This window comes from Marinobacter panjinensis (assembly GCF_005298175.1).
In the GTDB taxonomy this organism is placed as follows: Bacteria; Pseudomonadota; Gammaproteobacteria; order Pseudomonadales; family Oleiphilaceae; genus Marinobacter; species Marinobacter panjinensis.
On sequence record NZ_SZYH01000001.1, the window covers coordinates 746528 to 1669273 of the forward strand.

A 922746-nucleotide genomic window follows, 5' to 3' on the forward strand; every position below is an offset into this window, starting at 1 on the left:
TCAATGGCCTCCGGCAGAAAATCAGCCCGGTTATACGTGGGTGTTATTACTGTCACCAGGGGGTTCGATTCCATGGTCCCTGCCCTCGATTTGTTAGTGATCCGTCAGTGTGTCAGTAGTGAAAGCGAACCGGCTTCCCCAATATGCGGAAATAGATGAAAACACGATCCAGCATGAAGCCTGCCTTCCGTATACCCTTTATTGAACCGGTATTGTTCCACCTGGTCGCGACATAGATTTCATCTGTCCAGGCCTCTTCCGCCAATCCTTTCAAAATCGCCTGATAAACCCCTTTGCCTCGCCAATGTGAAAGTGTGTAACAATCGTATACGTAAAAAACAGCCCGTTCCAATGGCAAGCGGCTGTCTACATAGGTAAAGCCGAGTTCGTTCTGTTCACGCCCCCAACCAAAGCCAGCTATCTCTCCATCCGATACCACGCAAATCAGGCAATTACCCTGGGAAAGCCGATCCCGCCAATCAGGGCAATACTCATCCAGTGCGTCAGGCTGCTCAACGTTGTCAGCTGAAGCAATCAACCGGCTTTCCATGGGTGTTGACATTCTCTTGACCCAAACCGTATCCCGGTACACCAACTGCACCTTGATGTATCTGGACAAACCCTCGCGCAGAAGGTGGGACAACCCTCCCCAGACACCAAATCGCTGAATCGGGCCCCTAAGCTTTCCTGACAACTCCATGTCTCCGTATCCGGCGTTTTATGTAGCTTACAGACTTATCAAAAAAAGACTTTATGTTGGTTAAAACCAACCCGAGCGTGAGGCCCAGATCCTTTGCATTGAAATGATCAACCACAACCTGGTCCCGCGATCTGAACGCCCGAACATAGCTTGCAATAAGACTGCCAAAGTCCAGATTCCCGCGCAGAGAATTAATCACGCCATCGGTGATATCTCCCGGGTATCGCAATGTTTCAAAGTAGGTGACGCCTCGGCTTTTTCCGTTAACATGAAACGTCTCGCCCGACAGATCCGCCGCATAAAACCAGCCATGCTCATGCCCGCTCGCGCTCAACAGGTAGGCATAACCGGGCAGCCTTGGGTTTACCTCCGTGAGATAGAACTCATCGTCCTGCCTCGAGTAAATGTACTCAACGTGTGCAAATCCACGCCACTTGTAGGCACTCAGCAATTCTTCGGTGCGCTTCACAAGTCTGGCTTCAGGTTCGAGAACACCACAATACATCCTGCTTGTGGGTGTACCCTGCTTGCTCAGAGACGTTCGCACCCGCTTAATGGTGACGGAGTCAACAAGCTGCCCGGCCCTGTTGTAATAAACCTCGCAGCTCCAGTTATCTTCCATGCCTGAATCAACCCATTCCTGCACCACGACTCCGGATTCATTCAGCCGCACACTCTCCTTTTCAACAGCCTGCCTGATTTCGCCAATAGCCGATGCCAACCCACTTCGCGCGCCTACCTTGCGATAATTCCCGCCAGCCAGAGCCGTTGGTTTAACAACGACCGGCCATCGAAGTGAGTCAATAATCGCAGGGTCCTGCTCTATTTCAGTGATGGAGAACGTTCTCGCTACAGGTATTCCCATGGCGGCACAGGCCCGGTTGCAACTGTACTTGTCAAACAGGGTATCGAGAGAGTCCTGTGCCGGGACATTAAGAAGAAATCCTTCTGCCTCCAGCCTGGTAGCGTAGCGCGACAAGAACTTTACGCTGAGATCCCCGGATGGAACGATCACCCCCTTTTCGGGCAAGCCTTTCAGAAAGTCAAAATACTTTTCAAAGCTTTCGTTCAAAGCAGGAGAGCGGAGCCAGGTATCCAGGTGCCATGAGAAACGCATGGGGAAAAACGTTGACGTTGTGAGCCCGATCACGCGATAGCCGTGACTGGTCAGCGAATAGAGCACGCCTTCAGCGCAGCGCTGCTCGCAATCCATCAAATATACAAGTCTGTCCGTCAAAGCCGCTACCCTAGTCACGTTGTTCGTCCAGCCAAGCCTGAAACATCAGGATTCCCCACAACTGAAAACTGTAATCTTCCCTGCCGGACAAGTGCTCATTCCAGAACCAGCGCACCGTCTCAACCTGCCAGTAGCTCTGTTCCCGAAGCCGGGCGGAGTCCAGCAATGCCTCTGCCCACTCCCGTAACGCACCACGCAGCCAACTTGCGATGGGTACGGCAAACCCCTGTTTGGGCCGGTCTATGAGCTTCCGTGGTACGTGGCGATAGAGAACCGAGCGTAGCACCTGTTTGCCCGTTCCGTCCTTCACGTTGAGACTCGTTGGCAACCCCAGCGCAAACGACACCACCCGATGGTCCAGCATGGGAATCCGGGTTTCCAGGCTGCAGGCCATGGCAGCACGGTCCACCTTTACCAGTATGTCGTCCGGCAGGTACCAGTTAAGATCCCGCCACATCAGCGTTTTCATGTCATCGCCCGGAATTACTTCCGGCAAAGGTGCATTCAGGCCATAGACTGGCTCGTCAGCCACAGCCACCGCCCGGCCCGGGTAGGGCCAGAGCGACACCCTTCGGCGGTAAAACTCCGACAGATCACCCGCTCCCGCAACAGCCCGGGTTTCATCCAGGCGAAAACTGAAGCCACCACTGCTACGCTGCCGCTGCGAAGGCATTAAAGCCCGCGCAGCCGGCACGGAAAGCCACTCAGGCATCCGGGCGAACAGGTTTTCCGCCCTGGACTTCAAAGTCCCCTTGCGATTCCACGCGCCAACCGTGCCCGGATACCGGGTATAACCACAAAACAGCTCATCCCCACCATCGCCAGACAGCGCCACCGTCACTTTCTTGCGGGTCATCTCACTGACCAGAAACGTGGGAATCTGGGAGGAATCCGCAAAGGGCTCGTCGTACATTTTTCCCAGCAGAGGAATCACCTTGAGGGCATCCTGCTCTGTCACATACAGCTCAGTATGGTCCGTGCCCAGATGCTGTGCCACTGCAGCCGCATGTTCTGCCTCGTTAAAGCCTTCCTCGTTAAAACCAATACTGAATGTCTTTACCGGGGTCGACGCCTGCTTCTGCATCAGGGCAACGACGGTTGAGGAATCCACGCCACCAGAGAGAAACGCCCCCAAAGGCACGTCAGATATCATCTGTTCACCAATCACCTCCGTGAGCAAGTTTTCCAGATGGTCCGCAGCCGTATCCAGTGTCCAATCGTGAGTCTCGGCAAACTGATCCTCAAGGCGCCAATAGCGAGAGGGTTCCGGCAGAGATCCGGATTCAAGGCGAGCAAGGTCGATAGCAATAAACGACGAGGGCGGCAGTTTGAAAATACAGGAATAAATGGTATGCGGCGCAGGAATAAGATTGTGCCGTACCAGTAACGGTAAGGCGCTGCGGTTGATCTCACCTTGCCATTCTGGGTGTTGTTGCAAGGCCTTGAGCTCAGAGCCAAACACCAGGGTATTGCCTTGCCAACCATAATACAGGGGCTTTTCCCCCATACGATCCCGGGCCAGGTATAACCGCTTTTCCTGTTGGTCGACCAGCGCAAAGGCAAACATACCGGCGAATCGCGTAAGTGCGGCTTCCACTCCCCAGGCTTCGAAGGCGGCAAGCATCACTTCTGTATCCGAGTGACCGTTAAAATACGCGCCTTCCGCGACCAATTCCTCTCGCAGCAACTGGAAATTGTAGATTTCACCGTTGTACGCAACCACGAACCGGCCAGAAGCCGATGACATGGGTTGGGCGCCAAGGGGGGATAGATCCAGAATGGATAATCGGCGATGGGACAGGCCGACTGACAAGGCATCATCCAGCCACACTCCGCCAGCATCCGGCCCGCGATGGATAATAGCGTCGCCCATCTTCCTGAGCGTTATCTCGCAGGAATCCCTGTCATTACTGTTATCGCCAGTCCCGGCAAATCCTGCAAAACCGCACATCCGTTTACGTCTCCATTTCAATCCATTTCAAAGTGAGCGCCAGCTGAAGCGTTATCGCCTCCCGGGCAGCAGCCGGAGCAATACCTCACGGTCTTCCCTGCCCATAGCGAAAACCCAGTAGACCAGACTATACACAAGCGCAGACACCAGTACTGACAATACAATATCCAGATAACCCTCAAAACCATGGGTGGTGCGGAACCAGAAAAGGCCGCCCCCCATCAGCGCTACCGGAATAACCGCTGGAAGAATCGTGGCTCGGAAGTAGTGAAGCATCGAGACTTCCAGATTGTGGCACACTACATAGAGGTATAGGGGCATCACCACAAACACTGGAAGCACTGACCCTAATGCGGCACCAACCACGCCGTACTCCAATACCAACCAGATACTGAGGCCGAGGTTCACCAGCGCCGCAGGTGGAGCGACTTTTGCAAAAATGACATGCTGGTTAATGGCCGTAAGATAACGGCTTGCAAACGGGTTCAGCATGGGTACCACGGTGTAAGTAACCAACAGTACCAGAATGGCATCCACGATCACCGGATCAAACTGCCCCTCCATCCAGATACCGATAAACGGTCCGCCAATCAGGCAGATACCTACGCCCATGGGAATGATCAGGCCCACCAGCAGTTTACTGGCCAGCAGGTAAATAGCTTTGATTCGGTGTTGCTGGCCACGGGCGCTCAAGTCACTAAAGAGTGGCATGAACGTGTGGCTCAGTGTCATGGTGATGCTTGAAATATACCCGACGAGTGTTGCTGGAATAGTGTAGACAGGAATCATCGCGGGTCCAAGTATAGTGCCGATAACGAGACGATCAGACATTTTCTCAACTTTGCCGGCCGCTCCCTGAATGAAGGATTTCAGACCAAAAGACAACATTTCGCGGAGCTTTTCGACAGAAAAGTATCGCAGATTCGGATAAATAGTACCGAGTGCCGGTTTCAGAAGAACGATACCGAAAATAACCAACTTGATCGCCTGAGATATCGCGACAAGTCCAACCAAAAGAACCAGGCCGTTCTCCGGTGTCATGTGAAAGTAAGCTATTACAGCAATGGATATCGTGGAAATAATATTCACCATATTCTTGAAATAGTATCGCTGCAGACCTTCAAGATAGCTCTCGGTGACTAATTTGGGGAACACGAATATTAGCTGGGCGCCGATTAGCAACAAAAACAACATATACTTTGTTGCCTGTTCGCCGTCCTGTGGATCCAGTACTTCAGGAAACGCAAAGGCCCATATCACGAAGAAAACAGATAGAACCAATCCCACGAAAAACATGAAAACAAGACTGCAAGAATAAACAGTCAATAAAGAAACGCGCTCCCCCCTGGCATTATGCATTGACGCGAACCGGCTAATGGTCGGCCTCATACCAAGATCCAGCATCCCCATGTAACCGACGAGGGCAAGTACCATCTCTCGGAGCCCGTAGTCGTGATGCCCCATGAGCTTCAGATATATGGGAGCCATGATAAAGGTCACAACCATGCTGACGATCAGTTGTGCCATATTAGAGCTGGTATTTACCAGAAGGCGTCTCAACATCTTATAGTGCCTTGTAAAGTTTCGATATCAATCAAAATCCAGTTAGATGGTTCATTTGAACCTGGAGAATACAGATTTAAAGACACGCCTCGCCAAAGCAAACGATTTCAATGCGTACCAGGTGATGGCCGGTGCCGGATCAGTAGAAACCCACAGAGCATCAGTCAGAACAGCGTGATCACGAAATATACGGCGGTCTTCAGCTGTATGTTTACCCTGGGTCAATCCCCGAAGCCGGCTTAAGAAAACCAATGAAACATCCATCCATGTGGCTTTGCGATGACCCAATGGGGAATACAGATTGGGGTAACCAATGGCATACAGGAATGTGCTAGCAGAAAGGTTTACCCCGGCAGCCTTCGCCAATGAACCACAATTTTCCGCACGTAAATTCGATTCAATATAATAAAGATCACCGGTTACATCGTGAGCCTTGAATTCAACCGCAAGGATTCCTCCGGTACCCAGAGCTCGAAAGGCCTTCCCGGACGCACTTTCAAGTTTGGGGTTATACGTCGTCTCACCAAGCCCGATACAACCTCTGCCATCATCTGTGAGCTTTCTTCCTGTCACAGCGCTGCGAATATTTCCGCTTTCGTCACACGATGCCATCGTAAAAAGTATGCATTCATCCCCACCCGGAACAAACTCCTGAAGCAACACTGACGCCCTGCCATTACCGAAGAACAATTGATCCATTCTTTTCCTGAGTTCTAGATCACTTCCGGCAACAAAGGTCTTTCCAATAAAACTGCCTTTCTTGACCAGTTCCGTAGGCTTGCAGATGACCGGGAACCTGAAATCAGCAATGACAGCGTCCAGGTCGCTCATGCTCTCGATCACATGACTTTGGGGCACAGTTACGCCGGCTGCTGCTACTTTGTCCAGCTGTGTCTTTTTGTCGGTGAGACGGTCAGATAGTACCGGGTCATTTGGTGCCACTACCCAATCCTTGACAGTTTCCCAGACTCTGGCCAGCAAACCGATGTCAAGATCACCTCCTGTGTATACAACAGGCTTGGCAGTGGTCAGTTTCGAAATTTCCGAAATACAGGCAACCACATACTCATCTGAACGCCCCCGGCAATCGAATACGTCCCTAACGTAACGACAGGAACGCGCAACAACAGGGGGTTCGTCTCTGGTCAAAATGCAGTAAACGGCAATGCCACACTCACCAAGCGCTCTCGCCTGGGCGAGAAGATTCGCATTCGCTCTGCCGACAATAATCGCAGGAGAGACCGGCTCCGGCACAAAAATATCAACAGGGAAAGACGCAAGGATGGCTCGCTCGGTCAAAGACGCTTTGGGCTTTATGGAACCCGCGACTTTAAAGCCTGCTTCAATCAGGGCATCGACGACCCTGCTGTTTGGCGAGACCCGGACGAGAACCAGAACAGACGCTGAGTTTTCCAGTATCGGGAGCAATCCATCAGACAAAAATTGACCACTTCCCTCCAGGCCCGTGTCATGCTCCTTGGCGGACAATATGAGTTCAGCCACGAAAGTCCCTTCCACGCTCTCTGGAAAGGAGAACTCAAAGTCATCTATTTGCTTCAACCGGTATTCGCCGCCCAGCTTCAGGCTTGAACAAACCTTCTCTATGGAGCTGAGGGCATTGCTGAACCTGCACGCAAACACTATCTCGTTATGAGGCATCCCTGGCGCTCCAAAAATCGATCTGGGAGATTGTTAAGCCGTCTTCGTTGAAGGGGGTAATAATTGATTATAAAGCTCGGCCAATTCCGTCGCGGGGCGATTCACATGGAACCTGACGACCGCCGTATTTTGATAGTCAAGAAACTCCCTTTTTCTCGATGGCAGGTTCTTCATTTCAGAAACAATGGCGGAAGCCAGATGGGCGGAATCTCCCACAGTGACCTTTTGGGCCGGTGAACCATCAATCACTTCTCTGAGCCCAATGCACTCCGTACCGATAATGGGTGTTCCGGCGGCGAGTGCTTCCATAGCAAGTAGCCCACAAGCCTCCCAACGGGAAGGCATAGCCACCACATCGACAGCCTTCAGGGCCGAGGGCATGCTGTCTGTCTGCTCGGCCTGATGAAAGTAATTTCCCAGGCCTTTTTCATTCAGGTACTGGTAATCCTCCCGGATGAATCCGCCCCAGCCGAAAGTCACTACATGCGGCACCACTTCCAGCCGCCGGTTTTCAATGATTTCCTCCACGGCATCGACCAGCACGCGAAACCCCTTCTGCCCCATAAAACGGCCGAAGAATCCGATCAGGGGTGTGCTTTCATCAATGCCCAATTCCGCGCGCAGGTTTCGGGTCTCTCCATCCCGGAAATACTCCGTATCCACCCCATGGAGGATGCCCTTTACCCGAGAACGTTCAATACCGGGGAAGAACTCCAGCAGATTAGCCCTGGCATCATCGGTAACCGTATGAATCGCCGTCATGCGGTTAAACAACATCGCCATCATCCAACGCCTGGATCTCCCCTTCAAGCCGGCGAACTGGGACGGCAGAAAAACATCGTGGGCGGTCATCAGGTGTGGACAATCAATACCGGTACGCGCGAGCTCCGTAAGCAGGCCAGCAGCGAAACCGTGGGAATGCACCAACTGGAAATCACCGGTTCTCAGCAGCCGACGCATCTGGCGAACAAACGCAAAGTGCCCGGAACCAGCCCAGACAACGGTGATGCGACCTTCGGGAAGATGCGAGCTGATGTAATCGCTGAGCCCATTATCTGGCGCAACCAGAACAAAAGAACAGTTGTCGAAACAGGGTTGGCTGTAGATGTACCTGAAGAAGGTGCGAATGCCCCCGCCGGGCTGGAGAGCAGACATCAAAATTCGCATTGCCGATTCCATCCTGGATTAAGCTAAATCATGGGCTGTCAAGAAAATGCCGTTTAGTGACAGTGATATAAACTGACGTCGCATTATGCGGCAACCAGCTAGAAATGTCATACCGGAAGTGTTAAAGCAAAAAACCGTGGCAGTGTGCGGCCCAGCCAAAGAGGGAATAGATGGTACGTCAAAGGCACCATCATGACTGCGTCCCTCAGATTGAAGGAAGACGTTGTTTGCGAAATCCTGAATGGACGCGGGATCGACGAACACCAAGAATCGACATGGTAACCTTTTCACCGACCGGCTTGAAACCGACCTTCAAATGAGCCTTGACCGACGCGGGCCTGGTATACCAAACCAGTGAAACACATGCATTGAAGCCCCTGTCTCTCATCGTGCTACAGGCATATTCAACGAGAACAGACCCAAGACTTTTACCTCGAAAACCCGGATCAACAAACAAGGTGGATATCTCAAACACCGGCCCCCACTCTGGCATTAGCCCCCAAAGTATGTTCCTCGGCGCCACTTCGCTGCACCAACAGCCCCCGACGACCTGACCGGAAAGAGAGTTTATTGCGAGGATGCAGGGGATCTTTGCTTTGAATCGTTCACTCACCATAGCTCTTCGCTGCTCGAGGGAAAGCCTTCCCGTCAATTCATCTGGTAATGCCCCGGCGACAGCCTCAATATCGCTGCTGCTTGCCTCCCTCAACTCAATCCCATCCGGAACCCCTGCTTCGGTATCAGGTTCAGTTGGGCGACCGAGCACAACCCATGCCCGCCTTGAGAAAAGGCGGTTCCTGGCGCGGTATACAAACAGTTTAAAACCCACCATTACATCTACTACCTTGAATCAAAGCCTCAACAACACACAACAGGAAAACCTGTTGCAATCAGACCTACAACTGCAGACGATGCATTATGAGACAATCAAAGCAGAATGTCATAACCTGAAAGGTATAGACTAAAAGGGACTGAAAGTATCGAATTGCCCGCAGGTAGTTAGCGAGCCCATTTCCAAAGGAGCTGGAAACCATGGCACCGGATAGCGTCACACTACTATGGACAGGCGGATGGGATTCAACATTCCGCCTTCTCCAACTACTACTGATAGAAAAGCGAAATGTACAACCTGTGTACGTAATGGATGTCAGCCGATACAGCATGAACCGTGAGTTGGATACGATAAGCCAAATTTCTGCCATGGTGCGACAAAGGCTCGACTCGGGTGTCACCCTTTATCCAACAAAATTTTTTCTCTCATCTGATTTCCCGGAAATTCAAGAAATCAGAGACCGGTATCTTGCGTTGAAAAACAAATACCATGTCGCCAGACAATATTATTGGCTAGCCTTGATCGCTGAAAACCAGCAGTGGGAATCCGTTGAACTGAGTATGGTGAGAACCCAGACTCCCAGCGACCTAGAAACCGCAATATTCAACAATATTGAGGGTGAAAACCCTACCTTGAAGGATTCTTGGGAAGCCGAGTTATTCAAATACTGGTCTTTTCCTCTTCTAACAACAAAAAAATCCGAAATGAAAGTATTTGCAGAAGAAAATGGTTTTCTGGATATTTTATTAAAGCGCTGGTTTTGCCTGCGCCCCATCAGAGGCAAGTGCTGCGGTGCCTGTCTCCCCTGTGAGGTTGCTCAACGTGAACAGGCCACAGAAGGCGTGGAGTTCATCCATCCGGCAGAAACAGCGGCAAGAAAGCTTTACAGAGAGACGAAGCGACTATTTACTTAATCGCAGTAAATTGAGCTTTAGATTAACGAAAGAAATGGAAAGCGAAATTCATCTTTCGGAGCGATGGCCTGAAACTTTTGCTGCATTCGTAAACGCTGGAGTGTTTGGTGGGCCAACCCCAGCAAACTCCCCCTCAACGGGTCGCGATACACCCTGATTCGAGAGGATATCCATTCCTGCCCCTGATTTTCAGCATTGATACGCCTTACCAAACGAAAGGGCGCAGGACTGTTGCACCCACGCAATGTCGAAAATTGAACCTCGAAACCAACCTCCTTTGCAACTTCAATCATTTCCAGGCCAAACTGTCCCTTAGGCCAACAAAAGAGATTGGATGGCTCACCTTGTTGATGGCTCAGTATTATCTGGCTCTTGTACAAATCCTCTCTAAGCGCATCAAGGATCATTGGCCACGAACGCTGGTTATCCCACCAAGATCCATGGGTATGGGAATGACTCGCAAGTTCCACCAAACCCGATGCCTTTGAAGCTAATAATTCGGACCAGCGCATAACCACGCCATCCTTAGCAGAACCCTTTACCGAAGCCATGGCCTCCTCGTGTGTTGGCGCTTCCCAGCCAGAACCTCCCAAATCGCGCCTTACAGTGCCCTCACCCGGCCAGGACGTCACCACAAAAAATACGGCCTTCGCGTTGAATTCCTTTAGCAATGGCAGCGCGTATACCCAATTGTCCAGCCAGCCATCGTCAAACGTCAGCAATACAGAGGGCCCCTCAAGCGTCAAACTGCCCTGCCTCCATTGATCAAATTCTGAAGCAGAAATTGTCCGGATACCGGAATCTGCAAGCCATTGCAGTTGGATACGGAAATTCTCGGGCGAAACCGTATGAGCCCCCGGTGTAGGGGAAATATGGTGGTACATCAACGCGGGAATAGCCATATCATCCCTTTCATTAGCCCCGATTAATGATTTTGCCACCTTCACCGATGGCATCCATAAAGATCCTGTCTGCAACGGGTTTCTTGGCCCGCTCGGCCTCAATAACCTGTGTTCCCATATCGGGGATGGCTGACGAACTGTTCACTGGATTTGCCAGACCATCCAAAGCCTTCTCAAGCTCCAGGGCATGCGCCGATTCTAATTTATCAGCATACAAGACTATTGCCTTGCCAACTCCCCTAATATTTTGCTGCTGCACAAAACCTAGCGCAGCCTTGATGGAATAGCGTGGCTTGACCAACGGACAGCGATGCGCTGATGCCCGGAGAACAACAGGTTTTACAGAAATACCAAACTTTGAGAACGCCCTCGCTATTCCTTTCAACCGCCCAAAATCATAACCTAGCAGAACTAACGTAGGCATTCCGCATGCCAGTGGCAACTTATCCAGGCGAATGTAGGGAGTGAACATTTTCATCTGGCGCCCCAAAACTGTTGTTTGTCGCTTTTCTGCGACCAGCAACGAGCCCGACTGCAAATTCATCTTCAACGAGTCTCTACGGGAATACCAGACATAAGAAATAGCATTCCGAAATCCCTTTTCTGCCATGCAGGAAATTGCAAATAGCCTTAACGCCTGCCCTAGCCCACGCTTTCTGGCCTTTGGAGTTACAAAGGTATTGACCATCTCAAAGCATTCACCCTGAATTTCTCCGAACAAGTAATTCGGGATTTCTTTTACCGGGATGCACCAGGTTGCACCAAGAACCTCTTCTCCCTCGCCAATCAGGAAACAGGGGGTATTTCTTTTTCTACGGGCGAAAAGTTTCTGGCGCTTAACCTTTTCTGGCCAAGTACCAGAAAACTCTCTTGGATAGATTTTTACCAGCGCTTCATAATCGGAACTGCTAGCCATTCGAAACCATATATTAGCTTTCTGGCTTACTGCCTTTCCGGGATCACAAAAGGCCTGATCTCCAATCGGCTTTATAAAAACAACCCACTTATAAATCGAAAATATGTTTCGGACAATTTTCCCAATGTAGTATCTTGAATAAAAAATATAATCTTTCATTTTTCTCAACATACCATTGCTAAAGTCAAAACTTTTTTTACTATTTTCTGAATGCCTGCCAATCTCTTAAACGAGAAGCCAAAGCATATCTATTAGATAGCACTTTATTAGCGCTATTATCAGCGACCATAGGTTCGTTAGACGATTTATCAATATCCAGAAGTCTACCAAATGCTATAACCAGGCCACCAAACAGATACCAATAATATTGCGACAAGCCCCAATAGTTAATACTATACACTGCATACATCCAGAATACTGCAATAAGAACTTTATTCAATCGATAGTAGAAATCCTGGTTTGAATAATTCCTATTCTTAAAGTCTTCTCTAACTCTCGAAAGCTTTTTAGCAATTTTTATCAAAAATCTCAAAAACAAAACAAAGCCGATTAACCCAAGCTCGATTATTAGCTCGGCATACAGATTGTGGCTTGCCTGAGTAGAACCACGCTTGTGAAATTTAGCCTCCTGCGTTGTCCCAAGTCCGTGACCCACAACGGGCCGAGTCAACCCAAGCTTAAATTCTCCTATCATGCCTTGGATCCGACCTTCAGCTGACGCACCTCCCTCTGCGTCCCTATCTATGAGGGAAAGATACCTATCCTTCTGAACTGGCGTCATCACGGAGATACCTGCGACCACAACAAAAACCGCTAAAATGCACAGCGAGAATTTCTTACTGGACTCTTTAAATACTATGAATGCAACAACCAGCAATGCAATAAAACCACCCCTGGACATCGTAAGAATAAGGGCATAAAGAAGCGCAGGCATAAGCGCCAAATACAAGGCTTTAAACTTCCACCCCAATGGCCATAGAAGATAATGCAGGAAAGGAACAATTGTTGCGATTACAAACCCTAATTCATTGGGATTTATTACATCTGCTGGTGCTCCGGATAGCCGATTTGCAAACTCACGTGTACTAAGAAAAGTAGCGCTTCCCCAATAGTCCTGAGTGATATTCATGTACAAAGGTTCAAGAACACGAAAAACCTGGCAGGAAACGAAGACAATAAGAAACCATTTCAATCGTCTTTCAGTATCAATAATCAAAGCTGTGAAGAAAAGAAAAACAATTGCTTTTACAAAGGGGTCGAGATTATTTCGGAAAACACTTCCCGGCCACTCAACAAGAGGAAGACTTACGACGATATAACCTAGAAGAACCAGAACAGATTTAAAAACAGGGTCTTTAAATCGGCCCTTAAACTTCTCTCTCTGAAGGAAGAGCAGCACTGAAATAATCCCCACCGCTAAAAGCGTAGGGCGGATTTTTCCATACCACGGGAATCGAGAAGAAAACCTTATAAAAAAATCAACAATAAAGTATAAATAAATTACGAAAGTAGCCGAGTTAACAGTTTCTCCTACACGGGAACCGATAACGCCGATGTGCTGGTTACTTATTACTCTGTTCATAGTGACTTGGTCGGTTGCTCAGTTCCAGCGAACTCTTCAAAGTTACCACTCAACCTCACCGCTCCTCTAAGTTTATGCCCTAAAAGCTCCACTCCAGATACAGCCTTATAGAACTGGAATGAATTATCACCACTCACATGGCGTCTCATTAAATAAGGATCACGCGCACCCTTTGAATCAGGAAATGCTGTAACGGCGCCAAGGAATCCGGCTTCCCTGACTATCCTCGGGAGAAACTGTTGAAAATCTGAGGGCTGCCCATTCGGGTAACAGAACGTTCTCTCATGGTATCCAAGATGCTCATTGAGGTAATCCCGACATCCAAGTATCTCATCATAAGCCTGAGACTCAGTGACTCGACCAAGGGATGGATGAGTTACGGTATGGCCACCAATCTCAATACCAGAGTTCTGCATTTCCTTTAATTCATCGAGAGTCAAAGGCGCATATTCTGCAGGAATCCGGGATGGAAGATCATGGCCGAGCAACGATGCCAGGTCAGCAAGAAACTGATGCTTTTCCTGATCCGGTAAAGAAAGCGAGTAGTCGACAATCCTCTGCCAATACTTATCGTACGAAGATCCTTCCAGGGAGCCCCCGGAGAGGAAAAAGTTGCCCAGACTCAGTTCCGGAATGCTAGTCGACTGCTTTAATAGCCAGGTAATCTTGTCCGGCCATAGCCATAAATCTTGAGCAATAAATCCGGTCGTGACAAATAGTGTGGCGGGCACATCGTATTTTTTCAGTATAGGGAATGCATACTCATAGAAGTCACGGTAGCCGTCATCAACGGTAATAATTACTGCATGGTTGGGCATCTTCCCATTGTCACGCTGATACTGCATCAACCCGACCAATGAGAACGGATTGTAATTCTTTTTGATGTAACGCACCTGCTGTTCAAAATATTCGGGGCTTGCCCAGCCTTTTACCGATGGGCTTGCGAAACGATGATACATCAGGATACGAGGTTCTTTTTTGCACAAAGCCCTGGCAAAACCGTATCCGCCCAGGGGCCCCAATTTGCGGACAGCTTTCGAAAATACTCCCATTATTTTTGCCCTCCTTGAGCCACCAGGTCAGCGTATATCTCTTGGTGCCTGTTTACCATCGCATTCATGCCAAAGGATTTCTCCGCGTACGTCCGTGCTTTTGCACCCATAGATTTTCTCAGGGCGGCGTCATTTACGAGGACATTCAGATGCATTGCCATTGTTTCAATATCACCGCATGGGTACAGATACCCGTGTTCTCCGTGTTTAACTGCCTCTGGATTGCCTCCGACGTTGCTGCAGACCACTGGCAGACCGGCTTGCATGTACTCAACAATCGCATTGGAAAAACCCTCCGATTCCGAGCAAAGTAAGCCAATATCCAGCGCAGACAGACAATTTTTGGCGTCATCCCGAGCACCGAGAAAGTGGACGCGAGCATCATCTACTTCAAGTTCCGCCGCGAGCCTTTTCAAGGCACTGGAGTTACCGTCGCCAATTACGATCAAGTGCAGATCCACACCTTCCTGGCAAAGCACCCTTAGCGCTCTTATGGCATCTGCAATTCGCTTAATGGGTCGGATATTTGCCACGATCCCCGCAAAAACAGCTCCGGAATACTCTTTCCTCAGCGAAGCAAGGTCCTCCGGTACCGAAGAGCCACTTATTGTATTTTCATACCCATTATGGACAACCTGTATTCTTGAGGGTGGAATTGGCTCCTTTCTCAATGTGACTTCTTTTACTGCCTGACTGTTTGTAACTACGAGGGAAACAAAACGACCAGTCACCGCCAACATAACCAGGTAGGGCTTGGTATACCAATAACCCATATCTCTACGAGATATAATGCATTTTATGCCACACAATCTGAAAATCGGCGGGCAAAGTACGGATGGGTCATTGAAAAAGATATGTGCCAGCCGCCCACCTTCTTTGCGGAAGTCGCGGGCAGCCTTCCATAATGCGAACCATGTTGAAGGGGAAGCCATACGGCTTTTGCCTAAGATCTGATAGTCACACGGAAACCCCTGTTTTTCCAAGTATTCTGAATCCCTGAAAACTAAAAGTCTGGGTTTAAAGCGGGCCCTGTCCAGGCCTTTAATTAGCTGAAATAGCTGCCCTTCTGTGCCCGCATTGGGGTTTCGAAAATGGTCAATAACAAACAAGATTGGACTTGGTTCATCCTGATGAGCCATCTACTACGCTTCCTGCATCGATGATTCAGATCCTCTCGCGCCCCGTCAAAACGTTTAACGCACGCAGCGGATCAAGAGCCCCTGATAGTAACAAATGTGGAAGCGCTTTGAATCTGTTTCCCTCTCTCCAATACGTTTGACCAAGCCGGAAGTTCAGTACTGCCTTGCGCTTTCTGACAGTACTACTGTGGTAAGGGTAGCGTTTGCTAGCTCGCTCTAGGATAGCTAGTCCTGTTTTCCAGCGCCGCTCAAGCCCCTTGGCACTGATGGAGTCACCATGTTTCCGGTAATAGAATGCTAACTTTGGCAAGTACGCCACTCCTGTCGCCTCGAAGATCCGGATAACCATATCGTGATCTTGGCCGGCCCGGAAGGACTCTTCGAACTCGCCGACCTGGTTCATGACAGAGCTTCGAATGAGCGCTCCGCCAGGCAGGGCCATATAGCAATCGAGGAGTATCGCATTGGGATCGCCCGATTCCGTATGATCATCACCTGGCACCTTGAAAAGGAAACCGCCATTGGCATCCACTGCATGCCCCTGGCCGTATACCATTCCGATATCCTTGTGCTGTTCGAGAAAATCTACCTGGTCGGCCAATTTAGTTGGAGCAAACATATCGTCGCTGTCCAGGATCGCAATATAGCGCCCGCCGGCATGCCGCACTCCAACGTTTATGGAGGCTGACTGCCCCAGGTTTGCGTGCCCCGGGTGCGTCAACAGCGTCAACCTTCCTTCACTCTCCCACTCCTGAAGCTTTTGGTAGCTGGAGTCTGTAGATCCATCATCCACAACAATCAGCTCAACGGGGTCATAGCCCTGAGCCAGCACGGACTCAATTGCCTCATTGATATACGCTTCTCTATTAAAAGAAGGGATAATCACCGAAACAAGATTGTCAGTTACAGGTGTCAACGTATGCCCTTATTGTGTATACATTTCATTAAAATGAGGTAGCTCGCACCCTATCTTTGACAAATACTCGTAATCCGCCCTCAGGCGCTCATGGGCAGATTCGTCGAAGTAGTGAAAGTCCAGTCGCTGACTGTAGAAAGGCTCCAGATTCTGACTCCATTTCCTACCACTTGAAGCCGACCACTCCTCCAGCATTCCATTGAGTTTTCTGGAGTTAGCCTGGGCACTGATTGTATCCACTGAAGTTCGCCGCACGGTTTCATGTTCAGTGAAGCTCATAAATTCAGTTATTTTCTCACGCAAATCTGAGACTGAACTTACCAGAGCCCCGGTTTGTTGATTGATCAAGCTCTTGGTACCAATGTGAGCATTCCTGAACATAAGCACGGGAGTGCCGGCCATGAGAGATTCAGCAACCGAGATAAACGACCCCTCACGAAACGACATCGCGCAGAACATCTTTGCCCTGCGGAAGTAACGCCTCAACTCTTCCTGACTGGGATCCTCGACGATTGCAACCCGGTCCTCAACTCCGTATTCCCGAGCCTCCTCTAGAATACTATCTGCCGTACGGGACCCCAAGGGCACCCCCACACATGTAGCCGTAATATTCTTCGGCAATCCGCTTAGTGCCTTGAAGAGAAGCCAGTGTCGTTTGAACCCTGCAAAATTGGCCACCATTAGGCAGTCGATATCCCGTTCCAGTGGAGCCCCCTCAAAGAATGAGGCGTTGACCCAACTGGCTGCGTTGAAAGGCAATGGATGACAATTATCTCCCAGGTTTTTTACCAGTGCTCGTTCATGGCTGTGTACCGGCATGACAAACACCGGCTCTGTGCGTGCAAAGGACGCGAGCCGGAACAGCTCAGGAGAGTACAAACCTGTCCAGGAGGGAATAAAAACAATGTGGTAACGTTCCAAAATCGCGAGACCTAAACCAGCGTCCAGAATACTCCGTAACTGATTTTCGAAAGATACCAGCAACACACCTTTCTCAGACGGCGACACATAAGGTTTGATGACCGCAGTGTATCTCAGGCATATCCCTGAGGTTTCAATCTCAGCTGAAGCACTGTTTACGATCGTGGCATACCTCAACCCTTTAGAAATTTGCTTCCGAAGAAAAGGGGAAGATGGGAAGTGTGAAAGCAGATTGGAAACTCTCTCCAGATTCCGAACTTCAGGAATGCCGCCTTGCTGGTGGTGACCGGACCTTAGCAGGGCACCAAGTATAAAACGCCAGCCGGACAGATTCAGTTCCCTGGCAACATTGAAAGCTTCGCGCTTAAACTTCCCTGTCATCAAAACTCCGTATATATCGCTTATTGCTAATTAAAATATCCCGGATACCCTATGATCAGTTAATTTGAAGCTCAATTTTTCGTGGAGGCACCGGGCAATCTGCTGCTGTGCACAACTCAAAACCTTGCTGATTGGGAACCCCATCCTCGTCAAAAACATAGATATACAAATCTGAAGAACTAGCTAGTGCGCCAAGGTTCACAACAAACTCAATCTCACTATTGGTCCATTTGATGGGTCTCTGCAACTCATAGTACGTCAGATCCTCGTAGCGCGGAGCGTCACCAATAATCACCCTTTGCACACTTTTATCCATATATATCTCAGAGATATACATATTCTGAAGATGGTCTTGCTTTGCATTATTACCAATAAGAGCTATTGTCGGGCTATAGGCTTCCTCGTAGGCTGCTCTAGAATCGAATTTTGCCACGCCACCAAGCTCGCCATTAAACCAAGATTTGAAGGTACCTTTCGCTATATCTAGCTCTACCTCGAAATGGTGCCACACATCAGGAACCATATCTCTCCTTTGATACACCCTGTTCGACATGTATTCCCGGTTCGAAGGGGACGCCACGAAATAATCAGTGTGGGACAAACTCGTGCGTATGCCGCGTGAATCCGGGTCGTCCCAGACTCTTAAAGTTTTTTGTCCAGGACTTTCGAACCCGTATCCGGAGCCCGCCCTAAATTCCTCTGGGAATTTAGTACGGGCTCCGGAGCGTTGGCCAAGCAAATTGATGCCTTTCAAATTGTTAGAGTTAAAATTGCCTGGAAAAGTAAAATTCAGCAGACCCTCATCATCAATTCCTATGAACTCACCAATCACCTGTCCACCTGAAACGATTGCTTCTCCAACCTCAAACTTTCCGGATATATCGTACGGATAAATGCGCCAGTAATACAGTGAGTTATGGTCAACCTTTACCCACCAGCTCAAGTAAAGTTGATCATTGTTAGTTGGTGTATCCCAGCCCCCCGGACCACCATATGCGACGGGCCGCCCCAGCCAGACGTTTTCACCGAACAGATGATATCTGGCACTGTCAAATGGGTGTCTTGCCTCGGAATCTGTGTCATAGCGAACAGGTAATACACTCGTAGCTGCACCCCATCGCGATTCCGGATCGTCTGAGCTCGCCTGGATTACACGGCCATCCTCATAGGCCGAGTACTGTGTATTTCTTTTTCCATTTTCAAAAGCTTCATTAACATAGTCGACAAGTACCGGAGCGCTGTCGTCCTTGGTGCCAAACCCGCTTCCCGCAATCGTGACAGTGGAGTCGTGCGCTAAACTTGCTGCCCCGGCGACAAGCCCTTCAATGGCTGGGGTCGTGTGGCCGATCCCAGGCACACCAATCAGCAGAGCATATACACAACTCCTTACACGCCAACTATTTGCAACATTTCTACAGACTAATTTGGACTTACTCATTTTAAAAATCCCATCCCGATTGCGACTAATGCCCAAGCAAAGATTTTGATTTGCATAGTCGAGTTTCACCGATACTAACCAAATTTTAGGTGTTTTCGGTCACGTACACACAGGAATATACATACTGTTACACTATACGTGTCATACTAACAGCACTACTACATATAAAAATTCAGCGAGTTGTACTTGAGAACGCTTCAGCGTTCTCAAGAAACGTATCCAGCTCAGACCACTGTTTCCGCCACAATTTTGTCTTTTCTAAGCATTCCTGAGCAATAAGATGTTTATAAATATCAGGGTTATTGGCGACTTTCATCGCCGCCTGAGCGATCGATTTACTGTTCGCACTAGTATACTCAGCCGATTGACCGTAAAAAGCCTTCAACGTCATCGTGTCTGAGGTAATAAGTGGCTTTCCAGCGGCCATTGCCTCGTAGCCCCCACACACCAGAACCCACTCAGAGGTTGTCAAAACCATCATCATGTCACAATATTGTACATAAGCGTCATATGCATTGCTTGAGACAAACCCTAGAAGTCGAACGTTATTGGCGATAAAATCAGAGGAAGGATCGAGACCGGCTTTCTCATAATTTCCCGTAATTAATACACAATAATCATTAGGCAATTGTTCTGCAGCTTTTATCACTTCGAGATAAGGTTCATCAGGAGAAAATGTACAAACGAATAATATATTTACCTTTCCAGGGAGTTCCAGACTCTGAGCGTCTTGTTTCAATTCAGGGATTTTGTCGTGTAAAACAATAGCTCGCCCCCCCTTCTTCTCAACGACATTTTTCAGGAACTCGTTGGTTACGATGGTGAGATCGGCGACTTTCAAGCTGAATTCACTGCAAAGAATAACAAACCATATTGCAGGATTAAGACTTATTCCCTTTCCCAACCGAAAGTTAGTATGTCTATCAACGATTAATGGGAAACGAAAAATCAGCTTCATTAACGCAGCTAGCGCAGCCAAAATACGACTGGGATTCTGCACCACAACCAACCCATTTCTGTATCGATAAATTAAAGATATTGTTTTGACCGCTTTAAGAATATGCCGAACGATAAAGGCCTCGTTCGATTTTACGAAGTAGTAATCAGCACCTAGCTCTTTAGCAAGTTCTATTGATCGACGATGATCTTCCCAAGTAATCCAACAAATATCTTTAGTCACATTAACAGCCTTGTTCTTAAGGGTTCAGATTCTTCTGATACTTATTAATCAACAAATTATACTCCTTAAATGCACTGCACACTTCTGAATTTTTCAAAATCGGCCCCCTCGCTTGCTCCAAATCCACATTGTCGTATCCAGAATTGATTTCAATTACAACAGGTCCTTTTTCGGTAATCGCAAGATCCATACCGAGAAGCGGATAGAATTCAAAAGCGGCCTGAACTTCTTTCGCCAAGGCAATAACTCTTTCCCACTGTGGTAGCTGGTACCCTGCGAACTGGACCCTGGATGTTGGATGCTCTTGGAATACCTGGCTCATCCGGTCAAACCCACTCTGCGCAAGCTTACCAGTGTCGATATCCACAGATACGCATATGCCACCCTGGCTCAGGTTATCTACCTTGCTCGTCCCCACTCCGAAGCGGGCATAAGTACCAACTATCAATATTTCACCGTTAATTTTTTTTATCGTAACGGCTCTAATTGTATTGGTGGATTCAGAGATTCTGCTCATATCTTTATGCTGAGTGATAAACTCCTGAACAATCAACTCACTCTCAGCTTTTATTCCCCCAAGAGGAACTACCAACCCCTTCTGGATGGCATTGACTTCTCCATCTTCAAACTGTGTACAGGTGATACCGCCTCCACCCTTCCCGGATCTTGGTTTGAAGATGAGATTTCTCAGTTCTCTTTTGGCGAGTTCTTGGGCAACGCGCTCTATATTTTCACCTTCTTTAACAATCCTGATAATTTCAGGTGTGGCAATATTTTTTGCAGTACATAGCATTTCAGATAGTACTTTATCCTGGAAAACTATTTCATAGGCCCTTGGCTGCACACTTTTTCTCAGCTGTCTGCGTTGATAAGGGTCGTAGTTGGATCCATAGTAATACACCCACTCAGACTTGGACTTCTCCCATAAACGACAAGGGGAATAGTTATCAGGATAGTACTTCAGTCGAAAAAAAATGAATAAAAAATCAAATGCGACCTGAGTTTTGCTTTTTGTGCACTCCTTCCAATTAACTTTCGAAAAACAGTAGGGCAACGCCAAAAAACGAAGGAAACGACGAATATAAGGAATTCCGTTATCTCTTCCTTGGGATATTTTGTTTTTTACCTTTTCTGAAAGGACTTCCAGGTCAACACTCATTATTAAGCCACATTCTCTATAGATGCACTGATATTTTGGGTAAAATAAGATTTTGATGAATAACCCGATGGTTTTTTATTCGACGAAACATTAACAAAAATTCTGTTACCAGTTTTCCTCAATATATAATTTTCCATAAAATTCTTTAATGCCTCATTTCCACCCTGTAGCTCATCGCTAATGTATACGTTGAGGATACCGTACTCATTTTGAATTATCTGGAAACTGAAGATTTCTCGCTTTTTACTCTGAAACTCATTAATTGCGTAGGATAAATCGACAGAATGAAACTTTGTTTCAGAATCGATGTATACGAATCGATTTATTGATCTACCGGTCAAAACGTTCAGGTAAGACGAGCCTCCTAATAGATCGCAGTCGGCGATTTCAATAGACCCGGAATCCCCTAACTCGTAATTCACAAGGCTGGTTGGTTTCCGCGAAACATCGGTGATCAGAAGCGATTCGTCACTCTCCTTTATAATAAGCCATGGGTTCACGAAATGGCGGTGGCCATCCCGACACTCGAAAGCAACGATGTCGAACTCTGTGGCCCCGTATTCTTCAGCTACCGGTGCATTGAAAACCTTAGCCAGGTACTCCTTCTGTGCAGGAAGTACCGTTTCCGCCGTACAGATCACGCATTTTGGAGATCTGAAACGCATGGAATGTTTTTCTATCAGCGCAGCAGCTTCAAGAAGAAGCGATGCGTAACCGTAAAGGTAATCCGGTGCCCAATTGAGTATCCTGGCTAAAGATTCCTTTGCGTGATCTCCTGATGGAAAGCAGACTTTCCGATTCAAAGCAAAGTTCTTGATGTTATTTTTTAGACCAAATTCGGGCCTTCCCCAGAACCTCGCCTCCCGGTCACCGACTCGGACACCATACTTCCTGAAGCAGTAATCACGAACTCCAAGCATTCGCGATAGATCCTCTCGAGACAATGTCACCGTAGTAGGTTCACCGGTTGTTCCAGAGGTTTTTCTTTTGAAAGTGCCAGATCTATTCGTCCCGCTATTCAGTTTTCTATAGCGGCCTTTGCTCAACAAAGGGGAACTGTTTATCTCAGCAAGGGAAGTAACCGGGTCACCATCCGCGTTGATGGGCCTATTCACCTGAAGCATGCGCTCAAGAATTCTATTTCTTTCTTCATGATCCAGACTCCAAAGAATGCTCACTTGGCTATGCCATTTTTCAACCCTGAGCCCCATCGAGTGCAAAAAGACACGGGTCAGTATATATCTCAACTGCCGTATCACGCCTGAACTCCCAGCATAGACTGATAAAGTTCCCTGTAGCTAAGCTCCATAGCCTGCACTGAGTAGGACTCTGATACCTTCTTCGAGGACCAGCTTACTTTTGATTGCCGCGCAGTGTCGTGCAAACAATTCACTATGCATGAGCCAAGCTGGTCATGGTCACAGTCTGGCGGCAACAGATAGCCACCTTCACCTTTACCTAGAACTGAAGGCATCTCTCCAACTGGCGATGCCAGTACGGGCAAGCCCATCGCCATCGACTCCAATAGAGTGATAGGCAGGCCTTCAGTATGCGAAGGCACAACCAGCAAATCGGCGATCTTCTGAATGCCGGGGACATTACTGCAATACCCCGGCATCAGCACTCGACTCTGGAGACCCAACTCACCCTTTCGCTGCACTAAAGCTCCTTTTTGCTTCCCTTCGCCGACGAGAATCAATCCGGGATTATCAAACTCTTTACAAACGATCGGGAATGCATCGATAAGGCGATCAAAGCCTTTTTCTTGTGACAATCGACCCACCCCAAGAACTATAGGTGAATGGCGCGCAACAAAGTCCAAAATGTCCTGACCAAGCGGCCGATTTGCCTCGGCATTGATCGTCTCGACATCGAGTCCATTGGGTATTACTCTCACCTTTTTGTTCTGCGCAAACTTGGGAGGCAACTCTTTCTTCATCGCCTCGCCAACCAGAACAACACGTTGCACAAAGGTGATGGCAACCCGATCCAACATCTCATAGAGCCACATCTTGCTGAATTTTTTCGCATGCACGTACCCATGCAGTGTGGCAATCATAGGAATACGGCGGATTACTAACGGACGACCGCCTAGTAGCACGTTGAATTTGAAACCATGGGAATGGAGAATGTCATAGCCGCTAGATAAAGCCCAATGCAGGATTTTGCTACTTTCCGCAATGTTCAAGCCTGGCTTCATTCTCCAAGCCATTACCGGCAAGCCCAGGCGTTCCGCCTCCACCTCAATAGGCTTATCGACAACACCCGGCTCTCCCGCACTGAGTATCATCGGCTCAAGCCCCTGCTTTAGCTGTTCCTGAACCAGGCTAAGCAACATCTTCTCGGCACCATACAGGCCGCCGCTATCAATCAGGTGTAGTACCTTGATTCCCATCGTTGGCCTATCCCTTCCTTGGATTCCAGATAACCTTCTTCTCACCCTTGAGAAACGCCGCCGTTGCCTTGTAGGAGGCGATGTTCAGCAGCATAAAGTAGTAAGGTATTGAATAGATCACAGACAGCGGCTGTCCCTCTCCTTCCCGCTTGTGGCCCGTCCAGGCCAGAGCCCCGAAGACAACAAGGCCCAAGAAGGCTAACGTATAAATTCCACGGGCCGGCGCCAGCAGTAAGGTGCTTATAGCCAGGGTGATCAAAGGCACGAAAGCGGTATAGCGCAGCAACTTGTGGGAGATGAGCTGCCAGGCAAACACCGGGTCTCGAAAGGGGCTCATCAGGTGGCGCATGTCTTTCAACGCCCACAGCGCGCGAAGGCTGACTCGCACACGCATGCTGAATTCGCTGTCGCTGTCGTTCAGGGCTTCTTCTTTCAGCAGGGCTCGGGGCTCATAGACTACGCGGTATCCCTGCTCTACCACTTTTAATGGTTGTACAAAGTCTGGCAACTGGTCCGCGTTGAGGGGCTGGTAGAGTGTTTTGCGCATGGCGTCTATACCACCATCCACACCAACAACGGAACCTAACCGGGTTTCCTGTTCCCTTAGCCAATTCTCGTATTTCATGTAGGCACTGCAGCCGTCGCCCACCAGGGAACCGTCGTCGTTCACGTAGACCATCTTGCCAGTCACATAGCCCACATCAGGGTCGGCGAAGTTGCTGCACAGTTGGCTGACTGCCTGACTGTCCCACTGGGAATTGGCATCGGAGAACAGGATTATATCGCCGGTAGTTTGCGGTACCAGGGTATTCAGGCCAGCGGTTTTACCCTGTCTTGGCACCTGGCGGAACAGGCGGATCGGAAACCGGGCGGATGCCGCCATACACTCTATGATGTCATCGGTGCCGTCATCGGATTCGTCGGAGATCACCAGGACTTCCAGCTTGTCTGCCGGGTAGTCCAGCGCCAGTTTGTTCTTAAGAGTCGCTTCGATGTCCTTTGCTTCGTTGTAGGCAGCTATCAGAATCGAAACTCTCGGCTGATACATCTCATCCTTGCGGACAGGACGGTTGACCAGTCCTGCAACTACCCTGGTCATCAATGGATAGCCGAAATATATGTAAACCAGCAGACCAAACGACAACCAGAAAATCAGCGGTATCATAGTGCCACTCCGCTGACTTGGGTTTGCTCAGTGGTGTTTACTGGCAAGCCGTCCAGCACACCTTCTGCCTTGAGCACATTGCTCATGGTGGTAAACCGGAATTGACGCAGCAGTCTGGTCAGTCGCTGCTCGCACACTTCCAGATTGTTATAGTGACGGAATCGGGAAAACCATTTAACGTCCAACCGTGGTTGGCCCGGGTCGATTTCCCATGGGTGCAGGTAGAAAACGAAAGGCTGCCCCTGCCGATTGATACTGCCAAGGCCCCACTTGCTGAACCAGTACGGGAACAAACGGAAATACCCTCCCCCTGCGATTGGCAACGTGTAACCCGGGAATTTGAGGGTACTCAACGGAAATTCAGCCAATTCGTAGCCTTTGTCCGTTGTCAGCCGATGGGGCCAGCGCGGCGTACCGGGCATGCCGTAGCGATCATGATGGACCGGGAATATGGATGAATCCCAGGTGAAGCCTTCCTCGGCCAGGATATCCAGAGCCCAACGGGATTGGTTGGTAATCGAATAGCTGGCAGCACGATAGCCTGTGATCGCCTCTCCGGTGATATCTTCAAGAATTTTCTTGGAGCGACGTGTTTCTTCCCGGAAAACCTCCGGCGTTTGGTTATAGATCAGTTGGTGGCTATAGCCGTGGCTGGCTACTTCATGGCCCGCTTTCTGAATAGCCCTGACAAGCTCAGGTGACTTATCCGCTACCCATCCCAGCGTGAAGAAAGTTGCCTTGCTGCCTTCGCTGTCCAGGAGTTCGAGCAAGCGGTTCACGTTGGATTCCACCCGGTACTCCATGGAGTGCCAGTCGTTTCGGTCAACCGCTTCTGCAAGCGCTGCTACCTGAAAGTAATCTTCGACATCAATGGTAAGGGCATTCTGTATGGGAGTTGTGTTATTTCTCATTGCGGTTCTCCCGGGGTGCTTTGCGCACATTCAAGAATTTCCACTGCACTGTTCTGGTATGCAGAGGTACACGTCCCTATCACCTGTTCCACTTCTGACTGATAGGTGGTTAGCAGCTGAGCTTCCTTTTCCGTCACGTGGGTCAGTACAAACCAGACCCTGTTGAACTTTTCCAGTTCTTGGAGCTTTTCAGGGTACTCATCAGCTGGCACAAAATAGGTGTCAGCATTCAATTCATGTGGTATCGGAGTTACACCGCAGCCGTTCTCCGATTGCCTGTCATAAAACTGAACCGCTGACCGCCCTTTGGGCGTCAGAAATACAGCTGCGTCGCCACTCTGACAATGCCCTGAGAGAAACTCATAGGGCTCTGCCCAGCGGTTAGGCTCCCTTTGATTGTAGTTGTGGGCTGACACCGTGGAAGCAGCAGCCAGAATCATTACTGGAACAATCGAGAAGCGTCGCAAATACACAGTACATCCAATGGCGACAAGCATCAGATAGAAAGGAATAAAAGGCACGAAAAAGCGCCCGGCAAACACAGGCTCCAACTGGGAAACCGCAAATACCAGCAGAACAGGGCCTGCGCATGCGACGGCAGCGGCCAACCAGAACAACACCTGGCCAGAAACTGCCTTGTCACTTCCTTTGCCCCGCTTTTTTGCCAATCCCACAAACCCCGCAACCAGCGATGCCATCGAGAGCAGGACCAGGGTATAACGCACGATGTGTCCTGCTTCCGGTGATCCGCCGGAAAATTCGAAAAACAGATAAATCAGGGACTTGATGTTCGGCGTTTCAATCCATGAGAGTTGCCCGCTTTCCTTGAAAACTACAAATGCAAGAATTGGCAGAAAGCTCAAAGCTATGAGGCAATGCGCCAGGAACCATCGGCCGAACTGACCGCGACATCGGGAGAGCCCCAAAATGCCAAGGCAGAAAACTCCAAGGGCCACGAAGAAATGTGAGTGAATGCCCAGGGCTCCGGCAAGGATATACACCCTCCAGAAGCGAGCGTTCCCTTCGATACATATTCGCACCCAGCTGAACCAGAGCAGCGCCATGAAGAACATGGCAAGCGCATAGCCACGGATCTCGACGCTGAACCGAACAAGGAAAAAATGCACCAACATCAGAACCACAAACGCGGCCACTGCCCTGGCCCCGAAATGATCCCGCAAGGTGCGGGAAAAAAGCCATATGGCAGCTGCGTATGCAGCTAGTGAAAAAAGTCGCAGCCAGAGTTCAGAGAAAGAGATGGCACCCCAGAGCTTGAGCACTCCATAATACAAGGCCATGTTGGCTTCGTAACGGGAGATAAATTGGCCAAGATCGGTCCAGCTCAGGCTGATGAAGTAGGTAGTAAGCGCCTCATCAAACCACAGCCCTTCCGTTATGCTGTATCCAATGCCGAACGTAATATTGACCGCCAGGGAAGCAACTAACAACGCTGCCCACCCAATCCATTCAGCTCTCGACACATCCGGTTGTGTCACTTTTCAGCTCCATTGTTAATATGCTCCTGGATCAGATAAAGAGGCCTGCGCTTGGTTTCATCAAACATTCTCCCCAAGTACTCGCCGAGTACTCCCAGAAACATCAGCTGGATACCACCTATGAACAGCACCACGGTCATTAGCGACGGATAGCCGGGCACCGGATCGCCCCACACAATCGTTTTAATGATGACGTAGGCACCGTATATAAAAGAGCCGAAGGCAAGTAGCATCCCCAGGTATGATGCCATTTTGAGAGGCAGAGTGGTGAAGGAGGTAATCCCGTCCAGGGCAAAGTTCCAGAGTTTCCAGTAGTTGAATTTGCTATCGCCAGCGTGGCGAGGATCTCTGGAATAGCGCAACGCCACTTGTGGGTAGCCTATCCACGAAAACAGCCCCTTCATGAACCGATTGGATTCAGACAGGCTACGCAATGCATTAACCGCTCGTCGGCTGATGAGACGAAAATCACCAGTATCCCGCGGTATCGCAACTCGCCCTACTCCGGCCATGAACCGATAAAACAGGCTGGCAGTGGTTTTTTTGACGAACGATTCCCCGTAGCGTTCAGTTCGCTGACCATAGACGGTGTCATAACCTTCTCGCCACAACTGGATCATGCGGGGAATCAGCTCTGGTGGATCCTGCAAATCGGCATCGATAATGATCACGGCATCGGCATCCACATGATCAAGGCCTGCTGTAAGAGCCGCTTCTTTGCCGAAGTTCCGGGACAGCCTGATCAATGAGAGGCGATCATCTTTTCGAATCAGGTCCCGGATAATGTCCACCGAGTTGTCCGAACTGCCATCATCAATGAACAGAATCGTGCTACTCATTCCGTCCAGGTCATTCAGTACAGCCGACGTACGCTGATAGAATTCCTGGAGTACCGATTCTTCGTTGTAAACCGGAACAATGATTGCGAGCGATTCCATTCAGCACATCCTTTAAGCCTGAAAGGTCCACAACTTGTTGACCAGAAAAGTGGCCAGAAACACCAACCCGGTGGCTGCCACCTGGGCAACCAGGTAGTAGGTAGAAAATACGATTGTCAGAACATACATAACTGACAGATTCACAATGAAACCCGCTGCTGCCACAAGAAAGAACCTTACAGCTGAGCCGCCGTAGCTGCGCTGAGTTCGATGGAACAGGAAGCGCCGGTTCAACTCATGATTGATAATTGCGCCGGTCACAAAGCCCGCACTCGACGAGATCAGGATCGCAAGCCCCGCAATCTCCACCAACAGATACAACACCAGGTAATGGCTTGCAGTTCCAACAAGGCCCAAGGCACCATAGGTGAAAAGCTGGTTGAGATGGCGGGTACCGGACATGATTTCAGAAGAATTTGTAATTAAGGGAAACCGCAATCCAGTTCTCATAATAATCCCTGGAGACAATGTCGCTCGCCTTACGCTGGTGCCCTATGGCAGAGCGAACATCCATTCTTTGGCTCAGTTGGTAATCAAGCCCGGCAGACAACTGAGCTAAGTGGTCTTCGGCGCCTTCGTCTTCAAAGCGCTGGTGCCGGTATGCGACATCGGTGAACCAGGAGAGAATCTGGGTTATCGGGCGGGAATAGCCCAAGTCAATACCGCTTTGTTCCTCTCGCTCGCCTGTCTGAATATAATCACTTCGGCTGGCAGAGAGCTCCGCCCTGAATGTAGAGCCGTCGCTGAACCGGGTGTTGTATCCCGTTCTTACCACTGTAACTTCGACAGCGGCGGATTGGGTCAGGTTAAAATTGAAATCGTCGAACTGAAGGCCAAGAGTGGAGGTCCGGTCTGTCAGCCTGTGGTCGGCGTACAGGGTAAAATCGCTGTTAGGGGTTATTTCCCGTACCAGACTGAAGGTTCCCGTAATGCCGTCGGTCGAAATCGACTGGCTGCCAAACCTGCTTTCCAGGCGGTTTTTACCGAGGGAACCGCTAACCTGGGTTGCTACCCAGGTTTTGTTGAAGGTCACAACAGCGGATTCGCGGTCCAGTTCCTGACCGGTGTCCAGCTCTGTTCGTTCGGCGCTGGCAGACAGCCCCCCCTGGAGTGTGTCGCTGAAGCTGTGGTTGTAAGCAACGGTACCGGTAACACGTTCGCTGTCTTGCTCTTCCGGTTCTTCGAAATCAGTATTTTCATAGTTGGCAGAAAACTGCAGCTGGTCGACCTGGGTTAATTGCATGGTATACACCGGGCCGGTGCGGAACACGTTCTTGCGGGTGAGGTTGTCCTGTGTGTCGGATCCGCGGGTGTCCCGTGTAACATGACTAACGGTGTCGGAAGCCTGCCACACCAATCCTCTGGCCAACTCGCACTGCCCTTGCAGGGTGCCGTTGGTGAACACCTCGGAATCAAAGGTGTCTTCATGCCAGTAACCATAGCCGACACCCATATCCACGGCGGATGTGCATTGCCCCGGGTCGCTCAGATACCCAACATTCACATTTACACGGGTTTCCAGATCGCTTTGCTCATTGGACGAAGCGCGTCGGGCGTTGTCGGTAAAACGGTTATCAATCCCGCCCGACAGGCTGCTGGTGGCTGCAATAGCAGGGCCTGCTGCCGCTACCAGAATGCCGGTGCCGATGGAGGTAATCCACCGGATCTTCCCTGATCCTTGCACATCAGCCATTGATTACAGCTCCTACAAACTTTTCAGGGTTAAAGGCCTGGGCGGCATTCTCTACAATGGTGGCGGTTACCCGGCCGTGGGGAACCACCAGCATGGAGTAATCACACAGGTCGCCGAGAATGCGGGCATCCGGCGAATCGCTGATGGGCGCAGTGTCCAGCACAATGAAACGGTCCGGGTAGCGGCGGCGTATGGCCTGCAGGAACTGCTTCATGCGAAATGAGGTAAAGAACTCCGCCGGTGTGTCGCGCTGGCTGCCGGCCGGTATCAGCCGCAGGCGTGGAATGCCTGTAGGATAAATAATCCGCGCGATGTCGTAGTCTGAATCTTCCAGAAAGTCTGTCAGGCCGTTATCGGCTGCCAGGTCCAGCTGCGAATGCAGCGTGGGATTGCGCAGGTTGCAGTCGATGATCAGTGCGGTTTTGGACTGGTCAAAGGCAAACGCGGCTGCCAGGTTGAGTGCCATAAACGACGTGCCCGCGCCTTCGCTGGCTCCGCTGACTACCATGGTAAAGTTGTTGCCGCCCGACACTTCCAGCAGTTTGGTGCGCAGGTGGCGGAACCGGTTAACCAGCGCCCGGTTCTGGGACTCCGGATAGATGATGCGCCGCTCATCCATGTCGTCGCGGGTGAGCCGGCGGGGCTCCTGCATCTTGACGATCTGTTTGCTGATGACGTACTTGTCGACAGCACCAGGGCCCAGTTCCAGAGAGCTCGGCACCAGCATGCGGGAGTCTTCCCACTGGGAAAAGCCACTGTTACGCTCACTATCGGAAGCCTCGCTCTGTTTCTGCAAATCGCCCGTTCGTTCCCTTCCGTTCAAATCAACGGCACGTGACGTTTGATCGCGGGGGCGTGAATCCGTTTCCATTTCTTCCCTTTCCCTGTCCTGATTTTGCTCTGTCATCAAATGACTCCCATCAGCGCGGCGCCGGCAACCCCGCCATAGGCAGCGACCACCAGCACGGCGCATACAGAGACTGAAACGGTTAACCAACGGTCTTTGCGTTTCTCGTAGGGTGTTCGTACCTGTGGAATCTCGGCCAGCACGGGCAGGCCGATACCATCTTCAAGCTGCTTGCGGGCCCTTATGCGAGGGTCGACCTGCAACACGCCTGCTGCCAGGCCAAACGGAGCCAGGGCTCCCAGAATCAGGCCTGCAGACGCGAACAGCCCGAACTGAGGGCCAATTGGATCCCGGGGATATTGGGCGGTTTCGTTGATGCGAAAATTCAGCCCCTGGCCTTCGATGTCCAGGTGCATGGATACCCGGGCTTTTTCACGGCGTCTGAGCAGATCGTTGTAGATCTGTTCATTCACTTCCATATCCCGGGTAAGCTCGGAATACTGCGCCTTGTTTTCCTGGATGCGCTCCATGCGCTTTTCCTGCTCTGCAATCAGGCGCTGAAGCGAATCGATACGCGACTCCTGCGTACGAATGTCGGCACGGGTTTTGGCCACCTCTGCGCTGATGTCCTGGTACAGAGGGTTCACCAACTGGTCGCCTCCTGTGACAGCCTCGCCCAGTGTGCCGCTCTGGGCAGCCCTATTCCGTTGCCTTTCCAGTTGAGCAATCTGTTCTTTCAGGGCGACAATGTCCGGGTAGGTATCGTGATACCGCAACCGCAAGTCATCGAGTTGCGCTTCTTTCTCGCGAATTCGGCGGGTGTACGCGTCGACAGTGCGGCCCTGGCTGAGCATCGGTTGAACGTCCTGCAGCCCGGACTGCAGCGATTCAGCTCGCGCTTCCAGTTCAGTTCGTTCCATCTGGGCCAGTTCCAGTTGCCGGCGCAGATTGGCCATGCGTGAGTTCGCTTCGGCTTCTGTTCCATCCACATTCTCTGAGAGGAACTTCTTCAGCTTCTGCTCGACTTCGGCCAGGATGGACTCGTAACTTTTGACCTGTTTATCGATAAAGTCATAGGCGTTTCGGCTTTCCTTGCGTTTGCTTGCTGTGTTTTCTGAGATGAAAAGCTGTCCCAGCCGTTGCGCAACCCGGAAAGCCTGCATGGGCGACTCAGAGGTGTAGCCGATACTGAAGTAGCTGTCGCCACGGGGGCGTACATTCATGTTGGAGCGAAGCATCTCGACTCGGCGTTCCAGCGCCTCATCACTGAGCTGATCCGCATTCTGGCCAAAGATGTCCTTGTCTTTCGCAACCAGTGACATCACGTCCCTGGACCAGAGCATTTCCCTGACCACCGAAGTTCGCTCACTGATTTCGGTGGTTACCGCACTGCCTTCCATTAGCGGGCGGATGATATTCTGGTCATCCACAAATATCACAACCTGCGACTGGTACTTGTAGGGCCATACAAACCCGGCCCCCAGTACAGCGAAACTGATTATGGCAAAAAGCAGGAAGGCCAGCCACTTTCGTGACCGGACCTCTCTGATCGTTTCTGACGGGAGCTGACTTAGTGGGAGTGCCATCTGTCTTACCTATTGACCGGTTTCGCGATTCGCTTCAAGCAACGGTTGTCGCTGATCCTAGAAACTCCGTTCCGGTACGGTCAGTATATCTCCGGGCCGCAGACGGTAGTTGGTGGCTACATTGCCCTCACTAAGGATATCGTCCAAACGAACGGGGATGGCTACCATCCTGTCGCCAACAGCACGGTAAAGCATCGCGCTGTTCAGGTTTGCAAAGGGGTTGGCCCCACCAGCACTGAGAATCATATCGAGGACTGTCATACCCGGACTGTGGGGCACGGAGATAGGCTGATTAACCGCACCCGTTACCCGCACACGGTCGCTGAATTCGTGGCTACCCATTGATGTAACCACGACGGTTACCTGGGGTTCGCGGATATAACTTGCCAGACCTATCTCGATCTCAGTGGCAAGCTGTTCCGGCGTTTTACCGGTGGCCATTACATCACCGATGAGAGGCATGGACACCCGACCGTCCGGGCGGACGGGAACGCCTATGCTCAAGTCCTGATTACGCCAGACCGAGATCTGGATTGCGTCAGTTGGGCCGAGAATGTACTCATCAACGCTTGTTGCGGTCTGTAGGCTCAGGGCTTCGTCAATGGCTTGCTTCGACGATGACTGGGGGCCTGCACAACCCGCAACAAACGCTACCGCCGTGAAGGTCAGCAGGAGACCCTGCAGTGAATACTTCGATGACATCGTAATTCCTCTCTGGTTCCATGTCTGTTTCCATGTCTCGGGGAGAGCTGGTCCCGAAACTACCTTGATCCTTTCTTGAACAATACCACTTCTACTGTCTGAATTATAATCAATAGATCCAGCAACAGGCTTTGGTTCTTGATGTAGTAGAGGTCGTACCGGAGCTTTTCCCGCGTATCCTCTTCGTTATCTGCATAAGCAAAGCAAAGCTGGGCCCAGCCCGTCAATCCCGGTTTGACCCGGTGGCGCTCGCTGTAGAAGGGAATCTTATCCGACAACTGCTCTACAAATACCGGCCTTTCAGGGCGCGGGCCAACAAAGGCCATGGTGCCATTCAGAACATTAAAAATTTGTGGCAATTCGTCAATCCGCACCTTGCGGATAAATGCTCCTACCCGGGTTACCCGGGCATCGTTCTGGCTGGCCCAGACGGCACCGTTTTTTTCGGCGTCGGTTTTCATTGAACGGAATTTATAGACCTTGAATACTCTGCCGTTCAGCCCTACCCGCTCCTGGCTATAGAAAATGGGCGCCTTGCGGCCATCCTCGATCTTGATGGCAATGGCAGTCAGCAGCATCAGTGGCAGCCCGGCCAACATAAGAACGGTAGCCGACAGTATGTCCAGGGAGCGTTTGCCAAACCCGAACACGGAGGAAACGGTAAATCCGTCAGAAAACACAAGCCAGCCACGGGTAACCATTTCCAGGGCTACCTTTCTGGATTCCCTCTCATAGAATGACGCGCCATCTACAATTCGTACGCCCTCCATTTTGCATTCCAGCAGGTCTTCCATGGGCAGCCCTTTGCGACGGTCATCTACGGCAACCACAATTTCATGGACCGGGTGCTTGAGAATGTATTGCTGCAGTGTGGTGGGAATGTTCAGCAGGTAGTCTTCACCGATCTCGACCGGTTCGTCCGGCAGGGGCACGAAACCTGTCAGTATGAAGCCCTTGCGATTGAAAGGCGTCCTCAGGTCTTCATGAATCTGCCTGGCGCGGAACCCTGCACCCAACACCAGCACCTTTCGTTTGAAGGTTTCTTTGCCGACGGTGGCAAAAAAGAGTGAGCGAAAAGTGCCCAACAGGAAAAAGCCGAACACCGAACCCGTCGTTAGCACACTGCTCGAACCGGTGTACCAGAGCCACTCGTTGGATAGCAGGTAGGCGAAACCGCACAACGGGATACTGACTATCAGCGCCATGATCGTGCGCAGCATCATGCCTGACATACCTTCTTCCAGGCGGGACTGATGAACCCCAAGTGCGACCATGACCAGCAGGTTTATTGCAGAGAACATGACTGCTGATGGCAGCAGGAAATTCAGGTTCTCAAGGAAGAAGGAAACATCACCGAAATAGCGAAAGAACACCGCCAACGCGAAGGCAAACGCGAGCACCAGAAAATCAATCAGGCCGAGAATGACATACGGAAGGTGGATGTAGTGTCTGAACAATCTGACGTGGGCCACGCCAACTCCTTTTTGCTGCTCACAACAATGACAAAACGCATCCAGTGCGTTTACATACAGCGTTACGTGAACAGCAGTGTACTGTAAATTTCTGTAACTGCAATCGTCAGCGAACAAAACCACCAGTTCCAGTGTAAAAGAAACTGACGGCTCCAGGCTGCCAAGTCGTCAGTTTCCCTTTTTGTGGGTCTGGCTTACACTTTCTTTTTTTTACGAACCACCAACAGCCCTACGAGCCCAAGAACGAAATGGGGTTGTACCTGCATCCAGTACCGCAAGGCCGTTATCGCAATCATAGCTGCCACTGTCACAGAGACCGCCGGAACCGGCTACCACTCTGGTGAAGGAACCGACACCGGCCTGGGAATTAAGGGTGACCGACTGGGAACCCGGAGTGTAATAGGCGTTGTCGTCGAAGGTTTCAGTAAGATATCCACCGCTCAGGGTTGCCAGGAAGTCACTCTCGGCCAGCCCTGCCGCTGTTGCACCCTGGGTGCTGATGGACAAAAGAGGGGTTGCACTGGCCCAGGAGCAGGCGCCAAAGAGCAGTCCGGTTGCGAGGATGATTGTTATCCGGTTCATATCAGTACTCCATTGATCTGATGTAATTTGCTTTCAATGGAGTACCGACCGCATGGTTCGTGCCACATTTTCGTTTTGTTATATTTCAGTTACTTATGGGCCCTCTGCCTTTAGGTGTGTAAACAGATCTGACATACCTGTAACCTGTTCGTATCACCTTCATATCACGAAAAGCCCGGTGAACTCGTGCACCGGTATGCTTTCCAGCGCCTTCTGGTCCTTACAAAGCTGGAATATCCGCTCACAGCGCTGTCCAGGGAATCGGGTGGCAAGATTGTTGCGGAATTTGTCTTCCAACAGCGGGATCCCCTCCTTTCTGCGTCGACGGTGGCCGATGGGGTATTCGACCGCGACTTTGTCGGTGCTGCTGCCATCCTTGAAGAACACCTGGATCGCATTGGCGATTGAGCGCTTGTCCTCTTCCAGGTACTCGCGTGTGTACCTTTCGTCTTCCACAACTTCCATCTTTTCACGAACCTGGTCGATGACCGGATTGGCCTCATGAAAGCTGTCTTCGTAATGCTCGGCCGTCAGGCTGCCGAAGATCAGTGGCACTGCCGCCATATATTGCAGGCAGTGGTCCCTGTCCGCGGCGTTCGCCAGCTTACCTTGTTTGGAGATAATGCGAATGGCGGACTCTTGGGTGGTGATGACAATACGGTCAATCTCGTCTAGGCGGTCCTTGACCTGAGGGTGCAGGGTTACTGCTGCCTCTGCTGCAGTCTGGGCATGAAATTCCGCCGGGAAGGAGATCTTGAACAGGATGTTTTCCATCACGTAGGACCCGAAGTCCTGAGGTAAGGTAAACTGCCGCTTGTCCTCAGGTTTGAGCTCCTGGTCTTTGTTGGTTTTGCTGAACAACACATCGTAAAAGCCCCATTGGGGCGCAGTCAGCGCGCTCGGAATGCCCATTTCTCCCCTCATGGCGATGTCGGCCAGGCGCACCGCTCGGGAGGTGGCGTCGCCTGCTGCCCAGGATTTGCGGGAACCTGCGTTGGGAGCGTGACGGTAGGTGCGCAATGACTGGCCATCTACCCAGGCGTGGGACAGCGCTGATAACAGTTGCTCCCGGTTTGCGCCCATCAGTTTCGCGGTGACGGCCGTGGATGCCACCTTGACCAGCACCACGTGGTCCAGTCCTACCCGGTTAAAAGAATTTTCCACTGCCAGCACACCCTGAATTTCATGGGCCATGATCATGGCTTCGAGCACATCCTTCATGGTCAGGGGCGATTTGCCATCTGCCACCCTTTTTTGGGAGAGATGGTCAGCCACCGCAAGAATACCCCCCAGGTTGTCTGAGGGGTGGCCCCATTCGGCCGCAAGCCAGGTGTCGTTATAGTCCAGCCAGCGGATGATGCAGCCGATGTCCCAAGCGGCTTTTACCGGGTCGAGCCGGAAGGATGTTCCCGGAACGCGGGCACCATGGGGGACCACCGTGCCCTCAACGAGCGGGCCGAGGTGTTTGGTGCATTCTGGAAATCGCAGGGCGAGTAAGCCGCAGCCTATTGTGTCCATTAGGCAGTTACGGGCGGTGTTCCAGGCTTCTTTGCTTTTTATCCGGTAGCTGAGGGTGTAATCGGCAATGGTCTGGATGAGCTCATCGTAGTCGGGGCGTTCGTTGAGATCGAATGTTGCTGACATTTAACTGTTCTCCTGATCCTGATGATTATTTGTTTGAGCCTAGTTGAAGAACCCGTGAAATTCAGTATGTATGTATCTATACTAACAATATATTTACTGAATATATGTCGTATTTACATACACAACAATAACAACCAAAAGTTTTAACCGATGGTGATTTCAACGAATTAAATAATAAAAGATCCCCTGAAATCAGTGGATTTACGTTTGCTGACAAGCTATCACATAAATCAGTTTAAATTATTTTAATAAATAACCCCCACAGTATTTCTCTGATTTCAATTTAACTGCTTGTTTGCAATTCAGTTCTTTAAATCAGTCCCTTTTCGAAGCCGTAATGCTGCAACGTGGTTCTGATTGCCTTATCTCGCCTATAATCACCCCGCCAACGATGAACAACCCGTCAGTAAGCTTTAACAACGCATTAATAAACGGCGTCGCTAAATCATGGAAATGCCAGTAAATAGCACCTCTACCGAGTCTGCAATTGCCGAATGGACCACTATTCTGGGCGAATCCGGTGTCGTTGTGGCCCGCGCAGCTCGAGCAGATGACGTCGGCGCCTCCACAATAGGAACAAAGCGCTCCATTCCGGCTGTGCTCCGCCCAGAGACCCGGGAGCAGGTCGCAGCGGTTCTGCAGGTCGCTCAACGGTGGCAGGTCGCTGTCTACCCTGTGAGCACCGGCAATAACTGGGGCTACGGCAGTGCCAATCCGGTCGAAGATGGCTGCGTCATCCTTGATCTTGGCGGGCTTGACCGTATTTCCGATTTTGATCCCGAGTTGGGCGTCGTCACCGTTGAGCCCGGCGTAACGCAAGGCGCTCTCAGAGACTTCCTGGACCGCCATGACGGTAATTACCTAGTTCCGGTGACCGGCGCAGGCCCTACCTGCAGTATTCTTGGTAACGCGCTCGAACGGGGTTATGGCATCACCCCCATCACTGACCATTTCGCTGCGGTGACGAAGCTGGAAGCGATTCTCCCCGACGGTACCCTTTACCGGACACCCCTCAGCGAACTTGGCGGTGCGGAAGTTGACGGTCTGTTCAAATGGGGCCTGGGTCCCTATCTCGACGGGCTATTCAGCCAGGGGAATTTTGGCGTGGTTGTGAATATAACCATCGCTCTTGCGCCAGTGCCCGACACCGTGACTGCATTTTTCTTTTCCACAAAAGACGACGCCAAACTGGAAGCACTGGTACCCACCGTTCGGGCTGTGCTACGGGCACTCGGCGGTTCGGTGGTGGCGATTAACCTGCTTAACAGCCAGCGCATGCTCTCGATGATGACGCCCTTCCCCGAAGATAAGGCCGTCGACGGCGTTCTGCCTGCTCACGAAATTGACGCTCTCGCCAACCGTCACGGTGTTCCGGCGTGGAGCGGGGTCGGCGCGATTTATGCTTCGAAAGAGGTAGCCAGGGCCGCCAGACGCACGCTACGGCGGCTTCTGGGCCCGGTGACTGACCGTCTTATCTTTATCAACCGGCGGAAAGTTGGCGCAGTGCGGAATATTGCCCGCGTACTGCCCGGCAGGCTGGCTACACGGGTGAAGGGCATGGCAGATACGCTCTCCGGCGCGCTGGAAATCATGCATGGCACCCCGAATGATGTCGCGCTGGCGCTGGCATATTGGCGCTCAGGCACCTTGCCGGAACCCGGACAACCAAAAAACCCCGCACGCGACGGTTGTGGGCTGATCTGGTTCGCGCCGCTGGTTCCGATTCGGGGAAACGACGTTCGACGCTATATCGATATGATTGAGAGAATTTGCCCGCAGTACGGTGTCAACCCGCTGATTACGTTGACCACCGTGAATGATCGCTGCTTCGACTCTACCGTTCCCCTGCTTTTTGACCGCAGGGACGCGAAAGCGACAGCGCGGGCCAATGATTGCTATCGCGCACTGTTCGACGCGGGGCAAAAAGAAGGTTTCCTGCCTTATCGCCTGAACATCGACGCGATGGGCATCCTGAATACCGGTGGCTCAGCTTTCACCCGACTTGCCAGTCAACTGAAAGCTGCAGTCGACCCCAATTGCATCCTGGCGCCCGGACGTTACGTGCCCAGGATAAAGCATTCCGAGGTCTGATGAGCTGTAGCCTCGATACACCCGTAGTACGCCGTCAAATGGAGTTTAACCGGCGCCTTTTTATCACTGCGACTATCGCCCTAACAGCTCCCTGAAAGGGACAGAATGAGGATCCAGAAATGAACACAGGGTTTGCACTCCACCAAGAAACAGAAAACACAAAAGACCAGGAACTACCGGAAGACGTCAGTACTATTTTCAACTCGGTATTCAATGTCCAGTTGGCGACGTCTCCCGAGGTGATCAACAAGGTCTTCGAGGTCCGGTATCAGGTCTATTGCATTGACCGGCATTTCGAAGACCCTGACTGCTTCGCCGATAAACGCGAGCACGATGCCTACGACCCGCGATCCGCGCACGCTCTGATCCGACACCGAATAACGGGAGACAGCGTCGCCGCGGTTCGTCTCGTCATGGCGGGCGATAGCCCGGAGCAGTCCGATTTTCCGATGGAAGGGCCCTGTATCCATCGGATGGACCAGCCTGCACGGGACGCCTTTGCAGGCGCACGCCGTGAGCAGATCGCAGAAATATCCCGCATGGCGGTCAGCCGGGAGTTCCGTCGGCGTCTGAATGAGGACGCTTCGGCCGCTGGCATCAGCGATTTTGCCTCCTATAGCGATTCGGAAAATGGCAGACGCGCCATGCCCTATATCAGCCTGGGGCTTTTTGCCGGCATTCTCCAGATGTCTGTCAGACACGGCATAACCCACTGGATGGCAATCATGGAGCCTGCACAGCTACGCCTGTTGAAGCGATTTGGTGTGGAATTTGACCATGTGGGGCCTGTGATGGAGTACCACGGCCGTCGCCGTCCTGCCTTTACCGAAGCAGCGTCACTGATTGACGGTATAAAGAAGCGTCGTCCAGACGTCTGGTCGCTGATTACTGACGATGGACGATACCTGCCGGCGAAACCGGATACCGCCGATCAGGTAAAGGAAAGGGAGGTTGCCTGACCCCACGACGGAGCCGGTCTGAAAACAAAAAAGCCCCCGCCAGAAGCGGGGGCTTTTACTTTCAGCACTTTCGTCTAAACGTTATAGCCGTTCAGACATTATGCTTTTGCTGCTTTTTTCCTGCGTGACAGGCCAAGTCCGGCGAGGCCCAGGCCCAGCAGTGCCAGGGTGCCTGGCTCGGGAACCTGAACCTCTCTAGCGGTAATACTGAACGAGGACTGGAAGGAGTTAGGTTGGCCCTCCGGGGTCAGAAGACCAACACATCCAGCATTGGCATTCGCCGCTGCACAGGCAGTGTCAGGCAACGTTGTCAGACCAGCTAGCTCAAGAAACACAGTGTAGAGATAACCGCCTTGAATGAACGACTGTCCCTCGAGCATTCCACCAGAAAAGTCGCCCAAGCCTTCAATGCTCACAACGGTGAAAATGTCACCGCACGGCGTGGAGCCTTCATCGGCACAGGGTTCAGTTGCATTCGGCGTTTCTGTGAAGCGGGTATTGAAGGTAATAGGATCCAGTTCCTCGGTATTGCCGTCGGCGGCCGGATTCGGATACAGCGTCAGCGTGGAGGTCAGGTCAAACGATAGCAGCGTATCAAAATCTAGATCGATAATGTTATTGGTATGGGTAAATACACCCCCGTTAACGGCGCCGCCGTTAGTTTCGAGTAATGGGAGGGGATCAGCTAATGAATCTACATCAGTAATTGCAACAGATGATCGATTCGCATCTCCAACTCCACCCCATGAAATCTCATTGGGGTCAGTAGTTTGGCTGCCGGTGTTACCATTTTGTTTGTCAGTGAATGTCGCGTTTGAGAAATTACTGTCAACCGTATAGTCCCAGAAGCCAATCGGATCCGCGATGGCAGATGCCGCACCGAGTGTTAAAGGCAGGACAATGGTCGATAGAAGGGTTCTTTTAAGTGCTGTGTTCATAATGATCTCTCCTTGATTGTGAACGCTGGCAGCCGGAATTCAAGCCAGCGAGTCAGCGGTACTGATTCATAAGCATTAGCCATACCATGTATTAAAAGTTGTTTCATTTAAATAACTTACACTTAGCGCCTGATTACCTTAGAGATGCAGGTGTAAGTATCTTCGACATTCGATGCGCTTAAACACATCGCCTTAGGCGCCATGTGTACTTTCGAGCGATATTTAAAGGTGTCCGATTAGAATAAAAGCATTTAACCAAGTTGTCTTATAAGCATTATTTGATTAAAAACGAATTTCAAAACCAGACTAACGTGAAGACGCGTAAATTATTCTGACGCCAGTGGATCAAAGCCGGGGTGTAAGCCTTTAGTGTAGATGTGTTGTGTATTTATACACATATTGTCTCAAATTCGTTACAACCAGAATCAGGCGACTTTTTCCCACCTGTTTTATATCGAATATTTTCTGACTGGTGCTTTTTTGCTCCAAGACACCCCGCATGTGCACCACGCCGTAGCAGCAGGGCTTAAGCTTATTGCGATTGTCGGATTACGCCCTCCACTCTATGCCCTTCACGGGCAAATCCGACCTTCTGAAGGGCATAAAAAACCCCCGCCGACCCCTGGCAGGGGTTTTCTTTTCAAACGTTATGCCGTGGCAGTTATGCCGTGGCAGTTTTTTTCCTCCGAGAAAGCGCAAATCCAGTAAGGCCCAGTCCCATCAGCGCAAGTGTACCTGGCTCAGGAACGCTTACCGGAGTAGAGGCAATACGGAAGCGGGTCTGAAAGGTGTTTTCCTGGTTTTCAACGGTCTGAAGACCAACGCAGTCAGCCGGAGCACCGGCCACATCGCAGGTTTCCCCGAGGGCGAATAGACTTTCCAGCTCAAGGAACACCGTGTAGCTGTAGTCGTCAATGGTGAACGACGGTGACGCGATCTCGAACCAGCCGTCGACATTCTTGGTACCATCCAACTCGTCGAGATTGTCGATGGTAAAAATATCATCACAGGCTTTCGGTGACGAACCTGCAAAGCAGCTGCTGGCATTATTCTGCGTTTCGATGAACGACGTCTTGAAGGTAAGATCATCCAGCATCTGAACGTCACCGGTATTCGGTGTTGCGGCGTTCAGCGTCAGGGATGAAATCAGGTCAAAACTGGTCAGCGTTGCGTAGCTGGAGCTGATGATATTGTTGGTGTGAGTGAAGGTTCCACCATTAACATAGCCGCCATTGGTGAACAGGCCACCTGTGCCGGATACATTCTCGATCGCAACCGATGACCGGTCCCCGGTATCAGTAAGATCAGCACTGCCCCATGACAGGTTTTGGTCTTCTGCGACGGCGGTGCCGCCTGAGCCTCCACCATTGAATTGCGCGTTAGCGAAGGTGTTGCCGACGTTATAACCCCACTCGGTAATCTCCGCTGCGTTGGCAGATTGCACACCGAGTGCAAAAGGTACGACAAGCGACGACAAGAGTGTTCTTTTAAGTGCAGTGTTCATATTAATCTCTCCTTGATTACTGACGATGACCACTATACGGAAAGCAAGCGTGTCAACGGCCGCAACAGTAAGCAACATCCACGCCATATTATTTATGTTCTTATATTTCATGCAGATACAATATTTTTTATATCAACTATAAATAAAAGCGTAATTATATTGGACAATATCTTATTATAAGAGCGGAACCTTAAACGCCATGTATATTAATGCGGGGTATATAAATTACTATTTTGTAAATAAGGCGCTTTAAAAAGCAGTTTTATTATTTAATTTTAATTATTAAGCAGATTTTCAGAAACATGGCCTATAAATGCGTAAATTATGTCGACGCCGAGCAAAAAAGCCGGAAAAATCTCCTAAGACATTTCCGGCTTTTCTGTTTATTAAGGTTTACATTCCCAAACACACATCAAAAGCTTCCGCCCGGTACTCGCACCCAACCTTCCATAAGCACACGCGCACTGCGGCTCATGATGGCTTTGGTGGCGGTCCACTGGCCGTTTACCTGGCTGGCTTCTGCGCCTACCTGCAATGTTCCGGACGGATGACCGAAGGTCACAGACGTCCGGTCACCACCACCGGCCGCCTGATTTACCAGTGTTCCCGGAACGGCGGCAGCGGTGGCGATGGCGACGGCGGCGGTTCCCATCATGGCATGGTGGAGCTTGCCCATGGAGAGGGCACGCACCAGTACATCGACATCCCCTGCCCCGATGGTTTTACCGCTTGATGATACGTAGTCCGACGGCTTGGCCACGAAAGCGACCTTGGGGGTGTGCTGACGGCTGGCAGCCTCTTCCACGCTCTTGATTAGGCCCATCTTCACGGCGCCGTGAGCGCGGATGGTTTCGAACATAGCCAGGGCTTCGGGGTTGCTGTTGATGTCATCCTGCAACTCCGTGCCTTTGTAACCGATGTCTTCTGCATTGAGAAAGATCGTAGGTATGCCGGCGTTGATCATGGTGGCCTTGAGTGTGCCTACTCCGGGCACTTCCAGGTCGTCCACCAGGTTGCCGGTGGGGAACATGGCGCCTTCGCCGTCGGCCGGGTCCATAAATTCGACCTGCACTTCGGCCGCCGGGAAGGTGACACCATCCAGTTCGAAATCACCGGTTTCCTGCACTTCCCCGTTGGTGATGGGCACGTGGGCGACGATGGTTTTTTTGATGTTGGCCTGCCAGATGCGAACGGTGGCGGTGCCGTTTTCGGGAATTCGGTCTTTGCCAACGAAGCCACCGTTAATGGCAAAGGCACCCACGGCAGCGGTGAGGTTGCCGCAGTTGCCGCTCCAGTCGACAAAGGGCTTGTCGATGGAGACCTGGCCGAACAGGTAGTCCACATCGTGGTCTGGCTGTGTGGGCGCTGCGAGGATGACCGTTTTACTGGTGCTTGAAGTGGCGCCGCCCATACCGTCGATTTGTTTCTGGTAGGGGTCGGGGCTGCCTATGACCCGGAGCAGGAGTTTGTCCCGGGCTTCGCCCGGGGTTTGACACGGTTCCGGGAGGTCTTGCAGGCGAAAGAAGACGCCTTTTGATGTGCCGCCACGCATGTAGGTGGCGGGGATTTTGATTTGGGGGGCGTTGGGCATGGGGTACCTTTTTGGATTGGGGGTCGGAATCGGGGTTGGGTGTCGGATTACGCTTCGCTAATCCGACCTACGGGGTTCGTCGCCAACTCTGGCGTAGGTCGGATTAGGCCCAAAGGGCCGTAATCCGACACTTTCGCAGGCTACGCAGCACCCTCGGATTGCAAAAAATCCTCCGCAAACCGCTGCAACACCCCACCGGCACTGTAAATCGACACTTCCTCGGCCGTATCCAACCGGCAAATAACGGGCACACGCTCTGTACTTCCGTTCTTGCGGTGAATAACCAGCGTCAACTCAGCACGCGGAGCCGCAGTGCCTTCCACGTCGTAGGTTTCAGTGCCGTCCAGGGCCAGAGTCTTGCGGGTGGTGCCTTCCTCGAACTGCAGGGGCATCACGCCCATACCCACCAGGTTAGTGCGGTGGATGCGCTCAAAACCTTCCGCAGCAATCGCTTCTACACCGGCGAGAGCAACGCCCTTCGCGGCCCAGTCACGGGAGGAACCCTGGCCGTAATCCGCGCCAGCGATGATGATCAGTGGCTGCTTGCGCTCCATGTAGGTTTCGATGGCTTCCCACATGCGGGTAACTTTACCTTCCGGCTCGATCCTGGCCAGTGAGCCCTGCTTCACGTTGCCGTTCTCGTCCCTGACCATTTCGTTGAACAGTTTCGGGTTGGCAAAAGTGGCGCGCTGGGCCGTGAGGTGGTCACCACGGTGGGTGGCGTAGGAGTTGAAGTCTTCCTCCGGCACGCCCATTTTGTGCAGGTATTCACCGGCGGCACTGTCCATCAGGATGGCATTGGACGGTGACAAGTGGTCCGTAGTGATATTGTCTGGCAGCACGGCCAGCGGGCGCATGCCCTTGAGGGTTTTCTCCCCCACCATGCCACCTTCCCAATACGGCGGGCGACGGATGTAGGTGCTCTGCGGCCGCCAGTCGTAGTTCGGGTTGGTGTTGGCCTGGGCATCCCGGGTGATGTCGAACATCGGAATGTAGGTGCTGCGGAACTGCTCCGGCTTTACGCTGGCTTTGACGATGGCGTCGATTTCCGCATCATCCGGCCAGATGTCCTTCAGGGTGACCGGATTGCCGTCTTTGTCGTAACCCAGGGCATCCTTTTCGATGTCGAAGCGGATGGTGCCTGCAATGGCGTAGGCGACCACCAATGGCGGTGACGCCAGGAACGCCTGCTTGGCGTAGGGATGAATCCGGCCATCGAAGTTGCGGTTACCGGAAAGCACGGCGGTGGAATACAGATCCCGATCGATGATTTCCTTCTGGATTTTCGGATCCAGGGCGCCGCTCATGCCGTTACAGGTGGTGCAGGCAAAGGCCACCACACCGAAGCCGAGTTCTTCCAGCTCCGACATCAGGTTGGCTTCTTCCAGATACATTTTCACGGTCTTGGAGCCCGGTGCCAGGGAGGTTTTCACCCAGGGCTTGCGGGTCAGGCCCAGCTTGTTGGCGTTACGGGCGATCAGGCCGGCAGCCACCATGTTGCGGGGGTTACTGGTGTTGGTGCAGCTGGTGATGGCCGCAATGATGCACGCGCCGTCCGGCATCTTGCCTTCTTCCTTCACCCATTCACCGGCAATGCCGCGCTCGGCGAGTTCGGAGGTGGGCAGATGTGCGTGCGGGTTGGAAGGGCCTGCCAGGGTGCGCTTGACCTTCGACAGGTCAAACTGCAGCACACGCTCGTATTCGGCGTTTTTCATGCTGTCGGCCCACAGGCCGGTTTCCCTGGCGTAGGTCTCAACCAGGGCCACCTGATCGTCTTCGCGGCCAGTCAGCTTCAGGTAATCAATGGTCTGGCCGTCGATGAAGAACATGGCAGCGGTAGCACCATACTCAGGAGTCATATTCGAGATGGTGGCGCGGTCGCCGACGGTGAGGCTGTCGGCGCCTTCGCCGTAGAATTCCAGGTAGGCACCGACCACCCGTTCCTTGCGCAGGAACTCAGTGATGGCCAGAACCATGTCCGTGCTGGTGATACCCGGCTGCAGCTTACCGGTCAGCTCAACGCCGACGATGTCCGGCAGGCGCATCATGGAGGCACGGCCGAGCATGACGCTTTCGGCTTCCAGACCGCCGACTCCAACGGAGATAACACCCAGGGCGTCAACCATTGGCGTATGGCTGTCCGTGCCTACGCAGGTGTCCGGGTAGGCAACGTGCTTGCCTTCCCCGTCCGGCCGGTTCTGGATCACCGGGGACATCTTTTCCAGGTTGATCTGGTGCATGATGCCGTTGCCCGGAGGAATCACATCCACGTTCTTGAATGCTGTCTTGGTCCAGTTGATGAAGTGAAAGCGGTCATCATTGCGGCGGTCTTCAACGGCGCGGTTTTTCTCGAAGGCGTCCTTCTCGAAACCGGCGTGTTCAACGGCCAGGGAGTGGTCAACGATCAGCTGCGTTGGTACCACGGGATTCACCTTGGCCGGGTCGCCGCCCTTTTCCTTGATAGCGTCACGCAGGCCGGCCAGGTCTACCAGGGCTGTCTGGCCCAGGATGTCGTGGCAAACCACACGCGCCGGGTACCAGGGGAAGTCCAGGTCGCGTTTGCGTTCGATCAGCTGTTTCAGGGAATCCGTCAGTGCCTCCGGGTCGCAACGGCGAACGAGCTGTTCTGCCAGGATTTTAGAGGTATACGGGAGTTTGTCATACGCGCCGGGCTGGATGTCTTCTACGGCCTGGCGGGTGTCGAAATAGTCCAGGTCGGTGCCTGGGAGGGGTTTGCGGTAATTTGTGTTCATTGGCGTTGCTCGTGGTCCTGGGTTGTCGGATTACGGCTGCGCCTAATCCGACCTACGATTTGGGTGTCGGATTACGGCTGCGCCTAATCCGACCTACTTGGTTGATGGCGCTAACATGTAGGTCGGATTAGCCAAAGGCGTAATCCGACATGAGGCCATCTCCCCCGTTCTCAATCGCGCTGCTCGATCGGCACCCACTCCGAATGCTCGGGGCCGTTGTAATCGGCGCTGGGGCGGATGATGCGGTTGTTTTCGCGCTGTTCCTTCACGTGGGCGGTCCAGCCGGATACCCGGGACATCACGAAGATGGGGGTGAACAACTCGGTGGGAATGCCCATGAAGTGATACGCGGAAGCGTGGAAGAAATCGGCGTTGCAGAAGAGTTTTTTCTCGCGCCACATCACTTCCTCGCAGCGTACTGATACCGGGTACAGCACGGTGTCGCCCACTTCGTTGGCGAGTTTTTCGGACCACTTCTTGATGATGGCGTTGCGGGGATCAGACTCACTGTAAACAGCGTGGCCGAAGCCCATGATCTTCTCCTTGCGCTCGAGCATGCCCAGCAGGCCCTTCTCGGCTTCGTCGGGGGTCTTGAACTTCTGAATCAGAGCCATGGCCGCTTCGTTGGCGCCGCCATGCAGCGGGCCGCGCAGGGTTCCGATGGCACCGGTTACGCAGCTGTGGATATCAGACAGCGTGGAGGCGCAGACACGGGCGCTGAACGTCGAGGCGTTGAACTCGTGCTCGGCATAAAGAATCAACGATACGTTCATGACGCGCTCGTGCAGCTCATTGGGCTTCTTGCCGTGGAGCAGCTCGAGGAAATGGCCACCAATGGAGTCCACGTCGCTGGCCGTGTCGATACGCACGCCTTCGTGGGCAAAGCGGTACCAGTAGGTAATGATGGCCGGAAACAGCGCCAGCATGCGGTCGATCTTGTCGTCCTGCTGGCTGAAGTCGGTTTCGGTTTCCAGGTTGCCCAGCATGGAGCAGCCGGTACGCATAACGTCCATGGGATGAGCGTTTTTGGGAATGTGTTCGAGCACGGATTTCACGGCGTAGGGCAGTTCGCGCAGGCTCACCAGTTTCTGCTTGTAGGCATTCAATTCCTGCTGATTGGGCAGTTTTCCCCGCAACAGCAGGTACGCCACTTCCTCGAACTGGGCGTTTTCCGCCAGGTCGCTGATGTCATAGCCGCGATAGGTCAGTCCGGTGCCGGACTGTCCCACGGTACACAGTGCTGTTACGCCGGCAACCTGCCCGCGAAGGCCAGCACCTCCGAGTTTTTTCGATTCTGCCATGGTGTTCTCCCCCGATATTTTGTTTGGGTTGTCGGATTACGGCTTCGCCTAATCCGACCTATGGTTCTGGTTGGTCCGGGCCGGGGCATTTGTAAGTCGGATTAGGCCCGCAGGGCCGTAATCCGACAAGCAGGCCCAAATTTTGACTATCCCTTCTTCTGCTGGAACAACTCATCCAGCTTCTGCTCGAAGTCGTGGTAGTTCAGGAAGTCGTACAGCTCCATCCGCGTCTGCATCAGGTCAACCACGTCTTTCTGGTCGCCCTTCTCAAGGATGTTTTCATACACCAGCAATGCGGCCTTGTTCATGGCGCGGAAGGCGCTTAGTGGATACAGCACCATACCGGCGCCGGCTTCTGCAAGCTCCTTGCGGTTGTACAGTGGCGTGGCGCCGAATTCGGTGATATTGGCCAGTACCGGTACGTTCAGGGCTTCAGAGAAGGCTTTGTAGTGTTCCAGTTCGGTGACGGCTTCAGCAAAGATGCCGTCGGCGCCCGCCTCGATACAGGCTTTGGCACGTTCGATGGCGGCTTCGAGGCCTTCTTTCTGGAAGGCGTCGGTGCGGGCCATGATGAAGAAGTCGTCGTCTTCACGGGCATCCACCGCAGCTTTGATGCGGTCAACCATTTCTTCCTGGGACACGATTTCCTTGTTGGGCCGATGACCACAACGCTTCTGAGCTACCTGGTCTTCAATATGGACTGCAGCAGCGCCGGCGCGTTCCATTTCACGGATGGTGCGGCCGATGTTGAAGGCACCGCCCCAGCCGGTGTCGATGTCGACCAGCAGCGGTACGTCGGTGGCTGCGGTGATGCGGCGAACATCTTCAACCACGTCGTTCATGGTGGTGATGCCCAGGTCCGGCAGGCCGTAGGAGGCGTTGGCTACGCCGCCGCCCGACAGATAGATGGCCTGATGGCCGACCTTTTCCGCCATCATGGCGGTGTAGGCGTTGATGGTGCCTACGATTTGCAACGGGTGGTTTTCTTTCAGGGCTTTGCGGAAGCGGGCGCCCGGGGATGGTTTTTTAGACATGGTGTTGGCCTCTCTATACTGGTGGATTCTTTTTGTCGGATTACGGCTGCGCCTTTCATGCCCTTCACGGGTAAATCCGACCTATGGGTTTTGGTTTGTCGGATTACGCTGCGCTAATCCGACCTACGTTGTTGGTGTTCTGTCTTGGCACTTGTAGGTCGGATTAGGCGCAGCCGTAATCCGACATGGTTCGTTGCACCCCGGGCAACCATCAGATTGTCAGGCTGCCGTTGTGGATCTTAGTTTCTATGTTTTTGCGGGCGGCGTTGATGTGGCGTTTCATCAGGAACTCCGCCAGTTCGCCGTCGCGCTGAGCGATGGCTTCTGCGATTCTTCGGTGCTCTCCCAGGGCCATGTGGGGCCGGCCGGAGGAGGTGCTCAGGCGATAACGGTACATCCGGACCATATAGTAAAGATCACCCAGCAGCATTTGCGCGAGTTTTGTGTTGCGGCTGCCGGTGGCGATGCGGTGATGGAAGTCGTAATCGCCTTCCGCCTGATAGTAGGCCTGGCCCTGGGCCTGCTCGATCATCTGTTCGTGGGCATCGAGGGTAGCGTGGAGGTCTGCAATTTCTTCGTCGGTCATTCGTTCGGCGGCCTGGCGGGCGGCAAGGCCTTCCATGGTTTCACGAATGCGGTACAGCTCCATGAGTTCGTCTGCACTCACGGACACCACCTTTACCCCGGCATGGGGCCGGCGGACCAGCAGTCCTCGGGATTCGAGCCGGCCAAGGGCCTCCCGCAACGGGCCACGGGTAAGGTTGAAACGGGAGCAGAGTTCCACTTCGCCGATTTTTTCGCCGGGGACAAGATCGCCTTTGACGATAGCCGTTTGCAGACAATCGAAGGCTTCGTCGGCGCGGGTGTAGGTTTGGATGGCGGCTTCGGACATAGTTTGTCAACAATCGTGACTATAATGACCCGAAATTTACGCCGGACGGATGGTATTGTCAACAATCCATCGACCAAAGATTGCTCAATTGTTGACATGACACCCTCATTTGCCCAGCAACTCCCCCACCGCTCTCAGATTGCTGACATGGTCACACAGGGTTTTGATAATCATCAGCACGGGCGTCGCCACGATGAGTCCTACCGGGCCCCAGAGCCAACCCCAGAACAGCAGGCCCAGGAAGATGGCCACTTCATTCAGGCTGGAGAGACGGCTGGTAAGCATGGGCAGCAGCAGGTTGCCCTGGATGCTGGTGATCACGAGCGAGATAGCGGCGATAAGTAAGGCCATATCGACGGTACTAAACTGAATGAATGCTGCCACGCCAGATCCGACCATTACCAGAAAAGGCCCCAGATAAGGTGCGACGCTTGCCACTCCCGCGACCACGCCCCAGAAAACAGCCTGCTCCATGCCCAGTAAAAAAAACGCCAGCCAGGTAAAAAAGCCCACAAACAGGCCGCCCAGCAACATCACGAACAGAAAGCGCCGCACCTGGCTATGGAATTCGTTCATGATCCGCGCCGTTTTGCGCATTCTGTGGAACGACGGCCCCGACAATCTGACGGCTTTGCGTTTATAGAGTCTCCCTGCAGAAAGCATGAAAAACACCAGTAACAATGCCGAAAAAACCTGGGAAACCAGCACCAGTATCGTCGATGACCCTTCCATCAGGTATTTCCAGACATTGAACTTCTCGCCCACAATCCTGACGCGCATCACGTCCGGCTGTTCGGTCTCCTTTTCATCCTCCTCGGCAGTGTCCTCGATTTTTTTTGCCACATCCTGGGCTTTTTCCATAACGCCTTCTTCCTCTGGCGCCGAGCGCGCTTCAGCACGCTGGAACTGCTCGATTGCCCAGGGCGCCTTGTCCAGTATGGCCATGGTTTCCCGCTTAAGCGGGATACTCGCGCCAGCAATCGTCACCACCAGAATAGTCAACACCAGTGCGGCACCGAGGGGGCGGGGAATCCGAAATTTTTCCAGCCCGGACACCAGTGGGTCCAGGGCGTAACTGATGAGGATGGCCCCCACCAGGGGGACCAATACGGCCTGGGCCCAGGAGATGAAATACAGGGCCGCGACGGAAGAGAGCACAACCATTGCGGTATTTCGTATATCCACCCTCTGTATCAGGGTACGTTCTGGCACGCCCTCGGGTTCTGTTTGCCGCTCTTCCATGGCTATGCCCTCTCTTGCTCTGGTGGCGGTGTGTACTGGTACAGCCAGGTTTCTGTCAGTACCTGGTCGCCCAACTTCAGTTGCAGCCGCAGGTCAATGGGTTCCAGGGAGTCATCGGGCACCAGATCGAACATGGCCCGGAAACCATCAATGGAGGCCAGGGGGCGGGCCGAGGTGATTTCCACCCGGCCACGGCTGGCGGTGATCACGGGCTCTACTTCCGCGTCGTCGGCCAGCAAAGGCAGCGGGCCACCTGCGAAATCCACCGCAAACCGCCAGGAGAAGTACTCTCTTTTCTGGCCAATCACGCCCCCGAGCCCTGTGCGGGTTGCCTGTACCGTCGCCAGTGCTTCCGGCTGTCGCGGGGGTTCTTCGCCCCAGGTCAGGGTGTAGGAGTAAAGGTACTCGTTCCCCGGCTCCAGTGGCTCCTCTGGGTTCCAGAAGGCGACAATGTTGTCGAACGTTTCGTCCTTGGTGGGAATTTCCACCAGCATCACGCTGCCGGCTCCCCATTCACCATGGGGTTCTATCCAGGCACTGGGGCGCTTGTCATAGAACACGCCGTCGTCCTGGTAGCGGGCAAAATCCCGGTCGCGCTGAAGCAGGCCGAAGCCTCTCGGGTTTTTGTCGACAAAACTGTTTACCCGCACTGATCGCGGGTTTACCAGTGGCCGCCAGAGCCAATCACCCTGCCCGTTATGGACCGCTAGCCCATCAGAATCGTGAATTTCCGGGCGCCAGTCGTTGGCCATGCGGCGATCATTTTCGCCGGTCTGGTACATGCTGGTCAGGGGCGCAACGCCTACACGCTCCATGGGTTTGCGGGGATACAGCGCCACATCGACCTTCATCACCGTGTTCCGCCCCGGGGTCATGGTGAAAGCGTAGGCGCCCGTCGTGCTGGGAGAATCCAGCAAGGCGTACACCACCATTTGATGGCTGCCCGGAGCCGGCTTTTCCAGCCAGAATGCAGTGAACTGGGGAAACTCCTCTTCACGGTTCAGGCCGGTGTCGATAGCCAGCCCCCTTGCGGACAGGCCATATTGCATATCGGACCCCACCGCGCGGAAGTAGCTGGCCCCCAAAAAAGCCACCAGATCCCTTTCGAAGTCTGTATGGAAGTGCACCCGGAAGCCGGCGTAGCCAAGATCCCTGGGCAGTGTGCCGAGGGGCTCTTCTCCCTCATAACTGAAGTAGTCCGGTTGATAGGCCAGTTCCCTGGCCTGTCCGTTTTCTACCTCATAGATATGCACCGGCGACTGGAAGTACAGGCCCAGATGAAACAACTGGACCTGGAAGGCATTATCGTCATTACGCCAGAGTGCCTCTTGGGGCAGAAAACGAATAGCCTGATAGTCGTCCCAGGACAGGTGTTTGAGAGAGCCCGGCAAACTCCCTTCCTCCGATTTCCACGGCTCCCCTGCCAAGGCTCTGGCATGTCCCTTAAGCCAGGTATAGCTGAACGGGCGCGCCTCACCCAGCGTTTCGGCCTGCGCCAGCCGGCTGAACATCAATGCAGACAAAGGCAACGCCTGGGCGCCTGCAAGGGCGGCAAAGGTCTTGATCAGTGTGCGTCTATCCATCATGCGCTCCGTGTTCTGCGTTTTCTGCCTTTTCTGCTCAGGATAGCGATACGCCGGCCCCAGAAACTGTCGATCGGTGCCTGCCAGGCACGCTCGTGCAGCTCCGCCAGGGACTGCCTGTCACGGAACAGCTGGCTGAGTTCGCTACGGGACAATGAGTCGGGACCCGCTGTACCGCAATGCTCCACCAGCGGCACCAGCAACTCTTCCCGCTTGGCAAGGCGGACATCTCGTGCCAGTGCCTGATGAAGCCTGTTAAGCCTTGGCCGGACCACTGCTTCCTCGACTGCTGTCAGCATGGAAGCATTTCTGCTGTCACTCCTGGCTGCACGGGCATCGTCCAGCACCTGCACGGACTCACGTTCTTCCGGAATCACCAGCATGCCCAGCTTACGCAGCGCCTGTCCCGCGCTGACCTTGCTCAGCAAGACGGAGGTGGGGGCCGCCAGCAACAGCGGAATCGCGACCGGCAGTGACCAGAGGAAAAACATGGGGTCCAGGCTCCAGGCAAAGGCGGACCATCCAGCCGCAACCAGCATTCCGGGAAACTGGGTCACAAGTGCCTCTCGCCAGGAGGTCTCCTGTGTGCGGTTTTGCCCGGCCCAGGTCAGCGACACGTTCAGCAAGGCACCAAGAACGTATTGGCTATGGGCGATCATCCTTACTGGCGCGAGCAGCACTGAAACCACAATTTCGACCAGCACGGAGACAAATAACCGAACAACGCCGCCAAACTGCCTGGAAGTGCCGTGAATAACCGCGTCCAGAATGGCCAGGAATTTCGGAATGAACAACAGCGACAGGGTGCTTAACGCAAGGCCCAGTGCCCATTCCGGTCGCCATTCAGGCCAGAGTGGGAACAGCCCCTGATGTCCCTCCGGGAAGTAATCGATGCTGGCCACGGTCATCTGCACCGCTTCCACGGTGGTGAGAATCAGGAACCCCAGCCACAGGGGCGAGGCCATATAGGCCATGACGCCGTTTAACAGGGCCATCCTGTGGGCCAGGCGAAGCCGGCGCCCGAACAGCAGAATCCACAGGTGCTGCAGATTGCCACGGGACCAGCGGTTGTCTCGGGACAGTTCGTCCGACAGCGTTGGCGGAGACTCTTCGAAACTGTTGCTCAGACCAGGCTCCAGCCAGACTTCGTAACCGGCTCTACCCATGTAGGCTGCCTCCACAAAGTCGTGGCTCATGATAGGACCGCGGAACAGACCAAACCCGCGCAGCTTGCGCAGGCCGCAATGAGCCATAAAGGGTTTGATGCGGATAATGGCGTTGTGCCCCCAGAAAGCGGCATCACCCATCTGGATGGCGGCAAGGCCAGTGGCAAACAGGGCGGAATAGAGCCGGTTGGAAAACTGCTGTACCCGGGCAAACAGGGATTCACCGTTGATGAGGGAGGGCGCCGTCTGCAGTATGCCGACGTTCGGCTCCCGCTCCATCAGTTGCACCATGCGCACGATGGTGTCTGCACTGAGCAGACTGTCGGCATCAAGGACCACCATGTAGCGATAACGGCGACCCCAGCGGCGCAGGAAGTCCGCCACATTGCCGCTCTTGAAGTTGAGGTTCACCCGCCGGCGCCGATAGAACAAACGGCCTTCGGCCCCGAGTTCCTGGCACAGGCGATACCAGGTAGCCTGCTCTTCGAGCCAGACATTCGGGTCCCGGCTGTCGGAAAGAATATGGAATTCGAACTGGTCCAGATGGCCGGAGCGTTCAAGATCCCGGTACACTGCTTTGAGCCCACTGAGTGTCCAGTACACGGGCTCGTGATAGACCGGCATGATAATGGCCGTTCTGGCCAACGGCGTGGCTTCCAGCGCCTCTCCTTCATACCGCTTCAACAGGCTGTAGCGGTCGCCTCCGACCAGCCTTAACACAAAACCGAGGACTGCCGTCCAGAAGCCCACTGCAATCCACATGTACAGCAGGGCAAACAGCACCAGGAGCCCCAGCTCCACCAGAGTGCCACCGTGATATGGCAGAACCCAGAGCAGAAAGTAGCAGGCGACCAGCGTCTGCCCCACCACAAAGACGGTCATCAGAAAACGCCTGATTGTGGCGACTCTACGCCAGCCTCCGGAACGTCTCCGAGCCAATGTATCTGCTGCGTCGTCCATGTCAGTCATAACCGATGCATCCGCGCTTCAACGGTGGGCTGGCTTTCGGAATGCTTTCACAGGGGAGTTCGAAATAATCGGGAATGCTGGCAACACAGCGGGCAGGCAGGTCGGGGCTGGCATTTTCGGCAAGTGCTGACTCCACAAGTCGGAGCGCCTGCCTGCAGGTGTCCGCTGTCAGCACAACACCGTCATCACCCAGGTAGGCCAGCACCCTTTCCAGCGCCTGCTGGCAAAGGATTTCCGGCATGTTCAGGGCGCTGGTCATGACCCACCCTGTCGGATCCTGGCAGCCTCCGATAACGAATAGGTCCAGACTTCCGTCAGCGGCTTGTCGTCCAGCAGCAACTGGCCGCGTAGAATCGTATCCGTTCCTTTGCCGGGCCGCACCAGCATCGACAGCCGCCAGTTGTTGTCAGCCTCGATGAATTCCACATAATGCTCGAGGACTTCAGCCCCGTCGCCACCGCTTCCTATACTGGCGTTGCCAACCACCGCAGCATCCGCCTTGAGTGCATCCAGCGGCCCGCCAGCAAAATCGACAATGATGCGGAAGGCATTCGCGGCATCACCACCTCCGGTGCGGTCGCCATCCCCCATAAAGGTGTTTACCGCACGCCCGGTCTCCTGGCCTGCCACATCTTTGCCACCGAAACTGAGCGTATAGTCCAGTTTACGGTGCTCTCCCTTGCTCGCACCTCCCTTCGGTTTCCAGAATGCGACTACGTTGTCGTTTGTTTCCGAATCCGTGGGAATCTCTACCAGCACCACTTCGCCGTCGGACCAGCCTGGCCGGGGAGAGACCCAGGCGCTGGGGCGCAAATCGTATCGGGCTTCTGCATCTTCAAACTGGTGGAAGGCGGTGTCTCTCTGGATCAGGCCAAAACCGCCAAGGCGGTTGATCTGCAGGTAACTGAGTTTGAGGCGGGAAGGATTCACCAGTGGTCGCCACAACCACTCGTCAGTGCCTGCGTCGTGAATCAGCAGACCATCCGAATCATGAACCTGCGGCCGCCACTCTCCCACCGGCCGCACGGTGTTCTCGCCGTAGTAGAACATGGAGGTAAGTGGCGCCAGGCCCGGCTGCTCCACATCTGAACGGAAAAACAGTTCGGCACTGACATCCACCCGCGTGGTCGGCCCCGGCTGTATATCGAAGCGGTAGGCGCCGGCGACACTGGGGCCGTTCAGCAACCCGTAAACCCTTACACGATCACTGCTACCGCCGGGACGCTCAAGCCAGAACTCAATAAAGGAAGGAAACTCTTCACCAGAGGGAAGGCCGGTGTTCAAGGCAATGCCTCTGGCCGACAGCCCGAAACTGTTATCCGCGCCTACGCCCCGGAAGTAACTTGCTCCGGCAAAAACCAGAAACTGATTCTGCTCGGTTCCCTCACCAAGGGGGTAAGTCAGCTTGAAGCCGGCATGGCCAAGATCGGGGGGAATTCGTTTGGCAAGGTCATCGGGGAAGCTGAAGGCAGTCTTGTCAAAAGTGATGGGGCGAACACCGGTGGCGTCAATCTCGTTGAGCTTTACCGTGTGGGTATAGAAATTTCCCGGTGGCACCATCATGACCCGGAAAAGGGAAAGACCTTCCCGCCAGAGGCTGGCCTCCGGATTGAATCGAATCGACTGATAGTCCTGGTAATCCAGGTCCCGGAGGAATCCCGGCACTTCCGGTGGCTTCTCATACTTTTTTTCGGCCAGGGCCCTGGCCTTGTCGACCACTTCTCCGAACTCTAAAGCCTGAGCCGGAATGGTGTAGAGAAAAAACGCCAATATAAGCAGCGTTAGCAATCCTGTCCCTGAGCGCATGGTTCTCCGACCTCAATTCCGTCCCTTAGAACCACTAATGTAGCACCTGCGGCCGAAACTTACTCAAGTGACAAGTTTGTAAGGCTCGGGATCAGATCCCCATGGACAGCGAGAACCGCACGTCCGGATGGTCGGGCATTGTCATGGCCGTGCTTGACGTTCGAATCATCCGGCCCACGCTGACGTTGGCGGTGAAAGCGCGGCCCTGCATCTTCAATGAGACCTGGCCCGCACTGGCCGTACCGTGCCGGTTTGCCTGGGCCACTGAATAGGGAACCCAGCCCTGCAGCACAGCAAAGTTTACACTGGACAGTACGCCATCGACGAAGGGCATCGGCCAGGCGGGGCTGGCGGTATCCAGCCGAAGCCAACCACCCCGGACCACGGAAAGTGACTGACCGTTGAAACCGGTGAGCATGGACGGGCCAGCAACTGTGATGTACTCGGAGGCCGGAAGGTCTTCATTTGCAAACTGGTACCGGCCTTTGACCCGCCAGTTCCACTGGAACAGTTCATGCTCCACGGAGGCAGACATGGCTACCTTGTAGAAGTCTCCTTCTTCGGTTTGATCGTCATGCATCGGGTAGTCGGTTGCCTGGAATTCACGACCGCTCAACGCCAGCATATTGGTGTTGGCGACTATTCCGCCCCAAAGTTCATGACCACCACGCGCTTCCAGGCCCAGGGTCGAAAGCTGGTAACGGGATTCGGAGACCAGGCTGTTTTCCCGGAACGATACACTGTCGCGCCCCCGGTGCTGTGCGATGCCGCCAAACGCCATTCCAAACCTGGAAAACAGTGGGCGGCTCACGCCGAGCCCCATCACACGGGACTCACCACTGGCGTTAAAGCGGCGGTCACCATTGCTTACCGCATGTTCGTAGCGGGATCTACCCGCTTCAATCCGCAAACGGTTGGCCCCCGCCGGGAAACGGTAGCGGAAGGATGCACCACTGGAGTCGGTATCATTCTTGTAGGATCGGGCATCGCGGTAGTCGAATCCGATGGCGTCGCTCTTGCCGACCAGTCTGTCCGCTGCAACGCCTACTGCGCCATTGATGCCATCACTGTTCAGCGCTGTCTTGCCGGAAAACTTCAGCCGCGACCGCAACCAGTGTTCGCGCTCTTCCTTGAAAGCGTCCGCACTGCCGGCGAAGTTACCGGAATAAGGCTGCCACCCATTACGGAGCCAGGCGCCGTTTTCTTGGCCGTAGAGAGGTTGGCTGACAACACACCACAGCAGTGCAATCAACAGGGATAATTTCAAGGGTTAGGGTCCTGACAGATAGCCCCGGCCAAAACATGAAAGGAAAGCCGGTTATTCTAAAGAATTTTTCATGTGGGGGAATGTATTGCATCAGGAAGGATAAATCCAGCGGCTGTTGCCAAACTTTACAAACAAAATGTGTCAATAATACAGTCAGTTACAGCGCTAACTGAAAGTTTTTTCTATGCAAATCAACAAGCAATACCAAAGGGGAACCAGGTCCCCTTTTTACCAATCTCTACATTTCAGTACCGGGACCTCCATTTAGAGCAACAACTTGGTTACACTTGGCATACTTCGTGAGTCAGCCTTCAAGGATGACTGACTTACAACAGGCCGTGACCCACGCGAATATAAGGACGAACGTTATGATCAAGAAGTGTCTCTTCCCTGTTGCCGGATACGGAACCCGTTTTCTTCCGGCCACCAAGGCCATGCCGAAGGAGATTCTGCCGATTGTGAACAAGCCTCTTGTGCAGTACGGGGTGGAAGAAGCCGCCGAAGCCGGCGTTCACGAATTCGGTTTCGTTACCGGCCGGGGCAAACGAGCCATAGAAGACCACTTCGACATCAGCTACGAGCTGGAGCACCAGATTGCCGGGTCGGGCAAGGAAGACCTGCTCACCTCCATCCGCGATCTGATTGATCACAATTCTTTCGCTTTTACCCGCCAGAACGAAATGAAGGGTCTTGGTCACGCCATCCTGACCGGCCGCAACCTTGTGGGTGACAGTCCGTTCGCCGTAGTGCTGGCTGACGACTTCTGCGTGGCGGCCAGTGACGGAGAAGGCGTACTTTCCCAGATGGTCAAGCTCTACAACCAGTTCCGCTGCTCGATTGTGGCCATTGAGGAAGTGCCGGAGGACGAAACCCACAAGTACGGTGTGATTGCCGGCGAGTCCATGAAAGATGGCCTGTATCGCATAACCGATATGGTTGAAAAACCTGCACCTGAGGATGCCCCCAGTAACCTGGCGATTATCGGCCGCTACATCCTCACGCCGGATATTTTCGATATCATCGAGCGCACGCCTGCGGGCAAGAACGGTGAGGTTCAGATTACCGACGCGCTGCTGGAACAGGCCAAGAATGGTTGCGTGCTGGCCTACAAATTCAAGGGTCGTCGTTTTGACTGCGGTAGCATCGACGGCTTTGTGGAAGCGACGAACTACGTCTACGAAAATATCTACAAGAAAGGCAAGTAAGGGGCAGCGGGTTATCTGCCCAGTATCTGCAGAATCATGCGCCGGTTTTCGTCAGAGGTTTTCCGGAACCGGCGCAGCAGTTCCACCTCTTCTTCCGAAAGCTGTAGCCGGCTGATTTCCTGTTCCAGTTCCTTCAGCGCTGCCGACAGGCCATCCCCCTGGCTGAAAGCCAGGCCTGGCAGTTCGAGTTGCTCGGTGTCGCCGGAGTCATCCAGATCCAGCAGGTCTTCCATTGGGGTTTCCGTCTTGATACAGAGGTCGAGCAGTTCGGTCACGCCCGGGTATCCGCGTTGCCTGGCATCCGTTGCTTCCCAGCCAACAACTCTGGCCTCGTCGACACCACACATCTGAGCCACATCCCAACGGGACAGCTGCCCGGCTTCCCGAATCTGCCGCAAGCGGCGGTTGAAGGTTTGCAGGTACCGCATAAGAACTGCTCTCTGCCGGGTTTCTGGAGGCTTAATTACGCTTTTTGTGAATCAAACCGGAAATGTAACGTACATATAGCTTTACACACAATCTGCCTATAATGAATCCACCAGCAATGGAATTACTCGGTATGGCGGCACAGATACTCGACAAGAACACGGCCTGGGCGTTGATACTGGAGGCAGTGAACCGCAGTAACGTGACACTGTCGTTACCGGGCAGTGATACCCCGGCACTGGAGCTTTGGGGTGATGGTGACTGGCAACTGCGGCTTCACGCCGATGCAGATGCGCGGGCCCTGCTGTCGGTTTTCCTGCCCCTGTGCTGTCCGCTGTCGAGAGAAGCCCCGTCCCGGGTCATTGGGCAGATGGGCCAAAGCCTGGATGGCCGCATCGCTACCGTCACTGGTGCTTCCAGGTTTATTAATGGAAACGACGGCATTACCCACCTGCACCGCCTTAGAGCCGTATCGGAAGCCGTGATTGTGGGCGCCGGCACCGCCGCCACCGATAATCCCCGGCTTACCGTTCGCAAAGCACCGGGCATCAATCCCGTACGGGTGGTGATTGATCGCAACCGGCGGGTACCGGAAGACCACCACCTGTTCAGTGACGAAGCATCCCCTACCCTGCGGTTGGTTGCCGGTGAGTATCAGCCCGGGAACAAACTGACACCGCGGCAAGGCGTCACTGAAGTACCCTGCCTCGGGACGGCAGAAACCACAGACCCAGCTCACATATTGGCGGTGTTGGCGGACTTCGGGTTGCGCAAGCTTTTTGTGGAGGGCGGCGGGCTGACGGTCTCTGAGTTCCTCAACGCGGGCCTGCTGGACCGGCTGCATGTGATGGTTGCCCCGATGATCATAGGCAGCGGCCGTCCCGCTTTTTCATTGCCGGAGATCAGCCACCTTGACAGCGCCCTGCGCCCAAGGGCCCAGATGATGGACCTGGGCACTGACATGCTGTTTGACCTGGATTTCAGCCAGCGGGCCGACGGCCACGGACGATAAACAGTACGCCGGGCAAGCTCGAAACCAGTACCGCCAGCCCGTAGCCCACGCTCAGCGCTACTCCCTGCTCCGGTGGCAGTCCCGCCAACGGCCATAACAACGCAGCGGCGCCTTCACGCACACCCCAGCCCGCCACGCTGACAGGAACAGCCATGGCCAGTAATAACAGGCTGCACAGCGCCATCAGAACCAGCACCTCCAACGGTCCGTTCAAGTACCCCGCCGCCAGAGCCAGCAGCGCGAACACACCCAGATAGGTCGCTACAACCAGGGCAGAAGAGGACAATTGCACCACGATCGCCGGCCAGCTCAGTAGCGCCAGGCGAATATCCCGACGCAAGGCATGGACGTACCCTCTGCCCGGTGCCCAGAACCGGCCCACCACGCCCAGTGCGATCATCACGACAGCCACTACGGCCACCGCAACCCCACCCAGATCGGCAACGACACCAGCAGCCTGTCCCTGGTGCATTGCAAGCCAGGTGCCCAGGCCAAGAGCAACAGAGATCATCACCACCTGGCCGGAAAGTCGCTCGATCATCACCGCGTGGACCGCCCCCAGTCGCGCCCCGGAGTCCAGGCTATGGCGCCAGGCACGATTAACATCTCCGAGTACACCGCCCGGAAGAACCTGATTGAGAAAAGTCGCCAGATAATACTCTCGCACCGCCACCACAAATGGCAGGAGGATGGCCAGTCGCGCTGCGGTGTAGCGCCAGCGCCAGGCAGACACCAGTACCTGGAGCACTGAAATCACCATGGCCGCCAGCAACATGGGAAGGGAAAAACGGGCAAGCTCCTGCCAGACTTCCGAGACATCGAGAAACATCGCCGTTGTTAGCAATAACAGCAGGGTTAACGCCCATCGCAGCCAGGTGGGTACACCGCGCCGTAACACGTCAGCGGGCACCTTCACATGCGGGCCAGGCAAACAGGTCCTGGTGGTCGACGTGAATGGTCAGGCGTTGGGCCCGTGCCTGGGCCAGCCGCTGGTCAAACCAGCGTACCGCCCGTGCCTGCTCTCCCGGATTTTGCTCCAGAACAGCCTGTTGCCAGCCTTCCAACAAGGCAACCTGCAACGCCGATTGCTCCGGTGTCAGTCGCCAGGGGCTCGGAGCTACCGCCACCCGATATCCGTAGGTTTGTAGTCGCGTCTGCAAATAAGCGGTTGCATCCGGGCCCATGGCAGCCCCCGCTCCCTTTTCGCGGTGCTGGTGAGCATTGACCGTTTCCAGTATCCAGTGGTCATCAGCCTCGGTCGGCGACAATTCGAATTTGCCGTCGTAGGTAAGCACAATCAGCAGGCCCGCCCGGTGACTCGCTACTGCGCTGGCCAGAGCCTTCAGCCATTCCGCTGACACCAGGTCAATCAGTGCCGAAGCGGTCACCAGCCGGGTATCTTCAGGAATCTGGCTGGCCAGTGTCCTGGCTATCAAATGGCAGGCCCGGGTTTCCAGTGGCACATCCAGATGTTCCAGGCGCTCTGCGGCAATCGCCAGCAGGTGCTCATCCTGGTCCAGCAGAACCCAGCGCTGGGGTACGGTCAATGTCGGGACGAGAAATCGGGCGTTGGAGCCCGTGCCTGTGCCCAGGTCCGCTACCAACAGCGGAGGCGCGTGCTGACCACTCGCCGTATCCCGGGTGTTGTATTCGTGCTCCGCCCAGCTGCGTACTTCCGCCATTAATGAGCGGTTACGGGCCAAATGGTCAGCCGGCTCCCGCAGGGCTAGCCAGTCGCTGTCAAAGGTGGTCAGATCGCCGCCTGGCAGAAAACTTGCGAGAGCGTCCCGGAATTCCCTCGCAGCGAGGCTCCAGCGGCGCAGATTTTGTGCTTCCGTATTTGCCGCCTGTGCCGCCCGGGACAGTTCCTGTGGATCACTCAACCATTCTTCGAGGCAGGTTCTGAGCCGGGCTGTATTGCCGGCCGGGTACTGTCGTATTCCGGGACGATTGCCGGTACTCGCCAGTGCCCCGCCGTCGGTGGTGATAATGGGCAGGCCGGCTGCCTGGGCTTCATCGATGACCATACCGTAGCCTTCGTAAACCGACGGCAACACGAACAGGTCCGCGGCCTTGTAGGCCCGGGCCAGGCCCTCATTATCCAGCTCTCCGGCCAGAATGATGCGCTTCTGAAGACCGTGGGTATTTATGAGATCCCGGATTGTCTGGCCGTAGGTTTTGTCCCGGTCCGTCGAGCCGGCCAGTGTGCACTGCCATGGCAAATGCTGCAGGCCGCTGAGGGCTTCGACAAGACGATGCTGTGCCTTGCGGGGTGAGAGGTGTGCGACACACAGCAGGTTGATGACGGAACCAGCCTCCTTTGGCGGCTTGCTGGCAAGGGCTGAACTGGTGACGGTATCGGATCCCGGCTCTACTACGCGGATACGCTGTGCAGGCACGTTATAGTCAAGCAGCCGTTCAGCCGTATGCCGGCTGGTGGTGACTACCCCGGCCACAGCGGCCAACGCCCTGCGCTCGACCCTGAACAGCCAGTCACGGGTCCGGGCCGGCAAACCGGTTTCATCCGCCAACGGATGGTGCACCAGCGCTACCATGCGCAAGCGCCCGGCGTGGTCGGCAATCACATCCGGCAGTGCGCCCATCGCCAGTCCGTCCAGAACAACCAGAGAGCCGTCGCTCAAGCTGGCCAACAGGCGGTCCATCGATAACTCCGCCTGGCGGTCCGGGACCGGAAAGGTCCCGCTCAGCCCCTTGCGGGACACCTCTACACCGACGTCCCTGAGCTCCTCGGCAAGCCGGCGTACGTACCGATACCCACCCGTGTTCTGGTCCGGGTTGCCCGGGACAACAAAGAGGACCGATTGCGCCTGGTCAGAGCTTGCCATGATAGCTGGCCCAGGCAATGTGAGACTCGCCGAGAGTGACTTTCATACCGCACAGGCCCTTGCCCGTCTCTCCCAGCCTGCCCTGATGCACGGCCGCAGCCATGCGTTCAAACAGTGTCACTGCCATGAACTCGGTGGTGGTATTGCGACCGGCGAACGCCTCGATATCGTCAAGGTTCTTCATGTTGAACTCGCCGACCACTTCCGACAGCACCCGGGACGCCAGCCCGATATCCACGATCAGGTCGTCGCTATCCAGCGACTCCCGCTCAAAGGTCACATCAACCACATACGTCGCTCCGTGCAGGCCCTGTGCCGGCCCAAAAATTTCTCCGTTGAAGCTGTGGGCGATCATCATGTGATCCCTGACAGTGAGACTGAACATAGGGTGCGTTTCCTTTCTGCAGATGAATGAATTCAGTGGCAGTTGAAGACAATACGATGGCACAGGGTTTCAGACGCACAGGCGCTGGCACTGCCCCCGTCACCAGCGAGTGATGCCATGACCTCTGGCAGTGATTCAAAGGGGCTTTCCCCGGTGATGAGGTTGTCGAGGACTTCGTCCCTTAACAGATCCAGTGCCAGAGACATGCGGTCGCGATAATGCCAGCGTGGCACCTGTAACGGATGAAGATGACCAACCTGGCTTGAACGAATGGTCAGGCGCCGGGAATGAAAGGCGTGGCCAAGGGGCAAGGGCACGGTCTGCGCGCCGTACCAGCTCATTTCAATAATGCGCCCTTCCATACCGGCCAGGCTCAGGGCGGTTTCAAGACCTGCGGGCTGGCCACTGGCGTGGATAACCAGGTCATGGTCGTTATGCTCGCAATGGGTCTGAAAATCGAGCCCCAGGGATTCCGCCACAGCCTGGCGGCCGGGGTTGGTGTCCACAGCTTTGACGCGGGCGCCCGGTATCCGGCTGGCAAGCCATGCCACCAGCAGGCCGACAACCCCAAGGCCCACCACAGCAATTCGGTCCCCGATCCGGGGCGCGGCATCCCAAAGACCATTCACCGCCGTTTCCATATTTGCCGCCAGTACAGCCCGACCGGGCGGCAACCCTTCTGGCAGAGGCACAACGGCAGAGGCCGGCACACGATAGACCGTCTGGTGGGGAAACAGGCAAAACACGAACCGACCGTGCAGATCACCGGGGCCAGACGTTACCTGCCCGACATTGGCATACCCGTACTTGACCGGAAATGGAAACTCACCTTCCTGGAACGGTGCCCGCATGGTGTGGAACTCGGACTCCGGCACCTGATTGGTAAACACCAGCGCCTCGGTTCCGCGGCTGATGCCCGAATACAGCGCCTGTACTTCGACCGCGGGATTATCTGCGGTTACTGTAGACGGGGGATGATGGTCAAAGGTGGCCTCACGGATGGCCCCTTCCAGGGGACCGGTGACCCAGAATGCGTTTGTCATATCGTCTGTTTCCTTACAGCGCACGTAAGCAACTATAGTTCATAGAGAATGATGCATAGAAGAGCACATACGCAGAGGTTTGATGATGGATTCCCGAACCCGGACATTTCACCTGCCTGTCGCCGCAGATCTTGCCTGGGGCGCTGGCCTGACTGCCCTGCTGGTTGCGAGCGCCGGCATCGCGTTCCGAATGCCCCCGGGGTTCTATGGTATAGCGGCGTTGCTGTATCTGGCCATCGCTCTACCCATAATCCGTTACTGGCCTGCAGGGCGGGATTTCGGCTGGGCCAACCGTGCAACCCTCGTGCGTACCGCCATGATTGTGCTGTTGGTGAGCCTGGCGCCCTTTATCGCGGGCCTCGGGAACTGGTTGTGGCTTTACGGGTCCCTGTGTTTGCTGGCCTTGATCCTGGACGGGGTTGATGGCGCCATTGCCAGGGCCACCCAATCCACAACCACTTTTGGTGCCCGTTTCGACATGGAGCTGGATGCACTGTTTATCCTGGGGCTCTGTGTTGCCGTGCTAGTACTGGAAAAAGCCGGCATCTGGGTACTGGCACTGGGCTTGATGCGCTATGCCTTTGTGGCCGCCGGCCATTGGCTGGATTTCATGAACCAGCCACTGCCTGAAAGCTTTCGACGCAAAACCGTGTGTGTCTGGCAAGTGGTGACCCTGATGGTTGCCATACTGCCTGTCGCCTCCACGGCTTTTGCAACCTGGACACTCGCGACCGCTCTGGCGTTGCTGTGTTATTCGTTTCTTATTGATCTGCGCTGGCTTTATAAAACAGGGAGACAGCCATGAAAACCTTTCTTTCAACCGCGGTCATTTCCACCACTACGGCCGTCACTCTGGCGCTGGCCACTCCTGCGGCGCTGGCTGAACCGGAAACCTATGTGATTGATGACGAGCATTTCTCCATGGCTTTTGAAGTCATGCATATCGGTTACGCACCGGTGATGGGCATGTTCCGGGATGTGGAAGGCCAGTTTGAGTACGACGAGGAAAAGAAACAACTCACCTCCGGCAAGCTGACGTTCAAAAGCAAAAGCGTGTTTACCAACCACGACAAAAGGGACGACCACCTGCGCAAGGACGACTTTCTCAACAGCGGAAAGTTCCCCGATATCACCTTTGAAGTGACCGGGTTCGAAGCCACCGGAGACAACACCGGCATTGTCACCGGCGACCTCACACTGCTGGGCCAGACCCGATCTGTGGCCGTGGACGTCACCCTCAACGAATCCGCTGAATACCCCATCGGCCATGAAGACTACACCCTTGGCATGACGGCAGAAACCACCATCAAACGCAGCGAATGGGGTATGACCTACGGCATCGAGGACGACCTGGTGGGCGATCAAGTTCGCATGCGGTTTGGTCTGGAAGCGGTGCGGGATTCCGGCTGGCCCTGAAAGATGTGACAGGCATCACAGGCTGGACACATATTGTTACACAATCGGGGCAAATTTTTGCCAGAACCAAATTTGGCCCGTTATGTTAAGAGGACAACAATATAAAAAAATGCCACCAACAAGGATCGGATGATGCCACTGCGGGCTCTGTTGACCCTTACAGTCGTTGTATCCGGCGCTATCGGGCTGGGGTACCTGCTGGCGGCTGAAAACCCGGGCCGCTTCGCCTGGATAACCGGCGCCAACCATGCAGAACCGCTCCCCGACGCTTCCGACTCTCAAGTACCTGCCCTGGCCAACAGCTCATCTCCTCCCCCGAAACCGAAGCCACCTGATAATGCGGTTGGCTTCATGCTGGCCAGCGCTGCGAATCAGTACACTCAGAATATCCGCTATCCCGAGTATTCCATCCCGCTTTCGGAAGACCAGGCCCAGGCCTACAGGGGCAATCGGTTCGAACCGGTGGAGCTGCCCCTTGAAGGCGACGGACGATTTACCGTCACGCTTGAAAAGTATCGTTTTGTGCAGGACGAAGACATTCTTGTGGTGGCCACCATTACTGGTTCATCGGTGGTGTCCGACCGCCTGGAGGTCACACTGGAGTCCACGGAGTCCCGCCAACAGCACGCCAGCTCTTCACTAAAGAATGATTCGGGGGACAGCTATTACGAGGGTGTGATCAGTGCTGATGCAGAGCCGGGCGAATATCGCCTGATTGTCGAAGCCAGTGTCGACGGCAAGCCGGTGCGCCATGCTTCCACCCTGACTATAGAACCGGATCTTGGCGAATTCGATGGTTTGGGAAGCCCCCGCGTCAGCAACAATGACCTGGTGATACCGGTTCACTTTGACGCCAACGAGCCAGGCTTTTACGCCCTCGCCGCCCAGCTCTATCACAACGGCCGTGCAGTAGCGCAATTACAGGCGGAGAAGCGGCTGGATGGAACCACCGACACCCTGGAGCTGAAGGCCCATGGCTCGGTTCTGGCCAACCGGGAGATCACCGGCGAACTGGAACTGCGTAATCTGCAAATCCGCCGCCTGCCGGCCAGGCCCGGCGACCGCACGGATTACGGCTTTGGACCGGAGGAAGGCTACTCATTCTCGCCGCCGGACCTGGATGGGCTGACCGACAGCCCGGCGAGCGACCCCGAATCAGAGCAGCGTGCCGCCCTGCTTCAAAAATTGGCGGACAAGTTCTGATACAACAATAAAACAAAGACGGAGCTTCTATGAAAACAAGAAAGCAAAGTGCCTGTAAGACCGCTCTCGCGGTCGTCGTAGCCGGTGGCCTGTTTGCCGGTACCGCCCAGGCCCAGCTGGCCGGCCACAACGTGGTTCTGGTTCACGGGTTCCAGCAGGAAGACCTGGCCAACCCACCTGCCAACTTCGACGCAGTAAAGAGCGCCGGCGAGGACTACTGGCGAACCTTCTGGTTATCCCGTTCCGACGCCCGGATTGACTGGGGCAGCAATGGCCGGGTGGAAGGCAATATCGCTCAGCAGGCTTATGAGCAACTGCGGCAGATCAGCCAACAGGGCCTGTGCAACGACTACTGCATTGTGGTTTCCCATTCCACTGGTGACCTGGTCACCCGCTACCTACTGGAGAACCAGGCGCGCTGGCTTCAGGCCGAAGGGCTTCAGCCCCTGAGGATCCTGGCTGCCATTGACTACTCCGGTGCCGGCGGCGGAACCGAGCTGGCAGACCTGGCCATGAGTATTGCCTACAACGACAGCTGGTACAACTGGCCACTGAAACAGGCGGTCCGTGCCTTCACCGGCATCGAACCGGAGCCGGGCAAGCTGGGCGTGGTTAACGATCTGCAAACCAACGCCGCACGCAATTTGGCAGTGAGCCCCAACAATATTCCAAGGTTGCGGTTTGTGGCCGGTGGCTCCTCTTATGGGGGCATCACCAAACCATTCATTGCCGGCACGGACGATGGCGTGGTTCCCACCCACTCTGCCTGTGGCGCCACCACCGGTAACGGCATCGACTCGTGCACCTCCAACCTCAGCCTGGCGGGCAAGGTGTCCAGCCAGAACGGCCCGTCAGGCCTGTATTACAACCACTTCCCGATCCTGATGAACGAAGGCGTTTCCCACAGCGGTGTTCTGGGATCGGAAACCGGTAATATCTCGGTGCCAGTAGTGAACAATACAACCCTGAACGGGCTTCAGGTGGACTTCGCCAGCCGCACGTACAACAAGCGCGCCTGGTGGCAATGGTGGGGTTCCGGTGACCGCTACGTAGAGGTGCCCGGCTCTGACCAGACCGACATGTCGACGCTGGTCTACAACACGCTCAATAACTGATAGAAACAACCAAAGGGCTCACCCGCCCACAGGAGTATCAACCGGCTCACGGAAGAGCCATTTTCACCCTTCCATGATAAACTCCGCCGCTGTCCCGCTCATTGGCCGGGCCCAGTCGATCCTCTGCAAGGCGGTTGTGAATGCCTCTCTCGAACACCCATAAATCCGACCTGTTACTGGTTGTTGTTACCCTGATGGCCGCTATCAGCTGGATGTTTTCCAAGGAAGCGGTATTGCTGATGCCGCCACTGATGTTTATGGCCCTGCGATTCCTGTTGGCAGGCTCCGTGCTGGCGGCAATTGCCTGGCCATCGCTGAGAAGGCTGAGCCTGGACCAGGTCAAGCGGAGTGCCGGCGTGGGTCTGGTGTTCGGCGTAGCCATGAGCTGCTGGGTGATGGGGCTGTTTCACGCTACTCACGTTGGAGAAAGCGCCTTTCTGACCAGCCTGGGTGTGGTGATAGTACCGGTGCTTGCCCGGGTGATATTCCGGGAGGAGCAGCCCCTGAGTACCTGGTTTGCGATTCCGGTGGCTGTCAGTGGGCTGGCGCTGCTTTCGTTAAGGAACGGATTCAGGCCGGAAATCGGACAGTTATTCTTTGTGGGTGCGGCGTTTATTTTTGCGCTGTACTTCACGCTGAACACCCGGGCCGCCAATCAGCGCACGGTGGTCAATCGCAAAGGTAAGACCGTTGAAAAACACCGAGTGCCCGCCCTACCCCTGACCTCCATCGCTCTGCTCACTGTAGGCGCCGTCACATTGGTGGAATCCACCTTCCTTGAGCCCTGGACACCCACCCTGCAAAACTTCTCCGGCATGCTAGCCATGTGGGTCATCGCCAGTGCCGTGGTCGGCACTGCGGGGCGTTTTCTGCTGCAGACTTACGCCCAGAGCCTGTCCGTCCACAGCCATGGCGTGGTGATTCTGGTGCTGGAGCCGGTATGGGTTGCGCTCTTTGCTGCCGGCTGGTTCAGCGAAACCATGTCCGCTACTCAACTGGCGGGCTGCGGGCTGATCTTCCTGGCACTGTTGATCAATCGTTGGGGTGTAATCAGCAAGGCGGTAAGAGGCTGGACCAGAAAGCAGAAAACCGCCTGAAAGAGGTTGACCACGCCCATCGGAATCAGTATATTTCGTTCCCGTTGCAAAACACAGGACCATAGCTCAGTTGGTTAGAGCGCTGCCTTGACATGGCAGAGGTCGGCAGTTCAAATCTGCCTGGTCCTACCATTTTTCAGCAACTTACAAGCACCGAAAAAACCTTCCGCAATACTTCCGCAAAACGATTTACTTATACAGTGGTCCGTTTTGTTTTCAATATTCGGTAGTGTGTCGACTATCCGGATGATATGCAGAGTGTTGCAGGTTTAAGCCCTTCCCTCCCGGCCATACACGTAAAACCAGTCGCTTAACACCCCCCCCCAAAAGACGACCTCCTCGGCTTCGCAAAAGCACTTGCAGACGCCCCTTCAGCGGCTCCATTGAGCCAGCTTTCGATTGAATTGAAAGTCATCAAGCGCGTTCTCAACGGTAGACAACACCTGACCCCGGACGTAGAAAAATTTGCTGCTCAGGTCTCCTGGAGCATTCTCCATGGCGACATGACCGAAGAGGCTTATGGCTCACCTGAAAAAGCTCTACTGGAAGTGCTGACAGAAGTACCCTCAGCTGTAAGTTTTGAACACGCCGATGCACTAATGCAGGGGCTATCAAACCTATCACCGAAGAAGGTCGATGCTCTTCTGGGAGCCTGCCGCAACACGGCCGACTTCACCCCAGGTGGGCCATAACCATACCCAGAGAGATGCATGACGAGAGTGAGCATGGATAGACGAGCTTAGTACTTTCAACAGGTTCAACTATTGTTACAGCTGTTGCTCTACGTAGCCGAGCATGAGTCTTTCGCTCTCAAAGGGGGCACTGCCATAAACCTGTTTTTCCGAAATTTCCCTCGCTTATCCGTTGATATTGATCTGGTCTTCAGTGATACGGAAAAGGCTGCAGGTGTGCTATCTGAATCAATTTGGTTGTCATGGTCCGTTGGGCTTCCTCTAATTGTCGGCGGCATAATCGTAGCTCCTGACTTGCTTGTATTTCTATTTGGTAAGCCCTTTGCGGCCGCAGACACAGCCTTGAGGATATTGCTCGTCAGCACAGGAATCCTGTTTCTACAGGGGTCGATGAACGGAATATTCCTTGCACTAAATAAACTTAAAATGCAAACTTTATTTCTTGCCATTGCTGCATGTGCTAATCTGATACTAAATGCATTCCTCATAATCCCGCATGGGATAATGGGGGCAGCGCTGGCCACTGCTATATCGGAACTAATGTTTGTAATCTTTACAGCTGGTTTAGTCTGGAAACATAAATGGCTGCCAGGCTTGCCGATCCTAATTAAACCTGCTCTAGCAGGCTTTCTTATGTGTATATCGCTGTTGTATTTTATGACCGATTGGCATGTCTTATTAAGGATAATTGGCGGTGGAGTTGTGTACTTAACCTTTCTTGTTCTTTCTTGGGATATCCCGATTGAATATATCAGCAGCATAAAATCTGTAATAGGTAGACGTAAATGAATTCGCCAAACTTAAATAATCTGAGAGATAAAACAATAATAATCACAGGTGCCGACGGAATGCTTGGAAGGGCTTTCGAAGAATGCCTTGTGAACAAAGCACCGAGTGCTAATGTGTCTTGCTTTTCAAGATCTCGGTTAGATGTCACAGATAGGAACAGCGTACTGAATTTAACTTCACTTGACCCTGATATTATAATTCATTGTGCTGGCCTTACCAATGCCGACGAGTGCACCAGAAATCCTGATCTTGCATACAACGTCCACTATAAAGGGACTAAAAATATAATTGAGCTTGCGCAGAATAACTCTGCACTGGTTATATATCCCCAGTCTGTTTTTATTTTTGATGGACAGGAATTACCGGTTACAGAAAAAACAAAACCGTGCCCACCTTTCGTTTATGGAAAGGCCAAACTTATGGCAGAGCAAAGCCTGCTCGATGAACTGGAAAATGTATTAATCGTTCGAATGGCAGGTTTTTTTGGCGGGGATGATAAAGACAAAAACTTTGTAGGACAGTTTGTCAGATCACTAAGGGATATGAAAAAAGATGGAAGATGTGCGATTGAAGTAGGAGATCGTATATGGCAACCTACTTATACTCTAGATCTCGCGTTAAATACCCTGCTTTTAGCCGCATTGGACAAAAGAGGAATATACCATATGGGGGCATTGGGCGAAGCCACCTTTTATGAAGTAGCTTTAGCATGTATCGAATTCCTGGGATTAGAGAACGCAATAAAGTTGCTTCCCATCTCTTCAGCTGTTTTCGATGATAATGAAAATGCAAGACGACCAAAACGCATGGTAACAAGAAACGATAGATTGGATAGCGAGGGTATTAATTACCAGCGCCACTGGCGGGACGCTTTAAGAGAATATTTGGAAAGGCCATATTTTAAAAACCTCAAGACAAGCTCGAGAATCAATGATGACCAAAAATAAGATAAATAATCTGAATATTACTGATCCATGGGAAAACAGCATTCTGGGTCCCATGAATAGCAGGATAGTAATGTCAGCGATGACGCGAAGTGCAGCTCGAAATAATGTACCGACTTCCGAAATGGCAGAGTACTATTCAAGAAGAGCGAAACATGGTGTGGGTCTGATTATTACTGAGTCGACAGCAACAAGCTCCACTGCCGACGGGTTCCCAAATGCACCTAGAATAATAACAGAGAGTCAGATTACTGGTTGGAAAAAAGTTACGGATGCTGTGCATAAAGCTGGAGGGATAATCTTTTGTCAGCTTAATCATTGCGGACGAATATCTCATACAGACTATACAGATGGTCAGCAGCCTGTAAGCTCAACCGATCAACGTGCAAAAGGTATCAACAAGAGAAATAATCAACCCTATTCAAAACCAAAAAGGTTGTCCCAGATCGAACTCAAAGACGTCATCAACGAATTTAGAACGGCGGCAAGTAAATGTATGCTTGCTGGGTTTGATGGTGTTGAATTGCATATGGCCCACGGCTATCTTCCGGATCAGTTCCTGGATTCAAGAGTGAATGACAGAAATGACGAATATGGAGGGACAATTGAAGGGCGGTGTCGCTTCCCTCTAGAGCTCGCATCTGTAATACTTGAAGAGCTTGGAGAAAACAAGGTAATGGTCAGGATTTCGCCTTCTAGATGGATGGGAGGTGCGTATGATTGGCCAGACCTTGATGAAATGCTTGAATATTTATTGCCAAGTCTGGATAAAGCCGGCTTGCGTATGCTGGATATCAGTTGCGCAAATGCAAATTATTTTGATACCTCAGGGAGAGTTATAAGAAAAGCCAGACCTCTTTGGCCGCACTTACTTCTTGGTGGAGCATCTTTGTCTAAAGATGACGCACAAAATGAAGTCAATCAAGGTTTAGTTGATCTTGTTACCTATGGACGATTGTTGATATCGAATCCAGATCTGGTAGAAAAATTTAGGGCTCATGCAAATCTAGATGAGTATCACCCAAATATGTTAGATAGATTAGAATGAAAGAGTTTGAAAAAAAATTAGCCGGTTGTACTTTCATAGTAACCGGGGCAACTGGGTTTTTAGGAAGTGCATTCGTCAGAACGCTCCTAGAACACCAAGCTCACGTGATTGTGATATCAAGAAGGTCATCAGATCATTGGCGACTTAATAAATATAGAGATAAGTACCTAGTATTCACGACAGAACTCCGTGACATTTGTGATTTACACATAGATAAGCCTGGGCAAACTATTCTGGTGCATTTTTCTGCGTCTGGCGTCAATCAGCGAGATGATGATGTAGAACGAATGGTGCAAACAAATATAGTAGGAACTTATCATGTTCTAAATTTTGCAAATGAAAAAAAACTTAAACGAGTTGTTTTGATTGGTACTAGCGGGGAATACGGGTCTGGTTATGGATTGACCGAAACTGCACCATTACAACCAACTTCTGATTACGGCGCAACTAGAGCAAGCGCAACCCTTATCACCAAGAGCTATTGTGAGCGAAGAGGAATAGATTATACCATTCTCAGACCGTTTGCTGTGTATGGTCCATACGAAGCGCCCTACCGACTAATCCCGTATGCCATTACTCAGGCAATGAAGGGACATACTATAAACATATCTTCTGGCCAGCAAACAAGAGATTATATTTATATAGATGACGTTACAAGAGGAATAATTACGGCATGTCTTTCAGATAAGGCCTCTGGAAAAATATTCAATATCTGCACTGGTGTAGAAACAACTGTAAAACAAGCTGTCAGTCATGTCGTTTCTATTATGGGGGATAGGGTAGATATAAAAACAGGCGCTATTGACAACATTCCAGGGGAAATGTGGCGGACCACTGGAAATCCAGAATATGCATATGATGTATTAAACTGGAAAGCCAAATATAGTCTTGAAGAAGGATTGATTGAGACAATAAACTGGTTCGAAACTGTCGGATTAAAACTAAAGAATTATACATGATTATGGTCTAATATTATTTTCAGATCACAGTATTATCGTATGGCTGCATCAACAAGTGACCGAAATGAGAAGATCATTTACAGGCTTCATAGTTTAGTCAAAACTAAACTAATTCCTCTGATATTGCTTGTATAAGGTTAAGCGTTCCATGAAGGTTCACTTCGAGGCTGGCTGATAGGTGGCTGAAATCGGTAGTCCACGGCTGCCCCATTGAGCCGCCTCCTAAATGAACCACCACTTCCGGCTGTACCTGACGGACGGCCCGAGAGATTGAGTGTATCTCGGTCAAATCTCCCGTCCAGCAATGGATTCGCGATTTTATATCATCAAGACGCCACAGCGAATGTTGCGCACGCACCAGAATATGGACCTCACAACCCATGGATACCAGCCTGCTTCATCATAGTGAGGTAACAGGTTTTACAGCTACGGCGCTGGGAGGAATAGCTCCTTTCACAAACGCGGAGGTTCATCTAATATGAATAGGGTCGAGAAGGAATCATGAGATGCTGGTGTCGGCTGTGAGCACAGTCTGCAACGCGTGGAGACCAGCTGCGGTAAGCGACGACAGGATAAAAAGGATCATGAAGTTGGGAGTTAGCGCTTGGCGACTTAATGCCACTCGGTTTGGTGTGGCCCGCTACACCGATTACCTTGTCTCTGCAATGTCACGCCAACTTACCCCAAACGACAGCATCACCCTATTTGCCCCCACTCCAATCCTGCCGCAGATCAAAAGCCAAGGTGCGCCCATTTACGAACGCACGGTAGGGCCAAGGCTCACTAATGCACTCTGGGAAAACCTGATATTGCCTTTCAATTGCAGAGATATGGATGTCCTTTTCGGGCCGAGCTATACGCTCCCTATTTTTGGGTCCGGCAAGAAAGTCGTGTGTATCCACAGTGTCAATGAAGCTGAGAAAGGCCAGCATTCATTCTGGTACAACCTTACATACGGACTTAAATACCGGCTCAGCGCAAAAGTTGCCGATCGGGTCATTGTCAATTCACAGTCCAACAAAGATCGTGTCGTCAATCACTATGGAATTTCGCCAGACAAGGTCGACGTCATTTGGCTAGGCGTAGACGATAAATTCAAGCCCCTGGAAGATGATCAAGCGGATACTATTTTGAGGCATACCCGCGTCAGGTATATCGGCGAAGATCGACCTTATGTGCTTTTTGTCGGGACCATGTCAGCACGTCGCAACATTCCAACGCTGATAAAAGCTTTCGCGAAAGCAAAAAAGCAGCAGGACCTACCTCATGCGCTTTTCCTCGTCGGCCAGAATAAGGAAGGTATTCCCATAGGCCAACTGGCGCGAGATGCCGGAGTTGAAGACAGCGTTGTGCATTTTGGCGGCACCTTCGAGAATCACGGTGGCATTATTCCTATTTATAACGCTGCAGATCTCTTTGTGATGCCCGCCAATACGGAAGGATTCTCGCTGACGCTCCCGGAAGCCATGGCCTGTGGCGTTCCCGCCATAACCTCGGCCAGTTCTTCGCTCGGGGAAGTGGCCAACGGTTATGCCCACACGCTTGACCACATCGATGAGGAAAACCTGAGTGCAGCCATTGCTGAAGTGTTGACCGATCGACAGCTTCATAAGAAGCTTAAAGAACGCGGACTAGAGCGTGCTAAAGAGCTTCGTTGGGACAAATGCGCAAAAAAAACCCTGGCGGTGCTGCGTCAGGTGGCAGAAAGTTGAACTGTTGAACTATCGGAGTCATTTTGGACCATTTACGGCCTTCAACACATCGTGGGCCAAGTGTTAAGGCCCTTTGCAACAAGCAGGGAAAGCGATATGAAAACGATTATCCTCGCCGGCGGTTTAGGCACGCGCTTATCGGAAGAGACACAACTGAAACCAAAACCCATGGTTGAAATAGGTGGCAAACCGATTCTCTGGCACATTATGAAAATATACAGTAGCCAGGGCTTTCATGAGTTTTACACCGCGCTGGGCTACAAGAGTGAATCCATCAAGGATTTTTTTATCAATTACTACCACCGGCAAAACCATCTGCGTATCGAGACCGGTAGTGGCCAGATTACAGTAGAGGAACGAGCCGATTCCTCCAGTGAGAATTGGATCGTTAACTTGATTGAAACGGGCAGGTTAACCAACACTGGGGGCCGGATCCGCCGCATGAAACCGTGGGTCGGCGATGGCACGTTTATGATGACCTATGGTGACGGTGTCGCAGACGTGGATATCAATGCGCTGCTCAAGTTCCATAAGAGTCACGGTCGCCTCGCTACCGTTACTGCGGTTCGCCCCCCTGCCCGTTTCGGCGGAATCTCCTTCGACGACGGGATTGTCAAAGAGTTCATTGAAAAACCTCAAATTGGCGAAGGCTGGATAAACGGTGGTTTTTTCGTACTGGAACCCGGTGTCATTGACTACATCAGTGGCGACGAAACCAGTTTTGAGAAGGAATCATTGGAGAAGCTTGCCTCGGATAATCAGTTAGCCGCGTACAAGCACAAGGGTTTCTGGCAATGCATGGATACGATACGCGATGTGGCGCTGGTCAACGAGCTATGGGAAAACGGCACTCCCCCTTGGAAAAAATGGTAGTGCCGATTGCGGTTCAACCCACTCATTTTTCAGGCAGGAAACGTCATGTCCGAAAGAGCCAGCCACTTTTGCCGATGCTGTGAAAGCACAGATATGTTCATGTTTCTGCCTTTGGGCCCGCACGGTCCGGCTCAAGGATTCCTCGAACGGGAGAAACTGCATAAAGAGAAGCTTTTCGACCTCAACACTCATGCCTGTTTGCAGTGCGGCCTGATACAGGTTCCGAATCGATTACCACCTGATTTTTTCCGCCACTACCTCTGGGTGCCATCGACCGGAGCCCTGGCCCATGTTCACTTCGCCGATCTTGCAAAAAAAATCAAGAGTACGTTGCTAACAAACTCCGAAGACCTATTCGTGGATATCGGCTGCAACGATGGTTTGCTGCTTAAATCAGCGAATGATGTTGGCATTAAGACTCTGGGCATTGACCCGGCAGAAAATATCGGCCAGATGGCCAAGGAGAAGAATCTCACGGTCATCAGTGAGTACTTTAACGCTGAGACGGCCAAACTGGCGCTCAAGCAACACGGTAAAGCGAAAGTCATTACATCGAACAACACCTTTAACCATATCGACAACTTGCATGACTTCATGGATGGCATCCGTATTTTGCTGAAGCAGGATGGCACGTTTATTGTCGAGGTACCTCAGGCCCTCCAGTACTTCAACAACCTGATGTTCGATAACATTTATCACGAGCATGTGTCTGTTTTCAGCGTTAAATCTCTGTCTGATCTCTACCGCGGATTTGGCATGGAAATTTACGACATTGAGTCCATCGATGTTCAGGGTGGTTCTATGCGTGTTTACGCCAGATTTGCTGACGACGAAGTAACTATTTCTCCCTATGTACAGGAATGGCTTGACGAGGAAAAGAAGGCCGGACTACTTGATGCAAATGCTTACAAGCGCTTTGAAACCTCGGTGGAAGGCATTCGCGATAAATTGCTGTCAATCCTCGATGATCTAAAGGCCGAGGGAAAATCGATTATCGGTTACGGCGCCTCAGCAAAAGGCAACACACTGCTCAACTACTACGGTATTGGAACAGAAACGTTGCCGGTTATCGTTGATAAAAACACGCTCAAGCACGGCCTCTACTCACCCGGCATGCACATTCCGGTTCGCCCGGTCGAGGCGATTGCAGAAGAAAACCCGGATTACATCCTCATATTGGCCTGGAACTTTGCGAATGAGGTAATGACTCAACAGGAAGAATACCGAAGGGGCGGTGGAAAATTTATTATTCCGTTACCGAAACCACGCGTGGTATGAACCAAGCGAAACCGGCGCTTACCTTAAAATGGGATATGGCCGCAGAGATGGGATTATCGATTTGTTTCAGATTGACGGCAACAAACGGCTTCCTGCGGTCACCCTATTTAGGGTATTGAAATGGGGAAGCTGGCATGGATTGGTGACGATTGCACTTAGCTTGCTGGTATCGGTGATGCTCGGGCTTGATCGTGCTCCGTCCGATTCATGGCTCCCGGCGGCCTATGTCATCGGCTTTTATCTTGCATTATCTTTGGTGATCATAGCCGCAACGCCACGACCGAAGCTGTTGTTCGGTCTTTGGGTGACCATGGCTTTGCTGGCGATGGTCACAGGGTATCTGGGTCTTCACAAACTTGGGCTTGCTTCCGCAGTGCCGGCGCTGTTCACGGGTCTTGTTCTGGCGGCCCTTGCTGCCCTGGCCCCTCATTTGGGTTGGCGCGGGCGGCTGACGGTGCTCGTGGCTTCGGCGCTGGCAGCCACTGCGGGGCTGTTGATTGACAAAACGCCTAATAGCCCACGCAGTGAACCAATGACCACCATGTCGAGCGCGCTTTATCCGCTAGAGTTGCGGCGTTTTGAAGGGCTGGTGACGATACCTGCTGCGGATGGTGGCGCATTAGCAGTGTTACCAGATGGGCTGTTGCTGGCTGGTGGAGACGGAAGCTTTCAGTGGCTTGCAGGGACCGAAGGTCTGAGCGCACGAACGGCACTTCAGCTCGACTTACCTGCACCTGCCGACCGCGCCGCCTACTTAGCGGACTTTGACAATCCCGCACTTGCGCCGAGGCTGCGACTGACCGATGTGATATTCGCGCCCGGCGCCAAACCCACCCGACTGTTTGCGGCGCATCAGGCATGGGCCTCGACAGAGCGTTGCTACACAATGCGGGTGTCGGTTCTTGCACTGGATTGGGATGCCGACTCCTCTCCACGAGCAGCGGACGCCTGGACGACGCTTTATGACTCCGCGCCCTGCCTGACTGCGGAGGGTCAATTTGACGACAGCGAAACCGGCGGACGGCTTGCATGGGCGCCAGACGGCGCGTTATTGCTGACGCTGGGCGATACCGGATTCAGCGGACTCGACGGCTCAATGCCATTTGCTCAGGCAGAGGAAGACAACGCATATGGCAAAATCTGGCGGATCGATCCGGACACCGGCGCTGCACGGATTGTCAGCATCGGCCACCGCAATCCGCAAGGACTCGTGGTCGCGCAGAACGGACGGGTCTGGTCTTCCGAGCACGGGCCGCAAGGCGGTGACGAGATAAACTTGATCCGCGAGGGCGCAAATTACGGCTGGCCGCTGGTTACCTACGGCACCAACTACGGGTCCACCAGTTGGCCTCTCGATCTCGACGGCTTTAACCATCGCGGCTTCGCCGAGCCTGCGCTTAGCTTTGTGCCGTCGGTCGCTACCTCGGCCATAATCGAAGTTACGGGGCCGATGTTTGCGCGTTGGAAGGGCGATCTGCTTCTGGCCACTCTGCGCTCCAACAGGCTCTACCGGCTGCGGCCGGTGGGGAACCGGATCGTCTATTCCGAGGCGATGTTCCTCGGTGAACGTCTGCGCGATCTGGCGGAGTTGCCAGATGGGAGCATCGTCGCGTGGGTCGACCGCGGCGTGTTGCTGGAACTGCGCACTAGCGCCAAAACGTCGGCGTTTGGACGGTTCTGTAAAGGTTGTCACGCTCCGACCTTCGGCGCACCCGCAGGACCGCCGCTGGCCGGTCTGATCGGTCGCGAAGTTGCCACTGTGCCCGGCTTCAATTATTCGCCAGCGCTGACGGCACTCGGAGGTGTTTGGGATGAGGCCAGGCTCGATGCTTTCCTTCGAGCCCCCCAAGCATTCGCGCCCGGAACATCAATGGTATTGCCCCCATTGGACGATGCAGTGCGCGCAGAATTGATCGACTATTTCACCGTGGCTAACCCGGATTAATAAGCGTTGCGGACAGGGAAGTCACGCTTGTTGGACCGACGGTTAATCTGAAGCTCGCGTTATCTGAAAGCGTGAGGGGTGGAAGCTCTTTCCAGCGGATTGACCTATCCGAATACTCCCCTTTTACAGTTCCTTGCAAGGCCATATTTTCGATAGAAAAATCCATCTCGGCCTCGAAAGTTGAGTTATTGATAACTACCAGAGTCAGCTCGTTCTTTCTGTCAGAGCGAAATGCTGTCACCTTGACGAGTTTATTGTCTGATACGGCATCGATCCGCAACGAACCTGGCGTAACCCAGCGGGCAAAATGACCAATGGCGCCTCCGATTCCGCTTATATGAATCTCAGATCTCGCCTGGTCGACGAGTGCAATATGACTGGATTGACTGAAAAATTCGATGCCTCTGTCTTTGAAGTGGGCATCGTGGCTTTGCCTGTCCCACAGGTTATACATGGCAAAATAGGCCGACGCGTTGGCATACACCAGCTCATCATGGATGTGATTCGCCCGCGCCCGCAGGTTTTCCGGAGAGCCAAATGGATAGTCAGCGCGCCCCGGCCCCTCTGAAGCCTCAGTCATCCAGACAGGGATATCGTAACGGGCGGCAAGCTCAGAAAGCTGCTTACGCTCCCGTATCTCATCATCATCAGGCATACCGATACCTGATGTCTGCAAAATACGACGGACACTGGAATAGGCAGAATCATAGGGATACGCGTGATAGGCCAAGGCGCCAACGTAGGAGCGCGCAACCGGATCTGCAAGTATGGCCTGGCTGGTCTCAATGGATTTTGCGACCGTTTCTTCCGCAGGAACGATGAATTTGATCCCGGAAAAGCCTGCGTCCTGCAAACGTTTACCCACGATTTTTATGATATCCACAACCTCTGTTAGAGAGCCACCCTCCAACTCCCGATTTCCGCTCAATGGCTCATTAAAAAGGGTAATGTGTTTTGGTGTGACCCCAGCAATTTCCTGCCAGTGTGAAACCCCGGCAACTACGTGTTCAGAGACTTCCTGGAGATACCGGCGGTAAGAATGTTTGCGTAGCTCCTTCATCCAGGACAGTTCAGTGCGCAGGTCTATGGTTAGGCCAAGAGAATAATCGCTGAAACCGTAGGGCTCAGCGTGACGCACCAAACGTTTTAGAATGGCATCGGACACGTCCCAGCGAAAACCTTCCCTCTCAACAATCAGCGGATCTTCGTTGTCGTTTTTCGGTTCAAGCCACAGCTGCAGGCTGCCAAGATTCAAACCAACATCGTCATAAACGGCCTTGACCGCCTGGTCCCGTAAGCCACTATTCAATAGGTCGCGGACCCCATTTCCAGTGGCCATGATGCCAGCAAGCGTTGTCGCGCCGAACCCTGCCATTTCCTGATATTCGATGGCGTTATCGATTCGCACATTGATTGTCTCTACCTGCTTCCCTGAATCTGCCGGCAACGAGTACGGAGAAGCAGCGCAAGCTCCCAGTGAGGCAGAGAGCAGGATTGCCAGGAATCGAAACGATCTGGAGCATCTGGTCACAGCCAGACTGCTGCGGTGAGAGAGGCGTTCAATGATCAATTTCATAGGCTTGCTCAACCCTCAACTTCTAACTTGGCGTTGCGGATAGTATATTATTAATTCAAACCAGAATGACCAGACCAGGGCAGAGCAATGGATATGACACGAGGGTTCAGGTTTATTACGCTCCTGATGATAGCCTGCGCTCTGATTTTCCTGTTTTATTTATTCGAGCCCGGGAAACCATTCGCACAGGCCACTTCGATCGGTACAGCCTACGTCAGCATGCTGTATTTCGCCGTCGCCCTGTCCATTGGCCCACTGAACCTGATTCGATCCAAGCGCAATCCGGTGTCGAGTTTCCTGAGGAGGGATATAGGAATCTGCGCCGCACTGTTGGCACTGGTTCATACGGTAGCTGGCTTGCAGGTCCATTTGGGCGGACGGTTTGTCGAATACTTCATTTTCCCCTCAGGCCAGTCCCATATTATCCCCTTCAGGTACGACGCTTTTGGTTTGACCAATTATGTTGGTTTGATTTGCACTCTGATCATGATTGCGCTTCTCTGCCTCTCGAACAATCGTTCTCTCCGCGCGATGGGGGCATCCTCATGGAAAAAATGGCAGCGCCTGGCTTATGTAATGATACTGGCGCTTCCGGCCCACGGCCTCGTCTATCAGGTGCTCGAGAAACGGATAGGCTCCTACACCATACTGTTACTGGCGATAACAATTGCTCTCCTGGCAGTTCAGTTTTCAGGCGTCATTCGATACCGACGGGCCAGGGGCGCGCGGCCCTTGACTGATTCTGAAACTGCCTAGTGGAAAGCTGTCAGCTTTTTGATGCTTGCCTTCAACGTACACGGAGACCGACGATCAGATTATAAATAAACGCCAACACAAAGCCGGCAACAGCACCGCTCAGTGCACCGTAAAATAACCCGACCACTGCTCCCGACCAGGTAACGCTGTAGCCAGGAAAGAAATTGCTCAATAGGCCCAGTGTTGGTCCAACATGCTCAGACTCGCCAGTGGGGCCAATAATAAGCAGCCACGCGGTTGCCATAAACAGAATCAGCCCTCCCGCAATTCCGAACGTTACCGCCATTACGGATGCCCTTAGACGGGCAATCGCCTGACCAATGGTTTTCCATTCGTCCTCTGAAAAATGCTCTTTATTCATCAATCAGCACCTCTGTCCCAGTCTGATAATTAGCCCAGCGATCCTTCCAGCACTCCAAGACGCCGAAGAAGTTTCCCAAGATGAATCGAAACCGTCACATTGATCGCCACAGCCGTAACAAAACCAATAACAAAGCCGAAAACGCCCCCCCACAAAGAACCTATGATCGAGCCGGCCCAGGTGACGTCATATCCAGGAAGGTAATTGCCCAGCAATGCCAGGGTCTCCCCGACATTTTCGCCTCCCTGAACGAGCAGAATGGCTGTCGCCAGAAACACAGCAAAACCAATCATCACACCAAGTGCCCCGCCCAGAGCCACGGGGTCATATTTTGCGAAGGCGTCATTCAAAAGCTCAATCGGCGATGCCTCTCGAACCCGTTGCGGAACCAGGCGCTCACCGCTGGCTCCATGACTCTTCTCGGTTCCCGCTTCCTCGTGATACTCCTCTTCCACATTGACATCCCAAACATCGTGATTTGCACCAAGGATGTTCTCAGCCGCATACATGGCAGTCACCATTGAATGATCCTGGTTGTTATAGCGATGCTGGCCATTACGGCCAATCAGATGAAGATTAGGAACTTGATCTACGTATTCACGAATGCTGTCTATATTTTCTTTGTAACCATGGTCATACACCGGATAAGCCTTTGGCATGCGTATAACCACACCGTCGATGACCTTGTCAGCATCAATCAGACCTAGCTTGGCAGTTTCGTTCTTGCCCAGTTCAATAAGTTCTTCGTCGCTGGCAGTCCATAAATCATCACCTTCCTGCACGAAGTACTCAAGGCCAATACAACTGGTTGATTTGTCGGGAATCATGTAGGGACTCCAGTTGCCAAAATTCTGAATACGGCCAACTTTGACCTCCGGAGAGTGGATATAGATCCAGTTGTCAGGGAACAGCTCCGGTGATTCGACCACCAGCCCCACCGTGAGGAAGTCTCGGTACCTGAGTCGATTTGCTGATTCCAGCGCATCTGCCGGGGGCAGCGGATCCAGCACGTTCAGGAGTTCCCTCACGGGCATAGTCGAGATGACATGATCAGCCTCATAACGCTCTTCCTTGCCACTGGCATCAACAACTGTAACACCGATGACCTGCTCTCCATCACGGTGTATTGTTTTCACCCGATGCTCAAGGTGCACCGGGTGCCCCCTTTCTTCCAGCATTTCAGTGACGCGTTCCCACATCTGACCGGGTCCAAGCCTGGGATAGTAGAACTCCTCAATCAGCGTCGTAATCTGGTTTTTGCCGGTCAGAAGCTTGGGAGCGAGCATCGATAGAGCCGCCTTGCCCAGATTCAGATTCTTGATGCGTTGAGCGGCCCAATCTGCACCAATTTCGGTACACTTCATCCCCCATACTTTTTCCGTATAGGTCTTGAAGAACATTTCGAACAGTCGCTTGCCAAAGCGGTTAGTTACCCACTGCTCCAGGTTTTTCTCTTCCCGGGATGGAAAGGCCTGCGCCTTAACGTAACTAAGGCCCACCAGGATGGATTCGAAAAAACCAACGTTGAGCAAGGCGTTCATTGGCTTCAACGGATAATCAAAGAACTTGCCCTGGTAATAAATCCGCGACAGCCTTGGCCGAACCAGAAATTCTTCAGAGAGAATATCCATCCACCAGTTATGAACCCTGTCCACCTTGGTGAAAAACCGGTGTCCACCAATGTCGAAGCGATAGCCCTTGTAATCAACCGTGCGTGATATTCCACCGACCTGCCGGTCCATCTCGAAGACGATCGGTTCAACCCCTGCCCTCGATAACTCCAGAGCGGCGGTCAGGCCCGCCGGGCCACCACCGATGATTACACAGCGAACTTTGCTATCTGTTGAGCCCATACTCCAATCTTCCCGGATTAAATGACTGCTCTTCACCACTCTGCTGGATTCGTCAGGGCTTAACCGCTGAGATGATAGCCGCCCCTGACTGGTAAACCAGCCTCCCCTTCCTTGCCAGAACGTCTTCGCAAGTCGATATAAACTCTTGCTTCAATGTGTTTACTGCGGACTCTTCTGCCTGCCCTATACGTTTTCGGGCAAGGCTGGAAAAAGTCATTTGTAACTCCCAAAACGCCTCGGGCGACTCAAAAACGGAATATTGTCCGCGCCAGCTACTGTTGATATCGGTGAAACCCGCTGCGGCTAGCAGATCTCTGACAGACCCGGTAAATCCGTGACGATGCCCCGTCCATTCCGCCGTCTCGCTGTTGGCGTTTTCAGGAATGTGTTTGTTGACCAGTTCATCCAGAAAATCGCAGGCAGCCAATTCCCGACCGGTAAGGCGCCTGCCAATGCTGCCCAATCTGCGGAATACTGCAGCCAAACCATCTCTGGAAAACAGCTCGGGTCTACTTCCAACCGCGATCACCGCTTTGCCGCCAGGTTTGAGAACGCGGCGCATCTCGGCAACCGCCTTTTCAGGGTTTGGAAAGTGGCGCAGGGCGTATAGAGAAAGAACGTTGTCGAATGAGTCGTCCTCGAACTCGAGTACCTCGGCATCCATTTTCAGGAATTCAGCCTTAGCGGCGAGCTTCTCTTTATCTGCCTTTCTTTTTGCTGTGGCCAGCATGCCGTCGGAAAGATCAATGCCGACAACTTTGCCCTGTTCACCCAATTTGCGAGCGACTTCCAGCGCAACAATTCCGGTACCCGTGCCGATGTCCAGTATGTGTTGACTGGGTGTCACGTCTGCCATGGCCATCATCGGCGCTGGTAGATGCTGGGTGACCTGTTCCGTATATTTGTCAAACAGATCAACCACTTCGTTGTAACTGTCGGCATCACCCAGCTTGAACAGCCTGTCGTGCGCCGAAAGTGAAGCCTGGTTGGAGTCGGTCATCTCAGGTTATCCATGAAATATTTGAAAACTTCCAGAATGTAATCGATCATCTCGTCCGTAATTCCTGGATAAACACCGATCCAAAACGTCTGATTCATGATGATGTCTGTATTTGTAAGGTCACCGATGACCTTGTGTTCCCGCCCTGCATAGGCAGGTTGCCGTAACAGGTTCCCTGCAAACAGATTACGAGTACCTATTTTTCTGCCTTCCAGGAATTCCGACAGATCGTTCCTGCTGAAGGGAGCATCCGGACGAACCGTAATCAGGAAACCGAACCAGCTCGGATCACTCAGCGGTTCTGCTTCCGGTAAAATCAGGTGTTCCGTGTAAGGTTGCAATCCATCATGAAGCCGCTGCCAGTTTTTCTTACGGGTAGTGATGAAGCCGGGTAACTTTTTAAGCTGCGCCACGCCAACCGCTGCCTGCATATCGGTTATTTTCATGTTGTACCCGACATGAGAGTAGATATATTTGTGATCGTAGCCGTCAGGCAGGTCGCCAAGCTGCCAGTCATAACGTTTCCCACAGGTATTCTCATCACCCGGAGCACAGTAGCAATCTCTTCCCCAGTCCCTGAAAGACTCCACCAGCTTCTTGAGCACGGGTTTATTCGTCAGAACGCAACCGCCTTCGCCCATGGTGATATGATGCGCGGGGTAAAAGCTTACGGTTGCCAGATCGCCGAAGGTTCCTGTGAGGCGGCCATCGTACAGGGAACCAAGCGCATCGCAGTTATCCTCAATAACCCGGAGGTTATGCTTTTTCGCGCATTCCATGACCTTGTTGAGATTGAATGGGTTTCCAAGAGTATGAGCTATCATGATCGCCCTGGTTTTCGGCGTGATCGCCTCTTCCAGAAGCCGGGTGTCCATGTTGTAGGTGCCAAGTTCCACATCCAGATAAACCGGAATCATGCCATGCTGGATAATGGGGCTAACTGTTGCTGGAAACCCTGCGGCAACGGTTATAACCTCGTCACCTGGTTTTAACCGCTTTTCACCAAGCTTTGGCGATGTTAAAGCCGAAAACGCCAACAGGTTAGCCGAAGACCCGGAATTACAGAGAATGGCACTTCGAATACCCAGATAACGGGCAAATTCCTTCTCAAACTGACGGGCGAATCGTCCCTCCGTGAGCCAGAAATCCAGCGTTGCGTCCATCAGGTGAATCAGATCGTCTTCAGAAAATACCCGCCCCGATACCGGTATATAGGTTTCACCTGGTAGAAAAATGCGTTGTCCAAAGGCGGCCTTGTAATAGCTTTCAACCTTGTCTTTTATCTGATCCCTGAGTTCGTCTGCGTGCATTACTTAATACTCCCGCCAGAAGCCCATTCAATTCCCTGGTTTCTCGCACACTCCACATACTCTTCAATGTGGTCGGCACAGACCTGATACATGTCTACAGAACTAGCGTCTTTCTCAAGCATGGTTTTATAAAGCTTCCACCAGGTTACCGTTTCGTTGACCGCGTTCTCCCATGTATAGGCTGGAGACCAGGACAGCAGGTGAGCCGCCTGGTCCCAATTCACCCTCAGGACGGGCGTTTCGTGACCATCATCTGGCTGGGCGCCTGTTTCGAATCGCCCACTGCCCCAGTATTCAATCGCTTTTTCGATGACTGCACGGGAAGTCACTGGTTGCCGTTCAGCCGGGCCAAAATTCCAGGCCTGACCAAAGGTTTCAGGATCTTCCAGCAACCTGAGGGCGAGACAAAGATATCCGCTTAACGGCTCCAGCAAATGTTGCCAGGGGCGTATGCTTTCCGGGCGGCGCACTTGTACCGGCTGACCTTCCATACAGGCTCGCATGCAGTCGGGAAGAAGCCTGAAGCGGGCAAAATCCCCGCCACCAATAACATTACCGGCGCGCGCCGAGGCAATCGCTACTGGATGATTGGAAAACGTGATTCGATCATTACCTTCATGCCAGGCTTCACGCCAGGCGCTACGGTAAGATGAAACTGCCAGTTCCGCCATTGCTTTGCTGGAACTGTATGGGTCGAAACCCCCAAGCCTGTCATTTTCACGGTAACCCCAGTACCAACCCTGGTCGACATAGACCTTATCCGTGGTCACCACCACAACGGCCTTGACCGTGTCCGTCTGACGCACGGCTTCAAACAGGTTTACGGTTCCCATCACGTTGGTGTCGAAGGTGTCTTTTGGTGCCCTGTAGGAATCAAGAACTATCGGCTGTGCAGCCATGTGAAACACAATTTCAGGTCTGGAACTGCGAATCACCTTCGTGAGGTTTTCCACATCACGGACATCACCGGAATGGTGGATTAGCTTTTCCTGGAGCTTGCACAGCTGAAAATTGTTCGGTTCGGTGGGAGGGTCAAGACTGTAACCTATGACTTTGGCGCCAAGCTCTGTAAGCCAGACACTCAGCCATGAACCTTTGAAGCCGGTATGTCCTGTGATCAGAACACGTCTGTTTCGAAACTGATCGCCGAATTGCCTATTCATAAAGGTAGCCGGACCTTATAAAGATTATCCCTTTACTGAGTAGGGCTTTACGAGAGTTGTTAAGGTCTTCCCTTAACGCGCATTGCCACCCTAATTCCATTTCGCTGAGTCCGTTTTGCAGGGCAAGTTCGGATACTGCTAATACTTCAACCGCCTATCGCCTCAGTGTACGTATTCTTACTATAGGATAGCACTGATTTTCCTGATGTCAGATTGCAACTGGCGCAAACGGGCTCAGCCTGCTTTCATTCACGCCAATCAGCGGGCCTGCTTCAAATCTGGTCGTCTTACCCAAGCCGCACTTCATCGCTATACTCTGGTCGTCACAGCATTAAATTGACTTGATTCGAAACAAGACGATAGCGTCTACTTTTAACGAACTTGTGATGGTGACAGGTCCTTTATAGGTTATTTCTACCCTTGATACAGGCCAAGGCCACATGTCCAGAGTCCTCTTCTCTGTCGGTGTCATCCAGGTTTTTATCATTCTGACAGGAATGATCCGGGCAAAAATCCTGTCCATGGTGCTGGGCCCATCAGGATTTGGAATCATCGCAACGATTGATCAGGTCGTCATCACGGTGGTTCAGGTTGCCGGCTTCGGCATTCCGTTTTTCTCTTTAAAGTTCATGTCCCGAGCCCACAGCGAGGGGAGCAGCCGTCTTCAGACCGTTTATTCAAGTTTTCTTTCCGGCCTGTTACTCCTTTCCCTTTTGACAACCGGCATCGTCATTGGAATCACTTACTGGAACCCCGCCATCTTTGGGGTTGAGCTAGCCCCGTACAAACTGTTCATAATTATCGCGCTCCTTAACGTCCCTGCGATGATGCTCGGCATATTTTTTGTTCATACGCTGGCTGCGGCTCAGATGACTTCGGCAAGTGCAACCCTGAATCTGGTGGTCACTTTCTGTCTCGCATTCGCGGCAAGCAGCGCCGCCTGGCTTTTCGGGATGAATGCCATCTATATATGTGTGGCCATCACGGGCGTTGTTACCACTGTTGGATCAGTCTGGCATATCAAAAGAAAGCTATCTTTGAACATCAGCGACCCATCAGCAGGTATTCTGAAAGAACTGCGGCGAAGCCCCGAAATCATTTCCTTTTCACTGTTCGGCCACGCGGCTTTGTCAGCCTACTCAATCGCTATGCTGATAGCGCGCTACGAGGTTTTCTCTACGATGGGCGAGGCTCAGGCCGGTTTTCTACAGGCCATGTTCGGAATTGCTCTGGCACTGGGCGCAATATCCGGCCCGCTCAATATTCTTTACCTCACGCCGATTCTGAACCGAAATATTCCAAACCAGGAAAAGTTCGATAACGCGCATGAATTCCAGGGGTTAATGATTTTAATTATTTTCATGCTATCCCTCCCCTTTCTCCTTTTCCCCAAACTGGCCCTGACGATCCTGTATTCCTCTGAATTCAGGCCAGCTTCCGGGTACCTCTATCTGTTTATTTTCTGGCAAAGCATGTATGTCATTGTCAATGTATACCAACAGCTTCTTGTGGGACTCGATGACGTGAAATTTTTTTCCATCAGCACACTTCTTTCCTACATTGTCGCCATTGTGGCAACCCCCTTCCTGGTTGAAAGATTCGGGTTGCCCGGCGCAGCCCTCTCACTGTCGTTGAGCGTTTTCCTCAATGGCCTGGCCATTCCATGGAGACTGTCAACGCGCTTCAAGACAAACATTCCATCCGGAGTTTGGCTAAGGATAATTCTGTGTCTTGCAGGAATCCTCTTTACCGGGCTTCTATTTCCTTATCTCGAAGAGTTCTCGGTGATAGGCTTTTCGGCAAGGGTGATTTATGTCGCCTTACTAATCCCGATTTTTTGGAAACTGCTGCCACTGGAACAGAAACGGATGGTTTTGGATCAAATCAGCCGAATAAGGACGCGAGGAACGGACGGCAATGGGTAAGCGATCGGAGAAGGCAAAATCTCAACTGCCATGGTGGTTAAGGGCATTTGACGACAAATACGGCGTTACCTGGCGAGGGTATAATGGTATTCGACGCATCAATCTCCGCCGCGGCATGCGATTTGCCAAAGCCTGGTTAGAAGGGCCCAGATACCGGTCGCCCATCTTCATTGCGGATTGAATACATTCTGAAGGTTTTCCCCGACGCCCAGTTCGTTGTCATTCATCGAGCCCCCTGTGCGGTCATCAATTCGTTCATAAACGGCTGGCGAGATACCGGGTTGGCGCGAACTGGTCAACTCAACCGTTCCGGTAATCGCCTTCAGGCAGTGGGCCGAATACGTTCGAGCTGTCGCAAGCGCACGTGACACAGTCCCAGATTCGAAATATAGTGAAATTTTCCTGGAGGATATCCAGCACCATCCAGAACAGGTACTTGATAAAGGATAGGGAATAGCCGCCATGCACAATTTACTCGCCACGCTCTGGTGTTGCCCCTCCTGTCGAGGCTCTTTAGGGCAAATCAATGAGGACCTGCATTGTGAAGCCTGCCAAACAAAGTATCCGGTCGTACATGGCATTCCCGATCTGCGCGTAGCGATGGACTCATGGATTGATTTAAACGAAGATCGCACAAGAGCCCTCGAGGCTGCTGACCGAGTCTGTCGGGAGGGGCTTGAAGCCACAATCCGCCATATTTTCCGCTCCAGCCGTGGCATGAGTGAAAGCCAGGCCGATTACCGCACTCGCCAGATTCTTGCCGGCGTTGAAAAATGTCAATCCCAATGCTCAGACTGGCTGAAATCCGCCGTTGAGTCGGATGGAGTTATCCTGGAAATAGGTTGTGGTCCGGGCCAAATGCTCGCCGCTGCCGCAACTCGAGGCTGCGAGGTGGCGGGAGTTGATGTGTCAATGGAGTGGCTGGTCATTGCTCGTCATTTGGTAGAACGCTACGGTGGCCGACCGAACCTGGCCGCCGGATTTGCCGAACAACTACCGTTAACAGACGACTCCGTTGAAGCCATTATTTCGCTGGATGTCATTGAGCACGTAGGTGATCAAGAGGCGTATGCAAAAGAGTTGGGACGCGTACTCAATTCCGGAGGTTTTTTCGCACTGTCAACACCCAATCGCTACAGTCTCTCACCAGAACCCCATGTGAATGTCTGGGGCGTGGGCTATTTGCCCCGTTCGCTTCAGGCCCGCTACGTAAAGTTAGTCAAAAACCAGTCCTACGCATTTACCCGTTTGCTGAGTGTTCGGGAAACCAGGAAACTGTTCTCCAAGGCAAGAGGCTTTGATTCCCGAATTGTGTTTCCCGGGATTCCAGAGCACGAGCTGTCGAGCTTCACAAAAAACAGGAAAAGATTGGCGCGTATTTATAATCGGTTGGTTGAAATTCGGCTGGTGAAAGTGTTCCTACCTTTTTTTGGTGCCTATTACCGTGTGTGCGGAAATCTCAGGCATTGAATTGCGCCAGGTATCGCGATTGAATCAAGGATGACATCAGGATGACAAAACCACTCCATTGGCTATTTACCAAATCGTCTATCGCAGAGAATCCATGTAGTTGGCCTGACAATGACCACTGATACAGATAATCAACTGACTATCGCCTGCATCTGCATTGTCGGAGGAGCGGCGCTTGAAAACAGTGTTTGCTCAATCCTGGCAACTGGTCTACACAGCATCATTGTCGCAGATCCCGACGCCATTACTCCAAAAGTTAAAGACATCATCCGTGATCACTGCATCGAATGGATAGACAGTCGTGGTTGCAGCGTGCCTGCAAAACGCGCATTGGCAACCAACCATTGCACATCGGAGTGGATAGCTTTTATCGAGGATACCTGCACCGTTGACGATTCCTGGCGCTCAGGTTGCGAGGCTGTCATGGAGATGAAGGATGCTGCCGGTGCATCCGGTCCCGTACGACTGGGCAGCCCCCTCGACAGGCGCGCACGCGCCCTGTACTGCTCAGATTATGGCTCGTTCTTTCCCGCAGCACTTAGTGACCAGAGCGAAAGCGAAGGAAAAAGCGCACTTTCGGCAAACACTCTGCCGGGAGTCAACTTGCTGTACCGGCGTGCACTCTTAATGAGCTATATGAATGGGGATGGGTTAATAGAGTCGGAAATCAATCCCCGAATCAGAGGTGACGGACACATGCTGTACATCCATGAAAGTCTCTCGGTGACGCTGCGCTATACCGATTCAGCCGGCGCGGCCTTCCATACAAGATTCAACCACGGTCGACTCTACGGCGGCCTTCAGGCGCGTAACCTTAATGCTCCCGCCCGATTGGTCCGCGCACTGGCCTGTGTGCTTTTGCCATTTGTTCTGTCACTTCGCTCTCTTAAGGCATTGGCGGGCACCCGTGAACAAGTAGCAACCACAGCTCTGTGGATTGTTATGTTCGAAACCGTATGGAGTGTCGGGGAATGCACAGGCTATCTTCTGGGTAGCGGCAATTCTCTGGCGGATTGGCAGTAATGAGAAACTGGGCTGATCATCCCTCATCGGTTGTGTTCGCCATTCTGGCACTGGCGGCTTTTTATCTTTTGACCTTGGTAGACGGGCAGAATTGGAGCGGAGATTTCAGCCTTTATATTCTCCATGCCCAAAACCTTGTAGAGGGCAGGCACTATCTGGATACCGGTTACCTGCTAAATCCGGTGTCCAAGTTCGTAGGTCCCTACGGTTACCCCCCCGTCTTTCCACTGCTGTTGGCGCCTGTGTATGCCGTGTTCGGTCTTGATCAGGAGATGCTGAAGTGGGTTGCCGTTGCCTCCTTTTGTATTTCTCTGTGGCTGGCAGCAAAGATTTTCGAGAGATATCTGGAGCAACGCTGGGTCTTTTTCCTGATACTTGTGATCGGCCTCAACCCCTACCTGTGGGATTTCACCAATCTAATCCGCGCCGATTTCACCTTCACAGTGTTCTGCTATCTTTCGCTTTTCTTCATGCTGTTTTTTCTGGACGCTGACCGGGACAAGCCCGAGGGTCCCGGCAGAAAAATAACAGCAAGCATCCTGATTGGCTGCTCGATGTATCTGGCCTACGGGACTCGTGAAATCGGTGTTGTTCTGCCACTGACGCTTCTGACATTCGATATCGTGTGCCGGCGCCGTATTTCACTGGTTAGCATCGGCGCTTTGGGAATCTTTGCGCTGTTTGCCTGGCTGCAGAACCTCTGGTTTTCAACCTCATTTATCCCGGCGTATGTTGAGGAAAATCTGAAAAACCTGATTGGCGATCAGGCTGCGTCCGCTGATCTGAACCACCTGAATTTTGTAGACCTCAATCCGGGCCGTATCCTGGATCGAATTATCGGTTACCGCTGGGCTCTTGAGAGGTTCTGGCCCCCCTCTTCCAGTTCCGTCATCAATACGCTGAATGCGCTACTGTTTAACGTGTTCAGCCTGCTTGCGGTCTGTGGTTTTATTCAGGCGCTTTTCCGGCGGATCACAGTTCTGGAAATATTTCTGGGCGGGTATATTGCGGTACTGCTGCTCTTCGGTGCGCCTTCCACTATCCGCTATCTGATCCCGATCTTTCCATTTTTCCTGTTTTACGGCTTTCTTTTTTGCCAGCAGACGATTTTTCCTTGGCTACCGAGGCTGAAATACGCTGTGGCCGGCGTGTATTTCCTGCTACTTGCGATGATCAGTCTGCCGGTCATGTCCTCCATGGAGTATCTTCAGCTTGAAAGGGGCATTACCCATCCGGACGCAAAAGCCATGTTCCGTTTTATCAGGGACGAAACCGAGACTGACGATACCATCGTTTTCATCAAGCCCCGGATAATGGCCCTGATGACCCAACGGCAAAGCGCAACCTGGCCATCACCAGTTTACAGCGACCCTGAAACGGTGAACCGTTTTTTTGATGCTCTAAGGGCCGATTACTACGTTGACATGAACCTCGAAGCATGGATGCTCCCCCTGACTCGTTCTGAGCCCCCGAGCCAATGTTTCAGATCAGTTTTCAGGAACGAACACTTCGCTGTTTACCGCTACGAAGGACAGTCCTGCGAAAAGCAGAAGTCTGCAGCTAATTCAACAAATAGCATACTGAGGTCACGATGAGATTCTGCATGGTGACCACCTTCTATCCACCTTATAATTTTGGTGGGGATGGCATCTTTGTCCGGGAACTGGCCGTTTCACTGGTCAGGTTGGGCCACTCTGTCCGCGTTATCCACTGTGAGGATGCGTACCGGCTCGGCTCCAATACAAGCGATCCCGGTTTGCCCCGGCGTTACGACGACGAAGGTGTGCAGGTGTGCCGGCTCAAAAGCTCCCTGGGTGCGCTCTCGCCGTTACTGACGCAGCAGCTGGGGCACCCTGCCCTGAAAGCAGGTGCTATCTCCGACCTGCTCAATGACGATTTTGACGTCATCAACTATCACAACATTTCACTGGTGGGGGGCCCTGCCATACTCTCTCTCGGCGAGGCGCCGGTGAAGCTCTACACTTTGCATGAACACTGGCTGGTCTGTGCCACCCATATATTCTGGAAGAACGGCGTGAAGCGTTGTGACTCCCGTCAGTGCCTGCAATGCTGCTTACGCTCCGGTGTCCCACCTCAGTTCTGGCGATACACTGGCCTGGCCAGACGCCATCTTGAACAGATTGATTGCCTCATCGCACCCAGCCAGTTCACAGCAAACCAGCACAAGCAACTGTATCCCGGCGTGCCAACGCGCATTGTTCCGCTCTACTCACGCCTGGCCCCGTCAAGGGAAATGACTGGCAACTGGAGCCGCAACGATCCTCCGAGATTTGTGTATAGCGGTCGGATCACCGCATCCAAAGGTGTGGAATCCGTGCTTGAGCAATTCACGGCACTCGAGGAATATGAGCTGGTACTTGCTGGAGACGGCGATGCTCTGCCCCAATTAAGGGAGCGTTTTGCCCATTACCCCAACATCCACTTTACCGGCCGACTTTATGAAGCCTCACTGATAGAGCTTTATAGCAGTGCAACAGCGCTGATTTTTCCGTCCATTGCACCGGAAACCTTTGGGCTGACAGCGGTCGAAGCCATGGCCTGTGGCACCCCGGCCATTGTCAGGGATTCCGGCGGCTGCGCAGAAATCATAGAAACCACGAAAGCAGGTTTTGTCTACAAAGAAGACAGCGAGTTACCGGCCTTGCTGCATCGGATGGTTCGGCAGACCGGATTGCGCGAACAGCTGTCAGAGCTGGCGGTAAACGCAGTCCAGAGATTCTATACCCGTCAGCGGTACCTGAACGATTATCTGGCAGTGATTGAAGAATTACGGGGGTTTTGATCAATGAATGACGAAGCGGCAAAGCCCCAACCTGTGCTTACAATTGCGATTGCAGCCAGCGCGAAGGCGGACCACGCCTCCCTCAGAGAGCGCTTGGCAACCGCCGGTATGCTAAATCAGCCGGATATCGAGGTTTGCGTAGCGCTGCTGGGCGATCAGGATATGGATGCACCTGAAGACAACCTGGCAGTCTTCAGGTTTTCCAGCCGTACGCCTTTCTTTGAACAGTATGCAGGGATCATCCAACAGACCCATAGCCGATACATCGCATTACTGGATGCCTCTTGCCCTCCAGCGCAGGGATGGCTTCCCGCAGTGCGGAAAAGGATGGATGACGGAACGCCGGTATTCTTTGGGCCGGTCAACAGTGGCTGGCCTGATAAGGATTCACGCAACATCGGCTACCTGATCGAATACGCTCAATTCCGGGCACCCATCGACCCTGAATTACCCGAGTATCCGGGCAATAATATTGCCTTCCAGCGTGAATTACTTCGTAACGTATCTCTGGTCGGCAAAGGGTTTCAAAAAACCTTTTTCCTCCGCCAGGCAAAGGAAGAACTGGGCATTACGCCCACGGCATGCGACGACATGCCCGTCACCTATCTGAAGCAATACGCCAGGAGTTATTACCTTCGCAGGCGCTATTGCCACGGCCGTCTTTATGGTGCGAGTCATTCGGAGGTATTGGGCCCCCGGCGATTCCTCTATGCAGCTGGAATACTCATCCTCCCTATACTCAGATATAGTCGTATCCTGCGAGCATCAAAGCGAACGCCGACGCTATCCCGGAAGGTGCTGCGCTTTTCCGTGTCCATTCTTGTATCCGAGTGCGCCTGGTCTTTAGGAGAATGCGCTGGTTACATCGCGGGAACCCCGGAAGATGGAATATTTCTTGATTAGTGATTACAAGGAGGGATTTCACATTGACTGACACTCACAACGAACAGAATCAAGTCGTCACCTATTCCATCGTTATCGGTCGGGTAAGCACAGAAGATGATGATCGAATCCTGGAAACGCTTGAGTCGCTGCATCATCAGGAAGAAAACCCATCCCTGGAGATATTGCTTGCTGATCGCATCAACGATCATGTTTCCCAGCTTGTCAAAAGTGACTATCCCAGCACAAAGATCATCGAATGTTCCCCCGATACAGATCTGCCAACAATGCGCACGCTAGCAGCAAAACAGGCGTCAGGAGACTTCGTGCTCGTCACAGAGGACCATTGCGTGCCGCCCCGGGACTGGCTGAAGCAATTCGCCCGGGCATTTGCCGAACACCCCGAAGCGTCTGCCATTGGTGGGAGCGTGGTCAATGGTGTGACAGATACGGGGCTCGATTGGGCTACGTTCCTGTGTGAATACGCCCCCATGTCGCCCCCGATCGAGAGCGGCCCCACTCCAAACCTGGCCGGAATGAATGTGGCGTACCGACGTGAGATTTTCAAGGAAGTGGACGAGCAGGTGCTGACATCAGGGTTCTGGGAAACCACGTTACACCCTCTGCTGCACAAGCGGGGGCATATTCTTATCGCAGACGACAACGTGCGCATTTATCATTGTAAAAAATTCAGTCTTGGGCTGTTTCTGAGGCAGCGATTTGTCTATTCACGCTATTACGCAGGCATCCGCTTTGCGCCTGAGCAGAAAGTGATGCGGGTGATTTACGCCATGGCATCCGTCGTACTACCTCCACTGCTGACCTTCCGTTTCTTCAAGAATGCCCGTCATAAAGCCAGTGTTCGTTCTCACCTGGCTGAGGCTGCTCCCTATCTGGTGTTGTTCTATCTGGTCTGGGGGGTTGGAGAAGCATGGGGCTACCTGTTCGGCCCGCGGGATGCACTACAGGAAATTGAGTAGATACACGAAGACCCGTCCGTGGGGTGCCTGAACACACCCCGTTTCCTTTGGATTAAAGGTTCGGGTTCTCGGTCAAAAGCCCATCAAAATAAGCGATGGTTTTGATCAACCCCTCTTTTAATTCAACGGTTGGCTGCCACCCCAATTCAGTTCTTGCTTTCGTGATATCCGGGCAACGTTGCTTGGGATCGTCCTGGGGGAGTGGCAGGTAGTCGATGCGGGATTTAGAGCCGATGAGCTCAATCACCTGTTCAGCCAACTGCTTGATTGTAAATTCATTCGGGTTGCCAAGATTCGTCGGGCCAATGATGTCATCCGGCGTGCGCATCATTCTGACCAAACCATCAATCAGATCATCGCAGTAGCAGAATGATCGTGTTTGACTGCCATTACCGTAGATGCTGATCGATTTATTCCTTAACGCCTGCATAATAAAATTGGAGACCACACGCCCGTCGTGCGGATGCATGTGGGGGCCATAGGTATTGAAAATACGAACGATCTTGATACCCAACTGATGTTGTTTACGGTAATCCATGAACAACGTTTCGGCGCAGCGCTTGCCTTCGTCATAGCATGAACGTGGGCCTATTGGATTCACATTACCCCAGTAGTCTTCCTTTTGCGGGTGAACCGTAGGGTCGCCGTAGACTTCGCTGGTAGATGCCTGCAATATTTTTGCGCCAATACGTTTCGCCAGGCCAAGCATATTGGTGCTTCCATTGACATTCACTTTGGTGGTCTGTGTCGGATGCCTTTGGTAATGGATGGGGCTGGCGGGGCAAGCAAGGTTATAGATCTCATCTGCCTCAAGGTACAGGGGAAAGCAGATGTCATGGCGAAGAACCTCAAAATAGGGATTGTCCATCAAATGGACAATGTTGCGCTTCTGGCCAGTGAAGAAGTTGTCAACGCAAATAACTTCGTGGCCTTCGCCAAGAAGACGCTCACAAAGGTGACTGCCCAGAAACCCGGCTCCACCTGTTACGATGATCCTGTTTTTCATAGTCCCTGCACACTCCTTTAACCCCTGTTGAGCAGCAAGTTCATGCCACCACGTCTGATCCGCGCCTAACCCGGGCGATTCAAGGTCACAACCTGATGATCCCGGTCACTGTCGTAGACAGCATTGGGTATGGCGATGCTGCGAAGACCGTCCTGTGCAGTCGCAATGGCACCTGCCGGCCCGCCGTTCGTCAAACTTACAAAGTCATGAAACTCTTCAACAAAGGTCTGCACGACCGTTGATTGCCAACCCTTGAATTTTTCACGGAAAATGGCGGGTATATAGAAGTTCCGTTTCTTGCTGGCCTGGCCTCCTGGCTTCTCCATCGTAATGATAGTCGAGCTCATGGGGGCGTAATAAGCGCGAGCCATGCCCAGGTCGCCGTAAGCCTCTACATAGAAATGATAACCTTTCCATTCAGTCCAGCTACTGTGCAGACTGCCCATAACTCCGGACTGACTGCGCAGCTGAACAAAGGCGTTGTCCTCGGTGCGGTCGAGTTGCCAGGTTTTAGTGCTGATCATACCCGACACTTCGTTAATTTCGTCATTGATGAGGTAGCAGATCAGATCCAACGTGTGAATGCCGTTGTCCATAAGGGTGCCACCACCCATCTTATCCTTGTCGTACATCCAGGCCGATTTGAATTCAGATAGCCCCGTGTGCCCGGCGTATCCTTTGACATAGCGTAGCGTGCCAAGAGCTTCGTTTTGGATGGCGGCTTTCACTTCCTTAATGGCTGCAAAATAGCGATGATTGAAACCGACCGTCAGGATTTTGCCGCAGCGCTCGGCCGTTTCAACCATCTGCTCACATTCGGCAAGCGAGCTGGCCATCGGTTTCTCCACGATGACATGCTTGCCGTTTTCCAGCGCGGTTATTGCAAGGTCTTTATGAAAGTGGGTAGGTGTCGAAATGATGACTGCATCACAGGCATCGGATTTGAGGAGTTGTTCTGCGTCTTTAAACACAGTGATATCATCGGGCAATTGGGCCAATAGGTTTGCATCAAGATCAAATGCGGCTGTCAGTTCACATACATCGGAGACTTCAAGTGCCTGTTTGCGAACCTCTCCAATTCCCCCTAGCCCAATTAGTCCGAAGCGCATCATGCCAGGTCAACTCCCTTTGATTCCTTTGAATGTGGTGCTTTTTGCAATGCCATCTCAAAAGCTGGACCGATCCAGATCAGCAACTGGCGCAACAAAGGTAACCGCGCAACCGCGACGTAGATCTTGATCATTACCCTGTCAATTGCGGGGTAGGTACCTTCGCCATCCAACGCCACCATCCGGGGAGATAGTATATTTACGTGCAATCCAATGCGTTCAGCATAGCGAATGATGCGCGCCGGTGAAATCAAATTGATAAAGCGGAGCGAATCGACACCTCTCAATCGCGTGACCAGTCTACGGCGCCACTTTCCGGGAAAATAACCGATGGCCCAAAGCCGGGTACTGGGGTGTGGACCAAGACAGAACTTATTGCTGCCGGCAAGCCATAACTTGCCATCTGCCTTGAGAAGGCGCCCCATAGCTGACAAGGATTTCTCCACCGAGTACACGTTTTCCAGCAAATCGGTTGCGACTATTTTTGAAAAAGACGCGTCCGGAAATGGTGACGCCTCAATGTCTGCGCACACCAGAGTCGCAGAGATCCCCTGCTCCCTTAACCGCTGCTGGCAGATCATAAGCCAGCGTAGCGCGATATCCATTCCATAAACCTGAGAGCCCTTCTCTGCGGCCGCAATAAGAGCACCTCCAGTACCACAGCCCACGTCCAGAATCACATCGTCAGATGCGATGCCCAACCGCTCCAAACTATAACGGGCCTGCCGTGGGCTGTTGTAGTGATAAGCCTTGTATCGAGCCGCAAGTACAGGTGGAACATCGTCGGTAATATCGTAATAGTAGTCCAGCATTGCAGAAAAGCTCTGTTCCACTTCCGTCGCCAGGCGTCTGGCTTTTGCGCGCTCCTCTTCCAGGCTGAGGTATCGATCAGACCGGATGCGAAAATCGGCGATCCCAAAAATAACCGGGTATTCTTTTCCGCAATCACCGCATCGAAAACTCTCCGGCTGCTTCAATAACCTGTTGCGGCATTGAGGACAGACGAAGAGTCCGCCCTCCCTGGTATTCGGTCCATCGAGTTCTGACATCACAACCCTTCTCCGGGCATCTTTTCGAATTGTTCCTAGGTCCAGTGCTGTGCAAACGGAACAGGCTCGCCCCGATCATTGGAAGCATAGGCTGCCAGCATCAGCGCCAGGGTCTTGATATTATCCTGTGCGCTGCACGCCGGAACAGTGCCATTATCAATCGCGTTGATCAGGTTTTTCAAAAGCTTGCTCGTGGCATGGGCAAAAATGTCGAGCGGGTCGCTGGCAATCTTTCTGGACTTCTCAGCGTTGTACTGAAGTGCCCTGCCTCCCAACGAAATATCAAAACCCACAAAGGGTTTTCGGTCACCACCCCGAATACCGGCGGTGAACTGCACATTGCCACCAAATTCGGTTTCGATTGACGCTTCGGTGCCATCGAGTCTCAAGTCAAGATACCGGTGCCTACCTCTGGTAAGCCGGTCCAGCGTAATCTGAGCAGTCCGCCCCTCCGGGAAATCGAGCTGGATCAGATTCAGATAATCCGGCCCGGTCGGGTTGGAGGGTTTTGGCATTCGGGCGCTGATCTGCACTGGCTCCTCACCAAAAAAGTAACGGCACAGATCCAATACATGGATACCAAATTCTTTGCAGGTGCGTTGAGGATCGTTTCCGCGCCACCCAGCCTCTGTTTTTTCATTGACGTAAAAGTTCTGCTGGGCGTTTATAAACAGCAGGTCGCCAAATTCGGGACTGCCGATTTTTCCTTTTGCCGCCTCGTATATATTCATGAAGCGGAACTCGTTGTTCACAACGATCCAGCGCTGCTGTTTTTCCGCCAGATCAATTAACTGGCGTGCTTCATCCAACGTTGTGGTAAACGGTTTTTCGCAAAAAATATGGCAGCCGTGCAGTAACCCTTGCTGAGCCAGAGCAAAATGGAATTGGGTGGGGCTGGCGATGGCCAGAATGTCTGGGTTGGTCTTTTCCAGCAGGGTTTTGACATCTGGAAAAATCGGGAATGAAAACTCCCCTACCGCTGAAGTAGGCTCTATCGCCGGGTCATGACCGCCAACAAGTTCAAGGTCGGCCAATTTTTTATAGGCAGGTAAATGGATATTCTTCGCCGCTGCACCCAATCCCACCAGCGCGATTTTTTTACGATTTGAGTTCATGTATCTGATTCACTGCAGTCAGCGGCATTGGAACGCATAGAAAGATAATACCTGAAACATCGGGCTTTGGGCACGTTGCCGCCGGACCGACCATGCCGCCAACGCTTGCCTCGATGCGCGGACCCGCATCTGCGTAGACAATAGTTCCCGTGCCAGCCAAAATCTAGGTGCTTGAAACACATTGACTCTTTGGGTATCTATGCTCTATTTAAAGCGTATAGACTCAATAGGCATAAACAATACCGACACAAGATGGACCCGACAAAGCCGGGTTTTTCGTCCATGATCTGGACATAGCGCTCGGCGCGCTGCCTATCGGAAAAATGTGAGCAACGGAGTATGCAAACAGAAGAACAACTAACGGTTGCCATTGTAGGCGCTGGCCTAATGGGCAACTGGCATGCACATGCGGCCCAGAAAAACGGCGCAGTTATAGCGGCCGTTATTGATTCCAGTGCTCAAGCTGCGAACAAGCTCGTCGGCCGATACGGCGGCCGTGCCTTTTCTGATTTTGAACAGGCGCTGGAGCAAACCCATTTCGATGTAGTGCATATCTGCACACCACTAAAAACCCACGTGTTATTCGCGAAACAGGCGCTGACGGCTGAGAAACATGTGATTGTGGAAAAGCCCGTGGCGCCCACTCGTAGCGAGTTAAATGACTTGCAGGAGCTGGCGGCAAGCAAGAACCTCTTGTTGTGCCCGGTCCATCAATTTGCTTTTCAGCGAGGCGTGGCCTCAGCGAGGAAGGAGCTGGCTCGCCGAACCAGTGGTCCATTGGCTGTAAGTTTTGATTTCGCTTCAGCTGGTGGCTTGGGGCGCGAAGCACATGAGCTGAATCAGATACTGGTCGAGATTCTGCCTCATCCTTTGTCTATTTTATCCGAGCTCTGGCCTGAAGCGCCGCTGGAGCAGGAACCCTTGTTTGTGGACAACCCAAGAGATGGGGAGCTTTTCACGCACAGCCACCATCAGGGGTTCCCGGTAACCGTCAAACTAAGCCTGAATGCCCGGCCAACCCACTGCTCAATGACCATTGATCACGAACAGGGCGCCATCCATCTCAATCTGTTCCATGGTTTTGCAGTTTTTGAGTCCCCTGCGGTGTCCCGGATTCGAAAAATAATGGCGCCCTTTGCGCTGTCCCTAAACACACTAATTGCGGCTACACGCAACCTGTCAGAACGCGCTCTCAACCGCGAACCCGCCTACCCGGGCCTGCGAACGCTAATTCACCAATGTTATCGATCCGTCCAACACTCAACTCCCGGGCCGATCTCTCGCGAAAATACGCTTGCCGTCGCTACCATTGCCGAATTGGTCGAGAGTAAGCTATCCCACGCAACAACGACACAAATGGAGCAGGGGGGCTGATGTACATAGGGATAGATGCAACCTGCTGGTGGAACCAGCGCGGCTTCGGCCGAATGGCCCGCGAGTTGTTGTCAGCGATGTTTGCGCTGGAATCCGATCACACATTTTATTTGTTCATTGATCAGGCACCGACCGAGTCAATGAACCTTCCAAACGTAGAAATTGTTCAGGTATTTCCAGACAGGCCGGCCACCTCTGCTGCCATCGCCAGCTCCAGGCGCTCAATTAAAGATATGGTGCAATTATACAGAGCCGTATCACGCTCACCTATCGACCTGATGTTTTTCCCGGCCGTTTATTCCTGGTTTCCTGTTTCGTCGAAATTACCTGCAGTTGTAACGCTACACGATGCGATTGCCGAACATTTTCCGGACATGATCTTTCCGGACTGGAAAGGCAGACTGTTCTGGACGCTGAAGGTTAAGCTGGCACTCTGGCAGTGCAAACGAGTGATGACCGTCTCACAGGCCGCCAAAGCAGAGATCGAGCAGTATTTGGGCGTAAACGGTAATTTGATTGATGTCATCAGCGAAGCGCCCCACGGACTTTTTTGCCAGTCTGAGGACCCAACGGCAAGCAAGGAACTTCGGCAACGAATTGGACTTCCACAAGATGGTCAACTAATCGTTTATGTGGGCGGTCTGGCGCCCCATAAAAACCTGCTCGGGTTTCTGGAAGGATTCGCACGCGCCAGAGAGAAACAGGAAATCGACGACGTTCACGTTGTTCTGGTAGGTGATTACGGGGGAGCCGGATTCCACTCCAACTATGATGAGCTGCAACAACTGGCGAACGACAAGCGGATTCAGGGCATGGTTCATTTCACCGGCTTCATCTCGGATGAGGATCTGCTCGTACTTTATAATAACGCTATGGCAGCTGCCATGCCGTCTTTTTCTGAGGGTTTCGGCTTGCCAGCAGTGGAAGCCATGGCTTGCGGAACGCCTATCCTATCCAGCGACAAGGGCTCGCTGCCCGAGGTGGTTGGAGATGCTGGCGTATTTTTTGACCCCTATGATGTGGAATCGATCAGCAGGGCGATTGTGAAAATATCGACCGACGTGGAGCTCAGGCAACAGCTTTCAGACGTCGCCGTTTCAAGGGCTCGGAGCTTCACCTGGGAGCGGGCTGCCAAGCTTGCGCTGAGCTATCTGGAAGCCGCAGCAAAGGGATCGGGAGCGCGCCATGGTTAATCAGCCTGAAACCAGGTCACCTGGAAATAACTACGAGCTGACCGTCATCATCGCGGAGGAAATGGCAGCGGTCAATCTCCAGCGTATTTTCAGGGTGTTACAGCCAGAAAGCTACCCAAGGGTCGAATTTCTGGTCTGCAGCGGCAGCGACCGCTCACTTCTTTGCGACATTCCCGTCAGAGCCAACGTCCGTATTATTCCCGCGCAGTCGGACAACAGAATTCCCGCATTATGGGCGGATGGGATTCGGGCAGCCAAAGCCGAAAAAGTTGCACTGACGAGCGCCCATTGCATTCCCGAAACTGACTGGCTGGACAGACTGCTGGCCTGCCCTTTGGACGGAATTCAGGTTGCCATCGGGGGCGCGATCGAGAACGCTAAAAACGATACCAGAATCGGCCGGGCTATCTATCTGCTGCGATACGTTCGCTACACTGGGGCCCGGCCCAGCGGGCTCGCAGAGGATTTGGCAGCAGACAATGCGCTATATCGCAAAGCGGACATACTCGCCCACGAAGATTTACTCAAGATTGGCTTCTGGGAACCTTCGTTCCATGAGCGATTCCTGGCAGAAGGCAAATCCCTGGAATTTGATAACCAACTGATTGTCGTTCACCACAACTGTTACACCGCAAAACAGTTCATTCGCCAACGGTATAGCCATGGAATTGAGTTTGGCGCGGCGCGGGCAAAAGCAATGACAGGAACCAAACGGTTAATGATGATAACCCTGTCGCCACTTATTCCGGTGGTTTTTACAAGAAAAATCATGGCCTATGCCCGCAAGGATAAACGGTTTAATCCGGGCCTGAAGAGGGATATGGGCTGGCTGCTGGTTTTCATATTGGCATGGTCAGCGGGCGAGACCGTTGGCTATATTAGAAAATGATGAAAGTACATTTAGGCGGAAGGAACTCTCACAAAAGGAACCGTCAACAATGAATAGCCAGGAACACGCAACACACAGCAAAACGCCTCTTTCAATCAGTGTCATTATGCCTGTCTACAATGGCATTGAGTTTATCAGGCAGAGTCTACCGCCCCTTGTCACCATGCGAGACCGTGGTGAGGTGCTTGAGGTGATTGTAGTGGATGACACCTCCAGCGATGACACGCCAGAGGTTGCCCGTGAGCTCGGCGCGACGGTGATGCCCTCGGGCGGACGTCTTGGGCCTGGCGCTGCCCGCAACGTCGCTGCCAGAGAGGCCAAAGGCACAATTCTCTGGTTCATAGACGCTGACGTCGTTGTTCATGAAAATGCTGCCAGAGTGATGCGGGAAGGATTCGACGATCCCAGTGTGGTGGGCGTTTTTGGTTCTTATGACGATAAGCCGCCCGCACAGAATTTTCTCTCTCAGTACAAAAATCTGGTGCACCATTACTACCATCAGCGCGCCAAGAAACAAGCCTCTACGTTCTGGTCCGGATGCGGCGCGATTCGAAAAGAATCGTTTCTAGAACAGGGTGGCTTCGACATTGAAATGTTTAACCGGCCATCGATTGAGGACATTGAGCTGGGATATCGGTTGATTGAGGCCGGAGGCAAGCTTCTGCTGCTGACGGATCTTCAATGCACCCACCTTAAGGAATGGCGGTTTGTTAATCTGATTCATACCGAGGTTTTCTGCCGCGCAATTCCGTGGGCCAGATTGATGCTGCGCAGGGGAGGCCTGGACAACGATTTGAATGTCGGTGTAAATGAACGAGTAAAAGCCCTCCTTGCCGGCGTGCTGGTTCTGACTGCGCTGCTTTCGCTTGGGGGCGTGATATCACCGGTTTATCCCTTACTAGTTGCGCTGGCGGTGGTTTACGCGAATTGGGAACTCTTTAAATTGTTCCATCAGCGCAAAGGGTTCTGGTTCGCTTTAAGAGGCCTGGTATTTCACCAGACCTATTATCTATACAGCGCCAGTGCGTTTGCCTGGGCGTTGCTTGAAAACAAACTGGAAAAAAATGTTGCCTAATATCAGTCAATTAGGCTGTCCTTTCCCAAAATGGTATTTCTATGAAAGCCATCCTTACTTTTCACAGCATTGATGACCGGGGCACCGTACTCAGTTTCCCACCTGAAACCTTTGCGAGGATGATCAATGAGGTTCTGGAAGAAGGGGTTAACATATACAGCCTGGATCAACTGCTTAGTCCGGAAACCGACAACGCGGTCGCCATCACCTTTGACGATGGAATGCGCTCCGTTTACCAGAATGCGCTACCGGTTTTGAAAGATGCCAAGGTGCCATCGCACCTCTACCTTACGACTGGCTATGTTGCTGGCAAGAACAATTGGCCAACTCAACCAGCCGGCGCCCCTGCCTTCGACATGATGAGCTGGCGGGAGCTAGAGGCGTGCGCCGACGCAGGCATGAAGATCGAAAGCCATACAGTATCTCACCCCAACTTGTGCCTCCTTGGCCAGGAACAGATTGAAGAGGAATGTGAAACTGCAAACCAGAGTATTGAAAATCAGTTTGGGCGTCGTCCACAGCATTTTGCCTATCCCTACGGGATATACGACGCCCGGGTTGCTGAGATTGTCGGCGAGAAATATCAAACCTGCGTAACAACCTCTCTGTTGCCACTTGGGCAGAAACTCAACACTGCGGAGCTGCCCAGGATAGACAGCTATTACCTGCAAAAACGCAAAGATTATCGAAACTTCTTCTCTCCCACCGCGAACGGTTATTTGCGCCTACGGCATGGGATGCGGGTTTTTCGGAGTATGCTTTCGTAAAATCATCAGCGGATATGCAGCAAGTGCATAGCTTCAGATTGCTGACCACCTGCCTAAATCTTGTAGAAATCCCGATACCAGTCCACAAAGTTGGCAATGCCCTCTTCCACCGTGGTAGAAGGCTTGTAGCCAACATCGCTGATCAGGTCGTCCACATTGGCGTAGGTGGCCGGTACGTCACCCGGCTGCAGGGGTAGCAGATTTTTCTCCGCCTTCTTACCAACGCGCTCTTCGATGATTTCGATGAAGCGGGATAATTCTACCGGGTTGTTACTACCGATGTTGTACAGGCGGTATGGAGCCTTGCTGGTGCCCGGATCCGGTTTTTCGCCGCTCCACTGAGGGTTGGCCGTGGCAACGTTGTCCAGGGTTCTGATAACCCCTTCCACGATGTCATCAATGTAGGTGAAGTCCCTTCTGTGATTGCCATGGTTGAACACGTCAATGGGCTCACCTGCCAGGATTTTTTTGGTGAAGATGAACAGAGCCATGTCCGGACGGCCCCAGGGTCCATATACGGTGAAGAACCGCAGGCCGGTGGTCGGCATGTTGTACAGGTGGCTGTAGGTGTGGGCCATCAACTCGTTGGCCTTTTTGGAGGCCGCATACAGGCTCAGGGGGTGGTCCACGTTGTCATGCACGGAGAACGGCATGGTTTCGTTGGCGCCGTATACAGAGCTGCTGGAGGCGTACACCAGGTGCTTCACATCATTGTGGCGACAGCCCTCAAGGATATTGGTGAAACCCACCAGGTTGGCGTCAATATAGGCATGGGGATTTTCCAGCGAATACCGCACGCCCGCCTGGGCTGCCAGGTGAACCACCCGTTCCGGCTTCTGCTCCCGGAACAGCGCTTCCATGGCAGATCTGTCAGCCACATCCTTGCGGACTTCGGTGAACCCCGGCTTACAGGTCAGGCGTTCCAGGCGCGCTTCTTTGAGAGTGGGATCGTAGTAATCATTGACGTTATCCACGCCGATCACTTCATCACCGCGGTCAAGCAGCCGATGCGCCAGATGGGAGCCGATAAAGCCCGCCGTACCCGTAACCAGAATTTTCAAAGTTCTTTCTCCCTGTTCCTTCAGAAGGTCAGCCCGGCACTCACGAAAGGGCCGCCCAGTTCAATATCCAGACGGTCGTCACTGTCTTCGAAATCAATGCTGATCTGGCGATAGCCGGCGCGAAGCTGCAACAGCGACAATTCGTATTGGCCATAGGCGTTGTAGTCGTAGATCGAATCACCGTCAAAGCTGATCAGGTTGGCTTCGCCACCAACCGATACACCCGAGAATGGCAGGTCGAAACGGGCAGCCAGGTAGCCCATGGGGATAACACCATCTACTTCTGTTTGAGAGACACTTCCTATCCCTCCAATCTCCTGAACGGTCAACTCGCCATCCAGGCTGCGGGCTGTCAGGCCCAGATCCAGATTGACCCAGTTATCCAGTACTTCGTAGTAAAGCGTGACGTCAAACTGGGTCAGGTCGAGATCGGAATCCACTTCCACGCCGCCTGGAACCACATCAAACTGTGTAGACAATTCCCCACGTCCACTCTGCTCAATACCAGTGTAGTTCAGGCGAACGTTCGGCAGCACCGGAACCGGGTGCTCGAAATAGGCACTCAGGTTGGCGTTGGTGTCGCTTTCCAGGTCCAGGTCGTTTTCAACGTCGACCGCATCGTTGTTTTTGCCGGCCTTGCCGGACAAATCAGAATCCCAGTAGCTGATGTTGGCACCCACACCGATCACATCGGCAGAGACCACGGGGGCGGCAATAATCAGTGAGCCGCCGAGGGCGAGAATCAGTTTACGCATAAGACACCTGTTTCTGTTTGTTGGTTTTGACGGATCAGTCAAAACTGATACCGAGCCGACGACCCACCTCTTCGTAAGTCTCGATTACATCGCCCAGTCCCTGACGAAAACGGTCCTTGTCCATTTTCTTGCGGGTTTCCCTGTCCCAGATACGGCAGCCATCGGGGCTGAATTCGTCCCCGAGGACGATCTCGCCGCCTGCGCGGCCGAATTCAAGTTTATAATCCACCAGCAGCATGCCGGCCTGGTCGAACAACGCCTTGAGGACATCGTTCACCTGATACGTCAGTTCTTTCATTCGGGCAAGTTCGTCGGCTTTCGCCCAGCCAAAACTGACCGCCAGTGACTCATTCACCATGGGATCGTGCATGGCGTCATTTTTCAGGAACAGTTCGAAGGTGGGCGGATTCAGTTCCAGCCCTTCTTCCACCCCCAGGCGGCGACAAAGGCTACCAGCAGATATATTCCGGACCACGCACTCCACCGGGATCATGTCCAGCTTCTTCACCAGCGACTCGGTATCGGACAGCAGGCCTTCAAAGTGAGTGGGAACACCGGCCGCTTCCAGTTTTTCCATGATAAAGGCATTGAAGCGGTTGTTGACCATGCCCTTGCGGTTCAGCTGCTCTTTTTTCTCGCCATCGAACGCGGACGTATCATCGCGAAACACCATAACGAAACGATCGGGATCGTCCGTGCGGTAAACAGATTTGGCCTTGCCTGCGTAAAGTTCTTCACGCTTTTCCATCTCGGGTCTCCGGGGGTACCCGCACTGCGCGGGCACTGCTTGCTATTAGTAAAGGTATTCGAACAGTTCGGACAACAGCTCCGGGGATCGGTCATCGCCGGTATAGTCCTCAGCGCGGTTGACTGTCACCACAATATCGCCTTCGCTTTCGTCCAGTCGCACGTCAAAGCTGTGTTCAGGCTCGGGATCGTCGGAGAACCAGCTGAACCAGCCGGGCTCGCGCTCTGATTCCGGTCGGAAGTCTACGAAGAAATAGCCCTCGTCGCGGTTCAGATCCACTACCGGCACACCGGCTTCATCCAGTGAGCGCCTCACCTCTGCCCAGGCACGACCATAATCCAGGCTCATGACAATCTGCTGCGGGGTCTCATTGTCTGACACCAGGCGGACAAGTGGCTCACTGACCATGCCCAGAGCAGCGCGGGAGTAGGATTTGCTGTCTTCGCGGTTCTTCAGGTGCTCTGCCAGATCATCCAGCAGAACCTTGCTGGTGCTTAGCTGCTCCTCGCTGCGCCGGTCGCGGTCCCCCCATGGGAGCAGCTCGTCCGGATCATCCTCAACCTCGAAGGTGCGGAACTGGATCTCGGTGGTTTTGCGCCGAACACCCGGTGCAATGCGCGCCTGCACCACAATCCGGGCCTCCTGACCGTCAGGGTTGTCCGGAAGCTCAAGCAGTTCCCTTGCCTGTTTGCTGAAGTTGACCAGCTCACTCTGGATCAGCCCCAGTTGAGGGCTGTCGTGGGCCACGCCAAGCCCATTCTCGTTCATATAGGTGGTCAACGCTGGCCACAGCCGTCCCGGTACATCGTTTACCAGCAGCCACACCTGACCGTCCAGTTCCTCGACAACGTAATTCTCATCGAGGATGTCGGAGGTCATGTCGGGAGGATTGGGAATGCTGTCACGGTACATGCGACCAGAATCCGCGGCATTGATCTCACGGATGGGCATCACCTGGGTGAACTTCCCCTCATCCGCCGATGGCGGGAGTTTCAGAGGTGTACCTTCGGGTTCGTCAACGTAGCGCTCGGACCGGTCTTCAATAAAGCTACAGCCAGCGAGGGCCAAAACAAGCATCAGGCCCGAAAGGGGCCTGATGAAATGTGCAGATCTTGTGTTTTCTGTCCTGAACCTAAACGCCATCAGGCGACTCCAGTTACGATAGATGATACAGCCCGACTCAGAGTACGCCAGAGGCTCTCAATGCTTCTTCCACCTCGTCGTGGAACTTTTCGCTCAGCGGGGTAAGCGGCAGGCGAATGCCCTCACCGATCATTCCCATTCGATGCAGGGCCCACTTCACGGGAATGGGATTCGCTTCGAGGAAGAGCTTCCGGTTCAACGGCATCAGCAGTTCATTGAGCCTGTCGGTTTCCTCCTGATCACCCGCAATTGCTGCTTCACACAGTGCCGCCATGGCTCCGGGAGCGACGTTTGCGGTTACCGACACATTGCCTTTGCCGCCGGCCAGCATAAGCCCGGCTGCGGTTGCGTCATCACCGGAGTAGACCACGAGCCGTCCTTTGACGGCTTCGATCAGCTCGGCACCGCGGGGAATGTTGCCGGTGGCATCCTTGATGCCGATGATGTTCGGGATGTCTGCAAGGCGTTCAACGGTTTCATTGAGCATGTCGCAAGCTGTGCGCCCGGGCACGTTGTACAGGATCTGGTTAACCGGAACCGCTTCGGCGATGGTCTTGAAGTGGCGGTAAAGACCTTCCTGGGTAGGCTTGTTGTAATAGGGTACAACCAGCAGGCAGGCGTCCGCACCCAGCTTGTGGGCTGCTTCGGTCAGCTCTATGGCTTCACGGGTGCTGTTGCCACCGGTACCGGCGATAACCGGGATGCGACCATTAACGCGTTTTATGATGTGCCCGATGACCCGCATGTGTTCGTCCGGGTCCAGCGTTGCGGATTCACCCGTCGTACCAACAGCCACGATGCCATGTGTCCCGTTGTCCAGATGAAAGTCCACCAGCGTATCAAGCTGCTCCCAATGGATGCTGCCATCGGGATGCATGGGCGTGACCAATGCGACAAGGCTACCCGTAATCATAAAAGCTCCGTACGAATAAAAACGATATGGTAATGTTGGGCACCCACTGACACAAGGGAATTAAAGGAGTTGTCATGTCGGTGCCTGCTGATCCTTCACCGGCCAGGCCGAGAATATGGCCTTGAGCATGGTCGCCAGGGGGATCGCAAAGAAAACGCCCCAAAGCCCCCAGATACCACCGAAGAACAGGACTGCAATGATAATAGCCACAGGATGCAGGTTGTTCACTTCCGAGAACAATACCGGCACCAAAACATTACCGTCCAGCGCCTGGATGATGCCATAGGCCACCATAACCCAGATAAAGTCACTGCCCCAGCCAAAGGCAAACAGTGCAATCATGGCAACCGGAATGGTGACAACCGCAGCGCCGATATAGGGAATAACGACACTCAGGCCGACCATCAGGGACAGCAAAGCCGCATAGGGCATACCCAGTAACTTGAAAGACACATAGGTTACCCCGCCCACAATAAGAATCTCCACCGCCTTGCCCCGTACATAGTTGGCACACTGCAGATTCACTTCATTCCATATTCTGACCATCATCGGACGCTGGGACGGCAGCATGCGGGAGATGGATTCCAGAAGATAGCGGCGATCCTTGAGGAAGAAAAACACCAGGATCGGCAACAGCACCATGTAGATCAGCAGGGCAACCAGATCAGGAATGCTGGCCAGCGAGAAGGACACCAACCACTGGGTCATCCGTCCGGCTTCTGTGGTCACCTGATTATAGATGGTGTTGATACCCTCCATGGAGATCAGCGTGGGATACTGTTGGGGAAGCACCTCAAGGTAGGACTGCATTTCCCGGAATATGCGGGGAGCTTCGCCGGCAAGAGAGGTCACCTGGGTCCAGATCAGTGGCAGCAGGCCGAACAGGAAACCGATCAGGACGCCAAGAAATATCAGGAACACCCCGATGATAGAGACGATTTCCGGGACACCCATCTTGTTAAGCTTGGCAACCAGACCCTGCAGAATGAATGCAACGATGACTGCGGCAATGGCGGGAGCCAGCATGGCGCCGAACAGAATGACAAAAACAATCCCTGCCAGTATCAGCAGGAAAAGAATGACGGCTTCTTCATCTGAAAAGTATTTGTGGGCCAGACCACGTAAGATTCTGATCATGAACAACTCCGAATGGTCACCACTGCAGGTTTAGCCGCCGCACTTTATCACAAAGGTGAAGTTACCACCCTGTTCGGATGAACTGACCAGCTCATGGGCAGACAACCTGAGAAACGCGGGAATATCCCGAGCCGACCCGGCGTCGGTGGCAATCACTTCCAGCTCCTGGCCGGGGGACATGCTGTTCAGTTCGAGCTTGGTTTTAAGTAACGGCATGGGGCAGCGAAGCCCCGATGCATCAAGTGTTCGATCAGCCATGACAACCAGATACCCGTATGGTCAAAAGAAGAGCCGGCATTATGCCGACAGTGTTACTTTAATGCATCACAATCGTAACGGGCCATACAGAAGCGAACTTTCAGTGGCACAATGCTGTCTGACAACATCACATGACAAGGGACACTGCCCATCCATGACCCCGACAGATCGAAGCCCTGCGCCCTGGCAGGGAGTAGTGGCATTCACGCTGACGCTATTGGTGACCGTGTTTTCAGGTAAAGCGCTGGCCCAATCCCCGGACAGCACCCTGCCCTCCATCGGTGGAGCCGGTGGCGGGCTGATTTCCGGCCAGCAGGAAGCCGATATCGGCCGCCAGGTCATGACGTCTATCCGCCGGTCGGCGCCGCAGATCACCGACCCGCTGGTCTACGACTATCTCAGCTCGATTATTTACCAGCTGGTTCCGTCAGCACCGCTTTCCAGCAGTGACCTCACGCTGGCCATTATCGACAGCCCGGACATCAACGCGTTTGCGGTGCCGGGCAACATCGTCGGCGTTAACGGTGGCTTATTCCTGAACGCCAGCAGTGAGCAACAGTTTGCTTCGGTACTCGCCCACGAATTGGCTCACCTGAGCCAGCGTCATTTTGCCCGGCGTCTTGAGCAGCAGGAAGCCAGCACGCCGTTGACGATTGCCGGCATGATCGCGGGCATCGTGTTGTCAGCGGTGACCCAGTCGGACATCGGAATAGCCGCCATTGCCGGCACCCAGGCACTGGCAATACAGAACATGCTTGCCTACAGCCGCGCCCACGAGCAGGAAGCCGACCGTATCGGCATGGAAATTCTGGCCGATTCAGGCCTCGATCCGAGGGGCATGCCGGAAATGTTCGAGATCATGATGCGCCAGAACCGGCTCCAGGGAAACCGGGTGCCAGAGTACCTGTCTACTCACCCGCTTACCCAGAACCGGGTTTCTGACACCCGCAATCGTGCCGAGCAATACCCTCGCCGGGATGTGGTCGACGCCCAGGAATACCACCTGGTTCGCGCACGCCTCCAGGTACGCTATTCCAAGTCGCCGCAGGTGGCGGTGGAGACCTTCCGGGATTACCTGGAGCGCCCAGATACCGAAAAACCCGATGCCGTACGCTACGGGCTTGCCGTCGCCTTGCTGAACGCCGGCAACTACAACGACGCAATCACCGAACTTGAGCGGCTGCTTGAGAGCACACCGGGGCGAATTACCTACCAGGTCACCCTGGCGGAAACCCTGATTGAACAGGGGCAGCTGGAACAGGCCCGCAGCCTGCTGGCAGAGGCACTGGACCGGAATCCAGGCAACTATCCCATTACCGACATGCTGGCCCGGGTGGAAATCGAGGACGGTAACGGAAAACGTGCCGCGGATTATCTGCACCAGCTGACACGAGAGTTACCACAAAAAGAGCACCTGTGGCTTCGGCTTGCGGAGGCCGAGGGAATGGCCCGGAATATTGTGGGTGTTCACCGGGCCCGTGCCGAGCACGACATTCTGATGGGAGACCTGGAGTCAGCCCAGCGTCAGTTGCGCCAGGCCCAGGAACGGCTGCCAGCTGGCGCGCCTCTCAGGCAGGTTGTTACCGAACGTCTGTCCCAGGTATCGGCCAGGCTCAACCAGCAGCGCAGCTGAGTTCAGGCGTTGCCGGCGGCCTTCAGGTTCATGTTGGCGGTGAAATCCAGCATCCTGTGAAGAGGCTTCAGCGCCTTTTCCCGTACCTCAGGGTCCACGTGGACTTCCTGGTCACCGTTTTCGATGACCGCCAGCAGGTTCTCCAGCCCGTTCATGGCCATCCACGGACAATGAGCGCAACTGCGACAGGTGGCGCCGTTTCCGGCGGTGGGAGCTTCGATCAGGGTCTTATTTGGCGCCAGCTGCTGCATCTTGTAGAAGATACCGTTGTCCGTTGCCACAATGAACTGCTCATTGGGCAGCGTCTGTACCGCGTGAATCAGTTGCGACGTGGACCCTACCACGTCGGCCATTTCCACCACGGCGTCCGGGGATTCCGGGTGAACCAGTACGGCGGCATCCGGATACAGTGCCTTGAGATCCTCCAGCCCACGATATTTGAATTCTTCATGAACGATACAGGAGCCATCCCACAACAGGACGTCAGCTCCGGTGGTCTTCTGGACATAATGGCCAAGGTGTTTGTCCGGCGCCCAGAGAATCTTCTCACCACGGGCGTCCAGTGATTCCACAATTGCCTGGGCGCAGCTGGAAGTCACCACCCAGTCGGCTCTGGCCTTCACGGCCGCGGAAGTGTTGGCGTACACCACCACGGTTCTGTCCGGGTGCTGATCGCAAAACTCGGCAAATTCGTCGGCCGGGCAACCAATATCAAGGGAACAGGTGGCTTCCAGGGTTGGCATCAGAACCCGCTTTTCGGGGTTGAGAATCTTCGCGGTCTCGCCCATGAAGCGAACACCAGCAACGACAACGGTTGATGCTTCGTGCTGATTACCGAAACGGGCCATCTCAAGAGAATCCGCCACACAGCCACCGGTTTCCTCCGCAAGGCGTTGGATATCCGGGTCTGTGTAATAATGCGCCACGAGCACTGCATCCTGAGCCTTCAGGGCGGCACGGATACGGGATTCCAGATCGGTTTTTTCTGCCTCACTGAGGCTCTTGGGCTCAGCCTGGTGTGCCAGGTGCTCCTGAACCAGAATACGGTCTTCACCTCGTGTCATCACTGCATCTCTATATTGCGTCAACGTGCGGAGTATATCACTTCGGGTCGGTTACGTTCCCTACCCACAGATGTATGACCGTACAACCAAAAAAAAAGAGCCCTGAGGCTCTTTTTTTCAACAGAAAGCAATTTGCTGCCTGTTTTTTTGGTGGGTCGTGAAGGATTCGAACCTTCGACCAATTGGTTAAAAGCCAACTGCTCTACCAACTGAGCTAACGACCCGCAACTACCTGCCCGTTTCCGGACCCGGAACCAAACGATGAAACGTCCCACCGATTCGTTCGCAATTTGGTGGGTCGTGAAGGATTCGAACCTTCGACCAATTGGTTAAAAGCCAACTGCTCTACCAACTGAGCTAACGACCCAAACGAGGCGCATATAGTAATGATTTTTCAGCGCCAATCAACCCCTAATTCCCAGGTTTCTCAACATTCTTCCCACCAACGGACATCAGGTACTACCGGAATCCAGATACTTTTGTGCCAGCTTCGCGGCACTGGTATCCGGGTAATCCTCAATCACGGTTTCCATGCGTGACCGGGCCTGGTCCTTGTCACCCAGCCGATCCAGTGTGACACCAAGCTTGTAGACAGCGTCCGGAGCCTTGCGATGGTCCCCGTAGCGGGTGGCGACAATGGTGAACGCCTGCCGGGCCTGCTCAAGCTGATTCTCGACCAGATACACCTCACCCAGCCAGTAATAGGCGTTTACAGTAAGATCGCCCTCTTCGTACTCATCAATAAAGTCATACAGCCCGTTAATGGCCTGGTCGTAGTTCTTGTCCTGATGAATAAGCGTCTGGACCTTGTCATAGGCGCTTCGTTCGTCGTCGGAAGGTTGACGGTAGATTCTGGTTTTTACTCCGGAACTGCCCCCTCCGGCATCAGAATCACTGGCGGTGGAGCTAGGCGCCGGTGCTTCAGCCACCTTTTCAGAGAGCTTCAGGATCCGCTGGTCAAGATCAATATAGCGGTCACGCGATTGCTTGGTCAGACGGTCAATCAGGTTTTGCTGCTCTTCTACCCGACCCTGCAGCCGGCGGATCTCGCCCTGCAATTGCTGGATCATGTAGAACAGCTCGGCATTAGCCTGGTTGTTACCGGCCTTGCGCTCGGCTTCCGAGGAATTGTCCTGGAACATCGGAGAAACGGATTGCGCCAGGGCGCTACCCGCCGGCCCGAAGGCCAGCGGGAGCAGCACTGTCGCCATGAGCAGATGTCTCATGGGGTTCGCCTGTTACTGGAAAACAAGTTCAACGCGACGGTTTTGGGCCCACGCACTTTCGCTGGAACCCATCACGGCCGGCTTCTCTTCACCATAGCTGATGGTTTCCATCTGGCCTCGGGACGCGCCGTTCACGATCAGGAAGCGCTCAATGGCGTTGGCGCGACGCTCGCCCAGTGCCAGGTTGTACTCCTTGGTGCCACGCTCGTCGGCGTGACCTTCAATGCGTACATTCTGGCCAGGATTGGCCTGCAGATAGCGGGCGTGGGCAACCAGCACTTCACGGGCTTCAGACTTGATCTCAGCGGTATCAAAATCGAAGTAGAACGTGGTGATTTCACGCATCGCATCCGCTTCAGCGCGTTCGGCACGGGCTTCAGCGGCACGGCGCTGCTCTTCAGTCATTTCCGAGGAGGACACGCCACCCTCATCATCACCGCCATAAACCGTGCTGCCGCCGTCCTGGTCTACGGCAGAGACATCAGAACCATAGGCGCCGTCTTCAGTGGTATCACCGGTGCTGCTACAACCGGCGATCAGGCCAAGGGACAGAGCCATGGCAAACAATTTGTGGTGAGCTGCTAGTTTCATAATCATTTCCTTCCTTTTTGACAGTCTGTTGTACTTGAATAAGAACGAATCTGTTGGGTTCGGAGTTCCGGTTTTACCGAACGATCGGTGACCATGCCGGATCGCGCACATCACCCTCCGAGGCCGGCAGACTATAGGCGGCGCCACCGTCTGCAGCAATTACAGTTAGTACACTGTTGCCGCCCTGCTTTGTTGCATAGATCAGCATCCGGCCGTTCGGCGAAATACTGGGTGACTCATCGGAGCCGGTGCGAGTCAGGATTGTCTCTTCCTCCGTCCGCAGGTCGGTCCGGGCTATGTGGAACGAGCTGTCCCGCTGGTGCACATAATAGATGTATTTACCGTCATTGTCGGCACGCGGCCGGGCATTGTACCGGCTGCCAAAGGTAATCCTGCGGGGCGCCGCTTGCTCGCCGGATTTATGATAAATCTGGGGCCCGCCGGAACGGTCAGAGGTAAAGAAGAACCCCTCCCCGGTATGATCCCAGGTAGGCTCGGTATCAATGGACCAGTGATCGGTCAACCTTTTCAGCGAGCGGCTCTGAATGTCCATCTTGTAGATTTCCGCGTTGCCATCCTTCGACAGTGTAAGCAGGAGCGAGCGGCCATCCGGTGAAAAAGCCGGTGCCGAATTCAGGCCGGGGAAGTCGGCAATCCGGGTGCGATTGCCCGATGAAAGCTCATGAATGTAAATAGCCGGCTTACCGGTTTCGAACGACACGTAGGCAAGTTTCTCCCCATCCGGTGACCAGGCTGGAGACAGGATGGGCTCATCACTTTCCAGTCGTACCCGCGCCCGTTTGCCATCCACGTCGCTGACCTGGAGACGGTACAATGCATCGCCACCGGAGCGTTGCAGAGTGACGTAGGCCAGTTTGGTGGAAAATGCCCCGGGTACACCGGTAATGGCCTCGTACACCCGGTCACTGATGTGATGGGCCAGGCTTCGGGTGCTGTTGACGGAGGAGGAGGCTGTGGCCCCCATGATCCGCTCTTCACGGTTTACATCGAACAGTTCGTAGCGCGCCTCAACCTTGTCGCCTTTGCGTGTCAACTGACCAACCAGCACATAGCGTTGGCCAAGCAACCGCCAGTCGCGGAAGTAAACGTCCTCGCCTTTCGAAGGCAGACTGAGCATTTTTTCCGCGGGCAGAGGGCGGAATTCACCAGTCATGGAGAGGTCGTCCTGCACAATACGGCTTATTTTATCGCCCGCCGGCAGGACTCCGACCTCTGAAAAGGGAACGACGGCTACCGGAATGGCAGAGTCTGCCCCCTCGGTAATCCGTATCAGCAATTCGGCACTGGCCGGGCTGCTTCCGATCATTACGGCAATCGCCAACAACCATGTCACTGCGGCTCCTGCGAGCTGTCTGCCTGTACTTGTCCGGTTTATCATCTGTGGTCCCATCATCCTTATCTTAACCGCCGGGGATTGAACTCAATCGTAAACTGGCGGAAATAGCGTTCAAATGTGTCACGATCATCCGGAATCGGATACCGGCTCAGCGATTTCACCGCCCCCAATGCCGAGTTATCAAACGCGGTGTTACCACTGCTGGAGACAAGCTTTACCGACGCAAGTTCACCGGTGGGTAGCAGGGTAATCTGCAACCTTGCGGTCATCTCCTCGGTTGCCGACGACGGTGGATACCAGGCCTGGCTTAACCGCTCACGAATCAACGCCTGGTATTTCTGGCTTTCCGACAACATCTGGATTTCGCGTGCTTTCGCTGCAGCCGCTTCGCGGCGCTCCCGCTCCTCGGCTGCGCGCTGCTGTTGCGCCTGGTCCGCCAGGGCTTCCAGTTGCTGCTCTTGCAGACGACGCTCACGCTCTTTGCGTTTGCGCTCGGCTTCCAGCCGCTCCCGTTCTTCCCGTGCCTTGCGCTCCGCCTCCTCTTGCTTACGCTGCTCCTCGGCCCGCCGTTTTTCTTCGGCAGCCTTGCGGGCAGCTTCTTCCTGGCGGCGCTTCTCTTCCTCGGCTTTCTGGCGCTCACGTTCCTTCGCTTCAGCCTCGGCTTTCTGTCGGGTGGCTTCCTCCTCCGCCTTACGCTGCTGCTCCCGCTCGCGCTGTGCCTCTTCTTCCTGACGCTGACGTTCCTGCTCGCGTTCCTTTTCCTGCTGGATGCGACGCGCCTCCTGGCGGGCACGCTCCTCTTCCTCGGCTTTCTGTCGTTCAGCCTCTTCCTGCCGCTGTTTCTCCTGCTCCTCCTGCCGGCGCTCTTCGTCCCGGTCAGGCTGGTCTACCGGTTCTGTGACAGGGCTGGGCTCGGGTTCGTTCTGGGTGACCAGTCGCGCAGAAATACTGGGTGGCTGCGGGTCATCCTTGGGAACAGACCAGGACCAGCCCGCCAATGCCACCCCCAGAACCAGCCCATGCATCAGGATGGACAGTGCGACAGGCGACTTCCAGGGCGGCGTCCCCGTACTGATTAAATCACGCTCATGACCTCTCACAAAAACCTGCCTGCCCTGTGCTCACTCATCGTTGGTTGGTGCTTCGGTAATCAGACCCACATTGGTGGCACCCGCCGCCTGCAACTGGGACATCAGACGAACCACCGTGCCATATTCCACATGCTCGTCTCCGCGCACCAGAACTTCACGATCTGTACGCTGGGACAGGATCTTGGAGATCCGCTCACGAATATCCCCCAGCGACATCGGATCGCTGCTTTCGTCACCTACATCCATGAAATACGCGCCATTGCTGTCCACCGACACCACAATGGACTCCACGTTCTTGTCGGACTGGATTGGCTCGGAGGTTGTTTCCGGCAAGTCCACCTTGACGCCCTGCGTCAGCATTGGCGCTGTCACCATGAAGATGATCAGCAGCACCAGCATCACGTCGATGTAGGGCACAACGTTGATTTCCGACATCGGCTTGCGGCGGTTTGCCGGCATCATTCCCATGCCTTTCATGTTCCTGCACTCCCGATTGTCTGCCTGTTACCGACATCGCTCATCACGTGGCCGATTGCTCGCTGCTGTGTACCCGGCGGTGGAGGATGCTGGAAAACTCTTCGGCAAAGGTTTCGTAGTTCTTCAGCAGCGCGTCCGAGATTGAGGCGAAGCGGTTGTAAGCAATAACCGCCGGAATCGCCGCGAACAGACCCATGGCAGTGGCGATCAATGCTTCGGAAATACCCGGTGCGACCGTTGCCAGTGTGGCCTGTTGCACCTGTGCCAGTCCGCGGAAAGAATTCATGATGCCCCAGACGGTACCAAACAGACCCACATAGGGGCTGGTGGAACCAACCGTTGCCAGGAATGGCAGGTGCAATTCCAGCCTTTCCTGTTCTCGGGAGAACGCGACGCGCATGGCCCGCTGAGTGCCTTCCATGACGGCATCGGCATCACGGCTTTGCTGGCGCAGGCGCGAGAACTCCTTGAAGCCTGCACGAAACAGGGATTCCATGCCGGAAAACGGGGTGGGGTCGCTGTTCACTTCACGGTACAGTTGCCCCAGGTCCATGCCGGACCAGAAACGCTCCTCAAAGGCATTCTGCGCCTGCTTTGCCTTGCGGAACACCTGAAGGCGCTGAAAAATAAGCGCCCAGGAGACAATGGACGCCAGGGCAAGCAACAGCATGACCAGCTGAACCAGCACCCCGGCATTGGCGATGAGATACCAAACAGAAACTTCTGACTCCACCTTTTACTCCTGGATTATTCCACTTGTGAATTGGTTTTCCGGTCGTTTTCCAGCAACTTCAGCATGTTTGCGGGTAGCCGCCGTGGCCGGCCGGAATCCAGAGCGATACAGGCCACGCGAACATCCGCAGACGCCAGCACAGCCTCATCCGGAACCCGCACTACCAGCTGACGAAAATCCATCCAGACCCGGCCGAATGCCACCGGCTCTGCAGTCACCCGCAACTCATCGTCCAGCTTCGCCGGCGCCCCGTAATGAATGGACAGGCGCTGGACCACATAACTGACATTATCCGCCAGACCCGCCCGCAGGCCGACACCCCGGCTTCGCACCCACTCGGTTCGGGCACGCTCCATGTAGTGCAGGTATTTGGCATGGTACACAATGCCACCGGCATCTGTGTCTTCAATATAGACCCTGACCGGCAGGCCGGACGATGGCTCGTAACGATCAGTCAAAGAGGTCCTCCCCCTCCGGCCCGGACGGCACCACGCCAAAATGTTGATACGCACTGGAGGTCACCATTCGACCCCGGGGCGTGCGCAGCATATACCCCTGCTGAATCAGGAAAGGCTCCAGCACATCTTCAATGGTACCCCGCTCCTCGCTGATAGCTGCCGCCAGGCTTTCAACGCCCACTGGACCACCGTCAAACTTTTCAATCATCGCCAGCAGTAAGCGTCGGTCCATGTGATCAAAACCCAGGGCATCCACTTTCAGCATGTTCAGGGCCTGATCCGCAATGGATTCACTGATGCAACCATCCGCCTTTACCTCGGCAAAGTCACGCACTCGTCTCAGCAGACGGTTGGCAATACGGGGTGTGCCCCGGGAACGACGAGCGATTTCGTAGGCGCCGTTGTTGTCGATGGTGACGGATGACAGGCGTGCGGATCGAAGGATAATGTCGGTCAGATCCTTCGTGTTGTAGAACTCCAGACGCTGGACGATACCAAAGCGGTCCCGCAGCGGTGATGTCAGCAGCCCGGCCCGGGTGGTCGCGCCCACCAGGGTGAATGGCGGCAGGTCCAGCTTGATGGAGCGTGCCGCCGGGCCCTCCCCGATCATGATGTCCAACTGGTAGTCTTCCATGGCCGGATACAGAACTTCTTCCACGGCGGCGCTGAGGCGATGAATCTCGTCTATAAAGAGTACATCGCCTTCTTCAAGGTTGGTGAGCATTGCCGCCAGGTCGCCGGCCTTCTCCAGCACCGGCCCGGATGTAGTCTTGATGGATACGCCCATTTCATTGGCGATGATATTGGCGAGAGTGGTCTTGCCCAGGCCGGGAGGCCCGAAGATAAGCACATGGTCCAGCGCTTCCTGCCGCCCACGTGCTGCGGAGATGAAAATTTCCATCTGTTCCCGCACAGCGGGCTGCCCGACATAATCCGCCAGCACGCCGGGGCGGATAGCACGGTCCTGAACTTCCTCGTATTGTCCGGCCTGGGATGAAATCAGGCGATCCGATTCGATCATTAAACTACCCGCTCAGAGGGAATCAACAACATGCCTGTACACTCGTCTCGGGTTAATGGTGACCCAATTGTACAAACCGTTCTTTTGCTGTCACGTTACGCTCTCTACACAATACGCGCCACAACGCCCTGAATGACGGGCCGTTAACTGGCTGGAATCATATTACGCAGCGCCAGCCGGATCAGCTCCTGGCTCGACATGCCATCTTCAGCCACCTTGCTGATGGCCTTTGTTGCTTCCTGGGGCTTGTAGCCAAGGGCAATCAGGGCAGCCTCCGCCTCTTCCGCCGGATGATGACCCATTGCGCCCCCGGCACCCGATGCACCGGTGCTGACTGTCGCATTCGGCGACCCGGGCGTAAACTGACCTTCAAGTTGCCCTATACGATCCGTCATTTCAATAAGCAGCCGTTCGGCGGTTTTCTTGCCAACCCCCGGAAGCTTGACCAGCGCATTGGCGTCGCGGGCTTCAACACAGCGGATAAACTGGTTGGCATCCAGCCCCGAGAGAATCCCTGCCGCGAGCTTGGGGCCCACCCCATTCACCTTGATCAAAAGGCGAAACAGGTCCCGGTCAAGTCGGGAAGAAAACCCATAAAGGCTCTGGGCGTCTTCGCGGACCACAAAATGGGTATGGAGAACCAGCTCATCACCGGTTTCAGGCAGGTTAAAAAACGTGGTGTAGGGAATATCGACTTCGTAGCCCAACCCGGCACATTCTACCAATGCCTGGGCAGGGGATTTCTCGATCAGGATGCCTCGGATACGACCAATCAACGGGTTTCTCCCTCGAATTCAATCTCGAATTCAATCTCGACTTCAATGAGCCTGTTATTGCCTTCTGACCCTGTTATTACGCACCTTACCACCGCCCCCGGCAGCCAGCCGCGCCATGCTCTGGCTCATGTGGGCGTGGCAAAGCGCAATACCCAGTGCATCGGCGGCATCCTCCTGGGGTTTGCGGGACAGGGCCAGCAATACCTGAACCATGTGCTGTACCTGGGCCTTGTCGGCTCCGCCCTTGCCTACCACGGCCTGTTTGACCTGGCGGGCAGAGTATTCGTGCACCTCCAGGCCACTGTTGGCGGCGGCCACAATCGCCGCCCCCCTGGCCTGCCCCAGCTTCAGCGCCGAATCCGGGTTACGGGCCATGAACACCTGCTCAATGGCAAACTCCCCCGGCCGGTACTCACCTATCAGCGTTGCCAGGCTGTGGAAAATGGTTTGCAGACGTTCCGCCATGGGTTTTTCGCCAACCCGGATGCAACCGCTGTCAATGTACTCAATCACCCGGCCTTCGGCCCGGATGATGCCATATCCGGTGGTGCGTGAGCCGGGGTCGACCCCCATGATTATAGGCACGTTGCATCCTGAGCCGTGTTAGACGTTTCCTGACGTTTCTTCGTTGCCCTGTCCATCCTTGGCCAACGGCTTGCGGCGGCGAATGTGCAACTCGCGCAGCTGCTTGTCGTCCACTTCCCCGGGCGCCTGGGTCATCAGACAGGTGGCACTCTGGGTTTTCGGGAAGGCAATCACGTCACGGATGGAGCTGGCACCGGTCATCAGCATGATCAGGCGGTCCAGGCCGAAGGCCAGGCCACCGTGGGGAGGACAGCCGTACTTGAGGGCATCCAGCAGAAACCCGAACTTGGCGCGGGCTTCCTCATCGCCGATACCCAGGGTGCGGAACACGCTCTCCTGCATTTTCTCGTCGTGAATACGGATGGAACCACCACCGAGTTCAGTACCATTCAAGACCATGTCGTAGGCCCGCGACAACGCAGTTGCCGGGGAGGCTTCGAGTTCTTCAGCAGAACAGGAGGGTGCCGTAAACGGATGGTGGATAGCGGTCAGTCCGCCGTCCGGTGTTTCCTCGAACATCGGGAAGTCCACCACCCACAATGGCGCCCACTCGGACGTCAGCATCTTCAGGTCGTGGCCAACCTTGATCCGCAGCGCGCCCAGGGCCTCGTTAACCACGTTGGTCTTGTCCGCACCAAAGAACACGATGTCGCCATCCTCGGCACCAGCGCGTTCGATCACGGCCAGGGCAATATCATCGCCCAGGAACTTGATAATCGGCGACTGCAGGCCTTCGACACCCCTGGACAGGTCGTTGACCTTGATGTAAGCAAGGCCCTTGGCGCCATAGATGCCCACAAACTTCGTGTAGTCATCGATCTGCTTGCGCGTCAGCTCCCCGCCTTTGGGAACACGCAAGGCAGCCACGCGCCCTTTGGGATCGTTAGCCGGACCAGCAAATACCTTGAAGTCCACACCGGCAACCAGATCACCCACATCCACCAGTTCCAACGGGATACGCAGGTCCGGCTTGTCACTGCCGTACCGCTGCATGGCCTCGGAGTATGGCATGCGGGGAAATTCAGGCAGTTCCACTTCCAGCACATCCTTGAACAAGGAACGAATCATGCTCTCGTTCAGGGTCATCAGTGTTTCCTCGTCGATAAACGAGGCTTCCACATCGATCTGGGTGAATTCCGGCTGACGGTCGGCGCGAAGATCCTCGTCGCGGAAACATTTGGCGATCTGGTAGTAACGATCAACACCGGACACCATCAGCAACTGCTTGAACAGTTGCGGCGACTGGGGCAGCGCGAAGAAGGCCCCTTCATGAGTACGGCTGGGTACCAGGTAGTCACGGGCGCCTTCCGGGGTAGCGCGGGTGAGGATCGGGGTTTCCACATCCATGAAGCCATTGCCGTCCAGAAAGTTTCGGATATAGCTGGTCACGCGTGAGCGGAAACGCAGGCGGTTGAGCATTTCCGGGCGACGCAGGTCCACATAGCGGTACTTGAGGCGAACGTCTTCGCCCACGTCCACGTGCTCATCCAGCGGAAATGGCGGCGTTGCTGCAGCGTTAAGGATGGACAGCTGCTTGCCCAGCAATTCCACTTGCCCGGTGGGCATGTTAGCGTTCTCGGTACCAGCGGGACGACGGCGCACACGGCCGGTCACCTGGATGACGAATTCACTGCGAACCTTCTCCGCAAGGGAGAAGCTATCAGGGGTATCCGGATCAAACACCACCTGGGAAATGCCATCCCGGTCACGAAGGTCCAGAAAGATGACCCCACCGTGGTCGCGGCGACGGTGAACCCAACCGCAAAGTGTGACTTCCTGATCAATGTGAGATTCGTTGATTCCACCGCAATAATGACTGCGCATACCGGTTCCCGTTGTATCTGATGTGTGCGTAAAAGTTTGCAAAAATGGTTTTGGCGGACCCTACTGCAAAAGCGGCCCATTATAAACACAATGGCGGTGAAAATCAGGCTTCCGACACATTGGGTGACGGTAAAACGTTTGGTCGCTACACTGACCCGATTTAACAGCCTTTGGAGCAGCCCTTGTCAGCCCGAGCCGAACAGAAACTCCGCACCCGCCGCGCCCTTATGGACGCCGCCCTCGCCCAACTGAGCGCGGACCGGGGCTTCGGCAGTCTGAGCCTGCGGGAAGTGGCGCGAGAGGCCGGCATAGCGCCCACCTCCTTCTACCGGCACTTTGCCGAACTGGACGAGCTGGGGCTGGCTCTGGTGGACGAAGGCGGCGTGGCCCTGCGGCAGCTGATGCGCCAGGCCCGCAAGCGGATTGCGCGGGATGGTAGTGCCATCAGCACCTCGGTGGATACCTTTATTGAGTACCTGGAAAATAACACCAACCTGCTCAGATTGATGTTGCGGGAAAAAACCGGTGTATCCAAGTCTTTCCGAACCGCAATCAAGGCGGAAATCGATCATGTGGTCACGGAACTGGCTGACGACCTGAACCGCTTTGCGGAGCAACAGGGAAAGCCACTGCACGAAGCGCGACTTGTCGCAGAGGGCATGGTGACACTGGTTTTCAACCAGGGCGCAGAGGCCCTGGATGCTACCCCGAAAGAAAAAGAAGAGCTGAAGGCAAAGCTGAAAAAAGAACTCCGGATGATCCTTCTGGGCTCTCAGACGCTGGCCCGGCGAAATACCTGAACTGCTGATCAGGTCCGGAGACTTCGTTATTCAGGAAACGTCCATAGTGGGTGAACGAGGCGCACTGGATGGGGGATCCCGACGCTGGGCGTTAAACTGATTCAATTCGAATGCATCAGCAACACCTGGCTCGCTGGCATCATCGCCGAGCATGTCCCCTGGCCAGTCTGATATAGCGCAGATTACCACGTGCTGCCCATTTTCGTATATTCCCAACAGGTAGAAAGACGCAGGCGCCCACCGGAACTCCCCCAATCCGGGCGAATTGTCCACGCGCAGAATGATGTCGTTTGAAAGAATGTCCTGCACGGTACTCAAATTGGCGGGATTGGCCTCGCCTGTCCACATCCCGGTCCCTCCCGCAGAAAGCGGAACCTGAAATTCCGGGATCAATACCACTCCGGGTATCTCCAGATCAATGTGGACTGAATCGTCCCCCTCAAAGCTGGCAGTGGTGGCTACAAAAACAAATGATATGACTTTTTGATCAGACATGATGATTTCCTGCTCCCTGGAACGGTTGACGTGCAATCTACTTCCTGTCATTCCTTGTTAGAGCAAAAAAACAGAAAACGCAAGCATTTAACCGACACGACTATGAAGCGGGCCGGGGCAGTGTCTTCAGCACTGCCTCAAGCTTACTGACAGTCTCCCTCAGAGCCGGTTCAGTGTAGCGCCTGGGCGGCAACTTGCCCCACACCGGCCCGGGCCAAGCAGGATCTCCCTCAAACCGCACAATGTGATGCAGATGAAGTTGCGGCACCATGTTGCCCAGCGCCGCGACATTCAGCTTGTCGCCGCTGAACAAGTCCATCATGCCCTCTCCGAGCTGTGAGGATTCCGCCAGCAGTTGCTGTTGCTGTGCCTGAGTCAGTTGATAGATCTCCCGCACGCCCGCTACCCGGGGCACCAGAAGGATCCAGGGCCAGCTGCTGTCGTTCATAAGCCGGACTTCACACAACCGGCTTTGTCCGAGGCTGACAGTGTCCGCCTCGAGACGCTCATGTAGCACAAACGACTGCTCTGGCCCTTTCCTGTCAACCATATCAGTCTCCGTGGAACTGGTTCCGGCCGCGGCCAATGGCGTAATAGATCATGCCATGGCGCTCCAGCATTTCCGGCTCGTACAGGTTGCGGCCATCGAACACGACAGGCTCTTTAAGAGCCGCCGAAATGGCCGCGAAGTCCGGCGAACGGAATTCCTTCCACTCGGTACAGATTGCCAGCACGTCGGCACCTTTCAGCGCCTGTTCCTTGGTACCGCAGAGGGTCAGGCCGGGCTGATCACCAAAGATGCGCTGGGTCTCTTCCATCGCCTCAGGATCAAAGGCCTGGACACTGGCACCGGCATTCCATAGATCCTGCATCAGGGCGCGGGAGGCCGCCTCACGCATGTCATCGGTATTGGGCTTGAAGGCCAGCCCCCACAGGGCAACCACCTTGCCCTTGAGATTGCCATTGAAATAGTGGCTGATCTTGTCAAACAGGACATGCTTCTGGGCATTGTTCACGGCTTCAACCGCATTCAGCAGCCGGGAATCGTAGTCACAGTCCCTGGCAGTGCGGGCCAGGGCCTGGACGTCTTTGGGGAAACAGGACCCCCCGTAACCGCAACCGGGATAGATAAAGTGATAACCAATGCGAGGGTCAGAGCCAATGCCACGGCGAACGTTCTCGATGTCCGCACCGAGCCGTTCAGCAAGGTTGGCAATCTCGTTCATGAAACTGATTTTGGTGGCCAGCATGGAATTGGCGGCGTACTTGGTCAGCTCCGCGGAACGGATATCCATGAAGATCATGCGGTCGTGACTGCGATTGAAAGGGTAGTAAACCTCGCGCAGCAATTCCATAGCACGTTCACTGTCAGTGCCGATAATGATGCGGTCCGGTTTCATGAAGTCGTTGATCGCCGCCCCTTCTTTCAGGAATTCCGGGTTGGACACCACATCGAATTCCAGTTCAAGACCACGCTTGTCCAGTCCCGCCCGCACGGCGGCCTTGACCTTGTCACCGGTACCAACCGGCACAGTGGACTTGTCCACAACGACCTTGTAGTCGTCCATGTACTGGCCAATGGACCTGGCGACGGCGGTCACGTATTGCAGGTCGGCGGAGCCGTCCTCATCCGGTGGTGTGCCCACCGCAATGAATTGCAGGACACCATGGGCTACCGCTTCTTCGGTATCCGTGGTGAACGAAAGCCGGCCCGCCTCGACGGTATGTTTAACAATGGACTCAAGGCCCGGCTCGTAAATGGGGATCTGGCCATTCTTGAGTTTTTCAATCTTGCCCTGATCCACGTCCATGCACAGAACATGATGGCCCACATCGGCAAGGCAGGCTCCGGTAACAAGCCCGACGTAACCGGTACCAAAAATCGTAATTTTCATCCGTTAAAACCCTGATGTCTTTAATGTGTTTCAATCGTTGGATGGGCTATGTCAGCCCTGTTTTTGCTGCCAGATTTTTTCCCAGGCCAGCGCCGTGCCGACAATGGTATCCAGGTCGTCGTAATCCGGCTGCCAGCCAAGTACTTTTTTGATTCGCGAATTGTCAGCCATCAGCGCGGCAGGATCCCCTGCCCGACGGCCGGTTTCCTTCACGGGGAAGTCGTTACCTGACTTGCGCTTGACCACGTCGATAACTTCACGCACGGTAAATCCACGCCCGTAACCGCAGTTGAGCACCCGCGACTCGCCGCCACTTGCCATATAATCAAGTGCCATCACGTGAGCCTTGGCCAGGTCTTCCACATGGATGTAATCGCGGATGCAGGTGCCGTCGCGGGTGTCGTAATCGGTGCCGAACACACTCATGCCATCACGTTTGCCGGTCACACACTCGCAGGCCACCTTGATAAGATGGGTGGCCTCAGGCGTTGCCTGGCCCAGCAATCCCTCAGGATTGGCCCCTGCCACGTTAAAATAGCGCAGAATAACGTAATTCAGGGACGATGCAGCCGCCAGATCCATGATCATCCGCTCGCTCATCATTTTGGATGCGCCATAGGGATTGATCGGCGCCAGGGGGAGATCTTCCGTCAGTACGGTTTCTTCCGGCATGCCATAGACCGCCGCGGTGGATGAAAACACCATGTAAGGAATCTGGTGCTGCTCAACCGCCTTCAGCAGGTTCAGTGTGTTACGGGTATTGTTGCTGTAGTACTTGAGGGGGTTTTCAACCGACTCCGGCACGACGATATTGGCCGCAAAATGCAGAACGGCTTCGAAGCGATGCTGGCTGAACAGCTCGGCGACGGCAGCTTCGTCTGCAAGGTCACCCACCACCAGCTCACCACAGGTAACGGCCCAACGATACCCGGTAGACAGGTTATCGAAAACTATGATGTCGTGGCCGGCTTCGCCCAACTGCCTGACTACGTGACTGCCTATATAGCCGGCTCCGCCGGTTACCAGAACTTTCATGATCGGTAATTACTCCTTCCCTGAAAACAATTGCCTCCGACGGCGACTTTCGGTCCGCCGCCGTGCGAAAAAATCACTGATGATACCACTGCACTGCCGGGCCAGAACGCCGCCGACGGATTCCACGCGCCAGTTCAGATGTTCCTCTTCCAGCGTTCGTCGGGCCGATTCCACTGCACCGGCTTTCGGCTCGGCCGCACCATAAACAAGACGGCTGACGCGACTGTGTACGACAGCGCCGACGCACATAGTACAAGGCTCAAGAGTGACGTAAAGCGTCGCACCGGGCAATCGGTAATTTCCCAAGCGGCTGGCGGCATCCCGCAGCGCCCGGATTTCGGCGTGGGCAGTAGGGTCGCACCCGCTGATCGGGGCGTTGAAACCAGCTCCGATTTCCTTACCGTCAAGCACCACCACAGCCCCAACCGGAACCTCCCCGGCGGTCGCGGCCTGCCCCGCCAACTGCAGGGCCCTGCTCATCCACGCTTCGTCTTCTCCACTGCCAATCATGATTTCCTGCCTGTTTTGTATCGGTGACGATTTTCTCCTGACTGCTATTCAGGTACAAGCGCGCAAAGCCGCTGCCGATCAAAATTGTGTTCGATCTTTGTGATTGCATTTGGTGCGCCAGCGAACCGACGGACCAATTCCTCGGGCGTACTGTGCAACCTCATCCTGAATTCCATAGGTTATGGCGATTCAGTCTCCTTCAGGGCAATGACGCCAGGGAGAGAAGCTGTGATGAAGCGGTTGGACAGGATGTTTCGTCCGCCTAACACAATTGATTCGAAGGAGAATCCTATGAAAAAGTTACATTCACTTGCGTTTTATGCATTGGTCGCTCCGGCCATAACCCTGGGTTCCGGTGCTGTGCTCGCCGCACAAGCCAGTAGCGAGAATGAAGATTTGGGTGAGCAGAGCATGGGCCAGGATGCTGACCGCGAAAAGCAGAGCTCTCAGCAAAATCAGGACGCCATGGAGTCCAGCAACAAGACTGCTCAAAGCGACCAGTCTGGCATGAAAAACCAGAGTTACCTGGGCTCTGCCCCGCCTAACGGCATGCAGGCGAGCGACTTGATCGGCACGGATCTCAAAACCAGCGGTGACGAGAGCGTGGGCGAGATCGGTGATCTGATTATTGACCAGGATGGCAAGGTCATGGCGGTTGTAGTCAGTGTTGGCGGCTTCCTGGGCATGGGCGAGAAACATGTCGCCATTTCCTGGGATAAAGTACAGACGTCAAGCAATGCCGATGATCGGGACCTGCGGGTTGACGTCACTCGTGACGAGCTTGAGTCAGCGCCGGGTTTTGAAAAGCAGGATAATTGAAAGCCAGCACCACCCTCTAACATCAGGGTGGAATGACTGAGCGGCAGGGGCGAAAGCCTCTGCCGTTTCCATGGGCCGCCGGGTCGATCTGCGTGCCAGGCAAATACATGCAGACAAATATGCGACTAGCTGATTTTATTCGTGCCGAAATTGGGGCAATACTGGCGAATTGGGAAGAATTTGCCAAAGGCATCTTTCATGCCGGTCACATGGACAAAAGCAGTCTGCGCGACCACGCCCGCGACATGCTACTGGTAATTGCCGACGATCTCGATTCACAGCAGAGCGAGACCGAACAGGCCGCCAAATCGAAAGGCCGTGGGCCGGCAAGCGGTGGAGAGTCCTGGGCTGAAATTCATGGTGGCGACCGACACACCAGCGGCTTCAGTGTCATGGAGACCGCTTCCGAGTTTCGGGCGCTACGTGCGAGCGTGGTGCACCTTTGGACAAAAGCTCACCCAACGGTGACCGGACCACAGCTTGACGACCTTACCCGATTCCATGAGGCTATAGACCAGGCCGTTGCGGAATCGCTGGAGCATTATGCCACTGTAAAAGAAATGGAAACCCGACTGTTCGGCGCTATTCTGGTGGCATCGCCGGATCCGATTTACGTGCTGGATCTCCAGGGCCGAATTATCTATGCAAACAAGGCCACCGCCGATCTCTTCGCCCTGGAGCCCGAGGCGGTTATCGGAAAGTCCAACTTTGACCTCGGGTTTCCATTCGCCTCCGACTTCAAGCGCAACCAGGAAAAGGTTATTTCCGAGCAGGCAACGTTCCGGGGCAAGTTAATCCACACCTTTGCTTCTTGCCAGGGTGAAAGATTCGATTATCTGCTTGCACCAGTGCTGGACGAGCATCAGCACACCGAAGCGACAGTCTGCATTTTCCGGGATGTTACCGAGCAGGCGCTTGCCGAGGAAAAAATATGGCATAACGCCCACCATGATGCTCTGACCGGACTGCCGAACCGGCGCCTGTTCCTGGATCGTCTGGAGCAGGAGGTCAAGCATGCGAACCGAAACAGCCTGCCGCTGGCCCTGCTTTTTATGGATCTTGATGGCTTCAAGGAAGTCAACGATTCCCTTGGCCATGAAGCGGGAGACCTTGTTCTGTGTGCGGTGGCTGAGCGCCTTGCTAATTGCGTCCGGGAGGACGATACGGTTGCCCGCCTGGGTGGCGATGAATTCACCGTAATTCTCGCTGCTACAAAACGCCGTGAGGATGTTGAGCTTGTGGCCCAGAGCATTATTGATGCACTCGCTAAACCCTTTCAGACCACACAACAGCCAGTCCAGATTTCTGCCAGCGTCGGAATCGCGTTCTACCCCAGGGATGCATCATCGCCTCTCGATCTGGTACAAGCGGCGGATCAGGCCATGTACAACGCCAAAAAATCCGGCGCGAACCGGATGTATTTCTACGATACACTCGAGAAAACGGACAGGCATCCGTCCTGAATTTACAGTGCTGAAAATTCAGCAGTCCTGCGCACCGCATCGATATCGTCCTGAACCACCATGGCGCGCTCCGAGCGCGCCAGTGCCATTCGTGAATGTTTTTTGGCGGTGGCAACCATCGCAGGGTTATCTGTTTCAGCCAACGCATAGAATGCTTTTTGCAGTCGGATGGAAACCTCAACCATGCCCGCACCGTCACGGGCAATTGCCGTAAAGGCATCGTCGAACAGGTCGTCGACAACCAGCTCCGGAACCGATACACGGTCATAGGTGATCGCCCGCAATCTGTCCTTTTCAAGCGGGGATTGCCAAAGCGTAAACAGCCGTACCAGCGTACCAATAACATTGATCGCGGTTCCCGGGTCATTGATACCAGGTGACAGCGCCTTGTCAGCGATCTCGGACAAGGCAAGAAGCCCGAAGCGGGGATCATCTTCGAAGGTTCGATTCGAACTGATCGTGAAGGCACTGGAAAAATCTTCTGGCTCAAACGCCTCGCGCCCTTCGATATCCTCCACAATACGAAGCAACGGCCTGCGTATCGTCACGAAGGTACCTGGCAGCGCGGTCACCACCACTCGGCAATTGAGCGCTTCAGCGCTGGATTGCAACCTCTCCAGATCAATGTGCTGGACATAGCCAACTGTCGATGGGCATACGGAAACTCCCTCGCCGTCGGTCTGGTGCGGGGAGACGGCCAAAGCCCCCAGCGTGGGCGCATGGCGGCGCCGACCCAGAGCATCACCGGCTGCCTTTTCTGCTTTCTCAATGATATTCACCACCCGGCCCAGTCGGGCGATTCTGTCCACCCAGCGAACGAAGGTGATCACCACAATGGCGAACACCAGAAGGGTGAGCACGAACATTCCAAACAGGCCCGCAGAGGCAAACAGGTCATTCTGGACCGCGACCAGGGAAACAATGCTGAAGATGAACGCGCCGATAAACGCAGACAATGCGTTCTGGGTAACGTCATCAGCGATTACCAGGGGAATGGAGCGAGGCGTCGCGCCGGCACTGGCGGACGCATAAGCGGCAACCATTGAGCCCACTGCAAACGTCGCAATGACCAGCATGCTGGAAGCCATAACGGACAGCAGGGCCTCGACGGAATCCAGCGTGACCTCGGGCAATACGCTGGAAAGCCCCATATCGTCAGCCAGCCTGCCGATAAACGTGCCACCGATAGAAAGCACGCACAGTATCAGTGGTTTGACCCACAAGCGCTCTTTAAGCCGACTGATGAAAAAACGAACGCTGTCCGTGCTCAACATCCTGAGGCCTGCTTGCGGATATCCCCGGTGCTTTGTCGCTTCATCAAGTTGAAGGAACCCTGTCAGAGTCAAAATGGCGATGGGCCGCAACCGCAGTGATAAAGGCGGACGCGATCTCACCTGCATCGGCGCTTTCTGCCAGAAGGAGGCCCGGGGCGTCCTCCATCGTTTTGTCCGCTTTTATATTGTTCGCCTGAGTCGCCGGTGAACAGGCCGACCCGTGGACCCACAAAATCAACCGCAGCGCCCGCATCGGTGAACGTGCTGTAAAGGATGGCGAGCCGCGGGCGTGCTTCGCAACTACGTCGTTGGTTCTGAGCACGCCGTCATTTGACGATATAGCCGATTCCTTTTTCGTGGCCATGATTCTTTCCTTGAAGGTGGGGAATGTGGGCAATCGAGATACCGCTCGAACCGCTAGCCTTGATGGATTTTCAGGGCGCTGAGGTGAGCTGTCTGTTCGGTACCGAACCCTTGCGGCGAACCGGACCTGCCCCGGTCCTCCGACTCGGTTTTCCATTCGGTGTGATAGCGCACCGACACGTCAACCGCCCACGAGGTGATGGTTCACCTTGAAGCCGTAATGGAGAAAATCGTCGCTTGGGGACGGCCACATACGCCATACCTGATTCGTGAGGAGTGACAGATGGACCTGAAAAGCGGATACCCGTTCTGGACCGTCATAAATGGCCTGGTGTATGCCTTCCCGCAACTGAATACTGACCTCAGTTGTAATGTGCGACTCTGCAGCACAAGGTTTCCCGGTTATTCCCTCACCTGCAGGCGGAACCGGCCTTTGCCTGGGCAGGCACGTTTGCTGAAACCAGTGACGGGCTGCCGCTGTTTGGTCACCACTCGCAGTACGGGCCGCGCGTGCTGTTTGCCTTTGCGCGTCTGGCATGATCGTATCCCGATAAACATTCTCTTACCAAACTACAACCGACATCTTCTGAGGTTGCCAGTACTCTCTCGCAATGATTCGAGTATTGATACCTTGGGAACGCCCCTTGTGGTGCGGACAGATTATAAAAGCGCTGATACTGGCTGCCTTCCTGCCACTGTCGCTGCCATTGCTTGCCGGAGACACAAAAGCCGGGTATCGACTGCTTGAGCTGGACGGTTACAAGGTCAAATGGGGCGAGCAGATACTGGGGGCCGGGGCGAGCATAAGCTATGCCTTCGCTAACGAAACAATGCGGTTCGAGGATGCGCGCAACTGTGGCATCCTGGCGCCGATGAAACTGCTCTCCGGGCAGGAGCTTTCCTTCGAGGCACTGGAGCGCGAGACAGCGGCGGCATTTCGGGTCTGGGAACGAGCTGCTGACCTTTCATTCCACCGGATTGCTGACGCCCGGGATGCGGATATTGTTCTCGGTGCGCAAGGTCAGCCCCGCCGGCGGGCATTTGCCAACGTAGCCTACGCACCCGATGAGAACGAAGGTGTGCGCGCCATCGAAAAGTCGCTGGTATGCCTCAACCCCGAGCAGAAGTGGAAAGTCGGGTTCGGTGGCGACAAAGAAGTCTATGACATCCGCTACACGCTGATTCATGAGATCGGCCACGCCATCGGCCTGGACCATCCAGGTCCATCCGGGCAGGTGATGGGGTTTCGCTACACCGAGGCCTTCCCCGGGCTACAGCCCGGAGATTTGAGTGGCATCCGTCGACTCTATGGGCGTGGAGCCAAAGGCAGTCAACTTGCCGATGGCCCCGATACCCATCTCTTCAACTCAGCGCTTTGACGCGCTTCAGAAGTGGTAACCCAGGCCCACGGTATAAGCCCAGATTCCGTCGTCCTGGAACGCATCGGTAGCATCATCGGAGTCGCTGAACAGGAACTGATACTCAACGCGCCCGAGGATAAAGGTCTTTGACCGAACGTAGTACTTTATGCCTGTTTCCAGGCCGGCGAAGGCGCTGTCCTTGACTCCGTCCCCGTAGATTCCGCCGAGGCTGGCACCGACGAAGGGCCGCGCACGATTTTCAAGGAAATGATGGTTGAGGTAGCCACGGGTTGAACCGTTCCAGAAATCGTCCGTAACCCCTTCGCCTTCGATATCAGCGTAATTGATGCTTTGCCGGATACCGGCAACCGTTTTGTCCCGCAGATACCAACCAAGATCGCCGGTTAGCCCGATGCTGCTGCTGTTGAAATCCCGGTCGCTACTGCCGGTGCCGGATAGGGAGAATTCCCGTTCGCCCTCTTGGGGGCCGAATTCCGGGGACTGTGCGGCTACTGCCAGGGGCAGTGCACCGAGAACACAAAAGGTGATTGCCGCAGTGTTGGCTCTGATCATGGGAAGCTCCTTGCTTTCATTGTTCAGATTGCATATCTGTAGTGCGCCAATACATGCCTGGCGCGGATTGTGGCGCGACGGATACTACGGCAATCAACCGACGCGAACCCACATCTTCAGAATCATTGACTCACCGGTCAGCAGTCTGTGCGGAAGCGCACACAGGACGCTTAAATCAGCTAAGTTAGACAACGCACGGACCTGACCTCGAGCTTCAAGTACTTTGGGAGCCTCACCCTGCATCTCTATGAGTTCAGGGCAAGAGGCAGAACTCAAACGGAACAGCTATCAGGAGAGCAACTCATGAACAGGAATCAGACCGAAGACCATGCAAACGAGACCAGGGACAAAAGCGAGAATCCTGACGACGAGTCCGAGACCGTGTTAAGAGAGATCAATGACGATACCGAGAAGCAAGGCAGGAAGGGTCGTCCCGAGTCAGAAAAATCCAGTGACAACGCCAGAAAGCATGGCGACAAGAAAGGCACCGTGCTGGGCGAAGTCAATGACGACAATGAGAAGGGGAACGAATAAACCGAACAACCTCTTGACCGAACAATATCTCTAACGCCGCAGATCACACGCTGCCCAGCTCCACCTCGACAAAGTGCTCCCTGCGGTCGTCAATCAGCGGAATTCGCGCGTCCGGATTCACATTACCATCCACCGTCATGCGGGTTACCTGCCCTGCCCCATCTCCAACACGCCTGACGGTGATGTGGTAGACGGTGTCTCTGTAGCGGTAATGGATTTTGTAACCCTCCCAATCAGCCGGGATACAAGGCGCAATTCGCAGATGGTCCACTTCCAGCTGCAGCCCCAGCAGGGTTTCGGTGGTAAGCCGGTACATCCAGCCCGCCGCCCCGGTGTACCAGGTCCAGCCTCCCCGGCCAGTGTGTGGCGACACACCATAGATGTCCGCGCACATGACGTAAGGCTCGACCTTGTAGTGTTTGATGGCTTCAGGCGTGCTGCCGTGGTTCACAGGGTTGAGCATGGCAAACAGTTCCCAGGCTCGCTCGGTGTCGCCCAGCATGGCAAATGCCATTGTGGCCCAGATGGCGGCGTGGGTGTACTGGCCGCCATTCTCGCGCACGCCGGGAATGTAGCCCTTGATGTAGCCGGGCTCCAGGTCGGATTTGTCAAAGGGCGGGTCGAGCAGCTGGATGATCTGCTTGTCACGCCTTACCAGCCGCTGGTCCACCGCCATCATCGCCTGATGGGCCCGTTGCACGTCGCCGCTGTTCGAGATCACCGCCCAGCTCTGGCTGATCGAATCAATCTGGCATTCATCGTTACTGGTTGACCCCAGGGGAGTGCCATCGTCGAAATAAGCACGCCGATACCAGGCGCCATCCCAGGCCTGGGTTTCTATGTTGCTGCGCAGTTCTGCCGCCTGGGCACTGCACAGCTCGGCAAAATCCTGATCATTACAATCGCGGGCCAGGCTGGCAAACAACTCGAGGTTCTCGACCAGGAACCAGGCCAGCCAAACACTCTCGCCGCGGCCATCCTTGCCCACGAGGTTCATGCCGTCGTTCCAGTCGCCACAGCCCATCAGCGGCAAATCATGGGCGCCGAATCGCAGTCCGTACTTGAGCGCACGCACGCAATGCTCGTACAGGCTGGCCACTTCAGGAGAGCGTTGCGGCTGGTCGTAGTAAGCCTCCTCCTCCGCATACAGTTCACGCCCTTCCAGGAAGTGGATCGGCTCGTCGAGCACGCTGGTATCGCCGGTCGCCCGCACATAGCGGCAGGTAGCATAGGGCAGCCAAAGGTAGTCGTCGGAAAAATGGGTACGCACGCCCTGCCCGCACGGCGGGTGCCACCAATGTTGCACATCACCCTTGAGGAACTGGCGGCCGGCGTGCCGGACCAGCTGCTCGCGGGCAAGCCATGGCGCTGCGTGGATCAGCGCCATGGTGTCCTGCAGCTGGTCACGGAAACCAAAGGCACCACCGGACTGATAGTAGCCGCTGCGACCCCACAACCGGCACGACAGGGTCTGGTAAACCAGCCATCCATTGGCCAACACGTTCAGCGCCGCGTCCGGCGTGTCGACATTAACCGCGCCCAGGGTGTGGTTCCAGTATTCCCATACCGCCTCCAGCGCTTGCCGCGCGCCCGCATGCCCACCGAATTGCTGGACGAGATGGCGGGCCTCATCGGCGTTGCCCGCCGCGCCGAAGACGAACACGATTTCGTGTTCCTGGCCGGCGTCGAGTTCGATCCGGGTCTGGATCGCGGCGCACGGATCGAGGCCGGCGCCGGTCCTGCCTGACAGCCGCTTCCGGCGCATCGCGGCCGGACTGGCGAGCGCTCCGTTACGGCCGATAAACTCGGTGCGGTTTCCGCTCACCGTCCGCTCGCGCTCGCTGGTCTGTGCGAACACCACCCGGTTGGCACATTCACGACCGTAGGCATTGCGGGCGAACAGCGCGCCGGTGTGCAAATCGATTTCGGTGACAATGTGCATCTGGTTGGCATGCCGCCACTCGCCGAGCACCAACTCCCAGAACCCGGTGAGGGACAGGCTGCGCGCACGCTTCGACTCGTTGCGCAGCTTGACCACTACGAATTTGACCGGCGCATCCATGGCGACGTAGGTGTAGAGCGCGGAGGCGATGTCGGCCTCAAAGTGCTCGAACACGCTGTAGCCAAAGCCGTGCCGGCACACGTACCCGGAGCGGCCACGGGCAGGCAGCGGCGTCGGCGACCAGAACGCGCCGGTTTCCTCGTCGCGGATGTAGACCGCCTCTCCGCTGCTGTCCGAAATGGGGTCGTTGTACCAGGGGGTAAGGCGGAATTCATGCGCATTTTCCACCCATGTATAGGCGCTGCCGCTCTCACTGACGACAGTGCCAATGTGGGGGCTGGCAATGACGTTAGCCCAGGGCGCCGGCGTGGCCTGTCCGGGTTCGAGGGTGACGACGTATTCGTGTCCATCGGGCGTAAAGCCGCCAACGCCATTGCTGAAAATCAGCTCGCGTGGCTCCAGTGGATAGACCGTTTCGGCGCCCTCCTGCAGCGAAGGCTTCAACAGATCTGATGGGCGTCCTGTTGACACACGTCGATCCACCTGCTCGATCAGGGTCTCGGCGGTGTCGCTGAAGACGATGCGTGACACTGTCTGCAGCAGCACACGCTCATCCTCGGTAAGCTCTTCGGCACGCCGCACGAAGATCCCACCCGGTTTATCGATTACCTGCGCTTCGGGTCCCGCATTGATCAGCCCCATGATCAGGTCCTGCAGCTCCGCCCGATAGCCGGAGAAACCTTCGTTGACGATCACCAGGTCAGCAGCCAGGCCCTTCATTCGCCAATAGGCGTGTGCCTGCACCACCTGCTTGACCAGATCGATGCGGTTGAGGTCGCCGATGAACAGCAGGACGATGGGCAGATCCCCCGAGATGGCAAAGCGCCACAATCCTGACTGCCCCAACTGATTGCGGGCGATGATATCGGGCGCCGCACGGCGCAGGGCATTGCCGTAAATGACTGAGTTGGCCAGACGGCCAAATTTCTGGGCATCGGCTTCGGTCGCGTTAAGGTGCCGCAGCACCTCCTGGCTCTGGAACCAGGCCATCTCGAACGCGCGCTCGACGAAGTGGCGGTCGCAGTATTTCTCGAGAAGCGTCAATGCTGCCTCGCGCGTGTCAGCAACACCGGAAATGATCTGAACACTTGCCGATTCATCCGGGGTCAGGGTCAGCGTGCTACGGATTGCCACACAGGGGTCAAGTACCGCCCCTTGCGTGTTCGACAAGATTGATGGGCGATCTTCGCTGTCCATCACCCTCGGATTGGTTACCGTGCGGCCCCGCCCGATGAAGCGGGCCCTGTCGGTCTCACAGGATGGCTGGCCGGCCACCGAGCCGGGCGATGCCAGCAGGTGAAACATCCACGGCACCGGCTCACCTGGCGTGCGAGGGCGTCGGGTACAGAGGATTGCCCGCTGCCCGGGCAGGATTTCAGTCTGCACGAAGAGATTGCTGAACGAGCGATGCGCCAGGTCTGCGTTCAGCGGCGCCAGAACCACTTCTGCAAAGCTTGTCACTTCAATGTGGCGGGTGCGGGACGACTGATTAGTGAGCTTGACGCGACGAATCTCGACATCGTCTTCCGGTGACACGCTGAGCTCAGTGTGTGCTTCGATCGCATGGTCGCGCCGCCGGTATTCGGCGCGGCCCTGTACAAAGATCGCCTCGTAGTGATCGGCCGGGCGCAGGGTCGGCTGGTGCGCCGTCGACCAGTAGGTGCCGCTGTCGCGGTCACGCAGGTAAATAAAGGTGCCCCAGTTGTCGGAAGTGGCGTCCTCGCGCCAGCGGGTAACCGCGAGGTCACCCCAACGGCTGGCGCTGCCGCCCGCATGAGTCGCCATCACATGATAGCGGCCGTTCGACAACAGGTGAACCTCGGGGAGACGGGTTTCGGTTTCGGTAAACACGCGCATGGTTGCGCCGGCTTCTGCGCTGGGCGGGCGGGCGGCTGCGCTGGCTTCGGCCGCGTGCGGATGCAAGGTGTCACCTCGCTTCGGTACCCGCTCCTGCAGCAGCAATTCAGTTGCCCGCGCGAGCGGGTCGGACATAAAGCGGCGCTGCATTGGCTTGTTGAGCAATACGTGGGCAAAGGCCAGCAGGCTCATGCCCTGGTGGTGTGCCATGAAAGTCTGCACGATGGCGTGTGGCTTGCCCCGGGGAACACGGGTGGGCGTGTAGTCGATCGCCTCGTAGAAGCCATAGGCGGCCAGGAAATCGTGATCAGCCAGCGCCTGCAGATTGCGACAGGCTTCCCGCGGCATTACCGTTAATGCCAATGCGCTGGCGTAGGGTGCGATCACAATGTCGTCGCCCAGCCCACGCTTGAGGCCGAGGCCAGGTACACCGAACGCCCGGTACTGGTAAACCTGATCGAAGTCGGTAGCGTTATAGCAGGATTCGGAAATACCCCAGGGCACCGCGCGTTGACGGCCGTATTCGATCTGGCGCGACACAGCAGCCTTGCAGGTCTGATCCAGCAGGGTACTCGGGTAGCTGGGCATTATCAGTTGAGGCATCAGGTATTCGAACATCGAGCCGCTCCACGAAATCAGGCTGACGTCGCCACCATGACTGGTCAGCAGGCGGCCGAGCGTGAACCAGTGCTTCTGAGGCACCTGTCCCTGCGCGATAAGCAGAAAGCTGGCCAGGCGAGCTTCTGACGCCAGCAGGTCATAGCAGGCTGGATCGCGGCGGCGCTCACTGACGTCGTAGCCGATGGTCAGGAGACCGCGCCTGGCGTCGTAGAGAAACTCGAAATCCATCACTGCCAGATCCTGGCAACGATTCATCAGGTCATCGATGAGGTCGAGCTGTGCCTGCGCGCCTGCTCCATCGGTGCGGCCATTTGATGCGGCCAGCTCCATCCGGGTCGGAAGCGCATTGCCCTGCCACGACTCGGGCACGAGACGTTCGAGTTCATCGCGAAGCGCACAGAATTGCGCGTCGAACGCACGCGCCCAGTAAACCAGTTCGCCATCAATGTCGACATCCACCGGCAACCAGGAAAACAGCGCTTTGTCGGTGTGCAGAATCTGGTCCAGCGCGCCGGCGGCGGCAGTCAGCGTCAGCGGCTGACCCTTAAGTGTGAGTTCGCGCAGGGTGTCTTGCAGCGCGTGGATGTGTTCTGCCAGTTCAGGGGCCGGCGAGGCAGGCAGCTGTTCGGCCAACACCTGCAGGGTGTCCTGCAGGCCCTGCAACCCGCTGAGCGACAGCACCGGTTGGCTTTTCAGTTCGGCCAGCCCCGCCTGCAGGGTGAGAAGGCTGCCGGCCAGGTTACCGCTGTCTACCGAAGAGACGTATCGCGGGTGAAGCGGTTGTAGCGTTAGGGTGTCGTACCAATTAAAAAAATGGCCGCGGTAGCGTTCCAGCTTTTCCATTGTGCTGAGCGTATTGCCGATGCGCTGCAGACACTCCCCCACGGTGAGATAACCGAAATCGACCGCAGCCAGGTCGGCCAGTAGCGACATGCCGATGTTGGTGGGTGAGGTGCGCGATGCAATGGTCGGTGCAGGATAGACCTGAAAATTGTCAGGCGGCAGCCAGTTGTCGTCCGGGCCGACGAAGTCCGCAAAGTAGCGCCAGGTGCGACGGGCCGCCGCGCGCAGGAAGACCTGTTGTTCAGTGCTCAGGCCCGGACTGGCGGTGACCAGCGGCCGGCTGATCCACCAGCCAACGATGGGCGACACCAGCCACAGCAGCAGGATGGGACCTGCGACGAGCCCCGCCGCCAATGTGCTCCCCGCCGCAACCAGGGCCCCGCCCACCGCCACCGCGAGAACCGGCGCAACCCACATTTCCCGGATAAAATCAGTCAGCGACCGACAGGCGTTGCGGCGTGCGTATCCCGGCAACTGCCATATCAACAGGCCACGGCGCGTGAACGGCATGCGCGCGCCAGAGTGCCAGATCGCTCCCAGGACAATTCGTGTGTCATAGGGCAAGAAGACCAGGGTCAGGAAGGCAAGCGCGATCGGACGGCCTGCAGATCTTCCGGTCAGGCTCAGGTGGAGTAGCCAGTCACTTTCTGCCGGCTTGCGAATCAGCTCGATCAGGGTGGACAGCACGGGGGGCAGGAACACCACCGCCACGACCAGCAATGTCCACACCCACACGGGGCCCGGACCAACAAGCCATCCCCCCACCAGAAGAGCAAGGAGCGACGGCGTTACCAGGCTGCGTCGCAGGTTGTCGAAAATTTTCCACAGCGACAGCGCTGACAGCGGATTCGCCTGCCGCTTCAACCTCGCGCCATTTACGTCAGGTGGTCCCGGCACGCGCGGCAGCAGCCAGCCGGCAAGCTGCCAATCGCCGCGAATCCATCGGTGGCGGCGGCTGGACTCGGTGGCAATACTGGCCGGTTGCTCCTCAATGAGGTCGACATCGGTCACCAGGCCCGAACGCGCGTAGCCGCTTTCCAACAGGTCGTGACTGAGGATGAGATTCTCCGGAAAGCGTCCATCAACAGCCTGTCGAAACGCATCGACATCGTAGATGCCCTTACCGATGAACGAGCCTTCCCCGAACAGATCCTGGTAGACATCCGACACTTCGCGGGTGTAGGGGTCAATGCCCGAGTCACCCCCGAAAAGTTTGGAAAAGCGTGACTGGCCAGCGCTGGTGAGGCTGATCGAAGCGCGCGGCTGCAGGATCGCATAGCCTTCTACGATGCGCCCCCTGGCATCGTCATAAACCGGCCGGTTGAGTGGATGCGCCAGGTTGCCGACCAGGGTGTGCGCGGCGTCACGGGGCAATTGCGTATCGGTGTCCAGGGTGATGACGTACTCGATCGAGGCAAGAATGGACTGATCGCCGACGATGTCCGAGAACGCAGTGGAGGCCCCGCCCCGGAGTCGGGCGTTGAACTGCTCGAGCTTGCCGCGCTTGCGCTCGTAGCCCATCCACACCCGCTCGAACGGATTCCACAGTCGCGGCCGGTGAAAAAGATAGAAAATGCAGGGGTGGTCATCGCGGTAGGTTTCGTTAAGTGCTTCGACCGCTGCGCGCGCGTAGGCAAGCAAAGCAGCGTCTTGCGGTAGCGTTTGCTCGTGCGCATCGGGAAAATCTGTCAGCAGGGCGAAGTACAGATTGGGATCGCGATTGCCCAGATAGCGTATCTCCAGGGCTTCGATCAGACCATCGACCTCCCGCCGACTGCCCAGCAGCGTGGGTACCACCACCATAGTGCGGTGAACGTCAGGAATACCCTGTGAGAAATCCAGTCGTGGCAATGAACGCGGTGGCAACAACAGCGTGACCGCCAGGTTTACCAGCGCGACCGCCAGAGCCGAGGCACTGAACACGGCAGTGATTGCAATGAACCAGTAGCGCCAGTCAGTGGGTGCGAGTCCATCAAGCGTATAAAGCACGCCTGCCGTCGTCAGCAACGTCAGTAACAGGATTAGGCCGAGGTATATGGGCAGGCGCGCAGGCCGGCTCGCCCGTTTCACACGGGTTGTGAACGACGGGCAGCAGCCGACCGCACGCTCCAGGTGTGGGCGTCCCCGATCGATCAGATAGTAGCCTACATGCGCGCTGCGGTCTTGCCCGCCCCGTTGCCCGGCAGCCGCCTGCGCGAGAACAATGGCTTCCCGGGCCACCGCCGCTTCGTCACCGCCGCTGCCCCGCGCCACATCTTCGATAACATGCCGGTAGCTGTCGCGGGTGGCGAAATCCTGGCGGGCGTGCATGCCAGACGGGTCTTTGCACAGGGTCTTTTCGACGACACTGAGCGACTCGACGTAATGTTTCCAGTCCATGGCGCCGATAAAGCGTAGGCTGCCAATGCTGTTGGCGATGGATATCTGGTTGGCCGCGGCCGTCCGCCCGGCCGCCTCCGACAGCTTCGTTGCGGTCGTACCCTGCTCGGCCAATTTCTGTTCGACCCAGGTTTGCACGAAGGCCATGGCGGGCCCCTGCGCCTGGAGCCGGTCGTAAAACTCCTCCACAAACGATGCAGTCAGCGGTACATCGGCATGGGCAAACTCGGCCAGCAACTGGATCAATTGCTTCGGTTCACTTTCCGCCGCGTCAAGCATGCGGTCCGCCCACCTGATGGCGGCATCGCGCTCCTCGCGCCGTTGGGCGATGCGTACGCCGACGCGGCGCAGATTTTCCAGCAGCGCCAGCTTGAGCATGATGGGGAAGGCCCACAACTCGCCCAGTTTCAGGGGTTCTACGGTTTGGTAGGCGGCGACGAATTGGGTGACATTGTCGCTGTCGACCCGACCATCCATGTGCGAGATCAACTCCAGCGCCAGGTCGTAAATGCGGGGGAACCCGGCCGATTGGCCATCGGCCAGGCGCGGCAGCTGCCGGCTGTACCCGCGCGGTAGATGGCGCCGCGCCAGGCCCATCTGCTGTTCGATCAGATAGAAGTTGTCCAGCAGCCAGGCTTCGGTTTGCACGATCCGTTGCCCCGCCGTTACCGCTGCTGTGACGACGTCGTAGGCCTCCAGCAAAACGCGGGCATTGTCCGCCAGACGCGGCAGCAACCTGTCTGCCCCCGGACTTGGATCAATTTGATGCTGTACCGCCAGGGTGACCGCATGGCGCTTCAGTTGCTCAATGCTGAACAGCTCCGCACGCAACAACTCTGTATCCCGGTCATGGCGCAGCCCACTCCCTGTGCGGGCCGAAAATCTGAAGATGTTGATGGCTATCGCTCCCTGCTGCCCCTTTGAATGGTCAGGGGCAGCCCTGGCCATATTGCCGGTATTTACCGAAAATACAGCTCCCAGTGCTCGCGATACTTCAGCCTTCGTGGTTTATTCGGTCACGCTCAATTGTAGTTGCCCATCACGGTCAGTACCAGACGCCCACCTATTCCCATTCGATGGTGGCAGGTGGCTTGGAGGAGACATCGTAGGTTACCCGGGATACGCCCTCGATTTCGTTGATAATGCGGTTCGACACCGTTTCCAGCAAATCGTAAGGCAGGTGTGCCCAACGTGCGGTCATGAAATCAATGGTTTCTACCGCCCGCAGCGCCACCACGTATTCATATCGGCGGGCATCGCCAACGACACCCACCGACTTGACCGGCAGGAAGACCGCGAAGGCCTGACTGGTCTTGTGATAGAAGTCGGCGCGATGTAACTCCTCCAGGAAGATGGCATCGGCCCGGCGCAGTATTTCCGCGTACTCCTTTTTGACCTCACCCAGAATCCGTACGCCCAGGCCTGGCCCCGGGAAGGGGTGGCGATACACCATGTCGTAAGGCAGGCCCAGTTCAAGCCCGATACGACGCACCTCGTCCTTGAACAGTTCACGCAGCGGCTCCACCAGCTTCATTTTCATGGTTTCGGGCAGACCGCCGACATTATGGTGGGACTTGATGACATGGGCCTTGCCGGTCTTGGAAGCCGCAGATTCGATCACATCCGGGTAGATGGTACCCTGGGCAAGCCAGTTAACATCGCGGATGTTGGCGGCCTCTTCATCAAAGACATCGATAAAGGTGTTACCAATGATCTTGCGCTTGTTCTCGGGGTCATCGACTCCCTTGAGCTTGGACAGGAACAGGTCTTCCGCATCCACACGGATGACCTTGACGCCCATGTTGCTGGCGAACATGTCCATGACCTGATCGCCCTCGTGCAGGCGCAGCAGCCCGTTGTCCACAAAAACGCAGGTTAACTGGTCGCCAATGGCCTTGTGCAGCAGCGCTGCCGTAACGGAGGAGTCAACACCGCCGGAGAGCCCGAGCAGCACCTTGTCCTCGCCGACCTGATTGCGGATCTGCTGAACCGCATCATCAACAATCTTGGCCGGTGTCCACAGCGCCTCACACTGGCAGACGTTGAGCACAAAGTGTTCGAGAATGCGTTTTCCCTGCAGCGTGTGGGTCACTTCCGGATGAAACTGAACACCATACAGATTGCGGCTGAGATCCTGCATGGCGGCAATTGGCGCGCTTTCTGTGGATGCCAGCAGTTCGAACCCCTCAGGCATGACTACCACCTTGTCGCCATGGCTCATCCAGACATCCAGCAGAGAGTCTCCCGTAGCCGTCAGGTGATCGGTAATATCCTGGAGCAACGGCCCCTTGGCGCGCACCTTCACCTGGGCATAGCCGAACTCCCGCTTTTCGGAACTGGCCACCCGGCCACCGAGCTGCTCGGCCATGGTTTGCATGCCGTAGCAGATACCGAGTACCGGAATGCCCTTGTCGAACAGCCCTTCCGGCGCCCTGGGGCCACCCAGCTTGGTGACAGACTCGGGACCACCGGCGAGGATGATGCCTTTAGGATTGAAATCATTGAGTTCCTGATCAGTGATATCGAAGGCCTTGATCTCGCAATAGACACCGATTTCCCGAACGCGGCGTGCGATGAGCTGGGTGTACTGGGAACCAAAATCGAGAATCAGAATGCGGTGGTCGTGGATGTTGTGGGCCATGAAATCCTCGGATCAGAAAGAAAAAGCGCGGCTCATACCCTGAGCCGCGCCTGGAACGACAATAATCAGCCGATACGGTAGTTGGGGGCTTCCTTGGTGATGGTTACGTCATGGACGTGGCTCTCACGCATGCCCGCATTGGTGATGCGGACGAATTCCGGCTTGGTGCGCATCTCTTCCATGGTCGCGCTACCGGTGTAACCCATGGAGGCTCGCAGGCCACCCATCAGTTGGTGCACGATATTGCGCATTGGCCCTTTACAGGCAACACGACCTTCAATGCCCTCCGGTACCAGTTTCTCAATGCCCTTGCTGGCATCCTGGAAGTAACGGTCACTGGAGCCCTGCCCCATGGCCCCGATCGAACCCATCCCCCGATAAGCCTTGTAACTGCGCCCCTGGAACAGCTCCACTTCACCCGGTGCCTCGTCGGTACCAGCAAGCAGACTGCCAATCATGACACTGTAGGCTCCGGCGGCGATGGCCTTGGAAATGTCTCCGGAGAAACGCACACCGCCATCGGCAATCACCGGAACGCCACGGTCTTTCAGTGCGGCGGCAACGTTGGAAACAGCGGAGATCTGGGGGACGCCAATTCCGGAAACAATACGTGTGGTACAGATCGAACCGGGGCCAATACCGACCTTGACCGCATCCGCTCCGGCATCAGCCAGGTCGATCGCTGCTTCAGAGGTGGCAATGTTGCCGCCAATGACCTGAACCTGGGGGAAATGTTCCTTGATCCAGCGAACCCGATCAAGCACGCCTTTGGAATGACCGTGGGCAGTATCCACAACAATCACATCCACGCCGGCTTCTACCAGGGCAGCGACCCGGGCCTCGGTGTCAGCACCGGTTCCCACCGCCGCGCCGGCCCGGAGACGACCCTGATCGTCCTTGCACGCCAACGGATAATCCTTGGCTTTCTGAATATCCTTGACGGTGATCAGGCCTCGTAATTCAAACTCCTCGTTGACCACCAGCACTTTTTCGATACGGTGACGATGGAGCAGTTCCTTGACGTCTTCAAGATCCGCGCCTTCCTTGACCGTCACCAGCTTGTCCTTGCCGGTCATGATATCGGAAACCGGGGTGTCCAGGCGGCTTTCGAAACGGATATCCCGGCCGGTCACAATACCGACCAGATCACGGCCATCCACTACCGGCAGGCCTGAAATGTTGTTGGCCATGGTGATATCGACCAGTTCGCGGACCGTGGTTTCCGGTGTTACGGTGATTGGATCTTTCACCACGCCGCTTTCGAACTTTTTCACCTTACGGACCGCCGCGGCCTGCTGCTCAACGGACATGCTCTTGTGCATGATACCGATGCCGCCTTCCTGCGCCATGGAGATAGCCAGCTCTGCTTCGGTAACGGTATCCATGGCCGCTGAAATCAGCGGAATATTCAGGGTGATACCTTTGGTCAGCTTGGTTTGCAGGCTGACCTGTTGAGGAAGAACCTCTGAATATCCTGGTACAAGCAATACATCGTCAAATGTGAGGGCTTCTTCGGCAATTCGCAGCATTGGGATCCGCCTTTTGAACATGCTAGATTGGAGGATTCCGGTGCCACATCCAGCAGGGTGCAGCAAAGCAAAATCCTTAATCGACCTATTATAAATGGGCCTTGGTTGACAGTAAACCGGCGTTGTTTGACCACCGGGTTGCATCTTTTTGAATTTTCGTTATTTTTACCCTCCAATTTCGGCTTGTGCGTATGCATCAACACGGAGCGCCTCCCTTGGACAGTGGTTTTCAGGATTCCCGGCCGCGGGCACTGAGTGTCAGCGAACTGAATCACCAGGCCCGCCACCTGCTTGAGGCCAGTTTTATGCAGGTGTGGGTCGAGGGCGAACTGTCTGGCCTCTCCCGCCCGTCTTCCGGTCACTGGTACTTTTCCCTCAAGGACCGCAAATGCCAGATCCGCTGCGCCATGTTCCGGGGCTTCAACCAACGGGTGAAGGACGTCCCGAAGGAAGGCGAACAGGTCCGCATACGTGGCAAGGTCACTCTTTATGAGAACCGGGGCGACTTCCAGATTATTGTGGAGCATATCGAGCCTGCCGGTCTGGGAGCACTGCAACAGGCTTTTGAAGAACTGAAGCGGAAACTTCAACAGGAAGGGCTGTTTGATGCGGCCCGCAAAAAGCCGCTGCCTACAACGCCCCGACACATAGGGGTTGTCACCTCGCCGACCGGTGCTGCCATCCACGATATCCTGACTGTGCTGGCGAGACGCTGCCCTGCTATTCCGGTAACGCTCTACCCCACCGTGGTCCAGGGAAAAGCCGCTACAGCCGATATCGTTCGCGCGATTGACCGGGCTACGCGCCATGGTGTTGCCGACGTTCTGATTATTGGCCGTGGGGGTGGATCCCTTGAAGATCTCTGGTGCTTCAACGAAGAAGCTGTGGCCCGTGCCATCGCGCAATGCCCACTGCCGACGGTCAGCGCAGTGGGTCACGAAGTGGATGTCACCATTGCCGATTTCGTGGCGGACCTGCGCGCCCCGACTCCCTCTGCAGCGGCCGAAAAAATTTCACCGGATCAGAACGACTGGCTGCGCCAGCTCACGGAGCGGGAACTGAGGCTGGCCGGGGCGGCCAGCCGTGCCCTCAAGCGCATGGAAACCCGGCTGGAGCACTTGTCAGCGCGGTTACGTGACCCCCGCCGGGAGCTGATGGAAAAAGCCCAGCGCATGGACGAACTGGACCTGCGACTGGGCACAGCCATGAGCCAGCGAATTGAGCGCAGCAGGGTAAAGGTGGCCCACCTTGACCAGCGTCTGGCCATGCAATCCCCGGTCAGACAACTCAGTGACAGCCAGGCCAGCGTCAACCAGCTTGCTGAGCGACTGGTCCGGGTAGCTCGGGAATCCCTCACACGAAGGCGCGACCGCCTGGAACACATGGGCCAGACGCTACATGTGGTCAGTCCGCTGGCCACGCTTGGCCGTGGCTATGCCATCGTCCAGCAAGAGAACGGCGACATTGTGCGCCATGCCGACCGTGTTCAACCCGGAGATAAAATTACCGCGCGGGTTGCCCACGGACAGCTCGAAGCAAACGTGATTTCAGTCAATTCCGAAGACCAATAACCGTCAAAAAGACAGAAACTTAGCCTATGGTCTAGTAGTCCTGTACCTCAAAGCGCTTACAGTTGTGAGAAATGCCCAACACAACAACAACACTACGAGGTGGATGTTATGGACTACCACTCCGAATTCAGGCAATCCATCGACCGGCCTGAAGATTTCTGGCGAGAAAAGGCGTCTGCCATTGACTGGATCGAGCCACCCAAAACCATCTGGAAGCCCACCGACAATGGCCATGGCCAGTGGTTTCCGGACGGTGTCCTGAACACCTCGGATGTCGCTCTTGACGCCAATATCCGTGCCGGACGCGGTGAACAGAAAGCACTGATTTACGATTCCCCCGTTACCGGCACCACCGACTCCTACACCTACAACGAACTTACCCGTGCCGTGGCGACCTTTGCCGGTGTGCTGCAGGACCGCGGTGTCACCAAGGGTGACCGGGTAATCATCTACATGCCCATGGTGCCGGAAGCCGTGATTGCCATGCTGGGCTGCGCCCGCATTGGCGCCATCCATTCCGTAGTGTTCGGCGGTTTTGCCGCCCATGAGCTGGCGGTGCGCATCAACGATGCGACACCCAAGGCTGTGATTACCGCCTCCTGCGGTATCGAAGTGAAAAAGGTCATCGAGTACAAGCCACTGGTGGACCGGGCGATCGACCAGGCTGACCACAAGCCGGAATGCTGCATTGTGTTCCAGCGGCCGCAGGTGCGAGCCGAACTGAAAAGCGGCCGGGATTTTGACTGGAGCGAGCTCATGGCCCAGGCCAGCCCCGTCGATCCGGTACCGGTAAAAGCCACCGACCCTCTGTACATTCTTTACACCTCCGGCACCACCGGTAAACCCAAGGGCGTTGTCCGCGATAACGGCGGCCATGCTGTGGCTCTGCGCTACAGCATGCAGCTGGTTTACGATGCCAGCCCGGGTGATGTCTACTGGGCTGCCTCGGACGTAGGATGGGTGGTTGGCCATAGCTACATTGTTTACGCACCCCTGTTTGCCGGGTGCACTACCATCCTTTATGAAGGCAAGCCGGTAAAAACACCGGATGCCGGCGCCTTCTGGCGCGTTGTTCAGGATCACGGCGTCAACCTGCTGTTTACGGCGCCCACGGCTTTCCGCGCGGTCCGTAAAGAAGATCCGGAAGCCGATCAGCTGTCGCGGTATGACATCAGCTCGCTGAAACGGATTTTCCTGGCCGGGGAAAGGCTGGACCCTCCCACCTACGAGTGGCTCAAGGAACACACCCGTCTGCCTGTTCTCGACCACTGGTGGCAGACCGAAACCGGCTGGGCAATCTGCTGCAACCCGGTGGGCATCGAAATGATGGAGACGAAACCCGGATCTGCCACGGTACCCTCACCCGGCTACAACGTTCAGGTGGTGGATATGGAAGGGAGCCAGGTTCCGGCCGGCGAGCAGGGCCAGATTGCCGTCAAGCTGCCGTTGCCTCCGGGGTGCATGACCACGGTATGGGGCGATGATGCCCGCTTCCGCAAGACCTATCTGGAGCCGATCGACGGATTCTACAGTTCCGGAGACGGCGGCTATATCGACGACGACGGTTATGTGTTCGTCATGGGGCGAACCGACGACGTCATCAATGTGGCCGGGCACCGGCTCTCAACCGGCGAAATGGAAGAAGTTGTTGCCTCGCATCCTGCGATTGCCGAATGCTGTGTTGTGGGCGCTCACGATGAAATGAAAGGCCAGATTCCCATCGGACTGGTATTGATCAAGGATGGAGCGACCATCGATCACGATGAGCTCGAGGACGAATTGATCGAAATGGTTCGCGAGAAAATCGGTGCTATTGCCTGCTTCCGCAGGGCACTGGTTGTGGACCGGCTACCGAAAACACGGTCAGGCAAGATCCTGCGCCGGGTTATCCGCCAGATTGCCGACGGTGAGGAATACGCCGTGCCCAGCACCATTGATGACCCGGCGATACTGGAAGAGATCAGCCAGCAGTTCAGACACTGAAATAATCAGCTGCCCCAACGCATCGTCACCAACCGGAGCCGGCCAGTCGGCAACGCTTCGGCTTGGTGACAAGCTTATTACAAGCTGTTGTTTTTGCGGCTTAAAAAACTTGAATAAAGTACTAAAAAAAGCGTTGACGCACTCCCAGCTCGGTCTATACTGAAAATGCTGTGAAAATACAGCGGTATTTTGTGAATGCGTTTCAACGTCCTGCCACAGAGCTCTTCGTTGCCACTTTCCTCAGTACTTTCTGGATTTTTACAGCATCGGTAATCCCACGGGTTGTCCCGCAGGAACACCGAAGGTCCCGTGAGGGCAAAAATCTCGGAAATACAGGAAAGATCAATGTCAGATGATACAAAAACAGGCCACGTAAAGTGGTTTAACGAGTCAAAGGGCTTTGGTTTCATCGCCCAGGACGGTGGCAGTGACGTATTCGTTCACTACAGTGCAATCAACTCCAGCGGATTCCGTACCCTGACCGAAGGTCAACAGGTGCAGTTTACCGTCACACAGGGACCGAAAGGCCCCCAGGCGGAAAACGTAACCCCGGTCTGAGGTTTGCGCGACCCCGCCCTATGCCCCTCACGGGCACAGGGAACACAAAAAAGCCGGCAGCTGCCGGCTTTTTTCGTGGTCACGCACTCGCGTCAGCTGTCGCTGTACTGGAAACCCGATGTTGATGAACCTCTCCCACCACTTGGGAAACCGCCGAGAACAGCGCCTGAAGCGTGGCCGAGGTGGTATCCTCCGCCAGTGCCGCTGCGCTGCAATGCTGGCCGTTGACGGTCACTCGGATACAGGCCAGCGCATTGGCGTTGGTGCCCTCACCCAGCGCGAATTCATCGTAGGCTTCTACCGCCAGCGACACGCCATATTCTGCCTCCAGCGCCGCTGACACCGCCTCCACGGCACCAAGACCGTGTCCCTTCAAGATGACGGGTTCATCCCCGGCGCCGATGCTTACAGTAGCAGCAACACCTTCGTCATCGCGGTGCAGATCGTAGGATCTCAGCTCCCAGGCTCCGGGCACTTTCAGGTAACGGTCTTCAAACAGCCGGTGGATGGTCAGTGAGTCAATCTCGCCACCATTGGTTTCTGCCTCCCGCTGCACCAGCTTGCTGAACTCAATCTGCAACCAGCGTGGCAGGCTGATGTTGTAGTCCCGCTCAAGCACGTAGGCAACGCCGCCCTTGCCGGACTGGCTGTTGATGCGGACGACCTCTTCGTAACGACGGCCCAGATCCCGTGGATCGATCGGCAGATAGGCCACATGCCAGGTATCACCGTCCTTACGTTTTGCGAGGCACTTGCGGATGGCATCCTGGTGGCTGCCCGAAAACGCCGTGAACACAAGTTCACCGGCATAGGGGTGGCGTGGATGGGTGGATATCTCGGTGCAGGCTTCCACGACATCGGTAATCTCAGCCATGCCAGACAGGTCTACAGTGGGATCCACGCCCTGGGAGTACAGGTTCATCGCCATGGTCACCAGGTCCATATTGCCGGTGCGCTCCCCGTTGCCCATCAGCGTGCCTTCTACACGGTCAGCCCCGGCCATGACCGCCAGTTCCGCCGCTGCCACGCCGCAGCCACGGTCATTGTGGGTGTGAACGCTGATGCTGATGTGCTCACGGTAGCGGACATGGTCACAGATCCACTCGATCTGGTCGGCAAATACATTGGGTGTGGCCATTTCCACAGTGGCCGGCAGGTTGATCACCACCGGTTGCCCCTGATCCGGACGCCAGACATCGTTTACCGCATCGATCACTTCTGCGGCATAGTCCAGCTCTGTGCCGGTAAAGCTTTCCGGTGAGTACTGGAAGGTCCACTCGGTATCGGGGTATTTTTCGGCGTTGGCCTTGACGATGCGCGCCCCGTTGACCGCAATGTCCCTGATACCGTCCCGGTCCATGCCAAACACCTGTTCCCGCTGGACCGTGGAGGTTGAGTTATACACGTGGACAATGGCCTTGCGAGCACCTTTCAGCGCCTCATAGGTGCGCTCGATCAGTTCCGGCCTGGCCTGGGTAAGCACCTGAATGTGGACATCGTCCGGAATCCGGTCTTCTTCGATCAGCTTGCGACAGAAATCGAAATCCGGCTGGCTTGCGGCCGGAAAGCCGATCTCGATTTCCTTGAATCCCAGTTTGACCAGTAACTCGAACATCCGCTGCTTCTGGGCCACCGACATGGGCTTCACCAGCGCCTGGTTGCCATCCCGAAGGTCAACGGCACAAAAACGCGGTGCCGTGGTGATGACCTTGTCGGGCCAGCGGCGATCCGTTTTTGCCACCGGCGTGAACGCAACGTACTTACGATGATCAAATGCCATTGGGGTGATTCCTTGCTGTTCGGACTGGGAATTCATTGACTGTGTATCAGGATAGCGCGTCATTTGGGGAAAATGATTGCTTTTTTGCCTTTCGAAGGCAGAGAATAGCCATATTATTCCATTTAATGACAAATCGGCGGCAGTTTATGTCAACATCCGCGAAATCACTTGTTAAAATCGACAGGATTGACCGCAATATCCTCGAACAATTGCAGCAGGATGGCTCCCTGACAAACCAGGAGCTGGCTGACAAGGTGGGGCTTTCCCCCTCCCCTTGTCTGCGAAGGGTTCGCGCTCTGGAAGAAGCCGGGGTGATTGTCCGGCAGGTGACCATACTCGATCACAAGAAACTGGGGCTGTCGTTAACCGCGATCATCCTGATCGGAATGGATCGCCACACGCCCGAGCGTTTTGCCGCCTTCGAGAAAGAGGTGGGAGAGTACCCGGAAGTACAGGAATGCTACCTGATCACCGGCCAGGATGCCGACTACATGCTGAAGGTTGTCGTGCCGGACATGGATCACTATCACCACTTCCTGCTCAACCGCATCACCCGCATTCAGGGGGTCAGCGGCGTGCATTCAAGTTTCGTGCTCAGACGGGTGATTGACAGCACAGCCCTGCCACTGGGGTATCTTTCCTGACGCGCTACCGGACCAACTCTACAAGATAGGCCCGTGCCATGCATTTGAGCTCGCTGATCATCAGACGGGCCTGCTTATCCGGCAGGGTGGCTGCCAGCCTGAGGACTGTACCGGCGGACCGGGGCAACATCAGGCTTGCCGTCCAGCGCCGGTCGCCTGGCAGCCGGGGGCACTCCCTTTTCAGGCGGGCATCCATGTCACGGGCATGGCTGTACAGCTCGCGGACATCCAGTTCCCGCAACTCAGGCATGGATTCCACACCACTCCAAATGGCGGAGTACGCCGGTTCGTTCCGGTAGAACTCGTAAAACTGATCGATCAGCACGTCCACCGCGTCCATCAGCTCCAGGGTTTCGAGCCGCTCCCGCAAGGCCGATTCCATCCTGCTGACGTGGTCTTCGGCAATGGCCTTTACAATGGCGGTCTTGTTGGGAAAGTAACGATAGAGTGAAGCCAGCGACATATCCGACTGGCGGGCAATGGCAGACATGCTGGTGGCGTCCACACCGACCTCGTGAAAGATAGCAGCAGCGTGGCTGAGGATGCTGTCAACCCGCTCCCGGCTCCGGGCCTGCACTGGCTGACGGCGAGGTGTAACGTCTATGGATTCTTCAGTCATATCCCTTCTTCAGTCGCGGCTATACGGTAAAGCATAGCTGCCAGTCACGTGGGCGACCAGTTGCTGGTCATTCCCTTCCCCTGATAGCAGCCGGACTTCACAGAAAGCGATCCGCCTTCCCATGCGTAAAACCGTGGCTTCGCCAATCAGATCGGCCGGCGCCGGCCGCTGCAGAAAATTGATGGAAAGGTTGCTGGTCACCGCCATTTCCACCTTGCCGATCGCGGCCATGACAGCCGCATACATGGACGCATCCGCCAGCGCCATCTGCACCGGGCCGGACAAGGTTCCCCCCGGCCGAATGAGCCGTTCTGAGAACACTAGGCGGGTGCGGGCGTAGCCCTGATCTCCGGCCTCGTCGACGGTAAAGCCGATATCCTCCGCCATGGGCACTCCGGCACGTATGACTGCCTCAACTTCGGCCGCTGTCAGGGTCATTCACTTCTCTCCCTCTGTCCATCTGTACCTTGTGGTAATCGCTCCGTACAATAGCGGCCACCATGTAATAAATAAAGAATCCCTTCTCAACTGTTTACGGATAACACAATGCGAGCAAGCCGTTACCTGATTGCCACCCAGAAAGAAACGCCTGCAGATGCCGAGATCATCAGCCACCAGATGATGCTCAGGGCCGGGATGATCCGCAAACTGGCCGCTGGCCTTTACTCCTGGTTGCCAATGGGGCTCAGAGTGCTGCGCAAGGTTGAGCGCATCGTGAGAGAAGAAATGGACAAGAGCGGTGCCCAGGAAGTGTTGATGCCTGCCGTGCAACCTGCCGAGTTGTGGCAGGAATCCGGTCGCTGGGAGCAGTACGGTGGTGAGTTGCTGCGAATGAACGACCGCCATGGCCGTGACTTCTGCTTCGGACCCACTCACGAAGAGGTCATCACCGACCTGATCCGCAACGAGCTCAAAAGCTACAAGGAACTGCCGGCGAACTTCTATCAGATCCAGACCAAGTTCCGCGATGAACGACGCCCACGGTTTGGCGTGATGCGGGCCCGGGAATTCATCATGAAGGACGCCTACTCCTTCCATGTTACTGCCGAGTCCCTGAATGACACTTATCAATTGATGCACCGTACTTACTGTGCCATTTTCGATCGCCTTGGCCTGGATTATCGCCCGGTAGAAGCAGACTCCGGCGCCATCGGTGGCAGCGCCTCCCATGAGTTCCATGTACTGGCCTCTTCCGGTGAGGACGCCATCGTGTTCAGCACCGGCAGCGACTACGCCGCTAACATCGAAAAGGCCGAAGCCATCGCCCCGGCCGGCGAACGGCCGGCACCGTCGCAGGACCTGAAAGAAGTGGCAACGCCTGAGCAACGCACCATTGAGGCGGTGTCGGGTTTCCTCAACGTCGACGCCAGCGCAACGATCAAAACGTTGATGGTCAGAGCCGAGGAAGACGAAAACGGCAACATCGGTCTGATTGCATTAATCCTGCGAGGCGACCATACCCTCAACGACATCAAGGCCGAGCAGCTTGAAGGCGTGGCTGAGCCGCTGACCATGGCCACCGACGAGGAAATCGAGTTGGCCATCGGCTGCAAGGCCGGTTCCATCGGGCCGGTGAATCTGCCGGTGCCCGTGATTGTTGATCGCAGTGCCGCACACCTGGCGGACTTCGTCTGTGGCGCCAACAAGGAGGGCTACCACCTGACCGGCGTCAACTGGGAGCGGGATGTACCCCTGACGCGGGTGGAAGATCTGCGCAACGTCGTAGAAGGCGATGCCAGCCCGGACGGGAAAGGCACCCTCGAGATCCGTCGCGGCATCGAGGTGGGCCATATCTTCAAGCTGGGCAACAAGTACAGCAAAGCCATGAACGCCACTGTACTGGATGAGAACGGCAAGAGCGCTATTCTGGAAATGGGGTGTTACGGCATTGGTGTTTCCCGGATTGTCGCCTCCTCCATTGAGCAGAACCATGACGACAAGGGCATCATCTGGCCGGAGGCCATTGCGCCATTTGAAGTGGCCATCGTGACGCTGAATGCCCACAAGTCACCCGCCGTGATGGAAGCGGGTGAAAAGCTCTATGAACAGCTTCGCCAGGCAGGGTTTGATGTTCTGCTGGACGACCGCAACGAGCGGCCGGGTGTGAAGTTTGCAGACATGGAGCTGATCGGCATTCCCCATCGCTTCGTGGTGTCTGAACGGGGTCTGGCCGCAGAAACTCTGGAATACAAAGGCCGCCGCGACGAGGACAAACAGGATGTTCCGCTGGCGGAAGCGCTTCCGTTCCTGATCAGCGCCTCACCCCGCCACGGACTCTGAGGTCTCTTAAAGTGGGAGTGGTTGGCAGCTTGCCTGGCTGCCGACCACTCCCGGCTCCATCTCCAAGGCGATACCAAAGCGCGCCTCGACATCTTTACGAATCCTTTCCGCCAGTGAAAGCACATCCTGGCCGTTGCCATTGGAGTGATTCACGAGCACCAGCGCCTGCCGGTTGTGAACGCCCACCTTGCCATTGCGATACCCCTTCCAGCCACACTGATCAATCAGCCATGCGGCGGCTACCTTGGCATTGTCATCACCAGGATGCCCGGCAATGTCCGGGTAGGATTGCTGCAGCGAGCGCCAGGTGTCGAGGGGTATGACCGGATTCTTGAAAAAACTGCCGGCATTGGGAAGCTGGGCCGGGTCCGGCAGCTTGCGCCGCCGCACGGCCATGACGCCGTTTGCAACATCGAGTGGCGTCAGACTGCGCGCATCCTGGCCGTCAAAATATTCCGCAAGGTCGCGGTAATCCAGCTGGAAGGGGCGGGAGCGGGATAATCTCAGACGGACGGTGGTAATAACGTAGCGACCGGGCTCGTGCTTGAACACGCTGTCACGGTAGCTGAAATGGCACAGGCTGTTGGTGAGTGCTATTACTTTGCCGGTGTGTCGGTCCAGGGCACTGACTTCCAGCAAGGTATCCCGCAGCTCGGCGCCATAGGCACCGATATTCTGGACCGGGGCAGCGCCAACGGTTCCCGGGATCAGCGCCAGGTTCTCAATACCACGGTAACCGGCGGAGGCAGCGTACATAACGACCTCATGCCAGTTTTCACCGGCACCCAGAACCAACGTAGCCTCGCCTCCTTCAACATGCTCCCAGCACCGGCGGGCAATCGCCATGCGGATAACCAGGCCCCGGTAATCACCGGCGAAGACCAGGTTACTGCCACCGCCGAGAATCAGCGCCTCCACTGACTTTTCAGACGCCCACTCCAGAGCCTCCTGAAGCGCCTCGACAGACGTTACCGACACAAAGTACTGCGCCCGTGCGGCAATGCCCAGGCTGTTCATCTTACCCAGAAAGACGTTCTCCTGAACCTGCACCGGACTGATCAAGCCGCCTGCTCCCGGATATGCCGGAGGAGCCCTTCGCTGGCTTCGTTGATCAGATCCAGCACGTGTTCAAAACCCTGGTCGCCACCGTAATAGGGATCAGGTACCTCGTCATGCTCCGAACCGCCGAACTGCAGAAACAGAAGCGGCTCGGTACCGCCATTCTGGCGCCAGACATCCCGCACATCCGCCAGGTTCTGCCGGTCCATCACCAACACATAGTCATACTGGTCCAGGTCATCACTGCAGAACTGACGCGCCCGAAGATGGCCGATATCAATGCCACGAGTGCGCGCAGCGGCAATAGCGCGGCTGTCGGGAGCCTTGCCCACATGCCAGCCGCCGGTGCCGCAGGAGTCGATTGTGATCCGGTCTTCAAGCCCGGCCTGTTGAACCACCTTGCGGAAAACACCCTCTGCGCTCGGGGAGCGGCAGATGTTGCCGAGACAGACAAAAAGTACCTTTACCGGCGCGGTCATGAGCTTGGGGCCTCCTTCTGCTTTGCTGTCATGTAGTCCCGCAGACGCTCGAGGTCCTGCTGCGTATCAACGCCTGACGGCGGCACACGGCAGGCTTCTTCCACATGAATGCGAGCTCCGTTATAGAGCGCCCGCAGCTGCTCAAGGGATTCGGTCACTTCCGTCGGCGCCGGTGGCCAGGTGACAAAGTCACGCAGAAGGCTGACGCGGTATCCGTAGATGCCAATGTGGCGGTAGTAACCAACCCCCTCCGGCAGCTGCTTCCGGGCATCCGAAGCCTGCCATGCGTCCCTTGCCCAGGGTATCGGTGCGCGACTGAAATAATGCGCTATGCCGCGGTGGTCAAACACCACCTTCACCACATTGGGATTAAACACGCTGGCCGCGTCCGAAATCTGTTCGCAGAGCGTGGCTATGGCGGCATCGGGATGGGCTTCCAGGTTGGCAGCCACCTGATCTATCAGTTCCGGAGGTATCAGCGGCTCGTCGCCCTGGACATTGACCACTCGTTCGTCCGGGCCGAAATCCATCAGCCGGGCGACCTCTTCAAGGCGGTCGGTGCCACTGGCATGGTCGGCAGAGGTCATCACCACCTCTGCCCCGAATGCCCGGCAGGCTGTTTCAATTCTAGGGTCATCGGTGGCTATGATTACGCGGCTGGCGTGACTCTCGCAGGCGCGGTCATAGACATGCGCGATCATCGGCTTGCCGGCAATATCTGCCAGCGGCTTTCCCGGCAGGCGGGTGGATGCGTAGCGAGCCGGAATCACAACGGAATAGGACATACTGGCTTCCTGTCAGTGTTTATCCAGACGCTCATCGGTGGTCAGAGTGCGAGCCTCGGTTGCGAGCATGACCGGTATACCTTCACGAATCGGAAAGGCCATTGCATCCTGGTAGCAGAGCAGTTCGGTCTTGTCCTCGTTGAGCTTGAGGTCCCCTTTGCAAACCGGGCAAGCCAGCAGGGCCATCAGTTTCTTATCCATGGTGTGTTCTCACAGTTTCGTTGGAATCCAGTGATTGACGACAGTGATTGACGCTGGCCATAAACGCCTCCCTGAACGACTCCGGAAGCCCGGCTTTTACGGCCAGCACCCAGCTGTTCTCCGGCGCAAAATCCCGGCATTTGACCGCATCCTTCGCCGTCATCACCAGCCACTCCCCCTCTTCGGAAAGCAGATCTTCAGGCGTAAAGCGGTGATGATCCGGCAAGGCACGGGGCCGGACCTGCGCTCCCAATTGCCTTAGTGTATCGAAAAACCGCTGCGGGTTGCCGATCCCTGCTATCGCCCTCACCGGCTGCCCCCGGAGACATTGCGGAGAAAGGACGTCCCCGGTCACCAGATTGCGTAGCTCCGTTGGGGCCAGGGTCATGGTGAACTGGTGGTCGTGGTTAATCTCATCGAGGCGGCCACCATTGGTGACCACAAAATCGACCGAGGCCAGCCTTTCGAGGGGCTCGCGCAGCGGGCCTACGGGAATCAGGGCGCCATTACCAAGGCCCCGGGCAGCGTCGAACACCGCCAGCTCAATGTCTCTGGGCAGCCTGTAGTGCTGGAGCCCGTCATCACACACAAGGATGTTACCCAGTTTCCGGTCCAGGGCCCATAGGGCGCCGCGCTTACGATCCGGATCGACCACCACCGGGCAACCGGATTCCGCGGCCAGCATCACCGGTTCGTCGCCTGCCTTATCGGGGCCCGTTTCCGGGGTAACCAGCAAAGGATAGTGGCCGGCCTTGCCACCATAGCCCCTGCTCAGGATCACCGGTTGCCAACCATGTTCCCGCAGCAGCCCGATAAGGGCCGCGGTCAACGGTGATTTACCGGTGCCGCCGGCGGTTATGTTGCCTACCACCACAACCGGGACCGGAATGCGCTCGTCCCTGGCCTGCCAAGCCCGGCGCCTCCGGCTTTCGGCAATGGCCCGATAAAGCCATGCAAACGGATACAGTGGCCACAGGGGGCGCTTGCCGCCATACCACAGCCGATCCACCAGCGTGGTCATGCCTGCTCGCTGAACTGCATCTGATGAAGTTGGGCGTAGGCACCGCCCTGGGCTAGCAGTTCGTCATGCCGCCCGGATTCGATGATCCTGCCACCGTCCATCACCAGGATGCGATCTGCTTTCTCAATGGTGGAAAGGCGGTGGGCAATAACCAGTGTTGTCCTGCCTTTCATAACGGTTTCCAGGGCGTCCTGGATGTGGCGTTCAGATTCGGTATCGAGCGCCGAGGTGGCCTCGTCGAGAATCAGCACCGGTGCATCCTTGAGCAGCGCCCGGGCAATGGCCAGGCGCTGGCGCTGGCCGCCGGACAGCATCACGCCATTATCGCCAATCATGGTGTCCAGACCTTCCGGCATGTCCTCAATAAATTCCATCGCATGGGCTTTGCTGGCCGCGTCGATAATCTGCTCCCGGCTATGGTGGCGTAGCGCACCGTAAGCAATATTGGCGGCGACGGTGTCGTTAAACAGCACCACATTCTGGGTAACCAGTGCGATCTGGGCGCGCAATGCTTCCAGGGTGAATTCCTTCAGCGAGTGCCCGTCCAACCGGATATCGCCGCCGGTGTATTCGTAGAATCGCGGAAGCAGGCTGACCATGGTCGATTTACCGCTCCCGGAGCGTCCAACCAGCGCCACACTCTGACCAGCCGGGATACTCAGCGAAATGCCTTTAAGAACGTCTTCAAGCTGATTGCGGTAGCGGAAACAAACGTTGTCGAACTCGATGTTGCCATCAACCCGCTCAGGGGCATAGGTGCCTGGATCCTCCTCCGGCTCTTCGTCCATGGTGCCAAACACGTCATGGGCAGCAGCCACACCCTTCTGGATCTTGGCGTGGACAGAGGTAACCTGCCGTATGGGTTTGGCCATGGTGGTTGCTGCGGTAATAAACGCAACCAGCTCACCTGTGCTCATATTTCCGCGGATTTCGGGGGCGAGCATAAACCACACCAGTGAGGCGATGGCAATCGCCACCAGCACCTGGATGACGGGCACACTGATAGCCTGGGTCGAGGCCATTTTCAGGCTCTGCTCCAGGTTCTTTTCGCTCACCTTGCGGAAGCGGTCCCGCTCATAGTGCTCACCACCGAAGGTGCGAACCACCCGGTAGCCGCTGATGGATTCCGACGCCACGTGGGTAATGTCGCCCATGGAGCCCTGAATCCGCTTGCTGATCTTGCGGAACCGCTTGCTGGCATAACTGACCACCAGGGCAATCAATGGCCCTACTGCGAGGAACACCAGCGTCAGCTTCCAGTTGGTATAGATCATGAAACCCAGCAAACCAACGATTGTCAGCCCTTCCCGGAGGGTAATGGTGACGGCATTCGTGGTGGCTTCCGCAACCTGCTCCACGTTGAAGGTAAGCTTGGATACGAGCCGGCCAGAGGCATTCTCGTCGAAATAGCGGGAGGGCAGGTTCAGCAGCCGATCGAACACCTGCTTGCGCAGGGCATTGATAACCTGCCTGCCGACATAGCTGATGAAATACTGGCTCATGAAGGTGCCCACACCACGAAAGGCAAATACCGCCACGATCAGAATGGTCAACTGAATGCGGTTTTCGTCAGTGGGGTTCTCCAGCGCGGTGATCACGTATTCCATGGCGGCTGCCATACCGGTGGAGGCAGCCGCATAAATAACGTTGCCCACCACGGCAAGGGAAAAAGCCAGCCAAAAAGGCTTCACATAAGCCAGCAGGCGCTTGTAGGTTGCCCAGTTTGATGCCGACTGCTGAACCCGATCCGCTGTCGAAGTGGATTCGCTCACTGCCCTTCCGCCTCACGCTCGGTGGTGATGCTGAGTTTGGCAAAGCCAAGACGACCGGCAACGTCCATGGCACGAACCACGAATTCGTGGGGCGTACGGGCGTCAGCGGTAATGATAAATGGCAACGACGCATCGCCACCGGCCAGTTCACTGACCGCACGCTCCAGGGTTTCCCGCCGGTTGTTGACCAGGGTCCGGTCGTTGAGGATGTACTGCCCCTCGGCGTTGATCACCACATCAATCAGCTGTGCTTCCGATTCTGACCGTTCACCATTGGCTTCAGGCAGTTCGATATTGAGATGGCTTTCACGGGTGAAGGTGGTGGAAACCATAAAGAATATCAGCAGCAGGAAGACCACATCGATCAGTGGCGTCAGGTCAACCCCGACTTCCTGACTTCTCTGGCGCTTGAACTTCACGGTGTTCAGGCTCCTTCCACGTCGATTTCACGGTCGCCGTGCACTACCTCGACCAGCTTGATGGCCTCCTGCTCCATACCCACGACCAGTTCATCAACACGGCGGATAAAATAGCGGTGACAGATGAGCGCGGGGATAGCCACGCTAAGGCCCGAGGCCGTGGTAATAAGCGCTTCGGAAATACCACCGGCGAGGTTGCCGGCATCACCGACACCGGCGAGCTGGATCTCAGCGAACACTTTGATCATGCCGATAACCGTACCGAGCAGGCCCAGTAACGGAGTGATGGTCGCGACCGTGCCCAGCGGGTTGAGGAAGCGTTCCAGATCGTGGATGACCTGGCTGGCCTCATGCTCAATGCTTTCTTTCATGATCTCACGACCATGCTTGGCATTCATCAGGCCGCCTGCAAGGATGCGGCCCAGGGGAGAAGAGGCCTGCAGGGCCTTGAGCTTGCGTCCATTAAGCTCTTTTTTCTTGATCCACCGCCACAACTCGTTAATGGTGTGCTGCGGCGTCACCCTGGACGGTCTGAGAGTCCAGAAACGCTCAAGAATGATGGCAAGGGCAAGTATTGAACAGGCAAGAATCGGCACCATGAGGATGCCACCGGCTTTCAAAAGCTCGAACACGCTTGGGACTCCCTGATTGTTAGCAAGCCGCGCTACTTTAGCATAGCTACCGGCGTAGGCCACACCCGGAATGTCACGGTTTTTATACGGGACATCAGCGGCTTTCCGGTTTGCGGATCCAGAACGGCGTCTCTGCCCTCGCCTCGGTTACCGACATCCCGCCCGGCTGCCATACAAGACGCAAGGCACCAGAGGTGGCTGTGTTCAGTATGTGGCTGCCAGCAGAGAGATACCGGCCCACCACATCCGGGTGAGGATGTCCGAAGCGGTGCCGGTAACCCGCGCTGAACACCACAAGATCCGGCGCCATCTGTTCTACCCATTGCCGGGACGACGAGGTTTTACTGCCATGGTGGGGCGCCAGCACAACACGGAATCCGGGTGCTTCCTGCGCTCGACCTGCGATGAACCTGCTCTCTGTCCGCCGGGTAATGTCCCCGGGCAGCACCACCTCTGCGGCCGATGACGCAGACCGGATGGTCAGCACGCAGGAGGCATCGTTGCTATCTACCTTCTGGCCGCTGCCAGCCTCACCGGGGCTGCGCCAGAAGGAAATGTCCAGGCTACCCATGGCCTGGCTACCGCGTTGAGCACAGGGTTGCACCGTCGCCCCGGAACCACGAGGCAGCATGCCTGCAACCCGCTCGGGCTCTCCGGTGACCACCTGCCCTACACCAAAGCTTTCAAACAACAGAGGCAATCCGCCGGCATGGTCGCCATCGCCATGACTGATTACCAGGGTATCGATGTGCCGGACGCCCAGTTCTCTGAGATTGGGGATCAACACTGAATCAACCGCGGAATAAACGCCTTTCAGCGCAGGGCCGGTATCGTAAACCAGCACCTGGCGCTGGTCCCGCACCATCACGGAAAGCCCCTGCCCCACATCCCACACCCAGAGTTCCGGATTGTCTACCGGCGTATTCTGGGCACCGCCGGACGACCCCGGGACCAACGCCCCTGTTATCCATACAACAACCACGCAAACCGTTGCCAGGCGAAAACCACGAAATGGCACCAGCAATGCCACCATTACCACAACCGCCAGCAGCAGAAGCGTCGGTACGCCCGGGGTGGGCATGGTAACGTCCACATTGGAGAGCCACACCAACCCCTCCCAAAGCACACCGAGCACCAGGTCAAACGCATTGATTACGATGCCGTCAGCCACAGGGGAAACCACCATGACCAGCGCCCCGAGCACCAGAACCGGCATAACCACAAGCGATACCCAGGGTATCGCAAACAGGTTGGCCACAAAGCCAATCACCACTTGTGACTGGCCAAGAACCGCCAGAATTGGCCATAGCGCAGCAAACACAGCGAATTGAGCCAGCAACAGCCCCTGAAGCCACCCTGCCTGTCGCAATCGCAGGCTGAACAACACCACAAGAACGGAAACCGCACCAAAGGAAAGCCAGAAACCCTGGTCCAGGGGTGAAAACGGATCGCTCAGCAACACCACAACCAGTGCGCCCAGCAACCCTGTGAATGCTCCGGTCTTGCGTGCCCCCAACAGCACCCAACCGGCGATAACGACCATGATCAGCGCCCGCCGTGTGGGCACGGAAAAACCGGCCGCAAGCGCATAAGCAAGGCTGCCAAGGGCCACGCAGAGAAAGACCAGTCCTCGAAGTCTGCCCGGCGATATCCGGCCCTGTGGCAGGCAGAGCAATAATCGCCGGCAGAAGAAACCGGCGCCAGCGGCAATCAGACCGAGGTGCAGGCCCGAAATAGCCACCAGATGAATGGTACCGGTCGCTTTGAGGACATCCCAGTGCGTGGGCTCCATATGTCCGCGGTAGCCGATCATCAGGGAGGCTACAAGCGGGAAATGCCGGGCACCGGACAGCCGTTCCGAGACCGCGTGCACAAGGCTGTTGCGCCAGCCGTGGTATTGGCAGCGGAGCGGACAGTCAGAGAGGCTGTCCGGAACCAGGTCACGAACGGTGCCGGTGGCGCCGAATCCCTTTCGATACAACCAGGATTCGTAGCGAAAGCCCTCGGGATTCACCGAGCCATGGGGGCGTTTGAGAACCACTTTGAGCCTGAGCCGTTGGGAAAGGCTGGTTGTTGCGGCCTCGCCATACCAGGCAAGACGCAGTTTCTGTGGCAGCCCTGGCGAATCCGAAGCATTGGAATACTCCGGCAGGTGCCATCGATCGACACAGAATGCAAAACGGACACTGTTGAAACTGCCTGTGGAGGGAACGTCACAGAGATAACCAGACACCTCCAGAATCTCGCCCTCCAGACTGGCGGGAAGCGTGCCTTGTTGGCGGACATCGGCCTGCCAACCGGCCCACAGCATGCCGGAAAGAGCGCCTGCGACCAACATTGCCCCGACCCTGTGTAGTGGCGAAGTGGCCACCAGCAACGTCAGAAACGGGATTACCATCGCAGAAATCAGCCAGTGCAGAGGTGGCAAGAGCGCAAGGCTATACAGTAAGATAACGCCGCAGGCGAAGCCCGCGAGGCCAATCCTGGCCATAAAACTTCCGGACAATCCTTGTCCCCCTGATAGTTGGTCCTCTCCGGGCGCTGCGTATTCCCGGAACCATGATCCTGAGCAGGCAGAACTTCCCGATGCCAAAGAAGTTCATGAAACGATACCTACCGTCGCCGGAAAAGGTGCGCGCGATCGAATCGCTGCACTTTCTGGGCGATATACTTCATGAACCCAACCTGTGGCACATCAACCGGCATAGTGTTGCCCGCGCTTTCCTGGTGGGCATCTTCCTGGCCATTATTCCCATGCCCTTCCAGATGCTCGCAGCCGCTTTGTTTGCCATCTGGTTCAATGCCAACCTGCCGCTTTCCGTTGTACTGGTGTGGATAAGCAACCCGGTAACCATGCCCCCCATGTTCTATTTCAACTACAAGGTCGGGGCCTGGATTCTCGACCGGCCGGTGCTGAATTTCGAATTCCAGCTGTCCTGGTCCTGGCTCAGTGGGCGGCTGCTGGACATCGGCATCCCCCTGTATCTGGGGTCACTTCTGGTAGCCACCCTGTCGGCGTGCCTGGCTTACCTCATCATCCAGTTCCTTTGGCGTCGCAAGGTTCGCTCTGACTGGCAGGACCGCAGATCGGTACGCATCCGCCATCGACGGCTGGCAAGGCAGGCCCGGCGACAGCGGCACAGCGACAGTCAAAGCTCCTGAAACAGCTCTCCCTGCTCCAGCCGCAACACCCGCCCAAGACTTCTGGCCATCTTCATGTCATGGGTAACCAGCACAAAGGCAATTCCGATCTGATCCCGCAGTGACTCAATGAGGTCACGAATACCCTCACCCGTCTGCTCGTCCAGATTGCCCGTGGGCTCGTCCATCAGCACACACTCAGGCTCATTGACCAGTGCGCGGGCAATGGCAACCCGTTGACGCTCGCCTCCGGACAATTCACCGGGCTTGTGAGCCAGCCGATGACTCAGGCCGACGCGCTCGAGTATGGCGCTTGCCTTAACGGACGACGGCTTTACCCCCAATCCGCCCAGAGCGCAGGGCATCATCACGTTTTCCAGTGCGGAAAACTCGGGAAGCAGATGGTGAAACTGATAGACAAAACCCAGATGACGGTTACGAAAGCGTGCCCGCCCGGCCTCGTTCATGCGGTGGATATCCTGACCGCATATATCGATGTGACCGGAGGAGGGCTTGTCGAGCCCTCCGAGGAGGTTCAGCAAGGTTGTTTTCCCGGCGCCACTGCTGCCAACAATGCCGATGGATTCGCCGGCAGACACCCGCAATGAAATGTCCGAGAAGATAGTGAGCTTGCCGGGGCCTTCGTTATAGGTGCGGGTGACCTTGTCGCAGTCTATTACCAGCGGTTTTTCGCTGTTGATGGTTACTGAATCACTCATAACGCAATGCCTCCGCCGGATCGACGCGAGATGCACGCCACGCCGGATAAATCGTTGCCAGCAGGCTCAGCGCAAGGCCGGCCCCGCTGATAATCCACACATCCTGCCACTGCAGCTGGGAAGGCAGGTAGCTGATGAAGTACACGTCCGCACTGAGGAACTGGTGGCCCATGAAGGCTTCCAGCCAGGCGATGAAACCACTGATGTTGTAGGCGCCAAGCACGCCGAGAGCCGTGCCCACAATCGTACCTGTGATGCCGATAACGGCGCCCTGGACAATAAAGATACGCATGATACGGCCGGGAGTGGCGCCCATGGTGCGCAAAATGGCGATGTCAGCCGTTTTGTCGGTCACCACCATGACCAGGGTGGAGACAATGTTGAAGGCCGCCACCGCAACGATGAACATCAGCAGCAGGCCAATCATGGTTTTTTCCATGCGGATGGCCTGGAACAGGTTGCCGTGGGTGCGGGTCCAGTCGGAGATATAATGGCGGCCACTGAGTTCTGTCGCCACTTCCCTGGCCACGTTCGGGGCCTGGAACAGATCGTCCACCAGCAGGCGCACTCCCTCGGCCTTGCCACCGGTGCGCATGAGCTTGGAGGCGTCATCCATGTGGATCAGGGTGTAGTTGCCATCCAGTTCTGCCCCGACACTGAACACACCCTTGACCGTAAACCGCTTCAGCCGCGGCAACACACCGGCGGGCGTCACGGTGGCTTCCGGCAGAACCACGGTAACCTTGTCACCGATTTGCAGCCGGAGCGCAGACGCCATCAGCTTGCCGATGATAATCCCGAATTCGCCCGACTTCAGATCATCCAGGCCACCTTCGATCATGTGATTTTCAATGATCGATACACTGCGCTCCTGTTCCGGAAGAATGCCATTGAGCATTACTCCGCGGACATCGCCTCCACCGGTCACCATGCCCTGCCCCTGGATATAGGGCGCCGCGGCAATGACCGATGGATGCTGCTCTACCTGGCGATCGACATCTTCCCAGTCCTGAAGCACACCGTTCGCCTGAATGGTGGCATGGGGCACCATGCCCAGAATCCGTTGCTTGAGTTCGCGGTCAAAGCCGTTCATCACCGACAGAACGATGATCAGCACGGCAACGCCGAGCATCAGGCCGATCATGGAAGTGAGTGATATGAATGAAATAAAGTGGTTACGTCGTTTGGCCGCGGTGTACCGCAGACCAACATACAGTGATAAGGGTCTGAACATTGGGAGGAGCCTGTCGCTACCTTCTGGTCTGTCGAAAATCCTGCCCCGATACGGAGCGGCAGGAAGCTGCTAAACTTTTATCAGGAAACAATAATACCGCGTTATGGAGCCCCGATGCCTGCAACGACACCCGACAATAACCCGGCAGAGATCCCCTCTGATCGCAGGGACTATTTTCGTATCAGCGATCATATCGGCCTGGAAATCCGCAAGCTCGGCTCCGATGGCGCGAGCAAGGAAAACCCATTTAACGGCAGTCACCTGGAGAGCCTCCGATCCGAATTCAGACGCCTCGATCAGGATGTCCGGGCACAGTTGGCCACCCTGGCGGAGCGAGACCGCCTGCTGACCTCACTCATCAAGTCGCTCAATGGGAAGCTGGATACGCTGGCGCGCATTATGGCCTTTGAGCAAAATCCGTTGCAACCTGAAGACTGGCAAGACGTCACACTCAGCGAAGGCGGCCTGTCATTCCATACCGCAACCAACAGCTTCGTGACAGACGAGATGCTCGCGCTGCGTATGACCCTTCCGCCGGAGCTGTTTCAGCCGGTTGGTATGGCGCGGGTAATCAGTGTTGAGCCGGACGGAAGCGGAGGCGCCAGGGTTCATACGGAGTTTACCGACATTAAGGATGGTGACCGGCAGCAAATTGCCCGCCATGTGATGCGCTGGCAGATTCGGCAACGGCAAAAAGAATAAACTGTCCACAAATCACCGAAACCGCGCTGACTTTTGTTAGTCTTTGTCAGATATTACGTTTTATCAATGTAACGCCAGGGAGTAAGCCACTGATGAAAAAACGCACAATAAAAGCTGTCTGTGCCGCCACCGCCTTCACCGCACTGGCAATCGGACCTCTGACCACGGTTGTTGCCGAAGAAGTCCGTGTTCCGGTGAAGTCACAGGCCGAACGCAGCTCCCAGGCAGACCTGCCCCGCACCGGCATGAGCCAGTCAGGCGTTCGTGATAGCTGGGGAAATCCCCTGCAAATCACGGGGCCTGTGGGCGACCCACCCATTTCCCAGTGGCACTACAACGATTTTGTCGTGTATTTTGAAGGGGACAGGGTCATTCATGCGGTGCTTAAGCCCCGACGTTGAAAAATCGTTCAATTATATCCTGACGCAACCCCTCCTGTTCGTTAGAATGTCGGTTTTTGGATAAAAGGTGTTCGCAACTTGACTTCCAGACCTGTGATGCCCGCAGAGTGGGCACCCCAAAGTGCCGTAATGCTGACCTGGCCCCATCCGGGAACCGACTGGAGCGCCAGCCTCGCCGAGGTGGAACCTGTATTCCTGGACATTGCCCGGGCAGTGCTCCGTTTCGAGCATGTCGTTCTCAGCTGTGAACATGTGGTTCGCCTGCAGGAGCTGGAACGGGAACTCAACGACTATGCGCAGCAGCAGGGGCTGCCTGGGCGAGTTGTTGCGGTACCCGCTCCTGCCAATGACACCTGGGCCCGTGACCATGGCCCCATCGCCATTTTCGGCGTGGATGGCCCTGAATTGCTGGATTTTCGCTTCAACGCCTGGGGCAACAAGTTTCCCTGGGAAAAGGACGACGCCCTCAACCGCCACCTGGCGAATTTCGGCAGTTTTGGCACCACTCAGTTGGTGCCTGTGGAGTTTGTCCTTGAGGGTGGTTCCATCGAATCCGATGGTCAGGGAACGATACTGACCACCAGCGAATGCCTGCTGACTCCGTCCCGTAATCCGTCGATGGACCGCGCATCCATTGAGCACCTGCTAGGGGAAACCCTGGGAGCGGAGCGCATTCTGTGGCTCAACCACGGTTACCTGGCCGGCGACGACACCGACAGCCACATCGACACCCTCGCCCGTTTCTGCGCGGCGGATCATATCTGTTATGTGGCTTGTCCCGATGTCAGCGATGAACACTACAGCGCCCTCGCCGCCATGGAGGAAGACCTGCAACAGTTCCACCAGGCCAACGGCCAGCCTTACAGGCTCACTCCGCTGCCCTGGCCTGACGAGATCCATGGTGACGACGGTGAACGGCTACCGGCTACCTATGCCAATTTCCTGATCATCAATGGGGCTGTTCTGGTGCCGGTCTACGGCGTACCCCAGGATGAAGAGGCACTGGCTATCCTGGCCGGTCTCTTCCCCGAGCGGGAGATGATTCCGGTTAACTGTCGCCCGTTGATCAGGCAACATGGCAGCCTTCATTGCGTCACCATGCAGATCCCCGCAGGAGTTGTGCAGGCATGATCCGTCCCACCCCGGCCGGCGCATTGGCCATTGCCGCTGTTCAGCAAGCGTGCGACGCCAACAAGGACACCAGTCTGGCCAACAGTGAGCGCCTGGTCCGACAGGCCGCGAAAGAGGGCGCGCAACTGGTCGTCTTGCAGGAGCTGCACGCCACCCTGTACTTCTGCCAGACCGAAGACACCTCAGTGTTTGAACTGGCAGAACCCATACCTGGCCCCACCAGTGACCGGCTGTCTGCCCTGGCAGCAGAGCTCGGGATTGTCCTGGTAGGCTCCATATTCGAGCGGCGGATGAACGGCGTCTACCACAACACTGCCGTGGTGTTCGAGCGCGACGGAAGCATTGCCGGTCTGTACCGCAAGATGCATATTCCGGACGACCCGGGCTTTTACGAAAAGTTCTACTTCACGCCCGGCGACGCCAGCTTTAACGATGGCACCAGCGGTTTCACCCCGATCGACACCTCGGTTGGCCGCCTGGGCGTGCTGGTATGCTGGGACCAGTGGTACCCGGAAGCCGCCCGCCTGATGGCCCTGGCCGGCGCTGAAGTACTGATCTACCCCACCGCCATCGGCTGGGATATCACTGATGACCCCGATGAACAGGCCCGCCAGCTCGAGGCCTGGGTGACCGTTCAGCGTGGCCATGCGGTGGCCAACAACCTGCCCGTTATCGCCCCCAACCGCATTGGTACCGAGCCAGACCCCTCCGGACAGTCGGACGGCATCCGCTTCTGGGGCAACAGCTTTATCTGCGGTCCCCAGGGGGAGTTCCTGGCGCGCGCTGACGACCACTCGGAAACCATACTGTCCACGACGATCAACCGCTCACGCAGTGAATCGATTCGACGCATCTGGCCGTATTTCAGAGACCGACGCATCGATGCCTATGGCGACATTCTCAAGCGGGTAAGGGACTGAGCACTGCATGAAGAAACTGACGGATACGGTTATCCGCGAGCTCAACAGTATACTGCTGGGCAAAGATCACCAGGTTCGCCTGTCACTTTGCGGCCTGCTGGCCCGGGGCCACCTGCTGATTGAAGACATCCCCGGAATGGGCAAAACCACCCTGTCTCACGCCCTGGCCAAAGTCATGGGCCTGAGCTACCAGCGCATCCAGTTCACCAACGACCTGCTACCAGCAGACGTGCTCGGCTTCTCCATGTACGACAAGGAAGCCGGTAGCCTGGTGTTCCACCCGGGCCCGATCTTCGCCCAGGTGGTGCTGGCCGACGAAATCAACCGTGCCTCCCCCAGAACCCAGAGCGCACTGCTGGAAGCCATGGAAGAACGGCAGGTATCCATTGAAGGTGAAACGCGGCCATTGCCGCACCCATTTTTTGTGATTGCCACCCAGAACCCCATTGAGCAGGGCGGTACCTACCCGCTACCGGAATCCCAGCTTGACCGCTTTCTGATGCGCATCCGGCTGGGCTACCCCGACCCCCGCGCCGAGCGTGAGTTGCTAGAGGGAGAGGACCGTCGGGCAATGACCGATCGCCTGCAGTCCATCCTCTCCGCAGAGAACCTGCAAACCCTTCAGGACGCCGTCAACCGGGTGACCACCAGCCCCGCGCTGCTGGACTATGTACAACGACTGCTGGATCAGAGCCGCCGCATGCCGGGGCTGCTCTACGGCCTGTCACCCCGCGCCGGCCTTGGGCTGGTGCGCGCCGCCCGGGCCTGGGCTCTGATGGACGGCCGCCATCACGTATTGCCGGATGACATCCAGGCCGTATTTCCCGCAGTTGCAGAACACCGCCTGGAACAGGGAGAATCCGGAAAGAGCGCTGAACGAATCAGGCAACTTCTGACCTCCGTATCTGTCATTGAATAAATCGTTAACGAGAGACCCCCAATGAGCGAAACCAAGCACTCCCGACTGATCATCCTCGGCTCCGGCCCGGCCGGATACACCGCAGCCGTTTATGCGGCCCGCGCCAACCTCAAGCCGACATTGATCACTGGCATCGAGGTGGGTGGACAGCTGACCACCACCACCGACGTAGACAACTGGCCAGGTGATAACGACGGCGTGCAGGGACCGGAACTGATGCAGCGCATGCTCAAACACGCCGAGCGGTTCGAAACCCACGTGGTCTACGACACCATCAACGAAGCCGACCTGCGCAACCGCCCCTTCCGCCTCAAGGGCGATAACGGCGAATACACCTGCGACGCCCTGATCATCGCTACCGGCGCCTCCGCCATGTACCTGGGCCTCGAGTCCGAAGAAAAGTTCAAGGGTCAGGGCGTCTCCGCCTGCGCCACCTGCGACGGCTTCTTCTACAAGAAACAGAAAGTCGCCGTCATCGGTGGCGGCAACACCGCCGTTGAAGAGGCCCTGTACCTCTCAAACATCGCCGACGAGGTCACCCTGGTACACCGCCGCGACAGCCTGCGCGCCGAGAAAATCCTGCAGGACAAACTGTTCGAAAAAGCCGAAAACGGCAACGTCAACATCGTCTGGGACCACACCCTCGACGAAGTCCTCGGCGACGGCACCGGCGTTACCGGCATGCGCATCAAAAGCATGAAAGACGGCTCCACCCAGGACCGCGACCTGGCAGGCGTCTTTATCGCCATCGGCCACAAACCCAACACCGACCTGTTCACCGGCCAGCTGGACATGGAAAACGGCTACATCAAAATCCGCTCCGGCCTCGAAGGCATGGCCACCCAGAGCAGCATCCCCGGCGTCTTCGCCGCCGGCGACGTAGCCGACCACGTTTACCGGCAAGCTGTCACTTCCGCAGGCTTCGGTTGCATGGCAGCTCTGGACGCAGAAAAATTCCTGGATCAGGATTAAGCTGCTGTGAATTCAACAGGAATTTGTGAAGGCAGGTAACTCCCAGTTCGAGGGAGGCCGGGGGCGCCAACCTTCTGGAACTTTGCGGAGCCAGGGATGGCGGAGCTCAAGCGCCACAGGGACGTGCTTGAGCGTGTTCCGGAAGGTTGGTGACCCCGGCCGACACCACCAACACGCAAATCCGAACTCTGGACCCAGATGACCTCACTACCCTGGCTAGACCAAGACCACCTCTGGTTCCCCCCCGCCGAACAGGCCCTCGACGACCCCGACGGATTGCTGGCCATCGGCGGCGACCTGTCCACCGAACGCCTCAAGCTGGCCTACCGCAGCGGCATCTTCCCCTGGTTCAGCGACGACCAGCCCATACTCTGGTGGTCCCCAGACCCCCGCTGCGTCCTCTTCCCGGAGGAAATCCACATCTCCAGAAGCCTGCGACGAACGCTCAACAGCGGCCACTTCACCATCACCGCAGACCAGGCCTTCCCCCGGATTATCCGCCTTTGCGCCAACACCCGCGCCGAAGGCACCTGGATCACCCGGGACATGATCGACAGCTACAGCCAGTTGCATAAACAGGGCGTGGCACACTCCATCGAAGCCTGGAACCCGCGGGGAGAACTGGTGGGCGGCATGTACGGGCTGGCCATTGGCCGCTGCTTTTTTGGCGAGTCCATGTTCTCGCTGGAAACCAACGCCTCAAAAGTGCTGATGGTCCACCTGGCCAACCAGCTCAGGGTGTGGGGCTACCGCATCATGGACTGCCAGGTGGAAAGCGGCCACCTGATCAGAATGGGCGCCCGCTGTATTCCACGTAGCGAATTTTTATCTATACTCAGGACATGCGTCGACACTAGTCCGGAACACGACCACTGGGACTTCCAGTGGCGGTGGCCCGGCCCGGAGGTGTGAATGAGCAATCTCAGGACTCTGGTATTTTTTGCCACGCCGGCCCATGACTGCAGCTACCTGCCGGATCGTGAAGCAACCACCATGTTCGTCGACCCGAGGGCGCAAGTTGATAAGCGGTTATACAGCCAGTTGACCGCCTTGGGGTTTCGCCGCAGCGGCTCCCATTATTACCGCCCTCATTGTGAACACTGTAATGCCTGTGTTCCGGTCAGGTTGAAAGTGGATCAGTTCCAGCCGGACCGCGGCCAGCGCAGAGTAATGAAGAAAAATGCCGACCTTGACTGTAGAATGGTCCGGGCAACCTTCTCCGAGCGATACTACAGCCTGTATGCCCACTATATTGAACAACGCCACGCGGACGGAGACATGTACCCGCCGTCCCGGGAGCAGTTCCTGTCCTTCCTGGTGGAAGGGGCTACCGACTCCTGGTTTATTGAAATCATGGATGATGGAAAGCTGGTCGGTCTGGCAGCCGTAGATATGCTCGATGAGGGCCTATCGGCCATTTACACCGTGTTTGACCCCGCCTACGAACACCGCAGCCTGGGTACCTTTGCAGTACTCTGGCAGGTAGAAGAGGCGAAACGGTTGGGGCTTCCCCACCTGTATCTGGGTTACTGGATTGAAGAGTGTCGGAAAATGAACTACAAGACCCGTTTCCAGCCCATCGAAGCCCTGCGAGACGGTCAGTGGCACACGATGGACGTTAACTGATTTTGCCAAATGGCGATAAATCAGGCAGAATTGCGCAATTTACAATCACAGCAAGCCAATTTACGAGGTTTTTACTGAATGGCAAAGTCAGATGCTATTGAAATGGAAGGCGTTATTGTTGACACCCTTCCGAACACCATGTTCCGCGTTGAACTAGAAAACGGCCATGTTGTTACCGCTCACATCTCCGGCAAGATGCGCAAGAACTATATCCGCATCCTGACAGGCGACAAGGTGAAGGTGGAACTGACACCTTACGATCTGAGCAAGGGACGCATCGTTTACCGCGCCCGCTAATAGCCTTATGACAAATAAACAGCCCCGGTGCTACCACCGGGGCTTTTTTGTCGCATAGCCTGTTCCGCTTCGGCCTTCTCAGACCGCCTCGGCCGGCTCGTCCTCATACTCGAAATGCAGTTCATCGTCCTTGAGATGAATATGCACGTCACCGCCACGTTCTGACAGGCGACCAAACAGAATCTGTTCAGCCAAAGGCCGCTTGATCTTATCCTGGATCAGGCGTGCCATTGGGCGTGCACCCATGGTCACATCGTAGCCCTTCTCTGCCAGCCACACCTTCGCAGCATCATCCACATGAAGCACAACGTGCTTCTCGTCCAGCTGGGCCTGCAGTTCGGTGAGGAACTTGTCCACCACGTGGGTGATGGTGGCCGGCTGGAGATCGCCGAACTGGATTATGCCATCCAGACGGTTGCGGAACTCCGGTGTGAAGGTTTTGGTAATGATTTCCATACCGTCACTGCTGTGGTCCTGCTCACTGAAGCCAATGGAACGGCGGGCCATACTCTCGGCACCGGCGTTAGTGGTCATCACCAGGATCACATGGCGGAAATCCGCCTTGCGGCCGTTGTTATCCGTCAGCGTGCCGTGGTCCATTACCTGCAACAGCAGGTTGAAGACTTCCGGATGGGCCTTTTCAATCTCATCCAGCAGTAGCACACAGTGGGGATGCTTGCTCACGGATTCCGTCAGCAGGCCGCCCTGGTCGTACCCTACATAGCCCGGAGGTGCACCAATCAGCCTCGAGACAGTATGGCGCTCCATGTACTCCGACATGTCGAACCGCACCAGCTCGATGCCCAGCACCTTGGCGAGCTGCTTGGTCACTTCCGTTTTGCCCACACCCGTAGGGCCGGCAAAGAGGAAGGCACCTTCCGGCTTTTCCGGTGCCTTCAGGCCGGCGCGAGCCAGCTTGATGGCTGTGGACAGTGACTCAATGGCCGGGTCCTGACCGAAGACCACCATCTTGAGGTCCCGCTCCAGGTTGCGGAGCAGATCCTTGTCGCTGGTGGACACGTTCTTCGGCGGAATGCGGGCGATGTTAGCCACCACATCCTCGATTTCCGACACGTCGAGGGTTTTCTTGCGCTTGGCGATCGGGAGCAGGCGCTGATGCGCGCCGGCTTCATCGATCACATCAATAGCCTTGTCCGGCAGATGACGATCGGTGATGTAACGTTCCGACAGTTCTGCCGCCACGCGAAGCGCCTGGTCTGTGTATTTCAGGTCATGGTGCTTCTCGAAGTGGGGCTTCAACCCCTTGAGGATCTGGTAAGTATCCTCAACACTGGGCTCGTTCACATCGATTTTCTGGAAGCGACGGGCCAGTGCGCTGTCTTTTTCGAAGATGCCACGGAATTCCTGGAATGTGGTGGAGCCGATGCAGCGGATTTCCCCCGAGCTCAACATGGGCTTTAGCAGATTGGAGGCATCCATGACACCGCCAGAAGCTGACCCGGCACCGATGATGGTGTGGATTTCGTCAATAAACAGGATCGCGTGCTTCTCTTTCTTGAGCTCCGCAAGCAAGCCCTTGAGACGCTTCTCGAAATCGCCCCGGTACTTGGTTCCTGCCAGTAATGCACCCAGATCCAGCGAGTAGACCACGCCATCCGAGATGATATCCGGCACCTGGCCATCCACAATCCGCTTGGCCAGACCTTCGGCAATCGCAGTCTTGCCCACGCCGGCTTCGCCCACCAGCAGCGGGTTATTCTTGCGACGGCGAACCAGGATCTGCACTACCCGCTCAACTTCATGTTCACGGCCGATCAGCGGATCAATGCGACCCTGGCGTGCCTGCTCGTTGAGATTGGTTGCATAGCTTTCAAGCGGGCGCGAAGCACCGCCTTCCTCTCCGGCTTCCTCGTGAGAAGCCTGGTCATGACCTTCCTGATCCTCGGCACCCTGAACGCGGGAGATGCCATGAGAAACAAAATTCACCACGTCAATGCGGGCAATGCTCTGTTTCTTGAGCACATAGACCGCCTGGCTTTCCTGTTCACTGAAGATAGCTACCAGCACGTTGGCGCCGGTCACCTCTTTCTTGCCAGAGGATTGCACGTGAAAGACAGCGCGTTGAAGCACGCGCTGGAATCCGAGCGTGGGTTGTGTTTCCCGCTCGCTGTCGTTGCTGGGGATCAGTGGTGTGGTTGAATCCACAAACTCTACGAGTTCTTCCTGAAGCCGGGCCAGATCTGCACCACACGCTTTCAGGACGCCCACTGCCGAATCGTTATCGAGCAAGGCCAGCAAAAGATGCTCCACCGTCATGAATTCATGACGCTTGTCACGGGCACTTTTAAAAGCCGTATTCAGTGTAATTTCAAGATCTTTGCTCAGCATGGGCCACCCCAAGGTCTATCAGTCCGCACGTTCAATCTCGCAAAGGAGCGGATGCTCGCATTCCGAAGAATACTGGTTCACCTGTGCCGCCTTTGTTTCCGCGATGTCCCGGGTATATACCCCGCATACGGCTTTTCCCTGCGTATGGACGAGCAGCATCACCTGCGTCGCCTTTTCTTCATTCATTCCGAAGAATGTCATCAACACATCCACAACGAAATCCATGGGTGTGTAATCGTCGTTCAGAAGCAGCACCCTGAAGCGTGCCGGACGCTTGAGAGCAGGCTTCTCGGGAGCAACGCTGACGTCGTCCTGACGCCCGGGCTGTTCGTCCTCTCCCTGATTTAATACTAGTAGAGAATTCTGGATAGTCCGCATGATTCTTTACCGGAAATCGGTGCCTCTTCCTAAAGATGGTTGTCTGCCGCCCGGTTTTCAAGGTGCTTGCGAGAACCTGGCGTGCGCTGGTTATCAATAATCTCATGATACAGGCTCAGACCCCGGTTCAACCATACATTCCCGCTATAACTGCTATTGACTCCAGGCGGATATTGGTCAACAGTACGTTAACAATGTAAAATATTGTAAATTGGCGTAAGGGCTCTGTTACACAAGCCTGTGACAACCCGGTATCCGTACAAGGCAAAATGCTCGGTAAAAATATCAATAACAAAGACACTGACAGTGAAAGAACAGGGGAGTTCATCATGCCAAGAGGCAAAGTAAAGTGGTTCAACAATGCCAAGGGTTATGGCTTCATAATCGAAGAGGGCTGCAGTGACGATCTGTTTGCTCACTTCTCTTCAGTGCAAATGGAAGGTTACAAAACCTTAAAGGCCGGCCAGCCCGTTACCTTTGAGAAAAAACCCAGTGACAAAGGGATCCACGCGGTCAATATTGTCCCTGAAGAGCAGCCGGAAAAGCAGGGTTCGTCGGAAAGCACTTCCGAAAAGAAGCCCGGCAGTGACAGTAACGATGCCCGGCAGGACCAGGGCAGCGACTATCAGGATCAGCCTCGCGCCGCAAACGGCTGACTGTAATCCCCGTACTGTCGGCTGACAGCACGTACTGCCCTGCCGCCGAACTACACCGCAACTGCGCAAGCAGTTTGCGGCCTTGTCTTCGTATGTATCTGAATCAGAGTCGACTTGCGCTCACCCCCTCTGATTCAGGGCCATTTCTGGCATACTACCCACTTCCATTCTGATGCGAAGGTCCCACGCGGCAATGGCGATGCTGATCCTGTTTAACAAGCCTTTCCGGGTTATGTGCCAGTTTACCGACGAAAAAGGCGGTACCGACGGCAACCGCCGCGCCACCCTTGCAGACTGGATCAACATCCCTGGTGTCTACCCTGCCGGCCGTCTGGACTTCGAATCCGAGGGCCTTTTACTGTTGACGGACAACGGTCAGCTGCAGCATCGCATCGCGTCTCCACGGCAAAAAATGCCAAAAACCTACTGGGTTCAGGTGGAGGGCGACATATCCGACGATGCACTGCAGCAACTGCGTAAAGGGGTTGAGCTGAAGGATTGCAAAACCCGCCCGGCAGAGGTGACACCCATGGAACCACCGAACCTCTGGCCGCGGAACCCGCCGGTCAGGTACCGGGAATCGGTTCCGACCAGCTGGATACAAATGACCATTACCGAGGGCAGGAACCGTCAGGTTCGACGCATGACCGCCGCCGTAGGCTTCCCTACCCTGCGACTGGTTCGCTATGGTATTGGTGACTGGTCCCTGGAAGGGCTCGCGCCTGGAGAATCCAGGGCCGTAACAGTTCACGCGCCGGCAACCCGTTCGCAGAAAACCGAACGAAAGCCAAAAAAATCCCGTAAACCGTCCGCACGGAGAAGCCCTCGCCCATGACCTGGACGCCCCACGCCACCGTTGCTGTTATTGTTGAAGATGCTCAGGGCCGGTTCCTGCTGGTGGAAGAGGTCAGTCATGGCCAGGTTGTTTTCAACCAGCCAGCAGGGCATGTGGAGGAAGGCGAAAGAATCATTGATGCCCTGCTCCGGGAAACCCTCGAAGAGACCGGCTGGCAGGTGGAACCTGAATATTTCCTCGGCGTTTACACCTACAAAGCGCCGGCAAACGGCGTTACCTACTACCGTTTCTGTTTCTCGGCCAGGGCCCTGGCGAGGGTCAGCCGGGAACTGGATGATGGCATTATTGCCGCTCACTGGCTGACTCCGGAGGAAATCCGTCAGCAGTCCGACAAGCTCCGCAGCCCGCTGGTGATGCAGTGCATAGACGATTACCGAAACGGACGCCGCTTTCCCCTGGAAGTCATTGTCGAACCGCAGACGTAACCTGGCTTAAATGCTAGAATCCGCCCCTTTGAACCCGACAGACCCAGACATGACTAAAGCACCTGAAAATACCCGAGTGATCGTCGGCATGTCCGGCGGCGTGGACTCTTCCGTGGCAGCCTGGCTCCTGAAAGATCAGGGCTACCAGGTGGAAGGCCTGTTCATGAAAAACTGGGATGAGGACGACGGCACCGAATACTGTACTGCCATGACCGACCTGGCTGACGCCCGGGCGGTGGCGGACACCATTGGCATCACCCTGCATACCGCCAGCTTTGCGGCGGAATACTGGGACCGGGTGTTTGAGCACTTCCTCTCTGAATACAGGGCCGGCCGGACCCCGAACCCGGATATCCTGTGCAACAAGGAAGTGAAGTTTCGCGCCTTCCTAGACTATGCCGTCACCCTGGGAGCCGACTATATTGCCACCGGCCACTATACCCGCCAGCGCCCGCTGAACGATGGCAGTGGCAAGGCCGAACTGCTCAAGGGGCTGGATCCCAACAAGGACCAGAGTTACTTCCTGCACGCAGTCTCCGGCGATCGTATCGCCCGCACCCTGTTCCCGGTGGGCGAACTGGAGAAGCCGGAGGTTCGTCGCATTGCCGCCGAACAGGGTTTCATTACCCATGACAAGAAGGATTCCACCGGTATCTGTTTTATCGGCGAGCGCAAGTTCCGGGATTTCCTGAAGCAGTACATCCCTGCCCAGCCGGGCAACATTGAAACGCCCGATGGTCAGGTCATTGGCCGCCATCAGGGCCTGATGTATCACACCATCGGCCAGCGGCAGGGGCTGGGCATTGGCGGCCTCAGTGAGTTCGGCGACGAGCCCTGGTACGTGGCGGAGAAAGACCTGTCCCGCAACGTGCTGATTGCCGTTCAGGGTAAACACCATCCCCTGCTGTTCTCCCGCGGCCTGATCAGTGGCCCGGTGGACTGGATTGCCGGTGAACCGCCGGCGGCGGAATTCCGTTGCAAAGCCAAGACCCGTTACCGACAGCCGGATCAGGACTGCGTGGTCACCGCCCTCGACAACGGATTCAGGGTGGTGTTTGACGACGCCCAACGGGCCGTCACGCCCGGCCAGTCGGTGGTCTTTTACCATGGCGAGGTCTGCCTTGGTGGTGGGGTTATCGAGCAAACCTGGCGGGACAGCGAACAGGAGCCGGCAGCGGCAAACAACAAGTCAGAGGGAGCCGGCGCATGAGCCGATCGATACACGACCAGACCCTTGCCCTGGCAGGGGTTTTTCAGGCCTCGGCGCTGGTGCAGCAAGTGGCCCATTCCGGCCAGTGCGCGGAATCCAGCTTTGAAACCTGCATGCGTTCCCTGTTCGCCACACAACCCGAGACCACCCTGGATGTGTATGGTGGCGAACTGAAAGACCTGCGGGAAGGCCTGTCCACGCTGTCCAGTGTTCTCAGCCAGCAAAGCAAGCAGCAGGATATCGAAGTGTTGCGCTACGCCCTGAACCTGATCAACCTGTCATCCAAACTGCGTCGTAACAACGATATGCTGGATGTGATCGGTAGCCGCATCGACCAGGCCCGACACACTGCCAGCCATTTCGGATACAGCCACGGCAACCTGGTTGCCAACCTGGCGTCCATCTATGCGGATACCATCAGCACCTTCCGCCAGCGCATACAGGTAACCGGAGAACCCACCATTCTCCAGCGTGAGGAAAATGCCGCCAAAGTGCGCGCCCTGCTGCTTGCCGGCATACGTTCCGCAATACTCTGGCACCAGACCGGTGGACGCCGCTGGCAGCTGATTTTCAACCGCCGCAAGGTCATCATGACCGCCCGGGAACTGGCCGAGAAGGCGAACCGCTCGGTTTACGACTGAATCCCGACCGTCGCTGGTGTATCATATGCGCCCCCTGTTTTTCTTTTTTCCGATTCTTTGATGACTTGAGAGGTTTTCGATGGAACTCAACGCCCTGACCGCCATTTCCCCGGTGGATGGACGCTATGGCAGTAAAGTCAGCGTTTTCCGTGACATTTTCAGCGAATATGGCCTGATCAGGAACCGCGTGACCGTCGAACTCCGTTGGCTGCAAAAGCTCGCCGCCCATCCCGGGATTACCGAAGTCCCTGCCTTTTCTGCCGAAGCCAACCAGTACCTTGATGACATGGTTTCCGGCTTCAGCCTCGCCGATGCGGAGCGGATCAAGGGCATCGAACGCACCACCAATCACGACGTCAAGGCGGTGGAATACTTCATCAAGGAAAAGATCGCGGAAGTTCCCGAACTGCACGCTGTCACCGAATTTGTGCATTTCGCCTGCACCTCCGAAGATATCAATAACCTTTCCCACGCCCTGATGTTGCGAGAGGGGCTGGACCATGGCCTGCTTCCGGCCATGGACCGGGTGGTAGATCGGCTGGCCGAACTGGCCCACGAACACGCCGAACAGCCCATGCTGTCCCGCACCCATGGCCAGACCGCGTCGCCGTCGACCGTAGGCAAGGAACTGGCCAATGTGGTGTATCGCCTGCGCCGCCAGATAAAACAGATCCGTGGTGTGGAGCTGATGGGCAAGATCAACGGTGCCGTGGGTAACTACAACGCCCACCTGTCGGCCTACCCGGCCATCGACTGGGCCGCCAACGCAAAGGATTTCATTGAAGGCCTGGGTCTGGACTGGAACCCCTACACCACCCAGATCGAGCCCCACGACTACATCGCCGAGCTCTATGATGCCATTGCCCGCTTCAACACCATCCTGATTGATCTGGACCGTGATATCTGGGGCTACATTTCCCTGGGCTATTTCAAGCAGAAGACAGTAGAAGGCGAAGTAGGCTCGTCCACCATGCCCCACAAGGTCAACCCCATCGATTTCGAGAACTCCGAGGGTAACCTGGGCATCGCCAATGCCCTGTTCAGCCACCTGTCCGCCAAGCTGCCGATTTCCCGCTGGCAGCGTGACCTGACCGACTCCACGGTTCTGCGCAACCTCGGCGTCGGTTTCGCTCACAGCCTGATCGCCTATGAGGCGACACTGAAAGGCCTGAGCAAGCTGGAAATCAACCCGGCGCGGCTGAACGAAGACCTTGACCACGCCTGGGAAGTACTGGCGGAGCCCATTCAGACCGTCATGCGCCGCTATAACATCGAGAAGCCTTACGAAAAACTCAAGGCGCTGACCCGCGGCAAGGCCATGACTCCGGATGTTATCAAGGCCTTCGTGGAGTCGCTGGACATTCCCGACTCCGCCAAGGCAGAACTGATGGAACTGACACCGGGCAGCTACATCGGCAATGCCACTCAACAGGCGCGGGATATCTGAATGATGACATTGCCCGGCGGAATGCCCGCGGACGAATTCCTGAGAAACTACTGGCAAAAGAAGCCACTGGTGATCCGCCAGGCGTTTCCGGGCTTTGAGTGCCCGGTATCGGCGGATGAACTGGCCGGGCTGGCCTGCGAGGAAGCCGTCGAATCCCGCATTGTCATCGAGAGCGACCACGGCAAGCCCTGGCAGTTGCACAATGGCCCCTTTGAGCCAGAGCGCTTCAGCAAGCTGCCTGAAAGCCACTGGACATTGCTGGTACAGGGCCTTGACCACTGGGTTCCGGACATATCGGACCTGCTGGACGAATTCCGCTTCGTACCCAACTGGCGGCTGGACGACATCATGGCCAGCTACGCACCCAAAGGCGGCAGCGTGGGCCCCCACTATGATCAGTACGATGTGTTCCTGCTGCAGGCCCAGGGCCATCGGCGCTGGACCTTCGGCGGCCACTGCGATCACACCTCACCCCGGGTGGACGGTACACCGTTGCGGATTCTCAGTAGCTGGGATGGCGAGGAAACCGTGACCCTGGCGCCAGGCGACATGCTCTACCTGCCACCGGGCATTGGCCATCACGGCGTGGCCGAGGATGACTGTATTACCCTGTCCGTTGGCTTTCGTGCGCCCACCATTGACGATGTGCTCACGGGCTTCACGGACTTCCTGTGCAGTCAGTCGGATGCCTCAGAACATCTGAATGACCCCGACCTGCAGGTGCAGAATAATCCCGGCGCCATCGCTCCGGCAGTGATCGACCGCCTTGATCACGTGATTCGCGAAAAGCTTACCAACAAGCGCCAGTTAGCGCTGTGGTTTGGTCAGTACTCCACACTTCCCAAGAGCCTGGATATTGTAGTTCCGGCGGAAGAACCCGTGACACCTGAACTGCTCGGTGAACTTATAGCAGCCGGCAACCCGTTGCGCTGGAACGAAGGCTCCCGCTTCGCCTACCATGAAGGTGGGGGCGAAACGGCCCTGTTCGTGGATGGCGAACAGTTCCTGCTCCGTGGCGATGCCCGGCCTCTGGCACCCCTGCTATGCGCCAGCGCCAGACCGGATATGTCGGAACTGGCCGCATTTGTTGCCGGCGACGACACCGTCGCGGGGCTTCTGAGCAACCTCGTTAACCAGGGTTCGCTGTATTTCGAGCAAGAGTAAGGGCGAGAGAGAACAGCATGAACGTAAGGATTCGCAAATACAGCTGGCAATTGGCGCCGGCCGACATACGGACCATACGTCAGGCCGTCTTTGTGGAAGAACAACGGGTTCCACCGGAACTGGAATGGGACGATACCGACGAGATTGCTGACCATTACCTGGTGGTATTGCCCGATAACACTCCCGTGGGGGTCGGCCGGCTGTTCTCTACCCTCGAGGAAACCGCCCATATCGGGCGCATGGCTATTCTACCCGGCCATCGCGGCAAGGGCATTGGCGAAACCCTGTTACGCCATCTGGTGTCTGAAGCAGCGAGCCAGTTCAGCGAATTGCAGCTTTCTGCACAGGAACACGCCATTCCTTTCTACCAGCGCTCCGGCTTTCACGTCTGCTCGGACTTCTACGACGACGCCGGCATTCCCCATGTGGATATGCGCTGCCTGGCGCCACAGCTGGTGAGCGGTGCTTTCGACACCCGTCAGACCCCCATGCTATTGGGAGAGGATCACGACGCCTGGCTGTTCGACAGCGAGAGCACCATGACCGGGCTGATGGATTCCGTTATCGGCCAGGCCCGCCAGCGAATCTGGCTGTATGACCGCCTGCTCGACCATGATCTCTATGATCGCCTGCGTTTCCGGGAGCTGATCTCCACCCTCGCCCGCCGCCACCGGCTCAGTGAGGTGCGCCTGCTGATTCACGATGATAAGCCGCTGGTGAAACACCGACACCAGATTGTGGAACTGATGCGCCGGCTGCCCAGCCGCATCGAACTGAGACTGGTCAATGAGGACTATCCGGTGGAAGACCGCCCTTTTCTGCTGGCTGACCGTGAGGGCGTGGTTTTCCGCCACGATTTCTACAGGCCCGAAGGCTTCGCCAACTTTGCCGACAGTGGCCGTGTGAGGCTGCTGGCAGAATCTTTCCAGCGCATGTGGGATGCTGGCAAACGTTCGCTGGAGTTGCGAGAACTACCGCTCTGAGTGGTGAATGCCGGGAACCTCGGCAGATTCAAACTGCGCCCCGAACGGGGCAAACTCGGCATCCACTTCTTCAGCCACTTCGGCAATCAGCTTGCGCAGCCATTGGTGGTCCTTGTTGTGCTGCAACAGCGGGCTCCAGGCCATTTTCAACTCGAAAGGCGGAATGTCGAACGGCGGCACCTTGACCACCAGATTGGGATTGTCTTTCTGCAGCCAGGCGGCGCGGGACGGCAAGGTGGCAATCAGATCGTGCTGTTCTGCCAGTAGCATCGCCACCTGGTAATGCCGGGTGAAGACTGAAATCTGGCGTTTCCGGCCCATCAACGACAGTGCCTCATCCACCCAACCCAGACGCTGGACATCCTTCGGGTTCACCCCTACACCGACTCCGAAACCAGTCTTGCTGACCCATATATGGCTGGCGTCCAGATAGGTGTCCAGGGTGAACGGTTGTTTCAGAATAGGGTTGCGCGCATTCATCAGGCAGGCGAAATATTCGGTCCACAGGGTTTTCTGGTGAAATGACTGGGGGATCTTGTCAAAGCGGTTGATGGCCATATCCAACCGCCCCTGTTCCACATCCAGAAAGCTGACGTCACTGGGAGTGAGAACATCCAGGGTGACATGGGGTGCTTCCTGGCGAATACGCCGCAGCACCCGCGGCATCAGGCAGGATTCGGCGTAATCACTGGCCATGATGCGGAATACCCGCTGGCTTTCCATGGCGGCAAATGCGGTTTTCTCATGAACGGCCTGTTCGATATCCGAGAGAATGCCCCGCACCAGTGGCTGCAGCTCAGTCGCACGCTCCGTTGCGGTCATGCCCTCACTGGTCCGGACCAGCAACGGATCACCAAACAGGTCCCGCAGCCGTCGCAGACCATTGCTCATGGCCGGCTGGGTGATGCCCAGATGGTTTGCTGCCTTGGTTACATTCCGCTCTCTCAGAAGCACATCCAGATAGACCAGCAAATTCAGATCAACCCGTGAAATATCCATACCCTGGCACCTGTTTATTGACCAGCACTGCCTGTCACGGGGACACTGTCACCTGGATACAGTGGCGGTTTTATTCATAGAAATAATACATTGCAGCGTATCAATTCACCGGAATGATATAAAGCCAAAATCTTTCACATTTCAAAACGGAATCGTTTCCGGTTTTCTGCTAGTCTTCCGGATACTTGCTGGATTTCTCCGGTTTATTTGAGTCACCGGAGCCCCCAGTGGCCGTCCATAAGCCGGAGCTTTTGCCATAGAATGGATACCACAATGATTGTGCTGCTACTGGCAGCTGTCGTTATCATTTCGATTGTTATTATTGTGGCCAGCCAGATGCGGGAACGGGCCCGTATTGAGCGTGCACGAAAGATCACCGCCCTCGAAGACAGTTACAATCGCGCCAACCGCCTGCTTTCCGAGATTCCGGGCCAATACCTCACCACCGATCTCAAACTGCTGTTGATCAGGCGCATGGAGGAAACCTGCAAGGACCTCAAGGCGCTGAAGTCCGACCAGCCCGTCAGTGAATGGCTCAGTGCTGCCCAGCAACTGAAAAAGGCGGTAATGGACAACGAAGACCGGCGCCCTCCCGTCAAGATCGATTCGCCCGAAAAGTCCAGCTATGTCAAAGAGCTGCTGCAGAACCTGTTCAAAATGATTGAAGGCATGCACAAGGCCGGAAAGATCGACAGCGCCACCGCCAAGAAGAACCTGAAGTTCGTGTTGTTCCTGGTACACAAGACCCACGCCGACCTGCACGTATTTCAGGCCCGCGATTATGTGAAGCAGAACCAGATTCGCAAGGCAATTCACGCCTATCATCTGGCCAGCACTGAAATGGGCAAGTCCAGGGACAACCCCATGGCCATGAAAGCGGTCAAGAGTTTCCGCACCCGCATCAAGGAACTGGAAGCCATGAAAGATGATGGGGCACCGGGCAGCGCTGAGGGGCAATCGCGCCTGGACCGCGAATGGGATACCTTCCTGCACGATGAGGAATGGCGCAAAAAGGCCGATTACGACGATTAGCCACGGGGCAGTGGCTCATCCACATTATCTGAAACGCTGACAAACAGGGACTGTAGATTCGCTGTGACAACTCCATTCAAAAAACGGCTTTCCTACCGCCTCACCCGGGACACCGTTTTGATAGCAATGGTGTTGGGTCTCATACTCAACGTTGTTCAGGTCACCCTTGATTATTTCAGTGCCCGGGATTCCATGGAGCAGGAAATCCGCGCGCTGATCGAAATAAGCCACAGCCCGGCCTCCCAGATTGCCTATAACATCGACATCCGGCTGGCAGAGGAGTTGCTGGATGGCCTGCTCCGTCACCCTGCCACCATTGACGCCCGGATCATCGATAACAACGATCAGACCATGGCCGCTGCCAGCCAGAGCAGTCCGGATTCCCGCTACCGCTGGATCAGTGATCTGCTGTTCGGCGACAGCCGTGTTTTCAGTCAGGAACTGATGGTGCCTCAACTGAGCGATCTCTCCCTTGGGTACCTGACCGTCACCATTGACACCTATCATTATGGCCTGATGTTCCTGCAGAGGGCTGGCTACACCCTGGCCAGCGGATTGCTCAAAAGTCTGGTGCTGACAGCTGCTCTGCTCGCCATTTTCTATTTCGTTCTGACCCGCCCCATGCTCAATGTGATAGGCGCCCTGAGCCGCGTGCGCGCTGAATCTCCGGAAAAAGTCCGGCTGCCGGTGCCCCACAATCACCGCGAAGACGAAATCGGTCAGATGGTGGGCATCATCAATCTGCACCTAGAGACCATGGACGCCAGTCTTGAGCAGTTGCGAACTGCAGAAAGCGCCATAAAGAATTACTCCACGCAGCTGGAACAGGAGGTGGAGGACCGCACCCGGGAGATCTCTGAAAAGAACGAAGCCCTCCAGCGAGGCAATCGCGCGCTGGTACGAGCCAAGGAAGATGCAGTCCGCCGGGCCCGCTCCCGGGCCAATTTCCTGGCCAGTATGAGCCACGAAATCCGGACGCCACTCAATGGGGTTCTGGGGATGCTTGGCCTGGCGCTGGAAGGTGACCTGGAACCGGCTCAGCGCAACCGCCTGGAGATCGCACTCAACGCCGGGCAAAGCCTGCTTGGACTGCTGAACGATATCCTCGACATTTCCAAGGTCGAGGCCGGCAAGCTCAGCCTTGAGAACATTCCTTTCAGTATCCGCAATCTGATCGAGGAATGCGCAACACTTCATTCTCAACAGGCCCGTCGCAAGAACATCGATGTGGTGACCGATATTGAGTGCGATCTGCCTGAAACTTTTCTCGGTGACCCGACCCGCACCCGGCAGGTTCTCAATAACCTGTTAAGTAACGCCATAAAGTTTACCGATCAGGGCAGCGTTCGAATTCGTGCAACCCGCTTCAACGGTAATCTCCGGATTGATGTGATTGATACCGGTATCGGCATGTCCAAGGAAGGGTTGCACCGGATCTTTTCACCCTTTTCCCAGGCTGACGCCGACACCACCAGACTGTATGGCGGGACCGGGCTGGGTCTGACCCTGTGCCGGCAGTTGGTGGAACGCATGCATGGCCAGATTCTGGTGGATTCCGAAGAGCGCCGGGGTACACACTTTACCGTGAACCTGCCCCTGCCGGTTCACGACGAGGGTGGATCCGGGATAACGCCGGTAGACATACCGACCATTGTCAGAACCTCAGGTGTGGATATGGCCATACCCCATGAACATCCGCACCGACTGCCCATCGAAAGCCAGCTGAGAGCCTGGAGCATTCCCGTGCGTGATGCAGCCCGCAACGGCGGCGGTATCCTGATGGTAGCGGCAGACAGAGAAAACAGTTCAGGCCAGCAGATGGCGGCCCAATGGTCAGGTGCCGGCGTTATTCTGGTGGACAGAAACGGCACCGCGGCGGCTGACGGCAATCAACAGATCCTGTCCATGCCCCTGAGGCGGGATCAGCTGTTCCGTACACTTTGCGCCGCAGCCGGACTGAAGCCCGTAAAGAAAGACCATGAAAAGGATGAAGGGAAAGGAGCAGGCGCCAGAAGATCGCTGAACCTGTTGCTGGTTGAGGACAACCAGGTCAACCAGGTGGTTGCCAGCAGCATGCTGCGAAAACTGGGCCACAAGGTCACTCTGGCGGAAAATGGCAAGCGTGCGCTGGAGGCACTGAAATCAGGGAAGTTCGATGTTGTGCTGATGGACTGCCAGATGCCGGTGATGGATGGCTACGAGGCCACCCGCGAGATACGGGAGAATCCGGCCTGGCGGGACTTGCCGGTCATTGCCGTGACCGCCAATGTCATGCAAGGAGACCGGGACGATTGCCTGGAATGCGGGATGAACGATTACATCACCAAACCCTACAACAGAGCCGACCTTAAATCGGTTATCGATCGCTGGGCTCCCCCTGAGCCTCAAGAAGGCTGAGCACCGAACGCAGCTCCTCTCGGAGTGCCACGATGCGCGCCTGGTCTATCCCGGTACCACACAGCAGCCGGCCTGGAATATCCCTGGCCCGCTGGCGCATGGCAATGCCTTTCTCGGTAGGCGCTACGGTAACCACCCGCTCATCGGCGGTGTCTCGCAGACGGGTCACCAGATCCCGCTCAGCCAGGCGCTTGAGCAACGGCGTCAGGGTGCCGGAATCAAGGCGTAACCGCTTTCCCAGATCTGACACTCTGACGGTTGTTCCTTCCTGGCCGGCCTCCCACAATACCAACATGACAAGGTATTGGGGATAGGTCAGATTGAGCTCGGCCAGCAATGGGCGATAGCGGGCAGTAACAGCCCGGTTGGCGGCATAAAGCGCAAAACAGAGCTGGTTGTCCAGGGCCAGCATATCGTCTTCAGATGCCATGACTTACAGCAACTTCTCAATGTCGTTACGAATGGCGGATGGCTTCGTCGTTGGCGGGTACCGACCCACAACCTCGCCCTCACGGTTAACGAGAAACTTGGTAAAGTTCCATTTCACCGCTTCTGATCCCAACAGACCCTTGGCGTTGTGCTTGAGGTACTCGAACAGGGGGTGAGCGTTCGGCCCATTGACCTCAATCTTGGCAAACATGGGAAAATCCACGCCATAATTCACAGAGCAGAACTCGCTGATGGCCTTGTCGTCTGCCGGGTCCTGATTCCGGAACTGGTTGCAGGGAAAACCCAGCACCTCAAGCCCCTTTTCTTTCAGGTCCGCATACAGGGATTGCAGCCCTTCGAACTGAGGGGTGAAACCGCACTTGCTGGCCGTATTCACGATCAGCAGTACCTTGCCGCGGAACTCGTCAAGGGAATGCTCTTCTCCACGAATGTCTGTCGCGGTGAAGTCGTAGACGCTTTGGCTGCTCATGATTCTGCTCCTTTAAATTTGCCCCTATTATATTGTGCACAACTGGATTTACAACCGAATCCCGATCGATAACTCGTTCAGTTCATGGAAACTGTGAGCTTTGGGCGTTAAATCTCCGCTTCTGTGCCACAATTCATCACAATTGGCCTGTTGTCGCCGGCCTTTGCTCCGCTAGAATACAGGCTTGTGTCTTTTACTGAGGAATTACCGGGCTTATGCAGAACTATCTCAAATCCGCCAAGCTGGATAACGTGTGTTACGAGATACGTGGCGTGGTTCTGCGCGAGGCCCGTCGTCTCGAAGAGGAGGGCCATCGGGTTCTGAAACTGAATATCGGCAACCCTGCGGCTTTTGAGCTGGATGTTCCCGAGGAAATTCAGCAGGACGTGATCTACAACATGCACCTGGCCCAGGGTTATGTGGAATCCAAGGGCCTGTTCTCTGCCCGCAAGGCGGTGATGCACTACTGCCAGCAACGGGGCATCGACAAGGTGGATATCGACGATATCTTCCTCGGCAATGGCGTCAGCGAGATGATCGTGATGTCCATGCAGGCCATGCTCAACACCGGCGACGAGGTACTGATCCCGGCCCCCGACTACCCCCTGTGGACCGCCGCCGTGACCCTGTCCAGTGGCAAGCCGGTGCACTACCGTTGCGACGAGCAACAGGACTGGTTCCCGGACATCGACGATATCCGCAAGAAAATCACCCGTCGAACCCGTGCCATCGTGCTGATCAACCCCAACAACCCGACCGGTGCCGTTTATTCCCGCGAATTGCTGGAACAGGTGGTGGAACTGGCCCGACAGCACAACCTGATCGTGCTGTCGGACGAAATCTACGACAAGATCCTCTACGATGGTACCGAGCATATTCCTACCGCGTCACTGGCGGACGACGTGCTGTTTTTTACCTATAACGGGCTGTCCAAGAATTACCGCGCTGCCGGCTATCGCTCCGGCTGGATGATTATCAGTGGCGCCAAGCACCGCGCACGGGACCTGATCGAGGGCATCGAAATGCTCTCCAACATGCGCCTGTGTGCCAATGTACCGGCCCAGCTTGCCATCCAGACTGCCCTGGGGGGCTACCAGTCTATTGACGATCTGGTAGCACCGGGCGGCCGCCTGTTCGAGCAGCGGGAGACGGCCTGGAACCTGCTCAATGATATCCCCGGGGTCAGTTGCGTGAAGCCCAAGGGCGCACTCTATCTGTTCCCCAGGCTGGATCCGAAGCGCTTCCCCATCGTCAATGACGAAAAGCTGGTGCTGGACCTGCTGCTGCAGGAGCGCATCCTGCTGGTCCAGGGCTCGGCCTTCAATATCGACGACAAACAGCATTTGCGCGTGGTGTTCCTGCCCCGGGAGGACACGCTGGAGGACGCCATGAAGCGTCTGGCACACTTCCTGTCTTCTTATCAGCTGTAACAGAGGGCTTTATGGCGGACATTCATATTGAAGAGTTCTACAAGGACGCCGCAATCGCCCTGGTTCAACTCTACAACGCCTTCCCCCGCCGGGTGAACCTGTTCGTGGAAGACATTGCCGGCCCCGACGAGCCGGATGAATTCGGGCTGCACAGCAAGCGGCATATGGCGTGTTTCGGCACCCTGCTGTGGCTGGCTGAAGAAAATCTGCTGCGTTTCGTGGACACCATCCGCCAGGAAGCCCTGGATCAGGCCGTGCTCACCCAGGAGGCGTTCGTTCGCCTGAGCTCACCAGCCAGCCCGGATCTGCAGGAGGAAGCCGCTGCCGAAAGCAGTCGGGACCTGCCACCGGCGATCCGTGAGGACTTCTCCACCCACATTCACATGCTCCGCACCGCCCTTCGAAGTGGCAGCTCCGCCAAAATCAGCCGCGTGATGCAGGCTACGTTCTTTCGTGACAAGGCCGATCATTAAATCGGTGTAAGCCTGTTGAACATGGCGACACAAGCCACATATAAGCTTGCAGGTACAAGCCGCTGTCTGCGGCTGACGATTCAACAGGGAATTCAAGATGCGTATTCTGCTTTTTCTTGCTACCAACCTGGCAGTCATCCTGGTTGCCAGCTTCACCCTGAGACTGCTGGGCGTCGACAGCTACCTCGCCCAGAACGGGATCCAGTACGGCTCGCTGTTGGCCTTCGCGGCCGTTTTTGGCTTTGCCGGCGCCATAGTCTCGCTGCTGATTTCCAAGCCCATGGCCAAATGGAGCACCAAGGCCAAAGTGATCGAATCACCCAGAACCCCGGCTGAACGCTGGCTGGTGGATACCGTGCGGGATCTGGCCAAGAATGCCGGCATCGGCATGCCCGAGGTGGCCATCTTCCCCGCATCCCAGTCCAACGCCTTTGCGACGGGGTGGAACAAGAACAACTCTCTGGTGGCGGTCAGTGAGGGCCTGCTGCACCGCTTCAACAAGGACGAGATCCGTGCGGTGCTGGGCCATGAAATCGGCCACGTTGCCAACGGGGACATGGTCACGCTCGCCCTGATTCAGGGCGTGGTCAACACCTTCGTGATTTTCGCATCCCGGGTGATCGGGTCTTTTGTGGACCGTGTGGTGTTCAAGAACGAGAGCGGCCACGGTATTGGCTTTTTCGTGGTGAGTATTGCAGCAGAGATCGTGCTGGGCATCCTTGCCAGTACCATCGTGTTCTGGTTCTCCCGCCGCCGGGAATACCGGGCCGACATTGCGGGCGCCCAACTGGCAGGCCGTGGCGCCATGATCAATGCCCTGGCCCGGCTAAAACAGGAGAGCGAAGTGCCCGACCAGATGCCCGAAAGCCTGCAGGCGTTTGGCATCAACCGGGGTGCACGGGCGGGACTCAGCGCCCTGTTCATGACCCACCCGCCCCTTGAGAGACGAATTGAGGCACTGCAAACAGCGCAGCTGTAACTAGAGCTTCAGCTTGAAGCCAAGGGCCCGGAAAGTATCCTGCATGGACTTGCTGGTGCCCTTGAGCTGAATCTTGACACTGGAAAACTCCCGCCGCACCGGATAATCCCGGCGCAGCCGGTCAAACGCAGGCCCCCGCTCCTCGGCAGGAAGTGACATGGCCAGACGCATCCGGGCATCATCCTGACGGGGATCGTAGCAGGATCGTATGGCGATATTCGCCGAACTCATTTCCTGCGCCGCACTGGTGAACGATAGCTTGGCCAATGCCGGTTCCGGTAAAAACTGTCCCGCCTTCTTGCGGGCAGGCAGGCCCATGTAACGGCTCAGGGCCTGGTAAACCATTTCACTGCCCTGCACCTTGCCCTCCAGGCTATAACCCGCAATATGGGGCGTGGCAAGCCAGACCTTCTCCAACAGCTCGGCGTGTATGCGCGGCTCCTGTTCCCATACATCTAGCACGACCGTGGGGGCATTGGGCTCATCCAGGCGCGCCAGCAAGGCAGAGGTATCGATGACCTCTCCACGGCTGGTATTGATCAGCAGCTGGTGTTCTTTCAAGGCAGACAATCGATCCTGTCCGAACAGGTGCAGCGTGGCGTGGTCTCCCTCCCGGATCAATGGTGTATGCAGCGTAACTACGTCGCAGGCCATCGCCTCTTCCAGGCTGACAAAAGCCTGACCGTCGTCGCCTTCCCGTTCGGCGCGTGGCGGGTCACAACACACAACATCGAAATCCAGCCGCTCCAGCTTGTGTGCCAGCTCTCCACCCACGTTACCGGCACCAATGATACCGACACTGAGCTTTGACCAGTCAGCCACACCGCGCCTTTCGGCATGCAGCGAGATGACCGACAGCACATACTCAACCACACTGTTGGCGTTGCAACCGGGTGCTGCTGAAAACGCAATGCCACTGGAGGCCAGCCATTGCTGATCAACGTGGTCTGTACCAATGGTACAGGTACCGACGAAGCGCACACGACTGCCTTCCAGTAACGCCTGATTGACCCGGGTAACCGAACGAACCAGCAGGATATCCGCGTTCTGCACGTCAGTTGCCGACATGGTGCGGCCGGACACGCGGTGTATCTCGCCGATGTCGCCGAAGAAGGAATCCAGCAAGGGTATGTTTTCGTCCGCTACTATCCGCATGATGTTACTTCCCGGCCCTTTAGTTCCTGCGTTGGCGCTGATTGCCGCCGCGACCGCCCTGGGGGCGACGGCCACCGCGTTTGCGGGTGATCGGCGGTTTGGCGAGCACGGTCATCAGCTCTTCGTCAGGAACAGCTGTGGTCAGCTTCTGGCTAATATAGGACTCGATAGCCGGTAATGAAAAGGCGTCATCCTCACTGGCGAAGCTGACAGAAACGCCGTGCTTTCCAGCACGACCGGTACGCCCGATACGGTGGACGTAATCCTCGGCATTCTCGGGAAGATTATAGTTGAAAACGTGGGTCACACCGTCAACGTGAATGCCACGCCCTGCCACATCAGTGGCCACCAGCACCTGAATACTGCCTTCCTTGAACTGCTCCAGGGTCTTGAGACGTTTGTTCTGGGCAATTTCACCGGACATGAGCGCCACCTTGACGCCCTGGTTCCGCAAGTCCTCATCCAGATCACGGCATTGGTCACGGCGATTGGCAAACACCAGGGCCTTCTCAACCTCCGGGCGCTGGAGGTAGTTCACCAGTACCGGCAGTTTCTCGTCTTCACCTACCAGATAGACGGTCTGTTTCACCCGTTCGGCGGTTTTCTGTTCCGGCTCGATTTCCACGAACTCAGCGTTGCGGGTCCACATGGAGGCCAGGTTAAGCACATCCTGATTAAAGGTGGCACTGAACAGCAACGTCTGGCGCTCTTCTTTCGGGGTACATTTGCGGATAATGCGCTTCACATCCGGAATGAACCCCATATCCAGCATCCGGTCTGCTTCGTCCAGGATGAGGATGTCCAGCTGGTCCAGAAACACGTCCTGGGAGCCCAGGAAATCGATCAGACGCCCCGGCGTGGCCACCAGGATATCGACAATCTCGTTCTGCAACTGGTCACGCTGCTTGTCGTAGTTCATTCCGCCTACCACGGTGACCACGTTGTGCCCGGTGTAACCGCAGAGCTGCTCGGCATCCTTGGCAATCTGCATCGCCAGTTCCCGCGTGGGCGCCAGGGCCAGCACTCTGGGTTCCGACGCCAATCGGTCCGTTTCCGGAATCGGTGTTTCCAGCATGCTCTGAATAGCAGTAATCAGAAAGGCTGCGGTTTTGCCAGTGCCAGTCTGCGCCTGACCGATCAGGTCCTGGCAGGCCAATGTGAACGGGAGGGTTTCTGCCTGGATCGGCGTACAATGCTCAAAGCCGATATCGGTAATGGCATCGAGTACTCTCTGGTCCAGGTTCAGATCTTTGAAAAGTGTTTTGCCGGCTTCGGGTGCGTCAGATGTCATATTGCTTCAATTTACCTCGGTGTCTGTAACGGAACATTCGGGCATCAGGCGCCTGGTCTCTTTGTTCCAGACTTCGTTAAATCCAGCCTCGGTTCCATAAAATAGTCTGAGCGTCTGAAAAAACTGACCGGCGCGAACCGGGAAGCCATGCTCCAGGTAGTCATTGGCCTGCGCCGTCACATTCCTGCGAAAGGCGTCTTCGTCCCATGCTCCGGTACCGGATAGATTGTCGACGCTGATGTGAAAACGAGCGCCTGCTGCAACCGAAAACAGCCATTCCAGGGCCTGGGGGTTTATTTCCGCCTTTTCAAAAGCTCGCTGCTGTTCCGCGCTGCGGCCATCAGGGCAATACCAATAACCGAAATCCCGGAGTCTGCGCCGGTACTCGCCAGCAATACACCAGTGACTGATTTCATGCAGTGCACTGGCATAATAGCCGTGAGCAAAGATAATCTGTGCGAAGCCGTCAGGCTCCGTCGCCGGCAGATACTCGGGTTCATCGCCGCCCCTGACCAGAACAGTCCGGTACTCATCCCGGAACAGGTCATTAAACAGCATGATAAGATCGTCTGGATCATGTCTCATGGGACGGGTATTGTGCGACTTTAGACCGTTCAATACCAGAGGGAACTTTTGCCTGGTAACTGTGTCCATTGCAACTTGAAGCCGTGCCGTCTCAACCCCCCCCGGATTCGGCGCGGGAGAAACCCGGATCCACCAACGGTACTCTATTGACTATGACCGGCAGCAGCACCACAACCTCATGCAGTAATGCCCCTTTCAGGGTTTTGAGCAGCGCATGCCTGTTTCTGGCATTGTCTTTTCTCTCAACACTGGCTGCCGGTGCCGGCAGCTCCCTGTTCGGCAACAGCAACGGCTTCCTCCCCGTAGATGAGGCACTGCCATTCAGCTTTACCGCGGACAACGGCGCTGTCCTACTGTCCTGGGACATTGCACCTGATCATTACCTGTACCAGGAACGTATCAGCATCAGCAGTGATACCGAGGGTGTCACACTGGGTGAACCGGAATTTTCCTATACCGGTACCAACACCGAGGATGAGTTCTTCGGCAAGGTTACCGTCTTCTATGAGCCAGTCGAGGCCCGGGTTCCGGTAACCCTTCCCGACGGCGTGCGAGAGGCGGAACTGCAGGTGACCTATCAGGGCTGCGCCAACGCCGGGCTCTGTTATCCCCCCCAGACCCGGGACGTGCTCTACTACGCCAGCGCCGGTGACAACCCGGATGCCACACCAGCCAGCAGCTCAGGGGGTTCCGCTTCCTCCGGCAATGCTCAGCAGCCGCCTGAAGACACGTCCACTGCAACAGGTCTGGCGGGCTTTCTCGCCAATCAGTCCACTCTTGTAATAGCCGGCCTGTTTTTGCTCCTGGGATTAGGGCTGACGTTCACGCCCTGTGTGCTACCCATGGTGCCGATCATTTCGTCCCTGGTGTCATCCCGCAACACCAGCACAACAGGCCACGCGCTGCTGCTTTCCTCCAGCTATGTACTTGGCATGGCCCTCACCTATGCTGCGGCAGGGGTCGTGACCGGGTTACTTGGCGCCAGCTTCAACCTGCAGACCCACCTGCAATCCCCCTGGGTGTTAAGCGTTTTTGCAGCGCTGTTCGTGGTATTTGCGCTGTCGATGTTCAACCTGTTTGAAATCCAGCTGCCCCGGTTTATCCGCGAACCACTGGACAACGCCAGCCACCGCCTTACAGGAACCCGCGTAGCCAGTATTTTCGGAATCGGCGCCCTGTCCGCCCTGATTGTGTCTCCCTGTGTTTCCGCACCACTTGCCGGAAGCCTGCTGTACATCAGCACCACCCAGGACGCGATGATCGGTGGTGTTGCCCTGTTCGCCCTGGGCCTGGGGATGGGCATCCCGCTGATCCTCGTGGCCGTTGGGGGTCGTAAATTTCTCCCCACCACCGGTCCGTGGATGAACGTTGTCAAAGCATTCTACGGCGTCATGTTGCTGGCGGTCGCCATTTGGCTGGTCGAACGAATGGTACCCGGATGGGTGGCACTGACCTTGTGGGGATTGCTGGCGGCCATTACGGGCGTGCAGCTGGGCGCTTTTGACGCCGCCGAAGCTGGCTGGGAACGTACCCGCAAGGGGATGGGACTGGTTATGTTTGCCTATGGCATAGCACTGCTTGCCGGTGCTGTGTCCGGAGCCAATGATCCACTCAAACCCCTGGCAGCATTCACTGCATCAAACCAGCCCATGGCCGGAATCTCCCCGGCAGGCGCTGCGGCCAGCCATGCGGAGTTTATCCGGCTGGAATCACCGGCGGACATTCGTAACGAGCTCCAGCTGGCCAGCCGGAACGGCACCCCTGTGATGCTCGATTTTTACGCCGACTGGTGCATCTCCTGCAAGGTTATGGAACGCAATGTTTTCAGTGACGCTGGCGTTATCCAGGCGCTGGCCCCCTACAAACTCCTGCAACTGGACATGACTGATAACACGCCGGAGCAACAGGCCCTGTTGGACGAGCTGGGCCTGTTCGGACCGCCGGCTATCCTGTTCTATCACGACACCGGTGCAGAAATGGAATCAGCGCGGGTACTGGGCGAGATGGACCGTGACCAGTTTCTTGGCCATCTCGATGCACTCGGGATTTCCGGCGAATCCTGACAGATTTAATCAGCTGCCGCGGCGGATAAAGAACACAAAGTCTTTTTCATCTTCGCCGCTGTATACCAGTTCATGGTCAAGAAACTGACAGAATCGCGGAATGTCCCGGGTTGTGGAAGGATCCGTTGCCACTACCTTCAACACGGCACCGGGGCTGATCTCGACAATCCGGTTGTGTAACATCATGACCGGTTCAGGGCAAAACAGCCCCCGGGCATCCAGTTCTGCGTCATAATCCGGGTGTCCCAACGTCTGTCCTCCTGAAATTCCACCTGAAATTTGAAAAATACGTGCTAAATTATTGTTTATAGTTGTCAAAACAATACGAGGTAATCAATGATCCGGGTACTGATTGAACGCCATATTGCCGAATCGCTTGAAGCCGCTTACGAGGAGAGATCCCGCAAGGTTCTTCAGAACGCCGTAAGTGCACCAGGCTTTGTGTCCGGTGAAACCCTTGTGGACACCCACGATTCGAACCATCGATTTACCCTTGCCAACTGGCGCTCGGAAGCCGACTGGCAACGCTGGTTCCAGTCCGAAGAACGCCGGGAGCTGATGGCTGAGCTGATCCCAATGATGGACCGGGAGGAAATCATCACGGTACTGCAACACAGTAACTGATACCGTGGTAATGGCCTTCAGCCGAGTCGCTCGACAAAGCAGGTAATCTCCTCACGGTCATGATAGAGGTGGCGGGCCCTGATACGGAAGTTCATTTCGGTCCGGGCCAGCCCCTGCTCCAGAATATCCCGGCAAATCAACCACTCGTCGTACCGTTTTTTCATTGGCAGCTTCAAGTTGAACACCGTGTAGCGACACAGTTTCTGATTCAGCCAGTCCACTGCCAGTGCCGCGGTACGCCGAGGATGATCGACGATATCGCAGACCATCCAGTCCACCCCTCTCCTGGGCCGCCACTGATAGCCATCAGCTTCAATATGTTCGACGTGGCCGGAAGCCATCAGGTCGCCATTCATTGGCCCGTTATCAACCGCGGTTACCATCATACCCTGCCTGACCAGTTGCCATGTCCAGCCACCGGGAGCCGCACCCAGATCCACCGCCTGTTTTCCGCCGCCCAGGTAGTCCAGTTCCACCTCCGGGGGCAGAAACACCTTCCAGGCTTCTTCCAGCTTCAGTGCCGAGCGGCTGGGCGCCGAGGCCGGCAAGCGCAAACGTGGAATCCCGCTGACAAAGCGGGCCCGGTTACCCGCCACACTGACACCTGCAATAACCCGGTCAAAGCCAAGCAGCAGCAACTCCAGACGGGCCGGCGAGTCCGCCCTGGGGTCAGGCTGCAATAAGCCCGCTCCTCGCAGGCCCTTCGAAAGCGGCGACACCCATTTGCGGGCAAAATTGCCAAGATCCGGGTCGCTGTTGTTTTCAGGCAAACGGATTTCCACCCGCGCACAGGGTGGAATTTCAGCATCCGCCGACTTCAGGCCATCAATAACGGCACCCACACGGTCCGCAGGCGGCAACGCCACCTCCGCCAGAACGACAAACCAGTCCCTGACGAATACCAGCGAGTGGATGGACAACCGGGCCAGCAGAGTATCCGCCAGGGCCGGGCCGGGAAGGTTGAAAATAACGAAGCCCCGGGAATTTCCGGGCTCGAAGTAGCCGTAGACACCCTGTGCTGCAGCTGCATCGGTAATCTCCCGGCCTGCTTCTGTTTCGAAGCCTGGCCGGCAGAAGGCAATCAGTTGTTCCATCCGTCACCTGAACCGGGTTCCCATCGGGAACCCTTAAATTTGAAACTGTTTAACATCCACACGGCTCGCAATTGACTACACTATCCAGCTTTCCGTTGGCAGGAATACCTTGAATGCTGCTGTACCTGCGTTATTTCATCCCGATTGTTGCGATGTTACTTACCACAGGTTTGGCCATCGCAGCCCCTCCGGCACAGACTGAACAGTGCCCGACACTGGATGCCAACAACCCTGAGCAGCGAGCGTCGCTGATGGACCATGTGTGCTTCCTCAGCGCCCCGCCCGGGGAACCTGCCCATCAGGCCAATACACCGGAAGCACTGTCGGCTGACACCCACTGGAAAGCGGCCAACGGCCACGACCTGGTGTTCAGTCACACTGACGCGGTTTACTGGGTCCGCCTCAACGTGCGCAATTCCGGCGATACCGGACAACTCTGGTACCTCAAACTCAACTATCCGCTGCTCGATGAAGTCACCTTCTGGCAGACAGGCAACGACGGCACAGCAGCCATAGCCACCGGAGACCAGTATCCGTTCATGTCGCGGGGCATAGATTACCGGTATTTCCTGCTCCCCGTCACGCTTGGTGCCAATGAAACCAGGACCATCACCATCCGCATTCGCAGCAGTGGCGCCCTGAATGTTCCCCTGTCCCTGGAAACCCCGGAGGCAACCATTGCCCAAAGCAATCACCTGACCCTGGTTCACGGTCTGTTCTATGGCGCTCTGCTTGTATTTGCAGCGTTCAACCTGCTGTTGTTCTTCAGTTCAGGCACTGTCTACTACTTTTACAACGCCTTTTATATGGCGTCACTGGGGCTTTTCCTGTTTGCCATGGGGGGCTTTGCCAATCAATACTTCTGGCCAGACAGCGCAGGCTTTGCCAACACCTCTATTCCGATGCTGATGTCTGTCAGCTCCCTGGCCATGACGCTGTTCGGCCGTTCGTTCCTTGAAATCCAGCCTGGCTCAAGGTCGGACCGGGTGCTCCGGGGCCTCGCGCTGACCAGCCTCGGCCTGTTTGTGATGGCATTTATCCTGCCCTATAACAAGTCCATCGTGCTGAGCACCACTGTCGCCCTGATCATTATTGCAAGCCTGTTCCTGATCGGGCTTGTTCGCTGGCGCCAGGGATACCTGCCTGCCAAGTGGTACGTGATGGCCTGGTCCGGAATGCTGGCGGGCGCTCTCATATACGCGCTTGCCGCCTTCGGCTACCTTGCTGACTTCCTGGCACGGGAGATTTTCATGCAGGTGGCCGTGGGCGCCCAGGTGATCCTGTTGAACTATGCCATGGTTCAACGCTGGCGGCTGTTAAACCAGAAACTGCTCGACGTGGAGCAGAACGCCCGCACCAATCTGGAGCTCAAGGTACATGAGCGCACCGCCCAACTACGCAACACCATGAGGGAGCTGGAGCGGGCCAACCGACAGCTGGCCACACTCAGCCTCAATGACGCACTGACCGGACTCCACAACCGTCGCCATCTCGATAACCTCTTGCCCGAGTTATGCGCTGAGTCCCGTCGGAGCGGCCAGCCACTGACCATTGCGCTGCTCGACGCTGATCATTTCAAGGCGGTCAACGATGACTGGGGACACGATTTCGGCGACCAGTGCCTGCAGCACATTGCCGACATACTCAGGCGACACGTCAAACGGCCAAGGGATGTGGCGATCCGCTTCGGCGGCGAGGAGTTCGCAATATTGTTGCCGGGTACCGGCGCCGACGGTGCACGCAGACTCTGTGAGCAGATCCTGGAAGACCTGGCCAGTTCACGAATGGTTACCACTGATGGTGCGTACCTCTCCCTGACCATGAGTGCGGGTACCGCAACCCTGATCCCGGGAGAGGACGAAAGAGAGCTCTTCCGGCGAGCTGACGAAGCGCTCTACAGAGCAAAGGCTGCAGGCAGGAACCGGGCCGAACAGTCAGAGCCGGCGCCCTCCTGGTCTACTCCCCACGGTGAATAAAACCTGCTGCGACCCTTGCGGCCTGCCGGATCATCTCTTCATGTGTCTCCGGTTGCCGCGCCAGCGGCCGGTAATCATGGTCACCGCCCTCCAGCCACGAAAGGCAAAGATTCTCTAATGAGTCCAGGCCTTGTGCCTCTACCTCGTGCTTTCGGCCAAACGGGTCACGGGTGCCCTGAATAATCTGAAGTGGGCGACGCAGGTCCTGAAGATGAGTGGTCCGCCAGCGATCCGGCTTGCCCGGTGGATGAAACGGGTACCCGAAACAGACCGCACCACAAACCTCAGGCTCCAGTTCCGCCTGCGCGATCAGTTGACTGGCCATTCTGCCGCCCATCGACTTACCACCAATAAAGAGGCGGCTGCCTTCCACAGGTTCCGCAACAACGGCGGCGATTACCTCGCGAAAATGGTCCAACAGCACCGGCTGCCGGTCCGGTGGTCGTTTCCGCCCATCCTGCCGGCGCTTCTCCATGTAAGGGAACTCAAACCGCAGCGTCGCTACTCCCTCTGCGGAAAGCGCTGAAGCCAGGCGCTCCATAAAGGCTGAATCGGCCGGGGCTCCGGCTCCATGGGCCAATACCAGCCGGGGCGCGGGGAGTCCGCCCCGCGCTTCGGACTTGTAAAAAGTTAAGGGATTCACTAAACCTCCAGAAAGGAGCCGGGATCAATGGCGCAGACGACCGCAGATCGGGTCGGTTTCCTCTCCGCTCCTGTGCAATCATAAATACTCTAATATATTCGCCATGTTACTGATTTAGACGCATTTGACAGAGCTGGCGAGTTGATCTGTGTCATTGCAAACAGCTAATGCTTTCTCCATACTTGCGCCCGCATCTTTCCCACTCTGAACCCATTGGTAAGGCTATGAGCACAGTAAATCCAAACCTGACATACAACTACAAGGTGGTAAGGCAGTTTGCCATCATGACAGTGGTATGGGGGATTGTCGGTATGGCCCTGGGCGTGCTGATTGCAGCACAACTGGTCTGGCCCGCCCTCAACCTCGACCTGCCCTGGACCCATTTCGGCCGTTTACGGCCGTTGCATACCAATGCCGTTATCTTCGGCTTTGGCGGAAGCGCACTGTTCGCGACAGCCTACTACGTGGTGCAGCGCACCTGCCAGGCCCGTCTGTTTTCAGACGCACTGGCCGCGTTTACCTTCTGGGGCTGGCAGGCCATTATCGTGGCGGCTGCTATTACCCTGCCAATGGGGTTGACCACCTCCAAGGAATACGCCGAACTCGAGTGGCCCATCGACATCGCCATCACCCTGGTATGGGTAGCCTACGCACTGGTGTTCTTCGGTACCATCATGAAGCGCAGCACGCCGCACATCTACGTGGCAAACTGGTTCTATGGCGCCTTCATCATCACCGTTGCCGTACTACACATCGGCAACAGCATGGCGCTGCCAGCGACTGCCTTCAAGTCATACTCCGCGTATGCCGGGGTCACTGACGCCATGATGCAGTGGTGGTATGGACACAACGCCGTTGGTTTCTTCCTGACCGCTGGCTTCCTGGGCATGATGTACTATTTTGTGCCCAAACAGGCGAACCGTCCTGTCTACTCCTACCGCCTGTCAATCGTGCACTTCTGGGCACTGATCGCCACTTATGTATGGGCCGGTGGCCACCACCTGCATTATTCCGCACTGCCGGACTGGGCACAGACTGCGGGTATGGTAATGTCCCTGATTCTGCTGGCTCCCTCATGGGGCGGCATGATCAACGGTATGATGACCCTGTCAGGCGCCTGGCACAAACTGCGCACTGACCCGATCCTGCGGTTCCTCGTGGTATCCCTGTCGTTCTACGGCATGTCTACGTTTGAAGGCCCGATGATGTCCATCAAGACGGTGAACGCCCTGTCCCACAACACCGACTGGACCATTGGCCATGTTCACTCCGGCGCCCTTGGCTGGGTTGCCATGATCAGCATTGGTGCCGTCTATCACCTGATCCCCAAGCTGTGGGGCGTCCAGGCCATGTACAGCACCGCCATGATCAACGTGCACTTCTGGCTGGCGACGGTCGGCACCGTGCTTTATATCGTCGCCATGTGGGTCAACGGCATCATGCAAGGCCTGATGTGGCGCGCTGTCAACGAGGACGGCACGCTGACCTACAGTTTTGTTGAAGCACTCGAAGCGTCCTACCCAGGCTACTTTGTACGGTTCCTTGGTGGCGTGATTTTCCTGGCCGGTATGCTGGTAATGGCATACAACGTCTACATGACCGTGCGTCAGAAAGATGCGGTTGCTCAGGACAACACAGCAGCGCAAGCGGCGTAACGGGAGACAGTACTGATGAAGCACGAAATTATTGAAAAGAACATCGGGATAATGATCGTATTGATTATCCTGACCATCAGTGGCGGTTTCCTTGCCGAAGTGGTTCCGCTGTTTTTCATAGATGAAACCAACGAACCGGTAGAGGGCCTGGAACCGCTGTCTGCGCTGGAACTGGAAGGCCGGGATATCTATATCCGCGAAGGCTGCCACGTTTGCCATACCCAGCAGATCCGCCCATTCCGCGCCGAAACCGAGCGCTACGGCCACTACTCCGTTGCGGGCGAATTCGTCTACGACCGTCCGTTCCTGTGGGGCTCCAAACGTACCGGTCCTGACCTTGCTCGCGTAGGTGGACGTTACTCTGACGCCTGGCAGCGCCAGCACCTGTACGATCCGCGTAGCGTGGTCCCGGAATCCAACATGCCGGCCTTCCCCTGGCTGTTCCAGGATCGCGTCGACCACACCGACACTGAGGCCAAGCTGAGAACACTTCAGACCCTCGGTGTGCCATATACGGATGAGCAGGTTGCTGAGGCCGCTGACGAGGTGAAGGGCAAATTTGAAATCGAAGCTCTCGTCGCGTACCTGCAACAGCTTGGTACCGTGATCTCAGAGAAACGGTGATTCCCATGGATTTAAACGAGTTACGCGGCGTTCATACACTGGTCATCATGGCCATGTTCTTCGGCATCATCTGGTGGGCCTACAGTTCTCACCGCAAGAAAGCCAACGAAGAAGCGGCCCACCTTCCCTTCGATGATGATGAAGTGGAAAAGCGTACTCTTGAACAGGAAAAAACGGAGAAAAAACAATGAGTACCTTCTGGAGCATCTGGATCAGCGTGATCGTGCTCGGTACCGTGTTCGGTTGCTGGTGGCTTCTGCTTGCCACCCGCAAAAGCCAGACCACTGATACTGAAACTGACAAGACTGTGGGTCACTCCTTCGATGGCATCGAGGAATATGACAACCCGCTACCGAAGTGGTGGTTCTACCTGTTCGTTGCCACCTGTATTTTTTCCCTGGGCTATCTGGCCCTGTATCCGGGCCTTGGCAACTTCCAGGGTCTGCTGGGCTGGTCCTCCACCGGCCAGTGGGAAACCGAGATGCAGGAGGCTGACGAACGCTACGGGGAGCTCTACGCAAAGTTCGGTGACACGCCAGTGCCGGAGCTGGCAGAAAACGACGATGCCATGAAAATGGGCCAGCGACTGTTTGCCAATAACTGCGCCACCTGTCATGGCTCGGCTGGCCGGGGATCTCTCGGCTTCCCTAACCTGACCGACGACGACTGGCTGTACGGGGGAGACCCTGACTCGATCCTGACCACGCTTCACGAGGGTCGTAACGGCAACATGCCGGCCATGGGTACCATGCCGAACATGACCAATGCCCAGGTCGACCAGGTTGTTAACTTTGTGCTGAGCTTCAGCGGCCGGGAAAAGGACGCGGAAGCGGCAAAGAAGGGTGAAGAGGTCTATGCCCAGGCCTGCGTGGCCTGCCATGGTCCGGACGGTAAGGGCAACCAGGCGCTTGGTGCTCCGAACCTGACGGACAACAGCTGGCTCTACGGTTCCACCTATGACTGGATCAGGGAAACCGTTGTTAACGGCCGGCAGAACCAGATGCCTGCCCAGGGCGACCGGCTTTCTGACGACCAGATCCAGATTCTGGCTGCGTACGTCTACAGCCTGTCCAACTGAGTATCCGGCCGGGGCCAGGGCCCCGGCACGGTCTGCTCAACCCTGTGTCTGCCCGCGCGGGCACAGGCTTGAGAAGATCCCCTGCCCCACAGTCCGCTGTGATATGGGCGCCACATCATCGGGAGGTTAACGATGAGCAGTGAGATTCCGGTCAAGCAGGTTGACCCATCCTCTGACGCCTCCGAGAACAAAAACAAAAATTCCGGAACTGTAGAGCTTTACGCCAGCCGCAAGAAGATCTACGTAAAAGAGGTCAAGGGCTTCTTTCAGCGTATCCGCAATGTCAGCCTGACGGCTTTGATGGGCATGTATTTTCTGTTCGTCTGGATAACCGTGGATGGCCAGCCGCTGATTCACTTTGACCTTCCGGCACGTGAATTTCACCTTTATGGTGCCACCTTCTATCCCCAGGATTTCATCCTTCTGTCCGGAATGCTCATTATCTGTGCCTTTGGCCTTTTCTTCATCACCACTCTGTTCGGCAGGGTCTGGTGCGGATATACCTGCCCGCAGACCGTCTGGACCTTTATCTTCATGTGGGTCGAAGAACGCATTGAGGGCGGCCGCAACAAGCGCATCAAACTGGACAAGGCGCCCAGTTCCGCCGAGAAGATCGCCAAGAAATCGGCGAAGCACTCCGCATGGCTGTTGATCGCACTCGCTACCGGCCTCACGTTTGTCGGTTACTTCTACCCCATCCGTGAACTGATCACGGACCTGTTTACCCTGCAGGCCAATGGCTGGGCCTACTTCTGGGTAGGCTTCTTTACCGTGGCCACCTACCTGAACGCCGGCTGGATGCGTGAGCAGGTGTGCCTGTACATGTGCCCTTACGCCCGTTTCCAGTCCGTGATGTTCGACCCCAACACCCGAGTGGTGTCCTATGACCCCAATCGGGGAGAGCCCCGGGGTAGCCGAAAGAAAGGGGTGGATCCCGCAGAGCTGGGCCTGGGTGACTGCATCGACTGCGGCCAGTGTGTCCAGGTCTGTCCCACCGGCATCGACATCCGCGACGGTCTGCAGTACGAGTGTATTGGCTGCGCCCTGTGCATCGACGCCTGTGACGAGGTCATGGACAAGATGAATTATCCACGCGGCCTTATCCGCTATACCACGGAAAACGAGTTGGAGGGCAAGACCTCCAAACTCCTGCGGCCGCGAACCTTTGGTTACGGGCTGGTACTGCTGGCAATGATGGCCGCGATCGCATTTACGATTGCCACCAGGGTTCCGGCACAGTTGGACGTTCTCAGGGATCGCGGCGCCCTCTTCAACTACAACGGCGAGGGCCGAATCGAGAACACCTACACGCTGAAAATTGCCAACATGTCGGAAGTACCGCAAACATTTACTATCTCGGTTTCGGGCATGGAGGGCATCCGCATACTGACCGAGGACACAGTCACCGTGGAGAGCAGCGAGAACCGTTCTTTGCCAACGGTAGTGGATGTAGCGCCAGAGGTCATTACGGAAAGCAACAATGACATTGTGTTTACGCTTGAATCACAATCCGATAAAAACCTCGTTCTTGAAACCGAAAGCCGTTTTGTCGGTCCCAATCGCTGATCCCGGAGTCGTCATTCGGGAGTAGCACTGAGAGATACAGCTATGAATGAAGATCTGGATATCAAGCCCTGGTTCCGTCAGCCCTGGCTCTGGTTCCTGCTTATGTTTCCGGGAGCTGCGATAGCCTGGTGTACTGTCATGCTCACGGTGGCAATCACCACGCAGAACTCCATGGTGACTGATGATTATTCCAAGCAAGGCCGCGGTTACAATATGGAGATTGCCCGGGATCAAGCAGCAAAAGACCTGGGCCTGAGGGCCAAAATGGCCTTTGCCGAACAACGAATCACTCTGTCCGTTGATAGCAAGAATGGCCGGGCTGATTATCCTTACCTGATTCTTAACCTTTTTCACCCCACGCTCTCCGACCGCGACCGTACCGTCCAGTTCCGAGCCGTAGGCGAAGGACAGTACACAGCGAAGCTGAACCAGCCCATTGAGGGTCGCTGGTACTTCGATTTACGGGGTCCGGATAACGACTGGCGCCTGAAAGGCGAGTCCAACCTGCCATCAGATCGTCCACTGACCCTCGGTGCGGGCGCTGAAGACCGCGGGTGAACCCCTTGAATTGCTATCATTGCGGCGAGCCTGCGCCCGGTAAACCCGCCATTACGCTCGAGCTTGACGGAGAGCTGCGTCACTTTTGCTGCCAGGGCTGCAAAGCCGTTTGCGAGACGATCCGGGCAGAAGGTCTCGATGGTTTCTATCAATTCCGCACCGAACCGGCTGTCACCCCGAAAGAGCTGACAGATACTGAGCTCAACCGAATACGCGAACTGGACCATCCACTGGTACAGAAATCGTTCGTCTCACCGGTCAAGTCGGGCCAGGAAGCCACGCTGCTGATCAGCGACATCACTTGCGCTGCTTGCATATGGCTGCTTGAGAACCATATGGCAAAGCAGTCGGGGGTGATGTCTTTCTCCGTCAATCACAGCACCCAGCGGGCTCGCCTGGTATGGAACCCGGAACAGGCCAGGCTCAGCGACCTGCTGATTGCCATCCACGAACTGGGTTACCGTGCCCGCCCCTACCAGGCCGATGAGGCCGAACGAGCGCTGAAAGCCGAACACCGGTCCGCCTTGATTCGCCTGGCGGTTGCCGGCATCGGGTCCTTCCAGACCATGATGCTGGCCTTCCCACTGTACTTCGAGCTGGTCAGTGAACTGTCTCCGGAATTTGTCAGTTTCTTCCGCTGGTTCAGTCTTCTGGTGGCCACCCCCGTGGTGCTTTACAGTGCCCGCCCCTTCTTTACCAACGCGGTAAGGGATCTTCGCAGCCGCCACCTGACCATGGATGTGCCGGTGGCCACCGCCATCGGCCTGGCCTATGTTGCCAGCATCTGGGTTACCGTGTTCGGTGGCGAGGAGGTCTATTTCGAATCCGTGTGCATGTTCACCTTTTTTCTCCAGCTTGGCCGGTATATCGAGATGCAGGCACGTTACCGGGCAGGATTGACCGGCAACGCACTCGCCGGGTTCCAGCCCATGGTGGCCAGCCGTGTCAGGGGGAATGACAGCGAGATTGTCTCAAGCCATGACCTGGCTACGGGTGACCTTATCAGGGTCCGTCCCGGGGAAACCCTGCCGGCCGATGGCGTGATTGTCAGTGGCCATTCCACCCTGAACGAAGCCGCCCTGACCGGGGAATACCTGCCGGAAACCCGGAACCCCGGCGATGAGGTACATGCGGGCAGTGTGAATGGCGAAAATCCGCTGGAGGTGGAAGTCCGCCGTGCCGGTGCCCAGACCCGGCTGTCGGGCATCCTTCGCATTCTTGACCGGGTTCAGGCGGAGAAACCGCCCGTGGCCTTGATGGCTGACCGCATTGCCGGTGTGTTCGTCAGTCGCGTACTGGTTCTGGCACCGGTGATCTGGATTGGCTGGTGGCTTGCCGGTGCGGACAATGCCTTTGATATCACCCTGTCAGTGCTGGTGGTTACCTGCCCCTGCGCCCTTTCCCTGGCGACACCGACGGCCATTACCTCGGCAACCATGCGCCTGCGCAAACTTGGCCTGCTACCCACCCGCGGCCATACCCTCGAATCGCTGAACACCATCGATACCGTGATTTTCGACAAAACCGGCACGCTCACCCGCGGCGAACTCAGTCTTGTAGACACCCGCGTGTTCGGCTCCCTCAGCCAGGAACAATGTCTTGAAACGGCTGCGAGCCTTGAGAAGCATTCGGAACACCCTATTGCCAGGGTTTTCCACCATCTCCATGGCAACTCCGCCAGGAACGTGCAAAACCATCTCGGGGGAGGCCTCTGTGGCGAACTGGCCGGACAATGCTTTTACATCGGCCACCGGGATTTCGTTGAGGCCAGTATCGGTCAGCCGCCACCCGCAAGCGACGATCAACAGGGCATGGAAATCTGGCTGGCAAGCGACAGCCAATGGTTGGCCCGATTCACCCTGGATGACGAACCCCGGCCAGAGGCAAGAGAAGCGGTGCAGATGTTGCAACTGGCCGGCCTGCGAACGATTCTGCTCAGCGGGGACCGTTCTGGCCACGTAGCTCAGATTGCAAAAATGTTAGGCATCGATGAAGCCATTGGCCAGGCGTCCCCCGAGGACAAACTTCAGGTGCTGGAAGCGCTACGGGATCAAGGCCGGCACATCATGATGGTGGGCGACGGCCTCAACGATCTGCCTTCAATGGCCGGCGCAGGCGTTTCAGTGGCCATGGGCAGCGCCGCTGACCTGACGCAGCTCAAAGCGGACGCCGTTCTGCTCAACGGCCAGTTGACCCAGCTGCCCGAAGCGCTCAAAACAGCCCGGCGTACCCGTCGTATCATTCGCCAGAACATGGCCTGGGCACTTGGCTACAACCTGTGTGCCCTCCCCCTGGCGGCGGCCGGACTGGTCCCCCCCTGGCTGGCCGCAATCGGCATGTCCCTCAGTTCGCTGATCGTGGTACTCAATGCCATGAGGCTGGGAAGAGCACCCGAAAGGGCTGAATCGCCCACGCCGGCGGTTGGCGCCGAGGCGACGTCCTGATACCGTGAACGAGAAATCCCCCACAATGCTTGAGGTAGCGCCGTGAAAATCGTAATGATCCTGGTTCCGGTCATGCTGGTACTCGTAGCCCTTGGCATTGTTCTGTTTTCCTGGGCCGTAAAGAACGGCCAGTATGATGATCTGGACGGGCCGGCGCATCGCATCCTCTATGATGACGACAAGGACAAGATTCCGGACGACGCAAAGCAGCCCGGGAAGGAATCCGGAGAAGACCAGACCTCCTGATGGGTGAAGAACTTTACCTGAGTTATTCCAGTGCCTTCCTGATCGGACTGCTGGGCAGCACCCATTGCCTGAGTATGTGTGGCGGAATCAGCGCTTCTCTCTCCATGGCCCTGCCCGTCGGCAAGGGGTTCCGCCTTCGCCAGACCTTCCTGCTGTTGGCCTTCAACGGTGGCCGTATTGGCAGCTATACACTGATTGCGGCGCTGATTGCCCTGCTCAGCACCAGTGCGGCTGGCAACTGGACGCAATTGGGGCCGGTTCTGCGAACTCTGGCGGGCATACTGCTTATTCTGATGGGGCTTTCCATGGGGCAGTGGTGGCAGGGCATCCGCTATGTGGAACGCGTCGGCGCGCCGATCTGGAAACGCCTCTCTCCACTTACCAAACATGTGCTGCCGGTACACCACGTTCGGCAGGCGTTGGCGCTGGGAGCGCTCTGGGGCTGGTTACCGTGCGGCCTAGTCTACAGTACGCTGGGGTGGGCAGCCTTGCAGCCAACCGTGGGCAGTGCCGCTGCCACCATGATGTTTTTTGGCCTGGGCACCCTGCCCTCCATGCTGGCAACCGGGTACGCCGCCACCTGGATTCGCAAACTTCGGGAACAGAGGCATTTCCGGCAGTTTGCCGGGTTGCTGCTGATTGGCTTCGGGGTCTGGACGCTGCCGATCACCGCGATGATGCATTAGTCAGATATTGAGTACGTCCAGACGCCCGAAATCCGGGGCTTCCGGCTCAACGGTCCCGACCGCCTGACCGCCGTGCGGGCGCCGGGAACCCTCACGAAAATCGTAAAGAGCGGTATCAGCAAGGTGGGATGGCTCCACATTGCAGATGGCGCGGAACATGGCCTCCAGCCGTCCCGGGTGCTGCTTGTCCCAGGTCTGGAACATATCCTTGATCACCTGTCGTTGCAGGTTTTCCTGAGAGCCACAGAGGTTGCACGGAATGATCGGGAACTCTCGCAATCTGGCATAGCGGGCTATGTCTTTCTCACGGCTGTACGCCAGTGGCCGGATAACCGTATTGCGGCCGTCATCACTGTGTAGCACCGGCGGCATGGACTTGAGCTTGCCACCGTAGAACATATTCAGGAACAGGGTTTCCAGCAGATCATCCCGGTGATGCCCCAGCGCAATCTTTGTAACACCGTGTTCTTCCGCAAAATTATAAAGAATTCCGCGACGTAGACGGGAACAAAGTCCGCAGGTGGTCTTCCCTTCCGGCACTTTTTCCTTAACAATACTGTAAGTGTCCTTCTCGATAATGTGATACTCGATACCGAGTGCCGACAGATACTCCGGGAGCACTTCCTCCGGGAACCCCGGTTGTTTCTGGTCCAGGTTCACGGCGATCAGTTCAAAGCGCACCGGCGCGCTTTTCTGCAGGTTCAGCAGAATATCGAGCATGGCGTAAGAGTCCTTGCCGCCCGACAGGCAGCACATGACTTTATCGCCGGCTTCAATCATCGAGAAATCAGCAATTGCCTGCCCCATTTCGCGGCGCAGGCGCTTCTGCAGCTTATTGAATTCCAGTTTCTGCCTGCGCTCTGCTTCAGAGGTCAGGGCAGCTTCAGAGTTGGCAGTGATTGCTTCGGACATAGATAAACGTCGTTCATAGGGTCAGTGAGCGTCGGATTATACGCGTGCAAATGTTCCAGGGACAGGATACAGACATGGATATGTCAGAGACAAAAAAGGAAACCCCCGGCAAGCGGGAATTCAACCGTATTCGTAACCGCAAGGCCATACTGGGTGCGGCCCGAGAGTGTTTCCGGGAGCGTGGCTACGACAATTCCACCATCCGCGATATCGTACGCCGTACCGGTCTGGCTGCCGGAACCTTCTACAATTATTTTTCCAGCAAGCAGGACATCTTCGCGGCCCTGTTGACGGATTTTCTTGCCCGGCTCAATCATAATCTTACCGAAAACAGGCAGGCTGCCGGGTCGGCAGATGAATTCATTTACTCTGCCTATTTTGCACTGTTCAAAGCCACCGCCAGCGACCCCCTGGTGTATGAGCTCGCCCACCACAACGACCGTGCGATTCGGGAACTGTTCGGCTCAGACATTCTCGGGCTCACGATGGTTTCACTTGAAGAAGACGTAAAAGGCGCAGTCGAGCAGGGCCTGCTGCCGGACCTTGACCAGGAATACCTGTGCGCAGCCTTTTTCGGCGTCGGCTACGAGCTCAGCCTGCGCCTTGCCCATCGTGCCCACAGCAATCCCGACGAGGCTGAGGCCGAAGCCAGAAAGGCCACCCTGTTTGCCACCAACCTGTTTCTCAACGGGTTGCGGCTTGACCCCCTCTTCCGTAACGGCGCTCCGTCACCTACCATAACGGAATGAATCAACCTGATACGGCAGCACATACCACCCAAACGCCCCGTTCCGACCCACAGAACGACAAACTGAATTTCCAGATTCAGCATCTGTTGGTTGCGACCGAACGCATACTCCGGCAGAACCCTGCCGGAATGAATGAGCTAGGGCTCATCAAGACACTGCAGAGAGCGCCCTGGGAGTTAATTGGCAGCGTAAATTTCGCGGAGCCGGATAAACTCTATCCGGTGCATTTTTTGCTGTTCCACGTGCTTTACCGTCTCCGTGACCAGCTTGCCCCTGGCGGGGAGACGCTGAGCATTTCGCCCCTGGCCATCCAGCTCCGGCCCAGCACCATTGTGGCCGGTACGGGGATGCCCGACCAGGCGGACGAGCTGAGACACTTCTACCTGGACCTGTCCAAATACGAGATGCCCGAAGAATCCATAAACCGGATGATGGACGACTTCTGGGCCGGACGCAGCGGGTATCGGCCGGAACTTACAGAAACCCGGGAAGCCGCTGCCACCCTTGGCTTTGATAGCATTCCGACAGGCTTTGAAGAGGTGAAACAAAGGTTTCGCAGGGCGGTGATGCATGCCCATCCGGACCGTGGCGGTGAAACCGAAGCCATTCAACACCTCAACCAGGCTTTTTCTGTGTTGAAGGCCCATTTCAGGACCTGACGTTTGCGACTACCTGGATCACAGAGGACGACACAATGATAAAACAAATGATGACCCGATCACTTCTGATGGCATCGCTTGCCGGCTTTGCCCTGAGCGCGAAAGCCGATCTCGTGGTGCTCCAGTATCATCATGTCAGTGATTCCACACCGCCATCCACCAGCACCTCAGTCTCTCTGTTCGAGGGCCAGATGGACATGATCGATGAGCTGGGAATCGAGGTTGTGCCCCTGGAGTCCGGAACCCGCGCGGCTCTAAACGGCAAGCTGCATGATCGCAAACAGCTTGCCATCACCTTTGATGATGCCTACGAATCCGTCTATTCCAGCGCTATACCGGAGCTCGATAAGCGGGGTTACCCTTACACGATATTTGTGAATACCAATGCCATAGGCAGTCATGGTTACATGACCTGGGATCAACTTGCGGAGGTGCGTGACAAAGACAGCGTGACCATCGCCAACCACAGCGAAGACCACGGCCACCTGGCGAGGCGCCCGGATGAAAGCAAGGCCGCCTGGGCGCAGCGCGTGGAAAGCAGCCTGGACACCGCGCAGGAAACCCTCGCAGACAGGCTTGGCATTGACGTTCCGATGTTCGCCTACCCCTACGGAGAATTTGACGAAGCCCTTGAGGGCAAGATCACGGAGCGTGGATGGCTTGGCTACGGCCAGCAGTCCGGTGCCATCGGCGCCACATCCGGCGCCACCCGCCTGCCCCGGTTTCCTATGGCCAATGCCTACGGGCAGCTCAACAGCCTTGAGAACAAACTTCGTAGCAAGGCGCTACCGGTCGATGCCAACGAACTTCCTGATGGCGTTATCGAAGAGAACCCACCAACACTGTCGTTCACCGTCCCGGAATCCATAAGCACAGGCCGGCTGACCTGCTTTGCGTCTGGACAAGGGCGTGTGGATTTTGAGGTTTCCGGGGACCAGGTCATGCTTAAGGCCCCTGACAGTTTCAACAGTCGCCGTTTCCGCTACAACTGCACCCATCCGGCGCCGGATGGCAGCTTTTACTGGCTGTCGCAGCAATGGCTGGATCTGAGTAAGCCCGAAGACTAGTCTCCCGCCTACTCGCCTTCCCTTGAAAGGCCCAGCTCGCCGGTACGGGTGTGAGGAATCGCCTCAGGCCCGTATTTTCCCTCGAAAACGGTTTGCCCCGCCAGATCGTCGTCGCGCGTGAAGATAACCATCCAGCGCTCGCCCCGGGCGGGAAATACCGGTATATAGGCTTGGAGATAGCCGAGACTGTGCCAGGATTCCGGCACATACTCCACAACCAGATCGGTTACGATACGGGATGGTTCAAAGGACGCATCCAGAAAGGCAACGGAGGGAACAAAAACCCCGTCGTTGGCAAACGACCTGAGGTGAAGAATAAAATCGTTGTGCGTTTCCTCTGATGGTAATCTTACCAGACGATACGGGCTGTCACCGGTACTGAACGAGTGCACGGGCGCTGTTTCGTCCATATCAATGCCAAACTCCCTTCCCTGCTGCCACTCCTCCGTCTCTGTCTTGTCCAGGTTGCGGCAACACTCACGGGACCATTGCGCAAAGAAGGATTCAGTGTCCGGCTCCATGGCCAGCACCGCCATGGCTTCGGGATCAGCGCCCTCTGGCAGGCCGGTGCCCCCGGATTCCTCTCCTGGCTGGTGTATGCTCGCCTGGGTCAGCTGAACCGGCGGTTTGATACGCCCCTTTTCGACGGCGGATCGGGTATCCGGCTGGTAGTAGCTGACACGGAAGTTACCTTCGGCATCCCGCCAGGTGAAATAGGGCTGGGGTTCGCCCGGGCGGATATAACCGTCTTTTTCCAGCTGATTGCCGTCAGGGTAGTTCTCCAGGTTGAATTCATCGTCGACCTCTTCTGACGCTGAATCCTCGCGGGTATTGCCTTGCCCTTCACCTTCCTCGTCGCCATCGACGGCAGCTTTCGGTATCGGCGTATGCCGTACCCGGCCCTGCTCATCGACCCAGGTAAAATAACCCTCGCGGCCTGCTGACGAGTCAGGACCAGAGGACTGGCATCCTGCCATGGCGACGACCAGACAGGTAACAACCAACAAATGGCATTTACGCATGGGGCTGATCACCCTGTTTGCTGAGGTTTTCGCCTCAGAATTTGGTGCGGAAGCTGAGGCCCGCCATCACTACCCTAAGCGAGGTTTTTACATCCAGACCCGCGTACGGGTTATAGATGATATTGGTTATATTGTCACAGTTAAGGTTACAACTGCCATTGGCCGGAATGGTTTCAATGGACTGCAGGTAGCTCAGGTTCATGTCGATCTCAGTGTCCTTGTCCCAACGATAGCCCATCCCGACACTGTATAAATTAGCCCCCCCGAAGGGCGCCAGAATCTGCCGCTGATCGTCTGGAATAACTGAGTCGCGAATTTCCACACCCGCACGGAGATCCAGACGGGATGAGGCGTGAAATTCCAGACCAAAACCCCAGTTCCACTGGTCGGTAAAACCGAGCGGTAACCGCAAAGTGTTTGGCGTGGCATTATCCGGCGACAGAATTCTCGCCGCATTGAGGAATTCCAGGTTGCGGTCAAACCGAAACACGAATGCATCCCACTGTTTGTAATCGGTCCAGCCCACATCCACGTTGACGGTCAGCTTGGGATGCACATCCACACTGATACCGGTCTGGAAGTGCTGGGGATAGGTCAAGTCCAGCGAAACGTTGCCCGCTTCTCTTGGTGCACCCGAAGGCAAGCTCAGGATCGCCGATGTGATAGCACCGAGTACCGAGCCATTGACGCTCTGCCAGAAGCCGGACCAGTCGTCGGTATACTCGATCTCGAAGGTACCTTTGAGATTCATGTCCGCTTCGGAGGTATAGCTTGCGCCCCAGGTAAACCAGTCATTAGGTTCCCACATCACGCCCAAGGCATACGTTGGCGACAGGGTTTCCTGGACATTGATACTGAGCGCGCCGATATCATCCCAGGGGCCGACATTGCCACCACATAAGGCAAGCCAGGGCTGGAGAGGCTCATCGCCACTTTCACAGTTAAAGGCATCCTGCAGTACCTCGGCCACCCCCAGAAGCATGTTGGGTGCCCGCATGTACTGGTCTACGGCCATGCCCATGTGTGACAGATGAATACCCGCACCCACTGACCACTCTTCATTTATCTTGTAGCCAACGGACGGCGACAGGTACGTCGTTCGTTGAAGCGTCTGTGCCTGAGGCATATATCGACCGGGATCTTCTTTATCACGGTAATAGCCGGCCGCAAAAGGCATATAAAATGCGTTAGCAAAGGTCAGTTTTGAACCCGGAGGATTGATACTGATCCCCCCGGAGGGCACAAGCGCCGGGCCCGGGGGAGCGCGTAGAAGTCCGAAGCCGGGAATGTAGAGCGCCAGGGTATTGGAATGGCTGTGACTGTTGGCAACAGGGTCCCGTTGCTCACCTGTCAGCGGATCTGTCTCGAGGCCATCGATGCCAAATATTTCATAGCCCTCAGGAGCGTGAAAGTCAGCATCGACATCCAGGTAAACACTCATCAGATTTACTTCTAGCTGGCGACCTTCCAGCCTGGTCAATCCCGCAGGGTTGTAATGGATCGCCATCATTCCGGGTGGATCCGCAGTCACCGCATTCCCCAATGCCAGGGCCTTGGGGTGGATGGTCAGGTTCTGTGCCAGCTGAGCCTCGACACCACAGGTCACCGAGGCTGCTATGATGGCACCGGCAATCCGTTTCTTGTGGCTGGTTATACCCATGAAATCTTCCCTTCCCGTAAAACGTCAGAGGCTGGATTCACTCTTTGAGACCTGAAAATCTGATGGGCAGGGACACGCCCAGCGAGAAATCCGGTGCGTCTTCGGTCAGGCCGATACCAAGACTGGTATTCACAATGGTGGTGTCACTCACACGGGTGCCGAGCGACATGCTGAGAAAGCCGCTCATCTGGTCCTGGGCAACGGCCTGGGAACCATCACTGAAGGAAAGTATGGTTTCGTCGCTGTAACTCAGTTGCGCCGAGATGCTGAGCGAAATGTCGTAAGACAGTGAGTAGGCGAAGCCGCCAGATGCAGAGAGACCAAAGCCCGGCTCGATCTCTTCCAGTACCCGAGCGCCCCTTACCTGCTGCAGGTCGGTTTCCGGAATGTTGTAGGTTGAACTGACGGAGCCGAACACCACCACCGGGTCCAGTACCTTCGAAGCACTGACACCCGCCGCCAGAGAGTAATAACCACTACCGGTGGATAGCTGTTCGTCGATATCGATTTCATAGGGACTGACGCCAGTCTTGGACGTGAACGTCCCGAAAACCGTGGTGGACATCTTCCCTGGCACATAGGAGAAGGGTTGCCAGCGAGCCGTGGCGGATATGTCACCCACATCGTAAACGCTGAGTTCATCCTGGGTGTCATGCTTGACCACCAGCGGAATGCGGGTACCCACTGTCAGGTTGTCCAGCAAACCAAAATCGTAGGAGAAGGCATTGGTGAAGCTGTGTGTGGCAGAGGGCACAACATCCAGATTACGAACGGAGCCGTCGGTAATCGCCAGGTCCAGGCGTTGGTCGCCGGTGTAGGAGTAATCGAAGGAGTAATTGAGCGCGTGAGTGCCCTTTTTCTGCAACGAATAGCTGGTCTCCGCTGACTGGAAAACCTCCTCCAGCTGTTTCGAGGAATCTTCGTCACCCTCTTGTTTTGCAAGCGCTTCCCTGGCCTGGTCTACGTTTCCTTCCTGCGACAGAGCCGTGGTTGAGTAAAGGCCAGTCACGGAAAAAAGGATAAAACCTCGCACTAACCAACGATTCATCCTGACTCCCTTATTTTACTTGTAATGGTTCCTGTACGGGGCGTTGCGCCCTGCACGTTAATTGCGACGGTAGAACAGCTGCTTTCTGGTATTCTCGACACTGCCGTCCGGATTGTTTTTCTGGCGTTCCAGCATGTTCCGGATCCGGCGTTCCGTTGACTCGTGAAACTCGGGAATCTTCTGAAGCGCCAGCAATGTCATTGTCTGGTCGTCCACAAACCGCAGATCCTCTTCCTTCAACTCAAGGTAATCCAGCGGTTTGTCGCTGCCGGGGAAGACAATGAAAAGCACATTGTCGTCCCACTTTTCCTCGAACTGGGCAAGCGTAAAAGAAATGTTGCCGACCGCCGGGTCAGCCAGGTATACGCGACCGTCCCGGATGGTTCTCAGCACCACAAAATGCTTGAAGCCCGCATGCTGGATGGGGACGATCGCCGGGTGGTCCAGGTCAATCAGATCATCAATGGTGGCGCGGAAGCCCCCGGACGGATAACCCAGGGCGGTCACCAGGCGCTTCATATCAAGCATGGAGAAGGCTCGCCGCTGAACGATACGCTCGCTTTCTCCATAATGAAGCAAACCCTCCATAACCTGCCGCTCCCCGAGGTTTCTGCCCAGGTAAAAATTGAGTACGGTGGTCAATGCCGCGCTGCCACAGCTGTAGTCATAGGCTTGCCGCACAATGTTGCGGAATTGCTGCTCTACCAGCGGCTCCACTCGTGTGTCGGTTCTCAGCTCAATGGGGCTGGTGTCGAAATCCTGTTCAATCACGATAGTGCCCTGCTGATAAGGCTCAACAATGACTGCCTCCTGGGCCATGGCGAACGTGAGGATGGATCCGGCGAGTACCAGCAGCATGGTCAGACGAAGTCCCTGTTATTATTAGACATGACGTTTTCCGAGTTACATCTTGTTACGGTAAGATACCGAAATCGCTACTCCCTTAAAGATAACTGTGCCTCAAATCTGCCGCTGCAGATGGGGCCCTCTCTGCCGGTTTTGAGAACTGGTTCATGCCCGCCCAAACACACCAGAGATAAGTTGACGCCGAAGTTGAAAGCCGGTATCACATCCAATGCCATTGTCTGACACCCATTACTGAAGATCCTGATGACAACAACACTGAAGCCGGGACAACTGACGTTCATTGTCGCCAAGAATCAGAGCCCTCAACCCCCTCCGGCCTTACTGCACCGGGAAAAATTCAATGACCTTCTCCAAGGTCTTGAGCCGGTAAGTCTGTTACTCGTCCACGCCCCTGCGGGCTACGGCAAGACCACCACCGTTGCCGACCGCCTCGGAGCACTTGAAGCAAACACCGCCTGGTATCGGCTGGAAGTCGGAGACAATGACCCCGCGAGATTCGCAGGCTACCTGGCCAATGCGCTGGAGGTGGCAGTGCCCGGAAGCTGTCCTGCCACACTTCGAAAACTGCAGGACAGGGGATTCGAAGATCTGGAGAGCTTTCTCACAGATCTTCTGGCGGAGTTACCGCTGGATGAAGACCCGCTTTACCTGGTGCTCGACGACTACCACCTGATCGACAACCCGGACATCCATGATGCGTTGCGATTCCTGCTCCGGCATCAGCCGGCCTGCCTGACGATGGTACTGATTACCCGGACTATTCCCCCCATCGGCGTTGCCCAGCTCCGCATGCAGGGCCGAATGGCTGAAATCACCTCCCGCGACCTGGCCTTTGGTGCCGATGAGGCACAGCACTATTTCGACAGCCGGCTGCCGTTCGAGATTTCCCGTGAGAGTATTGAGAGAGCGGTAAGGCGGGTTGAGGGCTGGGTGTCAGCGCTTCAGCTGTTGTCCGCCTCGGCGATGACCAGTCTTGAATTCAACGATTTTGTCGATCAACTGGAGTTCGGCAATCAGCATATCTTTGATTATTTTGATGAGCTGGTTGGCCACGGCCTGACCGAGCAGCAACGCACGTTCCTGTTGCGTACCAGCATACTGGACCGTTTTAACGCGCGAATGGTCATGCGGGTAATGGATGACAGCGACGGCCAGGCATTGCTAAGCAGCCTGCTGGCCATGGGGCTGTTTATCACCCCTGTGGACAACTCCGCCCTGTGGTTCCGCTACCACCCGCTGTTCTCCGTCTACCTGCGACATCTGCTGAGCTGCACAACCGAGGAAAACAGGCAGCAACTGCACCAGCGTGCCTGCGATGCCTGGCTGGAGCTGGATCACGCCGAGGAAGCAGCCCGGCATGCCATTGAGGCAGACGACCCGGAACGGATAACACGGGTACTGACCCTCCACGGGCGCAAGTTTTTTACCGAAGGCCAGTTCATTCTGCTGCAACGCTGCCTCGACGCCCTGCCGCAGGACATCATTGCCCAGGATCCCACGCTGACCCTGCTCCGCGCCTGGGTGGCCCAGGGCCAGTATCAGTTTGATGATGTTGAAAACTGGCTGTCTGCTGCCGAATGCAGGCTGGCCGCCTCCATGACCGAGGATACCCAGCGGGCGGTTTACGGTGAATTCAGCGCTATCCGGGCCCAGGTAGCCATGAACTACGGGGATGGCGAACGGGCACTCGCACTGGCAAAGGAAGCCATCGACCAGGAGGCTCGCTACCTGCCCACCTCCCGGGTGGCCGCCGCTTCCGTCATCGGGGAAGCCCTGTTCGTTCAGGGCGAACTCGACGAGGCCCTGGCCCGCATGCAGGAAACCGAGCACCTTGCGCGGGCCCACCAGGCCCACCAGAACGTGATCTGGGCACTGTGCCAGCAATCCGAAATCAGCGTGGCCATGGGGTTACTGCAGAAGGCCTATAATATCCAGGAACGTGGTTTCCAGTATGCTGAGGAAAACAACCTCAACCACCTTCCGATTCTGGAATTCCTGTTCCGGATCCGCAGCCAGATCATGTGGGAATGGCACCATCTGGAGAACGCCGAGCGCTGCGCCCTGCAAGGCATCGAGATTCTGGAAGCCCAGGGCGAACGCTGGTACGTGCAGAGCTATACCTCGCTGGCCAAGGTAGCCCACGCCCGGGGCCGCCAGAGCCTTTGTGCCGACTACATTGCCAAGATCCAGAAAATGCTGGCCTCCGGTGACTATCACCTGGACTGGGTGGCCAACGCCCACGCTACCATGCTGGCTTACTGGGATGCTGTGCGGGATCATGACGCCATCCAGCGCTGGCTGACCATTGCACCGCCAGTGGATCCTGACACTGCCACCAACCACTTCAACCAGTGTAACGGCCGCAACCGGGCCCGGGCCTACATGAGCCTTGGTCTCTACAGCAAGGCACAACCACTGCTGTCCGGCTTGCAGACCGTAGCCGAGCAGGTCGGGCTGAAAACCGATCTGAACCGCAATCACATTGCCCTGTCATTGCTGTACTGGAATACCGACGATCGGGAGAACGCCCTCAGGCATATGGTGACGGCTCTCCAGTTGGCCAGCACGACCGGTGCGGTGGGCAGCTTCCTGCGCATGGGTAAGGTGCTGATTGTGATTCTGAAAGCACTGATCAACGATGAAGCTATCGACGGCATGGAATTGCAGCGGGCGGAACGCCTGATCCAGCTGGCGCAGCAGCAACGTGACTTCAGCCGTGCCATCCGCATTTCGCTCGATGAGGCCATTATCCAGGACATCATTGATCGACCGGACGTGCCCGAACTGATCCGGACGTCACCGCTGACCCGCAGGGAGTGGCAGATACTGAGCCTGATACACGCTGGCCTCTCCAATGACCAGATTGCCGAGCACCTGAAGGTGGCCTCGACCACGGTCAAGACCCATATCCGCAGCCTCTACCAGAAGCAGAATATCAGCCACAGATCCGAGGCCATCGAACTGGCCAAGGACCTGCTGAGCAAGATTCAGGGAGAATGAAACCGGGACAGTACAACGGCCCTGGTCAGATCGTAAAGACCAGACCAAGAAGCAGGTAGCTCAGCGCAGTCACCACTACAATGCCGAGAAGATTCAGGGCGAAACCCGCCCTGATCATATCCTGGATCTTCATGTGGCCGCTGGAGAAAACGATGGCGTTGGGCGGAGTCGCCACGGGCATCATGAAAGCGCAACTGGCGGCAATAGCGGCCGGCACTGTCAGCAACAGAACCGACATCTCCTGGGACATCGCCAGTGCCCCGAGCAATGGCAGGAATGCCGCCGCCGTAGCGGTATTGCTGGTGACCTCGGTGAGGAAAATAATAACCCCCACGACCAGGACAATCATCACCAGAATGGGCAGATGGCCAGCCACCGACAGGCTTTCGGCGATCCACTCCGCCAGGCCGGAGCTACTGATCACTCCTGCCATGGCAAGGCCACCGCCAAACAGCAACAATACGCCCCAGGGAATCCCCTGGGCGGTCTCCCAGTCAAGCACGAATTCCCGCTCTTTCAGGTTTACCGGAATCAGGAACATGGCGATGGCCGCCGCGATGGCAATGCCGGTGTCGCTCAGCCAGGGCATCAGCCCATCAGACAACAGTGGCCGGAAGATCCAGGCCGCTGCTGTCACCGCGAATACCAGAGCCACCAGCTTTTCCCCTTTCTGCAAGGCGCCAAGGGCTTTTAGCTCGTCCCGGATCATGTCGCCACTGCCGGCCTGACTACCCAGCGCGAAATCCTGGCGGGTCAGCCACCACCAGGTCAGTGACAGCATTATCAGCGACACAGGCACCCCCAGCAGCATCCACTGGGCAAAACCGACGGAGATACCCTGATTCTCACCCAGATAGGCTGCCAGCAATGCATTGGGCGGAGTGCCTATCAGGGTGGCAATACCACCAATACTGGCGGAATAAGCAATAGCCAGAAGTAACGCTGTGGCATAGCGACGAACGCCCTCGGGGTTGGGAGAGTCCATCATTGCAATCACCGAAAGACCAATGGGTAGCATCATGATCGATGTCGCCGTATTGCTGACCCACATGCTCAAAAAGGCGGTGGCGATCATGAATCCGGCAATCTGGCGCCGTGGCTTGTCACCCACACCACGCAGTGTCAGTAAGGCAATCCGTCGGTGCAGGTTCCACCGCTGCATTGCCAGGCCAAGCGTAAATCCACCGAGAAACAGGAAGATGATGGGGTTGGCGTAGGGTGTTGTTGCATCCTTGATACCACCCAGGCCCAGCGCCGGGATCAGCACAATCGGTATCAGCGCCGTGGCGGGAATGGGAATCGCCTCGGTGGACCACCAGGTTGCCATCAGCAGCATCAGCCCGAGCGCTGCCCAGGCCTCGGACGCCATCCCTTCCGGAGCCGGGAGGACCAGTACCATAAGCAGGAAAAGGGGCCCCAGAATCAACCCGATCACCCTGCTTTTCGGCAGCCCGTCGGGTTTATTGTCGGAACTGGCAGCTGCTGACATCAGGCCTCCTTTTTACCGGATCATTCGTCTGCGCATTTCACACATACCGTGGTATAGGGTAGTACCTGCAACCTTCGCGGGTCTATTTCCTCCCCGCAGCTCTCACATTCGTCCCCCAGCCCATTGGCCAGCCGTTCCAGGGCACGTTCTATCTGGGCCAGTTCAATGCGGGTTTCAGTTTCCAGAGAATCCACCACCTCGTCGTTCTGGGTCTGGACGGCCTGTTCTTCCGAGTCTTTCTCCAGAGCCCCATCCTGCCGGTGCTGATGGGCCTCGTATTTTGCCAGCCGCGCCTTCAGATCAGCGCGCAGGGTCTCAAGTTCCGACTTGCGATTACTCATAAGTACCTCCTGTGCCGAGAATTCTTCCCGGATAAATACCATCTACAGTAAAGCATAAGCCTGACACTCATTTGATGCTTGTCAAAATTGACTCAATGCAGATCTGTGTCACTATTCCGGGCTTCACCACCGGCGGAGAACACCACTATGTTTTACACGACCGTCGCCGCCCTCGCGGCTGCCCTGGTTCTTTTTACCTGGCTGGGAATGCGGGCACGCCTGGCCGATGGCGGCCTGGACGACTATGTGACGGCCCGTAACAGCCAGGGCGCCAGGGCTCTGGGGTTGTCGTTCCTGGCCTCTGGCATGGGTGGCTGGATACTCTTTGCGCCACCGGAAGTGGGTGCCCTGGTAGGGCCAGTGGCACTGGCCGGCTATGCGCTGGGTGCGGCGCTGCCGTTTATTGTCTTTGCTTTCTGTGGTCCGGCTATTCGCCGCTACCTTCCCCGGGGCCGCAGTATCGGGGAGTTCGCCCAGGCCTGCTATGGCAATGCCGTTCGCCGCTACGTATCGCTGATCTCCGTGCTTTACATGCTGTGTTTCCTGACCGCGGAACTGACAGCCATCGGTGCCATTACCTCGCTGCTTTCCGGTATCAACGGCAATGTGGCGGTGCTGGGTGTGGCTGTCGCCACGCTGATTTACACGGCTTGGGGTGGTCTGCGGGCCAGCATCGTCACCGACCAGTGGCAGGCGTTCCTGTTAATCGGGTTGCTCGCAATCGTCGGGTTTGTGGCCATGGAACGGCTGCCGCAACTGGATACCGCCAGCGCACCATCGGCGCCAGTCGGTAGCGCCCTGAGCGTTGCCCTGACACTGGTGATTGCAGTAACCGCCGCCAACCTGTTTCACCAGGGTTACTGGCAGCGCCTGTGGTCGGCACGGGACACCTCAGCCTTGCGCCAGGGTGCCCTGTTTGGTGGCGTGATCACCATCGCCGTGGTTGCTGCTGTGGGTGCCCTGGGTATTGCCGCCGCCATGAGTGGCGTGGATCTAGGGTCCCCACCCATTCCCTTCTTTGCTCTGCTCTCCGGGGCGCCCGCCTGGCTGACCATTCCTGCCCTGGTACTGGCCTTGACCCTGGTGGCCTCATCAGTGGATACCCTGCAAAACGCCCTGGCGTCCCTGGCGGTAACGGAAAGACAGGGGCTCTCCATTACCTCGGCACGGTGGATTACCGTCATCCTGATGATCCCAGTGGTTATTGTGTCACTGCAGGGTGTTTCAGTATTGAGGCTGTTCCTGATTGCCGACCTGCTATGCGCCACGGCCGTTATACCGGTGCTGATGGGCCTCTGGAAACGAATGACAACCACCGCAGCAGTAATGGGTGGCCTTGCTGGCCTGGCCGGGGCGATTATTCCCGGATGGGTCACCGGTGGCAGCCTGATGGCCGGTCTGGAAGTCGCAAGCTTTCCGGGCGGCATTCCGACGCTGCAGCCATTTGTGGGCGCCCTGGTCGGGTCTACGCTCGTTAGCCTGGTGCTGGCCTTTGCTGCCAGGAGGCAGTAACTACCCCGCTCCCAGGCTGTCCTCCCTGCCGATAACTGGATCGGCAGGGAGGACAGTCACTCTCCTTCTGTACTCCTATTCATCTCATCCCCTCTACGCCCCCCTCATCCCCCCGGCTACGCCAACAAAAACTCCCGCAGGAGGATGAACGGGCCGTTGCTTGATCGCACTATGCATGAAAGCAATTACCACGGAACTCTTCCGTTCCAGACAATAACAGTCTTTCACCGTCAGGGTGTTAAGCGAGGCATGATGATCAAAAACCCGGACTGGTGGCGTGGCGCCGTCATTTACCAAGTTTATCCACGCAGCTTCAACGATTCCAACGGCGATGGTATCGGTGATTTGCCCGGGGTTACCGCCAAGCTGGATTACATCGCAAGCCTGAACGTAGATGCGATCTGGTTGTCGCCGTTCTTTACCTCCCCCATGAAGGATTTTGGCTACGACGTTTCAGATTATCGCGACGTAGACCCGATATTCGGTACGATTGAAGACTTCGACGAGCTGATTGCCGAGGCCCACAAGCGCGACCTGAAGATCATGATCGACCAGGTTCTGAGCCACTCCTCGGACCAGCACCGATGGTTTGTCGAAAGCCGTTCCAGCCGCGACAACCCCAGATCGGACTGGTATGTGTGGGCGGATGCCAGGAAAGATGGCACACCTCCAAACAACTGGCTATCGGTTTTTGGGGGCTCAGCCTGGGCCTGGGACAGCCGGCGCAAGCAGTACTACCTGCACAATTTCCTGGCCAGCCAGCCGGACCTGAACTTCCACAACCCCGAAGTGGTGGATCAGGTACTGTCGGACGTGAAGTTCTGGCTGGACCGGGGCGTGGACGGCTTCCGTCTCGACGCCATCAACTTCTGTTTCCATGACCCGAAGCTGCGGGACAATCCTCCCAGCAATGCGGTTGCCGAAGGGTCCATTGGTGTGCGCAAGGAAAATCCCTACGCCTACCAGTTCCACAAATACGACAAGACCCGCCCGGAAAACCTGGCTTTCCTGCAACGGCTGCGTGCGTTGCTTGACCAGTATCCCGGAACCACTACCGTGGGAGAAATCGGAGACGACAACTCCCTGGAAACCATGGCGGAATATACCGGTGGCGGCGACAAGCTCCACATGGCCTATTCCTTTGACCTGCTGACCGAGCAACGTGGCGCTGATTTTTTCAAGAAGACGGTCGACTCCATTGAAAAGAAACTGACCGACGGCTGGCCCTGCTGGGCCATAGGCAACCATGACGTAGCCCGTGTGGCCAGCCGCTGGGAAGCCCGGTCAGCGCAGCAACTCAAAGCCTACATGGCAATGCTGCTGACCCTGCGCGGCAGCATCTGTATCTACCAGGGCGAGGAGCTCGGCCTGACCGAAGCAGAGCTGGAATACCACGAGCTGGTTGATCCCTATGGCATCAACTTCTGGCCCGAATACAAGGGCCGGGACGGCTGCCGCACACCGATGGTCTGGCACCACCGGGAAACCCATGGTGGTTTCTCCGATGCGCGCCCCTGGCTGCCGGTTTATGATGAACACTACAATGCAGCGGTTGCGGTCCAGCATGACGAGGAGAATTCCATCCTGCAGGCGTACCGTACCTTTCTTGGATGGCGCGCACAGCAGCCGGTTCTGCTCAAGGGCGATATCGAGTTCCTCAAAAGCCCGGAAGAAACTCTGGTTTACACCCGACATTACGAGGGTGAAACCCTGCTGGTGGCCCTGAACCTGACCGACAAGCCAGTTCGGATCACCACGCCAGCTCCTGGCCAGCCAATCAAAGGCACCCCGGGCTTTATCGGGGGTTCCTGGAAAGGCCGGCAACTCGAGCTGCAGCCATGGGGTGTCGAGATTGCATCACTCTGACCCCCTGCTTCCATAGATCAAACAAGAAGACACACATTATGGCCAGCGTCACACTACGAAACATCTGCAAGAGTTTTGACGAAACCCAGGTAACCCGCAACGTGAACCTGGATATCGATGACGGCGAGTTTGTGGTCTTTGTCGGCCCGTCCGGGTGCGGCAAATCCACCCTGCTACGCATGATCGCGGGGCTGGAGGACATCACCTCCGGTGACCTGTACATTGGTAACGACAAGGTCAACAACCTGCCACCCAAAGAGCGTGAAGTGGGCATGGTGTTCCAGTCCTACGCCCTGTACCCCCACATGAACGTGGCCGAAAACATGGCCTTCGGCCTCAAACTGGCCAAGACCAACAAGACCGAAATTGACCGGCGTGTTAACGATGCCGCAAGGCTGCTCCAGCTCGACAACCTGCTGGAGCGTAAGCCGAAAGACCTGTCTGGCGGGCAGCGCCAGCGTGTGGCTATTGGCCGCACCATTGTGCGGGAACCCACGGTATTCCTGTTCGACGAGCCATTATCCAACCTGGATGCTTCCCTGCGGGTACAGATGCGCATCGAAATCTCACGCCTGCACAAGCGCCTGGACGCCACCATGGTGTACGTCACTCACGACCAGGTAGAAGCCATGACCATGGCCGACAAAATCGTCGCCCTGGACAACGGCACCATCGCCCAGGTTGGCAGGCCCATGGAGCTGTACCACTATCCCGCCACACGGTTTGTGGCCGGGTTTATCGGCTCTCCGAAGATGAACTTCATCGACTGCACTGTTGAGAAAACCGGCAGCCAGTCCGTTACCGTGACCCTGCCAGGCGAACACTCCCTGGAAGTCGCCATCAACGGCCACGAACTGTCTGCCGGTGAATCCGTCAGCCTTGGCGTGCGCCCGGAACATTTGACCACCGGCGACGAAGCCGACATGTACATGGACGGCGAAGTCACTGTGGTTGAACGGCTGGGCTACCAGACCCTGGTCCACATGGACGTCAACGGCGTGGACGGTGTCATCACCATGCGCACCGACGGCAGCGACCCGGTCCAGGAAGGCACCAAAGTCACCCTGGGCTTCAACGCCATCAAATGCCATCTGTTCCGCCAGGACGGCAACGCCTGCCCCCGGCTGTACCGTGAGCCCTGCATTGATTTCTGATTTGCACTGAACGTTTTCAGGGGCCGGTTCGTCACGTACCGGCCCCTTTTTTTTGTTTAACTAGCCAGGGTCTGGCCGCTAATGTCCAGCGATCACGAAAATAAAAAAAAACCCGGTCAGCAGGGGGGGGGATTAGCCTGACCGGGTCGCGAAGTGCGAAAAGGAAGACGCAATGCTCGCGGAAGGGATGGTGGCGTCAGCCCTTGACGCCACCAGCTGTAAGCCCGCCAACAATCCATTTCTGGCAGTACAGGAAGATCAATGTAATGGGCAGTCCCGAGAGCACTGCGGCCGCGGCAAAGTCGCCCCAGAGGTAGTTCTGCTCGTACAGGTACTGTTGCGCCCCCACCGCCAGGGTCAGTTTGTCGGTATCCACCAGCAGCACAGACGCCATCGGGTATTCCATGATGGTCATGATGAACGCGAGGATGAACACCACCACCAGAATCGGCACAGACAGCGGCAGCAGGATGTAACGGAACGCCTGCCAGGTGGTGGCTCCGTCGACGATGGCCGCCTCTTCCAGGGAGCGGTCAATGGAATCGAAGTAGCCCTTGATGGTCCAGATATGCAGTGCCATGCCCCCGAGGGATGCAACGATTACCGCACCGTGGGTATTCAACCCCAGCCAGCTGACGTGGTTGCCTATCTTGTCGAACAGGGCATACAGCGCCACCAGGGATAGCACCGGTGGGAACATCTGGAAGATCAGCATCGACTTGAGCACGAAGCCCTTACCCGCAAACCGCATGCGGGCGAAGGCATAGGCGCTGGTGGTGGATAACGCCAGGATCAGCACCGCGGAGACCACCGCAATCTTGATGGAGTTCCACAGCCACAGCAGCACCGGGAATGGCGGCTGGGTTACCGTGCCGTCTTCACCGGTGTAGGGAATGCCAAACGCCAGATACCAGTGCTCCAGCGAGGGATTCTCCGGCAGCAGGCTGCCGGAGGCAAAGTTACCACTACGGAAGGAGATGGAAATCACCATCAGCAGCGGAAACAGAATGATCACGATGAATCCAAGCATCCCGAGATGGGATGCCAATACGCGATACTTCGTGGAGCGGGGTTCAACCATCGCCATGGGTAGCTCCTTAGACTTTGACTTTGGACAGTTTGAGGTTGATCAGCGACAGGGCGCCAACCACCAGGAAGATGGCAGTGGCGATGGCAGCCGCCAGGCCAAAGTTCTGTCCGGAATCCTGGAACGCGATACGGTAGGTGTAGCTCACCAGCAGGTCTGTAGTGCCTGCAGGTGTGCTGGCACCGATAATATCGGGCGCACCACCGGTCAACAGGGCGATCAGGACAAAGTTGTTGAAATTAAACGCAAAGCTTGCAATCAGCAGCGGCATCAGCGGTTTGATGATTAGCGGCAGAGTGATGTTGAACAGGTTATTCACCGGCCCTGCCCCGTCCATCACAGATGCTTCGTAGAGATCCCTCGGGATTGCTTGTAACAGCCCCATGGTGAGCAGCATCATGTAGGGATAGCCAAGCCAGGTGTTCACGATCAGGATCATGGTCCGGGCCAGGGCCGGGTCGCTGAACCAGTCGGGGCGGATCCCGAACAGGCCTTCCAGCACCAGGTTAATCTCACCGAAGTTCTGATTGAACAGGCCCTTGAACACCAGAATCGAGATGAACGCAGGCACTGCATAAGGCAGAATCAGCATGGTGCGATAGAAGCCTTTGCCACGAATCTGGTCCCACTGCAGCAGGTTTGCCAGCAGCAGACCGAGTGCCAGGGTGAACACCACCGTGGCCACCGCGAAGGACAGCGTCCACACGAAAATCTCGAAAAACGGCCCACGAATGCTGGGGTCAGACACCACTTTCAGGTAGTTGTCCCAGCCGATGTTGACGGTCCATCCCGGTGACAGGGTCTGGCCGTCCGCGCTGCGGTAAAAGCCGGTGTCGTGGTCCGGGAAGTAGGTGACGTCAGTCTGGTTGTCGGTAATGCTGCCATTGTCGTGCAGCGTGAACTGGTCGTTGATCGCGGCGAATGCACGCAGGCTGGCCATGCTCAACTCCCGGCCATCCTCGGTCAGCAGTTCCAGTTGCGACAGTTCCGACCTGAGTTGGATGATATCGCGGATTGCCAGTGGCTCTCCCGCTGGTTTCCCTGAGGCAGGCAATACCGGTGCGCTGGAATCCGAGCCATCCAGGGCCAGCGGTGCCGATACCAGGTCCTGATGCTCCCCTTCCAGATAGATCACGTAACCGGCGTCGGTATCGTAGAGCTCATAGTTGTAGCGAACGGAATCGGACTGATAGGTCCGGTCCAGCAGGTTTTCCTGTACCCGCTCAAAGCTCAGCAAATTGCTGGCACTGTAGTTGGTAAAACCAATACCCACCGTGTACATCAGCGGGAAAATAACAAACAGCCCCATACCCGCGACGGCCGGAAAAATGTAGCGGTGGGCGTAGAGTTTCTTGTTGACGAAGACAAATACCGCTGACGCCGTCAGCACCAGGAACAGCATCGCGAACACGAACTCCTGCTGGGCATACAGTGCCAGTATCAGGTAGAGCGCCATTCCCACCAACGCAGCCAGGGCGCCCCACTTCAGAATCATTCGGGTCATTGAAAGTCTGCTTTCGGTTCCGGGGGAGGACAGGGTTTCCGTTATCATTGTAGTCAGCCCGTTAAAAGCCGCCGGCAAGACTGCCGACGGCACTTTCATTTTTGGTGTTACCGGGTAATGCGTTTTGCTGCAGAGTTCAGGGCATCCTCAACGGATTGTCTGCCCGAGGTGATGTTCTGCAGAGCCGGGCCCATGGATGACCAGAACGCGCCCATGGCGGGAACACTTGGCATGGGCTCACCCAACTCGGCGTTCTCGAACGTTGCGGCAATGTTCGGGTTCGACGACAGCTCGTCCATGAATTCCTTATTGGCGACAGCGCCCAGGGGAACGTCGTCGTTCACCATCTTCAGACCCTTGATGGACAATGCGTAGTTCTCCAGGAACTCCACCGCCAGATCCTTGTTGGGGCTTGCGGTGTTAAGGGTTGCCGCCATTACGCCCACCATCGGCTTGCTTGGCTGGCCGTCAACGGTAGGCAGCTTGGCAACACCGAAATCAATACCGCTCTTCTTCAGGTTGCCCCAGGCCCAGGGGCCGTTGATCATCATCGCCACTTCGCCCTTGTTGAACCCGGACTCCATGGCGCTGTAGTCCGCACCACGGGGCATTACCTCTTCTTCAATCAGGGTGGCCAGCATATTGGCCCCTTTCATGGCACCCTCGTTATTGACGCCGGTGTCCTTGACGTCATAGCTGCCGTCTTCGTTCTGGGCAAAGATATAGCCACCGGCCGCGGCGATCATCGGCCAGGTGAAGTAGGTGTTGTTGTAGTCCCACAGAATGGCGCGCTTGCCATCTTCCGCCAGTTTTTCGTGGATGGCAGGGATGTCTTCAAAGGCCTTTGGCGGCTCAGCCACCAGATCCTTGTTGTAGATCAGGCCGATGGACTCGACGGCCATGGGGTAGCCGTACATCTTGCCGTCGACCGTCACCGCATCCCAGGTGAAATCGAAATTGGCATCAACCACCTTTTGTGATGGCTTGATCTCGGAAATGATGCCGCTCTGCGCCCATTCGCCGAAGCGATCGTGTGCCCAGATAAAGATGTCAGGGCCGTTACCGGTAGCGGCGGACTGCTGGAACTTGTCGGTGGCGCTGTCGGGGTGGGCTACTTCAACGGGAATACCGGTTTCTTCGGTAAACCAGTCGCCCACTTCCTGCAGGCCATCATAACCCTTGTCACCGTTGATCCAGACCAGGAGTTTGCCTTCCTCAATCTCGGCATGGGCAGGTGCAGACATCCCGAAAGATGCTGCAACAATGGAGGCTGCGAGTGTGCTGCGGATAAAAGTTCGACGATTCATCAGGTGATTCCTCTGCTTGTTCTTGCCTTATTCTTGTTGTCCGACTGGCACGAGGTTGGCCGGACGGGCTGAACGCAAATCTTTCTATTGCGAGTAACCGAACTGTGTTGCAATTTGCCGTTGCTGGCATCAGCCCTGATTTCATTCCCTGAGGCGTAGAACGGGGGAGTAGGGAGGCGTAGCAAATTCCGTCTACCACCCTCCCCCCGGGTCTGGTCTGATTGCGGTACGACAACAATAAATGGAACCGGAGCCCATTGCATGAATTCATATCCGAAAAAACTCAGATTGACCGCCAGCCTTGTGACGTGCCTCTCTCTTGTCGGCTGCGCCGGCGGCCAGTTCGAGACTGCAGCCCCACCGTCAGACCACCCCGGCGCTTCAACCAGCAGCGGCCTCTGTGTTGCCACCCGGTCCGAAATGACGGTTTCCGTGGGTGACACGTTTACTGACGGTGAATGGGTGCGGGATTTTTACAGCGGGGAAAAAGCCCGGGTGGCAGACGGCAAAGTCACACTGACACCCGCACCGGAATCCGAAGGGCTGTTATTGCTTGAGGCTGTCGAGGCCCCTCAACAAAGCTTCAACTGGGCCGGCGCCACGGTTTATTTTACCGTGACTGACCGTTTCGCCAACGGCCGCACCGATAACGACCGGAACTACGGCCGCCACCCAGACGGCAAGGACGAAATCGGTACCTTCCATGGCGGGGATTTTGCCGGCCTGACCGAAAAGCTGGATTACCTTAAGGAGCTGGGCGTGAACGCCGTCTGGATCACCCCACCCTTCGAGCAGATTCATGGCTGGGTTGGTGGCGGTGACCGGGGCGATTTCCAGCACTATGGCTACCATGGCTACTATGCCCTGGACTTTACCCGCCCCGACGCCAATTTCGGTACCCGTGACGAATTCCGAACCCTGGTTGAAGAAGCCCACGCCCGCGGCATACGTGTGGTGATGGACGTGGTCATGAACCACCCCGGCTACTCCACACTCCAGGACATGCAGACCTTCAACTTCGGCGGGCTCCGTGACGGCTTCGAGAAGCACCTGCCGGATCAGTGGGGTGACTGGAAGCCGGAATCCTGGGAGGATTTCCACGCCTACCACGCGCTGATTGATTACGATCACCCGGACTGGGCCAACTGGTGGGGCAAGGACTGGGTTCGCGCCGGCATCGGAGATTATGCCACACCCCCCAATGCCTCCATCGATCCGTTACGGGGTTCGCTGGCGTTCCTGCCGGACTTCAAGACCGAATCTGACAAAGTAGTCGACCTCCCAGTGTTCCTCAGGAACAAGGACAACACCCGTGCGGAGCAGCTTGATGATGCAACGGTGCGAGATTACCTGATCACCTGGCTGACAGACTGGGTGCGTGAATTTGGCGTTGACGGTTTCCGGGTCGACACCGCCAAACACGTGGAGCCGGAAGCCTGGCAGGAACTCAAAGCGCAAGCCCAGGAGGCGCTGGAAACCTACCGTAGCAACAATCCAGGGCAACCGCTGCCAGCGGAGGACTTCTGGATGGTGGCGGAGGTTTTCCCCCACACCGTTACCCGTAGCAGCTACTTTGATGCAGGCTTCGATGCAGTGATCAACTTTGACCTGCAGGAAGAAGCCCGGGCCGGTGCCGCCTGCCTGTCGGAAATGGAGCCCATCTACAGCGACTACTCAGAGAAGATGAACGGCGACACACCCTTCAACGTCATGAGCTACATTTCATCCCACGACACCCAGCTGTTCAGCCGCATCGCAGACAACGATCCAGCCATGCAGAAGCGTGCAGCCAGTGCCTTGCTGTTTACACCGGGCACCAGCCAGATATTCTATGGAGATGAATCCGGGCGTCCGTTCGGACCCACCGGTTCCGACGGTCACCAGGGCACCCGTTCCGATATGAACTGGGAAGACATTGAAAGTGGCACGGCGGCGCCGGTACTGTCCCACTGGCAAACGCTCGGTCAGTTCCGGGATCGCCACCCGGCCATCGGCGCTGGCGAACACCAGCGCCTCAGCACCGAGCCCTACGTTTTTTCAAGAACCCATGGTGACGACCGCGTGGTCATCGCCTTTGGCAAGGAGTAACCGTGCAAAGCACCCCAACAGCTGGATTCACACCGGAAACGCCCCTGATTCTGGGGATGATGCGCCTTCATGACCATCCGGAACTCACCAGACCGGCCAGGCTGGCCGACTGGATCGCCGCCCGGCTGGATGACGGGCTGAACGTGTTCGATCATGCCGACATCTATGGCGGTGGCGAGTGTGAACGGCTGTTCGGAGATGCGCTGAGAACCCATCCGCTGCTGGCAAAAAACGTACGGGTGATAACCAAGGCAGGCATTGTACCAGCCAACCAAGACCGATCACCGTGGCAGGTGAAGCATTACCGGGCCGAAGCCGGTTACCTGGCGAGAGCCATTGACCGTGCTCTTGCCTCACTGGCGGTGGATCAGATTGATACCTTTCTGATCCATCGGCCAGATCCACTGATGCAGGCGGACGATGTTGCCCGGGCGCTGGAGAATGCCGTGTCGGCGGGTAAGGTACGCCAGATAGGTGTATCCAATTTCCTGCCGGAACAGTGGCGGTGGCTGGCCAGGAATACCAGGTTGCCACTAGTCTGCAACCAAAGCCAGTTGTCACTCGGCCATACTGACCCGTTGTTCGACGGCACGGTGGAGGCTCACCTTGCTGACGGATTGCGCTGGCTGGCATGGTCTCCGTTGGGGGGCGGCAACCTGGCCGAGCGGATGCCTGCTGATGTTCTCGACCGGGCACGGGAGGAAACCGGGCTGGATGAAACGGCGCTGGCTATTGCCTGGCTGCACCAGATTCCGGGAACGCCTCTACCCGTCCTCGGCTCCATGAATCCTGACCGGATCCACTCCGCGCTTCACGGCGCCCAGAGCGTGCTGCCCCGCCCGATCTGGTACCGGATGCTGGAATCTGTGCGCAACAAGGCAGTTGCCTGACAAAAACAGAATTAGTGACTGCCATCAAAACCTGACAAATCGTTACACAATTTCCACTTTAGTATCATTGTTGCTTTGGCGGACTCCCGCGACACTGCTCCTTCTTTCTTTATAACAACAATATCAGGGGCCTGAGTTTCGGGCCCGGCGCGACCACGGGGGCCTTCGCAAATGCACTTGAAGAAGCTTTTTGTTTTCCTCTTACTCACCCTGCTTGTAACCACTACAGTGGCAGCCGAAACCCTGAAAATAGGGCTGAACTACCCACAGACGGGACGCTACAAGGACCAGGGCCTGCAACAACGCCTGGGTGCTTTTCTGGCGGTTGATGAAATCAACAAGGCCGGCGGCATCATGGGCCGCGACGTGGAGCTGGTCATACGAAATACCTCCGGTGAGCCGGACAAAGGCGCCAAAAACACCGCCGAGTTAATCGACCGGCAGGGGGTGCAAATGCTGTTTGGCGGCGTCTCCAGCGCCGTCGCCATATCCTCCGGAAGAGCGGCGAGAGACCGAGACAGAATCTACTTCGGCACGCTGACTTACTCCAATGCCACCACCGGTGCCGCCGGCCACAGCCACATGTTCCGGGAACCCTACAATGCCTGGATGACGGCTAAGGCCCTGAGCAAGTACCTCACGACCCAGCATGCCGATGACGAATACTTCTACATCACCGCGGACTACACCTGGGGCTGGTCGGTGGAAGAGTCCGTCAGGAAATTCACCAATACCGATGACACCAGTGCGCATCAGGGTGTCAAAACGCCCTTTCCCCGCGCTCTGATCACGGACTTCCGCGAGGCTCTGGAGCAGGCGGAACAAAGCGGCGCCAAGGTGCTGATGATGGTGCTGTTCGGTGACGATATGGTGCGTGCGCTGAACGTGGCGTATGAAATGGGGCTAACAAAGAAAATGCAGGTCGTGGTTCCCAATCTGACACTGGGCATGGCTCGCCAGGTGGGCCCGACCATTATGGAAGGCGTCATTGGTGGCGCACCCTGGGTATGGAGCGTGCCTTACCAGTATGACTACCCACGAGGCAAAGAATTTGTAGAGGCATTCTCCAGCCGCTACGAAATGCGCCCGTCCACGGCGGCGGCTTCCGCCTACAGCATTGTCTATCAGTACAAGGACGCCGTGGAGCGTGCTGGCACCACTGACACCAGCCAGGTTATCCGCGCATTGGAGGGCCACAGGTACACATTCCTGAAAGACGAACAGTACTGGCGAGCGTTTGACCACCAGAACGTACAAACCGTCTACGTAGTTCGGGTGAAGCCCCGCAATGAAATCATGGACGATGACTATTCCAGCGACTATTTCGAGATCATCGATTCGATGCCGGGGGACGAGGCTGCCCAGACCCGGGAGGAATGGGAAGCCCGCCGCAAGGAGGCAGGGCAGCCGCTCAGTCTCCGGTAATCTGCTATTCCAGGCATGGTATCTGCCAGCCCGCAATAGTGCGAGCTGGCAGGGTCAATCACAGCCTTATTTGGCCATCCATTCTTCCATCATCTGATCGTACGGCTTGGTCTCTCCCTGGGGCTTTTCGTTCTCCAGGGCCGGCTTTGGTGCGCCGGGCTGATCCAGCCAGTACTGCTCGTCACGAGGTTCGTTAAGGACAGGCGCGTAGTTTTCAAACACATCCGCTCGTGCCAGACGCGACATGGTGCGATCCATGGCCTCAGCCAGATCGTCCAACGCTTCCTTGGGTGTTACTTCGCCGTTGACCGCCGGAGCCAGGTTCTGCCACCACAGCGGCGCGAGACGCGGGTAATCCGGTACGTTGGTGCCCGTCGGAGTCCACATACTCTCGTTCTCACTACGATAGAACTCAACCAATCCGCCCAGTTTCGGCGCCAGCTCGGTCATTTCATCCGAGAAGATGTCGGAACGGCGAATCGGCGTCAGGCCGGCAATGGTCTTTTCCAGCGACACAGTCTTGGAAACCGTGAACTGGGCAAACAGCCATGCAGCTGTTCGACGATCCTCAGGCGTAGAGTTGAAGAAAGTCCAGGAACCCACGTCCTGATAACCTACCTTCATGCCCTCTTCCCAATAGGGTCCGGCCGGAGACGGAGCCATGCGCCATTTCGGGTTACCCTCATCGTCAGTGACCGGCAGGCTGGGGTCGGTCATGTCAGCCGTGAACGCGGTATACCAGAAGATCTGCTGTGCAATCTGGCCCTGGGCAGGGACCGGACCAGCCTCGCCAAAGGTCATGCCTCGTGCACTTTCCGGTGCGTAATCACGCAGCCACTCCACCATCTTGGTGACGGCATACACGGAAGCCGGAGAGTTGGTCGCACCGCCGCGGCTTACGCTGGCACCGACCGGGTTGCCGTCTTCATTGACGCGGATACCCCAGTCGTCCACCGGATTGCCGAAAGGCACACCCTTGCTGCCCATGCCTGCCATGGAAAGCCAGGAGTCGTGGAAGCGCCAGCCCAGGGAAGGATCCCGGCGGCCGTAGTCCATGTGACCATAGACGCGCTCGCCATCGATTTCCTTGACATGAACACTGAAAAATTCGGCGATGTCCTCGTAGGCGGACCAGTTCAGAGGCACTCCCAGGTCGTAACCGTAGCGCTCCTTGAACTGCTTCTGAAGATCCTCGCGGTCAAACCAGTCAGCACGGAACCAATACAGGTTGGCGAACTGCTGGGTCGGCAGCTGATAAATCTTGCCATCGGGCCCTGTGGTGTACTGCAGACCGATGAAATCATCCAGATCAAGATCCGGGTTGGTATAATCCTTCCACTCGTTCTTTATAGCGTCCGAGATGGCAATGGTCTTGCCGTAGCGCAGATGGGTACCGATGGCATCGGAATCGTTTACATAGGCATCGTAGATGTTCCGGTTAGACTGCATCTGCGTCTGCATGGTATCTACCACATCACCTTCACCGATGATGTTGTGTTCCACTTCAATTCCGGTGATGTCGGTAAAGACCTCTGCCAACACTTCGGCTTCGTAGGTGTGGGTGGTCAGGCCCTCTGCCACCGTCTTGATTTCCATACCACGGAAAGGCTCGGCCGCCTTGATAAACCACTCCAGCTCGGCAAGCTGCTCTTCCCTTGACAGGGTTGAGCGCTGGAAATGCTCATCCAGAGCCTGTTCAGCCGCCGCCCGATAGTCCTGCGCGTATACCTGTGACGACGTCAGGAGAGCCCCTGAAATCATCAGCGAAAGGTAATTTAGCTTTTTGTTTTTCATACAGACCTCATCTAGCTATGTTTGCATCCCTGCAAGAAGGTAAGTCCTTTTATTGGTTTAACCCCAGCGCATCAGAATCACCACCCAGACGACAGACACTGCGGTTGCCACCAATACATGAAGTTCAGTCACTCCGATAAACGCGAGATGAATGAACGCACTGGTCAGAAGACCAATAAACAGCCGATCACCACGGGTGGTACTTATTGGCAGGAAGCCCTTCCGCTCAATGCTGGGCGAGAAGTACTGCCATACGGTCATGCCCGTCAGAATCAGGGCAATCGAGATAAAGAATCCTGCCGTCGGGCCAGTCCAATGCATCCAGCTCATAGCAAGCCTCCTCAGGTACGACCCAGGGCGAAGCCCTTGGCAATGTGATTGCGAACGAAGTAGACCACAGCAATTCCCGGCACAATGGTAAGCACACCGGCGGCCGCCAGGGTGCCCCAGTCGATACCGGAGGCGCCCTGGGTTCGGGTCATGATGGCCTGGATGGGCTGGGCCGAGGTCGCGGTCAGAGTCCTGGCCAGCAATAACTCGATCCAGGAGAACATGAACAGGAAAAAGGCGGTCACACCAATACCGGAGCGAATTAACGGGATGTAAATTTTCACGAAGAACTTCGGAAAGCTGTAACCATCGATGTAGGCGGTTTCATCTATCTCCTTGGGCACACCACTCATGAAGCCTTCCAGGATCCAGACCGCCAGGGCGACGTTGAACAGGGTATGAGCCAGCGCCACGGCTATGTGGGTGTCGAACAGCCCAACTGAGGAGTAAAGCTGAAAGAAAGGCAACGCGAACACCGCCGGCGGAGCCATTTTGTTGGTCAACAGCCAGAAAAAGAGGTGCTTGTCACCCACAAACTTGTACCGGCTGAAAGCATAGGCCGCCGGCAGAGCAACCGTCAGGCTAATGGCCATGTTCATGAACACATAAGTCATGGAGTTCACATACCCCATGTACCAGCTTTCATCCGTCAGAATATTGGTGTAGTTGTCGAAGGTCAGGTTCCTCGGCCAGAAGCTTAGCTCGCCGAGAATTTCCGAGTTGGTCTGAAGTGACATATTTACCAGCCAATAAATTGGCAGGATCATCACGGCCAGGTAAACGATGAATGCGATGCGTGATTTCACGTCTGTCCCCTTGCTCTTATTGTTGGGCTGACTTGTCTTTCTGCAGCGTCATGATGGCGGTGTAAAACACCCAACTGACGGCAAGAATGATCAGGAAATAGATGATAGAGAACGCGGCTGCAGGCCCCAGATCAAACTGCCCCACTGCCATGGTGGTCAGCGCCTGACTCAGGAAGGTAGTAGAACTTCCGGGACCACCACCGGTAAGCACGAAGGGCTCGGCGTAGATCATGAAAGAATCCATGAACCGCAGCAGCACACCGATCACCAGCACGTTGGTCAGCTTGGGCAGCTGGATGTAGCGGAACACCGCCCAGCGCGAAGCCCTGTCGATGCGGGCCGCCTGGTAGTAGGCCTCTGGGATGGCCCGCAAACCACTGTAGCTGAGCAGCGCAATCAGCGGCGTCCAGTGCCATACATCCATCAGAATGATGGTGAACCAGGCATCAACGGCGTTGGCGTTGATGTTGTAATCCATTCCGAGACTGCTCAGACTCCAGCCCAGCAGTCCAATGTCGGTGCGGGCAAGGATCTGCCAAATGGTTCCGACCACGTTAAGCGGTATCAACAGCGGCATGGCAACCAGAACCAGCGCCGCAGAGGCTGCCCAGCCTTTCTTCGGCATCAGCAGCGCAATACCAATACCCAGCGGAACTTCAATAGCGAGGATCGCAAACGAAAACCCAAACTGACGCAGCAACGCTGCCTGCAAATCCGGATTCCGGAGCATTTCCCGGTACCACTCGGTGCCGGTCCAGAAAGCCGAATTGGCGCCGAAAATATCCTGGACCGAATAGTTGACCACTGTCATCAACGGGATCACCGCCGAGAAGGCCACAACCACGAAGACCGGAATCACAAAAAACCATGCTTTGTTGTTCTCAATCTTATTCATGCTCGGCCTCCACTAGCCGCTCGTCGACATACACTTTCAGCCATGGGTCCGGAAAGCCGATGCTTGCTGCCTTTCGCGGAACCGGCCGATCTTCCGGAATACGGACTTTTACAGTGACGGGACCAAACTCGACGTCGACTATCTGGTAGGTGCCCAGATCCTCGACGTCGGTGACTGTCACCTCATAGTGCTGCTCACCAATGTCCGTTCCGAGTGTCACGAACTCTGGACGAATGCCGAGTTTGATATTGTCGGAACCGCTGCGACGCACCTTTTCCAGTACCTGCTCATTAACAGGGATGTGTTTTCCGTTGAAAAGCAGCCCCTCGTCGGTCAGCCTCGGCTCGAGAAAATTCATCCCGGGACTGCCGATAAAATACCCGACAAAGGTGTGAGCCGGGCGCTCGAACAGCTCTTGAGGCGTCCCAAACTGTACAATCTGCCCCTCGTACATAAGAGCAATCTTGTCGGCGAAGGTTGAGGCTTCCAACTGGTCATGGGTAACATAGACCATGGTGATGTCGAAGCGCTCATGGATCTGCTTGAGCTTGCGGCGAAGCCGCCATTTGAGCTGTGGGTCGATAACAGTCAGAGGCTCATCAAAAAGAATCGCAGTGACATCTTCGCGAACCAGGCCGCGCCCCATTGATACTTTCTGCTTCTGGTCGGCGCTAAGATTTTTGGCCTTGCGCGTCAGCTCGCCGGAGAGTTCGAGAACGTCCGCTACCTCATTTACTTTTTCCCGGATCTGATCTTTCGACAAGCCGCCCTGGTTGCGCAGCGGAAAAGCCAGATTGTCGTACACCGTCATGGTGTCGTAGATCACCGGGAACTGGAAAACCTGGGCGATGTTGCGCTTCTCAGGTGGCAGCTCGTTCATTCGCTTACCGTCAAACAGTACGTCTCCTTCAGAAGGCGTTACCAGACCGGAGATAATGTTCAGGAGCGTAGACTTGCCACAGCCTGACGGCCCAAGCAGCGCATAGGCTCCACCCTGGGCCCAAACGTGCTCCATCTTGCGGATGGCGTAATCTTCCGGCCCCGAGGGCTTTTTGCTGTAGGAATGAGCCAGCGTTTTCAACGTTATTTCTGCCATGTCAGCGATCCTCCGCCCGGTCGGGCACAAGAATTGTCTTACCGTCAGACGCGAATGCGTAGAGTTTGTGAGTAGGGAAATACACCTTGATCTGCTCGTCCGTGCGGTACTGATAAATGCCCTGCAGGTGCAGAACCAGCTCGAAGGATTCACTGTGCACATGCAGAAAGGTTTCCGAGCCACTGATTTCTGCCAGATCCACCCTCACTGTCATTTCCAGATCATCATCGGCATGAGGCACCAGGCCAATGTGCGAGGGACGGACGCCGAATTTGTAATGGCCCGGTTCAAGGGAGGCCAGATCCGCATTAAGCTGAAAATGCACTTGCTCATCAAAGGTCACTTCATTCTCGCTGACTCGTCCCGGTACAATGTTGATAGGCGGTTCAGAGAATATTTCTGCCGTCTCCATATCCTGTGGCCGGTGGTAAACTCGGGGAGTGGGGCCTTTCTGGAGTAAACGGCCCTCGTGTAATACGGCAGTTTCGCCGCCAAGGGCCAGCGCTTCCTGGGCCTCGGTGGTAGCGTAAACCGCAATACAGTTGCGAGCCTGGAAAAGGTCTTTCAGTTCGCTGCGCAAGGCCTCCCGCAGTTTGTAATCCAGGTTGACCAACGGCTCATCGAAAAGCACCACATCAGCGTCCTTTACCAGAGCCCGGGCCATGGAAACCCGCTGCTGTTGGCCACCGGAAAGCTCGAGAGGCAAACGCTCCAGCAGATTTTCGATTTTCAGCAGCTCTGCGGTTTCCCGAACACGCTTGTCGATCTCGTTCTGGCTTTTCCTGGCGAGCCTGAGTGGCGAGGCAATATTTTCGAATACCGTCATGGTGGGGTAATTAATGAATTGCTGGTACACCATGGAGATGTTGCGTCTCTGAACGGCGACGCCAGTCACGTCCACCTCATTCATCAGGATTTTGCCGCTTGTCGGTCTGTCCAGACCCGCCATAATGCGCATCAGGGTTGTCTTGCCGGCAAGTGTCCGACCAAGGAGGACGTTAAAGGAACCCGGCTCCAACGTCATGGTGACGTCCGATATCCAGGTCTCTCCGTCCACAACGCGCGAGACATTCTGCAGCGTTAGAGACATGCTTTTTCCCTTTCGGTTGTTGTTTTGACCTAAAGATAGTCTACAAGAGCTGCATCAAAACGAAAAGATACGAAAATTTTTTTCTCCATAACGAACACAACAGGGCGGTAGCCATGACCGCTTTCATGTCAGAGGAGAGATTACGTGGGGCTTTCGGGATTGCTCTGCAGCCTCGCTACGGCCGAACACCAGCCGGCATATAGCTTGTCCCGGTTGTCCTTGCTCATCTCGGGCTCGAACCGCCGATCACACTGCCACGCCTCCTGAAGCGCCTCTAGCGACTCGTAAACTCCGGCCTGAAGGCCAGCGAGATAAGCCGCACCCAACGCGGTGGTCTCTACCATTCTGGGACGGTCCACCGTGGCTCCGAGAGTGTCGGCCAGAAACTGCAGCACCCAGTTGTTAGCCACCATCCCCCCATCGACCCGCAACGCAATTGGTCGCAAACCATCTTTCTGCATGGCCCTCTGCAAATCCTTGGTCTGGTAACAAACCGATTGCAAGCCGGCAGTGACAATTTCCTTGATGCCGGTATCCCTGGTCAATCCGAAAATAGCTCCACGGGCGTTGGGATCCCAGTAAGGCGCACCCAATCCGGTAAACGCCGGCACCAGATAGACGCCGTGATCGACAGGTGTACCCTCCGCCAGCGGTTCGGTCTCGCAGGCACTCCTGATCAGCTGCAGGCCATCCCGCAACCATTGAACTGCCGCGCCGGCAATAAAGATACTGCCCTCCAGTGCATAGACCGGTTTGCCATTGAGACGGTAGGCGATCGTGGTCAGCAACCGGTGCTCCGAGGTCAGGGCCTTTTCGCCGGTGTTAAGCATCAGAAAGCAGCCGGTTCCATAGGTGCTTTTTGCCATACCGGTTTCAAAACAGGTCTGTCCAAACAGCGCCGCTTGCTGGTCACCCGCCATCCCCATGACAGAGGCACCGTCCAGACGTCCGTTACCCACGATCTGACCGAAGTCCGCCGCGGAATCCATCACTTCAGGCAACAGGGGCTCCGGGATGCCAAACAGGTCCAGCAGTTCCTGGTCCCATTCCTGTTTGTGAATGTTGAACAACATGGTGCGGCTGGCGTTAGTGGCATCGGTACGGTGAACCTTACCGCCGGTCAGGCGCCACAGCAGGAAGCTGTCGATGGTGCCAAACGCAAGCTCTCCCTTTTCGGCCCGCTGCCTGGCACCAGGCACATTATCGAGAACCCAGCGAATTTTCGTGGCCGAAAAATAGGGGTCGATCAATAGCCCGGTCTTGTTGTTCACCGATGGTTCCAGGCTCTGCTTTTTAAGGGATTCGCACCAGTCAGCGGTTCTGCGGTCCTGCCAGACGATGGCCGGATACACCGCTTCGCCCGTCGCCCGGTCCCAGAGTACGGTGGTCTCTCTCTGGTTGGTTATTCCTACCGCGACCACCTCGTCGCTGTCGCCACACCCCTTGTCCATAACCTCATCACAGACTTCCCTGACTGTCCGCCATATATCTTCGGGGTCGTGTTCTACCCAGCCACTGGCGGGAAAGTGTTGGGGAAATTCCTGCTGGCTGGAGGCGTGTATGTTGGCGTCCAGAGTGAAAAGAATCGCGCGGGAACTGGTGGTACCCTGGTCGATGGACAGAATAAACTGAGTCATGGCCTTTGCCTCATGTGTTCTTATTTTTTCGCATTTTTACTTTTTTGAAAACAAAAGCCAACCCCCTCTTGACGGGCGAAAACTGGCTCTCTCTCCACCCTTTCCCCACAATAACGCTCTGGAAAGGCTGCACAAAGACCCCAAACACTCTAAAATGAACATGGATACAGAATCGCTATTTCGTTCGTTAGAGAAAACATTGGTTGTCGTAGGAGGTTGAATGGCGCAGCGACGCAGGCAGGATCTGATCATGGAGCTGATCCAGCAAAATGGCTTTGTGACGACAGAACAGCTGGTAGACCAGTTCAGGGTGACACCGCAGACCATTCGCCGTGATCTGAACGAACTGGCCGGACAGAAAAAGCTGCGCCGGCATCATGGCGGTGCCGGCATCGATTCCAGCACGGTTAATACAGCCTACCACGCTCGCAAGATCATGGACCTGGAAGCCAAGGAGCGCATTGCCGAGGCGTTGGTAAAGATGATCCCGGACAATTCCTCCATGTTCATCAACATCGGCACCACCACTGAAACCATTGCCAAAGCACTGCTCGAAAAAAACAACCTCCAGGTGGTGACCAACAACCTGCACGTGGCCTCCATCCTCTCCGCAAAGGAAGACTTCCATATCATCATTGCCGGCGGTGAAGTCAGGAATCGTGATGGTGGCATTGTGGGTGAAGCCACCCGGGACTTTATCAATCAGTTCAAAATGGATTTCGGCATCATCGGCATCAGTGGCATTCACACCGATGGCTCATTGCTCGACTTCGATTACCGGGAAGTCCGGGTTGCTCAGTCCATTATCGAGAATTCGGGCCAGGTTCTGCTGGCCGCCGACCATTCCAAGTTCGGCCGCAACGCCATGGTGCGCCTTGGCAGTATCGCCCAGGCCGACCACGTGTTTACTGATGAGCCACCACCCGTTGAAATCCGCCAGCTGCTGCGTGAGAACAACGTAGAACTGCATCTGGTCTGACCTTTCCCGCCATAACACTTCTCGCTTGCTGAAACTGCCCTGCGGGCTCCCCGTTTATTGGCACACCGTTTTTCGTTTTTTTTCTGTATTTTCCTTTACGAATATATTTTGCTTTCGCATAATATAGAAATACGTTTGTGCGAAAACCGGAAAGAGCGCCCGGAAGCGTCCTTTCATTGGCGTCAGGAGATGACAGAAGATGACCGAGGAGAACAATGAATTTGACGTTGTCGTTGTTGGCGGCGGTGTTAACGGAACGGGGATCGCAATGGATGCTGCGGGCCGGGGTCTCAAGGTGTTGCTTTGCGAAATGAACGACCTCGCTTCGGCGACATCCTCCAACAGCAGCAAGCTCATCCATGGCGGACTGCGTTACCTGGAACACTACGAGTTCCGGCTGGTACGGGAGGCTCTGGCAGAACGGGAGTCGTTGTTGCGGAACTCGCCCCATATTATGTGGCCCATGCGTTTCCGGTTGCCTCACCGCCCTCACCTGCGCCCGGCCTGGATGATCAGAATGGGGCTGTTCCTTTACGACCACCTTGCCAAGAGGGAAGTCCTGCCCGGGTCCCGGTCCATCAAATTCGATGAAAAGGACCCGCTCAAGTCGGACATTACCAGAGGGTTTGAATATTCCGACGGCTGGGTAGACGATGCCCGCCTGGTAGTACTGACCGCCAGGAAAGCCCAGGAATGCGGTGCGACCATCCTGACCAGAACCAAGTGCATCAACGCCCGACGTGGTGAGAACTCGTGGGATGTCTCACTGCAGGACATGAACGACGACAGCATCCACCATGTATCGGCAAAGGTCATTGTCAACGCCTCCGGCCCCTGGGTAAGCCGCCTTTTCAGCGAAAGCCTCGCCATGAAAGCGCCTAAAAACATTCGCATGGTCAAAGGCAGCCACATTGTTGTTCCCCGCCTCAACCGGGAAACAGAGGCCTACATCCTTCAGAATGAGGATGAGCGCATTGTGTTCGTTATCCCTTACGAGGACGAGTTCTCCCTTATCGGCACAACCGATGTGGATTACGAGGGCGACCCGAAGAAAGCAAAAATTTCGCCGGAAGAAACCGAGTACCTGCTGGACATCGTCAACTCCCACTTTAAGCGCCAGCTGACGGAAAGTGACGTGGTCTGGTCCTACTCCGGCGTTCGTCCGCTGATGGATGACGAAGAAGGTGATGCCAAGAAGGCCTCCCGGGACTACTCCTTTGAAGTCAACAAGGAAAAAGGCAAAGCCCCGGTTATTTCCGTGTTCGGCGGCAAAATCACCACCTACCGCAAGCTTGCGGAAGCAGCTACAGACAAGCTGTGCCAATTCTTCCCGCACGCCCGGGGCCCCTGGACCAAGAAGGGTATTCTGCCCGGTGGTGACTTTGAGAATCACGATACCCTCGAAGCTCGCCTGTCAGCGGATTATCCCTGGCTACCCGAGGCTGTGTGCAGTCGCTATGTGCGTACCTATGGAACCAATGCCTACGACATTCTGGCCAACGCCAAATCCGTTCAGGATCTGGGCTACCGGTTTGCCGGCACCCTCTATGAACGGGAAGTGGAATACCTGATCAAACATGAATGGGCAATGACGTCGGAAGATATTCTCTGGCGTCGCACCAAACAGGGGCTATACGCCACTGAAGACGATGTGCGCGAGCTGGACAGGTACCTGTCGGCTAAGGCAACTCCGCAACCACAGACTGTTGCTCTCCACCACAGCGCCTGAATCACTCCGGGCGTATCATTGCTTAGCGCCCGAGGATATCCCCGACTCGCTTGCGTAACTGGGGAATCACTTCCTCTTCAAACCAGGGATTGCGACGTAACCACAGGTTGTTCCGTGGGCTGGGGTGTGGCAGCGGCAGCACCTCCGGCCACACGTCCCGCCAACGCTTAACCCGTTCGGTGACCGGCGCTTTCCCGCCGGGCAGGTGCCAGGCATGGGCGTACTGGCCGATTACCAGGGTCAGCTCTATGTACTCCAGGCGCTCAAGCAACAGGTCACGCCAGGCAGGCGCACATTCCGGTCGTGGCGGCAGGTCACCGGACTTGCCGGTACCCGGGTAACAAAACCCCATGGGCAGGATGGCCAACTGCTGCTCATCATAGAAAACCTCCCGGCTTATACCCATCCAGTCCCGCAGCCGGTCACCACTGGGATCATTGAATGGCAGGCCGGTCTCATGTACGCGGCGGCCGGGCGCCTGCCCCACCACCAGAATGCGGGCAGAGCGGGAAATCTGGATTACCGGCCGGGGGCCCAGCGGGAGCTGCGACTCGCAGATCCTGCACTGACGAACCTGTGCAACAAGCTCCTCGAAAGGCAGCTGTGTATCAATACTGGTCATTTGTGCCAACCACTCCTGAACAAAAGGCCATTGCATAAACAGCCGGCTACCGTAACCTTAAAGCCTGTTTCCATTACCCACAAATGAGCCATTCCCACACTGGCGAAAGGAACTGCCCGACATGAATGCCAAATCAGACATCGAGCCGAATCCTGCCCTCGACGAATTCCGCAAAGTGGTGCGCAGCCGCCGTTCGGTGCGCCGGTTTTCCGACGAGCCGGTGCCGGAACACGTACTGGACGACTGCCTGGACCTGGCCATGCTGGCACCCAACTCCAGCAACCTGCAGCCCTGGGAATTTTTCGTGGTGAGAACGCCGGACCTGAAAGCGAAACTTGCCGAAGCCTGCCTGGGACAGAACGCGGCAAAAACCGCGCCGGTACTGATCGTTGTGGTTGCCAGGACGGATACCTGGCGCCAGCATTCGCGCATGGCACTGGAACAGTGGCCGGAAGAAAACCTGCCGACTATTGTGAAGAAATATTATTCGAAAATCGCCCCGATCCATTACAACCAGGGACCTTTCGGACTGTTCGGAGTCGCCAAGAAGACCGCAGGATTGTTTGTGGGCCTGACACGCCCGGTTCCGAGGGGGCCCTATTCCCCTAATGAAATGAAAGTCTGGGCCACCAAATCCACCGCTCTGGCCGCAGAGAACCTGATGCTGGCACTCAGGGCACACGGCTATGACTCCTGTCCCATGGAAGGCTTCGATGAGTGCCGGGTACGGCGGCTGCTGAAACTGCCAAAAAAAGGCCTCGTAACCATGGTACTGGCAGCCGGAAAACGTTCTGAAAAAGGGGTTTATAACCGCCAGTATCGCTTTGACAAGGATGAACTTGTCCATTACCTGTAAGCTGCCCTGTTGCTGCTCTGAGAACGAGCAGCGACAGGATGCGCGCCTTACACTTCCGGGTTGGTCAGCGCTTCCGCTGCACCCAGAAGGCCGGTGTAGCCTTCCATCACAACGAAAACCGGCGTTGATTCCAGCAGCGGCCGCATCCGGCCCTTGTCTTCAAACCCTTTCTGGAACGGGCTTTCCAGGAAGAAATCGATAAACCGCGGGAGAATGCCACCGCAGAGATAAACGCCGCCAGTGCCCCCCAGGGTCAATACCCCGTTGCCGGCAACACGCCCCAGAATCTCACAGAAGTGCCTCAGGGTCTGCCTTGCAAGCGGGTCGGAATGATCCAGCGCTGCAGCGGTTATTTTTTCTGGCGCATCCAGGGGTGCTGCCAAATCCTGTATCTCGGCATGGGCCTGGTACAGGTTCAGCAACCCCTGGCCACAGAGAATCCGCTCCACAGACACGCGGCCGAACCGGGCCTTGAGAATCCGCAGTACCGCCATCTCGGTATCATCGGTAGGCGCAAAATCCACATGGCCGCCCTCGGTCATCAGGGGAACCCAACCATTCTGCAGTGGTACCAGGCCGGAAACTCCGAGCCCTGTTCCCGGCCCGATGACCAGCCGCGGCCGGCGGGCATTGCCGGGGCCACCGCAAACATGAACCAGCTTATCGGCGGCTACGTGGGGAACTCCCAGAGCCATGGCCGTGAAGTCATTGATGACCTTGAATGCGCTCCAGCCAAACTGGCTGCGCACTTCCTCACTGTCAAAGCGCCAGTGATTATTGGTCATCCGCACCTGGGTACCCGAGACCGGGGAGGCTACGGCCAGGCAAACATCCTGTACTTCACCGACCCCGGACCGCTGGAGATAATCGGTAATGGCGGAATCGAGGTTGTCATAATTGCTGCAGGCCAAAACCTCAACGGCTTCTGGCGTTACATCACCGGAACGCACGAGTGCGAAACGGGCATTGGTACCACCGATATCCCCTACCAGCGAGTAGTTGGTTGTCGTCATGCGTCATGATTCCAGAAAAAGCTGGCACCTTCTTCCGGGGTGCTGGCGGCCTTACGCATCCAGCCAAACAGTTCCCGGCCCAGGCCATGATGATAACTGCTCAGGTCGGCCTTTTCCGACTCCCGGGCGGTAAATTTCTCCACCGGCACATCTACCTCCAGTGTTCCGGTTACCGCATCCAGGGTAATGACATCGCCAGTGTGTACCCGTGAGAGAGGGCCGCCATTGGCAGCCTCGGGATAAACATGAATGGCTGCGGGCACTTTACCGGACGCGCCGGACATGCGGCCATCGGTGACCAGACCGACCTTGAAGCCACGGTCCTGAAGCACGCCCAGATAGGGAGTCAGCTTGTGCAATTCCGGCATGCCATTGGCTTTCGGCCCCTGGAAGCGGACCACAACAATACAGTCCTTATCGAGATCACCAGCGTCGAAGGCCGCCTTGAGTTCGTTCTGATCATTGAAGACCACCGCTGGCGCCTTGACGGTTCGGTGCTCCTCGGCAACCGCCGACACCTTGACAACACCCCGGCCAAGGTTGCCGTCCAGAACTCTGAGGCCGCCATCAGGTGCAAAGGGCTCTTTCGCAGTGCTCAGCACGTCCGGCTTGGCACTTTTCTCCAGCGCGGGCTTCCAGACCAGCTTGTTACCCTCCATTTCGGGCATGCGGGCATACTGCTCCAGGCCGTGACCCATTACCGTTTCAACATCGTTGTGCAGGAAACCGGCACCCAGCAGCTCCCGGATCAGGAACGGTGTACCACCGGCTTCGTGGAAGGCATTTATATCTTCCTGACCGTTGGGATAGATGCGGGTCATGGAGGGCACCACCGACGACAGTTCGGAATAGTCGTTCCAGTCGATGATAATGCCAGCAGCCCGGGCAATGGCGATCCAGTGAATGGTGTGGTTGGTGGAGCCACCGGTGACAAGCAGCGCCACCAGCGCGTTGACGATGCTTTTCTCATCTATCATGTCGCCCAGGCCGAGCTTGCCGCCGTGAGGCTTGGAAAGCCGGATCACCTGCTCGGTGGCGGTACGGGTCAATTCGTCCCGCAACGGTGTACCCGGATTAACGAACGCCGCACCCGGCAGGTGCAGCCCCATGACTTCCACCAGAAGCTGGTTGCTGTTGGCAGTACCATAGAAGGTACAGGTACCCGGGCTGTGGTAAGACTTTGACTCTGCCTCAAGCAACTCGTCCCTGCCGATCTTGCCTTCAGCATACAACTGGCGGATGCGCTGTTTTTCCTTGTTGGGCAGCCCGGAAGGCATCGGTCCCGCGGGAATCAGTATCGTTGGCAGGTAGCCGAAACTCAGGGAGCCGATCAACAGCCCGGGCACGATCTTGTCGCAGATACCCAGTAACACATTGGCATCAAACATGTTGTGGCTGAGCGCAACCGACGTGCTCATGGCAATGGTGTCGCGGGAAAACAGGCTCAACTCCATTCCTGGCTGCCCCTGGGTCACGCCGTCGCACATGGCGGGCGTACCACCGGCAAACTGGGCAACTGATCCCATGCCATGGGCCGCCTCACGGATCACATCCGGAAAACTCTGGTAAGGCTGATGGGCAGACAACATGTCGTTGTACGCAGAAACAATGGCCACATTGGCCTTGTTCATCAGCTTCAGGGTGTCTTTGTCTGACTGGTTACAGGCCGCAAACCCGTGGGCCAGGTTGCCACAGGAAAGTGTACTGCGCTGGGGCGACTGCGCCTTGAGCTCTTCCATCCGGTTCAGGTAGTCCTGACGGGTAGCGCGACTGCGCTCGATAATGCGTTGGGTTACCGCGTCTACGGTCGGATGCATAGTGGGTCTCCTGAAATCTCGTTATTTCGTTGCTTTTTTAATTCCCGTAAGTTTACTGTCTTTTTTTACCGTTTTCACCCGCGCATCATTCATTTTTCCAATATTTGTTGTTATATTTACTACATCACCAACAAAGATGAACAATAAACAACCAGATTTGGAGCCAGAACATGACTATTCGCATCGCAATTAACGGCTTCGGGCGCATTGGCCGCAATGTTCTCCGCGCACTTTACGAAAATGACTACCGCGACCAGATGCAGGTTGTCGCCATCAACGATCTGGGCGACGCTGAGACCAACGCCCACCTGCTCAAATACGACAGTGTTCACGGTCGCTTCACGGGCATTGTAAACCACGATTCCGAGTCCCTCTCTGTCAATGGCGACCGCATCGCCATCACCGCCATCCGCAACCCGGAAGAGCTGCCCTGGAAAGACTATCACGTGGATGTGGTGTTCGAGTGTACCGGCCTGTTCACTTCCCGTGATAAAGCCGAAGGCCACCTCAAGGCGGGCGCCCGCAAGGTCATCATCTCTGCGCCTTCCCCGGATGCAGACGCCATGGTGGTTTACGGTGTCAACGACAACATCCTGACTGCCGAACACGACATCATCTCCAACGCCTCCTGCACCACCAACTGCCTGGCGCCGGTGGTCAAAGCACTGCACGACAAGATCGGCATCGAAAGCGGGCTGATGACGACCATCCACTCCTACACCAACGATCAGAAGCTGAGCGACGTCTATCACTCGGACCTGTATCGTGCACGTTCGGCCACGCAATCGATGATCCCCACCAAGACCGGCGCTGCAGCAGCGATCGGCAAGGTGATCCCGGAACTGGCCGGAAAATTTGACGGACTGGCGGTCAGGGTTCCTACTATCAACGTGTCGCTGGTAGATTTCGGCTTTATTGCCAGCCGTGACACGACAGTAGAGGAAATCAACGAAGTCGTCAGGGCCGCCGCGGAAAACAGCCCGGTACTGGGTTACAATTCTGAAAAACTGGTCAGCGTTGACTTCAACCACAATGCCCTGTCCAGCATTTTCGACGCTAACCACACTCGGGCCATGGGCCGTCATGCAAAAGTCATGGCCTGGTACGATAATGAATGGGGCTTCTCGAACCGGATGCTCGATAATGCCGCCGCACTGATGGAAAAGGCGAGCCAGTAACACGGGCCTCCCACCAGGCAATCATCGGCAATCACCGGAAAGCTCCACTGGAAAACAAAAGGAAACAGCAACCATGCTTAGGCGTACCAAGATCGTCGCCACCCTCGGCCCCGCCACCGACTCGCCGGAATCACTGTCGGCCATTATTGCCGCAGGCGTAGATGTAACTCGACTGAACTTCTCTCACGGCAGCGCCGAAGATCACATGGAACGCGCCCGCCGGGTGCGTGAATGCGCCGCCGCCAATGGCCGCTTCGTGGCCCTGCTGGCCGACCTGCAAGGTCCCAAGCTGCGTATTGCACGTTTCTCTGAGAACAAGGTCACCCTCAAGGCCGGCCAGCAGTTCATCCTGGACGCCGCCATGGACAAGGAAGCCGGCAATGAGGAGCGGGTTGGCATTGATTACGAGCAGCTGATCCAAGACGTGAAACCGGGCGACATCCTGGTGCTGGACGATGGCCGCATCGAGATGGAAGTCGAAACCGTCGACGGCACCAGCATCTCTTCCCGCGTTCTTATCGGTGGCCCCCTGTCCAACAACAAGGGCCTGAACAAGCGTGGCGGCGGCCTTTCTGCCGAAGCGCTGACCGAGAAAGACAAACAGGACATCAAAACCGCCGCCCGCCTTGGCGCCGATTATGTGGCCGTGTCTTTCGTACGCACCGCCGAAGACATGCACGTTGCCCGCCGCCTGCTGAAAGAAGCCGGCTCGGAAGCCCGCCTGGTTGCCAAGATCGAGCGCGCGGAACTGGCCCATAACAACGCAGCCCTGGACGCGGTGATTGATGCCTCCGATGCGGTGATGGTTGCTCGCGGCGACCTGGCCGTGGAAATCGGCGACGCCGAGCTGGTGGGTGTACAGAAACACATCATCAACCGCGCCCGCGCACTCAACACCGTAGTCATTACGGCCACCCAGATGATGGAATCCATGATCGAAAACCCGATGCCTACCCGGGCAGAGGTTTCTGACGTGGCCAACGCGGTCATGGACTACACCGACGCGGTAATGCTGTCTGCGGAAACCGCCGTTGGCGACTATCCGAAAGAAGCCGTGGAGGCGATGGTGCGCATCTGTATCGGTGCGGAAAAGCAGCCTTCGATGCACCAGTCAAAACACCGCATTCACGAAAGCATGGAGCATGTGGACGAGGCCATTGCCCTGTCTGCCATGTATGCGGCCAATCATCTGGAGGGTGTCACGTCGATCATCTGCATGTCAGAAACCGGCGCCACTCCCCTGCTGATGTCCCGCATCAAATCGAGCCTGCCGATTTTTACCTTCTCCCGCCATCATTCTACCCAGCATCGGGTGACGCTGTTCCGTGGTGTACAGACAGTGCCGTTTGATTCGGCAGCGATTCCGCCCGAACAGACAAACTCCCGTGCGGTGGCTGAGCTGGTTCGGATGGGTGTCGTCAAGGAGGGAGACCTGGTTGTCATCACCAAGGGCGATTATGTTAATGCTCAGGGTGGCACCAATACCATGAAGATTGTTCGTGTTGGGGCGGATATTCGCTGATTTTCTGTTAATTGGGAGGTGTCTTCCCTTGTAGCCTTCTAGTTTGGTGCTGGGAGGCTGCGGGGCGGGGTGTCCCAAAACCGCTACGAGCACGTCCATGTGCGCTTGGAATTGGCCATCCATGGCCAATTACATTTTGGGACACCCCGCCCCGCAGCCTCTGTTTTAACCTATCTGATATCGCCCGGCTGCTGCATTTACCGTAGGTCGGATTAGCGAAGCGTAATCCGACAAATGGCAACGATACGAAACACAACGTCGGATTACGCTTCGCTAATCCGACCTACATTTATTAGTGAAGCACCAAAGGCGTTATCATCAGGGTCAGATCAAGCGGTTGGTGGTAGGGTCGTTCGGGAATGTAATTGGCCATGGATGGCCAATTCCAAGCGCACAGGGAGGTGCTCGTAGCGTTTCCCGAACGACCCTACCACCAACCGCGAACGCCCCGATATTTCAGGCTACAACCCGCAGATAACTCACAGGTCAGCGAGACTCCCGCGGACAATCTCGGAAATCTGATCCCAGTCGCCCGCGGAAACGGCATCACCCGGCGTCAACCAGGTACCACCAACGGCAGCCACGTTGTCCAGCGCCAGATAGTCCTTGGCAGTGTTCCGACGTATGCCGCCTGTCGGGCAAAAGGTGACGTCCGGGAAAGGACCGGAGAAGGCTTTCAGGGCCGGGATGCCGCCAGAGACTTCCGCCGGGAAGAACTTGAACTCCCGGTAGCCCAGATTGTAGCCCACCATCAGTTCGGAAATGGTCGCGATGCCAGGCAGTAACGGGGCCTCAGACGTGACACCAAACTCCAGGATGGACTCGGTGACGCCCGGCGTAATCACGAACTGGGCGCCGGCGGCTTCTACCTGGCGATACTGGGCAATGCTGGTGACCGTGCCCGCACCCACCCAGGCATCCGGGATGGCTTTTCTTACCTGCTCGATGGCTTTGACGCCATAGGGCGTGCGCAGGGTAATTTCCAGAACGCGGATGCCGCCATCAACCAGGGCCTTGCATAACGGCAATGCCTGATCCGGATCGTTAATGGTGATCACCGGTATCAAAGGCGAGGCACTCAGCACCGACCGGACACGCTCGCGGTGAAAGTCAGACAATTGGTTCATAATTTTCTCCGGTAAAACAATTCAGTCGCCAGCGACGCTCAGGCGCTCCAGAAAATCTGCAGGCCGGGCTTGAGGAAGGCGCGGATGGGCATTTCCTTGACCTGCGAGATGTCACTGCAGGCAGCCTGCAGGGTTTTCAGCTTGTCATCGCCTTTCAGGTGCAACGCCGTGAAACCTGCCTGATTCAGCGCCCTCAGGGTCAGCGTAATGCGTTTCCGGGGCTGGGAAGGCGGTGTCATCGGCGCCACGATAGCGGCCGAATCGGTATCAAGCGCCTCATCCAGCTCGGGCGCGTCCGGAAACAGGGAGGCGGTATGGCCATCATTGCCCATGCCCAGAATCAGCACATCCAGTGGCAGATGAAGGTCGGCAAGCGCCCTTTCCACAGCTGCGAGGCCATCAGCCGGGGTATCACCGGGCCGTTTGAGCGACAGGTAATTCGCTTCCGATGCCGGCCCCTGAAGCAGGTTTTCCTTGACCAGTCGAGTATTACTGTCGTCATCGTCTTCCGGTACCCAGCGTTCATCCGCCAGCAATACATCGACTCTTGCCCAGTCCAGCGGTTTTTCTCGCAATGCCTCAAAGAACGGCAGCGGCGTGGAGCCCCCAGACACCACAAGGCTGGCCCGGGGCGCGATCAACAGCCGTTCAGCAAGGTGTTTGGCAACGGCATCTGCCAGTGCCAGCGCGGCATCGCCAGGGGTATCAAAAAAGTGCGCATCCACCGCATCCGGCAGATTCAGGTCATGCATCTTCATACCAGCTCCTCCCATCCCGGGTAATCATGGCAATAGAGGCAACCGGGCCCCAGGTACCGGCAGCGTATCGCTTCGGTGGCTGCCCGCTGTCGTCCCAGTTGCGCATGATCTGATCGACCCATTGCCAGGCGTGTTCCACTTCGTCACGACGGACAAACAGGTACTGGTTGCCTTTCATGACCTCCCACAGCAGTCGTTCATAGGCATCAGGAATACGATCCGTTTCAAAGGTTTCCGAGAAGGTCAGTTCCAGTGGCCCCTGGCGTAAACGCATGCCTTTGTCCAGCCCCTGATCCTTGGTAAGGATCTGCAAGGACATGCCCTCGTCCGGCTGCAGGCGGATAATGAGTTTGTTGTTGGCCAGGTGTTTCTGGTCCGGATCAAAGATGTAGTGGGGAGCCGGCTTGAAGTGAATGATAATCTGCGACAGCTTCTCCGGCAGACGCTTGCCCGTACGGATATAGAAAGGCACGCCGGACCAGCGCCAGTTATCAATTTCAGCTTTCAGGGCCACAAAGGTTTCGGTTTTGCTACGCTTGATAGCCCCCTCTTCCTCCAGATAGCCGGGCACCGGCTTGCCGCCACTGGTGCCTGCCGTGTACTGGCCGCGTACCACGTGGGTATCCATCAGGTCTGGCGTTATCCGGCGCAGCGCCTTCAATACCTTTACTTTTTCGTTACGGATACTGTCGGCAGACAGGTCTGAAGGCGGATCCATAGCAATCAGGCACAACAGTTGAAGGAGGTGGTTCTGCACCATGTCGCGGACCTGGCCGGCCTTGTCGAAATAGCCCCAACGGCCCTCTATGCCGACACTTTCCGCCACCGAAATCTCCACGTGGGAGATGTGGTTCTGATCCCACTGGGAGGCAAACAGGTTATTGGCGAAACGCAGCGCGATCAGGTTCTGAACCGTTTCCTTGCCCAGGTAATGATCAATACGGAACAGCTGGTTCTCGTTATAGACTTCACCCAGCTCATCATTGATGACCTTGGAAGATTCCAGGTCGTGGCCGATCGGCTTCTCAACCACTACTCTTGTGTCCCGATCGCAACAGCCATTGCTCCGCAGATTGCGAGCAATAATCCCGTACATTGACGGCGGGGTCGCCATATAGACGATCAGGTTGCTGGACTCGGTGCTGCGCCAATCGTTAAGAACGCTGTACCCCTCGGGGTTGGTAAAGTCGAGAAACTGGTAATCGACCCGCTGCAGGAACTGTTCTGCCAGGCTCGCGTCGAACTCGTCTTTTTTCACATGCTCTTTCAGCTTGTCAAAAAGGATCTTGCGAACTTCACCGGCGTCGGCCTTGTTTCTCGCGATGGCAAGAATACGGCTACCTTCGTGGAGCAACCCGGCGCGCTCCAACTGGTAAAGGGCGGGAAAGAGTTTGCGTTGCGCCAGGTCGCCCAGTGCTCCAAACATCATCAGGTCACAGCGGGTATTTATCGGGTCAGCCATCGGTTCCCTTCTCTCTTTATTTTTTGTGCAGAACGGCATCGCTTGCACAACTCAAGGCATCAATGTAGTAATTTTATGCAAATAATGACACCTGAAACGAAATTTTCCAAGGATATTTTCCAATTAATGATACGTTTACTACCACAAATTGCCATAAAACGCGCTATAATCAGCGCGGATTTTGACAAGAAAGCCGATAATTCAGGGAGTACTTCCAATGGCTGCCAATCAGGCGCAACGCGACGACAATCTGCTCGAAGATATCCAGCTGAGACTGGACACTCTTAACAAATCCGAGCGCAAGGTTGCCGAGGCAATTCTTCGCGACCCCAGCGCCGCAACCCGATACAGCATTGCTGCACTGGCCCGGGCCGCTGACGTCAGCGAACCTACCGTCAACCGGTTTTGCCGCGGGTTTTCCGCCACCGGCTTTCCTGATTTCAAAATACGCCTTGCCCAGAGTATAGCCACTGGAACTCCCTACATCGGCCAGAATGTAGAGCCCGATGATACGGTGGCAGAGTTTGCCGACAAAATCATGCTGAGCACCATCGCCAGCCTGGACAAGGCACGCCAGGCGCTTGACCCCAAGGCGCTGTCTGCTGCCATTGATTACCTGATTCAGGCCAAACAGATCAATTTCTTTGGCATGGGAGGGTCTGCCCCCGTCGCCATGGATGCCCAGCACAAGTTCTTCCGATTTAATATCCCGGTGATGTCCTACGACGATGCACTGATGCAGCGCATGGTTGCCGCCGGCTGCACCACGGGCGATGTTATCGTACTGATTTCCTACACCGGGCGTACCCGCGAAACCGTGGAGATCGCCCAGCAGGCCAGAAACAACGGTGCCACTGTGATCGGCATTACCATGCCCGGATCGCCGCTTGCCGAGGCCTGCACGGTGGTTATAGAGGTCACTGCCCCGGAAGACACCGAAGTCTATATGCCCATGTCGTCCCGCATTATTCACCTTACCGTGATCGATATTCTGGCCACAGGCGTCACCCTGAAACGCGGCGCAGACTTCCTGGGCCACCTGAAAAAGATCAAGGAAAGCCTGAAGCCGACGCGGTTTCCGGTGTAGCAAAACCTCGGATCATCCCCGAAAAGTCAATGATTTGCTGACTCATCCTTCTACGCCCCTCCTCCCCCTGAAAACTCACCCCCCTTTTTCTTCAGGGCGGAGGATGTACTCATCTTCCGGTTACAGGACTATGAAATCCGGTTTCCCAATGTCTGATTGGCAGAAGCTGCTATCACGGAAGCCGGAGGTCCGAGCCGGAACAAGCTGTCCCCTGGCAGAGTGTCCGGAACTCCGCTTCCCTGACATTCAAAAAAGACAAAAAGCACAGGACACAGATGATGCAAAACAAAAAGCGCTTTTTCCCGAACAAACTCCCGCTGGCTGCTGCCGTGACAGCAGCCATCATGGCCACTCCGGCCATTGCAGTTGATTTTCACGGTTACTCCCGTGCCGGTGTTTCAACCAACATCGGCAGTGGCGGCGAGCAGACCTGCTTCGGCAGCGGTGCTACCGGTCATTACGTTGGCCGTCTCGCCGATGAGTGCGACACCTACGCAGAGCTGGGCCTGGGTGATGAACTCTTCAGCGAGGACGGAAAGACCTTCCGTTTTGACTCCATGCTGGCCTATAGCGCCAATCGTCAGGGCAACGACTATCAGGCCCTGAACGGCGGAAACAACATCAACAACGTTGATTTCGACAGCAACGAAGTCGGACGCAACAGTTCTGACCCTTATGGCGGCGGCGATATCGCTCTTCGCCAGCTCTACGTGTCTGCCAATAACGTCATCGAATCCCTGCCTGGTGCGACACTCTGGGCCGGCAAGCGCTTCTACAAGCGTAAGGATATCCACCATCTCGACCTGTTCTATCTCAGCAACTCCGGCTACGGTGCCGGTATCGAGAACATCCAGGCGGGCGCCGGTCAGCTGTCTGTCGCCTACACCAACTCAGACACCAGTGATGGCGACAATCTTGTCCAGAACAACAAGATGGATGTTCGCTATGCGTTCCCGCTTGCAGGCGGTCACAATCTCGAGCTGATTGGCATCTACGCCATGGCGGATCTCACCGATGCCCAGCAGGACGCAGGCATTGAAGATGAAGACGGCTATTTCGTCATGGCAGAGATCTCTTCCGGCATCATGGGCGGCTTCAACAAGTTTGCGCTCCAGTACGGTGCCGACTCCATGGGCTTTACCAACGCCGAAAATGCCAGTGGTGGCCGGGTTGATAACGCCAACGTGGCAGGCTACTTCGAGTCCAGCTGGCGCATTCTGAACCACGGCGTTATCAAACTGGGCGGTGACTGGGAACTTGGTCACTCAGTGGTCTATGAAGAGGCCGAGTCACACGATCCGGCTGCCAAAGATGGTGAGCGCCTGAGCATTGTGGCCCGCCCGACCTATAACTGGTCACCGGTCATGAGTACCGCCATTGAGGTGGGCTACAGCGACACCGACCGCCCCTGGTTCGCAGAGTCCCAGGACCTGGGCAAATTCGCAGTGGCGCAGCAGTGGCAGGCCGGCCCGGGCTACTGGGCGCGCCCGGTTATTCGCGCCTACGCGGCAACCTTCTTCGGTGACGAAGCCGAGAATGCCCGTGGCGGCGAAGGCATCGATGGCGACATCCAGGTCGGTGCCCAGATCGAAGCCTGGTGGTAAGGCTCTAAACTCCACACTCTCTCGTTGGACCTCTTTGGGCCGGCTTTAAAGCCGGCCCTTTTTTGTGGGCACTCCCCTTTTTTCTACTCCCCATACTCCCCACGAACTACGCCTGCAAAAGTCTGCTGCTGAAGGATGTGCCCTGCCCGGGTTCGCGCAACCATGAAACCGTGACGTTGTGCGCCGGTGTTGCCAGTGCGCACGTTACCTTTCGAACAACAACAATGGAAAAAGGATATCCGTTATGCCTGACCATAAACTGGTTGCAGGCGGCTGGGCCCTGGCGCTTTCGCTGGCCCTTGTCGGTTGCAACTCCGGTAGCAGCAACTCGCCTTCGGATCCCGACGATTCCGGAGGTGGCGACTCAACCGCCCTGCTGGAACCCGGTGAGAACGAAGCAATCCTCTATTACAAACGCCCTGAAGGTGATTACGACGGCTGGGGCCTACACCTCTGGAACGACGCAGCATCCGGGTGCGATGGGCTGGCCGAGGGAGTACCGACAGAGTGGAGCAATCCGCACCCCTATACTGGAGTCAACGACACCTACGGCGCCTACTATGTCATCCCCATGCGCGATGACGGAGACTGCATGAACTTCATCATGCACAAGGGTGACGAAAAGGACCTGGGTGGTACTGACAAGCGCTGGCACTTCGGAGCCCTGGGCAACCGCATTTTTACCCTCAGTGGTAGCGAGTTGTTGTCCCCTGATCCGATTGAAGCCGAGAGACTGACCATCAGCGGCGCCAAAGCTCACTGGCTGGATGGCAATACTCTGGTGTTTGCGGGAAGCGGCAACGCTGCCCGGGTTGAGCTTCGCTATGATGCCAACGCAGGCATCCGTGTTGATGACGGCGACAAGACCCTTGATGGTGGAACGACCATTGCCCTGAGCGCCACAGCACTGCCGCCGGAGCTGGAACAGGCATTCCCCCACCTGGCTGACTGGCCCGCCTACTCCGTTGATACCGACTCGCAGACCAGGGCTGAGGCGCTGCGTAGCCAACTGGTTGCAGGTACCTACAACGCAGACGGCGAACTGACATCAGCCACTCGCCTGCAAATTCCCGGTGTATTGGACGACCTGTATGCCTACGATGGCGACCTTGGTGCCAGGGTTAACGGTGCAGATACCGATTTTGCGGTTTGGGCACCCACGGCCAGGAATATGCGCCTGCACGTGTTCAACGCCGACGGCACCATGGTCAGTGGCTTCCCGTTAGATATGACGCGAAACAACGGCGTCTGGACGCACACCGGCAACACGGCGGATGTTGACCGTAAGTTCTACCAGTACGAGGTAACGGTCTTCCATCCTCGCACCGATGCCATCGAAACCACGATGACCTCGGACCCTTACGCCCTCAACCTGTCAGAAAACGGGGTGTATGCCCAGGTGGTCAACCTGGCTGACAGCGACCTCAAGCCCGCCAACTGGGACACTCTGAGCACGCCACCCATGCTCGCGCCGGAAGACGTGGTGGTGTACGAAACCCATATTCGGGATTTCAGTGCCACGGATGAAACGGTGCCTGCGGGCAATCAAGGCAAGTATGCCGCATTCACCGAAACCTTGAGCGATGGCATGGCCCACCTTGGTGCCATGGCCAATGCCGGCATCACCCACCTCCACCTGCTGCCGACCTTTGATATTGCCACCATTAACGAAGACCCGGCGGAGGTCGTGAACATAGACGACGATTTCAGCAGGCTTTGTGACCTGTCAGACGAGGCGGCAGAAGCCTATGCAAACTATTGCACCAGCGGCAACACCATCCGCACGGTACTGGAATCATTCGACCCCACGACCGGCGATGCCCAGGCCCTGTACGGTACTTTTCGTGGCCTGGACAGCTTCAACTGGGGCTATGACCCGGTTCATTACACGGTTCCCGAGGGCAGCTATGCCTCCGATGCCGATGGTGTAACCCGGATACTGGAATTCCGCCGGATGGTGCAGTCGGCCACCACCCTGGGTCTGAATGTGGTGTTGGACGTGGTTTACAACCACACCAACGCCTCTGGCCTTGCCGACAAGTCGGTACTGGACAAGCTGGTGCCCGGCTACTATCACCGCCAGAACCCGGAGACAGGCATGGTTGAGCAGTCCACATGCTGTGAAAACACGGCCTCCGAACACCGGATGATGGAAAAGCTGATGATTGACTCCCTGGTCACCTGGACCTCCGAGTACAGCATCTCCGGTTTCCGCTTCGACCTGATGGGGCACCATATGCTGTCCAATATGGAAAAGGCACTGGCTGCGGTAAAAGCGGTCGACCCGGACACCTACTTCTACGGTGAGGCGTGGAACTTTGGTGAGGTAGCCAACAACGCCCGTGGCACCAATGCCATCCAGGCCAACATGGCAGGCAGCGGTATTGGCTCGTTCAATGATCGATTGCGCGATGCCGTGCGCGGCGGCGGCCCGTTCGACGTCGGTGACGCCCTGCGAGCCAACCAGGGTTTTGCCAATGGCCTGTTCAGCATACCCAATGACCGCAACAGCGGCAGTGATGCGGAAAAAGAGCGGTTGTTGCAAGTCAGCGACTGGATCCGCATTGGCATCGCCGGCAGCCTTCGTGACTACGACCTGGTGACCGCAGATGGTTCCACCCGGAGCGGTGCCGAGATCGACTACAACGGCCAGAACGCCGGTTATACCAGCGATCCCCAGGAAATCGTCAATTACGTCTCCAAGCACGACAACCAGACACTCTGGGATAACAACCAGTACAAGGCGGATTTTGCCACCACACCTCAGGAGCGCGCACAGATGCAGGTCGTCGGTCTGTCAGTGCCCATTCTCAGCCAGGGCATTCCGTTCATTCATATGGGCTCGGAGCTGCTGCGCTCCAAATCCATGGAACGCGACAGCTACGACTCCGGTGACTGGTTCAACGAAGTGGACTTCAGCTACCAGGAAACTGCCTGGAACCGCGGTCTGCCCAGGCAGGACAAGGACGGCGCCAACTGGGACCTGATTACGGAGATCATCGGCCAGTTCGAGACCAGCCCCACGGCCAGCGAGATCGTTTACACCCGGGAGCAAGTGCAGAATCTGCTGTCGGTTCGCAGCAAAAGCGAGCTGTTCCGACTGCAAACGGCTGTCGACATCAGCGAACGTCTGGACTTCCACAACACCGGGCCAGACCAGCTACCGGGCGTGATCCTGTTCAGCCTGCATGACGGCCCGGACAACGGGCTGGCTGACCTGGACAGTGATGTCGAGCAAATAGTGGTCGTCATCAACAGCACCGGCTCAGAACAGTCCCTGGACACCAGCCTGAATGACATCTTCACCATCATGGCTGATACCTCGCCGGGCAATAACGCAGTAGCAGTGAACGGTACCTTTACGGTACCGGCACTGTCCGTCGCTGTGTTCAGCAGATAGTCGCACTATTGCGGCCATAAAGGAGAAAACCATGAACAAGAAACTCACAACACTGACAATGGCTTCTGTGCTGGCGATCACCGCCGGTTGCGCCACGTCCGGCGGAAGAGATTACAGTGACTCGCTGTACCTGCGGGGCCAATTTGCCTGGTGGGATGCACTGCCGGAGTACAAGGTCAAGCAGGTGGAGAATGGCCTGTATCGAACGGAAGTTGAGCTCAAGGCTGACGGTCAGCCCTACGAGTTCAAGTTCGGCGATGCTAACTGGTCATCCGGCACCAACTGCGGGTACCTCTCCGAGGAAGACAAGGACGTGACACTGAACGAACCGGTGAAAGCCAACTGTTCGGCCGTGTTCGAGAACTTCCGCTTCACCCCGCCGGAAACCGCTACTTATGGGTTTTACTTTGACGTTCGGGGAGAGACACCGGAAATCTATATTGAAGAGGCAAACTGAAAGGCCCGGGGTATACCCCGGGCCCAACTCAGCGCAATACCGAGGCACCCTTTGACGGGTGCCTTTTTGTTTACTGGCGCTCTACTTCAGCGCGCTCCCGAAGGTACTGCTGGTATGCCTGATACTCTCGCTGGCCTTCCAGGGAAGCCAGGAAAGTGCGTAGCTGGCTGAACTCGGCCCCCTCGCGGTTTACGTTCCCTTCATTGACGGCTTCAAGGGCAATAATTGCCACGCCGTTATCGGACATGACCGAGCCATAGACCTCTTCGTCACCTTCAGGCCGCTGGAGAGAAAATACTCTGGACATGACAGCACCACCCACAGTGGGGTTGTTTCGCGGCTGGTCGTCATAGGACTGCCATTCCCCGATGCCCATCTCCTGAAGATCCTTGCCGGATTCCAGCTCCGAGATAATGGCTTCTGCGCGTTGGTCCAGCGCTTCGCGGGTCTTCTGGCGGGTCAGTGCCGCACGGATCTCGTCAGACACTTCGTCCAGAGGTTGTTGTTGGGCTTCCTGGTAGTGGGCCACCCTGGCAACCACTGACATATTATCGCCGACATCAATCAGTTCGGTATTGAAGCCATCCTGCAGAACATCTTCCGAGAACAACTGGCGCACCAACCCCTGGTGATCAAATGGCGCCTCGCCACCGTCACGGGTAATATTGCTCTTCTCTCGCACTTCCAGGCCAAGATCCTGCGCCGGACCATCCAGATCGTCAGCGGCATAAGCCAGATCAGCAAGTTCCGTGCGAACTTCGGCAAAGCGTTCTTCAGCCTTGCTGCGAGCGAGCTCCCTGCGAAGCTCGTCTTCCAGCTCCTCCAGAGGTGGTACTTCGGACTTCTGCACATCCAGCAACTTGATCAGGTGGATACCGAAGCTCGTGGAAACCGGCTCAGAGACTTCTCCCTTCTCGAGCTGGAACAGCGCTTCTTCGAAGGCTTCGTCATATACTCCTCGCCCGGCAAAGCCAAGATCACCACCCTCTTCAGCCGAAACGGTATCCACGGAATATTCTTCCGCCAGTTCTGAGAAATCCTCTCCTGCTGAGAGCCGCTCCTGAATGGTCGAAATGGTTTCCTCGGCGTCTTCACCATCTTCAATCAGGATGTGGGCTGCACGGCGCTCCTCCCTGGCAAGTTCTGATGAACGCTCCTGGTAATAGTCGCGAAGTTCGTCATCGCTGACATCGACCATTTCTGCAAGCGTTTCCCGTGACAAGGCAATGTACTGAGCATCGACTCTTTCAGACTGCTGGAACGCGTCCTGGTTATTCTGGTAGTAAGCTTCGATCTCGGCCTCTGTAACCTCAACCTGGTCACTCACCGTGTCCTCAGCGAGTGTCACCATCCGAAAATCACGTGTCTGGTTCTGAATGCGCAGCAACTGGGCTACGTGTTCCTTTGCCACGATGCCGCTCTGGGCTATTCCCGCGCGAATCTGGTTTACCACGTACTGCTTACGCATGGTTTCCCGGAACTCGCCAACGCCCATGCCCATATTCCGGACCGTTGCCACGAACCGGTCACGATTGAAGGAACCGTCCACCTGGAACTGGGGCATCTGGGTGATCAAAGAGTCGATGTCCTGACCCGAAAGTTCCAAGCCCTGATTCCCGGCATCCTGGGTCAGGACCTTTTCCTGGATCAGCGACTCCAGCACGTCCTGTCGGATCTGGTCCTCATCCAGCAGCGACGGGTCCGGATTATCCATTTGCGACAGGCGGCGCTGGCTTTCAATCTGGACAACGCGCAGAAACTCCCGCTCTGTAATATCATCTCCGTTGACTGTGGCAACCTCGGGCTCGCCGGAGAAACCGCCAACAATCGCGTCCATTCCCCAGATCGAAAGTGAAACAATCAGAAGGCCAATAATAACTTTGGCAATGGTGCCCTGGGCATTATCCCGAATATCTTGAAGCATGTTTCTCCCGGATCCCTGATCAATGTCTGTAAGGGTCTCTAAACGTAAAAAGGCGCATTCATTCAGGAATGCGCCTTGAATTCATCGGAGCTGGCTGACTGCGGTATTGCCACCGGGCCAACCGCTCCGGCAACCCCCGTCATTCCGGGCGCTGCCAAATGAAAGCTACCGTTACTTGACGGCGTCTTTCAGGGCCTTACCTGCCTTGAACCCAGGCACTTTGGAGGCCGGGATCTTGATCTCGGCACCTGTCTGCGGGTTACGGCCAGTACGAGCGGCACGCTCTTTAACAGAGAAAGTACCAAAACCAATCAGCGTTACCTGATCGCCTTTTTTGAGGGCGCCGGTAATGGAGGTGGTCATGGCATCCAGAGCACGGCCAGCGGCGGCTTTGGAGATATCTGCGGATTCTGCAATTGCATCGATCAGTTCGGACTTGTTCACACTAAACCCCTTCGATTTCAGGTTGAAGATGTTATAGGTTGGTTTGTTGTTTCCTGGACGTTCCCGACTATCGCATAAGCGGTCAGAGAATTCCATTCTTCACTTTTTTTATTCCTTGCGGCTACTAACCGGTGTACGGAATAGGCATTAACTGCGCGGGAGCCCTTGATATTGGCTGCTTCACGGCGAAACAGTTATACCAATGGGCTCTCTCGCATGTCAACAACAGGTCGTGTGTTTAATGTGTATTTATGCGCTCTGCAGCTTCGCCGTCGTCATCCCTCGGCGTGCCGGAAGCCTTTTTCGACGACGAATCTTCGGTCAGTGGTTCCGGTGGATAGGCAAGCGCGATGTCCAGAACTTCATCAATCCACTTGACCGGCCGGATCTCCAGGGATTCCTTGATGTTATCCGGTATCTCCTTGAGATCACGAGCATTTTCATCAGGGATGATCACGGTCTTGATGCCGCCACGATGAGCCGCCAACAGCTTTTCCTTGAGCCCACCGATAGGCAGTACACGCCCCCTGAGAGTGATCTCACCGGTCATGGCCACGTCCGCCCGAACCGGAATCTGGGTCAATGCAGAAACCAGCGCCGTACACATGCCAACACCGGCGCTGGGACCATCTTTTGGCGTTGCCCCTTCCGGCACGTGTACGTGAAGGTCATGCTTTTCATGGAAATCGTCACTGATACCCAGGCCAAGCGCTCGGCTTCTGACCACCGTCAATGCGGCCTGAATTGACTCCTGCATGACATCACCCAGGGAGCCGGTCTTGATGACCCTGCCCTTGCCCTTGGTTAATGCACATTCCAGGGTCAGCAGTTCGCCACCGACCTGGGTCCAGGCCAGACCGGTTACCTGCCCGACCTGGTTCTTCTCCTCGGCCAGACCATATTTGAATTTCTTCACACCCGAGTAATCCTCGAGCATCTCCGGCGTGAGGGTCACAGAGGCCTTATCGCCACTTTCTACGTGATCACGCACCACCTTGCGGCAGAGCTTGGCGATCTCCCGCTCCAGGCCACGTACGCCCGCCTCACGGGTGTAGTAGCGAATCAGGTCGCGGAGTGTTTCCTGCGGTATTTCCAGTTCGTTCTTGCGCAGGCCATTGGCCTTGATCTGTTTCGGCAACAGGTACTTGAGCGCAATATTGACCTTCTCGTCTTCGGTGTACCCCGGAATACGGATGATTTCCATGCGGTCCAGCAGGGCCGGCGGAATGTCCATGGAGTTCGACGTGCACACGAACATCACGTCCGAGAGGTCGTAGTCCACTTCCAGGTAATGGTCGTTGAAGGTGTGGTTCTGCTCCGGATCCAGCACTTCCAGCAGTGCCGACGCCGGGTCGCCACGGTGGTCCATACCCATCTTGTCGATTTCATCAAACAGGAACAGCGGGTTCTTCACGCCCACCTTGGACAGCTTCTGCAACAGCTTGCCCGGCAGCGCCCCGATGTAGGTCTTGCGGTGACCGCGGATTTCCGCTTCATCGCGCACGCCACCGAGTGCCATGCGGGTGTACTTGCGGTTGGTGGCACGGGCAATGGACTGCCCCAGGGAGGTTTTTCCCACACCAGGGGGACCTACCAGACACAGCACAGGGCCTTTTACCTTTTTCACCCGGCTCTGGACTGCCAGATACTCCAGGATACGTTTCTTGACCTCATCCAGGCCGTAGTGATCTTCATCCAGAATGTCACGGGCTTTCTCGATGTCGTGGCGAACGCGGCTGCGCTTCTTCCAGGGAATGGCCAGCATCCAGTCAATGTAGCCACGTACCACCGTGGCCTCTGCCGACATCGGAGACATCATCTTGAGCTTGTTAAGCTCCGCTTCAGTCTTCTTGCGGGCTTCTTCCGGCAGGCCGGCTTCTTCCAGCTTCTGCTCGAGCTCTTCGAAGTCGTTGTTGCCTTCACCCAGGCTACCCATTTCCTTCTGGATGGCCTTCATCTGTTCGTTGAGGTAATACTCCCGCTGGCTGCGCTCCATTTGCTTCTTGACGCGGCCACGGATGCGCTTCTCAACCTCGATCAGGTCGATCTCGCCATCGAGCTTGCCCAGCAACAGGTCCACACGCTGACGGATTTCCAGCGCTTCCAGCAGCTCCTGCTTCTCGGGAATTTTCAGTTCAAGGTGAGCCGCCATGGTATCGGCCAGACGCTCAAGTTCGGTGATACCGGTGAGTGCATTGGAAACTTCCGATGGCACCTTCCTGGAGAGTTTGACGTACTTCTCGAACTCATCCATCAGGGTTTTGACCAGCACTTCCTCTTCCCGTGCCGGCAGGGAATCCTCGTCCATCAGCATGGCCTTGCCGGCCAGGTATTCACCGTCGTCAATGTTGGTGATGGTTGCACGGGCATTGCCTTCCACCAGAACCTTGACGGTTCCGTCCGGCAGCCGGAGCATTTGCAGTACCGTGGCCACGGTGCCCATGGCAAATACGTCATCGGGACCGGGTTCGTCTGTGGAAGCATCTCTCTGGGCAACCAGCAGGATTTCCTTGTTGCCCTCCATGGCCGCTTCCAACGCCTGTATGGACTTTTCACGGCCCACAAACAGCGGCACCACCATGTGCGGGAACACCACCACGTCTCTCAGCGGCAACAACGGGTATTCTTGCACAGATTCTTCAGGTATCAGGGTCATAGAAAATCCTCTGATGATATTTATTTCAGCATATCACCCTTCATTGGGGCGACCGCAAAAATTGCAATCTTTTTACAGTTCGAATACGGGTCCTGCCGGTGTACTCCGGGCATAAAAAAAGGGCGTCGCCGCCCTTTTTCCATGTGAACAGCCCGGACACTCAGTCCTCAGGAACCGCCTTGGCGTGATCACTACTGTCATAGATTTTGAACGGTTCGGACTGACCGTTGATGACACTCTCGTCAATGACCACCTTGGAAACGTCATGCTCAGACGGAATCTGATACATGGTGTCCAGCAGTGTTGCTTCCATGATGGAGCGCAAGCCCCGGGCGCCGGTTTTCCGCGCCATGGCCTTACGGGCTACCGCGCGCAGCGCGTCCTCACGGAAGTCGAGCTCCACGCCTTCCATATCAAACAGTTTCTGGTACTGCTTGGTGAGAGCGTTCTTGGGCTCGGTCAGAATCTGGACAAGCGCTTCCTCGTCCAGTTCCGTCAGGGTCGCCACAACCGGCAGGCGGCCGACAAACTCGGGAATCAGGCCATATTTGACCAGATCTTCCGTTTCCACGTCCTTGATGATGTCACCGGTGTTCTTGACGTCTTCGGGGCCTTTTACGGTTGCCGAAAACCCGATACTGCTTCGATCAGAACGCTCCTGGATCACCTTGTCCAGACCCGCGAAAGCACCACCGCATATGAACAGCATATTGCCGGTGTCCACCTGCAGGAATTCCTGTTGCGGGTGCTTGCGCCCGCCCTGGGGCGGAACCGAGGCCACTGTCCCCTCAATCAGCTTGAGCAGGGCCTGCTGCACGCCTTCACCGGATACATCCCGGGTAATAGACGGGTTGTCAGACTTACGGGAAATCTTGTCAATTTCGTCAATGTACACAATGCCACGCTGGGCCTTGTCGACGTCGTAATCGCACTTCTGAAGAAGCTTCTGGATGATGTTCTCAACGTCCTCACCGACATAGCCCGCTTCAGTAAGCGTGGTGGCATCGGCGATGGTGAAGGGAACATTCAGCATGCGTGCCAGCGTCTCGGCAAGCAGGGTCTTACCGCTGCCGGTGGGGCCGATCAGCAGAATGTTGCTCTTGCCAAGCTCTACCTCAGCCTTGCCTTCGCCATAACGCAAGCGCTTGTAGTGGTTATACACCGCTACAGCAAGCACCACTTTGGCTCGATCCTGACCAATCACGTACTCGTTGAGTGTATCGCGGATTTCGGCGGGTGTCGGAAGACGATCGCTTGCTTCTTCCTGGGCATTTTCCTGGATTTCTTCCCGGATAATATCGTTGCACAGGTCGACGCACTCGTCGCAGATGAACACCGAAGGCCCTGCAATGAGCTTACGGACTTCATGCTGGCTCTTTCCACAAAACGAGCAGTACAGCAACTTGCCGTTATCGTCGCCTCTGCCGTTTCTTTCATCTGCCATTGAAATACCTCTGAGCTTGGTTTACCGACGCAGTCACTTCAATACGCCGGCAGGGAATGTTGCGATTACCTTCAGTATTATTTATTCGGTACACGCTTATCAAGTATAGAATCAATCAGGCCATAGTCCTTCGCCTGCTGCGGATCCATAAAATTATCACGGTCCGTGTCTTTGGCGATGGTCTCCATGTCCTGCCCGGTATGGTGGGCGAGGATGGAATTCAGAGTGTGGCGAATCTTCAGAATCTCGCGGGTGTGGATCTCGATATCCGTCGCCTGGCCCTGGTAGCCGCCCAGCGGCTGGTGGATCATCACCCGGGAATTGGGCAGACAGGCGCGCTTGCCTTCAGCGCCACCCGCCAACAGGAAAGCACCCATACTGGCGGCCTGGCCGACACACAGGGTAGCCACGTCCGGCTTGATAAACTGCATGGTGTCGTAGATGGACATACCGGCGGTAACGGAACCACCCGGGCTGTTGATGTACAGGTGGATGTCCTTGTCGGGATTCTCCGATTCAAGGAACAGCAACTGGGCCACAATCAGGTTCGCCATGTGATCCTCGACCGGACCCACCAGAAAGATTACCCGTTCTTTCAGCAGACGAGAGAAGATATCGAAAGAGCGCTCGCCTCTTGCTGTCTGCTCGATAACGATTGGCACCAGGCCGGAATTGGTAACCATTGCGGGACCATCAATTGGTTTCTGCGTCATGATGCGCGTGAACTCCTTCTGAACAATATAGAGTGGCGTGTGTCCGCCACAGCTTTATAACTCGGCTTCGCATTGCGTTACTTTGCCAGCACCGGGCCAAGATGAAAACAGCCGGACGTGCCGGCTGTTCTCCCTGTCAGGCCTGCAAGGGACATTATGAATGCCCCCACAGTTTTTAACCTTGCTGCTGCTGGCCGGCCTGAATAGCCTCTTCATACTTGAGCTTCTTCTCCTTGACCTGGGCCTTATCCAGCACCAGATCAACAACCGCATCCTCAAGAACAGACGATTCGATCTGCTGCTTCTGCTCCGGATTGCTGTTGAAGTGCGCCACAACCTCTTCAGGCTGTTCATACGTTGACGCGATTTCCTGGATCTTTTCATCCACTTTAGCAGGATCTGCCTTCAGGTCATTCTGCTTGACCACTTCCTGGAACAGCAGACCGGTTTTCACGCGGCGACGAGCCTGCTCTTCGAAGATCTCTTTCGGCAGTTGCTGCGGATCAATCTGGCCGCCAAAACGCTGTACTGCGTCCTGACGCAGACGATCAATTTCCTGGTCTACCAGGGCTGTGGGCACTTCCAGCTCAGTGCTTTCCAGAAGTCCGTCAACAACGTCGTTCTTGACCTTATTGGAGACAGCCTGCTTGAGCTCCCGCTCCATATTCTTCTGAACTTCTTCACGGAACGCGGCTTCGTCTTCAGCGTCGATACCGAACTTCTTGAAGAACTCGGTATCGAGCTCCGGCAACTGCGGTTCCTGAACCTCGTGAATCTTGATCTCGAATTTCGCCGGCTTGCCCGCCAGCTCTTCGTTCTGGTAGTCCTCCGGGAAGGTCACCTCGATTTCCAGCTCTTCGCCGGCCTTGCCGCCAACGATGCCCTTCTCGAAGCCGGGAATCATCTGGCCTGAGCCCAGAGTCAGCTTGTGGTTCTCGGCAGCGCCACCTTCAAACTCTTCACCGTCAACGAAACCTTTGAAATCAATGAGCACGACGTCCTTGTTCTTGGACTTGCGCTTGACCGATTTCATGGTGGCCTGCTGACGACGCAGGTTGTCGATCATGGTGTCGACGTCTTTCTCGGTAATCTCGGCCTTCGGCTTCTCAACGGAAATATTGCTGAAATCACCCAGCTCTACTTCCGGCAACACTTCAAAAATAGCCACGAACTCGAGGTCTTTGCCCTCTTCCATGGTCTTTGGTTCGAACTTCGGCCAGCCCGCCGGATTGATGTCCTGCTCCTGCAGCGCCTTGATGTAGTTGTCACGCATGACCTCGCCAACAATTTCCTGGCGGACGCTGTCACCGAAACGACGCTTCACCACACTCATGGGCACCTTGCCCGGACGGAAACCGTTCATTTTCACTGTGCGTGCGGTTTCCTGCAGGCGTTTCTGGACCGCCTGGTCGATTTCCTGGGCGGGCACACCAATCGTCATCCGACGTTCGATGTTGGAGGTCGTTTCAACAGACACTTGCATGGAAGATCCTCAAATTACAGGTTCGGTATGTGAATGAAAATAAAACCAAAAATCCGATTCAGGGCGAATTCCCGGAAAAGGACGCAAATTTAAAAGCGGGTAGTTTATCACGGTTTGCCATGCTGAGAGAATCACCCGGTGCAGGCTCTTTTCAGGAACAGGTCACAGACAGATCAGGGAAAGAACAAAGGGAAACAACTGACAAGAAAAAAATGGTGCGAGCGGAGAGACTCGAACTCTCACGGGTTGCCCCACTGGAACCTAAATCCAGCGCGTCTACCAGTTCCGCCACGCTCGCACACGATGCGCGAATCCACAGGCTTGAACACAAGCGTAGAGCTCCGCAGGAGCGGAAATCAACCGTGAATCATTGGGGAAAAATTGGGGTGGACGAAGGGGATCGAACCCTCGACCGCAGGAGTCACAATCCTGAGCTCTACCAACTGAGCTACGCCCACCACATCAAGACTACTGTCAGGCAGGGCCCGACCAATACTCCACACTAACTTTGCTGATTCGGTGTCTCCGGGACGGATCAGACCGTCTGCGGTTTGGCGCGCCCGGCAGGACTCGAACCTGCGACCACCGGCTTAGAAGGCCGGTGCTCTATCCAGCTGAGCTACGGGCGCATAAACCGTCTGCCCACCTGAATATTCAGAAAGTGGTCGGGGTAGAGAGATTCGAACTCCCGACATCCTGCTCCCAAAGCAGGCGCGCTACCAGACTGCGCTATACCCCGTCTGAACTGAACAACAGTAACCTCAGCAAAGTTGGCGCGCATATTACCGGCGCCGGACCCGTCCGTCAACACGCATTTGGGCTTTTTCCTCACCGATTGGCGGCAGGCCCCAAGCATGAGACAATGCGACGCCTTTATTTTCGCACAACCGACAAGACAAAGACATGAGCGCCAAACTGATTAACGGAAAAGAAATCGCCGCCACGGTTCGACAGCAGGTAGCGGCAGGCACTGAAGCCCGGAAACACCAGGGGCTTCGCGCTCCGGGTCTGGCCGTGGTGCTGGTAGGCAACGACCCGGCCTCGCACGTTTATGTAGGCAACAAGCGCAAGGCCTGTGATGAGGCGGGCATCATGTCGCTCTCCTACGACCTGCCGGAAGATACCTCGCAGGAGGCGCTGGAAGCGCTGGTTGACGAACTCAATGAAAACCCTGATGTGGACGGCATACTGGTGCAGCTTCCGCTCCCGGCTCATATGGACGCCGACCCGATCCTGATAAAAATCCGCCCGGATAAGGACGTGGATGGCTTCCACCCCTACAACATTGGCCGCCTGGTGCAACGCAAGCCCGCTCTGAGGCCCTGCACACCAGCTGGCGTCATCACCCTGCTGGACAGCATTGACACCCCGTACAAGGGCCAGCACGCGGTTATAGTGGGTGCGTCAAATATCGTTGGACGCCCCATGACCATGGAACTGCTACTGAAGGGTGCCACCGTTACGGTATGCCACCGCTTTACCGAGGACCTGGAAAAGTTCGTCAGGGAAGCGGACATCCTGATTGCTGCTGTTGGCAAGCCGGGGCTGATCAAAGGCGAATGGGTCAAGCCCGGGGCGACCGTGATTGACGTTGGCATCAACCGGATGGAAGACGGCAAACTGCGCGGCGACGTTGATTTTGCGGCTGCTTCAGAACGGGCGGCGTACATTACGCCGGTTCCGGGGGGCGTGGGGCCGATGACTATTGCGACGTTGTTGCAGAATACCCTGTATGCGGCGAATGAGCTGCATAAGGATTGAGCTGGGTTGTCGGATTACGGCTTCGCCTAATCCGACCTACGGGCGGGTACCCGGGAGTTTTCACATGTAGGTCGGATTAGGCGAAGCCGTAATCCGACAAAAGCGAGCCACTCCAGAACTTCCACCCACAAAAAACCCCGCAATTGCGGGGTTTTTTGATGGCCGGACGCTTACTGCCCGTACTTCTCTTTCGCCTTCAGGCGATAGGCGTGCAGAAGCGGCTCAGTATAGCCATTCGGCTGCTCGCGGCCCTTGAGCACCAGGTCCATGGCGGCCTGGAAGGCGATGCTGTCATCGAACTCAGGCGCCATGGCACGGTAGGACGGGTCGTTGGCATTCTGGCGATCTACCACCGCAGCCATGCGCTTCATGGTCTCGTGGATCTGATCTTCGGTGCAGATACCATGATAGAGCCAGTTGGTGAGGAGCTGCGACGCAATACGCAGCGTGGCACGGTCTTCCATCAGGCCCACATCATTGATGTCGGGCACCTTGGAGCAACCGACGCCACTGTCGATCCAGCGTACCACGTAACCGAGGATTCCCTGGGCGTTGTTGTCCAGCTCCTGCTGGATCTCTTCCGCCGACAGCGACTTCGGGTCTTCCATAACCGGAACAGTCAGGATGTCGTCCAGGTTGGCGCGGGTGCGGCTTTCCAGTTCTTTCTGGATATCGGCAACATTGACCTGATGATAATGAGTAGCGTGCAGTGTGGCTGCGGTTGGCGATGGAACCCAGGCAGTATTGGCACCAGCCTTCGGGTGGCCAATCTTGGCTTCGAGCATGCCAGCCATCAGGTCAGGCATGGCCCACATGCCCTTGCCGATCTGGGCAACGCCACGAAAACCGGTTTCCAGGCCAATGTCTACGTTCCACTGCTCGTAGGCCTGAATCCACGCAGCCTGCTTCATCGGCCCCTTGCGAATAAACGGTCCCAGCTCCATGGAGGTGTGAATTTCGTCACCGGTGCGATCAAGGAAGCCGGTATTGATAAACACGGCACGCTCTTTGGCGGCATGGATACAGGACTTGAGGTTCACCGTTGTACGGCGCTCCTCGTCCATAATGCCGACTTTCAGAGTGAAGGCCGGCAGGCCCAGGGCATCTTCCACGCGACCAAAGAACTCGTTGGTGAACGCCACTTCTTCCGGGCCATGCATCTTCGGCTTGACGATGTAAACGGAACCGGTGGTGCTGTTCTGCAGCTTGCCGGTGCCCTTCAGGTCATGGATCGCGATCAGCGAAGTCAGCAAGCCATCCATCAGACCTTCAGGCACTTCGCTGCCATCTTTCAGCAGGATGGCCGGGTTGGTCATCAGGTGGCCGACATTGCGCACAAACATCAGGCTGCGGCCTTTCAGTACCAGTTCACCACCGGCAGGTTTGGTGTAGGTACGATCCTCGTGCATCTTGCGGGTCATCTGCTGCCCGCCTTTCTCGAAGGTCTCCTCAAGGTCGCCCTTCATCAGGCCAAGCCAATTACGATAGGCCAGCGCCTTGTCGTCTGCATCAACGGCGGCAACGGAGTCTTCACAGTCCATGATGGTGGTCAGCGCGGACTCCATCAGAACGTCTTTGACGTGGGCACCGTCATCCTTGCCAATCGGGTGGCTGGCATCGATCTGGATTTCGAAGTGCATGCCGTTCTTGACCAACAGCACGCCGGTGGGTGCGTCCGCTGCCCCGGTATAACCAACGAAACCAGCCTCGTCTTTCAGGCCAGTGGATTCGCCGTTCTGCAGCTTGACCACCAGCTTGCCGCCCTCAACCAGGTACTGCGCGGCATCCTTATGGCTACCGGAAGCCAATGGTGCAGAACTGTCCAGCAGATTGCGGGCGAACTCGATAACCTTGGCGCCACGTACCGGATTGTAGCCACGGCCCTTCTCGGCGCCGTCTTCCTCGGAAATGGCATCAGTGCCGTAAAGCGCATCGTACAGGCTACCCCAACGGGCATTGGCAGCGTTCAGGGCAAAACGGGCGTTCATTACCGGAACCACAAGCTGGGGACCGGCCATGGTGGCCACTTCGGGGTCCACGTTCGAGGTGGAAATCTTGAAGTCACCCGGCTCGTCGACCAGGTAGCCGATGTCTTTCAGGAACGACTTGTACTCGGCCATGTCGAGCTTCTGACCTTTATGGTCGCGGTTCCATGTGTCCATCTTTTCCTGGATGGCATCGCGCTTGACAAGCAGTTCTTTGTTGCGGGGCGCCAGTTCGTGAACGATCTTGTCGAACTCGCCCCAGAACTTGTCAGCGTCGACACCGGTGCCCGGAATCGCTTCATTATTAACGAAATCGAACAGGTTCTTTGCGACCTGAAGGCCGCCGACTTGTACGCGTTCTGTCATCGTTGTTTGCCTCAGTGGGTTACTGTATTCCCTGCCCTTACGGCGGGTTTCCCCGGAAGGGCCGTTATAATTCGAGGGCCGTATTGTACGGGAAATTCCCTACAAGGTCATTCCTGCGCCTACAACCCGACCTATGGATTATCTCATCCACGGCGCCAGCTGGTTCCCTCACGGCTGTCATCAAGAATAATGCCTTTGTCCACCAGTTCATCGCGGATACGGTCCGCTTCTGCGAAATCCTTCTGCTTCCGCGCATCGGCCCTGGCCTGGATCATGGCCTCAATGTCGTCGGCACTGAGCTCTCCCCCGGTATCGGCCTGGAAGAAGGCTTCAGGGTCCTGCTGCAACAGCCCGAGAACGCTGCCAAGCCTAACAAGCACCGCTGCCTGTTCATTGGCCTCCTTGTCATGCCCTTCACGGCGATTCTGATTGATCTCATTAGCCACAGCATGGAGCACCGCGATGGCGCCGGCGGTATTGAAGTCATCGTCCATGGCTTCGGCGAAGCGCCGGTCATGTTCGGTTTCTGCCACATCCTTGGCCGGCACCAGGCCGCGCAGGGCATGATAAAGCTTGGTGAGCGTTCGCCCCGCTTCCGCCAGATTCTCTTCCGAGTAATCCACCTGGCTGCGGTAATGGCTGGAAACCAGGAAGTAACGCACCACTTCCGGCGCATACTTCTCAAAGATCTCGCGGATGGTGAAGAAATTGCCCAGGGACTTGGACATTTTCTCCTTGTTCACCCGAATGGCACCCGCGTGCATCCAGGTGTTCACAAAGGTATGCCCGTTGGCACACTCGGACTGGGCAATTTCGTTCTCATGGTGCGGAAACAGAAGGTCTGGCCCGCCACCATGGATATCGAAGGTCTCGCCCAGGCAGCGGTTCGACATGGCTGAACACTCAATATGCCAGCCCGGCCGGCCGTCACCCCATGGCGAGGGCCAACTCACCTCACCGGGCTTGGCGGCTTTCCACAGCACAAAGTCCGCCGGGCTGCGCTTGGCTTCCTGAACATCCACCCGGGCGCCGGCCACCAGATCCTCGAGCTTTTTCTTGCTGAGCTTGCCGTAGTCCGGGTAGGACTCCACCGAAAAGTACACGTCACCGTTATCTGCGGCATAGGCATGGCCGCTGGTGACCAGCTTGTGGATCATCGCCACAATTTCGTTAATGTACTCGGTAGCGCACGGCTCTTCTGTCGGTGACAGAACACCGAGTTTGGCCTCATCCTCGTGCATGGCCTTGATCATGCGCTTGGTGAGATCACTATAGATTTCACCATTCTCGTCAGCGCGACGGAGGATCTTGTCGTCTATATCGGTGATGTTGCGCACGTAGTGAACGTCGTACCCGCTGTGACGTAAATACCGCGTGATCACATCAAAGGCTACCAACACCCTCGCATGCCCAAGATGACAGTAGTCGTACACCGTCATACCACAGACATACATGCGAACCTTCCCGGGTTCTATAGGTTTGAACTCTTCCTTCTGCTGACTCAGGGTGTTGTAGATTCTAATCACGCTTCGCTCTTTGTTTACCTGATGTATCGGGTTTTGGTGAAGGTCACCGCCAGGCCGGGGGCATCTATCCGGGACACGCCGTGAATACGTCCCTGTAGGCTCGTAAAAAACATCCCTGTTTTTTACGGTCCCGGATAGATGCCCCCGGCCTGGCGGCTCCCCCGACTCTGTTCCTGCCTTACGCTATTACTTGCCCTTTCCCCAGGAATCCCGGAGGGTCACTGTGCGATTGAATACCGGGCGGCCTGCAGTGCTGGTCAGCTCCTGATCGCAGAAGAAATAACCCTCACGCTCGAACTGATACGGCAGGTCTGTCCCGGGTGTAGCCAGGTTTTTCTCTACCCTCGCGCCTTTTAGAACGACCAATGACTCGGGATTTATGGACTCAACAAAGTCAGTTTCCTTGTCACTGTCTGGAGACTCATGGTTAAACAACCGGTCGTACTGATTGATGTCCGTCTCAACGCTGTCTGTTGCCGATACCCAGTGAACGACTCCATTCGGCTTATAACCCTCCGGATTCACACCCAACGTATTAGGATCGTATTCACACTTCAGCTCGACTATCTTGCCAGCCTCGTCACGAATAACCTCACGACAGGTCATCACATACCCACCACGCAGGCGTACCGCCTGGTCCGGAGCAAGTCGCTTCCACTTGCGTGGCGGCTCTTCGGCGAAGTCTTCCTGGTCGATGTACAGGGTCTGGCTCCAGGTCACTTCCCGCTCGCCCATATCCGGGTTCTGGGGATGAACCGGCAACACCAGGGTTTCAGTCTTGTCTTCCGGGTAATTGGTCAGCGTAACCTTCAGCGGGCGCATAACACACATGGCGCGCGGCGCACGGGTGTTGAGGTCTTCGCGGATGGCGTGCTCCAGCATACCCATATCCACGGTGCCGCCAGCCTTGTTAACGCCTATCATGTCGCAGAAGGCGCGAATGGATTCCGGGGTATAACCACGGCGGCGCATGCCGGAAATGGTGGGCATGCGCGGGTCGTTCCAGCCGTCCACGAAGCCTTCATCCACCAGGCGCCTGAGCTTGCGTTTGCTGGTGATGGTGTAGTTCAGGTTCAGCCGGGCGAATTCGATCTGCCTTGGCTGACAGGGGGCCGAGATGTTTTCCAGTACCCAGTCGTACAGCGGGCGATGGTCCTCGAATTCCAGGGTGCACAGGGAGTGGGTAATCCCCTCCATGGCGTCGGAAATCGGATGGGTAAAGTCGTACATCGGGTAGATGCACCACTTATCGCCGGTCTGGTGGTGGTCAGCGTAGCGAATCCGATACAGGATCGGGTCCCGAAGGTTGATGTTCGGGGAAGCCATGTCGATCCTGGCGCGCAGCACCAGCTCACCGTTCTGGTACTTGCCATCGCGCATGTCGCGGAACAGTTGCAGGTTTTCTTCCACCGGGCGGTCGCGGTAGGGGCTGTTCTGCCCAGGCTCTTTCAGGGTACCACGGTACTCGGCCATCTGGTCGGCGGTCAGCGCACACACATAGGCTTTGCCCTTTTCGATCAGCTCAACGGCAAACTCGTAGATGGCGTCGAAATAATCCGAGGCGTAACGTACCTCGCCGGCCCACTCGTAGCCCAGCCACTGGACATCCTGCTTGATAGCGTCGATGTACTCCTGGGATTCCTTTTCCGGATTGGTATCGTCAAATCGCAGGGTACACACGCCATCGAACGTTTCGGCAATACCGAAGTTAAGACAGATCGACTTGGCGTGGCCAATATGCAGGTAACCGTTGGGCTCCGGCGGAAATCGCGTCACCACCTTGCCTGTGTGCTCGCCTTTGGCGATCGCGTCTTCAATCAGGCTCTGGATGAAGTTATGGGCTTTCTTGGACTCGGCGCTCATACAATCTCAATCATAGGGTGTGGGTCTGAAACCGCGTATTATACTCACAAATCATTGCCTAACTCATGCACGCGAACAAACTCTTCAGTACAATAGCCCCAACGTTGCTTTCTATACCCATTCAAACAGGAAACCCTGATGATTCTGCTGAAAACCTCCCACGGTGATATCAAACTGGAACTGGATTACGACAACGCCCCGGAGACGGCCAAAAACTTTGAGCAGTATGTTCGCGACGGCTTCTACGACGGCCTGATTTTCCACCGTGTTATCAGCAACTTCATGGTCCAGGGCGGTGGCTTTGAACCGGGCATGACGCCGCGGAAAACACGCGCGCCCATCAAAAATGAGGCCAACAATGGCCTGAGCAACATGCAGGGTACAGTTGCCATGGCTCGCACCATGGACCCCCACTCCGCTACCGCGCAGTTCTTCATCAACGTCGAGAACAACGGGTTCCTCGATCATACCGCACAGAATGCTGAAGGCTGGGGTTACTGTGTATTCGGTAAGGTTGTCGAAGGCATGGACACGGTCAACGCCATTCGCGGCGTACGCACCACCATGCGCTCAGGTCATCAGGACGTCCCCGCCGACGACGTGGTGATTGAAAAAGCCGAAGTTGTAGAGGACGGAGGCGCGGCGTGACCACGCTGTTCATCTCTGACCTCCATCTGGAGGAATCCCGGCCGGACATTACCAGCGCGTTTCTGGCTTTCCTGGATGAAAAAGCCCGGGGTGTGGAGCAGCTTTACATTCTGGGTGACTTTTTCGAGGCCTGGATTGGTGATGATGAGCGCACGCCTTTGCAGGAACAGGTGGCGGAAGCGCTGCGAACAGTCAGTGATGCCGGTACGGAATTGTTCCTGATGCACGGCAACCGGGACTTCCTGATTGGCGAGGACTACTGCAACCGCATTGGCGCCACCCTGCTCGACGATCCGACCGTGGTGGATGTGTATGGCACGCCCACTCTGCTGATGCACGGTGACAGCCTGTGCACCGCCGATGTGGAATACCAGAAGTTCCGCGCCAACATGCGTAACCCCCAATGGCAGCAGATGATCCTCCAGCGGCCCCTGGCCGAACGTCAGCAGATGGCCCGCCAGCTGCGGGAAATCAGCATGGCCAAGAACAAGGACAAGGAAGAGTTCATCATGGATGTCACCCCGGACGAGGTGGTGAAGGCGATGGAAGCCTACGGCGTACAGCGCCTGATCCACGGCCATACTCACCGCCCGGCGGTTCATGAGCTGGAAGCTGATGGCAAGCCGGCAAAGCGAATTGTGCTTGGGGACTGGGGCGAGAACGTCTGGTGGCTTGAAGCAGAGCCCGGACGGGAACCGACCCTGAAAAAGCAACCACTGTAAAACACCGGCCAGGCCTTTTGGCCTGACCGTCAATCTGTCCTCAGTGCTGGAGGATCTGTTCCAGAAACTGCCGGGTTCTCGGCTCCTGTGGATTGGTGAAAAATTCGTGGGGAGGTGCCTCTTCCACAATCTCTCCGCCGTCCATGAAAATCACCCGGTCTGCCACGGTCTTTGCAAAGCCCATTTCGTGGGTCACGCAGATCATGGTCATGCCGCTTCCTGCAAGCTCGATCATTACATCAAGCACTTCCTTGATCATTTCCGGGTCGAGCGCTGATGTGGGCTCATCAAACAGCATGATCTTCGGCTTCATGCACAGTGCGCGGGCAATGGCCACGCGCTGCTGCTGGCCGCCGGACAACTGCCCCGGAAACTTGTTGGCCTGATCCGGAATCTTGACCCGCTCCAGATACTCCATGGCCGCTTCTTCCGCCTCTTTTCTCGGGGTTTTTCGAACCCAGATAGGTGACAGGCAGCAGTTCTCGAGCACCGTCAGGTGAGGGAACAGATTAAAGTGCTGGAACACCATGCCAACCTCACGGCGCACGGTGTCGATGTGGCGGATATCGTTGGTCAGCTCGATGTTATCCACGACAATCCTGCCCTTCTGATGCTCCTCCAACCTGTTGATACAGCGGATGAACGTCGACTTTCCGGACCCGGACGGGCCACAGATAACAATACGCTCGCCCTGGCGGACATTGAGGTTCAGGTCCTTCAGTACGTGGAAATCCCCGTACCATTTGTTCATCCCCTCAACCCGGATGATAGCGGAGCTATCGTCTTTCTGACTTGGAACGGGATTCAGCGAACCCGTTTCCTGGGATTGTTCTGTCATAGTGTTACCCATCAGGTCTTGTGACCGGTATCTAGTTTGCGTTCAAGGTTCTGACTGTAGCGGGATATACCGAAGCAGAATATCCAGAAACAGAAAGCCACAAACACGTAGCCTTCTATCGCGACGTTCTGCCAGGCCGGATCCGTAATCGTGGACTGCACAGTACCGAGAATGTCGAACAGGCCGATAATCAGCACCAGCGTCGTGTCCTTGAAAAGTGAAATGAAGGTATTGACGATGCCGGGAATGACCATCTTCAGGGCCTGTGGCAGAATGATAAGCCCTGTCTTTTTCCAGTAGCCCAACCCAAGCGCGTCCGCCGCTTCATACTGCCCTCTCGGGATAGCCTGAAGACCACCACGGATCACTTCCGCCATGTAAGCCGACTGCCAGAGCGTGATACCGATCAATGCCCGCATCAGTTTTTCGAAGTTCATGCCCTCAGGCAAAAACAGCGGCAACATAACCGATGCCATGAACAGCACCGTAATTAAAGGCACGGCCCGCCAGACCTCGATAAACACCACGCAAATGCCGCGGATAATCGGCATCTCCGAACGCCGCCCCAATGCCAGCACTATGCCAATGGGCAAAGAGGCAATGATCCCGATATAAGCCAGGATCAGTGTCAGCATCAGGCCACCCCACTTGCTGCTTTCCACTACTTCCAGCCCAAAGTTACCTCCCGGAATCAGAAAGTAGCCGACAACCGGCAGGCCGGTGAGGCCAAACAGTCCGAACCACTTGCGCCCGGGAAAGCGCTCAATGAACTGGGGAATAAAGCACACGGCCAGCAGCACAAACATCGTGTCTACCCGCCACTGGAGGTCATTGGGGTAGAATCCGTAGATAAAGAAGTTCAGTCGTTCGTTGATAAACAACCAGCAGGCACCGGTACCCGTGCAGTCGCTCGAATCGGTTCCCTGAAAGGTCGCCTCAAAAAACAGCCAGCTGAAAAGCGGGCCCACACTGGTCACCACAAGATAGCCTACCACCAGGGTCAGCAGGCTGTTGTACCAGCTTGAGAACAGGTTCTGGCGCATCCAGGCTACGGGGCTGATCGCAATTTTAGGCGGCTTGATCATTGACTCAGTCATCATCGCTCCTTAATCGCTACAGCCCGGTTATAGATGTTCATAACCAGAGAAATGGTCAGACTGATGGTGAGATACACCGCCATGGTGATGGCCACCACCTCTACCGCCTGGCCGGTCTGGTTCAGGGTTGTACCCATGAACACAGCCACCAGATCGGGATATCCGATCGCAGTCGCCAACGAGGAGTTCTTGGCCAGGTTCAGGTACTGACTGGTTAGCGGAGGAATAATCACCCGCATTGCCTGGGGGATCACCACCAGCCGCAAAGTCAGGTTGTTTGGTATACCGAGTGCCTTGGCTGCTTCGGTTTGCCCTTTGCTGACTGACAGAATGCCGGAACGAACAATCTCGGCAATGAAGCTTGCGGTGTAGAGGGACAACGCAATCCACAGGGCCGCCAGTTCCGGAATGATGGTGATGCCGCCACCGAAGTTGAACCCTTTCAACGCAGGTAACTCCCACTCCAGGGGCGTGCCTGCGGCCAGGTAAGCCACCACCGGCAGGGCCAACAGGATGGCGACTCCGACTTTGAAAGTGGGGAATATCTGGCCGGTGGCAAGTTGACGTTTCTTCGCCCAGGTACGTAAGCCGATTACCGCTACAATCGCCACGATAATCGCACTCCAAACAAGGCCGAAACCTTCCTGGGGCATTGGCTCCGGCAGATACAGCCCTCGGTTATTCAGGAAGAAGGTGCCGCCCACTTCTACGCTCTGACGGGGCGAAGGCAGGCTGCCGAGAACAGCGAAATACCAGAAAAAAATCTGCAAAAGCAGGGGAATATTGCGAATAACTTCAATGTAAACCAGCGCGAGCTTGGCCACGAGCCAGTTGCTGGAGAGCCGTGCCACACCAATAATAAAACCGAGGATAGTGGCCGTTATAATGCCCATTGCTGAGACCAGCAACGTGTTCATAAGACCCACAAGGAAAGTCCGCCCGTAGGTCATGGTGGCATCATAAGGCACCAGCGACATGATGATGCCGAAGCCTGCGGTCTCGTTCAGGAATCCGAAGCCGGTACTGATGCCGCGGCTTTCCATGTTCGAAAGGGTATTATCTACCAGTGTCCAGCCGCCCCAGAAAACAAGGGCAATGGCGATAAACTGGAAAAAGATGGAACGTATTCTGGGATCGTACCAGGGCTTCGGCCCTGCCGGTCTTGAGTCAACAGTCTGTTTTTTCATGAAGTTTCCCGGAAAGCTGAACCGCGATGAAACTAATCACGAAAACACCGGGCGGGCGGAAAACCCGCACCACCCGCTGTCCGCTTTCAGGTCTTATCGAAGTGGAGGCGCGTAAAGAATACCGCCTTCCGTCCACAACGCGTTCAGACCACGATCCAGCCCGAGCGGGGTGTCCGGGCCGACATTACGGTCGTACATCTCGCCATAGTTGCCGACATGCTTGACTATTTTGTGACCGAAATCATCCGGCAGTCCCAGCTTGGCGCCCATGTCGCCATCGGTGCCCAGCAGACGCCGGATGTTGGGGTTATCTGATTTCAGCATCTCTTCAACGTTGTCGCTGGTAATGCCCAGCTCTTCTGCGTTGATCTGCGCAAACAGCACCCATTTGACAATATTGAACCACTGGTCGTCACCCTGACGAACCACTGGGCCCAGAGGCTCCTTGGAAATCGTATTCGGAAGGATCTTGGCGGAGCTCGGATCGTTCAGCTTGGAGCGCAGCGCTGCCAATTGCGAACGGTCAGAGGTCAGCACGTCACAACGGCCGGCGGCAAAACCCTGAACAGTTTGCTCAGAGGTATCAAAAACAATCGGCTGGTATTCCATGCCCTTGGCGCGAAAATAGTCTGACAGGTTCAGCTCGGTGGTGGTGCCTGCCTGAATACAGACGGTTGCACCGTTCAGTTCGGTCGCATCATCGACACCAATGCCCTTGTTGATTAGGAAGCCCTGGCCATCGTAATAATTGGTGCCGGCGAAGTTCAGGCCAAGAGACGCGTCACGGGTGAGCGTCCAGGTAGTATTGCGGGAAAGCATATCGATCTCGCCGGACTGCAGTGCGGTAAAGCGCTCTTTAGCAGTCAGCGGAGTAAACTCAACAGCTTGCGCATCACCAAAGATTGCTGCAGCAACGGCGCGGCAGGTATCAACGTCGATACCCGTCCAGTTGCCTTTGTCGTCTGGCTGAGAAAAGCCGGGAAGACCACTTGTCACACCGCACTGCAAATGACCTTTTTCTTTGACGCTTTCAAGCGTTGTTGCTGCGGAGGCGGCTGAAGCAGAAAACAGGCCGCACAGCATGGCAGCACCGACGGCAATCGACTTGGTATTATTCATTCTGGTTTCTCCGAAATTCCGTTGGTTAGATGAGCAACTGACCTTTAGCAATTTGCGAGCCAGGCACACTAACTTTCTGATTTATAGTATTTATTTTTCATAGAGCATTTCTTAACAACACCAACAGGCCACAATACTGTGCAGTCAGCGCCTTGGTTCGGGGCACTGGGGCTGCCAGAGGCTCCGGAGCCGGTATTTCTGAACGCTCATGTATAAAGTAGAAGCAGATCCGAAAATGAACCAGTTTTCCCGGGAAATTTCTGAACCCTGGCTTTGCCCTCTGCCCCTAACGGGGCTCGCGGTAGGTATCGATCCGGGCCAGCCAGCCTGGCAGCCAGCGTTCGCGTTCAATGGCCCGGGGAGCAAGCTCGGCGCGACCTGTGAGCGTGTTTTTTGCCGCCGTTCTGAAACGCTCAAGGGCAGATTCGTCGTTTTCGGGCATGGCAAGGAGGACCTGAAGCAGACCCCAGCCCTGCCCCTGGTAGGTTTCCTGAGCTGACAGTCCCTCACCCTTGAAATTGACGTAATCAACCACCGCATAGGCGCCTCCCGGGGTCTCAATCAATTGCTGCAAATGGTCCCGGAGTGGCGCCCGGCGAGGCTCCGGGGCCGCGGACACCACCCTTTCTAGGGCACTTCGCGCACGACGAACAATGAATTCCGCCTGCACCCCGCGGGTTGCCCACAGAAACTCTCTCAGTGAAGTGACCCTTTCATCACTCTCTTCATGGTCTTCCGCCTGCATGAAGGCCTTACGATCCGGCCAGGGTGCATCAAACGGCTCCAACTGACCCAACCATTCGGGCAGGGGAACAGACTGCTCCCGCATAAAGTGGATCAGCGCAGGAAAACTCTCTACAAACTGCCCATCCACATGGGACGGGTACCAGATAAAATGCCCGATTCCCAACGAGGGAAACGCTTCTCCCTCGTTCCAGTGAACCAGACAGGTTTTCCTGCCGGTACACTCATTCCGGAAGACCTGGTCACCAATCCAGGTCAGCTCGGCAGGGGTGAGTTCAATAGCCAGTGCAGGGGGCTCAGTGGTGTGCCGGCAGCCTGTCAAAAAAAGCAGGAGCGCCAGCCCGATTAACAGAGGTTCATATTTAACGCGTGACATTGCCAGTCTCCAGCCGGTGGGGATACCCTGTTTTACAGGAATGTTGCCACGCACCAAAATCCTGGCAGCCGGAATTCGTGGCAAACATCGGAACACGCTATGACATTTTTCTCAGCGCTCACATCCGGGCGCTTTGCACATACTGTGCTTTTGGCACTTTGCTGGCTGCTGGTCGTAAGGGCAAGCCACATACTGCAGAGCGGTATCTGGGCCAATCCCGCGGGCATGCTCGCAAGTGATCTTGCCGGCGCTTTGGTTCTGGCCGTTTTATTATGTGTAACGTCGGGTGCCCTCAGGGGGCTGATGATAATCCTGCTCGGCTGTGCGGCCTTCGTGGCCGGTATGCACCTGACCATCCATGGCACGCTTTTCCAGTTGTCACTTATCGGCAAGGGTGTCGATCCGACGTTTATCACCGGGAGCCTCATCAACAAACACTCTCTCCTGCTGCCGGTCTACCTTTTGTTCGCCTGGCTGCTTCACTGGCTGCATCGCCGATTCTTGCCCACCGCTATCGCTGGCGGCAAGGGACTGGTTGTCTTCGCTGCTCTCGTGGTAGCCGTCTATGGCACCTCCGTCCAGAGCCTTACAACTCCTGCCAATAATCTTGTTGCCAGTTTCTTTTCACAGCTACCCGGCGCCCTTATCAGCCCTTTTGCGTCTGCAGAAAACACTGACAGCGAGCAGGCGGAGAATGCTCAGGACCTGCCAGAAAACACCAACTTTTTCCACCGGCAGGTGGCCGCTCCCTACGTGGAGAACCCGCCCAATGTCCTGCTGATCATGATTGAAGGTTTGTCAGCAGGCTATTTCCCGAGCGTGAGTAATTATCACAACCTCGATCCATCTGTGAAACTGGGCAGCCTGGAGGAGAACCTCAACCAGCACGGGTTCCGCATCTACAGGAACGCCCTGAGCATGGAACGGCAGACAGACCGGGGAACCTTTTCCATTCTCTGCGGTGAGTATCCGGACTTCCGCAGGCAATCGAGAAAAATGCTCGATGTCGCCGAAGACCGCGCCAGTGCCGACTGCATGCCATCACGACTTCTCGACAGCGGCTATACCACTGCTTACTGGCAGGCCGCCCCGCTGGACTACATGCGCAAAGGGGATTTTATGCCGAGGGTCGGGTTCGAGGATGTAACCGGAGCGGAAGTCTTCACCAGCGAAGGAGAGAAAGTGGAAGGCTGGGGCCCTCCTGACCCGACGTACTTTGACAACATCGGTAAGCGGATTCGCAGGCTTGATGCCACCTCTGAGCCATGGATGGTGACCCTGTTGAACGTAGGTACACACCACCCTTTCAATACCGGAAAGGAAAAACCGGATGATGACTTTGGCGCCGAGGATCTTGAAGAGCTTGCCGACGCCGAGCCGCAGGAAGCCCGCCGAGAAGCCATGAAAACGATGGCAGAGTCACTGAACCGTTTTCTCGATGGCCTCGCCTCCGACGGTATTCTCGATGACACTCTGGTCATTCTCACCTCGGATGAATCTGGTGGTTTTATCAGACAGGACCCGGAATCCCTGCCCCTGAATAACAATGTCGGAGTCCTGGCAGTAAGGCCTCCCGATGGTGATTCGCTGGCCCGCTACGCCCCCGGGAACCAGATCGTCGCCCAGATCGACGTGCCTCCGACGATACTGGACATCACCGGCCTGGGCAGAAAGACCGGCGACATGATTGGCCGAAGCCTGCTTGTATGGCAGCTGGACACTGAACGGGACCTGCTGCTTGCGGACACCTACACAGGGTTAAAATACTTTCTCAGGGAGTCTGGCCAGCTGCTCAGTTGCAGTGAACTGATGACCAGTTGCAGTACATGGACATTCGACCCGGAACGTTTGTTCGGTACATTGGAGGAAGTGGATATTGACCCGTTTCTGACCTTTGAGGAACGTACAGCGCTGTTCAATAGCGCGGCTTATATGAAACCCGTTGAAAATCCATGAAGCAGAAACTTCAAACCGGGAGACCCTTACCTGAATGAAGATTCTTGCACTGCACACCCTTGCGTTTCTGCATGTTCACCGCCGGGGCTTACTGACATTTTATCTTTTCTTCACCGGGCTGACTCTCGCGGCTCTGACGCCCCTGTTCTCCGGCGCACTGGCTGCTCTTCGACCGATCACTGGCCAGGCCGCCATCAGTACCGGCGGCCTGGTGCAGTTCATTATCTCGCCGGGAGGGATCCTTTGGCTGGCTGCCACTGCCACCATTGGCACGCTTCTGGTCATTCTGCAACAGGCAGGCATGACCTGGATTGCCGCCTCCGGACGCCACCGGGAATACCGAATTGCAGTATCGGCACTCTGGGCCCTCGCCCGCCATTTCCGAAAGCTTTCAGCGCTGGCGCTGCTACAGGTCGCCGGCCACCTCCTGGTCGCACTGCCGTTCCTGATTACGGTGATCCTCGCTTATCAGATTCTGCTCTCACCCCACGACATCTACTACCTCCGGCTGGAACGGCCGCCGGTTGTCTGGTGGTTCATGGGGATATCCGCCGCAGCGGCGCTCGGCATTGCCGTCTGTAACGGCTGGCTGTATCTGCGCTGGATACTCTCTGTTCCCCTGGTTTTGCTGGATGGCCATGGCGCCAGGGCAGCGCTCAGGCTAAGCAATCATTATGTGCACGGGCAGCGCTTGCCCGCCACAGGCGCCTTGCTGGCAGGCCTTGCCGGACTGGTCCTGTTCCCGATTCTGGTGACTCTTGTGTTTGAGGGTGTTGGCAGCCACCTGCTGTCCCGCTTGCCGGAACGAATGGACCTGCTCATGCCCGTCACCCTGACCTTTGTCGCACTTTATATTCTTTTCACCATAACACTGGCCTTTGCAGCCATCGCAGCCTACAGCATGCTTATTTACAGCGTTTACCGCCAGGCAACCGGCCATCACCAGCGCGTCTCCGCAAAAGGATTGCCCAAACGGGCCGGCCCCGTGGCCTGGGCGGCCGAAGTGCTGGTTATCCTGTTGGCATTCGGCCAGGCCTGGTTCGTACTGCAATCCTTTGAACAACAGGACGACGTCTCCATAACCGCCCACAGGGGTAGTGCCTTGAAGGCACCGGAAAACACCCTTAGCGCCATAGAGCAGGCCATTGAAGATGGAGCGGATTACATTGAGATTGATGTTCGACTGACCGCTGACGGGGTGCCGGTGCTCTGGCACGACACCGACATGCGGCGGGTCTTCGGCCTCGCCGGGAAAATCTCCGATATCACCCTGGAAGACGCCCGTAACCGGGATGCCGGTTCCTGGTTCGACCCGGCCTTCAGTCAGGAGCGAATCGCCACACTGGAAGAAGCCATCAACGCCACCCGGGGCAGGGCAAACCTTTACGTCGATATAAAACCCGATCGGGATACCCCCGAACTGACCAGAGAGGCGGTCACGCTGCTCCAGCGAATGAATGCCGTTGACGGCACCGTGATTGCTGCCGCCGAATGGTACGTGCTGGCTGAAGTTCGCCAGCTGGAGCCTGAACTGAAAACCACACTGCTGGCTCAGTTCATAGTCGGCCCGCTTTGGGACCGGAACTTTGACAATCTTGGCCTGCGGCGGAACCGGACCACGCCAGCCGCTGTTGCGCAAACCCACCGATCCGGCAACGAACTTCATGTGTGGACGGTCAATAGCCCGAACGCCATGTCACGCTTTATCGACATGGGCGTGGATAATATTATCACCGACAGGCCGGAGGTTCTGGCTGGCTTGCTTGAGCATCGGCGCGGACTCACCGATGCAGAAGTGCTGGTGACCAAGCTGCGAAACTGGCTGCGGTAACAGCTGTTTCCCCAGCGAAACTGGGCTAATCTTGAACGTGAGTTCACCATCCTACGCAAGGAGCGCGACGTCATGAACCGCCACAGGCTGCACTCGCACTGCTGGTTTCGGTCATTCTGTCTGATATGGACGGTTATTTTTTGCTGCGCAGCCCTGCCGGTCCAGGCCGAGGAAAATAACGAAAAAAGTGGTGAAGAGACGAACGAGGAAGGCGCCGAGACGCCTACCGAAGAAAAAGAAGAAGAGCCCGAAGAAGCAAGGCCTGCGGTCCAGCCCGAGCTGGAAGCGGACGCCGAGGGACCACCCCAGATTCAGCTTCCCGATACCGAGACGGCGAATATCCGCCAGCAGATTCAGGCCCTGAGAACCTCACTGGACCAGCGCCTGATTGCGGTTGAAGGCACACGCAACCGGCTCACCTACGCGGAATCACTTCTCAACCGACTCAAAGACGAATACGACAGTTTTGAGCTTCGCCTGGAAAAAGCCGGCCTCAACCTCACCGGGAAGTACGCCAATCTCCTTCAGCAGCGGCTTGAGCGACTCCAGCGTAAGGGGATTGCCGAGGATCTGATTAGTGATATCGAAAACCAGTTGTCTACAGCGCGTGAGGAACAACTCCGACTGGAAGAGTTCGAGGCCGTCATTGATCCCGGCGATGATGCCCGCGACCAGCTAAGGAGCCAGCGGGCAAGCCTGGTCCGCCAACTGCACAAGGCAGTCACCGAACACATCCAGGCCCTGAACGAGTATTACAGCACTGTATCTGCCCTGCAGGAGCGCGTACAGGCGTACCAGACGCTATTGCAGCAGCGCCTTTTCTGGCTGCCCAGTGCTCCCGTTATAGGGCTGGACACGCTCACTGAGCTTTTCACGGCTGCGGCCTGGTTTGCCAAACAGATGCGCCTTGATCCGCTCAGGGAGGCAATCGGCAAATCGGTTCAGGAGCATGGCGGGCCAATCGCTGTTCTCATAGCCCTTCTGGCGCTGCTGCTCTTCAAGCGACGGGCCGTCAGGCATAACCTCAAGGCCAACAGCCAGTACGTTGGAAACGTGGGTCATGATCGCATTGAATTTACGCTGTTTGCGTTCGCCAACAGCGTATTACTGGCGCTGCCCGGCGTGCTGGTGTTTGCCATCGCCGCGCTTTTGCTGATGGAGGGCAACGACTTCTTTTCCGCTCTATCCGCAGGCCTGGCCACTGCCGCACTCGTCACCCTCCTGCTTGCATTGGTTCACAACGTGGCCCGCCAGGATGGGTTGGGAGACACGCACTTCAACTGGCATATTGACTCACTCCGCGCTCTTCGCCGGGAGCTTCCGTTTCTTCTGGCGGTAATCATCCCGATCACCGTGATCATGCCGACCACCGCAACACCCGGGGGGTCCGAGTTCGAGGACAGTCTCGGACGCCTGCTCTTCACCGCCGTATCTTTCGCGCTTTCGGCGTTCGCACACCGCATCATGAGCGCGGTCCGGTCGGACCGGCCACAGAGCAAGCGCCTGCTGTTCCTGCATATACTGGCCGTCGTCACACCCCTGGTACTGATGGTGGCATCGCTGCTCGGATATCACTACACCGCCCTGGAACTGGAGCGAAACCTGTTCATCAGCATCTGCTGGATAGCCTTCAACGCCATGCTGTTCTACATCGGACTACGGGCGCTTTCTGTCAGGGAACGTCGCCTGACCCTGGAGCGGCTGCGTGAACACCGCGAGGGGGAGCGCAAGCTCGCAGAGGCCAGGGATGCTGCGGAGTCTTCGGGCGAAGGAGTACCGCAAACGCTGGAATTGCCTGAAATGGATCTTGAGGATATCAACCAGCAGAGCACAGCGCTCCTGCGCATCGTGATTTCCGTGATTGTCATTACCGGTCTCTGGTTGCTCTGGGCCAGTCTGATTCCGGCCTTGCAGCTGTTTGACAACATCACGCTCTGGACCATCGCCACCGACCTTGAAGGCGGCGATCCACTACCCATCACACTGGGTGACCTGCTGCTGGCGCTGTTCGTCGGCGTTGGTACTGTGCTCGCCGTCAGAAACCTGCCAGGCACCCTGGAAGTCATGGTGCTCAGCCGGATGAAGCTGGAACCCGGAACCGGCTATGCCATTACCACCCTCACCACCTATATCCTGGTGTTAATTGGCGTGGTGGCTTTTCTCGGAGTGATCGGAGTGCAATGGTCGAAACTCCAGTGGCTGGTGGCGGCACTCGGGGTGGGATTGGGCTTTGGCCTTCAGGAAATTGTCGCCAATTTTGTGTCCGGTATCATCCTGCTGTTCGAGCGCCCCATCCGGGTTGGAGATACGGTCACGATCGGTGGCATAACCGGCACGGTCTCGCGTATCCGCATTCGCGCAACCACTCTGGTTGACTGGGACCGAAAGGAGCAGATCATTCCCAACAAGACCTTCGTGACCCAGGACCTGACCAACTGGACACTGTCCGACTCGATCACCCGCGTCATACTGCAAGTCGGCGTTGCCTACGGCTCCGATATGGACCAGGTGCAGGAACTGCTCACGGAGGTGGCTCAGAGCAACGAACGGGTTGTCGATGATCCGGCACCAGCCGTGTTCTGCGTCGGTCTCGGTGACAGCCGCATTGATTTCGAGTTGCGGGTTTTTGTGAATGATCCACTCGACATCATGCCCCTGTCCCACGAGATCAACGCCGCCATAACTCGCGCCCTGAAGGAGGCAGGCATCGAGATCCCCTTCCCTCAGCGGGATATTCACGTGCGGACAATGACGGGCGTCGCCACTCAGCCGGAAGACGAGCCGATACCGCGCCCTCGTGACTCGAACAACAACTTGAAGTAACTGCGAAGCAGCATCAGCTGGTTTGGCAGGATGGCCCGTTCTCCGGTGGCTTTCCCCAGGACCAGTCCCCCTTCAATGACGGTAGACACCATATCCGCCAACGCATCTGGATCAACGTCATCCCTGGGCGCGTAGTGTTCATAGATCGCGTCCAGCAAGGTGCGAAAACGCACGCGCCAGGCAAGGACAATCCGCCGGTTCAGTTCCCGCACATCACGGTCAAACAGGCTTTCCTGGTAGCAGTAGGTTGCCACCAGGCACCCCGGATGGGCCTGTGGCAAATCCTCCATGATCTCTGCCAGTAATTTGAGTCCAACGAGGAATCCCTGGAGAGGGTCTTCTGTCAGTTCCCTTCCCCGTGCAAACACGTCATCCAACAATGAATCTTCCCGAGCCATATAACGCAGCAACAATGCACGGGCCAACGCGTTCTTGGTGGAAAAATGATAGAGGAAGCCACTTTTGGTGATACCTGCTTCGGCAATCACCTCCTCGATCGAGGTTGCACCAAACCCCTTCCTGAGAACCGATGTTTCGGTAATGTCCAACAACCGCTCACGGGTAGCCTGTCCCTTGTCCATTCGCCACCTCCGGCAAACCATACTCCAAGTATGGTTTACCTGCCGGGAACCTCAACCACCGGTGCGTTCCCAGCCCCAAAAAAACATCCACCTCTTTGTTTTTAAATCATTAAACATCTTTCAGGAGAACCATACCATGTGCTCTCTGGTTGCCATCCGCTACCTGTTACATGCTGGTTGCAGCTGGAACCAACCAGCCACCATTAATGAGGAGGACACAGTTATGACAGGCAACGCTGAGACCATCATTTACGAAGACCACGAAACAGATCAGGAAGCCGCAGACGCCTTCGGCGAACGAATGGTGGATCTGCTCAACTCCGGCGCATTGTCACTGATGCTCTCGGTAGGGCACCGCACCGGCCTGTTTGACACCATGTCGGACATGCCACCTGCAACTAGCGCCCGAATTGCCGAAAAGGCCGGACTTGATGAGCGTTACGTCAGGGAATGGCTCGGTGCGATGACCGTTGGCGGGATTGTTGAGAACAATGCCGAGAGCGGAACCTACTACCTGCCGCCGGAACACGCTGCCAGCCTCTGCCGGCAGTCACCGACCGACAACATGGCGGTATTTGCCCAGTATATCCCCCTGCTTGGCTCCGTGGAGGATGACATTGTCCACTGCTTCAAGCACGGTGGGGGGGTCCCGTACGAACGCTTCGGGCGGTTTCATGATGTCATGGCCGAGGACAGCGGTCAGTCCGTTGTTCCGGCCCTGGAAACTCATATACTGCCGCTTGTACCGGGACTGACCAATCGGCTGGGCCAGGGCATTGAAGTCCTCGACGTGGGTTGCGGCAGGGGACGGGCATTGAACAGGCTGGCCACGTTATTCCCGCGCAGCCGGTTCACCGGGTACGACCTGTCCGAAGATGCCATCAGGTATGCCAGTCAGGAAGCCAGGGCGCTCGGAAACAACAATATAACGTTCAAAGTCTTTGACGTAAGCCGCCTGGAACTTGCCGACAAACCCGGCCCATACCATCTGATCACAACCTTCGATGCCGTCCACGACCAACGGGACCCTCTCAGCGTACTGCGGGGTATCCGGAAGGCGCTGGCTGACGATGGTGTTTATCTGGCCCAGGACATCAAGGGATCAAGCCATCACCACGGTGACCGTGACCACCCGATCGGGCCGTTGCTTTACACCATTTCCTGCATGCACTGCATGACCGTTTCGCTGGCGCAGGATGGCGAAGGTCTGGGAGCCATGTGGGGCCGGGAAAAGGCACTTGAGTACTTTCAGGCAGCGGGCTTCCGCACTATTGACGTCCATGAGCTGGATCATGATTTCCAGAACTACTGGTATGTTTGCCGTCCCTGAACAAAGCGGCCAGTGCGTGCTGCTCTGCCAGGTCTCACTGAAGGCCCGAATAGCCGGGCCTTCTTCCTGCAAGCCGGTAGAGGACCGCGAGGAGTCCCCGGAGCAGCGCAATAGCGGGCCATAACAACCAGCTGAGGATGTACAGGGCCGGCACAAGGATGATTAACCAGCCCGCAATCTGCATGGCCACAGGAGATACGCCCAGCACATCCGCCACCCCGGCAAAAAAATCATTGATCAGACTGGGATGTGTGACCACAAGGTACCCTGCCCCCAGGATTACGGGCCATTTTGCATACCGGGCACTGCTGAGAATCAGTCGCCCGCTACCGGTAATACGGGCAGCCAGTGCAGCTGACCGGGTTGAAAGCCTGGCTCCCTGGGTTGCTTTCGCCGCCGTGCGGCCGGCACGAAGCACCTTTACGGCACTGGCAAACACCAGCACATCCACCGAGGCCCAGCCAATATCGCTGGCAGAAATCTCCTCACCGGTGCGGTAATTGGCTTCCAGCTGTCGCACACCGCTGGTGAAGAACTGAGTGATGCCCTCGGTAACCCGCTCGGTCTGGACCCACTGGGTCTGGCCATTGGCGGCCACCACAAACTGCCCCAGAAAATCGTGCCCTTCGTTGCGGATGAAATTCACGGCGTACCAGCCACGTTCCTCAGGCGACAGTGGCTCAACTTTCTCTGGCTGGGCCGTCTCTTCGCCTCTCAACTCCGCAATGTATCCCTTGGCACGTTCATACTGGCGGGCCGCCGTGTTCATCCATTCAATGGAGCTGATTGGCTGGCGAATAAAGTAGTGTATGGGTGGCAGAGCGCTTTCACCGTAGGTGCGCAATACTTCACGAAACTCGGGTTCAGACGCGTAAAGAGGAAGAATCGTGCGCGCCATGTCGGGGTAGGCAAGCAGAGCGGCCTGGGCCTTCAGCAGTGTCAGGCGGTCATCGCCCAGGTCCAGAATGGCCGCCTGCACCTCAACGGGTTCGTGTTTTATGCGGTCAAAGCCGGGCAAAGCCTCCCGGGCCTGTATTGAAATGAGCTTCTGCTCAACAGGTACAGGGCGGGAGGCATAACTGGCAAGTGCGGCAACCATCAGCGCCACACCGAGGATCACCATGGCTTTTTTCAAACATCCACTCCTGCCTCATCGGTTTCAACCTATTCTGCCTGAGAATAGGCTGATTGCCATTGCACAAGTGGTCAGATTACTGCTCCACAAACGCCCTCTCGATCACATAGTGCCCGAGATTACCGTGGCGCGCTTCCTTGAAGCCCATGTTGTTAAGAATGGAGCAGGTATCTTTCAGCATGCTCGGGCTGCCACAGACCATGAAGCGATCGTTCTCGAGATCAAACTCGGGCAGACCCAAGTCTTGGGTGAGCTTGCCATTTTCCATGGCGTCGGTCAGGCGCCCGGTATTACGGAACTCCTCACGGGTGACTGTGGGATAGTAGAGCAACTTGCCCTCCACCATTTCACCAAAGAACTCGTTTTTCGGCAGTTCTTCAATCTCATCCTGGTAAGCCAGTTCAGACTTGTAACGAACCCCGTGGGTAACAATAACCTTATCAAAGGCCTCGTATACCTCGGGGTCTTTGATGATGCTGATGAACGGCGCCAGGCCGGTGCCGGTGCTGATCAGCCAGAGGTTCTTGCCCGGCAGCAGGTTGTCCATGATCAGGGTGCCCGTTGGCTTGCGGCTTACCATGATCTCATCGCCCACCTCGATCTTCTGCAACCGTGAGGTCAGCGGGCCGTCCTGCACCTTGATGGAGAAGAATTCCAGCTCCTCTTCATAGTTGGCGCTGGCAATGCTGTAGGCGCGCATCAGCGGCTTGCCGTCGGTTTCCAGGCCAATCATGGTGAAATGGCCATTCTTGAACCGGAACCCAGGGTCACGAGTGGTCGTAAAGCTGAAGAGTGTGTCGTTCCAGTGACGAACACTTGTTACACGCTCTTTGTTCAGGTTGCTCATGGTATCGCCCGTTTGTTAGCCGTTGGCAAATGGATGAAAATCATTGTGTAAATAGTAACCCATAGGTAACCTATCGACAAAATGGGATATTTTCATAACCTTATTCGGGTTTATCGATTATGAAGTTCAGTTTTCGTCAGCTTGAGGTTTTCCTGGCCGCAGCGCACTTCCAGAACATCACCCGGGCTGCAGATTCCCTGGCCATGTCCCAGTCCGCTGCCAGCAGTGCCCTGAAGGAACTGGAAAACCAGTTTGATATCCAGCTCTTTGACCGGGTGGGCAAACGCCTTCAACTGAATGAGCTGGGCCGACTTTACCGGCCGAAAGTAGAAGCCCTGCTGGCTCAGGCCGGCGAACTGGAGCAGGCCTTCAGCAAGCATACCGAGGTTGGCGCCCTCAAGGTTGGCGCGACCCTCACTATCGGTAACTATCTGGCCGTGGGCGTTATGGCCCAATACATGAATACCCCTACCCACCCCAAAGTGTCCCTCGAAGTCGCCAATACACGCACCATTGCCAAACGGGTCAGTGACTTCGAGCTGGACATCGGGCTGATCGAGGGGGAATTGCAGTCCTCGGAACTGGAGGTCATCCCGTGGCGGGGAGACGAACTGGTGGTCTTCTGCTCTCCAAACCATCCTCTTGCCGACAAGGAAAAGCTTTCAGACCCGGACCTGCGGTCCGCCACCTGGGTCATGCGGGAGCAAGGTTCGGGCACCCGTCAGACCTTTGAGCGGGGCATGCACGGACTGCTACCGGACCTTGACATTCTGCTGGAACTCGAACACACGGAAGCCATCAAGCGCGCCGTAGAAGCCAACCTAGGCATTGGTTGCCTGTCCAGGGTCTGCCTGGCGGATGCGTTTCGGCGGGGAAGCCTGGTACCACTGAAAGTTCCTGAAGAACGACAGTTCGACCGGACCTTCTACTTCATCCTGCACAAGCAGAAATACCGGAGCGCCGGCATTGACCGCTGGATCGATCTCTGTGAGCAGCTTCAGGACCCACCGTTGCCGGAAGAGCGCGGGCTGTTGTATGGCAGGAAAACCACCTGATTGCGACCACTCTCCTTGGCCCGGTAAAGCGCCTTGTCAGCTCTCTTGAGCAGGCAAGCGGCCTCATCTGAACGGAAATGATCAATGCTGGTCACCCCGACGCTGATCGTGATATAGGCGCCCGTACCCACATCAGCATTGGGGACAGCCAGTTCCCGCACCGCCTCACGCAACTTCTCTCCCAGGTAGCGGGCACCTTCCTCACCGGTGCCAGGCAAAACCAGTGCAAACTCCTCCCCACCGTAGCGTGCCACCAGATCTGAGGGCCGGGAGACCCTATCTTTCAGGGTCGTTGCAATCTGCTGCAGACACCTGTCGCCATAATCGTGGCCGTAGCGATCATTGAACAGCTTGAAATGGTCCACATCACACATGATCACCGACAGGGGCGCCGGGTGGCGTGACAGGCGCGCCCATTCCCGCTCAAGTGTTTCATCCAGACCGCGCCGGTTGGCCAGCCCCGTCAATGGATCGGTGCTGCACAGCGTCTCAAGGTAGCGATTGTTAATCGTCAGTTCGCTCTCTGCCTGATCGATATTTTTTCGGAACAGATAGAGAAAGACACCGGACAAAGTCAGCACGCCCGCAACGCTGCCTGCATACATAATATCAATCCACGGTGATGGTACCGGTGCGGCAACGGAGCCCTGTGGAAACAGGAAATGCGCAGCTACATAAAGCGAGCCAAATGCGGTCATGATGGCGCTATACAGCAGAACATGGAGGTGCTGAAAAAGGAAAACCAGAATAGCTGCGAGGGTGAAATAAAAGAGGTGCACTCCGGCACCCGCGCTGATGAAAAACGTCACAACAAACAACTGGCAGGACGCATTAACCAGCAACAGGTTTCTGGCAGTGTTGTACCAGCCCCTGCGGTTGATCAGCAACACCAGCAGGTACGCAGCAATGAATATCAGGTTGGCCAGGAAAACGCCGCGATAAAGGGCAAAATCGTAGAAAAAATAAAAGAACTGGTAGGGAACGGTGGCAGCGGCCCCAAACAGCCCTACCTGGTTACAAAGTTCTATCTGGCGCCGTAAACTGACCGGGTTGCCAGCCACACCCGTCGACCAGAGTCTTCTTAATGCAGCAGGCATCGGCCATATCTCGATGCGGCACTGATAACGAGCATAATGTGCAAATGCGCCTGTGGGTTGTTTGTTTCGGCCAGGCTTTAAAGATAGATCAGACTGGTCCGCTATGAAACCGGAATTTGGTATCCGGTGACTCAATCAGTTGCTTCTCCAGTTCCAGAAAGATACCAATACGATCACCCACCGGACCACCTGCAGCCTGTTCTGCCAGGGCCAGATAATCCCGATAGTGGCGCGCTTCGGACTTCAGCAGTCCGTTGTAGAAATCCGACAGTTTGTCATCAAGATGCGGAGCCAGAGCGGCAAATCGTTCACAGGAGCGGGCCTCAATTATGGCCCCGACAATCAGAACATCCACCAGCCGGCCCGGATCTTCTGCCCTCACCTCTTTGCGCAAGCCGGCGGCATAGCGCGCGGGTGTCAGGTGGTCATAGCGCACGCCACGTTTCTTCATAATAGCCAGCACCTGCTCGAAATGGCGCAGTTCTTCCCGGGCCAGACGGGACATCTTGTTAAGCAGGTCGGTGTTGTCCACGTAGCGATACATCAGGCTCAGGGCCGTCGAAGCTGCCTTTTTCTCGCAGTGGGCGTGATCGATCAGCATCAGGTCCTGGTTTGCCAGAGCGTTGTCGATCCATTGTCGAGGGGTCCGGCATGGTAGAAAGTCGTGGATCTCTTGCAGGGCGTCGTTCATGGCGTCATTACAGTGATGATTTGCGGCCGGCGAGTATAGCGCAAATAACAGATTCCTCCGACCTCTGTCCAACTTAACTTTGTAAGGGCTTTCCTATAGAATGCAGCGCCAACTTAACGCCTTTTCCACCATAAAACTTCCCGCCAGGCATCGACGCCAGGGCGCGGAACATTCCAACTGATGAGGGTCCATATCGTGTTAGAAGCCTACCGTGAACACGTTGCAGAACGCGAAGCTCTGGGCATTCCCCCCAAGCCTCTGAATGCCGAGCAGACTGCTGCGCTGGTCGATCTCCTGAAAAATCCACCTGCCGGTGAAGAAGAAACTCTGGTTTACCTTCTGGAAAACCGCATCCCGCCAGGTGTCGACGAAGCCGCTTATGTCAAAGCCGCTTTCCTGTCTGCCATTGTCAAAGGTGAGGCCACCTCCCCACTGATCGACAAGAAGAAGGCCGTCCAACTGCTGGGCATGATGCAGGGTGGCTACAACATTGCCACTCTGGTTGACCTTCTGGACGACAGCGAACTGGCCGAGCTGGCAGGTAAAGAGCTCAAGCACACCCTGCTGATGTTTGATGCCTTCAACGATGTGAAAGAAAAAATGGATGCCGGCAACGCCATTGCCAAATCTGTGGTTGAATCCTGGGCCAACGCCGAGTGGTTCACCAACAAGAATAAAGTCCCCGAGAGCACCAAAATGGTGGTCTTCAAGGTGACCGGCGAAACCAACACCGACGACCTGTCTCCGGCCCCGGACGCCTGGTCCCGCCCGGATATCCCGCTGCACGCACGCGCTGCCTATAAAATGGAGCGCGACGGCCTGAATCCGGATGAGCCAGGCGTAACCGGCCCCATGAGCCAGATCGACGAAATCAAGTCCAAGGGCCTGCCCGTTGCCTTCGTGGGTGATGTTGTCGGCACCGGTTCTTCACGGAAGTCTGCCACCAACTCGGTTCTGTGGTTCTTCGGTGACGACATCCCGGGTGTGCCCAACAAGCGTGCCGGCGGTATCTGTATCGGTAACAAGGTTGCCCCGATCTTCTTCAACACCATGGAAGACGCCGGCGCCCTGGTCTTCGAAGCACCGGTCGACAACATGAACATGGGCGACGTTATAGAAGTCCGCCCTTATGACGGCAAGATCCTGAACGAAGCCGGAGAAACCATCTCCGAATTCGGTTTCAAGTCCGACGTGATTCTGGACGAAGTGCAGGCCGGCGGCCGTATCCCGCTGATCATCGGTCGTGGCCTGACCGCCAAGGCTCGAACGGCACTTGGTATGGGTGCCACCGACATCTTCCGTCTGCCCAATGATCCAGAGGAAGGCACCAAAGGCTTCACCCTGGGTCAGAAGATGGTCGGCAAGGCCTGTGGCCTGGAAGAAGGCAAAGGCGTTCGCCCTGGCACCTATTGCGAGCCGCACATGACCACCGTCGGCTCTCAGGACACCACTGGCCCGATGACCCGCGACGAACTGAAAGACCTGGCGTGCCTGGGTTTCCAGGCGGATCTGGTAATGCAGTCGTTCTGTCACACCGCCGCTTATCCAAAGCCGGTTGACGTGGAAATGCAGCACACCATGCCGGACTTCATCCGCAACCGTGGCGGTGTTTCCCTGCGCCCGGGCGACGGTATCATCCACTCCTGGCTGAACCGCATGCTGCTGCCGGATACCGTGGGCACCGGTGGTGATTCCCACACCCGTTTCCCGATGGGCATCTCCTTCCCGGCCGGTTCTGGTCTGGTAGCATTTGCCGCTGCGACCGGCGTTATGCCGCTGGATATGCCGGAATCGGTTCTGGTTCGCTTCAAAGGCGAAATGCAGCCCGGTATCACCCTGCGTGACCTGGTACACGCCATCCCGCTGTATGGCATCAAGCAGGGCATGCTGACAGTTGAGAAGAAAGGCAAGATCAACGAATTCTCCGGTCGTATCCTGGAAATCGAAGGCCTTGAACACCTGACCGTAGAGCAGGCATTCGAGCTGTCTGACGCGTCCGCCGAGCGCTCCGCCGCCGGTTGTACCATCAACCTGTCTGAAGAGTCCGTGGCCGAGTACCTGCGCTCCAACATCACCATGCTGCGCTGGATGATTGCCGAAGGTTACGGCGACCCACGTACCCTGGAGCGTCGTGCCCAGCAGATGGAAGAGTGGATTGCCGATCCGAAGCTGATGCGTGCTGACAAGGACGCCGAGTACTCCCACGTGGTGGAAATCGATCTGGCTGAAATCAAAGAGCCTATCGTGTGCTGCCCGAATGATCCGGACGATGCCCGCACCCTGTCCGAAGTTGCCGGCGACAAGGTTGACGAAGTCTTCATCGGTTCCTGCATGACCAACATCGGTCACTTCCGTGCCGCTGGCAAACTGCTGGCACAGAACAAGGAACCCCTGAAGACCCGTCTGTGGATGTCACCGCCCACCAAGATGGACCAGGCCCAGCTGATGGAAGAAGGTTACTTCAACATCTACGGCACCGCCGGTGTTCGCACCGAGATGCCGGGCTGTTCCCTGTGCATGGGTAACCAGGCCCGTGTTGCTGCGAAGAGCACCGTGCTGTCCACCTCTACCCGTAACTTCCCCAACCGCCTGGGCGACGGTGCCAACGTGTATCTGACCTCTGCGGAACTGGCGGCCGTTGGCGCGGTACTGGGCAAACTCCCCTCCGCTGCGGAGTACATGGAGTACGCCAAGGACCTGAACAGCATGTCGAAAGAGATCTACAAGTATCTCAACTTCGACCAGATGGAGAAATACACCAGCAAGGCGTCTGAAGCGAACGTTGCTTAAGACCTGACCTTCTGACCTCAAAGGTAGAAAGGTAGCTCCATGAAAACGCCAGCCCTCGGGCTGGCGTTTTTTATTGTCGGCTAATAAAGCGCAAGCTTTATCAATATTGCAGCCACCATGGGCAGGGTATCAGGCAACACCCAGCGGCACTATCAGCACCGGACGCTTGGAGTGAGTAAGCGTCTTGATCGCGGTAGAGCCCATCAGTGCCTGCCCTAGCGCGCTGTGCTTGCGGGTTCCCATAACGATCACATCGGCATTCATCTCGTCGCCGACTTCAAGGATTTTACGCCAGGGCGTGCCTTCCTCGATGCGCGCCTCAATGTTCTTAATGCTTAACACTTCGTGCTCTTCCAGCTCTTCCTCGCAGAAGCGCTCTATCCGCCCGCGGATCTTGACGCTCAGCGCCTCAACGCCTTTGTGCAGCATGTCGTCGAGCTCTTTTTCCTCCATCATGTTACTCAGCAAACTGCGGGCGGTACCCGACAGGGACTCAATCACGTACAGATAAGTGATCTGAGCGCCGGAGTAGTGACCACACAGGCTGACCGCTGCACGGAATGCCGGACGTGAACCTTGATCAAGATCGGAGACATATAAAATCTTTTTAACATCATGAAACATTGTTCTTCTCCTCAATTCATCCGGGACAGGTAAGGCTGTACTGCTTAGCCGTACAGCAGGTCCGGCAAGAACAGTGCAATCTGAGCAATAAACACAATCAGCGCCAAACGCACAATATCGGCACACCAGAATGGTGTAACACCCTTGAAGATAGTGCCCGTTTTGACATCTCTCAATACTGCACTGAGCACAAAGACGTTCATACCCACTGGCGGCGTGATCAGACTGATCTCAGTCACGACAACGACAACGATGCCGAACCACACCAGATCGAAGCCCATACTCTCCACAAGTGGATAGAACACCGGCACTGTCAACAGGATCATCGACAGGCTTTCAAACACCATCCCAAGCACAATGTAGATACCCAAAATTGCCAGAATCACGACAATCGGGTCCACATCCAGCGCAGTCACCAACTCCAGCAACATGCCCGGAAGCCCGGCCCGGTTAATAAAGTCCGAGAAAATCAGCGCCCCGATCACCACGGCAAACAGCATCGCAGAAGTACGCGCTGTATCCGCCAGTGTTTCGAAGAGTGTCGACAAAGTGAGGCTGCGCCGAGCGAGGGCAATCAGAAAAGCGCCACCGGCACCGATGCCCGCCGCTTCCGTAGGCGTGAAGACACCCAGATAGATACCGCCCATGACGACGGTGAACAACAGCAATACACCCCAAACTCCCTTCAGCGCGAGCAAACGTTCCGGCCATTCGGCTTTCTCACCCGCGGGGCCGGCGCTGGGATCACGCCAAACCACATAACGCACCGCGCCCATATACATTAGCATGCCGAGGATGCCTGGAATAAAACCGGCGGCGAACAGTTCACGGATAGAGGACTCGGTCAGCAGACCGTAAATTATCAGAATCACGCTCGGCGGAATCAGGATGCCCAGAGTGCCGCCAGCAGCGATAGAGGCGGTAGCCAAAGAGTCGGCATAACCGTATTTGCGCATCGGTGGCATGGCCACCTTGCCCATGGTCGCGGAGGTTGCCAGACTGGAGCCACAGATCGCCGAGAAACCACCACAGGCTACCACCGTTGCCATTGACAGTCCGCCCTTGCGATGACCGAGAAAGGCATTGGAAACGTGGTAAAGCTCCTGGGCCAGGCCCGAACGGGTCACCAGGTTACCCATCAGCACGAACAACGGAATTACCGACAGGCCATAATTCTGGACCGTATCAATCACCCGGTTCGACGCCATCGACAGGGCGCCCCGCCAACGGAAATCCATGAAGTTGTTCAGGTCCAGCCCCATCAGAAAAGCGAAGCCAAAGAAACCGACCAGACCCATGGCAAAGGCAATCGGCACCCTCAGAACCAAGATCATGAAAAGGAGAACGGCAAAGCCGGTCAGCACGACGGTCATAGAATTTTCCGTAACTGATTGGTTTATTTTTTAGGAGTGAACAGGGTGCGATAAACGCCGAGCGTTATCATGGCGGCGGCGGTCAGCCAACTCATTATGGCGATGTACTCGGAAATATAACCACTGGGCATGCCGAGAAATTCCGTCACAACACCACGCCGGATCGATCTCTCGCCAAGCTCAAAGATCCGTACCCCAAGGAAATACATCGAAGAGGAAATAATCAGGGCCGAAACCAGTCCGAGAACCTTCAAAACCGTTTGCCCCAGCACATTATCAAGCAGATCAACCACGATATGGCCACCTCGATAAGTGATCACCGGCATCGCCGCGAATACCATCAGGGCAAGGCCGAGTCGGGTGAGCTCAGTGGCCCCGGGAACGGGACTGTTGAAGAGATAACGACCGGCCACGTCCAGGCAGGTAGTCAACATGAGCAGGAAGAGAACTGACGCTGCTACAGCCTCCAGAAGGAAGACCAGCCACTTGGCTGGCCCCTTCTCGCTATAATGCCTGTTAACCCATTTAGCGAGAGACATGCGGTTACTCCTGGTGCTCACGCTCATACTCTCGAGCAACGGTCCGCAGCTCTTTGAGCGCTTTTCGGGCATTCGGAGCACGATCAGACACGCTCTGAATCCACTGTTCGTCCATGCCCTGAATCAGCTTCTGGAACTCCTGAGCCATCTGATCCCCTTCCTTCACCCGGATGATGTTGACGCCGGCTTCCTGCGCGGCCTTCAGGCCCTCGTCATCAATACCATCCCAGGCGCGTCCGGCCAGGGCGGAGAGTTTTTCACCCGATACGCTCATGATCGCCTCGCGATCCTTGGGGTCCAGCTTTTCCAGGAAATATGGATCGATGAACATGGAAAAACTGCCGAGGTACATGCCTCCAGGGAGCATCGTGACGTTGGGCGCCACTTCCTTAAGACGCAGGGTCTTCTGCTCACCCATGGGGAGGAAGGCACCATCAATCACGCCCTGCTGCATCATTTGATAGACTTCGGGGGCTGGCGCTGAAACCGCAGTCACGCCCATTCGCTCGCCAAGCTCGGTCTGGACGCCACCACCAATGCGAATCTTCTTGCCCTTTATCTGGTCGAAGGAGGTGATTGGATCAATGGACTGGATATAGCCCGGACCATGGGTAAACATGCCCAGGAGGGTCAGGCCTACAAACTCGCCGGAGTCCATAAAGTACTTGTTATACACCCGCCACAGTGCTACCGAACCCGCCTCGGCTCCTACACCCAGGCCCGGCAATTCCACTATCTGGGGCAACTTGAAACGGCCCGGAACGTAACCGTGGTAACTGAATCCGGCGTTGACGACACCGTCCTCTACCAGCTGGAACATGGTTTTCGGGTGGCCCAGATCGTGTTCGATTTCAACCTTAACCCGCCCTTCCGTGGCCTCTTCGACCCATTTGGCCCATGTCGGCCAGACCACGGCGTTCTGTGGGTTGGTCGGTGGCAGCCAGGTCCCGACGTGCAATGTCGTGGCGGCGAAAGCGCTGGCGGATATTGCCATCCCCAATGAAAGGATGGCGGCTTTAGAAAAGAGTTTTGTTTTTGTCATAACGGCCTATCTCCTGATAGTTTTGTAGTTATTACTTGCGTTGCCGCGGCCCTGAAAGACCTACGAACCTTCCTGACGCTGCCACTACAGGTCTTGCAGCGCCCCCCATGTCAGACTCCCCTCAGGTAGTTGAGAACAGTGGATGAATGTTGTTTTTGTTGAATTTGAGAACAGGATCCAGCTCCGTCATCTCGAATGAGATCTGACAATAGCTGGTATCAGTGACCGGCTTCATCCAGTCGCAGAGAATGTCGAACACCCGCTCCGCAACTTCCTGCTTCAACACCATCTCTCGGCCATGACCGATCTTCAGAGTCAGGTTGAGAAAGGAGAAGCCTTCCCTGCCATCCGCGACCCGGAAGTCGTCACAACGAATAGCCCGGCTACGCACACCACCAATCGGAAAAGCCCCGGTAGAGACAATGTACTCGTGTAAGCTTGCAAACAGCGGCTGGAACTCCAGGCGGTCGTGGAGATTACCTGAATACTCAACGATGAAATGAGGCATAGAATGAGTCCCGGATAATAGGTTCATCGTTATTGGTTGACGCCCCTGACGTTACTTCAGCACAGAGACCACTCACCAGAATCTAATTAACATATTAAGTTTTGTCAACACGCTCTATGAAATGACACACGCCTGCCAGGCAGGTGTTCAGAAGCCTGGAATCTGCCCCTTGACTTAGTTAATATGTTAACTAAAATAAAATGATTGTTTATGAGACTCAGAGTTCATCCCGGCCTCGGAACCTGGGCAATTGCGGCTCGTGACAGGCCATCGCCGGTCATCCCCTCGACAAATAAAGGTGCATAGCAAGCATGTTGACGAAAGAACAGATCGAAACGGCTGCCGACCGCCTATACCAGGCCGAGACCAGCCGCAAACAGATCCCGGCCCTGACACTCGACTACCCGGATATGACCATGGAGGATGCCTACGCCATCCAGAAAGCCTGGGTGGATCGTAAAGTGGCCGAAGGCCGTAAGGTAATGGGCTACAAGATTGGCCTGACTTCCCGTGCCATGCAGATGTCATCCAATATTGATGAGCCGGACTATGGCGTTTTGCTTGATGACATGCTGTTCGAGGATGGCGCCACCATCAAGGCATCCGACTTCCTTGATCCGCGCATAGAAGTCGAACTGGCCTTCGTACTGAAAAAACCTCTGTTCGGCAGTACCGTCACCATCTTCGATGTTATCAACGCCACTGATTACGTAATCCCGTCCCTCGAACTGATCGCGGCCCGGTGCCTGCGCACCGATCCCGAAACCGGCTACACGCGCAAGGTCTACGATACTATTTCGGACAATGCCGCCAATGCAGGCATCGTTCTGGGTGGCCGCCCCATTCGCCCGACGGACATCGACTTGCGGTGGGCCGGCTGTATGCTGTACCTGAACGGCCAGATCGAAGAAACCGGCCTTGCCGGTGGTGTTCTGGGGAACCCCCTCAAAGGCATAACCTGGGTTTGCAAGCGCTTCGCGCCGCACAATGTTGGTCTCGAACCGGGCCAGGTCATCCTGTCCGGCTCGTTCACCCGCCCCGTCCCGGTCAAGGCCGGCGATACCGTGCATGCAGATTTCGGCTCTCTGGGTGGTGTGACCCTGAACTTCGAATAACCAGACTGCACGGAGGGACCACGCATGGAACTGCCCAAAAATCGTTTCAAACAGGGTTTGGCCACCGGGGAAACCCAATATGGGCTCTGGCTGGGCCTGCCGGACAACAGCGCGGCCGAAATCGCCGCGGCAGCCGGTTTTGATTGGCTGCTGATAGATGGCGAACACGCCCCATTCGACTTGCGCACCATAATGTCTCACCTGCAGGCTATGGCACCCTACGACGTCGCCCCGGTTGTACGTTGTGTCGAAGGCAATACTGCGCTGATCAAGCAACTGCTCGATATTGGTGTGCAGACGCTACTGGTACCAATGGTAGAGGACGCGGAGCAAGCGAAACAGTTGGTAAAGGCGGTTCGCTATCCACCGGACGGCATTCGCGGCCTGGGCACCTCGCTGGCCCGCGCGGCCCGCTGGAATCAGATACCAGGCTATCTGAAAAAGGCCAATGACGAGATCTGCCTGATCGTCCAGGTGGAAACCGCCAGTGCCATGGAAAACCTTGACGAAATTCTCGCCATTGAGGGTGTCGACGGAGTGTTCATAGGCCCATCCGACCTGTCCGCTTCCATGGGCTACATCGGCGACGCGGGTAACCGGGAGGTGGTCGACACCATCAACAAGGGCCTCCACAGGATACGTACTGCCGGCAAGTATGCCGGCCTGCTCTGCCCCGACCCATCTCTGGCGGAAAGCTACATCCGCCAGGGTGCCAATTTTGTCGGTGTCGGTGTCGACACTTTGATCCTGGCCAACGAAACCCGAAAGCTGGCGCAGCGCTTCAAACAGGGCGCACCGGTTCAAGACGACAAACCTCAGGCCGGCTACTAGTCAATGGCGGCCACCACAAGAAAAGGTTAATCATGACAGCAAACACCCTGGTTCACAGCAAGCTGGTCTGCGTCGCACTGAACGACAAGTCCCAGTTGACTGCTCTGGAGGGGACATTCAACGAAGCCCCCTACAAGAAACCACCGACCCAGCCAGTGCTGTATTACAAGCCGCGTAACACCTGGAATGTTGATGGTGCCGAGGTGGAATGGGCGAAGGACTTCGACGGCAGCGACGTTACAGCCATGGCCGTTGGCGCCAGCCTGGGCGTGGTCATTGGCCGCGAAACCTGCCGCGTCAGTCAGGCTGAAGCACTGGATTATGTCCGTGGCTACACCATCGTCAGCGATTTTTCGCTGCCGGAAGAAAACTACTTCCGCCCCGATATCAAGGGCAAATGCCTGGACACTTCCGCGCCGGTCGGCCCGGAGATCGTCCCGGCCGACACCATCGCCAACCCGGACGCCCTCACTGTCACCATCCGTGTTAATGAGGAGCAGAAGAGTGCGTTTGCGCTGGCTGACATGCAGCGCAGCGTTGCCGAGCTGATCAGCACGATCTCCTGGATCATGACGCTGCAGCCGGGGGAGATCATCGCCGTCGGCTTTGCCGGTGACCGTGTTCCGGTTGCCCAGGGTGACAGAGTGGAAGCAACCATCGAGGGTGTCGGCACCCTGACCAACACACTGGGAGGTGCCTGAGCCATGAGACACGCACGCATCATTTTTGACGGCCGTGAGCTGGACATCGACATCGATACCAACGATCGCATCACCACCACTGACGGCGAGGTGCTGGACGTTGCACTGGATTCGAACGATATCACCTGGCTGGCGCCGGTAAAGGACCCCGGCACCATCTTCGCGCTGGGCCTGAACTACGCCGACCACGCCACCGAGCTGTCGTTCGAACCGCCCAAGGAACCACTGGTTTTCATCAAGCATGCCAATACCCTGACCGGGCACAAGCAGGTCAGCTACCGCCCCGACAACATCGAGTTCCAGCATTACGAATGCGAACTGGTGGCGGTGATCGGTAAAACCGGCAAGAACATCAGGCGCGAAGATGCAATGGACTATGTTGCCGGCTACACGGTCTGCAACGACTTCGCAATCCGCGACTATCTGGAGAACTACTATCGCCCCAACCTGCGGGTAAAGAGCCGGGACTCCCTGTTGCCGATGGGACCGTGGATTGTTGATCGCGAGGACGTGGCGGACGCCAACAACCTGCGCCTGACTACCGAAGTCAACGGCAAGATCACCCAGGACGGCTCCACCAGCGATATGATCTTCGACGTTCCCTTTCTGGTGGAATACCTGAGCAAGATCATGACCCTGAACCCGGGTGACATGATCGCCACCGGTACCCCCCACGGTGTGGTCGACATGCAGCCCGGCGACACCGTGATCTGCACCATCGAAAACATCTGCTCACTGGAGACACGCATCGTCTCCGAAAAAGAGTACTTCGGCGACAAATACTGAGCCTTCAGGAGAACGATCATGAGTGAAACACAAGCGACCAACCTGGAACGTGCCCAACGCTACCTGGAGCGCTTCAGAAACAACACCACCGGCCATTACATCAACGGTGAGTTCACCCTGGGTAACGGCGGCAAGGAATACGACAACATCACGCCGACCGACAATACCCCCATCGGTAAGGTCATGGCCGGGTCAACCGACGATATGGATGCCGCCTGCAAGGCTGCCGAAGATGCCTTTGAAGCCTGGGCCGCCACACCGGGCGCCGAGCGCAAGCGACTCCTCAACAAATTCGCCGACCGCCTGGTCGAGCGTGCTGACGAAATCGCCCTGGTCGAGGCCATGGACTGCGGCCAGGCCATCCGTTTCATGAAAAAGGCTGCCGAGCGCGGCGCCGCCAATTTCCGCTTCTTTGCTGACAAGGCGCCGGAAGCCCAGGATGGCCTCGCCCTCCAGCAACCGGAACATACCAACTTTACGATCCGAAAGGCGATTGGTCCGGTGGGCATCATCACGCCCTGGAATACGCCGTTCATGCTGTCTACCTGGAAAATCGCTCCGGCTCTGGCGGCAGGCTGTACCGTTGTCCACAAGCCGGCCGAACTGACCCCGCTGAGTGCGCATATCCTCGCCGAGATCGCCAATGAAACCCTGCCCAAAGGCGTCTGGAACATGGTCAATGGCTTCGGCGAGAGCGTCGGCAAATGTATGACCGAACATCCCGCAATCAAGGCTGTGGCGCTGGTGGGAGAATCCGCCACTGGTTCCCACGTCATGCGCCAGGGTGCCGATACCCTTAAACGCATGCATTTCGAACTGGGTGGAAAGAACCCGGTCATTGTGTTTGATGACGCCGACTTCGATCGAGCGCTGGACGCAGTTGTGTTCATGATCTACAGCCTCAACGGCCAGCGCTGTACGTCTTCTAGCCGATTGCTGATCCAGAGTGGCATTCGTGACAAGTTCATGGCCGCATTGGAGCAGCGGGTTCGCAACCTTAAGGTTGGCCACCCGCTGGACCCGAACACGGAAGTCGGTCCGCTGGTACACAAAGAGCACTACGACAAGGTGCTGAGCTATTTCGACATCGCCAGAGAAGATGGCGCCAACATCGCCGTGGGTGGCCAGCGCATCACCGAGGCGAACGGTGATCTGGATCCGGCCGGCAACTACCTGGAGCCGACCCTGTTCACCGAAGCCAGCAGCAGGATGCGCATCGCGCAGGAAGAGATTTTCGGGCCGGTGCTGACCACCATCACCTTCGACACCGAAGAGGAAGCGATCGCAATCGCCAACGATACGGAATACGGCCTGTCAGGGTACATCTGGACCGAAAATACCGGTCGGGCCATGCGCATGGCCCGGCATGTCGAGGCTGGCATGTTGTGGGTGAACTCCGAGAACAGCCGCAACCTGCCCTCCCCGTTCGGCGGTACCAAGATGTCCGGCATCGGCCGTGACGGCGGCGACTGGAGCTTCGACTTCTACATGGAAACCAAGAACGTCTGCATCGCGCACGGTACTCACCGGGTACCACAGCTTGGCAAGGGCTGATGCGCATCCCAGACCAAACCAGCCGGTCCCCGTGTCGCTGCACGGGGACCGGGCGCCCTCAAAAAGCTGCTATATTCGCCTCATGAGCGAAGAAAATCATACCGAATGGATTCCCAACATCATCCTGGGTCAGGATTACGACAGACGTTATCTGGATGCCCCCATACATTATGATGTGTTGGAAAATCTGGCTGCGTTCTATGGCCGCGACATGCCGGTGCACCGCCATGCCCAGTATGTCCAGATTCACTATATCGATCATGGCGCGATCGATTTTCATATCGATGACAAGGTCTACGAAGTAACCGGGCCCAGTTGTTTCTTTACGCCGGCATCCATTCCCCATTCCTTCCGCACCGATCCCAGTGCCCGTGGACACGTCCTGACAATTCATCAGTCCCTGGTATGGCAACTCATGCAGGACAACGTCGGTCGCGAAATCGATGCCAGCCTCACCGAAGGCATCTGTCTGGAACGGGACCGGCTCCCCAGAGGACAGAAAGCCCAATGGACACTGCTGGTCCGAGTACTGCAAGATATCCAGATGGAATGGTCTTCGGATCAGGTGGCGAAGGAACTGGCAATGAAGAGTCTGGTCCGGCTGTTACTGATCCGCATGGCCCGGCTTTCTTTTAAACGGTCCGCCAGCAGAACCGTAAACAGTGAGGATCTGCGGCTGTTCCGTTATTTTGCCAATATGATAGAGGAGCACTATCAGGAGCAGTGGCATCTGCCTCGCTACACTACGGAAATGGCGATTTCGGAAAGCCGGTTGAATCAGACCTGTCAGCGAATTGCCAACAGGTCCCCCAAACGGCTGATCCACGACCGGGTGATTCAGGAAAGCAAGCGCCTGCTGATTTTCAGCAATCTTTCCAGTAACGAGATTTGCTACCAGCTTGGCTTCTCCGATCCTGCTTACTTCTCACGTTTCTTCAAGAAGCATACCGGTATGACCGCCCAGCAATTCCGCAAAGACATGGCGGTCCACAGAACACACTAGACATTCCTTAATATATTAATAAAATGATCCATTGCTCATTTTCGCAACGACTAGCAGAACCCCCAGAGACTGGACGACTAAGGTAACTCAATACATGCGCAAGTTTGATGACTCGCTTCCCCTGCGGCTACTCAAGGCCCGCGAGGCTGCCATGGGCTTTTTCCGCCCGCTTCTCCAGGAGATCCCTCTTACCGAACAGCAATGGCGTGTCATCCGGGCTCTCAACGAATTCGAGGAACTGGAGTCGAAACAACTTGCAGAACTCTGCTGCATCCTCAGCCCCAGCCTTACCGGAATCATCAACCGGCTGGAACAGCAGGGTTACATAAAACGCCGAAAGTCCAGCGAGGATCAGCGCCGAATCCTGCTCAGCCTGACTGAAAAATCCAAGGAGATGTTCGCCAGAATGAGCCCTCTCCTCGAAACACGCTACCAGGAAATGACTGAGCGTTTCTCGCCTGAGGACATGAAAAAACTAGAAGAGTTGCTGAACAAACTCTGCGATCTGAAACCCTGAAGCACCTTTCTGAACCAGCGATCCCCTGATCTGAAGACATTGACATTAGATAATATGTTAACTAAATTTGTACTTAATATATTAACTATCTTGGAGTGGCAGAACCCGCTCCTCGTCAGATGGAGATCACCTCGTAATGCTTCAAGAAAGTTACCCGTACTTCCTCGCCAACACCCCGGTGTCGCCAAATCAGGACCTGGTGGTGTACGACAAGTATTCCGGTGAAATAGCCGCCCGGGTGGCACTGGCTGATGCCGAAGCCATTGATCAGGCAGTTGCAGCGGCCACTTCGGCGGCCGAGCCGATGCGCAAGCTGCCCGCCTACAAGCGCCAGGCGATTCTTTACCACTGCGTCAAGCGCTTCGAAGAACGCTCCGAGGAACTGGCCGAGGCACTGTGCATCGAGGCCGGCAAGCCGATCAGGGATGCCCGTGGCGAGGTCACCCGGCTGATCGATACTTTCCGCATTGCCGGCGAGGAAGCTGTACGTATCGGCGGCGAAGTAGTACCGATGGACATCAACCCACGCGCCGAAGGCTACACCGGCATGTGGAAGCGGGTACCCATTGGCCCATGTTCGTTTATTTCACCGTTCAACTTCCCGCTGAACCTGGCCGCGCACAAGGTGGCACCGGCGCTGGCAGCGGGCTGCCCTTTTATCCTGAAACCCGCCAGCCTGACTCCGATCGGCGCACTGATCATCGGTGAAGTCCTGGCGGAAACCGATCTGCCCAAAGGGGCATTTTCCATCCTGCCCTGCCGCCGTGATGGCGCCGACCTGTTCACCACAGATGACCGGCTCAAGCTGCTAAGCTTCACCGGTTCGCCAGAAGTGGGCTGGGCCCTCAAGGCCCGCGCCGGCAAAAAGCCAGTCGTGCTGGAACTCGGCGGAAATGCCGCCTGTATCGTCGACGAGGGCAGTGACATTAACGACGCCGTGGCCCGCATTGTTTTTGGCGCCTATTACCAGTCCGGCCAGAGCTGCATCAGCGTGCAGCGCATCATTGTGCATGAATCCCACTACGACGAAGTACGGGAGAAACTGAGCACTGCCGTCAATGGACTGGTCCATGGCGACCCCAAGGACGAAAGCACCTTTATCGGCCCGATGATCTCCGAGAAGGAGGCCACCCGCCTGCATGACTGGGTGCTGGAGGCGAAGGAAGCGGGCGCCACGGTGCTGGCCGGTGGTGAGCGCGGCGGTGCCATGCTGCAGGCCACCCTGCTGGAAAACGTGCCCGTGAACACCAATGTGAACTGCCAGGAGGCGTTCGGTCCGGTGGCGATCCTGTCCCGATTCAGCGATTTCGATGCGGCCCTGGACGAAATCAACAACTCCGATTTCGGTCTGCAGGCCGGCATCTTTACTCGGGATATCTACAAGATTCAGAGTGCCTGGGACAAACTTGAGGTCGGTGGTGTTGTTATCGGTGACGTACCGTCCTGGCGCGTGGACCACATGCCTTATGGCGGCGTCAAGGACAGCGGTCTTGGTCGTGAGGGTGTGCGCTACGCCATTGAGGACATGACCGAACTGCGCCTGCTGGTCATCCGCGACCCATACTGAGACATCGTCGAATATGATTGCTGATACCCCGGTGCGCGCACCGTCCATCGCACTGATGACGCTGATCGCCATGGCGAGCCCGTTGGCGCTCAACCTCTTCGTGCCGGCGATGCCGGACGCGGCCCGGGAGCTGCAGACCGATGTCAGTGTGATCCAGTTGAGCTTTACCGCTTACCTGTTCACGCTGGCGTTCGGCCAGTTGTTGTCCGGCCCGCTGGCCGACCACTTCGGACGTCGTCCAATCCTGCTGGGGGGGCTGGTTTTCCACACCCTCGGGAGCCTGCTGGCGGCCCTCGCACCCGATGTGACTCAGCTGATCTCTGGCCGCGTATTGCAGGCACTCGGTGGCAGTGCCGCTATGGTCATGGCACGCACAATCATCATCGACATCTATGGTCGCGAGGGAGCCTCCGCCCGCATGGGTTATGTCGTTATGGCAATTGCCACTGCCCAGACAATCGCCCCGACGGTCGGGGGCTTTCTGAATCTCTGGGCGGGATGGAATTCCATCTTCTATGTTTCCCTGGGCATGGGCGGCGTCGCACTTCTTGTCGCCACGCTGCAGTTGCCGGAAACCTGCTGTGTGAGGAGCGACAGCCTGAGGTTGGGGCCGGTCATCCGGCGTTATGCCAGTGTCTTCAACTCGGAGGGGTATATTGGCTATGCTCTCTCCACCACCTGCATCGCCGCGGCATTCTATATGTTCGTTGGCACCGCACCCTATATCGTCGACGACCTCGGTGGTAACTCTGCGCTGTTTGGCACCTGGTTCCTGACGGTGTCGCTGGCATTTATGGCAGGCAGTTTCTTGTCGACGCGGGTGGCCTCGCACGCCGGTACCGATCAGGTGCTGTTGTCAGGTAATGTGCTCTCGCTGACCGGCGGACTGACACTGCTCGGCTTCACGCTTGGTAGTACGCTGACCTATGCCACGCTGTTTCTTCCGATGGCGCTGGTAACTTTCGGCCGCGGATTGAGCCAACCCAATGCCCAGTCCGCTGCAATCTGCTGTTCGCCAACATCCGCGGCCACCGCCTCCGGGCTGATGGGGTTTATCCAACTGTTGGCCGGAGCCGTGATTGCCCAGTTGATGCCATTGCTGCTCGGCAAAGGCGTACTACCGATTGCGGTTTGCATATTTCTGGCACCTGTAGCTGCTCTCGGTGCCCACTATTACGCGATAACTCGCCAGCGCAGCCCGGAAGCAGAAGCTTGAGGGGGGTATTGTGGTTTCGTTAAAACATCCCCGACGACTGATCGTCCTACTGGCCGCACTACAGGCGTTCGGCCCGCTTTCCATCGACATGTATCTCCCAGGGCTGCCACTCATCGCTGCTGACCTCCAGAGCCCGGAAAGCAGTATCCAACTGACTATCACGACGTTCCTCTTAGGCCTGTTCATTGGCATGCTGCTCTATGGCCCTCTGTCCGACAAATATGGCCGACGCCCACTGCTCCTTGGCGGCATTTCCCTGTACCTGCTCGCCAGTCTCGGCTGTATTCTCGCCCGCGACGCCAATCAACTCATTTCACTACGTTTCGTCCAGGCTTTGGGCGGCGCAGCCGCTTCCGTTCTCGGCCGGGCGGTAGTTCGCGACCTGTTTCCAGTCAACGAGGCGGCCCGTATTCTGTCACTGATGCACCTGATCACCATGATCGCAACCCTGATAGCGCCGTTGCTCGGCGGTTACCTTTTGCTGATCTATGGCTGGCGCGCCCTTTTTGTCGCCCTGATGATATTTGCCGGTACAGTTCTCGCCATTACAGCCTTCAAGGTGCCGGAAACCAATACGGGGAACGCCCGAAATGCCACTATTCCCGCTGTCTTCGCGGCCTATTTCCGCATCATTCGTCACCCGCTGGCGCTCGGCTACATCCTGTGCATGTCCTTTTCCTTCGCCGGCATGTTTGCCTACATCACCGCATCGCCGTTCGTTTACATTAACTACTTCGGCGTGCAACCCCAGCAATATGCCTGGCTTTTCAGCCTCAATATTGGCGGCGTCATTCTCTTTGTCACCGTCAACGCCCGCACGGTCCGCCGAACCGGTCCCCGCATGATGCTCCTGATTGGGGCCGGCACTGCCGCCGCCTCCGGAACCGCACTTTTGGTAACCGGACTGCTGGGCATCGGAGGACTGCCAGCCATTGTTGCCGGGCTGTTTGGATATGTCGGAGTAACCGGTGTCCTGGGGGCAAACTGCATGGCGAGCCTGCTGCAGCATTATCCCCAACAGGCAGGGGCCGCGGCCGGGCTCGCCGTAGCGACACAATTCGGACTCGGGGCTCTGGCAAGCTCCCTGGTCAGCGCTCTCCACGACGGCACACCGCTACCGATGACACTGGTCGTCGGTCTGGCAGGCCTGCTTTCGGCCTCAGCCCTGGCGGTGGCACTGCTCTCCGAGAGACTGTCGGCACATGCCTCGCCCAAAAGCGCAGGATAAGAGAAAGGAAATCAGGCAATTCCGGGAAGGCAAAACCGAAAAATGCAAGTTTTAACGTGAATACTACATTTCCTGTTGCAGAGGAGCCGAGAATAATTGAGTTACTGAAACTGGAATCAGGCGCTGCCATTCAAAATCAATAACAAGGCACGTTGTCACCCAATGTACCCACAAAGTTCAACAACAAAAGGAAACTGTCATGGGAAAACTCGCGCTTGCAGCTAAGATCACGCATGTGCCGTCCATGTATCTATCCGAGCTGGACGGTCCGCAGAAGGGCTTTCGCCAACCGGCCATCGACGGCCATATCGAGATCGGCCGCCGCTGCCGTGAACTGGGCGTGGATACCATTGTCGTATTCGATACCCACTGGCTGGTAAACGCCAACTACCACATCAATTGTGGCGCCCACTTCAAAGGTAATTACACCAGTGGTGAGCTGCCTCACTTCATCTCCAATATGAAGTTTGAATACGACGGCAACCCTGAGCTCGGCAAACTGCTGGCCGCCGAATGCAATGCTCAGGGCGTGGAAACACTGGCGCATGACAAAACCACCCTCGATCCTGAGTACGGTACTCTGGTACCGATGCGCTATATGAACGAAGACCGCCATTTCAAGGTGATCTCGGTCTCTGCCCTGTGCACCGTGCACTACCTGAATGACAGTGCCCGTCTGGGCTGGGCAATGCGCAAGGCAATTGAAGAACACTACGATGGCACCGTAGCCATTTTTGCCAGCGGCTCATTGTCTCACCGCTTTGCCCAGAACGGTCAGGCACCGAAGTTCGCCACCAAAACCTGGTCTCCATTCCTGGAACGCCTGGATCACGATGTGGTTCGGATGTGGGAAAACGGCGAGTGGGAAGACTTCTGCGAAATGTTGCCCGAATACGCTGTAAAAGGTCACGGTGAAGGCTTTATGCACGATACCGCCATGCTGCTGGGCGCACTGGGCTGGTCCGAGTACGACCAGAAAGCGGAAGTACTTACCCCTTACTTCGGCAGCTCAGGGACTGGCCAGATCAACGCCGTGTTCCCGGTGTCCAAGGTCAGCGGCGACAAGGTGCCTGCTCCACAGGCCTCAGTCACCGAGTCATTTATTCCCGGTTCAAGCCGCATCTGAGGGCAAATCGGTCTCAGTATTATCCGGCCGGACCCAAAAAACAAAAAGGAGAAGTAACAATGCAGTTTCACCACCACGGATACGTATCCAGCGACCCGAGGATCGAGGAGGCATCCGGCACGGGCATTAATCGCCCCGAGACGCTACCGAATGTTGTGGATGTTCTTATCGTCGGCAGCGGTCCTGCCGGCGTGATTGCCGCCGCTCAGTTGGCGAAGTTCCCGAACATCAATACCCGAATTATCGAACGGCGCCCCGCGCGACTGGAAATCGGCCAGGCCGACGGCATCCAGGCACGCAGTGTCGAGACATTCCAGGCATTCGGTTTTGCCGGAAGAATCACCGACGAGGCCTACCGTATTACCGAGATGGCCTTTTGGAGCCCGGACGCCGATAACCCATCGCATATTGCTCGATCCTCGGTGGCGCCGGACGATCCCACCGGTGAAATCAGCGAGTTTCCCCATCTAATCGTCAACCAGGCCAGGGTCCTCGATTACTTCACCGAGTTCGCCAAAAACGCGCCCGCCCGGCTGACCCCCGACTACGGCCTGGAATTCGTCGGGCTGGAGATTCACGACGGCGAGGACTATCCCGTCGAAGTAACATTGCGCCATACCGCGGGCGATAAAGAAGGGCAGGAATGCACGGTGAAAGCCAAATACGTCATCGGTTGCGATGGCGCGCACAGTCGCGTTCGTGAATCGATTGGCCGCAAGCATATCGGCGCGGTGTCGAATCATGCCTGGGGTGTCATGGATGTACTGGCCACCACCGACTTCCCGGACATTCGCACCAAGTGTGCCATTCAGTCATCAACCGGTGGCAGTATTTTGCACATTCCCCGTGAAGGCGGTCACCTGTTCCGGATGTACGTCGACCTCGGCGAAGTCCCCGAGGATGACAACCACCAGATACGCCAGACTACCCTGGAGACCACTGTCAAGAAGGCCAACCAGATCCTGCACCCCTATACCCTCGAGGTGAAGAACTGCGCCTGGTACACCGTCTACGAGGTTGGCCACCGAGTGACCGACAAATTCGATGACGTCCCACCCGGCGAAGAAGACTCTCGGGATCCGCGAGTCTTTATCACCGGTGACGCCTGCCACACCCACAGCGCCAAAGCTGGTCAGGGCATGAATGTGTCCATGCAGGACGGTTGGAACATCGCCTGGAAGCTGGGCCATGTGCTCTCCGGCATTGCGCCCGAATCTCTGCTCAGTACTTATTCGAGTGAACGTCAGGTTGTCGCGCAGAACCTGATCGACTTCGACCGGGAATGGTCGAGCTTGATGGCCAAGCCCGCCAAGGAGTTCGAGGATCCGAGAGAACTTGCGGATTTCTATGTCAAAACCGCGGAATTTCCGGCGGGCTTCATGACCGAGTACACGGAGTCGATGATTACTGGCACCACAGAACATCAGAACCTGGCCACCGGCTTCCCCGTTGGCAAACGGTTCAAATCGGAGCGGGTGACGCGCGTTTGCGATGGTAATGACGTCCACCTGGGTCACCATGCTACCGCCGACGGCCGTTGGCGGATCTATGCCTTTGCGGACAAGGCGCGTCCCGGAGAGGATTCCCGTTTGTCCGCCTGGGCGGAATGGCTGGTCAGCTCACCCGACTCGCCGGTTGTGAAGTACACCCCCGAGGGCTGGGACCTGGACAGCATCTTTGACGTCAAGGTGATCTACCAACGACCCCATGGCGAGATCGAATTCGGCCCGAACATACCGGCCATTTTTGCGCCAAAGGTGGGGCCCTTCCAAGTAACTGACTATGAAAAGGTCTACGCCATCGATCCGGACGTCGACATTTTCGAAACGCGCGGTATCGACGGAAACGGAGCCGTTGTCGTAGTGCGACCGGACCATTACGTTTCGCAGGTGCTTTCACTTGGTGACGTTGATGAGCTTGCCACGTTCTTCGACGGGGCCCTGCACCGCCGCTCCCGGTGATGATGCGCATTGAATGCGCATAGCAAGATGGGAAGGCTCCGGCAAAACTCAGGGATGAGTTGGTGCCATTGAACTAACGGATTCCATTGCTAAGTGCGGGATTCTGCCCAGCTTTAAGCAGCCCCATATGGGGCTGTTTTTCGTTGGCGCGCCCGTCAGGCGCTGCGCGCGATGCCCCGCGCACCACAAAAAAGGTTCCCTCCCGCTGCCGAGTATATGGAGCTGGCCGCTCACCGCTCGAGAAGAATTTTTCCCACAGCCAGGCCGGACTCAATACGGCGATGGGCCTCACCAACCTGACCAAACGCATACCGCTGCTCATCCAGCAGCGGACGCACCCCGCCCCGCTCCAGCATGTCGCTCAGCGCCGCCATCAACCGGGGCTGATCATCCATACCGATACCGTGAAGGAGTGGAATGGAACGAAAAATTACATGCAGGCTAAGGCTTTTGGCATGCATGAGTGTCAGGTCGTGGGTGGAACGGGTATTGATGGAGCACAAGCGCCCGCAAATTGCCGTGGCCTCGATGGACCGGTCAACATTCTCACCGCCCACGGTGTCAAACACCAGGCTGAACCCCCGGCCCTCAGTCAGCCGCTGACTGTAATCCCCCACCGCCTCTTCCCGGTAGAAAATAATATCGTCGGCCCCCAGATCCCGGGCCATGTCCGCCTTGTCTTCCGTCGACACGGTTGTCGCGACACGGGCGCCCATCGCCTTCGCTATCTGGATCGCCACATGCCCCACGCCCCCGGTCCCGGCATGGATCAGCACATGCTCGCCCGACTGTATACCGGCCCGATCCACCAGCGCGCTCCACGCGGTCAGGAACACCAGCGGTAACGCAGCGCATTCCGCCAGAGATAACGAAATTGCTGGTGTTCGCTTTGCCAGCAACCGGACATCGGCGACCATGTAATCAGCCAGGGCGCCCTGCCAGCCACGGACACCACCGGCACAGCCGAACACTTCATCGCCGACTGCCAATGACGTGACACCGGGGCCGACCTTATCTATCACACCGGCGACATCACCATTGAGTATCGCCGGCAAAGCGGGCCCGGTTTTCACCAGGCCTGAACGGATTTTGGTTTCGATCGGGTTCACACTGGAGGCAAGAACCCTAATCCGGACCTGACCCTCGGCCGGCTCCGGTGTCGGCACCTCCCGTTCAACAAAAACTTCCGGCCCGCCAAACGCTTCAATAACCATGGCTCTCATGGCTGTTACCTCCCAGTCGTAAATTAATAAACGATGAGTCTGACCAGAATGGCTGCGACCATCCCCAGGGTGATCCACTTGACCCACCTGGCGCCTTCGTCACTCAGATTGACGCGAACTGCAATGAATGCACCGGTGATATTGCCAAGAGCCAGCGTCAGCCCCATACCCCACCGCACCTGGTCACTGATGGCGAAAATCAGCAGCGCCGGCAAGGTATACAGCAAGACTATGGAAACCTTGAATACGTTCACCTGGCGCAGGTCAATTTTCAGCATTCGGTACAGAACCACCAGGAAAAGCGCGCCAACGCCCACCTGTATGAAGCCGCCGTAGACACCAATCAGGAACATGGCCAGGTAGATAACAGGGCCAAGCCGGTCCGGCGTCAGCGGGCGGGTGTCCAGCATTGGCTGGGGCAGCAGCATAAACACAGAGGCGCCGATCATGGCGGTCACCAGCACAAATTCGAAGACTGCATCGGCCACCCAGGTGGCCACCCAGGCTCCCAGCAGCGAACCAACGACCGCCGGCACCGCCAGATGCAGGCTGACCACCAGGTTGCCATGCCCCATCCGATGGAAGCTGCCCACCGCAGTGATGCTCTGGAAGGTAATGGCGACCCGGTTGGTGCCGTTTGCCACTTGGGGTGGCAGCCCGAGAAACATAAGCAGCGGCAGTGTCAGCATGGACCCACCGGCAGACAACACATTAATGAAGCCGGCGAGACCACCGAGAGCAAGCAGGGCCAGGACATCAGTTACCGTCATGACTCAGCCCGGGCAACCTGCTCCAATGCCGGCGAAGCCCTGCCTCGGCGAGCGCTCCAGATCAGAATTGCCAAAAATATCACCACCCCGGCTCCATCCAGCAGAACCTGACCGTGGGGCCATAGCATGAGGGCCCCGATGGGGAACATCAGCAGCCGCACAACCGGGTGGAGCCTGTGCTCCAGATAGCCCTCAAGTCCGGCGACAATGGCATAGATGCCAAACAGGGCGAAACAGAATACCCGGATCATTTCGGTAAAGTCACCGGTAATCAATGGTGAATAGGCAAACAGCAGCGGCACAATATACAGGCCCTTGGCCAGCTTCCACGCAGTAAATCCGGTGCGCATCTGCGGTGTGCCCGCAATCGCCGCCGCTGCGAACGCGGTCAGGCAGACCGGCGGTGTCACATTGGAGTCCTGCGACAACCAGAAAATGATCATGTGAGCAGCCACCAGCACCATCGACAGGGTCGCCGGGGAAAGGGCCTGCTCCAACAGCTGGGTACTGAAAGTGTCCGGCACCACTGCCAGCAGCTGCTGAGCCGTGGCCAGCTCCATCGGCGCATTGAGCAGCTCCATTTTGTCGGGGGCTGCCAGCATGAAGATGGCTTTTGCCTGTTCCGGCAGGTTGCCATTCACCAGCAATTCCAGCACCTGGCCCTGGGCGATCAGGTTATAGATCGCGGGTGCCGATAGAGTCGCCAGTACAATGTAAGCCGCTGTAACCGGCAAGCCCATACCCAGAATCAGTGATGCCAGGGCGACAAGCAGGATTGTGATAACCAGGCTGCCACCGGCCCAGTCGGTAATCATCAGGGAAAAGGTATTTCCAATACCCGTAGTGGAGACCACCATCACGATCAGACCAACGGTAATCAGCAAAATCGCCGTGGTGGTTATGTTTCTTGCGCCCATGGCCAGCGCATCCAGAATATCCCGAAACCCCATAGGGTGCCTGGACAAACGGGACGCAACGATCACGGAAAGGATGGCGATGCCTGCGGCGTAGGTGGGCGTGAACCCATAAATCAGTGCTGCAATCAGCACGACCAGTGGCAACAGAAAATGCCAGCCGTCTTTCATCACCTCCTTCAGAGTGGGCGCTTCGTCGTCTTCCAGTTTGACCGCGTGGCTGCGTTTCGCCTCAATCCGCACGAACATGGCCACCGAGAGGAAGTACAACAGCGCAGGTAGCGCTGCCACGCCAATGATGGTCAGGTAGGAGACCTGGGTGTAAGAGGCCATGATAAACGCCCCGGCTCCCATCACCGGAGGCATCAGCTGGCCACCGGTGGATGCCGCCGCTTCAACGCCGGCAGCAAAGCGGGCCGGAAAGCCCGCTTTGCGCATCAGGGGTATAGTGATAACACCGGTCGACACGGTATTGGCGACACTGGAGCCGGATACCGATCCCATCAGCCCCGAGGAAAAGACCGCCACAAAGCCAGGGCCACCGACAAAGCGGCCGGCAGCACAGCGCGCCAACTCAATGATAAAATCGCCAGCGCCGGATTTGACGAGGAAGGCACCGAACAGGATAAACATGAACACGTAGGTCCAGGATATCCGTGCAATCGAGCCCAGCATGCCCTGGCCACCGAGGTAGGATCGGAACAGCACCGTTTCCCATGAAAGACCCGGAAAGTTGAAGATACCGTCAACATACTGCCCCCACCAGGCCACATAGGTCAGGGCCACCACACACAACAGCGGAATGAACCAGCCCACGGTCCTTCGGGCCAACTCCAGAATCAATACCACTGCAGCGATGGAGGCCATCCAGTCCGCCATATTGAAGTTGACGCCACGCTGGTAAAGGTCATCCTCAAAGAGGATCAGGTAAAAGGCGCAGGCCATTGCGACCAGACCAAGCACCACATCCACGCCCAGCACCACCCGCTGACCGGCAGCCGAGCGGGCCTTCAGCATCGGGTTGGTCAGGGTGCAGATCAGACCGAACAGGCCAAAGTGCAACGCCGATGTCCACAGGGTCGACAGCGTGGACAGGGTGTTGAAGTACAGGTGAATCAATGCAGCGCCAACGGCCAGCCAGAAGATCACCGGCCCGATCAGCCGGTGATCCAGTCGTTCCGCTGCATCGCTGATGCTTTCGTCGCGAACCTCCACCGGAGGTTCGCCCGTTTCCCGCTCAGCCACGATTACTCGGCAATCAGCCGATCAGGAATGGTGAGCCCCTGCTCCTGGTAAAACCGGACTGCGCCCGGATGAAGCGGCATGGGCAAACCGGCTATGGCCTTGTCCAGTGCCATCGCCTTTGTAGCCGGATGGATGTTGTTCAGGAACGGCAGATTGGCGTAGATCGTTTTCGTGATCTGGTAAACATCCTCTTCGGAAACGTCCGCACGCACGGCGAGGATATTGGGCTGGGCAATGGTCTCGATCGCCTCGTCCTGATTGGGGTAGGTGCCCGCCGGGATGGTGTACGGAGTCCACAGCTCGAAATCACTGTTCACCTCGGCCAACTGTTCCGTGGTGAAATTCAGGGTGGTAATGTCGCTGCCCATGTTGGCATAAGCCCGGGTGACCGCTGATGCCGGTACGCCGGCCGGGATGTTCATGCCATCGATATTGCCATTCTGCAGTGCGTCAGCACTGGGACCATAGCCGAGATACGCCAGATCGATCTTGTCCAGGTCAATGCCCACGTTGCCCAGGATAAAGCGTCCGGAGCCCTCAGTGCCGGAGTTCCGGGCACCAATGGAAAAGCTTTCGTCGTATAGATTGGTCATGTCGGCAATGGTGCCGGTGTCCGCCAATTCTTTGGACACCACGAAGTGTTCGACGTTTTGCCAGAGCATGGAGACGGAGCGGAGGTTCTTGTAGGCCTTTGGTACCGGTCCGGTACCATTCCAGGCATAGGCACCATAAAGGCCCTGGAGAATACCGAACTGAATCTGGTCCTCGTCCATCAGCTTGAGGTTCTCGCCGGAACCGGCAGAACTGATGGCAGACACGGAAATGTTGGTCGTGGGTTCAAGCTTTACCTTGATCAGCGTGGAAAGGGCAACGCCCACCGGGTAATAGGTACCTCCGGTCGTCGCGGTGCCCATTACGTAGTTGCCTTCGGCGTGCACCCCGGGAGAAAAGGAAAAAATGGCGGCTGCCAGTAAGCCCACGGTGGATTGCAGAAATCGGTTCTTGTTCATAATCCATTATCCTTTTGTGATTATTATCGTCCGCAACTGAGATCTCACCTTATTAAGGTAGTGGCTAAGTCTGGGATCTACCAGTTGATGCAACGAGTTCTAGACCTTGGTATGAGTCTTGATTTGCTCCGCAATAGTTCGCTGCTCCTAATGCAACAAACCCCCGCTGGTAGGCGGGGGTTTGTCGACAAACTCACAGGGCTCCTTGCTAAACCCTGCCATTTCTTCGGGCGCTATGCGCCCGTTGCATCAGCGAGTGATGTGCTGATATTCACCAGCATCTGCAGTCACACTGCTCACCGCCAGGATCGCAATGAAGGAAAGGAGGAAGCCAGGAATGATCTCATACACACCCGGGCCACCCATGAACTCACCGTTCCAGCCCAGTGAAATCCAGATCATAACGGTAGCAGCACCTACAACCATACCAGCGATGGCGCCCGCGCCGTTGGTGCGCGACCACATCAGCGACAGGATGATCAGCGGGCCAAAGGCGGCACCGAAACCTGCCCAGGCGTTACTGACCAGAGCCAGAACCTGAGAATCCGGGTCGGAGGCGATTACGGCAGCAACCAGACCAACCAGTACAACACAGATCCGGCCAACAAATACGCATTCCTTGTCGTCGGCTTCCTTGCGCAGGAACAGACGATAGAAGTCTTCAGTCAATGACGATGAAGACACCAGAAGCTGGCTTGAAATGGTACTCATGACTGCGGCAAGCAATGCAGCATAGAGGAAACCGGTGATCAGCGGATGGAACAGCAGGTTCGACAGAATGATAAAGATGGTTTCCGGATCTTCAACATCCAATCCATTGCGAATGGCGTAGGCCCGGCCGAACACGCCCAGAGAGACGGCACCAATCAGGGAAATAGTCATCCAGCCCATCCCGATGTTACGAGCAATAGGTACTTCTTTCAAAGTGCGAATTGCCATAAAGCGCACGATGATGTGGGGCTGACCGAAATACCCAAGCCCCCAGGTAACCGCAGACAGCCAGCCTATAAAGGTCAGTCCCTCCGTCCACGACAGTAGCGTGGGGTCGACTTCATTCAGAGTCTGTGAAGCCTGGGCGAAACCACCGCCACCTTCACCAAAGAGCACCACCGCCGGCATAATCACCAGCGCCAGCATCATGATACAACCCTGGACAAAATCCGTCATGCTCACCGCCAGGAAACCACCAACAACGGTGTAGGCCAATACGACACCCAGCGTGATGACAATACCCACTGCGTAATCACTCAAACCACCGAAGTTGAAGATTCCGGCAAACGCACTTTCAAACAGCTTGCCGCCGGCAACCAGGCCGGACGCGGTGTAAACCGCAAAGAAAATAACGATAACGATCGCGGATACCGTTCTCAGCGACAGTGCCTGAGTCGGGAACCTGTTCGCCAGGAACGACGGAATGGTGATCGCATTACCATAGTGAACCGTCTGTTCACGAAGCCGTGGCGCCACCAGGGTCCAGTTAAAGAACGCACCCACAAGCAGGCCGATACCGATCCAGGCCGAACCCAGGCCCGATGCAAACAGCGCCCCTGGAAGACCCAGAAGCAACCAACCACTCATGTCTGATGCCCCGGCCGATAGCGCCGCCACCTTTGGACTGAGTGCTCGCCCACCCAACATGTAATCTTCGGATGAAGACGTAGCTCTGCGCATTGCATAAACGCCGATGGCGATCATGAGCGCAAAATAAAGAAATAGACTTATCCAAACACCAATAGCCATGAAACTCCTCCAGTTCAATAGGACGGATCTGACTCCGACCGGTTGGTGCGCTTACCATGTTCAAACCGGTAGCCGCACGCTTTGTTTTTTTAATGCTTCTTCTTGCCCAAGTGATGAGGCGCTACTGCCTATAGCGCCAGCCTCCGCATCGCAATGCCTACCTCCTTATCCGTCAGTTTTCGTTCCGCCCTGCTTTAAGAGCATAGCGCCGTTTACACCTTTTCGATTCCAAGAGACAGCAACGAGGCATTCCCCCCCACGGCTGTCGTGTTGATCGTACGGGTTCTCTCGGTGGCGAACCGCAGCAGATAATGCGGACCGCCGGCTTTCGGGCCGGTGCCCGACAAGCCCCGACCACCAAAGGGCTGAACACCGACAACCGCACCGATCTGATTCCGGTTGACGTAGGTATTGCCCACTTTCACGCGCTGTTCAATATACGCAGCTGTGGATTCGCTGCGGCTGTGAATTCCCAGCGTAAGGCCATACCCGGCTGAGTTAATGTCGTCAATAACCTCATCCAGTTTCTCTGCAGTGTAGTGGACAACGTGAACAATAGGCCCGAAATGTTCCCTTTTCAGCTCATTGATGCCCGAAATTCCGTAGGCCGATGGTGCTACGAAATACCCTGACTGGCAGGTTTCAGGCAGTGGCGTACTGGCAATGAAGCGGGCGCCCTTGTCCAGCTCCGTCAGATGCGACTGCAGACTGGACCGTGCTTCGTCATCAATCACCGGCCCGACATCGGTACTGTGCAGCTCCGGATTACCAACCGACAGCTCCTGCATGGCGCCTGCCAGCAAGGTTTCCATTCGCTCGGCCACATCCTTCTGAATATAGAGCACACGCAGTGCCGAGCAGCGCTGCCCTGCACTGGCAAAGGCGGACTGGATCACATCTCTGACCACCTGCTCCGGTAACGCACTGCTGTCCACAATCATGGCATTCTGCCCGCCCGTCTCTGCGATCAGGGGCACAATGGCTCCCTCGCGCTGAGCAAGGGCACGATTGAGGACATGCGCTACCTCTGTAGAACCGGTGAAGGCGACGCCGGCAATCCTGGGGTCCGGGGTCAGTTTGCCGCCGATTGATGCACCATCACCGGGTAAAAGTTGAATCACGTCAGGCGGGAATCCGGCCTCGAGCATCAGCTCAAAAGCGCGGCCTGCCACCAGGCTTGTCTGTTCCGCCGGTTTGGCAATGACTGTATTACCCGCAACCAGGGCTGCCATGATCTGGCCGGTAAATATGGCCAGCGGAAAATTCCAGGGACTGATACAGAGAAATACGCCACGCCCTTCCATGTAGAGTTCGTTGCTCTCTCCCGTTGGCCCAGGCAAGGCCATGGCGTCGCCGAACCGGGCCCGCCCCTGAATGGCGTAATAACGACAGAAATCAACAGCTTCACGAACCTCATCGATGCCATCCTGCATGGTTTTACCGGCTTCACGGCAACAGATTGCCATGAGTTCTTCCATGTGGGATTCCATCAGGTCCGCGAATGTTTCCAGGCACCGGGCACGATCACCCACAGGGCGATCCCGCCAACCGGGGAAGCCCGCAGCAGCCACATCAAGCGCTTCAGCCGACAGGGCCTCGGTGCTCCAGTAGACATGCCCCACGGGTCGGGTTGTGTCGAAGGGCGCGGTAATTTCCCTGGGGCTTCCTTCGCGTCTTTTCTCACCCCTGATCACCGGGGCTGCTTCCCAGCCGGATTCCGACCACTGGGCAAGATGGTTCAGCAGCGGATCAAGATCGGCGGCAACGTGAATATTCATACCCCTGGAATTACGACGCTCATCGCCATAGATATGAGTTGGCGCCGGAATCCGGTCATTGGGCAGTGAATCGTATTTCTGGAGTTCGTGAACCGGATTCTGAATCAGGTCTTCAATGGGGGTCGCCGCATCCACCAGACGGTGTACAAAGGAGGAATTGGCGCCGTTTTCCAGGAGGCGACGCACCAGATACGGCAACAGATCCTTGTGGGCGCCAACCGGAGCGTAAATGCGCACGGGGATATCGTTCTCCGCGAGGATACTGTTGTAAAGCGCATCACCCATACCATGGAGGCGCTGGAACTCGATCCGGCGGCGCTTGCTCTTTGCCATGGCCAGCACCGAGGCAACGGTGTGGGCGTTATGACTGGCCAGCTGGGGATACAACGCTCCTTGGGTATAGTCACTCAGCAGGAATCGAAGGCACGCCAGATAGGACGTATCGGTGGCTTCCTTGCGGGTGAATACCGGGTAACTTTCCAGCCCCAACTGCTGGCAGATCTTGATTTCGGTGTCCCAGTAGGCACCTTTGACCAGCCGGATGGGAATCTCATCACCCTGCTCCCTGGCCAGCTTTGTCAGCCAGCACAGAACCGGCAGCGCCCGCTTTGAATAGGCCTGGATAACCAGCCCGAAGCCGCCCCACCCTCTGACCACGGGGGAGCTGAACACCCTTTCGAACAACTTTAGTGAGATTTCCAGACGATCCATCTCTTCGGCGTCGATGGTAATCGACACCTTGTTCTCCCGGGCGAATTCCAGAAGACCCGTCAGTGTGGCACCGAGTTCCTGCAGAACACGCTCTTCCTGGGACACTTCGTAGCGGGGATGCAGCGCGGAGAGCTTGATGGAAATCGAGGGTGCCGGGGCCTTGCTGCCGGGATAGGTGTCGTTTCCGACCGATGCGATGGCATCCCTATAATCCTTCAGGTAGCGGGCGGCATCGTCGCTGGTCATTGCCGCTTCGCCCAGCATATCGAAGGAATAGCTGTAGCCCATGTCGCGGTATTCCCGGGCGTTCTTCAGTGCCTCATCAATATCGCGGCCGAGAACAAACTGTTTGCCCATAATGGCCATAGCCTGGTACATGGCACTGCGAATGACCGGCTCACCGCTGCGCTTGACCAGGCGTCGCCAGATGCTGGAGGGCGAACCGTCAAGGCGCTTGTCCATTTTGACCACCCGCCCTGTCAGCAGAAGTCCCCAGGTAGAGGCATTGACGAGCGTGGACTCACTGCGACCAACGTGTTTTTTCCAGTCGGCGTCGGAAAGTTTGTCCTGAATCAGGGCATCGGCAGTGTATTTATCAGGAATACGCATCAATGCTTCCGCCAGACACATGAGCAGGATGCCTTCCTGGGTATCCAGGCTGTACTCCTGAAGGAGTGCATCGATCATATGGACGGAATCGTCCTGGTCCCGGACCTTTTTAATCAGGCTGGTAGCCGTCTCGGTGACGGCGCGATGCTCTGCAGCATCACTCTGGGCCAGGGGAATCAGTTCATTAAGGTAGCGCGCTTCATCAACGGCGTAGTTGGCGATGATTCCCTGCCAGAAAAAGGATTTTGGCTGTTCCTGAAATGCAGGCTCTAACACCTTGCTTGCATTGAACATGTCCGCGCCTCGTCGATGGCACCGGCTACCAGCCGAATACCCGGATTTATTATTCTGTTTGGGTCAGACAACACGCACGAATCAATCCAGCGCCCTGACGATGACCAGCTACCTCCATAAGTTAGTATTACTACGGATCACAGGCTTACAAAATCCTACGATTTTTTTGTAAATTCATCCGAAAATGGTCGTTTTTTAGCAAATCAGGCAACTTTGCCATCAATTCGTAGTCTGGAAGGTGTTGTGCCCTTGTGTTTTCGGAGGGCATTGGTGAGCGCACTCTGTGAGGAGAATCCAGTTCGGTAACTGACTTCCGACACTGACAGCGGGGTCATTGTCAGCAGCTGTACAGCCTGGTCAAGGCGGGTCTGCAGCAGGAACTGATGTGGCGTCACGCCAACCACCTCCCGGAACATTTCATGAAAACGGCTGACACTGAGGCAGGCAACCCCGGCAAGATCGTTGACAGTTATCTTACGCTGGATGTTTTCCATGATATAGCGCCGGATCGTATCCGGGCTTATGGCATGGCGATTCTGGCGAACTTCGCGGCCGTCATTCAAGCGCTCGGCCATACAGTGCAGGATACTCGCGCCCATGTGGTGCTTCATGCCCTCGTTTTCAGGCGAGCGATCAAACTCTCCGGCGACAAACTGCACCAGTCCCTGCAATTTGCTATCCAGCACCAGCGTGCGTGGCCGTTCGAATAGCGGGGCCAATGTTTCGTATTCACTGTGAGCAGGACTGTTGAAGGCTGGCACGTAAGGATCGAGATTGATCACCAGAACGTGATTCTGGAGGTCGCCACAGTAATCATGCCTGGCTTCGGTGGGCACCAGGCATGCACGCCAGGTATCCAGGTGGGAACCGGTTCCGTCTACGCTGAGATCGGCTTCGCCGCGAACCCCGACAACAATCTGGTGGTGTTCATGGCGATGGTGATGAGAAGCCGTTGGAAGCTTGAGCAAGCGTGCGTTCAACATACCCGCGACCCGGAGGATGATTGAGAATGTTACTCAATTAAAGCAGAACATCGCGCAACATGCACGATCAGGACCGACTGACCAGCCGGTTAATCAGACTGGTAACGTCGCGGCTGACCGCTTCCAGCGGCTGTGCCGCATCCACTATATGATATCGGCCATGGTCTGCTGCAGCCCGCTCGAGATAGGTCCGGCGAATGCGTTCGAAGAACGCGACGGCTTCCTGCTCAAACCGGTCCAGCTCGCCCCTGTGACGGGCGCGCGTCATCCCGGTTTCTACTGGCGCGTCCAGCAGAATCACCTGGTCCGGCCGAAAGCTCCCCTGCACCAGGTTTTCCAGAAGGGCGATACGCTCTGCAGGCACACCGCGCCCTCCTCCCTGATAGGCAAAGGTGGCGTCGGTAAAGCGGTCACACAATACCCAGCGCCCGGCCTCCAGCTCCGGAAGTATGCGTGTGTGAAGGTGCTGCGCACGAGCCGCGAACATCAGCAGCAACTCGGTCATGTCATTGACTGGCTCGTCCCTGGGAGCCAGCAGAAGCTCGCGAATGGACTCCGCCATGGGCGTGCCGCCGGGTTCCCGGGTCACGGTATAGTCAACACCGAGCGCCTTCAGGGTAGCCGCCGCATTTGCCAGTTGAGTGGACTTACCAACGCCTTCGGTGCCCTCAAAGGTAATGAACTGCCCGCGCCCGGTCATTGCTCAGCTTCCCCGGTTTCAGGTGCCGGGACAGGTGCCGGCGACGAGCGGTAGTCAGAGCGGCGGTTGAGCTGGAATTCCCGCACGGCCTTCTGATGCTCCTGCAAGGTCCGGGAAAACTTGTGGGTGCCGTCACCGCGTGCGACAAAATACAGAGCATCACCATCGGCCGGGTTCAGTGCAGCGTGAATCGCTTCCTGTCCGGGCAAGGCTATGGGTGTGGGTGGCAGGCCATCGATGCGGTAAGTGTTGTAGTCAGTGCGGGTTTGCAAATCGCTGCGGGTGATTCGGCCCTGATAATTCTCCCCCATGCCATAAATCACCGTTGGGTCCGTCTGCAGCCGCATGCCTTTCTCCAGGCGGCGGACGAAAACACCCGCTACCTCTTCACGTTCGTGGGCGGCACCGGTTTCACGCTCGACAATCGAGGCCATGATCAGTGCTTCGTAAGGCGAATCATAAGGCAGGTTTTCAGCTTTGGACTCCCATTCAGCGGCCAGCACTTCTTCCATCCGTTCGAATGCGCGGCGCAACAGATCGAGATCGGATTCATTACTGGTAAACAGATAGGTATCCGGGAAGAACCGCCCCTCAGGATGCTCGCCTTCAGCCCCCATGGCTTCCATGATCTGATCGTCGGTCCAGTCCGTGGTTACTTTCTCAAGTCGTTCGCTGGCTTCCAGCGCACGGCGCATATCCCGGAAGGTCCAACCTTCGATGAACTGGATCTGCCAATGCTTGGTGGCGCCGGCTACCATCATCGAAATCATGTCCAGCGCACTCATTCCGGCGGTGAATTCGTACTCCCCGGCTTTCAGGCGAGTCTGGTCCGGGAAGAGCCTGCCATGGATCTTCAGCCACAGGCTGTCACCTGCAAGACCTTCCTCCTCGAGCTTGCGGGCAACCTGCCCGTAACCACTACCTGAGGGAACACTGAACAGCACCGGCTCGGTCAGTGCTACCGGTTGCTCAAGGGTCTGGAGACCCTGCCATACCCAGAGGCTACTGCCGGCAACTGCCAGAACGAGGAGGCAAAAAAGACTGATTAATAACTTCTTGAACAAGCTCTTTATTCCAATGTTTGCAGAGGGTCGCAGATTGTCTCAAGCCCGCAATCCACTGGCAAATCAACACCACTCATTATGCGAACAGGAACAATACCCACAACGCTGTTGGTCAGATAAAGCCCCCGGAAACCGGGCAACGAGAGGATGGAAGGCGGAACGGTTTCCTCGCGGATCTCGTGTCCGGTTTCCCTCAGACAATCAATCAGATACTTTCGCATTACACCTGCTACCGCAAGACTCCCGGCAGGTGGGGTAAGCCATTTATCACCGTGCCGGACAAACAGATTTGTCCGTGTGCCCTCAACCAGGTTCCCTGCTGAATCCCGCATAATCAGCTCGAACTCCTTACCGGTAAACTCGCGGCTTGCCATAACCTGTTCCAGCCGGTTGAGCGTTTTGATACCGGCCAGTTGTGGATTCACGGTCAGCGGAAATCGCGAACAGTCTGCCACAACCCCGCCATTGTCGGGGAGCGCCGGCATGGCTGATACGGACACAATCAGGTGAGGCTGGCAGATCTCGGGCAAGCGATACCCCCGCCCCCCGTTGCCGCGGGTAAGAATGAGCTTGAGCACCCAGTCGAAGCCTTCAAAACCGGATTCGTAATCGAACCCGGCCTGCGTTATTGCGGCATCCAGGTCACGACGGTCAACCGGTATGCCCAGCCGAGCGGCATCCGCCACCATCCGGTCCAGATGGAGCCGGCGCAATACTGCCTGGCGACCGCGCATCCGGATGGTTTCAAACAGGCCGTCACCATAGGCTAGTCCGCGATCGGCTGCGGGAATGTCACTGCTGTCAGCCCGGATAACATTCAGCACAAGCTTGCTCAGTCCTCGTAGCGCCGGAAAATCAGGGTACCGTTGGTTCCGCCAAACCCGAAGGAGTTTGACAGGGCAACCCGAACGTCCGCCTTGCGGCTTTTTCCGGCGACAAAGTCGAGGTCACAGCCATCATCCGGCTCATCCAGGTTGATGGTGGGAGGCAGGACACCGTCGCGAATCGACAACAACGAGAAAATGGCCTCAACGGCCCCTGCCGCGCCGAGGAGATGTCCGGTCATGGACTTCGTGCTGCTCACAGACAATTTGTAGGCGTGGTCGGCAAACACCGACTTTACGGCGGCTACTTCGGCTACGTCACCCACCTGGGTGGAGGTGCCGTGAGCGTTGATGTAGTCGACCTTGTCGGGGTCAAGTCCGGCATCGCGGATGGCATTTCTCATCGAACGGGCCGCACCCTCGCCATTTGCTGGCGGGGAGGTGATGTGAAAAGCGTCGTCACTCATGCCAAATCCGATGACTTCCCCGTGGATAGTTGCGCCTCTGCGCTTGGCATGCTCAAGTTCCTCAAGCACCACCACGCCGGCGCCATCACTGAGTACAAAACCATCCCTGCCAGAGTCCCAGGGCCGGCTTGCCTTTTCCGGCTCGTCATTGCGAGTGGATAATGCCCTTGCCGCCGAAAACGCGGCGATGGAGCTGCGAGTGGTCGCCATTTCCGACCCACCAGCCAGCATCACATCCGCATCACCATAGGCGATGGTACGGGCGGCATAACCGATATTATGGGTGCCCGTGGTGCAGGCGGTCACGATGGCAATGTTGGGGCCCTGGTAACCAAAGCGAATGGCGACATTACCGGAGATCATGTTGATCACAGACGCTGGCACAAAAAAAGGCGACACCTTTCTGGGCCCCGACTTCTCCATGGTAATTACCGTCTTTTCGATATATTCAAGACCGCCGATACCCGAGCCGATGGCAACCCCCACCCTTTCCCGATCAAGGTCAGCATAGTCTTCCAGACCGCTGGCATTGACTGCCTGCTGGGCTGCAATGAGACCATAATGAATAAATGGGTCGAGCTTCCTGGCGTCTTTGGTGGACAGGTAGGATTCCATATCCAGATTTTTGATACCGCCGCCGATCCGTGTGTTGTATCCGGTCGTGTCGAACCGGTCGATTTCGGTGATACCACTGCGCCCGGCCAGGATACCCTCCCAGGACGAATCCACATCATTGCCCAGTGGTGACAGCATTCCCATGCCTGTTATCACAACACGTCGTTTAGCCATATCCCCTTCACCTGAAGTCTTTTCCGGTACTGGTATAAAAAATGCCAGCCAATAAAAAAGCCGCCCATTGCAGTATCACATGGACGGCTTCTTGCCTGGCGTAAAAAACGTGCTGAGTATCAGGTGTGCGCGACGATGTAGTCGATCGCGTCCTGAACACTCGCCAGCTTTTCCGCTTCCTCGTCCGGAATCTCGGTCTCGAACTCTTCCTCGAGTGCCATGACCAGCTCAACGGTGTCCAGTGAGTCAGCGCCAAGGTCCTCTACAAAAGAAGATGTGTTCTGAACTTCGGACTCTTTCACGCCCAACTGCTCACAAACGATCTTCTTAACGCGCTCTTCAACTGTACTCATAATGTCCTCACTTTTGTGTCAACCAAGCAACTTAAGTGCTGCCAGTTTAGTTTAAACCATACCTGCAAACAAGCAGGGGTTCCATTCAAACATGTTGTGCAACAAGGGTTTGCGCACATGCCCCCGCAGGGGCTATCCCATGTACATACCGCCATTGACGTGTATCGTTTCGCCCGTCACGTAACCGGCGGCCTCCGAGGCCAGGAAGGCAACAACCGCTGCCACTTCTTCCGGCTCACCCAGACGACCGGCAGGTATGACTTCCATCATAGCCTCGCGTTGCTTGTCGTCCAGTTTTCGGGTCATATCCGTGTCAATAAATCCCGGGGCAACACAGTTTGCGGTGATGCCCCGGTTCGACATTTCTTTCGCCAGGCTACGGGTAAAGCCCTCTACACCGGCCTTGGCAGCACAGTAGTTGGCCTGCCCGGGATTACCCATGCCGGCCACTACGGAGCTGATATTGATAACCCGGCCCCATCGGGCCTTTGCCATGCCACGCAATACAGCCTTGCTGGTGCGATAGACACTCGACAGGTTGGTTTCAATCACAGACGACCAGTCGTCGTCCTTCAGGCGCATCAACAGGTTATCACGGGTGATCCCTGCGTTGTTGACCAGGATCACCGGGGTGCCGGCTTTTTCATTCACTTCCTTCAGCCCGGCGTCGATGCTGTCCGGGTCGGCGACGTTCATTACAATACCGAAACCCTTCGCACCCGCGGCTTTCAGGTCGGCCGAGATAGACTCCGCACCCGCTTCACTTGTTGCGGTGCCAACGACTGTTGCGCCCTGATCAGCCAGCGCTCTGGCGATGGCTTTACCGATTCCACGGGTTGCACCGGTTACCAGTGCAGTTTTGCCTTCAAGAGACATGTAATGCTCCTATCCTTTCTGTCCGAATGCCTCTGACGCCTTTGCCAGGGCATCCGGCTCCTCAATTCCATAGACCGACAGGTCACGATCGATCCGCTTTGCCAGGCCAGCAAGCACCTTGCCGGCGCCGCACTCTACCGCGATCCCGACTTCATTAGCCACCAGCTCGCGGATTGTGTCTGTCCACAACACTGGAGAGTATAGCTGCTTGACCAGATTGCTCTTGAGTGTGTCGCTATCCCGGGCAACAGTCGCTGTGACATTCTGAACCACGGGAATGACAGCATCGTTAAAACTGACTTCATCAAGTGCTGCTGCCAGCTCCTCTGCAGCACCCTTCATCAGCGCACAGTGGGACGGCACACTCACCGGCAGAGGCATTGCCTTGCGCGCACCTCGAGCCTTGCAGGCCTCGATAGCACGCTCCACTGCAGCAGCAGAACCGGCAATCACCACCTGGCCAGGCGCATTGAAGTTCACGGCACTAACCACATCACCATTGGCGGCCTCTGAACAAGCCGCGATAACCTCGTCATCCTCCAGACCGATAATCGCCGCCATCTTGCCTTCACCGGCCGGCACAGCTGTTTGCATGAGCTCACCGCGTAAACGCACCAGCTTGATGGCATCAAAGAAGTTCAGGCTTTCGGCCGCCACCAGGGCGCTGTATTCCCCAAGGCTGTGTCCGGCCAGAAAATCAGGCGCCTTACCACCGGCGACAAACCATTGCCGCCACAGCGCAACACTGGCGGTAAGCAGGGCGGGCTGTGTCACCGTGGTCTGGTTCAGCTCCTCTGCCGGGCCATGCTGGCACAAGTGCCAGAGGTCATACCCCAGTAGGTCGGAGGCTTCCGAGAAGGTTTTTTCTATGATCGGCCAGCTCTCGGCTGCTGTCGCCAGCATGCCTACAGACTGCGATCCTTGTCCGGGAAAAATAAAAGCTGATTTCATAGCGCGAATCTTACCGTTAATGAGGGGTTACGGGAGATTAGCCAATAGTACAACTCCGGGGCCGGTACAGCCAATCTGGCAAATATGGGAAGAGACTTTAGTCTCAGAGGGCTTTCGCAGAGGGACATTCAGAACATCAGGTCATCGAGACGTTCATTGATGCGGATGGGCACTTCCAGCTCTACCTCGAGTACAGCCTGACGAATCGCTGCCAGCATGGCGCGCTCATTCGCATTGCCGTGACTCTTGATCACTACGCCCTGGAGCCCGAGAAGGCTGGCGCCGTTATGGCGCGAAGGGTCCATCAGCCTGAGCAGACGCCCGATCATCGGACGGGCCAGCAAGCCGACAAATTTCCCGTAAAGGGTTTTGGTGAATGCCTGCTCCAGCAGTTCAATCAACAGTCCGGCAACACCCTCGCCGGTCTTCAGGGCGATATTGCCAACGAAGCCATCACAGACCACCACATCAGCGACATCCCTGAACAGGTCACTACCCTCGATATACCCGATGTAATTGATGGTATCGCACTGGGCCAGCATATGAGAGGCAAGCCGCACCTGCTCATTACCCTTGATCTCTTCCTCGCCGACGTTCAGCAGTGCCACGCGCGGCTCGGGCTGATTGCAGATGGCCGACGCCATCAGCGACCCCATCAAGGCATACTGATAGAGATTTTCCGCCGTGGAATCCACGTTGGCACCCAGGTCCAGCACGTGGCAGCGGCCCCGCAGAGACGGGATCAGTTTGGCAATTGCGGGCCGCTCGATACCCGGATACATGCGGATAACAGACCGCCCGAAAGCCATCAGCGCGCCGGTATTACCAGCACTGACGCAGCCCTGGGCAACGCCATCACGAACCAGCCCAAGGGCAACGGCCATGGAGGAATTGCGTTTATGCCGAAGCGCATGGGAGGGCCGCTCATTCATGCGCACCACATCAGCCGCCTCGACAATGCGAATTCGAGAGTGGCCCTCATGCAACAAAGCCTCGAGTTCGCTCCGGATTCCCACCAGAACAAGACTCAAGGCTTCGTTTTCTTTCACCGCATCCAGTGAAGCGGAGACCACCACGGCGGCTCCGCGATCACCACTCATGGCGTCAATCGCGATGGTGACCGGCTTCACCGTTCCTCCATCTCGCACTGGCGGGTGGGGTGCTAGCGACGATTTACTCGTCGCTGGCCTCAATTACCTGCTTGCCACGGTAAAAACCGTCTGGCGAGACATGGTGACGACGATGCACTTCACCAGTGGTGGTGTCAGTGGACAAAGCTGCAGTGCTCAGGGCGTCGTGTGAGCGACGCATACCGCGCTTTGAGCGGGTCTTTCGGTTCTTCTGTACAGCCATGGTTATGCTCCTGACCTGATAAACGTGTGTTCGTGAAATTCGCGCCGGCTTTCTGTGAAAAACGACGCCTGATTAGTGTTTCTTCGTCTTGAGATCCGCCAGCACGCTGAACGGATTGTCTTCAGACTTTTTCACCGGCTCTTCACCGGAATTATCCGGCTCGAAGGCTTCCAGTTCCTCCCTGGCGGGACATTCGTCGCGCTCATGAAGTGGGAACGGAGGCAGAACCAGCAGCAGCTCGTCTTCGGTCATGGACCACAAATTCGCGCTGAAATCGTCTGTCAGAAACGGTTCAAGTTCCTTGGGCAGCTGTTGCGCCTGCTCATCGCTGGTTACCAGCCCCAGCGTAAAGCTGGAAACCAGCGTTCTCTGCATGGGCCCCATGCAACGCTGACATTCCAGGATTACCGGCGCTTCCAGCTCGCCTGTTACCATGCGCCGGCGCTCACTGTCCATGGAAAATGACAGCTCTACACGGCACACCGCACCGTCCTCAAATCCGTAAACGGAATCACCAAAGCGAGACAATGCCTTCAGAGGAATTTCTCCCTCCAACACAATGTTTTGCTCTGCCAAACGATAAGGATCGACAGTTTTGGGAAGCTCGGCGTTTGAGGCATTTGACATAGGCGCGCAATTTTAGGGGCCCGACGCGCTGCTGTCAAAGACTTCATGCGTATTTGACCAGGGGTTACACCGGGGATAGGTGTATTCTACGATAATAGCGTCGAAACGGGGCCCGCCCCGACCACTTATCACACATATCACCGCCCTTTCTTCAAGGAAGCTCATGACCCCGCGCCCACTCCTGCTTGCCTCCTCATCGCCCTACCGGCGACAACTGCTGACAAGGCTCGGCTTGCCGTTTGAAGCGGCGTCACCGGATATCGATGAATCGCCTGCCAGGAACGAAACGGCTGAACAGCTGGCTACACGGCTGGCCGAAAGCAAGGCCAGAGCGCTTGCAAAGGCCTGGCCCGGGCACTGGATTATCGGCTCGGACCAGGTTGCCTGCCTGGAGGATGGCACCCTGCTGAACAAGCCGGGAAACCATGAGTGTGCCGTGCAGCAACTTGCTCGCAGCAGTGGCCAGCGGGTTTCCTTCTTGACCGGCCTGGCGCTGCTGGATGCCAGTTCAGGACAAATACAGATCCACTGTGAGCCTTTCCATGCCCATTTTCGGGGCCTCAGGCGAGAGGAGATCGAGAATTATCTGCATACGGAGCAACCCTATGACTGCGCCGGCAGCTTCAAAATGGAAGGCCTGGGTATCGCGTTATTCAGTCAACTGGAGGGCAGAGACCCCAACAGCCTGGTGGGCCTGCCCTTGATCGCACTGACTGACATGCTGCGCAACTGGGGGCTGAATCCGTTGCTCCAGCCCCCTGTCACATCAGCGAAGCTCGAGCCTTGACTCGGTAACGTAGCGGGCAATGCCGCTACCCACCGACACGCCGAACTGATCCACAATATCCTGCAATGGCGATTTGCGGCGGCTGTAATCCACAAGGTCTTCCTGGCCGATCACCTGCCTGGCTACGTGGGACGAGCTGCCCAGGCCATCAATAAGGCCCAGTTCCAGCGCCTGCTCACCGCTCCAGACCAACCCTGAGAACAGGCGCTCATCATCGGCGAGGCGATCGCCGCGGCCCTCACGTACACTTTCGATAAACTGTCCGTGAGTGGTTTCCAGCACGCTCTCCCAGAACTGAACCTCTTCCTCTTCTTCCGGCGAGAATGGATCGAGAAACGCCTTGTTCTCGCCAGCGGTATAGAGACGGCGGTCAACCCCGATCTTTTCCATTATGCCGGTAAACCCAAAGCCACCGGCAACCACACCGATGGAACCAACCAGGCTGGCTTTGTCTGCGTAGATTTCATCGGCGGCGGCCGCGATGTAGTAAGCGCCGGACGCGCCTATGTCGGAAATAACAGCGTACAGTTTTTTATCCGGATACTCGTCCCGCAGGCGGACGATTTCATCGTAGATGTACCCCGACTGCACAGGACTTCCGCCCGGGCTGTTAATCCGCAGAATAATAGCCACCGAATTTTCAGCCTCAAAGGCATTGCGCAGAGCACCAACAATATTGTCCGCACTGGCCAGCTCATCTGCGGCAATAGTGCCCTCCACTTCCACAAGAGCCGTGTGCTTGCCCTTGGTGGCAGACTCCAGGGCTCCGCCAAAGGGGAACTGAATCATGAGCAACAGCGCGAAAAGATATCCGAACGTCAGCAGCTTGAAGAAAATTCCCCAGCGCCGACTCTTTCTTTGTTCCGACTGGAGAGACATCACCAGCTTTTCAATCAGTTTCCAGTCGCGGGCGGATTCCGGTGGTATTGCCGGCGACTTGCGGCTCCCGGACCGCTTGCCCGCATCCTTCTCCGCCCCGCTCTCTGGCTCACTTCCCCAGCCCGGATTCCTGTCTGACTCCCAATCACTCATTGATGCATCCTGTTACTGTTTCAGTTCAGAGGCCAAGTACGTCCCGCAGATCCTTTACAGAATCAACGATCGCATGTGGCGAATAGTGCCCCAGCACATCCCGCTTGTGCACACCCCACTCCACGCCGATGGAGGGCATGCCGATGCGCTGCGCCATCTCGAGATCGTACCGGGTATCACCAATCATTACCGCCTGGGACGGCTCGATGCCATAAAAGCGGATAATCTCGACCAGCATGGCCGGGTCCGGTTTGGAGCGGGTTTCATCGGCGCAGCGGGTAATGTCGAAATGAGTGCCGAGACCACTTGAAACAAGTGCGCCCTCAAGGCCGCGGCGACTCTTGCCAGTGGCAACGGAGCAGCCACGCCCGCCACCGCGCAGATCGGCCAACACATCCGCCATCCCCTCGAAGACATTCTGCGGGGTGGTGGTCTTGGAAAAGAAGTAGCGGGCGTAACCCTCGCGGATGGTGTTCATTTCCTCGCGACTGATACCCGGATAGAGCTTTTCCAGCGCTTCGATCATACCCAGGCCAATAATATCCCGGTAGGCTTCACGCTCAAGCTCCGGGTAACCCAGTTCGGTGGCTGCCTGGTGAAGGCTGTCGGCGATGTGGTCGACGGAATCCACCAATGTTCCGTCCCAGTCAAAAATTACGACCTTTACGTCCATTCTTACTACCCTGCTGTGATCATGCTACACGTACTTGGCAGCACAACCGGTTATTCGGATGCCTTCCGACGCGCCGTCAGCCTGGCTATGGTATCGCCAAACGCCTTGTCATAAGGCGCCTCCAGATGAACAGCTTCGCCGGTTGAAGGCAATGTAAAGTCCAGCGACCGGGCATGCAGCATCAATCGCTGGCCACCAGCGGAGCGGAAAGCCCGAAGACTCACATCATCCATATACTTGTCATCCCCGGCAATCGGATGACCCGCCCAGGCACTGTGCACACGAATCTGATGGGTCCGCCCCGTTACCGGAGAGGCTTCCACCAGACTGTACCCACTGTAGAATTCCAGACACCGGAACAGCGTGAGAGACTCCTTGCCGGCACTGTCTACCCGTACCCGGCGTTCACCTGAGCCCAACTCAAAGCGCAATAGCGGTTCGTCAACCCGCTTGACCGACGGCGACCAGTCCCCGGCTACCAGCGCATGATACCTCTTACGGATGCGCTTATGGCGCAATTCATCCTGAAGATAGCGCAACGCCGAGCGCTTTTTCGCCACCATCACAAGGCCGGAGGTGTCGCGGTCCAGGCGATGAACCAGTTCCAGGAACTTTGACTCGGGCCTTGCTGCCCTGAGCACCTCGATCAGGCCAAAATCCAGGCCGCTGCCACCATGAACGGCGATGCCGGAAGGTTTGTTCACCACCAGCATCTCATCGTTCTCGAAAATGACCGCATCCTGCATCACCCCCTGAACACGGGAACCGGGCACAATCTGCTCAGGTTTTTGCTTACGGGTGACGGGGGGAATGCGCACTTCATCCCCGGTGTTCAGGCGGGTGTCAGGCTTGACCCGCCCCTTGTTCACCCGCACCTCGCCCTTGCGGATAATGCGGTAGATGATACTGCGCGGCACATCCCGGATCTGCGCCATCAGGTAATTGTCTACCCGCTGCCCGGCGTTGTCCTCATCCACCACCACTTTTCGCACCCCCTGCTTCACCTCTGCATTCCGGGTGCCGGGCGCCTGACTGCTCCGCGCATCCCTGCCTGGGCGGGGGGAGGAAGAAGCGCGTTTCTGCCTGGGAGATCTGGACATGATTACCTTACCGCCGAAAAGCCTGCGGGATTGAAGGGTATGACAAATACTGTTATATTCCGGCGTGCTTTACCGTTTGTCTACGGCCTGGCCAGTATGTCAGAAGCCGGAGCGGCAGAAGTATACCGACACTATTTGAGAGTTTGAACGCCGAAAGCCCAATCATTACCGGGCACGGCGACCGAATCCTCCCGGGTTGAAACGGAAGAAGCCGAGAACGGCAACTGACCGGGCGCCGGGAGAACATGAAACCGTACGGAAAACCGTCGGGCGACATCGCGAAGAATCTTTACCAGCACGCAGGGCCGGGCCGTCCAGCTTACGAATACGACGTGAGACCCAGGCACCCGCGTGAACCTGAAAACGGATAACATGCGTCAACAGACATTAACCCTACACGACACCTCCCTGCCTTCGGGCAGGCGAACTGTCGGCGGTGGCCTCGGAACCCCGGGAAGACTTCCCGCAGGGATCTGATTCGTCTGGCCGCCGGCTTGCCCCGAACGACGGGGCCCGCGGCACGCAAGTTCTGCTTCGCTGATGCCATTCCCCAAGGTTTTCTGTCCAAACCAAACGACAGGAACCACTTCTTTCCATGAAAAGAATGCTGATCAATGCAACTCACCCTGAAGAGTTGCGCGTAGCCCTGGTAGACGGCCAGCGTCTGTTCGACCTGGACATTGAATCCAGCTCCCGCGAGCAGAAAAAAGCCAACATCTACAAAGGCCGCATTACCCGCGTAGAGCCCAGCCTGGAAGCCGCCTTCGTGGACTTCGGCGCTGACCGTCACGGATTCCTCCCCCTTAAAGAAATCTCCAAGGAGTATTTCAAAAAATCACCAGGCCAGATTGAAGGCAAGATCAACATCAAGGATGTTGTTGCCGAAGGCCAGGAAGTAATCATCCAGGTCGACAAGGAAGAGCGTGGCAACAAGGGCGCGGCCCTGACCACCTTTATTTCCCTCGCCGGCCGTTATCTGGTGCTGATGCCCAACAACCCTCGTGCCGGTGGCATTTCCCGCCGCATTGAAGGTGATGAGCGGGCTCAGCTGAAAGATGCCATGAGCGATGTCCAGGTGCCCAAATCCATGGGCATCATCGTGCGCACCGCCGGCATCGGCCGCACCACGGAAGAACTCCAATGGGACCTCGACTACCTGGTCCAGTTCTGGGAAGCCATCACCCAGGCAGCCGGCGAGCGCAAGGCACCGTTCCTGATCCATCAGGAAAGCAACGTGATCATCCGTGCCGTGCGTGACTATCTGCGCCAGGACATTGGCGAGGTATTGATTGACGCCAGTACGGTTTACGAGGACGTACTGAACTTTGTTCGTGCCGTGATGCCGTCGTTCGAGAACAAGATCAAGCTGTACAAGGACGAAATCCCCCTGTTCAGCCGCTACCAGATCGAAGGCCAGATCGAGACTGCCTTCCAGCGGGAAGTGAAGCTACCCTCTGGTGGTTCGATCGTCATCGATCCCACCGAAGCACTGGTGTCCATCGACATCAACTCCTCGCGGGCCACCAAGGGCCACGACATCGAGGAAACCGCGTTTCAGACCAACCTGGAAGCAGCAGAAGAGATCGCCCGCCAGTTGCGCCTGCGGGACATGGGTGGTCTGATCGTCATCGATTTCATCGACATGACCCCGGCCAAGCACCAGCGGGAAGTCGAACAGAAAATGCGTGAAGCGCTGGAGATCGACCGCGCCCGGGTTCAGGTGGGCAAGATTTCCCGCTTTGGCCTGCTGGAAATGTCGCGGCAACGCCTGCGCCCGTCACTGGGCGAAACCCGCAGTGAAGTCTGCCCACGCTGTGAAGGCCAGGGCACGATCCGGGGCATAGAGTCCCTCGCCCTGAGTATCATGCGCCTGATTTTCGAAGAGTCTTCCAAAGAGAAGACCGGCCAGGTACGGGCCGTGGTGCCCGTGGCGGTCGCCACCTTCCTGCTCAATGAAAAACGCAAGCAGCTGGCCGACATTGAAGCCCGCCAGGAAGTGGAAGTTGTGGTGGTCCCTGCACCTCACATGGAAACTCCGCACTTCGAAATTCTGCGCATGCGTGACGATGAGTCCGGCGCGGAGCATGTATCGAGCTACCAGGTGGCTCAGGAATACAGCGAGCGGGAAGAAGAAATATTCGAGGCTCCGGCGGCCCAGCCTCCGGTTCGCGAGCAGGCTGCCGTGAAAGCCATTCGCCCGGTTGCTCCGGCTCCGGCTGCAGCGCCGGCCCCGGAGAAAGCAGCGGAAACAACTCAGTCCGAACAGACCGAAAGTCTGTTCAGAAAACTGGGCCGCAAAATTGCCGACTTTTTCAGTGGCGAGGAAGTTATTGGCGAGCCACCGGCGAAGCGTCAGCAAACCGGCCGCCCCAATAATGAAGAGCGTCGCACCCAGGACCGCCAGGAACGTCGCAAGTCCAGGGTAGCCAGGGACGATAACCGCTCCGGCAACCGCAGCGGCGCCGATCGTCGTCAGGGCAATGGTAACGGGAATCGCAGTGACAGTGGTCGCAGCGACGAAAATCGTAGCCGCAATCGTGGTGCCAACCGCACTCGCGGTGAAGACCAGGCTCGAGGTGGGCAGGCCCAGCAGGGCGGCGCCGAAAAGGCAGCTGATAGCCGCCGGGACAGCAGCCGCAAGGACGGCCAGTCTCAGGGCCGCAACCAGGGTCGTAACCGGCCCCAGAGCCGCGACCAGAAGGATACCCGAGAGCAGAAAGACGCCCGGGAGCTGAAAGACAAGCCCGAGCCGCAGGACAGCATTGCCCAACCAGCTGCTGACAAATCCGGCTCCGATGAGAAGCGCCGCAAGCCCAGGCGCAACCGCAATCGCGACGGCTCACCGGCAGAAACCCCGGCCTCCACACCGGCGGATCGCAAGACTGCCCGGAGTGAAAAGCACCAGAAAGATACCCAGCCGGAAGACCAGCTGGAAAAACAACCTGCAGAGCAATCCCCTGCAGAGCAACCCGCTGTAAAGCCGGACGTAGCGGCGGCCAATACGGCAGACGACAAGTCGGCGGAGAAGCCGGTAGATAAACCAGTAGAAAAGCCGGCAGAACCCCAGAGCGGCAACGAGGCTGAAGCAGCAGCGACTCCGGAGGCATCTCCGAAGCAGCCAGAATCGGAGTCCTCAGACACAGTGAACGCTGATCAGGGGGAAGCACCTGCTGAATCACCGGTAACGGAACAGCCGGTCAACGAAGAAAAGCCAAAACGCCCTGCCCGTCCGCGCAGGTCCTCCACAAGGAAGCCTGCAGCGAAGAAGGCCGAAACCGCTGCTGACACGGCCACGCCGGAGAAATCGGTCGAGCCGTCAGGGGACAAAGCAGCTGCGAAGCCGGAGGCAGAAACCGGGACTTCAGAACCCGAAGCCACTGCAGAACCCGAGCAGCAGGCCGAAGCCAAGGCAACCACCAGCGCTGATGGCACTGCTGAAACGGCAGCCGCTGCTCCGGAAGCTGATAAAACCGAACAGCCTGCAGAGCAGACTCCTGCAGCGGAACCCGCTGCAAAGGATGATGACAACAAACCGGAAGACAAGCCGGCGGCAGCTCCGGAACCTTCCGCAGAGCCGGAAGCCGAACAGGCCAAGCAGGACGACAAGCCCGCCGAAAAGGCCGAGAAGCCAGCAGCAGAGCCGGAAAAACCAACCGACCAGGTGGATGTACCGGTAACACCGGGCCGCGCCTACAATGATCCGAGGGAAGTCCGTAAACGTCAGCGGGCAGCCGAAGAGGCCAAAAAGGCCGGGAGTAACTGACGAATGCTATCAGATTCGGACATCGAAGCGCTGGAAGACATCTTGTTCGCAGAACCCTGGGGCGACGACGCCCTGGACTTCTTCGGTTTGCACGGGGTTGTCTGCGCCAGCGTGGTAGGCCCGGCATCACTCAGCACTGAGGACATCTTCAGGCTGGCTACGGGCGCCGATGAGGCGCCCGGCGGCCAGATTCCGGATACCTTCCGTAATGCCGTGGAACAACTCGGCAGGGATATGGCCCACGCACTGGACCTGGGACAGCCCCTGGAATTGCCGGAACCTGAAGATGGCGATCCGATGAATGCACTGGAAAACTGGTGCGCAGGCTTTGTGGATACGTTCCTTGAAAATGAGGATGCGTGGCTGGAAGCCGGTGAGGAAGAAACCGCAGACCTGCTGGTGCCCATGCTGACACTGTCAGGCCTGTTCGAGGATGAAGATTTCCAGAACGTCCGCAACAGCCCGAAACTGTCACGTGACATGGCGGACGCGATTCCGGACTCGCTGACGGATCTGTACCTGTTGTTCCACGCTCCGGATTAAACCGCTGCGGGAACTCCTACCGGTTGTCTGAAATGATGCCAGACGGGTTCGAGCCCGTCTGGCATTTTCATTATGGAGCCCAGTTCGCACCAGGGTGCCCCGGGAAAGTGAAAATCACTGCCCTGGGAAGCCAACAGATTCTCACGGCGGCACAGCTCCGCCAGGAAGCCAAGGTCGCCACTGGACTGGCCCGATGTGGACACCTCGATAGCCCGGCCGCCGGCCTGGCGAAAATCGCTGGTCAACGCCCGCAACCGGGTAGCAGTCAGTTTGTATTTTCTGGGATGCGCCAGGACTGCAATCCCCCCTGCACCGGTAATCCATTGCACCACCTCCTCCAGCGAAGGCCAGAAGCCCTTCACATCACCCGCCTTGCCGGTTCCCAGGTAACGTTTGAAGGCCTGTGCCGAGTCCTTGACCGCTCCTTCCTCCACCAGCACCCGGGCAAAATGCGGCCGGCCCGGCACATCGCCGCCAGCCTTGAGCGTGGCCTTCTCCACCATGTCGTCAATTTTCAACTTGGCAAGCTTTTCGGCAATCGTGCGGGCGCGGCGCCAGCGGTTATCATTCTGACGTGCCAGAGCAGCATTGAGGTTGTGGTCTGAGGTATCAAAATCCAGCCCGACGATATGTATCGTGTGGCTTCTCCAGAGACAGGAGAGTTCAGTGCCCGCAACCAGGGAAATACCAGCGGCCTGCGCTGCCTCAGCGGCATCGTCCAGACCTGAGATAGTGTCGTGATCCGTCAGTGCGAGGTGGGTCACACCTTTATCGCTGGCCCGCCGCACAAGATCTTCCGGCGCCAGGGCACCGTCTGATGCCGTACTGTGGCAATGCAGATCAATGCAGAACTCAGCTTCTTGCGTTATAGTCACATCGATTCCGATTTCAGAGTTATTACAAAGGTGCCAGTGTATCAGCCAGGCACTGGCCCGTGTCAGCAAATATCCGGAGAACGCCATGTATTACGCCATTATCAGCGAGGACGTTGAAGACAGCCTGTCACTGAGATCTTCGGCCCGTCCAGACCATATTGCACGGCTCAACGCCCTGAAGGACGAGGGCAGGCTGCTGGTTGCAGGCCCCCACCCTGCACTCGACACCCCGGAACCGGGTGATGCGGGATTTACCGGCAGCCTGGTCATTGCCGAGTTTGACTCCCTGGAGTCAGCCCAGGCCTGGGCAGATGCCGATCCCTACGTGGAAGCCGGGGTTTACCAGCGGGTTACCGTCAAACCCTTCAAGGCTGTGCTCCCGTGAGCCGCATCCTTGTGCCTGCATCGAACTCCATGAGTTTTTTGTAATGAACGCTACCTTGTATGACCCGGTATCTGTGACAAAATTGCGCCTCAAATTGCTGTTTCAGGGAACCAAGCCAGTGTCGCCTATACGTCTTTTTATCTGCTTGATTGTGTTGATGGTCGCCGCCACCTCAGCCCATGCAAAAACCGTCTACGTCGACGATACACTTTTTGCTCCCATCCGCAGCGGTGAAGGGACACAATATCGCATTCTCCATTCCGGCGTTCGTAGTGGCACCGCCCTCGAGCTCCTGGAAACCTCTGAGTCGGGCTATAGCCGGGTACGCACCCCTGATGGCATCGAAGGCTGGATAGTCAGCCGCTACATCACCGAGACTCCGATAGCCCGCCAGCGTCTTGAACAGGCAAACCGGCAGCTTGAACAGGCCCGTAACGAACTGAGCGAGGTCAAGACACAACTGCAGGAAGTCACCAGCGAAAGGAATGAGCTCAGAAACTCCGAGGAAGCTCTTCAATCCAGGGCCGGCCGTCTCAGCGAAGAGCTCAGCAATATTAAGGAAGTGGCTGCGGATTCAATCAACCTTGACCGCCGAAACGGCGAGCTTCGCGAGGAGAATCAGAAGCTTCGCAATGAGCTGGAAGTACTCACCGCGGAAAAGGAAAGACTGGAGGCGAAGGAAGAATCCGACTTCATGCTGCTTGGCGCCGCCCTGGTTTTGCTGGGCGTGATTCTCGCGTTGGTGATCCCGCTCCTGAAGCCAACCCGGAAAACCGATAACTGGGCATAGCCTCTGCCCCGGCACTCTCACGTATATGCTTTGACGCTCAGCGCCATAGCCATTATAAAGAATAAAACAACAACCATGAGGTGCCGCAATGACGGAGTTCATGAAAAACTATTCGGAGAAACGCGATTTTCATCGCATGACGATGAATCTTGAAATCGAACTCACGGACAGTAACGGTGTGACATTTCCGGGTATTTGCAAAGACCTGAGCGGCACTGGCATGCAACTCTTCGTTGAAAGGGCGTTTTCCGAAGGGGACGAACTAAATACCCTGCTGCCGACAACCAGTGAGCAGTTCCCCCCGTTCGAGACAGTTTGTCGCGTACTGCGCTGCGAGCCTGACGGCGACGGTTTCCTGCTGGGTATGGAGATTGTCGAGGTAAAACGCTGATCAGGATGACCAGACAGCGATACCCGGTAACCGCAGAGGACTACCGGGCATTCGCAGAATGAAAAGAATCAACCGGTCTTGAGCGCCTTCTCGGATACAACAATACCGTTGTTGTCAGCATAGACATAGTGGCCGGGGTGGAAGGTCACGCCTCCAAATGTCACCGGTACGTTCAGATCACCCACACCGCGCTTTTCAGTTTTGCGCGGATGGGAGCCCAGCGCCTGCACACCCAGAGCCGTCTTTCCGATCACGTCCACGTCCCGGATGCAGCCATAAATAATCAGCCCGGCCCATCCATTGTCAGCCGCCTTTTCCGCCAGCATATCGCCGAGCAGCGCGGCGCGCTTTGAGCCGCCGCCATCAACAACCATCACCCGGCCGTTGCCCGGAAGGGCAACCTGCTCTTTGACGATGGAGTTATCCTCAAAACACTTGACCGTCACAATCTCGCCGCCGAACGCATCCAGGGCGCCATAATTGCGAAATCCCGGTTCCACCACGAGTATTTCCGGATAATCATCACACAGATCAGGGGTTACGATAGGCACGCTTGTGCTCTCCTTTTCTCGAAATGGTCAGTCGATTTTCTCGTCAGCAAGGAAGAACCAGGTATCCAGAACCGAGTCCGGGTTCAGGGAAACCGAATCGATACCCTGGTCCATCAGCCACTTTGCAAGATCCGGGTGATCGGATGGCCCCTGCCCGCAGATACCGATGTACTTATTGGCCTTTTTACAGGCCTGGATAGCACTGGCCAGCAAGGCCTTGACGGCATCGTTGCGCTCATCAAACAGGTGCGCAATGATGCCGGAGTCCCTGTCCAGGCCCAGGGTCAGCTGGGTCAGATCGTTGGAGCCGATGGAAAAACCGTCAAAATGCTCCAGGAACTGATCCGCCAGCAAGGCGTTGGCAGGCAGCTCACACATCATAATGACTCTCAGGCCGTTTTCACCACGCTTGAGGCCATTCTCGGCCAGCAGGCTCACCACCTGTTCCGCTTCACCCACGGTGCGCACAAACGGCACCATCACTTCCACGTTGGTGAAGCCCATCTCGTTGCGCACCTTCTTCAGGGCACGACACTCAAGCTCGAAACAGTCACGGAAGGTCTCGGAGATATAGCGGGAAGCACCGCGGAAACCCAGCATCGGGTTTTCCTCGTCCGGCTCGTAAAGGGTGCCGCCGATGAGGTTGGCGTACTCGTTGGACTTGAAGTCCGACAGCCGGACAATCACTTTCTTGGGGGCAAACGCCGCTGCCAGGGTGGAAATGCCTTCAACCAGTTTGTCGACGTAGAAATCCACCGGTGAGCTGTACCCGGAAATGCGCTTTTCCACGGTCTGGCGAATGTCACGGGGCAGGCCGTCGTAGTTCAGCAGCGCCTTGGGGTGCACACCGATCATACGGTTGATAATGAATTCCAGGCGTGCCAGGCCTACGCCTTCATTGGGCAGGGCCTGGAAGTCGAAGGCCCGGTCCGGGTTGCCCACGTTCATCATGATCTTGAACGGAATATTGGGCATGGAATCCACCGTATTCTCTTTCAGCTCGAAATCCAGGCTGCCTTCGTAAATCAGGCCGGTGTCACCTTCGGCGCAGGATACGGTCACTTCCTGACCGTCTTTCAGCACGTCCGTTGCGTCGCCGCAACCAACCACCGCCGGTATGCCCAGTTCACGGGCAATAATGGCCGCGTGGCAGGTACGCCCGCCACGGTCCGTGACAATGGCGGAGGCCCGCTTCATCACCGGTTCCCAGTCCGGATCGGTCATATCGGTGACCAGCACATCGCCGGCCTGTACCCGGTCCATTTCCTTGATACTGGTGATGATCTTGACGGGGCCACTGCCAATCTTGTGACCAATACTGCGACCTTCCACCAGAACCGTGCCGGTTTCGTTCAGCAGATAGCGCTCCATCACATTGGCGGATGCGCGGCTCTTGACGGTTTCCGGACGGGCCTGAACGATGTAGATAAGGCCGTCATCACCGTCTTTCGCCCACTCGATGTCCATCGGGCGCTGGTAGTGGTTTTCGATAATCATGGCCTGTTTGGCCAGCTCTTCCACTTCCGCATCGGTAATACAGAAGCGATTACGCTCCTCCTGCTCAACCTTTACGGTTTCCACAAACTGCTCTGCGGACGGATCCGTATGATAGACCATCTTGATGGCCTTGCTGCCGAGGTTACGACGCAGAACAGCGGGTCGGCCGGCATCAAGGGTGGGCTTGTGAACGTAAAACTCATCGGGGTTTACCGCCCCCTGAACCACGGTTTCGCCGAGTCCATAGGAGCCGGTAATAAACACGACATCCCGGAAGCCGGATTCCGTGTCCAGGGTAAACATGACACCGCTGGCGGCAGTTTCGCTGCGGACCATCTTCTGGATGCCCGCAGACAGGGCTACCTGCTTGTGATCAAAACCGTGGTGAACACGGTAGGATATGGCACGGTCATTAAACAGCGAGGCAAACACTTCCTTCACCGACGTGCGAACCTGCTCCAGCCCCACTACATTGAGGAACGTTTCCTGCTGGCCGGCAAAAGAAGCATCCGGCAAGTCTTCGGCTGTGGCGGAGGAACGCACCGCAACCGCCATATTGTCGTTACCACCGCGCAGTTTCGCGTAAGCGTCTTCCAGCGGTTTTTCCAGTGCATCGGGGAAGGGTGTATCGAGGATCCACTGGCGGATCTGGGAGCCAACTCGTGCAAGTTCATTAACATCGTTAATGTCCAGGGCATCGAGCGTGTTATCGATCTTTTCGCGCAGGCCATCTTTTGCGAGGAATTCACGATAAGCATGGGCCGTGGTGGCAAAGCCGCCGGGCACCGTAACACCTGCATTGGCGAGATTACTGATCATTTCACCGAGGGAGGCATTCTTTCCTCCAACCCGATCAACATCTGACATTCCCAGGTGATCAAACCAGATAATGTAATCTTCCAAAGCGCGTCTCCCTTGATTCGTTGAAGCAAAGAGCGAAACCGAAGCGGTGGAGGTGACTCTCACGTGACCCTGCCCCTGCAATTCCTGCATTCTCCACTGCGGGCTCTCGAACTTGGCGTGTATGATACTGTAACCTGTGGCAATTACCTAGGGAACCCGCCAAATACGGAGCCGGACTACACGCCATGAAAAGAACCGCTTTCTTTATTTCCGATGGTACTGGCCTGACCGCCGAAGCTCTCGGCCACAGCCTGCTGGCGCAATTCGAGAAAATCGATTTCGAGCGCATTACGGTGCCATACATCGATGACACTGACAAAGCCCGGGAAATGGTCAAACGCATCAACAAGGCAGCGGACGTTGACGGTACACGGCCTCTGGTCTTTGACACCATCGTAAACAGCGATATCCGCGATCTTATTTCCGGCGCCGACGGCTTCATGGTGGACATCTTCGGAACCTTCCTGAGCCCGCTTGAGCAGGAACTGAGGTCGTCTTCGTCCTACACTGTCGGCAAGTCCCACGCCATCAACAACGAAGGCAGCTACGAGCGAAGAATCAAAGCCGTCAACTTCGCGCTGGATAACGACGATGGCGCACGCACCCGTCACTATAACGAGGCCGACCTTATTCTGGTGGGCGCTTCCCGCAGCGGAAAAACGCCCACGTGCCTGTATCTGGCTCTGCAATATGGCGTAAAGGCTGCCAACTACCCCATTACCGAAGAAGATCTGGAAGACCAGAAAATGCCGGCCGCCCTTCGCAACCACAAGGAAAAGATCTTCGGGCTGACCATCGAGCCTGAACGGCTGGCCACGATCCGCAATGAGCGCAAGCCGAATTCCCGGTACTCGTCCCTGAAACAGTGCATGCACGAAATCGAGGAAATAGAACTGATGTACCGCAGGGAGCGGATCCCTTACCTCAATACGACAGCCTACTCAGTGGAAGAAATATCCACCCGTATCATGGTAAGCACCGGGCTCAAACGCAACCGTTAGGAGACTTACAGCTCCTGAATCTCCAGCCCGAGTTTTCTGGCAGAGTCGCGATTTTCAAAGCTGGTGACAACCGCCACACTGGCGCTCTCCGGCTTCAGCCATTCCCTAGCCACCCGCTTTATGTCTTCCAGGGTCACCGCCAGTACACGCTCCCGGAAGCGGGCGCGCTGCTCAGGGGTGCGGCCGAACAGGCGGTTATGGAAGGCGTGACGGGCCGCACCGGCCGGGGAGCGTGGCCGGTCGAGCTGGCCGATGACCCCGAGGATGGACTCCTCCAGCTCCTGAGGATCATGCTGCTCTTCCTGCAGCCAATCCAGGGCCCTGTCGAAATCTCCGAGGGTTTCACCCAGCCGGGGATCGCGATAGGAGAAGAATCGGAAGGTACCGTTAACGCTGTCCTGGCCGGCACCACCACCGTAGGCACCCCCCTTTTCACGGATCGCCCTGTGCAGGTATCCGTTGCGCAAGAAGCCACCCAACACCGTCAGTGCAGCAGCATCCGGATGATCGATGGCAACGGTGCTGTACGCCTTGGCGCAGAAGTTCACCTGAGTTGAGGTAAGCCATGCTTCGCGAGCCTGGTAACTGACCGGCGCCAATTTCCAGGAATCACCGGCTGCGGCGTTGGTGTCGCCCCAGATGGATTTCAGTTCAGTGAGCATGGGGTCCAGGTGCTCTTCCTCGCCAATCAGCAGGAACTCACGGGTTTGCTGCCGGATACGCTCATGCAGTGCGGCGAGTCGTTCACAAAGCTTTTCCAGTTCAGCCGGGTCATCGAGTGACTTGTCCAGGGCCTTGACCCCGCGAATCGCCGCCAGGCCACCGAGCCGGAATGACAGCCAGGCTCCCGGACTGATGCCCTGGGAGGCCGCGCCCATGGCCAGAGCGTGACCACTGCCGGTCACCCCCTGCTCTCTGCGAGCGCGAATCTGGGCCACCAGTTCGCGAACCCGTTCTTTCTCATCGAAACGGGCACCGTCGAACACGTCCTTCAACAGGCGGGTCAATGCCTCGCGGTTCCTGGCCAGTGCCTTGCCGTTAAAGACAATGTAGCCGGACAGATCCTGCACATCATCGATTCGCCCCTTGGCGGAGAATGACGCACTGATGCCGCCGGATTCAGCGGAAATACGGTCCTGCATCTGAAGGTAATCCAGGTTACCGCAGCCTACTTCCGGGATCAGCGTGGTGTAGTACGGCAATAACAGCAGCTCATCTTCGGACAGGTTCGGAACCGGCACGACCACCTGTTCGTAGACCAGGCCGTTGGTCCCCCGCGCATAAATGGTAGCCGACATGTCGCCGGCGAACCGGGCTTCGGGTTCCGGAAGCTGCAGTGGCACGTCTGACAAATCCACCTTGGGCAGTATGGAATCGTCATCCTTGCGGGTCTGGCGTTCTTCGAGTGCCCGGGCCCGGTCGATAATCTGCTGGACCTCGTCATCGGTCAGTGACGCCTTGCGACGGGCCAGAGCCTCACGGATCGCGGCCTGACGGCGGCTTTCGAGCTTGTCGTCCGGACGCAGAGTGAGAGTGACCCGGTGCGGGTTTTCCAGCAGTTTGCTGCGAATCAGGCCGGGCACGTAGTCCGGATCCCGGATCTTCTCCCGCATATCCACCAGCACAGGCTCCAGGTCCAGAAGCTCCACCGGGTCACCGCCGTGAACCATCGGCGAAATGGCGGTCATGATCAACTGCAGGCCATAAGGGAAACTGTCGCCGGCAATTTCGCGCTGATGAAGCTCCAACTGGTGCAGAATGGCTTCCAGACGGTCCTGACTGACCCCCTCTTCCACCACTTTTGCCAGGGTCTGTTCGATCAACTGTTCGAGGTCGCCCTGCTTGTCCGGCTCGCTGCCCTCAATACCACACACGAAGGTCATCTCGCGATTGGAGTCCTCCAGGCCACACATGGGCGAGGGGGAGTGCCCGATATCCGTGGTTTCCAGGGCCCGCATCAATGGCGAAGCGCTGTTTTCCAGTAACACACTGGCCAGCAACTGGCCTTCGAGATTTTCCTGCAGGTCAAAGCTGTGCCCCAGCAACCAGCCCATCACAATATGGGTCTTGTGGCCGGTTTCCTCGCCTTCACTGACGGCATAGCTCTGATCAACCCGGATCGGCGAAAACATCCGCTTCTCGTCCCGCACCGGCAGCTCTACATCCAGGTAATCAAACCGCTTGAGCGCAAGCTCTTCGAACCGCTCATGGTGCTCATGGGCCGGAATATCGCCGTAAGTGGCAAAAATCGCGTTGCTGGGATGGTAATGGTGCCGGTAGAAGCGCAACAGATCATCGTAGCTCAAATCGACTATGTGGTCTGGCTCACCGCCACTGTTGTAGTGATAGGTAGTGGTGGGGAACAACTGGCTGGACAGGTTCTGCCACAACTGGGACGTCGGTGCACTCATGGCGCCTTTCATCTCGTTGTACACCACGCCACGGTAGACCAGATCCGAGGAGGGATCCTCCGGCGTGTCGAATTCCAGGCGATGGCCTTCCTGGGCAAAATCCAACGGATCAAGCGTGGAGAAAAACACCGAATCCAGGTAGACCGTCAGCAGGTTATCAAAATCCTTGCGGTTCATGCTGGCAAACGGGTATGCCGTCCAGTCGCTGCTGGTGAACGCATTCATGAAGGTGTTCAGGGAACGGTGAATCATCATGAAAAACGGATCCCGCACCGGGAAGCGTTCACTACCGCAAAGTGCAGTATGCTCCAGGACATGGGCGACCCCGGAGGAATCCATCGGAAAGGTCCGCAGCGCCACAAAAAACACATTCTCGTCGTTATCTGCCGCCAGGTGCAGGTGGCGGGCGCCGGTTTTACGGTGACGGTATTCTTCGACGGTCACGTTCAGCGTGCTGACGCGGTGACTTCGTAGCATTTCAAACGCCGGATGGACTGTGTTCTCGATCACTGCCGCCATTAAAACTATCCTGTCTTTAACCAAATGGGGATTGTAGGGTAACACGTACTTTCTATTATCATGCACTAACCCGAAGCCACAAGGCAGTACCCGACGCCATGACCACTGAAACCCAGGGCAATCACACTCCGGACACCGCCAGAAGCGCCTCCGGAACCGGCCACAAGCCCGCCAGCAAAGGCCATAATGTCCACGCCCCGGAAGTGGCTGCCTACTGGGACGAACGGCGCCGTTACCTGGAGCGCATACGCCGGGTTCCCGAGATCAGGCAACGATACTGGCGCGCCATCGGCATATACCTGTTGCGCAGGGTGTTGTGGTCCTTCGGGTTCTTTCCGGTGTTCCTGGCCTTCTGGATACCGTTCGTACTATCGAGTTTCAACCCGGTGGTGATGGCATCGGACCTGATACCACTACTGGAAAGTTTTGTCGACGCAAACCCGGAAGTCCAGGCCACCACTATAAGTACGCTGTTCATCGCCTGGGGATCTGTCGGATTCTTCTTTCTGGTGTTCGACTTCGTGCTGACCCCTTTCAAATCCCCCTATCAGTACGAGGCAGATGTGTACATGCGTTCCTGGGAACAGCTCAACCATGATCAGCTTCCGGAGAAAGTGTGATTTGTCCTGCATTCTCGTTAACTTCCGTGACTTTGTGTTACATAAGATTGCCCCGACTGGGTAAGATAAGGCTGTGTAATCCCTGATTCCCGTTGAACAACGACAATGACACGGGCGGGGCACCGGCTGTAACACAAGAATGCAGAATCGAGAGGTTTCCCATGGTCGATTTCAGACCGCTACTGTTCGTCAACGCCCTGGCACTGATGCTTCTGGTGACGGCCGGCTTTGCATCGGTGCGCAATGATCTTTCCATGGGCACGGATATCATTGCCAGTGAGCCGGAAGCCAAAGAAACCATCGCCACCGTTTCCACAGATACCCTGGAACCCGCATCCGACCAACTTTACCGGGAAGACAGCACCACCGAAGCCAGCGCTGCTGAAACTCCGGAACTGCCATTGGGGGACAGCGCTCTGGCCGCTTCCGGAGAACCCACTGGTGACGAGGCCGACACTGATCGTCGCGCCCGCGGCCGCATCACCGGCGAGCCCTTCTTTATTCCCGAACTACCCGAAGACCCGGAAATGCTGGCGGTTGCTGAACCCCATTCGGCAATGCCTGAAACGCGCACAGACGCATCCCCACAACAACCGGAAGAGCCCCGCCCGACAACCGGCAAGCTGGTGCTGCGCTCAAACGTGGTCGGCGATGAGGTCACTATCAACGGCAAGCACTACGGTGCCACCCGGCTGGATCTGGAACTGGAACCCGGCAGATACGAAGTGGTTATCAGCAAGGAGGGCCACAAGCCATGGCAGCAAACAGTAGCGCTCGCCGCTGGCAATGAAAAGACGCTGGTGGGCAAACTGGACGCCTACACCCGGGTCGAATACCGCGACGGCACCTGGGTTGGCGGCATCAAAACCGGCGATGGCATCTATGAAGATGCCAAGGGCCTGCGCTACGAAGGACACTTCGTGGATGGCGAGTTTGATGGCAAAGGTACCGCCTGGTACCCCGACGGCAGTCGCTATAAAGGCGATTGGCGTGAGGGGCAGCGCCACGGTGAAGGGACCTGGCGGAATGCTGACGACACCCGCTATACCGGCCAGTTCCGCAACGACCAGTTTGACGGCCAGGGCACGCTGACCCTGGCGAACGATGATATTCTGACCGGGCAATGGTCCGAAGGACAGCTGAACGGACATGGCTCACTCACTACGTCGGACGGCATGCTTTATGTCGGCGGCTTCCGGAACGACGAATTTCATGGCGAAGGCACCCTCACCTACCCCGACGGACGACATTACGAAGGCGAATTTTCCAACGGCGAGTTCCATGGCAAAGGCAAGGAAGTGTTTGCCGATGGCAAGAAATACGAAGGTGAATACATCGAAGGCTCGTTCCACGGCAAGGGGCTGCTACGCAATCCCAACGGCAGCTCGATCGAGGCCACTTTCAGGTATGGCGAACCCTACGGACAGGTGCGCCTGACAACGGCGGCCGGGGAGATTTTCACCGCCCGGACCAAGGAACCCGGTGTTTGTTATCGGGAGAAGAGCTATCGGGCAACCCAATGCCCGAAACTGGAAGGCTGGTAAGCATCAGCCCGCTATTGAACACACATGCAGTAAAGGTTGAGGTTGTGACATGGCGATCAAGAATGCACTCCTGGTAGACGACTCGAAAGTGGCTCGATTTGCCCTGAGCAAACTGCTGGAAGGCCGGGACATGGAAGTGAATATGGCCGGCTCGGCAGAGGAGGCGCTGGACTTCCTCAACGCCAATAAGCGCCCCGATGTGATCTTCATGGATCACCTGATGCCGGGCATGAATGGCGTGGAAGCCACGAAGGCCATCAAGGGCAATCCGGAAACAGCCGCCATCCCCATCATCATGTGCACCTCGAAGAAGTCCCAGTCGTTTATGGAGGAGGCACGCAATTTCGGTGTCTACAACATTCTCACCAAGCCGCCTCACACAGAGGGCCTCAGCCTGGTCCTGGAGCAGCTTGACAGCGATGTGACCGATGGCAACCTTCCCGAACCACCGGAACCGGGCAACGCCGTCGCCGGGGCTACGGAGGACGAACCTCTGGACATCCCCACGGATGCATCCCTGGAAATGTCTCCGAAAGCCGATGGTGAACCGCAGGGCAATGGCAGCGGTAGCGGCCCGCAGGTGGTTCCACTGACCAGCGATCTGATCGAACAGATTGCCCGCTCGGCTGTGAAGACTCACATCAACAATCGCCTGCATGAACTGCTCAGCTCACTGTTCGACGAACAGTTTGACCACCTCAAGCGGGCGCTGGACGAATCCGGCAAAAGACAGGAAGCAGCAGTTGAAGAGCGTCTCAACGCTGTGACCGAAATGATCGAACAGCGTACTCGCAATCTCCGGGATGACGTGGCAGCAGAGGTCAATCTCAACCTGGCTCGTGAGCTGGCCGAGTTGCGCAAGGATCTGTCCCGCAACACGGGCTTCACCAGCAATCACATGGCAGAACTCAAAGACCACATCACCAGCGTACAGACCATTGATACCGAGTTCTGGCAGACCCTGCAATCAGAAGCCATACAGCAGGCCCACGAGATCTCCCGGGAAACCGCCGAGGACATCGCCCAGCGCACTATCGATCTGTTTGTATCCCAGCAGCGTTCGGCCACATCCCGCCTCTACACCATGGGCCTGGCCGCCAGCCTGGGCATTTTTGCAGTGGGCATCGCCTGGTTGTCAGGGCTGTTCGGGTAACTGACGGTTGACACGGCACCAGTCTGCGGGCGTATCCACATCCGAAGCGGCGCCAGCCATGGCAATTCGGATGGCACCGTTGCTCGCAAGGATGGCGGCGGCCCCTCTGTCTCCTTCCAGCATCATTACCTGAGGCCACAAACGCCTGGGGATATAGGCCGGCGCACCAGGTTTGCCATGCAGATCTGCCGCCACGGGTTGCGAGGGGTTATTTCTGGCCGCCTGCGCCAGTGCGGTCAGCGCGCCGGATTCAATCAGCGGTTGATCCAGCAACACCACAAACACCCCTTTGGCATGAGCCCCCAGACTTCCCACACCGACTTTCAAAGACGCCGACATACCTTTGTGCCAATCCCTGTTAAATACCCAGGCTGACGGTTGCACACGGCAACGATAGCGAACCAGCGGGTACCAACCACCCGCAACGACAGTGACCGGGGCACCCAGCAGCTTTGCCTGGCCAATGGCGTGATCCAGTAGCGTGCCCGAATGCACCGGCAACAGGGCCTTTGATCTGCCCATCCTCCGGGACGCGCCGGCGGCCAACACCAGTGCGGGGAAGTCATCATGGCGATCTTCATCGGTGTTTTCCATTCTCACCTGCTCCGTTGTTTTCACCACGCACCCTATGCAAAGCTGCTAGCGTTGGCGGATTTTTGCTAGAATCCGCCCACCAATCAACCTCATCTTCCCGGGCCCCTCCGATGAACCACCTTTTCGTAGACAATCTGACGGTTATCGACTTTGCCTATCTGGACGCCTCCCGCGGGCTCGTGGGCGAAAGCTGGATTGTGGATGTGGTTCTGGGTGGCGAGCTGGACGACCAGGGTATGGTGTTTGATTTCAGTAACGTCAAACGCACCATCAAGCGGGTAATTGATGAGCGAGTGGATCACCGCCTGGTGATCCCCCGGGGCAATAGCGGGCTCGAATGGAACGAAGACGAGCCGGACCGCTTTGTGTGGCATCTGACAGACGGCACCCGCATTCTTCATCAATCCCCGGACGAGGCCGTGGTTTGGCTGTCCTCTGAACGGGTGGTTCCATCTGCGGTCGCAACTCTTCTGGAGCACGAGTTGCGGGCAGTGCTGCCGGCCAATGTGACGGACGTGGAGATTTCACTACGGGAAGATGTGATTGAAGGTGCCTACTACCACTACGTTCATGGGCTGAAAAAACATCTGGGTAACTGCCAGCGGATTGCTCACGGACACCGCTCCCCGATCCGGATTGACCGCAACGGTCATCGCGACCGGGATCTTGAAAATCGCTGGGCGAAGTTGTGGCAGGATATCTACGTGGGGTCCGAGGAAGATGTAACCCGGCGCTGGGTAGCCGCGGACGGCACGGAATATGTGACCTTCGAATATGAGGCAAACCAGGGAGAATTTGCGCTGACGCTGCCGGAGAGCCGGGTTTACATGCTGGATTCCGATACGACGGTGGAGCTGATTGCAGCTCATATTGCCGAGCAGCTTAAAGCAGAATTTCCGGAGGATATTATTCGAGTGAAGGCTTATGAGGGGGTTGGAAAAGGCGCTATTGCTTCAAGGGGTCTGTCCTAGGGGTCTGTCCCTGCGGGACTGACCCCACAAACATTGACCAACTCAATGCTTACAGCGGGGTTTATCGGCGACTGGCGACTGAGCCCTTAATTCTCATCAGGATTATGGTGGTAAGGGATAGCTGGTCAGTATGGTTGGGGTCAGTCCCGCAGGGACAGACCCCGGCAGACACCCACAAAAAAACCGCCCGAAGGCGGTTTTTTTGATGGCTTACCGGTGGACTAGACCGTCAAGCCGTATTGGCGTCCCCTAGGGGGTTCGAACCCCTGTTGCCGCCGTGAAAGGGCGGAGTCCTAGGCCACTAGACGAAGGGGACTAGAAATTGGTGGAGCCAAGCGGGATCGAACCGCTGACCTCAACACTGCCAGTGTTGCGCTCTCCCAGCTGAGCTATGGCCCCTCAACGGCTGCGTATATTAAGGATCGGCCCCTGGGGCGTCAACCTTTTTTCCAACGTTTTTTCAGTTTCGTGAACATCCCTGCCCAGGCCGTTTACTTATTCACCAATCTGGTTACTCGGCAAGCAGGGCTGCATACTCCTTCTCCACCCGCTTGGTTTCCTTCTTGGAGAAACCGCCCAGGACTTCAAGAGCATGGCGCAGGCGGGAGCGGGTCATGTCCGGGCCGAGCATGGCCATGGAGTCCATCACGGACCAGGAATTGGGGGTTCCGGCGATGGCCACGAAGATGGCGAACATAAAATCACCCATTTTCAGTTCCATGGACTTGGCCAGGGTTTTGATGTCGGCAAAAATGTTGTCTTTGCTCCAGTGTCGCTGGGCCTCCAGTTTCCACAGGGTGAACTGGAGTACCCGCTTGACCTGGGCTTCGTCCAGCTTGTTGTGGCTGAAATCTTCCGGTTTGAGGTTGAGCATGCCGGAGAACATGAACGAGGCCATCGGCGCCACGTCGCTGAACACTTCCGCCCTGCCCTTGATATGGGGCACCAGGTCCCGCAGGGCCTGCTCGTTGAACCACCAGTGGCGCATGCGCTCGATAAACTGTTCATCACTGAGTTCGTCGCGGATCCACTGGCCGTTGAGCCAGCGCAGTTTCTCCACATCGAAAACCGGGCCACCCAGGGAGACACGCTGGATGTCGAAGTTCTCGATCATTTCATCCAGGGTAAATTTCTCTCTTTCGTCCGGCATGGACCAGCCCATGCGGCCCAGGTAATTCGTCACTGCCTCCGGCAGGAACCCCATGCGCTCGTAGAAATTGATGCTGGTGGGATTCTTGCGTTTGGACAGCTTGCTCTTGTCCGGGTTACGCAGCAGCGGTAGATGGCACAGCATCGGCATATCCCAGCCAAAATACTCATACAGCAGTTTGTGCTTGGGGGCGGAGTTGATCCATTCTTCGCCACGCAGCACGTGGGTGATTTCCATCAGGTGATCGTCCACCACGTTGGCCAGATGGTAGGTGGGCATGCCGTCGGACTTCAGCAGGATCTGGCTGTCTACCTGGGACCAGTCGATCTCGATGGTGCCACGGAGCATGTCCTCGATCTCGCAGACGCCGTGTTCCGGTACTTTCATGCGAATCACATACGGGTCGCCCGCATCCAGGCGGCGATTGACCTCTTCTTCCGGCAGTTCCAGATCACCCTTGATGCCCGGGTTCAGGCCCTGGGCCTTGCGTTCTTCACGGATGGCATCCAGCTCTTCCGGGGTGCGGAAACAGTAGAACGCATGCCCCTTGGTGACCAGATCCAATGCGTACTGCCGATACGAGTCCTTGCGCTCTGACTGCCTGTAGGGGCCATGAGGACCACCCACATCAGGGCCTTCGTCCCATTCAAGTCCCAACCAGCGCAGGGCTTGCAGGATGTCCTGTTCGGACTCATCGGTACTGCGGACCTGGTCCGTATCTTCAATCCGCAGAATAAACTGGCCGCCGTGTTGTCGGGCAAAGCACAGATTAAACAGCGCCACGAAAGCGGTACCAACGTGGGGATCACCGGTGGGGGACGGTGCGATTCGGGTACGTACGGTCATGAAAGCATCCTGAAGGTTACTGCCTGGTAAAGGCTGTGCGTTAAAGGCCACGCATTATACCGGCCACGGGCGGATTTCGCATGGGCCGGCGGCAATCCATTTTATCTGCGCGCCTTATTGTTATATTATAACGTACCATCAATTCTGGAGACCTTACCTACTATGATCGCCAATCGCTTTGTCGGCGCCACCGCACTGGGATGTGCCGCACTCCTCGGATCCGCCACTGCCCTGGCGGCCACCCAGGTTGTCACGTCACTCAAACCCATCGAACTGCTGGTAAAAGCCGTGGCAGCGGACGATGTAGAAGTAACAACACTGGTCCAGCCCGGCGCGAGCCCCCATAACTACACCATGAAACCCTCTCAGCGCCGGGCCCTGGAGAATGCTGACGCCATTTTCTGGGTGGGGCCGGAGCTGGAAACCTTTCTCACACGCCTGCTCAGCGGCAATGAGTTTCGGGACCGCACCTACTCACTGATGCACGGAGAAGATATACCCGAGATTGAAACCGAAGATGATCACGGTGGTCACGATGATCACGCCGGGCACGGCCACGATCACGGCGACGGCGAGGACCCGCATATCTGGTTGGACCCCGCACTGGCACTGGATATGGCAAGGGATATTCACAAGGTACTCGTGCAGCAGGATGGCGCCGACGTGGCTGCCCTTGACGCCAACCTCAAACGGTTTGAGCGAGACCTGTCCACCGCCGAAAGTGACATTACCACCCGACTGAAGCCTGTGGCAGAGATCGACCTGTTCACCTACCACAACGCCTTCACGCGATTCGCAGAGCACTATGGCCTGACACTGCAAGGTATCCTGACCCTGAATCCCGAGTTGTCTCCGGGCGCACGGCATATTGCAGAGGTGCAACAGAAGCTGCAGGAGGCCAACCATCCCTGCCTGATGACGGAACCCCAGTTCAATCGCCAGTGGTGGCGCTCGATCACTGAAGGCCTGGATATTACCTTCAGCACCTGGGACCCGCTTGCCACGGACATCGAGCCCGGCCGCGACGGGTATATCACTTTCCAGCAGAGCCTGGCAGACGCGGCGCTCAGGTGTTTACCAGAGAATGCCCAGTAACAGCGGAATGGTCACCATGGCCAGCAATGTCTGGCCACTGACAATGCCTGCCATCAATGGCGCGTCACCACCCAACTGACGCGCCAGGATGTAGGACGACGTGGCTGTCGGCAGGGCTGCCAGCAACACGATCACCTGAACCATCAACCCTTCCATACCCAACAGTATCGCCAGAGCAGCCGTCAGCAAGGGGAAAATGACAAGTTTGGCGGTCGAGGAGACCAGGAAAGGCATCGAAGCACCACGCAGCGCCTTCAGTTGCAGGCCGGCGCCTACGGTCATCAGTCCCAGTGGCAGGGCCAGGTCACTCAAGGGTTCAAGAATGCCGGCCACCAGCGGATGAAAGCCGATCTGGAAATAGCTCCAGACCATCCCGATCACCGAGCCGATAATCAACGGGTTGGAGACAATGGCCTGGACAACCGGTTTCAGCTTGACTGCACCGTTCCCGGCCACCAGGGAAAACATCAGAATGCACAGCAGGTTGAGTAACGGAACTTTCACCGCGACTGCAATGGCAATCAGCGACAGGCCCTCATCACCGAGCAACATCCCTGCCGCCGCCAGGGCAACGTAGGAGTTAAAACGAATGCCGCCCTGGAAAACCGAGGAGAAAACCGCCCCGGGCCAGCGCCAGATCCACTGAAGAGCGGCCAGCAACAGCGTCATGGACACCAGCATGGCAACGATAAGAATCAGGATGTCGCCATAGGCCGACGGCGGCACCCTTGCCTGGCCCAGCTTGAAGATCAGCATGGCCGGAAAGAGCACGTAGTAGGTAAAGCGCTCCGCCTGGATCCAGAAGTCGTCCCCCGGGAAGTGCCAGCGCCGGAACAGGTAGCCCAACAGGATCAACGCAAACACAGGCGTGAGAGCCTGAACCATTACCGGCATTGAAACTTACTCTCTGGTGAGGTTTTCCCGCATCAACTGCGCGGTACTCGAAGAGAGCTTACTGTAGACTTCCAGCAACGCCGAAATCAACTCACCCCCACTGCCCCCCAACTGGTCATCAACCTGCTTTCTGGCTTCATCCAGGGAGGCCCCCTGCTCAACAGCCTTGACTGTCATGGCCATCCGGCGATCCGACTCCAGAATATGAAACGCCAACCAGCGGGCGAGAAAATCAAACAGATCAGCCATTATCTGGCCTTTGGACTGACCGCTGCTGCGAAGCGTCTGAATCTGGGCGAAGAACATCTGGTGAGCGTCGTGGTGGTTGCGGGCAATGGTCGCGCCACCAAAGGCCGAATTCCAGATGCGTTCTTCAGACGTAAAGTGATAATTGGCGTAGGACAGTAATTCATCGAGGATCTGATCAACCCGGGACTGGGGGCCGGCAGACACAGAATGCCAGACCAGCCTGTTGACAATCTTCACGAGCATTTTGTGCTGCTCATCAATCTCCTTGATGCCAACCTCGAAATGCCGGCTCCACGGAAAGAATTCCAAAGACGCCAATGCATCGCCAGAACTGGACATGACTGACCTCCTGAAGATAAAGCTGCCGTGCATCCGAGCAACCTAGCAGATTCAGGAAATCAGTTCGTTGTCATAAGTCATTTCCAGGCACCAGAACTTGCTAACCGTTGCGCCACAGCCGCTTCATAACCGTCCGGGTAACAGCGATCGGCGCGGTGCGGGTAATGGGCCAGAGCGCCCGGAACTGCATCGAAATCGGGCGGTGCAGCCGGGGCTTGCGGACCTGGTCCCGAACCGCAGCGGCCACAGTTTCCGCGGTCAGATTGATGCCCATGTTGTCGAACAGTGCCGACTGCCCCTCGTTGGACTGGACCATCCCGGTATTCACAAACGGCGGCATCAGATCCCCTACTTTTATATCATATTGCTCCCATTCAATATCCAGCGCTTCGGTCAGTGCACGCACTGCGTGCTTGCTGGCGGAATAGGAGGCGAAATCAGGGGTACCATAGGATGCCGATGCGGAGCTCATATTGATCACCTGCGCGCCAGGCGTTGCCTTGAGGTAGGGAAAAGCGGCATGAAGGACATTCATCAGGCCAATCACATTCACCTCCACCACACTGCGGTGGACGGCGGGGCTGATTCCGTCAAAGGCGCCAACTTTCAATATACCGGCATTATTGTGCAGCACCTTCAACCTGCCGCCAGTGTGCCCGGCAAACTGCGCCAGCGCCTGCGTTACTGACGGGGAATCGGTAACGTCCGCGATATGGATACTGCACCTGTCAGCTCCGAGCTCATTGCGCAAAGCTTCCAGAGCTTCCGCATCCCTGTCTGCCGCGCCGACAAACCAGCCTTTCTCGGCAAAAAGCCGGGCCGTAGCGCGACCGATTCCGGCACCGGCGCCGGTAATAAATATAGATTCGTTCATAACGTTCTCTTTGTTTCGCCAAAGCCCTACGGCCAGGCGCGCCGATTTCCTGATAGAATAGCAGCCCTTTTCATTTGATCCGTTGACCTCAGCGACGAATGACAGACAGATTCAGATTGGGCAGTTAATGATCACGAGCAGCACCACAGATATGCCAGCACAGACAGTGGAAAATCAGGTAAACACCCGTTTCGGGCCGTCACGAAGGTTCTGCGTGGCCCCGATGATGGATTGGACAACTACCCACTATCGCTACCTGGCCCGTCAGCTCAGCCGGCACGCCCTGCTGTACACCGAGATGGTCACCACTGGCGCGTTGATTCATGGCGATACGTCGCGTTTCCTGCGGCATGATGCGGCGGAATACCCGCTGGCACTGCAATTGGGTGGCAGCAATCCACAGGAGTTGGCTCACTGCGCAGCGCTGGCGGAGCAATACGGTTTTGATGAAGTAAACCTGAATGTGGGCTGCCCCAGCGACCGGGTGCAGAACAACATGATCGGCGCCTGCCTGATGGCTTGCCCGGACAAGGTTGCCGAGGGCGTGCGGGCGATGATCAACGCCACCGGTCTTCCGGTAACGGTAAAACACAGGATCGGAATTGACGGCCGGGAATCCTGGGAGGAACTGTGCGAGTTTATTGAAAAGGTCTCCGAGGCAGGCTGTCGCACCTTTATCGTCCATGCCCGCATTGCCGTTCTGGAAGGACTGAGCCCCAAGGAAAACCGGGACATACCGCCGCTCAAGTACGACTGGGTCTATCGGCTCAAGGCCTGCTATCCCCATCTCGAAATCATCATCAATGGCGGCATCAAGACCTTCGACGAATGCCGCCAACATCTTGAACATACCGACGGCGTCATGCTCGGTCGCGAGGCCTATCACAACCCCTGGCTGCTGGCAGGTGTGGACACCGAATTTTTCGGGCAACCCGGACCGGCCCGTTCCCGGCACGATGCCTTGCGTGCGGTATTACCATTCATTCAGGATGAACTGGACCGGGGGGTTTACCTGAGCCATATGTCCCGGCACCTGATGGGCCTGTTCCATGGCCAGCCCGGCGGCCGCCAGTTCCGGCGCTACATCAGTGAGAACGCCCACAAACCGGGTTCCGGCATTGAGGTTATCGAGCAGGCCATGGCCCGGGTTCCGGAGCCGGACGTCTCACTGGTCGTGCCGGCCTGATCGCCCTGATACCTTTTACTGTCTTGTTCCTGTCAGGGCAGCCCGTTATTGTAGGCGTATAACCTTCAGCGCCCGCGATACGGGCGATCAATAACAAACCTATCAGGACGACAGGACGAATGACCAGCAAGCTTGAACAACTCAAAGCCATGACCACCGTGGTAGCCGATACCGGGGACCTGGACGCCATTGCCCAGTGGAAACCGCAGGATGCTACCACCAACCCGTCGCTTCTGCTCAAGGCCGCGGCCTCCGATGCCTACCGCCCCATGCTGGACGAAGCCGTGACCGCCGCCCGCAAACAGGGTGGTTCGGATGCCGAGCAGCTGACTTACGCCACCGATATGCTGGCCGTACTGGCGGGAAAGCAGATTCTGGGCCGTATACCGGGCGTGGTTTCAACGGAAGTGGATGCCCGGCTGTCTTTCGACACCGGCGCCACCCTCACCCGGGCCCGCCGCCTGGTGGAGCTTTATGACCATCTCGGCATGGACACCAGCCGGGTTCTGATCAAAATCGCCTCTACCTGGGAAGGGATTCGCGCCGCCGAGCAACTGGAAAAGGAAGGCATTCACTGTAACCTGACTCTACTGTTCTCCTTTATCCAGGCCGCCGCCTGTGCCGATGCCGGCGCCTTCCTGATTTCGCCGTTTGTGGGCCGTATTCTGGACTGGCACCTGGCAGCAACCGGCCGCGACGCCTTCCCGGCCGAAGAAGATCCGGGCGTGCAGTCCGTAAGCCGCATCTACAACTACTACAAGGCCAACGGCTACAAGACGGTAGTCATGGGCGCCAGCTTCCGCAACACCGGTGAGATCGAGATGCTGGCCGGTTGTGACCGCCTCACCATCAGCCCGGCACTGTTGCAGGAACTGGATAACGATTCCGGTACCCTGCCGCGGCGGTTGTCGGCGGAAGGCGCGACGAGTGCTGACAAGCCCGGCAACATCGATGAACGCCTGTTCCGCTGGGAATCCAACGAAGACGCCATGGCCACCGAGAAACTGGCGGACGGCATCCGCCGTTTCACCAATGACCAGATTGAACTGGAAAACCGCGTCCGCAGACTGTCCCAGGCCGCCTGACGCCAGCAGCAGTAACCGGGAGGAGTGCCGCAAACCATGATTGAGCGCCTGAAAAAACTGTTTGGCTCGCCTGAAGACGAACCCACGCAGCCAGACAATCACCAGCTTGCCGTTGCCGCCACCGCGCTGATGGTTCAGTTATCCAGGGTGGACAATGAGCAGGATGACGAAGAACTGAAAACCATCGTTGACTGCGCGGTACGGGCCCACCAGGTCACCCGTGAGGAAGCGGAAGACATTCTGCAGGACGCGCTCAGCCATGCCGATGATGCTACTTCCCTGTACGAATTTACCGGCATGATCAATGAGCAGCTGAGCCAGGACGAGAAACAGGTCCTGCTCGAGAGTATCTGGCGGGTGGCTTTTGCCGATGGCCGTATCGACAAGTACGAGGAACATCTGATTCGCCGCATGGCAGACCTGCTGCACCTGAACCACAGGGAATTCATGCAGGCCCGCCACCGCGCCGAGGGCGCTGACTGAATCTTAAGGAGCAAGTATGTTAGCCATTCTCCACCCGGATACCGCACTGGACAGCGAAGCCTATCGCCAGACCATGGACTTTCTCGAAAACCTGCCGGGCGTATCAGTCAGGGTCCACCAGGTCCAGGGCGCGAAACAGCGCCTCACCGAGGTCTATCTTCTGGGAGAAACCAAGTCTCTCAACAAGGAGGACATCGAGGCCCTTCCCGCGGTGGAACGGGCTATTCGTATCTCTGATGACTACCGGATACTCGGCCGCCACAAGGACGATCGCCGCCAGAGTGGCTTCACCTACAATGGCGTCACTTTTGACCAGTCAAACCTGAATATCTTTGCCGGGCTATGTGCCGTCGACGTGCCGGAGCACGTGGAGCAGATGATGCAGGCACTGGAGGAGAACGGCCAGGTCTGTACCCGCATGGGCGCCTACAAGCCACGGACCAACCCCTATTCCTTCCAGGGGCACGGCAAGGGGTGTCTGCCCTGGGTATTCGAGAAAGCCGGCAAGCATGGCATCAAGGTGATTGCCATGGAAATCACCCATGAGAGCCATATTGAAGAAATCGACCACTGCCTGGAACAGCTTGGCCGTCCGACAGGCGTCATGCTTCAGGTGGGCACACGCAACACCCAGAATTTCGAGCTGCTGAAGGCTATTGGCCGCCAGTCCACTTATCCGGTGCTGCTGAAGCGCGGCTTTGGCATCACTCTGAACGAATCGCTGAATGCCGCCGAGTACCTGGCCAGCGAAGGCAACGCCAACGTGATCTTCTGCCTGCGCGGCATGAAAACGGAAGCCGGCCAGCCCCACCGCAACATGGTGGACTTCGCCCACGTGCCCGCAGTCAAACGCCTTACCCGGATGCCGGTGTGTGTGGACCCATCTCACTCGGTAGGCAGCCGTGAGCGCGCGCCAGACGGAGTACTGGACGTCATGCACGCCACCGCCCAGGGCGTGATTGCCGGCGCCAACATGGTGCTGGTGGACTTTCACCCCAAGCCGGAAAAAGCGCTGGTGGATGGCCCACAGGCCCTGTTGATGGAAGAATTGCCAGCCTATCTGGAAGACATCCAGCTGTGTCATGACACCTGGAAGAAACGCCAGCAAATTTACAACCGCCTGAAGGAATCCGCTACAGAATGATCGTTTATGGGCACAGGGGGGCAAAGGGAGAAGCCCCGGAAAACACCCTCGCCGGGTTCACCCATGCCTACCGCCATGGTGTCCGGCACTTTGAGCTTGATCTGGTACTGTCCAAAGATGGTAAACCGGTCATCGTTCATGACCTTACGGTCGATCGCACGACCGGCCAGGAAGGCAGTGTCAGCAGCTTCACTGCCGAGGAACTCGCGGGAATGGATGCCAGGCGAAGCGGAACGCCCTGGCCACGGACCGTCGGCATTCCCTCGTTGGAAACGCTGCTCAACGAATACCCTGATTTTGAGCATCTGCAACTGGAAGTAAAAAAAGACAGCCGCCAGCGCCTGAACATTCTCTGCAACCGCCTGATCGAAGTCATTCAGCGTCGCGACCTGTACAATCGTGTTGCCATCACCTCTTCTGATCACTGGTTCCTTCAGCAGGCGCGCCGCAGGGACACGAAGGTGCGCATCGGCCTGGTTACTGACCGCAAATTCCCGAAACCCGTGAATGCGGCAGCCCGGTTGCACTGCGACTTTCTGTGCATCGGCTGGCGTATGTGCACGGAAGCGATTGTGAACGATGCCCACCGAAGAGGTATGCACGTGTCCACCTGGACCGTCAACCGCATCCACGACATGCTTCAGCTCGAGGCAAAAGGGGTCGACAGCATTATCACCGATTACCCGACCAGTACACGCATGTACTTCGATAACCGGTCAAAAGCAGCCCTGCACCTGCCCGCGGGACAAAACAGGGCCGACAGCACCCAGTCAGAAAATCCGGTTCAGACCGTTTAGTGCGGCTACGCGGTATGCCTCAGCCATGGTCGGGTAGTTGAAGGTGGTATTGATGAAGTAGTTCAGGGAATTGGCTTCCCCTTCCTGGTTCATGATGGCCTGGCCGATGTGAACAATCTCTGCGGCCTGGTCACCAAAGCAGTGAATACCCAGAAGCTGTCGCGATTCCCGGTGAAACAGAAGCTTGAGCATTCCAACCGGGTCGCCGGTAATCTGGGCCCGCGCCAGATCCTTGAAGAACGCCTGCCCCACTTCATAAGGCACCTTGGCTTCCGTCAACTCACGCTCGGTTTTGCCGACGGAACTGATTTCAGGGAGGGTGTAGATGCCGGTGGGAACATCGGTTACCAGGCGGAAGTAATCGTCCTTGACGATGTCGGAGGACGCCGAGCGGCCCTGGTCGTAGGCGGCGCTGGCAAGGCTGGGCCAGCCAATCACGTCACCGGCCGCGTAAATATTCTCAACGTCGGTCCGGTAATGGTCGTCCACGGCCAGCTGACCGCGGCCATTGGGAGTCAGGCCAATATTCTCCAGCCCCAGTTTTTCGGTATTACCGCTGCGACCGTTACACCAGAGGAAAGCATCGGCACGGATTTTCTTGCCGGATTTCAGTGACAGCACAACCCCGTGGTCGTCGCCATCAACCGACTCGTACTCCTCATTGTGTCTGACCAGTACACCATTGTTGCGCAGGTGATAACTCAGGGCATCGGATATTTCATCGTCCAGGAAAGTGAGCAGGCGGCTACCCGGGTTGATCAGATCCACCTTCACACCAAGCCCGGCAAAAATCGAAGCGTACTCCGAGCCGATTACACCGGCACCATAAATGATCAATGTGCGGGGGGTATGGGACAGGTTGAGAATCGTGTCCGAGTTGTAAATCCGGTGATGACGGAAATCCACATTGGGCGGAAGATACGGACGCGACCCCGTGGCAATAATAGCCTGCTTGAAGTGAAGAATTTCGTGGGACTTGTTACCACGAATTTCCAGCCGGTTGGCATCGAGAAAGCTCGCCCTGCCGTTGATCAGGTCCACCCGGTTGCGGGCATAGAACTGGGTTCTCAACTTGACCTGTTTGCCGATCACCTTCTGGGCATTCTGCAGAACGCGCGGGAACGAGAACCAGCGTGGTTCACCGATGTCACGGAACATCTGATTGGTGTTGAACGTGATGATCTGCTTGACCGAGTGGCGCAGCGCTTTGGAAGGGATTGTGCCCCAGTGGGTGCAGTTACCGCCAACCGTGGGTTTGTCCTCAATGATCGCGACACGTTTACCATGCTTCGTCGCATTCATCGCCGCGCCTTCCCCCGAGGGGCCCGCGCCGATAACGACGACGTCGTAATGATGCTCTGCCATTCTGCAGTGACTCCTTAGCTACGTCGTGAGGGAGCCTCTGAAAAGACCCTGCACGCGCACAAAGGCCAGGCAGGCGCTTATCAGAGGCTCCCGGGATTTTTATAGTGTTCTGATAGCGTCGAATCAGTGGGTCTTGTTATTGGAGGCGTCGTAGGTTAATGCCTCTGCTGAATTGCCCTCACTGGCAAGACGCTCATTCTCTTCTTCGCATTTCTGGGTATTACCACCGCAGATATCGCAGGATTTGCTGATACCCATGGCACCAATACCCCCACATGTACCGCTGATAGGCTTGCGACCGAAGATAACGCCGACCGACATACCGGCAACCAGCAGTAAAACAATTGTCAGAACCAGCAGAAAAGTACCCATAGGAGGTCTCTCCGTTAATGTGCCAGGAACGAGGAAAAAGCCGGGGTGTAATCCGTTTCAAACCCGTCTTCGCCACGAACAATAAAGTAAGCGGCAATGTTTTCACGTGTGGCGAGGTCTTTTGCCTGTTCAAACCCCATCACATTGAAAGCCGTCGCCAGCGCGTCTGCAGTCATGCAATCGTCTGCTATAACCGTGACCGACGCCAGGTTGTGACGGATCGGTTTGCCACTCTTGGGGTCTATTGTATGTGAAAACCGCTCCCCTTCCGATTCGTAATAGTTACGATAGTCTCCCGAGGTTGCCATTGCCTGACTGTCCAGGGCAACTACACGGTTGATTTCCCGCCGTTGTGAAACCGGCTCTTCAATGGCCAGGCGCCAGGCTTCACCGTCCGGTTTACGCCCGGAAACGCGCACTTCACCACCGATTTCCACCAGAAAGGCGGAAATTCCCTCTGATTCGAGGAAGCGTGAAACCGCATCCACCCCATAACCCTTTGCTATCGCAGAAAGATCCACGTACTGATTGGGGCTGGCCCTGAGTGCGGGCGGCTCTTCCTGTAGCTCAAGCTTGTCATAGCCGATGCGTTCAAGTCCGGAGGAAAGCTCGTCATCGCCGGGCACCTGCTCTGGCCGGGCATCAGGCCCGAACCCCCACAGATTGACCACCGGGCCCACGGTCACATCGAAGGCACCACCAGTCAGTTCCGACACTTCCCGGGCTGTTGCCAGAACCTCATGAAGCGGCCTGGATATCCCGGTCCACTGACTCTGATCGTCCAGGCTGTTAAATCGGGACAGTTCCGAATCGTCCCGCCAGGTGGACATGGAGGCATCAACACCTTCAAGCACCTCCTCGATACCACCTGCCAGATTCTCAAGCCGATCTGCGTCTTCCTTCAATACCACATTAATATGATACTGGGTGCCAAAAACAGGCCCGGATATCTCCCAGACTTTTTCCTCTTCCTCAAACGAACAACCCGCCAGCGCGGCAAAGGCCAGCACCAGAATGGCGCTGGCCAGAACCACCCTGACGGGTCGTAGCATGCTGAGCGTCATGTGAGCTGATTAACCCCCGAAGTCATCCAGCATGATGTTCTCATCTTCCACCCCAAGATCCTTCAGCATCTTGATACAGGAGGCGTTCATGATTGGGGGCCCACACATATAGTACTCACAGTCCTCAGGGGCCGGATGGTCCTTCAGATAGGTTTCGTAGAGCACATTGTGAATGAACCCGGTCGGACCTTCCCAGTTGTCTTCAGGCAGAGCATCAGACAATGCCACATGCCATTCGAAGTTTTCGTTCTCCTCCGCCAGCATGTCGAAATCTTCGACATAGAACATCTCCCGGACACTTCGTGCGCCGTACCAGAAGCTGATCTTGCGCTTGGAATTCAGGCGCTTCAGCTGGTCGAAAATATGGGAGCGCATCGGTGCCATGCCGGCACCACCGCCGATAAATACCATCTCGGCATCGGTCTTCTTGGCGAAGAACTCACCGAATGGTCCCATCACGGTGATCTTGTCACCCGGCTTCAGGGCGAACACATAAGTGGACATGATGCCAGGTGGATGATCTGTGCCCGGAGGTGGCGTGGCAATACGGATGTTGAACTTGAGAACACCCTTCTCGTCCGGGTAGTTCGCCATGGAATAGGCGCGAATGGTCTCTTCCTTGTTGACTGCCTTGTAGCGCCAGATGTTGTGCTTGTCCCAGTCTTCGTGGAACTCTTCCTCGATGTCGAAATCCTTGAAATCGATCTCGTAAGGAGGACACTCCAACTGGACGTAACCGCCAGCCCGGAAATCCACTTCTTCGCCTTCCGGAAGCTTCAGTACCAGTTCCTTGATGAAGGTTGCAACGTTGTGGTTGGAAATAACTTCGCATTCCCACTTCTTGACGCCAAAGAACTCCTCCGGCACCTCAACCTTCATATCCTGTTTTACAGGCACCTGGCACGACAGACGCCAGCCTTCCTTCTCTTCACGATTGGTGAAGTGGGTTTTCTCCGTAGGCAGCATGGCACCGCCGCCTTCCAGAACCTTGCACTTGCACTGGGCACAGGTACCACCGCCGCCACAGGCTGACGACAGGAAGATGCCATTGTTGGCCAGGGTACCGAGAAGCTTGCTGCCGGCTTCCGTTTTCAGTGTGTGCTCGGGATCATCGTTGATTTCGATGGTCACATCACCGGTGCTTACCAGCCTGGACCGTGCCGCGAGGATGACCGCGACAAGGGCCAGTACGATAACAGTGAACATGACCACGCCGAGAATGATTTCTGTATTCATGGTCTCGCCTTTTCGTTAAACCGAATCACCGGATTGGTTACAGTGAAATGCCTGAGAATGACATAAAGCCCAGGGACATCAGACCAACCGTAATGAAGGTGATACCCAGGCCACGCAGGCCCTCGGGAACGTCGCTGTACTTGAGCTTTTCACGGATACCGGCCAGGGCCAGTATCGCCAGCGCCCAGCCAACACCTGCACCAAACCCGTACACCACGCTTTCGCTAAAGGTATAGTCGCGCTCAACCATGAACAGTGAGGCACCAAGGATGGCGCAGTTCACTGTGATCAACGGCAGGAACACACCGAGCGCTGCATACAGCGCCGGAATGTACTTGTCCAGAATCATCTCCATGATCTGGATAAGCGCGGCGATAACACCGATATACGTCAGCAGGCCCAAAAAGCTCAGGTCAACGTTCGGCAAGCCTGCCCAGTCCAGCGCACCTTCCCTCAGGATGGTGTTGTAGAGCAGGTTGTTCACCGGAACCGTGATCGTCAGCACCACGACAACTGCGATACCAAGCCCGGCAGCGGCTTCGATCTTCTTGGAGATCGCAATGAACGTACACATCCCCAGGAAAAACGCCAGCGCCATGTTTTCAACAAAAATGGCCTTCAGTATCAGACTGATATAGTGTTCCATCAGAAGGCCTCCTTAACGGTGTGGCGGGACATCTTGAAGTCGGGCTCTTCCACCTGCTCCGGCTTCCAGGTCCGCAGACCCCAGATGGTAAGACCAATAATAAAGAACGCACTTGGCGGCAGCAGTAGCAGACCATTGGGAATGTACCAGCCACCTTCGTTCACAACTGGCATCAGGGATACGCCGAATAGCGAGCCCGCGCCCAGCAGTTCACGGAAGAACGCGACAAAGATAAGCAATACCGAGTAGCCGAGGCCATTACCAATGCCGTCCAGGAAGCTCAACCAGGGACCGTTCTTCATGGCGAAGCCTTCAGCCCGGCCCATAACGATACAGTTGGTGATGATCAGACCAACGAATACTGACAACTGCTTGCTGATTTCGTAGGCATAGGCCTTGAGCACCTGATCCACCACGATAACCAGAGAGGCTATGATGGTCATTTGCACGATAATCCGGATGCTGCCGGGAATCTGCATGCGAACCAGCGACACAGCCAGGTTTGAAAAAGCCGTTACCGCGATAACCGCCGCACACATGACCAGAGTCACGTTCATGCTGGTGGTCACCGCCAGCGCTGAACAGATACCCAGTATCTGCAGCGCAATAGGGTTGTTACTGAAAATCGGTTCGAAGAGAACCTGTTTGGCTGAAGCGTCTGCCATGATCAGACCTCCCCTTCACGAAGTTTTTTCAGGTACGGTGCGAAGCCCCGGTCACCCATCCAGTAGTTGACCAGCTGTTCAACACCACGGCTCGTCAGGGTCGCACCGGACAGCGCATCCACCTTGTGCTCCTTGTCGGATGCTCCGGAGCTCACGCCACCCTTGACCAGGCGAATCTGCGGCTCTTCCAGCTCATCGCCATACACTTCTTTGCCAACCCACTGACTCTTCCAGCGAGGGTTATCCACTTCGCCGCCAAGCCCGGGAGTTTCTGCGTGGTCATAGAAGCCCAGCCCCTCAATGGTGTTGGCATCGCCTTCCAGCGACACAAACCCATACAGAGTGGACCACAGTCCGTAGCCATGAATCGGAAGCACAACTCTGACAAGTTCGCCGTCCTCACTCAGGGTATAGATCTTGGCCACATCCGGACGACGCTTGATACCGGCTTTGTCTTCTGACGCCGGGATATCTGTGGACAAGGACGGATCAGAGGCCGCTTTGTACATGTCGTACTTCATCGGATCCTCAACACCGACCGCGTCAGGTTCCACGTAGTTTCCGGAATCGAGGTCCACCAGCCGCACGTCGAAGCGTGAGAAGATTTCTTCAATCTCGTCAGCCGACATTCCTTCTTCAAGCATACCAGCCGCAGCCAGAATGTTGGATCGAATGTCGAGATTCTGGTTTTTGACCTGCGCCGGACGAAGCATTACCGCGGCGGTCGAAACCACAACAGAGAAGGCAATACTCAACACCAGTGCAACCATCAGCGTTCTGGAGACAGTTTCTTTAGCTTTAGCCACGTGCAAGCCTCCGTTTGATATTTGCCTGAACCACATAGTGGTCCATCAGCGGTGCAAAGAGGTTGGCAAACAGGATTGCCAGCATGATGCCTTCCGGGAAAGCCGGGTTGATCACGCGGATCAGCACGGTCATAACGCCTACCAGTATACCGAAGCACCAGCGCCCGGTATTGGTCATGGCAGCAGACACGGGGTCCGTGGCCATGAACATCATGCCAAAGGCGAAACCGCCCATGACCAGGTGCCAGTGCGCAGGCACGTCGAACATGGCATTGGTCTCGGAGCCGATAACGTTCAGCAGCAGCGACATGCCAATCATGCCGATCATTACACCCCCGACAATGCGATAGGAGGCGATCTTCATCACCAGCAGAATGATACCGCCGATCAGTACTGCGAGCGTCGAGGTCTCACCCATTGAGCCCTGGATAGAGCCCATGAACGCCGACATCCAGCCAATCTGGGTTTCCAGTGCTTCCAGGCCACCGCTGGCTGCCCAGCTGAGTGCCGTTGCACCGCTGAATCCATCAACCGCTGTCCATACTGTGTCACCGGAAATCTGCGCCGGGTAGGCAAAGTACAGAAACGCACGGCCGGTCAGGGCCGGATTCAGGAAGTTCTTGCCGGTTCCGCCAAACACTTCCTTGCCGATAACCACACCAAAGGTGATACCCAGGGCCACCTGCCACAACGGAATGGTGGGCGGGCAGATCAGCGCGAACAAAACGGAGGTTACGAAGAACCCTTCGTTGACTTCATGACGGCGAACCGTGGCAAACAGCACTTCCCAGAAACCACCAACGACGAAGGTAACGAAGTAGATGGGCACGAAGTAGGCCATGCCGTAAACGAAGTTGTCCCAGATACTGGCGGCGTTGTTACCCGCCAGGGCACTGATAAAAGCAGTACGCAGGCCGCCGTCACCCATCAGGGCATCGGGGTTTTCAGCCAGGAAGCTGTTGGCCTGAAAGCCGATGTTCCACATACCGAAGAACATCGCCGGGAAGGTACACAGCCACACCGTGATCATGATGCGCTTCAGGTCGACCCCATCGCGCACATGAGAGGTAGTGGATGTCACCGAGCCGGGAGTATAGAAAATGGTATCGACGGCCTCGTACAGCGCATACCAGCGCTCGTACTTGCCACCTTTTTCAAAGTGGTGTTCTATGCCATCGAGAAACTGTCGGATTGCCATCTGTTAGCCCTCGATCTCGATTCGGGTCAGGTTCTCACGGAGAATCGGACCGTATTCGTATTTACCCGGGCACACGAACGTGCACAGTGCCAGATCTTCTTCATCCAGTTCCAGCGCACCCAGTTTCTGTGCCATCTCAGTGTCACCAATGATCAGCGAACGCAGCAGCTGCGTAGGTAGAATATCCAGTGGCATCACCTGCTCGTAAGCACCTACGGGCACCATGGCGCGTTCGCTGCCGTTGGTTGAGGTGGTGAAATTGAACAGCTTGCTGCCCGCCAGTTTTGACAGGTAGATGTTCAGAACCGAGAACTTGTTCGGCCCCGGAGACAGCCAGCCCATAAACTCTCGCTTATAGCCTTCCTCCAGAACAGAAATCTGATTGGCAAAACGACCGAGATAGGCGCAGGGCCCATCACCGCGACGGCCACCAAACACGGAACCGGAAATCGTGCGAACCTCGCAGTCTGTGGCAATTTCACCCTCCAGGAGTTCCGTCAGGCTGGCGCCGATGCGGGTACGGATCATCCGCGGCTTCAGTGCCTTAGGCCCGCCAACCGCAACGATCCGGTCTACCGGGAGTTCCCCTGTTTCGAACAGCCTGGCTATGTCGATAACGTCCTGATAGCCAATACTCCACACCACCTTGTCGCCGGCAATCGGGTCAAGATAGTGAATATGGGTACCGACGTTGCCCGCCGGGTGAACACCATCAAACTGTTGCACTTCCACATTGTCGTCAGACGGAACCGGTACATCGGATCCGGGCTTACCGGTGACAAATACCTTGCCGTTCGTCAGCTTGGTGAGAATCTTCAGGCCCTGCTCAAAAGCGGCGCTGTTCTCACCGATGATGACCGTGGGGTCTGCCGCCAGGGGATTGGTGTCCATCACCGACACGAAGATGGAATGCGGTGCCGAGTCGATTGCAGGCACTTTGCTGTACGGACGAGTCTTGAAGGTCGCCCACAAACCGGATTCAACCAGGTTGTCGACAACCTGCTGACGCTCAAGGCCAGCAATATCGGAGGCATCGTAGCGCGCAAATGTTTCCGCGTCGTCGCCGTCGATTTCAATGACAATCGACTGGAACACGCGGCGCTCACCGCGGTTAATTTCTTTGACCACACCGGCTGCCGGTGAGGTATAACGAACGCCTTCGGTCTTCTTGTCCGTAAACAGCAGCGTACCGCGCTTTACACGGTCCCCTTCTTTCACAACCATCGTCGGCTTCATGCCGATGTAGTCAAAACCGATCAATGCCACGTGGCGAACGGGTTTGCCGTCAGTAATGGTCTGCTCAGGAGCGCCGCTGATGGGAAGATCCAGGCCTTTTTTGATCTTGATCATTAGCCTCATCCAATCATCAGAAACTGTTCGATGGATTTGTAACGCCCGACGCTTGCGGCCCAGGTATGCAATCCGGCCTGTACCGAATGGCGATGCCAGAGCAACGAATACCCCGGCGTCAGTTACATGCCAGGCATCCTGTTACAGAACGCGATGGGAAGCGGGTGTCAGACGTACCCAAAATCGCGCCAATTATAGAGATTAAGGAATACTATTTCCACCAGAAACCCAGCGGACTTTGTGCCTGAACGTAAACACAGAGTGGTTTAAAGGCACCCAAAAAGAAACCCCGACCGCAAAAACGGCCGGGGTTTTCCCTGTTGTGCTGATCCTGTCAGGTGCTTATCAGTCCCTGGCCCGTTTCGGGAAGATCGGATAGGTGACACCTGCCATCTGGTTAACCACACGGATAACCTGGGCGCTGTAACCCGCCTCATTGTCGTACCACACGTAGAGAATCAGGCGCTTGCCGTTAGCAATGGTGGCCTGGGCATCCACAATACCGGCGTGGCGCGAACCGACAAAATCGGTAGAGACCACTTCCGGCGAGTTGACGAAATCGATCTGCTTCTGCAACTCGGAGTGCAGTGCCATGTCGCGGAGGTACTCATTGACCCCTTCAACCGTGACCTCTTTGGCCAGGTTCAGGTTGAGAATGGCCATGGATACGTTCGGGGTCGGTACACGAATCGCGTTGCCGGACAATTTGCCTTTGAGCTCCGGCAGCGCCTTGGCAACGGCCTTGGCGGCACCTGTTTCGGTAATTACCATGTTCAGGGGCGCACTGCGACCGCGACGGCTGCCCTTGTGGTAATTGTCGATCAGGTTCTGGTCGTTGGTGTAGGAATGCACCGTTTCAACATGACCATCTTCGATGCCGTACTCATCAACGATCGCCTTGAGCACCGGCGTGATGGCGTTGGTGGTACAGGACGCCGCCGAGAGGATACGATCCTCATTGGTAATCCAGTCGTTATTGATACCGTGAACAATGTTCTTGATATCGCCCTTACCGGGCGCGGTCAACATCACCCGACTGACTCCCTTGGACTTCAGGTGCAGGCCAAGGCCGGCCTCATCACGCCAGATACCGGTGTTATCAATCACAATGGCGTTATTGATACCGTACTGGGTGTAATCCACCTGATCCGGGCCCGCGGAATAAATCACCTTGATGAAGTTACCATTGGCGATCAGCGCCGAGTTCTCTTCATCTACGCTAATGGTGCCATTGAACGGACCATGAACCGAATCGCGGCGCAGCAGGCTGGCTCGTTTTTCGAGGTCATTGTCGGCACCACCGTTGCGTACAACAATGGCACGCAGTCGAAGGTTGTTGCCGCCGCCGGCTTTTTCGATCAGGATGCGGGCCAGCAGGCGACCGATACGACCAAAACCATAAAGCACAATGTCCTTGGTGTCGTTTTCGGCGTCCTCTTCCGACTGGGTCTGGTACTGACCTATGATCGGGCCAATCTCGCGCTTCAGGAAATCCTCGAGAGAACCACCCTCCTCCTTGAATTTCACTGCAAGCTTGCCAATATCCACATGGCCGCGCCCCAGATCCATACTGTCCATCGCCTGCAGGATAGGCAGGGTGTTATGGACAGACAGCTCACTATCCTCAACCTGGCGCACAAATCGGTGCGCTCGAATAATGTCGATGACCGACTGGTTAATAATGGAACGACCGTAAACGGACGTCACCACATTGTTTTTGCGGTAGAGACGGCCAATCAACGGAATCATGGCTTCCGCGGTGGATTCTCTTTCCGTCCAGTTAGACAGGTGCTGATTGATCTGTTCGTGACTCACGCTTGAACCTCGGCAGTTGGAACCTGGAAAATTGGGCGCACATTATCCAACGTAATGGGACAGACAGCAAATACAGACCCCCACTCCGCTCGTATCAGTATGCCGCTGTTGTCATGACAGCGCTATCTCTGCCCGGTAGAATACGCGCCTCGCCGTTTTCCGGCCCGTCACTTTCCAGGAGAACCACAACGATCATGAGCCAAGGTGCCTCCCATTCCGAAAGACACGCCGTACTGGTGGCTCCCCCCGTTCCACACAAGGCAGCGGATCATCGAACCTGGGGCCAGTTACACGGCAGCGCCGACGCTCTGGCAATCTGTGAGAGCGCGCAGGCCCACACAGGGCTTACACTGGTCATTACCCGCAGCACGGATGAAGCCATCCGGCTGGAACAGGCCATGCGCTTCTATCTCGGCCTGCCACCGGACGAGGATCAGGCCGCCATTACCCCTGACGGGCTCGAGGTACTTTCCCTGCCGGACTGGGAAACCCTGCCATACGATCTGTTTTCGCCGCACCAGGACATCACCTCACGGCGCATCCGGGCCCTGCACCGGCTGCCCACCACCAGCCATGGCGTATTGGTGGTGCCGGCACGCACGCTGATGCACCGTTTGCCGCCGGTCAGTTACCTGCAAGGCAACACCCTGCTGCTGGAGGTGGGACAGTCGCTGGACATCGACACCTGGCGCCTGCAGTTGGAAGCCGCAGGTTACCGCCATGCCGAAAATGTCTATGAGCACGGCGAATATGCGGTACGGGGCGCCATTCTGGACATATTCCCCATGGGTGCGACCCGGCCCTTCCGGATCGACCTGTTCGACGATGAAATTGAAACCCTGCGCACCTTTGATCCGGAAACCCAGCGCTCCATCGACCGGATCGACAAAATAGAACTGTTGCCGGCCAACGAGTTTCCCTGGCACAAGGAAGCCCGCTCCGATTTTCGCAGCCGCTGGTTCGAGCAGTTCCCCCATGCCGACAAGAACTCACCGATTTACCAGGACGTAACCCACGGCATTACCCCGCCGGGGATCGAATACTACCTGCCACTGTTTTTCGAGCAGACCGCAACCCTGTTTGACTATCTGCCCGGGGAAACCCTGGTGTTTACGGCAGCGGGTCTCCACCAAGCCGCAGAACATTTCGACGTCGATACCCGTGACCGCTATGAGGAACGCCGTCATGACCGGATGCGGCCTATCCTGCCTCCGGCACAGCTGTTCCTGCAGCAAGACGAACTGTTTGGCCAGCTCAAGCATTTTCCGCGGGTAACGCTCACCACGGAAAACACGGAATCCGCCGGCGGCGTCAATTGTCCCACGGACGTATTGCCCGACGTCTCAATGGATGGTCGTGCCGCCGACCCTGCCGCCCGCCTCAAGCGATTCATCAATGATTTCCATGGCCGGATACTGATCTGTGCGGAGTCTTCAGGTCGCCGCGAGGCCCTGATCGAGAACCTCGCTGATCACGGGCTGCAGCTAACCGCACTGGACAGCTGGCGGACGTTCACAGATGATCCGGAAAACACGCTCGGCATTACCGTAGCCCCCATGGAATACGGGCTGGTTCTGCCGCAGCAGCACGTCGCCCTGGTGACAGAAACGGCCCTGTTCGGTGAACGGGTATTGCAGCGTCGGCGGCGGGAGAAGCCCACCGAAACCGATGATTCCGGCTATCGCGACCTTTCCGAACTCAGGATTGGTGCTCCGGTGGTGCATATCGACCACGGCGTTGGCCGCTACCAGGGCCTGGAAACCATAACCGTGGAAGGGGAAGCCAGTGAATTCCTGATGCTGGAATACGCCGGCGGCTCGAAACTCTACGTGCCCGTGTCCAGCCTTCACCTGATTTCGCGATACACTGGCGCCGACACCGATCACGCCCCCTTGCACAAACTGGGCACGGATCGCTGGAGCAATGCGAAACAGAAAGCGCTGGAGAAAATCCGCGACACCGCGGCCGAGCTGCTGGACGTCTACGCCCGCCGGGAAGCCCGCAAGGGCTTCTCCTTCGAGGACCCGAAGGAAGCCTACCGCGCTTTTGCTGCCGGCTTCCCCTTCGAGGAGACACCGGATCAGCAGGCGGCCATCGAAGCGGTGTTCGAAGACATGATCAGCGAAAAACCCATGGACCGGCTGGTCTGCGGGGACGTGGGTTTCGGCAAAACCGAGGTCGCCATGCGTGCGGCCTTTATGGCCACCTGGTCCGGCAAGCAGGTGGCGGTGCTGGTGCCCACCACCCTGCTGGCGCAGCAGCATTACGAATCATTCCGGGACCGCTTTTCAGAGACTGCTGTCAGCGTGGAACTGCTCAGCCGCTTCCGCAGTGGCAGTCAGACCAGCAAGGCGCTGGCCGCTATCGAAGCCGGCAAGGCCGACATCGTCATCGGCACCCACAAACTGCTTCAGGGTGATATCAGGTTCAAAAACCTGGGACTGGTGATCATCGACGAGGAGCACCGTTTCGGCGTACAGCAGAAAGAACGCCTGAAAGCGCTACGGGCCGAAGTCGACATGCTCAACCTGACGGCCACACCGATTCCCAGAACGCTGAACATGGCCATGGGGCATCTGCGGGACCTGTCCATCATTGCCACCCCGCCGGCCCGGCGTCTGTCGGTGAAGACCTTCGTGCGCCAGCGAGACGAAGCCATGGTCAAGGAAGCCATCCTGCGGGAGATCCTGCGGGGCGGCCAGGTGTATTTCCTCCACAACGATGTTGCCACCATCGAGAAAACCGCCGAGGAGTTACGACGACTGATTCCCGAGGCCCGGGTAGGCGTTGCCCATGGCCAGATGCGCGAGCGTGACCTGGAACAGATCATGTCGGATTTCTACCACAAGCGTTTCAACGTCCTGGTGTGCACCACCATCATTGAAACCGGTATCGACATTCCCAGCGCCAACACCATTATTATCGAGCGGGCGGACAAATTCGGGCTTGCCCAGCTGCACCAGCTGCGAGGCCGTGTCGGACGCTCCCACCACCAGGCCTATGCCTATCTGCTGACGCCTCCGCCCAGAGCCATTACCGCGGATGCCAAGAAACGCCTGGAAGCCATCTCGGAAGCGCAGGACCTGGGCGCCGGGTTCATGCTGGCCACCCACGATCTGGAAATTCGCGGGGCCGGAGAACTGCTGGGCGAGGAGCAGAGCGGCCAGATTGAGAGCATCGGCTTTACGCTGTATATGCAGCTATTGGATGAGGCTGTGCAGGCCATTCGCGAAGGCAGAACCCCGAATGCGGAACTGCCCCTGAGCCATGGCACCGAAATGAACCTGCGGATACCTGCGCTGATTCCCGATGACTACCTGCCCGACGTTCACAATCGGCTGATGCTGTACAAACGGATTGCCAGCGTCAGTGACAAGAACGGATTAAAAGAACTTCAGGTTGAGATGATCGATCGCTTCGGTTTATTACCGGAGCCGGCCAAGAACCTGATCCGCCAGTCGGAGTTGAGGATCCGCGCTGAAGCCCTCGGAATCGTGAAAGTGGACGCCGGAAAAGAGTGGGCCAGGCTGGAGTTTGGCAGTTCAACCCCCGTGGATCCGCTGGTTCTGGTTAAAAAAGTGCAATCCTCGCCAGACCGGTATCGCCTTGAAGGGGCCAACAGTTTTCGTTTCCGGCTGAACGACACCTCAACCAGTGGTAAACTCGACGGCATTTCCGACATGCTGGGCCAGCTGGTTTCATGAAGCGCCCGGCCCAGAGGCCCAAGATGAACAACAGGAACATTGGAGCAAAGCCCTTGCGAACGCCCGGTAACTTATTGCTTGGAAAGTCCACCTTCATTTTTGCGGTCGCGCTGGCCCTGTCACCACTGGTGTCCGCCCAGCAGACTTCCGGACAGGCCGCTTCGGCAGAGGCCCGTGAAGACTACTATCGTGCTGAATTCGTTATCCTGGAACGCAAGGTTGAACCGGGCGCCATCAACGAACGAATGGCCAGCCGCATACCGGAGCCACCCAACCCGGACGTCACCGAAATTCTGCGGGCAGTGGACGGCAATGGCACAGTGGAGACGACACGGGATCTGGTTCCGCGCAGCGAACTCCACCTCAACTCAGCCGCCAACCGACTGGAAAACAGTGGCCGGTACCGGATACTTCTGGCAGCCGGCTGGTATCAGTCTTTCCCCCCCGATTTTGAGGGGGAACCACTGCGGGTCGCCATCGGAGACTGGCTGGCGGAGGCGGGGCAACGCGACGTAGAAGGACATATCACCATTGACCGGCAACGCTACCTGCATGTTGATGTGCATCTCAATCACTGGCAACCCATGCCGCGCACGGAAGAAACGGTCGATGTGATGGCGAGCGCCCCGGAAGAGGAGCCGTTGTCTGATACCGGCGAGACCAGTGACGAAGGCATAGAGAGCATCAGCGAAACGGCAGTACAGCCGGAGCAGGCAGCTATTTCGGGCATCAATCGGCCAAGGGCGGAATTGCTGACCTGGATTCGTGAAACCCGCCGCATGCGCAGCGAGGAAGTCCATTTCCTGGACTCCCCCACCATCGGGGTATTGGTTTTCTTCAAGAAAATTGAGGAGTAAGGGCGCCCAGGCCACTCATTGACACTTCGAGGATCCGCTTGATACCAGACATGCCCTGGTCGATGGCGGCCTCGATTTCCGCCATGGTAATGATGTGGTCCGATTTGCCGGCAGCATGGTTCACCACCAGCGCCAGGCAGACGTAGTTCATCTTCAGTTCGGCCGCCAGCGCAGCCTCGGGCATGCCGGTCATGCCTACCAGGTCACAACCATCACGCTCCAGGCGCAACACCTCAGCGGCTGTTTCCAGCCTTGGCCCCTGGGTAGCCCCATAAACGCCGAAATCTGAGAACGGCAGGCCCTGGTCCCGGGCGGCAGCAATCAGCAGCTCACGTGCCTTCCGGGTGTAAGGCCAGGTGAAATCAATATGGGTGGTTTCATCCAGTTCACCCTCGAAAAAGGTGCTCGCCCTGCCCCAGGTGTAATCGATAATCTGGTCAGGGATCACGATGTGCGCCGGCCCCATGTCCGGATGAATGCCGCCCACAGCATTCACCCCCACCACAGTGCGAACACCCACATCATAAAGTGCCTGCAGGTTGGCCCGATAGTTGACCTGGTGCGGCGGTATGCGATGAGGGTTGCCATGGCGGGCCAGAAAGACCACCGCCTGATCTCCGAGACGCCCCTCAACCAGCGCCGACGACGGCTGCCCCCAGGGCGTATCCACGGGACGCTCGGCGGTTATCTCGAGCCCTGACAGGGTTGAAAGGCCGGTGCCACCAATAATGCCAACCGGGGGGTTGTTATCCGCTGTACCCATGATCAATTCCCTGTTGCCTCGGCGCTGTCACCCTGAGTTTCCGTCGAACCTTCACTGCCGTCCACCGGAGCGCGGCTGCTACCTGGCTCGGCATTGGAGGCGTCACCACTGTCCCCCTTTCCGGCCTGGTTACTGGCCACGCGCACGCCGTCCGGCATGTGAAGAGTACGGGTGGGAAAGGCAACCTCGGCGCCATAGCCCTCGATAATATCACTGATTTTCAGCAGCACGTCCTGCTTGACCTCGTGAAACCGCACCCACTGAATGGTTTTGGTGAAGGTGTAAACCATGATGTCCAGGGAAGACGCGTTGAAAGCCAGGAAATTGACAATCAGCGTCTGGTCATGGTCGATATCTTCATGATTTTCCAGCATGTTACGGATGTCAGCGACGATCGTGGCCATCTGGCCGACATCCGCGTAGCGGATTCCAATCGTCTCTGAAATCCGGCGATTGAACATGCGGGACGGGTTCTCGACAGCAACCTGCGTAAAGACGGCGTTCGGAACATAGAGCGGGCGCTTGTCAAACGTGCGGACCGTGGTCAGGCGCCAGCCGATGTGCTCGACTGTACCTTCAATATTTCGATCCGGGGAACGAATCCAGTCGCCAACTTTAAAAGGCCGGTCCAGGTGGATAATAAATCCGCCAAAAAAATTGGCCAGCAAATCCTTCGCCGCAAAACCGACCGCGATACCGCCGACACCACCGAATGCCAATACACCAGAAATGCTGTAGCCCAGAGACTGGAGAGCAATCAGCACTGCGGTAATGATCACCACCGCCCGGGAAAGCTTGCTCACCGCATTAACCGTGGTGTAGTCCATCGGAGTTTTCATCTTGAGGGGCGAGGTCAGTATTTCCTCTCCCTGCTTGATGAACCTCAACAGGGTCCACACCAGCAACCAGACGAAACCAATCTGCAACAGTGTGTCATTGACGGAAAATATCTCGGCATCCGAGTAGCGGTGAGCCACCTCCGCAGCCCAGTACACCCCCTGCAACCAGACAAAGGCAACAACCGGCCTTCTGGCAGCGTGCAGCAATGCATCGTCCCAGGCGTTGTCGGTTTTCTTGAAACGCCGCTCGATGGCTCCCACGACAAAACTGGCAATGTAGGCAACCACAGCGGTTCCGAACACCAGGGCAAACACCACGAGTCCGACCCGCCAGCTCTCTGACAGCAGGCTCCAGTCCTGAATCCAGTTGTTCACTATGGAAGGCGTTTCTTCGATCATCGGTTCTCTCGGTTCCGTCAGTTCAGGGATGGGCTTATCGTATCAAAACCGTTGTGCCCGGCCTCACCCGGCTGTACAAATCGACGACGTCCGCGTTTCGCATGCGGATACAGCCATGGGAACGCGGAGCGCCCATGGGTTCGGAGTCCGGTGTGCCGTGAATGTATATGAAGCGACGAAAACTATCGACCCCGGGGCCGCGATTTTTGCCGGATTCCAGGCCACATAGCCAGAGAATTCGGGACAGTATCCAGTCCCGCTCCGGAAACTGTCGGGCAAGGTCCGCCGAATACACTTCTCCGGTCGGCCTGCGGGCGACAAAAACACTATTCAGGGGAACACCGCCACCGACCATTGCCCGCACATAATGACTCCCCCTGGGTGTACAGCCGCTGCTATGGCGCTCACCAGGGCCATTGAGTGCTGTGGAGACCGGGTAGGAGATTGAAGAGGTGGCGTCTTCCGGAAACAGGGTCAGTGTCTGTCTGGCCAGGTCGATTTCAATTCCCGGCGCTGTTCCGGACACATTCACGGGCACTGGGGGGGAAACAGAATCACTTGGCATGCGGCGTTGCGCTCCCGGCAGACGAGTCAGACCGGAAGCCTAACCGAGAGTGGGCAATTCAGGCAACTGAGCTTTTATGGGCAGGGGGCAACAGCATGGCGTCCTCGGCCTGCATTCCGGCAGCAAGGAATGGCACCAGTCTGGCCGCGATTTCCTGAACCGTGGTTTCCACGCCCAGCTTGTTCTGCAGGATATCCCTCAGGGCGTCGCTGCTGGACATGGTAAAGGCCGTGGCACCTAGCATGAACTGAATCCGCCAGTAGCGATCCACAGACGACAGCTGCGGCGTGGCCTCTTTAAGCAGGCGCATGAAACGGCTGAATGGCTGGCTGTATTCCTGCTCGAGAAATTTGCGGAGATGCCCCTGGGACTGGGTGTAGGCCAGGCCAAGCAGGCGCATGAAGATGGAGATGCCCTTCTCATTGCGCTGGGGCATACGCACAGCACTTTCTGTCAGTGCCCACAGGGTCTGGTTCAGCGTGGGTGGTTCGCCATCACAGCGCGCCTCGAGATCATCAAAGGCGTTCTCGAGTGTCGCCGAAAATGGCGTGAGAAAGCGGGCGAACACCGCATGAATCAGGGCATTCTTGGAGCCAAAATGATAATTGACAGCGGCCAGATTTACCTTAGCCTTACTGGTAATCATCCGCAGGGAGGTTTCAGAAAACCCCCGCTCTGCGAAAAGCTCTTCCGCTGCATCCAGAATCCGGTCAACCGTATCAGACTGCGCCATTTTATTATCAATGCCTCTAGCAAACGTCTGTTTGAAACATACGTTTGACCGGCAATCTTGTCAAGCTCTGGCTTCCGGCTCGGACGCCACTGATTCCCAGCCCTTGTCGATTGCCTGCTGATGCCCTTCGAAGAAAGCCTGCTGGGCCCGGGTGTAGGCTTTCTCCGCCTCAAGAATATACACCAGATAGAGACGGACATGTTCCCGGCGTGTCATATTCCTGGCCAGTACCCGGCGCTCAGACAGTGCCAGGAGTTCACTGAAACGCGTGGCCTTGAGAGTCGGATTGAATTCAGCCATGCGGGCACATTGCCACACCAGGCCTTCTTTTCCTTCCAGGTGCTCAATGTGTTTGCGTGCGTCCCGCATTAGCCGCTGACGGCGGATGATCAGGTCCATGTACGACGGGCGGGAGGTGTACAAACGACGAACTGACGGCACCCCCATCAACAGGATAACAGCAAAGGCACCAAATCCACCGCCAGCAATCCAGGCAGGCACGAAACCGGTCATACCACTTAAAAAGACAATCGCTGCCAGCAACGCACTGAACAGCCACAAATCCCGGTTCCGCCGTGCCGAAGAGAGCGAGTAGTTGTCGGGCCAGTCCGGCAATGCCAGCAGTTCAAAGTCCAGCAGTAACACCCGGTCGCACTGCCGCAGCATCAGCCTCAGCTTTCGCTGGCGGGATTCTGCCAGGGTTTTTTCGATATTCCTGGAATCATCGCTGTCCGTCTCCAGCTCACCGGAGCCTGTGGCAGCCGCTGTGTCGTTCCGGCCGGGTACGGAGACCTCCTGGCCAGTTTCAGAGGGCACGGCGTCGGTGGATGAGGCATCGGCAGTCACATCCCGCCCTTCAGGCGCAGGGGGCTGAGGATCCGCAGGACGCCCTTTCCGCAGCAGGGGCTCCTCCGGATTGGTGCTCTGCCGGACTGTACTCTGATTCTCTGCCATTACTGGTTACCCGTTAACGATGCCCGGGCCAACAGCTTCTTATCTGTGCCCGCTTTCATTGTCTATCGACCACACCGGAGGATCCTTGAGCCCGAGGGGATGGCGGCGTAGTGCCAAACACGGCTTGGCATGTCGCCATGCTATCGCTATCCTTGCTTCTTCCAGTGTAGCCGGGACCGGCCACTAACGTCGTTAGAGGGGACTGAATGTTTACAGGTATTGTTCAGGGTGTTGCCACCATTGACAACCTGGCCGCCGAGCCGGGGCTCAGCAGCTTCGCGATCCGTTTTCCCGAAGAGCAGGTTCACGGCATTACGATCGGGGCGTCTGTCGCTATCAATGGCACCTGCCTGACCGTCACCCGGCAGGAAGGCAGCCGGCTATACTTCGATGCCATGCAGGAGACTCTGCGGGCAACCACCCTGGGGGACTTGAAACCCGGGGACCGGATAAATTTCGAAAGGGCTGCCAGGATCGGCGACGAAATTGGCGGGCATCTGCTGTCCGGACACATTCATACCACCGCAGACATCGTGGCAATCGACCGCCCCGAGAACAACTGCACCCTGGAATTCGAAGTGCCGGAATCCTGGGCCAGATACATCTTTCCCAAGGGCTACATTGCCATTAACGGATGCAGCCTCACCATCGGGGAGGTTCGGGGTAACCGTTTCAACGTGTACCTGATTCCGGAAACCCTGCGGGCCACGACCTTTGGTGACGTCTCCGTTGGCGACCGGGTAAACATCGAAATTGACAGCCAGACCCAGACCATCGTCGATACTCTGGCACGAATGGGCTACGACCGACCGGCCTCCTGATTGCCAGCTTCGAATACCACAAATTTCGGGTCCGCATCCAGCTGGCGAACCGTTGAAAAAAAACGCCTGAGGCTGCGGTGATACCCCAGATGACGATTACCCACCATCAGCATTCGTCCGCTGGGTTCCAGGTGGCGGGCGACCTGCCGGAACAGCCGCAGCGCAATATGATCCCCGACCACACCGCCTTCGTGGAATGGAGGATTCAGTAATACCAGCTCAAAACGGCCGGCATCTTCAGGAATACAATCATTATGGTGGAATGCAACCTCGGCCCCGGGGAAGGCCTCTGAAACATTGTCACGGGCACTGACCACAGCCTGGCTGGAGACATCTGAAAAGGTCACAGCCAACTCCGGGTTTGCCGCCAGCGCCGTCAGGCCCAGCACACCATTGCCGCAGGCAAGATCCAGAACCCTGGCACCGGCAGGCAGACCGGCAGCCTCACGTTTAACCAACGGCAGAAGCAGCCGGGTGCCAATATCCAGTTTGTCCCTGGCGAACACGTTGGGCATCGCACTTATTGTTTGTTCTGAGTCCGGTAGCAGGTACCCCTTCCATAAATCATCCCAGTTTCTCAGGGTCTGATCCCCTGGCGCAGCGACAATCACCCTTGCCTTTTTGCGGGCCGGGCATACTTCCCGGGTGTGCACCAGGTCCGCGAATACGCCGGCACTGCTGTCCGGCAGATGCTTGATCATCCCCCCGGCGATGAGCACCCCGTCAGAGTCAAGAACGCCGTTCACCCATCGCAGCACGCAGATCAGATAGTCCACCTGCCTGGGAATACGCATCACCACCAGATCAAATGGGCCTTCCGGTGGCGCCAGCCAGCTTGATGGCGCTGCCACATCCTGTCCGGAGGGTGTGTTGGTGATCAGTGCAGACGCCAGCGAACTGCTGTCCGCAAAGGAAACCGGCGTAAATGACGCCAGCCCGAGCGTCAGTGCGCCGAACTGGTCGTCAACGATGAGTACGCGGGGACAGGATTCCGGGGTAAAACGCGCATAGACCTGCTCCAGCAGCAGCTCATCAGCCGCATCCCAGGCCCGCAGGGAGCGACCACCGCCAGGGCGCTTCAGAGGCAGGGAGAGACCACTCACTTCCAGCACGTCACTTGTCATTTCGGGCTTCCGTTGTTCTATTTTGAAACTGCGGACATTCTAGGCTGATTATTCTAGAAATTAACCCTACTCTGTGCAGACGATTTCAGGTTGCTCCGTTTTATTTGGAAGCCAACCTTTTTTGCCCCTCACCCCAGGGGCTTTTTTTTGCTCCGGAAATCTGTCGCGTTCTCAGCCAGACATGGACCCGCGGCTCAGCGACGGCAGGCGGACCAGACGGTAAAACGCTTGTCGGCGGTAATGGCCTTAACCGGCCCCACATGGCGGCGAATCAGCTCCTGGTACGGCAGGAAGCTGTTGGCCACCAGCCGTAACTCACCCCCCGGTTCCAGGTGCTCTGCCACCTGCTTCAGAAACTGTTCTGTCATCGATGTATCTGTCCGGATACCCGTGTGAAAGGGCGGGTTACTCACTACCGCAGCGTATTTACCCTGCACACGGTCCAAACCATCCGAGGCGGTAATAACACCGCTAACATTGGCGCGCCGATAGGTAGAACGGGCGCAAATCACAGCCTGGGACTGCACATCCACTCCATCCACGGGCGTTTCTGGCTGTCCCTGTTTGCGCTGGCAGAGCTGAAGCCAGGTACCGATAACCCCGGCGCCACAGGCAAAATCCAGCACCGGCCCCGCTTTCAGGGGGAACTCGGAGAGTGAGTCGAGGAGCCTGGTAGTACCGGCGTCCAGCTCACCGGCGCTGAAAATTCCAGGCAATCCGGCCACCTCGAAGTGGATACCGGCTGATTCAACCAGGTGCCATTCCAGCCACTGGCGCACATCGAACGCTTCCGATGGTTCCAGGTTAGCAGCCTGCCAGACCTGGCAATGCCGGGCGCTGTCTATCTTGACGGCCTGGGGCGCCACGGTTTTGAGCTGTTTCACGGCGCCGGAGATGCCTTCCTTTTTTTCACCCACAAGAATCAGCCGGGCATCCTTTGCCGCAAGCCAGCGCGCAAGCTCCAGCCGCAGTGCCAGTTCGGCCCGAGCCTTGGGAAGGAAAACCACCACCGTATCAGCGCCGGCCGGGGCCAATGCAGCGTCGTCATAGCCGAATACGGCGGTCCAGCCATCAATGGTATTGAGTTGCTGCCAGAGACCAAAGTGCTCAGTCAGTACCAGACCAGACTGTGCAAGGATGGGAACCAGGGAAATATCGACAGGGCCAAGCACTGCCAGACGGCCGCGCAGGTGTTCGTGGTTTTTCAGGAGTGCTTCGTGGGAGTTGGGTAACACAGACATTGTTGGGCTATTCCGGTCTCGGTATCAGGCGGAATACTCTAACCGGAATAAAGCCCGGAGTCTCGATCCTTACTTGTAACGCGCGACCGTATTGGCACGCAATGCATCTTCGGGAGACATCCCCCAATCCTCGGAGGAAGCGGGCTGGGATGCGGCGTGGTTGGTTCTGCGACGGGCCTCTGCCATCTGCGACGCTTTACGCTGGCTCAGTGCGCTAAGGGCTTTCTGCATGATTTCTCGCATCATTAACCTCCTCGATTGCTACAAACCCAGTGTAACAAGCAAGGTAGCGAGTAACTGTGATGACTGCGAGGGTCAGATAGTGACGCCCGTCACGAATAATTGACACAATTTGACACCATTGGTGTCACTTTTTTTGACGCCCAGAGCGAACCGGCCTTAACACCAGTTCGTCAACGCTGTTCTGCTTGACGCTCTCGCGGTCCGCTTCGGAGGCAATGGAAAGACCCATATCCCGCAGGATACCGTCGGCCACGTCATAGACGAAACCATGAACGGTCAGCGGCTGCCCTCTGCGCCAGGCTTCCTGGACAATGCTGTTCTGGCACACATGCCCGACCTGCTCAACCACGTTAAGCTCGCACAACCGATCAACGCGGTCCTGGTCCGTCGCCAACCCGTCGAGCACATGCTGATGCTTGTCACGAACGTCCTGAACGTGCCGCAACCAGTTCGATATCAGCCCAAAGCCTTCGTCATGCAACGCCGCCTTGACGCCACCACAACCGTAGTGACCCACAACCAGGATGTGCTTCACCTTGAGTACGTCAATGGCGAACTGGAGTACCGACAGACAATTGAAATCGGTGTGCACCACCACGTTCGCGACATTGCGGTGCACAAACAGCTCACCGGGCATCAGATCAACGATCTGGTTCGCCGGCACCCGGCTGTCTGCACACCCGATCCAGAGATACTCAGGGGCTTGCTGATTGGAAAGCCGTGTGAAAAACTGCGGGTCCTGACTCTTGATGCTGTCCGCCCACGCCCTGTTTTTATCCAGCAATTTATCGAGCTGCCCCATCGAACCTCCTGTCTGCATATTTACGATGCCGGAATTGAACGGCAATCAACGCCACAAAGCAATACTCAAGTAGTCGCACTGAGTGCGTCGTCGTGGTGTTCGTGCATGGTAGTCTGTGCCAGGTCCAGCAACTCTCTCAGAGCCACCGAGAACATCGCGTATTCCGGTTCCCTGACGCCCTTGAGCTCGGTCAGCATGGATTTCCAGCGGTTGATCATGGCGGCGTGCCTCTGCATCCAGTTCTCGACACAACCATTGACGTCAGCTGGCTTCTCGGCAAGCTTGAGCACGCCTGTGGTCAGTGCCCGCTGTTGCCAGTCCAGGTCTTCCCGGAAGCTCTCCCGCGCCAGTGCCTGCCAGTGGGAGCCGGGCACCAGTTCCGCGATGGCTTTGGCGAACCAGTTCAGGTCCAGCTTGTCGCCAAGGTCATAATAAAGGTTGGCAACGGTTTTCAACGGCATGCCAGTGGCCTCCCTGGCTTCTATAATACCCAGCGATGAATACAGGTAGCTGGTGCCGGACACCACAGAGGCAAGCTCCGTCGGCAATCCCGACTCAACCAGTGCATCGTGTCGCTTCTTCCAGTCTGCCCTGGCCTGGTCTCCCAGATAATCCGGCAGGTCCGCCGTGATTTTCCACACACTGTCGGCAAACCGCTCCATATGGCTCTGGATACTGAGTTCAGCCCGGCGGTTACGAAGCAACCAGCGAACCGCCCGGCGGATCAGTCGCATGAGGTCGCCCATCAACTCCATCTGCAAGTTTGCCGGAATGAAGTAGTCCAGGTATTCAATCTTGTCCCACCAGGTATCGAGGCGGAACACGTCCCGGGCAATGATCCACGCCAGCGCAATGGAACCGGCATCGGCACCGGTAGACTGCTTCAGTCTCTCAACAAAGGTAATGCCCATGTGATTGACCATATCATTCGCAATCTGGGTGGCGATGATCTCGCGACGCAACTGGTGCTCGCCCAGCTCCTTTGAAAACTTGCGGGTGAGCTCTTGCGGAAATACCTTGTACATCTCCCCCGCCAGCGAGGGTTCGTCGGGGAGGCTGCTGTTGATAAGGGTCTGTTTCAGGTCACCCTTGACGTAGGAAATCAGCACCGAAAGCTCGGGACGCGTCAGCCCTTTCTTGTCCAGCTTCCTCTCGGAGAGCGTCTCGTCATCCGGCAGGAACTCGAGGCTGCGATTGAGCTTGCCTTCGCTTTCCATGGTATTCATCAGGCGGCGGTATTCTTCCAGCCGGCTCACTGCACCCATGCTGGCAATACTGATGGCCTGGGTTTGCCGGTAGTTGTTTTTCAGCACCAGAGCGGCAACGTCATCGGTCATTTCCTCCAGCATGATGTTGCGCTGTTTGTCGGTGAGATCCCCCATGGCGACCGCATGGTTGAGCAGGATTTTCATGTTTACTTCGTGGTCAGAGCAGTCCACCCCACCGGAGTTATCGATAAAGTCCGTATTCAACCGGCCACCCTTCAGGGCAAATTCAATGCGCCCCAACTGGGTCATGCCCAGGTTGCCGCCCTCACCTACAATCTTGCAGCGGAGCTCCGAGCCGTTAATACGTAAGGCGTCGTTCGCCTTGTCCCCCACATCCGCGTGGGACTCTTCGTGCCCCTTCACGTAGGTGCCGATACCACCGATCCAGAGCAAATCCGCCTGAGACTTGAGTATATGGGTGATCAGCATGTTGGGGGGCACGCGGTCAGACTTGATGCCCAGCAGTTTCTTCATCTCCGGGCTGACCGGAATCGACTTGGCACTGCGGCTGAACACACCACCGCCCTTGGAAATCAGGCTGGTGTCGTAATCGGTCCACGAGGAACGGGGCAGCTCGAACAGGCGCTTACGCTCCTTGTAGCTTTTGTCGGTATCCGGCGCCGGGTCAATGAAGATGTGAATGTGGTTGAACGCAGCAACGAGCTTCGTCTTCTCGGACGACAGCAGGCCATTACCAAACACATCACCACCCATGTCGCCGATGCCGATGGCAGTGAATTCGTCCAGAGCGGGATTGATGCCCAGTTCGCGGAAGTGCCGCTCCACGGATACCCAGGCGCCCCGGGCCGTAATGCCCATTTTCTTGTGGTCATAGCCGTTGCTGCCGCCGGAGGCAAACGCATCCCCCATCCAGAAGCCGTACTCCGCAGCCAGACTATTGGCGATATCCGAGAAGGTCGCCGTACCCTTGTCGGCGGCTACCACCAGGTAGTGATCGTCCTCATCGTGACGGATCACCGACTCCGGCGGTTGGATGCCGGCATCCACAAGGTTATCGGTAATATCCAGCAGGCCACGAATAAAGGTTTTGTAGGCCTCGATACCTTCGGCCTGGAAAGCTTCCCGGTCCGACATGTCGGGCAGGCGTTTGGCCACAAAACCGCCCTTGGCGCCTACCGGCACAATAACGGCGTTCTTGACCTGTTGCGCCTTGACCAGCCCCAGGATCTCAGTGCGATAGTCCTCAAACCGGTCGGACCAACGCAGGCCACCGCGTGCAACTTTACCGCCACGCAGGTGCACACCTTCAACCCGTGGCGAGTAGACAAAAATCTCGAACATGGGCAAAGGCAACGGAACGTCCGGAATCTCTGACGGATCGAACTTCACGCTGATATAGGGTTTGGTGCGGCCGTCCTTGTCCGGCTGGTAGTAGTTGGTGCGCAGGGTGGCCTGCATCAGTTCCAGGAACAGCCGCAGCACCCGGTCCTCGCTGAGGTTATCTACACTGTCCAGGCCAGCATTGAACTCGATCTCCAGTTTCTGCTGGGCAGCCGCACTCTTGCCGTCACTCTGGTAACGCGCGGGATTGAAACGAACCTCGAAGAACTCGAGTAACAGGCGCGTCAGTTCCACATGGTTGACGAGGGTATTGGATATGAAGGTCTGACTGTTGGAGAAACGGATCTGCCGCATATAGCGCGCATAGGTGCGCAGCAGGGCAATTTCCCGCCAGCTCATGTAGGAGGACAACAACAACCGGTTAAAGGCATCGTTTTCCGCATCGCCGTACCAGACTCGACGGAACAGGTCTTCGAAGATAGGACGGATGCGGTGGATATCCACCGCTGCTCCGCTATGAGCCTGCAGGGTGAAGTCGTGTATCCAGACAGTCTCGCCGCGACGGTCACTGACCTCAAACGGATGCTCACCAATAACCCGGAACCCGAGATTGTCGAAAATCGGCATTACATCGGATAGCGGCAATGGCTCATCCGGATAGAAAAGCTTGAAATGCAGCGTGCTTTCGTCCTCTTCCAGCGCCCTGTAGAAGCTCATGGTGAGATGCTTTTCTCTGGCAGCTCCGGCAATGTGCTCAAGGTCTATGGCCGCCCGCCGTGGAGAGAACATGTCCTTATAGCTGGCCGGAAAGCCTGCGGAATAGAGCCGGAACATTTCGTTGCCCTGCTCTTCACCGTACGCCTCATTCAATGCTTCCAGCAGGCCATCACGCCAGGACTGGGCAAGATCAATAACCTTCTCTCGAATCTCCGAGATCGGTATCTGGCGGTTTTCCACCTGGGGCACGCGAACCGTGAACTGCACCCGTGCCAGCACCGATTCGGAGAAGTGGGTGACAAACTCGATGTCCTCCGCCTCAAGCCTGTCCCGCAACACCTGCTCAACCTTCAGGCGCAGTTCCGTGTTGTAGATATCCCGCGGGAAAAATGCCAGACAGGTGACGAACTGGCCATACACATCCTCCCGCATGAACAGCTCGATGCGACGACGTTCCTGAATGTAGAGAATGCTTTTGGCAACCGACAGCAACTCACCGGGCTCGATCTGGAATAATTCGTCCCGTGGATACACCGTGAGTATCTGATCAAGCTCTTTACCGGCGTAATCGGCCCGCAGAAAACCGGAACGCCTCATGACGGTCTGGAACTTGCGGCGCAGCAGAGGAATCTCGTCCGGCCGTTCGTTGTAGACGCGGGATGTATACAGACCCAGGAAGCGGCGTTCACCAACCACTTCACCCTTGCTATTGAACTTCTTGACCGCAATGTAGTCGGGATAAGCCGGCCTGTGCACTCGCGAGCGCTGGGCAGACTTGGCAAAGATGAAAATATCATCCGTGCGGGTCATTTCATGCCGCGTGCGTTGCGGCAATTCGTTCAGCCGCACCTTGTCCGGGCGTTCATTGTTGACCCGAAGGATACCCAGCTCGGAATTCTCAACGCGGCGGACCACCAACCCGCTCTTGTCCTTGGCAAAATCGTATTCATCGTAGCCCAGGAAGGTGAAATGGTCCCTGACCAGCCAGTCCAGGAATGCCTTCGCTTCTTCTTTCTGCTCTTCGTCGATACCGGCGGTGGTGCTGTCGAGTTCCCGACTGATTTCATTAACCTTTTCGGTTACAAGAGGGAAGTCACTGACCGCAATCCGGACTTCATGAAGAATGGTCTGAAACACGTCTTCCAGCGACCGGAGATCCTCCGGATTGCTGTGGCGGTCGATTTCCAGAACAATGAACGCCTCGTGATTGCCATCGGCGACCTTTTTCTTGGGTGGGTGCAGTTTTTTCAACTTGCCCTCAGCGTCGCGCTCCACCTGGAGAATCGAATGCTGGATCGAGTGGGTACCAATCTCACGCTGATTGATCGCTATCCGAAGAGAATCAATCAGGAACGGCATGTTCGGGTGAAGAATGAAGATGACGGAGTGGGTCGACTGCCAGCCGTCACTTTCCAGCTCGGGATTGAACACCGCCACCGGGGTTTCCTCGGCGGTACGTTTCTGCAGAAACTTCCAGGCCGCAAGAATGGCACCGTAGGTATCGGAAAAACGGCGACTCACAAGCTCTTCGAGAGGAATATGGGCATAATGCTGCTTTGCGAATTCACTGATTTTCTTCGCTTCGGTTTTCGCTATTTTTTCCGCGAAAGCTTCGTCCAGCTGCTGAAAAAACTGTTCCTTGCTGGCGATTGTCAGCGCATTCATAGTCGACCTCTATGAGTGTGAAATAAACGTAATCGGCGTACTGTCACATAAGCATAGTCAAAGCCTTGATTTTTGCGCCGCAGATGCGAAAACTGCGGCAACTACTTACGCAAACCGTCTCTGCAGTAGGAGTAGACATTCCCCATGGCATTACAGCATACGTTTGGTGAGCTCAGATCTCAGTTAGCAAAAAGAATCATAGGCCAGGAAAAGCTGGTGGACCGTTTGCTGATTGCCCTGCTCGCCGACGGCCACCTGCTGGTGGAAGGCGCACCCGGCCTTGCCAAGACAACCGCCATCAAGGCCCTGGCCGATCACCTTGAAGGTGACTTCCACCGTATACAGTTTACTCCGGACCTGCTGCCGTCAGACGTTACCGGCAGTGAGATCTACCGGGCTGAAACCGGCCAGTTCGAATTCCAGCACGGGCCGATTTTCCATAACCTGGTGCTGGCTGACGAGATCAACCGCGCGCCGGCCAAGGTCCAGTCAGCATTGCTGGAGGCCATGGGGGAACGCCAGGTCAGCGTCGGCATGCGCACCTTTCCGCTGGACCGTCTGTTCATGGTAATGGCCACCCAGAACCCGATCGAACAGGAAGGCACCTATCCGCTTCCCGAAGCCCAGCTTGACCGGTTCCTGATGCACGTGGTCATCGACTACCCTTCCGCTGATGCGGAAAAGGCGATCCTGCACCTGGCCAGAAATGACTATCGGCGCGGGCAGGTGGCCGCGGAAGTCCGTCTCACGGCTGACCAGGTTTTCGAGGCCCGGAACGAGGTCTCGGATATCTACATGTCGGAGCCGGTCGAGCAGTATCTGCTGGCCCTGGTGCTGGCAACCCGGGACCCCGCCACTCTGGACCCCGAGCTTGCCCGCTGGACTGCCTTTGGTGCCAGCCCGAGGGGCACGATTGCCCTGGATCGTTGCGCCCGGGCCATGGCCTGGCTTGATGGAAGGGATTACGTCAGCCCGGACGATGTCCGCAATATCGCCTTTGATGTGCTCAGACACCGTATCCTGCTGACCTTCGAAGCCGAAGCGGAAGGCCAGACCGCAGACGCCATCATCCAGCGACTGATCGACCGCGTTCCGGTAACCGCCTGAAACCGTGACCATGACTGCAACCGAACCAGCCACCCATATTTCCCTGCCGGAGCTGATCCGGTTACAGGCAGATGCCCGTGCCCTGAAGTTGCCAGCGGCGCGACCGGTCAGGTCCCGCCAGGCCGGACTGCAGCGTTCTCCACGTCGGGGGCGGGGAATGGCTTTTGCGGAGGTGCGTCAATATCAGCCCGGCGACGATATACGCAGCATTGACTGGCGGGTTACCGCCAGGCGGCAATCCCCCCATACCAAGCTTTATGAAGAGGAGCGCGAGCGTCCGGTACTGTTGCTGTGCGACCTTGGCCCTTCCCTGTTCTTTGCCAGTACCGGTGCCTACAAACAGGTCCGTTGTGCACAGCTGACCGGTATTCTGGCCTGGCTGGCGCTCTGGTCCGGGGATCAGGTGGGGGGTATCGTGTTCAACGGCAGCGAGCTGAGCGTTCAACGCCCTGCCCGCCGCAAGAAATCAGTGCTGCGTTTGCTTGATACCGTGGCACAGCAGCAAAGAGTATCCCGGAACGATCCGGACCTGCAGGGGGGCAGTGAGACCACTTGTGATCTCGACACCGCACTGCAGGAGGCCCGCCGGGTCGCTCACACCGGCAGTCGTATTTTTGTGATCAGTGATTTTCTCAACATTACCGCAGACACGTCACGGCTGCTCGGGTCGCTGGCACGCCACAATACCGTCAGCGCCCTCAGGGTCATTGATCCGCTGGAGCTAAAGCTGCCAGACAGCGGACGCTTCGCCATCGCTGGTGAAGACGGGCCGGTATGGTTTGACAGCAGTAATCCACGGTTTCAGCAGGCGTATGCCGAAAAGGTACGGCAGCATACCGAAGCAGTGGGCGAATGCTTCCGCACCGCAGGCGTACAACCGGCCAGCGTCATGACCGGCGACCAGCCGGCACTGATACTGCAGACACTGCTCGGCCCCCGTGGCCACATTGGATAACAGGACCGCTTCTAGCCCATGATGGAACAGGATCCACTGAGCCAGCTCAGAGACATACACCTGCCGCAACCGGGCGGCTTCTGGCCTCCAGCGCCGGGCTGGTGGGTCCTGTTCGCCATTGCCCTGGCGCTGGCCGTACTGGCCTTCGTTCTTGTCAGGCGAAAACAGCGCAGAAACCGCTGGCTTGGCGTCGCAAAGAGAGAGTTGCTACGGCTGGAACAGAGTGCGGCGGCAGACAATGACTGGTTTGCTGCCCTGAACCGGCTGTTGAAACAGTCGGCTCGCATGCGCTACCCGGAACGGGCACCGGAATCGCTGTCGGGCGAGCCCTGGATCCGCTTCCTGCTTGAAACCAGCCCAAAAGACCGGGTGGCATCGCGACCGGTGGTCGAGGCCATGGTCAACAGTGCCTGGCAACCGGTACCGGGGTGCCGGCCAGAGGAAGCCGTCGCCTTCGCCAGGGTATGGCTGGGAGGACAGAGATGCTGAGCCTTGCCTTTCCCTGGGTACTGTTACTGGCCCTGTTGCCCTTGCTTATACGCTTGCGTCGCCGTAGTGCCCCGGCCGTAGAAGCGCCAGTTTTTCCCGTCGGCCACTGGCTGTCCGACTTGCCCGGCGTCAGCCGCAGCGGCAGCAGAACCCCCCTCTGGCAGCAGCTGGTACTGTTGCTGATGTGGCTTCTGCTGGTGGTAGCGCTGGCCCGGCCGCAACATGTCGGGGAGCAGGTACAACTGCCCGTCAGCGGCCGCGACCTGCTGCTGGCCGTGGACATTTCCCCCTCCATGGACGAACAGGACATGGTGGTTCAGGGCCGCAGCATTAACAGACTGCAGGCGGTCAAGCGGGTACTGGATGACTTCATCCAGCGCCGGGAAGGAGACCGGCTCGGGCTCCTGCTGTTTGGCACCGAACCCTACATCCAGGCCCCTTTGACCTTTGATCGGGCAACGGTGCAAACCTTACTCAACGAGGCTGGCATTGGCATGGCCGGAAGAGCGACCGCCATAGGCGATGCCCTGGGTCTGGCCGTCAAGCGCCTGCGGGACCGGCCTCAGGAACAGCGGGTCGTGATACTGCTGACTGACGGCGCCAATACCGCGGGAGAAATTGCCCCGGACAAGGCCGCCGAGATCGCCAGGGCTGCCGGTGTGCGCATCTACACCATCGGCATTGGCGCTGAATCCATGGTGCAGCGAGGGCTGCTTGGCTCACGCCGGGTCAATCCGTCCCGGGATCTGGACGAGGACCTGCTGAAGCGGGTAGCCCAGCAGACTGGCGGAGAGTATTTCCGTGCCCGCAGCCTGCCCGAGCTCGAGCTGATCTACGAAAGCATCAACCAGCTGGAACCCATTGAACTGGAAGGCAAACACTACCGTCCCGTGACCGAACTTTATGCCTGGCCTGCGGGCCTTGCCGCCCTGATATGGTTATTGATGCAAGGTGTCAGGCTGGCAGGCGTCAGACGCCATTCGGTCAAAACCGCACAGGAGGCATGCAATGGCTGACTTTCATTTCCTCCGCCCACTGTGGCTACTGTTATTACTGGCAGCCTTCCTGTTGCCACTGGTTTTACGGCGTTTTCACCAGAGCGACAGCGGCTGGAGCAGGATCATTCCCGCAAAACTACTGCGCCCGATGATCAGCCACTCGGGTGCCGCCGGCTCTCCCCGCAAGTCACCCGTGTTACCGGCGGTTGCAGCCGTAGTCGTGCTGTCGATTGCGCTGGCCGGGCCATCCTGGCGACAGGCCCCCACGCCGTTACAACAGCAGAACGACAGCCTGGTGATCGTGCTGGACCTGTCCCTGTCCATGCTGGCTACCGATGTGGAGCCAGACCGGCTGACGGTCGCCAAACGCAAGATCCGCGATATCCTCAAGGCCCGCGAAGGTGCCCTCACCGCACTGGTGGTTTATGCGGCAGATGCCCATGTGGTCACGCCCCTGACGGATGACCGCAACACCATCGAAGGCATGCTGGACGTACTTGAGCCCGTCATCATGCCCGCGGCCGGAAACCGCACCGACCTCGGTATCAAGCGTGGTCTTGATTTGCTGGAACAGGGAGCTCCCGGCAACGGACGCCTGTTGTTGATCGCAGACGACGTTGCAGAACGCTATCGCCAGCGCATTACCGATCACCTGGCCAACAGCCGCTTTGCCCTGAGCACACTTACCGTCGGCACCGCAGAGGGTGGGCCGATTCCGTTGGCACGACAGGGATTTATCAGGGACAACGGCGATATCGTCATCGCCCGTGCCGACCCGGACAGCATGGCGGACCTGGCGCGCAGTAACGACGGCGACAGCCACACACTGACCATTACCGATGACGACATCCTTGCTCTGGAGCTCCGCCCCATCGACGCCGCTGACTGGGAAGACAGCGATCGGGGCCTGACCGTCAATCGCTGGCAGGACGATGGCTACTGGCTACTCTGGCTGGCGGCGCCTCTGGCGCTTATTGGCTGGCGTCGCGGTGCCGTGGTCATCATGCTGTTCGCGCTCTTGCCACTCACGCCCCGCCCAGCCATGGCACTGGACTGGGACAGCCTCTGGTCGCGGCAGGACCAGCGGGCGCCGGAACTGATTGAAAAAGACCCCGGCCGGGCAGCACAGGTCCTGGAGGATCCCGCCTGGCGCGGCAGCGCGCTCTACCGCGAAGGAAACTTCGAGAGCGCTGCAGAGGCCTTTGCCCGGGCCGAGACTCCTTCGGCAGAATACAATCGTGGCAATGCCCTTGCGCGGGCCGGCAAGCTGGAAGAAGCACTGAAGGCTTACGACAGAGCGCTGGAGAAACAGCCCCAGAACGAGGATGCCCGATTCAACCGTGACCTGGTAAAGCAGCTTATGGAGCAACAACAGGACCAGTCCGATGGTGAAGGTGATGAATCCTCAGACCAGGACGGGGGCCAGCAACAACAGGACGATCAGCAGAATTCCCAGGGCGACTCGGACAGCCAGAATCAGCAGGGCAACTCGTCCGGTCAGCCGGGTGACCAGCAGCAGGACAACCAGCAGAATAATCCCGACAATAAGCCGGATGGCGACGGTGACAACCGGGAACAGGAACAATCCCCGGGGCAGCAGGACCAGAGCAACACTGAAGGCACTGATAGCGAGGCCACCCGATCGCCAGCCGAGCTGGAGACCTCGCCACTGAGCCAGGGTCAGGAGCAATGGCTCAGGCGGGTTCCGGACAACCCCGGCGGCCTGCTGCGAAGAAAATTCCTGCAACAGTACCAGGAACGGGAAACACCATCTGACGAGGGCGATACACCATGGTAAGCCGGCTGACCTATCCGTTTATTCTGATATCGCTTCTTCTGACCATGGCTGGGCAGGCCATGGCTGCGAAGGATCTGACTGTGGAGCCTGACCGGACTCGCCTGTACGAAGGCGAAGTACTGACGTTGACGGTGAAAGGCAGCACGAAGATTGATATCAACCTCGGCAATCTGTTTGATTTCGACATGTCCAGCCTGCCCAAGCCGGATATCGAGAAAGTAGAGGACGATTTCGAAATCCTGGCCCGCAATCAGCAGTATTCCATCCGCACAATCAACAACGAAATGATTGGCGAAATCACCTGGACCTACCAGCTGGCCCCCAAAACGACCGGCAAGCTGACGATTCCGGCGCTCAAATTCCGGGATTCGGAATCCGACCCGGTCACGGTCAATGTCATCGACGGCACACCACCGGAGGTGGAAGCCGATGCGTCGCGTAACAGTTTTATCGAACTGGCAGCCGACAAGGACGAAGTCTACGTGCAGGAACAACTGGTGCTTACCATCAAGCTGTTCTTCACCGGCAACCTCATCCGCGGTGAGCTGTCAGAGCCGGAGCATCCCCACGCCATCATTGAGTCCCTGGGCAAGCAGAGCGAATACACCCGCTACAGGGACGGCGTGCGCTACAGAGTGGTGGAACGCCGATACGCCATTTATCCCCAGAAAGAAGGACAACTCAGCCTGCAGCCCATCCGATTTGAGGGTCAGGCCCGCAACAGCGACGGCCAACTGAAATTCCTCCGTGACAATGCCACGCTGTTCGACGTACCCGTCAACGGAATTCCTGCAGATTTCAGCGGTGATACCTGGTTGCCAGCACGCAACCTGGAGCTGAATGAGTCCGGGTTGCCACAAAGCCGGACCCTGACGGCGGGACAGAACCTCACCCGAACCCTGACTCTGCAGGCAGATGGCTTACCTTCGGAAACCCTGCCGCCCTTCCCCGAAGAAATGCCCGACGGTATTCGTGCCTATCCCGAGAAGGCAGAGCGATCCACAACCCCGGGCAGCGAAGGGTTGGCATCCCGACTCACCCAGACCACAGCGTTGGTGCCAGTCCAGCCTGGACAACTGGTGCTGCCTGAAATCCGGATCCCCTGGTGGGATACCAAGAGTGACACCGAGCGGGTTGCAGTGGTCCCTGCCAGAACGCTGACCATTGATGCCATTCCCGGTCAGATTGAGACCTTACCCGCTGACTCACCCAACCAGGCCACCCGTGCTGTTGAAGAGGAAGGGGGTGAAACGAAAAATACAGCTACAGGGACCGCTGGCCCTGGTTTCTGGCCTCTGGCGACGCTGACACTTCTGGGTATCTGGGTGGTTACCCTTGCAGCCTGGTGGCTGTCCCGACGCAAGTCGCGGCCCGAAACAGCGGCCGAAAACCCCCGGGAGATTCGTGAGAAGGCCCTGTTCCGGGAACTCTGTGAAGCAGCCCGAGCGGGATCACCGACAACCACCGAGTTGCTGGTACGCTGGATTGCGGTGCAGCATCCGGAAACCACCTTCCGCAGCGTGGTGGATGTTAACCGGTTTCTGCAGGACAAAGACCTGGCGGCCGAGATTGAACAGTTGCAACACCGACTGTTCGGAACGGCGGAACAGCAAGCGTCGGCCCCCTGGGATGGGGACCGCCTGGTGGCAACACTGATCCGGATTCGCGGTGCCTCTGGCTCGCACAGCACAGAAGAGCCGTTACCGCCACTCTACCCTGACGGGTTGAGAACCAGCGGAAACTGACGTGGCTACTGCACCAGCCGGGTGTCTATCACCAGAGTGACCGGGTCGGCTTCGTTGCCGGTTACCGCAACCGGCTGGTCAAGTTGCCCCTCCCAGTCACCGGCCTGGGGCCGCGCAGTGCCTGACCGTGAAAGTCGCGCCTGCACACGTACCTCACCGGCATCGGACAGTTTTGAATCCGGTGACATATTGAAGCGGTCATCCAGGCGTACATCCGTCGGCAACTGACCGGCGGTCAGGCGGGCAACTGCCAGTGGCGGTCCACCCTGCCCTTCGGCTCTGCGGGCAAAAACAAACAGTGTGGTGTCGTCCGGAACCTCGTCCCGGAACGACTCGGCAATCTCCACCCGGACGGTCACACCCGGCCCGGATGCAACCGCTGTGTCGTCGGCAGGCGCCTCGCGACCGAGGCGCTGATAGGCCTGCTCGATACCCTGGCGTATAGAGCCGATCTGAGGATGGTCAGGCGCCACGTCCACAATCCGCTCCCAATAACGAATCGCCCCTTCGTAGTCTTCCTGACTGAACGCATAGATACCCAGCAATCCCAGGGAATTCACCTCATCTGGATTAAGAGCCCTGGCTTTTTCGATGGTCTCTGTCACCTGGGGCGTCATGCCCCCCTGGCTCAGGAAAAACTGCGCCTGCGCTGACAGCCCCCATGCCACTGCCTTACCATTGTCGTCATCATCAATGCTGCCGGCGAGCCGCTCAAAGGCCCAGGCGGCATCGCTGTATTGTTCCAGGCGCATGTAAGTCCGGCCCAGCATCGCCCAGCCTTCCGTATTGTCCGGATTCTCTTCCAGCCGTTCCCGCAACTGTGCCGTGAGCTCCTGCATCTGCCCGAGACGGTCGCCATCCGCTGCCATCATTTCCTGCATGGAACGGAACTGCTCGACATCATCCAGCGCCCCCCATTGCTGGTACAGAAACACCGCGGCAGCGGGGATTATCACCAGACTGGCAAGCACCACGGCAACGGAGCTTTTGCCACCTTTGTTCACCTGCGCCGGAGAATCCAGCATACCCCTGTCAGCATCCGGCACATCATCCAGCATGCTGCCCGCGAGCTCTTCCTTAAGCTGACGATAGCTGTCTTCGTCCATAGCCCCCGCCTCATACTCGCGATCCAGCTCCGACATCCGGCTTCGATAGGCCATCAGATTCTGGTTACGCAAGTCCAGTTCAGCGCGACGGCCCGAGCGGTGGAAGAACAGCGGTGCAATAATAAAAGCCAGCGCAAGTACGATCATTACGGCTGCAGTGAGCCAGAAAGTCTGTGTCATGGAGCAGTCATGGTCCGGTTAAATGGAATAATCAGGATGTGCGATCGGAATCATCCCCGGCGAGAATTCTTGATGCCCGGGCACGTTCCTCGTCAGTGAGTGCAGGCTCGCTTTCGCCATTGCGACGGGCGCGTATTACGATAATGGCAACCACCAGGAAGCCAACCACCACGGCGATCACCGGGGTAGCCCACAACAGGATAGTCCGGCTGTCCACCTCGGGTTTGTAACGCACAAACTCGCCGAATCGGCTGACCAGGGCATCGACGATTTCTTCGTTGCGGGCGCCTTCCGACATCATCTGGTAGACCTCGTCCCTCATATCTTTGGATATCGGGGCATTGGAATCGGCAATGTTCTGGTTCTGGCACTTGGGGCAACGAAGCTCCGAGATCAGCGTCTGGAACCGTTGCTCTTCTGTGCGGGAATCGAAGCTGTACACATCGTCGGACTGGGCCATTGACGAAGGTCCGAATGCCATCAGCAGCAACGCGGCCAGCACAGCACGTATCATCAGATCTTCTCCCTGTAACGATTGACCAGGGGCTCGATATCCTGTTCCCAGACCTTTTCATTGACCACGCCAACATGCCGGTGGCGCACGATGCCTTCGGCATCGATCACGTAGGTTTCCGGTGCGCCGTAGACACCCAGATCAAAGCCAAGCCGGCCACGGGGATCGTAGATGGACACCTGATAGGGATCGCCCAGCCGGTCCAGCCAGACCAGGGCATCGTCACGGTTGTCCTTGTAGTTGAGGCCGACGATCCGGATCCCCTTCTCTTCGGCAAGCCACACCAGATCGTCATGCTCATCACGGCAGGCCGGACACCAGGTCCCCCAGACATTCAGCAGCGATACCTGACCCTTGAACACCTCACGGGTCAGTTCACGCTCTTCGTCGTGAAGGTCCTTCAACCGGAATTCCGGCACCGGCTTGCCAATCAGTGCCGATTCCAGCTTGTTGGGGTCTTTGCCGATGCCGGCGAACAGAAACACACCAAGTACTACAGCGAAAATGACCGGTATAAACAGGAACACCCGCTTCATGACACAGCTCCTGCCGGATCCGGGCGACTGTTGTCACCGACCTGCGGCTGGGGTGCCGTTGACGGCTGGCTTTCCGATACCTTGTCGCGAATGCGATAACGGCGGTCAGAAATGGCCAGGAAGCCGCCTGCCGCCATGAACAGAGAACCCAGCCACAACCAGCGCACCAACGGTTTGTATTGCAGACGGATCGCCCAGGCGTCGTCGGAAACCCGCTCGCCGATCGCCACAAACACATCCCGGAACAGACCACCATCAATGCCGGCCTCAGTCATGGTGTTGCGCTGCACCATATACTGGCGTTTTTCCGGGTAAAGTGTCGAAACCACCCGACCGTTGCCATCGGAAACCTCGAATCGTCCGTATTCCGCGGTAAAGTTCTTGCCCCGGCGGTTGCCGATCTCGGTAAATGCCACCTGGTAGCCCCCCGCTGAGGCGGTATCGCCCGGCGACATCCTTACGTCCCGCTCTATTCCGTAATTGGATACCACGGTAGCACCGGCCATGGTAATGGCCAGCCCCAGGTGCCCGAGTACCATGCCATAATAGCTTCGCGACTGGCGCCTCAGCCCATGGAGCCGGCCTTTTTTCGAGCCGGACTTGTCCCAGAGATCCCAGAAGGTTGCAACGCTCACCCACACGGCCGCGAAGACGCCACCGAAGGCCCAGGGTTTGAACCCTCCGTAACCCACCAGAACCGCAGCCGTAACCACAATACTGACGGCCAGAGGCCATAGCAGCTTACGCCCCAGCCAGCCGCCGTCGGTTTTCTTCCAGCGCGAGAATATGCCAGCACCCAGCAACAGGCCGGCGGCTATGGCCAGTGGGCTGAAGGTCAGGCTGAAGAACGGCTCACCAATGGAGAGCCGGCCCATATCAAGATAATCCAGTACCAGCGGGTACAGGGTTCCCACGAGTACCAGCAGGGTTGCGGCCACCAGCAGAACGTTGTTGAGCAGCAGGAAAATCTCACGCGACAGGGTTCCGTAACGGGAACGTACATGCACCACCGGCGCCCGGAACGCATACAGGGTCAGGCTGGATACGATGGTGATTGCCAGCAGCACCAGAAGAAAGGTGCCGCGATCCGGGTCGGATGCGAATGCGTGCACGGACGTCAACACACCCGAGCGCACCAGGAAGGTTCCCAGCAGGCTCAGGGAGAAGGTGACAATGGCCAGCAGCACTGTCCAGCTCTTGAACACCCCTCGTTTCTCGGTGACAGCGAGGCTGTGCATCAACGCCGTTCCGGAAAGCCAGGGCAACAGGGAGGCGTTTTCCACCGGGTCCCAGAACCACCAGCCACCCCAGCCAAGCTCGTAATAGGCCCACCAGCTACCCAGGGCAATGCCCAGGGACAGGAACGACCAGGCCACGGTTGTCCAGGGGCGTGACCAGCGCGCCCAGGCCGCATCCAGCTTGCCATTAATCAAAGCGGCTATGGCAAAGGCAAAAGCCACGGAGAAGCCTACATAACCCATGTAGAGCATGGGCGGGTGCACAATCAGACCGAAATCCTGCAGCAGAGGATTCAGATCGGCGCCGTCAGCCGGTACGTTGGGCAGTGTGCGATCGAAGGGATTGGAGGTGATGATGGTGAACAGCAGGAAACCCACCGCAACCATACCGAGCACCGCCAATACCTGGGATACCATCACCGCCGGCAGGCGGCGGCTGAACACGGCAACCGCCAGGGTCCAGCCTACAAGCATCAGTATCCAGAGCAGCAGCGAGCCTTCATGGCCACCCCATACGGCACTGAACTTGTAGTACCAGGGCAGCATGCTGTTGCTGTTATTGGCCACGTAAGCCACGGAAAAATCGTCCGTTACAAAAGCATGGATCAGTATTCCGAAGGCCAGGGCCACAAACACAAACATCCCTGCGGACAGTGGCCTGGCAAAGGCCTGCAACTGGTCACGCCCAGTCACCGAGCCCGCAAGAGGGACCACGGAAAGCAACACTGCCAGCAACAGCGCGAGTATCAGTGCAATCTGTCCGAGTTCCGGATACATCAGGCTTCTCCAACTAATTCAACAGGGTGGCCGGCGGGCTCAGTAGCTGGCGGCCGCTTCGCCTTGTGCATCAGAGATCGCGGCGCGTTTACCAGCGGCTTTTTCCAATGCTTCATTGACCTCGGGCGACATATAATTTTCATCATGTTTGGCCAGAACCTGATCTGCCACAAAGCGGCCATTGCCATCCAGACGTCCCATGGCAACAACCCCCTGGCCCTCGGCAAACAGATCCGGCAGGATACCGGTGTACTCCATCAATACCGATGAAGTGAAATCCGTTACCTTGAACTCCACCTTCAGGCTTTCCGGATCCCTTATGACCGAACCCTCTTCTACCATGCCACCGGCTCTTATACGCACATCCACCGGCGCCTCGCCTCCAGCGATCTGGCTGGGGTCATAGAACAGGTTGATGTTCTGTCGCAGCGCATAGGTGGTCAGGCCTACGGCCACCGACACGCCCACAAGCAGGAAAAGGACAATGGTGAGCCGTTTTTTACGGATCGGATGCATGGTTCGTCTACCAGTCAGTCTTGTGAAGGTTCAATTCGGGTAAAGCTCGCGCCGGCCGGGCTCATGTCCCGTGCTGGCGTAATATCCATCCGGCGACGCTGTTGGGCAATAACGGAACGACGCTGGCGCAGTGACCACAGTGCAACGGCACCCATTAACAGGAAGAACACGAAGTAACAGGTCCATACATAGGGACCGTGCCCTTCCATAGTGATGAAGGCGCCGAACGAGTCAAATGCCATTGGATCAGTTCCCCCCTGCCTGAACCAGTTCTTTCACCCAGCGGGTGCGACTTTCCCGCATCAGTATCTCGGTCTGCATCCGCAAACAGGCCAGCCAGCCGAAAATCATATACAGCCCCACTACGGAGAGTAACAGTGGCACCCACATTTCCGCAGGCATGCTGGGCTTTTCCGTCAACTTGAAGGTGGCGGGCTGATGAAGGGTATTCCACCACTCTACGGAGTATTTGATGATAGGTATATTCACGACACCCACCAGCACCAGAACAGCAACCGCCCGCGCCGACGACTTTTCGTCCGATATGGCCGTACCTAAAGCTATCACACCGAAATACAGAAACAACAGGATCAGCATGGAGGTGAGCCGGGCATCCCATATCCACCAGGTTCCCCAGGTCGGTTTACCCCAGACCGCCCCGGTAAACAGGGCCAGAAAGGTCAGAACGGCTCCCACCGGTGCGACGGCTTTGACAAAAACATCGGCCAGTTTCATACGCCAGACCAGGGTCACCAGGCCTGCTACCGCCATCATGATGTAGACAGACTGGGCCAGAAAGGCCGAGGGCACATGAATAAAAATAATGCGGTAACTATTGCCCTGCAGGTAATCCTGGGGCGCAAAGGCAAGCCCCCAGCCGATACCTGCTGCCAACAGGGCGACGCCAACCCAAAGCAGCCAGGGCATCAATGTTGACGCTATACCGAAAAACCACTTCGGCGAGCCCAGCTTGTGAAAAATTTGCCACATCAGGTTGCTACCCTTCTACTTTTTAACTGTTGGACAGACTGATCCGTAAAGCGGCTGCCGATGCGAAAGGCGCCAATGTCAGGGCCAACACCAGAAACGCCCCCATCAGTGCCAGCTGTCCCGCCACCAGCGCGCCCTCGGAGGCGGCCATCACTGTTCCGGTACCGAAAATCAGCACCGGAATGTACAGCGGAATGATCAGCAGTGACAAGAGCACCCCTGCCGATCGCAAACCAAGCGTTAACGCCGCCCCGATGGAGCCTATCAGGCTGAGCACGGGCGTTCCGATCAGCAGCGTTAGACACAATACCGCAACAGAGTTCCCTTCCAGGTGCACCATTACCCCAAGAACCGGCGTCAGCAGTACCAGTGGCAACCCCGTCAGTACCCAGTGCGCCAGGGATTTGGCCAGCACCAGCAGAAACAGTGGCTGCGGCTGAAGCACCAATTGCTCCAGCGTGCCATCGTCGAAATCATGCCGGTACAGGTGGTCCAGTGACAGCAGCACTGACAGCAATGCCGCCACCCACAGGATACCGCTGCCGGCCTGCTGGAGGAATGACACTTCCGGGCTAACCCCAAGGGGGAAGAGGCTTACTACCATCACGAAGAACAGTAATGGATTGAGCAGATCCTGGGGCTGACGGAACGCTGTTTTCAGGTCCCGGACAAAGACTGCTTTCATGGCGGTGGCTGTGCCCACCGATACTTCGGGGGAGCGCAGGCTGACGGTGAACTCAGTGGCCATAACCGTCGCCTCCGCCGAGGGTAACCCTTTGCATTGAGGGCAGCCGCAAATCATGGTGCGTCGTGACTACGATGGCACCACCATTCTCCACCCGTTCAACCAGCAACTTCTCGAGGGCGGCCACGCCCTGAACATCAATCGCGGTGAATACTTCGTCCAGTATCCACAGCGGCTCATCCGCTATCAGCAACCTGGCGAGGGCTACCCGTCGCTGCTGGCCGGCGGAGAGATTACGGCAGGGCACCGCCTGGAAACCACCAAGCCCGGTGCCCTCCAGCGCCTGCCACAGAATCTTGTCCGGCACTGACCGGCGGCCATCCATAAGGGCTCGCAGGTTTTCCATGGGGGTGAGCAAGGGCTTGATTCCGGGGCGGTGGCCGAGATAGAGCATATTGCGGAGAAATTCTTCCCGGTATCCATGGCGGCGTTTACCACGCCAGAGCAGGTCGCCACTGTAACTGTCGTTCAGTCCGGCCAGTATTCGCAACAGGGTGGTCTTGCCAGAACCGTTCGGGCCCTCGACACGGATCAGACTACCGGGCAGTATGGAAAACGAGAGGTCCCGGAACAGTACCCGGTCATCACGCTCACACTCAAGATTGACAGCCTGTAGTAACGGCTCAGACATCGGGGCCCCAGGGCTTATAGACATTGCTGACCCGGCGGGTTCAGACGTTCGGGAAGGCAAACCTTGCCGGCGGGGCGTATTATAACGAAAGCGTCCCAGGATTACTCTTGTCCGACATCAAATCAGTGGCAATGAAATTACCAAACGGTAACCCTATACCACCGCCAAAAACAGAAGCACCCGTGCCGGCCCCCAGCCGGCCGGCGGGAGAGCAACCGGTGGCCACACCGGATGCGGCCTCCGCGCGGGTCCTTCTGGACCAGCTCAAGCTTACCAACCGCGAAGCCACACTGGCACGGGTGGCGGAAGTGATCAACCGCCAGTCGTCCGCCGGCACGCAGTTGTTGCTGGATATCCGCGGTCAGTCACTGACCGTTCAGGCCGCCATTGGTGATACCTCCCTGGAAACCGGTGATTGGGTCAAGGTCATGCGGGCAGGTAATGAATTGCAGCTGATGGGCAAGCTGGCGCAGGCACCGGAAGCGGGCATTGCCCGTGCCCTGGCCCAGCGCCTGCCCTGGCAACAGTCTATTGACGCTGGCCTGACCAGACTGGTGAACACGCTGACACAGGGCCTCAGGCAGGACCCGCTTCCTGGCCAGCTGCCCTCGTCAAGGCCGGCACAACCGCTTCCGGAAGCGGCCCGGCAGGCGATTGAGCAAGTGATAGCGAGGCTTCCCTCCGGCAACAACCTCGCACCCGGCTCTGGCAGCCAGCCCACGGCAACGCAACAGGTCCGCCAGTGGATTGCTGAAAGCGGCCTGTTCGCCGAATCACGCCTGGCCCAGGCTCCTGCCAGCCAGCTCCCCGATCTCAAGCTGGCCCTTGGCAGGGTCATTACGGCCTTGCTGGCACAACAGGGCAGCACGCCGGAACAGTTCAACCGGCTGACCCCCATAGCAACCCCTGAGCTTATGCAGGCACCACTGCAATTCCCGCAACCTCTGGCAGCGCCTCAGGCCCGCAGTGACGGCGAGCCGCCGAGTGTCGGGCAAATGCTCCGCCTGCTGGCGGGAATGCTTAACCGTATAACGGTCAACCAGTTACACAGCCAGGTATTAACCGCCAGAGGCGGTGGCGACACGGCAGCGCCAGCCGCTACCCTGCTGCTGGACCTGCCATGGCTGACACCCCAGAACGAACCCAGACTGGCCCAAATGCGGATTGAACAGTATCTGGAGGACACGGAGTCGGAACGAAAATCCCCGACGAGGGCAACGGCCGAGTGGCGGTTATCGTTGGCGATGGATCTGGATGAGGCCGGCCCGCTGCACTTCGATGTTACCCTGCGGCAGCAGGCGGTCAGTGCCCGGGTCTGGGCGGAGAAACAGACGACCCTGCGCCGGGTGAATCAGGAACTGCCCGCACTGCGGCAAAGCCTGGCCGACCTGGGCCTGGAGGTGACAGACCTGGAATGCCGCCGCGGCACACCCCAGAGCAGCGTCACCCGACTCGAACACAGACTGGTGGATACCCGGGCATGACATCAGAGACCGATCACCACAGCAGAGCCGCCGTCGCACTCAATTACGATGGCGACAAAGCCCCGACAATCACGGCAACCGGCACCCACGAACTGGCAGAGGAAATCATCCGCATTGCCCGGGAGCATAACGTTCCACTGTACGAAAACGCAGAGCTGGCAAGTATCCTGGCGCGGCTTTCGCTGAATGAAGAGATCCCGGACTCACTGTACCGGGTGATTGCTGAAATTCTGGCGTTTGCCTTCCATATCCGGGGACTGACCCCCGATGACCGGAAACCGGGAGCACCGGATGCCTCAGCGGATCAGTGACCGCAACAGCCTGGTATCAGGCCGCCTGACGTTTTCTGAGTGCTGACACCAGTTCGGCCTCGGGACGGGAAATTCCGCACGTGTTCATAAGATCGTCGATATCGGCCCCGAGATCAACCAGCCTTGAGGCTTCATCGTAGGATATTCTGAGGGGGTCATTCTGGCGCATTTCGTCGAGCATGCCCCGCAGCTCATGAATCTGGCGCTCACAGGTGACTACCCGCTGCCCCACGCCCATACTGCCACTGGCGGTTGCGTGAAGCTCCCGGCCCAGGGTTTCGCAGCGTTCTTTGAGTTGTTCCCGGAGTTTGTGGTTTTCGCGGCGGGACAACAGGCCCTGAACAAACAACAGGCCGATTGCGACGGCGGTCAAAAGCCACGGAGCCAGGGAAGAAAATTCTGCAAACATGATGGACGTCCTCGGTTGATTGTTCCAGGGGCTTCCATCGTGCCTGCGCGCCTGCGACCGCCGGCGTTACAGAGCCGAGACTTCAGCCCATTCGTTCTCTGATAACATCTTGTCGAACTCGACCAGTATGATCAGCTCGCCGTTCTTGTTACACACACCCTGGATGAACTTGGCGCTTTCCTCGTTCCCCACATTGGGTGCCGTTTCGATTTCACTGGCTTTCAGGTACACCACCTCGGCCACGGAATCCACCAGGATGCCCATCACCTGGTTGGACGACTCCATTACCACAATGCGTGTTGCATCTGTTACTTCCGCATCCGCCAGACCAAAGCGACGGCGGGTATCGATAACGGTGACCACGTTGCCCCTCAGGTTGATGATGCCCAGAACATAATCCGGAGCACCGGGAACCGGCGCAATTTCGGTGTACCGCAGCACCTCCTGGATCTGCATGACATCAATGCCATAGGTTTCGTCATCCAGCCTGAAGGTAACGTACTGCAGTACCTGATCGTCCTGGGCCTGATTTTTCTGTCCGCTCGGGGATGCCATAGCCTTGTGTCTCCTGTGGGCCGCCCCTGTGGGCAACCTGATCGTCAAAAATTCATCATCAGTGCCCAATACTATAATTAAGGGCACAAACCGTGCCAGCACCGCACGGTTTCATTCAGTAACCAACGTTCATTAAAACTGTTTAGCTCAGATCGAGGTGTTGTTCACGCTCGGCCCGGACCAGCAAGTCCGCCATGGTTTTCACATCAATCAATGCGCACATGTGGTCAATGACCGTTCCGGCCAGCCAGGGCCGCTTGCTGCGGGCCGTTCGCCAGCGCACTTCGTCCGGTTTCAGGGTAAAGGACTGGGCCACGTCATCGCAGGCCAGCCCCCACTCGCTGCTATCCAGCCGGATCACAAACCGGTAGTTGTCCCTGGCATTGGCCGGCGCCCGGCCTGCCATAATCCACTCTGCCGTATCCACCACCCGGAGGTTGTGGTCCCGGTCCGGTCGCATGCCCATATACCAGCGCGGGCTTCCGGGAATCGGCTTCACCGGCTCCTCGATGCGGTGAATGGCCCCCAGCAGGATCAGGGGCACCGCCAGCTGCAGGCCTGCGACCGAAAAAATAAGGCACTCGAAAGGCTTGTCGGACCACTCTGGCCGGCCAGGTGGGGCCGCTGCCGGTGGTGACGGAATGTCGGCGGCCTTTTCAGTTTTCAGCTCAGGGCTTTCAACCTCAGGAGTCTTATCCACCGCCGGTGCCACAGGCTCCGGTTTTTCAATCTCCACTTCCGGGGCCGTCCTGGCCACAACGGGTGCTGGCCGCGGCGCCACACGAGCACGCTCACGAACAACCGGTTTCGGCGGCTCCGGTCTCGGTTCATCCTGCCAGGCGGTATCCGTTGCCGTATGCAGCAATTCATCCAGGTAGCTGGCAATGGCCGACGTCGGGTCCGCCACCTGCGTCAATTTCTTGTCAGGCATGCCGGCGCTCCGCCACTGAACCGGTCATTTCCTGCAGATCGTTTAACAGCCGAACATAGGCCCTGACACCGTGGGTCTCCTTGTCCAGTGATGATGGCGTCATGCCCGCCTGGCTGGCATCCCGGAATTTGGTATCCACAGGAATGGCAAACCGCCAGAGCGAATCGGCATAGGTTTTCCGCAGCTGGTTAAGGCTTTTTACCGACGCCTGGGTACGCCGGTCAAACAGGGTTGGCACAATGGTGTAGGAAAGCTGGTTCTTCTGGGAGCGCATGATCATGGTGAGTGTGTGCAGCATGCGCTCCAGGCCCTTGATGGCGAGAAACTCGGTCTGTACCGGGATGATCAGGTGCTGCGCAGAGGCAAGGGCATTGACCATCAGTACGCCCAGCGAGGGTGTGTTATCCAGCAGGACATAATCAAAATCGTCCCACAGCTGGGCCAGGGCCCGGGATATGATCAATCCCATTCCCTCAACACCGACCATCCGCCGTTCAAGGGTTGCAAGTGCTGTACTGGCCGGCAGCAGGGAGAGCCCCGGACAACTGGTGTCTGTAATCAACTGGGCCGGCAAGCCATCAGGCACCTTGCCCTGGTGCTGGAACAGGTCGAAAACGCTGTGAGCCATGGTGTCCGGATCATACCCGAACCAACTGGTCAGCGACCCGTGGGGATCCAGGTCCACGACCAGCACGCGTTTACCGCTTTCCGCCAGCAGACCACCCAGCGCCACAACAGATGTGGTTTTACCCACACCGCCCTTTTGATTGGCTACTGCCCAGATTCGCACGCTGCACTCTCCAGAAATATCAGGCCCGGAAACGCCGGAAACCGTAAGGAGTTATCGGCCGTCATCCGCTCAACTTGAAAACAATTCGGCAAGGGTTTGCCGGCATTAAAGGTGTAGCGGAGTTAATACAGATATTATGCCAACTTGCCTATAGGGACCTTCCGTCAACAACCGGCAAGTGGCTGGGTGCAAAGTGCTTATCGCATGGCACCGCGGATACTGGCGTCCCGGGAAACCAGCAATACCACGCGGCGATTGCGCCGCCTTCCCTCTTCGGTGTCGTTGCGGGCCACGGGCTGATATTCACCGTAGCCCACGGCCGCCAGCCGTTCGGATTCCACCCCCTCCATCGACAGCATGCGCACGATGGCAGCTGCCCTGGCAGCCGAAAGCTCCCAGTTTGAAGGGAAGGCATTGGTTCGTATCGGGAGATTGTCGGTAAAGCCTTCCACCCGGATGGCGTTGTCGCGGTTTCGCAGCACGCCGGCGATTTTTTCCACCACCTCAAAAGCGTCGTAATGGGGTTCTGCATCACCGCTGCCAAACAGCAGGCTGTTACGTAAGCTCAGTTCCAGCCAATCATCACTGGTTTCGAGCGTCACCACGCCCTGGTTTATCAGCTCATCAAATTCCAGGGCAAGCTGGTCGGCCATGGCACGAAGTGCTTCGGTACGCCCCTGCTCGCTCATCGAGGGATTCTGCGGGGCTTCAGTGACCGGGGGATCAATCACATCTTCGGCCGCCTGAGGTGTTGAACGGCGTGGCTGGTCACCCACTTCAATGGGCTGAAAGGAACGCTGGGGCGCGTTGAAGACACCGGTCAGGGTTTCCGACAATACCTTGTACTTGCCCTCGTTCACCGAGGACACGGAATACATCACCACGAAGAATGCGAACAGCAGGGTAATGAAGTCGGCGTAGGAAATCAGCCAACGTTCCTTATTGTGAAGGTCATCGTCCTGTCGCCTGCGACGTCTCACAGGAAGCCCCGTAGCCGCAGTTCGATAGACTTGGGGTTCTCACCTTCGGCAATGGCTATGATGCCGTCGATCATCATGTCTTCATAACGGGTGCGTTCCCGCAGGATGCCCCGCAGTTTATTGGCAACCGGGAAGAAAAACAGGTTAGCCAGTGCCACACCGTAGATGGTGGCGACGAAAGCCGTCGCAATACCGCTACCGAGTGACTGGGGGTCCTCCAGGTTGGTCATCACCTGGATCAGCCCCATCACCGCGCCAATGATGCCGATGGTCGGGGAATAGCCCCCCATGGCCTCAAATACCCGCGCAGACTCCAGGTCCCGTTGTTCCCGGGATTCCAGATCCACTTCCATGATGCTGCGGATGGTTTCGGTCTCGGCACCATCCACCAGCAGTTGCAGCCCCTTGCGGGCAAAACGCTCGGATTCTTTCTCCGCCAGTCCTTCCAGCCCCAAAAGCCCTTGTTTGCGGGCTTTCACGCTCCAGTCAATGACCTTGCCAATGCCATCTTCCAGGCTGACATAGGGCGGAAAGAACACCCACCGCGCCTGGGAACAGGCCCGCTTCAGCAGCGGCCAGGAGGTCTGGAGGATGGTCGCTGCGAGTGTTCCGCCGATAACAATCAACGCCGCCGGGCCGTTGAACAGGGAACTGATTGCGCCGCCTTCCAGCAGGTTCCCGCCAAGGATGGCCACGAACGCAAGAATAACCCCCAGCAGGCTGAGAATATCCATCAGCTCACCCCTTCAACCAGGCGGGGGCCGACGTCCTCGAGGGCGAGGACCTCGTCCGTCAGGCCGGCCTTGGCTACCGCCATGGGCATGCCATAGATCACCGACGTTTTCTCATCCTGCGACCAGATATCGGAACCGCTCTGCTTCATCAGCCGGCAGCCTTCCTTGCCATCCGCTCCCATGCCGGTAAGAATCACCCCCAGCGTCTTGCCCGGGAAGCTACGCGCCAGCGAACCAAAGGTGACATCCACACAGGGCTTGTAATTAAGACGGTCATCACCGGGAAGGATACGTATCCGGCCCTGACCACCACGGTTTTCGATCATCATCTGCTTGCCACCAGGCGCCAGCAGAGCCAGCCCCGGTTTCAGCATGTCGCCATCGACAGCCTGGCGAACCTCAATCTGGCAGAGCTTGTTCAACCGTTCAGCGAAGGCGGGGGTGAAACTTGCGGGCATGTGCTGAATCAGTACCAGCGGTGCCGGAAAGCCTGCCGGCAGTGCTGTCAGCACACGCTGAAGCGCAACCGGGCCACCGGTCGAGGTGCCAATGGCCACCACACTGTAATGCTTGGCGGATCCGCGGCGGCTGGAGGAGTGCCGGGCGGGCGTTTGCGGCTCCGGTGCCGACCGTGGGGCTTCACGACCACGCTCAGGACGGGAACTGACAGGTGCTGCGCGTTCTTTTGCAGCGGGACGCGTCACCGGGGCGGCAGCAGGCGACGGAGCGGATTTTGCCCCCGGCCGACTGCCTGCCACATCCATTATGCGATCGATCAGTATCTTCTGCAGCTGGCTGGAGTCTCTGGCAATTTCCTCGAAATTCTTGGGCAGAAAATCCACAGCGCCGGCTTCCAGCGCATCCAGGGTAACCCGCGCGCCCTCGTAGGTCAGCGACGAAAACATCAACACCGGCGTGGGGTGTTGCTTCATGATTTCCCGCACCGCAGAGATTCCGTCCATCACCGGCATTTCGTAGTCCATGGTGATAACGTCGGGGCGCAGCTTTGCTGCAAGCTCTACGCCCTCGCGGCCGTTTGTAGCGGCGCCTACCACCTTGATCTGACCGGACGCGGTCAGGATTTCCGTCAGTCGTTTGCGGAAGAACCCTGAATCATCAACGACCAGGACAGAAACCGTCATCCATTTCTCCTAAATCCGGGCCTGCTGCAACACCGCGGCTTAAAAACGGTCAGCCGTAGTTCTGCAGCAGGCTTGGAACGTCAATTATGAGTGCAATACGACCGTCACCGGTGATGGTTGCACCCGCCATACCCGGTGTTCCCTGCAGGGCCCGGCCAAGAGGCTTGATTACCACCTCTTCCTGGCCAACAAGCTGGTCCACCACAAAGCCAACGCGGCGTGTGCCCATGGCGACAATCACCACGTGGGCGTTCTCCGGCTCCGGCTCTCCCGCCGCGCCTTTCACCAGCCACCGTTTGATGTGGAACAGCGGGAAGACCTTGTCGCGGACCACAATACATTCACGCCCGTCAACGATGTTCTTTTTGCTCAGATCCAGGTGGAAAATCTCCACCACGTTCACCAGGGGCAAGGCGAAGGACTGGTCCCCGAGCATGATCATCAGGGTGGGCATGATGGCCAGCGTCAGCGGTACCTTGATGACGATGCGCGAGCCTTTGCCCAGCTCGGATTCGACACTCAGCTGACCGTTGAGCTGCCCGATCTTGGTCTTGACCACGTCCATGCCAACGCCGCGCCCGGAGACATCGGAGATCTGGTCCTTGGTGGAAAAACCGGCGGCAAAAATCAGGTTGTAGCACTCTGCGTTTGTCAGCCGGTCTGCGGCATCCTTTTCATAGATGCCCTTTTCAACGGCTTTGCGCCGCAACACGTCCGGGTCCATACCGGCGCCATCGTCTTCGATGAACAACAGGATATGGTCACCCTCCTGCTCAGCGGAGAGAGTTACTTTACCCTGACGAGGTTTCCCGGCTTTTTCACGGACATCGGGTGCTTCAATGCCATGGTCAACCGAGTTGCGCACCAGGTGGACCAGAGGATCGGACAGTGCCTCTACGAGATTCTTGTCCAGGTCGGTATCTTCGCCGTGCATCTCAAGATTGATTTCCTTCTTGAGACTCCGCGCAAGATCACGAACCACCCGCGGGAAGCGACCAAACACTTTCTTGATGGGCTGCATCCGCGTTGCCATCACGGCAGACTGGAGGTCCGTGGTGACCACATCCAGATTGGAGACAGCCTTGTGCATGTGCTCGTCTTCGCTCTGCGCACCCAGGCGCTGCAGGCGGTTACGCACCAGCACCAGCTCACCCACCATGTTCATGATGTCATCAAGGCGCTTGGTATCAACCCGTACCGAGGTCTCGGCGACCGGAGCATTTGCTTCCCGGGATGGCATCGCGGGCGCAGCTGACGTGGCACCAGCCTTGCCTTCCGCCTGCGGCCTGTCGGAATTATCGGACGATTTGTCAGGCTTTGTGCTGGCTGGTCTGGCTGCCGGTTTTCTGTCGGCAGGGGCTTCAGAGGCGCCCGACGTTTCTGCCGTGGGGCTACCCCCCTTACCGTGCAGATCGTCCAGCAGCTTCTCGAACTCGTCGTCGGAAATCAGATCCTCACCGTCATTATTGCCGGCATCTTCAGGCTTCTCCGGCTCTTGATCATCAGCTTTACCCGTTTCTGGCGGGCCGGCGAACTGACCCTTGCCATGGAGCTGATCCAGCAGTGCTTCAAATTCATCATCGGAGATTTCGTCATCGCCGCCGGCAGACTGGCTGCCTCCCCCGGACTTGGCCGGAGCGCTGTTTTTCTCGTCTTCAAGGGCATCCAGCAGCTGTTCGAATTCGTCGTCGGTGATGTCACCGTTATCGTCGCTTGAGCCTGCTTCCGTCGCTGGTTCTGCCGGCTCTGCCGCTGCGTTTGCTGCCGGGGCTGCTCCCGCAGGTTTCGCCAGCGCATCCAGGGCGGCAATCAGTTCGTCGGGAGCGGGCGTCAGTTCTTCATGGTGACGAACCTGTTCGAACATGGCGTTGACATGGTCCAGCACTTCCAGCACCACGTCCATCAGCTCAGAGTCCACCTTGCGCTTGTGATTTCGCAGGATATCAAACACGTTCTCCGCGGAATGGCAGCAGCGGACCAGGGCATCCAACTGAAGGAAGCCGGCACCGCCTTTTACCGTATGAAAACCACGGAAAATGGCGTTGAGCAGATCGCTGTCATCCGGATGTTGCTCAAGGTCGACAAGCTGCTCTGACAGCTTTTCGAGTATCTCGCCTGCTTCAACAAGGAAGTCCTGCAGGATCTCTTCATCGGCATCAAACGCCATGGGTTACCCTCTTTTACTCAGAAACCAAGACTGGACAGAAGATCATCAACATCGTCCTGGCCCGATACAACATCTTCGCGTTCTTCGGCTTTTATCTGCGGCCCCACACCCTGCTCCGCCGATACTTTTTCCTTCTCTTCCAGTTCGTGCACGGTGCCGGTCATCTGGTCCACATGGCTGGCCATCACCACCAGGCTCAGCAGATGTTCCTCCACCTCTTTGACCAGTGTGGTGACCTTCTGGATGACCTGGCCGGTCAGGTCCTGAAAATCCTGGGCCAGCAGTATTTCCGACAGGTTCTGGTACATCGCGCCGGCATCGGTATTGAGGCTGACAAAAAAGGTATCTATCCGGGCATAGAGTTCGCGGAATTCCGCCGGCGCCATCTCACGGCGGCGCAGCCTCTGCCACTCGTCCCTCAGCTCTGCCGCTTCATCACGAATGGCGCTGGCCCGGGGCATGGCTTCTTCCACCAGGTCCATGGTGCGGTTAGCCGCCTTTCCCGTCATCTGGACCACGTATTCCAAGCGGTCCGACGCGTCGGTCATTTTTGACAGCGCTTCGGACTGTTCATCATTACGCGGATCAACATGAAAGTTGCGAATTGCCTCATGGAGGCTGCGGGTCAGCCGGCCAACCTCGCGGTACAGACTCTGATCCCTTACCTCGCTGAGCTCATTGATCAGTGTCATGGCCCGGGCATACTCTCCGGCATTGACCTGTTCAGCCAGTTCAGCGGCCTGGCTACGGAGCTTTTCCGTAATCTCCGGGTCGAGGCCCTGATGGTTCTTGTCATTTTCGCTCATGGGAGCCCGTCCGACCTCTGATTACTGGATTCGCTCGAAGATCTTCTCAATCTTCTCCTTGAGGACCGCTGCAGTGAACGGCTTGACCACGTAGCCATTCACCCCGGCCTGCGCCGCCGCCACAATCTGATCCCGCTTGGCTTCGGCCGTTACCATGAGCACCGGCAGGGTCTTGAGGTTCTCATCGGCACGGACTTCCTTGAGCAGGTCCAGCCCGGACATGCCCGGCATGTTCCAGTCGGTAACCAGAAAATCGTATTTTCCGCTGCGGAGCATTGGCAGCGCGGTATTGCCATCATCCGCTTCATCGGTGTTGGTAAAGCCAAGATCGCGAAGCAGGTTCTTGATGATCCGTCGCATGGTGGAGAAATCATCCACGATCAGGATTTTCATGTTTTTGTCCAATGGGACCTCCAGTATAAAACGCCCGGAATTCGTTTTTGGCTTCCGGCTCTCAGTCCAGCAAGCCGGCAGATTTACCGCTTATTGTGTTGCCTTTGGGCCGGTTGTAAAGCACCGGTTACCAAAAGGCTACAGTAAAGAATGCTTTGCAACGCTGCACAACGACTGCTACGCGACAGAGGTCACTTCTTCCAGTCAGAGAGCCGACCCCGCAATCTGAGCGCCGCCTGGCTGTGGATCTGGCTCACCCGGCTTTCGCTGACACCCAGAACTGCGCCAATTTCCTTGAGGTTCAGTTCTTCCTGGTAGTACAGACCAAGCACCAGTTTCTCGCGCTCTGGCAGATCGCCAATGGCCGTGGCCAGGTTCTTCCGGAAGTTGTCCGATGTCAGGCCTTCCAGTGGGTTGTCACTGGTCTCTGCTTCGTTTATCGGCAGGTCGCCGGATTCATTGAGCTCATCGAGGCTAAAAAGTCGGCCACTGTTGGCATCGCTCAGTGAGGAGTGGTATTCATCAAGGCTCTGGCCGAGTTCCTCGGCGACTTCCCAGTCCAGGGCTTCACGGCCCAGGCGGTCCTCGACGGCCTTGATGGCTTTGGCAATACGGCGGGAGTTTCTGTGTACGGAGCGGGGAACCCAGTCCCCCTTGCGGATCTCATCCACCATGGCACCGCGGATCCGGATGCCTGCATAGGTTTCAAAGGTAGCCCCCCTGGTGGAGCTGTAACGTTGGGCCGCTTCCAGCAAACCGATCATACCAGCCTGCATAAGGTCCTCAAGCTGGACCGAGGCCGGCAGCCGGGCCATCAGATGAAGTGCGATTTTCTTGACCAGCGGCGCCTGCTCCTCAACAAGCTGTGAGGGCCCCTGCGTGCCGGTCCGGTGGTAGATTCCAAGTTCTTTCGCCAATGTCATGTATCCGGCTTTTCAGTGAAGGATCAAAATCAGACTTCGACGAGCCGCTCCACAAAAAATTCCAGATGCCCCCGGGGCGATTGTGGTAACGGCCAGTTGTCGACTTTATCCGCCAGGCTCTTGATGGCAAGCGATGCCTTGGCACGGGGATAGGCATCCAGCACGGCGCGCTGGCGTTGAACCGCCTTTTTCACGGCCTCGTCGTAGGGCACTATACCCACATATTGCAGTGCTACATCCAGAAACCGCTCGGTCACTCTGGTCAGTTTTTCAAACAGATGGCGGCCTTCCTGCTCGTTACGCACCTGATTTGCCAGAATGCGGAAGCGGTTAGTGCCGTAATCACGGTTCATCAGTTTGATCAGGGCGTAAGCGTCGGTGATGGAGGTGGGTTCATCGCATACGACCAGCAACAACTCCTGGGAGGCTCGCAGGAAGCTGACCACAGAGTCGGAAATACCGGCCGCGGTATCCACGATCAGAACGTCAATCTGGTCGCCCAGTTCGCTGAAGGCATTGATCAGCCCGGCGTGCTCGAGCGAGGACAGCTGGGTCATGCGCTGGGTACCGGAGGAGGCTGGCACAATCCTGATTCCGCCAGGACCGCTGACCAGCACATCGCGCAGGTCGCAGTCACCGGCAATAACATCCTGGATGTTCCGGTTGGCGGTAATCCCCAGCAAAACGTCAATATTGCCAAGACCAAGATCGGCATCAAGCAGCACGACACGCCGCCCTTTCTGCGAAAGGGCGATGCCGAGGTTCACCGCAACGTTACTCTTGCCAACGCCCCCCTTCCCGCCGGAAATCGCAATCACCTGTACCGGATGTGGTTTGCTCATACTGATTCTGATCTCTTGCCACGTTGAACCACAGGCTGTGTTGTTATTAAACAGCGACCGCCTCTTGCTGCTGGAGTTTTTTCAGCCTTTCCACGGCCAGCCGCACCAACGGAATGGGTTCGGCGTGGTGCAGGTCTTCAGGGATCTTCTGGCCGTTAGTGTAATAGGCAACCGGCAATCCCGTTTCCATAACAAATCCCAGCGATTCTCCCAGGGTCAGTGCTTCATCAATTTTTGTCACCACACACCCTGTGAGATTTGCCATCTTATAGCAATGCCAGACGGATTTCATGATGCGTGGCTGACTGGTCGCAGAAACCACCAGATGGGTGCGAATATTGTGATGACTGCGGGCCAGTTCCGTGAGTTGCTCATCGTACCCTTTATCGGTACTGGTCAGGCCTGCAGTGTCAATCAGCACAAGGTGGCGGTCCGACAATTCGTCGAGAATATCATCCAGTGAATGGGTCTCATCCACTACCCGCACCGGGACATTCAGAATACGCCCGAACACGAACAGTTGCTCGTGGGCAGCCACCCTGTAGCGATCCGTAGTCACCAATGCGAGGGAATCGGCGCCGTGGCGCAGTACATAATGGGCCGCAAGCTTGCCGATGGTGGTGGTCTTGCCAGAGCCTGTGGGGCCCACCAGGGCATAGACGCCACCCTCCTCGGGCCACTCGGCTCGGGAGGTTTTTACGCCGGCTGCCAGCATTTTCAGCGACTGTTTCCAGCCATCTTCAAGACGCCCGGCACGATGACGACGAGACAATGAGCCGGCAAGCTCCTGGCCCAGACCGAATTCCTGCAGCCGTTCGGCCAACCGTTGCTGCACCGCATTCACTGCCGTTTTTTCAGGCTCGGCCGTCGCCCGGCGGGCACCAACCAGGTCCCTGAGAGAGCTGATTTCAGCGCGCATCTGGGCCAGTTCACCGGAATAGCCCGGGTTCGCGTTAACAGGCTCTTCCACCGTTAATTCGCTGCCGCCAAAAGCATCGGCCGCCAGACTGGCATAACCCTGATCCGAACCATTATTGCGGCCGCCCGACCCGGAGCGCTTTTCCCGGACTTCCCGGATTCGCTCACGGGAACGGCCAAGTTCATCCTCCAGGCGGCGGTGCTGTTCCGCCTGGAGCTCTGCCAGCCGGGATCCATTGGTGGCTTCCCGTGCTGCATCTCCCAACCGTTGGCGCGCCATATTTTCGTCATAATCCAGCGCTGTCACAATTTCGACGCCACCATCCACACGACGATTGGACAGAATCACTGCATCGGGGCCCATCTGGTCCCGCACCTGGCGCAGCGCCTCTGCCATGCTCTGGGCAAAAAACCGTTTTACTTTCATGATGACTCTTCCTCCCCGGTCAGCGCTACGTGGCGCCTTCCGCCTTGCCGTCCGCGGCCTTTACTGGCCAACGGATGCCACAATGGTGATCTGTTTGTTATCCGGTATTTCCTGGTACGACAACACGTGCAATCGCTCAACCCCGAAACTTGCAAACTTTGCCAGTACCGGCCGTAGCGGCCCGGACACCAGCAGTATCGCCGGCTTGCCCAGCATCTCCTGGCGCTGGACGCTGTCCTGGAGTGAACGCTGGAGCTTCTCGACCATATTCGGTTCCAGCACCAGCCCGATGTCTTCCTGACCGCCGGATTGTTGACTCTGTTGCATGGACTTCAGCAATAACTGTTCCAGGTCTGGATCCAGAGTGATTACCGGAATCTCGGAGTCGTTGCCACAGATGCTCTGAACAATCATCCGGCGCAGTGACTGGCGGGCAACCGTGGTCAACAGTTTCGGGTCCTGGCTCTTTGGATGCACGTTCACGATGGCCTCGGCAATCGAGCGCATATCGCGGATTGGCACCTCTTCTTTCAACAGACTCTGCAGCACTTTCAACAGCAGACTGATGGAAACGGTAGTGGGAACCAGCTCTTCCGCCAGCTTCGGAGACACCTTTTCAAGCTGATCCAGCCATTTCTGGACCTCCTCGTGGCCCAGCAGTTCATGGGCGTGCTTCTGGAGGATCTGGTTGAGGTGTGTGGCCACCACGGTACTGGCATCCACCACGGTGTAGCCCAGGGTCTGCGCCTGGTCTTTCTTGTCCGGCTCTATCCAGCTGGCATCCAGACCAAAGGCGGGGTCCTTGCCCTCAATACCTTCAATCTTGCCAAACACCTGGCCGGGATCGATGGCCAGCTCCCGGTCCGGATGGATTTCGGCCTCGGCGATGGTCACGCCCATCAGAGTAATGCGATACACATTGGGCATCAGGTCTAAGTTGTCGCGGATATGAACCGAAGGCATCAGGAACCCCATGTCCTGGGAGAGCTTCTTGCGCACACCCTTGATTCGGCTCAGCAGCTGACCACCCTGGGATTTGTCCACCAGGGGAATCAGCCGGTAGCCGACCTCAAGGCCGACGATGTCCACCGTGGCCACATCATCCCAGCCCAGCTCACGGGTCTCACCCGGCGCCGGAAGCTGGGCACCCTGGTCACCACCATCACCACCGGACGGAATATCCCGGCCAGCCGGTCTTGCCCCGCCGCCTCTGACCGGAAACACCCCCTCTTCCTCAATGGTCTGGCGTTCCTGCTGCCAGATGTACCATGCAATGCCACCGGAAATGGCGCCGAGGCCAAGAAAGGCGACGTGAGGCATGCCCGGGATCAGGCCGAGGATGACCAGAATCACCGCCGCAATACCCAGGGCCTTGGGCGCATTGAACATCTGCTGAAGTATCTGACCGCCCATGTCCTGGCTGGAGGTTACGCGGGTAACCATGATGGCGGCAGACGTTGACAGCAACAGCGACGGAATCTGCGCTACCAGGCCGTCACCAATGGTCAGCAGAGCGTAGTTCTGGGTGGCGGTACCAAAATCCAGGCCGTGTTGAACCATACCGATGGCGATGCCGCCGATCAGGTTGATGGCAAGAATCAGCAGGCCGGCGACGGCGTCGCCCTTGACGAACTTGCTGGCACCGTCCATGGAGCCGTAGAAATCCGCTTCCTGGGCGATCTCGGATCGACGGTGCTTGGCCTCGTCCTGATTGATCAGGCCGGCATTGAGATCCGCATCGATAGCCATCTGCTTGCCGGGCATGGCATCCAGGGTAAACCGCGCACTGACCTCGGAGACCCGGCCAGCACCTTTGGTCACCACCAGGAAGTTGATGATCATGAGAATGGCAAACACCACCAGGCCAACCGCGTAGTTACCACCGATCAGCACCGCACCGAAGGATTCGATGACTTTACCGGCTGCGTCCCCGCCTTCATGGCCATTGAGCAGTACGATCCGGGTGGACGCAACGTTGAGCGCCAACCTGAGCAGCGTTGCCACCAGCAATACCGTCGGAAAGGACGCAAATTCCATAGGGCGCAGGGCGTACACGCACACCAGCAGGATCACGATGGAGAGGGTGATGTTGAAGGTAAAGAACACATCCAGCATGAATGCCGGCATGGGCAGTATCATCATGCCCAGCAATCCCATCAACATGATGGGTACGCCCAGATTACCCCGCGTCAGGGATTTGACATTATTGAGGACTAACGCTCGGTCCATGCCGGGAAACTCTCCGATAAGCGGTTAACCGCGGTCATTCGCGGGTGGTTTTTTGACGCCGACGCATCGATGGAAGGGGTATTCGCAAGATCCGTACCAGCCCTCAGGGTTTTTATCTCCACCATGCCTGACGGACCTGTCGATATACGGTATCCTTGCGCCATTTGCCGGCCTTTGCGCCGCGCCGACATTCAGCATTCAGCCACAGACCAGAACGCAAAAAAGGTGAGCCCATGCCCATTCACGAGGTGAAACACCCGCTGATCCGCCACAAATTAGGCCTGATGCGCCGCGCCGACATCAGCACCAAGAATTTCCGCGAGCTGGCCCAGGAAGTGGGCGCCCTGCTGACCTACGAGGCCACCAAGGATTTCTCGCTGCAGAAGAAAACCATTGAGGGCTGGGCTGGCCCGGTGGAAATCGAACAGATCCAGGGCAAGAAGATCACCGTTGTTCCAATTCTACGCGCCGGCATGGGTATGCTGGACGGCGTACTGACCCTGATCCCTGGCGCCCGCGTGAGCGTTGTCGGCCAGGTAAGAAATGAAGAAACCCTGGAAGCCAGCACCTATCTTGAGAAGCTGGTGGGCGAACTTGACCAGCGTATGGCGATGATTGTGGATCCGATGCTGGCCACGGGTGGCTCCATGATTTCCACCATTGATCTGCTGAAAAAAGCGGGCAGCACGGAAATACGTGCGCTGGTGCTGGTCGCCGCGCCGGAAGGCATAGAAAAGGTGCTGGAAAAGCACCCGGATGTATCCATCTACACCGCATCCATTGACGAGCGGCTGAACGAGAAAGGCTATATCCTCCCCGGCCTTGGCGATGCCGGCGACAAGATTTTCGGCACCAAGCAGAAGGACGTCTGATCATGCAGGACCACCTGAACGACCCGGTCTGGAAACAGGCCATTGCCGGCTCGCAGATGTTACTGGTGGCCTTCGGGGCACTGGTATTGATGCCACTGATCACCGGCCTGGACCCCAACGTTGCGCTGTTCACTGCCGGCATTGGCACCCTGATATTCCACATCGTCACCGGCGGCCAGATCCCCATCTTCCTGGCCTCTTCCTTCGCCTTTATCGCACCAATCATTGCCGCCAAGAGCCGGTTTGGCCTAGAGGAAACCCTGGGTGGCCTGATGGCGGCCGGTATTCTCTACATTATCCTCAGTGGCGCTATTCGCCTGCGGGGTAACGGCTTCATCACTCGCCTTCTGCCACCTGTTGTCATCGGCCCGGTGATCATGGTGATTGGCCTTGGCCTTGCCCCGGTTGCCGTTCACATGGCCTCCGGCCGAACTGGCGACGGTGCTGAGCAGCTGGTTCCCTACGACACCGCGATCTGGATCGCGATGATTTCCCTGACCGTTACCGTCATTATGGCTGTCTGGTCCAGCGGCATTTTCCGGCTGATCCCGATCATGTTCGGCATAATCGTCGGTTACGTCCTGTCGGCGATTGCCGGCATTGTGGACCTGTCACCGATTACCAATGCACCCTGGTTCGCCACTCCCAATTTCGTGGCGCCGGAATTCAGCTGGGCCGCCATTCTGTTCATGATCCCCGTGGCCATTGCGCCGGCGATTGAACACATCGGCGACATCCTGGCCATCGGCACGGTTACCCGCAAAAACTACCTTGAAAAACCCGGCCTGCACCGCACCCTGCTGGGGGACGGCCTGGCCACCAGCGCCGCTGCAGCCCTCGGTGGCCCGCCCAACACCACCTATTCCGAAGTCACCGGCGCCGTGGTGCTGACCAAAAACTTCAACCCGAAGGTAATGATCTGGGCCGCCTGCATCGCCATCGTCCTGGCCTTCGTGGGTAAGTTCGGCGCCGCCTTGCAGACCATACCGGCGCCGGTCATGGGTGGCATCCTGTGCCTGTTGTTCGGCTCGATTGCGGTGGTAGGCCTGAACACCCTGATCCGCCACCAGGTGGATCTGTCACAGGCGCGCAACCTGGTCATCGTGGCCATCACGCTGGTGTTCGGCATTGGTGGCATGGCCATAGGCAATATCGAGGGCATCGCCCTGTGCGCAGTGGTAGCCATCGCCCTCAACCTGATCCTACCCGGCAGCGGCGAGGCGTGGGGTAAAAAGATCCATGAACACGACACCCTCTGACAAGAGCCTGAACAAAAAAGCTGACAGCTCCGGCATCAGCTTTACCGCCCTCTACACCGGTGCCGTCTGGCACCGGCATGGGCTTTCGGACGACGTACTCGCTACCGATCAGGGCCGCTGGCTCTATCACCTGATGACCCCCTTCGAAGTCGGCAGCAAGGCCCTCATTGGTGGCAATATCCGCACCTTCCTTCTGCAACGCCACCTGATCATCGACCACCTGATCGAACAGGCCCTCGAACGGGGCGTCACTCAGGTGCTGGAAATTGCCTGTGGCATGTCGCCCCGGGGTATCCGATTGCGGGACAAACGCCCCCTGCTCCACATGGTGGAAGCCGACCTCCCCGACATGGCCACCCGCAAGGCTGCACGGTTGCTGGTAGGCGGTCGCCTGGGTGACAACCACCAAGTCATGCCCGTCGATATTCTGGCAGAATCCGGAGAGCAGTCGCTGGAAGTGGTTGTCGCGAGGGCCTTCAACAACAATGAACCCATGGTTGTCGTCACCGAGGGACTGACCAGTTACTTCTCACTGCCGGTCATTTCAGATTTCTGGAAACGCCTTGCCCGGCTGATGCAGCAGCGCCCGGGCTCGGTCTACCTGTCCGAAAGCTACCTGATACCCAATCAGTCGCTGCTGCGGGGCACGCTGACGTCCCTTGGCGGTTTACTGGGCGCGGTTACGCGGAGTGATGTCAGCTTTCATTTCCTGAACGACGAGCAGGCCGCTGAGCATTTTACTGCGTGCGGGTTCCCTTCCGTAGCCGTCCACAATCCTGCAGACTTTTACGGTCGCCTTCCGATTCCCGAAAGCCGCCATGATCCCATGGTTCGGGTAATAGAGGCCTGGTCCTGAATTGTAGGTCGGATTAGCGAAGCGTAATCCGACATTGAGCCTCGGTCATACAACATTTGTCGGATTACGCTTCGCTAATCCGACCTACGTTTGGAGTTAACCGAGAGGCCAGAAGTGATTCGTCGGGTGGGCTTTCCAAAAATGTGCGGAGCCAAGGATGGCGGAGCTCAAGCGCCACATGGATGTGCTTGAGCGTGTTTTGGAAAGCCCACCCGACGAATCACCTCCCCCGCACCCAGCAGGCTACGCGCAGGCAATTACCCAACTAAACATCCCGCCGCAAATCCGAAGGAATCGGGAAATCCGGAACATGGGGTTTCTGGCCGCGCCCCTTGCGGAACTGGCGGAGCTGGAACACGTAGGCAAGAACCTGCGCAATCGCCATGTACAGGCCATCCGGGATTTCACCCCCCACTTCAGTGTTGTGGTAAACCGCCCGGGTCAGAGGCGGCGTGCGGAGGATATCTACCTTGTGTTCCCGAGCAATCTCCATGATCTTGAAGGCCGTCTCGTCAGACCCCTTCGCCACCACAATCGGCGCCGCCATCTTCTTCTGGTCGTACTTCAACGCCACCGCGTAATGGGTCGGGTTGGTGATCACCACATCAGCACCCGGCACATCCTGCATCATCCGGCGCTGGGCCATTTCCCGCTGCAGCTGACGGATCTTGCCTTTCACTTCCGGCTTGCCTTCGGTGTCCTTGTACTCGTCCTTCACCTCCTGCTTGGTCATGCGCAGCTTTTTCTGGTGATCGAAGATCTGGAAAGGTACGTCGATCGCAGCAATGACGATGGTGGCGCAGGCGAGGATGAGAAAGCTCCAGCCCAGGGTCCACAGCACGTGCTCCATGGCGGGCCTGACAGACTCTTCCGAGATGCTGAGGAGGTCGTCCGTGCGCAGGTTGAGGATCAGGATGGCCACAGCCATCACAAGGCCCACTTTCAGGATGGCTTTGACCAGTTCGATCAGAGAGCGCATGGAGAACATGCGTTTCAGGCCCTTTAGGGGGTCCATGCGGTTGAGTTTTGGTGCGATGGCCTTGCCACTGACCAGCAGGCCGCCGATGCCGATGGAGCCGGCGATGGCGGCAATCAGCAGCACGATCAGCAGCGGAGCCAGGGCGAGCGCCGCTTCCTTCGCTGACGCCAGCAGCTGAACGCTCATGTGGCGGGTGTCGAAGATGGCGGAGCGCTCTATGGTGAAGCTGTCCCGCATGATGTTTTCCATGGCTGCGCCCATGGAGGCTCCGAACACCAGCAGGCCTCCGGCGCCGGCCAGCAGGACGGCCATGGTGGCCAGTTCTTTGGAACGCGCGGTCTGGCCATCCTCCTTGGCTTTTTCGAGCCTTCGGGGGGTGGCTTCTTCGGTTTTCTCCTGGCTGTTGTCGTTTTCTTCGGCCATGTTTTGTCTTCTTTGATTCGGAGTATCGGCCAGTGGGGATGGCTATCCAAAACACGCTCCTTCGGCACATCCATGTGGCGCTTGAGCTCCGCCATCCATGGCTCCGCACAGTTTTGGATAGCCATCCCCACCGGCCTCTGCGAGCTCCAGCATCAGGATCTACGGCTGGCCCTGCAGGTTTCGCATGAATTCGAACGTTTCCCTGGTGTACTGCTCGAAGTGCGGCAGAAAGTTGGCGTGCAGCACCCATATGGCAAATAATCCAAAAATCAGGCCAATCGGGAAGCCCAGGGCGAAAATATTCATTTGAGGGGCGGCGCGGGTCATCACACCGAAGGAGATGTTGACGATGAATACAGCGGTTACCGCCGGCAGCGCCAGCAGCACTGCGGAGACGAATATCCAGGTTATGCGGTGGGCCAGCTGCCAGACACCTGACTGTCCCAGACCTTCCAGACCGATGGGGAGGGTGTGGAAGCTTTCGATGAAGACTTCGAAGGCCACCAGGTGGCCGTTCATGGCCAGATAAAGCAGTGTGATGGTGATGGTATAGATCTGTGCCAGTACGGGCACATTTACACCGTTGGCAGGGTCTACCATGGAGGCGAAGCCGAGGCCCATCTGCATGGCGATCATCTGGCCGGCGACGACGAATAACTGGAATAATGCGGTCAGGGCGAAGCCCATTCCTACGCCGATCAGGATCTGCTGCAGGGTGATGATGACCCCATCCGCGCTGAAGGCGTCGACTTGCGGTACCGGGGGTATCATCGGCGCCACCAGGATGGTAATGAGCAAGGCCAGGCCCAGCCGGACTCTGGCGGGTACCAGTTGGGTGCCGATAAATGGGATGACCATCATGAAACTGGCCAGCCGGAACAATGGCCAGAGGTGTTGGCCTATCCACTGGTTAATCAGGTCGGCGGGTATTTCTGTGGGCATGCCCGGTCAGCCGATCAGGTAGGGAATGCTGGTTATCAGCCGTTCCGCATGATCAAGAAGCTTGGTCAGCATCCACGGACCCATCACGATGATGGTGATCAGGGTGATCAGCAGGCGCGGCAGGAAGCTCAGGGTCTGTTCGTTGATCTGGGTGGCGGCCTGGAAAGTACTGACGACCAGGCCGATGACCAGGCCGGGGCCGATGATCAGGCTTGCCAGCAGTACAATCATCCACAGGGCTTCACGGAGGATGTCGATAACGGTTTCAGGCGTCATGTCTGCACTCCCCTATATCCCGTAACTGGCGGCCAGGGTGCCCATGATCAGGGCCCAGCCGTCTACCAGGACAAACAGCATGATCTTGAATGGCAACGAAATGATGATCGGCGACAGCATCATCATACCCATGGCCATCAGCACACTGGCGACCACCATGTCGATGATGAGAAACGGAATAAACAGAATGAACCCGATCTGGAAGGCGGTTTTCAGCTCGCTGGTAACAAAGGCCGGCAGCAGCACCCAGAAGGAAACGTCCTGGGCGGTGGCGTATTGTTCATCGGCAATGCGCATGAAAAGGCCCAGATCGCTTTCACGGGTCTGGGCCAGCATGAACTTGCGGAACGGCTGGCTGGCCTGTTCCACCGCCTCCAGCGATGTCAGTTCTTCTTCCATGTAGGGCTGGAGCGCCACTTCGTTCACCTCTTCCAGCACCGGCTTCATGATGAAGATGGTGAGGAACAGGGTCAGTCCGAGAAGGATCTGGTTGGACGGGGTGGACTGCAGGCCGAGGGCCTGGCGGAGTATGGCAAACACCACGATGATGCGAGTAAAAGACGTCATCATCATCAGCATCGCTGGCAGAAAGGTCAGAGCTGTCATCAGCGCCAGGATCTGCAGCGATACCGAGTATTCCTGCACGCCCTCTTCTTCGCCCGGCGTTACCGTAAAAGCAGGTATCCCCGGAATATCTGCCAGTGAAGCAGGCGCCCAGGTAGTGAGCAGTAGCAGAGCCAGTAACGCAAACACACGGCCGGGAACAGGCGCCAACATGTCAGGTACCTTCCTTCGATGAAGAACCGGAACCCCAGGATTTACCGATCATGCCCTGGAGTTTGCGGGCGAAGTCACCGGATACCGGCTCACCGGCGCTGACCACTGGCTCGTCAAATACATGGAGTGTGCGAATCGTGGACGGGGTGACGCCCACCAGAATCTGTGTGCCACCCACTTCGATCAGTGCTATCCGTTCCCGCGTGCCCATGGGCATCACCGAGACCACCTTGATGGCGCGGGTATTACCCCCGCTCATTCCGCCCATGCGCCGCACAATCCAGGCGCAACCGAAAATCAGGGCCAGCACCGCCAGCAGGCCGACACCCAGGGTCAGCATGGTGACCAGGGTGTCGGGCGCTGATGTCGCTTCCCGCGCAGGGGCTTCCTGCTCCTGGGCCGTGGCAAGGGCTGGCGTCAGGAGTGTCAGGATCACGCCGGCAAGCCCTTTGCGAGCCAGAAGACCAGATGGCAGCGTCATATTACTTCTGCAACCGTTTGATACGTTCGCCAGGGCTGATCACGTCTGTCAGGCGGATGCCGAACTTTTCGTTGACCATGACCACCTCGCCATGGGCTATCAGAGTGCCGTTCACCAGTACATCCAGCGGCTCGCCGGCCAGTCGATCCAGCTCAATGACCGAGCCCTGGTTCAGCTGTAACAGGTTGCGAATCGGGATCTGGGTATTGCCCACTTCCATGGAGATAGTAACGGGAATATCGAGAATAACGTCCAGATCGGGGGCCGGCCCATCACCCTGGGAGAAGTTGGCACCTTCCGGAAACTCCTCCATGGGCGCGGCACGGACATTGTCCCTGCGGTTTCCACTGTTATCCCCGGCGTCATCATCCCCGGATTCACCCGCTTCCGCCATGGCAGCCGCCCATTCATCCTCACGGCCGTCGTCATCGCCATCGCCAGACTCTTCCATGGCAGATTCCCACTCGGCAGCGAGCTTCTCGTCTTCGCTGAGCTCCTGCTCGTCTTTCTTGTCGTCATCAGCCATTGTTGCGTCCCACCTTCAGTTGCTTTTTCACCTTGGGCACGGTTGCCCGTTCATGAATTCTCAGTGCCAACTTGCCATCGCGGGTACCCATCGTGGCTTTATAGATGGGGATACCGTTGGCAGTCAGGGTCAGAAATTCGGGAATTTCCACCGGAATGATGTCGCCTTCTTTCAACTTGGCAATATCGCGAAGGGAAATGCGGCGCCGGCACACCGTGGTATTGACAGGTACGTTGACTTCCTTGATGTCTTCCTGAAGGGCGCTGACCCAACGTTCGTCTACATCATCAATGTCACTCTGGACACCAGCGTCCAGCACGTCCCGGATAGGTTCAATCATTGAATAGGGCAGTGCCATGTGCAGCTCCCCACCGCCGCCATCCAGCTCAATATGGAAGGTGCTGACCACTACCACTTCGCTGGGGCTGACGATGTTGGCCATGGCCGGGTTTACCTCTGAGCTGAGGTACTCAAAATCCACCTTCAGCACCGCATGCCAGGCTTCCTTCATGTCGTGGAAAACCTGGTCCAGCACCATCTGCACGATGCGGGTTTCCGTCGGCGTGAATTCGCGGCCTTCAATTTTGGCGTGACGGCCCTCACCGCCAAAGAAATTGTCCACCAGTTTGAATACCAGCTTGGCGTCCAGCACGAACAGGGATGTGCCGCGGAGGGGGCGGACCTTGCACAGGTTCAGACTGGTAGGCACGTACAGGGTGTGGATGTATTCGCCAAACTTCATGATCTGAACGCCACCGGTGGACACGTCGGCATTACGGCGCAGGAGGTTGAACAGGCTGATACGTGTGTAGCGGGCAAAACGCTCGTTGATCATTTCAAGCGTAGGCATGCGGCCACGGACAATACGATCCTGACTGGCAAGATCGTAGGACTTGATACCGGTCTCGTCGGCCTCGTCATACGTATCAATATCGCCGTCATCCACACCGTGGAGGAGCGCGTCGATTTCGTCCTGTGACAGTAAGTCCTGCATACGTTTCTCTGCCCCTGTATCCGCCCTCGCCGGGCCCTGATGAGCTATTTAACAAACTCTTTTGAACGCTCTATTGAACGACGAAGTTCCTGAACAACACCCGCAACAAGGGAGGCTCTCCCTCCTGCTCGAGGGCATTGTTGACGGCCTCCAGCATATCATCGGCCAACGCCTGCCGGCCTTCCGGCGTCTGCAGGTTCTCAAAACTTCTGTCCCCGAGCACACTGATCAGCCGGCTCCGCAATAGCGGCATATGCTGGCTGGCCGCGGCCAACGCCTCGGGATCATTGGCTTCAAAAGCAAGATAAGCCTGGGCATAACGCTGGCGGCCCTCGGCCTGTACCGTGGTGACCAACGCCTTGTCGAGCAAGGTATAAGTGCTGGGAACAAAAACGTCGACCTGCTCCGCAACCTCTTCGTCATCACCACCGGTGATACCGGGAATACCTCCCCCCAGGAACCACATGGTTCCGACCACAGAGAGCCCTACAGCCAGAGTAACCACCAATACAAGCAGTATAATCAGCTTGAGTTTGCCTTTCTTTGCCGGCGCCGCTTTGGGCGCATTATCTTCAGCCATAACGTGCTTCTGCCAGAAATCCGTCAACCGGAGAGGTTATATGAAGGTATAAGCAAAGGACGGGCCAGAAAGCCACATCCTCCTTATCAGAGCAGCAGTTTAGCCTTGCTGTGGAGGATGGGCAAAAGAAGAATTACCGGGGAAGGGCAATCCGATCAGGCGAAGATATCAACTTCGCCCTTCCAGGTCAGATCCAGGGATTCCGGTTGCAGGTCCTGATCCTCCGGGCTGCTGTCTGCCAGGGCACCACTGGCGTTTCCGCCCTGTTCACCAGGGCCCTCTTCCCCGGCCTGTTGCTGCGGAGAGTCCGAAACATCGAATTGTTCGAGGGAAAGGCCCTGCTCGCTCAGCATATCCCTGAGGCGATGGCTGTGGAGTTCCAGCTGATCCCGTACGGCGGGATTGGCCGAATGAATGGTTATATTTGCCTGTTCCTGCTGAACCTGGACCCGCACTTCCATCGGGCCCATATCCGGTGGTGTCAGGTGTATTTCGGCAACTGACATATTGCGTGCAGTCAGCCACGTCAGCTTGCCAACCAGCTTGTCACCCCACTCCGCGTGATTGACCGGTACATCGATAGACGTAGTGTATCCCCGCAACGCGGCTGCCTCGGCGGGCAGCTTTGCACTGTTGGGATTGGCCACCTGCTGGCTGGCCAGCTCGGCAGCTGCCTGAAAGCGTATCGCTCCCTGAACTGACGGCGTCTCCTGGGTACGGGCGGTGTCGGCTGCCACGCCCGACATGAATGCCTCGGTCAGGGCCAGTCCGGCCCCTGCCCCGACACCCTGCCCATTGCCCTGGCCAGGTTTGCTGCCGGCGGCGCCAGGCAGGCCTGTCATGAATCCGGCAATCGCCGGCACCCCCGGCATTACGCCATTACCGCCAGCCTGGCCGCCACTTTTGCCGGTGGCGGCGAACGGCAGACTACTGCCATCAGTCCCCTCGGCCGGCATCAGCAAAGCCTGAAGACCGGCAAACGTCAGAGGCACGGCCTCTTCTGGCAGGTTCTGGTCAGTCATCTGTTGCGGAATAACGTTATCGGCACCAAAGGCGGTATCGGCCATTGCCGAAGGGTCAGCTGATTCACCAGTCTCGGCGGCGGCCTGGTTGTCTGTATTTCCGGTTTCCGCTGCCGCGGCGGCGTCCTTGCGGGCGTCCGGGCGTGTGTCGCGGCTTTTCTCCTGGCGCGCCTGTTCATTTCGGGCTTCATTATGGGCGTCATTCCGGGCGGTTTCGTCAGTGCGCGCCTGGTCCCGTTTTTCGGCCTGCTTTTTGTCGAGCCGCTGCTGTTCGGTACGGGAAACAGCATCAAAATCGCTGTCACCGTTTTTTTCGCGGCCGCCCGACGCCGGCTTTACGCTATTATCGGACTGCGGCCCCTGCGGGGATGTCTGGGGAAGAACCATTTGGGACATGGCAACCTCTTGCCGCTTTTTGCTGATCGGAGTGCATCTATATGCGTTATCCGGTTATTCAGCAAAAGTGGTGCCATTCTGGAAAAAAGCAGTGACCTTTCGTCGAGTTACTCCAGAAACCGTCGGAGATTTGCTTTTACCTGCCCGAATTCGCTCTCGATGGCATCGACCATGGCAACAGCCTCCACCAGGCGATTATTGCGCCCGGCCTTTTCAGCTTCGGAACACAGCTCACCCAACCTCGGTGCACCAATATTGACGCAACTGCCCTTGAAGCTGTGCGCGGATTTGGAAAAGCTGTCCGCGTCCTCCTGCTCCAGGGCCGAACGCAAATGAGCAATGCGATCAGAGGAATCCTTGATGTAGGTGTTGATCAGGATATCGAACTCATCCTCCATTACATCCTGCAACTCGGCCAGTGCCTCTTGATCAAGGTGCGGCTTTTCCGTCATGACCAACCCCCCTGTTTATGTATTGGTGCCGCCCTCCCGGGCAGCAACCTCGGAAAAATGCCAATCATATATAATCTCCGTCCGGGTGCCATTTTCCCGGAAGCTGAGGGAGTGCCCCAGCTTCCGCAACAGCATCAGCCCCCGCCCGGAATAGCCACTGTTATTGCCGGCCGCGGCGTCGCTGCGGTAATCGAATCCGCTACCACTGTCTTCACAAACTATGGTCAGTTGCCCGCCCCGGCCCGTCATGGTATGGGTCAGAGAAAACCGGATAAAGTGGCCTGATACCGACCGCAAGCGCCGTTCCCGCTCGGCATAGTAGCGGCCGAAACCGTCCGGCGTTGCCTTCCAGTCTGAAGACAGACCCAAAACACCGTGCTCCAGGGCATTGGTGTAAAGCTCTGATAACAACGTGTAGATTTCTCCACTCTTGCGCCGCAATCCCGGCACTTCCATACAGATATGGAGCAACAACGGTAACGGACTGAACTGCCCCAGCGACCGGTCCTGGATTTCATAGACACAATGCCATTCCGCAGGGCCCTCAAGTGCCGATTGGGATAAACCGTCCGATACTCCCTCAAGCTCGGCTTCCTCCACCATTTCAAGCGACAATAGCGTTACATCATCCTGTTCTGGCCGCTTGCCGGTGAATGCGTGTATTCCTGCCATCACTGCGTCGAACGGTGAACCGGCATTGCCGGCGTCATCCAGCGAACGCTTCAGGCGGTCCTCGCCGTACATGTCGCCGTGACGATTCTCGGCTTCCATCACGCCATCGGTCATCATCAGCAGGGTATCTCCCGGCTCCGTGCGAAATATCTCCATGCCTGCATCAAAGCGCGCGGCACCAAGCACGCCCAACGGCAGATGCCGGGAGGCAATGCTCTCCAGAATCCCGTCCCTCTTTACAAGAACGCCATCCGGCAACCCCCCGTTCCATATCTGCAACTGATTCAGGTGAAAGTCTGCCTGAATCATTGCTGCGCAACAGAACATGCCAGTGGGCAATATCCGGCCAAGCTTCTGGTTAATTTCCCGCAGCACATCACTACCGCTGAAGCCCTTGCTGGTCATGCCGTAGAAAATCTCGGCCACCGGCATGGCACCGATGGCTGCCGGCAGGCCATGGCCGGTGAAGTCGCCAACCAGTATCTGCATCCCCCCTGCTGGACGCGGACAGGCGAAAAGAATATCGCCGTTGAAAATCGACATGGGAGAGGCGTGATAACGGATATTTGTCGCGTTCAGGCAGCCAGTGTGGGCTATGTTGTCGAACACCCGCTTGGCAACGTCCTGTTCCTCGAGAAGCTGACGATTGCGGTCGCGGATCAGGTCGCGGTGTTCGCTAAGAGTGCGGTGCATCAGCCGCATGCGGTTGAAGGCATTGATCTTGGCTTCAATGATTGTGCGGTTATAGGGCTTCGGGAGGAAATCGTCGCCGCCGGCTTCCAGGCAGCGGGCCAGCGCGTCGGCATCAGACAGCGAGGTCAAAAAGATAAGTGGCACCAGGCGCTCGCCCGCCAGCGCCTTGATATGACGAGCAGCTTCCATTCCGTCCATAACCGGCATCAGCGCATCCAGCAACACAATGTCCGCGCCGGAGTGACGAAATATTTCGACGGCGTCTTCGCCGTTTCTTGCGTCTTCAACCTCATGGCCAAGACGACGTAGAAGGGTTTTGAGAATCAGGCGGTCACTGTCGCTGTCGTCAGCGATCAAAATCCTCAGCGGCCGGTTCTCTGAGAGTGAATCATCCACAACGAACCTCCGCGACCCCGCGATGTCATGACTCAGCGAATCGCAAACAACTGTTCAAAATTGGATATGGACAGTATACGGCGAACGTCATTGTTGCAGTTTTCGATGCGAATTTTCGCGCTGTCGCCGCCGGCGTAGTCTCTCAGTAACAGCAGCATTCCCAGAGCCGAGCTGTCGAGATAGGTGGTGTCGGAGAGATCCACCACAAAGGCCGTCACATTTTCGTCACCATGCTCATAGGCATCACGAAAGGCCTGATGGGTACTGAAATCGAAGCGCCCTTCAATTTTTATGGTCAGGGTTCGACCGTCCTCACTGCGATGCGTCTGAATCGGCATTCCGGTGCCTCCATGAAGTACGAGCCGGGTAACAGGGAAAAGTGTGAGCCTCGGGGGGCATCCTCAGGTAAAGGATAGCTCACCATGCTGATTTTGCACCCGCACTGCAATGTCAGCAAATGTTTCAGCGCCGCCTGGCAACTATTCGGCCGGCGGCCTCGTCCATCTGTTTCTGCTCTCTCAGATCCTGTTCCCGCTGTTCCTGCCGGCGGCAGGTTTCAATATACTTTTCCATGCCCCGGCGTCGTTCCCAGGCCCGCTGCCACTCCTCACGGCAATGCCTGAGCCGATCCTCGGCCTGGACAAGCAGTTTCTGCTGCTGACCAATCACCTGATCCAGCTGGGCAATGAACGCCTGCCAGCCCTGCAACCGAGCAACCGACACCACGCCCTGCTGGCTGCTGCGAATCTGCTCCCGGTACTCTTGCTGGTAACGCTCCAGGTTTTCAATCTGCTGGCGCTGAGCCTCGTGGTGTTGCTGGGCTTCAGCCATTTTCTCCAGGGCTGCTTTTTCCTTGCGTTCCTCAAGGGTCAGCACCACTGCCAGCCGTTGGGATCGCAACATCAGCTACCTCCTCCGACGGCCGGCGGGTTTTTGGCGCGGTCAGGAGACCGTCTTTCGGGCACCACCGCCAGCAGTTGCTGAATGCTTTCTTCCAGGGGGGCGCTCTCGTTCAATCCCTGTTGCAGGAACTGCCCCATGTTGGCGATATGGGCCATGGCGAAATCGGTTTCCGGATCCGACCCTTTCACGTAGGCGCCAACGCTGATCAGGTCCCGGGCCTGCTGGTATCGGGAATAGACCTGCTTGAAACGCTGGGCGCGGGCGAAGTGCTCCGGCTGAGTTACCTGGGGCATAACACGACTGATGGACGCCTCGACATCAATGGCGGGATAGTGTCCCTCTTCCGCCAGCCGACGGGACAGCACAATGTGACCGTCCAGGATGGCCCTGGCGGCATCGGCAATGGGGTCCTGTTGATCATCGCCCTCCGTCAGCACGGTGTAGAACGCCGTTATCGAGCCAGCACCCGGGCGACCATTGCCGGTTCTCTCCACCAGTTGCGGCAGCTTGGCGAAGACCGATGGAGGATAGCCCTTGGTGGCCGGCGGCTCACCCACAGCAAGGGCGATTTCGCGCTGGGCCTGAGCATAACGGGTGAGGGAATCCATCAACAACAGCACCCGCTTGCCCTGGTCGCGGTAATACTCCGCAATTCGGGTGGTCAGCATGGCAGCACGTAGCCGCATCAGTGGCGAATCGTCGGCGGGAGAGGCAACCACCACGGATCGGTCAAGGCCCTCATCCCCCAGGATATCTTCAATAAATTCTTTGACTTCGCGACCCCGCTCACCGATCAACCCGACCACGGTGATATCTGCGTCGGTAAAGCGCGTCATCATGCCCAGCAGCACACTTTTACCCACACCACTGCCAGCAAACAGTCCCAGGCGCTGACCCTGGCCTACGGTCATCAACGCATTGATCGCCCGGATTCCCACGTCCATGGACTGGCGAACCGGGGCCCTGTCCAGCGGGTTGATGATATCGCCACTCAGAGAAACCCGGGATTCAGCCTGTAGCGGGCCCTTGCCATCAAGCGGCTCACCATTGCCATTCACCACCCGTCCCAGGAGCTCCGGGCCTACCGGCACCCGACTGGCGACCGACAACGGCACCACCCTGGCACCGGGGCGCAGCCCTTCAATAGCGGTCAGGGGCATAAGGTAGACGCGCTCATCCTCAAAACCCACCACTTCCGCTTCCACAGTGCCGGCGCCCTGGCCGGTAATCACACAACGGTCGCCCACCACCATGGGGCAACCCACGCATTCCAGGGTAAGGCCAACCATTCGTGTCAGGCGGCCGGAAAGCTCCGGTTGCAGTTCTTCGGTAAACGAATCCTGTAATCTTGCGAGGCGTTCAGCCAGGTGCGCCGTCATCGCTCTCACCCTTAGCCTTGCCCTCGTCGGTCTCCCGCTCGCGGCTCTCGTCCTGATCGGAATCAAGTACACCGTGCTGGAAGTCAGTGAGATCGCTCATCATGGCGTCAAGTTCTTCCACGTCACCGGCTTTCTCAGTGTCCAGCTGTTTGTCCAGCATGCCCTGAATGGCTTTCTGGAACCGCTTTTCAACCGTGAAGTCCACCAGGCTGTGACGGGTTTCCAGCTTGCAGCCACCCCGCAGAATCGAGGCATCCTCAACAATGGAGGTGGCTGCCTCAAACTTCCCGGCGACCTCGCTGACCCATTGGTAGTCGTCGGGGTGAATATGAACGCGCACGTTTTCAGAAGTAGAGGGCAATGACGCCATTGCGTGGCGGACCACCTCGGTGATGTGGGACGAGTCCAGTGACAGTTCCCTGAACACGACGGCGCGGGCAAGCACGGTGGTCAGATTAACCAGGGCGGTTTCCACCTCATCCTCGTGGCGCTGGATGGGAACCAACAACTCACCCAGCAAGTGCTCCAGCCGGTCCAGCTTGACGTCGACTTCCTTGCGGGTTTCCGCCAGCCCCTGCTCGGTTCCCTGCTCGCGGCCTTCGGCAACACCGGCCTCATACCCTTCCTGATAACCTTTTCCCCGGCCTTCGCTGAAACCGGCCTGGTATCCGGCCTCCCGGCCTTCACTATGGCCGTCTTCATGGGCCGCCTGGCGAATGTCGTCAATATCGGCCGCGGTCAGGGGCTTTACTTCACGCTCCTCTTCCCGGGCCACCTCGTTACCCCGGGCATCCAACAGAGGCAGCTCCCAGCGCTCATAAGCGGTGAGATTCTCCTTGGGGATGCGATCGAGGTTGCGGCGGGGATCTTTCATCACATCATTTCTTCGCCAGCACCGCCGAGGGTGATTTCACCCGCTTCAGCCATGCGGCGGGCAATGGTGATAATGTCTTTCTGTGCCGACTCCACTTCACTGACACGCACCGGCCCCTTGGCCTCCAGATCATCCTGCAGCAGTTCGGCAGCGCGCTTGGACATGTTCTTGAAGATTTTTTCCTGGACACCGTCGTCGGCACCCTTGAGGGCCACGACCAGCACCTCGGAGGACACTTCTCTCAGCAGTGCCTGAATACCCCGGTCGTCAATGTCCTTCAGGTTGTCGAAGACAAACATCAGGTCTTCAATAGTGGACGCGAGATCCGGGTCCATATCCTTGATGGAATCCATCAGGCCGCCCTCAATACTGCGGTCCATGAAGTTCATGATATCGGCAGCGCGCTTGACGCCGCCAATGCGGCTGGTCTGGGCCGCGGAACCACCAGAGAACTGCTTCTCGAGGATGTCGTTCAACTCCTGAAGTGCCTGTGGCTGGATACTTTCCAGGGAAGCCACCCGCATCATCACATCCAGGCGCACCTTGTCGTCGAGAGTGCCGAGGATTTCGGCGGCCTGGTCAGGATCAAGATAGGAGATAACAATGGCCTGGATCTGAGGGTGCTCATAGCGAATGATGTCCCCGACGGCACGTGGCTCCATCCACTTCAGGGTATCCAGGCCGGTGGTGTTGCCGCCGATAAGAATCCGGTCAATCAGGCTCGAGGCCTTATCGTCACCCAGGGCCTGGGTAAGCATGGTGCGGATGTAATCATCGTTGCCGACGCCCAGACCAGTCTGACCGCCGACGGCCTCGACAAACTGGTTCAGCACAAAGGTAACGTCATCCTTGCTGACATCCTTCATCTGGGCCATGGCCACACCAACCCGCTGCACCTCTTTCGGGCCCATGTGCTTGAGCACTTCGGCAGCGTCGTTTTCGCCAAGTGACATCAGCAGGATCGCCGCCTGTTCTACCCGCGGAATTTTCCGCTGGAGCTTTTGCGGCGCCTCAGGCTGGCGGTTGTTCTCATCAGTCATCGACATTCACCCACTGGCGCATCACCTGGGAGACCCGGGCGGGGTCTTCCGCAATCAGGCCTTTCAGTGCATTTAGCTGCCTATCATAGCTGTCTGTTGCCCCGGGCAAAAGCAGATCGTCCTGCGAGTGCATGGCCTCACGCAGGGCGTCGCCACCCTCAATGCCATCCAGGCCTTCGTAACCGTCCTCACCAGAATCGCCCCGACGTTCGTTGCGACCGCCACCAGAGAGACTCTTCAGGGTCGGGCGCAACAATCCCAGTACCAGCACCAGGATCACGAGTCCCGCCAGTACCTGCTTCATCAGGTCCCAGAACCAGGGCTGCTCCCAGAATCCCGGCGCTTCGAATTCCATCTGCTCCTGGGCTGCGAAGGCTGTATTCATGACCGTAACACTGTCTCCCCGGGCCGCAGAATAACCAACAGCGTCACGCACCAGCATGGTCAGGCGCTGCAGCTCCTGCTCAGGCCAGGGTTCGTAGCTGACCTCTCCGGTCTGGGGATCCACTACTTTCATGTCATCAACTGCGAGGGCTACAGACAACCGTTTTACCCGGCCCAGTTCCTGGCGCACGTAGCTGACCGTGCGGTCCATCTCGTAGTTACGGGTGGACTCCTCACGTACATTCACCGGCGGCGCCTGTGCCCCGCCCTCGTCGCTATCATTGGCCTGCTCCGGCACGGTTGCCTGGGCCGGCGGCTGGTTGGACAGAGCACCGGGAATGCCACCGGTACCACCAGCAGCACGACGCTCGGACATCTGGCGTTCACTTCGCACTGCCTGTTGTTCAGGATTGAAAAGCTCCTCGGCCTGTTCCACCGAAGAAAAATCAAGGTCTGCCGTCACTTCGGCGCGGAACCGCCCGTCTCCGACCACGGGGCGTACCAGAGAGGCAACCCGACGGGTCAGGCGGTCCTCAACGCGTGCAGTGTAATCGTACTGGTCTTCCATCTGTCGACTGTCACCGCCGTCATCGCGACCGGTGAGCAGGTTTCCACTCTGGTCAACCACGGTGACATTGTCCTTGGACATTTCCGGAATGCTGCCGGCGACCAGGTTCACAATCGAGGCAATCTGTTCGTGCTCCAGACGGCGGCCTGCTACCACTTCCAGAAAAACAGAGGCAGTCGGTGTGCGGGCGTCACGGACAAACACGGAGCGCTCGGGGATTGCAAGGTGAACCCGTGCCGCACGAACCGTGCGCATGCTGCCAATGGTTCGCGCCAGTTCCCCTTCCAGGCCCCGGCGGAAGCTGATGGTTTCCATGAACTGGGAGGTGCCCAGACCGCGATCCTGGTCCAGCAGCTCGTAACCCATCGTCTGCTCGTCTGTCACACCCTCGGCCGCCAGCTTCAGACGGGCGTTATAAACCTCATCCGAAGGCACCAGCAAAGCGCCGGTGCGCGGCTCCATGCGGTATTCAATACCGTTGGCGTCAAGAATGGTGGTGACGTCCTGAGGGTTGTACCCGGACATATCCCCCACCACCGGCTGGTAGTTGGGTTCCTGCGCCCAGAGAACCACGGCAACACCGAGTGCAACACTGGCGGCAAGCCCCACCATCAGTCCCACCTGCCGCAGCAGGTTGAGCCTGTTGAACCCGAATATCAGATCACTACGGCTTTCGCCGGTGTCGTCACCACGCGCCGCGGGCATATTCGAGGATGAGGTTTCGGCAGGTAAACTGGCCATGGGTCTGCTCCGCTATCAAACCGGCATATTCATGATGTCTTCGTAGGCCTTGACCACCCGGTTTCGTACCTGGGTGAGTGCCTCGAAGGAAATGGACGCCTTTTCGGACGCAATCATGACACGGGTAATATCCACATTCGGATCGCCCATATCGTAAGCGGTCTTGAGATCATTGGACGACTGCTGCAACTCGTTCACTGACCCTACGGCCTGGCTGAGCATGTCACTGAATTTCGGGGTTTCAGGGGTTTCCTGCAACCGGGAGGGCCCATCTATCCGACCGCGGATATTGTTATCCTGCTCAACCCGCTGATTCTCCATCATCTGCGAGCGCATATTGCGGATTTCGGACAGAACACTGTTGATGTCAGCACGTTGAACCATGATTCACTCTCCCGGACCGCCCCTGTAGCGGGCAAGCCATTGAACTGGATATCGCTTTCCGGGGTTAAAGCAAACCACAGGCCAATATTAATTATTGTATTATTTTCATAAACTTAATGAACTTTCTGGCAGGAAGGCGCAAGACAACGACAGTCTTTTGACGAGCCCATAAAAAACGGCACCCGAAGGTGCCGCACGAAAGAGTGGCTAAAGGAATTCAGGCGGCGGCCAGCTCGGCATCCAGATCAATGCCCGCATCGCGCATCTGGGCCAGCTTGTATCTGAGCGTGCGGGGGCTTATGCCCAGCTGTTCCGCAGCCCGGTTACGACGGCCACGTTCCTTTTTCAGGGCCTGGATTATGATCCGGAATTCACGCTGGCGAACCTCGTCCCCAAGAGACGTTGAGGCCAGATCCTCAAAGCCCTTCCCGGTGGATTGATCAGTCGTCTTCTCGCCTGTCTGAGCGACTGCTACGGAAGGCGGTTCGGGCGCAACCTGCCCGGGCGTCACGGAAGCTGAACCGCTGTCCATCCGTCCGGTAATACCCAGTTCCAGACACAGGTCGCCGGCATGAATCACGTTACCCTGGTGCAGCACCAGTGCGCGCTGGATGGCGTTATCCAGTTCGCGAACATTGCCGGGCCACCGGTGTGTCATCAGCGCGTTCCTGGCGTCAGGCGCAAAGGTCACGCCTGTAAGCTTCATCTTGCGACAATGAGCCTTGAGCAAGGCAGTGGCCAGGGGCATGATGTCCAGTGCGCGCTCGCGCAGTGGCTGCCAGTGCATGGGAAATACCGTCAACCGATAATAAAGGTCTTCGCGGAACTTGCCTTCCCGGACATGGTCGGACAGGTCCCGGTTGGTAGTGGCGATCACCCTCACGTCCAGCACAATGGTCTTGCGTCCGCCCACCCGCTCAACTTCACGCTCCTGCAACACTCGCAGTAATTTGGACTGCAGGCTCAGATCCATTTCCGAGATTTCGTCCAGCAGAATGGTACCGCCGTTGGCCTGCTCAAACTTGCCGGGAGAGGATGCAACTGCACCGGTGAAGGCGCCCTTCTCATGGCCGAACAGGATGGCTTCCAGCATGTTCTCGGGAATCGCCGCGCAGTTAATGGCAACGAAAGGCTGTTCGGACCGGGGCGATTGCTGGTGAATATAGCGCGCCAGCACTTCTTTACCGGTACCACTCTCGCCGGAAATCATCACCGTTGAGTCGCTGCCCGCCACCTTTGTTGCCAACTGGAACATGCGTTTGCTGATGGGGTCTTCCGCTACCGGCTGATCGCCACCTTTCTGACGGCCGCCACCCACGACCTTGCTGACGGCGTCCACCAGCACGGCCGGCTCGAACGGCTTCACCAGGTAGTCAATGGCGCCCGCCTGCATGGCGGAAACCGCGTGGCTGATCTGGCCGTACGCGGTAATCAGCATGGTCGGCAACCCGGGGTACAACCTCTGTATCTCATGCAGCAGGTCATGGCCGGACATACCGGGCATATTCACGTCACTCACGACCATGTCCACCGGTGACTCGGCCAGTTGTGCCAGTGCCTGCCTGGCATCGGCAGCTTCCCGCACCCGGAACTTCGCCAGCTCCAGTGTGGTCACCAGCGCTTCACGCAGATCGTGGTCATCCTCAACGATCAGAATTTGGGCTTTGGCCATGATTGCCTCCGGTCAGTTATGCTTTTTTAGCTTGCGAATGCCGGCCACCGGCCGACAGCGAACGCAACAACGGCAGCGAAATGGTTGCCACAGCGCCCCCCTCGGAGGGCGCCTCAATAGCAAACCGGCCCTGGTGCGCTTTCACAACAGCCTGGACCACCGCCAGCCCGAGCCCCGTGCCGTGAGACTTGGTGGTATAGAAAGCTTCCAGAAGCTGACTGGCCTGCTCCGGAGAAAACCCGGGGCCGTTATCGGCGATCCTAACCACCAGTTCGCCATTGGCAGAAGCTATGGCAACCGTGACGGTCGTTGCGCCAGCTTCCACGCTGTTATTCACCAGGTTGGTACAGGCGCCGACCAGAGCATCGCGATTACACATCAGCGACTCGCTGTCTGCCTGGCTGTCCAGCTCCACGGCCACACCGGAAGGCAGTTTCAGCCCGTCCAGCGCAGACGCCAGCGCCTGGACCAGCGCAGGAGCAGACAGCTCCTCCGCCAGCCGGGTCTCGCCGCGGGCAAAAATCAGCATGTCGCGAACTTGCTGCTCAAGATGCGTCAGACGGGACATCAAACGGGAAGCGCAACGCTGGCGCATCTCCTCATCCAGGTCGTCCTGGCCAAGGTGCCCGCCATACAGGATGGCGGCGGAAAGCGGCGTGCGAATCTGGTGGGCCAGCGACGCGACCATCTTGCCCATGGCCGACAGGCGCTGGGCATGGGCCAACTGGGCCTGGAGATGACGGGTCTCTGTCAGATCCGTCAGCAGGATCAACTGCCCTGGCTGGTTCTCCATGGTACGGATTTCAATACTCACCCGGCGGCCATCCTTCAGCGACACCTCATGGCCGTCATCCCGCCGAGGCGCAAAACAGCGACGAATCACATCCACCCAGCGCTCACCGTCAAGGGGCTCACCGAGCAGGGTGATTGCTGCCGGATTGGTCTGCGTCACCACACCCTGGCTGTCGAGTACCACCACGCCGGCAGGAAGCGCATGAAGCAACGTGGAAAGCCGGTCCGCCAACTCCTCTTTTTGCTCCAGCTCCGCCTGACGCTGCTGCGACTCTGCAGACAACTCCCCGGACAACTGGTTAACACGGGATTCCAGCGTGCGATAGGAATCAGTAATCTGCCGGGACATCTGATTGAACAGATCCAGCGCCGTACCCACAGCCTCATCATCCTGCTCCGGGAACAACGCCGTCACCTTGTCATTGACATCCGCCGCCGCATTGGCTGAAGGCCCTTCAGTGGCTAAAGGCTTCTTCGCCGACGACAAACCAACAAACTGCAACTGACTCATAAACTCGCCCTCTGACCGGACCAAACTCCGGCCCGTACCAATCGGATGGATCGTTTGGGCAGACCTAAGCCAGCACCGTGCCAACTTTACTTTTTGCTTATATTTCAACAGGAAGGAAAATCAAAGAACGGACATATGACGGGTTTACGTCACCCGAAAACAACAACGGCGTCAAAGATTACAAACCTTTGACGCCGTTTGAAACATATTGCCGGGAAGGCTCCTCCACAGTTAGAGGCGTGCAGCCGTCAGCCTTCCCCGGCCTCTTCATCCTCATCCCGGAGCCCATACTTTCGCACCTTCTCCACCAGCGTCGTCCGCCGAATGCGCAGCTTCTCCGCCGCCCGGGCCACTACCCCACCGGCCTCATCCAGAGCCTGCTGGATCAGCTGCTTCTCAAGGTTGGAGAGGTAGTCCTTCAGATCGATACCGTTCACCGGTAACAGGGCCGGAGCGTCCAGCCCCACCAGCCCCGGAATATTGGAGGGCATCCCCGAGTCCTCGACCGGCCGATTCTCATCGTAGTCGTCCACGTAGCGGAACTTCTTGGGCAGCTCCTGCACCCCGATGACCCCGTATGGATTCATGATCGCCAACCGCTCCACCAGGTTCGCCAACTCCCGCACGTTACCCGGCCAGTCGTGGCGACACAGGCTCATGATCGCCGCGGAATTCAACCGCAGTGAGCCACGCTTCTCTTTCTCCATACGGGAGATCAATTCATTGATCAGCAGCGGGATGTCTTCTACACGTTCCCGCAGGGCCGGCATCTCAATGGGGAAGACGTTCAGGCGATAGTAAAGATCTTCCCGGAAATCGCCGTTTTCGATCATGTCTTCGAGAATCTTGTGGGTTGCCGCAATTACCCGCACATCGGCGGACTGGGTGCGGTTGCTGCCCACCCGCTCGTAGGTGCGCTCCTGCAATACCCGCAGTATCTTCACCTGCATGTTCAGGGGCATATCGCCAATTTCATCGAGGAACAGAGTGCCACCTTCGGCGAGCTCAAACCTTCCAACGCGGGCGGTAATGGCCCCGGTAAAGGCACCTTTCTCATGGCCGAACAGCTCACTTTCCAGCAGCTCTGCAGGTATAGCGCCACAGTTGACCGGGACGAAGGGCTTGTCCCGTCGGGCGGAATGGTAATGCAGATTGCGAGCCACCACTTCCTTACCGGTACCGGATTCGCCGGTAATCAGCACGCTCACATCCTTGTCTGCCACCTGCTCCATCAACTGGCGCACAGATTGCACCTTGCGGCTGGTACCCACCAGGCTGCGGAACAGCTGCAATCCACGCTGCTGGCCACGCTCACGCGACCGTGAAAACTGGTCACGGTAGACCTGGGCGCGATACATGGAATCCACAAACTTGGTGTAGTTAAGGGGCCACTCCATGCGGGCAATAACGCGGCTGGCCTGATCTTCTGACAACTGCTTGAGGTCCGGGTACCCGATCATCAGCACAGGCACGCCCACAGTGGCCTCACAGACCACCGAGACAGTCTTGCGCACACCGGCGTCTTCACCGTTGACGACGACAGCAGAGATCTCATCCAGCTTTTCCGGATCGCCACTGGCAAGCAGCGCATACGCCTCCTCACCGAACACGACGTCTTCCTCGCCAATGAACTCAAGTATGGTGGCAATATCACGCTTTCTGGAGTCGTCCTCGCTGAGCACCAGCACCTTATTATTCTTCGACATTCAAACGAATCTCTTGCGGGGATTTGTGAGCGGTATTTAAGACTGTAAGTGCGCCCGAGTCAATTTTATGACGCTATTTGGGACGATTTGAAGAGACGTTCTGATAGGCTTTTGCCGCGCTTCGGTTCTGATTCACTTCCTTGAGCGCTTGCTGGGCTTCCGCCTTGGCCGCATTTGCCGAAATATTGGCACGGTCACAATAGGTCTGAAGGGTTGCCAACCGTTCCCGTACCGGCTCCGGGGCCAGCTCTCCGGCTTCCAGGGCTGTCATCACCGGTTCAATGGTCGGTTTGACCAATTTGCTCAGGCGCGACAGTTCTTCCCAGTTTTTCTCCGCTAGAGCGGTTTTCAGATGCTCCACCAGGGTATCCACTGCTTCCAGTTGTTCCGGCGCCGACATACCTGCATCTCCAGTATCGCTGTATGGCCCGGACAATGGCCGGGGATTCAAAAGGGCCCCGGCCATCACAGTTATCAGCGACGAGCCGCCCTGCGGGCTGCTGACGCCGAGAACTGGTTGCCGCGGAAGCCGGGATTGAAATCGAGGGCCGGGAAACCGTTGTCCAGACCATCAATATAGTAACGCTGCGCCTTGAGGTCGTACGTCATCTCCATGGTAGTCCAGAATACCGGCTCACTGTAGTAGCTGATATTGTGAGACTCGGATACGCGCCAGAGCTCTCCCTCACTGTCATATTCCTCACTGGCCAGAATCTGCCAGCTGTCCTCGTCTACATAGAATACACGACGGGAATAGATATGGCTGATACCGGTGCGCAGCTTTGCTTCCACCACCCATACCCGATGCAGTTCATAACGCGCCAGCTGCTGATTGATGTGCTGCGGGCGAATGACATCGTCCGGCCTGACGTCTTCATCATGAAGCTTGTAAGCGTTGTAGGGGACAAACATTTCCCGCTTCCCTTTCAATTCCCAGTCGTATTGGTTCGGAGCGCCGTTGTACATGTCTTTCTGATCAACGGACCTCAATGAAGAGGAGTTGGGCAGGTCGGTTTCATAGGCCAGGTTTGGTGACCTGCGCAGGCGCCGGGAACCGGAGTCATACCGCCAGGCAAGACGCGGCGAGCGAATCTGGTCCAGGGTTTCGTGCACAAGGGTGATGGTGCCTGCCAGGCTGGAGGGCGCTATGGTGTCGGTCTTCAGGTAAAAGATCTTGTTGTCGATGTCCTCTAGATCCGCCCCTTTGCGGCTGTAGGCTAAAAAATAGTCGTACTGGTTTACAACCTGGTTGTAAGAACCGTTCACCTGCGGGGTCGCGGAGGAACTGCGAAATGAAAGTTCCTCGCCCCGATAACGAAGAATGTGATTCCAGATTACTTCAAGACCATCGTTCGGAATCGGGAAGGGGCTGGTCATGATCGTGTCCCGCACACCGTTACCATTACTGAGCAGTTCGGCACTCAGTGCATTTTCCCGGGATTTTTCATAAACATGCTCCGGAAAGGCCGCCGTACGGCGGGTCCGGTAAACCGGCATTACAAACTCCGGGCCATATTGCTTCAGCATCTGGATGTGGCCATCTGTGAGCTTATCGCGATACAGGTCCACATTGTCTGCGGAAATCACGAACAAGGGCTCATCCCGGGGAAATGGATTGATTTCCACCTGCCCCTGCTTCCAGCCCGACGGTGGTGTTGTCAGACCGCCGGTCCACTCCGGAATACTGCCAGAACCATTGCCTTTTCTCTGTGCACCAACGGGGGTGAGTTCATTGCCCAACCGCTCGGCCTCGGACTCACTGACCTTCGCGTAGACGCTACTACCGGAAAATCCGAGCATTGCCACTGTAAAACCTGCGACCAAATGGTTACGCATTCCCTTCCACCTCCACTGAAACTGATCTGGACGCCGGACAGCCAGGACTTTCCGTTCACTGGAATCCCAAGCCAGACGATCAAAAGTTACTCAAACCGGGCGCCTTTTTGCCAAATTCAAACGCCCGTTTCAAGTGATTCTTTGTAGTTTCTTGTCAAAGGCTCGTGGATTCTCAGGAAGGAAGAAATTCCTGACCAGAAATGTTATCATTGTCAGTTAATTCGTCGCGCGACCTTAACCCCGTATGCAGGTATCTCCATGGCGTCATCGTGGCATTCACTGGTTTCCCAGAAGATTTTCCTTGCCAGGACCCTGCTGGGTCAGCTGGATGGCAACGACAGTGTGCCCGCGCGTGAAGCCCTGATTCAGGGAGCCGTTGAACTTGCTTTGCGGGCCAGAAAGCTGGTTCTGGTCATGGTCGCAAGAATGTATCAGGACAAGCTGGGGCGGCCCGAAAGCCTGGAAGCTTTGACGGAACTGCTGGGCGATGAGATTCCGGAGACAGCAGAACTGAACCAGCTCGTTAACGAAGCTCACAGTTGGTGGAACCATCTTGAGCAACTGGAGCGGCACCAGGGCAACCCGCCAGCGGCCAAAAAAACCGTGAGTGACGAAAATGTGATTGCTGTTGCTGCGGACACCGGTCCAGACAGATCGAAACAGGCGCTTGAGCAAACCCTGAGTGCGATCAAAAACTTTACCGACACCCTTGAGGAACGGCACAGCGAGTGGTAATACCGCGGTCCGCCGCTGCAAACTGCCGCCACCCGGGGAATGAACTGAAAGGCTAACTGAATGTCACCCTCTTTTTTCGAGATTGTACAACTGAGCAATGGCGATTATGCACTTCGCCGGATTGACGACGACAGCGCACCACTGGTGAAAATATCGTTTTCGGCTGAAGCCAGGGAAATGATGGAAGACCGGGAGATGGACGTGGCCAAGGCCATGATTGCCACCGGCATAGAAGCAGCAGGCAATGTCGCCCACGATATCGACTGGGAAGAAGAGCCGGACTCTCATGAAATCCGGCCTTCCTATACGCTTCACTGATCCCGGATTTACTGAACCTTCAGCGTTGGCGCAGCACAACGCCGTGGCTGTTACCCCGGGCAGAGGCCTGCTCCAGTGAAGTCAGGGCTTCACGCCCGAGTTTCCGTGTCCACATCACGACGGCATGACAGGTGCCTGCGCTCAACGCCCGCTCGGCCAGCTGCCGGGCCGGGTAGTCCGAAGTAGACCGCAACACCAGTAATTCGCCTGCCACAATCCCACGCATGGTCTGCCACTTGCTGACCAGGCTTTGGGGTGGGTCGATCCAGGCCAGCCAGCGTTTTTCCTGGTTCAGCTGTGTCAGCATCGGCAGCAACAGCTGGAAATTTTCAACCTGCCCTTCAGGCAGAATGATTTCCGTCACGTTACCCTTTGGCTGTACCGTGCGGGTGCGGGTGACCGGCGCCCGGCTCACATCATGGCTGCTCAAACCGACAGCCTCCGGGCCGACGAATCTCCCGCCTCCGTGAGCGTAAGCCAGGTTCTGATTAAAGCTGAGTTGTTCCATGATAAGCCTCATTTGCCTTTAAGCCGGGCCCTGCGCAATTGATACCTTGCAGAGCACTGCCGGAAATGTCCGGATACCGCGGTATCAGTGAAGATCCGAGCGCCGGATAACACCGACACCCAAACCTTCAATAAATAATTCCTGTTCTGTCAGATCCACTTCAATGGGCGCAAACTCTTCGTTCTCTGCGATGAGATACACTTTCGAGCCGTCCTTGCGGAACCGCTTCACAGTCACCTCTTCACCGACCCTGGCCACAACGATCTGGCCATTGTGTACGTCGCTGGTCCTGTGCACGGCAAGCAGATCCCCATCCAGGATGCCGATGTCCTTCATACTCATACCGCGCACACGCAGCAGGTAATCCGCCGAGGGCGAGAAGAATTCGGGCTGCAGGGTGCAGTGATCTTCGATGTGCTCCTGGGCCAGAATCGGGCTACCGGCTGCCACCTGGCCTATCACGGGCAATCCCGGGTCCGCTTCGACCTCCGGAAGACGGATACCACGGCTTGCCCCCGGCACCATCTCGATGGCCCCTTTCCTGGCCAATGCCCTGAGGTGCTCTTCAGCGGCATTGGCTGAACGGAATCCGAGCTCGGCGGCAATCTCCGCGCGTGTCGGCGGATATCCCGTCTCGTCGACGGAGCGACGAATGATTTCCAGTACCTGTGTCTGCCTTGCTGTCAGCTTCATGTGTCGGTGACCCCGGTTAGCCCTGTTTTTATATACAGTGATTTGACTATATACAGTGTTTTATCCAGTGTAAAGTCCATGCCTGGAATTTTTCCGCTGCCCCGCCTTATTTGGCCGGTAACCGTCACTTTCAGCCCGAGGGACTGTGTTAAGGTATTGCTAACCCTTTGTGGAGACGCATTAATGAGCAAAAGATGCCGTATGCCGGACATCATGAGAACCGATGACGGAAAGGAACGGAAAGTAGGTGTCGAGATAGAATTATCCGGCCTCGGGTACGAGGATCTCGTATCGCTTGCCACCCGATTGCTTGACGGAGAAGCGAAACCGGTTTCCCGCTACGTGTCGGAAATCACCACCGATGCAGGCGCCTTCGCCATCGAACTGGATTCGGACCCCATCAAGGACCTGGATCTGCAGGATCAACGGTTACCGGAATCGGTCCGGGAACTCGGGGGCCAGGCAATGAGTGTGATAGATGCCGCGGCCGAGAAAATCGTGCCTCTGGAAATTGTCAGCCCTCCGTTACCCTTCAGTGAACTTGAGCGCATCGAAACGCTTTGTGACGAACTGCGCAAGGCGGGCGCCCTTGGCAGCCGGGAAGCCCTCTACTACGCCTTCGGCCTGCAACTGAATCCAGAGCTGCCGGATCTGAAAGCTTCAACCCTGGTGCGTTATCTGCAGGCGTTTGCAGCGCTTTACGAATGGCTCAAGGCACGGCATCAGATCGATCTGAGCCGCAAACTGACCAGCTACATTGAACCCTGGAGCAGCAACTACATCGATTTGCTGATGTCTGAAGGCTACGATCCGGACATGGATCAGTTGATGAAGGACTACCTCCACTATAATCCGACACGGAACAAGGCGCTTGACCTGCTGCCGCTGTTTGCACACCTGAACAGCGAGCTGCTGGCCAGGTATGTGAAAGACGAACGCATCAAGAGCAGGCCCACCCTGCATTACCGGCTGCCGGATTGCGATATCGACAACCCGCTCTGGCATTTCTCAACGGTATGGAATGACTGGGTGATACTGGAGCAACTGGCGGCCAACGCCGGGGATCTGGCCGCATTGGTGACCGAGTTTCGCAACAGTCGCAAACTGAGCTTCCACAATCTGACCCATAGCTGGCTCGATACGTCTGACCAGTGGCTGCGGTCCCGGAACTATGTCTGACACCGTCCAGGAAAAGCCGGAACATCCCGGCCTCACCATCGGCATCAGCGGCCCTGTCCGACGAAGTCTGTCCCACCGGCTGATCAGTTTTGCCCTGCGCATGCATGGAGCTCGTACCCACTTCATTCGCCCAGGCTCGAAAGTAGACGTATCCCTGCTGGACGGCCTGGTCCTGTCAGGTGGCACCCACGTTCACCCTTCAAGGTATGGGCAGACACCGCAGGTAACGGCAAATTATGACCCGCGCCGGGACGAAACCGATGTTCGCCTGCTATCCCGAGCCGAAGAGTTGAATATTCCGGTGCTGGGCATCTGCAGGGGCGCCCAGTTCATCAATATCTTCCGTGGTGGCACACTGTGCCAGAACGTGACCCCTCTACGAGTCAACACCCGTCACCGCCCGCTGCTGTTTCCAATGCAGACCGTTCGGGTGGTCAGCGACAGCCGTCTCGGAGAAGTCATGCGCCAGCCGGTGATTGGCGCCAACCGGATTCACAGCCAGGCCATCAAAAGGCTCGGACACCACCTTCGTGTGGTCGCCCTGGACAATGATCATTTCGTGCAGGCGATAGAGAATACTCGCGGGCAGTGGCTGATGGGAATTCAGTGGCATCCGGAATATCTGCTGTATCACGGTGGCCACCGGCGTATCTTCAAGCATTTTGTTGATGCTGCGGAGGAGAGAAAGCTGATAAGGCTGGATGAACCGACAGACACTGACGACGCCGGTGACGACCTGCCCGGTCAAAGCGGCAGATAATGCTGCAGAACAGCCTTGATTTCCCGTATTTCCCTGGCATCACCGGGCAGGGCTTCCAGATGACGGGCAGCCCACTCTTTCAGTTGCGCGCGGGTCGTCACATAATGGGGATCGCTCCCGGTCAGCCTGAGCAGGATGTCACGCTCCCGGGGAGTCAACCTGACCTGATTATTGTGTAAAAGCATGGAGATCCCACAATGTTGCCCAACGTCCATCGATACCTGCTGTTTCCTGCCACCCTGGCGGTCTTTCCGCTGTGCGCAATCGCCGGGGAAGTAAGCCTGAGCGGCCAGGCTTCCGTAAAGTATACTCCAGACAGTGCACGACTGCAGTTTACCGCCAATGCCGAGCACAGCCTGCCGGAGACAGCGACCCGACGCGTGAATGAGCAGATGGAACAATGGCGGGCTGGCATCAGTGACTATCGTGACCAGCTGGGCTCTTACAGCGATGCATCGGTTAACCTCTACAGCCGCTCGATTCCGTCCCAGGAGCGTAGTCAGAAACCGGAAAAGGTGGCCGTTGCCTCACAAACTGTGAGCTTTACCATTGACGACCTGTCCCTTCTCAATCCCATCCTGGAGCAGGCCCAGGCACTGGGTATGGACTACAACGTGGGACCGCACCAGTTCTTTCATTCCGATGAAAGCAGCCTCCGCAAGCAGGCACTGGCCGGCGCCATCGCTGACGCCAGGGCAAGGTGTGAGTTTGTTGCCAACGAACTTGAAAAGCAGTGCGGCGAGGTGATCAACATCAACATCGATGGTGGCTATCAGCCCCCGGTTCCGATGATGGCGGAAATGCGCGCCTCGTCTGACACCGTGTCCGACGTCGGCCCGCGGGAACTGACATCCCGGGTCAGTGCCACCTTCGAGCTGGAATAGCGGGCCGGGTCAGAAATCCCGGGTGTAGAAAATATCCAGGGAAGCTGCCAGGCCACTGGCGGCTTCCAGATAGAAATACCGGCCAAGGTCATAGCGCAAGGCAACGGTGGTGATCGGCTCGAAAATGCCCACACCGTAACGAATACTGAGCTCATCGGTCAGGTAGCCACTGGCCACCACCGCCGACTCATCTCCGGAGCCCTCCGCCTCCAGCATCAGATTCTGTATACCAATCTCTTCCCCAAGACCCTGGGTTAACTTGTTGGTCTGGGTCAGGCCCAGGGAAATGGCTGCCCGGCTCATCTGCCCCTCATCGCCCCTGCTTTGGGGTGCCCGGCCCAGAATCACATAGGACAACGCATCGGTCTGGGGCATCTCCGGTTCGGAAAACACTTCGGTCTGGGGCGCGCTTACCGGCCCGGTAAGCCGGATACCCGCCACGACGGTATCGACCCGCCGAATGGCTTCGATATCCAGATAGGGCTCTGTCAGAGGCCCGACAAATATTAATCTGGCCCTGCGCAGCTCCAGTTCCTGACCATAGGCTTCATACTGGCCATCAACCAGCCGCAGCTCACCTCGGGTGTCCATATTGTTGCCGACGCGCAGGGTGCCTTTCAGGTTACCGGTTACCCCGAAGCCATTGAAACTGACCTGGTCATCGCCGACCACCACCGTCACATCCATATTCAGGGAGCGCAAACCGCCCTCTTCCTGCTCCGCCCCCACGATCACTTCGTCTTCCGATACCGAAACCGCCTGAGCCGGCAGCTCCCTGATCTCTATCTCGCCACGGGGAACCTCCAGGCGGCCGGTAACCGCCAGATCACCGCCACCGTAGGTGATGGTGATATCCGGCACCAGCTCTACACGGGCGTAGGGGTCGTAACTGAACGGCAATCGGTCACCGGTGAGATTGACCTCTACAGACGGCTCCGCCGACCAATCCAGGCCTCCCTTGATGTTGCCGGTACTGCGCTCGTTACTGCGCCAGCGGCCGGACAAATCTGCGGAATAGCCATTCAGCTCCAGGCTGACAACCATGTCTTCCAGCGGTATCGGGAGCTGCGGGTCGGAGATCCGCCCGCCGGTCAACGCTATGTCGCCATTCACCGCCGGCTTCAGTAACGGGCCTGACAGCGTGCCTTCGCCATTGAGTTCACCTTCGACCACCTCCAGCCCCGCAAACACCCCGGCCATCGCAATATCCAGGCCCTGGACGCGGAACTGGCCATCAACCTCCCGCTCACTGGCATTCGGATCAACGGCCATTGCGACAGAAAGATCGCCCAGTTCGGGCCCCTTCAGCCTGACATCCAGCTCGGCGATGTCCGGTTTCAGTTGAAGCCTGGTGGTGAAGGTGTCGTATCCCAGGCTCTGCCATTCGTCCCTGACCATGACTTCAAACTCGCCCGCACCGGCATCCACAGACACCTCGCCATCCGGACCATTGTCGGTCATCGTCAGCCTGATGTCCGCATTCAGAAGCGTGTCCCACCGCAGGGTTTCCGGCATCAGCGGGGACAGCGCGGTGGTCGGGAAATTCTCGATCCGATAGGCAATGTCCTGGGTCGGGAGCAGGGTCTGGTCTTCGGCGCAAACCGAAGCCTGTTGCCATTGCCAGCAGTGACGGCCGAAGGTCAGTCTGCCGGTTTCTGTGTACTCCAGTGCCGCTGGGCCCGCCAACGTCCATTGCTGCCCCTGCTCGGGAACATCAATCTGCCCCTGCTGCAACGCTCCCTGCCAGGCATTCCAGTCCTCGGAAGCATTGCCGGCAAATACCAGCCCGACCTCGGCCTCCTCATGAACGGCGCTAACCTCCAGCCGGTGATCATCCCGGGTGCCTGACAGCCCCAGTGCCAATGACTGCAGCAACTGCTCGCCGTACCGGAGCTCACTCGCCTGAACATCGGCGCTCACACTCAACCCTTCACCAAGGGTGGCATTGAGGTCCAGACTGGCCAGGCTCAACTCATCCTGCCATGCCAGATCGGACCCAGACACTTTCGCGCTGCCTTGCGGCTGATCGGGTGTCCCCGAAACTGAAGCGGTTCCGCTCAGCGAGCCCGCCAGGCCCGGCAGGAAGGTTTCCGGGGAAGGCAGTTCCAGCGCCAGATTGCCCGCAATCTCTCTATCCCACTCGCCGCTGCCGGTAACCCGGTTATCGCCCACCTGGAGTTCCAGGCCAGACAGCGCCCATGCCCCTGAATCGCTGTTCAGCGCACCACGGATCAGGGCGTCATTGGCTTGCCAGCTACCCGAAAGATCCCACTCGGCCTGTAACGAAGGCTTACCGCTCTCCACCAGCCTCCCACTGGTTCTGACATCACCATTCAGGCTTGCCTCCAGTATCGGCACCCAGTAGCCGGGGTTGAAACTGTCCAGCTCCAGGCTTGCATCCCATGCCAGCTGGTCAGCAAACTCGACGTTTCCCTGACCACCGAGGAAGCCAGCGCCCGTGTTTACCCGCAGACGGGTGATATTCACGGACTCCATATCGCCATCCAGCTCCCCTGACAGATCCGCCTCCCCATGTGGGCCGTCGACGCTGGCTTCAACACTCGCCCGATAGGCGCCTGACTGGTATCGAACCTCACCATTCAGTTGGTTCAAGGTAACCGGCGGCTGCTCAAAGTCCGGGATCAGGCTGTACCAGGGGAAGGCTTCCATAGCGACCCGGGCATCCACCAGGAAGGCTTGCTGCCAGTCCAGGTTTCCGGTCACCGAGGCCGTGCCGGTCTCGGCCTCACCCGTTCCGGGGCCCGAGAGCGAGAGGTCCAGGTCTTCCACGCCAACGGTTGTCACCAGCCCTTTCAGCGCAACCGCAATGTCACCGGAAGTACCCGGTAACGAGGTACGGGAGTCGGAACGGAAACCGTCGTCCAGGCTACCTTCCAGAGCAACGACCGTGTTCTGCAGCACCAGGGTTTCAGGCAGGCCTTCAGCAGGAACAAAGCGTTGGGACTCAACGGTCAATCGGGCCGGCAGTGCACTATCCAGGGGAGCCACCCGGCCGGCCAGGGTGGCTTCCAGGTAACCAGTGCTTTCACCCCTCACCCTCAGGTCCACTGCGCTTCCGGTGAGATTGAGAGCCAGATTCCAGTCGGGGCCATAGGGCGGCGGCAGGCTTATGCCGACATTCAGGTCCAGTGGCCAGTCGCCGCGGGTCTGGATGCGGCCGGACCCATCAATTTCGATACCGTCACGAACAAAGCTGAGACTCTGAAGGTGCCAGTCAGATCCGGAGCCTTCGGCCCGTAACTGCAACCGGTCCCAGATTTTGCCATCGTTCAGGGTGAAAGTGCCAAGATCGACCTCCCTGACAGCCAGACCAATCGGCAGGTTAACGCCAGGCAGACTGATGTTGCCACGCTCATCCTGCTGATCTGTTGACGGTTGCAGGGTCAGGTCAATGGTTTCCACCTGCAGGGATTCAAGGCACAGCTGCTTGCTGAACAGGCAGGTCGGTGACCAGTCAACCACCGGCGCCTCCAGCCGAAGACCCACGCCGTAACCCTGCCATGTCAGGGACTGCGCCTGCCACAGTCCCAGCAATGATCCCTGACCCTGTTCCACGTCAAGGCCGGGAACCTGGTCGATGACCCACGCCGTTCCGGTTTCCGAACGCAAGGCCAGTAACAGTGCCCCCACCAATAACAGTGGCAGCAGAATGATAATGGCCAGCGCAATCAGCAGGCCGTTCCTCAGGCGTTTTGGTTTGTGGACCTCTTTCTTTGACGCTTCGGTCATAACTCGGGCCCCATGGAAAAGTGAATGCGCCACTCACCGCCAAATTCCGGGTTCAACCCTTTGGCAATATCCAGACGCAAAGGCCCCACCGGGCTTATCCAGCGGATACCCATTCCAACGCCGGTGGCCAGAGGGTCGGCCAGGTCATCAATGGCATTGCCTTCATCTACAAAGGCAGCTACCCGCCAGTTGTCGGCAAACTGGTACTGATACTCGGCGCTGCCGACCATCAGGAAACGACCACCCACGGCAACATCCTCATCGTCTCGCGGCGACAGGGTTTCGTAACCATAACCCCGGACACTCTGGTCACCACCGGCAAAAAACCGCAATGACGGTGGCACATCCGAAAAGCGGTTGGTTGCCACCCCGCCAAACTGGAAACGGGTCAGGAAGCGGTGGTTATCCGCCAACGTATACAACCCCTTGACGAGAAAATTCGCATGAAGAATGTCCACGCTCGAAAGGACGGCCCGATGGGAACCTGTAACATCAAACTGAATCCGGTAGCCGCGGGACGGGTCCAGAGGCGAATCTGCATGCAGTTTGGAATACCCCAGCCCCGGCAACAACAGGCTGCTCTGCTCAGTCTCATCGTCGCCAATCCGGAAGCGCTCCCCCTCCCACCGCAGAGAGGCGACCTGCTGCCAGCCGTCATCAAGCTGATGCTTCCATTGCTGGCCGAAGGTCAGCAGTTCCGACTCAACATCCTCAATCTCCTCCCGCTGATAACCGGCAGACAAACGAATGGAATCGGTCATGGGTGGATCCAGGGGCAATTCATACCAGGTGGTCAGGTTCTGGCGTGGCGCTGAAAGTTCAGTTTCGACACCACGACTGTGGCCCATGGGGTTGATCCAGTGCTCACGCCAGTTGCCCCGCAAACGTGGCCCCACGTCGGTTGAAAAACCGATGCCTGCGGCCACCGATCGGGGTGGGCGTGTGGTCAGCCCGACATTCACCGGAATCACTCCGTCCTCGGCGGCGCCGGGAGAGGCCTCAATATCCACTCCGGAAAAATAGCCACTGTTGGACAAATCCGTATTGAGCCTGGCGATCTTGTCCGCATGAAAGAGTTCACCCGGCTCAAAACGCACAAACTGCTCCAATAGCTGCTCCTCGAATCCATGGCCCTCACTGAAACTGACCTCACCCAACCGATAACGTTCACCGCTGCGATAAACCAGGGTGATATCCGCCACTCTTTTTTGAGGGTCCACTTCCAGCCGGCGGGTAGTGAACTCGCCATCAAAATACCCCAGCCGACTGGCGCGATTCTGGATGGTCTGGCGCAACGAGCTGTACTCGCCATGATTCAGCACATCACCCTCAGACGGTTTCTGCGGCAGGGAACCCGTGAAATCGGAATCTTCACTGGCAGGGCCCTCGATCTCAACCTTACGGGAACGGACAATCACCGGCTCACCCGGCTGCACAGTGAGAACCAGGCGCGCCGGTTCTTCTTCCTCGCCGGGCGGCTCGACAATTTCCCACTGGATTATCGGGCTGTAGTAACCGAGCGCGCGAAGCGCATCTTCCACCTGGGCTTCGGCGGTGCTGGCATAACGCCTCAGACTGTTGGCGCTACGGCCTTCAACGTCTCCGACAAACGCCTCGGCATTGTCCTGCAATTGCGGAAAGTCCCCCTCCACCTTTATTTCCACTTGCTGGGCCCAGGACAACGCCGGCATGGTCCAGACAAAAAACCAGAGAATCAGGAACCGGCGGTGAAAACGAGAACTAATGTGGGGCAGCATCCAGCAGCGTTACTTCAGTCAAAGTGAGTTGAGGGGCAAGGTAACAACCGGAGTGTAACGGGTAGAGGTACGGTTAATCCATGGCTATTGACCATCTTGCCTGTGGGTAATGTACGGCATGCCAATGGCGCCGGATCGGTCCGGGGCCATGATCGTCAGATAACGACCTCCCCTGATCGCCTGCAGACGAAATCAGGACAGTGCCACCAAGGAGACAACAGATGACACGGGACCCCATGGGCTTTGCCCTTTCCATGATGAACAGGCTTGCCGCCAACCCGTTGCTGGACCGGCTGGGGCTGCGCACCCCGCTCGAAAGGACCGCCTATCACGGAACCCGAACCGGTTTTCGCGCCCTTGCTGTTGCCGGCCGGGAGTTCAATCGAGTCAATAACTGGCTGCCCAGGAAACGCCTGCCCCAAGGCAGCGCGCCCGACTTGTTCGATCTCTCTCTCAGCGACGACCAGCGCATGATCACCGATTTGCTCGGGCGGTTTGCCCGTGACGAACTCAGAACTGCCGCTGGCATTGCCGATGAAACCAGGGAGATACCAGACAACATCACCAGCGCTGCTGCCGACCTGGGTTTGCCCTTATACGCAATACCGGAAGAATTCGGCGGGGTTGCAGAGCATCAGTCCCCGGTAACCAACGTATTGATCGCCGAGCAACTCGCCTGGGGAGACATGGGGTTGGCCACGGCACTGTTGGCACCTTTCAGTGTCGCCCAGGCCATCACCCGCTGGGGCACCGGCGAACAGCAAAGCCGCTACCTGCCGGCGTTCTGTGGCGAAAAGCCTCCGGTAGCCACCATTGCCATCGACGAACCGACGCCGTTGTTTGATCCACTCGTTCTGCAAACCTCTGCCCGAAGAACCGATACCGGCTATGCCCTCACCGGCCTGAAGAATGCGGTTGTGCGGGGAGGAAGCGCTGAACTGCTGTTGATTGCGGCACAGATGGGTGGGCAACCAAGGCTGTTTATCGTGGAGGCGGGAACTCCGGGCGTCCGTGTGAAAGCCGACCCTGCGATGGGCCTCAGGGCTTCGGGGACCTGTCAGTTGCTGTTGGAGAACGTCGAGTTACCCTCGGATGCGCTGTTGGGGGATGACGATTTCGACTACCAGAACTTCCTCGATTGTGGGGCCTTGCTTCGATGCGGTCTTGCCATTGGTACCGCTCAGGCGGTTCAGGATTACGTGATCCCCTACTGCAATGATCGCAACGCCTTCGGCGAACCCGTCAGCCACCGCCAGTCCGTTGCCTTCATGATCAGCAATCTGGCCATCGAAACCGACAGCATGCGCATGCTCACCTGGCGTGCTGCCAGTCGTCTGGAACAGGGCCTGCCGGCGCACCGGGAAACCACCCTGGCACGGTTGCTATGCAACGAAAAAGCCATGGAAGCCGGCTCCAATGGGGTTCAACTGCTGGGTGGCCATGGCTTCGTCAAGGAACACCCCGTTGAACGCTGGTACCGGGATCTGCGATCCGTTGCCACCCTGGTCGGCGGCCTGCACGCCTGATTGCTTTTCATCAATGCAGTCATCAGCCCAGTCACAGTGAGCAGAACGACATGAACCTTGAGATACCGAGAAAATTTGCCCCTCTCATTAACCAGGCCCAGCAAGTCGCCCGTGAAGTATTCCGGCCCATCTCGCGCAAATACGACCTTGCGGAGCACGAGTACCCAAGTGAACTGGACATGTTCGCATCCATCATGGACGGCATGAACGACGGCGCGGCGGATGGTGGCACTGGCGCCGGAAAGCTCGCCCGCTCCGACAACAACGGCGGAACCGGCAACCGTAACGGCACCAACATGAAAACCGTACTCGGCCTGACCGAACTCTGCTGGGGCGATGTTGGCCTGGCCCTGTCCATCCCCCGCCAGGGCCTGGGCAACTCCGCCATCGCCGCCGTGGCCAACGACGAGCAACTCGCCCGCCTGGGCAACACCTGGGCGGCCATGGCCATCACCGAACCCGGCGCTGGCTCCGACACCGCCGCCATCCGCACCACCGCCACCGAAGACGGCGACGACTACGTCATCAATGGCGAGAAAATCTACGTCACCGCCGGCGAACGCGCCGACGCCGTGGTGGTCTGGGCAACACTGGATCGCAACAAAGGCCGCGCCGCCATCAAATCCTTCGTGGTGGAAAAAGGCACCCCGGGAATGACCGTCGAACGCCTGGAGAAAAAGCTCGGAATCCGCGCCTCCGACACGGCCGCCATCCGCTTCGACAACTGCCGCGTGCCCCGGGAAAATCTCTTGGGCGACCCGGACATCAGCGTCGAAAAAGGCTTCGCCGGCGCCATGCAAACCTTCGACAACACCCGCCCTGTCGTCGCCGGCATGGCCATCGGTGTTGCCAGCGCGGCCCTGCAGAAAACCCGCGAACTCATTGCCCTCACCGGCACCGACCTGGAATACCGCCACCAGACCTGGACCCAACCCGCCGTCACCCGCGAACTCCAGCTCATGGAAGCCGAACTCGAAGCCGCTCGCCTGCTCACCCTCCGCGCGGCCTGGATGGCCGACAACGGCCTGCCCAACTCCAAAGAAGCCTCCATCGCCAAAGCCAAAGCCGGCCGTGTCGGCAACACCATCACCCTGCGCTGCGTCGAACTCTGCGGTAGCCTCGGCTACGGTGAAACGGAACTGCTGGAAAAATGGGCCAGGGACTCCAAAATTCTCGACATCTTCGAAGGCACCCAGCAGATCCAGCTGTTGATCATCGCGAGAAGATTACTGGGCAAGTCGTCGGCGGAGCTGAAATAAGCTAACCTGTGAAAAACTATTAGCAGAATCAGGCCTATAGCGTTGGCGATCAGCACTGGGCCTGAAGTGATTTCCGGGTGGTGCCTTCACAGACCGTGCATTGCCAGGGATGGCAATGCCGAGCCCCCATGGATGGGTTAACGGCGTGTCTGTGAAGGCACCATCCGGAAATCACCAGCACCCAAACCCGCAGTCTACAGAGCGCCAATAACTGAATGCTGAAGATAAACAGAGCAAACCTGAAAACCAGCCACCAACTCATCTGGTTCGTCATAGACTTCCTGATGCTCGGCCTGCTCATCATCAACCTGGCCTTCATCATTTTCGACTCCATCTACAACTTCGGCGCCATCCAGAACCTGCTGGCAGAAAACGCACCCGCGATCAAAGACCTCTACCACCCCATCCACGAAAACTTCATCTTCTACGACCTCATCTTCGTCAGCATCTTCCTGACCGAATTCGTCGTGCGTTGGGGCTATTCTGTAAAGGCCAAGATTTACGACCGCTGGTACTTCTACCCATTCATCCACTGGTACGACATTGTCGGCTGTATTCCTGTTGGCAGCTTCCGCTTCCTGCGGATATTGCGGGTTATCTCCATCGTCTACAGACTGCACCAGTACAAGGTCATCGACGTCACCCAGACCCGAGTTTTCCAGTTCTTCAACTTCTACTACGAAGCCTTTCTGGAAGAACTCTCCGACCGTATCGTCGTAAAGGTGCTTTCCGGCGCCCAGGACGAAATCCGCCGTGGTTCGCCTCTCTTTGAACGCATCCAGAACGACATCCTCTACCCCAGGCGGGAAATGCTCTCGGACTGGATTTCAAAGCGTGTGGCAGAGGCGGCACAGGAAGGCTACGTACCCAATCGCGGTGCCTTGCGCAGTTACCTGGAAACCCGCGTGGATAATGCCCTCAAGCAGAATCTGGAACTGTCGCGGCTGAAATACCTGCCGGTGGTCGGACCCACCATTCAGGAAACCCTGGAAGACGCTGTAGGGGATATTGTTGCAAACGTGATTCACCAGATCCTCGAGGATCTGGCGTCCGCCACCAACCACGCTTTTATCGAAGACATTGTGAACGTGTTCCTGCCCTCCCCGGATGACAACGCCCAGGAAGAGGCTCCCAATGAAGCCCTGATCAACCTGATTATCGAAATACTGGATGCCATCAAGTCACAGGTGAAGGTCAAGCACTGGCGCTCCGAATTGCCCTGATTCGCGCCACAAAACAAGAACGAGGACACCATGAATCCGCTGCATTACCGCTCTGCCACCGAACTGGTTAGCGACCTTAAAGAAGGCAAGCTAACCAGCACGGAAGTGACCCGGACTTTCCTGGACAGAATCCGCCAGTACAATGACACCATTAACGCTGTTGTGACCCTGGACGAAGAGAAATCTCTGGAAGCGGCCCGCAGCGCGGATGAAGCCCTGGCGCGGGGCGAATCCCCCGGCCCGCTCCACGGCCTGCCCCTGACCCTGAAGGATACCTGGGAAGTCGCGGGTATGAGGTGCACAGCCGGTGCACCCGCATTGCAAAACTATATCCCGAAAAGCCACGCGGATGTGGTTAAGCGCCTGGAAAACGCCGGCGCCATCATACTGGGAAAAACCAACGTTCCGATCTACGCCACCGACCTTCAGAGTTACAACAAGCTCTTCGGCATCACCAACAACCCCCACAACCTGGCGCATACGCCCGGAGGCTCCTCCGGTGGCGCTGCGGCAGCCCTGGCTGCAGGCATGACACCCCTGGAAGTGGGCAGCGACCTGGCCGGCTCTATCCGCACGCCGGCTCACTTCTGCGGTATTTTCGGCCACAAGCCGTCACGGGCTCTGGTCCCGTTCCGTGGCCATATTCCCGGGCCACCAGGCACCCAGTCCCGGCCAGACCTAGCGGAGGGCGGCCCACTGGCCCGTTCGGCGAAAGACCTGGAGCTGCTCCTGAACGTGATCGCCGGCCCGACCGAGCGGGAAGGCAACAGCTGGCAACTGGCTATGGCGCCGGCGTCCATCCACTCACTGGAACAGGCCCGTGTGGGGCTCTGGCTGAAAGACCCCCTGTGCCCTGTCGATGACGAACTGGTGACCGGGTACGAACAACTGGGCCGCGACCTGGAAAACCGGGGCGCATTAGTGGCCGAAGCGCAGCACAACCTCTTGAACCTGGAACACATCCTGCCAGCCTATTTCAACCTGCTGGGCAGCCTGCTGAGCACTTCCCTGAAACCGGCCCAGCGCCGGCAAATGAAGTGGATCGCCCGGCTGGAAAAGTGGCTGCATCTGTTTGGGCCGGTGACGGCCTTTGCCGGCGAATATGGCCGCGGAGTAAACCAACCGGTCTACCAGTGGATGGCATGGAACGAAACCAGGGAGAAAATGCGGGCCGAGATCGCGTCGCTGTTCGAGGAATTCGATATCCTTCTGACCCCGGTTACGCCCACTACGGCAATTCGCCACGATCACAGCCACCCGGTTTTCAAGCGGCAGATTACCGTTGCCGGCCAACCCCGAGCCTATATGGACCAGTTCTGCTGGATTGCCCTGGCAACGCTACTCGGGCTGCCCGCAACCTCGGTACCTATTGGTAAGACAAAGGACGGATTGCCATTCAATGTGCAGGTGATCGGGGCGCCGGGAAGGGATCTGACGACCTTACGGTTTGCGGAATTGCTGGAAGCAGAGGGGCTTGCCGGCTTCCAGCGCCCACCGGATCTCAGCCGTTTATCATGAAGTGCACCCAGATACTTGCCCCATAGCCCACGGCAATTGCCGGTGTCCATTTCAGATGGCTGAAGAAGGTATATTGCCCCCTGGCCTGCCCCATCAGGGCGACACCAGCGGCTGAACCTATCGACAACAGGCTGCCGCCAACGCCGGCCGTCAAGGTAACCAGCAACCATTGGAAGTCCGGCATTGCGGGGTTCATGGTCAGTACCGCAAACATCACCGGGATATTGTCCACCAATGCCGAAATCACCCCAATCATGACGTTGGCGAAGGTAGGCCCCAGGTCGCCATAAAGTGTGGCTGACATCATGCCCAGATAACCAATGAAACCCAGGCCGCCGACCGCCATGATGACTCCGTAGAAGAAGAACAGCGTATCCCATTCCGAACGGGCAATGTGGGAAAACACGTCAAAGGCACGACGGCCCTGTGTCCGATCGCCCGAACTGTCTCCGGGGGGCGTTTCAAAGCTCTCGTTCCAGTGGTACTCCTCGTGGCGTTTGAGGTAAAAACCAAAAACCTTCAGGTAACCCAGCCCCGTCATCATGCCGAATACCGGAGGAATATGCAGGAACTGGTGAAAACTGATGGCGGTGGCAATGGTCAGCAGGAACAGCGCGCAGATCACCAACCCGCCTGGACGAATGACATACTCATAGGACTCAGGCGAGGACGGTTGCCCCTTCGGCAGAGCAAAATGCATCAGCGCAGCCGGTACAAGGAAATTCACCATCGACGGCAGCAGCAGGTGGAAAAAATCCTGGAATGGAAGAATGCCTTTTTGCCAGACCATTAACGTGGTGATATCGCCAAATGGGCTGAACGCGCCCCCCGCATTGGCACCCACCACAATATTGATACAGGAAAGTGAAACAAAAGCAGCGCTGTCGCGGCCCACCGCCATCACCACTGCGCACATGATCAGTGCCGTGGTCAGGTTGTCCGCTACCGGCGAGATACAGAACGCCAGGATACCGGTAATCCAGAACAAGCGCCGATAACCGTACCCCTTGCCCAGAAGCCAGATCCGTAACTGATCGAAAACGCCGCGCTCAAGCATGGCGTTTATGTAGGTCATCGCCACCAGCAGGAAGAAAAATAGTTCGGCGTATTCGAGGAAATTGTGACGGATCGCCTCCTCGACTTCGCCATTGGCTCCTGCAGCCCGATAGGCAATGGCGACCAGCACCCAGATCAGCCCGGCGGCGATCAACATAGGCTTTGACTTGCGCAGGTGGATCCGCTCCTCCAGCATCACCAGAACGTAAGCCAGTCCAAATATCGCTAGCGCGAGGTACCCCACCGGATGGGCAGCAAGACTCGGGGCTTGCTCCGGAGCTGCCCACACCTGCCCGGGTGCCAGCGACATTGTTGCCATTAACGTTAAAACGCTCGCCTTCATTCGGGGAGGTGCTCCAAACTGCGACCAGTGTGGTGAGGGTGGCATCGAGGACAGTCTCTATGGTGGCGGGCTCGCCGCGCAACCAAAGTTTGCGGGCCGGGCGATTACCCGTCAACGAAAAAAGGCAGACCAGTTAGTTACTGATCTGCCTTTCTCTTATATGGTAGCGGGGGCAGGATTCGAACCTACGACCTCCGGGTTATGAGCCCGACGAGCTACCAGACTGCTCTACCCCGCATCAACTCTTTGTTCAAAACCTGTTGTTGTCCGGGGAAGCCCCGATCAACGAGGTGCGCATGTTACGGGGAGAAACCGCACCTGTCAAAGGGGGAAATGAATTTTCCCCGCTGATTTAACGCTCCAGTATCGCGGTCACGCCCTGCCCGCCAGCGGCGCAGATCGAGATCAGCCCGCGGCCGCTGCCTTTTTCCTCCAGCAGCTTCGCCAGAGTGGCCACAATGCGCCCGCCCGTCGCGGCGAACGGATGGCCGGTGGCCAGACTGCTGCCCTTGATATTCAGCTTGCTGCGGTCAATGCTGCCCAGCGGTTTATCCAGCCCCAGGCGGCCCTTACAGAAGTCGGGATCTTCCCACGCCTTGAGAGTGGAAAGCACCTGGGCCGCGAAGGCTTCGTGGATTTCGTAGAAGTCGAAGTCCTGCAGGGTCAGCCCGGCTTTCTCCAGCATACGCGGTACGGCGTAGGCCGGCGCCATCAGCAGGCCTTCTTTCTTGTCGACAAAGTCTACGGCGGCCACTTCGGAGAAGGTCAGGTAAGCCTTGATCTCCATGTCATTGGCTTTCGCCCACTCTTCGCTGGCCAGCAGAACGCAGGAAGCGCCGTCAGTCAGCGCGGTGCTGTTAGCGGCGGTCAAGGTGCCGTTTTCCCGATCAAATACGGGCTTCAGGGTCGCCAGCTTTTCCAGGGTGGTATCCGGGCGCAGGATGTTGTCTTTCTCCAGGCCGGCCAGTGGGGTCATCAGGTCCCTGAAAAAGCCCTGTTCGTAGGCAGCCGCCAGTTTCTGATGGCTTTCATAGGCCAGCTTGTCCTGTTCGTCACGGGGAATGGACCATTCATGGGCCGTAATCTGGCAATGACCACCCATGGACAGGCCGGTTCTGGGCTCACCGTTCTGAGGGATCTCCGGTTTCAGGTGCCCCGGACGGAAGCGGCTGAGAATCTTCAGGCGCTCGCCCGTGGTCTTGGCCCGGTTCAGGTCCAGCAGGATTTGACGCAACCCCTCCCCGACACCAATGGGCGCATCGGACGTGGTGTCCGTGCCACCGGCAATACCGCACTCAATTTGCCCCAGGGCAATCTTGTTGGCGACCAATATGGCCGCTTCCAGGCCGGTACCACAGGCCTGCTGAATGTCGTAAGCGGGTGTTTCCGGTGCCAGGCCGCTGCTGAGGGCAGACTCCCGGGTGAGGTTAAAGTCTTTGGAATGCTTGATGACTGCACCGGCCACAACTTCCCCCATACGCTGGCCCTGCAGGCCAAAGCGGTCAACCAGCCCCCGCAACGCAGCGGTTAACAACTCCTGGTTGCTTACCTTGCTATAGGCCGTATTGGAGCGGGCAAAGGGTACCCGGTTGCCGCCGAGAACCGCGACCCGGCGAACGCCACTCCTGGCCGCTGCCGCCTTTTTTGGTGCCGTTGTTTTCTTTTGGGTGCTTTTCGGTGCCTGTGCCATGATGATGTCCTGTTTGAACGAGTGTATTCATTGCGTTGCAGTTTAGCGCCGAGGGGGCCTGGCTCATTGGCATCCCTGACAACAGTGCAGGAGCATTGAGTCAATCCAAAAACGGCCCATTTCTTTAACCTGTACGCTGATATTCGTTTCGCAAAAGGAAAATGCCATGTCTGATCGTTATCTCAAATTCGTCAACACCCCGGTAGGCAGGACCGCTGCCCAGTCCCTCGGACTGCCCTCACCTGTAAACCTGAAACGCTGGAAGCGCGCAGACCAGCCGTTTATCGAAGGCGATGTGCTTATCGGCGCGGCCAACGGCAGCAAAGCTGTTACCGCAATTGGCAGCCTGCTGAGCGCCAGCCCTGCGGAACTCTTCCATGCCAGTGCTGTAGATACTCTGAACGATTCTTCCAAAAGCGGCAACAAGGCCGAGGCGCTGCCGCTCAATACCGACATTGACCGCAAATTCTCAGCCCTGGTGTTTGATGCCACAGGTATGAAAGACACCACCGACCTGCGGGCCGCTTACGACTTCTTCCACCCTACCATCCGAAAGCTGGCAGGCAATGGCCGTGTGCTGGTGATTGGCCAGGACCCTGCCACCTGTCGCCAGCCGGCCAAAGCAGCCGCTCATCAGGCACTGGAAGGCTTTGTGCGCAGCGTTGGCAAGGAAGTGGGCAAGAAAGGTTCCACCGCCAATCTGCTGTGGATGGCACCCGGGGCAGAAAAACAGCTGGAGTCCAGCGTGCGCTTTTTCCTCTCGCCCCGGTCGGCCTATGTGTCCGGACAGGTGGCTCGTATCGGCAAGAGCACAGATGCGCCCGCCACCAACCCCGTCGCTCCGCTGACAGGGAAAGTGGCACTGGTGACCGGTGCGTCGAGGGGCATTGGCGCCTCCATTGCCCAAACCCTGACCCGTGACGGCGCAACCGTGATCGGCCTGGACATTCCGCCGGCGATGGAAGAGCTGCAGAAAGTCATGAATGCCCTCAAAGGCAAGGCTCTGGCCTGTGACATTACCGATGATAACGCGCCGAAGCAGATCGCGGATTTTGTGAAAGAGCACTTCGGCGGCCTTGACCTGGTTATTCACAACGCCGGCATCACCCGGGACAAGACCCTGGGCAATATGCCGGAGCACTTCTGGGACATGACCATCGCGGTGAACCTGACGGCAGAGGAACTGATCGATGAAGAACTGATGCACCAGGAACTGCTGCGGGAAAACGGCCGCATCGTGTGTATATCGTCCATCAGCGGCATCGCCGGCAATTTTGGCCAGACCAACTACTCCACCGCCAAGTCTGGCGTCATCGGCTATGTGGAAGCCATGGCGAAACAGGTGAAGAACGGCGTGACCATCAATGCCATAGCCCCGGGTTTCATTGAAACCCAGATGACCGCCGCCATGCCCATAACCATCCGCGAAGCCGGCCGCCGTATGAACAGCCTGTCCCAGGGTGGTTTGCCGGTCGATGTGGCCGAGGCCATTGCGTGGTATTGCAACCCGGCGTCCAACGGCGTGAACGGCAACGTTGTCCGGGTGTGTGGGCAGTCGTTGATTGGTAAATAGGAGATTGTCGGGGGTGTGGTGTCGGATTAAGTGCGGGGGTGTCGGATTACGCCTGCGGCTAATCCGACCTACACGTATTATCGGCCTGGCACCCGTAGGTCGGATTAGGCGAAGCCGTAATCCGACAACCCAAACCATAGGGCTTGAACCGGAACATCGAGGGGAAAAATGGTGGGTGGTACTGGGATCGAACCAGTGACCCTCGCCTTGTAAGGGCGATGCTCTCCCAGCTGAGCTAACCACCCGGGAATAAAAATGGCGGAGCGGACGGGACTCGAACCCGCGACCCCCGGCGTGACAGGCCGGTATTCTAACCAGCTGAACTACCGCTCCGCATCAATCCCTGCCTGGACGGCTTTCGGGACCTGAAACCGGACGGGGTAGTCCGGTGATGCTGAAAAGTGGTGGGCGGTACTGGGATCGAACCAGTGACCCTCGCCTTGTAAGGGCGATGCTCTCCCAGCTGAGCTAACCGCCCACTTTCACAGCACACTGGTGAGTCAGCATTGCTGTCTCGACCAAGTGAGACGCGCATTTTAAGCATTTGTCTGACGGTGTCAAATTTTTTCTCGGAGTTTTACGACTTTCTGTCCTGCCCGTTCAGCTTTGCGACTCAGCGAAAGCTCCCGGACCCGTGGTTTGCGGTCTTCGGGCAAGGCACGTTCCGCCAGCGAACAGTTCAGATGGTCCAGCCGCTTCCTGAAATGCTCAATCTTTTCGCCAACGTCGCCAAGAGCTCCCGGAAGAGCCTCTTCAGAAAACCGGCGGAATCTTTCCTGCAACGAATTTTTCAGCGACATGTCTCAGCGCCCTTGTTTTGCCTGACTGTTAACAGTCTAGTAACCGGGTACAGAAACAACAATTCACTGCGGGCCTAAATTTCATGGTCAGAATATCCACCAGCCATCACCGGCTTCCGCCTCTTCCCTGCGCTCGCGCTCCTGCTCGAGTGCCGCGTAGTCCTGTTCCAGCTCACGCAACTTGCGATCACTTTCCAACGGCACAGTAGGTCCGCCGCCGAACGGCCAGTACCAGGGTGATTCTTCATATTTACCATCGGCTTTCAGGCGCTCTATCTCCGCTTCACGCTCCTCCTCCAAAACCGCCAGGTTACGTTCGTAGTCGCCGTCCTCATTCACTTCAACGATCGAAACCGCTGCATGGTTTGGCGCCAGCAGATCACTGTTCAGAAAACGGGTGGAAACAATTTCGTCCGCCTGCATGGCGTATTCCCGCGTGACCAGCTGCAAGTCACCAGCGGCCAGAGGGTGGTCTTCAGCCAGTTCCGGGTGAGTGCTTTCCGGGCCTTCCAGCTCGTTATAGCGCAGGTAGTAGATGTTTCCCGGTTCTACCTTCAGGGTGGCGTCCGCAATCAGGCTGAGACTGAAGGAGTTCAAGCCTTCCAATCCCAACAGCGGCCGGCGGATGGCAATGTGGCGCTCCCCGGGGGCAACTTCGAGCCAGGTAAAGCTGTCGTTGCGTATATTGAAGTAGTGGTTGTCGTCGATATAGACGCTCGGGGCTTCTATTTCATCGGCGGCCCACTGGGAATGGGTGCGATAGAAGTACAGAACCGCATTACTGCGATCCCACTGATCATTGGCGATATGGACAAAATCATGCCCGGATACCGGGTGCAGAAACGAGCCCACGCTCTTGCCAATGGACTGATACACCGTACAACCGGAGCCAGCAACCAGCAGCGAAGCCGCAAACACTGCGGCCAGGAAACGGGAAAGACCGGGAAAAAGAAATCGGGTTCTCATTGTTGTTCACTCTTCATCCTTTCGCGAGTTGCCCCGATCATAACAACTGCGCTCTTGCGGAACTGAGAGCTACCGCAAGGGATGACTACAAACTGTTACAAAGCACAATCAGGAGGATTACCGCCCCGAGATCTGCGAACGCAGGTCATTTACCTCGTCGGACAACCGCACCAGCCTGGACGTTAACTGGGACCGCGAAGAATCAATAGACGCGACCGTGCGCTTCAGCTCTGCCAGCTCGTTGCGGACCGCATTCAACTGGCCGCTGCTGGACAGGTTGTCCGTTGCTTTCTCCAGTGCGGCAATCCGGCTTTCCAGGCCATCAATGGTCAGTTTCTGCTCCCGCTCAAACCTTACTAACTGGCGTTCAACCAGTTTGTCCACACCTGCAAGGGATTCGTCCAGCTCAGTCAGCTTGGCGGCGTTCTCCTGACCGGTTTCGCGCACGGCAATGATCTGCTTTTCAAGATCAGACTCGACCTCGTCCAATCGGGACACAAGACGGGTTTCCAGCTCTTCCACCGATGCAGCCATTGTGTCGCGGGCGCTCTTGCCATCGTCGACCTCAGCTCGAAGCGACTCAAGCTGCGACTCATGATCATCCAGTCGTTTCCGGTTGCGGTCATTGGCCACACCCCAGAGCTTGCGGATTTCGCTGTCGGCGGTATCCAGGCGCTCTCCCTGAGTCTCCAGCCGATCTTCAATGGACTGACCTTTTTCCTCCAGGTTTTCACCAGTTTCAGACAGGTCGCCTTCAAACCGCGCCAGTGCGAGTTTGCTTTGACGCGCCCAGTAGTCGGCCTCTTCAAGCTGGCCTTCCAGCATCTGGATTCGCTGCTCCTGCTGATACCATCCGGCGCCGGCAGCACCGGCCACAATCAGCAGACCAATGGCCAGCATCATACCCCGGCCCGAGCCACCGCCGCCGGAGGTCTTGCCGGGCCTGCCTGCCGGCTTTTGGGTACCACCGCCTCCGGCAGGGTCTCGCCTGGGCGCTTCAGGCGTTTTCTCCCTGGCTACCTTTTTGGTATCTGCGGTGCCAGCACGTACTTCATCATCATCCGGACGGATCGGTTCCATAACAGCTCCAGGATATGGACGGTAAGGGTAACAAGGCATGATAATACCCGTACCTTGCAACGACGCAAAATGAGAGCCCCGAACGGTACCCATTTAAGAGGGGGCAATATCCTCCGTTTGCATGGTCACAGGGCCTTACATACAATGGCCGGCTTTCTAACACATCAGGACTGTTGCATATGCAGCCGCTTGTAGGACTCATCATGGGCTCGAAGTCAGACTGGCCCACCATGGAACATGCCGCCGGGATGCTGGACAAGCTGGGCGTGCCTTACGAGACAAAGGTTGTCTCTGCCCACCGTACACCGGACCTGCTGTTTGATTACGCCAAATCCGCTTCCGACCGCGGCCTCAAGGTCATCATCGCCGGCGCAGGAGGTGCTGCACACCTACCTGGCATGGTCGCTTCACAAACGTCACTGCCGGTCCTCGGTGTTCCTGTCCAGTCTAAAGCACTCAACGGCCTTGATTCGCTGCTTTCCATCGTACAGATGCCCGGCGGCATTGCAGTCGGCACTCTTGCGATCGGTAAAGCTGGTGCCACCAACGCAGGCCTTCTGGCTGCGCAGATTATCGGTACTTTCAGGGACGATGTCCGCAAGGCGGTCGATGAATTCCGTGCAAACCAGACGCAGTCGATTCTGGATAATCCTGATCCCAGCGACCAATAATCGGCTTGGGTGCAGGAGCGGGCGGGGAGCGCTTTCCAAAACACGCTGTAAATACGTCCATGTACGCTTGGGCTCCGCCATCCATGGCTCCGCACAGTTTTGGAAAGCGCTCCCCACCCACTCCCCGAATTTTTGCAGATGCCTGAAAATGGCAGGAGATAACGAATGAGAATTGGTGTTCTAGGGGCTGGACAGCTTGGGCGCATGTTGGCGCTGGCTGGGTACCCACTGGCCAAGACGTTTGTTTTCTATGATATGTCGGGTAGTCCCAGTGCCGGGCTTGGTGAGGTTATTATTGACCGGGATGGCCAGTATCTGGAGGACTTTATTTCCAGGGTAGACCGGGTCACGTATGAGTTCGAACACCTTCCCGTCGATGTGGCCGAGCGAATCGCGAAGGAAAAGCCGGTTCACCCCTGCCCCAGGGCACTGCAGGTTTGCCAGAATCGAGAACTTGAGAAAACCCTGTTCGGCGAGCTCGGTATCCCGACACCACAATGGAAAATTGCTGACAGCGCAGAGTCTCTGCAGGCTGCCGCTGAAGAACTGGGCTGCCCGGTTGTCGCAAAATCCAATACCGAAGGTTATGACGGCAAAGGCCAGGCTGTTCTTCGATCACCGGAAGAAGCCGCGACCGCCTGGAAGTCCATTGGCCACCCGCGCCTGATCGTTGAAAAGTTCGTCGACTTCCGCCGCGAGGTTTCCATCGTCGCGGTGCGCGCTGAAGACGGCGAACTGGCCTTTTACCCCATCGCAGAAAACGCCCACCACGAAGGTATCCTGCGCTACTCTATTGCTCCGGCGCCGAAACTGGAGAAGCATGTTCAGGAAGACGCCGAGCGCTATATCAAGGCGTTGCTGAACGAACTGAACTATGTGGGCGTGCTGACCCTGGAACTGTTCGAAACCGCCGAGGGGCTGGTGGCCAATGAAATGGCGCCACGGGTCCATAACTCCGGCCACTGGTCCATTGAAGGTGCTATGACCAGCCAGTTCGAGAATCACATCCGTGCCGTCAGCGGTCACCCGCTGGGCAGCACCGCCCCGCGCGGTGTCAGTTGCATGATCAATATCATTGCAGAGCACGGTGATATTGAACGAATCCTGGAACTGCCTTACGCTCATGTACACCTCTATAATAAAGGCGAGCGCCCGGGGCGGAAACTTGGACACGTGACCGTTCTGGCCGACAGCTACGAAGAATTGGTATGGCGGGTAAAAAATTGCGCGCAGTTTTTACCCGGATGTCCTGAGTTCAACAGCACGCTCACGGCAAGGGGTTGATATAACTCAAAGCGCCCCTATATTTACAGTCTACATACACATAAACCGAGAGAATCAGGGAGAACGACCTCATGGCATTTGAACTTCCCGCACTGCCTTATGAAAAGAACGCACTGGAACCGCACATCTCTCAGGAGACCCTTGAGTACCATTACGGTAAGCACCACAACACCTACGTTACCAAGCTCAACGGCCTGATCGAAGGTACAGACAACGCCAACAAGTCGCTCGAAGACATTATCAAGAGCGCCAGTGGCCCGCTGTTCAACAACGCAGCACAGGTCTGGAACCACACCTTCTACTGGCACTGCCTGAGCCCGAACGGCGGTGGTGAGCCTACCGGCGCAGCCAAAGACGCTATCGAGAAAGCCTTTGGCTCCTTCGACGACTTCAAGAAAGAGTTCAACGACAAGGCCGCCAACAACTTCGGTTCAGGCTGGACCTGGCTGGTCAAGAAAGCAGACGGCAGCGTCGCCATTGTGAACACCAGCAATGCTGAAACGCCGCTGACCACTGCAGACAAGCCGGTACTGACGGTTGACGTCTGGGAACACGCGTATTACATCGATTATCGTAATTCGCGCCCGAACTATCTGGAAGCGTTCTGGAAGCTTGTTAACTGGGATTTTGTCAACAAAAACCTGGCGTAATAACGTTTCAGATCCTCTACAGAGAACTCTGTAGATAACAGAAGTCTGTAGAAGAAATGCCCGCAAGCTTGCGGGCATTTTTGTATCTGAACGGAAACCGGCATTACAAAATGATACAGCTGATCCCTGAAATATCTGGAAAAATTGCCGATACTGAGGGCAGTAAATTAAAAACGATTCATATTTGAACAAAACAATAAACCGGGAGCCCTCTCGCCTACCGGAAGACGGTGTCGGGTCTCAATCAGTTGGAACGAATCATACAGGCGTCCATGCAAAATTCCTTTGAGGTAGAACATCGCCTGGGGTACCGGGTACTGCGATGGGTGCTGGCGGTTGCGCTGATAAGCGGGATTGTTGTCAGCACTATCCAGGTTATTCTGGATGCAAAACGTGTTTCTGCCTCACTTGATGCACAAGCACAACAGACCATGGCATTGGTCAGGGACGCCGCAACCCAGGCCGTTTTCAGTATCGATGCCGACCTGGCGCAACAGGTGGTCGATGGCCTTTTTGCCCAGGAATCCATTCACCTGGCACGTATTACCCATCCGGACGGCGAGGCTCTCGGCCGTCGTGACCGTCCGCTTCAGGAAAGCCCCTTTCGCCCAATAACCGATCCGATTTTTGCTGCAGAGCGAGCCTATCGCCAGGAGCTTTCCCGCAGCAGTAATTCCGGAAACAGCAATGTCTATGGCTACCTCGAACTTCACTACGACACCGGGCCGGCTGCGGACACCTGGCTTGAGCGGGCCTCAGTAACCTTCGGCTCCGGTATCGCCATTGCCATTATTCTTGGAATGGTGCTGTTCGTGGTCTTCCATTTGCTGCTGACACGCCCACTGTTACGCATTGTCCAGTCCGTAAAGCAGGTGGATCCGGACCATCCCGACGACAACCTCATCCACCTTCCCAAGGGCCACCAGAACGACGAACTCGGGCTCTGGGTGAATGCCACCAACAACTTGCTGGTGGCCATTGGTGACAGCCAGACCCGCCACCGGGAAGCAGAGGACCGGGTTAACCGGCTTTCCAAGTATGATCAACTCACCGGCCTGCCAAGCCGGGACACTTTTATGGAGCTACTGCAAACGGATATAGAAGAGGCCCGGGAGGATAAATCCGTCCTCTCTCTCATCTGCTGTGGCATTGACGATTTCAAGTCCGTCAATGAACAGTGTGGCTTCCGCACTGGTGACCTGATCCTTCAGGCCGTCGCTGATCGCCTTACCCAGATACTGGGGGGCAACCGGTTCACCATTGCCCGGCTGGGCAGCGACCAGTTTGTTATTGTGGAAAAAGGCCTGCGTGACGGGTTCCAGGCAGCAAACACCGCAGACCGGATTCTGGCGTCTCTGAGCAGCCCGATGATCTTCGACGACCAGACGGTCACCATGACGGCAACCCTGGGCATTGCCCTCTTCCCGGGCGACGCCGAAAAGGGCGACAGACTGCTGCAAAGCGCGGAGCAGACCATGGCACTGGCGAAGGAAAGCGGGCACAACTACTTCCAGTTCTATGTTGCCAGCGTTGACCGGGAGATTCGTGAGCGCAAGCAACTTGAAAAAGACCTTTCCGTTGCCCTGACAAATCATCAGTTCCACCTCGTCTACCAGCCGCAGATCAACCTGCAAACGCGCCGCATTATCGGCGCTGAAGCGCTGATCCGCTGGGAGCACCCGGGAAAAGGCCTCGTGCCACCAGACCACTTTATTCCCGTTGCCGAAATGAACGGCAGCATTGTGGAAATCGGCCAATGGGTGCTTGACCAGGCCTGCTGGCAGGCAGCCCGCTGGGCCAGCGATGGCATGCCCCTGAGGATTGCCGTCAACCTCTCGGCGGTACAGCTCCGCCAGGACTCCATTGTGGACGACATACTGGACACCCTTAAGCGGCACAATATTCCCGCCGGCCGGTTGGAGCTGGAAGTGACCGAAACCAGCTTCATGACCAACCTGGAAGAGGCAGTGGATAAGCTGAAGCGCCTGCACCTCGCCGGCATCAGCATTGCCGTGGACGATTTCGGAACCGGCTACTCGTCGCTGACCTATCTCAAGCGCATGCCGGTCCAGCACCTGAAGATCGACAAACAGTTCATCCGCGACCTGCTGGTGAACGAAGAAGACACCCGAATTGCCAATACCATCATCGACCTTGGCAAAAGCCTCAACCTCACCGTTGTGGCAGAAGGCGTCGAAACGGCGGAACAGGAATACTATCTCGCTCAGAGAGGCTGCCAGTTGGCGCAGGGGTATTTCTTCAGTAAACCACTCAAGCCCCACGATTTTGAGCGGTTTGTCGCCAGCTTTCACAGTAAAATCGTGGAGAGCAATGCCTGAGCACTGAACACCCAACCTGATCCCCAAGCACGCAAGGAGTTGCCATGGGAACCACGCTGATCGGCCTGATCGTTATTGCCGTTATCGTTGTCTTTATCGTCTTTATCTACAACCGTCTGGTTTCCCTGCGCAACCAGGTCAAAAACGGGTTTGCCCAGATTGATGTCCAGCTACAGCGCCGTCATGACCTGATTCCCAATCTGGTGGAATCCGCCAAGGCCTACCTCTCCCACGAGCGCAACACCCTCACTGAGGTGATGGAAGCCCGCAACAATGCTGTCAGCGCCCAGCAAGACGCCGCCGGTGACCCCGCGGATGGTGGCAAGATCCAGCGCCTCGGCAGTGCCGAGAACATGCTGTCCAAGGCCCTTGCCAATTTTTACGCAGTGGCGGAAAACTACCCGGAACTGAAAGCCAACGAAACCATCCAGCAACTGATGGAAGAGCTCTCCAGTACCGAAAACCGGGTTTCATTCGCACGCCAGGCCTACAACGATGGCGTGATGGGCTACAACATCTTCCGCGAGCAGTTCCCCAACAACATCGTGGCCGGATTCCTAGGCTTCAAGCCGTCGTCCCAGCTGGAACTGGAATCCCCTGAAGCCCGCCAGGCACCGAAAGTCGCCTTCTGAGGCTGGCTGCCATGGCACATCAGGGATTTTTCCAGCGCCAGGCCAACGCCCGCCGGAATACAGGTGTACTCGTTATCCTGTTTCTGGCGGCGGTGGTCATTATCACGCTCAGTGTTTGCCTTGTGGGCTATATGGTTACCCGCAGCGAGACCACAGGGCTTGCGTTTGCTGACTGGTTGTTCAGCCGTCACGGCCTGTTAACGGCGCTTGCGGTGGTCGGGCTTATCGGGATTGGCTCACTGATCCGCTGGGCCGACCTGGCCAGCGGCGGTGAACGGGTGGCCAAGATGGTTGGCGCCAGGGCCATCGACCCGGACACCAGGGATTCAGACGAGCGCAAATTGCGCAATATCGTTGAAGAGATGGCCATCGCCAGCGGCGTGAGTGTTCCGGAACTCTATGTGATGGACCAGGAAACCGGCATTAACGCGTTTGTGGCAGGTTACACGCCCGGTGAAGCGGTTATGGTGGTGACCCATGGCGCCCTCACCCAACTAAGCCGTGACGAGCTCCAGGGCGTGGTTGGCCATGAGTTCAGCCATGTTCTGAATGGCGATATGCGGCTGAATGTTCGCCTTATCGCCCTGCTCGCCGGCATACTGATGGTCGGGCAGATTGGCAGCTTCCTGCTGCGCGTCTCTTTCTACGGCTCTCACCGGTCAGCCCGAACTTCCAGCAACAGCCGGGGCACAGCAGTCTTTGGGCTTGTGGGGCTGGCACTGGTGGTGATCGGCTATATCGGCGTGTTTTTCGGCCGGCTGATACAGTCCGCGGTGTCGCGGCAGCGGGAAATGCTGGCAGACGCCTCCTCCGTGCAGTTTACCCGCAACCCCGAAGGCATTGGCAGTGCCCTGTTCAAGATCGGCCTCAAGGGTGGATACCTTGATACCACCAGCCACGCCAGTGACATGAACCATATGTGTTTTGGCGAGAGCACCCGGATGAAATTTACCGCCTTGCTGGCGTCGCATCCTCCGGTGCAGGAACGCATCGAAGCCATCCAGCCCGGCCTGTTTGCACGGCTTCGCAGCCGCCTGCGAGACACTGAGCCGGGGGAGAGATTGCGATCAGCAGGTTCAGCCTCTTCGAACGCTCCCCTTCCGGAAGCTGCAGCCGGATTTGGCGCTGGCAACACGTCACCGCTGAAGACCCGGCCGCCGCGAAACATTTCGGACAATGTGGGTACGGTTAATCAGCGCAGTGAAGACTACGCAGTAACGCTTCTGAACAGCCTGCCTTCCACCTTCCGAAACCTGCTTTACACTCGCGCTGGTGCTATCCAGTTGTGTTACGCACTACTGATATACCAGCTACCTCCAAAGACAAGGGATCAGCAGCTGGCGCTGATTGTAGCCGATTCGATCTTCGCCCCCAACCAGGCGTTACTGGACAAACTGTTACCCGCCCTGGAATCGTTGGGTAAGGGGGTGCGATTCCCCGCTCTGGAACTGGCCATGCCGGCCCTGCGCAAACTGGACCCGGACGAGCGCGCCCTGCTGATGGCCGGCACCGAAAAACTGATCAAGGCGGACAACCGCCTGAGCCTCTTCGAACTGGCCATGCACACCTTTCTTCGCCGCCACCTGGCTGACGACTCCGCACGGGTGGTACCGGTGCGTTACCGCAGCTACCGACCAGTGACGGCTCAGCTACAGGTGGTGTTCAGCCTGATGGCACGAGCCGGCGCGGAGGATGGTCGCAACAGACGATCTCTTTTTGAAGAGGCTATGGCTGGCTTCATATCGAATGGGGAGAAATCGGAGCTGCTTGCGGAGGTGTCGGTAACCCGTTTACGGCAGGCACTGCTGACACTCAATAGCCTGTCTCCCTTGCTCAAACCCGGCATTATTGACGCCTGTGGCCATTGCATAATGGCAGATGGAGAGATCAGCACCAGCGAGTATGAGCTGATCCGCCTGGTAGCAGACCAGCTCGACTGCCCGTTGCCGCCGCTCAGAGCCTAGACCAGGCCCCGTTCAGGGCCAGTAACGGGCGGGTCGCAAGGACGTTCAGTCATTATTTGGGTTAAACAGCGAATCTTTCGTAGGCGGGCTTTCAGGGTCAGGGAGTCCCAGCTTGCGACGAACATCGAGATTGATCTCCCACAGACTCTGGAACTTCTCATCCGTGGCAGCGATCGACTCGGCTTTGCCGAGCATGATGGTGGGTCGCAGGAACACCAGCAGGTTACGCTTCACCCGGCGCTCCGATTCAGACGAGAACAGACGGCCAAGTACGGGGATATCACCCAGCAGGGGTACCTTGCTTTTGTTGATCTGGAGGTCGTCCGTGGTCAGGCCGCCAAGAACAATGGTTTCCCCATCATCCGCCAGCACAGTGGTCTTGATTTCACGCTTATTGGTAATGATGTCCGAAGCTGACTCAATACTGTCCGCGATATTTTCAGTGGTCTGCTCCACCACCAGGCGCACCAAACCGTCAGCACTGATGGTTGGCGTCACTTTCAGGGTCAGACCAATATCCCGGCGTTCGATGGTGGTGAATGGATTGGTGGTACCGTCACCGGTTACCGTGGATTGCCCGGTCCGGAAAGGCACGTTCTGGCCAACGATTATTTCAGATTCCTGGTTATCCAGCGTTATAATGCTCGGTGTGGACAAAAGGTTCGCCGCCGCAGACGTAGACAACGCCTGAAGCAAAACGCCCCAGGACAGCCCGTCTTCATCACGCTGGCCCGCACCAACAGTAATACCACCCACGGCGGGCGACAGAAACGAATCAGACAAAATAGCGCCCAGTACGTCGCCCAGACTGCGGCCGACATTATCGAAATTGCTGCCCGCCACGGGCGTGGAACCACCGGACTCATCGCCAACGGCTAACTGAACGCCCAGGTCCTGCCCCAGCGAATCGCTGATCTCAACAATGGCAGCCTCTATCATCACCTGCGCACGGCGCACGTCCAGCGCCTGCACGATCTGCTCGGCTTCCTGCATCATGGACGGCTCACCACGCACTACCAGCGCGTTAAGACCTTCATCGGCAAACACAGCGAAGCCAGAGGTGCGGGTGCTACCGGAGCCGCCACCTGTCGAGCCATTGGAGCCTGAAGATTCCTTGGCCAACTCACCCATAACACCCTTAAGAATTTCCGTCAGGTTTTCCGCATCGGCATGGCTCAGACGAATGACCTTGGTGGTGCCGCCGGTGGCGGAGGGCTGGTCAAGCTTGGTGATCAGGCCACGCATCTTGTCGCGGAAGGTTTCATCACCACGGAGAATCAGTCGGTTACTGCGCTCATCCGCTGTCACACTGTATTTGCGGGCTGCATTTTCTCCGCCTCCCCGCCCAAGCTCATCCGGCGCCAGTTCTTGTAAAAGCTCAACCATATCGCCAACCCAGGCTTCCTCAAGCTGGATTACTTCCACTTCGTACTTGGAGGGGCTGTCCAGCTCCCGGACAATCTGTTCAATACGGCGGATATTGGACGAATGATCGCTGACAATCAGGGCGTTTGCTGCGGCTACGCCTGCCAGATGACCGTATTTCGCCACCAGCGGCCGCAGGATGGGCACCAGTTCCAGGGCATTGGCGTTATCAATCTGGATGACCCGGGTAATCAGTTGTTCCGAGGGTATCTCCGTGAACCGGTCCAGCGACTCGGCGGACTGCTTGGCATCCACCTGCTGGACCACCTTGATCACTTCCTCACCGGGGATGGCGGTAAAACCATGCACCTGCAGCACTGCGAGGAACAGATCGTAAATCTCATCCTTGTTCATGGGGGCACTGGACAGCACCGTGACTTTGCCCTTTACCCGCGGATCCACCACGAAGCTGTAACCGGTAATGTCAGCCACCTGAGTTACAAAAGCACGGATGTCGGCATCTTTGAGGTTCAGCCGCCAGGTTTCATCCTGGCCGTAAGCTACAGACATCAGGGGTAGCAACAGGGCCACAACGAAAGCCCGGAATAGATTGGATCTGTGGTTCAGCATCTGGCGTTCTTGTCCTATTGTTAAATCCGTTCAGCGCCACTGTTCAGGTATGGCATAGCTTACGGTCAGAATGGATCCGTCCCGTTCGATTTCGATTTCCAGTTGCGGCTCAGACCGCCAATTTTCCAATAGCGCCATGTCCTGCTCAAGATCACCCAGGCGCTGGCCATTGACGGCGGTAATCACGTCACCGGCCCTGAGGCTGACGGCATTGAGCATGGCATTGGAGCCATCGTATACATAACCGGAGCTGCCGTCATTGCCCGCCAGGCTCAGGCCATAGGGCGCAAGGGCGGCAACACCCTGGGAGTCGAGCTGCTCCCTGGCATCACTGAGGAACTGTTCCGGGGAAGAAGCTAACGGTTCTTCCTCCACATCCTCAACCAGGCCTGCTGGCACTTCATCATCAAAGGTCAGGCTTTCATACTGGCCATTCCGACGAATCAGAACGCGGCCAGGCTCCACCTCCGAAAGCTCTGCGTTGCCGGGCAATACATCACCCACGCGATAATGCTCTGTTACGCCATTGCTTCCCGCCACTATAGCACCGGAGTCTTCCGGGCGCTCTGCTACCAATACACCCTCAAGCCTGAGGTTAAGGCGGGTCTCCGGTGCCGAGCGTCGAACCACTTCAGCCACCCGGGCCCGCTCCGCAGGCCTGCCGAACAACTGGTGGGCAGCCAGGGGTTGCAATCGCCTTGTTGCAGCGGCGATGCCGGCGGCACCTCCAGAGGACGACGCCACCGCAACCGGGCGCTCGTCCCAGGCGATCAACCATGTAGTCTGTGCCAACACCAAGGCAAGATAAACCACCAGACCGACCAGTAACAGATTGGCCAGCACGCGCGGCATTCGCTGGCCGCCAAGGGCAGACGCCACGGCGATCAAAGGGCGCCTCCCGGAATCAGTGGTTGCCTTACCCGGAAAACCACGTCGTCGGGGCTGGCCGAGTCGGGCCATGGCTGACCGGCCAGATCCACCATGCGCTTGTATACCCTTAAATCCATCATGCCATTCCAGCGTATTTCGGCATCCGCCGCGGGGCCACCACCACCCTGCTGCGCCACCACCAGCGCAACACCGTCAGCGGTACTGTCCAGGGTCGCCCGCATGGGCGGAAAATCCGCCTGCCCAACGCTGTTCCCCATGGGCCAGGTCACCTTACCACCTGCCCACCGGCCGAGCCCGTCAGCACCGGTGATACGGCCGTCCTGCCAGGACAGCACAAGCTGGTCAATGGTGACGTCCCCCTCGATCACCGCGCCGCCACTGCGACGGATCATATCCTCAAACTCGGCTACTGCCAGCCGGCCCCTTGCATCGAGAGTACCGGCCCCTTGCCAGCCAAGACTGACACGACCATCAACAGAGGATTGTGAAGTCACCAGTGAAAAACCCACCGGTAATGACAATCCTGATAGTGATGGCATGCCAAGCTGCCACTCCAGCCGGATAGGATAGCCAGCCACCACGGCACCAGCGGCACCGGACCAGGCCTTACCGGATACCTGCCTGACCTGAACTTCCGGCGGAAGTTGAATGTGGGCCGACGCCTGGTGCCATAACCAGCCGGCAGGGACAAGAACCACCAACGCAACCAGATAAATCAGCACACCGGCAAGGGTCAACAGGAAGACTTTGCCGGGTCTGAAAAAGGCTTTTGCGGGGGTTTCGCTCATACAGTGTCACAAAGATAAATGGCCGGTTGCCGAGTCTAACAAAGCCCTTTCGCAAGTTCATGACAAAAAAACAAAAAACCCCGCGTCAGTGTGAACCGACGCGGGGTTTTTTATGGGTTTATGGGGCCATTCCTCAAAAAATGAGAAACAGTCCGGGTCAGGCCGGCATTACATCATGCCGCCCATGCCTCCCATTCCGCCCATACCACCCATGTCCGGCATACCGCCGCCGGCGCCTTCTTCTTCCGGCTCATCCGCAATCATCGCCTCGGTGGTGATGATCAGGGAAGCTACGGAAGCAGCGGCCTGCAGTGCGGAGCGGGTGACTTTGGCCGGGTCAAGGATACCCATTTCCAGCATGTCACCGAACTCTTCGGTAGAGGCGTTGTAACCGTAAGCGCCCTCGCCTTCCAGAATCTTGTTCACCACAACGGAGGCTTCGCCACCGGCGTTGGTTACGATCTGGCGCAGCGGAGCTTCCATGGCACGGCGCAGGATGTTCACGCCAGCCTTCTGCTCTTCGTTGATCGCGTCCACCTTGTCCAGGGCCGCAATGGCGCGGATCAGGGTAACACCGCCGCCCGGTACAACGCCCTCTTCAACCGCAGCGCGGGTGGAGTGCAGGGCGTCTTCAACGCGGGCCTTCTTCTCTTTCATTTCCACTTCGGAACCGGCGCCAACCTTGATGACAGCAACACCGCCAGCCAGCTTGGCCACACGCTCCTGGAGCTTTTCCTTGTCGTAATCGGAAGAGCTGTCTTCGATCTGCTTGCGGATCTGCTCAACGCGGGCTTCAATGTCGCCCTGGGCACCGGCACCATCAATAATGGTGGTGTTTTCCTTGGTGATGTTGATGCGCTTGGCTGTACCCAGATCGTCCAGAGTGGTGTTCTCCAGAGTCAGGCCGACCTCTTCGGAAATCACAGTACCACCGCTCAGGATGGCGATGTCCTGCAGCATTTCCTTGCGACGGTCACCGAAGCCAGGTGCCTTGACGGCAGCCACTTTCACGATACCGCGCATGTTGTTCACAACCAGAGTCGCCAGGGCCTCGCCTTCGATGTCTTCAGCGATGATCATCAGCGGCTTGCCAGCCTTGGCTACGGATTCCAGCACCGGCAGCAGTTCGCGGATGTTGGAGATCTTCTTGTCGACCAGCAGGATGTACGGATCATCCAGCTCGGTGGACATGTTTTCCTGGTTGTTGATGAAGTACGGAGACAGGAAGCCACGGTCGAACTGCATGCCTTCAACGACGTCCAGCTCGTCTTCCAGGCCACGGCCTTCTTCAACAGTGATGACGCCTTCTTTACCGACTTTCTCCATCGCGTCTGCGATGAGCTTGCCGATAGTCTCATCGCCGTTGGCGGAAATGGTGCCTACCTGCGCGATGTTGCGGTTGTCGTCACAGGGCTTGGACAGGTCACGGATGGCCTGTACAGCGGCGATGGTCGCCTTGTCGATGCCCCGCTTGAGGTCCATCGGGTTCATGCCGGCTGTGACGGCCTTGATGCCTTCGCGAACAATCGCCTGAGCCAGAACGGTCGCTGTGGTGGTGCCGTCACCCGCGGTGTCGTTGGTCTGGGAAGCAACTTCCTTGACCATCTGGGCACCCATGTTTTCGAACTTGTCTTTCAGTTCGATTTCCTTGGCGACGGATACGCCGTCCTTGGTGACGGTCGGTGCGCCAAAGGACTTGTCCAGAACCACGTTGCGGCCTTTCGGACCCAAAGTCACTTTCACTGCGTCTGCCAGAACGTTAACGCCCTGAACCATACGTTTACGGGCGCTGTCACCGAATCTAACGTCTTTTGCTGCCATGTCTTCTATTCCTGTTCGTTAAACCCAATTTGTTCATTCAATCGGATTGCTGCGTAACCGAGTGCTTACTCGAGAACGCCGAAAATGTCGTTTTCGCTCATGATGAGCAGGTCTTCGCCGTCAACCTTCACGGTATTACCGGCATACTGACCAAAGACTACGGTGTCACCAACCTTGACCGCCAATGCACGGGTTTCGCCATTGTCGAGAATACGGCCGTTGCCTACGGCGATAACTTCACCCTGAGACGGCTTCTCTTTGGCATTACCCGGCAGCACGATGCCACCAGCTGTTTTCTCTTCTTCTTCCTTACGGCGCACGACAACACGATCGTGTAGCGGACGTATTTTCATTGCTCGATATCTCCAATGTCAGTTTAGGTTTGGCAATGATGGTTGCGTTAAAAGCCGGGGCTTTTAACCAACTGTTTTACAGCGGTTATTGGCCCGCAGCGAACTTGTGAGACCTATGTGGGGGTGGCGCATTGGTTTTCAATACTTGGCGCAAAAAATTTTCACTTTTTTTCCGACGAATCGTCATCGCTGCGGTCCAGGCGCTGATGGTCATGCTCTGTTTCCTCCCGGTACTCCCCCTCAATGATGTCACCATTCCGGTCGAAGGGGTTCTGACGGCCAAACGGCCTCTCACGACCACCAAAAGGCCCCTGCCCCTCGAACGGTCCGCGCTGACCGGCGGTAAAGGTGAAACTGCTGCCCTGGCCGGCCACCACCATGCGCTTTAGCGCCTGAGCCGCAAGCCAGTGGCGGGAGCCCGGAATCAGGCAAAGGAAGCCAATGGCGTCGGTCACGAAGCCGGGAGTCAGCAGCAAGGCGCCGCCCACCGCCAGAATCAGACCTTCGGCCACTTCCCTCGCAGGCAACTCACCGCTGTTGAGCCGCTGGTTGGCCTTCAACAGCGTGGCCAGCCCCTGCTGCCGCAGCAGTGCCGCACCGATGACCGCTGTCAGCAATACCAGGCCTACGGTGTTCAGGGCGCCAATAAGGGTTCCCACCTTGATCAGAATCGTCATCTCCACAATAGGCATGACGATGAATAAAAACAGAAAAACGCCCAAAAGAGCCTCCCGGGGTGCGCTGTGTCTGATTGCGGTGGCAGTAACCAGCTCTGGTATACTCGCCTCGCTTGTTTATTCATTACCTTAGGGCAAAACATGAAACTTCAAGATTCCGTGATTGCAATTACCGGTGGCGGCCAGGGTCTGGGCCGTGCGATGGCCGAATACCTGGCCGCCAAAGGCGCCCGCCTGGCGCTGATCGACCTGATGCCGGAAAAGCTGGAAGAAGCCGCAGCTGCGTGCGACAAAGCCGGCGGCGACGTCAGAATCTACGTCTGTAACGTGGCGAAGGAAGAGGACGTAGAAAGGACTTTTGAAACCATCGTGAAGGATTTCGGCCAGCTGAACGGGCTGATCAACAACGCAGGCATCCTGCGTGACGGGTTGATGGTCAAGGGCAAGGACGGCGAGGTAGAGAAGCGCATGGAGCTGTCCCAGTGGCAGGCGGTGATTGATGTGAACCTGACAGGTGTTTTCCTGTGCGGCCGCGAGGCGTCCACGCAGATGATCAAGAGTGGTGACCAGGGTGTGATCATCAACATTGCCTCTATTTCCCGCGCCGGCAACATGGGCCAGAGCAACTATTCAGCCGCCAAGGCCGGTGTTTCAGCCCTGGTTCCGGTCTGGGCCAAGGAACTCGCCCGCTACGGTATCCGCTGCATGGGGATTGCACCAGGCTTCATCGAAACCGAGATGACCGCCTCCATGAAGCCAGAAGCCCTGGAGAAAATGACCGCTGGCATTCCCCTGAAGCGCATGGGCAAGCCCGAGGAAATCGCCTCCGCTGCTGCGTTCATCTTCGAGAACGACTACATGTCCGGGCGGATAATCGAGGTCGACGGGGCGCTTCGTCTGTAGGCCTTTTACCTTTACCCCCTAGCCTGAGGGGTTTGGGGGCTGGCTAGGGGGTGGTGGTATTTTTTCTTTGGAAAAAGAACTCGCTGCGCTCAGACACCTTTTTCCGGCAGAAAAAATACCACCACCCCCTGCCCGACTGCACTCCGTGATTAACGTAGGTCGGATTAGCGAAGCGTAATCCGACAAATCCCGAAGACAACTGCCAAAACCCGAAAACACCACCAACCCATACAAGGACGTATGATGAACTACCGCCGCAACCGCCTCCCCGGCGGCACCTACTTTTTCACCGTCGTAACCGCCAACCGCACCCCACTCTTCAACAACCCCGCCGCCGTCCAACGCCTGCGAACCACCCTCCGCAACGTCATCAACCGCCACCCTTTCACCATCGACGCCATGGTCGTCCTCCCTGACCACATCCACTGCCTCTGGACCCTGCCAGCCGATGACACCAACTACTCCACCCGGTGGCGTCTGGTTAAAGGCGGATTCACCAAACATTTCCCGCAGCACTCGACGGGCAAACCCGGCAAGCCCAAATCACTCTGGCAGAAGCGCTACTGGGAACACACCATCAGGGACGAAAACGACTTCAACCGGCATGTCGATTACATCCACTACAACCCTGTCAAACACGGCTATGTGGCACGCGCGGTTGATTGGCCTTATTCGAGTTTTCATCGGTTTGTGAGGGAGGGGGTTTTGCCGGTGGATTGGGGGATTGATGAAGCAGAACTTGAAGGGGTTGGGCGAGAGTGAGAGTTTTTGTCGGATTACGGCCCGGAGGGCCTAATCCGACCTACGGTTTGCTCGGAGTTGCCTGGAACATGTAGGTCGGATTAGGCGAAGCCGTAATCCGACAATCAGCCCAAAACCACCCCAAAAACCTAAGGCCGCCACCCAAACTCCCGCATCGAAACCCTCCCATCAACCACCAAAACCCCCTCCTCCCGCAAATTCTGAGCCTGAACCTCAAACGCCTCACTGCCGATGGGAAACGCAATCTGCCCATTGCTTCGGATCACCCGGTACCAGGGAATGGAATGCCCCTCGGGAAGCTTGCCCAGAGCCTTGCCTATGTATCGAGCCTGCCGCCCAAGGCCGGCCATGTCAGCGATCTGGCCATAGCTGGCGACCTTGCCCGCGGGGATGGCAGCTACGACCTGCCAGATTTTTTGGTCCTTTGTGGGTTCAGTCATAGTGCTTGGCTTGAGTTTGGGTTGTCGGATTACGCCTTCGGCTAATCCGACCTACGTGGGAAACATCAACCTGGGATTGTAGGTCGGATTAGCAAAGCGTAATCCGACAAATGCCAACGTTACCCGCAAAGTCAGAATCGGTCCGGCGGCGGGGGTACCGTTTTTGCCAGAAAAAGGTGTCTGAGCAAAGCGAGTTCTTTTTCCAAAGAAAAGGTACCCCCGCCGCCGGGCCAGCCACCAATGAGCCAGGCAACGGCCATCAGGCGGAGCGGTGTCGGATGACGGCCTTGCAGGCCTAATCCGACCTACGGGGTTCGTCTTCGACTTCTTCGTTGCGGGGTGCAAGGGCATCCAGGCGTTCGCCTTTTTTGATCATGAACCACGCCAGCAGTATAGCGGGTATGCCCATCAGCCCCGCCACCAGGAAGAACTCCCCGTACCCGAAGCCGGCCACTACCATGCCCGAGAAACCACCAATAAATTTACCCGGCAACGTCATCAACGAACTGAACAGCGCGTACTGGGTAGCGGTGAAGGCCGCGCTGGTCATGCTGGAGAGCCAGGCGATGAGTGCCACGTTGGCGATACCGCCACTGAGGTTGTCGGCGCTGACCACCAGCGCCAGGGTGGCGATATTCGGGGGGTATTGCGCCAGAACCACAAACAGCAGGTTGGTGGCCGCCGTCATGATGGCGCCGGTGAGCAGTATCTTGCGCACGCCATAGCGCACTACCAGCACACCGCCCACCAGAGAGCCGGCGATGGTCATAAAGAAACCGAAGATCTTGGTCACGTCCGCCACCTGGGTTTTGGAGAAGCCCATAAAGTCCAGGTAGAAGGGGTTGGCCATCACGCCCATGGCGATGTCCGATATGCGGTACACCGCCACCATCACCAGAATCAGGATCGCCAGTTCCTTGTAACGGCGGAAGAAATCCAGGAACGGCCCGGCCACCGCAGCATAGAACCAGCCGATAAACCGCGCCAGACGAGGGTTCAGGTGGGTGCGTTTGCTGGCTTCGTGTTCGATCTTGTCGGCGATGTCCTGGGCGGCGGCGAAGTGATTGACCGCCGGCTCCCGCACGATGAGCACAGTCGCAGTACCCACGCCGACCAGCAGCGCCATCACCTCGTAGGACACCTGCCAGGACCAGAATTCCGCCAGGTACAGGGCCCCGGCCCCGGCTACCAGCAGTGCCAGTCGGTAACCGAAGATATAGGTAGCCGCCAACGCCGCCTGCAGCCGCTCTTCGGCAATCTCGATGCGGTAGGCATCAATGGCCACATCCTGGGTGGCAGAGGAGAAAGCCACCAGCAGGCCACAGAACGCCATCATTTCCGGCGCGACGGTGGCGTCAACGTGTGCCATCAGGTAAAGACCGGTAGCAATGCCTGCCTGCGCCAGTAATATCCAGCTACGGCGCTTGCCCAGCAGTTTGTCTAGGATGGGCAGCTTCACCCGGTCCACCACCGGCGCCCAGAACACCTTGATCGAGTAGGTAATGCCCAGCCAACTGAAGAACCCGATAGTGGCTGTTTCCACTCCAACATCCGCCAGCCGTGCATTCAGCGTCGAGAATACCAGCAGGAATGGCAGGCCAGCCGAAAAGCCCAGAAACAGGAGCGCGATGACCTGCCAGCGGGTGTAGGTGTAAACAGTTTCCCTGAGCAGCGCCAGGTTGGTGCCGGATAAGATGGTTCAGCCCCCGAATCAGTCGCGGAAATTGTTGAATTGCAACGGCACGTCCAGCTCGGCTTCTTTCAGCAGAGCAATGGCCGTTTGCAGGTCGTCACGCTTCTTGCCTTTGACCCGCACCTTGTCGCCCTCGATGCTGGCCTGGACCTTCAGTTTGCCGTCCTTGATCATCTTGACGATCTTTTTGGCCATGTCGGTCTCAATGCCCTGTTTCAGCAACAGATGCTGTTTTACGAGCTTGCCGGACTTACTCTCGCCATCTTCCGCCAGCGCCCGGGCATCGATGTTGCGTTTGGCAAAGGCCATTCTCAGCATGTCCATCAGTTGTTCCAGCTGGAATTCCTGCTCGGCACTGATGGTAATGCCCTTGTCGTCCAGCTCGATATCCGCTTCCACGTTCTTGAAGTCCCAGCGATTGCCCAGCTCGCGTTTGGCCTGGTCCACGGCATTGGTGACTTCGTGCATGTCGATTTCAGAAACTATGTCAAAAGAAGGCATGGTGGGTTCTCACTTTTTACAATTATCCGCGTCAGGGCACGCACAAAACGCTATACTGGAGCCCTTCTGGTTGCACTCTGGTTTTATAAGGTGCCAAAGCATACCAAGACCGGGGCGGCACCGCATCTGACAATGGACTGGTGAGTAGTAGATAACAATGCCAAATCTTGACCTTCCCATTCTCGTGGTAGACGACGCAAAATTCAGCAGCATGGTGGTAGGCCGCACCCTCCGCAATGCAGGATACCGCGACGTGCGAATCGCTAACAATGCACCCGCCGCGCTCGAGTTTATCGACCAGCGCCCGGTGAGCGTGCTGATTGCTGACTGGCTGATGCCGGAGATGGACGGGCTGGAGCTTACCGACCAGGTGCGCCAGCAGGACGAGCAGAACAACCACTACACCTATGTGATCCTGCTCACCGCCCGCGAGAGTGTGGAAGCCCTGTCAGAAGCCTTCGACCGCGGCGTGGACGACTTCATCTACAAGTCGGACATGACCAAACAGCTGATCCCCCGGATCTTCGCCGCCGATCGCATGGCAGACCGCCAGAATACACTCCTGAAAGCCAATTCCCTGCTGATCGAGAACAACCGGGAACTGGAAAACAGCAGCATCATTGATCTGGAAACCGGCCTGTGCAACAACCGCTACTCCCGCGACAAGATCGGCAAGTGCCTGCGCCAGGCTGAATCCCGCGGCGGGGCCTCTGCCTACGTGCTTTGCGGCATTCGCAACTGGCAGGAGCTCAAACGCAAGCATGCGCCTTCAGTGATGAGCGAACTGGCCGTGGGCATCGCCCGCCGCCTCAGCCACCTGATCAGGCCCATGGATTCCCTGTGCCGGGTGGGCGACAACCAGTACGCCATCATCGCCCACTTCCCCAACAGCGACCACTGCTCCACAACGGCATTTCGTCGGGTGTTTGATGGTATTAATCACAAGGCCCTGAAGACTACAGCGGGTTATATTTCCGTTGAGGCGGGCATGGTGCTTTGCCGGGCGGATGCCCAGAATGGTACGCCGTCGGTTCCGGAGATGGAGCGGGCGGCGGTTCAGGGGTTGGTGGATGCGTATGAGACAAGGCGATTTACGGAGACCAGGCCCGAGATGGAGAAGGCCTGAGGGCCTGTCGGATTACGCTTCGCTAATCCGACCTACATCCCATGTCCAACCTTGTGGCACCCGTAGGTCGGATTAGCGAAGCGTAATCCGACAAAACACCCCACCACTTCCTCCCGTTTCGCCTACACACTCCGTAACACCACGAAACACATCACAAACAGACTTCCCCACCCGAAAGTCCTATTCTGAAATTGTGGATTCAAGCAGTATCCCCCATGGCGGAGGAGCCGAGTTGTACCTCCGCCGCCAAATGGGAGAGTCCACAGAATTAACGAATTTTTCAGGCACTTTCGTTCTTTCCTTGTTTTTAAGCCAGCTTTTTAGCTGGCTTTTTTCGTTTCAAACTCCGGTATACTTCTGCCAACAATAACCCCAAGAAGTTGCCGTAACCATGAACACCCTCGGAACCGCCTCCGTCGCCGCCCTCAGACAATACGTTCGCGCCGCCCATGCCCGGGGCATTGATACCGGATCCCTATTTACCAAAGCCGGGCTTGATTCGTCGATTCTTCAAACCGACGACGGCCGTTTAAACGGGGAACAGTTCCAGGCGTTCATCCGCCTTTTGGTCGAGGAAACCAACAACTCCATTCTCGGCCTGGAAACCGGGGACTATGTGCAGCCGGGTTCCTACAGCGTTCTGGGGTATATCACCATGAGCTGCGCCACCCTTGGCGAAGCCGTAACGAGAATTGCGCCGTTTGAAAAACTGGTGGGCGACATGGGCACGACACATCTCACCGCCAGCGGCGACCACATCAACCTGACCTGGGCCTGCAACTACACCGACCCGGTGGTTCGGCCGCACATGGTGGACAACGTCTTCGCCTCCTGGATCCACTACGCCCGCTGGCTGGCGGACAACGACACCGCCTCGCCGGTAGAAGTGCACCTGGAACACCCCTCCCCCGGCCCGGAACTGGAAAGCGCCTACACCAAACGCTGGGGCTGCCCGGTCAGGTTCGGCGCGGGTGAAGATACCATCATCCTGCACAAGAGCTTGCTGAACACGCCACTGCGCCAGCCAGACCCCCTGCTCCGCAAAACCCTCGAAGTCCACGCCCTCAGCCAACTGGCCTCCCTGGAAACCGATACCGCCCTGACCACCCGGGTAAAACACAGCATCCGCAACCAACTGATGCACGGCATCACCCGACAAGACATGGTCGCAGACCACCTGGGCATGACCAGCCGAACGCTGCAGCGCAAACTCAGTCAGGAAGGTGTTACCTACCAGCAACTACTGGACGAAGTCAGGCAGGCCATGGCCGAGGACTTTCTGGCGAACAGCACCTTGGGAATACCGGAGATCGCATTGAGGCTGGGATACAGCGAAACAACATCGTTTCACAGGAAGTTCAAAGCAGAAACGGGAAAGACCCCGGGAGAGTTCCGCCAACTAAACGGGTCATAAGGCAGGCAACATCGAGTCTCAGAGAGCCAGGCAGGTACCGCTTTTCAGGACTGTCGTTGGCCAGGGATGGCCAACGTCAAGCGCACATGGATGTGCTCGTAGCGTGTCCTGAAAAGCGGTACCTGCCTGGCGACTACTCCAAGCCCAGCAGGCACGGATCCAGACTTTAAAGCTTGCGTCCCTTACCAGCTGCAATACGCAGGCGCAAAGCGTTCAGCTTGATAAAGCCTTCCGCATCCTTCTGGTCATACGCGCCCTGGTCTTCCTCAAAGGTCGCAATCTTCTCATCAAACAGCGAATCGTCAGACTTCCGCCCGACCACATCCACATTGCCCTTATAGAGCTTCAACCGCACCGTGCCATTCACATAGGTCTGGGTCTGATCGATCAGCGCCTGCAGCGCCTCACGCTCCGGCGACCACCAGTAACCGTTGTAGATCACCTCCGCATACCGCGGCATGATGCTGTCCTTCAGATGCGCCACTTCCCGGTCCAGAGTGATGGACTCAATCGCACGGTGAGCACGCAGCATCACGGTACCGCCCGGGGTTTCGTAGCAACCGCGGGACTTCATGCCCACGTAACGGTTCTCAACGATATCCAGACGGCCAATGCCATTGTCACCAGCCAGCTTGTTCAGGGTCTCCAGCACCACATGTGGCTTCATCTCCTGACCATCAATGGCCACGATATCGCCCTTTTCATAAGTCACTTCAACGTAAGTCGGCGTGTCCGGTGCGGCTTCCGGAGACACACTCCAGCGCCACATATCTTCCTCGGCTTCCGCCCAGGGGTCTTCCAGATTCATGCCTTCGTAGGAAATGTGCAGCAGGTTGGCATCCATGGAGTAAGGGGACTTGCCCTTCTTCTTTTCCACCGGAATGTTGCGCTCCTCGCAGTACGTCAGCAGCTTCTCGCGGGAATTAAGATCCCACTCACGCCAGGGCGCAATCACCTTCACACCCGGCTTCAGCGCGTAAGCACCCAGCTCAAAGCGCACCTGGTCGTTACCCTTGCCAGTCGCGCCATGAGAAATCGCATCCGCGCCGGTTTCATTGGCAATCTCGATCAGACGACGGGAGATCAGCGGGCGTGCGATGGAGGTACCCAGCAGGTACTCACCTTCATAGATGGTATTGGCGCGAAACATCGGGAACACGTAGTCGCGCACGAACTCCTCGCGCAAGTCCTCGATGTAGATTTCCTTGACGCCCAGCGCCTTGGCCTTTGTGCGCGCCGGTTCCACTTCCTCACCCTGGCCGATGTCGGCGGTAAAAGTTACCACCTCACACTCATAGGTATCCTGCAACCAGCGAACGATTACCGAGGTATCCAGGCCACCGGAATAGGCCAGCACCACCTTTTTAATATCAGACATGCCCTTGCTCCAGACTGAACAGAATGGATGTATCGAAAATAAGCCGCATATTGTACGGGACAGCGGGGGGAATGGCTATTGGGCGGAAAGGAGGGTGTCGTGTTTGTAGGTGCTGGCCGCGTTGCTATAGAAAATACGGTAGAGCTCGCCGTCGGCTTCCATCTGATCAATGGCTGCACTGAACTTGCGGGCGACCTCTGGCCGGCTTGAAGCCCGGGACATGTAGAGCACGCCCTTCTGACCAGGCACGTGCTCATGATATCGCAACAGGTCCCGGCCAAGATTTTGCGACGACAGTGTGCGGTAGATGTTGTGATCACTGGCCAGAATCGCCGAAATCCGCCCCAGCGAGAGTAACTCCACTGCCTGGCTGATGGCGCTCACTGGCACCTTCACAACGTCTGTATCCTGCTCAAAAATCTCGCCGAGATAGGTGCCACGAATATACGCCACACGCTTGCCTTTCAACGCCCCAAGCGTGAGCGGATAGTCTGACTCCGCCATGGCTGCCAGCAGCAAATTCACCTGGGTTACCGAGGAAACGTTGATTGCCTCAATATCCAGTTCGGGGTTCTGGAATAGAATGCTGAAATTGACGGTGCCCTTGCGCAGCTCAACAATCGCCCGCCGCAGCGGCCTTAATCGGGGGATAACAGGAATACCGGTCTTGGCAGAGAGCCGATTAGCAACATCAATAAGACTACCCCGCAACTCTCCGGCATCGTCTTCATAGGCCCAGGGCCAGACGTCGGGAATGGAGAAAGTAACCGCTTCCTCCGTTGCCGGCTCCGCTGCAGACACCAACGAAGAGCCTGCCAAGAAAATCGCAACCAGAGCCCATCCGGCAATCAAAACCGGAAACCGGCTGACCAACTGCAATCACACCGCCTGCTGTTGCAGCGAAGTCGCCTCTTCGCGGATGCCGTCCCAGCCGTCCTTGATAGGCCGCAACAAGTCGGCCACTTCATCAAGCTTGGCGACGTCGTTTTTGGCGTTGGCCTCGAACAGGGTCCGCTCCATGTAGTCGTAGAGTGACTCCAGACGCTCTGCAAGATCGCCGCCTTTCTCGAAATCCAGGAAGCCACGCAGGCCGCTGATGATTTCAATAGCCTTGGAGATCAGCTTGCCTTTGCCCTCGAAGTCCTTCGCCTGCATCCTGGCCTTGGCCATGTTGATGCGCTCAAGGGCTCCGTTGTAGAGAAGCTGGATCAATTTGTGTGGGTCCGCATCGGTGATGCTGGTTTGGGTATTAACGCGCTGATATGCCTGTAAACCATTCATAGGTGGCCTCTTTGTTAACTCTTCATGCAACAATTATCGATTATTGCGATTGTTCTGTGGCGCCAATGCTGCAAGCTGCTGAGTGACATAGTCCCGAGTGCTGTTCAGTTGAGAGATCAGTGAATCCGCAGCTGAAAACTGGCTGACCAGGCGCTCGCGATAAGACTCAATCCGCTCTTCAAGCCGGACCCGACTCTCCTGGATCTGCTCCAGTTCCCGGTTCAGGCTATCAGTCCTGGACTCGAGGGCTCCATCGGCCCCGACGAAACTGGACACCAGGTTGACGGTGCGCTCTGCCACGCCTTCAATAAAGGTTATGGATCCCCGACTACCTGTTGCATTACCAAGAATACGGGCCTGCAGTCCCGAAGCGTCACCATTCCCACTACCCAGGAATAAAACCTGGCCGTCACCTTCTGCTGCCCGGCCGTCAATCGTGCCGGCAACATCCACACCCGCGGTATTGGTAACCGAATCCAGACCAAAGGTGGCAGCGTTTTCCGCAGACGTGAGAGAAACCGCAGACTCACTACCGTACTTTGACGAGGTGAAGCTCAGATTGCCGCTCCCATCAAGCTCAGCCATCACAGACGTGCCGGCAGCATTGAGAGCATTATTGGCGTTAAGCTGGGACTGAATCTCATCCACCAGATCCTGGGCAGTTGTGTAGGTCTGCTGGGTCAACTGCAGGCTTACGGACGTTTCCCCATTGACCAGCAATGTCAGTTCGTCATTGCTGCCATCAATCACAATTCCGTCGGCCAGGGCACTATTGGCGAGAAGATTTCCCTGAGAGGCCGCCTGTGTGACGTTGATGTCATAGCTGCCCGGCTGAGTTGCGGTGCCGCTACGAACAAACTCTACCTGACTGTCAGTCGCACGACCCTGTTCCGCAAACAGTGCGGTAACATCATCCGGATTATTCTTGAGCTGCTCCTCAAACTTCGTCCGGTCAAACTCAAGCCCGCCAGTTTCAAAGTTGGTTGTGATACCAACATCCGCGAGGCTGCGAACACTGGAATTTTCAAGGCCGGGCACAACACGGGTCAATACCTGACGCAACTGGTTCTGGATGCCTCGAATTGTGCCATCTCCGGTGAGCAAACTCCCTCTACCGGATTCTGCGTTAAAACCGGCAAGGCCATCAATCGTTGATTGCAGAGCGTTAAACTTACTGACGAATCCCTGAACCCGATCAGAAACCGCCCCTAAATTCTGCTCCACTTTAATGGTAGATGTGCCGGTCCCCGTAATGTCGAAGGTCAGGCCATCAATGACATTCTCAAAGCTGTTAGTAGAGCGTGTGATCTCTACCCCGTTGATTTTCATTACCGCGTCGGTAGCAGCAATGGTCTGCTGCAGTCCCGCACCAGCATCCATTCCGCTGCTGAAGGCAAAACGGGAGAGACCCTCAGCATCCGTATCAGTGCCGCCCGAATCGCCGGACACCGAAATACTAACGGCATTGGCGGTTCCGGTTTCATCGGCGGAAAGCACCAGCTGGAAACCACTACCCGTATCGATTACTCCTGCGGAAACACCCGCATCAGAGTCATTGATAGCGTTGGCCAGCCCCTGAAGAGTATCGTTGCTGCTATCGATGGTGATATTGGTTATCTTGTCTCCGACATTAAGCGTCAGCGTACCCTGACCCACACTGGTTGAATCACGATCGTCAAACACATCGTTGGAAGCGAGTGCCTGCGCGCTGGCCAGGCTGGTCACGTCCACACTATAGGTGCCCCGGTTAGCCTTCGTACTGTCGACGGACACTCCAATCGCTTCGTTGGACGAGGTCGCAGAAAAGGCCTTCAGGTTATCCGGCGCGCTGAGTTGACGCATGGGCAGGCGCAGTTCGGTTACCGCACTGCGGAGCTTGCCATAGGCAGACAACAGAGCTTCGCTCCGTTGTGTCTGCTGCGTCAGGCGATTTTCTGTCGGTTTGCGCTCGGCAGCAACCAACTGATCCACCAGATCAGAGGTAAGAACCCCGGAACCAACGCCTAATGATGAAATTGACATAACCCTGTCCCCTCAAGGGAGCGAAAATCGCTTCTGTTCAGTTTATCGGCAAAAGGCGGCAAAACTTTGCCTATTTATTCCGCTAGTTTGTAACACTATGTAGCCGAAACCCCCTCCCCAAAACGCAGAACACCGCCGGCCCCTCTCGGGTGCGGCGGTGCTGAAAGTCCGTCATTTACATCAGGCCAGGAGCGGCAAGCTTCTACACCTTGATGTTAAATAACGTCAGCGGTTCATCCTGTTGCAAGTTTTTTGCCAACCTCAATGCAACTTCATCCGGAATCTGCCGAATAACTTCCTGGGTAGACTGATCAACCACTTTTACAATCGTCTGCCCCAGATCGTTATCCACTTCAAACTGCAGATCCCGCTGGACGTTCTGAACAAAATCGTTCAGCTGCGACACCGCGTCATCCAGTTTCTCCCGCTGGGCTTGGTTGCGATTCTCAAGCCGCTCGGCTTTCGAAGGCTGCTCACCCTGATTGGGGGCCTGACTGGAAGACTGCGCACGGTCTGCACGGCCGGCTGATAAAGGTGCAACCTGGGCTGAGGCATTCCTGCCTTCGGCCTGAGATGACGACATTGCCCTTACCGGTGCCTGATCACTGGAACGAACCAGCTTCAGATCCGGGCTGTTCAGGTTAACGTCATTCATAGCTTTACCTCGCTATCCTCAAACGGCGTTATACCGGGGCCCGAAAGCCCCGGCTTTTACCGCTATGCCCCGATTACTGCAGGAGGGACAGAACCTGCTGAGGCCGCGCGTTGGCCTGTGCCAGTACGGAGATACCGGCCTGTTGCAGCACTTGGGCCTTGGAGAGCTTCGCAGTTTCCGCGGCGAAGTCGGCGTCCAGGATACGGCTGTTGGCGGCGCTCAGATTCTCTGAAGTGGTCGCCAGGTTGGCAATGGTTGAGTCGAAGCGGTTCTGGACCGCACCCAGCTCACTTCTCAGCCCGTTGACGGAACCGAGGGCAGAATCAATGCGCTTAATTGCGTCGTTGGCCAAGTCTACCGTTGCTACGCTCACCGTTTCGAGCGAACCTGTTGCCGCAATGACCTGTCCATCAGTGAAGCCGGCCTTAGCAGCTCCAGCGCCTTCAAGGGTGATATCCTCTAAGCCCTCAATTGTCACCTTACCAGTTAGAGCTACGCCATCCTGAAATTCCCCGGCAGACGTACCCGCGGCAAAGCCAGTTGAACCCGCGGCAGATACACCTCCACCCGTCACAGACTCACTTGACAGAGTAATATTCCGTCCCTCTGAGTCTTCGAACTTGATGGTGTCAGCGGCTGACCCATCAGATACAGTCAAGCCTTCAATTCCCTTGTCTTGCAACGCAGACGCAATGTCAGCGCTAGTAATGGTAGCGCCGCTGCCGACTGAAATACTTAGATCGATCGACGTGGTGCCCACAGCCACATCAATGTTGTAGCTGCCACCCGTGGAGCCACCAGTGACGTCAGTGAAAGCCAGAGTCTGAACGTTGGTCGCAGATACGGAAGTAAGCCCGGAAACGTTTGCGTTATTTATTGCTTCAGCAATTTTGTCTGCCGAGCCTGACGCAGCACCAACTTCAACAGCTTCGCCATCGCCTACAGAGATTTTCAACTCGCCTGCCGTCAGAGCGTCACCGGTAACGGCAGTACCTTCTGCCGAAGCCAACGAACCGACCTGCTCCAGGCGAGTACCTTGAGACAGATCCACCCCAATGGTTTCCCCGGCGTTGGCACCTACCTGGAAATTCTGCTCACCAAAGCTGCCATCCAGGACCTTGAGTCCGTTGAAAGCTGTCTGCGTCGAAATACGCTCCACTTCTGCCAGACGCTGCTCTACTTCCTGGTTCAGCGCTTGCCTGTCGGAAGCACTGTTGGTGGCGTTGGCAGACTGAACCGCCAAGTCGCGGATGCGCTGAAGGTTGTTGGTAATTTCGTCCAGGGCACCTTCAGCAGTCTGTGCCAGAGAGATGCCATCGTTGGCGTTGCGGGTAGCAACATCCAGACCACGAATCTGAGACTGGAACCGGGTGGAAATGGCCAGACCGGCGGCATCATCTTTGGCGGAGTTGATGCGCAAGCCGGAAGACAGACGCTCCAGAGCCTGATTACTCAAATCCTGGGACTTCTGCAGCTGGTTCTGAGCACTTAGGGATGCAACGTTAGTGTTGATACCGAGAGCCATATTGCTTCTCCTTCGACTTATGTCGTTATTTCATGGAAAAGGTCTGGCGCCCGTTCTTTATATTAGGGAGCGCCGCCCTGTTGCTTTTCTTAACGGCGCAGGCCCAGGTTCCTTTAGAAAAAATCCCGTCGTTATTGTAAAGGAATGTAAATCAAGGCATCGGCGCCCTCTTCCCGCCCTCCACCAAGGCGACCTGAGCGTCTGAAAAAGCGGCAATTCATTTCCCTTTCCTTCGTAAACCTTCGTCGAGATCCTTCGAGCGTTTCGTGAAAAAATATAAATTTCTTAATAATAAACAGTATATTGAAAACGAAAAGACAAATCTGGCACACCCTTCGCTTAAATCAATTAAACAGCAATCAAATGAAATTGCGCCGGCGGGATTCTCCACACTTCGGGAATCGGGCTTCCGGCACCTTTTGAGCAGGGAGAATTGTTATGCCCCAGGTCATTAATACCAACATTGCATCGCTGAACGCACAGCGCAATCTCAATCAATCCCAGACCGATGCCAACGTGGCGTTTGAGCGCCTGTCTTCCGGCTTGCGCATTAACTCCGCCAAGGATGATGCCGCCGGTCTGGCCATTTCGACTCGCTTCCAATCGCAAATCTCCGGCCTTAATGTCGCCCAGCGCAATGCCAGCGATGGTATATCACTCGCTCAGACAACCGAGGGCGCTCTTGGTGAGGTAATCAATAACCTTCAGCGCATCCGTGACTTGGCGGTTCAGTCGGCCAACGCCACCAACAGTGCCTCTGATCGCCTGGCACTGGACCAGGAAGTCCAACAGCGGGTAGAGGAGATCGGCCGCATTGCAGATCAGACAACATTCAATGGCCTCAAGGTTCTCGACGGCTCATTTGGCGAGAAAACCTTCCAGGTGGGCGCCAATTCTGGCGACACCATCGAAGTGGACCTGTCCAAGGGGTCTCAAACCGACCAGATTGGTGGGCTTGCTCAGTCCGGAACCAGGGATGTCGGTGATGCCGCGCTCGCGGAGGGCGACCTTACAATTTCGGTTGGCGAGAGCGATCCCTTCGAAATTCCGGGAACGGACGGCGACACTTCGGCCAAAGCCAAGGCTGAGGCTATTGATTCAGCGAACATACCTGGACTCCCCACCGTATCGGCAACCAACGTCCAGACATTGAATTTTGGGGAGGTAACGGATGGTAGTTCTTCAGGCGGAACCTATTCTCTGAACCTCAATGTCGGTACCACCGCCGTCGAAGTAACCATTCCCGTTGGAAGTGGCGGTGACAGCGTTACTCTTGACGAGGTCGTGACTGCAGTCAACGATCTGGGACTGGACGGCTTCTCCGCCAGCGAGGGTACTACCGCTGGCACTATAGTCTTCAATGACGATGAAGGCCGGAATATCGAGCTGGTTTCGGAATCCGCAACAGGAACACTGACCGCAGCCTCAACAGCCAGCATTGGTTTTGACACTGCAGTAGCCAGTACCGGAGTGGAGGGCATTGGCAGCACGCTGACAGGCCAAGTCAGTATTGAGGCGCTCGACACCATCCGCATCGGTGGCAACAACCCGCAAAACGCCGGCTTCCTTGATGGCGAGGTAATTGCCGTTACAGGCAGCCTCGAAAACATTGACGTCAAGACTGTCGAAGGTTCCAACGATACGATAAAACGGGTGGACTCAGCACTCACAACGATCAATAGTATCCGCAGCGAGCTGGGCGCCGTGCAGAATCGCTTCGAGTCCACCATTGCAAACCTGAGCACGACATCAGAAAACCTGTCCGCCGCCAATAGCCGAATCCGGGACGCGGACTTTGCGGCCGAAACGGCAGAGCTTGCCCGCACTCAGGTACTCCAGCAGGCCGGCCTGTCCGTTCTCTCCCAGGCCAATGCCCGGCCCCAACAGGTGCTGCAACTGCTACAGGGATAAGCAGCAATCAAGACATGACGCCTCGCCACCCGGGGTAGTTATGAAACTCTCCATGCGCCTCGTGGCCTGTCAGCCTCGAGGCCATGTGTTAGAGTTTGAAAAAATGACTGTCGTGGAGATTTTTGTGGTCCAAAACAAAGCCATCGAGTTTGTGCAGCGAAGAGAAGCCAATCTCCGCTTTTTCCAGAAAGCCTACCCGAGCATCTATTCCTATTTCGCAAACTACAAGCCCACCAAGGCCGAAGTCGTTATCAGCAATGTCGAGGACGAGGTTGACTTGCAGCTGGATGGAAGATCCCTCTACGAAGGTCAAGGGAAATCAAGAGCACATCAAGGCGTGGAATTGTTCAAGTCCACATTCCGAGAAGGATCATTCTTGCCTTCCCTTCCACCACCATGGCCTGGTGACTATTATCATCCCAGATTTGCTCATCAGGCTGTGGATGCAATTATCAGTCAATCGCCATTAGACCGGTCATCTTTCACCGGATATAAGATGCCGAACTTCTTCCCACTTGTGGTTTTTCAGGGGGTAGGGCTTGGGTATCAGATCGAAGAACTTGTGACCACCTCAGAGGTAGAAAACGCCTTAATCATCGAACCCGAGCTGGAAATTTTTGCAGCCAGCCTGCTTACCGTCGACTGGGCCAGGGTGGCCTCAAAATTCCAGAAAAATGGGCGCTCCCTCAGGTTTTTGATTGGAGTCGAAAAAACAGAAGAGGCCCTCTGGCCAGCCCTGGTAAAGCATTTAGTGCATTTCACCCCGATTTTTCCAGTAATGAACCTATTCCTGAATGAAAGGGGCGACCGCACCATGACCACGGTTGCGGAGCGCATCAACCGCGAAGCTCTGGCAACATTGACGACCTGGGGCCACTACGACGATGAAGTTCGCCAACTGAACAATGCACTACATGCCTTCCACGAAAAAGTTAGAACCATTCCCTCTAAGGGAAGCGTCATTTCCGAAACCCCTACCTTGATTGTTGGGAGTGGCCCGTCGCTGGATGACCGAATTGACGATATCAAATCTGTTCGGGACAGGGTTATTCTTGTGAGTGCAGGCACTGGGTTAAGGGCTCTGATAGAAAACGATATTTATCCGGATTTTCATGTTGAACTAGAATCAGATTTTCTTAACTACAGGGTGATCAGCTCCTACGATCACGAAAAGCTCAAGTCTATTAAAATCATTGCGGCGTCGCAGATCTGCCCCCTGATCTGGGGGCTTTTTGGAGACCAGCGGCTCTACTTTAAAAGCGAAAGCCCCATCGCGTCTCTTTTTGGATCACCTGAAAAAAGTATCTCTGGTGGTGCCCCCACTTGTACAAACGCCGCCACAGCGATTTGTAGTCAGCTTGGCCTCCGTAATATCTTTCTTTTTGGCACCGATTTCGGGTTCAAGGAACACGACAAGCATCACTCACAGCGCTCGGTTTATATGGAAAGTAAGGACGATGCGATTGGAAACGAGCTTAAAGAAGGTGCAAGCAAGGCTTTTTCAAAGGCGCGAACTTTTACAGTCAGGGGTGTAAACGACAGCATCGTCCACACGACTCCAATCTATTTTACTGCGAAAAGAGCTGTTGAAGTCCTGATCCAATCAACCCGAGTATCGTCTCCGGAAACACGGTTTTTTAATTGTGCTGACGGCGCCGACATTGAAGGAGCCACTTGGCTTACAACAAGTCAATTCAAAGAATCAGCACTTGAGTATGGCGATCCTTCTGAAAAATCCCGTGTTCTGAATCTGATTTTTAGCCCAGATGCCGAAACGGTCTCCCTGAACGAGATGCAGGAAGGCTTGGACCACACTGAAGAAAAACTCCAACTTCTAGCGCTCAAACTACGGAATCTCCTCAAGAGCCGGCGCATAAGGGGCAAAAAAGATATTACCAGACTGTGCTCTGAAATCAGCAGGTATTTAGAAGGGCAATTATTGCCGGAGGATCCAGGTTTCTATTACATGATTCGCGGGACCGTACGCCATTTTCTGTACGCTGGATTCTCACATGCCATTGCATTGACAAACGAGCAAGACATTGCAACCTACCTGAAGCGATGGGAAGAAGCATTTATTAGCTGTCTGTCAGCGTTGCCCCAACATTTCAGGTCTGTTACCCGGAAGCAGTATTCGCTTGATTCTGACCCTTGGATTCGGCAATCAATCAATGACCCAGAATAAGCGATGGTGCCGATAGGATTCCGATAAATTGAAATATGGCGTTCCAATGGCATGGCAAATACCTGGCGTGCCGTTATCGAAAGCCAACTCAATGCAAAATACAGGAGACCGCGGTCCAGGCTAATCTGAATTCCAAAAACGACGACATCATCTTTTCGTCGGTCTTTGGACAAGCTTTTGATATTTCCATTGGAGGTGACGTAAATGCTGATGGGGTTTTCGACGGGCCCGGCCATCTGAATAACACTGTGAACGCCACGGTCGAAAATGATACCGAGAACATGAACACTGTGGATATTTCAGCACCTGAGGTGCGCAGATTTTCCATAATATCAGTGGACTACGCAATCGATACCATCAATGGCTTCCGCGGCGAGCTCGGAGCAGTTCAAAACCGATTCGAATCCACAATCGTAAACCTTGCAACAACCTCCGAAAATCTCTCGGCCTCCAACAGCTGAATCCGCGATGCCGACTTCGCAGCAGAATCCGCCGAACTCGCCCGTACCCAGCTCCTCCCGCAGGCTGGCCTCTCGGTATTGGCCCAGGCCAATCCGAGGCCACAGCAGGTGTTGCAGTTGTTGCAGGGCTAAGTATCGATCTGAAGTAAACGAACGAAACAGCCGGGCTTTGAGTCCGGCTGTTTCGTTTTGGAGTTTTCTGTTGGTTTGTTTTGTCGGATTACGCTTTGCTAATCCGACCTACAACTCCCTGGCCCGTTGATTCCCGCGTAGGTCGGATTTACCCGTAAAGGGCATAAAAGGCCCAAAGGGCCGTAATCCGACAAATGCCAACGTTACCACCAAAGCCCGACTCCGGGGCAGCCACCGCAGCTATCAGACTTGGGTTGTCGGATTACGGCTTCGCCTAATCCGACCTACGGTTTGCCCCAAACTGGCATGGGTTTCGCTACCTTTCTCTTAAAGCACTGCAAAACGTCAAAAAACTGCAGACCATTGCCGCTCGGTTGCCGCGGCGGGGTTTTACGAGGTGTCCCATGCAAGCACAGCACAACATCCACGCCACAGATGCACAAAAGGTTCATATCTCGCGGCTTCTGCTGCAGGCTAACCTCGCCTATGGGGAGTCCAACAGCCCGGTGTCGCTGGTTCAGCGCGTCAAAGCACGGTATGAGTGCCGGGGCTATCTGGGAGAGATCCTGGCGCAGGAGCCGGGCAATACCACAGCGCTGGGCTTGCTTGGGCGAGTAGAGCTGGATGAGGGCCACCTCGAGAAAGCGCATACCCTGTTCACAGACAGCCTGAGCCAGGATCCCGCGCAACCGCAGCAGTTTACCAACCTGGGCTACTGGGCCATCCGTTCCGAACGCCCCGCCTTGGCGGAGCAGTATTTCATCCAGGCCCTGGAGATGGACCGGCAATCCGCCGCCGCTTTCTGCGGGGTTGCCCATGCCAAGCGCTTGCAGGGCCAGTTTGATGTGGCCTACCTGCATTACCGAAAACTGCTGGAGATGGGCCTGGAATGGCCGTCCGTCTATAGCGGCATGCTCACCTGCGCCGAACAGCTGGACGTACAGAAAGCGGACTCAAAACTGGCCCGGGACGCGATCCTCCTGCTCCGCCACAAAGGCCTGCCCCACCAGGAAATCGGCCGTTTCGTGGGTGCCATCATCCGCCAACAGTATGACCTGGAAAATCCGAACGCCCAGGTCGCCCTGGACGCCGCCAGCGAAGACGAACTGCTGATCCTGGCCCTGGAAAAAACCCTGATGCCGGATCCCGCCGTGGAGGAACTGGTCACCCTGCTTCGCCGCGCCATCATCGCCGAAGTAGCTCAAACCGTTGAATTGCGGGATGAACTCCAGCCACTGGCACTCGCCCTGGCGATCTATGCAGACCGCACCGGCTACGCCCTGACGGCAGAAGATGACGAGGAACGCCTGGTCTCGGCCATTAATGAGAGCATCTGTGCGCAACTGGCCATGGGCGAGGAACAGGACGGCATGATCGGCTCGCTGATCATCAGCGCCATGTATGGCGCCATGTTCCACCAGAGGTTTGCGGTGCAGCTTGGCCGCTGGAACCTGGTGGACTGGCCCGTCGCCCTACAGTCAGTGATGGCGGCCAGCTACTATAACCGCGCCTCGGAAGAAGCCATCAAACAGAATTTTGATGAAAAAGCCGAAGAACTTTGCCTGGAGAAAACCGACGTACCCCAGGCCTGGCCTAGTTGGTCAAAGCTCGCATACCGTACTGAATCCAGTCTGAAAACCATGATGGCGACGGAACTGGGCATGAACACCGACCAACTGCCAGACACTCTGCGTATCATGGTCTGCGGCGCCCAGTCCGGCCAGCGCGCCATGGAACTGGCGCACTACCTGAAGGACGTGGAAGTCATCGCCGTGGACGAGTCCCTGGCCAATATCGCCAAGGCTACCAGGCTGGCCGGCGAAATGGGCATCGACAACATCGTCTTCTGGCCCTGGTCCATCGCCCAGCGATTCGTGGCCGATGACCACAAGGTGCACTGGATCGAAATCGGCCGCCTGCCCTCGGCAAAAATGACAGACGTATCCCTGGCAGCACTGGTCAGCTCCGCCACCGGCAATGGTGCCGTGGTGCACATGCACACCGCCGTCGATGAACAGACCGACGGCGACAAACAGATCCGTCACCTGGTTGCCCAGCACAACCTCAAACCCACCCGCACTGCCCTGCGCCAGCTCCGTAAAATGGTTCTCACCAACCGTCAGGACCCGATGTGGCAGTCGCTGGTATCTGAAATCGACTTCTACGGCCTGGGCGGCTGCCGGGACCGTTGGTTCTGCGAGCAGGATTCCCGTCAGTTGAAGGAGCTGATGGCGCTGGTGAGTAACGAAGTGGAGTGGAAACTGGTCAAGGCGCGGGACACCGACGGCCACAGTTTGGCCACAAAGCCCGTGCAGCAGCAGATTCAGGCAGAGGCACTGGGGAGTGAGGTGCAGAGTTTGATGGGGCAAGGGTTGAGTGTTTATTTTCAGCGGCGGCGGTGATTGTCGTTCAGGATGATTTGTCGGATTACGGCCCTTTGGGCCTAATCCGACCTACGTGAGCCACATGACCCATAGCGGTAGGTCGGATTAGCGAAGCGTAATCCGACACCCAGTAATGTAGGTCGGATTAGGTCCAAAGGGCCGTAATCCGACAACCCCACTTCCACGCTAAACATAAGGAATCAAAGACTCCCCATACAACTGCAACTCCTCCAGAACATGCCGCTTCTCCGGTGTAAGCTCGGGATCCGCAGCCAGCGTCTGCAGAATTTTGAAAAACTCCTCCAACGACCGCCAGCCCTTCTTGGGCTGCATTAACCGCTGCTGTCGGAATTCTTCCCACTTCTCCTGCTCTTCCGAAATCAGCGTATCGGGATAATTCCTCGCCCGGTACCGAAACAGCATCTCCTCCAGGCGACCATCCTCAAACCGCACTTCCTGCTCCCCCAGCGTTTCCACTGGTTGCTGCAGCAGCCAGTTGAGCTTTTCCCGGTCAGTCTTGCTGATAAATCCACCCGCATAGAGCTGTTCATCCGGGTCGGTCAGGTCGCCTTCGTGGGGCTGGTCAAAGGCCTGGGCAATCCGGCCAGGCAGGTCAGGAGCCTTGCGGAGAATGGCCAGGTGTTGTCGCAGCTTGTCACCGTCCAGCTCCAGTTCCGCCAGCCGTTCTTCAGAGAGCGACTTCAGCATGGTCGCCGGGGCCAGCACCGGGCATTTGTTCAGTTGCACGCCTTTGAGGGGAAACCGGCGTGTGCCCTCCCCCAGATCTGCCTGGGAAGTGAATACCCGCTCACGAATCTGTTCAGGGCTGGCGTGGATCAGTTCGCTGGGGTCTTCCCGCAGGTCGTAGACAATCACCAGGTTCTTGTTGGTGGGGTGGTCAGCCACCGGCGCCACCATCGCACAACAGCCCCGGGTGGCCGGGTACTTGGCGGAGATGTGGAATACCGGCTTCATGCTGGCGGTATCCAGCATGGCGCGGGCGGAGTGTTTGTCTTTGTTCTGCAGCACGAAGTCGAACAGCTTGGGCTGCTTTTCCTTGATCAGCTTTGCCACGGCAATGGTGGCTTCCACATCCGACATGGCGTCGTGGGCCGCTTCATGGGCGATGCCGTTGGCTGCAGTGAGCTCTTCCAGCTTGAAACTGGGACTGCCGTCTTCCTTCTTCGGCCAGTTGATGCCTTCCGGCCGCAGTGCGAAGGTCAGCCGCACCATGTCGATAATGTCCCAGCGGGAATTGCCGTTCTGCCATTCCCGGGCGTAGGGATCCCGCAGATTGCGGTAAAGCGTGTGACGGGTCACTTCGTCATCGAAGCGCAGGCTGTTGTACCCAACGGCGCAGGTGCCGGGCTGACTGAAGGCCTCGTTGATCTGTGCGATGAACTCCGCCTCGGGGAAGCCGCTCCCCAGGGCCGCTTGTGGCGTGATGCCGGTAATCAGGCAGGCTTCCGGCGCGGGCACATAGTCGTCCGCCGGGGCACAGTAGATAATCAGCGGGTCTTCAATGATGTTCAGGTCAGCATCGGTGCGCACACCGGCAAACTGGGAGGGGCGATCGTGTACGGGGTCGACACCGAAGGTTTCGTAATCGTGCCAGTAGAAAGAGCGGATCACCGAAAGGACTCCTGCATTGCGTTAATGGGTCGGATGGAGGGTATTGTAATCAAAACATCCCCATACCACGATCCACATAATGCGTCCGCTCCCGCTGAACCCCATTCTGCAACGTCTGCATATCCAACGTCATACTGGTCGGCAAATTGAGGAACACCCCTTCCGGCCCCTGAATCATGTTGGTGCCATCAAGATCCTGCCAATCCACAGACTCACTCTGGAATGCCAGGAACAGGTCCTTGGTAAAGCCAACGGTGCCGTCACCATTATCCACGCCCACGTCCATGGACAGCAGGTTGGTCAATGGCACGCACTCACTGCAGGTTCCATCTTCCGCCGCCAGGCCTATCTGGGTAGCACGGTGGTTGGTGGCTACACCTGCACTGTCAAACAGGGTGGCATCCACCGGATTACCACTGGCATCGTTGATCTTCAGGCCCAGGTTGCCGCTGAAGCTGGCGATCTCCCCGGAAAGCGTGCCACGCGCCTGGTTCAGGCCAAAGCGAAAACCGGAAAGCTTGCCGTCCCGTTCAGCCAGTTCCAGGTAGGGCTCGATGCCCTCAAACGGAACCACCTCGTCCACATTGTAGGTATTGCCATCAATCTGAACACGGGTATCGTCCCGGACATAGTGCCCGAGCGCGAAATTGGCGATATCGAGATCGGCGCCGGTATCATCCCCGCCCATAATCACGTGGTCGGCATTCAGCCGCTTCTCGGAATCAATGCCCAGTGTTACGCGGGTAAACTGGTGGTTAGCTCCAACCACATTGTCTACCGACATCATTGCCTGCCCTTGCACCTGGCTCATTTCCTTGTCGGAAATGGGCTCCAGTTCTGCCAGGGCAACAGGCGAAATACCCAGGCAGATGGTGAGAGGGACAGCATACCAATAAGCATCCTGTCTCATAGTGTTGTGTCTCTGATTTGTTAGTAGGCCTTGCCATCCGACGCCCGGCCTTGCGCCTGCAGTTATTATTTTTGTTACTGCATGTTACCGCAGAGACACTATATCCCAGGCGCCAGGGCCAATAGAGTGAGTCAGTTCACAGGGCATAGAATTCAGGGGCGCCACTGCTATACTGGCGAAAATAATAAACGGAGCAGCCATGACCACCCGCGTTCTTATCTGCGACGACTCCTCGTTCGCTCGCAAACAAATGGCCCGCGCCCTGCCCGCCAACTGGAACGCCGACGTCACCTTCGCCATCGATGGCCGCGATGCCCTGGAAAAGCTCCGGGCAGGCGCCGGTGAGCTGATGTTCCTGGATCTCAACATGCCGGAAATGGACGGGTACCAGGTGCTGGAAACAGTCCTGAAAGAAGATCTTCCGGTTCTGACGATTGTGGTCTCCGGCGACATCCAGCCCGAGGCACGGAAACGGGTACGCAAACTGGGCGCCATCGACTTCATCAAGAAGCCCACAGACACCGACCTGGTGATCAAACTGCTGCAGGACTACGGCTTTCTACGGCCGGAGGATCTCGTTCCTGTTACTGAACGAACCGACGAGCAGAAAGCTGAACCCGCGGCGGATGAAGCCACCATCAGCCTCAACGATTACCTGCAGGAAATCTCTAACGTCGCCATGGGCCGCTCATCGGATCTGCTGGCGCGACTGCTACGGGTCTTCGTCAAACAGCCGATTCCCCGGGTGGAGATGATTGCCCGCTCAGAATTGAGCATGGCCATCTCCGCCGCCGAGGAAGACAGTTGTTATTCCGCTGTCTGCCAGGGATTCACGGGGTCCGGAATCGCCGGTGAGGCACTGCTACTGTTTTCCGATGCCAGCTTCAACGACATGGCCGAACTGCTCCACTACGAAGAAATGGACCCCGAAACCGTCCAGGTAGAGGTGCTCATGGACATGTCCAGCATCCTCTTCGGCGCTTTTCTCAAAGGCATCGGCGACCAGCTGGACCTCAAACTCGGCCTGGGCCACCCTACGGTGCTGGGCCAGCATCGGCAGATCGGAGACCTGCTGGAGCACCACAGCACGCGACAGGAAAAGTTACTATGCATTGAAATCAGCTACGAGCTGGAAGACAGGGGCATCAGTTGCGACATGCTGGTACTGCTTACAGAAGACTCAGTACCCTTCCTTGAACAACGGCTGCAGTACCTGGTGGACTAATCATGGCAATGAAAGAGATAGAAGCGAGCACCTTTCACTGGCTGGTCGACATGCTGGAATCGGTGGAAGTGGGCCTGGTAGTGCTGGACCTGGACTTCCGCGTGCAGGCCTGGAACGGCTTTATGGAACACCACAGCGGCATCACCGCCAGCAGGATCCGTGAGCAGGTATTGTTTGACGTGTTTCCCGACATCCCCAAAGCCTGGCTGACCCGCAAGGTAGACTCCGTAGTCATGCTCAACACCCGGGCGTTCACATCCTGGGAACAGCGCCCCTACCTGTTCCGTTTTCGCAACACACGCCCGATCACCGGCACCGAAGATTTCATGTTCCAGAACCTGACCATCAGCCCCCTCTCCGCACCCGACGGAAAAGTGGATAAGATCTGCCTGATGGTTTATGACGTCACCGACATCGCCACCAGCAAACGGGCACTGGAGAAAGCCAACGAACAGCTGGCCAAGCTGAGCATGACCGACCGCCTCACCGGCCTGCTCAACCGCGGCACCTGGGAAAACCTCATCGATGCGGAATTCGAACGGTACCGCCGCTACGGCCACCCCACCTGCCTCGTGATGTTCGACATTGACCACTTCAAACCGGTAAACGACACCTACGGCCACCTCGCCGGCGACGAAGTCATCAAATACACCGCCAAAGTCATGAAGGACAGCCTCCGCCAGTCCGACAGCCCCGGCCGCTACGGTGGCGAAGAATTCGGCATCATTCTGCCGGAAACCGACCCCGAAGGCGCACAGATAATTTGCGAACGCATCCGCGAAACCATCCAGAACAGCACCGTACAAACCACTGTCGCGCCGATCCAGTACACCGTCAGCATCGGCATCGCTCCGCTAACCGAAGGGCCGGAGAATCATATGCAGTGGTTACAGCAGGCGGATGAGGCGTTGTATGCGGCGAAGGAAGGGGGAAGGAACCGGGTGGTGGTTTTTGGGGGTGGGAACGATTGAATCGATGGTCAACGCATGCTCTGGGTTGTCGGATTACGGCTTCGCCTAATCCCACCTACGTAGGTCGGATTAGCGCCGCCCCGCGGCGCGTAATCCGACACCGCGGCTGCGACAAAAATATAATCAATCCTGCTGCCAACCCTGCACAGTCTCCTTCCCATGCTTCTTCCGCCACTCATTCAAAACCTTGTGATTACCACCACGGGTCTGAACCACTTCACCGGTATGCGGGTTCTTATAGGTCTTCATCGGCCGCTTGGCACGGCTACCATTACCGGTATCAGCCTTGGCACCAGCAATAAAGGGATCGATAGCTCCCAGAATCTGAAGAACGTCTTTCGGCGATTTATCATACTTCGTCATTAACTCGCGAACCTTGTTTTCAAACTCAAGTTCGCCCTTTAGCGCCTGGTCCTGCTCCAGCTTCGCCAGTTCTTCAGAGAGCTTTTCCATAAGCTGCTTTTTCTGGTAGTAATCGTTTATCTTTGCCATGGATACAAACCCTTATTAATTGCACTACAATTGAAATGACCTAAAATTCAAAACTCATAATAATCGATAATTTTAAATATGGCAAAATATTACTTCACAAAACAGGCACCCATAAAAAAACCAGCCCGAAGGCTGGCTTAATTTAAATAACCAAAAGACTACAACCGCAAATCGGCTTCACCCAATGGCAACACACCCTTGAGATCAAACAATACACCATTGTCTTTCAGGTATTCCCGCAATTCACCGGAAGAAAGCACTGCATATTCCCGGTGCGGCACTGCCAACAATACCGCATCATATTGTCCTTTCTCCGGGTTCTGGTGTAATGAAATGCCGTACTCATGCTCAGCTTCTTCATTGTTCGCCCAGCAATCCGTGACATCCACTTTACAACCAAATTCAGACAGCTCTTTAACCACATCAATAACCCGCGTATTACGCAAATCGGGACAATTTTCTTTAAAGGTAAAACCCATGATCAACACGCGGGCACGTGCAATTGTGTGCCCCGCCTTGATCATCGCCTTCACCAGCTCCGATGCCGCATAGGGCCCCATATTGTCATTGACCCGGCGGCCAGCCAGAATAATATCCGGATGATAGCCAATAGCCTGGGCCTTGTGGGTCAGATAATATGGATCCACACCAATGCAGTGCCCGCCAACCAGGCCCGGCTTGAAAGGCAGGAAGTTCCATTTGGTTGCTGCGGCTGCAAGGACTTCATGGGTATCGATTTTAAGTTTCGAAAAGATCATCGATAATTCATTCATCAGCGCAATATTCAAATCGCGCTGGGTATTCTCAATTACCTTCGCCGCTTCAGCCACTTTGATGGAACTGGCTTTATGGGTACCGGCGGTAATAATACCGGCATAGAGTTCATCCACTTCAGTAGCGATTTCCGGCGTTGATCCAGAAGTCACCTTTTTAATAGTGGTTACACGGTGTTCTTTATCGCCGGGATTAATCCGCTCCGGGCTGTAGCCAGCGTGGAAGTCCTGATTGAAAACCAGGCCCGACACTTTCTCAAGAATAGGCACACAAACCTCTTCCGTGGCGCCCGGATAAACCGTGGACTCATAAATAACAATATCGCCACGCTTGAGCACTTTCCCCACACTCTCACTGGCTTTAACCAGTGGTGTTAAATCCGGTGATTTGAACTCATCAATTGGCGTAGGAACCGTCACAATATAAATCTGGCAATCGCGAATACCTTCCAGGGAATCGGCAAACGACAGCCCCTTTGACTCCGCCAGTTCTTCCCGGGAAACCTCACGGGTAAAATCCACACCATCCTTTAATTCAGCAATGCGCTTTGCGTTGATATCAAAGCCAACAATCTCGCGCTTTTCCCCGAAGGCTGCTGCCAAAGGCAGACCGACATATCCGAGGCCAATTACTGCGATTTTTTTCATGATTCCAATAATCCTTTAATGAAACATAACTGGCTCAGGCCAAACCGGGAATCATTATCCCCTTTAGCCCGACGGAATGAAATTGACTTTTCAGTGACTCCTTGGCGTCCGCGTCCCCATGCACAATCCGGATTTCTGAAGGTGGCGGCTCAATACCACTCACAAACCGCACCAAATCCGATTGCCCTGCGTGGGCTGAGTAACCACCCACCTGATGCATCCGGGCGCGGATATCATAACGCTCGCCATCCAGTTCAACCCAGCCACCCTGCGCCCCGTAAGTGAGGATATCCCGACCCGGGGTGCCTTTGGCCTGGTAACCTACGAATAGAACGTCATTGCGTTTATCTGCCAGCATGACCTTCAGGTAGTTCACCACCCGGCCACCAGCACACATGCCGGAGCCGGCCAACACCACGCAGGGGCGGTGTGATTTAGCCAGGTAGTCAACGGCGTTGAGGTGGTCTTCGTGGCTGTTGATGACCGTGAGTTGCTCGAAGGACAACGGATGCCGGCCCTGATTGACCAGTTCAGTGGCTTCGGCGTCCCAGAAGGGTTTGAGGTCGCGGTAGATTCGGGTGAAGGTGGCGGCCAGAGGTGAGTCGACGACGATTTCCAGATTTTTCCAGGTAAGCCGGGATGTCGGATTACGGCTACGCCTAATCCGACCTACGTAGGTCGGATTAGCATCGCCCCGCGATGCGTAATCCGACACCGCAGAATCCCCAAACTCCGCTATCAAACTCTCAATCTCATACAACAACTCCTGCGTCCGCCCAATACTGAACGCCGGCACCAACACCGTCCCACCATCCTCCAGCGCATGCTCCAACACCGCCTTAAGCCGGTACCGCCTGCTCTCCCTGCTCTCATGGTCCTTGTCACCGTAGGTGCTCTCAATCACCACCCGGTCCGCCCGCTCCGGCGGCTGGGGCTCCGGCAACAACGGCGCATCGGGCGCGCCAAGGTCGCCACTGAACACAATCCGCTCAAATTCGCCATCACACTCCGCTTCACATTCCACATAGGCCGAACCCAGAATGTGCCCTGCCCTCTGCAACCGAGTGGACAGCGATTCACCCTCTCCATCAAAAACCGAATGCCACTGCCCATAAGGCACCGGCACAAGCCGGGACCGAATCAGCCCCAGCACTCTCTCTATCAGCGCCCTGTCCCGGGTGAAGCCAATCTTCAGGGCATCCTCAAGAATCTCCGGCAGCATGATCGCCGAAGGCTCCGAACAGATAATCGGCCCCTCGAACCCGGCAGCAAGCAGATAGGGAATGCGACCGACATGGTCGATGTGTACATGGGTAATCACCAGCGCACGGATATGGCTGATGGGAAACTCAATGGAAAGGTCCGAGGCATTGGCGCCGTTGCCCGCCTCTTCGCCCTGAAAAAGGCCGCAATCAATCAGAATTCCGGAGTTGCCTACAACCAACTCGTGGCAGGAACCTGTTACGCCTGTCACCGCTCCGTGGTGTTTTATGTCGATCATCATAACCTTCCCTGTTATTTAAAGACTGTTCTCCTGGTGTTTGTCGGATTACGCCTTCGGCTAATCCGACCTACACGGACAAGCGGTGCACTTTCTCGCCCTGGTGATCTGCCACCACTGCCTCTGACGGCCCGTTACACCAAACCAGGTCCTCCAGCTCACCATTGGGCGCATACCCCGTTTGGGCGGCTTTCAGAACTTCGATGATGGCGGCGCAGTCGAAGGATTGGCTGGCGCGCTGTAGCTGGCTGAGCAAATCCTCAATACGTTCCCATGGCAAAGACACTTCCCGCGCCATCATAATGCGGGGGTGTGAGGTACCCTGTGGGTCATCACCTATCAGCAACTCTTCGTACAGCTTCTCCCCCGGGCGCAGGCCAGTAAAGACCACTTCGATGTCTCCGCCAGGATCGTCCTCGGTTTTCTCTTCCAGGCCCATCAGGTGGATCATCTTCCGGGCCAGGTCCGCAATCTTCACCGGTTCGCCCATGTCCAGCACAAACACTTCACCACCCACGCCAATGCTACCGGCCTGCAACACCAATTGGCTGGCTTCGGGTATGGTCATAAAATAACGAATAATATCGGGGTGGGTAACAGTAACCGGGCCACCATCGCGAATCTGGTCCCGGAACAGGGGTACTACAGAGCCGGAAGAACCCAGCACGTTACCAAAGCGAACCATGGAAAAAATGGTCTTCTGCTGCCGCTGCGCCAACGCCTGCAGTACCAGTTCCGCCAATCGCTTGCTCGCCCCCATCACGTTGGTGGGGCGAACGGCCTTGTCCGTGGAAATCAGCACAAAACGCTCGACACCGGCAGCAATGGCTGCCTCCGCCGTGTGCCAGGTGCCAAACACGTTATTCTGCACACCTTCAATCACATTGTGCTCCACCAGCGGAACATGCTTGTAAGCCGCTGCGTGGTAAACCGTCTCAACACCAAAGGCCCGCATAGCCGTCTCGCAGCGGCGACGATGGTTCACGTTTCCAAGCAGAGGGTGCAGCGCTACTTCGAGCCCTTCAACCTGGTTGATGGCGTTCAGTTCCCGCTCAATCGCGTAGAGTGAGAACTCGGACTGCTCGAACAACACCAGTGTACGTGGGCGATGGCGAATGATCTGGCGACACAATTCAGAGCCAATCGAACCGCCGGCGCCGGTCACCATCACAGACTTCTGGTAAAGGCTTCTGGCGACAACCGCAGAATCCGGCCGAACCGGCTCCCGCCCCAACAAGTCTTCTATTTCCAGATCCCGGATATCGTTAATTCGCGCCTGGCCAGCCACCAGCTCCGACATGGAGGGGACAGTCTGAACCGGAACAGACAGGGGCTCCAGTTGCTTCAGCAATTTCTTGCGATCAACCTGGGAATTTTCATCCAGCGCCAGCAGTATCCGCTGCACCCGGTGCCTGGGCAAATGCTTGGCGATGTGATTGATGCTGACTACCGGCAGGCCATTGATCATGGATTTGTGGTTGGCACGGTCAAACGTCACAAAAACTACCGGTCGATACTCCGTGCCCTGTTCCAGAGCTGAGGCCAGTTGCATGCCGGTTTCGCCAGCACCCACGATGGCTACTGCCTCTTTGGCACGCTGCCTGGGATGGTTCACGATCATCCGTACACCCAGGCGGGTGCCGCTCACGAACAAGAAGGCCAAGGCACCATAAATGATGGGCACGGAACGCGGCACAAACACCTGAAGCAGATACCCCAACACGATCAGTGTCGTAGCAGACGCCACAACACCATAGATAATCGTCAGAAAGGCCTTGTCGCCAAGATAGCGAATCACCGCCCGATACAACCCGAGGCGGATAAATATCGCAATGGTGAACACGACCGTTATCGCCGCAACCGTCAGCTGACCTTGCGTTGGCAACCAGAGATGTTGCTCAAGCCGCAGCGCGAACGCTGCCCAGATAGCAAAGAACAGGACGAACGCGTCAGAAAGTACAGAAACAACCCGCTTCTGAAACCTGGGTAGATTTAGAAAGGCCTTAACAAAAAAATTACTGCCCGGGTGTTTATTCGGTTTATCTCTGCTCACACGACTCCTCCGCTCTCACAATCATTTCCTTACTTCGCCGAGTATAGAACCGGCCCACCGGGAACATGGAATTAAACATCTGAAACCCTTCAGCCCCGGGATTGAGGCAACGCAATATTATGTCTCTAACGCTATTACCTACCCACCAGTCGCCCAACGATCTCTTTAATCGCACGACTACTCCCATCAAGCGCATCGGTGTTTGGAAGCCAGTACCGCCAGGCCGGCAGATCACGTATCTCGTGGTCCGTAGCAGCCGGAATCACCTCCAGCCCCTGGGCTTCAAACAGCGCTTTGGAACGAGACATATGTAGCGCAGAAGTTACCAGCAGTATGCGGTTTATGCCTCGGCTTGCAAGAATATCCGCCGTGAACCCCGCATTCTGGGTGGTATTCCGGCTGCGCTCTTCCAGCAGCATGGCGGAATCCGGCACGCCCAGCTCGCTGATAAACCAGCGCATAGCTTCGGCGGAAGAAGTCGCCCGGTATTGCGGATCATGCCCACCATTCAGAATCAGCAATGGCGCCTTACCCGCCTGATACAACCGCGCACCATGCCATTCCCGGTCCGAGGCTGCGCCAAGGTTCGGGTAGGGCTCTCCGTAACTCAACGGCGACGTACCCCCGCCCAGCACCACAATTGCACCGGCCTCCGGCATGGCACTGGCATTCACCGCCGGGTGCTGATTTTCCAGATAACCTCGTATGGAATGGCTGGCCACTGGTAAGGACCAGGCCCACAGCCACGCCAGAGATAACACGCCCAGACCCAAGGCCAACCGATTCCTCCCCGCAAAGCCCAGAATCAGAGCCAGTAGCCCGCCGAATAATGCGGAGCCCAATGGGGAGATGAGTGCGATAGCGAGCTTAGAAATGATGAACATTTAGGTTACGTGACTATGTTTGGTAGGCGTCCAGGAAACCGCGGGCTCGCCAGTGGCAAGTCTACACTTTTATCTGTTCCACGCAGATCTGCGGTTTCCATGACTGAAAAATGCTATCAGTCTTTACCTGGCACTCTGTCGCCAGCGCCCTTACCAGTCATCGGCATTAAGATATACTTGAAGTAAGCCCCAACTGTCAGACTCTCCAACATCTTCTGGTCCGTCTCTGCCAACAACTTTGGCGTCGACATATCAATATCGTTCACCTGCGCCAGCCCAGTGACTCCCGGCCGAGCAGCCAACACACCCCGTTGCTCATGTCGTAGGTTTTTGATGCTACTGACTCCAAGGTATCCCTTAGTGTCGATTCACTGTTATATCAGACTATGGCTATCGAAATTTTTTGATATTCGAATCTAGGCGCGCCCATACTGATCCTTTAGCCTCACAATATCGTCCTCTCCAAGATAAGATCCGGACTGAACTTCAATCAGTTCCAATGGAATGACACCTGGGTTCTCCAGACAATGCACTTGCCCGACCGGAATATAGGTAGACTGATTCTCCGTCACCAGAAACTCCTTCTCCCCAACGGTCACTTTTGCGGTACCACTTACAACAATCCAATGTTCCGCACGATGGTGGTGCATCTGTACCGAAAGTTTGGCTCCGGGCTTAACCGTTATCCGCTTGACCTGATACCGCTTACCGTTGTCAATCGAGTCATACACACCCCAAGGTCGATATACCTCACGATGGTTCATATGCTCATGACGGCCATCGTTTTTGATGGCTTCAACGATCTTTTTGACATCCTGAACACTGTCTTTGTGGGCAACCAACACTGCATCTTTGGTTTCCACAACAATTAGGTCTTCCACACCCACAGTAGCAACCAGTTTATGTTCGGCATGAATCAGGCTGTTACGGGTATTAATGGCCAGTGAATCCCCTTTGCAAACATTGCCCTCAGAGTCCTTTTTGCCAATCTCCCACAAGGCTGACCAGGAACCAATGTCATTCCAACCCGCGTCGAGTGGAATCACTGCCGCATCAGACGTTTTTTCCATTACGGCATAATCAATCGACTCTTCGGGGCATTCAGCAAAAGTTGCGTCGTCTACCCGCACAAAATTCATGTCCTGGCTGCCACCCTCGAATGCCCGGGTACAGGCGTTCAAAATATCCGGACGAAATTCACGCAGCGCCTCAAGATAAACACTCGCCTTGAACATAAACATGCCGCTGTTCCAGTAGTAGTCTCCTGAATCCAGATAACTTTGTGCTGTACCCGAATCAGGTTTTTCCACGAACCGCGCTACGTCAAAACCCTGCCGCAGCAGTGATGCCCCCCGCTGTATGTAGCCGTAGCCGGTTTCTGCATGAGTAGGCACAATGCCAAACGTCACCAGCTTGTTTTTGCTCGCCAAAACCTCGGCAGCCTGAACGGCTTCCTGAAAAGCTTTGTCATCAGCAATAAAGTGATCTGCAGCGAGCACTAACAGCACCGGGTCTTCACCGTTAAGAGTCGCATTCAAAGCAGCGAGTGCGATGGCGGGAGCGGTGTTGCGACCGACTGGTTCCAGTAGAATGCTGGCATCAATAACGGACAACTGACGCAACTGCTCTGCCACCATAAAACGGTGAGCTTCGTTACATATGATGGCCGGTGCCGCTATCTCAAGTCCGTCCAGGCGAGACAGAGTTTGCTGCAACAGCGTGCTATCACCGCAGAGTTTCAGAAACTGCTTGGGATTCAGTTGACGAGACAAGGGCCACAGGCGCGAACCAGTGCCGCCGGCCATAATTATCGGAAGAAACATTTTAAGCCTTTAGTTTTGTATCGAAGAAGCCCTTTATTGGGCGGATTAGAATTTCTTGCAGAAAATCTGCCTTGACGATTGCGCTGCCAAAGAAAACCCGAAGAAATCAGGTACCAACTAACTTGGCACAGGCGCCCAGTATCCGCGGCAACAATCTCTACCCCAAAACCTTACGCAGCACACCCTGAACTAGCTCTACCGCTCGCGGCTCGCTTTCTGCCTCCGCATAACAGCGCAACTCAGGCGCGTTGCCGGAGGGGCGAAGATGCACTATCTCCCCGTTATCCAGGGTTACCCGCAAACCATCAGTGGTATCTGCGGTTTTGATCGCGGAATCCAGCCCAAGATCCCGCTGCATGGCCGTCAAATCCTGCTGCCACGACTCCAGAAGGCTTTGGCTATGCTCGCGTGGAAAGGCTTTCAGGCGGTCGCAGGCCGTGTATCGGGCCGGCAAATCGGCAACCAGTTGCGACAATGGTTTGTTTGCCCGGGCTGCAGACACCATGAGCGTAAGCGCAGGAAGCAGGGCATCGCGGGTAGGTAACGCTTCGAGCAAACGCTCGTCTTTCTCAATGGTGCTGCCCAATAGAAAACCACCATTCGCTTCAAAGCCCGCAACACGCTCATACCGATCAGCCAATTGCTCCATACCAGCCAACACGTAAGGCGAGCCAATTCGTGTGCGAAGCACTTCAGCGAAAGCGTCGGAATTCTCAATCGCCGTATTACAGCTAGCCGGTACCGCCAGCGCCTGAATATCCAGCTCACGAGCACATAAGAGTCCTACGATGTCGCCTCTCAACCAGTTGCCTTGCTCATCCGCCAACAGCGGCCGATTGCCATCACCGTCTGTCGTGAGAATGGCATCAAGGCCGTGGGCGGCTGAACAGGCGCGGCCTCTGGCACGATCTTCATCACTGACGGCCTCGGTATCTACCGGCACGAATGAGTCACTGCGGCCCAGAACAACAACGTCGACGCCTAACGCCTCCAGAACATCATGATTCAAATCGCGCCCAGCGGCAGAATGCTGATACAAGCCTATCCGGAGCCCTTTCAACGGCTGCCCCGTGAACCAACCCAGATAACGAGCCTTCTAAGTCTCGGCAGCACGCACATCTTCCGCTTGCTGCACAACCTCGCCAAGAACCGGCATGGCTTTATCAATGGCCATAATGGCCTGTTCGTCGGCTTTGGCAATCTCACCATCTGGCCGATAAAACTTAATGCCATTACGATCAAACGGAATGTGATTGCCCGTTATCATAATGGCAGGCACTCCGCCTGCCATAGCCTGAAGTTCCAATGCTGGCGTGGGCAGAGCGCCGTAATTGTCCACCGCAATTCCCATAGCCCGGGCAGCGGCCGAACAGGCGGCCACCATGGGGGGACTGGCAGGCCGAAAATCCCGGCCAATCGCCAGGCGCTGCACCCGTGCTTCCTCGGCCATCACGACCAAAAATGCGGCCGTAAAAGCCGCACAAACTTCGTCAGTAAGGTCTTCAACCAGTCCCGGGCACCGCTGGTGCCGAAGTCGATACCTGAGCGTTCAAGCACTTGTTTGATTTGCCTTAGACACTCCTTTATAAACCAACAGCCACAGTCTAAACACACCCAAAGTGGGCTATCAGTCTTTACCGGGCACCCGGTCGCCTGCCCCTTTACCAGCAACGGTCATAAAAATGTACTTGAAGTAAGCGCCCACTGTCAGGTTTGCCAGCATCTTCTGGTCCGTCTCCGCCAACAACACAGGCGTCGACATATCAATGTCATTCACCTGCGCCAACCCGGTAATACCAGGCCGAGCAGCCAGCACACCCCGCTGTTCACGTTCAGCAATCAACTCTTCCTGGTTAAACAAGCAAGGCCGTGGCCCCACCAGGCTCATTTCACCTTTCAGCACATTCCACAGCTGCGGCAACTCATCCAGCTTGGTGCGGCGCAGGAAGTGCCCGAAAGGCGTAATCGCACTGGCGCTGGCGAGGTGACTGGCCACATGGGCGGTGTCTTTTTTCATAGTGCGGAACTTCACCAGAGTGAACGGCTTTTTGTTGCGCCCTACCCGCTCCTGGCGAAAAACGGAAGAGCCGGTATCGAAAAAACCAATAACCATCAGAACCAACAGCACCGGAAAGCCGAATAGCAAACCAAACAACGAAAAGAATAAATCAAATAACCGAATCAACGTCCATTCTCCGAAACAAAACAACGCCGAAGCCCTTCCTCCACCGACAGTGGCGGCTCCCAGCCCAATAGGTTGCGTGCTTTGGAAATATCCACCTGCAAGGAACCCAGCAAGCCTTGTGAAAAATTTTGCTTTCCCAAAAGCCATGCCCCGAACTTCAGCATACCGACTGGCACAGGAATCAACCGCACGTGTTTTCCCATAGCTTCGCCCGCACCTCGCAGTAATTGCGTCGTGGATAGGTCCTCTCCGTCGCCGGCGAGAAACACCTGTCCAGTAGCGGCCGGGTGATCAATACAAACAGTAATCAAATCCAGGAGATTATCCAATGATACTAGAGTGCGCCGGTTATCCACGGCCCCCAGCGGCAAAGGTATGCCACGGTCAATCCACTTCACGAGGCTGCCAAACTTACCAGGAGCATTAGGTCCGTATACGAGTGGAGGGCGGATTATTACAACCTCCATGCCGGTCTTTTGGGAGAATTCCAACAATTCCCTCTCGGCCTCCCATTTCGACTGGGCGTATGCGTTCACTGGGCGAGGAAGATCCTCTTCTGTAAAAGGCGTTTCGTTAGTATCTCCGTTAACGCCGACCGAGCTCACAAAAACCATTCGCTTCACGCCGGCTGCTAAAGCAGCTTTGGCGACATTTAGGCTTCCGGAAACATTAACACGCCTAAATTCGGCCAATGGATCGTCGCTATATCGCGAATTTACATGGGCTAGACCGGCCAAATGGATGACAACATCCATACCTTGAAAACATTGTGGCGCATCTCCTCCTTCATATAGACATCCCGCAGCCCTGATAGGGATGTCAAGCTCTTTTTTTGCTTTGCGAGTTAATCCGATTATCTCATCAAAGTTACAATCTTTCTGCAATGCTTTACCCAAAGCAGAACCAATGAAGCCGGAAACACCTGTAATCACTATATTCACGTTTTAGACTCTACGGCAAGTGCTTGTAGATACACAGACTCTGTCCTATGCAGCATTGCTTCAAAGGTGAACTCGCGTTCGAACTCTAAATGCCCTGCTTCACCCATTCTAACTCGCGCTTCGGGTTCTGAAATAATTTTTCTTAGCGACTCAATAAGTTCGGCCCGCCCATTCCGAGGCACCAAATATCCGGTTACTCCATCGGTAACTGCCTCGCTTACCCCTCCCACATCTGACGCAACTACTGGCAAACCTGCTCGCATTGCTTCAAGGATAGTTAGAGGCAAGCCTTCCCAACGAGACACTAATATCAAGGCATCCGAACGGCTCAGGCACTCTGGAACATCATCCCTTTCACCGAGGAATAAAACGCGCTTAGACAGCCCGAGACTCTCAACCAGAGACTTTGCACTCTCCAGAGTAGGCCCATCACCAATGAAATCCATAGACCAGTCTAGACACTTAATAGTTGCAAGCGACTCAATCACAGCTCGCTGATCCTTAGGTTCCTCGAACCTGGCGACCATAACCAGCTTTGCACGTTGGTCTTGATGGGTTGCTCGCAAAGCCTGTGGTACATCTGGCATCCCGTTATGAACAACCACCATCTGATCATATGATGCAACCTTTTCCTGAATTGCGATATTCCGGTCGTACTCGGACACCGTGATGATTCGATCAGAAATATTGGCCATTGCCCTTTCTACTACCGCGTACAACTTCCGTTTTGCCTCAGAAACGCCCTCAGTAAACGGCCATCCATGAGCAGTATAAACCGCGGGGACCGAAAGACGCTTTGCAACTAATCGGCCTAATATACCCGCCTTGGCCGAGTGGAGGTGAACTAGATCCGGCTTCAAGTCGGCTAACGCTCTCAATAGTTCAAAGTAACCCCGAATATCAGCACAAGGAGAGATTTCTCGCACAAGAAATTTCAACGACCGACAATCGATACCAAGCTGTCTAGCGCGATCAACAACAATCCCCTGGCCACCAATAAGAACGACGACCGTGTGCCCAAGATCCTTCATGCCTTTGGCCAGATCCAGCAAGTGGACACTTGCACCTCCCATTACATCAGACCGAGTAATCACATAAACCAATTTCAAATGTGGGCCCTCCCAAAGCTGAAAATCAGCCATTCCCAAAGGCAACGCAACTTCAGGCCATACCGCATATCTTCATCCTTGATATAATCCTCACTAACTTTCGGCAGTTGGCGATCTGACATCCTAATCTTCGACGCAATTAGGGCGTCAAATAAAAATTTCAGAGACAAGTCCGCACGGCCATCACCCTTTTAACCGGGGTTCCAAAATAGATCTCAGGCTAAAATGGCCAATTTGTGTTTAAGGGTATCCGGTCATTTGGACAACTAGGCATACAGCGGGGGGGGGGATACCTCCCTAACACAGCACATTTGGCGCACTGCATTGCGTTGACAGAATTCCTCAATCAGCGCGTACTTCACCCTTAGGACTTCGCGAAGTACCCAGACACCTTTCTTAGAAATCTATTTCCCTTCCTCAGAGTCTTCTTCTCACGCTGCAGCTTGCCCATGGCTTCGCTCTCACCTTGCAGGAGTAATCAACGCCACTAACGCTGTTGAACTGCTCGTCCGCCAGGCGGATAAACTGACTACGCTAATTCTAGATCTGGCTCGGGTGACTGCCTAGATCACGGGTAACGGATGCTGCCGCGTTACCAGATTGACCAGCTCTTAGCACTGCTTTTCACCGAAAGTGTGCGGTGTACGGCTGGATCTTCTCGCAGCTCATTGGGCACCTGCGTGGTAACGGAAACCTTAACTCTACACGGTGTCTATAGTTCGGGGTAATTCGGGAACGTATTTAAGTAAGATTTGGATAAAATCAAGCACCGATCTAATACTCGCTATTTTCTAGCTCTCAATACAAATTTCAATAGCGAATAGAGCCCCCCTCCTAAGAAAAACAACTTTTGCATTCCCTTACTGATTAGAAATTCTCGGAGAAAGTATCCACACACCTCCGCATAAGCTAACGCGCTACCTTGAGTAGAATTATTATGAACTCTGTATAACAGTAACTTTTCGTCAAGATTCTCCCATCGAACCCTACCTCGGTGAAGCCGTAACCACAAATCGTAGTCTTCAGAATTATATCCTGAGTTGTAGCCACGATTAGCGATAAGTACTCTCTTCTTAAATATTACTGACGGATGACAGAAAGGCGCGCCGATGAATAAACGAAACCCAATGCTATTGCCTTTAGGATACCTTCGCTCCCCTATAGTATTACCGTCAGAATCAATTAAAATAATATCTGCACCCAACACATCCAAATTCTTCTCTTTTAAATATGACAGCTGTTTCGAAAACCGCTCCGGCATACATACATCATCCGCATCCATCCTGCCAATATAATCCGATCTTGAGAAAGTAATCCCGAAGTTGAGAGCAAAAGATAGTTGCCCAATAGGCGACTTCAATATTTGTACGTTGGCTAAATTACCGTACTCCGAGTTAAAATATGCCCAGACCTCTTCACAACGATCGCCATTAGCGACCAGAATCAACTCCAAATTGACGTCAATGGAGGCTAGTACGCTACTAACAGCAACAGAAGTATACTGATCAATCCTGTTGCAAGCCAGAATTACAGAAATATCGTACATAAACCACCTTTAACGCTTTTTGACTCTCATCCAAGAACTGAGAGACGGATCGCTAGATCCTCTTTGCGGACGTTCGTACCAAGGGTAAGGTGAGATAACTATTTGTTTATTGTGGTTGGCCAAATAGGCACCCCACCAACTAAAGCTACTATTAGCAATCACGTTATGTTTGCATTGGCTCATTAGCCAAAGATCCACCTCTTGGGAATGATCTTTCACATAAGTAACGCACGCACCAGAAAAGGTACCATCCAAATTATCAGCTACCCACTGATGATCATTCGTAAAAACAAAAAAATGCGGGTCAGTCAACTTATCTTTTATTATGTCGATAGCCTCTTTATAGTAGCTCGTTGAACAAATCCCATGATTTTTTATGACATCAGCCCGCGTGTAATCACCTCGCCGAACATGAACTGAAACCGAATCACAGCTTCTGATAAACTTCGACAACCTTTCTTCTTGCAATGAAATCACAGAAGGAACAAAGTATTTTTTTAAAACATCAAATTTTTTATCGAAATATTTATGATCTTGCCAGTAACCAATCAAGTATCCGCTTTTTATCTGTTTTACCTTATCAGAGTATTTTTTCTCATGAAAAAAAAACGGAGTAACCACAGTCAAAACTGGGAATTTATCTAAAATTTTAACTATATATCTAACGACAGGGTTTGGATTATATTTTTTAAATTCAGGCAGCCTAAGATGATTCAATCGGTATCCACCATGTTTTTTATCCTTAAAAAAAGACGACCGATCTACCAAGATAGAATTTGATCTATTTTCTGAAATAGAAAGTGCTGTTGAAATCTGAAACAGCTGATTTCCTAAACCCCCAGTCAATCTAACAATATACATAAACTATTCTCTCTAATAACCCTAAGCTCGTAGATTTAGACTATCAATTATAGAAATAAAACCCACCAACGGGCTTAGGTCATTCCGTTCCGTACGATTAAACTAGCGCCAAGCCAGCAAGCTGATACCCTAATAGATGAAAATTAATGAATTTTCACTCCCTTAACAGTTTCTGCTGTTTCAGGAACCAGAGATACGTTTGATGAAGCCCGACTTTCAACGTGATTTTGGGATTCCATCCTAAGTCCCTCAATCGTGAGACATCCATTAACTTCCGAGGCGTTCCATCCGGTTTGCTCGTATCAAACACCAACTCCCCCTCAAAACCTACAACATGCTGCATGGTCGCAGCCAGCTCGCGAATCGTGCAATCCACCCCAGTGCCCACGTTAATATGCGAGAGCATTGGTTGGGTGTTTGCCTTGTATGTATCTTCGTTTAGGTTCATCACGTACACACTGGCGGAAGCCATATCATCAACGTGCAGGAATTCACGCATAGGCTTACCACTGCCCCATACCACAACTTCTTTGGCACCTGCCTCTTTGGCCTCGTGGAAACGACGCATCATTGCCGGGATTACGTGGCTATTCTCGGGATGAAAGTTATCATTTTCGCCGTAAAGATTCGTCGGCATCACACTGCGGTAATCGCGGCGGTACTGACGGTTGTAGCTTTCACACAGTTTAATGCCGGCGATCTTGGCGATCGCATAGGGCTCGTTGGTGGGTTCGAGGGTACCAGTCAATAGCGCATCTTCTTTCATGGGCTGCTCGGCCATTTTCGGATAAATGCAGGACGAGCCCAAGAACAGAAGTCTTTGGACGCCAGCCATGTGGGCAGCATGGACAATATTAGCTTCGACCATCAGATTTTCGTAGATGAACTCAGCAGGGTAGTTGTTGTTTGCTTGAATACCACCGACTTTCGCCGCGGCAAGGTAGACCTGGTCAATGCTCTCCTCCCGAAAAAACTGATGCACCGAGGCTTGGTTCAGCAGATCCAATTCCGACCTGCTGCGGGTAACCAGCTCAATCTCAGGGTTATTCTGCAACTGGCGCACCAGCGCAGAACCGACCATTCCTCCGTGCCCAGCCACAAATACACGTATATTGCCCATAACTCATCACTTCTCTAGGGAAACTGGAATTTCATACCCGTGCAGTTTGAGCAGGGCATGTCGCTTGGCTGTCTTAAGGTCGTCGGCCACCATTTCCGAACACATTTCCTGCGTGGTAATTTCCGGCGTCCAGCCCAGCTTTTCCCTGGCTTTTGTAGGATCGCCTAGCAATGTTTCCACCTCCGCCGGTCGGAAATAGCGCGGGTCGACTCGCACTACAACATCCCCAACCTTTAGTGCAGGCGCGTTATCGCCCTCGATGGACTCAATCACCGCAACCTCTTCCACGCCGTTTCCTTCAAACTGCAGAGAAATACCCAGCTCCTTCGCGGACCATTCAATGAACTGACGAACAGAATACTGCACACCGGTCGCTATTACGTAATCCTCGGGCTGATCCTGCTGGAGCATCATCCATTGCATACGCACGTAGTCTTTGGCGTGACCCCAGTCACGCAACGCGTTCATGTTACCTATATACAGACAGTCTTCCAGCCCTTGGGCGATGTTCGCCAGGCCACGAGTGATCTTGCGGGTAACGAAGGTCTCACCACGGCGCGGAGATTCATGGTTAAATAGCACGCCATTGCACGCATACATGCCATAAGCCTCCCGGTAGTTTACCGTAATCCAGTAGGCGTACAGCTTAGCTACGGCGTAGGGGGAGCGCGGATAAAACGGTGTAGTTTCCTTCTGCGGTGTTTCCTGAACCAACCCATATAATTCGGAGGTCGATGCTTGATAGAAGCGTGCTTTCTTTTCGAGGCCAAGTAAACGGATCGCTTCCAGCAACCGAAGCGTACCCATGGCGTCTACATCTGCAGTGTATTCGGGAGATTCGAACGAAACTGCCACATGGGACTGCGCACCCAGGTTATAAACCTCGTCTGGTTGGACTTCCTGAAGAATACGGGTGAGGTTCGAGGAGTCTGTTAAATCGCCATAGTGAAGAATGAAGTTCTGGTGTTCTACATGGGGATCTTGGTAGATATGGTCCACACGCTGGGTGTTGAAAAGCGAAGCACGACGCTTTATCCCGTGGACTTGGTAGCCTTTTTCCAAAAGAAATTCGGCGAGGTAAGACCCGTCTTGACCGGTAATGCCTGTTATAAGCGCTGTTTTCATAAATTTCCTTAAATAATAGCTAATCGGCAGATGCTTCTTTTAAAATCCTAAATAAAATGAAAAACAAAAAAGATACCAACAACGAGAAACTAAACTTTAAAATAAAATCGATAGCATCACTACGAGCAAAATATACCAGATTGGGGATAACCGAGAACAGCAAAAATCCCGAAATAACTGAACCCAAATTAAACCCATACTCTGAATAATAATAGGAGATAAAATCAATCACCTTAACAAAATAGACAAAAACAAACGTCAAGAACAACGCAATAAAATAATTAAAATAGTGAAGTTCGGCGAAAAAACTTGTCGCGAACCCGCCATATTCCCAAAGAACGCCTCGCGAACGGTCTACGCAACGGCCAAAATCTGTATCTTGTGATAAGTAACCATACTGTTCAACACACGCCGAAACCTTATCTGGAAACTGCACCACTCCATATAAAACTTCAAAGGTTGCTCCTTGCTGGTGAAATGTTCTGATCACTACATCACTCAAGCTATCGTACAGGTCATATCCGAGTCTATACTCGATAACCTTTGAGGATAGGAAAACAAGAGAGATCGCTAAAACTAGTAAAGACTTCAAACTCAAGCTGTACCAAACATTATAGAAGTACAAAAAAAGAAAAAAATACGCAACAAAGTAACCCCTAAGTCCAACGAAAAGAAAACCAAAAGACGCTACAAACAATATTAAAGAAGCCCAAAAAAAACGTTTTTTGTGGCGTGAAGAAAAAATATATAGAATAGAAAACCATTTACCATAAAAGAAATACTTAATATGACCCAAAATTGAGGAGGAACCCGCGATTTCAAGATAATTACCATTCGAAATGATATCGTAAGAACGTATAGACACGAACAAGAAGTACCCGAAAAATAACAAAGAGAGCCCAAGACAAAGAGAAGAAATCCAGATGTTATGAAACGAACAGGACCTATCCACTAAAAGAATATGATGCAGCGAATAAAAAGAAGGGCTCGACAAGAGAACGAAAAACATAGACATAAGCGAAAAATATGCTAAGAACACATATAAAGCGTATACATGGTCTGACAAGCTACCGGAATGACCGGCCTCAACCATTTCGAATTCAAAAAAAGGATAAATAAAAGGCCTAGCGACTATGAATATAAAAACCGAAAGTAGAAAAAAGATAACCGGAGACAACGGTCTTTTATCAAAAGATGAAGCACGAATTATGAGTGACAAAACTCCAAAAAAAAACAAAAATAAAGCTAAATCTAAAGAATCTTCGCCGGTGAATGCGTATGAAATGTTTGCATAAAATACAGACACCATGAAAACAAACAAAGAGACTAGGAAAAAAACGATTCTCTTAAAAACTTTCAGATTTACCATAATTGATGATTTACCTAGATCCACAAAACACCATCAATCTTTTCAGAAAAGCCTTCGAAATAAAAAAGATTAACAAGAAATAGTCCAAGAATGTCTTTTCATAATCCTTGGCTCCCTTTAATTTCCTTACAAGCTTCGAAAACACCTCATCCTCAAAAAATTTTTCCGAGTATTTTCTACATTTAATGGACACATTATATACCCCCTGTTCTTTAAGGTAGTCCATTATATCTTGCAAATCAGAATCGGGTTGAGAGGGGATAACATTTAAGTCAGGAAACTCTCCTAAAGAGAAACCTTTAGAGTTGAATACAAATCTATATTTTTCGCGATGATTCACTTTACCGTGGCTCTTATCCAATATCGAATAAGGCTTGACAACAATAGTTGGTATACACATTTTTGATGAATCAAGAGCCGCTGTTCCCATGACAAAAGAAAGGTCAACATGCTGATTCATAAAATTATCTAATTTTCCCGGCGGTATAAAGTCAATGAAACGAATAGCGAACCGTAGGTTCATTAATTTAACCTCCGTTCTTAAGTAAGATATCGCATCTCCGCTTCCAATAACATAAAAGGTCTTGACAGACAAATCTTCGCCCATTAATTGATTCAACTCTTTGAGCAAATCTAATAACGGCTCCACTTTAAAATCATGACTAACCCGCCCAATCCAACAACAGTTTACCACTAACCTGTTTTGCGACTTGCCGCACTCTATTATCGGACGCCCTCTTCCCTTGATCGCAATAGGCACAATCAAGCTTTCTGGCGAAAGAAGCTTCCTATTATATCCAGTAGTATATAGCTCGTAATTCAACCCAACTAAATCAGTGAATACAATGGCATGCAACCGAAAAAGCTTACGAAGATATAGGGCTGGAAACACCCGAAGAAAAAATTTCATAAAGGACGTTTCGAATTTCCTGTTATAAAATGCAGCACCGAAAGCTCCATGGCCCATGGACCACACGAGTAGCTTTTTAAACCGCAGCCCTCTCAGGTAATAACGACCTAGACGTGAGATTTCAGAGGTTGGTAATAGTATACAGTCATAAAAATGTTGGCCATGAAAGCTTTCAGTAATGGGGTCGCAGTCGTAGCCATTTTCAGAAAACCATGTCATAGCGCGATCGAGAAGCTCATCGGTACCTCCGAACACACCTTGCTTTAATATTCCAATTCTCACGCTTCAAACCTTTTACAAACTTATCTTAAAATTAACAAAGCCTAACCAGAAACACTCGGTTAATAACTAAAGAGTGTTCAATTTTGTTCGGCCTAATAATAGAAAGGAGCAGAGACCTACCTTTTTCAAGTTAGCATTTAAATTCTCAATCTATCCTCTCTCTTCCCACTCGGGAAACTAACCTTCATCCCTAAGCGACCTCAGAATAAGTAATGCCATTACGGCCCAATAAATCAGATAATTAATTGCGTGTGCCAATGCAACGCCCTCTAGGCCTAATGTTGTAGTGAAAATCACCGTCAGCCCATAAAACAGACCAGAAAATACAATTTCGGAAACAATGAACAGTTTCGTCATCGCTTTACCCAACATAAGGTAAGCCAATATCCAACTACCTATCTTCAGGGTATCGCCCACCATTTGCCAAGCAAATAGTTGTTTCATTGGCTCAAAATCTTCGGTAAAAAGGATCCGGATAATTAAGTCGCGAAGCAAATAGATCGTTAGACCGGAAACTGCAGCAACAGGGAGGATGATTCTGTATCCCTGAATGATTTCATTACTTATTTCAGAGGCGTCTTTCAACTCTGAAAGTTTAGGTAGGTAATAAACACTGAGCGTTGTCGTAACCAACATAAGGTAAGCGGCACTCAGTCGCCACATTGCTTCCCAATAGCCCGCAGCGTCCCAGCCCAAAGTTTCGCCAAGATGGTTACGAATCAGTATGTGACTCACCGGTACGCACGCAGCACTTGTGAGCGCCATCGCGGTATACTTGCCGAGATTTTTGGCGGCTTGTTTATCTACGTTTCCGAGAAGGTAACGAAACTTGAACCACGGTGCCTTATATACGAGTAGTAAAGTTACAAAAAAAGTGAGGGATTGGTAAATCGCCAGCGCTACCAAAGCGCCGTAAAGACCTAACCGAATCGCCATCACACTCGTGACTGCCAGCGAAAACAGACTGCCTGCGATGTTAGCAACAACGTATCGTTGTATTTCTTTTTTACCGTTGAGAATAGCCAACAGCAGAGTATTAAAGACAAACAATACTAGCGTAGCGGCAAACCAGATGAACACACTACCTAATGATTCGTCTTTTAAGAACCAGCCTGCCAGCGGCTGATTAAAAATAATCACCAATACGGCGGTGGTCAGTGATCCAATCAACGCTATGGTGCCCGCCGTACGCCAGACCGTGTGTTGGCGCGCTTCATCGTCGTAGTACTCTGCCGTGTATTTGGTGACACCTGTGTTCAAGGCGCCGCTGGCAAAGGTAGTGATCATCTGAACAGCGTTTTGAAACTGTCCCAAAGCTGCGTAACCGGCGGGGCCTACGTAGACTGCAAGGATCTTGTTCAGGCCCAGCAACGTCAGCATTTTAATGACTACTGCGATGCCGTTAAGAAGGCTGGTCTTGATCAGCGTCATCGGTTAGGAACCGGAAAGTCATTACAGGATTCGATGACTTTCTGGACCTGCTCGTCAGTCATCACCGGGCTGATCGGTAGGCTTAAAACTTGCTGGTGTATATCTTCTGTGACCGGATAACTATGTGTGTTCCAGTCGCTATAGGCTTGTTGCAGGTGTGGCGGTATCGGGTAATGGATCATCGTTTGCACACCAGCATTGAGCAAGTGTTGTTGCAGCGCATCACGTGTGCCAGTTCTCACCACATAGAGGTGAAACGCGTGGTTTTGCACGCTTGCGAGGTTTGCATCACGGCCTATCGGCTGGATGATCACGGGGTTCTCGATGCCCTGTGCATATGCCAAGGCAATTTCCCGGCGGCGCTGGGTTTCTGCGTCAAGATAGTAGAGTTTGACGCGCAGCAGCGCCGCCTGGATTTCATCAAGGCGGCTATTCACACCCTGGTAGAGATTTTCGTATTTTTTATGGCTGCCGTAGTTGCCCAAGGCACGAATGGTTTTCGCCAACTCTGGATCATTAGTGGTCACAGCACCAGCATCACCCAGTGCGCCTAGGTTTTTGCCTGGGTAGAAGCTGAAACCGGAGGCATCACCCCAGTTGCCTGCTTTTTTCCCTTTGGTCGCGGCCCCGTGTGCCTGCGCCGAGTCTTCCAGCACAAGCAGGTTATGGGTTTTGGCCAGCGCCATAATGTCTGGCATAGGCGCTATCTGGCCGTACAAATGCACAGCCAGTATAGCTTTCGTGTTCGAGTTAATCGCGGTAGCGGTTTTTTCCGGGCAAAGGTTGTAAGTTGTTTCATCCGGCTCCACCAGCACAGGCTTTAGCCGGTTCTCGGTAATCGCCAGTATGCTGGCAATATAGGTGTTGGCGGGCACAATTACTTCGTCGCCTTCCTTTAACCGGCCTAGTTCTTTCCAAGCCTTCAAGGTCAGCGTCAACGCATCCAATCCATTGGCGACTCCAATGCAATGTTCAGTGCCGCACCAGGCGGCGAACTCCTCTTCGAATGCGTGCACTTCCGTGCCCTGCATATACCAACCGGAATCAATTACTCGGGTGGCGGCCTCAATAAGTGTGTCGCGATACTGGTTGTTGATCAGCTTCAGATCAAGAAAAGAAATCATTTATCTAGGTACCTGATTATTTCCGCAGGATTGCCCACCACTACAGCCCTGGGTGGTACATCTTTGGTGACCACCGCTCCGGCACCCACCATCGCGTATTCTCCAATGGTGATTCCCGGCAGCAGGGTAGCATTGGCACCAACACTTGCATGGTTCTTGATAGTAATACCCGAAAACTCTGCTGGGTACTCCTTTGAGCGCGGGTGGCTATCATTGGTGAATGTTGCATTCGGGCCAATAAAAACATCATTTCCAATTCGAGTCCCATCCCAGACCTGCACGCCGGATTTAATCGTCACGTTATCGCCAATGACGACATCACTTTCGATCAAAGTATGCGCACAGATGTTGCAGTTTCTGCCAATATTGGCACCGTCCAGGACAACAACAAATTGCCAGACACGTGTCCCCTCTCCAATCTGGCTCGAAGCAACGTCAGCCAAGGAGTGAATAAAGCTCATGTATTCACCCGTGTGATAAAATCGCTGTACTCCCGAATATAATCGGATTCGTCATAATGTTCACTGGCCAGCACCAGCAAAACGCAGTCAGTGCTGAACTCGTGCATTTCATGCCATACCAAATGATTAATCAGAATGCCTTTCGCTGGCGAGTCCAGCCAGACTTCGGCTTTTTCGATGCCGTTGTCCAATAGCATCTTGCATTTGCCCGTAATACAGATCGCGACTTGTTTCAGTGCTTTGTGGGCATGAAATCCACGAGCAACCCCAGGCTTGGTGCCGAAGATGTAATACACACGCTCTATGTCGAAGGGGACGATCTTGTTGCCCTCCAGCGCCACTAAGGAGCCCCGGTCGTCACCGAGTTTTGGGATCTCAATCCATTGCACCAGATCCGATTGTTTACTGCTCATCGACCAACTCCTGCAAGTAGATTCCGTAACTGTTTTTCTTGAGCTGATTTGCCTGAGCGAGGAGCTGAGTTTTGCTCAGCCAGCCATTGTTGAATGCAATCTCCTCCAGACACGCAATCTTGTAACCCTGGCGCTTTTCAATTGTTTCCACAAATTGGGCGGCTTCCAGCAGGCTCTCGTGGGTGCCAGTGTCCAGCCACGCAAAACCACGGCCCAACAGCTCCACGTTCAGTTCGCCCGCTTCCAGGTAGGCTCTGTTCACGTCAGTGATTTCCAGCTCGCCACGGTGGGAAGGCTCTACGGCCTTTGCAATGTCGATCACGCGGTTATCGTAAAAGTACAGACCTGTCACCGCAAAATGGGATTGAGGTTTTGTGGGCTTTTCCTCTATAGAGATAGCTTTGTGGTTGTTATCAAACGCCACTACGCCAAAACGCTCGGGGTCCTTCACCTGGTAGCCGAATACCGTGGCGCCCCCATTCTCCTCGGTGCGCTTTACGGCATCGCGTAGTTTTGGAGTAAAGCCCTGTCCGTAGAAGATGTTGTCACCTAGCACCAGGCAAACGCTGCTGTCGCCTATGAAATCTTCACCGATTGTAAACGCTTGGGCCAGGCCATCGGGGCTGGATTGCTGGGCATAGCTGAGGCTGATTCCAAACTGCTCTCCGCTGCCTAGGCTTCGCTTGAAACTCGCCTCGTCTTCCGGGGTGGTGATGATCAAGATCTCCCGTATGCCGGCCAGCATAAGCACAGAAAGCGGGTAATAGATCATTGGTTTGTCGTACACCGGTAAGAGTTGTTTGGAGGTACCCAAGGTAATGGGATATAGCCGGGTGCCGGAGCCGCCTGCCAAAATGATGCCTTTCATGCCGATGCTCCTAAACGCTCTCTTTGGTAGCTGCCGTCCTGCACTCGTTGGCACCAATCAAGGTTATTGAGGTACCACACTACAGTTTTGCGGATGCCGGTTTCGAAGGTTTCTTCCGGGGACCAGCCCAGTTCACGCTGGATTTTGCTTGCGTCTATGGCGTATCGCAAGTCGTGGCCGGGGCGGTCTTTTACGTGAGTGATCAGGTCCCGGTAGCTATTTTGCTGAGGGCGTAGCTCCTGGAGGATGTCGCAGATGGTCTGGACTACTTCGATGTTCTGCTTTTCGTTGTGGCCGCCGATGTTATAGGTTTCACCGGGTTTGCCCTCTGTGACAACTCTATAAAGGGCGCGGGCGTGGTCTTCTACGTAGAGCCAATCGCGGATCTGGTCGCCTTTGCCGTAGACGGGGAGAGGCTTGTTTTCCAAGGCGTTGAGGATAACCAACGGTATTAGCTTTTCCGGGAAGTGGTAGGGGCCGTAGTTGTTTGAGCAGTTTGTAATTAGTACCGGGAGCCCGTAGGTGCGTTGCCAGGCTCTTGCCAGGTGGTCGGAGCTGGCTTTGCTGGCGCTGTAGGGGCTGCTTGGGGCGTAGGGGGTTTGTTCGGTGAATAGGGGCAAGGCGTCGGGTTGTCGGATTTCGCTTTGCTCTATCCGACCTAGGGGGGCGGTGCTGTCTGCGTGTTCGGCCAGGTCGCCGTAGACTTCGTCTGTGCTTATGTGGTGGAAGCGGAAGTTGGTGCGGCGTTGGTCGTCCAGGCCTTGGCAGTAATGGCGGGCGGCTTCCAGCAGGGTGTAGGTACCAACTATGTTGGTTTCGATGAAGGCTGCAGGGCCGTCTATGGAGCGATCTACGTGGCTTTCGGCGGCCAGGTGCATGATGGCGTCGGGCTGGTGCTCCGCAAGCACACGGTCTACTTCGGTGCGGTTGCAGATGTCTACCTGTTCGAAGGCGTAGCGTTCGCTGTCGCTTACCTCTGCCAGGCTTTCGAGATTGCCGGCGTAGGTTAGTTTGTCGAGGTTGACCACTTCATCTTTGGTGTTGGTGATGATGTGGCGGATGACGGCGGAGCCTATGAAGCCGGCGCCGCCGGTTATCAGGAGTTTCATAATCAGGTCGTTATTGGGTGTTTGTGGTTGTTGCTTGGGTAGTCCGGTCGTGCTTGGGGTGTCGGATTTCGCTTTGCTCTATCCGACCAACGGGGGGGCGGATGAAGGCTCGGACGAAGACGGTGAATACGCCCAGCATTCCGCCTAGCATTGTAGCAATGATGGCGATCAGGGCCCGTTTGGGTTCGCTTTTTTCCTGAGGAACCACAGCCGGGTCTACGGTTTTGAAGACGTATTCTCGCTGTGCGTTGGCCAGCATTACTGTTCTTGTTTCGCTTTCTATCAGTTGATAGAACACTTGCTGCATACCGGCAATGTTGGTTTCGTTGAGCTTAGTCTCCAGATAGCTGATGCTGGCTTCTGCTTCTTCAATGTCCTGGGCTCGCATGTGTTCGTTGATGTCTTTCACCAACCATTCGGTCCACTGTTTTGCGGCCACGGGAGAGAGGCTTTTTATGCTGACCGTAACCATGCCGTTGTCTTGATTTTCACTAACGCTTAGGTGGCTCTGCTTAAACTTTTTTACGAGGTCCCAGTTTGTTGGCTGCAAGCTCTCACCAACTTGATTGGTGCCCCACTCACCCGTTTCAGGGTTGTAGATCTCTTGGTCGTAAACCCATTGGTTTTGCCTGGAATTCCACGCTTTTGTCGCCATGAGTGGAACTTCGAGCTCATGGAGATGTATGAAATCCGTCAGAAACACTCTCGATTGAAGCACTTCTTTGGCGATCGAGGTTTTGCTGGAGCTGTCGCTTCCGATATTGACTCCAGCCAGGCTGGCCAGGCTGCCGAGCTGCCCACCCAGGCGGCCACCGCTATCTCCATCTGCCGGTGCGAGGAGAGCATTGGCCTGGTAGATATCCGGTTTGTAGAGGGCATAGGCAACACCACCGGCCGCAAAGAGCACAGTGATCAGGATGATTATCCATTTGCCGGACCATAGGGTGGCAAAGAGTTCCCGAAGATCAATCTCGTCATCCGGGTAATGCCCAGTCTCATACGGTTCCGGCAAACGTTCGTATCGGGTCATTGCAAATTCCCCACTGCGGCTGCGCCCAGCGCCATCTGATACACAATCTGGCTTACGTTACTCCAGAGTTCCAGCTGGTTCAGCCTGTCCACGTCAATGGGCACGATAACTGTATCACCCGGCGCCAGTTGCTGGCTGCGGCCACCGAACCAACGGCTTTTCTCTGGCAGCATCACGGAGCCATCCGCTTTCACCACATATACCCTGTCTTCATCCGCCTGTCGGGTGGGGCCGCCACTGCGTTCCAGGTAGTCGTCCACCGTCAGCCCTTCGGTATGTAGGTGGCTGGTGGGGAACTGGACTTCCCCAAACACGCTGACAGACTGCGGTATGAGTGGCACGGTCAGCCGATCTCCGTCCTGCAGGCGAATAGCCTGGTAGGCGTCGTCACTCACCACGTCTTCCAGGTTGATCACCATGCGGCCGACCGGGCGGGCGCTCTGCACGTCGTCCAGCAGGTCCCGCACTTGTTGGGTTCGCTGTGCATTCTGGCCACCGATGTCATCGCCTTTGAGCTGAACGCCCAGCAGGTCGCCCTGCAGGCGCGCTTCGGCTTCCCTCAGGCGCTGGGCTTCCAGTTGGCGGAGCTTTTCACGGGTGAATACGGCGCCCTCGGGGAAAGCGTTGTTGGTCAGGCCGCCGGCGCGTTGGATAACGTCGCGGAGGGTTTCGCCATTTCGAACGGTGTACTCGCCAGGGTAGCGGACCTCTCCGGCCAGTTCGATGGTTTTCGCCTGGGCGAATTCCGGGATGGATTTGATCAACAGGCGGTCCCGGCTTTGGAGCGCGATTGTCGCCTGGCCTTTCATAACGGCTTGAAGATCCAGATTCTTTATGTCGGTTTCACCGGTGCCATCGCTATCTACACCGAAGCGGGCCAATTCGGCGGTGTGGAGTGAGGCTGAGTCTATCAGGCCACCGGCGACGTAGATTGCGTCTGCCACCTGCTTTGACGCCGGTAGTGGGTACTCACCGGGGTAACGTACCGGGCCGGTTACCTGAATGGTTTGCTGGGGGGCGCCTGGTTTGGCCTGGGCTTTCAGCCTTTGCAGTACGGGTGCGAACAGGGCTTCGCGGCTGAAGCGGCTGTAATCGGTCTCTTCAGCGACCTCGTCCTCCTCTACCTCCATAATGCGAGGGGCATCCTGCCGCTTGCTGTCGTTCAGGTCGCTGTTTTTGGCGCTAACCTTTCCTTCGTCTGCAAAGATCAGGAACTGGTCTTTCTCCTGCAGGCGAATGTCATTCTCACCACCCGGGTTGTTCAGGGCTTGCCGCAGGCGTAGGTTGATGACGGATACGGTGTCGGTCTCCGGATCGGTTCGCACGATGGCGGCGTAACGCTTATCCGCTTCCTGCAGCAGGTCATTATCCAGGGAGCGAATAACCGAGCTCACTCGCATGCCCGGCACCCAGGCATAGCGGCCCGGGCGGGTAGCCGCGCCTTTCACTTCCACATACTGGCCGGTGATGTCGGAGATGGAGGCGACTTCTATGTGGTCCCCCGGCCTGACCTTCGCATGCCTGCCTTTCCGGGTAGTGAGATTGGCTTCGGCGATGATGCGCAGGAAGTCGTCGTTGTTGCGTTCGATGCGTACCAGTTGCGGATAGGCCTGTGGCGTCAGGCCGCCGGCGAGGTTCACCAGTTCCTGCAGGTTGGTGGTGTTTTTCAGCTCGTAGAGCGCGGGGCGGTAAACTTCGCCGTCTATGCCTACGCGGTCACCGACTGGCGGGATGAAGATAACGTCGCCGGGTTGCAGGCGGTTGTCGTCAGAGGTGTCGCCTGCCAGCAACAGGTCGTACAGGTCCAGTTCGCCGATCAGCTTGCCGTCCCGCTTGTGCTGGATCTTACGCAGGGAGCCGGTACGTTGGATGCCGCCGGATACATAGAGGGCATTGGTAATAGTAGAGAGCGAGCTGACGGTGTAGGAACCTGCGTTTCTCGCCTCCCCCAGCACAAACACCCGCATGCTACGCAGTTCACCCAGGCTGACACTGGCTTGTACGCCTATGTATTGTTCGGAGACCCGCTTTTTGATTTGATCCCTGGCCTGGTCGAAGCTGAGACCGGCGACGGTCAGGGGACCTGACTGGGGAAAGCTGATGGTGCCGTCCCGGGAGACGGGCAGTGCCAGTTGCTGGTTTTCCTTGCCCCAGAGTTGTACCCGCAGCACGTCACCGGGACCCAGGGTGTAGTCGTTGGGGATGGGTATTTCGGTGACCGGTGCAAAGGTTGTGGGGCTGCCGGCAAACAGGTCGTACCCGAAGGGTTTCAGGCCGCCGTATGTTTGATCCTGCTCTTCGTCGCTTTCCCACTCTTCCCTGGCCCGCTCCCGCTCTTCATCCGAGATGGCATCAACGGGTTCAACCACGTTCACATTCCGTGGGCGCTGGTTCTGCTGGCCAACTGAGCTTGTGATGGCATCCAGGTCCACCCCGTACTGATTGGCCAGGGCTTCCTGCTGGGCCCGGGGCATGCTTCTGAACTGTTCAATCTGGGACTGGCTTATGGATTGCGCAGCAGTGGTTACTGGCAATACCAGGGCCAACACCGTCAGAAGTCGTTTAGTCAGGGTCACTTGGTTAAATCCGGTTTTAGAAACGATAATGCCAGGCAGCGCCGAGAGACCACTGGTCTTTCTCGCCGCCGAAGAATTCTATCTTTCTGTCGGCAGCCTGGGCCGTGAGGTCCAGCCAGCCGTTGAGAAACTGTGTGCCATAACCCACGGATAGCAGCGCTGCTTTCTGGGCGCCTTCCGGTACGTTGTAGAAAATATCGCGGTCTGTGATGACAGTGCGATTACCACCGTCTTTATTGAGATCCAGGTAACCCAGGGAGGCAGACAGGTTTCGGCCATCCGGGAAGAAGTTGAACAAACCCAAAGTCACGGTTTCCGCGTCGCCATCAAAGGTGGAGGCCATGTTACGGCCCTTGTAACGATAGCCACTGCGATAACGGGAGTGGTCGTAAGTGATATTGGGCATGGCGTTGCCGAGGAAGTCATCGGCCAGGGTATTGCTGTATTCGACGAACCACTGCTGGTCGCTGCTGAGCAACTGGGTGGTCCAGTCAGCACCCAGAAGCCAGGATTTTCGGGCCGGGAAGGCGCCGGCTTCGTCTTCACCCATCATCTGTGCGTACACCCCCATGGTCTGGTCGCCGATGCCGAAGCCGTAGCGGGCATCGATACTGGCCAACTGGTTGCCGGGGTCGTTTTCTTCCAGTTGGCCGTTGTCCCGGCCGATGAAGGCGTTCCAGAATGTGGAGGCGTCTTCCGGCCGGCCCTCGCCACCGAGCATGATGGCCCGGGAGAAGCCGATGTCCAGGCCTTCAACAGGCCTTACAGTCAGGCGCATGCCAATCATTTTCGCCTCTGGCACGGCACGCTCGTCTTCCAGTTGGCCGGCGAATACGGTGAATTGCCAGGGGCCGATCCACTGCAGCCAGTCCGATTCCGGTGCACTGGCGTCTTTACGATTCAGCCAGACAGCTGGCATAGGGCGGGCATTGTTGGACAGGATCAGGCTGCTTTGCCAGCCCGGGCCCCACCAGCGGTCGATGGCGCCAGCGCCGAATACCCAGTTACCAGCGGTAGCGGCCAGATAAGAGCCGCCAAGGCGTATGGATTCGTCGTCTTCCGGGTTGGCAGCGAAGGCCGGTTTCAGGCCAAAAGCCCAGGATTCGCCTTGCCATTGCAGGTTAAGGCTTGTTTCACCGTTTTCACGGGGGCCGGCCTGGAAGCCTCGTACGAAGGCCGGTTCGCTGGTTGCACCCAGTTCGTATTCCGCTCGCCAACCCTGTGCGCCCTGCTCGTCCATCTCGAACTTCAGGTAAGCCAGCGGGCCGCCAATGGCCGCTGCGTCGCTTCCGGCATCCCGGTTCAGGCCGTTGTGGACGGTGCCCATCATCACCGGCCAGGTGGACGTGGTGCGGTTCAGGTGGCCCCTGTCTGCCAGCTTCTGCAGGGCAAAGCGGGCTCGGATATCACCGGGTTCCAGCCAGGGAGCGGCGGTGGCTATTGAAGAATGCGCGGAGGTGATCAGGCACGCTACCGCCCCACCGACCAGGGTCCAGTGTTTTGAGGTCATACAACTGTACTGTTTACTGCATGGACAGGGAACAACGAATAAAAGGAGGGAACAACGTAATCCCAACGGTATCCCTGTCGGTTAATGGGGCGTCTGGTTCAAGAGGACGCAGATTCTACGGCATCCAATATGACGCACAAGTCGCAAAACTACAGACCTGAGTGTTTGAGCCGGCTATTGTGTTAAGTCTTGTCAAAGCATGGTAACTGCACCGATATTGGGAGCTTTGGGGCGGCTTTTTGTCGGATTACGCTTTGCTAATCCGACCTACTGTGTGACCGGTCAGGTTGGTCATTGTTCGGACGCTTTTTCCCGCACCAAACCAATAAACTCGGCGAAAAACGCAAGGAAGACACCGCCCATCAATCCGAGCATGGCGGCGAGAACCACGATCAGGCTTCTGGACGGGCCGGTGTTTTCGCCGTTGCTCCTGCTGACGACAAGCGCTTCTGCTGGCGCCAGTGATTCCAGATCTGTTTCCAGTGACAGTTGTTTTTCTACTGCTGAGGCGATGGCATCACCTGTCTCCTGTCCGCCTTCGAGCATGTCGATGGTGGTATCCAGGGATTCTATCTGTCGCTCCAGGCTCTTACGTAGCCTGGTCAGTGCCTGCTCCTGGTCAGTAATTAACCGTTCGATCAGTTGGCGATGAGTTTTCTCGATAAGCTCTTCGCCGGCGGGGTTTGCCTCTGAGACGATTCGAACCAGGCCGGTATTTTCAGGATTGCTTGCCGTTATCCTGAAAGGCAGGTTGCGGTCGTGTTGTGCGCGGTATGTGGCTTGTAGGTCTGGTACCCAGAGGCTGTCCAGCTCGGCGATGACGGTGGCAGGCTCTTCGATGTATTTGCCGCCCGACTTTTCAGCCAGTTTCACGAGGGTGACGTATTCGTATTTTGCTGGCGTCAAAAGTGCATAGGCCACACCGGCAAGGGTGACAAGCAGAAAAACGGCGTAGAACACCCGCCGGCGCTTGAGGAAGGTGGTGGCCAGGTCTACCAGGCTGATTTCGTCGTCGTATTGGGATCGCAACCCTTGTGAGCTTTCTACCATTCTGAATCTGCCGTCTTGTTAAAGGAAATGCGTATTATGACGGGTTAGGAGACGAAAAGAAGGGATGGAGGGTTCCTTTTTTGGGGTTTGGGATGAGTGGGCATGGACGGGGCCTTCTCAGTAATTGAAGATACCTACGTTAGCGCTCCCGTTGGAGAACCATCAAATGATTTCCCTAATCCACTCATGCCAACTGGCAGCTCCTGTCCATTTGCCAGTCGCTGCAAGCACTCAGCCACCAGCTCGCCCTCTCTACCATCCCAATCCGTAAGGTAAGTGGAACTGTAATAACGTACAGCTTCGACATCCGGCTTATGGTGGCCCTCACTGGCCTCGATAAGCCTGCTGACCTCGTCCAAAGTCTTTGCAAATCTGGACAGACCGTGTTTCACATAACCGTAATAATCCGGAATGTCCGCTGGTGTCAGCTCATAGTAGATCGGAAGTATTCCGGCGAGAGCGGCCTCCAGGTGAATACTGCTATTGCCCGCGACCACATAACCAATACGCAAAAAGAAATCTGAAACAGGTTCTTTCTTCGGATCACTCAGCTCCACCATCTTATTGTACGCAAAAGCGGCTCGATATCGCCTGATCTGCCTTTCAGGCTGGCCGGGATGCCACCGAACACAGACTTTTCTGCCATTAGCAGCCAAGCCTTCCACAAATTCTATCGCAGCATCCGCATCGTCAAGCGCATTAAGAGCCACACCTACAACGTCTGTCATAGATTCGTTTACTCTCAGGTGCTTTTTTTGCCCGCTGAGAATAACCTGTGTATCTGGAACATTCCTGCCACTTACTGGCTGGTTCGGCTCACACTGCTTGTAAGTGTCCCAGGCACTCTGCCCGTCCAGAAACGCATAATCTACCCTCAATGCGGGGAAAAGAGTGCTTACAGATGCGTGCTGCAAGTAAACGGTTTTTATCCGCAGGTAATGGGCAACAGCCAACAATGAACGATTGGATGAGTTGTGGTCATTGGCGGTAATCACGAAATCCGGATTTATTTGATGTAATACCCGATGAAAATAAATAAGGTAAGTGTATACTCCAAAAAAATTATCGAGATAGAAGTCTATTGCAGCCGGGTGCTTTTCTCTGATCTCTTTATACAGAGAGGATCCATTACGGAAGATCAGGATCAGCGATTTGAAAACGTCCAGAATTGAGAATGTAAATGGAATATATCGTTGCTTACGCTCAGTGGTATTCAATACCTTTCGGTGGGCTATTTCGGTAACATGCCCCCCTTTTGCCCTGAGAGCATCAACAGTTTCTGCCACAGAAGTCATCTGATTTATTGAGCCCACGAATACGACATAGTTAGAGTCATCCTTAATTCCTGCTGGTTGCCTTATTGCCAAGTGCTTAAGCAAAAAGAGGAAATACGCTACCAATCTCGGTAGTGGCCCTCGGAATCTAGATCCATTCTCGGCATGGAGGGGCATGTTCTCCAATTGCTGTCCGTATAAGTAGGCTAGCCAGGTTTCGGACTCAGTAGCTAGTATTGCCTGTATATCTTTATACCACTTTATCAACTCGATGCGCCCCCGATACCGATTAATTATTGATGTACCTTTTATAATGAAAGAGGTCGAATATTGGGTTTCATAAGTTGAACTATTAAACCTGCTACGTAAGAATTCGTACTACATTAAAAGCCTCAGCTGCTTCTACACCAACACAGTTACCTCGGAACATTGCTAATCGCTTTGCATTTTCAATGGATCTTGAGTGTGGTGTTTTTCTCATTTCAAAAGCATAAGCCTCTAACGCCCTGCTTTTAGTGCCCAGATGTTCAGAAATGTCTACAAACAAATTAGCTATAAATCCTCCCCCCGTCGGAGTGTTCCATTCGGTTGCAGACAAAACCTCAAACGCATAGATTTCTTTCACAGATGCACCAGGGACCGGTCTGCAGGCAGTCATAACCGCCTGATGAGTGATACGATGATCTATGTTCAGGTCGGTATGATTATGCGTATAAACAATACTTGGGTTGATCTTTGCCAAAACTGCTTCCAGCTTCTGCACAACATCCAACAATGGCAGACTGTCCATGCGGTTGTCGGGAAACCCCACCATATAACTCTTTTTTATCCCAAGTATCTGGTGCGCCTTGGTAGCGGCTTCATTTCTTTCTGCCAGTTCTTCTGGGCTTGCATCCGGGCGGGAGGTTACACCGTCGGCCAGGAATACGGCGTAAACCGTATCTCCCTGGGCCACGTGTCTGGCGATGGTTCCGCCGCAACCCAGCGCTTCGTCATCTGTGTGGGCAGCTACGACCAGGACGATTTTACCCATCAAACTGCTCCCAGCTTGTTGGCGTGCCTCGAGGTACGTCTGTCTTTAACGTTCTTCCGATTAGAGCCTTGAAGTGTTTTGGTTCTATGCCAACACCGGGACGAATTCGCCGAACGTCTTGTTCCTTGACGGTTTCGCCAGCCTTCATATCTCGCATAAAGTAGATTGAACGGCGGAAGATCCGGTTAGATTCCTCCGCCAGCTGAAGCGCATAACCTGGTTTACCAACAGCTGACCAGGCATCACGAGTTTCCGTGCACAAACGCTTCAGTTCATCGGGCTCAATCGAGAAACCGCTATCGGGACCACCCTCTTCCCTACTCAAAATGAAGTGTTTTTCGATCAAACAGGCGCCCAGCGAAACGGCAGCTACCGATGCCACGGTGCCCAGCGTGTGGTCAGACAATCCAGCCACTGCGTCAAATCGTTTCCCCAGTTCTCTTACCTGAGCAACGTTAGCCTGATCCATTGGTGCCGGGTAACTACTTACGCAATGGAGCAGAACCAGTTCCCTGCAGCCGGCAGTTCTCGCGGTAGCGACAGCTTCTTCGATCTCCTCTTCGCTGGCCATCCCGGTGGACATGATCATTGGTTTTCCGGTTTTGGCGACATATTCTATAAGTGGCAGGTCGGTCAGCTCGAACGATGCAATCTTATAGGCTGGCGTATTCAGCTCCTCCAACAAATCGACAGCGGTTTCATCAAATGGCGTTGAAAACACGGTAATGCCAATCTCTCGGGCATGATCGAACATGGCCTTGTGCCATTCGTAAGGCGTTTCCGCCCATTTATAGAGATCATATAACTTATAGCCATCCCAGGGCCCACCTTTAATCAGAAACTCAGGACGGTCACTGTCAATAGTCATGGTGTCTGCCGTGTACGTTTGCAGCTTAATCGCAGACGCACCACATTGCTTCGCCTCATCTATGGTCTTGAGTGCCCGCTCCAGCGAACCGTTATGATTGGCAGACAATTCCGCAATGATGTAGGGAGGATGGTCAGGGCCAATCTTGCGCCCATCGATAGTTACGTCTTTCATGCTTACCTCCGCTCTGCTTTTTTCCTGATTCGCACACATGCTGTCAGTTCTTCACCTTGAACGTCAGCGCCGGAAAATTCGATTATAAACTCGCCATGTTCAATAAAGGCATGGGGATAAGTCGGCGCGTCCAGCATTCTGATATGATCATACAGCTCTGAGAGACTTGCTTTTTCGGGTAGAACACTCTGCTCAGGCTTGCGCCTTTTAAATATCACCGGATCACCTTGCTGTGGAGTTGGCTGTGGCTCGTTATCCATCATCCACTGAACGATTTGAAAGCTCAGTTCTCCTGCCCTGCTATAGATCTCTTCCGCTGTGCCTCCAAGAGAAAGCTCACGTTTGGTATACACCGGCCCTGCATCCATCTCGCTTGTCATTTTCAGTGCGGTCAATTTGGTGTCTTTGTGACCACGTACAATAAGATTCTGTAACGGGCTGCCGCCCCGACCGTAGGGTACATCGGTCATATGGAAACAAACACACTCGTAAGTTTTCCATAGTTCTTCGGGCACCAGCCAGTTCCAGTGCAGGAAGAAAATGTAGCGTATATTGTCACCGTTATTGCTCTGAACGATATCTGTGAGTTGCTCTGGCGTGTTCGCCCAAAGGAAACCAGTGGGCCCCCCGAAGAAACTATCAGCCATAGGCTTATGCCAGGGCTTGGATGTGGCCATGATATATTTTTTCACACTTAGCGTACTGTCCGAAGTAAATCAAAAATTAGTAAACACTGAATCCGCCAATGACAAAACCACAAGGTCAATCTTTATCATGGGCTCATGCGAGCGGTAATTCTCTCCAGAACCGTGTCACTCATATCACGCCACTCATTTTCCAGTATGCCGAGCCTGACTACGTCTTCATAGCTGGATCCAGTGAGATGGAAGTCTCGAAAACATCCCTCTTGCTCAAAACCGCATTTTTTGTGGAGATTTATTACCGCAGAGTTCGAACTAAGCACCTCACAATTGAGCTTATGAACCCTAAGCTCTGAAAACGCATACTCTAGCGCCGCGTACTCCATCTTGGTGCCTACTCCCCTGGCAGCATCCGGTGCGGCGTAAAAGCCCCAGAATACGTTCCCGCCATCAGGTGAATAATTCGTAAAATAAACGACTCCACATTCCTCATCTTTCTCATTCGAGAAAATCAGCCAAACGGTTGTTTTATCGTTTTCGATTTTTTTGAACCACTGAAAATGCTCATTTTCTGTAATCTCATGAGAGGAGTACATATTCCGCCGCACTTCGGGCGCATTTCGCCACTCCAGGACTTTCAGCAAATCGTCTTCTATCATTGGCCGGAGTTTCACAATCAGGTCCTTATATTAATCGTTTAACAATACGTTCAGTACCATATCCATCGACGACGTTCCGCATCATTTCCATCTGTTTAACCCGGCGGGGGGAATCCCCGAGTATACCTCTCAGTGTTCTTTGAATATCTTCAATGCTTATTTCCTCGGCAACACCAACGAAATTAATCAAGCCATGCTTCGCCAATTGCTGACATGTTTCATATTGGTTATGGGCCACGCTAACAACAATAGTAGTGAGGCCAAGGCACATACGCTCCCAGTTTGTAGCGCCCCCTCCCCCAAGCATCAGGTCGCAACGTATCATTTGTGCCGCAAGGCTTGGCAGGCCTGAGAACAGCGCTGTGCCTTTTCTGCTTCGTGCGATTTCTTCCACTGCCTCGGGTGCAGGATGGTTTTTTCCCAGTACAACATTCACCTGGAGATGCTGGAATTCCGGAGTGGCGACAGCCTGCAAATAACTTTCGGTCAAATGGTGAGGGTCGCTACCTCCTACAAAAATCAGGACACGGAGAACTTTATTGTCGCGATAGGGAAGAGCGCGTGAAAGCAGGCTGTATTCATGCCCAAGCATAGCGTAACGCGGGCCAAGGAGAAGGACGCATTCTGCATTTACCAGACTTTTGTAAGGCGATTCGCTTTCAGGACCCAATATATTCTGGTCAAGAAGCAGATCGGCGTGGTGAGGCCTATCAGCCAAGTCATCCACAACCATAACGCGGCACCCAGCCCCCCTAACTTTCAACTCCCAACGTGAATCCAACGAATAGTGGTCAACTACCAACCAATCTACTTCTACCGAGTCAATTGCCTCCAGGGTTTGCTCAGCGTCCAATTGCCAACCCACTCCAAGCCAGGCTGCATGAAACGTCTTTTTGCTGGCATGCGCAGGGTTTTCTACTTCGTCGGCCGGCGCGGAAAGCAAGTCAATATAAAAACCTTTATCTACTATCAAATCGCCGAGGTGCCCCGAATGATCGCGACAGATAAACCGGCATTGATGGCCCTGGCGCCTGAGTTCCTGTGCCAAGGTGAGACATCGCATCACATGACCGGTACCAATACTTATCGATGCATCGGTTCGAAACACAAAATTCATTGCCTATCCTTTACCCTTTCCATTACCCGGAACATCAACTCGGCGTAGGTCCAATCCTCAGGCGTATCAATATCCTGAACGCGGCTACGCGGAAGCTTGACTGCCATAGCTCTTTCACTAAAGACAGGCATTTCCTTCAGCCAAGCCTCCGCAGATCCCCAATAGAACTGCCCTGCATCGTGCCACGCTTCTTCCAGGTCCTGAGAGCGGGTATTGAAGTGCTCCGGATTGAACATGGCTACACGGCCACTGTCTGTAATCCGGAGTGCGCGCTGAATCGGAAACGCATAATTCGTTACCGCAAAAACGTAACTGGCGGCCTTCTGCTGAATCAGCTCCCAACCTCGCTGAAGATCTTCCGGAGAGATAAACGGTGCAGTCGCATAGATACAACAGGCGTAATCCACTGGCTCGCCATTTTGTTGGATCCAGTTCACAGCGTGTCGAATTACCGGTATGGTTCCGGCGTAGTCATCTGAAAGTTCCGGCGGTCGAATAAAAGGCACTTCAGCCCCGTACTCTATTGCCACTTCGGCAATTTCGGGGTCATCGGTAGATACGATGATTCTGTCGAAACACCCACTTGCCCACGCTGCGTCAATGGACCAGGCAATCATTGGCTTGCTGCAGAAATCACGGACGTTTTTGCGGGGGATTCGTTTGCTGCCGCCCCTGGCGGGAATGATGGCCACTCGATTAGGAGTGATCATGTTCGTTCATCCAGAATTTCGTTGAGCACCGCTACCACTTTATCCTGTTTCTGTTCTGTTAGGCCATAAAACATTGGCAGGCTGATGGCTTCCCGGTAATAGGCCATGGATTGCGGAAAATCGTTCTCTTCAAAACCCATCTGCTGGTAATAAGGCTGCGTGTGCACGGGAATGTAATGCAGGTTTACGCCAACACCCTCCTCTCTCAGCAACTCGAAGACTTTCCGATGACTGAAGGTGGTTTTCTCCAATTGCAGGCGGATCACATACAGGTGCAAGCCACTGTAACTGTCGGGATGCTGCCAAGGCAGCGTCAGGGGTAAGCCCGCCAGCTGTTGATCATAACGTTTGGCCAGCTTATGTCGCCGCGCGACGAAATCGTCCAAACGCTGCATCTGACTTACACCCAGCGCGGCTTGCAATTCTGTCATCCGGAAATTGTAGCCAAGATCCACTTGCTGGTAGTACCAAGGGCCATCGGGCTCATGGGTCATCAATGCCGGGTCTCGGGTGATTCCATGGCTACGCAGCAGATTCATTTTTGCCGCCAACTGGTCATCGTTCGTTACAGCCATACCGCCTTCTGCTGTGGTTACGATTTTTACCGGGTGAAAGCTGAACACAGTGATGTCGCTATAACGCCCGTTACCGATAAATTCGCCCTGATATTTGCCGCCGATGCCGTGGGAGGCGTCCTCGATAGTTCGGAAACCATATCGCTGAGCCAGCTTATTAATCGCCTCCATATCGCAGGGCTGGCCGCACAGGTGTACGGTCACCACCACCTTGGGAAGTCGGCCCTCCTGCTCAGCCTCTTCCAGCTTGGCCGCCAGCGCTTTCGGGCACAGGTTGTAGGTTCTTGGATCGATATCGACAAAATCCACTTTGGCACCGCAATACAAGCCGCAGTTGGCAGAGGCGACGAAGGTGACAGGCGTGGTCCACAGCCAGTCACCTTCACCAAGCCCCAGGGCCAGGCAGGCAATATGCAGCGCTGAGGTGGCACTGTTCACCGCGAGGGCATGTTTTGCACCCACATGACCGGCTACTTTGGCCTCGAACTCAGGCACTTTCGGCCCCTGGGTCAGGAAATCTGACTTCAGTACCTCAAGCACCGCATCAACATCCGCCTGACTGATGTCCTGTTTGCCATAGGGAATCATGATCAGATCTTCCCGATTTCGTTGTTGTGACGATCAATCCAGGCCTGAAGCTCTTGATCCGCCATCCACTCTTTATTGTTGTCACTGGAGTAGATAAAGCCTTCGGGCACGAGCTTACCGTCTTTGATTCGCTCCTTACTGTTGCCCCAGTTATTGATGTTCGGCAGGATTTTGAAGTGTTCCGGGTACTCATAGGTGAAATAGGAGTCTTCAGCACCGATCATCTGTTCGTGGAGTTTTTCGCCCGGGCGAATGCCTACAATGTCCAGTTCCGCCTCCGGAGCGACTACGCGGGCAAGATCGGTCACTTTCATGGAAGGAATCTTTTTCACGTAGATTTCACCGCCTACCATGTCTTCAAACGCATGCCATACCAGTTCGACCCCCTGTTCCAGCGAAATCATAAAGCGCGTCATGCGGGGATCGGTGATTGGTAGCACACCTTTGTCTTTTATAGACATAAAAAACGGAATGACTGATCCACGGGAACCCATAACGTTGCCGTAGCGCACTACAGAGAATTTGGTTTCGTGGCCACCGGCATATGAATTACCTGCTACGAACAACTTGTCTGACGCCAGCTTGGTGGCGCCATAGAGGTTAATGGGGCTACTGGCTTTGTCGGTAGACAACGCAACCACGCCTTTAACAGCTTTATCAATGCAAGCGTCTATAAGGTTCATGGCGCCATTGATATTGGTTTTGATGCACTCAAACGGATTGTATTCGGCGGTGGGTACAATCTTGGTGGCTGCTGCGTGAACGACATAATCCACACCATCCAGAGCGCGGTACAAACGCTCACGATCGCGAACATCGCCGATGAAGAAACGCAACCGATCATCACCCTGGAAAAGCTTGGCCATTTCCCACTGCTTCATTTCATCCCGGGAAAAAACAATAATTTTTTTAGGGTTGTACTTCTCCAGAGTCATGGGTATGAATTTGTGGCCAAAGGAGCCTGTGCCACCGGTAACTAGTATCGTAGAATTTTTAAGCATGATCTAACTCTGGTATTTGAAGGTAAACCAAGGCATGGCGTGTCTTTTCTGCGCGACACCCCATGTAAGAAAGAATCGAATAGCCATAGCGGCGCTGAAAGCGTAGGCCGCACCCTGTAGGCCGAAATTTTTAATCAGTAACAGCAGAAGAAATAAATTCAGAAATCCAGAGAAAATGGTTACGAGAGAAAGCAGGCCAGTACGTTTGGAGAAAAAAATGTAATTGGTAACCATCAGGTACATACCATTAAAGACATGCCCCAATATAATCCACCCGACTACATCGCCAGCCCTTGCGTACGTCTCTCCGGCTACCAATGTTATCAACCAGGGGCCAATAATGAATCCAATTCCAGAACCTGAAAGAATAACGGCAAACCACCCATATGTGAATCGCACGATTTGTCGCTTCTCAGTTTCGATATCACTCTTTAGACGTTCAAAAAGCCAGGGGACATAGGCCTTATTTATGGCATCAAACACCAATGACACCGCCATTCCAAATTGCACAGCGACCATGTAGATACCTGCATCAGCTAACCCCAATTCAGAATTGATCACGAAACGATCTACGGTGGTTAATAAAAATAGCCCGCCAACGTGAGGTATGAGAGGCACACCAAACCGAAGAGCTTCTCGAATATAGTCAGGGCGCCAGACAAAAAACTTGAGCAGACCGTCCCTTTTTAAAAGCCATAATGCAAGCAGCGCAAAGCCCCCGGCCGCAACAATCTGAGCAACAATACGGCCGTCTGCCCCCTTCAAGAAGACAACAACCAGGAGAAGGGAAAGCCCCAGGTTGAGAAGACTCCTCGATACCTGCAGGGTCCCGTACAATTTCGCTTTTTTCCTTACCTGCCATTGCCCAAGGCGAATTTGAGCAACTATTGTCGCAGCGGTTGCCATCGCAGCCAACAGCACCCATTTCGACTCTATGCCTAACCAATCCGAAAATTCGCCGCTAAACAGGAAAAGAGCACTATAGGTGATCAGTGTTGTTGCAAGCAGAATTTGAAGGCAAGAGCCAATAAATTCCTTCAGGTCGTTTTCTGTCAGGTTTCCATCGTAGAATTTTCGGCCCGCAGCACCGTGGAGACTTAGACCTATGAACGCAGTCAATGCGCCGAGCAAGGCCTGGAACATGGCAACTTGACCATACTCTTCCGGGCTGAGATAACGCGTTAGTACGGGGAGCAAAGCGAAAGGTATCGCTGCATTCAGAATATTGGAGATCAGATAAACCGCTGAACCTGCAAGAAATGTATTACCCTTTAGCTTTGAGAACACTGGTTAATTACGTCCCTACAAGTAGCATAAAACTGCCTGACCCCACTGGCCTTACCTGAGTGCAAGCGCGATAACGCTCCACCAATCAGGGTTCAGCGCACCAGCGCCAAAATGATTCTGTGCATAAGTCGCGCAATTTTACCTGAAAAGTATCCGTTGCGACATTCCACGACGACTGCGCAACATTGGTTCCAAGGGAGGCAGTGAAACTCGCCTGGACGGATTGGCTCGCTATTTCTTTATCGCAGAGACCGGCACCCTGACCCGCTGCTGCTTCTGCATAAAATTGATCAGTACAATGGCGCGCTCTTCCCCATCATAGGTCTGGAAGATAGCACTGATTCCTTTGAAGGGGCCTTCTTCCAGCTCTACTGACTGGCCAGACTTAATGCCGCCCTGCTCCGCTACGGTGTGCAGGCTGTCTTTGATATGTTGGATGACGTCATCTGAGATGGCCGCAGGCTTGTTGGCGAAGCTCACAACGCGTATGACACCTCGGGTGGACCGTAGTTTGGACCACATAGGGTCGGTTTGCTCCAGGTTGATGAAGAGATAGCCTGGGAACAGCGGTTCGAGCTTTTTGGTTCGTTTACCGGCTTTGATTTTTTCTACGGTGATTTTGGGGTAGAAACAGGCGATGTCCTGATTTTGCAGGTGTGCCAGGGCACGGTCTCCCTGGGCGGGCTTGTGTTGGAGGGCGTACCAGGTCATTGGTGCCTCTTGGTTGGGGGGAGTTTTGCCACATTGAATTCCCGGCCATGTTATCGTTTCTATTAAAGTAAATCACTGGGTATGACTCCATGTCAGAGCAGGATGTCCACTGGATTCAGCGTTTTAAAAACGTCAGGAAGGCCTTTCAGCATCTGTGCAATGCACATGCTGGCAGGATTCCAGGGCGCACTCTCGGTTAAAGCATGAAGATCATTCCGGCCAGATTACCAACCGACTACTTTCCAAAGCTTCAGACAAACCCTTCAGGATCGTCTCGTGGTCCTCGGCGTAATTATAGAGGTCTGTGGCGAATATACCGCCATCAGCCCGTTGCCGGCTGAAGAAACGCCCCCGTCTCGCACAAGTGTACTCATCGTTGTTTTTCGCGTAGATAATAAGATGCACAAAGCGACCAAGGCGCGTGCTGAAGTGATCAACTACTTCCAGATGAGAAATATCTGACCATGGAATCTCGTTGAATTCACAATCCTCAATTCTCAGAAATTGTGGAGTGATCTCAATAACATTGTTGCGGATTCTGAAATCGGGATACCAGATACTGAAAAGAAATAGGCCGATCAAAAGCATAAGACCTATCATAAAGAAAAGTGATGTGTCCTCGTACATAAAGTAACCGGTCAAACCTACTGCACCGAGGTGCATCACACCCATCAAATAGATTAAAGGTTTATCTTTCAGGTAAATCTTCGTCCTAATCGTAGTCGGCAGCTCGCTATGGGTTAATTCCATGCATGTCACTCCAAACATCCCTGTTTTAATTCCAGGCTAAAAAACCACATTGCGAGGTGAGTGGTTGTTGATTCATTACTGGCTTAGATGGTGTTTGATGTCCATGTCGGTGGGGTGCTGGGCCTTCGACACCACGAAATGGATGGTGTGGCTGCCGTCGAACCGGCAGTCGATGTGGCCGTTATTAAACCATGGCCCCCTGGGCCAGGTTGGGCACGCTTTTCTCCATCCGGTCTTCCAGCGTCGACCAGGGAAATTCCCGAATCTTCTTCAGGTGCGCCGGATAACCTTCTTCCTCCCACCATGCCATGTCCAGCGTCGCCCAATGGTTTGCCGGGCGTCCGCGCTTACCCGCTGCATCGTACTCCGCTGTGGTGGGGTCCAGTGGACGGAACTTCTCTAAGGTTGGAACATCCGGTAGTGGCTGGCTAACGTCCATATAGCGCTGGAGTTCGTCCCAGTGTGCATACAGCTCTACTTTGTGGATATCCGCCACCTGGGCCACAGTGGTTTGCCAACCGGTGTAACGGTGGCGCAGGAGCAGCTTGTAGCTCACCGGGCCCTTGGGGTTCACGTGGAACGAGATGTAGGGATCAAACTCGATAAACGGCGCTTCGAAGGTTTCTTCACGCCAGGTACGAAACTTCACCATGCCGGTACTCCGGAAGAAGCCGCAGCCCAGGTCCTTGACAATGAATCCTGGATGCCGTTCGAGGAACCACGTGAAGGGGTAGCGGAAAAGCAGGTGAAGACCGAGCACCACTAACGTCATTACCGAATAACTTTCAAATTTGATGATGGTCGCGATATCCGCCAATACTGAACAGAACAACAAAAGCTTTAGCATTCCATAGTCTGCAAAAGCACCCGCAAGCATCAGCAGAAGCTGCCAGCGAGTTTTGACGAAGTCAGAGGGTTTTTTCTCATGCGTCCACTCGGGGCCAACCCAACCGGCCCCTCCCGTCTTGAGTCTTTCTTGATGGGATTTAACATATTGCGGACGAACATGGATGTTAAGGTGGCTATAATCACCCCAAGGCAACCGCTCAATGAAATCCCCAGCCTCCAGGGACTTGGCAAACCCACTGATGTCCTTCAGGGGAGCCTGCTCGGGAATGGCATCCCGGCGATAGGCGCTCGATACGTATGTAGCCATTGATTCGTTACCGGCTTGCATGGTGTTTGATGTCCAGGTCGGAGAGCTGTTCGCTGACTTCCCGAATCGTATAGGTTTCCTGCCGGCGATCCCAGACCTTGACCTGGAAGGTGAGTTCCAGGCTTTTCACCGAATAGCGCGTGGCCACATATTCGTGATTGTGTTCGTTCGGGGCCATTTCAGGGAGCTGGGCCTCCGACACCACGAAATGGATGGTGTGGCTGCCGTCGAACCGGTAGTCGACGTGGCGGGTATTGCCACTCCTGGAGGCAAGCGTCTTCGTACCGGCCCGGCCGAGTGCCTGGTAATGGGTGCGTTCGTATTCCAGTTCCCATTCGATGGTTACCGGCTCGCCCGAGATGGCCATTGCCGGAGCGGAAAAGGAAAACACGGATTCTGCCGCGCCCCGCCACGGCGACAGGCCATTCTCCCGCAGGAAGCTGTCCAGCCCGGCCCCGGTTACCCTCGTTATCGACAGGGGCATCATGGATTTAAGGAGCCCCAGGTACGCGGCATCCTCTTCCAGCAGTTCCGGGTGTTGATCTTCCAGGCTTCCCGAGAACGGGCCGCCCCGCAACCAGTTGCTGATGGCATCGTCTTTGATTTCGTAATACAGCCATTCACCCAACCCATAGATACCCAGACCAATCACGGTCACCCAGCCCGCGCTGACCGTACCTCCCCAGCCTATCGTCGCAGCGGCCCGGGATAACAGCGCCGCTGCCACTGCTCGCTCACCGGTACGGTGCACCAACTGGCGCCCCATGGGGGTGAGAATTCGGCCGGCAATGATGTCGGAGTTGGTCATGACGCCCACCCCCACCGCCTTGGTCAGGTCGGCTGAGGCCAGTTTCAGTCGGCCCTGGAAGGCGTTAGCTGCCGCATCCCACGTCATTATGGAAACAGTAAACATACCTGCTACCCAGCCTGCGGCCTGCAGTTTGTTGCGGATAACCTTTTCCGCATATCCCTCCGAGGCTTTAATCTTGACGCTTCCAGCCATGGCAGAAAACCACTTAGCTTCCTGTTTCCACGTACCAACCTGTTTACCAAGCCAAGCGGTTCGTTGTGGTAGGACAGAAAGTAACTGGCCGGAACTGACGAGCAGATCTAACGCAGCACTCATGAACCCTGCTCCATAACGTGGCCCATCCCCAGAATAATTGAGTGCATTCCAAAAATTGAACACATCCAGCATCACCAGAAACGGCGGCAATGCTATCGGGCTCACCGAAGCCGTATGGAAAAACTGACCAACAGGGCGCCGCCTAACCACTTCATCAAAAGCCTGACTGTCAGCCAGCTTCAGTGTTGCACCCACCGCAGCGCCGGAGGTCAGGGTATGCCCCTGTTCATCCACCATATCGAGCAGCGTATAAAGCCTGCCATCCTCGGCACTGTTCAACTGAAGGGTGGTTTTCCCAGGTATGGCGGCTTCAGCGAAGCCTTCGAATGCCCCTTTCACTTGGCTGACCTTTGCTTCAAAAGCAACGCCTTTCTTCAAGAGGGTTTCCTGCACACCACCAAGCCACCATTGACTGAGTTCCGCGAAAGGCGCGGATAACGCGTGCATGCCGAAGCGAGTATCGGAGAATACTTCTGAGGCCTCTGGTGCACTGGTGTCATCAACGTGGTCAGAGAGGCTGCGCAGCACATTGGCCTCTGCTACTCGCATGGGTTGTTCGCGATCCTGGAGTGCGCTGACCATGGTACGGAGCTTTTCACCGGTGGCATCGCCGGGCAATGCGTCGGACGGGTCTTTGAAAGGCAACAGCAGCGCCGCCAATGCGTGCCCACCCACAATCAGGGATTCGTTAAGGCCCTCCGCGCCGCTGGCTTTCATCCGGCCCGCGTCCTGGGGCAACAACAGGGGGTCGGCCCTGCCTACCGGCATCGTCAGGGCCTGGAGCAGAGGGCCGGCTTGAACGTACCCGGCTACATCGTTACCGGCCTCGGCATTGAAGAGATCACGCAGCGCTTCCGTCAGGTTCTCAGCGCGTGTGTCTTCCATCAGGCGTACAACAGCGCCCTGGGCCTCAATCAGGTAGCGGCGCAGGGCTGCGCGCTCCACCTCGTAGACGGTACGCAGGAGGCGCCCATCTTCGCTGTCATCCAGTCGGCTATCGAACCAGCTCCCCTCAATGTGCAGAGGGTTGCTGGAGCCATTCGGAAGCACCTCTCGCCGGAAATTGTTATGAAACAGTTCAGCTGTTACGCCGTGGGGCCGCTTCTTGATGTTGTCCACCAACGCCAGGAGAAGCGCCAGGCTTTCATTCATATGCTGAACCAGGTGCCTGGCCGCAAACAGGGGGTCCCGTAATGTCAGGGATAATAGTTGGCGGTCACGCAGTGTCTCGAATACGTCCACGCCTTCGGTAATCTCCGGCAGCGCTTCTCCTTTCAGGTGCAGGTGTCGCCAGCGTGGAACCAGAATCTGCGGGTAGATATCCATGTCGGCATCGACAACAGCTTCATCAGATTCAATGGCGTCCCGCTGGGTAACCATCTCATCCATCGTTCTCTGGGTGTCGCTGCCATCGATATCACGCAGCCACTGGCTCGGCATGAAAATGTCCCGTTCCAGCGGGTTGTCCCGGGCACGCATGGGAACAAGTTCATCAACTCGGTGCCAGTCAGGGAACATGCCTCCGGGTATCCGGTCCAGGAAGCCCTTTATGGCACGGGCATTACGGCATCGGCTGCCACGGAGCATGTCGTCGGTTTCCAATGCTTCAATGTGCTGCCACGACCACTGGGTATCGCTGAATGCCAGCTCCACATCATCGTATACGTCCTGACCAAGGAGCCGGGCCGGTATGTGTACTGTGTCCACTTCGGGGCCTACGGGAGGCCGTTCGTTTCTGTCTTCCTCGCCGGCCTGTCGGAATCGTGCCAGGTCCGTATCCCGTAGTAATGGCGCCGATTCCTCAGCGGTGACCACAAACAGTTCGCGCCACAGGCGCCCTTGGAAAAAGACGTACACCCACCCGGTTCGCAGCGGCGCCGCCACACTCTCCTCATAACCAGTCATGGGGCGTGGGCAGCTCAGTTCGCCGGCATCACAGAACACAGTGGGATGTACCGCCACCATCAGGCTGTCCTGGAAATTCCTCTGGGGAGGCCGGAGCGTTACAGGCGCAACCTGTTCCCGGTCTATCACAGGTACCACGACTTTTTCATCGCCATGGAGTTCCAGGACCAGGGACCGTTGCGCAGGTGCTTCTGCATGGCCGGCCAGAATGGGCCCCATTCGCCCACCGTGATCGGCACAGGGCTCCATTGGCTCTGGAGAAGGGTTCTCCGCTTCGTGGTCCAGCAAACAGTAATGGTGCCCGCCCAGGGATTCCTCTCCAACCAGTTCCAGCCAAAAGGTGCGCGACGGTGTGCAAGGTGGTGGCTTAATGGCTGACATTGCTAAAGTCCTTTTTCATATAGTCCGCGGAATTCCAGTTCCGAGTGTTGCCACAGCGCGCCTAGCTCGGCATCGGATTCGGGACACTTATGGCCAGCAGACCACAATTCACGAATAATCCGGATTCGATGACTTGCAGTGTGTTGCTGATTCGCGATGGCCATGCATCGGGACCAACCACTTACCCAGGTCAACAGCCTTTCAAAGGAGCTTGGCTGGTAAGCATGCAACCCCTCCGTTTCCGTGCTGGCTCCCCTTGCGCTCGACCAATGCGTTCCTTCCCCGTAACTAGTGGCCCAGATCAGTAGATCGTCTTCGCCGATCAGGCTGCCCACTGCCTCGGGCAGGCATGTATTCAGAACTTCGAGAAAACGCCCATCATACGGCCGCACGAAACAGGGGCCGTAGGTTTCGAAATGGATCATCAGGCTTTTGCGAATACCCGTCAGCGCTGAACCCTGTTCACGCCCTGACACCAGGATCGCCAATGCCTCATCAGTTCCCCATTGAGATACGGCACGCTGACAAAGCGGACTATCGAGGGTGGTCTTAACAACAATTGGACCGGCGTTTTTGTGTTGTTCAAAAGGCGTTTCGTCGAATAGCCAGAACCAATCCGGAGTGTCATCCAGGGCGTAAATCTGTCTGAGCACATCCCCTTCGTCGTATCGCGCGGCATCAATGATTAGCAGGCAACACTCCCGGGTTGCCACCCGAGAATCCTTGAGAGTCTGGTCAAAAACCAACAAAGACTTCGGTCTATCCAACGCAGGGGCAGTCGACAACATCGCAGGTCCCATCCATCTTCTTCTTGCACATTTGCTGTGCCGGTGTTCGAGCAGACGCGGCCATTAAGAGTGCATCCGGGCTGATTGGTGAGGCACTGGCATCCATCCGCTGATCAACATCCGCAATCTCTACCGGCGCCACTGCCCCACCATTCTCCTCCACTAGCCCCGGCCTCTCCGGCACCTGAACCTTCTGCCCACTCCCCTTACCCGGCGAGCCCCCCGCATTGAGCTTGATGGCGGCCCCACCCATAGCAACGCCACTGGGATCAATCTTCACAAAGCTGCCGCCAGCTTTGAGGGTGATTTCCGCACCGGCTTCGATAACGGCTTTCTGTCCGGACTTGATGTGCAGTTCGGTACCGGAGTCGCTGAGCCACGCAGTGCCAGCTTTCAGGTGCAGAGTGCCGGTGACATTGAAGCTGTGGTCCTTTCCGGTTTGTTCCCGCTTCTCGCCATCAACCGTGGCGTGGTCATTGCCCCTGATGTGACTGAACTGGTTGCTCTCCACCGTTCGGTGGCTGTCATTTTTGATGACCTCGGTGCGGTTATTTCCCGTCAGCAGATCCAGGTCTTTCTGAGCGTGGATGTAGATCTGTTCTTTGTCGGCTTCGTCTTCAAACCTCAGTTCGTTACTGCCCTCGCCCTTGTGGGTCTGGGTTTTGAGGGTGGTGCGTGTCTTGTGTTCCGGCAGCGCGTACGGCGGTGTGTTGGTGGCGTGGTAGGTTCTACCGGTAATAATGGGCTGGTCCGGGTCGCCATCGAGGAAAGAAACGATGACTTCGTTGCCGATTCTCGGGAGTGCCATGAAGCCGTACTGGCCGCCAGCCCAGCCCTGGCTGACTCGCAGCCAGGCGCTGCTGTGTTCGTCGTTCTTGGAGTATCGATCCCAGGGAAACCTTACTTTTACCCTGCCGTGTTCATCGCAGTGAATCTCTTCGCCTTCCGGGCCGGTGACAATGGCGATCTGGGGGCCGTCCATCAGTGGACGGTGGTTGATCTGTGGCCGCCAGGTGCGGTCCGCGGGAATGGCGTTAAAGGCGTTGTGGTAGGTGGTGCCACCACCGCCGCTCTCCTCTTCCAGAGCCTGGGGCTGGTTGCCGGTGTGGGTGATGCTGGTGAACAGCCACTCCCGGTTCAGGGTCTGGTTGTCGTGTTCGGTGAGCTCGACTTTGGCGCCCACGGTGAAGTCGGGGCGGTTGCTCTGGCCGTTGGCGGTGGTGGCGTCGTTCCTGAGGGAATCTAGGCGTTTTTCGGTGAAGGGCTGGCCGCTGGCGTCGGCCTTGAAGCGGCCGGGGTAGTCGTAGTGCTGGTAGTCTTCGCGCTGGGCATCCAGCTTATCGGCCTGGTGTTCGTGCATTAACGCGTAAGCCGGGTTCTTGAAGGTGTAGTCCTTCATGGCCACGGAGGCGGCTTTGATGCGTTCCCGGTAGCTGAACTGGAAGACGGCGCTCTGGCGGCTGCTACCACCGGCCTTGCCGTTGTATTCCACCGGGTCGAGCCTGGGGGCGTCGCCGTGGTGGTCTGCGATGGTCAGGGCGGGTGGTTCTTCGCCATTCACATCACCGTGATTAAATCGGTAATGCCAGCCTTCTTCGGCAGCTAATCGCTCGACAAAGGCCAGGTCGCTTTCCCGGTGCTGGACGCAGTATTCCCGCTCTTCGGGGGGGCGTTTCAGATCAAACACCGTGTCGATGATGCCCCGCTCTTCCAACAGGGTGCGCACGATGGCGTCGGTGGCCTGGGTCTGGAAGATGCGGCTGTTGTGCATCATACCCAGGCGCCACAGTGGGGGCTGGACGGTGACCTCGTAGCGGGTGCGGCGGTGGCCGGAGTCGGCCCGGGCGAATTCGTTGATCACACCGTGGAAGCGCCGCAGGGGCACGCCGTCCTGCCAGACCACCAGCTCCACGGGCTGCTCCAGCACTTCCTCAGCGGCAATAATCGGCGAGGTACTGGCCAGTTCCAGCTTGCAATGGCATAGCGTCGAAAGGGTTTCGGTCAGTTCAAAGCGGACGACCGCGAACAGGTCTTTGGGGAGTTGGCCAAGGGTGGCCGTGAACTGCAGTCCGGTTGCCTGGGGCATGTCTTCGATCCCTGAAGAGGTCTGGAATGTGAGTCAATCAACAAACGGCTCATCCTGAGCCTGGGTGATTATAACGATCAGTCCGGAGAATGTAACCCCAAACCCGGCAAGGCAACGAGAACACCGCCTATGTCACGATCCAGACTCTCTCGTTCATTTATAACAGTTGCCAGCGGCCACAAAGAACGGGTTCAGCACGTCCTCCTTGCCATACTTTAGTGGCTCGCCATCCAGCGTTTCCACCTTGCCGCCTGCAGCCGACAACACGGCATGGGCCGCACCGGTATCCCACTCGCAGGTGGGCCCCAGACGGGGATAGATATCCGCATGGCCTTCGGCGATTTTGCAGAATTTGAGGGAACTGCCCGCCTGCACTAGTTCGTGAGCGCCGAGCTTGTCGATAAAGGCTCTGGTTTCTTCATTGAGGTGATTCTTGCTGGCGACAATGCGCTTGGTCTCACCTGGCGTCGCCACACTGATGCGATGCACCCGCCCGGTGCGGTCTCGCTTGTAGGCGCCCTCGCCTTTCAGGCCCCAGTAGGCTTCCTTGAGCGCCGGAGCCGTCACGACGCCCAGAATAGGCTCGCCGTTTTCAATCAGAGCGATGTTAACGGTGAACTCGCCGGTGCGTTGGGTGAAATCCTTTGTGCCGTCGACAGGGTCAATCAACCAGAACCGGTGCCACTGTTTACGCTCGCTCCAGGGAATTTCGGCGCCCTCTTCTGATAGCACGGGGATATCGTGACTGAGGTTGCGCAGGCCCGCCACAATCACCCGATGGCTGGCAACGTCTGCTGCGGTAATCGGCGACTCGTCAGCTTTATAGTCCACTTTGAAGTCCGTCATGTAGATGCTGAGGACTTTTTCACTGGCGGCATCGGCGATTTTGAGAACGTCCGGGAGGATGGAGCTGTAGTGCATGGGGGTTGGCTTCCTGCGTCAGATCAATAACTTTTGCGCTATTATGGGCGATAGTGGCACAACACATCAAAACTAATGCAAGGATGACTTCATGAAGCTGAAATTCCTTGGCGCTGCAGGCACGGTAACCGGTTCACGCTATCTGCTGTCGGACGAGAAACACCGGCTGCTGGTGGACTGTGGCATGTACCAGGGCGTGAAGAACCTGCGCAAACGCAACTGGGCGAAGTTTCCCGTGGAGCCTTCGTCTATCAATGCGGTGGTTCTGACCCATGCCCATATCGACCATACCGGCTACCTGCCCGCGCTGGTGAAAAACGGCTTCAATGGCAAGATATACTGCACCAAGGCTACCCATGAGCTGTGCAAGGTTTTGCTGCCCGATGCCGGCTACCTGCAGGAAGAAGACGCCAAATACGCCTTCCGCAAAGGATTTTCCAAACACGACAAGCCCGAACCACTGTTTACCGTCAAGGATGCCCACGAAGCCTTGAAGCACTTCGAATCCCTGCATTTCCATGAGCGATTCGAACCGGTTAAAGGGATGGAGGTGTCCTTCACTCCGGCCGGGCATATTCTGGGGTCATCCTGTGTGCACGTCCATCACCGGGAAAGCGACCGCACGGTCGTATTCAGCGGCGACGTGGGCCGGCAGGACGATGTGATCATGCGGGCGCCGGAGCCTATCACCAAGGCGGATGTGCTGGTGTGTGAATCCACCTATGGGGACCGGTTGCACGCACAAAGCGACCCGGAATCGGAACTGGCTGACATTATCACCAAAACCGCGGGGCGCGGCGGTATCGTGCTTTTGCCCTCCTTTGCTGTGGGCCGCGCACAGATGCTGCTGTATCTGATCCACAAGATTATGGGCGAAGGCCGCATACCGAAAATGCCGGTGTACCTGAACAGCCCCATGGCGATAAAGGCCACCGAGATCTTTTCCAGACATCACAAGGAACACAAGCTCAGTGCTGGCCAGTGCGGAATGATCGACGACAACACTGAGTTTGTTCGCACTGTGGATGAGTCCATCGAACTCAACAGCGTGCGTTATCCCTGTATTATCATCTCTGCCAGCGGCATGGCCAGCGGTGGTCGTGTGCTACACCATTTGAAGACGCTGCTGCCCAATCCGCGTAACAGCATAGTGTTTGCTGGCTTCCAGGCGCCAGGTACCCGTGGGGATGCGCTGGTGAACGGAGCGGAATCGGTGAAAATTCATGGCGAGTACTGGCCTGTGAAGGCCGAGGTGCATAACCTCGATTCGCTGTCGGCTCATGGGGATTATGAGGAAATTCTGCAGTGGCTTGAGGCTGGGACATTGAAGCCTGAGAAGGTTTACATTACTCATGGTGAGATTGTGGCTAGTGATGTAATGAGAAAGCGGATTAGGGACAAGTTTGGGTGGGATGTTGAGGTGGCGGAGTTGTTTGATGAGGTGGAGGTTTGACCTCATCCCTTGCGCACTTCCTAGCAGACAAAAAATGTCATAACTTAAGCAACAAAATCTGCCCTTATGCGTCAGTGTTGCTTGCATATCCATTGATAGCCCAAGTCCTGTCAAATACTTAGCGATGGCACAGTACCTGCTTAAGTCCAGGCATTACTGTGAGTTCCGGAGTATTTGAGGTGAGCTTGAACAAAGGTTTTACTCTGATTGAGTTGATGATCGTTGTAGCGATTATCGGTATTCTGGCGGCTACAGCCATTCCTACTTATCAGTCCTACGTTATTCGCGCCAAGCTGACTGAACCTGTGGAAGCAATCACGGCGGCAAAGCCTGCAATACTTGACCATTACACCAGCAAAGGTACTATGCCCGACACTGGGTCGTCGCTTTTGACAACTCTGCGCAATAACTTGGCGGGCTTGCCCATCGTTATTAGCGCAAACTCCAGCAGCAGCCCGGGAACTCCGAACGAAGTGACTCTCGGTGTAACAATAAAGGATATAGGCGGCTCAACAGGTAGCAGTGCGACCAATAAACTAATATTTAAGTTTATTGGATCGAGTACAGGACTGGCTGTATATTGCTCATCCGCTGCGGGTACAACCGTTGAGGCACTCTACTTACCTGACGTATGCCGCAGCTAAGGGACTTCATGCCGACAGATCATTCTAAGCTCAAGGTCATTTACCATCATCCTCGACCTATTACGGAGAATGGTCTCTCGGGAAGCCAGGTCCGCCCCTATAAAATGCTTAAGGCTTTCCAAGAGTTGGGAGCCACCGTAATTGAAGTCACCGGTGATGCCCGCACTCGTTCTGAGATCATGCAACACACCAGATTACGCATACGTAACGGTGAGAGGTTCGATTTTGTCTATTCCGAGAACCTGACCATCCCATTTGCAATGTCTGAAGCTCACCGCCTGCCTTTGCACCCGCTTCTTGACCATAGCTTTCTGGCGTTCTGCAATAGGCACGGGGTACCGGTATCAATGTTTAACAGGGATGTCTACTGGCGAGACAAATCTTACAGGGAAATGCTCCCCTGGTGGGGTCGCATGGTAACTATCCCCCTCTATTGGTACGACTGGTGGCAGCATACAAGATACCTCGATACGCTTTACCTTCCCTCAGCGGCCATGGGTACTGTATTGCCCTGGATGAACAGATTCCCAAACGTCAGATACCTGCCGCCAGGCGCCGAGATATCAGACACCGATAACGTACCTCAGTGTGCTGGTGCGCTAAAGTTGTTCTACGTAGGGGGTATTGAGCCGCCCACATACGACCTGCGACCTTTGCTTGCGGCCATTCAGAAAACAAAGGCACACACATCGTTAACGATATGTTGTCGAAAAAAGGAATGGAATAGAGTCAGCGAGTTATATAGGCCCTTTATCACAGACAGGATCGATGTTGTGCACTGCTCTGGCAAGGAACTTGATTCGCTGTATGCCGTGAGTGATCTGTTTGCTGTTGTTCGAAGCCAGGGCAGCTATCTCGACTTCTCGGTACCTATCAAGATTTATGAATCAATTGGTTTCGGACTACCCATCTTGTGCACCTCTGGTGGTGAAACCGCCCGGATAGTGGAGTCAGAAGGCCTTGGCTGGGTCAGAAAAATAGAGGACGTTGCTGAATTTCTTCAAGGACTTGCAGAACAGCCTGAGCTAATTAAGGCCAAAAGAGCAGAGTTGATGGAGCTTCGGGATAAACATACTTGGAAGAACCGGGCAATTCAGGTTTGCCATGACATGGCGAGACCAAGACACATTAGTAGTAAGGCCTTAAATCGTTAACAATAATTTCAGATGGGCTTGTATGACTCAGGGAAATAGGTGTGCGATAATTTTCCAGCTTTGCAAAAAAATCTCGAACTATTTCCTTTGAGTAGTTCGAGAGTACAACATTTTTACCGATGCCTTCTCTGCGCTCAGTACCTTTTCGCATTACGAGGCACGGTAGTCCCAGATAACTACTTTCTTCCTGATTACTGCCACCGTCTGTGATCAGGAATTTCGCCTGAGCCAAAAAACCTGCAAACTCAAAGTAACTCAATCGCTTTCGAAGTTCGATTCCCGGCTCTGCATCAAGACGTTCATATAGCCCGTTACTTCTAAGCCGCTGCTCAGTCGGCGGATGCATAATAAAAAGAATTTTGTGATTACGCGAAATCTCAATGACCGCTTCTACAATCCACCTGAAGCGCTCAGCGTGAAAAATATTCTCGTACCTGTGAATTGAAGCAATGCCATAGTCAGAGCGATCAGAATGACGACTCATTGTGACAGCAAGACGTGTGGCATCAAGCATGGTATTACCATGCGTATGAACGACCCTCTTACCGTATGAAGCAACATTGCTGATCGAAGCATCATCGGGACAATACAGCACATCCGCCAGCCTGAAAGTCATTAGCCGCACCAACTCCTCCGGGAACGGATGGAAGATGTTGAAAGACCTGAGCCCACTCTCTATGTGGCCACACTTGAAGCCCATTCGTTTTGCTGCCAAAGCCCCCACCAGAGTAGAGAGAGTATCACCGTGGACCAACACAATATCACTACAACGCTTGCTACGACCGACCCAGCAGTCCGATGAGCGCCTGGTACGCTTTTCACAAAGGTGGATCCATTTTGGAACTTGAGCTTTAACTTTTATATCTGGACCATCCACAATATATGAATCCGGTCCGGGAAGCCCGAAATCCTCGAGAATGTCACTCATGGTTTCCTGATGCTGACCTGAGTGAATAAAGTTATAGGGGATATCTCGCTCCCGGAGCGCCTTCATGATCGGTGCCATTTTTATAAGTTGTGCCTTGGTACCGATGAAAATATGGATCATACAATAAACCAGGAGAGGGAGAGGTAATCAGAATGATTGCAGGTAGGACAAACCAAAGGTTCAGCCTTTATGATCTTTATCTATATCTTTGTCACCGCCAGAGTACATCAGCGCGGTGATTTGTTCCGAAACCAATCCAACCAAAAATACAATAAGTGACGTTGTGAAAAGCAAGGCACTCATGTTGGTAAATCTTCCAAAATAGTGGAACGTATACCCGTAATATCCCGACCCCAACATGAACAAGACCAAGGCAATCGGCAAAAACATCTTTAGCGGAGAGTATAACGTGCCGATTTTGAAAATGATCAGCAGGAATCGAACCCCATCCTGAATCGGCCTTATATGGCTTTTCCCTACTCGCTTCGAGGCATGGATTGCCAGGTACCCCACGCTATATCCAGCCCTGAAAAACGCCATCGTTGATGTCGTTGGATAGGAAAACCCATTCGGAAGAAGGTTCAAAAATTCCAGGAATTTCTTCCTTCGCACTGCTCTGAATCCTGAGGTAAGATCTTCAACCTTGTGGCCTGTCATATAGCTGGCAAGGCGATTATAGAACTTATTTGCCACTCCCCTTCCTATGCTTGCCTGCGAACCAGACTGCCGGGCGCCCACAACCAGATCAAAGCCATCCGCCAATTTGTTCAGTAATCGAGGAATATCCTCGGCCAAGTGCTGACCGTCACCATCCATGAATACAATAACATCCTCTGTAGCTGCACGGGCTCCGGCTTTCACTGAGGCTCCGTTTCCTTTGGAATATGGGTGACTAATTACACGAGCACCAGCGTCTGATGCTATTTTACCTGTATCGTCACTTGAACCGTCATTGACGACGATTACCTCACTACACTCAGGAAGCTTGATAGTGGCTCTCACCACCTTCTCAATCGTGGGGGCTTCGTTCTTGGCCGGGATGACAACAGAAAAACTAATCATTGCTGAGGGTTTGCCTTAAATTGTTAATTTCGCGGGTATAGTCAACATCATCCCCTACCAACTCCCCAGCTTCATAGGAGTCACTGACTTCCTCCAGAAGTTCGGAAGCTTCATCCAGATAAGACTCAGTTGCAAGATGTGATACTGCAAGGATGCCTGAATTTACGGAACGGAGCCCCCAAACGCCCTCTCTGAAATATTGAAGAGCCTGGCCAGGTAAACCGGCATTAACCGCGTTCACGCCAAGCAGCATTTCTACCCGTCGGTCCGTTTTGCTCTTTGTCCTCGCTGAACTCCGGTAAGCGTGGAGCCACTCCTCCACACGCTGATGGGTGACTCGATGACATCCAAAGGCAGATACCTGCTCAACCAACACAGTCAGGTATTGAAGAATACCACCACTATCCGGAGCCGATGACAAATGATGAGTCAATTCCGCCGCATACTTCTCGGAAATCTCGCCCTCCAGAGCACAGCCGACAAACACTCCCCATAGTTTTGTACGCAAATCGGCCGGCGCCGCTACACTCGCGTTGTCAAAGTACACCAACGCTTTCGTCAGATCTCCGGACTGAAGAGCAAATTTTGATGTTTCCAGCTGCGCTCGCACCGAACCTGGAGACTGGTCAGCCCAAACCTCGACTAATGAGCGATAGTCTGCCCATAGACTGACTCTCATCCAAAGCAATGCAGCAAAAACCAGTAACGCCGTTAACGACAGGATCCATATAAGAGCACGGGGAACACCGTTAGAAAAAGCCAATTGAAGTGGAATGAAGGTTAGAAAAATACCAGGAAAATAGTTTCTGTGTTCGAAATAAAGCTCAAGCGGAATCACCGTTGACTCTATCAGGTGACCAACCACGTAAAGAGTTATACCCGGAAACAATAGTGGCCAGCGGCGCCGCAGAGTCCATGCACCAACCATGAGAAAGATGAACGCCGACCATCCAAGTACTCCGAGGAACCGACCGAACCAGTCTCCGAATGCTACAACCTGCGTATACAAGCCTCCTGTATAAGGTTGCGGTATAAATATGTGGGAGAGATAAATCCAGAGCACCCTGCCCTCGGCCAGCATGCGATCACCTACGGAAAATCCTCGGCGACCATCGACCACATCCCACCCGTTTATCCCCCGATAGATCAGGTAGCCTAACAACAAGGCGGAAGGTAACACACACCCGATTGCCATGATCCACCGCCATGCAGTGCTTTTTAACGGTGCCTGACACTGCAGCGACAATTCCAGCACCAGGACACATACGGGTAGGATGATGATGTTTTCCTTTGAATAAACGCCCAGAACAAAGAGCATTCCCGCAAGAAACATCCATATCACTGCTTTGCCATTCAAGCGTTCGTATCTAGCAACCTCATACCGAGCGTTCAGATAACACCACAAACTGAAAATGGCGAACATCGCCGACAGTATTGCCATCCTTTGGATGACATACAGGGTTGTCGACACCCAGTATGGATGCAGAAGCCAGAGTGCGACGACGCAGAGGGAGGCCAGCAGAATGCGACCAGAGGACCGTGCCTCGGGTCTGGCTAGCGACACGAATCTGATCAAAAATAACAGAACACCGCACCCAGTAAGAAGGTGGAGAAGAACGTTAGTGCGCTTGAACGAATAGGGCTCAGCGGGCCAGGTATTGGAGTCGATCAGGAAGGAGGCGAGAGCAACGGGGCGACCTGTCGGCCCTGAAAAACCGCTACCGAGGTAATTAAGGAGTTTTTCATAAGAATCGACCACACCCCAGTGACCCAGAGGCTCCAGATTCGGGAAGTCATCGAACATGAAATCCCCACCGAAGCCGAAACTGTATATCTGGAAACACCCCAAAAGCAACAGCCATGACCCGAAGCCGATAAGTAAGGCTGTCTGTCGCTCAGTCATTTTAATTTACCAAAAAGTAAGGGGCACAATTGTGCCCCTTCAAAGTTCTTCAGACTAAACTATTAACGACAGCTTGACGGGAGGTATTTAGCGTCCATAGCGCTACCACCGCCTGTCTTACAGGTCCAAATCATAGATCCGCTGCCAGTAATTGGGCTCAGCAGGAAGGTTGCACTTTGGATACCAGCGGAAACATCAGAACTTTTCATCGTAACTGTGATCAAGCCATCTGTGACTGACACGTCATTTACGTAGCTACCGTTGACGTCCGCAGCTGCTGGCAAACCGTTGGTATTACTATCAGCGTCGTCCAAAGCGCCTTTGGTTGACCAGATATCACTAACGGTACTCTTCAAACCACCCGCCAAGCTAACACCTTCAGAAACTTGAGCACGAGCGGTGTAGTCCTGGTAGGCGGGAATAGCAACCGCCGCCAGAATACCAATAATCGCCACAACGATCATCAGTTCGATAAGAGTAAAACCCTGTTGTACTTTTTTCATAATTTATCTCCGAAATTTCGTCAGTCACACTCCGACGGGAGCAGCCTAAAGGGTCTTAAGCATAGCGCGTGCCAAATGCAATATATTGTTAATTTCCTTAATGCTATCAACAGCCTAGGCCAAACCATCTCTTATCATCCGACGCACCGAAGATACTCCTGAAGTGCCTTCCACCGTCAACCAGTGACGCTTTTGGTCACCTCCACCATCACAAACGCTTACTTTCCAAACCCATTCCATCCATCTAAACTCTGGTTCATTCACACCTAGCAAACTTTCAGCAACTTAGGCGGCATTCTTAAATCCTTTATGGCTACTAACAATTCCAATGTGACGCTGACAGGCCTTGCCCGGCGATTTGTCGAAGACGGGCTTCTTGATGAGGCCACCGCGAAAGAGGCCTTTATCCAGGCTTCCCAGAACAAGATTCCACTGATTACTTACCTTGTTCAGAACGAGCTGGCGAACAGCAGTGGGCTGGCCTTTTCAGCCGCCATGGAGTTCGGGGTGTCAGTGCTGGACCTCAGCTCTTTCCTACCGGAAATGATGCCGGAGAAGGTGGTTGACGAGAAACTGGTCCGCAAGCACAACGCGTTGCCACTTTATAAACGAGGGAACCGGCTATTTATTGCGGTTTCCGACCCCACCAATATCCAGGCACTGGATGAGATCAAGTTCAATACCGGCCTGAGTACAGATGCCATCCTGGTAGACGACGCCAAACTCCGTGCCGCCATTGATAAATACCTAGAGTCCCAGGACAGCTCCATGGGTGACCTCGACGATGCTGACCTTGAGGGCGTGGAGACAGAAGGCGGTGAGCAGGAAGATGATGCTGTCGTCGCGGCTACGGATGTCGACGACGCGCCCATTGTTAAATACGTAAACAAGATGCTGCTTGATGCTATTCGCGGTGGCGCATCAGATGTGCACTTTGAGCCTTACGAAAAGACCTACCGGGTGCGCTATCGCACTGATGGCATCCTCAAAGAAATGTCCCGCCCTTCCATCAAGCTGGCCCCCAAGATCTCGGCCCGTATAAAGATCATGGCACAGTTGGACATCTCGGAGCGCCGGGTACCTCAGGACGGCCGGATCAAGATGAAGCTGTCCAAAACCAAGGCGATCGATTTCCGAGTGAACACGCTCCCAACCCTGTGGGGTGAAAAAATTGTTCTGCGTATTCTGGACCCTAGCCAGGCAAAGCTGGGTATTGACGTCCTGGGTTACGAGGAAGAGCAAAAGAAACTGTACATGGACGCCCTGGAGCAACCACAGGGCATGATACTGGTTACCGGCCCCACCGGTTCCGGCAAGACGGTTTCACTCTACACCGGCCTGAATATCCTGAATACGCCAGAAAGGAACATTTCTACTGCGGAAGACCCGGCTGAAATCAACTTCGAGGGGGTCAACCAGGTCAACGTGAATAATAGGGTCGGCCTGGGTTTTGCGGAAGCACTAAGGGCATTCCTGCGTCAGGACCCGGACATCATCATGGTGGGCGAGATTCGGGACCTGGAAACCGCCAACATTGCCATCAAGGCGGCGCAAACTGGGCACCTGGTGCTTTCTACCCTACACACCAACAGTGCCGCCGAAACGCTGACCCGTATGATGAACATGGGGGTACCGGCGTTCAACATCGCCACGTCTGTGAGCCTGATCATTGCCCAGCGACTGGGTCGGAGACTGTGCAATTCCTGTAAACAGGCGGCGGATATCCCCAAGGACGTGCTTTTGGCCGAAGGGTTCACACAGGAACAAATTGATACAGGGTTCACGTTGTACCGTCCCAAGGGCTGTGATAAATGCAATGGAGGATATAAAGGCCGCGTCGGGATTTACGAAGTGGTCAAGATTACCGACGAGCTGGCGAACATGATTATGGAAGAGGCCAGCTCCATTAAAATTGCAAAGCAGGCACAGGCCGAAGGCTTCCCGAATCTTCGCCAGTCTGCCCTCAAGAAAGTGATGGAGGGTGTGACCAGCCTTGAGGAAGCCAACCGCGTGACGAAGGATTAAGTATGGCAGCAAAAGCAGAGAAACTTCAGGCGTTCGTCTGGGAAGGTAGAGATCGTAAAGGCAATAAATCGAAGGGTGAGGTATCCGGTACCAACCTTGCGTTGGTTAAGGCCCAGTTGCGCAAGCAGGGCATTATGCCGGACAAGGTCAAGAAAAAGCCCAAGCCGTTGTTCGGCGGCAGCAAGAAGATCACGCCGTTCGATATTGCCATGTTTACAAGGCAGATGGCGACGATGATGAAGGCTGGCGTACCGCTGGTTCAAAGCTTCGACATAGTTACAGACGGCTTGGAAAACCAGGGGTTGAAAGAGCTGATTGGGGCGATTCGCAATGATGTGGCTTCAGGCACAAGCTTTGCCAATGCCCTACGCCGCCATCCCAAGCATTTTGACGACCTATACTGTAACCTGGTTGACTCCGGTGAAAAGGCCGGTGCGCTGGAGCAGATGCTTGACCGGATTGCGATGTATCTTGAGAAGACCGAAGTTCTCAAGAAAAAAGTCAAGAAGGCCATGACCTACCCGATTGCGGTTATCGTAGTTGCCATTGTTGTAACGGCGATCCTGCTGGTAAAAGTGGTACCTCAGTTCGAGAGCCTCTTCGCAGGTTTCGGTGCGGAGTTGCCCGTATTTACCCAATTCATTATTCGGATATCGGAATGGATGCAGAAGTGGTGGTTTATTGTGCTGCTTGGCATCGTGGGCTCTGTTTTCCTGTTCAAGGAGGCCAAGAAGAAGTCCCAGAAATTCTCCGATTTAGTTGACAAATATGTATTGAAACTTCCCATTGTCGGCGAAATTCTAGACAAATCTGCTGTGGCGAAGTTTGGAAGGGTACTCTCAACCACCTTCGCTTCTGGTGTTCCCCTGGTGGATGCACTCGATTCCGTTGCCGGTGCTACTGGTAATGCGGTTTATCGCGATGCCGTGATGAAGATCAAGGATGACGTTTCCAGTGGTACTCAGCTTCAGGCCTCCATGAAAACCACCGGTGTGTTTCCGGTTATGGCGGTTCAACTGACGTCTATCGGTGAGGAGTCCGGTAACCTGGACGAGATGCTGGAGAAGGTTGCTGACCACTATGAGGGGGTTGTTGACGACATGGTTGATAACCTGACTGCGCTGATGGAACCGATGATTATGGTGGTTCTTGGTGTTTTGGTGGGTGGCCTTATTATCGGTATGTATCTGCCAATCTTCCAGATGGGTCAGGTGGTTTGATTTGTTTGGTTGTTTTGTCGAACAACAGTTTGTCGGATTACGGCCCGTTGGGCCTAATCCGACCTACGGTTCAATAGTATCCCTTCAGCGTAGGTTGGATTAAGCGAAGCTGTAATCCAACAATAAGCCCTCTTGAAACTCCCCAATCCGGACCAGTAATGCCATACCTAGATCCCATCCTAAACACCCCCTGGCTTCTTTACACCGCAGTTACCCTCTTCTCCCTCTGCATCGGCAGCTTCCTGAACGTGGTCATCCTGCGCCTGCCAAAGATGATGCAGCAGGACTGGCGCTGCCAGTGTGAGGAGTTCCTGGAGCTTCCTGACGGGCAGAGAAAGGAGGAAGAGCCAATCACGCTTTCGAAGCCCGCTTCCACCTGCCCTTCCTGTGGCCACAAAATTCGTGCCTGGGAAAACGTTCCGGTGATCAGTTATCTGGTACTGGGCGGCAAGTGTGCTGCCTGTAAAGCCGGTATTTCACCGCGCTATCCGATTATCGAGGCGGTCACGGCGCTGTTTTCGGTGGTGACCGTTTTTGTCATGGGGCCGACTGAGGCGGCATTGTGGGCGTTGTTGCTGGTGTGGGCGCTGATTGCGTTGACGGTGATTGATTTTGATACCCAGCTGTTGCCGGATAGCATAACCTTGCCGCTGATGTGGCTTGGGTTGGTGCTGAATTACTTTGGTGTACTGACCGATATTGATAGTGCTTTTTGGGGTGCTATAGCGGGTTATCTGTCGCTCTGGTCGGTGTACTGGTTGTTCAAGCTGGTGACTGGCAAAGAGGGCATGGGGCATGGTGATTTCAAGTTGTTGGCGGCGCTGGGCGCCTGGCTCGGATGGCAGTTGTTACCGGCGGTGATTTTGTTGTCGTCGGTGGTGGGTGCCGTTGTGGGTATCAGTTTGATGGTGTTCCGCAAGCATGGGCGTGAGGTGCCGATTCCGTTCGGGCCGTATCTGGCGGCGGCGGGGTTGCTTTGCCTTTGGTTTGGGGCGGAGATTTTGGCGGCTTGGTATGGGTATTTGGGGGTTTAATGGCGGTTGTGGGGCTCACAGGCGGAATCGGCTCCGGCAAATCAACGGTTGCGCGCATGTTTGGCGCGCTGGGCGTACACTGGGTGGACGCCGACGATGTTGCCCGTGAGGTGGTGGAACCCGGCACGCCAGCTTTGAAGCAGATTGCGGAGCATTTCGGGAACGAGATCCTGCTGCCGGACGGCGGGCTGGATCGGGCGGCATTGCGGCAGGTTGTGTTTGATGCGCCGGAGGAGCGGGCCTGGCTGGAGGGGTTGTTGCACCCGGTGATTCGCAAGGAACTGGTTCGGCAGCTACACCCCTCGGACTATGCCCTGCCCTATGTGCTGCTGGTATCACCGTTGTTGCTGGAAACGGACCAGCACCAGCTGGTCGATAAGGTTGTTGTGGTGGATGTGCCGGTGGATATTCAGATTGAAAGAACGATGGCCAGGGACGACAATGCCAGGGATCAGGTTCAGCGAATTATTGATGCACAGATTCCACGCGAGCAACGGCTGCAAAAGGCTGATGAGGTGGTGGACAATAGCCGGCCCGTTTCTGAGGTTGAGCACCGCGTTGACGAGTTACACAATCAGTTTATGGTGGCCTTTGGTCGCTAGCGTTCGTTCTTTCCGTACCTTTCCCCATGTTTGTGCTGCCTTGCTTGCAGCGTTCCCCGGTATCTCCACGGCGCAGGATCGACTGTTTACTGTTCCTGACCCGGCTGTGCAGAATGTACTGGCCCCTGACAATCTGCCTCCGTCGTTCTTTACCTTTTCCCCGGACGAATACTGGGCCGAGCCCAGGGACTCCTATTGGCTGCGATTCAGTAACTGGGTGCTGACCCAGGAGCGCGGCCACAGCGATCGCGTTCAGGCACTGGGTGAATGGGCAGACCGTACACTTTCGGGCAGCAACCAGGCGTTGCCGGATAATGAGAGCTACCTGCGGGTGGGATTTGCCACTGAATCAGAATATGGCGACCCGGCCCAGTTTGATCCGGAGGCGCGGTTCCGGCTGGATATTCCGACCACTGAGGAAAAGCTTCGGCTGGTCATCGAGAGTGAGAGCGATGAGCTGATCCCCCTCTCGGAGCGGCGGCGAAGCCGGCAGCTGACAGCGGATGAGCGCACTGAAACCGAGGCTACCGGTGCGCTTCGTTATCTGACCAGTGTTGGGGATGCAATCAATCTGAGTAACGATGTGGGTATTCGGTTGCGGCTGCCACCGGACGCTTTCTGGCGGGCGAAAGCCGAGAAGAGTTGGCAGCCGGGCGAGGACTGGAAGCTGGCGGTAGAGCAGCGAGTTTACTATTTCCACCAGGACGGCTGGGGCACGCGGTCGTGGTTCGGTGCGGGTCGTGATCTGGGTAATGGCTGGAATACGCTGGTGGCTTCAGAGGTTGAGTGGGTTCACGATGATCGTAAATTCGTGCTTTCCCAGACGGCGAATTTTTATAAGCGGCTGAATAACCGGTCTACTCTTAATCCGCGGGTGGGGATTCTGGGTGAGAGTCAGCCGAATTGGCGGCCGACGTCGGTGTTTACGGATGTGACTTATCGGTATCGGTTGCACAGTGACTGGTTGTTTGGGGAGATTATTCCGGCGCTGGAGTTTCCGCGGGATGAGAGTTTCAAGGATCGGGCTTCGTTGATTTTGCGGATCGAGTTGTATTTTTCTGGCAGCATTGAGCGGCCCTACTGATGGGCCTTTGAGTTTCGATTCTGCTATTTCCTGACCGAGCTCCCGTCTGAATCTCTACCTCGGAGTTGTCTAAAAATATGAGTCGCCATCCATCTCGTCCTGCTATTGATGCGTTAACGCTCACACCCATTGCCCTTACCCGCTCCTGCTTCCGTGACAAGTTTGGTGTGCCCCGACAGCCTGGGTTGACCCGGTTTGCCCATGCCGACCTGGTGATCCAGCCGCCGTTTGATCGGGAGGATGCGTTTCGGGGGTTGGAGACGGCGAGTCATCTGTGGCTGACGTTTCAGTTTCATGAGGCGGTTCGGGCGGAGTGGCGGCCGGTGGTTCGGCCTCCGCGGTTGGGGGGTAATAAAAAGATCGGGGTGTTTGCCAGTCGGTCGCCGTTTCGGCCTAACAGTCTGGGGCTGTCGGTGGTTCGGAATGAGGGGCTTGGCAGGGATGATAACGGGCGGTTGGTGTTGCGGATCAGTGATCATGATCTGATTGACGGTACGCCGATTCTGGATATCAAGCCGTACCTGCCGTTTGCGGATTCGGTGCCGGAGGCGTCTCTTGGGTGGGCGGATTCGGCGCCGACGGAGCGGATGCCGGTGGTGTTTCTCGCGGAGGCGGAGGAGCAGCTTGCGGGGTTGCCGGCGGAGCAGTATCCGGATCTGCGGGGGCTGATTGAGGATGTGGTGAGTTACGATCCGCGGCCGTCGTTTCGGCGGGGGCGGGATGAGGAGAGGATTTACGGGGCGCATTTGTACGATCTGAATGTACGTTTCCGCTTTGTCCATGCCGATTCACAGGAACGTGTCGAAGTGCTGACTGTCTGTTAAACTGCAGATCGGTTGTTTTTTCGACACAGGGAACGCGTGCCTTGCCTCCGATCCGGTTATTCAGACGAATAGGTGTACGGCCACTGGCTGCCAGGCTGCTGGTTTATGTTCTGTTGTTCAGCCTTATTCTATCGCTGGCAGCAACGGGCGTGCAGATGATTGGCGAGCTGGAGCGCCGTACGGAGGATCTGCGTAATACTCAGGTTCGTGCGGCTGAACTGGTGTCCGGCGCCATGAGCAATAATCTGTGGTTGCTGAACTACAGCGAGGTGGCCAACAGCCTGGACGATATGCGCGCCATTCCGGCTATCCAGTATGCCCGTGTCGTCACCGTTAGTGGCGAGGAGTTCAGCACCGGTACCTATCCCGATGGCCGGGTGATCAGCCAGTCTTTCCCTCTGGTTTTTAACCGCGCGTCTTTCGACAACCCCGAAGCCGTGGGCACATTGACGGTGACCTCGTCGTTAGAGACGGTCCATAACGAGCTGATGGATCGAGCTCTGCTGACGCTGCTGTTCCAGTCTATGATCGTGATGCTTGGCACTCTGGGGTTGCTGATTATTGTGCGGCTTACCCTGTCACGGCACCTGGAAACCATTGCCGATTATGCCTCCCGGCTGAATCTGGATGCGCTGATTGAACCTCTGCAGCTTCGCCGTAAGCCACCCAGGCGCGGGGATGAGCTCAGCGAACTGGAACAGGCCCTCAACACCATGCGCCTGCAGTTGCTGGAAGATACCCAGTCACTGCGCCAGACCTCGATTCAGTCCCAGGATGAGCGGGACGAAGCGGTGCGGGCCAACCACGCCAAGAACCAGTTCCTCGCCAATGTCAGCCATGAACTGCGGATTCCGTTGCAGTCGGTCCTGGGCTACGCCAATCTGCTGTCAGACACGCCCATGGATCAGGAACAGCGGGAGTATGTTCATACCCTGCTGAATGCCTCAGAGAGCCTTTCGTCCATCATCAATGACCTGCTGGATATCTCCAGCATGGAAGCCGGCAAACTGGTGCTGGAGGATATTCCCTTTGATCTGCGGGATACCCTGAATGATCTGGTACATATGCTGGGCGCCCGCGCACGGGAGAAAGGCCTGGCCCTGGAGCTGCGCATTGACGAGAACTTGCCCTGGGCGCTCAGGGGCGATCCGGTGCGGTTGCGGCAGATTCTGCTGAACCTGACATCCAATGCCATCAAGTTCACTGACTCCGGCCATGTGCTGATCAGCATTGAAGTGCTGGGCCGTCGGGATGACAACGTGCGGCTGCGCATAGCGGTGGAGGATACCGGAGTCGGCATCAACCCGGAGGACATTCCACTGGTGTATGAGCCTTATGTTCAGCTGGGCCAGCGTTTCCAGCGCCAGCTTCCGGGGGCAGGCCTGGGGTTGACCATCTGCCGCCAGCTGGTTCATCTGATGAGTGGCTCCCTGGACCTGGAGAGCAAACCCGGGGATGGCTCCACATTCTGGATGGAGCTGACATTGCCGGTGGCAGCAGAAAGTGCCTCTCGCAGCCGGCCAGATACCAGCATGATCCGTGGCAAGCGTATTCTGGTGGTGGACTCCTATGAGCTGTCCCGCAAGATTACCCTGGAGATGCTGTCGCGGTACGAGCTGGATATCGAAGCGGTGAAGTCCGCCGGCGAGGCACTGACCTCACTGCGTCTGGCCTCCGACAACGACGAACCCTTTGATGCCATTGCACTGGACGGGTTTGTGCCGGATATGGACAGCGACCTGCTGTGCCGCCAGATACGCAGCAATCCGGAGTGGAGCCACACCCGGCTGATGATTCTGTCGTCCAACCCCCAACGGGGCGACGCGGAACATTTCCGCCAGGCCGGTGCCGATGCGTTTCTGAGCAAGTCTCTGCGCGAGTCGTGCCTGACGCCAATCCTACATCAGTTGTTTGCAGATGCTGCGAAGGACGAACGCCGGTTCCTGACCCGTTTTTCCCTGCAGGCTGTCAGTGACAACACCCGCCGCCAGGAGCTGCCCTGTGGCCGCATGAAGGTGCTGCTGGTAGAGGACAATCCGGTCAACCGAACCCTCACACGACGGCTGCTGGAAAAGCTCGGCTGTGATGTGATGACGGCCAATGATGGCGAGGCGGCGTCCAGCCTGTGGCAGTGGCACCCCTTTGACCTGATTTTTATGGACTGCCTCATGCCCAAGGTGGATGGGTTCGAAGCCACACGGCGCCTGCGCCGATGGGAGAAAGACCATAACCGTACCCCGGTACCGGTGGTGGCTTTGACAGCCAGTGCCATGGAGAAGGACGAGGAGCGCTGCCGCGAGGCCGGCATGGATTCCTTTGTTGCCAAGCCTGTCAATATTGAAATGCTACGGGCGGTTCTGGAACAATACTGCAAGGCGTCCGCATCCACCTGATTGCTCTTAATGCCCTCAATACCCTCAACACCGTGAATACAAGGTCACCATGAACGTAGAATGCCCCACCTGTAAGAAGTCCGTGGAATGGAATGAGAATAATCCTTTTCGCCCTTTCTGCTCAGAACGCTGTAAGCTGATTGATCTTGGCGCCTGGGCCAACGAAGAGTACCGCGTGCCAGCCGAAAACGTCTCACCGGACGACCTTGACCAGGGTGACGATGTATCCAATCACTGAGGGCCCCTATTAATTGCCCCTTAACCCATTTTAAGTTGAGGCCCCCGTGCCAGCCCGTTACCATTCGGCCAAATGAAACCCGATCCGGTTACATTCAATCAATGAGAAGGTAGAAGAATGAAAGCGTCCCGTATTCCTTTTATCGTTCTGTCCCTTGCGGCAGCCCCTGTCTTCGCTGCCGATGCGGATCTGAGCCTGACCAACGACTCCGTGAAGGGCCAAGTCAACTTTTTCGACACCAATTCTGACATCCAGGTGGGTACCGGCTACACCTATCACGAAGGCAGCCGCCATATTGGCAATGTGGACTTCCACGCCCAGGGCCGTACGGCGCTCGGCAACCTGCCTACCACCGCCGGCATTGGTGTGCGCGCCATCGGCTGGGAAGATGATCCTGCGGACGGCGGTGCGGTTGCCCTCGGCGGGTTCGCCACTGTGAATATTCCCGACGTGCCGGGGCTGTCGTTTACCGGCGGGCTTCATTACGCGCCGAGTATTCTGTCGTTCGGTGATTCCGACGACCTGACCAGCCTGGAGCTGCGGGCCAGCTACCGCGTTATTCGTAACGCCGAGCTCTTTGCCGGCTACCGCTATCTCAATACCAACTTTGAGGGCCGTGGCGACCTCAACCTGGACGAAGGTGTACTGGCCGGCATGAAGATCTTCTTCTGATTCGCCCCTGACCACCTGACAGCCCACTCCGCCGGTTACCCGACCGGCGGGGTTAACACCCCCGAAATCGTGCCCTGCCTCACTCTTTGCCCTTTGCCAACTTGGTAAACTTCCCGCTCACGCTTCGGGAATGGTTTATCTGGTATGGACAACCTCTTTTTACAGACAACCGGGCGGGCCCTTTTGGCCTTGTCAGCAGCTTCCGTACTGGCACTCAGCACCGGTTGCGGCGGCGGTGATGATGCCATCGATGATGCAAGAGACAGGGGAAACAGCTTTCCCCCGGCCAAGAATGCCAACGACGATTTCACCTCCGGCACCACCGGCGATTCCAGCAACACCTCTGGCCTGGAGCGCAATGAGGTCAGGGTAACCATGGAAGTGCCGGAATCCGTGGCACCGGATGGTGAGACCACCCGTCGTAATCTCAGGATCGTCGAGCCGGACACCGTCAACGTTTACCGGACTGACCAGTCGCTCCGCAACCTCGCTTCTGTCGACACCCGCTCCCGCACGGAAGACACCGGGCGCACTGTGATTGCCTTTGAAGACGGCCTGCCCCTGGGCCCCGACGTGATCATCGAGGCCACCTACGGCAACACCCGCTTGCGGGCCCTGGCTGCCGATGCGGACCGGGACGTCAAGGTCAATCCGTTCTCGGAATACCTGGTGGCCAATGCGCTGGGCGCGTATACCTCCGGTGAATTTTCCCGAATAATGGACTGTGTGAATGACACCAACAGCACCCTGTGTCTGAACAAGTATGTGTGGTCCACCCTCGCCGATCAGGTACACGATTTCGAGATTAATATTCCCGGCAACCTGGGGGCTCAGGGGGCATTAACGCTACTGGAAGAACGGGGAGACTTTGCCGGCTATGTGTCTTCCATGGCGGACCTGGCGCTGCTTGGGGAGGATTCCTCGGGCAAGATCGAAGCCAGCTCTGCGGATTACCACTCGGTGTTCTGGGGTGTGGAACTGGGCCAGACTTTCCGGGAATCAGCCCTTTCCGGCTCCGGCCAATGGGGCGTGCGTCTCGCGCGTGAGGAGACGGTCACGGACCAGAACGGCACCGGCTATGTCTATCCCGGCCTGACCCTGACGTCCTTCGATGCCTTCAATATCAAGGTTACCTCCCTGGCCAGCGATATCCCCTATGACCGCAAAACACTGGCCCACCGGAACGACAATGCATTTTTCGACCGCGCCGACTGGGAGCTGAATACCCACTCCTCGTCCCCCGGCGCTGCAACCCTCAAGGATGACATTCGCCTGCTGGCCGGCCGCGCCCTGTTCCAGAGCATCACCGGGCGCGGCAGCTCGGAAATCATCGGCTGGACCCGCAACCCCTATCATCTGGACGCCTATGCAGGCGGCGGCACTGACCAGCCTGACCGGGTGCTCAGCGGTTATTTCACAGCGGGGAAGGCCATTGAATTGCGTTCCGAAGGCGGTGAGCTGAAGCGGGAGCGCACTCTGGAAGACCATTATCTCTCGGTGTTCGAGCTGAATCTGCTGCGGGAAGAAGGGTTTGACCGGCAGGCGGTTCTGGACGGCAAGGATTATAACGTGGTTTACCTGACCACCCGCATGGGCGACGAGAACCAGCCCATGGTGGTGGAAAGCGGAGTCGGAAACTGGCAAATCAGTGGCCAGAACGTTACCCAGACCGCAACCACCACCACGCTTCGTCGGGACAATACCGGAACCGTCACCCTGGCTCCCGGAACCCGCGATGCCAGTTGGGTGATCAGTGAGCGCCCGTCACGGGTTTACGACCCCAACGAAGGCAACGTGATCGTCAGCAATGGTCGGCTGAACCTGGACAGGAACACCGCCTCGGGTCTGGATGAAGTGCCCGACATCGCCATCGGTGCTTCCACCCCGGATGGCACACTCCTGGGCTTCAACCTGGACACCAATGCCATCGGCGATGGCCTCTTGGTGGCTGCCGAGCAGGCTAATGTTTCGCCACCCACTAGCGGTAGCTACCGGTTGCAAGGTGCAAGCCTGGGTATGTCCCAGTCCAGCAACCGGCTGGCCCATTTCGATAACGCCCTGCTGGTCATCGAATCTGCAAGCACCGCCCGCCTTGAGGGCCGGAGACTGGATGTTACCCACGAAGTGGATGCGGAAACCGTATCCGTTCCACAGGCCCGGGTACCGGAAGAGATTTCTCTCACCTGGAATGCGAACAATGATGGGACAGCAGCCTTCACCGGCGGCACCCTGACTATGGGCGGATTCTTTACCGGTGACCGGGATCAGTTCTTCCTGCAACTACGCGACACGGACGGCGACGAGGAAGTCATAGGCCTGGTGATGGCCACACGCCTGCCGGACTGACCGACACCAAACCACACGGGCGACGTGGCCGTATAACCTGTTATAATTTCTGCCATATCGATTGTAACGTGAGGTCTTATGTCTTCTGGTATCCGGGCGTTGTTGCTGGTTTTTCCGATGGTGATTTTTGGCTTGTGGGGAGCTTTGCACACACCGGACCCCGATCTTGACCGGGACAGGGATGAAACCGATGACGTTGCGCTGGCCCAGTTGCCACCCCTGCCCCGCTGGTCCAGGGCTGACCTGCCGGATTTTTCCAGCTATAGCGATACCACCGAAAAGAAAGCGGCATTCTTCTCGTTTCTCTACCCACGCATCGTGCTGGCAAACTCCCGCATTCTTATCGAGCGAGCCTATTTGCAGAGTCTTTCCGACAAGGACGAGCTCAGCAAGTCCGAGCTCACCTGGCTGAAAAACCAGGCAGAGCGTTTGAGGGTGGACGAAGAACCCGGCAGTGCGGACATGTTCCGGCGCCTGGAGAACCGCCTGGATGTGATTCCACCTTCACTGATCATGGCTCAGGCCGCGAATGAGTCCGCCTGGGGCACTTCCCGCTTTGCCCGCCGGGGTAACAACCTGTTCGGTCAGTGGTGCTTCTCGAAAGGCTGCGGCATCGTGCCTCAAAGCCGGGTTGACGGTGCCAGCCACGAGGTGGCCGATTTCGACTCACCGTATCTCTCGGTACGCTCCTACATCCAGAACCTGAATCGTCACCCCGCCTACCAGACGCTTCGCGACGTTCGCCTCAAGGCTCGCAGCTCCGGGGATGACGCCAGCGGCTCAAGCCTCGCCGCCGGTCTGCTGGACTATTCCGAGCGCGGCGAGGAATACGTGAAAGAAATCAGAAACATGATCCGCTACAACAACCTGAGCTACTACGACGAGAAGTTTCGCAGCGTCCGGGACAGTAGTCAGCAACAGTTGCTGAAGCTTGCCTCAGCCAGCAATGAAGAAGCCCTGCTGACTGACAGTCAGGATGATGCAACCGGCGGCGAAGGGTAAAACTGCCGCCCGATAATGGCCCATACCTGTATTCCGGAGACGTCTGACAATGCTCAGTTTTTTGCCTGCACCGGTCAAAGGTGTGCTTGCAATTGTGCTTGTGCTGCTGAACACCCTGTGGCTTTTTCCGATCCTGATGATCTTTGCGATTATCAAACTGGTGATTCCGGCTCCCCCCATCCGCAAGGGGTGCACCATCGTTCTCAATCGCATTGCCTGGCTATGGATCGGCTTCAACAACGTGCTGGCCGATGTGCTTCATGATATCGAGTGGGACGTCCGCGGGGTCGGGGACCTGAGCCGGGAACACTGGTATTTTGTGACTTGTAACCATCAGAGCTGGGCCGACATTCCGGCTATCCAGCATGTGCTGAACAGCCGTATTCCGCTGCTCAAGTTTTTCCTGAAGCAGCAGTTGATCTGGGTGCCCTTTCTGGGTATCGCCTGGTGGGCGCTGGACTTTCCGTTCATGCAGCGGCACACCAAGGAACAGATTGCCCGGCGCCCGGAACTGAAAGGCAGGGATGTGGAAACCACTCGGGCAGCCTGTGAAAAATTCCGTTATACCCCGGTAACCATCTTCAATTTCATGGAAGGTACCCGGCTGACACCCGCGAAACACAAGAGCCAGAACTCACCCTACAGAAACCTGCTCAAACCCCGTGCCGGCGGCACCGCTTTTGTGCTGGAGGCTATGGGTGAGTCCCTGCATACCATGCTGGACGTAACGATCGTGTATCCGGAGGGCAGGTGCGGTATCTGGGACTACCTGTGTGGGCGAGTGCGGAAGATTGTCATTGATATACAGACCCGGGAAATTCCACAGCGGTTCCTGGGCATGGATTACCAGAACGACCGCGAAGTCCGCGTTGATTTCCAGCGCTGGGTTGGTGAGCTGTGGGCCGAGAAGGACGCCCGGATCGACGAACTGAAACAACCCGCCTGATCATTACAGCAGCCCAAGCTCCCGGGCGCGGACAATCGCCTGGGTACGCGACTTCACCTCAAGCTTGGCATTGATACGGCGGGCATGGGTTTTGACCGTGTGCAGGGAGATGTGCAGGCGGTCGGCAATGTCCTGGTTCGACAAACCCTGGGCGATGAGCTCCAGCACACCCTGCTCCCGGTCGCTGATGGGCTCGGCCAGGGGCGCCTGCTCTCTCATATCCGATAACCCGTAGAGCCTTCCCACCGATTCGGTGAAAGGGGTGTCCGGCATCTGCTGCCAGGTTTTTTCCAACAATTCCTGCAGCTCGCTCCTGAGTTCGGCAAACGGGCTTATGTAGTGCTCATCCCCGGCCATACTGATCGCAGTGGCGAGAATCTTCTGCGCCACTGCGGGGCCTTTCTGACGCCAGCTGACAACACTCTCGAGCAATCGCGAGTGGATATCCAGTCCAAACGGGAGTGTTTCGCCACTGTTGTTGCGGATGCCCTTTACCGTTTCGGCAGCCTTTACGTCGTCGCCCCTTGCCAGTTCAATCCTGGCCTGCAGGCAGTCGAGCATACCCGGCATCATCGGGAACATTTCCGGCACACAGTTCACTTCCCGCCAGGGGGTGAGCCGTTCCATCGCCTGGGCTGCGGTATCCGGCTGCCCCAGTGACAGCCAGCCACTGATTTTCAGGGCTTCCAGCACCGGAACATACACCGACTGGTCAACCTGCCAGGATTGCATGATGCGCTCTGCACGACCGATCCAGGAAAAAGCATCATCCAACCGGTTCTGGGTACGACAGATAAGTACTCGCAGCGCCATGGCCAGCAGCAGGCCCAGGTCACGGGTCTGTTCCGCATGGCGTATGCAGGTCACCAGCAGGCGATCCGCCTCAGCTTCCCTGCCCTGGTGCCACAATACCATCACCAGATTGAGCTGAAGCCGCGTCTCGCCCACTCGCGCCGGGCGGGAGGATTCGTTCATGGCGGTATCCAGGCCGGTTCTCAGCAATTGCTCGGCGTGTTTCAGCGAGCCCTTGCCCAATTCGATCCGCGCATGCGCATACACCGCGAGGATTTCCGAACCGCCATCGCCAGCTTCCCTGGCCAGTCTGGCTGCAATACGGTTGGCTTCCCGTGCTTCACCAAAGTTGCCGGCCGCGCACAGGGCACTGGAGCGAACCAGTTGGGTTACCAACTGGCCCTGGGTTGACAGTTCTTCTGCCTGCAGCGCACGGTCCGCCACTGCCAGAGCTTCATCAACGCTACCCTCGCCACGAAGGATAAACGCCCTCAGGGCGTCGATACGCCCCACCAGCTCGGGATGATTCCCGTCATCCAGATCACTGATCAACAGCCGCGCCTGGCCGAACTGCCCGCCGATGGCGTGAACCCAACCGTAAACGATCTTTAGCCGCGCACTTTTTTCCAGCAAACCCGGTGGCAAGGACCGGCGCAGCCGCAGCAGCGATGCGGTATCCTGACCTATCAGCAGCGCCTCTGACCCTTCCGAGGCAATGCGGACGGACTCGTCCATATCCCCGCTTAACAGTGCATATCGCAATGCCTCCGGAAACTGATTACGCTCACTGAACCAGCGACTGGCCCTGAGTGCCCGCTCGCGGGAGCCATCCAGAGCCGGCGTCTGCAGCCAGTCATGAAGCAATGGGTTGAGGCGGAACCAACGCCCCCTGCCGGGAAGCGGACGGAGCGGGATACCGGTTTCCGCAGCCGCTGAGGGCCGAAACGCGTGATCACAGCCGGCGTCTGCCAGGGCCAGGAAGAGCTCATCCGAGACAATTTCCATTTCAGCCATAATCCGCAGGGAACGCTGCTGCCCCGGCGTAAGATGAACCAGAACCGCATCCCTGAGAAAACGTTCGACGCTGAAGGTTTCCTGAATCGGTAGCCGGGCCTCGGAAGAGGACTCCAGCTCTCTCTGATAGAGTCCCAGCGGCGTAAGCCAACCCTCTGTCAGTGAATACAGATGCTCAACGGCAATGGTAGTAAGCTGATTACGGCTTACGGCAGTCTGAAAGAACTCGAAGGTTTCGGAACGGGTCAGCTCCAGAGATTCTGTGCCGATCCGGTTGAAACGGCCTTCCAGCTCATAGGTATGGGTTTCAAACGGCAGCGGCTTTCTCGACACCAGTATCAGTGCCAGGCCGTCGGGTGTGTTGGCGGCAAGTTGTTGCAACAGGGCAATGGCCGCGGGATTGGCGACAGTTCCGATATTGTCGATCACCAGTACACTGCCGGCTTCCGGGTCGTTGCCTTCTCGATTATCGCCTTCTGGCGTATTCCAGTGAGGATGAGACAACAACATCGCCAGAGCATCGCTGTAGCTGGCGGCTTTTTGCTGACCGGACGGTCGCGGCGTAACGCGAGGGGGTGTCAAGGCGATATCAAGCAGTGCCATCAGCCGGCCGGGGTCGTTTTCCTGGCCTGTCAGCCCCAGCCATCTCAGGGTTTCCGGGTTGCGACCGGTTTCACGGAAGGCCGCGCTCAGGGCATGGGATTTGCCAAAACCTGACGGTGCCTCAACAAACAGAACCCGCCCTGGTCTGATAGCCGACGTGAGTTTATCCGTAAGTGCCGCTCTTTTCAGATAGTTAGGTACGGGCTCTGGCATCCGCACCCGCTGACGCAGTAAATCCCTGATCAACTCGCCACGATGAGCCCCGCCCACTGCCGACTGGAACTCATCGTTGGCCGCACAGCCATCATCAAATGGTTTCACTCTCTGCCCCGTTGAAGATCCGGAATCCGCAGGCCCTGCGGCCCATCATCCGGCAAATGTGATCTCTGCCTTGTCGTTATTACGGCGACCTGCATCGGGTACGCCTTTAGTATTAGTAGGGAGAGGTTAAACCAAATCAGGGGTGGGCTGCAAAAGTTTGAAGGGGCAGAACAAAAACGGCGGGCCCATGGGCCCGCCGTTTTTATGGCCCGGGATTCACTCCCGGGCAGATAAGGACTTATCGGGTGCCCGCACGACGCAGGGCAGCAGGTGTGTAATCACGTGACCGACGCTCGACGCCAAACTCATACGGATTGGTTTCCTCGTTGGTCAGACCAAGCACCAGGTAACGGCCGGAAAGCAAGTCATACAGCGTTTCGATGGCGTACCAGGGGACAACCTGATCGTAGAACTGCATGCTGTGCGCTTCTGCAACACGCCAGAGCTCACCACGACCGTCATAGTGGTCAATCACAGTCGCCTGCCAGGAATCTTCATCGATGTAGAAGTCCCGTTGTGCGTAGATGTGGCGCTCGCCATCTTTCAGGGTAGCGCGTACATGCCATACACGGTGCAACTCGTAACGGGTCAGATCCTGGTTGATGTGGCCGGCCTTGATGATCTCATCATAGGTCAGGTCACGATCCACCAACTTGTAGGAATTGTACGGAATGTACATTTCCTTTTTGCCGATCAACTCCCAGTTGTAACGGTCAGGTGCGCCGTTGAACATGTCGAAGTTGTCGGAGGTACGCATACCGTCTGCAGCGGTACCCGGACCGTCATAGGCTACCTGAGGCGCGCGGCGAACACGGCGTTGACCGGCGTTATATACCCACGCGCGACGCGGCTCTTCAACCTGGTCAATAGTCTCGTGGACCAGCAGAACGTTACCGGCCAGACGCGCCGGCGCGGTGATCGCCTGCTTGAAGTAGAACAGTACGTTAGGATCCTGACCTGGCTCGTAATCTTCCAGGTAGGTCTTCCAGGTCAGTTCGTCCTGGAATTTTACAACACTGAAGGCACCGTCTTCAGTGGGCGTAACCTGGCCGACGTTGCGCTGAACGGAACCACCCCGATAGCGGGTGATGTGATTCCAGATGGCTTCCAGGCCGTTCTGGGGAATCGGGAACGGTGTTGCCGTCTGGTAGTTGCCCAGTCCGTTACCGTCCTTGATCAGCTCAACAGTGGTTGCGTTCTCGACGGTCTCTTCCATCACGTGATCCGGATAGGCAGCCGTACGGTGCGTAGGATACACCGGCATCTTGTAATCGTCGTAACGTTCAATCATGGCAACCTGACCCGGGGACAGATTGTCCGCATACTGATCAACGTTACTTTGATCGATGGTGAACAGGGGCTTCTCGTCCGGGAACGGATTCACGTAGATTCCGTCATTTTTGTAACCCTCCGGTGACGTTGTCAGGCCACCATCCCATGCCGGGATTTCATCGCCATTGCCAGCCTTCTCTGCGCCCATCGGCGTCAGTGAGTCACCCAGCTTGGCCGCTTCCTCTGCGGAAACTGCGCCGAAGGCATTGCCCGCAAACAGAGATGCGGACAGTATGCCAGTGGCCAGTAGCTTCTTGTTCAGTTTCATTTAATTTACCTCGTTAAACGAATTCAGGCCGAATCAGAATGAGTAAGAAACGCTTGCACTCACAAAATCACGGTCGGTTAACTCGTTATACGGTTTGCCACCGAAAAAGTTTGTATAACCAATATTACCGGTTATGCGGTTCTGATAAACGCCCTGCAGAGATACGCCAATGGCTTTGTTGCCTTCGCTGAAGTTACCGCCGGGAGACGGCGCATAACCCTGGACGTCATGGCTCCAGGCCAGCTGCGGCGACAGGTTGATGCCAGCGATCGCATTGGGGTAGTCCCAGACCAGGCGGGTACGGTAGCCCCAGGAAAAGGACGTGGTAAAGCCTTCGTTATTGCAGTAGTTGGTGTTGTTATTCAGTGCTGTGCCAGTTGAGCCAGTGCCGGCACAGGCTCCGCCGGGCAACTGACCGATACCGAAAGAACCGGACCGGCCATAGCGGGCTTCGTCAGTGTCGGGCAGGTCATGCACGTAGGTCGCGCCAAATTCGGTGATGAGCGACAGGCGACTGGCACCCATAACCTGATCGAAGAATTTGATAAGTGTCATCTGAGCCTGGGACACGTTAAAACGATCATAGCCTTCAACTTTGGAACCGCGGAGATCTAAACCGGGATTTTCTGCCTCGCGCTGCACTTGAAGCTTGCTCGCAGGTTCGCCGGTTTCAGGATTGATCTGTTCGATGCCACCATAGATCAATTCAAATGCGTTCCACTGCAGGGGCATATTGTCCCGGAAACTGTACTCTGCGCCCAATGACCAGCCACCAGGTGTTGTGGTGTTGATACTGATGCCATAGAGATTGATATTTTCGGGATACTCAATGAAGTAGCTCGGGAACCGCTCACCTTCACGATCGTCGCGTACCGTACCGCTTACGTACGGAAGCCGGCTATTGTACTTGATGTAGTAAAAGCCCAGCTCGGAGTCGTTCAATGCCGGCACGTACCAACGCATTGCCACACCAAACTGGTCCTTTGAATCAGCTTCTTTGTCGGCCAGCCGGTTCGCTACGAACCCGTCATTCAGGGCCTGGGAGTCGGGCAATTGCCCAGCGAGCAGGACAGGGCCGCAGCCATCAGCGGCGAAGTCGTTGGTGGAAAAGAAGGTGCCACAATCATCCGGACGCACCGGCTCCCAGTCCGCTTGGACAAAGGTTTCAACGGTTACGTTTTCAGTGATACCTGCGGATGCATAAAACATTTCTACTGGCAGCAGCGCGTCTTTCAGCTCTGAACCTGGCGCGCGGAAAGCGGGCACGTCAATCGGGTTGATGCTGTTGATGCCACCCTGGATAAAGGTGCTCTCACCCCAACTCAGCACCTGTTTACCGTAACGAATGCTGACGGGAACGTTACCGAGGTACCAGTCCGAGAATACATAGGCATCGAGAATCTCACCGCCAGAAGCATTATCTTTTGCTTCGTCATTCAATTCGCGGCGCTGGCCAACGGGATCTACGGCCCTGTTCTCGTCTTTCAATTCGAAGTCGTACCAATAGCGGCCGCGGATAAAGCCACCAACACGGGTGAGAATGTCACTGTCCACATTGTAGTTGAGGAACAGTTCGCTGTTGCCTTTCACGATCTTGGAGTAGGTATCCCCTTTCTCGAAATTGAGGTTACCGTCGTCGTAATTGTTGGAAGACGAACCAATGTTTTCCATTGACTTACCGGGCGCATATTCAGGCCCAAGATTACCCTGGGAAATCAACCTTCTGTCCTGATCCTGGGTACGCCAGCCTACACCAGCGGACAGAGTGGTGTTAAAAGAGGCTTCCACATCCCCCACATAAAACGAATAGGCAGCCGCCTGGCCGGACATTCCGGCGGCAACTGCTACGGCCAGCGGCAATTTGGTCCACTGCTGCCATTGCTGTGTTTTTCTTGTCATTGGAAGGCTACTCCATTGTTGTTCTGAGTCGCTGCTCTGATTATTGGTGTTCACGATGTTAGGAGGCTTCATGCACAGTGCTCGTGATGTTGGCACTATAGCTAACGCCATCGGACGCTTTGATCAGTCAAAAGTATGATTTTACGATTACACCCCTCTCCACGGCAGGCTTCCCTCGCACAGAATCACTATAGTCAACATTCCAGGATGCAACCAGTTGGGTGAGCACAGGATTCTGACCCGGTGTAGGTAGGTCGGATAAGAACGTAGGTCGGATTTACCCGTGAAGGGCACAATGAGCGAAGCGTAATCCGACAGGGGGCATAACATTACCAATGTTGCCGGATTACGCTACGCTAATTCAACCTACGGTTACAGAAAAACTAAATCAAATCATCTCGATAGCCATCGCCGTAGCCTCACCACCACCAATACAAAGCGCTGCCACACCCTTCTTCTTGCCGTAGTGCTTCAGAGAATGCATGAGCGTTACCAGCAGGCGGGAGCCGGTGGAGCCCACGGGGTGGCCCTGGGCACAGGCGCCACCGTGGATGTTGACCTTTTCCGGGTCCAGGCCGAGCTCACGGATCGGCATCATGGCGACCATGGCGAAGGCTTCGTTGATCTCGAACAGGTCCACATCGCCTTTCGTCCAGCCGGTTTTACCAAACAGGGTCTCAATGGCACCCACCGGTGCACAGGTGAACTCGGACGGATGCTGGGACTGGGTGCTGTGGGCAACGATACGCGCCAGCGGCTTGAGGCCGCGCTTTTCAGCTTCGGATTCACGCATCAGCACCAGGGCTGAAGCGCCGTCGGAGATGGAAGAGGCGTTGGCGGCCGTCACTGTGCCGTCTTTGCTGAAGGCCGGGCGCAACGTCGGGATTTTGTCGATGTTGGCATTGAACGGCTGTTCGTCGTCTTCCACAACCGTCTCACCCTTGCGGGTCTTTACAGTCACGGGAATGATTTCCTCTTTCAGCAAACCTTCCGTGATGGCTTTCTGGGCTCGCTTGAGGGAATTGATGGCATAGGTGTCCATCTCCTCGCGGGTGTAGCCTTTTTTGTCCGCCATGTCCTGGGCGAAGGCGCCCATGAGGCGTCCGGTTTCCGCGTCTTCCAGGCCGTCCAGGAACATGTGGTCCTGGGCCGCGTCGCCGGGGCCCATGCGATAACCCTTGCGAGCGTTCAACAACAGGTAAGGTGCGTTGGACATGCTCTCCATTCCACCGGCAACCATAATGTCGTTGCTGCCGGCCTTGATCACATCGTGGGCAAACATCGCGGCTTTCATACCGGAGCCACAAAGCTTGTTGATGGTGGTGGCGCCGGTGCTGTCAGGCAGGCCCGCCTGACGCATTGCCTGACGCGCCGGGCCCTGCTTGAGGCCTGCGGGCAATACGTTGCCCATGATGACTTCCTGCACGTCAGCAGGCTGCAGCCCTGCGCGGCGAATGGCTTCAGCGATGCTGATGGCGCCAAGCTCTGGCGCGGAAACCGCGGCCAGGCTGCCCTGGAAGCCGCCCATGGGGGTGCGCACACCGCTTACGATTACGACGTTGTCTGTGGTCATTTTGAGTCTCTCGTATATATGTTGCTTGGGTGTCGGATTACGCTTCGCTCATTGTGCCCTTCACGGGTAAATCCGACCTACGGGTTTGGTGCCCGGATTGGGGTGTTTTAGTAGGTCGGATTAGGCGAAGCCGTAATCCGACATCCATCAGGCTTTATGAGGCGCCTCAAGGTATTCCCTCGACTGCATCTCCAGCAACCGCGATTCGGTACGCTCAAACTCGAACCCGAGTCGCCCGCCGGCGTACAGGTCGGTGATGGCAGCTTGTGCCGAAATGATGACCTTTACGTTGCGATCGTAAAACTCATCGATCATGTTGATAAACCGCCGGGCCTGGTCTTCCTTGTCCTTCCCCAGAACCGGCACGTTGCTGATGATCACGGCATGGAACTCCCGGGCCAGCTCGATGTAATCGTTCTGGCTTCTGGGGCCATCACACAGGGTTTTGAAGTCAAACCAGACCACATCGTCTGCGTGGTTAATCGCCTTGAGCTTGCGGCCGTTGATATCCAGTTCCAGGCTGTGGCTGCCGGCTTCCACTGCAAGGCTGTCGTAGCTTTTCTGCAGGCTCTTGTCGGCATCGTCGTCCAGGGGATAATGGTAAAGCTCTGCCTGTTCGAGGCTTCTCAGGCGATAGTCCACGCCACCATCCACGTTCACCACATCGGTGTGCTTCTTGACCAGCTCAATGGCTGGCAGGAACCGGGCGCGCTGCAGGCCGTCCTTATAGAGACCGTCCGGCACAATATTGGAGGTGCAGACCAGGGTGACTCCACGGCTGAACAGGCCATCCATCAGGGTGGCCAGTATCATGGCATCGCCGATATCCGAGACAAAAAACTCGTCAAAACAGATAACCCGGGCTTCGTCGGAAAACTGTTTCGCCACAAGCTCAAGCGGATTCTTCTTGCCCTTCAGGCTTCTCAGTTCCTTGTGCACGCGCTGCATGAAGCGGTGAAAGTGCACCCGCATCTTGCGGTCAAACGGTAGCGACTCGTAGAAAGTATCCATGAGGTAGGTCTTGCCGCGACCCACACCGCCCCAGAAGTAGAGCCCCTTAACCGGGTCTTCCTTGCCCTTTTTCAGTTTCAGGCGCAGTTTGACCATGGGTTTTTCCCGCTCCCTTTCCGCCGTCACCAGTTTGTCGTACAGTGACTGTAAACGGCGCACTGCGTCTTCCTGAGCCGGGTCTTTATGGAATTCCGGTCGCTCGAGGTCCTGCTGGTATCGTTCCCATGGGGTCATATGGATGCACTTTTGGGGTGTCATTAAGGCGTTTCCCGAAGTATGGTCATTCATAACGGCGGCGTATTGTGGCCGATTTTGGCTTTTTTCGCCATGTTCCGGAACTGTCCGGAGCCCCTGAACCTGAGCGGCAGGCGAGAGATACGATGCAATACGACGATTGGCGCACGCGTCATTCGTGTGCGCGGAGGCGTTCGGGCGTTATACTCTTTATCAACGGCATGGCCGATTCATCAAAAGGACGACACAGCTTATGACAAACCTGATTCTGGCAGCTATCGCCGCATTGATTGTTGGCATTGTCATCGGGGTACTGGTTGGCCGCTCCGGTCAGGGCTCCACCTTGCGTCAGCGCCGAGCTGAGCAGCAGATTGAAGAAATGAGAAATGAGTACACCCGCTATCAGGCACAGGTCAATGAGCATTTCATGGAGTCTGCTCACCTGCTGCGCCGCTTCAACGACACCTACCGCGACGTGAACCAGCATATGGCCCGCGGCGCCAACCGGCTGTGCAACGATGAAGACTGGCTGCTTGAACTGGAAAAAGAAAACGCCCGGGCGAGACTGGAAGGCTCCGGTGAAAATGAGGGAACAGAGCCACCCCGGGACTATGCGCCCAAGAGCGACCCGAAGGAGAAAGGCACGCTGGCCGAAGATTTCGGGCTCACTGAAAAAGAGCAGAAAGCCTGAGGATCGCAGGACATTAAACGGGGTTGTCGCAGTCAATAAACCTGTGGTTGACCCCGAACGTTGTCTCCAGCGCCCGCCCCAGGGCTTGGACACCGTAACGCTCAGTGGCGTGATGCCCGGCAGCGTAATAGTGAATGCCGCATTCCCGGGCCGTATGGGTGGTGGGCTCTGAAATCTCACCGCTGATATAAGCGTCCAGCCCCGCGTCCAGAGCCTTGCCGATAAATCCCTGGGCCGCGCCAGTGCACCAGCCAACCCGAGAAATTTCCGCAGGCCCGTCCCCCACCCAGAGGGGAATACGGCCCAGCTGCTCGCCAATCAGGTCCGCAAACGCCCCAGGCGACATTGGACTGCCCAGCTCGCCCTGCCATACCAGGCCACCCAGCGGCCGGGGATTACGAATACCCAGCACATCCGCCAGCTGGCGATTATTGCCATAATCCGGATGGTCATCCAGCGGCAGGTGGTAAGCCACCAGGTTGATGTCGTGGTCCAGCAGGCGCTTGATCCGCTCGCGCTTCATGCCGCGAATGGCCTGATCTTCGCCTTTCCAGAAGTACCCGTGGTGTACCAGGATCATGTCAGCACCGGCGTCCACAGCAGCATCAACCAATGCCTGTGAGGCTGTTACGCCACTGACTATGTTATTCACCTCTTCCCTGCCCTCAACCTGCAGACCGTTGGGGCAGTAATCCTGGAAGTTCTCAGGGGCAAGCCATTCGTTCAGGGTGCGGAGGATCTCGTTGCGTGATGCCATGGGGTGCTCCGTATTCGATACCTGAAATTTATCGTGTCAGACCAGCGCTTCAAGGCACTCGATCAACCGTTTGTTTTGGTCTGCCGTGCCTGTCGTAATACGCAAAAACTCGGAAATTCGGGGTTTGTTGAAGTGGCGCACAATCACGCCCTGCTCCCGCAACCCTTTCGCCAGCGCCTCCCCGGCGTGATCAGGGTGGCGGGCAAAGATAAAGTTGGCCTTCGAGGGTAAAACGTCGAATCCCAGCGCGTCCAGCTTGGAGGTCACCCAATCCCGCTCGCCGATAACACCCTCACAGGTGGCCCTGAACCAGTCTTCGTCTTCAAAGGCGGCAATGGCGCCCGCCTGGGCAAGACGGTCCAGCGGGTAGGAGTTGAAGCTATTCTTGACCCGGTTCAGGGCTTCGATAAGCTCGGCGCTACCCACCGCAAAGCCGACCCGCAATCCGGCCAGGGAACGGGCCTTGGAAAGCGTCTGACTGACCAGAAGGTTGGGGTATTTTTCCACCAGCTTGATGGCGCTTTCGCCACCGAAATCCACATAAGCCTCATCCACAACCACAACGCGATCCGGGTTGGCGGCAACAATGGCTTCAACCTTGTCCAGCGCCAGGTACCGACCGGTGGGGGCATTGGGGTTGGGGAAGATGATGCCGCCGTTAGGCTGCTTGTAGTCTTCGGGGTTGATTTCGAAGCTGTCAGTCAGCGGTACGGTTTTGCCTTCGATGTTATAGAGGCCGCTGTACACCGGGTAGAAGCTGTAGGTAATGTCCGGGTAGAGAACAGGCTCGCCGTGCTGGAACAGGCCGTAAAAAATATGCGCCAGCACCTCGTCAGAGCCGTTGCCGAGGAACACCTGATCGCTCTGGACGCCATAGTATCGCGCGATGGTGCCTTTCAGCGCCTCCCCTTCCGGGTCCGGATACAGCCGCAGGTTGTCGTTAAGCTCAACGGTAATGGCCTCCACCACCCTCGGCGACGGCCCGAACGGATTCTCATTGGTATTCAGCTTCACCAGATTGGCCATCTTCGGCTGCTCCCCCGGTACATATGGGGTCAGCTTCTCAACCAATGGGCTCCAATATTTGCTCATCTTGATGTTAACTCCGTGGAGACGGGCGGCGGGGCCACCTTCCCGGGAAACGCTACGAGCACGTCCATGTGCGCTTGACTCCGGCCATCCATGGCCGGAGACATCCCCGGGAAGGTGGCCCCGCCGCCCTGGCAAACGTGTATGCTGACTCTCGCAACAACGTAGGTCGGATTAGGCCTGAAAGGCCGTAATCCGACACACTTCATGCCGAGACGTCCTACTAATCCCGAACCCTATACTCCGCAGACCGGGCATGCGCCGTAAGCCCCTCACCCCGGGCCAGAACCGACGCCACTCGTCCCATCCGGTCCGCGCCAGCCGCAGAAAACCCGATAATGGAAGACCGCTTCTGGAAGTCATAAACCCCCAACGGCGAGGAAAACCGTGCCGTACCGGACGTCGGCAACACGTGGTTAGGCCCGGCGCAATAGTCGCCCAGCGCTTCGGCCGTAAAGCGGCCCATAAAGATGGCGCCGGCATGGCGAATTTCTTCCACCAGGGCCTCCGGGTCTTCTACCGAGAGCTCCAGGTGCTCCGGTGCAATGCGGTTGGAAACCCGGGCCGCCTCGGAAAGATCCGCCACGTGAATCAGCGCAGCCCTGTCAGTCATGGAAGTGGCGATAATCTCAGCGCGCTCCATAGTGGGCAGCAGTTTGTTGATACTGGCTTCCACCGCATCCAGGAACGCCGCATCCGGGCTGATCAGAATCGACTGGGCCTGCTCGTCGTGCTCAGCCTGGGAAAACAGATCCATCGCGATCCAGTCCGGATCGGTTTTGCCGTCGCAAATGACCAGAATCTCCGACGGTCCGGCAATCATGTCGATGCCGACAGTACCGAAAACCTCGCGCTTGGCAGTGGCGACAAAAATATTGCCGGGTCCGACGATTTTATCAACGGCAGGAATGGTCTCTGTGCCGTAAGCCAGCGCACCAACCGCCTGGGCACCACCCACGCAAAACACCCGATCCACGCCCGCAATTGCAGCAGAGGCCAGAACCATGTCGTTCACCACGCCATCTGGTGTAGGAACCACCATGATAACCTCAGCCACCCCGGCAACTTTCGCCGGAATAGCGTTCATCAAAACCGACGACGGATACGCGGCCTTGCCACCCGGCACATACAACCCTGCCCGATCCAACGGCGTCACTTTCTGCCCCAACACCGTGCCGTCTTCGTCCTTGTACTGCCAGGACTTCTGATCCTGACGCTCGTGATAGTCACGAACCCGCTCGGCCGCCTTTTCAAGCGCTACTCGCTGATCCTGCGGGATAGTCTCCAGAGCCTTTTGCAACCGCGCCTGCCCCATCTCCAGTTCGGCAACAGAGCCAACCTTGAGGCGATCAAACTTCTCGGTAAATTCCAGAACCGCGGCATCACCACGGGTTTTAACTTCATGCAGGATATGACGAACCGACTCATTCACCTGATGATCAACACTGTCGTCCCAGGCCAGCAGCTTGGCCAGCGCACTGTCGAAGTCACTTTGGGAGGCGTTCAATCGTCTGATGCTGATATCAGTCATTTCTTCTTTCCTGCTGTGCAGAAGTTACTCCGCGGTTTGAAAAGTCTTGCTGGCCTGAAAATACGAAAAAGGCCCGGGGACGGGTCAGTAAGGGTTTTCCAAAACTGTACGGAGCCATGGATGGCGGAGTCCAAGCGTCACATGGATGTGCCGAAGGAGCGTGTTTTGGAAAGCCCTTCCTGAGCCGTTCTTACTCCAAAATCTGCCGGCGTTTCTCCACAGCAGCAGACATCTTCTCAATTATGGGATTAATACCGGCGTGTTTCATCTTCATTGAGGCACGGTTGACCACAAGGCGCGAGCTAATGTTCTCGATCAGCTCGCGAGCTTCGAGGCCATTAGCCTTCAGGGTATTGCCGGTATCCACGATATCGACAATCTCATCGGCAAGGCCGAGGATTGGCGCAAGCTCCATGGCACCGTAAAGTTTGATGATATCGGCCTGCCGCCCCTGAGCGGAATAATAACGGCGCGCCAAATTCACAAACTTGGTAGCAACCCGTAGGCGGCCTTCCGGAGCCCTGGTGTCTTTCTTACCCGCTGTCATCAGCCGACACCGCGAAATATTCAGATCCAGCGGCTCATAAAGCCCTTCCCCACCATGCTCCATCAGCACATCCTTACCCGTAACACCCAGATCCGCGCCGCCATACTGCACATAGGTAGGCACATCCGTTGCGCGGAGAATCAGTATGCGCACGTCGGGATCCGTGGTGGGAAACACCAGTTTCCGGGATTTTTTTACGTCGTCGACCAGTTCAATGCCCGCCTCTTTCAATAGAGGCAGGGTCTCGTCGAGGATGCGCCCCTTCGACAATGCGATGGTGATGGAGTCGGTCATGCGCCCTTCCGGTTCAATGTGTTCAGGCTGGCAGGCGGCGGATACTCGCGCCCAGCAGCTGCAGTTTCTCTTCGATGCACTCGTAACCACGGTCGATATGGTAAATCCGGTCCACGATGGTATCGCCGTCTGCCACCAGTCCGGCGATAACCAGACTTGCCGATGCCCGAAGATCCGTGGCCATTACCGGGGCACCGGTCAGGTGGTCCACGCCCTTGATGATGGCAGCATTGCCTTCAAGGGTAATATCCGCGCCCATGCGGATCAGCTCCTGCAGGTGCATGAACCGGTTTTCGAAGACCGTCTCCACGATAGTACCGGTGCCTTCAGCCACTGCGTTCATGGCCGCGAACTGGGCCTGCATGTCAGTGGGGAACGCCGGATACGGCGCGGTGCGCAGATTGACTGCTCTGGGCTGATTCCCTTTCATATCCAGGGAGATCCAGTCCTTGCCCGTGTCGATATGGGCGCCGGCTTCTTCCAGCTTCAGCAACACGGCTTCCAGCAGATCCTCGCGGGTATCTTTCAGCTTTACCCGACCACGGCTTGCCGCAGCGGCTACCAGGTAGGTGCCGGTTTCGACACGGTCCGGCAGCACGTCGTAATGGCAACCATGCAGCCGCTCAACACCGTTGATTTCAATGGTCGCAGAGCCGTGGCCCTTGATGTCAGCGCCCATGGCGATCAGGCATTCAGCAAGATCCACCACTTCCGGTTCCCGCGCCGCGTTTTCGAGGATGGTTTTTCCATCCGCCAACGCTGCCGCCATCATCAGGTTCTCGGTACCGGTCACCGTGACGGTATCCAGGAAAATGTGCGCGCCTTTCAGGCGACCGTTGGTTTTCGCCTTGATATAGCCGTTTTCCACCTTGATCTCGGCACCCATCATCTCCAGGCCATGGATGTGCAGGTTAACCGGTCGGCTGCCGATGGCACAGCCACCGGGCAATGACACTTCCGCCTCGCCGAAGTGCGCTACCAGCGGCCCAAGCACCAGAATTGAGGCGCGCATGGTTTTTACCAGCTCGTACGGCGCATGAAACTGCTTGATGGTGTTGGCGTGGACTTCGACGCTCATCTTCTCGTCGATCATCAGCTCCACACCCATGCGACCAAGCAGCTCGATCATGGTGGTCACGTCGTTCAGATGCGGCAGGTTGCCTACGGTAACCGGCTCATCTGCCAGCAGGGTGGCCGCAAGAATCGGGAGCGCGGCGTTTTTGGCGCCGGAAATACGTATTTCGCCATCGAGAGGCTTACGGCCCCTGATCAGAAGTTTATCCACAATGAGTTCCTGTTGTTTGCGGGCGTATCAGCCCTGACGCGCGGCCCACTCAGCCGGGGTAAAGGCTTTCGGGTGCAGGGCGTGAATGGTGCCATCGAGAATGTGCTGGAACAGCGCCTTGTTGATCAGTTGCTGCCGTTTGATGGTCGGCAAGCCTTCAAAAACATCGCCCACCACAACGACCATATAATGATTGCCGTCGACCTGGACCTGTACTTCGCAATCGGGCAATGCCTCTTTGACCAGCTCGGCAACTTCGGTGGCTTCCATAAAAAATCCTCGGGCGTTTTTGAATCAGGGGCGAGATTGTAACCAATTATGGCGTCCGGGTCAGCTCTGGTGCTGGTTTTCGCGGGGTGCTTGCGATGGCCTGCGATGGGAAGCCCGGCAGCTGTTCATCAAGGCCGCTCAGGGCCGCGAGTGAAGCCAGCCGTTCGCTGACACCGGTGAAGTGAAGAGTCTGGCTGCGGCCGCGTGCCAGACGCTGCCAGCAAAGCAGAAGGGAAAGTACCACACTGTGTGCGGTGCTCATTGCAGCAAGATCCACAACCAGATCTGCTTTGCTGCCCAGAATCAGCTCTTCGCCCTCTTTTCGGAGGGCAACCACGGCCAGCGGGTCGATGCTACCGCTGACCGTGAGCCTGTTATCGTTCAGGGTGACGGTTGCCTGAGCCAGCGTCATGATTTGTCGATTTCACCTTCCAGGTTCAGGGAATCAACGGCATCTCCCCAGCCGTCGATCACGGCCTGGACTTCGCCACCATTTTTTTCCATCTCCTGGCTGAAGCGATCACGGAAAGCCAGACCGATATTAACACCCTCAACGATAACGTTTTCCATCATCCAGCGCCCTTCCTTGTTCTGGTACATGGAATAAGCCACCGGATACCGGTTGCCGGAGGCGCTGATCACTTCCATACGCACAGACGCCCGCTGGTCATCGTTCGGATTGATAACGGCGTCCTTTACTTCAATGGTGAAATCCTCGGTGCTGACCAGCGCCTGGGCATAGCTGTCAAACAGGCTTCGCTTGAACTTTTCCACAAACTCGTCGCGCTGCTCCGGCGAAGTCTGGCGCGCGTAACGGCCCATCACCCGGGCTGCAATCCGGCGGAAATCCACGAAGTTTTTCAGCTCTTCGTCCATGCTCTGGTAAAAGGCCTGCGGGTCCTCCTGGTACAGGCCCTTTTCATTGTGGAGCTTGTCGACGAGCTGCTGGGTATTTTCATCCACATACTCCCGCAGATCGTCCTCCGGGCCGGCATGGGCCGGAAGCGCCAGAAGGGTCATCAGTAATGCAACGAGCAGCAGGCTATGCCTGATCAGAACCATGGTTGTCTCCTGTAAACCACTTGCTTTCACTTTGACTGCCCGGAGGCAAAATTAGTTATCAGTCGCTCAAGATTCATGGCGGACTGTGTGGAGTAAAACGTGTCCCCGTCGCCCAGAGACTCCATGTCGCCGCCCACCGAAATATCAATGTACTGCTCGCCAAGCAGGCCGGATGTACGTATTACTGCGGAGCTGTCGGCAGGAATGTTGTCCACGCTTTCATTCACGTCAATCACCACCCGAGCCTGGAAGGTTTCCTGGTTCAGCGTTATCTCCCGGATTTTGCCCACGGTTACTCCCGCCATGGACACCTTGGCCCGCGGCGCCAGGTTACCGGCATCATTGAAGTTGGCGTAAAGCGTGTAGGAACGCTCCGGCGCTTTTGGCGTCAACCCGCTGACCTGCAGCGCCAGAAACATCATAGCCGCGATACCCGCAATCATGAACAGCCCTACGATGACTTCTGTTGTTCTCTGTGCCATGACGGCCCCCTGTGTCCTGTTGTTTCAGTATATCGCGATCAGAAGTCGCCAAACATGACGGCGGTGAGCACAAAATCCAGCCCCAGCACCGCCAGCGATGAATACACCACCGTCTTGGTGGTGGCAGAGCTGATACCGGCGGATGTGGGCACGCAGTCATAGCCCTGGTAAACCGCAATCCAGGTGCAGACAAAACCGAAAACCACACTCTTGATAACGCCGTTCAATACGTCGTTGGTGAAACTCACCGAGGACTGCATGTTGCCCCAGAACGAACCCTCGAAAACGCCGAGCCATTCAACACCCACCAGCATGCCGCCCCAGATGCCGACTACGGAGAACACGGCAGCCAGAATGGGTACGGCAATAAAACCGGCCCAGAGCCGAGGGGCAATCACCCGGCGAAGCGGGTCCACCCCCATCATTTCCATGCTGGAGAGCTGCTCGGTGGTTTTCATCAATCCAATCTCAGCCGTCAATGCCGAGCCTGCGCGGCCAGCGAACAGCAAGGCCGTCACCACCGGCCCCAGCTCCCGCACCAGCGTCAGTGAAATCATCTGGCCAATGGCCGCTTCTGAGCCATAGTCGCTGAGAATGGTGTAGCCCTGCAGCCCCAGTACCATGCCGATGAACAGGCCGGAAACCACGATGATCGCCAGGGACAGCACACCGATCGAATACAGCTGCTTGAGCAACAGCGGGAATGCCACCGACGGCCGGGAAGCGCCACCCAGGACTCCTGCCAGAAAACGGCCGGAACGCCCCAGCGAAGCGATGATATCCAGCCCCAGCCGGCCAAACGCCGCCAACTTTTCCATTAGCGGCTCCTCCCGGTAATACCCCAATCCTGCTCCGCATCCGCGGCCGGGTAATGGAATGGCACCGGACCATCCGGATGGCCGTGCAAAAACTGCTGGACCTGCTCAGACGGGTGCGCCCTGATTTCCTCGGGAGTGCCATCACCGATAATCTGCCCATCCGCCACGATGCAGGCGTAGTGGCAGATGCTCAGGGATTCTTTGACATCGTGAGAGACCATGACACTGGTCAGACCCATGGAACTGTTCAGATCCCGGATCAGTTTGATCAGTACCCCCATGGCAATCGGGTCCTGCCCGGCAAAGGGCTCGTCGTACATGATCAGTTCCGGGTCCAGCGCGATGCTGCGGGCCAGGGCCACCCGCCGGGTCATTCCGCCCGACAGCTCCGCCGGCATCAACTCGCGGGCCCCTCGCAGACCCACAGCTTCCAGCTTCATCAGCACAATGTCACGGATCATGTCTTCCGGCAGGGAGGTATGAACCCGAAGCGGAAAGGCCACGTTCTCGAACACGCTGAGGTCGGTAAACAGGGCACCACTCTGGAACAGCATGCCCATCTTCTCACGCAGGCGGTAAAGAGCCTTGCGCTTGAGCCGCGGCACGTTTTCGCCTGCCACCGTGATGGTACCGGAATCCGGCCGTAACTGCCCGCCGATCAGCCTTAGCAGGGTGGTCTTGCCGGTGCCGCTGGGGCCCATGATGGCCGTAATCTTCCCCCGGGGGATGTCCAGGCTGACACCATCGAAGATACGACGATCACCCCGGGTGAAAACCACGTCTCTGAGCTCGATGTAGGGTGAAGTGTCCATACCTGTTCCAAGTAACCGCCGGGGTGTCTCGGGGCCAGCCTTGCGGATCGGTTGCGGCCCTCAATGTGTGCGTACATTATGCGAACCTGCTGACAACCTCAATCCATCCTTAACAAAATGAATGGATATCAATGATCAGTTTTGCTGACCGTATTGTCATGAAGGCAGCCAACGCCCTTGAAGTGATATACTCTCGCCACGATGAAAAGCATTAACATTCCGGACCCGGGTGCCAGATGAACACCGAGATCAGTCATACCTTCAGAGAATCCGCCCTGAGAGCCATCGAGATCGAGCGTGAAGCCATTGACGCCCTGACCGACAGGATCGATGACCACTTCGTCCGCGCCTGTGAAGTTATCATGGCCTGTAAGGGCCGCGTTGTGGTGACCGGCATGGGCAAATCCGGCCACATCGGCAACAAGATTGCCGCCACCCTGGCCAGCACCGGTACCCCTTCTTTCTTTGTGCACCCGGGCGAAGCCAGCCATGGCGACCTGGGCATGATCACCAGCCAGGACGTGGTACTGGGCATTTCCAACAGTGGCAACACCAGTGAAGTACTCACCATATTGCCACTGATCAAGCGTATGGGTGCACCGCTGATCAGCATGACCGGCAACGCAAACTCTACCCTGGCGCGGGAAGCGGTTGCCAATCTGGATGTCAGTGTTGCCTTGGAAGCCTGCCCGCTCGGCCTGGCCCCTACCTCCAGCACTACCGCCACCCTGGTGATGGGCGATGCCCTGGCGGTCGCCTTGCTGGAAGCGCGCGGCTTCAGCACTGAAGACTTCGCGCTGTCGCACCCCGGTGGCAGCCTGGGCCGCAAGTTGCTACTGCGTGTCTCCGAAATCATGCACACGGGTGACCGCATTCCCCGGGTACAGGAAGACATCACCCTTGGCGGAGCACTGCTGGAAATTTCCCGCAAGGGACTGGGCATGACCACGGTTATCAATGCCGCTGGCGACCTGGTGGGCGTATTCACCGACGGTGACCTGCGTCGCACCCTGGACCGCTCCGTGGATATCCACAACACCCCGATTGCAGAAGTGATGACGCGCAACGGCCGGGTTATCCACGACGACCAGCTGGCAGCCGAAGCCCTGAACATGATGGAAGAGCTGAAAATTAATGCCCTGCCGGTTATCGACCGCAACGGCAAGCTCACCGGTGCCATCAATATGCATGACCTGCTGCGGGCCGGTGTTATCTGATGAGTGACCTGATGACAGACCAGCATCGCCCACAGTGGCCGGCGGACGTATTGGAAAAAGCAGCGGCCATCCGCCTGCTGGCTCTGGACGTCGACGGCATCATGACCGACGGCAAGCTGTTTTTCAGTGCCTCCGGAGACGAACTGAAAGGCTTTAATATTCTCGACGGACTGGGTATCAAGCAGGTGATGGCAGCAGGTATTGACGTGGCAGTCATTACCGGGCGCCGCTCACCACTGACCGAAAGGCGCATGAACGACCTGGGCATCCCTCACCTGATGCAGGGCCGGGAGGACAAAAAGGTCGCCCTGGTGGAGCTGGCAGGACAGCTCGACCTCTCCCCACAGCAGATCGCCTATATGGGGGATGACCTGCCGGACCTGCCGGCCATCCGCTATGCCGGGCTCGGCATTACCGTACCCAATGGTTACTGGTTTGTGCGCCAGCATGCGGATGTCTGCACGGTTGCCGCTGGTGGCAGCGGTGCGGTCAGGGAAGCCTGTGAATTGCTGCTGAGCGCCTGCGGGCAGCTCGAGGCGAGCCTGCAACCCTACCTGGAGCAGAATTGATGTCCGCCCAGCCCCTGTTTAACCGCCCCTGGGTAAGAACCCTGGGCCTGGCAGGCACGATAGTGGCACTGTTTTTCCTGCTCTGGCAAAGTGACGAACCAACGGTGCCGACAGACGCTGCCTCACTGCGGGGCGAATCCGAGCCCGACGGCTTTGTGGTCAACGGTCTTTACCTGTCGTACGACGAAACGGGACGGCTGACAACACGGTTCCGGAGCCCGAGGATCGAGCAGTTCGAGTCCCGCAGCGAGACTGTCATGAAATCGCCCCGGGCGACACTGTTCGGCGAGGGTGGCAATCCACCCTGGCAGGTCCAGGCAACCGAAGGACGTTTTCTCGAAGCTGAAGACCTGGTTCACCTGACTGGGGATGTAAAAGTCATCCGGGAAGCCGAAGGCGGGCGCCCGCTGACCCTGACAACAACGGCACTGACTATGAATAACCGTGATCGCACCGTTTACACGGACGAGCCGGTAGCACTGACCGATGCGGTCAGCCTGACCACAGCTACTGGAATGAAGGCCTGGATTGATGACCGCATTCTTGAACTCGACTCGCAGGTGGAAGGACGCTATGAGCCTGGCAAGTAAATCTGATCTCCGCTGCAGGCCCCGTTGGCCCGCACCGAAATCGTTGGTACTGGCTGCTGTTTGCCTGGCACTGGCAGCGCCCACAGCCCTGGCGTTCGACATGGAGTCTGACCAGCCCATCAGGGTCAATGCTGACAGCGCACGACTGGATGACGGCCAGGGTATCGCAACCTATACCGGCGACGTGGAAATGACCCAGGGCCAGACCAACCTGACCGCCGACAAGGTTGTACTTTACCGGGACGAGAGCGGTGTCAGCCGCATTGAAGCAACCGGCCAGCCAGCTCATTACCGGCAGCCAGCAACGGAAGGACAGGGAGAAACAGATGCCCGCGCCCTGACGATCACCTGGTCAGCCGCCGAAAACCGGGTCACCTTCGAACGTGAGGCGGTTATTGAGCAGGACGGTAACCTGTTCCGCGGGGATGTTATCCACTACGACAGTGCCGAACGCGTTGTTACCGCCGAAGGCGCTGCTGACGCGGGCGAAGGCAGTGGCCGTGTGGAGATGGTCATACAACCCCGCAACAGAACCAGCAACTCTCCCAGCAACCCCGACAGACAGGATACCGATGGCAGTTCTCAGAGCCAGTAACCTGGCAAAAAGCTACAAGCAGAAGAAAGTTGTCATCGACGTTTCCCTGCAGATCCGCAGCGGTGAAATTGTCGGCCTCCTGGGCCCCAACGGCGCCGGCAAGACCACCTGCTTTTACATGATTGTAGGGCTGGTTCCCGCCGACAATGGCCGGATCACCATCGACAACCAGGACATCACGCCACTACCAATGCATGGCAGGGCCCGCAAGGGTATCGGCTATCTGCCCCAGGAAGCGTCGGTGTTCCGCAAACTGACCGTACGTGACAACATCATGGCCATTCTGGAGACCCGCCGCGAACTTAACCGCAGCCAACGGGATGCCAAGCTGGAAGAGTTGCTGGAAGAGTTTCATATCACCCACATCCGCGACAGCCCCGGTATGGCGCTGTCGGGTGGTGAGCGCCGGAGAGTGGAAATCGCCCGGGCCCTGGCAATGGAGCCGGCATTTATTCTTCTGGATGAACCCTTTGCGGGGGTAGACCCGATCTCGGTGAGCGACATCAAGCACATTATCCGCCACCTGCGGGACAAGGGCATTGGCGTGCTGATCACCGACCACAACGTGAGGGAAACACTCGACATCTGTGAGAACGCCTATATAGTCAGCGGAGGCCATATCATCGCATCCGGCAACTCGGAAGCCATTCTTGCCAACCAGCAGGTCAAGGAAGTGTATCTAGGCAATGAATTTCGCCTGTAGTACACTCGGCAAAGAACTTGCTTGGCACGGCAAGTTGCCAGCATACAAAGAGTTTTTATGCAACCCCAACTCCCCGGAAAGGCCGAGAGCGACCGAGTGACGGATCCTGAACTATGGTTATGAAAGCCTCATTACAGTTAAAGCTGGGTCAAAGCCTGACCATGACGCCCCAGCTGCAACAGGCTATCAGGCTACTGCAGCTCTCCACCCTCGACCTCCAGCAGGAAATCCAGCAGGCGCTGGAATCCAACCCCATGCTGGAAACCTCGGAAGACGACGATAACCAGAATCCGGAATCCACGGAAAACGAGAACGACACCGCCGCCGAAGCCTCATCGACAGAAGAGTCAAACACCGCCTCCGAATCGTCTTCAGACTGGGATGAATCCGAAAACGGGCCTGACTGGTCGTCAGAGACCGACAGTCCCGACACCATCCCCGATGACCTTCCGGTCGACACAGCCTGGGACGACATCTACCAGTCGGCACCCGCGTCATCGGCCCGTAACGACGATGAAAACGACAACGATTTTGAAACTCGCAACTCGCCTACGGAAACCCTGCACGATCACCTGGAGTGGCAACTGAACCTGACGCCCCTGAGCGAACGGGACCAGGCCATCGCCCACGCGCTGATGGATGCGGTTGATAATCACGGATACCTTACCTCTCCGCTGGAAGAAATCCATTCGGGGATGATGGACGAGTCTGATGAAGACCCGCTTGAAATGGATGAGGTGGAAGCCGTACTTCACCGGTTGCAGCATTTCGATCCGCCTGGTGTCTTCGCCCGGAATCTTCAGGAATGTCTGCTGATCCAGTTGAACCAGCTGCCACCGGATACCCCGTGGCTCGCCCAGGCACGGCTGGTGATCACCCACTACATTAACCTGCTGGGCAATCGTGATTACGCACAACTGCTGCGCCGCAGCCGCCTGAAGGAAGATCAGTTGCGGGACGTTCTGGCCCTCATTACCGGGCTGAATCCGCGCCCGGGCGATACCCTCGACCAGGCCGAACCAGACTACGTCATCCCGGACGTGATCGTGCGCAAGCACAACGAACGCTGGCGGGTAGAGCTGAATCCGGAAATTGCACCGCGCATTCGTGTCAATGCCAGCTATGCTTCACTTATAAAGCGTGCGGACAGCAGTGCCGACAACACTTACCTGCGAGACCAGCTGCAGGAAGCGAAATGGTTTATCAAGAGCCTGCAAAGCCGTAACGAGACTCTGCTCAAGGTAGCCACGCGAATTGTCGAGCACCAGCAAGGATTCCTGGATCATGGCGAGGAATACATGAAGCCACTGATCCTGTCGGACATTGCCCAGGCGGTGGAAATGCATGAGTCGACCATTTCCAGGGTGACCACCCAGAAATACATGCACACGCCGCGTGGCATATTTGAACTCAAGTATTTTTTCTCCAGCCATGTCAGCACTGACGAGGGCGGAGAATGTTCCTCTACGGCAATCCGGGCGATGATCAAGAAACTGATTGCAACGGAAACCCCGAAAAAGCCATTGAGCGACAGTAAAATTGCAGCCATGCTAGGAGAACAGGGTATCAAGGTAGCGAGACGAACCGTGGCCAAGTACCGTGAGGCAATGCACATTCCTCCGTCCAACGAAAGAAAGCGACTGGTGTAGTAGTAAACATCCGATAACAGGAGAAGCCTATGCAACTCAATATTTCAGGCCATCACGTAGAATTGACTCCCGCACTGAAAGATTATGTAACAGGCAAGTTTGACAAGCTTGAGCGTCACTTTGACCACATCAGCAACTGCCAGGTCACCCTTGAGGTGGAAAAAGTGCGCCAGATGGCGGAAGCTACGCTACACGTGATAGGTGGTGAGATTCACGCAAAGGCCGAAAACAGCGATATGTATGCCGCCATTGATGCTCTGGTGGACAAGCTGGACAGGCAGATCCTTAAGCACAAGGAAAAGAACGTTGACCGGATGCACGGAAACGGAGCCCGCTAGGGCGACCTGTTTGGTGCATAACAGTTAATCGAGCTGCGGCGCCGGCTTCGTTACAAAAGCTGCCGCAGCCTTTTTTTACGGAACTGCAGTCGATTCATGACCGACACATCCCTGACTATCGAGAACATACTCGCGCCGGAGCTGGCCCTTTGCAGGATGCCCGCCTCCAGCAAGAAGCGGGTTATGGAAACCATTGCGGAGCAGATCCAGCAACATGATCCGTCGCTCAGTGATACCGCGATATTCAACAACCTCGTTGCCCGGGAGCGACTGGGGAGCACGGGTATTGGCCAGGGTATCGCCATTCCCCACTGTCGCCTGGAAGGGCTCGATCACGTTGTGGGGGTATTGCTGACCCTGGAAGAAGGCGTGGCCTTCGATGCCATCGACAACCAGCCGGTAGACCTGGTGTTTGCCCTGATTGTTCCCAAGGAAGCGACCAGTGAACACCTTGAACTGCTGAGCCAGCTGGCCGAAAAGTTCAATGTACGGGCATTCTGCGATCAACTCCGCCAATGTACCGATGCGGACTCTCTCTATCGCCGGATGACGGCCGAAGGAAACTGAGCCGCTCCGGATTCGAGGTGAATGGGTTATGAAACTGATCATCGTCAGCGGCCGGTCAGGCTCCGGTAAAAGTACCGCCCTGCACGTGCTGGAGGACCTGGGTTTCTATTGCATCGACAACCTGCCCATCGGGTTGCTCTTCCCCCTGACGCGGGAAGCCACCACCCAGAGCTCACCGGGCCGGCTGGGCAAGATGGCGGTGAGCATCGACGCACGCAATCTGTCCGGCGAGCTCAGTAACTTTGAAGACATCTACCGCAGCCTGCAGGATACCGGCGTGACCATCGAGGTCATTTACCTGGACGCCGATGAACAGTCCCTGCTCCAGCGATTTCACGCCACACGGCGCAAGCATCCTCTGAGCGACGACAGGACCTCACTGCGCGAAGCCATCGGCAACGAGAAAAAGCTGCTGGAACCCCTGTCGAAACTGGCCGACCTTTATATCGATACCACCGGGCTGTCCATGTACGAACTGAGGGACATGGTCAAGCAGCGGGTGGCCGGGCGACGTGAGCAGGAACTGGCGCTATTGTTCCAGTCTTTCGGCTTCAAGCACGGGGTGCCGCTGGACTCGGATTATGTGTTCGATGTCCGCTGTTTGCCCAATCCCTACTGGGACACCAGCCTGCGAAAATTCGTAGGCACCGACCAGCCTGTTATCGACTTCCTGGAAAAGGAACCCCTGAGCCGGAAAATGGTGGACGATCTGACCAGCTTCCTGGAAACCTGGTTGCCTTCCTTTGCCGACAGCAATCGCAGCTATATGACAATTTCCATCGGTTGTACCGGTGGCCAGCATCGCTCGGTTTACGTCTGCGAACAGCTGGGCCGTCATTTCTCGGGAAAGTACAGCAATGTCCAGGTCCGGCACACTGAACTTCCGCACTTGCAGAGCCGGGAAAGCTGAACCGTCTATGATTCGCCGCCCCATCACCATCATCAACAAACTCGGCCTTCATGCCCGCGCTGCCGCCAAACTGGTTGCAACCGCGTCGGATTTCGAGAGCAGCGTTCAGATCAGCCGGAACGACCGCAAAGTGGACGCCAAGAGCATCATGCCGGTGATGATGCTGGCCGCCAGCCAGGGCACGGAAGTAGAACTGATTGCAGACGGGCCGGACGAGTCCGAGGCCATTGAGGCGCTGTCAGCACTTATTGATGATTATTTCGGCGAGGGCGAATAGCCGCCAGCCCGTGGGTGGCCCGACCACGGCATTCACCTACAACTCTTTCTCACCTGTATACCCTAACTTCGCTATAATACGGGGGTTTTCTGACTGTGGGTGATGCATGACCGATATTCTGGAGAAAAGCCAGGCTCGCCAACGCCTTCGCTCCCTGAGCGAAGCGCTGGACAGTGGCGCCCTGAAACAGGTTGCCCGCATTCTCAATGGCGGCCTGAGCCCCAGCGATATTGCCCACCTGCTGGAATCCTCGCCACCCCGTCAGCGGGCGTTGCTGTGGAACCTGGTGGACAAACAACTGGAAGGCGAAGTTCTCCAGTACCTCAATGATGATATCCGCGGCTACTTCCTGAGTCAGCTGAACGCTCAGGAACTCGCAGACATCATTGAAGATTTCGAGTCGGACGATCTTGCCGACTTGCTGCAACAGCTGCCCGACACGGTGATTCAGGAAGTCCTGGACACCATGGACGAACAGGACCGCCAGCGCGTTGAGGAGGTGCTCTCCTACCCGGAAGACACCGCCGGCGGCTTGATGAATACGGACACCATCACGGTGCGCCCGGATATCAGCATCGACGTGGTTCTGCGTTACCTGCGCCGTCACCGCAATCTGCCACCCATGACGGACAGCCTGATCGTGGTGAGCCGGCGGGACGAATTCATCGGCATGCTGCCGATCACCAAAATGCTGGTTTCCAACCCTGCTGCGACGGTGCGGGAAGTGATGGACACCGACATCGAGCCGATACCGGTCACCCTGTCCGACACCAAGGTAGCCACCCTGTTCGAGCGCTACGACCTGATCTCGGCACCGGTGGTCAGCGAGGAAGGCAAGCTGTTGGGCCGGATCACCATCGATGACGTGGTTGACGTCATCCGCGAGGATGCCGATCACTCCCTGATGAGCATGGCAGGCCTGGACGAGGATGAAGACACCTTTGCGCCGATTTTCAAGACCACCCGGCGCCGGGCCGTCTGGCTGGGCATCAACCTGCTTACGGCGTTTACCGCCTCCGCTGTCATCGGCCTGTTTGAAGCCACCATCGAGAAAGTCGTGGCGCTGGCTGTGCTGATGCCTATCGTGGCCTCCATGGGCGGTATCGCCGGCAGCCAGACCCTGACCCTGGTCATCCGCGGCATGGCCGTGGGGCAGATCAGTGGCGCCAACGTGGGCTGGCTGCTGAACCGCGAATTTGTCGCCGGCGCCCTGAACGGGTTGCTCTGGGCCGTTGTGGTAGCCACCGCCGCCACCCTCTGGTTCAAGGACATGATGATTGGCGCCATCATTGCTGCTGCGCTGATCATAAACCTGATTGCGGCAGCCCTCGTGGGCACCGTATTGCCCCTGTTCCTCAAATCCCGCAACATTGATCCCGCGCTGGCGGGAAGCGTTATACTGACGACGGTGACAGATGTGATCGGGTTTATGGCGTTTCTTGGCCTGGCCACCATATTTTATGGATGACAGGTTTGTCGGATTACGCCTTCGGCTAATCCGACCTACGGGTCGGACACTTAATTAAATGTAGGTCGGATTAGGCGAAGCCGTAATCCGACAAAACGGACGCTTCATGAACGATACTCAAAACGACCACCCCGAATACTCCGGCCCCAGCAAATCCCAGCTCAAGCGGGACATGCATCAGTTGCAGGGCCTGGGCAAGCGCATGCTGGACCTGAGCAACGACCAGCTCGACACCCTGCCCATCAGCGGAACCCTGAGGGCGGCCATTGAGGAGTCCCGTCGCATTCGCCAGAATGAGGCCCGGCGGCGCCACCTGCAGTACATCGGCAAGATCATTCGCCAGGAAGACGATCCCGAAGGTCTGACCCGTGCCATTGATGCCTTCGATGCTGGCAGCGAGGAGCACACCCGTCGCCATCACCTGGCGGAACGCTGGCGCGACCGGATGATCGAAGAGGGTGACTCTGCCGTGGGGGAATTCCTGAATTACTGCTCAACTGCCGATATCCAGCACCTGCGCAACCTGGCCCGAAACGCCCGCCGGGACATGCAGAACGAGAAAAATACCGGCCAGCCCAGAAAACTGTTCCGCTACCTGAGGGAATGCATTGACGATGTTGAGGCGGCCGGTCACTAAAGGACCGCCTGGTCAGAGCTTCCGGTGCTCCCATACCGGCATCCGGGTACGTATCTCGCGGAGCATCTCCGGGTCCAGGTCGGCAGTGACTACCCCGGGGCCCTCGCCGATCTCGGACAAGACTCGCCCCCAGGGGTCAACAATCATGCTGTGGCCATAGGTATGCCGCCGCTCGCTGTTCTGGCCACCCTGCCCCGCTGCCACCATCCAGAACTGGTTCTCAATGGCCCTGGCCCGCAGCAGCGCGTGCCAGTGGGCATCGCCGGTGTTCCAGGTAAACGCGCTGGGCAGTGACACCCATTCGGCGCCCTGTTCCCGCAACCTGCGGAACAGTTCCGGGAAGCGAAGATCGTAGCAAATGGCCAGTCCCAGCCGACCGGCGGGGGTGTCGATCACAGCCACGTCCTCGCCGGGCTCGAAGGTATCCGACTCCCGATACTGACCCTGGGCATCCTCCACCATGGCATCGAACAGGTGGATCTTGTCATAACGGGCGACTTCCTCGCCCTGATTGTTGTAGACCAGGCAGCAGGCCCTGACCCGATCCCTCACTGTGGAACCATCCGGGCGTGAAGCTATAGGCAGTGAGCCACCGACAATCCAGATGCCAAGCTCGGCAGATTGCTCGGCCAGAAAATGCCGTATCAGGTTATCCGGATCTGCCTCGCGACGGCCGCAACCAATCATCTGCCGGGTTGCCAGCACGGCGAAGTTTTCCGGCAGTACCGCCACGCTGGCCCCGGAAGCTGCAGCCTCCGCCAGCAAGCGCCCCGCTTCCCTGAGATTAGAGGCAATATCGTGGGTGCTCACCATCTGGAGCGCCGCTACCCTGTTTTGTTGTCTGTTCACCGCCTGCTGTGCCTGCACTGACATTGATTATCCTCCGGATGAAATCATTACTGGCCGGTATCAAATACCCGCCTGAGGCGAACTTCCGGCTCGCCCCAACTTCCGCCGACACTATAAGTTGCACTGGTCAGTTTGCTCAATGGATCACCCAATACTTTGTCCAGTACAAACAGGGCGCCTCCAATGGGCGCGCCCGCCCCCATCAGCAGCGCTGCCAGCGGCAGGTTCTGGGTCAACGGCAGAACCACCACCATGCTCATATCGAGGGTTTCTTCTATCATATTACTGGTGCCGGTCAGCTTGAAAGCACCGGAGGGACCAACCACCTGCAGCTCCGGATCCAGCGTCAGCAGGCCGTTAATCATGGTTGCCTTGCCAGAGATGGCATCAAATGCTACACCGGCTTCGTACAGATCGGAGAAATCCAGCTGCAACCGTCGCCACAAGGTGTCGGAGTTCAGCAGATTGAATACCCGGAACAACTGGGCGGTGTTGTTGCCTTCCAGAATGACGCCGTCATCAAAGCGCACACTCACTGACCCGCTGAGCCCCGATACATCAAATTCATTGGGCCGGCCCGGCCAGTCAATATCCATATTCACCACGGTGCTCTCGCTGCGAAACGGTATCTCGGTGCCAAACAGGTTGCCAAGATCCGCAAGGGACTCCCCGGTAATGTCACCGACGAACCGGGTGGTCTCCCGGTCTCCGGCAATACTCCAGGTCAACTGACCGCCCAGGGTCAACGAGTTCAGCGTTCCGGCGATGTCCTGCACCTGTAGCCGCGTGGCTTCCGGACGAAGCCCCAGAGACCAGGTGCCGGCATCGTCATCGTCGAGCTGAAGGCTGGCGATACGTAGGTCGATATCCGGCCAGTTCTCCATGGCCAGCTCCCGGAAGGCACGAACCCGTTCATCCGGCTCCGGCAGCAGGGGCATCTCCTCTTCCGCTTCGCCGTCGCCCCGTGCCAGCTTCAGCCGTTCCAGATCCACGACGACCGGGCTGTCATCCTCTGGCCAGTATAAAACCCCGGAAAGCCACTCTGACTCCGCCTCAACAGACCACAGTTCATTGATCTGGCGCGCCGAAACGTCAACACCGGTCAATTGCTGGTCGCCTAGAAAAAGAGTGTGGAAAGTCAGGTCCAGGTTACCCGCCTGCCACAACAAATTCAGGTTCAGGCGTTCCGGCCAGTCAACATAGACGTTTATCCCAGCATTGCCCCTGGGCTCTATTCTTGCACTCAGAGGCGCTTCCTCGTCAGCCTCCTTTGCCAATGGGTCCGGCCAGCTGACCGCGAGCCCGGTCAGGTCCGAATACAGCTTGACGGCGGTCGCATTACCCGGCGAGACGTCCAGGGTTGCCAGGTAGCCGAGGTCTCCACTCAGCCCAAGACTGGTTCCCTCCGGCAGCGCGGTCTGCGCCAGCACATTGGTGATATCAAGACGGCCGTACTGGCGGATATTGAGTGCCTCCCCAGCCTCATCACGGCGCAACCGCACGGTAACCGGAGCTCCCATGAAATGAGCCTGAAGAGGCGTGTCAGAAAATCCATCCTCGGTACTGAAACTCAGTTCGCCATTGATCTGTGTCCATTCAAGATCCGCCGGGGAATACGTCAGCGTGCCGGCATCGGCACGAACAGTGGCATTTATGTCAGGCGGCGAGTCCGAACCCAGAATCAGACCAAGCTGCAGGCCCAGGTGATAACTGCCATCCAGCTGGATGCTCGTGCCGGCTTCCCCGGCCATTTCCCCCAGCGGGCTGCTCGCCATCCAGTGGGCCACGGCTTCACCTGCTACCGGTGCAGAGGCATCCACAGAGAGCCGAACATGACTACCCTCGGGCTCGACCCTCACCAGCCCCGGCTCAAGGTCGAGCCCGCCGGTACGGCCGGACTCCACCTCCACCCGAGTGCGGCCATTCTGAACGTAAACCGTGCCCGAGGCATCAGTGACCTCCGGCCAGCGTTCATCATAACGGACGGTGGCATCCTGAAAGTGGAAGACCATGGAGGACACAAACGAGCCCGGTGGGGCATCGCGATTGATCAGCCCGTGGCCAAAGTATTCTCCGCTGGTGACCTCAACTTCCTCAATGGCAGTAGTCAGCCATTCATACAGGCCAGGAGCCACGGCCTTGACCGGCACAAAGTCCGCAAGCATCTCGGCGGTTCCGTTGCGAACGCCGACCTTGACCCCGAGACTGTCCTCCCCGTGACGATCCATCCGCAAATCGAATGCGCCGGTCAGCTCGGTGCCATCGCCATAAACCATTCCGATTTCGTCGGAATAGACCCGGATAATGTCTCCCTCGAAGCGCCAGGCCACGCCAGCCCGCAAGCCGCGCAGACTCCAGGAATTGCGAAACAGATTTGGAAAGCCCAGGGTCAGCTCGTCGCTCCGGGCTTCTGCATAGCCGCCTTCATTGGTCATTACCAGATTGCCATTCAGGCCCGATATTTCCGGCGCACCACCGTAGGCCCGCATCTGAACGTCGTTCATTAACGCCGTCAGCTCGAACTGTCGGTTCTTTTCGGATGGCAGTTTGAGCAACAACTGGTTCAATTTGCCGGCCGGCCGGTAGTTTTCGAGGGCCCTGGTAGCACTGGCCGGTAGCAGACCGAGACCGGTTACCAGCCGCCGAAGAGGTTGTAACGACAGCTCGTCGGCAATGATCCGGGGCCCGGCTTCTTCGTCGTCGAGCTGGAAGCGTACGTCGAAAGGAGGAACCGCATCACCATTCCACTGCCACTCCAGCCCCTTCAGGTGGAACTCACCGGTGGTGAACCAGGACTGGTTCTCCGGTGGGCCATTTGATGCATGCTGCCTGCGCCAGCCAAACCTTACGCTGATATCCTCAAGCGGCGCCAGGGATTCCTTGCCAGCCCCGATCTGGAGGTAAGGCGTCGCCACGTTGCCACTGACCTGCTCCATCAAACCGTCACGAAAGGTCATCCAGACCTGCCCACCCAGATCAAACCCTTCCACCCGGATATCTCGCCAGGCATAGTCTTCAATCAGCCCGTCGAACAGCCGCCCGGAGTTGATATCGGCGTATATCTGGCCAGTAAAGTCGCCTCTGAAAAAGTGCCGGCCAACCAACCCGAAACTGGCCAGTTGCTCGGTAGTGCCGGGGCTCATGGCCCGGCCTGAGGCATGAAAGAGACCACGCTGGTAGACCAGGTCCAACTGGGGAATCTCCACATGACGCAACTGGCCGTTGTTGTCCCGGACACCGAGATCAAAGCGGGTAATTTTTACCGAGGGGTCAGAAAGCCAGGTTCCGGCAATGTCCAGCCAGAGCTCAATGTCGTTGGCCACCGGCCCGGGGATATCAACCCCTTCAACGATGACGTCACCGCGCCGGGTCTGGTTGATCGTCAACTCGAGGCCGTCCGCTTCAAAGTTGGCAAACACAATGCGAAAGCGTCTCAGCGATGCCAGAAAGTCCAGGCCGATGCGAACGCTCTGCAATGAGCCGGCTACGTCACTGCGCTCGCCATCCGACAGCACCAGGATTTCGCGGGCAATAATGGTCGGGTTGAGCCAGTTCCAGCTCGACGACAGGGATCCGATACGGATTTCCTGGCCAAGCTTCGACGATAGCACCTGCTCGATATTGGCGCGGTAATCGTCGATATTCTGGGTGAGCTGGCGGCCAAGGCCGGCGTAGAGTGCCAGCAGAATGATGACCGCCAGCAGCAGCCACCAGATCAGGCTGGCAAGGCGGGACAGTAATCGAACAATGATATGTCTGTTATTTTGATCAGCGACACTGGATGTCATCAGGGATAACCGCCACGCCTAGTGAATGCCTGCCGTTTCGGCGTTACAGCAGCACCACATCATACTGCTCCTGACTGTAGAATGGCTCAACCTGAAAGCGAATGGTTTTACTGATGAAGGTCTCCAGGTCCGCAACGTTATCGGATTCCTCGTCCAGCAACCGATCGACGACGCTCTGGGAGGCCATGACCAGATAACTTTCTGCGTCATAGGCACGGTTTACCCGCAGGATTTCCCGGAACACCTCGTAACAGACCGTTTCACTGGTCTTCAGGAACCCACGGCCATCGCAGATCGGGCAGGGTTCACAAAGGATCTGGCCAAGGCTCTCGGTGGTGCGCTTGCGGGTCATTTCCACCAGGCCCAGTTCCGAAACCCCGGTTATCTTGGTTTTTGCATGATCCCGCTCCAGCATCTTTTCCAGCATTCGATGCACCTGGCGCTGGTGCTCGGCATCATCCATATCAATGAAGTCGATAATGATAATGCCGCCAAGGTTACGCAGCCGCAGCTGACGGCTGATGGCGCGGGCCGCCTCCAGGTTGGTCTTGAAAATGGTTTCCTCAAGGTTGCGATGGCCTACAAATGCACCGGTATTGATATCAATGGTGGTCATTGCCTCGGTCTGGTCAATGATCACGTACCCGCCCGACTTCAGCTGGACCTTGCGGCTGAGGGCTTTCTGGATTTCATCCTCAACAGAATACAGGTCGAAGATGGGCCGCTCACCGGGATAATATTCGACTTTATCGGAAAACTCGGTCACGAACTCATTCACAAATTCCATGACCCGCTGGTGACTCTCACGGCTGTCGATACGAACTTTTTCGGTCTGGGGGCGAATCAGGTCACGGATGGTACGGATAAACAGCGGCAAATCCTGATAGACCGCAGTCGGCGCCTCACTGCGGGTTATGCGCTCTTCGATCGCCTGATTCAGGCGATGCAGGTAGGTCATGTCGCCAAGCAGATCTTCCGCTGAGGCGGCCTCAGCGGCCGTGCGAATGATGTAGCCCCCGCTGGCGTCAGAGTCTGCGGCTGCCCCCTCTTCTACCAGGGTTTTCAGCCGGGCACGCTCATTCTCATCTTCGATTCGCTGGGAAATGCCCACATGACTGACACCGGGCATAAACACCAGGTAACGGGACGGTATAGACAACTGGGTTGTCAGCCGCGCGCCCTTGGTGCCGATGGGGTCCTTGGTGACCTGCACCACCAGTGATTGACCTTCCCGCAGCAGGGTACGGATATCCGGAACGGTTTTCGGGGTATCGGCGGGTTCATTGGGCGGTTGCTGAACGGGCACCACATCGGACGCGTGAATAAAAGCGGCACGCTCAAGACCAATATCCACAAAAGCCGCCTCCATGCCGGGCAGCACGCGAACCACCTTACCCTTGTAGATATTGCCGACAATGCCCTTGCGGCTGGTACGCTCAATGTAGGCTTCCTGGAGCATGCCGTTCTCCACGAGAGCCACCCGGGTTTCCACCGGGGTAACATTGATCAGTATTTCTTCACTCATTGCGGCTCTCCTGCCTGCTGTTCCAGGTTTCCCAGACCGGGCATCCGGCGCCGGCAAGTAATTCTGCGGTTTCCTTCAGGGGCAGACCAACCACGGCGCTGTAGCTACCCCGAAGTTCTTCTACAAAAATACCACCCCGCCCCTGAATACCATAGCCACCGGCCTTGTCCATGGGCTCCCCGGTCGCCACATAGGCTTCTATCTCCTCGCCCGATAGTGGACGAAAGCGGACATCCGTAACAGAAACCCGGGACTCGCAGGCGTTGGCGCTGGCAACAGCCACCGCCGTCATTACCTGATGGGTCGTGCCTGACAGTTGCTTCAGCATGCCCACCGCATCGTGACTGTCCTGGGGCTTACCAAGGATCTGGCCCCCAAGAACGACCGATGTGTCCGAGCCGATCACAGTGGCACCTGGCTCTGTTGCCTGAACGGCCAGTGCCTTACCCCGAGCCAGCCGCTCCACATAATCCACTGCGGACTCATCTGTGCCCGGAGTTTCATCAATATCCGCCGGGCGAACATGAAACGACAATCCGATCTGCTTTAGCAGTTCGGCTCGGCGCGGTGAGGCTGAGGCCAGAATAATCGATGCCATACGAGCCCCCTCTATCCGAGTTTCCGGTTGAGATTGTCCAGCAGAACGCAAACAAAGGGCCAGGCTATGGCACTCGTCAGTGCCGGCCAGAGATAACTGAAGCCCGAATCATCCGCGCCCAGGGTCTGCTTGATAAAATGCACCAGCATCTGGTTGATACCCAGCAACAGAAAGACCATCAGGCACTGTTGGGGCATCGGATACATGCGCAGCCGCTGGTGAATGGTCAGTACCAGGAATGCAATAACCCCCATGGCCAGGGCGTTGACACCCAGCGGCGTGGCCTCCAGGACATCCAGCAACAGCCCCAGACACCAGGCCAGCAGAATGCCAAACTGGGCGGGCGCCCGGAAAGTCCAGTAGAACACCATCAATCCGAGCCATTCCGGCCGAAACTCGAACCAACCCACCGGGAACAGGGAGCTGCTGAGCACCAAGGCCAGCACAATGCTGAAAGCGAAAACGGGATAACTGATTACCGACAGCATCAGCGCACCTCGCCCTGTTCTGCCGTGTCCACGCCAGTGCCAGCGGCTGTGTCCCCGGCTTCGTCAGTGGCCTCCTGTTCAGGAGAGAACACAACCAGCAGTAACCGGCTCTTGTTCAGCTCTGCCAGCGGCGTTGCCTCAATTTTCACAAAAGGTTCGCCGGGCTCTTTAACGATCCTGTCCACTTCAGCAACCGGGTATCCTTTGGGAAAACGCCCACCGAGGCCAGAGCTGACCAGCAGATCCCCTTCCCGGATATCCGCGGTATCCGGTACATGCACTAATTCCAGAGTATTGATATCACCATTGCCCAGAAGGATCGCCCGCAGGCCATTGCGAACCACTTCCACCGGCACGGCATGGCTGCTATCCGAAACCAGCAATACCCTTGAGGTAAAGCTGCTGGTCTGCTGAACCTGCCCCATCAGGCCATTGGCATCCAGGATCGCCTGGCCTACTTCAACGCCGTCACGGCGGCCCTTGTTGATAACAATTTCATGGGAGAAAGGGTCGGGAGAAACGGCTACCACTTCGCCGACAATTACCCGGTCGTCCAGTACCTCCGACGAATTCATCAACTGCCGCAGTTCGTTGTTCTCGGAAGCCAGCGCCGCGTATTTCAGAGCCCGTCGCTCCAGAATCAGGAGACGTGCCCGAAGCTCCTCATTTTCGGCCTGCAGGTCTTCCTTGGAGGTAAACAGGCTGGCGACCCAGCCGCTCAGCTCAGAGGGCGCATTGCCCAACCAGTGAATCGGCGCCATGCCTGTGCCAATGGCGCTGCGAACGGGGGTAAGCTGGTCAAAGCGGGCGTCAGCCACAATCAATACCGCCGACAGTACAATGACCAGCAACAGTCTGAAGCCGGGAACAGGACCCTGTACGAAGATGGTTTTAATGGCGAACCCTCCCGCAGTCCCTGCAGGTGTCCATACGACAACCGCCGCCGTGAGTTTTCACGAGCGGCGGCCGGGTTGTGGCATTGTCGGGGCGTAAAGCCGGGGTCAAGGTCAGCCCTCCTGGGAGAACATTCCGATTCCACCACGGTCAATCACTTCCAGCGCCTTGCCACCACCACGGGCAACACAGGTCAGCGGATCTTCAGCAATGATGACCGGCAGGCCGGTTTCCTCGCTGATCAGTTTGTCCAGGCCACGCAGCAGCGCTCCGCCGCCGGTCAGTACAATGCCACGCTCGGCTATGTCGGAAGCCAGTTCCGGTGGCGACTGTTCCAGGGCGCTTTTCACCGTCTGAACGATTTGTGCCAGGGACTCCTGAAGGGCGTCGAGGATTTCTTCGCTGTTCAGGGTAAAGGCACGGGGCACGCCCTCTGCCAGGTTACGACCGCGAACATCGATTTCGCGGACGTCCAGGCCTTCGTAGGCACAGCCGATTTCGTGCTTGATGCGCTCGGCGGTGGAATCACCGATGAGACTGCCGTAGTTGCGGCGCACATAGGTAACGATGGCTTCGTCGAACTTGTCACCGCCAGTGCGGACGGACTCGGCGTAGACGATGCCGTTCAGGGAGATAATGGCGATCTCGGTAGTGCCACCACCAATGTCAACGATCATGGAGCCGCTGGCTTCCTCTACCGGCAAGCCGGCGCCGATGGCAGCGGCCATGGGTTCCTCAATCAGGAAAACTTCCCGTGCGCCAGCACCCAGGGCGGATTCACGGATCGCCTTTTTTTCCACCTGGGTGGATTTGCTGGGCACGCAGACCAGCACCCGGGGGCTGGGTGTAATAAAGCTGTTCTCGTGCACTTTATGGATAAAGTGCTGGAGCATTTTCTCGGTAACGACAAAATCTGCAATGACGCCATCTTTCATCGGGCGGATGGCGGTGATGTTGCCCGGAGTGCGGCCCAGCATGCGTTTGGCTTCGGCACCGACGGCTGCAACCATTTTCTGGGACCCATGGGTGCGGATGGCCACAACGGAGGGCTCATTGAGGACGATACCCCGGTCGCGCACGTAAATAAGGGTGTTGGCGGTGCCCAGGTCGATGGACAGGTCGCTGGAAAATAAACCTCGGAGTCTTTTGATCAACATTCGTGTAGTTTCAACCTGAGAGTTGCAGTCGCAAAAAATGATGCGGCAACTTTAGCAGCGAGCACCCCTGCAGGCAAGGCACCATCGGGGCTCCCGCGGGGTCTTTCACGCTTTCGCCCTTTGTTTTGGCCCCTCCCGCGATTGTTCGAATCTGTTACCATAGCGCTTTTATTTGTCAGGTTCTGGTGGAGGGCCGTTCGGGGGCAGCTTTCCAAAGCCCGCTCAAGCACGCCCCTGGGGCGCCCGGGCTCCGCCATCCCTGGCTCCGCACAGTTTTAAAAGTACCTGACGAACGCCCCCGGGCAGGTGAGCAACCCTCATTGAAGAACCGTATTATTAAAGACATTTCACATAGTTAAAGCTGGGAGGCAATGTGACCATTTCCCGTGAAGATATTGAAAAAGTCGCTGTGCTCGCACGCATCCGGGTGGATGACGGGCAGGTTTCAGCGCTGGAGAAGGATCTGGGCAATATCCTGGACCTGGTGGATCAGTTAAGTGTCGCCGATACCGATTCGGTGGAGCCCATGGCGCATCCGTTGAATGCCGTTCAGCGCCTGCGCCCGGATGAGGTAACGGAGACCAATCAACGGGAAGCTTTCCAGGCTATTGCACCGGCTACCGAAAATGGCCTTTATCTCGTGCCGCGTGTCATCGAGTAAATAAAAGGTATTGAGTGATCTGACGACCAGCGATTTCAGGATTCATCATGCATAACAAATCCGTAGCAGAACTTTCCCGTGAACTGGAAAGCGGCAAGATTTCCAGTGTGGAGCTGACCCGGGAATACCTGGGGCGCCTTAAGAAAGAAGACGAACAGCTCAACAGCTTTATCTCCATCACCGAAGACCAGGCTCTGGCGGATGCCCATGCGGCGGACGAGCAACGGGCGGCGGGCAAGGGCACACGGTGGACCGGGGTGCCGTTTGCCCACAAGGACATTTTCTGCACCAATGGGGTAGCCACCACCTGCGGGTCGAAGATGCTCGCGAACTTTGTGCCCCCCTACGATGCCACGGTCACGGAGAACTTCCGCAAGGCAGGGGCTGTATGCCTGGGCAAAACCAATATGGACGAGTTCGCCATGGGCTCATCTACCGAGTCCAGTCATTTTGGCGCAACCACAAACCCCTGGGGCCTGAGCAAGGGCGAGAAGCGTGTTCCGGGCGGTTCGTCCGGCGGTTCGGCGGCGGCGGTTGCTGCGCGGCTGGTGCCGGCGGCGACGGCCACGGATACTGGTGGCTCGATTCGCCAGCCGGCGGCCCTGTGTGGCGTGACCGGCCTGAAGCCAACCTATGGCCGGGTATCCCGTTACGGGATGATTGCGTTTGCTTCCAGCCTTGACCAGGGTGGCGCCATGGCACGCTCTGCTGAAGACGCGGCCCTGATGCTGAATGTCATGGCCGGGTTCGATCCAAAAGATTCCACCTCCATAGACCGGGAAGTACCTGACTATACGGCAACGCTGGATGAGCCCCTGAAAGGGCTGCGCATCGGCCTGCCGAAGGAATACTTTGCCGATAACCTCAGCGCAGCTATGGAAGAGCAGGTTCGTGGCGCCATCCGCGAATATGAAAAGCTGGGCGCCACGGTGAAGGAGATATCCCTGCCCCATGCCAACCTTGCGATTGCTGCCTACTACGTCATTGCTCCGGCAGAGGCCTCTGCCAACCTGTCACGCTTTGACGGCGCCCGTTATGGCTACCGCTGCGAAGACCCGAAAGACCTGATGGATATGTACACCCGCACCCGGGCCGAAGGTTTTGGTGCCGAGGTGAAGCGCCGGATTCTGGTGGGCACCTATGCGCTGTCTGCCGGATATTTCGACGCCTATTACCTGAAAGCCCAGAAGGTGCGCCGGCTGATCCAGCAGGATTTCATTGAGGCCTTCAGGGAAGTCGATGTGCTGATGAGCCCTACCACACCCTCCCCGGCCTTCGTTCAGGGCGAGAAGTCAAACGACCCGGTCACCATGTACCTGGAGGACGTGTTTACCGTTGCCATCAACCTTGCCGGCATTCCGGCCATGTCGGTGCCGGCAGGCTTTGTCGATGGTTTGCCGGTTGGCCTGCAGATTATCGGAGACTACTTCTCCGAGGCGCGCCTGCTGAACGCTGCCCATCAATTCCAGCAGGTGACCGACTGGCACCAGCGCGCACCGCAATAAGCCCGAAACAGGCCAGAAACAGGAGAGCGACTATGCAATGGGACATTGTGATCGGGCTGGAAATTCACGTTCAGCTTGCCACCCGAACCAAGATTTTTTCCGGCTCCAGCACCGCCTATGGCGCCGAGCCCAACACCCAGGCCAACGCCGTTGACCTGGCGATGCCGGGCACCCTGCCGGTTCCGAATGAGCAGGCGTTCCGCTACGCGGTGATGTTCGGCCTGGCGGTCAATGCAGAGATCGAACGCCGGTCAGTGTTCGAGCGCAAGAACTACTTCTATCCGGACCTGCCCAAGGGCTACCAGACCACCCAACTGGAGCGGCCAATTGTGGGTCCCGGCTATGTGGATCTCGACCTGGCCAACGGTGAGACAAAGCGAGTGCGCATTCACCACGCCCATCTGGAAGAAGACGCTGGCAAGTCCCTGCATGAAGACTTTCACGGTATGACCGGCATCGACCTGAACCGGGCGGGTACCCCGCTGATCGAAGTGGTCACCGAACCGGACATGACCAATGCCGAGGAAGCGGTGGCCTTTGCCAAAAAGCTACACGGCATTGTTACGTCACTGGGCATCTGTGACGGCGACATGTCCCAGGGCTCCATGCGCTTCGATGTGAACATCTCACTCAAGCCGAAAGGCTCCGAAACCCTGGGCACCCGCACTGAAACCAAGAACCTGAACTCCTTCCGATTCATGGAGCAGGCCATCGCCCACGAGGTGGAGCGGCAGATGGATATCCTCGAAGACGGTGGCACCATTGTGCAGGAAACCCGCCTGTACAACGGCGATAGGGACGAATCCCGCTCCATGCGCACCAAAGAGGAAGCCAACGACTACCGTTACTTCCCCTGCCCGGACCTGCTGCCGGTGGAAATCGACGATGCCTTTATCGACGAAGCACGCAACAGCCTCCCGGAATTGCCGGACGCTCGCAAAGCGCGCTTTATGGAGCAGTATGGCCTGAACGATTACGACGCAGGACTGCTGGCGGGCGACTCAAAACTGGCCGCCTTCTTCGAAACCGCCGCCGAGCGTGGGAAAGATGCCAAGCTGACATCCAACTGGGTACAGGGTGAATTTTCCGCACGACTGAATGCAGAAGAAAAGTCCGTTGCCGACTCGCCGATCTCAGGCGCCCAGCTGGGTGACCTGGTGGTGCGCATTGCCGATAACACGATTTCCTCGGCCGGCGCCAAGAAGGTGTTCGAAGCCCTGTGGTCCGGCGAGAACGGCAATGTGGACGCGATTATTGACGCCAAAGGCCTGAAGCAGGTGTCTGACACCGGCGAACTGGAGAAGATGGTGGACGAGGTACTCGCCTCCATGCCGGATCAGGTGGCCCAGTATCAGCAGGAGTCCGACCCCAAGAAGCAGAAGAAGATGCTCGGCGGCTTTATGGGGCCGTTGATGAAGGCCTCCAAGGGACAGGGAAATCCGAAGCTGTTTAATGAGATTCTTGTTAAGAAGCTTGGGGGGTGACTTTTCGGCTCTCCTGCTAACTGTGGGTCGTGCTTTCGAGTGCGACCCGAGCCTGGACTCTCCAGAGTTTACGGCGCGTGACAGGGAAGGGCTTCCAAAACACGCTCCTTCGGCACATCCATGTGACGCTTGAGCTCCGCCATCCCTGGCTCCGCACAGTTTTGGAAGCCCTCCCCTGCCACGCGCCTGTCTGGCTCGGGAGTCGTACCCGTAGGTCGGATTAGGCGAAGCCGTAATCCGACAAATGGGATCGGCCATGAATGCGGTGTCGGATTACGCTTCGCTAATCCGACCTACGGTTTGACGTTTTTCGCTGTATCCCGGAGATATATGGCGTTGGCGGATGCCCCCTCCCAAAAATGTGCGGAGCCATGGATGGCGGAGCCCAAGCGCCCATGGATGGGCTTGTAGCGTTTTTTGGGAGGGGGCATCCGCCAACGCCCTCCCCCGCAATACCCAGGCTAGGGCCTAAACCTCAGGCCAATCACACCAGCCGACCCCAAAGATCATGCTCATCCGCATGCTCAACCACGGCCTGAACAATCTGCCCCGGCACCAGGTCAGTCTCCTCATTAAGATAAACCATCCCGTCGATCTCCGGCGCATCCGCCTTGGAACGACCAATAGCACCCTCCTCGTCAACCTCGTCAATCAGCACATCGATAGTCTGACCGATTTTCGCCTGCAGGCGGGCGGCTGAAATCTGGGCCTGTTTCTCCATGAAGCGGGCCAGGCGCTCTTCCTTTACCTCCTCAGGCACAGCCCCTTCCAGCTCGTTGGCTCTGGCGCCTTCCACAGGGCTGTATTTGAACGCGCCTACCCGATCCAGCTGCGCTTCATCCAGCCAATCCAGAAGATACTGGAAATCTTCTTCGGTTTCGCCGGGGAAGCCCACGATGAAGGTGGAGCGAATGGTCAGTTCCGGGCAGATCTCCCGCCACTTGCGAATACGATCCAAGGTCTTGCTGTCGTGGGCCGGGCGCTTCATGGCCTTGAGGACTTTCGGGCTGGCGTGCTGGAAAGGGATATCCAGATACGGGAGGATCTTGCCTTCAGCCATCAGCGGGATGATGTCGTCCACATGGGGGTACGGGTAAACGTAATGCAGGCGGACCCAGACACCCATTTCACCCAACGCCTCACACAGTGACTGCATTTTCGTTTTTAGCGGACGGCCCTGCCAGAAGCCCGTGCGGTATTTGATATCCACGCCATAGGCGGAGGTGTCCTGAGAAATCACCAGCAGCTCTTTGACTCCGGCATCTACCAGTCGCTGCGCTTCGTCCATCACATCGCCGATGGGGCGGCTGACCAGGTCACCGCGCATGGAGGGAATAATGCAGAATGTGCAGCGGTGGTTACAGCCTTCGGAGATCTTCAGGTAGGCGTAATGCCTCGGCGTCAGCTTGATGCCCTGGGGTGGAACCAGGTCCGTGAAAGGATCGTGTTGCTTGTTCGGCGGCACGAACTGGTGCACGGCACCGACCACTTCCTCATAAGCGTGGGGGCCGGAAACCGCAAGAACCCCAGGATGGGTGGCGCGAATCTTGTCGGCTTCCACACCCATACAGCCAGTGACGATCACCTTGCCGTTTTCGTTGATGGCCTCACCAATGGCGTCGAGGGATTCCTGCTTGGCGGCATCGATAAAGCCGCAGGTATTGACCACAACGATGTCGGCGTCATTATAGGTGGGCACAACATCGTAGCCATCCAGCCGCAGCTGGGTAAGGATGCGCTCTGAGTCAACAAGAGCCTTGGGGCAGCCGAGGCTGATGAAGCCAACTTTGCCGCCCTGGGAAACGGAAGGATTTTTGTCTGTCATAACCTGCACGGAATCATAGCGCCTGTATCAGCGCCGGGTGAATGTTGGTGCGTAGTTTACCTCAGCCAGGCTGCTACCGTCAGTGAACTCGGACAGGGAATTCAACCCCTCCGAAATTGACATGTATCACTATCAGTGACGCCATGTTCATATTCAGTTCACAAATCTGACAGGTTTAGCGACAGGCAACTTGCTGATCACGAAACAAACAACTAGACTTTCAGGGAGTTAAGACCGAAATAATAAGCGCTTGCCGTTATCCGTGCACGTCATGTTAAGAAATCATGACAATCTGCGGGACTTTCTTGTGTATAAAACAAGGCGCAACAGCAAGTAAAAAAAGGACTGAACGATGGGTAAGGCAGCCTCCTTTGAAACCAGAGATGCCAGAAGAGTCACTATGAAACCAGTTGCCGCCAAGCCAAACCTTCGCAACCAGCAACGTGTTGATGTTGCCACTGAAGCCAGAATTGAAAAACCTGATGGCAGCTGCCTGACCTGTATGGTGTCCAATATTTCGCGAACAGGGATCATGATCCTGTGTGACCGGGAAGCCGTCAAAAAACTGGTCCCTGGCCAGAAAACGCCCGCGCCTGGCCACTGGATATCCGTCACGGCAACGTTTTCAGTACCTGTGATTGCCCAGCAGCCCGTTTCGGTTGTCACTACCGGCAATATCGTCCACATGCGCCGCATTGCCCGCGACCAGTTCCAGCTTGGCGTCCAGTTCACCGAGTTTGAAGGCAACGGGTTCGAGTACGTCAATAATTACGTCAGCAAACTGCTTGCCGCTTCGGTGCCCTGAGCAAACAAACGCCCTCTCCATTCAGTGCCCTGCCGCTATATTGTTATAGCAGCAAACTCTAGTTACCCGTCTTCTTATGCCATAGCCTGATCTGGTATCATTGCCGCATTCACACGCCCAGCCTCTATCTGATCCGGAGGCACGCAAACGCGGTAACAGAATACGATGACCACTTACAACCTGACGCATCTCAAACAGCTGGAAGCTGAAAGCATCCATATCATCCGGGAAGTCGCAGCCGAGTTTGACAACCCGGTCATGCTTTATTCCATTGGCAAGGATTCCGCGGTGATGCTGCACCTGGCCCGTAAGGCCTTCTACCCGGGCAAGCTCCCCTTCCCTCTGATGCACGTGGACACCACCTGGAAATTCAAGGAAATGATTGAATTCCGGGACCGCAAGGCAAAGGAGTACGGCCTGGACCTGATCGTTCACAAGAACGAAGACGGAATCAGGCAGGGTATCGGCCCCTTTACCCATGGCAGCGCCAAGCACACTGACGTGATGAAAACCCAGGCCCTTAAGCAGGCGCTGGACAAGTACAAGTTTGACGCGGCCTTTGGTGGTGCACGCCGGGACGAGGAAAAATCCCGCGCCAAAGAGCGCGTGTATTCCTTCCGTGACGAATACCACCGCTGGGACCCGAAAAACCAACGCCCCGAGCTGTGGAACATCTACAACGGCAAGATCAACAAGGGCGAGAGCATCCGGGTATTCCCGCTGTCCAACTGGACCGAACTGGACATCTGGCAATACATCTATCTGGAAAACATCGAAATCGTTCCCCTGTACTACTCGGCCAAGCGCCCGGTGGTAGAACGCGACGGCACGCTGATCATGGTGGACGACGACCGCATGCCTCTGAAAGAAGGCGAGAAGCCGATGATGAAATCCATCCGTTTCCGCACCCTGGGCTGCTACCCGCTGACCGGCGCCATTGAATCCGAGGCAGACACCCTGCCGGAGATCATTCAGGAAATGCTGCTGGCCACCAGCTCCGAACGTCAGGGCCGCGTTATTGACCACGATTCGGCCGGCTCCATGGAACAGAAAAAGCGGGAAGGGTACTTCTAAGATGTCACACCAGTCTGATCTGATTGCCGAAGATATTCAGGCCTACCTGAAGCAACACGAGAACAAGGAACTGCTGCGCCTGCTGACCTGCGGCAGTGTCGACGATGGCAAGAGCACCCTGATTGGCCGCCTACTCCACGACACCAAGATGATCTACGAAGATCATATGGCCAGCCTGAAAACCGACAGCGCCAAGATGGGCACCACCGGCGAAAAACTGGACCTGGCCCTGCTGGTGGACGGACTGCAGGCAGAGCGGGAACAGGGCATTACCATCGATGTGGCCTACCGGTATTTTTCCACCGACAAGCGCAAGTTCATCATTGCCGATACCCCTGGCCACGAACAGTACACCCGTAACATGGCCACCGGCGCGTCTACCGCCCAGGTGGCAATCCTGATGATTGACGCCCGCCACGGTGTGCTGACCCAGACCCGTCGGCATTCCTACATCGCGTCCTTGCTGGGTATTCGTCACATCGTGGTGGCCATCAACAAGATGGACCTGGTGGATTACAGCGAAGAGCGCTTCAACGAAATCAAGGATGACTATCTGGCCTTTGCCAACAAGCTGGGCCTGAAGGATATCCGCTTCGTGCCGATTTCAGCGCTGGAAGGCGACAATGTTGTCAACAAGAGCGAGCACACGCCCTGGTTCACCGGCCAGCCGTTGATGGACATTCTGGAAACCGTCCAGGTTTCCCACGACAAGAACCTGGAGCATTTCCGCTTCCCGGTACAGTACGTTACTCGTCCCCACCTGAATTTCCGCGGCTTCTGCGGCACCATCGCCTCCGGGGTGATTCGCCCGGGAGAGAAGGTGATGGCCCTGCCTTCCAGGCGCACCAGTACTGTCAAGGAAGTGGTAACATTTGATGGCAACCTGGACGAGGCCTACATCGATCAGGCGGTAACGCTGACACTTACTGATGAGATTGATGTCAGCCGCGGCGACATGCTGGTGAAGGCCGAGGATGAGCCGGAAGTGGGTAACCGGTTCACTGCCAATATCGTGTGGATGACCGATGGCCCGCTGGAAACCGGTCGCCTGTACGACATCAAGCTCGGCCCCACGTTCACCTCTGGCACGGTGAAGAAGATTCATCACCAGACCGATGTGAACACTCTGGAGAGGAATGATAATCCCTCTGCCCTGCAGCTGAACGAGATTGGCCTGTGTGAGCTGACGCTCAGCCAGCCCATTGCGTTTGACGCCTACCCGCGCAACCACGCCACAGGCAGCTTCATTGTGATTGACCGGTTGACCAACGTGACCATTGGCGCGGGCATGATTGCCGGCACCGCGGGTACGGTAGAGTCGCTGGATCCGGTAACCAGTGAAGAGCGTGAGCGCCGTCTGGCTCAGAAGCCTGCAATCATTGCCTGTAACGGCAAGCAGGCCACGGCGCTGGCACTGGCGGTGGAGCGTGCCCTGTTCGATCAGGGCAAGACATCCGTGGTTCTGACCGAAGACAACGCCGGCAATGCCGACGATCGGCGTCGCGCCGCCCAGGTGATCAGTGCCCACGGCCTGGTTGCGATTGCGGTAAACCTCGGTACCGATGTGGCGTCGGCGTCTGTTTCTGCGGACGATGATCAGGAAATTACCGACGCGGTTAATTCGCTGATTCAGGATCTGATGAAGCACAAGCGGGTTTAATCTCGCTTTCGGGACTTTTGGATAGCCCCCGTGACCTTGGAACTTGGGGGCTGGTCCCGGGGCGGGGGTGCCTTTTCTTCTGGAAAAAGAACTCGCTGCGCTCAGACACCTTTTTCCGGCAGAAAAGGCACCCCCACCCCGGGACCGATCAAACAAATTATAAATATTCCCGCAAAATGTAGGTCGGATTTACCCGTGAAGGGCATAAAAGGCCTGAAAGGCCGTAATCCGAAAATTTGGCTCCGTCCACCCCTCACTCCAAACCTTCCCCAAACCCCCTCAAAATCCATTACAATCCCACCCCCTGAAGGTTTATCCTCAGAACCTCTCATGTCTTACCAAGCAAGGATCCAACAACTCCATGGCCATCAAGCACCTCCGCACACTCTTCGCCAGCCAACTTCAACCCGGCCAACCGGCCCGGGTATGTCCTGGCGAGGTCCTGTCCGAACCCGGCGGCGACTATGAGGGCCTGCACAAGCAGATGAAGCGTCTGTTCAATAGCAAGCCGGGCAAGAAATACGGTCGTTTTTCCGAGGACATTGGTGAATCCCCTTTCAGCGCCTGGCTGAAGGATTACCTGGAGGACAAGCAGAGCTTTACGTCCCTGACCGACCGCATTTTCGGCCAGTGGCAGGAGTTCCTGAATGGCAGTCAGGAAGAACACCAGGGGCACCTGATGCTGGTGCACGAAGCCCTGGCGGATGGGGAAGTGATGTATCTGCTGGTACTGGAGAGCGATAGTGCCTTGCGGTTCGATGGGCAGCAGTCGCTGGACACCACGGACGTACTCAGTCTTTCCCGGCTGAACCTGGCTGTTCGTATCGAGCTGGAGGACTGGCAAAGCGACAACGCCGGAGAGAATTACCTGACTCTGGTCCATGCCCGTGGTAGCGGTGAGCCGGGCGAGCTGTTTATCCGGCTGTGTGGTTTTACCAACCAGGTGGATGTGGAGAAGGAAACCCTGACGTTCATGGATGCTGTTGAGGCGTTTGCGAAGTCTTCCGAGCCGGAGGAAGCGGGCAAGATTCGCGCGAGAGCCTATGAGTTTTCCAAGGAGCAGCATGCGCTGGGGGAGCCGGTGGCTATTGAGGCACTGTCGGGGTACCTGGATGAAGACCAGCCACAGCGTTTCAAGGAGTTTGCCAGCGAGACTGCCGAGCTTCCGGAGAGCGGCGTGCTGCACCCGGATCATCGCAAGGTGAAGAAGCTGGTACGGATTGCGGGCTCCGGTGGCGGAATGAGTGTGTCCTTTTCCTCGGATCTGGTTAACCAGGCGGTCTACTATGACCGCGACAATGACGCATTGACTATTACGAGACTGCCTAAGGCATTGCGGGAGCAGTTGCAGCGGTATCTTGAGAGTCGCGATGATTGAGGTTGCTGGTCCGCTGGATTGATGGCCTGGGGGCTGGTCACGAGTTATCGCCCCGAACTCATGATTCATTGGTATCCACAGGTACCTTGTCGGTCCATCTTGGGCGGTTTGCGCGTAGTTTTCGGACTTCCTGCATCCAGCCTACTCCATCGACCAGTTCGCCGGTTTCCGGATCTATGGGTGGATACGGCAGGTTGCGGTCGTCGCAGTAGCGTTTTACGACGGGCTGGCACCAGCAGAACAGCAGGCGGTTGTACTCGTCGTCCGGCAATCGCCGATGATCAAACAATCCTGCCAGCTTACGCTGCCGTTGGGCTTCGGAAAGGATAATTGCACATGCAGACGACACATTCAGGGACTCCACCATGCCCATCATGGGAATCACAATGTGCTCGTCTGCTTGCTCGGCGGCTTTGTCGCTGACGCCGTCCACTTCGTTGCCCAGGATCACCGTGCAGGGCACGGTGAAATCTGCTTCCCGGTAGTCTATTGCGCGGTCAGATAGCTGTGCGGCGTAGAGTTTGTGGCCCTGCCCTTTCAGCGTAGATACGGCTTCATCCATCGTTGGGTGGGTATGGGTGGTTATCCAGTTATAGCTGCCGCCGGCGGTTTTACGGAACGCGCGGAAGCCTTCCCTTGGCCATACCACGTGCATGTTTGCCAGGCCGAAGGCATCGCATGAGCGGATGATGGCCGACAGGTTGCGGGGCTTGTGGACCTGGTCGGTGAGGACACTGAGGTCTGGTTGGCGGGTGTTGAGGGTTTGTTTGATTCGGGTCAGGCGTTCGGGTGTCATGGTTATATGGGATGTTTATTTGTCGGATTACGGCTTCGTGCGCCAGGAAGCCAATAATACCACAGCCGATTTAGAGGATTGCCGAGACAGAGGTGGTTGCGGATTGATCACCCCGTTATAATGGCCAGCTAACTTTTTTAAGCGCCAAGCCTGACCTCCCGGCGCAAGCCACACACCAAAATACGTTGAGAAACATGGCCAAGAAGCTGTACATCAAGACCCATGGCTGCCAGATGAACGAGTACGACTCATCCAGAATGGCGGACCTGTTGAAGAGCGGCGAAAGCGTTGAAATGACGGATTCGCCGGACGACGCTGACATCCTGTTGCTGAACACTTGTTCCATCCGGGAAAAAGCCCAGGACAAGGTATTCCACCAACTGGGTCGCTGGAAAAAACTGAAAAACACCAAGCCGGACCTGATCATCGGCGTGGGTGGCTGCGTGGCCAGCCAGGAAGGCCAGGCCATCATTGACCGCGCTCCCTTCGTCGATATGGTCTTCGGCCCGCAAACCCTGCACCGCCTGCCAGACATGATTACCGAGGTTCGTGCCAAAGGTAACGGCGTGGGCGTGGTGGATGTGAGCTTCCCGGAAATCGAAAAGTTCGACAACCTGCCCGACCCAGGCGCCGACGGCCCCTCCGCGTTTGTTTCCATCATGGAAGGCTGCAGCAAATACTGCACCTTCTGCGTCGTGCCCTACACCCGCGGTGAGGAAGTCAGCCGCCCGGTGGACGACGTGATTGCCGAAGTCGCTCACCTGGCCGGCCAGGGCGTACGCGAGGTTAACCTGCTGGGCCAGAACGTGAACGCCTACCGTGGCGAGACCCACGACGGCGACGTGATGGACATGGCCGAACTGGTCACCCTGATTGCCACCATCGACGGTATTGATCGCATCCGTTACACCACCTCGCACCCGGTGGAGTTCTCGGATTCGCTGATCGAAGCCTATGAACAGGTACCGGAACTGGTCAGCCACCTGCACTTACCGGTCCAGAGCGGTTCCGACCGCATCCTGGCAGCCATGAAGCGCGGCCACACGGCACTGGAGTACAAATCCAAACTCCGCCGCTTGCGCAAGATCCGCCCGGACATCAGCTTCTCGTCGGACTTTATCATTGGTTTCCCGGGGGAAACCGAGAAGGACTTTGAGGACACTATGAAGCTGATCAACGACATCGGCTTTGACATGTCCTTCAGCTTCGTCTTCAGTGCCCGGCCCGGCACCCCGGCGGCAGACCTGCCGGATGATACGCCGCTGGAAGTGAAGAAGCAGCGCCTTAGCATTCTCCAGGACCGGCTGAACCAGAACGTGATGGATATCAGCCGCAAGATGGTAGGCACGACCCAGCGCATCCTGGTGACAGGGCTGTCCAAGAAGGACCCCGGCGAATACGCGGGCCGAACCGAGAACAACCGTATTGTGAATTTCCGGCATGAAAACCCGGAGGTGGTTGGGCACTTTATTGATGTGGAGATTCGGGAGGCTCTGCCTAATTCTTTGCGGGGTGTGCCTGTGGATTTGGAGATGTATTAACCCGGGCTCCCATGCGTCTCAGGTTTGGTGAATGACGAGTGGTGGGGACCTCCTCCCAAAAAACGCTACAAGCACATCCGTGTGCGCTTGGGCTCCGCCATCCATGGCTCCGCACATTTTTGGGAGGAGGGCCCCACCACTCTCCGCGGACTCTTTCCGTGCCTGCAGTCCAAACGGGGTAAACGTAGGTTGGATTAAGCAAAGCGCAATCCAACAGTGGCCGAGGGCATGCAATTGGCTCAATATCTGTCGGATTGCGACTTCGTCTGATCCAACCTACTTGTATTTGTACAAACGGGCCTGCAAATAGTTGAAAAGGCCCTCCGGCCAGCGCCCGTTAGCACCAATCATGAAATGCATACTCCCGATAGGGAGAACCAAATCAAAACCCGGAGAACGATTGAAAACCAACGACTCAAGACAATTTGACCTGCACCCGGTAGACCAGCACCGGCTGACCACGCTTTGCGGCCAGTTCGATGAGCACCTGAAGCACATCGAGCGGCGTATGGACGTGAAGGTGGGCCGTCGTGGCCATCATTTCCGGGTGGAAGGCGAAACCGAGCATGTGGCCGCGGCTACAGAGGTTATCCGACATCTGTACCGGGAAACCGAGGCCAGTGACGACATCTCGCCGGACATGGTTCACCTGTTTATCCGCGAGACCGGCTTTGAGCGACTGGCGGATGATGTGCCCTACAACGGCGCCGTCACGGTCATCAAAACCCCGAAGCTGCAGGCCAAGCCCCGGGGCGAGAACCAGCAGAAGTACGTGCATAATATCCGCACCCACGATGTAAACTTTGGCATTGGCCCGGCCGGTACCGGCAAGACCTGGCTCGCGGTGGCCTGTGCGGTTGAGGCGCTTAAAGACGAACAGGTGAAGCGCATCCTGCTGGTTCGTCCCGCGGTGGAAGCGGGCGAGAAGCTTGGCTTTCTGCCTGGCGACCTGGCGCAAAAAGTGGACCCTTATCTTCGTCCGCTTTATGACGCTCTCTACGAAATGCTGGGCTTCGACCATGTCACTCGGCTGATCGAGAAGAGCGTGATCGAGATCGCGCCGCTGGCATTCATGCGGGGCCGTACACTCAACAATTCGTTTATCATCCTGGATGAAAGCCAGAACACCACCCGCGAGCAGATGAAAATGTTCCTGACGCGGATCGGCTTTGGTTCAACCGCAGTCATTACCGGCGATACCACCCAGGTGGACCTGCCACGCGGCCAGAACTCCGGCCTGATCCATGCGGCGGGGGTGCTGAGCAAGGTCTCCGGTATCGGATTCACGCGTTTCGAGTCCCGAGATGTGGTCCGTCATCCGCTGGTTCAGCGGATTGTTGAGGCCTATGATTCTCTGGACGACGGGAGTGCCCCAGGCCAGTGAGTGAACTGACGGTAGATTTGCAGCGGGCTCTTGAGGCACCGGGGGTGCCGGCAGACACCGACTTCGAGCGCTGGGCACAGGCAGCATGGCTGGGCGAGGATCCATCAGAGGTGACGATACGTATCGTTGCCATCGATGAAAGCGCCGGGCTGAACGGCCAGTATCGCGGGAAATCGGGACCAACCAATGTCCTGTCCTTCCCATTTGAAGCGCCAGCCGGTATAACAGTCCCGTTGGCCGGTGATCTTATTATCTGCGCCCCGGTTGTCGAAAAAGAAGCGGCTGAACAGCAGAAAACACTGCAGGAACACTGGGCCCATATGGTGGTGCATGGCATGTTGCACCTTCAGGGCTATGACCATATTGACGATAATGATGCCGAGGTCATGGAAGCCCTCGAGATCCGGTTGCTAGGGCAACTCGGGTTCAGCAATCCTTACGAGACAGAGGAAACGGAAAAAGACTCATGAACGACGATCAGTCGAGTCGCAGTCAGGGCAGCAAGTCCTGGCTGGAGCGTATATCACAGGCCTTCTCCAGCGGGCCTGAGTCCGTAGAGGACGTGCTGGAAATCCTGCGGGACGCCGAGTCCCAGAACATCATCGATACCGATGCCATGAGCATCATCGAAGGTGCCATGCAGGTGATCGATATGCGGGTGGATGAAATCATGATCCCCCGCTCCCAGATGGTCACCGTCAAGGCATCCCAGGAGCCGAAAGAATTCCTGGGTGAAATCATTTCTTCTGCCCACAGCCGTTTCCCCGTCATTGGCGACAGCCAGGACGATGTGATTGGCGTGCTGCTTGCCAAGGATCTGCTTCCCCTGGCCCTGAATAACGACCTCAACTGGAACCGCATTCGTGAAATCCTGCGCCCGCCCACTTTTGTGCCGGAAAGCAAGCGTCTGAACCAGTTGCTGAAGGAATTCAAGGAAACCCGCAACCACATGGCCATCGTGGTGGATGAGTACGGCGGTACCGCCGGCCTGATCACCATCGAGGACGTGCTGGAGCAGATTGTGGGTGAGATCGAGGACGAACACGATTTTGACGAAGAAACCCACATCAAGGCCCGTGGTGACGGAACCTATGCGGTCAAAGCCGTTACGCCGGTGGATGACTTCAACGAATTCTTTGAAACCGAGCTGGACGAGGAAGAGTTCGACACCATCGGTGGTGTTGTGCTCAAGGAGTTCGGCCACCTGCCCAGACGGGGCGAGTCAGTGGAGTTTGGCGGGTTGCAGTTCACCATTGCCAATGCCGATAACCGAGTCATCCGTCTGCTGCAGGTAACGCGTGGTGATGACCAGTAACACAACGCCCGAAACCACCGTGCTGACATCGCCCCTTTCTGAACAACCCTGGCTGTGCGCCGTGGCCCTTCTGGTCGCCGGTGCCCTGCAGACCCTGACCTTTTCGCCGTTCAACTGGTGGTGGCTGGGGCCGGTTTCCGTGGCGCTGATTCTCCTCTGTTGCCTGCCGCTGGCTCCGCACAAACTGTTTCGAGCCGGCTTTCTTGTGGGGCTCGGGCTGTTTGGTACCGGCGCGAGCTGGGTCTACGTCAGCATCAGCGAGCACGGCAACACATCGGTGCCACTAGCCATCATCCTCACGGTAATTTTTGTAGCGGGGCTAGCCCTGTTCCACGGCCTGGCATTCTGGGCCTGGGGCAAACTTTCCAAAGACAGTACGGTAAGACGGCTGCTCCTGTTTCCGGCCGTGTGGATACTGGCTGACTGGATCCGGGGCTGGCTGCTGACGGGGTTCCCCTGGCTGTATCTGGGTACCGCACACGTGGATGGCCCACTGGGCGGTTTTGCGCCACTGGTCGGCGTGCACGGTGTTACCTTCTGGGTGACGGTCACCGGCGGTGCAGCCATCGCCTGCTGGTGGCTCGCCAGGGGTACACGCTATGCCGGCGCCGCCGTTGTGGCCGTTGTCGCACTCTTGCCTTGGATCACCGGACCGGTGGTATCAGGCGTGGCGTGGACAACGCTCGACGAAAAGCCAACCACATTCGCGTCGATGCAGGGCAACATCCCCCAGCAGATCAAGTGGGACCCGGATTTCCTCCGGGACCAGATCGTTGCCTACCTTGAGCTGACGGAAGATCACTGGGACACCGACCTGATCCTGTGGCCCGAGACTGCCATCCCCATTCCCCAGGACCAGGCTGGAAAAATCATTGACCATATCGGTGAGGAACTGGGGGAAGACAGCACCCTGATTACCGGCATCCCCTGGTATGGTTTCAGTGACCGTATTGAAGACTTCACCTTCCACAACAGTATCATGGCCATCGGTAATGGCGGTGGCATCTACCACAAACAGAAACTGGTACCTTTCGGTGAATACGTGCCGTTGCAGCAGTGGCTCCGCGGCCTGATCGGTTTCTTTGATTTGCCCATGTCCAGCTTCAGCCGGGGGCCGTCCAACCAGTCTCCGTTGGATGCCAATGGCATCAGCATCATGCCGTTTATCTGCTACGAAGTAGCCTACCCGGATTTCGTCGCCAGCAACGCCCGCAATACTGACCTGTTACTGACCATCAGCAACGACGGCTGGTTCGGTGACTCCATCGGCCCGCTGCAGCACCTGCAGATTGCCCGCATGCGGGCCCTGGAAACCGGGCGTTATATGTTGAGGGGCACCAACAATGGCGTCACGGCCATCATTAACCACAAGGGCCAGATTGCGGAAACCATTCCTCAGTTTGAACGTGCGGTGCTTACTGGAGAAGTTTACTCCGCGAAAGGGAGCACACCCTACATGCAGTCCGGCTCCTGGCCGGTGCTGACGCTGGCGGCGATTCTTATTGTGTTTGTGAGGGTGCGGGTGATTCCCAAGAATTGATTCTGGTTCTCGTCCGGGTAGCCTGGAAGTGAGTGCCTGGCCATGGGGTGGGGTACTCTTTTCTTTGAAAAAGAACTCGCTTCGCTCAGACACCTTTTCCGGCAGAAAAGAGTACCCCACCACATGGTCGCTCTGGCTATTCAGTGAACTCCCGTAGGTCGGATTAGACGAAGTCGTAATCCGACATCCAGCTACATGTGAACTCCATTTGTCGGATTACGCTTCGCTAATCCGACCTACTCCTGCTCCGATTTCCGGGGCCAGCGGCTGGTGACACGTTCGTAGTAGTGCGAGCCGCAGGCCTCGCAGGGTTCCAGGTGGCTGGTGGCCGTCAGGCAGCGCATGTGGCCGCAGTTGAGGCATTTGAACATGCCAGCCGTTGCCACTTCGCCGCTGATGTACTGGCTGGGTGCGTGTTTCTCGAGTTTCTGGGACAGTTCAAGGGTGTCGAGCTTGGTCTTGTCCGCCACCGAGAACAGCATATCCGCCAGCTGATGCTCAACCAGGGAGATATCCAGTTGCAACCATTCTTTCAGACCTTCGCCGGTTTCCTCCACGAAATGCAGCAGGTGTTCCAGATCCCGTTGCAGGTAGGCGCCCAGTAAGTCTGCTTCCTCCCGGGTCATGTCTTCCAGTTCGTATTCAAATTCCACTGCCCGCTCGATCTCTTCTTGCAGTGTATCGCGGGTGGTTTCCTGCATTTCACTGAGCCGGGACTGGACCCGTTCCAGCATGCGGTCATAGGCCGCAAGGGCCTTGCCTGAGAGGTGATTGCGTTCTGGTTCGGTCATGGCCGCTCCCTATTGGTGTACGGGCAGAGTGGGTATGGCTGATCAGGGCACGCTGTGAATACATCCATGTACGCTTGACAAAAACATCCCTGTTTTTGACATCCCTGATCAGCCATACCCACTCTCCCCTATATCAAACTGGTTCGACAACTTACTCCAAGCGTCCGGGCGGTCAGCCGCACCTGCCCGCTTTCACCATTGAGTCTGGCACAGTATCGGCAAATTGGCAGACTACCTGTTAAGCCTTGTGTGCGTTAGAATGTCCGGCCGCTTCGCACATCTTTTTTGATACAGGGTAACTTTGGTAATGGCAGGAATGGACCAGCAATACAATCCCCGCGATGTTGAACAGCAAGCCCGCACCTACTGGGAAGAAAATAACACATTCACAGTGAAGGAAGAGCCGGGCAAGCCCAAATATTATTGCCTGTCCATGTTCCCCTACCCCAGCGGCAAGCTGCACATGGGGCACGTTCGCAACTACACCATTGGCGATGTAATCTCCCGGTACCAGCGCATGCAGGGCAAGAATGTCATGCAGCCCATGGGCTGGGACGCCTTCGGCCTGCCCGCTGAAAACGCTGCCATTGCCAACAAGACCGCGCCGGCGAAGTGGACCCACGCCAATATTGCCTACATGAAGAACCAGCTCAAGCAGCTGGGCTTCGGTTACGACTGGAACCGCGAGCTGGCCACCTGCAAGCCGGACTACTACCGTTGGGAACAGTGGTTCTTCGCCCGCCTGTACGAAAAAGGCCTGGTGTACAAAAAGATGTCCACCGTTAACTGGGACCCGGTTGACCAGACCGTGCTGGCCAACGAGCAGGTGGTGGACGGCAAAGGCTGGCGGTCCGGTGCCCCGGTTGAGCAGAAGAAAATCCCCCAGTGGTTTATCCGCATTACCGACTACGCCGAGGAACTGCTGAACGACCTGGATCAGCTGGAAGACTGGCCCGAGCAGGTCAAGACCATGCAGCGCAACTGGATCGGCAAATCCACCGGTACCGAGCTGACGTTCCCCCTCAAGAACCGCGATGACGCACTGGATGTCTACACCACCCGCCCGGACACCCTGATGGGGGTTACCTACATGGCGGTAGCGGCAGAGCACCCGATTGCCAAAGCCTCCTCCGAGCGGTATCCGGAAGTGGCAGAATTTGTGGAGCAATGCCGCAACAGCAAGGTTGCCGAAGCCGACATGGCAACCATGGAAAAGAAAGGCATCGATACCGGCTACAAGGCCATTCACCCGCTGACCCAGGAAGAAATTCCGGTTTACGTCGCCAATTTCGTGTTGATGGAATACGGTACCGGCGCACTGATGGCGGTGCCCGCTCACGATGACCGGGATCACGAATTCGCGATCAAATACCGGTTGCCGATCAAACAGGTAATCGCACCCTCCGATAATCGCGAAATCGACACACAGGAAGAGGCTTTCACCGAGAAGGGTATCCTGGTGTCGTCCGGCAAATACAACGGCCTGACCAGCGAAGAAGCGTTCGAAGCCATCGCCGACTACCTGGAAAAAAACGGCATCGGCAAGCGCACGGTCAACTACCGCTTGCGGGATTGGGGTGTATCACGCCAGCGCTACTGGGGCGCGCCGATTCCGATGATGACCCTGGAAGACGGCACCGAACGCCCGGTCCCCGACGACCAGTTGCCTGTTGTCCTACCGGAAGACGTGACCATGGACGGCGTGCAATCGCCCATCAAGGCTGATCCGGAGTGGGCAAAAACCAGTTTTGAAGGCCAGCCTGCCACGCTGGAAACCGATACCTTCGACACCTTCATGGAGTCGTCCTGGTATTACGCCCGTTTCTGCAGCCCAAATTACGACAAGGGCATGCTGGACCCGGCTGCTGCCAACTACTGGCTGCCGGTAGACCAGTACATTGGCGGCATCGAGCACGCCATTCTGCACCTGCTTTATGCCCGTTTCTTCCACAAACTGCTGCGGGACGTAGGGCTGGTGAACAGTTCCGAACCGTTCAATCGCCTGCTGTGTCAGGGCATGGTGCTGGCAGAAACCTATTACCGCGAAGACGACAACGGTGGCAAGGTGTGGATTTCCCCGGCGGACGTGATCACCGAAAAAGACGAGAAAGGCCAGGTTGTCCGCGCCGTTCACAAGGACGACGGCCAGCCGGTGGTATCCGGTGGTGTGACCAAGATGTCCAAATCCAAGAACAACGGCATCGACCCACAGGCCATCATTGACGAGCATGGCGCAGATACCGTGCGTCTGTTCATGATGTTCGCCGCCCCTCCGGAGCAGTCCCTGGAGTGGTCCGATAGCGGCGTTGAGGGTGCCCACCGCTTCCTCAAACGGCTGTGGCGTATGGTCAGCGAGCATACGGTGAACGCACCGGTTCCGGCCCTGGATAGCGCCAGCCTTGATGAAGGTCAGCGCAACCTTCGCCGCAAGACCCATGAAACCATTGCCAAGGTCAGTGACGACATCAGCCGCCGGCTGACGTTCAACACCTCGATCGCAGCGGTCATGGAGCTTCTGAACGAAGTTGGCAAACTGGGCGGCGACGAGCCCCAAAGCCGGGCCGTACGCCAGGAAGCCCTGGATACTGCCGTGCTGATGCTCTCCCCCATCGCCCCCCATATCTGCCACCAGCTGTGGCAGGCATTGGGGCATGAAGAACCGGTGGTGGACGCCTCCTGGCCCACCGCCGACAAGGCTGCCATGGTTCGCAGCGAGATCCAGATTGTGCTTCAGGTAAATGGCAAGGTGCGCGCCAAGGCAGACGTCCCGGCCAATATTGAAAAAGACGCCTTGGAAGCGCTCGCTCTGGACAATGAAAATGTCATCCGCTTTACCGAAGGCAAGACCGTTCGCAAGGTGATCGTTGTGCCGGGCAAACTGGTTAACGTGGTGGCCAACTGAGATGAAACCGGCGGCCGACTCCCTGATTCGTCCCATGGTGGCAGCAGCCCTGTCCCTGCTGATTGCGGGGTGCGGGTTTCAGCTGCGGGGCGCGCCACCGGTATCCTCAGCATTGCAGCCACTGGCGGTGGACTGCGCCGATAACGTACCGGGGCAACTGTGCGACGCTGTCCGGGAACAGCTGGAGCTGGGTCGGATTGAACTGAAGCCCGCCGAAGAAGCGGATTTTGTCCTCAGGATCGGCAAGTTCCGCCAGGAACGGCGCGCCAGTGCCATTACTCTGCGTGCTGCTGCTGCCGAGTACACGTTGCGGCATACGGTTAACATCGAGGTGCTCACCGCAGACAACATTCCCCTTATTGAGCCCGCCGATCTCAATACCAGTGAAACCTATCGCTACGACGAATCGAACGTGCTTGCCAAACAGCGGGAAGAAGAGGCGTTGAGGGAACAGCTCCATGATCGCCTGGCACAACAGATCATCTTCCGGCTGGCGCCCATTGATGAAGATCGCATTGAACGATTGCGGCAGGAAGCAGAGCAGGCCCGCAACGAAGAGACTGAGCCGTCGTCATGAAGACACAGGCACACCAGTTACCCCAGCTACTGCACAAAGGCCTGTCGCCGGTCTATCTGATATCCGGGGACGAGCCATTGCTGGTTCAGGAATGTTGCGATCAGGTCCGCAAGGCCGCTCGCGAAGCCGGCTTTGAAGACCGGATTACCTTTCACGCGGACCAACAGCTGGACTGGAACCGGGTCGGTGAGGAACTCGGCGCGCTGTCGTTGTTCGCAGAAAAGCGCCGTATTGAAATCCACCTTCCCACGGGCAAACTTGGCGATGGCCGGGCGGTGATGGAAAGCGTGCTGCAGAATCCGCCTGATGACATCATTCTGTTATTGATCAGCGCTCGCCTGGATGCGGCGGAAACCCGCCGTAAATGGTACAAGGAACTCCAGAACATAGGCGTTCACGTACCGGTCTGGCCCATTGATGCAGACAGGTTCCCGGGATGGCTTCAGCAACGGGCCCGCAACCACGGCCTGAGCCTGACCCGTGGTGCCCTGGACATCCTGGCTGAGCGCCTGGAAGGCAACTTGCTGGCAGCAAGCCAGGAACTGGACCGCCTGGCGTTGCTGGGATCCGGAGCCACCATTGATGAAGAGACCATTGAACAGGCTGTTCAGGACAGTTCGCGCTTCAACGGATTCGAGCTGGTCACGGAACTTCTTGCCGGCAGGGCTGCCCATGCCAGGAAAATCATCGGCGTACTCCAGCAGGAGGGTGAAAACCCACTGGGCCTGCTGACGGTGCTCTCCCGGGATCTCAACCTGACCATGGAACTGAACATCGCCGCCGCCAAACGCGAAAACACGACCGGTTTCCTGAAGAAACGGGGCGTGTTCCAGCCCCAGCGAGCAAAGGCTGTCGAGCAGGCAGCAAGGCGCCTGAACCGCCGCCAGCTCATGGCAGCACTGGAGCTGTGCAGCGCCACCGACCGCGCCGCAAAGGGCTTTGACAGCCTCTCCCCCTGGCATCACCTCCAGGACATGATTACCCTTTTGGCCAGGCCCGCCTGACCCACATCAAGTCGCTTGCAATCCCCTGCTTTCCCTCTTGACAGATTTTGACATTCGGTAGCATGGTATATCCGTCAATCATCAAAGGAGGTGTGTGATATGAGTATTCAGGACGATCTGAAACAGTTGTCAGAAAAAATAAAACAGTACCGTGACGAAGCCCGCGTTCAGATGCATCTGGCCAGGGAAGATGTCAAAGACGAATGGGACGATCTGGAAAAGGACTGGGACCGCTTTCGCGGCAAGCTCGACGGGATCCTCCACGATGCAGACGATGCGTCAAAAGAAGCACGCCAGACCGCCCACAAGCTTGGTGAAGACCTGAAATCTGGCTACCAGAACATCCGTAACCGACTGAAGTAAAGTGTTAACCGGTTAACAGAATGCTACAAATACCCACCACGAGGCTCTGTTCATAAAGGGCCTCTGTGCCATACTTCTCATTATAAGTGAATGAAGCGTCATTTTTTTGTCTGATTCGGCCAGCCAGCATCCCTACATGGCCCGATCAGCCAAGGCACTTCTGAACGCCGAGAGGTATAAATGGCCTATGAAAACTCTGACTGTCTTCCTGCTGACATTGTCCGTATTACTGGTATCTTCGTTGGTCAATAGCCAGAACACGCGCTTCAGTGACCCCGCTACCGTTATCCAGAACGAATTCTGGGGCAAGCTTTATGCCCAGGGAGGAGTGTCCTTCTTCTGCGAGACCCCCTTCACCAACAAGGGCTTTCTGCTGACGGACGGCTACATCTACCCGCTGGCCAAGGTTCGTAGTGCCCTTGAGTGCGGCACGTCGAGCCAGTGTGCCGATAATGACCGTTACCGGCAAATTGCCTCCGACCTTCATAACATCGTACCGGTTCGCAGCCGTACCGAAATGAGGCGGCGCAACGCATTGTATGAAGAACTCGGTTCCGTTATCGAACCCAATGAGTGCGGCATTCGCGAGAGCACCCAGTTCTTTGAGCCCCCTGAAAAGGTGAAAGGCGATGTCGCCCGCACGGTTGCCTATATGGTCGACACCTATGATCTACCCTGGGCAGGGGCGACCACGGTTTTCAAGAACTGGAACCGGGTTGATCCACCGGATGACTCGGAACTGACCCGGCATCGCCAGATTGCCGAGATCCAGGGCAACGAAAACCCCTTCCTGCTGGACCCGGGCAGGCTGGAAAATCTTTAACGACACATTGGTCGTTAACTCGTACATTAAAAAAGGCAGGTCCCGGGTTACCAGGGGCCTGCCTTTTCATAGTACGCCGAAAGATCAGAATTCTTCGGCGGTCAGCGCCATCATTGAGCCACTGCCACTGCGGATGCCTTCGGCCAGCGCAACCGTCTTCGGCAACAGGCGATCGAAGTAGAAACGCGCACTCTTCACCTTGCCACTGTAGAAGCCGGAAGTATCACCTTCCGCTTTTGGCGCCGCCGCTTTCACCATTTTCGCCCACATATACCCCAGGGCAGTCAGGCCGAACAGATCCAGATAATCAACCGAAGCCGCCCCAACCGCGTCGGGATTATCGCCCGCCTGGTTGATCACATGCTCGGTCACATCGGACAGGCGCTCGAAGGCTGCTGCCAACGGCTCCAGGTAAGGACGCAGATTCTCGTCGCTGCTATTCTCCTCGATGAACGCGGCCACATCCTCGGCAAACAGTTCATACAGTTTACCCTGACTACCAACGACCTTTCGGCCCATCAGGTCCAGCGCCTGAATACCATTGGTGCCTTCGTAGATCTGGGTGATACGGCAGTCGCGAACCAACTGCTCCTGCCCCCACTCGCGAATAAAGCCATGGCCACCGAAGACCTGCTGGCCCATGATGCAGGCATCCAAACCACGATCTGTCAGAAAGGCTTTCGCTACCGGCGTCAGTAGCGCCACCATGCCTTCAGCATGCTTGCGGCGCTCGTCATCGTCCGAGTACTTGGAGATGTCCAGCCACTGAGCCACGTAGGTGGAGAAGGCACGGCCGCCCTCAACATAACCCTTCATGGTTAGCAACATGCGGCGGACGTCGGGATGAACCAGGATTGGGTCCGCAGCTTTCTCCGGCTGCTGCGCTCCGGTGGGAGCACGGCTCTGAATCCGCTCCAGCGCGTATTCACGGGCACTCTGCAACGAGGCTTCAGCGGCACCAATGCCCTGAATACCAACACCCAGGCGCTCATAATTCATCATGGTGAACATCGCAGCCAGGCCCCGGTTCTCTTCGCCGACCAGCCAGCCTTTGGCACCGTCGAAGTTCATCACACACGTAGCGGAGCCCTTGATGCCCATCTTCTTCTCCAGGGAACCGCAGCTCAGGCTGTTGCGCTCGCCCAGGGAGCCGTCCTTATTCACTTCAAACTTGGGCACCAGGAACAGGGAGATACCCTTGGGGCCCTTGGGCGCATCCGGCAACTTGGCCAGCACCAGGTGAATGATGTTCTCCGCCATGTCATGCTCGCCCCAGGTGATAAAGATCTTGGTGCCAGTCACGCTGAAGGAGCCATCGCCGTTTGGCTCAGCCTTGGTGCGGATAATTCCGAGGTCGGTACCGGCGTGGGGTTCGGTCAGATCCATGGCACCGGACCAGACGCCTGCATACATGTTGGGCAGGTACTTCTCCTTCAGCTCCTGGCTGCCATGGGCGTCCAGGGCCAGGCAGGCGCCCGCGGTCAGCATCGGGGCAAGACCGAAAGCCATATTGGCGGCCTGCATCATTTCCTCGAACTGGGCGACCAGGGTTTTGGGCATGCCCATGCCACCAAATTCGGGGTTGCCGCCCAGACCATTCCAGCCACCCTCAACGATGGTCTGGTAGGCCTCACGGAAGCCTTCCGGTGTAGACACTTCGCCATCATTCCACTTACAACCCTGCTCGTCACCCTCGCGGTTCAGCGGAGCCAGCACACCACTGGTAATCTTGCCCGCCTCTTCGAGAATGGCGTCGGCGGTGTCCGGGTCAACGTTCTCTGCCACTTTCGGCAGTGACGCCCACAGCGCCGGCGCGTCAAAAACTTCGTTCAGGACAAAGCGCATGTCACGTAAAGGTGCCTGATAGTCAGCCATCTAATCTCTCCAAAATTCCACAATTCAGTCAGTCTGCGAAGTGAACAACCCTGAGCCTGTGGCCCTGCTCACTTCCTCGGCTATGTGTCCGCTCAGGTTGTTTTTATGGTGGCTTATTCTACCCTAATGGCGCCCCCAACTCATGAGGTCCCGGCGGCCATTTCATGAAAAAAGCCCGCCTCCTGGGAGAGCGGGCTTTTTGGTCCCTTGAAGCCCGCCTTAAAGGGCGAAGGCTTCTTCCGGCATGTCCATCAGGCTGTCGGCGCCGGCCAGCATGCTCTCTGCATGCCCCCTGGTGCGCGGCAGCATGCGCTTGAAGTAGAAGCGCGCTGTCTGGACTTTGGCGTTATAGAACATTTCTTCGGTGGTACCTTCCACCATCTTGTCCAACGCAACCTTGGCCATACGAGCCCACAGATAGGCGAACACGGCATAGCCGGAGTACATCAGGTAGTCCACAGACGCGGCACCCACTTCCTCGCGATTCTTCATGGCAGTCATGCCGATCTTCATGGTCAGGTCGCCCCACTCCTTGTTCAGGGCGGCCAGCGGCTCGATGAATTCCTTGAGCTGCTCGTTGTCGGCGTTTTCCTTGCAGAACACGTGAACCTGCTTCGTAAAGCCCTTCAGGGACTCACCCTGGGTCATCAGAACCTTGCGGCCCAACAGGTCCAGCGCCTGGATACCTGTCGTACCCTCGTAGATCATGCCGATACGGGCGTCACGAACGTTCTGCTCCATGCCCCACTCGGAGATGAAACCGTGTCCACCATATACCTGCATGCCCAGGTTGGCCGCTTCGTAGCCAATCTCGGTCAGGAAGGCCTTGGCGATGGGGGTCAGGAAGCCCAGGGCCTCGTCGGCCGTCTTGCGCTCTTCCTCGGTCTTGCCGCTATGAACAATGTCAGCCTGCTGCGCAGTCAGGTAGATTAATGCGCGGGCGCCTTCGGCGACCGCTTTCTGGGTCAGCAGCATGCGACGCACATCCGGGTGGACGATAATCGGGTCCGCAATACCTTCAGGGTTCTTGGCACCGCTGAGGGAACGCATGGCCAGGCGATCCTTGGCATAGGTCACAGAGCCCTGGAGGCCCAGCTCTGCCGCGCCCAGTCCCTGGATGGCGGTGCCGATACGGGCGGTGTTCATGAAGGTGAACATGCAGTTCAGGCCCTTGTTCTCCGGACCAATCAACCAACCCTTGGCGCCGTCGAAATTCATGACGCAGGTGGCGTTACCGTGGATACCCATCTTGTGCTCAATGGAACCACAGGAAACGGCATTGCGCTCACCGGAAGAACCGTCTTCCTTGGGCAGTTGCTTGGGCACGATAAACAGGGAAATACCTTTGGTACCTTCCGGGGCGCCTGGCAGGCGGGCCAGAACGATATGGACGATATTTTCGGCCATGTCGTGCTCACCCGCTGAAATAAAGATCTTGGTACCGGTGATGGCGTAAGTGCCGTCGGCATTTGGCTCGGCCTTGGTACGCAGTGTGCCCAGGTCTGAGCCACAGTGGGGCTCGGTCAGACACATGGTGCCGGTCCACTCGCCGCTGATCAGCTTGGTAAGGTAAGTCTGCTTCTGTTCTTCGGTGCCATGGGCTTCAATGGTGTTGGTGGCGCCGTGGCTCAGGCCAGGATACATGCCCCAGGACCAGTTAGACGTACCTACCATTTCGCTCATCACCAGACCGAGAGAGTGAGGCAGGCCCTGGCCACCATAGTTGGGATCGGCCGTCATGGACGGCCAGCCGCCTTCCACATACTGCTGGTAGGCTTCTTTGAACCCGGTTGGTGTTTTCACACCGCCTTCGCTCCAGGTACAACCTTCGGTGTCACCCACCTGGTTCAATGGAGACAGTACCTGCTCACAGAATTTGGCACCTTCCCCGATAATGGCGTCGACCATATCCGGAGTCGCATCTTCGGCACCTTCCAGATTGGCGTAGTGCTGCTCGCTGTCCAGCAGCTCGGTCATCACGAATTTAATGTCACGCAGGGGCGCTTTGTATTCAGGCATGGAATCCACCTCAGATTTTCGGTCACAGCTGCGAAAACGTCACAGCACTTTGCCTCGGGGTTTGCTCATACGGCATGGCATCAGTCGCCACACCGCAAATTAAACACTTGTTTGAAACATACGTTTAGAGGCACAGAATTGTCAATAGCCATGCTCGAAATTTGTGTTGCATTTTGTGGTGAGGTTTTGCGGAAACAGGGGGAGAAAAACGGAAAAGACGTGACCAAAGCGCTGGTTATCAGGCGGTTGCCACGAAGCGGGAGGTGATTTCCTCATTTGCAGCACCAGTCTCGCCAAAACCGGAGACGATCTGGTAAGCGCTGGCGGCACTGCGGGATTCCCGACCAGACGATTCATCATCCTCAGCGCTGTCTGCGGGGTCAGCGCCTTGCGCATTGCCAAGTTCTGACGACAGCTCGGACCGGGCCTGCAACATAAGCTGCAAGGCCTCCGCTGCGACGGCGCGATCCTGGGGCGAGGGCTCTGCCGGCGCAAGCGCTGCAGCCCTGACCGTGCGCATCTTTTCAATGGTGGCCTGGGGGTCTCCCTGAACCGGGGAGGTGTCTATTGGCACTTCCCCGCCGACGGCGTACTGAGCACCATCGGGACCACGTTCATACACATAGGAAACGGATCCGGCGTATTGCCCACCCACAGCCTGGTGCGCTGACTCGTGAGCACGGACTTCGCGGTCCCGGGCTTTCAGGTCAGCCAATATCTGCAGTTCCGTATCTTCCAGCCCTTGAAGATTTTCTGACTCGGAGCGCCGGGGATCCCGGGAACGGGTACGGTCACTGGTTTGCTCAGCGGCTTCGACGTTTCGGTTTGCATCAGCCGCTCCGCCCCCCGGAGAGAGATACATCGGAGAGACGGAGGGAAGTGAACCGGAAATCATCATGTCAGTGATTCACGCAGTTATAGAATGCGACCGGGCGGTCGCAACCTACGCGGTTTCAGGCTGTGATATCCAGAAGCGTACCGAGAGTTTCATCGGCCGTCTTGACCACTTGGGCCGAGGCTTCAACACTGCGCTCATAGAGTTTGAGATCAACGATGGGCTCCAACAGGCCACCGGCACCGTCGGCACTACCCTGAGGACCGTCAGCGCCACCACGGGCAATCCGGCGGGCGGCATTTTCCATGCCCTGCATGCCGTCCTGAATGCCCTGAATACCGATTCCTAATGTGTTATTGATCATAACTGCGGTGTCCAATGACCATTAATTGACTCAAGTAAGCCACATTCCTGGTCAATTTTCAAACAAACAGTTCACATTCAGGCTGGTCGCCAGTGTTTTCGGGTCTGCCCTCTCCTGCCATGGCAAGACGCCCAGGCAGGGAGCTTCCAGGTGGTTCACCAGGTATTCCAGGGTTTCGTGCTCACAGGTCATAATCTCCGGAACTGGTCGGTTGGCAACCCAGCCGGCAACAGTCAGTCCGTCGCGGCGGACAGCTTCGGCGGTCAATAGTGCATGATTGATACAGCCCAGCTTCAGCGGCACCACCATAATGACAGGCATTTGCAGTACCCCCGGTACAGCGGCATAGGTTTCCCGGTCATTGAGCGGTACCCGCCAGCCACCAGCACCCTCTATCAGCAGCAGGTCCGCCGGTCGCATCTGCAAACCGCGACAGAATCCCACCAGGCGTTCAGCTGTGACAGTACGGCCAGCCTGAGCTGCTGCAACATGGGGGGCAATAGCGGGCTTCAGGGCTATTGGATTAACCTGGTCATAACCCAGTGGCTCCGACATGGCCTCCATCAGTATCAGCGCATCTTCATTGCGCAGACCCTCCGGCGTTTCGTCACAGCCGGAGGCAATAGGCTTCATGGCCAATGTGCGCTTTCCGAGGGAGGCTGCAGCTTCAAGGATGGCAGCCGAAATCATGGTCTTGCCTACACCGGTATCGGTACCTGTCACAAAATAGCTTTTTCTGGCCATGGCCCTGAGAACTCCCGTATCAATAAGGCAGGCGGCAAGTTAGCCATGCTGCCTTGTAAGTGGCGTAAACCTGGCCATCACTCCCTTTCGGGTAATGGTGGCACATGGCCCGTAAACGGCCTGGCGCTGTGGCATGACGGCGACGGGACGAGCCTTTGAAACCGGCCCCGATCGCTTTCAGCTCTGCCAACAGGGCCAGCGGCGAAGGATAATCCAGAGTGATGGATTCGGTGGAGATCCGGGGCTCTGGCAACACCTCAAGGGCCTGGCTGCGAAAAGCGGCTTCGCTCTCGAATCGATTCACGTGCTCGTGTTCGGGATCAGCCCGGTACCAGGCGATTCTTAACTCATCCAGAGTACCGTCCAACAAGGTCGAGATGAACAATCGCCCCCCCGGTCGCAAAACCCGGCGGCATTCAGCCAGGACGCCGGAGGAATCACTGCACCACTGGATCATCAGGTTGCTGAACACAAGGTCCAAGCTATTGTCTTCCAGTGGCAGGGACTCGGCATCTGCAACCAGCCAGTGAGTTCCGGGAGCCCCGGCGGCCCGCGCATAGTCCAGCATGCCCGGCGACAGATCGGCGCCGGTTACCGAGCTTTCAGGCCCGCCGACCATCTCCGCCAGCTGCCCGGTAAACCAGCCGGTGCCACACCCCAGGTCCAGTACCTGGCAACCGGCGCCGGCCTCCGGCAGGCAACCCTGCTCCAGGAGCTGATCAACCATGACCTGGCCCATGTAGCGCTGTAGCCGGGCAGCCGGGTTGTAGGTTTTCGATGCGGCGCCGAAATCCCGGGCAATGGCTGTTTTCGCAGGTGTCCGTGAGGAGGCTGCTGTCAGACCTGCCATAAATCCCCCTTACCGAACACGAACCGGCGGATCTCATCACGGCACAACGTAAGCGCTTGCCCCCGGGGCCAGTGGCTCATTCCCGCTACGGTTACCACCTCGGAGCGTTCAGCCGGCACAAGGCTACCCGCCCACGAGCGGACGACAGCATCACGCTCCGCCTGAAGGTGGAGCGCCGGCACCCTGATTTGCCGCCACAGGGCGACCTGATCTTCCATTTCCAGCCACTCCAGGCCGCGAACCAGTTTGTCTGGGCTCACCGGAGTTCCATGCTTCAGCCACGGCAGAAGGTCCTTGCGAGCCTGCCGGTAATCATCACAACCATGTATCAACAGCTGCTGGAAACGCCGCCACGCCTGACCGGACTCGTCCGCAACAGCTGCCCTGAACGTTTCAAAAGTGTCAGCTGCCATTCCCACCGGCCAATCCGGGGCAGCGACGAAGCGGGGGAAACCCGCAAGGGTAATCACCCTGGACACCGGCAAATCACCTTGCGACGCTGCCGCCATGGCCACCTGCGCACCCTGGGACCAGCCTGCCCACACCGAGGGGCACGGATAACGATCCAACAGGTACCTAGCGACATCTGCGACAGTCTCACATCGGTCCATTATGGTATCGGTAAGCGACACCAGGTGGATTTCACCCGGCCAATTGTCGAACAGGGGCAGGAGCATGGCCGCATCGACGCCCCATCCGCCGACAACCACCAGCGGGATTTGGTGAACGACCTGATTCATACGACCTCGGCAGACGGCCGTTTTAACAGTGGGCGACACTCCGCCAGTGCGGTCAGCAGCTTTTCCAGATCCGCTATTGAATGGGCCGCACTGAACGTCACCCGCAAACGGGCCTCACCATCCGGAACCGTAGGCGGCCTGATGGCTGTCACCATCAGGCCTTTCTGTTCCAGAGCCTGGCTCAGGGCAAGCGCGGACCAGTTGTCGCCAACCATGATCGGCTGTATCGGAGTGCGGGACGGCATCAGTTCATAGCCCAGCGCAGAGGCGCCCAGGCGGAAGGCACGTATCAGCGCCCGCAGATGACTGCGGCGGCTATCCTCCTTCTCGATCAGATCAAGACTGGCGCAGGTCGCCAGAGCAATGGCCGGGGGCATGGCTGTTGTGTAGATATAGGTGCGGGCCTTCTGCACCAGATAATCCATCAGCAGTTTCGGGCCCGCCACGAAGGCTCCGCTGGTGCCGACTGCCTTGCCGAGGGTCCCGATCAGTATTGGTACATCCTCTTCCGATAACCCCAGCTCTGCAATACTGCCCCGTCCCTGGGGGCCAAGCACACCCACGCCATGGGCATCATCCACCACCAATAGTGCATCGTGCGCTCTGCACAAAGCCGCAAGCTCCTTCAGGGGCGCGATGTCTCCGTCCATGCTGAACACGCCGTCTGTCACCACCAGCTTGTGACCACCGGTGGTGGCCAGCATATCCGCCAGTGCTTCCATATCTCCGTGAGGATAACGTCGAACCCTTGCACGGCTGAGGATACAGCCATCAATGATCGAGGCATGGTTAAGGCGATCTGAAAAGATGGTGTCGCCACGGCCGGCCAATGCGGATATCACACCCATATTGGCCATGTAGCCGGTGGAGAAGAACAACGCCGAGCTGCGACCGGTAAACGCCGCCAGACGGATTTCCAGTTGGTGGTGCCCGTCGTGATGACCACAGATCAGGTGGGACGCCGCCCCACCCAGACCGGTGTGAGGCATGGCATCGATAGCGGCTCGGATAATGTCAGGGTGGCTGGCAAGCCCCAGATAGTCGTTACTGCAGAAAGACAACAGCGGTACACCGTCAGAAACCAGTTCGGGTTGCTGGGGCCCACTGATCAGCCGGCGGGTGCGGTAAAGCCCCGCCTGTTTCCGTCTCTCAAGCTCGGCCGCAAAATCACGCATGATCCGCTCTCCCCGACGGTTACCTGTTTACGCGGATTCGCGGGTGGCGTCGTAGAACATGTGGCGGGTCTGCTCGTATTCCACGGCCTCGGTGATGGCTTCTTCCGCTTCCTGTTCCGAGCAGGCCTGCTCCCGCTCTTCAGGACGAATACCCAGACGGTTAAACAGCTCACGGTCCGCATCGGCCTCGGGATTTGAGGTAGTCAGCAGCTTCTCGCCATAGAAAATCGAATTGGCGCCCGCCAGGAAACACAGGGACTGCATCTGCTCATTCATGTTCTCCCGGCCCGCAGACAGACGCACGTGGGAGGCCGGCATCATGATGCGGGCAACCGCAATGGTGCGAATAAAGTCGAACGGGTCCAGGTCTTCCACATCTTCCATCGGCGTACCCGGCACCTTCACCAGCATGTTTACCGGCACACTTTCCGGATGATGAGGCAGATTTGCCAGTTGCACCAGCAGGCCCACCCGGTCATCCGGGTCTTCTCCCATGCCGACTATGCCGCCGCAACAGACTTTCATACCGGCATTGCGAACATTTTCCAGGGTATCCAGCCGATCCTGGTAAGTGCGGGTGGTAATGATGTGGCTGTAGTACTTCTCGGATGTATCGAGGTTGTGGTTGTAGTAATCCAGCCCGGCACTGGCCAGCTCATCCGCCTGCTCCTGTTGCAGCATGCCAAGGGTCATACAGGTTTCCAGGCCCAAGGATTTCACCTGGCGCACCATGTCCACCACGTAGCCCATATCCTTCTTCGAAGGGCTGCGCCAGGCTGCACCCATGCAGAAGCGGGAGGCGCCTTTTGCCTTGGCTGCCTTCGCTTCGGCAACCACTTTTTCGATCTCCAGAAGCTTTTCCTTTTCCAGACCGGTGTTGTAATGGCCGCTCTGTGGGCAGTACTTGCAGTCCTCCGGACAGGCACCGGTCTTGATCGACAGCAGCGTGCTGATCTGAACCTCGTTGGGGTCAAAATGCTCACGGTGGACGCTCTGGGCACGGAACACCAGATCGTTGAACGGAAGCTCGAACAGTGCGCGGGCTTCCTGCATGGTCCAGTCGTGGCGGGGTGTGGTGGAGAGCGCGGTGGCAGTCATGATTCAGTCCTGTTAACTTTACCGGGAATCTGGTTTACGGATGAAACAGATGATAAAGGGACTGAGATCGCTGTCAACCTTGTTAACACCAAAGGTTAACAGCAAAGAATGGATTCACGGCTCTGTACGAGATCTTCGAGGCCTTCTGCCTTCCGGTGGCGGACAGTGTGTCGCGTGCCTGTCGCCTGATGCCCACTTCGGACTTTGCGCTCCCTGCCGCCAGGACTTGCCCGCCAATCGCTGGCATTGCCGCTGCTGCGCCCTGCCCCTGGCATTCGCCGGCGATCAGACACTCTGCGGCCAGTGCCTGCAGGATTTACCACCGTTCAGTCGTGTGATAGCACCCTGGCGGTACCGCTTCCCCGTCGACAGCATGATCCAGCGCTACAAATATAACGGCCAGCGTGTGTTTGCCCGTCCGCTGATCCATGACTTTACAGACCATCTGGTGTCGATTCTGGATGCCAGTCCGGAGCACAGGCCGGATTTGCTGGTAGCCAGCCCGATGCACCCGGCCCGTCGTCGCAAGCGGGGATTCAACCAGGCAGCGGATATTGCCGAGCAGATCAGCAAGCGGTCAGGCATACCCTGGACCACCGATCTCGTCACCCGTAATCGTCGAACCCGGCCCCAGCGGGGCCTGAACCGGGAAGAACGGCAGGCCAACCTGCGGGGCATTTACCGGGTTGCGTCCACTCCGCCTTCAAGTATTGCCATTGTTGATGATGTCGTGACCACTGGCGCCACCGCACGGAGCCTGACGGAAGCCTTGCTGGCAGCTGGCGCGGCGGATGTTCAGGTGTGGGCACTGGCAAGGACCCCGGGGTAGCCGGAAAAGTCACTCGCCCAATTTTTCAGCCACCTCTTCGGCAATCGCCAGGCATGCTGTCAAACCGGGAGACTCAATGCCAAACAGGTGCACCAGTCCGGGAACACCATGGTCTGTCTCACCATCGATACGGAAATCCGCAAACCCGCCATCCGGCCCGGTCAGTTTGGGGCGGATGCCGGCATAGGCAGGTTGCAGACGGCTTTCATCCAGGTCCGGCCACCATTGCTGAACACTGTCAGCAAACGCTCGCACCCGGCCCGGATCTACCGAGAAATCCACCTGCTCTATCCACTCCACATCCGGCCCGAACCGAGCCTGGCCGGCGAGATCCAGAGTCAGGTGAACGCCCAGGCCGCCCGGCTCTGGCACCGGATAGATGAGGGACCTGAAGGGATGTCGACCGGAGTAGCTGAAATAAACCCCGCGCGCCAGCCACTGTTGCGGCACCATTGCCTCAGGGACGCCTTCCCAGCGGGACGCCAGCGCAACCGCATCGAGGCCCGCGGAGTTCACCACACGCCGGGCAACCAGCTCGCACGGCGCCTGACCGCCTACCCGCAGGCAGTGTTGGCCGCCACTGATGACAGCACGCTCCACCGGTGCGTGACAGACAAGCTGACCGCCAAGGTCCTCAAGGTCTCCCAGCAACGCCAGCATCACCCCATGACTATCCACAATACCGGTCTCCGGAGAATACAGCGCCTCATCGGCAACGGCCCCTGGCAGCTCCGCCTGCAACACGTCGCGGCCCACCCTTTGCAGTACAACACCGTTGCGCTCGGCCTGCCGGGCTATACTAACGAGCTTGTCCTGTTGCACCTGGCCCCGGGCGACAATCCACTTGCCGGTTTTACGGTGTCCGATGTGGCGCTGACGGCAGAAGTCATAGAGCAAATGTCGGCCCCGAACGCACAATCTCGCCTTGACGGAGTCCTCAGGATAATAGATGCCGGCATGGATAACCTCACTGTTACGGGATGACAGTCCCTCACCGAAGTGCCCATTGGCTTCCAGTACCAGCACCTCGTTACCCTGCATCGCCAGTTGCCTGGCGACGGCAAGGCCGACAATGCCGGCGCCGATCACGACCGTATCTGCCTGGAGTATTTCCCTGTCCGTCATCGGAATTCAACTTTCCTTTGCCTGTCTGTGGGAGTTTGCCCTATTCGCGTTACTGTAGCGGCCCTGAAACGTTATACTTGCCCCAGAAAAAAGCGCACGGAGCAGGTAAACGATGTCTGACAGGAAGCAGTTTATAATTGTAATGATGGTCGCGGCCATATTTGTCGGCTGGCTTGGCTGGCGCGGCTTTGAGGTTATCAGCCTCAACCAGGCCCTGAAGGCTGACAACATGGTGGCCAACTACCCCTACCAGCACCGGGTGTTGAGGGTGGAGGGAAGCACCGCCATCATGAGTTCCCTGCGCTCGCACGAGACATCGACCCACGAAGCTCTGAGCACTATTTTTCCCAGCATGCGCAATCTGGGCGACAACCACCGGGACTGGCAGCGGGCAGAACGTGAACTGGCCCAGGTTCAGGCCAGGGCCGGTGATATCGTTCTCAGCGCCAGCGGTGTAGACCGGGTTCGCTGGGAGCTGGACGAAAACTGGTACCACCTTGCCCAGATGCAGGCCCAACAAAGTTCGAGGCGCTAACGCTTATTTATGACCGAGATCTCGAGCCATCCCTACGACAATCTAAAACCAGACAAGATCCTGGATGCCATGGAGGATGCGGGGTTCATCGTTAATGGCCGGCTGTTTGCCCTGAACAGCTATGAAAACCGTGTTTACCAGATCGGTATTGAAGACAAGCCACCGGTGATTACCAAGTTCTACCGCCCAGGACGCTGGAGCGAAGCCCAGATCCGCGAAGAGCATGAGTTTACCGCGCAACTGCTGGCCGCCGACATTCCCGTGGTAGCGCCCATGGTGATGCCGTCCGGTGATACCCTTGGCCGCTGCGATGACTTCCTATTCGCCGTTTTCCCCCAGCGGGGCGGACAGGCCCCGGATACCAGTGTCACCGACACTCTCTATCGCCTTGGCCAGTGGCTGGGGCAGTTGCACAATATCGGTGATACCGCCAGCTTCACCCACCGACCCGTTATGTCCGTACTCTCCGGCATTGAGAAGAGCAACCGGTTTCTGACGGACAACCGTTGGGTACCCGATGACCTTCGCCCGGCCTGGGATTCGCTGATTCCCGACCTGGTGGACCATTGCGCCCGCCGCATCGACGACGCCGGTGAGGTTCATTCCCTGCGACTGCACGGCGACTGCCATGGCGGCAATATCCTTTGTCGTGAAGAGCAGATGCTGTTTGTGGACCTGGACGATTGCCGCACCGGACCCGCCATCCAGGATCTCTGGCTGTTGCTGAACGGAGACGATATCGAGCGCGGTCAGCAGTTTGGCGAATTGCTGGAAGGCTATGAGATGTTCCGGGAGTTCAATCGCCGGGAGCGTCACCTGATCGAACCCCTGCGCTGTTACCGGCAGATATCCCACTGCACCTGGCTGGCCAAGCGCTGGGACGATCCCGCCTTCCCGCGTTTCTTCCCCTGGTTCGCCCAGCCCCGTTTCTGGTCCGACCAGATCCTGTCGCTACGGGAACAACTCGCGGCACTGCAAGCCCCTTCCATTAATGTTCCCGGCCAGTACTGAGGCCGGCAAAACCGACAGACCGGAGAATTCCCGATGAGCCAGAGTGAGGCCAGATTCACGGTACGCAGCCTGATTGCGACAGCTATTGGCACCATTATCGCGACCGTCATCGTGCTGGAGGCCAGCGGCAAGATTGATCACTCGGACAATAAGGATCATGTGCCGGTGGGTGAATTTGAGGCAATTCACATCACACCCGGGGAAGACTTCCGCATGTCGCCCAAGTCTTCGGAGCTTCACGCCGTCTGTGAACAGGGTTATCTGGCCATTGCCGCTGATGTGGACCCTGACTTCCGCGGCATTCTCGTCGATTACAAGAACCGGGGTGTCCGCTGCAGCCGTAGGCCCGCTCCGGTGCACAGCCAGCCCGTCCAGGAAGGGCAGGAGCCGGCGAACAATGAGTGACAGCAACAAAAAACCGGGGCAAGCACTGGACCGGCTGTTTGCCAGCGAGCGTGAAACCGAAGATTTCCGTTTCGATACGTCGGTAGCGCGGGTATTCCCGGACATGATCCGCCGCTCCGTGCCAGGCTATACCACCATAATTCCGATGATCGAAGTCATTACCGAGCAATACGCCCGCCCCGGCAGCCACTGTTTTGACCTGGGCTGTTCCCTGGGCGCCTCCACCCTGGCGATGCGCCACGGTATTGGTGACCGGGATTGCACCCTGACGGGCGTGGACAACTCTGCCGCCATGATCGAACGCTGTGAACACTACATTGCTCTGGATGACCATCCCTTGCCCGTGTCCCTGCGCTGCGAAGATATTCTGGACACTTTTATCGACAAGGCTTCGGTCACCACCCTGAATTTCACCCTGCAGTTCGTAGCGCCGGAAAGCCGCGGAGAACTGATGAAACGCATTGCCGATGCCACCCTGCCCGGAGGCGTGCTGATCCTCTCCGAGAAAATCCGCTTTGAATCCGAGGCGGAACAGGCGATACAGACGCAATTGCATCACGAGTTCAAGCGGGCCAACGGCTACTCCGACCTGGAGATCAGCCAGAAGCGGTCCGCCCTGGAGCAGGTGCTGATTCCCGAAACGCTGGCGGAGCACCGGCAACGGCTGACGGAGGCGGGTTTCGATCGGGTACTGGTGTGGTATCAGTGCTTCAATTTTGTGTCCATGCTCGCCATCAAATCGCCCTGAACGGAGCTTTCATGACGACTTTCGACTGGAAGGGGTGCTTTGCCTCACTGTTTGATGACCTCGACAGCCGCGGGCTCGCACACTGGCGAACCCTGCTACAGCAGCAACTTCACAAACGCTTTGATGAAAACCCTCACGGCGATATCGCACGCTGGATGCGGGCGCTGGATACATTGCCAGAGATTTCCGCGGTGCAGGCGGACCTCAACCGCTCAGCCATTACCCTGAGCACGGAGCAGCCGCTGCCCACAGATACCACCGCACAGCTCGAACAGGGGCTGCGTGGGCTCATGCCGTGGCGCAAGGGCCCATTCGATGTCTTTGGCACCTATATCGATACCGAGTGGCGTTCCGACTGGAAATGGGACCGGGTATCGCCCTACCTGTCGGACCTGAGCGGCCGCCAGATACTGGATGTGGGGTGTGGTTCCGGCTATCACTGCTGGCGAATGCTGGGAGAAGGTGCCGGGCGGGTCATCGGTATAGATCCCGGGCTCCTGTTCCTGTTCCAGTTTCTGGGCGTCAAACAGTACGTGGGGCCGGAGCAGCGCATCGACCTGCTGCCCATCCGCATGGAGGACCTGCCGGCAAAACTGGAGGCTTTCGATACCACCTTTTCGATGGGCGTGCTCTATCACCGACGCTCACCGCTGGACCACTTGCTGGAACTGAAAGACACCCTTCGCCCGGGCGGCGAACTGGTGTTGGAAACACTGATTGCGGATGGACCGGAGGGCTATAGCCTGATGCCCGAGGACCGCTACGGCCAGATGCGGAATGTGTGGTTCCTGCCCAGCTGCGATACGCTGCTGCGATGGCTGGACCGGACCGGTTTTCGCAATGCCCGCGTGGTGGACGTGACAGAAACCACCACCGAAGAGCAGCGCAGTACGGACTGGATGCGCTTCCAGTCACTACAGGACTTCCTGGACCCGGAGGACCCGACGAAAACTATTGAGGGCTATCCGGGACCGAAAAGGGCGACGGTTATCGCGGACAAGCCCTGAAGCCACCCGCGACAACCCTCACGGCTTACTCGCCGAAGGGATGGCGGAGTATGATGGTTTCGACTCGGTCAGGGCCGGTGGAGATAATATCGATGGGCGCCTCGATCTGCTCTTCCAGGAACCGGATATAGGCCTTGGCGTTCTCCGGCAACTGGTCCAGGCCGGTCAGCCCTACCGTGCTCTCCTTCCAGCCTGGCAGCTCGGCAAATAACGGCTCGATATCTTTGTAGGTGTCACACCCGATGGGTGGACGAGTGATTTCACCCTTGGGTGTCTTGTAGCCGATACATACCTTCACGGTATCCATGCCATCCAGCACGTCCAGCTTGGTCAGGCAGATGCCCGATACGCTGTTGATCTGGATGGCATGGCGCAGCGCGACGGCGTCAAACCAGCCACAACGACGTGAACGGCCAGTGGTGGTGCCGATTTCATTACCCTTTACAGCCAGATGCTGGCCCATGTCGTCAAACAGTTCGGTCGGGAACGGGCCGGATCCAACACGCGTGGTGTAGGCCTTGGTGATACCCAGTACATAATCCAGGAACAGCGGTCCGAAACCGGTTCCGGTCGCGGTACCGCCGGCTGTGGTGTTCGAGGATGTGACATACGGATAGGTACCCAGGTCTATATCCAGTAGTGAGCCCTGGGCGCCCTCGAACAGGATGTGTTCACCGCGCTTGCGCAAATCATGGAGGATATCCGTCACATCGGCGGACATCGGCAGAATTTCCTCGCCCATGGACATCAGCTCGGCAAACGCCTGGTCAATGTCTTCCGGCTCTTCCCGGAAATACTCGGTCAGCACGAAATTGTGGTAGGACACGATTTCCTGCAGCTTCTCTTTGAAGCTTTGCGGATCGCACAGGTCGCCAACGCGAACCCCTCGACGGGAAACCTTGTCTTCATAAGCCGGACCAATGCCGCGGCCGGTAGTGCCGATCTTGTCGACACCTCGCGCACGCTCCCTGGCCTGATCAATTCGAACGTGGGTCTTGAGGATGATGGGGCAGGCGAGGCTGATCTTGAGCCGGTCACGCACAGCAACACCGTTGCCCTCGAGTTCCCGGACTTCCTTCAGCAGCGCTTCCGGAGAGAGAACCACGCCGTTACCAATCAGGCACTGGACATTTTTGCGCAGGATACCGGAAGGGATCAGGTGAAGGGCTGTTTTCTTGCCTTCAATAACCAGTGTGTGACCGGCATTGTGCCCGCCCTGAAAACGCACCACGGCAGCGACCTTATCGGTCAGCAGGTCAACAATCTTGCCTTTTCCTTCGTCACCCCATTGGGTGCCCAGTACTACAACGTTTTTACCCATGACTCTCTCTCAGTGCGGTTTCACCGGTCGACGGAATATCCGCAGGTTTACCTGTAAATGAGTGGCTCGGTACCCTTTGGCATCAGCCCAGTTGGTATCAGCCCAGCTGCTCTACGACCCACTGGCCGTCACGCTTTACCAGAACCCGGTCGCAATTGCGGGACCGCGGATCAACGCCTTCGTCCTCAGGCAAGGCCCTGACAACGGTTTCAGTCATTCGCAACCCGGAGATAACGCCGCCAAGGGCGGGATCCTGCTCTGCCGGGGCCCAGATTGCTTTGCCTGCTGGCCGGATACGCTGTCCCAGGGAGACCAGGGCGCGGATGTCCAGGCTGAACCCGGTGGCCGGGCGTGCGCGGCCAAAATCACTGCCGATAGAATCATACCGGCCACCTTTGGCGACCGCATCGCCGTGGCCGGGCACATAAGCCGCAAAGACCAGGCCCGTGTGGTAGTTGTAGCCGCGAAGTTCACAGAAATCGAAACCGAAGCTCACCTCCGGGTAGTTGGCGGCCAGCATCTCCGCCACCCGCTCCAATTGTTCGAGGGCCTGAACAAGCGGCTTTGGTGCACCTTCAAGAATGCGCCTGGCCTCGGCAAGTGCCTCTCGCCCACCACTGACCCGTGCCAGTTCCCTGAGCATGCTTCCGGCGGAACCCGGCGCACAATCGCCCAACAGTTCGTCCAGCTCAGGTACCGATTTCCGCGCCATGGCATCGAAGATGGCCGCCCCGGTATCACGGTCAAATCCAGCTTCGCCTACCAGAGACTCGTAGATCGCTACATGGGCCAGATCCAGGTGGATCCGCGGCAGGCCGGAGAGCCGCAGGGTTTCCAGCATCAGGCTGATCACTTCCATGTCTGCCGATTCAGAAGCACTGCCAAACAGTTCGCAGCCGGCCTGGATGGGCGTGCGGCCAGTCAACATATGGCGCGGTCGGGTGTGCAGGACGTGGCCGGCGTAACAGAGTCGGGTAATCCCCTCCTGGCCCAGGGTATGGGCATCAATACGCGCTGCCTGGGGCGTCATGTCTGCCCGCAGCCCCATCATCCGCCCGGTAAGCTGGTCAGTGAGCTTGAAGGTCTGGAGTTCCAGATCGTGTCCGGTGCCGGTAAACAGCGATTCCAGGTATTCGATCAGCGGCGGGATAACCAGCTGGTAGCCCCAGTGCTGGCAGGTATCCATTACGTCCCGGCGCAGGGATTCAATCTGTCCAGCCAGTGGCGGAAGGATATCTTCCACGCCATCCGGCAGTAGCCAGCGGTCAGATACTGTCATGAGATTCGGTTGTCCGTTCTGCCCCATAGCGAAAACTGCGGCCACGGGATTGCACAGGATTTAGGGCGATGTCCGGGGAAAGATAAAAACCCGAACCAAAACCGGCAGAATTTTACACTGTTGGCAGGCACAAAAAAACCGGAATACCGAGGTATTCCGGTTTTGTCGTCACCGCAACGTTAATCAGCGGCTTCCCTGTGGATCCTTCAGGTACCTGAGGAACTCACTGTCAGTGTCGATAACCATGATGTCGTCTTCGTTCGCAAACGTGTTCTGATAGGCTTCAAGGCTGCGATAGAAGCTATAGAACTCGCTGTCTGAACCATAGGCATCGGCATAGATCTGGGCTGCCTGGGCATCACCTTCACCACGCATTTCTTCTGCCTTGGCAAACGCCTCAGCCAGAACGATCGTGCGTTGACGATCCGCATCGGCGCGGATGCCTTCGGCGAGCTCGCGACCGCGGGAGCGGAATTCCTGCGCCAGCTTCTCACGCTCAGTGGCCATACGACGATAAACGTTCTGACTCACCTGCCCCGGAAACTCGATGGCCTTGACGCGGATATCCACCACCCGAATACCGAATTCGTTCTGCGCCGTTTCGTTGACGCGCTCCGTCAGCGCTATCATCAATTCATCACGCTGACCGGAAACCACCTCAACCATGGTGCGCACACCGAATTCATCACGCAGCCCGTTGTCCACCCGGGACATCAGAAGTTCAGACGCACGGTATTCGTCGCCACCGGTGGCCCGATAGAACTGATCCACATCGCGGATTTTCCAGGCAATGTAGGAGTCCACATCCAGTGGCTTTTTCTCGATGGTCAGGTACTGACGCGACGGCAAGTCAGTGGTCAGCAGCCGGACATCGAATTCCCGCACCTGATCGATCACCGGCACCTTGAAGTGAAGGCCCGCCTCGATGTCCGTTTGGATCAACTCACCGAACCGAAGCAACACTCCACGATGGGTCTCCGGAATAATGTACACGCTGGATAGCGCTACAAGCACGACGATCAGGGCGCCTGCAAGGCCCGCAATGCTTTTGGGTCCCATCATTATCTACTCCTCCGAACGCCACTGTCTTGCCTGCCACGCAGTTCCTGCACAACCTGATCCGACAGGGTCTGGATATCGATATTGCTGCTGCCAGAGCCGGAATTATCCTGACTGTCGGAACCTGTGCCCGCCCTGTTGGTCAGCCTGTCCAGGGGCAGAAACATCATGTTGTCGCTGCTTTGCGTGTCCACCAGCACCTTGCTGGTTCTCGACAGAACACCTTCAAGGGCCTGGATGTACATGCGCTCACGGGTAACCTCCGGAGCTGTCTCGTACACACCGAGTACCGCCAGGAAGCGCGAGGTTTCACCACGGGCGCGCTCGATCACCTCCTCCTTGTAGGCCGAGGCCTCTTCAGTCAGGCGCTGGGCCCGGCCACGAGCTTCAGGAACTACTTTATTGCGGTAGGTTTCCGCCTCTTCTTTCAACTGCTGCTCATCTTCACGGGCACGCTGAACCTCCCGGAACGCGTCCTGCACCGCATCGGGTGGCTGGGTGCTCTCGACGTTGACACGGACGATTGACAACCCGGTACCATACTCTTCCAGGAAGGTCTGAAGACGCTGTTCAACGCGAACAGCCAGCTCAGCACGCCCCTCTGTCAACACATCGTCCAGGGTCGAGCTGCCAACTTCATGGCGCAGTGCGCTGTCGGTCGCAAATGCCAGCGCTTGATTGGAATCGCGGACGTTGAGCACGTAGGCCCTGGCATCACCAACACGATATTGAACCTGCAGATCCACCGACACGAGATTCTCGTCCTGGGTCAACATCTGCCCGGTGGATTCCGTGTTTCGTACACTGGTCACCCTCACCAGGTTGACGTTGTCGATCAACGGAACCTTGAAACGCAGACCGGGGGGCTCAGTGCGACTGAACTCACCGAAGCGCAGCACAACCGCCCGTTCCTGCTCATTCACGGTGTAGAAGGACTGAAATACAACGTATCCAACAAAAATGATGGCTGCCAGGGCAAGGATCGCTCCAATACCGCCGGCACTGGAGCCTCCACCGGAGGAAGGTCCACCGTTGCCTCCGGATTTGTTGCCCTTGCCACCCAGCAGCTTGTTAAGCTTGTCGAGGCCTTTTTTCAACGCCTCGTCGAGGTCTGGTGGACCCTGATCATTGCCGCCACGACCGCCACCGGTTCCCCAGGGGTCATTGTCATTGCGGTTTCCACCCGGTTCATTCCAGGCCATAGTTTTCTCCGTTTCAAGCGTGTCGAATGGCTGCAAATACTAGGGATTTATAAGCGCCCCGGCAATAGCACAGCCTGTCTATGTACGTTGCTCGTCAAGCTTTACGTCTTTTTCCCGAACGTCAGCCCGGCTCAGTAACTGTAACCAGTCCCGGTACTGAAGGCGCACTTCGATGATCGAGTTGCCGTCATCCCGGTGATTCTCGCTGAGCACGGACCCAGCCTGGTGCAAAAGCGCCCGCAGCTTGCCATCAGCCGGGCCCAGCACCAGAAATTGGTGAATCACATCTTCAGCGAGCCGTTCCACAATGGTATCGAACAGTCCATCGAGGCCTGCTCCGGTAACCGCTGAGACCCAGACCCGCACCGGTATGCCATCTTCGTTACGTTCAATTCGCGGCTCGAAGTTGTCCAGCAAATCAATCTTGTTGAATACCTGCAGTACAGGAATTTCGTCCGCCCCGATTTCCGTCAACACCTCTTCCACCTGCTCCATGTTCTCTTCGCGCCGACTGTCATGGCAGTCGATGATATGCAGAAGAATGGATGCTTCCGTGGTCTCTTCCAGAGTGGCGCGGAAGGCTTCAACCAGTTTGTGGGGCAAATGACGGATAAACCCCACGGTATCGGCCATTACGACCGGCCCGATATCCGGAAGTTCCAGCCGCCTGAGTGTCGGGTCAAGGGTAGCAAACAGCTGATCTGCCGCATATACGGTGGAGGTGGTGATGCGGTTGAACAGCGTAGACTTTCCGGCGTTGGTATAACCCACCAGCGATACCGTCGGGATATCTGCGCGCTTGCGGGCCCGGCGGCCCTGATTGCGTTGCTTGCGAACCTTTTCCAGCCGGCGGTGGATGGACTTGATCCGCTCTCGCAGCAGTCGCCTGTCGGTTTCCAACTGGGTTTCACCCGGGCCGCGCAGGCCGATACCGCCCTTTTGCCGCTCAAGGTGGGTCCAGCCCCGGATCAGGCGGGTGGACATATGCTCCAACTGGGCCAGCTCTACCTGTAGCTTGCCCTCATGGGTGCGGGCACGCTGGGCAAATATATCCAGAATCACACCGGTGCGGTCAAGTACCCGGCACTGCAGCTCCCGCTCAATATTGCGTTCCTGACTGGGGCTCAGGGCATGATTGAACAGAACCACGTCGGCTTCGTTCGCGGCCACCGCATCACGGATCTCTTCCAGTTTGCCCTTGCCTACAAACAGCCTCGGGCTGGGTTGTTTCCGGGAGCCGGTAACAACACCAACGGGTTCAACCCCCGCGGACCAGACCAGTTCGCGAAATTCGCCCAGATCCTCGGACTCTTCATCGGAAGAAAACTCAATGTGAACGAGAATCGCCCGCTCACCAACCTTGGGACGCTCAAACAAGTAGCAAAAACTCCGGATCAGTCAGGTTATAACAGTCAATACACCCGGCAACAAAGCCGGGCACAAAACAAACACCCGCGGCCCTCCAGGCCAGTTCAGGCCCATAGGGAGCGCGGGTGGTAATACCGGCATTACCGGGTAAATCAGTCCTCAGATTCTTCCCCACCTGGCGCCTGTGGCGGGATACGAACATTCCGCGCAGGGACCACTGTGGAAATGGCGTGCTTATAGACCATCTGGCTGACAGTGTTTTTCAGCAAAATCACGAACTGGTCGAAAGACTCAATCTGGCCCTGAAGCTTGATGCCATTGACCAGAAAGATGGAAACCGGAATGCGCTCCTTGCGTAATGCATTGAGGTAAGGGTCTTGTAGAGAGTGCCCTTTTGACATGTGTTTTCTCCTGTTTATAAGTAAAGGCAGATCGTCATTATCAAGGTTTAAATGTGGTGCGAAATTCAATAATTTTCAAGGCAGTGTCTGACATAAGTTTGTCGCCACTGTCCAGCCAGTCCAAATCGGACCACTTTCGCAACCAGGTCAGCTGTCGCTTGGCGAGCTGCCGTGTAGCGGCAGAGCCTTTTTCCACCATGGTGCTGTAGTCGCTATCACCCGCCAGATGGGACCAGGCCTGTCGATAGCCGACACAACGCATGGAAGGCAGGCCGGGATGCAGATCGCCTCTGGCCATCAGCGCCCTGACCTCTTCGAGAAAACCGGCTCTCAGCATTGCCTGAAAACGCAGGTTGATTCTTTCATGGAGTACCCGCCTGTCAGCAGGGGCCATCGCAAGCTGCACCACAGTATACGGAAGAGTCGGCGTTTCGTCTGCCTGCCATTGGGTAAAATAGGTGTAATCCTCAACACCGCCCCTGTTGTTATCGCCGCTGGCGAGTTGGCTGCCGGGCTTCTTCTCCCATAGTGAGGAAATCGGGCGCCCGGTCAGGCGAATCACTTCAAGGGCCCGGACCAGTCGTTGCCGGTTATTCTGGTGAATGAGTCTGGCTGCCACCGGGTCCCGCTCTTCCAGTTCGCGATGCAGGGCACCCCACCCTTTTTCCAGCGCCTCCTGCTCCAGGACCTGCCGAATGCCTGGATCAGCGGAGGGCAGATCAGACATGCCGTGAAGCAAGGCCTTGAAATACATCATGGTGCCGCCCACCAACAGCGGGATCCGGCCGGCTGACGTAATTTCGGCCATTTCACGCAGGGCGTCACGGCGAAAATCCGCAGCAGAATAGGTGTCTGCCGGATCACAGATATCAATCAACCGGTGAGGGGCCCGGGCGAGCTCCTCTGCTGAAGGTTTGGCGGTACCGATATCCATGCCCCGGTATATCATCGCCGAATCAACACTGACGATATCGCAGGGCAGGCGACGGCAAAGCTCAATTGCCAGATCGGTCTTGCCGGAGGCGGTAGGGCCCATCAGGCATATGGCGGGGGGCCTGGCGCCATCAACAGTGAATGCCGTCATGGAAACGTTAACGCCCCCGCAGGAACAGCTTGTCCAGCTCGGACAGCGTGACCACGGTCCAGGTAGGCCGGCCATGGTTGCACTGGCCACTTCGCTCCGTGGCCTCCATGTCTCGCAACAAGGTGTTCATTTCGGGGATGGTCAACTGCCTGTTTGCTCTTACCGAACCATGGCAGGCCATGGTGCCGAGCAGTTCGTGGGTGACGGCTTCGACACGGTCGCTTTCGCCATTCTCAATCAGGTCCGACAGCACATCCCGCACCAGTTGCTCGGTGTCAGCACCCCGCAACAGGGCCGGAACCTGGCGAACGGCCAGGGTTTCCGGACCAATCCGCTCAACTCTGAGCCCCAGCTGCAAAAGCTCCTCTCCATGGGTTTCCGCCAGCGCTGCCTCCTTCTGGCTGACTGCCAGTGACACCGGCACCAGAAGTGGCTGACTCTTGAGGTCCTGGGCTTCCAGTGCCCGCTTCATGCGTTCGTAAGTGATGCGCTCGTGAGCCGCGTGCATATCAACCACAATCATGCCCTGGCGGCTCTGGGCGAGGATATATATGCCATGCAGTTGAGCAATGGCGTAACCCAGCGGCGGTTCATCGGCACTGCTCTGTGGTGGCGTAGGCGACGCTACCGCCAGTTCGCCGGTATCAGCCATGGCAGGCTGGCCATTCACACCACCACCCTGATTGAGGGACTGATAGAACGCCATCTGGTCGCGGGCCTGCCACTCATGCTGCGGTGGCCGCTGGCTACCGGAAAAACCGGCAGGCTGCTGCCCGGGTGCTCCTGCAAACGGATCAGTAGCTGGCCGAGGGTTCACGTCGGACATGGCAACCTGGGTGCCATAACCACCTGAAACCCCGCCAGATTCGCGCCCATGGGACTCGGCCACGGCGCCCCTCAGATGATCGTCCGGCCGCACATCTGCCAATGCCTTGTGAAGGGTGCGGAAGATGAAATCATGAACCAGGCGTCCGTCGCGGAAACGCACCTCGTGCTTGGTGGGGTGAACATTCACGTCCACGTTGGCAGGGTCCACTTCCAGGTACAGTACGAAGGCCGGGTGCCGGTTGTTATAGAGCACATCCCGGTATGCCTGACGGACCGCATGAGCCACCAGCCGATCGCGGATAACCCGCCCGTTGACGAAAAAGTACTGGAGGTCCGCCTGGCTGCGGGAAAAGGTAGGCAGCGCTACCCAGCCCCAGAGTTTCAGCCCCGTGGCCTCGGCATCAATCACCACGGCATTGTCGATGAACTGCTGCCCACACAGGGAACCGATCCGACGCTCACGGTCCAGGGGATTTTCCGCTGGCCGCAGGCTCTGGACCACCCGCTGGTTATGGCGGAGCGTGAAACCGGTATCAAAACGGCTCAGGGCCTGACGCCGGACGCACTCGTCCACATGATTGAATTCGGTTTTTTCGGTACGGAGAAACTTTCTGCGGGCCGGCGTATTAAAAAACAGGTCCCGGACTTCCACCGTCGTTCCCACAGGGTGGGCGGCCGGCGAGATGCTGGCATCCATATCGCGCCCTTCCACCTCCACCCTGGAGGCCGCCTCCTGGCGTTCGGTGCGCGAGGTTAACGCCAGCCGGGAAACGGAACTGATGCTCGCCAGGGCCTCACCGCGAAAACCGAGGGACGCAACGGCTTCAAGATCATCCAGGTTCTCGATCTTGCTGGTTGCGTGCCGGCTGAGGGCCAGAGGAAGATCGACTTCGTCGATACCGCTGCCGTCGTCACGAACCCGGATGAGCTTGACACCACCCTGCTCGATCTCGATATCAACCCGGCGAGCGCCGGCGTCGAGCGCGTTTTCTACCAGTTCCTTGACGACCGAAGCCGGGCGCTCAACCACCTCGCCGGCAGCAATCTGGTTTGCCAGGCGCGGAGTCAGTAATCGAATGGAGGGCATGCTACCGGGATACCTCGTTTCAGGATGCGGGAATACGAATGGTTTGCCCTACCATAACACGGTCATCATTGAGGCCGTTATACTGCATCAGTTCGCTGACGCTTGTCTGATTCTCCTTCGCGAGCCCCGAGAGTGTATCCCCCCTGCGGATGCGATACTGGCTGACACTTCCTGCGCCCTGACTGTTCTGTTTCTGCCACGCCAACAAGGTACCCGGGGGCGGTGTTTTCTGGAAATAGTCATCGATACCTTCGAAAACCGCTCTGGAGAGCTTTTCGCGATACCAGGAACTGGACAGGTTCTGCTCTTCCTTGGGGTTCGATATGAACCCGGCCTCAACAAGGATCGACGGAATATCCGGCGACTTCAGCACGGCAAATGCAGCTTGCTCAACGCCCTTCTTGTGGAGCTTGGCCACACTGCCAAGCCTGCCAAGGATGGAGCTACCCACACCAAGACTGGAATTGATGCTGGCCGTCATAGAAAGATCCAGCAGAACACCCGCCAGCATCTCGTCACGACCATCCAGCGAAACGCCACCAGCCCCACCAATCAGGTCCGACCGGTTTTCGCTTTTCGCCAGCCAACGGGCCGTTTCACTGGTGGCGCCCCGTTGCGACAGCGCAAACACCGAGGCGCCCCTTGGCTGCGGCGTACGGAACGCATCTGCGTGAACGGAAACAAACAGATCCGCATTGTGCTTTCGGGCAAGCAACGTGCGACTGCGGAGGTCGATGTAGTAGTCGCCGTTACGAGTAAGCCTGGCAGTATACCCGGGCTTGGCCTCTATCAGGTCTGCCAGGGTTTTGGCCATTTTCAGCACCACGTCTTTCTCGCGTGTGCCGCGAGGGCCGATCGCGCCGGGATCTTCTCCACCATGGCCGGCGTCGACTACCACAATAATATCGCGCTTGCCGTTGCTGTTCTGGGAAATGGTCGGCTCCGCAGGCTTCCGGGCCTTCAGACCGCCCTCATCGATCAGATCCACCACCAGCCGGTGGCCATATTGCTGATTCGGCTCCAGCTCGAAACTCCGTGGCTTGATATCACTCTTGAGATCCAGAACTACCCGAAGGTCATTTCCGTTACGGGGAGCACTGCGAATCCGGCGAACCGGACTACCGGACAGATCAAGCTTGTCAAAATCGGTTTTGAGGCTGGCATTCTTGAGGTCAATGACCAGTCTCGACGGACCAGAGAGCGCAAATACCTTGTGATCAATCTTGCCGCCAACGTCCAGCACCAGTCGTGTATGGTCCGGCGCCGGCCAGATCCGGGCACTTTCCACACTGACGCCCGCCATCGCCGCCAGCGGAACCATCAATGACCACGCCATGCCCGCAGCAAGAAACCATCTGGAAAACGTTCTTATATTCATCATCCTGCACACCTGCACTGATCACACACGATTAATGTCCCTGCCCCGGGGGCCACTGAGCACCAATCCGGGCCAGCAAACTGCCGCCTCGGGTTGTTGGTGCTGAAACCTGGGCTCTGCGCCCATCACCGCTTTTACCCAAACGAACCAGCAGATCCGGTTCTGGGAGAATACCCTGGCCACGCCCGGGCCACTCGATAACGCACAGATTCTGACCCTGGAAATAATCCCGGATGCCCATGTATTCAAGCTCTTCCGGATCACCAAGCCGATAAAGGTCAAAGTGGTAGGCTGGCGGCGTCAAATGCTCATAGGGCTCAACGATGGTGTAGGTCGGGCTTTTGACGGCGCCTTCATGACCAAGGCCACGCATGATTCCCCGACTCAGGGTCGTCTTTCCCATACCGAGATCCCCTTCCAGGAACACCACTAATCCCTGGCCGCTCTCGCTGACCAGCCCGGCCAGAATCCTGCCCAGCTGTTCTGTATCCAGCTCATTTTTCAGGTAAAGCCTGAGCTCGTCCACTGCAACGTTCATTACTCTTCAGCCCTGCCGTCAGCCAGCCCGCGTACACCCTGCCTGCCCGCTGATTTTCGCTCTGACTCCATCAGCACCTGCGGCAGAGCCTCAATGACATCCATGGGCAGCAATCCCATGTAGCCCCGGGTTTCCGTAGCCCGGTTTGCCGCCGCCAGATGAAGGGCTGCGGCTGCCGAAGCGGAAAGATGAGGATCTTCAAGCTGCGCATACAGGCTTCCCAATATTCCGGAAAGCACATCTCCCATACCACCGGTTGCCATCCCGGGGTTACTACCACTGACAACATCAGGCACCCCTGACCCGGAAGCCACAACCGTACCTGCGCCCTTGAGCAGGACAACGCCGCCGAAAAGCTGATGAAGCTTCTCTGCAGCCCGTACCCGGTCGTTCTCGATGTCAGCTACCCCGCATTCAAGCAGACGCGCCGCTTCTCCGGGATGCGGAGTAAGAATATGGTTGTCCGCTGGCTGTGCAACCCGTGACGCCATCAGGTTCAAGGCATCGGCGTCCAGCACCCGGGGCTTGCCGCTGGCCACCACCTGCTGGAGCATCTGCTGCCCCCACGCACCCTGGCCAATACCGGGGCCGCAGACAATCACATCCGCAGCACTGATCAGCGGCGGCAATTCAGAACCGTGAATAAGCCCCTGAACCATGACTGACGGGCAACGAGCCAGAGCAGGCGCAACGTATTCCGGGCGGGTCGCCAGGGTAACCATGCCAGCGCCTGATCTGGATGCAGCCTCCGCTGCCATCAGGCCGGCACCACCAAAGCCACGGTCACCAGCAACAATCAACACATGCCCGAAACTCCCCTTGTGAGCAGCCCTCGGGCGCCGGGGTATCGCCTTACGAATACCGGCCCAGTCCACGCGACGGGCCAACGGGCGCTGTCCACTCTCGGTGGCCCAGTCATCCGTATCCAGAGATTCAAACGCAACATCCCCCGCGCACTCAGGGCCCTGGCCAGTAAACAGGCCGGCCTTGAGGCCAATAAACGTCACCGTTGCCGCCGCCCGGACCGCTTCCCCGGCCACGGTGCCGGTGGTGGCATTCAGTCCGGAAGGCAAATCAATTGCCAGTACTGGTGCCGCAGCCTGGTTGCACTGGCCAATCATGGAGGCAAAGGGCTCTCGTGGTGCCCCCGAAACGCCGGTGCCCAGCATGGCGTCGACAATCAGCCCGGCACTGACAAACTGCTCACTGATTTCGCTATCAGCAACGTCCGTCATTTCCCGCACATGAACCCCGTCCTCGACGGCTTTCTTCCATGCCTTGCGGGCGTCGCCGGACAGTTTTTCAGTGGGCGCGACAGCAAGACAGTCTACATTCAGACCATGACGAACGGCATTGGCAGCGACCAGATAACCGTCGCCACCATTGTTGCCAGCACCACACAACACCAGAATCCGACCCGGCTCCGGCCAGTAACGCACCAGTCGCCGAAATGCACTGGCTGCTGCAGCCTGCATCAGTTCAAATCCGTCAACCCCTTGCTGATCAATTACATAGCGATCGATTTCCCGCACTGCATCGGCGGAATAGAGGTCTTCTGGTAAGCTGTGTTCACCAGACAGGGGCATGAAAGTCCGCTCCCGTTACAGAATTCGGATTAAGAAAAACGGCCAGATACCTGTAAAGAGTAGCAAAACAGTGGGAAAGGTCATAACTTAATCAAATTAAACTTCGTTACTGGCATTCAATGACCGATCCAACCGACCGAAAACTGAACGATCTGCCCCGCCAGATCCGCGCCTGGGCCCTTGAACTGGGCTTCAGCGACGCCGGTATCACCCTGCCGGATACCGGCATCCACGGGGAGCGGCTGAAGAACTGGCTGCGTGAAGGTTTTCACGGCGACATGGCATACATGGCGGACCATGGCGACAAACGCTATACCCCCACCTCCCTGGTAGAGGGAACCCGTCGGGTTATTTCCGTTCGGCTGGATTACCTCCCGGCGCCCGACAACCCCGGCCGGGTGCTCACTAACCGGGAGAAAGCCTATATTACCCGTTATGCGGTCGGGCGCGACTACCACAAACTGATGCGAAAACGCCTGGCGACCCTGGCAAAGCAGATTGACGAGGCGGTGGCCGGTTATGACTACCGGGCCTTTGTGGACAGCGCCCCGGTCCTCGAACGCGCCCTTGCCCAGCGTGCCGGGCTTGGCTGGATCGGCAAGAACAACATGCTGATTCACCCGAAAGCCGGGTCGTTCTTCTTCCTCGGGGAAATCTTCACCAGCGCGCCGTTGCCGCTAGATGCGCCCTTCGAGAAAGAACACTGCGGCACCTGTGCAGCTTGCCTGGACATCTGCCCTACGGACGCCTTCGAAGGTCCCCATAAGCTGGACGCCCGCAAATGCATCAGCTATCTCACCATCGAGCAGAAAGGCAGTATCCCGGAACACCTGCGGGCAAAGATGGGCAACCGCGTCTTCGGTTGCGACGACTGTCAGCTGGTCTGCCCCTGGAACAAGTTCAGCAGGCCCTCGGCCGAGCCGGATTTCCAGCCCCGCCATGGCCTGGACAACAGCGAGCTTGCGACACTGTTCCTATGGACCGAAGAAGAATTTCTCAAACGCACCGAAGGCTCCGCCATACGCCGCACCGGCTACGAAGGGTGGCTGCGAAACCTGGCAGTGGGCCTGGGCAACGCCCCATCAACCATTCCGGTGATCGAGGCCCTGAAACAGAGAGCCAATCACCCGTCGGACATGGTCCGGGAACACGTGCAATGGGCCCTGGGCCGACACGGTTTATAATTTGAAGAAGTGTTCCCGGTAATGGCGCAGTTCGTCGATAGAGTCACGAATATCGTCCAGGGCCAGATGACTTCCCTTCTTTTTAACCCCCTTCAGCACATCCGGCCGCCAGCGCCGCGCCAGCTCCTTGATGGTGCTCACATCCAGGTTACGGTAGTGGAAAAAAGCTTCAAGCTCCGGCATATACTTCACCAGAAAGCGCCGGTCCTGGCCAATGCTGTTCCCGCAAAGGGGTGATTGGCCCGGCTCAAGATAACGCTGGAGGAATTCCAGGGTTTTCTGTTCAGCATCAATCTCGCTGAACTTGCTGTCCTTTACCCGCTTGGTCAGCCCACTCTCGCCATGAGTGCGGGTGCACCACTCATCCATGTCGTCAAGCAATTTATCCGACTGGTGCACAGCAATAACCGGCCCTTCTTCGATCGTGTTCAATTCAGAATCGGTAATGATGGTCGCTATCTCGATGATGCGCTCTTTTTCCGGATCCAGCCCCGTCATTTCCAGGTCAATCCAGACAAGATAATTAGCTTCTGGCATTCAGCAGTCTCCAGCGGTTAACTCATGCTTTGGGCAACGGCCGGAAAGCCCTGCCCGGCCGTTGCTGCACATAGTCTGCCTATTGTGGATGAATCACGTATGATGTTACAGCAATCACCATTCTCCATCAGGATAAAACCGACCCACGATATGGCTAAACGTCGACTGAACAAGCAGCAGCAATGGCGCATCAAGAAAATCCAGCAGGAACGGGCGACAAGGGCGGCGAGGAAAGAAGAATCCATCGGTGAGAAACTGGATGCCGGCGACCTGGGTCCCGAGCAGCAGGGATTGGTCATTGCCCATTACGGCCAGCAACTGGACGTAGAGGCGTTGGAGGGCGAGGAAACCGGCAAGGTGCTTCGTTGCTTCGTGCGCGCCAACATTGACAGCCTGGTGACTGGAGACAAGGTGATCTGGCGGCCGGGCAGCGATGGCACTGGCGTAATTGTGGCCCGCTGCGACCGTAATACCCTGCTGCAACGACCGGACAACTTCGGTGCACTCAAACCGGTTGCGGCCAACATCGACTACATTATCCTGGTCATTGCCCCCGAGCCTGAGCCCCACGACAATCTGATTGACCGTTACCTGGTAGCTGCGGAAAGCACGGATATTCCGGTGATTATCCTGCTCAACAAGACCGATCTGATCACCGACCGGAACCGGGAGTCCATCGACAACCTGCTGGCTCGCTATGAGAAGCTTGGCTACCGCACAGAACGCACATCGGCAAAGACCCTTGAAGGCGAGCAGGCGGTTCGTGTGGAGGATCTGGTGAAAGACCAGACCAGCGTATTCGTGGGCCAGTCCGGAGTTGGCAAGTCCTCGATCATCCAGACCCTGCTTCCCGACGAATCGATCCGGGTGGGCGCCATCTCGGAAAGCACCGGCAAGGGTATCCATACCACCACCACGGCACGGCTTTTTCACCTCGATTGCGGCGGCGACCTGATCGACTCACCGGGTATCCGGGAATTCGGCCTGTGGCACATGACGCCGCAGGAAATCGAGTACGGCTTCCGGGAGATCCGCGACCTGATCGGTCACTGCAAGTTCCGCAATTGCAGCCATATGGGCGACCCCGGCTGCGCCATTGCCCAGGCCGCGGAAGACGGTCGGATAAGCGTAGAACGGATGAAGAGCTTCAATCGGATTCTGCAGGATATGGCGGAACAGCAATCCCGGGGGCTGAAAGCAGACTGAACCGGCTTACCAGTTCAGCTCCCCGGGTTCAGGCTCTTCTTTCTCTTCGTTCCAGTTGCCTTCCTCAAGTCGCTCCATGGCCTCCTGCTGCTGCTCTTCTGAGGGCGCAGTGAGGTCAATCAAGGGTTCGCTCGACCTGCCGGCATTGCTCTGGATGCCTTCCGCCGTTTTCTTGTTCATCACGATGATGGAAATACGGCGGTTAACCGGCGCTTGTGGGTCATCCTGATCAAACAGCACGGAATCACTGAGCCCCACCACCCGGCCAATCTGCTGCTGTCTTACGCCACCGGCCACCAGTGCTCTGCGAGCCGTGTTGGCGCGATCCGCTGACAGCTCCCAGTTGGTGTAGCCGGGGCGGCCACTGAATGGGGTGGAATCGGTGTGGCCGGTAATGCTCAACTTGTTGTTGACGGTGCTCAGGGTCTTGGCCAGTTCGAACAGGATGTCCTGGGAATAATACTTGAGCTCGGCGCGCCCGCTATCGAACATCGGGCGCTGTGAGCGGTCAACGATCTGGATTCGCAGCCCTTCGCTGGTGATATCGATCAACAGTTGGTCCTTGAACTCCTGCAGGGTTTCATTCTGCTCAATCCTCTCCTTGAGGTCCTGGAACAGCTCTTCCATCTGTTGCTGCTCCAGTGTCTGAGCCAGTTCCTCAACCACCTGATCCTCAATCTGGATATCGCTACGTTCAATATCCTCGCTGCTCTCGTTGATAACGGAGGCACTACCTTCAAGGTCCACGGGGTTCGGCGAACCGCCCTCGGTAAACCCCACCGGATCCCTGAAGTAGCCTTCCACGGCACGAATCTGTTCGGGGGAGGCAGTGGCGGTGAGCCAGAGTACAAGAAAAAAAGCCATCATGGCCGTAGCAAAATCAGCAAAGGCCACCTTCCATGACCCGCCGTGGTGTCCTGCAACGACAACCTTTTTTCGTTTTATGATGATTGGCTGATCTTCCAAGAAACTGCTCCCGACGGCTTTTGCTCAGATTATTTCGAACGCACGTGGTCGTTCAGTTCCTGGAATCCTGGCCGTTTGTCCGACGGCAATGCCTTGCGGCCAAACTCAATGGCCATTTGCGGGGCCTGGCCGGAGACTGTCGCAACGATCGCGGACTTCACACATTCATACGCCTTGAGCTCATATCGGGCCGAGTGCTCCATGGCAATGGAGGTGGGCCCGACGAAGCCATAGCCCATCCAGATACCCAGAAACGTACCCACCAGAGCCGCAGCCACGCTGAGGCCGATTCTTTCGGGCCCCTCGCTGAGGAAATTCATGGTAATAACGATACCCAATACCGCCGCGACAATGCCCAGGCCCGGCAACGCATCCGCTATCTTGTTGACGGCATGGGCAGGCTCGTCCAGCTCATGCTTGCGGCTGTCGATCTCATTTTCCATCATGCCTTCCAGTTCATGGGTAGCCATATTCCCGGAACTGATGATCCGCAGGTAGTCAGTCATGAAGGCAAGCAGGTATTTGGATTTCATAATGGCCGGGTAGCGGGTAAAAATCTGGCTCTCCTGAGGATTGTCGATATCCTCTTCGATGGCCATGACGCCCTGTTTCCGGGATTTGTCGAAAACCTCATACATCAGGCTCAGCAGGTCCATGTAATAGGACTTGTTATAGGGGGAACCGGTTAACTGGATGAGTACACCCTTGCCCACTTCCTTGATGGTGTGCAACGGGTTTGCAATCACGAATGACCCTACCGCTGCGCCCCCGATAATCAATATTTCGGTTGGCTGCCACAACACCATGAGATTACCGCCATGGAGAACGTACCCTCCCAGGACGCTAGCAATTACAACAACTGCACCGATTATGAGTAGCATGGAAAGAGAACATACCTTCTGTGATTGTTATCGGGAAACCGAATCTGGACCCAGGCCGCCATTCCGCATCGCACAGATAATAGCAAGCAGCGATGAGAACCGCGAAGGTGTGAAACAATTTCTATACACACCACGCAGTTTGGTAAGCTTTGTCTCTTTGAGCGCCAAGGATCCCACCTGATGTACGACAAGCTATTTATAACGGGCCAGTACCTAGCACCACAACTGAGCATCTCCCGCCTGGCCGGCCGCCTTGCAGACAACGAAAGCGTTCCGGCGATCAAGAACCGTGTCGTAAACTGGTTTATCGGCCGATATGGCGTAGACATGAGCGAGGCACTTGAACCAGACCCGGCCGCGTATCCCAGCTTCAACGATTTTTTCACCCGCGCGCTCAAACCGGGGCTGCGGCCCGTGGCTACAGGTGACTCTGTAATGGTCAGCCCTGTGGATGGCACCATCAGCCAATTGGGTCACATCAGCGATGGCCGGGTCTTTCAGGCCAAGGGTCAGTCCTTCAGCCTCAATGAATTGCTTGGCGGCGACCAGGAACGGGCAAGTACCTTCACAGATGGCGAGTTTGCCACCATTTACCTGGCTCCCAGGGACTATCACCGCATTCACATGCCGCTGGCCGGCACCCTGCGAGAAATGGTCTATATCCCCGGCAAGCTGTTTTCCGTAAACCCCACTACGGCGGAAAACGTGCCCAACCTGTTTGCGCGGAATGAGCGGGTCGCCTGTATTTTTGACACGGCAGCTGGCCCGATGGCCTTCGTGCTGGTCGGCGCCATGATTGTCGGCAGCGTCGAAACCACCTGGGCCGGCATCGTGGCCCCGGGCAAACGTCAGGTGGACGTAACTCGCTACGACAGCCTCAAGACTCCGATACAGTTTGAAAAAGGCGAGGAAATGGGGCGATTCCGCCTCGGCTCAACCGTTGTCATGGTCATGCCCAAGGGTACGGTCACCTGGAACAGTGATCAGGTAGCAGGCGGAAGGGTGCGCATGGGAGCAGCCTTTGGAGAAATCACGCCCGGTCAGCAGGAAACCCGATAACCCCGGCGATATCATCCAACCCCAGCTTCAACATCAGCAAACGGTCGAGGCCCAGCGCCACCCCTGAACAGTCGGGAACGCCGGCATTCAGAGCCGCCAGAAATGCCTGGTCAACGGGCATTTCCGGCTTGCCAGCCGAACGTCGTGCCTGGTTGTCCGCTGCAAACCGCTGCTGCTGCTCATCCCCGTCGGTGAGCTCCCAGTAGCCGTTGCACAACTCTACCCCGCGTACATAGAGCTCGAAACGGTGCGCCTGGCGCAAACCGCCCTGCTCTGACACACGCGCCAACGCCGCCTGGGATTCCGGGTAGCCAGTGACAAACACTGGCCCGGCTTCAGCCAAAGCCGGCTCAACCAGGCAACTCATCAGCAAATCCAGGTAGTCGTCCCGGGTAAAGGCGCGTAACTGTGCCGGCTCCATCCACTGCTCGCAGCGGGCCGACAACTCACTGTCACTGGCCAGAAAAGGGTCGATGCCTGCAAAGCAAAGAAAAACCTCACGGTACCGCATCGTGCGTGGTGCCGCACAACCCAGCCAGCCGCACACCAGATCGGACACTTCCGCCATCAGATCAGAATCCGTGAACCCGGGCCGGTACCATTCAAGCAGAGAAAATTCAGGGTTGTGCCGGCGCCCGGATTCGCCGTTCCGGAAAACCCGTGCCACCTGATAGATGGGCCCGGAACCGGCGGCCAGCAGGCGCTTCATGTGATATTCGGGAGAGGTCTGGAGCCAGGCTTTTGCAAAGCCCCCCGCTACGGGAGTGGGACTGGCGGGGATGCAGTCGATGTTGATGTCGGTTACACCGTATCGACCCAGCACCGGCGTCTCCACTTCCATCACGCCCCGTTGTGCAAAAAAGCCGCGCACCCAGGCCAACTGGCGTGCACGGCTTTCAAGAGCAGCCAGAGACGCGGAAGGCTGCCAGGGAGGCGTTGCTTTCACTTCGGAAACCAATCAGCCGCCTTTCACACGGTTGACGTATTCGCCGGAGCGGGTGTCTACCTTGAGTACCTCACCGATGGTTATGAACAGTGGCACGTTCACGACGGCACCGGTAGAGAGGGTTGCCGGCTTGGTGCCACCCTGGGCGGTATCGCCTTTCATGCCCGGGTCGGTATCCACCACTTCCAGTTCAACAAAATTCGGCGGCGTCACCGTCAGCGGTGCGCCGTTATACAGCGTGACGGTATAAACGTCCTGCTCTTTCAGCCACTTGAGGGCATCACCAACAGCCTTGGCATCCGCCGGGTATTGCTCGAACGAGCCGTCTGTCTTCATGAAGTGCCAGAACTCACCGTCTGTGTAAAGGTACTCCATTTCCAGATCGATGACGTCAGCGGCTTCCAGGCTTTCACCGGACTTGAAGGTGCGCTCCCACTGGCGATTGGTCATCAGGTTGCGCAGCTTGACGCGGTTGAATGCCTGACCCTTGCCGGGTTTTACGAATTCGTTATCGAGAATGATACAGGGATCTCCGTCCAGCAAAACCTTAAGACCGCCGCGGAATTCGTTGGTAGAATATGAAGCCATGAAATTATCACCTGAAAAGATGCGTATAAAAATTCGAAGGTCGCTATGATACAGCGAACCGCCACCCGTATAGAAGCCCGCCCAGTCGATCGTGATACGCGCAGCTGGCAACAGCTACTGTCAGCGTCTGTCACCACGCCAGAGGACCTGCTCAGGCGACTCCAACTTGACCCGGCCATCTGGCTGTCCGGTGCTACAGAAGGCCACCGGCTGTTTCCGCTGCGGGTACCGGAGCCCTATCTGCAACGCATCGTTCCGGGTGATCCGGCGGACCCGTTGTTACGGCAGGTTCTGCCGCTCTCTGCCGAAACCGTTGCGCAATCCGGATTTGTCCGTGATCCGTTACAGGAGAGCGAGTCGATGCAGGCGACCGGGCTGATCCGGAAATATCAGAGTCGCGCCCTGCTGATGGTTACCGGTCAATGTGCCATTAACTGTCGCTATTGCTTCCGCCGTCATTTCCCCTATGACGAACATCGGCTATCGCCGGAGGACCGGGTAGAAGCACTGACGACCCTGGCCAATGACAACCGCATCAATGAGGTAATATTCAGCGGGGGTGACCCGCTTGTCGCCAATGATCGATTGCTGTCATCCTGGGCCGAATCCCTGGCGGACATTTCCCATATCCGCCGCCTCAGGATTCACACACGGCTGCCGGTCGTGATTCCTCAGCGTGTTTGCGACTCGTTGCTGGCGTGGCTTTCCGCCAGCCGGCTGCAGATGGTCATGGTGATTCACGCCAATCATCCGGCGGAACTGGATAATGACACCCGGCTCGCCCTGGAGCGGCTGAAGGCCGCCGGCGTCACCCTGCTGAACCAGAGCGTCGTCCTTAAAGGTGTTAACGATTCGGCAGTCATATTGGCTGAACTGAGCGAGCGGTTGTTTGAATGTGGTGTGCTGCCCTATTACCTCCACGCTTTTGACCCGGTTGAAGGCGCACATCATTTCAGCGTCAGTGACGATAAGGCGCGGGAGCTGGTCCGGCAACTGATCGCTACACTCCCCGGATTCCTGGTCCCAAAGCTTGTCAGGGAACTGCCTGACCGCCCTGGGAAGACCCCGCTTGACCTTTTTGCGTGACACATTTGGCAAAGTTGGCCCAAATTTACTTGTTAAACATTGTCAACTCGTGCTTTTCTCGCTTTTTGTTATGCGTTTGCTATTTTAGAGTGCAATGAGTGATAACAATAAAAAACTGTATTTTCGGCGTTTTCCCATAAATACCCGCAGGCGCCAGAAGGCATAGCCTGTGGCTCGTGGCGCAAACCGGAGTACCAACCGTGGTCCAGACAATTGGCGTGAACTCATGGAAGGCATGATCCTGAAACCCGATCTCCGTGTTCCTGAACAGAAAACGGCGAGTCTCTCTTTTTGCCAGACATCACCAAAGGCCTTCAGGGACTGGGTCAACCAGCTGCCCATGGCCAATATTGGGGAGGCTTCGCGGCAGCTCTACCACGCCATTATCGAGCTCAACCACCTGTTTATCGCGCCGCAACAGCGTCTTCAACTACTGGAACTGATTCGCCCGAAAATACACTTTGTCTGCTCCGAACTGTCGAGGCACTATCTGGGTATGGCCATTGCGCTGCCTGAAAAGCAGCGCAAGATTGCCAACCTGTCCCAGGCACTCCAGCTTCACGCAGCCAGCGGCTACAAGCTCTGTGTCCTGGAGTTTCTGGATAATGGCGGGCTGGACAAGCACAGGAAAGCGGTGGCCACAGCGATTCACCGGGCCGTTTCTGAGCTGGCAGCCACTATTGTGCGATCCCACCAACTGTATTGCCCCAGCCCGGCACAGAGCTGGCTGGAATGTCATCGCCTGTTCCGGTTTGCCCATCGCAACAAGCTCAACGGGCTGTCTGTCGACGATGAAACCCTGAGCCACCGTCGCACCAGCTCGGTAGAGGACAGTTACAAGCGTATTCTGCTACTTGGCTGCGCCCGGCCCAACCAGTTGCGGCAAGCGGAACTGGCGCAGGTCTACGACCTGTTCGAAAACTGGACTCATCTCGTTTCCTGTGGCCCAGAGACAGACAACGACAGCCTGTTTGTGGTGAATATGGAGCGGGACACTGCGCCCATTTACCGCAGCCTGCTGGAGCAGAAGCCCGGAAATGACAGTTACAACTTCGATACCCGTGAACTGTCAGAACACATCATCGAGTCACTGCACTCCCGTCACCACAGGAATGGCCACGCTGCCAGCAATCTGGAGCTTCCATCCCGGGTCAGTGACACGCTGCTGACCCATCTCAGCCAGGCGCTGGGCATTCTCGCGAAGCGGAATTTCAACCGCATTTCCAGCCAGGGAACCCTGGAAATATGCGTGGGGCTGACAGCCACCCACTTTTACGTGGCGGGCGCCAAGACATTCAATGAGTTTGTCAGTGGCAATGACAGTGGCCACCATGAGCATGGCCATGATCAGGACAATCAGTTCATGAGATCATCACGTCGGCGGGAAGACGCCTGGGCCGGAGCCCATGATGCCGGCCCCAACGACGACCCGATCCAGTCAGCGGATACCCCCATCAACTTCCGCAACAGCATTGGCGCCACACCCGACAGCGAGCATGACCGCAGGCGCCCACAGTCTCACCATGCCCTGCTGATCAACACCAGCCCCGGCGGCTACTGCGTCGGCTGGGAGACCAACGTGCCGGCGTCGCTGCAGGCCGGAGAAATACTCGGGGTTCGTGAGCAGTCCAACCATCCCTGGAGTATCGCCGTGGTGCGCTGGATACGCCAGGTTCGCAACCAGGGCACCCAGGTGGGTATCGAACTGCTGGCTCCCAGTGCGGCGCCCTGCGGTGTACGTCTGATCCAGAAAGTGGGCAACAGCAGCGAATACCTAAGGGGCCTGTTATTGCCAGAGATCAGCGTGGTTAACCAGGCGGCGACCCTGATCACACCACGGCTTCCGTTTCAGTCCGGGAGCCGGATATCGCTGCTCCACGACGGCCGCGAGGATCAGGGCACACTTTCCCGCAAGATCTCCGCAACCGGAAGCATCAGCCAGTTCGAGCTCAAGCTTCAGAATAGCGGAGCTGAAACCACGCACGCCATGCCGGCTGCGACAGCTGCCAGCGAGGATGAGTTTGATTCGCTGTGGCCGTCACTCTAAGTCTGCATTTCAGACAATCGGAGGCGCTACGGCTGGCGCCAAGGGTTGTTATTAAACGGTAACCCCTGCATCATTCAGCGTTAGTGAAAGGCCGGCTCTGTACTAGCAACTCTGTACCTGAAATAGAGCCGGCACAGTTAACGCGTATCACGAGACATCTGACGAATGCAGAAAAAGAACGCAACCGTACACCTGCTGATCCTTGACCCCTCACAAAACGATGCCGAGACTCTTGTGAGCCTGCTCCGGAACTCCGGCAAGGCCACGCGGGCCCATCGCATCACCTCTGAGGAAGATCTGGAGGAAACCCTGAAAGCAGGCAACTGGGACCTGTTACTGGCGCGGGACGACGCGGACCAGGAATTCGGTCCTGACGGCGCCCTGGCCATGATTCGTCGCTTGGACAAGGATATCCCGTCGGTACTGCTGACCAGTGAATTCAACCGTGAGCGCACGGTCGCCGTCATGAAAGCCGGTGCCCACGATGCCGTGCCCTTCGAGAATACCGATCAACTGGTGCTGGTGGTTAACCGCGAACTGAGTGCACTCGAGGACCGTCGTCGGCGCAGAACCCTGGAATCACACCTGCGTGAAGCCGAGCAGCGTTGCCAGTTGTTGCTGGAAAGCTCCAAGGACGCCATTGCCTATATCAATGATGGCATGCACATCTATGCCAACCAGTCCTACATGGAGTTCCTTGGCTACGACGATATTGACGACCTGATCTGTATACCGGTGCTGGATACCCTGACCCCGGAAAGCCAGGAAAAATACAAGGAGTTCATGAAGTCCTTTGCCGAAAGTGGTGAAGACGGCATGACCATGAACTGCGTGGCCCGCCGTAGTGATGACCAGGAACTCAACGTCACCATGTCGGTGTCAGCGGCCACTTACGACGGTGAAATCTGTACCCAGATTGTGATCCAGCCCGAACACAGCGACGCTGAGCTGGAGGAGAAGATTCGCCAGATCAGCAGTCAGGATCTGCTGACCGGTCTGTTCAACAGGCAATACCTGATGGACGCGCTTGGCCAGGCCATTGCGAAAGCCGGCAAAGACAATCAGACCGGCGCCCTGGCCTACATCGCCCTTGATAATTTCATGAGCCTGAAGGGCCAGGTGGGCATTGCCGGCGCGGATCTCATGCTGGGAGATCTGGCCACCCTGCTCAAGGAGCAGACGCCCGAGAACATGATTCTCGCCCGCCTCAGCGATGACGCTTTCTGCCTGCTTTGTCAGCCCTGCGAAGAAAAAACCCTGGCAGATCTGTGTGAGGCCCTCTGCAAGAAAGTAGAGGACCACCTGTTTGATATCAATGGCCGCACGGTACAGCTGACACTGAGCATCGGTGTTGCCGCTATTACCGAGAATGCACCCAAGGCCCCTGACCTGATGGGCCGGGCTCATACCGCTTCCTCGGAGCTGAAGAAGAAAGAGGGCCACGAGCAGGGCAACGGTGTTCTGGTTTACAACCCTGCCGACTATGAATCGATGGATGAAAGCAACTCCGTCGACGCCATACAGAAAGCCCTGGACGACAACCGCTTCCGGCTTCTGTTCCAGCCCATCATCAACCTGAGAGGCGAAGGCGAAGAGCACTACGAAGCGTTTGTCAGAATGCTGAACAAGGACAATGAAGAGGTTTCGCCCTACGACTTCCTGCCGCCCGTCGGCCCCTCGGAAATGGCCATCAAGATAGACCGCTGGGTGATCCTGCAAACGATCAAACAGTTGTCCAGCCACCGCTCACGTGGCCATGACACGCGGCTGTTCCTGAACGTGACGGCAGAAACCCTGGAGGACAAAACGTTCACGCCATGGCTGAGCGTGGCATTGAAGGCAGCCCGCCTGCCGGGTGACTCACTGATTTTCCAGATTCGTGAAGGTGACGCAAACAACTTCATGAAACAGGCCAAGGAATTTGCCAAAGCTGTTCATGAGTTGCACGCCAAGGTCTCGATCTGTCAGTTCGGGTGCGCACTGAATCCCTTCAATACCCTGAAGCATATCGACGTGGATTATGTGAAGATTGACGGTTCGTTTACCGAAGAACTTCAGAAGAAGGATGAAGCCAAGGAAGAGGTCAAGGAGATGATCAAGAGCCTGCAAAGCGCCGGCAAGCTGACCATCGTGCCGCTGGTGGAAAACGCCGGCGTTCTGGCAACCCTGTGGCAGGCCGGTGTGAATTATATCCAGGGCTACTACCTGCAGGCGCCGGTTCCGGAAATGAACTACGACTTCGGCGATCACTAGCCCTCAGCATCGGGACGGGCCGGCCCTTTGGCCAGCCCGTCCCGATGATTACTTCCCTATCTGAAGGCTGTCGTTTTCCCTGTACCCGATCAGATAGAGAATGGCGTCCAGCCCCAGGGTCGAGATGGAGTGGCGGGCGGACTCCTTGACCAGTGGCTTTGCCCGAAACGCAACGCCCAGGCCAGCCTGGCTCAGCATGGGCAGGTCGTTGGCACCATCACCGACGGCAATCACCTGTTCCCGTGAGATATGCTCGCGTTCCGCAATTTCCAGAAGCAGTTCCGCTTTGCGCCTGCCATCGACAATCTGCCCGGCCACGCGGCCAGTGACCTTGCCATTCTCGATTTCCAGCTCATTGGCATAAACGTAATCAATGCCCAACTTCTGCTGCAGATGATGGGCAAAGTAGGTGAAGCCGCCGGACAGAATCGCCGTGCGATAACCCAGCGACTTCAGGCTCAGGATCAGATGCTCTGCGCCCTCGGTCAGACGCAGGCGCGCGGCAATCCCTTCCAGCACCGACTCGTCCAGACCCTTGAGCAGGGCCAGGCGTTCTGCAAAGCTCTGACTGAAGTCCAGTTCCCCCTGCATGGCGCGCTCGGTAATCTCTGCCACCTGGGGGCCCACACCTGCTTCAAGCGCCAGCTCGTCGATCACCTCGGCGTCAATCAGCGTGGAGTCCATATCGAACACCACCAGCCGCCGGTTGCGGCGGAAAATGGAATCTTCCTGGAAGGCAATGTCCACGTTCATTTCACCGGCAATGTGCAGAAAATCAGCGCGCAGCTGTTCCAGGTCAGAAGGTGTCCCCCTGACGGAGAACTCCACACAGGCAATGCGGTTGTCTGAGGGATTCAGTGACGGCCGGGCCGAAAGCCGGCTGATGTTGTCGATATTCAGGCCATGGCGGGCGGTAATGGCCGACACCCGCGCAATCTGCTCGGCCTTGATATCCCGCGACAGCAAGGTGACTATGTAACAGGCACGGTTGCGGCCCTCCGCCCACTGCTGATACTCATCGATAGTGATGGGCGCAAAGCGCACCTGCAGGTCCAGTGAATGCAGCCGGAACAACAGGTCACGGATCACCGGTGAGGACTTGGACTCGTCGGGGATTTCGATCAGGATTCCCCAGGTAAGGTGGTCGTGAATCACCGCCTGGCCAATATCCAGAATCCGTACATGGTACTGCCCCATGATGCCGGTAATCTCGGACGTCAGACCAGGTTTGTCGCGCCCCGACACGTTAATCAGAACCAGCTCACTCACTGTCAGGCTGCTCCTCTGCACTTGCTGCGTCAGCGGCTTCGGCAGCATTGCTGGCCGACTGGATGACATCAATGGCATCCACCCGCTGGAGTCCACGGGGCAGCTTGTGGCCACGACGGCCGCGCTCGCCCAGGTAATGCTCCAGATCGCTGAACTGCAGGCCCATCTTGCGCTTGCCGGCGCGAATTTCCAGTTGGTCATCTTCGGCAAACACCGCAACGGCCACCACGTACTCTTCCCGGTTCTGCACCCGCGCAGAGGGAATGCTGATGATCTTGTTGCCCTTACCCTTCGACAACTCCGGCAACTCACTCAGAGGGAACACCAGCATCCGGCCCTCGTTGGAAATCGCGCCCAGGTACAGTGGTTTCTCAGAGTCCGGCACGGTCACCGGCGGCATGATTTCCGCCCCTTTCGGCACCGACACCACCGCTTTGCCGTTGCGATTCTTGCTGATCATGTCGTTCAGGGAGGTCACAAACCCGTAGCCACCGTCTGTAACGAGCAACACCTTGCGGGCCGGATCGCCCATCAGCAGGCCGGAGAAAGTCGCGCCCGAAGGTGGGTTAATGCGACCACTCAGTGGCTCGCCCTGCCCCCTGGCAGACGGGAGCGAGTGGGCAACCAGGGAATAGGCGCGCCCGGTGGAATCCAGGAACACCGCCTGCTGGTTATTGCGCCCTTTCGCGGCCATGGCAAACTTGTCGCCGGCCTTGTAGCTAAGGCCCTCCGGCTCAATATCGTGGCCCTTGGCCGCCCTGACCCAACCTTTCTCGGACAGCACAACCGTCACCGGATCATTGGATACCAGTTCGGTTTCGCTGAAGGCCCTTGCCTCGCTGCGCTCAACAATCGGCGAGCGGCGGTCGTCGCCATAGGTTTCTGCATCCGCCAGCAGCTCATCCTTGATCAGCTCTCGCAGGCGGTCCTCTGACCCCAGAATGGCCTGGAGCTCATCCCGCTCGGCGGCCAGCTCGTCCTGCTCACCACGGATTTTCATTTCCTCGAGCTTGGCCAGGTGGCGCAATTTAAGCTCGAGAATGGCTTCGGCCTGCTCTTCCGACAGCCCGAAGCGGGAGATCAGTTCAGCCTTGGGCTTATCTTCGTAACGGATAATCGCGATGACTTCATCGATATTCAGGTAGGCAACCAGCAGGCCTTCAAGGATATGCAGGCGTGCCAGTACCTTGTCGAGGCGATGCTGGAGGCGCCGGGTAACCGTGGTGCGACGAAAGCTCAGCCATTCCGTCAGCATGACCCTCAGGCCCTTCACGGCCGGTCGGCCGTCGTTGCCGATCACGTTGATGTTGACCCGGTAGGTTTTCTCCAGATCGGTACTGGCAAACAGGTGGGCCATCAGCCCTTCCTGGTCCACCCGGTTGGAGCGGGGCACAATCACCAGCCGGGTCGGGTTTTCATGGTCCGATTCATCCCGCAGGTCCGCCACCATGGGCAGCTTCTTGGTCTGCATCTGCTGGGCGATCTGCTCCAGTACCCGGTTTCCGGAGACCTGGTGTGGCAGGTCCGTCACCACGATTTCGCCGCTTTCGTTGATCCAGCGGGCACGCATCCGCAGCGAACCCTTGCCGGTTTCATACATCTGCCGGATGTCCTTGCGGGGGGTGATGATCTCCGCATACGTCGGGAAATCCGGGCCTTTGACGTGCTCACACAGGTCGTCTGTGGTGGCATCCGGCTGGTCGAGCAGACGCACACAGGCGGCCGTAATTTCCCGCACATTGTGGGGGGGTATATCCGTTGCCATACCCACCGCAATACCGGTGGTACCGTTCAGCAGAACGTGGGGCAATCGGGCGGGCAACACCGACGGTTCATCCATGGTGCCATCAAAGTTCGGCACCCAGTCCACCGTGCCCTGCCCCAGCTCACTGAGCAGGACATCGGCAAATTTGGCCAGACGGGATTCCGTATAACGCATGGCGGCGAAGGATTTGGGGTCGTCAGGTGCCCCCCAGTTGCCCTGGCCGTCGACCAGCGGATAGCGGTATGAGAACGGCTGGGCCATCAGTACCATGGCCTCGTAACAGGCGCTGTCACCGTGAGGGTGAAACTTACCCAGAACATCACCGACCGTACGGGCGGACTTCTTGTACTTCGACGTGGACTTGAGGCCGAGCTCGGACATGGCATAGATGATCCGGCGCTGAACCGGCTTCAGGCCGTCACCCACGTTGGGTAATGCCCTGTCGAGAATGACGTACATGGAGTAATCAAGGTAGGCCTTCTCGGTGTAGTCCCTCAATGAAACCCGCTCAAAGCCTTCATCCGTGGTCTGAAACTCTGGCATGGATGCCCCTTTGTTGCGTGACTTGCGTGAGTTGCGTGATATCAATTCCGCTGGTTACCCGGCCGGCAGCCGGAGGGCACATTATATGGAGGCGGGGGCGGATACACCAACACCCTGTCGGATTTCCAATAGCGGAATTCCCGCATGGAGACAGTTTAACGCTCACCGTATGCTCGCAATCAGTAAAACGATGACCCGTTTCACGACATCCGAGAGTGGAGAACTATGAGACCCAACCTGAAAGCCTGCGGGCAGGCCATGATGACGGCCGTGGTCAACGCTGTTCTTGCTCTGGCCCTGATGCTGTTGGTGGAGTTCGCCATAAGCGGTACGTTTCAGCTGGCAGGACCCTATATCTGGGCGGGACTTCTGATCGGCCTGGTTATCTTTTTCGGCCAGTTCTGGCGCCAGCGCCACCTTTGCCGCAATGGGCAACCTGGACACGGCCCCACTGACACCTATTAACACGTTACTTACCAGGCCCTATCAAGCGTTACACTTATCAACAATGAGGCCCCCCGTTCCGGTGCTATCCTGACTGAATTCGCAATGCTGCAACCAGAATTCAGGATGGAAAAATGAACATAAGAAATTCCCTGGGCCTGAGGGCCAAAGTCGCCTTACCCTTTGCAGTTTCCGCTATCGCCCTTATTGTCATAGGCCTTTTCAGCGTCCTGACGGCGCGGAATCTCGTCTCTGATACTGATACGCTTTCTGATCGCTACCTCCCCGCTGTAAGCGAAGCCCTCAACGGTGATCGCGACCTTTATCAGGCTCTGGTCGCGCAGATGTCCTTCATCAGCGCGACCGAGAATGACGAACTCCCCGATCAGCACAAGGCGGAATTCGAAGAAAATGCCGGACAAGCACTGGACAGAATGAACGCTGCCGTCGAGCGCCTGAGCGGCACCGGCGTTTCCGAAATAACCAATGGCTTTCGTAATACCTACGACCGCTGGCTCAACTCAGCCCGCCAATCCATGGAGATCGCGCAGGCAGGCGATCCCTACGCGGGCCACCAATTGTTGATTGGCCAGAGCAATCAGGCCTTCAGCCAACTGAGGGAGTATTTTGACAGTGTCGGGATCCATGCCGATGAGCAGGCGCAGATCACCGCCCGCGAAGCATCGGACGAAGGGTTGGCCAGTTCCGTCTTTATACTGGCTATAACGGCCGGCGCCCTCATCATTGGTATTCTTCTGTTCGTTATAGTCCTTCGTATGGTCATCCAGTCTATCAGCGTGCTAAGGAAACAACTGGATAACATCGCCCAGGGGGAGGGAGACCTCACCCAGCGTATTCCTGTTGAAATGGACGATGATCTGGGAAAGCTTGCTGCAAGCTTCAATCACGTGCTTGAAAATCTCCAGGGTATGATTGGCTCCATTCAGAACCTGAGCAGACAACTGGGCGAAGGTGCCTCTGAATTGTCCTCGACCGCCCATGACAACAGCAGCGGAGTAACCCGGCAAACCGACGCCATTTCCATGGTCGCAACCGCCATCAATGAGATGCAAAGCGCCATTGAGGAAGTGGCCGGCAATGCCTCTCGCGCCGCCGACATTACAAAGCAGGCCCAAGAGAAGGGGCGTAATGGTGCGACCATCATCCGCAACTCATCTGTCCAGGTGCAACGCCTGGCTGCACAGATATCCAAAGCTGTCGAGGTTATACGCAAGCTGTCTCAGGACTCGGAGAACATTACCTCGGTATTGGACGTTATTCGGGAAATCGCCGACCAGACCAACCTGCTGGCACTCAACGCTGCGATAGAGGCTGCCCGCGCCGGGGACCAGGGCCGGGGCTTTGCAGTGGTAGCCGACGAAGTACGTACACTGGCCAAACGAACCCAGCAGTCGACTGAAGACATACAGACCATGATTACCGCCCTCCAGACCGGCGTTGCCGATATCGTGGCGGTGATGGAAACCGGAAGTAAAGAAGCAGCGGAAACCGAGAAACTTGCAACGGAAGCCGAAGCCGAGCTGCAGGGCATTCTTGAGTCGGTGGCGGATATCAGCGACATGAATACCAGCGTGGCGTCGGCGACAGAAGAGCAGACTCAGGTGGTCGACGAGATCAACCGCAGTGTTACCGAAATCAATGATCTGGCTTTCGAAGGGATGAAGCGATCAGGGAGCATCGACCGCATAAGCAAGTCGCTGGACGGCTACGCCAGAGAACTGGAACAACAGACAGGACGGTTCAAGGTATAAGCAGCGGGAGCTCGCCCCATCTGCGGTTTCTCCGCGAGACGGGGCGAACCAGGACGGTTACTGACGAATGCCTTCCACCGAAATGATCATTTCGACCGTTTCAGAGGCTTTGCCAAGATCCATGGGAATACCGAAGTCAGAAAGCTTGAATTCGGTTTCCGCCTCGAAACCCATGCGGTAGCCCCCCCAGGGATCCTCCCCGTGGCCCAACATTTCCACGTCGAGGGTAATCTCTTTTGTCACACCACGCAGAGTGAGGTCACCGATAATGTCGGCCTCACCTTCCTCGTCTACTTCTACCCTTTTGCTCTTGAACGTCGCTTCCGGGTATTCGCCGACATGCAGGAAATCATCGGAACGCAGGTGCTTGTCCCGCTCACCATGATTTGAATCTACGCTGGATGTATCGACTGTTACCTGCACAGAGCTGTTTTCCGGATTTTCTTCGTCGTAAACAAACTGGCCGTTGAAGTCATTGAACCGACCATAAAGCCAGCTGTAACCCAGGTGGGAAATTTTGAAGGTAATAAACTGATGTGCGCCTTTGGTATCGAAGGCATAACTTCCGCTATGCTCCGATGCCTGGACGCCACCAGCCATCGTGAGTGAAACAGCGGATGCAAGCAGCAGTTTTTTCATGTTCATCTCCTTTTTGAAACAGCCCGAAGGCGCGATTGTAAACAACAGTCAGTTCAATTTTAATGACGATCCATCCCCAGCATACGCAGCAAGGTGTCATCCCGGTCAATCACATGGTGTTTGATCGCCGCAAGGCCGTGCAGGCCGGCAAGCACAACCAGGACCCAGGTTACCCAGTAATGAACCAGGCCGGCTGTATCCTCCATGCCCTTGATCCGCCCAGTCACCGAAGGAACTTCAAACCAGCCGAATACACTGATGGAAGACCCATCCGCGGTGGAAATGAGGTAACCACTGATCATGGCCACGAAGATCACGACATAAAGGATCAGGTGTGCGCCATGGGCTGCCAGCACCTCGAAGCGGCTGTGATTGGGTGGCGGATCCGGTAACGGGCTAATGAAACGCCAGGCGAGCCTAAGCACCATGACCATAAACAAGAGAATACCGATGCTCCGGTGGATGTCAGGGGCTGTCCGATACCAGTCGTCATAATAAGACAGGTCTACCATCCAGTAGCCAAGGCCGAAAAGGCCGAATACCGCGACGGCAACAAGCCAGTGAATGCCGATGGTGACAAAGCCAAACCTGCTGGCCGTGTTGCGTACCTGCATAACAATCTCCGTTTCAATGCCCTGACAGCGACCCATAACACTTTGAAGCAGTGTAGAAACAGGCACCTCTAAAACCAATCGAAATGTTTTGCATGCATAGGTCAGAAATTCTGACCAAGGGTTTTATCTGGCGATTAACACGTACTTTCCCTTATACCTTTGGTCTGATAGGGGTTTTACGGATTGTAGAAAGCCATGGCAAAGATAGACTTTACACATATATTCGATGCCCGATACGGATTACTCATTGAACGAGAGGAAGCGACATGGAAATTGAATTTGACGAGTCTGTTGCGGTTCCCAGCAACAACTGATTTCAGGCGGCTCTTGGCAGGCCGCCCCAACCTTTCACACACTTCCCCTTCAGCGATTTTCTGTGTGCTGTTACCCGACGTTGCCTGTTTTTACATGAAATAGTGGCAATAATCTGTTGGTTTTGGCACTCTTCTGTCTGGAATGATAATCCTGTGCATCTTGACTGAATTTTCACCAAAATCAGCAGGGTGCGGCCGGGATTGACAGATCGGAAGGCCACCGGGCGTTTCCGATGTTTTCGTATCTCCGGACCCCGAAGGCCTATGTCGCGTACCCTCCCAGATGAGTTGACCGCAACGGAACTGGACGTGCTGTCGCCTATGCTTACCAGGGAGGGCGAATCATGGACGGCGGATTATCAGGGCCTGACACTGCGAACGGCGTTACAACCCATATTCAGCATTTCCCACAAACGCATTGTCGGTTACGAGGCACTGATCCGCGCCTTTGACCCGGACAATGCCGCGGTGCTCCCGCTGCACCTGTTCGAGCTGCCGTCGTCCGATGCCGAAAACCTCCTGCTCGACCGGCTTTGCCGCTATTTGCACATACGCAACTATTCCAACTTCCAGGATCAGCTTAACTGGTTGTTTCTGAACGTGTCTCCCCGTGTGGTGTCGGCCGGCAGCCGGGCTGATTCGTTTTTCGGTGAACTGCTGAAAAAAACCGGGCTGCCCCCTCACCGTATCGTGATGGAAATTGTTGAGCAGCCCACCGATGACGCTGAAAGGTTGCGGGAAACCGTTGCCTATTACCAGCAACTGGGCTGCCTGACCGCCATTGATGATTTTGGCGCCGGCCACTCCAATTTCGAGCGCATCTGGAACCTGTCACCGGATATCGTCAAGCTCGATCGAAAATTGCTGACCCGCGCCACCGATGACCGCAAGGCCAGACAGATACTCAATGGCATTGTCTCGCTACTTCACCAGTCCGGCTGCCTGGTCCTGCTGGAAGGTGTGGAAACCCACGAACAGGCCATGATCGCCATTGATGCCGGGGTGGATTTCGTACAGGGATTCTATTTCCGTAAGCCGAGCATCGCACTGGCAGAGATTCCCGGGGAACTAACCGATCTGGATGGGCTGCTGAGAGACTACAAGAGCAAGAACCGGGTAACGCAGGATCCGACCCAGCAACTGACTTCCTTTTTCGAAGGCTTCTTCCGCAATGCAGTGGACAGGCTCAGCCAGGGCATGGTGATGAGAGAAGCCTGCAACACCCTGCTGAATCATCCGGCAGTCTCCCGGTGTTACCTGGTCGATGACAGTGGCGTCCAGATCGACGACACCCTGGTATCAGATGCCATGGCCAGCAGCCTTGACCCCCGCTTTCGCCCCCTTGAGAGCACCACCAGTGCCGACTGGTATCGCCAGCAGTACCTGCGCCAGGCCATCGCCCAGCCGGGCTACCTGCAGGTGACAGCGCCCTATCTTTGCATTACCGGCGCCTACATGTGTGTCACCCTGTCCCTGGGCTATTATCACAACGGAAAACTGAGAGTCCTCTGCTGCGACATTCTCGCCAACCCACCCGAAACCAGCGTCAGGAAAGGTTGATCCCGTACACCAGGGAAATCACCCCGACCGTGACCAGCCCGATAAACAGGTTCATCGGCAGGCCAACCTTCACGAAATCCATGAACCGGTAACCGCCCGGGCCGAAGACCATCATATTGGTCTGGTACCCCAGCGGTGTGGCAAAGCTCGCCGAAGCGGCCATCATTACCGCAATCACGTAAGGCTCGGAAGCGATACCCAATGAGGCAGTCATGGATAGCACAATCGGCAATACCAGCACCGCGGCGGCGTTATTGGTAATCACTTCAGTGAGAACCGATACCGAGAAATACACCAGCAAAACCGTCAGTAACGGGTGGCCACTGCTGACATCCAGTATTCCCGCCGCGACGAAGGCCGCCGCACCGGTTTCCTGCAGGGCCGCCCCGAGCGCAAAAGAAGCGGCGATGGTGAGCATGACGGGCACATCCACAGCCTTCTGAGCCTGACCGACCGAACAGCAGCCGCTGAGAACCATCAGCGCAGCCCCCATCAGCGCCGCGTTGAGCATACTCAACACACCGAAGGCTGCAGCCCCCACAAGTACCAGCAGAATTCCCCAGGACAGATACGCGCGGTCGTGACGAGGCGTTTCCGTTTCCAGGTCATTGATCAGCAGGAAGTCCTTGGCGTATCGCTGACGGCTGACGAACGCCGGGCGGGCTTCAAGCAGCAAAACATCCCCGGTTTTCAGGCGAATATTACCCAGGTTACCAGACACCCGCTCGCCACCCCGTGCGACCGCCAGCACCACGGCACCGTATCGATCCCGGAAACGGGCGTCCCGGATGGTCAGACCAAGTACTTCAGACTGTGGTGATAGCGCAGCCTCCACCAGCCGCCGCTCTGCCCGGTCTTTGCTCAGACTGGGCTCATCATCATGGACGGAGGGCACGATGCCGTTAATCCGCAGGAGGTCGGAAATGGCCTGGGTATCGCCGGCAAACACCAACCGGTCACCACCCCGCAGGCGTTCTTCCGAGGGCACAGCGGTTACCACACTGCCATCCCGTTCGATCTCAACCAGGTAGAGGCGTTCCAGCTCGCGCAGACCAGCCTCGCCAACGCTCTTGCCGACCAATGGCCCGTCAAAAGCAACCGCAACCTCCAGGGTAAATTCCCGCATGGAGCCGAACTTCTGCTGGTCCTTGCGATCCGGCAACGCCCTGGGTAATACCAGCAGCATCACCGCCAGGCCAATCACCGCGACCGGCAACCCGACCGCGGTGATGGAGAAGATCGAGAAACCGTCTTCGCCAGTCAACTGCTGATACTGCCCGTTGACCACCAGGTTGGTGCTGGTACCAATCAGGGTCAGGGTGCCACCGAGGATGGCTGAGTAACTCAGGGGAATCATCAACTTCGATGGCGAGATGCCAATCTTCCGCGACCAGGCATGAACCGCCGGGATCATGGTGGCAACCACGGGCGTGTTATTAAGAAATCCACTCAGCAGCGCGACCGGAAATGCAATACGGGCCTGGGCCGAGCGCACGGTGCGGGGCGATCGCAACAGGTGATGCACCACCAGATCCACACCACCGGAGTGATGTATGCCGGCAGCCACTACAAACATGGCGACAACGGTGATCAGGCCTGTGTTACTGAACCCGGCAAGGGCCTGATCGGCAGTGACAATGCCGCTGGCACTCAGCACAACGAGCACGCCCAGCATGACGAGGTGCGGACCAAAACGCCCGAAACTCATCAACAGCAACGCCACCCCCGCGAGGCTTAAAGCAAACCAGCCCTGCCAGTCCATCTGGTGTTCCCTTGAATAAAAGGCGCAGGATACCGAGTTTGCCGAAGACTTAGAAAGAATAAAGAATACTTTTTAAAGCACCTAAAGATATATGGCTGGCACGCCTACCAGCCCTCGGTTGGCACACCGTGTTCTTCGAGGTAGTCGCCATGTTGTTCGAGGTAGTTTGCTGTTAGAGATGCAAAATCATCCGGATCCTCACTCACTTCCGTGGCTCGCATCCTCATCACCTCAATCTCGTTGCCGACCTGATTGAGAATCCATACAACTACCAAACCACCAGGAGCCAGTCCGATAGTCATGGTATTCCGTGGGCCGGTACGTACGTCGCCCTCCGTTTTGTAAGGCGCAAGCTCACGCATACGGTCCAAAAGGTCTTTGGGTACCTTGATTATTTTGGCGTAGTATTTTTGCTCAGCAAAGGAGAACCAGCGCATACCTATCAATTCCGGGAAAGGATCAGCCTTCCCACCCTTACCAGAAGGACCGTGAGGCCCAGCCCAACAGCAGCCGACCGTGCCTACTGGCTCGCGCCAACTACGTTCGCCAGGCGCCTCCAGCAACATGTCAACAACCCAAACTTCGTAGTGCCTGGGTGCGGCCACCGATACCCGCCAATAATCTCCCTCTTTTGCCAGTGACGTACAACCGCTTGCTAATAGAGCAATACAGAACACCCCAATCATCCTGAAGATCATTTATCCTCCTGCTGCGGGTAAACAAGACGCTCGCCGGAGGACACGGGTTTGTGGGGCCGCAAGAGGCGGAACAATCTGACTCTGGCAGGCAAACCAGCGATTAGCGTTTCGAAGCTGTTGTAATGGGCAGAGTAATGTATATAGCGCTGAAGAAGCATTTCTAAATCCTCGTTGGCAAGCGATGGAGAGTCATTTCCGGCGAGGACCTGCTCAAGCAATCGACCGTGAATATCGGCCAGTTCCGTAGGCAATTCCAAATCAGGCCGATCAGGAATTTCCCTTAATGGCAAACCTGCTTCTACTGCCAATCGGTGCATTAATCTCAAGGCCACCCTCGAGTATTCTCCTCTCACTTGCCTTACCATTCGCAAAGCAAGGTCCACCTGCCCATCCGGTGCTGGATGCGCCTCACGATCTGTAAAAATCTCAAGAACGGATTTACCCTCGGGCCCTAGGTCCGAAGGGCGTGCATACAACTCCTCAGACTGTCGAACTGGCAGGCTGTACTGTCCGATCCATCCTTCTGCAGCCACTTCCTTGCGAAGCAGTTCCAGGTTATCCCATTGCATGGTTTGCTCAGGTCGGGACAACCGGGTCCGACTTACCGGGAGCATGGGACTGACCAGTACCTCTTCCCTTTGGTTGTCGCTGTATCCACCGCCAATATCGGAATGAGCACCGGGAAGTGCAATCTCCCGGAAATTGTCGGGCAAGTTCCCCTGCTGGTCGCGTAAGCTATTCAACGCAAAGTTCTTACGACGCTCGTGCATTGCAGTCAGATGCACCGCCTGACCAATGTCATCAGGGTCAAGATAGAGTTTCACAGGGCTATTTTTTTCATTGTGAGCAAAAAGGTCACCAGAGGGCCAGTTAGCGATTCCTGCAACACAGTCGAAGAGCGCAACAAACCGGATACGTACTTCATCCGGCCAGGAAATCCTATTCTTCTCGAAGGCTTTCGCCAATTCTCCAGAACGACCAAGCCTAATTTCGTTGGCAGCATGACGCGCGGCGGCGGCACCTCGACTGAAGCCAAACAGGTCAATTGTCATTCGATCAACCGACCTGCCCCGAGCATCCATCAGCACCTGCTGTGATAATTCCGAGAAGGCCCTTTCAACTTGCCTGATAACACCAGAATTTCCGAGTCCAGTAGCAGCCCCATAAACATTGTCGTCGCTCCCCGTTTTTGACCCTACGCCTGGTTCATAGACAGCATAGCGATATTTGGTGATGCCATCCGACACCACATTGTCGCTGGTGTATAAGTCTCTGAGTTTCGCAACATTACTGGGTTCATTTGTGTAGCTTGCCCCGGACATCAGCCCTATTCGACGCTCGCACTCGTCCTGATTAATCTCTTCGTTCTCAAAAGGGGCCAGACACTCTTTCTCCAACTGCTCCGCAAAAACCCGGGTGTTCGTCGCATTGTTCAAAGTCCCATCTGTAAAAATCCCCACCTCTAGATGTATACCGTGCTGTTCGTCCGAGTTTTTACTGGTACTGGAAGTAGCAGGAAGCGGCATCACAGAGGCGGCGCTCCCCAGAGGTAGTGTCGGCGTGCTTCCAGATGACGACTGTCTCTGGCGGTTTTCGGCGTGATGCCGGATTTGCATGTCGATGCCGAATGTCCGACTCCGGAATCCACCAATTCCCGCGGGATTGCTGCCACGCAACTGCTCCGGGGTAACCGCCCATTCGTTCAGCTTTGCCACGTCGTTTTCGAGGAATGCGCCAACAATCAGCGTGTTCACTTTCCACTGGCCACCGCCAGGAAAGTGTTCGCCGGGCTGCCAGGAAACCACCGGGGACACTGGAAAGCCGTCCACGGGGCCATGGACCAGCAACAGCTCACCGTTGCGAACCTGGTCCTGGAGGGTATCGGAATAGCCATTGCGCCCATAAGGCTTGCGCGGAAGGTCCTGCGGTAGCTGCAATGCGGAAAACGGGTCGGCCAGCAGGTGCTGAACCTTACTGGCGGCCAGAAACGGGCTTTCAATACGAGGGAGATCATACGCGGTCAAATCCCTTGACCGAACAAGTTTCATCGTCACCACTCCTTGCTGACGTTGTTGTTTAAGCTGTTGCGGACACCATCACACTTCGATGTCTGCCATATTGCCGTAGGTTTCCAGCCAGACCCGGCGATCGGAGGCGCGCTTTTTGCCCAGCAGCATATCCATACGGGCGTCGGTGTCGTCACCATCGGCAATGGTGAGCATCACCAGCCGGCGGGTATCCGGGGCCATGGTGGTCTCACGAAGCTGGAGCGGGTTCATCTCGCCCAGGCCCTTGAAGCGGGTGACCGAGATTTTGCCACGGCGGTTTTCCGCTGCCAGGCGGTCGAGGATGCCCTGCTTTTCATGCTCATCCAGGGCATAGAAGGTTTCCTTGCCCAGGTCCACCCGGTACAGGGGCGGCATGGCAACGAACACATGGCCAGCAGCGACCAATGGACGGAAATGTTTGACGAACAGAGCACAGAGCAAAGTGGCGATATGCAGCCCATCGGAGTCGGCATCGGCGAGGATGCAGATCTTGTTGTAGCGCAGGCCGTCTATCTTGTCGGAACTGGGGTCTACCCCGATGGCAACGGCAATATCGTGGACTTCCTGGGATGCGAGGATCTCCCCGGAGTCCACTTCCCAGGTGTTGAGGATCTTGCCCCGCAGTGGCATCACGGCCTGGAACTCCCGGTCGCGGGCCTGCTTGGCAGAGCCGCCGGCGGAGTCACCTTCCACCAGGAAGAGTTCGGAGCGGTTGCTGTCGCTGCCGGAGCAGTCTGCCAACTTACCGGGCAGTGCCGGGCCAGACGTGACCCTTTTCCGGGCGACTTTCTTGCTGGCACGAAGACGGCGCTGGGCGTTGCTGATAAACAGCTCTGCCAGCATTTCGGCAACGTCGGTGTGCTGATTGAGCCACAGGCTGAAGGCATCCTTGACCACGCCGGAGATGAATGCGGCCGCTTCCCGGGACGACAGGCGCTCCTTGGTCTGGCCGGAGAACTGGGGCTCCTGCATCTTGAAGGACAGCACGTAGGCACAGCGCTCCCAGATATCTTCCGGAGACAGCTTCACGCCCCGGGGCAGCAGACTGCGGAACTCGCAGAATTCCCGCATGGCTTCCAGCAGGCCGGTGCGCAAGCCATTAACGTGGGTGCCGCCCTGGGCAGTGGGGATCAGGTTGACGTAGCTTTCCATCACCGCTTCGCCACCTTCCGGCAGCCACTGGATGGCCCAGTCGACAGCTTCCTTGTTACCGGAGAAGCTGCCGGTGAAAGGCTCCAGAGGTACCGCTTCGATGTCAGCCAGTTCGGTACGCAGGTAATCCCGCAGCCCGCCCTCATAGCACCACTCGTCCTTGTCGCCAGTCTGCTCCTGCAGGAAGGTGATGTGCAGGCCTGGGCAGAGCACGGCCTTGGCACGGAGGTTATGGCGCAGACGACTGACGGAAAATTTCGGGCTGTCGAAATAGCTGGGGTCAGGCGTGAACTTCAGCCGGGTGCCGGTATTACGCTTGCCAACGGTGTCCACTACCTCAAGGTCGGTTTGCTTGTGGCCATTGGCGAACGTCATCCGGTGCAATTGCCCGTCGCGTTTGATCAGTACCTCAAGGGTCGTCGACAGGGCGTTGACCACCGACACACCCACCCCGTGCAAACCGCCGGAGAAGTTGTAGTTGCCCTGGGTGAACTTGCCGCCAGCGTGAAGGCGGGTAAGAATCAGTTCCACACCGGGCACGCCATGCTCTTTGTGCATGTCCACCGGCATACCGCGGCCGTCATCTTCGACACTGAGCGAGCCGTCGCTGTGGAGGATCACGTCAATCCGGCGGGCGTGGCCTGCCAGAGCTTCGTCAACGCTGTTATCAATGACTTCCTGGGCCAGATGATTGGGGCGACTGGTGTCGGTGTACATGCCCGGGCGCTTGCGTACCGGGTCCAGACCACTAAGAACTTCAATGGCGTCGGCGTTGTACTGTTTCTGGCTCATGGGAAGGAAATGACTCCACGGGTTTGTAATTAAGCTGGGCCATAGCTTAGGGATTCACGGGGAAAGATCAACGGTTGATTTGTGCGGGTGAGGACCAGCGCAGCTGCCGGGCTGCTATCGCGGGCGTGTGATGGTATCCATGCCCATGCCGGACACCCTGAGCTGCTTCCAGTCTTCGGGGGTGATGGCAATAATGGCGCAGGGCGTGGTCAGCGCCTGGGTGACCATGGCATCCAATGCCGGCTTCCGGACATTTAGGGTCAGCTCCAGCACATTGTCAGCGATCTCAGCAGACTCCAGGGTCAGACCATAGCCGCCGGTGGGCTTCTGCCCCAGCCCCACAAGCACCAGGTGTTCCTGCTCCAGATCAAGACCCCGGAGCTTTTTCATCGCAAGGTTGCCGGATGGCAGACGCCCGAGCTTGTCCAGCTCACTGGCATTGCTGATATAGACCAGCCCCGGTGCCGTCAGGCCGCAATGGTCGGACTCCGTCACCTGCCGTGCCAGCGGTGCACCACTGGCAGTTGCCGAGCGATTAACCGCGCATCCTGCCACCAGTGTGATGGCGAGGGTCAGGGCTGTCATATGTAGGAAACGCATCATCAACGGTCGTTCTCCAGGCTGCGAATTGGCACGTCATCCTGCTCTTTCTCACCGTCGGACTTCAGGCGATAGCCTTCGAACCCGACCCGTGGCAGGCCCATGGCAGCAATCGTAGGCCGGCGGAAACTGGTGCTTAACCTTACCCCGCTCAGCGGCTGGTCGCCAATGACGATTTTCTCAGGCAGGCCATTGACCGGATATTCGGCGCAGGCTTCACCGTTCTCGCAGATCAGGCCATTGTTGTCGATGTCGGTGCCAGCCACCAGGAAATACTCCCCCGGCTCGACCTGGTCAAAGGCGAAACGATACTGGCCGCCACTTGCGGATGCCACTACTTGCTCGATGGTATCTCGGTTGTCATCGGCACTGACCAGGAGCACATAATGTCTGCCTGCGTCCCGCTCGTCTGCCGAAGTACCCAGCCGCAGGGAAACCGGGACCGTCAGTGTCGTGGGGGTGCCCGTCTCCGGGTTGTAGGCAATGATCAGATCTGTGGTGTAGCGTTTATTGTCTTCAAGCCCCGATGGATCCACCGACACAGCGAGCGGTTGTGTCGGGTCGGCGGAGATAGCTCCCAACTGCAGCCAGTCCGCGCCAGGTATTACATCCGTGATTTCGACAGTTTTGTCTTCTGGATAAACTGAATACTCAAGCTGCGCACTCAGAATGGCCGAATTGAACTGCAGCGCCGACGGAGATGCCCCAAGTGTGATGGGGAAGTTTCCGTCCAACGCGGCGTCCATGGCCGCGAGGGCGTTAATCAGGCCGGCACCGTATTCAAAAGCAGGGCCAACCTCTTCCGTCAGAGCACCATTTATTAACAGGCTGCGGAACTCCCCCGGTGTAATTATGGACTCCCCCTTCATCAGGGCATAGACGCCTGCCACGTGAGGCGCCGCCATGGAGGTTCCCTGAAGGCCGGCATAACTCGGCTCGAAGGAGCCACTGTCATCCCTGCCCCAGGTGCTGATAATCACATCAGCCGTACCATCCTGATTGGCGTCCCGGCTCGCATCGCCTCCTGGCGCTACTACGTCCACGGATTCACCCACATTGGAGTAAGAGGCACGTTTACCACCCCCATCCACGGCCCCGACTCCGATCACGTTGGGGTAAGCAGCCGGATACGTTGGCTCGTCAGTGCCCTGATTACCGGCAGCAGCCACAATCAGCTGGCCATCGCCGCCAGCCCAGGCTGCATCAATAGCGCTTTTGAGTGCATTACTGGGCCCGAGACCACCAAGACTGAGGTTGATCACGTCGATCTCGCTTCGACCTGCTGCCCAGTTCACTGCAGCAATCAGGTCCGCGGAAGAGCCTACACCGTCACGACCAAGAACCCGCACCGGGTAAATACTGGCTCCAGACGCCATACCGACAATACCTTGGGCGTCATCCACTGCCGCAGCAACGCCGGCTACGTGGGTACCGTGGAAATTACTGCTTCTGGTCTTGCCGTCGCCGGGGTCGGCGGGATTGGTGTCTCGGCCTGGTTCCTGGTCAATATCCAGATCACCGGACACATAATCCATGATCTCACCGGAAATCAATTGGACATTCTTGTCCAGGTCCGGGTGCCAGGCGCCGCCGGTTGTCGGGGGCGATCGAAACACACCAGTATCAAACACTGCGATACCGATGCCCAACCCTACGTCCGGAGCCGCCTGCCAGGCCATCGCGGCCCTTGTCAGCGGCAAATTCCATTGCCGGTCATAAAGCGGATCGTCGTCTGGCGCAACCTGCTGCGAAGTGTAAAGATAATTAGGCTCGGCGGCAGCGACGCCGGGTTGCTCACGAAGCTCCCGTATCCAGTCCAGGGTATCCTCGCGAGCATCCTCCACCTGGCGGGTGCTCATGGTGGCGAGGTTTCGCGCGCTGTCCCTGCGCATCAACCAGGCGCCCCTACCCAGATCCCGCCGTTCAGACACCGCCATGGCTGCGGCCATAGTGCCGCTGCTGGGGTCTGACTCGAAACTCACGATGGCTTCATCCACCACGAAAGCAGGATCGGTATAGCGGGTGTTCATAACACTGGCGGAAGCCCGGTCCGCCAGTGTGAGAACGTAGCGGAACGGAATACCGCCGGTTGTGCTGACTTCTATCAGGTATGAGCCGGTCTCGAAGGTATTTTCGAGAGTAATCGTCAACGGCATCAGATCACTGGAAGTGGCTGGGGCAACCGCATCAACCAGCTCCCCATCCTGCTGCTTCAGAATACGCAGGGTTCGGTCTGGCAATGGCGCATTCTGATCCGGCGACAGGAACACCTGCACAGCTATCCGGTCGCCAGGCGACAGTTCCGTCGCGTACAGATCCACAGGATCGTTAAAAAAGTTGAACAATCCAGGGTTAGCAGTGCTGTAGGTGCCACTGTTAAAACTGAGGTAACCTCCCACCGTAGCCCCTGCAGGCAAGGCCTGGACCGATCCGGGCGCGCCATTGTCCACCGACTGGTCAAGGCGGATGTCATCGGCGGTGTCGGAATCCACCCGCGTTCCGCTTTCTATATCGATAACACCGGCCACATCAGGTGGATTTTCAGCGCCGCCACCGGACCCTCCGCCACCACAGCCCGATAACAGCAGCAAGGACATCAAACCAGCAGTGACAGGGACATTCCAGATCATAAAAGGCTCACAAGGCAACATCGTAGACACGCGAGAACAGCTCCCTCTGTTTTCCCACATGGTATCTGATTGACGCTGGTAACACCGGATACGTTGCAAACATTTCATCAGATGCAAAAAAACCGCCATCAGGTTACCCCGAAGGCGGTTTCTTTATAGTGACAATTGGTTACAGCGCGTAGAACAACAGTGGCACAAAGGCAGCGGTCAGCAGTGTCGGCCCCATCACCACCAGTGGCAGCAACAGGCGCTCATAGCGGTGCCAGAAGGATCCGGTACGCTCAGCTGCCAGCACCTCGGTTTCGCCAACCACCTGTCGTGTCAGTAGGTGGTTCAGTGCCACCGGCGGGCTCAGGTAACCCAGCTCGAAGGCCACCAGGCACACAATCCAGAAATGGAGCGGGTCGATACCCAGCTGGATCGCCGGCTGCGCAATGGTGGCAGACACCAAAATAACCGCACCAAACGGATCCATCACCATTCCGATAACGGTCAGCATCACTACGATCACCAGCATGGCAACCCACGGGCTGGTCAGGTTTTCCGGGAACAGCGCGTGAACAATGTCGGAGCGTTCCAGAATACCACCAAGGCAGATCGAGAAGCCGATCAGCGCCAGCAAGGCACCAATATGCACGGCGGAGTCACTGGCTGCAGCCGTGCTGCGCATCCAGAAAGCCCGGCCACGGGATTGCCCCTGTTCATCATGGTCCTTTCCGGAATCCAGATAGACCAGTGCCAGCATCACCAGCGGCAGAATCATCGGCGCGCTGTATTCATTGAATCCAAGCCCGAGGATCAGCCAGATGGCAACGATAACCACGGCAGCAACGGCTGCGTAGGGCGCCAGTGGCCGCAGCTCGGCAAGGGATTTCCTGAATGCTCCAGGCGCCGGGCGGGGTTTCCAGTTGCCCTGGGTTTTACAGACAACCACGGAAAACAGCGTTGCCGACATGAGGAACACCCAGAAGCCCCAGCCGTACATCTCGGAGGTGGTCACCTCCTTGTTCAGGGCCGCAACCACCACAATCAGTAGACAGGGGTTCAGAACCACACCCAGGCTGCCGGACATGGCGGTCGTGGCCAGTGACAGCTGGCGCCCTGCGCCGCTTTTGCGCATCTCGTCATAGACGACGCCACCGACGGCCAGGATAAAAATACCCGACGCGCCAGTGAAGGCGGTGGGAAACGCCGTGGCGAAGATCATCACCGAGGCCAGCATGGGCGCAGGCAGATGGTACGGCTTGATCACATTCAGCAGCAGTTCCGGAATCCGGGTCTGTTTGAGGGCCATACCCACCAGCACGTAGAGCCCGATGTTGATAAACATGGACGACAGGTTGGTCATCATGCCGAAGTAGATGGCCAGGCCAGAGGAGTACCCGTCAACAAACAAGAAGTAACTCATGGCAATCAGGCCCATGGCGCAATACAGGGGCAGAACCAGGCCCGAGGATGCTGCCAGCGTTCCCGCCCTCATTCGCGCCGGTACCGACAGGAAGCGCACCAGATTGATAACCATAAACAGGCCAAACACAGCAGCCCAGGCGTACTGCAGCACCATGGCGTCTTCCGAGCCAGGGGATGACGACAATCGGTCCACGTAGGATAACAGCGAATACACCATCAGCCCGTTTACCACGAACTGCATGCCCTGGCTCAGGCGCCACTCGGCGCGGTTGCGGGGCAGTCTCAGCGCAATGTGGTCGGCATCCAGCGCGGAGATGGCGGCAGCCATGGCGAACATGGCAATGAACAGGAACTTGGTCAGCTCAATGTTATCCAGCAGGAAATCGGCGAAGCCCTGCTCAACAGCTTTGAACACCGCCAGCGCGTCGGTGGCGTGTTTCTGGTTCTCCTGGTACCGGAAATGTGCTTCCTGACAAAGCGCCAGATTCTTTTCCAGGGATTTGCGGATCGCATCGGGGTCCGGTGGCGAACTGAACAGGTCATCCGGGTCCGGCTCATAGGCCTCAACCCGTTTTTCAACCTCTGCATCGACATCCATGGCCAGCCTGCATGTCGGCTCCGTGGCATCCGGGTCCAGCAGGTAATAGTTCGGCCAGGTCTGCTCACCCACCCACAGCATGCGCGAGTGGAGCGAGTTGCCCATGCCCAGAAGAAGCGTGAAGATAAGGAGCAGCAGGAGAATAACCCCATGCAACCGATGCACGGGGTACAAGGTTTTCGAGCCTGCGGCTGATAATGCTCGCCAGTTCATGGAGGATCAGCCCTTTATTCGCGGTCGGACGCTGTGCACTCGGAAGCACCGGGATTGCTGGAGCAACGGATCTTGCTCAGCAGGCTCATCATCTTTGGGTGATAGACCTCGTCGGCGCCGTCTGTGCCATCCCGCAACTGCAGGCGGTTCTCACGGAACATTTCCTGGTAGCCTTCGATGTCCTTCTCGGGGATGCGCACCCACTGCTTCTCGGGAATGGCGGATTCCTGGCGCTCGACCAGGTCCATGGCCTGGCCATACATACCCCAAGCAACCTCGCGGGATTTCTGGGCAGTTTCATCGTCAAAGACCCCGTCCCGCGCAATGATCTGGATCGTCAGTTGCGCCAGCGGGTAGTCGACAATACCGCCCTCGTCCCCAATGCCCTTGTAGAGTTCCAGGGCCTCGTAGGCGAATGCCGGTGCGTAAGCCGTATCCACCGACCCATTGTTGAACTTGCCGGCAAAGTTGGTGATATCAGAAGGCACAACGGTGGCCTTCACGTGGTTCACCATGTGAATGGCGTCTTTCTGGTAGTCCAGTGTGGCCATGCGCTTGCCCGCCAGCTTACCGGCAGTATTGATACTCCGGTCGTTGACGAACAGGTAGCCGGCACCGGCGGGCACAATTCCCAGCACTTCGTAATCCCCGTCTTTCATCAGGGGAGCCGCCTTGGGCTGGGCCAGGGTTGCCAGGGTTGTCTTCAGGTCGCCATAGGTCGGAAGGGCACCGACCGCGCTGATGCTGCCGGTAAACCGGTTGAACGGCCTGGTGCGAAGGTCTGTGGCGGCAACGGCATCACACTGCCCTGAGTTGAAATCACCAACGGCAACCCCCTCGTCAGTGTAGGGGCGCAATTCAAAGTCGACACCATGGGCTTTCATTTCCAGCGCATAGTCTTTGACCATGTTGTACATGTCGCCATTGGCACCAATTACGTCAAAGACACACATTTTGACCGGCTCAGCCGTGGCAAACGGGGCAGCGATAACCAGTGACAGGGCAGTAAGGGATTTGCGGATCATAAATGACCTCCGGGTTTCTTGTGTTTGTTGGTGTTTGTCAGAGTGGTGGGCGCCCGCTACAGCAGGTCGTCCAGATCCATGGTTTCCGGTTCTTCGCCGACACGCTCAGGGCTCATTCGGCCAAAATAAGTACGGGGGGTGCGGTAGCCATAATTGGCTGTCCAGTGTTTATCGGATGAGAACCGGATTGCGTCACCGGCCACTTCATCCACCAGACGGAATTCGCTCCAGACATCGATGCGGTTTTCCGCCTCGGCAAATCTCGCGATAACATCCTCAAGCACCTCCGGACGACCAAAGGTCTCTGCGGCGACTGCCTCAAGCGCCATGGACGCTCGGATGCCTGCCTCGACTCCCAGGCGGGAGCTGTCCTCAAGCACCTTCCAGGGGTCGGGAGCGAGACTCGGCTGGGTGTCCGGCAACAGTAGCCATACCATGCTGCGAATGGCATTCGGCAGGCCGCCCCACTTCTCATTATCAAGACAGGTAGCGGCACGCTCTGCCTGCGGCGCAATGTTGCGTGGCACACCTGCCATGGCTCCGGAGTTGGCGTCGTTCACGATGGCCTGCATCCCGGTCAGCAGGCCCAGCAGGAAGGTCAGCTCCTCCTGGTCGTCAAACAGGAACGGGCACTCGAACTCTTCAGCCGCAGGATCAAAATCGTAAGCGGCCATAGCGCGCTGGTAGGCGATGTAACGGCGCTTGGCGGTTTCAGCGTTCAGTCGCTTGGCTTTTTCGCGGGCATCTTTCGCGGATGGTACCTCACCAGCGAAATCCGCTCGAAGGTAATCCAGTTCCGCCTCCCAGGCCTTGTACTCGGAACAGTTTGCCGCCAGCAGCATCAGCAGGGAGCCAGTGCTTTCAGGCGCATCGGTCACCCTGGAGAAGGAATACAGCAAGGGATCCACGCCCTCACCCAGCGCGCAGGCCATTTTCGGATCCGACATCTGCATGACGTAGGGGGTTGCTTCTCCCTCCGAATAGTTGGAGAGAACCACTCCCGTGGTCGTGTAGATGGGATTGGCCGAACAGCCGGCGAGGAGCGTCAATACCAGAAGGGCCAGGCCACTATTGCGCAGGCGCCCAAAGGATTTCACCAGTGAGGAGTTCATAGTTCGTCCTGTCTTACATTGTTTTTATAGGTCGGGGATGATCGGGGCTTATTATTACTGTCTGATCGACAGATACCGTGATGGATAACCCGCTATCGAATCCCCGCTCGTATTTTGACAGGGGCAAGAATGCTGCGAATCTTGTCTGACAAAAATGGCTGGAATGCCGATTTGGTCATGCCGATCAGGCCAATGGCCTGCAAAGACGGGAAAATAGAAGATTTAAATTGATTTAAAACAATGACTTCTGAAATTCATTACAGTTGATACATTTGTACCAGCACAAAAATTTCCTTGCAGGACTCAACTTCCGGGCCCTGTCAGCCCCATCATGGCCACTACCTGCTCCGTCAGATCGTCCAGTGTGAGACCACCATCCGGCCGGTACCAGGTCACCGTCCAGCTCAGTGCGCCCGTCAGCATGCGGCGCACCACAAACGGATCCGCAGCCAGCACGCCCTGCTTTCGCAGTTCCTCCAGCACATCCAGCCACAACTGTTCGTAGATATCCCGGAGTTCAAGCACATAGGCCTGGGATGCCTCCGACAGGCTGCGCCACTCGAACACCAGTACCGCCATGGCCTCTCCGGTTTGGCCATTGATGGATTCCAGCTCGGCGCGGACAAGCGCCTGCAGCTTGTCACGATGGGTTGTTGCTGCGTCCACTGCTGCCTGCATCAGGGCGGTATTGAGGCGAATGGTTTCCACCATCACCGCCTTGAGGATTTCTTCCTTGGTGCGGAAGTGATGAAACAGACTGCCCGACTGGATACCCACGGCGGCAGCCAGGTCCCGCACGGTGGTGCGCTCATAGCCCTTGTCACGAAACAGCCTGGCCGCTTCGTGAAGAAGCCGGCCGCGAGCGCTGGCAGGGTCGGAAACCAGATTGTCGGCAATCAGTGAGCGCAGGATAGAGTCTTGATTCACAGTGTTTTCCAGCCAGGGAACAGAAGAACGCCAATTCTATCCTGATTTTGCCTGTTTACAAACCAAGCGCTTGCTTGGTATTGTCACTGGAATCGCTGACAACCTCCTCAGAGCGCGGCCCCTTGAGGGCCTTTGCAAGCGCTTTAGGGCTTCCGTTTACAAGGTGAAACCATGCCAGACTCCGACCGTTCCAGGCCAGAAACCATCCGCATCGGCTGTTCCGCCGCCTTCTGGGGCGACACCGAAACCGCCGCGGCCCAGCTGGTTCACAAGGGCAATATCAATTACCTGGTGGCGGACTATCTGGCGGAGATCACCATGTCCATCATGGCCGGGCAGAAAATGAAGGACCCCAGCCAGGGCTACGCCCGCGATTTTGTGCAAACGGTGATGGGACCATTGCTGGGTGAGATAAAGCACAAAGGTATCCGGGTACTCGCAAACGCTGGCGGCGTAAATCCGATTGCCTGCCGCGATGCCTTGCAAGCACTGTGCGAAAAAGCCGGTGTAGACATGAAGATTGCCCTGGTGCTGGGTGATGACCTGTTACCCAAGAAAAAACAACTGGCAGATGCCGGCATTACCGAGATGACGACCGGCCAGCCGATGCCACCGATGATGGTGAGCCTGAATGCCTATCTCGGTGCCCCGGGTCTCGTCGCTGCCCTGGAACAGGGTGCCGATATCGTTATTACCGGTCGGGTTGCCGACAGCGCGCTGGTCCTGGCGCCGCTGGTCCACGAGTTCGGCTGGAGCTGGGGCGACTACGATAAGCTGGCCCAGGGCAGCCTTGCCGGGCACTTGCTGGAGTGCGGTGCGCAATCCACTGGCGGTAACTTTACCGACTGGGAAGATGTGGCGGATGGCTATGCGGATATGGGCTTCCCGATTGCAGAAGTCTCGGCAACCGGCGACTTCATATTGACCAAGCCGGAAGGCACCGGGGGCAAGGTGTCCAGGGGCACGGTGGCCGAACAACTCGTTTACGAGATTGGCGACCCGAGGGCCTACCTGCTCCCGGATGTGACCTGTGATTTTACGGCAGTCACCCTCGAAGAGGTGGCGGCAGACCGGGTGCGTGTCAGCGGCGCCAAAGGGCTATCACCAACGGACAGCTACAAGGTGTCCGGCACCTGGCCGGATGGTTTCAAGTGCACGGTTACCTTCCTGCTGGCCGGTATGGACGCAAAAGCCAAGGCGCAGGCGGTGGCCGAGGCGATTCTGGCAAAGACGTCGCGAATGTTCAGCGAGCGTGGCCTGCCGGATTACACGGACACCAGTATCGAGTTGCTGGGCACCGAGACGACTTATGGTGCCTGGGGCCGCATGGGAGACTGCCGAGAAGTGGTGGTGAAGATCAGTACTGCTCATGTAAAGAAAGAGGCGTTGGTGCTGTTTTCCCGGGAAATCGCACAGGCGGCGACGGGGATGGCGCCCGGGATTACCGGCATTGTGGGTGGGCGGCCGACGGTTTGGCCGAAGATTCGTCTTTACTCCTGCCTGGTCCCCAAAACTGAGGTGGCGGTTGCCGTAGATCTTGATGGCCATCAGCAGGCAGTGGAAGTGGATACCGCTGGTGGTTTCGAGCCGGGGCAGCTTGAGGAGCAGGCGTCCAGCACCGCAGAGCCGGCCACGGATACGACGGTGCCATTGATCCGGCTGGCGTGGGCGCGCAGTGGTGACAAGGGGGATCACACCAATATCGGGGTAATTGCCCGCAAGGCGGAATTTGTGCCGTTTATTGAGGCGGCGTTGACGGAACTGGCGGTGGCGGAGTGGATGGCTCACACGCTGGATCCGGAGCATGGTCGGGTTACCCGTTGGGCCTTGCCGGGTTTCAATGCGTTCAATTTCCTGCTGGAGCACAGTCTTGGTGGGGGTGGCGTTGCCAGTTTGCGGATTGATCCCCAGGGCAAGGCGTTTGCCCAGCAACTGCTTGAGTTTCCTGTGCCGGTTCGTGCTGACCTGCTTGATTGATTTTACATTGGTGCGTGCACTACGACATCGGTGCATGCATTCCACCGGGAAGGCTGTTCCGGGACACGCTGTGAATACGTCCATGTACGCTCGACAAAAACATCCATGTTTTTGACGGTCCCGGAACAGCCTTCCCGGTGGAGTGCCCTGAACTTTTACGAGGATTTCTGACATGGGTTATCGATCGGTTTTTCATCCTGATCTCTTTAAAGACCAGGTATTTATTGTGACCGGGGGTGGGTCCGGGATTGGGCGTTGTACGGCTCATGAGCTGGCTGCGCTCGGGGCCCGGGTTGCGCTCGTTGGGCGGAAGGCCGAGAAGGTTGAGGCGGTGAAGGCAGAGATCACCGAGGACGGTGGTGTTGCCTCGGCTCACGTATGTGACATCCGCGAAGAAGAATCGGTCAAGGCGACTGTTAAGGCCATTATTGACGAACATGGTGGGCTGAACGGGGTAGTGAATAACGCCGGCGGTCAGTTTCCCTCCCCACTCGCGAATATCAACCAGAAAGGCTGGGAGACGGTGGTTCGTACCAATCTCACCGGTGGCTTTCTGATCGCCCGTGAGGCTTACACGCAGGCGCTGTCGAAAACCGGCGGGGCGATTGTGAATATCGTGGCCGATATGTGGGGTGGCATGCCCGGCATGGGGCATTCCGGTGCAGCCCGGGCGGGGATGGTGAATTTTACCCAAACCGCCGCTGTTGAGTGGGGTTGCTCCGGGGTTCGTGTGAATGCGGTGGCGCCTGGATGGATTGCGTCCAGTGGCATGGACAACTATCCCGAGCACATGAAGCAGTGGATTCGCAGCCTGGGGGATAATGTGCCCATCAAGCGTATGGGTACGGAATCCGAGGTCAGTGCGGCGATCTGTTTTCTTTTGAGTCCGGGGGCGGCGTTTATCAGTGGGGATTGTCTGCGGATCGACGGCGCGGCGTCCCAGGGTGGACGGGTCTGGCCTTTCCCGAAGGCGAAGAACAACGAGCCTTTCAACGGTTTCCATCGGGCGGTCACGCCTAAAGTTTTGAGTGACGACTGAGGAGCAGGCAATGCAGGTACTGGAATCCACCGTTAATCCCCAGTCGGATGACTTTCGCGCCAATGCGGAGGTGATGGAAGCCCATATCGCTACTTTCCGGGACGTGGAGCAGAAGGTGCTGGACCTGGCGGAGGCGGCGCGGGAGAAGTTTATCAAGCGCGGCAAGCTGCTGCCCCGGGACCGTATCAACCGTTTGCTGGATCGCGGTACGCCGTTTCTGGAGCTGTGTTCGCTGGCCGGCTACAAAATGCACGACGACAAGGATGGCAGCATGTCCGGCGGCGGCATTATTGCCGGCATCGGCCACGTCAGTGGTGTTCGCTGTCTGGTGGTGGCCAGTAACAGTGCCATCAAGGGCGGCACCATCACGCCGGCGGGGCTGGACAAGACCCTGCGGCTGCAGCAGATCGCCATGGAGAACAAGCTGCCGGTGGTGTCGCTGTCCGAGAGCGGCGGTGCCAACCTGAATTACGCCACGGATATTTTTGTGCTCGGCGCCCGCGGCTTCGCCAATCAGGCCCGCATGTCCGCCGCCGGTATTCCCCAGGTGACCGTGGTGCACGGCAATGCCACCGCCGGCGGTGCCTACCAGCCGGGCCTGTCAGACTATGTAATCGTGGTCCGCGAGCAGGCCAAGATGTTCCTGGCCGGGCCTCCCCTGCTGAAAGCCGCCACCGGCGAAGTGGCCACCGATGAGGAACTCGGCGGCGCACAGATGCACGCGGAAGTGGCGGGCACGGCAGAATACCTGGCCGAAGATGACGCCGACGGCATCCGCCATGCCCGCAATGTGCTTGAGGCACTGCCCTGGAACGAGCAACTACCTCCTGTACGGGAACCGGAATGGGAAGACCCGCTGTATCCGGCTGAAGAATTGATGGGCGTGATCCCCAGCGATGCCAAAAAGCCCTACGACGTCCGCGAAATCCTCGCTCGCATTGCCGACGGCTCGAAGTTCATGGATTTCAAGAACGGTTACGACGACCAGACGGTCTGCGGGACTATCCGCATAGAAGGCCACTCGGTGGGCATCATCGGCAACAACGGCCCCATCACCCCGGCGGGTGCCACCAAAGCGGCCCAGTTTATTCAGCTCTGCGACCAGGCGGGCACACCGTTGCTGTTCCTGCACAACACCACCGGGTTCATGGTGGGCACCCATTCGGAACAGAACGGCATCATCAAACACGGGTCCAAAATGATCCAGGCGGTAGCCAATTGCCGGGTGCCAAAGGTCGCAATTGTCATCGGCGGTTCCTATGGTGCAGGTAACTACGCCATGTGCGGCCGCGGTCTGGACCCGAGATTCATCTTCGCCTGGCCCAACAGCCGCACAGCAGTCATGGGCCCGGCACAGGCGGGCAAGGTAATGCGTATTGTCGCCGAGGACAAACAGCGCCGGGGCGGCATGGAACCGGATCCCAAAACCCTGGATTTCCTGGAACAGGCCACCGCCAAGAAGCTGGAAGACGGCTCCACGGCCCTGTTCGGTACAGCGCGGCTGTGGGACGACGGCCTGATTGATCCAAGAGACACCCGGCGGGTTCTGGCTCTGGTGCTTTCGGTATGCCGCGAGGCTGAGGCCCGACAGTTGCGGCCTAATTCGTTTGGTGTGGCCCGCCTGTAGGCGGTCCTGGTTATGGTGGTTGGAACCGGGGCGGAATACCGTTGGATTGGTTTGTCGGATTACGCTGCGCTAATCCGACCTACGTTTCCGGGCCTGCAACTAATGTAGGTCGGATTAGCCAGAGGCGTAATCCGACAAACAAAGAACAGGAAGCAACAGAGCTCGCAGACAACAGCACCTGTGGGGCACCCGAGCTTACGAACGTGCACCATCACCACACAGGCACGGACTAACAACAAGTCAGGAGAACAAGAACGTGAAATTCACCTCCGAGCACGAAGCCCTCAGAAAAACCGTCCGCGTTTTCGTGGAGAAGGAAATCAACCCCCACTGCGACGAATGGGAAAAAGCCGGCGAGTTTCCGATTCACGACATCTTCAAGAAACTCGGCAACCTCGGTCTTCTGGGCATCCAGAAACCGGAAGAGTATGGCGGCATGGGGCTGGATTACAGCTATAACCTGGTAGCTGCGGAAGAACTCGGCACGGCCCACTGCGGTGGTGTACCCCTGGCCATTGGGGTTCAGACCGATATGTGTACCCCTGCTATCTCACGTTTTGGCTCCGACGAACTGAAGCGCACCTTCCTGGCTCCGGCCATTGCCGGCGACATGGTTGGCTGCATCGGTGTAAGTGAAGTCGCGGCCGGTTCCGACGTGGCGGGGATGAAAACCACCGCGAAGCAGGATGGCGATGACTATGTCATCAATGGCTCCAAGATGTGGATCACCAATAGCCCCAGGGCTGATTTTATTTGCCTGCTTGCGAACACTTCCGACGACAAGCCTCACAAGAACAAGTCACTGATCGTGGTGCCCATGAATACCCCGGGCATTTCCTTCAGCCCGCACCTGAACAAGCTGGGGATGCGGTCCTCAGAGACAGCCGAGATTTACTTTGACGATGTGCGTGTACCCCAGCGGTATCGTATCGGTGCCGAAGGCACCGGTTTCATGATGCAGATGCTCCAATTTCAGGAGGAGCGGCTGTGGGGCGCGGCCAACGTGATCAAGGCGTTGGAACACTGCATCAACAAGACCATTGAGTACTGCCGCGAGCGCAAGACCTTCGGCCAGCCGTTGATCAATAACCAGGTGATTCATTTCCGCCTGGCTGAGCTGCAGACGGAAGTCGAGGCCCTGCGTGCCCTGACCTATCAGGCTTGTGAACTGCATATCGAAGGCAAGGATGTGACCAGGCTGGCGTCGATGGCCAAGCTGAAGGCCGGGCGGCTTGGGCGCGAGGTGACGGATAGCTGTCTGCAGTATTGGGGGGGCAATGGTTACATGTGGGAAAACCCGGTGTCCCGTGCGTTCCGGGATGTGCGACTGGTGTCCATCGGCGGTGGTGCTGACGAAATCATGCTGGGGATTATCTGCAAGATGATGGGCACGTTGCCTGGTAAGCAACGGGACTGAATTGTCAGGCTTTTGGTGTACGGACAACGTTTTTGGAGTCACGCTTATGGAAAATTTACCGCACTGCGAAACGCTAATTCTGGAAAAACAGGGCCCCGCCCTGCACGTCACCATCAACCGCCCAGACGTTCGGAACGCCATGAGCCTGGAGATGGTGGCAGAGCTTTCGGCGGTGTTCAGCCAGGTTGAGGGCGATACCAGCATTCGCGCTGTGGTTCTTCGCGGTGCCGGTGGCCACTTCTGTGCCGGTGGCGACATCAAGGACATGGCCGGTGCCCGGGGGCAAAAGCCTGCCGAGGGTGAAGAGGATCCGTTCTACCGCTTGAACCGGGCGTTCGGGCAGATGATTCAACAGGTGAACGAGTCATCGAAGGTGGTAATTGCGGTGACCGAAGGGGCCGTGATGGGCGGTGGCTTTGGACTGGCGTGTGTGTCGGATATGGCCATTGCCGGGCCGTCGGCAAAGTTCGGCATGCCGGAGACCACCCTGGGGGTGATTCCAGCTCAGATTGCACCATTTGTGGTGGAGCGTATCGGGCTCACGCAGGCGCGGCGGCTGGCGTTGCTGGGTTTGCGGGTGGATGCGAATGAGGCTTGCAGGCTGGGGATTGTTCATCAGGTTGCGGAGTCTGAGGTTGAGATTGACGAGTTTCTGGGTCATGCGGTCGAGCGGGTTCGGCAGTGTGCGCCGAATGCGACGGCAGAAACCAAGGCGTTGTTGCACCGCGTTGGTCATGAGTCCATGAGTGGACTTCTGGACAGTGCGGCTGAGAAGTTTGCACTGGCTATTCGCAGTGACGAGGGCTCTGAGGGGACGCTTGCGTTTATGCAGAAGCGTCCGGCTTCGTGGGCTGCTTCTGAGTGACGTTTTTAGGCGTTGGTGGAGGGCCGGGGTTCAGGACCGTATTCACGGCGTGTCCTGAACCCATGCTTCCGTCGCACCAACGCGACCAACCACCCAAGCAAGAGACGAGCAACATGCTAAAAAAGCTCTTAATCGCCAACCGGGGTGAGATCGCAGTCAGGGTAATCAAGACGGCAAAGTCACTGGGATACCGCACCGTGGCGGTGTACTCAGAGGCAGATGCCCAGGCGCTGCACGTGGAGATGGCCGATGAGGCGGTGTGTATTGGCCCGGCTCAGGTTTCGGCTTCTTATTTGAAGGCCGAGGCTATTATCGAGGCGGCGGTCAGGACCGGGGCGGATTGTGTGCATCCGGGGTATGGATTTCTGTCGGAGAATTCCGGGTTTGCGAAGGCCTGTAAAGACGCCGGGCTGGTGTTTGTGGGGCCGCCTGAGTCGGCTATCGAACTGATGGGCAGCAAGCGGCGCTCGAAGATTGCGATGCAGGAAGCGGGTGTGCCGGTAGTGCCCGGGTTTGAAGGTGATAATGCCGGCGACGAAGAACTGATCGACGCCGCGAAGAATATTGGCTACCCGCTGATGATCAAGGCCTCCGCAGGTGGTGGTGGCCGGGGCATGCGGTTGGTGGAGGCGGAAGAAGAACTGGCTGACAACATCCAGCGCGCCCGTTCCGAGGCCAGGCAGGCCTTTGGGGATGACGAGCTGATACTCGAGAAGGCGGTTATCGAACCCCGCCACATCGAAATCCAGGTGTTTGCCGACCAACACGGCAACGCGGTGCACTTGGGTGAGCGGGATTGCTCGGTTCAGCGGCGGCACCAGAAAGTGGTCGAAGAAGCGCCCTCACCTTTCGTCACCCCGGAGCTCCGAGAGGCCATGGGCAACGCGGCGGTAAAAGCGGCTCTCGCCTGCGGCTACGAAGGCGCCGGTACCGTCGAGTTCCTGGTGGACAAGGACCGCAACTTTTACTTCCTGGAAATGAACACCCGCCTGCAAGTGGAACACCCGGTCACCGAGCTGATCACCGGGCAGGATCTGGTGGCCTGGCAGCTTTCCGCGGCCGAGGGACTGCCACTACCGCTCTCACAAGAGCAGATTCAATTGAACGGCCACGCCATTGAAGTGCGGCTTTACGCCGAAGACCCGGCCAACGGGTTTACGCCGCAGACCGGACCACTGCATCAGTTCCAGCCCGCCGAGGGCGAAGGATTACGGTTTGATACCGGTGTTCGCTCTGGCGATGCCGTCACGCCCCATTACGATCCGATGCTGGCCAAGGTCGTTGCCTGGGGCGCCAACCGCAACGAAGCTCGCCGCCGGCTATTGCGGGCACTGGAGGACACCACGGTGTTCGGCGTGACTACCAACCGTTATTTCCTCAGCCGCATCATCGCTGACGAAACGTTCGGTGCCGGTGAGGCCACCACGGCATTTCTGCAACAGGCGTTCCGGGACGATCCCTCGCTGGCCCCGAAGGACACCTCCATACGCGAACTGGCGCTGGCGGCCTGCGTGTTCAGCCATGGCAATTCAGGCCCCGGTGCGGCTCGTCATGACATGAATAGTTCCTGGAGTAATGCGCCTGCCACGGTCACGCCCATGAAGCTGGAAACCGGCGACAAAACCCTGGAACTGCTGGTGCGACGCACTGGTAATCACTTCACGGTTACCCGAGGTGAGGACCAGTACGAACTCGACCTTGAAAGCATGGGCGGTGGCCTGTTATGCATTATCGACAACGGCATTCGTCAACAATGCCAATATCACCGCCGGCACGATCACCTATATTTGCAGGCGTCCGGGCAGGCAGAGGCATTGCATGACGTCACCCACCAGCCGGCCAGCGGGGCTGCGGCCAGTGGTAGCGGCCGCATCAAGGCCACCATGGACGGCGCCATCATTGATGTTCTGGTGCAGGCCGGCCAAGCGGTGAAGCAGGGGGACACACTGGTGATCCTGGAGGCCATGAAGATGGAGCATCCGGTGAAAGCAGATCGCGATGGCACGGTGGGTGAGGTGCTGGCCGCCTCAGGCGACCAGGTAAAACGCAGCCAGTTGCTGGTGGAAATTACTGCCGCTGAAGCTACCTCAGAGGAGGCCGGACAATGAGCACAATGCAGGACAGAACCGTTTTTATTACCGGCGGCAGCCGGGGTATCGGCCGGGCCATTGCCCTGGCCTGCGCCAGAGAAGGTGCCAATGTGGTGATTGCGGCCAAGTCCGACAAGCCACACCCGAAGCTGCCCGGCACGATTCACAGTGTCGCAGAAGAAATTCGGCAGGCAGGCGGTAAGGCCCTGCCCCTGGTGCTGGATGTACGGGACGAACAACTGGTGCGCCAGCGGGTGGATGAGGCTGCCGATCACTTTGGCGGCATTGACGCGCTGGTAAACAACGCAGGTGCCATAAAACTGACCGGCGTGGAAAACCTGAAGGTCAGCCGCTACGACCTGATGCACCAGGTCAACGCACGGGCGGTATTTGTCTGCAGCCAGGCGGCACTGCCCTGGCTGAAGCAGTCGGACCGGGCCCATATCCTGAGCCTGTCGCCGCCCCTGAACATGGACACCCGGTGGTTTGCCCAGTACGGGCCTTACACCACCACAAAATACGCCATGACCATGTTGAGTATGGGGATGGCAGAAGAGTTCCGACGCTACGGCATTGCGGTAAACACACTCTGGCCCAAAACGCTGATTGCCACCGCTGCCATCGAGTTCGAAGTGGGCGGCCCGCAGATGATGGCCCAGGGCCGCAAACCGGACATCATGGCGGACGCCGCACTGAGCATTCTCAGCCGCCCTGCCGAGGACATGACCGGCCAGTCGGTGATTGATGAGGATGTGCTGAGAACTGATGGCGTTACCGATTTTGAACACTACCGGTACCAGCCCGGCGACAAACCGCTGCTGCCTGACCTGTTTCTGGATTAGCCCCGAAGCCATTGGTTGTCCCGGGGCAAAAACGAATAACAACGTTAAACACAGACCCTGACGGATGACTCTATGACCCAGGACAACATATCCCCACGCGACATCGCTCGCAGCCTGCCGGGCATACTCCGGCGCTTTCCCGCTATTGCCCGGGGCTATTACTACTACGCAGTCAGGAACGAGAACAAAGACCTGACCCTTGGCACCCTGGTAGAACGCAACGCGAGGAAACACGGCCAACGCCCGGCCATCCTCTACGAAGACCGCAGCATTACCTGGCGTGAATTCGACGAGTGGGCCAACCGCATTGCCGGGTTCCTGAAAGCCGAGGGGCTTATCAAAGGCGATGCTATTGCCGTGTTCCTGGAGAACCGTCCGGAGCTGCTGGCCGTAGTAGCCGGCGCTGCCAAAATCGGTGTCGCCTGCGCAATGCTCAACACGTCCCAGAAAGGCCGGGTTCTGGAACACAGCATCAACCTGATTGGCCCCAAAATGGTTGTGGTAGGCGAAGAACTGGTCGACAGCTTCGACGGTGTTAAGGGCGACATCCGGACCAGCCACCCCAACCCGTTCCTGTTCCTGGCCGACGCCAACACCATAAACGTCTTTGGCGATGCGCCGGAAGGTTACGTGAACATGGCTGCAAAGGTCAGCGCCCACCGGAACACCGGCCCCCGACCGGCCGACCCGCCCGTTATGGGCGACACCGCCATTTACCTGTTCACTTCCGGTACCACAGGCCTGCCCAAGGCCGCGCCCGGCAGCCACCGCAAGTTTATGAAAGCCTACGGCGGCTTCGGCATGATGTCCCTGGACATGAAGCCACACGACGTCCTCTACTGCACCCTACCTCTCTACCACGGCACCGCCCTGCTGGTGTGCTGGGGTTCGGTGATGGCCGGCGGCTCCGCCATCGCCCTGCGCCGCAAGTTCTCCGCCAGCGCCTTCTGGGACGATGTACGGTATTTCCAGGCCACCACCTTCGGCTACGTGGGCGAGTTGTGCCGCTACCTGCTCAACCAGCCCCCAAGCGACCAGGACCGTAATCACAACCTCACCAAAATGATCGGCAACGGCCTGCGCCCGTCCATCTGGAAGGAGTTCAAGGACCGATTCGGTATCGAAACCGTGGCGGAGCTGTATGCCTCCAGCGAGGGTAACATCGGCTTCAGCAATTTCTTCAACATGGACAACACCGTCGGTTTTTCCACCGCCCCCTACAAGCTGGTGAAATTCCACGACGGCACCCGCGACCCGGTTCGTGATGACAACGGTTTTATGCAGGAAGTGAAGCAAGGCGAGGCCGGCCTGCTGATCGGCGAGATCACCAAAAAGTGGTCCTTCGAGGGTTATACCCAGAAAGACGCCACGGAAAAATCCATCCTGCGGGATGCTTTCAAGAAAGGCGATCAGTGGTTCAACACCGGCGATGTGCTCAAGGAAATCGGCTGTGGCCACCTGCAGTTCGTAGACCGCATGGGCGACACTTTCCGCTGGAAGGGTGAGAACGTGTCCACCACAGAGGTGGAGAACATCATCGACGGCTCCAACATGGTGGAGGAGGCGATTGTCTACGGCGTAGAAATTCCGGGCACCAACGGCAAGGCCGGCATGGTCACGCTGGTGCCCCACTCCAACGGCCAGGAGTTTGATGTTAACCGGCTGTTCCGTTACCTGAACGACAACCTGCCGCCCTATGCAGTGCCGGTGTTTGTCCGGGTGACCAATGCCATCGAAAAGACCGGTACCTTCAAATACCGGAAGGTCGATATCCAGAAAGCCGGTTATTCCATAGACAAGCCCGGGGAGCAGGTTTATGCGTGGTTGCCTGGGACTGAGGGGTATACCCTGTTGACGGCTGAACGGGTGGCGGAGATTGATGCCGGGGAGGTACGGTTCTGAGTGTTCCTTGGCTTATGGTGGTGCCTATGGCTCCCTGCCCTAGCCTTTATGGCTTGGTGACTGCACCGATGGGAACACCCTCCCACCGGTGCTGGCTAAGCACCGGAGATATCGCCCGTTAACTCGTAATCCTGGGAAAAACGTAGGTCGGATTAGCGAAGCGTAATCCGACAAATGGAGATAACGCCAGAAAAGAGTCGGATTACGCTTCGCTAATCCGACCTACGGTTTCCTTATCTACTGGTATATTCCCATGGTCCGCGGGCCATGGCTGATCACCGGAACTATCAGGCTAGATGCAGAGATCGGCACAAGGCCGGGCTCAAGAACCAACCTTAAGAACGATCTTCCCGGTAGCCGTCCGCCCGGTCAGCGCCCCGAGGGCCTTCTCATAGTCCTCGAACTCGTAGACCGCACTGATTCTCGGGTCAATCTTGCCCTCAGAGAACAGCTTCAGCAGCTCCATCATATTCTGGGCGCTGGTTTGTGGTTCCCGCTGGGTGAAGCTGCCCCAGAAAACACCCACTACCGAACAGCCTTTCAACAGTGTCAGGTTTGCCGGGATCTTCGGGATGTCGCCGGCGGCGAAGCCGATGATCAGGTGGCGGCCGTTCCAGGCCATGGCGCGCAGGGCCTGTTCGGTGAATTCACCACCCACCGGATCGTAGATCACATCCACACCCTTGCTGTTGGTCAGCCGCTTGACCGCGTCTTTCAGGGGCTCTTCGGTGTAATTGATCAGCTCGTCGGCACCGGCTTCCTTCGCCACCGCCAGCTTCTCGGCCGTGCTGGCCGCTGCGATCACATGGGCGCCCATGGCCTTGCCCAGTTCCACCGTTGCCAGGCCAACCCCGCCGCTGGCGCCCAGCACCAGCAGGGTTTCGCCCGGCTGGATGTTGGCTCGCTGCTTGAGCGCATAATAGGAGGTGCCGTACACCATAGAGAAAGCAGCTGCTTTCTCGTCTGACATGGACTCGGGGATCGGCAGGATATTCTGCTCGGGAACCACCACTTCCTCAGCGAAGGCACCGTAGCCCGTGAGGCCGGCAACGCGGTCGCCCGGTTTGAAGCGGGTGACTTTTTCGCCCACTTCAATCACCTCACCGGACATCTCTCCCCCAGGGGAGAACGGCATGGTGGGTTTGAGCTGATACTTGCCTTCAATGATCAGCGTGTCCGGGAAGTTCAGGCCGGCGGCCTTGACCCGAACCTTGACGCCATGGCCTTTGACCACAGGACTGGCGACATCTTCTATCACCAGTTTGTCCGCAGGGCCGTATTCCTTGCAGAGAATCGCTCTCATGTTGTGACTCCGTTAATCGACGGTCGATAAAAGATGACTGCAGTTGATGGTTATCAACCTAAACAGAGTCGTGTCATGAAGCAAATAAAGAAATCTTATCCTACCGGATAAGCCTTGCTTATGGTCTCCGGAATCCCACGCTAGAGCATGGTGCTTACATAGGCCATTGCACCCACCAGACAGACGGCGGCCGCGATGAGACCCGCAAGAATACCTTTGGGAATGACAGACTGCTTGCTTCGTTTATTTCGCCCACCGTCATGGCTGACCACGCGGCCGTCCTGGCTGGAATTGCGAATAAGGGTGATCATCTCCTCGCACTGGCTGCGATTGAACCCCGAGGGTCGAAAGGCCTCCATCCCCTCATTGTCCAAGAATCTGTTGACGTCTGAAGACAGCGGCACGTACTTCATCGACCAGTTGGTGAAGGTTCGGGCTTCGATCGGCTCTTCCAGCAACGTAATCACATCACGGTGTCGGTCGTCTCTGGCGATCCGGTCATAGAGCTGGCGAACGGCCCCTTCTTCGCCCTCCAGATACTGGAAAAACTGGTCGTCGCCGTAATAAAGGCCGCCAACGATTTCACTTCTGGCATTGTTTCGACGGGATTCCATCAGGATCCGGGCGACGTTGGGCTCTACACCCTTTTCCACTGGTTTGGCCTTGAAAGTGGCTTCACTGGCGTAAGCCAGACGCATCAGAGACATATCATTCACTCCGTACTACATCAAACGGTTAAGGTTGGTGTGAAATACGTCTCATACCTTGAAGATGGATCATAGACATTCGTATAGTTCTGTCTCCCGGGCATTGCATCACCACTCAAAATCCCCGGACCATACCCTTTTCCCGGGATGAACCTGCCCGCCTTTTCCGCTATCCTGCGCGCACCGTAACCGGGCTGACGCCTGTCCCTTGCTGTTCCTCCAGGGCCTGACATGTTCGATATTATCTTCCTGCTTGAAATGATCGGCGTGGTTGCCTTTGCCATCTCCGGCATGATCGTGGCGCGATCCAAGAATATGGATCCGGTGGGTATATTCACCATCGGGTTTGTCACCGCTCTGGGTGGCGGCACCCTGCGGGATCTGATGATGGACAACCATCCGCTGTACTGGATCAAGCATCAGGAACAGCCGATCCTGATTTTGGTGATGGCGGTCATCTACAGCTACTGGCACCGCGCCGGACGCCTCCGAGCATCCCGAATCGTCTTTCCCGACGCCATTGGTCTGGGCGTTTTCTCCATTCTTGGCGCGCAGTTGGCCCTCGACCTTGGCCACTCCTGGTTTGTCGCCTCGCTATTGGGGGTGATGACCGGCACCTTTGGCGGCGCTTTGCGCGATACCTTGTGTAATGAGGTGCCGTACATTTTCCGCAAGGACCAGGTTTACGCGTCCATTTCATTTGCCGGTTGCTGGCTCTATTTTGTCTGCCAATGGCTACTGGAGAGCGAAACCCTCGCCCTGACCATCGGCTTACTGTTCATAACCATCACCCGCTTGCTGGCCGTGCACTTTGATATTCGCCTGCAACGGGACAGAAAACAGGGCTAATCAGGTTGCAATGTTGAATCGTCCCTTGGCGTTCACGGCTCCAGCCGGTAACATTGCCGTTTTTTCACCCAGCTCCTGAAACCGATTCATTCAATCCCCATTCAGCTCCCTGTAAGGCAGGCATCCGTCATGCTCGAACGACTATTCCAGCTCCAGGCCCATGGCACCACTGTTCGTAAAGAGGTGATTGCGGGCTTTACCACCTTCCTGACCATGGCTTACATCATCGTGGTCAACCCCAGCATTCTCTCCGCCACCGGCATGGACTTCGGTGCGGTGTTCGTGGCTACCTGCCTGGCCGCCACTATCGGCACCCTGATCATGGGGCTGTGGGCCAACTACCCGATTGCCCTGGCCCCGGGCATGGGCCTGAACGCGTTCTTCTCGTTCACAGTGGTAGGTAGCATGGGTTATAGCTGGCAGGTGGCACTGGGAGCCGTGTTCATCTCCGGTTTCATTTTCTTTTTGCTGAGCCTTTTCAAGGTCCGGGAATGGATCATCAACAGCATCCCCCTGTCCCTGCGCTATGGCATCTCGGCCGGTATCGGCTTCTTTCTGGCACTCATCGCGCTGAAAAATGCCGGTATCGTTATCGATAACCCCGCAACTCTGGTAGGTCTTGGCGACGTTAAAGTAGCCGAAAGCCTGCTGTTCTTTGGCGGCTTTGTGCTGATCTGCGCACTGTCGTTCCGCCAGATCACCGGTGCGGTGATGATTGGCATTATTGCCGTGACCGCCGCCGCAATGGCGATGGGCATGGTGGAATACGACGGCTTTGTTTCGGCTCCGCCCAGCCTGGCCCCGACCTTTATGCAACTGGACCTCGCCGGCGCGCTGAATGTGGGAATGATCAGCGTTATTTTTGCCTTCCTGTTTGTGGATCTGTTCGACACCTCCGGCACTCTGATTGGCGCGGCCCAGCGCGGTGGACTCCTGGACAAGAACGGTAAATTGCCCCGTCTGGGTCGTGCGCTGATGTCCGATTCCGTGGCCACCATGTCCGGCGCTGCCCTGGGGACATCCACAACCACCAGCTACATTGAGTCCACCGCCGGCATTACCGCCGGAGGCCGCACCGGCCTGACGGCGGTTGTCGTGGCCGCCCTTTTTATGGCGTGTCTGCTACTATCCCCCATTGCCGGTATTATCCCGGCCTACGCCACCGCGCCGGCCCTGCTGTACGTCGCGGTACTGATGGCCAGCGGGTTGAAACTGATAGACTGGGATGACGTCACCGAAGCCGCTCCTGCGGTCGTGACCGCATTGATGATGCCGCTGACCTTTTCCATCGCCAACGGCATTGCCCTGGGCTTCATCACCTATGCCATCCTGAAAGCGCTAAGCGGACGCTGGTCAGACCTGAACGTCAGTGTGGTCATCATCGCTGTCGTCTTTATCCTGAAATTCACTTTCCTGGACGTGGCGTAAGCTGCGTTTTCAGAGCCCGGATTCGCTATGGACTACTTTGCAGAAAGCATCAAGAAAGCCATTCGCACGGTGCCTGACTGGCCCAAGCCAGGGGTCGCCTTCCGCGACATCACCACTGTACTGCAGGATCGCACCGCGTTCCGCAAGCTGATTGATGCCTTTGTTCACCGTTACCACGGGCACAAGATCGATGCGGTTGCAGCGGTAGATGCCCGCGGCTTCATTATCGGTTCGGCACTCGCCTATGAGCTCAACGCCTCGCTGGTGCTGATCCGCAAGAAAGGCAAGCTGCCGTTCGACACCCTGGTGGAAGATTACGAACTGGAGTACGGCACCGCCTCGGTGGAGCTGCACAAGGATGCCTTCAAACCCGGCGACAACGTGGTCCTGGTGGACGACCTGATTGCCACCGGAGGCACCATGCTGGCAGCCTCGCGCCTGATCCGCCGTATTGGTGCCGAAATTGTCGAAGTGGCTGCAATGATCGATCTTCCGGACCTGGGCGGCTCACGCAAGCTGCAGGAGGAAGGTCTGAAGGTTTATACTGTGTGCTCGTTTGAGGGCGATTAGGGGGCTGCCATGCCTGATTATCAGCACCACTGGAAAGACGGGACCCCGGTTCACCTGCCGCTGGGCAAGATTGTCTGCATCGGCCGCAACTACGCGGAGCACGCCCGGGAGCTGAACAACCCGGTGCCGGATGAACCGTTACTGTTCATCAAACCGGCAACCTCGGCGGTGCATATCACCCGCCCGCTGGACTTTCCCCGGGACCGGGGTGAAGTCCATTTCGAAGCCGAACTGGCCGTACTGATTGGCCGACCGCTGACCAACGCCTCCGCCAGCGAAGCCGAAGGCGCCATTCTCGGCTATGGCCTGGCACTGGACCTGACCCTGCGGGACCTGCAATCCCGGCTCAAGGAGAAAGGCCAGCCCTGGGAAAGAGCCAAGGCCTTTGACGGCGCTTGCCCACTGTCGCCATTCGTATCCATTGACCGACTTCGACGCGACCACCTGACCTTTACCCTGGACATCAACCGTGAACGCCAACAAACCGGCGACACCCGCGATATGCTGAACCCGATCGTGCCTCTGATCGCGCACATGAGCAGCCAGTTCACGCTGATGCCCGGCGATGTGGTCCTCACCGGCACGCCCAAAGGCGTCGGGCCGCTGGAATCGGGGCAGATATTGTCCCTGGAACTGGAAGATGCCTTGTTTGTTGAGACCACCGTGCTCTAGTGTGGGAACACGGATCTGCAAACCCAGTCAGGTCCATCGGCTTTTCAGGACGTATATCAGGCATGGCAAAGAAACCGGTTACCACCCGTAGCGGACGATTCTTCAGACTGGCAGGCATGACGGCATCTGTAGCCGGGCAATATGCCGGGCAGCGCGCACGCCGGATATTCCGCAGCGAAGAGGACGACGAAGGCGCCCGCTCCGAAAGCTACACCCGTATGGCGGACCAGATTGTCGACACCTTGGGGGAGCTGAAAGGTGCAGTGATGAAGGTCGGTCAAATAGCGTCGCAGACTCAGGACTTTCTGCCCCGGGAATTCTCCGACGCTCTCGAGCGGCTGCAGAAAGAAGCCCCGCCCATGCCCTTCGAGGTGATTGTCGGGCAGGTAGAAAGCGAGTTGGGCAAGCCGGTTTCAGAATTGTTCGAATACCTCCAGGAAAAACCCTACGCCGCCGCTTCCATTGGTCAGGTCCACCGTGCCCGGCTGCACGATGGCACCGATGTCATCGTCAAGGTTCAGTACCCGGGGGTGGACGAATCCTGCGACAGCGATCTGAAGCAGCTACGTATGGCCCTGAAACTGGGCGGATTGCTGCGGATGCCCAAGGAACACGTGGACCAGCTGTTCGGTGAAATCCGTGTCCGGCTGAAAGAAGAACTGGATTACGAAAACGAGGCCCGCAACCTGGAACTCTTCCAGGCATTTCATGCCAACGACGACTGGATCGTCATCCCGAAAGTGTTCGAAAGCCACTCGTCCCGACGGGTTCTGACCATGGAGCTGGTGGAAGGCGACCACATCAGCGAGGTAACGCCGGAAAAATACGATCAGGACACCATCAACCTGATCGGCCACCGCATCTTCACCATGATGGCGGACCAGCTTTTCCGCTACCAGTGCATCCATGGCGACCCCCACGCCGGCAACTTTGCCTACCGCCCCGACGGCACCATCATTCTGTATGACTTCGGGTGTGTGAAAAAACTGAAGCCGGAGATTGTTGAAGCCTATCGCAACGCCCTCATTTCGGCCCTTGAAGAAGACTACGCCGCCCTGGATCAACATCTGATTGCCCTGGGCGCTCGCGTGGAATCCCAGCCGGCAGTGGACGAAGCCTACTATGCCATGTGGCGGGACATCCTCATTCAGCCGTTCCGTAGTGACACACCCTACGATTTCGCTGACTCGGAGCTCCACAAGGACGTCGCCGCCAAGACCACGACCGTGTTCAAATACCTGGATTATTTCAAACCACCGGTGGAGAGTATATTCATCGACCGCATGATTGCCGGGCATTACTGGATGATGAAGCGGCTGGGTGTGCAGGCGGCGTTTCGGGAAGAACTGGAGAAATACCTTCGGCAAACGCCGGACTGAGTTGACACCCGGCCCGGCAGAGCGGCCGAAAACTACTCGGGTTTCTGTTTCAGCAAGTCCCGGATTTCCATCAATAACTGCTCCTGTGCGGAAGGAGCGGGCGGAGCGGCTGGGGTTTCCGCTTCCTTTTTACGCATGCTGTTCAGTGCCCTCACGGCGATGAATACCGCAAACGCGACGATGACAAAATCGAAAACGGCCTGAATAAAGACGCCATAACGGAGTGCAACTGCCTCCGCACCCTCCTCGGCGGCTTTAAGCGTAATAACGAGGTTGGAAAAGTCGACACCACCGATAAGTAGTCCGATAGGTGGCATCATAACATCGGCAACAAACGACGAAACAATCTTGCCGAATGCGACACCTATGATAATGCCTACCGCCATATCCATGACGTTACCCTTGACCGCAAATTCCTTGAACTCCTTTACGATGCTCATCGCAATCAACTCCCTGATGCCAGATCTTGTTGGCCCCAAAAAAGTAGAGGGCACGCCCACACGAGCGCTATAGAATTGTAGCGGAGTTTTAGGCGATTACTGACACGGATCAGCGGTTTTCAAGTCCGGCCACCCATTGGGACACACCCTCACAGGCCCCCTTACGGATAACTCTCGCCCTGGAAAGGTTTGCCGGCTCACCGGGATCGATGACCGTAATCGGCACATCAAAATCCACCAGGTCCACCAGCCCCGCGGCCGGATAGACTTGCAGGGATGTGCCCACGATCAGCAGGTGATCCGCGGTTGGGACGATCTCGGCAGCGGCCTCAATCATCGGCACTTCCTCACCAAACCACACAATATGAGGCCGCAGCTGGGCGCCACGCTCACAGGTGTCGCCGGGATGGATATCCGCGAACCCGATGTCGTAGACCAGTTCGGGGTGCTTTGAGCTGCGAGCCTTGGTGAGTTCGCCGTGCAGGTGGATGACATTGCTGGAGCCGCCCCGTTCGTGCAGGTTGTCCACGTTCTGGGTGATGATGGTCACCCGGTAATGCTGCTCCAGCTTAGCCAGCAGGCGATGGGCGTTATTGGGTTGTGCCGATTCCAGCTGCCGGCGACGTTCATTGTAGAAGCGCAACACCAGTTCCTGGTTGCGGGTGAAAGCCTCCGGTGTGGCGACGTCATAAACGCTGTGCTGCTCCCACAGCCCGCCATTGTCGCGGAAGGTGGAAAGGCCACTTTCGGCACTCATACCTGCGCCGGTGAGAACCACGATGTGATCTATCATAGGGCACCGCTTTTATTTTTTATAGGGAGGTACGTCAGAACCAGAGTTTCTCCGGCTTACGCCGTTTTTCTACTCTGAGCCCATGTTTTTCAAGGATAGCAACCAGTTCCTCGGTGTCATCCATATTAAGGAAAGAAGCCAGGGAAATTTCTTCGCCTCGGAACTGCAGATGGAGCTTGGGGGGTGTCCAGGGATGGCGCGGCATGTCCTGCCACACACGGGTATGACGACGGGGCAGTTCCCACTCTTCTTCCTTGCGGGTAAGGCCTTTCTCCAGTCGGATCAGCTCCGGGGCGAAGGTGAGCACTTCCCGTTTCTGACACTTGCGTGAGGTGTAGTAAAATCCGGCCGCCAGCGCTGTCAGTTCCAGCCCGGCAAATGGCAATACCGGCCACGCCCCGGCCAGGACCATTCCGGTGGAGATCATCAGCTGAAGGAACACTGCCGCCAGCCAGATGCGGATGTTTCCCTTCCATGTCATGGACTGGTTGGGGGTCAGGAGAAAACAGTCGCCTTCATCTCGGGAAAGCTGCTCTACCATTGCGGTTACTCCCGGGAACCACCCGCACTGCCCTAACGCCTCTAGTCGAAGATCTTGCCGGGGTTCATCACCCGGTTCGGATCGAAGACCTGCTTGATGCCTCTCAGGTAGGCAATTTCAGCAGCGCTGCGGGTGTACTCCAGATACGCCTTCTTGGTCATGCCAACGCCGTGTTCTGCAGACACGCTGCCCTGATAACGTTCGACAATCTCGAAGACCCATTTGTTCACCTGTTGGCATTTCTCAAAGAAATCCTCCTTGGCCATGTCTTCCGGCTTGAGGATATTCAGGTGCAGGTTGCCGTCACCGATGTGACCGAACCAGATGATTTCAAAATCCGGATAATGCTCGGTTACCACCGCGTCGATTTCCTGCAGGAAACCCGGCACCCGGGAAACCACCACAGAGATATCATTCTTATACGGCGTGCGCGGTGCAATGGACTCGGAAATCCGTTCCCGTAGCTGCCACAGGTTCCGGGCCTGGGTTTCGCTCTGACTGATTACGCCGTCCAGTACCCAGCCACTTTCTACACACTGCTCGAACAGCGCCATGGCATCGTCCATTACCTGGTCAGACACCGCCTCGAATTCCAGCAGCGCGTAGTATGGCGCCTCGGTTTCGAACGGCGCCTGTACCTGGCCATGGGCCAGCACATGCCCCATCGCCTGGTGGGAGAAGAACTCGTACGCAGTCAGGTCGATCTGCTTCTGGAAGGTCTGCAGCACATCCATGGTGTTGGTGAGGTCGTTCAGGCCCAGCACCAGTACGGTCAGGTTGTCCGGTTTGCGTGACAGCTTCATGGTGGCCTCAGTAATGAAGCCCAGGGTACCTTCCGCACCGATGAACAGATGGCGCAGGTCATACCCGGTGTTGTTCTTCTCCAGATCCTTGTTCAGGTCGAGTATATCGCCCTTGCCGGTCACCACTTTCAGGCCGGCGACCCAGTCCCGGCTCATGCCATAGCGGATCACCTTGATGCCACCGGCGTTGGTGGACAGGTTGCCACCGAGCTGGCTGGAACCCGCCGAGGCAAAATCCACCGGATAGTAAAGGCCGTTTTCTTCCGCAAAATTCTGAAGCTGCTCCGTCACCACCCCGGCCTGGCATTTCACGGTGCGGTCACTGGCGCTGAAATCCAGGATCTGGTTCATGTTGTCAAACGCCACCACTACCTCACCATTGGCGGCCACAGCGCCGGCACTCAGGCCCGTGCGTCCACCCGAAGGAACCAGCGCCACCTGGTTGTCATTGGCAAACATCACCAGTGCCTGCACCTGCTCGGTGGTTTTTGGCAGGACGATAGCCACCGGTTTGGGCGGATAGATCTTGGTCCAGTCCTTGCCGTAGTTTTCCAGGTCGGCCGGGTCGGTCAGTACTTTCCCGGGGGCCTGGCCCGTTTCCATCAGGGCGCGAAGGGAGGCAACGATCTGTTCAGAATTCATGGATAGTCCGGTCTCGCAAAGGGTTAGTCAGGGCGTCAGCAGGCGAAGTTGATTCAGGTAACCTGACGCGCTGTGAAAATCTGCGTTTATGGTATCATACCGCCCCTGTTCTGTGAGCCCGCCCGCCAACAGCGGCGCTCACGGGTCATTTCATGTGACGAAAGGTTCGGAAGCAAGCCCATGTCAAATACGTCTCTTGAAAAGAGCAAAATCCGCATCCTGCTGCTCGAAGGCGTGCACCAGTCTGCCATTGATACCCTGAATGCCGCAGGTTATACGAACATCGAGTACCTGACCCACTCACTGGCCGAGGACGAGCTGGTCGAAAAAATCGCTGACGCTCATTTCGTGGGTATCCGCTCACGCACCCAGCTGACCGAAAAGGTATTCGAGGCCGCCCAGAAACTGGTGGCGGTAGGCTGCTTCTGCATTGGCACCAATCAGGTTGATCTCCAGGCCGCCACCCGTCGCGGCATCGCTGTCTTCAACGCACCCTTTTCCAATACGCGCAGTGTGGCAGAACTGGTTCTTGCCCAGGCCATTCTTTTACTTCGTGGCGTGCCCGAGAAAAACGCCAAGGCGCACCGTGGCGAGTGGCTGAAGTCCGCCAAGGACAGCTATGAAATCCGTGGCAAGAAACTGGGCATCATCGGTTACGGCAACATTGGTACCCAGTTCAGTGTCCTGGCGGAAGGCCTGGGCATGGACGTCTATTTCTACGATGTGGTCTCCAAGCTGTCTATCGGCAATGCCACCCAGGTCGGTACGATGCAGGAACTGCTGAACACCTGTGACGTGGTCAGCCTGCACGTACCGGAAACGCCGGCCACCAAGTACATGTTCAAGGCCGAGCAGTTTGCCCAGATGAAGCCCGGCAGCATCCTGATGAACGCCTCGCGGGGCACCGTGGTCGATATCGACGCCCTGGCGGACGCGCTTGGAAGCGGTAAACTTCTCGGCGCTGCCATCGATGTCTTCCCGGTGGAACCCAAGTCCAACGACGAAGAGTTCATCTCACCGCTGCGAGAGTTCGACAATGTAATCCTGACCCCGCACGTGGGTGGCTCCACCATCGAAGCCCAGGAAAACATTGGCCGCGAAGTGGCGGAAAAGCTGGCCATGTACAGCGACAACGGCACCTCTGTCTCTTCCGTGAACTTCCCGGAAGTGGCCCTGCCCTCGCACCCGAACCAGCACCGCCTGCTGCACATCCACGAGAACGTGCCGGGCGTGATGTCGGAAATCAACCAGGTGTTCTCTGAGAATGGCATCAACATTTGCGGCCAGTACCTGCAGACCAAGGAGGACATCGGCTACGTGGTGATCGACGTCGACAAGGAATACGGCGAGCTGGCACTGGAGAAGCTGTTGAAAGTGAAAGGCACCATTCGGTGCCGCGTTCTGTTCTGATCCGGGAACATGAGGCATCACCAGGAGCCGGGGCCCACAAGCCCCGGCTTTTTTTTGGCCAATCAGGCCAACTCCCGGAAATAACCCCCGGTTAACCTGGTTTTCAGTGCTTCGCCCTTGAGATGTCATCAGATGCAGCCATGATGGAAGTGAATGCTTTGAAACTACATCAAACACTCACTCCAAGGAGCACTTATGTCACTGAAGGAGTCATTGCAGAAGAAGCTGGAAACCCAGACCGAATACTGGAGCAAACAGATCCAGAGCCTGCAGGCGGATGCTGAAGAAAAGATGGCAAAAGCCAAAGATGATCAGGCGGAAGCTGAAATCCAGAAAGACTTCTCCGAGCGCATTCAGACGCTGGAAAACCGTATTGAAGAAGCGCGCAAGAAGATTTCGGAAATCCGGGATTCCGGTGAAGATCAGCTGAGGGATCTGAAAGCGAGAATTGAGGAATGGTTGCCTGGCGGAAAAAACTGATCGGTTACTGATCACAAGTTGATGGAAAGCCCGGTACCGCAAAGCGCGGCACCGGGCTTTTTATTACTGCATAGGAACCAGCGTCAGTTCAACGCGACGATTCTGTTCACGGCCAGAGGCCGAGTCATTGGAGGCAATGGGATAGCGCGGGCCATAGCCGACGGCACGCGTGCGCTTGGGCTCAATGCCCTGGTTCAGCAGGAAGTCCCGAACAGAGCTTGCGCGACGCTCGCTCAGCAACTGGTTATAGTCCCTGGAGCCGGTGCTATCAGTGTGACCTTCAATCTGGATGATGGTCTTGTCAAACTCCTTCAGCACCAGTGCCACGGATTCCAGCGTATTGCTGAAAGACGGCTTGATGGAAGACTGGTCCACATCAAAGGTGATGTTACCAGGCATGACCAGTTCGATTTCGTCGCCGTTGCGCACGACGCGAACTCCGGAGCCTTCCAGCTTGCGGCGCAGTTCGGCTTCCTGCTTGTCCATGTAGTAGCCGATACCACCGCCAACTGCAGCGCCGGATGCAGCACCAATCAGTGCCCCCTTGCCGCGGTCACTGCTGCTGGACGTTGCCGCACCAACAGCCGCGCCACCGATGGCGCCAATAATACTGCCCTTGGTCGCGCTCGATGTTTTCTCTTCCCCAGTATAGGGGTCATATGTCATACAGCCGCCCAAACCAACAGTGGCGACAGCAAAAGCAACAATAGTTTTCTTCACGGCATTCTCCAGAGTCTTTCCAAGGTATTACTGATAGCGGCACGTTCCCGCTCTGTGTTTACTTAACAGGCTTCCGAAAGGAAGCTGTCGTGGTCGCTTTCAAAGGTATCCACAATGGTGTTGAATACCGTTGCCTGCAAATCCTGGGCTTCGTTTACCAAGTGATGACGACCATCGGGGATCCTGAGTTCCTCAACCGAGGCAAATTTATTACGAATAATCCGCAGATTGTGCTGCCAGTCGACGGTCAGGTCCTTCTCCCCCTGCACCACCGTCACCGGATAATTTACCGGACGAGCGGACTCAATATGGGGCACCCACTGCCTCAGCGCCGACACCCAGTCCACATGAACAGCCCTGGCCTGAAGTGGATCATGCTCCTTCAGGAAGGTCAGAAAACGCGAGCTCCCACTGTTCGTACCAAACACCCGGGCCCACCGTGAAACAAACGGTTTGGCCAGGCTATGGAGGAGTTTTGCCCCCAGCCACCCCATAGGACGTATCAGCGGGGCCAGTAACACAACCCGCCGGAAATCCGAGGTTTCGGGAGTATGGTGATTGGTCAGCAGATAATCAATCAGGATAGCGCCGCCGGTACTTTGCCCCACCGCATACCACGGCGCCCTTACCTTGCCTCTCACCTTGGCCATCACGTCTGTCAGTACCGCCTGATATTCCAGGAAACTGCCAATAGCTGCCGGCGTTCCGCTGGACAGCCCGTGACCTGGCTGATCGTAAGCGAGCACGTCGAACCCCGCGCCCAGGCAACGATCAATCAACTGGCTGTACAGGCCCACGTGGTCAAAATAGCCATGCAGGATGAACACGGTACCTTTGGGCCGACGTTGTTCGGGCAACCGGAAATAGTGCACCATCACCTGGTGCCGGTCCGCCATGACGTACCCTTGATGATAGGAAACATCCGGGTGCTCCACCCAGAGATCCAGCCCGTAAAACCGACAGTAGGCGACCATATCTTCGCCAAGCGCTTCCCGGCGTTCGGGATCGAATGGCTCCAGCCTTTCCAGAAGCGATGCCCTGTTCCAGTTCGGAATTTCTATGGTATCTGTTTTCCAGTACACGTAGAGTTAAACGCCTGTTATCAATAGGTGCAAAGTTGGCACGTTGGCCGCCGGGGGCCTAGCCGTTAGATTAGCACACCACAACACCTTTTAGGCCGTTAAAGCGGAGTGAACAATGATACAAACTGCTCTGGAAACAGGACTGCGCCAGACCATGATCCACCTGATCAGGCCCTTGCTGCACCCTGCCGTTCCGGTAAGCATTCAGCGCAAACTGGTGAGCAAAGCCTATCTGACCTCGGTTCCACCCCGTGGCACCCGCTTTGAAAACATTGAGGCCGAGGGCATTGCCATAACGCGGGTCTGCCACAGTGACAACCCGGACGGTGTCGTACTGTATTTCCATGGTGGCGGTTATATCATCGGCTCCCCGCGAACGCACCGGGGAATTACCGGGCACCTCGCCAGGTCCAGCGGCACCATGGTAATCGTACCTGACTACCGGCTGGCCCCCGAAAACCCTTACCCGGCAGCCCTGGACGATGCGGAAGCCGTTTATCTGGCGCTGCTTGACGAGGGACATCCGCCGGCGTCACTAAGCCTTGCGGGCGACTCTGCCGGAGGCGGGCTGGCCATCGCACTGGCAATGCGCTTGCGGGACAAAGGGTTGCCCCTGCCCTCCTCACTGATGGTCATATCGCCCTGGACCGACCTTTCCAATGCACACCTTTACTCACCGGAATGCGAGCCGGTTCTGCAGAGACGCTGGATCGATAAGGCCGCCCGGCTGTATTGCGGTAGTGAGCCAGTTGCCAACCCTTACGTCTCTCCGGTTTATGGGGATCTTTCCGGTTTGCCCCCCTTGCTGATCCAGGTAGGCAGCCAGGAAATCCTGATGAACGACGCTCAGCGCCTGGCGAATGTGGCCAACCGGGACAGCGTGGATGCCCGGCTGGAAATCTATAACAGCCTTTGGCATGTGTTCCAGGTGCATGCCGGGCAACTGGACCGGGCCACCGAAGCGCTGGAAACGGCAGGCCAGTTTATTCGACGCCACCTCACCACCTGATGGTCTCGCGGCAATCAGGTTTTTAACGTTGTCAGATCGGGCAGGGACAACTCACCGCGCACCAGTGCCTCTTTCTGCCGGCGCGGCCAACGTTTGATCTGCCACTCCAGTTTTGACGCAGTTACCCGGTCCCGGGTCTCGGCAGAGAAGACCAGCTCAAGGGGCCCCTTTCCCCGCAGGCTCCTGGCGCCCTTCGGGGCACCGGCCTGATGCTCCGCAAACCGGCGTGGCACATCTGTAGTGATGCCGGTGTAGAGGGCTCCCCTGGCCGTTCGCACCATATAGACAAACCACTGGCTCATGCAGATGATACCTTGGCCATTTTTTCGCGGGCCTTGCGTTGCTGAATCCATAACCCCGCGACAATCAGAACCAGACCAATGTAGGTGGACGGCAGAATGATTTCGCCAAGGATGAAATAGATAAATATCAGGGACAGGAACGGGGAGATAAAAATCAGGTTGCTCACCCGGGAGGTATTCTCGGCCTTTTTCATGGCATAGGACCATAGAATAAACGCAATCCCCATCTCGAAAACGCCTACGTAGATGGCGGCCGTAAGGCCGGTACCTGGACTGAAGTCAAAGCCCGCTGTCAGGGCACAGATCGCCACGATCACCGGCAAGCCGCACAGGAAATTCAGAAACAGCCCCACCACCGGGTCCCGGGTGTCCCGCGTGGCAATTATCCAGTAGGAGGCCCAGACCAGAGTGCTGCCGATCGCATACGCCACTCCAAGTGGGTCGGAGAAGATCATTGAAAAGACATCACCCCGGGTCGCAATCACCACCACACCGCTGTAACAGATCAGCCCGGCAATGATATCCGCACGCCTCAGCCGCTGTCCCAGAAAGGGCACCGAGAGGTACGCCAACACCAGTGCCCAGGTGTAGTTCAGGGGCTGGGCTTCCTGGGCAGGGAGTCGATCAAAGGCGCCGAACAGCAGAAAATAATACAGGCAGGGGTTGATCAACCCCATTCCGATGGACTGCAGATACTGGCGCCGACTCAGCTGGAAAACCAGGTGCCAGCGACGCTGGAGCATGAGTACCAGTGCCATAACCAGCACCGAGGCGGAACAGGCCACCACCAGCATTTGAATCGGGCTCAGCTCCCGCAACGACAGCTTGAAGGCTGTGGCTACGGTGGACCAGAGCAGCACCGTGCCCAGACCATACAGCATGGCGTGTTTCTGGTTAGTCATGAGCCTCGTCCTTTTCGCTATCCAGCCAGCGGTAAAGAGTGCGACGATTTACCCCCAGTATCTGTGCGGCCCGCCGCTTGTTGCCATCCACGGCGGTGATAACACGCTCGACATAGTCCTGCTGAATCTGATCCAGGGTGGGCCAGTCTGCGAGATTTCCTGCGGGCAGGCCGGGCCTTGCTTCAGGTGTCTCCGTTCGGCGTTTACGTATCCGGGCGGGCAGATGCTCCGGGAGGATTACCTCGCCTTCGCAGAAGGTCACAGCCCTCTCTATGGCACTGCCCAACTCTCTGACATTGCCCGGAAACGGGTAGTCAGAGAGGATCTGTGATACCACCTCGCTCATCTGCAGGAAACCACGGTTGTGCCGCTTCGCCGAATCCCTCAGAAAGTGCATTGCAAGGAGGTCCACGTCATCTCCACGCTCCCGCAGCGGAGGCACGACCAGGGTCAGGGTTTCCAGCCGGTAATACAGGTCTTCCCGGAAGTTCCCCTGCTCCACTGCTTTGATCAGATCCTGATGGGTTGCAGCGATGATGCGCACATCCACCGTCTCTTCCTGATCGGCGCCCACCGGCTTGATCGTGCCCTCCTGCAATACCCGCAACAACTTCGCCTGCAACGCCAGGGGCATTTCTCCGATTTCATCCAGCAGCAGCGTGCCACCATCCGCCTCCGCAAACAGCCCCGGACGCGCGGAATTCGCCCCGGTGAAGGCGCCGGCTTCATGACCGAAAAACTCACTTTCCATCAGTTCCTGTGGAATGCCGGCACAATTAACCGGGATAAACGGCCGGCCCCTGCGGTCACTCTCCCTGTGGATTGCGCGGGCCACCAGCTCCTTGCCGGTCCCGCTTTCACCACTGACCAGAACCGCAGCCTGGCTTCTGGCCACCTGTTTGATCTCATTCCTCAGCTGTACCAATGCCCGGCTTTCACCCACCAGGCCGAGTGAATTGTCTTCTGTGGTCTGCGACTTGTAGCGAGCCAGTTCGCTGGTAATGGCCGCGTGGGCCAGCAAACGCTTGATCTTCAATCTCAGATGATCGGTGGAGAGTGGTTTGGTGAGAAAATCATCGGCGCCCGCCTTGAGGGCGTCCACCGCCTGATCGACCGTGCCAAAAGCAGTAATGATGATAAACGGCACCGACCTGCCTTCAGCCTGCAGCTGCCGGAGTATCGACAACCCATCACCATCCGGAAGCCGGAGATCCGAGACAACCAGATCAGCGCCTGATTCCAGGGCGAGCCTGCGCCCTTCCTCCGCTGTTCCGGCGCAGATTACCCGGTAACCGTCCACCTCAAGCTCTTCCGCCAGCAAGGTTCGTAAACTGGCGTCGTCTTCCACCAGCAGAATCGAGGATGGATTACGGCTCATGACTGACCTCCCCCAAGGGCTTCCTGGTATTGATAAACCGGCCAGAAAGTAGACATCCGGCATCCCCCCTCACGGCTCGAGCCTACCTCAATCCGGCCGCCGTGCTCTTTGAGCACACTGCCAACAACAGCGAGCCCCAGACCCGTCCCTTCACCCGCAGCGCGGGTACTGAAGAAGGGTTCGAAAATCCGCTCACGCATGGCTTCCGCTATCCCCGGACCATCGTCATCCACCCGCAGCTCCCACAGCCCGTCATGTTCGGCAAGAGTCACCGTCACTGCTGAGCGGGCCGCCTGGCAGGCATTACGGATGATATTCACGCATGCCATTTCAAGGCGGGTCGGCTCTGCCAGGATGTCTGCCGGCCTGTCGGGGATCGCGGACCGGATTTCCACCCCCTGGCACCTGGGTTCTTCACGGATTCGCCCCACGACTTCCTTTGCGGTTGCCGCAAGATCGGTCTTGCGGCGGGAGTCAGGAACATGACGGAAGCAATCCAATAGCTGCTGGATGATCAGTGTCATGCGTTCAACCTGGTGCTCTATATCCTTGAGATGCCGCCTGTCACCGTCAGCCAGATCGCCCCGGCCCATTATGTTGGCACGACCCTGAATGACACTTAGTGGAGCGCCAAGTTCGTGGGCAACGCCACCCGCCACGCGACCAATCATGGCCACTTTCTCCTGGTATTCGAGCTGCTCGGCAAGCTCTCTTTCACGCTCGACGCTCGCCCTTATTTCTCTTTCTGCCTGCATCATGCGCTCCCCCATATCGCGCAGGCCCTCATGAATCTGGCGCAGTTCCCGTGGCCCGGCGGGCGCTTCGTCAACTCGCCAGCGCCCGGGTGCCATCTGCTCCATGATTCCCAGCAAACGGCTGACATGACGCCCGACTGCGCCGTAGTGTCCCAGCACCACAACGAGGATGACCATCAGCGACACCATTGACCAGATGGTGACGGCCCAGATGCGGCTGGATGCCACCAACTCGTGGAAGTCACTGCGCTTGCGAGTCACCTGAAGCAGCCCCTGGATCCGGCCATCGCCGGCAATCAGCGGCGTGAACTGGGAAAAAACAGAAACCCCGTCTACCCGGCGAAAAGCACCGCCAACTTTACCGCTGGCGATAACCCGATCGGCACTGTCACTGCGGGTGACGTCAGTGTCAGCAACCCCCAGACTGGCAACCTGCTGACCATCCTCATCGAAAACGGAGGCCCCAAACACCCGGCCAATCCGGAATATCGATTTCAGCGACTCGCCCATGACAATTTCATCGCCATCGGACATGGCCTGTGAGAGCGGGCCGCTAACCGCACGGGCAACAAGCTCCAGATCCTCTCTCAGACGATCGTTCAGGTTTTCCTCCACGGCACCCAGCCCCACATAGATAGCGACACCACTGAACACCATAAGCGGAACGACGATGCTCAATACCAGGGTCAGGCGTAGTGACCGGAACATTTTTTGAGCGGTGAGCACAGGCCTTTTCATGGCGAACTCCGACAAAGTGTCACACATCTATGCCACATGTGACATTTCGCCACAACAGACATTACCTACCCTTAACCCTTCACAAACCATAACCTGTTGTTTTTATGATATTTAGCGGGATATATAGAAACTGGCACAAGGCTTGATAGGTATCAGAGGGACAGCATCAATCAACCAGAACCACCCTCACGGTTCGCCAGGATTGTTTGTAGAACAAGCAAGCAATCCAATCACTGCAAAAGGAGAAAGTTATGAACAAGCTTCTCGTTTCACTGACCGCATCCCTGGCACTGCTTGCCGCCGGCCCTGCCCTCGCGCAGGACAACCAGCAAAGCCCGGAATCTACTGACAGCGACGGTGGCTACAGCGACCCGGCTGCTGCAGGCACCCAGAACACCAATTTCAACGACCAGGAACTGAAGCAGTTCGTTAAAGCTCAGGAAGGCATCAATGATATCCGTGACGAATACATGGAGAAAATTGAAGCAGCCGATTCCCAGCAAAAAGCCCAGGAACTGCAGATGGAAGCCAATGATGAGATGGTGACCGTAATCGAGGATGCCGGGATGGATATTCCCACCTACAACTCTATCGCAACTGCCTACAACAGCGAGCCGCAGGTACGGAACCGCGTTGACGCGCTGATGTAAGCGACTGCCTGCGATCGTGTCGTTTCAGGCCCCGCATTAGCGGGGCCTTTTTGGTTGCACCAACCGGTATGGCGCAACCACTGTGCCGGCTTATTGTGGTACCTTGCGTACAAGAATCAGTTGATAACGGCCGGAGACAGGACATGCGAAGATTTTGCCATTGGCGGACCCCATTGTTTGCGATGGTTATTCTGCTACTGGCTGGCTGTTCGGACAGCCCCGCTCCAACCGCAACCAGTGAAGATGCCGAAGACAAGCCCACCTACCCGGTCACCTGGCGGTTCGCCCTGGAAGAAATTGAGGGCAGCGTCCAGCACCGTTATGCGCTGGAACTGAAAGAGCGTATCGAAAGTATCTCGGACGGCAATATCCTTATCGACATCTTTCCCTACGGCTCGATCGGAACGTCCATCCAGTTAACCGATCTGGCCCGCGAGGGGTCGGTCCATCTTGCCTTTGCATCCCCCGGGCATCTGGCCGATGTGGTTCCGGAAACCGGCGTTTTCACCCTCCACTTCCTGCTGTCGGAAGACGAGAATGTGAACCGGGATATTCTGGCCAGTGACGAACTGGTGCAGGTGTTCAGCGAACCCTACGCAGAACAGAACCTCCAGCTCCACGGCTTTGTACCCGAGGGCTGGATGGTCTGGACCGCCAACAAACCCCTGAGAACACCTGCCGATTTCGACGGGCTCGCATTCCGCACCATGACCTCGAAGATTTCAGCGGAAGCCTACAGGGCCTATGGCGCGACACCGACTCCGGCCCCCTACTCGCAGGTATACAGCGACCTGCAGTTACGCCGTATCGAAGGGCAGGCCAACCCGGTTTTTGCCATTGAAGAGATGGGGTTTTACGAGGTCCAGAACACCATGACCTTTGCCAGGCCCGCCCAGTTTGTCACCTCAGTGGTTTCCAACAAGGCGTGGTTTGACGCCCTCCCGGACGACCAGAAACGCTGGCTGGAAGACGCGCTGGATGAGGTTTCACCTCTTGCCTGGGAAGTACAGGCGGAGCTCAATGCCAGCCGCCTTGAAACCATCCGGCAGAACAGCGACATTCGTACCGTTGAGCTGACAGAAGAAGAGCGCGACCGTTTCCGCGAAGCCAGCCTGTCGGTTCGCGAAAGCTACGCCCGCATCGCGGGCAAACGGGGAGAAGCCATTCTGGAACGCCTCATCGGCATGGTCGATGAGGCGGAGTCGGACGTCCCCGACCTCTGACCCGGAAGGCAGATCACATCATTCCGGAACCAGCCAGTCCATCGTTGACGTAATGCCAAGACCGTCACTGGCGGAAACAGCTTCCATCATCGCCGCGAGCCTGCGGTCAAACCCCCAGGGTGGATTGATCACCAGCATCCCGGAGCCGGACATACCACGCTCCGGTGATTGCCTGAGCGTAATCTCACTGCAAAGCACTTTTCGCACAGGGCCGCCGGATACTGCATTTTTTAGTCTTTCATGGGGGCTGCCGGCCAGAATCGGGTACCAGATCAGGTACACCCCGTGCCGGCATTTCTGCCAGGCTCGCGTCAGCGCCTCCGCCACATCTTCATACTCGCTTTTTACCTCATAGGAAGGATCCGTCAGCACCAGCAGCCTTGGCTGTCTGGGAGGCAAGCCACGGAGCAGCCCTTTCAGTCCATCCTCCCGGCAGATCCGGACCCCGGAACGCCCGGCACCCCACTGGGCCAAGGTTTCACTTTCGGCCGGATGCAGTTCAAAGGCCGTCAGGCTGTCCTGATCACGCAGATACCTGTAAAACCAGTGGGGAGAACCGGGATAGCGCTCAATCTCACCGTGGGGCCCGGCTCCGGCTGCCAGCTCCTCGATGAGAGCCTGCCAGTCATCCGATTGCAGTTGCTGCCTGTAGCGCCAGACTTTTTGAATTCCCGAGTCTGCTTCACCCGTTTTCTGCGCCCTGTCACCGGCAAGATCATAGCCTGCACTGCCTGCGTGGGTATCAAAGCAGGCAATCGCAGAGGGCTTGGCCTGCATCATTCGCAAAGCCAGCACCAGCGCTGAATGTTTCTGGATATCGGCGAAATTACCGGCGTGAAAAGCATGGAGGTAACTCAACATCATCAGGACTCCCGGTTGACGGACAGGTATTAGGCACCAGTGAAACAGCCGAGGCAAGACTTGAGAACCTGTCCCTGACTGATATCCTTTAGCCCTGATTTGCATGAGGACACCAGTTTGCCAACCCCTAGAAATGACACTGCCGATCGACTGTACAGCCTGATCGCCAACGAGGAAGACGCCCGCGTCTGCACCGATATTCCCGAGGAAGCCTGCCGCGAGGTTCCCCGCAACTTCTTCCTGATTCTTGGCAGCAACGTGCTGACCAAACTCGGCGATTTGTTGATCAGCCCCAAAACGGTCCTGGCCTGGCTGCTGAGTGCGATCGGCGCACCTGCGCTGGTGGCCTGGCTGGTACCGATCCGTGAATCGGGATCGATGATTCCGCAGATGGTGATCGGAGCCTGGGTGAGGCAAAAGCCGGTGCGCAAATGGTTCTGGACGCTCGGGAGCTTCGGGCAGGCGGCAAGTGTCGTCGCCATGGCTGCAAGTGTGTGGTTTTTGGAGGGCTACGCTGCCGGTGGCAGCATCATTGCCGCACTCATCGTTTTTTCCCTGGCCCGCGGCTTCTGCTCCGTTTCCATGAAGGACGTGCAGGGCAAGTGCATTCCCAAAACCCGGCGGGGACGGCTGTCCGGGCTGGCGTCCACCCTCGGCGGCACCGCCACCGTTATCCTGACGGCCCTGCTGTTCTGGGACCGGGGGGATCCGACGATCGGCTTTTATACGGTGCTGCTGCTACTGGCTGCCGCACTCTGGATTATTGCCGGCTTCCTGTTTGCCGGTGTTGAAGAATACGACGGTGAAACCGGCGGTGGTGGCAATGCCATGGCAGAAGCCTTCAACAGTCTTTCCCTGCTCCGCGATGACGTTCCGTTCCGGAAATTTGTGGTCACCCGGGCATTGCTGCTTTGTTCGGCCCTGGCCGCCCCCTACTTTGTGGTTCTGGCACAGAAGGAATCCGATATTGGCTGGATGCTGGGGGTTTTCCTGCTGGCCAGCAGTCTCGCCAGCTCACTCAGCGCCAGTTTCTGGGGCTGGGCTGCCGACACCTCGAGTCGGAAAGTGATGATTCGTGGCGCCGCCATGGCCAGTGGCGTATGCCTGGTCGTGGGCACCATCGCACTGATCGACGGAACCGAAACCGGCAGCGTCTGGTTTTACCCGGTCGCTTTCTTCATTCTGAGCGTGGCCCATGCCGGTGTACGGCTGGGCAGAAAAACCTACCTGGTGGATATGGCCGGAGGTAACAAACGCACCGACTATACGGCGGTGAGCAACACCGTCATCGGTGGCCTGCTGCTGGTAACGGGTGGCTTTACGGCGCTGATCTCGATGGTTTCGGATGTGGCGGTCATTCTTGTGCTGGGCCTGATGGGGCTGGCGGGTATGTTCAGTGCGCTACGTTTGCAGGAGGTAACCTCAGATTGACTGGCTGCAGGCTCACAAAGGCGACTTCCCGTCATTCAGGGCCAGGGCGCCCTTTACGATGCGGTAAATAATCCAGATGGATACGCCCAGAAGCACGAACCAGCCAACGATAAGGGGAGTGGTCACAATGCCGACAACAGTCCACAGCAGCCCTATCCAGAAGGTGCGGATCTGCCAGCGAAAATGAGGTTCTATCCAGGTGTTTTTGACATCATCAAGCTTGACGTAATTGATGATTACGCCGGCGAGGCCGGTGATCCCTCCGACAAAGAACGATAGCGCCTGAAGGATATAAACCAGCACCGCCAGATTGCGGCCTGGTTCTTCGCGGCGGGACAGCGGATCATCGTCGGCGGGAATGTATTCAGGCTCAGACAATGGATTCTCCACTCAGTGACTGTCCGGTTTGTAACCCAGACGGAAACCGCCCCAGTGTTTACCGTTCACATAAATCGGCACCGACAGGTCATGCATGATTTCCCCGGTATCCCGACGATAGGTCTGCAGCAGCATACTCTGGGTATGGCTGCCACAACGGGCGCCGGTGCGGTCGTTGAACAGCCGCTTGCTGCGGCTTTTCATCAGGTCCACTTTCGGATCGCCGGTTGGTGCATGGGCAAAATCGCGGTTATGGGTCGGCACATAGCCATCGGGCGCGATGGCAATGGCATACACCATGGACGGGTGAGCTGCCTTTACCGCTTCCTGCACCGATGGAAGCTGCTGGTCAGTAAACCGGTCATAACTGCTTGAGTACTTCTGGGGATCGGTATTCGGTATGGGCCCCCTCTTCTTGTCGAAGAGAGCGTTCTCGGACAGCTGTCCGTCACGAACCGCCTGTTCGAAGAGCTTGCCGATACGGTCTGCACCCTGGCGGGCCTGATCATAGAAGGCCCGATGATAACTTTCATCACTGTTCAGGGCAAAGGCGGCATTAGCCTCTTCCGCCAATTCCATCAGGGTTGCGGCCTGCTGGGCAAGGGAAGCCACGCTGGTATCACTCTCCGTGATCTGGTCCCGGACCGTTTCAATGGCGCCAGACACCTGCTGCAGGCTTTGTTCGTTATTCTGGTCAATCTCGGCAATACGGGCCACCTGCTGCTGAACCCGGTCGGATTGATCGCGAATCTGATCCAGGCGCTCACCGACACTTTCAACCGATTCCAGGCCGGCCTCGACGCTTTTGGCAAGGTCCTCGATTCGCGAGACAATCAGGGAGGTATCAGAGCGGATTTCCTGAAGGGTTTCCGCCACTTCACGGGTTGCCTGTGCGGTTCGACCGGCCAGTTGCCTGACCTCATCGGCGACAACGGCGAAGCCGCGCCCCTGATCGCCCGCACGGGCCGCTTCAATGGCCGCGTTGAGTGCAAGTAGATTGGTCTGTTCTGCGATTCCCTGAATGGTGGTGGTGACACCCTGGATCTTGTTGGATTTCTCGTTCAGCTCCTGGATCAGCCTCAGATTCTCGCTGGACTGCTCGTGCACAGCCCGCACACTGTCTATGGCCGATGTCAGCGCCTCCCGGCCTTCAATGCTCACCTGCCGATTCTGCAGGGCCATGGTAGCGGCGTCCGTGGCCTGCTGGGCGGATTCCCGCACACTTTCTGTAATCTGCCCGGCATACTCCGACATCTGCGCGGTTTCACTGACCTGGCGGTCCAGGCGAACCTTTAACTGATCCGCTGCGAAAGACACCTGGGCCGCCGAAATCGCGCTCTTGTCGGCACTTCCAGACAGCGCCTCGATCAAGGCGCGACCGGCCTTCGCCTCGGTAAGGAGGCCTGCACACTGTTTACCCAGGAGGCTATCATCAGAAAGCTCGCCGGCGTTCAGTTGCTTGAGGGAACGCTCTACCGGCTCCAGTACCCGCAGTACCAGATAAGCGGTGGCTACCACCAGGCCAATTACCAGGCCCACCAAAACCGACGAACCGTCCAGCCCGATCAACGGTGCCCCCATAGTCGCCACGATGGCAACAACAAACGCAACCGATACCCCCAGAAACAGAATAGGTCGACTGAGTAAACCCATAGCCACCTCGTTATTATCATTATTAATGAATGCATCTTTATTGGATATTACCCGTGAGAGTAATGAATTGACCTGCGTTAATAACTGCTACTTTAGTTCACTGACAATTGTTTTTCGGCAGGCTGCTACAAATCTGAAACAAAAAAACGCAAGCCGGAGACTTCCAGGCAGAAGTATCCGGCTTGCGTTCGGGCTCAGTTGAATGATTGGGCAGCCTGAATCAGGCGCCGATCACACCTCCGTCATCCCGCGTTACGATCACTGTCGCATCCCGGGGACGGTCCTCCGCCGCGTTCGGCCAGTTGCCGTCCGGATGCTGGATGTTAACGAACATGGTTTTCACATCCGGTGTCGATACGACGCCGGTGACTTCACAACCCACCGGACCGACGAAGAATCGCTTGATTTCACGGGTCACCGGATTGGCTGCCAGCATCATATTGTTCTGGTACGGCGCGGCATCACTACCATCGGTCTGAATCCACAGGCGTCCATTGTAATCAAACCACAGGCCGTCGGGACTGTTGAAGATATTGGTATCATCCAGGGTAACCACTGCTTCTCCATCGACAACGGTTTCGGTTCCCTGCTCACCGGCGAACACAAAAATGTCCCAGTCAAAGCTGGTCGCGGTGTGATCGTTGCCGGCTTCTGTCCAGCGGATAATATGCCCGGTGGTGTTTTCGACAATCGGATTGGCGGCGTTTACGTCATCGTACCCGTCCTTGCCACGGTTGCTGTTGTTGGTCAGCGCGAAATAAACCTCTCCGGTATTCGGATCAACAGCGCCCCATTCCGGGCGGTCCATCGTGGTGGCACCTGCGATGTCGGCCGCCAGACGGGTATTCACCACAACGTCGGCCTGATTCTCGAAACCATCAAACTGGATATCACCCACCAGGGTTCCCTGAGCGGCTGCAACCCTGGCGGCAAAGTCCGCATCCTCCAGATCCAGTGCCAGCCAGTCGCCGGAGCCGTCGGCGTTGAAGCGGGCAACGTAGAGCGTACCCTCATCCAGCAGGTAGCCGCCGGCCGTTGCGGCATGGTAAGGCTTGGAAGACACAAACTTGTAGATGTATTCGAAGCGGGAGTCATCACCGGAGTAGCAAACCACCGGTTCACCTTCTTTGGTAGGCGCAAAGATGACACCCTCATGGCCAAAACGGCCCAGAGCCGTCCGTTTCTGGGGTTTGCTCTCGGGGGTGAACGGATCAATCTCAACCATGTAGCCGTAGGTGTTCGCCTCGTTCCGATAATCCTCGGCTGCGGAAGCACCGGTGGTTGATACGTTGAAGCGCATGTACTCGTCGGCATTGGTGTCGGCCAACTCCCAGTCATAACGGGAGTTGTCATTAACACCATGTCGTACATATTCACGGGGGCGCTCGGCATCGGCGGTAGCAAAGTAGCCATGCCAGTTTTCCTCCGCCGTAAGATAGGTTCCCCATGGCGTCGGGCCCATCGCGCAGTTGTTAAGGGTGCCGCGGGTTTGGGTGGCATTCGGGCTGTAGGCGGTGATCAGCTTGCTGTAGCCACGAAGCGGGCCACGGATATCCATATCGGTATTGCCGGTGATGCGCCGGTTAAAGGGGCTGCCAAATACGATGTCCCAGGTCCCGTTGCTGTCGCGCCTGATGTGAATGACGGAAACACCGTGAGCCGCAATTTCCTTGCGAACTTCGTCCACCGGACGAACACCCTCGTTATCAGCAGCTCTGGTCGGGCCGTTGGCATGCAGCGCGCCCTGGTTGATGTATTCGTGGTTCATGACCAACAGGCCTTCGGCAGAGCTGTTGCCCCCGGACTTCTGGTCGATCGGGAAAAAGTGCACGCCATCGTGATGCATACCAACCTGCTGCTCCTGGTCTTCGCCGGTGTTGGTGCCATCGGCGCGGTATTCAGGATAGCTGCCAGTGATCGGCGTTCCCCAGGGCACAAAGGTTTCAGTCGAGTAGCCTTCCGGAACAACAACGCGGTTTTCGGTTGAAACCGCTACCGGCTTGAATCCCAGCTCAGTGCTGGACTGGACATCACCACTGGTGCTGCCGTTGTCGTCGTCACTGTCAGAGCAACCAACGAGGCCCATCCCCATAACACTTGCCAGGGCAGCGCCAACACTGCCTTTCATCAAAGTGCGCCGCTGCATTCTTGCGGTCAGCACCGATGCGAAGGACGTATTGCCGGAATGATTTACAACGGGCTCGTAATTGGGATCCAGATAATTCGGATCCAGGTCATGCTTCGCCATGGTCCTGCCTCTCTCGGGTGGTTTATAGGTTATTCCGAGAACCCAGTGTCGATGGCGAAGGTGACAGATTGCAGACAGTCAGAAGTCAGTTTCTTTAACATTTTTTGACAGCTCGGACGAAAAAAGCCTGCCCGGTCAGGGGCAGGCTTTTTCACGCAACGGTGCGCGTCTTCGAGGCTATCAGGTGGCCTCGGCGTGAATCCGATGATTCTATTGCATGGAGTCACCTGCCTCCTCAGCAGCTTCTCCCATTTCTTCGCCTGCTTCATCCATTGCCTCGCCGGTTTCTTCGGCGGCATCGCCAGCGGTATCCTTGGTTTCCTCCCACGCGCTGTCGTTCTGGCCGGTGGCGTCTTCGTAGGTTTCTTCGACGGAATCGCCAGCGTCGTCCGCCATATCCTCGATGTTATCACCGGCTTCCTCGAAATCTGCGCCCTCATTGTCGTCCTGACTGCAGGCAGCGAGGCCCAGTGTCATCAGCAGTGCCAGTGCGCTTAGTGTCAGCTTGTTCATAACCATGTCCTTATTCGGTTTGAAGTGTGAAAACAACAGCGACAAGTCTACGGCCATGGCCGACACCGGCACAATTACCTGCTGATTACGTTTTTGTTAGTAGTGACAATAAGTTAGGAAAAGCAATAACCTGAGACCGTCAATCGGCCACCGACACTGTTCTGCCATCAAGCGTCAGTACATGATCCAGCCGCACCATATGCCCACGCCCCAGAAAAACAAACTCCTGGCCTGCCCTGTTGAAGAGATCCCGGATGACATCGTGGGTGGTCTGGACCTGGCCGGCATCGTCGCGATAAACGATTTCCGCCAGCTTTGAGGAGGTCAGGTATTCCCTCAGCAGGCTCTGTATTTCACAGCGCACCGGATGGTAAGCGTTAGAGGCATTATCCCTAGTCATGGCAGACTCTTCCCTGTGGATACCGAAGGGACAGAAAAATGCCCCGGAGCGCCGGATTCAGTGCCGCAGCCGGGGCATGCCTACAGTCTGGTTCAGGTTAGGTCAGTCTGCCAGTTTCAGAACCACTCCGGCTTCATGTTCATACAGGTATCGTCCTGGTTCCTCAGCAGCACCAGGTCCTGCGCCACGGTTGGCAGTTCCCAGTGGAAGAAGTACTGGGCGGCCTGCAGTTTGCCCTGGTAGAAACTGCGTTCGTCGTCGCTGTTCGCAGAGCCCAGTGCCTTGGCCGCGGCGTTGGCCTGACGCAGCCACATCCAGGACACAATGATGTGGCCGAACAGGTGCAGGTAGCATGAGGCGTTGGCCAGAACCCGGTCCGGGTCTTCCGACATCAGGGACTTGCCCAGGCTCTGGGTGACTTTGACAGCCTGTTGCAGGGTTTCACTCAGGGAAAGCGCCCACTGCTGGCAGCGGTCGGTAGTGGCGGCTTCGAGATCCACCTGCATTTCCTGCATCAGCAGCTGCAGGCCGTGGCTCTGGTCCTGCCAGATCTTGCGGCCCAGCAGGTCCAGTGCCTGGATGCCGTTGGTGCCTTCGTGGATCGGGTTAAGGCGGTTGTCGCGCCAGCACTGCTCCACCGGGTATTCCCGGGTATAACCCGCACCACCGTAAACCTGGATGGCGAGATCGTTTGCCCTGGGGCCGAACTCTGACGGCCAGGCCTTGATGACCGGGGTCAGCAGGTCCAGCAATTTGCCGGCTTCCATCCGCTTTTGCTCATCCGGATGGGTGTGCTGGTCGTCCATCAGGCGCGCACCGTACAGGCACAAGGCCAGGCCCCCTTCGCTGTAGGCCTTCTGGGCCAACAGCATTCGGCGCACGTCGGCGTGTTCGATGATCGACACCTGGGGCGCTTCCGGATTCTTTTCCGACGGTTTGCGGCCCTGCAGGCGGTCCTTCGCATACTCCAGGCTGTGCATGTAGCCACGGTAGCCTATGACGGCGGCACCAAAGCCTACACCGACGCGGGCCTCGTTCATCATCTGGAACATGTACTTCAGGCCCTGGTGGGGCTCCCCAACCAGGTAGCCGTGGCAGGGGGCGTCGTCACCGAAGCTCAGGGCCGTGGAGGTGGTGCCCCGATAACCCAGTTTGTGAATCAGGCCCGCCAGGTTCACGCCGTTGCGCTCTTTCGGGTTGCCGTCTTCATCAACGATGAATTTCGGCACGATAAACAGGGAAATACCTTTCACCCCCGCCGGTGCGCCCTTGATTTTGGCCAGCACCATGTGAACGATATTTTCGGTGATAGATTGTTCGCCGCCGGAAATATAGATTTTGGCGCCCTTGATCAGATAGTGGCCATCATCTGTTGGCGATGCGGAGGTGCGAATGTCCGCCAGGGAGGAGCCGGCATGGGGCTCGGTCAGGGCCATGGTGCCACTGAAACGGCCGCTGAGCATGTGGGGCAGGAAGGTGTTTTTCTGCTGGTCGTTGCCGAATACGCGGATCAGGTTGGCGGCGGCGGTGGTCAGGAACGGATAGCCGGCTGTGCCGGGATTGGCTGCGGTGAAGAAGCCGTTGCAGGCCGCCATCACGGATTCGGGCAGTTGCATGCCGCCAAGTTCGTAGTCGTAGCGGCCGGCGATAAAACCCGCGCTGGCGTAGGCGTCGAAGGCTTCTTTTACCTGAGGAAGCATTTCTATCTGGCCATCCACGAACTTCGGCTCGTCTTTGTCGGCGGCGCTGTTGTGGGTAGCGAACTTTTCCCGGGCCATTTTATCGGCGGTTTCGATGACGGCGTCGAAGGTGTCGCGGTTGTGTTCGCTGAAGCGTTCGCGTGCGCTGAGGCTTTCGGTGTCGAGTACTTCGTAGAGTTGGAACGCCAGGTCGCGGCGGTCGATCAGGGTATCTGTCATTGGGGTAGTCTCCTGTTTATGGTGCATAGCCTCTCATACGGTTGTTTTTGTTGAAACCGGCGTTAATGACATAATCATGGTTGATATCGCCACTCTTCCCTTCCGGGCTCGTTTCATGGTGCATATCAGACGGGCACCCGCCGGGAATACCCTCCCGGGACACGCTGTTAATACGTCCGTGTACGCTTGACGGCAGCATCCATGCTGCCGACAGTCCCGGGAGGGTATTCCCGGCCGGCGCCCTGCTTTGGAGTTGGTATGCGAACGGTTTCTGTTATCGGATTTGATGGTGCGCTTGCCAGCGCCATTACCGGCATTATTGACCTGTTCCGGTTGGCCGGTGTGACTTGGGCCCGTATCAATGACATGCCGCCGGAGCAGGAGTTTACGACGCGGCTGTTGACCGAGGGTGGCAAGCCCTGCCGGTGTATCAACGGGATTACACTGCTTGCGGACGGGGACTGGCGGGACTACTCTGCCGGCGATTCGCAGGCGGATCTGGTGATTGTGCCGACGATTGGCGCGCCTATTGGGCAGGTTTTGGCGGCTAATCCCGGGTTGGTTCAGTGGCTTGGTGGCTTTCGGGAGGCGGGGTCTGGTCAGGTTCGGGTGGCCAGTAACTGTACCGGGGCGTTCCTGTTGGCAGAAGCGGGGCTGTTGGATGGTCGGCAGGCGACGACGCATTGGGGGTTCAGTAACCAGTTCCGGCAGCGCTTTCCTGAGGTGGATTTGCAGCCGGACCAGTTAATTACGGTGGACGGACACATTGCCTGCGCCGGGGGCGGCATGGCCTGGTGGGACCTGGGGGTGTACCTGGTGGAGCGATATGCCGGTGCCAAGGTCGCAAGGGAGTTAGCGAAGGCGTTTGTAATTGATGCCGGACGGACCAGCCAGGCACCTTACGGTGCCCTGCAGGCGCGGCGTTATCATTCCGACGCGGCGGTTCTGAAGTTGCAGGACTGGCTGGATGCGAATTATACCAAACCGGTCACCCTGCAATCTCTTGCCACGCTGGCGGGGTTAACAGAGCGTTCCTTGATTCGCCGGTTCAAGGCAGCGACCGGGGATACCCCCACCGGTTATCTGCAGATTCTGAGAATCGAGGCGGCGCGGCAGCATCTGGAGCATTCGCGGGCAGCGGTAGAGGAAGTGACGAGAATGGTGGGTTATGAGGACGTCAGTTCGTTCAGCCGTCTGTTCCGGAAACACACTGGCCTGGCACCCGGTGTTTATCGGGCCCGGTTTGCTCGCTAACGCACATACACGACGGTTTGGCCCGGGTTATGCTTTATTACATCTACAGAGCCGAAAGCTGGCGCCAAACGTAAAATTTACTGACACAGGCTATTTCCCGCGGAGGGTAATACCATGACAGCACTGCAAAGAACCCAGCAATCCGATCTGCTGAGCCGCCTCTACGACATGAAGCAGAAACAGCTGCTGAAGGCCAGCCAGCAGGCCGACAGCCTTCGTTACCGGGTACTATCTGCCGAAGCTGACGCTATCAGCGCAGCCCTGAAAGCCATTCGATAACGGGCAGCCAGGGCTGTAACGGTGCCTGACTGCCGCTGATGCTGGAGTGATAAAGGCGCTCACTTTGTGACCAAAATTGTCCATACGGTCAAATCCGGGCAGCTACTTCTGTTCCCTGGCGGATGGCCCGCTTCGCGTCCAGCTCTTCAGCCACATCAGCGCCACCAATCAGATGAGTCTCAATTCCGCGGTTTACCAGATCATCAAACAGGGCACGGAACGGCTCCTGACCGGCGCAAATGATGACATTATCCACCGCCAGCACCTTACTCTCCGTAACCTTGCCATCCTTGTCTGATAACGTGATGTGCAGGCCCTCATCGTCAATCTTTTCGTAGCTGCAGCCCCGGAGCATTTCCACGTCCCGGTGTTTGAGGCTGTTGCGGTGAACCCAACCGGACGTCTTGCCCAGGCCGCCGCCTACCTTGCTGCTCTTGCGTTGCATCAGGTAGATCTTGCGCGGTGACGACGCTGGCTTGCGTTCCGCCAGCCCGCCCGGCCCTTCAAATTGCGGGTCAACGCCCCATTCCGCCTGCCAATCGGCAACGCTGACCTGCTCGCCCTCGGGGTGATGGCCGGATTCGTGGGTGAGGAACTCACTGACATCGAAGCCGATACCCCCGGCGCCAATCACCGCCACTGATTTGCCAACGGGCTTGTTGTGACGAAGCACGTCGAGGTAACCCAGCACTTTCGGATGATCGATACCGTCAATCTTCGGTGTTCGTGGTTTCACGCCCGTGGCGATGATGACGTCGTCAAATCCGGCTTCACTGAGCGAGTTCGAGTCAACGCGGGTATTGAGCCTGAGCTCAATGCCGAGGATTTCAATCTGGCGCTGGTAGTACCGTAGTGTCTCGTAGAATTCTTCCTTGCCGGGGATTCGCTTGGCATAGTTGAACTGGCCGCCAATCTTGTCATCCGCTTCAAACAACGTCACTTTGTGCCCTCGTTTGGCGGCGGTGGTGGCTGCAGCCAAGCCTGCGGGCCCGGCGCCCACTACAGCAATACGGCGGCAGACAGGCGCCACTGTGAGCACCAGTTCGGTCTCGTGGCAGGCGCGGGGGTTCACCAGGCAGGACGCTCGCTTGAGCTGGAACACGTGGTCCAGACAGGCCTGATTGCAGGCAATGCAGGTATTGATTTCATCGCTGCGGTTCTGCTCGGCCTTGCGAACAAACTCCGAATCCGCCAGCAGCGGCCGCGCCATGGAAACCATATCCGCCTTGCCGGCGGCAAGGATTTCTTCACCTTTCTCCGGGGTGTTGATGCGGTTGGTGGTGCACACCGGGATATCCACTTCGCCGTAGAACTTGGCGGTGACGTCGGCAAAGCCGCCCCTGGGCACGGAAGTCACAATTGTTGGCACCCGGGCTTCGTGCCAGCCGATGCCCGTGTTGATAATCGTGGCACCAGCTTTTTCGATGGCCTTTCCCAGTTGAACAACCTGCTCCCAGGTCTGCCCGCCTTCCACCAGGTCCAGCATCGACAGGCGGTAGATAATGATGAACTCCGGGCCGACCGCTTCCCGCATCCGGCGGACGATCTCCACCGGCAATTGCATACGGTTCTCAAAGGGGCCGCCCCATTTGTCAGTGCGCTTGTTGGTGCGCTCGCACAGAAACTGATTGATAAAATAGCCTTCCGAGCCCATTACCTCGACGCCATCGTACCGCGCGAGCTTTGCCAGTTTGGCGGCATCGACAAAATCATTGATCTGTTTGTCCACGCCTTTGGTGGACAGGGCCCGTGCCTTGAAGGGCGTAATCGGCGCCTTGGTGGCAGAAGCTGACACGCTGAAGGGCTGGTACCCGTAACGGCCGGCATGCAGCAACTGCAGGCAGATCTTGCCACCTGCATCGTGAACTTCGTTGGTGACATGGCGATGAAGCAAGGCGGTACCGCGATGGTTCATGGTGGACGCCAGGGGCGAAAGCTGGCCCACAAAGTTGGGAGAGAAACCACCGGTGACCATGAGCCCAACGCCGCCTTCCGCGCGCTCGGCAAAATAGCGGGCAAGTTTGTGGATGTTCCAGAAACGGTCTTCCAGCCCCGTGTGCATAGAGCCCATAAGCACGCGGTTTTTCAATTCGGTGAAGCCCAGGTCAAGGGGCTTGAGCAGGTTCGGGTAGGCGGCAGTCATGTAGTCTCTCCTTCAGGAGGCAACATGGTAGCATAGCGCCCTACGACTAATGTATGACACGGAACCGACGATATGAGCACAAGCGATTCTGAACGGGTACTGATCGATATTGAGGATGGCATTGCGACTGTCACCCTCAACCGGCCGGAAAAATATAACGGCCTGGACATGCCCATGTTCGAAGCCATTACCCGGGCGGCCAAGACCCTGAAGAAAGACCGCAGTGTGCGCGCCATTATTCTGAGAGGTGCCGGAGAGGCCTTCTGTTCCGGACTGGATGTAAAAACCGTGTCGAAGAACCCGGTAAATTTTCTCAAGCTGCTGATAAAGCCGGGCCGCAAGATCAGTAACCTTGCCCAGGATGTAGGCTATTTATGGCGGGATGTGCCCGCGCCGGTCATTGCCGTCACCCATGGTTACTGTTTCGGCGGCGGCTTCCAGGTGGCGCTGGGGGCCGATTTCCGGTTTTCCACTGACGACTGCGAGTTTTCCATTATGGAAAGCAAGTGGGGCCTGATCCCGGACATGAGCCTGACCGTATCCCTTCGCGAACTGATCCCCATTGATTTGGCCAAGGAACTGACCATGACAGCCCGGCGCTTCAGCGGTACCGAGGCAAAAGCCATGGGCCTGGTCAGCCGGGTGAGCAACGATCCGATGGCTGAGGCCCTGGCCTTTGCCCGCGAATTGGCGAATCGCTCCCCGGACGCTGTCGCCGCCAGCAAGCTGCTGTTCAACCGGAGTTGGAACGCCACTGACAAAGTAGCGCTGGACTGGGAAACGAAATTGCAGAAGAAGGTGCTGGGCCGTGCCAATCAGCGTGTCGCGCTAGCACGGAACTCCGGCTCTCCGGACAAACCGTACCAGGACCGCCGTGATTTCTGACCGCCATTGGTGATAGCGTGGTTTCTCACTGGTCCGACAGCTCTGCAAAACCGTATTGAGGTGTCTATTCTTGTAGTCAGGCGGCCTGCAACCTGTCTTGCCTTTAATCAAGGTGTCGGATAGGCTCTCAGGCGTCTGAATACAGGGTAGTAGTCAACATTCCCTGTGGATCCGTCTCCAGCCCCGGAGCGATCCAGCCGACTTTAACGGGCCTGACTGGAGCGCAATCTCAACATGCTACTGGCTGTGTTATCAGGATTTCTGCTGGCAATAGTGGCACCGGCGCTGCACCGGGTAACGGGCAGGTACATCGGCTGGACACTCGCGATACTGCCCGCAAGCCTGACTGCCTATTTCGCCAGCCTGATTCCGGAAATCCAGGCCAATGGTTCGCTGGTTCTGGAATATGCCTGGATACCGGGCCTGGGCATCAACCTGAACTTTCTGGTTGACGGCCTTTCCCTGGTTTTTGCCATGATGATCAGCGGCATCGGCACGTTTATCCTGATTTATGCCGGCGCCTACCTCGCTGGGCATAAATACCTGGCACGTTTCTTCGTGATCATGTTGTCCTTCATGGCCTCCATGCTGGGACTGGTGCTTTCTGACAACCTGGTTTCGCTGTTTGTGTTCTGGGAACTCACCAGTATTACCTCCTACATGCTGATCGGCTTCAACCATGAAGACATGGAGGCCCGAAAATGTGCGCTTCAGGGCCTGTTTGTCACCGCCGGCGGCGGCCTCGTACTGATGGCAGGGCTGATTCTTCTGTCGATCATGACTGGCAGTTACTCGTTGGCTGAAATCCTTGCGTCGGATCTGGCCCTCCATGAACACGTCTTCTACACCGGGGCGGTCATCTGCATCCTTGCGGGATGCTTTACCAAATCCGCCCAGGTGCCGTTCCACTTCTGGCTGCCCAATGCCATGGCGGCACCCACGCCGGTTTCCGCCTTCCTGCACTCCGCTACCATGGTGAAAGCCGGCGTATACCTGATGGCACGCCTGAATCCCTCTCTGGGCGAGGGTGAACTCTGGAGCCAGGCATTGATGCTGTTCGGTGCCGCCACTATGTTTACCGGTGCCTACCTGGCCTTCAGCAGTACCGGTATCAAGAAAGTCCTCGCTTACTCCACCATCATGGCCCTGGGCACCCTCACGATGCTGATTGGCGTGGGGACCGAACTCGCCCTGACTGCCTTTATCTGTTTCCTGGTGGCGCATTCGCTGTACAAAGGGGCGCTGTTCATGATCGCTGGCGCCCTGGATCACGAAACCGGCACCAAGGACATCACCCGCATGGGCGGCCTGAAAAAGGCCATGCCGGTAACGGCGGTGATCGCATGCCTGGCAGCGTTGTCCCTGGCGGGCCTGCCACCCCTGTTCGGGTTTATCGCCAAGGAATTGCTGTTTGAGTCATTGCTGGACTCCCCGCTCTGGTCCGCCGGTCTGACCACGGTAGCCGTTGCTGCTGCGGTGCTGATTGTCGGCGTTGCGGGCCTGGTGGCCATCAAGCCTTTCTTCGGTCAGGTCGGCAATACACCGAAAACCCCTCACGAGGCGCCCTTCGGCATGCTGATTGGCCCTGCGATACTGTCAGTGACTGCCCTGATATTCGGCCTCGCTCCGTTCCTTCCCGAGGGAGCGCTGCTACAGTCCGCCGTAGGCAGCGTCTATGGTGCTTCGGTAGAAACCCATCTGGCGCTCTGGCACGGCGTCAACGTGCCACTGATATTATCGATCGGAAGCCTGGTACTGGGCCTGAGCCTGCTGACCGGCTGGAACCGGCTGCAGCCATCCATTTATGCCATCAATACCTCCGCCGCCCGGTTTGGCCCGGAGGCGGGGTACTTCCGCTTTATGGAAGGCATCACCATTGTTGCAGCCTGGCAGACCCGGGTGTTGCAGAACGGAGTGCTCGGTTTGTACCTGCTGCTGCTGGTAGCGGTGACCTTCGGCCTCACCGGGTACACCCTGCTGACCCACCATGGCATCAATCTGACCCTGGACCTGACTGACAGTTACTTCTATGAGTGGGGCATTGCTCTGCTGCTCGTTGCCGCTGCCACTTTTGCCAGCACCACCCACTCCCGCCTGGGCTCGGTGGCTTCGATGGGTGTACTTGGCTTCGGCGTTGCCCTCACCTTTATCCTGTTCAGCGCGCCTGACCTGGGCATTACCCAACTGCTGGTGGAAACGCTGACCGTCATCCTTCTGGTCCTGGTGCTGTTCAAGCTGCCGGAATTCGTCAACCTGTCCTCGCCGTTCGAACGATACCGCGACCTTGCGGTCGCTACGTTTGCCGGCGTGGTGATGACACTGCTGATTCTCGCCGCACTGGATGTTCAATACTTCGAAAGTATCTCGAGCTACTACGTCGAGAACAGTGGGACGCTGGGCCATGGGCGCAACATCGTCAACGTCATTCTGGTGGATTTCCGGGCTCTGGATACCCTGGGCGAGATCTTCGTTCTGTCACTGGCCGCCCTCGGCGTGCTTTCAATGATCAAACTGAGGGCGGAGGATCAGTACAAATCATGAAATCCAATACTCTGATTCTGCACACCGCTGCACTGTTTATCATGCCGTTGCAGCTTATGTTCTCCGTCTTCCTGCTGCTCCGTGGCCACGACGAGCCCGGTGGCGGTTTCATTGGCGGACTGGTAGCGGCGAGTGCCTTTGTGCTCTACGCCTTTGCGTTTGGCTCGGAACCCACTCGCCGCATCCTTCGGGTCGCCCCCAGGGATCTCCTGGCTGCCGGGCTGTTGTTCGCCATCGCCTCGACCATTCCTGCATTTCTGGCAGGCCAGCCCATGCTGACCGCTCACTGGTGGGAGCTGCCGCTTCCCGGAGGTAGCTACCTCAAGCTGTCAACGCCACTGATTTTTGATATTGGGGTTTACGCAGCCGTCCTTGGCACCATCATGACGTTTGTTATCAACCTGATGGAGTCGGATGAATGAATCAGGGCATTGACATCCAATACGACCATTCAAAAGGAGGGCCGTTATGGAAAGCCTGATGGCTTACGTCGTCGGCATCCTTTTCGCGGCAGCGATTTACATGATGCTGCGACGCTCCATTGTCAAACTGGTCATTGGCCTGATAATGCTGAGCAACGCTGCCAACCTTCTCATTTTTGTCGTCTCCGGCATGACCAGGGGAGCGCCTCCCCTGCTTCCGGAAGGTGCTGATGCGCCTCTGGGTGCGGTTGCTGATCCGCTACCCCAGGCACTGATACTGACTGCCATCGTTATCGCCTTCGGCGTCCTGGCCTTCGCAGTGGTTCTTATACGCCGCGCGTATGAAGTAGTGGGAACCGATGACCTCGACCAGATGAAGGATACGGATACTTGAACCTGGAACTCGTCCTCCCTATTCTTATTCCGCTGATTTCCGGCGCCCTGTCAGTGGCACTGTGGCGCTCGGTTCGCTATCAGCGCATCCTGGCGGTTCTGGCTACCGCCCTTTTGCTCGCGGCCAGTGTCTGGTTGCTGCGCTCAACCATTGACCAGGGGTTCCTGGTGATGGAAATGGGCAGTTGGCCGGCACCCTTCAGCATTGTCTTTGTCTCCGACCTGCTCAGTGCCATCATGATCGTGTTGACCGGAATCATCGGTCTTGCCATCGCCATCTATTCACTGGCGTCCACACCCAGCGGGCATGAGAAATTCGGTTATTATCCCCTGATGCACCTGCTGCTGGCCGGGGTTGCAGGTTCTTTCCTGACTGGCGACATTTTCAACCTGTTTGTCTGGTTTGAGGTGATGCTGCTCGCCTCTTTTGCCCTGCTCACTCTGGGGGGTGAACGGGCGCAGATGGAAGGGGCGATCAAATACGTCACCCTGAACCTGTTTTCTTCCGCGATTTTCCTGTCAGCGGTGGGCCTGCTTTACGGAACCGTCGGTACGCTCAACATGGCGGATATCGCCCAGAAAGTGGCCACACTGGAAGACCCTGGAATGGTCACGGTGGTATCCATGATGTTCATGGTGTCCTTTGGCATCAAGGCGGCCGCCTTTCCGTTGTTTTTCTGGTTGCCGGCTTCCTACCACACCCCACAGGTGGCGGTTTCCGCCCTCTTTGCCGGGCTGCTGACCAAGGTGGGTGTCTACGCCCTGTACCGGGTATTCACCCTGATCTTTACCCAGGATGTGGAGTACACCCACACGATTCTGCTGTGGGCCGCTGCGCTCACCATGCTGACAGGCGTTCTCGGGGCTGCGGCCCAGTTCGAGTTCCGAAGGATTCTGTCGTTCCATATCGTCAGCCAGATCGGCTACATGATTCTCGGGCTTGCCCTTTTCACCCCGCTGGCCATCATTGGCGGCGTGTTCTATATCATGCACCACATCATCGTGAAGACGAATCTGTTCCTGGTCAGTGGCATTGTTTACCGGCTGCTCGGCAGCTACGAACTGAAGGATCTTGGCGGCGTCTACAAAGAGCGGCCAATGCTCGCCCTGCTGTTCCTGATTCCTGCCCTGTCACTGGCCGGTATTCCGCCCCTGTCCGGGTTCTTTGCAAAATTCGTTGTGATCCGCGCCGGCCTGGAAGCGGAAGCCTATGTTGTGACCGGCATAGCCCTGCTGGTTGGCCTGCTGACGCTCTACTCCATGATCAAGATCTGGGCGGAGGTGTTCTGGAAGAAAACGCCAGAACACGTCAAATCGCTGAGCCTTTTGAGGGGCGAGGTGAAAACAAGTCACAACTGGGCCTACCACATACCGGTCGTCGGCCTTGCTGCCTGCACCCTGTATATTGGCCTTAACGGCCAGCCGATCTATGAACTGGCGGAAATGGCGGCTGACCAGCTGATGAACCCTGAGCTCTATATAGAAGCGGTTCTGGGAGGTGCGCAACAATGATCGGTTTCTTCTGGAACATCATGCTGGCACTGGCCTGGGTGGCCCTGAGTGGCAACTTCTCGGCGATGAACTTCCTGGCTGGTTTCTTCTTTGCCTACCTGGCGCTGATGGTCCTGCAAAGGCAGGTCCCCGTGCTCAAGGGCTATTCAAGCCGTATCCCCCGGGTGGCGGCGTTTCTGGTGTTTTTTGTGAAAGAACTGGTAAAAGCCAACTTCCGCGTTGCCTATGACGTCGCCACGCCGGTCTGGTATATGAGACCCGGTGTGATTGCATTTCGTCTTGAGGCCCATACCGACGTCGAGATCATGTTCCTGAGCAGCGTGATCTCCCTGACACCGGGAACCCTGAGCCTGGACGTGTCGGACGACCGTCAGGTGCTTTTCATTCATGCCATGTTCCTCCAGGATGAAGAACAGTTGCGGCAGGACCTCAGGGAACTCGAGCACCGAATCCTGAAGATCTTGCGCTAAGGAGCCAATACGTGATTCCGTTTGTGATCAACATTGTCTATTTCATGCTCTCGTTGGCGCTCCTGTTCGCATTCATTCGTCTGACCAGGGGCCCTTCCCTGCCAGACCGCGTTGTGGCCCTGGAGTTGGTGGCTTCCATTGTGGTGGGCTATGTCGGAGTGCATGCGATCGATACCGGAGTCTCCAGCCTGCTGGACGTGGCCATCGTCATCGCTCTGACCGCCTTCCTGGCAGCCATCGGATTTGCCCGCTTCCTGGAACGGGGAGGTCGCAGGAATGATTGAAATCATCGTCTCGGTACTGCTTCTCGCAGGGGCGGCATTCATGCTGCTTGCTGCCGTTGGCATTCTTCGCCTGCCTGACCTGCCCACCCGTATGCATGCGTCTACCAAGGCCGGTGCCATGGGTGCCATGTTCACCATGGGCGGTGTAGCGTTCTATTTCGGAGACAGCATCGTGTTTGCCCGGGCGTTTGCGATTGTGGTGTTCATCCTGATTACCTCGCCCATCGCCGCCCATGTTATCGGGCGTGCCGGGTACTTTACCGGAACCACGCTCTGGGACGGTACCGTCAAGGACGAGCTCCGGGAAAACTACGACGCCGATACACACAAGCTCAGCAGCGGCTATGAGGGTAGTCCCGAGAGCGTGACACCTCCGCCCGAACCCGAATCACCCGAAGACCCCTAGGCTTCCCCCTCTTTTAGGTTTGCCGCGGTTATTTTTCACAACGCGGCAATACAACTTCGCGTATAGTGCGCCCATCAATTATTAGGAGATGCTTTCATGTTGAACGTGAATGAATATTTTGATGGAAAGGCCAAATCCATTGCCTTCCAGACCTCCACACTGCCAGCTACGGTCGGCGTGATCAGTCCGGGCGAATACGAATTCGGCACCAGTAAAAAAGAAACCATGACCGTCATCAGTGGCGCACTTACCGTACTGCTGCCAGGTATGGATGAATGGATGACCTATGGTTCCGGCGAGTTTTTCGAGGTAGCGGGACAGGCCAGCTTCAAGGCAAAAACCGACGTAGACACTGCTTATCTGTGTACCTACGAATAACACCTGCACATCACTCCTGAAAAACGCGGAACTGGAGACACGGGCCAATAAAAAACCTGCGGCTCCGGTTCTGCGTTATTTTTAACCTAAAAGGTTTCCGTTGACGTAAAACTGTGTCAGATTTAGGTCTCTTCTCGTTATAAATTAAACAATTGAGAAAGAGGCACCGAGTTATGGCACAGACCCGCATCCTGCCGCCGGCAGACAACGCCCATCAGTATCCACTACTGATCAAGCAACTGCTCATGTCTGGCCCCAGGTACTCTCCTGACCAGGAAATTGTTTACGCCAACCGTTCAAAGTACACCTACACCGATCTGGTTGAACGCATCCATCGCCTGGCAAACGCCCTGACCGATGCCGGCGTCAAACCTGGTGACACCATCGCCGTTATGGACTGGGACACGCCCCGTTACCTGGAGTGTTTCTTTGCCATTCCGATGATTGGTGCGGTCCTGCACACTGTCAATGTGCGCCTGTCACCGGACCAGATCGTTTACACCATGAACCATGCCGAAGACGATGTGGTCATGGTCCATGACGACTTCCTGCCCATCCTGGAAGGTGTGAAGGACGAGATAAAAACCGTCAAACACTACATTCAGTTAAGCGACGAGCCGAGCGCAAAGTCCACCTCACTGAATTCCCTCGGTGAATACGAGGCGCTTCTCGCCAAGGCGGGCGCCCAATTCGACTTCCCGGATTTTGACGAGAACAGCATTGCCACCACCTTCTACACCACCGGCACCACCGGCAATCCGAAGGGGGTTTTCTTCAGCCACCGGCAGCTGGTCCTGCACACCCTGGCCATGACCGGATCCCTGTCCGCCTACGACGAGATACCGCTGCTTCGCTCTTCATCGGTGTACATGCCGGTCACCCCCATGTTCCACGTTCATGCCTGGGGTGTGCCCTACGCCGCCACCATGATGGGCATCAAGCAGGTCTACCCCGGACGCTATGAGCCCGAGCTGCTGGTCGATCTGCTCAAGGAACACAAGGTCACTTTCTCCCACTGTGTCCCCACAGTGATGCAGATGATGATGGCCACCGAATCCATCAAGACCGCCGACCTGAGCAACTGGCACGTACTGATCGGCGGCAGCGCCCTTACCCGGGGCCTGTGTGATGCCGGCGCCAGACTGGGCATTTCCATGTATACCGGTTATGGCATGTCGGAAACCTGTCCACTGCTGAGCGTAACCCACCTCAAGCCGGAAGACCTGGAACTGCCGCTGGAGCAGCAGACGTCCAAGCGCATCAAAACGGGCATCGCAGTGCCCATGGTCAACCTTGAAATCGTTGACCCGGAAGGCAACCCGGTGCCCCACGACGGCGAAGCCAAGGGCGAAGTGGTTGCCCGCGCGCCCTGGCTTACCCAGAGCTACTTCAAGGAGCCGGAAAAAGGCGAGGAACTCTGGCAGGGTGGCTGGCTGCACACCGGTGACGTGGCCAGCATGGAGCCGGACAACACCCTGGTGATCAAGGACCGCATCAAGGATGTGATCAAGACCGGCGGTGAATGGCTCTCATCACTGGATCTGGAGAACCTGATCAGCCAGCACCCGGCGGTTGCCGGCGCTGCTGTAGTAGGCGTACCGGACGAGAAATGGGGCGAGCGCCCCCATGCCCTGGTTACCCTTAAACCTGGCGAGGAGGCCTCACTCGAGGATATCCAGAGTCACCTGAAGAAGTTCGTGGATTCCGGCGAAATCAACAAGTGGGCCATCCCCGGCCAGATTGATTTTGTTGAGGATATTCCGAAAACCAGTGTTGGCAAGATCAACAAGAAGCTGATCCGGGATCAGTTGAAGTAGACTCCGAAGACAGTCCGCCCCACACTCCTTCCGGGATGTGGGGCCTATGCCTCCGACCAGAACCGGTTAAAGCCCGGTAAACGCAAACTCCACATCCGGTTTGCGCCCCGCCACAATATCCGTCAGCGCTGCAGCAGAACCGCAGGAGTGCGTCCAGCCCAGCGTACCGTGACCGGTGTTCAGGTAGAGGTTGCCGAAATGACTTTTTCCGATATAAGGCACATTGGAGGGGGTTGCCGGCCGTAACCCGGCCCAGAACTCCGATTGCTCCCAGTGGCCGGCCTCTGGCATCAGTTCGGCGGTTCGCCGGACAATCGCCCGGCAGCGGGCAAGATTCAGCTCCCGGCTATAGCCGCTCAGTTCGGCCGTTCCCGCCACGCGAATGCGGTCGCCGAGGCGTGAAAACACCAGTTTGAACTCGTCGTCCGTGAGGCTGACATTGAACGCCGCTTCTTCATTTTTTACCGGCACGGTTATGGAATAACCCTTCGCCGGGTAGATGTTCAGGAACAGGCCCAGCTTCCGGGCCAGTATGGCGCTGAAGCTGCCGAGGCAGAGTACGTAACTGTCCGCGTGCAGGGTCTGATGCTTTCCCGCACGAATAACGTTCACGCCAAGCACACGATCCCGCGTGTTCTCAAAGCCGAGAATGTCCGTCTGGTAAAGGAATTCAACACCGGCGTCCTGTGCTTTTTTGGCCAGAGCCTGGGTAAACTGGCAGGCATCACCGGATTCATCTTCCGAGGTGTAGGTTGCACCGGCAATCCGATGTCTGACTGGTGCCAGCGCAGGCTCCAGCTCAACCGCGTGATCGGCATCGATCACCTGGCGGTCACAACCCAGCTCCCGCATGATGCGGGCCGGCTCCAAAGCCGACTCAAACTCTGCTGGGTTGGTGTAAAAATGCAGGATACCCCGCTCAAGGTGAGAGTACTCGATTCCGGTATCCTTGCGCAGTGCCTGCAAACACTCCCGACTGTAGGTGCCAAGACGCACAATCTGCCGGATATTATGGGCGGCTCTGGCGGACGTACACTGCCGCAGGAATGCGATAGCCCAACGCCACTGGGCCGGATCCATGCTCGGGCGGAACAGCAGGGGCGCATCTGAACGCGCCAGCCATTTGAGCACCTTTAATGGTGCTGAGGGGTTGGCCCAGGGTTCGGCATGGGATACCGAGATCTGTCCGCCATTGGCATAACTGGTTTCAGTACCTGCATTACTCTGCCGGTCTACAACGGTGACGTCATAGCCCTGCTGTCTCAGGAACCATGCGGTGGTAACACCAACAACGCCGGCACCCAGCACCAGTATGTGCATTCATTTCCCCCTTGGCCTGCACTTGAATAAGTGGACTATGGTAACGTCTGGATCCAGCGATTGCGTGTCAGACCATGAGCCACTTTCGAGCTTTGCAGGTGTTCAGCCGCCGGCCTTTTTCACGATCCAGCCTTTATCCTTCAAAAGCGGCACCAGCACATCCCGCTGGTCACCCTGAATCTCCACCACCCCGTCCTTGACGGTACCACCGGTTCCGCATCGGGCCTTGAGTATCTTGGCGAAGGCTTTCAGGTCTTTTTCGTCGAGGGGGATGCCGGTGATCAGGGTAACGCCCTTGCCCTTGCGACCCTTGGTTTCACGGCTGACGCGTACAACGCCATCACCGGCGGGGCGTGATGGCGCCCCACAAATGCAGTCGTCAACCGGGTGTCGACAACCGGGGCACATGCGCCCCTGCTCCGTGGAGAACACCAGTCCTCCGGAACCTTTTTTCATAACGTCCTCTTAGTCACTACGGTATCTGCCGGGGGCTTCACACTCCGGGAGGATACTTTTCGAACATGTCTGCGACGACTTCATCAATCAGCTTGCGCCGGGACTCGGACGACTGGTTTTCATTCAGGTAGCGGCGACTGGCTGCTCGCCAGACAACGCGGTCGGTGTCTGTGTCAACCAGTTCCACAACCAGTTTGCCTTCCTCAATTTCCCGGATTGGTGGCGCCGAGGAAAGCCCCCAGCCAAAGTTGCCACTGCCAAAACCAAAACCAAGGCCAACGCCGGTGCGTTCAAGACGTTCTTCCTCGACGATCTGCCAGGCGACGAGCAGGTCTGCCTCGTTCTGCTCGACCTTGCGCATGGACTTACGGTTGAGTTCCCGCTCAACCGCGCTCTCAATGCGGCCACCGTCGAGGGACGTAAAATTCTCACCCTCACCCTTTGGCGCAAATGCCCAGGATGCGTAATTACCAAAGACGGTGCCGGAATCATAATCTGTTACAACGTTGCTGGCACACCCGGCCAAAGCCAACATCAACAAGGAAACAAGGATAACTCTCATGATTACAACTGCCTCTTTCTGTATTGTCTGTGTTCAGTATACGCACAGTAGACGCCCGGCGTTTCGGTAAACGTTCCCTAGCTTTCGAAACTGTAATCTATGCCGCGGGCGTCGCAAAATGCGCAGAGTTCACTATTCCGGTCGACCGGCAGGGTAATCTCTGCCGTGACCCGGGCACTGTAGTCCACCTGGTCTACCTGGGCGCTGTTCTGCTCACACCAGTGCCTGAGCGGCTGTTCATCGGCGAAGGTCATGGTGAGGATCACCCGCGATAGTGGCAGCTGGATCACCCGGTCCACCACAGACAGCACTGCCTCGGTGGCGCCGGCGTAGGCCCTGACAAGGCCTCCGGCTCCCAGCTTGATACCGCCAAAGTACCGGATGACCATTACCAGTACATCGCCCATATCCTTGTGCTGGATGACGCTCAGGATAGGCTTTCCGGCGGTGCCCGATGGTTCGCCGTCATCATTCATGGCAGCCTCCGCAGCCGCACCCGGCCGGCCAATCTGATAGGCCCAACAGATATGGCGGGCATCCGGATGGTCTTTATGGGCCTGCTCCAGCCAGGCCTTGACCTCATCCCGGGACGAAACGGGCACAACCCGGGCTATAAACCGGCTCTTTTTGACCTCTGTTTCCCGTTCCAGGAAGCCTGCCGGGACCGGATAATCCTTGGACATGGGCGGCTCAATTCGCTCCGGTGAAGATGGGAAGCCGCAGCAACACTACCAGACCACCCTGATCCGCGTTAAAGGCTTCTATCTGGCCGTCATGAATGGCCACAATATCCCGGGCTATGGCAAGCCCAAGCCCCCAGCCCTTGCCACCACGGGACTTGTCAGCACGATAGAAAGGCTCAAACAGATGAGGTAATACCTCGTCCGGCACTCCCGGCCCCTCGTCCCGGATCTCCAATACCAGTTGCTGTGGCTCTGAGCGCAAGGCGACATGGACTTTCTTGCCCGGAGGGGTGTGATCCAGTGCATTCTGCAGAATATTGTCGAACGCGCGCTGCAGCAGTCCCTGGTCTCCCAGTACGGAGGCACGCCTGCAATCCGGACTGATGGTCAGCAGGCAGTCAACACCCCGGTGTTCTGCGTAATCGGCTGCATCCTTGAGCACATCATTGATCACCTTGACCGGCTGAACGCCTTCGCGCTCGATATCCCCACCTTGTTCCGATACCCGGTACAACGTCAGTATCTGGGATGTCATGGCTTCCAGTCGCTCATTCTGGCGCAGGATAGAGGCCATCAGGTCGCCATCCACGCCCCCTTCACTCGCCAGCTCAATGGCAATCCGCTGTCGCGTCAGCGGCGTTCGTAAATCGTGGGAGATATCCCGTAGCAAATGGGTCTGGCGATCCAGCAAGTTGCACAGTTGCTCGGTCATCGCATTGAACGCCGTTGCCAGGGCACCCACTTCGTCACGGCGGCTGGCAATACCATCGCTGACGCGCAGGGAATTATCGCCTCCGGCAATGGCCCGCGCCGTTGATTCCATATGTTTCAGGGGGCGTGACACCAGGCGTGCGACCCACACGCACGCCAGGGTGATGATGACGAAGGCAAGGGCAAGCTCAAGCCACTGAAATACCCGGGGGCTCAGCCATGCCTCGCCATTCAGACGCGGCCAGGCAACGAGCCGGTAGCCTTCAGCCACTTCAATAACGGCGGGTCGCTGCTGATACCAACCGACAGATTCCATGCGTTCCCGAATGGATTCCGGCAGGCTGCCATCATCGTTGTCTGCTTCAATGAGGAACAGATGCAGGTCCAGCTTGCTGCCCTGCTCTTTCAGAAAACGCCAGGCATCGCCCCGCCCCCGGGTTTCACGAACGGCCAGTGCCTCAACCGCAAGTTCCTGCAAACCTGCCTGGCGCTCAATAGCCTGCCTCTCACGATCTTTCAGAGTGTAGGTCACCAGGTTGCCGACAATCATGGTGAGCGCCATGGCAAGCCAGATGGAAATGAATATCCGCCAGAACAGCGGAAATCTCAGCCCCCTGGTCATGCCGGCACCCGATAGCTGTACCCCAGCCCCCGGATCGTCTCGATTCGCGGCGGGTCATCATTCCCCAGTTTCTTTCGCAGATTGCTGATATGCATATCCAGTGTGCGGTCATAGGCCTCCAGACGGCGGCCAAGAGCCCATTGCATCAGATCCGTCTTTCTCACCACACTGCCGGCATGGGCCAGCAGTACCTGCAACACCTCATACTCGGTAGCGGTGAGATCCAGTGCTTCATCGTTCTGGTAGATCCGCCGGTGAACGGGTTCCACCCTCAGATCGCCATAGGTTCTGGACTCGTCCAGCCCGACTTGCTGATCCCAGGCCACTCGTCGCAGCAGTGCCTGGAGCCGGGCGATGAGTTCACGGGGATTGCAGGGCTTGGGGATGTAATCGTCCGCGCCAACTTCGAAGCCGACGATACGGTCAGTCTCGTCACCACGGGCAGTGAGAAGAACGACAGGAAGATGGGTTTTTTCCCGCAGCTGGCGTAATACTTCCAGGCCGCTGATATCCGGCAACATGATGTCCAGCACGACGATATCACAGTGCTGCCCCAGTGCCAGTGACAACCCGTCCTGGCCATTCGCCGCCTCGCGTACGGTAAAGCCCTGATTGGAGAGATAGCGTGACAGCAGCTCCCGCAATTCCTCATCGTCTTCGACCAACAGCACCCGGTTCTGCATGGCAATCCTCCGTTGTTACAGACAGCAGTCTATCACGACACTGCAAGGAGCCTGTTTTGTCTCATTTTTCTTTGCATAACCTTTACATGGGGCTGTTGTATTCCGCCACATCAACTGACCAACAGAAATTTAACCCTCAATCAATGATCGCGGACCGGATTGTAACGTATGGTAGTGGCTAAACTCATGAGCAGCCCAGACTATGCCAGAATCAGGTAGCCCCGAACTGACAATCCATGCAGCCCGATCTATTGGCGAGATCCCCCCGGAGGACTGGAACCGGTTCGCAGGCAATGACACGCCGTTTCTGCGCCATGACTTTCTGCTTGCTCTGGAGGAGACCGGGGGCACAACCGCTACTACGGGGTGGGGCCCGTCTCACCTGATGATCTACCTCGATGACAAACTCGCAGGCGTGATACCGGCGTATCTGAAAACCCACTCCATGGGCGAATACGTTTTTGACTGGGCCTGGGCCGAGGCCTATCAGCGTTACGGCATGAACTACTATCCCAAGCTGCTGATTGCCATCCCCTTTACCCCTTGCCAGGGGCCGAGGCTGTTGTTTTCTGAAGAGCTGCGCGGGTGGATGACGCCTGAGCGCATCCACCAGACGCTGGACGCTGTCACCGGCGACCTCGGCGCCCATTCCTGGCACCTGCTGTTTCCAGAACGTCGGGACCAGGAACTACTGGGCAAGCCGGATGAACTTCACCGATTCGGCTGCCAGTTCCACTGGTATAACCGGGGTTACAGGACATTCGATGATTTCCTCGCGAGGCTGACGTCGCGAAAACGTAAATCCATCCGCAAGGAACGAAGACTGGTCGCGGACCAGGGCATTACGTTCCAGCATTTTTCAGGCCAGGACATCCCCGATCACGTCGTCTCGACATTCTATGTTTTTTACCAGGCCACCTATCTGAAGCGGGGACAAAGACCCTATCTGAACAAAGAATTTTTTCAGCAGTTGAGGGAAAGACAGCCAGAGCAGCTTCACATTATTATGGCTGCCAGAAACGAGCAATTGATTGCAGGAGCCCTGTTTCTTCAGGGCGGAGATACCCTCTACGGCCGCTACTGGGGCTGTCTGGAGGAATTCGACCATCTACATTTTGAAACCTGTTACTATCAGGGGATCGAGCTGGCCATTCAGCAGGCACTGACACGATTCGACGCCGGTGCGCAGGGAGAGCATAAACTGGTTCGGGGCTTCGAGCCGGTTATCACTCATTCCTGGCACGGCATACTTCACCCCGGTTTCCGTGAGGCTATTGCCAGGTTTACCCGGGAAGAAGCGGAGCATGTGATGGCCTATGCCGAGGATGCTCGGGAGGCATTGCCTTTCAGGCAAGTCGAGCCGGATCAGTAGCAGACCTCAAGATATTACTGACATTTAACGGAGCTGGCAGCCATGGAACCGGACAATCTTATCGACATTTTAAGCACCAACCACGTTATCCTCCTGACCGCTGTTGCAGCACTGATTGTGGCCATCATCTCGATTTTCTCCGGCACCACAGTCAGGCGCAAACTGGCAGAGCGAGTCGAAGCCATTAAAATGAGGGTCGACAGCCTGTGGACGGATATGGACGAACTGCGGGTATCGCACTTCAACGGCCCGAAAGTCTCCGGCGCCTCAGGTGGTAACGATACCACCGCCAGTGAGCGATTCTCTGCAGAGAAGGCGGCTTACGAAGCCATCTGGCCACTGGTCTGGTCACTGCACGACAAACTGGGCATGTTTCTCAGGGCCGTTGAGGCGGACGACCAGGCTGGCGAACTACGGCTCGAAGCCCGCAATGCAGCGCTGACAGCCCGTAGCACCCTGAATCGGGTACGCCCCTTCTGTCACGGCGATATTGACGAGCTGATTACCCAACTGATTGATAATCATATAAAAGCACATCTGGCAGCGTGCCATTACATGGACCTGCGCAAAGACTCGCTGTCGTCCAGTTCAAACCATGAAAGGGCCGTACAGAAAGAAAAATTCCGCATGCTCTATGATGGTCAGTCCAAGGAAATGCTGGACCAACTGGTTACCAACATCCGGCACAGGATGCTCCGGTAGAATCAGGCCCTTCTGACCCTCTCCAGGGTATCCCGCTGCAGCGCCTTCAGAAAGTCACTGATTACGACGGGTACTTCACTAATGGGAGCAAGGGAGCGAATACGCTTCGGCAGGGTGTCAATTGCGTTGCTGGCGTTCTGGACCTGATCATCCAGTGACACCATGGCATCCTCGATGACCCGCCCCCGCTTCATCACCGGTTTCAACAACGGGGTGCCGTCGAACACTTCATCCCTGCCACTTACAACGTCCTGGACGATACAGCCGTCAGGCCCCAAGCGCCGGTATATCTGTTTCGGGCCCGGGAACGACTGCTTCCCCGGAGAATTCTTCATCCGCGGAAGGCTGGCGTATTCAGTCAGTTTGAAGGCAAGTTCCAGCGCTGGCTCATCGTTCGACACCCCAATCGCTGTGCCGACACCGAACCCGTCAATGGGTGCTCCGGAAGAAAGCAGCTCCGCAATCCGGTATTCATCCAGGCCACCACTTGCCATTATCTTGATATCCGTCAGGCCGGCTTCATCCAGCATGTTCCGGCAGTCCACGGCTTCCGCAGCAAGGTCGCCGGAATCCAGGCGGATACCACCGATGCTCACCTTCGGGTCGTCCTGCAACCAACTGATAATTCGCCTGACCGCGGAGCGTGTATCGTAAGTGTCAACCAGAAGTGTTGTTCCCGGATAGAGATCCGCATACACCTTGAACGCATCGAGTTCGCCTGCACACGCCTGCACAAAACTGTGGGCCATGGTGCCGTAAACGGGCATATTGAAATCCAGGCCAGCCAGGACATTGCTGGTGCCCGTCAGCCCGGCCAGACGATAGGCCCTCACCGCCCGGTGCGCGGCATCCAGACCATGTGTTCTGCGCATGCCAAAGTCGATCACCGGCCGCCCTTCCGCGGCGAGTGCCAGCCGGACTGCCTTGGACGCCAGTACCGACTCCAGGTGCACATAGTTCATCACCAGGCTTTCCAGCAGCTGAACCTCGGCGATCGGCCCTTCAATCTCCAACAGAGGTTCCTGGGGAAACAGGGGCGTGCCTTCGGCAACCGCATGAACAGAGCCGCTGAAGCGGAAATCCCTCAGCCAGTCCAGAAACTCCGGCTGAAACCGGTCAAGAGACGCCAGACGCTCAATGTGTTCACCCGTAAACCAGAGGGATTCAATAACAGACACGACGCTCCTCTGCCCACAGGCAAGAACGAAGTTCCGGTTCTCCGGGAGTTCACGAAAGAACAGGCTGAAAACCGCTGTGTCATCCATACCCTCGGACCAGTAAGCCTGGGCCATGGCCAGTTCGTACAGGTCTACCATCAGTGGCAGGTCGCCCTGCCTGACAAGCGGGGGTTGTGTCAGCACAGGTCAGCTCCCTCTTCTTTCAGTTCTTCAAAGACTGCCGGCGCTCCGTCTGCCTCAACCGCACGAGTACCATCGGCAATGAGCTCAACCTCAAAACCGAGCTTGAGTGCATCCTTCACGGTTGCTTCCACGCACACATCGAGCGCCAGACCGGCCACAAACAGACGATGGATACCGTGCCGGCGGAGATAGCTGTCCAGCTGGGTGCCATCAAACGCGGAATAGGCGTCGGTATCAAAGGCCGTCCCCTTGCTGACTCTGATGGCGGAATCGGGGAGGTTCATTTTGGGGTGAAATTCAGCCCCATGGGTATCCTGAACGCAGTGGACCGGCCAGGCGCCTCCGCGATCCTCAAAGCTGATGTGGTCAACGGTATGCCAGTCACGGCTGGCAAGAATCGGCCAATCTGACTCTTGCGCTTTGCGGATCCACTGATTGATGGCCGGGAAAATCTCACCGCTGCCCGGAACTGCCAGGCTGCCGCCTTCACAGAAGTCATTCTGAACATCAACGAGCAATAAAGCATTTGGTCCAGTGCCCATAACAATTCCTCCCATGGTTCTACCAGATGTAGATGAAGAGGTTCGTTCAGATCACCGGATGTCAGCTTCCTTCTATCCGGAAGCCAATTTTAAGTACAACCTGATAGTGTCCGACTTTGCCATCAGTAACATGACCGCGGGTTTCCTGTACTTCAAACCACTCAATGTTCCGAAGGTTCTTGCTGCATTCGGCAATCGCATTTTCGATGGCCTCTTCAATACTCTTGGTCGAAGAGCCAACTACCTCTACCTTCTTGTAAACATGATGGTCGGACATGACACCTCCTGCTTCTTAAGGCCGTGTGTATCAGGCAAACCATTTGAATGCCTGTCATTTCAGCCTATACCAGTAAACTGGGACCAGCAAACACACGGAAGGTTTCTGTGCAGGAACTTTCCGGATCAAATGAACTCTGAGGTTGCCTGTGTCGTAAACTGGTCGTTACCCACTACTACCGCCCGGAACACTATGAGAAGAATCAAACGCTGTTTTATAGGTGTTTTCCTGACGCTGGCGCTATTACTTGCCGGCCCACTGTTCCTGGCCGCCTGCGCCGGCTTTCAGGACACCGGTAGCTGGCGCACGGCGGACCGGTCCAGCGCGGGCCTGGCCCCGACTCCCGAACAGGAGACAGGCGCTGTGGTGCAGGTATATGGTGCACGCGCCTACAACTGGCGGGGCTATTTTTCATTGCACACCTGGATCAGCACGAAGGAGGCCGGCGCCAGCAGTTATTATGTGCATGAGGTGACCGGGTGGCGACACTATGTGGTCCAGTCCAGGCCTGATCACCCGGACCGCGCCTGGTTCGGAGCCAAACCAGAATTGATTGCGGATTTTCGCGGGGGACAGGCCCAGCGCATCATTGAGCAGCTTGGCGGCGTTATTGAACAATATCCCTATCCTACGACGTATGAGGCGTGGCCGGGCCCCAATAGCAATACCTTCGTTGCCTGGGTTATCCGCCAGATTCCGGAGATGGATGTAGCCCTGCCCAGCCATGCCATCGGCAAGGATTACCTGGGCAATGGCCTTGTTTCCGAGGTACCCGGCGGAACCGGTTATCAGCTTTCCCTGGGGGGTTACTTTGGTGTTCTGGCAGGTGTCCGGGAAGGGCTTGAACTGAACATCCTTGGGCTTACCCTGGGAGTCAATCCTATGGGCCTTGGCATCAAGCTGCCTGGCATTGGGGAGCTGGCACTGCGCAACACGAATCCTATGCCGGAGCCTGATGCTGCTGCTTCCGAGACGGCCGCGACAGGGCAGGTCTCCCAAAAAACGCTTTGAATACATCCATGTACGCTTGGGCTCCGCCATCCATGGCTCCGCACATTTTGGGAGACCTGCCCTGCCCCGGCCTGACTCTGTGACTGGAGCTAGAATCCGGTGATACCTGAGTAACGGACTAACCCAGCTGCTGCAATACCTGCCGCAATAGCCGGAAGTGGCTTTTTGGTTGCCAGCATAATAACGGCCGTAACAACGAGAGCCGCTAACGAGCCAGCATCCCCGCTGAATGCCATTGGCACGATAATCGCGATCAGCACCGAGCTGGCCATGGTGTTGATGAAGCTTTCGATGCGGGGGTTGATCGTCACGAAGGACATGAGGAACACCCCGCCGAAGCGGGTCACCACAGTGACAAGCGTCATTACTGCGATCAGGGCGAGGATGCCGGCGTTAGTCGTTTCGATGGTCATGTTGAGGATTCCTCCTCGGCACTCACTTTATCTTCATCACCGGTTTTTCTTTCCAGCCAGAAGAAGCCGATAGCACCTCCGGCTAGTGCGCCAACCACCACATGGGTATTGGGTGGCAACCATTTCCAGGCGGCCAGTGAAGAAATCGCGGCGACTGTCCATGCCACCAGTGTTCGAGGCGATTTCTTACCACCTAGCGCCATGGCCAGCAGGAAACAGCCGAGGACCATATCCAGGCCAAGGGACTTCGGGTCCTGCAGTAATCCGCCGAAATACACGCCGAGCCAGGTTCCGATAATCCACGCTATCCAGAGAGCGAGGCCGCCGCCGAGGATGACTTCCAGGTTGCGTTTGCCGCTCTGGTATTCCTGGGCAGACACCGCCCAGTTGGCGTCGGTCAGGAACAGCAGCAGGCCATATCGGCGACCAGGAGACATGTCCCTGAGCATGGGGTACAGCGAGGCGCCCATCAGCAGATGCCGGGAGTTGATGGCAAACACCACGGCAATCAGAGGAATCAGGGAGACTTCGCTGCCCCACATATCCACTGCAGCGAACTGGGAGGCGCCGGCGAAGACAGTGAAGCTCATGAGGATCGCCTGCAGCGGTTCGAGTCCCTTCTGGACAGCTGCCAGGCCGAAGGCAGCGCCAAATGCCACCACGAATAACGAGATGGGGAGAAGCCGGAAAAACTCTGCGCGAACTTTTTCGGGCTGAAGCTGGTAGCAATATGTCGTGGCTGTCATCTAAGCAAGCTAATGAAACTTGCGGCAGATGCGTATAGGTAGATGCCGAAGCATCAGAGTTGGCAGAGGGTAGCGGCCAGAGTTTCGCTGATATCAGCGTTAAGCTTCAGGTCTACCAGCGAGTCTGCACGGGTGCGCCCCAGGTTCAGGGTAGCCATTGGCTTGCCCCATTCCCCGGCATATCGGCAAAAGCGGAACCCGGAATAAACCATCAGCGATGACCCGATCACCAGCAGGCCGTCGCTGGCTTTGAGCGTGTCCAGCGCGGAGTACACCCGGTCTCTGGGCACGTAATCGCCGAAAAACACCACATCGGGCTTGAGAATGCCACCACAACAGGGGCAGTCGGCGATACGGAAATCAGAAAAGTCCACTTCAAGATCAGCATCGCCATCCGGTGCGACACCCGCGGTGTATTGCCCAAACCCCGGGTTCATGTCTGCGCAGCGCTCATGCACTTCATCCCGCCTGCAGCGGTAGCCACAGCTCATGCAGATGACTTCGTCTGCCCTGCCGTGCAGATCTGTCACCAGGCGGCTACCGGCCTGCTGATGCAGGCGATCCACGTTCTGGGTGACAAGCAGACGGCTGTGGTTGCGCTGTTCCAGTTCGGTCAGGTGATGATGGGCAATATTTGGCCTGGCATTGCGGATGACCGGCCAGCCTATCAGGCTGCGCCCCCAATAACGCTGGCGCACGGCCGTACTCGCCATGAAATCACTGTGCTGCACCGGCTGTTTGCGCTTCCAGGCACCGTCGCCATCCCGGTAGTCGGGAATGCCAGAGTCGGTACTGACGCCGGCACCGGTCAGTATCACCAGGCCCGGGTACCGGTGAATAAACTCCGCCAGCATGGTACCGGCTTCCTCCGGGGAGTGTAGCAACAGCGGCTGGTCGTTGGCCGGCATAGTCACACCTTTGGCGGACTTCTGGATAGCAGACATCGCATTCACACCTGTTGATCGATCCCTTTACTTTAAGGAGCAAACCGCACCCTGCCAATGGCAGCAAGCGGAAAACCACTCAAAAGATCGGCACACCCCTTCAATATACATTGTGCACAATATTATTTTGTGCAATTATTGTTTGCGTAGAGTCACTATCAGAGTCCTTTAAACTCGATGCGCTGCAATGCGCCAGAAAGGAGAGACAGAATCATGTCTATTGAACAGGTTGTATACCGTGCCTCAGCAGAAGCCACCGGCGGCCGTGATGGTCGCGCCATCTCTTCGGACGGTATCCTTGACGTTGAACTGGCAACCCCGAAAGAACTCGGTGGCGCTGGGGACAAGGGCACCAACCCGGAGCAGTTGTTTGCAGCGGGCTATTCCGCATGCTTTATCGGTGCCATGAAGTTTGTGGCGGGACGGGACAAGCTGCCCATGCCGGAAGACGCATCGATTGAAGGTGTGGTCGGAATTGGCCAGATTCCCGGTGGTTTCGGGATCGAGGTGGAACTGAAAATCTCCCTGCCCGGCATGGACGATGCCAAGGCTAAGCAGTTGATCGATGAAGCCCACAAGGTGTGCCCTTACTCCAACGCCACCCGTGGCAACATTGATGTCACTCTGACCCGGGTGGACTGATCACTGAAAGTCGGGAGAGCCTGCGGCGCATCTCATCGGCGCCCAGGCGGTTCATCAATGCGATGTTCTGCTCCGGTATGAGTTCCGCGCCCGGATACCCGGCAATGGCGCGCTCAAGGCTTTCCTCCCGCAACAGGTGGAGCATCGGATAAGGCGACCGATTGGTGTAGTTTTCGGCATCTTCCGGATTGGTGCCACCAAACTGGTAGTCTGGATGGAAGCTGGCGATCTGGTAGATCCCGTCCAGTTCCAGGTACTCGATGAGGCCATCGGCGGTGGCGAGAAATTCGTTGTACGCCATAAAATCCTGCAGCACGTCGGGATGCACCAGCAGCGTTGTCTCAATGTCAGGGTGCTCATTCAGATGCACCAGCTCGTTCTGCAGCGCTATCAGAAGAGCCTCTTCCGAGCTGGCATCAGTGACCTCAAAGCGAACCCGCTCCTTCACCAGCTCCCTGCGCGCGAAAGGGCACAGATTCAGGCCAACCACCACATCTGACACCCATCGGTGGGTGGCATCAGCAATCGAATCGTGGTCCACGTGGATACTCCCGCACCTGAAAAAAGGGACCGACACGCCAACGGCGAGTCGTGATATGTTAAGCAAGCTTACAATAATTCCATTACCGGTACAGGAGACACAAAATGGACGTGGTGAGAACGCCTGAAGAACGATTCGAACGCCTTCTGGACTATCCCTTCGACCCACACTATGTAGAGGTCGATGGTCTGCGCATGCACTATGTCGACGAAGGGCCCGCAGACGCCAGGCCTGTGCTGATGATGCACGGCGAGCCGTCCTGGTCATACCTTTACCGCCACATGATCCCTATCTGCGCTGCTGCGGGGCATCGGGTCATCGCCCCGGACCTGATCGGTTTTGGCAAGTCGGACAAGCCCACGGATATCAACGCTTACAGCTACCAGAGCCATATGGACTGGATGCAATCGTTCCTGGACCAGACCGGTCTGCAGGACATTACCCTGGTCTGCCAGGACTGGGGTTCGCTGCTGGGCCTGCGCCTGGCTGCCGAGAATCCGGACCGGTTCCGCGCCATCGTCGTGGGCAACGGCATGCTGCCAACCGGCGATCAGCCGGTACCAAAAGCTTTTCAGTTATGGAAGAACTTCGCCCTCTACAGCCCCTGGTTCCCCATTGCCCGTATCATCAACACCGGCAGTTTCCGAACACTCGGTCCGGATGAGCGTCGCGCCTACGACGCCCCATTCCCCGGCAAGAAATACAAAGCCGGTGCCCGCGCCTTCCCGAAACTGGTGCCGGTGAAGCCGGACAACCCGGCCAGCGAATCCAATCGGGCGGCCTGGAAGGTGCTGGAGCAGTGGCAAAAACCGTTCCTGACCACGTTCAGCAACGGCGACCCTATCACCCGGGGTGGCGATCGCTACATGCAGGAACGGATTCCCGGCGCCAAGGGCCAGCCCCACACCACCCTGACCGGCGGGCACTTCCTCCAGGAAGATTCACCGGTGCAGTTCGCGGGCGCCATCAACGACCTACTGGCGCGACTGGATCAGTAGAATCAGACGTAGCCTTGGCTGCGCAGGTAGTCATCGTAGCTGCCGCTGAAGTCGGTGATGCCATCGGCTTTCAGCTCAATGATGCGTGTGGCCAGCGACGATACAAACTCCCGGTCATGACTGACGAACACCAGCGTGCCCGGGTAGTTCTCCAGGGCCAGGTTCAGCGCCTCGATGGATTCCATGTCCAGGTGGTTGGTTGGTTCGTCCATCAGCATCACGTTGGGCTTTTCCAGGATCAGCTTGCCGAACAGCATGCGGCCCTGCTCGCCGCCTGAAATCACTTTCACCGACTTGCCAATATCATCCCCTGAAAACAGCATGCGGCCCAGGGTGCCACGCACCAATTGCTCACCGCCGGTGGTCCATTGCGACATCCAGTCAGTCAGGTTCATGTCCTCGTCGAAATCGGAGGTGTGGTCCTGGGCGTAGTAGCCAACCTGGGCACTGTCCGTCCACTTAACATCGCCGCTGTCAGGGGTCATGGTGCCTGCCAGACACTGCATCAGGGTAGTTTTACCGATGCCGTTGGGACCGATGATGGCCACCCGCTCCCCGGCCTCAATCTTCAGGTTGAGCTTGTTGAACAGGTTTTCGCCATCAAACCCTTTGGTCAGATCCTTGAGAGTGACGGCCTGACGATGCAGCTTCTTGGTCTGCTCAAAGCGGATAAACGGGCTCACGCGGCTGGAAGGTTTCACTTCCTCAAGCTGGATCTTGTCGATCTGACGGGCACGGGAGGTGGCTTGCTTGGCCTTGGAGGCGTTGGCAGAGAAGCGGCTGACAAACTGCTGCAGCTCGGCAATCTGGGCCTTCTTCTTGGCGTTATCCGACAGCATGCGCTCGCGGGCCTGGGTAGCAGCAGTCATGTATTCGTCGTAGTTGCCCGGGAACAGCCTCAGCTCGCCATAATCCAGGTCCGCCATGTGGGTGCACACACTGTTGAGGAAGTGGCGGTCGTGGGAAATGATGATCATGGTGCTGTCCCGTGCCACCAGGACGCTTTCCAGCCAGCGGATGGTATTGATATCCAGGTGGTTGGTGGGCTCGTCCAACAGCAGGATGTCGGGGTCGGAAAACAGTGCCTGGGCCAGCAGCACACGCAGCTTCCAGCCCGGCGCGATCGCACTCATCGGGCCGTTGTGCTGTTCCAGGGGAATGTCCAGGCCGAGCAGCAACTCGCCGGCACGGGCATCAGCGGTGTAGCCGTCCATCTCGGCAAACTGGACTTCCAGGTCTGCCACGGCCATGCCGTCTTCTTCACTCATTTCCGCCAGTGAATAGATACGGTCCCGCTCGGCTTTCACCCGCCAGAGCTCCTCGTGGCCCATGATCACGGTATCGATCACCGTGCAGTCCTCGTAGGCGAACTGGTCCTGGCGCAGCTTGCCCAGTCGCTGGTTCTGGTCCACCATGACCTGGCCGGCAGAAGGCTCCAGATCACCCCCGAGGATTTTCATGAAGGTGGACTTGCCGCAGCCGTTGGCGCCGATAAGACCATAACGGTTGCCGTTGCCGAATTTGACGGATACGTTTTCAAACAGGGGCTTGGCCCCGAACTGCATGGTAATGTTCGCGGTGGAAATCAAGAAGAAACCTATTAACAGTGAATACCGGGTAAGAGCCGGAAAAGAAAAGCCGGCATTGTACAGGTTTGCAGCCAAAACCGTGAGGCAGCAGAAACACGGATAAAAAGCGCTTGCCTCAGCGGCCCGGGGCGGGCAGCATTTCAGCCTCGGTAATACCAACACACACTTCATCCCCGCGATAAAGGAAACAGACGTCATGACACAGGCAACCGCACGCCACATCCTGGTAGACAGCGAAGCAAAATGCGAAGAACTGAAGAAAGCCATCGAAGGCGGCCAGGACTTCGCAGAAGTGGCCAAGCAGCACTCTTCCTGCCCTTCCGGCCGCAACGGCGGTGATCTGGGCTCCTTTGGCCCGGGCCAGATGGTTCCGGAGTTCGACAAGGTGGTATTCAGCGGTGACGTGAACAAGGTACTCGGTCCGGTGAAGACCCAGTTCGGCTACCACCTGCTGGAAGTCACCAGCCGGAGCTGATGGGCGTAAACCTGTCAGTTGACAGACCCGCCCGCAAAGCCCCGATATGGCAATATCTGGCCTTGGCGGGCGTGGTCCTGATAACCCCCTTCTTCTTCATTGGTGGCCCCGGGTGGACCGACGGGCCACTGTACAAGTCCGCCTGGAATCTCGGACATATCCTGTTCTTCGCCCTGCTGACCCTTGCCGTTCAACCCTGGCGAATCTGGACCGGCTGGTTGCTGTGGGGTCTCACCACCCTGGCGGTACTCCTGGTGGGCCTGGGCATAGAAGTGCTCCAGTACGGGATCAGCCGCCAGATGGACTGGCAGGACATCTTCCGTAATTTGCTCGGGCTATGGGCCGTAATCGCGATACGACCGCTGGCATCGTGCGCCGGGCACTCTGTGCTGGCCATCTGGTCTCTGCGAATCATCGTTGGCGTACTGCTGGTTGTAGAAGTTACCGCCACAGCCGGGGTCGCCCTGCAACAATACAGGGTCAGCCAGTTGTTGCCGGCACTCTACGATTTCGAGCAGCCAGACCCGTCACCTTTCTGGAAAGGGCCAATCCAGAAAGAACCGATCGATCCCGTTTCCGGTAGCAACGAGAACGGCCAGGAAGGCCAACTCCGGATATCCCTGACCACCGACCGCTACTCCGGCGTCTCCCTGCACAACTTCCCGAGCGACTGGCGCCATTACAGCCACCTGGTCATAGTGCTGCACAACCCCCAGGATCATCCCCTCCCGATGGTTCTGCGAATCAATGACGTTGAACATGACCTCGGCGATAACGCCTACAATGACCGCTTTAACACACGTCTGGTGCTGCCTCCCGGTGAACAGAGCTTTCGGCTGGATCTGAATAGGGTCAGAAACGCACCTGCTGGCCGCACCATGGATATGGGAAGTGTCCGGCGGCTGGGCCTGTTCGTCTCCAGGTTAGAGGAACCAAAAACCGTCTACCTGCGCGAGATCAGGTTGGAGTGACCTCCTCCGCCATTTGAACTAGAATTGTTATCAGTAGCATCCTTGGCTGTAGGCAACTTCATGAAGTTAGTAATTGCGCATATCGTTGCACTGGTGGTTTTATGGTCGACGCCCGCATTTGCGCATGATGATGAGCGGCAACTGAGTATCAGCGTTGGCGACTGGCCCCCCTTTTTTGTGGAAGGTGAGCCGGGTCAAGGTAGTGTTGCCCGGTTGGTCAGTGACATCTTTGCAGAGGCAGGCTACGAGGTGGAGTTCCATTTCCTGCCCTGGAAACGGGCCTACCGGGAAGCCGCAGCAGGCAAACATGATGCGACTGCAATCTGGATGTATGCTGCAGACCGGGAAAAGGACTTTGTCTACAGCGACCCGGTAATGAATGAACGCTTCGTGCTTTTTTACCGAAAGGCTGCCCCCATCCATTGGGACCAAATAGCAGACCTTTCCAACCTCCGCCTTGGGGCCAGCATCGGCTACAGCTACGGGCCGAAATTCGACAGGGCTGTTGAAAATGAGATTCTGGACGTGGAATGGGTAGCCTCCACAGAACTCAATTTCCGCAGGCTGCTGTACGGACGCATCGATGCCTTTCCGGAAGAAATCAACGTTGGCTACTATATTCTCCGACGGGAAACCGACCAGGAAGAGGCTCACCAGATTACCCACCACCCTGAACCCATTTCCGAAAACAAGAGCTTTCTGCTGTTTCCGGCGGATGAACCGGAAACAGAGAGACTGCGGGAGATATTCAACCGGGGCCTGAAAACGTTCAGGGACGACGGACGTTACAGCAACTATTTCGAAAGCAGACCGCAGGCCTCACTCAATTCATCAGGCCAATGACCGGGCCGCTCAGTCGAGCCGCCAGGGGTTGGACGTCAGCGGTTCCGCTCCAGTTTCGCCGACCATCACCGTATCACTGCAGCCAATACCCCACTGCCCCGGAATCCGCAGGCAGATCGGCAGGTGAAATACCATGCCTTGCCGAAACACCGTGGATTCACCGCGGGCAATAAACCCCGAGCCTTCTACCCAGGATGGGGGGAACTGCGCACCAACGGTGTAGCCAAACACCCCGGAGAAAAACACCTCATCAGCCAGCGGCGCCATTGCCTGTTCCGCGGCGCTGGCCGCGGAATCAAAGGTCCTGCCCGGTACCATGGCGGACTGCAGGGCATCCACCACGCGGCGGCAGCCGTCGAATACCGATCGCATCCTGGCGGACGGCTGGCCAGCCACGACGGTACGCATCATCGGGGCCGTATAACGCTGCCAGACCGCCCCGAACTCCAGGAAGACGGTATCGCCATCCTCCACCATGCACCGCTTGTGGTTGGTATGAATCACGCTGCTTCGCTGCCCTACGGTCACGATAGGCTGCATGCTCATGAATTCACTACCACCGGCCAACAGGGCTTCGGCGCCCACGGCTGCGATGTCGTTGTCGGTCATGCCGGGTTGTATGGCTGAAACAGCGGCTTCTATACCCAGCCCGGTAATGCGGGCACTTTGCCTCAGGCAGTCAATTTCCGCGGACGATTTCACGATGCGGATATTTTTCACCAGGCCGGAGGCGTCCACGAATTGGGTATCCGGCAGCCGCTGCTTTAACCCTTCCACAACACCCTGGCGCAACGAGCCATGCCAGTAGTCGATACCTACGGTTGTTCCATGACCACTGAGGGCCTGTGCAAGCGGGTCAAGCACATCACCAATCCCCTCCCAGCGGTAGCCAGTGACGTTATCAACCCGGGTGGTGATCATGGCAGGGCCGGTTTCAATGGACGGCACCTGTAGCATCAGGGACTCGGCCGTGACCACCAGCGCGACGTGAACGGAAACCTCGAAGGTACTGTAGCCGGTCAGGTAGAAAAGATCGGACGGATCGGTCAGCAGCAATGCCCCGACACCCTCCGCCTCCATTCTGGCCCTGAGATGCTTGAGACGCTGATCGTATTCAGCCTGGGGGAAGGGGCATTCGCGCCCCCTGAGTTCTCTGGCCAGGGTTTTCTGGTAGGCGTTAAAGTCCATGGGGTCGTCTCCGGGCGGAGGAAAGGTTATTACTGGAGACTGGACCCAAACCGACTGATTTTCAAACCCTACGGGTTCTATTGCGGATTGAAAAACCGAGTCAACTGGCTGCCTACCGATTCCACGGGGTCGGTAATCGAGCGCTGAATACTGCTGGTGGCCACCCGGGTGAATGCTGAACCGGCGTCACTCTCGAGAAATTCAACATAGTCTTTCAATTCGGACGTGCTCAGCTCCTCATAGGTATAGAGGTAGCCGACGTAGACCTGTTGGGCAACCATGCCACGCAGCATGCCTCTCTGGCTTTCAATCTTCTGCTGCAGCTGTTCAAAAGTGGGGCCCTTGCTACCGTTGAAGGCAGCCATGGCCGAGGCCAGGCCCAACTGGACCGCTACGGTGGTGTCCACTGTGCTCTCGGTGGCCCGGGCCGCCCTGTCAAACCGTTCAAAAAGTTTCGCCCGCTCGCTGCCTTCGTATTTTTCCTGTAAGTCCGTGGCTGCGGCCTCCACTTTTTTCCACGCTGCCGGCCTGGACGCGGCAACCTCTGCCCGGGAAATCTTCTCTGCCAAAGGCGTTTCATACCAGGCAAGCACAGAGTTCAATTGCTGATCACTCAGGCCCTGATTCAGGTCCTCAACCACCTGGGCGCGAATCTGCGCAACACTGAACGCATTGCTGACAACATTGCTGATGGTGTTGGCGACGAACGGCTCTACCCGGCCGCTCTGCTTAAGACCCTCACGTACCCCCTGGCTCATCATTGCCGGATACTGGGCGATAATCTCGTCGATGGGAGACGCCCGTAGCACCGAGTCAGCCAATGGGCTGGCCGTAGCGGACGTACAGACCAGCATAAGAAAAAGTAAAGCCGGTTTAACTTGGGATAGTGCGCGCATGAACCTAGTATCCTGTGAAATCGGATGTTTGTTATGCCATGGCGCCGGCGCCCCCTGCAAGCAAACCGGGCCGACGTTAGATGACCATTTTGTAGTGTGGAGCAAGAGAGCCCTGAGTTGCCCATGAAGAAACGTCGTAACCGACTGAAAATCTGGAAGTCGCGGCTGCGCTGGTACGGTCTCCCCTCACTGGGCCTGGCCATCGCGATTGTGGCGACCCTGCGGTTCAGTCTGCTGGAACCCGACCCCCCGGCCAACACAGAGAACGTCTGTGAGATTTTCCGGGAACATCCGGTCTGGTATGACTACGCCAGCCGCTCGAAAGAGCGCTGGGGCACGCCCATCGCCACGCAACTGGCGTTCGTTTATTACGAGTCGTCGTTCCGCAGCCATGCCCGGCCGCCCCGTAGCCAGCTGTTGGGATTCATTCCCTGGACCCGGCCAACGTCTGCTTACGGTTACGCCCAGGCGCTGGACCCTGCCTGGGGCGAGTATCTGGATGCCAACGGCGACGGCTTATCGGTGGTGCGCACCAACATGAAACACGCACTGGACTTTGTGGGCTGGTACAACCACCTGACCAACCGTGACGTGGGCATTCCTCTTACCAGCCCGGAGAAACTCTACCTCGCCTACCACGAGGGCAGAACCGGGTATCAGCGACAAAGTTACCTTGCCAAGCCCGCAGTGATGTCACTGGCCGAGCGGGTACAGACCCGGGCTTTTCGCTACCATCGACAACTACAGACCTGCGAGGAAGAGTTTCAGTGCTGGCGCTTTTATCAGTTCTGGCCGTTTTGCGGTGACTGGTAGAGACGAGTCAGACCCCGTCTCCCTCCACTCGCGGTGACAGCTTTGCCAGCCTGGAGGTCAGGAACTCCATCACGATCCGGACCCGTGCCATTTGCTGGGTTTCGTGGTTAACCATCAGCCAGAGATCCACACCCTCGCCTTCCAGAGGTGGAGACAGCCGCTTCAGTTCCCGGGTGCCATCTCCCAGGTAACAGGGCAACGCGGCGAGACCGGCACCGGATCTAGCGAGGGCGTGCATGGCCTGCAGGCTGTTGCAACGAATAATGGAAGAGGCGTTTTTCAGGTGCTTGCGGTACCAGCGCCCGGTTGCCAGGTGACTGAAACTCTCATCGGGCAGAATCCAGAGTTGCTGGTCCGGCGCGTTCTCCAGGTCCATGTCAGGGTTGCGCTTGCAGTACCTTTCCGCCCCATAGATGGCCGACTCGATGGTACCGATACGCTCACCTTCCAGGGTGGCCTGGGGTTTATTGACCGGCCGCAGCGTCAGGTCAGCCTCGCGGTGGCTGAGATTGAGCACATCGTTATCAGTGAGCACTTCCAGCTCAATATCCGGGTATTCCAGCACCAGATCGGCAATCATCGGGCTGATCAATGCGTTAACCATAGTATCGGTAGCGGCGAGCCGGACTTTGCCCACGGGTGCCGAATCCTGCCCCACCAGCTGACGCTCGAGGTTTTCCATATCGCCGTTCAGCCTTTCAGCCGCGCGGAAGGCGGTTTCACCCACCGGTGTCAGCTGCAGTCCGTCACGATTGCGCTCAAAAAACTGCACGCCCAGCTGTTCTTCCATCTGGTCCAGACGACGAAGCACCGTGGTCTGGTGCACACCCAGTATGTCACCGGCTTTGGCGAGGGTTCCACCTATAGCCAGCGCATGTATATATCGAAGATAATCCCAGTCCATAGCTACTGCATATTTGCAACATGAGTACGGATTTTAACGTATTTAAGCTGCAAAAAAGAAGGCGTATAGTTCATTACATAGTCAGCTAACCAATATTTTTCAACCCACCATATAAGGAGGAAGGCGCTATGACTCAAGCACATATCGCAACCGTACACCCCATGCCATCCAGTGTCCTCCACAACAGTACTGAGGTCAGGCGCCAATACACCCGTGCAGCTGCAAGGCAGGCCGCACAGGTTATCAGCCGGAAGATGGGTTCCTGGAGAAAGAAGGCAGCAACCGCAACGCCGGAGATGCCCCAGATGATGCAGGGCGAGCACTAAGCGCCCCCTGTAAAGGAAGACAGACTTCATCAGCACCGGTGGCCCTGAACGCTCAGGCCCACCGGTGTTTTCGTTTGCAGGCTCAGAATTCCCAGATTACTTTCTGTTTCTTGCCGAACCACTCATCCATTTTGCGGTTGTAGTAGTCCTCGATCACGTTCCGCTTGATCTTCATGGTGGGGGTCAGCATGCCGTTTTCCATGGTCCAGGGTTCCTTCACGACGACCACAAAGGCCAGTTTTTCATGGCCCTCGCATTCCCTGTTTACCGCATCCAGCTCTGCCGCCAGCTCCTGCTGCAGCTCGTCCCGGCTGCCACCGGCTTCCAGTTCCTCACGCGCTTCTTCCGATAGCAGCACCATCAGGCATGGCTGAGGCTGATTGGCACCGGCCACACACACCACCTCCGCTTTCGGATGGTTGAAGCGGTTTTCGATAGGCACCGGTACCACGTACTTGCCCTTGGAGGTTTTGAACAGGTCCTTTACCCGGCCGGTAATTCTCAGGAAACCGTCCTTGTCGATTTCCCCCATATCACCGGTTTTCAGGAAGCCATCATCGGTGATGTCTTCGCGGGTCTTCTCCTCGTTCTTGTAATAGCCCAGCATCTGCCCGGGGCTTTTCACCTGAACTTCCTCACCCTCTGCCAGACGGTGTTCCACGCCCGGGTTGGTCACGCCCACGGTACCGGGCTTTGCCGCGCCCGGGCGGTTGGCATGGGAATAACCGAAGTTCTCAGACATGCCATACACTTCCAGCAACTCGAGGCCCAGGTTGCGATACCAGGCAATGATTTCACCGGACAGTGGCGCTGCACCGGTAAGAGCTGCTCGGCAATGGTCGAGCCCCAGTTGCTTGAGGACTTTCTTCTTCACCAACCGGTTAAGCAGCGGGATATTAAACAGCACTTTCTGTTTTTTGGGCGGCAACTTGGCATTGACGCCCAGATAGAATTTCATCCACAGCCGTGGCACTGAGAAGAACAGTGTCGGGCGGGCTCGCTGCAGGTCCTCCTGGAAGGTTTCCAGGGAATTGGCGAAATAGAGATGGAAGCCGTAATACAGCGACTGGGTTTCCACGGCGGCACGCTCCGCCACATGGGCAAGCGGCAGATAGGAGAGCATGCGTTCGTCCTGGGTGACCGGAAATATCTGCTGCAGGCCATCAGCCACGGAAATCATGGTGCGGAAACTGTGCATGACACCTTTCGGGCGCCCGGTACTGCCCGAGGTATAAACGATGGTCGCCAGGTCGTCGGGATCTGGCAGTTTCGGCTCCGCCGGCTCCTGGCTGGCAATGATGTCCAGCCATTTCGGGGTGTCGTCCCGGGGCGACATAGGCAGCGAGATAATCGGTAGGTCGTCAGGGATGTGGCCCTTGATGTCGTTCCAACCGTCGGCTTTGCCGTCCAGCTTACCCAGGAAAAGCAGCTTCGCCTCGCTGTGCTCAAGAACATAGGCCGCCGTATCGCCGTTCAACGTGGGGTACAGCGGAACTGAAACGTGCCCTGCGGCCCAGGTGGCCAGGTCACACAGGATCCAGTGCGCGCTGTTTTTACCCAGAATCGCAATATTGCTGCGCTCAGGAAGTTCCAGGGTCCCCATATGTGCCGCCATCCGGGAGACCTGGTCTGCCGCCTGCTTCCAGGTGATGTCTTCGGTGGTTCCATCCGGAAACGGCTGGGTCAGATAAACCTTATCGGGAGTCTGCTCCGCCCAATAGTAAAGGCAATGAAGGGAGGATTGCTTTGCGTTGTCTACCGCCATCGAAGGCTCCTTATTGTTATAATCCGGAATCACTTTATTTTTATCAGACTTAAGCGTAGCCAGGTAGATAGTACCTGTATTAGCCGTTTCCTCAAGCTCTCCCCATGCCAGGATCATCTCGCCGCCAAACGGGGCAAATGCGACACGCAGCACACTTTAATTCGTGACATCTGTCAATTATGGTCTAGAGTGACGAAGTTAGCGTAGAGAACAACAACAAAAAGGTCACTCTGGAGGTGCCTGTGAGAACAACAACCCGCTCATCATTGATTTTCCCCGCCTGGGCGCTTATCTGCGCGGGCGCAGTTGCATTCCTGTACTGTGCATCAGCGGGACTTCTGACCGCCTGAGTGGCCCACCCGGACAACCTCCAGGGCTTCCGCCAGGGTGGTATGCAGCGTACCCTCCTTTGTTTCGCCAGCTAATACTGTCTAAAAGGAAGGGTTACGCCCGATGCAAGATCTCATTCTGTTCCACTATCCCATGTCCCCCTTTTCCGAAAAGGTGCGGGTGATGCTGGGCTATGCCGGCCTTTCCTGGCAATCCGTTACCGTGAAGGAAATGCCACCCAGGCCAGTGCTTTCCATTCTCGCAGGCGGCTACCGAAAGGTTCCGGTGGCCCAGAATGGCGCTGATGTCTTTTGTGACAGCCGCGCCATTGCCGACGAGATCGCGCGCCTGAGCGGCAAGAAAGAACTGAGCCTGGCCGGTCAGCCGCAGGACGTCATCGATTTCGTGCGCACCACCGATCTGGAGGTATTCCTGGCCTGTGTGATTGCCGCCAGCGACGGCCGCATGCTGAAGAAGCTGGTCAGGGAAACATCGCTTTTCCACGCCTTCCGCTTCCTCAAAGACCGCATCAGCATGGGCAGAAAATCCCGGGTCAAGGCACTACGGGGCCCTCAGGCCAAGGAAAAAGTCATCTCCCATATCAGCATCATGGAATCCATGCTGAACGAAGACTTCCTGTTCGGGAGTACTCCCTGCATCGCGGATTTCTCGGCTTACCACGGCCTCTGGTTTGTGTGCGACCTGGCCGGAAAGCCATGGCTCCGGGACTTTCCGAAAGTAACTGCCTGGATGGAGCGGATGAGGGCCTTTGGCCATGGCAAATTCCGGGAAATCACCGCAGATCAGGCGCTGGACATCGCTCGCGATGCCATGCCACGGGCCATTGAATCCGCCGGTGTTGACCCGCTTGCCGGGAAGAACGTGGAAATTGCACCGGATGATTACGGGCGGGAGCCGGTCAGCGGCAAACTGGTGTATGCCGATAACCAGGCGCTGGTTCTGGGGCGCTCCCATAAGCGCGTGGGCCAGGTACATGTGCACTTCCCGCGCCAGGGATTTGCAGTAAAGCCTGCCTGATGTCTCAGGCCGGGCTGTTTTCCGATGAACCTGTATCCGGAGATTCATTTTTCAGATACCGGGATTCCAGCTCGGCGATCCCGCCCTGAATGCGACTGAAGCTGTCATAGATGTCGCTATTCAGCTTCCCGGTCATCATGCCAAGAGCCTCGATCTGCTCACGGGCTTCGGAGAAGCCCTGCTCAACGCCAAGGCGGGCAGCCGATATCAGGCCTGCCAGGCGATCAGAATCGGCGCCGGCACTGGCGTCTTTTTGCAGGCGTTGACGAACAAACTCCAGAACCCGGCTGGCGACATCTGCAGCTGTTGGAGGCTCAAAGCGATTCGGGGCGAAACCGGAGGCGTCTGAGCGAGATGTACCGAGCCGCTGCTCCAGCTGCTGCTCCAGTCTTTTACGCAGCACATTGATAGCATCTTCAGGCGTCCGGATGGGTGCCCTCTCCTGCCCCTTTACGGTTACGGGAACAGAATTTTCGCTGGAGGGCCGATTCCCCTGCGCGCCGGAACGACCAGATATGCCGGAGCCAGGATTACCAACAGGAGAAACCATATCATCTACCCTCACAATCAATAGGACAGGACATGGGATCCTCCCGCTGCCTGCCAATGGTTATCGGCAGACAGGCAGCGAGCATTAAGATCGTTTTGGTATTAACACCAGGTGATTAGGCAATTCGTTTTTCTCGTGTGTAGCCGGCACCTGCTCGCGGAGATGCTGCCCGCAGCTTTCAATGCACTCCAGGAAGCCTGCCAGGGTATCGCCACTGCGCACCCGGTCGGTAAAGGTTTTGACAATACCCTCCCAGACATCATCACCAACCTTTGAAGAGATCCCCTGGTCGACGAGAATTTCCACGTAGTGCTCGGCTTCCGATACGAAAATCAGCATGCCCACGCCGCCTTCAGTGTGATGCAGATTCTGTTCCAGGAACTGCCTCCGCGCCATATTGGAGGCCCGCCAGAACCGTACGGGGCGAGGAATCAGGTGGTGCCCCACCCCCGGAAACTGCAGCAACAGGCAGAGCACGATAAAGGTGGCCCACTGCACCACCAGCAACCAGTCGGCGCCGAGGGAACCGGTGAAATAATTGATGGTGCCAGGAATCAGTAGCGCAATGATTCCCGCCCAGAGCAGCGGTATGTAGGAGTAACTGTCGGAAGCATCCGCCAGCACCGTAACCAGTTCCGCGTCGGTTTCCCGCTCAACGTCAGAGATGGCCGAGGCCACCTGTTGTTGTTCCTTGTCTGTTAATAGCGTCATGTTTGTTCCGAGTTTGCTGAATCAGGGGGTTCCGTGTTTGTGCACCTTGTGACAGGGCATGGCTACCAGCCGCCGGACGCTCCACCGCCACCGAAGCCACCGCCTCCGCCGCCGAAGCCGCCACCTCCGAAACCGCCACCGCGACCACCGCCAAGCCCACCGAGAAGAGCGCCCGCCAGGATGGCACTACGGCCGCGCCGGCCGCTCGAGAAAAACACCACCAACACGATAATGAAAAACAGGATGCCGAGCGCAGGATGAGGTTTGTCCTGCTGCGCATCGGAACGCTGGCGCTCAGGTACCGCGAGGGGTTCTCCCCCCAGTACCTGGACCATGGCCGCTGCACCGTTAGCGATCCCGCTGGCAAAATCACCCTCCCTGAAGGCGGGGGTAATGATCTGGTTGATAATGGTGGCGGAGGTAGCGTCCGTAAGGCGGCCCTCCAGGCCGTAACCCACTTCGATACGGATTCGTCGCTCGTCTTCAGCAACAATCAGCAGGGCCCCGTTATCCTCGCCTTCCTGGCCAATCCCCCAATGCCGGCCCAGTTGATAGCCATAATCCTCGATGGGGTAGCCCTGCAGGTCGGGAAGAGTGACCACCACCACCTGCTCGGTGGTCGCCTGCTCATGGGCTTCCAGCATCTGAACAAGGTTGGCCTCTACCTGCTCCGGAAGCATGTTGGCCTGGTCCACGACCCGGCCCGTCAGTTCAGGAAAATCCGGAGTGGACTGGGCAACGGCGCTGGCCTGAACGATCAGACCCAGGACAACGAACACGGTTATCCGGCGCAACAGAACAGGCATCAGAATTCCACCTGGGGCGCGTCTTCCGCATTCGGGGCAGTTGCCTCGAAGTTGGCCCGCAATTCCATATCACTGTAAAGGAAGCTGTGCCACAGGCGGCCCGGGAAGGTGCGAATCTCGGTGTTATAGCGCTCGACCGCCTGGATAAAGTCCCGTCTGGCCACCGCAATGCGGTTCTCAGTACCTTCCAGTTGCGACTGCAGCGCCAGGAAGTTCTGGTTGGATTTCAGGTCAGGATACCGTTCAGACACCGCCATCAACCTGCTCAACGCGCTGCTCAGTTCGCCCTGTGCCTGCTGGAACTGCTGGAGCTTTTCAGGATTGTTGAGAATGCTCTCATCCACCTGGATCGACGTAGCCTTCGACCGGGCTTCAATGACCGCCGTCAGGGTTTCCCGCTCCTGTTCCGCAAAGCCCTTGACGGTCTCAACCAGGTTCGGGACGAGGTCGGCTCGCCGCTGGTACTGGTTTTCTACCTGCGACCAGGCCGCCTTGACCTGCTCGTCGTAGGTGGGGATATTGTTTATCCCACAGCCGGTCAACAACAGGGCCAGTAGTGCCATGGCCGCCAAACGGAATGTGAATCGGCCTGGCGTGGCCGTGCTCATATAGTGCATATCGTATCGTTTCCTTGATGATTAACGAGCTGATCGCCTGGAAGCCTAGAACACTAACATACTTCCGCCCCGGCATCTGCCGTTCCAGGGGCCCCGGGAAACACTGTATACATATACAGACCTGTTCGTTATACTCCCGGCGACTCAATGAACCCCACCAGACACGACAACGTGCGGGAACACACTGGAGAACATCATGGCCGTACAAGCGCTGTATTACTCGGAGAGGGACGGACTGGAGATGGCACTTAAAAACCCTGACACAATGCTTTTCTCGTCCAAAGCAGAAGCCGACGCCCGCGACAAGGTTCTGGAACTGGCTGAAGAGATTACCCAGTTTCTGCAAGCGAGGGTTGAAGGCATGGATGAAGCCATGGCCGAAAAGGCCGCACTGGCCATTGCCGAAGAGAAAGACCTGTTCGGCAAGGCGCTCAAGAAGCCCTCCTTGTTGAATGAGCAGGCGCAGCCGGATTCCGACTGACGTCCGCCAGCTCTCACCACTCAGCGGCGGAACCGTGTTTCCAGCACCACCGCTGAGTTGGTTCGCTCTACGCCTTCCAGATTGCCGATCTCATCAAGTACCGTACTGAGTTCCTCCAGCGACTGCGCCTGAACAATAGCGATCAGGTCATACTCGCCGCTGACCGAATACAACTGGGACACCTGGCTGATCTGCTCAAGGGCGGTGTTGGTGCGGGCTGTCAGCTTTTGATAGACCTTGATCGACACGTGCGCCTCTACCTGGTTGGCAGAGAACTCGCCACCGAGCAGCACTGAATAGCCACGGATGACACCGCCGGCTTCCAGCTTCGCTATACGGTTCTGCACCGTTGAGCGCGAGACATTCAGGGCCCGGGCCAGGTCAGAAATACTGGAACGGGCATTCTGGCGGAGCAGCAAAAGCAACTCCTGATCTTGCTTTCCAAGCATATTGCCAAACCTTTATGTCATTTTGTTTATATTATCTATCATTTTTGATATTTTGAAACTACAAACTGACATCCCGCTTCATCATACTGTCGTCATCAATCTTCACCAGCAAAGCGCCAGTAACAGATGAGGATGCCACGATGATTATTCGCCCGGTTGCCACCACGGATCTCCCGGCCTTGCAGCAAATAGCTGTGGAATCCGGCCCTGGCTTCACCTCACTGGTGGATGATCGTGATTTTCTGGCTCAAAAGGTCCACCGTTCCATGGCAAGTTTCGGCCGCATGGTGAATTCCCCTGGCGACGAAAGTTACCTGTTTGTACTGGAAGATCCGGATACCGGCGAAATCATGGGGACCACCGGCATCGAAGCCTCGGTAGGCACCCGACGCCCGCTTTACCACTATCACTGCAGCCAGGTGATGCACCACTCGCCTGAGCTGAACCTGCGTCGCAAGCTGGAAGTGCTGGACATGTGCAACCACTACACCGGCTGCAGTGAAATCTGCACACTTTTCCTGCGGCCGAAGTTCCGCCGCGCGCAAGCCGGCAAACTGCTCTCAAAAGTCCGTTTTCTGTTTATGGCGCAACACCCTCAACGGTTTGCAGAGATGGTCATTGCCGAAATGCGGGGCGTGTCGGATGAGAGGGGCCAGTCCCCGTTCTGGAACTGGCTGCGTGCGCATTTTGTGGATCTCGACTTCGACACCGTGACCCGCATGGTCGGTACCGGGGATAATGGCTTTATTGCCGATCTGATGCCCCGGCACCCACTCTATACCCACCTGATGGACGAGAGCGCCCGCGCGGTTATCGGACAGGTACACGACAAGACCCGCCCTGCCCTGAACATGCTTGAGGCCGAAGGCTTCCGCCATACCGGTTTCATTGATCCCTTCGATGGTGGCCCCACAGTTGAGGCAAAACTGACTGACATCCGGTCGGTGTCCGCCTCCGTTGGCTGCCGAATCCAGGTTGTTGATAAAGTGGAACCGGCACTGGAAAAATGGGCCTGCGGCGGCCAGGGACGGATACTGGCTGTAACCAATACCGGCACTGACCACTTCCGCGCCACCATCACCAGTGCCGCCAGGTATCTGCCCACGCGCAACCTGCTACAGGTGCCGGTAACACTGGCAAACGCGCTCCACCTGCGTAACCATGGGCAGGCCCGGTTCATGGAACTGACAACCGCCAGCACAGGCAGGCAGCCGACGGCTATTCCAATGTGCCAACAACAGGAGGCGCTCCATGCATACCGATAGAGACACACTGTTCGGTCGTCTTTGGGACAACTATTGCGAAGTGACTCCCTCCGCCGAAGATATTCACCGTTTACTGGATGACACCCAGGGCGGCGAAATCGTCAATGACCATATTGCCCTGCGCACCTACAACCTCGAAAAGGTGAACCTGGACAAACTGGCTGCGCACTTCCTGGCGCTGGGATACCAGGAGGGTGGCGAGTATCATTTCGAAGCCAAGAAACTCTACGCCAGACATTACGAACACCCGGACCCGTCCGCCCCCAAGGTGTTTATTTCCGAGTTGCTGGTCGAACAGTGTTCCGAGCCGTTACAGGCCATAGTCCGGAACCTGGTGAGCCAGATCGATCCGGAAGCTGTCACCGCCGACAATTTTCTGTATTCCGGCCGACACTGGGACATCGACTACCCCACCTACCAGACCCTGCTCGAAGAAAGTGAGTACGCCGCCTGGGTAGCCGCCTGGGGTTTCCGCGCCAACCATTTCACGGTGAGCATCAATGCCCTGAGCCGCTTCAGGACTGTGGCGGAGATCAACCAGGTGCTCAAGGACAAAGGCTATCGGGTGAACAACTCGGGAGGGGAAATCAAAGGATCACCGGAAGAACTGCTGGAACAGTCATCCACCATGGCAGACCGGGCGGAAGTACAGTTTTCTGACCAGGCAGTGGCCATTCCCAGTTGCTTCTACGAGTTTGCGCTCCGGTACCCGAAGCCTGATGGCCAGCTTTACAGCGGATTTGTCGCCGCCTCAGCGGACAAGATTTTTGAAAGCACCGACAGCCGGCGCTAGTGTTGCGTCCGGCTATTACTCCGTGGTGACCAGCTCTTCGCAGATCACCTTCAGGCAAGCGGGCCGACATTTTGCCGTCAGCGGCGTCTTCCCTGCGATTTCTCCGTCCATGGTGATGGTCTTGGGTGAACGGGTAACGATGCTCACTACGGGGCTCTTCAGCTGCACCACCGTTCTGCTTCGCTTCGGCGAACTCCGGCTCAGGCGAACCGTGAGAAAAGCCAGGAAAAGCTGGAACAATGAACGCGGGCGTACCGCAATCACATCCAATTGCCCGTCACTGGCCGAGGCCTCGGGAATCTCGCTTCCGCCGCCGAAAAAGGCTCCGGAGGAGACCGCGATGGTGAGCCAGCGCCCGGTGACCTTACCCTGCTCGGTCTCAATCACACCGTGGAACCCGCGGTAGGCGGCCAGCTTCTGCAACAGCGCCACACCATAACTGAAACGCCCTAGAAAACGCTTACGCTCCCCCGATGAGTCCCGCACTGCATGAGTTCCAAGGCCAATATGGGCAACGTTCAGAAACCTCCCCTGCTGGGCAACGGCAACGTCTACCAATTGCGTCTTCCCCGTCGCCACCAGATCACAGAGGCGCTGTGGATCCTCTGGAAGGCCCAGGTTGCGAGCGAAGTCATTGGCCGTGCCTGATGGAAGCACCGCAAGGGTCGCGCCGGATTCCAGGCAGACGCCCGCCGCCGCATTCACGGAACCGTCACCACCGGCTGCCAGCACAATGTCGGCGGTATCAATCTCGCTTGTCCAGGCTGTATCCTCGAGGCTGCAATCCCGGATACCGGAAATACCGGCAGCTTCCAGGTGCTCGCGCCAGAAATCCGGGCCACGACTGCCCTCTTCCCCTGCCTTGGGGTTTGCCATCAACCAGTAGACCATGACATTCCTTTGCTCCCTGAGCCAGTGTGCTTAAACGGACGTACACTGGTATCAGTTATACACCCAAAACGTGCCATCAACATGATGAGTGTTTAATCTGGCGGTAACACCCCGAACAAACCGCAGGCGGGCGCAAGCACGACAAGACAAGACAAAAGGGAGACCAATGCTGGAAGAAGTCAACGTAGTCTTGCTGGGAGCGACTGCCAGCCTTTTGGCAGGCCTGGGAACGGGGGTTGGTGCGCTGGGTGTCTTCCTGGTGAGAAAGCTCACCCCGCAACTGCAAGACGGCATGCTCAGCGCAGCCGCCGGCGTCATGCTGGCGGCATCATTCTTCTCGCTACTGCTGCCAGGAATCGAATACGGTGAAGAACTCACGGGGGAGACGTGGATTGCGGCACTGATGGTGATCGCCGGACTCCTCATGGGTGCGGGACTGCTTTTCAGCATTCACCAGCGACTGCCTCACGAGCATTTCACCCTTGGGCGAGAGGGGCCGGAGAGCGCGCGAATCCGCCGTATCTGGCTGTTTATTATTGCCATCGCCTTACACAATTTCCCCGAAGGCATGGCGGTAGGTGTGGGCTTTGCCGGAGGCGATATCGGCAACGGCACCGCTCTGGCGGTTGGCATCGGGCTACAGAATATTCCTGAAGGCCTGGCGGTGGCGGTGTCACTGCTGGCCATTGAGCACTCGCGGCTGAAATCCTTTGGCATTGCAGTCCTGACCGGCCTGCTGGAACCCATTGGCGGCCTTTTCGGCAGCGCCATGGTGTGGCTTGCCGAACCCATCATGCCCTGGACCCTGGGCTTCGCCGCCGGGGCGATGCTGTTTATCATCAGCGACGAAATTATCCCTGAAACCCATCGCGGCGAGTACAAGACCCTGGCGACGTTTTCCCTGCTGGGCGGATTCGTGGTGATGATGTTTCTCGACGCAACGCTGGGCTAAACCGGAAACAGCACCTTCATCATCCCGATACTGCTGACGATCAGCAGTACCACGCCAAGTACCCGGAAAAACACCGGTGTCTCCGCCCTCAGCATACGGTCATGGACATAGAGGCCAATCACATGGCCCACGGCAGCACAGGGCAATAGCCACAGGTGGTGGATCAACTGCAGGTCGATTCCAACCCAGATAAAGGCCGCCATTTTGATGACCACCAGTATGAACCAGAGCGCGAACAGGGTATCCCGTAACCGTTCCTTGGGCAGGTGTTGTGCCGCCACAGCAATAATCAGCGGTGCCCCTATCAGCGAAGTACCACTGACATACCCGCCAACCATCAGGAAAACGGTGTCTACGGCACGGCTGCCACTGCGAAAGGGCCGGTCGAGGATGTAGGAGACAGAATAAAGCGCCACGATGACAAAGATGATGGTGCTCATGACATCCGATGGCAGAGTGATAAGCCCAAACACACCGATCAGCTTGGGCACAATCATGATGGCCAGAATTCGCCAGAGGTAGTTCCAGTCCACCGTACCCGCCGATATCTTCCCCTCATCGTCCGTTCTTGACGACTTGCGGTTGTTCATCCAGATGGTGAGTGATGAAAACACCAGTAGATGCACAGCAATGATGGGCAGGAAAACCAGCGGCTCATCCAGTACCAGCAGCAGAAACGGCAACGACAACACCGCCCCGCCAAAACCTAGCCCGGACCGGACAAAGCCGCTCCAGACAAAGATCAGACCAATCAGGACATACTGGTACAACGCCAGTTCAGACATAGTGAGACTCAGGTTCCGGCAGGTAAGTTCGCGAATGCAAAGGTATAAGAGGATACCCGCCAGCCCCCCATTACTTCCAGTAACAAAGGGGCTACTTTTCTACAACGGAAGAAATGCCCGATAGCGCCTAATTTTTAATCAAAGGTTCCGGTGTTGTGCTGCCCGGAACTTCTGATAAAAACAACAACCGGGCGGGGGCAGCGACTCCTGCTTCTGCCCGTGGAGAAGGGAGAATAACGATGTCAGCAGCGGTTGAACACCTGGACGAAAAGCTTCAGGACAGCAGCGAGCTACTTGAAGAAATCATGCCCTCGGCCATCACCCTGGCCATGATGCTTCGTCAGCGAACCATGGCAGCCTGGATGCGGACCGAATTCGACGGTTATGGCGACCCCGCTGCACTACCCCCTTACCGACGTGATGTACCGGGTCATATTGTCGCCCGCTCTCCTCAGTACGGCTGGATTCCAGCGCCCGTCGACGACCAGCAGAAGCTGGATTTCGGACACCGGGATATGATGGAGGGCATCAAGTCCCTGGAGAAAACCTGCCTCAGCTGCAAGAAAGGTACGGGGCACCGCATTGTGTTCGACAAAGAGGAAATGGCGACACTGCAATCCCAGATCAATCTCAGTGCGGAACTGGCTATCACCATCAGCAGAGACAGCTACTGCAAAATGCTGCGGGTTCTGCGCAGTGCACTGTACCTGTGGTGCCAGGAGCTGATGGAAACAGGCATTGGCGGCGACCATAATTCGTACAGCCAGGACGAACGCAAGAAGGTGGCCCATCTGGATGACCCCGAGCGCTTCTGGCGCAAAGCTCTGGAAAGCAACGACGACCTGCCGGTTCCGGATGTCCGCGAGGCAGGCTTTTTCGAGCGGGTCTTCGGGCGAGCAGGCTGAACCTTTTACCGGTCGGTAAGCTTGATCTCGATACGGCGGTTCCGCTGCAACGCTTCTGCGGAATTGCCCTCGTCGACCGGGAAGAACTCACCGAATCCGGCCGCTACCATACGAGTCTGGGGCACGCCTTCCGAGGCAAGGTAACGCACCACTGCCACTGCCCTTGCAGTGGACAGCTCCCAGTTGGAGGGGAATTCTTCGGTATTGATCGGAATGCGGTCGGTATGGCCATCAATTCGCAGTATCCAGTCGATATCGTCCGGAATGGCAGAGGCGACATCCAGCAGCACCTCTGCCAGCTTGTCCAGCTCACGTTGCCCCTCTTCACCGAGGCTGGCTGAACCGGACGCAAAAAGCAGCTCGGAGGGCAGCAGGAAACGGTCACCGACAATACGGATGTTCTCGTTATCCTGCAGAATTTCCCGTAACCGGCCAAAGAACTCGGACTGGTAACGTTCCAGTTCATTGACCCGCTCTGCCAGCAAGGTATTCAGCCGTTTACCCACTTCTTCCAGTTCGGCCTGTTTCTCGGCAGTCAGGTCTTCCTGCAGCCGCAATGCGGCAGTAATGCGGCTCAACTGGTCCTGCAAGGCTGCGATCTGGTTCGACAGCTGCTGAATAAACGCGCGCTGGGAGGCGCTCAGCTTCTCTTCGTCCTCCAGCTCGGCCTCTGCGCCGGAAACCGCCCGCTGCAGATCCTCAACTTTCAGGGCCTGGGCCTCAGCATTGTATTGCTGCGCCAGCCGTTGCGCCCGCTCTTCTTCAATCTCTGCGCGAAGCTCGTCATTCAGGGCAAGGCTTTTACTGTAGCTGCTCTGCACCGTGGCCATCTCTTCTTCCAGAGCTGCTGTCTGCTCCTGCTCCAGTCCCAGAAGCCGGGAAATTTCCGCCAGCTGGGTATTCAGCCTGGCCAGTTCGGAGTCACGGTCCGACAGGGTCTGCGAGAGATAGAGCTGACTGACCACATAGATCAGCAACATGAAGATAATCAGCATCAACAATGCCGACAGGGCATCCACGTAACCGGGCCATACGTTGATGTTGCTGCGGGTGCGACGTCTGGAGCCGATCATGGCGCCTGCCTGCTATTGCGGTGCATCTTCAACCCGGTCCACCAGGTTGGTTACACCGGTCAGCCACTCTTCCAGGCCGTCGTAAAAACGGTTCTGGGCATGTCCTGCCTGGATATCCAGAAAGCCAAGGACGAGGGAGCCTCCCAGCCCCAGCAATGATGAGCTAAAAGCCGTACCCATGCCTTCCAGCGGCTTGAGAAGACCCGACTGGAGGCCGGCGAATACCTCGCCGAAATCTTCCTGCCCCATATCCAGGTTTACAATCACCTCTCCCACCGAGTTGATCGTACCGAGCAGGCCCCAGAAGGTACCCAGCAGGCCCAGAAAAATCAGCAGGCTAATGAAATATCGGGTAATTTCACGCTGCTCATCCATGCGACTGTGGATGGCATCCAGTACGGTGCGCAGCGACATGGTAGACAGCGAGAAGCGGTCCCGCTTGGAGTCGTCGTCAAGCTGGCGTGCCAGCGGTTTCAGCAACCGCGGCTCCTGCAACACGGAAAGCCCGGCATGACCGGTACGGAACTGCGCAACCCATCGCAGTTCCGGGAACAACACGAACACCTGACGGTAGGTAATGGCGATACCAATCAACAGAACACAGAGAATGAGCAGATTGAAGACCCAGTTCGCCATGAATGCGGTCTGCAGCGGCTTGTAAATCAGGGCACAAACCACCGCGACCACCGCCAGGAACAGCGTCATCCAGAAAAGGGTATGTTTAGGATTGCTCATTAATGCCACCGGTTTTATCAGGAAACACGTTAAAAACTAGCACAACCCCTGGCCCCCTGCTGAACTTAACCGGGTTCTGGCGGGTTACGTATTTGTTACCTGGCCAGCTTCAGGGCTGATAACGGCTGATAATGTCGTCCAGAGCTCCACTTTTGCGGGCCTCATCCAGCCCCCGCTGGAGATCCTCCACAATTCCGGGATCGGTCTGGTTGCTGACAGCCAGGTACATCGGCGTTTCCCGGAAGACCAGAACCGGTTGCAAGCCGGTAATGCCATGTTCTTCTTCCGCCACCAGTGGGCCCACCAACCCATCGGTTACCCACAGGTCGGCCTGACCCAATGTCAGCCTGCGCGGGTTCTGTTCACCAGACACGCTCATGATGACGTCAAACCCCTCACCGTCCAGGTAGTCCGACATCACATCACCCTTGTAGCCGGCAATTTTGTACTGTTTGGCATCGTCCAGGGCAGCGAGTTCAATGTCTGAGTCCGGTGCCGCGAACAGCGTCCACTTGATTGGCGCCAGCGGTCCCACCCACTGGAACTGGCCTTCCCGTTCATCCGTTCGAGCCGTGCAGAACAGGGCATGGTTCCCACGGCCCTGAACCCTATCGTAGGCAAGGCTCCAGTCACGCATCTTCATGACGTATTCGTAGTCAACGCGCTTCATCATCTCCTTGACCATATCCGTACAGATACCTGATATATCCCCGGCATTATGGGCAAAACCCTGGCCAGTGGTCGAAGCGTTATAGGGAGGGTAATTCTCGGTATAGATATAGAGCCTGTCGTCGGCGAGGGCTGTTGGCATCAGCGCCAGCAATAAGAGGCCCTGGGCCACACGTCTGATGAGTGTCAGGGGGGTTGGAACTCCGGAGCCTGATATGGCTGGCATTCTTGTATCCTCGTTGCAATAGGGCTTTGTCAGTTGTACATATATGCAAAAACTACATTCTGGCATTTAAGGCTAATTGCTTTGGTCGCTTATGCCAATACGCCCATCATTGCGGTTCTGACGCAAAATTTCAGTGACAAAACGTATCTTTGTTGTGCGTAATTTTAAGGCCCAACAGGCAGGAACCACCGCTGCAGTTCCCTCAGGACATCATCAGGCGCTTCCTCGGGAAGAAAATGCCCACAGTCCAGCAGCCTGCCTTCCAGCTTATCGGCATAGCTTTGCCACACGGCCATGACGTCGTAGGTGCGGTGAACAAACCCCCTGCTACCCCACAGCACCAGCAATGGGCACTCAATCCTGCGTTTGCGATCACGGTCATGCCTGTCATGCTCCAGATCGATCGTAGCGGCGGCCCGGTAATCCTCACAGGAGGCATGAATCACCCGCGGGTCACGGAAACAGCGCACGTACTCGGCAACTGCGCCCGGGTCAAAACCGGCATCAGGCCCGCTCCAGCGATTGAGCTTCTCCTTCAGGAAGTAATCGGGATCAGCGCCGATCATGTGCTCGGGCAATCCATCAGGCTGAATCAGGAAGAACCAGTGGTAGTACCCCGTTGCAAAGCCCTGGTCTGTGTGGTTGAACATATGCAGGGTGGGCGCAATATCCATCACACAAACACGGGAAACCTGGTCCGGATGGTCAAGCGCCATGCGATGGGCCACTCGCGCACCCCGGTCATGGCCTGCAACTGCAAACCGTTTATAGCCCAGGCCCGCCATCACCTCTACCATGTCCCGGGCCATTTCCCGTTTTGAATAGGCCTCATGACGGGTATCGGATGGCGGTTTCGAGCTGTCCCCATAGCCGCGCAGGTCCGGACAGATCACGTGAAAATCCCGGGCCAGCTCCGGCGCTAGCCGGTGCCACATCACATGAGTCTGAGGATACCCGTGTAACAGGAGCAACGGCGGCCCCTTGCCGCCCTGGGCAAGGTGAATATCGGCGCCTGACGTTCTGATGCGGTCGGTTCTGAACTCATCCCCAAAATCCATCAAACACCTCCTCCATTTGCCCTTAGTCTATTGAAATCGACATTGAAATAGATAGTGTAGCCAATCAACCGCAGGGATCGAACGGAACAGGCCCGGCCCCCGGAAAAGTAACCGCAGCTATTTTGGCGTTTATCTTAGACATTGGTTTCGTTGCGTCTTGCTGCAGGCGGCTTTTAAGGCCACTATCGTAACCATCCATATTTGCGAAAACGAAAAGGCACCGCATGTTTCTCGAACGTTACCATTCAATCCAGGACGGACACGTGCTGATCAGCGCGACCCAGGCCAGCCGATTTGCCAAGGAAGTGGCAGGAGATTTCAACCCGATACACAACCCCGACGCCCGCCGCTTCTGTGTACCCGGGGACCTGCTGTTCGCTCTGCTGGTGTCACACTTCGGCCTGTGCCGGCACATGACGTTCCACTTTCGCAGCCTGCTCGGCGAGAATGTCCCACTGGACTTTCGCGAAGACAGCGACGGCGTGATTCGGGTCTATGACCAAAAGGGCAAGGTGTATATCGAGGTCGAGCGCAGCGGCGAATGCACCCACGATGAAACCGTCATCGAGAATTTTATCCGCTGTTATGTTGCGGCTTCGGGCAAGAACTTTCCCCATACCCTCAAACCGTTAATGGAAAGCGAAGGCGTGATGTTCAACCCTGACAGGCCCATGATCATGTACCAGAGTATGAGCCTGACTATGAACACCCTTGATGCACCATCTCCTGATCTGGAGTTGCACAATGCCGACCTGAAGCCGGAAGGAAAGCGGGGCAACGTCTCGCTGGATTACCGCTTGATCTCGGACAGCAAAACCGCGGGCGAGGTTTCCAAGAAGCTGGTTGTCAGTGGCCTGCGGGAGTACGACTCAGACGCGATGGATGCAGTTGTCGAAGAGTTCTACCGACTCAAGAACAGATCCTGGGATTAACAGGAGCCCTGTCGTGGCAACCACACCGGTAAGTCGGGAAGACAAGCTGGCGGCACTGGCCCGTCTCGACAGGTTCAGCCGAATGGCCGATAACGCCATTGCCATACCGTTCACCCGTTTCCGGATCGGCGTCGAGCCCCTTATCGGTCTCGTTCCTGTGCTGGGTGACTTCGCCGGCCTGATCATGTCGGGTTACGTGCTTGTCGAAGCGCAGCGGGCCGGTGCCAGCAGTCGTGTTAAACGGCAAATGGTCCGAAATATGGCGATCGACTTTGTAGGCGGCCTTGTTCCCGTCGTCGGCGATGCCTTCGACTTTGCCTGGAAGGCCAATGCCCGCAATGCAAAACTGCTTCGTGAATACCTGGAAATCGAACTGAAAACACAGCCCGAACCTGCGTTTCCCTGGAAACAGTTTGTGGTCACCATCGGCATTCTCTCTGCACTGACGGCCCTGTTGGTAATTGCCTTCTGAATCGCGATCACTACGGATTTGTGCCTGGCAGCCCCAAGGCTTAACCTTGACTCATGCACATTGAATGACCGAAGGGACAACCACTATGGCGAAGAATAGCTGCTCCAACTGTGGGATGGACATCCCCCGGGGAAGTAAAAAATGCCCGGAGTGCGGCAAACTTCAGACTTCAAGGCTCAGGATGATTCTTGGCGCGGCCACTGTGCTGATTGCGGCGCTGATTATTGTCATCGGGGCTGTTTTCATCATCGTGAAGGACGAACCCGCCAACCCCGCCGGGAGCACTACCGAAATCACACCCTGACCTCACGCCATTTTCGGAAGTATCGACTATTATTGCCGCAGAGCTGATTCCGTTCTGGCGGCACCGGGCAATAGTGACGACCGACTTCGGAAACCAGAACAACAACAGGTGAGACACTCATGAGCGATGGACCAACCGACACTGGCTGGGACTACCTGATCCAGGGTGCCAAGGTCTTTGATGGCAGCGAACGCTGGGCCATGCCCGGGCTGTTCGATATCCACACTCACTACGACCTTGAACTGGAAGTCGCCCCCGGCTTGCCCGAGTCCGTGCGTCACGGAACCACCACGGTGGTGATCGCCAACTGCAGCCTGGGGCTGGCCTTCGGCTCGCAGCGCAAAAACGGGGCAGACCCGATTGTGGATTGTTACGCCCGCGTGGAGAACATTCCCAAAGAGGTGCTACGGGCAACCGCCGATCGGGTCGACTGGCAGAACCCGAAAGAATACATCCAGCACCTCAACAAACTCAGCCTGGGGCCCAACCTGGTCGCCCTGGTGCCCCACTCCATGCTGCGCATCGAAGTGATGGGGTTTGAGGCCAGCATCTCCCGTGACCCCACCGAAGACGAGCTCCAGGCCATGGAGTCGTTGCTTGAACAGGCACTGGACGACGGCTACGCCGGTTTCTCCACCGACGCCCTGCCCTTCCACTACCTGGCCAACCAGCCCAACACCCGCAAAACCATTCCCACCCAGTTTGCCAGATACCCGGAAATCAAACGGTTGACCGATGTGGTCCGGCGCAAGGGTGGTGTATGGCAGGCCACACCACCGAAAGACAGCACCATTGGCACCATCAAGACGTTCCTGCTCAGCTGCGGCCGCCTCCACGGTAAGCCGTTGAAAACCACCGTCGTGGCGGCGCTGGATGTGCATAGTAACCGCAAGATCGTGCGGCTGGCACGTTTGCTGGCCCGGGTGCTCAATTCCCGCCTGCTCAAAGGCGACTTCCACCTTCAGGCGCTGGCGGCGCCTTTCAAGGTATGGTCTGACGGTGCGGTAACGCCGCTCTCTGAAGAGATAGAAGAGCTGCGCATCCTCAATGAAACCGAACTGGAAGACCGCGAAGGCAGACAGAAAATCCTTGATGATCCGGCCTACATCAAGCAGTTCAAAGCCATGTGGATGAGCGGCAAGACCGGCCTTGGGCTCAGGCGCCTGAAACGTCTGATTCGCCTCGAGGATTACGCGTTCAACCGTACCCTGGAAGACATGACCATCGACGTCTGCCCCCTGAAGGACTGGGAGGGTAAAACCTTCGCCGACGTCTACGCGCGCGTGAAAGCAGCCAATGCAGGAAAGCCCCGGGACAGCAGCGACGCGGAAAAGGCCCTGCTGAAGGACTGTTTCAGCCAGGTGAAGGATGAAGGCGACTTCGTACTGGCAATGCTGCGGGCCTTTGACCGCGACCTGAGCTGGTACACCATTTCCGCCAATCGGGACGAGCGCACGGTGCGCAACCTGCTGATGGACCCCCAGCTACTGCCGGGCTTCAACGACAGCGGCGCTCACCTCACCAACATGGCCTTTTACGACGGCAACCTGAGAGCACTGAAACTGGCGTCAGACGGCGGCGATATGGATGTAGCCTACATGGTGCGACGCCTCACCCGCGATCCCGCGCGGGTGTTCGGCGTCAAAGGTGGAAGCATTGAGGTGGGTGATCAGGCGGACCTGATACTGGTGGACCCCTCTGCCCTGCGCCGTATGGACCACAACAATACCGTGAAACGTCAGTATCGTGAGGAGTTCCGGCACGAACAGCTGGTCAACCGGACTGATGGCGTGGTGCCCCTGGTGATGATTGCCGGCCATCCGGCCTGGCACGGCGCGGACTTTGACAGCTCACTGGGCCAGAAAAAGATGGGCACCGTGCTGGATACTACCTTTTAACCAAAGAACCAGTAGCACACCAGAATAGCCGTCAGCATACCGGCAAAGTCCGCCAGCAGAGCACAACCAAGGCCATGGCGGATTTTTCGGATGCCCACGGCGCCGAAATACACCGCCAGCACATAGAAGGTGGTTTCGGTACTGCCCTGCATGGTGGCCGCCATTAAGGCGGGAAAACTGTCCACCCCGAAGGTATCCATGGTCTCAAGCATCATCGCCCGGGCACCACTGCCGGACAGGGGCTTCATAAAGGCGGTAGGCAGCGCCTCAATGAAGCCCGTATCCCATCCCAGCCCCTCAATGACCCATCGAATACCCCCAAGGCCAGCATCCAGAACACCACTGGCCCGCAGAACGCCAATCGCCACCAGCATTGCTACCAGGAACGGCAAGAGTGAAATGGTGAAACTGAAGCCCTCCTTCGCCCCCTCGATAAAGGTATCGTAGACATTCACCTTCCGCAGGGCGCCGATCAACAGGAAGCTGATCACGATGCCGAACAGCGTTAGATTGCCCACCAGCGTTGACGTAGCTGCCAGGGCCTGTGCCGACATGCCCGCCAGTGTCGCCAACAGCAGACCCAGTGCTGCTGCACCTGCAAGGAGGTACGCCAGCACCACCGGGTGCCAGAGTTTCAGCCGCTGCATCAAGGACACACTCAGCAATCCCACCAGGCTGGACGCCGTCGTAGCCAGCAGAATAGGCAGGAACACCGATGTGGGCTCCGCGGCCCCTTGCTGCGCGCGGTACATGAAAATGGTCACCGGCAGCAGGGTCAGGGACGAGGTATTGAGAACCAGGAACAGGATCTGGGCGTTGCTGGCAGTGTCCTTGCTCGGATTAAGCTCCTGCAGCGAATGCATGGCCTTGATGCCAATGGGCGTAGCCGCGTTATCCAGGCCCAGGATATTGGCAGCAAAGTTCATGGTTATGTGCCCCTGCGCCGGGTGGCCACTGGGCACTTCCGGCATCAGCCTGCGGAACAGCGGGTCCAGGATTCTTGCCATAAGCTGAATCAACCCGGCTTTTTCGGCAATGGCCAGAAAACCCAGCCACAGAGTCATGGTGCCCACCAGCACCAGTATGATCTCGACACTGAGCTCTGCCATGTCGAACATGGCCGCAACCAGGCGGCTGAACACCTCACTGTCACCCATGCCCAGCCATTGCCAGAGTGCCGCCGCAAAGGCCACCAGGAAAAACCCCAGCCAGATTCCATTAAGCATTGTGTGATTCGCTTCCCTGAGTTGTGAATGACGAGTTCGTTTTCGGGGCACGAGCCTTCCGCGCGCACCAAATTAACCCATGCTCGCCATGATCGGCCTGCACCGACACCGGAGTTCGCCCGGCACTTTATTAACAGTAAAGGCCTTAGTTTACTGAACTTAATAGATTTTTCATGGATCAGCGAAATCAGGCACGGGTATTGCGTAGTACCAGATGACATTAACCCGCGATTGCCGGGCCTTCACCGGCCCGGAACATTGAACACTACCCGGACAACGGCGTCCCCACAAACCTGACTTTCAGGCTTTGGTGTGTGCGCCGTTTTTTTGTGCCCTGAAAATTCCATCGTCAAATGAGGTAATAAAGGATGTCCTATCTAGTTCCATCAGAATTCGTCACCAAAATGGTGGACGCCGGTGAATCCAAGGTTCACATGTCCACCCGCGACACGCTGATCCGCGCCTTCATGGCCGGCGCCATTCTGGCCCTGGCGGCTGTATTTGCTATTACCGTGGCGGTGGAAACCGGCAGTTTCCTGCTGGGTGCCGTGCTCTTCCCGGTGGGGTTCTGCATGCTCTACCTCATGGGCTTTGACCTGCTCACCGGTGTGTTCATGCTCACCCCACTTGCCCTGCTGGACAAGCGACCCGGAGTTTCCACCAATACCATCCTGAGAAACTGGGGCCTGGTTTTTGTCGGCAACTTCGCTGGTGCACTGACCGTCGCCTTCATGATGGCCTTTATTTTCACCTACGGTTTCAATACCGAACCCGGTGCCGTTGCCGAGAAAATTGCAGGCGTCGGTGAAGCCCGGACCCTTGGCTATGCCGAATATGGCGCAGCCGGCTGGTTCACCATCTTCATCCGCGGCATGCTGTGCAACTGGATGGTTTCCATGGGCGTAGTGGGCGCAATGATTTCTACCAACGTTGGCGGCAAGGTACTGGCGATGTGGATGCCCATCATGCTGTTCTTCTTCATGGGCTTCGAGCACTCCGTTGTGAACATGTTCCTGTTTCCGTTCGGCATTATTGTTGGTGGTGGCTTCTCGGTAATGGACTACCTGGTCTGGAACGAAATTCCCACGGTTCTGGGCAACCTCGTTGGTGGCCTCGCCTTTACCGGTCTGACTCTCTACACCACCCACATCCGCACCGGCGCCAAGCGCAACTTTTCCAAAAGCGCCAGTGCTGACCGCGTGCCTGCGTAAATGGGCTGTTTTATTTCAACATGAGCAGGCATCTGAAGGTTTCCGCCGGCCAGCATTCGGACAAAGGCCACAAGCCATCCAACCAGGATTTCCACGGCTGCATTATGCCGGCCGAACCACGCCTGGGGATGAAAGGCGTCGCCTTTGCCATGGCCGACGGGATCAGTAGCAGCGACGTCAGCCAGATTGCCAGTGAAACGGCGGTGAAAAGCTTTCTGGATGACTACTTCTGCACTTCAGAGGCCTGGTCTGTGCGCCAATCTGCGGAGCGGGTACTGACTGCCACCAACTCCTGGCTCCATGCCCAGAGCCGCAACAGTCCTTACCGGTATGAAAAGGACAAAGGGTATGTCTGCACACTCAGTGCACTGGTGTTCAAGGCTTCCATGGCTTACCTGTTCCATGTCGGTGACACCCGGATCTACCGCCTGCGGGACAGGGCCCTGGAACAGCTCACCAATGATCACCGGTTATGGATTTCCCAGCAGGAGAACTACCTGAGCCGCGCCCTCGGGATGGATTCGCTACTGGAGATTGATTACCAGTCGCTCCCGCTGAGAGAGGGCGACCTATTTATTCTGGCAACCGACGGCGTCTACGAACATGCCAGTGCACAACAAATGATCGGCACCATCAGTCAACACCCCACAGATCTGGACCAGGCCGCCAGAGCCATGGTCAAGGCTGCTTTCGACAATGGCAGCGACGATAATCTGAGCGTGCAGATTATTCGGGTGGATCAACTGCCGGAGCAAACATCCGCGGAGATTCAGCGGCAGGTGGAAGACCTGCCTTTTCCGCCCATCCTGGAACCACGGCACAGTTTCGACGGCTACACCATACTCCGGGAAGTGCACGCCACCAGCCGCAGCCATGTGTACCTGGCACTGGATACCGATACCGACACCCGGGTGATCCTGAAAACGCCGTCCATAGACCTGAGGGGTGACCCCGGCTACCTGGAGCGGTTCCTCATGGAAGAGTGGATTGCGAGACGGGTGAACAGTGCCCATGTTCTCAAGGCGGGCCTGCAGGATCGTCCCCGCAACCACCTGTACACCGTGACCGAATACATCGAAGGCCAGACCCTGAAGCAGTGGTTGATTGACCACCCCAAACCGGATCTGGAGACGGTGCGCGGCCTGGTGGTTCAGATTGCCCGCGGCCTCTACGCGCTGCATCGCATGGAAATCCTGCACCAGGATATCCGCCCCGACAACATCATGATTGACACCAACGGCACCGTAAAAATCATCGACTTCGGCTCCGCCCGGGTGGCCGGCATTGTGGAGGCCACTACCCTGGAGCCAAACGACATTCCGGGTACCGCGCTGTACATGGCGCCGGAATACTTTATGGGCGAAACCGGCACCAACTGCTCAGACCTGTATTCACTGGGTGTACTTACCTATCACATGCTGTCCGGCAGATTCCCCTACGGCACCCAGGTGGCCAAGTCCCGCACTGCATCGGCCATGCGCCGGCTCACCTATGCCTCGGTACTGGACGATGACCGCGAAATCCCCGCCTGGATCGATGAAACCATCAAAAAAGCCGTACACCCGAACCCGGACAAGCGTTACCAGGAACTGTCCGAATTTACCTTCGACCTGCGCCACCCCAACCAGAACTTCCTCAACAAAACCCGCCCTCCGTTGCTCGAGCGCAACCCTGTGGCTTTCTGGCAGAGTATATCGGCCATGCTGCTCTGCGCCCTTATATACCTTATGGCTACATAAAACCAACACGGTGAATACTGTTTTAGCGCCCCAAGCAGGACGGACGCAACCGGGTTACACTTGTACAACGCTGAAACGGTCCAGAATGGTTGAGGCAAAATGAACACAACAACCGCCCGTATGGCCTTCCTCTACCCCGGCCATGCCGCTGAAGATGACTATCCACGGCTGGCAACGATGATTTCGCCGGCGCCTGAAGTGACCGTCATTCATACAGAATTCAATGAAGATGCCCACACTGTGGAGGCACTCACGGAGATGGGAAGCCCACAACGTCTAAGCGAAGGCGCACGGCATCTTGAGAACAAAAACCCGGAGGCCGTTCTGTGGACCTCCACCAGCGCCAGCTTCGTTCGGGGCCTGGACGGCATCCGTGAACAGATCGAAACACTGGAAAACCTGCTCCACATCCCCGCCTCCACCACGGCAATGGCGTTTGCACGGGCTGTCACCACAATCAATGCGAAGCGTGTCGCCATCGCAGCGACCTACCCCAGGGACGTTGCCCTGCTGTTCAAGGCGTTTCTGGAGCATTTCGATATCGAAGTGGTGCACATGACCAGCCACGGCATTATCACCGCCGCAGAGGTAGGCACGCTGCAGCGAGAGGCCGTATTACGGTTTGCGACGGACAACAATCACCCTGACGCCGATGCTTTGCTGGTGCCGGATACCGCGTTGCACTCGGCTGCCTGGCTGGAGGACCTCGAAGCGGCTGCCGGCAAGCCGGTGCTAACGGCCAATCAGGTCAGTGTATGGGAGGGGTTGAGGTTATGCGGCAAGCTCACACCCCAGCCGGGCCTTGGCACGCTGTTCAGGATAAACCCGTGGGATTAGTGTCCCGTCTGGCGAATTCGCCAGACGGGACACTAGGACGGCTTTCGCTGTGTGACCACCAGAGCAACCCCGGTGATGGATATGGCACCGCCGATCATTGCGAGCACACCCAGCCGTTCATCGAACAGCCAGAACGCTTCCAGGGCAGTTACCGGCGGCACCAGATAGAAGAGACTTGCCACCTGTGATGCCGCGCCACGGCGAATCAGCCACATCAGCAGCAGGATTGCGCCGATCGAGACCCCGAAAACCAGCCAGACCATCGACCATATCAGCGGCGGGGCCCACTCCACTGCACGGGTTTCAAAGACAAAAGCGCCCACGGCAAAAAACGTTGCCGCGGCGCTGTATTGAATGAAGGTTCCGGCAACGAGATCCGCCTGGGTGCCATTACGCTTCTGGTAAACAGTACCCAGGGAAATGCCGCCCAGGGAAAGCGCTGCCCAGATCAGCGTCCACAGGGGAAAGTCCGAAGTGGATGTGCCACCACCAAACTTCTCTGCCAGTACCAGGCTAACCCCTACAAGGCCAAGCGCCAGCCCCAGCCACTGCCGGGACGAGACACTCTCCTTCAGCACCAGGATAGCTACCGCAGAGGTCACCAGTGGCTGCAAACCAACAATAAGCGAGATAATTCCCGAGGGCATGCCGCCCTGAATGGCGTAATACACGCCGCCCAGATAGCAGCCGTGCACCAGCAAACCGGTTACCGCCAGATGACCGGCGCCACGCCATCCGGGCCAGCGGGTTTTCAGGAGCCATGCGAGTACGCTGAGTAACGCCAGCGTGAACAGCATGCGTATCAGCAGAAGCGTAAAAGGCTCGGCAAAGGGCAAACCGTATTTTGCACCTATGAAGCCCGTGCTCCACAACCAGACGAACAGAGCCGGCACAAAAAACGAGTAGAAAATCTTGGGCATACGCTTAACCGCGAATCGTCAGACGTGTGTGGGAGCGGATCAGATGCTGTCTTTTTGTTTGTCCGACTCATCAGTCAGATTGCGCTCGGTATCATTCCACTGCCTGGACAGTGCCTCATAAGCGTCAGAAAAGCCCTTCTTGGCACGTTCCCAGGCAGAGGCTGAACTGGCCTGAAGTTCGTCATACCAGTTCTGAACGCGCTCCCGCTGCTCCCGAAGTGACTCCAGGCTCTTCTTCGACCGCTCCCGCGCATTGTCACTCATGTCGTCCCAGTTCTGATCCAGTTCCTGTTGCAGCGTTTCAATTCGTTTGTCCAGAGCCTCAAGCGTACTTTCGATGGACGCTTCGGCCTCGGCCCTCTGGTCCGCGCCGAACTCTTTCAGGGCCTGACCGAGTTCCCGGGTTTCTTTCTTCAGCGACTCAACCGACGGGGCGTCTGATGATTCCGCATAGAGATTGCCTGACATACCCAATGCCAGAACAAGTGTCAGCGATACACCAAAGCGTTTGAAGCACATTAGAATTCTCCCGGGTTTATTGGGTAGACAATAGCAATGTTTGGCGACGGATCGTACCTTAGTAAACATTAATCAACTCACAACAATCAGAAATACGCATAAAGAACATTACCTTATGCTTTACCATGTCCACTCCTGAGTCCTTTGCAGTGGCCCCCTGTTTGTGCCTTTCCGATGCGTGTGCCACGTTTAAATACGAAGCCATCTTATAGGAGAAAGGATATGCTCTATTGGGCTGTGGTATGTCTCATCGTCGCGATAATCGCCGGCGTACTGGGTTTTGGCGGTATCGCCGGAACAGCTGCAGGGTTTGCAAAAGTTCTGTTCTTCATTTTCCTCATCCTGCTTGTCATATCCCTGGTTGCCAACGCCATGAAGGGCCGGGGGCCAAAGATCTAGATATCCGCACACCCGGGGGCAGCAGGCTTCAACGTGCCTCCCGGGCTCGTGCCAGGGCTGCCAGCACGGCTTCACACACCTCTTCGTGGTTCCTGCCGACACAATCAATGGCGACATCAGCCAGACGGGAATACAGCTCATACCGTTCAGTGAACAGGTCTTCCAGCGACTGGTCGGGGCGACGGGAAATACCCCGTGCGCTGTAATCACCAATACGCTCAAGCACGACTTCCAGCGGAATATCCAGAAACACGACTACTGCATCGGCTTTCAGATGTTGCATCGCCGCTTCACTGTAGACCGCACTGCCACCGGTCGATATGACCTGTCGCCGCACCTCCAGCCTGAGCAACACCTGCTCTTCTATTTTTCTCAGTGCCTGGTAGCCATCACCATCGACAATGTCCTGCAGTGTACGGCCAGCTTCCTGCTGAATCAGCAGATCAGTGTCGATAAACCCCAGCCCCAGTCGCTTCGCCAGCAGCACTCCGACCGTGCTTTTACCGCTACCCGGCATACCGATGAGAACAACATTGCTCGCTGTTTTATTCGCAGGCACCTTACCTCCGGAATCCGCCAATAGTGAGAACTGGCTGGCTATACTGAAAAAGTAACACTTTTGCGATATACATTGCGGTTTCTTCAAGCAACTATAGCCGTATAATCAGGCGAACGGCTGAAACAAATGACAGACAGCCGCTTTTATTGATCGGGCAGTACAAGAGCAAATAATGACGATCGGCAGAACCTTCATCGCTTCATCGCTGGCACTTTTGCTACTGGCATTTTCCGCACCGGGACTGGCAGACAGTATCAAGCGCATTGTCCACCCTGATGGGAGGGTGGAGTATACCAACGTGAAGGGCAGCAGCCAGAAACGGGCCTCCACAAAGGATGAAGTGGTTTACCGTTACAGGGACGACAACGGTGTGGTTGCCTACAGTGGCATACAGCCCGCCAGCACGAATTTCGACGTCATCCGATTCCACTGCTACGCCTGCGACCCGGACTCCAACGTAAACTGGCGCACCACCCCGCTGTTCCTGAAACCCTACCGGGATGAGATCAAGACTGCTGCCAGCGAATTCAATGTTGACCCGGCATTGGTAAGGGCCGTCATCCACGCCGAGTCGGCGTTCAATGACAAAGCCCTGTCACCCAAGGGCGCCCAGGGGTTGATGCAGCTTATGCCAGCCACCGCAAAAGAACTGGGCGTTCGCAACGCCATGGTTGCCCCGGAAAACATCCGCGGCGGCGTAAACTACCTGGCCCGCATGCTCAAACGTTTCAACGGCGATACCAGGCTGGCAACGGCCGCCTACAATGCCGGTCCGGGCGCTGTCGGGCGCCACGGCGGCATACCGCCCTACGCCGAAACCCGAGCCTACGTGGAGCGGGTGGGCATCCTTCACGAACGGTATGCAAGCAACTGATCCGGCATCAACCAAAGGCCAGCCAAGCTCCAACCAGTATCATCAGAGTTCCCGCTACCCGGTTAACCATGCGAACGCCTCCGCCCTGTTTCAGGGCTTTGCGTAACGTTTTGCCCCCGTGGGCATAGAGCTGCAAGCAGAGGAACTCCAGGCCCAGAATAATCAGGATCATCGCCGTCAGCTGCGGCGCCATCGGCAATTTACTGTCGATAAAAGGTGGCAGCAGAGCTATGAAAAAAGCCCAGCCCTTTGGATTGGCAATTGCCGTCACAAACCCCTGAAGCACCAACTGCAGGCGTGAGCTTTCAACCGGCTCCGCGTCCTCCTCCGGCATCGCCATTTTGCCCCTGGAACGCCACATCTGGAAGCCAAGCCATGCGAGGTAGGCACCGCCGGCATACTTGAACACCGCAAATGCTGTCGGGTACTTCAGCATAAAGGTTGCCACACCCACTGCTGCAGCCGTCGCCACCAGAGCAACGCCGACCAGCTCACCCGCCATCATCCACAAGGCCCGTTTCACGCCAATGGTAATGCCGAGGGACAGCGCCAGGGTCATGCACATGCCCGGGGTAATGGACACCACGAAGAACGTTGGAACAAAGGCGGACAACAAGGCCAGGTTCAGGGACACCACACACAGACTCTCACGTTGAAGGTGACGAAACCGTTAATTATACAACCCCTGCAGATAACGCAAACCCGAAAGCTGCGCCATCTGTCCCCGAATCCACGCGACTCTTTCCCACACATAGGCAGAGGGACTCGCAGCGCTGAGTACTTTCGGGTTGGGAAGAACCGCTGCAAGCCGGGCCGACTGGGTTTGAGACAAAAGGCTTGCAGGCACACCGAAATAGAGGCGGCTGGCGGCCTCTACGCCGTAGACCCCGTGACCAAACTCGGCAATATTCAGGTACACCTCAAGAACTCTCCGCTTGGGCCAGAGCGCATCAATACCCAGTGCCAGCCCCGCCTCCAGTGCCTTGCGTATAAAACTGCGCCCGTTCCACAGGAACAGGTTTTTGGCTGTCTGCTGGGTGATGGTACTCGCGCCGCGCAAACCCTGGCCCGCCTGATACTCCGCCAATGCCTTACGGATAGCACCGAAATCCACACCGTGGTGGTGCGGAAAGCGCTGGTCCTCACTGGCGACCGCCGCCAGCGGCATCCAGGGAGATATTTCATCCAGGCTTACCCACTCGTGCCTCAGTTCATGATTGGAACCGGAAAGCTGATGCCCGAGCATGAAGGCGGATGTGGGCGGGTTCACGAACCGCAAGAGTACAATCGCTGCAACAAGCAACAACAAGACCCCGGCCAGAGTCCAGACAAATATACTCAGTGATGTTCGGATCAGGGAACGTCGCGCCACAGTGCTATCATCAACCGGTAATGGGTTCGTCATTAAAACGAAAAAAGTCCAACAGGACTATAACACTGCCACTATGAAGCTTTCCCGAATTCTCAGTAATCAAAACGGCGTAAGCCGCAAACAGGCCAACGCACTGATTGCCGCAGGAGCGGTAACAGTCAACGGTGTCGCCTGCCGGGAGCCGGCTCGGGAAGTCGACCGTTTTGCCACGGTTGCAAGCCGCGGCGGCGTTATTCAGGTGGGCGAACAGTCGCATTACCTGATGCTACACAAACCGGCCGGCTATCTCAGCGCTACCGAGGACAAGGTTCACAAAACCGTAATGGAGCTGATCGACGACAACCTGCACAGCGGCCTTCATATTGCCGGGCGACTTGACCGGGCCAGTACCGGTTTGCTGATCCTCACCAATGATGGCACCTGGTCACGCCAGTTGACCGAGCCGGCAATCAAATTACCGAAGGTCTACCGGGTGTCCACGGCCAGCGCGATCACCGGGGAGACGGCAGCGCGTTTTTCCGCAGGTATCTGGTTCGAGTTTGAACAGCTCAGAACATCACCGGCCCAGCTCGAATTACTCGGAGCGAGGGAGGCACGAATCACCATTTACGAGGGCCGCTACCATCAGGTGAAGCGCATGTTCCATGCCGTTGGAAACCGAATCACCGCCCTGCATCGGGAGAAAATGGGCGATATCGGGCTTGATGACAACCTGCCGCCCGGCGGCTACCGCCGGCTGACAGCCGAGGAAATCGAGTCTGTTCCATGAAGACCGTAACGAGGACTTCATGCTGGATTGATCCAGCTCAGGCCATAGCGACATTCCTTAGTGTCAAATTACGTTAAGCTTTTCAGAGCGATGACACAAAACACGGAACGCCCCCCACCATGACCGAAAACAGCAACAGCTCAAATTACTACCCCCGACCGTTGAGGCACCTGAGTAGCTACTTATCCGGGCTGGTCCAGGGACGCCTCTGGCTGAAAGTACTCGTGGGGATGTTTCTGGGCCTGGTGACGGGCACCTTACTGGGCCCTTCCGTCGGCCTTGTTGAGCCTGCGACTGGCACGCTGATCGGTAATTGGCTGGCGTTTCCGGGGCAGCTGTTCCTGGCCACCATCCAGATGATTGTGATTCCCCTGGTCATCGCCTCCGTTGTGCGTGGCCTCGCCGCCAGCGAAGACCTGGACCAGCTCCGCAAGATGGGACTGCGAGTGACCGGTTTTTTCATTATCACTACCGCCATAGCCGCATCCATAGGGCTCTGGGTTGGCAGCCTGATGAATCCCGGCAGCATGATGACTGGCCTGGCCAGCACTGTCTCAGCCGGGGAAGGCACAACCACTACAGCGACCATGCCCAGCGTGGACGAACTTCCCGGAACCCTGATCGGCCTGCTTCCAGGCAACCCGCTGGACGCCATGGTCGAGGGCCAGATGCTCCAGGTGGTGATTTTCTCCATCATTGTCGGTATTGCCCTGGTCAGTATGGCCCCGGAGAAATCCCGCCCCCTTCTGGATCTGCTGGACTCCCTGCAACAGGTCTGCATGACGGTGGTGCGCTGGGCCATGCGACTGGCGCCCTATGCAGTGTTCGGACTGATGGCACAGCTGACCACAACGATCGGCTTCCAGGCCATGATGGGCATGGCATCCTATGTGGTGACTGTGCTGGTGGGGCTGCTGCTTCTGCTGGGATTGTACATGCTGATCCTTAAGCTGCTGGCCGGCCAGCCTCCTGTTCAGTTCATCAAGGACAGCCGTGATGTCCTGCTGCTCGCGTTCTCCACCTCAAGCTCCGCAGCGGTGATGCCGCTGTCGATTCGCACCGCCGAAGACAAGCTCGGGGTGCGGCCCTCGGTTTCCCAGTTCGTTATTCCACTTGGCGCTACCATCAACATGAATGGCACGGCCCTGTACCAGGCTGTGGCGACGGTCTTCCTGGCGCAGGTGTACGGCATTGACCTCAGCATGGGTAGCATGGCACTGGTCGTGGCCATGGCCGTAGGTGCCTCCATCGGCTCACCGGCAACGCCGGGCGTCGGTATCGTCATTCTGGCAATGGTCCTGCAGACGGTCGGCATTCCGCCCAGTGGCATTGCGCTCATCATGGGTGTGGATCGGATTCTGGATATGTGTCGTACTGCCATCAACGTTACCGGCGACCTTGTCACCTGCCGGCTGATGGAAAACTGGTCCGGTAAGCGGCTACTTGACGAGCCAGTTCCCCGGAAAGCCTGAGGGCGACGCGCAGGAAGGCGTTCTGTTAACCTGACATTGACACAATTCAATCCGGAGCTGCCATGACAACCGTGCAAATCGACATCGTTTCCGACATCGCCTGCCCCTGGTGCGCCATTGGTTATGCCCGCCTGGAGAAAGCCATGGCGGCCCTTAAAGACGACATGGAATTCAACATCGAATGGCATGCCTTTGAATTGAATCCGGACCCTTCCGGAGATGGCGAGCCTATCCTGCCGGCCCTAAGCCGTAAATACGGGCGCAGCGAAGACGAGATGAAAGCGAGTCAGGCGCAGATGATGGATATTGCCAGCGACCTGGGGCTGAACTTCGAGAAGCTTCAGGAACGCCATACCCGCAATACTTTTGATGCCCACAGGTTGGTGAAATGGGCAGGAGAACAGGGAAAGCAGACAGCAATGAAGATGGCCTTCTTCGAGGCCTATTTTGGCCGCGCGGAGAATATTTCAAACCCGGAGGTGCTGGTTTACTGCGTGGAAGCCATAGGGCTGGACGGTGACAAAGCTCGCGAGGTACTGGCATCAGACCTGTACGCGGACGCCGTGCGGCAGGATGAGGCTCAATACCAGCAGGCGGGTGTGTCGGCCGTGCCTGCCTACATTATCAACCAGAAATACCTGGTTTCCGGCGCGCAGGAACCGGAAACGCTGGTAAAAGCCTTTCGGGAAATCGCCGGTTCTGCCTGAGCGGCCCCCGGCGGTATTTACCGGCACCCCCCCTTCCCTGGGGGTTGTCCGGCCAGGTCAACCGTTACTCGGAGGCTGCGATCAAGCTGGCGTTACCACCGGCTGCAGTGGTATCCACACACAGATGGCGCTCAATCACGTACCGCTGATCCAGCTTGTGCTCGGTAATCAGTGGTAACAGGGCGCCGTCCCGCTTCATCAGCGCTTGGCGATACGGCTTCAGCAATGACGGCTTTGCACAACTGACGACAGCCTCGAAACCATTAACCTTTTCAACGGCATCCGGCTCCAGGCGGCCTTCTACGCCGACTACCGGCAGGCCAGCCATGGCAGCGCGATCCAGGGTGTGTTTAATACCCAGCGCAATAACCACCGCTTTATTGCCCTGAGCCAAAGCCATGGTCATCTGTTCGATGGCAGTTTCCTTATCGGGGCCAAGACATAGCACCGTGCCACGGGCATGGTTGGTCAGTATGTTGGATTCACCCGTTGGCCCTGGCATTTCCTCGGCGTGGGCGTCCAATGGCTCGGGAACCGAGTCAAAGATCGACTTCATGGCTTCGATTCGCGCTTTTGGCTCCTGGGCATCCATCTTGTCGAGCTTGCCGATCAGGCTTTTCAGCTTCTTGGCATCCACTTTATCGCCACCCGACTCTGTCACACTCTGAACCGTCTCACCTTTCATAAACCGGCGCACATACTGAGGACCACCGGCTTTGGGGCCGGTACCCGACAGGCCTTCGCCGCCGAACGGCTGGGAGCCGACAATCGCACCGATCTGGTTGCGGTTAACGTAGGTGTTGCCGACCTTGATTCGACTGGCGATACGGTCAACCCGAGTGTCTACACGGCTGTGGATGCCAAAAGTCAGGCCGTAGCCCTTCGCATTGATGTCATCCACGACCTTATCGATATCTTTCGCATCAAAGGTAGCAACATGCAGTACCGGGCCGAAGATCTCTTCTTCCAGATCCTCAATGCCGTTCACCCTGAGCACCGCAGGAGACACAAAGTTACCCGTGTGCGGCACTGACAGTTTTTTCAGGAGTTGATCCTTGTTCTCGAATTTCTTGCAGTGATCGATGATTTTCTTCGCAGACGGATCATCAATGACCGGGCCTACGTCCGTGGACAGCAGCCACGGATCACCAATGCCCAGCTCTTCCATGGCGCCGTAGAGCATGTTCAGCAGGCTATCGGCGATGTCGTTCTGGACATACAGCATCCTCAGCGCCGAGCAACGCTGACCGGCACTCTGGAAAGAAGATGCCAGAACATCCCGGACCACCTGTTCTGGCAGTGCGGTGGAATCCACGATCATGGCGTTCAGGCCACCGGTCTCTGCCACCATGACTGCGTCCGGTTCCATATTTTCTGTCATGGCCTTGTCGATGATCTTGGCGGTGTTGGTAGAGCCGGTGAAGCATACGCCGGCGACACGGGAATCCGAGGTCAGGCCTGCACCGACGGTCGTACCAGTGCCCGGTACCAACTGGATGGCATCTTTGGGAATGCCCGCCTCATGCATTAACTCAACTGCGCGAACGGCCAGCAATGATGTCTGCTCGGCCGGCTTGGCCAGCACCACATTGCCCGCCACAAGGTTAGCCAGAATCTGGCCGGTAAAGATCGCCAGCGGGAAGTTCCAGGGTGAAATACATACCACCGCACCACGAGCTTCACCGCTATCCTTGTAGCGAACGCCTTCGTTGGCGTAAAAGTGGGCAAAGTCTACTGCTTCGCGAATCTCAGCCACAGCATCCGACAAGGATTTACCCGCTTCTCGACAGGTCAGTGCAAACAGCTCGTAAGTGTTCTCTTCATAAAGATCCGCCACCTTGCGCAGGCAGTCAGCCCGCTCTTCTGCAGATTTGGAGGACCACGACTTGAACCCTTTATCTGCGGCAGTGATTGCTGTGTCAATATCGGCTTCGTTGGCCTGGGTAACATGGCCAACTACATCATCCGGGTTGGCCGGATTGCGCACTACCTGAACTTCAGTGCCAGATACCTTGCCTTTTATCAGCGGCCCGCCTTTCCACTGATGCTCTTTGTAGGCACCACGGCCCTTTTCGATGGCCTCGATGGTGACCGGGTCAGTGAGATCCCAGCCTTTGGAGTTGCGGCGGTGCTCGCCGAAGATCTTCAATGGATGGGTAATTGCCTTGCTCGAAATGTCTTTACCCATTTCCCTGACCGAATCGATCGGGTCTTTCGCGATCATCTCCGGCGTAATGTCTTCGTCCACAATCTGGTTGACAAAGGAGCTGTTGGCGCCGTTCTCCAGCAGACGACGCACCAGATACGCCAGCAGTTCCCTATGGGCGCCGACCGGTGCGTAGATCCGGCAGGGAACGCCGCTCTCTTTCATTACCTGGCTGTGCAGGGACTCACCCATGCCGTGCAGGCGCTGGAACTCGTAATTGGCTTCACCACGAACCCTGGCCAGCTCCAGAATAGCGGACACTGAATGCGCATTGTGGGTCGCAAACTGCGGGTAAATGCGGTCGGTCATGTTCAGCAGTTTGGTGGAACAGGACAGGAACGACACATCACTGCAGGCCTTGCGGGTGAATACCGGGAACCCGTCCAGGCCCATCACCTGGGCTCGCTTGATTTCCGCATCCCAATAGGCGCCTTTCACCAGCCGCACCATGATGCGACGGTCGTATTTTTCAGCCAGACCGTACAGCCAGTCGATCAGGAAAGGCGCCCGCTTGCCATAAGCCTGCACCACCACGCCGAAGCCATTCCAGCCTGCCAGTTCAGGATCGCTCAGCAGCTCTTCAATAACGTCCATTGAGAGGTCCAGCCGCTCCTGTTCTTCGGCGTCGATATTGAAACCCATATTGGCGGCAGCAGCTTTCTTGACCAGCCGCCTGGCCCGGGGCAGAAGCTCTTTCATCACCCGTTCTTTATTGCCGTACTCATACCTTGCAAGCAGCGCAGAGAACTTGACGGATATGCCGGGGTTCTTGCGAACGTCGCCCTGGCAATGTCTGGCAATACTGTCGATAGCGTTGGAATAGGAATTGTAATAACCCTGGGCATCGTGATCCGTGCGGGCGGCCTCCCCCAACATGTCATAGGAATAGGTGTAACCCTTTTTCATGTAGTCTTCGCCGGCTTTCTGGGCTTCCTTGATGTCGCGCCCAAGCACAAATTGCCGCCCCATTTCTTTCATGGCAAGACCGGCTACCGTGCGAATCACCGGTTCACCCATGCGCTTCAGAAGCCTGCGGAGGGTTTCAACCACGCTCTGGCGCTCGGACTCCGTCAGCAGCTTGCTGGTCATCAGCAAGGCCACGGTTGCAGTATTGATCAGCGACGAAGAGGCTTTGCCAACGTGGTCACCCCAGCTGCCTGATGTGATCTTGTCTTCGATCAGCTCGTTGATCGTCACGTTATCCGGTACCCGCAACATGGCCTCGGCCAGGCACATTAGTGCCACGCCTTCCTGGGTGGTCAGCCCGTACTCCGCCAGGAACTTTTCCATAATGGTGGACTTTGAATTCTTTCGGACATTGCGCACCAGTTCGGCTGCGCGGGCGGAAATCGCCTTACGCTCTGCTTCGGTCAACTGAGCGCCAGCAATCATTTCACTGATAACTGTGTATTCATCGGCCAGATAATAATCGCGGATGGCCTGACGGCTATCGACGAGCTCAGGCGTCTCTGATTGCTGCGGTCTCATGGTTGAACCCTCTCAGTTGTTTGTCTTTCCCGCATTCTACCGGGAACGATAAAGACTATTTGACTGTAAAAACCAGTCAGGCGCGGTTTTCAGGCTTTTTTTGATGTACTAAAATTAATAATTTTCCTGTCTAACGATTAATTTTTAGACGAATTTACTCGGTCAACCGATCATTCTGCCTTTGCAGCCAGCTCCCGAAGCATGCTGTGAGCCACAGAAAAGACGGCGCAATCTATTACCGTCGCTGTCTGCATGTCTCCCAGCATCCGGTGCCAACGGGCCAGGGGCGCCTGTTTATCTTCACGCCAGGCTTCGAGCATCTGCTCCGGCGACGCCTTGGCGCCCTCTCCCCTGGTACCTGCGGAAAGCACACCCGAGGTGAGATTCCGCAACTGGTGGTCCAGCTCATCCCGGTAGTGGAGCGTTGCCAGTACCTGCCAGTGGCCGCGGGCCCTGAAGGAAAGCATCTGCCGATCAAGCCAGGTCAGGTTAAGGCCTTCCCCCAGACTGAAATACACCCAGGCCACTGACTCCAGGTCTTGCCCCAGCTGACGGCCGATTTCGATAATGTCCATCAGCCAATATCGGCTTTCCGCCGATGCGGCGTAAGCCGCCAGCCCCTGCGGAACTGTCTGCTTACAATACTTATCATAGCGCTCCTGCCAGCGACTTGCAGGAATCACCGATCCCAGTCGCTCTATAGAGGCCAAGACTTCGGCCAGGGGCCGCTGATAATGGGCGACACAGGAGGCCGGGTCCAGATTGCTCCGGCGGTTATGCAGCAACCAGCTGGTGCTGCGGGTGACGAGGCGAATCACGTCGCTGAACAGTTCTGCCTGCACGGCGGAGCTGATCTTTCCATCAAGCGCCTCTATGGCCTTCCATTGAGTCTCTACGTCATGGATCCGGAGGGAGATCAGGTAAGCTGCGGCAATCCGGCCACTGTCGGTCCCAGTCGCATTGCGGAGTTTATCCGCCCAGCTGATGCCCATGCGATTGACCATGTCATTGGCGATCTGAGTGGCTGAAATTTCCGCACGCAGCGGGTGGGCGTCAATTGCCTCGGGAAAATGCTCCAGTAACGATGCCGGAAACGCCGAATGCAGCGCCTCGATAAAGCGATCGTCGTGAACAATCGGCGTGGTCAGCAATGCCTGTTTGAGTTCGATCTTGGCGTAGGAAATCAGTACGGACAGCTCCGGACGAGTGAGGCCAGAGGCCGGCTCCCGCCGCTCCCTGAGTTCATCATCGTCGGGCAGGAATTCAAGCGCCCGGTCAAGCTTGCCTTCGGCCTCCAGCCGCCGCATAAGCCGCTCGTATTCATCCATGGTGGCAACCGCACCGCTTTGTGCCAGGCACAATGCCATGGCCTGGCGATAGTTGTTGCGCAGCACCAGCTCTGCTACCTCAGAGGTCATTGCCCTGAGCATATGATTGCGCTGTTCAAGGGTCATCTGCCCACGCCGCACCTGCTCATTGAGCAGAATCTTGATATTCACCTCATGGTCCGAGCAATCCACCCCGCCGGCGTTATCAATAAAATCGGTGTTGGCGGAGCCGCCTGCACGGGCAAAGCCGATGCGGCCAAGCTGGGTGAAGCCCAGGTTACCGCCCTCGCCCAGCACCTTGCACCGTAACTCATGGCTATCGACTCTCACGGCATCATTGGATTTGTCACCAACGTCTTCGTGGGATTCGCTTGCCGCTTTCACATAAGTGCCGATTCCCCCATTCCAGAGCATGTCGACCGGGGCCTTCAGCAGCGCCCTGACCAATTCATTGGGCGGAAGGCGGTCTGCCTTGATGTCCAGGCAGGCCTGCATTTGCGGCGATATAGGAATCCACTTTGCGGCCCGTGAAAAGACACCGCCACCCTCGCTGATCTTTTGCTCGTCATAATCCTCCCAGCTTGAGCCTGGTAACTCGAACAGACGCTTGCGCTCGGCGAAAGACGCCGCTGCATCAGGCTCAGGGTCAACAAAGATATGTAGATGATTGAACGCGCCGATCAGGCGGATACGATCTGACAACAGCATGCCGTTGCCGAACACATCTCCCGCCATATCCCCGATACCAACCACGGTAAATTCTTCGGTCTGAGTGTCGACTCCCTGCTCCAGAAAGTGCCGCTTGACCGACTCCCAGGCTCCACGCGCGGTAATCCCCATCTTCTTGTGGTCATAGCCCTCACTGCCGCCGGAGGCGAACGCATCTCCGAGCCAGAAGCCATACTCCTGGGCCAGCCGATTGGCAATATCAGAGAAGGTTGCCGTGCCCTTGTCGGCAGCCACAACCAGGTAGGTGTCATCGCCATCGTGTCGAACCACCTCCGCCGGTGGTACTACTTCGCCTTCATCCAGGTTATCGGTCAGATCCAGCAACCCGCGTATGAACGTCTGATAACAGGTAATGCCCTCCTCCCTTAATGCCTCCCGGGAGCCATCTTCCGGCGGCTGTTTGACAATGAACCCACCCTTGGCGCCTACAGGCACAATCACCGAATTCTTTACCTGCTGCGCCTTGACCAACCCGAGAATCTCGGTGCGATAGTCCTCGCTGCGGTCGGACCAGCGCAACCCGCCCCGGGCCACCGGCCCTGCCCTGAGATGAACCCCTTCCACCCGCGGTGAGCAGACAAACACCTCGAAATGCGGGCAGGGTTTGGGAATGTCAGGAATGGAGGAGGGGTCAAGCTTGAGCGACAGGTATCCTTTGAACTCGCCGGTGTCCTGATGCTGGAAATAGTTGGTTCTGAGGGTGGCCTTGATCAGCACATAGAACCGCCTGAGGATGCGGTCATCATCGAGGCTACTGACCGCCTCAAGGGCTTCCAGAATGGCACCCTCAATCCTTGCAGTCTCTGACTCCCTGCTTTCAGCCACCTCAGCACCGGGATTGAACCTGGCGTTGAAGAACCCGACCAGTAGTGCGGTAATATCCAGGTGCCGCGCCAGGGTGTCGGCGATGAACGGCTGGCTGAACCCGAAACGCAGTTGCTTGATGTAGCGGGAATAAGCCCGCAGCACACTGACCTCACGCCACCCCAGGCTGGCGGCCATCATCAGTTGATTAAAGCTGTCGTTTTCCGCAAAGCCATTCCAGATTTCGCGGAATCCCTCCTGCAGCAGGGGCTTGGCCTTTTCGATATCGGCGCCCCGGCAACGGGAATGGAACTGCACGGTGAAATCACTGACCCCGAACTGTTCCCCGTCACGCCGCCGGATACGGTAAGGATGCTCCCCCAGCACTCGCATACCAAGGTTTTCCAGAATCGGAATCACGTCCGACAGGATCACCGACTTACCCTGGCTGTAGAGTTTGAAGCTCAGTTCCTGAGCCCCCTGCTCAGAGGGCTGGTAGAACCGCATGGGCACGTCCGAAGTCAGGGCAATGGATTGGATCTGCTGAATATCGTCAACAGCATCCTCGATCGAGAACTTCGACCGGTAGCTCGATGGGAAACCACCACTGAACATATTGGCAAAGCGCTTTCCGGGGCCCTCTCCCAGGACCTCAATCAACCGGTGTAGTACCGCCTCGTCCCACGACCGGGACTCTTCCAGCATCGTGGTGACGATCTCTCGCAGGTTTCGCGAGTCGTCGGGCTCGTAATCCTCCCCCTCAAGGGCATCTGAGAGCTGTTCCAGCAGCGTTTGTTTTTGTTTGGCTTCAGAAAGGGTCATCGGTGGTCTCCGGGACTATCAACTGGCGCGTGTATGACTGAACATCCCCAGTATAGCCAACTCAGCGAAGGCCCTTTGTCCATATAGTTTTAATGTGCAGGTATTTTGATTATATTCGTGGCCTTGAATAGCCGTATATCCAGCCGGGAAATGAAATTATGGTCGAACTGGACAGAATCGATCACTCCATCATCCGCGAACTGCAGAAGCACGCGCGGATCACGGTAACTGAACTTGCCTCACGTGTGGGGTTGTCGAAAACACCCTGCCAGGTTCGTATGCGGCGACTGGAAGAGCAGGGCTACATTACCGGCTACACCGCCCTGGTCAACCAGACCAAACTCGGGCAAAGCCACATCGCGTTTGCACAGGTCACCCTCAACGACACCAGCAGCAGTGCCCTGACGGCGTTCAACAATGCGGCAAAACAGATCTCGGCAGTGGAACAGTGCCATATGATCGCTGGCAACTTTGATTACCTGCTGAAAGTACGCACCCGGAACATGGCGGAGTACCGGCAGGTGCTGGGAGAGCAGATATCCGCCCTGCCCCATGTATTACAGACCAGTACGTTTGTGGTAATGGAGAGCGTCAAGGATGCGGGGATCTGATGAACATCCGCACCCTGGAAACGTTTGTCTGGATCGCCAGACTGGGCAGTTTCCGCGCTGCAGCCAGCAGGGTCTACGCCTCACAACCGTCGGTTTCGGCCCGTATTGCCGGGCTGGAAGACCAGCTTGGAATAGAGCTGTTCGATCGTTCCGGCAAGAAGATCACCCTGACCGCCAAGGGTAGGGAATTTCTGGTTTACGCCGAGAAAATGCTGAGCCTGCACGGTGAAATGTTGCAAGCCGTCGCCAAACCATCGTCCATCCAGGGCACCATTCGCCTTGCCGTCTCGGAAACCATCGCCCATACCTGGCTCCCTCAGTTGCTGGAACGTGTGAGCGAAGCCTACCCGGCCATCAACCTTGAACTGGACGTGGATATCTCCGTCAACCTGGCAGAGAAACTCAAGAACCACGAGATCGACATCGCCTTTCTCATGGGCGGCGTCAACCAGCCCGGCATCAAAAACCGTGACCTGTGCCGCTATTCGCTGACCTGGGTTGCAAGTCCCCAGCTCAACATTCCCGACCAGGCCATGTCCCTGGCGGAGCTCGCCACATGGCCAATCGTAACCTACCCAAGACAGAGTGAGCCCTACATTGCCATCCGCTCGCTGGTGGACCCCATGAACCATTCCACCCGCATTCACTCCTGCTCGTCGCTTTCAACCATCATCCGCATGACGGTGGACGGTCTTGGGGTTAGCGCCCTTCCCCGGGAAATTCTTCAGCGTGAACTGGACACCGGCGTGCTGCAGCAATTCGAGGTTGAAGCAATCGTGCCGGATCTCACCTTCATTGCGGCCTACAGGGCCGCACCAAGCAGCAGTGTCGTACACGCGATTGCAGAACTTGCACAGATAACCGCAAAAGAACGCGCCGGAGTGGTCGAACAGTCCTCGCAGAGCGTTGAAAAATCTGAGTGATCCGTTTTTTCTATCAAAACTGATCCTAAATTTCGATTTGTGTTAATCATTACTTCTGCCTTAAATGTAAGAAACTCATCTATCGGGCAGAAACATGACAAGCATCGCTCAGCTGGACGCAAATTCAACACCCCAGGCTGTTCGCAAAGCCGCGAGAGAAGGCAGCCTGACCGGGCCAACGTCCGGGCTGGCCAGCGGTTATGTCCAGGTCAACCTGGTTATCCTGCCGGAATCGCAGGCAGCGGGTTTCCTGCGTTTCTGCCAGGCCAACCCAAAACCCTGCCCCCTGCTCGCTGTAAGTGAGCCCGGCGCCCGAACCTGCACGCTTTTAGGCAGGGATCTGGACATTGCCCGCGATGTGCCCGCCTACCGTATCTACCGCCATGGTCATGTGAGCGACACCCGTACTGATGTGGCGGAAGACTGGCGGGATGACCTTGTGACCTTTGCCCTTGGCTGCTCCTTTACCTTCGAGCACGCTCTTATCAGCGCCGGGCTTCAGGTGCGCCACATCGACGAAGCCAGAAACGTACCTATGTACAACACCTCGGTACCACTGACTCCCGCGGGCGGTTTTGGCGGCAACCTGGTTGTCTCAATGCGACCGTTTGTGGCCGCCGATGCCATCCGCGCCATCCAGATCACCACCCGATACCCGCAGGTTCACGGTTCTCCCGTGCACCTCGGCAATCCATCGCTGATCGGCGTTGCCGATCTGAGCGCGCCGGATTACGGCGACTCCGTTTCCGTGGGTGAGAATGAAGTTCCGGTGTTCTGGGCCTGTGGTGTAACACCACAGCAGGTCCTGATCGACTCCGGTATCGAATTCGCGATCACCCACAGCCCTGGGCACATGCTGGTCACGGATATTCCTGACAACAGCCTGGCTCTATTTTAATCAGAACCGATCAGAACAAACCCGACGAAAACCATGAGGAAATCACCATGACTACAAGAAAAACCCTCGTTGCAGCCTCCCTGATGGGCCTGGCATTTGCCAGCTCGCCTGCGTTGGCACAGGACCTGGACAAGACCAGCTTTAACTATGTGGGAAGCTGGAGCAGTTTGTCCCTTTACCAGAATTTCGAACGTCCGTTCTGGGAGAAACACGTTCCCGAAGCCTCCGATGGCCAGATTTCCACCAAGGTCACCACTTTTGACCAGATGGGCCTGGGTGGCGGTGAAGTCTTTCGTCTGATGGACCGTAACGTCATTGAGGTCACTTCCACGGTAGCCGATTATGCAGTTGAGGATGCCCCGGAACTGGAAGCCCTGGACATGCCCATGATCGCTCCCGACGTGGACACCGCGCGCAAAGTGGCGGAAGCCTATCGTCCGGTTCTCGCGGATGCATTTAAACGACGGTACGACGGTGCTCAACTGCTGGCCGTTGTCCCTTATCCTTCGCAAATGGTGTTCTGCAACGCGGAGATTGACGGACTGAGTGATCTCAAGGGTATGAAAGTTCGCGCCAGCGGTCGTACCACTGCCGAATTCCTCCAGGCCCTGGGCGCCGAAGGCATCACTTTGAACTTCAGCGAAGTACCCGGTGCATTGCAGCGCGGCGTTATCGACTGCGCAGTGACAGGTTCCCTGTCCGGCTACAGCTCGGGCTGGCACGAAGTATCCACCCATCTGTACCCGCTGCCAGTGGGCGGCTGGGACCATGTGGTTACCGCAATGAATGGCAAGAAATGGAACTCGCTTTCAGAGGAAACCCAGGAGTGGCTGACCGCTGAAATCAAGGAAAACTATGAAGACCCGGTGTGGGCCTCCGCAGTGGATGAGACCAAAGAAGGCATTGCCTGCCTGACCGGCAACGGAGAATGCTCCCGCGGTGACGCCGGAGACATGGTACTGGTGGAAGCCACCGATAGTGATTTCACTGAAGCTTCTCGCCACCTGGAAAAAACCCTGCTGCCTAACTGGGCACAGCGCGTCGACCAGGAATGGGTTGACCGCTGGAACGAAACCGTAGGTGAAGTAACCGGTCTGAACGCGTCCAAGTAATACGCTTCTCTCCCACAACGGCGATCGGGGCAGCCACATTGCCCCGGTCGGTCTGGAGAACAATATGTTGCAACAGGTGAACTCGTTTCTGGACCGCGTGCTCGCTGGTGTTCAAGTCGGCTCGCTCTGGTTTGCCCGGGCAGGGGGCGTGATGATCCTGCTGACCGTGGCCCTGGTTACCATCGAAGTGGCCTCACGGGTGTTTATGGGGCGTTCTGCAGTCCACGCCACCGAACTCACCGGCTACATCATGGCCATCAGCGCCAGTTGGTCCTTCGCCTACACTCTGATGTGCAAGGCGCATATCCGCATTGATGCCCTGTATCTCACGTTTCCAATGAAGGTCCGGGGTGTGCTTGACCTGGTCGCTCTACTGGCACTGGCGATGTTCTCCATTCTGGTGGTCGACGCGGTTTTCGCTGTCCTCAGCCACTCCTACAGCGGCGGATCGACAGCCAACACGCCACTGGGCACCCCCTTGTGGATGCCACAGGCGTTGTGGTTTGTGGGATTGGTCTGGTTTGGTTTTGCCGTGTGCATGGTTTCCCTGAGAGCCTTTTTCGGTTTGCTCAGCGGCGACACCGAAGGTGTGCAGAAACTGGCGGGCAGTCCGACGCTGGACGAACAGATTAGCGATGAAAACAGGGAAGCACGCTCATGATCATTACCGCACTGGTTATTCTGATGGTTCTGCTGCTTCTTAGCGTTCCTGTCGCGGCCACGCTGATTGCACTGGCCCTGGTGCTGGCGGAACTGTTCTCGCCCTTCCCGCTGCTCAACGCGATGGGGGATGTGCTCTGGTCGGCGTCTGATAAATACCTGCTGATTGCCATACCGCTGTTTATCCTGCTGGGCGAGATTCTGGTGCGCACCGGCATTGCCCGCGGCACCTACCGGTCCCTGGAGAGCTGGATGTCCTGGCTGCCGGGTGGCCTGTTGCACGCCAACATCGGCACCGCAACCCTGTTTTCGGCCACCTCGGGTTCCAGTGTGGCAACGGCCGCCACCATCGGCACGGTCGCATTGCCACAAGGCAAGGAAATGGGTTATGACCCCAAACTGTTCACCGGTTCGATTGCCGCCGGCGGTACCCTGGGCATCATGATTCCACCTTCGATCAACCTGATTGTTTATGGATTCCTGACCGAAACCTCGATTCCGCAGCTGTTTGCCGCCGGTCTGATACCGGGCCTGTTGCTTGCTCTCATGTTCATTGTTGGCACAGCCCTGATCTGTATCTGGAAGCCGAGTCTGGGTGGCCCCAGCGTGTCACACAGTTGGGGAGACCGATTTTCCGGTCTCAAACACCTGGTACCGGTATTGACGCTGTTCGGGATCGTGGTTGGATCCATCTACGCTGGTGTGGCAACACCCACAGAAGCGGCCTCCCTGGGTGTGCTTGGCGCCTTGGTGATCGCCCTATCCATGGGCAAACTGTCCATTAAGGTGATTGTCCAGGCCCTGGACGGCACCATGAAGACCACCGGCATGATCATGCTGATCATCATCGCCTCCTACTTCCTCAATTTCGTGTTGGCCTCCGCCGGCGTAACACGGGAACTGACCAGTTTTCTCGAAACCGCCGGCCTCGGCCCCTATTCAACGCTGGTGCTGGTCATCCTGCTTTACATCGTTCTCGGTTTCTTCATCGAGACACTGTCGCTGATGGTCATCACCATTCCCCTCGTCGCCCCCATCATCATCGCCCTGGGATTCGATCCGGTGTGGCTGGGCATCCTGATCATTCTGCTTATTGAGATGGCGCTGATCACTCCGCCCGTGGGACTCAACCTCTACGTGGTTCAGGGCGTGCGTGAAAGCGGACCCTTTAGCGACGTGATGAAAGGCGCCATGCCCTACGTTGGCATCATGTTCCTGATGGCAATTGTGCTGGTGCTGTTCCCGCAAGTGGCCACGTTCCTCCCTGAGCTGATGAAGTGATCAGCCATGAACCCAATTATCGGAGTGACTCAATGACAGACTTCCAACTTGCAGACACCCAGGAATCCATTCATGTCGATGTCCGCGAGCTCATCATCGCCGGCTGGGCAGGACGGGTGCAGTCTGCCATCGACGAGCACATCGAAGAGCTGAAGGAGATTGGCGTAACACCGCCGTCCAGCACCCCGCTGTTCTACCGCGTCGCGGCTGATCAGTTCACTACGGCTCCGGACATTCAGGTACTGGGGGAAGCCTCCAGTGGCGAGGTGGAAGTGGTTCTGATCGGCACCGATCAGGGCACCCTGGTCGGTATCGGCTCCGATCACACCGACCGCGAAGCCGAAGCCTGGTCCGTGGCCCATTCCAAGCAGGTCTGCGCCAAGCCCGTCAGCGTTCAGGTGTGGCGACTGGACAGCGTGATCGACCACTGGGACGAATTGCAGATGGCGTCCTACGCCACCATCGACGGCAAAGAAGTGTTATACCAGGAGGGTCCGGTCACTGGCCTGCTGCATCCTGCGGAACTGTTACGGCGCTTCGGCCTGGACAAAGCCGAACTGGCACCGGGCCAGGCCATGCTGTGTGGCACACTTCCGGTGATCGGTGAGCTACGCACGGCACAGGCTTTTCGCATGGTGCTGAAAGATCCTGTCTCTGGCCGCGAACTCCAGCACCGGTACAACATCCGCACCCTGCCGGTGGTCGCATGAACCAGCCAGACTCACTTGCCAAACTGCTCGATGACATGAACAGCGGCCAAAAGCGGGCCACGGAACTGCTGGATAATTGCCTGGCGCAGATCGACACCTACGACGACTCCAAAGCCCAGGTCTACACCCGGCGCTTTGATACAGCCGCGCGCGCCGAGGCCGACGCCACTGACCGGCTTCGCCATGCCGGGGTGACCGCAGGACAACTTGCCGGACTGCCCATTGCCCTCAAGGCGCTGTTTGATGTGGCCGGCGAAGTCACCCATGCGGGATCCCGGGGCTGGCAATCGCCGGCACAATCCGATGCGGTTATTGTTTCCCGTTTGCGGCGTGAAGGCGCGGTGATCACCGGCCATACCAACATGACCGAGTTTGCGTACTCCGGAGTGGGACTCAACCCCCACTACGGCACACCGGATAACCCTCTGGCGCCGGGTCGCATTCCCGGTGGTTCGTCTTCCGGCGCTGCGGTGGCGGTGGCCCGGGGAATGGCCGCCGGGGCTGTCGGCACCGATACAGGCGGTTCCGTGCGGATTCCGGCGGCGTTCTGTGGCCTGGTAGGTTTCAAGCCGTCCCAGTCCCGCGTTCCCCGTGACGGCACTTTTCCGCTGTCCGACAGCCTCGATTCCATCGGCCCTATTGCCCCGACAGTGGACTGCTGCGCCCGCCTCGATGCTGTGCTGTCCGGTCGCCAATACCAGCCACTCAGACCGTTCTCGCTGAAGGGCATGCGCTTTGTGGTCCCGACCGATTACATGCTGGACGATCTGGATAACACAGTTGCACAGGCATTTGCCCGCAGCCTGAACAGTCTGCGCGATGCCGGCGCCAGTCTTATTGAAGCGCCAGCGCCGGTGCTGGCCGCAATCCCCGAGCTCATGGAGGGCGGCGGTTTCACCGCCGCAGAAAGCTATTTCGTGCACCGCCAGTCACTGGCGAACCACGGCGACCAGTACGACCCCCGCGTGCGCAGCCGGATCGAGCGTGGCGCTGCCATTAGCGCTGCCGATTACCTGGAGCTGTGCCGCCGCCGGCAGCGACGCAAGCAAGAGGCGGACGAATGGCTGCAGGATTTCGACGGCCTGCTTGCCCCGACAGTGCCAGTGGTTCCCCCACGATTCGAGGAACTGACCGCAGATGAGGATTACGCCCGCCTGAACCTGCTGATCCTGCGTAACCCCACCGTGGCGAACATGCTGGACCTGTGCTCCATCACCCTCCCCAACCACAAGCCTGGCTACTTGCCAGGCGGGCTGATGCTGATTGGTCGCAACGGCGCGGATGACAACCTGTTGCGGCTGGCGAAAGCTGTCGAACAGGTGCTGTAACGACCATGCTGACCGTGCTGCTGACCAAACTCATCGCTACCGCACTGGTAGTCATCGGTGTGTCGGTTGCAGTAGGCAACCTGGGCCCCAGGCTGGGAGGCATTATTGCCGGAACGCCCATTATTCTGGGCCCGGGCTACTTTTTCCTGTTGCAGGAGTGGACACCTGAATTCATTCAGCACGCAGCGCTGGCAACCCTTCATGCGCTGATCGCCACACTGCTGTTCAGCATCAGTTTCGTGCTGACCGCCGAGCGCTTGGGCGCCCTGCCAAGCCTTGGGCTGGCGACCCTGGTATGGATTCCGGGGGCATACCTGTTCTCCTTCATTCCCGGCGGTGTACTGGTTGCTGTGGTGATCTATGGCGTGGTTCTGCTTTCAGCCGAAATCATCAAACGCGTGCTCGCCCTGAAACAACCCAAAGTGGTGGCGGTCTCCGGGTGGTTCGATGTGGTACTGCGTGGACTCCTCGCCGGTGTGCTTGTGGCGGTAGCCACCACACTGGCGGCCCGCTCCGGCCCCATGTTGTCGGGCATACTGGTCGGTTTTCCCGTGGGCCTGTTCACCATCGGCTGGACGCTCCACGACCGATATGGGGCCGACGTTGCAAAGGCCACGGTGGCAGCGGCGCAACAAGGCATGCTAAGCCTCGTCGCCTTTGCTGTGGTTATAGCGGTTCTGGTAGGCCACGTGCCCCCAATGGTGACGTTTGTATTGGCCTTGCTGGCATCCATTACCGTCAGCGCCACCCTGTTCATGGTGAGCCAATGGCGGGTTCGCCGCGCTTACGGTCACCTGCTGGGCTCTCAACCAACAATAAAAGGACCTCAGACCCATGAGTAACGAAAATACCCGTTCCGCCGCGGCCGTTACCGATTCCCGTTCCGGTGGTGAGAATGCCCGCCGCATCCTGAAGCGTGACCCCAACCCCCATATGTTCCGGCCGATCCGTTTTCGGTCAGTGGAGGCGCGCAACCGCATCATGCTTTCCCCGATGTGCCAGTATTCCGGCGAGAACGGGCTCTCCAACGACTGGCACTTTGTTCACCTGGGCGCCCGGGCAGCCGGTGGCGCCGGCTGGGTGTTTACTGAAGCCGTACACATCGAACCCAGGGGGCGGATCACCCCACATTGCCTAGGCCTGTGGAACGACGAGCAACGCGACCGCCTTGCCCGCATCGCCCGTTACGTCTCGGATCAGGGCGCCGTGCCCGGCATTCAGCTTGGCCACGCTGGCCGCAAGGCGTCGGTGGGTCGCCCCTGGGAAGGTTCTCACCCGCTACGGTCAGACACCGGCGGCTGGGACGACCTGGTGTCGGCATCCGCGGTGCCCTATGCGAGCCAGTGGCAAGTGCCGGAAGCAATGAACCAGAATCAGATCGGCGAATCACTACAGGCCCTGAAATCCGCCACCCGCCGCGCGCGGGAAGCTGGTTTCAGGGCACTGGAGCTGCACGGTGCCCATGGCTATCTGATTCACCAGTTCCTGTCACCCCTGAGCAACAAGCGCACGGATGCGTACGGCGGCTCCTTTGAAAATCGCATTCGTTTCCTGCAGGAATCCATCGCAGTGGTTCGCGAGGAATGGCCAGGCGACCTGCCGCTGTTCCTGCGGCTGTCCTGCACCGACTGGGTCGACGGCGGTTGGACCCTCGACGACACCGTGCGGCTGGCCACCCTGTTGCGGTTTCAGGGCGACGTCGACCTGATAGACTGTTCATCAGGGGGTAACGATCCGCGCCAGAATATTCCCATTCACCCGGGCTACCAGGTACCGCTGGCCCAGGCAGTGCGCGCGCGGGCGGATATCGCTACCGGTGCCGTTGGCCTGATTCACAGCCCGGACCTGGCCGAGTCGATTATCGCCAATGGCCAGGCTGACCTGGTGATTCTGGGTCGGGCGCTGTTATCGGATCCGGCCTGGCCGCTTCGCGCCGCTGCAACCCTGAAAGCGGAAAACGTGGAGTGGCCCAGACAGTATGAACGCTCTAACATTTTCTGAGCCATAACGCAGTTTTTGTGCAAACGGAGAGGACACCATGAAATCTTTACTGCTGAACGCAGACATGGGTGAGAGCTTCGGCCCCTGGGTGATGGGTATGGATCACCAGGTTATGCCCCATGTGGACCTGGCGAACATAGCCTGCGGCTTTCACGCATCTGATCCCGATGTCATGCGGCGCACGGTTCGCATGGCGGCAGAACATTCGGTCGGCATCGGTGCCCACCCGGCCTATCCGGACCTGGTCGGTTTTGGCCGACGCTCCATGGCCTTTTCAGCGGAGGAAATCGAAAACCTGGTGCTGTATCAGGTTGGCGCGCTGGCGGCCATGTGTCGGGCCGAAGGCACTGAAATCCGTTACGTGAAACCCCACGGCGCGCTCTATAACGACATGACACACAAGCCGGAAATCTTCAGCGCCGTTGCCCGGGCCATAAAAGCCTATGGCTCCGGGCTTCCGCTGATGACCCTGGCAACCCGCGACACAAGCTCAATACGTGAGCTGGCTCGTGAGCAAGACCTCACACTCTGGTTTGAGGCCTTTGCCGACCGCGCCTACGACGCCGACGGCCGACTGGTGTCCCGGGCGCAGCCCGGCGCCGTGCACCATGATCCTGACGTTATTCTTGACCAGGCCCAGCGCATTGCCACGGGGCAACCACTGACCGCCAGCGATGGCAGTGAGCTGATCCTGACCGCGGACACCCTGTGTGTCCACGGAGATAACGAGGAGTCGGTAGCCTCCGTTCGCGCCATCCGCCAAATGCTCAACCAACTTAAAGAGCGGGCATGAATCCGACACGCTTACCCAGCCTCGAGCGGGCCGGCCTTGACGGCTGGATGGTGCGGCTGTTCGACAGCATCGAGGAAAACAACCTGTTGTGGCTGACTGCCCTCGCTGAAGAATGCGAGGCCGCCTTCGGCGACACCCTGGTGGACCTGGTGCCGTCCTACACTACGCTGCTGGTGGTTTTCGATCCGCTTCACATCAGCCCCTGCGAAGCCAGAAAACGACTGATCGACATACTAGCCCGCCTCGAGCCCGCCGAAGCCGGCGCCAGCGGGAAACTGCACGAACTGCCCACCTGGTACGACCCGAAAATTGGCCCTGATTTACAGCGGGTTGCTGACCTGTCGGGTCTTTCGGTGGCGTCAGTCATCGAGACCCACAGCAGCCGGGAGTATCGCGTGTTTGCCCTGGGCTTTGCACCGGGCTTTGCTTTTATGGGTTTGCTGAACGAGGCACTCACCTGTCCGCGCCTGGATACCCCACGCCAGAAAGTGCCCGCAGGCAGTGTGGCCGTTGCCGGCCAGCAAACCGCCGCCTACCCGATAGTGACGCCTGGCGGCTGGAACCTGATCGGCCGAACCCCCATACGGCTGTTTGACCGGAACCGCGAAGGGTTAAGCCTGCTGAGAGTGGGCGACCGCGTGCGTTTTGTGGCGGTGAATCAGGACACTTTCGAAGCACAGGGTGGCGACACCACACCCACAAACGGGGGGCCGGCGAAATGAGCGAAAGTCACCTGACAGGATTTCGCGTCTCCCGCGCTGGCCCGCTTGCCCTGTTGCAGGACGCAGGCCGTTTCGGGGTGCGGCATCTGGGCGTCACTCAGGGTGGGCCGGCCGATCTGCATGCCTGGGCCTGGGCCAACCACCTGGCAGGCAATCCCTGGGGCACGGCAGTGCTGGAAATCACATTTGGCGGGCTGGAACTGGTGGCGGAGCGGGATCTGACCATTGCGCTCACCGGCGCCAATCTGGGCGTCAGGCACAACCAGCAATCCGCGCCCATGTGGAGAACACTGGCCGTCAGTGCCGGCGATACACTTACCTTCGGTTCACCGGTTAACGGCTTGCGCGCTTACCTGGCGGTCGCCGGAGGTTTCCGGGGTGACACTGTCATGGGAAGCGCCGCCTGCGTGGTACGGGAACAGCTAGGCGGATTTGACGGCCAGGGAACCAGCCTGCGCGAGGGCGACACCCTTACGGTGAACGAAGCGGAAAGCACTCCGGCCCAGCAGATTGCGCCGGAATCGGAACAGCGGGACTACCGGCAGACAACCACACTGAACCTGCTTCCGGGTGCCCAGATTGCGGCCTTTACCGGCAGAAGCCTGTTTGATGCGTTTAATGCCGAATGGCAGGTGGATCAACGTGCGGACCGTATGGGCGTACGCCTGACCGGACCCAGACTTCAGTGCACCATCGGCTCACTGGTGTCGGAAGGGATTTCACTGGGCGCCGTTCAGGTACCACCGGATGGCCAGCCAATCGCCCTGCTGAACGACCGGCAGACCATTGGCGGCTACCCGCGCCTGGGTAATCTCACACCCTTGGCCGCCAGCCTCCTGGCCCAGTGCATGCCAGGGCAGACGGTTCGCCTCAGAGCTGCCGGCATAGACAGCGCGCTGCGACAACACCGGCAGTTTCTTCACTCGCTGCGCTGAACCATACCCTCAGGCCCGGCCCAGGAACCGGCGCTCTTCCACGTTGATTTTGATCCGGTCGCCAGTGGAAATATGTTCAGGCACCTGAATAACCAGGCCCGTGGTGAGCCGGGCAGGTTTGGTCCTTGCCGTTGCAGATCCGCCTTTGACCGAGGGATCGGTTTCCTCAATGACAAGGTCCACCGTCGGGGGCAAATCCAGCGCCACGGGCGCATCGCTAACAAGAATAACCATCAAGCCCTGGGTATCCTCGTTGATAAACAGCAACTCATCGGCAATGGCCTCGCCATTCAGGCTGTACTGAGTGAAGTCTTCAGTATCCATGAAGACGTACTCTTCGCCGTCTGAATAGGAGAACGTGGCCGGTCTGCGGACCAGGTCGGCCAGATTCAGCATGTCGGAGTCCTTGAACGTCTGGTCGATCTTGTAGCCGGTCACTACGTCGTAAAGACGCATACGGTAAAGGCTGCCGCCGGCTCTGCCCTGGGGCACTGACCGCTCGATGTCCTTGACGAAGTAAACGCCACCCTCGTATTCAACTGCGGAATTCTTCTTGATTTCACCTGCTTTTGGCATTGCTACTGCTTCCAATATATAAAATGGGACAAATACGATGCTGATATACCATGAAGCTGGCTCTCTGGCGATAGCCAGCAAGCGGACTCAGGCCACCAGTGCACGCACGTCTGCCAGAAATCGATCCACCTGCCCCGATGTGGTGGACCATGAACACATCAGACGAGCGCTGCCACCAATGAAGTTGTAAAAATTCCAACCCTTCTCCCGCAAAACGGCCTGCACCGGCTCCGGCATCTCCACGAAAACACCATTCACCTGCCTGGGATAACGAAGCCTGATACCCGGCAGCCCCTGAAGTCCCTTCTCAAGCCGTTCTGCACACCCGTTGGCGTGGCGGGCATTCTGCAGCCATACATCCCCTTCCAGCAGCCCGCACCAGGGCGCCGAAATGTACCGCATTTTTGAGGCCAGCTGCCCTGCCTGCTTACAGCGCCACTCGAAGTCTTCAGCCAGTTCGTGGTTGAAGAACACCACTGCCTCACCCAACGCCAGGCCATTCTTGGTGCCCGAGAAGCACAACACATCCACCCCTGCCTTCCAGGTGATCTCGGAAGGATGCACGTCCAGTGCTGCCACGGCATTGGCGAAACGGGCGCCGTCCATATGAATGTTCAGCCTGTGTTGATCCGCTGTTCTGCGGATAGCATGCAATTCGGCTGGCGTATAAACCGTGCCCACCTCGGTGGCCTGGGTCAGGCTCAGGGCCTTGGGTTTGGGATAGTGGATATCGCTGCGCTTGGTAACCAGATACTCAATACTTTCCGGAGTCAGCTTTCCGTCCGCGCCCTGCCCCAACATTAACTTGGCCCCGTTTGAGGCGTACTCGGGCCCGCCACATTCGTCGGTTTCTATGTGCGCCAGCTCATGGCAGATAACACTGTGAAAGGATTGGCCAATGGAGGCCAGGGCAAGCGAATTGGCGGCGGTGCCATTGAACACGAAGTAGACATCGCAATCCGTGTCAAACAGCGTTCGAAGGTCATCCGCCGCCCGCTGTGTCCAGCGGTCCTCGCCGTAGGCCGGCTCATCGGTACAATTCGCCTCGGCCATCGCCTTCCAGGCTTGTGGGCAAACACCGCTGTAGTTATCACTGGCGAACTGTTCGGACTCTGACACGACGCCGCTCCTTCATTATTCGGGTGACGGGCCGCACCATGCGGCCCATCCTGTTCAGCTCATCAATCCCAGGTGTTCTGCGTCCTTCAGGATACAATCATCCAGAAGTTCGAGATACGCGGCCTTGGCTTTACGCTTGGTCTGCTCGTGCGCCTTCATGTTCAGCTTACGGAACTGCTGGGCCACTTCATTCGCCCTCGCTTTAAGCTGCTCCGGCGCAACCACCTCATCCAGGAAACCGGCTTCAACGGCTCCTTTGGGGCTGAAAATTTCCGCGTTGATCACGGAACGGTAAAAATGCGACGGCGACAGGCGGTGGCGCGCAATTTCGATACCGGCATGGTGCATGGTCATGCCGATGGCCACTTCGTTCAGGCCCAGCTTGAAATCACCCTCGATACCAATGCGGTAGTCCACCGACAGGAGAACGAACGCGCCCTTGGCAATGGCGTGGCCACTGCAGGCACCGATTATCGGCAGCGGGAAGGCTGCCAGGCGACGGGTGAACCGTGAACCGACCGTGACCAGCGCGGACGCTTCCTTCGGCCCTTTCTGCATTTCCTTCAGGTCGTAGCCGCCGGAAAGAATACCGGGCTGTCCCGTCAGAATGACCACGGCCTTGTCTTCCTCGGCCCGATCAAGGGCGTGATTCAGCGCCTCAAACACGTCGTGGCTCAGCGCATTCGCCTTGCCATTACTGATAGTGATTGTGGCTACGCCATCTTCCAATTGGTAATTTACAAGGTCCGTCACCGGAATACCCTCTTGCTGAAGTTGAATTTTGGTGTGGCGAACTTTGCCACCTTCTGCCCAAACTAGCTACTCTCAGGCATGCGCCGCGTTTTCCCGTACATCCAGGCCAACCCTAACAACGCCAGGCCAAGCCCCATAAACGCGGCTACCCGCCACAGGCCCTGCAGGCCCGCCATGTCGATCAGGAATATCTTGCCTATCACAACACCCAGCAGGGCCATGCCCGCCTTGCGAAGCACCTCGTTGTCACGTCTCGTAGAATAGAAAATGGCGGCAATGGCATACAACATGCCCACTACCGAATAGCTGTACAACTCCCCCTCTGACACACCAAACGACAGCCCCATCTCACTACCCTGCCAGAGCTGACGAATTTCCAGCAGGGTAAACAACGCAAAACAGGCAGCTGCCACGCACAACGACCATAGCCGGGGTGCAAGCTGAGGGAACCGGCTTGCAACAAGCGCCAGCAGCACCGGGCCACCAAAGGCAGGCAGCAGCATGTTGAATATCGCAGCATCACCAATGACGCTGTCGCCCCACCAGGGATTGTGCACAGTAACGAGAGTGAGATAACTCAGTATGGACAGTCCAAGCAGAATCCACGAGAACAGGCGATAGAGCCATTCCAGCGACTGGCTTGCTCTTGCGCGCACCATGTAGGTCAGGCTAAGCGCGCCCCACAGCATGGTGTTGATGGTCGCCTCGGTGAAACTGTACTCATGGGCAAAAATATCGCCCTCATAGAGCCAATGACGCATCTCTGCGCCGAGGAACAACACCAGCAAATGCAGTGTTGCCCCTTCGAGCCACGGGCGAATGCCATGATTCCTGCCGGCCATCCAGGTGGCAATGCCTGCAAACAGCGCCGCCCCACCATAGGTCCACAGGGACCAATGCACAGAGGCATCGTAGTCCTGCAACCATGGATTGAAGGTCAGCCGTGCAACGACCAGGGCCAGCGCCACTTTCAACAGCAGGTACAGTTCCGGCATCTCATAGCGGCGCGCCAGCCAGGTCAGACTGACAAACTGGGCAGAAAGCGCCAGCGTCAGTGAGCCTTCGCGGAACAGCATCACTGCTGCCAGGGAGTAACTCATGTGCGCCGCGAGAACGGCCCAGACAACGCCACCCCGATAGCGTTCGAGCGCTTCCATTTTCCAGGCCAGCACACCGTACACGCCGCCGATGACCAGCATCGCCACCGACCAGGTGACAGACGTTTCGGAGCCGTGAATCAGTAACCAGCCTAGAACCAGCCATACCAGGGGTGACAGAAACGTTAACGAGGCCCACCGCCGCTGATCACTCTGACGCACCCAGTGCCACAATCCCAGACCAACAGTGATTACGGCGGCAGCAATGAGATAGGAAAGAAAGCTGTCCTGTTGCTCCAGGGGCATCTGAGTCGGGAACAGCGTGTCTGCGCCACTGCGAGCCCTGTACCCCAACCAGCCTGCTGCGCTGGCCAGCACCGCACCCCAGGGAAGAAACCACAGCGCTCCGCGGCTCTGTGGAGCCAGCGCCGCCACTGGCAGGATCAACAACCAGCTCCAGAACAGCGGGCTGGAAACTGACTGGTCATCCATCGACAGTGCCCAGACAATCAACAGCGCTATCAGCACTTCCCGCAGGCGCGGCGCCTCCACCTTTGCCGAACCCGGCAGGATCGCGAAGACCAGAAACAACCCGGCGATATACCAGGCTGTCGCGGCTCCAGCGGCAGCAGAAGACACGGTAACCAACCACCACAAAAGTGCGCCAGCCAATGTGGCGTACCACAGCCAGTCGCGGTACACATAGCGCATCAACAGTAGCGAGCTGAGGGTAATCAGGAAGCTGTAAGCCAGCACAAATGCCACGCTGCCATCCTCACCACCGATCAGCAGAGGCACCAGATAGGCACCACTTAACCCCATGACTGCCAGCAACGGGCCATGAACCAGTGCTAACACCATGGTGCCCAGTGATACCACCGCCAGGCCGACCAGCCCCGTCGTCGGACTGACAAGTCCATAGTGGTGTACACCGGCCAGCAATGCGGCATATAAGGTAATACTGCCGCCGCCCGCCAGCGCAGCGAACACCTGGTTACGGCGGCGCAGGTATTCCGCTCCCGCATGCAACGCAAGACCACTTGCCAGAGCCATGATCAGTTGCTGCACAGGGCCAATAAGCCCGGCATTGATGGAATGGCTGACCATGAATATTCCCGCCAGGCACACACTCAGACCGCCAAGCCAGACCATCCAGTTTTCTTTCAGGGTACGAACCAGGCGGGAAGACTTTCCTGAGTCCGATGCGTTACTGGTTTCCGGGCGGGGCGAAACAACCCAATCATCGGTTGATGGCGCGGCTGGCCCGGGATGCGGTTCCGTCAGATGCCGCGCGGTGACGACGGGCGCTTCAGGCTCGTCCAGTTCCAATGCCGGCGGTTGATCCCCCCGTACCATCTGGCGTTTGAGCCCTGCAATTTCTGCTCGCAGCACTGACAGTTCGTGCTCCAGTGACGCCATACGAGCCGACTGGTCACCACGCCGGCGAAAGGCGAGAAAGCCCAGGACGGAGCCAACCGGAACAAGCACCGCAACGGCTAAAACCAGGATGAGGAGTAATGCTTCCAAGCTCTTTTCCCCTTCTTCAGAAGCTTGACATCTCGTCCTGCAGGTCGCGCTTCAGCTCCTCCGGCTCTGTTATCCACAGTGTGTCACCGCGGCCGGGAAAGACACCTACCTCCAGGCCGTCTTTGGTCAGGCCAGGTACCCATTTTTTGAAAAAATCAGGTAGCGAGATACTTTTCGGGGAGAGGTCACTGGCACCTTTCGCGTACTCCACCGCAAATGCCGAGCTGGGCCATACCGGCAAATGAGCAAGGGCACCGTCGTCCGATTCGATCTTCAGGAAGCGGTTCTCCGAATTCACCAGAATCCAGATTTCCCGCTCCTCACCCACCAGGCTCAGGAAGTAGTCGTATCGCTCTTCACCATTCAATTCGAGGATCTGGTTCATTTCGTCGTTGGTCATGGCAGTCATTAACAGTTGCACTCCGGTAAGATACCCTGCCCCATTCACCTGCTACACTGGCAGTGTTCAGGGCTACTTTGGGCCTTGAGATTTGGTTCCACAAGCACACTATAAGGAAATTGGAATGGGAAGCACGAAACTCATTGGCCTGGTTCTGCTGGTGGTTGGTATTGCCCTGCTCTTCTTCGGGTACCAGTCTACACAATCAGTGGGGGACCAGATTACTGAAACGCTCACCGGTCGCTTTACGGATGAAACCATGTGGTACCTGATTGGTGGCGCCGCAGCCGTTGTTGCGGGTGGATTCCTGGCGTTCGTCAGAAAATAATCATTGCAGGAGAGCAGACGTATGACACTTCACCTTGAACTTGCCCCCCTGATCAGTCTGGGTGCAGGCATTGGCATACTGGTATTTCCAAAGCTGCTCAACTACATCGTGGCAGGCTACCTGATCGTTCTGGGCGTTCTGGGATTACTGGGGCATTCCTTCTGAGGGCACCACACCCGTAACAGGAGAGCCCGGGTAGACTCGTTGATCCCGGGCTTCAGCGATCCACGTGTCCGAGCGAGCGTTCAGGGTCGATTTCGTCCCGTACCAGTTGCTTGAGCACCTTGATCTCCGGAAATCCTTCTTGCTCCTTGCGGGACCAGATCCGCTTTTCATTAACCCACACCTCGAAAATACCGCCACTTCCCGGATGCAACGCCAGCGATTCCAGCTCGCCTTCGAAGGTGGTCAGCAGTTCCTGTGCCATCCAGGCCGAACGTAGCAGCCAGCGGCAGCCTGTGCAGTAATGGATATCAACTCTGTTTGTCATTGCGCTCGTCCATTATTTTCCGGGAGTGTTTTCGTTCGCAGTATACAGCAGACGCTACGTCTTCTGACCGGGTCGGCGAAACAACACGTAGTTCCCCAGTATGGCCAGCATCGCTCCCAGTACCGCCGTAATAGTCCACTGGAAACCCTCAAGCCAGGTTGACACACTCAAGGCCACTATCGGGAACAGCACCGTTGCACCCTAGAATGTGGCCGTTGTGGGCACCACCCACTCAACCCCCTGAATCAGACACCAGACACCCAGGATCAAGGCGCCATAGACCATGCCCCAGGCATTGGCGACCAGCAGGGGGATCTCTGCAAGTCGAACCTCTATGCTCACCAGGTTCCCCATGGAAAACCAGAAAGTACCCGCAGCGGCAAACAGTATGCTGGCGCCGGTTGCGTTACCCAGCTGCAGGTCATGCCAGAACAACAACGCGACGCCGCTTATGCCCGGTGCCGTTTGCCTGTTTCCGGCGGCTGACCCGGGCCCGTGATCTGCTACGCCAGCCCGGGCATAAAATCACCGCCATCGCCCTGGCCTGCAGTTTCAATGACTCCAGCCAGTTCAGCCGGACGTTCAAGGACTGACCACAGAACCGTCGCCTAAAACTGCGTTCGACCCCGCAGCAACACCTGCACCTGGTCAATGCTGTCGTCCCCGTCCAGCGGGAAAGCAAAGTCCAGGTGCAGCATCCGCTGTACTTCAATCCGGTTTGAGGCCAGCCGCAGACCGAACCCCACATCTTTCAGGACGCCATCAGCCGGGCCATTGTTGCGTCCGTCATCGAACCACGCACGACCCACGTCAGTGAACAGAACACCGCCCAAACGGAACAGCTTGAACGGATGCCAGTCCGGAAAATAGCGCCGCTCCAGCGTCCAGAGTGCTCGCCGGTTACCCTGCTGGTAGTCACTCGGATATCCTCGGAGGCCATTTTCACCGCCGATCAATAGCTGCTGGTCCGCGGTCAGATTTCGGGCTGCCGTCACAGACAGATGGGTATACCAGCTCGTCCACCGCACAGAACCACCGTGAAAGTACTCCAGATTGAGTGTCCCCTGAAGATTCTCGACACGGTTTTCATCCAGGCGATAACTACCACTCTGGCTGAGCCCGTAGCGAGCATAGTTGGTTTCGGTAGCCAGCAGCGCATCCTCGAATTCGATGTTCAACACGACGCGATCTTCTGTAGCTCCCAGCCCGGGAGATGAATAACCCAGTTCTGTAAGCCACACAAACCCATCCCGGACATCCTCAACCCGCTGCAGGCGGGTGAGGTTTGTCATCTCCCGGAAGCGGTTTTCGCGGTAGTCAAAACCGATCCATGGATAGCTCAGGGTCCGGTCTTCCGGCAGTAAGTCCAGGTCGGGCTCATCCGGCAGGCGTTCAAAATTCAGCGCATCATAACGCCAACCGGCAAGCAGCCTCCATTGGCGATCATTACGCTCCGCGAGCCGCCAGCCCACATCAACACTGACGAACTCCTGGCTACGGCGGTAATCAGCAATGGCCTCGGCCCCCACGAAACGGGACTCATCCCGTACGTCGTCCACGCCGCTGAGCCCGAAGCGCCAATCTGTACGTTGGCTAAAAAATGGTCGTTCCAGGTAGACACTACGGCCGCGGCCGTCGCTGCGTTTATCGTAGGAAAATCCCGACTGCCAGTGGGAACCAAGGACATTGGGATCATCATAATTTATGCCGGTCTCGGTGCGGTCCGGGTCCCTGGTGTAGGAAATCCCCACGCTCTTGCCGGACCCCAGAAAGTTCGGGTCGGAAATACCGGTGTTGGTTGTGTTCTCGCCACCGGAACGTGACCCTCCGACCGTAGGAAATAACGTCCAGGTATCCCGTGCCAGAACACTTACCTCCACCTCATCCCCGCAGACACGAGTGACACCAACCCAGGCCGCGGCCAGGTACTCGCGCTGACGGAGAATGCGCTCGGACTCGGCGATGGCATCCGGCTCGTAGACATTGCCCTCACGGAACACTAGCTGGGCACGCAGAGCAGACTCCCAGGTGGGCGTATTGAGTGCGTTCATAGTGCGGTAAAAAACATTGTCCTGGTCCGGATCACTGACATCAAAAATCGGTCGGCGAATGATACGAACCTGGCCAATGCGGGCTCCTTCCGGGATCACCATATCGCTCTGGCGTGCCAACTGGTCCCGGGGCTGGTCAAGGTCAATCGACTCCGGCTGGACCTCGCTGAAGGTACAGCGGTCTGTTTCGGGATCTGCTGCCACGGGCGGGCAGAAGAGTCCTATCCCGAAAATAACAAAGGCACGCTTGAACATGATCAGGTTCTCATACTCGGGGCCTACCTAATCCCTTAAAATATCGTGGCCACCCTCCTGCTGGAAGAAAATGGCGCAGCCAGCATCACCCGCTACTCGGCCCATGGCGAGAAGCTCTGGAGCAGAAAGTTCAGCGCTGCCTCGGTTCACTTGATAACTTGCTCCAGCGGCCGCCGCAGGGATCGTGGCATTTCCGCTCCGCGACCAATTCTCACGACAAAGTCCGGCCGTCGGTTCCCCACACCCAGAAAACGGGCAAATTCCGCTCGCAGCGGAGCCACCTCAACCGGCTGATTAATAAAGGCCGTACTCAGGCCCAACGCGGTGGCCTGCAGGGCGAGTCGCTCGTAGCACCGACCGGCTTCAATCCAATGGGGCTTGTCGTCGATCTCAGAAACCAGTACTGCAATCGCAGATGAGCTCCGGATGTGACGGTAGTCTTTCTGGTTCTGCTTCTTCGCAGAGAACCCGAAGTGCATCGCCATCAAACCCAGCCATCGAGGCACTGCCGGGTTGCCCATGACCGGTCCATACAGACCGTCACCTTTTGTCACCGCCTCTGAACCGTTAAAGCGAATCCAGGACTTGAGCTCCCGGGCCCATTCTGAATCGCCAAACTGGGCGGTATTGCCTTCCGCCACATATCGCGCCACCTGCTCCTTCTGTTCACCATCAGTGAACACAATGATGGAGACTCCATCACCCTGCCCGGCCTTCTCCAATTGCTGCAACTGCTCGGCAGAGAGTTGCGAACCATCGTACTCGACGCGGCTGCACTGCCTTTGGGGAATGGCCTCGAACAAAGGCGACCGGAAAGGGGTTGTTTCCTCAAAATCAATGTTGACCCCCGAGGTTGAGGCATCATAGGAACAGTGGCCCTTCAGCCCCGCCGCTTCTGCTGCCAGCAGCAGATTCTCGGCGGCACAGCCCAGGCTCGCGTACAGGTGGTGGTCGTCAGGGTCGACAGCCGGACATCGCCGTGACAGATCCGGAAGAATCCGTATCCGGTTGTTTTCCAGTTTGAAAATCCAGGGCTGGGTATTGTGACTGGACGCCGCCAGCGTCGCATAATGCACGAGCACTGAATAATCTTGCGCCGCGTTGTCCAGCGCCAGGTGACGCCAGGTCTCCTTTGCATAGTCTGAGTAGTTCATCTCGCCCTCACATGCCGCCTTCAGGCAACGTTGTGTTAGCCAGTATCTTACCAATCGGCCGGCCGCTCTTGACGCATATCAAGAAGACATCCCGTTAGCCGGAATCTGAAGGCGCCTGTCTGTACCGCCCGGCTTTTTCATGCCTATCATGAACTGTACAGCGATAACGGTTCGCCCAATAGCCATCCGCATCCGGGACACTACATATGCCCTCTCCAGGCAAAACCGTTCAACCGGAAACTATCCCATTCGGTTCGCTGGCATTATTTCTGGCGCTGACGTTCGGAATTGCCTGGGGAATCCTCGCTGCGTTCATTTTTTTACCAGAAACCATGGTCGGTGTTTTTGGCGAAATTACCGGTCAACACCCCCTGTTTTACCTTGCGGTCTGGGCCCCGGCCATTGCGGCCTTTATCGTGGTTTTCCGATTGTCGGGCATCGAAGGTTTACGCCGATATCTTGGCCGTTTTCTGATTTGGCGCTGTTCCCGGTGGTGGTATGCATTTCTGCTAATCGGAGTCCCTTTGGTGTTTGTGGCTGGTTCGCTCATGAAGGGCAATATTTCCGAGACAGGCTTTCCCTTCGACTCGATTCTGTCCTTTCTCGGGGCGCTGATTCTTATCGCGATCAAGGGCCCCATCGAGGAATTTGGCTGGCGTGGACTGGCACTGCCCCTGCTACAGCGAAAGGTGGCCCCCATCTGGGCCGCTCTGATTCTGGGCATTATCTGGGGCCTCTGGCATACCCCGGCCTTCCTGCTCAGCGGCACCCAGCAAAGTGCGTGGTCGTTTATGCCTTTCTTCCTGGGCACTATCGCCCTGAGCGTTATCGTAACACCGCTCTTCAATGTCTCACGGGGAAGCATTCTGCTGCCGGCGCTGTTTCATTTCATGCTGATTAATCCGGTCTGGCCAGATGCACAGCCCTACGACACCTACCTCTTTGCGCTTGTTGCTGTAGCACTGGTCTGGCTGAATCGGAAAACCATGTTTACACGCAAATACAGCATCACAGAAGTCATTCCCGGAGAGCGGGCGCCCTCGCCATGAATCAAATGCGCAGGAAACCCACCAGACTGCTTATCACGCTCTTTCTGATATTCCCCTGGCTGTCCTCATGCGCTGACACTCCGAATCCATCAACGAACGACTCTTTACCGGAAACATTCGCAACTGCCCTGAAACGTTTTCAAGCGCAGTACAAGCTCCCCGGCATCACCGCCACCTATGTGTTAGCTGACGGCGTAAGTTACTCTGCCGCCGCTGGCTGGGCAGATGTTGAATCCGGGGCCCCAATGTCCGTCTCTTCCAGAATGCTGGCTGCGAGCATTGGCAAAACCTTTGTGGCTGCTACTACAGTGTCCCTGGCCCGGGAGCGTAATATCGATCTGGACGCGCCCGTATCAAACTGGCTGGGACACAATGCCTGGTTTGAACGTCTACCGAATCATAAAAGCATGACTCTTCGTCATTTGCTTACCCACACTTCGGGGTTACCCAACCATGTCTACATGCCAGCTTTTGCCGAGGCGGTTGCAAGACAGTGGCCCAATCCGGGCAATGCATTCACTCCGGACGTTCTCATCAGCTTCATCCTCGACACAAGCCCCCTGTTTTCCCCTGGGAAAGGCTGGGCATACTCCGACACGGGTTACATCCTGACAGGACTTGTCATCGAAAGCGTGACGAAACGAAGCTACTACGAAGAGCTCGATGAGCGTTTTTTGGCGCCACTGAGACTGGACCAGACAACACCCTCCGACCAACGATTACTAGCCAATCTCGCCACTGGCTATGTCGCTGCAGACAATCCCTTTGGGTTTCCTCCGAAAACCATAGACCAAAACGGCTTCTTGGCGTGGCATCCGGGGCTGGAGTGGACGGGTGGCGGGCTGATCAGCACTTCCCGTGACCTGGCGCACTGGGGAGATGCGCTTTTCCGCGGTCGAGCCATGCCAGCGCCCTATCTCGACACCATGCTCGACTCTGTAGCGATCGGAGCAGATGCCCCCGGCGTAGATTATGGTTTGGGCATTGCCATCAATCGGTCCAGCGAGCTGTCTCCGGTCTATGGTCATGGTGGCTGGATTCCCGGGTACAGTTCCAGCCTGCGCCATTACTCGCAGAGTGAGATTACCATCGCTTTTCAGGTAAACACTGATCGAGTGCCACAAAGTAAGCTGTCAGACGTGGAGCTCTGCCTCGCCAGGATAGTGATTTCGGCCGGGGAAGATATCGCCTGTGTGCCGTGAATAGCCGTGTCCTAAACTCGAAAACGTATAGGAGCTTCCAAATGAAAAAGAGCCTCGCTTTCTCCGCCCTGTTCATCGCTTTTCCCGCCTACGCGCAATTTGCCCCGCAACAGGGAATCAGTGGTGAAATATCATTGAATGCAGGCGTTACGTCTTCAGCATCCAACTTTAACACTGACGGTGACGCGACGATCGACTCCCTTGGAAATGACGCGGAAAGTGATTCAGAAGGGCTTATCGCGCCTCTGGGAAACATTGCCTATACGTTCGGCGCCAATCTCAATCGTCAGTTTTACTTCGGTACGTCGAGGGAAGACATTGCTGTCGGAACCCTGGCAATGCAGCTGGGATACAAACATGAGCTCGCCTCTGGCACCGTCCTGAACGTTTCCTTTTTACCAACGGTGATATCCGGAGAAACCTGGCAAAACCCCTATGAAATCAATACCAAACGCAAAGAAACCGATGTAAAAGGCAATGCATACCGGCTCAGGCTCGAAACCATTTCCGGTTCTGATTTCAGTCTGGATCTTGCCTTTGCCACCACAGACGTTGAAGACGACCTCAACGCAGGGACCGACCTGGCGCGCGATGCTCACAGCTACTATGCAAAAGGCGAATACCGCTTCACGCTCTCGCCCACCAGCTTTCTTATGCCTTCCGCCATTTATATCCAACACGACGCAGATGGCAGTGCCAATTCCTTCGATTCATACGGTACCGAGATAAGCTGGTTCAACATTTTTGACAAACATCGCCTGGTATTGACTGCGGGTTACGCAATGCGCGACTACGCCAGCTCAAGCACGCTGTTTAGCAAAACGCGCTCGGACGATGAGCTGAGCCTGTTCGCTGCCTACGAATACCCGGGGTTCATGGAGTGGGAGGATTGGTCATTTGTCTCTTTTGCCGGTTATGGCAACACTCAGTCCAACCTGACTTTCTACGATGAATCGCAATACCTCGTCGCAGTTGGTTTGAACTATCGGTTTTAACAGGCCCTAGGAACGAGCTCTGGTAATGCGGAACAGCGCATCCGGCGAGATCCGCTTGAGCCACAGCGCGGCCATTTCCTTGCCCTTGCCTACCGGAATCTCACGTTTCTTCGCTTGCAGGCCCTTGAAGACCACCTCGGCGCATTCATTCACATCCATGCCGCCGGCAATGTCCTCGTCCTCCTCACCAAACGCCGAGCCGTCGCCGGCAAGCGCATTGCGGGAGATGTCCGTGCGAATGAAACCGGGAGTAATCGTCGATACGTGCACCCCCTGCCCTTCAACTTCCGCACGGAGGGCATCAAAAAAGCCCATAACCGCGTGTTTGGCCGCGCAGTAGCCGGTTCGCAGGGGCACGCCTACTTTGCCGGCGACGCTGGACGTCACGGCAAGATGCCCGGCACCGCGCTCCAGCATATGGGGCAATACCGCCTTGGTCAGCGCAATCTGGCCCATCACGTCCACATCCATCAGCTTCTGGTAGACCGCCATATCGGTGTCTTTGCACAATGAGCGCTGTGAAACACCGGCGTTGTTAACCAGAATATCAATGGCGCCAAAAGCATCGAGCACCGTCTGGACCGCTCCGGGCAACGACGCCCAGTCAGTCACGTCCAGAGGCAGCACCAGTACCTCATCAGCCGCAAGGCCTGCGTCACGGCAACGACGGGCAACGCGCTCCAGTTCGCTCTTACGCCGGGCAGAAAGAACCAGGCGGGCACTGTCCTGCGCAAATCGAACAGCGAGCGCCTCACCGATACCGGCGGACGCTCCGGTAATCCATACAGTTTGTCCAGACATAACAGCAGCTTCCTTAAAGAGTTTGTGTGTTGCCAAGCCATGTTGGCCGCTGTTTCGGTCAACTCCAGGGTGAGCCTCCCAGGCTGAGATATTGATGCAAACACCCATTTCCGGATAGTAATCCGATAAGCTCGCCAGGTCACGAATGCCCCGGTTGATTTCATCCAGCCAGCAGCAAGCATCAATCATGTTGTGGTAGGGTTAACACACTGATTTCTTGAGCCTCCGACCGATGCGCATCCGGATTACCCACCAGAGAATCACGATTGCACTGCAGCTTATCCTGCTTGCTGAAACGGTATTCGCCGTTTGGGGTCAGCGCTGGTTTACTGCGTTCCTGACAGCAATGATTATTGCCATCACCTTTTTCCCGCTGCTGTTTGAGCGCCGCTTCCGGATTCACATCCCGCCAGAACTGCAGCTTGCTGCCATCGTGTTTGTGTTCGCCTCCCTGTTCCTGGGCGAGATCCGCGGTTACTACACCCGGTTCTGGTGGTGGGATATGGCATTGCACACCATGTCCGGCTTTCTGCTGGGCATTCTGGGCTTCCTGCTGGTCCACATCATGAACGAAACCGAGAAAATACACGTCCATATGAACCCCGGTTTCGTGGCCTTCTTCGCCTTCATGTTTGCCCTGGGTGTTGGCGCGCTGTGGGAGGTTTTCGAATTCACCATGGATGCCGTGTTCGGCATGAACATGCAGAAGCCCATGCTGGGTGACCCATCGGGACTGACGGACACCATGTGGGACCTGATCGTCGATGCGGTGGGCGCGCTGGTGATTTCGGCCCTGGGCTGGCGCTACCTGAAAAATCCCGAGCAGAAATCATTCCTGGAACGCTGGATCGATTCATTCATCGAACGCAACCCGAGGTTCTTCAAGCGGTAAACGGTGGGGCAGCCGGATTCAGCCAAAGTAATCCTGTATCCAGTCAAACAGTGTCGTCGTATCTACATCAGACAACGCCATCTGTTTGAAGTCATTACCCACCTCATCGTCGATGGTGACAAACTGATAGAGCAGCACGCCTGGCTGCTCATCATGCAGGATGAGTGTTATGCGCCGGCGGGTGCGCAGGCAGTCGATGGTCATCACATCGGCCGGTATGCCGGCATCACGCATACCGCGGCGAACTTCCACCACCGGATTGATATGCTGGTGGGCCGCCTGGATGCGGGCATGGGCATCACTGGCCATATCGGACAGGGCTTTCAGCGGATCTTCAGACATTCTATTCAACCACTCCAGATCGGGGAACCAGACAATTCATCGCCGTAATGGACAGATCCCGGAACACAGCCTCCGAAGCAATAACACTCGGGAACCTGTCGTAGACCCCACGTCGGCAGGACGACGTCCTGGCTTCTGCCCCGGAAACGCACTCCGAGAAGGCTTTGGCGTCGCGGTCCTGTCCGGTTGCATCCTCGCACAGTGCAGGAATCCGGGTAACCACCCAGTCCGTGGCGACACTTCGCTCCACCGGATTCGCAGACAGATTGGTAAAGCGGCTGGCATCAACGGTCTTCGGGCGCTCCCGGGTTTGCTCCCAGACAACAAACACCAGGGCTGCGGATACCAGTACAACGGTGACCTTGGGAAACTTCATGGGCGCCTTTTCAATCCGGTGGAACAGGCTCGGGATGATAAACCCTCAGGAATGTGCTGTCTCGGTTTGCGCGGCTATACTGACTGAGACTTTCCCTGGCAGGGCCGTTCAGGAAAAATGGCCCGATCAATCAAACGACAAGGAGTTCTGCAAATGACCACACTGATTGTTGGCCTGGTTCTGTTTCTCGGAGTGCACTCACTATCCATCGTCAACGAACCGCTGCGCAATCGCCTGCATGCCTCTTTGGGCGAGGCCGCCTTCAAGGGGCTCTATTCCGTGGCCTCCCTGATCGGCCTGGTGCTTATCATCTGGGGCTACGGCGCTGCCCGTATGGATCCGACCGTGATCTACACCCCACCGGGCTGGCTCAGACACCTGGCCATGCTGCTTTTGATCCCGATCTTTCCCCTTCTGTTCGCCACCTATTTTCCCGGCAAGATCAAGGCAAAACTGGCGCATCCGATGCTGGTAGCGGTCAAGCTCTGGGCACTTGCCCACCTGCTTGCCAACGGCATGCTGCACGACCTGCTGCTGTTCGGCTCCTTCCTGGCATGGGCAGTGGTCGACCGGATTTCCATGAAGCGCAGAACCCAGCGGTCAATCCCGACCCTGCCGGCGAGCAGGGCGAATGATGCCATTGCGGTCGTCGGCGGCCTTGCGGTGTATGTGGTGATGGTGTTCTGGGCTCATCAGTGGCTGTTTGGTGTGGCGCCGGTCTGACTTCCGGGAATGCCATCAAGGGGTAACGATATTGAACCTGCCTTCCGGCTTGTCGAGCATTCTGAAGAATCCGATCAGGTCCAGCTTGCTGCCTTCAAAGCTGAGGTCGTCGCTGAACAGCAGTTCCTTCAGGCCGGCATTACCCACCAGAATGTCAACAAACAGTGGGCGCGTCAGCTTGAGAGTGGCGTCCGCCGATGTATCGTCGCTGATTTTTCGGTGATGCAGCACTGAGTTCTGCAGGGTCAGCAAGTAACTTTCCTGAAGGTCCGTGAACGTCACTTTGATGGTTGTGGATTTTCCTTCTGCGTCGTCGGCGTTCAGGCGCACCGCCATACTGTCGAAGAACAGCGATACCGGTGTATGGAGCAGAACCTCACGCATCATCGCCGGCTTGATACCCTCTTCCGGTGCTCCATGCCGCAACTCATAGGCGCCTGTGAGATAGAAGTCCCGCCAGGGGCCTGACTCCGCCTGGTAGCCAAGCTGGTCGTAAACATTGGCCAGCAATGCTCTGGCATCCCGGTTATCCGGATCAGCGAAGACCACCTGGTCGAGTAACTCCGCCAGCCAACGGTAGGTGTTCCGACCCTCAGTGACATCCATGTCGGCGGCGGCATCGAATTCCTGTCGGGCCTGCGCCAGAACCTTTTGGGCACCACCCATCATCTCGACAGTCCGTTTTGCCGACTCGCTTTCAGGGAGGGGATTGAGCTGAGAGGGGTTAGCGGTAAACCAGCCCATGTAATGCTGATACACCGCCTTGGCGTTGTGGGAGACCGTGCCGTAATAGCCCTGATTATGAAAATCTTTATTCAGCGCTGGTGGCAGCTGTAGATTCTCGGCAAGCTCACGGGGCGTGGCGCCATGGTTCATCAGGCGCACGCTCTGATCGTGAATAAACTTGTAGGTATCGCGCTGCCTGATCAGGAAATCCTCAATGTTGTCCTGCCCCCATAAAGGCCAGTGATGGCTGGCAAAATACACCTCCGCCTCAGAAAACAGATTCCTTGCCTCATCAATGAACCCGCTCCAGATTCGGGCATCGCGTACCTTTGCTCCCCTGGGCGTGTAAAGGTTGTGCATGTTGCGACTGACCAGCTCCGCGCCACAGAATGCTTTTTGCTCCGGCAAGTAGAACGTGAACTCGGACGGTGCCTCGGAACCGGATACGATCTGGAAAACCATCGTCACCCCATCAACAGTGAGCTCGGTACCGGTCTCGCTGACAATGTCCGTCGGAGCTGCAAAGCCAAACGTGCCAAACGCCGGGCCCTTACCCAAACCAGTGCCCACGTGGCCGCGGTCGTCCCGTTCCAGGCGCTTGCCGTACATGAACATGGCTCTTCGAGTCATGGCCGGTCCTGCGATGATGTTCTCGCTGGTGGCCTCTTCCTCAAAGCCCGCTGGCGCAATAATTCGCAGGTTGGCTTTCTCGTCATCAGACAAATGCTGAAGAACGCCCTGCACCCCGCCAAAGTGATCAATATGGCTGTGGGTAAACAGAATCGCCCGCACCGGCTTTTCCCCCAGATGTTCACGCGCAAACAGGAAAGCTTTGCTGGCCGTTTCCCTTGCGGTCAGCGGGTCCACCAGTATCCAGCCCGTGTCACTCTCGATGATCGACATGTTGGCCAGGTCGTAACCCCGGATCTGGTAGAGCCCCTGCGTCACCTCGAACAGACCGTGGATATTATTGAGGGCGGCCTGGCGCCAGAGGCTGGGATTGACCGAGGCCGGAGCATTCTCGCCCTCACTATCAATAAAGGCATAGCCCGGCATGTTCCAGACTTCTCCCCCATTCAGATGGCCAATCACCAAATCAGGATCCTGGGCAATCAGGCCGCGGCGCGCATTCTCGAAGTCTTCACGATTATCAAATGGGCGCTGTTCAAGCACCTGCTGATTGGCTTTGGCGGTGCTGGCTGTCGGCGCACTATGCCCGGCCTCGTTGGCTCCGGTTGATTGGCCCGGGCCAGCATCGCATCCGGCCAGCGCCAGACCTGACAGCAAAACAAGAAAAACACGGGAAGACAGGAACATGGCTAAGCCTGCAGCTCTGTTGTTATTGGTCATTCTGTAAGTTTACCCTCAAGCCTGAATAATCCTCTAGAATCCCCTCATAGCCCAACAGCCGGTTACCAATGAGTAAAGCCCTGTTCGCCAGACTGCCCCTTACTTTTCCAACATTGCGCCCCGCGTTCAAATCCTCGAACCTGGACATCACCGAACTGAGGATATAGCCATGAGCGAGCTATTCGACTTCGGCAAAAACATACTCGAGCAACAACCATTCAGTGTGCTTCTGGGCACAGAACTCAGGGCCTTTGAGCCCGGGAAAGCTGAGCTGGCGCTTGCCGTCAGGGGCGAACTGAAGCAGCAGCATGGTTTTGTCCATGGGGGTGTGGTCAGTTATCTGGCAGACAATGCCCTGACCTATGCCGGCGGTTCGGTGTTGGGTGATTCGGTCACATCCGAATACAAGATCAACTACCTGCGGCCCGCCCTGGGGCAAACATTACTCGCCAGGGCAACCGTGATTTCAGCAGGAAAAAAACAGGCGGTATGCCAGTGCCAGGTTGTGGCCATTAACGACGGTGAGGAGCGGGTAGTCGCCGTCGCTCAGGGCACGATTACCAGAATAGGTTAGGCACCGGCGACAAGACGGGATAAGCTCTGTATAGATGCATATCCTACAAATGAGAAAAGCAATGAGGTACCGTTCGTCGTTTTTTAGCCTGGTACTGGCGAGCCTGGCCTTTTTGTGCACATCAACCCTGGCGGAACAATCACACAGCAAATGTGAATTACGGGTCGGCTGGGATGATTGGCCCCCCTATATTGAATTCGAGAATGGCCAGTTTTACGGCCTTGAATACGGTCTTTTAAAAGCCACAGCCGATGCCGCTGGTTGCAGTCTTGATATGATCCAGGTGCCTTGGGTGCGTGCATTACACATGCTCAGCAAGGGCTCGCTCGACCTCTTATACGGCGCCAGCTATTCGGAAGAGCGCGACGAATTTTCCCGCTATTCGCTTCCATACCGCCAAGAGCAATTCGTCCTGATTACCAAAAGAGAAGCATACGACCAGGGCCGTTCAGTTTCACTTCACGACTGGCTCCAGTCCACGCCAGCACACGGAGGCCGAAGTCCCCTGGGGCTTTTCCGCGGCAATTTCTACGGCGAGAAAATGGAGCGCATTCTGGACGACAACAAAGATAATGTTGAGCGGGTTTACCTGGGCAGCAACGAGCAGATGATCGAAATGTTGACCCGCAACCGTCTGGACGGCTTTATCACAGAGGATGGCGTTGCCCGGATGCTTGCGGGGACTTTCCCTCCCGCGCTACAGCGGCTCGTTATCAAGGAACAGGTCGCGGATCCCCTGCACTATATCTTCTCACTGGAGGTTCCTGTAGAGGTAATTGAGCGCTTCAATGCAGCGATTATCAACGATACGCAGGATTGACCAACACTACGCAGCAACTCGTCAAACCTGTGCCGGAAGCGTTCCATGCCAAAGGGGCAAGACCAGCCCCGCACTGCAATACTACCCATCGTCCGGAACCCCCTACAACTGTCCGGAATTCCTGCCACCAAGCGATCAAAACCCCAAAGCCGATTTAGCCAAATCAACGACTTGAAGCCCTGGCACGATATTTCCTTGTTTGTAGCTGCCGAACAATAAATCCAAGAAAGGAGCTTACAACAATGAATATTCCGTCCATTCAAAGGCACGGCGGCTCGGTATTGTCCGCGCTTATCCTGTCAACAATTCTGATAATCACGATACAACCGGCCAGTGCCGGACAAACCCACGCCTACACCCTGCCCCAGCAGGGTTATAATCAGTCCCGCGCCAGGGATTACAAGGTGTATGTACCCGATAGCCTCGCCGCTCCGGCACCAATGGTGATGGCACTGCACGGCTGCAAGCAGACCAATAACGACGTGCTGAATGACTGGGGCCTGACCGCCGCCGCAGACGAATACGGGTTCATCCTGGTGGCACCTTTTATCACCAGTTACGACGGGCTGCGAAACGAAAACTGCTGGGGGTTCTGGTTCGACCACCACCGCCATGAAGGCGCAGGTGAAGTGGAGGACCTGCACCAGATCGCACAGGCCGTGGAGAACAACTTCAGCATCGATCCCAACCGCCGCTTCATCACCGGGCTATCCTCAGGCGGCGCCATGGCCACCGTGGCAGCCGTGGCACACAATGAATACTGGGCGGCCGCAGCACCGGCCTCAGGGCTGCCCTATGGCGAAGACTCTGCCTCTGTATCGTTATCCGGACAGTGCCCGGGAAGCGCAACATTCCACAGCGTCTCCCGGGTGGCGTCGGATATGCAGAACGAACTGGATGACACCTACCCCATCCCGTTGATGGTCCTGCAGAACGAAAACGACTGCACTGTGCTGAAAACCGCCGCCGACAATACCCGCGACGCGCACCTGAAGGTATTCGGCGACCTCGCCTTCGACACACCTGCCGAAGCCGAGGCTTCATCCACGGCGTGTGCCCCCTATTACCAGAGTAATTACAACTGCGAGCACACCCGCTATACCCGGGACAGCACCTTGGGCACTCGCTCTGTTGTCGAAACCGTTTACCTGGACGGCCCCTTGTCCACCCCCAACACGCAGGACACGGACCACGGCCACTATTGGGTTGGCGGTGAGAATGGCAACAACGGAAAATGGTCTGTCAGGGTCGGCCCCAGCTACCCGGACATCATCTGGGAATTCTTCAGCCGCAACAGCCGTGATGGTACTGACCCGGAAGGGTTCCCGGTAATTACCCTGATTGGCGATAACCCGATGACGGTGAACATCAACACCACATTCACCGATCCCGGCGCCACCGGCGAGGACACCGAAGATGGCTCCCTGACTGTGAACGCCGACTGCAGCGAGGTGGACACAGCAATCGCAGGTTCCTATAGCTGCACCTACTCTGCCACCGACAGCGATGGCAACACCACTACCAAAGACCGGGCCGTGAATGTCGTCGATCCCAACGCCCCCATCGAAACCTGTGATCAGGCCACTGCCTCACCAAATGCCCACATCTCTGAAGGCCGGGCCTATGCGGGTGGGTCTTATTCTCTGCGGGCACTGACATCCGGCGATGATGTAGACATTGGCGGTTCCTTTGACACCTGGAGCACTATCACCCTTCACGAGGGAGAGCCGGGGCTGTGGTATGCCAGCGAGCCTGCTGCATGCACTGGCAATGGTGGTGCCGGTGGAAATGACGGTGGTGGGGAGTTTACCTGCAAGGACTGGAACGACACCAACCTCAACCATGATGTTGCAGGGCGGGCTTACTACGCCGGAGGTTATTTCACCACCGGCGGTGATGACACGCTCGGAGCCCTTTCAGGCATCTACACCTGGGTGAAAGAAACCTCTGACGGTTTCTTCGAGGCCGGGGCGTGTAACTAACGCTCATTAAAAAAGGACCCCGAGGGGTCCTTTTCTGTATCAGGGCCAAAGCCCCTTCCGGTGCATCCAGGGGAACGCTTCCCCTGGGCAATCACCGTTACTCTGCAGGCTCATTGACGTCGTTTGCAATCAGAGTCACCGCGGTTTGCACCAAGGCACGGCCGTTAAACACGGCGCCGGATTTCATTTCAACAGCAGTCATTCCCAGGATAATGCCGTTAAACGTTGTTCCAGCCTGAAGTGTGACATCTTCTGCCACCTGCCAGAATACATTCTCGGGCAGAGCACCACCGCTCAGTATGATTGACTTGCCGTCCTGGACCTTCAGACCTTGGGCAATCTGGAAGATCCAGACATCCATGGCACTGCCATGAAGGGTCACATCTGAAGTCACCAGCACGCCAGAACTCCATCTGTAGACACCGCGATCCAGAGTCAGCCCGCCAATTTCACCGGCACCCAGCTCAGTAAAGTCCACTGCAACACCCGCAGCATTTGTGTAAGCCGTTTCCATGTCACTAACGGCGGTAGTCAGGATTGTAGGCGTGTCGGGGGACATATTGGCCGCGAACAATTTGCCTGTCACGAGGGGTGACGTAGCAAAGGTACCGCTAGCATCAAGCGACTCACCAAAACCGGTCAGTGCGGTGCGATCTACAGGGCTGACGGCAATGTCGCCCAGAATATCCGTGGTGCCGGTGGTGGAAATGCCGGTTTTTGCCAGAAGCACGTAGTTACCTGCGGTGCCAAGGTTGACTGCTTCCGGGTTAGAAGAAGCGGCTGCACCCGTTGTAAAACTCAGCGTTGTTAACGCCAAGGGATTAGCTGCCAGATCGGTAATGGAGGTATTCAACGTCAAGGTATGCAGCGTATCCGCATCAAGATTGGCGTCCGGTGAAAACACCACGGTGGTGGGGTTTATAAAGGATAATGCACCGGTCACGACATTGTTGGTAACTTTATTGGTTAAGACAATACTTTGCGCAGTTACAGTATCCGGATCAATCGCTTCAGAGAACACAATGTTGAGCTTAACGTTAAGCAGAACACCGGGGTCAGTATCTAGTTGCGGATCGCCGTCTTTCGGAGTGGTTGCATCGGTATTGAGTGTGGGAGCAGTTTTATCCTCACCTAACCCCGTGGTGAACGTCCAGACAACATTTTCCACCAGCGAATCGCCGGCCGCATCTTCAACGTCCGTAGTCAGAGTCGCAGTATACACCGTCGAGTCAGCGAGATTACTGGTCGGCGTGAGTGAGGCCGTCTTGGTATCGGCATCATACGATACCGCGCCGACTATCGCAGTTTCGCCCGCACCATGCAGCGTGAAGCTGGTTTGATTGACGGTTTCGCTCTTTACGCCCTTGTTGAAGACTGCGACTACCTTGCTGTTAGTCCCGATACCCTTCTGGGTGTCCGCCGGGGCGGTAGACGTAACTGACAGTGCAGCAATGACCACTGGTTCATCGGTAGTGGTTTTCGAATTGCTGCTGTCACTAAAGCAAGCGGATAACGACAAGGCTATCAAAACGAGAAAAGCACTAAATAAATACTTAGTGGCATTTTTTATATTATTCATGTTTATTTCCTACTGCTTTATTCCGTCCATATTCATATGGGCGGCAATGGAAGTGAGCAATAATGCTACTCATTCCGGGATGCTTCACGCGCTCGCAACTGTTTATTTATTCGCAAGAAACGCTATGAATGCGCTTTTTGATTGGTCTATCCGGGCTGAGTCATAATTCAGCCACGCTCACTTATATTCCTTATCCCTTCAATAAGATATATATCTTTTGTATTTATATGTAGCTTCATGGAAATGAAGGGTAAGCGACCCGCCAAAATATTTACCGGGGCACAAAATATCCCCGTGTGCCCATCAGATGGTCGAACCACGGCCGGGTGACACACCAGTTGGCATTGGGGTTTGGGCCCATGTGGTGATCGTAGTGCCAGGGCAGGTGCGCCTTCGCCCATTCGGGGTCCAGGTGGGATTTGCAGTGAACGCGGTAATAGTTCCAGGCACAGTAATACAGCGTACCCACGAAAAAGGGCGCAACCGGCAACATCGGAGTTACAACAACCGCTCCCGCCACCAGGCCGGCAACCTCCTTGCCCTGGGCATGCCAACCCCAGGGCGACCTTTCGTAGGCCGGGTCATGGAAGTCGGTCATGCGCACGTCACGGTGATGCTCGTGCCAATGAAAGCACCAGAAACTGTTGCGGTTCCGGCCCAGGTCATGCAACACATACTTGTGGGTGACCCACTCCACCGCATTGGCGGTGAGCAGCCCCAAAGGAATACCAATCATGACAACCTCCGGTCAGGGTTTAACTGGAGGTTCAGGCTATCCTTCCCGGTGCTCAAACGTCCTGTCATCCGACACCCAAAAATGTGGCCACGAAAAACAATTTGAGGCACCCCATACCAGCTATAGTCATAATATGAATTCTCCACAAAGCGACCCGTGGCTCACCCTGCCTGCCAGTGTGGCCTGGCCCTATGTCGGTGCCTTGCAAAACCTGCTTGGGCAGGCCGGGTTCCAGGTTCGACAGTGGCTCGCCGAGGCCGGTGTTGAACCGCAATCGGCAGATAGTGACGGAAGGATCTCCCTCTATCACGCCCTGTCTCTCTGGCACCGGGCCGAGCGTGACGCCCGGTCGCCCCTGCTCGGGCTTCAGCTTGGCCAGGCGGTACAACCAAGGGATTTTCCAATACTGGGGCAAGCAGTTCTGAGTGCAGACACACTTAGGGCCGCGATTTATCGCCTACAGGAATTTGAATCGCTGATCTGGGACATTGGCCTGTGCCGTCTCCAGATCGACGGGCAGGATGCGAAGCTGGTGCTCAGTCCCCAGCATGACAAACTGCTGCCCCGGGGCATCATTGAACTGGCAGTCAGTGGCTGGCTGAGTATCGGGCGAAGGCTGCTACCGGAATACCAGGGCAGCACCGTCAGCTTCAGCCACCAACCGCTTGCGGACGAGACACTGTATCGGCAATACCTGGGCACCGATGTGCGTTTCGACCAACCATTCAATGGCCTTATCTTCCCCACATCCTGGCTGGACATCCCACTAACGGCTCGGGATGGATACCTACAGGCTCTCCTGCAACAGCAGGGCCGGCGCTTGCTCGCCAATTACCACCGCGACCTGAATCTGCCCAATGAGGTACGGGCCCAGATCGGCAAGCGTCTACTGGAAGGACCTGTTGAGCCAGCTGGCACCGCCCGGGAGCTGGGCTTCAGTACCCGCAGCCTCAGGCGCAAACTGGCGGCCCGCAACACCAACTGGAGTTCCCTCTATGAGGAAGTGCGCCGGGACCTGGCCTTGCTGTGGCTCCAACAGCCGGAAGCCCCTCTGGCCGACATCGGCCTGCTGCTGCAGTTTGCCGACCAGAGCGCCTTCAACCACGCGTTCCGGCGCTGGACCGGTGAAACACCCGGCCGGTTCCGTCGCCGGCGCCACAACCTCCCGGAATAATCCCTGCACTTGTTTAAATATGTAATTGCGCACTGGCACGACGCCTGCCAACCACTGACTCACCTCTGGTGACTTAATCGCGGAAAACGTTAAATACCAACAGGTTATAAAGAGAACACCGCTTCCGAATCGTGTTACGTTCGATCTCAAGATGTATCCCTCCGTAAGCGCCAACTTCCTGACAAATTCAACCTGCCAAATCCTGAACCAACCCACAAATAACCGAAAACCGCCTCGGTATGATTTGCCTGAATTCGTCAATGAAATGGTGCGCAACAATGTCAATTTGCGGCAAAAAATTATCGAAGCACGGACTGCTGATGTTACCTGCGGTGGTTCTGCTCTCGGGCTGCGGACTGGATATTACTACCGCCGAAAGCACTTCAGCAGCACAGTCCCAGGGTTCGAACGAGCCGACTGTCGAGATCGCCGGTGCGGCCATGAAAGGCGTCATACAGCAGGGCCTGGTAACCGCGAACCGCCTGATTTCCGACAAAGACGGCCACTATGCCCCGCAACGACAGGCGGCCAAGCCGGTACTGACCGCGGACGATGGCAGTTACGAGTGGCAGCTACGAGGAAAGGCAGATGGCTGGGCTCTGGTGGAGCTTCAGGCAGATGCTGGCACTCGCATGATCTGCGACGTTGTCCCCCATTGCGAACAGAGCGGCGCAGAGGCTGTTGCCTTTGGCCAACCCATGGGGCTGGACAGCAACTTCAGCCTGCGCGGAGCCGGCGATCTGAGAATGGAAACCGTCAACCTGACCCCGCTGACCCATCTGGCCGTAACCCTGGCCGAGCGCAGCACAAGCGGTCTTTCTCCAGAAGCCCTCTCTGACGCTTACGAGACAGTAGAGGACTGGTTTGGACTGGCGGCCGGCGCCCTGCGCCTCACCCCGCCGGACCTGACCCGGCTGGATGAGTCAGACGATGTATCTGCCGATGCCCTACAGGTCGCTATCGCGAACGCCGCTTTCCTGGCGCTGGTCAACGAAAACGCCCAATGGGATACAATTTCCGATGTGCTGAACAACATGACCGCCCAGGTCAGTGAAACCGGCCAGATCAGCCTGACAGGTGATGGTGGGAACGTAGCCCTGGCGGATCTTGTTTCTGCGGCAGCGGTTCAGGCGTCTGAACTTCAGACCAGCGTGGACTCAAGCATCATCAACCAGAGACTGTTATTAGTCGAGTACCGCACCGTGCAACGTTTAAAGACCGTGGCGGATGTTTACGATGACAGTTCTAGCGACGCTACAGCCGACACTGGAGCCGAAACCAGCGAACCGCCGACAACAGAAATCGCCCCGGAAGAAACCATTCCGGCCGACGCCGCCCTGCTGAGCTGGACCGCGCCACTAACCCGCGAAAACGGTGATAGCCTTTCCATGGGTGAAATTGCCGGCTATGAAGTAGTCTACGGCACCAGCGCAGAAACCCTGGACCAGAGCCTCGCCATAGGTGATGCGTCAGTCGACGAGCTGCTGGTGGATGAACTCACCGCAGGGACCTGGTATTTCGCAATCCGTACACTGGACACGGATGGCAATCCCAGCCGGCTCTCCGAGGTTGTCTATAAGCAGATCTGAGTCCGCTGGGAATCACCTCTTGCCCAGAAACCGCGGCAGCTCAATGGCGTGACCACCGGACCGTGGCATCTATAAAGGAGTGCGAGCCCGGGTTGAGTAATCAAAGAGTGGGCTGTGCCGGTATTCGTTATTATGATCGACTACCGGAACAACACGGGAGGTCATCTATAAAGCATCAGTGGCCTTCGGAAGCACTTCGAAGGCCCAGCTGCGATAGACGAACAAAATTGAAGTCACCTGCAAGCGCATCGGCCATAAAACGAACGTGCTCAGGTGTAATCTCGCAACACCCGCCAACAACACAGGCACCATCCGCCAGCCACTGACGCACCTGCGCTGAATAAGCTTCCGGAGAGATATCCGGCCGTGCCTCCAGGGTATCCACCAAACCGCCACTAGCCACAGCCTCTACAGATTTAAAGGCATTGGCGTAGCCTCCGGCAATCGGGTACAGAGTCACCAGCTCTGGCATGGTGTCAGTTACCAGTTCGGGATCACAGCAGTTCAACATCACGGCAGCGGGCGAATAACCTTTGATGGCAGCAACCGCTTCCGCCAGGGTTTCACCCGATTTGAGCCTGCCGTTTGCTTCAAGGCGAAATGCCACTGTGTAAGGTTTACCAAGATCACTGGCGGCCGCACACGCGGCCTTCGCTTCCAGCGTGTTGGTCATGGTTTCGATCAGAAATACGTCGGCGCCCGCCTGCAGCTGAACCAGAGTCGCGTATTCGTCACGCACGTCCTCAAAAGTGCGGGCCGGCTGTCCCTGATAACTTGCAGTCAGGGGTGGAAGGCAAGCGGCAATATCCACTTGCACACCGGTGACGTCGATCGCCCGTTCAAGGGCCTGGAACGCCTGCTGGTGAATGGCAAGTATCTGTTTATGCAGTCCCTGCTTGCGCAAACGGGTTGGTGTCGCTGCATAGGTATTCAGCGTCAGAGTTTTTGCCCCGGCCCGGATAAAATCCGCGTGCACCGCCGTAACTACCTCGGGCTGCTCCAGCATGACGGCTACGGACCACAATGGAGAACTAACACCACGAGCCCTGCGATAGATTTCCTGGCCAAGACCGCCATCAAGAAGTGCAACGGATCGCATAGTGCTCTTAGCTCCTTTATAAAGAGTGTGTGATCATGATATTGCCAGATTGAAGAATATGTTGCGGCATTGAAGTCAGGATTAATCATCAAATATGATCCAATACAGCTCAGTAAAACTACCCTAGCCCATCATTTACCGGATAAATTGAGGCCAGACCATGAAACTCGCTACTCTCTCGCAACCCGGCGGACTGGATAAACTGCAGATCACCAACGGCCCCGAGCCTGGGGAACCAGGCCCTGGTGAAGTTCGGGTGCGGATTCACGCAAGCTCTCTCAACTTCCATGACTACGCCGTAGTCGCTGGCGCCATACCGACCGACGATGGCCGCGTGCCCATGGCCGACGGCGCGGGTGTGGTCGAAGCGGTTGGTGCTGATGTCGCCGAATTCAGGGTCGGAGACCACGTGGTATCTACCTTCTTCCCCCAGTGGGAAAACGGCCCGGCCCCCATCGACAATTTCACCACCACCCCGGGCGATGGCATCGACGGCTATGCTCGCGAATTGGTCACCGGCCCTGCACGGGGATTCACCCTCGCACCGAGAGGCTACAGCCACGCGGAAGCCGCCACTCTGACGACTGCGGGTCTGACCGCCTGGCGGGCGCTGGTCGTAGACGGAAAATTGAAAGCTGGTGATACGATACTTACCCTGGGTACAGGTGGCGTCTCCATTTTTGCCTTACAGTTCGCCAGGATGATGGGCGCCCGGGTGATATCAACGTCGTCCTCCGACGAAAAGCTTGAGCGGCTGAGCGCCCTCGGAGCCGACCACACCATCAACTACAAAACCACGCCTGCCTGGGGCCAGCGAGTGCTTGAGCTGACCGGCGGCAAGGGCGTCGACCATGTGATTGAAGTGGGCGGCCCGGGCACCCTGCCGGAGTCCATCGACGCAGTGCGGATCGGCGGCCACATATCGCTGATCGGCGTGCTCACCGGCCGCTCCGGCGAAGTACCAACTGCAAAACTCATGGCCAAACAGGCCCGTCTGCAGGGCCTGATCGTCGGCAGCCGGGATCACCAACAGGAAATGATTCGTGCCATTGAGGCTAATGACATGCACCCGGTGATCGACCGCTCATTTGCCCTGGATGAAATCGCGGTTGCGTTCCAGTACGAAGAATCCGGCAAGCACTTTGGCAAGATCTGCCTGGAGTTTTAAGCAAACCCGACTGAATGTCATAGCTGCGAAGGTCACAATCAGAATCCGACATTAATCTGTCACCGAATTCTTAAACTTATATAATTAAATAGATAAAATATTATATTTCAATCAGTTAGTGGTAGAAAAGCCAACCTGCAACGGTTTACGTCAAGCCATGTCATTGTCGAAAATCATGTTGTGTGTCAGGTTGAACGTAGCAGTTACGCAATAGCGAAATGGATTGGCGCTGGTGCGGAAGTCAGTTCATTTCAATCTCACGGAAAAGGACTATCGAAATGAATAAAGACATTATGGAAGGCAACTGGAAGCAGCTAAAAGGCAAAGTGAGAGAAAACTGGGGCAAGCTGACCGATGACGAAGTCGATGAAATCGGGGGCCGGAAGGACAACTTTGTCGGCAAGATTCAGGAAAAATACGGCATGAAGAGAGATGAGGCCGAAAAAGAGTGGGATAAGCTCACCAAGTAATCCTTATCGACATCTCCTGGCCTGGGGAATACAGAGCCCCTCCTATGTTCTTCAGGCCAAGGATTCAGTTTCTGCAGAAGATAATTTCGGCTGGCCTGTCGCCTCAGCCACTGTTCTGGCGGTTCGCTCCATTGTCAGCGCCAGCCGCTCAAACATACCTTCGACGACAACCGTTTTCTGATCCGGATCCCCTTGGGCGTGAATGGCCTCAAGCAGCCTGGCATTCACCTTCCGGAACCCTGGATTCATAACACCCCGGGCGCTCAACAGATAGGTTTCGGCCAGGGTCTGCTGCCACTCCTTCAGAAGCCTATCAACTGTGGGACTGCGATGGTCCTGAATCAGCTTGCGCAGACGAATGGACACATGCCCGAGATTAAGCCCGGTGAACCCCAGGTCTGTCATATAGCGTTCGCTGCTTTCAGAACTCTGATCATAATTGGCCAGCCGCAGCAGACGCTCCCCCATGCGACCGTTAAACCAGTTTTCCGGATTTTCGTGATCGTCAATTACGGTCAGATCACGGGCTGTCGATCTCAGCAGGCGGCGCTGCATAAAACGGCTGTCCGGCGGAGTAATAACTTTGAATACCCAATAGAGAATGCTGATTCCCACAAAAAGGCCCAACGCAATATTCAACGCGCTTTCGGCATTGAATGTCATGCTGTTGCTGGGCTGCGTGATGATGGTGAACGGAATACAGAAGCCCAGCCCGTAAGGCAGCGTGGCACGATCGGCAAGAGCCAGCAGGCCGAAAAAATAAGGGCCGGCGAGGACCAGCATCAGGAGTTCGACATTGCCACTTGCCCAGGATAACAGACCCAGCCCGAAGAACAGGGCAACGGGAATAGCCACCGTTGCACCCATCAGCACCCGGCGCAGAATAGGCGTCAGCTCCGCCAGCGAAAAACGGGCGAACATCACGGAGAATACCACCGGCATGATCATGATCATCAAGGCGGCAGAGCTCGCCGTCTGGATCCAGATTATCGCCCCGATTCCAAATATCACGGCCGTGCGAAACCCGTTGATCAGTCCGACCAGCGGATCCCGGTGGGTTTCCAGCATGGGCGCCTTCAGCAACGTCCGGTCACGGCTTTCCAGCGCGTTATAGGCCCGCAATACAACCACCAGATCACTCACCAGTTCCAGTGCCGTCCTGGTCAGACGTGTCACGATGGCGGACTCGTTCCTGAACCCGGTTCGCTGCTCCAACAAGGACCGCCGCAGCTCATGGGCAAGCCGGTAACCTTCCTGGTAGCTGTCTGCTTCGGCGATTTCCCCGAAATACCGACGCAGTTGGCTGAGCACCTCACTGAACGCAGGTGACACCAGGTCACCATGGTTTCGGTGGAAGCGCCCCATAATCTGAGTAACCGCCAGCAGGGACATCACCTTGTTGCACAACAGATTGGCTGCCCTGCCCCGGCCAGAGCCTTCCGGGCCTTCGTAGGTAACAGCGCTGGAATCGTCATTAACCGCTACCAGGGTTTCGAGAATCTCGTCCGCATGCTGGTGACGCTGCTTGTGGGAGCTTCCCGGCTCCAGCTCCAGTTTGAGATAGGCCAGCGTGCTGTTGATCACCTTGCGGGCATTCACACGCAGGCCATCTTTTACGGTCACCGGCCATAACAGCTGGCTGACCAGCATGGCACACACGGCGCCGGTCGCAATCTCGCTGATCCGCGCCTGGGCGATGGTAAAAACCGCCTGGCTGTTTGTTGTGCCGGCGTCCGCCATTACAAGGATAACCACCAGTCCGGCGGTCATCCCTGCCATCGCGAAGGCATAGATATAATTGAGGTTGTGCACCATGGAGGAAGCAGCTGAATTAAGGCCAATCCACAGCGTTAACAGGCCCAGCGCCAGAAGTGGATACGGTGTCAGCAACGCAAGCACGAGAATGCCAAAGCCACCGCCAGCCGCCGAACCCACGATCAGGCAGAGCGCTTTCTCGATGACCAGCCCACTTTCCGGGCGGATCTGCAGGAAAATCGCGGAAACCATCGCCCAGTAGGGACGGTCCAGTTGCAGGGCCATCGACACAAACAACGCCAACGCCATGGCGACCACACCCTTGATGGCGAAGATCACCGCGTATCGGTTCGGCGTCAGGAGTTGCGTCAATAGCGGATGGGGTGACATCTGTGCCGGCCCGCTATTCGGAGTCAAGATAGATTGAAACCGTCATCCCGGCACTCAGGTGTATATCCTCCGGCACCGGATCCAGCGAAATATCGACCGGAATCCGTTGGGCCAACCGTACCCAGTTGAATGCCTGCTGAACCTGGGGAAGCATCTGGTCGTTGCTGCTGGTATTGATATCGGCAATCCCCGGGGCAATGCTGACGACGGTGCCAGTCAACTTCCGGTCGCCACCCATCAAGGTAATCCGGGCGGACTGCCCCACCTGCACCTTATGCAGTTTGGTTTCTTCAAAGTACCCGGTGACGTAAAACGAATCGGTCTTCACCTCAGACAACACCGCCTTTCCTTTATTGACGTAGTTGCCCTGGCGCAGATGGAGGTTGCTGATGGTGCCGTCTGCCGGTGCCACCACTTGCGTGCGCTCAAGATCAATGCGCGCCATCTCCAGTTCCGCCCTGGCAAGTTCAAGACCGGCCTCCGCGGACGCCCGTTCAATACGGTAGGTTTCCAGGTCTTCCTCAGTGAGGGCCTGTTCGTCGGACAGTCCCTGTCGGCTCTGGTACCTGTGCCTGGCCAGCTCGAGAGAACTGTACTTCTCTGCGACCTTCGCCCTGGCTTCCGCAAGCGCTGCCTGATAACGCGTATCGTCAATGGTAAAGAGCGGATCGCCCTGTTTTACTATCTGGTTGTTGGCCACGCTCAGTTGCGTGACCCAGCCTGAAACATCTGGCGCAATCGTGATGACATCAGCACGAATCCTTCCGTCGCGGGTCCATGGCGAATACAGATAATGGTTCCAGACCCAGCTACCGGCAACAACCGCTATCGCGACCACCAACAACGTAATACCAACACGCAGTAGCTTTCCCATGAGTCTTCCCTAGTTCCCGAACAGATAAACAATGATTGCCAGATAGCAGATGAACGCGGCAACATCGAACCAGGCTTCCTTCCAGATATAGCGGCGCAGGTCCAGGCGATATAACGCCAGCCGGGTGACAGCACTCAACGCAAACGCCATCGGCACCAGCACCAATAATGGACTGAACAGCATTCCGCCAAAACTCAGTTCGTGTAGCATGCTCTCTTATCATCGTGTAGTGACTAGACGGAGTTCAAATGCCCTACCAGTTTAAAGACCTCAAAAACAAATGCCAGACAGAGTGGCGCGCCTACACCGAGCACAGCTTTGTGCGACAACTGGGCGACGCAACACTTTCCGGGGAGGCGTTCGCGCACTATCTCAAGCAGGATTACCTCTTCCTGATCCAGTTCGCCCGTGCTTTTGCCCTTGCCGCCTACAAAAGTCCGACCCTGTCCGACCTGAGGCAGGCAAAGGAAGGATTACAGGCAATTGTAGACGTAGAGCTGGATCTGCACATCGGCTACTGCAAGGAATGGGGCATTTCGGAACAAGAACTTGCCGAACTGCCTGAAGCCCGAGCCACCATCGCCTACACACGGTATGTGCTCGATACCGGCAACAGGGGCGATCTGCTGGACCTGCACGTCGCACTCTCACCCTGCATGGTCGGTTACGGCGAAATCGCCAACTGGCTGAACCGCCGGGCGGAAACAATCCGGGGCGACAGCAACCCCTACGATGCCTGGATCGCCATGTACGAAAGCGACGAATTCCAGCAAGCCATGCAAGCCGAAATCCGCTGGCTGGACGAGCGGTTGGCCGATGTTTCCCCGGCCAGGTTCGAGCAGCTCACGCGGATATTCAGCGATGCAACCCGGCTGGAAATTGATTTTTGGGAGATGGGGCTGAAGCAAAGCGATTGATTATTGCGAAGGCGCCATCCGGGCTATCCAGCCCTTTCAGTCATCGTCACTGAACGCGGAACGATGAAACTCCACGGCCTCGTTCGCTTCCTTAATGCCCGCTTCCAGCAATTCCGGTATATCTCCGCCAGCAAGCACTTCCAGTACCGCGTGAACACCCTGGGAGAGCGAGCTCAGGCTGTAGCCGCCTTCTAACACCAGCGCGAGTCTGCCTTCGCAATGCTGGTCAGCGATGTCCTGGATGATACGGGTGATAACCTTGAACCCATCGTAAGTCAGGTTCAGAGCCATATCATTGCGGTGGGGGTCGAACCCCGCTGAGACCAGAATCAGATCCGGTTTGAAGTGCTCGGCCGCCGGCACCAGTATTTCGCGATACACTTTTTCAAAGGCGACGTCTCCGGCTGACTCCGGAAGCGGGACATTGATGGTATAGCCCTCGCCGAATCCGGCACCGACTTCTTCAAGGTCACCGGAACCCGGGTAAAAGGGTGCGGCACAATGGGTATCGAAGAAGAGGACATCCGGGTCCGCCCAGAAAATATCCTGGGTTCCATTACCGTGGTGCGCATCCCAATCGATGATCAGCACCCGTTCACAGCCCAGTTTTGCCTGGGCATGGGCAGCCGCCACCGCGACGTTATTCAACAGGCAAAAGCCCCTTGCCCTCACCGGTTCTGCGTGATGCCCCGGCGGACGCACCAGCGCGAACGCACTCTGGCAATCGCCATTAACCACGCTCTCCACGGCCGCAATGGCGTTTCCGGCTGCCGCCAGGGCGGCGGTGACACTGTTGGGCGAGACTGCGGTAGTGTCCGAATCCACCCAGGCGGCCTTCCCGAACAGCGAGAGGAAGTGATCCAGATAAGAGGTGGTGTGCACCCGGGCGAGCTGGTTATAGGTCGCGGCACTCCCCACCTTGAATTGGACACCGGGTACAGGGTGTTGCTCCAGGTACTCCATGACTGCACTCAGCCGCCCAGGGTGCTCCGGATAACTCCACTTGAAGTCCAGGCCCTGCAGGATATGCCGGACACGCTTTTCTACCCGGCTGGGAACGAAAGGCAGATCCACCTGTGGGTCGTGGCCCAACATGACATCATCATAAAAAACATTCACTGTTCGGTCGCCTAGCACGCATGTCTCCTTCTCGCCTTGGATATCTTATACTGTAACGGTTTCTAGGATCGATTGTTCAGGGCTTCCTGCACAGCAGTGGTGAATGCCGCGGCACGCACCCCTATGGTTTTAAAGCCCAGCCTGGTCCACGCCGCCTTGGCCTCTTTGTTCGATGCAGAATACTCCAGAACCAACTCATAGGCACCGCGGCTCTCAGCGAATGCCACCAGGCTACGCAGCAGGTCGGGAAAAATCCCCAGCTTGCGAAACTCGGGCTCCACCCAGACATCATCAATGAATGCCGACCGGTACTCCACGTGACTGGTCTGCTCCCAGATGCCCTGATTGCGCAAAATATAAATATAGCCCATACCAACAAGCCCTGTCCCCGGCACCTCCGCCACCATAATGTGCTTATTGGCATCGGTCAGCGACGACAGCAGTACCCCGTGAAGACGATCCCATTCACGCTCCTGCAGGCTCTGGGGTGGCGCACCCGAAACGTGGAGAGCCAGCTTGGCGAGGAATTCCACCAGCACGGGGATATCATCCTCTACGGCTTCCCGTATCAGAAACTTTTTGCCAGCCTCTTTCTTGTTAACCATTCTGCGACTCCTGTAGAACCATTGGGTGTGATCGCAAAGCGGGAATCTGATCCGGAGGCAGCGGGCGGGAAAAAAGATAACCTTGGCCGTAAGTGCAATGATGTCCGTGCAGGAAGGTCAATTGCTCTTTCTTCTCAATACCTTCAGCCACCTGCTCCATCCCCAGGGCCTTGGCCATCTCGATAATGGTGCGGGTAATCGTAGCTCCGTCCTCGCTCGTCGGCAGGCCATCAATGAACGAGCGGTCAATCTTGAGACTACTCACCGGCACGCGGCGCAGGTAAGACAAAGAAGAGTAACCGGTACCAAAATCGTCGATGTTGATGTCTATGCTTCGCGCCTTCAGCCGCACCAGATTTTGCTCCACGGCCTCATTGTCCCGCACCAGGGAATGCTCGGTGATTTCAATGCGCAGCAGCTTTTCGGGAACTTGCGCCAATGCCAGTCGGTTGAGCAGTTCCTCCGAGAACGTCGGCTGCACCAATTCAGCCGGCGATACATTCACTGCAACGGGAATATCCCACTCCGGCTGCTCCGAGCACCATGCCTGCAACTGCCGGCAGACCTCCTCTCGAACCCATCGGCCGATAGGAAGAATCAGGCCACTTTGTTCTGCCAGTGGAATAAACCGATCCGGAGAGACCTGGCCAAGCTCAGAACACCGCCAACGCAGCAGTGCTTCGACCCCCGTCATCTGGCCGGTGGTCAAGGATAAAATCGGCTGGTACAGCAAATAGAACTCATCCCGTGCCAGTGCCCTTTTCAGGCAGGACTCGATTTTCAGGATCTCGGAGAATGCGTCCGAATGGGCAGCATCGAAGTAATGCACTGGCTCGGCCAGGCTCTCAGGGCTGACCCGAATCGCCGCCGATGCCTGTTCGATCAAGGCCTCCGGGCTGTCACCCTGATCGGGAAACAGGCTTCCCCCGATACGGACTCTCAGATAATGCTCCTGGCCCAGGCAGCGATAGGGGTGCTCGAGCGCCACATGGATCTGGTGAGTGACGTCTTTACGCTGGCTGTCATTGTGTACCGGAAACACCAGCACCAGCTCATCGGCTTGCAGGTGGGCCACTGAACCACCCTCGGGGCAATTATCTCGCAGCCGTTGGGCCAGTTGCTGCAACAGTTCATCGCCCCCCTGGGTGCCCAGGCTCTGATTAATCAGACGCAGCCCCGTTACGTTGAACAGCAGCACCGCTACCTGCAGGGATTCCATCGTGGCCAGCTTGAGCAGCTGGCTCAAGCGGTCCATCAGCAACTGGCGATTGGGCAGCTGGGTCAGGGGGTCGTAATAGGCCGAGCGCTCAATTGAGCTTTTCAGTGCCAGCAAGTCCGCATCGTGGGAAATTTCATTTTCGATCAGATCAGCAAACTGGCGCAGGCGGGTACGATGCTCCTCGTCGAAATACCTGGGTTGGTGATCCAGCACGCAGAGCGTGCCCAGAGCCCGCCCCGCAGGGCCGCGCACTACAGCGCCCGCATAGAAGCGAATGTAGGGCTCACCGGTGACCAGCGGATTACCCGCAAAGCGCGGGTCATCCAGCGCATCGGGTACAACCAGCAATGAATCCTGGTTTATGGCGTGGCCACAGAAGGAAATATCGCGGGGACACTGGGTTTTATTCCAGCCCAGCCGGGATTTGAACCACTGCCGATCACGGTCCAGCAAGGTGATCAATACGATAGGAAGTCCGAATATACTCGCCACCAGGCTGGTATACCGGTCAAAACGTAGCTCCGACGCCGTGTCCAGCAGTCGAAGGCCATACAGCTCCTCCAGGCGCTCCTCTTCACCTTCAGTAATCTCTGGGGGTATATAGGCGTTCTGATTCATGGCTATCCAAAGCATCCGGAAGAAACCTGTATCCCAGTGTAGAATATAAGACAGCCTATACCAGACTGGATACACAATGGACTTCACCTTCCTGGGCACCTCCGCCGGAACACCGACACGGTCACGCAACGTGAGTGGCCTGGCCCTGTGCCACTCCGGCCCCAAACCCTGGTACCTGGTGGACTGCGGTGAAGGCACCCAGCATCAGTTACTGCGCACTCGCTATTCGGTCATGCAGTTGCGGGCGATATTTATCACCCATATCCACGGCGACCATACCTTCGGCTTACCCGGGCTGCTCACCAGCGCCTCCATGCTTGGCCGCTCGGAACCGCTGGATATCATCGCCCCCGTCCAGGTTCAGCGTTTCATCGAAGCGGCGATTGACAACAGCGACTCCAGTCTCAGCTACCCCCTGAACTTCATCGATTCCGAGACCCCGGGCTTTTGCTGGCAGGATGATCACTTCCAGGTCTCCAGCGTAGCACTGTCCCATCGCGTGGACTGCCACGCCTACGTGTTCACTGAGCGCAATCTGGAGCTGCAACTGCTGCGGGACAAACTCAGGCAGAATGGCATAGAACCCGGCCCCGGCTGGGGCGAGTTGCAGAAAGGAAATGACGTAACGCTTGAGGACGGCCGGCTGCTCAGGAGCGAAGACTACACACGGATTCAACGTGTGCCCCGCCGCGTGATCGTTGCCGGCGACAACGACAATCCGGAGCTGCTAACGGATTCCAGCGACGGCACCCATGTGCTGATCCACGAAGCCACCTACACCCGGGACGTGGCCGACCGGGTCGGCCCCTGGCCACAACACAGCTCAGCGGAACAGGTGGCCCGCTTTGCCCAGCAGGTCCGCCTGCCCTACCTGGTGATGACCCACTTCAGCTCCCGCTACCAGTCCGGGCCGGGCGGCGCGCCCCATATCAACCAGTTGGCAGCCGAAGCCATGCAACACTATCGTGGCCAGCTGTTTCTGGCACGGGATTTCGATACCTACCGGCTGGAAAAGGACCTGTCACTGAGCTGTCTGACCTCCAGTACCCCGACCTGATAATCGGTTGGTCCCTCATTGATCAGAAGTGCATGAGGTCGTTGGAAAAAATGGCGACTTTCATCAGTTTGGTCCAGACTGTGGTCAGAAAATGACTATCTATTTCGACAGGGCGTCGGGGGCCAGCGATGATAAGGATGCATGGAGAGTATCGCCGGCATTTGCGATCCGGGATCAGACTCCCGGTGGTTCTGAAGTATGCCAATCACACCATTAAAACCAATACACTGGACGTATCGGCAAGCGGATTACGGCTGAAAAGGCCAGAGGGAGTGTATATCCGCCCCGGCGAGGTCACGGACGTCGATTTTCCCGACAAAGCCACTATGAACGTAGCGGCGACCGTGGCTTACATCGGTAAGTCCCACATTGGTATGCAATTCTGCCACAGGCGCTTTTCCGAATACGAGCTGAGGGAACTCTACGACGTTGCCCCGTCCTGGCAACGCCTGACGGCCAGAAGCAAGCGTGCATTATGGAGGAGTAGCCGCCGTTTTGCGGTTTTGTTGACCAATACCCTTTTGCGCTCCCCCATTCATGCCATGGCAAGACCGCATTTTCTGTTTGCGGTTTACGGTAACCAGCAACAGGCCGGGTCCTATTTCACGCCCGGTATGGCTCGGCGTATGCCACCCAACCTGGTGCTTGGTTTCATTCGCAATCAGGACAAGCGCGGCCTGCTGGTGGCGTCGCAATTTATGGAGCATGAGTTAGAGGAAGATTCCGAAAAGGTTCGCTTTTACCTGGACCAATTACAGCGGGACTACCCCGATGTACAGCGGATCGCCCTCGTTGGGCGGCTCCCCAACTTCGTCATGAAAGCAGGTATCGAGATTACCGAACCGCTGGTGGAAGGGAGCCTGGGAACGCGCTATATGATCTGGGACGTAGCACGAAAAATGCGTGAGCGCCCCCAATACAGCCAGCAGACCAGCATTGTCGTACTGGGAGGTGCCGGTCGCATCGGCAATGCGGTGTGCCAGGATCTCACCAGCTTGTATGACAAGGTGATCGGGTTTGATCCGCGCTATGAGGAGGACAGGGAGATAGTCACGGATCAGGGCACGATATTGCAGACGTCCTCCCCGGCCCATCTGAAGGACGAAAAGCTGTACATCGGTTTAACCCATCATGGCGATGCCGTACTGGAGCTCCAGCAGCATATATCCCCAGGCTCCCTTATCGCAGATGATACCCACCCCTGCATCAGCCTGACTGCCCGCGAACGTCTGCAGCAAAGGCAAATCGCGGTGGAAAAGGTGGTGCTTTCGCACGAGGAATTCCTGATGTGGCCACGCATGCCGGACTGGAGCAACCGGGACATTCCAGGGTGTCTGGTTGAAGCCCTGGTTTTGCTTCGCCAACCGGGCGCAGGGGAAGGCGAATTTTCCGCATTTTGCCAAGAAGCCGAGTTTCTCGGCTTTACCGGCCGGATGATCAGCCCGCTGGACGAATAGGGTGAACAGGAATGCACCATGATGAAACACGACAAATGGCCGGCGGGGTTGATGGCGATATTCCTTTTATTCGCCGTTACCGCCAACGCCAAGGAACTGACGATTCAGGGTGACGCTGGCCAATACAGTCTGAACAATCACATCGAGTACTTTCTGGGTGATGAACAAACCCTTGATCAGGCATTGCAACACGAACAATGGCAGGAAAAGTACGATGACAGCGTACTGAACCTGGGGTTCACCGACCAGGCAGTATGGCTCAGGACGACCCTGACACTTCCGGAACCGTTGACCCGTCAATGGTACCTAGTGATTCCTTACCCACTGCTGGAGGAAGTGGACCTCTATCTGGTGCGTGATCAGCAACTCCCAGCGATCTACCGCACCAGTCGCCAGGAAACTGAAAGCCGGCGAGAGCATGCCCGCAGCTACCAGGTGGCCCTGCCGTTACCGCGCGACCTGAACGGTCAGGTGGAATTGTTCCTGCGGGCACGGTCAGCGACGTCAATGCAATTGCCTGTCGAACTCTGGCGCGAGGACCGCCTGCTGCTTCGATTTTCACACCTGAGCCTCTATTGGGGCGCCTATTTCGGTGTTCTGGGTGCACTGGTGATCTACAACCTGTTCCTGTTCCTTTCCCTCAAGGATTTGGCCTACGGCTATTACGTGCTCTACATCGTCTCGATCAGCCTGCTGATGCTCTGCATTTCCGGGGCCGGGAGCGCCTGGTTCTGGGGCGGGCACCCGATACTGCCCCGTTATGCCCTGCCCATCAGCACCGCACTTGCGTCCCTGTTTGCCTTGATGTTCGCGCGCAGCTTTCTGAAATGGCAGGACATTTCTTCACGCTGGGATCGCAGCATGAAGATCGCCGCCGGACTGGCCGGGGTGCTGATTGTCTACACCTGGGCCGATCCTATAAACGGTGCGCTGTTCGCCGGCCTGCTGGGCACCCTGGTGATTGCATTGCTCATCACCGTGGGGCTGGCAGGCCTGAGGGCCGGCGTCGCCATTGCCCGTTACTTTGTGTTGGCCTGGACTTCCTTTGCCTTGGGGTCCGCCCTGTATTTGCTGAGCGTCTTCGATCTTCTGCCGGTAAACCTCGTCACCAACCACGCCATGCAGGTCGGCTCGGTCGCGGAGGTGCTGCTACTTTCCTTTGCCCTGGCCCATCGCATCAAGGACGAACGGGCTCGCAAGCTGGCAGCGCTGCGGAAACAGCAAATGGCCGAGCGACAGGTCCGGGCTCTTGAAATGCAATCCATTGAACAGGCCATGCACGATTCGACGACCAGGATGCCCAATGCCTCCCTGCTCAATCAGCAGTTACAGGCAATGATGGCTCAGAAAAAACGGATCGCACTCACGCTGGTCCACTATCCACAGGTGAAGGACATTGCGTCCAGCATGGGCCACAGGCTGGCAGAAGAAGTGTTTTGTCAGTTGATTGGCAAGCTCAACCATAAACTGGCAGGGCTGGGTGTTGTGGTCTGCCTGGAAAGCCGGCAGCACGCCTACATTGCGATTCCCGGATTCGGCTCAGCGGCATTCCTGATTGACCTCGATGAGTTCGAAGGCCCATTGGAGCCTTTCATCGAACAGGTGGTGGGTAATCATGAAATCTCTGTCCATGCCGTCCGGCTACCTGTGCTCATGAATCTGCACTGCGGCGTGGCTGTTGCCCCGGAGCATGGTGACAGCACGGAAATCCTGTACCAACACGCCTCGGCAGCACGGGACCGCAGCGAATCACGCAAGGTTCCGGTGCAGGTCTATAACAATGAAATCTCCGATTTCGCGCGGCGCCGCCTGGATCTGTTGACCGCCTTGCCGCCGGCCATCCTGGCCGGGGAGCTGGAGCTTTACCTGCAACCGCAAATGAACAACACTGGCCAGGAACTGGTGGGCGCAGAAATACTGTTGCGCTGGCAGAGTCCGCGATTCGGGGCAGTGCCCGCCGGGGAAGTGATCGAAATCGCAGAAAATGCCGGCTTGATGGATGTGCTATCGCGTTACATCGTATCCCAAGCCTGGAAAACCATGCAGACGCTGCAGCGCCGACAACTCAACATTACCTGCAGCATCAACCTGTCGGTTCAGAATCTCACTAACAGCCACTTTGTGACCTTTGCACTGGCGGGGATCACGGAACATGCCATTCCCACGAATCGCGTGATCTTCGAAGTGACGGAGACCTCCATGATGCACAACATGGAGGCTGTGATCGGATCCCTGCTTCAGATTGCCGACAGCGGCTGCAAGATTGCCCTGGATGATTTTGGCACGGGCTACTCCTCCCTGGCCTATCTGAGCCGCCTGCCCATCCACGAGCTGAAGATTGATCAGTGCTTCATAAGCCAGATGTGTTCCAACCAGAATGACCTGGGAATTGTCCAGAACACCCTGAAACTGGCACGCGCCCTCAGGCTGGAAGCCGTAGCCGAAGGCGTGGAGGACAATAACACCCGGGAGCTTCTCAGCTACCTGGGCTGTCACCGGCTGCAGGGCTACCTGTTTGCCAGGCCGATGCCATTGGACAAATTCTGCGACTGGGCCATGGCGCAACACCACTGAGTCCGCCCATACTGGTGTTGAAGATGATCAGCGGGTCCGTTCTGTGCCCACGCGCTACTTCGCCATGTGCCCCACATACGCTGCGGTAAAGGCGGTTTCCTGAAAGACTTTCAATCCGGTCTCGGCAAACGGAATCGGCAAAGGGTTGGCGGCCAGCGTGGACTTGATCAGCGCTGGCGAAAGCAACCTTACCTCGAGACCGGCACCGTCAATCAGCTGAATGGCTGCCTCCAGCTTGAAACTGATGGCGCCACCGGCAAATTTGCCTTTCGGCATCCGCTCCTTGATCGCGACGCTGGTGACCCCGTGCTCCGCCATAAGCTCAGCAAAAGCCACCTGGAACTGTTTCAGATCGTCCCGAGTGTGGTTCCTGTTCAGGGACAGCTTGCGCACCCTGCACTCCGGCAGACTGAACTGCCCCCGATCCAGTTTCAGCAGACACACCACCGCGTCGCTGCCGGTCAGTTCCACTCCGCAAACAATCATGGCATTGCTCCCCTTGCTCTCAATAGCCTGAACGGCCTCAGCCACAGCACTTCTTGAATTTAAGGCCACTGCCGCAGGTGCAAGGGTCGTTGCGGGAAGGTGCTTTCGCCGCGGTGACGGTCGCCCCTTTGTTCTGAAGTGCAGTCAGTTCGGTGATGGATTCAACCGCACCCTCACTGGTATCAACCGCAATGTTGGCATGCAGCCTGGCCTCCGCCACCTGGGCTTCGATCTCCTGCTTGCGCGCCTCACTGGTTACCACCAGCGTTAACGGGAACTTCTTGCTGCCACTTTTTTGACTGGCATTGGTCTGGAAGCCGCCGTAAGCAGTGTGGTGTTGGCGCGCGTCCTGCCGGCCTTTGAAGAAAAATTTGTCTGACATGCTGTGATCCTGATAAATAAAAGAGTTCCCGGGCGCTTCAAGAAACACTCGCTACGGCTGGGCGAAGACGTTGTAGCACGCTTCCGGGATCGGTTATATAGGCACAAGTGGAAATTCAATGAGGAGGCTTGTGTATACTGGCCATACGATTGAAGACGAAGCGTAAAGTCCGATGAGAAAATCAATTCGATACACCCTGGCGAGTGTCTTGACCCTCTTTATTCTGGGGGTTGGCTACCTTTGGCTGACTTTTGCCAGCCCCTACGGCTATAACCCGACCGGAGAGTTGCCCACCATAGACGACGATGCCACCTATTCGGTATTCGTATACGGCACTCTCACGAAGCCATGGGTGCGCTGGTTGGTGACAGGCCGCGCCGGGGATAGTGAACCCGCAAAGCTACCCGGCTTCCGTAAGCAAGAGCTGGACATCAAACCCGTTGCGGGCGCGGTCACCGAAGGCGAAGTTGTCACAGTGAATGCCGATGAACTCAGAGCTCTGGATCGCTACGAACGGTTGGGTGTGCGCTATGAGCGGGTGGAAATGACGCTGAAGGATGGTGAATCAGCCTGGGTGTACCGGCTGATGGATCCCCTCGTGCTGGAGCTTACAGACGAGATTTCCGATTAACCCAGAACACCGCTGGCCATACGCTGCCAGTCACTCCTCAGGAGGACCTTGATGACATTACCCACCCCCCTGACCCCGGAACAGGTCTATCACCGCTGCCCACTCGACCAACTGGATTTCGATACCACCGAGTCATTGGAAGACCTGGAGCTGCCTTATGGCCAGGAGCGGGTGCTGCGTGCCCTTGAGTTCGGGGCCAGCATGAAAGCCGACGGATTCAACCTGTTTGTCCTGGGGCCCTCCGGTGCTGGCAAGCACGAGTTGGTCGAGCGCTTCCTTGGCAAACATGCCGAGCGCCAACCTGTGCCTGCGGATTGGTGCCACGTTCACAACTTCGAATTCCCGGACCGGCCCAGGGCCATACGTCTGGCAGCCGGCGAAGGGCGGCAATTCAAGAAGGATATGAATGACCTTTCCGGGGAACTGCGCACAGCAATTCCGGCGGCCTTCGAAAGCGAGGAGTACCAGGCGCGTCTGCAGGAGCTGCAGGAGGAAATGACAAAGCGCCAGCACCAGGGTTTGTTTGAAATCCAGGAAGAGGCCAACGCCAATAACATTGCCATGATAACCACGCCTGCGGGCTTCACCTTTGCACCGATGCGCAATGGCGAGGTGATTGATCCAGAGGACTATAAAAAGTTCTCTGATGAAGAAAAAGAGCTCATTGAGTCCAAAGTAGAAGAACTCCAGAAAAAACTGCAGCAGAACATTCAACAGGTCCCCCGTCTGCGGAAGGAGGTCCGGGAGCGGGTTCATGCGCTGAATGAAGAGATGGTTCAGCTCACGCTCGGTGGCCCGATTGGAGAGCTTCGCGAAAAATGGCGGCATCTTCCCGCCGTTGTCGATTACCTGGATGCCATACGCGAGGACGTGGTGGAGCATGCAGAAGCGTTCCAGGACACCGAAAACGGTCCACCCACTGGTCTTCTGGGGCGGTACAAAGTCAATTTGCTGGTGGATAATGCGCAAACAACAGGGGCGCCCGTCATTTATGAGGACCTGCCGAATCATCAGCATCTGGCGGGCCAGATTGAGCACCGGGCCCGTCAGGGCACCCTGTACACCGATTTCACCCTGATAAAGGGCGGTGCGGTTCACAGGGCCAACGGCGGCTACCTGATCATTGATGCCCGTCGCATACTGAGCCAGCCAATGGCATGGGAGAGCCTGAAGCGCATTCTGTTCTCCAGCGAGATTCGGATCGAATCCCTGGAGCGCCTGTATGGATTGGCGAGCACCATAAGCCTGCAGCCAGAGCCCATTCCGGTATCGGTCAAAGTCGTGTTGCTCGGCGACCGCCTGCTCTACTACCTGCTGTCCCACTACGACCCCGATTTCCTGGACCTGTTTAAAGTAGAGGCCGACTTTGAGGACGACCTCAAACGGGACGATGACAGCTATGGGCTCTATGCCCGCATGATTGCCACCATGGCGCGGAAGCTGAAATGCCGGCCGCTCGGCAGGGACGCGGTGGCAAGACTGATCGAACAGGCAAGCCGGCTGGCGTCGGATCAGCGCAAGCTAACGGCGCACGACCGGGTGCTGCAGGATCTCGTCAGCGAGGCTGACCATTGGGCCGATCAGGCAGGCACGGCCATTATTGAGGCGAATCATATCCAACAGGCGATCGATGAGCGGGAATTCCGCGCCAGCCGGATTCGCGATCGGAGCCGTGAGCAGATTGCCCGCGGTATCGTAATGATTGCGACTGAGGGTGAGACCGTGGGCCAGGTGAACGGGCTGTCGGTACTCAAACTCGGAGCTTCCATGTTTGGTCAGCCAAGCCGGATCACCGCCACCGCCCGACCGGGACGGGCACAGGTCGTGGATATTGAACGGGAAGCCAAACTGGGCGGCCCGATTCACAGCAAGGCCGTGATGATTCTCTCCCGCTTTCTGGCCAGCCGGTATGCGGGTGATGGCGAGCTGTCCCTGTCGGCAAGTCTGGCTTTCGAGCAGTCTTATGGAGGCGTGGAAGGCGATTCTGCTTCCGTCGCAGAAACCTGTGTTCTGCTGTCGGCCATCAGCCGCCTACCGTTACGCCAGAGCTTTGCCGTCACCGGTTCGATGAACCAGCATGGCGAGGTTCAGGCGGTGGGCGGTGTTAATGAAAAAATTGAGGGCTTCTTTGATGTCTGTCGTGAGTCCGGGAAGGTTCACGGACAGGGTGTCATTTTACCGGCCAGCAATGTCGAACACCTGATGCTCAACTCAGACGTTCGCAAGGCCATTGCCGATGGTGATTTCAGTATCTACCCGGTAACGCATATCAATCAGGCGATTGAACTGTTAACCGGCATGGAAGCCGGCGAACCAGACGGGAACGGTGAGTTCCCCGAGGCGTCCTTCAATCAGGCAGTCGCCAATCGCCTGTTCCGGTTTGCCGAAATCAGCAAGAAGCAGGATAACGGCGAAGAACGCGGTGACAGCAATGGAGGCGCCAGTCGTGATTAATACTTTACAGCTCAACGAGCAGGCGCCTGCGCGCGGGCGTGTTCTGGTGCTTATCGACGGGTCACGGATGAGTTATGCGGCTCTCGAGGCCGCGGCTGACATTGCCGGCAAACGGGGTGCCGACATCCTGGGTGTGTTTGTTGAGGAGTTAAACCTGGTACGCAGCGCCGGATACGGTTTTTCCCGGGAGGTTGGCTCGGTTTCAGGGATCAGCCGGCCATTCGACCCCGGCATTCTGGAACAGCGCATGCGACGGCTGGCGGATCATGCCCGTGCCGCACTTGCCGGCGCAGTAAAGCAACGCGGGGGCAAAGCGGCGCTCAGTATTGCTCGCGGCCGTGTGATTGATGAGGTACTGGCAATCGCCGGCCCGGATGATCTCCTTGTGCTCGGCCGTACCGGTTGGTCTTCCCCGGCTGGTGCCAGGCTGGGCTCCACCGCACGGGGGCTGATTCGGCAGTCACCGGGGCAAGTGTTGCTGTGGTGCGAACAGAAACTTCCCTACCAGAACCGGGTAGTTGTTTTCCTGAATGATCATGATGAGGCAAATCATCGGGCCACATTGGCGGCAGCCGAAATCTCCCGGAATTCCCACCTGCCGGTGACGATCATTCTGGGCGCTGACCACGAGCCTTCCGCCGACCGGCTCGACGCTATCCGGCATGATCTTGATGTGCTCGGGGCCGGCACCCGATTGCGGGTTATATCTGATACCAATCCGCTAACCGTAGCCCGGGTGCTTCGGGAGGAGCGCGCCTCGCAACTGGTCGTCAGCCGGGGATGTGCGCTCTTCAACGAACCCGGCGCAGAACAGCTGCTGGCAGCGTCGAGCCTCCCGGTTACCGTAACACCCTGACAGGTAAGGGCTGTATATGATGTTTGGAATCGCCTGGTTCGCAATGATGTGGTTTGGGCTGATCATGGTGGCGCTGATTGCTGCCGTAGTGATCGTACGGCGCCGACATCACGATGCCGGAGACGCCACCGAAGCACCCACCCGAGAGCAACAGAGTGAGGCTCGCCAACAGGTGCTTGAAAGCGTCAAGGGTATGCATGCCGCCGCAGAAGGTCTCCGTGGCCGCGCCCGAGTGAAGGCGTTGCGAGATTATATGGACAGCATGAGCTATGGTCTGCAACTGGTCTCTGAAATTCGCTCCCCTGCCAGCGGCTCCCCCAGGGGAGAATGGGTAATTGCGCCGGGGGCAAGACCCGAGCGTCGTATTCTCTACATTCACGGCGGCTCCTGGATCGCCGGCAGCCCCAAAAGCCATCGCGCCATCACTGACCGGCTGTCGCGGCTGGCCCACGCCTGTGTTTTTGCTGTCGACTACCGGTTAATGCCTGAAAACCGCTATCTGGACGGCATCATCGACTGTCGGCAGGCTTATCGCTGGATACTGGACAACGGCCCGGACGGAAAGGCTCCGGCGGATTTCGTGGTGGTTTCGGGAGACTCCGCTGGTGGCAGCAACACGTTGGGGCTTATCGCCTGGATACGGGATCAGGGCCTGCAACCACCGAACGCGGCGATTGCATTGTCACCCTCCACCGAACTTATGCTGACCTCTCTGGGCAGCCGTGCCAACCTGAAAACCGATGTCATGCTGGGGCCAACCGTTAAAAAATTGTCCCGGGTACCGCTGCCGCTGTTGTGGTGGGGAACCGTTCTGGGCATGCGGGTATTGCCCACCAGCCCGATAGCATCGCCCCTGCGCGGGAAGCTACACGGTCTGCCACCAACGCTGATTCACGTCAGCGAATCGGAAATGCTGCTGGAAAACGCCCAGCGGTACGTCGAAAAAGCGCGGGCCGCCGGTTCACCGGTGGAAGTGAAAACCTGGCCTGACATGGTTCATGTGTGGCATCTGTTTACGCCGCTGTTACCCGAGGCCGAAGAGGCTTTCGAGCATATCGGGGAGTTTCTGTCACGGGTTGAAGCGGGTTCACCGTAAAGGCAAAAGCGGAGCCTCAAAGCCATTACAGCCCTGCCAATGCCTCAGGCACCGGCGTGTCACCGGACACCACATCAAAAACGCGGTTTGTCGTATTTTCCGAATCCAGCACCGCCAGCAGCACGCGGGCAACATCCTGCCGTGGAATCTTACCGAAATCCTCCAGCCGCGCACTCACCGCAACCTTACCTGTACCGTCATCGTTAGTCAGCTGGCCGGGACGAACAATGGTGTAATTCAGGCCGCTGTTCTTCAGGTGCTCATCGGCGTTGTGTTTGGCCCAAAGGTAATGCCGGAGTTTTTCCGGCCCCTTTTCCGGCTCTTCAGCACGCATACTGCTCACCATGATAAAACGCTTGATACCCATGGCCCTGGCGGTATCCACCAGCCGGATAGCACCGTCCTGATCCACATCGATGGTTTTATCGGGCCCGGTATGAGGGCCAGAGCCCGCGGTAAAAATGACCGCATCGCAGCCTTTCATGGCTTCGCTACAGTCGTGTTCCAGATCGCCCATTACGGTTTCCGTAGCGCCCAGTTGCTGCAATTCCGGGCCCTGATCCTGGTGCCGGATCAGGGCCCTCGCCTCGTGATCGCTGTCTGCCATTTCCCGCAATAGGTGTTGCCCGATTTGCCCGTTGGCGCCTGCTATGAACACATGCATGGCGGATCTCCTGGTTAGCTGTTTGGCGTGAATATCTTCTATAGCTGAGTGCACTGCACGCACAATTCAAGGCACCGGACACACTTGGCGGGCATCAGATGGGCCGTTGCGGATCTGTCCAGGTTTGTCACGTCATTTGGCTGCCAGCTTCGGGTAAAGGGGCTCGACGATCGACTTCAGCCCTTTGGCATCGTCAATAAACAGCTGCAGATGGGGGAACGGAATCTCAATGCCTGCAGCGTCCAGGGCCTCTTTCATCTGCTCCAGAATGTCCGCCATTATTCGGGGCTGCACATCCAGGTTGTCCGGGGTAATCCAGACTTTCACTTCCAGATTCATCGAGGAGTCGCCCAGGCTCTTAAGCAACACCCGGGGCTCCATACCGGCTGCCTGCAATACCTCCGGATGCCCAAGCAAAACCGGCATAAGCACTTCTCTGGCCGCCTTCGCAGATTCTTTGTAGGCAATGCCCACTGGAATATTGAGCCGGGTTGCGCCCTCGGCACTGTAATTAATGATATCCGACGACGCCACGCTGTCATTTGGAATCATTGCGAAAATATTATCTCGGGTGCGCAGCCAGGTGGTGCGCAGGGCGATCTTGACCACCTTGCCATCCTGGCCGTTAATGGTCACCCAGTCACCGATACGGAAGGGGCGTTCAATCAGCAGGGTAATACCGGCAATGAAGTTGGACAGGGTAGATTGCGCCGCAAAGCCAACCGCAATACCGACGATGCCCAGGCCTGCAATTATCGAAAGCACATCAAATCCGAACTGGGCCAGTACCGTCACCAGAGCCAATGTTCCGGCCAATACTGAAAACAGGTTTTCGACCAGCTGCCGGATAGACGGATCCAGCCGGTAGCGAGTCACTCCCTCCTTCATCAGCCGCCCGACAATCATCCAGGCTACAAAAAATCCCAGGACCATCAAACCCGCCCGGGCCATGGCCTTGAGGAACTCAGGCGAAGCCCCAAACTGAGCCAGGATCACCAGCAATGCACCCAGCCCGGCAAGATAACGGGCACCGCTCCGCACCTGTGAGAAAAACGGTTGTTGGGCCCGCTGCTTACCAATCACCAGCCGGATGGTGCCTGTCAGTAACAGATAAGCCCCGATAAATAGTGCAAGGTAGAGAATGGAAATCACCAGCTGGCTTAACAACTGAGCCGCAAACTCTCCCCATTCCGCATCCTCGCCGGTCACGGCCAGAAGAGCTTCACCAAGGTTTTGCCTCAGCTGTTCAGCCACAGCCGCAGCGAATGATTCAGCCATAGGCTCATTACTCGGTTTGAATGTCACTCAAATCATGAATCGGGTAAAGATTCACAATCTCCCGGTTCTCGGCTCAATCATCCGCTGTCTTGAACCAACTATAAACCCTCATCGGGGGAATATTCCGTAGTTCCAGCCGGCAGCTGGCAGGCGCCCCCATAATCGGGTCAGTTATCCAGGCTACATCCCGGCAGAACTGGTAAGCAATGAAACGTCCGCCTTCGGCCAGGTTGTCCTTCACTGCCTGCGCCACCCTGGTAGCAACGCCTTCCGGCATTTTCGAGAAGGGAATACCGGAGATGACCACATCCGGTTGCCCCATATCATGCAACGCCAGAATATCTGCAATATCTTCGGCGCTACCCAGGTGGTTGGTGAAACGCGGGTCTGTGATCTCGCCAAGCAGTTCATGGAAGTACGGGCTTAACTCAATGGAAAGCAGCTTCGCATCCTGACCAAGGTGCCGCAGAAACGTTCGTGTGGTGCCACCAGTACCGGGCCCCAGCTCTATTACCCGCCTGGCGGCAGACAGATTCGACGCCTCGACGATGCGTTGCTCCAGGAATCGTGAACTGGGAATAACAGAGCCCACCTGACGCGGCTCCCGCAAGAACCCAAGCAGGAAAGCCGCTGGGCTTGTTCTTCGGTTTGAGTGGTACTTCGGGCTGCCACTTTCCTCACTCTCTGCCATAGCATTCTTTCAACCTGGCCACATGGATTGTTCATCGATTATAGCAGTGAGATCTGGAAACAGCGGTCAAACTGCCCGGGCTGATAACCATTACATCACCAACGGTATGTACGGCATGATCCTGGTGAATGAGAGTTCAGGGCACTAACCACCGATACTCAGGGGAATTGAGCCCCGATAATTGAAACAGTAAAAACAGACACCCCGGTTCAAGTCGGGGTGTCTTGCATTTGCGGGCCTATTTGGTAAACAAGCCTGAATACCTCTGATGATTGAGGGACCGTATTGTGTTCAAGAAACAATATTTTCACATCATAGGTCGCACGACGTTGCACCATTTCCTTGTGGTAGTTCTTCTGATAGCCGCCCTGGCCCTACCTCACAGCGTTCAGGCCGCAAGCGACGTTTACCTGCAGTACCGCCAGTGGCAGCCCTACGACTGGCCGGAAGAGATGGCGTCGGCCAAGGAGGTGACCCGATCTCAGCGTGGGCTGGGGTGGCATCACCAGAGCGCTGCCGGCGAGTTCGGCATTGATTACGACTATCAGCCCCTGCGTATACGCACCGGCGCCCCGGCGCACAACGGCCATCTGCACCGGTTGACCTTCGGTGGCCAATGGCAACACCACCTTTACCTTGTGGAAGCGCGGGCTGGCTTCGCCGGTACCTCCAATATGTTCAAACACCAGGCATTCCATGGTGACGTGGTGAATGGCCGTGTGGCGATGTTCCGGGCAGTGAGTGAGGGCTCGCCCCTGAGCCTGGGTATCGGCGGCGACCATCGCTTCGGTTCTTTCCGCTGGCTTCCCCGGGTGCGGTGGGAGTACGCCAGTGATAGCGGCCACTGGCTGATGGATCTGCCCGTTATGCTGCGATGGCAAAGCCCCGGTAGTCTCTGGGAGCTTCGGCTGGAACGTAAAGGAGATCGCTGGGCCACGCTTGATGAGGCCCGGGAGGTCGAAGGCGCGCTTTATCTGCGCGAGTGGAGAGCGGAGCTGACATACCGGGTCCGCCCGGCTGAAGGATTGTGGCCTTCTGTGGTTCTGGGAGTTGGCGCCAGCGTGGATACCCGTGTCCGGTATCGGGACCTGGCGACGGGGACACGGGATCAACGCTTGGGCGATGCACTGCTGGGGAGCTTAAGGCTCGGCTGGTAGATCACTTTTCTATTCTTTCGTATCGTAAGTGAACGGCTCGCCCTCCTCGTTCTGGAGCTGATAATCGTAGGCCGCCTGAAGGCCAGTGTCCTCCCCGGCCTCTTCATCGGACCCTTGCTCAATATTGCGTGGATACAGTGGCGACAGCAGTGCCACCAAAATGCCGATCACGGAGAAAATGGCAAAGGCGTCGCTATAGCCAAGGTTGTTCACCAACATGCCGACAATGGGCGAGCCAGCCGCCTGGCCGAGCGAGATCGCCATGAACGGCAGTACCGGACCCATCGACAGACGGCCCGGCAACAGCCGGACGCCAGTCATCAGATACAGCCCCGTCAGACTCATATAGGCCAGACCAAAGACCAGCCCGGAAAACGCCGCAAGCACCACCTGATCGGGGCTGGCAGCCAACAATGCCAGGCTCGCAGCCAGCATCATCAGCATCAGGGCCTGAGTGATAGGCGGGTTGTTTCGATCAGCCAGATCAGCCACCACAGCGCCGCCAAGCCCGGCGAGACCAACCGCCAGCCAAAGCCACCCGGTTGCTGCGGACGGCAGCTCGCCAAGGGTAACCACGAGATCGGGCGCAAAGATCCAGTAAGCAGCGGAGACAAACCCCATCACGAAGGCAAACAGCGAGAGCCTGAACAGACGCCACCACTGCAGGGCGCTGATGGGAGGCGGCGGCGCAGCATTCGATGGAGCAACCCGAGACACCGAGGGAATATAAAACCAGGTGGCAAGCACGCCGATAACCGCCAGCAAGGCAAAGAACAAGTAGGCGTAGCGCCAGAGGCCGGCCATAAACAGAACGGCAGGAACGGCAACCATTATACCGACACTCGTACCCGCGTTCATCACAGAGCTGACGCGCCCGTGCACGGAACGATCCACCAGCACCTGCATGGCAGCCGTAAGTGCGGGCATCATCAGGCCCGTGCAAATGCCGCACGCAAACACTCCAACGCCGAGCGACAGGGCGCCAGAGGACTGGCTGATCAGCGCCAGGCCGACAGCGCCGAACCCACCAGACAGAATCGCCGTATTGCGGGCACCGAGACGATCCGCTGCAAACGGTGCAACCAACATGGCCAGCAGGAAACTGATCAGCGGCACCGCACCGATGATACCGATCACCTCGGGCGTGAGGTCCAGCTCGGCGCGGATGGGCGGCACGAACAGGCCGAAGGCAAAACGCGCGAGACCGTAACTGATCGCAATCAGCGATGCGCCGAAAAGAGCAAATCCTGTACTCGATACGGTCTTCACGATACCTTCTCCCTCAGTAGCGCACCTGGAACCAGCCTTTACAGAGTAGAAGTTGTGCTTACTGGTATCAAACCATCTTGATTGCCTTTAGAAGTAAAGCCGGCTTCGCGGAAATCAGTATGTCTTTCGCCGAAACCTTCCATTGATTCCTTGTCGCTTTTCAAGGCGTCTGCTAGCTTCAAGATAGAGCTTTCAGAAGATCAGTAAGCTCCACGCCGAACAACAAGAATACTGCGAGGAGAGCGTCATGCAGGATCTAAAAGGTAAGGTCGCCATTGTCACCGGGGGCTCCCGCGGTATCGGCAGACACATCGCACTTCAGTTGGCCCAGCGCGGCGCAGATGTCGCTATCAACTACCGCTCACGTCAGTCCGACGCAGACGAGGTTGTCAAGGAAATTGAGGCGCTCGGCGTCCGGGCGCAGGCAATCCAGGCGGATTTGTCCAAGATGCCAGAAGCGCGGAGTCTGGTGCGTCAGGTTCATGAGCAATGGGGGCGCATCGATATCCTGGTGAACAACGCCGGTATCACCCGCGACAAGTCCATGAAAAAACTCACCGACGACGACTGGAACGACGTTCTCGATACCAACCTCGGGAGTGTCTACGCGACATGCTCCGAAGTGCTGAAGATAATGATGGACCAGCAGTTCGGTCGCATCATCAATATCACTTCATTCGTGGGCCAGGCCGGCAATTTCGGGCAGGCAAACTACGCGGCCAGCAAGGGCGGTATCATTGCATTTACCAAGACCCTGGCACTGGAGATGGCCAAGTACAACATTACGGTAAATGCCATTGCGCCGGGCTTCACCGAGACCGAAATGCTCGCCCAGGTGCCAGAGAATATCCGCGAGCAAATCATTGCACGGGTGCCGATGGGCCGCTTTGGTCAGCCCGCTGAAATCGCCCGAGCAGTGGTATTTCTCGCAGCGGAAGGAGACTACATCACCGGCCAGCAGATCAACGTTAACGGCGGCGTGTACATGTAATGCCACCCACCGGCTGCTATGGCTGAATCTAGCCAGCCAGCGCAGCCCGCACCTTTTTGCTCAGATGGCCCATATCGACTCGGCCAAGTACCTGGGGGCGCAGGTCGTTCATGACACGCCCCATGTCCTGCATTCCCTGGGCGTCAGTTGAGCTAATGGCCATACGGATCAGGCCATCAAGGTCATCCTCGGTAAGGGCGGCGGGCATGAACTCCTCAATGATCACCATTTCTGCCCTTTCCTTGTCGCCCAGTTCCTCTCGACCGGCATCATCGTATTGACTGGCGGCATCGCGGCGCTGCTTGAGCATTTTGTCCAGCACCTTCAGAACGTCATCGTCATCCAGATCGCGGCGCTCATCAATCTCGATCTGTTTGACCGCAGCCTGAGCCATCCGCAGGGTGACAAGCCGGGTTTTATCCTTGTTCCGCATCGCGTTTTTCACAGCGTTGTTCAGTTGTTCCTTGAGTGATAATTCTGCCATTGTCGACCTCTGTTAAAATCAATGTGAATTTTACCCTATATAACATCATCAGGCGCTCATGCATGAAACTCAATCCCTTTAATACCCGAATCGGTCTGGCCCTGGGAGGCGGTGCCGCAAAGGGCATTGCTCATATCGGCGTTTTGAAGGCCTTTGAGGAGGAGCAGATCCGGATTCATTGTATTTCGGGAACCAGTGTTGGGGCACTGGTCGCCAGTTACCACGCCTTCGGCCGCCCGGCCGAGTCCATACTTTCGATCTGTTCCGAGCTGAACCTGTCCAAGATTCTCGACTTTACCCTGAAGCGTGGCGGCCTGTTCAGCACGAATTCCATCCGGGAAATGATCCACAGGGATCTGGGGGATTGCCGCATTGAAGATGCCAACATTCCCCTGGCCATCTGTGCAACCGATATCGAAACCGGTGAGCAGCTGATTTTCAGAAATGGAAACCTGGCAGATGCGGTCTGTGCGTCCATGGCTGTGCCCGGCCTGTTTGTGCCGGTGGAAATAGATGGCAGGATTCTGGTGGATGGTGGGCTGGTGGAAAATGTTCCGATATCACCGCTGGCGGAAATGGGCGCGGGCATTATTGTGGCCGTTGACCTGAGCCATGTCGGCCGGTACCCGAAACCGGAAGATACGCTTGATGTGATCAGCAATGCCATCAACATTGGTATCGACTTTAATACCCGCAAGCAGCTGAAAAAGGCTGACATAGCAGTGCCACTGGACTTAAGCGGGTACAGCCTCACCAACAACGCTGACCGCGTGGAAGAGCTGTACCTCGAAGGCTACCGCCCCATGAAGAAAAAGATTCGCCAGGTACTCTGGTACAAGCGGTGGAATGTCGTTATCAGCCTTATAAAAGCGGCCGGGGCATTGTTGCCCTTCAAGGTACCCGAGATCCTCAAAGGCCTTAAACGCCTCACATGAAGTAGTGCCGAATCAGTTGCAGCACTATAGCCAGCGCCATCAGCGGTATAATCCATCGCGTGATATTGCTGTAGTCCCGGGTTTCATCTTTGGGCGCGTATTTTTCGACCAGTGGAACAATAATGATCAGGGCCAGAAAAAGGACAGCGAGAATCGTCAGCAGGGTACCCATGGCCAGTTTCTCCAAAAAGATTGATGACAGAACGAAGCGTTGGCACGCTAACTCGTCGCGGCGACTCCGCCCGACTTTCTGCGGGACAGCTTGTGCTGGTACATACGCCTGTCCGAGATCGTAAACAGATGGGAGGGCAAACTGCATTCACTGGCATAGGCTACCCCGTAACTCACACCAGCCTCTTTGAAACCCGCTGCGATCAGCATGCCCTCAATGTGCCTGATGGCCTCGTGGAGCACGGGTTCCTGTCGCCTGGTAGACAGTATCCCGAACTCATCCCCTCCCAGACGGTAGCTGTCGCTGTCTTCGCCACAGTGAGCCCTCAAGCCATCGGCAAACAGACGCAGAAGCTCATCACCAGCCGTATGTCCGTAGGTGTCGTTGATGGTTTTGAGGCCATCCAGGTCAATCAGGAAAATCATCTGCTGTGCTTCGTCATCGGCCTCGGCTGAGAACTGAAAAAAGTTGTCGAGATAGGTGTCAAAGGCGTAGCGATTGCCCAGCCCGGTCAGGCCGTCAGTATTGGCCAGCTTGAGGGCATCGTTGAGATTGTTCAAGTAGCGGTCTTTCTGCTCCGAGAGCAGCTTGATCTTGTCCGCCAGGGCAAATGCCAGCAGTAACGCATCCAGCGTGCCCCCCAGCAAGGTCAACAGCTCTGCGTTATCCACCAGTTCGGATGTCAGCCCGATGTTGGCGGGCAAAATCAGCAACCCCGGAATAATCAATGCCACAAAAGCAAACACGAAATAGCGGGCCGGCCGATAGCCCCTGCGCCAGGAAAGAATGCCGCTTACCAACGCCAGAGCCAGCCAGAAAGTAATGACCACCGTGGCCAGGCTATGGGCATAACTGACCGCAAAAAAACAGCTCGGTAGCAGGAGCAGCGCCAACACCTGGTTACACCGGCTCAGCTTCGCAAGCAGGGGGTTGTACTGGTCGAGCTTGAGGAACTCCAGGTAGAAAAGCGTGTTCAGCACCGGTAACAGAAAGAAGGGCACATAGTGCAGGGAAATGTTGCGGTAACCGAAAAACTCAACTGGCAGATGAAAAACAAACGCCCAGGCCACGAAGTACGCCAGCAGATAGAACGCGTAGTACAACTGGCTTCTATCCCGGGTCGAGAAGAAAACGAACAGATTGAAAATGGCCAGCGCGATCAGGCTTCCAAAGGCAAGCAGTACCAGTGCGTTCTCAATCGCCACCTTGTGGCGATAGTCCGTTTCCGGGATCACCTCGAATTCAGGGTGGGATGAGAAGTACGGGCTGGAAAAGCGCACCAGTAGCCGATAAGTCGTATCTGGCTGCAGTTGAATACGCTTCCCGTAGTGCAGCATATACTCGTGATCATGCTGATACCCCGTATGCAGCACCTGGACATCCCCATCCTCGCTGTATACACGGGCCTCTATCCGATCAATGAGGGAATTGTTAGGGTCCAGCACCCAGTCAGTCGTATTACCCTCATGGCGTAATTCCCTGAGTAGCCAGTAATCACCCCCGGTCAGGGCAACGGCTTCAGCGGGGTTCTGTTGCGCGCTCCACGCGGGTAGGCCCTGATAGGTTTCCGGGAAGGTCTGACTCCGGGCGATGTACAGGCGTCCGCCCTGCTGGAGATCCATCGCCTCTGCAGGCAGGGATGTAAAGGGTCGTAACTCTGCATAGAGGGGTGTATGCCACCAGCCCACCAAAAGAATCAACGCTGCGGCAAGAAGCCGGAACACAATGCGCTGCATAGGAATTTTCTTATTATGGATTTAGAGCCCGGCTGGGACGACTGGAAACGCTATCAGCCATCCCTTACCGCCGCAGAACTATTCTTACAACATATATTAGTAAGGGCATATTAAAGAATAGCTTAGTAACCTTTCTGGGGACAACAAAAAGCCATTTAGCGACTCGATTACGGTCCTTAGTTACGCAAATATATCGTTCAGAAACATAATATTACTGGAGCCTGCAATCCTGAGCCAAGTGCATAGGCAAATGCCGATATGGTTCCTTGTTATATGCTTTATTCGATTGCCAGCCCCCTCATCAGACCCTATGATTCCCGCCATCGGCAGCCTCTACCGAGTTTCGGTAAGGCTCAAGCGGCAATCCAGAAAACCTGAGGTCTTACCGAATGGAACACACAAGTAACATCAGTTCCGTTGAACCCGAGAACATTTCCTTTGATGCCGTTGAGGTCGCCGGACTCATCGCTCCTCTGCTTTTTGCGGTCATGACCATTGTTCTGGTGGCACTAAATCCAGACCCCTCCGGGACAGTTTCCAAAGATTCAAAAATCCCTCCCGACCGGATTGAGCAAATCCATCGACGGTAAGGTGATATCGCGTTACGGTTGAACAGCGTAGCCCTGCCCTCGACGACGGAGGGCAGCAGAGGGCTCATCACTTAACATCATCCTTGAGCTCCCCAGTACTAACCAAAGAGGTAAGGTAATTGCCGACAATAAAAAAGGTTCAATCATGAACGATTCAAAGTTGGACAGTGCGCGTCAAACTGACGACCCGAATGAAAAAACGCCTGAAGCTCGAGAGATCAGCAATTCGGAACAGCTTTTCGTTATTGGCGGCTTCAATCTGATCCAGAAGCTGTTGCTGATTGTGACGGGGCTGATGACGTTAGGTGCTGCCGGGTTAGAGATCCTGGGCATCTACGAAAATGGTGTCGTAGACCTCGCTGATATTCTGATGATGTTCCTCTACACCGAGGTGGTTGCAATGGTGGTGGTGTCTTACACCGGGCGAGGTTCACCGTTTATCTATCCGATTTTCATCGCTATTACTGCAATAGCTCGGCTGATAGTGCTACAGGGCAAGGACATGGCCCCGCAAAACATCCTGTTCGAAGCCGGCGCAATCGTGCTACTGGCTATTGCGGCTATCGCGATAATGCGTTTGCCGCGCCGTTGACTCCATTTCCTGCTCACAAGGAGCCAGAACACATGGCACAGCAACTCCCGGTCATACTCATAACCGGCGGCGCCCAGGGCATCGGCAAGGGCATAGCCGCCTATTTCCTGGACAAGGGCTGGCGCGTGGTGGTCCTCGACCAGGATGCAGAAGCCATCACCGCATGCAGACAGGATTTGAACAATCCGGACAACCTGCGCCTGATCACAACGGATGTCTCCCGCGAGTCCGAAGTGGTCGCCGCAGTAGACGAGGCAGTGCGATGGGGCGGGCGGCTGGACGCAACGGTCAGTAATGCAGGAATCGCAGATCCGGACACTGGCCCCATAGAGACCCTTGAGCTTGCCCAGTGGCAACGGCGAATCGACGTCAACCTGACCGGCGCCTTCCTGATGGCAAAGCATACAGTGCCGCACCTTCGCCAGACCCGGGGTAGCATCGTCAACATGGCCTCCACCCGCGCCCTGCAGTCCGAGCCCCATAGCGAGGCCTATGCCGCCAGCAAGGGCGGCCTGATCGCCCTGACCCATGCGCTGGCCATGAGTCTTGGCCCGGATGTGCGGGCCAACAGCATCAGCCCGGGCTGGATCGATGTCCGTGCCTGGCAGGCCGATGCGCCAGCCCGGCTGCAGCCCCTCTCCGCCTCCGATCATGAGCAACACCCCAGCGGCCGGGTCGGCACACCCGCCGATGTAGCAGCCATGGTGGCCTACCTGGTCTCGCCGGAAGCCCGTTTTGTAACCGGCCAGAACTTCGTGATCGACGGCGGGATGACCCGCAAGATGATTTACGAGGATTAGCGGACTGCCCGGCCGGCCGACCCTTCTGCGACAGGCTTACAGATACCGGCCACCGGCACCGATCGCCACTACAATCAGCCCAAGAATCAGGTTGGTGCCCACCAGCTTGCGGATCTGTCCCACCTGGCGCCCGCCTTCCTGGGGATCCTGATTGGCAACGGCCTGCTTCAGCCGCCGGAAGGGAGCAAAATAGACGTGGAAATACAGTAGGATCATCACAATCCCCAGCCCCTGCATGACGTGGATATGCCAGCCGGCACCAGCCATGCCACCAAATACGCTGAAAATCATCCAGTAACCGGTCACCAGCAACAGGATCACGGCCGCCCATACCCACCGAAAAAACCGGGACAGGGTGTGACACCAAAGTACGCCCCGCTTTGATGCATCAATCACCTCGACCACCGCCGGCCGCATGGCCATGTAGGCGAAAAACATGCCGCCGACCCAGATCACGGCAGAGAGAACATGTAGAGCGATAGCCAGACTCATAAAGCGACTCCCGAATGAGAAATGTGTGTGATGAGTATAAGCTTTACCCGGAGCCACCCGGCTCGGGCTTCTCCTCATCAAGCCAGGTACCGCAATATTTGCAGTAGTTGGCGTCGGTTTCATGTCGATGTTTACCGCATCCCGGGCAGGCTTCATCGGAGTAACGTTCCGCCCGCAGGGCGCGAATAACTTCCGCGGAAAAAACGCCAACGGGAAGCGCAATGATCGAGTAGCCCGTCAGCATGATCATCATGGAAATGAACTGCCCCCAGGGAGTAACCGGCGTTATATCGCCATAGCCCACCGTCGTCAGTGTCACGATTCCCCAGTAAATGGATGTGGGAATACTGGTAAAGCCCGCTTCGGCCGGCTCAATGAGATAGAGAAACGAAGAGAAGATGGTCACGACCATCAGCACTGTGAACAGAAAAAGCAGGATCTGGTCCCGGCTGCGAAGCAGAGCGTCCAACAGCAGGCGGCCCTCGCCCACTACCGTCATCATTTCCAGTACCCGGAACAGACGCAAGGTACGCAGCAAGCGCAATACGACGAGAGTCTGCGCACCCGGGAACAACAGTGCCAGCCAGGTAGGCAGAACGGCCAAAACGTCGATAACTCCATAAAAGCTTTTCAGATAGAGCTTCGGCTTCTCCAGGCAATGAATACGCAGGCCGAGTTCAAGAGTGAACAGCAGTGTTACACCCCATTCCAACACGTAAAAGAGCTCACCGAAGCGGGCATGATATTCCGGAACACTGTCCAGAAGAATAATCCCGACACTGAGGAATATAAGCAAAGCCAAACAAACATCAAAGCCTTTGGCCAGGCGGGTGTCCGATTCGAAAATGATTTGAAACAGGCGCGTTTTGATCCCCAGGCCGCCCGGTTTTTCTGTCACGATCCAAGCTCCCTCTTTAACTGCCATTGAAAATCCGGCGATCCGGCTAATCCCGGAGCTACTAATCTTGAATACCCCCGTACAGCCCCCTTATACCGACTGTATACTCTACTCGTCTGATCGCCAATAAAAGAGCCGCCATGACCATGATCGATTTCCGCAGCGATACCGTCACCCGCCCGACCGCAGAAATGCGCGATGCCATGGCCAGCGCCGAGGTGGGAGACGACGTTTATGGTGATGACCCAACCGTGAACAGCTTGCAGGCCTACGCAGCCGAACGGCTAGGCTTCGAAGCGGCCCTGTTTACCGCCACGGGCACCCAGGCCAACCTTCTGGCGATCATGAGCCACTGTGGCCGGGGCGATGAATACCTCTGTGGCCAGTCGGCCCACAACTATCGTTACGAAGGCGGTGGCGCAGCCGTGCTTGGCAGCGTACAACCGCAACCGATCGAGAACGAGCCGGACGGCAGCATCAACCTCGAAAAAGCCAAATCCGCCATCAAGGCCGATGACTTCCATTTCGCCCCTACCCGCCTGCTCTCGCTGGAAAACACCATCGGTGGCAAAGTGTTGTCACTGGACTACCAGCGCCAGGCCCGCTCCTTGTGCGATGACCACAATCTGCTGCTGCACCTCGATGGTGCCCGGGTGTTCAATGCCGCGGTGAAATCCGACTGCGATGTCACCGAGATAACCAGACACTACGATTCAGTCAGCGTCTGTCTCTCGAAAGGGCTGGGCGCACCGGTCGGGTCGCTGCTGCTGGGCACAAAAGCCTTTATTGGCCGCGCAACACGCCTGCGCAAAATGCTCGGTGGCGGCATGCGACAGGCCGGCATATTGGCCGCTGCCGGGCGAATCGCCCTGGAGCAGGGGCCGCTGCGGCTGTTTGAAGATCATGAAAACGCCGAATACCTGAGTGCCGGCCTGGCCGGAATTCCGCAATTGGACATCAACCCAGCCAGCACCCAGACCAACATCGTCTACGCCCGCTGCCGGTCTGGCAGGGCCGAGCAACTGCGCGACTATCTGGGTGACCAGGGCATCCTGATTACAGCGGGAGTCCCCATCCGCTTCGTGACGCATCTGGATGTGAACCGGCAGGATGTGGAGAGGTTGTTAGGCGCCATTCGGCGGTTTTACGAATAGTGCGAGCCAATCCGCATGGCCATGCAGGCGGACAACCCATTGCGATAATGGCGGCTATACTGCCTGTTACACACCATCGAGAAATTGGCGAATTATCGGGTATCAGCAAGGAGCACTTATGAAACCGTTTCGAATGAACAAACACGGAAAACTGGTATTCCCCTCAAGCATCTTTACCGAGCTCGACTTTTCGATCATCACCGATCTCGACCAGTTGAAGGCGATTATTCGGCGCGACTTCGAAGTGAAAGCGCCGACCGGTACCGAAATCGCCGAGCGGGCAGCTGCGGGAAGCTATGCGACGCGCTACGATCTGTTGCGCGACATTGGTTTGCACCTTTTCTGGGCGAATCGTTACGCACTGGTGATGTACCAAAAGCAGCCGATGCGCTGGCGCGATGTCCCGCGGAACCGCGACGATGTCTTCGTGCCTCTGCTGCAGCCCTGGGAGGGGCGGGCAGCCAAGACCGCAACAGTCCGCGAGGCCTACACGAAACTGCCGGAAAAGTGGAACGCAACAGCTGAAGACGAACTGTTCGCCCTGCTCTTCGACTGCTTCTCAAACAAGCTCTATCACGCAACGTCATTGCCGCCGATAAAAGCAACGATTGCCGAGGCGCTCGCCACTGCCGGTTCCATGACAACCACCCTCGGCAACTACGATCCCGACCACCAGCGCTATAGCGTTGACGACATACTTGATGTCTCAGACGAACAGGCCGAACTCGAGGCGCTACGGCGCTGGTCAATGGTGCTGCATAATCAACAGCCATGGGACCGCAGTCAGGCAAGACTGAAACCGTTGGCCGAGATGCAGGATGACGATATCGTCGTGCTGTTCTATCCGAAAAACCGCCACGTGCTGGAATTCATCAACCGCGAAAAGAAGGGCACCACCGTTGCCCGGCAGGCACCGACGCCGGATCCTGCCGTTGAGCCCGTGAGGCCCTACCCACCGACAGTGATCGGTGACAATTCGCCGATCCAGCCGAAGATCGAGGCGCTGGCCGTCCGCAAAGGTGAGGTCACCTGCTCAAACGAGGATGTGGTGCGCAATTCGCCGTCCTCGTGGTCGCCGATGAGCGCGAAGGAAATCGCTGACAAAACCGGCATCGAGCGGCGCCGTTATACCGCCGAGCCACTGGAGAATATCGCCCTTGAGGCCGCGCGGGCAGCCCTCAAGCATGCCGGTCGTGGGGCCGAGGAGATCGGTGCGGTGCTGTTCTGCTCCTGTACCTCAAGCCGACTGATCCCGTCGACCGCCACCTGGCTCTCCGGCCAGCTGGGCATCCTGCAGACCCATTGCTCCGCCGACATCGTCGCGGCCTGCGCCGGCTTTCCCTATGGCGTCGCCGAAGCGGTCCGCCTGCTGGGGGAGATCGAACGTCCGGTCCTTCTGGTCATGGCCGAGAAATTCTCGGACAAGATCGGCAATGCCCGGCCGTCGCGGATGATCTTCGGCGACGGGGCCGCCGCAGTGGTGATCGCGCCGTCCGACGGTGAACGAGACATTCATGTGGTCCAGACCTATGCAAGCGGGCCGGCAAGCCAGGTGAACTCGATCATCTGGCCGAATCACGATTTCGACAACGACATCACCGTCTATGGCCCCGAGGTCAAGGCGCTGGTCAAGCGCTACCTGAACCAGATGATGGGCGAGCTGACCGATCTTGGACTCGAGATCGACATCATCGTGCCCCATCAGGCCAATAAGACCATGATCATCGAGATCGCCGAGCAGCAGGGGATTGACGCCAAAGACATTTACTTCAATATCTCCGAAGTCGGCAACGCTTCTGCGGCGAGCATCCCGATCGCACTCGCAGACGCCGTCTTCGACGGGGCGATCAACAAACGGTCGCTGGTTTTCGCCCCGGGCTTCGGCGCCGGAGCTGTCGGTGGCTACGTTATCCTGTCGCTGGAACCGGAGATGGTTGCGCCGGAGGTGACCAAAGCCCTCGCCATGGGCCCATCGTTAACGAAAGCGCATTCCTCAATTGAAGACATCAAGGAGGCGTTCAATACGTAAATCGCGTCAGGAGAAGCGCATGGTTCACGCGGTTGGTGACGACTCAGGCGGGTCGCACCCGGTGATCACTTAGCCGCACCGGCTGTCTCCGCGCGCCCCAATGCCCTGGCGGGCCTTCAAATACACCGGCACAGGCGGTACCGCAAGACTTGCATTGGCCGTCATCGGTCAGGTTCCAGGCGCCTAACACATACCAGTCGCGGCCAATCAGCAGTTCGCCGCAGCTGTGGCAATAGGTGCTGCCGCCTGAGTTATCATGCACATTGCCGGTGTAGGCGTAGCGAACGCCATTATCCATGGCAATCTTACGGGCCCGGGTCAGAGTCTCTGGCGGGGTTGGCGGGGTATCCATCATTTTCCAGTCCGGATGGAATGCGGTGAAGTGCATGGGTACGTCCGGTCCCAGCCTCTCCACCACCCACTGGGTCATCTCATTCAGCTCCTGCTCCGAATCATTTTCGCCCGGGATGAGCAGGGTGGTCAGTTCCAGCCATACGCTGGTTTCGTGTTTTATGTATTCGAGGGTTTCCAGAACCGGTTGCAGATGTCCACCGGTAACCTTGTGGTAGAAGCGCTCGGTGAAGGCTTTGAGATCAACGTTGGCGGCATCCATGTACCGGTAGAATTCCCGGCGGGGTTCTTCGGTGACGTATCCTGCCGTTACCGCAACCGAGCGCACACCCACCGCATGGCACGCACTGGCCACATCAACGGCGTATTCGTGAAAAATGACCGGGTCGTTGTACGTAAACGCGACGCTTTTGCAGCCCAGGGTCAGGGCGGCACGGGCAATGTCTTCGGGGCTGGCCTGGTCTGCCAGTTCATCGGTTTCCCGGGACTTGGTCATGTCCCAGTTCTGGCAGAATTTGCAGGCCAGATTGCAGCCTGCAGTGCCAAACGAAAGGGTCGGGGTGCCGGGCAGAAAATGGTTCAGGGGCTTCTTTTCGATCGGGTCGATGCAGTAACCACTGGAGCGCCCATAGGTGGTGAGAACCATCGTATCGTTGAGGCGTCCACGAACGAAGCAAAGTCCTCGCTGGCCTTCGTGCAGTTTGCAAAATCTCGGGCAAAGGTCGCACTGGATGCGGCCGTCATCAAGCCAGTGCCAGAACCCGACCTCGCGGCCCTGAAGAACCGGTATATCGCCCACGGTGAGACCCCTCGCAATTTCGCTTCCGAATCGCCTCAAATAATCTATAGTTTCTTCACGAGGGTGTGTCAAAGCAGGTGATCAGCTATGTCGGGCAACATACGAAAAGCCGCTGTTGCGGGTATGTTCTATCCGGACGATCCTGCCCAGCTCAGAGCCGTGGTGGACGGTTTCCTTTCACAGGTACCTGTGGAAGGGCCGGCTCCCAAGGCCATTATTGTTCCCCATGCCGGATACCAGTTTTCCGGCCCGGTTGCAGCTAGCGCTTATGCACAGCTTGCGCCACTTCGTGACCGCATACACAGGGTGGTACTTCTGGGACCTTCCCATCGCGTACCCCTCAGAGGCATTGCTGCGCCGACCTGGGATTTCTTCGAGACGCCGCTGGGCAATGTCGAGGTAGATCAGGGCACGTTGGCCAGGCTGCAGTCCTTGCCCCAGGTTGGCTATCTGGATTCGCCTCACCAGCTTGAACACAGTCTGGAGGTGCATCTGCCGTTCCTGCAGTCGGTGTTTGAGCGCTTTACCCTGGTGCCGCTAGTTGTAGGAGAAACGTCCCCTGGGGAAGTGTCCGAGGTGCTGGAAACACTCTGGGGCGGCGATGAAACCCTGATTGTGGTCAGTTCCGATCTGAGTCACTACCACAGCTATCCGGTTGCCAAGGAGTTGGACAGCAATACCACCAGAAACATCGAGACTCTGGACTACCGCCATATCGGATACGACGATGCCTGCGGGCGAAACCCGGTTAACGGACTGTTGTATCTGGCAGAGAAAAGAGGCCTGAAAGTAACCACCCTGGACCTGCGCAATTCCGGTGACACGGCCGGGCCGAGGGACCGGGTAGTCGGCTACGGTGCCTATGCCATAACCCTTGGCACGGGTGAGAAACACGTAGCCATTGATCGGGATGCCGTTGACATGTCCTGAAGTTCACTGAAGGATAGGACAGTATGACCAGAGCCAACCACGAACCCGAAAACCTGAAGCCACTTGACGCGGCCATCGACCGCCTTGCTGAAACCAATGCCATCGAGGGCGTCTCGCCTGTATTCGAGGTGATTGAGGCGGCAAAACCCCTGATGCTCAGCCCGGAAGGTCTGGAAGCGCTTTACGAACGCGTCCCGGCCATTGAGTCGGCCGGATTCTTTGGTGGAAGCGATTGGGACTATCCACAGACACTGGTGCCCTCCCTGGCCGCACGCACGATTCGCCACGGGGAACCCGCTGCAACACTGGTTGAAAGCCTGAGCCAGATTCGCCTTCTGGCGGTAGCCAAAGGCGATTACTCCCACCCGTCTATCTCGGCAGAACACGCCCGTCACTTTCTCGCACAGGTACTGGCGATGAATCTCGATCTGGTGGTCAATGATCTCCAGGAGAGCGACCGGCTGCGGCCCGATCAGCTCGGCTACACCGTTCAGAACCTCTACCACTACTTGCTGCAGCACCTGGGCTACGAAAACCTCCTGGAAGATCTGGTAGCCGAAGTGTGGCGGATTCTGGAGCAGCGTCCCGTCCAGGTAGCGGGCGTTAAACACATGGTGACCCAGATAGCGGTCTGCCTGGAAAAGCCGGACACACTGGGTGGCGAAGTCAGTGACAACGCGGTGCAACTGATCAACGCCGTGTTCAGCCCCACCGAGGGTTGCCGGGAAGATCCCGGCTTTGATGTCTATACTGAGCGCCTCGCGGACATGGACGATGCCACCCTGCTAAAGGAGGCCATCGCCTTTGCCCAGGCCATGCACTCTACCGGCCTGGTATCCGCTTACATGCCGGTCTTCATACGCTATCTGCGAAGCCGCTGGAACGAGCTGATTCCAACAGCCCTGGGGCTGAGTTACACGGGTGCCGACGCGTTTCACTGCTATCCCGCGTTGATTCATCGCCTGATTGACGACGCCCTGTTTCCAGAGACCAGCCAGTGTGCCTATGGCCTGGCTATGATGCTCGAGCGGGGCATTCTCTACTCGCCTCCGGTGGCGCCGTCCCTGTGGCGCCAGATACGCCTGCCGCTCTGCGACGCTGCGGCCGAGAAGATTGTGGCCGTATTCGGCAGCAGCCGCTCCCCCGAATGCTTTCTGCTCGCCGACGTGCTCAATGTGCTGGGGCGCCCGCTGGGCATCGGACAGGGAAACTATCCCACCTGCCAGTCCACGCGCGCCCTGTCCATGTGGGCCTACAACATGCCGGCGGAACTGCTTCGGATCCTTGCCTGGGCGGCGCGCGACGATGAAATCGTGATGCGCTTTGAAGGCAACAGCATATCCTCGCGGGAACTCGGCGCAGGACTTGCCACCGAGCCACCGGTGGATGTGGATGCGGTCTCCCTGCTGACGGTGCCGCACCTGGATCGCATCTATTTTGAAATGGGTCGACGCAGTGTCGGGCGCGGAGAAGATCCACACAAATGGGTCAACTCAGAATTCCATGGCGACCAGGTCGGCCACGGATTTCGCATTGCCGTCGACGTTTTTACGGGTAGCCTTAAAGACTTCGACGGGTTTATTCGCGATTTTTATGCCGCCTACCACCCTTTCTACAACGGCAACATCCCTGTCATCAATCCGCAGCCGGCCGGTATTGCGGTGACCGACAGCGCCACACGCTTTCTTGGCTGGCACGCCATCACCATCCAGCGGCTGGCACTGGATTCGGACAAGATCATGCGCGTCTATTTTTTCAATCCTAACAACGACAGCGGGCAGGACTGGGGCCAAGGCATCGTCACCTCAACCCACGGCCACAACGAGCGGTATGGCGAAGCCTCGCTGCCGGTGGCCGAGTTCGTCTCGCGCCTGTATGTCTTTCACTATGACCCGCTCGAAAAGGGTGAGCCGGGCAATGTCCCAGCCGATGACGTCAACCGTGCCATGGACCTGGCGAAAACCAGTTGGGCGGCGGGGCGCCAGGCTTAAAGATCACGCGCCTCCCAAGTCCGGTTTTTCCTTAATTTCCATGAAAGAATCCCAGAACTGACTACTATCAAAGTAAGTTAACGCCAGAGTCGACGTTGCCGTGGGATTGTCAATCAAGACAACAGAATTTGCGCCGGAAGAGTTTGAACGTTTTGCAGCCAAGGTCCGGACGGACCTTAAAGCGCTCACTCGTCTTCTGAACCGGCCGGGGTTTGGTGAGGGAGAGAGTTCCATTGGCGCTGAGGTCGAGTTCTACATCGTAAACCCTGACCTGCAAGTGCAACCCATAAACACAGAAATCGCTGCCAGCGTTCAGGACCCCCAGCTTACGGTTGAGCTCAACCGCTTCAATCTCGAATACAACCTCAGCCCCCAGGCTTTCAAGGGATCTCCGTTTGCCAGAACAGAGCAAGAGCTGCTCGCTGCGATCCGACGAATCAACCAGCACGCCGCGTCACTGGATGGGGAACTGGTGCCGATCGGCATTCTGCCCACGCTTCGCCAGTCCGATATGGGCGCGAAGGTGATGACGGACGAACCCCGCTATCATGCGCTATCAAACGCGTTGCTCAAGCAACGGGGCGCGCCATTCAGCATCCATATTGGTGGCAATGATGTCATCGATCTGGAGGCCGACGACGTCTATATGGAAGGGGCCAATACGTCGTTCCAGCTGCACTGGCGTGTGCCCGCCCATCGTTTTGCCGATTATTTCAATGCGGTCCAACTGGTCACGCCGGTTGTCCTCGCTCTGGCCAGCAATTCACCCAGCCTGTTTGGCCACCACCTGTGGGACGAAACCCGCATTGCCCTGTTCAAGCAATCCATTGACAGCCGATCCCCCAACCATAAAACCTGGCGCCATCCACCACGGGTCTATTACGGAAACGGCTGGATCCGCAGCGCCTGGGAACTGTTTGCGGCCTCGGCATCGCTGTATCCCCCGATCATTCCACTGATGTCGGATGAAGATCCGATGGCCGTGATTGATCTTGGCGAAGTACCCAAGCTCGCCGAACTGCGCCTGCACCAGGGAACCACCTGGCCCTGGAACCGGGCCATCTATGATCACGCCGACGGCGGCCATCTGCGCATCGAGATCCGTTCCATGCCTGCAGGCCCGACCGCCGCTGATATGTGTGCGAACGGCCTGTTCGTGATCGGGGCTGCGCTGGCAGTGCTCGATGACATACCCCATCTGACGTCGATACTGCCTTTCCATTACACTGAACACAATTTCTACCGCGCCGCCAAATACGGCATCGATGCAGAAATCATCTGGCCGCACAAGGATCAGGTGCAGTTGCAGGATACGCCCCTGTTAACCGTGGCCCGAGAGCTGCTGCCCCGCGCCCGGGAAGCATTGAAACAAACCGCCGTGGATGAGACGGAAATTCACCGCCTGCTGGGAATCATCGAAGGCCGCATTGAAACCGCCATGTCGGGCGCCCGGTGGCAGCGCCACATCACCGAGTCTTTGTTCAAATCCCTGAGTCGAGATGAAGCGTTCCGGAGCATGCTGTCTCTTTACATGGCCAACCAGAAGAGAAACATTCCGCTGCATGAATGGAAACTGTCGCCGTGAGCAACTCGAACGTACTTGATTATCTGAATGATCCGTCACCCCGGACGCTGGGTCGATCTCCCCTTGAGTGGCTGGACCGACTGCAAAAGCCTACCGTTGTGCACGTCACCGGTCGCGACCGCTCCCGTACCCGAGCCATGGCAACGCTGCTGCACGGCAATGAGCCTTCGGGTCTGTTTGCGCTGCACCGGTGGCTGTTCGAGCAGCACACGCCCGAAGTCAACATGCTGTTTCTCCTCGGAGGGGTCTATCCGGCGAAAATTCCACCCAGGTTCTCATTTCGCCAGCTACCCAAAGGGCTCGACCTCAACCGGTGTTTCAAAGAGCCTTTCGAAGGGGAAGAAGGGGCCATTGCCGAAGCCATGCTGGCGGAGCTTCATCGGGCGCAACCCGAATGCCTGCTGGATGTGCACAACACCTCGGGCACAGGCCCGGCCTTCGCTGTTACCATCACCAATGATGCCGAACATCAGGCGCTGACCTCGCTCTTTACCGACCGCCTTATAATGACAGACCTTCGTCTGGGTGCGCTGATGGAATACTCTGAGCAGGAAGTGCCCACGGTCACCATCGAGTGTGGGGGAGCCCAGGATGATCAAGCTCATCAACTGGCTTACGAGGGACTCGTTCGGTACACCTCAAGACCAGACGTGTTGGCACTGGAAAAAGCGGAGTGGGACGTTGCCGTACTGCGCAACCCGATTCGGGTGGAGCTGGCTCCTGAAGCGACCATAGAGTACCGCCTTGAGCCCAGCGGGCAGGCTGACCTGACGTTTCCACCAGACATCGAACACCGCAATTTCGGGATTGTCTCTCCAGATGAGCCTCTCGGATGGGTCGGTAAAAAAGGCCTGGGCATACTCACAGCGATCGGCCACAACCGGACCGAGAACATGGCGCAGATTCTTCGAGTCGAAAATGGACGGATCTTTCCCGCCCAGGCCATCAAAGCCTTTATGATTACTACCAACCCGGTTATTGCAAAGAGTGACTGTCTGTTCTACGCGGTCAAAGCAACAGGCGAACCCATTTTTTAGCTCCCAGGGAGGATTCCAGCGCCAGCTCAGAAGTACCCCAATAGCCTGCCCAGGAGCAACACACTGACCCAGATTACCAAGGACAGCACAGCCGCTGCCCTCAGGGAGAAAGGCATGGAGGCCTTCATCGGGAAGCTCCGTATATTCTGGTGCTTCAACACCTGCCCCAGAATCAACGCGTTCGATACACCCAACAAGACAAGCACAATCTTGGCCTGGAACAACAGCGACCCGGCGTAGTCCACGGCCGCCGTAGCGAATAACAGCGCACCACAGACAACCGCCAACCCCAAACCCATCGCCGATGTGATTCGAAGCACATCGACAAACACCATCACGGGGAACTTGCGCCAGAGTCCCAGCAAACGTAAATCCAGCGGCACAATGCCGCCGACCAGCATCGAAACCCCGAGAATATGCCCGGCGTTGACCAGCGGGTACATAAACGTGGAATTGCGCAAAGTCGAGACAAAAGCCAAATCCTCGACGGAGACCAGCGCCTGCTCAATCATCCCCGAGCTCAGGAGGTACGGTCGGGATATAAATCGTAGTCCTTCCCGTCGATTACAACCCGCTCAGCTTTGACCAGCCGTTCACCTTCTTTGGCGGAGCGATGGCCGTGCACGGTAATTTCCCGGCCCTGGCTCAACATCTCTTTGCTCAGCCCGACACGGTCGTTACGCCAGGGCTGCCCGACTTCCACAACCCATTCCTCGCCATCGACGTCTATCGTGACCTCGCCATGGGGATTACCAAGGCGGACTGACTTGATGGTACCGGTGATCTCAAATTCCTCATCTGTTGCCCAGGCCCAACCATGATGAGCCTGAGTGGCAGAGGCAGCGAGAAAAGCAGCAAGGACAGCAAAACCGAGCAGGTAGGCAAAACGAAGCTGAGGCATATCCAGCCCTCCTGTGGCGGGTTTATCAGGGTAACCTAAACCGCAAATTCCATACCTCAGTATATTCGACAATCCGGATGTGGCGGAATTACCGGCCGGCTATCGTTATTATTGGCATTATGCATCACAAATCTCCTTCATCGAAAACGGGTGAGCCCGATCCATGACCGTCGACCGTGAACGCCTGGCAGCCCTTGCCGCAAAACCCCATTTTTACCAGGGCAGGTACCGCAACCTGGAGCGCGTGGAGCAGCATGGCCTGGGGGATTTCCTACGCTGGCAACTGGCCCCCGGGCGCCGTTTCCCGCCGGGTAAACGCTACCCGCTGTTGCGCCCGGATGCCCACTTGCTGACGAACCCGCCGGCAGCGCCACAACTGGTCTGGCTGGGACATGCGTCATTCCTGTTCCAGTATCGGGGCCTGAGTGTGCTTACCGACCCGGTGTTGTCGGACCGCGCCAGTCCCTTCCGGCTGGTCGGACCGAGGCGGTTCACGCCGCCAGCCCTGACAGTGGCGGAAATGCCGCCGATCGACCTGGTACTGATTTCCCACAATCACTACGACCATCTCGACGAAGCAACGGTGCGCCAGTTGCACCGACGTTTCGCGGATAACCTGTGCTTCTGCATTCCCATGGGGCTGCGACGCTGGTTCGAGAAGCGTGGCATCCGGAATCTGGTGGAACTGGACTGGTGGCAATCGACCCCCCTGGCTGCCGAAAACGAAGTATTCTGCCTGCCGGCCCAGCACTTCAGCGGGCGAACTGCCACCGACACCAACACCTCGCTCTGGTGTAGCTGGCTCCTGGAAATAGACGGATTCCAGTTCTATTTTGGCGGAGATACCGGTTATGGACAGGTGTTTTGCGATATTGGCGAGCTGTTTGCGCCCATTGATCTGGCGCTGCTCCCCATCGGCGCCTACGACCCGCGCTGGTTCATGGCCCCGGTGCACGTGGCGCCGGAAGAGGCGGTCAGGATTCACCAGGATATTGGTGCCCGCCAGTCGGTAGCCATGCACTGGGGCACGTTTGTGCTAACCGATGAACCCATGGACGAGCCACCCCGGCGACTGCGGCTGGCATTGGAGAGACAGGGCCTGAGTGAGTCGGAATTTCGGGTAATGCAACATGGGGAGGTGTGGTCTCCTCACCTAAGACTATAACCTGATGACCCCTCTACCCTGTTCGTGCAACCAACGCCTCCAGTCCAAGCTCAACATACTTACCCCGCCAATGTAATTATCATCCACCAGGTAATACGCCAGGGTGCGATCACCCCGGTTAAAATTGTGCATTAGCCGCACCACAAAGTTACGGCGGGTCGGTTTGGAGAGCAGGAAACTAAGGAACTGACCGGACTGAGCCCGCAAGCTCCCGTGACCCGACATTTCTGAATGGCGCCATTTATTGCTGGACAGTCTCAGAAACTGGTCGATGTCCGTCAAACGGCCCTGTTCACGGGCTTGAGCGACAACCCACCGATTTTCCTGGTGACGTTCAAAA

The 922746-nt window shown here is 56.6% G+C and carries 834 protein-coding genes, 13 tRNA genes and 3 pseudogenes (2 of these 850 only partly in view); 344 read left to right on the forward strand and 506 right to left on the reverse strand.

Going from position 1 to position 922746, the window contains the following annotated elements; translation table 11 throughout:
• From FDP08_RS03365 to FDP08_RS20680, 8 genes are all read right to left on the reverse strand, one after another.
• On the reverse strand, positions 1-74 hold the 5' end (the start) of the coding sequence (locus FDP08_RS03365; RefSeq protein ID WP_137434614.1) for a glycosyltransferase family 2 protein. Its footprint begins 808 nt before the window's first position; only the first 74 of its 882 coding nucleotides appear in the window; the start codon lies at positions 72-74; its stop codon lies off the left edge, out of view.
• A 38-nt stretch (positions 75-112) separates the two neighbouring features.
• Positions 113-550 carry a GNAT family N-acetyltransferase gene (locus FDP08_RS03370; RefSeq protein ID WP_206077266.1) on the reverse strand — a complete coding sequence of 146 codons (438 nt, stop codon included), beginning with the start codon at positions 548-550 and terminating at the stop codon, positions 113-115.
• 127 nt (positions 551-677) lie between these two features.
• Positions 678-1955, reverse strand: coding sequence for an ATP-binding protein (locus FDP08_RS03375; RefSeq protein WP_137434616.1), 1278 nt, complete (start codon positions 1953-1955; stop codon positions 678-680).
• On the reverse strand, positions 1948-3888 hold the full coding sequence (gene asnB / locus FDP08_RS03380; RefSeq protein WP_137434617.1) for an asparagine synthase (glutamine-hydrolyzing): 1941 nt from the start codon (positions 3886-3888) through the stop codon (positions 1948-1950). The genes FDP08_RS03375 and asnB overlap by 8 nt, the downstream gene beginning before the upstream one ends.
• Before the next feature lie 51 nt (positions 3889-3939).
• Positions 3940-5451: an oligosaccharide flippase family protein gene (locus tag FDP08_RS03385; protein WP_137434618.1), complete on the reverse strand. Its 1512-nt coding sequence runs from the start codon at positions 5449-5451 to the stop codon at positions 3940-3942.
• Positions 5452-5502: 51 nt separating this feature from the next.
• The gene (locus tag FDP08_RS03390; RefSeq protein ID WP_137434619.1) at positions 5503-7110 is read right to left on the reverse strand and encodes a hypothetical protein; all 1608 of its coding nucleotides are present in this window, start codon (positions 7108-7110) and stop codon (positions 5503-5505) included.
• 33 nt (positions 7111-7143) lie between these two features.
• Positions 7144-8289 carry a glycosyltransferase family 4 protein gene (locus FDP08_RS03395; RefSeq protein WP_137434620.1) on the reverse strand — a complete coding sequence of 382 codons (1146 nt, stop codon included), beginning with the start codon at positions 8287-8289 and terminating at the stop codon, positions 7144-7146.
• A 193-nt stretch (positions 8290-8482) separates the two neighbouring features.
• On the reverse strand, positions 8483-9109 hold the full coding sequence (locus tag FDP08_RS20680) for a GNAT family N-acetyltransferase (RefSeq protein WP_137434621.1): 627 nt from the start codon (positions 9107-9109) through the stop codon (positions 8483-8485).
• Between the two features lie 200 nt (positions 9110-9309).
• On the opposite strand from FDP08_RS20680, the gene FDP08_RS03405 reads away from it, so the two are divergent.
• On the forward strand, positions 9310-10023 hold the full coding sequence (locus FDP08_RS03405; RefSeq protein WP_137434622.1) for a hypothetical protein: 714 nt from the start codon (positions 9310-9312) through the stop codon (positions 10021-10023).
• A gap of 17 nt (positions 10024-10040) precedes the next feature.
• On the opposite strand, the gene FDP08_RS03410 is transcribed toward FDP08_RS03405, so the two are convergent.
• From FDP08_RS03410 to prpD, 24 genes are all read right to left on the reverse strand, one after another.
• Positions 10041-10979, reverse strand: a complete 939-nt coding sequence (locus FDP08_RS03410) for a polysaccharide deacetylase family protein (RefSeq protein WP_137434623.1) — start codon at positions 10977-10979, stop codon at positions 10041-10043.
• On the reverse strand, positions 10939-12000 hold the full coding sequence (locus FDP08_RS03415; protein WP_137434624.1) for a GNAT family N-acetyltransferase: 1062 nt from the start codon (positions 11998-12000) through the stop codon (positions 10939-10941). Before FDP08_RS03415 ends, FDP08_RS03410 begins: the two co-directional genes overlap by 41 nt.
• Positions 12001-12040: 40 nt before the next feature.
• On the reverse strand, positions 12041-13423 hold the full coding sequence (locus FDP08_RS03420; RefSeq protein WP_137434625.1) for an O-antigen ligase family protein: 1383 nt from the start codon (positions 13421-13423) through the stop codon (positions 12041-12043).
• Positions 13420-14475, reverse strand: a complete 1056-nt coding sequence (locus FDP08_RS03425; RefSeq protein ID WP_137434626.1) for a polysaccharide deacetylase family protein — start codon at positions 14473-14475, stop codon at positions 13420-13422. Before FDP08_RS03425 ends, FDP08_RS03420 begins: the two co-directional genes overlap by 4 nt.
• A complete protein-coding gene (locus FDP08_RS03430) occupies positions 14475-15614 on the reverse strand; it encodes a glycosyltransferase (protein WP_137434627.1) in 1140 nt (379 codons plus the stop codon). The genes FDP08_RS03425 and FDP08_RS03430 overlap by 1 nt, the downstream gene beginning before the upstream one ends.
• A 25-nt stretch (positions 15615-15639) precedes the next feature.
• Positions 15640-16530 carry a glycosyltransferase family 2 protein gene (locus tag FDP08_RS03435; RefSeq protein ID WP_137434628.1) on the reverse strand — a complete coding sequence of 297 codons (891 nt, stop codon included), beginning with the start codon at positions 16528-16530 and terminating at the stop codon, positions 15640-15642.
• Between the two features lie 9 nt (positions 16531-16539).
• On the reverse strand, positions 16540-17832 hold the full coding sequence (locus FDP08_RS03440; RefSeq protein WP_137434629.1) for a glycosyltransferase: 1293 nt from the start codon (positions 17830-17832) through the stop codon (positions 16540-16542).
• A gap of 55 nt (positions 17833-17887) precedes the next feature.
• Positions 17888-19270: a hypothetical protein gene (locus FDP08_RS03445; RefSeq protein WP_137434630.1), complete on the reverse strand. Its 1383-nt coding sequence runs from the start codon at positions 19268-19270 to the stop codon at positions 17888-17890.
• Between the two features lie 172 nt (positions 19271-19442).
• The gene (locus FDP08_RS03450) at positions 19443-20450 is read right to left on the reverse strand and encodes a glycosyltransferase (protein WP_137434631.1); all 1008 of its coding nucleotides are present in this window, start codon (positions 20448-20450) and stop codon (positions 19443-19445) included.
• A gap of 16 nt (positions 20451-20466) precedes the next feature.
• Positions 20467-21609: a sugar-transfer associated ATP-grasp domain-containing protein gene (locus FDP08_RS03455; protein ID WP_137434632.1), complete on the reverse strand. Its 1143-nt coding sequence runs from the start codon at positions 21607-21609 to the stop codon at positions 20467-20469.
• A gap of 2 nt (positions 21610-21611) precedes the next feature.
• On the reverse strand, positions 21612-22868 hold the full coding sequence (locus FDP08_RS03460; protein WP_137434633.1) for a phenylacetate--CoA ligase family protein: 1257 nt from the start codon (positions 22866-22868) through the stop codon (positions 21612-21614).
• Positions 22865-24004, reverse strand: coding sequence for a glycosyltransferase (locus FDP08_RS03465; protein WP_137434634.1), 1140 nt, complete (start codon positions 24002-24004; stop codon positions 22865-22867). The genes FDP08_RS03460 and FDP08_RS03465 overlap by 4 nt, the downstream gene beginning before the upstream one ends.
• A gap of 7 nt (positions 24005-24011) precedes the next feature.
• A complete protein-coding gene (locus FDP08_RS03470; RefSeq protein ID WP_137434635.1) occupies positions 24012-25169 on the reverse strand; it encodes a glycosyltransferase family 2 protein in 1158 nt (385 codons plus the stop codon).
• Positions 25166-26080 carry an XrtA system polysaccharide deacetylase gene (locus tag FDP08_RS03475; RefSeq protein ID WP_137434636.1) on the reverse strand — a complete coding sequence of 305 codons (915 nt, stop codon included), beginning with the start codon at positions 26078-26080 and terminating at the stop codon, positions 25166-25168. Before FDP08_RS03475 ends, FDP08_RS03470 begins: the two co-directional genes overlap by 4 nt.
• Positions 26077-27576: a glycosyltransferase family 39 protein gene (locus tag FDP08_RS03480; RefSeq protein ID WP_137434637.1), complete on the reverse strand. Its 1500-nt coding sequence runs from the start codon at positions 27574-27576 to the stop codon at positions 26077-26079. Before FDP08_RS03480 ends, FDP08_RS03475 begins: the two co-directional genes overlap by 4 nt.
• Positions 27573-28514: a glycosyltransferase family 2 protein gene (locus tag FDP08_RS03485; RefSeq protein ID WP_137434638.1), complete on the reverse strand. Its 942-nt coding sequence runs from the start codon at positions 28512-28514 to the stop codon at positions 27573-27575. Before FDP08_RS03485 ends, FDP08_RS03480 begins: the two co-directional genes overlap by 4 nt.
• A 12-nt stretch (positions 28515-28526) precedes the next feature.
• Positions 28527-28964: a GtrA family protein gene (locus FDP08_RS03490; RefSeq protein WP_137434639.1), complete on the reverse strand. Its 438-nt coding sequence runs from the start codon at positions 28962-28964 to the stop codon at positions 28527-28529.
• Positions 28921-30207 (reverse strand): outer membrane beta-barrel protein, encoded by a 1287-nt coding sequence (locus tag FDP08_RS03495; protein WP_137434640.1) that lies wholly within the window; start codon positions 30205-30207, stop codon positions 28921-28923. The genes FDP08_RS03490 and FDP08_RS03495 overlap by 44 nt, the downstream gene beginning before the upstream one ends.
• Complete coding sequence (locus tag FDP08_RS03500; RefSeq protein ID WP_228263223.1) at positions 30200-31114, reverse strand: P-loop NTPase family protein; 915 nt, start codon at positions 31112-31114, stop codon at positions 30200-30202. The genes FDP08_RS03495 and FDP08_RS03500 overlap by 8 nt, the downstream gene beginning before the upstream one ends.
• The gene (locus tag FDP08_RS03505) at positions 31114-32640 is read right to left on the reverse strand and encodes an XrtA system polysaccharide chain length determinant (protein ID WP_137434641.1); all 1527 of its coding nucleotides are present in this window, start codon (positions 32638-32640) and stop codon (positions 31114-31116) included. The genes FDP08_RS03500 and FDP08_RS03505 overlap by 1 nt, the downstream gene beginning before the upstream one ends.
• A gap of 57 nt (positions 32641-32697) precedes the next feature.
• Positions 32698-33342 (reverse strand): XrtA/PEP-CTERM system exopolysaccharide export protein, encoded by a 645-nt coding sequence (locus FDP08_RS03510; RefSeq protein WP_137434642.1) that lies wholly within the window; start codon positions 33340-33342, stop codon positions 32698-32700.
• A gap of 59 nt (positions 33343-33401) precedes the next feature.
• Complete coding sequence (locus FDP08_RS03515; protein ID WP_137434643.1) at positions 33402-34814, reverse strand: TIGR03013 family XrtA/PEP-CTERM system glycosyltransferase; 1413 nt, start codon at positions 34812-34814, stop codon at positions 33402-33404.
• A 210-nt stretch (positions 34815-35024) separates the two neighbouring features.
• The gene (locus tag FDP08_RS03520; RefSeq protein WP_137434644.1) at positions 35025-35396 is read right to left on the reverse strand and encodes a hypothetical protein; all 372 of its coding nucleotides are present in this window, start codon (positions 35394-35396) and stop codon (positions 35025-35027) included.
• Positions 35397-35555: 159 nt separating this feature from the next.
• Positions 35556-37040: a 2-methylcitrate dehydratase gene (gene prpD / locus FDP08_RS03525; protein ID WP_137434645.1), complete on the reverse strand. Its 1485-nt coding sequence runs from the start codon at positions 37038-37040 to the stop codon at positions 35556-35558.
• A 447-nt stretch (positions 37041-37487) separates the two neighbouring features.
• On the opposite strand from prpD, the gene FDP08_RS03530 reads away from it, so the two are divergent.
• Positions 37488-39131 carry an FAD-binding oxidoreductase gene (locus tag FDP08_RS03530; RefSeq protein WP_228263224.1) on the forward strand — a complete coding sequence of 548 codons (1644 nt, stop codon included), beginning with the start codon at positions 37488-37490 and terminating at the stop codon, positions 39129-39131.
• Positions 39132-39250: 119 nt separating this feature from the next.
• Positions 39251-40090 (forward strand): PEP-CTERM/exosortase system-associated acyltransferase, encoded by an 840-nt coding sequence (locus FDP08_RS03535; protein WP_137434646.1) that lies wholly within the window; start codon positions 39251-39253, stop codon positions 40088-40090.
• A gap of 98 nt (positions 40091-40188) precedes the next feature.
• On the opposite strand, the gene FDP08_RS03540 is transcribed toward FDP08_RS03535, so the two are convergent.
• The 13 genes from FDP08_RS03540 to FDP08_RS03600 all read right to left on the reverse strand — a co-directional run bounded on the left by FDP08_RS03540 (position 40189) and on the right by FDP08_RS03600 (position 58136).
• On the reverse strand, positions 40189-41028 hold the full coding sequence (locus FDP08_RS03540) for a THxN family PEP-CTERM protein (protein WP_137434647.1): 840 nt from the start codon (positions 41026-41028) through the stop codon (positions 40189-40191).
• A gap of 661 nt (positions 41029-41689) precedes the next feature.
• Positions 41690-42619 (reverse strand): THxN family PEP-CTERM protein, encoded by a 930-nt coding sequence (locus FDP08_RS03545; RefSeq protein ID WP_228263225.1) that lies wholly within the window; start codon positions 42617-42619, stop codon positions 41690-41692.
• Positions 42620-42944: 325 nt separating this feature from the next.
• Positions 42945-44123 (reverse strand): 2-methylaconitate cis-trans isomerase PrpF, encoded by a 1179-nt coding sequence (prpF, locus tag FDP08_RS03550; protein WP_137434648.1) that lies wholly within the window; start codon positions 44121-44123, stop codon positions 42945-42947.
• 140 nt (positions 44124-44263) lie between these two features.
• Positions 44264-46876 (reverse strand): Fe/S-dependent 2-methylisocitrate dehydratase AcnD, encoded by a 2613-nt coding sequence (gene acnD, locus FDP08_RS03555; protein ID WP_137434649.1) that lies wholly within the window; start codon positions 46874-46876, stop codon positions 44264-44266.
• 170 nt (positions 46877-47046) lie between these two features.
• The gene (prpC, locus tag FDP08_RS03560) at positions 47047-48177 is read right to left on the reverse strand and encodes a bifunctional 2-methylcitrate synthase/citrate synthase (RefSeq protein ID WP_137434650.1); all 1131 of its coding nucleotides are present in this window, start codon (positions 48175-48177) and stop codon (positions 47047-47049) included.
• A gap of 146 nt (positions 48178-48323) precedes the next feature.
• Entirely contained in the window at positions 48324-49211 is an 888-nt protein-coding gene (gene prpB / locus FDP08_RS03565; RefSeq protein ID WP_137434651.1) for a methylisocitrate lyase, read from the reverse strand.
• Between the two features lie 211 nt (positions 49212-49422).
• Positions 49423-50103 carry a GntR family transcriptional regulator gene (locus FDP08_RS03570; RefSeq protein WP_137434652.1) on the reverse strand — a complete coding sequence of 227 codons (681 nt, stop codon included), beginning with the start codon at positions 50101-50103 and terminating at the stop codon, positions 49423-49425.
• Between the two features lie 105 nt (positions 50104-50208).
• The gene (locus tag FDP08_RS03575) at positions 50209-51345 is read right to left on the reverse strand and encodes an AI-2E family transporter (protein ID WP_137434653.1); all 1137 of its coding nucleotides are present in this window, start codon (positions 51343-51345) and stop codon (positions 50209-50211) included.
• A gap of 2 nt (positions 51346-51347) precedes the next feature.
• Positions 51348-52928: an OpgD/OpgG family glucan biosynthesis protein gene (locus FDP08_RS03580; RefSeq protein ID WP_137434654.1), complete on the reverse strand. Its 1581-nt coding sequence runs from the start codon at positions 52926-52928 to the stop codon at positions 51348-51350.
• Entirely contained in the window at positions 52928-54976 is a 2049-nt protein-coding gene (gene mdoH, locus FDP08_RS03585; protein WP_427901835.1) for a glucans biosynthesis glucosyltransferase MdoH, read from the reverse strand. The genes FDP08_RS03580 and mdoH overlap by 1 nt, the downstream gene beginning before the upstream one ends.
• A gap of 79 nt (positions 54977-55055) precedes the next feature.
• A complete protein-coding gene (locus tag FDP08_RS03590; RefSeq protein WP_137434655.1) occupies positions 55056-55322 on the reverse strand; it encodes a hypothetical protein in 267 nt (88 codons plus the stop codon).
• Complete coding sequence (locus FDP08_RS03595) at positions 55319-56869, reverse strand: glucan biosynthesis protein G (RefSeq protein WP_137434656.1); 1551 nt, start codon at positions 56867-56869, stop codon at positions 55319-55321. The genes FDP08_RS03590 and FDP08_RS03595 overlap by 4 nt, the downstream gene beginning before the upstream one ends.
• Before the next feature lie 91 nt (positions 56870-56960).
• Positions 56961-58136: a ShlB/FhaC/HecB family hemolysin secretion/activation protein gene (locus tag FDP08_RS03600; RefSeq protein WP_137434657.1), complete on the reverse strand. Its 1176-nt coding sequence runs from the start codon at positions 58134-58136 to the stop codon at positions 56961-56963.
• 368 nt (positions 58137-58504) lie between these two features.
• Between FDP08_RS03600 and galU the strand changes: the two genes are divergently transcribed.
• The gene (gene galU, locus FDP08_RS03605) at positions 58505-59341 is read left to right on the forward strand and encodes a UTP--glucose-1-phosphate uridylyltransferase GalU (protein WP_137434658.1); all 837 of its coding nucleotides are present in this window, start codon (positions 58505-58507) and stop codon (positions 59339-59341) included.
• A gap of 11 nt (positions 59342-59352) precedes the next feature.
• Here the strand turns inward: galU and FDP08_RS03610 are convergent, their stop codons facing one another.
• Positions 59353-59769, reverse strand: coding sequence for a helix-turn-helix domain-containing protein (locus FDP08_RS03610; protein ID WP_137434659.1), 417 nt, complete (start codon positions 59767-59769; stop codon positions 59353-59355).
• Positions 59770-59900: 131 nt separating this feature from the next.
• On the opposite strand from FDP08_RS03610, the gene FDP08_RS03615 reads away from it, so the two are divergent.
• Positions 59901-60779 carry a RibD family protein gene (locus FDP08_RS03615; protein ID WP_137437211.1) on the forward strand — a complete coding sequence of 293 codons (879 nt, stop codon included), beginning with the start codon at positions 59901-59903 and terminating at the stop codon, positions 60777-60779.
• Here FDP08_RS03615 and FDP08_RS03620 read toward each other — a convergent pair.
• Genes FDP08_RS03620 through FDP08_RS03635 form a run of 4 tightly spaced genes read right to left on the reverse strand, consistent with a single transcriptional unit; the run spans position 60748 to position 65053 of the window.
• Positions 60748-61677: a lysylphosphatidylglycerol synthase transmembrane domain-containing protein gene (locus FDP08_RS03620; protein WP_228263226.1), complete on the reverse strand. Its 930-nt coding sequence runs from the start codon at positions 61675-61677 to the stop codon at positions 60748-60750. The two genes, FDP08_RS03615 and FDP08_RS03620, sit on opposite strands and share 32 nt — an antisense overlap.
• Position 61678: 1 nt before the next feature.
• Complete coding sequence (locus FDP08_RS03625) at positions 61679-63625, reverse strand: glycosyltransferase (protein ID WP_137434660.1); 1947 nt, start codon at positions 63623-63625, stop codon at positions 61679-61681.
• Positions 63612-64010, reverse strand: a complete 399-nt coding sequence (locus FDP08_RS03630; RefSeq protein WP_137434661.1) for a 6-pyruvoyl trahydropterin synthase family protein — start codon at positions 64008-64010, stop codon at positions 63612-63614. Before FDP08_RS03630 ends, FDP08_RS03625 begins: the two co-directional genes overlap by 14 nt.
• A gap of 32 nt (positions 64011-64042) precedes the next feature.
• Positions 64043-65053, reverse strand: a complete 1011-nt coding sequence (locus FDP08_RS03635; protein WP_137434662.1) for a zinc-dependent alcohol dehydrogenase — start codon at positions 65051-65053, stop codon at positions 64043-64045.
• Between the two features lie 82 nt (positions 65054-65135).
• Here FDP08_RS03635 and FDP08_RS03640 point away from each other — a divergent pair, with 82 nt between their 5' ends.
• From FDP08_RS03640 to FDP08_RS03690, 11 genes are all read left to right on the forward strand, one after another.
• Positions 65136-65858 (forward strand): CDP-alcohol phosphatidyltransferase family protein, encoded by a 723-nt coding sequence (locus FDP08_RS03640; RefSeq protein ID WP_137434663.1) that lies wholly within the window; start codon positions 65136-65138, stop codon positions 65856-65858.
• A complete protein-coding gene (locus tag FDP08_RS03645; RefSeq protein WP_137434664.1) occupies positions 65855-66469 on the forward strand; it encodes a YceI family protein in 615 nt (204 codons plus the stop codon). Before FDP08_RS03640 ends, FDP08_RS03645 begins: the two co-directional genes overlap by 4 nt.
• A gap of 132 nt (positions 66470-66601) precedes the next feature.
• On the forward strand, positions 66602-67672 hold the full coding sequence (locus FDP08_RS03650; RefSeq protein WP_137434665.1) for a hypothetical protein: 1071 nt from the start codon (positions 66602-66604) through the stop codon (positions 67670-67672).
• Positions 67673-67701: 29 nt separating this feature from the next.
• Complete coding sequence (locus FDP08_RS03655) at positions 67702-68787, forward strand: hypothetical protein (protein ID WP_137434666.1); 1086 nt, start codon at positions 67702-67704, stop codon at positions 68785-68787.
• A gap of 140 nt (positions 68788-68927) precedes the next feature.
• The gene (locus FDP08_RS03660; protein WP_137434667.1) at positions 68928-69884 is read left to right on the forward strand and encodes a DMT family transporter; all 957 of its coding nucleotides are present in this window, start codon (positions 68928-68930) and stop codon (positions 69882-69884) included.
• 55 nt (positions 69885-69939) lie between these two features.
• A tRNA-Val gene (locus FDP08_RS03665) sits at positions 69940-70016 on the forward strand.
• A gap of 251 nt (positions 70017-70267) precedes the next feature.
• Complete coding sequence (locus FDP08_RS20410; RefSeq protein ID WP_228263227.1) at positions 70268-70576, forward strand: type IV toxin-antitoxin system AbiEi family antitoxin domain-containing protein; 309 nt, start codon at positions 70268-70270, stop codon at positions 70574-70576.
• 72 nt (positions 70577-70648) lie between these two features.
• Entirely contained in the window at positions 70649-71365 is a 717-nt protein-coding gene (locus FDP08_RS20415) for a nucleotidyl transferase AbiEii/AbiGii toxin family protein (protein WP_427901836.1), read from the forward strand.
• Entirely contained in the window at positions 71362-72312 is a 951-nt protein-coding gene (locus FDP08_RS03680) for an SDR family oxidoreductase (protein WP_137434668.1), read from the forward strand. The genes FDP08_RS20415 and FDP08_RS03680 overlap by 4 nt, the downstream gene beginning before the upstream one ends.
• A complete protein-coding gene (locus tag FDP08_RS03685) occupies positions 72296-73357 on the forward strand; it encodes an oxidoreductase (protein WP_137434669.1) in 1062 nt (353 codons plus the stop codon). The genes FDP08_RS03680 and FDP08_RS03685 overlap by 17 nt, the downstream gene beginning before the upstream one ends.
• Entirely contained in the window at positions 73354-74316 is a 963-nt protein-coding gene (locus FDP08_RS03690; protein ID WP_137434670.1) for an NAD-dependent epimerase/dehydratase family protein, read from the forward strand. Before FDP08_RS03685 ends, FDP08_RS03690 begins: the two co-directional genes overlap by 4 nt.
• 103 nt (positions 74317-74419) lie before the next feature.
• Here the strand turns inward: FDP08_RS03690 and FDP08_RS20685 are convergent, their stop codons facing one another.
• Positions 74420-74698 (reverse strand): GDP-mannose 4,6-dehydratase, encoded by a 279-nt coding sequence (locus FDP08_RS20685; protein ID WP_137434671.1) that lies wholly within the window; start codon positions 74696-74698, stop codon positions 74420-74422.
• A 202-nt stretch (positions 74699-74900) separates the two neighbouring features.
• Here FDP08_RS20685 and FDP08_RS03700 point away from each other — a divergent pair, with 202 nt between their 5' ends.
• The 4 genes from FDP08_RS03700 (at position 74901) to FDP08_RS03715 (ending at position 80124) form a co-directional block, all read left to right on the forward strand.
• Entirely contained in the window at positions 74901-76028 is a 1128-nt protein-coding gene (locus FDP08_RS03700) for a glycosyltransferase family 4 protein (RefSeq protein WP_170978967.1), read from the forward strand.
• A 96-nt stretch (positions 76029-76124) separates the two neighbouring features.
• Positions 76125-76901 (forward strand): glucose-1-phosphate cytidylyltransferase, encoded by a 777-nt coding sequence (gene rfbF / locus FDP08_RS03705; RefSeq protein WP_137434673.1) that lies wholly within the window; start codon positions 76125-76127, stop codon positions 76899-76901.
• Between the two features lie 45 nt (positions 76902-76946).
• On the forward strand, positions 76947-78179 hold the full coding sequence (locus FDP08_RS03710; protein ID WP_137434674.1) for a class I SAM-dependent methyltransferase: 1233 nt from the start codon (positions 76947-76949) through the stop codon (positions 78177-78179).
• 61 nt (positions 78180-78240) lie between these two features.
• Entirely contained in the window at positions 78241-80124 is a 1884-nt protein-coding gene (locus FDP08_RS03715) for a PQQ-dependent sugar dehydrogenase (protein WP_170978968.1), read from the forward strand.
• On the opposite strand, the gene FDP08_RS03720 is transcribed toward FDP08_RS03715, so the two are convergent.
• Positions 80111-81700 carry a glycoside hydrolase gene (locus FDP08_RS03720; protein ID WP_137434676.1) on the reverse strand — a complete coding sequence of 530 codons (1590 nt, stop codon included), beginning with the start codon at positions 81698-81700 and terminating at the stop codon, positions 80111-80113. The two genes, FDP08_RS03715 and FDP08_RS03720, sit on opposite strands and share 14 nt — an antisense overlap.
• An 87-nt stretch (positions 81701-81787) precedes the next feature.
• On the opposite strand from FDP08_RS03720, the gene FDP08_RS03725 reads away from it, so the two are divergent.
• On the forward strand, positions 81788-82456 hold the full coding sequence (locus FDP08_RS03725) for a ferric reductase-like transmembrane domain-containing protein (RefSeq protein ID WP_137434677.1): 669 nt from the start codon (positions 81788-81790) through the stop codon (positions 82454-82456).
• 31 nt (positions 82457-82487) lie between these two features.
• On the opposite strand, the gene FDP08_RS03730 is transcribed toward FDP08_RS03725, so the two are convergent.
• Genes FDP08_RS03730 through rfbG form a run of 5 tightly spaced genes read right to left on the reverse strand, consistent with a single transcriptional unit; the run spans position 82488 to position 88143 of the window.
• On the reverse strand, positions 82488-82817 hold the full coding sequence (locus FDP08_RS03730) for a hypothetical protein (protein ID WP_137434678.1): 330 nt from the start codon (positions 82815-82817) through the stop codon (positions 82488-82490).
• Positions 82818-82846: 29 nt separating this feature from the next.
• Positions 82847-84670 carry an NAD(P)/FAD-dependent oxidoreductase gene (locus FDP08_RS03735; RefSeq protein ID WP_137434679.1) on the reverse strand — a complete coding sequence of 608 codons (1824 nt, stop codon included), beginning with the start codon at positions 84668-84670 and terminating at the stop codon, positions 82847-82849.
• Between the two features lie 52 nt (positions 84671-84722).
• Positions 84723-85670, reverse strand: coding sequence for a class I SAM-dependent methyltransferase (locus tag FDP08_RS03740; RefSeq protein ID WP_137434680.1), 948 nt, complete (start codon positions 85668-85670; stop codon positions 84723-84725).
• Entirely contained in the window at positions 85667-86980 is a 1314-nt protein-coding gene (rfbH, locus tag FDP08_RS03745) for a lipopolysaccharide biosynthesis protein RfbH (protein WP_137434681.1), read from the reverse strand. The genes FDP08_RS03740 and rfbH overlap by 4 nt, the downstream gene beginning before the upstream one ends.
• Positions 86980-88143, reverse strand: coding sequence for a CDP-glucose 4,6-dehydratase (gene rfbG, locus FDP08_RS03750; protein WP_137434682.1), 1164 nt, complete (start codon positions 88141-88143; stop codon positions 86980-86982). The genes rfbH and rfbG overlap by 1 nt, the downstream gene beginning before the upstream one ends.
• Before the next feature lie 440 nt (positions 88144-88583).
• On the opposite strand from rfbG, the gene FDP08_RS03755 reads away from it, so the two are divergent.
• From FDP08_RS03755 to FDP08_RS03790, 8 genes are all read left to right on the forward strand, one after another.
• Positions 88584-90068, forward strand: a complete 1485-nt coding sequence (locus tag FDP08_RS03755) for an oligosaccharide flippase family protein (RefSeq protein WP_137434683.1) — start codon at positions 88584-88586, stop codon at positions 90066-90068.
• A gap of 170 nt (positions 90069-90238) precedes the next feature.
• On the forward strand, positions 90239-90436 hold the full coding sequence (locus FDP08_RS20690; RefSeq protein WP_137434684.1) for a sulfotransferase: 198 nt from the start codon (positions 90239-90241) through the stop codon (positions 90434-90436).
• Between the two features lie 94 nt (positions 90437-90530).
• On the forward strand, positions 90531-91538 hold the full coding sequence (locus FDP08_RS03765; protein WP_137434685.1) for a methyltransferase domain-containing protein: 1008 nt from the start codon (positions 90531-90533) through the stop codon (positions 91536-91538).
• A gap of 111 nt (positions 91539-91649) precedes the next feature.
• The gene (locus FDP08_RS03770) at positions 91650-92561 is read left to right on the forward strand and encodes a glycosyltransferase family protein (protein ID WP_137434686.1); all 912 of its coding nucleotides are present in this window, start codon (positions 91650-91652) and stop codon (positions 92559-92561) included.
• The gene (locus FDP08_RS03775) at positions 92561-94156 is read left to right on the forward strand and encodes a glycosyltransferase family 39 protein (protein ID WP_137434687.1); all 1596 of its coding nucleotides are present in this window, start codon (positions 92561-92563) and stop codon (positions 94154-94156) included. Before FDP08_RS03770 ends, FDP08_RS03775 begins: the two co-directional genes overlap by 1 nt.
• An 8-nt stretch (positions 94157-94164) precedes the next feature.
• The gene (locus tag FDP08_RS03780) at positions 94165-95364 is read left to right on the forward strand and encodes a glycosyltransferase family 4 protein (protein WP_170978969.1); all 1200 of its coding nucleotides are present in this window, start codon (positions 94165-94167) and stop codon (positions 95362-95364) included.
• 3 nt (positions 95365-95367) lie between these two features.
• Entirely contained in the window at positions 95368-96267 is a 900-nt protein-coding gene (locus FDP08_RS03785) for a hypothetical protein (RefSeq protein WP_137434689.1), read from the forward strand.
• A gap of 23 nt (positions 96268-96290) precedes the next feature.
• The gene (locus FDP08_RS03790; RefSeq protein ID WP_170978970.1) at positions 96291-97226 is read left to right on the forward strand and encodes a glycosyltransferase family 2 protein; all 936 of its coding nucleotides are present in this window, start codon (positions 96291-96293) and stop codon (positions 97224-97226) included.
• Positions 97227-97278: 52 nt separating this feature from the next.
• Here FDP08_RS03790 and FDP08_RS03795 read toward each other — a convergent pair whose 3' ends face one another.
• The 4 genes from FDP08_RS03795 to FDP08_RS03810 form a co-directional block, all read right to left on the reverse strand.
• The gene (locus FDP08_RS03795) at positions 97279-98232 is read right to left on the reverse strand and encodes a UDP-glucuronic acid decarboxylase family protein (RefSeq protein WP_137434691.1); all 954 of its coding nucleotides are present in this window, start codon (positions 98230-98232) and stop codon (positions 97279-97281) included.
• Positions 98233-98297: 65 nt separating this feature from the next.
• Entirely contained in the window at positions 98298-99344 is a 1047-nt protein-coding gene (locus tag FDP08_RS03800; protein WP_137434692.1) for a Gfo/Idh/MocA family protein, read from the reverse strand.
• A complete protein-coding gene (locus FDP08_RS03805) occupies positions 99341-100390 on the reverse strand; it encodes a class I SAM-dependent methyltransferase (RefSeq protein ID WP_137434693.1) in 1050 nt (349 codons plus the stop codon). Before FDP08_RS03805 ends, FDP08_RS03800 begins: the two co-directional genes overlap by 4 nt.
• 35 nt (positions 100391-100425) lie before the next feature.
• Positions 100426-101505 (reverse strand): Gfo/Idh/MocA family protein, encoded by a 1080-nt coding sequence (locus FDP08_RS03810; protein WP_137434694.1) that lies wholly within the window; start codon positions 101503-101505, stop codon positions 100426-100428.
• 339 nt (positions 101506-101844) lie between these two features.
• Here FDP08_RS03810 and FDP08_RS03815 point away from each other — a divergent pair, with 339 nt between their 5' ends.
• The 5 genes from FDP08_RS03815 to FDP08_RS03835 are packed head-to-tail and all read left to right on the forward strand — an operon-like array spanning position 101845 to position 106803.
• Positions 101845-102879, forward strand: coding sequence for a Gfo/Idh/MocA family protein (locus FDP08_RS03815; protein ID WP_137434695.1), 1035 nt, complete (start codon positions 101845-101847; stop codon positions 102877-102879).
• The gene (locus FDP08_RS03820; RefSeq protein ID WP_137434696.1) at positions 102879-104072 is read left to right on the forward strand and encodes a glycosyltransferase family 4 protein; all 1194 of its coding nucleotides are present in this window, start codon (positions 102879-102881) and stop codon (positions 104070-104072) included. The genes FDP08_RS03815 and FDP08_RS03820 overlap by 1 nt, the downstream gene beginning before the upstream one ends.
• A complete protein-coding gene (locus FDP08_RS03825) occupies positions 104065-104961 on the forward strand; it encodes a glycosyltransferase family protein (RefSeq protein WP_137434697.1) in 897 nt (298 codons plus the stop codon). The genes FDP08_RS03820 and FDP08_RS03825 overlap by 8 nt, the downstream gene beginning before the upstream one ends.
• Before the next feature lie 49 nt (positions 104962-105010).
• The gene (locus FDP08_RS03830) at positions 105011-106036 is read left to right on the forward strand and encodes a glycosyltransferase family 2 protein (RefSeq protein WP_137434698.1); all 1026 of its coding nucleotides are present in this window, start codon (positions 105011-105013) and stop codon (positions 106034-106036) included.
• A 41-nt stretch (positions 106037-106077) separates the two neighbouring features.
• Positions 106078-106803, forward strand: coding sequence for a polysaccharide deacetylase family protein (locus FDP08_RS03835; protein ID WP_137434699.1), 726 nt, complete (start codon positions 106078-106080; stop codon positions 106801-106803).
• 53 nt (positions 106804-106856) lie between these two features.
• Here FDP08_RS03835 and FDP08_RS03840 read toward each other — a convergent pair whose 3' ends face one another.
• The 7 genes from FDP08_RS03840 to FDP08_RS03870 all read right to left on the reverse strand — a co-directional run bounded on the left by FDP08_RS03840 (position 106857) and on the right by FDP08_RS03870 (position 112818).
• Positions 106857-107864, reverse strand: a complete 1008-nt coding sequence (locus tag FDP08_RS03840) for an NAD-dependent epimerase (RefSeq protein ID WP_137434700.1) — start codon at positions 107862-107864, stop codon at positions 106857-106859.
• Positions 107865-107884: 20 nt separating this feature from the next.
• Positions 107885-108619: a TIGR04219 family outer membrane beta-barrel protein gene (locus tag FDP08_RS03845; protein WP_137434701.1), complete on the reverse strand. Its 735-nt coding sequence runs from the start codon at positions 108617-108619 to the stop codon at positions 107885-107887.
• Positions 108620-108653: 34 nt separating this feature from the next.
• Entirely contained in the window at positions 108654-109367 is a 714-nt protein-coding gene (purC, locus tag FDP08_RS03850) for a phosphoribosylaminoimidazolesuccinocarboxamide synthase (RefSeq protein WP_137434702.1), read from the reverse strand.
• A 45-nt stretch (positions 109368-109412) separates the two neighbouring features.
• The gene (gene bamC / locus FDP08_RS03855) at positions 109413-110444 is read right to left on the reverse strand and encodes an NlpB/DapX family lipoprotein (RefSeq protein WP_228263228.1); all 1032 of its coding nucleotides are present in this window, start codon (positions 110442-110444) and stop codon (positions 109413-109415) included.
• 103 nt (positions 110445-110547) lie between these two features.
• Positions 110548-111423, reverse strand: coding sequence for a 4-hydroxy-tetrahydrodipicolinate synthase (gene dapA / locus FDP08_RS03860; RefSeq protein WP_137434704.1), 876 nt, complete (start codon positions 111421-111423; stop codon positions 110548-110550).
• Between the two features lie 72 nt (positions 111424-111495).
• A complete protein-coding gene (locus tag FDP08_RS03865; RefSeq protein ID WP_137434705.1) occupies positions 111496-112560 on the reverse strand; it encodes an AI-2E family transporter in 1065 nt (354 codons plus the stop codon).
• 30 nt (positions 112561-112590) lie between these two features.
• The gene (locus FDP08_RS03870; protein ID WP_137434706.1) at positions 112591-112818 is read right to left on the reverse strand and encodes a sulfurtransferase TusA family protein; all 228 of its coding nucleotides are present in this window, start codon (positions 112816-112818) and stop codon (positions 112591-112593) included.
• A gap of 154 nt (positions 112819-112972) precedes the next feature.
• Here FDP08_RS03870 and FDP08_RS03875 point away from each other — a divergent pair, with 154 nt between their 5' ends.
• Positions 112973-114451 carry a M48 family metalloprotease gene (locus FDP08_RS03875; RefSeq protein WP_137434707.1) on the forward strand — a complete coding sequence of 493 codons (1479 nt, stop codon included), beginning with the start codon at positions 112973-112975 and terminating at the stop codon, positions 114449-114451.
• Between the two features lie 2 nt (positions 114452-114453).
• Here FDP08_RS03875 and nadA read toward each other — a convergent pair whose 3' ends face one another.
• The 14 genes from nadA to aspS form a co-directional block, all read right to left on the reverse strand.
• Positions 114454-115515, reverse strand: a complete 1062-nt coding sequence (gene nadA, locus FDP08_RS03880) for a quinolinate synthase NadA (protein WP_137434708.1) — start codon at positions 115513-115515, stop codon at positions 114454-114456.
• A 148-nt stretch (positions 115516-115663) separates the two neighbouring features.
• Positions 115664-115739, reverse strand: a tRNA-Lys gene (locus FDP08_RS03885).
• A 67-nt stretch (positions 115740-115806) separates the two neighbouring features.
• Positions 115807-115882: transfer RNA gene (locus FDP08_RS03890), tRNA-Lys, on the reverse strand.
• 85 nt (positions 115883-115967) lie between these two features.
• Positions 115968-116741: a tol-pal system protein YbgF gene (ybgF, locus tag FDP08_RS03895; RefSeq protein ID WP_137434709.1), complete on the reverse strand. Its 774-nt coding sequence runs from the start codon at positions 116739-116741 to the stop codon at positions 115968-115970.
• 12 nt (positions 116742-116753) lie between these two features.
• Positions 116754-117332: a peptidoglycan-associated lipoprotein Pal gene (pal, locus tag FDP08_RS03900; RefSeq protein ID WP_137434710.1), complete on the reverse strand. Its 579-nt coding sequence runs from the start codon at positions 117330-117332 to the stop codon at positions 116754-116756.
• Between the two features lie 73 nt (positions 117333-117405).
• Positions 117406-118659, reverse strand: coding sequence for a Tol-Pal system beta propeller repeat protein TolB (gene tolB, locus FDP08_RS03905; protein ID WP_228263340.1), 1254 nt, complete (start codon positions 118657-118659; stop codon positions 117406-117408).
• A gap of 89 nt (positions 118660-118748) precedes the next feature.
• Positions 118749-119789 carry a cell envelope integrity protein TolA gene (gene tolA / locus FDP08_RS03910; RefSeq protein ID WP_137434712.1) on the reverse strand — a complete coding sequence of 347 codons (1041 nt, stop codon included), beginning with the start codon at positions 119787-119789 and terminating at the stop codon, positions 118749-118751.
• 21 nt (positions 119790-119810) lie between these two features.
• Complete coding sequence (gene tolR, locus FDP08_RS03915) at positions 119811-120257, reverse strand: protein TolR (protein WP_137434713.1); 447 nt, start codon at positions 120255-120257, stop codon at positions 119811-119813.
• Between the two features lie 43 nt (positions 120258-120300).
• On the reverse strand, positions 120301-120990 hold the full coding sequence (gene tolQ / locus FDP08_RS03920) for a protein TolQ (RefSeq protein ID WP_137434714.1): 690 nt from the start codon (positions 120988-120990) through the stop codon (positions 120301-120303).
• A gap of 14 nt (positions 120991-121004) precedes the next feature.
• Entirely contained in the window at positions 121005-121448 is a 444-nt protein-coding gene (locus tag FDP08_RS03925; protein ID WP_137434715.1) for a YbgC/FadM family acyl-CoA thioesterase, read from the reverse strand.
• Positions 121441-122469 (reverse strand): Holliday junction branch migration DNA helicase RuvB, encoded by a 1029-nt coding sequence (gene ruvB / locus FDP08_RS03930; RefSeq protein ID WP_137434716.1) that lies wholly within the window; start codon positions 122467-122469, stop codon positions 121441-121443. Before ruvB ends, FDP08_RS03925 begins: the two co-directional genes overlap by 8 nt.
• A gap of 143 nt (positions 122470-122612) precedes the next feature.
• On the reverse strand, positions 122613-123245 hold the full coding sequence (gene ruvA / locus FDP08_RS03935; RefSeq protein WP_137434717.1) for a Holliday junction branch migration protein RuvA: 633 nt from the start codon (positions 123243-123245) through the stop codon (positions 122613-122615).
• Positions 123246-123299: 54 nt separating this feature from the next.
• Positions 123300-123830: a crossover junction endodeoxyribonuclease RuvC gene (gene ruvC, locus FDP08_RS03940; protein WP_137434718.1), complete on the reverse strand. Its 531-nt coding sequence runs from the start codon at positions 123828-123830 to the stop codon at positions 123300-123302.
• Positions 123831-123848: 18 nt separating this feature from the next.
• Positions 123849-125654 carry an aspartate--tRNA ligase gene (aspS, locus tag FDP08_RS03945; protein ID WP_137434719.1) on the reverse strand — a complete coding sequence of 602 codons (1806 nt, stop codon included), beginning with the start codon at positions 125652-125654 and terminating at the stop codon, positions 123849-123851.
• 182 nt (positions 125655-125836) lie between these two features.
• Here aspS and fabR point away from each other — a divergent pair, with 182 nt between their 5' ends.
• Entirely contained in the window at positions 125837-126454 is a 618-nt protein-coding gene (gene fabR / locus FDP08_RS03950; protein WP_137434720.1) for an HTH-type transcriptional repressor FabR, read from the forward strand.
• Positions 126455-126484: 30 nt separating this feature from the next.
• Here the strand turns inward: fabR and FDP08_RS03955 are convergent, their stop codons facing one another.
• From FDP08_RS03955 to tadA, 5 genes are all read right to left on the reverse strand, one after another.
• Positions 126485-126949 (reverse strand): hypothetical protein, encoded by a 465-nt coding sequence (locus FDP08_RS03955; protein ID WP_137434721.1) that lies wholly within the window; start codon positions 126947-126949, stop codon positions 126485-126487.
• A gap of 100 nt (positions 126950-127049) precedes the next feature.
• Positions 127050-127499 carry an HIT domain-containing protein gene (locus FDP08_RS03960; protein ID WP_137434722.1) on the reverse strand — a complete coding sequence of 150 codons (450 nt, stop codon included), beginning with the start codon at positions 127497-127499 and terminating at the stop codon, positions 127050-127052.
• A 1-nt stretch (position 127500) separates the two neighbouring features.
• On the reverse strand, positions 127501-128844 hold the full coding sequence (locus tag FDP08_RS03965; protein ID WP_137434723.1) for a UDP-glucose dehydrogenase family protein: 1344 nt from the start codon (positions 128842-128844) through the stop codon (positions 127501-127503).
• 51 nt (positions 128845-128895) lie between these two features.
• Positions 128896-129879 (reverse strand): UDP-glucose 4-epimerase GalE, encoded by a 984-nt coding sequence (gene galE, locus FDP08_RS03970; protein WP_137434724.1) that lies wholly within the window; start codon positions 129877-129879, stop codon positions 128896-128898.
• Positions 129880-129888: 9 nt separating this feature from the next.
• On the reverse strand, positions 129889-130389 hold the full coding sequence (tadA, locus tag FDP08_RS03975) for a tRNA adenosine(34) deaminase TadA (RefSeq protein ID WP_137434725.1): 501 nt from the start codon (positions 130387-130389) through the stop codon (positions 129889-129891).
• Positions 130390-130680: 291 nt separating this feature from the next.
• On the opposite strand from tadA, the gene FDP08_RS03980 reads away from it, so the two are divergent.
• Entirely contained in the window at positions 130681-131208 is a 528-nt protein-coding gene (locus FDP08_RS03980) for a PRC-barrel domain-containing protein (RefSeq protein WP_137434726.1), read from the forward strand.
• 119 nt (positions 131209-131327) lie between these two features.
• Complete coding sequence (locus FDP08_RS03985; protein ID WP_137434727.1) at positions 131328-132671, forward strand: diguanylate cyclase domain-containing protein; 1344 nt, start codon at positions 131328-131330, stop codon at positions 132669-132671.
• A 2-nt stretch (positions 132672-132673) separates the two neighbouring features.
• On the opposite strand, the gene FDP08_RS03990 is transcribed toward FDP08_RS03985, so the two are convergent.
• Both FDP08_RS03990 and FDP08_RS03995 read right to left on the reverse strand, forming a co-directional pair.
• The gene (locus FDP08_RS03990; RefSeq protein ID WP_137434728.1) at positions 132674-133945 is read right to left on the reverse strand and encodes a DUF2254 domain-containing protein; all 1272 of its coding nucleotides are present in this window, start codon (positions 133943-133945) and stop codon (positions 132674-132676) included.
• A 43-nt stretch (positions 133946-133988) separates the two neighbouring features.
• Positions 133989-134309, reverse strand: coding sequence for a hypothetical protein (locus FDP08_RS03995; protein ID WP_137434729.1), 321 nt, complete (start codon positions 134307-134309; stop codon positions 133989-133991).
• A 622-nt stretch (positions 134310-134931) separates the two neighbouring features.
• Here FDP08_RS03995 and FDP08_RS04005 point away from each other — a divergent pair.
• Positions 134932-135687: a matrixin family metalloprotease gene (locus FDP08_RS04005; protein WP_206077267.1), complete on the forward strand. Its 756-nt coding sequence runs from the start codon at positions 134932-134934 to the stop codon at positions 135685-135687.
• A gap of 6 nt (positions 135688-135693) precedes the next feature.
• On the opposite strand, the gene FDP08_RS04010 is transcribed toward FDP08_RS04005, so the two are convergent.
• Positions 135694-136242, reverse strand: a complete 549-nt coding sequence (locus tag FDP08_RS04010; protein WP_137434730.1) for an outer membrane beta-barrel protein — start codon at positions 136240-136242, stop codon at positions 135694-135696.
• A gap of 303 nt (positions 136243-136545) precedes the next feature.
• Between FDP08_RS04010 and FDP08_RS04015 the strand changes: the two genes are divergently transcribed.
• Positions 136546-136776 (forward strand): hypothetical protein, encoded by a 231-nt coding sequence (locus FDP08_RS04015; RefSeq protein WP_137434731.1) that lies wholly within the window; start codon positions 136546-136548, stop codon positions 136774-136776.
• Positions 136777-136819: 43 nt separating this feature from the next.
• Here FDP08_RS04015 and FDP08_RS04020 read toward each other — a convergent pair whose 3' ends face one another.
• The 3 genes from FDP08_RS04020 to guaB all read right to left on the reverse strand — a co-directional run bounded on the left by FDP08_RS04020 (position 136820) and on the right by guaB (position 148708).
• On the reverse strand, positions 136820-145486 hold the full coding sequence (locus tag FDP08_RS04020) for a glycoside hydrolase family 94 protein (protein ID WP_228263229.1): 8667 nt from the start codon (positions 145484-145486) through the stop codon (positions 136820-136822).
• 115 nt (positions 145487-145601) lie between these two features.
• A complete protein-coding gene (gene guaA / locus FDP08_RS04025; RefSeq protein ID WP_137434732.1) occupies positions 145602-147179 on the reverse strand; it encodes a glutamine-hydrolyzing GMP synthase in 1578 nt (525 codons plus the stop codon).
• Positions 147180-147244: 65 nt separating this feature from the next.
• Positions 147245-148708: an IMP dehydrogenase gene (gene guaB / locus FDP08_RS04030; RefSeq protein ID WP_137434733.1), complete on the reverse strand. Its 1464-nt coding sequence runs from the start codon at positions 148706-148708 to the stop codon at positions 147245-147247.
• Positions 148709-148899: 191 nt separating this feature from the next.
• Between guaB and xseA the strand changes: the two genes are divergently transcribed.
• The 3 genes and pseudogenes from xseA (at position 148900) to FDP08_RS04045 (ending at position 152820) form a co-directional block, all read left to right on the forward strand.
• Positions 148900-150279 carry an exodeoxyribonuclease VII large subunit gene (gene xseA, locus FDP08_RS04035; protein WP_137434734.1) on the forward strand — a complete coding sequence of 460 codons (1380 nt, stop codon included), beginning with the start codon at positions 148900-148902 and terminating at the stop codon, positions 150277-150279.
• A gap of 90 nt (positions 150280-150369) precedes the next feature.
• Positions 150370-152262, forward strand: a pseudogene (locus FDP08_RS04040) (propionyl-CoA synthetase); the annotation flags it as partial.
• A gap of 345 nt (positions 152263-152607) precedes the next feature.
• A complete protein-coding gene (locus FDP08_RS04045; RefSeq protein ID WP_137434736.1) occupies positions 152608-152820 on the forward strand; it encodes a cold-shock protein in 213 nt (70 codons plus the stop codon).
• Positions 152821-152899: 79 nt separating this feature from the next.
• Here the strand turns inward: FDP08_RS04045 and leuA are convergent, their stop codons facing one another.
• Positions 152900-154600 carry a 2-isopropylmalate synthase gene (gene leuA / locus FDP08_RS04050; protein ID WP_137434737.1) on the reverse strand — a complete coding sequence of 567 codons (1701 nt, stop codon included), beginning with the start codon at positions 154598-154600 and terminating at the stop codon, positions 152900-152902.
• Between the two features lie 146 nt (positions 154601-154746).
• Here leuA and FDP08_RS04055 point away from each other — a divergent pair, with 146 nt between their 5' ends.
• Positions 154747-155244 carry an Lrp/AsnC family transcriptional regulator gene (locus tag FDP08_RS04055; RefSeq protein WP_137434738.1) on the forward strand — a complete coding sequence of 166 codons (498 nt, stop codon included), beginning with the start codon at positions 154747-154749 and terminating at the stop codon, positions 155242-155244.
• Positions 155245-155248: 4 nt separating this feature from the next.
• On the opposite strand, the gene FDP08_RS04060 is transcribed toward FDP08_RS04055, so the two are convergent.
• Entirely contained in the window at positions 155249-155863 is a 615-nt protein-coding gene (locus FDP08_RS04060; protein ID WP_137434739.1) for a TetR/AcrR family transcriptional regulator, read from the reverse strand.
• A gap of 9 nt (positions 155864-155872) precedes the next feature.
• A complete protein-coding gene (locus FDP08_RS04065; protein ID WP_137434740.1) occupies positions 155873-156301 on the reverse strand; it encodes a PaaI family thioesterase in 429 nt (142 codons plus the stop codon).
• Positions 156302-156409: 108 nt separating this feature from the next.
• Between FDP08_RS04065 and FDP08_RS04070 the strand changes: the two genes are divergently transcribed.
• Positions 156410-158143, forward strand: coding sequence for a proline--tRNA ligase (locus FDP08_RS04070; protein WP_137434741.1), 1734 nt, complete (start codon positions 156410-156412; stop codon positions 158141-158143).
• A 6-nt stretch (positions 158144-158149) separates the two neighbouring features.
• Here the strand turns inward: FDP08_RS04070 and murB are convergent, their stop codons facing one another.
• The 9 genes from murB to FDP08_RS04115 all read right to left on the reverse strand — a co-directional run bounded on the left by murB (position 158150) and on the right by FDP08_RS04115 (position 167002).
• The gene (gene murB, locus FDP08_RS04075; protein ID WP_137434742.1) at positions 158150-159205 is read right to left on the reverse strand and encodes a UDP-N-acetylmuramate dehydrogenase; all 1056 of its coding nucleotides are present in this window, start codon (positions 159203-159205) and stop codon (positions 158150-158152) included.
• On the reverse strand, positions 159202-159681 hold the full coding sequence (locus FDP08_RS04080; protein ID WP_137434743.1) for a low molecular weight protein-tyrosine-phosphatase: 480 nt from the start codon (positions 159679-159681) through the stop codon (positions 159202-159204). Before FDP08_RS04080 ends, murB begins: the two co-directional genes overlap by 4 nt.
• Complete coding sequence (kdsB, locus tag FDP08_RS04085) at positions 159678-160466, reverse strand: 3-deoxy-manno-octulosonate cytidylyltransferase (protein ID WP_137434744.1); 789 nt, start codon at positions 160464-160466, stop codon at positions 159678-159680. Before kdsB ends, FDP08_RS04080 begins: the two co-directional genes overlap by 4 nt.
• 12 nt (positions 160467-160478) lie before the next feature.
• Positions 160479-160667, reverse strand: coding sequence for a Trm112 family protein (locus FDP08_RS04090; protein WP_137434745.1), 189 nt, complete (start codon positions 160665-160667; stop codon positions 160479-160481).
• Positions 160660-161688, reverse strand: coding sequence for a tetraacyldisaccharide 4'-kinase (lpxK, locus tag FDP08_RS04095; protein ID WP_137434746.1), 1029 nt, complete (start codon positions 161686-161688; stop codon positions 160660-160662). Before lpxK ends, FDP08_RS04090 begins: the two co-directional genes overlap by 8 nt.
• A complete protein-coding gene (gene msbA, locus FDP08_RS04100; RefSeq protein WP_137434747.1) occupies positions 161685-163460 on the reverse strand; it encodes a lipid A export permease/ATP-binding protein MsbA in 1776 nt (591 codons plus the stop codon). Before msbA ends, lpxK begins: the two co-directional genes overlap by 4 nt.
• A complete protein-coding gene (locus tag FDP08_RS04105) occupies positions 163457-163879 on the reverse strand; it encodes an ExbD/TolR family protein (RefSeq protein ID WP_137434748.1) in 423 nt (140 codons plus the stop codon). Before FDP08_RS04105 ends, msbA begins: the two co-directional genes overlap by 4 nt.
• A gap of 5 nt (positions 163880-163884) precedes the next feature.
• On the reverse strand, positions 163885-164511 hold the full coding sequence (locus FDP08_RS04110; protein WP_137434749.1) for a MotA/TolQ/ExbB proton channel family protein: 627 nt from the start codon (positions 164509-164511) through the stop codon (positions 163885-163887).
• A gap of 94 nt (positions 164512-164605) precedes the next feature.
• Positions 164606-167002: a DNA internalization-related competence protein ComEC/Rec2 gene (locus FDP08_RS04115; protein ID WP_137434750.1), complete on the reverse strand. Its 2397-nt coding sequence runs from the start codon at positions 167000-167002 to the stop codon at positions 164606-164608.
• 95 nt (positions 167003-167097) lie between these two features.
• On the opposite strand from FDP08_RS04115, the gene FDP08_RS04120 reads away from it, so the two are divergent.
• Positions 167098-167673 (forward strand): DUF2062 domain-containing protein, encoded by a 576-nt coding sequence (locus FDP08_RS04120; RefSeq protein ID WP_137434751.1) that lies wholly within the window; start codon positions 167098-167100, stop codon positions 167671-167673.
• Here FDP08_RS04120 and FDP08_RS04125 read toward each other — a convergent pair.
• Together FDP08_RS04125 and FDP08_RS04130 are read right to left on the reverse strand one after the other, a co-directional pair.
• Positions 167661-168371, reverse strand: a complete 711-nt coding sequence (locus tag FDP08_RS04125) for an ABC transporter ATP-binding protein (RefSeq protein WP_137434752.1) — start codon at positions 168369-168371, stop codon at positions 167661-167663. The two genes, FDP08_RS04120 and FDP08_RS04125, sit on opposite strands and share 13 nt — an antisense overlap.
• Positions 168364-169605 (reverse strand): lipoprotein-releasing ABC transporter permease subunit, encoded by a 1242-nt coding sequence (locus tag FDP08_RS04130; protein ID WP_137434753.1) that lies wholly within the window; start codon positions 169603-169605, stop codon positions 168364-168366. The genes FDP08_RS04125 and FDP08_RS04130 overlap by 8 nt, the downstream gene beginning before the upstream one ends.
• Positions 169606-169719: 114 nt before the next feature.
• On the opposite strand from FDP08_RS04130, the gene FDP08_RS04135 reads away from it, so the two are divergent.
• The 9 genes from FDP08_RS04135 to infA all read left to right on the forward strand — a co-directional run bounded on the left by FDP08_RS04135 (position 169720) and on the right by infA (position 176573).
• Positions 169720-170307, forward strand: a complete 588-nt coding sequence (locus FDP08_RS04135; protein WP_137434754.1) for a PilZ domain-containing protein — start codon at positions 169720-169722, stop codon at positions 170305-170307.
• Between the two features lie 92 nt (positions 170308-170399).
• Positions 170400-170708 (forward strand): hypothetical protein, encoded by a 309-nt coding sequence (locus tag FDP08_RS04140; protein ID WP_137434755.1) that lies wholly within the window; start codon positions 170400-170402, stop codon positions 170706-170708.
• A 96-nt stretch (positions 170709-170804) separates the two neighbouring features.
• Positions 170805-171839, forward strand: a complete 1035-nt coding sequence (locus tag FDP08_RS04145; RefSeq protein ID WP_137437216.1) for an agmatine deiminase family protein — start codon at positions 170805-170807, stop codon at positions 171837-171839.
• On the forward strand, positions 171836-172759 hold the full coding sequence (locus FDP08_RS04150; protein ID WP_137434756.1) for a carbon-nitrogen hydrolase: 924 nt from the start codon (positions 171836-171838) through the stop codon (positions 172757-172759). Before FDP08_RS04145 ends, FDP08_RS04150 begins: the two co-directional genes overlap by 4 nt.
• A gap of 7 nt (positions 172760-172766) precedes the next feature.
• Positions 172767-173678, forward strand: coding sequence for an AAA family ATPase (locus FDP08_RS04155; protein ID WP_137434757.1), 912 nt, complete (start codon positions 172767-172769; stop codon positions 173676-173678).
• Between the two features lie 21 nt (positions 173679-173699).
• Positions 173700-174650 carry a thioredoxin-disulfide reductase gene (gene trxB, locus FDP08_RS04160; RefSeq protein ID WP_137434758.1) on the forward strand — a complete coding sequence of 317 codons (951 nt, stop codon included), beginning with the start codon at positions 173700-173702 and terminating at the stop codon, positions 174648-174650.
• A gap of 198 nt (positions 174651-174848) precedes the next feature.
• The gene (gene aat, locus FDP08_RS04165; protein WP_137434759.1) at positions 174849-175562 is read left to right on the forward strand and encodes a leucyl/phenylalanyl-tRNA--protein transferase; all 714 of its coding nucleotides are present in this window, start codon (positions 174849-174851) and stop codon (positions 175560-175562) included.
• Complete coding sequence (locus FDP08_RS04170; RefSeq protein ID WP_137434760.1) at positions 175563-176276, forward strand: arginyltransferase; 714 nt, start codon at positions 175563-175565, stop codon at positions 176274-176276. It abuts the gene before it with no gap.
• Between the two features lie 78 nt (positions 176277-176354).
• Positions 176355-176573 (forward strand): translation initiation factor IF-1, encoded by a 219-nt coding sequence (gene infA / locus FDP08_RS04175; protein WP_114613076.1) that lies wholly within the window; start codon positions 176355-176357, stop codon positions 176571-176573.
• A 78-nt stretch (positions 176574-176651) separates the two neighbouring features.
• Here the strand turns inward: infA and clpA are convergent, their stop codons facing one another.
• Together clpA and clpS are read right to left on the reverse strand one after the other, a co-directional pair.
• Positions 176652-178922, reverse strand: coding sequence for an ATP-dependent Clp protease ATP-binding subunit ClpA (clpA, locus tag FDP08_RS04180; protein WP_137434761.1), 2271 nt, complete (start codon positions 178920-178922; stop codon positions 176652-176654).
• An 18-nt stretch (positions 178923-178940) separates the two neighbouring features.
• Positions 178941-179300, reverse strand: a complete 360-nt coding sequence (clpS, locus tag FDP08_RS04185) for an ATP-dependent Clp protease adapter ClpS (RefSeq protein ID WP_137434762.1) — start codon at positions 179298-179300, stop codon at positions 178941-178943.
• A gap of 329 nt (positions 179301-179629) precedes the next feature.
• On the opposite strand from clpS, the gene FDP08_RS20595 reads away from it, so the two are divergent.
• The 8 genes from FDP08_RS20595 to FDP08_RS04225 all read left to right on the forward strand — a co-directional run bounded on the left by FDP08_RS20595 (position 179630) and on the right by FDP08_RS04225 (position 186682).
• Complete coding sequence (locus FDP08_RS20595; RefSeq protein ID WP_137434763.1) at positions 179630-179956, forward strand: cold shock domain-containing protein; 327 nt, start codon at positions 179630-179632, stop codon at positions 179954-179956.
• 193 nt (positions 179957-180149) lie between these two features.
• Positions 180150-180791, forward strand: coding sequence for a pseudouridine synthase (locus FDP08_RS04195; RefSeq protein ID WP_137434764.1), 642 nt, complete (start codon positions 180150-180152; stop codon positions 180789-180791).
• Positions 180788-181237, forward strand: coding sequence for an NUDIX hydrolase (locus FDP08_RS04200; RefSeq protein ID WP_137434765.1), 450 nt, complete (start codon positions 180788-180790; stop codon positions 181235-181237). Before FDP08_RS04195 ends, FDP08_RS04200 begins: the two co-directional genes overlap by 4 nt.
• 10 nt (positions 181238-181247) lie before the next feature.
• Positions 181248-182447, forward strand: a complete 1200-nt coding sequence (gene mnmA / locus FDP08_RS04205) for a tRNA 2-thiouridine(34) synthase MnmA (protein ID WP_427901837.1) — start codon at positions 181248-181250, stop codon at positions 182445-182447.
• The gene (gene hflD / locus FDP08_RS04210) at positions 182444-183088 is read left to right on the forward strand and encodes a high frequency lysogenization protein HflD (protein ID WP_137434767.1); all 645 of its coding nucleotides are present in this window, start codon (positions 182444-182446) and stop codon (positions 183086-183088) included. The genes mnmA and hflD overlap by 4 nt, the downstream gene beginning before the upstream one ends.
• A gap of 79 nt (positions 183089-183167) precedes the next feature.
• Positions 183168-184535 carry an adenylosuccinate lyase gene (purB, locus tag FDP08_RS04215; protein ID WP_137434768.1) on the forward strand — a complete coding sequence of 456 codons (1368 nt, stop codon included), beginning with the start codon at positions 183168-183170 and terminating at the stop codon, positions 184533-184535.
• 3 nt (positions 184536-184538) lie between these two features.
• Positions 184539-185699, forward strand: a complete 1161-nt coding sequence (locus FDP08_RS04220) for a cupin domain-containing protein (protein ID WP_137437217.1) — start codon at positions 184539-184541, stop codon at positions 185697-185699.
• 17 nt (positions 185700-185716) lie between these two features.
• The gene (locus FDP08_RS04225) at positions 185717-186682 is read left to right on the forward strand and encodes a GNAT family N-acetyltransferase (protein ID WP_137434769.1); all 966 of its coding nucleotides are present in this window, start codon (positions 185717-185719) and stop codon (positions 186680-186682) included.
• Here FDP08_RS04225 and FDP08_RS04230 read toward each other — a convergent pair.
• Entirely contained in the window at positions 186671-187681 is a 1011-nt protein-coding gene (locus tag FDP08_RS04230) for a LysR family transcriptional regulator (protein WP_137434770.1), read from the reverse strand. The two genes, FDP08_RS04225 and FDP08_RS04230, sit on opposite strands and share 12 nt — an antisense overlap.
• A gap of 261 nt (positions 187682-187942) precedes the next feature.
• Between FDP08_RS04230 and FDP08_RS04235 the strand changes: the two genes are divergently transcribed.
• Positions 187943-188713 carry a hypothetical protein gene (locus FDP08_RS04235; RefSeq protein ID WP_137434771.1) on the forward strand — a complete coding sequence of 257 codons (771 nt, stop codon included), beginning with the start codon at positions 187943-187945 and terminating at the stop codon, positions 188711-188713.
• A 126-nt stretch (positions 188714-188839) separates the two neighbouring features.
• Positions 188840-191110: a hybrid sensor histidine kinase/response regulator gene (locus tag FDP08_RS04240; RefSeq protein ID WP_137437218.1), complete on the forward strand. Its 2271-nt coding sequence runs from the start codon at positions 188840-188842 to the stop codon at positions 191108-191110.
• Here FDP08_RS04240 and FDP08_RS04245 read toward each other — a convergent pair.
• Together FDP08_RS04245 and FDP08_RS04250 are read right to left on the reverse strand one after the other, a co-directional pair.
• A complete protein-coding gene (locus FDP08_RS04245; RefSeq protein WP_137434772.1) occupies positions 191070-191540 on the reverse strand; it encodes a MarR family winged helix-turn-helix transcriptional regulator in 471 nt (156 codons plus the stop codon). The genes FDP08_RS04240 and FDP08_RS04245 overlap by 41 nt on opposite strands.
• A 3-nt stretch (positions 191541-191543) precedes the next feature.
• A complete protein-coding gene (locus FDP08_RS04250; RefSeq protein ID WP_137434773.1) occupies positions 191544-192029 on the reverse strand; it encodes a glutathione peroxidase in 486 nt (161 codons plus the stop codon).
• Between the two features lie 215 nt (positions 192030-192244).
• On the opposite strand from FDP08_RS04250, the gene FDP08_RS04255 reads away from it, so the two are divergent.
• The 3 genes from FDP08_RS04255 (at position 192245) to htpX (ending at position 194911) form a co-directional block, all read left to right on the forward strand.
• The gene (locus tag FDP08_RS04255; RefSeq protein ID WP_137434774.1) at positions 192245-193459 is read left to right on the forward strand and encodes a pyridoxal phosphate-dependent aminotransferase; all 1215 of its coding nucleotides are present in this window, start codon (positions 192245-192247) and stop codon (positions 193457-193459) included.
• Between the two features lie 11 nt (positions 193460-193470).
• Positions 193471-193932 carry a hypothetical protein gene (locus FDP08_RS04260; protein WP_137434775.1) on the forward strand — a complete coding sequence of 154 codons (462 nt, stop codon included), beginning with the start codon at positions 193471-193473 and terminating at the stop codon, positions 193930-193932.
• A gap of 97 nt (positions 193933-194029) precedes the next feature.
• Positions 194030-194911, forward strand: a complete 882-nt coding sequence (gene htpX / locus FDP08_RS04265) for a protease HtpX (RefSeq protein ID WP_137434776.1) — start codon at positions 194030-194032, stop codon at positions 194909-194911.
• Here htpX and pdxB read toward each other — a convergent pair whose 3' ends face one another.
• From pdxB to FDP08_RS04280, 3 genes are read right to left on the reverse strand one after another with little or no spacing between them, the layout of a single operon-like run.
• Entirely contained in the window at positions 194912-196066 is a 1155-nt protein-coding gene (gene pdxB, locus FDP08_RS04270) for a 4-phosphoerythronate dehydrogenase PdxB (RefSeq protein WP_137434777.1), read from the reverse strand.
• Positions 196067-196085: 19 nt separating this feature from the next.
• Positions 196086-197357, reverse strand: a complete 1272-nt coding sequence (locus tag FDP08_RS04275) for a DEAD/DEAH box helicase (RefSeq protein ID WP_137434778.1) — start codon at positions 197355-197357, stop codon at positions 196086-196088.
• A 6-nt stretch (positions 197358-197363) separates the two neighbouring features.
• Positions 197364-197915, reverse strand: a complete 552-nt coding sequence (locus tag FDP08_RS04280) for an elongation factor P hydroxylase (RefSeq protein WP_282556802.1) — start codon at positions 197913-197915, stop codon at positions 197364-197366.
• Between the two features lie 179 nt (positions 197916-198094).
• On the opposite strand from FDP08_RS04280, the gene dsbD reads away from it, so the two are divergent.
• Positions 198095-200005 carry a protein-disulfide reductase DsbD gene (dsbD, locus tag FDP08_RS04285; protein WP_137434780.1) on the forward strand — a complete coding sequence of 637 codons (1911 nt, stop codon included), beginning with the start codon at positions 198095-198097 and terminating at the stop codon, positions 200003-200005.
• Between the two features lie 9 nt (positions 200006-200014).
• Here dsbD and tusA read toward each other — a convergent pair whose 3' ends face one another.
• A complete protein-coding gene (gene tusA, locus FDP08_RS04290; RefSeq protein ID WP_137434781.1) occupies positions 200015-200254 on the reverse strand; it encodes a sulfurtransferase TusA in 240 nt (79 codons plus the stop codon).
• An 87-nt stretch (positions 200255-200341) separates the two neighbouring features.
• Here tusA and FDP08_RS04295 point away from each other — a divergent pair, with 87 nt between their 5' ends.
• A complete protein-coding gene (locus tag FDP08_RS04295; protein ID WP_137434782.1) occupies positions 200342-200629 on the forward strand; it encodes an antibiotic biosynthesis monooxygenase family protein in 288 nt (95 codons plus the stop codon).
• A gap of 17 nt (positions 200630-200646) precedes the next feature.
• Here FDP08_RS04295 and rlmM read toward each other — a convergent pair whose 3' ends face one another.
• Complete coding sequence (gene rlmM, locus FDP08_RS04300) at positions 200647-201723, reverse strand: 23S rRNA (cytidine(2498)-2'-O)-methyltransferase RlmM (protein ID WP_137434783.1); 1077 nt, start codon at positions 201721-201723, stop codon at positions 200647-200649.
• A gap of 113 nt (positions 201724-201836) precedes the next feature.
• On the opposite strand from rlmM, the gene FDP08_RS04305 reads away from it, so the two are divergent.
• Entirely contained in the window at positions 201837-203699 is a 1863-nt protein-coding gene (locus tag FDP08_RS04305; protein WP_137434784.1) for a sensor domain-containing diguanylate cyclase, read from the forward strand.
• On the opposite strand, the gene FDP08_RS04310 is transcribed toward FDP08_RS04305, so the two are convergent.
• The gene (locus tag FDP08_RS04310; RefSeq protein ID WP_137434785.1) at positions 203680-204342 is read right to left on the reverse strand and encodes an alpha/beta fold hydrolase; all 663 of its coding nucleotides are present in this window, start codon (positions 204340-204342) and stop codon (positions 203680-203682) included. The genes FDP08_RS04305 and FDP08_RS04310 overlap by 20 nt on opposite strands.
• Before the next feature lie 224 nt (positions 204343-204566).
• On the opposite strand from FDP08_RS04310, the gene ccoN reads away from it, so the two are divergent.
• The 9 genes from ccoN (at position 204567) to FDP08_RS04355 (ending at position 213199) form a co-directional block, all read left to right on the forward strand.
• On the forward strand, positions 204567-205997 hold the full coding sequence (gene ccoN / locus FDP08_RS04315; RefSeq protein ID WP_137434786.1) for a cytochrome-c oxidase, cbb3-type subunit I: 1431 nt from the start codon (positions 204567-204569) through the stop codon (positions 205995-205997).
• A gap of 15 nt (positions 205998-206012) precedes the next feature.
• Positions 206013-206621, forward strand: coding sequence for a cytochrome-c oxidase, cbb3-type subunit II (gene ccoO / locus FDP08_RS04320; protein WP_137434787.1), 609 nt, complete (start codon positions 206013-206015; stop codon positions 206619-206621).
• A 5-nt stretch (positions 206622-206626) separates the two neighbouring features.
• Positions 206627-206812 carry a cbb3-type cytochrome oxidase subunit 3 gene (locus FDP08_RS04325; protein ID WP_137434788.1) on the forward strand — a complete coding sequence of 62 codons (186 nt, stop codon included), beginning with the start codon at positions 206627-206629 and terminating at the stop codon, positions 206810-206812.
• Positions 206809-207699, forward strand: coding sequence for a cytochrome-c oxidase, cbb3-type subunit III (ccoP, locus tag FDP08_RS04330; RefSeq protein WP_137434789.1), 891 nt, complete (start codon positions 206809-206811; stop codon positions 207697-207699). Before FDP08_RS04325 ends, ccoP begins: the two co-directional genes overlap by 4 nt.
• A 132-nt stretch (positions 207700-207831) precedes the next feature.
• Positions 207832-209265, forward strand: a complete 1434-nt coding sequence (gene ccoG / locus FDP08_RS04335; RefSeq protein ID WP_137434790.1) for a cytochrome c oxidase accessory protein CcoG — start codon at positions 207832-207834, stop codon at positions 209263-209265.
• A 42-nt stretch (positions 209266-209307) separates the two neighbouring features.
• Positions 209308-209823 (forward strand): FixH family protein, encoded by a 516-nt coding sequence (locus FDP08_RS04340; protein WP_137434791.1) that lies wholly within the window; start codon positions 209308-209310, stop codon positions 209821-209823.
• Entirely contained in the window at positions 209820-212267 is a 2448-nt protein-coding gene (locus tag FDP08_RS04345; protein ID WP_137434792.1) for a heavy metal translocating P-type ATPase, read from the forward strand. Before FDP08_RS04340 ends, FDP08_RS04345 begins: the two co-directional genes overlap by 4 nt.
• A 54-nt stretch (positions 212268-212321) precedes the next feature.
• Positions 212322-212513 (forward strand): cbb3-type cytochrome oxidase assembly protein CcoS, encoded by a 192-nt coding sequence (gene ccoS / locus FDP08_RS04350; RefSeq protein WP_282562523.1) that lies wholly within the window; start codon positions 212322-212324, stop codon positions 212511-212513.
• Positions 212513-213199 carry a sulfite exporter TauE/SafE family protein gene (locus FDP08_RS04355; protein WP_137434794.1) on the forward strand — a complete coding sequence of 229 codons (687 nt, stop codon included), beginning with the start codon at positions 212513-212515 and terminating at the stop codon, positions 213197-213199. Before ccoS ends, FDP08_RS04355 begins: the two co-directional genes overlap by 1 nt.
• Here the strand turns inward: FDP08_RS04355 and ttcA are convergent, their stop codons facing one another.
• Entirely contained in the window at positions 213200-214111 is a 912-nt protein-coding gene (gene ttcA / locus FDP08_RS04360; protein ID WP_137434795.1) for a tRNA 2-thiocytidine(32) synthetase TtcA, read from the reverse strand. It abuts the gene before it with no gap.
• A gap of 80 nt (positions 214112-214191) precedes the next feature.
• Between ttcA and FDP08_RS04365 the strand changes: the two genes are divergently transcribed.
• From FDP08_RS04365 to FDP08_RS04375, 3 genes are read left to right on the forward strand one after another with little or no spacing between them, the layout of a single operon-like run.
• Positions 214192-214860 carry a TetR/AcrR family transcriptional regulator gene (locus FDP08_RS04365; RefSeq protein ID WP_228263232.1) on the forward strand — a complete coding sequence of 223 codons (669 nt, stop codon included), beginning with the start codon at positions 214192-214194 and terminating at the stop codon, positions 214858-214860.
• Positions 214857-215519: a DNA-J related domain-containing protein gene (locus FDP08_RS04370; RefSeq protein WP_137434797.1), complete on the forward strand. Its 663-nt coding sequence runs from the start codon at positions 214857-214859 to the stop codon at positions 215517-215519. The genes FDP08_RS04365 and FDP08_RS04370 overlap by 4 nt, the downstream gene beginning before the upstream one ends.
• Before the next feature lie 50 nt (positions 215520-215569).
• The gene (locus tag FDP08_RS04375; RefSeq protein ID WP_427901850.1) at positions 215570-216586 is read left to right on the forward strand and encodes a polysaccharide deacetylase family protein; all 1017 of its coding nucleotides are present in this window, start codon (positions 215570-215572) and stop codon (positions 216584-216586) included.
• A gap of 8 nt (positions 216587-216594) precedes the next feature.
• Here FDP08_RS04375 and FDP08_RS04380 read toward each other — a convergent pair whose 3' ends face one another.
• The 4 genes from FDP08_RS04380 to FDP08_RS04395 are packed head-to-tail and all read right to left on the reverse strand — an operon-like array spanning position 216595 to position 221174.
• A complete protein-coding gene (locus tag FDP08_RS04380) occupies positions 216595-217608 on the reverse strand; it encodes a MalM family protein (protein WP_137434799.1) in 1014 nt (337 codons plus the stop codon).
• 34 nt (positions 217609-217642) lie between these two features.
• A complete protein-coding gene (locus tag FDP08_RS04385; protein ID WP_137434800.1) occupies positions 217643-219268 on the reverse strand; it encodes an OmpP1/FadL family transporter in 1626 nt (541 codons plus the stop codon).
• A gap of 37 nt (positions 219269-219305) precedes the next feature.
• On the reverse strand, positions 219306-220316 hold the full coding sequence (locus FDP08_RS04390; RefSeq protein ID WP_137434801.1) for a transporter: 1011 nt from the start codon (positions 220314-220316) through the stop codon (positions 219306-219308).
• Positions 220317-220373: 57 nt separating this feature from the next.
• Positions 220374-221174, reverse strand: a complete 801-nt coding sequence (locus tag FDP08_RS04395; protein WP_137434802.1) for a C39 family peptidase — start codon at positions 221172-221174, stop codon at positions 220374-220376.
• Positions 221175-221426: 252 nt separating this feature from the next.
• Between FDP08_RS04395 and malT the strand changes: the two genes are divergently transcribed.
• Positions 221427-224183, forward strand: a complete 2757-nt coding sequence (gene malT / locus FDP08_RS04400) for an HTH-type transcriptional regulator MalT (RefSeq protein WP_137434803.1) — start codon at positions 221427-221429, stop codon at positions 224181-224183.
• A gap of 25 nt (positions 224184-224208) precedes the next feature.
• Here malT and FDP08_RS04405 read toward each other — a convergent pair whose 3' ends face one another.
• Together FDP08_RS04405 and FDP08_RS04410 are read right to left on the reverse strand one after the other, a co-directional pair.
• Entirely contained in the window at positions 224209-225672 is a 1464-nt protein-coding gene (locus tag FDP08_RS04405) for an SLC13 family permease (RefSeq protein ID WP_137434804.1), read from the reverse strand.
• Between the two features lie 20 nt (positions 225673-225692).
• Positions 225693-226013, reverse strand: coding sequence for a TraR/DksA family transcriptional regulator (locus FDP08_RS04410; RefSeq protein ID WP_137434805.1), 321 nt, complete (start codon positions 226011-226013; stop codon positions 225693-225695).
• Between the two features lie 147 nt (positions 226014-226160).
• Here FDP08_RS04410 and FDP08_RS04415 point away from each other — a divergent pair, with 147 nt between their 5' ends.
• The 3 genes from FDP08_RS04415 to malK all read left to right on the forward strand — a co-directional run bounded on the left by FDP08_RS04415 (position 226161) and on the right by malK (position 230545).
• Positions 226161-227525, forward strand: coding sequence for a sodium:solute symporter family transporter (locus tag FDP08_RS04415; RefSeq protein ID WP_137434806.1), 1365 nt, complete (start codon positions 226161-226163; stop codon positions 227523-227525).
• Between the two features lie 249 nt (positions 227526-227774).
• Positions 227775-229391 (forward strand): alpha-glucosidase family protein, encoded by a 1617-nt coding sequence (locus FDP08_RS04420; protein WP_427901838.1) that lies wholly within the window; start codon positions 227775-227777, stop codon positions 229389-229391.
• Positions 229392-229429: 38 nt separating this feature from the next.
• Positions 229430-230545, forward strand: a complete 1116-nt coding sequence (gene malK / locus FDP08_RS04425) for a maltose/maltodextrin ABC transporter ATP-binding protein MalK (RefSeq protein ID WP_137434807.1) — start codon at positions 229430-229432, stop codon at positions 230543-230545.
• 196 nt (positions 230546-230741) lie between these two features.
• On the opposite strand, the gene malG is transcribed toward malK, so the two are convergent.
• From malG to malE, 3 genes are all read right to left on the reverse strand, one after another.
• The gene (gene malG / locus FDP08_RS04430) at positions 230742-231632 is read right to left on the reverse strand and encodes a maltose ABC transporter permease MalG (RefSeq protein ID WP_137434808.1); all 891 of its coding nucleotides are present in this window, start codon (positions 231630-231632) and stop codon (positions 230742-230744) included.
• 10 nt (positions 231633-231642) lie between these two features.
• Positions 231643-233136, reverse strand: a complete 1494-nt coding sequence (gene malF / locus FDP08_RS04435) for a maltose ABC transporter permease MalF (RefSeq protein WP_137434809.1) — start codon at positions 233134-233136, stop codon at positions 231643-231645.
• A 107-nt stretch (positions 233137-233243) separates the two neighbouring features.
• Entirely contained in the window at positions 233244-234443 is a 1200-nt protein-coding gene (malE, locus tag FDP08_RS04440; RefSeq protein ID WP_137434810.1) for a maltose/maltodextrin ABC transporter substrate-binding protein MalE, read from the reverse strand.
• Positions 234444-234704: 261 nt separating this feature from the next.
• Here malE and FDP08_RS04445 point away from each other — a divergent pair, with 261 nt between their 5' ends.
• From FDP08_RS04445 to FDP08_RS04455, 3 genes are all read left to right on the forward strand, one after another.
• On the forward strand, positions 234705-236531 hold the full coding sequence (locus tag FDP08_RS04445; RefSeq protein WP_137434811.1) for an alpha-amylase: 1827 nt from the start codon (positions 234705-234707) through the stop codon (positions 236529-236531).
• A gap of 2 nt (positions 236532-236533) precedes the next feature.
• Positions 236534-237421: an aldo/keto reductase gene (locus FDP08_RS04450; RefSeq protein ID WP_228263233.1), complete on the forward strand. Its 888-nt coding sequence runs from the start codon at positions 236534-236536 to the stop codon at positions 237419-237421.
• A gap of 171 nt (positions 237422-237592) precedes the next feature.
• A complete protein-coding gene (locus tag FDP08_RS04455; protein WP_137434812.1) occupies positions 237593-238846 on the forward strand; it encodes a substrate-binding protein in 1254 nt (417 codons plus the stop codon).
• Positions 238847-238912: 66 nt separating this feature from the next.
• Here FDP08_RS04455 and FDP08_RS04460 read toward each other — a convergent pair whose 3' ends face one another.
• The 7 genes from FDP08_RS04460 to glpK all read right to left on the reverse strand — a co-directional run bounded on the left by FDP08_RS04460 (position 238913) and on the right by glpK (position 246494).
• Entirely contained in the window at positions 238913-240640 is a 1728-nt protein-coding gene (locus tag FDP08_RS04460) for an ABC transporter substrate-binding protein (protein WP_137434813.1), read from the reverse strand.
• Positions 240641-240697: 57 nt separating this feature from the next.
• Entirely contained in the window at positions 240698-240970 is a 273-nt protein-coding gene (locus FDP08_RS04465; protein ID WP_137434814.1) for a DUF2160 domain-containing protein, read from the reverse strand.
• Positions 240971-240981: 11 nt separating this feature from the next.
• The gene (locus FDP08_RS04470; protein ID WP_137437221.1) at positions 240982-241737 is read right to left on the reverse strand and encodes a carbohydrate ABC transporter permease; all 756 of its coding nucleotides are present in this window, start codon (positions 241735-241737) and stop codon (positions 240982-240984) included.
• 55 nt (positions 241738-241792) lie between these two features.
• Positions 241793-242671 carry a carbohydrate ABC transporter permease gene (locus FDP08_RS04475; protein WP_137434815.1) on the reverse strand — a complete coding sequence of 293 codons (879 nt, stop codon included), beginning with the start codon at positions 242669-242671 and terminating at the stop codon, positions 241793-241795.
• Positions 242664-243767, reverse strand: coding sequence for an ABC transporter ATP-binding protein (locus FDP08_RS04480; protein WP_137434816.1), 1104 nt, complete (start codon positions 243765-243767; stop codon positions 242664-242666). Before FDP08_RS04480 ends, FDP08_RS04475 begins: the two co-directional genes overlap by 8 nt.
• 1 nt (position 243768) lies before the next feature.
• Positions 243769-244857, reverse strand: coding sequence for an ABC transporter ATP-binding protein (locus tag FDP08_RS04485; RefSeq protein ID WP_137434817.1), 1089 nt, complete (start codon positions 244855-244857; stop codon positions 243769-243771).
• A gap of 140 nt (positions 244858-244997) precedes the next feature.
• On the reverse strand, positions 244998-246494 hold the full coding sequence (gene glpK / locus FDP08_RS04490; RefSeq protein ID WP_137434818.1) for a glycerol kinase GlpK: 1497 nt from the start codon (positions 246492-246494) through the stop codon (positions 244998-245000).
• 220 nt (positions 246495-246714) lie between these two features.
• Between glpK and FDP08_RS04495 the strand changes: the two genes are divergently transcribed.
• Positions 246715-247473 carry a DeoR/GlpR family transcriptional regulator gene (locus tag FDP08_RS04495; protein ID WP_137434819.1) on the forward strand — a complete coding sequence of 253 codons (759 nt, stop codon included), beginning with the start codon at positions 246715-246717 and terminating at the stop codon, positions 247471-247473.
• A 199-nt stretch (positions 247474-247672) separates the two neighbouring features.
• Positions 247673-249202, forward strand: a complete 1530-nt coding sequence (gene glpD / locus FDP08_RS04500; protein ID WP_137434820.1) for a glycerol-3-phosphate dehydrogenase — start codon at positions 247673-247675, stop codon at positions 249200-249202.
• A 22-nt stretch (positions 249203-249224) separates the two neighbouring features.
• On the opposite strand, the gene FDP08_RS04505 is transcribed toward glpD, so the two are convergent.
• Entirely contained in the window at positions 249225-249824 is a 600-nt protein-coding gene (locus FDP08_RS04505) for a uracil-DNA glycosylase family protein (protein ID WP_137434821.1), read from the reverse strand.
• Positions 249825-249945: 121 nt separating this feature from the next.
• Here FDP08_RS04505 and FDP08_RS04510 point away from each other — a divergent pair, with 121 nt between their 5' ends.
• A complete protein-coding gene (locus FDP08_RS04510; RefSeq protein WP_137434822.1) occupies positions 249946-250680 on the forward strand; it encodes a nitroreductase family protein in 735 nt (244 codons plus the stop codon).
• A 47-nt stretch (positions 250681-250727) separates the two neighbouring features.
• Here FDP08_RS04510 and FDP08_RS04515 read toward each other — a convergent pair whose 3' ends face one another.
• Entirely contained in the window at positions 250728-251693 is a 966-nt protein-coding gene (locus FDP08_RS04515; RefSeq protein ID WP_137434823.1) for a glucokinase, read from the reverse strand.
• The gene (edd, locus tag FDP08_RS04520; RefSeq protein ID WP_137434824.1) at positions 251690-253510 is read right to left on the reverse strand and encodes a phosphogluconate dehydratase; all 1821 of its coding nucleotides are present in this window, start codon (positions 253508-253510) and stop codon (positions 251690-251692) included. The genes FDP08_RS04515 and edd overlap by 4 nt, the downstream gene beginning before the upstream one ends.
• 170 nt (positions 253511-253680) lie before the next feature.
• Here edd and gap point away from each other — a divergent pair, with 170 nt between their 5' ends.
• Together gap and pyk are read left to right on the forward strand one after the other, a co-directional pair.
• Positions 253681-254688 (forward strand): type I glyceraldehyde-3-phosphate dehydrogenase, encoded by a 1008-nt coding sequence (gene gap / locus FDP08_RS04525; protein ID WP_137434825.1) that lies wholly within the window; start codon positions 253681-253683, stop codon positions 254686-254688.
• A gap of 73 nt (positions 254689-254761) precedes the next feature.
• Complete coding sequence (pyk, locus tag FDP08_RS04530) at positions 254762-256210, forward strand: pyruvate kinase (protein ID WP_137434826.1); 1449 nt, start codon at positions 254762-254764, stop codon at positions 256208-256210.
• 479 nt (positions 256211-256689) lie between these two features.
• On the opposite strand, the gene FDP08_RS04535 is transcribed toward pyk, so the two are convergent.
• Genes FDP08_RS04535 through zwf form a run of 3 tightly spaced genes read right to left on the reverse strand, consistent with a single transcriptional unit; the run spans position 256690 to position 259557 of the window.
• A complete protein-coding gene (locus FDP08_RS04535; RefSeq protein ID WP_137434827.1) occupies positions 256690-257337 on the reverse strand; it encodes a bifunctional 4-hydroxy-2-oxoglutarate aldolase/2-dehydro-3-deoxy-phosphogluconate aldolase in 648 nt (215 codons plus the stop codon).
• Between the two features lie 38 nt (positions 257338-257375).
• Complete coding sequence (pgl, locus tag FDP08_RS04540) at positions 257376-258095, reverse strand: 6-phosphogluconolactonase (RefSeq protein WP_427901839.1); 720 nt, start codon at positions 258093-258095, stop codon at positions 257376-257378.
• Positions 258082-259557: a glucose-6-phosphate dehydrogenase gene (zwf, locus tag FDP08_RS04545; protein ID WP_137434828.1), complete on the reverse strand. Its 1476-nt coding sequence runs from the start codon at positions 259555-259557 to the stop codon at positions 258082-258084. Before zwf ends, pgl begins: the two co-directional genes overlap by 14 nt.
• Before the next feature lie 217 nt (positions 259558-259774).
• Here zwf and FDP08_RS04550 point away from each other — a divergent pair, with 217 nt between their 5' ends.
• From FDP08_RS04550 to FDP08_RS04565, 4 genes are all read left to right on the forward strand, one after another.
• Positions 259775-260644, forward strand: coding sequence for a MurR/RpiR family transcriptional regulator (locus FDP08_RS04550; RefSeq protein ID WP_137434829.1), 870 nt, complete (start codon positions 259775-259777; stop codon positions 260642-260644).
• 278 nt (positions 260645-260922) lie between these two features.
• Positions 260923-262248 carry a maltoporin LamB gene (gene lamB, locus FDP08_RS04555; protein WP_137434830.1) on the forward strand — a complete coding sequence of 442 codons (1326 nt, stop codon included), beginning with the start codon at positions 260923-260925 and terminating at the stop codon, positions 262246-262248.
• A gap of 244 nt (positions 262249-262492) precedes the next feature.
• Positions 262493-265648, forward strand: coding sequence for a pullulanase-type alpha-1,6-glucosidase (gene pulA / locus FDP08_RS04560; RefSeq protein WP_137434831.1), 3156 nt, complete (start codon positions 262493-262495; stop codon positions 265646-265648).
• 31 nt (positions 265649-265679) lie between these two features.
• Entirely contained in the window at positions 265680-266105 is a 426-nt protein-coding gene (locus tag FDP08_RS04565) for an early set domain-containing protein (RefSeq protein ID WP_137434832.1), read from the forward strand.
• A 70-nt stretch (positions 266106-266175) separates the two neighbouring features.
• Here the strand turns inward: FDP08_RS04565 and FDP08_RS04570 are convergent, their stop codons facing one another.
• The 10 genes from FDP08_RS04570 to FDP08_RS04615 form a co-directional block, all read right to left on the reverse strand.
• Entirely contained in the window at positions 266176-268029 is a 1854-nt protein-coding gene (locus tag FDP08_RS04570) for a SurA N-terminal domain-containing protein (RefSeq protein WP_137434833.1), read from the reverse strand.
• Positions 268030-268200: 171 nt separating this feature from the next.
• Entirely contained in the window at positions 268201-268473 is a 273-nt protein-coding gene (locus FDP08_RS04575) for an HU family DNA-binding protein (RefSeq protein ID WP_027832426.1), read from the reverse strand.
• A 238-nt stretch (positions 268474-268711) separates the two neighbouring features.
• The gene (gene lon / locus FDP08_RS04580; RefSeq protein WP_137434834.1) at positions 268712-271129 is read right to left on the reverse strand and encodes an endopeptidase La; all 2418 of its coding nucleotides are present in this window, start codon (positions 271127-271129) and stop codon (positions 268712-268714) included.
• A 160-nt stretch (positions 271130-271289) separates the two neighbouring features.
• Positions 271290-272573 (reverse strand): ATP-dependent Clp protease ATP-binding subunit ClpX, encoded by a 1284-nt coding sequence (clpX, locus tag FDP08_RS04585; RefSeq protein WP_137434835.1) that lies wholly within the window; start codon positions 272571-272573, stop codon positions 271290-271292.
• A 77-nt stretch (positions 272574-272650) separates the two neighbouring features.
• Positions 272651-273286, reverse strand: coding sequence for an ATP-dependent Clp endopeptidase proteolytic subunit ClpP (clpP, locus tag FDP08_RS04590; protein WP_137434836.1), 636 nt, complete (start codon positions 273284-273286; stop codon positions 272651-272653).
• A 175-nt stretch (positions 273287-273461) separates the two neighbouring features.
• Positions 273462-274769, reverse strand: coding sequence for a trigger factor (gene tig / locus FDP08_RS04595; protein ID WP_137434837.1), 1308 nt, complete (start codon positions 274767-274769; stop codon positions 273462-273464).
• 213 nt (positions 274770-274982) lie between these two features.
• Positions 274983-275067, reverse strand: a tRNA-Leu gene (locus FDP08_RS04600).
• An 84-nt stretch (positions 275068-275151) separates the two neighbouring features.
• Positions 275152-275227: transfer RNA gene (locus FDP08_RS04605), tRNA-His, on the reverse strand.
• A 94-nt stretch (positions 275228-275321) separates the two neighbouring features.
• Positions 275322-275398: transfer RNA gene (locus tag FDP08_RS04610), tRNA-Arg, on the reverse strand.
• A 33-nt stretch (positions 275399-275431) separates the two neighbouring features.
• Positions 275432-275508 (reverse strand) — tRNA-Pro (locus FDP08_RS04615).
• Positions 275509-275672: 164 nt separating this feature from the next.
• Between FDP08_RS04615 and folD the strand changes: the two genes are divergently transcribed.
• Positions 275673-276530, forward strand: a complete 858-nt coding sequence (folD, locus tag FDP08_RS04620) for a bifunctional methylenetetrahydrofolate dehydrogenase/methenyltetrahydrofolate cyclohydrolase FolD (protein WP_137434838.1) — start codon at positions 275673-275675, stop codon at positions 276528-276530.
• Positions 276531-276700: 170 nt separating this feature from the next.
• Here the strand turns inward: folD and FDP08_RS04625 are convergent, their stop codons facing one another.
• The 3 genes from FDP08_RS04625 to FDP08_RS04635 form a co-directional block, all read right to left on the reverse strand.
• The gene (locus FDP08_RS04625; protein WP_137434839.1) at positions 276701-278881 is read right to left on the reverse strand and encodes a malate synthase G; all 2181 of its coding nucleotides are present in this window, start codon (positions 278879-278881) and stop codon (positions 276701-276703) included.
• Between the two features lie 143 nt (positions 278882-279024).
• Positions 279025-280407, reverse strand: a complete 1383-nt coding sequence (gene cysS / locus FDP08_RS04630; RefSeq protein WP_137434840.1) for a cysteine--tRNA ligase — start codon at positions 280405-280407, stop codon at positions 279025-279027.
• Between the two features lie 186 nt (positions 280408-280593).
• Positions 280594-282270 carry a glutamine--tRNA ligase/YqeY domain fusion protein gene (locus tag FDP08_RS04635; RefSeq protein ID WP_137434841.1) on the reverse strand — a complete coding sequence of 559 codons (1677 nt, stop codon included), beginning with the start codon at positions 282268-282270 and terminating at the stop codon, positions 280594-280596.
• A gap of 138 nt (positions 282271-282408) precedes the next feature.
• Between FDP08_RS04635 and FDP08_RS04640 the strand changes: the two genes are divergently transcribed.
• Together FDP08_RS04640 and FDP08_RS04645 are read left to right on the forward strand one after the other, a co-directional pair.
• Entirely contained in the window at positions 282409-282918 is a 510-nt protein-coding gene (locus tag FDP08_RS04640) for a peptidylprolyl isomerase (protein WP_137434842.1), read from the forward strand.
• Positions 282915-283640 carry a UDP-2,3-diacylglucosamine diphosphatase gene (locus FDP08_RS04645; RefSeq protein ID WP_137434843.1) on the forward strand — a complete coding sequence of 242 codons (726 nt, stop codon included), beginning with the start codon at positions 282915-282917 and terminating at the stop codon, positions 283638-283640. The genes FDP08_RS04640 and FDP08_RS04645 overlap by 4 nt, the downstream gene beginning before the upstream one ends.
• A gap of 40 nt (positions 283641-283680) precedes the next feature.
• On the opposite strand, the gene FDP08_RS04650 is transcribed toward FDP08_RS04645, so the two are convergent.
• The 5 genes from FDP08_RS04650 to FDP08_RS04670 form a co-directional block, all read right to left on the reverse strand.
• Entirely contained in the window at positions 283681-284391 is a 711-nt protein-coding gene (locus FDP08_RS04650) for an amino acid ABC transporter ATP-binding protein (protein ID WP_206077305.1), read from the reverse strand.
• Positions 284392-284489: 98 nt separating this feature from the next.
• Complete coding sequence (locus FDP08_RS04655; RefSeq protein WP_137434844.1) at positions 284490-285575, reverse strand: amino acid ABC transporter permease; 1086 nt, start codon at positions 285573-285575, stop codon at positions 284490-284492.
• The gene (locus FDP08_RS04660; protein WP_137434845.1) at positions 285575-286762 is read right to left on the reverse strand and encodes an amino acid ABC transporter permease; all 1188 of its coding nucleotides are present in this window, start codon (positions 286760-286762) and stop codon (positions 285575-285577) included. Before FDP08_RS04660 ends, FDP08_RS04655 begins: the two co-directional genes overlap by 1 nt.
• Positions 286763-286855: 93 nt before the next feature.
• Complete coding sequence (locus tag FDP08_RS04665; protein WP_228263343.1) at positions 286856-287845, reverse strand: amino acid ABC transporter substrate-binding protein; 990 nt, start codon at positions 287843-287845, stop codon at positions 286856-286858.
• A gap of 322 nt (positions 287846-288167) precedes the next feature.
• Entirely contained in the window at positions 288168-289001 is an 834-nt protein-coding gene (locus FDP08_RS04670; RefSeq protein ID WP_137434847.1) for a hypothetical protein, read from the reverse strand.
• A 99-nt stretch (positions 289002-289100) separates the two neighbouring features.
• Here FDP08_RS04670 and FDP08_RS04675 point away from each other — a divergent pair, with 99 nt between their 5' ends.
• The 3 genes from FDP08_RS04675 (at position 289101) to FDP08_RS04685 (ending at position 295611) form a co-directional block, all read left to right on the forward strand.
• Positions 289101-290957 carry an LTA synthase family protein gene (locus FDP08_RS04675; RefSeq protein ID WP_137434848.1) on the forward strand — a complete coding sequence of 619 codons (1857 nt, stop codon included), beginning with the start codon at positions 289101-289103 and terminating at the stop codon, positions 290955-290957.
• A 34-nt stretch (positions 290958-290991) separates the two neighbouring features.
• Entirely contained in the window at positions 290992-292788 is a 1797-nt protein-coding gene (locus FDP08_RS04680; RefSeq protein ID WP_137434849.1) for a glycerophosphodiester phosphodiesterase family protein, read from the forward strand.
• A 72-nt stretch (positions 292789-292860) separates the two neighbouring features.
• A complete protein-coding gene (locus FDP08_RS04685) occupies positions 292861-295611 on the forward strand; it encodes a mechanosensitive ion channel domain-containing protein (RefSeq protein ID WP_137434850.1) in 2751 nt (916 codons plus the stop codon).
• On the opposite strand, the gene FDP08_RS04690 is transcribed toward FDP08_RS04685, so the two are convergent.
• Entirely contained in the window at positions 295554-296192 is a 639-nt protein-coding gene (locus tag FDP08_RS04690) for a TetR/AcrR family transcriptional regulator (RefSeq protein WP_137434851.1), read from the reverse strand. The two genes, FDP08_RS04685 and FDP08_RS04690, sit on opposite strands and share 58 nt — an antisense overlap.
• A 223-nt stretch (positions 296193-296415) precedes the next feature.
• Between FDP08_RS04690 and FDP08_RS04695 the strand changes: the two genes are divergently transcribed.
• Positions 296416-297522: a class I SAM-dependent methyltransferase gene (locus tag FDP08_RS04695; RefSeq protein WP_137434852.1), complete on the forward strand. Its 1107-nt coding sequence runs from the start codon at positions 296416-296418 to the stop codon at positions 297520-297522.
• 34 nt (positions 297523-297556) lie between these two features.
• Here the strand turns inward: FDP08_RS04695 and FDP08_RS04700 are convergent, their stop codons facing one another.
• Complete coding sequence (locus tag FDP08_RS04700) at positions 297557-298657, reverse strand: hypothetical protein (protein ID WP_228263234.1); 1101 nt, start codon at positions 298655-298657, stop codon at positions 297557-297559.
• Between the two features lie 76 nt (positions 298658-298733).
• The gene (locus tag FDP08_RS04705; protein WP_137434853.1) at positions 298734-299504 is read right to left on the reverse strand and encodes a ferredoxin--NADP reductase; all 771 of its coding nucleotides are present in this window, start codon (positions 299502-299504) and stop codon (positions 298734-298736) included.
• A gap of 119 nt (positions 299505-299623) precedes the next feature.
• Between FDP08_RS04705 and FDP08_RS04710 the strand changes: the two genes are divergently transcribed.
• Positions 299624-300559 (forward strand): LysR family transcriptional regulator, encoded by a 936-nt coding sequence (locus tag FDP08_RS04710; RefSeq protein WP_137434854.1) that lies wholly within the window; start codon positions 299624-299626, stop codon positions 300557-300559.
• Here FDP08_RS04710 and FDP08_RS04715 read toward each other — a convergent pair.
• Both FDP08_RS04715 and FDP08_RS04720 read right to left on the reverse strand, forming a co-directional pair.
• Positions 300502-301656 carry a GGDEF domain-containing protein gene (locus FDP08_RS04715; protein WP_137434855.1) on the reverse strand — a complete coding sequence of 385 codons (1155 nt, stop codon included), beginning with the start codon at positions 301654-301656 and terminating at the stop codon, positions 300502-300504. The genes FDP08_RS04710 and FDP08_RS04715 overlap by 58 nt on opposite strands.
• Before the next feature lie 88 nt (positions 301657-301744).
• A complete protein-coding gene (locus FDP08_RS04720) occupies positions 301745-302347 on the reverse strand; it encodes a MiaE family protein (protein WP_137434856.1) in 603 nt (200 codons plus the stop codon).
• Positions 302348-302542: 195 nt separating this feature from the next.
• Here FDP08_RS04720 and FDP08_RS04725 point away from each other — a divergent pair, with 195 nt between their 5' ends.
• Entirely contained in the window at positions 302543-305137 is a 2595-nt protein-coding gene (locus FDP08_RS04725; protein WP_137434857.1) for a bifunctional aconitate hydratase 2/2-methylisocitrate dehydratase, read from the forward strand.
• A 129-nt stretch (positions 305138-305266) separates the two neighbouring features.
• On the opposite strand, the gene FDP08_RS04730 is transcribed toward FDP08_RS04725, so the two are convergent.
• The 5 genes from FDP08_RS04730 to FDP08_RS04750 all read right to left on the reverse strand — a co-directional run bounded on the left by FDP08_RS04730 (position 305267) and on the right by FDP08_RS04750 (position 309223).
• Entirely contained in the window at positions 305267-305761 is a 495-nt protein-coding gene (locus FDP08_RS04730; RefSeq protein ID WP_137434858.1) for a universal stress protein, read from the reverse strand.
• 44 nt (positions 305762-305805) lie between these two features.
• A complete protein-coding gene (locus tag FDP08_RS04735; protein WP_137434859.1) occupies positions 305806-307134 on the reverse strand; it encodes a TRAP transporter large permease in 1329 nt (442 codons plus the stop codon).
• Between the two features lie 23 nt (positions 307135-307157).
• Positions 307158-307673 (reverse strand): TRAP transporter small permease, encoded by a 516-nt coding sequence (locus tag FDP08_RS04740; protein ID WP_137434860.1) that lies wholly within the window; start codon positions 307671-307673, stop codon positions 307158-307160.
• 4 nt (positions 307674-307677) lie between these two features.
• A complete protein-coding gene (locus FDP08_RS04745; protein ID WP_137434861.1) occupies positions 307678-308715 on the reverse strand; it encodes a TRAP transporter substrate-binding protein in 1038 nt (345 codons plus the stop codon).
• Positions 308716-308836: 121 nt separating this feature from the next.
• A complete protein-coding gene (locus FDP08_RS04750; RefSeq protein ID WP_137434862.1) occupies positions 308837-309223 on the reverse strand; it encodes a 5-carboxymethyl-2-hydroxymuconate Delta-isomerase in 387 nt (128 codons plus the stop codon).
• Positions 309224-309534: 311 nt separating this feature from the next.
• On the opposite strand from FDP08_RS04750, the gene hpaH reads away from it, so the two are divergent.
• The 12 genes from hpaH (at position 309535) to FDP08_RS04810 (ending at position 322828) form a co-directional block, all read left to right on the forward strand.
• Complete coding sequence (hpaH, locus tag FDP08_RS04755; RefSeq protein ID WP_137434863.1) at positions 309535-310338, forward strand: 2-oxo-hept-4-ene-1,7-dioate hydratase; 804 nt, start codon at positions 309535-309537, stop codon at positions 310336-310338.
• A 24-nt stretch (positions 310339-310362) separates the two neighbouring features.
• Positions 310363-311169, forward strand: coding sequence for a 4-hydroxy-2-oxoheptanedioate aldolase (gene hpaI / locus FDP08_RS04760; protein WP_137434864.1), 807 nt, complete (start codon positions 310363-310365; stop codon positions 311167-311169).
• A gap of 32 nt (positions 311170-311201) precedes the next feature.
• Complete coding sequence (locus FDP08_RS04765) at positions 311202-311870, forward strand: fumarylacetoacetate hydrolase family protein (RefSeq protein WP_137434865.1); 669 nt, start codon at positions 311202-311204, stop codon at positions 311868-311870.
• A 3-nt stretch (positions 311871-311873) separates the two neighbouring features.
• On the forward strand, positions 311874-312656 hold the full coding sequence (locus FDP08_RS04770; protein ID WP_137434866.1) for a fumarylacetoacetate hydrolase family protein: 783 nt from the start codon (positions 311874-311876) through the stop codon (positions 312654-312656).
• Between the two features lie 18 nt (positions 312657-312674).
• On the forward strand, positions 312675-314210 hold the full coding sequence (gene hpaE / locus FDP08_RS04775; protein WP_137434867.1) for a 5-carboxymethyl-2-hydroxymuconate semialdehyde dehydrogenase: 1536 nt from the start codon (positions 312675-312677) through the stop codon (positions 314208-314210).
• Positions 314211-314292: 82 nt separating this feature from the next.
• Complete coding sequence (gene hpaA / locus FDP08_RS04780) at positions 314293-315213, forward strand: 4-hydroxyphenylacetate catabolism regulatory protein HpaA (RefSeq protein WP_137434868.1); 921 nt, start codon at positions 314293-314295, stop codon at positions 315211-315213.
• 94 nt (positions 315214-315307) lie between these two features.
• A complete protein-coding gene (gene hpaR / locus FDP08_RS04785) occupies positions 315308-315730 on the forward strand; it encodes a homoprotocatechuate degradation operon regulator HpaR (protein WP_137434869.1) in 423 nt (140 codons plus the stop codon).
• Between the two features lie 136 nt (positions 315731-315866).
• The gene (locus FDP08_RS04790; protein ID WP_137434870.1) at positions 315867-317297 is read left to right on the forward strand and encodes an aldehyde dehydrogenase family protein; all 1431 of its coding nucleotides are present in this window, start codon (positions 315867-315869) and stop codon (positions 317295-317297) included.
• Positions 317298-317310: 13 nt separating this feature from the next.
• Complete coding sequence (locus FDP08_RS04795) at positions 317311-318513, forward strand: multidrug effflux MFS transporter (protein WP_137434871.1); 1203 nt, start codon at positions 317311-317313, stop codon at positions 318511-318513.
• 10 nt (positions 318514-318523) lie between these two features.
• Entirely contained in the window at positions 318524-319741 is a 1218-nt protein-coding gene (locus FDP08_RS04800) for a Bcr/CflA family multidrug efflux MFS transporter (RefSeq protein ID WP_137434872.1), read from the forward strand.
• Positions 319742-319940: 199 nt separating this feature from the next.
• Positions 319941-320867 (forward strand): 3,4-dihydroxyphenylacetate 2,3-dioxygenase, encoded by a 927-nt coding sequence (hpaD, locus tag FDP08_RS04805; RefSeq protein ID WP_137434873.1) that lies wholly within the window; start codon positions 319941-319943, stop codon positions 320865-320867.
• Between the two features lie 59 nt (positions 320868-320926).
• Positions 320927-322828, forward strand: a complete 1902-nt coding sequence (locus FDP08_RS04810; RefSeq protein WP_137434874.1) for an FAD-binding monooxygenase — start codon at positions 320927-320929, stop codon at positions 322826-322828.
• Between the two features lie 230 nt (positions 322829-323058).
• On the opposite strand, the gene FDP08_RS04815 is transcribed toward FDP08_RS04810, so the two are convergent.
• The 17 genes from FDP08_RS04815 to FDP08_RS04895 form a co-directional block, all read right to left on the reverse strand.
• Complete coding sequence (locus FDP08_RS04815) at positions 323059-324051, reverse strand: zinc-dependent alcohol dehydrogenase family protein (protein ID WP_137434875.1); 993 nt, start codon at positions 324049-324051, stop codon at positions 323059-323061.
• A 23-nt stretch (positions 324052-324074) separates the two neighbouring features.
• Positions 324075-324821 (reverse strand): sulfite exporter TauE/SafE family protein, encoded by a 747-nt coding sequence (locus FDP08_RS04820; RefSeq protein ID WP_137434876.1) that lies wholly within the window; start codon positions 324819-324821, stop codon positions 324075-324077.
• Positions 324818-326980: a TRAP transporter permease gene (locus tag FDP08_RS04825; protein WP_137434877.1), complete on the reverse strand. Its 2163-nt coding sequence runs from the start codon at positions 326978-326980 to the stop codon at positions 324818-324820. The genes FDP08_RS04820 and FDP08_RS04825 overlap by 4 nt, the downstream gene beginning before the upstream one ends.
• Before the next feature lie 2 nt (positions 326981-326982).
• Positions 326983-327990: a TAXI family TRAP transporter solute-binding subunit gene (locus FDP08_RS04830; RefSeq protein ID WP_137434878.1), complete on the reverse strand. Its 1008-nt coding sequence runs from the start codon at positions 327988-327990 to the stop codon at positions 326983-326985.
• 249 nt (positions 327991-328239) lie between these two features.
• On the reverse strand, positions 328240-329730 hold the full coding sequence (gene putP / locus FDP08_RS04835; RefSeq protein ID WP_137434879.1) for a sodium/proline symporter PutP: 1491 nt from the start codon (positions 329728-329730) through the stop codon (positions 328240-328242).
• A 212-nt stretch (positions 329731-329942) separates the two neighbouring features.
• Positions 329943-333122, reverse strand: a complete 3180-nt coding sequence (gene putA / locus FDP08_RS04840; protein ID WP_137434880.1) for a bifunctional proline dehydrogenase/L-glutamate gamma-semialdehyde dehydrogenase PutA — start codon at positions 333120-333122, stop codon at positions 329943-329945.
• A 203-nt stretch (positions 333123-333325) separates the two neighbouring features.
• The gene (locus FDP08_RS04845; protein ID WP_137434881.1) at positions 333326-334105 is read right to left on the reverse strand and encodes an AraC family transcriptional regulator; all 780 of its coding nucleotides are present in this window, start codon (positions 334103-334105) and stop codon (positions 333326-333328) included.
• 67 nt (positions 334106-334172) lie between these two features.
• Positions 334173-334805: a dTMP kinase gene (tmk, locus tag FDP08_RS04850; RefSeq protein WP_137434882.1), complete on the reverse strand. Its 633-nt coding sequence runs from the start codon at positions 334803-334805 to the stop codon at positions 334173-334175.
• A complete protein-coding gene (gene mltG, locus FDP08_RS04855) occupies positions 334802-335869 on the reverse strand; it encodes an endolytic transglycosylase MltG (RefSeq protein ID WP_137434883.1) in 1068 nt (355 codons plus the stop codon). Before mltG ends, tmk begins: the two co-directional genes overlap by 4 nt.
• A gap of 5 nt (positions 335870-335874) precedes the next feature.
• Entirely contained in the window at positions 335875-336693 is an 819-nt protein-coding gene (gene pabC / locus FDP08_RS04860; protein WP_137434884.1) for an aminodeoxychorismate lyase, read from the reverse strand.
• Between the two features lie 8 nt (positions 336694-336701).
• Positions 336702-337949: a beta-ketoacyl-ACP synthase II gene (gene fabF, locus FDP08_RS04865; RefSeq protein WP_137434885.1), complete on the reverse strand. Its 1248-nt coding sequence runs from the start codon at positions 337947-337949 to the stop codon at positions 336702-336704.
• 119 nt (positions 337950-338068) lie between these two features.
• Entirely contained in the window at positions 338069-338302 is a 234-nt protein-coding gene (gene acpP, locus FDP08_RS04870; protein ID WP_007154069.1) for an acyl carrier protein, read from the reverse strand.
• A gap of 132 nt (positions 338303-338434) precedes the next feature.
• Positions 338435-339178: a 3-oxoacyl-ACP reductase FabG gene (gene fabG / locus FDP08_RS04875; RefSeq protein ID WP_137434886.1), complete on the reverse strand. Its 744-nt coding sequence runs from the start codon at positions 339176-339178 to the stop codon at positions 338435-338437.
• A 9-nt stretch (positions 339179-339187) separates the two neighbouring features.
• Positions 339188-340129: an ACP S-malonyltransferase gene (gene fabD / locus FDP08_RS04880; RefSeq protein ID WP_137434887.1), complete on the reverse strand. Its 942-nt coding sequence runs from the start codon at positions 340127-340129 to the stop codon at positions 339188-339190.
• 128 nt (positions 340130-340257) lie between these two features.
• Positions 340258-341259: a phosphate acyltransferase PlsX gene (plsX, locus tag FDP08_RS04885; RefSeq protein WP_257791948.1), complete on the reverse strand. Its 1002-nt coding sequence runs from the start codon at positions 341257-341259 to the stop codon at positions 340258-340260.
• 43 nt (positions 341260-341302) lie between these two features.
• Positions 341303-341482, reverse strand: coding sequence for a 50S ribosomal protein L32 (gene rpmF, locus FDP08_RS04890; protein WP_041333767.1), 180 nt, complete (start codon positions 341480-341482; stop codon positions 341303-341305).
• 72 nt (positions 341483-341554) lie between these two features.
• Positions 341555-342109: a YceD family protein gene (locus FDP08_RS04895; RefSeq protein ID WP_137434889.1), complete on the reverse strand. Its 555-nt coding sequence runs from the start codon at positions 342107-342109 to the stop codon at positions 341555-341557.
• 163 nt (positions 342110-342272) lie between these two features.
• Between FDP08_RS04895 and FDP08_RS04900 the strand changes: the two genes are divergently transcribed.
• Complete coding sequence (locus tag FDP08_RS04900; RefSeq protein ID WP_137434890.1) at positions 342273-342896, forward strand: Maf family protein; 624 nt, start codon at positions 342273-342275, stop codon at positions 342894-342896.
• On the opposite strand, the gene FDP08_RS04905 is transcribed toward FDP08_RS04900, so the two are convergent.
• Genes FDP08_RS04905 through rluC form a run of 3 tightly spaced genes read right to left on the reverse strand, consistent with a single transcriptional unit; the run spans position 342876 to position 345701 of the window.
• Positions 342876-343928, reverse strand: a complete 1053-nt coding sequence (locus FDP08_RS04905; RefSeq protein WP_137434891.1) for a S49 family peptidase — start codon at positions 343926-343928, stop codon at positions 342876-342878. The two genes, FDP08_RS04900 and FDP08_RS04905, sit on opposite strands and share 21 nt — an antisense overlap.
• Positions 343929-343953: 25 nt before the next feature.
• Positions 343954-344601: an HAD family hydrolase gene (locus FDP08_RS04910; RefSeq protein ID WP_137434892.1), complete on the reverse strand. Its 648-nt coding sequence runs from the start codon at positions 344599-344601 to the stop codon at positions 343954-343956.
• Positions 344602-344651: 50 nt separating this feature from the next.
• Positions 344652-345701 (reverse strand): 23S rRNA pseudouridine(955/2504/2580) synthase RluC, encoded by a 1050-nt coding sequence (gene rluC, locus FDP08_RS04915; protein ID WP_228263235.1) that lies wholly within the window; start codon positions 345699-345701, stop codon positions 344652-344654.
• Positions 345702-346296: 595 nt separating this feature from the next.
• On the opposite strand from rluC, the gene rne reads away from it, so the two are divergent.
• Positions 346297-349464: a ribonuclease E gene (gene rne, locus FDP08_RS04920; protein ID WP_137434893.1), complete on the forward strand. Its 3168-nt coding sequence runs from the start codon at positions 346297-346299 to the stop codon at positions 349462-349464.
• A 3-nt stretch (positions 349465-349467) separates the two neighbouring features.
• Positions 349468-350007: a YecA/YgfB family protein gene (locus FDP08_RS04925; RefSeq protein WP_137434894.1), complete on the forward strand. Its 540-nt coding sequence runs from the start codon at positions 349468-349470 to the stop codon at positions 350005-350007.
• On the opposite strand, the gene FDP08_RS04930 is transcribed toward FDP08_RS04925, so the two are convergent.
• Positions 350004-350882, reverse strand: coding sequence for a PHP domain-containing protein (locus FDP08_RS04930; RefSeq protein ID WP_137434895.1), 879 nt, complete (start codon positions 350880-350882; stop codon positions 350004-350006). The two genes, FDP08_RS04925 and FDP08_RS04930, sit on opposite strands and share 4 nt — an antisense overlap.
• 85 nt (positions 350883-350967) lie before the next feature.
• On the opposite strand from FDP08_RS04930, the gene FDP08_RS04935 reads away from it, so the two are divergent.
• The 3 genes from FDP08_RS04935 (at position 350968) to FDP08_RS04945 (ending at position 352448) form a co-directional block, all read left to right on the forward strand.
• The gene (locus FDP08_RS04935) at positions 350968-351267 is read left to right on the forward strand and encodes a YciI family protein (RefSeq protein WP_137434896.1); all 300 of its coding nucleotides are present in this window, start codon (positions 350968-350970) and stop codon (positions 351265-351267) included.
• Positions 351268-351385: 118 nt separating this feature from the next.
• A complete protein-coding gene (locus FDP08_RS04940; protein ID WP_137437226.1) occupies positions 351386-352057 on the forward strand; it encodes a TIGR04211 family SH3 domain-containing protein in 672 nt (223 codons plus the stop codon).
• 88 nt (positions 352058-352145) lie between these two features.
• The gene (locus tag FDP08_RS04945) at positions 352146-352448 is read left to right on the forward strand and encodes a PilZ domain-containing protein (RefSeq protein WP_228263236.1); all 303 of its coding nucleotides are present in this window, start codon (positions 352146-352148) and stop codon (positions 352446-352448) included.
• Between the two features lie 68 nt (positions 352449-352516).
• Here the strand turns inward: FDP08_RS04945 and rraA are convergent, their stop codons facing one another.
• Positions 352517-352999, reverse strand: coding sequence for a ribonuclease E activity regulator RraA (gene rraA / locus FDP08_RS04950; RefSeq protein WP_137434897.1), 483 nt, complete (start codon positions 352997-352999; stop codon positions 352517-352519).
• Between the two features lie 27 nt (positions 353000-353026).
• Positions 353027-355399 (reverse strand): phosphoenolpyruvate synthase, encoded by a 2373-nt coding sequence (gene ppsA, locus FDP08_RS04955; protein WP_137434898.1) that lies wholly within the window; start codon positions 355397-355399, stop codon positions 353027-353029.
• Between the two features lie 185 nt (positions 355400-355584).
• Here ppsA and ppsR point away from each other — a divergent pair, with 185 nt between their 5' ends.
• Entirely contained in the window at positions 355585-356400 is an 816-nt protein-coding gene (ppsR, locus tag FDP08_RS04960; protein ID WP_137434899.1) for a posphoenolpyruvate synthetase regulatory kinase/phosphorylase PpsR, read from the forward strand.
• 5 nt (positions 356401-356405) lie between these two features.
• Here the strand turns inward: ppsR and FDP08_RS04965 are convergent, their stop codons facing one another.
• A complete protein-coding gene (locus FDP08_RS04965) occupies positions 356406-359330 on the reverse strand; it encodes an insulinase family protein (RefSeq protein WP_137434900.1) in 2925 nt (974 codons plus the stop codon).
• A 98-nt stretch (positions 359331-359428) separates the two neighbouring features.
• On the opposite strand from FDP08_RS04965, the gene FDP08_RS04970 reads away from it, so the two are divergent.
• From FDP08_RS04970 to FDP08_RS04980, 3 genes are all read left to right on the forward strand, one after another.
• Positions 359429-359950 (forward strand): hypothetical protein, encoded by a 522-nt coding sequence (locus FDP08_RS04970; RefSeq protein ID WP_228263237.1) that lies wholly within the window; start codon positions 359429-359431, stop codon positions 359948-359950.
• A gap of 161 nt (positions 359951-360111) precedes the next feature.
• Positions 360112-361494 (forward strand): PEGA domain-containing protein, encoded by a 1383-nt coding sequence (locus FDP08_RS04975; protein ID WP_137434901.1) that lies wholly within the window; start codon positions 360112-360114, stop codon positions 361492-361494.
• A 49-nt stretch (positions 361495-361543) separates the two neighbouring features.
• Complete coding sequence (locus FDP08_RS04980) at positions 361544-362647, forward strand: response regulator (protein WP_137434902.1); 1104 nt, start codon at positions 361544-361546, stop codon at positions 362645-362647.
• Here the strand turns inward: FDP08_RS04980 and FDP08_RS04985 are convergent.
• The gene (locus FDP08_RS04985) at positions 362630-363241 is read right to left on the reverse strand and encodes a nucleotidyltransferase family protein (protein WP_137434903.1); all 612 of its coding nucleotides are present in this window, start codon (positions 363239-363241) and stop codon (positions 362630-362632) included. The two genes, FDP08_RS04980 and FDP08_RS04985, sit on opposite strands and share 18 nt — an antisense overlap.
• 110 nt (positions 363242-363351) lie before the next feature.
• Between FDP08_RS04985 and FDP08_RS04990 the strand changes: the two genes are divergently transcribed.
• On the forward strand, positions 363352-364212 hold the full coding sequence (locus FDP08_RS04990) for a 6-pyruvoyl trahydropterin synthase family protein (protein ID WP_137434904.1): 861 nt from the start codon (positions 363352-363354) through the stop codon (positions 364210-364212).
• A 240-nt stretch (positions 364213-364452) separates the two neighbouring features.
• Here FDP08_RS04990 and FDP08_RS04995 read toward each other — a convergent pair.
• From FDP08_RS04995 to gltX, 3 genes are all read right to left on the reverse strand, one after another.
• Positions 364453-364528: transfer RNA gene (locus tag FDP08_RS04995), tRNA-Glu, on the reverse strand.
• A 7-nt stretch (positions 364529-364535) separates the two neighbouring features.
• Positions 364536-364611, reverse strand: a tRNA-Ala gene (locus FDP08_RS05000).
• Between the two features lie 112 nt (positions 364612-364723).
• Positions 364724-366208, reverse strand: a complete 1485-nt coding sequence (gltX, locus tag FDP08_RS05005; RefSeq protein ID WP_137434905.1) for a glutamate--tRNA ligase — start codon at positions 366206-366208, stop codon at positions 364724-364726.
• 162 nt (positions 366209-366370) lie between these two features.
• Between gltX and FDP08_RS05010 the strand changes: the two genes are divergently transcribed.
• Positions 366371-367303 (forward strand): zinc ABC transporter substrate-binding protein, encoded by a 933-nt coding sequence (locus FDP08_RS05010; RefSeq protein ID WP_137434906.1) that lies wholly within the window; start codon positions 366371-366373, stop codon positions 367301-367303.
• Here the strand turns inward: FDP08_RS05010 and FDP08_RS05015 are convergent.
• From FDP08_RS05015 to FDP08_RS05025, 3 genes are all read right to left on the reverse strand, one after another.
• Entirely contained in the window at positions 367283-368197 is a 915-nt protein-coding gene (locus FDP08_RS05015; RefSeq protein WP_137434907.1) for an AEC family transporter, read from the reverse strand. The genes FDP08_RS05010 and FDP08_RS05015 overlap by 21 nt on opposite strands.
• A gap of 6 nt (positions 368198-368203) precedes the next feature.
• A complete protein-coding gene (locus tag FDP08_RS05020) occupies positions 368204-368785 on the reverse strand; it encodes a bacteriohemerythrin (protein ID WP_170978973.1) in 582 nt (193 codons plus the stop codon).
• 100 nt (positions 368786-368885) lie between these two features.
• Positions 368886-369659 (reverse strand): SDR family oxidoreductase, encoded by a 774-nt coding sequence (locus FDP08_RS05025; RefSeq protein WP_137434909.1) that lies wholly within the window; start codon positions 369657-369659, stop codon positions 368886-368888.
• 151 nt (positions 369660-369810) lie between these two features.
• On the opposite strand from FDP08_RS05025, the gene dusA reads away from it, so the two are divergent.
• From dusA to FDP08_RS05050, 5 genes are all read left to right on the forward strand, one after another.
• Positions 369811-370845: a tRNA dihydrouridine(20/20a) synthase DusA gene (gene dusA / locus FDP08_RS05030; RefSeq protein WP_137434910.1), complete on the forward strand. Its 1035-nt coding sequence runs from the start codon at positions 369811-369813 to the stop codon at positions 370843-370845.
• A gap of 119 nt (positions 370846-370964) precedes the next feature.
• On the forward strand, positions 370965-371930 hold the full coding sequence (gene tal / locus FDP08_RS05035; RefSeq protein ID WP_137434911.1) for a transaldolase: 966 nt from the start codon (positions 370965-370967) through the stop codon (positions 371928-371930).
• A 36-nt stretch (positions 371931-371966) separates the two neighbouring features.
• The gene (locus FDP08_RS05040) at positions 371967-372413 is read left to right on the forward strand and encodes a tellurite resistance TerB family protein (protein WP_137434912.1); all 447 of its coding nucleotides are present in this window, start codon (positions 371967-371969) and stop codon (positions 372411-372413) included.
• A gap of 16 nt (positions 372414-372429) precedes the next feature.
• Positions 372430-373557, forward strand: coding sequence for a 3-deoxy-7-phosphoheptulonate synthase (locus FDP08_RS05045; RefSeq protein ID WP_137434913.1), 1128 nt, complete (start codon positions 372430-372432; stop codon positions 373555-373557).
• Positions 373554-374354, forward strand: coding sequence for a glycerophosphodiester phosphodiesterase (locus FDP08_RS05050; RefSeq protein WP_137434914.1), 801 nt, complete (start codon positions 373554-373556; stop codon positions 374352-374354). The genes FDP08_RS05045 and FDP08_RS05050 overlap by 4 nt, the downstream gene beginning before the upstream one ends.
• Here FDP08_RS05050 and sthA read toward each other — a convergent pair.
• The 10 genes from sthA to FDP08_RS05100 form a co-directional block, all read right to left on the reverse strand.
• Positions 374328-375719 carry a Si-specific NAD(P)(+) transhydrogenase gene (gene sthA / locus FDP08_RS05055; protein ID WP_137434915.1) on the reverse strand — a complete coding sequence of 464 codons (1392 nt, stop codon included), beginning with the start codon at positions 375717-375719 and terminating at the stop codon, positions 374328-374330. The two genes, FDP08_RS05050 and sthA, sit on opposite strands and share 27 nt — an antisense overlap.
• 123 nt (positions 375720-375842) lie before the next feature.
• Positions 375843-376091: a (Na+)-NQR maturation NqrM gene (gene nqrM, locus FDP08_RS05060; protein ID WP_137434916.1), complete on the reverse strand. Its 249-nt coding sequence runs from the start codon at positions 376089-376091 to the stop codon at positions 375843-375845.
• 14 nt (positions 376092-376105) lie between these two features.
• On the reverse strand, positions 376106-377155 hold the full coding sequence (locus tag FDP08_RS05065) for an FAD:protein FMN transferase (protein WP_137434917.1): 1050 nt from the start codon (positions 377153-377155) through the stop codon (positions 376106-376108).
• A gap of 9 nt (positions 377156-377164) precedes the next feature.
• Complete coding sequence (nqrF, locus tag FDP08_RS05070) at positions 377165-378391, reverse strand: NADH:ubiquinone reductase (Na(+)-transporting) subunit F (protein WP_137434918.1); 1227 nt, start codon at positions 378389-378391, stop codon at positions 377165-377167.
• Positions 378392-378428: 37 nt separating this feature from the next.
• Complete coding sequence (gene nqrE / locus FDP08_RS05075) at positions 378429-379037, reverse strand: NADH:ubiquinone reductase (Na(+)-transporting) subunit E (protein ID WP_137434919.1); 609 nt, start codon at positions 379035-379037, stop codon at positions 378429-378431.
• Positions 379037-379702, reverse strand: coding sequence for an NADH:ubiquinone reductase (Na(+)-transporting) subunit D (locus tag FDP08_RS05080; protein WP_137434920.1), 666 nt, complete (start codon positions 379700-379702; stop codon positions 379037-379039). The genes nqrE and FDP08_RS05080 overlap by 1 nt, the downstream gene beginning before the upstream one ends.
• Positions 379703-379704: 2 nt before the next feature.
• Positions 379705-380508 (reverse strand): Na(+)-translocating NADH-quinone reductase subunit C, encoded by an 804-nt coding sequence (locus tag FDP08_RS05085; RefSeq protein WP_137434921.1) that lies wholly within the window; start codon positions 380506-380508, stop codon positions 379705-379707.
• Positions 380501-381706: an NADH:ubiquinone reductase (Na(+)-transporting) subunit B gene (locus tag FDP08_RS05090; protein WP_137434922.1), complete on the reverse strand. Its 1206-nt coding sequence runs from the start codon at positions 381704-381706 to the stop codon at positions 380501-380503. The genes FDP08_RS05085 and FDP08_RS05090 overlap by 8 nt, the downstream gene beginning before the upstream one ends.
• Before the next feature lie 3 nt (positions 381707-381709).
• Positions 381710-383056 (reverse strand): Na(+)-translocating NADH-quinone reductase subunit A, encoded by a 1347-nt coding sequence (locus tag FDP08_RS05095; protein WP_137434923.1) that lies wholly within the window; start codon positions 383054-383056, stop codon positions 381710-381712.
• Positions 383057-383401: 345 nt separating this feature from the next.
• The gene (locus tag FDP08_RS05100) at positions 383402-384805 is read right to left on the reverse strand and encodes a glyceraldehyde-3-phosphate dehydrogenase (RefSeq protein ID WP_427901851.1); all 1404 of its coding nucleotides are present in this window, start codon (positions 384803-384805) and stop codon (positions 383402-383404) included.
• Positions 384806-385065: 260 nt separating this feature from the next.
• On the opposite strand from FDP08_RS05100, the gene mfd reads away from it, so the two are divergent.
• Both mfd and FDP08_RS05110 read left to right on the forward strand, forming a co-directional pair.
• Positions 385066-388575, forward strand: coding sequence for a transcription-repair coupling factor (mfd, locus tag FDP08_RS05105; RefSeq protein WP_137434925.1), 3510 nt, complete (start codon positions 385066-385068; stop codon positions 388573-388575).
• Positions 388576-388598: 23 nt separating this feature from the next.
• Positions 388599-389432 carry a CsiV family protein gene (locus FDP08_RS05110; RefSeq protein WP_137434926.1) on the forward strand — a complete coding sequence of 278 codons (834 nt, stop codon included), beginning with the start codon at positions 388599-388601 and terminating at the stop codon, positions 389430-389432.
• Here FDP08_RS05110 and FDP08_RS05115 read toward each other — a convergent pair.
• The 5 genes from FDP08_RS05115 to FDP08_RS05135 are packed head-to-tail and all read right to left on the reverse strand — an operon-like array spanning position 389413 to position 393685.
• Positions 389413-390195, reverse strand: coding sequence for an S-methyl-5'-thioinosine phosphorylase (locus FDP08_RS05115; protein WP_137434927.1), 783 nt, complete (start codon positions 390193-390195; stop codon positions 389413-389415). The genes FDP08_RS05110 and FDP08_RS05115 overlap by 20 nt on opposite strands.
• A gap of 2 nt (positions 390196-390197) precedes the next feature.
• Entirely contained in the window at positions 390198-391433 is a 1236-nt protein-coding gene (locus FDP08_RS05120) for a mechanosensitive ion channel family protein (RefSeq protein ID WP_137434928.1), read from the reverse strand.
• Positions 391434-391467: 34 nt separating this feature from the next.
• Positions 391468-391998, reverse strand: coding sequence for a L,D-transpeptidase (locus tag FDP08_RS05125; RefSeq protein ID WP_137434929.1), 531 nt, complete (start codon positions 391996-391998; stop codon positions 391468-391470).
• A 58-nt stretch (positions 391999-392056) separates the two neighbouring features.
• Positions 392057-392731 (reverse strand): TetR/AcrR family transcriptional regulator, encoded by a 675-nt coding sequence (locus FDP08_RS05130; RefSeq protein WP_137434930.1) that lies wholly within the window; start codon positions 392729-392731, stop codon positions 392057-392059.
• A gap of 60 nt (positions 392732-392791) precedes the next feature.
• The gene (locus FDP08_RS05135) at positions 392792-393685 is read right to left on the reverse strand and encodes an MFS transporter (RefSeq protein ID WP_137434931.1); all 894 of its coding nucleotides are present in this window, start codon (positions 393683-393685) and stop codon (positions 392792-392794) included.
• 206 nt (positions 393686-393891) lie between these two features.
• Here FDP08_RS05135 and FDP08_RS05140 point away from each other — a divergent pair, with 206 nt between their 5' ends.
• Entirely contained in the window at positions 393892-394506 is a 615-nt protein-coding gene (locus FDP08_RS05140; protein WP_137434932.1) for a riboflavin synthase subunit alpha, read from the forward strand.
• Here the strand turns inward: FDP08_RS05140 and FDP08_RS05145 are convergent.
• The 5 genes from FDP08_RS05145 to FDP08_RS05160 all read right to left on the reverse strand — a co-directional run bounded on the left by FDP08_RS05145 (position 394485) and on the right by FDP08_RS05160 (position 402868).
• Complete coding sequence (locus tag FDP08_RS05145; protein WP_137434933.1) at positions 394485-395630, reverse strand: class I SAM-dependent methyltransferase; 1146 nt, start codon at positions 395628-395630, stop codon at positions 394485-394487. The two genes, FDP08_RS05140 and FDP08_RS05145, sit on opposite strands and share 22 nt — an antisense overlap.
• Positions 395631-395824: 194 nt before the next feature.
• Positions 395825-396871: a methyltransferase gene (locus tag FDP08_RS05150; RefSeq protein WP_137434934.1), complete on the reverse strand. Its 1047-nt coding sequence runs from the start codon at positions 396869-396871 to the stop codon at positions 395825-395827.
• Between the two features lie 69 nt (positions 396872-396940).
• A complete protein-coding gene (locus FDP08_RS20290; protein ID WP_170978939.1) occupies positions 396941-397117 on the reverse strand; it encodes a hypothetical protein in 177 nt (58 codons plus the stop codon).
• 121 nt (positions 397118-397238) lie between these two features.
• Positions 397239-397916, reverse strand: a complete 678-nt coding sequence (can, locus tag FDP08_RS05155; protein WP_137434935.1) for a carbonate dehydratase — start codon at positions 397914-397916, stop codon at positions 397239-397241.
• A gap of 65 nt (positions 397917-397981) precedes the next feature.
• Complete coding sequence (locus FDP08_RS05160) at positions 397982-402868, reverse strand: NAD-glutamate dehydrogenase (protein WP_137434936.1); 4887 nt, start codon at positions 402866-402868, stop codon at positions 397982-397984.
• Positions 402869-403012: 144 nt separating this feature from the next.
• Here FDP08_RS05160 and FDP08_RS05165 point away from each other — a divergent pair, with 144 nt between their 5' ends.
• The 6 genes from FDP08_RS05165 to FDP08_RS05190 are packed head-to-tail and all read left to right on the forward strand — an operon-like array spanning position 403013 to position 409960.
• Positions 403013-403975 carry an AAA family ATPase gene (locus tag FDP08_RS05165; RefSeq protein ID WP_137434937.1) on the forward strand — a complete coding sequence of 321 codons (963 nt, stop codon included), beginning with the start codon at positions 403013-403015 and terminating at the stop codon, positions 403973-403975.
• Positions 403976-403985: 10 nt separating this feature from the next.
• Positions 403986-404930, forward strand: coding sequence for a DUF58 domain-containing protein (locus FDP08_RS05170; RefSeq protein ID WP_137434938.1), 945 nt, complete (start codon positions 403986-403988; stop codon positions 404928-404930).
• Positions 404931-404948: 18 nt separating this feature from the next.
• Positions 404949-405419, forward strand: coding sequence for a DUF4381 domain-containing protein (locus tag FDP08_RS05175; RefSeq protein ID WP_137434939.1), 471 nt, complete (start codon positions 404949-404951; stop codon positions 405417-405419).
• Positions 405413-406435, forward strand: coding sequence for a vWA domain-containing protein (locus FDP08_RS05180; RefSeq protein ID WP_137434940.1), 1023 nt, complete (start codon positions 405413-405415; stop codon positions 406433-406435). Before FDP08_RS05175 ends, FDP08_RS05180 begins: the two co-directional genes overlap by 7 nt.
• Positions 406428-408215 carry a VWA domain-containing protein gene (locus tag FDP08_RS05185; RefSeq protein WP_137434941.1) on the forward strand — a complete coding sequence of 596 codons (1788 nt, stop codon included), beginning with the start codon at positions 406428-406430 and terminating at the stop codon, positions 408213-408215. The genes FDP08_RS05180 and FDP08_RS05185 overlap by 8 nt, the downstream gene beginning before the upstream one ends.
• The gene (locus tag FDP08_RS05190) at positions 408209-409960 is read left to right on the forward strand and encodes a BatD family protein (protein WP_137434942.1); all 1752 of its coding nucleotides are present in this window, start codon (positions 408209-408211) and stop codon (positions 409958-409960) included. The genes FDP08_RS05185 and FDP08_RS05190 overlap by 7 nt, the downstream gene beginning before the upstream one ends.
• A gap of 5 nt (positions 409961-409965) precedes the next feature.
• Here the strand turns inward: FDP08_RS05190 and ccmI are convergent, their stop codons facing one another.
• Genes ccmI through ccmA form a run of 9 tightly spaced genes read right to left on the reverse strand, consistent with a single transcriptional unit; the run spans position 409966 to position 417193 of the window.
• Entirely contained in the window at positions 409966-411246 is a 1281-nt protein-coding gene (gene ccmI, locus FDP08_RS05195; RefSeq protein WP_137434943.1) for a c-type cytochrome biogenesis protein CcmI, read from the reverse strand.
• Positions 411247-411277: 31 nt separating this feature from the next.
• Positions 411278-411760 carry a cytochrome c-type biogenesis protein gene (locus FDP08_RS05200; protein WP_137434944.1) on the reverse strand — a complete coding sequence of 161 codons (483 nt, stop codon included), beginning with the start codon at positions 411758-411760 and terminating at the stop codon, positions 411278-411280.
• Positions 411760-412296: a DsbE family thiol:disulfide interchange protein gene (locus tag FDP08_RS05205; RefSeq protein ID WP_137434945.1), complete on the reverse strand. Its 537-nt coding sequence runs from the start codon at positions 412294-412296 to the stop codon at positions 411760-411762. The genes FDP08_RS05200 and FDP08_RS05205 overlap by 1 nt, the downstream gene beginning before the upstream one ends.
• Complete coding sequence (locus FDP08_RS05210) at positions 412293-414311, reverse strand: heme lyase CcmF/NrfE family subunit (RefSeq protein ID WP_137434946.1); 2019 nt, start codon at positions 414309-414311, stop codon at positions 412293-412295. The genes FDP08_RS05205 and FDP08_RS05210 overlap by 4 nt, the downstream gene beginning before the upstream one ends.
• Positions 414312-414350: 39 nt before the next feature.
• Entirely contained in the window at positions 414351-414827 is a 477-nt protein-coding gene (ccmE, locus tag FDP08_RS05215) for a cytochrome c maturation protein CcmE (RefSeq protein ID WP_137434947.1), read from the reverse strand.
• A gap of 14 nt (positions 414828-414841) precedes the next feature.
• Positions 414842-415069 carry a heme exporter protein CcmD gene (ccmD, locus tag FDP08_RS05220; protein ID WP_137434948.1) on the reverse strand — a complete coding sequence of 76 codons (228 nt, stop codon included), beginning with the start codon at positions 415067-415069 and terminating at the stop codon, positions 414842-414844.
• A 4-nt stretch (positions 415070-415073) separates the two neighbouring features.
• Positions 415074-415817, reverse strand: coding sequence for a heme ABC transporter permease (locus FDP08_RS05225; RefSeq protein WP_137434949.1), 744 nt, complete (start codon positions 415815-415817; stop codon positions 415074-415076).
• 22 nt (positions 415818-415839) lie between these two features.
• Positions 415840-416565, reverse strand: a complete 726-nt coding sequence (gene ccmB, locus FDP08_RS05230; protein WP_137434950.1) for a heme exporter protein CcmB — start codon at positions 416563-416565, stop codon at positions 415840-415842.
• A complete protein-coding gene (gene ccmA / locus FDP08_RS05235; protein WP_137434951.1) occupies positions 416555-417193 on the reverse strand; it encodes a cytochrome c biogenesis heme-transporting ATPase CcmA in 639 nt (212 codons plus the stop codon). The genes ccmB and ccmA overlap by 11 nt, the downstream gene beginning before the upstream one ends.
• Before the next feature lie 131 nt (positions 417194-417324).
• Between ccmA and fliK the strand changes: the two genes are divergently transcribed.
• Positions 417325-418677, forward strand: a complete 1353-nt coding sequence (fliK, locus tag FDP08_RS05240; protein WP_137434952.1) for a flagellar hook-length control protein FliK — start codon at positions 417325-417327, stop codon at positions 418675-418677.
• Positions 418674-418988, forward strand: coding sequence for an EscU/YscU/HrcU family type III secretion system export apparatus switch protein (locus FDP08_RS05245; RefSeq protein ID WP_137434953.1), 315 nt, complete (start codon positions 418674-418676; stop codon positions 418986-418988). Before fliK ends, FDP08_RS05245 begins: the two co-directional genes overlap by 4 nt.
• Before the next feature lie 16 nt (positions 418989-419004).
• Here FDP08_RS05245 and FDP08_RS05250 read toward each other — a convergent pair whose 3' ends face one another.
• The 14 genes from FDP08_RS05250 to flhA form a co-directional block, all read right to left on the reverse strand.
• Positions 419005-419397 (reverse strand): DUF2802 domain-containing protein, encoded by a 393-nt coding sequence (locus tag FDP08_RS05250; RefSeq protein WP_137434954.1) that lies wholly within the window; start codon positions 419395-419397, stop codon positions 419005-419007.
• 66 nt (positions 419398-419463) lie between these two features.
• Complete coding sequence (locus FDP08_RS05255; RefSeq protein WP_137434955.1) at positions 419464-419952, reverse strand: chemotaxis protein CheW; 489 nt, start codon at positions 419950-419952, stop codon at positions 419464-419466.
• Positions 419953-420094: 142 nt separating this feature from the next.
• Positions 420095-420883, reverse strand: a complete 789-nt coding sequence (locus FDP08_RS05260) for a chemotaxis protein CheW (protein WP_137434956.1) — start codon at positions 420881-420883, stop codon at positions 420095-420097.
• On the reverse strand, positions 420876-421673 hold the full coding sequence (locus FDP08_RS05265; protein WP_137434957.1) for a ParA family protein: 798 nt from the start codon (positions 421671-421673) through the stop codon (positions 420876-420878). The genes FDP08_RS05260 and FDP08_RS05265 overlap by 8 nt, the downstream gene beginning before the upstream one ends.
• A 197-nt stretch (positions 421674-421870) precedes the next feature.
• Positions 421871-422653, reverse strand: coding sequence for a flagellar motor protein MotD (gene motD, locus FDP08_RS05270; RefSeq protein ID WP_137434958.1), 783 nt, complete (start codon positions 422651-422653; stop codon positions 421871-421873).
• Positions 422650-423387: a flagellar motor protein gene (locus FDP08_RS05275; RefSeq protein ID WP_137434959.1), complete on the reverse strand. Its 738-nt coding sequence runs from the start codon at positions 423385-423387 to the stop codon at positions 422650-422652. Before FDP08_RS05275 ends, motD begins: the two co-directional genes overlap by 4 nt.
• Entirely contained in the window at positions 423387-424529 is a 1143-nt protein-coding gene (locus FDP08_RS05280) for a protein-glutamate methylesterase/protein-glutamine glutaminase (RefSeq protein ID WP_137434960.1), read from the reverse strand. Before FDP08_RS05280 ends, FDP08_RS05275 begins: the two co-directional genes overlap by 1 nt.
• A gap of 49 nt (positions 424530-424578) precedes the next feature.
• The gene (locus tag FDP08_RS05285; protein WP_137434961.1) at positions 424579-426696 is read right to left on the reverse strand and encodes a chemotaxis protein CheA; all 2118 of its coding nucleotides are present in this window, start codon (positions 426694-426696) and stop codon (positions 424579-424581) included.
• 17 nt (positions 426697-426713) lie between these two features.
• Positions 426714-427502, reverse strand: coding sequence for a protein phosphatase CheZ (locus FDP08_RS05290; RefSeq protein WP_137434962.1), 789 nt, complete (start codon positions 427500-427502; stop codon positions 426714-426716).
• A 21-nt stretch (positions 427503-427523) separates the two neighbouring features.
• The gene (cheY, locus tag FDP08_RS05295; RefSeq protein ID WP_114613228.1) at positions 427524-427907 is read right to left on the reverse strand and encodes a chemotaxis response regulator CheY; all 384 of its coding nucleotides are present in this window, start codon (positions 427905-427907) and stop codon (positions 427524-427526) included.
• Between the two features lie 179 nt (positions 427908-428086).
• Positions 428087-428818, reverse strand: coding sequence for an RNA polymerase sigma factor FliA (locus tag FDP08_RS05300; RefSeq protein ID WP_137434963.1), 732 nt, complete (start codon positions 428816-428818; stop codon positions 428087-428089).
• Between the two features lie 29 nt (positions 428819-428847).
• Positions 428848-429660: a MinD/ParA family protein gene (locus tag FDP08_RS05305; RefSeq protein ID WP_137434964.1), complete on the reverse strand. Its 813-nt coding sequence runs from the start codon at positions 429658-429660 to the stop codon at positions 428848-428850.
• Between the two features lie 46 nt (positions 429661-429706).
• Positions 429707-431005, reverse strand: coding sequence for a flagellar biosynthesis GTPase FlhF (gene flhF / locus FDP08_RS05310; protein ID WP_137434965.1), 1299 nt, complete (start codon positions 431003-431005; stop codon positions 429707-429709).
• Positions 431006-431065: 60 nt separating this feature from the next.
• A complete protein-coding gene (flhA, locus tag FDP08_RS05315; RefSeq protein WP_137434966.1) occupies positions 431066-433234 on the reverse strand; it encodes a flagellar biosynthesis protein FlhA in 2169 nt (722 codons plus the stop codon).
• Positions 433235-433467: 233 nt separating this feature from the next.
• Here flhA and upp point away from each other — a divergent pair, with 233 nt between their 5' ends.
• Genes upp through FDP08_RS05330 form a run of 3 tightly spaced genes read left to right on the forward strand, consistent with a single transcriptional unit; the run spans position 433468 to position 436221 of the window.
• Positions 433468-434106, forward strand: a complete 639-nt coding sequence (gene upp / locus FDP08_RS05320) for a uracil phosphoribosyltransferase (protein ID WP_137434967.1) — start codon at positions 433468-433470, stop codon at positions 434104-434106.
• Between the two features lie 2 nt (positions 434107-434108).
• Entirely contained in the window at positions 434109-435365 is a 1257-nt protein-coding gene (locus FDP08_RS05325) for a uracil-xanthine permease family protein (RefSeq protein WP_137434968.1), read from the forward strand.
• Positions 435346-436221, forward strand: a complete 876-nt coding sequence (locus FDP08_RS05330) for a class I SAM-dependent methyltransferase (protein WP_137434969.1) — start codon at positions 435346-435348, stop codon at positions 436219-436221. The genes FDP08_RS05325 and FDP08_RS05330 overlap by 20 nt, the downstream gene beginning before the upstream one ends.
• Positions 436222-436486: 265 nt before the next feature.
• Here FDP08_RS05330 and flhB read toward each other — a convergent pair whose 3' ends face one another.
• From flhB to FDP08_RS05445, 23 genes are all read right to left on the reverse strand, one after another.
• Positions 436487-437623 carry a flagellar biosynthesis protein FlhB gene (gene flhB / locus FDP08_RS05335; RefSeq protein ID WP_137434970.1) on the reverse strand — a complete coding sequence of 379 codons (1137 nt, stop codon included), beginning with the start codon at positions 437621-437623 and terminating at the stop codon, positions 436487-436489.
• A 159-nt stretch (positions 437624-437782) separates the two neighbouring features.
• The gene (fliR, locus tag FDP08_RS05340) at positions 437783-438565 is read right to left on the reverse strand and encodes a flagellar biosynthetic protein FliR (protein WP_137434971.1); all 783 of its coding nucleotides are present in this window, start codon (positions 438563-438565) and stop codon (positions 437783-437785) included.
• A 6-nt stretch (positions 438566-438571) separates the two neighbouring features.
• On the reverse strand, positions 438572-438841 hold the full coding sequence (gene fliQ / locus FDP08_RS05345; protein WP_137434972.1) for a flagellar biosynthesis protein FliQ: 270 nt from the start codon (positions 438839-438841) through the stop codon (positions 438572-438574).
• A 12-nt stretch (positions 438842-438853) separates the two neighbouring features.
• Positions 438854-439618: a flagellar type III secretion system pore protein FliP gene (fliP, locus tag FDP08_RS05350; protein WP_137434973.1), complete on the reverse strand. Its 765-nt coding sequence runs from the start codon at positions 439616-439618 to the stop codon at positions 438854-438856.
• A gap of 1 nt (position 439619) precedes the next feature.
• Complete coding sequence (gene fliO / locus FDP08_RS05355; protein ID WP_170978974.1) at positions 439620-440099, reverse strand: flagellar biosynthetic protein FliO; 480 nt, start codon at positions 440097-440099, stop codon at positions 439620-439622.
• Position 440100: 1 nt separating this feature from the next.
• Positions 440101-440625, reverse strand: a complete 525-nt coding sequence (gene fliN / locus FDP08_RS05360) for a flagellar motor switch protein FliN (RefSeq protein WP_137434974.1) — start codon at positions 440623-440625, stop codon at positions 440101-440103.
• Entirely contained in the window at positions 440618-441619 is a 1002-nt protein-coding gene (gene fliM / locus FDP08_RS05365; protein ID WP_137434975.1) for a flagellar motor switch protein FliM, read from the reverse strand. Before fliM ends, fliN begins: the two co-directional genes overlap by 8 nt.
• A 70-nt stretch (positions 441620-441689) precedes the next feature.
• Positions 441690-442199: a flagellar basal body-associated FliL family protein gene (locus FDP08_RS05370; protein WP_137434976.1), complete on the reverse strand. Its 510-nt coding sequence runs from the start codon at positions 442197-442199 to the stop codon at positions 441690-441692.
• Between the two features lie 155 nt (positions 442200-442354).
• A complete protein-coding gene (locus FDP08_RS05375; protein ID WP_137434977.1) occupies positions 442355-443617 on the reverse strand; it encodes a flagellar hook-length control protein FliK in 1263 nt (420 codons plus the stop codon).
• A gap of 107 nt (positions 443618-443724) precedes the next feature.
• Complete coding sequence (locus FDP08_RS05380) at positions 443725-444069, reverse strand: Hpt domain-containing protein (protein ID WP_137434978.1); 345 nt, start codon at positions 444067-444069, stop codon at positions 443725-443727.
• Positions 444070-444084: 15 nt separating this feature from the next.
• Entirely contained in the window at positions 444085-445830 is a 1746-nt protein-coding gene (locus FDP08_RS05385; RefSeq protein ID WP_137434979.1) for a fused response regulator/phosphatase, read from the reverse strand.
• 32 nt (positions 445831-445862) lie between these two features.
• Positions 445863-446168, reverse strand: a complete 306-nt coding sequence (locus tag FDP08_RS05390) for an STAS domain-containing protein (RefSeq protein ID WP_137434980.1) — start codon at positions 446166-446168, stop codon at positions 445863-445865.
• 124 nt (positions 446169-446292) lie between these two features.
• Positions 446293-446733, reverse strand: coding sequence for a flagellar export protein FliJ (fliJ, locus tag FDP08_RS05395; protein WP_137434981.1), 441 nt, complete (start codon positions 446731-446733; stop codon positions 446293-446295).
• Complete coding sequence (gene fliI / locus FDP08_RS05400) at positions 446733-448112, reverse strand: flagellar protein export ATPase FliI (protein ID WP_137434982.1); 1380 nt, start codon at positions 448110-448112, stop codon at positions 446733-446735. Before fliI ends, fliJ begins: the two co-directional genes overlap by 1 nt.
• Complete coding sequence (locus FDP08_RS05405; RefSeq protein ID WP_137434983.1) at positions 448093-448986, reverse strand: flagellar assembly protein FliH; 894 nt, start codon at positions 448984-448986, stop codon at positions 448093-448095. Before FDP08_RS05405 ends, fliI begins: the two co-directional genes overlap by 20 nt.
• Positions 448986-450026, reverse strand: coding sequence for a flagellar motor switch protein FliG (fliG, locus tag FDP08_RS05410; protein WP_137434984.1), 1041 nt, complete (start codon positions 450024-450026; stop codon positions 448986-448988). Before fliG ends, FDP08_RS05405 begins: the two co-directional genes overlap by 1 nt.
• Positions 450019-451719, reverse strand: coding sequence for a flagellar basal-body MS-ring/collar protein FliF (gene fliF / locus FDP08_RS05415; protein ID WP_137434985.1), 1701 nt, complete (start codon positions 451717-451719; stop codon positions 450019-450021). Before fliF ends, fliG begins: the two co-directional genes overlap by 8 nt.
• 15 nt (positions 451720-451734) lie before the next feature.
• Entirely contained in the window at positions 451735-452103 is a 369-nt protein-coding gene (fliE, locus tag FDP08_RS05420) for a flagellar hook-basal body complex protein FliE (protein ID WP_137434986.1), read from the reverse strand.
• A gap of 217 nt (positions 452104-452320) precedes the next feature.
• On the reverse strand, positions 452321-453775 hold the full coding sequence (locus tag FDP08_RS05425; RefSeq protein WP_137434987.1) for a sigma-54-dependent transcriptional regulator: 1455 nt from the start codon (positions 453773-453775) through the stop codon (positions 452321-452323).
• Positions 453776-453791: 16 nt separating this feature from the next.
• The gene (locus FDP08_RS05430; protein ID WP_228263238.1) at positions 453792-455078 is read right to left on the reverse strand and encodes a sensor histidine kinase; all 1287 of its coding nucleotides are present in this window, start codon (positions 455076-455078) and stop codon (positions 453792-453794) included.
• A 248-nt stretch (positions 455079-455326) separates the two neighbouring features.
• Complete coding sequence (locus tag FDP08_RS05435) at positions 455327-456784, reverse strand: sigma-54 dependent transcriptional regulator (protein ID WP_137434988.1); 1458 nt, start codon at positions 456782-456784, stop codon at positions 455327-455329.
• A gap of 73 nt (positions 456785-456857) precedes the next feature.
• Positions 456858-457184: an SOS cell division inhibitor gene (locus tag FDP08_RS05440; RefSeq protein ID WP_137434989.1), complete on the reverse strand. Its 327-nt coding sequence runs from the start codon at positions 457182-457184 to the stop codon at positions 456858-456860.
• Between the two features lie 74 nt (positions 457185-457258).
• A complete protein-coding gene (locus FDP08_RS05445; RefSeq protein ID WP_137434990.1) occupies positions 457259-458620 on the reverse strand; it encodes a DUF1329 domain-containing protein in 1362 nt (453 codons plus the stop codon).
• A gap of 258 nt (positions 458621-458878) precedes the next feature.
• Here FDP08_RS05445 and FDP08_RS05450 point away from each other — a divergent pair, with 258 nt between their 5' ends.
• Together FDP08_RS05450 and FDP08_RS05455 are read left to right on the forward strand one after the other, a co-directional pair.
• Positions 458879-459355 carry a DUF6586 family protein gene (locus FDP08_RS05450; RefSeq protein WP_137434991.1) on the forward strand — a complete coding sequence of 159 codons (477 nt, stop codon included), beginning with the start codon at positions 458879-458881 and terminating at the stop codon, positions 459353-459355.
• 60 nt (positions 459356-459415) lie between these two features.
• Complete coding sequence (locus tag FDP08_RS05455) at positions 459416-459673, forward strand: hypothetical protein (protein WP_137434992.1); 258 nt, start codon at positions 459416-459418, stop codon at positions 459671-459673.
• A 19-nt stretch (positions 459674-459692) separates the two neighbouring features.
• On the opposite strand, the gene FDP08_RS05460 is transcribed toward FDP08_RS05455, so the two are convergent.
• Positions 459693-460181 carry a cell division inhibitor SulA gene (locus FDP08_RS05460; RefSeq protein ID WP_137434993.1) on the reverse strand — a complete coding sequence of 163 codons (489 nt, stop codon included), beginning with the start codon at positions 460179-460181 and terminating at the stop codon, positions 459693-459695.
• Between the two features lie 84 nt (positions 460182-460265).
• Complete coding sequence (lexA, locus tag FDP08_RS05465) at positions 460266-460874, reverse strand: transcriptional repressor LexA (RefSeq protein ID WP_137434994.1); 609 nt, start codon at positions 460872-460874, stop codon at positions 460266-460268.
• Between the two features lie 183 nt (positions 460875-461057).
• Here lexA and FDP08_RS05470 point away from each other — a divergent pair, with 183 nt between their 5' ends.
• A complete protein-coding gene (locus FDP08_RS05470; RefSeq protein ID WP_137434995.1) occupies positions 461058-462053 on the forward strand; it encodes an amidoligase family protein in 996 nt (331 codons plus the stop codon).
• Complete coding sequence (locus FDP08_RS05475) at positions 462046-462813, forward strand: gamma-glutamyl-gamma-aminobutyrate hydrolase family protein (protein ID WP_137434996.1); 768 nt, start codon at positions 462046-462048, stop codon at positions 462811-462813. Before FDP08_RS05470 ends, FDP08_RS05475 begins: the two co-directional genes overlap by 8 nt.
• Here the strand turns inward: FDP08_RS05475 and FDP08_RS05480 are convergent.
• The gene (locus FDP08_RS05480) at positions 462798-462998 is read right to left on the reverse strand and encodes a hypothetical protein (RefSeq protein ID WP_137434997.1); all 201 of its coding nucleotides are present in this window, start codon (positions 462996-462998) and stop codon (positions 462798-462800) included. The genes FDP08_RS05475 and FDP08_RS05480 overlap by 16 nt on opposite strands.
• A 12-nt stretch (positions 462999-463010) precedes the next feature.
• Here FDP08_RS05480 and FDP08_RS05485 point away from each other — a divergent pair, with 12 nt between their 5' ends.
• On the forward strand, positions 463011-463697 hold the full coding sequence (locus FDP08_RS05485) for an SIMPL domain-containing protein (RefSeq protein WP_137434998.1): 687 nt from the start codon (positions 463011-463013) through the stop codon (positions 463695-463697).
• 9 nt (positions 463698-463706) lie between these two features.
• Here FDP08_RS05485 and FDP08_RS05490 read toward each other — a convergent pair whose 3' ends face one another.
• Together FDP08_RS05490 and FDP08_RS05495 are read right to left on the reverse strand one after the other, a co-directional pair.
• The gene (locus FDP08_RS05490) at positions 463707-467447 is read right to left on the reverse strand and encodes a translocation/assembly module TamB domain-containing protein (RefSeq protein WP_228263239.1); all 3741 of its coding nucleotides are present in this window, start codon (positions 467445-467447) and stop codon (positions 463707-463709) included.
• Positions 467444-469204, reverse strand: a complete 1761-nt coding sequence (locus FDP08_RS05495) for an autotransporter assembly complex protein TamA (protein WP_206077268.1) — start codon at positions 469202-469204, stop codon at positions 467444-467446. The genes FDP08_RS05490 and FDP08_RS05495 overlap by 4 nt, the downstream gene beginning before the upstream one ends.
• 221 nt (positions 469205-469425) lie before the next feature.
• On the opposite strand from FDP08_RS05495, the gene FDP08_RS05500 reads away from it, so the two are divergent.
• From FDP08_RS05500 to FDP08_RS05515, 4 genes are all read left to right on the forward strand, one after another.
• Positions 469426-470730, forward strand: coding sequence for an acyl-CoA dehydrogenase family protein (locus tag FDP08_RS05500; RefSeq protein WP_137434999.1), 1305 nt, complete (start codon positions 469426-469428; stop codon positions 470728-470730).
• A gap of 50 nt (positions 470731-470780) precedes the next feature.
• Positions 470781-471989, forward strand: a complete 1209-nt coding sequence (locus tag FDP08_RS05505; RefSeq protein WP_137435000.1) for an acyl-CoA dehydrogenase family protein — start codon at positions 470781-470783, stop codon at positions 471987-471989.
• A gap of 215 nt (positions 471990-472204) precedes the next feature.
• Positions 472205-473212, forward strand: coding sequence for a hypothetical protein (locus FDP08_RS05510; protein WP_137435001.1), 1008 nt, complete (start codon positions 472205-472207; stop codon positions 473210-473212).
• Positions 473213-473242: 30 nt separating this feature from the next.
• Positions 473243-474730 (forward strand): amidase, encoded by a 1488-nt coding sequence (locus tag FDP08_RS05515; RefSeq protein ID WP_137435002.1) that lies wholly within the window; start codon positions 473243-473245, stop codon positions 474728-474730.
• Here the strand turns inward: FDP08_RS05515 and nhaD are convergent.
• From nhaD to FDP08_RS05530, 3 genes are all read right to left on the reverse strand, one after another.
• The gene (nhaD, locus tag FDP08_RS05520) at positions 474714-476129 is read right to left on the reverse strand and encodes a sodium:proton antiporter NhaD (protein WP_137435003.1); all 1416 of its coding nucleotides are present in this window, start codon (positions 476127-476129) and stop codon (positions 474714-474716) included. The genes FDP08_RS05515 and nhaD overlap by 17 nt on opposite strands.
• A 161-nt stretch (positions 476130-476290) precedes the next feature.
• A tRNA-Met gene (locus tag FDP08_RS05525) sits at positions 476291-476367 on the reverse strand.
• Between the two features lie 114 nt (positions 476368-476481).
• A complete protein-coding gene (locus FDP08_RS05530; RefSeq protein WP_137435004.1) occupies positions 476482-477819 on the reverse strand; it encodes an acetyl-CoA C-acetyltransferase in 1338 nt (445 codons plus the stop codon).
• A 166-nt stretch (positions 477820-477985) separates the two neighbouring features.
• Between FDP08_RS05530 and FDP08_RS05535 the strand changes: the two genes are divergently transcribed.
• Positions 477986-479392: a 3-oxoacyl-ACP reductase gene (locus FDP08_RS05535; RefSeq protein ID WP_137435005.1), complete on the forward strand. Its 1407-nt coding sequence runs from the start codon at positions 477986-477988 to the stop codon at positions 479390-479392.
• Positions 479393-479561: 169 nt separating this feature from the next.
• Here the strand turns inward: FDP08_RS05535 and FDP08_RS05540 are convergent.
• From FDP08_RS05540 to FDP08_RS05565, 6 genes are all read right to left on the reverse strand, one after another.
• Positions 479562-479637 (reverse strand) — tRNA-Val (locus FDP08_RS05540).
• A gap of 11 nt (positions 479638-479648) precedes the next feature.
• Positions 479649-479725 (reverse strand) — tRNA-Asp (locus FDP08_RS05545).
• 69 nt (positions 479726-479794) lie between these two features.
• A tRNA-Val gene (locus FDP08_RS05550) sits at positions 479795-479870 on the reverse strand.
• A gap of 79 nt (positions 479871-479949) precedes the next feature.
• Complete coding sequence (locus FDP08_RS05555; RefSeq protein ID WP_137435006.1) at positions 479950-480192, reverse strand: hypothetical protein; 243 nt, start codon at positions 480190-480192, stop codon at positions 479950-479952.
• 87 nt (positions 480193-480279) lie between these two features.
• Positions 480280-481158, reverse strand: coding sequence for a DUF2846 domain-containing protein (locus tag FDP08_RS05560; RefSeq protein ID WP_137435007.1), 879 nt, complete (start codon positions 481156-481158; stop codon positions 480280-480282).
• Between the two features lie 117 nt (positions 481159-481275).
• Complete coding sequence (locus FDP08_RS05565; protein WP_137435008.1) at positions 481276-482238, reverse strand: hypothetical protein; 963 nt, start codon at positions 482236-482238, stop codon at positions 481276-481278.
• A gap of 179 nt (positions 482239-482417) precedes the next feature.
• Between FDP08_RS05565 and purE the strand changes: the two genes are divergently transcribed.
• The 6 genes from purE to FDP08_RS05595 all read left to right on the forward strand — a co-directional run bounded on the left by purE (position 482418) and on the right by FDP08_RS05595 (position 489778).
• Positions 482418-482909, forward strand: a complete 492-nt coding sequence (gene purE / locus FDP08_RS05570; RefSeq protein ID WP_137435009.1) for a 5-(carboxyamino)imidazole ribonucleotide mutase — start codon at positions 482418-482420, stop codon at positions 482907-482909.
• A 165-nt stretch (positions 482910-483074) separates the two neighbouring features.
• On the forward strand, positions 483075-484193 hold the full coding sequence (locus tag FDP08_RS05575) for a 5-(carboxyamino)imidazole ribonucleotide synthase (protein WP_137435010.1): 1119 nt from the start codon (positions 483075-483077) through the stop codon (positions 484191-484193).
• Positions 484194-484264: 71 nt separating this feature from the next.
• On the forward strand, positions 484265-484843 hold the full coding sequence (gene sodB, locus FDP08_RS05580) for a superoxide dismutase [Fe] (RefSeq protein WP_137435011.1): 579 nt from the start codon (positions 484265-484267) through the stop codon (positions 484841-484843).
• 272 nt (positions 484844-485115) lie between these two features.
• Positions 485116-487182, forward strand: a complete 2067-nt coding sequence (locus FDP08_RS05585) for a putative bifunctional diguanylate cyclase/phosphodiesterase (protein WP_137435012.1) — start codon at positions 485116-485118, stop codon at positions 487180-487182.
• 44 nt (positions 487183-487226) lie between these two features.
• Complete coding sequence (locus FDP08_RS05590; protein ID WP_137435013.1) at positions 487227-487814, forward strand: LemA family protein; 588 nt, start codon at positions 487227-487229, stop codon at positions 487812-487814.
• A gap of 11 nt (positions 487815-487825) precedes the next feature.
• Positions 487826-489778, forward strand: a complete 1953-nt coding sequence (locus FDP08_RS05595; protein ID WP_137435014.1) for a M48 family metallopeptidase — start codon at positions 487826-487828, stop codon at positions 489776-489778.
• 45 nt (positions 489779-489823) lie between these two features.
• On the opposite strand, the gene gspD is transcribed toward FDP08_RS05595, so the two are convergent.
• The 6 genes from gspD to FDP08_RS05625 form a co-directional block, all read right to left on the reverse strand.
• Complete coding sequence (gspD, locus tag FDP08_RS05600; RefSeq protein WP_137435015.1) at positions 489824-491773, reverse strand: type II secretion system secretin GspD; 1950 nt, start codon at positions 491771-491773, stop codon at positions 489824-489826.
• Positions 491774-491803: 30 nt separating this feature from the next.
• Positions 491804-492625 (reverse strand): type II secretion system protein N, encoded by an 822-nt coding sequence (locus FDP08_RS05605; protein ID WP_137437233.1) that lies wholly within the window; start codon positions 492623-492625, stop codon positions 491804-491806.
• Positions 492626-492657: 32 nt separating this feature from the next.
• On the reverse strand, positions 492658-493452 hold the full coding sequence (locus tag FDP08_RS05610; RefSeq protein WP_137435016.1) for a type II secretion system protein N: 795 nt from the start codon (positions 493450-493452) through the stop codon (positions 492658-492660).
• A gap of 168 nt (positions 493453-493620) precedes the next feature.
• Complete coding sequence (gene groL, locus FDP08_RS05615) at positions 493621-495273, reverse strand: chaperonin GroEL (protein ID WP_137435017.1); 1653 nt, start codon at positions 495271-495273, stop codon at positions 493621-493623.
• A 65-nt stretch (positions 495274-495338) separates the two neighbouring features.
• Positions 495339-495626 (reverse strand): co-chaperone GroES, encoded by a 288-nt coding sequence (gene groES, locus FDP08_RS05620; protein ID WP_007155569.1) that lies wholly within the window; start codon positions 495624-495626, stop codon positions 495339-495341.
• 161 nt (positions 495627-495787) lie between these two features.
• Complete coding sequence (locus FDP08_RS05625; protein ID WP_137435018.1) at positions 495788-496348, reverse strand: FxsA family protein; 561 nt, start codon at positions 496346-496348, stop codon at positions 495788-495790.
• 96 nt (positions 496349-496444) lie between these two features.
• Between FDP08_RS05625 and FDP08_RS05630 the strand changes: the two genes are divergently transcribed.
• Both FDP08_RS05630 and FDP08_RS05635 read left to right on the forward strand, forming a co-directional pair.
• Positions 496445-497206, forward strand: a complete 762-nt coding sequence (locus tag FDP08_RS05630) for an SDR family oxidoreductase (RefSeq protein ID WP_137435019.1) — start codon at positions 496445-496447, stop codon at positions 497204-497206.
• A 240-nt stretch (positions 497207-497446) separates the two neighbouring features.
• A complete protein-coding gene (locus tag FDP08_RS05635; RefSeq protein ID WP_137435020.1) occupies positions 497447-497968 on the forward strand; it encodes an REP-associated tyrosine transposase in 522 nt (173 codons plus the stop codon).
• Between the two features lie 128 nt (positions 497969-498096).
• Here the strand turns inward: FDP08_RS05635 and FDP08_RS05640 are convergent, their stop codons facing one another.
• The 3 genes from FDP08_RS05640 to FDP08_RS05650 form a co-directional block, all read right to left on the reverse strand.
• The gene (locus tag FDP08_RS05640) at positions 498097-498408 is read right to left on the reverse strand and encodes an MGMT family protein (protein ID WP_137435021.1); all 312 of its coding nucleotides are present in this window, start codon (positions 498406-498408) and stop codon (positions 498097-498099) included.
• A gap of 295 nt (positions 498409-498703) precedes the next feature.
• Positions 498704-500104 carry an AmpG family muropeptide MFS transporter gene (locus FDP08_RS05645; protein ID WP_427901852.1) on the reverse strand — a complete coding sequence of 467 codons (1401 nt, stop codon included), beginning with the start codon at positions 500102-500104 and terminating at the stop codon, positions 498704-498706.
• Positions 500105-500119: 15 nt separating this feature from the next.
• A complete protein-coding gene (locus tag FDP08_RS05650) occupies positions 500120-500602 on the reverse strand; it encodes a YajQ family cyclic di-GMP-binding protein (protein WP_137435023.1) in 483 nt (160 codons plus the stop codon).
• Positions 500603-500759: 157 nt separating this feature from the next.
• On the opposite strand from FDP08_RS05650, the gene FDP08_RS05655 reads away from it, so the two are divergent.
• On the forward strand, positions 500760-501728 hold the full coding sequence (locus tag FDP08_RS05655; RefSeq protein WP_137435024.1) for a response regulator: 969 nt from the start codon (positions 500760-500762) through the stop codon (positions 501726-501728).
• 391 nt (positions 501729-502119) lie between these two features.
• Positions 502120-503142: an AraC family transcriptional regulator gene (locus FDP08_RS05660; RefSeq protein WP_137435025.1), complete on the forward strand. Its 1023-nt coding sequence runs from the start codon at positions 502120-502122 to the stop codon at positions 503140-503142.
• Between the two features lie 166 nt (positions 503143-503308).
• On the opposite strand, the gene FDP08_RS05665 is transcribed toward FDP08_RS05660, so the two are convergent.
• The 6 genes from FDP08_RS05665 to FDP08_RS05690 form a co-directional block, all read right to left on the reverse strand.
• Complete coding sequence (locus FDP08_RS05665) at positions 503309-504520, reverse strand: argininosuccinate synthase (RefSeq protein WP_137435026.1); 1212 nt, start codon at positions 504518-504520, stop codon at positions 503309-503311.
• A 75-nt stretch (positions 504521-504595) separates the two neighbouring features.
• Positions 504596-505399: a substrate-binding periplasmic protein gene (locus FDP08_RS05670; protein ID WP_137435027.1), complete on the reverse strand. Its 804-nt coding sequence runs from the start codon at positions 505397-505399 to the stop codon at positions 504596-504598.
• Positions 505400-505801, reverse strand: coding sequence for a flagellar export chaperone FliS (gene fliS / locus FDP08_RS05675; protein WP_137435028.1), 402 nt, complete (start codon positions 505799-505801; stop codon positions 505400-505402).
• A gap of 33 nt (positions 505802-505834) precedes the next feature.
• Positions 505835-507823, reverse strand: a complete 1989-nt coding sequence (fliD, locus tag FDP08_RS05680; protein WP_137435029.1) for a flagellar filament capping protein FliD — start codon at positions 507821-507823, stop codon at positions 505835-505837.
• Between the two features lie 202 nt (positions 507824-508025).
• Positions 508026-508478 carry a flagellar protein FlaG gene (locus FDP08_RS05685; RefSeq protein ID WP_137435030.1) on the reverse strand — a complete coding sequence of 151 codons (453 nt, stop codon included), beginning with the start codon at positions 508476-508478 and terminating at the stop codon, positions 508026-508028.
• Between the two features lie 73 nt (positions 508479-508551).
• Entirely contained in the window at positions 508552-510003 is a 1452-nt protein-coding gene (locus FDP08_RS05690) for a flagellin N-terminal helical domain-containing protein (protein ID WP_137435031.1), read from the reverse strand.
• Between the two features lie 438 nt (positions 510004-510441).
• Between FDP08_RS05690 and FDP08_RS20600 the strand changes: the two genes are divergently transcribed.
• The 4 genes and pseudogenes from FDP08_RS20600 to FDP08_RS05710 all read left to right on the forward strand — a co-directional run bounded on the left by FDP08_RS20600 (position 510442) and on the right by FDP08_RS05710 (position 517094).
• Positions 510442-511914 carry a flagellin N-terminal helical domain-containing protein gene (locus FDP08_RS20600; protein ID WP_137435032.1) on the forward strand — a complete coding sequence of 491 codons (1473 nt, stop codon included), beginning with the start codon at positions 510442-510444 and terminating at the stop codon, positions 511912-511914.
• Between the two features lie 40 nt (positions 511915-511954).
• Complete coding sequence (locus FDP08_RS05700; RefSeq protein ID WP_170978975.1) at positions 511955-514099, forward strand: motility associated factor glycosyltransferase family protein; 2145 nt, start codon at positions 511955-511957, stop codon at positions 514097-514099.
• 335 nt (positions 514100-514434) lie between these two features.
• A pseudogene (locus FDP08_RS20695) lies at positions 514435-514692 on the forward strand (flagellin); the annotation flags it as partial.
• Positions 514693-515096: 404 nt separating this feature from the next.
• A complete protein-coding gene (locus FDP08_RS05710; RefSeq protein ID WP_137435034.1) occupies positions 515097-517094 on the forward strand; it encodes a tetratricopeptide repeat protein in 1998 nt (665 codons plus the stop codon).
• A 168-nt stretch (positions 517095-517262) separates the two neighbouring features.
• On the opposite strand, the gene sbcB is transcribed toward FDP08_RS05710, so the two are convergent.
• Both sbcB and FDP08_RS05720 read right to left on the reverse strand, forming a co-directional pair.
• Complete coding sequence (gene sbcB, locus FDP08_RS05715) at positions 517263-518708, reverse strand: exodeoxyribonuclease I (RefSeq protein WP_137435035.1); 1446 nt, start codon at positions 518706-518708, stop codon at positions 517263-517265.
• A 49-nt stretch (positions 518709-518757) separates the two neighbouring features.
• Positions 518758-519618: a hypothetical protein gene (locus FDP08_RS05720; protein ID WP_228263240.1), complete on the reverse strand. Its 861-nt coding sequence runs from the start codon at positions 519616-519618 to the stop codon at positions 518758-518760.
• Between the two features lie 199 nt (positions 519619-519817).
• Here FDP08_RS05720 and FDP08_RS05725 point away from each other — a divergent pair, with 199 nt between their 5' ends.
• Positions 519818-520843 carry a response regulator gene (locus tag FDP08_RS05725; protein ID WP_137435036.1) on the forward strand — a complete coding sequence of 342 codons (1026 nt, stop codon included), beginning with the start codon at positions 519818-519820 and terminating at the stop codon, positions 520841-520843.
• Between the two features lie 2 nt (positions 520844-520845).
• Positions 520846-521814, forward strand: coding sequence for a sensor domain-containing diguanylate cyclase (locus tag FDP08_RS05730; RefSeq protein ID WP_137435037.1), 969 nt, complete (start codon positions 520846-520848; stop codon positions 521812-521814).
• Positions 521815-521937: 123 nt separating this feature from the next.
• On the opposite strand, the gene FDP08_RS05735 is transcribed toward FDP08_RS05730, so the two are convergent.
• The 45 genes and pseudogenes from FDP08_RS05735 to cysQ form a co-directional block, all read right to left on the reverse strand.
• On the reverse strand, positions 521938-522306 hold the full coding sequence (locus FDP08_RS05735; RefSeq protein WP_137435038.1) for a histone-like nucleoid-structuring protein, MvaT/MvaU family: 369 nt from the start codon (positions 522304-522306) through the stop codon (positions 521938-521940).
• Between the two features lie 158 nt (positions 522307-522464).
• A complete protein-coding gene (gene tviB, locus FDP08_RS05740; protein ID WP_137435039.1) occupies positions 522465-523727 on the reverse strand; it encodes a Vi polysaccharide biosynthesis UDP-N-acetylglucosamine C-6 dehydrogenase TviB in 1263 nt (420 codons plus the stop codon).
• A 34-nt stretch (positions 523728-523761) separates the two neighbouring features.
• Positions 523762-525228 (reverse strand): MBL fold metallo-hydrolase RNA specificity domain-containing protein, encoded by a 1467-nt coding sequence (locus FDP08_RS05745; RefSeq protein WP_137437235.1) that lies wholly within the window; start codon positions 525226-525228, stop codon positions 523762-523764.
• Between the two features lie 70 nt (positions 525229-525298).
• A complete protein-coding gene (locus FDP08_RS05750) occupies positions 525299-527281 on the reverse strand; it encodes a polysaccharide biosynthesis protein (RefSeq protein ID WP_137435040.1) in 1983 nt (660 codons plus the stop codon).
• Between the two features lie 134 nt (positions 527282-527415).
• On the reverse strand, positions 527416-528165 hold the full coding sequence (locus FDP08_RS05755; protein ID WP_137435041.1) for a YdcF family protein: 750 nt from the start codon (positions 528163-528165) through the stop codon (positions 527416-527418).
• Positions 528166-528281: 116 nt separating this feature from the next.
• Positions 528282-528479 (reverse strand): annotated as a pseudogene (locus tag FDP08_RS20440) (sugar transferase); the annotation flags it as partial.
• 102 nt (positions 528480-528581) lie between these two features.
• Positions 528582-529988 carry a mannose-1-phosphate guanylyltransferase/mannose-6-phosphate isomerase gene (locus FDP08_RS05765; RefSeq protein WP_137435042.1) on the reverse strand — a complete coding sequence of 469 codons (1407 nt, stop codon included), beginning with the start codon at positions 529986-529988 and terminating at the stop codon, positions 528582-528584.
• A gap of 157 nt (positions 529989-530145) precedes the next feature.
• On the reverse strand, positions 530146-530997 hold the full coding sequence (locus FDP08_RS20445; RefSeq protein ID WP_228263241.1) for a phosphohexomutase domain-containing protein: 852 nt from the start codon (positions 530995-530997) through the stop codon (positions 530146-530148).
• A gap of 87 nt (positions 530998-531084) precedes the next feature.
• Positions 531085-531498 (reverse strand): phosphohexomutase domain-containing protein, encoded by a 414-nt coding sequence (locus FDP08_RS20450; protein WP_228263344.1) that lies wholly within the window; start codon positions 531496-531498, stop codon positions 531085-531087.
• A gap of 117 nt (positions 531499-531615) precedes the next feature.
• Positions 531616-532173, reverse strand: coding sequence for a sugar transferase (locus tag FDP08_RS05775; RefSeq protein ID WP_137437236.1), 558 nt, complete (start codon positions 532171-532173; stop codon positions 531616-531618).
• Positions 532170-533114, reverse strand: coding sequence for a UDP-glucose 4-epimerase family protein (locus FDP08_RS05780; RefSeq protein ID WP_137435043.1), 945 nt, complete (start codon positions 533112-533114; stop codon positions 532170-532172). The genes FDP08_RS05775 and FDP08_RS05780 overlap by 4 nt, the downstream gene beginning before the upstream one ends.
• Positions 533111-534223 carry a glycosyltransferase family 4 protein gene (locus FDP08_RS05785; RefSeq protein WP_137435044.1) on the reverse strand — a complete coding sequence of 371 codons (1113 nt, stop codon included), beginning with the start codon at positions 534221-534223 and terminating at the stop codon, positions 533111-533113. The genes FDP08_RS05780 and FDP08_RS05785 overlap by 4 nt, the downstream gene beginning before the upstream one ends.
• A 784-nt stretch (positions 534224-535007) precedes the next feature.
• Entirely contained in the window at positions 535008-535769 is a 762-nt protein-coding gene (locus tag FDP08_RS05790; protein ID WP_137435045.1) for a glycosyltransferase, read from the reverse strand.
• Between the two features lie 9 nt (positions 535770-535778).
• Positions 535779-536630 (reverse strand): alpha-1,2-fucosyltransferase, encoded by an 852-nt coding sequence (locus FDP08_RS05795; protein WP_137435046.1) that lies wholly within the window; start codon positions 536628-536630, stop codon positions 535779-535781.
• Between the two features lie 154 nt (positions 536631-536784).
• Positions 536785-537750: a GDP-L-fucose synthase gene (fcl, locus tag FDP08_RS05800; RefSeq protein WP_137435047.1), complete on the reverse strand. Its 966-nt coding sequence runs from the start codon at positions 537748-537750 to the stop codon at positions 536785-536787.
• Positions 537751-537756: 6 nt separating this feature from the next.
• Positions 537757-538875, reverse strand: coding sequence for a GDP-mannose 4,6-dehydratase (gmd, locus tag FDP08_RS05805; protein ID WP_137435048.1), 1119 nt, complete (start codon positions 538873-538875; stop codon positions 537757-537759).
• Between the two features lie 19 nt (positions 538876-538894).
• Positions 538895-540244 (reverse strand): O-antigen polysaccharide polymerase Wzy, encoded by a 1350-nt coding sequence (gene wzy, locus FDP08_RS05810; protein ID WP_137435049.1) that lies wholly within the window; start codon positions 540242-540244, stop codon positions 538895-538897.
• Between the two features lie 10 nt (positions 540245-540254).
• Positions 540255-541436, reverse strand: a complete 1182-nt coding sequence (locus tag FDP08_RS05815; RefSeq protein WP_137435050.1) for a hypothetical protein — start codon at positions 541434-541436, stop codon at positions 540255-540257.
• Positions 541437-541613: 177 nt separating this feature from the next.
• Positions 541614-542867, reverse strand: a complete 1254-nt coding sequence (locus FDP08_RS05820) for an O-antigen translocase (protein WP_137435051.1) — start codon at positions 542865-542867, stop codon at positions 541614-541616.
• On the reverse strand, positions 542864-543991 hold the full coding sequence (locus FDP08_RS05825; RefSeq protein WP_137435052.1) for a DegT/DnrJ/EryC1/StrS family aminotransferase: 1128 nt from the start codon (positions 543989-543991) through the stop codon (positions 542864-542866). Before FDP08_RS05825 ends, FDP08_RS05820 begins: the two co-directional genes overlap by 4 nt.
• Positions 543988-544452 carry an acyltransferase gene (locus FDP08_RS05830; RefSeq protein ID WP_137435053.1) on the reverse strand — a complete coding sequence of 155 codons (465 nt, stop codon included), beginning with the start codon at positions 544450-544452 and terminating at the stop codon, positions 543988-543990. The genes FDP08_RS05825 and FDP08_RS05830 overlap by 4 nt, the downstream gene beginning before the upstream one ends.
• Positions 544449-544865 carry a sugar 3,4-ketoisomerase gene (locus FDP08_RS05835; RefSeq protein ID WP_137435054.1) on the reverse strand — a complete coding sequence of 139 codons (417 nt, stop codon included), beginning with the start codon at positions 544863-544865 and terminating at the stop codon, positions 544449-544451. The genes FDP08_RS05830 and FDP08_RS05835 overlap by 4 nt, the downstream gene beginning before the upstream one ends.
• Entirely contained in the window at positions 544855-545733 is an 879-nt protein-coding gene (rfbA, locus tag FDP08_RS05840) for a glucose-1-phosphate thymidylyltransferase RfbA (protein ID WP_137435055.1), read from the reverse strand. Before rfbA ends, FDP08_RS05835 begins: the two co-directional genes overlap by 11 nt.
• A complete protein-coding gene (gene rfbB, locus FDP08_RS05845; RefSeq protein WP_137435056.1) occupies positions 545730-546842 on the reverse strand; it encodes a dTDP-glucose 4,6-dehydratase in 1113 nt (370 codons plus the stop codon). Before rfbB ends, rfbA begins: the two co-directional genes overlap by 4 nt.
• Positions 546843-546852: 10 nt before the next feature.
• Complete coding sequence (locus tag FDP08_RS05850) at positions 546853-547872, reverse strand: Wzz/FepE/Etk N-terminal domain-containing protein (RefSeq protein ID WP_137435057.1); 1020 nt, start codon at positions 547870-547872, stop codon at positions 546853-546855.
• Positions 547869-550448: an SLBB domain-containing protein gene (locus FDP08_RS05855; protein ID WP_137435058.1), complete on the reverse strand. Its 2580-nt coding sequence runs from the start codon at positions 550446-550448 to the stop codon at positions 547869-547871. Before FDP08_RS05855 ends, FDP08_RS05850 begins: the two co-directional genes overlap by 4 nt.
• Positions 550449-550464: 16 nt before the next feature.
• Complete coding sequence (locus tag FDP08_RS05860; protein WP_137435059.1) at positions 550465-551958, reverse strand: capsule assembly Wzi family protein; 1494 nt, start codon at positions 551956-551958, stop codon at positions 550465-550467.
• A gap of 291 nt (positions 551959-552249) precedes the next feature.
• On the reverse strand, positions 552250-553008 hold the full coding sequence (locus tag FDP08_RS05865; protein ID WP_137435060.1) for a Wzz/FepE/Etk N-terminal domain-containing protein: 759 nt from the start codon (positions 553006-553008) through the stop codon (positions 552250-552252).
• Positions 553009-553142: 134 nt separating this feature from the next.
• The gene (locus FDP08_RS05870) at positions 553143-554294 is read right to left on the reverse strand and encodes a hypothetical protein (protein ID WP_137435061.1); all 1152 of its coding nucleotides are present in this window, start codon (positions 554292-554294) and stop codon (positions 553143-553145) included.
• 349 nt (positions 554295-554643) lie between these two features.
• On the reverse strand, positions 554644-555315 hold the full coding sequence (locus tag FDP08_RS05875; RefSeq protein WP_137435062.1) for a PIG-L deacetylase family protein: 672 nt from the start codon (positions 555313-555315) through the stop codon (positions 554644-554646).
• On the reverse strand, positions 555308-556357 hold the full coding sequence (gene pseI / locus FDP08_RS05880; protein WP_137435063.1) for a pseudaminic acid synthase: 1050 nt from the start codon (positions 556355-556357) through the stop codon (positions 555308-555310). Before pseI ends, FDP08_RS05875 begins: the two co-directional genes overlap by 8 nt.
• 2 nt (positions 556358-556359) lie before the next feature.
• Positions 556360-557049: a formyl transferase gene (locus FDP08_RS05885; protein ID WP_206077269.1), complete on the reverse strand. Its 690-nt coding sequence runs from the start codon at positions 557047-557049 to the stop codon at positions 556360-556362.
• 80 nt (positions 557050-557129) lie between these two features.
• Positions 557130-557657 (reverse strand): UDP-4-amino-4,6-dideoxy-N-acetyl-beta-L-altrosamine N-acetyltransferase, encoded by a 528-nt coding sequence (gene pseH, locus FDP08_RS05890; protein ID WP_206077270.1) that lies wholly within the window; start codon positions 557655-557657, stop codon positions 557130-557132.
• A gap of 25 nt (positions 557658-557682) precedes the next feature.
• Entirely contained in the window at positions 557683-558774 is a 1092-nt protein-coding gene (gene pseG, locus FDP08_RS05895; protein WP_137435065.1) for a UDP-2,4-diacetamido-2,4,6-trideoxy-beta-L-altropyranose hydrolase, read from the reverse strand.
• The gene (gene pseF, locus FDP08_RS05900; protein WP_137435066.1) at positions 558771-559484 is read right to left on the reverse strand and encodes a pseudaminic acid cytidylyltransferase; all 714 of its coding nucleotides are present in this window, start codon (positions 559482-559484) and stop codon (positions 558771-558773) included. Before pseF ends, pseG begins: the two co-directional genes overlap by 4 nt.
• On the reverse strand, positions 559481-560647 hold the full coding sequence (pseC, locus tag FDP08_RS05905; protein WP_137435067.1) for a UDP-4-amino-4,6-dideoxy-N-acetyl-beta-L-altrosamine transaminase: 1167 nt from the start codon (positions 560645-560647) through the stop codon (positions 559481-559483). Before pseC ends, pseF begins: the two co-directional genes overlap by 4 nt.
• A gap of 2 nt (positions 560648-560649) precedes the next feature.
• On the reverse strand, positions 560650-561648 hold the full coding sequence (gene pseB / locus FDP08_RS05910) for a UDP-N-acetylglucosamine 4,6-dehydratase (inverting) (RefSeq protein WP_137435068.1): 999 nt from the start codon (positions 561646-561648) through the stop codon (positions 560650-560652).
• 3 nt (positions 561649-561651) lie between these two features.
• Positions 561652-562935 (reverse strand): lipopolysaccharide biosynthesis protein, encoded by a 1284-nt coding sequence (locus tag FDP08_RS05915; RefSeq protein ID WP_137435069.1) that lies wholly within the window; start codon positions 562933-562935, stop codon positions 561652-561654.
• A gap of 231 nt (positions 562936-563166) precedes the next feature.
• Positions 563167-563646: a transcription/translation regulatory transformer protein RfaH gene (gene rfaH, locus FDP08_RS05920; RefSeq protein ID WP_137435070.1), complete on the reverse strand. Its 480-nt coding sequence runs from the start codon at positions 563644-563646 to the stop codon at positions 563167-563169.
• A gap of 210 nt (positions 563647-563856) precedes the next feature.
• Positions 563857-564396, reverse strand: a complete 540-nt coding sequence (locus tag FDP08_RS05925; RefSeq protein WP_137435071.1) for a hypothetical protein — start codon at positions 564394-564396, stop codon at positions 563857-563859.
• Between the two features lie 184 nt (positions 564397-564580).
• A complete protein-coding gene (locus tag FDP08_RS05930; protein ID WP_137435072.1) occupies positions 564581-565573 on the reverse strand; it encodes a hypothetical protein in 993 nt (330 codons plus the stop codon).
• Positions 565560-568964 carry a hypothetical protein gene (locus FDP08_RS05935; RefSeq protein WP_137435073.1) on the reverse strand — a complete coding sequence of 1135 codons (3405 nt, stop codon included), beginning with the start codon at positions 568962-568964 and terminating at the stop codon, positions 565560-565562. The genes FDP08_RS05930 and FDP08_RS05935 overlap by 14 nt, the downstream gene beginning before the upstream one ends.
• Before the next feature lie 2 nt (positions 568965-568966).
• Positions 568967-569677 carry a DUF4123 domain-containing protein gene (locus FDP08_RS05940; RefSeq protein WP_170978976.1) on the reverse strand — a complete coding sequence of 237 codons (711 nt, stop codon included), beginning with the start codon at positions 569675-569677 and terminating at the stop codon, positions 568967-568969.
• Positions 569678-569723: 46 nt separating this feature from the next.
• Entirely contained in the window at positions 569724-571838 is a 2115-nt protein-coding gene (locus tag FDP08_RS05945; RefSeq protein WP_137435075.1) for a type VI secretion system Vgr family protein, read from the reverse strand.
• Between the two features lie 153 nt (positions 571839-571991).
• Positions 571992-572759 (reverse strand): 3'(2'),5'-bisphosphate nucleotidase CysQ, encoded by a 768-nt coding sequence (gene cysQ / locus FDP08_RS05950; protein WP_137435076.1) that lies wholly within the window; start codon positions 572757-572759, stop codon positions 571992-571994.
• A 91-nt stretch (positions 572760-572850) separates the two neighbouring features.
• On the opposite strand from cysQ, the gene FDP08_RS05955 reads away from it, so the two are divergent.
• The 3 genes from FDP08_RS05955 to FDP08_RS05965 all read left to right on the forward strand — a co-directional run bounded on the left by FDP08_RS05955 (position 572851) and on the right by FDP08_RS05965 (position 576010).
• Positions 572851-574212, forward strand: coding sequence for an MBL fold metallo-hydrolase (locus FDP08_RS05955; protein WP_137435077.1), 1362 nt, complete (start codon positions 572851-572853; stop codon positions 574210-574212).
• 179 nt (positions 574213-574391) lie between these two features.
• Positions 574392-574856 carry a pilin gene (locus tag FDP08_RS05960; RefSeq protein WP_137435078.1) on the forward strand — a complete coding sequence of 155 codons (465 nt, stop codon included), beginning with the start codon at positions 574392-574394 and terminating at the stop codon, positions 574854-574856.
• 8 nt (positions 574857-574864) lie between these two features.
• Positions 574865-576010 (forward strand): glycosyltransferase, encoded by a 1146-nt coding sequence (locus tag FDP08_RS05965; protein ID WP_170978977.1) that lies wholly within the window; start codon positions 574865-574867, stop codon positions 576008-576010.
• Here FDP08_RS05965 and FDP08_RS05970 read toward each other — a convergent pair.
• The 4 genes from FDP08_RS05970 to FDP08_RS05985 form a co-directional block, all read right to left on the reverse strand.
• The gene (locus FDP08_RS05970) at positions 575985-577058 is read right to left on the reverse strand and encodes a UDP-N-acetyl glucosamine 2-epimerase (RefSeq protein WP_137435080.1); all 1074 of its coding nucleotides are present in this window, start codon (positions 577056-577058) and stop codon (positions 575985-575987) included. The genes FDP08_RS05965 and FDP08_RS05970 overlap by 26 nt on opposite strands.
• 60 nt (positions 577059-577118) lie before the next feature.
• Complete coding sequence (locus FDP08_RS05975) at positions 577119-578000, reverse strand: glycosyltransferase family 2 protein (protein WP_137435081.1); 882 nt, start codon at positions 577998-578000, stop codon at positions 577119-577121.
• On the reverse strand, positions 577993-579903 hold the full coding sequence (locus FDP08_RS05980) for a hypothetical protein (protein WP_137435082.1): 1911 nt from the start codon (positions 579901-579903) through the stop codon (positions 577993-577995). Before FDP08_RS05980 ends, FDP08_RS05975 begins: the two co-directional genes overlap by 8 nt.
• 62 nt (positions 579904-579965) lie before the next feature.
• Positions 579966-580406, reverse strand: a complete 441-nt coding sequence (locus tag FDP08_RS05985) for a pilin (protein WP_137435083.1) — start codon at positions 580404-580406, stop codon at positions 579966-579968.
• Between the two features lie 309 nt (positions 580407-580715).
• On the opposite strand from FDP08_RS05985, the gene pilB reads away from it, so the two are divergent.
• From pilB to FDP08_RS06045, 12 genes are all read left to right on the forward strand, one after another.
• Entirely contained in the window at positions 580716-582431 is a 1716-nt protein-coding gene (gene pilB, locus FDP08_RS05990) for a type IV-A pilus assembly ATPase PilB (RefSeq protein WP_137435084.1), read from the forward strand.
• A 2-nt stretch (positions 582432-582433) separates the two neighbouring features.
• Positions 582434-583651, forward strand: a complete 1218-nt coding sequence (locus FDP08_RS05995; RefSeq protein ID WP_137435085.1) for a type II secretion system F family protein — start codon at positions 582434-582436, stop codon at positions 583649-583651.
• Between the two features lie 158 nt (positions 583652-583809).
• Entirely contained in the window at positions 583810-584685 is an 876-nt protein-coding gene (locus tag FDP08_RS06000) for a prepilin peptidase (RefSeq protein WP_137435086.1), read from the forward strand.
• Positions 584685-585287: a dephospho-CoA kinase gene (coaE, locus tag FDP08_RS06005; protein ID WP_137435087.1), complete on the forward strand. Its 603-nt coding sequence runs from the start codon at positions 584685-584687 to the stop codon at positions 585285-585287. Before FDP08_RS06000 ends, coaE begins: the two co-directional genes overlap by 1 nt.
• A 40-nt stretch (positions 585288-585327) precedes the next feature.
• Positions 585328-586371, forward strand: a complete 1044-nt coding sequence (locus FDP08_RS06010) for a hypothetical protein (RefSeq protein ID WP_228263242.1) — start codon at positions 585328-585330, stop codon at positions 586369-586371.
• A 77-nt stretch (positions 586372-586448) separates the two neighbouring features.
• Positions 586449-587195 carry a tRNA (N6-threonylcarbamoyladenosine(37)-N6)-methyltransferase TrmO gene (gene tsaA, locus FDP08_RS06015; RefSeq protein WP_137435088.1) on the forward strand — a complete coding sequence of 249 codons (747 nt, stop codon included), beginning with the start codon at positions 586449-586451 and terminating at the stop codon, positions 587193-587195.
• 41 nt (positions 587196-587236) lie between these two features.
• The gene (locus tag FDP08_RS06020) at positions 587237-589588 is read left to right on the forward strand and encodes a hybrid sensor histidine kinase/response regulator (RefSeq protein ID WP_137435089.1); all 2352 of its coding nucleotides are present in this window, start codon (positions 587237-587239) and stop codon (positions 589586-589588) included.
• A 49-nt stretch (positions 589589-589637) separates the two neighbouring features.
• Complete coding sequence (gene yacG / locus FDP08_RS06025) at positions 589638-589826, forward strand: DNA gyrase inhibitor YacG (RefSeq protein ID WP_137435090.1); 189 nt, start codon at positions 589638-589640, stop codon at positions 589824-589826.
• 117 nt (positions 589827-589943) lie between these two features.
• On the forward strand, positions 589944-590498 hold the full coding sequence (locus FDP08_RS06030) for a YfaZ family outer membrane protein (RefSeq protein WP_137435091.1): 555 nt from the start codon (positions 589944-589946) through the stop codon (positions 590496-590498).
• A 189-nt stretch (positions 590499-590687) separates the two neighbouring features.
• Positions 590688-592844, forward strand: a complete 2157-nt coding sequence (locus FDP08_RS06035; RefSeq protein ID WP_228263243.1) for a hypothetical protein — start codon at positions 590688-590690, stop codon at positions 592842-592844.
• Between the two features lie 78 nt (positions 592845-592922).
• On the forward strand, positions 592923-593846 hold the full coding sequence (locus FDP08_RS06040) for a glucosaminidase domain-containing protein (RefSeq protein ID WP_137435092.1): 924 nt from the start codon (positions 592923-592925) through the stop codon (positions 593844-593846).
• A gap of 49 nt (positions 593847-593895) precedes the next feature.
• Positions 593896-594792: a 1-acylglycerol-3-phosphate O-acyltransferase, YihG family gene (locus tag FDP08_RS06045; protein ID WP_137435093.1), complete on the forward strand. Its 897-nt coding sequence runs from the start codon at positions 593896-593898 to the stop codon at positions 594790-594792.
• A 3-nt stretch (positions 594793-594795) separates the two neighbouring features.
• On the opposite strand, the gene FDP08_RS06050 is transcribed toward FDP08_RS06045, so the two are convergent.
• From FDP08_RS06050 to zapE, 5 genes are all read right to left on the reverse strand, one after another.
• On the reverse strand, positions 594796-597522 hold the full coding sequence (locus tag FDP08_RS06050) for a LuxR C-terminal-related transcriptional regulator (protein WP_137435094.1): 2727 nt from the start codon (positions 597520-597522) through the stop codon (positions 594796-594798).
• Between the two features lie 238 nt (positions 597523-597760).
• Positions 597761-599122: a DUF1329 domain-containing protein gene (locus tag FDP08_RS06055; protein ID WP_137435095.1), complete on the reverse strand. Its 1362-nt coding sequence runs from the start codon at positions 599120-599122 to the stop codon at positions 597761-597763.
• Positions 599123-599155: 33 nt separating this feature from the next.
• Positions 599156-601021 carry a DUF1302 domain-containing protein gene (locus FDP08_RS06060; RefSeq protein WP_137435096.1) on the reverse strand — a complete coding sequence of 622 codons (1866 nt, stop codon included), beginning with the start codon at positions 601019-601021 and terminating at the stop codon, positions 599156-599158.
• A gap of 388 nt (positions 601022-601409) precedes the next feature.
• Positions 601410-602594, reverse strand: a complete 1185-nt coding sequence (locus FDP08_RS06065) for a thiolase family protein (RefSeq protein WP_137435097.1) — start codon at positions 602592-602594, stop codon at positions 601410-601412.
• Between the two features lie 147 nt (positions 602595-602741).
• Positions 602742-603839: a cell division protein ZapE gene (zapE, locus tag FDP08_RS06070; protein WP_170979062.1), complete on the reverse strand. Its 1098-nt coding sequence runs from the start codon at positions 603837-603839 to the stop codon at positions 602742-602744.
• A 253-nt stretch (positions 603840-604092) separates the two neighbouring features.
• On the opposite strand from zapE, the gene FDP08_RS06075 reads away from it, so the two are divergent.
• Positions 604093-604530, forward strand: coding sequence for a Z-ring associated ZapG family protein (locus tag FDP08_RS06075; protein WP_137435099.1), 438 nt, complete (start codon positions 604093-604095; stop codon positions 604528-604530).
• 13 nt (positions 604531-604543) lie between these two features.
• On the opposite strand, the gene FDP08_RS06080 is transcribed toward FDP08_RS06075, so the two are convergent.
• The 11 genes from FDP08_RS06080 to FDP08_RS06130 form a co-directional block, all read right to left on the reverse strand.
• Positions 604544-605287, reverse strand: coding sequence for a Nif3-like dinuclear metal center hexameric protein (locus FDP08_RS06080; RefSeq protein ID WP_137435100.1), 744 nt, complete (start codon positions 605285-605287; stop codon positions 604544-604546).
• A 36-nt stretch (positions 605288-605323) separates the two neighbouring features.
• Positions 605324-606379: a histidinol-phosphate transaminase gene (hisC, locus tag FDP08_RS06085; RefSeq protein WP_137435101.1), complete on the reverse strand. Its 1056-nt coding sequence runs from the start codon at positions 606377-606379 to the stop codon at positions 605324-605326.
• A 220-nt stretch (positions 606380-606599) separates the two neighbouring features.
• Positions 606600-607907 carry a histidinol dehydrogenase gene (gene hisD / locus FDP08_RS06090; protein WP_137435102.1) on the reverse strand — a complete coding sequence of 436 codons (1308 nt, stop codon included), beginning with the start codon at positions 607905-607907 and terminating at the stop codon, positions 606600-606602.
• A gap of 190 nt (positions 607908-608097) precedes the next feature.
• Positions 608098-608748, reverse strand: a complete 651-nt coding sequence (gene hisG, locus FDP08_RS06095) for an ATP phosphoribosyltransferase (protein ID WP_137435103.1) — start codon at positions 608746-608748, stop codon at positions 608098-608100.
• A 22-nt stretch (positions 608749-608770) separates the two neighbouring features.
• On the reverse strand, positions 608771-610033 hold the full coding sequence (gene murA, locus FDP08_RS06100) for a UDP-N-acetylglucosamine 1-carboxyvinyltransferase (RefSeq protein WP_137435104.1): 1263 nt from the start codon (positions 610031-610033) through the stop codon (positions 608771-608773).
• A 27-nt stretch (positions 610034-610060) separates the two neighbouring features.
• Positions 610061-610303 carry a BolA family protein gene (locus FDP08_RS06105; protein WP_137435105.1) on the reverse strand — a complete coding sequence of 81 codons (243 nt, stop codon included), beginning with the start codon at positions 610301-610303 and terminating at the stop codon, positions 610061-610063.
• 46 nt (positions 610304-610349) lie between these two features.
• Positions 610350-610715: an STAS domain-containing protein gene (locus FDP08_RS06110; RefSeq protein WP_137435106.1), complete on the reverse strand. Its 366-nt coding sequence runs from the start codon at positions 610713-610715 to the stop codon at positions 610350-610352.
• On the reverse strand, positions 610712-611365 hold the full coding sequence (locus FDP08_RS06115; protein ID WP_137435107.1) for an MlaC/ttg2D family ABC transporter substrate-binding protein: 654 nt from the start codon (positions 611363-611365) through the stop codon (positions 610712-610714). Before FDP08_RS06115 ends, FDP08_RS06110 begins: the two co-directional genes overlap by 4 nt.
• Positions 611366-611391: 26 nt before the next feature.
• Positions 611392-611847: an outer membrane lipid asymmetry maintenance protein MlaD gene (gene mlaD, locus FDP08_RS06120; RefSeq protein ID WP_137435108.1), complete on the reverse strand. Its 456-nt coding sequence runs from the start codon at positions 611845-611847 to the stop codon at positions 611392-611394.
• A gap of 38 nt (positions 611848-611885) precedes the next feature.
• Positions 611886-612665, reverse strand: coding sequence for a lipid asymmetry maintenance ABC transporter permease subunit MlaE (mlaE, locus tag FDP08_RS06125; protein WP_137435109.1), 780 nt, complete (start codon positions 612663-612665; stop codon positions 611886-611888).
• Positions 612665-613477: an ABC transporter ATP-binding protein gene (locus tag FDP08_RS06130; protein WP_137435110.1), complete on the reverse strand. Its 813-nt coding sequence runs from the start codon at positions 613475-613477 to the stop codon at positions 612665-612667. Before FDP08_RS06130 ends, mlaE begins: the two co-directional genes overlap by 1 nt.
• 236 nt (positions 613478-613713) lie before the next feature.
• On the opposite strand from FDP08_RS06130, the gene FDP08_RS06135 reads away from it, so the two are divergent.
• From FDP08_RS06135 to yjgA, 12 genes are all read left to right on the forward strand, one after another.
• Positions 613714-614694 carry a KpsF/GutQ family sugar-phosphate isomerase gene (locus FDP08_RS06135; protein WP_137435111.1) on the forward strand — a complete coding sequence of 327 codons (981 nt, stop codon included), beginning with the start codon at positions 613714-613716 and terminating at the stop codon, positions 614692-614694.
• Positions 614694-615263 carry a KdsC family phosphatase gene (locus tag FDP08_RS06140; RefSeq protein WP_228263244.1) on the forward strand — a complete coding sequence of 190 codons (570 nt, stop codon included), beginning with the start codon at positions 614694-614696 and terminating at the stop codon, positions 615261-615263. Before FDP08_RS06135 ends, FDP08_RS06140 begins: the two co-directional genes overlap by 1 nt.
• Positions 615263-615853 carry an LPS export ABC transporter periplasmic protein LptC gene (lptC, locus tag FDP08_RS06145; protein WP_137435112.1) on the forward strand — a complete coding sequence of 197 codons (591 nt, stop codon included), beginning with the start codon at positions 615263-615265 and terminating at the stop codon, positions 615851-615853. Before FDP08_RS06140 ends, lptC begins: the two co-directional genes overlap by 1 nt.
• Positions 615837-616448, forward strand: coding sequence for a lipopolysaccharide transport periplasmic protein LptA (lptA, locus tag FDP08_RS06150; RefSeq protein ID WP_137435113.1), 612 nt, complete (start codon positions 615837-615839; stop codon positions 616446-616448). Before lptC ends, lptA begins: the two co-directional genes overlap by 17 nt.
• Complete coding sequence (gene lptB / locus FDP08_RS06155; RefSeq protein WP_137435114.1) at positions 616426-617151, forward strand: LPS export ABC transporter ATP-binding protein; 726 nt, start codon at positions 616426-616428, stop codon at positions 617149-617151. Before lptA ends, lptB begins: the two co-directional genes overlap by 23 nt.
• A gap of 119 nt (positions 617152-617270) precedes the next feature.
• A complete protein-coding gene (locus tag FDP08_RS06160) occupies positions 617271-618800 on the forward strand; it encodes an RNA polymerase factor sigma-54 (RefSeq protein ID WP_137435115.1) in 1530 nt (509 codons plus the stop codon).
• A 29-nt stretch (positions 618801-618829) separates the two neighbouring features.
• Positions 618830-619138, forward strand: coding sequence for a ribosome hibernation promoting factor (gene hpf / locus FDP08_RS06165; RefSeq protein ID WP_137435116.1), 309 nt, complete (start codon positions 618830-618832; stop codon positions 619136-619138).
• A gap of 96 nt (positions 619139-619234) precedes the next feature.
• Positions 619235-619705, forward strand: coding sequence for a PTS IIA-like nitrogen regulatory protein PtsN (gene ptsN, locus FDP08_RS06170; RefSeq protein WP_137435117.1), 471 nt, complete (start codon positions 619235-619237; stop codon positions 619703-619705).
• Between the two features lie 28 nt (positions 619706-619733).
• Positions 619734-620615 carry an RNase adapter RapZ gene (rapZ, locus tag FDP08_RS06175; RefSeq protein ID WP_137435118.1) on the forward strand — a complete coding sequence of 294 codons (882 nt, stop codon included), beginning with the start codon at positions 619734-619736 and terminating at the stop codon, positions 620613-620615.
• A 7-nt stretch (positions 620616-620622) separates the two neighbouring features.
• Entirely contained in the window at positions 620623-620892 is a 270-nt protein-coding gene (locus FDP08_RS06180; protein ID WP_137435119.1) for an HPr family phosphocarrier protein, read from the forward strand.
• A 106-nt stretch (positions 620893-620998) separates the two neighbouring features.
• Positions 620999-622360, forward strand: coding sequence for a magnesium transporter (gene mgtE, locus FDP08_RS06185; protein WP_137435120.1), 1362 nt, complete (start codon positions 620999-621001; stop codon positions 622358-622360).
• 106 nt (positions 622361-622466) lie between these two features.
• The gene (gene yjgA / locus FDP08_RS06190; RefSeq protein WP_137435121.1) at positions 622467-622997 is read left to right on the forward strand and encodes a ribosome biogenesis factor YjgA; all 531 of its coding nucleotides are present in this window, start codon (positions 622467-622469) and stop codon (positions 622995-622997) included.
• Between the two features lie 12 nt (positions 622998-623009).
• On the opposite strand, the gene FDP08_RS06195 is transcribed toward yjgA, so the two are convergent.
• The 7 genes from FDP08_RS06195 to FDP08_RS06225 all read right to left on the reverse strand — a co-directional run bounded on the left by FDP08_RS06195 (position 623010) and on the right by FDP08_RS06225 (position 632293).
• Positions 623010-623870 carry a carbon-nitrogen hydrolase family protein gene (locus tag FDP08_RS06195; RefSeq protein ID WP_137435122.1) on the reverse strand — a complete coding sequence of 287 codons (861 nt, stop codon included), beginning with the start codon at positions 623868-623870 and terminating at the stop codon, positions 623010-623012.
• A gap of 23 nt (positions 623871-623893) precedes the next feature.
• The gene (locus FDP08_RS06200) at positions 623894-627634 is read right to left on the reverse strand and encodes a YhdP family phospholipid transporter (protein WP_137435123.1); all 3741 of its coding nucleotides are present in this window, start codon (positions 627632-627634) and stop codon (positions 623894-623896) included.
• A gap of 43 nt (positions 627635-627677) precedes the next feature.
• Complete coding sequence (gene rng, locus FDP08_RS06205) at positions 627678-629159, reverse strand: ribonuclease G (protein ID WP_137435124.1); 1482 nt, start codon at positions 629157-629159, stop codon at positions 627678-627680.
• Positions 629152-629757, reverse strand: coding sequence for a Maf family protein (locus FDP08_RS06210; RefSeq protein WP_137435125.1), 606 nt, complete (start codon positions 629755-629757; stop codon positions 629152-629154). The genes rng and FDP08_RS06210 overlap by 8 nt, the downstream gene beginning before the upstream one ends.
• An 11-nt stretch (positions 629758-629768) precedes the next feature.
• Complete coding sequence (gene mreD / locus FDP08_RS06215; protein WP_137435126.1) at positions 629769-630245, reverse strand: rod shape-determining protein MreD; 477 nt, start codon at positions 630243-630245, stop codon at positions 629769-629771.
• A complete protein-coding gene (mreC, locus tag FDP08_RS06220; RefSeq protein ID WP_427901853.1) occupies positions 630245-631141 on the reverse strand; it encodes a rod shape-determining protein MreC in 897 nt (298 codons plus the stop codon). The genes mreD and mreC overlap by 1 nt, the downstream gene beginning before the upstream one ends.
• Positions 631142-631252: 111 nt before the next feature.
• Positions 631253-632293, reverse strand: a complete 1041-nt coding sequence (locus FDP08_RS06225) for a rod shape-determining protein (RefSeq protein ID WP_137437240.1) — start codon at positions 632291-632293, stop codon at positions 631253-631255.
• A 376-nt stretch (positions 632294-632669) separates the two neighbouring features.
• Between FDP08_RS06225 and gatC the strand changes: the two genes are divergently transcribed.
• The 3 genes from gatC to gatB are packed head-to-tail and all read left to right on the forward strand — an operon-like array spanning position 632670 to position 635946.
• Positions 632670-632957, forward strand: coding sequence for an Asp-tRNA(Asn)/Glu-tRNA(Gln) amidotransferase subunit GatC (gene gatC / locus FDP08_RS06230; RefSeq protein WP_137435128.1), 288 nt, complete (start codon positions 632670-632672; stop codon positions 632955-632957).
• A 47-nt stretch (positions 632958-633004) separates the two neighbouring features.
• Positions 633005-634462: an Asp-tRNA(Asn)/Glu-tRNA(Gln) amidotransferase subunit GatA gene (gene gatA / locus FDP08_RS06235; protein ID WP_137435129.1), complete on the forward strand. Its 1458-nt coding sequence runs from the start codon at positions 633005-633007 to the stop codon at positions 634460-634462.
• Between the two features lie 32 nt (positions 634463-634494).
• Entirely contained in the window at positions 634495-635946 is a 1452-nt protein-coding gene (gene gatB / locus FDP08_RS06240) for an Asp-tRNA(Asn)/Glu-tRNA(Gln) amidotransferase subunit GatB (RefSeq protein ID WP_137435130.1), read from the forward strand.
• Between the two features lie 484 nt (positions 635947-636430).
• Here the strand turns inward: gatB and rimO are convergent, their stop codons facing one another.
• Positions 636431-637771 (reverse strand): 30S ribosomal protein S12 methylthiotransferase RimO, encoded by a 1341-nt coding sequence (rimO, locus tag FDP08_RS06245; RefSeq protein ID WP_137435131.1) that lies wholly within the window; start codon positions 637769-637771, stop codon positions 636431-636433.
• 400 nt (positions 637772-638171) lie between these two features.
• Between rimO and FDP08_RS06250 the strand changes: the two genes are divergently transcribed.
• From FDP08_RS06250 to FDP08_RS06265, 4 genes are all read left to right on the forward strand, one after another.
• A complete protein-coding gene (locus tag FDP08_RS06250) occupies positions 638172-638576 on the forward strand; it encodes a PilZ domain-containing protein (RefSeq protein ID WP_137435132.1) in 405 nt (134 codons plus the stop codon).
• 165 nt (positions 638577-638741) lie between these two features.
• A complete protein-coding gene (cysD, locus tag FDP08_RS06255; protein ID WP_137435133.1) occupies positions 638742-639650 on the forward strand; it encodes a sulfate adenylyltransferase subunit CysD in 909 nt (302 codons plus the stop codon).
• A 1-nt stretch (position 639651) separates the two neighbouring features.
• Positions 639652-641310, forward strand: a complete 1659-nt coding sequence (gene cysN / locus FDP08_RS06260) for a sulfate adenylyltransferase subunit CysN (protein WP_137435134.1) — start codon at positions 639652-639654, stop codon at positions 641308-641310.
• Positions 641311-641671: 361 nt separating this feature from the next.
• Positions 641672-642688 (forward strand): nucleoid-associated protein, encoded by a 1017-nt coding sequence (locus FDP08_RS06265; protein ID WP_137435135.1) that lies wholly within the window; start codon positions 641672-641674, stop codon positions 642686-642688.
• Between the two features lie 58 nt (positions 642689-642746).
• Here FDP08_RS06265 and trmH read toward each other — a convergent pair whose 3' ends face one another.
• The gene (trmH, locus tag FDP08_RS06270) at positions 642747-643484 is read right to left on the reverse strand and encodes a tRNA (guanosine(18)-2'-O)-methyltransferase TrmH (protein WP_137435136.1); all 738 of its coding nucleotides are present in this window, start codon (positions 643482-643484) and stop codon (positions 642747-642749) included.
• Between the two features lie 194 nt (positions 643485-643678).
• On the opposite strand from trmH, the gene miaB reads away from it, so the two are divergent.
• The 5 genes from miaB (at position 643679) to lnt (ending at position 649264) form a co-directional block, all read left to right on the forward strand.
• The gene (miaB, locus tag FDP08_RS06275) at positions 643679-645025 is read left to right on the forward strand and encodes a tRNA (N6-isopentenyl adenosine(37)-C2)-methylthiotransferase MiaB (protein ID WP_137435137.1); all 1347 of its coding nucleotides are present in this window, start codon (positions 643679-643681) and stop codon (positions 645023-645025) included.
• 400 nt (positions 645026-645425) lie between these two features.
• Complete coding sequence (locus FDP08_RS06280; RefSeq protein ID WP_137435138.1) at positions 645426-646409, forward strand: PhoH family protein; 984 nt, start codon at positions 645426-645428, stop codon at positions 646407-646409.
• Positions 646406-646879 carry an rRNA maturation RNase YbeY gene (gene ybeY, locus FDP08_RS06285; protein WP_137435139.1) on the forward strand — a complete coding sequence of 158 codons (474 nt, stop codon included), beginning with the start codon at positions 646406-646408 and terminating at the stop codon, positions 646877-646879. Before FDP08_RS06280 ends, ybeY begins: the two co-directional genes overlap by 4 nt.
• On the forward strand, positions 646876-647724 hold the full coding sequence (locus FDP08_RS06290; protein WP_137435140.1) for a CorC family transporter: 849 nt from the start codon (positions 646876-646878) through the stop codon (positions 647722-647724). Before ybeY ends, FDP08_RS06290 begins: the two co-directional genes overlap by 4 nt.
• Positions 647714-649264 (forward strand): apolipoprotein N-acyltransferase, encoded by a 1551-nt coding sequence (lnt, locus tag FDP08_RS06295; protein WP_137435141.1) that lies wholly within the window; start codon positions 647714-647716, stop codon positions 649262-649264. The genes FDP08_RS06290 and lnt overlap by 11 nt, the downstream gene beginning before the upstream one ends.
• Before the next feature lie 236 nt (positions 649265-649500).
• On the opposite strand, the gene FDP08_RS06300 is transcribed toward lnt, so the two are convergent.
• Positions 649501-650055, reverse strand: coding sequence for a zinc ribbon-containing protein (locus FDP08_RS06300; RefSeq protein ID WP_137435142.1), 555 nt, complete (start codon positions 650053-650055; stop codon positions 649501-649503).
• A 316-nt stretch (positions 650056-650371) separates the two neighbouring features.
• On the opposite strand from FDP08_RS06300, the gene leuS reads away from it, so the two are divergent.
• The 5 genes from leuS to FDP08_RS06325 all read left to right on the forward strand — a co-directional run bounded on the left by leuS (position 650372) and on the right by FDP08_RS06325 (position 655724).
• Complete coding sequence (leuS, locus tag FDP08_RS06305) at positions 650372-652957, forward strand: leucine--tRNA ligase (RefSeq protein ID WP_137437241.1); 2586 nt, start codon at positions 650372-650374, stop codon at positions 652955-652957.
• Position 652958: 1 nt separating this feature from the next.
• Entirely contained in the window at positions 652959-653534 is a 576-nt protein-coding gene (locus FDP08_RS06310; protein WP_228263245.1) for an LPS-assembly lipoprotein LptE, read from the forward strand.
• Positions 653531-654538: a DNA polymerase III subunit delta gene (holA, locus tag FDP08_RS06315; RefSeq protein WP_137435143.1), complete on the forward strand. Its 1008-nt coding sequence runs from the start codon at positions 653531-653533 to the stop codon at positions 654536-654538. Before FDP08_RS06310 ends, holA begins: the two co-directional genes overlap by 4 nt.
• Positions 654539-654637: 99 nt before the next feature.
• Positions 654638-654901 (forward strand): hypothetical protein, encoded by a 264-nt coding sequence (locus FDP08_RS06320; RefSeq protein ID WP_137435144.1) that lies wholly within the window; start codon positions 654638-654640, stop codon positions 654899-654901.
• Positions 654902-655088: 187 nt separating this feature from the next.
• Positions 655089-655724, forward strand: coding sequence for an endonuclease (locus FDP08_RS06325; protein WP_137435145.1), 636 nt, complete (start codon positions 655089-655091; stop codon positions 655722-655724).
• A gap of 84 nt (positions 655725-655808) precedes the next feature.
• On the opposite strand, the gene FDP08_RS06330 is transcribed toward FDP08_RS06325, so the two are convergent.
• The 9 genes from FDP08_RS06330 to bioB form a co-directional block, all read right to left on the reverse strand.
• Positions 655809-657599 (reverse strand): acyl-CoA dehydrogenase C-terminal domain-containing protein, encoded by a 1791-nt coding sequence (locus tag FDP08_RS06330; protein WP_137435146.1) that lies wholly within the window; start codon positions 657597-657599, stop codon positions 655809-655811.
• A 219-nt stretch (positions 657600-657818) separates the two neighbouring features.
• Positions 657819-659618, reverse strand: coding sequence for an acyl-CoA dehydrogenase C-terminal domain-containing protein (locus tag FDP08_RS06335; protein ID WP_137435147.1), 1800 nt, complete (start codon positions 659616-659618; stop codon positions 657819-657821).
• 238 nt (positions 659619-659856) lie between these two features.
• Entirely contained in the window at positions 659857-660516 is a 660-nt protein-coding gene (locus FDP08_RS06340) for a putative metalloprotease CJM1_0395 family protein (protein ID WP_137435148.1), read from the reverse strand.
• Positions 660517-660571: 55 nt separating this feature from the next.
• Complete coding sequence (locus FDP08_RS06345; protein ID WP_137435149.1) at positions 660572-660817, reverse strand: flagellar biosynthesis protein FlgE; 246 nt, start codon at positions 660815-660817, stop codon at positions 660572-660574.
• A gap of 51 nt (positions 660818-660868) precedes the next feature.
• Positions 660869-661561, reverse strand: coding sequence for a dethiobiotin synthase (gene bioD / locus FDP08_RS06350; RefSeq protein WP_137435150.1), 693 nt, complete (start codon positions 661559-661561; stop codon positions 660869-660871).
• Positions 661562-661580: 19 nt separating this feature from the next.
• The gene (locus FDP08_RS06355; protein WP_137435151.1) at positions 661581-662411 is read right to left on the reverse strand and encodes a methyltransferase domain-containing protein; all 831 of its coding nucleotides are present in this window, start codon (positions 662409-662411) and stop codon (positions 661581-661583) included.
• Positions 662399-663151 (reverse strand): alpha/beta fold hydrolase, encoded by a 753-nt coding sequence (locus FDP08_RS06360; RefSeq protein ID WP_137435152.1) that lies wholly within the window; start codon positions 663149-663151, stop codon positions 662399-662401. Before FDP08_RS06360 ends, FDP08_RS06355 begins: the two co-directional genes overlap by 13 nt.
• A complete protein-coding gene (gene bioF / locus FDP08_RS06365; protein WP_137435153.1) occupies positions 663148-664326 on the reverse strand; it encodes an 8-amino-7-oxononanoate synthase in 1179 nt (392 codons plus the stop codon). Before bioF ends, FDP08_RS06360 begins: the two co-directional genes overlap by 4 nt.
• A 27-nt stretch (positions 664327-664353) precedes the next feature.
• Positions 664354-665424, reverse strand: coding sequence for a biotin synthase BioB (gene bioB / locus FDP08_RS06370; RefSeq protein WP_137435154.1), 1071 nt, complete (start codon positions 665422-665424; stop codon positions 664354-664356).
• 40 nt (positions 665425-665464) lie between these two features.
• Between bioB and FDP08_RS06375 the strand changes: the two genes are divergently transcribed.
• Positions 665465-666253, forward strand: a complete 789-nt coding sequence (locus FDP08_RS06375; RefSeq protein WP_228263246.1) for a ComFC family protein — start codon at positions 665465-665467, stop codon at positions 666251-666253.
• Between the two features lie 9 nt (positions 666254-666262).
• On the opposite strand, the gene FDP08_RS06380 is transcribed toward FDP08_RS06375, so the two are convergent.
• Positions 666263-667378: an NAD(P)/FAD-dependent oxidoreductase gene (locus FDP08_RS06380; RefSeq protein WP_137435155.1), complete on the reverse strand. Its 1116-nt coding sequence runs from the start codon at positions 667376-667378 to the stop codon at positions 666263-666265.
• Positions 667379-667490: 112 nt separating this feature from the next.
• On the opposite strand from FDP08_RS06380, the gene FDP08_RS06385 reads away from it, so the two are divergent.
• From FDP08_RS06385 to cmoB, 5 genes are read left to right on the forward strand one after another with little or no spacing between them, the layout of a single operon-like run.
• A complete protein-coding gene (locus FDP08_RS06385; protein ID WP_137435156.1) occupies positions 667491-667913 on the forward strand; it encodes a hypothetical protein in 423 nt (140 codons plus the stop codon).
• Positions 667914-667922: 9 nt separating this feature from the next.
• Positions 667923-668924 (forward strand): serine/threonine protein kinase, encoded by a 1002-nt coding sequence (locus FDP08_RS06390; RefSeq protein WP_137435157.1) that lies wholly within the window; start codon positions 667923-667925, stop codon positions 668922-668924.
• Positions 668925-668957: 33 nt separating this feature from the next.
• Complete coding sequence (locus FDP08_RS06395; RefSeq protein WP_137435158.1) at positions 668958-669329, forward strand: PA3694 family proteiin; 372 nt, start codon at positions 668958-668960, stop codon at positions 669327-669329.
• Positions 669322-670077, forward strand: coding sequence for a carboxy-S-adenosyl-L-methionine synthase CmoA (gene cmoA / locus FDP08_RS06400; RefSeq protein ID WP_137435159.1), 756 nt, complete (start codon positions 669322-669324; stop codon positions 670075-670077). Before FDP08_RS06395 ends, cmoA begins: the two co-directional genes overlap by 8 nt.
• Before the next feature lie 11 nt (positions 670078-670088).
• The gene (gene cmoB / locus FDP08_RS06405; protein ID WP_137435160.1) at positions 670089-671084 is read left to right on the forward strand and encodes a tRNA 5-methoxyuridine(34)/uridine 5-oxyacetic acid(34) synthase CmoB; all 996 of its coding nucleotides are present in this window, start codon (positions 670089-670091) and stop codon (positions 671082-671084) included.
• A 25-nt stretch (positions 671085-671109) separates the two neighbouring features.
• Here cmoB and FDP08_RS06410 read toward each other — a convergent pair whose 3' ends face one another.
• From FDP08_RS06410 to FDP08_RS06460, 11 genes are all read right to left on the reverse strand, one after another.
• Positions 671110-672405: an adenylosuccinate synthase gene (locus FDP08_RS06410; protein ID WP_137435161.1), complete on the reverse strand. Its 1296-nt coding sequence runs from the start codon at positions 672403-672405 to the stop codon at positions 671110-671112.
• A gap of 97 nt (positions 672406-672502) precedes the next feature.
• Positions 672503-673684 (reverse strand): ATP phosphoribosyltransferase regulatory subunit, encoded by a 1182-nt coding sequence (locus FDP08_RS06415; RefSeq protein WP_137435162.1) that lies wholly within the window; start codon positions 673682-673684, stop codon positions 672503-672505.
• A 183-nt stretch (positions 673685-673867) separates the two neighbouring features.
• The gene (gene hflC, locus FDP08_RS06420) at positions 673868-674743 is read right to left on the reverse strand and encodes a protease modulator HflC (RefSeq protein ID WP_137437244.1); all 876 of its coding nucleotides are present in this window, start codon (positions 674741-674743) and stop codon (positions 673868-673870) included.
• A 2-nt stretch (positions 674744-674745) separates the two neighbouring features.
• Positions 674746-675945: an FtsH protease activity modulator HflK gene (hflK, locus tag FDP08_RS06425; RefSeq protein ID WP_137435163.1), complete on the reverse strand. Its 1200-nt coding sequence runs from the start codon at positions 675943-675945 to the stop codon at positions 674746-674748.
• A 78-nt stretch (positions 675946-676023) separates the two neighbouring features.
• On the reverse strand, positions 676024-677322 hold the full coding sequence (gene hflX, locus FDP08_RS06430) for a ribosome rescue GTPase HflX (RefSeq protein WP_137435164.1): 1299 nt from the start codon (positions 677320-677322) through the stop codon (positions 676024-676026).
• A gap of 143 nt (positions 677323-677465) precedes the next feature.
• On the reverse strand, positions 677466-677714 hold the full coding sequence (hfq, locus tag FDP08_RS06435) for an RNA chaperone Hfq (RefSeq protein WP_007154829.1): 249 nt from the start codon (positions 677712-677714) through the stop codon (positions 677466-677468).
• 40 nt (positions 677715-677754) lie between these two features.
• Positions 677755-678798: a tRNA (adenosine(37)-N6)-dimethylallyltransferase MiaA gene (gene miaA, locus FDP08_RS06440; protein ID WP_137435165.1), complete on the reverse strand. Its 1044-nt coding sequence runs from the start codon at positions 678796-678798 to the stop codon at positions 677755-677757.
• A gap of 7 nt (positions 678799-678805) precedes the next feature.
• Positions 678806-680713: a DNA mismatch repair endonuclease MutL gene (gene mutL / locus FDP08_RS06445; protein ID WP_137435166.1), complete on the reverse strand. Its 1908-nt coding sequence runs from the start codon at positions 680711-680713 to the stop codon at positions 678806-678808.
• 19 nt (positions 680714-680732) lie between these two features.
• A complete protein-coding gene (locus FDP08_RS06450; RefSeq protein ID WP_137437245.1) occupies positions 680733-682049 on the reverse strand; it encodes an N-acetylmuramoyl-L-alanine amidase in 1317 nt (438 codons plus the stop codon).
• A gap of 73 nt (positions 682050-682122) precedes the next feature.
• Positions 682123-682629 (reverse strand): tRNA (adenosine(37)-N6)-threonylcarbamoyltransferase complex ATPase subunit type 1 TsaE, encoded by a 507-nt coding sequence (tsaE, locus tag FDP08_RS06455; RefSeq protein ID WP_137435167.1) that lies wholly within the window; start codon positions 682627-682629, stop codon positions 682123-682125.
• Positions 682629-684215 (reverse strand): NAD(P)H-hydrate dehydratase, encoded by a 1587-nt coding sequence (locus FDP08_RS06460; protein ID WP_137435168.1) that lies wholly within the window; start codon positions 684213-684215, stop codon positions 682629-682631. Before FDP08_RS06460 ends, tsaE begins: the two co-directional genes overlap by 1 nt.
• Before the next feature lie 119 nt (positions 684216-684334).
• Between FDP08_RS06460 and queG the strand changes: the two genes are divergently transcribed.
• A complete protein-coding gene (gene queG / locus FDP08_RS06465; RefSeq protein WP_137435169.1) occupies positions 684335-685399 on the forward strand; it encodes a tRNA epoxyqueuosine(34) reductase QueG in 1065 nt (354 codons plus the stop codon).
• On the opposite strand, the gene orn is transcribed toward queG, so the two are convergent.
• The gene (orn, locus tag FDP08_RS06470; RefSeq protein ID WP_137435170.1) at positions 685394-685936 is read right to left on the reverse strand and encodes an oligoribonuclease; all 543 of its coding nucleotides are present in this window, start codon (positions 685934-685936) and stop codon (positions 685394-685396) included. The two genes, queG and orn, sit on opposite strands and share 6 nt — an antisense overlap.
• 150 nt (positions 685937-686086) lie before the next feature.
• Between orn and rsgA the strand changes: the two genes are divergently transcribed.
• Entirely contained in the window at positions 686087-687142 is a 1056-nt protein-coding gene (rsgA, locus tag FDP08_RS06475; protein WP_137435171.1) for a small ribosomal subunit biogenesis GTPase RsgA, read from the forward strand.
• Between the two features lie 6 nt (positions 687143-687148).
• Here the strand turns inward: rsgA and motB are convergent, their stop codons facing one another.
• Both motB and motA read right to left on the reverse strand, forming a co-directional pair.
• Positions 687149-688108 carry a flagellar motor protein MotB gene (motB, locus tag FDP08_RS06480; RefSeq protein ID WP_137435172.1) on the reverse strand — a complete coding sequence of 320 codons (960 nt, stop codon included), beginning with the start codon at positions 688106-688108 and terminating at the stop codon, positions 687149-687151.
• A 29-nt stretch (positions 688109-688137) separates the two neighbouring features.
• Complete coding sequence (gene motA, locus FDP08_RS06485) at positions 688138-688989, reverse strand: flagellar motor stator protein MotA (protein ID WP_137435173.1); 852 nt, start codon at positions 688987-688989, stop codon at positions 688138-688140.
• 180 nt (positions 688990-689169) lie between these two features.
• On the opposite strand from motA, the gene asd reads away from it, so the two are divergent.
• Complete coding sequence (gene asd / locus FDP08_RS06490; protein WP_137435174.1) at positions 689170-690048, forward strand: archaetidylserine decarboxylase; 879 nt, start codon at positions 689170-689172, stop codon at positions 690046-690048.
• Here asd and epmA read toward each other — a convergent pair.
• Together epmA and efp are read right to left on the reverse strand one after the other, a co-directional pair.
• On the reverse strand, positions 690020-690994 hold the full coding sequence (gene epmA / locus FDP08_RS06495; protein WP_137435175.1) for an EF-P lysine aminoacylase EpmA: 975 nt from the start codon (positions 690992-690994) through the stop codon (positions 690020-690022). The two genes, asd and epmA, sit on opposite strands and share 29 nt — an antisense overlap.
• A gap of 12 nt (positions 690995-691006) precedes the next feature.
• On the reverse strand, positions 691007-691582 hold the full coding sequence (gene efp, locus FDP08_RS06500) for an elongation factor P (RefSeq protein WP_137435176.1): 576 nt from the start codon (positions 691580-691582) through the stop codon (positions 691007-691009).
• Positions 691583-691627: 45 nt separating this feature from the next.
• Between efp and epmB the strand changes: the two genes are divergently transcribed.
• The 3 genes from epmB (at position 691628) to FDP08_RS06515 (ending at position 696968) form a co-directional block, all read left to right on the forward strand.
• Positions 691628-692668 (forward strand): EF-P beta-lysylation protein EpmB, encoded by a 1041-nt coding sequence (gene epmB, locus FDP08_RS06505; protein ID WP_137435177.1) that lies wholly within the window; start codon positions 691628-691630, stop codon positions 692666-692668.
• Between the two features lie 226 nt (positions 692669-692894).
• A complete protein-coding gene (locus tag FDP08_RS06510; RefSeq protein ID WP_137435178.1) occupies positions 692895-694715 on the forward strand; it encodes a GTPase in 1821 nt (606 codons plus the stop codon).
• A 165-nt stretch (positions 694716-694880) separates the two neighbouring features.
• Complete coding sequence (locus FDP08_RS06515) at positions 694881-696968, forward strand: EAL domain-containing response regulator (RefSeq protein WP_137435179.1); 2088 nt, start codon at positions 694881-694883, stop codon at positions 696966-696968.
• A 48-nt stretch (positions 696969-697016) separates the two neighbouring features.
• On the opposite strand, the gene serB is transcribed toward FDP08_RS06515, so the two are convergent.
• Both serB and parC read right to left on the reverse strand, forming a co-directional pair.
• Positions 697017-698237, reverse strand: a complete 1221-nt coding sequence (gene serB / locus FDP08_RS06520; protein ID WP_137435180.1) for a phosphoserine phosphatase SerB — start codon at positions 698235-698237, stop codon at positions 697017-697019.
• The gene (parC, locus tag FDP08_RS06525; protein ID WP_137435181.1) at positions 698230-700545 is read right to left on the reverse strand and encodes a DNA topoisomerase IV subunit A; all 2316 of its coding nucleotides are present in this window, start codon (positions 700543-700545) and stop codon (positions 698230-698232) included. The genes serB and parC overlap by 8 nt, the downstream gene beginning before the upstream one ends.
• Before the next feature lie 225 nt (positions 700546-700770).
• Here parC and FDP08_RS06530 point away from each other — a divergent pair, with 225 nt between their 5' ends.
• Positions 700771-701010, forward strand: a complete 240-nt coding sequence (locus FDP08_RS06530; RefSeq protein WP_137435182.1) for a hypothetical protein — start codon at positions 700771-700773, stop codon at positions 701008-701010.
• A gap of 113 nt (positions 701011-701123) precedes the next feature.
• The gene (locus FDP08_RS06535; RefSeq protein WP_137435183.1) at positions 701124-702761 is read left to right on the forward strand and encodes a methyl-accepting chemotaxis protein; all 1638 of its coding nucleotides are present in this window, start codon (positions 701124-701126) and stop codon (positions 702759-702761) included.
• Between the two features lie 57 nt (positions 702762-702818).
• Here the strand turns inward: FDP08_RS06535 and FDP08_RS06540 are convergent, their stop codons facing one another.
• Together FDP08_RS06540 and FDP08_RS06545 are read right to left on the reverse strand one after the other, a co-directional pair.
• Positions 702819-703400 (reverse strand): YceI family protein, encoded by a 582-nt coding sequence (locus tag FDP08_RS06540; protein WP_137435184.1) that lies wholly within the window; start codon positions 703398-703400, stop codon positions 702819-702821.
• Positions 703401-703459: 59 nt separating this feature from the next.
• The gene (locus FDP08_RS06545) at positions 703460-704014 is read right to left on the reverse strand and encodes a cytochrome b (RefSeq protein WP_137435185.1); all 555 of its coding nucleotides are present in this window, start codon (positions 704012-704014) and stop codon (positions 703460-703462) included.
• 578 nt (positions 704015-704592) lie between these two features.
• Here FDP08_RS06545 and FDP08_RS06550 point away from each other — a divergent pair.
• Complete coding sequence (locus tag FDP08_RS06550) at positions 704593-705888, forward strand: EAL domain-containing protein (protein ID WP_137435186.1); 1296 nt, start codon at positions 704593-704595, stop codon at positions 705886-705888.
• Here the strand turns inward: FDP08_RS06550 and FDP08_RS06555 are convergent.
• The 10 genes from FDP08_RS06555 to FDP08_RS06600 all read right to left on the reverse strand — a co-directional run bounded on the left by FDP08_RS06555 (position 705875) and on the right by FDP08_RS06600 (position 720855).
• A complete protein-coding gene (locus FDP08_RS06555) occupies positions 705875-707650 on the reverse strand; it encodes an SLC13 family permease (protein WP_137435187.1) in 1776 nt (591 codons plus the stop codon). The two genes, FDP08_RS06550 and FDP08_RS06555, sit on opposite strands and share 14 nt — an antisense overlap.
• A 104-nt stretch (positions 707651-707754) precedes the next feature.
• Positions 707755-708348 carry a DUF2931 family protein gene (locus tag FDP08_RS06560; RefSeq protein WP_137435188.1) on the reverse strand — a complete coding sequence of 198 codons (594 nt, stop codon included), beginning with the start codon at positions 708346-708348 and terminating at the stop codon, positions 707755-707757.
• A complete protein-coding gene (locus FDP08_RS06565; protein ID WP_137435189.1) occupies positions 708345-710396 on the reverse strand; it encodes a T6SS phospholipase effector Tle1-like catalytic domain-containing protein in 2052 nt (683 codons plus the stop codon). The genes FDP08_RS06560 and FDP08_RS06565 overlap by 4 nt, the downstream gene beginning before the upstream one ends.
• Positions 710397-710444: 48 nt before the next feature.
• Positions 710445-712340, reverse strand: coding sequence for a DNA topoisomerase IV subunit B (gene parE, locus FDP08_RS06570; protein ID WP_137435190.1), 1896 nt, complete (start codon positions 712338-712340; stop codon positions 710445-710447).
• Between the two features lie 114 nt (positions 712341-712454).
• Positions 712455-712943 (reverse strand): protease complex subunit PrcB family protein, encoded by a 489-nt coding sequence (locus FDP08_RS06575; RefSeq protein ID WP_137435191.1) that lies wholly within the window; start codon positions 712941-712943, stop codon positions 712455-712457.
• Entirely contained in the window at positions 712943-715570 is a 2628-nt protein-coding gene (locus tag FDP08_RS06580; protein WP_170978979.1) for a S8 family serine peptidase, read from the reverse strand. Before FDP08_RS06580 ends, FDP08_RS06575 begins: the two co-directional genes overlap by 1 nt.
• Before the next feature lie 169 nt (positions 715571-715739).
• Positions 715740-717791 (reverse strand): TRAP transporter large permease subunit, encoded by a 2052-nt coding sequence (locus FDP08_RS06585; RefSeq protein WP_137435193.1) that lies wholly within the window; start codon positions 717789-717791, stop codon positions 715740-715742.
• Between the two features lie 14 nt (positions 717792-717805).
• Complete coding sequence (locus tag FDP08_RS06590) at positions 717806-718816, reverse strand: putative solute-binding protein (RefSeq protein WP_137435194.1); 1011 nt, start codon at positions 718814-718816, stop codon at positions 717806-717808.
• A 56-nt stretch (positions 718817-718872) separates the two neighbouring features.
• Entirely contained in the window at positions 718873-719928 is a 1056-nt protein-coding gene (locus FDP08_RS06595; RefSeq protein WP_137435195.1) for a hypothetical protein, read from the reverse strand.
• Between the two features lie 303 nt (positions 719929-720231).
• Positions 720232-720855 carry a TetR/AcrR family transcriptional regulator gene (locus tag FDP08_RS06600; protein WP_170978980.1) on the reverse strand — a complete coding sequence of 208 codons (624 nt, stop codon included), beginning with the start codon at positions 720853-720855 and terminating at the stop codon, positions 720232-720234.
• A 171-nt stretch (positions 720856-721026) separates the two neighbouring features.
• Between FDP08_RS06600 and FDP08_RS06605 the strand changes: the two genes are divergently transcribed.
• From FDP08_RS06605 to FDP08_RS06640, 8 genes are all read left to right on the forward strand, one after another.
• On the forward strand, positions 721027-722832 hold the full coding sequence (locus FDP08_RS06605) for an acyclic terpene utilization AtuA family protein (protein ID WP_137435197.1): 1806 nt from the start codon (positions 721027-721029) through the stop codon (positions 722830-722832).
• A 172-nt stretch (positions 722833-723004) separates the two neighbouring features.
• Positions 723005-723871, forward strand: coding sequence for an SDR family oxidoreductase (locus FDP08_RS06610; protein WP_137435198.1), 867 nt, complete (start codon positions 723005-723007; stop codon positions 723869-723871).
• Between the two features lie 10 nt (positions 723872-723881).
• Positions 723882-725498: an acyl-CoA carboxylase subunit beta gene (locus FDP08_RS06615; protein ID WP_137435199.1), complete on the forward strand. Its 1617-nt coding sequence runs from the start codon at positions 723882-723884 to the stop codon at positions 725496-725498.
• A gap of 256 nt (positions 725499-725754) precedes the next feature.
• Entirely contained in the window at positions 725755-726915 is a 1161-nt protein-coding gene (locus FDP08_RS06620) for an acyl-CoA dehydrogenase family protein (RefSeq protein ID WP_137435200.1), read from the forward strand.
• 46 nt (positions 726916-726961) lie between these two features.
• A complete protein-coding gene (locus FDP08_RS06625) occupies positions 726962-727780 on the forward strand; it encodes an enoyl-CoA hydratase/isomerase family protein (RefSeq protein ID WP_137435201.1) in 819 nt (272 codons plus the stop codon).
• Positions 727781-727893: 113 nt separating this feature from the next.
• Positions 727894-729888, forward strand: coding sequence for an acetyl/propionyl/methylcrotonyl-CoA carboxylase subunit alpha (locus FDP08_RS06630; RefSeq protein ID WP_137435202.1), 1995 nt, complete (start codon positions 727894-727896; stop codon positions 729886-729888).
• Positions 729885-730712: an SDR family oxidoreductase gene (locus FDP08_RS06635; protein ID WP_137435203.1), complete on the forward strand. Its 828-nt coding sequence runs from the start codon at positions 729885-729887 to the stop codon at positions 730710-730712. The genes FDP08_RS06630 and FDP08_RS06635 overlap by 4 nt, the downstream gene beginning before the upstream one ends.
• Positions 730713-730784: 72 nt before the next feature.
• Positions 730785-732614, forward strand: a complete 1830-nt coding sequence (locus FDP08_RS06640; protein WP_137435204.1) for a long-chain-acyl-CoA synthetase — start codon at positions 730785-730787, stop codon at positions 732612-732614.
• 322 nt (positions 732615-732936) lie between these two features.
• Here FDP08_RS06640 and FDP08_RS06645 read toward each other — a convergent pair whose 3' ends face one another.
• Entirely contained in the window at positions 732937-733917 is a 981-nt protein-coding gene (locus FDP08_RS06645) for an NADPH:quinone oxidoreductase family protein (protein ID WP_137435205.1), read from the reverse strand.
• Between the two features lie 140 nt (positions 733918-734057).
• Positions 734058-734624 carry a BLUF domain-containing protein gene (locus FDP08_RS06650; protein WP_137435206.1) on the reverse strand — a complete coding sequence of 189 codons (567 nt, stop codon included), beginning with the start codon at positions 734622-734624 and terminating at the stop codon, positions 734058-734060.
• 231 nt (positions 734625-734855) lie between these two features.
• Between FDP08_RS06650 and FDP08_RS06655 the strand changes: the two genes are divergently transcribed.
• The 5 genes from FDP08_RS06655 to FDP08_RS06675 all read left to right on the forward strand — a co-directional run bounded on the left by FDP08_RS06655 (position 734856) and on the right by FDP08_RS06675 (position 739522).
• Positions 734856-735473 (forward strand): trimeric intracellular cation channel family protein, encoded by a 618-nt coding sequence (locus FDP08_RS06655; RefSeq protein ID WP_137435207.1) that lies wholly within the window; start codon positions 734856-734858, stop codon positions 735471-735473.
• Between the two features lie 129 nt (positions 735474-735602).
• Entirely contained in the window at positions 735603-736901 is a 1299-nt protein-coding gene (locus FDP08_RS06660; RefSeq protein WP_137435208.1) for an NCS2 family permease, read from the forward strand.
• A 27-nt stretch (positions 736902-736928) separates the two neighbouring features.
• On the forward strand, positions 736929-737471 hold the full coding sequence (locus FDP08_RS06665) for an adenine phosphoribosyltransferase (protein ID WP_137435209.1): 543 nt from the start codon (positions 736929-736931) through the stop codon (positions 737469-737471).
• 9 nt (positions 737472-737480) lie between these two features.
• On the forward strand, positions 737481-738143 hold the full coding sequence (locus FDP08_RS06670; protein ID WP_137435210.1) for a fumarylacetoacetate hydrolase family protein: 663 nt from the start codon (positions 737481-737483) through the stop codon (positions 738141-738143).
• Between the two features lie 62 nt (positions 738144-738205).
• The gene (locus tag FDP08_RS06675; RefSeq protein WP_137435211.1) at positions 738206-739522 is read left to right on the forward strand and encodes an ABC1 kinase family protein; all 1317 of its coding nucleotides are present in this window, start codon (positions 738206-738208) and stop codon (positions 739520-739522) included.
• A 32-nt stretch (positions 739523-739554) separates the two neighbouring features.
• Here FDP08_RS06675 and mscL read toward each other — a convergent pair whose 3' ends face one another.
• The 4 genes from mscL to FDP08_RS06695 all read right to left on the reverse strand — a co-directional run bounded on the left by mscL (position 739555) and on the right by FDP08_RS06695 (position 742741).
• Positions 739555-739962 (reverse strand): large-conductance mechanosensitive channel protein MscL, encoded by a 408-nt coding sequence (mscL, locus tag FDP08_RS06680; protein WP_137435212.1) that lies wholly within the window; start codon positions 739960-739962, stop codon positions 739555-739557.
• Positions 739963-740071: 109 nt separating this feature from the next.
• Entirely contained in the window at positions 740072-740755 is a 684-nt protein-coding gene (locus tag FDP08_RS06685) for an SIR2 family NAD-dependent protein deacylase (protein ID WP_137435213.1), read from the reverse strand.
• Positions 740756-740789: 34 nt separating this feature from the next.
• Positions 740790-741296, reverse strand: a complete 507-nt coding sequence (locus tag FDP08_RS06690; protein ID WP_137435214.1) for a DUF2244 domain-containing protein — start codon at positions 741294-741296, stop codon at positions 740790-740792.
• Positions 741297-741337: 41 nt separating this feature from the next.
• Complete coding sequence (locus FDP08_RS06695; protein ID WP_137435215.1) at positions 741338-742741, reverse strand: FAD-binding oxidoreductase; 1404 nt, start codon at positions 742739-742741, stop codon at positions 741338-741340.
• Between the two features lie 180 nt (positions 742742-742921).
• Here FDP08_RS06695 and serA point away from each other — a divergent pair, with 180 nt between their 5' ends.
• Together serA and FDP08_RS06705 are read left to right on the forward strand one after the other, a co-directional pair.
• Positions 742922-744151 (forward strand): phosphoglycerate dehydrogenase, encoded by a 1230-nt coding sequence (gene serA / locus FDP08_RS06700; protein WP_137435216.1) that lies wholly within the window; start codon positions 742922-742924, stop codon positions 744149-744151.
• Between the two features lie 195 nt (positions 744152-744346).
• The gene (locus tag FDP08_RS06705; RefSeq protein ID WP_137435217.1) at positions 744347-744631 is read left to right on the forward strand and encodes a hypothetical protein; all 285 of its coding nucleotides are present in this window, start codon (positions 744347-744349) and stop codon (positions 744629-744631) included.
• A 63-nt stretch (positions 744632-744694) separates the two neighbouring features.
• On the opposite strand, the gene FDP08_RS06710 is transcribed toward FDP08_RS06705, so the two are convergent.
• Together FDP08_RS06710 and FDP08_RS06715 are read right to left on the reverse strand one after the other, a co-directional pair.
• Positions 744695-745351 carry a YiaD family glycine zipper/OmpA-like lipoprotein gene (locus FDP08_RS06710; protein WP_137435218.1) on the reverse strand — a complete coding sequence of 219 codons (657 nt, stop codon included), beginning with the start codon at positions 745349-745351 and terminating at the stop codon, positions 744695-744697.
• A 62-nt stretch (positions 745352-745413) separates the two neighbouring features.
• Positions 745414-746433 carry an alpha/beta hydrolase gene (locus FDP08_RS06715; protein ID WP_137435219.1) on the reverse strand — a complete coding sequence of 340 codons (1020 nt, stop codon included), beginning with the start codon at positions 746431-746433 and terminating at the stop codon, positions 745414-745416.
• Positions 746434-746548: 115 nt separating this feature from the next.
• Here FDP08_RS06715 and FDP08_RS06720 point away from each other — a divergent pair, with 115 nt between their 5' ends.
• The gene (locus tag FDP08_RS06720; RefSeq protein ID WP_137435220.1) at positions 746549-747442 is read left to right on the forward strand and encodes an alpha/beta hydrolase; all 894 of its coding nucleotides are present in this window, start codon (positions 746549-746551) and stop codon (positions 747440-747442) included.
• 14 nt (positions 747443-747456) lie between these two features.
• Here FDP08_RS06720 and FDP08_RS06725 read toward each other — a convergent pair whose 3' ends face one another.
• The 4 genes from FDP08_RS06725 to FDP08_RS06740 are packed head-to-tail and all read right to left on the reverse strand — an operon-like array spanning position 747457 to position 751517.
• Complete coding sequence (locus tag FDP08_RS06725) at positions 747457-747744, reverse strand: GIY-YIG nuclease family protein (protein WP_137435221.1); 288 nt, start codon at positions 747742-747744, stop codon at positions 747457-747459.
• A complete protein-coding gene (locus FDP08_RS06730; RefSeq protein WP_137435222.1) occupies positions 747741-748646 on the reverse strand; it encodes a DMT family transporter in 906 nt (301 codons plus the stop codon). The genes FDP08_RS06725 and FDP08_RS06730 overlap by 4 nt, the downstream gene beginning before the upstream one ends.
• Positions 748639-750024, reverse strand: a complete 1386-nt coding sequence (locus FDP08_RS06735; protein ID WP_137435223.1) for a sigma-54-dependent transcriptional regulator — start codon at positions 750022-750024, stop codon at positions 748639-748641. The genes FDP08_RS06730 and FDP08_RS06735 overlap by 8 nt, the downstream gene beginning before the upstream one ends.
• On the reverse strand, positions 750021-751517 hold the full coding sequence (locus FDP08_RS06740; RefSeq protein ID WP_228263247.1) for an ATP-binding protein: 1497 nt from the start codon (positions 751515-751517) through the stop codon (positions 750021-750023). Before FDP08_RS06740 ends, FDP08_RS06735 begins: the two co-directional genes overlap by 4 nt.
• A 251-nt stretch (positions 751518-751768) precedes the next feature.
• On the opposite strand from FDP08_RS06740, the gene FDP08_RS06745 reads away from it, so the two are divergent.
• Positions 751769-752167 carry a DUF4168 domain-containing protein gene (locus FDP08_RS06745; protein WP_137435224.1) on the forward strand — a complete coding sequence of 133 codons (399 nt, stop codon included), beginning with the start codon at positions 751769-751771 and terminating at the stop codon, positions 752165-752167.
• 143 nt (positions 752168-752310) lie between these two features.
• A complete protein-coding gene (dctP, locus tag FDP08_RS06750) occupies positions 752311-753390 on the forward strand; it encodes a TRAP transporter substrate-binding protein DctP (RefSeq protein WP_137435225.1) in 1080 nt (359 codons plus the stop codon).
• An 18-nt stretch (positions 753391-753408) separates the two neighbouring features.
• Here the strand turns inward: dctP and FDP08_RS06755 are convergent, their stop codons facing one another.
• A complete protein-coding gene (locus FDP08_RS06755; RefSeq protein ID WP_137437247.1) occupies positions 753409-754251 on the reverse strand; it encodes a 23S rRNA (adenine(2030)-N(6))-methyltransferase RlmJ in 843 nt (280 codons plus the stop codon).
• Between the two features lie 117 nt (positions 754252-754368).
• Between FDP08_RS06755 and FDP08_RS06760 the strand changes: the two genes are divergently transcribed.
• Positions 754369-755682 carry an MFS transporter gene (locus FDP08_RS06760; RefSeq protein WP_137435226.1) on the forward strand — a complete coding sequence of 438 codons (1314 nt, stop codon included), beginning with the start codon at positions 754369-754371 and terminating at the stop codon, positions 755680-755682.
• Positions 755683-755694: 12 nt separating this feature from the next.
• Here the strand turns inward: FDP08_RS06760 and FDP08_RS06765 are convergent, their stop codons facing one another.
• From FDP08_RS06765 to FDP08_RS06790, 6 genes are all read right to left on the reverse strand, one after another.
• Positions 755695-756060: a DUF4870 family protein gene (locus tag FDP08_RS06765; RefSeq protein WP_137435227.1), complete on the reverse strand. Its 366-nt coding sequence runs from the start codon at positions 756058-756060 to the stop codon at positions 755695-755697.
• Positions 756061-756072: 12 nt separating this feature from the next.
• Positions 756073-757713, reverse strand: a complete 1641-nt coding sequence (locus FDP08_RS06770; protein ID WP_137435228.1) for a methyl-accepting chemotaxis protein — start codon at positions 757711-757713, stop codon at positions 756073-756075.
• Positions 757714-757933: 220 nt separating this feature from the next.
• On the reverse strand, positions 757934-759961 hold the full coding sequence (locus tag FDP08_RS06775) for a PhoX family protein (protein WP_137435229.1): 2028 nt from the start codon (positions 759959-759961) through the stop codon (positions 757934-757936).
• Between the two features lie 210 nt (positions 759962-760171).
• On the reverse strand, positions 760172-760474 hold the full coding sequence (locus FDP08_RS06780; RefSeq protein ID WP_137435230.1) for a hypothetical protein: 303 nt from the start codon (positions 760472-760474) through the stop codon (positions 760172-760174).
• Between the two features lie 139 nt (positions 760475-760613).
• Positions 760614-760874 (reverse strand): hypothetical protein, encoded by a 261-nt coding sequence (locus FDP08_RS06785; RefSeq protein WP_137435231.1) that lies wholly within the window; start codon positions 760872-760874, stop codon positions 760614-760616.
• 116 nt (positions 760875-760990) lie between these two features.
• Positions 760991-762793 (reverse strand): acyl-CoA dehydrogenase, encoded by a 1803-nt coding sequence (locus tag FDP08_RS06790; protein WP_137435232.1) that lies wholly within the window; start codon positions 762791-762793, stop codon positions 760991-760993.
• 258 nt (positions 762794-763051) lie between these two features.
• On the opposite strand from FDP08_RS06790, the gene FDP08_RS06795 reads away from it, so the two are divergent.
• A complete protein-coding gene (locus FDP08_RS06795) occupies positions 763052-764047 on the forward strand; it encodes a GlxA family transcriptional regulator (RefSeq protein ID WP_137435233.1) in 996 nt (331 codons plus the stop codon).
• Positions 764048-764161: 114 nt separating this feature from the next.
• Complete coding sequence (locus FDP08_RS20295; RefSeq protein ID WP_170978981.1) at positions 764162-764326, forward strand: hypothetical protein; 165 nt, start codon at positions 764162-764164, stop codon at positions 764324-764326.
• Positions 764327-764414: 88 nt separating this feature from the next.
• Here FDP08_RS20295 and FDP08_RS06800 read toward each other — a convergent pair whose 3' ends face one another.
• A complete protein-coding gene (locus FDP08_RS06800; protein ID WP_137435234.1) occupies positions 764415-766469 on the reverse strand; it encodes an NADPH-dependent 2,4-dienoyl-CoA reductase in 2055 nt (684 codons plus the stop codon).
• 72 nt (positions 766470-766541) lie between these two features.
• On the opposite strand from FDP08_RS06800, the gene FDP08_RS06805 reads away from it, so the two are divergent.
• The 10 genes from FDP08_RS06805 (at position 766542) to FDP08_RS06850 (ending at position 775577) form a co-directional block, all read left to right on the forward strand.
• On the forward strand, positions 766542-767354 hold the full coding sequence (locus FDP08_RS06805) for a crotonase/enoyl-CoA hydratase family protein (RefSeq protein ID WP_137435235.1): 813 nt from the start codon (positions 766542-766544) through the stop codon (positions 767352-767354).
• 234 nt (positions 767355-767588) lie between these two features.
• Positions 767589-769895 carry a putative monovalent cation/H+ antiporter subunit A gene (locus tag FDP08_RS06810; protein ID WP_137435236.1) on the forward strand — a complete coding sequence of 769 codons (2307 nt, stop codon included), beginning with the start codon at positions 767589-767591 and terminating at the stop codon, positions 769893-769895.
• On the forward strand, positions 769892-770317 hold the full coding sequence (locus FDP08_RS06815) for a Na+/H+ antiporter subunit B (protein WP_137435237.1): 426 nt from the start codon (positions 769892-769894) through the stop codon (positions 770315-770317). The genes FDP08_RS06810 and FDP08_RS06815 overlap by 4 nt, the downstream gene beginning before the upstream one ends.
• A 46-nt stretch (positions 770318-770363) precedes the next feature.
• Complete coding sequence (locus tag FDP08_RS06820) at positions 770364-770711, forward strand: Na+/H+ antiporter subunit C (RefSeq protein WP_137435238.1); 348 nt, start codon at positions 770364-770366, stop codon at positions 770709-770711.
• A complete protein-coding gene (locus FDP08_RS06825) occupies positions 770708-772222 on the forward strand; it encodes a Na+/H+ antiporter subunit D (RefSeq protein ID WP_137435239.1) in 1515 nt (504 codons plus the stop codon). Before FDP08_RS06820 ends, FDP08_RS06825 begins: the two co-directional genes overlap by 4 nt.
• Positions 772219-772692, forward strand: coding sequence for a Na+/H+ antiporter subunit E (locus FDP08_RS06830; RefSeq protein ID WP_137435240.1), 474 nt, complete (start codon positions 772219-772221; stop codon positions 772690-772692). The genes FDP08_RS06825 and FDP08_RS06830 overlap by 4 nt, the downstream gene beginning before the upstream one ends.
• A gap of 11 nt (positions 772693-772703) precedes the next feature.
• Positions 772704-772976 carry an MrpF/PhaF family protein gene (locus tag FDP08_RS06835; protein WP_137435241.1) on the forward strand — a complete coding sequence of 91 codons (273 nt, stop codon included), beginning with the start codon at positions 772704-772706 and terminating at the stop codon, positions 772974-772976.
• Positions 772969-773382 (forward strand): monovalent cation/H(+) antiporter subunit G, encoded by a 414-nt coding sequence (gene mnhG / locus FDP08_RS06840; RefSeq protein ID WP_137435242.1) that lies wholly within the window; start codon positions 772969-772971, stop codon positions 773380-773382. Before FDP08_RS06835 ends, mnhG begins: the two co-directional genes overlap by 8 nt.
• Positions 773383-773478: 96 nt before the next feature.
• Positions 773479-773760, forward strand: a complete 282-nt coding sequence (gene ppnP / locus FDP08_RS06845; protein ID WP_137435243.1) for a pyrimidine/purine nucleoside phosphorylase — start codon at positions 773479-773481, stop codon at positions 773758-773760.
• Between the two features lie 173 nt (positions 773761-773933).
• Entirely contained in the window at positions 773934-775577 is a 1644-nt protein-coding gene (locus FDP08_RS06850; RefSeq protein ID WP_137435244.1) for a fatty acid--CoA ligase, read from the forward strand.
• A gap of 66 nt (positions 775578-775643) precedes the next feature.
• On the opposite strand, the gene FDP08_RS06855 is transcribed toward FDP08_RS06850, so the two are convergent.
• From FDP08_RS06855 to FDP08_RS06880, 6 genes are all read right to left on the reverse strand, one after another.
• Positions 775644-776897, reverse strand: coding sequence for a D-amino acid dehydrogenase (locus tag FDP08_RS06855; protein ID WP_137435245.1), 1254 nt, complete (start codon positions 776895-776897; stop codon positions 775644-775646).
• Between the two features lie 102 nt (positions 776898-776999).
• On the reverse strand, positions 777000-777353 hold the full coding sequence (locus FDP08_RS06860) for a translation initiation factor Sui1 (RefSeq protein ID WP_137435246.1): 354 nt from the start codon (positions 777351-777353) through the stop codon (positions 777000-777002).
• 37 nt (positions 777354-777390) lie between these two features.
• The gene (locus FDP08_RS06865) at positions 777391-777915 is read right to left on the reverse strand and encodes a DUF4136 domain-containing protein (RefSeq protein WP_137435247.1); all 525 of its coding nucleotides are present in this window, start codon (positions 777913-777915) and stop codon (positions 777391-777393) included.
• A 77-nt stretch (positions 777916-777992) separates the two neighbouring features.
• A complete protein-coding gene (locus tag FDP08_RS06870) occupies positions 777993-778598 on the reverse strand; it encodes a YigZ family protein (protein ID WP_137435248.1) in 606 nt (201 codons plus the stop codon).
• A gap of 7 nt (positions 778599-778605) precedes the next feature.
• Positions 778606-779931: a sensor histidine kinase gene (locus FDP08_RS06875; RefSeq protein ID WP_137435249.1), complete on the reverse strand. Its 1326-nt coding sequence runs from the start codon at positions 779929-779931 to the stop codon at positions 778606-778608.
• Complete coding sequence (locus FDP08_RS06880) at positions 779928-780614, reverse strand: response regulator transcription factor (RefSeq protein ID WP_137435250.1); 687 nt, start codon at positions 780612-780614, stop codon at positions 779928-779930. The genes FDP08_RS06875 and FDP08_RS06880 overlap by 4 nt, the downstream gene beginning before the upstream one ends.
• A gap of 202 nt (positions 780615-780816) precedes the next feature.
• On the opposite strand from FDP08_RS06880, the gene FDP08_RS06885 reads away from it, so the two are divergent.
• On the forward strand, positions 780817-781986 hold the full coding sequence (locus tag FDP08_RS06885) for a GNAT family N-acetyltransferase (protein WP_137435251.1): 1170 nt from the start codon (positions 780817-780819) through the stop codon (positions 781984-781986).
• Between the two features lie 42 nt (positions 781987-782028).
• A complete protein-coding gene (locus FDP08_RS06890) occupies positions 782029-782688 on the forward strand; it encodes a hypothetical protein (protein ID WP_137435252.1) in 660 nt (219 codons plus the stop codon).
• A 2-nt stretch (positions 782689-782690) separates the two neighbouring features.
• On the opposite strand, the gene FDP08_RS06895 is transcribed toward FDP08_RS06890, so the two are convergent.
• The 3 genes from FDP08_RS06895 to FDP08_RS06905 form a co-directional block, all read right to left on the reverse strand.
• The gene (locus FDP08_RS06895; protein WP_228263248.1) at positions 782691-784049 is read right to left on the reverse strand and encodes a nicotinate phosphoribosyltransferase; all 1359 of its coding nucleotides are present in this window, start codon (positions 784047-784049) and stop codon (positions 782691-782693) included.
• Complete coding sequence (locus FDP08_RS06900; RefSeq protein WP_206077271.1) at positions 784043-784591, reverse strand: isochorismatase family protein; 549 nt, start codon at positions 784589-784591, stop codon at positions 784043-784045. Before FDP08_RS06900 ends, FDP08_RS06895 begins: the two co-directional genes overlap by 7 nt.
• A gap of 61 nt (positions 784592-784652) precedes the next feature.
• Entirely contained in the window at positions 784653-784868 is a 216-nt protein-coding gene (locus tag FDP08_RS06905) for a dodecin (protein ID WP_137435254.1), read from the reverse strand.
• Between the two features lie 192 nt (positions 784869-785060).
• On the opposite strand from FDP08_RS06905, the gene FDP08_RS06910 reads away from it, so the two are divergent.
• Positions 785061-785879: a DUF3750 domain-containing protein gene (locus tag FDP08_RS06910; protein WP_137435255.1), complete on the forward strand. Its 819-nt coding sequence runs from the start codon at positions 785061-785063 to the stop codon at positions 785877-785879.
• Positions 785880-785968: 89 nt separating this feature from the next.
• On the opposite strand, the gene FDP08_RS06915 is transcribed toward FDP08_RS06910, so the two are convergent.
• Genes FDP08_RS06915 through FDP08_RS06925 form a run of 3 tightly spaced genes read right to left on the reverse strand, consistent with a single transcriptional unit; the run spans position 785969 to position 787946 of the window.
• Positions 785969-786292 carry an AzlD family protein gene (locus FDP08_RS06915; protein WP_137435256.1) on the reverse strand — a complete coding sequence of 108 codons (324 nt, stop codon included), beginning with the start codon at positions 786290-786292 and terminating at the stop codon, positions 785969-785971.
• Complete coding sequence (locus FDP08_RS06920; protein WP_137435257.1) at positions 786289-787038, reverse strand: AzlC family ABC transporter permease; 750 nt, start codon at positions 787036-787038, stop codon at positions 786289-786291. The genes FDP08_RS06915 and FDP08_RS06920 overlap by 4 nt, the downstream gene beginning before the upstream one ends.
• 53 nt (positions 787039-787091) lie before the next feature.
• Positions 787092-787946, reverse strand: coding sequence for an NAD-dependent protein deacetylase (locus FDP08_RS06925; RefSeq protein WP_170979066.1), 855 nt, complete (start codon positions 787944-787946; stop codon positions 787092-787094).
• Between the two features lie 249 nt (positions 787947-788195).
• Here FDP08_RS06925 and FDP08_RS06930 point away from each other — a divergent pair, with 249 nt between their 5' ends.
• Positions 788196-788624 (forward strand): organic hydroperoxide resistance protein, encoded by a 429-nt coding sequence (locus tag FDP08_RS06930; RefSeq protein ID WP_137435259.1) that lies wholly within the window; start codon positions 788196-788198, stop codon positions 788622-788624.
• Here FDP08_RS06930 and FDP08_RS06935 read toward each other — a convergent pair.
• Positions 788602-789165, reverse strand: a complete 564-nt coding sequence (locus FDP08_RS06935) for a DUF1415 domain-containing protein (RefSeq protein ID WP_137435260.1) — start codon at positions 789163-789165, stop codon at positions 788602-788604. The genes FDP08_RS06930 and FDP08_RS06935 overlap by 23 nt on opposite strands.
• A gap of 104 nt (positions 789166-789269) precedes the next feature.
• Between FDP08_RS06935 and FDP08_RS06940 the strand changes: the two genes are divergently transcribed.
• Positions 789270-790163, forward strand: coding sequence for a haloalkane dehalogenase (locus FDP08_RS06940; protein WP_137435261.1), 894 nt, complete (start codon positions 789270-789272; stop codon positions 790161-790163).
• A 2-nt stretch (positions 790164-790165) separates the two neighbouring features.
• Here the strand turns inward: FDP08_RS06940 and FDP08_RS06945 are convergent, their stop codons facing one another.
• On the reverse strand, positions 790166-791752 hold the full coding sequence (locus tag FDP08_RS06945) for an ABC-F family ATPase (protein WP_137435262.1): 1587 nt from the start codon (positions 791750-791752) through the stop codon (positions 790166-790168).
• Positions 791753-791948: 196 nt separating this feature from the next.
• Between FDP08_RS06945 and FDP08_RS06950 the strand changes: the two genes are divergently transcribed.
• The 3 genes from FDP08_RS06950 to FDP08_RS06960 are packed head-to-tail and all read left to right on the forward strand — an operon-like array spanning position 791949 to position 794041.
• Positions 791949-792227 carry a peptidylprolyl isomerase gene (locus FDP08_RS06950; RefSeq protein WP_137435263.1) on the forward strand — a complete coding sequence of 93 codons (279 nt, stop codon included), beginning with the start codon at positions 791949-791951 and terminating at the stop codon, positions 792225-792227.
• A complete protein-coding gene (locus FDP08_RS06955; RefSeq protein ID WP_137435264.1) occupies positions 792227-793198 on the forward strand; it encodes a succinyl-CoA synthetase subunit beta in 972 nt (323 codons plus the stop codon). Before FDP08_RS06950 ends, FDP08_RS06955 begins: the two co-directional genes overlap by 1 nt.
• A 60-nt stretch (positions 793199-793258) precedes the next feature.
• Positions 793259-794041: a substrate-binding periplasmic protein gene (locus FDP08_RS06960; protein WP_137435265.1), complete on the forward strand. Its 783-nt coding sequence runs from the start codon at positions 793259-793261 to the stop codon at positions 794039-794041.
• Positions 794042-794050: 9 nt separating this feature from the next.
• On the opposite strand, the gene FDP08_RS06965 is transcribed toward FDP08_RS06960, so the two are convergent.
• Complete coding sequence (locus FDP08_RS06965; RefSeq protein ID WP_137435266.1) at positions 794051-795229, reverse strand: M24 family metallopeptidase; 1179 nt, start codon at positions 795227-795229, stop codon at positions 794051-794053.
• Between the two features lie 77 nt (positions 795230-795306).
• Positions 795307-796125: a DUF2059 domain-containing protein gene (locus FDP08_RS06970; RefSeq protein ID WP_137435267.1), complete on the reverse strand. Its 819-nt coding sequence runs from the start codon at positions 796123-796125 to the stop codon at positions 795307-795309.
• Positions 796126-796248: 123 nt separating this feature from the next.
• Between FDP08_RS06970 and FDP08_RS06975 the strand changes: the two genes are divergently transcribed.
• Entirely contained in the window at positions 796249-796938 is a 690-nt protein-coding gene (locus FDP08_RS06975; RefSeq protein WP_137435268.1) for a transglycosylase SLT domain-containing protein, read from the forward strand.
• 7 nt (positions 796939-796945) lie between these two features.
• Here the strand turns inward: FDP08_RS06975 and FDP08_RS06980 are convergent, their stop codons facing one another.
• Positions 796946-797842 carry a LysR family transcriptional regulator gene (locus FDP08_RS06980; RefSeq protein WP_137435269.1) on the reverse strand — a complete coding sequence of 299 codons (897 nt, stop codon included), beginning with the start codon at positions 797840-797842 and terminating at the stop codon, positions 796946-796948.
• Between the two features lie 128 nt (positions 797843-797970).
• Here FDP08_RS06980 and FDP08_RS06985 point away from each other — a divergent pair, with 128 nt between their 5' ends.
• Complete coding sequence (locus tag FDP08_RS06985) at positions 797971-798168, forward strand: hypothetical protein (RefSeq protein ID WP_137435270.1); 198 nt, start codon at positions 797971-797973, stop codon at positions 798166-798168.
• An 82-nt stretch (positions 798169-798250) separates the two neighbouring features.
• Here FDP08_RS06985 and FDP08_RS06990 read toward each other — a convergent pair whose 3' ends face one another.
• Entirely contained in the window at positions 798251-799933 is a 1683-nt protein-coding gene (locus tag FDP08_RS06990) for an AMP-binding protein (RefSeq protein ID WP_137435271.1), read from the reverse strand.
• A gap of 453 nt (positions 799934-800386) precedes the next feature.
• Here FDP08_RS06990 and FDP08_RS06995 point away from each other — a divergent pair, with 453 nt between their 5' ends.
• Positions 800387-801301, forward strand: a complete 915-nt coding sequence (locus FDP08_RS06995; protein ID WP_137435272.1) for a glutathione S-transferase family protein — start codon at positions 800387-800389, stop codon at positions 801299-801301.
• A gap of 4 nt (positions 801302-801305) precedes the next feature.
• On the opposite strand, the gene FDP08_RS07000 is transcribed toward FDP08_RS06995, so the two are convergent.
• The 4 genes from FDP08_RS07000 to FDP08_RS07015 form a co-directional block, all read right to left on the reverse strand.
• Positions 801306-801704 (reverse strand): DUF5610 domain-containing protein, encoded by a 399-nt coding sequence (locus FDP08_RS07000; protein WP_137435273.1) that lies wholly within the window; start codon positions 801702-801704, stop codon positions 801306-801308.
• 231 nt (positions 801705-801935) lie between these two features.
• A complete protein-coding gene (locus tag FDP08_RS07005; protein WP_137435274.1) occupies positions 801936-802562 on the reverse strand; it encodes a TPM domain-containing protein in 627 nt (208 codons plus the stop codon).
• Between the two features lie 62 nt (positions 802563-802624).
• On the reverse strand, positions 802625-803368 hold the full coding sequence (locus FDP08_RS07010; RefSeq protein ID WP_137435275.1) for a TPM domain-containing protein: 744 nt from the start codon (positions 803366-803368) through the stop codon (positions 802625-802627).
• A complete protein-coding gene (locus FDP08_RS07015; RefSeq protein WP_427901854.1) occupies positions 803368-803976 on the reverse strand; it encodes a LemA family protein in 609 nt (202 codons plus the stop codon). Before FDP08_RS07015 ends, FDP08_RS07010 begins: the two co-directional genes overlap by 1 nt.
• A 205-nt stretch (positions 803977-804181) precedes the next feature.
• Between FDP08_RS07015 and FDP08_RS07020 the strand changes: the two genes are divergently transcribed.
• Positions 804182-804466 carry a YebG family protein gene (locus tag FDP08_RS07020; RefSeq protein ID WP_137435277.1) on the forward strand — a complete coding sequence of 95 codons (285 nt, stop codon included), beginning with the start codon at positions 804182-804184 and terminating at the stop codon, positions 804464-804466.
• Between the two features lie 20 nt (positions 804467-804486).
• Here the strand turns inward: FDP08_RS07020 and FDP08_RS07025 are convergent, their stop codons facing one another.
• Complete coding sequence (locus tag FDP08_RS07025; RefSeq protein WP_137435278.1) at positions 804487-804915, reverse strand: Lrp/AsnC family transcriptional regulator; 429 nt, start codon at positions 804913-804915, stop codon at positions 804487-804489.
• Between the two features lie 140 nt (positions 804916-805055).
• Here FDP08_RS07025 and FDP08_RS07030 point away from each other — a divergent pair, with 140 nt between their 5' ends.
• Both FDP08_RS07030 and FDP08_RS07035 read left to right on the forward strand, forming a co-directional pair.
• Positions 805056-806180, forward strand: a complete 1125-nt coding sequence (locus FDP08_RS07030; protein WP_137435279.1) for an arginine N-succinyltransferase — start codon at positions 805056-805058, stop codon at positions 806178-806180.
• Positions 806167-806973 carry a DUF1338 domain-containing protein gene (locus FDP08_RS07035; protein ID WP_137435280.1) on the forward strand — a complete coding sequence of 269 codons (807 nt, stop codon included), beginning with the start codon at positions 806167-806169 and terminating at the stop codon, positions 806971-806973. The genes FDP08_RS07030 and FDP08_RS07035 overlap by 14 nt, the downstream gene beginning before the upstream one ends.
• Positions 806974-806988: 15 nt before the next feature.
• On the opposite strand, the gene FDP08_RS07040 is transcribed toward FDP08_RS07035, so the two are convergent.
• Positions 806989-807864, reverse strand: a complete 876-nt coding sequence (locus FDP08_RS07040) for a diacylglycerol/lipid kinase family protein (RefSeq protein ID WP_137435281.1) — start codon at positions 807862-807864, stop codon at positions 806989-806991.
• Between the two features lie 166 nt (positions 807865-808030).
• Between FDP08_RS07040 and FDP08_RS07045 the strand changes: the two genes are divergently transcribed.
• On the forward strand, positions 808031-808816 hold the full coding sequence (locus FDP08_RS07045; protein ID WP_137435282.1) for a ZIP family metal transporter: 786 nt from the start codon (positions 808031-808033) through the stop codon (positions 808814-808816).
• On the opposite strand, the gene FDP08_RS07050 is transcribed toward FDP08_RS07045, so the two are convergent.
• Positions 808813-809601 carry a TSUP family transporter gene (locus FDP08_RS07050; protein WP_137435283.1) on the reverse strand — a complete coding sequence of 263 codons (789 nt, stop codon included), beginning with the start codon at positions 809599-809601 and terminating at the stop codon, positions 808813-808815. The genes FDP08_RS07045 and FDP08_RS07050 overlap by 4 nt on opposite strands.
• 239 nt (positions 809602-809840) lie before the next feature.
• Here FDP08_RS07050 and FDP08_RS07055 point away from each other — a divergent pair, with 239 nt between their 5' ends.
• Positions 809841-810506, forward strand: a complete 666-nt coding sequence (locus FDP08_RS07055; protein ID WP_137435284.1) for an AbiTii domain-containing protein — start codon at positions 809841-809843, stop codon at positions 810504-810506.
• 5 nt (positions 810507-810511) lie between these two features.
• Here the strand turns inward: FDP08_RS07055 and FDP08_RS07060 are convergent, their stop codons facing one another.
• The 4 genes from FDP08_RS07060 to FDP08_RS07075 all read right to left on the reverse strand — a co-directional run bounded on the left by FDP08_RS07060 (position 810512) and on the right by FDP08_RS07075 (position 814267).
• Complete coding sequence (locus FDP08_RS07060; protein WP_137435285.1) at positions 810512-811579, reverse strand: peptidoglycan -binding protein; 1068 nt, start codon at positions 811577-811579, stop codon at positions 810512-810514.
• A gap of 12 nt (positions 811580-811591) precedes the next feature.
• A complete protein-coding gene (locus tag FDP08_RS07065; protein ID WP_137435286.1) occupies positions 811592-812314 on the reverse strand; it encodes a MotA/TolQ/ExbB proton channel family protein in 723 nt (240 codons plus the stop codon).
• Between the two features lie 109 nt (positions 812315-812423).
• Entirely contained in the window at positions 812424-813209 is a 786-nt protein-coding gene (locus tag FDP08_RS07070) for a substrate-binding periplasmic protein (RefSeq protein ID WP_137435287.1), read from the reverse strand.
• A gap of 164 nt (positions 813210-813373) precedes the next feature.
• The gene (locus FDP08_RS07075; RefSeq protein WP_137435288.1) at positions 813374-814267 is read right to left on the reverse strand and encodes an alpha/beta fold hydrolase; all 894 of its coding nucleotides are present in this window, start codon (positions 814265-814267) and stop codon (positions 813374-813376) included.
• A 224-nt stretch (positions 814268-814491) separates the two neighbouring features.
• Here FDP08_RS07075 and FDP08_RS07080 point away from each other — a divergent pair, with 224 nt between their 5' ends.
• From FDP08_RS07080 to FDP08_RS07095, 4 genes are all read left to right on the forward strand, one after another.
• Positions 814492-815199 carry a DUF3581 family protein gene (locus FDP08_RS07080; RefSeq protein ID WP_137435289.1) on the forward strand — a complete coding sequence of 236 codons (708 nt, stop codon included), beginning with the start codon at positions 814492-814494 and terminating at the stop codon, positions 815197-815199.
• Between the two features lie 13 nt (positions 815200-815212).
• Positions 815213-815671: a DUF4112 domain-containing protein gene (locus tag FDP08_RS07085; RefSeq protein ID WP_228263250.1), complete on the forward strand. Its 459-nt coding sequence runs from the start codon at positions 815213-815215 to the stop codon at positions 815669-815671.
• 85 nt (positions 815672-815756) lie between these two features.
• Positions 815757-815975 (forward strand): zinc ribbon domain-containing protein, encoded by a 219-nt coding sequence (locus FDP08_RS07090; protein ID WP_137435291.1) that lies wholly within the window; start codon positions 815757-815759, stop codon positions 815973-815975.
• 119 nt (positions 815976-816094) lie between these two features.
• Positions 816095-817873 (forward strand): amidohydrolase family protein, encoded by a 1779-nt coding sequence (locus tag FDP08_RS07095; protein ID WP_137435292.1) that lies wholly within the window; start codon positions 816095-816097, stop codon positions 817871-817873.
• Here FDP08_RS07095 and FDP08_RS07100 read toward each other — a convergent pair.
• On the reverse strand, positions 817870-819099 hold the full coding sequence (locus FDP08_RS07100) for a nucleoside recognition domain-containing protein (protein ID WP_137435293.1): 1230 nt from the start codon (positions 819097-819099) through the stop codon (positions 817870-817872). The genes FDP08_RS07095 and FDP08_RS07100 overlap by 4 nt on opposite strands.
• A 368-nt stretch (positions 819100-819467) precedes the next feature.
• On the opposite strand from FDP08_RS07100, the gene FDP08_RS07105 reads away from it, so the two are divergent.
• The 3 genes from FDP08_RS07105 (at position 819468) to FDP08_RS07115 (ending at position 822886) form a co-directional block, all read left to right on the forward strand.
• Positions 819468-820310, forward strand: a complete 843-nt coding sequence (locus FDP08_RS07105) for a formate/nitrite transporter family protein (RefSeq protein WP_137435294.1) — start codon at positions 819468-819470, stop codon at positions 820308-820310.
• Positions 820311-820330: 20 nt separating this feature from the next.
• Entirely contained in the window at positions 820331-822049 is a 1719-nt protein-coding gene (locus FDP08_RS07110) for a bifunctional protein-serine/threonine kinase/phosphatase (protein ID WP_137435295.1), read from the forward strand.
• A gap of 99 nt (positions 822050-822148) precedes the next feature.
• A complete protein-coding gene (locus FDP08_RS07115; protein WP_137435296.1) occupies positions 822149-822886 on the forward strand; it encodes a maleate cis-trans isomerase family protein in 738 nt (245 codons plus the stop codon).
• A 32-nt stretch (positions 822887-822918) separates the two neighbouring features.
• On the opposite strand, the gene FDP08_RS07120 is transcribed toward FDP08_RS07115, so the two are convergent.
• Positions 822919-823806, reverse strand: coding sequence for a DMT family transporter (locus FDP08_RS07120; RefSeq protein ID WP_137435297.1), 888 nt, complete (start codon positions 823804-823806; stop codon positions 822919-822921).
• Positions 823807-823845: 39 nt separating this feature from the next.
• Complete coding sequence (locus FDP08_RS07125) at positions 823846-824325, reverse strand: sll1863 family stress response protein (RefSeq protein ID WP_137435298.1); 480 nt, start codon at positions 824323-824325, stop codon at positions 823846-823848.
• A gap of 222 nt (positions 824326-824547) precedes the next feature.
• Between FDP08_RS07125 and FDP08_RS07130 the strand changes: the two genes are divergently transcribed.
• Entirely contained in the window at positions 824548-824724 is a 177-nt protein-coding gene (locus tag FDP08_RS07130) for a DUF1328 domain-containing protein (RefSeq protein WP_137435299.1), read from the forward strand.
• A 28-nt stretch (positions 824725-824752) separates the two neighbouring features.
• On the opposite strand, the gene FDP08_RS07135 is transcribed toward FDP08_RS07130, so the two are convergent.
• Positions 824753-825241 (reverse strand): shikimate kinase, encoded by a 489-nt coding sequence (locus FDP08_RS07135; protein WP_137437249.1) that lies wholly within the window; start codon positions 825239-825241, stop codon positions 824753-824755.
• 214 nt (positions 825242-825455) lie between these two features.
• Between FDP08_RS07135 and FDP08_RS07140 the strand changes: the two genes are divergently transcribed.
• Positions 825456-826157 carry a lytic transglycosylase domain-containing protein gene (locus FDP08_RS07140; RefSeq protein ID WP_137435300.1) on the forward strand — a complete coding sequence of 234 codons (702 nt, stop codon included), beginning with the start codon at positions 825456-825458 and terminating at the stop codon, positions 826155-826157.
• Between the two features lie 7 nt (positions 826158-826164).
• Here FDP08_RS07140 and FDP08_RS07145 read toward each other — a convergent pair whose 3' ends face one another.
• The gene (locus FDP08_RS07145; protein WP_137435301.1) at positions 826165-826794 is read right to left on the reverse strand and encodes a LysE family translocator; all 630 of its coding nucleotides are present in this window, start codon (positions 826792-826794) and stop codon (positions 826165-826167) included.
• A 33-nt stretch (positions 826795-826827) separates the two neighbouring features.
• Positions 826828-827529, reverse strand: a complete 702-nt coding sequence (gene mtgA, locus FDP08_RS07150; protein WP_228263251.1) for a monofunctional biosynthetic peptidoglycan transglycosylase — start codon at positions 827527-827529, stop codon at positions 826828-826830.
• A gap of 73 nt (positions 827530-827602) precedes the next feature.
• On the opposite strand from mtgA, the gene FDP08_RS07155 reads away from it, so the two are divergent.
• The 3 genes from FDP08_RS07155 (at position 827603) to FDP08_RS07165 (ending at position 830477) form a co-directional block, all read left to right on the forward strand.
• Positions 827603-828298 carry a pseudouridine synthase gene (locus FDP08_RS07155; protein ID WP_137435303.1) on the forward strand — a complete coding sequence of 232 codons (696 nt, stop codon included), beginning with the start codon at positions 827603-827605 and terminating at the stop codon, positions 828296-828298.
• Positions 828299-828417: 119 nt separating this feature from the next.
• Entirely contained in the window at positions 828418-829770 is a 1353-nt protein-coding gene (locus FDP08_RS07160) for a dicarboxylate/amino acid:cation symporter (protein ID WP_137435304.1), read from the forward strand.
• 62 nt (positions 829771-829832) lie between these two features.
• On the forward strand, positions 829833-830477 hold the full coding sequence (locus FDP08_RS07165) for a DsbA family oxidoreductase (RefSeq protein WP_137435305.1): 645 nt from the start codon (positions 829833-829835) through the stop codon (positions 830475-830477).
• Between the two features lie 64 nt (positions 830478-830541).
• Here FDP08_RS07165 and putA (FDP08_RS07170) read toward each other — a convergent pair whose 3' ends face one another.
• Positions 830542-834171: a bifunctional proline dehydrogenase/L-glutamate gamma-semialdehyde dehydrogenase PutA gene (gene putA, locus FDP08_RS07170; RefSeq protein ID WP_137435306.1), complete on the reverse strand. Its 3630-nt coding sequence runs from the start codon at positions 834169-834171 to the stop codon at positions 830542-830544.
• Between the two features lie 170 nt (positions 834172-834341).
• Positions 834342-837854: an NAD-glutamate dehydrogenase gene (locus tag FDP08_RS07175; protein WP_137435307.1), complete on the reverse strand. Its 3513-nt coding sequence runs from the start codon at positions 837852-837854 to the stop codon at positions 834342-834344.
• A gap of 158 nt (positions 837855-838012) precedes the next feature.
• On the opposite strand from FDP08_RS07175, the gene FDP08_RS07180 reads away from it, so the two are divergent.
• The 13 genes from FDP08_RS07180 (at position 838013) to FDP08_RS07240 (ending at position 849828) form a co-directional block, all read left to right on the forward strand.
• Complete coding sequence (locus FDP08_RS07180) at positions 838013-838465, forward strand: Lrp/AsnC ligand binding domain-containing protein (RefSeq protein ID WP_137435308.1); 453 nt, start codon at positions 838013-838015, stop codon at positions 838463-838465.
• Positions 838465-839388 (forward strand): LysR family transcriptional regulator, encoded by a 924-nt coding sequence (locus FDP08_RS07185; RefSeq protein WP_137435309.1) that lies wholly within the window; start codon positions 838465-838467, stop codon positions 839386-839388. The genes FDP08_RS07180 and FDP08_RS07185 overlap by 1 nt, the downstream gene beginning before the upstream one ends.
• 94 nt (positions 839389-839482) lie before the next feature.
• Positions 839483-840286: a putative hydro-lyase gene (locus FDP08_RS07190; RefSeq protein ID WP_137435310.1), complete on the forward strand. Its 804-nt coding sequence runs from the start codon at positions 839483-839485 to the stop codon at positions 840284-840286.
• Between the two features lie 47 nt (positions 840287-840333).
• Positions 840334-841398 carry a TRAP transporter substrate-binding protein gene (locus FDP08_RS07195; protein ID WP_137435311.1) on the forward strand — a complete coding sequence of 355 codons (1065 nt, stop codon included), beginning with the start codon at positions 840334-840336 and terminating at the stop codon, positions 841396-841398.
• 64 nt (positions 841399-841462) lie between these two features.
• A complete protein-coding gene (locus FDP08_RS07200) occupies positions 841463-842059 on the forward strand; it encodes a TRAP transporter small permease subunit (protein WP_137435312.1) in 597 nt (198 codons plus the stop codon).
• Positions 842056-843339 carry a TRAP transporter large permease gene (locus tag FDP08_RS07205; RefSeq protein WP_137435313.1) on the forward strand — a complete coding sequence of 428 codons (1284 nt, stop codon included), beginning with the start codon at positions 842056-842058 and terminating at the stop codon, positions 843337-843339. Before FDP08_RS07200 ends, FDP08_RS07205 begins: the two co-directional genes overlap by 4 nt.
• 32 nt (positions 843340-843371) lie before the next feature.
• Positions 843372-844049 (forward strand): DUF2848 domain-containing protein, encoded by a 678-nt coding sequence (locus tag FDP08_RS07210; RefSeq protein WP_137435314.1) that lies wholly within the window; start codon positions 843372-843374, stop codon positions 844047-844049.
• The gene (locus FDP08_RS07215) at positions 844046-845377 is read left to right on the forward strand and encodes an amidase (protein WP_137435315.1); all 1332 of its coding nucleotides are present in this window, start codon (positions 844046-844048) and stop codon (positions 845375-845377) included. The genes FDP08_RS07210 and FDP08_RS07215 overlap by 4 nt, the downstream gene beginning before the upstream one ends.
• Positions 845378-845382: 5 nt before the next feature.
• A complete protein-coding gene (locus FDP08_RS07220) occupies positions 845383-846219 on the forward strand; it encodes a hypothetical protein (protein WP_137435316.1) in 837 nt (278 codons plus the stop codon).
• Positions 846220-846310: 91 nt separating this feature from the next.
• Positions 846311-847378, forward strand: a complete 1068-nt coding sequence (locus tag FDP08_RS07225) for an NADH:flavin oxidoreductase/NADH oxidase (protein WP_345789450.1) — start codon at positions 846311-846313, stop codon at positions 847376-847378.
• A 37-nt stretch (positions 847379-847415) separates the two neighbouring features.
• Positions 847416-848171 (forward strand): 5-oxoprolinase subunit PxpA, encoded by a 756-nt coding sequence (locus tag FDP08_RS07230; RefSeq protein ID WP_137435318.1) that lies wholly within the window; start codon positions 847416-847418, stop codon positions 848169-848171.
• A complete protein-coding gene (gene pxpB, locus FDP08_RS07235) occupies positions 848168-848893 on the forward strand; it encodes a 5-oxoprolinase subunit PxpB (RefSeq protein WP_137435319.1) in 726 nt (241 codons plus the stop codon). The genes FDP08_RS07230 and pxpB overlap by 4 nt, the downstream gene beginning before the upstream one ends.
• Positions 848890-849828, forward strand: a complete 939-nt coding sequence (locus FDP08_RS07240; protein ID WP_137435320.1) for a 5-oxoprolinase subunit C family protein — start codon at positions 848890-848892, stop codon at positions 849826-849828. Before pxpB ends, FDP08_RS07240 begins: the two co-directional genes overlap by 4 nt.
• A 9-nt stretch (positions 849829-849837) precedes the next feature.
• Here FDP08_RS07240 and efpL read toward each other — a convergent pair whose 3' ends face one another.
• The 5 genes from efpL to FDP08_RS07265 form a co-directional block, all read right to left on the reverse strand.
• Positions 849838-850404 carry an elongation factor P-like protein EfpL gene (gene efpL, locus FDP08_RS07245; RefSeq protein WP_137435321.1) on the reverse strand — a complete coding sequence of 189 codons (567 nt, stop codon included), beginning with the start codon at positions 850402-850404 and terminating at the stop codon, positions 849838-849840.
• 87 nt (positions 850405-850491) lie between these two features.
• Positions 850492-851523: a threonine aldolase family protein gene (locus FDP08_RS07250; RefSeq protein WP_137435322.1), complete on the reverse strand. Its 1032-nt coding sequence runs from the start codon at positions 851521-851523 to the stop codon at positions 850492-850494.
• 54 nt (positions 851524-851577) lie between these two features.
• Positions 851578-852276 (reverse strand): crotonase/enoyl-CoA hydratase family protein, encoded by a 699-nt coding sequence (locus FDP08_RS07255; protein ID WP_137435323.1) that lies wholly within the window; start codon positions 852274-852276, stop codon positions 851578-851580.
• A gap of 62 nt (positions 852277-852338) precedes the next feature.
• A complete protein-coding gene (locus tag FDP08_RS07260; protein WP_137435324.1) occupies positions 852339-854900 on the reverse strand; it encodes a DUF2339 domain-containing protein in 2562 nt (853 codons plus the stop codon).
• A gap of 16 nt (positions 854901-854916) precedes the next feature.
• Complete coding sequence (locus FDP08_RS07265) at positions 854917-855309, reverse strand: DUF2750 domain-containing protein (protein ID WP_427901840.1); 393 nt, start codon at positions 855307-855309, stop codon at positions 854917-854919.
• Positions 855310-855424: 115 nt separating this feature from the next.
• Between FDP08_RS07265 and FDP08_RS07270 the strand changes: the two genes are divergently transcribed.
• Positions 855425-855628 (forward strand): DUF3185 family protein, encoded by a 204-nt coding sequence (locus FDP08_RS07270; protein ID WP_137435325.1) that lies wholly within the window; start codon positions 855425-855427, stop codon positions 855626-855628.
• A 21-nt stretch (positions 855629-855649) separates the two neighbouring features.
• Positions 855650-855793, forward strand: coding sequence for a DUF3096 domain-containing protein (locus FDP08_RS07275; protein WP_099617637.1), 144 nt, complete (start codon positions 855650-855652; stop codon positions 855791-855793).
• A 52-nt stretch (positions 855794-855845) separates the two neighbouring features.
• On the opposite strand, the gene FDP08_RS07280 is transcribed toward FDP08_RS07275, so the two are convergent.
• Both FDP08_RS07280 and FDP08_RS20700 read right to left on the reverse strand, forming a co-directional pair.
• Positions 855846-856118: an Rdx family protein gene (locus FDP08_RS07280; protein ID WP_137435326.1), complete on the reverse strand. Its 273-nt coding sequence runs from the start codon at positions 856116-856118 to the stop codon at positions 855846-855848.
• Positions 856119-856319: 201 nt separating this feature from the next.
• A complete protein-coding gene (locus tag FDP08_RS20700) occupies positions 856320-856553 on the reverse strand; it encodes a hypothetical protein (RefSeq protein ID WP_427901841.1) in 234 nt (77 codons plus the stop codon).
• 23 nt (positions 856554-856576) lie between these two features.
• Between FDP08_RS20700 and FDP08_RS07290 the strand changes: the two genes are divergently transcribed.
• Positions 856577-856711: a helix-turn-helix domain-containing protein gene (locus tag FDP08_RS07290; protein WP_228263252.1), complete on the forward strand. Its 135-nt coding sequence runs from the start codon at positions 856577-856579 to the stop codon at positions 856709-856711.
• 15 nt (positions 856712-856726) lie between these two features.
• Here FDP08_RS07290 and FDP08_RS07295 read toward each other — a convergent pair whose 3' ends face one another.
• Both FDP08_RS07295 and FDP08_RS07300 read right to left on the reverse strand, forming a co-directional pair.
• Positions 856727-858424, reverse strand: coding sequence for a BamA/TamA family outer membrane protein (locus FDP08_RS07295; protein WP_137435327.1), 1698 nt, complete (start codon positions 858422-858424; stop codon positions 856727-856729).
• A 146-nt stretch (positions 858425-858570) separates the two neighbouring features.
• Complete coding sequence (locus tag FDP08_RS07300) at positions 858571-859578, reverse strand: Acg family FMN-binding oxidoreductase (protein WP_137435328.1); 1008 nt, start codon at positions 859576-859578, stop codon at positions 858571-858573.
• 206 nt (positions 859579-859784) lie between these two features.
• Between FDP08_RS07300 and FDP08_RS07305 the strand changes: the two genes are divergently transcribed.
• Genes FDP08_RS07305 through FDP08_RS07315 form a run of 3 tightly spaced genes read left to right on the forward strand, consistent with a single transcriptional unit; the run spans position 859785 to position 862824 of the window.
• Positions 859785-860627: a CPBP family intramembrane glutamic endopeptidase gene (locus FDP08_RS07305; RefSeq protein WP_137435329.1), complete on the forward strand. Its 843-nt coding sequence runs from the start codon at positions 859785-859787 to the stop codon at positions 860625-860627.
• A 5-nt stretch (positions 860628-860632) separates the two neighbouring features.
• The gene (locus tag FDP08_RS07310) at positions 860633-861829 is read left to right on the forward strand and encodes a serine hydrolase domain-containing protein (protein WP_228263347.1); all 1197 of its coding nucleotides are present in this window, start codon (positions 860633-860635) and stop codon (positions 861827-861829) included.
• 41 nt (positions 861830-861870) lie between these two features.
• A complete protein-coding gene (locus FDP08_RS07315; protein WP_137435331.1) occupies positions 861871-862824 on the forward strand; it encodes a DUF2860 domain-containing protein in 954 nt (317 codons plus the stop codon).
• Positions 862825-862830: 6 nt separating this feature from the next.
• Here FDP08_RS07315 and FDP08_RS07320 read toward each other — a convergent pair whose 3' ends face one another.
• The gene (locus FDP08_RS07320) at positions 862831-863625 is read right to left on the reverse strand and encodes an SDR family oxidoreductase (RefSeq protein WP_137435332.1); all 795 of its coding nucleotides are present in this window, start codon (positions 863623-863625) and stop codon (positions 862831-862833) included.
• Between the two features lie 232 nt (positions 863626-863857).
• Here FDP08_RS07320 and FDP08_RS07325 point away from each other — a divergent pair, with 232 nt between their 5' ends.
• Complete coding sequence (locus FDP08_RS07325; protein WP_137435333.1) at positions 863858-864517, forward strand: DUF2238 domain-containing protein; 660 nt, start codon at positions 863858-863860, stop codon at positions 864515-864517.
• A gap of 18 nt (positions 864518-864535) precedes the next feature.
• Here the strand turns inward: FDP08_RS07325 and FDP08_RS07330 are convergent, their stop codons facing one another.
• Positions 864536-864859: a hypothetical protein gene (locus FDP08_RS07330; protein ID WP_137435334.1), complete on the reverse strand. Its 324-nt coding sequence runs from the start codon at positions 864857-864859 to the stop codon at positions 864536-864538.
• A gap of 1 nt (position 864860) precedes the next feature.
• Positions 864861-865235, reverse strand: a complete 375-nt coding sequence (locus tag FDP08_RS07335) for a hypothetical protein (RefSeq protein WP_137435335.1) — start codon at positions 865233-865235, stop codon at positions 864861-864863.
• 153 nt (positions 865236-865388) lie between these two features.
• Here FDP08_RS07335 and FDP08_RS07340 point away from each other — a divergent pair, with 153 nt between their 5' ends.
• A complete protein-coding gene (locus FDP08_RS07340; RefSeq protein ID WP_137435336.1) occupies positions 865389-865958 on the forward strand; it encodes an NnrU family protein in 570 nt (189 codons plus the stop codon).
• 15 nt (positions 865959-865973) lie between these two features.
• Here FDP08_RS07340 and FDP08_RS07345 read toward each other — a convergent pair whose 3' ends face one another.
• The gene (locus FDP08_RS07345) at positions 865974-868034 is read right to left on the reverse strand and encodes an alkyl/aryl-sulfatase (RefSeq protein ID WP_228263253.1); all 2061 of its coding nucleotides are present in this window, start codon (positions 868032-868034) and stop codon (positions 865974-865976) included.
• 169 nt (positions 868035-868203) lie between these two features.
• Between FDP08_RS07345 and FDP08_RS07350 the strand changes: the two genes are divergently transcribed.
• From FDP08_RS07350 to FDP08_RS07360, 3 genes are all read left to right on the forward strand, one after another.
• Positions 868204-868608, forward strand: a complete 405-nt coding sequence (locus FDP08_RS07350) for a PaaI family thioesterase (protein ID WP_137435337.1) — start codon at positions 868204-868206, stop codon at positions 868606-868608.
• A gap of 61 nt (positions 868609-868669) precedes the next feature.
• Positions 868670-869428, forward strand: a complete 759-nt coding sequence (locus FDP08_RS07355; RefSeq protein WP_170978982.1) for a substrate-binding periplasmic protein — start codon at positions 868670-868672, stop codon at positions 869426-869428.
• Positions 869429-869670: 242 nt separating this feature from the next.
• Positions 869671-871410 carry an extracellular catalytic domain type 1 short-chain-length polyhydroxyalkanoate depolymerase gene (locus FDP08_RS07360; RefSeq protein ID WP_137435339.1) on the forward strand — a complete coding sequence of 580 codons (1740 nt, stop codon included), beginning with the start codon at positions 869671-869673 and terminating at the stop codon, positions 871408-871410.
• 97 nt (positions 871411-871507) lie between these two features.
• On the opposite strand, the gene FDP08_RS07365 is transcribed toward FDP08_RS07360, so the two are convergent.
• Positions 871508-872989, reverse strand: coding sequence for an ice-binding family protein (locus tag FDP08_RS07365; protein ID WP_137435340.1), 1482 nt, complete (start codon positions 872987-872989; stop codon positions 871508-871510).
• A gap of 271 nt (positions 872990-873260) precedes the next feature.
• Positions 873261-873725, reverse strand: coding sequence for a hypothetical protein (locus FDP08_RS07370; protein ID WP_137435341.1), 465 nt, complete (start codon positions 873723-873725; stop codon positions 873261-873263).
• Between the two features lie 133 nt (positions 873726-873858).
• On the opposite strand from FDP08_RS07370, the gene FDP08_RS07375 reads away from it, so the two are divergent.
• Both FDP08_RS07375 and FDP08_RS07380 read left to right on the forward strand, forming a co-directional pair.
• Positions 873859-874899, forward strand: coding sequence for an AraC family transcriptional regulator (locus FDP08_RS07375; RefSeq protein ID WP_170978983.1), 1041 nt, complete (start codon positions 873859-873861; stop codon positions 874897-874899).
• Between the two features lie 320 nt (positions 874900-875219).
• Positions 875220-876488: a fibronectin type III domain-containing protein gene (locus FDP08_RS07380; RefSeq protein ID WP_137435343.1), complete on the forward strand. Its 1269-nt coding sequence runs from the start codon at positions 875220-875222 to the stop codon at positions 876486-876488.
• 175 nt (positions 876489-876663) lie between these two features.
• Here FDP08_RS07380 and FDP08_RS07385 read toward each other — a convergent pair whose 3' ends face one another.
• On the reverse strand, positions 876664-877587 hold the full coding sequence (locus tag FDP08_RS07385; RefSeq protein WP_137435344.1) for a homocysteine S-methyltransferase family protein: 924 nt from the start codon (positions 877585-877587) through the stop codon (positions 876664-876666).
• Between the two features lie 160 nt (positions 877588-877747).
• On the opposite strand from FDP08_RS07385, the gene FDP08_RS07390 reads away from it, so the two are divergent.
• Together FDP08_RS07390 and FDP08_RS07395 are read left to right on the forward strand one after the other, a co-directional pair.
• Positions 877748-878755, forward strand: coding sequence for a zinc-dependent alcohol dehydrogenase family protein (locus tag FDP08_RS07390; protein WP_137435345.1), 1008 nt, complete (start codon positions 877748-877750; stop codon positions 878753-878755).
• A 278-nt stretch (positions 878756-879033) separates the two neighbouring features.
• Positions 879034-879225 carry a CsbD family protein gene (locus tag FDP08_RS07395; RefSeq protein ID WP_137435346.1) on the forward strand — a complete coding sequence of 64 codons (192 nt, stop codon included), beginning with the start codon at positions 879034-879036 and terminating at the stop codon, positions 879223-879225.
• 51 nt (positions 879226-879276) lie between these two features.
• On the opposite strand, the gene FDP08_RS07400 is transcribed toward FDP08_RS07395, so the two are convergent.
• The 3 genes from FDP08_RS07400 to FDP08_RS07410 are packed head-to-tail and all read right to left on the reverse strand — an operon-like array spanning position 879277 to position 882454.
• Positions 879277-881370 carry an FUSC family protein gene (locus FDP08_RS07400; RefSeq protein ID WP_137435347.1) on the reverse strand — a complete coding sequence of 698 codons (2094 nt, stop codon included), beginning with the start codon at positions 881368-881370 and terminating at the stop codon, positions 879277-879279.
• A gap of 13 nt (positions 881371-881383) precedes the next feature.
• Positions 881384-882244 (reverse strand): efflux RND transporter periplasmic adaptor subunit, encoded by an 861-nt coding sequence (locus FDP08_RS07405; RefSeq protein ID WP_137435348.1) that lies wholly within the window; start codon positions 882242-882244, stop codon positions 881384-881386.
• 9 nt (positions 882245-882253) lie between these two features.
• Complete coding sequence (locus tag FDP08_RS07410) at positions 882254-882454, reverse strand: DUF1656 domain-containing protein (protein WP_137435349.1); 201 nt, start codon at positions 882452-882454, stop codon at positions 882254-882256.
• 38 nt (positions 882455-882492) lie between these two features.
• Here FDP08_RS07410 and tenA point away from each other — a divergent pair, with 38 nt between their 5' ends.
• Positions 882493-883161, forward strand: a complete 669-nt coding sequence (gene tenA, locus FDP08_RS07415; protein WP_137435350.1) for a thiaminase II — start codon at positions 882493-882495, stop codon at positions 883159-883161.
• A 36-nt stretch (positions 883162-883197) separates the two neighbouring features.
• Here tenA and FDP08_RS07420 read toward each other — a convergent pair whose 3' ends face one another.
• Genes FDP08_RS07420 through FDP08_RS07430 form a run of 3 tightly spaced genes read right to left on the reverse strand, consistent with a single transcriptional unit; the run spans position 883198 to position 886722 of the window.
• Positions 883198-884298 (reverse strand): histone deacetylase family protein, encoded by a 1101-nt coding sequence (locus tag FDP08_RS07420; RefSeq protein WP_170978984.1) that lies wholly within the window; start codon positions 884296-884298, stop codon positions 883198-883200.
• A 44-nt stretch (positions 884299-884342) separates the two neighbouring features.
• Positions 884343-884885, reverse strand: coding sequence for a GNAT family N-acetyltransferase (locus FDP08_RS07425; protein WP_137435351.1), 543 nt, complete (start codon positions 884883-884885; stop codon positions 884343-884345).
• Positions 884878-886722 carry a putative bifunctional diguanylate cyclase/phosphodiesterase gene (locus FDP08_RS07430; protein WP_170978985.1) on the reverse strand — a complete coding sequence of 615 codons (1845 nt, stop codon included), beginning with the start codon at positions 886720-886722 and terminating at the stop codon, positions 884878-884880. Before FDP08_RS07430 ends, FDP08_RS07425 begins: the two co-directional genes overlap by 8 nt.
• A 76-nt stretch (positions 886723-886798) precedes the next feature.
• Between FDP08_RS07430 and FDP08_RS07435 the strand changes: the two genes are divergently transcribed.
• The 3 genes from FDP08_RS07435 (at position 886799) to FDP08_RS07445 (ending at position 891810) form a co-directional block, all read left to right on the forward strand.
• Positions 886799-887779, forward strand: a complete 981-nt coding sequence (locus FDP08_RS07435) for a ribonuclease Z (protein ID WP_137435353.1) — start codon at positions 886799-886801, stop codon at positions 887777-887779.
• A gap of 128 nt (positions 887780-887907) precedes the next feature.
• On the forward strand, positions 887908-889236 hold the full coding sequence (locus FDP08_RS07440) for a PilZ domain-containing protein (protein ID WP_137435354.1): 1329 nt from the start codon (positions 887908-887910) through the stop codon (positions 889234-889236).
• Positions 889237-889254: 18 nt separating this feature from the next.
• Positions 889255-891810 (forward strand): EAL domain-containing protein, encoded by a 2556-nt coding sequence (locus FDP08_RS07445; protein WP_137435355.1) that lies wholly within the window; start codon positions 889255-889257, stop codon positions 891808-891810.
• Between the two features lie 54 nt (positions 891811-891864).
• On the opposite strand, the gene FDP08_RS07450 is transcribed toward FDP08_RS07445, so the two are convergent.
• Complete coding sequence (locus FDP08_RS07450; RefSeq protein WP_137437253.1) at positions 891865-892296, reverse strand: DUF3010 family protein; 432 nt, start codon at positions 892294-892296, stop codon at positions 891865-891867.
• 37 nt (positions 892297-892333) lie between these two features.
• Positions 892334-892678: a PBPRA1643 family SWIM/SEC-C metal-binding motif protein gene (locus FDP08_RS07455; protein ID WP_137435356.1), complete on the reverse strand. Its 345-nt coding sequence runs from the start codon at positions 892676-892678 to the stop codon at positions 892334-892336.
• A gap of 172 nt (positions 892679-892850) precedes the next feature.
• Between FDP08_RS07455 and FDP08_RS07460 the strand changes: the two genes are divergently transcribed.
• From FDP08_RS07460 to FDP08_RS07475, 4 genes are read left to right on the forward strand one after another with little or no spacing between them, the layout of a single operon-like run.
• A complete protein-coding gene (locus tag FDP08_RS07460; protein ID WP_137435357.1) occupies positions 892851-893309 on the forward strand; it encodes a gamma-glutamylcyclotransferase family protein in 459 nt (152 codons plus the stop codon).
• A gap of 51 nt (positions 893310-893360) precedes the next feature.
• On the forward strand, positions 893361-895763 hold the full coding sequence (locus FDP08_RS07465; protein ID WP_137435358.1) for a Lon protease family protein: 2403 nt from the start codon (positions 893361-893363) through the stop codon (positions 895761-895763).
• Positions 895756-896619: a universal stress protein gene (locus tag FDP08_RS07470; protein ID WP_228263254.1), complete on the forward strand. Its 864-nt coding sequence runs from the start codon at positions 895756-895758 to the stop codon at positions 896617-896619. The genes FDP08_RS07465 and FDP08_RS07470 overlap by 8 nt, the downstream gene beginning before the upstream one ends.
• A gap of 16 nt (positions 896620-896635) precedes the next feature.
• Entirely contained in the window at positions 896636-897715 is a 1080-nt protein-coding gene (locus FDP08_RS07475; protein WP_137435360.1) for an alpha/beta hydrolase, read from the forward strand.
• A gap of 25 nt (positions 897716-897740) precedes the next feature.
• Here the strand turns inward: FDP08_RS07475 and FDP08_RS07480 are convergent, their stop codons facing one another.
• From FDP08_RS07480 to FDP08_RS07490, 3 genes are all read right to left on the reverse strand, one after another.
• Positions 897741-898379: an SDR family oxidoreductase gene (locus tag FDP08_RS07480; protein WP_137435361.1), complete on the reverse strand. Its 639-nt coding sequence runs from the start codon at positions 898377-898379 to the stop codon at positions 897741-897743.
• 132 nt (positions 898380-898511) lie between these two features.
• The gene (locus FDP08_RS07485) at positions 898512-899657 is read right to left on the reverse strand and encodes a mechanosensitive ion channel family protein (protein WP_137435362.1); all 1146 of its coding nucleotides are present in this window, start codon (positions 899655-899657) and stop codon (positions 898512-898514) included.
• A gap of 73 nt (positions 899658-899730) precedes the next feature.
• Positions 899731-900249, reverse strand: a complete 519-nt coding sequence (locus tag FDP08_RS07490; RefSeq protein WP_206077272.1) for a class I SAM-dependent methyltransferase — start codon at positions 900247-900249, stop codon at positions 899731-899733.
• Between the two features lie 386 nt (positions 900250-900635).
• Between FDP08_RS07490 and FDP08_RS07495 the strand changes: the two genes are divergently transcribed.
• Entirely contained in the window at positions 900636-901505 is an 870-nt protein-coding gene (locus FDP08_RS07495) for a hypothetical protein (protein WP_137435364.1), read from the forward strand.
• A 9-nt stretch (positions 901506-901514) separates the two neighbouring features.
• Here FDP08_RS07495 and FDP08_RS07500 read toward each other — a convergent pair whose 3' ends face one another.
• Positions 901515-902774, reverse strand: a complete 1260-nt coding sequence (locus FDP08_RS07500; protein ID WP_137435365.1) for an MFS transporter — start codon at positions 902772-902774, stop codon at positions 901515-901517.
• Positions 902775-903021: 247 nt separating this feature from the next.
• Between FDP08_RS07500 and fabG (FDP08_RS07505) the strand changes: the two genes are divergently transcribed.
• The gene (fabG, locus tag FDP08_RS07505; protein WP_137435366.1) at positions 903022-903765 is read left to right on the forward strand and encodes a 3-oxoacyl-[acyl-carrier-protein] reductase; all 744 of its coding nucleotides are present in this window, start codon (positions 903022-903024) and stop codon (positions 903763-903765) included.
• Between the two features lie 28 nt (positions 903766-903793).
• On the opposite strand, the gene FDP08_RS07510 is transcribed toward fabG (FDP08_RS07505), so the two are convergent.
• Positions 903794-904249 (reverse strand): GatB/YqeY domain-containing protein, encoded by a 456-nt coding sequence (locus tag FDP08_RS07510; protein ID WP_137435367.1) that lies wholly within the window; start codon positions 904247-904249, stop codon positions 903794-903796.
• A gap of 62 nt (positions 904250-904311) precedes the next feature.
• Here FDP08_RS07510 and FDP08_RS07515 point away from each other — a divergent pair, with 62 nt between their 5' ends.
• On the forward strand, positions 904312-905184 hold the full coding sequence (locus FDP08_RS07515; RefSeq protein WP_137435368.1) for a patatin-like phospholipase family protein: 873 nt from the start codon (positions 904312-904314) through the stop codon (positions 905182-905184).
• Here FDP08_RS07515 and FDP08_RS07520 read toward each other — a convergent pair.
• Both FDP08_RS07520 and FDP08_RS07525 read right to left on the reverse strand, forming a co-directional pair.
• Positions 905177-905356: a hypothetical protein gene (locus tag FDP08_RS07520; RefSeq protein WP_137435369.1), complete on the reverse strand. Its 180-nt coding sequence runs from the start codon at positions 905354-905356 to the stop codon at positions 905177-905179. The genes FDP08_RS07515 and FDP08_RS07520 overlap by 8 nt on opposite strands.
• Before the next feature lie 47 nt (positions 905357-905403).
• Positions 905404-907092, reverse strand: coding sequence for a GGDEF domain-containing protein (locus tag FDP08_RS07525; RefSeq protein ID WP_137435370.1), 1689 nt, complete (start codon positions 907090-907092; stop codon positions 905404-905406).
• A 735-nt stretch (positions 907093-907827) separates the two neighbouring features.
• Here FDP08_RS07525 and FDP08_RS07530 point away from each other — a divergent pair.
• Together FDP08_RS07530 and FDP08_RS07535 are read left to right on the forward strand one after the other, a co-directional pair.
• A complete protein-coding gene (locus FDP08_RS07530; RefSeq protein WP_137435371.1) occupies positions 907828-908274 on the forward strand; it encodes a phosphate-starvation-inducible protein PsiE in 447 nt (148 codons plus the stop codon).
• A 32-nt stretch (positions 908275-908306) separates the two neighbouring features.
• On the forward strand, positions 908307-909074 hold the full coding sequence (locus tag FDP08_RS07535; RefSeq protein WP_137435372.1) for an SDR family oxidoreductase: 768 nt from the start codon (positions 908307-908309) through the stop codon (positions 909072-909074).
• 36 nt (positions 909075-909110) lie between these two features.
• Here the strand turns inward: FDP08_RS07535 and FDP08_RS07540 are convergent, their stop codons facing one another.
• Both FDP08_RS07540 and FDP08_RS07545 read right to left on the reverse strand, forming a co-directional pair.
• On the reverse strand, positions 909111-909566 hold the full coding sequence (locus FDP08_RS07540) for a CopD family protein (RefSeq protein ID WP_137435373.1): 456 nt from the start codon (positions 909564-909566) through the stop codon (positions 909111-909113).
• Between the two features lie 43 nt (positions 909567-909609).
• Positions 909610-910464, reverse strand: a complete 855-nt coding sequence (locus tag FDP08_RS07545) for an ion transporter (RefSeq protein ID WP_228263255.1) — start codon at positions 910462-910464, stop codon at positions 909610-909612.
• Between the two features lie 140 nt (positions 910465-910604).
• Between FDP08_RS07545 and ltaE the strand changes: the two genes are divergently transcribed.
• Both ltaE and FDP08_RS07555 read left to right on the forward strand, forming a co-directional pair.
• A complete protein-coding gene (ltaE, locus tag FDP08_RS07550) occupies positions 910605-911618 on the forward strand; it encodes a low-specificity L-threonine aldolase (RefSeq protein ID WP_228263256.1) in 1014 nt (337 codons plus the stop codon).
• A 118-nt stretch (positions 911619-911736) separates the two neighbouring features.
• A complete protein-coding gene (locus tag FDP08_RS07555; RefSeq protein ID WP_137435375.1) occupies positions 911737-913647 on the forward strand; it encodes a 3-oxoacyl-[acyl-carrier-protein] synthase III C-terminal domain-containing protein in 1911 nt (636 codons plus the stop codon).
• Between the two features lie 43 nt (positions 913648-913690).
• On the opposite strand, the gene amrS is transcribed toward FDP08_RS07555, so the two are convergent.
• Complete coding sequence (gene amrS, locus FDP08_RS07560) at positions 913691-914797, reverse strand: AmmeMemoRadiSam system radical SAM enzyme (protein WP_137435376.1); 1107 nt, start codon at positions 914795-914797, stop codon at positions 913691-913693.
• An 87-nt stretch (positions 914798-914884) separates the two neighbouring features.
• On the opposite strand from amrS, the gene amrB reads away from it, so the two are divergent.
• The 4 genes from amrB (at position 914885) to FDP08_RS07580 (ending at position 920340) form a co-directional block, all read left to right on the forward strand.
• Positions 914885-915727 (forward strand): AmmeMemoRadiSam system protein B, encoded by an 843-nt coding sequence (amrB, locus tag FDP08_RS07565; RefSeq protein WP_137435377.1) that lies wholly within the window; start codon positions 914885-914887, stop codon positions 915725-915727.
• Positions 915728-915750: 23 nt separating this feature from the next.
• A complete protein-coding gene (locus FDP08_RS07570; protein ID WP_137435378.1) occupies positions 915751-917718 on the forward strand; it encodes a hypothetical protein in 1968 nt (655 codons plus the stop codon).
• 100 nt (positions 917719-917818) lie between these two features.
• Positions 917819-919303 (forward strand): glutamate-cysteine ligase family protein, encoded by a 1485-nt coding sequence (locus FDP08_RS07575; RefSeq protein WP_137435379.1) that lies wholly within the window; start codon positions 917819-917821, stop codon positions 919301-919303.
• Positions 919300-920340, forward strand: a complete 1041-nt coding sequence (locus FDP08_RS07580; protein ID WP_228263257.1) for a M14 family metallopeptidase — start codon at positions 919300-919302, stop codon at positions 920338-920340. Before FDP08_RS07575 ends, FDP08_RS07580 begins: the two co-directional genes overlap by 4 nt.
• Before the next feature lie 26 nt (positions 920341-920366).
• On the opposite strand, the gene FDP08_RS07585 is transcribed toward FDP08_RS07580, so the two are convergent.
• Complete coding sequence (locus tag FDP08_RS07585; RefSeq protein WP_137435381.1) at positions 920367-920852, reverse strand: hypothetical protein; 486 nt, start codon at positions 920850-920852, stop codon at positions 920367-920369.
• Between the two features lie 8 nt (positions 920853-920860).
• Positions 920861-921241, reverse strand: coding sequence for a DUF6152 family protein (locus FDP08_RS07590; protein ID WP_137435382.1), 381 nt, complete (start codon positions 921239-921241; stop codon positions 920861-920863).
• Positions 921242-921404: 163 nt separating this feature from the next.
• Between FDP08_RS07590 and FDP08_RS07595 the strand changes: the two genes are divergently transcribed.
• Positions 921405-922406, forward strand: coding sequence for an MBL fold metallo-hydrolase (locus FDP08_RS07595; protein WP_137435383.1), 1002 nt, complete (start codon positions 921405-921407; stop codon positions 922404-922406).
• On the opposite strand, the gene FDP08_RS07600 is transcribed toward FDP08_RS07595, so the two are convergent.
• Positions 922401-922746 carry the 3' end of a DUF4124 domain-containing protein gene (locus FDP08_RS07600; protein WP_137435384.1) on the reverse strand. Its footprint extends 602 nt past the window's final position, so the window shows 346 of its 948 coding nt (coding positions 603-948); its start codon lies beyond the right edge, outside the window; the stop codon is at positions 922401-922403. The two genes, FDP08_RS07595 and FDP08_RS07600, sit on opposite strands and share 6 nt — an antisense overlap.

Excerpts from the sequence above, each read along its gene's own strand:
- FDP08_RS03370 (WP_206077266.1), bottom strand. The coding sequence starts at position 550 with ATGGAAAGCCGGTTGATTGCTTCAGCTGACAACGTTGAGCAGCCTGAC.
- asnB (WP_137434617.1), bottom strand. The coding sequence starts at position 3,888 with ATGTGCGGTTTTGCAGGATTTGCCGGGACTGGCGATAACAGTAATGAC.
- FDP08_RS03385 (WP_137434618.1), bottom strand. The coding sequence starts at position 5,451 with ATGTTGAGACGCCTTCTGGTAAATACCAGCTCTAATATGGCACAACTG.
- FDP08_RS03390 (WP_137434619.1), bottom strand. The coding sequence starts at position 7,110 with ATGCCTCATAACGAGATAGTGTTTGCGTGCAGGTTCAGCAATGCCCTC.
- FDP08_RS03395 (WP_137434620.1), bottom strand. The coding sequence starts at position 8,289 with ATGGAATCGGCAATGCGAATTTTGATGTCTGCTCTCCAGCCCGGCGGG.
- FDP08_RS20680 (WP_137434621.1), bottom strand. The coding sequence starts at position 9,109 with ATGGTGGGTTTTAAACTGTTTGTATACCGCGCCAGGAACCGCCTTTTC.
- FDP08_RS03405 (WP_137434622.1), top strand. The coding sequence starts at position 9,310 with ATGGCACCGGATAGCGTCACACTACTATGGACAGGCGGATGGGATTCA.
- FDP08_RS03410 (WP_137434623.1), bottom strand. The coding sequence starts at position 10,979 with ATGCCATCGGTGAAGGTGGCAAAATCATTAATCGGGGCTAATGAAAGG.
- FDP08_RS03415 (WP_137434624.1), bottom strand. The coding sequence starts at position 12,000 with ATGAAAGATTATATTTTTTATTCAAGATACTACATTGGGAAAATTGTC.
- FDP08_RS03420 (WP_137434625.1), bottom strand. The coding sequence starts at position 13,423 with ATGAACAGAGTAATAAGTAACCAGCACATCGGCGTTATCGGTTCCCGT.
- FDP08_RS03425 (WP_137434626.1), bottom strand. The coding sequence starts at position 14,475 with ATGGGAGTATTTTCGAAAGCTGTCCGCAAATTGGGGCCCCTGGGCGGA.
- FDP08_RS03430 (WP_137434627.1), bottom strand. The coding sequence starts at position 15,614 with ATGGCTCATCAGGATGAACCAAGTCCAATCTTGTTTGTTATTGACCAT.
- FDP08_RS03440 (WP_137434629.1), bottom strand. The coding sequence starts at position 17,832 with ATGACAGGGAAGTTTAAGCGCGAAGCTTTCAATGTTGCCAGGGAACTG.
- FDP08_RS03445 (WP_137434630.1), bottom strand. The coding sequence starts at position 19,270 with ATGAGTAAGTCCAAATTAGTCTGTAGAAATGTTGCAAATAGTTGGCGT.
- FDP08_RS03455 (WP_137434632.1), bottom strand. The coding sequence starts at position 21,609 with ATGAGTGTTGACCTGGAAGTCCTTTCAGAAAAGGTAAAAAACAAAATA.
- FDP08_RS03465 (WP_137434634.1), bottom strand. The coding sequence starts at position 24,004 with ATGGGAATCAAGGTACTACACCTGATTGATAGCGGCGGCCTGTATGGT.
- FDP08_RS03470 (WP_137434635.1), bottom strand. The coding sequence starts at position 25,169 with ATGATACCGCTGATTTTCTGGTTGTCGTTTGGTCTGCTGGTTTACATA.
- FDP08_RS03475 (WP_137434636.1), bottom strand. The coding sequence starts at position 26,080 with ATGAGAAATAACACAACTCCCATACAGAATGCCCTTACCATTGATGTC.
- FDP08_RS03485 (WP_137434638.1), bottom strand. The coding sequence starts at position 28,514 with ATGGAATCGCTCGCAATCATTGTTCCGGTTTACAACGAAGAATCGGTA.
- FDP08_RS03490 (WP_137434639.1), bottom strand. The coding sequence starts at position 28,964 with ATGAGAACTGGATTGCGGTTTCCCTTAATTACAAATTCTTCTGAAATC.
- FDP08_RS03495 (WP_137434640.1), bottom strand. The coding sequence starts at position 30,207 with ATGGCTGATGTGCAAGGATCAGGGAAGATCCGGTGGATTACCTCCATC.
- FDP08_RS03500 (WP_228263223.1), bottom strand. The coding sequence starts at position 31,114 with ATGACAGAGCAAAATCAGGACAGGGAAAGGGAAGAAATGGAAACGGAT.
- FDP08_RS03505 (WP_137434641.1), bottom strand. The coding sequence starts at position 32,640 with ATGGCACTCCCACTAAGTCAGCTCCCGTCAGAAACGATCAGAGAGGTC.
- FDP08_RS03510 (WP_137434642.1), bottom strand. The coding sequence starts at position 33,342 with ATGTCATCGAAGTATTCACTGCAGGGTCTCCTGCTGACCTTCACGGCG.
- FDP08_RS03520 (WP_137434644.1), bottom strand. The coding sequence starts at position 35,396 with ATGAACCGGATAACAATCATCCTCGCAACCGGACTGCTCTTTGGCGCC.
- prpD (WP_137434645.1), bottom strand. The coding sequence starts at position 37,040 with ATGTCAGCAACATTCGATCTCAACGAACGCCCCGACTACGATGAGCTC.
- FDP08_RS03530 (WP_228263224.1), top strand. The coding sequence starts at position 37,488 with ATGGAAATGCCAGTAAATAGCACCTCTACCGAGTCTGCAATTGCCGAA.
- FDP08_RS03535 (WP_137434646.1), top strand. The coding sequence starts at position 39,251 with ATGAACACAGGGTTTGCACTCCACCAAGAAACAGAAAACACAAAAGAC.
- FDP08_RS03540 (WP_137434647.1), bottom strand. The coding sequence starts at position 41,028 with ATGAACACAGCACTTAAAAGAACCCTTCTATCGACCATTGTCCTGCCT.
- FDP08_RS03545 (WP_228263225.1), bottom strand. The coding sequence starts at position 42,619 with ATGGCGTGGATGTTGCTTACTGTTGCGGCCGTTGACACGCTTGCTTTC.
- prpF (WP_137434648.1), bottom strand. The coding sequence starts at position 44,123 with ATGCCCAACGCCCCCCAAATCAAAATCCCCGCCACCTACATGCGTGGC.
- acnD (WP_137434649.1), bottom strand. The coding sequence starts at position 46,876 with ATGAACACAAATTACCGCAAACCCCTCCCAGGCACCGACCTGGACTAT.
- prpC (WP_137434650.1), bottom strand. The coding sequence starts at position 48,177 with ATGGCAGAATCGAAAAAACTCGGAGGTGCTGGCCTTCGCGGGCAGGTT.
- prpB (WP_137434651.1), bottom strand. The coding sequence starts at position 49,211 with ATGTCTAAAAAACCATCCCCGGGCGCCCGCTTCCGCAAAGCCCTGAAA.
- FDP08_RS03570 (WP_137434652.1), bottom strand. The coding sequence starts at position 50,103 with ATGTCCGAAGCCGCCATCCAAACCTACACCCGCGCCGACGAAGCCTTC.
- FDP08_RS03575 (WP_137434653.1), bottom strand. The coding sequence starts at position 51,345 with ATGGAAGAGCGGCAAACAGAACCCGAGGGCGTGCCAGAACGTACCCTG.
- FDP08_RS03580 (WP_137434654.1), bottom strand. The coding sequence starts at position 52,928 with ATGGATAGACGCACACTGATCAAGACCTTTGCCGCCCTTGCAGGCGCC.
- mdoH (WP_427901835.1), bottom strand. The coding sequence starts at position 54,976 with ATGACCGTCTTTGTGGTGGGGCAGACGCTGGTCGCCTGCTACTTTCTG.
- FDP08_RS03590 (WP_137434655.1), bottom strand. The coding sequence starts at position 55,322 with ATGACCAGCGCCCTGAACATGCCGGAAATCCTTTGCCAGCAGGCGCTG.
- FDP08_RS03595 (WP_137434656.1), bottom strand. The coding sequence starts at position 56,869 with ATGCGCTCAGGGACAGGATTGCTAACGCTGCTTATATTGGCGTTTTTT.
- galU (WP_137434658.1), top strand. The coding sequence starts at position 58,505 with ATGATCAAGAAGTGTCTCTTCCCTGTTGCCGGATACGGAACCCGTTTT.
- FDP08_RS03610 (WP_137434659.1), bottom strand. The coding sequence starts at position 59,769 with ATGCGGTACCTGCAAACCTTCAACCGCCGCTTGCGGCAGATTCGGGAA.
- FDP08_RS03615 (WP_137437211.1), top strand. The coding sequence starts at position 59,901 with ATGGCGGCACAGATACTCGACAAGAACACGGCCTGGGCGTTGATACTG.
- FDP08_RS03625 (WP_137434660.1), bottom strand. The coding sequence starts at position 63,625 with ATGGCAAGCTCTGACCAGGCGCAATCGGTCCTCTTTGTTGTCCCGGGC.
- FDP08_RS03630 (WP_137434661.1), bottom strand. The coding sequence starts at position 64,010 with ATGTTCAGTCTCACTGTCAGGGATCACATGATGATCGCCCACAGCTTC.
- FDP08_RS03635 (WP_137434662.1), bottom strand. The coding sequence starts at position 65,053 with ATGACAAACGCATTCTGGGTCACCGGTCCCCTGGAAGGGGCCATCCGT.
- FDP08_RS03640 (WP_137434663.1), top strand. The coding sequence starts at position 65,136 with ATGATGGATTCCCGAACCCGGACATTTCACCTGCCTGTCGCCGCAGAT.
- FDP08_RS03645 (WP_137434664.1), top strand. The coding sequence starts at position 65,855 with ATGAAAACCTTTCTTTCAACCGCGGTCATTTCCACCACTACGGCCGTC.
- FDP08_RS03650 (WP_137434665.1), top strand. The coding sequence starts at position 66,602 with ATGCCACTGCGGGCTCTGTTGACCCTTACAGTCGTTGTATCCGGCGCT.
- FDP08_RS03655 (WP_137434666.1), top strand. The coding sequence starts at position 67,702 with ATGAAAACAAGAAAGCAAAGTGCCTGTAAGACCGCTCTCGCGGTCGTC.
- FDP08_RS03660 (WP_137434667.1), top strand. The coding sequence starts at position 68,928 with ATGCCTCTCTCGAACACCCATAAATCCGACCTGTTACTGGTTGTTGTT.
- FDP08_RS03680 (WP_137434668.1), top strand. The coding sequence starts at position 71,362 with ATGAATTCGCCAAACTTAAATAATCTGAGAGATAAAACAATAATAATC.
- FDP08_RS03685 (WP_137434669.1), top strand. The coding sequence starts at position 72,296 with ATGATGACCAAAAATAAGATAAATAATCTGAATATTACTGATCCATGG.
- FDP08_RS03690 (WP_137434670.1), top strand. The coding sequence starts at position 73,354 with ATGAAAGAGTTTGAAAAAAAATTAGCCGGTTGTACTTTCATAGTAACC.
- FDP08_RS20685 (WP_137434671.1), bottom strand. The coding sequence starts at position 74,698 with ATGGGTTGTGAGGTCCATATTCTGGTGCGTGCGCAACATTCGCTGTGG.
- FDP08_RS03700 (WP_170978967.1), top strand. The coding sequence starts at position 74,901 with ATGAAGTTGGGAGTTAGCGCTTGGCGACTTAATGCCACTCGGTTTGGT.
- rfbF (WP_137434673.1), top strand. The coding sequence starts at position 76,125 with ATGAAAACGATTATCCTCGCCGGCGGTTTAGGCACGCGCTTATCGGAA.
- FDP08_RS03710 (WP_137434674.1), top strand. The coding sequence starts at position 76,947 with ATGTCCGAAAGAGCCAGCCACTTTTGCCGATGCTGTGAAAGCACAGAT.
- FDP08_RS03720 (WP_137434676.1), bottom strand. The coding sequence starts at position 81,700 with ATGAAATTGATCATTGAACGCCTCTCTCACCGCAGCAGTCTGGCTGTG.
- FDP08_RS03725 (WP_137434677.1), top strand. The coding sequence starts at position 81,788 with ATGGATATGACACGAGGGTTCAGGTTTATTACGCTCCTGATGATAGCC.
- FDP08_RS03730 (WP_137434678.1), bottom strand. The coding sequence starts at position 82,817 with ATGAATAAAGAGCATTTTTCAGAGGACGAATGGAAAACCATTGGTCAG.
- FDP08_RS03735 (WP_137434679.1), bottom strand. The coding sequence starts at position 84,670 with ATGGGCTCAACAGATAGCAAAGTTCGCTGTGTAATCATCGGTGGTGGC.
- FDP08_RS03740 (WP_137434680.1), bottom strand. The coding sequence starts at position 85,670 with ATGACCGACTCCAACCAGGCTTCACTTTCGGCGCACGACAGGCTGTTC.
- rfbH (WP_137434681.1), bottom strand. The coding sequence starts at position 86,980 with ATGCACGCAGACGAACTCAGGGATCAGATAAAAGACAAGGTTGAAAGC.
- rfbG (WP_137434682.1), bottom strand. The coding sequence starts at position 88,143 with ATGAATAGGCAATTCGGCGATCAGTTTCGAAACAGACGTGTTCTGATC.
- FDP08_RS03755 (WP_137434683.1), top strand. The coding sequence starts at position 88,584 with ATGTCCAGAGTCCTCTTCTCTGTCGGTGTCATCCAGGTTTTTATCATT.
- FDP08_RS03765 (WP_137434685.1), top strand. The coding sequence starts at position 90,531 with ATGCACAATTTACTCGCCACGCTCTGGTGTTGCCCCTCCTGTCGAGGC.
- FDP08_RS03770 (WP_137434686.1), top strand. The coding sequence starts at position 91,650 with ATGACCACTGATACAGATAATCAACTGACTATCGCCTGCATCTGCATT.
- FDP08_RS03775 (WP_137434687.1), top strand. The coding sequence starts at position 92,561 with ATGAGAAACTGGGCTGATCATCCCTCATCGGTTGTGTTCGCCATTCTG.
- FDP08_RS03780 (WP_170978969.1), top strand. The coding sequence starts at position 94,165 with ATGGTGACCACCTTCTATCCACCTTATAATTTTGGTGGGGATGGCATC.
- FDP08_RS03785 (WP_137434689.1), top strand. The coding sequence starts at position 95,368 with ATGAATGACGAAGCGGCAAAGCCCCAACCTGTGCTTACAATTGCGATT.
- FDP08_RS03795 (WP_137434691.1), bottom strand. The coding sequence starts at position 98,232 with ATGAAAAACAGGATCATCGTAACAGGTGGAGCCGGGTTTCTGGGCAGT.
- FDP08_RS03800 (WP_137434692.1), bottom strand. The coding sequence starts at position 99,344 with ATGATGCGCTTCGGACTAATTGGGCTAGGGGGAATTGGAGAGGTTCGC.
- FDP08_RS03805 (WP_137434693.1), bottom strand. The coding sequence starts at position 100,390 with ATGTCAGAACTCGATGGACCGAATACCAGGGAGGGCGGACTCTTCGTC.
- FDP08_RS03810 (WP_137434694.1), bottom strand. The coding sequence starts at position 101,505 with ATGAACTCAAATCGTAAAAAAATCGCGCTGGTGGGATTGGGTGCAGCG.
- FDP08_RS03815 (WP_137434695.1), top strand. The coding sequence starts at position 101,845 with ATGCAAACAGAAGAACAACTAACGGTTGCCATTGTAGGCGCTGGCCTA.
- FDP08_RS03820 (WP_137434696.1), top strand. The coding sequence starts at position 102,879 with ATGTACATAGGGATAGATGCAACCTGCTGGTGGAACCAGCGCGGCTTC.
- FDP08_RS03825 (WP_137434697.1), top strand. The coding sequence starts at position 104,065 with ATGGTTAATCAGCCTGAAACCAGGTCACCTGGAAATAACTACGAGCTG.
- FDP08_RS03830 (WP_137434698.1), top strand. The coding sequence starts at position 105,011 with ATGAATAGCCAGGAACACGCAACACACAGCAAAACGCCTCTTTCAATC.
- FDP08_RS03835 (WP_137434699.1), top strand. The coding sequence starts at position 106,078 with ATGAAAGCCATCCTTACTTTTCACAGCATTGATGACCGGGGCACCGTA.
- FDP08_RS03845 (WP_137434701.1), bottom strand. The coding sequence starts at position 108,619 with ATGCGTAAACTGATTCTCGCCCTCGGCGGCTCACTGATTATTGCCGCC.
- purC (WP_137434702.1), bottom strand. The coding sequence starts at position 109,367 with ATGGAAAAGCGTGAAGAACTTTACGCAGGCAAGGCCAAATCTGTTTAC.
- bamC (WP_228263228.1), bottom strand. The coding sequence starts at position 110,444 with ATGCTTGTTTTGGCCCTCGCTGGCTGTAGCTTTATTGAAGACCGGTCC.
- dapA (WP_137434704.1), bottom strand. The coding sequence starts at position 111,423 with ATGATTACGGGTAGCCTTGTCGCATTGGTCACGCCCATGCATCCCGAT.
- FDP08_RS03865 (WP_137434705.1), bottom strand. The coding sequence starts at position 112,560 with ATGATCAGAATCTTACGTGGTCTGGCCCACAAATACTTTTCAGATGAA.
- FDP08_RS03870 (WP_137434706.1), bottom strand. The coding sequence starts at position 112,818 with ATGGCTGATCGAACACTTGATGCATCGGGGCTTCGCTGCCCCATGCCG.
- FDP08_RS03875 (WP_137434707.1), top strand. The coding sequence starts at position 112,973 with ATGACCCCGACAGATCGAAGCCCTGCGCCCTGGCAGGGAGTAGTGGCA.
- nadA (WP_137434708.1), bottom strand. The coding sequence starts at position 115,515 with ATGACACGAGGTGAAGACCGTATTCTGGTTCAGGAGCACCTGGCACAC.
- ybgF (WP_137434709.1), bottom strand. The coding sequence starts at position 116,741 with ATGAGACATCTGCTCATGGCGACAGTGCTGCTCCCGCTGGCCTTCGGG.
- pal (WP_137434710.1), bottom strand. The coding sequence starts at position 117,332 with ATGAAACTAGCAGCTCACCACAAATTGTTTGCCATGGCTCTGTCCCTT.
- tolB (WP_228263340.1), bottom strand. The coding sequence starts at position 118,659 with ATGATCGGAAGCAGCCCGGCCAGTGCCGAATTGCTGATACGGATTACC.
- tolR (WP_137434713.1), bottom strand. The coding sequence starts at position 120,257 with ATGAAAGGCATGGGAATGATGCCGGCAAACCGCCGCAAGCCGATGTCG.
- ruvB (WP_137434716.1), bottom strand. The coding sequence starts at position 122,469 with ATGATCGAATCGGATCGCCTGATTTCATCCCAGGCCGGACAATACGAG.
- aspS (WP_137434719.1), bottom strand. The coding sequence starts at position 125,654 with ATGCGCAGTCATTATTGCGGTGGAATCAACGAATCTCACATTGATCAG.
- FDP08_RS03955 (WP_137434721.1), bottom strand. The coding sequence starts at position 126,949 with ATGTCTGATCAAAAAGTCATATCATTTGTTTTTGTAGCCACCACTGCC.
- FDP08_RS03960 (WP_137434722.1), bottom strand. The coding sequence starts at position 127,499 with ATGGTTGACAGGAAAGGGCCAGAGCAGTCGTTTGTGCTACATGAGCGT.
- FDP08_RS03965 (WP_137434723.1), bottom strand. The coding sequence starts at position 128,844 with ATGAAAATTACGATTTTTGGTACCGGTTACGTCGGGCTTGTTACCGGA.
- galE (WP_137434724.1), bottom strand. The coding sequence starts at position 129,879 with ATGAAAGTTCTGGTAACCGGCGGAGCCGGCTATATAGGCAGTCACGTA.
- tadA (WP_137434725.1), bottom strand. The coding sequence starts at position 130,389 with ATGATTGGCAGTGGAGAAGACGAAGCGTGGATGAGCAGGGCCCTGCAG.
- FDP08_RS03980 (WP_137434726.1), top strand. The coding sequence starts at position 130,681 with ATGAAAAAGTTACATTCACTTGCGTTTTATGCATTGGTCGCTCCGGCC.
- FDP08_RS03985 (WP_137434727.1), top strand. The coding sequence starts at position 131,328 with ATGCGACTAGCTGATTTTATTCGTGCCGAAATTGGGGCAATACTGGCG.
- FDP08_RS03990 (WP_137434728.1), bottom strand. The coding sequence starts at position 133,945 with ATGTTGAGCACGGACAGCGTTCGTTTTTTCATCAGTCGGCTTAAAGAG.
- FDP08_RS03995 (WP_137434729.1), bottom strand. The coding sequence starts at position 134,309 with ATGGCCACGAAAAAGGAATCGGCTATATCGTCAAATGACGGCGTGCTC.
- FDP08_RS04010 (WP_137434730.1), bottom strand. The coding sequence starts at position 136,242 with ATGATCAGAGCCAACACTGCGGCAATCACCTTTTGTGTTCTCGGTGCA.
- FDP08_RS04015 (WP_137434731.1), top strand. The coding sequence starts at position 136,546 with ATGAACAGGAATCAGACCGAAGACCATGCAAACGAGACCAGGGACAAA.
- FDP08_RS04020 (WP_228263229.1), bottom strand. The coding sequence starts at position 145,486 with ATGGCCAGGGCTGCCCCTGACCATTCAAAGGGGCAGCAGGGAGCGATA.
- guaA (WP_137434732.1), bottom strand. The coding sequence starts at position 147,179 with ATGGCCCACAACATCCACGACCACCGCATTCTGATTCTCGATTTTGGT.
- guaB (WP_137434733.1), bottom strand. The coding sequence starts at position 148,708 with ATGCTGCGAATTGCCGAAGAAGCCCTCACATTTGACGATGTATTGCTT.
- xseA (WP_137434734.1), top strand. The coding sequence starts at position 148,900 with ATGCATCAACACGGAGCGCCTCCCTTGGACAGTGGTTTTCAGGATTCC.
- FDP08_RS04045 (WP_137434736.1), top strand. The coding sequence starts at position 152,608 with ATGTCAGATGATACAAAAACAGGCCACGTAAAGTGGTTTAACGAGTCA.
- leuA (WP_137434737.1), bottom strand. The coding sequence starts at position 154,600 with ATGGCATTTGATCATCGTAAGTACGTTGCGTTCACGCCGGTGGCAAAA.
- FDP08_RS04055 (WP_137434738.1), top strand. The coding sequence starts at position 154,747 with ATGTCAACATCCGCGAAATCACTTGTTAAAATCGACAGGATTGACCGC.
- FDP08_RS04060 (WP_137434739.1), bottom strand. The coding sequence starts at position 155,863 with ATGACTGAAGAATCCATAGACGTTACACCTCGCCGTCAGCCAGTGCAG.
- FDP08_RS04065 (WP_137434740.1), bottom strand. The coding sequence starts at position 156,301 with ATGACCCTGACAGCGGCCGAAGTTGAGGCAGTCATACGTGCCGGAGTG.
- FDP08_RS04070 (WP_137434741.1), top strand. The coding sequence starts at position 156,410 with ATGCGAGCAAGCCGTTACCTGATTGCCACCCAGAAAGAAACGCCTGCA.
- FDP08_RS04080 (WP_137434743.1), bottom strand. The coding sequence starts at position 159,681 with ATGACCGCGCCGGTAAAGGTACTTTTTGTCTGTCTCGGCAACATCTGC.
- kdsB (WP_137434744.1), bottom strand. The coding sequence starts at position 160,466 with ATGTCCTATTCCGTTGTGATTCCGGCTCGCTACGCATCCACCCGCCTG.
- FDP08_RS04090 (WP_137434745.1), bottom strand. The coding sequence starts at position 160,667 with ATGGATAAGAAACTGATGGCCCTGCTGGCTTGCCCGGTTTGCAAAGGG.
- lpxK (WP_137434746.1), bottom strand. The coding sequence starts at position 161,688 with ATGACCACGCTGGTGGATCGGCTGTGGTATGGCGGCAAGCGCCCCCTG.
- FDP08_RS04115 (WP_137434750.1), bottom strand. The coding sequence starts at position 167,002 with ATGGCCAGGATTGGCCTCGCGGGCTTCGCCTGCGGCGTTATCTTACTG.
- FDP08_RS04120 (WP_137434751.1), top strand. The coding sequence starts at position 167,098 with ATGCCAAAGAAGTTCATGAAACGATACCTACCGTCGCCGGAAAAGGTG.
- FDP08_RS04125 (WP_137434752.1), bottom strand. The coding sequence starts at position 168,371 with ATGAGTGATTCAGTAACCATCAACAGCGAAAAACCGCTGGTAATAGAC.
- FDP08_RS04130 (WP_137434753.1), bottom strand. The coding sequence starts at position 169,605 with ATGTTCAGACCCTTATCACTGTATGTTGGTCTGCGGTACACCGCGGCC.
- FDP08_RS04135 (WP_137434754.1), top strand. The coding sequence starts at position 169,720 with ATGCCTGCAACGACACCCGACAATAACCCGGCAGAGATCCCCTCTGAT.
- FDP08_RS04140 (WP_137434755.1), top strand. The coding sequence starts at position 170,400 with ATGAAAAAACGCACAATAAAAGCTGTCTGTGCCGCCACCGCCTTCACC.
- FDP08_RS04145 (WP_137437216.1), top strand. The coding sequence starts at position 170,805 with ATGCCCGCAGAGTGGGCACCCCAAAGTGCCGTAATGCTGACCTGGCCC.
- FDP08_RS04150 (WP_137434756.1), top strand. The coding sequence starts at position 171,836 with ATGATCCGTCCCACCCCGGCCGGCGCATTGGCCATTGCCGCTGTTCAG.
- FDP08_RS04155 (WP_137434757.1), top strand. The coding sequence starts at position 172,767 with ATGAAGAAACTGACGGATACGGTTATCCGCGAGCTCAACAGTATACTG.
- trxB (WP_137434758.1), top strand. The coding sequence starts at position 173,700 with ATGAGCGAAACCAAGCACTCCCGACTGATCATCCTCGGCTCCGGCCCG.
- aat (WP_137434759.1), top strand. The coding sequence starts at position 174,849 with ATGACCTCACTACCCTGGCTAGACCAAGACCACCTCTGGTTCCCCCCC.
- FDP08_RS04170 (WP_137434760.1), top strand. The coding sequence starts at position 175,563 with ATGAGCAATCTCAGGACTCTGGTATTTTTTGCCACGCCGGCCCATGAC.
- infA (WP_114613076.1), top strand. The coding sequence starts at position 176,355 with ATGGCAAAGTCAGATGCTATTGAAATGGAAGGCGTTATTGTTGACACC.
- clpA (WP_137434761.1), bottom strand. The coding sequence starts at position 178,922 with ATGCTGAGCAAAGATCTTGAAATTACACTGAATACGGCTTTTAAAAGT.
- clpS (WP_137434762.1), bottom strand. The coding sequence starts at position 179,300 with ATGCGGACTATCCAGAATTCTCTACTAGTATTAAATCAGGGAGAGGAC.
- FDP08_RS20595 (WP_137434763.1), top strand. The coding sequence starts at position 179,630 with ATGCCAAGAGGCAAAGTAAAGTGGTTCAACAATGCCAAGGGTTATGGC.
- FDP08_RS04195 (WP_137434764.1), top strand. The coding sequence starts at position 180,150 with ATGGCGATGCTGATCCTGTTTAACAAGCCTTTCCGGGTTATGTGCCAG.
- FDP08_RS04200 (WP_137434765.1), top strand. The coding sequence starts at position 180,788 with ATGACCTGGACGCCCCACGCCACCGTTGCTGTTATTGTTGAAGATGCT.
- mnmA (WP_427901837.1), top strand. The coding sequence starts at position 181,248 with ATGCTAGAATCCGCCCCTTTGAACCCGACAGACCCAGACATGACTAAA.
- hflD (WP_137434767.1), top strand. The coding sequence starts at position 182,444 with ATGAGCCGATCGATACACGACCAGACCCTTGCCCTGGCAGGGGTTTTT.
- purB (WP_137434768.1), top strand. The coding sequence starts at position 183,168 with ATGGAACTCAACGCCCTGACCGCCATTTCCCCGGTGGATGGACGCTAT.
- FDP08_RS04220 (WP_137437217.1), top strand. The coding sequence starts at position 184,539 with ATGACATTGCCCGGCGGAATGCCCGCGGACGAATTCCTGAGAAACTAC.
- FDP08_RS04225 (WP_137434769.1), top strand. The coding sequence starts at position 185,717 with ATGAACGTAAGGATTCGCAAATACAGCTGGCAATTGGCGCCGGCCGAC.
- FDP08_RS04230 (WP_137434770.1), bottom strand. The coding sequence starts at position 187,681 with ATGGATATTTCACGGGTTGATCTGAATTTGCTGGTCTATCTGGATGTG.
- FDP08_RS04235 (WP_137434771.1), top strand. The coding sequence starts at position 187,943 with ATGGATACCACAATGATTGTGCTGCTACTGGCAGCTGTCGTTATCATT.
- FDP08_RS04240 (WP_137437218.1), top strand. The coding sequence starts at position 188,840 with ATGGTGTTGGGTCTCATACTCAACGTTGTTCAGGTCACCCTTGATTAT.
- FDP08_RS04245 (WP_137434772.1), bottom strand. The coding sequence starts at position 191,540 with ATGGCATCTGAAGACGATATGCTGGCCCTGGACAACCAGCTCTGTTTT.
- FDP08_RS04250 (WP_137434773.1), bottom strand. The coding sequence starts at position 192,029 with ATGAGCAGCCAAAGCGTCTACGACTTCACCGCGACAGACATTCGTGGA.
- FDP08_RS04255 (WP_137434774.1), top strand. The coding sequence starts at position 192,245 with ATGCAGAACTATCTCAAATCCGCCAAGCTGGATAACGTGTGTTACGAG.
- FDP08_RS04260 (WP_137434775.1), top strand. The coding sequence starts at position 193,471 with ATGGCGGACATTCATATTGAAGAGTTCTACAAGGACGCCGCAATCGCC.
- htpX (WP_137434776.1), top strand. The coding sequence starts at position 194,030 with ATGCGTATTCTGCTTTTTCTTGCTACCAACCTGGCAGTCATCCTGGTT.
- pdxB (WP_137434777.1), bottom strand. The coding sequence starts at position 196,066 with ATGCGGATAGTAGCGGACGAAAACATACCCTTGCTGGATTCCTTCTTC.
- FDP08_RS04275 (WP_137434778.1), bottom strand. The coding sequence starts at position 197,357 with ATGACATCTGACGCACCCGAAGCCGGCAAAACACTTTTCAAAGATCTG.
- FDP08_RS04280 (WP_282556802.1), bottom strand. The coding sequence starts at position 197,915 with ATGCTGTTTAATGACCTGTTCCGGGATGAGTACCGGACTGTTCTGGTC.
- dsbD (WP_137434780.1), top strand. The coding sequence starts at position 198,095 with ATGACCGGCAGCAGCACCACAACCTCATGCAGTAATGCCCCTTTCAGG.
- FDP08_RS04295 (WP_137434782.1), top strand. The coding sequence starts at position 200,342 with ATGATCCGGGTACTGATTGAACGCCATATTGCCGAATCGCTTGAAGCC.
- rlmM (WP_137434783.1), bottom strand. The coding sequence starts at position 201,723 with ATGGAACAACTGATTGCCTTCTGCCGGCCAGGCTTCGAAACAGAAGCA.
- FDP08_RS04305 (WP_137434784.1), top strand. The coding sequence starts at position 201,837 with ATGCTGCTGTACCTGCGTTATTTCATCCCGATTGTTGCGATGTTACTT.
- ccoN (WP_137434786.1), top strand. The coding sequence starts at position 204,567 with ATGAGCACAGTAAATCCAAACCTGACATACAACTACAAGGTGGTAAGG.
- ccoO (WP_137434787.1), top strand. The coding sequence starts at position 206,013 with ATGAAGCACGAAATTATTGAAAAGAACATCGGGATAATGATCGTATTG.
- FDP08_RS04325 (WP_137434788.1), top strand. The coding sequence starts at position 206,627 with ATGGATTTAAACGAGTTACGCGGCGTTCATACACTGGTCATCATGGCC.
- ccoP (WP_137434789.1), top strand. The coding sequence starts at position 206,809 with ATGAGTACCTTCTGGAGCATCTGGATCAGCGTGATCGTGCTCGGTACC.
- ccoG (WP_137434790.1), top strand. The coding sequence starts at position 207,832 with ATGAGCAGTGAGATTCCGGTCAAGCAGGTTGACCCATCCTCTGACGCC.
- FDP08_RS04340 (WP_137434791.1), top strand. The coding sequence starts at position 209,308 with ATGAATGAAGATCTGGATATCAAGCCCTGGTTCCGTCAGCCCTGGCTC.
- ccoS (WP_282562523.1), top strand. The coding sequence starts at position 212,322 with ATGATCCTGGTTCCGGTCATGCTGGTACTCGTAGCCCTTGGCATTGTT.
- FDP08_RS04355 (WP_137434794.1), top strand. The coding sequence starts at position 212,513 with ATGGGTGAAGAACTTTACCTGAGTTATTCCAGTGCCTTCCTGATCGGA.
- ttcA (WP_137434795.1), bottom strand. The coding sequence starts at position 214,111 with ATGTCCGAAGCAATCACTGCCAACTCTGAAGCTGCCCTGACCTCTGAA.
- FDP08_RS04365 (WP_228263232.1), top strand. The coding sequence starts at position 214,192 with ATGTCAGAGACAAAAAAGGAAACCCCCGGCAAGCGGGAATTCAACCGT.
- FDP08_RS04370 (WP_137434797.1), top strand. The coding sequence starts at position 214,857 with ATGAATCAACCTGATACGGCAGCACATACCACCCAAACGCCCCGTTCC.
- FDP08_RS04375 (WP_427901850.1), top strand. The coding sequence starts at position 215,570 with ATGACCCGATCACTTCTGATGGCATCGCTTGCCGGCTTTGCCCTGAGC.
- FDP08_RS04380 (WP_137434799.1), bottom strand. The coding sequence starts at position 217,608 with ATGCGTAAATGCCATTTGTTGGTTGTTACCTGTCTGGTCGTCGCCATG.
- FDP08_RS04385 (WP_137434800.1), bottom strand. The coding sequence starts at position 219,268 with ATGGGTATAACCAGCCACAAGAAACGGATTGCCGGTGCCATCATAGCA.
- FDP08_RS04390 (WP_137434801.1), bottom strand. The coding sequence starts at position 220,316 with ATGAATCGTTGGTTAGTGCGAGGTTTTATCCTTTTTTCCGTGACTGGC.
- FDP08_RS04395 (WP_137434802.1), bottom strand. The coding sequence starts at position 221,174 with ATGCTGCTGGTACTCGCCGGATCCATCCTCACGTTCGCCATGGCCCAG.
- malT (WP_137434803.1), top strand. The coding sequence starts at position 221,427 with ATGACAACAACACTGAAGCCGGGACAACTGACGTTCATTGTCGCCAAG.
- FDP08_RS04405 (WP_137434804.1), bottom strand. The coding sequence starts at position 225,672 with ATGTCAGCAGCTGCCAGTTCCGACAATAAACCCGACGGGCTGCCGAAA.
- FDP08_RS04410 (WP_137434805.1), bottom strand. The coding sequence starts at position 226,013 with ATGAGTAATCGCAAGTCGGAACTTGAGACCCTGCGCGCTGATCTGAAG.
- FDP08_RS04415 (WP_137434806.1), top strand. The coding sequence starts at position 226,161 with ATGTTTTACACGACCGTCGCCGCCCTCGCGGCTGCCCTGGTTCTTTTT.
- FDP08_RS04420 (WP_427901838.1), top strand. The coding sequence starts at position 227,775 with ATGATGATCAAAAACCCGGACTGGTGGCGTGGCGCCGTCATTTACCAA.
- malK (WP_137434807.1), top strand. The coding sequence starts at position 229,430 with ATGGCCAGCGTCACACTACGAAACATCTGCAAGAGTTTTGACGAAACC.
- malG (WP_137434808.1), bottom strand. The coding sequence starts at position 231,632 with ATGGCGATGGTTGAACCCCGCTCCACGAAGTATCGCGTATTGGCATCC.
- malF (WP_137434809.1), bottom strand. The coding sequence starts at position 233,136 with ATGACCCGAATGATTCTGAAGTGGGGCGCCCTGGCTGCGTTGGTGGGA.
- malE (WP_137434810.1), bottom strand. The coding sequence starts at position 234,443 with ATGAATCGTCGAACTTTTATCCGCAGCACACTCGCAGCCTCCATTGTT.
- FDP08_RS04445 (WP_137434811.1), top strand. The coding sequence starts at position 234,705 with ATGAATTCATATCCGAAAAAACTCAGATTGACCGCCAGCCTTGTGACG.
- FDP08_RS04455 (WP_137434812.1), top strand. The coding sequence starts at position 237,593 with ATGCACTTGAAGAAGCTTTTTGTTTTCCTCTTACTCACCCTGCTTGTA.
- FDP08_RS04460 (WP_137434813.1), bottom strand. The coding sequence starts at position 240,640 with ATGAAAAACAAAAAGCTAAATTACCTTTCGCTGATGATTTCAGGGGCT.
- FDP08_RS04465 (WP_137434814.1), bottom strand. The coding sequence starts at position 240,970 with ATGAGCTGGATGCATTGGACTGGCCCGACGGCAGGATTCTTTATCTCG.
- FDP08_RS04470 (WP_137437221.1), bottom strand. The coding sequence starts at position 241,737 with ATGATCCTGCCAATTTATTGGCTGGTAAATATGTCACTTCAGACCAAC.
- FDP08_RS04475 (WP_137434815.1), bottom strand. The coding sequence starts at position 242,671 with ATGAATAAGATTGAGAACAACAAAGCATGGTTTTTTGTGATTCCGGTC.
- FDP08_RS04480 (WP_137434816.1), bottom strand. The coding sequence starts at position 243,767 with ATGGCAGAAATAACGTTGAAAACGCTGGCTCATTCCTACAGCAAAAAG.
- FDP08_RS04485 (WP_137434817.1), bottom strand. The coding sequence starts at position 244,857 with ATGTCTCTAACGCTGCAGAATGTCTCGCGCGTTGTGGACGGAGAGACC.
- glpK (WP_137434818.1), bottom strand. The coding sequence starts at position 246,494 with ATGACTCAGTTTATTCTGTCCATCGACCAGGGTACCACCAGTTCCCGC.
- FDP08_RS04495 (WP_137434819.1), top strand. The coding sequence starts at position 246,715 with ATGGCGCAGCGACGCAGGCAGGATCTGATCATGGAGCTGATCCAGCAA.
- glpD (WP_137434820.1), top strand. The coding sequence starts at position 247,673 with ATGACCGAGGAGAACAATGAATTTGACGTTGTCGTTGTTGGCGGCGGT.
- FDP08_RS04505 (WP_137434821.1), bottom strand. The coding sequence starts at position 249,824 with ATGACCAGTATTGATACACAGCTGCCTTTCGAGGAGCTTGTTGCACAG.
- FDP08_RS04510 (WP_137434822.1), top strand. The coding sequence starts at position 249,946 with ATGAATGCCAAATCAGACATCGAGCCGAATCCTGCCCTCGACGAATTC.
- FDP08_RS04515 (WP_137434823.1), bottom strand. The coding sequence starts at position 251,693 with ATGACGACAACCAACTACTCGCTGGTAGGGGATATCGGTGGTACCAAT.
- edd (WP_137434824.1), bottom strand. The coding sequence starts at position 253,510 with ATGCATCCGACCGTAGACGCGGTAACCCAACGCATTATCGAGCGCAGT.
- gap (WP_137434825.1), top strand. The coding sequence starts at position 253,681 with ATGACTATTCGCATCGCAATTAACGGCTTCGGGCGCATTGGCCGCAAT.
- pyk (WP_137434826.1), top strand. The coding sequence starts at position 254,762 with ATGCTTAGGCGTACCAAGATCGTCGCCACCCTCGGCCCCGCCACCGAC.
- FDP08_RS04535 (WP_137434827.1), bottom strand. The coding sequence starts at position 257,337 with ATGAACCAATTGTCTGACTTTCACCGCGAGCGTGTCCGGTCGGTGCTG.
- pgl (WP_427901839.1), bottom strand. The coding sequence starts at position 258,095 with ATGAAGATGCATGACCTGAATCTGCCGGATGCGGTGGATGCGCACTTT.
- zwf (WP_137434828.1), bottom strand. The coding sequence starts at position 259,557 with ATGGCTGACCCGATAAATACCCGCTGTGACCTGATGATGTTTGGAGCA.
- FDP08_RS04550 (WP_137434829.1), top strand. The coding sequence starts at position 259,775 with ATGGCTGCCAATCAGGCGCAACGCGACGACAATCTGCTCGAAGATATC.
- lamB (WP_137434830.1), top strand. The coding sequence starts at position 260,923 with ATGCAAAACAAAAAGCGCTTTTTCCCGAACAAACTCCCGCTGGCTGCT.
- pulA (WP_137434831.1), top strand. The coding sequence starts at position 262,493 with ATGCCTGACCATAAACTGGTTGCAGGCGGCTGGGCCCTGGCGCTTTCG.
- FDP08_RS04565 (WP_137434832.1), top strand. The coding sequence starts at position 265,680 with ATGAACAAGAAACTCACAACACTGACAATGGCTTCTGTGCTGGCGATC.
- FDP08_RS04570 (WP_137434833.1), bottom strand. The coding sequence starts at position 268,029 with ATGCTTCAAGATATTCGGGATAATGCCCAGGGCACCATTGCCAAAGTT.
- lon (WP_137434834.1), bottom strand. The coding sequence starts at position 271,129 with ATGACCCTGATACCTGAAGAATCTGTGCAAGAATACCCGTTGTTGCCG.
- clpX (WP_137434835.1), bottom strand. The coding sequence starts at position 272,573 with ATGGCAGATGAAAGAAACGGCAGAGGCGACGATAACGGCAAGTTGCTG.
- clpP (WP_137434836.1), bottom strand. The coding sequence starts at position 273,286 with ATGACGCAGAAACCAATTGATGGTCCCGCAATGGTTACCAATTCCGGC.
- tig (WP_137434837.1), bottom strand. The coding sequence starts at position 274,769 with ATGCAAGTGTCTGTTGAAACGACCTCCAACATCGAACGTCGGATGACG.
- folD (WP_137434838.1), top strand. The coding sequence starts at position 275,673 with ATGAGCGCCAAACTGATTAACGGAAAAGAAATCGCCGCCACGGTTCGA.
- FDP08_RS04625 (WP_137434839.1), bottom strand. The coding sequence starts at position 278,881 with ATGACAGAACGCGTACAAGTCGGCGGCCTTCAGGTCGCAAAGAACCTG.
- FDP08_RS04635 (WP_137434841.1), bottom strand. The coding sequence starts at position 282,270 with ATGAGCGCCGAGTCCAAGAAAGCCCATAACTTCATCCAGAGCCTGATT.
- FDP08_RS04640 (WP_137434842.1), top strand. The coding sequence starts at position 282,409 with ATGATTCTGCTGAAAACCTCCCACGGTGATATCAAACTGGAACTGGAT.
- FDP08_RS04650 (WP_206077305.1), bottom strand. The coding sequence starts at position 284,391 with ATGAACAAATGGTACGGGGATTTCCACGTACTGAAGGACCTGAACCTC.
- FDP08_RS04655 (WP_137434844.1), bottom strand. The coding sequence starts at position 285,575 with ATGACTGAGTCAATGATCAAGCCGCCTAAAATTGCGATCAGCCCCGTA.
- FDP08_RS04660 (WP_137434845.1), bottom strand. The coding sequence starts at position 286,762 with ATGAAAAAACAGACTGTTGACTCAAGACCGGCAGGGCCGAAGCCCTGG.
- FDP08_RS04665 (WP_228263343.1), bottom strand. The coding sequence starts at position 287,845 with ATGCTGTGCGGCCTGTTTTCTGCTTCAGCCGCCTCCGCAGCAACAACG.
- FDP08_RS04670 (WP_137434847.1), bottom strand. The coding sequence starts at position 289,001 with ATGTCACGCGTTAAATATGAACCTCTGTTAATCGGGCTGGCGCTCCTG.
- FDP08_RS04675 (WP_137434848.1), top strand. The coding sequence starts at position 289,101 with ATGACATTTTTCTCAGCGCTCACATCCGGGCGCTTTGCACATACTGTG.
- FDP08_RS04680 (WP_137434849.1), top strand. The coding sequence starts at position 290,992 with ATGAAGATTCTTGCACTGCACACCCTTGCGTTTCTGCATGTTCACCGC.
- FDP08_RS04685 (WP_137434850.1), top strand. The coding sequence starts at position 292,861 with ATGAACCGCCACAGGCTGCACTCGCACTGCTGGTTTCGGTCATTCTGT.
- FDP08_RS04690 (WP_137434851.1), bottom strand. The coding sequence starts at position 296,192 with ATGGACAAGGGACAGGCTACCCGTGAGCGGTTGTTGGACATTACCGAA.
- FDP08_RS04695 (WP_137434852.1), top strand. The coding sequence starts at position 296,416 with ATGACAGGCAACGCTGAGACCATCATTTACGAAGACCACGAAACAGAT.
- FDP08_RS04705 (WP_137434853.1), bottom strand. The coding sequence starts at position 299,504 with ATGAGCAACCTGAACAAAGAGCGTGTAACAAGTGTTCGTCACTGGAAC.
- FDP08_RS04710 (WP_137434854.1), top strand. The coding sequence starts at position 299,624 with ATGAAGTTCAGTTTTCGTCAGCTTGAGGTTTTCCTGGCCGCAGCGCAC.
- FDP08_RS04715 (WP_137434855.1), bottom strand. The coding sequence starts at position 301,656 with ATGCCTGCTGCATTAAGAAGACTCTGGTCGACGGGTGTGGCTGGCAAC.
- FDP08_RS04720 (WP_137434856.1), bottom strand. The coding sequence starts at position 302,347 with ATGAACGACGCCCTGCAAGAGATCCACGACTTTCTACCATGCCGGACC.
- FDP08_RS04730 (WP_137434858.1), bottom strand. The coding sequence starts at position 305,761 with ATGTTTCATGATGTTAAAAAGATTTTATATGTCTCCGATCTTGATCAA.
- FDP08_RS04735 (WP_137434859.1), bottom strand. The coding sequence starts at position 307,134 with ATGACCGTCGTGCTGACCGGCTTTGCCGTTCTCCTTTTCATGATCTTG.
- FDP08_RS04740 (WP_137434860.1), bottom strand. The coding sequence starts at position 307,673 with ATGTCTCTCGCTAAATGGGTTAACAGGCATTATAGCGAGAAGGGGCCA.
- FDP08_RS04745 (WP_137434861.1), bottom strand. The coding sequence starts at position 308,715 with ATGACAAAAACAAAACTCTTTTCTAAAGCCGCCATCCTTTCATTGGGG.
- FDP08_RS04750 (WP_137434862.1), bottom strand. The coding sequence starts at position 309,223 with ATGCCTCATTTCATCGTTGAGTATTCAGGTAATCTCCACGACCGCCTG.
- hpaH (WP_137434863.1), top strand. The coding sequence starts at position 309,535 with ATGTTGACGAAAGAACAGATCGAAACGGCTGCCGACCGCCTATACCAG.
- hpaI (WP_137434864.1), top strand. The coding sequence starts at position 310,363 with ATGGAACTGCCCAAAAATCGTTTCAAACAGGGTTTGGCCACCGGGGAA.
- FDP08_RS04765 (WP_137434865.1), top strand. The coding sequence starts at position 311,202 with ATGACAGCAAACACCCTGGTTCACAGCAAGCTGGTCTGCGTCGCACTG.
- FDP08_RS04770 (WP_137434866.1), top strand. The coding sequence starts at position 311,874 with ATGAGACACGCACGCATCATTTTTGACGGCCGTGAGCTGGACATCGAC.
- hpaE (WP_137434867.1), top strand. The coding sequence starts at position 312,675 with ATGAGTGAAACACAAGCGACCAACCTGGAACGTGCCCAACGCTACCTG.
- hpaA (WP_137434868.1), top strand. The coding sequence starts at position 314,293 with ATGAGCGAAGAAAATCATACCGAATGGATTCCCAACATCATCCTGGGT.
- hpaR (WP_137434869.1), top strand. The coding sequence starts at position 315,308 with ATGCGCAAGTTTGATGACTCGCTTCCCCTGCGGCTACTCAAGGCCCGC.
- FDP08_RS04790 (WP_137434870.1), top strand. The coding sequence starts at position 315,867 with ATGCTTCAAGAAAGTTACCCGTACTTCCTCGCCAACACCCCGGTGTCG.
- FDP08_RS04795 (WP_137434871.1), top strand. The coding sequence starts at position 317,311 with ATGATTGCTGATACCCCGGTGCGCGCACCGTCCATCGCACTGATGACG.
- hpaD (WP_137434873.1), top strand. The coding sequence starts at position 319,941 with ATGGGAAAACTCGCGCTTGCAGCTAAGATCACGCATGTGCCGTCCATG.
- FDP08_RS04810 (WP_137434874.1), top strand. The coding sequence starts at position 320,927 with ATGCAGTTTCACCACCACGGATACGTATCCAGCGACCCGAGGATCGAG.
- FDP08_RS04815 (WP_137434875.1), bottom strand. The coding sequence starts at position 324,051 with ATGAGAGCCATGGTTATTGAAGCGTTTGGCGGGCCGGAAGTTTTTGTT.
- FDP08_RS04820 (WP_137434876.1), bottom strand. The coding sequence starts at position 324,821 with ATGACGGTAACTGATGTCCTGGCCCTGCTTGCTCTCGGTGGTCTCGCC.
- FDP08_RS04830 (WP_137434878.1), bottom strand. The coding sequence starts at position 327,990 with ATGAACAAGAACCGATTTCTGCAATCCACCGTGGGCTTACTGGCAGCC.
- putP (WP_137434879.1), bottom strand. The coding sequence starts at position 329,730 with ATGGCTATTGGTGTTTGGATAAGTCTATTTCTTTATTTTGCGCTCATG.
- putA (WP_137434880.1), bottom strand. The coding sequence starts at position 333,122 with ATGTTCAATGCAAGCAAGGTGTTAGAGCCTGCATTTCAGGAACAGCCA.
- FDP08_RS04845 (WP_137434881.1), bottom strand. The coding sequence starts at position 334,105 with ATGTTGAACGCACGCTTGCTCAAGCTTCCAACGGCTTCTCATCACCAT.
- tmk (WP_137434882.1), bottom strand. The coding sequence starts at position 334,805 with ATGACCGGGCGCGGGCAGTTCATTACCTTTGAGGGCACCGAAGGCGTT.
- fabF (WP_137434885.1), bottom strand. The coding sequence starts at position 337,949 with ATGGCTAAACGACGTGTTGTGATAACAGGCATGGGAATGCTGTCACCA.
- acpP (WP_007154069.1), bottom strand. The coding sequence starts at position 338,302 with ATGAGTACAGTTGAAGAGCGCGTTAAGAAGATCGTTTGTGAGCAGTTG.
- fabG (WP_137434886.1), bottom strand. The coding sequence starts at position 339,178 with ATGTCTCTTGAAGGCAAAACTGCACTGGTAACCGGTGCAACCCGTGGA.
- fabD (WP_137434887.1), bottom strand. The coding sequence starts at position 340,129 with ATGAAATCAGCTTTTATTTTTCCCGGACAAGGATCGCAGTCTGTAGGC.
- rpmF (WP_041333767.1), bottom strand. The coding sequence starts at position 341,482 with ATGGCTGTACAGAAGAACCGAAAGACCCGCTCAAAGCGCGGTATGCGT.
- FDP08_RS04895 (WP_137434889.1), bottom strand. The coding sequence starts at position 342,109 with ATGTCAAATGCCTCAAACGCCGAGCTTCCCAAAACTGTCGATCCTTAT.
- FDP08_RS04900 (WP_137434890.1), top strand. The coding sequence starts at position 342,273 with ATGACCCCGCGCCCACTCCTGCTTGCCTCCTCATCGCCCTACCGGCGA.
- FDP08_RS04905 (WP_137434891.1), bottom strand. The coding sequence starts at position 343,928 with ATGAGTGATTGGGAGTCAGACAGGAATCCGGGCTGGGGAAGTGAGCCA.
- FDP08_RS04910 (WP_137434892.1), bottom strand. The coding sequence starts at position 344,601 with ATGGACGTAAAGGTCGTAATTTTTGACTGGGACGGAACATTGGTGGAT.
- rluC (WP_228263235.1), bottom strand. The coding sequence starts at position 345,701 with ATGTCCAGATCTCCCAGGCAGAAACGCGCTTCTTCCTCCCCCCGCCCA.
- rne (WP_137434893.1), top strand. The coding sequence starts at position 346,297 with ATGAAAAGAATGCTGATCAATGCAACTCACCCTGAAGAGTTGCGCGTA.
- FDP08_RS04925 (WP_137434894.1), top strand. The coding sequence starts at position 349,468 with ATGCTATCAGATTCGGACATCGAAGCGCTGGAAGACATCTTGTTCGCA.
- FDP08_RS04935 (WP_137434896.1), top strand. The coding sequence starts at position 350,968 with ATGTATTACGCCATTATCAGCGAGGACGTTGAAGACAGCCTGTCACTG.
- FDP08_RS04945 (WP_228263236.1), top strand. The coding sequence starts at position 352,146 with ATGACGGAGTTCATGAAAAACTATTCGGAGAAACGCGATTTTCATCGC.
- ppsR (WP_137434899.1), top strand. The coding sequence starts at position 355,585 with ATGAAAAGAACCGCTTTCTTTATTTCCGATGGTACTGGCCTGACCGCC.
- FDP08_RS04965 (WP_137434900.1), bottom strand. The coding sequence starts at position 359,330 with ATGGCGGCAGTGATCGAGAACACAGTCCATCCGGCGTTTGAAATGCTA.
- FDP08_RS04970 (WP_228263237.1), top strand. The coding sequence starts at position 359,429 with ATGACCACTGAAACCCAGGGCAATCACACTCCGGACACCGCCAGAAGC.
- FDP08_RS04975 (WP_137434901.1), top strand. The coding sequence starts at position 360,112 with ATGGTCGATTTCAGACCGCTACTGTTCGTCAACGCCCTGGCACTGATG.
- FDP08_RS04980 (WP_137434902.1), top strand. The coding sequence starts at position 361,544 with ATGGCGATCAAGAATGCACTCCTGGTAGACGACTCGAAAGTGGCTCGA.
- FDP08_RS04985 (WP_137434903.1), bottom strand. The coding sequence starts at position 363,241 with ATGGAAAACACCGATGAAGATCGCCATGATGACTTCCCCGCACTGGTG.
- FDP08_RS04990 (WP_137434904.1), top strand. The coding sequence starts at position 363,352 with ATGAACCACCTTTTCGTAGACAATCTGACGGTTATCGACTTTGCCTAT.
- gltX (WP_137434905.1), bottom strand. The coding sequence starts at position 366,208 with ATGACCGTACGTACCCGAATCGCACCGTCCCCCACCGGTGATCCCCAC.
- FDP08_RS05010 (WP_137434906.1), top strand. The coding sequence starts at position 366,371 with ATGATCGCCAATCGCTTTGTCGGCGCCACCGCACTGGGATGTGCCGCA.
- FDP08_RS05015 (WP_137434907.1), bottom strand. The coding sequence starts at position 368,197 with ATGCCGGTAATGGTTCAGGCTCTCACGCCTGTGTTTGCGTTGATCCTG.
- FDP08_RS05020 (WP_170978973.1), bottom strand. The coding sequence starts at position 368,785 with ATGTCCAGTTCTGGCGATGCATTGGCGTCTTTGGAATTCTTTCCGTGG.
- FDP08_RS05025 (WP_137434909.1), bottom strand. The coding sequence starts at position 369,659 with ATGAACGAATCTATATTTATTACCGGCGCCGGTGCCGGAATCGGTCGC.
- dusA (WP_137434910.1), top strand. The coding sequence starts at position 369,811 with ATGCCAGCACAGACAGTGGAAAATCAGGTAAACACCCGTTTCGGGCCG.
- tal (WP_137434911.1), top strand. The coding sequence starts at position 370,965 with ATGACCAGCAAGCTTGAACAACTCAAAGCCATGACCACCGTGGTAGCC.
- FDP08_RS05040 (WP_137434912.1), top strand. The coding sequence starts at position 371,967 with ATGATTGAGCGCCTGAAAAAACTGTTTGGCTCGCCTGAAGACGAACCC.
- FDP08_RS05045 (WP_137434913.1), top strand. The coding sequence starts at position 372,430 with ATGTTAGCCATTCTCCACCCGGATACCGCACTGGACAGCGAAGCCTAT.
- FDP08_RS05050 (WP_137434914.1), top strand. The coding sequence starts at position 373,554 with ATGATCGTTTATGGGCACAGGGGGGCAAAGGGAGAAGCCCCGGAAAAC.
- sthA (WP_137434915.1), bottom strand. The coding sequence starts at position 375,719 with ATGGCAGAGCATCATTACGACGTCGTCGTTATCGGCGCGGGCCCCTCG.
- nqrM (WP_137434916.1), bottom strand. The coding sequence starts at position 376,091 with ATGGGTACTTTTCTGCTGGTTCTGACAATTGTTTTACTGCTGGTTGCC.
- FDP08_RS05065 (WP_137434917.1), bottom strand. The coding sequence starts at position 377,155 with ATGACGCTCAGCATGCTACGACCCGTCAGGGTGGTTCTGGCCAGCGCC.
- nqrF (WP_137434918.1), bottom strand. The coding sequence starts at position 378,391 with ATGAATACAGAAATCATTCTCGGCGTGGTCATGTTCACTGTTATCGTA.
- nqrE (WP_137434919.1), bottom strand. The coding sequence starts at position 379,037 with ATGGAACACTATATCAGTCTGATACTGAAGGCCATTTTTGTTGAAAAC.
- FDP08_RS05080 (WP_137434920.1), bottom strand. The coding sequence starts at position 379,702 with ATGGCAGACGCTTCAGCCAAACAGGTTCTCTTCGAACCGATTTTCAGT.
- FDP08_RS05090 (WP_137434922.1), bottom strand. The coding sequence starts at position 381,706 with ATGGCAATCCGACAGTTTCTCGATGGCATAGAACACCACTTTGAAAAA.
- FDP08_RS05095 (WP_137434923.1), bottom strand. The coding sequence starts at position 383,056 with ATGATCAAGATCAAAAAAGGCCTGGATCTTCCCATCAGCGGCGCTCCT.
- FDP08_RS05100 (WP_427901851.1), bottom strand. The coding sequence starts at position 384,805 with ATGATTCCGTTGATTGGCCGTCTCTACCGCAAAAACAATGTGGTGACG.
- mfd (WP_137434925.1), top strand. The coding sequence starts at position 385,066 with ATGAGCCAAGGTGCCTCCCATTCCGAAAGACACGCCGTACTGGTGGCT.
- FDP08_RS05110 (WP_137434926.1), top strand. The coding sequence starts at position 388,599 with ATGAACAACAGGAACATTGGAGCAAAGCCCTTGCGAACGCCCGGTAAC.
- FDP08_RS05115 (WP_137434927.1), bottom strand. The coding sequence starts at position 390,195 with ATGGGTACAGCGGATAACAACCCCCCGGTTGGCATTATTGGTGGCACC.
- FDP08_RS05120 (WP_137434928.1), bottom strand. The coding sequence starts at position 391,433 with ATGATCGAAGAAACGCCTTCCATAGTGAACAACTGGATTCAGGACTGG.
- FDP08_RS05125 (WP_137434929.1), bottom strand. The coding sequence starts at position 391,998 with ATGCCAAGTGATTCTGTTTCCCCCCCAGTGCCCGTGAATGTGTCCGGA.
- FDP08_RS05130 (WP_137434930.1), bottom strand. The coding sequence starts at position 392,731 with ATGGCGCAGTCTGATACGGTTGACCGGATTCTGGATGCAGCGGAAGAG.
- FDP08_RS05135 (WP_137434931.1), bottom strand. The coding sequence starts at position 393,685 with ATGGCAGAGAATCAGAGTACAGTCCGGCAGAGCACCAATCCGGAGGAG.
- FDP08_RS05140 (WP_137434932.1), top strand. The coding sequence starts at position 393,892 with ATGTTTACAGGTATTGTTCAGGGTGTTGCCACCATTGACAACCTGGCC.
- FDP08_RS05145 (WP_137434933.1), bottom strand. The coding sequence starts at position 395,630 with ATGACAAGTGACGTGCTGGAAGTGAGTGGTCTCTCCCTGCCTCTGAAG.
- FDP08_RS05150 (WP_137434934.1), bottom strand. The coding sequence starts at position 396,871 with ATGTCTGTGTTACCCAACTCCCACGAAGCACTCCTGAAAAACCACGAA.
- FDP08_RS20290 (WP_170978939.1), bottom strand. The coding sequence starts at position 397,117 with ATGATGCGAGAAATCATGCAGAAAGCCCTTAGCGCACTGAGCCAGCGT.
- can (WP_137434935.1), bottom strand. The coding sequence starts at position 397,916 with ATGGGGCAGCTCGATAAATTGCTGGATAAAAACAGGGCGTGGGCGGAC.
- FDP08_RS05160 (WP_137434936.1), bottom strand. The coding sequence starts at position 402,868 with ATGAATGCGCTGACAATCGCCAGCAAGGAACAGTTTTTTCAGCAGCTG.
- FDP08_RS05165 (WP_137434937.1), top strand. The coding sequence starts at position 403,013 with ATGGCATTACAGCATACGTTTGGTGAGCTCAGATCTCAGTTAGCAAAA.
- FDP08_RS05170 (WP_137434938.1), top strand. The coding sequence starts at position 403,986 with ATGACTGCAACCGAACCAGCCACCCATATTTCCCTGCCGGAGCTGATC.
- FDP08_RS05175 (WP_137434939.1), top strand. The coding sequence starts at position 404,949 with ATGATGGAACAGGATCCACTGAGCCAGCTCAGAGACATACACCTGCCG.
- FDP08_RS05180 (WP_137434940.1), top strand. The coding sequence starts at position 405,413 with ATGCTGAGCCTTGCCTTTCCCTGGGTACTGTTACTGGCCCTGTTGCCC.
- FDP08_RS05185 (WP_137434941.1), top strand. The coding sequence starts at position 406,428 with ATGGCTGACTTTCATTTCCTCCGCCCACTGTGGCTACTGTTATTACTG.
- FDP08_RS05190 (WP_137434942.1), top strand. The coding sequence starts at position 408,209 with ATGGTAAGCCGGCTGACCTATCCGTTTATTCTGATATCGCTTCTTCTG.
- ccmI (WP_137434943.1), bottom strand. The coding sequence starts at position 411,246 with ATGACACAGACTTTCTGGCTCACTGCAGCCGTAATGATCGTACTTGCG.
- FDP08_RS05200 (WP_137434944.1), bottom strand. The coding sequence starts at position 411,760 with ATGATACGTGCTGTGCTGGCCGCGTTGCTGCTGATGGCATTCGGACCT.
- FDP08_RS05205 (WP_137434945.1), bottom strand. The coding sequence starts at position 412,296 with ATGAAGCGGGTGTTCCTGTTTATACCGGTCATTTTCGCTGTAGTACTT.
- FDP08_RS05210 (WP_137434946.1), bottom strand. The coding sequence starts at position 414,311 with ATGTATCCGGAACTCGGACAGATTGCACTGATACTCGCGCTGTTGCTG.
- ccmE (WP_137434947.1), bottom strand. The coding sequence starts at position 414,827 with ATGCATCCGATCCGTAAAAAACGGCTCACCATTGTCCTTTTCCTGCTT.
- ccmD (WP_137434948.1), bottom strand. The coding sequence starts at position 415,069 with ATGGCATTTGACTCGTTCGGCGCCTTCATCACTATGGAAGGGCACGGT.
- FDP08_RS05225 (WP_137434949.1), bottom strand. The coding sequence starts at position 415,817 with ATGTGGCAAATTTTTCACAAGCTGGGCTCGCCGAAGTGGTTTTTCGGT.
- ccmB (WP_137434950.1), bottom strand. The coding sequence starts at position 416,565 with ATGGCCACTGAGTTCACCGTCAGCCTGCGCTCCCCCGAAGTATCGGTG.
- ccmA (WP_137434951.1), bottom strand. The coding sequence starts at position 417,193 with ATGTCTGAGCCGTTACTACAGGCTGTCAATCTTGAGTGTGAGCGTGAT.
- fliK (WP_137434952.1), top strand. The coding sequence starts at position 417,325 with ATGAAATTACCAAACGGTAACCCTATACCACCGCCAAAAACAGAAGCA.
- FDP08_RS05245 (WP_137434953.1), top strand. The coding sequence starts at position 418,674 with ATGACATCAGAGACCGATCACCACAGCAGAGCCGCCGTCGCACTCAAT.
- FDP08_RS05250 (WP_137434954.1), bottom strand. The coding sequence starts at position 419,397 with ATGTTTGCAGAATTTTCTTCCCTGGCTCCGTGGCTTTTGACCGCCGTC.
- FDP08_RS05255 (WP_137434955.1), bottom strand. The coding sequence starts at position 419,952 with ATGGCATCCCCGAGCGGACAGAAAAATCAGGCCCAGGACGATCAGGTA.
- FDP08_RS05260 (WP_137434956.1), bottom strand. The coding sequence starts at position 420,883 with ATGCCTGACAAGAAATTGACGCAGGTGGCGGACCCGACGTCGGCCATT.
- FDP08_RS05275 (WP_137434959.1), bottom strand. The coding sequence starts at position 423,387 with ATGGATATTCTCAGCCTGCTGGGGGTTATTCTTGCGTTCGTGGCCATC.
- FDP08_RS05280 (WP_137434960.1), bottom strand. The coding sequence starts at position 424,529 with ATGACGGTTTCTGTCCTGGTCGTTGATGATTCAGGGTTCTTCCGCAAA.
- FDP08_RS05285 (WP_137434961.1), bottom strand. The coding sequence starts at position 426,696 with ATGGCGTTTGATGCCGATGAAGAGATCCTGCAGGACTTCCTTGTTGAA.
- FDP08_RS05290 (WP_137434962.1), bottom strand. The coding sequence starts at position 427,502 with ATGAGCGAAAATGACAAGAACCATCAGGGCCTCGACCCGGAGATTACG.
- FDP08_RS05300 (WP_137434963.1), bottom strand. The coding sequence starts at position 428,818 with ATGACATTGGCGAAAGAACTTGGAATCTACCACCGGACCGGCACGCAG.
- FDP08_RS05305 (WP_137434964.1), bottom strand. The coding sequence starts at position 429,660 with ATGAGCAAACCACATCCGGTACAGGTGATTGCGATTTCCGGCGGGAAG.
- flhF (WP_137434965.1), bottom strand. The coding sequence starts at position 431,005 with ATGAAAGTAAAACGGTTTTTTGCCCAGAGCATGGCAGAGGCGCTGCGC.
- flhA (WP_137434966.1), bottom strand. The coding sequence starts at position 433,234 with ATGGACCGAGCGTTAGTCCTCAATAATGTCAAATCCCTGACGCGGGGT.
- upp (WP_137434967.1), top strand. The coding sequence starts at position 433,468 with ATGCCCATTCACGAGGTGAAACACCCGCTGATCCGCCACAAATTAGGC.
- FDP08_RS05325 (WP_137434968.1), top strand. The coding sequence starts at position 434,109 with ATGCAGGACCACCTGAACGACCCGGTCTGGAAACAGGCCATTGCCGGC.
- FDP08_RS05330 (WP_137434969.1), top strand. The coding sequence starts at position 435,346 with ATGAACACGACACCCTCTGACAAGAGCCTGAACAAAAAAGCTGACAGC.
- flhB (WP_137434970.1), bottom strand. The coding sequence starts at position 437,623 with ATGGCCGAAGAAAACGACAACAGCCAGGAGAAAACCGAAGAAGCCACC.
- fliR (WP_137434971.1), bottom strand. The coding sequence starts at position 438,565 with ATGCCCACAGAAATACCCGCCGACCTGATTAACCAGTGGATAGGCCAA.
- fliQ (WP_137434972.1), bottom strand. The coding sequence starts at position 438,841 with ATGACGCCTGAAACCGTTATCGACATCCTCCGTGAAGCCCTGTGGATG.
- fliP (WP_137434973.1), bottom strand. The coding sequence starts at position 439,618 with ATGTTGGCGCCTGTTCCCGGCCGTGTGTTTGCGTTACTGGCTCTGCTA.
- fliO (WP_170978974.1), bottom strand. The coding sequence starts at position 440,099 with ATGACGCTGCCATCTGGTCTTCTGGCTCGCAAAGGGCTTGCCGGCGTG.
- fliN (WP_137434974.1), bottom strand. The coding sequence starts at position 440,625 with ATGGCTGATGACGACAAGAAAGACGAGCAGGAGCTCAGCGAAGACGAG.
- fliM (WP_137434975.1), bottom strand. The coding sequence starts at position 441,619 with ATGCAGGACTTACTGTCACAGGACGAAATCGACGCGCTCCTCCACGGT.
- FDP08_RS05370 (WP_137434976.1), bottom strand. The coding sequence starts at position 442,199 with ATGGCTGAAGATAATGCGCCCAAAGCGGCGCCGGCAAAGAAAGGCAAA.
- FDP08_RS05375 (WP_137434977.1), bottom strand. The coding sequence starts at position 443,617 with ATGTCCCAAATGGTTCTTCCCCAGACATCCCCGCAGGGGCCGCAGTCC.
- FDP08_RS05380 (WP_137434978.1), bottom strand. The coding sequence starts at position 444,069 with ATGACGGAAAAGCCGCACCTTGATCAAGAGGCACTGGCCGAGTTGCAG.
- FDP08_RS05390 (WP_137434980.1), bottom strand. The coding sequence starts at position 446,168 with ATGCCGATTCAGACGCATCGCAGTGAGGACGGTCGAACCCTGACCATA.
- fliJ (WP_137434981.1), bottom strand. The coding sequence starts at position 446,733 with ATGTTGCGATCCCAACGGCTGGCAGTGGTGCTGACCCTTGAGGAACGC.
- fliI (WP_137434982.1), bottom strand. The coding sequence starts at position 448,112 with ATGACGGCGCACCTGGCTGAACGCCTCGCAAGATTACAGGATTCGTTT.
- FDP08_RS05405 (WP_137434983.1), bottom strand. The coding sequence starts at position 448,986 with ATGAAAGATCCCCGCCGCAACCTCGATCGCATCCCCAAGGAGAATCTC.
- fliG (WP_137434984.1), bottom strand. The coding sequence starts at position 450,026 with ATGACTGATGAGAACAACCGCCAGCCTGAGGCGCCGCAAAAGCTCCAG.
- fliF (WP_137434985.1), bottom strand. The coding sequence starts at position 451,719 with ATGGCCAGTTTACCTGCCGAAACCTCATCCTCGAATATGCCCGCGGCG.
- fliE (WP_137434986.1), bottom strand. The coding sequence starts at position 452,103 with ATGGTTCAACGTGCTGACATCAACAGTGTTCTGTCCGAAATCCGCAAT.
- FDP08_RS05425 (WP_137434987.1), bottom strand. The coding sequence starts at position 453,775 with ATGGCCAAAGCCCAAATTCTGATCGTTGAGGATGACCACGATCTGCGT.
- FDP08_RS05430 (WP_228263238.1), bottom strand. The coding sequence starts at position 455,078 with ATGAGTCAGTTGCAGTTTGTTGGTTTGTCGTCGGCGAAGAAGCCTTTA.
- FDP08_RS05435 (WP_137434988.1), bottom strand. The coding sequence starts at position 456,784 with ATGTCGAAGAATAATAAGGTGCTGGTGCTCAGCGAGGACGACTCCAGA.
- FDP08_RS05440 (WP_137434989.1), bottom strand. The coding sequence starts at position 457,184 with ATGTCGGCGCCGGAACAACTGGAAGCAGTGGATACCCTGGTGGAGCAT.
- FDP08_RS05445 (WP_137434990.1), bottom strand. The coding sequence starts at position 458,620 with ATGCGTAACCATTTGGTCGCAGGTTTTACAGTGGCAATGCTCGGATTT.
- FDP08_RS05450 (WP_137434991.1), top strand. The coding sequence starts at position 458,879 with ATGGCGTCATCGTGGCATTCACTGGTTTCCCAGAAGATTTTCCTTGCC.
- FDP08_RS05455 (WP_137434992.1), top strand. The coding sequence starts at position 459,416 with ATGTCACCCTCTTTTTTCGAGATTGTACAACTGAGCAATGGCGATTAT.
- FDP08_RS05460 (WP_137434993.1), bottom strand. The coding sequence starts at position 460,181 with ATGGAACAACTCAGCTTTAATCAGAACCTGGCTTACGCTCACGGAGGC.
- lexA (WP_137434994.1), bottom strand. The coding sequence starts at position 460,874 with ATGAAGCTGACAGCAAGGCAGACACAGGTACTGGAAATCATTCGTCGC.
- FDP08_RS05470 (WP_137434995.1), top strand. The coding sequence starts at position 461,058 with ATGAGCAAAAGATGCCGTATGCCGGACATCATGAGAACCGATGACGGA.
- FDP08_RS05475 (WP_137434996.1), top strand. The coding sequence starts at position 462,046 with ATGTCTGACACCGTCCAGGAAAAGCCGGAACATCCCGGCCTCACCATC.
- FDP08_RS05480 (WP_137434997.1), bottom strand. The coding sequence starts at position 462,998 with ATGCTTTTACACAATAATCAGGTCAGGTTGACTCCCCGGGAGCGTGAC.
- FDP08_RS05485 (WP_137434998.1), top strand. The coding sequence starts at position 463,011 with ATGTTGCCCAACGTCCATCGATACCTGCTGTTTCCTGCCACCCTGGCG.
- FDP08_RS05490 (WP_228263239.1), bottom strand. The coding sequence starts at position 467,447 with ATGACCGAAGCGTCAAAGAAAGAGGTCCACAAACCAAAACGCCTGAGG.
- FDP08_RS05495 (WP_206077268.1), bottom strand. The coding sequence starts at position 469,204 with ATGCTGCCCCACATTAGTTCTCGTTTTCACCGCCGGTTCCTGATTCTC.
- FDP08_RS05500 (WP_137434999.1), top strand. The coding sequence starts at position 469,426 with ATGACACGGGACCCCATGGGCTTTGCCCTTTCCATGATGAACAGGCTT.
- FDP08_RS05505 (WP_137435000.1), top strand. The coding sequence starts at position 470,781 with ATGAACCTTGAGATACCGAGAAAATTTGCCCCTCTCATTAACCAGGCC.
- FDP08_RS05510 (WP_137435001.1), top strand. The coding sequence starts at position 472,205 with ATGCTGAAGATAAACAGAGCAAACCTGAAAACCAGCCACCAACTCATC.
- FDP08_RS05515 (WP_137435002.1), top strand. The coding sequence starts at position 473,243 with ATGAATCCGCTGCATTACCGCTCTGCCACCGAACTGGTTAGCGACCTT.
- nhaD (WP_137435003.1), bottom strand. The coding sequence starts at position 476,129 with ATGAAGGCGAGCGTTTTAACGTTAATGGCAACAATGTCGCTGGCACCC.
- FDP08_RS05530 (WP_137435004.1), bottom strand. The coding sequence starts at position 477,819 with ATGGCACAGGCACCGAAAAGCACCCAAAAGAAAACAACGGCACCAAAA.
- FDP08_RS05535 (WP_137435005.1), top strand. The coding sequence starts at position 477,986 with ATGTCTGATCGTTATCTCAAATTCGTCAACACCCCGGTAGGCAGGACC.
- FDP08_RS05555 (WP_137435006.1), bottom strand. The coding sequence starts at position 480,192 with ATGTCGCTGAAAAATTCGTTGCAGGAAAGATTCCGCCGGTTTTCTGAA.
- FDP08_RS05560 (WP_137435007.1), bottom strand. The coding sequence starts at position 481,158 with ATGAGAACCCGATTTCTTTTTCCCGGTCTTTCCCGTTTCCTGGCCGCA.
- FDP08_RS05565 (WP_137435008.1), bottom strand. The coding sequence starts at position 482,238 with ATGGAACCGATCCGTCCGGATGATGATGAAGTACGTGCTGGCACCGCA.
- purE (WP_137435009.1), top strand. The coding sequence starts at position 482,418 with ATGCAGCCGCTTGTAGGACTCATCATGGGCTCGAAGTCAGACTGGCCC.
- FDP08_RS05575 (WP_137435010.1), top strand. The coding sequence starts at position 483,075 with ATGAGAATTGGTGTTCTAGGGGCTGGACAGCTTGGGCGCATGTTGGCG.
- sodB (WP_137435011.1), top strand. The coding sequence starts at position 484,265 with ATGGCATTTGAACTTCCCGCACTGCCTTATGAAAAGAACGCACTGGAA.
- FDP08_RS05585 (WP_137435012.1), top strand. The coding sequence starts at position 485,116 with ATGCAAAATTCCTTTGAGGTAGAACATCGCCTGGGGTACCGGGTACTG.
- FDP08_RS05590 (WP_137435013.1), top strand. The coding sequence starts at position 487,227 with ATGGGAACCACGCTGATCGGCCTGATCGTTATTGCCGTTATCGTTGTC.
- FDP08_RS05595 (WP_137435014.1), top strand. The coding sequence starts at position 487,826 with ATGGCACATCAGGGATTTTTCCAGCGCCAGGCCAACGCCCGCCGGAAT.
- gspD (WP_137435015.1), bottom strand. The coding sequence starts at position 491,773 with ATGCTGAACCACAGATCCAATCTATTCCGGGCTTTCGTTGTGGCCCTG.
- FDP08_RS05605 (WP_137437233.1), bottom strand. The coding sequence starts at position 492,625 with ATGCCGCGCGTGCTGGCCAATCTGTTACTGGTCGGTCTGGTGGTTTAT.
- FDP08_RS05610 (WP_137435016.1), bottom strand. The coding sequence starts at position 493,452 with ATGAGCGAAACCCCCGCAAAAGCCTTTTTCAGACCCGGCAAAGTCTTC.
- groL (WP_137435017.1), bottom strand. The coding sequence starts at position 495,273 with ATGGCAGCAAAAGACGTTAGATTCGGTGACAGCGCCCGTAAACGTATG.
- groES (WP_007155569.1), bottom strand. The coding sequence starts at position 495,626 with ATGAAAATACGTCCGCTACACGATCGTGTTGTCGTGCGCCGTAAGGAA.
- FDP08_RS05630 (WP_137435019.1), top strand. The coding sequence starts at position 496,445 with ATGAAACTTCAAGATTCCGTGATTGCAATTACCGGTGGCGGCCAGGGT.
- FDP08_RS05635 (WP_137435020.1), top strand. The coding sequence starts at position 497,447 with ATGATGAACTACCGCCGCAACCGCCTCCCCGGCGGCACCTACTTTTTC.
- FDP08_RS05640 (WP_137435021.1), bottom strand. The coding sequence starts at position 498,408 with ATGACTGAACCCACAAAGGACCAAAAAATCTGGCAGGTCGTAGCTGCC.
- FDP08_RS05650 (WP_137435023.1), bottom strand. The coding sequence starts at position 500,602 with ATGCCTTCTTTTGACATAGTTTCTGAAATCGACATGCACGAAGTCACC.
- FDP08_RS05655 (WP_137435024.1), top strand. The coding sequence starts at position 500,760 with ATGCCAAATCTTGACCTTCCCATTCTCGTGGTAGACGACGCAAAATTC.
- FDP08_RS05660 (WP_137435025.1), top strand. The coding sequence starts at position 502,120 with ATGAACACCCTCGGAACCGCCTCCGTCGCCGCCCTCAGACAATACGTT.
- FDP08_RS05665 (WP_137435026.1), bottom strand. The coding sequence starts at position 504,520 with ATGTCTGATATTAAAAAGGTGGTGCTGGCCTATTCCGGTGGCCTGGAT.
- fliS (WP_137435028.1), bottom strand. The coding sequence starts at position 505,801 with ATGAATGGTTTACAGGCATATCAGCGCGTTAATACCCAAACCAGCATC.
- fliD (WP_137435029.1), bottom strand. The coding sequence starts at position 507,823 with ATGTCAATTTCATCATTAGGCGTTGGTTCCGGGGTTCTTACCTCTGAT.
- FDP08_RS05685 (WP_137435030.1), bottom strand. The coding sequence starts at position 508,478 with ATGAATGACGTTAACCTGAACAGCCCGGATCTGAAGCTGGTTCGTTCC.
- FDP08_RS05690 (WP_137435031.1), bottom strand. The coding sequence starts at position 510,003 with ATGGCTCTCGGTATCAACACTAACGTTGCATCCCTAAGTGCTCAGAAC.
- FDP08_RS20600 (WP_137435032.1), top strand. The coding sequence starts at position 510,442 with ATGCCCCAGGTCATTAATACCAACATTGCATCGCTGAACGCACAGCGC.
- FDP08_RS05700 (WP_170978975.1), top strand. The coding sequence starts at position 511,955 with ATGAAACTCTCCATGCGCCTCGTGGCCTGTCAGCCTCGAGGCCATGTG.
- FDP08_RS05710 (WP_137435034.1), top strand. The coding sequence starts at position 515,097 with ATGCAAGCACAGCACAACATCCACGCCACAGATGCACAAAAGGTTCAT.
- FDP08_RS05720 (WP_228263240.1), bottom strand. The coding sequence starts at position 519,618 with ATGAGACAGGATGCTTATTGGTATGCTGTCCCTCTCACCATCTGCCTG.
- FDP08_RS05725 (WP_137435036.1), top strand. The coding sequence starts at position 519,818 with ATGACCACCCGCGTTCTTATCTGCGACGACTCCTCGTTCGCTCGCAAA.
- FDP08_RS05730 (WP_137435037.1), top strand. The coding sequence starts at position 520,846 with ATGGCAATGAAAGAGATAGAAGCGAGCACCTTTCACTGGCTGGTCGAC.
- FDP08_RS05735 (WP_137435038.1), bottom strand. The coding sequence starts at position 522,306 with ATGGCAAAGATAAACGATTACTACCAGAAAAAGCAGCTTATGGAAAAG.
- tviB (WP_137435039.1), bottom strand. The coding sequence starts at position 523,727 with ATGAAAAAAATCGCAGTAATTGGCCTCGGATATGTCGGTCTGCCTTTG.
- FDP08_RS05745 (WP_137437235.1), bottom strand. The coding sequence starts at position 525,228 with ATGATCGACATAAAACACCACGGAGCGGTGACAGGCGTAACAGGTTCC.
- FDP08_RS05755 (WP_137435041.1), bottom strand. The coding sequence starts at position 528,165 with ATGTTCATCATTTCTAAGCTCGCTATCGCACTCATCTCCCCATTGGGC.
- FDP08_RS05765 (WP_137435042.1), bottom strand. The coding sequence starts at position 529,988 with ATGTTTCTTCCGATAATTATGGCCGGCGGCACTGGTTCGCGCCTGTGG.
- FDP08_RS05790 (WP_137435045.1), bottom strand. The coding sequence starts at position 535,769 with ATGTACGATATTTCTGTAATTCTGGCTTGCAACAGGATTGATCAGTAT.
- FDP08_RS05795 (WP_137435046.1), bottom strand. The coding sequence starts at position 536,630 with ATGTATATTGTTAGATTGACTGGGGGTTTAGGAAATCAGCTGTTTCAG.
- fcl (WP_137435047.1), bottom strand. The coding sequence starts at position 537,750 with ATGGGCAATATACGTGTATTTGTGGCTGGGCACGGAGGAATGGTCGGT.
- gmd (WP_137435048.1), bottom strand. The coding sequence starts at position 538,875 with ATGAAAACAGCGCTTATAACAGGCATTACCGGTCAAGACGGGTCTTAC.
- wzy (WP_137435049.1), bottom strand. The coding sequence starts at position 540,244 with ATGGTAAATCTGAAAGTTTTTAAGAGAATCGTTTTTTTCCTAGTCTCT.
- FDP08_RS05820 (WP_137435051.1), bottom strand. The coding sequence starts at position 542,867 with ATGACGCTGATCAAGACCAGCCTTCTTAACGGCATCGCAGTAGTCATT.
- FDP08_RS05825 (WP_137435052.1), bottom strand. The coding sequence starts at position 543,991 with ATGATTTCTTTTCTTGATCTGAAGCTGATCAACAACCAGTATCGCGAC.
- FDP08_RS05830 (WP_137435053.1), bottom strand. The coding sequence starts at position 544,452 with ATGAGCTTTATTCACTCCTTGGCTGACGTTGCTTCGAGCCAGATTGGA.
- FDP08_RS05835 (WP_137435054.1), bottom strand. The coding sequence starts at position 544,865 with ATGAGCAGTAAACAATCGGATCTGGTGCAATGGATTGAGATCCCAAAA.
- rfbA (WP_137435055.1), bottom strand. The coding sequence starts at position 545,733 with ATGAAAGGCATCATTTTGGCAGGCGGCTCCGGCACCCGGCTATATCCC.
- rfbB (WP_137435056.1), bottom strand. The coding sequence starts at position 546,842 with ATGAAACTCCTGATAACCGGCGGCGCCGGCTTCATAGGCTCCGCCGTC.
- FDP08_RS05850 (WP_137435057.1), bottom strand. The coding sequence starts at position 547,872 with ATGACCCGATACGAACGTTTGCCGGAACCGTATGAGACTGGGCATTAC.
- FDP08_RS05860 (WP_137435059.1), bottom strand. The coding sequence starts at position 551,958 with ATGACCTCAAAACACTGGACCCTGGTCGGTGGGGCGGTAGCGTGCCTG.
- FDP08_RS05865 (WP_137435060.1), bottom strand. The coding sequence starts at position 553,008 with ATGGTAGAAAGCTCACAAGGGTTGCGATCCCAATACGACGACGAAATC.
- FDP08_RS05875 (WP_137435062.1), bottom strand. The coding sequence starts at position 555,315 with ATGGGTAAAATCGTCCTGGTCGTAGCTGCCCACACAGATGACGAAGCG.
- pseI (WP_137435063.1), bottom strand. The coding sequence starts at position 556,357 with ATGAAAGACGTAACTATCGATGGGCGCAAGATTGGCCCTGACCATCCT.
- pseH (WP_206077270.1), bottom strand. The coding sequence starts at position 557,657 with ATGATAGAAGACGATTTGCTGAAAGTCCTGGAGTGGCGAAATGCGCCC.
- pseG (WP_137435065.1), bottom strand. The coding sequence starts at position 558,774 with ATGAATTTTGTGTTTCGAACCGATGCATCGATAAGTATTGGTACCGGT.
- pseF (WP_137435066.1), bottom strand. The coding sequence starts at position 559,484 with ATGATCACTCCTAATCGAGTGGCCATCATTCCCGCCAGGGGCGGCAGC.
- pseC (WP_137435067.1), bottom strand. The coding sequence starts at position 560,647 with ATGATTCCCTATGGCAAACAGGACATCAGTCAGGCGGATGTTGATGCG.
- pseB (WP_137435068.1), bottom strand. The coding sequence starts at position 561,648 with ATGCTTAAAAATTCTACGATACTAGTTACCGGTGGCACAGGCTCCTTT.
- rfaH (WP_137435070.1), bottom strand. The coding sequence starts at position 563,646 with ATGACCTGGTACGCCCTCCAACACAAGCCCGCCCAGGGAGACCGTGCC.
- FDP08_RS05925 (WP_137435071.1), bottom strand. The coding sequence starts at position 564,396 with ATGGAATTAACCCATAGCGAGCTGCCGACTACGATTAGGACGAAGATT.
- FDP08_RS05930 (WP_137435072.1), bottom strand. The coding sequence starts at position 565,573 with ATGCAAGCCGGTAACGAATCAATGGCTACATACGTATCGAGCGCCTAT.
- FDP08_RS05935 (WP_137435073.1), bottom strand. The coding sequence starts at position 568,964 with ATGTCAGCCATTAAGCCACCACCTTGCACACCGTCGCGCACCTTTTGG.
- FDP08_RS05945 (WP_137435075.1), bottom strand. The coding sequence starts at position 571,838 with ATGCCCCAGGCAACCGGACTGCAGTTCACGGCCACCCTTGGCCAACTC.
- cysQ (WP_137435076.1), bottom strand. The coding sequence starts at position 572,759 with ATGCACTACAGCTCCATCCTCCCGGACGTTCTCAAAATCGCCGATGCC.
- FDP08_RS05955 (WP_137435077.1), top strand. The coding sequence starts at position 572,851 with ATGAAGCTGAAATTCCTTGGCGCTGCAGGCACGGTAACCGGTTCACGC.
- FDP08_RS05965 (WP_170978977.1), top strand. The coding sequence starts at position 574,865 with ATGCCGACAGATCATTCTAAGCTCAAGGTCATTTACCATCATCCTCGA.
- FDP08_RS05970 (WP_137435080.1), bottom strand. The coding sequence starts at position 577,058 with ATGATCCATATTTTCATCGGTACCAAGGCACAACTTATAAAAATGGCA.
- FDP08_RS05975 (WP_137435081.1), bottom strand. The coding sequence starts at position 578,000 with ATGATTAGTTTTTCTGTTGTCATCCCGGCCAAGAACGAAGCCCCCACG.
- FDP08_RS05980 (WP_137435082.1), bottom strand. The coding sequence starts at position 579,903 with ATGACTGAGCGACAGACAGCCTTACTTATCGGCTTCGGGTCATGGCTG.
- FDP08_RS05985 (WP_137435083.1), bottom strand. The coding sequence starts at position 580,406 with ATGAAAAAAGTACAACAGGGTTTTACTCTTATCGAACTGATGATCGTT.
- pilB (WP_137435084.1), top strand. The coding sequence starts at position 580,716 with ATGGCTACTAACAATTCCAATGTGACGCTGACAGGCCTTGCCCGGCGA.
- FDP08_RS05995 (WP_137435085.1), top strand. The coding sequence starts at position 582,434 with ATGGCAGCAAAAGCAGAGAAACTTCAGGCGTTCGTCTGGGAAGGTAGA.
- FDP08_RS06000 (WP_137435086.1), top strand. The coding sequence starts at position 583,810 with ATGCCATACCTAGATCCCATCCTAAACACCCCCTGGCTTCTTTACACC.
- coaE (WP_137435087.1), top strand. The coding sequence starts at position 584,685 with ATGGCGGTTGTGGGGCTCACAGGCGGAATCGGCTCCGGCAAATCAACG.
- tsaA (WP_137435088.1), top strand. The coding sequence starts at position 586,449 with ATGAGTCGCCATCCATCTCGTCCTGCTATTGATGCGTTAACGCTCACA.
- yacG (WP_137435090.1), top strand. The coding sequence starts at position 589,638 with ATGAACGTAGAATGCCCCACCTGTAAGAAGTCCGTGGAATGGAATGAG.
- FDP08_RS06030 (WP_137435091.1), top strand. The coding sequence starts at position 589,944 with ATGAAAGCGTCCCGTATTCCTTTTATCGTTCTGTCCCTTGCGGCAGCC.
- FDP08_RS06040 (WP_137435092.1), top strand. The coding sequence starts at position 592,923 with ATGTCTTCTGGTATCCGGGCGTTGTTGCTGGTTTTTCCGATGGTGATT.
- FDP08_RS06045 (WP_137435093.1), top strand. The coding sequence starts at position 593,896 with ATGCTCAGTTTTTTGCCTGCACCGGTCAAAGGTGTGCTTGCAATTGTG.
- FDP08_RS06055 (WP_137435095.1), bottom strand. The coding sequence starts at position 599,122 with ATGAAACTGAACAAGAAGCTACTGGCCACTGGCATACTGTCCGCATCT.
- FDP08_RS06060 (WP_137435096.1), bottom strand. The coding sequence starts at position 601,021 with ATGACAAGAAAAACACAGCAATGGCAGCAGTGGACCAAATTGCCGCTG.
- FDP08_RS06065 (WP_137435097.1), bottom strand. The coding sequence starts at position 602,594 with ATGACCACAGACAACGTCGTAATCGTAAGCGGTGTGCGCACCCCCATG.
- zapE (WP_170979062.1), bottom strand. The coding sequence starts at position 603,839 with ATGACCCCATGGGAACGATACCAGCAGGACCTCGAGCGACCGGAATTC.
- FDP08_RS06075 (WP_137435099.1), top strand. The coding sequence starts at position 604,093 with ATGACAAACCTGATTCTGGCAGCTATCGCCGCATTGATTGTTGGCATT.
- FDP08_RS06080 (WP_137435100.1), bottom strand. The coding sequence starts at position 605,287 with ATGGCATCACGCAACGAGATCCTCCGCACCCTGAACGAATGGCTTGCC.
- hisC (WP_137435101.1), bottom strand. The coding sequence starts at position 606,379 with ATGAGCAAATATTGGAGCCCATTGGTTGAGAAGCTGACCCCATATGTA.
- hisD (WP_137435102.1), bottom strand. The coding sequence starts at position 607,907 with ATGACTGATATCAGCATCAGACGATTGAACGCCTCCCAAAGTGACTTC.
- hisG (WP_137435103.1), bottom strand. The coding sequence starts at position 608,748 with ATGACCGACTCCATCACCATCGCATTGTCGAAGGGGCGCATCCTCGAC.
- FDP08_RS06105 (WP_137435105.1), bottom strand. The coding sequence starts at position 610,303 with ATGGAAGCCACCGAAGTTGCCGAGCTGGTCAAAGAGGCATTGCCCGAT.
- FDP08_RS06110 (WP_137435106.1), bottom strand. The coding sequence starts at position 610,715 with ATGACGCTGGCTCAGGCAACCGTCACCCTGAACGATAACAGGCTCACG.
- FDP08_RS06115 (WP_137435107.1), bottom strand. The coding sequence starts at position 611,365 with ATGGTTCTGATCAGGCATAGCCTGCTGCTCGTTGCATTACTGATGACC.
- mlaD (WP_137435108.1), bottom strand. The coding sequence starts at position 611,847 with ATGGCACAGAGAACAACAGAAGTCATCGTAGGGCTGTTCATGATTGCG.
- mlaE (WP_137435109.1), bottom strand. The coding sequence starts at position 612,665 with ATGGAAAAGTTGGCGGCGTTTGGCCGGCTGGGGCTGGATATCATCGCT.
- FDP08_RS06130 (WP_137435110.1), bottom strand. The coding sequence starts at position 613,477 with ATGGACACTTCACCCTACATCGAGCTCAGAGACGTGGTTTTCACCCGG.
- FDP08_RS06135 (WP_137435111.1), top strand. The coding sequence starts at position 613,714 with ATGAACACCGAGATCAGTCATACCTTCAGAGAATCCGCCCTGAGAGCC.
- FDP08_RS06140 (WP_228263244.1), top strand. The coding sequence starts at position 614,694 with ATGAGTGACCTGATGACAGACCAGCATCGCCCACAGTGGCCGGCGGAC.
- lptC (WP_137435112.1), top strand. The coding sequence starts at position 615,263 with ATGTCCGCCCAGCCCCTGTTTAACCGCCCCTGGGTAAGAACCCTGGGC.
- lptA (WP_137435113.1), top strand. The coding sequence starts at position 615,837 with ATGAGCCTGGCAAGTAAATCTGATCTCCGCTGCAGGCCCCGTTGGCCC.
- lptB (WP_137435114.1), top strand. The coding sequence starts at position 616,426 with ATGGCAGTTCTCAGAGCCAGTAACCTGGCAAAAAGCTACAAGCAGAAG.
- FDP08_RS06160 (WP_137435115.1), top strand. The coding sequence starts at position 617,271 with ATGAAAGCCTCATTACAGTTAAAGCTGGGTCAAAGCCTGACCATGACG.
- hpf (WP_137435116.1), top strand. The coding sequence starts at position 618,830 with ATGCAACTCAATATTTCAGGCCATCACGTAGAATTGACTCCCGCACTG.
- ptsN (WP_137435117.1), top strand. The coding sequence starts at position 619,235 with ATGACCGACACATCCCTGACTATCGAGAACATACTCGCGCCGGAGCTG.
- rapZ (WP_137435118.1), top strand. The coding sequence starts at position 619,734 with ATGAAACTGATCATCGTCAGCGGCCGGTCAGGCTCCGGTAAAAGTACC.
- FDP08_RS06180 (WP_137435119.1), top strand. The coding sequence starts at position 620,623 with ATGATTCGCCGCCCCATCACCATCATCAACAAACTCGGCCTTCATGCC.
- mgtE (WP_137435120.1), top strand. The coding sequence starts at position 620,999 with ATGACCGATATTCTGGAGAAAAGCCAGGCTCGCCAACGCCTTCGCTCC.
- yjgA (WP_137435121.1), top strand. The coding sequence starts at position 622,467 with ATGAACGATACTCAAAACGACCACCCCGAATACTCCGGCCCCAGCAAA.
- FDP08_RS06195 (WP_137435122.1), bottom strand. The coding sequence starts at position 623,870 with ATGTCAGTGCAGGCACAGCAGGCGGTGAACAGACAACAAAACAGGGTA.
- FDP08_RS06200 (WP_137435123.1), bottom strand. The coding sequence starts at position 627,634 with ATGACATCCAGTGTCGCTGATCAAAATAACAGACATATCATTGTTCGA.
- rng (WP_137435124.1), bottom strand. The coding sequence starts at position 629,159 with ATGAGTGAAGAAATACTGATCAATGTTACCCCGGTGGAAACCCGGGTG.
- FDP08_RS06210 (WP_137435125.1), bottom strand. The coding sequence starts at position 629,757 with ATGGCATCGATTATTCTGGCCTCAGCCTCACCGCGCCGAGCCGAACTG.
- mreD (WP_137435126.1), bottom strand. The coding sequence starts at position 630,245 with ATGCTGTCGGTAATCAGTTATCCCGTTTTCGCTTTCAGCATTGTGCTG.
- gatA (WP_137435129.1), top strand. The coding sequence starts at position 633,005 with ATGCATAACAAATCCGTAGCAGAACTTTCCCGTGAACTGGAAAGCGGC.
- gatB (WP_137435130.1), top strand. The coding sequence starts at position 634,495 with ATGCAATGGGACATTGTGATCGGGCTGGAAATTCACGTTCAGCTTGCC.
- rimO (WP_137435131.1), bottom strand. The coding sequence starts at position 637,771 with ATGACAGACAAAAATCCTTCCGTTTCCCAGGGCGGCAAAGTTGGCTTC.
- FDP08_RS06250 (WP_137435132.1), top strand. The coding sequence starts at position 638,172 with ATGAAACCAGTTGCCGCCAAGCCAAACCTTCGCAACCAGCAACGTGTT.
- cysD (WP_137435133.1), top strand. The coding sequence starts at position 638,742 with ATGACCACTTACAACCTGACGCATCTCAAACAGCTGGAAGCTGAAAGC.
- cysN (WP_137435134.1), top strand. The coding sequence starts at position 639,652 with ATGTCACACCAGTCTGATCTGATTGCCGAAGATATTCAGGCCTACCTG.
- FDP08_RS06265 (WP_137435135.1), top strand. The coding sequence starts at position 641,672 with ATGGCCATCAAGCACCTCCGCACACTCTTCGCCAGCCAACTTCAACCC.
- trmH (WP_137435136.1), bottom strand. The coding sequence starts at position 643,484 with ATGACACCCGAACGCCTGACCCGAATCAAACAAACCCTCAACACCCGC.
- miaB (WP_137435137.1), top strand. The coding sequence starts at position 643,679 with ATGGCCAAGAAGCTGTACATCAAGACCCATGGCTGCCAGATGAACGAG.
- FDP08_RS06290 (WP_137435140.1), top strand. The coding sequence starts at position 646,876 with ATGAACGACGATCAGTCGAGTCGCAGTCAGGGCAGCAAGTCCTGGCTG.
- lnt (WP_137435141.1), top strand. The coding sequence starts at position 647,714 with ATGACCAGTAACACAACGCCCGAAACCACCGTGCTGACATCGCCCCTT.
- FDP08_RS06300 (WP_137435142.1), bottom strand. The coding sequence starts at position 650,055 with ATGACCGAACCAGAACGCAATCACCTCTCAGGCAAGGCCCTTGCGGCC.
- leuS (WP_137437241.1), top strand. The coding sequence starts at position 650,372 with ATGGACCAGCAATACAATCCCCGCGATGTTGAACAGCAAGCCCGCACC.
- FDP08_RS06310 (WP_228263245.1), top strand. The coding sequence starts at position 652,959 with ATGAAACCGGCGGCCGACTCCCTGATTCGTCCCATGGTGGCAGCAGCC.
- holA (WP_137435143.1), top strand. The coding sequence starts at position 653,531 with ATGAAGACACAGGCACACCAGTTACCCCAGCTACTGCACAAAGGCCTG.
- FDP08_RS06320 (WP_137435144.1), top strand. The coding sequence starts at position 654,638 with ATGAGTATTCAGGACGATCTGAAACAGTTGTCAGAAAAAATAAAACAG.
- FDP08_RS06325 (WP_137435145.1), top strand. The coding sequence starts at position 655,089 with ATGAAAACTCTGACTGTCTTCCTGCTGACATTGTCCGTATTACTGGTA.
- FDP08_RS06330 (WP_137435146.1), bottom strand. The coding sequence starts at position 657,599 with ATGGCTGACTATCAGGCACCTTTACGTGACATGCGCTTTGTCCTGAAC.
- FDP08_RS06335 (WP_137435147.1), bottom strand. The coding sequence starts at position 659,618 with ATGCCTGAATACAAAGCGCCCCTGCGTGACATTAAATTCGTGATGACC.
- FDP08_RS06340 (WP_137435148.1), bottom strand. The coding sequence starts at position 660,516 with ATGATGATTTCCGGTTCACTTCCCTCCGTCTCTCCGATGTATCTCTCT.
- FDP08_RS06345 (WP_137435149.1), bottom strand. The coding sequence starts at position 660,817 with ATGATCAATAACACATTAGGAATCGGTATTCAGGGCATTCAGGACGGC.
- bioD (WP_137435150.1), bottom strand. The coding sequence starts at position 661,561 with ATGGCCAGAAAAAGCTATTTTGTGACAGGTACCGATACCGGTGTAGGC.
- FDP08_RS06355 (WP_137435151.1), bottom strand. The coding sequence starts at position 662,411 with ATGGCAGGTCTGACAGCAGCCTCCTCACGGACACCTGCGAAAACAGCC.
- FDP08_RS06360 (WP_137435152.1), bottom strand. The coding sequence starts at position 663,151 with ATGAATCAGGTCGTTCACCAAATCCCGCTGGTGGTTGTCGGCGGATGG.
- bioF (WP_137435153.1), bottom strand. The coding sequence starts at position 664,326 with ATGCGTGATTTTGCGGCCGAGCTTGAGAGACGGAAACAGGCGGGGCTT.
- bioB (WP_137435154.1), bottom strand. The coding sequence starts at position 665,424 with ATGACTGCCACCGCGCTCTCCACCACACCCCGCCACGACTGGACCATG.
- FDP08_RS06375 (WP_228263246.1), top strand. The coding sequence starts at position 665,465 with ATGAAACAGATGATAAAGGGACTGAGATCGCTGTCAACCTTGTTAACA.
- FDP08_RS06380 (WP_137435155.1), bottom strand. The coding sequence starts at position 667,378 with ATGACGGACAGGGAAATACTCCAGGCAGATACGGTCGTGATCGGCGCC.
- FDP08_RS06385 (WP_137435156.1), top strand. The coding sequence starts at position 667,491 with ATGTCTGACAGGAAGCAGTTTATAATTGTAATGATGGTCGCGGCCATA.
- FDP08_RS06390 (WP_137435157.1), top strand. The coding sequence starts at position 667,923 with ATGACCGAGATCTCGAGCCATCCCTACGACAATCTAAAACCAGACAAG.
- FDP08_RS06395 (WP_137435158.1), top strand. The coding sequence starts at position 668,958 with ATGAGCCAGAGTGAGGCCAGATTCACGGTACGCAGCCTGATTGCGACA.
- cmoA (WP_137435159.1), top strand. The coding sequence starts at position 669,322 with ATGAGTGACAGCAACAAAAAACCGGGGCAAGCACTGGACCGGCTGTTT.
- cmoB (WP_137435160.1), top strand. The coding sequence starts at position 670,089 with ATGACGACTTTCGACTGGAAGGGGTGCTTTGCCTCACTGTTTGATGAC.
- FDP08_RS06410 (WP_137435161.1), bottom strand. The coding sequence starts at position 672,405 with ATGGGTAAAAACGTTGTAGTACTGGGCACCCAATGGGGTGACGAAGGA.
- FDP08_RS06415 (WP_137435162.1), bottom strand. The coding sequence starts at position 673,684 with ATGACAGTATCTGACCGCTGGCTACTGCCGGATGGCGTGGAAGATATC.
- hflC (WP_137437244.1), bottom strand. The coding sequence starts at position 674,743 with ATGGGACCCAAAAGCATTGCGGGCCTTGCAGGCGCCCTGATCGTCGTG.
- hflK (WP_137435163.1), bottom strand. The coding sequence starts at position 675,945 with ATGGCCTGGAATGAACCGGGTGGAAACCGCAATGACAATGACCCCTGG.
- hfq (WP_007154829.1), bottom strand. The coding sequence starts at position 677,714 with ATGTCAAAAGGGCACTCTCTACAAGACCCTTACCTCAATGCATTACGC.
- miaA (WP_137435165.1), bottom strand. The coding sequence starts at position 678,798 with ATGACGGCATTCACTGTTGATGGCGCCAGGCCCCCCGCCATATGCCTG.
- mutL (WP_137435166.1), bottom strand. The coding sequence starts at position 680,713 with ATGCCCTCCATTCGATTACTGACTCCGCGCCTGGCAAACCAGATTGCT.
- FDP08_RS06450 (WP_137437245.1), bottom strand. The coding sequence starts at position 682,049 with ATGGCGTGGTCATTGATGGTTCCGCTGGCGGCGATGGCGGGCGTCAGT.
- tsaE (WP_137435167.1), bottom strand. The coding sequence starts at position 682,629 with ATGAACGTTGCAGTGGACGAGCTCAGGCTTTACCTGAAAAATGAGCTG.
- FDP08_RS06460 (WP_137435168.1), bottom strand. The coding sequence starts at position 684,215 with ATGCCCCTGTCTGGTGAACACAGCTTACCAGAAGACCTCTATTCCGCC.
- queG (WP_137435169.1), top strand. The coding sequence starts at position 684,335 with ATGACCGATCCAACCGACCGAAAACTGAACGATCTGCCCCGCCAGATC.
- orn (WP_137435170.1), bottom strand. The coding sequence starts at position 685,936 with ATGCCAGAAGCTAATTATCTTGTCTGGATTGACCTGGAAATGACGGGG.
- rsgA (WP_137435171.1), top strand. The coding sequence starts at position 686,087 with ATGGCTAAACGTCGACTGAACAAGCAGCAGCAATGGCGCATCAAGAAA.
- motA (WP_137435173.1), bottom strand. The coding sequence starts at position 688,989 with ATGCTACTCATAATCGGTGCAGTTGTTGTAATTGCTAGCGTCCTGGGA.
- asd (WP_137435174.1), top strand. The coding sequence starts at position 689,170 with ATGTACGACAAGCTATTTATAACGGGCCAGTACCTAGCACCACAACTG.
- efp (WP_137435176.1), bottom strand. The coding sequence starts at position 691,582 with ATGGCTTCATATTCTACCAACGAATTCCGCGGCGGTCTTAAGGTTTTG.
- epmB (WP_137435177.1), top strand. The coding sequence starts at position 691,628 with ATGATACAGCGAACCGCCACCCGTATAGAAGCCCGCCCAGTCGATCGT.
- FDP08_RS06510 (WP_137435178.1), top strand. The coding sequence starts at position 692,895 with ATGGAAGGCATGATCCTGAAACCCGATCTCCGTGTTCCTGAACAGAAA.
- FDP08_RS06515 (WP_137435179.1), top strand. The coding sequence starts at position 694,881 with ATGCAGAAAAAGAACGCAACCGTACACCTGCTGATCCTTGACCCCTCA.
- parC (WP_137435181.1), bottom strand. The coding sequence starts at position 700,545 with ATGCCAGAGTTTCAGACCACGGATGAAGGCTTTGAGCGGGTTTCATTG.
- FDP08_RS06530 (WP_137435182.1), top strand. The coding sequence starts at position 700,771 with ATGAGACCCAACCTGAAAGCCTGCGGGCAGGCCATGATGACGGCCGTG.
- FDP08_RS06535 (WP_137435183.1), top strand. The coding sequence starts at position 701,124 with ATGAACATAAGAAATTCCCTGGGCCTGAGGGCCAAAGTCGCCTTACCC.
- FDP08_RS06540 (WP_137435184.1), bottom strand. The coding sequence starts at position 703,400 with ATGAAAAAACTGCTGCTTGCATCCGCTGTTTCACTCACGATGGCTGGT.
- FDP08_RS06545 (WP_137435185.1), bottom strand. The coding sequence starts at position 704,014 with ATGCAGGTACGCAACACGGCCAGCAGGTTTGGCTTTGTCACCATCGGC.
- FDP08_RS06550 (WP_137435186.1), top strand. The coding sequence starts at position 704,593 with ATGTCGCGTACCCTCCCAGATGAGTTGACCGCAACGGAACTGGACGTG.
- FDP08_RS06555 (WP_137435187.1), bottom strand. The coding sequence starts at position 707,650 with ATGGACTGGCAGGGCTGGTTTGCTTTAAGCCTCGCGGGGGTGGCGTTG.
- FDP08_RS06560 (WP_137435188.1), bottom strand. The coding sequence starts at position 708,348 with ATGATCTTCAGGATGATTGGGGTGTTCTGTATTGCTCTATTAGCAAGC.
- FDP08_RS06565 (WP_137435189.1), bottom strand. The coding sequence starts at position 710,396 with ATGAAACTTGTTCGGTCAAGGGATTTGACCGCGTATGATCTCCCTCGT.
- parE (WP_137435190.1), bottom strand. The coding sequence starts at position 712,340 with ATGAGCCAGAAACAGTACAACGCCGACGCCATTGAAGTTCTTAGTGGT.
- FDP08_RS06575 (WP_137435191.1), bottom strand. The coding sequence starts at position 712,943 with ATGATGCGTTTCCTACATATGACAGCCCTGACCCTCGCCATCACACTG.
- FDP08_RS06580 (WP_170978979.1), bottom strand. The coding sequence starts at position 715,570 with ATGATCTGGAATGTCCCTGTCACTGCTGGTTTGATGTCCTTGCTGCTG.
- FDP08_RS06585 (WP_137435193.1), bottom strand. The coding sequence starts at position 717,791 with ATGAACTGGCGAGCATTATCAGCCGCAGGCTCGAAAACCTTGTACCCC.
- FDP08_RS06590 (WP_137435194.1), bottom strand. The coding sequence starts at position 718,816 with ATGATCCGCAAATCCCTTACTGCCCTGTCACTGGTTATCGCTGCCCCG.
- FDP08_RS06595 (WP_137435195.1), bottom strand. The coding sequence starts at position 719,928 with ATGAACTCCTCACTGGTGAAATCCTTTGGGCGCCTGCGCAATAGTGGC.
- FDP08_RS06605 (WP_137435197.1), top strand. The coding sequence starts at position 721,027 with ATGCCAGACTCCGACCGTTCCAGGCCAGAAACCATCCGCATCGGCTGT.
- FDP08_RS06610 (WP_137435198.1), top strand. The coding sequence starts at position 723,005 with ATGGGTTATCGATCGGTTTTTCATCCTGATCTCTTTAAAGACCAGGTA.
- FDP08_RS06615 (WP_137435199.1), top strand. The coding sequence starts at position 723,882 with ATGCAGGTACTGGAATCCACCGTTAATCCCCAGTCGGATGACTTTCGC.
- FDP08_RS06625 (WP_137435201.1), top strand. The coding sequence starts at position 726,962 with ATGGAAAATTTACCGCACTGCGAAACGCTAATTCTGGAAAAACAGGGC.
- FDP08_RS06630 (WP_137435202.1), top strand. The coding sequence starts at position 727,894 with ATGCTAAAAAAGCTCTTAATCGCCAACCGGGGTGAGATCGCAGTCAGG.
- FDP08_RS06635 (WP_137435203.1), top strand. The coding sequence starts at position 729,885 with ATGAGCACAATGCAGGACAGAACCGTTTTTATTACCGGCGGCAGCCGG.
- FDP08_RS06640 (WP_137435204.1), top strand. The coding sequence starts at position 730,785 with ATGACCCAGGACAACATATCCCCACGCGACATCGCTCGCAGCCTGCCG.
- FDP08_RS06645 (WP_137435205.1), bottom strand. The coding sequence starts at position 733,917 with ATGAGAGCGATTCTCTGCAAGGAATACGGCCCTGCGGACAAACTGGTG.
- FDP08_RS06650 (WP_137435206.1), bottom strand. The coding sequence starts at position 734,624 with ATGTCTCTGATGCGTCTGGCTTACGCCAGTGAAGCCACTTTCAAGGCC.
- FDP08_RS06655 (WP_137435207.1), top strand. The coding sequence starts at position 734,856 with ATGTTCGATATTATCTTCCTGCTTGAAATGATCGGCGTGGTTGCCTTT.
- FDP08_RS06660 (WP_137435208.1), top strand. The coding sequence starts at position 735,603 with ATGCTCGAACGACTATTCCAGCTCCAGGCCCATGGCACCACTGTTCGT.
- FDP08_RS06665 (WP_137435209.1), top strand. The coding sequence starts at position 736,929 with ATGGACTACTTTGCAGAAAGCATCAAGAAAGCCATTCGCACGGTGCCT.
- FDP08_RS06670 (WP_137435210.1), top strand. The coding sequence starts at position 737,481 with ATGCCTGATTATCAGCACCACTGGAAAGACGGGACCCCGGTTCACCTG.
- FDP08_RS06675 (WP_137435211.1), top strand. The coding sequence starts at position 738,206 with ATGGCAAAGAAACCGGTTACCACCCGTAGCGGACGATTCTTCAGACTG.
- mscL (WP_137435212.1), bottom strand. The coding sequence starts at position 739,962 with ATGAGCATCGTAAAGGAGTTCAAGGAATTTGCGGTCAAGGGTAACGTC.
- FDP08_RS06685 (WP_137435213.1), bottom strand. The coding sequence starts at position 740,755 with ATGATAGATCACATCGTGGTTCTCACCGGCGCAGGTATGAGTGCCGAA.
- FDP08_RS06690 (WP_137435214.1), bottom strand. The coding sequence starts at position 741,296 with ATGGTAGAGCAGCTTTCCCGAGATGAAGGCGACTGTTTTCTCCTGACC.
- FDP08_RS06695 (WP_137435215.1), bottom strand. The coding sequence starts at position 742,741 with ATGAATTCTGAACAGATCGTTGCCTCCCTTCGCGCCCTGATGGAAACG.
- serA (WP_137435216.1), top strand. The coding sequence starts at position 742,922 with ATGTCAAATACGTCTCTTGAAAAGAGCAAAATCCGCATCCTGCTGCTC.
- FDP08_RS06705 (WP_137435217.1), top strand. The coding sequence starts at position 744,347 with ATGTCACTGAAGGAGTCATTGCAGAAGAAGCTGGAAACCCAGACCGAA.
- FDP08_RS06720 (WP_137435220.1), top strand. The coding sequence starts at position 746,549 with ATGATACAAACTGCTCTGGAAACAGGACTGCGCCAGACCATGATCCAC.
- FDP08_RS06725 (WP_137435221.1), bottom strand. The coding sequence starts at position 747,744 with ATGAGCCAGTGGTTTGTCTATATGGTGCGAACGGCCAGGGGAGCCCTC.
- FDP08_RS06730 (WP_137435222.1), bottom strand. The coding sequence starts at position 748,646 with ATGACTAACCAGAAACACGCCATGCTGTATGGTCTGGGCACGGTGCTG.
- FDP08_RS06735 (WP_137435223.1), bottom strand. The coding sequence starts at position 750,024 with ATGAGCCGTAATCCATCCTCGATTCTGCTGGTGGAAGACGACGCCAGT.
- FDP08_RS06740 (WP_228263247.1), bottom strand. The coding sequence starts at position 751,517 with ATGAAAAGGCCTGTGCTCACCGCTCAAAAAATGTTCCGGTCACTACGC.
- FDP08_RS06745 (WP_137435224.1), top strand. The coding sequence starts at position 751,769 with ATGAACAAGCTTCTCGTTTCACTGACCGCATCCCTGGCACTGCTTGCC.
- dctP (WP_137435225.1), top strand. The coding sequence starts at position 752,311 with ATGCGAAGATTTTGCCATTGGCGGACCCCATTGTTTGCGATGGTTATT.
- FDP08_RS06755 (WP_137437247.1), bottom strand. The coding sequence starts at position 754,251 with ATGTTGAGTTACCTCCATGCTTTTCACGCCGGTAATTTCGCCGATATC.
- FDP08_RS06770 (WP_137435228.1), bottom strand. The coding sequence starts at position 757,713 with ATGGGTTTACTCAGTCGACCTATTCTGTTTCTGGGGGTATCGGTTGCG.
- FDP08_RS06775 (WP_137435229.1), bottom strand. The coding sequence starts at position 759,961 with ATGGCGAAGCATGACCTGGATCCGAATTATCTGGATCCCAATTACGAG.
- FDP08_RS06780 (WP_137435230.1), bottom strand. The coding sequence starts at position 760,474 with ATGAACAAGCTGACACTAAGCGCACTGGCACTGCTGATGACACTGGGC.
- FDP08_RS06785 (WP_137435231.1), bottom strand. The coding sequence starts at position 760,874 with ATGACTAGGGATAATGCCTCTAACGCTTACCATCCGGTGCGCTGTGAA.
- FDP08_RS06790 (WP_137435232.1), bottom strand. The coding sequence starts at position 762,793 with ATGACAGATACCCTGATCGACCGCCGCGACCTGGCGTTCCAACTCTAC.
- FDP08_RS06795 (WP_137435233.1), top strand. The coding sequence starts at position 763,052 with ATGCGAACGGTTTCTGTTATCGGATTTGATGGTGCGCTTGCCAGCGCC.
- FDP08_RS20295 (WP_170978981.1), top strand. The coding sequence starts at position 764,162 with ATGACAGCACTGCAAAGAACCCAGCAATCCGATCTGCTGAGCCGCCTC.
- FDP08_RS06800 (WP_137435234.1), bottom strand. The coding sequence starts at position 766,469 with ATGACTGCCGCCTACCCGAACCTGCTCAAGCCCCTTGACCTGGGCTTC.
- FDP08_RS06805 (WP_137435235.1), top strand. The coding sequence starts at position 766,542 with ATGAGCACAAGCGATTCTGAACGGGTACTGATCGATATTGAGGATGGC.
- FDP08_RS06810 (WP_137435236.1), top strand. The coding sequence starts at position 767,589 with ATGCTACTGGCTGTGTTATCAGGATTTCTGCTGGCAATAGTGGCACCG.
- FDP08_RS06815 (WP_137435237.1), top strand. The coding sequence starts at position 769,892 with ATGAAATCCAATACTCTGATTCTGCACACCGCTGCACTGTTTATCATG.
- FDP08_RS06820 (WP_137435238.1), top strand. The coding sequence starts at position 770,364 with ATGGAAAGCCTGATGGCTTACGTCGTCGGCATCCTTTTCGCGGCAGCG.
- FDP08_RS06830 (WP_137435240.1), top strand. The coding sequence starts at position 772,219 with ATGATCGGTTTCTTCTGGAACATCATGCTGGCACTGGCCTGGGTGGCC.
- mnhG (WP_137435242.1), top strand. The coding sequence starts at position 772,969 with ATGATTGAAATCATCGTCTCGGTACTGCTTCTCGCAGGGGCGGCATTC.
- ppnP (WP_137435243.1), top strand. The coding sequence starts at position 773,479 with ATGTTGAACGTGAATGAATATTTTGATGGAAAGGCCAAATCCATTGCC.
- FDP08_RS06850 (WP_137435244.1), top strand. The coding sequence starts at position 773,934 with ATGGCACAGACCCGCATCCTGCCGCCGGCAGACAACGCCCATCAGTAT.
- FDP08_RS06855 (WP_137435245.1), bottom strand. The coding sequence starts at position 776,897 with ATGCACATACTGGTGCTGGGTGCCGGCGTTGTTGGTGTTACCACCGCA.
- FDP08_RS06860 (WP_137435246.1), bottom strand. The coding sequence starts at position 777,353 with ATGAAAAAAGGTTCCGGAGGACTGGTGTTCTCCACGGAGCAGGGGCGC.
- FDP08_RS06865 (WP_137435247.1), bottom strand. The coding sequence starts at position 777,915 with ATGAGAGTTATCCTTGTTTCCTTGTTGATGTTGGCTTTGGCCGGGTGT.
- FDP08_RS06870 (WP_137435248.1), bottom strand. The coding sequence starts at position 778,598 with ATGTCCAAGGATTATCCGGTCCCGGCAGGCTTCCTGGAACGGGAAACA.
- FDP08_RS06875 (WP_137435249.1), bottom strand. The coding sequence starts at position 779,931 with ATGACCAGGGGGCTGAGATTTCCGCTGTTCTGGCGGATATTCATTTCC.
- FDP08_RS06880 (WP_137435250.1), bottom strand. The coding sequence starts at position 780,614 with ATGCAGAACCGGGTGCTGTTGGTCGAAGACGATGAGGAATTGCGGGAG.
- FDP08_RS06885 (WP_137435251.1), top strand. The coding sequence starts at position 780,817 with ATGCCAGAATCAGGTAGCCCCGAACTGACAATCCATGCAGCCCGATCT.
- FDP08_RS06890 (WP_137435252.1), top strand. The coding sequence starts at position 782,029 with ATGGAACCGGACAATCTTATCGACATTTTAAGCACCAACCACGTTATC.
- FDP08_RS06900 (WP_206077271.1), bottom strand. The coding sequence starts at position 784,591 with ATGGGCACTGGACCAAATGCTTTATTGCTCGTTGATGTTCAGAATGAC.
- FDP08_RS06905 (WP_137435254.1), bottom strand. The coding sequence starts at position 784,868 with ATGTCCGACCATCATGTTTACAAGAAGGTAGAGGTAGTTGGCTCTTCG.
- FDP08_RS06910 (WP_137435255.1), top strand. The coding sequence starts at position 785,061 with ATGAGAAGAATCAAACGCTGTTTTATAGGTGTTTTCCTGACGCTGGCG.
- FDP08_RS06915 (WP_137435256.1), bottom strand. The coding sequence starts at position 786,292 with ATGACCATCGAAACGACTAACGCCGGCATCCTCGCCCTGATCGCAGTA.
- FDP08_RS06920 (WP_137435257.1), bottom strand. The coding sequence starts at position 787,038 with ATGACAGCCACGACATATTGCTACCAGCTTCAGCCCGAAAAAGTTCGC.
- FDP08_RS06925 (WP_170979066.1), bottom strand. The coding sequence starts at position 787,946 with ATGCCGGCCAACGACCAGCCGCTGTTGCTACACTCCCCGGAGGAAGCC.
- FDP08_RS06930 (WP_137435259.1), top strand. The coding sequence starts at position 788,196 with ATGTCTATTGAACAGGTTGTATACCGTGCCTCAGCAGAAGCCACCGGC.
- FDP08_RS06940 (WP_137435261.1), top strand. The coding sequence starts at position 789,270 with ATGGACGTGGTGAGAACGCCTGAAGAACGATTCGAACGCCTTCTGGAC.
- FDP08_RS06950 (WP_137435263.1), top strand. The coding sequence starts at position 791,949 with ATGACACAGGCAACCGCACGCCACATCCTGGTAGACAGCGAAGCAAAA.
- FDP08_RS06955 (WP_137435264.1), top strand. The coding sequence starts at position 792,227 with ATGGGCGTAAACCTGTCAGTTGACAGACCCGCCCGCAAAGCCCCGATA.
- FDP08_RS06960 (WP_137435265.1), top strand. The coding sequence starts at position 793,259 with ATGAAGTTAGTAATTGCGCATATCGTTGCACTGGTGGTTTTATGGTCG.
- FDP08_RS06965 (WP_137435266.1), bottom strand. The coding sequence starts at position 795,229 with ATGGACTTTAACGCCTACCAGAAAACCCTGGCCAGAGAACTCAGGGGG.
- FDP08_RS06970 (WP_137435267.1), bottom strand. The coding sequence starts at position 796,125 with ATGCGCGCACTATCCCAAGTTAAACCGGCTTTACTTTTTCTTATGCTG.
- FDP08_RS06975 (WP_137435268.1), top strand. The coding sequence starts at position 796,249 with ATGAAGAAACGTCGTAACCGACTGAAAATCTGGAAGTCGCGGCTGCGC.
- FDP08_RS06980 (WP_137435269.1), bottom strand. The coding sequence starts at position 797,842 with ATGGACTGGGATTATCTTCGATATATACATGCGCTGGCTATAGGTGGA.
- FDP08_RS06985 (WP_137435270.1), top strand. The coding sequence starts at position 797,971 with ATGACTCAAGCACATATCGCAACCGTACACCCCATGCCATCCAGTGTC.
- FDP08_RS06990 (WP_137435271.1), bottom strand. The coding sequence starts at position 799,933 with ATGGCGGTAGACAACGCAAAGCAATCCTCCCTTCATTGCCTTTACTAT.
- FDP08_RS06995 (WP_137435272.1), top strand. The coding sequence starts at position 800,387 with ATGCAAGATCTCATTCTGTTCCACTATCCCATGTCCCCCTTTTCCGAA.
- FDP08_RS07005 (WP_137435274.1), bottom strand. The coding sequence starts at position 802,562 with ATGACGCTATTAACAGACAAGGAACAACAACAGGTGGCCTCGGCCATC.
- FDP08_RS07010 (WP_137435275.1), bottom strand. The coding sequence starts at position 803,368 with ATGCCTGTTCTGTTGCGCCGGATAACCGTGTTCGTTGTCCTGGGTCTG.
- FDP08_RS07015 (WP_427901854.1), bottom strand. The coding sequence starts at position 803,976 with ATGAGCACGGCCACGCCAGGCCGATTCACATTCCGTTTGGCGGCCATG.
- FDP08_RS07020 (WP_137435277.1), top strand. The coding sequence starts at position 804,182 with ATGGCCGTACAAGCGCTGTATTACTCGGAGAGGGACGGACTGGAGATG.
- FDP08_RS07025 (WP_137435278.1), bottom strand. The coding sequence starts at position 804,915 with ATGCTTGGAAAGCAAGATCAGGAGTTGCTTTTGCTGCTCCGCCAGAAT.
- FDP08_RS07030 (WP_137435279.1), top strand. The coding sequence starts at position 805,056 with ATGATTATTCGCCCGGTTGCCACCACGGATCTCCCGGCCTTGCAGCAA.
- FDP08_RS07035 (WP_137435280.1), top strand. The coding sequence starts at position 806,167 with ATGCATACCGATAGAGACACACTGTTCGGTCGTCTTTGGGACAACTAT.
- FDP08_RS07040 (WP_137435281.1), bottom strand. The coding sequence starts at position 807,864 with ATGGTCTACTGGTTGATGGCAAACCCCAAGGCAGGGGAAGAGGGCAGT.
- FDP08_RS07045 (WP_137435282.1), top strand. The coding sequence starts at position 808,031 with ATGCTGGAAGAAGTCAACGTAGTCTTGCTGGGAGCGACTGCCAGCCTT.
- FDP08_RS07050 (WP_137435283.1), bottom strand. The coding sequence starts at position 809,601 with ATGTCTGAACTGGCGTTGTACCAGTATGTCCTGATTGGTCTGATCTTT.
- FDP08_RS07055 (WP_137435284.1), top strand. The coding sequence starts at position 809,841 with ATGTCAGCAGCGGTTGAACACCTGGACGAAAAGCTTCAGGACAGCAGC.
- FDP08_RS07060 (WP_137435285.1), bottom strand. The coding sequence starts at position 811,579 with ATGATCGGCTCCAGACGTCGCACCCGCAGCAACATCAACGTATGGCCC.
- FDP08_RS07065 (WP_137435286.1), bottom strand. The coding sequence starts at position 812,314 with ATGAGCAATCCTAAACATACCCTTTTCTGGATGACGCTGTTCCTGGCG.
- FDP08_RS07070 (WP_137435287.1), bottom strand. The coding sequence starts at position 813,209 with ATGCCAGCCATATCAGGCTCCGGAGTTCCAACCCCCCTGACACTCATC.
- FDP08_RS07075 (WP_137435288.1), bottom strand. The coding sequence starts at position 814,267 with ATGGATTTTGGGGATGAGTTCAGAACCGACCGCATCAGAACGTCAGGC.
- FDP08_RS07080 (WP_137435289.1), top strand. The coding sequence starts at position 814,492 with ATGTTTCTCGAACGTTACCATTCAATCCAGGACGGACACGTGCTGATC.
- FDP08_RS07090 (WP_137435291.1), top strand. The coding sequence starts at position 815,757 with ATGGCGAAGAATAGCTGCTCCAACTGTGGGATGGACATCCCCCGGGGA.
- FDP08_RS07095 (WP_137435292.1), top strand. The coding sequence starts at position 816,095 with ATGAGCGATGGACCAACCGACACTGGCTGGGACTACCTGATCCAGGGT.
- FDP08_RS07100 (WP_137435293.1), bottom strand. The coding sequence starts at position 819,099 with ATGCTTAATGGAATCTGGCTGGGGTTTTTCCTGGTGGCCTTTGCGGCG.
- FDP08_RS07105 (WP_137435294.1), top strand. The coding sequence starts at position 819,468 with ATGTCCTATCTAGTTCCATCAGAATTCGTCACCAAAATGGTGGACGCC.
- FDP08_RS07110 (WP_137435295.1), top strand. The coding sequence starts at position 820,331 with ATGAGCAGGCATCTGAAGGTTTCCGCCGGCCAGCATTCGGACAAAGGC.
- FDP08_RS07115 (WP_137435296.1), top strand. The coding sequence starts at position 822,149 with ATGAACACAACAACCGCCCGTATGGCCTTCCTCTACCCCGGCCATGCC.
- FDP08_RS07120 (WP_137435297.1), bottom strand. The coding sequence starts at position 823,806 with ATGCCCAAGATTTTCTACTCGTTTTTTGTGCCGGCTCTGTTCGTCTGG.
- FDP08_RS07125 (WP_137435298.1), bottom strand. The coding sequence starts at position 824,325 with ATGTGCTTCAAACGCTTTGGTGTATCGCTGACACTTGTTCTGGCATTG.
- FDP08_RS07130 (WP_137435299.1), top strand. The coding sequence starts at position 824,548 with ATGCTCTATTGGGCTGTGGTATGTCTCATCGTCGCGATAATCGCCGGC.
- FDP08_RS07135 (WP_137437249.1), bottom strand. The coding sequence starts at position 825,241 with ATGCCGGGTAGCGGTAAAAGCACGGTCGGAGTGCTGCTGGCGAAGCGA.
- FDP08_RS07140 (WP_137435300.1), top strand. The coding sequence starts at position 825,456 with ATGACGATCGGCAGAACCTTCATCGCTTCATCGCTGGCACTTTTGCTA.
- FDP08_RS07155 (WP_137435303.1), top strand. The coding sequence starts at position 827,603 with ATGAAGCTTTCCCGAATTCTCAGTAATCAAAACGGCGTAAGCCGCAAA.
- FDP08_RS07160 (WP_137435304.1), top strand. The coding sequence starts at position 828,418 with ATGACCGAAAACAGCAACAGCTCAAATTACTACCCCCGACCGTTGAGG.
- FDP08_RS07165 (WP_137435305.1), top strand. The coding sequence starts at position 829,833 with ATGACAACCGTGCAAATCGACATCGTTTCCGACATCGCCTGCCCCTGG.
- putA (WP_137435306.1), bottom strand. The coding sequence starts at position 834,171 with ATGAGACCGCAGCAATCAGAGACGCCTGAGCTCGTCGATAGCCGTCAG.
- FDP08_RS07175 (WP_137435307.1), bottom strand. The coding sequence starts at position 837,854 with ATGACCCTTTCTGAAGCCAAACAAAAACAAACGCTGCTGGAACAGCTC.
- FDP08_RS07180 (WP_137435308.1), top strand. The coding sequence starts at position 838,013 with ATGGTCGAACTGGACAGAATCGATCACTCCATCATCCGCGAACTGCAG.
- FDP08_RS07185 (WP_137435309.1), top strand. The coding sequence starts at position 838,465 with ATGAACATCCGCACCCTGGAAACGTTTGTCTGGATCGCCAGACTGGGC.
- FDP08_RS07190 (WP_137435310.1), top strand. The coding sequence starts at position 839,483 with ATGACAAGCATCGCTCAGCTGGACGCAAATTCAACACCCCAGGCTGTT.
- FDP08_RS07195 (WP_137435311.1), top strand. The coding sequence starts at position 840,334 with ATGACTACAAGAAAAACCCTCGTTGCAGCCTCCCTGATGGGCCTGGCA.
- FDP08_RS07200 (WP_137435312.1), top strand. The coding sequence starts at position 841,463 with ATGTTGCAACAGGTGAACTCGTTTCTGGACCGCGTGCTCGCTGGTGTT.
- FDP08_RS07205 (WP_137435313.1), top strand. The coding sequence starts at position 842,056 with ATGATCATTACCGCACTGGTTATTCTGATGGTTCTGCTGCTTCTTAGC.
- FDP08_RS07210 (WP_137435314.1), top strand. The coding sequence starts at position 843,372 with ATGACAGACTTCCAACTTGCAGACACCCAGGAATCCATTCATGTCGAT.
- FDP08_RS07215 (WP_137435315.1), top strand. The coding sequence starts at position 844,046 with ATGAACCAGCCAGACTCACTTGCCAAACTGCTCGATGACATGAACAGC.
- FDP08_RS07220 (WP_137435316.1), top strand. The coding sequence starts at position 845,383 with ATGCTGACCGTGCTGCTGACCAAACTCATCGCTACCGCACTGGTAGTC.
- FDP08_RS07225 (WP_345789450.1), top strand. The coding sequence starts at position 846,311 with ATGTTCCGGCCGATCCGTTTTCGGTCAGTGGAGGCGCGCAACCGCATC.
- FDP08_RS07230 (WP_137435318.1), top strand. The coding sequence starts at position 847,416 with ATGAAATCTTTACTGCTGAACGCAGACATGGGTGAGAGCTTCGGCCCC.
- pxpB (WP_137435319.1), top strand. The coding sequence starts at position 848,168 with ATGAATCCGACACGCTTACCCAGCCTCGAGCGGGCCGGCCTTGACGGC.
- FDP08_RS07240 (WP_137435320.1), top strand. The coding sequence starts at position 848,890 with ATGAGCGAAAGTCACCTGACAGGATTTCGCGTCTCCCGCGCTGGCCCG.
- efpL (WP_137435321.1), bottom strand. The coding sequence starts at position 850,404 with ATGCCAAAAGCAGGTGAAATCAAGAAGAATTCCGCAGTTGAATACGAG.
- FDP08_RS07265 (WP_427901840.1), bottom strand. The coding sequence starts at position 855,309 with ATGACTGCCATGACCAACGACGAAATGAACCAGATCCTCGAATTGAAT.
- FDP08_RS07270 (WP_137435325.1), top strand. The coding sequence starts at position 855,425 with ATGGGAAGCACGAAACTCATTGGCCTGGTTCTGCTGGTGGTTGGTATT.
- FDP08_RS07275 (WP_099617637.1), top strand. The coding sequence starts at position 855,650 with ATGACACTTCACCTTGAACTTGCCCCCCTGATCAGTCTGGGTGCAGGC.
- FDP08_RS07280 (WP_137435326.1), bottom strand. The coding sequence starts at position 856,118 with ATGACAAACAGAGTTGATATCCATTACTGCACAGGCTGCCGCTGGCTG.
- FDP08_RS07295 (WP_137435327.1), bottom strand. The coding sequence starts at position 858,424 with ATGTTCAAGCGTGCCTTTGTTATTTTCGGGATAGGACTCTTCTGCCCG.
- FDP08_RS07300 (WP_137435328.1), bottom strand. The coding sequence starts at position 859,578 with ATGAACTACTCAGACTATGCAAAGGAGACCTGGCGTCACCTGGCGCTG.
- FDP08_RS07305 (WP_137435329.1), top strand. The coding sequence starts at position 859,785 with ATGCCCTCTCCAGGCAAAACCGTTCAACCGGAAACTATCCCATTCGGT.
- FDP08_RS07310 (WP_228263347.1), top strand. The coding sequence starts at position 860,633 with ATGCGCAGGAAACCCACCAGACTGCTTATCACGCTCTTTCTGATATTC.
- FDP08_RS07315 (WP_137435331.1), top strand. The coding sequence starts at position 861,871 with ATGAAAAAGAGCCTCGCTTTCTCCGCCCTGTTCATCGCTTTTCCCGCC.
- FDP08_RS07320 (WP_137435332.1), bottom strand. The coding sequence starts at position 863,625 with ATGTCTGGACAAACTGTATGGATTACCGGAGCGTCCGCCGGTATCGGT.
- FDP08_RS07325 (WP_137435333.1), top strand. The coding sequence starts at position 863,858 with ATGCGCATCCGGATTACCCACCAGAGAATCACGATTGCACTGCAGCTT.
- FDP08_RS07330 (WP_137435334.1), bottom strand. The coding sequence starts at position 864,859 with ATGTCTGAAGATCCGCTGAAAGCCCTGTCCGATATGGCCAGTGATGCC.
- FDP08_RS07335 (WP_137435335.1), bottom strand. The coding sequence starts at position 865,235 with ATGAAGTTTCCCAAGGTCACCGTTGTACTGGTATCCGCAGCCCTGGTG.
- FDP08_RS07340 (WP_137435336.1), top strand. The coding sequence starts at position 865,389 with ATGACCACACTGATTGTTGGCCTGGTTCTGTTTCTCGGAGTGCACTCA.
- FDP08_RS07345 (WP_228263253.1), bottom strand. The coding sequence starts at position 868,034 with ATGACCAATAACAACAGAGCTGCAGGCTTAGCCATGTTCCTGTCTTCC.
- FDP08_RS07350 (WP_137435337.1), top strand. The coding sequence starts at position 868,204 with ATGAGCGAGCTATTCGACTTCGGCAAAAACATACTCGAGCAACAACCA.
- FDP08_RS07355 (WP_170978982.1), top strand. The coding sequence starts at position 868,670 with ATGAGGTACCGTTCGTCGTTTTTTAGCCTGGTACTGGCGAGCCTGGCC.
- FDP08_RS07360 (WP_137435339.1), top strand. The coding sequence starts at position 869,671 with ATGAATATTCCGTCCATTCAAAGGCACGGCGGCTCGGTATTGTCCGCG.
- FDP08_RS07365 (WP_137435340.1), bottom strand. The coding sequence starts at position 872,989 with ATGAATAATATAAAAAATGCCACTAAGTATTTATTTAGTGCTTTTCTC.
- FDP08_RS07370 (WP_137435341.1), bottom strand. The coding sequence starts at position 873,725 with ATGATTGGTATTCCTTTGGGGCTGCTCACCGCCAATGCGGTGGAGTGG.
- FDP08_RS07375 (WP_170978983.1), top strand. The coding sequence starts at position 873,859 with ATGAATTCTCCACAAAGCGACCCGTGGCTCACCCTGCCTGCCAGTGTG.
- FDP08_RS07380 (WP_137435343.1), top strand. The coding sequence starts at position 875,220 with ATGTTACCTGCGGTGGTTCTGCTCTCGGGCTGCGGACTGGATATTACT.
- FDP08_RS07385 (WP_137435344.1), bottom strand. The coding sequence starts at position 877,587 with ATGCGATCCGTTGCACTTCTTGATGGCGGTCTTGGCCAGGAAATCTAT.
- FDP08_RS07390 (WP_137435345.1), top strand. The coding sequence starts at position 877,748 with ATGAAACTCGCTACTCTCTCGCAACCCGGCGGACTGGATAAACTGCAG.
- FDP08_RS07395 (WP_137435346.1), top strand. The coding sequence starts at position 879,034 with ATGAATAAAGACATTATGGAAGGCAACTGGAAGCAGCTAAAAGGCAAA.
- FDP08_RS07400 (WP_137435347.1), bottom strand. The coding sequence starts at position 881,370 with ATGTCACCCCATCCGCTATTGACGCAACTCCTGACGCCGAACCGATAC.
- FDP08_RS07405 (WP_137435348.1), bottom strand. The coding sequence starts at position 882,244 with ATGGGAAAGCTACTGCGTGTTGGTATTACGTTGTTGGTGGTCGCGATA.
- FDP08_RS07410 (WP_137435349.1), bottom strand. The coding sequence starts at position 882,454 with ATGCTACACGAACTGAGTTTTGGCGGAATGCTGTTCAGTCCATTATTG.
- tenA (WP_137435350.1), top strand. The coding sequence starts at position 882,493 with ATGCCCTACCAGTTTAAAGACCTCAAAAACAAATGCCAGACAGAGTGG.
- FDP08_RS07425 (WP_137435351.1), bottom strand. The coding sequence starts at position 884,885 with ATGGTTAACAAGAAAGAGGCTGGCAAAAAGTTTCTGATACGGGAAGCC.
- FDP08_RS07430 (WP_170978985.1), bottom strand. The coding sequence starts at position 886,722 with ATGAATCAGAACGCCTATATACCCCCAGAGATTACTGAAGGTGAAGAG.
- FDP08_RS07435 (WP_137435353.1), top strand. The coding sequence starts at position 886,799 with ATGGACTTCACCTTCCTGGGCACCTCCGCCGGAACACCGACACGGTCA.
- FDP08_RS07440 (WP_137435354.1), top strand. The coding sequence starts at position 887,908 with ATGATAAGGATGCATGGAGAGTATCGCCGGCATTTGCGATCCGGGATC.
- FDP08_RS07445 (WP_137435355.1), top strand. The coding sequence starts at position 889,255 with ATGATGAAACACGACAAATGGCCGGCGGGGTTGATGGCGATATTCCTT.
- FDP08_RS07450 (WP_137437253.1), bottom strand. The coding sequence starts at position 892,296 with ATGATTGTTTGCGGAGTGGAACTGACCGGCAGCGACGCGGTGGTGTGT.
- FDP08_RS07455 (WP_137435356.1), bottom strand. The coding sequence starts at position 892,678 with ATGTCAGACAAATTTTTCTTCAAAGGCCGGCAGGACGCGCGCCAACAC.
- FDP08_RS07460 (WP_137435357.1), top strand. The coding sequence starts at position 892,851 with ATGAGAAAATCAATTCGATACACCCTGGCGAGTGTCTTGACCCTCTTT.
- FDP08_RS07465 (WP_137435358.1), top strand. The coding sequence starts at position 893,361 with ATGACATTACCCACCCCCCTGACCCCGGAACAGGTCTATCACCGCTGC.
- FDP08_RS07475 (WP_137435360.1), top strand. The coding sequence starts at position 896,636 with ATGATGTTTGGAATCGCCTGGTTCGCAATGATGTGGTTTGGGCTGATC.
- FDP08_RS07480 (WP_137435361.1), bottom strand. The coding sequence starts at position 898,379 with ATGCATGTGTTCATAGCAGGCGCCAACGGGCAAATCGGGCAACACCTA.
- FDP08_RS07485 (WP_137435362.1), bottom strand. The coding sequence starts at position 899,657 with ATGGCTGAATCATTCGCTGCGGCTGTGGCTGAACAGCTGAGGCAAAAC.
- fabG (WP_137435366.1), top strand. The coding sequence starts at position 903,022 with ATGCAGGATCTAAAAGGTAAGGTCGCCATTGTCACCGGGGGCTCCCGC.
- FDP08_RS07510 (WP_137435367.1), bottom strand. The coding sequence starts at position 904,249 with ATGGCAGAATTATCACTCAAGGAACAACTGAACAACGCTGTGAAAAAC.
- FDP08_RS07515 (WP_137435368.1), top strand. The coding sequence starts at position 904,312 with ATGAAACTCAATCCCTTTAATACCCGAATCGGTCTGGCCCTGGGAGGC.
- FDP08_RS07520 (WP_137435369.1), bottom strand. The coding sequence starts at position 905,356 with ATGGGTACCCTGCTGACGATTCTCGCTGTCCTTTTTCTGGCCCTGATC.
- FDP08_RS07525 (WP_137435370.1), bottom strand. The coding sequence starts at position 907,092 with ATGCAGCGCATTGTGTTCCGGCTTCTTGCCGCAGCGTTGATTCTTTTG.
- FDP08_RS07530 (WP_137435371.1), top strand. The coding sequence starts at position 907,828 with ATGAACGATTCAAAGTTGGACAGTGCGCGTCAAACTGACGACCCGAAT.
- FDP08_RS07535 (WP_137435372.1), top strand. The coding sequence starts at position 908,307 with ATGGCACAGCAACTCCCGGTCATACTCATAACCGGCGGCGCCCAGGGC.
- FDP08_RS07540 (WP_137435373.1), bottom strand. The coding sequence starts at position 909,566 with ATGAGTCTGGCTATCGCTCTACATGTTCTCTCTGCCGTGATCTGGGTC.
- ltaE (WP_228263256.1), top strand. The coding sequence starts at position 910,605 with ATGACCATGATCGATTTCCGCAGCGATACCGTCACCCGCCCGACCGCA.
- FDP08_RS07555 (WP_137435375.1), top strand. The coding sequence starts at position 911,737 with ATGAAACCGTTTCGAATGAACAAACACGGAAAACTGGTATTCCCCTCA.
- amrB (WP_137435377.1), top strand. The coding sequence starts at position 914,885 with ATGTCGGGCAACATACGAAAAGCCGCTGTTGCGGGTATGTTCTATCCG.
- FDP08_RS07570 (WP_137435378.1), top strand. The coding sequence starts at position 915,751 with ATGACCAGAGCCAACCACGAACCCGAAAACCTGAAGCCACTTGACGCG.
- FDP08_RS07585 (WP_137435381.1), bottom strand. The coding sequence starts at position 920,852 with ATGATTGAGCAGGCGCTGGTCTCCGTCGAGGATTTGGCTTTTGTCTCG.
- FDP08_RS07590 (WP_137435382.1), bottom strand. The coding sequence starts at position 921,241 with ATGCCTCAGCTTCGTTTTGCCTACCTGCTCGGTTTTGCTGTCCTTGCT.
- FDP08_RS07595 (WP_137435383.1), top strand. The coding sequence starts at position 921,405 with ATGACCGTCGACCGTGAACGCCTGGCAGCCCTTGCCGCAAAACCCCAT.